General features: G+C 70.7%; 850 protein-coding genes, 2 tRNA genes, 3 rRNA genes, 18 pseudogenes and 3 riboswitches (1 of these 876 running past the window's edge). Of the genes and pseudogenes, 375 read left to right on the forward strand and 498 right to left on the reverse strand.

All coding sequences use genetic code 11. The features are described 5' to 3' along the window. Positions 1–107: 107 nt before the first annotated feature. Positions 108–1,535 (forward strand): rifampin monooxygenase, encoded by a 1,428-nt coding sequence (rox, locus tag H4W81_RS13840; protein ID WP_192775176.1) that lies wholly within the window; start codon positions 108–110, stop codon positions 1,533–1,535. Between the two features lie 235 nt (positions 1,536–1,770). Further along, positions 1,771–2,114 (forward strand): annotated as a pseudogene (locus tag H4W81_RS50040) (hypothetical protein); the annotation flags it as partial. Here H4W81_RS50040 and H4W81_RS13845 read toward each other — a convergent pair. The 4 genes from H4W81_RS13845 to H4W81_RS13860 all read right to left on the reverse strand — a co-directional run bounded on the left by H4W81_RS13845 (position 2,111) and on the right by H4W81_RS13860 (position 5,714). Then, entirely contained in the window at positions 2,111–3,226 is a 1,116-nt protein-coding gene (locus H4W81_RS13845; RefSeq protein WP_225958614.1) for a DUF418 domain-containing protein, read from the reverse strand. The pseudogene H4W81_RS50040 and the gene H4W81_RS13845 overlap by 4 nt on opposite strands. A 4-nt stretch (positions 3,227–3,230) precedes the next feature. Next, complete coding sequence (locus H4W81_RS13850; protein ID WP_425574712.1) at positions 3,231–3,506, reverse strand: ATP-binding cassette domain-containing protein; 276 nt, start codon at positions 3,504–3,506, stop codon at positions 3,231–3,233. Between the two features lie 162 nt (positions 3,507–3,668). Further along, complete coding sequence (locus tag H4W81_RS48590) at positions 3,669–3,797, reverse strand: hypothetical protein (protein ID WP_264083161.1); 129 nt, start codon at positions 3,795–3,797, stop codon at positions 3,669–3,671. Between the two features lie 279 nt (positions 3,798–4,076). Beyond that, positions 4,077–5,714 carry a serine hydrolase gene (locus tag H4W81_RS13860; protein ID WP_318782501.1) on the reverse strand — a complete coding sequence of 546 codons (1,638 nt, stop codon included), beginning with the start codon at positions 5,712–5,714 and terminating at the stop codon, positions 4,077–4,079. Between the two features lie 240 nt (positions 5,715–5,954). Between H4W81_RS13860 and H4W81_RS13865 the strand changes: the two genes are divergently transcribed. The 5 genes from H4W81_RS13865 (at position 5,955) to H4W81_RS13885 (ending at position 9,626) form a co-directional block, all read left to right on the forward strand. Next, entirely contained in the window at positions 5,955–6,905 is a 951-nt protein-coding gene (locus H4W81_RS13865; RefSeq protein WP_192780792.1) for a GbsR/MarR family transcriptional regulator, read from the forward strand. 416 nt (positions 6,906–7,321) lie between these two features. After that, the gene (locus tag H4W81_RS13870) at positions 7,322–7,549 is read left to right on the forward strand and encodes a hypothetical protein (RefSeq protein WP_192775178.1); all 228 of its coding nucleotides are present in this window, start codon (positions 7,322–7,324) and stop codon (positions 7,547–7,549) included. Positions 7,550–7,598: 49 nt separating this feature from the next. Next, the gene (locus H4W81_RS13875; protein WP_192775179.1) at positions 7,599–7,760 is read left to right on the forward strand and encodes a hypothetical protein; all 162 of its coding nucleotides are present in this window, start codon (positions 7,599–7,601) and stop codon (positions 7,758–7,760) included. 51 nt (positions 7,761–7,811) lie between these two features. After that, positions 7,812–8,690, forward strand: a complete 879-nt coding sequence (locus H4W81_RS13880; protein WP_192775180.1) for a DUF1963 domain-containing protein — start codon at positions 7,812–7,814, stop codon at positions 8,688–8,690. A gap of 195 nt (positions 8,691–8,885) precedes the next feature. Then, positions 8,886–9,626: a VOC family protein gene (locus tag H4W81_RS13885; RefSeq protein ID WP_192775181.1), complete on the forward strand. Its 741-nt coding sequence runs from the start codon at positions 8,886–8,888 to the stop codon at positions 9,624–9,626. Between the two features lie 424 nt (positions 9,627–10,050). Here the strand turns inward: H4W81_RS13885 and H4W81_RS13890 are convergent, their stop codons facing one another. From H4W81_RS13890 to H4W81_RS13905, 4 genes are all read right to left on the reverse strand, one after another. Continuing rightward, complete coding sequence (locus H4W81_RS13890; protein WP_192775182.1) at positions 10,051–11,124, reverse strand: calcium-binding protein; 1,074 nt, start codon at positions 11,122–11,124, stop codon at positions 10,051–10,053. Between the two features lie 391 nt (positions 11,125–11,515). Beyond that, complete coding sequence (locus tag H4W81_RS13895) at positions 11,516–12,103, reverse strand: dihydrofolate reductase family protein (protein ID WP_192775183.1); 588 nt, start codon at positions 12,101–12,103, stop codon at positions 11,516–11,518. A gap of 98 nt (positions 12,104–12,201) precedes the next feature. Next, the gene (locus H4W81_RS13900; protein WP_192775184.1) at positions 12,202–13,455 is read right to left on the reverse strand and encodes a coiled-coil domain-containing protein; all 1,254 of its coding nucleotides are present in this window, start codon (positions 13,453–13,455) and stop codon (positions 12,202–12,204) included. 221 nt (positions 13,456–13,676) lie between these two features. Continuing rightward, entirely contained in the window at positions 13,677–14,114 is a 438-nt protein-coding gene (locus H4W81_RS13905; RefSeq protein WP_192775185.1) for a hypothetical protein, read from the reverse strand. A 27-nt stretch (positions 14,115–14,141) separates the two neighbouring features. Between H4W81_RS13905 and H4W81_RS13910 the strand changes: the two genes are divergently transcribed. After that, entirely contained in the window at positions 14,142–14,861 is a 720-nt protein-coding gene (locus tag H4W81_RS13910; RefSeq protein WP_192775186.1) for a hypothetical protein, read from the forward strand. Positions 14,862–15,159: 298 nt separating this feature from the next. Here H4W81_RS13910 and H4W81_RS13915 read toward each other — a convergent pair whose 3' ends face one another. The 6 genes from H4W81_RS13915 to H4W81_RS13940 all read right to left on the reverse strand — a co-directional run bounded on the left by H4W81_RS13915 (position 15,160) and on the right by H4W81_RS13940 (position 20,613). Continuing rightward, on the reverse strand, positions 15,160–15,330 hold the full coding sequence (locus H4W81_RS13915) for a hypothetical protein (protein WP_192775187.1): 171 nt from the start codon (positions 15,328–15,330) through the stop codon (positions 15,160–15,162). A gap of 31 nt (positions 15,331–15,361) precedes the next feature. Continuing rightward, the gene (locus H4W81_RS13920) at positions 15,362–16,660 is read right to left on the reverse strand and encodes an ATP-binding protein (RefSeq protein WP_318781728.1); all 1,299 of its coding nucleotides are present in this window, start codon (positions 16,658–16,660) and stop codon (positions 15,362–15,364) included. Between the two features lie 335 nt (positions 16,661–16,995). After that, entirely contained in the window at positions 16,996–17,478 is a 483-nt protein-coding gene (locus H4W81_RS13925; RefSeq protein ID WP_192775189.1) for a hypothetical protein, read from the reverse strand. Positions 17,479–17,531: 53 nt separating this feature from the next. Continuing rightward, on the reverse strand, positions 17,532–18,011 hold the full coding sequence (locus H4W81_RS13930; protein WP_192775190.1) for a hypothetical protein: 480 nt from the start codon (positions 18,009–18,011) through the stop codon (positions 17,532–17,534). A gap of 88 nt (positions 18,012–18,099) precedes the next feature. Next, complete coding sequence (locus H4W81_RS13935) at positions 18,100–19,491, reverse strand: Dyp-type peroxidase (protein WP_192775191.1); 1,392 nt, start codon at positions 19,489–19,491, stop codon at positions 18,100–18,102. A 33-nt stretch (positions 19,492–19,524) separates the two neighbouring features. Next, positions 19,525–20,613, reverse strand: coding sequence for a catalase family protein (locus H4W81_RS13940; RefSeq protein ID WP_318781729.1), 1,089 nt, complete (start codon positions 20,611–20,613; stop codon positions 19,525–19,527). Between the two features lie 509 nt (positions 20,614–21,122). Between H4W81_RS13940 and H4W81_RS13945 the strand changes: the two genes are divergently transcribed. After that, positions 21,123–21,800 (forward strand): GAP family protein, encoded by a 678-nt coding sequence (locus tag H4W81_RS13945; RefSeq protein ID WP_192775193.1) that lies wholly within the window; start codon positions 21,123–21,125, stop codon positions 21,798–21,800. Here the strand turns inward: H4W81_RS13945 and H4W81_RS13950 are convergent. After that, positions 21,730–23,085: a hypothetical protein gene (locus H4W81_RS13950; RefSeq protein WP_192775194.1), complete on the reverse strand. Its 1,356-nt coding sequence runs from the start codon at positions 23,083–23,085 to the stop codon at positions 21,730–21,732. The two genes, H4W81_RS13945 and H4W81_RS13950, sit on opposite strands and share 71 nt — an antisense overlap. A gap of 477 nt (positions 23,086–23,562) precedes the next feature. On the opposite strand from H4W81_RS13950, the gene H4W81_RS13960 reads away from it, so the two are divergent. Together H4W81_RS13960 and H4W81_RS13965 are read left to right on the forward strand one after the other, a co-directional pair. After that, positions 23,563–24,588 (forward strand): hypothetical protein, encoded by a 1,026-nt coding sequence (locus H4W81_RS13960; protein WP_192775195.1) that lies wholly within the window; start codon positions 23,563–23,565, stop codon positions 24,586–24,588. 307 nt (positions 24,589–24,895) lie between these two features. Then, complete coding sequence (locus tag H4W81_RS13965; RefSeq protein ID WP_192775196.1) at positions 24,896–25,621, forward strand: hypothetical protein; 726 nt, start codon at positions 24,896–24,898, stop codon at positions 25,619–25,621. Between the two features lie 85 nt (positions 25,622–25,706). Here H4W81_RS13965 and H4W81_RS13970 read toward each other — a convergent pair whose 3' ends face one another. Then, entirely contained in the window at positions 25,707–26,546 is an 840-nt protein-coding gene (locus tag H4W81_RS13970; RefSeq protein ID WP_192775197.1) for an SDR family NAD(P)-dependent oxidoreductase, read from the reverse strand. 456 nt (positions 26,547–27,002) lie between these two features. Here H4W81_RS13970 and H4W81_RS13975 point away from each other — a divergent pair, with 456 nt between their 5' ends. Together H4W81_RS13975 and H4W81_RS13980 are read left to right on the forward strand one after the other, a co-directional pair. Continuing rightward, positions 27,003–27,299: a hypothetical protein gene (locus tag H4W81_RS13975; RefSeq protein ID WP_192775198.1), complete on the forward strand. Its 297-nt coding sequence runs from the start codon at positions 27,003–27,005 to the stop codon at positions 27,297–27,299. Positions 27,300–27,413: 114 nt separating this feature from the next. Beyond that, positions 27,414–27,605: pseudogene (locus tag H4W81_RS13980) on the forward strand (Tn3 family transposase); the annotation flags it as partial. A 416-nt stretch (positions 27,606–28,021) separates the two neighbouring features. On the opposite strand, the gene H4W81_RS13990 reads toward H4W81_RS13980, so the two are convergent. Then, positions 28,022–30,106 (reverse strand): prolyl oligopeptidase family serine peptidase, encoded by a 2,085-nt coding sequence (locus tag H4W81_RS13990; RefSeq protein ID WP_192775200.1) that lies wholly within the window; start codon positions 30,104–30,106, stop codon positions 28,022–28,024. A gap of 391 nt (positions 30,107–30,497) precedes the next feature. On the opposite strand from H4W81_RS13990, the gene H4W81_RS13995 reads away from it, so the two are divergent. From H4W81_RS13995 to H4W81_RS14005, 4 genes are all read left to right on the forward strand, one after another. Beyond that, a complete protein-coding gene (locus H4W81_RS13995; protein ID WP_192775201.1) occupies positions 30,498–31,103 on the forward strand; it encodes a radical SAM protein in 606 nt (201 codons plus the stop codon). Between the two features lie 224 nt (positions 31,104–31,327). Then, entirely contained in the window at positions 31,328–31,945 is a 618-nt protein-coding gene (locus H4W81_RS49295; RefSeq protein WP_318781730.1) for an urease subunit beta, read from the forward strand. Beyond that, positions 31,942–33,219, forward strand: a complete 1,278-nt coding sequence (locus H4W81_RS47165) for an urease subunit alpha (protein WP_318781731.1) — start codon at positions 31,942–31,944, stop codon at positions 33,217–33,219. The genes H4W81_RS49295 and H4W81_RS47165 overlap by 4 nt, the downstream gene beginning before the upstream one ends. 327 nt (positions 33,220–33,546) lie before the next feature. Further along, the gene (locus tag H4W81_RS14005; RefSeq protein WP_318781732.1) at positions 33,547–34,068 is read left to right on the forward strand and encodes a helix-turn-helix domain-containing protein; all 522 of its coding nucleotides are present in this window, start codon (positions 33,547–33,549) and stop codon (positions 34,066–34,068) included. Here the strand turns inward: H4W81_RS14005 and H4W81_RS14010 are convergent. From H4W81_RS14010 to H4W81_RS14020, 3 genes and pseudogenes are all read right to left on the reverse strand, one after another. Next, complete coding sequence (locus tag H4W81_RS14010) at positions 34,050–34,628, reverse strand: dihydrofolate reductase family protein (RefSeq protein ID WP_192775203.1); 579 nt, start codon at positions 34,626–34,628, stop codon at positions 34,050–34,052. The two genes, H4W81_RS14005 and H4W81_RS14010, sit on opposite strands and share 19 nt — an antisense overlap. Positions 34,629–34,774: 146 nt before the next feature. Then, a pseudogene (locus H4W81_RS14015) lies at positions 34,775–34,966 on the reverse strand (transposase); the annotation flags it as partial. 109 nt (positions 34,967–35,075) lie between these two features. Further along, positions 35,076–35,513, reverse strand: coding sequence for a hypothetical protein (locus H4W81_RS14020; RefSeq protein ID WP_192775205.1), 438 nt, complete (start codon positions 35,511–35,513; stop codon positions 35,076–35,078). 81 nt (positions 35,514–35,594) lie between these two features. On the opposite strand from H4W81_RS14020, the gene H4W81_RS14025 reads away from it, so the two are divergent. Continuing rightward, on the forward strand, positions 35,595–35,801 hold the full coding sequence (locus H4W81_RS14025) for a hypothetical protein (RefSeq protein WP_192775206.1): 207 nt from the start codon (positions 35,595–35,597) through the stop codon (positions 35,799–35,801). A 169-nt stretch (positions 35,802–35,970) separates the two neighbouring features. Then, a complete protein-coding gene (locus H4W81_RS14030) occupies positions 35,971–36,411 on the forward strand; it encodes a hypothetical protein (protein WP_192775207.1) in 441 nt (146 codons plus the stop codon). Between the two features lie 28 nt (positions 36,412–36,439). On the opposite strand, the pseudogene H4W81_RS49300 reads toward H4W81_RS14030, so the two are convergent. Next, positions 36,440–37,176 (reverse strand): annotated as a pseudogene (locus H4W81_RS49300) (helix-turn-helix domain-containing protein); the annotation flags it as partial. A gap of 122 nt (positions 37,177–37,298) precedes the next feature. Here H4W81_RS49300 and H4W81_RS47175 point away from each other — a divergent pair. The 4 genes and pseudogenes from H4W81_RS47175 to H4W81_RS14055 form a co-directional block, all read left to right on the forward strand. After that, positions 37,299–37,488 (forward strand): annotated as a pseudogene (locus H4W81_RS47175) (IS5-like element ISDge16 family transposase); the annotation flags it as partial. Between the two features lie 205 nt (positions 37,489–37,693). Beyond that, positions 37,694–38,113 carry a group I truncated hemoglobin gene (locus H4W81_RS14040; protein WP_192775208.1) on the forward strand — a complete coding sequence of 140 codons (420 nt, stop codon included), beginning with the start codon at positions 37,694–37,696 and terminating at the stop codon, positions 38,111–38,113. Positions 38,114–38,132: 19 nt separating this feature from the next. Next, positions 38,133–39,038 (forward strand): MOSC domain-containing protein, encoded by a 906-nt coding sequence (locus tag H4W81_RS14045; protein WP_225959664.1) that lies wholly within the window; start codon positions 38,133–38,135, stop codon positions 39,036–39,038. Positions 39,039–39,343: 305 nt separating this feature from the next. Then, positions 39,344–39,673 carry a hypothetical protein gene (locus H4W81_RS14055; RefSeq protein ID WP_192775209.1) on the forward strand — a complete coding sequence of 110 codons (330 nt, stop codon included), beginning with the start codon at positions 39,344–39,346 and terminating at the stop codon, positions 39,671–39,673. Between the two features lie 98 nt (positions 39,674–39,771). Here the strand turns inward: H4W81_RS14055 and H4W81_RS14060 are convergent, their stop codons facing one another. Beyond that, positions 39,772–40,209, reverse strand: coding sequence for an NUDIX domain-containing protein (locus tag H4W81_RS14060; protein WP_192775210.1), 438 nt, complete (start codon positions 40,207–40,209; stop codon positions 39,772–39,774). A 179-nt stretch (positions 40,210–40,388) separates the two neighbouring features. On the opposite strand from H4W81_RS14060, the gene H4W81_RS14065 reads away from it, so the two are divergent. The 3 genes from H4W81_RS14065 (at position 40,389) to H4W81_RS14075 (ending at position 42,825) form a co-directional block, all read left to right on the forward strand. Further along, positions 40,389–40,601, forward strand: coding sequence for a hypothetical protein (locus H4W81_RS14065; protein ID WP_192775211.1), 213 nt, complete (start codon positions 40,389–40,391; stop codon positions 40,599–40,601). Between the two features lie 176 nt (positions 40,602–40,777). After that, positions 40,778–41,530, forward strand: a complete 753-nt coding sequence (locus H4W81_RS14070) for a nitrilase-related carbon-nitrogen hydrolase (protein WP_318781734.1) — start codon at positions 40,778–40,780, stop codon at positions 41,528–41,530. A gap of 527 nt (positions 41,531–42,057) precedes the next feature. Next, positions 42,058–42,825, forward strand: coding sequence for a hypothetical protein (locus H4W81_RS14075; protein WP_192775212.1), 768 nt, complete (start codon positions 42,058–42,060; stop codon positions 42,823–42,825). Positions 42,826–42,956: 131 nt separating this feature from the next. Here H4W81_RS14075 and H4W81_RS14080 read toward each other — a convergent pair whose 3' ends face one another. After that, positions 42,957–43,475: a hypothetical protein gene (locus tag H4W81_RS14080; RefSeq protein WP_192775213.1), complete on the reverse strand. Its 519-nt coding sequence runs from the start codon at positions 43,473–43,475 to the stop codon at positions 42,957–42,959. Positions 43,476–43,682: 207 nt separating this feature from the next. Between H4W81_RS14080 and H4W81_RS14085 the strand changes: the two genes are divergently transcribed. Further along, positions 43,683–44,075, forward strand: a complete 393-nt coding sequence (locus H4W81_RS14085; protein ID WP_192775214.1) for a hypothetical protein — start codon at positions 43,683–43,685, stop codon at positions 44,073–44,075. A gap of 333 nt (positions 44,076–44,408) precedes the next feature. Here the strand turns inward: H4W81_RS14085 and H4W81_RS48600 are convergent, their stop codons facing one another. After that, the gene (locus H4W81_RS48600; RefSeq protein WP_264083162.1) at positions 44,409–44,534 is read right to left on the reverse strand and encodes a hypothetical protein; all 126 of its coding nucleotides are present in this window, start codon (positions 44,532–44,534) and stop codon (positions 44,409–44,411) included. Between the two features lie 563 nt (positions 44,535–45,097). On the opposite strand from H4W81_RS48600, the gene H4W81_RS14090 reads away from it, so the two are divergent. Together H4W81_RS14090 and H4W81_RS14095 are read left to right on the forward strand one after the other, a co-directional pair. Then, the gene (locus tag H4W81_RS14090) at positions 45,098–45,667 is read left to right on the forward strand and encodes a hypothetical protein (protein WP_225958617.1); all 570 of its coding nucleotides are present in this window, start codon (positions 45,098–45,100) and stop codon (positions 45,665–45,667) included. A gap of 721 nt (positions 45,668–46,388) precedes the next feature. Continuing rightward, the gene (locus H4W81_RS14095; RefSeq protein WP_318781735.1) at positions 46,389–47,684 is read left to right on the forward strand and encodes a multicopper oxidase family protein; all 1,296 of its coding nucleotides are present in this window, start codon (positions 46,389–46,391) and stop codon (positions 47,682–47,684) included. A gap of 257 nt (positions 47,685–47,941) precedes the next feature. Here H4W81_RS14095 and H4W81_RS14100 read toward each other — a convergent pair whose 3' ends face one another. Together H4W81_RS14100 and H4W81_RS14105 are read right to left on the reverse strand one after the other, a co-directional pair. Next, positions 47,942–48,319 (reverse strand): sensor histidine kinase, encoded by a 378-nt coding sequence (locus H4W81_RS14100; protein ID WP_192775217.1) that lies wholly within the window; start codon positions 48,317–48,319, stop codon positions 47,942–47,944. A gap of 130 nt (positions 48,320–48,449) precedes the next feature. Beyond that, positions 48,450–48,944, reverse strand: a complete 495-nt coding sequence (locus H4W81_RS14105) for an RICIN domain-containing protein (protein WP_192775218.1) — start codon at positions 48,942–48,944, stop codon at positions 48,450–48,452. A 466-nt stretch (positions 48,945–49,410) separates the two neighbouring features. Between H4W81_RS14105 and H4W81_RS14110 the strand changes: the two genes are divergently transcribed. The 3 genes from H4W81_RS14110 (at position 49,411) to H4W81_RS14120 (ending at position 54,853) form a co-directional block, all read left to right on the forward strand. After that, positions 49,411–53,115 carry an nSTAND1 domain-containing NTPase gene (locus tag H4W81_RS14110; protein WP_192775219.1) on the forward strand — a complete coding sequence of 1,235 codons (3,705 nt, stop codon included), beginning with the start codon at positions 49,411–49,413 and terminating at the stop codon, positions 53,113–53,115. A 201-nt stretch (positions 53,116–53,316) separates the two neighbouring features. Further along, complete coding sequence (locus tag H4W81_RS14115) at positions 53,317–53,523, forward strand: hypothetical protein (protein WP_192775220.1); 207 nt, start codon at positions 53,317–53,319, stop codon at positions 53,521–53,523. A 25-nt stretch (positions 53,524–53,548) separates the two neighbouring features. Further along, a complete protein-coding gene (locus tag H4W81_RS14120; protein WP_192775221.1) occupies positions 53,549–54,853 on the forward strand; it encodes an IS256 family transposase in 1,305 nt (434 codons plus the stop codon). 300 nt (positions 54,854–55,153) lie between these two features. On the opposite strand, the gene H4W81_RS47180 is transcribed toward H4W81_RS14120, so the two are convergent. From H4W81_RS47180 to H4W81_RS14140, 5 genes are all read right to left on the reverse strand, one after another. After that, the gene (locus H4W81_RS47180; protein ID WP_225958618.1) at positions 55,154–55,417 is read right to left on the reverse strand and encodes a hypothetical protein; all 264 of its coding nucleotides are present in this window, start codon (positions 55,415–55,417) and stop codon (positions 55,154–55,156) included. An 87-nt stretch (positions 55,418–55,504) separates the two neighbouring features. After that, positions 55,505–56,494 (reverse strand): alpha/beta fold hydrolase, encoded by a 990-nt coding sequence (locus H4W81_RS14125; RefSeq protein ID WP_192775222.1) that lies wholly within the window; start codon positions 56,492–56,494, stop codon positions 55,505–55,507. Positions 56,495–57,285: 791 nt separating this feature from the next. Beyond that, positions 57,286–58,470 carry an FAD-dependent oxidoreductase gene (locus tag H4W81_RS14130; RefSeq protein WP_192775223.1) on the reverse strand — a complete coding sequence of 395 codons (1,185 nt, stop codon included), beginning with the start codon at positions 58,468–58,470 and terminating at the stop codon, positions 57,286–57,288. 126 nt (positions 58,471–58,596) lie between these two features. Continuing rightward, on the reverse strand, positions 58,597–59,244 hold the full coding sequence (locus H4W81_RS14135) for a carboxymuconolactone decarboxylase family protein (RefSeq protein ID WP_192775224.1): 648 nt from the start codon (positions 59,242–59,244) through the stop codon (positions 58,597–58,599). 37 nt (positions 59,245–59,281) lie between these two features. Beyond that, a complete protein-coding gene (locus tag H4W81_RS14140; RefSeq protein ID WP_192775225.1) occupies positions 59,282–60,100 on the reverse strand; it encodes an SDR family oxidoreductase in 819 nt (272 codons plus the stop codon). 84 nt (positions 60,101–60,184) lie between these two features. Between H4W81_RS14140 and H4W81_RS14145 the strand changes: the two genes are divergently transcribed. Continuing rightward, positions 60,185–60,727 (forward strand): TetR/AcrR family transcriptional regulator, encoded by a 543-nt coding sequence (locus tag H4W81_RS14145; RefSeq protein ID WP_192775226.1) that lies wholly within the window; start codon positions 60,185–60,187, stop codon positions 60,725–60,727. Here H4W81_RS14145 and H4W81_RS14150 read toward each other — a convergent pair. The 6 genes from H4W81_RS14150 to H4W81_RS14175 all read right to left on the reverse strand — a co-directional run bounded on the left by H4W81_RS14150 (position 60,709) and on the right by H4W81_RS14175 (position 67,007). Then, positions 60,709–61,293 (reverse strand): HXXEE domain-containing protein, encoded by a 585-nt coding sequence (locus H4W81_RS14150; RefSeq protein WP_192775227.1) that lies wholly within the window; start codon positions 61,291–61,293, stop codon positions 60,709–60,711. The two genes, H4W81_RS14145 and H4W81_RS14150, sit on opposite strands and share 19 nt — an antisense overlap. Before the next feature lie 415 nt (positions 61,294–61,708). After that, positions 61,709–63,733 carry a LuxR C-terminal-related transcriptional regulator gene (locus H4W81_RS14155; protein ID WP_192775228.1) on the reverse strand — a complete coding sequence of 675 codons (2,025 nt, stop codon included), beginning with the start codon at positions 63,731–63,733 and terminating at the stop codon, positions 61,709–61,711. Next, positions 63,694–64,404 carry an AAA family ATPase gene (locus tag H4W81_RS14160; protein WP_192775229.1) on the reverse strand — a complete coding sequence of 237 codons (711 nt, stop codon included), beginning with the start codon at positions 64,402–64,404 and terminating at the stop codon, positions 63,694–63,696. The genes H4W81_RS14155 and H4W81_RS14160 overlap by 40 nt, the downstream gene beginning before the upstream one ends. A gap of 219 nt (positions 64,405–64,623) precedes the next feature. After that, on the reverse strand, positions 64,624–65,472 hold the full coding sequence (locus tag H4W81_RS14165; RefSeq protein WP_192775230.1) for an alpha/beta fold hydrolase: 849 nt from the start codon (positions 65,470–65,472) through the stop codon (positions 64,624–64,626). After that, a complete protein-coding gene (locus tag H4W81_RS14170; protein WP_192775231.1) occupies positions 65,444–65,944 on the reverse strand; it encodes a hypothetical protein in 501 nt (166 codons plus the stop codon). The genes H4W81_RS14165 and H4W81_RS14170 overlap by 29 nt, the downstream gene beginning before the upstream one ends. Before the next feature lie 175 nt (positions 65,945–66,119). Then, a complete protein-coding gene (locus tag H4W81_RS14175) occupies positions 66,120–67,007 on the reverse strand; it encodes an alpha/beta hydrolase (protein WP_192775232.1) in 888 nt (295 codons plus the stop codon). Positions 67,008–67,086: 79 nt separating this feature from the next. Between H4W81_RS14175 and H4W81_RS14180 the strand changes: the two genes are divergently transcribed. Continuing rightward, positions 67,087–67,788, forward strand: a complete 702-nt coding sequence (locus H4W81_RS14180; protein ID WP_192775233.1) for a TetR family transcriptional regulator — start codon at positions 67,087–67,089, stop codon at positions 67,786–67,788. Positions 67,789–67,997: 209 nt separating this feature from the next. Beyond that, complete coding sequence (locus H4W81_RS14185) at positions 67,998–69,008, forward strand: quinone oxidoreductase family protein (RefSeq protein WP_192775234.1); 1,011 nt, start codon at positions 67,998–68,000, stop codon at positions 69,006–69,008. Between the two features lie 546 nt (positions 69,009–69,554). Here H4W81_RS14185 and H4W81_RS49305 read toward each other — a convergent pair. Beyond that, on the reverse strand, positions 69,555–70,193 hold the full coding sequence (locus H4W81_RS49305) for a DUF6461 domain-containing protein (RefSeq protein WP_192775235.1): 639 nt from the start codon (positions 70,191–70,193) through the stop codon (positions 69,555–69,557). Between the two features lie 182 nt (positions 70,194–70,375). Here H4W81_RS49305 and H4W81_RS14195 point away from each other — a divergent pair, with 182 nt between their 5' ends. After that, positions 70,376–70,516: a hypothetical protein gene (locus H4W81_RS14195; RefSeq protein WP_192775236.1), complete on the forward strand. Its 141-nt coding sequence runs from the start codon at positions 70,376–70,378 to the stop codon at positions 70,514–70,516. Positions 70,517–70,525: 9 nt separating this feature from the next. Here H4W81_RS14195 and H4W81_RS14200 read toward each other — a convergent pair whose 3' ends face one another. Both H4W81_RS14200 and H4W81_RS14205 read right to left on the reverse strand, forming a co-directional pair. Beyond that, positions 70,526–70,711 (reverse strand): hypothetical protein, encoded by a 186-nt coding sequence (locus H4W81_RS14200; protein WP_192775237.1) that lies wholly within the window; start codon positions 70,709–70,711, stop codon positions 70,526–70,528. Beyond that, the gene (locus H4W81_RS14205) at positions 70,708–71,511 is read right to left on the reverse strand and encodes a hypothetical protein (RefSeq protein ID WP_192775238.1); all 804 of its coding nucleotides are present in this window, start codon (positions 71,509–71,511) and stop codon (positions 70,708–70,710) included. Before H4W81_RS14205 ends, H4W81_RS14200 begins: the two co-directional genes overlap by 4 nt. 313 nt (positions 71,512–71,824) lie before the next feature. Between H4W81_RS14205 and H4W81_RS14210 the strand changes: the two genes are divergently transcribed. Both H4W81_RS14210 and H4W81_RS14215 read left to right on the forward strand, forming a co-directional pair. Then, positions 71,825–72,433, forward strand: a complete 609-nt coding sequence (locus H4W81_RS14210) for a hypothetical protein (RefSeq protein WP_192775239.1) — start codon at positions 71,825–71,827, stop codon at positions 72,431–72,433. Positions 72,434–72,899: 466 nt separating this feature from the next. After that, a complete protein-coding gene (locus tag H4W81_RS14215) occupies positions 72,900–73,085 on the forward strand; it encodes a hypothetical protein (RefSeq protein WP_192775240.1) in 186 nt (61 codons plus the stop codon). Positions 73,086–73,211: 126 nt separating this feature from the next. On the opposite strand, the gene H4W81_RS14220 is transcribed toward H4W81_RS14215, so the two are convergent. Continuing rightward, on the reverse strand, positions 73,212–73,637 hold the full coding sequence (locus H4W81_RS14220; protein ID WP_192775241.1) for a hypothetical protein: 426 nt from the start codon (positions 73,635–73,637) through the stop codon (positions 73,212–73,214). Between the two features lie 177 nt (positions 73,638–73,814). Here H4W81_RS14220 and H4W81_RS14225 point away from each other — a divergent pair, with 177 nt between their 5' ends. Beyond that, positions 73,815–77,489, forward strand: a complete 3,675-nt coding sequence (locus H4W81_RS14225) for an nSTAND1 domain-containing NTPase (RefSeq protein ID WP_192775242.1) — start codon at positions 73,815–73,817, stop codon at positions 77,487–77,489. 15 nt (positions 77,490–77,504) lie between these two features. Here H4W81_RS14225 and H4W81_RS14230 read toward each other — a convergent pair whose 3' ends face one another. The 5 genes from H4W81_RS14230 to H4W81_RS14250 form a co-directional block, all read right to left on the reverse strand. Further along, a complete protein-coding gene (locus H4W81_RS14230) occupies positions 77,505–78,338 on the reverse strand; it encodes a citryl-CoA lyase (RefSeq protein ID WP_192775243.1) in 834 nt (277 codons plus the stop codon). 85 nt (positions 78,339–78,423) lie between these two features. Continuing rightward, positions 78,424–78,852: an SDR family oxidoreductase gene (locus H4W81_RS14235; RefSeq protein WP_318782502.1), complete on the reverse strand. Its 429-nt coding sequence runs from the start codon at positions 78,850–78,852 to the stop codon at positions 78,424–78,426. Next, positions 78,849–79,043: a hypothetical protein gene (locus tag H4W81_RS14240; protein ID WP_192775244.1), complete on the reverse strand. Its 195-nt coding sequence runs from the start codon at positions 79,041–79,043 to the stop codon at positions 78,849–78,851. Before H4W81_RS14240 ends, H4W81_RS14235 begins: the two co-directional genes overlap by 4 nt. A gap of 236 nt (positions 79,044–79,279) precedes the next feature. After that, positions 79,280–79,723: a hypothetical protein gene (locus tag H4W81_RS14245; RefSeq protein WP_192775245.1), complete on the reverse strand. Its 444-nt coding sequence runs from the start codon at positions 79,721–79,723 to the stop codon at positions 79,280–79,282. A gap of 11 nt (positions 79,724–79,734) precedes the next feature. Continuing rightward, positions 79,735–79,947, reverse strand: coding sequence for a ribbon-helix-helix domain-containing protein (locus H4W81_RS14250; protein ID WP_192775246.1), 213 nt, complete (start codon positions 79,945–79,947; stop codon positions 79,735–79,737). Positions 79,948–80,205: 258 nt separating this feature from the next. Here H4W81_RS14250 and H4W81_RS14255 point away from each other — a divergent pair, with 258 nt between their 5' ends. Next, on the forward strand, positions 80,206–80,952 hold the full coding sequence (locus H4W81_RS14255; RefSeq protein WP_225958619.1) for a class I SAM-dependent methyltransferase: 747 nt from the start codon (positions 80,206–80,208) through the stop codon (positions 80,950–80,952). A 720-nt stretch (positions 80,953–81,672) separates the two neighbouring features. Here the strand turns inward: H4W81_RS14255 and H4W81_RS14260 are convergent. From H4W81_RS14260 to H4W81_RS14280, 5 genes are all read right to left on the reverse strand, one after another. Continuing rightward, positions 81,673–81,948: a hypothetical protein gene (locus H4W81_RS14260; RefSeq protein WP_192775248.1), complete on the reverse strand. Its 276-nt coding sequence runs from the start codon at positions 81,946–81,948 to the stop codon at positions 81,673–81,675. Between the two features lie 214 nt (positions 81,949–82,162). After that, on the reverse strand, positions 82,163–83,179 hold the full coding sequence (locus H4W81_RS14265; protein WP_192775249.1) for a LacI family DNA-binding transcriptional regulator: 1,017 nt from the start codon (positions 83,177–83,179) through the stop codon (positions 82,163–82,165). A 35-nt stretch (positions 83,180–83,214) separates the two neighbouring features. Further along, on the reverse strand, positions 83,215–84,027 hold the full coding sequence (locus H4W81_RS14270; protein ID WP_192775250.1) for an ATP-binding cassette domain-containing protein: 813 nt from the start codon (positions 84,025–84,027) through the stop codon (positions 83,215–83,217). After that, positions 84,024–84,989, reverse strand: a complete 966-nt coding sequence (locus H4W81_RS14275; RefSeq protein ID WP_192775251.1) for an ABC transporter permease — start codon at positions 84,987–84,989, stop codon at positions 84,024–84,026. The genes H4W81_RS14270 and H4W81_RS14275 overlap by 4 nt, the downstream gene beginning before the upstream one ends. Before the next feature lies 1 nt (position 84,990). Then, positions 84,991–85,974, reverse strand: a complete 984-nt coding sequence (locus H4W81_RS14280) for a sugar ABC transporter substrate-binding protein (protein WP_183645219.1) — start codon at positions 85,972–85,974, stop codon at positions 84,991–84,993. Between the two features lie 153 nt (positions 85,975–86,127). Between H4W81_RS14280 and H4W81_RS14285 the strand changes: the two genes are divergently transcribed. Next, on the forward strand, positions 86,128–87,057 hold the full coding sequence (locus tag H4W81_RS14285) for a carbohydrate kinase family protein (protein ID WP_192775252.1): 930 nt from the start codon (positions 86,128–86,130) through the stop codon (positions 87,055–87,057). Between the two features lie 670 nt (positions 87,058–87,727). Then, positions 87,728–87,811, forward strand: a pseudogene (locus H4W81_RS14290) (IS5/IS1182 family transposase); the annotation flags it as partial. Positions 87,812–88,369: 558 nt separating this feature from the next. On the opposite strand, the gene H4W81_RS14295 reads toward H4W81_RS14290, so the two are convergent. The 4 genes from H4W81_RS14295 to H4W81_RS14310 form a co-directional block, all read right to left on the reverse strand. Continuing rightward, on the reverse strand, positions 88,370–88,594 hold the full coding sequence (locus H4W81_RS14295; RefSeq protein ID WP_192775253.1) for a hypothetical protein: 225 nt from the start codon (positions 88,592–88,594) through the stop codon (positions 88,370–88,372). Positions 88,595–88,704: 110 nt separating this feature from the next. Next, positions 88,705–89,433: a hypothetical protein gene (locus tag H4W81_RS14300; RefSeq protein ID WP_192775254.1), complete on the reverse strand. Its 729-nt coding sequence runs from the start codon at positions 89,431–89,433 to the stop codon at positions 88,705–88,707. A gap of 226 nt (positions 89,434–89,659) precedes the next feature. Continuing rightward, positions 89,660–90,049, reverse strand: coding sequence for a hypothetical protein (locus H4W81_RS14305; protein WP_192775255.1), 390 nt, complete (start codon positions 90,047–90,049; stop codon positions 89,660–89,662). A 162-nt stretch (positions 90,050–90,211) separates the two neighbouring features. Then, positions 90,212–91,402 carry a DUF418 domain-containing protein gene (locus H4W81_RS14310; protein WP_318781736.1) on the reverse strand — a complete coding sequence of 397 codons (1,191 nt, stop codon included), beginning with the start codon at positions 91,400–91,402 and terminating at the stop codon, positions 90,212–90,214. A 408-nt stretch (positions 91,403–91,810) separates the two neighbouring features. Here H4W81_RS14310 and H4W81_RS14315 point away from each other — a divergent pair, with 408 nt between their 5' ends. Together H4W81_RS14315 and H4W81_RS14320 are read left to right on the forward strand one after the other, a co-directional pair. Beyond that, positions 91,811–92,179, forward strand: coding sequence for a hypothetical protein (locus H4W81_RS14315; RefSeq protein WP_192775256.1), 369 nt, complete (start codon positions 91,811–91,813; stop codon positions 92,177–92,179). A 262-nt stretch (positions 92,180–92,441) separates the two neighbouring features. Next, the gene (locus tag H4W81_RS14320; RefSeq protein WP_192775257.1) at positions 92,442–93,473 is read left to right on the forward strand and encodes a tyrosine-type recombinase/integrase; all 1,032 of its coding nucleotides are present in this window, start codon (positions 92,442–92,444) and stop codon (positions 93,471–93,473) included. A gap of 99 nt (positions 93,474–93,572) precedes the next feature. Here the strand turns inward: H4W81_RS14320 and H4W81_RS14325 are convergent, their stop codons facing one another. The 3 genes from H4W81_RS14325 to H4W81_RS14335 form a co-directional block, all read right to left on the reverse strand. Continuing rightward, a complete protein-coding gene (locus tag H4W81_RS14325; protein WP_192775258.1) occupies positions 93,573–94,190 on the reverse strand; it encodes a hypothetical protein in 618 nt (205 codons plus the stop codon). Positions 94,191–94,587: 397 nt separating this feature from the next. Then, positions 94,588–95,058 (reverse strand): hypothetical protein, encoded by a 471-nt coding sequence (locus H4W81_RS14330; protein ID WP_192775259.1) that lies wholly within the window; start codon positions 95,056–95,058, stop codon positions 94,588–94,590. A gap of 1 nt (position 95,059) precedes the next feature. Then, the gene (locus tag H4W81_RS14335; RefSeq protein ID WP_192780798.1) at positions 95,060–96,055 is read right to left on the reverse strand and encodes a helix-turn-helix transcriptional regulator; all 996 of its coding nucleotides are present in this window, start codon (positions 96,053–96,055) and stop codon (positions 95,060–95,062) included. Positions 96,056–96,214: 159 nt separating this feature from the next. Between H4W81_RS14335 and H4W81_RS14340 the strand changes: the two genes are divergently transcribed. The 8 genes from H4W81_RS14340 to pqqE all read left to right on the forward strand — a co-directional run bounded on the left by H4W81_RS14340 (position 96,215) and on the right by pqqE (position 101,492). Further along, complete coding sequence (locus H4W81_RS14340; RefSeq protein ID WP_192775260.1) at positions 96,215–96,637, forward strand: VOC family protein; 423 nt, start codon at positions 96,215–96,217, stop codon at positions 96,635–96,637. Between the two features lie 177 nt (positions 96,638–96,814). After that, the gene (locus tag H4W81_RS48605) at positions 96,815–97,093 is read left to right on the forward strand and encodes an aldo/keto reductase (RefSeq protein ID WP_318781737.1); all 279 of its coding nucleotides are present in this window, start codon (positions 96,815–96,817) and stop codon (positions 97,091–97,093) included. 7 nt (positions 97,094–97,100) lie between these two features. Then, on the forward strand, positions 97,101–98,195 hold the full coding sequence (locus H4W81_RS14350; protein WP_192775261.1) for a winged helix DNA-binding domain-containing protein: 1,095 nt from the start codon (positions 97,101–97,103) through the stop codon (positions 98,193–98,195). A gap of 284 nt (positions 98,196–98,479) precedes the next feature. Further along, complete coding sequence (locus tag H4W81_RS47195; RefSeq protein WP_225958620.1) at positions 98,480–98,632, forward strand: hypothetical protein; 153 nt, start codon at positions 98,480–98,482, stop codon at positions 98,630–98,632. Positions 98,633–98,648: 16 nt separating this feature from the next. Continuing rightward, positions 98,649–99,521, forward strand: coding sequence for a pyrroloquinoline quinone biosynthesis protein PqqB (gene pqqB, locus H4W81_RS14360; protein ID WP_192775262.1), 873 nt, complete (start codon positions 98,649–98,651; stop codon positions 99,519–99,521). Next, positions 99,518–100,189: a pyrroloquinoline-quinone synthase PqqC gene (pqqC, locus tag H4W81_RS14365; RefSeq protein WP_192775263.1), complete on the forward strand. Its 672-nt coding sequence runs from the start codon at positions 99,518–99,520 to the stop codon at positions 100,187–100,189. The genes pqqB and pqqC overlap by 4 nt, the downstream gene beginning before the upstream one ends. Then, complete coding sequence (pqqD, locus tag H4W81_RS14370) at positions 100,186–100,425, forward strand: pyrroloquinoline quinone biosynthesis peptide chaperone PqqD (protein WP_192775264.1); 240 nt, start codon at positions 100,186–100,188, stop codon at positions 100,423–100,425. Before pqqC ends, pqqD begins: the two co-directional genes overlap by 4 nt. Continuing rightward, positions 100,422–101,492: a pyrroloquinoline quinone biosynthesis protein PqqE gene (pqqE, locus tag H4W81_RS14375; RefSeq protein ID WP_318781738.1), complete on the forward strand. Its 1,071-nt coding sequence runs from the start codon at positions 100,422–100,424 to the stop codon at positions 101,490–101,492. The genes pqqD and pqqE overlap by 4 nt, the downstream gene beginning before the upstream one ends. A 45-nt stretch (positions 101,493–101,537) precedes the next feature. Here pqqE and H4W81_RS14380 read toward each other — a convergent pair whose 3' ends face one another. After that, a complete protein-coding gene (locus tag H4W81_RS14380; RefSeq protein WP_192775266.1) occupies positions 101,538–102,356 on the reverse strand; it encodes an SGNH/GDSL hydrolase family protein in 819 nt (272 codons plus the stop codon). Next, complete coding sequence (locus H4W81_RS14385) at positions 102,343–102,912, reverse strand: PadR family transcriptional regulator (RefSeq protein WP_192775267.1); 570 nt, start codon at positions 102,910–102,912, stop codon at positions 102,343–102,345. The genes H4W81_RS14380 and H4W81_RS14385 overlap by 14 nt, the downstream gene beginning before the upstream one ends. An 86-nt stretch (positions 102,913–102,998) precedes the next feature. Here H4W81_RS14385 and H4W81_RS14390 point away from each other — a divergent pair, with 86 nt between their 5' ends. Both H4W81_RS14390 and H4W81_RS14395 read left to right on the forward strand, forming a co-directional pair. Further along, positions 102,999–103,430: a nuclear transport factor 2 family protein gene (locus tag H4W81_RS14390; RefSeq protein WP_192775268.1), complete on the forward strand. Its 432-nt coding sequence runs from the start codon at positions 102,999–103,001 to the stop codon at positions 103,428–103,430. 65 nt (positions 103,431–103,495) lie between these two features. Beyond that, positions 103,496–103,924, forward strand: a complete 429-nt coding sequence (locus H4W81_RS14395; RefSeq protein ID WP_192775269.1) for an MmcQ/YjbR family DNA-binding protein — start codon at positions 103,496–103,498, stop codon at positions 103,922–103,924. Positions 103,925–104,154: 230 nt separating this feature from the next. Here H4W81_RS14395 and H4W81_RS14400 read toward each other — a convergent pair whose 3' ends face one another. Beyond that, on the reverse strand, positions 104,155–104,697 hold the full coding sequence (locus tag H4W81_RS14400) for a YdeI/OmpD-associated family protein (RefSeq protein ID WP_192775270.1): 543 nt from the start codon (positions 104,695–104,697) through the stop codon (positions 104,155–104,157). Next, complete coding sequence (locus tag H4W81_RS14405; RefSeq protein ID WP_192775271.1) at positions 104,694–105,101, reverse strand: VOC family protein; 408 nt, start codon at positions 105,099–105,101, stop codon at positions 104,694–104,696. Before H4W81_RS14405 ends, H4W81_RS14400 begins: the two co-directional genes overlap by 4 nt. 79 nt (positions 105,102–105,180) lie before the next feature. On the opposite strand from H4W81_RS14405, the gene H4W81_RS14410 reads away from it, so the two are divergent. Continuing rightward, the gene (locus tag H4W81_RS14410; RefSeq protein ID WP_192775272.1) at positions 105,181–106,113 is read left to right on the forward strand and encodes a helix-turn-helix transcriptional regulator; all 933 of its coding nucleotides are present in this window, start codon (positions 105,181–105,183) and stop codon (positions 106,111–106,113) included. A gap of 383 nt (positions 106,114–106,496) precedes the next feature. Here the strand turns inward: H4W81_RS14410 and H4W81_RS14415 are convergent, their stop codons facing one another. Further along, positions 106,497–107,357: an NAD(P)H-binding protein gene (locus H4W81_RS14415; protein WP_192775273.1), complete on the reverse strand. Its 861-nt coding sequence runs from the start codon at positions 107,355–107,357 to the stop codon at positions 106,497–106,499. A gap of 77 nt (positions 107,358–107,434) precedes the next feature. Here H4W81_RS14415 and H4W81_RS14420 point away from each other — a divergent pair, with 77 nt between their 5' ends. The 4 genes from H4W81_RS14420 to H4W81_RS14435 all read left to right on the forward strand — a co-directional run bounded on the left by H4W81_RS14420 (position 107,435) and on the right by H4W81_RS14435 (position 109,885). Then, complete coding sequence (locus H4W81_RS14420; RefSeq protein WP_318781739.1) at positions 107,435–108,046, forward strand: TetR/AcrR family transcriptional regulator; 612 nt, start codon at positions 107,435–107,437, stop codon at positions 108,044–108,046. A 464-nt stretch (positions 108,047–108,510) separates the two neighbouring features. After that, entirely contained in the window at positions 108,511–108,903 is a 393-nt protein-coding gene (locus H4W81_RS14425; protein ID WP_192775274.1) for a hypothetical protein, read from the forward strand. Beyond that, positions 108,903–109,217 (forward strand): winged helix-turn-helix domain-containing protein, encoded by a 315-nt coding sequence (locus tag H4W81_RS14430; RefSeq protein WP_192775275.1) that lies wholly within the window; start codon positions 108,903–108,905, stop codon positions 109,215–109,217. Before H4W81_RS14425 ends, H4W81_RS14430 begins: the two co-directional genes overlap by 1 nt. 245 nt (positions 109,218–109,462) lie before the next feature. Continuing rightward, complete coding sequence (locus H4W81_RS14435) at positions 109,463–109,885, forward strand: hypothetical protein (RefSeq protein WP_192775276.1); 423 nt, start codon at positions 109,463–109,465, stop codon at positions 109,883–109,885. A 468-nt stretch (positions 109,886–110,353) separates the two neighbouring features. On the opposite strand, the gene H4W81_RS14440 is transcribed toward H4W81_RS14435, so the two are convergent. The 11 genes from H4W81_RS14440 to H4W81_RS14490 form a co-directional block, all read right to left on the reverse strand. After that, positions 110,354–111,730 carry an L-serine ammonia-lyase gene (locus H4W81_RS14440; protein ID WP_192775277.1) on the reverse strand — a complete coding sequence of 459 codons (1,377 nt, stop codon included), beginning with the start codon at positions 111,728–111,730 and terminating at the stop codon, positions 110,354–110,356. After that, positions 111,727–112,290, reverse strand: a complete 564-nt coding sequence (locus tag H4W81_RS14445) for a sarcosine oxidase subunit gamma (protein ID WP_192775278.1) — start codon at positions 112,288–112,290, stop codon at positions 111,727–111,729. Before H4W81_RS14445 ends, H4W81_RS14440 begins: the two co-directional genes overlap by 4 nt. Further along, positions 112,283–115,159, reverse strand: a complete 2,877-nt coding sequence (locus tag H4W81_RS14450; RefSeq protein ID WP_225958621.1) for a 2Fe-2S iron-sulfur cluster-binding protein — start codon at positions 115,157–115,159, stop codon at positions 112,283–112,285. The genes H4W81_RS14445 and H4W81_RS14450 overlap by 8 nt, the downstream gene beginning before the upstream one ends. Then, complete coding sequence (locus H4W81_RS14455; protein WP_192775279.1) at positions 115,156–115,434, reverse strand: sarcosine oxidase subunit delta; 279 nt, start codon at positions 115,432–115,434, stop codon at positions 115,156–115,158. The genes H4W81_RS14450 and H4W81_RS14455 overlap by 4 nt, the downstream gene beginning before the upstream one ends. Before the next feature lie 10 nt (positions 115,435–115,444). After that, complete coding sequence (locus H4W81_RS14460) at positions 115,445–116,677, reverse strand: sarcosine oxidase subunit beta family protein (protein WP_192775280.1); 1,233 nt, start codon at positions 116,675–116,677, stop codon at positions 115,445–115,447. Continuing rightward, the gene (glyA, locus tag H4W81_RS14465) at positions 116,674–117,930 is read right to left on the reverse strand and encodes a serine hydroxymethyltransferase (protein ID WP_192775281.1); all 1,257 of its coding nucleotides are present in this window, start codon (positions 117,928–117,930) and stop codon (positions 116,674–116,676) included. The genes H4W81_RS14460 and glyA overlap by 4 nt, the downstream gene beginning before the upstream one ends. Positions 117,931–117,941: 11 nt before the next feature. After that, positions 117,942–120,350: a GcvT family protein gene (locus H4W81_RS14470; RefSeq protein WP_192775282.1), complete on the reverse strand. Its 2,409-nt coding sequence runs from the start codon at positions 120,348–120,350 to the stop codon at positions 117,942–117,944. A gap of 184 nt (positions 120,351–120,534) precedes the next feature. Next, on the reverse strand, positions 120,535–121,518 hold the full coding sequence (locus H4W81_RS14475; protein WP_192775283.1) for an ABC transporter substrate-binding protein: 984 nt from the start codon (positions 121,516–121,518) through the stop codon (positions 120,535–120,537). A 35-nt stretch (positions 121,519–121,553) separates the two neighbouring features. Continuing rightward, on the reverse strand, positions 121,554–123,542 hold the full coding sequence (locus tag H4W81_RS14480) for an ABC transporter permease (protein ID WP_192775284.1): 1,989 nt from the start codon (positions 123,540–123,542) through the stop codon (positions 121,554–121,556). Next, positions 123,539–124,600: a quaternary amine ABC transporter ATP-binding protein gene (locus H4W81_RS14485; protein ID WP_192775285.1), complete on the reverse strand. Its 1,062-nt coding sequence runs from the start codon at positions 124,598–124,600 to the stop codon at positions 123,539–123,541. The genes H4W81_RS14480 and H4W81_RS14485 overlap by 4 nt, the downstream gene beginning before the upstream one ends. A 24-nt stretch (positions 124,601–124,624) precedes the next feature. Then, positions 124,625–126,085 (reverse strand): aldehyde dehydrogenase family protein, encoded by a 1,461-nt coding sequence (locus H4W81_RS14490; RefSeq protein WP_192775286.1) that lies wholly within the window; start codon positions 126,083–126,085, stop codon positions 124,625–124,627. A gap of 225 nt (positions 126,086–126,310) precedes the next feature. Between H4W81_RS14490 and purU the strand changes: the two genes are divergently transcribed. Continuing rightward, a complete protein-coding gene (gene purU / locus H4W81_RS14495; protein ID WP_192775287.1) occupies positions 126,311–127,174 on the forward strand; it encodes a formyltetrahydrofolate deformylase in 864 nt (287 codons plus the stop codon). Positions 127,175–127,226: 52 nt separating this feature from the next. Here the strand turns inward: purU and betA are convergent, their stop codons facing one another. Then, the gene (gene betA / locus H4W81_RS14500) at positions 127,227–128,864 is read right to left on the reverse strand and encodes a choline dehydrogenase (protein WP_192775288.1); all 1,638 of its coding nucleotides are present in this window, start codon (positions 128,862–128,864) and stop codon (positions 127,227–127,229) included. A 127-nt stretch (positions 128,865–128,991) separates the two neighbouring features. Here betA and H4W81_RS14505 point away from each other — a divergent pair, with 127 nt between their 5' ends. Next, positions 128,992–129,765 (forward strand): IclR family transcriptional regulator, encoded by a 774-nt coding sequence (locus H4W81_RS14505; RefSeq protein ID WP_225958622.1) that lies wholly within the window; start codon positions 128,992–128,994, stop codon positions 129,763–129,765. Here the strand turns inward: H4W81_RS14505 and H4W81_RS14510 are convergent. From H4W81_RS14510 to H4W81_RS14535, 6 genes are read right to left on the reverse strand one after another with little or no spacing between them, the layout of a single operon-like run. Then, on the reverse strand, positions 129,737–131,959 hold the full coding sequence (locus tag H4W81_RS14510; RefSeq protein ID WP_192780802.1) for an FdhF/YdeP family oxidoreductase: 2,223 nt from the start codon (positions 131,957–131,959) through the stop codon (positions 129,737–129,739). The two genes, H4W81_RS14505 and H4W81_RS14510, sit on opposite strands and share 29 nt — an antisense overlap. Positions 131,960–132,003: 44 nt before the next feature. Further along, entirely contained in the window at positions 132,004–133,128 is a 1,125-nt protein-coding gene (locus tag H4W81_RS14515) for an aromatic ring-hydroxylating oxygenase subunit alpha (RefSeq protein ID WP_192775289.1), read from the reverse strand. A 27-nt stretch (positions 133,129–133,155) separates the two neighbouring features. Further along, the gene (locus H4W81_RS14520) at positions 133,156–133,779 is read right to left on the reverse strand and encodes an MBL fold metallo-hydrolase (protein WP_192775290.1); all 624 of its coding nucleotides are present in this window, start codon (positions 133,777–133,779) and stop codon (positions 133,156–133,158) included. Then, positions 133,779–134,864, reverse strand: a complete 1,086-nt coding sequence (locus H4W81_RS14525) for an S-(hydroxymethyl)mycothiol dehydrogenase (RefSeq protein WP_192775291.1) — start codon at positions 134,862–134,864, stop codon at positions 133,779–133,781. Before H4W81_RS14525 ends, H4W81_RS14520 begins: the two co-directional genes overlap by 1 nt. A 14-nt stretch (positions 134,865–134,878) precedes the next feature. Continuing rightward, positions 134,879–136,051 carry an NAD(P)/FAD-dependent oxidoreductase gene (locus tag H4W81_RS14530; RefSeq protein ID WP_192775292.1) on the reverse strand — a complete coding sequence of 391 codons (1,173 nt, stop codon included), beginning with the start codon at positions 136,049–136,051 and terminating at the stop codon, positions 134,879–134,881. After that, positions 136,048–136,398 carry a bifunctional 3-phenylpropionate/cinnamic acid dioxygenase ferredoxin subunit gene (locus H4W81_RS14535; protein WP_192775293.1) on the reverse strand — a complete coding sequence of 117 codons (351 nt, stop codon included), beginning with the start codon at positions 136,396–136,398 and terminating at the stop codon, positions 136,048–136,050. Before H4W81_RS14535 ends, H4W81_RS14530 begins: the two co-directional genes overlap by 4 nt. A 187-nt stretch (positions 136,399–136,585) precedes the next feature. Between H4W81_RS14535 and H4W81_RS14540 the strand changes: the two genes are divergently transcribed. Beyond that, a complete protein-coding gene (locus tag H4W81_RS14540; RefSeq protein ID WP_225958623.1) occupies positions 136,586–136,810 on the forward strand; it encodes a transposase in 225 nt (74 codons plus the stop codon). Positions 136,811–137,084: 274 nt separating this feature from the next. Here H4W81_RS14540 and H4W81_RS14545 read toward each other — a convergent pair whose 3' ends face one another. Continuing rightward, the gene (locus H4W81_RS14545; protein WP_192775294.1) at positions 137,085–137,852 is read right to left on the reverse strand and encodes an SDR family NAD(P)-dependent oxidoreductase; all 768 of its coding nucleotides are present in this window, start codon (positions 137,850–137,852) and stop codon (positions 137,085–137,087) included. Positions 137,853–138,178: 326 nt separating this feature from the next. On the opposite strand from H4W81_RS14545, the gene H4W81_RS14550 reads away from it, so the two are divergent. Next, positions 138,179–138,388, forward strand: a complete 210-nt coding sequence (locus H4W81_RS14550) for a hypothetical protein (RefSeq protein ID WP_192775295.1) — start codon at positions 138,179–138,181, stop codon at positions 138,386–138,388. An 88-nt stretch (positions 138,389–138,476) separates the two neighbouring features. Here the strand turns inward: H4W81_RS14550 and H4W81_RS14555 are convergent, their stop codons facing one another. Then, positions 138,477–139,631: an alpha/beta hydrolase gene (locus tag H4W81_RS14555; RefSeq protein ID WP_225958624.1), complete on the reverse strand. Its 1,155-nt coding sequence runs from the start codon at positions 139,629–139,631 to the stop codon at positions 138,477–138,479. A gap of 265 nt (positions 139,632–139,896) precedes the next feature. Between H4W81_RS14555 and H4W81_RS14560 the strand changes: the two genes are divergently transcribed. From H4W81_RS14560 to H4W81_RS14585, 6 genes are all read left to right on the forward strand, one after another. Next, positions 139,897–140,844, forward strand: coding sequence for a helix-turn-helix transcriptional regulator (locus H4W81_RS14560; protein WP_192775296.1), 948 nt, complete (start codon positions 139,897–139,899; stop codon positions 140,842–140,844). A gap of 77 nt (positions 140,845–140,921) precedes the next feature. Continuing rightward, positions 140,922–141,491 (forward strand): cyclophilin-like fold protein, encoded by a 570-nt coding sequence (locus H4W81_RS14565; RefSeq protein WP_225958625.1) that lies wholly within the window; start codon positions 140,922–140,924, stop codon positions 141,489–141,491. Positions 141,492–141,690: 199 nt separating this feature from the next. Continuing rightward, a complete protein-coding gene (locus H4W81_RS14570) occupies positions 141,691–142,224 on the forward strand; it encodes an SDR family NAD(P)-dependent oxidoreductase (RefSeq protein WP_225958626.1) in 534 nt (177 codons plus the stop codon). A gap of 459 nt (positions 142,225–142,683) precedes the next feature. Next, a complete protein-coding gene (locus tag H4W81_RS14575) occupies positions 142,684–144,213 on the forward strand; it encodes an ankyrin repeat domain-containing protein (protein WP_192775297.1) in 1,530 nt (509 codons plus the stop codon). Between the two features lie 111 nt (positions 144,214–144,324). Further along, positions 144,325–144,765 carry an Hsp20/alpha crystallin family protein gene (locus H4W81_RS14580; protein ID WP_192775298.1) on the forward strand — a complete coding sequence of 147 codons (441 nt, stop codon included), beginning with the start codon at positions 144,325–144,327 and terminating at the stop codon, positions 144,763–144,765. Between the two features lie 128 nt (positions 144,766–144,893). After that, positions 144,894–145,277 (forward strand): universal stress protein, encoded by a 384-nt coding sequence (locus H4W81_RS14585; RefSeq protein WP_192775299.1) that lies wholly within the window; start codon positions 144,894–144,896, stop codon positions 145,275–145,277. A 25-nt stretch (positions 145,278–145,302) separates the two neighbouring features. Here the strand turns inward: H4W81_RS14585 and H4W81_RS14590 are convergent, their stop codons facing one another. Genes H4W81_RS14590 through H4W81_RS14610 form a run of 5 tightly spaced genes read right to left on the reverse strand, consistent with a single transcriptional unit; the run spans position 145,303 to position 152,473 of the window. After that, positions 145,303–148,092 (reverse strand): sugar-binding protein, encoded by a 2,790-nt coding sequence (locus H4W81_RS14590; protein WP_192775300.1) that lies wholly within the window; start codon positions 148,090–148,092, stop codon positions 145,303–145,305. Between the two features lie 15 nt (positions 148,093–148,107). Further along, entirely contained in the window at positions 148,108–148,908 is an 801-nt protein-coding gene (locus tag H4W81_RS14595; RefSeq protein WP_192775301.1) for a carbohydrate ABC transporter permease, read from the reverse strand. Next, positions 148,905–149,819, reverse strand: a complete 915-nt coding sequence (locus tag H4W81_RS14600; RefSeq protein WP_318781740.1) for a carbohydrate ABC transporter permease — start codon at positions 149,817–149,819, stop codon at positions 148,905–148,907. The genes H4W81_RS14595 and H4W81_RS14600 overlap by 4 nt, the downstream gene beginning before the upstream one ends. A gap of 52 nt (positions 149,820–149,871) precedes the next feature. After that, entirely contained in the window at positions 149,872–151,254 is a 1,383-nt protein-coding gene (locus H4W81_RS14605) for an extracellular solute-binding protein (RefSeq protein WP_192775303.1), read from the reverse strand. Between the two features lie 4 nt (positions 151,255–151,258). Next, positions 151,259–152,473 carry a PfkB family carbohydrate kinase gene (locus H4W81_RS14610; RefSeq protein ID WP_192775304.1) on the reverse strand — a complete coding sequence of 405 codons (1,215 nt, stop codon included), beginning with the start codon at positions 152,471–152,473 and terminating at the stop codon, positions 151,259–151,261. A 134-nt stretch (positions 152,474–152,607) separates the two neighbouring features. Between H4W81_RS14610 and H4W81_RS14615 the strand changes: the two genes are divergently transcribed. Beyond that, positions 152,608–153,366 (forward strand): DeoR/GlpR family DNA-binding transcription regulator, encoded by a 759-nt coding sequence (locus H4W81_RS14615; RefSeq protein ID WP_192775305.1) that lies wholly within the window; start codon positions 152,608–152,610, stop codon positions 153,364–153,366. Positions 153,367–153,411: 45 nt separating this feature from the next. Further along, entirely contained in the window at positions 153,412–154,761 is a 1,350-nt protein-coding gene (locus tag H4W81_RS14620; protein WP_192775306.1) for a 6-phospho-beta-glucosidase, read from the forward strand. Positions 154,762–154,764: 3 nt separating this feature from the next. Here the strand turns inward: H4W81_RS14620 and H4W81_RS14625 are convergent, their stop codons facing one another. Next, positions 154,765–155,211, reverse strand: a complete 447-nt coding sequence (locus H4W81_RS14625; RefSeq protein WP_192775307.1) for a tautomerase family protein — start codon at positions 155,209–155,211, stop codon at positions 154,765–154,767. Between the two features lie 131 nt (positions 155,212–155,342). On the opposite strand from H4W81_RS14625, the gene H4W81_RS14630 reads away from it, so the two are divergent. Continuing rightward, on the forward strand, positions 155,343–156,245 hold the full coding sequence (locus H4W81_RS14630; protein WP_192775308.1) for a hypothetical protein: 903 nt from the start codon (positions 155,343–155,345) through the stop codon (positions 156,243–156,245). A 372-nt stretch (positions 156,246–156,617) separates the two neighbouring features. Here the strand turns inward: H4W81_RS14630 and H4W81_RS14635 are convergent, their stop codons facing one another. Further along, positions 156,618–157,535, reverse strand: a complete 918-nt coding sequence (locus H4W81_RS14635; protein WP_192775309.1) for a D-alanyl-D-alanine carboxypeptidase family protein — start codon at positions 157,533–157,535, stop codon at positions 156,618–156,620. A 12-nt stretch (positions 157,536–157,547) separates the two neighbouring features. Continuing rightward, positions 157,548–157,691: riboswitch (cyclic di-AMP (ydaO/yuaA leader) on the reverse strand. 410 nt (positions 157,692–158,101) lie between these two features. Between H4W81_RS14635 and H4W81_RS14640 the strand changes: the two are divergent. Then, positions 158,102–159,402: pseudogene (locus H4W81_RS14640) on the forward strand (IS701 family transposase). A 289-nt stretch (positions 159,403–159,691) separates the two neighbouring features. On the opposite strand, the gene H4W81_RS14645 reads toward H4W81_RS14640, so the two are convergent. The 4 genes from H4W81_RS14645 to H4W81_RS14660 form a co-directional block, all read right to left on the reverse strand. After that, the gene (locus tag H4W81_RS14645) at positions 159,692–160,129 is read right to left on the reverse strand and encodes a hypothetical protein (protein WP_192775310.1); all 438 of its coding nucleotides are present in this window, start codon (positions 160,127–160,129) and stop codon (positions 159,692–159,694) included. A 557-nt stretch (positions 160,130–160,686) separates the two neighbouring features. Then, positions 160,687–160,899 carry a hypothetical protein gene (locus H4W81_RS14650; RefSeq protein WP_192775311.1) on the reverse strand — a complete coding sequence of 71 codons (213 nt, stop codon included), beginning with the start codon at positions 160,897–160,899 and terminating at the stop codon, positions 160,687–160,689. A gap of 52 nt (positions 160,900–160,951) precedes the next feature. After that, positions 160,952–162,076, reverse strand: a complete 1,125-nt coding sequence (locus H4W81_RS14655) for a winged helix DNA-binding domain-containing protein (protein ID WP_192775312.1) — start codon at positions 162,074–162,076, stop codon at positions 160,952–160,954. Position 162,077: 1 nt separating this feature from the next. Next, on the reverse strand, positions 162,078–162,989 hold the full coding sequence (locus H4W81_RS14660; RefSeq protein WP_318781741.1) for an epoxide hydrolase family protein: 912 nt from the start codon (positions 162,987–162,989) through the stop codon (positions 162,078–162,080). 60 nt (positions 162,990–163,049) lie between these two features. Between H4W81_RS14660 and H4W81_RS14665 the strand changes: the two genes are divergently transcribed. From H4W81_RS14665 to H4W81_RS14705, 9 genes are all read left to right on the forward strand, one after another. Then, positions 163,050–164,012, forward strand: a complete 963-nt coding sequence (locus tag H4W81_RS14665) for a helix-turn-helix transcriptional regulator (protein WP_192775314.1) — start codon at positions 163,050–163,052, stop codon at positions 164,010–164,012. 243 nt (positions 164,013–164,255) lie between these two features. After that, positions 164,256–165,437, forward strand: coding sequence for a DUF8094 domain-containing protein (locus H4W81_RS14670; RefSeq protein WP_192775315.1), 1,182 nt, complete (start codon positions 164,256–164,258; stop codon positions 165,435–165,437). 25 nt (positions 165,438–165,462) lie between these two features. Then, positions 165,463–167,187: a hypothetical protein gene (locus tag H4W81_RS14675; RefSeq protein ID WP_192775316.1), complete on the forward strand. Its 1,725-nt coding sequence runs from the start codon at positions 165,463–165,465 to the stop codon at positions 167,185–167,187. A gap of 14 nt (positions 167,188–167,201) precedes the next feature. Continuing rightward, positions 167,202–168,638: a hypothetical protein gene (locus tag H4W81_RS14680; protein WP_192775317.1), complete on the forward strand. Its 1,437-nt coding sequence runs from the start codon at positions 167,202–167,204 to the stop codon at positions 168,636–168,638. A gap of 21 nt (positions 168,639–168,659) precedes the next feature. After that, complete coding sequence (locus H4W81_RS14685) at positions 168,660–169,649, forward strand: MinD/ParA family ATP-binding protein (protein WP_192775318.1); 990 nt, start codon at positions 168,660–168,662, stop codon at positions 169,647–169,649. A gap of 9 nt (positions 169,650–169,658) precedes the next feature. Continuing rightward, on the forward strand, positions 169,659–170,357 hold the full coding sequence (locus tag H4W81_RS14690; RefSeq protein ID WP_192775319.1) for a hypothetical protein: 699 nt from the start codon (positions 169,659–169,661) through the stop codon (positions 170,355–170,357). Between the two features lie 20 nt (positions 170,358–170,377). Next, on the forward strand, positions 170,378–171,730 hold the full coding sequence (locus tag H4W81_RS14695; RefSeq protein WP_192775320.1) for a hypothetical protein: 1,353 nt from the start codon (positions 170,378–170,380) through the stop codon (positions 171,728–171,730). Continuing rightward, positions 171,727–172,467 (forward strand): glycoside hydrolase family 16 protein, encoded by a 741-nt coding sequence (locus tag H4W81_RS14700; RefSeq protein ID WP_192775321.1) that lies wholly within the window; start codon positions 171,727–171,729, stop codon positions 172,465–172,467. The genes H4W81_RS14695 and H4W81_RS14700 overlap by 4 nt, the downstream gene beginning before the upstream one ends. A gap of 62 nt (positions 172,468–172,529) precedes the next feature. Continuing rightward, positions 172,530–174,188: a family 20 glycosylhydrolase gene (locus tag H4W81_RS14705; RefSeq protein ID WP_192775322.1), complete on the forward strand. Its 1,659-nt coding sequence runs from the start codon at positions 172,530–172,532 to the stop codon at positions 174,186–174,188. Here H4W81_RS14705 and H4W81_RS14710 read toward each other — a convergent pair. From H4W81_RS14710 to H4W81_RS14725, 4 genes are read right to left on the reverse strand one after another with little or no spacing between them, the layout of a single operon-like run. Beyond that, positions 174,137–174,982, reverse strand: a complete 846-nt coding sequence (locus H4W81_RS14710; protein WP_318781742.1) for an ATP-binding cassette domain-containing protein — start codon at positions 174,980–174,982, stop codon at positions 174,137–174,139. The two genes, H4W81_RS14705 and H4W81_RS14710, sit on opposite strands and share 52 nt — an antisense overlap. Further along, the gene (locus H4W81_RS14715) at positions 174,979–176,694 is read right to left on the reverse strand and encodes a dipeptide/oligopeptide/nickel ABC transporter permease/ATP-binding protein (RefSeq protein WP_318781743.1); all 1,716 of its coding nucleotides are present in this window, start codon (positions 176,692–176,694) and stop codon (positions 174,979–174,981) included. Before H4W81_RS14715 ends, H4W81_RS14710 begins: the two co-directional genes overlap by 4 nt. Beyond that, positions 176,691–177,632 carry an ABC transporter permease gene (locus H4W81_RS14720; protein ID WP_192775324.1) on the reverse strand — a complete coding sequence of 314 codons (942 nt, stop codon included), beginning with the start codon at positions 177,630–177,632 and terminating at the stop codon, positions 176,691–176,693. The genes H4W81_RS14715 and H4W81_RS14720 overlap by 4 nt, the downstream gene beginning before the upstream one ends. Before the next feature lie 2 nt (positions 177,633–177,634). Beyond that, a complete protein-coding gene (locus tag H4W81_RS14725) occupies positions 177,635–179,152 on the reverse strand; it encodes an ABC transporter substrate-binding protein (RefSeq protein ID WP_192775325.1) in 1,518 nt (505 codons plus the stop codon). Positions 179,153–179,274: 122 nt separating this feature from the next. Here H4W81_RS14725 and H4W81_RS49310 point away from each other — a divergent pair, with 122 nt between their 5' ends. Together H4W81_RS49310 and H4W81_RS14735 are read left to right on the forward strand one after the other, a co-directional pair. Continuing rightward, complete coding sequence (locus tag H4W81_RS49310; protein ID WP_318781744.1) at positions 179,275–179,901, forward strand: TetR/AcrR family transcriptional regulator; 627 nt, start codon at positions 179,275–179,277, stop codon at positions 179,899–179,901. Beyond that, positions 179,882–182,065: a glycoside hydrolase family 3 C-terminal domain-containing protein gene (locus H4W81_RS14735; protein ID WP_192775326.1), complete on the forward strand. Its 2,184-nt coding sequence runs from the start codon at positions 179,882–179,884 to the stop codon at positions 182,063–182,065. The genes H4W81_RS49310 and H4W81_RS14735 overlap by 20 nt, the downstream gene beginning before the upstream one ends. On the opposite strand, the gene H4W81_RS14740 is transcribed toward H4W81_RS14735, so the two are convergent. The 3 genes from H4W81_RS14740 to H4W81_RS14750 are packed head-to-tail and all read right to left on the reverse strand — an operon-like array spanning position 182,062 to position 184,612. Beyond that, the gene (locus H4W81_RS14740) at positions 182,062–183,228 is read right to left on the reverse strand and encodes a glycoside hydrolase family 1 protein (protein WP_192775327.1); all 1,167 of its coding nucleotides are present in this window, start codon (positions 183,226–183,228) and stop codon (positions 182,062–182,064) included. The two genes, H4W81_RS14735 and H4W81_RS14740, sit on opposite strands and share 4 nt — an antisense overlap. A gap of 50 nt (positions 183,229–183,278) precedes the next feature. Further along, a complete protein-coding gene (locus tag H4W81_RS14745; protein WP_318781745.1) occupies positions 183,279–183,545 on the reverse strand; it encodes a helix-turn-helix domain-containing protein in 267 nt (88 codons plus the stop codon). A gap of 2 nt (positions 183,546–183,547) precedes the next feature. Further along, entirely contained in the window at positions 183,548–184,612 is a 1,065-nt protein-coding gene (locus tag H4W81_RS14750) for a YbfB/YjiJ family MFS transporter (protein ID WP_192775329.1), read from the reverse strand. 119 nt (positions 184,613–184,731) lie between these two features. On the opposite strand from H4W81_RS14750, the gene H4W81_RS14755 reads away from it, so the two are divergent. Further along, positions 184,732–185,424 (forward strand): VOC family protein, encoded by a 693-nt coding sequence (locus tag H4W81_RS14755; RefSeq protein WP_318781746.1) that lies wholly within the window; start codon positions 184,732–184,734, stop codon positions 185,422–185,424. A gap of 93 nt (positions 185,425–185,517) precedes the next feature. Here the strand turns inward: H4W81_RS14755 and H4W81_RS14760 are convergent, their stop codons facing one another. Further along, a complete protein-coding gene (locus H4W81_RS14760) occupies positions 185,518–188,415 on the reverse strand; it encodes an AfsR/SARP family transcriptional regulator (RefSeq protein WP_192775330.1) in 2,898 nt (965 codons plus the stop codon). Positions 188,416–188,607: 192 nt separating this feature from the next. Between H4W81_RS14760 and H4W81_RS14765 the strand changes: the two genes are divergently transcribed. Together H4W81_RS14765 and H4W81_RS14770 are read left to right on the forward strand one after the other, a co-directional pair. Then, positions 188,608–189,642, forward strand: a complete 1,035-nt coding sequence (locus H4W81_RS14765) for a M23 family metallopeptidase (RefSeq protein WP_192775331.1) — start codon at positions 188,608–188,610, stop codon at positions 189,640–189,642. A gap of 35 nt (positions 189,643–189,677) precedes the next feature. Next, entirely contained in the window at positions 189,678–191,117 is a 1,440-nt protein-coding gene (locus H4W81_RS14770; RefSeq protein WP_192775332.1) for an N-acetylmuramoyl-L-alanine amidase, read from the forward strand. Between the two features lie 195 nt (positions 191,118–191,312). Here H4W81_RS14770 and H4W81_RS49315 read toward each other — a convergent pair whose 3' ends face one another. After that, positions 191,313–192,581, reverse strand: a complete 1,269-nt coding sequence (locus tag H4W81_RS49315) for a helix-turn-helix transcriptional regulator (RefSeq protein WP_192775333.1) — start codon at positions 192,579–192,581, stop codon at positions 191,313–191,315. A 110-nt stretch (positions 192,582–192,691) separates the two neighbouring features. On the opposite strand from H4W81_RS49315, the gene H4W81_RS14780 reads away from it, so the two are divergent. From H4W81_RS14780 to H4W81_RS47210, 9 genes and pseudogenes are all read left to right on the forward strand, one after another. Continuing rightward, positions 192,692–193,615 (forward strand): NADP-dependent oxidoreductase, encoded by a 924-nt coding sequence (locus H4W81_RS14780; RefSeq protein ID WP_192775334.1) that lies wholly within the window; start codon positions 192,692–192,694, stop codon positions 193,613–193,615. Positions 193,616–193,635: 20 nt separating this feature from the next. Further along, a complete protein-coding gene (locus H4W81_RS14785) occupies positions 193,636–194,037 on the forward strand; it encodes a DUF6640 family protein (protein WP_192775335.1) in 402 nt (133 codons plus the stop codon). 68 nt (positions 194,038–194,105) lie between these two features. Beyond that, on the forward strand, positions 194,106–194,588 hold the full coding sequence (locus H4W81_RS14790) for a hypothetical protein (RefSeq protein ID WP_192775336.1): 483 nt from the start codon (positions 194,106–194,108) through the stop codon (positions 194,586–194,588). Positions 194,589–194,923: 335 nt separating this feature from the next. Next, positions 194,924–198,184, forward strand: coding sequence for a LamG-like jellyroll fold domain-containing protein (locus H4W81_RS14795; protein WP_192775337.1), 3,261 nt, complete (start codon positions 194,924–194,926; stop codon positions 198,182–198,184). A gap of 33 nt (positions 198,185–198,217) precedes the next feature. After that, positions 198,218–204,472 carry an RHS repeat domain-containing protein gene (locus tag H4W81_RS14800; RefSeq protein ID WP_192775338.1) on the forward strand — a complete coding sequence of 2,085 codons (6,255 nt, stop codon included), beginning with the start codon at positions 198,218–198,220 and terminating at the stop codon, positions 204,470–204,472. A gap of 400 nt (positions 204,473–204,872) precedes the next feature. Beyond that, on the forward strand, positions 204,873–205,604 hold the full coding sequence (locus H4W81_RS14805; RefSeq protein ID WP_192775339.1) for a class I SAM-dependent methyltransferase: 732 nt from the start codon (positions 204,873–204,875) through the stop codon (positions 205,602–205,604). A 15-nt stretch (positions 205,605–205,619) separates the two neighbouring features. After that, positions 205,620–206,078: a hypothetical protein gene (locus H4W81_RS14810; protein ID WP_192775340.1), complete on the forward strand. Its 459-nt coding sequence runs from the start codon at positions 205,620–205,622 to the stop codon at positions 206,076–206,078. 507 nt (positions 206,079–206,585) lie between these two features. Beyond that, positions 206,586–206,894, forward strand: a pseudogene (locus H4W81_RS47205) (IS110 family transposase); the annotation flags it as partial. A 19-nt stretch (positions 206,895–206,913) separates the two neighbouring features. Continuing rightward, on the forward strand, positions 206,914–207,144 hold the full coding sequence (locus tag H4W81_RS47210; protein ID WP_225958627.1) for a hypothetical protein: 231 nt from the start codon (positions 206,914–206,916) through the stop codon (positions 207,142–207,144). 35 nt (positions 207,145–207,179) lie between these two features. On the opposite strand, the gene fxlM is transcribed toward H4W81_RS47210, so the two are convergent. After that, positions 207,180–208,412: a methyltransferase, FxLD system gene (gene fxlM / locus H4W81_RS14820; RefSeq protein WP_192775341.1), complete on the reverse strand. Its 1,233-nt coding sequence runs from the start codon at positions 208,410–208,412 to the stop codon at positions 207,180–207,182. Between the two features lie 387 nt (positions 208,413–208,799). Here fxlM and H4W81_RS14825 point away from each other — a divergent pair, with 387 nt between their 5' ends. Then, entirely contained in the window at positions 208,800–209,369 is a 570-nt protein-coding gene (locus tag H4W81_RS14825; RefSeq protein WP_192775342.1) for a GNAT family N-acetyltransferase, read from the forward strand. Positions 209,370–209,815: 446 nt separating this feature from the next. After that, positions 209,816–210,982, forward strand: coding sequence for a hypothetical protein (locus tag H4W81_RS14830; RefSeq protein ID WP_192775343.1), 1,167 nt, complete (start codon positions 209,816–209,818; stop codon positions 210,980–210,982). A gap of 24 nt (positions 210,983–211,006) precedes the next feature. On the opposite strand, the gene H4W81_RS14835 is transcribed toward H4W81_RS14830, so the two are convergent. Beyond that, positions 211,007–211,159 (reverse strand): hypothetical protein, encoded by a 153-nt coding sequence (locus H4W81_RS14835; RefSeq protein ID WP_192775344.1) that lies wholly within the window; start codon positions 211,157–211,159, stop codon positions 211,007–211,009. A gap of 593 nt (positions 211,160–211,752) precedes the next feature. After that, positions 211,753–212,265 (reverse strand): LysR substrate-binding domain-containing protein, encoded by a 513-nt coding sequence (locus H4W81_RS14840; RefSeq protein WP_318782503.1) that lies wholly within the window; start codon positions 212,263–212,265, stop codon positions 211,753–211,755. A gap of 38 nt (positions 212,266–212,303) precedes the next feature. On the opposite strand from H4W81_RS14840, the gene H4W81_RS14845 reads away from it, so the two are divergent. Then, complete coding sequence (locus tag H4W81_RS14845; protein WP_192775345.1) at positions 212,304–213,059, forward strand: hypothetical protein; 756 nt, start codon at positions 212,304–212,306, stop codon at positions 213,057–213,059. A 97-nt stretch (positions 213,060–213,156) separates the two neighbouring features. Here the strand turns inward: H4W81_RS14845 and H4W81_RS50045 are convergent, their stop codons facing one another. After that, positions 213,157–213,477, reverse strand: coding sequence for a hypothetical protein (locus tag H4W81_RS50045; RefSeq protein WP_192775346.1), 321 nt, complete (start codon positions 213,475–213,477; stop codon positions 213,157–213,159). 155 nt (positions 213,478–213,632) lie between these two features. Between H4W81_RS50045 and H4W81_RS48620 the strand changes: the two genes are divergently transcribed. Beyond that, the gene (locus H4W81_RS48620; RefSeq protein WP_264083164.1) at positions 213,633–213,755 is read left to right on the forward strand and encodes a hypothetical protein; all 123 of its coding nucleotides are present in this window, start codon (positions 213,633–213,635) and stop codon (positions 213,753–213,755) included. 73 nt (positions 213,756–213,828) lie between these two features. On the opposite strand, the gene H4W81_RS14855 is transcribed toward H4W81_RS48620, so the two are convergent. Beyond that, complete coding sequence (locus tag H4W81_RS14855) at positions 213,829–214,725, reverse strand: glycosyltransferase family 2 protein (RefSeq protein WP_192775347.1); 897 nt, start codon at positions 214,723–214,725, stop codon at positions 213,829–213,831. Between the two features lie 308 nt (positions 214,726–215,033). On the opposite strand from H4W81_RS14855, the gene H4W81_RS14860 reads away from it, so the two are divergent. The 4 genes from H4W81_RS14860 to H4W81_RS14875 all read left to right on the forward strand — a co-directional run bounded on the left by H4W81_RS14860 (position 215,034) and on the right by H4W81_RS14875 (position 218,733). Further along, positions 215,034–215,261: a hypothetical protein gene (locus H4W81_RS14860; protein WP_192775348.1), complete on the forward strand. Its 228-nt coding sequence runs from the start codon at positions 215,034–215,036 to the stop codon at positions 215,259–215,261. Positions 215,262–215,468: 207 nt separating this feature from the next. Further along, on the forward strand, positions 215,469–216,359 hold the full coding sequence (locus H4W81_RS14865) for an AraC family transcriptional regulator (RefSeq protein WP_192775349.1): 891 nt from the start codon (positions 215,469–215,471) through the stop codon (positions 216,357–216,359). Positions 216,360–216,419: 60 nt separating this feature from the next. Next, positions 216,420–217,619, forward strand: coding sequence for an epoxide hydrolase family protein (locus tag H4W81_RS14870; RefSeq protein ID WP_192775350.1), 1,200 nt, complete (start codon positions 216,420–216,422; stop codon positions 217,617–217,619). 418 nt (positions 217,620–218,037) lie between these two features. Then, entirely contained in the window at positions 218,038–218,733 is a 696-nt protein-coding gene (locus H4W81_RS14875) for an SRPBCC family protein (RefSeq protein WP_192775351.1), read from the forward strand. Positions 218,734–219,276: 543 nt separating this feature from the next. On the opposite strand, the gene H4W81_RS14880 is transcribed toward H4W81_RS14875, so the two are convergent. Beyond that, positions 219,277–219,870 (reverse strand): helix-turn-helix domain-containing protein, encoded by a 594-nt coding sequence (locus H4W81_RS14880; protein ID WP_225958628.1) that lies wholly within the window; start codon positions 219,868–219,870, stop codon positions 219,277–219,279. Positions 219,871–219,968: 98 nt separating this feature from the next. Here H4W81_RS14880 and H4W81_RS14885 point away from each other — a divergent pair, with 98 nt between their 5' ends. The 3 genes from H4W81_RS14885 to H4W81_RS14895 are packed head-to-tail and all read left to right on the forward strand — an operon-like array spanning position 219,969 to position 222,234. After that, entirely contained in the window at positions 219,969–220,595 is a 627-nt protein-coding gene (locus H4W81_RS14885) for an SAM-dependent methyltransferase (protein ID WP_192775353.1), read from the forward strand. A 47-nt stretch (positions 220,596–220,642) separates the two neighbouring features. Next, complete coding sequence (locus tag H4W81_RS14890; RefSeq protein WP_192775354.1) at positions 220,643–221,137, forward strand: DinB family protein; 495 nt, start codon at positions 220,643–220,645, stop codon at positions 221,135–221,137. A gap of 29 nt (positions 221,138–221,166) precedes the next feature. Continuing rightward, on the forward strand, positions 221,167–222,234 hold the full coding sequence (locus H4W81_RS14895; protein ID WP_192775355.1) for an alpha/beta fold hydrolase: 1,068 nt from the start codon (positions 221,167–221,169) through the stop codon (positions 222,232–222,234). Between the two features lie 144 nt (positions 222,235–222,378). Here the strand turns inward: H4W81_RS14895 and H4W81_RS14900 are convergent, their stop codons facing one another. From H4W81_RS14900 to H4W81_RS14915, 4 genes are all read right to left on the reverse strand, one after another. Next, positions 222,379–222,621, reverse strand: a complete 243-nt coding sequence (locus tag H4W81_RS14900; protein WP_192775356.1) for a hypothetical protein — start codon at positions 222,619–222,621, stop codon at positions 222,379–222,381. 75 nt (positions 222,622–222,696) lie between these two features. Next, a complete protein-coding gene (locus tag H4W81_RS14905) occupies positions 222,697–223,668 on the reverse strand; it encodes an NAD(P)-dependent alcohol dehydrogenase (RefSeq protein ID WP_192775357.1) in 972 nt (323 codons plus the stop codon). A gap of 5 nt (positions 223,669–223,673) precedes the next feature. Then, positions 223,674–223,922: a helix-turn-helix domain-containing protein gene (locus tag H4W81_RS14910; RefSeq protein WP_192775358.1), complete on the reverse strand. Its 249-nt coding sequence runs from the start codon at positions 223,920–223,922 to the stop codon at positions 223,674–223,676. Positions 223,923–223,924: 2 nt separating this feature from the next. After that, positions 223,925–224,344, reverse strand: a complete 420-nt coding sequence (locus H4W81_RS14915; RefSeq protein ID WP_192775359.1) for a hypothetical protein — start codon at positions 224,342–224,344, stop codon at positions 223,925–223,927. Between the two features lie 155 nt (positions 224,345–224,499). Here H4W81_RS14915 and H4W81_RS14920 point away from each other — a divergent pair, with 155 nt between their 5' ends. Further along, positions 224,500–225,258 carry a ZIP family metal transporter gene (locus H4W81_RS14920; protein WP_192775360.1) on the forward strand — a complete coding sequence of 253 codons (759 nt, stop codon included), beginning with the start codon at positions 224,500–224,502 and terminating at the stop codon, positions 225,256–225,258. A 119-nt stretch (positions 225,259–225,377) separates the two neighbouring features. Here the strand turns inward: H4W81_RS14920 and H4W81_RS14925 are convergent, their stop codons facing one another. Further along, the gene (locus H4W81_RS14925; RefSeq protein ID WP_318781747.1) at positions 225,378–225,953 is read right to left on the reverse strand and encodes a helix-turn-helix domain-containing protein; all 576 of its coding nucleotides are present in this window, start codon (positions 225,951–225,953) and stop codon (positions 225,378–225,380) included. Next, a complete protein-coding gene (locus H4W81_RS14930) occupies positions 225,950–226,675 on the reverse strand; it encodes an alanyl-tRNA editing protein (RefSeq protein WP_192775361.1) in 726 nt (241 codons plus the stop codon). The genes H4W81_RS14925 and H4W81_RS14930 overlap by 4 nt, the downstream gene beginning before the upstream one ends. Before the next feature lie 38 nt (positions 226,676–226,713). Here H4W81_RS14930 and H4W81_RS14935 point away from each other — a divergent pair, with 38 nt between their 5' ends. Then, positions 226,714–227,274, forward strand: a complete 561-nt coding sequence (locus H4W81_RS14935) for a GNAT family N-acetyltransferase (protein WP_192775362.1) — start codon at positions 226,714–226,716, stop codon at positions 227,272–227,274. Positions 227,275–227,416: 142 nt separating this feature from the next. Beyond that, the gene (locus tag H4W81_RS14940) at positions 227,417–228,193 is read left to right on the forward strand and encodes an SDR family oxidoreductase (RefSeq protein ID WP_192775363.1); all 777 of its coding nucleotides are present in this window, start codon (positions 227,417–227,419) and stop codon (positions 228,191–228,193) included. Here the strand turns inward: H4W81_RS14940 and H4W81_RS14945 are convergent. Continuing rightward, positions 228,190–229,128, reverse strand: coding sequence for an AraC family transcriptional regulator (locus tag H4W81_RS14945; protein ID WP_318781748.1), 939 nt, complete (start codon positions 229,126–229,128; stop codon positions 228,190–228,192). The genes H4W81_RS14940 and H4W81_RS14945 overlap by 4 nt on opposite strands. A gap of 81 nt (positions 229,129–229,209) precedes the next feature. On the opposite strand from H4W81_RS14945, the gene H4W81_RS14950 reads away from it, so the two are divergent. Continuing rightward, positions 229,210–230,067: an NAD(P)H-binding protein gene (locus H4W81_RS14950; protein WP_192775364.1), complete on the forward strand. Its 858-nt coding sequence runs from the start codon at positions 229,210–229,212 to the stop codon at positions 230,065–230,067. Positions 230,068–230,136: 69 nt separating this feature from the next. On the opposite strand, the gene H4W81_RS14955 is transcribed toward H4W81_RS14950, so the two are convergent. Beyond that, positions 230,137–230,445: a hypothetical protein gene (locus H4W81_RS14955; RefSeq protein ID WP_192775365.1), complete on the reverse strand. Its 309-nt coding sequence runs from the start codon at positions 230,443–230,445 to the stop codon at positions 230,137–230,139. A gap of 124 nt (positions 230,446–230,569) precedes the next feature. Here H4W81_RS14955 and H4W81_RS50050 point away from each other — a divergent pair, with 124 nt between their 5' ends. Next, entirely contained in the window at positions 230,570–231,091 is a 522-nt protein-coding gene (locus tag H4W81_RS50050) for an AMP-binding protein (RefSeq protein ID WP_420538721.1), read from the forward strand. Here H4W81_RS50050 and H4W81_RS14965 read toward each other — a convergent pair. The 3 genes from H4W81_RS14965 to H4W81_RS14975 all read right to left on the reverse strand — a co-directional run bounded on the left by H4W81_RS14965 (position 231,057) and on the right by H4W81_RS14975 (position 232,977). After that, on the reverse strand, positions 231,057–231,995 hold the full coding sequence (locus H4W81_RS14965; RefSeq protein ID WP_192775367.1) for an NAD-dependent epimerase/dehydratase family protein: 939 nt from the start codon (positions 231,993–231,995) through the stop codon (positions 231,057–231,059). The two genes, H4W81_RS50050 and H4W81_RS14965, sit on opposite strands and share 35 nt — an antisense overlap. Beyond that, a complete protein-coding gene (locus H4W81_RS14970) occupies positions 231,992–232,396 on the reverse strand; it encodes a hypothetical protein (protein ID WP_192775368.1) in 405 nt (134 codons plus the stop codon). Before H4W81_RS14970 ends, H4W81_RS14965 begins: the two co-directional genes overlap by 4 nt. 155 nt (positions 232,397–232,551) lie before the next feature. Then, the gene (locus H4W81_RS14975; RefSeq protein ID WP_192775369.1) at positions 232,552–232,977 is read right to left on the reverse strand and encodes a MarR family winged helix-turn-helix transcriptional regulator; all 426 of its coding nucleotides are present in this window, start codon (positions 232,975–232,977) and stop codon (positions 232,552–232,554) included. A gap of 56 nt (positions 232,978–233,033) precedes the next feature. On the opposite strand from H4W81_RS14975, the gene H4W81_RS14980 reads away from it, so the two are divergent. After that, complete coding sequence (locus H4W81_RS14980) at positions 233,034–233,666, forward strand: maleylpyruvate isomerase family mycothiol-dependent enzyme (protein WP_192775370.1); 633 nt, start codon at positions 233,034–233,036, stop codon at positions 233,664–233,666. A 24-nt stretch (positions 233,667–233,690) separates the two neighbouring features. Here H4W81_RS14980 and H4W81_RS14985 read toward each other — a convergent pair whose 3' ends face one another. Continuing rightward, positions 233,691–234,011 carry a cupin domain-containing protein gene (locus H4W81_RS14985; protein ID WP_192775371.1) on the reverse strand — a complete coding sequence of 107 codons (321 nt, stop codon included), beginning with the start codon at positions 234,009–234,011 and terminating at the stop codon, positions 233,691–233,693. A gap of 72 nt (positions 234,012–234,083) precedes the next feature. Between H4W81_RS14985 and H4W81_RS14990 the strand changes: the two genes are divergently transcribed. The 6 genes from H4W81_RS14990 to pip all read left to right on the forward strand — a co-directional run bounded on the left by H4W81_RS14990 (position 234,084) and on the right by pip (position 239,913). Then, positions 234,084–235,031 (forward strand): helix-turn-helix domain-containing protein, encoded by a 948-nt coding sequence (locus H4W81_RS14990; protein WP_192775372.1) that lies wholly within the window; start codon positions 234,084–234,086, stop codon positions 235,029–235,031. Positions 235,032–235,187: 156 nt separating this feature from the next. Then, positions 235,188–236,081, forward strand: coding sequence for an IS982 family transposase (locus H4W81_RS14995; protein ID WP_192773486.1), 894 nt, complete (start codon positions 235,188–235,190; stop codon positions 236,079–236,081). A gap of 368 nt (positions 236,082–236,449) precedes the next feature. Continuing rightward, on the forward strand, positions 236,450–236,896 hold the full coding sequence (locus tag H4W81_RS15000) for an SRPBCC domain-containing protein (protein WP_192775373.1): 447 nt from the start codon (positions 236,450–236,452) through the stop codon (positions 236,894–236,896). Continuing rightward, positions 236,893–237,246: an ArsR/SmtB family transcription factor gene (locus tag H4W81_RS15005; protein WP_192775374.1), complete on the forward strand. Its 354-nt coding sequence runs from the start codon at positions 236,893–236,895 to the stop codon at positions 237,244–237,246. The genes H4W81_RS15000 and H4W81_RS15005 overlap by 4 nt, the downstream gene beginning before the upstream one ends. Before the next feature lie 191 nt (positions 237,247–237,437). Further along, positions 237,438–238,862, forward strand: coding sequence for an MFS transporter (locus H4W81_RS15010; RefSeq protein ID WP_318781749.1), 1,425 nt, complete (start codon positions 237,438–237,440; stop codon positions 238,860–238,862). Between the two features lie 103 nt (positions 238,863–238,965). Further along, positions 238,966–239,913: a prolyl aminopeptidase gene (gene pip / locus H4W81_RS15015; protein ID WP_192775375.1), complete on the forward strand. Its 948-nt coding sequence runs from the start codon at positions 238,966–238,968 to the stop codon at positions 239,911–239,913. Positions 239,914–240,026: 113 nt separating this feature from the next. Here the strand turns inward: pip and H4W81_RS15020 are convergent, their stop codons facing one another. The 6 genes from H4W81_RS15020 to H4W81_RS50055 form a co-directional block, all read right to left on the reverse strand. Then, positions 240,027–241,274 carry an RNA polymerase sigma factor gene (locus H4W81_RS15020; RefSeq protein ID WP_318781750.1) on the reverse strand — a complete coding sequence of 416 codons (1,248 nt, stop codon included), beginning with the start codon at positions 241,272–241,274 and terminating at the stop codon, positions 240,027–240,029. After that, positions 241,271–241,693, reverse strand: coding sequence for a YciI family protein (locus tag H4W81_RS15025; protein ID WP_192775376.1), 423 nt, complete (start codon positions 241,691–241,693; stop codon positions 241,271–241,273). The genes H4W81_RS15020 and H4W81_RS15025 overlap by 4 nt, the downstream gene beginning before the upstream one ends. 244 nt (positions 241,694–241,937) lie before the next feature. Next, a complete protein-coding gene (locus H4W81_RS15030; protein ID WP_192775377.1) occupies positions 241,938–242,996 on the reverse strand; it encodes a flavin-containing monooxygenase in 1,059 nt (352 codons plus the stop codon). A 48-nt stretch (positions 242,997–243,044) separates the two neighbouring features. Then, complete coding sequence (locus H4W81_RS15035; RefSeq protein ID WP_192775378.1) at positions 243,045–243,764, reverse strand: helix-turn-helix transcriptional regulator; 720 nt, start codon at positions 243,762–243,764, stop codon at positions 243,045–243,047. A gap of 102 nt (positions 243,765–243,866) precedes the next feature. Continuing rightward, entirely contained in the window at positions 243,867–244,043 is a 177-nt protein-coding gene (locus H4W81_RS15040) for a hypothetical protein (RefSeq protein ID WP_192781469.1), read from the reverse strand. Beyond that, positions 244,030–244,455 (reverse strand): class I SAM-dependent methyltransferase, encoded by a 426-nt coding sequence (locus tag H4W81_RS50055; protein WP_420538722.1) that lies wholly within the window; start codon positions 244,453–244,455, stop codon positions 244,030–244,032. Before H4W81_RS50055 ends, H4W81_RS15040 begins: the two co-directional genes overlap by 14 nt. 268 nt (positions 244,456–244,723) lie before the next feature. Between H4W81_RS50055 and H4W81_RS15050 the strand changes: the two genes are divergently transcribed. Beyond that, a complete protein-coding gene (locus tag H4W81_RS15050) occupies positions 244,724–245,656 on the forward strand; it encodes a GNAT family N-acetyltransferase (RefSeq protein WP_192775379.1) in 933 nt (310 codons plus the stop codon). A 77-nt stretch (positions 245,657–245,733) separates the two neighbouring features. On the opposite strand, the pseudogene H4W81_RS50060 reads toward H4W81_RS15050, so the two are convergent. From H4W81_RS50060 to H4W81_RS15090, 8 genes and pseudogenes are all read right to left on the reverse strand, one after another. After that, positions 245,734–245,913, reverse strand: a pseudogene (locus H4W81_RS50060) (maleylpyruvate isomerase N-terminal domain-containing protein); the annotation flags it as partial. A 44-nt stretch (positions 245,914–245,957) separates the two neighbouring features. Beyond that, positions 245,958–246,797, reverse strand: coding sequence for a universal stress protein (locus tag H4W81_RS15060; RefSeq protein ID WP_192775380.1), 840 nt, complete (start codon positions 246,795–246,797; stop codon positions 245,958–245,960). An 80-nt stretch (positions 246,798–246,877) separates the two neighbouring features. Beyond that, a complete protein-coding gene (locus H4W81_RS15065) occupies positions 246,878–248,221 on the reverse strand; it encodes a TrkH family potassium uptake protein (RefSeq protein ID WP_192775381.1) in 1,344 nt (447 codons plus the stop codon). Then, positions 248,218–248,541, reverse strand: a complete 324-nt coding sequence (locus H4W81_RS15070; protein ID WP_225958629.1) for a hypothetical protein — start codon at positions 248,539–248,541, stop codon at positions 248,218–248,220. The genes H4W81_RS15065 and H4W81_RS15070 overlap by 4 nt, the downstream gene beginning before the upstream one ends. Positions 248,542–248,658: 117 nt before the next feature. After that, the gene (locus H4W81_RS15075) at positions 248,659–249,024 is read right to left on the reverse strand and encodes an STAS domain-containing protein (protein WP_192775382.1); all 366 of its coding nucleotides are present in this window, start codon (positions 249,022–249,024) and stop codon (positions 248,659–248,661) included. Between the two features lie 73 nt (positions 249,025–249,097). Continuing rightward, a complete protein-coding gene (locus tag H4W81_RS15080; RefSeq protein ID WP_192775383.1) occupies positions 249,098–250,390 on the reverse strand; it encodes an ArsB/NhaD family transporter in 1,293 nt (430 codons plus the stop codon). After that, positions 250,387–250,812 (reverse strand): CBS domain-containing protein, encoded by a 426-nt coding sequence (locus tag H4W81_RS15085; protein ID WP_225958631.1) that lies wholly within the window; start codon positions 250,810–250,812, stop codon positions 250,387–250,389. The genes H4W81_RS15080 and H4W81_RS15085 overlap by 4 nt, the downstream gene beginning before the upstream one ends. A 159-nt stretch (positions 250,813–250,971) precedes the next feature. After that, positions 250,972–251,760: a putative protein N(5)-glutamine methyltransferase gene (locus H4W81_RS15090; protein ID WP_192775385.1), complete on the reverse strand. Its 789-nt coding sequence runs from the start codon at positions 251,758–251,760 to the stop codon at positions 250,972–250,974. 298 nt (positions 251,761–252,058) lie between these two features. Here H4W81_RS15090 and H4W81_RS15095 point away from each other — a divergent pair, with 298 nt between their 5' ends. Both H4W81_RS15095 and H4W81_RS15100 read left to right on the forward strand, forming a co-directional pair. After that, positions 252,059–253,786: a thiamine pyrophosphate-dependent enzyme gene (locus tag H4W81_RS15095; protein ID WP_192775386.1), complete on the forward strand. Its 1,728-nt coding sequence runs from the start codon at positions 252,059–252,061 to the stop codon at positions 253,784–253,786. After that, the gene (locus tag H4W81_RS15100) at positions 253,770–253,913 is read left to right on the forward strand and encodes a hypothetical protein (RefSeq protein ID WP_192775387.1); all 144 of its coding nucleotides are present in this window, start codon (positions 253,770–253,772) and stop codon (positions 253,911–253,913) included. The genes H4W81_RS15095 and H4W81_RS15100 overlap by 17 nt, the downstream gene beginning before the upstream one ends. Here H4W81_RS15100 and H4W81_RS15105 read toward each other — a convergent pair. Both H4W81_RS15105 and H4W81_RS15110 read right to left on the reverse strand, forming a co-directional pair. Further along, entirely contained in the window at positions 253,889–254,725 is an 837-nt protein-coding gene (locus H4W81_RS15105) for an NAD(P)H-binding protein (RefSeq protein ID WP_192775388.1), read from the reverse strand. The genes H4W81_RS15100 and H4W81_RS15105 overlap by 25 nt on opposite strands. Further along, positions 254,722–255,291, reverse strand: a complete 570-nt coding sequence (locus H4W81_RS15110; RefSeq protein WP_318781751.1) for a TetR/AcrR family transcriptional regulator — start codon at positions 255,289–255,291, stop codon at positions 254,722–254,724. Before H4W81_RS15110 ends, H4W81_RS15105 begins: the two co-directional genes overlap by 4 nt. Positions 255,292–255,348: 57 nt before the next feature. Between H4W81_RS15110 and H4W81_RS15115 the strand changes: the two genes are divergently transcribed. Both H4W81_RS15115 and H4W81_RS15120 read left to right on the forward strand, forming a co-directional pair. Next, positions 255,349–256,275: an ATP-binding cassette domain-containing protein gene (locus H4W81_RS15115; protein WP_225958632.1), complete on the forward strand. Its 927-nt coding sequence runs from the start codon at positions 255,349–255,351 to the stop codon at positions 256,273–256,275. Beyond that, positions 256,272–257,051 carry an ABC transporter permease gene (locus H4W81_RS15120; protein WP_192775391.1) on the forward strand — a complete coding sequence of 260 codons (780 nt, stop codon included), beginning with the start codon at positions 256,272–256,274 and terminating at the stop codon, positions 257,049–257,051. Before H4W81_RS15115 ends, H4W81_RS15120 begins: the two co-directional genes overlap by 4 nt. A gap of 49 nt (positions 257,052–257,100) precedes the next feature. Here H4W81_RS15120 and H4W81_RS15125 read toward each other — a convergent pair whose 3' ends face one another. From H4W81_RS15125 to H4W81_RS15135, 3 genes and pseudogenes are all read right to left on the reverse strand, one after another. Continuing rightward, positions 257,101–258,441: an APC family permease gene (locus H4W81_RS15125; RefSeq protein ID WP_192775392.1), complete on the reverse strand. Its 1,341-nt coding sequence runs from the start codon at positions 258,439–258,441 to the stop codon at positions 257,101–257,103. 42 nt (positions 258,442–258,483) lie between these two features. Then, positions 258,484–259,422 carry an adenosine deaminase gene (gene add / locus H4W81_RS15130; protein WP_192775393.1) on the reverse strand — a complete coding sequence of 313 codons (939 nt, stop codon included), beginning with the start codon at positions 259,420–259,422 and terminating at the stop codon, positions 258,484–258,486. Between the two features lie 47 nt (positions 259,423–259,469). Next, positions 259,470–260,378, reverse strand: a pseudogene (locus tag H4W81_RS15135) (RNA polymerase sigma factor); the annotation flags it as partial. 140 nt (positions 260,379–260,518) lie between these two features. On the opposite strand from H4W81_RS15135, the gene H4W81_RS15140 reads away from it, so the two are divergent. Together H4W81_RS15140 and H4W81_RS49320 are read left to right on the forward strand one after the other, a co-directional pair. Beyond that, positions 260,519–261,160, forward strand: coding sequence for a TetR/AcrR family transcriptional regulator (locus tag H4W81_RS15140; RefSeq protein ID WP_192775395.1), 642 nt, complete (start codon positions 260,519–260,521; stop codon positions 261,158–261,160). Between the two features lie 104 nt (positions 261,161–261,264). Next, a pseudogene (locus H4W81_RS49320) lies at positions 261,265–262,382 on the forward strand (IS630 family transposase). A 64-nt stretch (positions 262,383–262,446) separates the two neighbouring features. On the opposite strand, the gene H4W81_RS15150 reads toward H4W81_RS49320, so the two are convergent. From H4W81_RS15150 to H4W81_RS15165, 4 genes are all read right to left on the reverse strand, one after another. Then, positions 262,447–264,702 carry a glycosyl hydrolase family 95 catalytic domain-containing protein gene (locus H4W81_RS15150; RefSeq protein ID WP_192775396.1) on the reverse strand — a complete coding sequence of 752 codons (2,256 nt, stop codon included), beginning with the start codon at positions 264,700–264,702 and terminating at the stop codon, positions 262,447–262,449. Further along, on the reverse strand, positions 264,699–267,563 hold the full coding sequence (locus H4W81_RS15155; RefSeq protein WP_225958634.1) for a glycosyl hydrolase family 95 catalytic domain-containing protein: 2,865 nt from the start codon (positions 267,561–267,563) through the stop codon (positions 264,699–264,701). Before H4W81_RS15155 ends, H4W81_RS15150 begins: the two co-directional genes overlap by 4 nt. A gap of 122 nt (positions 267,564–267,685) precedes the next feature. Next, positions 267,686–268,750, reverse strand: coding sequence for a winged helix DNA-binding domain-containing protein (locus tag H4W81_RS15160; RefSeq protein WP_192775397.1), 1,065 nt, complete (start codon positions 268,748–268,750; stop codon positions 267,686–267,688). A gap of 10 nt (positions 268,751–268,760) precedes the next feature. Then, the gene (locus tag H4W81_RS15165; protein ID WP_192775398.1) at positions 268,761–270,191 is read right to left on the reverse strand and encodes a WS/DGAT/MGAT family O-acyltransferase; all 1,431 of its coding nucleotides are present in this window, start codon (positions 270,189–270,191) and stop codon (positions 268,761–268,763) included. 40 nt (positions 270,192–270,231) lie between these two features. Here H4W81_RS15165 and H4W81_RS15170 point away from each other — a divergent pair, with 40 nt between their 5' ends. Together H4W81_RS15170 and H4W81_RS15175 are read left to right on the forward strand one after the other, a co-directional pair. Next, complete coding sequence (locus H4W81_RS15170) at positions 270,232–271,878, forward strand: acetolactate synthase large subunit (RefSeq protein ID WP_192775399.1); 1,647 nt, start codon at positions 270,232–270,234, stop codon at positions 271,876–271,878. Between the two features lie 10 nt (positions 271,879–271,888). Continuing rightward, a complete protein-coding gene (locus tag H4W81_RS15175) occupies positions 271,889–272,863 on the forward strand; it encodes a tyrosine-type recombinase/integrase (protein WP_192775400.1) in 975 nt (324 codons plus the stop codon). 5 nt (positions 272,864–272,868) lie between these two features. On the opposite strand, the gene H4W81_RS15180 is transcribed toward H4W81_RS15175, so the two are convergent. After that, positions 272,869–273,453 carry an ArsR/SmtB family transcription factor gene (locus H4W81_RS15180; protein ID WP_192775401.1) on the reverse strand — a complete coding sequence of 195 codons (585 nt, stop codon included), beginning with the start codon at positions 273,451–273,453 and terminating at the stop codon, positions 272,869–272,871. 121 nt (positions 273,454–273,574) lie between these two features. Here H4W81_RS15180 and H4W81_RS15185 point away from each other — a divergent pair, with 121 nt between their 5' ends. The 7 genes from H4W81_RS15185 to H4W81_RS15215 all read left to right on the forward strand — a co-directional run bounded on the left by H4W81_RS15185 (position 273,575) and on the right by H4W81_RS15215 (position 280,906). Continuing rightward, entirely contained in the window at positions 273,575–273,910 is a 336-nt protein-coding gene (locus H4W81_RS15185; protein ID WP_192775402.1) for a YciI family protein, read from the forward strand. Next, positions 273,907–274,251 (forward strand): YciI family protein, encoded by a 345-nt coding sequence (locus H4W81_RS15190; protein WP_192775403.1) that lies wholly within the window; start codon positions 273,907–273,909, stop codon positions 274,249–274,251. Before H4W81_RS15185 ends, H4W81_RS15190 begins: the two co-directional genes overlap by 4 nt. Beyond that, positions 274,235–275,440: an RNA polymerase sigma factor gene (locus H4W81_RS15195; RefSeq protein WP_192775404.1), complete on the forward strand. Its 1,206-nt coding sequence runs from the start codon at positions 274,235–274,237 to the stop codon at positions 275,438–275,440. Before H4W81_RS15190 ends, H4W81_RS15195 begins: the two co-directional genes overlap by 17 nt. A 13-nt stretch (positions 275,441–275,453) precedes the next feature. Beyond that, positions 275,454–276,125, forward strand: a complete 672-nt coding sequence (locus H4W81_RS15200; RefSeq protein WP_318781752.1) for an NUDIX hydrolase — start codon at positions 275,454–275,456, stop codon at positions 276,123–276,125. Between the two features lie 336 nt (positions 276,126–276,461). Further along, positions 276,462–278,561 carry a prolyl oligopeptidase family serine peptidase gene (locus tag H4W81_RS15205; RefSeq protein ID WP_318781753.1) on the forward strand — a complete coding sequence of 700 codons (2,100 nt, stop codon included), beginning with the start codon at positions 276,462–276,464 and terminating at the stop codon, positions 278,559–278,561. Between the two features lie 36 nt (positions 278,562–278,597). Then, entirely contained in the window at positions 278,598–279,251 is a 654-nt protein-coding gene (locus H4W81_RS15210) for a lysophospholipid acyltransferase family protein (RefSeq protein ID WP_318781754.1), read from the forward strand. 50 nt (positions 279,252–279,301) lie between these two features. After that, on the forward strand, positions 279,302–280,906 hold the full coding sequence (locus tag H4W81_RS15215; RefSeq protein ID WP_192775406.1) for a penicillin-binding transpeptidase domain-containing protein: 1,605 nt from the start codon (positions 279,302–279,304) through the stop codon (positions 280,904–280,906). Positions 280,907–281,250: 344 nt separating this feature from the next. On the opposite strand, the gene H4W81_RS15220 is transcribed toward H4W81_RS15215, so the two are convergent. Continuing rightward, complete coding sequence (locus H4W81_RS15220; RefSeq protein ID WP_225958635.1) at positions 281,251–281,565, reverse strand: site-specific integrase; 315 nt, start codon at positions 281,563–281,565, stop codon at positions 281,251–281,253. Positions 281,566–281,870: 305 nt separating this feature from the next. Between H4W81_RS15220 and H4W81_RS15225 the strand changes: the two genes are divergently transcribed. The 5 genes from H4W81_RS15225 to H4W81_RS15245 are packed head-to-tail and all read left to right on the forward strand — an operon-like array spanning position 281,871 to position 286,787. Further along, the gene (locus H4W81_RS15225; RefSeq protein WP_192775407.1) at positions 281,871–282,275 is read left to right on the forward strand and encodes a GntR family transcriptional regulator; all 405 of its coding nucleotides are present in this window, start codon (positions 281,871–281,873) and stop codon (positions 282,273–282,275) included. After that, positions 282,272–283,162 (forward strand): ABC transporter ATP-binding protein, encoded by an 891-nt coding sequence (locus H4W81_RS15230; protein ID WP_192775408.1) that lies wholly within the window; start codon positions 282,272–282,274, stop codon positions 283,160–283,162. The genes H4W81_RS15225 and H4W81_RS15230 overlap by 4 nt, the downstream gene beginning before the upstream one ends. Continuing rightward, the gene (locus H4W81_RS15235; RefSeq protein ID WP_192775409.1) at positions 283,159–284,205 is read left to right on the forward strand and encodes an ABC transporter permease; all 1,047 of its coding nucleotides are present in this window, start codon (positions 283,159–283,161) and stop codon (positions 284,203–284,205) included. The genes H4W81_RS15230 and H4W81_RS15235 overlap by 4 nt, the downstream gene beginning before the upstream one ends. Next, positions 284,202–285,620 carry a S41 family peptidase gene (locus tag H4W81_RS15240; protein ID WP_192775410.1) on the forward strand — a complete coding sequence of 473 codons (1,419 nt, stop codon included), beginning with the start codon at positions 284,202–284,204 and terminating at the stop codon, positions 285,618–285,620. Before H4W81_RS15235 ends, H4W81_RS15240 begins: the two co-directional genes overlap by 4 nt. A 12-nt stretch (positions 285,621–285,632) precedes the next feature. Beyond that, positions 285,633–286,787, forward strand: a complete 1,155-nt coding sequence (locus tag H4W81_RS15245) for an alpha/beta hydrolase family protein (protein ID WP_192775411.1) — start codon at positions 285,633–285,635, stop codon at positions 286,785–286,787. 138 nt (positions 286,788–286,925) lie between these two features. On the opposite strand, the gene H4W81_RS15250 is transcribed toward H4W81_RS15245, so the two are convergent. Both H4W81_RS15250 and H4W81_RS15255 read right to left on the reverse strand, forming a co-directional pair. After that, positions 286,926–287,684 (reverse strand): class I SAM-dependent methyltransferase, encoded by a 759-nt coding sequence (locus H4W81_RS15250; RefSeq protein ID WP_192775412.1) that lies wholly within the window; start codon positions 287,682–287,684, stop codon positions 286,926–286,928. A 227-nt stretch (positions 287,685–287,911) separates the two neighbouring features. Next, a complete protein-coding gene (locus H4W81_RS15255; protein WP_192775413.1) occupies positions 287,912–288,202 on the reverse strand; it encodes a DUF3040 domain-containing protein in 291 nt (96 codons plus the stop codon). 133 nt (positions 288,203–288,335) lie between these two features. On the opposite strand from H4W81_RS15255, the gene H4W81_RS15260 reads away from it, so the two are divergent. The 4 genes from H4W81_RS15260 (at position 288,336) to H4W81_RS15270 (ending at position 295,195) form a co-directional block, all read left to right on the forward strand. Next, positions 288,336–290,456: an intein-containing Rv2578c family radical SAM protein gene (locus H4W81_RS15260; protein WP_192775414.1), complete on the forward strand. Its 2,121-nt coding sequence runs from the start codon at positions 288,336–288,338 to the stop codon at positions 290,454–290,456. 73 nt (positions 290,457–290,529) lie between these two features. Further along, entirely contained in the window at positions 290,530–290,661 is a 132-nt protein-coding gene (locus tag H4W81_RS48640) for a hypothetical protein (protein ID WP_264083167.1), read from the forward strand. 69 nt (positions 290,662–290,730) lie between these two features. After that, entirely contained in the window at positions 290,731–293,790 is a 3,060-nt protein-coding gene (locus H4W81_RS15265) for a S41 family peptidase (protein WP_192775415.1), read from the forward strand. A 118-nt stretch (positions 293,791–293,908) separates the two neighbouring features. Then, positions 293,909–295,195, forward strand: coding sequence for a glycosyltransferase family 4 protein (locus H4W81_RS15270; RefSeq protein ID WP_192775416.1), 1,287 nt, complete (start codon positions 293,909–293,911; stop codon positions 295,193–295,195). On the opposite strand, the gene H4W81_RS15275 is transcribed toward H4W81_RS15270, so the two are convergent. Beyond that, positions 295,161–296,066, reverse strand: a complete 906-nt coding sequence (locus tag H4W81_RS15275; protein WP_192775417.1) for a S1C family serine protease — start codon at positions 296,064–296,066, stop codon at positions 295,161–295,163. The two genes, H4W81_RS15270 and H4W81_RS15275, sit on opposite strands and share 35 nt — an antisense overlap. A 179-nt stretch (positions 296,067–296,245) precedes the next feature. On the opposite strand from H4W81_RS15275, the gene H4W81_RS15280 reads away from it, so the two are divergent. Then, positions 296,246–296,983: an HNH endonuclease family protein gene (locus tag H4W81_RS15280; protein ID WP_192775418.1), complete on the forward strand. Its 738-nt coding sequence runs from the start codon at positions 296,246–296,248 to the stop codon at positions 296,981–296,983. On the opposite strand, the gene H4W81_RS15285 is transcribed toward H4W81_RS15280, so the two are convergent. Further along, entirely contained in the window at positions 296,946–297,776 is an 831-nt protein-coding gene (locus tag H4W81_RS15285; RefSeq protein WP_192775419.1) for an SGNH/GDSL hydrolase family protein, read from the reverse strand. The two genes, H4W81_RS15280 and H4W81_RS15285, sit on opposite strands and share 38 nt — an antisense overlap. 177 nt (positions 297,777–297,953) lie before the next feature. On the opposite strand from H4W81_RS15285, the gene H4W81_RS15290 reads away from it, so the two are divergent. Next, a complete protein-coding gene (locus H4W81_RS15290; protein ID WP_192775420.1) occupies positions 297,954–299,198 on the forward strand; it encodes an isochorismate synthase in 1,245 nt (414 codons plus the stop codon). Positions 299,199–299,228: 30 nt separating this feature from the next. Here H4W81_RS15290 and H4W81_RS15295 read toward each other — a convergent pair whose 3' ends face one another. After that, a complete protein-coding gene (locus H4W81_RS15295) occupies positions 299,229–299,852 on the reverse strand; it encodes a YigZ family protein (protein ID WP_192775421.1) in 624 nt (207 codons plus the stop codon). 344 nt (positions 299,853–300,196) lie between these two features. Between H4W81_RS15295 and H4W81_RS15300 the strand changes: the two genes are divergently transcribed. Next, positions 300,197–302,332, forward strand: coding sequence for an SUKH-4 family immunity protein (locus tag H4W81_RS15300; protein ID WP_192775422.1), 2,136 nt, complete (start codon positions 300,197–300,199; stop codon positions 302,330–302,332). Positions 302,333–302,728: 396 nt separating this feature from the next. On the opposite strand, the gene H4W81_RS15305 is transcribed toward H4W81_RS15300, so the two are convergent. Then, on the reverse strand, positions 302,729–302,992 hold the full coding sequence (locus H4W81_RS15305) for an ArsR/SmtB family transcription factor (RefSeq protein ID WP_318781755.1): 264 nt from the start codon (positions 302,990–302,992) through the stop codon (positions 302,729–302,731). 161 nt (positions 302,993–303,153) lie between these two features. On the opposite strand from H4W81_RS15305, the gene H4W81_RS15310 reads away from it, so the two are divergent. From H4W81_RS15310 to H4W81_RS15320, 3 genes are all read left to right on the forward strand, one after another. Further along, entirely contained in the window at positions 303,154–304,212 is a 1,059-nt protein-coding gene (locus H4W81_RS15310) for a zinc-dependent alcohol dehydrogenase family protein (protein ID WP_225958636.1), read from the forward strand. A 52-nt stretch (positions 304,213–304,264) separates the two neighbouring features. Beyond that, positions 304,265–305,398 carry an epoxide hydrolase family protein gene (locus tag H4W81_RS15315; protein ID WP_192775424.1) on the forward strand — a complete coding sequence of 378 codons (1,134 nt, stop codon included), beginning with the start codon at positions 304,265–304,267 and terminating at the stop codon, positions 305,396–305,398. Between the two features lie 63 nt (positions 305,399–305,461). Then, entirely contained in the window at positions 305,462–305,974 is a 513-nt protein-coding gene (locus H4W81_RS15320) for a DinB family protein (RefSeq protein WP_192775425.1), read from the forward strand. A 12-nt stretch (positions 305,975–305,986) separates the two neighbouring features. Here H4W81_RS15320 and H4W81_RS48645 read toward each other — a convergent pair whose 3' ends face one another. From H4W81_RS48645 to H4W81_RS15345, 6 genes are all read right to left on the reverse strand, one after another. After that, positions 305,987–306,118, reverse strand: coding sequence for a hypothetical protein (locus tag H4W81_RS48645; protein ID WP_264083168.1), 132 nt, complete (start codon positions 306,116–306,118; stop codon positions 305,987–305,989). 112 nt (positions 306,119–306,230) lie between these two features. After that, the gene (locus tag H4W81_RS15330; protein ID WP_264083297.1) at positions 306,231–306,836 is read right to left on the reverse strand and encodes an alpha/beta fold hydrolase; all 606 of its coding nucleotides are present in this window, start codon (positions 306,834–306,836) and stop codon (positions 306,231–306,233) included. Then, entirely contained in the window at positions 306,794–307,138 is a 345-nt protein-coding gene (locus tag H4W81_RS48650; protein WP_264083169.1) for an alpha/beta fold hydrolase, read from the reverse strand. The genes H4W81_RS15330 and H4W81_RS48650 overlap by 43 nt, the downstream gene beginning before the upstream one ends. Positions 307,139–307,174: 36 nt before the next feature. After that, positions 307,175–307,618 carry a hypothetical protein gene (locus H4W81_RS15335; protein WP_225958637.1) on the reverse strand — a complete coding sequence of 148 codons (444 nt, stop codon included), beginning with the start codon at positions 307,616–307,618 and terminating at the stop codon, positions 307,175–307,177. Beyond that, a complete protein-coding gene (locus tag H4W81_RS15340) occupies positions 307,615–308,157 on the reverse strand; it encodes an RNA polymerase sigma factor (protein ID WP_192775426.1) in 543 nt (180 codons plus the stop codon). The genes H4W81_RS15335 and H4W81_RS15340 overlap by 4 nt, the downstream gene beginning before the upstream one ends. A gap of 372 nt (positions 308,158–308,529) precedes the next feature. Then, entirely contained in the window at positions 308,530–309,123 is a 594-nt protein-coding gene (locus H4W81_RS15345; RefSeq protein WP_192775427.1) for a TetR/AcrR family transcriptional regulator, read from the reverse strand. 47 nt (positions 309,124–309,170) lie between these two features. Here H4W81_RS15345 and H4W81_RS15350 point away from each other — a divergent pair, with 47 nt between their 5' ends. After that, a complete protein-coding gene (locus tag H4W81_RS15350; RefSeq protein WP_192775428.1) occupies positions 309,171–309,593 on the forward strand; it encodes a VOC family protein in 423 nt (140 codons plus the stop codon). 470 nt (positions 309,594–310,063) lie between these two features. On the opposite strand, the gene H4W81_RS15355 is transcribed toward H4W81_RS15350, so the two are convergent. Beyond that, entirely contained in the window at positions 310,064–310,291 is a 228-nt protein-coding gene (locus H4W81_RS15355; protein ID WP_192775429.1) for a hypothetical protein, read from the reverse strand. Between the two features lie 91 nt (positions 310,292–310,382). Here H4W81_RS15355 and H4W81_RS15360 point away from each other — a divergent pair, with 91 nt between their 5' ends. Both H4W81_RS15360 and H4W81_RS15365 read left to right on the forward strand, forming a co-directional pair. Beyond that, positions 310,383–310,535: a Tn3 family transposase gene (locus H4W81_RS15360; protein ID WP_192775430.1), complete on the forward strand. Its 153-nt coding sequence runs from the start codon at positions 310,383–310,385 to the stop codon at positions 310,533–310,535. A gap of 214 nt (positions 310,536–310,749) precedes the next feature. After that, positions 310,750–311,421, forward strand: a complete 672-nt coding sequence (locus H4W81_RS15365; protein WP_192775431.1) for a WD40 repeat domain-containing protein — start codon at positions 310,750–310,752, stop codon at positions 311,419–311,421. A 285-nt stretch (positions 311,422–311,706) separates the two neighbouring features. On the opposite strand, the gene ligA is transcribed toward H4W81_RS15365, so the two are convergent. The 4 genes from ligA to H4W81_RS15385 all read right to left on the reverse strand — a co-directional run bounded on the left by ligA (position 311,707) and on the right by H4W81_RS15385 (position 318,608). Then, positions 311,707–313,791: an NAD-dependent DNA ligase LigA gene (gene ligA, locus H4W81_RS15370; RefSeq protein ID WP_192775432.1), complete on the reverse strand. Its 2,085-nt coding sequence runs from the start codon at positions 313,789–313,791 to the stop codon at positions 311,707–311,709. Positions 313,792–313,987: 196 nt separating this feature from the next. Further along, positions 313,988–316,243 (reverse strand): WD40 repeat domain-containing protein, encoded by a 2,256-nt coding sequence (locus tag H4W81_RS15375; RefSeq protein ID WP_192775433.1) that lies wholly within the window; start codon positions 316,241–316,243, stop codon positions 313,988–313,990. Between the two features lie 109 nt (positions 316,244–316,352). Continuing rightward, positions 316,353–317,246 carry an IS982 family transposase gene (locus H4W81_RS15380; protein ID WP_192773486.1) on the reverse strand — a complete coding sequence of 298 codons (894 nt, stop codon included), beginning with the start codon at positions 317,244–317,246 and terminating at the stop codon, positions 316,353–316,355. 159 nt (positions 317,247–317,405) lie between these two features. Next, a complete protein-coding gene (locus H4W81_RS15385) occupies positions 317,406–318,608 on the reverse strand; it encodes a hypothetical protein (protein WP_192775434.1) in 1,203 nt (400 codons plus the stop codon). A 247-nt stretch (positions 318,609–318,855) separates the two neighbouring features. Here H4W81_RS15385 and H4W81_RS15390 point away from each other — a divergent pair, with 247 nt between their 5' ends. Beyond that, entirely contained in the window at positions 318,856–319,335 is a 480-nt protein-coding gene (locus H4W81_RS15390; RefSeq protein ID WP_192775435.1) for a hemerythrin domain-containing protein, read from the forward strand. Positions 319,336–319,424: 89 nt separating this feature from the next. Next, entirely contained in the window at positions 319,425–320,864 is a 1,440-nt protein-coding gene (locus tag H4W81_RS15395) for a serine/threonine-protein kinase (protein WP_192775436.1), read from the forward strand. 311 nt (positions 320,865–321,175) lie between these two features. Here the strand turns inward: H4W81_RS15395 and H4W81_RS15400 are convergent, their stop codons facing one another. Both H4W81_RS15400 and H4W81_RS15405 read right to left on the reverse strand, forming a co-directional pair. Next, a complete protein-coding gene (locus H4W81_RS15400; RefSeq protein WP_192775437.1) occupies positions 321,176–321,532 on the reverse strand; it encodes an isoamylase early set domain-containing protein in 357 nt (118 codons plus the stop codon). 378 nt (positions 321,533–321,910) lie between these two features. Then, positions 321,911–322,225 (reverse strand): hypothetical protein, encoded by a 315-nt coding sequence (locus tag H4W81_RS15405; protein ID WP_225958638.1) that lies wholly within the window; start codon positions 322,223–322,225, stop codon positions 321,911–321,913. 141 nt (positions 322,226–322,366) lie between these two features. On the opposite strand from H4W81_RS15405, the gene H4W81_RS15410 reads away from it, so the two are divergent. Both H4W81_RS15410 and H4W81_RS15415 read left to right on the forward strand, forming a co-directional pair. Beyond that, positions 322,367–323,578 carry a zinc-dependent alcohol dehydrogenase gene (locus tag H4W81_RS15410; protein WP_192775438.1) on the forward strand — a complete coding sequence of 404 codons (1,212 nt, stop codon included), beginning with the start codon at positions 322,367–322,369 and terminating at the stop codon, positions 323,576–323,578. A 109-nt stretch (positions 323,579–323,687) separates the two neighbouring features. After that, positions 323,688–324,011 (forward strand): STAS domain-containing protein, encoded by a 324-nt coding sequence (locus H4W81_RS15415; RefSeq protein WP_225959713.1) that lies wholly within the window; start codon positions 323,688–323,690, stop codon positions 324,009–324,011. A 328-nt stretch (positions 324,012–324,339) separates the two neighbouring features. On the opposite strand, the gene H4W81_RS15420 is transcribed toward H4W81_RS15415, so the two are convergent. Next, complete coding sequence (locus tag H4W81_RS15420) at positions 324,340–326,556, reverse strand: MMPL family transporter (protein ID WP_192775440.1); 2,217 nt, start codon at positions 326,554–326,556, stop codon at positions 324,340–324,342. 256 nt (positions 326,557–326,812) lie between these two features. Between H4W81_RS15420 and H4W81_RS15425 the strand changes: the two genes are divergently transcribed. Both H4W81_RS15425 and H4W81_RS15430 read left to right on the forward strand, forming a co-directional pair. Next, the gene (locus H4W81_RS15425; protein ID WP_192775441.1) at positions 326,813–328,039 is read left to right on the forward strand and encodes a sensor histidine kinase; all 1,227 of its coding nucleotides are present in this window, start codon (positions 326,813–326,815) and stop codon (positions 328,037–328,039) included. Then, positions 328,036–328,767, forward strand: coding sequence for a response regulator (locus H4W81_RS15430; protein WP_192775442.1), 732 nt, complete (start codon positions 328,036–328,038; stop codon positions 328,765–328,767). Before H4W81_RS15425 ends, H4W81_RS15430 begins: the two co-directional genes overlap by 4 nt. A gap of 213 nt (positions 328,768–328,980) precedes the next feature. On the opposite strand, the gene H4W81_RS15435 is transcribed toward H4W81_RS15430, so the two are convergent. Next, a complete protein-coding gene (locus tag H4W81_RS15435) occupies positions 328,981–329,229 on the reverse strand; it encodes a hypothetical protein (RefSeq protein ID WP_192781470.1) in 249 nt (82 codons plus the stop codon). Between H4W81_RS15435 and H4W81_RS50065 the strand changes: the two genes are divergently transcribed. Next, positions 329,122–329,355 (forward strand): hypothetical protein, encoded by a 234-nt coding sequence (locus H4W81_RS50065; RefSeq protein ID WP_192775443.1) that lies wholly within the window; start codon positions 329,122–329,124, stop codon positions 329,353–329,355. The two genes, H4W81_RS15435 and H4W81_RS50065, sit on opposite strands and share 108 nt — an antisense overlap. A gap of 160 nt (positions 329,356–329,515) precedes the next feature. Here H4W81_RS50065 and H4W81_RS15445 read toward each other — a convergent pair whose 3' ends face one another. Next, positions 329,516–330,562: a serine hydrolase domain-containing protein gene (locus H4W81_RS15445; protein ID WP_225958639.1), complete on the reverse strand. Its 1,047-nt coding sequence runs from the start codon at positions 330,560–330,562 to the stop codon at positions 329,516–329,518. A gap of 591 nt (positions 330,563–331,153) precedes the next feature. Between H4W81_RS15445 and H4W81_RS15450 the strand changes: the two genes are divergently transcribed. Then, entirely contained in the window at positions 331,154–331,495 is a 342-nt protein-coding gene (locus H4W81_RS15450; protein ID WP_192775445.1) for a hypothetical protein, read from the forward strand. Between the two features lie 147 nt (positions 331,496–331,642). On the opposite strand, the gene H4W81_RS15455 is transcribed toward H4W81_RS15450, so the two are convergent. From H4W81_RS15455 to H4W81_RS15470, 4 genes are all read right to left on the reverse strand, one after another. Next, positions 331,643–332,005 carry a VOC family protein gene (locus H4W81_RS15455; RefSeq protein ID WP_192775446.1) on the reverse strand — a complete coding sequence of 121 codons (363 nt, stop codon included), beginning with the start codon at positions 332,003–332,005 and terminating at the stop codon, positions 331,643–331,645. Positions 332,006–332,246: 241 nt separating this feature from the next. Beyond that, the gene (locus H4W81_RS15460; RefSeq protein ID WP_192775447.1) at positions 332,247–333,569 is read right to left on the reverse strand and encodes a serine hydrolase domain-containing protein; all 1,323 of its coding nucleotides are present in this window, start codon (positions 333,567–333,569) and stop codon (positions 332,247–332,249) included. A 221-nt stretch (positions 333,570–333,790) separates the two neighbouring features. After that, positions 333,791–334,612 carry an ATP-binding protein gene (locus H4W81_RS15465; RefSeq protein WP_192775448.1) on the reverse strand — a complete coding sequence of 274 codons (822 nt, stop codon included), beginning with the start codon at positions 334,610–334,612 and terminating at the stop codon, positions 333,791–333,793. After that, on the reverse strand, positions 334,602–335,438 hold the full coding sequence (locus H4W81_RS15470; RefSeq protein ID WP_192775449.1) for an MEDS domain-containing protein: 837 nt from the start codon (positions 335,436–335,438) through the stop codon (positions 334,602–334,604). Before H4W81_RS15470 ends, H4W81_RS15465 begins: the two co-directional genes overlap by 11 nt. 526 nt (positions 335,439–335,964) lie before the next feature. Here H4W81_RS15470 and H4W81_RS15475 point away from each other — a divergent pair. After that, positions 335,965–337,128, forward strand: coding sequence for an NAD(P)/FAD-dependent oxidoreductase (locus H4W81_RS15475; RefSeq protein WP_318781756.1), 1,164 nt, complete (start codon positions 335,965–335,967; stop codon positions 337,126–337,128). Here the strand turns inward: H4W81_RS15475 and H4W81_RS15480 are convergent. Next, a complete protein-coding gene (locus H4W81_RS15480) occupies positions 337,118–338,035 on the reverse strand; it encodes a UbiA family prenyltransferase (protein ID WP_192775451.1) in 918 nt (305 codons plus the stop codon). The two genes, H4W81_RS15475 and H4W81_RS15480, sit on opposite strands and share 11 nt — an antisense overlap. A 126-nt stretch (positions 338,036–338,161) precedes the next feature. Between H4W81_RS15480 and H4W81_RS15485 the strand changes: the two genes are divergently transcribed. From H4W81_RS15485 to H4W81_RS15495, 3 genes are read left to right on the forward strand one after another with little or no spacing between them, the layout of a single operon-like run. Beyond that, positions 338,162–339,220: a type III polyketide synthase gene (locus H4W81_RS15485; RefSeq protein ID WP_192775452.1), complete on the forward strand. Its 1,059-nt coding sequence runs from the start codon at positions 338,162–338,164 to the stop codon at positions 339,218–339,220. 6 nt (positions 339,221–339,226) lie between these two features. Next, positions 339,227–339,766 carry an isoprenylcysteine carboxyl methyltransferase family protein gene (locus H4W81_RS15490; protein WP_192775453.1) on the forward strand — a complete coding sequence of 180 codons (540 nt, stop codon included), beginning with the start codon at positions 339,227–339,229 and terminating at the stop codon, positions 339,764–339,766. Then, the gene (locus H4W81_RS15495; RefSeq protein ID WP_192775454.1) at positions 339,763–340,776 is read left to right on the forward strand and encodes an NAD(P)/FAD-dependent oxidoreductase; all 1,014 of its coding nucleotides are present in this window, start codon (positions 339,763–339,765) and stop codon (positions 340,774–340,776) included. The genes H4W81_RS15490 and H4W81_RS15495 overlap by 4 nt, the downstream gene beginning before the upstream one ends. A gap of 13 nt (positions 340,777–340,789) precedes the next feature. On the opposite strand, the gene H4W81_RS15500 is transcribed toward H4W81_RS15495, so the two are convergent. Together H4W81_RS15500 and H4W81_RS15505 are read right to left on the reverse strand one after the other, a co-directional pair. Further along, positions 340,790–340,882, reverse strand: a tRNA-Ser gene (locus tag H4W81_RS15500). 11 nt (positions 340,883–340,893) lie between these two features. Continuing rightward, positions 340,894–340,968 (reverse strand) — tRNA-Leu (locus H4W81_RS15505). A 403-nt stretch (positions 340,969–341,371) separates the two neighbouring features. On the opposite strand from H4W81_RS15505, the gene H4W81_RS15510 reads away from it, so the two are divergent. Both H4W81_RS15510 and H4W81_RS15515 read left to right on the forward strand, forming a co-directional pair. Further along, the gene (locus H4W81_RS15510; RefSeq protein WP_192775455.1) at positions 341,372–343,405 is read left to right on the forward strand and encodes a hydantoinase/oxoprolinase family protein; all 2,034 of its coding nucleotides are present in this window, start codon (positions 341,372–341,374) and stop codon (positions 343,403–343,405) included. After that, positions 343,402–345,030 (forward strand): hydantoinase B/oxoprolinase family protein, encoded by a 1,629-nt coding sequence (locus H4W81_RS15515; protein WP_192775456.1) that lies wholly within the window; start codon positions 343,402–343,404, stop codon positions 345,028–345,030. The genes H4W81_RS15510 and H4W81_RS15515 overlap by 4 nt, the downstream gene beginning before the upstream one ends. Positions 345,031–345,073: 43 nt before the next feature. Here H4W81_RS15515 and H4W81_RS47235 read toward each other — a convergent pair whose 3' ends face one another. The 4 genes from H4W81_RS47235 to H4W81_RS15540 form a co-directional block, all read right to left on the reverse strand. Next, positions 345,074–345,778: a hypothetical protein gene (locus H4W81_RS47235; protein WP_225958640.1), complete on the reverse strand. Its 705-nt coding sequence runs from the start codon at positions 345,776–345,778 to the stop codon at positions 345,074–345,076. A gap of 168 nt (positions 345,779–345,946) precedes the next feature. Beyond that, positions 345,947–346,453, reverse strand: coding sequence for a hypothetical protein (locus H4W81_RS15530; protein ID WP_225958641.1), 507 nt, complete (start codon positions 346,451–346,453; stop codon positions 345,947–345,949). Further along, entirely contained in the window at positions 346,450–347,958 is a 1,509-nt protein-coding gene (locus H4W81_RS15535; RefSeq protein ID WP_192775458.1) for an ATP-binding protein, read from the reverse strand. The genes H4W81_RS15530 and H4W81_RS15535 overlap by 4 nt, the downstream gene beginning before the upstream one ends. Positions 347,959–347,965: 7 nt before the next feature. Next, positions 347,966–348,640 carry a response regulator gene (locus tag H4W81_RS15540; RefSeq protein ID WP_192775459.1) on the reverse strand — a complete coding sequence of 225 codons (675 nt, stop codon included), beginning with the start codon at positions 348,638–348,640 and terminating at the stop codon, positions 347,966–347,968. A gap of 192 nt (positions 348,641–348,832) precedes the next feature. Between H4W81_RS15540 and vanY-N the strand changes: the two genes are divergently transcribed. Beyond that, positions 348,833–349,405: a D,D-peptidase/D,D-carboxypeptidase VanY-N gene (gene vanY-N, locus H4W81_RS15545; protein WP_192775460.1), complete on the forward strand. Its 573-nt coding sequence runs from the start codon at positions 348,833–348,835 to the stop codon at positions 349,403–349,405. Positions 349,406–349,619: 214 nt separating this feature from the next. Further along, positions 349,620–350,129, forward strand: a complete 510-nt coding sequence (locus H4W81_RS15550; protein WP_192775461.1) for a hypothetical protein — start codon at positions 349,620–349,622, stop codon at positions 350,127–350,129. Between the two features lie 31 nt (positions 350,130–350,160). On the opposite strand, the gene H4W81_RS15555 is transcribed toward H4W81_RS15550, so the two are convergent. From H4W81_RS15555 to H4W81_RS50070, 5 genes and pseudogenes are all read right to left on the reverse strand, one after another. Continuing rightward, complete coding sequence (locus H4W81_RS15555) at positions 350,161–350,853, reverse strand: aspartate/glutamate racemase family protein (protein WP_192775462.1); 693 nt, start codon at positions 350,851–350,853, stop codon at positions 350,161–350,163. A gap of 38 nt (positions 350,854–350,891) precedes the next feature. Then, positions 350,892–351,116, reverse strand: a pseudogene (locus tag H4W81_RS49325) (ATP-binding cassette domain-containing protein); the annotation flags it as partial. 98 nt (positions 351,117–351,214) lie between these two features. Further along, positions 351,215–352,594 carry a UDP-N-acetylmuramoyl-tripeptide--D-alanyl-D-alanine ligase gene (locus H4W81_RS15565; protein WP_192775463.1) on the reverse strand — a complete coding sequence of 460 codons (1,380 nt, stop codon included), beginning with the start codon at positions 352,592–352,594 and terminating at the stop codon, positions 351,215–351,217. After that, on the reverse strand, positions 352,591–353,547 hold the full coding sequence (locus tag H4W81_RS15570) for a D-alanine--D-alanine ligase family protein (protein WP_192775464.1): 957 nt from the start codon (positions 353,545–353,547) through the stop codon (positions 352,591–352,593). The genes H4W81_RS15565 and H4W81_RS15570 overlap by 4 nt, the downstream gene beginning before the upstream one ends. 115 nt (positions 353,548–353,662) lie before the next feature. Continuing rightward, a pseudogene (locus tag H4W81_RS50070) lies at positions 353,663–353,848 on the reverse strand (helix-turn-helix domain-containing protein); the annotation flags it as partial. A gap of 413 nt (positions 353,849–354,261) precedes the next feature. On the opposite strand from H4W81_RS50070, the gene H4W81_RS15580 reads away from it, so the two are divergent. Further along, positions 354,262–354,537 (forward strand): hypothetical protein, encoded by a 276-nt coding sequence (locus H4W81_RS15580; protein WP_192775465.1) that lies wholly within the window; start codon positions 354,262–354,264, stop codon positions 354,535–354,537. A 346-nt stretch (positions 354,538–354,883) separates the two neighbouring features. Here H4W81_RS15580 and H4W81_RS15585 read toward each other — a convergent pair whose 3' ends face one another. From H4W81_RS15585 to H4W81_RS15605, 5 genes are all read right to left on the reverse strand, one after another. Then, the gene (locus tag H4W81_RS15585) at positions 354,884–355,255 is read right to left on the reverse strand and encodes a nuclear transport factor 2 family protein (protein WP_225958642.1); all 372 of its coding nucleotides are present in this window, start codon (positions 355,253–355,255) and stop codon (positions 354,884–354,886) included. Positions 355,256–355,336: 81 nt separating this feature from the next. Then, on the reverse strand, positions 355,337–355,987 hold the full coding sequence (locus tag H4W81_RS15590) for a polysaccharide deacetylase family protein (RefSeq protein ID WP_192775466.1): 651 nt from the start codon (positions 355,985–355,987) through the stop codon (positions 355,337–355,339). Between the two features lie 63 nt (positions 355,988–356,050). Next, positions 356,051–356,812, reverse strand: coding sequence for an ATP-binding cassette domain-containing protein (locus H4W81_RS15595; RefSeq protein WP_192775467.1), 762 nt, complete (start codon positions 356,810–356,812; stop codon positions 356,051–356,053). Further along, positions 356,809–357,783, reverse strand: a complete 975-nt coding sequence (locus tag H4W81_RS15600) for an ABC transporter permease (protein ID WP_192780819.1) — start codon at positions 357,781–357,783, stop codon at positions 356,809–356,811. The genes H4W81_RS15595 and H4W81_RS15600 overlap by 4 nt, the downstream gene beginning before the upstream one ends. Positions 357,784–357,833: 50 nt before the next feature. Further along, entirely contained in the window at positions 357,834–358,826 is a 993-nt protein-coding gene (locus H4W81_RS15605) for a sugar ABC transporter substrate-binding protein (protein ID WP_192775468.1), read from the reverse strand. A gap of 132 nt (positions 358,827–358,958) precedes the next feature. Between H4W81_RS15605 and H4W81_RS15610 the strand changes: the two genes are divergently transcribed. After that, positions 358,959–359,597 carry a TetR/AcrR family transcriptional regulator gene (locus tag H4W81_RS15610; RefSeq protein WP_225958643.1) on the forward strand — a complete coding sequence of 213 codons (639 nt, stop codon included), beginning with the start codon at positions 358,959–358,961 and terminating at the stop codon, positions 359,595–359,597. Between the two features lie 20 nt (positions 359,598–359,617). On the opposite strand, the gene H4W81_RS15615 is transcribed toward H4W81_RS15610, so the two are convergent. Further along, the gene (locus H4W81_RS15615; RefSeq protein WP_192775469.1) at positions 359,618–360,418 is read right to left on the reverse strand and encodes an HpcH/HpaI aldolase/citrate lyase family protein; all 801 of its coding nucleotides are present in this window, start codon (positions 360,416–360,418) and stop codon (positions 359,618–359,620) included. Next, positions 360,415–361,602, reverse strand: coding sequence for a CaiB/BaiF CoA transferase family protein (locus H4W81_RS15620; protein ID WP_192775470.1), 1,188 nt, complete (start codon positions 361,600–361,602; stop codon positions 360,415–360,417). Before H4W81_RS15620 ends, H4W81_RS15615 begins: the two co-directional genes overlap by 4 nt. Positions 361,603–361,634: 32 nt before the next feature. Here H4W81_RS15620 and H4W81_RS15625 point away from each other — a divergent pair, with 32 nt between their 5' ends. Continuing rightward, the gene (locus H4W81_RS15625) at positions 361,635–362,276 is read left to right on the forward strand and encodes a GntR family transcriptional regulator (RefSeq protein WP_192775471.1); all 642 of its coding nucleotides are present in this window, start codon (positions 361,635–361,637) and stop codon (positions 362,274–362,276) included. Positions 362,277–362,286: 10 nt separating this feature from the next. Here H4W81_RS15625 and H4W81_RS15630 read toward each other — a convergent pair whose 3' ends face one another. Next, entirely contained in the window at positions 362,287–363,606 is a 1,320-nt protein-coding gene (locus H4W81_RS15630; RefSeq protein ID WP_318781757.1) for a PucR family transcriptional regulator, read from the reverse strand. 89 nt (positions 363,607–363,695) lie between these two features. On the opposite strand from H4W81_RS15630, the gene H4W81_RS15635 reads away from it, so the two are divergent. From H4W81_RS15635 to H4W81_RS15660, 6 genes are all read left to right on the forward strand, one after another. Beyond that, entirely contained in the window at positions 363,696–364,865 is a 1,170-nt protein-coding gene (locus H4W81_RS15635) for a DUF917 domain-containing protein (protein ID WP_192775473.1), read from the forward strand. Further along, complete coding sequence (locus H4W81_RS49330) at positions 364,862–366,163, forward strand: hydantoinase/oxoprolinase N-terminal domain-containing protein (RefSeq protein ID WP_192775474.1); 1,302 nt, start codon at positions 364,862–364,864, stop codon at positions 366,161–366,163. The genes H4W81_RS15635 and H4W81_RS49330 overlap by 4 nt, the downstream gene beginning before the upstream one ends. A gap of 34 nt (positions 366,164–366,197) precedes the next feature. Next, positions 366,198–367,511 (forward strand): purine-cytosine permease family protein, encoded by a 1,314-nt coding sequence (locus tag H4W81_RS15645; RefSeq protein WP_192775475.1) that lies wholly within the window; start codon positions 366,198–366,200, stop codon positions 367,509–367,511. 13 nt (positions 367,512–367,524) lie between these two features. Then, positions 367,525–369,042, forward strand: coding sequence for a hydantoinase/oxoprolinase N-terminal domain-containing protein (locus H4W81_RS15650; protein ID WP_192775476.1), 1,518 nt, complete (start codon positions 367,525–367,527; stop codon positions 369,040–369,042). Continuing rightward, the gene (locus tag H4W81_RS15655) at positions 369,035–370,093 is read left to right on the forward strand and encodes a DUF917 domain-containing protein (RefSeq protein WP_192775477.1); all 1,059 of its coding nucleotides are present in this window, start codon (positions 369,035–369,037) and stop codon (positions 370,091–370,093) included. Before H4W81_RS15650 ends, H4W81_RS15655 begins: the two co-directional genes overlap by 8 nt. Before the next feature lie 177 nt (positions 370,094–370,270). Further along, positions 370,271–371,011: a GntR family transcriptional regulator gene (locus tag H4W81_RS15660; protein ID WP_192775478.1), complete on the forward strand. Its 741-nt coding sequence runs from the start codon at positions 370,271–370,273 to the stop codon at positions 371,009–371,011. Here the strand turns inward: H4W81_RS15660 and H4W81_RS15665 are convergent. The 3 genes from H4W81_RS15665 to H4W81_RS15675 all read right to left on the reverse strand — a co-directional run bounded on the left by H4W81_RS15665 (position 370,955) and on the right by H4W81_RS15675 (position 374,323). Next, a complete protein-coding gene (locus H4W81_RS15665) occupies positions 370,955–371,608 on the reverse strand; it encodes a DedA family protein (protein ID WP_192775479.1) in 654 nt (217 codons plus the stop codon). The genes H4W81_RS15660 and H4W81_RS15665 overlap by 57 nt on opposite strands. Before the next feature lie 139 nt (positions 371,609–371,747). Further along, positions 371,748–373,400: a 2-succinyl-5-enolpyruvyl-6-hydroxy-3-cyclohexene-1-carboxylic-acid synthase gene (menD, locus tag H4W81_RS15670; protein WP_192775480.1), complete on the reverse strand. Its 1,653-nt coding sequence runs from the start codon at positions 373,398–373,400 to the stop codon at positions 371,748–371,750. Then, entirely contained in the window at positions 373,397–374,323 is a 927-nt protein-coding gene (locus H4W81_RS15675) for an o-succinylbenzoate synthase (protein WP_192775481.1), read from the reverse strand. The genes menD and H4W81_RS15675 overlap by 4 nt, the downstream gene beginning before the upstream one ends. A gap of 49 nt (positions 374,324–374,372) precedes the next feature. On the opposite strand from H4W81_RS15675, the gene H4W81_RS15680 reads away from it, so the two are divergent. The 3 genes from H4W81_RS15680 (at position 374,373) to H4W81_RS47245 (ending at position 377,470) form a co-directional block, all read left to right on the forward strand. Further along, on the forward strand, positions 374,373–375,530 hold the full coding sequence (locus tag H4W81_RS15680; RefSeq protein ID WP_192775482.1) for an AMP-binding protein: 1,158 nt from the start codon (positions 374,373–374,375) through the stop codon (positions 375,528–375,530). A 49-nt stretch (positions 375,531–375,579) separates the two neighbouring features. Then, positions 375,580–375,888 carry a hypothetical protein gene (locus H4W81_RS15685; protein WP_192775483.1) on the forward strand — a complete coding sequence of 103 codons (309 nt, stop codon included), beginning with the start codon at positions 375,580–375,582 and terminating at the stop codon, positions 375,886–375,888. 172 nt (positions 375,889–376,060) lie between these two features. Further along, positions 376,061–377,470 (forward strand): RNA polymerase sigma factor, encoded by a 1,410-nt coding sequence (locus H4W81_RS47245; protein WP_225958644.1) that lies wholly within the window; start codon positions 376,061–376,063, stop codon positions 377,468–377,470. 35 nt (positions 377,471–377,505) lie between these two features. Here the strand turns inward: H4W81_RS47245 and H4W81_RS15695 are convergent, their stop codons facing one another. Next, on the reverse strand, positions 377,506–378,888 hold the full coding sequence (locus H4W81_RS15695; RefSeq protein ID WP_192775484.1) for an APC family permease: 1,383 nt from the start codon (positions 378,886–378,888) through the stop codon (positions 377,506–377,508). Between the two features lie 110 nt (positions 378,889–378,998). On the opposite strand from H4W81_RS15695, the gene H4W81_RS15700 reads away from it, so the two are divergent. Together H4W81_RS15700 and H4W81_RS15705 are read left to right on the forward strand one after the other, a co-directional pair. After that, the gene (locus tag H4W81_RS15700) at positions 378,999–379,610 is read left to right on the forward strand and encodes a TetR/AcrR family transcriptional regulator (protein WP_192775485.1); all 612 of its coding nucleotides are present in this window, start codon (positions 378,999–379,001) and stop codon (positions 379,608–379,610) included. Continuing rightward, positions 379,607–380,698, forward strand: a complete 1,092-nt coding sequence (locus tag H4W81_RS15705) for a DmpA family aminopeptidase (RefSeq protein ID WP_192775486.1) — start codon at positions 379,607–379,609, stop codon at positions 380,696–380,698. Before H4W81_RS15700 ends, H4W81_RS15705 begins: the two co-directional genes overlap by 4 nt. Here the strand turns inward: H4W81_RS15705 and H4W81_RS15710 are convergent. Next, positions 380,652–381,050: a hypothetical protein gene (locus H4W81_RS15710; RefSeq protein ID WP_192775487.1), complete on the reverse strand. Its 399-nt coding sequence runs from the start codon at positions 381,048–381,050 to the stop codon at positions 380,652–380,654. The genes H4W81_RS15705 and H4W81_RS15710 overlap by 47 nt on opposite strands. 127 nt (positions 381,051–381,177) lie before the next feature. Here H4W81_RS15710 and H4W81_RS15715 point away from each other — a divergent pair, with 127 nt between their 5' ends. Beyond that, positions 381,178–381,738 carry a TetR/AcrR family transcriptional regulator C-terminal domain-containing protein gene (locus H4W81_RS15715; protein WP_192775488.1) on the forward strand — a complete coding sequence of 187 codons (561 nt, stop codon included), beginning with the start codon at positions 381,178–381,180 and terminating at the stop codon, positions 381,736–381,738. Between the two features lie 240 nt (positions 381,739–381,978). Next, on the forward strand, positions 381,979–382,176 hold the full coding sequence (locus H4W81_RS15720) for a DUF5999 family protein (RefSeq protein ID WP_192775489.1): 198 nt from the start codon (positions 381,979–381,981) through the stop codon (positions 382,174–382,176). 4 nt (positions 382,177–382,180) lie between these two features. Here the strand turns inward: H4W81_RS15720 and H4W81_RS15725 are convergent, their stop codons facing one another. Next, entirely contained in the window at positions 382,181–382,771 is a 591-nt protein-coding gene (locus H4W81_RS15725) for an alpha/beta hydrolase family protein (protein ID WP_192775490.1), read from the reverse strand. 171 nt (positions 382,772–382,942) lie between these two features. On the opposite strand from H4W81_RS15725, the gene H4W81_RS15730 reads away from it, so the two are divergent. Continuing rightward, positions 382,943–383,284 carry a hypothetical protein gene (locus tag H4W81_RS15730; protein ID WP_192775491.1) on the forward strand — a complete coding sequence of 114 codons (342 nt, stop codon included), beginning with the start codon at positions 382,943–382,945 and terminating at the stop codon, positions 383,282–383,284. Here the strand turns inward: H4W81_RS15730 and H4W81_RS15735 are convergent. The 8 genes from H4W81_RS15735 to clsA form a co-directional block, all read right to left on the reverse strand. Further along, on the reverse strand, positions 383,268–384,098 hold the full coding sequence (locus tag H4W81_RS15735; RefSeq protein ID WP_192775492.1) for a hypothetical protein: 831 nt from the start codon (positions 384,096–384,098) through the stop codon (positions 383,268–383,270). The genes H4W81_RS15730 and H4W81_RS15735 overlap by 17 nt on opposite strands. A 158-nt stretch (positions 384,099–384,256) precedes the next feature. Beyond that, positions 384,257–387,097 carry an aminomethyl-transferring glycine dehydrogenase gene (gene gcvP, locus H4W81_RS15740; RefSeq protein ID WP_192775493.1) on the reverse strand — a complete coding sequence of 947 codons (2,841 nt, stop codon included), beginning with the start codon at positions 387,095–387,097 and terminating at the stop codon, positions 384,257–384,259. Between the two features lie 144 nt (positions 387,098–387,241). Then, positions 387,242–387,334: riboswitch (glycine riboswitch) on the reverse strand. A gap of 31 nt (positions 387,335–387,365) precedes the next feature. Further along, positions 387,366–387,986 carry a MerR family transcriptional regulator gene (locus H4W81_RS15745; RefSeq protein ID WP_192775494.1) on the reverse strand — a complete coding sequence of 207 codons (621 nt, stop codon included), beginning with the start codon at positions 387,984–387,986 and terminating at the stop codon, positions 387,366–387,368. A 193-nt stretch (positions 387,987–388,179) separates the two neighbouring features. Next, the gene (locus tag H4W81_RS15750) at positions 388,180–388,650 is read right to left on the reverse strand and encodes a bifunctional nuclease family protein (RefSeq protein WP_192775495.1); all 471 of its coding nucleotides are present in this window, start codon (positions 388,648–388,650) and stop codon (positions 388,180–388,182) included. A 275-nt stretch (positions 388,651–388,925) separates the two neighbouring features. Then, on the reverse strand, positions 388,926–389,579 hold the full coding sequence (gene ftsR / locus H4W81_RS15755) for a transcriptional regulator FtsR (RefSeq protein WP_192775496.1): 654 nt from the start codon (positions 389,577–389,579) through the stop codon (positions 388,926–388,928). Next, on the reverse strand, positions 389,576–390,079 hold the full coding sequence (locus tag H4W81_RS15760) for an FHA domain-containing protein (RefSeq protein WP_192775497.1): 504 nt from the start codon (positions 390,077–390,079) through the stop codon (positions 389,576–389,578). The genes ftsR and H4W81_RS15760 overlap by 4 nt, the downstream gene beginning before the upstream one ends. A gap of 206 nt (positions 390,080–390,285) precedes the next feature. Then, the gene (locus H4W81_RS15765; protein WP_192775498.1) at positions 390,286–392,781 is read right to left on the reverse strand and encodes a sugar phosphate nucleotidyltransferase; all 2,496 of its coding nucleotides are present in this window, start codon (positions 392,779–392,781) and stop codon (positions 390,286–390,288) included. A gap of 4 nt (positions 392,782–392,785) precedes the next feature. Next, the gene (gene clsA / locus H4W81_RS15770) at positions 392,786–393,370 is read right to left on the reverse strand and encodes a cardiolipin synthase ClsA (RefSeq protein WP_192775499.1); all 585 of its coding nucleotides are present in this window, start codon (positions 393,368–393,370) and stop codon (positions 392,786–392,788) included. Between the two features lie 127 nt (positions 393,371–393,497). Then, positions 393,498–393,611: riboswitch (TPP riboswitch) on the forward strand. Here clsA and thiC point away from each other — a divergent pair. Then, a complete protein-coding gene (gene thiC / locus H4W81_RS15775; RefSeq protein ID WP_318781758.1) occupies positions 393,604–395,286 on the forward strand; it encodes a phosphomethylpyrimidine synthase ThiC in 1,683 nt (560 codons plus the stop codon). It overlaps the preceding riboswitch by 8 nt. Before the next feature lie 15 nt (positions 395,287–395,301). Here thiC and H4W81_RS15780 read toward each other — a convergent pair whose 3' ends face one another. The 4 genes from H4W81_RS15780 to H4W81_RS15795 all read right to left on the reverse strand — a co-directional run bounded on the left by H4W81_RS15780 (position 395,302) and on the right by H4W81_RS15795 (position 398,673). Further along, the gene (locus H4W81_RS15780; protein ID WP_192775501.1) at positions 395,302–395,889 is read right to left on the reverse strand and encodes a phosphoribosylanthranilate isomerase; all 588 of its coding nucleotides are present in this window, start codon (positions 395,887–395,889) and stop codon (positions 395,302–395,304) included. Between the two features lie 9 nt (positions 395,890–395,898). Beyond that, positions 395,899–396,321 (reverse strand): hypothetical protein, encoded by a 423-nt coding sequence (locus H4W81_RS15785; protein WP_192775502.1) that lies wholly within the window; start codon positions 396,319–396,321, stop codon positions 395,899–395,901. 85 nt (positions 396,322–396,406) lie between these two features. Beyond that, on the reverse strand, positions 396,407–397,081 hold the full coding sequence (locus H4W81_RS15790) for a response regulator (protein ID WP_192775503.1): 675 nt from the start codon (positions 397,079–397,081) through the stop codon (positions 396,407–396,409). Beyond that, positions 397,078–398,673: a sensor histidine kinase gene (locus H4W81_RS15795; RefSeq protein WP_225958646.1), complete on the reverse strand. Its 1,596-nt coding sequence runs from the start codon at positions 398,671–398,673 to the stop codon at positions 397,078–397,080. The genes H4W81_RS15790 and H4W81_RS15795 overlap by 4 nt, the downstream gene beginning before the upstream one ends. Positions 398,674–398,803: 130 nt before the next feature. On the opposite strand from H4W81_RS15795, the gene H4W81_RS15800 reads away from it, so the two are divergent. Both H4W81_RS15800 and H4W81_RS15805 read left to right on the forward strand, forming a co-directional pair. Further along, complete coding sequence (locus H4W81_RS15800; RefSeq protein WP_192775504.1) at positions 398,804–399,391, forward strand: class I SAM-dependent methyltransferase; 588 nt, start codon at positions 398,804–398,806, stop codon at positions 399,389–399,391. 75 nt (positions 399,392–399,466) lie between these two features. Next, positions 399,467–400,657 (forward strand): acyl-CoA dehydrogenase family protein, encoded by a 1,191-nt coding sequence (locus tag H4W81_RS15805; RefSeq protein ID WP_318781759.1) that lies wholly within the window; start codon positions 399,467–399,469, stop codon positions 400,655–400,657. Here the strand turns inward: H4W81_RS15805 and H4W81_RS15810 are convergent. The 3 genes from H4W81_RS15810 to H4W81_RS15820 are packed head-to-tail and all read right to left on the reverse strand — an operon-like array spanning position 400,654 to position 403,072. Next, positions 400,654–401,430, reverse strand: a complete 777-nt coding sequence (locus tag H4W81_RS15810) for an enoyl-CoA hydratase/isomerase family protein (protein WP_192775505.1) — start codon at positions 401,428–401,430, stop codon at positions 400,654–400,656. The genes H4W81_RS15805 and H4W81_RS15810 overlap by 4 nt on opposite strands. After that, positions 401,427–402,347 carry an alpha/beta hydrolase gene (locus H4W81_RS15815; protein ID WP_192775506.1) on the reverse strand — a complete coding sequence of 307 codons (921 nt, stop codon included), beginning with the start codon at positions 402,345–402,347 and terminating at the stop codon, positions 401,427–401,429. The genes H4W81_RS15810 and H4W81_RS15815 overlap by 4 nt, the downstream gene beginning before the upstream one ends. Positions 402,348–402,382: 35 nt before the next feature. Continuing rightward, entirely contained in the window at positions 402,383–403,072 is a 690-nt protein-coding gene (locus tag H4W81_RS15820) for a gamma-glutamyl-gamma-aminobutyrate hydrolase family protein (RefSeq protein WP_192775507.1), read from the reverse strand. Positions 403,073–403,681: 609 nt separating this feature from the next. On the opposite strand from H4W81_RS15820, the gene H4W81_RS15825 reads away from it, so the two are divergent. Next, positions 403,682–404,800, forward strand: a complete 1,119-nt coding sequence (locus H4W81_RS15825) for a globin domain-containing protein (protein WP_192775508.1) — start codon at positions 403,682–403,684, stop codon at positions 404,798–404,800. A 45-nt stretch (positions 404,801–404,845) separates the two neighbouring features. Here the strand turns inward: H4W81_RS15825 and H4W81_RS15830 are convergent, their stop codons facing one another. Then, on the reverse strand, positions 404,846–405,595 hold the full coding sequence (locus tag H4W81_RS15830; protein WP_264083170.1) for a helix-turn-helix domain-containing protein: 750 nt from the start codon (positions 405,593–405,595) through the stop codon (positions 404,846–404,848). Positions 405,596–405,778: 183 nt separating this feature from the next. On the opposite strand from H4W81_RS15830, the gene H4W81_RS15835 reads away from it, so the two are divergent. Then, complete coding sequence (locus tag H4W81_RS15835; protein WP_192775510.1) at positions 405,779–406,858, forward strand: WD40/YVTN/BNR-like repeat-containing protein; 1,080 nt, start codon at positions 405,779–405,781, stop codon at positions 406,856–406,858. A gap of 359 nt (positions 406,859–407,217) precedes the next feature. Here H4W81_RS15835 and H4W81_RS15840 read toward each other — a convergent pair whose 3' ends face one another. Both H4W81_RS15840 and H4W81_RS15845 read right to left on the reverse strand, forming a co-directional pair. Beyond that, a complete protein-coding gene (locus H4W81_RS15840; protein WP_192775511.1) occupies positions 407,218–407,442 on the reverse strand; it encodes an alpha/beta fold hydrolase in 225 nt (74 codons plus the stop codon). A 76-nt stretch (positions 407,443–407,518) separates the two neighbouring features. Further along, positions 407,519–408,064 carry an EF-hand domain-containing protein gene (locus tag H4W81_RS15845; RefSeq protein WP_192775512.1) on the reverse strand — a complete coding sequence of 182 codons (546 nt, stop codon included), beginning with the start codon at positions 408,062–408,064 and terminating at the stop codon, positions 407,519–407,521. Between the two features lie 375 nt (positions 408,065–408,439). Between H4W81_RS15845 and H4W81_RS15850 the strand changes: the two genes are divergently transcribed. Both H4W81_RS15850 and H4W81_RS15855 read left to right on the forward strand, forming a co-directional pair. Next, the gene (locus tag H4W81_RS15850) at positions 408,440–409,006 is read left to right on the forward strand and encodes a TetR/AcrR family transcriptional regulator (RefSeq protein ID WP_192775513.1); all 567 of its coding nucleotides are present in this window, start codon (positions 408,440–408,442) and stop codon (positions 409,004–409,006) included. A 26-nt stretch (positions 409,007–409,032) separates the two neighbouring features. Further along, positions 409,033–410,412, forward strand: a complete 1,380-nt coding sequence (locus tag H4W81_RS15855) for an FAD-dependent monooxygenase (protein WP_192775514.1) — start codon at positions 409,033–409,035, stop codon at positions 410,410–410,412. Here the strand turns inward: H4W81_RS15855 and H4W81_RS15860 are convergent, their stop codons facing one another. Further along, on the reverse strand, positions 410,413–410,571 hold the full coding sequence (locus H4W81_RS15860) for a TetR/AcrR family transcriptional regulator (RefSeq protein WP_192775515.1): 159 nt from the start codon (positions 410,569–410,571) through the stop codon (positions 410,413–410,415). Between the two features lie 13 nt (positions 410,572–410,584). Between H4W81_RS15860 and H4W81_RS15865 the strand changes: the two genes are divergently transcribed. The 5 genes from H4W81_RS15865 to H4W81_RS15885 all read left to right on the forward strand — a co-directional run bounded on the left by H4W81_RS15865 (position 410,585) and on the right by H4W81_RS15885 (position 413,136). Beyond that, the gene (locus H4W81_RS15865; protein WP_192775516.1) at positions 410,585–410,770 is read left to right on the forward strand and encodes a hypothetical protein; all 186 of its coding nucleotides are present in this window, start codon (positions 410,585–410,587) and stop codon (positions 410,768–410,770) included. Positions 410,771–410,837: 67 nt separating this feature from the next. Next, positions 410,838–411,182: an ArsR/SmtB family transcription factor gene (locus H4W81_RS15870; RefSeq protein WP_192775517.1), complete on the forward strand. Its 345-nt coding sequence runs from the start codon at positions 410,838–410,840 to the stop codon at positions 411,180–411,182. A gap of 142 nt (positions 411,183–411,324) precedes the next feature. Further along, the gene (locus tag H4W81_RS15875; protein WP_225958647.1) at positions 411,325–411,618 is read left to right on the forward strand and encodes an ArsR/SmtB family transcription factor; all 294 of its coding nucleotides are present in this window, start codon (positions 411,325–411,327) and stop codon (positions 411,616–411,618) included. Positions 411,619–411,649: 31 nt separating this feature from the next. Further along, positions 411,650–412,732, forward strand: coding sequence for an ACR3 family arsenite efflux transporter (gene arsB, locus H4W81_RS15880; protein ID WP_318781760.1), 1,083 nt, complete (start codon positions 411,650–411,652; stop codon positions 412,730–412,732). Then, complete coding sequence (locus H4W81_RS15885; protein WP_192775518.1) at positions 412,732–413,136, forward strand: arsenate reductase ArsC; 405 nt, start codon at positions 412,732–412,734, stop codon at positions 413,134–413,136. The genes arsB and H4W81_RS15885 overlap by 1 nt, the downstream gene beginning before the upstream one ends. Before the next feature lie 48 nt (positions 413,137–413,184). Here H4W81_RS15885 and H4W81_RS47250 read toward each other — a convergent pair whose 3' ends face one another. Both H4W81_RS47250 and H4W81_RS15900 read right to left on the reverse strand, forming a co-directional pair. After that, positions 413,185–414,414 (reverse strand): GNAT family N-acetyltransferase, encoded by a 1,230-nt coding sequence (locus H4W81_RS47250; protein WP_225958648.1) that lies wholly within the window; start codon positions 414,412–414,414, stop codon positions 413,185–413,187. 83 nt (positions 414,415–414,497) lie between these two features. After that, positions 414,498–415,130: a hypothetical protein gene (locus H4W81_RS15900; protein ID WP_192775519.1), complete on the reverse strand. Its 633-nt coding sequence runs from the start codon at positions 415,128–415,130 to the stop codon at positions 414,498–414,500. A gap of 341 nt (positions 415,131–415,471) precedes the next feature. Here H4W81_RS15900 and H4W81_RS15905 point away from each other — a divergent pair, with 341 nt between their 5' ends. Both H4W81_RS15905 and H4W81_RS15910 read left to right on the forward strand, forming a co-directional pair. Next, a complete protein-coding gene (locus H4W81_RS15905; RefSeq protein ID WP_192775520.1) occupies positions 415,472–416,026 on the forward strand; it encodes a YceI family protein in 555 nt (184 codons plus the stop codon). Positions 416,027–416,183: 157 nt separating this feature from the next. Then, on the forward strand, positions 416,184–417,032 hold the full coding sequence (locus H4W81_RS15910) for an aminotransferase-like domain-containing protein (protein ID WP_192775521.1): 849 nt from the start codon (positions 416,184–416,186) through the stop codon (positions 417,030–417,032). Here H4W81_RS15910 and H4W81_RS15915 read toward each other — a convergent pair. Next, positions 417,008–418,198 (reverse strand): ISAs1 family transposase, encoded by a 1,191-nt coding sequence (locus H4W81_RS15915; protein WP_192774199.1) that lies wholly within the window; start codon positions 418,196–418,198, stop codon positions 417,008–417,010. The genes H4W81_RS15910 and H4W81_RS15915 overlap by 25 nt on opposite strands. 178 nt (positions 418,199–418,376) lie before the next feature. On the opposite strand from H4W81_RS15915, the gene H4W81_RS15920 reads away from it, so the two are divergent. Continuing rightward, on the forward strand, positions 418,377–418,793 hold the full coding sequence (locus H4W81_RS15920; protein ID WP_192775522.1) for an aminotransferase-like domain-containing protein: 417 nt from the start codon (positions 418,377–418,379) through the stop codon (positions 418,791–418,793). 257 nt (positions 418,794–419,050) lie between these two features. Here H4W81_RS15920 and H4W81_RS15925 read toward each other — a convergent pair. Beyond that, a pseudogene (locus H4W81_RS15925) lies at positions 419,051–419,346 on the reverse strand (helix-turn-helix domain-containing protein); the annotation flags it as partial. 144 nt (positions 419,347–419,490) lie between these two features. Continuing rightward, entirely contained in the window at positions 419,491–420,525 is a 1,035-nt protein-coding gene (locus H4W81_RS15930) for a hypothetical protein (protein WP_192775524.1), read from the reverse strand. Positions 420,526–421,082: 557 nt separating this feature from the next. On the opposite strand from H4W81_RS15930, the pseudogene H4W81_RS50075 reads away from it, so the two are divergent. Continuing rightward, positions 421,083–421,196, forward strand: a pseudogene (locus H4W81_RS50075) (integrase core domain-containing protein); the annotation flags it as partial. On the opposite strand, the gene H4W81_RS47260 reads toward H4W81_RS50075, so the two are convergent. Next, positions 421,191–421,667, reverse strand: a complete 477-nt coding sequence (locus H4W81_RS47260) for a DUF4158 domain-containing protein (RefSeq protein ID WP_225958649.1) — start codon at positions 421,665–421,667, stop codon at positions 421,191–421,193. The pseudogene H4W81_RS50075 and the gene H4W81_RS47260 overlap by 6 nt on opposite strands. Positions 421,668–422,024: 357 nt before the next feature. On the opposite strand from H4W81_RS47260, the gene H4W81_RS15940 reads away from it, so the two are divergent. Beyond that, positions 422,025–422,837, forward strand: coding sequence for an MFS transporter (locus H4W81_RS15940; RefSeq protein WP_225958650.1), 813 nt, complete (start codon positions 422,025–422,027; stop codon positions 422,835–422,837). Positions 422,838–422,847: 10 nt separating this feature from the next. On the opposite strand, the gene H4W81_RS15945 is transcribed toward H4W81_RS15940, so the two are convergent. The 9 genes from H4W81_RS15945 to H4W81_RS15985 form a co-directional block, all read right to left on the reverse strand. Beyond that, positions 422,848–423,288: a DUF6196 family protein gene (locus tag H4W81_RS15945; RefSeq protein ID WP_192775525.1), complete on the reverse strand. Its 441-nt coding sequence runs from the start codon at positions 423,286–423,288 to the stop codon at positions 422,848–422,850. A 110-nt stretch (positions 423,289–423,398) separates the two neighbouring features. Continuing rightward, positions 423,399–424,376: a UDP-glucose 4-epimerase GalE gene (galE, locus tag H4W81_RS15950; RefSeq protein WP_192775526.1), complete on the reverse strand. Its 978-nt coding sequence runs from the start codon at positions 424,374–424,376 to the stop codon at positions 423,399–423,401. Continuing rightward, a complete protein-coding gene (thyX, locus tag H4W81_RS15955; protein ID WP_192775527.1) occupies positions 424,373–425,095 on the reverse strand; it encodes an FAD-dependent thymidylate synthase in 723 nt (240 codons plus the stop codon). Before thyX ends, galE begins: the two co-directional genes overlap by 4 nt. Positions 425,096–425,373: 278 nt before the next feature. Continuing rightward, complete coding sequence (locus tag H4W81_RS15960) at positions 425,374–430,791, reverse strand: type I polyketide synthase (RefSeq protein ID WP_192775528.1); 5,418 nt, start codon at positions 430,789–430,791, stop codon at positions 425,374–425,376. Next, entirely contained in the window at positions 430,788–432,494 is a 1,707-nt protein-coding gene (locus H4W81_RS15965) for a fatty acyl-AMP ligase (RefSeq protein WP_192775529.1), read from the reverse strand. Before H4W81_RS15965 ends, H4W81_RS15960 begins: the two co-directional genes overlap by 4 nt. Beyond that, positions 432,487–433,779 carry an LLM class flavin-dependent oxidoreductase gene (locus tag H4W81_RS15970; RefSeq protein WP_192775530.1) on the reverse strand — a complete coding sequence of 431 codons (1,293 nt, stop codon included), beginning with the start codon at positions 433,777–433,779 and terminating at the stop codon, positions 432,487–432,489. The genes H4W81_RS15965 and H4W81_RS15970 overlap by 8 nt, the downstream gene beginning before the upstream one ends. A 12-nt stretch (positions 433,780–433,791) precedes the next feature. Next, positions 433,792–437,046 (reverse strand): non-ribosomal peptide synthetase, encoded by a 3,255-nt coding sequence (locus H4W81_RS15975; RefSeq protein WP_192775531.1) that lies wholly within the window; start codon positions 437,044–437,046, stop codon positions 433,792–433,794. Then, positions 437,043–437,240 carry an MbtH family protein gene (locus tag H4W81_RS15980; protein ID WP_192775532.1) on the reverse strand — a complete coding sequence of 66 codons (198 nt, stop codon included), beginning with the start codon at positions 437,238–437,240 and terminating at the stop codon, positions 437,043–437,045. Before H4W81_RS15980 ends, H4W81_RS15975 begins: the two co-directional genes overlap by 4 nt. 15 nt (positions 437,241–437,255) lie before the next feature. Continuing rightward, positions 437,256–441,716, reverse strand: a complete 4,461-nt coding sequence (locus tag H4W81_RS15985) for an amino acid adenylation domain-containing protein (protein ID WP_192775533.1) — start codon at positions 441,714–441,716, stop codon at positions 437,256–437,258. A 398-nt stretch (positions 441,717–442,114) separates the two neighbouring features. Here H4W81_RS15985 and H4W81_RS49335 point away from each other — a divergent pair, with 398 nt between their 5' ends. Genes H4W81_RS49335 through ggt form a run of 5 tightly spaced genes read left to right on the forward strand, consistent with a single transcriptional unit; the run spans position 442,115 to position 448,349 of the window. Continuing rightward, the gene (locus H4W81_RS49335) at positions 442,115–443,293 is read left to right on the forward strand and encodes a cytochrome P450 (RefSeq protein WP_192775534.1); all 1,179 of its coding nucleotides are present in this window, start codon (positions 442,115–442,117) and stop codon (positions 443,291–443,293) included. A gap of 10 nt (positions 443,294–443,303) precedes the next feature. Next, positions 443,304–444,416, forward strand: a complete 1,113-nt coding sequence (locus tag H4W81_RS15995; RefSeq protein WP_192775535.1) for a hypothetical protein — start codon at positions 443,304–443,306, stop codon at positions 444,414–444,416. Next, on the forward strand, positions 444,413–445,036 hold the full coding sequence (locus tag H4W81_RS16000) for a flavin reductase family protein (RefSeq protein WP_192775536.1): 624 nt from the start codon (positions 444,413–444,415) through the stop codon (positions 445,034–445,036). Before H4W81_RS15995 ends, H4W81_RS16000 begins: the two co-directional genes overlap by 4 nt. 22 nt (positions 445,037–445,058) lie before the next feature. Continuing rightward, the gene (locus H4W81_RS16005) at positions 445,059–446,525 is read left to right on the forward strand and encodes an APC family permease (protein WP_192775537.1); all 1,467 of its coding nucleotides are present in this window, start codon (positions 445,059–445,061) and stop codon (positions 446,523–446,525) included. Between the two features lie 3 nt (positions 446,526–446,528). Next, positions 446,529–448,349 carry a gamma-glutamyltransferase gene (gene ggt, locus H4W81_RS16010; RefSeq protein ID WP_192775538.1) on the forward strand — a complete coding sequence of 607 codons (1,821 nt, stop codon included), beginning with the start codon at positions 446,529–446,531 and terminating at the stop codon, positions 448,347–448,349. A 357-nt stretch (positions 448,350–448,706) separates the two neighbouring features. Here ggt and H4W81_RS16015 read toward each other — a convergent pair whose 3' ends face one another. From H4W81_RS16015 to H4W81_RS16040, 6 genes are read right to left on the reverse strand one after another with little or no spacing between them, the layout of a single operon-like run. Then, complete coding sequence (locus H4W81_RS16015) at positions 448,707–450,146, reverse strand: MFS transporter (RefSeq protein ID WP_192775539.1); 1,440 nt, start codon at positions 450,144–450,146, stop codon at positions 448,707–448,709. Beyond that, positions 450,143–451,045, reverse strand: a complete 903-nt coding sequence (locus tag H4W81_RS16020) for an SDR family oxidoreductase (protein ID WP_192775540.1) — start codon at positions 451,043–451,045, stop codon at positions 450,143–450,145. The genes H4W81_RS16015 and H4W81_RS16020 overlap by 4 nt, the downstream gene beginning before the upstream one ends. Next, positions 451,042–451,401, reverse strand: a complete 360-nt coding sequence (locus H4W81_RS16025; protein WP_192775541.1) for a VOC family protein — start codon at positions 451,399–451,401, stop codon at positions 451,042–451,044. Before H4W81_RS16025 ends, H4W81_RS16020 begins: the two co-directional genes overlap by 4 nt. Next, positions 451,398–452,861 carry an NAD(P)/FAD-dependent oxidoreductase gene (locus tag H4W81_RS16030; protein WP_192775542.1) on the reverse strand — a complete coding sequence of 488 codons (1,464 nt, stop codon included), beginning with the start codon at positions 452,859–452,861 and terminating at the stop codon, positions 451,398–451,400. Before H4W81_RS16030 ends, H4W81_RS16025 begins: the two co-directional genes overlap by 4 nt. Position 452,862: 1 nt before the next feature. Further along, positions 452,863–454,119 (reverse strand): nitric oxide synthase oxygenase, encoded by a 1,257-nt coding sequence (locus tag H4W81_RS16035; RefSeq protein WP_192775543.1) that lies wholly within the window; start codon positions 454,117–454,119, stop codon positions 452,863–452,865. Then, positions 454,109–454,618, reverse strand: a complete 510-nt coding sequence (locus H4W81_RS16040) for a winged helix-turn-helix domain-containing protein (protein ID WP_225958652.1) — start codon at positions 454,616–454,618, stop codon at positions 454,109–454,111. The genes H4W81_RS16035 and H4W81_RS16040 overlap by 11 nt, the downstream gene beginning before the upstream one ends. 192 nt (positions 454,619–454,810) lie before the next feature. On the opposite strand from H4W81_RS16040, the gene H4W81_RS16045 reads away from it, so the two are divergent. From H4W81_RS16045 to H4W81_RS16065, 5 genes are all read left to right on the forward strand, one after another. Beyond that, a complete protein-coding gene (locus H4W81_RS16045) occupies positions 454,811–455,779 on the forward strand; it encodes an ATP-binding cassette domain-containing protein (protein ID WP_192775544.1) in 969 nt (322 codons plus the stop codon). Next, positions 455,776–456,543 (forward strand): ABC transporter permease, encoded by a 768-nt coding sequence (locus H4W81_RS16050; RefSeq protein WP_192775545.1) that lies wholly within the window; start codon positions 455,776–455,778, stop codon positions 456,541–456,543. Before H4W81_RS16045 ends, H4W81_RS16050 begins: the two co-directional genes overlap by 4 nt. 121 nt (positions 456,544–456,664) lie before the next feature. After that, entirely contained in the window at positions 456,665–457,285 is a 621-nt protein-coding gene (locus tag H4W81_RS16055) for a DUF6073 family protein (RefSeq protein ID WP_192775546.1), read from the forward strand. A gap of 68 nt (positions 457,286–457,353) precedes the next feature. After that, complete coding sequence (locus tag H4W81_RS16060) at positions 457,354–458,637, forward strand: MFS transporter (RefSeq protein ID WP_192775547.1); 1,284 nt, start codon at positions 457,354–457,356, stop codon at positions 458,635–458,637. Next, positions 458,630–459,229 carry a class I SAM-dependent methyltransferase gene (locus H4W81_RS16065; RefSeq protein ID WP_192775548.1) on the forward strand — a complete coding sequence of 200 codons (600 nt, stop codon included), beginning with the start codon at positions 458,630–458,632 and terminating at the stop codon, positions 459,227–459,229. Before H4W81_RS16060 ends, H4W81_RS16065 begins: the two co-directional genes overlap by 8 nt. Positions 459,230–459,258: 29 nt before the next feature. Here the strand turns inward: H4W81_RS16065 and H4W81_RS16070 are convergent, their stop codons facing one another. Next, the gene (locus tag H4W81_RS16070; protein WP_192775549.1) at positions 459,259–460,536 is read right to left on the reverse strand and encodes an ABC1 kinase family protein; all 1,278 of its coding nucleotides are present in this window, start codon (positions 460,534–460,536) and stop codon (positions 459,259–459,261) included. 137 nt (positions 460,537–460,673) lie between these two features. Here H4W81_RS16070 and H4W81_RS16075 point away from each other — a divergent pair, with 137 nt between their 5' ends. The 11 genes from H4W81_RS16075 to H4W81_RS16125 are packed head-to-tail and all read left to right on the forward strand — an operon-like array spanning position 460,674 to position 472,335. Further along, entirely contained in the window at positions 460,674–461,318 is a 645-nt protein-coding gene (locus H4W81_RS16075) for an O-methyltransferase (protein ID WP_192775550.1), read from the forward strand. Continuing rightward, on the forward strand, positions 461,315–462,328 hold the full coding sequence (gene hppD / locus H4W81_RS16080; protein WP_192775551.1) for a 4-hydroxyphenylpyruvate dioxygenase: 1,014 nt from the start codon (positions 461,315–461,317) through the stop codon (positions 462,326–462,328). The genes H4W81_RS16075 and hppD overlap by 4 nt, the downstream gene beginning before the upstream one ends. Then, positions 462,328–463,437 (forward strand): alpha-hydroxy acid oxidase, encoded by a 1,110-nt coding sequence (locus H4W81_RS16085; protein WP_192775552.1) that lies wholly within the window; start codon positions 462,328–462,330, stop codon positions 463,435–463,437. Before hppD ends, H4W81_RS16085 begins: the two co-directional genes overlap by 1 nt. After that, positions 463,434–464,747, forward strand: coding sequence for an aminotransferase-like domain-containing protein (locus tag H4W81_RS16090; protein WP_192775553.1), 1,314 nt, complete (start codon positions 463,434–463,436; stop codon positions 464,745–464,747). The genes H4W81_RS16085 and H4W81_RS16090 overlap by 4 nt, the downstream gene beginning before the upstream one ends. Positions 464,748–464,752: 5 nt before the next feature. Then, positions 464,753–466,270 carry a 4-hydroxyphenylacetate 3-hydroxylase N-terminal domain-containing protein gene (locus H4W81_RS16095; protein ID WP_225958653.1) on the forward strand — a complete coding sequence of 506 codons (1,518 nt, stop codon included), beginning with the start codon at positions 464,753–464,755 and terminating at the stop codon, positions 466,268–466,270. Between the two features lie 17 nt (positions 466,271–466,287). After that, on the forward strand, positions 466,288–467,079 hold the full coding sequence (locus H4W81_RS16100) for a hypothetical protein (protein ID WP_225958654.1): 792 nt from the start codon (positions 466,288–466,290) through the stop codon (positions 467,077–467,079). Then, complete coding sequence (locus tag H4W81_RS16105; protein ID WP_192775555.1) at positions 467,076–468,341, forward strand: aminotransferase class V-fold PLP-dependent enzyme; 1,266 nt, start codon at positions 467,076–467,078, stop codon at positions 468,339–468,341. The genes H4W81_RS16100 and H4W81_RS16105 overlap by 4 nt, the downstream gene beginning before the upstream one ends. An 8-nt stretch (positions 468,342–468,349) precedes the next feature. Then, positions 468,350–469,177 (forward strand): class I SAM-dependent methyltransferase, encoded by an 828-nt coding sequence (locus H4W81_RS16110; protein ID WP_192775556.1) that lies wholly within the window; start codon positions 468,350–468,352, stop codon positions 469,175–469,177. Continuing rightward, the gene (locus H4W81_RS16115; protein WP_192775557.1) at positions 469,174–470,307 is read left to right on the forward strand and encodes a trans-sulfuration enzyme family protein; all 1,134 of its coding nucleotides are present in this window, start codon (positions 469,174–469,176) and stop codon (positions 470,305–470,307) included. Before H4W81_RS16110 ends, H4W81_RS16115 begins: the two co-directional genes overlap by 4 nt. Continuing rightward, positions 470,304–471,182: a homocysteine S-methyltransferase family protein gene (locus H4W81_RS16120; RefSeq protein ID WP_192775558.1), complete on the forward strand. Its 879-nt coding sequence runs from the start codon at positions 470,304–470,306 to the stop codon at positions 471,180–471,182. The genes H4W81_RS16115 and H4W81_RS16120 overlap by 4 nt, the downstream gene beginning before the upstream one ends. Continuing rightward, positions 471,136–472,335 (forward strand): aminotransferase class V-fold PLP-dependent enzyme, encoded by a 1,200-nt coding sequence (locus H4W81_RS16125; RefSeq protein ID WP_192775559.1) that lies wholly within the window; start codon positions 471,136–471,138, stop codon positions 472,333–472,335. Before H4W81_RS16120 ends, H4W81_RS16125 begins: the two co-directional genes overlap by 47 nt. Here H4W81_RS16125 and H4W81_RS16130 read toward each other — a convergent pair. From H4W81_RS16130 to H4W81_RS16140, 3 genes are read right to left on the reverse strand one after another with little or no spacing between them, the layout of a single operon-like run. After that, entirely contained in the window at positions 472,332–473,018 is a 687-nt protein-coding gene (locus H4W81_RS16130) for a DUF899 family protein (RefSeq protein ID WP_192775560.1), read from the reverse strand. The genes H4W81_RS16125 and H4W81_RS16130 overlap by 4 nt on opposite strands. Positions 473,019–473,031: 13 nt before the next feature. Then, positions 473,032–474,609, reverse strand: a complete 1,578-nt coding sequence (locus tag H4W81_RS16135) for an alpha/beta hydrolase (RefSeq protein WP_192775561.1) — start codon at positions 474,607–474,609, stop codon at positions 473,032–473,034. Positions 474,610–474,646: 37 nt separating this feature from the next. Further along, on the reverse strand, positions 474,647–475,219 hold the full coding sequence (locus H4W81_RS16140; protein ID WP_192775562.1) for a DoxX family protein: 573 nt from the start codon (positions 475,217–475,219) through the stop codon (positions 474,647–474,649). Positions 475,220–475,318: 99 nt separating this feature from the next. On the opposite strand from H4W81_RS16140, the gene H4W81_RS16145 reads away from it, so the two are divergent. The 3 genes from H4W81_RS16145 to H4W81_RS16155 are packed head-to-tail and all read left to right on the forward strand — an operon-like array spanning position 475,319 to position 479,228. Beyond that, positions 475,319–476,179 (forward strand): metallophosphoesterase family protein, encoded by an 861-nt coding sequence (locus H4W81_RS16145; RefSeq protein WP_192775563.1) that lies wholly within the window; start codon positions 475,319–475,321, stop codon positions 476,177–476,179. Further along, a complete protein-coding gene (locus H4W81_RS16150; protein ID WP_192775564.1) occupies positions 476,176–476,868 on the forward strand; it encodes a 4'-phosphopantetheinyl transferase family protein in 693 nt (230 codons plus the stop codon). Before H4W81_RS16145 ends, H4W81_RS16150 begins: the two co-directional genes overlap by 4 nt. A gap of 53 nt (positions 476,869–476,921) precedes the next feature. After that, positions 476,922–479,228, forward strand: coding sequence for an ATP-dependent Clp protease ATP-binding subunit (locus H4W81_RS16155; RefSeq protein ID WP_192775565.1), 2,307 nt, complete (start codon positions 476,922–476,924; stop codon positions 479,226–479,228). 40 nt (positions 479,229–479,268) lie between these two features. Here the strand turns inward: H4W81_RS16155 and H4W81_RS16160 are convergent, their stop codons facing one another. After that, the gene (locus tag H4W81_RS16160; RefSeq protein WP_192775566.1) at positions 479,269–479,964 is read right to left on the reverse strand and encodes a winged helix-turn-helix transcriptional regulator; all 696 of its coding nucleotides are present in this window, start codon (positions 479,962–479,964) and stop codon (positions 479,269–479,271) included. Positions 479,965–480,372: 408 nt separating this feature from the next. Between H4W81_RS16160 and H4W81_RS16170 the strand changes: the two genes are divergently transcribed. Next, positions 480,373–481,272, forward strand: a complete 900-nt coding sequence (locus H4W81_RS16170) for an aldo/keto reductase (RefSeq protein WP_192775568.1) — start codon at positions 480,373–480,375, stop codon at positions 481,270–481,272. Between the two features lie 55 nt (positions 481,273–481,327). Here H4W81_RS16170 and H4W81_RS16175 read toward each other — a convergent pair whose 3' ends face one another. Further along, complete coding sequence (locus H4W81_RS16175) at positions 481,328–481,993, reverse strand: response regulator transcription factor (protein WP_192775569.1); 666 nt, start codon at positions 481,991–481,993, stop codon at positions 481,328–481,330. Positions 481,994–482,094: 101 nt separating this feature from the next. Beyond that, a complete protein-coding gene (locus H4W81_RS16180; protein WP_192775570.1) occupies positions 482,095–483,336 on the reverse strand; it encodes a LeuA family protein in 1,242 nt (413 codons plus the stop codon). Positions 483,337–483,540: 204 nt separating this feature from the next. Between H4W81_RS16180 and H4W81_RS16185 the strand changes: the two genes are divergently transcribed. Then, positions 483,541–484,557: a UbiA family prenyltransferase gene (locus H4W81_RS16185; protein WP_192775571.1), complete on the forward strand. Its 1,017-nt coding sequence runs from the start codon at positions 483,541–483,543 to the stop codon at positions 484,555–484,557. Between the two features lie 55 nt (positions 484,558–484,612). After that, on the forward strand, positions 484,613–485,716 hold the full coding sequence (locus H4W81_RS16190; protein WP_192775572.1) for a sensor histidine kinase: 1,104 nt from the start codon (positions 484,613–484,615) through the stop codon (positions 485,714–485,716). Here the strand turns inward: H4W81_RS16190 and H4W81_RS16195 are convergent. Next, positions 485,665–486,999 (reverse strand): MFS transporter, encoded by a 1,335-nt coding sequence (locus H4W81_RS16195; RefSeq protein ID WP_192775573.1) that lies wholly within the window; start codon positions 486,997–486,999, stop codon positions 485,665–485,667. The two genes, H4W81_RS16190 and H4W81_RS16195, sit on opposite strands and share 52 nt — an antisense overlap. 148 nt (positions 487,000–487,147) lie before the next feature. Here H4W81_RS16195 and H4W81_RS16200 point away from each other — a divergent pair, with 148 nt between their 5' ends. Further along, positions 487,148–487,879: an AfsR/SARP family transcriptional regulator gene (locus H4W81_RS16200; protein ID WP_192775574.1), complete on the forward strand. Its 732-nt coding sequence runs from the start codon at positions 487,148–487,150 to the stop codon at positions 487,877–487,879. An 8-nt stretch (positions 487,880–487,887) separates the two neighbouring features. Here the strand turns inward: H4W81_RS16200 and H4W81_RS16205 are convergent, their stop codons facing one another. The 9 genes from H4W81_RS16205 to H4W81_RS16245 form a co-directional block, all read right to left on the reverse strand. Next, positions 487,888–488,817 (reverse strand): hypothetical protein, encoded by a 930-nt coding sequence (locus H4W81_RS16205; protein WP_192775575.1) that lies wholly within the window; start codon positions 488,815–488,817, stop codon positions 487,888–487,890. Beyond that, positions 488,814–489,548, reverse strand: coding sequence for an NADPH-dependent F420 reductase (locus H4W81_RS16210; protein WP_192775576.1), 735 nt, complete (start codon positions 489,546–489,548; stop codon positions 488,814–488,816). The genes H4W81_RS16205 and H4W81_RS16210 overlap by 4 nt, the downstream gene beginning before the upstream one ends. Then, positions 489,545–489,994: an acyl-CoA thioesterase gene (locus H4W81_RS16215; protein WP_192775577.1), complete on the reverse strand. Its 450-nt coding sequence runs from the start codon at positions 489,992–489,994 to the stop codon at positions 489,545–489,547. Before H4W81_RS16215 ends, H4W81_RS16210 begins: the two co-directional genes overlap by 4 nt. Beyond that, positions 489,961–495,480 carry a type I polyketide synthase gene (locus tag H4W81_RS16220; protein WP_192775578.1) on the reverse strand — a complete coding sequence of 1,840 codons (5,520 nt, stop codon included), beginning with the start codon at positions 495,478–495,480 and terminating at the stop codon, positions 489,961–489,963. The genes H4W81_RS16215 and H4W81_RS16220 overlap by 34 nt, the downstream gene beginning before the upstream one ends. A 10-nt stretch (positions 495,481–495,490) precedes the next feature. Then, positions 495,491–496,417, reverse strand: a complete 927-nt coding sequence (locus H4W81_RS16225) for an enediyne biosynthesis protein UnbU (RefSeq protein WP_225958655.1) — start codon at positions 496,415–496,417, stop codon at positions 495,491–495,493. A 2-nt stretch (positions 496,418–496,419) separates the two neighbouring features. Further along, complete coding sequence (locus H4W81_RS16230) at positions 496,420–498,285, reverse strand: FG-GAP repeat domain-containing protein (RefSeq protein ID WP_192775580.1); 1,866 nt, start codon at positions 498,283–498,285, stop codon at positions 496,420–496,422. Then, positions 498,282–499,232: a DUF1702 family protein gene (locus tag H4W81_RS16235; RefSeq protein WP_192775581.1), complete on the reverse strand. Its 951-nt coding sequence runs from the start codon at positions 499,230–499,232 to the stop codon at positions 498,282–498,284. The genes H4W81_RS16230 and H4W81_RS16235 overlap by 4 nt, the downstream gene beginning before the upstream one ends. Positions 499,233–499,540: 308 nt before the next feature. After that, entirely contained in the window at positions 499,541–500,263 is a 723-nt protein-coding gene (locus tag H4W81_RS49340; protein ID WP_192775582.1) for a response regulator transcription factor, read from the reverse strand. Between the two features lie 139 nt (positions 500,264–500,402). Then, positions 500,403–500,933 (reverse strand): class I SAM-dependent methyltransferase, encoded by a 531-nt coding sequence (locus H4W81_RS16245; protein ID WP_192775583.1) that lies wholly within the window; start codon positions 500,931–500,933, stop codon positions 500,403–500,405. A gap of 127 nt (positions 500,934–501,060) precedes the next feature. Between H4W81_RS16245 and H4W81_RS16250 the strand changes: the two genes are divergently transcribed. The 3 genes from H4W81_RS16250 to H4W81_RS16260 are packed head-to-tail and all read left to right on the forward strand — an operon-like array spanning position 501,061 to position 503,811. After that, positions 501,061–501,744, forward strand: a complete 684-nt coding sequence (locus tag H4W81_RS16250; protein ID WP_192775584.1) for a class I SAM-dependent methyltransferase — start codon at positions 501,061–501,063, stop codon at positions 501,742–501,744. 15 nt (positions 501,745–501,759) lie between these two features. Further along, on the forward strand, positions 501,760–503,025 hold the full coding sequence (locus H4W81_RS16255; protein WP_192775585.1) for a cytochrome P450: 1,266 nt from the start codon (positions 501,760–501,762) through the stop codon (positions 503,023–503,025). 3 nt (positions 503,026–503,028) lie between these two features. Then, the gene (locus H4W81_RS16260) at positions 503,029–503,811 is read left to right on the forward strand and encodes an alpha/beta fold hydrolase (protein ID WP_192775586.1); all 783 of its coding nucleotides are present in this window, start codon (positions 503,029–503,031) and stop codon (positions 503,809–503,811) included. Between the two features lie 104 nt (positions 503,812–503,915). Here H4W81_RS16260 and H4W81_RS16265 read toward each other — a convergent pair whose 3' ends face one another. The 4 genes from H4W81_RS16265 to H4W81_RS16280 form a co-directional block, all read right to left on the reverse strand. Further along, a complete protein-coding gene (locus tag H4W81_RS16265; protein WP_192775587.1) occupies positions 503,916–505,703 on the reverse strand; it encodes a hypothetical protein in 1,788 nt (595 codons plus the stop codon). Between the two features lie 96 nt (positions 505,704–505,799). Beyond that, positions 505,800–506,945: an amidohydrolase family protein gene (locus H4W81_RS16270; protein ID WP_192775588.1), complete on the reverse strand. Its 1,146-nt coding sequence runs from the start codon at positions 506,943–506,945 to the stop codon at positions 505,800–505,802. Positions 506,946–507,043: 98 nt separating this feature from the next. Further along, on the reverse strand, positions 507,044–509,173 hold the full coding sequence (locus H4W81_RS16275; RefSeq protein WP_192775589.1) for an anthranilate synthase component I: 2,130 nt from the start codon (positions 509,171–509,173) through the stop codon (positions 507,044–507,046). 195 nt (positions 509,174–509,368) lie between these two features. After that, positions 509,369–510,133: an SGNH/GDSL hydrolase family protein gene (locus H4W81_RS16280; protein WP_192775590.1), complete on the reverse strand. Its 765-nt coding sequence runs from the start codon at positions 510,131–510,133 to the stop codon at positions 509,369–509,371. Positions 510,134–510,235: 102 nt separating this feature from the next. On the opposite strand from H4W81_RS16280, the gene H4W81_RS16285 reads away from it, so the two are divergent. From H4W81_RS16285 to H4W81_RS16295, 3 genes are all read left to right on the forward strand, one after another. Beyond that, on the forward strand, positions 510,236–511,798 hold the full coding sequence (locus H4W81_RS16285; RefSeq protein ID WP_192775591.1) for a CocE/NonD family hydrolase: 1,563 nt from the start codon (positions 510,236–510,238) through the stop codon (positions 511,796–511,798). A 124-nt stretch (positions 511,799–511,922) separates the two neighbouring features. Beyond that, a complete protein-coding gene (locus tag H4W81_RS48670) occupies positions 511,923–512,657 on the forward strand; it encodes a hypothetical protein (protein WP_192775592.1) in 735 nt (244 codons plus the stop codon). A 59-nt stretch (positions 512,658–512,716) separates the two neighbouring features. After that, complete coding sequence (locus H4W81_RS16295) at positions 512,717–513,682, forward strand: helix-turn-helix transcriptional regulator (protein WP_225958656.1); 966 nt, start codon at positions 512,717–512,719, stop codon at positions 513,680–513,682. Position 513,683: 1 nt separating this feature from the next. Here H4W81_RS16295 and H4W81_RS16300 read toward each other — a convergent pair whose 3' ends face one another. Next, entirely contained in the window at positions 513,684–514,586 is a 903-nt protein-coding gene (locus tag H4W81_RS16300) for an SDR family oxidoreductase (protein WP_192775594.1), read from the reverse strand. Between the two features lie 77 nt (positions 514,587–514,663). On the opposite strand from H4W81_RS16300, the gene H4W81_RS16305 reads away from it, so the two are divergent. The 6 genes from H4W81_RS16305 to mctP (H4W81_RS16330) all read left to right on the forward strand — a co-directional run bounded on the left by H4W81_RS16305 (position 514,664) and on the right by mctP (H4W81_RS16330) (position 519,645). Next, positions 514,664–515,212, forward strand: coding sequence for a VOC family protein (locus H4W81_RS16305; RefSeq protein WP_192775595.1), 549 nt, complete (start codon positions 514,664–514,666; stop codon positions 515,210–515,212). Then, the gene (locus H4W81_RS16310) at positions 515,212–515,862 is read left to right on the forward strand and encodes a carboxymuconolactone decarboxylase family protein (RefSeq protein WP_192775596.1); all 651 of its coding nucleotides are present in this window, start codon (positions 515,212–515,214) and stop codon (positions 515,860–515,862) included. The genes H4W81_RS16305 and H4W81_RS16310 overlap by 1 nt, the downstream gene beginning before the upstream one ends. Positions 515,863–515,911: 49 nt before the next feature. Next, a complete protein-coding gene (locus H4W81_RS47280) occupies positions 515,912–516,106 on the forward strand; it encodes a DUF3311 domain-containing protein (RefSeq protein ID WP_225958657.1) in 195 nt (64 codons plus the stop codon). Beyond that, on the forward strand, positions 516,103–517,719 hold the full coding sequence (mctP, locus tag H4W81_RS16320; RefSeq protein WP_192775597.1) for a monocarboxylate uptake permease MctP: 1,617 nt from the start codon (positions 516,103–516,105) through the stop codon (positions 517,717–517,719). Before H4W81_RS47280 ends, mctP (H4W81_RS16320) begins: the two co-directional genes overlap by 4 nt. A 103-nt stretch (positions 517,720–517,822) precedes the next feature. Further along, complete coding sequence (locus H4W81_RS16325; RefSeq protein WP_192775598.1) at positions 517,823–518,032, forward strand: DUF3311 domain-containing protein; 210 nt, start codon at positions 517,823–517,825, stop codon at positions 518,030–518,032. Continuing rightward, on the forward strand, positions 518,029–519,645 hold the full coding sequence (gene mctP, locus H4W81_RS16330) for a monocarboxylate uptake permease MctP (RefSeq protein WP_192775599.1): 1,617 nt from the start codon (positions 518,029–518,031) through the stop codon (positions 519,643–519,645). The genes H4W81_RS16325 and mctP (H4W81_RS16330) overlap by 4 nt, the downstream gene beginning before the upstream one ends. A gap of 11 nt (positions 519,646–519,656) precedes the next feature. Here the strand turns inward: mctP (H4W81_RS16330) and H4W81_RS49345 are convergent, their stop codons facing one another. Continuing rightward, the gene (locus tag H4W81_RS49345) at positions 519,657–520,478 is read right to left on the reverse strand and encodes an AraC family transcriptional regulator (protein WP_318781761.1); all 822 of its coding nucleotides are present in this window, start codon (positions 520,476–520,478) and stop codon (positions 519,657–519,659) included. A 79-nt stretch (positions 520,479–520,557) separates the two neighbouring features. On the opposite strand from H4W81_RS49345, the gene H4W81_RS16340 reads away from it, so the two are divergent. Together H4W81_RS16340 and H4W81_RS16345 are read left to right on the forward strand one after the other, a co-directional pair. Further along, positions 520,558–521,370, forward strand: coding sequence for a phytanoyl-CoA dioxygenase family protein (locus H4W81_RS16340; protein WP_192775601.1), 813 nt, complete (start codon positions 520,558–520,560; stop codon positions 521,368–521,370). Further along, entirely contained in the window at positions 521,367–521,630 is a 264-nt protein-coding gene (locus H4W81_RS16345) for a hypothetical protein (RefSeq protein WP_192775602.1), read from the forward strand. Before H4W81_RS16340 ends, H4W81_RS16345 begins: the two co-directional genes overlap by 4 nt. A 3-nt stretch (positions 521,631–521,633) precedes the next feature. Here the strand turns inward: H4W81_RS16345 and H4W81_RS16350 are convergent, their stop codons facing one another. After that, positions 521,634–521,969, reverse strand: a complete 336-nt coding sequence (locus H4W81_RS16350; RefSeq protein ID WP_192775603.1) for a DUF6285 domain-containing protein — start codon at positions 521,967–521,969, stop codon at positions 521,634–521,636. Between the two features lie 55 nt (positions 521,970–522,024). Between H4W81_RS16350 and H4W81_RS16355 the strand changes: the two genes are divergently transcribed. Beyond that, positions 522,025–523,209, forward strand: a complete 1,185-nt coding sequence (locus H4W81_RS16355; protein ID WP_192775604.1) for an acyl-CoA dehydrogenase family protein — start codon at positions 522,025–522,027, stop codon at positions 523,207–523,209. Further along, positions 523,206–524,159 (forward strand): phosphotransferase family protein, encoded by a 954-nt coding sequence (locus tag H4W81_RS16360; protein WP_192775605.1) that lies wholly within the window; start codon positions 523,206–523,208, stop codon positions 524,157–524,159. Before H4W81_RS16355 ends, H4W81_RS16360 begins: the two co-directional genes overlap by 4 nt. Here H4W81_RS16360 and H4W81_RS16365 read toward each other — a convergent pair. After that, positions 524,142–524,726: a TetR/AcrR family transcriptional regulator gene (locus tag H4W81_RS16365; protein ID WP_192775606.1), complete on the reverse strand. Its 585-nt coding sequence runs from the start codon at positions 524,724–524,726 to the stop codon at positions 524,142–524,144. The two genes, H4W81_RS16360 and H4W81_RS16365, sit on opposite strands and share 18 nt — an antisense overlap. 27 nt (positions 524,727–524,753) lie before the next feature. Next, positions 524,754–525,203 carry a hypothetical protein gene (locus tag H4W81_RS16370; RefSeq protein WP_192775607.1) on the reverse strand — a complete coding sequence of 150 codons (450 nt, stop codon included), beginning with the start codon at positions 525,201–525,203 and terminating at the stop codon, positions 524,754–524,756. 96 nt (positions 525,204–525,299) lie between these two features. Between H4W81_RS16370 and H4W81_RS16375 the strand changes: the two genes are divergently transcribed. The 7 genes from H4W81_RS16375 (at position 525,300) to H4W81_RS49350 (ending at position 534,140) form a co-directional block, all read left to right on the forward strand. Further along, positions 525,300–525,752: a PaaI family thioesterase gene (locus H4W81_RS16375; RefSeq protein ID WP_318781762.1), complete on the forward strand. Its 453-nt coding sequence runs from the start codon at positions 525,300–525,302 to the stop codon at positions 525,750–525,752. 67 nt (positions 525,753–525,819) lie between these two features. Next, the gene (locus H4W81_RS47290) at positions 525,820–527,391 is read left to right on the forward strand and encodes a protein kinase domain-containing protein (protein WP_318781763.1); all 1,572 of its coding nucleotides are present in this window, start codon (positions 525,820–525,822) and stop codon (positions 527,389–527,391) included. Continuing rightward, positions 527,388–528,191, forward strand: coding sequence for a hypothetical protein (locus tag H4W81_RS16385; RefSeq protein ID WP_192775609.1), 804 nt, complete (start codon positions 527,388–527,390; stop codon positions 528,189–528,191). The genes H4W81_RS47290 and H4W81_RS16385 overlap by 4 nt, the downstream gene beginning before the upstream one ends. A 33-nt stretch (positions 528,192–528,224) precedes the next feature. Next, positions 528,225–529,340: a hypothetical protein gene (locus H4W81_RS16390; protein ID WP_192775610.1), complete on the forward strand. Its 1,116-nt coding sequence runs from the start codon at positions 528,225–528,227 to the stop codon at positions 529,338–529,340. Then, entirely contained in the window at positions 529,337–530,785 is a 1,449-nt protein-coding gene (locus tag H4W81_RS16395; protein ID WP_192775611.1) for a hypothetical protein, read from the forward strand. The genes H4W81_RS16390 and H4W81_RS16395 overlap by 4 nt, the downstream gene beginning before the upstream one ends. Beyond that, a complete protein-coding gene (locus tag H4W81_RS16400; RefSeq protein ID WP_192775612.1) occupies positions 530,782–532,074 on the forward strand; it encodes an AAA family ATPase in 1,293 nt (430 codons plus the stop codon). Before H4W81_RS16395 ends, H4W81_RS16400 begins: the two co-directional genes overlap by 4 nt. Before the next feature lie 47 nt (positions 532,075–532,121). Next, positions 532,122–534,140 (forward strand): ATP-binding protein, encoded by a 2,019-nt coding sequence (locus H4W81_RS49350; protein WP_192775613.1) that lies wholly within the window; start codon positions 532,122–532,124, stop codon positions 534,138–534,140. Here H4W81_RS49350 and H4W81_RS16410 read toward each other — a convergent pair. Both H4W81_RS16410 and H4W81_RS16415 read right to left on the reverse strand, forming a co-directional pair. Then, positions 534,137–535,528 (reverse strand): hypothetical protein, encoded by a 1,392-nt coding sequence (locus tag H4W81_RS16410; RefSeq protein WP_192775614.1) that lies wholly within the window; start codon positions 535,526–535,528, stop codon positions 534,137–534,139. The two genes, H4W81_RS49350 and H4W81_RS16410, sit on opposite strands and share 4 nt — an antisense overlap. A gap of 44 nt (positions 535,529–535,572) precedes the next feature. Further along, complete coding sequence (locus H4W81_RS16415; protein ID WP_192775615.1) at positions 535,573–536,505, reverse strand: GNAT family N-acetyltransferase; 933 nt, start codon at positions 536,503–536,505, stop codon at positions 535,573–535,575. A 140-nt stretch (positions 536,506–536,645) separates the two neighbouring features. Between H4W81_RS16415 and H4W81_RS16420 the strand changes: the two genes are divergently transcribed. Further along, the gene (locus tag H4W81_RS16420; protein ID WP_192775616.1) at positions 536,646–537,143 is read left to right on the forward strand and encodes a GNAT family N-acetyltransferase; all 498 of its coding nucleotides are present in this window, start codon (positions 536,646–536,648) and stop codon (positions 537,141–537,143) included. Between the two features lie 9 nt (positions 537,144–537,152). Here H4W81_RS16420 and H4W81_RS16425 read toward each other — a convergent pair whose 3' ends face one another. Then, the gene (locus H4W81_RS16425) at positions 537,153–538,703 is read right to left on the reverse strand and encodes an MDR family MFS transporter (protein ID WP_318781764.1); all 1,551 of its coding nucleotides are present in this window, start codon (positions 538,701–538,703) and stop codon (positions 537,153–537,155) included. A gap of 101 nt (positions 538,704–538,804) precedes the next feature. Between H4W81_RS16425 and H4W81_RS16430 the strand changes: the two genes are divergently transcribed. From H4W81_RS16430 to H4W81_RS16445, 4 genes are read left to right on the forward strand one after another with little or no spacing between them, the layout of a single operon-like run. After that, entirely contained in the window at positions 538,805–539,362 is a 558-nt protein-coding gene (locus H4W81_RS16430; protein ID WP_192775617.1) for a TetR/AcrR family transcriptional regulator, read from the forward strand. A gap of 28 nt (positions 539,363–539,390) precedes the next feature. Beyond that, on the forward strand, positions 539,391–539,639 hold the full coding sequence (locus H4W81_RS16435; RefSeq protein WP_192775618.1) for a hypothetical protein: 249 nt from the start codon (positions 539,391–539,393) through the stop codon (positions 539,637–539,639). Positions 539,640–539,652: 13 nt separating this feature from the next. Continuing rightward, entirely contained in the window at positions 539,653–540,078 is a 426-nt protein-coding gene (locus H4W81_RS16440; protein WP_192775619.1) for an ATP-binding protein, read from the forward strand. After that, positions 540,075–540,266, forward strand: a complete 192-nt coding sequence (locus tag H4W81_RS16445) for a hypothetical protein (RefSeq protein WP_192775620.1) — start codon at positions 540,075–540,077, stop codon at positions 540,264–540,266. Before H4W81_RS16440 ends, H4W81_RS16445 begins: the two co-directional genes overlap by 4 nt. On the opposite strand, the gene H4W81_RS16450 is transcribed toward H4W81_RS16445, so the two are convergent. Together H4W81_RS16450 and H4W81_RS16455 are read right to left on the reverse strand one after the other, a co-directional pair. Further along, positions 540,257–541,144: a Ppx/GppA family phosphatase gene (locus H4W81_RS16450; RefSeq protein WP_318781765.1), complete on the reverse strand. Its 888-nt coding sequence runs from the start codon at positions 541,142–541,144 to the stop codon at positions 540,257–540,259. The two genes, H4W81_RS16445 and H4W81_RS16450, sit on opposite strands and share 10 nt — an antisense overlap. Before the next feature lie 60 nt (positions 541,145–541,204). Then, complete coding sequence (locus H4W81_RS16455) at positions 541,205–542,737, reverse strand: cytochrome P450 family protein (RefSeq protein WP_192775622.1); 1,533 nt, start codon at positions 542,735–542,737, stop codon at positions 541,205–541,207. A gap of 169 nt (positions 542,738–542,906) precedes the next feature. On the opposite strand from H4W81_RS16455, the gene murG reads away from it, so the two are divergent. Next, positions 542,907–544,040 carry an undecaprenyldiphospho-muramoylpentapeptide beta-N-acetylglucosaminyltransferase gene (murG, locus tag H4W81_RS16460; protein ID WP_318781766.1) on the forward strand — a complete coding sequence of 378 codons (1,134 nt, stop codon included), beginning with the start codon at positions 542,907–542,909 and terminating at the stop codon, positions 544,038–544,040. 2 nt (positions 544,041–544,042) lie between these two features. On the opposite strand, the gene H4W81_RS16465 is transcribed toward murG, so the two are convergent. From H4W81_RS16465 to H4W81_RS16480, 4 genes are all read right to left on the reverse strand, one after another. Further along, positions 544,043–544,936, reverse strand: coding sequence for a hypothetical protein (locus tag H4W81_RS16465; protein ID WP_192775623.1), 894 nt, complete (start codon positions 544,934–544,936; stop codon positions 544,043–544,045). Positions 544,937–545,077: 141 nt separating this feature from the next. Continuing rightward, positions 545,078–545,734: a response regulator gene (locus tag H4W81_RS16470; RefSeq protein ID WP_192780833.1), complete on the reverse strand. Its 657-nt coding sequence runs from the start codon at positions 545,732–545,734 to the stop codon at positions 545,078–545,080. Beyond that, the gene (locus H4W81_RS16475; protein ID WP_192775624.1) at positions 545,731–546,822 is read right to left on the reverse strand and encodes a sensor histidine kinase; all 1,092 of its coding nucleotides are present in this window, start codon (positions 546,820–546,822) and stop codon (positions 545,731–545,733) included. Before H4W81_RS16475 ends, H4W81_RS16470 begins: the two co-directional genes overlap by 4 nt. A gap of 28 nt (positions 546,823–546,850) precedes the next feature. Further along, on the reverse strand, positions 546,851–547,807 hold the full coding sequence (locus H4W81_RS16480) for a helix-turn-helix transcriptional regulator (RefSeq protein ID WP_192775625.1): 957 nt from the start codon (positions 547,805–547,807) through the stop codon (positions 546,851–546,853). A 64-nt stretch (positions 547,808–547,871) separates the two neighbouring features. On the opposite strand from H4W81_RS16480, the gene H4W81_RS16485 reads away from it, so the two are divergent. Next, positions 547,872–548,732 carry a DUF2268 domain-containing putative Zn-dependent protease gene (locus H4W81_RS16485; RefSeq protein ID WP_192775626.1) on the forward strand — a complete coding sequence of 287 codons (861 nt, stop codon included), beginning with the start codon at positions 547,872–547,874 and terminating at the stop codon, positions 548,730–548,732. Positions 548,733–548,755: 23 nt separating this feature from the next. Here H4W81_RS16485 and H4W81_RS16490 read toward each other — a convergent pair whose 3' ends face one another. Together H4W81_RS16490 and H4W81_RS16495 are read right to left on the reverse strand one after the other, a co-directional pair. After that, the gene (locus H4W81_RS16490) at positions 548,756–549,394 is read right to left on the reverse strand and encodes a response regulator transcription factor (RefSeq protein WP_225959761.1); all 639 of its coding nucleotides are present in this window, start codon (positions 549,392–549,394) and stop codon (positions 548,756–548,758) included. Further along, positions 549,394–550,569, reverse strand: coding sequence for a sensor histidine kinase (locus H4W81_RS16495; protein WP_318781767.1), 1,176 nt, complete (start codon positions 550,567–550,569; stop codon positions 549,394–549,396). The genes H4W81_RS16490 and H4W81_RS16495 overlap by 1 nt, the downstream gene beginning before the upstream one ends. 136 nt (positions 550,570–550,705) lie before the next feature. Here H4W81_RS16495 and H4W81_RS16500 point away from each other — a divergent pair, with 136 nt between their 5' ends. From H4W81_RS16500 to H4W81_RS16510, 3 genes are all read left to right on the forward strand, one after another. Further along, the gene (locus tag H4W81_RS16500) at positions 550,706–551,284 is read left to right on the forward strand and encodes a ClpP family protease (protein ID WP_192775629.1); all 579 of its coding nucleotides are present in this window, start codon (positions 550,706–550,708) and stop codon (positions 551,282–551,284) included. Next, positions 551,281–551,898, forward strand: coding sequence for an ATP-dependent Clp protease proteolytic subunit (locus H4W81_RS16505; RefSeq protein WP_192775630.1), 618 nt, complete (start codon positions 551,281–551,283; stop codon positions 551,896–551,898). The genes H4W81_RS16500 and H4W81_RS16505 overlap by 4 nt, the downstream gene beginning before the upstream one ends. Positions 551,899–552,102: 204 nt before the next feature. Further along, the gene (locus H4W81_RS16510; protein WP_192775631.1) at positions 552,103–552,864 is read left to right on the forward strand and encodes a TSUP family transporter; all 762 of its coding nucleotides are present in this window, start codon (positions 552,103–552,105) and stop codon (positions 552,862–552,864) included. Between the two features lie 21 nt (positions 552,865–552,885). On the opposite strand, the gene H4W81_RS16515 is transcribed toward H4W81_RS16510, so the two are convergent. Further along, a complete protein-coding gene (locus tag H4W81_RS16515) occupies positions 552,886–553,626 on the reverse strand; it encodes a hypothetical protein (protein ID WP_225958658.1) in 741 nt (246 codons plus the stop codon). Between the two features lie 74 nt (positions 553,627–553,700). Between H4W81_RS16515 and H4W81_RS16520 the strand changes: the two genes are divergently transcribed. From H4W81_RS16520 to H4W81_RS16555, 8 genes are all read left to right on the forward strand, one after another. Next, on the forward strand, positions 553,701–554,702 hold the full coding sequence (locus tag H4W81_RS16520) for an AAA family ATPase (protein WP_192775633.1): 1,002 nt from the start codon (positions 553,701–553,703) through the stop codon (positions 554,700–554,702). A gap of 67 nt (positions 554,703–554,769) precedes the next feature. Further along, a complete protein-coding gene (locus H4W81_RS16525) occupies positions 554,770–555,708 on the forward strand; it encodes a DUF58 domain-containing protein (protein ID WP_318781768.1) in 939 nt (312 codons plus the stop codon). Between the two features lie 31 nt (positions 555,709–555,739). Further along, a complete protein-coding gene (locus H4W81_RS16530; RefSeq protein ID WP_192775634.1) occupies positions 555,740–556,687 on the forward strand; it encodes a VWA domain-containing protein in 948 nt (315 codons plus the stop codon). Positions 556,688–556,698: 11 nt separating this feature from the next. Beyond that, complete coding sequence (locus H4W81_RS16535) at positions 556,699–557,289, forward strand: class I SAM-dependent methyltransferase (RefSeq protein WP_192775635.1); 591 nt, start codon at positions 556,699–556,701, stop codon at positions 557,287–557,289. After that, positions 557,286–557,825, forward strand: a complete 540-nt coding sequence (locus H4W81_RS16540; RefSeq protein WP_192775636.1) for a TrmH family RNA methyltransferase — start codon at positions 557,286–557,288, stop codon at positions 557,823–557,825. The genes H4W81_RS16535 and H4W81_RS16540 overlap by 4 nt, the downstream gene beginning before the upstream one ends. Before the next feature lie 46 nt (positions 557,826–557,871). After that, entirely contained in the window at positions 557,872–558,672 is an 801-nt protein-coding gene (locus H4W81_RS16545) for a glycerophosphodiester phosphodiesterase family protein (RefSeq protein WP_192775637.1), read from the forward strand. 10 nt (positions 558,673–558,682) lie between these two features. After that, on the forward strand, positions 558,683–560,047 hold the full coding sequence (locus tag H4W81_RS16550) for an MFS transporter (RefSeq protein WP_192775638.1): 1,365 nt from the start codon (positions 558,683–558,685) through the stop codon (positions 560,045–560,047). Between the two features lie 15 nt (positions 560,048–560,062). After that, positions 560,063–560,782 carry a Mut7-C RNAse domain-containing protein gene (locus H4W81_RS16555; protein ID WP_318781769.1) on the forward strand — a complete coding sequence of 240 codons (720 nt, stop codon included), beginning with the start codon at positions 560,063–560,065 and terminating at the stop codon, positions 560,780–560,782. 304 nt (positions 560,783–561,086) lie between these two features. Here H4W81_RS16555 and H4W81_RS16560 read toward each other — a convergent pair whose 3' ends face one another. Continuing rightward, positions 561,087–561,572 (reverse strand): winged helix-turn-helix transcriptional regulator, encoded by a 486-nt coding sequence (locus H4W81_RS16560; protein WP_225958659.1) that lies wholly within the window; start codon positions 561,570–561,572, stop codon positions 561,087–561,089. Positions 561,573–561,648: 76 nt separating this feature from the next. Between H4W81_RS16560 and H4W81_RS16565 the strand changes: the two genes are divergently transcribed. Next, entirely contained in the window at positions 561,649–562,140 is a 492-nt protein-coding gene (locus tag H4W81_RS16565) for a nuclear transport factor 2 family protein (protein ID WP_192775639.1), read from the forward strand. Positions 562,141–562,482: 342 nt separating this feature from the next. Continuing rightward, positions 562,483–562,827 carry an RNA polymerase-binding protein RbpA gene (locus H4W81_RS16570; protein ID WP_183661557.1) on the forward strand — a complete coding sequence of 115 codons (345 nt, stop codon included), beginning with the start codon at positions 562,483–562,485 and terminating at the stop codon, positions 562,825–562,827. Between the two features lie 227 nt (positions 562,828–563,054). Here the strand turns inward: H4W81_RS16570 and H4W81_RS16575 are convergent, their stop codons facing one another. The 4 genes from H4W81_RS16575 to H4W81_RS16590 all read right to left on the reverse strand — a co-directional run bounded on the left by H4W81_RS16575 (position 563,055) and on the right by H4W81_RS16590 (position 568,550). Continuing rightward, on the reverse strand, positions 563,055–563,537 hold the full coding sequence (locus H4W81_RS16575) for an FxsA family protein (protein ID WP_192775640.1): 483 nt from the start codon (positions 563,535–563,537) through the stop codon (positions 563,055–563,057). Positions 563,538–563,606: 69 nt separating this feature from the next. After that, on the reverse strand, positions 563,607–564,353 hold the full coding sequence (locus H4W81_RS16580) for a polyprenol monophosphomannose synthase (RefSeq protein ID WP_192780837.1): 747 nt from the start codon (positions 564,351–564,353) through the stop codon (positions 563,607–563,609). Further along, entirely contained in the window at positions 564,353–565,888 is a 1,536-nt protein-coding gene (lnt, locus tag H4W81_RS16585; RefSeq protein ID WP_318781770.1) for an apolipoprotein N-acyltransferase, read from the reverse strand. The genes H4W81_RS16580 and lnt overlap by 1 nt, the downstream gene beginning before the upstream one ends. A 499-nt stretch (positions 565,889–566,387) precedes the next feature. Beyond that, entirely contained in the window at positions 566,388–568,550 is a 2,163-nt protein-coding gene (locus tag H4W81_RS16590; protein ID WP_318781771.1) for a HelD family protein, read from the reverse strand. Between the two features lie 252 nt (positions 568,551–568,802). On the opposite strand from H4W81_RS16590, the gene H4W81_RS16595 reads away from it, so the two are divergent. The 6 genes from H4W81_RS16595 to H4W81_RS16620 are packed head-to-tail and all read left to right on the forward strand — an operon-like array spanning position 568,803 to position 575,414. After that, on the forward strand, positions 568,803–570,002 hold the full coding sequence (locus H4W81_RS16595) for an ROK family transcriptional regulator (protein ID WP_192775642.1): 1,200 nt from the start codon (positions 568,803–568,805) through the stop codon (positions 570,000–570,002). A 19-nt stretch (positions 570,003–570,021) separates the two neighbouring features. Beyond that, a complete protein-coding gene (locus H4W81_RS16600; protein ID WP_192775643.1) occupies positions 570,022–571,365 on the forward strand; it encodes an extracellular solute-binding protein in 1,344 nt (447 codons plus the stop codon). Continuing rightward, positions 571,362–572,282: a carbohydrate ABC transporter permease gene (locus H4W81_RS16605; protein WP_192775644.1), complete on the forward strand. Its 921-nt coding sequence runs from the start codon at positions 571,362–571,364 to the stop codon at positions 572,280–572,282. Before H4W81_RS16600 ends, H4W81_RS16605 begins: the two co-directional genes overlap by 4 nt. Beyond that, positions 572,279–573,166 carry a carbohydrate ABC transporter permease gene (locus tag H4W81_RS16610; protein WP_318781772.1) on the forward strand — a complete coding sequence of 296 codons (888 nt, stop codon included), beginning with the start codon at positions 572,279–572,281 and terminating at the stop codon, positions 573,164–573,166. Before H4W81_RS16605 ends, H4W81_RS16610 begins: the two co-directional genes overlap by 4 nt. Further along, positions 573,163–574,425, forward strand: coding sequence for a 6-phospho-beta-glucosidase (locus H4W81_RS16615; RefSeq protein WP_192775645.1), 1,263 nt, complete (start codon positions 573,163–573,165; stop codon positions 574,423–574,425). Before H4W81_RS16610 ends, H4W81_RS16615 begins: the two co-directional genes overlap by 4 nt. Continuing rightward, positions 574,422–575,414, forward strand: a complete 993-nt coding sequence (locus tag H4W81_RS16620) for an N-acetylglucosamine kinase (protein ID WP_318781773.1) — start codon at positions 574,422–574,424, stop codon at positions 575,412–575,414. The genes H4W81_RS16615 and H4W81_RS16620 overlap by 4 nt, the downstream gene beginning before the upstream one ends. Positions 575,415–575,465: 51 nt before the next feature. On the opposite strand, the gene H4W81_RS16625 is transcribed toward H4W81_RS16620, so the two are convergent. The 8 genes from H4W81_RS16625 to H4W81_RS16660 form a co-directional block, all read right to left on the reverse strand. After that, the gene (locus H4W81_RS16625) at positions 575,466–575,915 is read right to left on the reverse strand and encodes an Lrp/AsnC family transcriptional regulator (protein WP_192775646.1); all 450 of its coding nucleotides are present in this window, start codon (positions 575,913–575,915) and stop codon (positions 575,466–575,468) included. Positions 575,916–575,939: 24 nt separating this feature from the next. Further along, positions 575,940–576,524: a GTP-binding protein gene (locus tag H4W81_RS16630; protein ID WP_192775647.1), complete on the reverse strand. Its 585-nt coding sequence runs from the start codon at positions 576,522–576,524 to the stop codon at positions 575,940–575,942. Beyond that, positions 576,505–576,864, reverse strand: coding sequence for a DUF742 domain-containing protein (locus H4W81_RS16635; RefSeq protein WP_183661577.1), 360 nt, complete (start codon positions 576,862–576,864; stop codon positions 576,505–576,507). Before H4W81_RS16635 ends, H4W81_RS16630 begins: the two co-directional genes overlap by 20 nt. After that, a complete protein-coding gene (locus tag H4W81_RS16640) occupies positions 576,861–577,265 on the reverse strand; it encodes a roadblock/LC7 domain-containing protein (RefSeq protein WP_192775648.1) in 405 nt (134 codons plus the stop codon). The genes H4W81_RS16635 and H4W81_RS16640 overlap by 4 nt, the downstream gene beginning before the upstream one ends. Beyond that, on the reverse strand, positions 577,262–579,790 hold the full coding sequence (locus H4W81_RS16645) for a sensor histidine kinase (protein ID WP_192775649.1): 2,529 nt from the start codon (positions 579,788–579,790) through the stop codon (positions 577,262–577,264). The genes H4W81_RS16640 and H4W81_RS16645 overlap by 4 nt, the downstream gene beginning before the upstream one ends. A gap of 156 nt (positions 579,791–579,946) precedes the next feature. Further along, positions 579,947–581,527 carry a prenyltransferase/squalene oxidase repeat-containing protein gene (locus H4W81_RS16650; RefSeq protein WP_318781774.1) on the reverse strand — a complete coding sequence of 527 codons (1,581 nt, stop codon included), beginning with the start codon at positions 581,525–581,527 and terminating at the stop codon, positions 579,947–579,949. After that, positions 581,524–582,390 (reverse strand): terpene synthase family protein, encoded by an 867-nt coding sequence (locus H4W81_RS16655; RefSeq protein WP_192775650.1) that lies wholly within the window; start codon positions 582,388–582,390, stop codon positions 581,524–581,526. Before H4W81_RS16655 ends, H4W81_RS16650 begins: the two co-directional genes overlap by 4 nt. After that, positions 582,387–583,691: a cytochrome P450 gene (locus H4W81_RS16660; RefSeq protein WP_192775651.1), complete on the reverse strand. Its 1,305-nt coding sequence runs from the start codon at positions 583,689–583,691 to the stop codon at positions 582,387–582,389. The genes H4W81_RS16655 and H4W81_RS16660 overlap by 4 nt, the downstream gene beginning before the upstream one ends. Before the next feature lie 154 nt (positions 583,692–583,845). On the opposite strand from H4W81_RS16660, the gene H4W81_RS16665 reads away from it, so the two are divergent. Next, positions 583,846–584,988, forward strand: coding sequence for a polyprenyl synthetase family protein (locus H4W81_RS16665; protein ID WP_318781775.1), 1,143 nt, complete (start codon positions 583,846–583,848; stop codon positions 584,986–584,988). A 50-nt stretch (positions 584,989–585,038) separates the two neighbouring features. On the opposite strand, the gene recQ is transcribed toward H4W81_RS16665, so the two are convergent. After that, positions 585,039–586,874, reverse strand: a complete 1,836-nt coding sequence (recQ, locus tag H4W81_RS16670) for a DNA helicase RecQ (protein ID WP_192775652.1) — start codon at positions 586,872–586,874, stop codon at positions 585,039–585,041. A 105-nt stretch (positions 586,875–586,979) separates the two neighbouring features. On the opposite strand from recQ, the gene H4W81_RS16675 reads away from it, so the two are divergent. After that, the gene (locus H4W81_RS16675) at positions 586,980–587,705 is read left to right on the forward strand and encodes a serine/threonine-protein kinase (protein WP_318781776.1); all 726 of its coding nucleotides are present in this window, start codon (positions 586,980–586,982) and stop codon (positions 587,703–587,705) included. Here H4W81_RS16675 and H4W81_RS16680 read toward each other — a convergent pair. Further along, on the reverse strand, positions 587,702–588,049 hold the full coding sequence (locus H4W81_RS16680; RefSeq protein ID WP_192775653.1) for a winged helix-turn-helix transcriptional regulator: 348 nt from the start codon (positions 588,047–588,049) through the stop codon (positions 587,702–587,704). The two genes, H4W81_RS16675 and H4W81_RS16680, sit on opposite strands and share 4 nt — an antisense overlap. Positions 588,050–588,097: 48 nt before the next feature. Here H4W81_RS16680 and H4W81_RS16685 point away from each other — a divergent pair, with 48 nt between their 5' ends. After that, on the forward strand, positions 588,098–588,589 hold the full coding sequence (locus H4W81_RS16685; RefSeq protein WP_192775654.1) for a luciferase domain-containing protein: 492 nt from the start codon (positions 588,098–588,100) through the stop codon (positions 588,587–588,589). Here the strand turns inward: H4W81_RS16685 and H4W81_RS16690 are convergent. From H4W81_RS16690 to H4W81_RS16715, 6 genes are all read right to left on the reverse strand, one after another. Next, a complete protein-coding gene (locus H4W81_RS16690; RefSeq protein WP_192775655.1) occupies positions 588,552–589,373 on the reverse strand; it encodes a class I SAM-dependent methyltransferase in 822 nt (273 codons plus the stop codon). The two genes, H4W81_RS16685 and H4W81_RS16690, sit on opposite strands and share 38 nt — an antisense overlap. Positions 589,374–589,401: 28 nt before the next feature. Beyond that, the gene (locus H4W81_RS16695; RefSeq protein WP_192775656.1) at positions 589,402–589,548 is read right to left on the reverse strand and encodes a hypothetical protein; all 147 of its coding nucleotides are present in this window, start codon (positions 589,546–589,548) and stop codon (positions 589,402–589,404) included. A 35-nt stretch (positions 589,549–589,583) separates the two neighbouring features. Further along, positions 589,584–590,729: an acyl-CoA dehydrogenase family protein gene (locus H4W81_RS16700; protein WP_192775657.1), complete on the reverse strand. Its 1,146-nt coding sequence runs from the start codon at positions 590,727–590,729 to the stop codon at positions 589,584–589,586. An 89-nt stretch (positions 590,730–590,818) separates the two neighbouring features. Then, positions 590,819–591,688 carry a hypothetical protein gene (locus tag H4W81_RS16705; RefSeq protein ID WP_192775658.1) on the reverse strand — a complete coding sequence of 290 codons (870 nt, stop codon included), beginning with the start codon at positions 591,686–591,688 and terminating at the stop codon, positions 590,819–590,821. Continuing rightward, positions 591,685–592,005 carry a PadR family transcriptional regulator gene (locus tag H4W81_RS16710; protein ID WP_192775659.1) on the reverse strand — a complete coding sequence of 107 codons (321 nt, stop codon included), beginning with the start codon at positions 592,003–592,005 and terminating at the stop codon, positions 591,685–591,687. The genes H4W81_RS16705 and H4W81_RS16710 overlap by 4 nt, the downstream gene beginning before the upstream one ends. 39 nt (positions 592,006–592,044) lie before the next feature. Further along, positions 592,045–593,154, reverse strand: a complete 1,110-nt coding sequence (locus H4W81_RS16715; RefSeq protein WP_192775660.1) for a M24 family metallopeptidase — start codon at positions 593,152–593,154, stop codon at positions 592,045–592,047. A gap of 147 nt (positions 593,155–593,301) precedes the next feature. Here H4W81_RS16715 and H4W81_RS16720 point away from each other — a divergent pair, with 147 nt between their 5' ends. Beyond that, on the forward strand, positions 593,302–594,561 hold the full coding sequence (locus tag H4W81_RS16720) for a PP2C family protein-serine/threonine phosphatase (RefSeq protein WP_318781777.1): 1,260 nt from the start codon (positions 593,302–593,304) through the stop codon (positions 594,559–594,561). Positions 594,562–594,627: 66 nt separating this feature from the next. Then, positions 594,628–595,542 carry a 5'-3' exonuclease gene (locus H4W81_RS16725; protein WP_192780844.1) on the forward strand — a complete coding sequence of 305 codons (915 nt, stop codon included), beginning with the start codon at positions 594,628–594,630 and terminating at the stop codon, positions 595,540–595,542. Here the strand turns inward: H4W81_RS16725 and H4W81_RS16730 are convergent. After that, on the reverse strand, positions 595,529–596,551 hold the full coding sequence (locus H4W81_RS16730; RefSeq protein ID WP_192775662.1) for a LacI family DNA-binding transcriptional regulator: 1,023 nt from the start codon (positions 596,549–596,551) through the stop codon (positions 595,529–595,531). The genes H4W81_RS16725 and H4W81_RS16730 overlap by 14 nt on opposite strands. Before the next feature lie 127 nt (positions 596,552–596,678). Between H4W81_RS16730 and H4W81_RS16735 the strand changes: the two genes are divergently transcribed. Both H4W81_RS16735 and H4W81_RS16740 read left to right on the forward strand, forming a co-directional pair. Then, positions 596,679–598,106 carry an RNB domain-containing ribonuclease gene (locus tag H4W81_RS16735; protein WP_192775663.1) on the forward strand — a complete coding sequence of 476 codons (1,428 nt, stop codon included), beginning with the start codon at positions 596,679–596,681 and terminating at the stop codon, positions 598,104–598,106. Positions 598,107–598,165: 59 nt separating this feature from the next. After that, entirely contained in the window at positions 598,166–598,540 is a 375-nt protein-coding gene (locus tag H4W81_RS16740; protein WP_192775664.1) for a VOC family protein, read from the forward strand. Positions 598,541–598,609: 69 nt separating this feature from the next. Here the strand turns inward: H4W81_RS16740 and H4W81_RS16745 are convergent, their stop codons facing one another. From H4W81_RS16745 to H4W81_RS16790, 10 genes are all read right to left on the reverse strand, one after another. Next, positions 598,610–598,780, reverse strand: coding sequence for a hypothetical protein (locus H4W81_RS16745; protein WP_192775665.1), 171 nt, complete (start codon positions 598,778–598,780; stop codon positions 598,610–598,612). Positions 598,781–599,214: 434 nt separating this feature from the next. Then, positions 599,215–601,944, reverse strand: a complete 2,730-nt coding sequence (locus H4W81_RS16750; protein ID WP_192775666.1) for a DEAD/DEAH box helicase — start codon at positions 601,942–601,944, stop codon at positions 599,215–599,217. Between the two features lie 158 nt (positions 601,945–602,102). Continuing rightward, complete coding sequence (locus H4W81_RS16755; RefSeq protein ID WP_192775667.1) at positions 602,103–602,459, reverse strand: hypothetical protein; 357 nt, start codon at positions 602,457–602,459, stop codon at positions 602,103–602,105. A gap of 2 nt (positions 602,460–602,461) precedes the next feature. Further along, complete coding sequence (locus tag H4W81_RS16760) at positions 602,462–603,232, reverse strand: FHA domain-containing protein (RefSeq protein WP_192775668.1); 771 nt, start codon at positions 603,230–603,232, stop codon at positions 602,462–602,464. A 49-nt stretch (positions 603,233–603,281) separates the two neighbouring features. Then, a complete protein-coding gene (locus tag H4W81_RS16765) occupies positions 603,282–604,142 on the reverse strand; it encodes a diacylglycerol/lipid kinase family protein (protein WP_192775669.1) in 861 nt (286 codons plus the stop codon). A 3-nt stretch (positions 604,143–604,145) separates the two neighbouring features. Continuing rightward, the gene (gene tatC / locus H4W81_RS16770) at positions 604,146–604,979 is read right to left on the reverse strand and encodes a twin-arginine translocase subunit TatC (RefSeq protein WP_192775670.1); all 834 of its coding nucleotides are present in this window, start codon (positions 604,977–604,979) and stop codon (positions 604,146–604,148) included. Positions 604,980–605,010: 31 nt separating this feature from the next. Then, entirely contained in the window at positions 605,011–605,340 is a 330-nt protein-coding gene (gene tatA / locus H4W81_RS16775) for a Sec-independent protein translocase subunit TatA (RefSeq protein ID WP_192775671.1), read from the reverse strand. A gap of 71 nt (positions 605,341–605,411) precedes the next feature. Next, positions 605,412–605,591, reverse strand: a complete 180-nt coding sequence (locus tag H4W81_RS16780; RefSeq protein WP_192775672.1) for a hypothetical protein — start codon at positions 605,589–605,591, stop codon at positions 605,412–605,414. Next, positions 605,588–606,556: a helix-turn-helix transcriptional regulator gene (locus H4W81_RS16785; protein WP_192775673.1), complete on the reverse strand. Its 969-nt coding sequence runs from the start codon at positions 606,554–606,556 to the stop codon at positions 605,588–605,590. The genes H4W81_RS16780 and H4W81_RS16785 overlap by 4 nt, the downstream gene beginning before the upstream one ends. A 67-nt stretch (positions 606,557–606,623) precedes the next feature. Next, entirely contained in the window at positions 606,624–607,571 is a 948-nt protein-coding gene (locus tag H4W81_RS16790; RefSeq protein WP_192775674.1) for a helix-turn-helix transcriptional regulator, read from the reverse strand. A 39-nt stretch (positions 607,572–607,610) separates the two neighbouring features. On the opposite strand from H4W81_RS16790, the gene H4W81_RS16795 reads away from it, so the two are divergent. Both H4W81_RS16795 and H4W81_RS16800 read left to right on the forward strand, forming a co-directional pair. Further along, positions 607,611–608,669: a DUF3866 family protein gene (locus tag H4W81_RS16795; protein WP_192775675.1), complete on the forward strand. Its 1,059-nt coding sequence runs from the start codon at positions 607,611–607,613 to the stop codon at positions 608,667–608,669. A gap of 57 nt (positions 608,670–608,726) precedes the next feature. Continuing rightward, a complete protein-coding gene (locus H4W81_RS16800) occupies positions 608,727–609,920 on the forward strand; it encodes a monooxygenase (protein ID WP_192775676.1) in 1,194 nt (397 codons plus the stop codon). On the opposite strand, the gene H4W81_RS16805 is transcribed toward H4W81_RS16800, so the two are convergent. From H4W81_RS16805 to prcB, 8 genes are all read right to left on the reverse strand, one after another. Beyond that, positions 609,857–610,345, reverse strand: a complete 489-nt coding sequence (locus H4W81_RS16805; protein WP_192775677.1) for a DUF3291 domain-containing protein — start codon at positions 610,343–610,345, stop codon at positions 609,857–609,859. The genes H4W81_RS16800 and H4W81_RS16805 overlap by 64 nt on opposite strands. Positions 610,346–610,358: 13 nt before the next feature. Beyond that, positions 610,359–611,000 carry a helix-turn-helix transcriptional regulator gene (locus tag H4W81_RS16810; protein ID WP_192775678.1) on the reverse strand — a complete coding sequence of 214 codons (642 nt, stop codon included), beginning with the start codon at positions 610,998–611,000 and terminating at the stop codon, positions 610,359–610,361. Positions 611,001–611,020: 20 nt separating this feature from the next. Beyond that, positions 611,021–611,911 carry an FKBP-type peptidyl-prolyl cis-trans isomerase gene (locus H4W81_RS16815; RefSeq protein WP_192775679.1) on the reverse strand — a complete coding sequence of 297 codons (891 nt, stop codon included), beginning with the start codon at positions 611,909–611,911 and terminating at the stop codon, positions 611,021–611,023. Between the two features lie 88 nt (positions 611,912–611,999). Beyond that, positions 612,000–612,899 carry an FKBP-type peptidyl-prolyl cis-trans isomerase gene (locus H4W81_RS16820; RefSeq protein ID WP_225958661.1) on the reverse strand — a complete coding sequence of 300 codons (900 nt, stop codon included), beginning with the start codon at positions 612,897–612,899 and terminating at the stop codon, positions 612,000–612,002. 122 nt (positions 612,900–613,021) lie between these two features. Beyond that, on the reverse strand, positions 613,022–614,380 hold the full coding sequence (gene pafA, locus H4W81_RS16825) for a Pup--protein ligase (protein WP_192775681.1): 1,359 nt from the start codon (positions 614,378–614,380) through the stop codon (positions 613,022–613,024). A gap of 317 nt (positions 614,381–614,697) precedes the next feature. Continuing rightward, a complete protein-coding gene (locus H4W81_RS16830) occupies positions 614,698–615,219 on the reverse strand; it encodes a hypothetical protein (RefSeq protein WP_192775682.1) in 522 nt (173 codons plus the stop codon). 591 nt (positions 615,220–615,810) lie between these two features. After that, complete coding sequence (prcA, locus tag H4W81_RS16835) at positions 615,811–616,566, reverse strand: proteasome subunit alpha (RefSeq protein WP_192775683.1); 756 nt, start codon at positions 616,564–616,566, stop codon at positions 615,811–615,813. A gap of 21 nt (positions 616,567–616,587) precedes the next feature. Then, positions 616,588–617,436: a proteasome subunit beta gene (gene prcB, locus H4W81_RS16840; protein ID WP_397128062.1), complete on the reverse strand. Its 849-nt coding sequence runs from the start codon at positions 617,434–617,436 to the stop codon at positions 616,588–616,590. A gap of 345 nt (positions 617,437–617,781) precedes the next feature. On the opposite strand from prcB, the gene H4W81_RS16845 reads away from it, so the two are divergent. After that, entirely contained in the window at positions 617,782–618,798 is a 1,017-nt protein-coding gene (locus H4W81_RS16845) for a DNA polymerase IV (RefSeq protein ID WP_192775684.1), read from the forward strand. A 433-nt stretch (positions 618,799–619,231) separates the two neighbouring features. On the opposite strand, the gene H4W81_RS16850 is transcribed toward H4W81_RS16845, so the two are convergent. Further along, on the reverse strand, positions 619,232–620,197 hold the full coding sequence (locus H4W81_RS16850) for an alpha/beta fold hydrolase (RefSeq protein ID WP_192775685.1): 966 nt from the start codon (positions 620,195–620,197) through the stop codon (positions 619,232–619,234). Between the two features lie 516 nt (positions 620,198–620,713). Further along, positions 620,714–620,923, reverse strand: a complete 210-nt coding sequence (locus tag H4W81_RS16855) for a ubiquitin-like protein Pup (RefSeq protein ID WP_183661680.1) — start codon at positions 620,921–620,923, stop codon at positions 620,714–620,716. 148 nt (positions 620,924–621,071) lie between these two features. Between H4W81_RS16855 and H4W81_RS16860 the strand changes: the two genes are divergently transcribed. Further along, complete coding sequence (locus H4W81_RS16860) at positions 621,072–621,476, forward strand: hypothetical protein (protein WP_192775686.1); 405 nt, start codon at positions 621,072–621,074, stop codon at positions 621,474–621,476. A 538-nt stretch (positions 621,477–622,014) separates the two neighbouring features. Here the strand turns inward: H4W81_RS16860 and dop are convergent. Further along, positions 622,015–623,529, reverse strand: a complete 1,515-nt coding sequence (gene dop, locus H4W81_RS16865; protein ID WP_225958662.1) for a depupylase/deamidase Dop — start codon at positions 623,527–623,529, stop codon at positions 622,015–622,017. A gap of 85 nt (positions 623,530–623,614) precedes the next feature. Further along, positions 623,615–624,748: an acyltransferase family protein gene (locus tag H4W81_RS16870; RefSeq protein WP_192775687.1), complete on the reverse strand. Its 1,134-nt coding sequence runs from the start codon at positions 624,746–624,748 to the stop codon at positions 623,615–623,617. Between the two features lie 146 nt (positions 624,749–624,894). Between H4W81_RS16870 and H4W81_RS16875 the strand changes: the two genes are divergently transcribed. From H4W81_RS16875 to H4W81_RS16885, 3 genes are read left to right on the forward strand one after another with little or no spacing between them, the layout of a single operon-like run. Beyond that, a complete protein-coding gene (locus tag H4W81_RS16875) occupies positions 624,895–626,274 on the forward strand; it encodes a family 2B encapsulin nanocompartment shell protein (RefSeq protein ID WP_225958663.1) in 1,380 nt (459 codons plus the stop codon). After that, complete coding sequence (locus H4W81_RS16880; RefSeq protein ID WP_225958664.1) at positions 626,274–628,400, forward strand: terpene synthase family protein; 2,127 nt, start codon at positions 626,274–626,276, stop codon at positions 628,398–628,400. The genes H4W81_RS16875 and H4W81_RS16880 overlap by 1 nt, the downstream gene beginning before the upstream one ends. Continuing rightward, the gene (locus H4W81_RS16885) at positions 628,397–629,752 is read left to right on the forward strand and encodes a family 2B encapsulin nanocompartment shell protein (protein ID WP_318781778.1); all 1,356 of its coding nucleotides are present in this window, start codon (positions 628,397–628,399) and stop codon (positions 629,750–629,752) included. The genes H4W81_RS16880 and H4W81_RS16885 overlap by 4 nt, the downstream gene beginning before the upstream one ends. A 422-nt stretch (positions 629,753–630,174) precedes the next feature. Here the strand turns inward: H4W81_RS16885 and arc are convergent, their stop codons facing one another. Together arc and H4W81_RS16895 are read right to left on the reverse strand one after the other, a co-directional pair. Beyond that, complete coding sequence (gene arc, locus H4W81_RS16890) at positions 630,175–631,938, reverse strand: proteasome ATPase (RefSeq protein ID WP_192775688.1); 1,764 nt, start codon at positions 631,936–631,938, stop codon at positions 630,175–630,177. Between the two features lie 204 nt (positions 631,939–632,142). Beyond that, the gene (locus tag H4W81_RS16895) at positions 632,143–632,991 is read right to left on the reverse strand and encodes a tRNA (adenine-N1)-methyltransferase (protein ID WP_192775689.1); all 849 of its coding nucleotides are present in this window, start codon (positions 632,989–632,991) and stop codon (positions 632,143–632,145) included. 86 nt (positions 632,992–633,077) lie between these two features. Here H4W81_RS16895 and H4W81_RS49355 point away from each other — a divergent pair, with 86 nt between their 5' ends. The 3 genes from H4W81_RS49355 to H4W81_RS16910 all read left to right on the forward strand — a co-directional run bounded on the left by H4W81_RS49355 (position 633,078) and on the right by H4W81_RS16910 (position 637,420). Then, positions 633,078–635,705, forward strand: a complete 2,628-nt coding sequence (locus H4W81_RS49355) for a LuxR C-terminal-related transcriptional regulator (RefSeq protein ID WP_192775690.1) — start codon at positions 633,078–633,080, stop codon at positions 635,703–635,705. A gap of 12 nt (positions 635,706–635,717) precedes the next feature. Next, entirely contained in the window at positions 635,718–636,815 is a 1,098-nt protein-coding gene (locus tag H4W81_RS16905) for a GNAT family N-acetyltransferase (RefSeq protein WP_192775691.1), read from the forward strand. A gap of 122 nt (positions 636,816–636,937) precedes the next feature. Beyond that, positions 636,938–637,420: a hypothetical protein gene (locus H4W81_RS16910; protein WP_192775692.1), complete on the forward strand. Its 483-nt coding sequence runs from the start codon at positions 636,938–636,940 to the stop codon at positions 637,418–637,420. A gap of 28 nt (positions 637,421–637,448) precedes the next feature. Here H4W81_RS16910 and H4W81_RS16915 read toward each other — a convergent pair whose 3' ends face one another. Both H4W81_RS16915 and H4W81_RS16920 read right to left on the reverse strand, forming a co-directional pair. After that, complete coding sequence (locus tag H4W81_RS16915) at positions 637,449–637,808, reverse strand: effector-associated constant component EACC1 (protein ID WP_192775693.1); 360 nt, start codon at positions 637,806–637,808, stop codon at positions 637,449–637,451. A 4-nt stretch (positions 637,809–637,812) separates the two neighbouring features. Beyond that, positions 637,813–638,832 carry a DUF4145 domain-containing protein gene (locus H4W81_RS16920; protein WP_192775694.1) on the reverse strand — a complete coding sequence of 340 codons (1,020 nt, stop codon included), beginning with the start codon at positions 638,830–638,832 and terminating at the stop codon, positions 637,813–637,815. Positions 638,833–638,992: 160 nt separating this feature from the next. On the opposite strand from H4W81_RS16920, the gene H4W81_RS16925 reads away from it, so the two are divergent. Then, a complete protein-coding gene (locus H4W81_RS16925; RefSeq protein WP_192775695.1) occupies positions 638,993–641,599 on the forward strand; it encodes an AAA family ATPase in 2,607 nt (868 codons plus the stop codon). 321 nt (positions 641,600–641,920) lie between these two features. Here H4W81_RS16925 and H4W81_RS16930 read toward each other — a convergent pair whose 3' ends face one another. The 3 genes from H4W81_RS16930 to H4W81_RS16940 form a co-directional block, all read right to left on the reverse strand. Beyond that, positions 641,921–642,295, reverse strand: coding sequence for a tetratricopeptide repeat protein (locus tag H4W81_RS16930; protein ID WP_192775696.1), 375 nt, complete (start codon positions 642,293–642,295; stop codon positions 641,921–641,923). A gap of 304 nt (positions 642,296–642,599) precedes the next feature. Then, positions 642,600–644,003, reverse strand: a complete 1,404-nt coding sequence (locus H4W81_RS16935) for an FHA domain-containing protein (RefSeq protein WP_192775697.1) — start codon at positions 644,001–644,003, stop codon at positions 642,600–642,602. 155 nt (positions 644,004–644,158) lie between these two features. After that, positions 644,159–645,295, reverse strand: coding sequence for a site-2 protease family protein (locus H4W81_RS16940; protein ID WP_318781779.1), 1,137 nt, complete (start codon positions 645,293–645,295; stop codon positions 644,159–644,161). Between the two features lie 82 nt (positions 645,296–645,377). Between H4W81_RS16940 and H4W81_RS16945 the strand changes: the two genes are divergently transcribed. Genes H4W81_RS16945 through H4W81_RS16955 form a run of 3 tightly spaced genes read left to right on the forward strand, consistent with a single transcriptional unit; the run spans position 645,378 to position 648,108 of the window. After that, positions 645,378–646,238, forward strand: a complete 861-nt coding sequence (locus H4W81_RS16945) for a RecB family exonuclease (RefSeq protein WP_192775698.1) — start codon at positions 645,378–645,380, stop codon at positions 646,236–646,238. Positions 646,239–646,291: 53 nt separating this feature from the next. Beyond that, positions 646,292–647,425, forward strand: a complete 1,134-nt coding sequence (locus H4W81_RS16950) for a sensor histidine kinase (RefSeq protein WP_318781780.1) — start codon at positions 646,292–646,294, stop codon at positions 647,423–647,425. Then, positions 647,425–648,108 (forward strand): response regulator, encoded by a 684-nt coding sequence (locus H4W81_RS16955; RefSeq protein ID WP_192780852.1) that lies wholly within the window; start codon positions 647,425–647,427, stop codon positions 648,106–648,108. The genes H4W81_RS16950 and H4W81_RS16955 overlap by 1 nt, the downstream gene beginning before the upstream one ends. 485 nt (positions 648,109–648,593) lie before the next feature. Here H4W81_RS16955 and H4W81_RS16960 read toward each other — a convergent pair whose 3' ends face one another. The 8 genes from H4W81_RS16960 to metH all read right to left on the reverse strand — a co-directional run bounded on the left by H4W81_RS16960 (position 648,594) and on the right by metH (position 659,828). Next, positions 648,594–649,607, reverse strand: coding sequence for an ABC transporter ATP-binding protein (locus H4W81_RS16960; protein WP_192775699.1), 1,014 nt, complete (start codon positions 649,605–649,607; stop codon positions 648,594–648,596). Further along, a complete protein-coding gene (locus H4W81_RS16965) occupies positions 649,604–650,632 on the reverse strand; it encodes an ABC transporter ATP-binding protein (protein ID WP_192775700.1) in 1,029 nt (342 codons plus the stop codon). Before H4W81_RS16965 ends, H4W81_RS16960 begins: the two co-directional genes overlap by 4 nt. After that, positions 650,629–651,642, reverse strand: a complete 1,014-nt coding sequence (locus H4W81_RS16970) for an ABC transporter permease (RefSeq protein ID WP_192775701.1) — start codon at positions 651,640–651,642, stop codon at positions 650,629–650,631. The genes H4W81_RS16965 and H4W81_RS16970 overlap by 4 nt, the downstream gene beginning before the upstream one ends. An 80-nt stretch (positions 651,643–651,722) precedes the next feature. Continuing rightward, complete coding sequence (locus H4W81_RS16975) at positions 651,723–653,504, reverse strand: ABC transporter substrate-binding protein (RefSeq protein WP_225958665.1); 1,782 nt, start codon at positions 653,502–653,504, stop codon at positions 651,723–651,725. A 51-nt stretch (positions 653,505–653,555) separates the two neighbouring features. Continuing rightward, entirely contained in the window at positions 653,556–654,554 is a 999-nt protein-coding gene (locus H4W81_RS16980) for an ABC transporter permease (RefSeq protein ID WP_192775702.1), read from the reverse strand. A 316-nt stretch (positions 654,555–654,870) separates the two neighbouring features. Then, complete coding sequence (locus tag H4W81_RS16985) at positions 654,871–655,323, reverse strand: cellulose synthase (protein ID WP_225958666.1); 453 nt, start codon at positions 655,321–655,323, stop codon at positions 654,871–654,873. Between the two features lie 158 nt (positions 655,324–655,481). Continuing rightward, positions 655,482–656,135, reverse strand: a complete 654-nt coding sequence (locus tag H4W81_RS16990) for an HAD family hydrolase (protein ID WP_192775704.1) — start codon at positions 656,133–656,135, stop codon at positions 655,482–655,484. 234 nt (positions 656,136–656,369) lie between these two features. Beyond that, positions 656,370–659,828, reverse strand: coding sequence for a methionine synthase (gene metH / locus H4W81_RS16995; protein ID WP_192775705.1), 3,459 nt, complete (start codon positions 659,826–659,828; stop codon positions 656,370–656,372). Positions 659,829–659,891: 63 nt separating this feature from the next. On the opposite strand from metH, the gene H4W81_RS17000 reads away from it, so the two are divergent. The 3 genes from H4W81_RS17000 to H4W81_RS17010 all read left to right on the forward strand — a co-directional run bounded on the left by H4W81_RS17000 (position 659,892) and on the right by H4W81_RS17010 (position 662,186). After that, positions 659,892–660,347: a universal stress protein gene (locus tag H4W81_RS17000; RefSeq protein ID WP_192775706.1), complete on the forward strand. Its 456-nt coding sequence runs from the start codon at positions 659,892–659,894 to the stop codon at positions 660,345–660,347. A gap of 160 nt (positions 660,348–660,507) precedes the next feature. Then, a complete protein-coding gene (locus H4W81_RS17005) occupies positions 660,508–661,365 on the forward strand; it encodes a PAC2 family protein (RefSeq protein WP_192775707.1) in 858 nt (285 codons plus the stop codon). A gap of 323 nt (positions 661,366–661,688) precedes the next feature. Beyond that, on the forward strand, positions 661,689–662,186 hold the full coding sequence (locus H4W81_RS17010) for a hypothetical protein (protein WP_192775708.1): 498 nt from the start codon (positions 661,689–661,691) through the stop codon (positions 662,184–662,186). Here H4W81_RS17010 and H4W81_RS17015 read toward each other — a convergent pair. The 7 genes from H4W81_RS17015 to H4W81_RS17045 form a co-directional block, all read right to left on the reverse strand. Next, positions 662,093–662,857 (reverse strand): sirohydrochlorin chelatase, encoded by a 765-nt coding sequence (locus H4W81_RS17015; protein WP_318781781.1) that lies wholly within the window; start codon positions 662,855–662,857, stop codon positions 662,093–662,095. The two genes, H4W81_RS17010 and H4W81_RS17015, sit on opposite strands and share 94 nt — an antisense overlap. Next, positions 662,854–664,020, reverse strand: a complete 1,167-nt coding sequence (locus tag H4W81_RS17020; protein WP_192775709.1) for a uroporphyrinogen-III synthase — start codon at positions 664,018–664,020, stop codon at positions 662,854–662,856. Before H4W81_RS17020 ends, H4W81_RS17015 begins: the two co-directional genes overlap by 4 nt. Next, complete coding sequence (gene nirD, locus H4W81_RS17025) at positions 664,017–664,361, reverse strand: nitrite reductase small subunit NirD (RefSeq protein WP_192775710.1); 345 nt, start codon at positions 664,359–664,361, stop codon at positions 664,017–664,019. The genes H4W81_RS17020 and nirD overlap by 4 nt, the downstream gene beginning before the upstream one ends. Next, on the reverse strand, positions 664,358–666,799 hold the full coding sequence (gene nirB, locus H4W81_RS17030; protein ID WP_192775711.1) for a nitrite reductase large subunit NirB: 2,442 nt from the start codon (positions 666,797–666,799) through the stop codon (positions 664,358–664,360). Before nirB ends, nirD begins: the two co-directional genes overlap by 4 nt. After that, positions 666,796–668,196 (reverse strand): FAD-dependent oxidoreductase, encoded by a 1,401-nt coding sequence (locus H4W81_RS17035; RefSeq protein WP_192775712.1) that lies wholly within the window; start codon positions 668,194–668,196, stop codon positions 666,796–666,798. Before H4W81_RS17035 ends, nirB begins: the two co-directional genes overlap by 4 nt. Positions 668,197–668,203: 7 nt before the next feature. Then, entirely contained in the window at positions 668,204–670,219 is a 2,016-nt protein-coding gene (locus tag H4W81_RS17040; RefSeq protein ID WP_192780855.1) for a molybdopterin oxidoreductase family protein, read from the reverse strand. Between the two features lie 138 nt (positions 670,220–670,357). Next, complete coding sequence (locus H4W81_RS17045; protein WP_192775713.1) at positions 670,358–671,668, reverse strand: MFS transporter; 1,311 nt, start codon at positions 671,666–671,668, stop codon at positions 670,358–670,360. 428 nt (positions 671,669–672,096) lie between these two features. On the opposite strand from H4W81_RS17045, the gene H4W81_RS17050 reads away from it, so the two are divergent. Both H4W81_RS17050 and H4W81_RS17055 read left to right on the forward strand, forming a co-directional pair. Then, positions 672,097–672,573 (forward strand): peptide deformylase, encoded by a 477-nt coding sequence (locus H4W81_RS17050; protein WP_192775714.1) that lies wholly within the window; start codon positions 672,097–672,099, stop codon positions 672,571–672,573. Positions 672,574–672,897: 324 nt separating this feature from the next. Then, positions 672,898–674,679 carry an ABC-F family ATP-binding cassette domain-containing protein gene (locus H4W81_RS17055; protein ID WP_192775715.1) on the forward strand — a complete coding sequence of 594 codons (1,782 nt, stop codon included), beginning with the start codon at positions 672,898–672,900 and terminating at the stop codon, positions 674,677–674,679. A 206-nt stretch (positions 674,680–674,885) separates the two neighbouring features. Here the strand turns inward: H4W81_RS17055 and H4W81_RS17060 are convergent, their stop codons facing one another. From H4W81_RS17060 to H4W81_RS17070, 3 genes are read right to left on the reverse strand one after another with little or no spacing between them, the layout of a single operon-like run. Beyond that, positions 674,886–675,125: a WhiB family transcriptional regulator gene (locus H4W81_RS17060; protein WP_192775716.1), complete on the reverse strand. Its 240-nt coding sequence runs from the start codon at positions 675,123–675,125 to the stop codon at positions 674,886–674,888. 15 nt (positions 675,126–675,140) lie between these two features. After that, on the reverse strand, positions 675,141–676,082 hold the full coding sequence (locus H4W81_RS17065; RefSeq protein ID WP_192775717.1) for a glycosyltransferase: 942 nt from the start codon (positions 676,080–676,082) through the stop codon (positions 675,141–675,143). Then, the gene (locus tag H4W81_RS17070) at positions 676,079–676,603 is read right to left on the reverse strand and encodes a D-glycero-alpha-D-manno-heptose-1,7-bisphosphate 7-phosphatase (RefSeq protein WP_225958667.1); all 525 of its coding nucleotides are present in this window, start codon (positions 676,601–676,603) and stop codon (positions 676,079–676,081) included. Before H4W81_RS17070 ends, H4W81_RS17065 begins: the two co-directional genes overlap by 4 nt. Before the next feature lie 76 nt (positions 676,604–676,679). On the opposite strand from H4W81_RS17070, the gene H4W81_RS17075 reads away from it, so the two are divergent. From H4W81_RS17075 to H4W81_RS17115, 9 genes are read left to right on the forward strand one after another with little or no spacing between them, the layout of a single operon-like run. Beyond that, positions 676,680–678,302, forward strand: coding sequence for a carbamoyltransferase family protein (locus H4W81_RS17075; RefSeq protein WP_192775719.1), 1,623 nt, complete (start codon positions 676,680–676,682; stop codon positions 678,300–678,302). After that, the gene (locus tag H4W81_RS17080; RefSeq protein ID WP_192775720.1) at positions 678,299–679,204 is read left to right on the forward strand and encodes a glycosyltransferase family 2 protein; all 906 of its coding nucleotides are present in this window, start codon (positions 678,299–678,301) and stop codon (positions 679,202–679,204) included. Before H4W81_RS17075 ends, H4W81_RS17080 begins: the two co-directional genes overlap by 4 nt. Continuing rightward, positions 679,201–680,229 (forward strand): glycosyltransferase family 9 protein, encoded by a 1,029-nt coding sequence (locus H4W81_RS17085; RefSeq protein ID WP_192775721.1) that lies wholly within the window; start codon positions 679,201–679,203, stop codon positions 680,227–680,229. Before H4W81_RS17080 ends, H4W81_RS17085 begins: the two co-directional genes overlap by 4 nt. Next, entirely contained in the window at positions 680,226–681,413 is a 1,188-nt protein-coding gene (locus tag H4W81_RS17090) for a glycosyltransferase (RefSeq protein WP_192775722.1), read from the forward strand. The genes H4W81_RS17085 and H4W81_RS17090 overlap by 4 nt, the downstream gene beginning before the upstream one ends. Continuing rightward, complete coding sequence (locus H4W81_RS17095) at positions 681,398–681,949, forward strand: D-sedoheptulose-7-phosphate isomerase (RefSeq protein WP_192775723.1); 552 nt, start codon at positions 681,398–681,400, stop codon at positions 681,947–681,949. Before H4W81_RS17090 ends, H4W81_RS17095 begins: the two co-directional genes overlap by 16 nt. After that, a complete protein-coding gene (locus H4W81_RS17100) occupies positions 681,946–683,301 on the forward strand; it encodes a PfkB family carbohydrate kinase (RefSeq protein WP_192775724.1) in 1,356 nt (451 codons plus the stop codon). Before H4W81_RS17095 ends, H4W81_RS17100 begins: the two co-directional genes overlap by 4 nt. Before the next feature lie 12 nt (positions 683,302–683,313). Beyond that, positions 683,314–683,991 carry an SDR family oxidoreductase gene (locus H4W81_RS17105; RefSeq protein ID WP_192775725.1) on the forward strand — a complete coding sequence of 226 codons (678 nt, stop codon included), beginning with the start codon at positions 683,314–683,316 and terminating at the stop codon, positions 683,989–683,991. Further along, positions 683,982–684,839, forward strand: coding sequence for a glycosyltransferase family 9 protein (locus H4W81_RS17110; protein ID WP_192775726.1), 858 nt, complete (start codon positions 683,982–683,984; stop codon positions 684,837–684,839). Before H4W81_RS17105 ends, H4W81_RS17110 begins: the two co-directional genes overlap by 10 nt. Before the next feature lie 8 nt (positions 684,840–684,847). Next, the gene (locus tag H4W81_RS17115) at positions 684,848–685,834 is read left to right on the forward strand and encodes a UDP-glucuronic acid decarboxylase family protein (RefSeq protein ID WP_192775727.1); all 987 of its coding nucleotides are present in this window, start codon (positions 684,848–684,850) and stop codon (positions 685,832–685,834) included. Here the strand turns inward: H4W81_RS17115 and H4W81_RS17120 are convergent. From H4W81_RS17120 to H4W81_RS17150, 7 genes are all read right to left on the reverse strand, one after another. Then, entirely contained in the window at positions 685,763–687,250 is a 1,488-nt protein-coding gene (locus H4W81_RS17120) for an FAD-dependent oxidoreductase (RefSeq protein ID WP_192775728.1), read from the reverse strand. The two genes, H4W81_RS17115 and H4W81_RS17120, sit on opposite strands and share 72 nt — an antisense overlap. Further along, positions 687,250–687,666, reverse strand: coding sequence for a CBS domain-containing protein (locus H4W81_RS17125; RefSeq protein WP_192775729.1), 417 nt, complete (start codon positions 687,664–687,666; stop codon positions 687,250–687,252). The genes H4W81_RS17120 and H4W81_RS17125 overlap by 1 nt, the downstream gene beginning before the upstream one ends. 85 nt (positions 687,667–687,751) lie before the next feature. Further along, entirely contained in the window at positions 687,752–688,987 is a 1,236-nt protein-coding gene (gene mshC, locus H4W81_RS17130) for a cysteine--1-D-myo-inosityl 2-amino-2-deoxy-alpha-D-glucopyranoside ligase (protein WP_192775730.1), read from the reverse strand. Between the two features lie 9 nt (positions 688,988–688,996). Then, a complete protein-coding gene (locus H4W81_RS17135; RefSeq protein WP_192775731.1) occupies positions 688,997–689,653 on the reverse strand; it encodes an NRDE family protein in 657 nt (218 codons plus the stop codon). A 2-nt stretch (positions 689,654–689,655) separates the two neighbouring features. Beyond that, positions 689,656–690,408: an SCO1664 family protein gene (locus H4W81_RS17140; RefSeq protein ID WP_318781782.1), complete on the reverse strand. Its 753-nt coding sequence runs from the start codon at positions 690,406–690,408 to the stop codon at positions 689,656–689,658. Next, positions 690,405–690,953: a DUF3090 domain-containing protein gene (locus H4W81_RS17145; RefSeq protein WP_192775732.1), complete on the reverse strand. Its 549-nt coding sequence runs from the start codon at positions 690,951–690,953 to the stop codon at positions 690,405–690,407. The genes H4W81_RS17140 and H4W81_RS17145 overlap by 4 nt, the downstream gene beginning before the upstream one ends. Before the next feature lie 9 nt (positions 690,954–690,962). After that, positions 690,963–691,649, reverse strand: a complete 687-nt coding sequence (locus H4W81_RS17150) for a histidine phosphatase family protein (protein ID WP_192775733.1) — start codon at positions 691,647–691,649, stop codon at positions 690,963–690,965. Positions 691,650–691,751: 102 nt separating this feature from the next. On the opposite strand from H4W81_RS17150, the gene H4W81_RS17155 reads away from it, so the two are divergent. Beyond that, positions 691,752–692,699 carry an aldo/keto reductase gene (locus H4W81_RS17155; protein WP_192775734.1) on the forward strand — a complete coding sequence of 316 codons (948 nt, stop codon included), beginning with the start codon at positions 691,752–691,754 and terminating at the stop codon, positions 692,697–692,699. 187 nt (positions 692,700–692,886) lie between these two features. Next, a complete protein-coding gene (locus tag H4W81_RS17160; protein WP_192775735.1) occupies positions 692,887–693,780 on the forward strand; it encodes a hypothetical protein in 894 nt (297 codons plus the stop codon). Positions 693,781–693,843: 63 nt separating this feature from the next. Here the strand turns inward: H4W81_RS17160 and H4W81_RS17165 are convergent, their stop codons facing one another. From H4W81_RS17165 to H4W81_RS17180, 4 genes are all read right to left on the reverse strand, one after another. Further along, positions 693,844–695,415, reverse strand: coding sequence for an MDR family MFS transporter (locus H4W81_RS17165; RefSeq protein ID WP_192775736.1), 1,572 nt, complete (start codon positions 695,413–695,415; stop codon positions 693,844–693,846). A 193-nt stretch (positions 695,416–695,608) separates the two neighbouring features. Next, the gene (locus tag H4W81_RS17170) at positions 695,609–696,211 is read right to left on the reverse strand and encodes a TetR family transcriptional regulator (RefSeq protein WP_192780857.1); all 603 of its coding nucleotides are present in this window, start codon (positions 696,209–696,211) and stop codon (positions 695,609–695,611) included. 142 nt (positions 696,212–696,353) lie between these two features. Then, entirely contained in the window at positions 696,354–697,118 is a 765-nt protein-coding gene (gene fabI / locus H4W81_RS17175) for an enoyl-ACP reductase FabI (protein ID WP_192775737.1), read from the reverse strand. 3 nt (positions 697,119–697,121) lie between these two features. Continuing rightward, entirely contained in the window at positions 697,122–697,817 is a 696-nt protein-coding gene (locus H4W81_RS17180) for a beta-ketoacyl-ACP reductase (RefSeq protein WP_192775738.1), read from the reverse strand. Between the two features lie 77 nt (positions 697,818–697,894). Between H4W81_RS17180 and H4W81_RS17185 the strand changes: the two genes are divergently transcribed. Then, a complete protein-coding gene (locus tag H4W81_RS17185; RefSeq protein ID WP_192775739.1) occupies positions 697,895–699,388 on the forward strand; it encodes a TldD/PmbA family protein in 1,494 nt (497 codons plus the stop codon). A 14-nt stretch (positions 699,389–699,402) separates the two neighbouring features. Next, positions 699,403–700,758, forward strand: a complete 1,356-nt coding sequence (locus H4W81_RS17190; protein ID WP_192775740.1) for a metallopeptidase TldD-related protein — start codon at positions 699,403–699,405, stop codon at positions 700,756–700,758. A 144-nt stretch (positions 700,759–700,902) separates the two neighbouring features. Here the strand turns inward: H4W81_RS17190 and H4W81_RS17195 are convergent, their stop codons facing one another. Both H4W81_RS17195 and H4W81_RS17200 read right to left on the reverse strand, forming a co-directional pair. Next, positions 700,903–701,916 carry a linear amide C-N hydrolase gene (locus H4W81_RS17195; protein ID WP_192775741.1) on the reverse strand — a complete coding sequence of 338 codons (1,014 nt, stop codon included), beginning with the start codon at positions 701,914–701,916 and terminating at the stop codon, positions 700,903–700,905. Positions 701,917–702,011: 95 nt separating this feature from the next. Beyond that, positions 702,012–702,224: a dodecin gene (locus H4W81_RS17200; RefSeq protein ID WP_192775742.1), complete on the reverse strand. Its 213-nt coding sequence runs from the start codon at positions 702,222–702,224 to the stop codon at positions 702,012–702,014. 98 nt (positions 702,225–702,322) lie between these two features. Between H4W81_RS17200 and H4W81_RS17205 the strand changes: the two genes are divergently transcribed. Continuing rightward, positions 702,323–702,637, forward strand: coding sequence for a DUF3099 domain-containing protein (locus tag H4W81_RS17205; protein ID WP_192775743.1), 315 nt, complete (start codon positions 702,323–702,325; stop codon positions 702,635–702,637). A gap of 258 nt (positions 702,638–702,895) precedes the next feature. On the opposite strand, the gene H4W81_RS17210 is transcribed toward H4W81_RS17205, so the two are convergent. Genes H4W81_RS17210 through H4W81_RS17220 form a run of 3 tightly spaced genes read right to left on the reverse strand, consistent with a single transcriptional unit; the run spans position 702,896 to position 704,993 of the window. After that, positions 702,896–703,153, reverse strand: coding sequence for a DUF6457 domain-containing protein (locus H4W81_RS17210; protein ID WP_192775744.1), 258 nt, complete (start codon positions 703,151–703,153; stop codon positions 702,896–702,898). A gap of 46 nt (positions 703,154–703,199) precedes the next feature. Beyond that, the gene (gene mobA, locus H4W81_RS17215) at positions 703,200–703,787 is read right to left on the reverse strand and encodes a molybdenum cofactor guanylyltransferase (protein ID WP_192775745.1); all 588 of its coding nucleotides are present in this window, start codon (positions 703,785–703,787) and stop codon (positions 703,200–703,202) included. Between the two features lie 45 nt (positions 703,788–703,832). Next, positions 703,833–704,993: an acyl-CoA dehydrogenase family protein gene (locus tag H4W81_RS17220; protein ID WP_192775746.1), complete on the reverse strand. Its 1,161-nt coding sequence runs from the start codon at positions 704,991–704,993 to the stop codon at positions 703,833–703,835. A 71-nt stretch (positions 704,994–705,064) separates the two neighbouring features. Between H4W81_RS17220 and H4W81_RS17225 the strand changes: the two genes are divergently transcribed. The 3 genes from H4W81_RS17225 to H4W81_RS17235 are packed head-to-tail and all read left to right on the forward strand — an operon-like array spanning position 705,065 to position 707,821. Next, on the forward strand, positions 705,065–706,177 hold the full coding sequence (locus H4W81_RS17225) for a CaiB/BaiF CoA transferase family protein (protein ID WP_192775747.1): 1,113 nt from the start codon (positions 705,065–705,067) through the stop codon (positions 706,175–706,177). Further along, positions 706,174–706,836: a GntR family transcriptional regulator gene (locus H4W81_RS17230; protein ID WP_192775748.1), complete on the forward strand. Its 663-nt coding sequence runs from the start codon at positions 706,174–706,176 to the stop codon at positions 706,834–706,836. The genes H4W81_RS17225 and H4W81_RS17230 overlap by 4 nt, the downstream gene beginning before the upstream one ends. A gap of 49 nt (positions 706,837–706,885) precedes the next feature. Next, positions 706,886–707,821: an MsnO8 family LLM class oxidoreductase gene (locus H4W81_RS17235; protein ID WP_318781783.1), complete on the forward strand. Its 936-nt coding sequence runs from the start codon at positions 706,886–706,888 to the stop codon at positions 707,819–707,821. Here H4W81_RS17235 and moaA read toward each other — a convergent pair. After that, complete coding sequence (moaA, locus tag H4W81_RS17240) at positions 707,808–708,797, reverse strand: GTP 3',8-cyclase MoaA (protein WP_192775749.1); 990 nt, start codon at positions 708,795–708,797, stop codon at positions 707,808–707,810. The two genes, H4W81_RS17235 and moaA, sit on opposite strands and share 14 nt — an antisense overlap. A gap of 208 nt (positions 708,798–709,005) precedes the next feature. On the opposite strand from moaA, the gene H4W81_RS17245 reads away from it, so the two are divergent. After that, a complete protein-coding gene (locus tag H4W81_RS17245) occupies positions 709,006–710,163 on the forward strand; it encodes an RtcB family protein (protein ID WP_192775750.1) in 1,158 nt (385 codons plus the stop codon). 10 nt (positions 710,164–710,173) lie between these two features. On the opposite strand, the gene H4W81_RS17250 is transcribed toward H4W81_RS17245, so the two are convergent. From H4W81_RS17250 to H4W81_RS17270, 5 genes are all read right to left on the reverse strand, one after another. After that, positions 710,174–710,353: a hypothetical protein gene (locus H4W81_RS17250; RefSeq protein WP_192775751.1), complete on the reverse strand. Its 180-nt coding sequence runs from the start codon at positions 710,351–710,353 to the stop codon at positions 710,174–710,176. Positions 710,354–710,400: 47 nt separating this feature from the next. After that, positions 710,401–711,258 carry an aldo/keto reductase gene (locus H4W81_RS17255; RefSeq protein WP_192775752.1) on the reverse strand — a complete coding sequence of 286 codons (858 nt, stop codon included), beginning with the start codon at positions 711,256–711,258 and terminating at the stop codon, positions 710,401–710,403. 91 nt (positions 711,259–711,349) lie between these two features. After that, positions 711,350–711,832: a hypothetical protein gene (locus tag H4W81_RS17260; protein ID WP_192775753.1), complete on the reverse strand. Its 483-nt coding sequence runs from the start codon at positions 711,830–711,832 to the stop codon at positions 711,350–711,352. Positions 711,833–711,948: 116 nt separating this feature from the next. Next, entirely contained in the window at positions 711,949–713,025 is a 1,077-nt protein-coding gene (locus tag H4W81_RS17265; RefSeq protein ID WP_192775754.1) for a hypothetical protein, read from the reverse strand. A 67-nt stretch (positions 713,026–713,092) separates the two neighbouring features. Next, entirely contained in the window at positions 713,093–714,922 is a 1,830-nt protein-coding gene (locus H4W81_RS17270; protein WP_192775755.1) for an AMP-dependent synthetase/ligase, read from the reverse strand. Positions 714,923–715,070: 148 nt separating this feature from the next. On the opposite strand from H4W81_RS17270, the gene H4W81_RS17275 reads away from it, so the two are divergent. Further along, positions 715,071–716,567 carry a peptide MFS transporter gene (locus H4W81_RS17275; protein ID WP_192775756.1) on the forward strand — a complete coding sequence of 499 codons (1,497 nt, stop codon included), beginning with the start codon at positions 715,071–715,073 and terminating at the stop codon, positions 716,565–716,567. Between the two features lie 4 nt (positions 716,568–716,571). Further along, positions 716,572–717,186, forward strand: coding sequence for a trimeric intracellular cation channel family protein (locus H4W81_RS17280; RefSeq protein ID WP_192775757.1), 615 nt, complete (start codon positions 716,572–716,574; stop codon positions 717,184–717,186). Here H4W81_RS17280 and yczR read toward each other — a convergent pair. Continuing rightward, the gene (yczR, locus tag H4W81_RS17285; RefSeq protein ID WP_192775758.1) at positions 717,170–718,603 is read right to left on the reverse strand and encodes a MocR-like transcription factor YczR; all 1,434 of its coding nucleotides are present in this window, start codon (positions 718,601–718,603) and stop codon (positions 717,170–717,172) included. The genes H4W81_RS17280 and yczR overlap by 17 nt on opposite strands. Positions 718,604–718,666: 63 nt before the next feature. Between yczR and yczE the strand changes: the two genes are divergently transcribed. The 4 genes from yczE to H4W81_RS17305 are packed head-to-tail and all read left to right on the forward strand — an operon-like array spanning position 718,667 to position 722,298. Continuing rightward, positions 718,667–719,278 carry a membrane protein YczE gene (gene yczE / locus H4W81_RS17290; protein WP_225958669.1) on the forward strand — a complete coding sequence of 204 codons (612 nt, stop codon included), beginning with the start codon at positions 718,667–718,669 and terminating at the stop codon, positions 719,276–719,278. A 49-nt stretch (positions 719,279–719,327) separates the two neighbouring features. Further along, entirely contained in the window at positions 719,328–721,082 is a 1,755-nt protein-coding gene (locus tag H4W81_RS17295; protein ID WP_192775760.1) for a glycoside hydrolase family 15 protein, read from the forward strand. Positions 721,083–721,084: 2 nt separating this feature from the next. After that, positions 721,085–722,092, forward strand: coding sequence for an AmmeMemoRadiSam system radical SAM enzyme (amrS, locus tag H4W81_RS17300; protein WP_192775761.1), 1,008 nt, complete (start codon positions 721,085–721,087; stop codon positions 722,090–722,092). Then, a complete protein-coding gene (locus tag H4W81_RS17305; protein WP_225958670.1) occupies positions 722,092–722,298 on the forward strand; it encodes a radical SAM-modified peptide, FtsH ternary system-associated in 207 nt (68 codons plus the stop codon). Before amrS ends, H4W81_RS17305 begins: the two co-directional genes overlap by 1 nt. Here H4W81_RS17305 and H4W81_RS17310 read toward each other — a convergent pair. From H4W81_RS17310 to H4W81_RS17370, 13 genes are read right to left on the reverse strand one after another with little or no spacing between them, the layout of a single operon-like run. Beyond that, positions 722,280–725,432 carry a WD40 repeat domain-containing protein gene (locus tag H4W81_RS17310; RefSeq protein ID WP_192775762.1) on the reverse strand — a complete coding sequence of 1,051 codons (3,153 nt, stop codon included), beginning with the start codon at positions 725,430–725,432 and terminating at the stop codon, positions 722,280–722,282. The genes H4W81_RS17305 and H4W81_RS17310 overlap by 19 nt on opposite strands. Continuing rightward, positions 725,429–727,030, reverse strand: coding sequence for a hypothetical protein (locus tag H4W81_RS17315; protein WP_192775763.1), 1,602 nt, complete (start codon positions 727,028–727,030; stop codon positions 725,429–725,431). The genes H4W81_RS17310 and H4W81_RS17315 overlap by 4 nt, the downstream gene beginning before the upstream one ends. After that, positions 727,027–727,695: a hypothetical protein gene (locus H4W81_RS17320; RefSeq protein ID WP_192775764.1), complete on the reverse strand. Its 669-nt coding sequence runs from the start codon at positions 727,693–727,695 to the stop codon at positions 727,027–727,029. Before H4W81_RS17320 ends, H4W81_RS17315 begins: the two co-directional genes overlap by 4 nt. Beyond that, positions 727,692–727,952, reverse strand: a complete 261-nt coding sequence (locus H4W81_RS17325) for a hypothetical protein (protein ID WP_192775765.1) — start codon at positions 727,950–727,952, stop codon at positions 727,692–727,694. The genes H4W81_RS17320 and H4W81_RS17325 overlap by 4 nt, the downstream gene beginning before the upstream one ends. Positions 727,953–727,954: 2 nt before the next feature. Continuing rightward, a complete protein-coding gene (locus H4W81_RS17330) occupies positions 727,955–728,749 on the reverse strand; it encodes a hypothetical protein (protein WP_192775766.1) in 795 nt (264 codons plus the stop codon). Further along, entirely contained in the window at positions 728,742–729,920 is a 1,179-nt protein-coding gene (locus tag H4W81_RS17335; protein ID WP_192775767.1) for an AAA family ATPase, read from the reverse strand. The genes H4W81_RS17330 and H4W81_RS17335 overlap by 8 nt, the downstream gene beginning before the upstream one ends. Further along, complete coding sequence (locus H4W81_RS49360; protein WP_318781784.1) at positions 729,920–731,752, reverse strand: ATP-binding protein; 1,833 nt, start codon at positions 731,750–731,752, stop codon at positions 729,920–729,922. The genes H4W81_RS17335 and H4W81_RS49360 overlap by 1 nt, the downstream gene beginning before the upstream one ends. Beyond that, positions 731,749–732,543: a hypothetical protein gene (locus tag H4W81_RS17345; protein ID WP_192775768.1), complete on the reverse strand. Its 795-nt coding sequence runs from the start codon at positions 732,541–732,543 to the stop codon at positions 731,749–731,751. Before H4W81_RS17345 ends, H4W81_RS49360 begins: the two co-directional genes overlap by 4 nt. Next, on the reverse strand, positions 732,527–733,555 hold the full coding sequence (locus H4W81_RS17350; RefSeq protein ID WP_192775769.1) for a JAB N-terminal domain-containing protein: 1,029 nt from the start codon (positions 733,553–733,555) through the stop codon (positions 732,527–732,529). The genes H4W81_RS17345 and H4W81_RS17350 overlap by 17 nt, the downstream gene beginning before the upstream one ends. Then, positions 733,545–735,029 (reverse strand): effector-associated domain EAD1-containing protein, encoded by a 1,485-nt coding sequence (locus H4W81_RS17355; RefSeq protein ID WP_192775770.1) that lies wholly within the window; start codon positions 735,027–735,029, stop codon positions 733,545–733,547. Before H4W81_RS17355 ends, H4W81_RS17350 begins: the two co-directional genes overlap by 11 nt. Beyond that, complete coding sequence (locus H4W81_RS17360) at positions 735,026–736,036, reverse strand: ThiF family adenylyltransferase (protein WP_192775771.1); 1,011 nt, start codon at positions 736,034–736,036, stop codon at positions 735,026–735,028. Before H4W81_RS17360 ends, H4W81_RS17355 begins: the two co-directional genes overlap by 4 nt. Then, positions 736,033–736,605, reverse strand: a complete 573-nt coding sequence (locus H4W81_RS17365) for a hypothetical protein (protein ID WP_192775772.1) — start codon at positions 736,603–736,605, stop codon at positions 736,033–736,035. Before H4W81_RS17365 ends, H4W81_RS17360 begins: the two co-directional genes overlap by 4 nt. Next, a complete protein-coding gene (locus H4W81_RS17370) occupies positions 736,602–737,447 on the reverse strand; it encodes an effector-associated domain EAD1-containing protein (protein WP_192775773.1) in 846 nt (281 codons plus the stop codon). The genes H4W81_RS17365 and H4W81_RS17370 overlap by 4 nt, the downstream gene beginning before the upstream one ends. A 313-nt stretch (positions 737,448–737,760) precedes the next feature. Here H4W81_RS17370 and H4W81_RS17375 point away from each other — a divergent pair, with 313 nt between their 5' ends. The 5 genes from H4W81_RS17375 to H4W81_RS17395 are packed head-to-tail and all read left to right on the forward strand — an operon-like array spanning position 737,761 to position 742,972. Next, on the forward strand, positions 737,761–738,651 hold the full coding sequence (locus H4W81_RS17375; RefSeq protein ID WP_192775774.1) for a serine/threonine-protein kinase: 891 nt from the start codon (positions 737,761–737,763) through the stop codon (positions 738,649–738,651). Next, positions 738,648–739,724: a hypothetical protein gene (locus tag H4W81_RS17380; protein WP_192775775.1), complete on the forward strand. Its 1,077-nt coding sequence runs from the start codon at positions 738,648–738,650 to the stop codon at positions 739,722–739,724. The genes H4W81_RS17375 and H4W81_RS17380 overlap by 4 nt, the downstream gene beginning before the upstream one ends. After that, positions 739,711–741,477, forward strand: coding sequence for a hypothetical protein (locus H4W81_RS17385; RefSeq protein ID WP_192775776.1), 1,767 nt, complete (start codon positions 739,711–739,713; stop codon positions 741,475–741,477). The genes H4W81_RS17380 and H4W81_RS17385 overlap by 14 nt, the downstream gene beginning before the upstream one ends. Then, positions 741,474–742,484: a hypothetical protein gene (locus tag H4W81_RS17390; protein ID WP_192775777.1), complete on the forward strand. Its 1,011-nt coding sequence runs from the start codon at positions 741,474–741,476 to the stop codon at positions 742,482–742,484. Before H4W81_RS17385 ends, H4W81_RS17390 begins: the two co-directional genes overlap by 4 nt. After that, positions 742,481–742,972 carry a hypothetical protein gene (locus tag H4W81_RS17395; protein WP_192775778.1) on the forward strand — a complete coding sequence of 164 codons (492 nt, stop codon included), beginning with the start codon at positions 742,481–742,483 and terminating at the stop codon, positions 742,970–742,972. The genes H4W81_RS17390 and H4W81_RS17395 overlap by 4 nt, the downstream gene beginning before the upstream one ends. A 1-nt stretch (position 742,973) precedes the next feature. Here the strand turns inward: H4W81_RS17395 and H4W81_RS17400 are convergent, their stop codons facing one another. Genes H4W81_RS17400 through H4W81_RS17410 form a run of 3 tightly spaced genes read right to left on the reverse strand, consistent with a single transcriptional unit; the run spans position 742,974 to position 745,480 of the window. Beyond that, positions 742,974–743,843, reverse strand: a complete 870-nt coding sequence (locus tag H4W81_RS17400) for a hypothetical protein (RefSeq protein ID WP_192775779.1) — start codon at positions 743,841–743,843, stop codon at positions 742,974–742,976. Positions 743,844–743,889: 46 nt separating this feature from the next. Beyond that, positions 743,890–744,762: a S66 peptidase family protein gene (locus tag H4W81_RS17405; RefSeq protein ID WP_192775780.1), complete on the reverse strand. Its 873-nt coding sequence runs from the start codon at positions 744,760–744,762 to the stop codon at positions 743,890–743,892. Then, on the reverse strand, positions 744,749–745,480 hold the full coding sequence (locus H4W81_RS17410; RefSeq protein ID WP_192775781.1) for an SIR2 family NAD-dependent protein deacylase: 732 nt from the start codon (positions 745,478–745,480) through the stop codon (positions 744,749–744,751). Before H4W81_RS17410 ends, H4W81_RS17405 begins: the two co-directional genes overlap by 14 nt. 30 nt (positions 745,481–745,510) lie before the next feature. Here H4W81_RS17410 and H4W81_RS17415 point away from each other — a divergent pair, with 30 nt between their 5' ends. Continuing rightward, positions 745,511–746,389, forward strand: a complete 879-nt coding sequence (locus H4W81_RS17415; protein ID WP_192775782.1) for a sulfotransferase family protein — start codon at positions 745,511–745,513, stop codon at positions 746,387–746,389. 1 nt (position 746,390) lies between these two features. Here the strand turns inward: H4W81_RS17415 and H4W81_RS17420 are convergent, their stop codons facing one another. The 13 genes from H4W81_RS17420 to H4W81_RS17480 form a co-directional block, all read right to left on the reverse strand. Then, positions 746,391–748,262 carry an ABC transporter ATP-binding protein gene (locus H4W81_RS17420; RefSeq protein ID WP_192775783.1) on the reverse strand — a complete coding sequence of 624 codons (1,872 nt, stop codon included), beginning with the start codon at positions 748,260–748,262 and terminating at the stop codon, positions 746,391–746,393. Positions 748,263–748,303: 41 nt separating this feature from the next. After that, entirely contained in the window at positions 748,304–749,113 is an 810-nt protein-coding gene (locus tag H4W81_RS17425) for an enoyl-CoA hydratase/isomerase family protein (protein WP_192775784.1), read from the reverse strand. 135 nt (positions 749,114–749,248) lie between these two features. Beyond that, positions 749,249–749,464, reverse strand: coding sequence for a helix-turn-helix domain-containing protein (locus H4W81_RS17430; RefSeq protein ID WP_020547488.1), 216 nt, complete (start codon positions 749,462–749,464; stop codon positions 749,249–749,251). 113 nt (positions 749,465–749,577) lie between these two features. Further along, positions 749,578–751,176: an ABC-F family ATP-binding cassette domain-containing protein gene (locus H4W81_RS17435; RefSeq protein WP_192775785.1), complete on the reverse strand. Its 1,599-nt coding sequence runs from the start codon at positions 751,174–751,176 to the stop codon at positions 749,578–749,580. Between the two features lie 114 nt (positions 751,177–751,290). Then, positions 751,291–753,900: an exo-rhamnogalacturonan lyase family protein gene (locus H4W81_RS17440; RefSeq protein WP_192775786.1), complete on the reverse strand. Its 2,610-nt coding sequence runs from the start codon at positions 753,898–753,900 to the stop codon at positions 751,291–751,293. Then, on the reverse strand, positions 753,897–754,502 hold the full coding sequence (locus tag H4W81_RS17445) for a rhamnogalacturonan acetylesterase (protein ID WP_192775787.1): 606 nt from the start codon (positions 754,500–754,502) through the stop codon (positions 753,897–753,899). The genes H4W81_RS17440 and H4W81_RS17445 overlap by 4 nt, the downstream gene beginning before the upstream one ends. Continuing rightward, positions 754,502–755,389: a carbohydrate ABC transporter permease gene (locus tag H4W81_RS17450; RefSeq protein ID WP_192775788.1), complete on the reverse strand. Its 888-nt coding sequence runs from the start codon at positions 755,387–755,389 to the stop codon at positions 754,502–754,504. The genes H4W81_RS17445 and H4W81_RS17450 overlap by 1 nt, the downstream gene beginning before the upstream one ends. A gap of 10 nt (positions 755,390–755,399) precedes the next feature. Beyond that, complete coding sequence (locus tag H4W81_RS17455) at positions 755,400–756,371, reverse strand: ABC transporter permease (protein ID WP_225958671.1); 972 nt, start codon at positions 756,369–756,371, stop codon at positions 755,400–755,402. Positions 756,372–756,428: 57 nt separating this feature from the next. Next, entirely contained in the window at positions 756,429–757,988 is a 1,560-nt protein-coding gene (locus H4W81_RS17460; protein ID WP_192775790.1) for an extracellular solute-binding protein, read from the reverse strand. After that, the gene (locus tag H4W81_RS17465) at positions 757,988–758,614 is read right to left on the reverse strand and encodes a YesL family protein (protein WP_192775791.1); all 627 of its coding nucleotides are present in this window, start codon (positions 758,612–758,614) and stop codon (positions 757,988–757,990) included. The genes H4W81_RS17460 and H4W81_RS17465 overlap by 1 nt, the downstream gene beginning before the upstream one ends. 123 nt (positions 758,615–758,737) lie before the next feature. Further along, the gene (locus H4W81_RS17470; protein WP_192775792.1) at positions 758,738–759,373 is read right to left on the reverse strand and encodes a DUF1961 family protein; all 636 of its coding nucleotides are present in this window, start codon (positions 759,371–759,373) and stop codon (positions 758,738–758,740) included. Further along, positions 759,370–760,389 carry a LacI family DNA-binding transcriptional regulator gene (locus H4W81_RS17475; protein WP_192775793.1) on the reverse strand — a complete coding sequence of 340 codons (1,020 nt, stop codon included), beginning with the start codon at positions 760,387–760,389 and terminating at the stop codon, positions 759,370–759,372. The genes H4W81_RS17470 and H4W81_RS17475 overlap by 4 nt, the downstream gene beginning before the upstream one ends. Before the next feature lie 135 nt (positions 760,390–760,524). Then, complete coding sequence (locus H4W81_RS17480) at positions 760,525–762,024, reverse strand: golvesin C-terminal-like domain-containing protein (RefSeq protein ID WP_192775794.1); 1,500 nt, start codon at positions 762,022–762,024, stop codon at positions 760,525–760,527. A 136-nt stretch (positions 762,025–762,160) separates the two neighbouring features. Here H4W81_RS17480 and H4W81_RS17485 point away from each other — a divergent pair, with 136 nt between their 5' ends. Beyond that, positions 762,161–764,053: a family 10 glycosylhydrolase gene (locus H4W81_RS17485; RefSeq protein WP_225958672.1), complete on the forward strand. Its 1,893-nt coding sequence runs from the start codon at positions 762,161–762,163 to the stop codon at positions 764,051–764,053. Between the two features lie 24 nt (positions 764,054–764,077). Here H4W81_RS17485 and H4W81_RS17490 read toward each other — a convergent pair whose 3' ends face one another. From H4W81_RS17490 to H4W81_RS17500, 3 genes are read right to left on the reverse strand one after another with little or no spacing between them, the layout of a single operon-like run. Next, positions 764,078–764,731, reverse strand: coding sequence for an acVLRF1 family peptidyl-tRNA hydrolase (locus H4W81_RS17490; RefSeq protein WP_192775796.1), 654 nt, complete (start codon positions 764,729–764,731; stop codon positions 764,078–764,080). A gap of 47 nt (positions 764,732–764,778) precedes the next feature. Next, positions 764,779–765,066, reverse strand: a complete 288-nt coding sequence (locus H4W81_RS17495) for a hypothetical protein (RefSeq protein ID WP_192775797.1) — start codon at positions 765,064–765,066, stop codon at positions 764,779–764,781. A 34-nt stretch (positions 765,067–765,100) separates the two neighbouring features. Then, positions 765,101–765,535 (reverse strand): ester cyclase, encoded by a 435-nt coding sequence (locus H4W81_RS17500; protein ID WP_192775798.1) that lies wholly within the window; start codon positions 765,533–765,535, stop codon positions 765,101–765,103. A gap of 243 nt (positions 765,536–765,778) precedes the next feature. On the opposite strand from H4W81_RS17500, the gene H4W81_RS17505 reads away from it, so the two are divergent. Continuing rightward, complete coding sequence (locus tag H4W81_RS17505; RefSeq protein ID WP_318781785.1) at positions 765,779–766,777, forward strand: EAL domain-containing protein; 999 nt, start codon at positions 765,779–765,781, stop codon at positions 766,775–766,777. Here the strand turns inward: H4W81_RS17505 and H4W81_RS17510 are convergent. Both H4W81_RS17510 and H4W81_RS17515 read right to left on the reverse strand, forming a co-directional pair. Continuing rightward, positions 766,746–767,129 (reverse strand): nuclear transport factor 2 family protein, encoded by a 384-nt coding sequence (locus H4W81_RS17510; protein WP_318781786.1) that lies wholly within the window; start codon positions 767,127–767,129, stop codon positions 766,746–766,748. The genes H4W81_RS17505 and H4W81_RS17510 overlap by 32 nt on opposite strands. After that, complete coding sequence (locus tag H4W81_RS17515; RefSeq protein WP_192775799.1) at positions 767,119–767,700, reverse strand: TetR/AcrR family transcriptional regulator; 582 nt, start codon at positions 767,698–767,700, stop codon at positions 767,119–767,121. Before H4W81_RS17515 ends, H4W81_RS17510 begins: the two co-directional genes overlap by 11 nt. Positions 767,701–767,762: 62 nt before the next feature. Here H4W81_RS17515 and H4W81_RS17520 point away from each other — a divergent pair, with 62 nt between their 5' ends. Further along, positions 767,763–769,043 carry an aminotransferase class V-fold PLP-dependent enzyme gene (locus H4W81_RS17520; protein ID WP_192775800.1) on the forward strand — a complete coding sequence of 427 codons (1,281 nt, stop codon included), beginning with the start codon at positions 767,763–767,765 and terminating at the stop codon, positions 769,041–769,043. 17 nt (positions 769,044–769,060) lie between these two features. Here the strand turns inward: H4W81_RS17520 and H4W81_RS17525 are convergent, their stop codons facing one another. The 15 genes from H4W81_RS17525 to H4W81_RS17595 form a co-directional block, all read right to left on the reverse strand. Beyond that, positions 769,061–769,744 (reverse strand): carbonic anhydrase, encoded by a 684-nt coding sequence (locus tag H4W81_RS17525; RefSeq protein WP_192775801.1) that lies wholly within the window; start codon positions 769,742–769,744, stop codon positions 769,061–769,063. A 34-nt stretch (positions 769,745–769,778) separates the two neighbouring features. Then, positions 769,779–770,624, reverse strand: a complete 846-nt coding sequence (gene hisG, locus H4W81_RS17530; RefSeq protein WP_192775802.1) for an ATP phosphoribosyltransferase — start codon at positions 770,622–770,624, stop codon at positions 769,779–769,781. 13 nt (positions 770,625–770,637) lie between these two features. Continuing rightward, positions 770,638–770,901 (reverse strand): phosphoribosyl-ATP diphosphatase, encoded by a 264-nt coding sequence (locus H4W81_RS17535; protein ID WP_192775803.1) that lies wholly within the window; start codon positions 770,899–770,901, stop codon positions 770,638–770,640. A gap of 48 nt (positions 770,902–770,949) precedes the next feature. Beyond that, a complete protein-coding gene (manA, locus tag H4W81_RS17540; RefSeq protein ID WP_192775804.1) occupies positions 770,950–772,056 on the reverse strand; it encodes a mannose-6-phosphate isomerase, class I in 1,107 nt (368 codons plus the stop codon). 166 nt (positions 772,057–772,222) lie between these two features. Next, on the reverse strand, positions 772,223–774,121 hold the full coding sequence (locus H4W81_RS17545) for a DEAD/DEAH box helicase (RefSeq protein ID WP_192775805.1): 1,899 nt from the start codon (positions 774,119–774,121) through the stop codon (positions 772,223–772,225). A 322-nt stretch (positions 774,122–774,443) separates the two neighbouring features. Further along, positions 774,444–774,806, reverse strand: a complete 363-nt coding sequence (locus H4W81_RS17550; RefSeq protein WP_192775806.1) for a metal-sulfur cluster assembly factor — start codon at positions 774,804–774,806, stop codon at positions 774,444–774,446. A 3-nt stretch (positions 774,807–774,809) separates the two neighbouring features. Then, positions 774,810–775,244 (reverse strand): Fe-S cluster assembly sulfur transfer protein SufU, encoded by a 435-nt coding sequence (gene sufU, locus H4W81_RS17555; protein WP_192775807.1) that lies wholly within the window; start codon positions 775,242–775,244, stop codon positions 774,810–774,812. 1 nt (position 775,245) lies between these two features. Then, positions 775,246–776,499 (reverse strand): cysteine desulfurase, encoded by a 1,254-nt coding sequence (locus H4W81_RS17560; protein ID WP_192775808.1) that lies wholly within the window; start codon positions 776,497–776,499, stop codon positions 775,246–775,248. Between the two features lie 90 nt (positions 776,500–776,589). After that, positions 776,590–777,336, reverse strand: coding sequence for a Fe-S cluster assembly ATPase SufC (sufC, locus tag H4W81_RS17565; RefSeq protein ID WP_192775809.1), 747 nt, complete (start codon positions 777,334–777,336; stop codon positions 776,590–776,592). A gap of 2 nt (positions 777,337–777,338) precedes the next feature. Further along, positions 777,339–777,656, reverse strand: a complete 318-nt coding sequence (locus tag H4W81_RS17570; protein ID WP_192775810.1) for a non-heme iron oxygenase ferredoxin subunit — start codon at positions 777,654–777,656, stop codon at positions 777,339–777,341. Continuing rightward, positions 777,653–778,777, reverse strand: a complete 1,125-nt coding sequence (gene sufD / locus H4W81_RS17575; protein ID WP_192775811.1) for a Fe-S cluster assembly protein SufD — start codon at positions 778,775–778,777, stop codon at positions 777,653–777,655. The genes H4W81_RS17570 and sufD overlap by 4 nt, the downstream gene beginning before the upstream one ends. Next, positions 778,777–780,189: a Fe-S cluster assembly protein SufB gene (gene sufB, locus H4W81_RS17580; protein WP_192775812.1), complete on the reverse strand. Its 1,413-nt coding sequence runs from the start codon at positions 780,187–780,189 to the stop codon at positions 778,777–778,779. Before sufB ends, sufD begins: the two co-directional genes overlap by 1 nt. Then, positions 780,186–780,878 (reverse strand): helix-turn-helix transcriptional regulator, encoded by a 693-nt coding sequence (locus H4W81_RS17585; protein ID WP_318781787.1) that lies wholly within the window; start codon positions 780,876–780,878, stop codon positions 780,186–780,188. The genes sufB and H4W81_RS17585 overlap by 4 nt, the downstream gene beginning before the upstream one ends. Before the next feature lie 71 nt (positions 780,879–780,949). Continuing rightward, positions 780,950–782,173 carry a multidrug effflux MFS transporter gene (locus H4W81_RS17590; RefSeq protein WP_192775813.1) on the reverse strand — a complete coding sequence of 408 codons (1,224 nt, stop codon included), beginning with the start codon at positions 782,171–782,173 and terminating at the stop codon, positions 780,950–780,952. 94 nt (positions 782,174–782,267) lie between these two features. Beyond that, entirely contained in the window at positions 782,268–783,044 is a 777-nt protein-coding gene (locus tag H4W81_RS17595; protein ID WP_192775814.1) for a VOC family protein, read from the reverse strand. A gap of 148 nt (positions 783,045–783,192) precedes the next feature. Between H4W81_RS17595 and H4W81_RS17600 the strand changes: the two genes are divergently transcribed. The 3 genes from H4W81_RS17600 to H4W81_RS17610 all read left to right on the forward strand — a co-directional run bounded on the left by H4W81_RS17600 (position 783,193) and on the right by H4W81_RS17610 (position 785,927). After that, a complete protein-coding gene (locus H4W81_RS17600; protein ID WP_192775815.1) occupies positions 783,193–784,101 on the forward strand; it encodes an ABC transporter ATP-binding protein in 909 nt (302 codons plus the stop codon). Beyond that, entirely contained in the window at positions 784,098–784,865 is a 768-nt protein-coding gene (locus tag H4W81_RS17605) for an ABC transporter permease (RefSeq protein ID WP_192775816.1), read from the forward strand. Before H4W81_RS17600 ends, H4W81_RS17605 begins: the two co-directional genes overlap by 4 nt. Positions 784,866–785,015: 150 nt before the next feature. Then, complete coding sequence (locus H4W81_RS17610) at positions 785,016–785,927, forward strand: EamA family transporter (RefSeq protein ID WP_192775817.1); 912 nt, start codon at positions 785,016–785,018, stop codon at positions 785,925–785,927. A gap of 3 nt (positions 785,928–785,930) precedes the next feature. Here the strand turns inward: H4W81_RS17610 and H4W81_RS17615 are convergent, their stop codons facing one another. The 13 genes from H4W81_RS17615 to H4W81_RS17675 all read right to left on the reverse strand — a co-directional run bounded on the left by H4W81_RS17615 (position 785,931) and on the right by H4W81_RS17675 (position 797,977). Continuing rightward, complete coding sequence (locus tag H4W81_RS17615; RefSeq protein WP_192775818.1) at positions 785,931–786,596, reverse strand: GntR family transcriptional regulator; 666 nt, start codon at positions 786,594–786,596, stop codon at positions 785,931–785,933. A 10-nt stretch (positions 786,597–786,606) separates the two neighbouring features. Beyond that, the gene (locus H4W81_RS17620; RefSeq protein WP_192775819.1) at positions 786,607–787,590 is read right to left on the reverse strand and encodes an ornithine cyclodeaminase family protein; all 984 of its coding nucleotides are present in this window, start codon (positions 787,588–787,590) and stop codon (positions 786,607–786,609) included. A gap of 88 nt (positions 787,591–787,678) precedes the next feature. Continuing rightward, complete coding sequence (locus tag H4W81_RS17625; protein ID WP_192775820.1) at positions 787,679–788,641, reverse strand: proline racemase family protein; 963 nt, start codon at positions 788,639–788,641, stop codon at positions 787,679–787,681. Further along, positions 788,638–789,345 carry an ABC transporter ATP-binding protein gene (locus H4W81_RS17630; protein ID WP_192775821.1) on the reverse strand — a complete coding sequence of 236 codons (708 nt, stop codon included), beginning with the start codon at positions 789,343–789,345 and terminating at the stop codon, positions 788,638–788,640. Before H4W81_RS17630 ends, H4W81_RS17625 begins: the two co-directional genes overlap by 4 nt. Continuing rightward, positions 789,338–790,105, reverse strand: a complete 768-nt coding sequence (locus H4W81_RS17635; RefSeq protein ID WP_192775822.1) for an ABC transporter ATP-binding protein — start codon at positions 790,103–790,105, stop codon at positions 789,338–789,340. Before H4W81_RS17635 ends, H4W81_RS17630 begins: the two co-directional genes overlap by 8 nt. Further along, positions 790,102–791,097 (reverse strand): branched-chain amino acid ABC transporter permease, encoded by a 996-nt coding sequence (locus H4W81_RS17640; protein WP_318781788.1) that lies wholly within the window; start codon positions 791,095–791,097, stop codon positions 790,102–790,104. The genes H4W81_RS17635 and H4W81_RS17640 overlap by 4 nt, the downstream gene beginning before the upstream one ends. Next, complete coding sequence (locus H4W81_RS17645) at positions 791,094–791,987, reverse strand: branched-chain amino acid ABC transporter permease (protein WP_192775824.1); 894 nt, start codon at positions 791,985–791,987, stop codon at positions 791,094–791,096. Before H4W81_RS17645 ends, H4W81_RS17640 begins: the two co-directional genes overlap by 4 nt. A gap of 67 nt (positions 791,988–792,054) precedes the next feature. Further along, on the reverse strand, positions 792,055–793,197 hold the full coding sequence (locus H4W81_RS17650) for a branched-chain amino acid ABC transporter substrate-binding protein (protein WP_192775825.1): 1,143 nt from the start codon (positions 793,195–793,197) through the stop codon (positions 792,055–792,057). A 183-nt stretch (positions 793,198–793,380) separates the two neighbouring features. Further along, complete coding sequence (locus H4W81_RS17655; protein ID WP_192775826.1) at positions 793,381–794,382, reverse strand: proline racemase family protein; 1,002 nt, start codon at positions 794,380–794,382, stop codon at positions 793,381–793,383. Beyond that, complete coding sequence (locus H4W81_RS17660; RefSeq protein ID WP_192775827.1) at positions 794,379–795,272, reverse strand: dihydrodipicolinate synthase family protein; 894 nt, start codon at positions 795,270–795,272, stop codon at positions 794,379–794,381. The genes H4W81_RS17655 and H4W81_RS17660 overlap by 4 nt, the downstream gene beginning before the upstream one ends. Further along, positions 795,256–796,611, reverse strand: coding sequence for an FAD/NAD(P)-dependent oxidoreductase (locus H4W81_RS17665; RefSeq protein ID WP_192775828.1), 1,356 nt, complete (start codon positions 796,609–796,611; stop codon positions 795,256–795,258). The genes H4W81_RS17660 and H4W81_RS17665 overlap by 17 nt, the downstream gene beginning before the upstream one ends. Beyond that, on the reverse strand, positions 796,608–796,850 hold the full coding sequence (locus H4W81_RS17670) for a (2Fe-2S)-binding protein (RefSeq protein WP_192775829.1): 243 nt from the start codon (positions 796,848–796,850) through the stop codon (positions 796,608–796,610). The genes H4W81_RS17665 and H4W81_RS17670 overlap by 4 nt, the downstream gene beginning before the upstream one ends. Continuing rightward, the gene (locus H4W81_RS17675) at positions 796,847–797,977 is read right to left on the reverse strand and encodes an NAD(P)/FAD-dependent oxidoreductase (protein WP_192775830.1); all 1,131 of its coding nucleotides are present in this window, start codon (positions 797,975–797,977) and stop codon (positions 796,847–796,849) included. Before H4W81_RS17675 ends, H4W81_RS17670 begins: the two co-directional genes overlap by 4 nt. A gap of 152 nt (positions 797,978–798,129) precedes the next feature. On the opposite strand from H4W81_RS17675, the gene H4W81_RS17680 reads away from it, so the two are divergent. Both H4W81_RS17680 and H4W81_RS17685 read left to right on the forward strand, forming a co-directional pair. Beyond that, positions 798,130–799,053, forward strand: a complete 924-nt coding sequence (locus H4W81_RS17680) for a COX15/CtaA family protein (RefSeq protein ID WP_192775831.1) — start codon at positions 798,130–798,132, stop codon at positions 799,051–799,053. Between the two features lie 74 nt (positions 799,054–799,127). After that, complete coding sequence (locus tag H4W81_RS17685) at positions 799,128–799,814, forward strand: SanA/YdcF family protein (RefSeq protein ID WP_192775832.1); 687 nt, start codon at positions 799,128–799,130, stop codon at positions 799,812–799,814. 69 nt (positions 799,815–799,883) lie between these two features. On the opposite strand, the gene H4W81_RS17690 is transcribed toward H4W81_RS17685, so the two are convergent. Then, positions 799,884–801,101: a PrsW family intramembrane metalloprotease gene (locus H4W81_RS17690; protein WP_192775833.1), complete on the reverse strand. Its 1,218-nt coding sequence runs from the start codon at positions 801,099–801,101 to the stop codon at positions 799,884–799,886. Between the two features lie 53 nt (positions 801,102–801,154). Then, a complete protein-coding gene (locus tag H4W81_RS17695) occupies positions 801,155–802,108 on the reverse strand; it encodes a heme o synthase (protein ID WP_192775834.1) in 954 nt (317 codons plus the stop codon). 301 nt (positions 802,109–802,409) lie between these two features. Between H4W81_RS17695 and tkt the strand changes: the two genes are divergently transcribed. The 6 genes from tkt (at position 802,410) to pgl (ending at position 810,819) form a co-directional block, all read left to right on the forward strand. Next, a complete protein-coding gene (tkt, locus tag H4W81_RS17700; RefSeq protein ID WP_420538753.1) occupies positions 802,410–804,440 on the forward strand; it encodes a transketolase in 2,031 nt (676 codons plus the stop codon). A 2-nt stretch (positions 804,441–804,442) separates the two neighbouring features. Beyond that, a complete protein-coding gene (tal, locus tag H4W81_RS17705; protein WP_192775835.1) occupies positions 804,443–805,534 on the forward strand; it encodes a transaldolase in 1,092 nt (363 codons plus the stop codon). A gap of 2 nt (positions 805,535–805,536) precedes the next feature. Beyond that, the gene (locus H4W81_RS17710; protein WP_192775836.1) at positions 805,537–807,147 is read left to right on the forward strand and encodes a glucose-6-phosphate isomerase; all 1,611 of its coding nucleotides are present in this window, start codon (positions 805,537–805,539) and stop codon (positions 807,145–807,147) included. A gap of 1 nt (position 807,148) precedes the next feature. Then, on the forward strand, positions 807,149–808,750 hold the full coding sequence (gene zwf / locus H4W81_RS17715) for a glucose-6-phosphate dehydrogenase (RefSeq protein WP_225958674.1): 1,602 nt from the start codon (positions 807,149–807,151) through the stop codon (positions 808,748–808,750). Between the two features lie 67 nt (positions 808,751–808,817). After that, positions 808,818–809,729 (forward strand): glucose-6-phosphate dehydrogenase assembly protein OpcA, encoded by a 912-nt coding sequence (locus tag H4W81_RS17720; protein WP_192775837.1) that lies wholly within the window; start codon positions 808,818–808,820, stop codon positions 809,727–809,729. Between the two features lie 313 nt (positions 809,730–810,042). Next, positions 810,043–810,819: a 6-phosphogluconolactonase gene (gene pgl / locus H4W81_RS17725; protein ID WP_192775838.1), complete on the forward strand. Its 777-nt coding sequence runs from the start codon at positions 810,043–810,045 to the stop codon at positions 810,817–810,819. Positions 810,820–810,838: 19 nt separating this feature from the next. Here the strand turns inward: pgl and add (H4W81_RS17730) are convergent, their stop codons facing one another. The 5 genes from add (H4W81_RS17730) to H4W81_RS17750 form a co-directional block, all read right to left on the reverse strand. Beyond that, positions 810,839–811,849, reverse strand: coding sequence for an adenosine deaminase (gene add / locus H4W81_RS17730; protein ID WP_192775839.1), 1,011 nt, complete (start codon positions 811,847–811,849; stop codon positions 810,839–810,841). A gap of 72 nt (positions 811,850–811,921) precedes the next feature. Further along, on the reverse strand, positions 811,922–812,497 hold the full coding sequence (locus tag H4W81_RS17735) for a TetR/AcrR family transcriptional regulator (protein WP_192775840.1): 576 nt from the start codon (positions 812,495–812,497) through the stop codon (positions 811,922–811,924). A 10-nt stretch (positions 812,498–812,507) separates the two neighbouring features. Beyond that, positions 812,508–813,344 (reverse strand): oxidoreductase, encoded by an 837-nt coding sequence (locus H4W81_RS17740; protein ID WP_192775841.1) that lies wholly within the window; start codon positions 813,342–813,344, stop codon positions 812,508–812,510. A gap of 39 nt (positions 813,345–813,383) precedes the next feature. Then, positions 813,384–814,100: a hypothetical protein gene (locus H4W81_RS17745; protein ID WP_192775842.1), complete on the reverse strand. Its 717-nt coding sequence runs from the start codon at positions 814,098–814,100 to the stop codon at positions 813,384–813,386. A gap of 108 nt (positions 814,101–814,208) precedes the next feature. Beyond that, positions 814,209–815,225, reverse strand: a complete 1,017-nt coding sequence (locus tag H4W81_RS17750; protein WP_192775843.1) for a GNAT family N-acetyltransferase — start codon at positions 815,223–815,225, stop codon at positions 814,209–814,211. Between the two features lie 108 nt (positions 815,226–815,333). Here H4W81_RS17750 and H4W81_RS17755 point away from each other — a divergent pair, with 108 nt between their 5' ends. Continuing rightward, entirely contained in the window at positions 815,334–816,728 is a 1,395-nt protein-coding gene (locus H4W81_RS17755; protein ID WP_192775844.1) for an NAD(P)/FAD-dependent oxidoreductase, read from the forward strand. An 11-nt stretch (positions 816,729–816,739) separates the two neighbouring features. After that, positions 816,740–818,341: an amidohydrolase gene (locus H4W81_RS17760; protein ID WP_192775845.1), complete on the forward strand. Its 1,602-nt coding sequence runs from the start codon at positions 816,740–816,742 to the stop codon at positions 818,339–818,341. Here H4W81_RS17760 and H4W81_RS17765 read toward each other — a convergent pair. The 6 genes from H4W81_RS17765 to gap form a co-directional block, all read right to left on the reverse strand. Next, positions 818,338–818,760, reverse strand: a complete 423-nt coding sequence (locus H4W81_RS17765) for a hypothetical protein (RefSeq protein ID WP_192775846.1) — start codon at positions 818,758–818,760, stop codon at positions 818,338–818,340. The genes H4W81_RS17760 and H4W81_RS17765 overlap by 4 nt on opposite strands. A 168-nt stretch (positions 818,761–818,928) precedes the next feature. Continuing rightward, positions 818,929–819,273, reverse strand: a complete 345-nt coding sequence (locus H4W81_RS17770) for an RNA polymerase-binding protein RbpA (RefSeq protein WP_192775847.1) — start codon at positions 819,271–819,273, stop codon at positions 818,929–818,931. A gap of 69 nt (positions 819,274–819,342) precedes the next feature. Further along, positions 819,343–819,573, reverse strand: coding sequence for a preprotein translocase subunit SecG (gene secG, locus H4W81_RS17775; RefSeq protein WP_183661991.1), 231 nt, complete (start codon positions 819,571–819,573; stop codon positions 819,343–819,345). A gap of 98 nt (positions 819,574–819,671) precedes the next feature. Next, positions 819,672–820,448: a triose-phosphate isomerase gene (gene tpiA / locus H4W81_RS17780; RefSeq protein ID WP_318781789.1), complete on the reverse strand. Its 777-nt coding sequence runs from the start codon at positions 820,446–820,448 to the stop codon at positions 819,672–819,674. A 1-nt stretch (position 820,449) separates the two neighbouring features. Then, complete coding sequence (locus tag H4W81_RS17785; protein ID WP_192775848.1) at positions 820,450–821,637, reverse strand: phosphoglycerate kinase; 1,188 nt, start codon at positions 821,635–821,637, stop codon at positions 820,450–820,452. Further along, the gene (gene gap, locus H4W81_RS17790; RefSeq protein WP_192775849.1) at positions 821,637–822,641 is read right to left on the reverse strand and encodes a type I glyceraldehyde-3-phosphate dehydrogenase; all 1,005 of its coding nucleotides are present in this window, start codon (positions 822,639–822,641) and stop codon (positions 821,637–821,639) included. The genes H4W81_RS17785 and gap overlap by 1 nt, the downstream gene beginning before the upstream one ends. 185 nt (positions 822,642–822,826) lie before the next feature. On the opposite strand from gap, the gene H4W81_RS17795 reads away from it, so the two are divergent. Then, entirely contained in the window at positions 822,827–823,345 is a 519-nt protein-coding gene (locus tag H4W81_RS17795) for a hypothetical protein (RefSeq protein WP_192775850.1), read from the forward strand. Between the two features lie 80 nt (positions 823,346–823,425). Here the strand turns inward: H4W81_RS17795 and whiA are convergent, their stop codons facing one another. From whiA to uvrA, 8 genes are all read right to left on the reverse strand, one after another. Beyond that, positions 823,426–824,406, reverse strand: coding sequence for a DNA-binding protein WhiA (gene whiA, locus H4W81_RS17800; protein WP_192775851.1), 981 nt, complete (start codon positions 824,404–824,406; stop codon positions 823,426–823,428). Between the two features lie 72 nt (positions 824,407–824,478). Further along, positions 824,479–825,396, reverse strand: a complete 918-nt coding sequence (locus H4W81_RS17805) for a gluconeogenesis factor YvcK family protein (protein ID WP_192780867.1) — start codon at positions 825,394–825,396, stop codon at positions 824,479–824,481. A 758-nt stretch (positions 825,397–826,154) separates the two neighbouring features. After that, on the reverse strand, positions 826,155–827,042 hold the full coding sequence (gene rapZ / locus H4W81_RS17810; RefSeq protein WP_192775852.1) for an RNase adapter RapZ: 888 nt from the start codon (positions 827,040–827,042) through the stop codon (positions 826,155–826,157). A gap of 7 nt (positions 827,043–827,049) precedes the next feature. Then, a complete protein-coding gene (gene uvrC / locus H4W81_RS17815; RefSeq protein ID WP_225958676.1) occupies positions 827,050–828,954 on the reverse strand; it encodes an excinuclease ABC subunit UvrC in 1,905 nt (634 codons plus the stop codon). Positions 828,955–829,052: 98 nt separating this feature from the next. Then, positions 829,053–829,520 (reverse strand): Rieske (2Fe-2S) protein, encoded by a 468-nt coding sequence (locus H4W81_RS17820; RefSeq protein WP_192775854.1) that lies wholly within the window; start codon positions 829,518–829,520, stop codon positions 829,053–829,055. Positions 829,521–829,569: 49 nt separating this feature from the next. Further along, the gene (locus H4W81_RS17825) at positions 829,570–830,031 is read right to left on the reverse strand and encodes a Rieske (2Fe-2S) protein (protein WP_192775855.1); all 462 of its coding nucleotides are present in this window, start codon (positions 830,029–830,031) and stop codon (positions 829,570–829,572) included. A 105-nt stretch (positions 830,032–830,136) separates the two neighbouring features. After that, positions 830,137–830,547, reverse strand: coding sequence for a Rieske (2Fe-2S) protein (locus H4W81_RS17830; protein ID WP_225958677.1), 411 nt, complete (start codon positions 830,545–830,547; stop codon positions 830,137–830,139). Positions 830,548–830,688: 141 nt separating this feature from the next. Beyond that, positions 830,689–833,529: an excinuclease ABC subunit UvrA gene (uvrA, locus tag H4W81_RS17835; protein ID WP_192775857.1), complete on the reverse strand. Its 2,841-nt coding sequence runs from the start codon at positions 833,527–833,529 to the stop codon at positions 830,689–830,691. A 178-nt stretch (positions 833,530–833,707) separates the two neighbouring features. Between uvrA and H4W81_RS17840 the strand changes: the two genes are divergently transcribed. Both H4W81_RS17840 and H4W81_RS17845 read left to right on the forward strand, forming a co-directional pair. Continuing rightward, a complete protein-coding gene (locus H4W81_RS17840) occupies positions 833,708–834,496 on the forward strand; it encodes a maleylpyruvate isomerase family mycothiol-dependent enzyme (protein WP_192775858.1) in 789 nt (262 codons plus the stop codon). Next, positions 834,493–835,149, forward strand: coding sequence for an MBL fold metallo-hydrolase (locus tag H4W81_RS17845; protein ID WP_192775859.1), 657 nt, complete (start codon positions 834,493–834,495; stop codon positions 835,147–835,149). The genes H4W81_RS17840 and H4W81_RS17845 overlap by 4 nt, the downstream gene beginning before the upstream one ends. Positions 835,150–835,354: 205 nt before the next feature. Here the strand turns inward: H4W81_RS17845 and pssA are convergent, their stop codons facing one another. From pssA to H4W81_RS17905, 12 genes are all read right to left on the reverse strand, one after another. After that, positions 835,355–836,182 carry a CDP-diacylglycerol--serine O-phosphatidyltransferase gene (pssA, locus tag H4W81_RS17850; RefSeq protein ID WP_192775860.1) on the reverse strand — a complete coding sequence of 276 codons (828 nt, stop codon included), beginning with the start codon at positions 836,180–836,182 and terminating at the stop codon, positions 835,355–835,357. Then, entirely contained in the window at positions 836,169–836,780 is a 612-nt protein-coding gene (locus H4W81_RS17855; RefSeq protein WP_318781790.1) for a phosphatidylserine decarboxylase, read from the reverse strand. The genes pssA and H4W81_RS17855 overlap by 14 nt, the downstream gene beginning before the upstream one ends. A 136-nt stretch (positions 836,781–836,916) precedes the next feature. Continuing rightward, positions 836,917–837,909, reverse strand: coding sequence for a TerC family protein (locus H4W81_RS17860; RefSeq protein ID WP_397127976.1), 993 nt, complete (start codon positions 837,907–837,909; stop codon positions 836,917–836,919). Positions 837,910–838,089: 180 nt separating this feature from the next. Further along, positions 838,090–839,418 (reverse strand): glycosyltransferase, encoded by a 1,329-nt coding sequence (locus H4W81_RS17865; protein ID WP_192775862.1) that lies wholly within the window; start codon positions 839,416–839,418, stop codon positions 838,090–838,092. Between the two features lie 2 nt (positions 839,419–839,420). Next, entirely contained in the window at positions 839,421–841,019 is a 1,599-nt protein-coding gene (gene murJ / locus H4W81_RS17870; protein ID WP_318781791.1) for a murein biosynthesis integral membrane protein MurJ, read from the reverse strand. Positions 841,020–841,083: 64 nt separating this feature from the next. Next, on the reverse strand, positions 841,084–841,917 hold the full coding sequence (locus H4W81_RS17875) for a hypothetical protein (protein WP_192775864.1): 834 nt from the start codon (positions 841,915–841,917) through the stop codon (positions 841,084–841,086). 1 nt (position 841,918) lies between these two features. Next, on the reverse strand, positions 841,919–842,887 hold the full coding sequence (locus tag H4W81_RS17880; protein ID WP_192775865.1) for a copper transporter: 969 nt from the start codon (positions 842,885–842,887) through the stop codon (positions 841,919–841,921). Further along, on the reverse strand, positions 842,884–844,080 hold the full coding sequence (gene steA, locus H4W81_RS17885; RefSeq protein ID WP_192775866.1) for a putative cytokinetic ring protein SteA: 1,197 nt from the start codon (positions 844,078–844,080) through the stop codon (positions 842,884–842,886). The genes H4W81_RS17880 and steA overlap by 4 nt, the downstream gene beginning before the upstream one ends. 73 nt (positions 844,081–844,153) lie before the next feature. Then, the gene (recN, locus tag H4W81_RS17890; RefSeq protein ID WP_192775867.1) at positions 844,154–845,887 is read right to left on the reverse strand and encodes a DNA repair protein RecN; all 1,734 of its coding nucleotides are present in this window, start codon (positions 845,885–845,887) and stop codon (positions 844,154–844,156) included. Between the two features lie 50 nt (positions 845,888–845,937). After that, positions 845,938–846,837 (reverse strand): NAD kinase, encoded by a 900-nt coding sequence (locus H4W81_RS17895; protein ID WP_192775868.1) that lies wholly within the window; start codon positions 846,835–846,837, stop codon positions 845,938–845,940. Then, the gene (locus tag H4W81_RS17900; RefSeq protein WP_192775869.1) at positions 846,834–847,646 is read right to left on the reverse strand and encodes a TlyA family RNA methyltransferase; all 813 of its coding nucleotides are present in this window, start codon (positions 847,644–847,646) and stop codon (positions 846,834–846,836) included. The genes H4W81_RS17895 and H4W81_RS17900 overlap by 4 nt, the downstream gene beginning before the upstream one ends. Next, a complete protein-coding gene (locus H4W81_RS17905; RefSeq protein WP_183662050.1) occupies positions 847,643–847,789 on the reverse strand; it encodes a hypothetical protein in 147 nt (48 codons plus the stop codon). Before H4W81_RS17905 ends, H4W81_RS17900 begins: the two co-directional genes overlap by 4 nt. A gap of 153 nt (positions 847,790–847,942) precedes the next feature. Here H4W81_RS17905 and H4W81_RS17910 point away from each other — a divergent pair, with 153 nt between their 5' ends. Further along, positions 847,943–848,290, forward strand: a complete 348-nt coding sequence (locus tag H4W81_RS17910) for an SCP2 sterol-binding domain-containing protein (RefSeq protein WP_192775870.1) — start codon at positions 847,943–847,945, stop codon at positions 848,288–848,290. Between the two features lie 21 nt (positions 848,291–848,311). Here H4W81_RS17910 and H4W81_RS17915 read toward each other — a convergent pair whose 3' ends face one another. Next, on the reverse strand, positions 848,312–849,271 hold the full coding sequence (locus H4W81_RS17915; protein ID WP_192775871.1) for an HAD-IIA family hydrolase: 960 nt from the start codon (positions 849,269–849,271) through the stop codon (positions 848,312–848,314). Between the two features lie 93 nt (positions 849,272–849,364). Here H4W81_RS17915 and H4W81_RS17920 point away from each other — a divergent pair, with 93 nt between their 5' ends. Further along, positions 849,365–849,739 carry a TipAS antibiotic-recognition domain-containing protein gene (locus H4W81_RS17920; RefSeq protein WP_225958679.1) on the forward strand — a complete coding sequence of 125 codons (375 nt, stop codon included), beginning with the start codon at positions 849,365–849,367 and terminating at the stop codon, positions 849,737–849,739. Positions 849,740–849,849: 110 nt separating this feature from the next. Here the strand turns inward: H4W81_RS17920 and H4W81_RS17925 are convergent, their stop codons facing one another. After that, a complete protein-coding gene (locus tag H4W81_RS17925; RefSeq protein WP_192775873.1) occupies positions 849,850–850,284 on the reverse strand; it encodes a tetratricopeptide repeat protein in 435 nt (144 codons plus the stop codon). 119 nt (positions 850,285–850,403) lie between these two features. Between H4W81_RS17925 and H4W81_RS17935 the strand changes: the two genes are divergently transcribed. Further along, complete coding sequence (locus tag H4W81_RS17935) at positions 850,404–851,894, forward strand: DUF1015 family protein (protein ID WP_225958680.1); 1,491 nt, start codon at positions 850,404–850,406, stop codon at positions 851,892–851,894. 153 nt (positions 851,895–852,047) lie between these two features. Here H4W81_RS17935 and H4W81_RS17940 read toward each other — a convergent pair whose 3' ends face one another. Further along, a complete protein-coding gene (locus tag H4W81_RS17940; protein ID WP_192775874.1) occupies positions 852,048–852,323 on the reverse strand; it encodes a helix-turn-helix domain-containing protein in 276 nt (91 codons plus the stop codon). Positions 852,324–852,628: 305 nt separating this feature from the next. On the opposite strand from H4W81_RS17940, the pseudogene H4W81_RS48680 reads away from it, so the two are divergent. Continuing rightward, positions 852,629–852,739: pseudogene (locus H4W81_RS48680) on the forward strand (M24 family metallopeptidase); the annotation flags it as partial. A gap of 51 nt (positions 852,740–852,790) precedes the next feature. Here the strand turns inward: H4W81_RS48680 and H4W81_RS17950 are convergent. The 3 genes from H4W81_RS17950 to H4W81_RS17960 all read right to left on the reverse strand — a co-directional run bounded on the left by H4W81_RS17950 (position 852,791) and on the right by H4W81_RS17960 (position 855,512). After that, positions 852,791–853,441, reverse strand: coding sequence for an FMN-dependent NADH-azoreductase (locus H4W81_RS17950; protein ID WP_192775875.1), 651 nt, complete (start codon positions 853,439–853,441; stop codon positions 852,791–852,793). Between the two features lie 89 nt (positions 853,442–853,530). Continuing rightward, positions 853,531–854,841, reverse strand: coding sequence for an FAD-binding oxidoreductase (locus H4W81_RS17955; protein WP_192775876.1), 1,311 nt, complete (start codon positions 854,839–854,841; stop codon positions 853,531–853,533). Then, entirely contained in the window at positions 854,838–855,512 is a 675-nt protein-coding gene (locus H4W81_RS17960) for an LLM class flavin-dependent oxidoreductase (protein ID WP_192775877.1), read from the reverse strand. The genes H4W81_RS17955 and H4W81_RS17960 overlap by 4 nt, the downstream gene beginning before the upstream one ends. Before the next feature lie 64 nt (positions 855,513–855,576). Here H4W81_RS17960 and H4W81_RS17965 point away from each other — a divergent pair, with 64 nt between their 5' ends. Beyond that, the gene (locus H4W81_RS17965; RefSeq protein ID WP_318781792.1) at positions 855,577–855,927 is read left to right on the forward strand and encodes a winged helix-turn-helix transcriptional regulator; all 351 of its coding nucleotides are present in this window, start codon (positions 855,577–855,579) and stop codon (positions 855,925–855,927) included. Between the two features lie 373 nt (positions 855,928–856,300). Beyond that, positions 856,301–856,770, forward strand: a pseudogene (locus H4W81_RS50080) (transposase); the annotation flags it as partial. Between the two features lie 105 nt (positions 856,771–856,875). Here the strand turns inward: H4W81_RS50080 and H4W81_RS17975 are convergent. Beyond that, on the reverse strand, positions 856,876–857,367 hold the full coding sequence (locus tag H4W81_RS17975; RefSeq protein ID WP_192775879.1) for a MarR family transcriptional regulator: 492 nt from the start codon (positions 857,365–857,367) through the stop codon (positions 856,876–856,878). A 68-nt stretch (positions 857,368–857,435) separates the two neighbouring features. On the opposite strand from H4W81_RS17975, the gene H4W81_RS17980 reads away from it, so the two are divergent. Next, positions 857,436–858,278 carry an NAD(P)H-binding protein gene (locus H4W81_RS17980; protein ID WP_192775880.1) on the forward strand — a complete coding sequence of 281 codons (843 nt, stop codon included), beginning with the start codon at positions 857,436–857,438 and terminating at the stop codon, positions 858,276–858,278. Positions 858,279–858,566: 288 nt separating this feature from the next. Here H4W81_RS17980 and H4W81_RS17985 read toward each other — a convergent pair whose 3' ends face one another. Beyond that, positions 858,567–859,235, reverse strand: a complete 669-nt coding sequence (locus H4W81_RS17985) for a single-stranded DNA-binding protein (RefSeq protein ID WP_192775881.1) — start codon at positions 859,233–859,235, stop codon at positions 858,567–858,569. A 132-nt stretch (positions 859,236–859,367) separates the two neighbouring features. Between H4W81_RS17985 and H4W81_RS17990 the strand changes: the two genes are divergently transcribed. Then, entirely contained in the window at positions 859,368–860,294 is a 927-nt protein-coding gene (locus tag H4W81_RS17990; protein ID WP_192775882.1) for an MBL fold metallo-hydrolase, read from the forward strand. 232 nt (positions 860,295–860,526) lie between these two features. On the opposite strand, the gene H4W81_RS17995 is transcribed toward H4W81_RS17990, so the two are convergent. Next, positions 860,527–863,559: a hypothetical protein gene (locus H4W81_RS17995; protein WP_192775883.1), complete on the reverse strand. Its 3,033-nt coding sequence runs from the start codon at positions 863,557–863,559 to the stop codon at positions 860,527–860,529. 368 nt (positions 863,560–863,927) lie between these two features. Here H4W81_RS17995 and H4W81_RS49365 point away from each other — a divergent pair. Both H4W81_RS49365 and H4W81_RS47325 read left to right on the forward strand, forming a co-directional pair. Next, positions 863,928–864,146: pseudogene (locus H4W81_RS49365) on the forward strand (SAM-dependent methyltransferase); the annotation flags it as partial. A 166-nt stretch (positions 864,147–864,312) separates the two neighbouring features. Further along, positions 864,313–864,528 (forward strand): hypothetical protein, encoded by a 216-nt coding sequence (locus H4W81_RS47325; protein WP_225958681.1) that lies wholly within the window; start codon positions 864,313–864,315, stop codon positions 864,526–864,528. A 228-nt stretch (positions 864,529–864,756) separates the two neighbouring features. On the opposite strand, the gene rrf is transcribed toward H4W81_RS47325, so the two are convergent. The 3 genes from rrf to H4W81_RS18015 form a co-directional block, all read right to left on the reverse strand. Next, positions 864,757–864,873: ribosomal RNA gene (gene rrf / locus H4W81_RS18005) — 5S ribosomal RNA — on the reverse strand. 141 nt (positions 864,874–865,014) lie between these two features. Then, positions 865,015–868,120, reverse strand: a 23S ribosomal RNA gene (locus H4W81_RS18010). A gap of 324 nt (positions 868,121–868,444) precedes the next feature. Then, a 16S ribosomal RNA gene (locus tag H4W81_RS18015) occupies positions 868,445–869,966 on the reverse strand. The 16S, 23S and 5S rRNA genes sit together here, the layout of an rRNA operon. Before the next feature lie 428 nt (positions 869,967–870,394). Between H4W81_RS18015 and H4W81_RS18020 the strand changes: the two genes are divergently transcribed. Then, complete coding sequence (locus H4W81_RS18020) at positions 870,395–871,864, forward strand: hypothetical protein (RefSeq protein WP_318781793.1); 1,470 nt, start codon at positions 870,395–870,397, stop codon at positions 871,862–871,864. A gap of 225 nt (positions 871,865–872,089) precedes the next feature. Here the strand turns inward: H4W81_RS18020 and tyrS are convergent, their stop codons facing one another. Continuing rightward, on the reverse strand, positions 872,090–873,355 hold the full coding sequence (tyrS, locus tag H4W81_RS18025; protein ID WP_318781794.1) for a tyrosine--tRNA ligase: 1,266 nt from the start codon (positions 873,353–873,355) through the stop codon (positions 872,090–872,092). Positions 873,356–873,470: 115 nt separating this feature from the next. On the opposite strand from tyrS, the gene H4W81_RS18030 reads away from it, so the two are divergent. Both H4W81_RS18030 and H4W81_RS18035 read left to right on the forward strand, forming a co-directional pair. After that, the gene (locus H4W81_RS18030) at positions 873,471–874,103 is read left to right on the forward strand and encodes a hypothetical protein (protein ID WP_192775885.1); all 633 of its coding nucleotides are present in this window, start codon (positions 873,471–873,473) and stop codon (positions 874,101–874,103) included. Between the two features lie 10 nt (positions 874,104–874,113). Next, positions 874,114–874,524 carry a PH domain-containing protein gene (locus tag H4W81_RS18035; RefSeq protein ID WP_192775886.1) on the forward strand — a complete coding sequence of 137 codons (411 nt, stop codon included), beginning with the start codon at positions 874,114–874,116 and terminating at the stop codon, positions 874,522–874,524. Here the strand turns inward: H4W81_RS18035 and H4W81_RS18040 are convergent. The 9 genes from H4W81_RS18040 to argC all read right to left on the reverse strand — a co-directional run bounded on the left by H4W81_RS18040 (position 874,521) and on the right by argC (position 883,465). After that, complete coding sequence (locus H4W81_RS18040; RefSeq protein ID WP_192775887.1) at positions 874,521–875,129, reverse strand: DNA-3-methyladenine glycosylase; 609 nt, start codon at positions 875,127–875,129, stop codon at positions 874,521–874,523. The two genes, H4W81_RS18035 and H4W81_RS18040, sit on opposite strands and share 4 nt — an antisense overlap. Then, positions 875,111–876,565 (reverse strand): argininosuccinate lyase, encoded by a 1,455-nt coding sequence (gene argH, locus H4W81_RS18045; protein WP_192775888.1) that lies wholly within the window; start codon positions 876,563–876,565, stop codon positions 875,111–875,113. Before argH ends, H4W81_RS18040 begins: the two co-directional genes overlap by 19 nt. Continuing rightward, on the reverse strand, positions 876,558–877,757 hold the full coding sequence (locus H4W81_RS18050) for an argininosuccinate synthase (RefSeq protein ID WP_192775889.1): 1,200 nt from the start codon (positions 877,755–877,757) through the stop codon (positions 876,558–876,560). The genes argH and H4W81_RS18050 overlap by 8 nt, the downstream gene beginning before the upstream one ends. Before the next feature lie 2 nt (positions 877,758–877,759). Beyond that, positions 877,760–878,269 carry an arginine repressor gene (locus H4W81_RS18055; RefSeq protein ID WP_192775890.1) on the reverse strand — a complete coding sequence of 170 codons (510 nt, stop codon included), beginning with the start codon at positions 878,267–878,269 and terminating at the stop codon, positions 877,760–877,762. Next, entirely contained in the window at positions 878,266–879,183 is a 918-nt protein-coding gene (gene argF, locus H4W81_RS18060; protein ID WP_192775891.1) for an ornithine carbamoyltransferase, read from the reverse strand. Before argF ends, H4W81_RS18055 begins: the two co-directional genes overlap by 4 nt. Continuing rightward, on the reverse strand, positions 879,180–880,346 hold the full coding sequence (locus H4W81_RS18065; protein ID WP_192775892.1) for an acetylornithine transaminase: 1,167 nt from the start codon (positions 880,344–880,346) through the stop codon (positions 879,180–879,182). The genes argF and H4W81_RS18065 overlap by 4 nt, the downstream gene beginning before the upstream one ends. After that, a complete protein-coding gene (gene argB / locus H4W81_RS18070; protein WP_192775893.1) occupies positions 880,346–881,218 on the reverse strand; it encodes an acetylglutamate kinase in 873 nt (290 codons plus the stop codon). The genes H4W81_RS18065 and argB overlap by 1 nt, the downstream gene beginning before the upstream one ends. Further along, complete coding sequence (argJ, locus tag H4W81_RS18075) at positions 881,215–882,369, reverse strand: bifunctional glutamate N-acetyltransferase/amino-acid acetyltransferase ArgJ (protein WP_192775894.1); 1,155 nt, start codon at positions 882,367–882,369, stop codon at positions 881,215–881,217. Before argJ ends, argB begins: the two co-directional genes overlap by 4 nt. Positions 882,370–882,436: 67 nt before the next feature. Beyond that, the gene (gene argC / locus H4W81_RS18080) at positions 882,437–883,465 is read right to left on the reverse strand and encodes an N-acetyl-gamma-glutamyl-phosphate reductase (protein WP_225959831.1); all 1,029 of its coding nucleotides are present in this window, start codon (positions 883,463–883,465) and stop codon (positions 882,437–882,439) included. 213 nt (positions 883,466–883,678) lie between these two features. Here argC and H4W81_RS18085 point away from each other — a divergent pair, with 213 nt between their 5' ends. Beyond that, positions 883,679–885,331, forward strand: coding sequence for a class I adenylate-forming enzyme family protein (locus H4W81_RS18085; RefSeq protein ID WP_192775895.1), 1,653 nt, complete (start codon positions 883,679–883,681; stop codon positions 885,329–885,331). A gap of 116 nt (positions 885,332–885,447) precedes the next feature. Here H4W81_RS18085 and H4W81_RS18090 read toward each other — a convergent pair whose 3' ends face one another. Continuing rightward, on the reverse strand, positions 885,448–886,110 hold the full coding sequence (locus H4W81_RS18090) for a hypothetical protein (RefSeq protein ID WP_192775896.1): 663 nt from the start codon (positions 886,108–886,110) through the stop codon (positions 885,448–885,450). 119 nt (positions 886,111–886,229) lie between these two features. Between H4W81_RS18090 and H4W81_RS50325 the strand changes: the two genes are divergently transcribed. The 4 genes from H4W81_RS50325 (at position 886,230) to H4W81_RS18105 (ending at position 889,129) form a co-directional block, all read left to right on the forward strand. Beyond that, the gene (locus H4W81_RS50325; RefSeq protein ID WP_455566448.1) at positions 886,230–886,763 is read left to right on the forward strand and encodes a phage terminase small subunit; all 534 of its coding nucleotides are present in this window, start codon (positions 886,230–886,232) and stop codon (positions 886,761–886,763) included. Positions 886,764–886,916: 153 nt separating this feature from the next. Next, a complete protein-coding gene (locus H4W81_RS18095) occupies positions 886,917–887,318 on the forward strand; it encodes a hypothetical protein (RefSeq protein ID WP_192775897.1) in 402 nt (133 codons plus the stop codon). A gap of 42 nt (positions 887,319–887,360) precedes the next feature. Further along, positions 887,361–887,711, forward strand: coding sequence for a nuclear transport factor 2 family protein (locus H4W81_RS18100; protein ID WP_192775898.1), 351 nt, complete (start codon positions 887,361–887,363; stop codon positions 887,709–887,711). Between the two features lie 116 nt (positions 887,712–887,827). After that, positions 887,828–889,129: an MFS transporter gene (locus tag H4W81_RS18105; protein ID WP_318781795.1), complete on the forward strand. Its 1,302-nt coding sequence runs from the start codon at positions 887,828–887,830 to the stop codon at positions 889,127–889,129. Here the strand turns inward: H4W81_RS18105 and H4W81_RS18110 are convergent. Further along, positions 889,126–889,872, reverse strand: coding sequence for a metallophosphoesterase family protein (locus tag H4W81_RS18110; protein WP_192775899.1), 747 nt, complete (start codon positions 889,870–889,872; stop codon positions 889,126–889,128). The genes H4W81_RS18105 and H4W81_RS18110 overlap by 4 nt on opposite strands. A 58-nt stretch (positions 889,873–889,930) precedes the next feature. After that, a complete protein-coding gene (locus H4W81_RS18115) occupies positions 889,931–890,164 on the reverse strand; it encodes a hypothetical protein (RefSeq protein ID WP_192775900.1) in 234 nt (77 codons plus the stop codon). A 102-nt stretch (positions 890,165–890,266) separates the two neighbouring features. On the opposite strand from H4W81_RS18115, the gene H4W81_RS18120 reads away from it, so the two are divergent. After that, entirely contained in the window at positions 890,267–890,842 is a 576-nt protein-coding gene (locus H4W81_RS18120) for a Uma2 family endonuclease (RefSeq protein ID WP_192780874.1), read from the forward strand. A gap of 54 nt (positions 890,843–890,896) precedes the next feature. Here H4W81_RS18120 and H4W81_RS18125 read toward each other — a convergent pair whose 3' ends face one another. The 8 genes from H4W81_RS18125 to H4W81_RS18160 form a co-directional block, all read right to left on the reverse strand. Next, a complete protein-coding gene (locus H4W81_RS18125; protein ID WP_192775901.1) occupies positions 890,897–893,452 on the reverse strand; it encodes a phenylalanine--tRNA ligase subunit beta in 2,556 nt (851 codons plus the stop codon). Beyond that, complete coding sequence (gene pheS, locus H4W81_RS18130; protein ID WP_225959833.1) at positions 893,452–894,492, reverse strand: phenylalanine--tRNA ligase subunit alpha; 1,041 nt, start codon at positions 894,490–894,492, stop codon at positions 893,452–893,454. The genes H4W81_RS18125 and pheS overlap by 1 nt, the downstream gene beginning before the upstream one ends. Before the next feature lie 187 nt (positions 894,493–894,679). After that, positions 894,680–895,762 (reverse strand): sensor histidine kinase, encoded by a 1,083-nt coding sequence (locus H4W81_RS18135; RefSeq protein WP_318781796.1) that lies wholly within the window; start codon positions 895,760–895,762, stop codon positions 894,680–894,682. A gap of 468 nt (positions 895,763–896,230) precedes the next feature. Beyond that, complete coding sequence (locus H4W81_RS18140) at positions 896,231–897,034, reverse strand: TrmH family RNA methyltransferase (protein ID WP_192775903.1); 804 nt, start codon at positions 897,032–897,034, stop codon at positions 896,231–896,233. Positions 897,035–897,649: 615 nt separating this feature from the next. Beyond that, complete coding sequence (rplT, locus tag H4W81_RS18145; protein ID WP_192775904.1) at positions 897,650–898,033, reverse strand: 50S ribosomal protein L20; 384 nt, start codon at positions 898,031–898,033, stop codon at positions 897,650–897,652. A 24-nt stretch (positions 898,034–898,057) separates the two neighbouring features. Continuing rightward, complete coding sequence (gene rpmI, locus H4W81_RS18150; RefSeq protein ID WP_192775905.1) at positions 898,058–898,252, reverse strand: 50S ribosomal protein L35; 195 nt, start codon at positions 898,250–898,252, stop codon at positions 898,058–898,060. 118 nt (positions 898,253–898,370) lie between these two features. Further along, positions 898,371–899,006: a translation initiation factor IF-3 gene (infC, locus tag H4W81_RS18155; protein WP_192775906.1), complete on the reverse strand. Its 636-nt coding sequence runs from the start codon at positions 899,004–899,006 to the stop codon at positions 898,371–898,373. 470 nt (positions 899,007–899,476) lie between these two features. Next, entirely contained in the window at positions 899,477–900,382 is a 906-nt protein-coding gene (locus tag H4W81_RS18160; RefSeq protein WP_192775907.1) for an alpha/beta fold hydrolase, read from the reverse strand. Between the two features lie 112 nt (positions 900,383–900,494). On the opposite strand from H4W81_RS18160, the gene H4W81_RS18165 reads away from it, so the two are divergent. Then, positions 900,495–901,196, forward strand: coding sequence for a winged helix-turn-helix transcriptional regulator (locus H4W81_RS18165; protein WP_192775908.1), 702 nt, complete (start codon positions 900,495–900,497; stop codon positions 901,194–901,196). A 76-nt stretch (positions 901,197–901,272) separates the two neighbouring features. Here H4W81_RS18165 and H4W81_RS18170 read toward each other — a convergent pair whose 3' ends face one another. Both H4W81_RS18170 and mltG read right to left on the reverse strand, forming a co-directional pair. Next, positions 901,273–902,103 carry a shikimate dehydrogenase gene (locus H4W81_RS18170; protein ID WP_192775909.1) on the reverse strand — a complete coding sequence of 277 codons (831 nt, stop codon included), beginning with the start codon at positions 902,101–902,103 and terminating at the stop codon, positions 901,273–901,275. Positions 902,104–902,634: 531 nt separating this feature from the next. Then, positions 902,635–902,831 carry the end of an endolytic transglycosylase MltG gene (gene mltG / locus H4W81_RS18175; RefSeq protein ID WP_192775910.1) on the reverse strand. Its footprint extends 958 nt past the window's final position, so the window shows 197 of its 1,155 coding nt (coding positions 959–1,155); its start codon lies off the right edge, out of view; the stop codon is at positions 902,635–902,637.

Consider the following 902,831-nt stretch of genomic DNA (forward strand, 5'->3'; position numbering starts at 1 on the left):
GAACCCGCGGTGCGGTTGCGGGAACTCGGCGCGGAGGTGCGGGTGTGCGCGCCGCCGGACTGCGGAGCAGCTGGCCGAAACGCAACCTTGTTGAATGGGGGGTTTTCATGATTGCCGTGATCGTTGCCGGCGGCGGACCGACCGGCTTGATGCTGGCCAGCGAGTTGCGGCTGCACGGCGTGCACGCGCTCGTGCTGGAGAAGGAGGCGGAGCCGACCAGGTATGTCCGCGCGCTCGGTCTGCACGTGCGCAGCGTCGAGGTGATGGACCAGCGCGGTCTGCTGGAGCGGTTCCTCGCGCTCGGCCGGCAGTTCGCGGTCGGCGGTTTCTTCGCCGGCATCGACAAGCCGTGGCCCGACCGGCTGGACACCGCGCATCCGTACGTCCTCGGCATCCCGCAGACCACCACCGAGCGTCTGCTGACCGAGCACGCCACCGAGGTCGGCGTCGAGGTCCGGCGCGGCTGCGAACTGGTCGGGCTGAGCCAGGACGAGGACGGGGTGACCGTCGAGCTGGCCGACGGCACGCAGCTGCGCTCGCGCTACCTCGTCGGCTGCGACGGCGGCCGCAGCACGGTGCGCAAGCTGCTCGGCGTCGGCTTCCCCGGTGAGCCCGCCAAGGTCGAGACGCTGCTGGGCGAGCTGGAGGTGACCGAGGATCCGGCGACGGTTGCCGCCATCGTCGCGGAAGTCCGCAAGACCCAACTGCGGTTCGGCGCCATGCCCCTCGGGGACGGGGTACACCGCCTCGTCGTGCCCGCCGAAGGAGTGGCCGAGGACCGCACGGTTCCGCCGACCCTCGAGGAGTTCAAGCAGCAGCTGCGGGCCTTCGCGGGCACCGACTTCGGCGCGCACTCACCGCGCTGGCTCTCCCGCTTCGGTGACGCCACCCGGCAGGCCGAGCGCTACCGGACCGGCCGGGTGCTGCTGGCCGGCGACGCGGCGCACATCCACCCGCCGACCGGCGGGCAGGGGCTCAACCTCGGCATCCAGGACGCGTTCAACCTCGGCTGGAAACTGGCCGCCGAGGTCAACGGCTGGGCACCGGAAGGGCTGCTGGACAGCTACCACACCGAACGGCACCCGGTGGCCGCCGACGTGCTGGACAACACCCGCGCGCAGATGGAGCTGCTGTCCCTCGAGCCGGGCCCCCGGTCAGTGCGCCGGCTGGTCTCGGAACTGATGGACTTCGAGGAGGTGAACCGGTACCTGATCGAGAAGATCACTGCGATCGGGGTCCGCTACGACTTCGGCGAGGGGCATGAACTGCTCGGCCGGCGGATGCGGGACGTGGAGTTGAAGCGGGGGCGCCTCTACGCGCTGATGCACGGCGGCCGCGGACTACTGCTCGACCAGACCGGCCGGCTCTCGGTGGCGGGCTGGGCAGATCGGGTCGACCACGTCGTCGACGGCAGCGAGGAACTGGACGTGCCCGCGGCGCTGCTGCGGCCGGACGGCCACGTGGCGTGGGTCGGTGAAGACCAGCAGGGGCTGCTCAGCCAGCTGCCCAGGTGGTTCGGCGCTGCCGTCAGCTGAACGCGCAGGTGTGGCTCGAAAGGGCGGGACCTATCTGCGGCCGAGGTCGGCGCGGTCGGTGCCGTACCCCGCCAGCTCGAAGCCCCCGCGAAGTACGCCGACCCCAGCAAGATCAACCTCATCGGGATTTCCCCATCCGAAGTCAAGGACGTTCCGAGGTAGCAGGTGCTTCCCGGGATGTTCCAGTACCGGATCGTGACATCTGGTCCTGGTGCTCTCGAAACCGGCGTGTGATCTTGTGGCACTCCGCCCGGCGGAGCTCACCGGGCCCGACCTGGCCGCGTACGAGGATCGCCGGGACTCGTTCCTGGCCAGGGGCGTGCCGCTGGAGCTGGCCGAGCGGGTGGCCCGGCATGGTGCCCGCCTACTCCACGCTCGACCTGGTGGAGGTCGCCTCCCTGGCGGGCCGGCCGGTCAACGAGGGGGGCGAGGTCTATTTCGGCGGCGGTCTCGCGGGCCAGGCAGACGCTGTCGGAGATCTGGGAGAGCGACAACTTCGACCTGGCCACGCTCTCGGTCGCGCTGCGTGCCATCCGCACGCTGGTGGCCGCCAGCAACCTCCCGCACACGGAGGCCTAGGCTCCGCTGCTGTGGCGGTATGTCAGCCGCCGCAGCAGCACCTCCGCCGGGCCCCGGTACCCGGCCCGGCGCATCCACTCCGCCAGGAGGATCGAGACCGCCCAGATCGCGACGGCGATCCCGGAGGCCTCGGCGAAGCCCAGCTCGCCGCCCAGATCCAGGGTGAACGGGTAGAACAGCACGAGGAACACCACCGACTGGAACAGGTAGAACGTCAGCGACCGCTGGCCGAGCGCGGCGAGGGCGGTGGTGAAGGGACCGCCTTCCACCCGCGTCGCGACGAGGCCGATGAGGGCGGCCAGGGCGATGCCGCCGGCGTAGCCGGTGAGGGTGTGCGCGAGGACGGCGGCCGAGGGCGCGGGAGGCGTCCACACCCCGGCCATCAGCAGGGCCCCCGCGAGCCTGCCGATGAGCGCGACGCCGAGGCCGATCACGGTGACGCGGCGCAGCAGGGTCTGGTGGCGCTCGGGCTCGTCCAGGATCCGGCGGCGGGCCGCCCAGATGCCCAGCAGCATGCCCGGTACGACGTCGATCGTGCCCAGGACCGTCTTGAACGGCCACAGCTGGAGGCCGGACAGGAGATGGGAGCCGAGATCGGCCGGCATGGACCCGGCCGGCGTGATGGGGACGGCGCCGGCGTACGCCAGAATGATCGGTCCGGACACCACGAGCGCGGCCGGGGCGAGGGCCAGGGCGGCCGTCCAGCACAGCACCGAGTCGCGGGCCCGCACCAGCGGGGCGAGCACCAGCAGCGTGAACCCGTACACCGCGACGATGTCCAGCGGCACGAGCAGCACACCGTGCACGAAGCCGATGACGATCAGCCAGCGCCCCCTGCGCCGCAGCAGCTTCCTGAGCGAGATCCAGTCGCCTCCCTTCGCCTGATGCCGGCACGCGAGCTGCCCCAGCGCATAGCCGAACAGGAACACGAACATGGGCCGGGCCTGGTTGTGAGCGAGCAGGTGATCGAGGAACGCGGCCACGCCGTCGAGAACGCCGGGACCCGCCCCGGAGACGAACACCGGCGCGTGCGCCAGCGCGATCGCCAGCAGCATGAACCCGCGGGCCAGGTCCGGCGCCAGAGACCGGCCGGTCGAAGTCATCACGGTCATGGCGTCACCCGATCCGCTGCAGCACGACCCCGAGCCGGGCCCGCCACCGCTCGTCGCCGTGCGCGGGGTCGGCGCCGAGCACCTCGACCCGGCCCGCCGAGCGGGCGCGGAAGCCCTCCAGGATCTCGATCGTGGTGGTCTTGCCGACCCCGTTCGGGCCTAAGAGGGCCAGCACCTCGCCGTGCCGGGCCTGGAACGTGACGTCGTGCAGGACGTCGGCCGAGCCGTAGCGCATGCGCAGCCCGTCGACGTCGAGCACGACCTGCTCACTCTTGGTCATCAAATGAACTCTCTTCATGATCGGACGCCCCCGCGCCAGGACGCGTGCCGGCGGAGTCTCGCCGCGAGGGCATGACGGATCGCACCCCGGGCCGGCGACGGCCGGGGTGTGGGAAAGGAAGGAAATGGGTGGGGAGTGCCGTCCGGGGAAAGGCGGGCGGGCTTACCAGCTCTCGTGCGCGAGCGTCTCCTGGACGCGCGCCATCAGCTCGCCCCGGTCCACACCGGCCAGGGCGAGCGCGCGAGGCACGGTGCCGACCGCGATGTCCAGGACGCCGAGCAGCATTCGCACGCCGGACTAGCGCCTGGCGAGCTTGCTGGTACCGCGCGCGGGCGTGGTGGAGGCGGAACGCAGTCGGAGAGCTCCTTATGACTTGGCGGCGTCGACGCCGAGATCGGCCGCTTGGAGATGCCCAGCCGGTCGCCGATGTCGGTCCCCGACGGCCCGGGTCGCGGGCGGCCTGAACGTAGTGGTCGAGGACCGCACGTACCCCCAAGCAGAACAACAGTCGCATGGATCCGAATGGTGCGCCGCCGTCGCGGCTTGGGCGGACGGCAGTGCAAGGAGCGGCTACTTCGTGGGGAGGCCGACCGCGTTGGCCGCGTCGGCCTCGAAGTATTCCGTCGTGGCGAAGGCGCCGGCGTGATCCTCGAAGAAGCTCCTGACGCCGTCGATCGAGTCATGAATGACGACGTTCACCGCCTTGGTCCCGTCGGTGCTCGCCACCGCCAGCGTCCACTTGGCACCCTTGGGAAGCTGGCCGTACGCCTTCTTCAGGGAATCCCAGAAACCGTCGGTGTCGGAAATCGTGGAAACAGCCATGACGTGCATCTTGGCATCCTCCTCATTGACTCTCGGATTTACTCGGCAATTGGTGTGAAGATACTGTGCGGCACCATTCTTGAAGTCGTAGATCGCGACGGTCTGAGGGTCTTCGAGCGGATCGTCCGAAGGCATCAAGAAGTGGGTCTCGCTGATCGGGAGCAGTTCGTAGTCGAGCTGTTCTGGTTTATTGAGGAGTTGCGCCTCCATGGGGTTCAGGGTGAATTTGAGGTGGAGCTTCCCGCGTTCGGCCGCCACTTCGTATCGGGTGCCGGGGCGCTCGTAGGAGCCTTCGTACCTGGACAGATCGAGGGCCAGGGTCGGGTCGGGCTCCGGCAGGTCGGGGATCGTGACCGCGCCGAGGTCGGCCAGGATTTCGTTGAACACCTTCCGGTAGAAGCTGTCGCGCGGCCCGGCGTTCGCCAGCATCGAGACGGCGATGTTCGATTCCGGCAGGATCCGCAGGCGGGCGCTCTGGCTGACTGCGCTGCCGTCGTGGGCGTAGACGGTTTGGCCGTGCCAATCGCACACGATGAGGCCGAGTGCCCATTCCGGCCCGAACATGTACGGGTCAGGTACGGGGACCCGCGACTCCGTCATCTCGCGGATGATGCCGGGTGAGACGATTCTGGTCCCGTTCGGCGCCTTTCCTTCGTTAAGGAAGACGTACGCCATCGTGAGCAATTCCCGGGCTGTCGTGTTGACGTTGCCTCCGGGGCCGAAGGAGCGCGGCAGGTGACCCAGCGGTGAGAGGATGGGTCCCTCTTCGAGGGATCGGATCAGGTATCCGGTCGCGGCCCGGTTCTGGTCCGCGTGCTCACGCCGGCTGCTCGTCGAGGTCAGTCCCAAGGGGTCGAACAGGCGATCCTTCATGATGTCGTCCCACCGCTTGCCGTCGATCACCTCCATGATGCGGGCGAGGATCGCGTAGCCCAGGGCCGCGCTGTAGCCGTGAGTGTGGCCCAAGGGGTGGACCTGGCATGCGCCGGCGATGTTCTCCACCATGCGCTCGTACACGTCGTCGTCCTCGCCAGGATCTCCGTAGTTCTCCTCGATGCCGTTGGTGTGGTTGAGGAGATGGCGGGGTGTGACCTTGGCGCTGACGTCGGGGTCGGCGACCCGGAAATCAGGAAGGTAGGTCCGCACCGGCTCGTCCAGGGCGACTTTCCCCTCGTCGACGAGCTGCATGAAGGCGAGGGCGGTCCATGTCTTGGATACGGAGCCGCACTGGTAGATGGTGTCGGTCGTCGCAGGCTCCCGCGTGGCAATGTTCTTGACGCCGACCGCGAAGTCGGTGATCTCCCCGTCGCTGAGGACGCCGATCGCGGCACTCGGAATTCGGTACTCCGCGAGCAGCTCGGAGACGCGAGCTCGTATCCGGGTCACATCCAACGCTCTTGCCATAAGGGGGTTCCTCGTCCTGTCCGATTCTTTCCAAGCGGGAAAAGGCTACGTTGCATTTCAAGCCTCGTCAACGACGAGTCTCATTGATGCGCTTGAAATCCTGGGCTTTCGTGTCAATCGTTGCAACAGCATTGTTGATAAATGCAATCCATATCGACCAGCCGTTGCAATGTACTGTTGGTGAACGCACCCGTGGACCCGAACCGACAGGAGGGCGAGCCGATGCCCGGAGGCAGGCTGACCCACGAGGATCGCCGGCAGATCGCGATCTGGCTGGTCGAAGGGCTGGGATACGCCGAGATCGCCCGGCGGCTGGGCAGGCCCACGTCCACGATCAGCCGCGAAGTGGCACGCAACAGCGCGCCCGGCGGCTACCTGGCCGACCGCGCCCAGCAGGCCGCCGGGCAGCGCGCCCGCCGCCGCAGACCGGTTCAGGCCACGGAGCCACCGGCCGACGGGCGGCCGGCCGAGTCCGTGCGCGGTTTCGTGGAGCAGTTCGCGACGCTGCTGGTCGGGACCGGCCTTCCCCGGATGTCCGCTCGAGTGTTCGTCTGCCTGCTCACCTCCGACTCCGGGAGCCTGACGTCCGCCGAACTCGTACGCCGGCTACAGGTCAGCCCGGCGTCGGTGTCCAAGGCCATCGGCTACCTAGAGGCGATCGAGCTGGTCAGGCGCACACAGGATTCCGGCCGCCGCGAGCGGTACGTCATCGACGACGACGTCTGGCTCCGAGCGTTCAAAGCCGACACCGGGGCACACGCCGAGGTCGCGGCGGCCGCGCGGCACGGGATCGAGATCTTCGGTGCCGGCACGCCCGCCGGCACCCGGCTGGGCCAGATGGCTCAGTTCTTCGCCTGGATCAGCGAGCAGATGAACGACAGCGGCCTCACCGACGCCGTCGTGCGCGACGCGCTGACGGTGCTGGCCGCGCTGGTGTACGCCGCTCGGCCACTCACCGTGGACGAACTGGCCACGGCACTGGACTGGCCCGTCCGGCGGGCGGTCGACGCCCTGGACGCGATCAGCCGTCGTCCGATCCTCTCCGACCCGCTCGCCGTGGAGCGGCTCGGGCGCGGCGCGTACGCTATCACCCCGAGGCCCGACCGCCTGAGCTCCGCGCAACGCGACGCACTGATCGTCAGTCCGCGCTCGACCCGAGTGCCTCGGAAATGACGAAGCCGGATAGACGTCGCAACCGCGATCCCTCCAGCCAGACCCGCGCCTGCCGGACAGCGTCGCAGGAGCTTGGATCCGCTTCCGAGATTACGAAGCGCGGTCCGAGCGCCCGCCCCACCCGGCTCCCGCCCGCCTACGACATCCTCCTGAGCGAGAGTGAGCGGGCGGTGTTCAGCTTGCCGATCTCGACCAGCAAGGTGTCCAGTCCCAGCGGCCCCGGACACAGATTGCGAGCTACGCCATGATCAAGGCTTTCCTCGTCGTCCTGGCGTTCGCCGTCGCGGCGCTGATCACGCTGGTGGTGCTGTCTCGCCCGCGTACACCGAGCTGATCGGCTCCCAAGGCCGCCCCGGGCCTCAGCTGCGTCTCGGCGTCACCGGCCCACGCGCCGGCCGCCATGACTCATCCAGTCGATGATCGAGACCGGCGGCGCACAGCAGCCGCTCGACCTGGGGGCGAAGGCCGAACGCGGTGCGCCGGATTTCGATCTCCACGCTGACGTCCAGCCGCTGCAACGCATCTCCGGATGGATCCACGGCCTCACCGGGGGCTACTCGGGAATGTGTCTTTCTGGCAGGCCAGCACAGCCGCGGCTCGCCGTCACCCCCAGCGGGATAAACCCGCGCCCATTTTCGCCCTAGCTGTGACCTGCAACGCAGCTTGACCGGGAATCTGCAACATTATTTGGCCGTGTACGTCACGGACAGCGACAGGTGGTCAGCTGATTCCGATGACAAGAGCATCGCGGGCGGCGTCGATGACCTCGGCGGTGATCCGATCGACGCCGTCGTTGAGTTTCATCACCCGTTCGGCGCCGGCGAGGGCCGGGGGCTTGGCCTTCCCCTGATCTGAAACGTCCGGAACTGGTGATCTTCAGGGGCATTGTGATGCTTTCATGGTCGGATGAGGTATGAAGAGGCGCTGTCCGGCGTGCGTGAGCTGTGCGTTGAACATCTGGGGGAACACGTGGGGAGCCAGCTGGCGGCGTTGGCGCGGCCCGGGTTCGATCTGAAGCCTGCGGATGAGGATGCCGCGGCGACTGGGCTGTGCCGGTGGGGCGGCCCGGCGCTGCTGGAGCCGGGCACACAGTGGCCTATGTACGCGGGTGTGCCGCTCAGCCTGTATGTCGTGCTCGATGTCGGCGCGCTCGGCCCGTGGCTCGGTGATCAGATCCTGTCGACCGGGTCCGCGCTGCTCAATTTCTTCTTCTTGGATCCATGGACCGGATCCAGGGAGGTTCCGAAAGATGCCAGCAGCTTCAGCCATGACGATCCGCGGGTATGCCGGGTCGTGCCTGCTGACCCGCAACGCGCGGTCGAGGTCCCGGCACCGGATCCGGCCCCGAGGTTCGACCGGGTTCGGATGCACGCCAACCCTGCCGTCACTTTGCCCTCGATTTCGTCCTACGACTGCGATCCGGTGCTCAGCACCCTCGACTACGGAGACGAGATCGAGCGGTCATCGCTTTACCGCGTGAATCCCGGCTGGCTGGTCGTCGACAAGTTCGGCGAGGACGCCTGGCCGCGGTACTGCGTGGACGAGCAAGGCATCGAGTGGGGTGGCATACGCAATCAGGCGTTTGGCTGGCCGCCGATCCGCAGCTACGGCGTTGACCTGTTGCAGGAGCTGTCGCAGGAGGAGCCTTATGCTCACCTGCTCACTCTCGCCGGCACCGACATGTGGGAGTGGGGCGACGGGGGCATTTTGCGGTTTGTCGCCCCGGCCAAAGCACTCCGGGCAGGCGACATGAGCCAGGTGCGAGCCAACCCCGACGACTGGTAGAACCGCGATCTCGGGTCCTTTCGCGGGGGCGGTTCCTTCCGAGGGATCTCTCGTTACGTGTTGATCACTTCGTGGCTGGCACCCGCCCAAAGCCTTCGGCCGCTCGGCGAAGTCCCCGATCCGCCCGTTACCTCCGGTTGAACCGAAGGTGCGTGGTTCATCCCGGTTCATCCGTTGGACATAGGGTAAGGCGGCATGGCACTGCGACTTGTTCAGGTGAATTTCAAAGCTCGGGATGACTCGGCGCTCGGCCGGTTCTGGGCGGAGGCGCTCGGCTGGGGTGTTTCCAGCGAGGGACCCGGCGTGACCAACCTCGAGCCCGAGGGCTTCGTCTGGCCGGACCCCGCCGCCTTCTACATCGATGTCGTCACCGTCCCGGACCCCGAAACGGTGAAGTACCGCGTGCACCTCGATCTCGCCACCACCTCTGCGGCCCATCAGGCCGAGTTGGTCGCGCGTCTGAAGGAGCTCGGTGCGACGCCCGCCGATGTGGGCCAGGGCGACGTTCCGTGGACGGTTCTGGCCGACCCGGAGGGCAACGTGTTCTGCGTGCTGGAGCCTCGGGAGATCTACCGGGATATCGGCCCGCTCGCCGCGGTGGTGGTCGACTGCGCGGACCCGCGGGCCATGGCCCGGTTCTGGGGCGAGGCGGTGGACTGGACCCTTCATGAGGTGACCGACGATCATGCGATGCTGGGCTCCGCCAAGGGTGTCGGGCCGTATCTTGAGTTCCGCCGCACAACGCCCGGCGTGAAGACCGTGTGGAACCGCGTCCATCTCGACCTGCTGCCGTACCCCGTTGACGATCAAGCCGCGGAGGTGGCCCGGCTGCAGACCCTCGGCGCGACGCTCGCCGACGTCGGCCAGGGCGACGTCCCGTGGATCGTCCTCGCCGACCCGGAGGGCAACGAGTTCTGCGTCCTCGGTCGGGCCTGACGCGGAGCCTCCCCCGCCCGACGCCGCCGCGACCGCCGCTGACCCGCCCCAACCCCAAGATCAATCTCAGCGCCGACGATTGTCCGCAGGTTCCTCAACCCCGGAGTTGGCTGCCCGGGACGCCCGGATCGCCGACCTCGAACGCTCTCGCCGAGGTCGCGATGGATGGCAACGGCCGTGGATGCCTCGCTCAACGCGGAAGTCTGTCCCCTCCTTCGCGTCTTGACCTGCAGTGTCTCAAGTTGATCGAGCGGCAGCAGTACGGCTGGCGCGGTCGGCTGACTTGCAGGCCTCAGGTTTGAGAGGCCGGGACCGCTGTGATCGCGGGGAGTCGGTCCCCGCGATCAACAAGCACGTGGGCGTCGGGCGATCGACGTTCCACCGGCGCCTGATGGCGCCGATCCGCAGGCCTGGCCTACCGCGCCTACGGCACGTTCGAGACGATCTCGCAGCGGGTTGCGGCGTCGATCCCTGCCTCCCCATCGCAGTCGTCTGGGGTACCGGGGCCGCCGTCGAGGAAGTCGTTGCGGGGGCCCGCCCTGAGCGTGTCGACGCCGTCGCCGCCGTCGAGGAGGTCGTTGCCGCCTGCCGTGCCGACGCTCGCGGTGACATCGAAGTCGGTGTTGTCGCCGAACAGTGCATCGTTGCCCCCACGGCCGGAGATCACATCGTGGCTGGCGCTGGTGACGGTGGCATCCACCACGGCGCTATCGCCGACGAGAAAGTCGTCCGCGCTGCCGCCGATGATCCGGTCCCTGCCCGAGCCGGTGGCCCTCCCGCCTGCGGGGTCATTGATGTTGTGGTCCCCGATCGCCGCGAATCCGCCGTCAGTGCCCAAGTCCAGGAGGTCATTCCCGCCGTTTCCGCTCGCGTTCTGGGCAGCGTTACTGTCACCGATGAGGATTTCGCTGCCGGGCCCACCCAGGAGTAGGTCGTCCCCGGCGCCCGAAGCGTCGCCGACCGTTGAGCCGGAGTCGCCGACCAGGTGCTCACCGCCGGTGCCGCCGTCGGCGCCGCCGTCCATACGGTCGTTCCCGCCACCGGATGCGCTGAGTCCCCGGCTGTCGCCGGTCATGAGGTCATCGCCGTCGCCACCGAAGAGGAGGTCGTTCCCCCCACCCGTGGCGGTGCCCTTGGGGGCGAAGCTGTCGCCGTTCATGAGGTCATTGCCGTCGCCGCCGAACAGGCGGTCATTTCCGCCACCGGAAGCATGTCCGCTCGGGCTGAAGATGTCGCCGTGCACGCCGTCATCGCCGGTGCCGCCGTCGATCTGGTCGTTGCCGAGCCCGCCGGCGAGGACATCGTCTCCGGCCAGGCCGCAGATCAGGTCGTTGCCCTGCAGGCCGTCGATGACGTCCGGGCCCACGGTTCCGACGATCACATCCCGGCCCGCGGTCCCAATGGTGGGTGTGTTGGGCGCGGCGATGATCGTGGCCGGCACGCCGAAGCACGTCGGTGGTTGCGTCCTGGCGTCGGCAACCCCGGACCAGGCGATCATCCCTGCCATGAGGACGCCGACGGACCCGGCTGCGGCGATCCGCCTGGCCGGTTTCCTCGATCCGGTGGATCCCGCTGCCTTCGGATGGTCAGCGCCGTATATGTGGTGTCGCGTGGTCGTCGCCGCATTCCATTTAGTCACAATTAGTAGTCGTATCATCGCTAAAAGGATTGGGGTTCGCGACACACCGGCGCTCGTTGGGCCGTCGATCCCGTCACGGGTTTTCGTCCATTCCGACGTGCTGCAACGCCGTGATCTTGATGGTGGTAACAGACGGTCGTTAACCGACAAGATCAGATTCTTGTGCTGTCTGGCCTGGTTGCCCCGCCAACGCGCATGGCCGCCCAGGCCGATCGCGCCGACGATGCCGTGTCACCAGCCGCGCCGAGGTTCAGGAGGTCGTGGGGACGCGGTCGACTGGCCGGTACGTCATCAGGACGACTCCTGAGGTGAACGGCTTGGCCGAGACCAGCTCCAGTCGTTGCGGTGGTCGGCCGTCCTCGAACAGGGCCTTGCCCTCCCGCAGGAACACCGGGTGCACCAGCAGATGGAACTCGTCGACGAGTCCGAGCTCAACGAGAGACCGGATCACTGCGAGACTGCCGTAGACCACGATGTCCCCGCCCTGGCCCCCCTTGAGTTCGATGATCTCGTCCGGGTCGACGCGTTCGAGTCTGCGGGTGTTCCGCCACGCCGCGACGTTCCCCGAACCGGAGACAACGATCTTCTCCATGGCGTCGACCCGCCGGGCGTACGCCCGTACCTCCTCCGGTTCACCAGGATCCTGAGCGGCCCGGGGCCAGTAGCCGGCGAAGTCGGCATGCGTGATCCGCCCGAGCAGCAGGCTGCCGGAGCCCTCCACCAGTTCCCGCTCGTAGGTGTACACCTGGTCGTCGATCAGCAGCCAATCCATCTCGTCCTGCGGACCGGCGACGAATCCGTCGAGCGTCGTCCACATCGACACAACGATCTTGCGCATTGTCCACTCTCCATCGTGGTGCGTTGAACTTGGAGTCTTGCCGGGCCGGCTCACGGACTCCCGGGTGCGTGCCCGGGGCGGCAAGATCATTCTCACCGCTAATGGCTGTTCCTGCGTTCCTCGCCCCCGGATCCCGCTCGCAGCTCGGCCGCCACCGCGCGCTCCCGTAGCCGAGCCGCCTCCGCCCTTGACGCCTCCAGTTCGGCCCGAAGATCTTCCAACCGCGCCCGGTCGAGCTGTGACTCCAGCCGCAACCGGTCCCGTTCCTCCGCCAGCGCCGGCTCCGCCGCCGCTCGTTCCTCGAGCTCCCGCACCCGCGCCGCCGCTCGGTCCCGCTCCCGTTCGGCGGCCGCCACCCGTGCCTCGGCCTCGGCGGCCAGCCGCGCGCCCGCCTGTCCGGCCTGCGCCGCGCGCGCCTCTGCCGCCTCGGCCCGCTCGAGCGCCCGGTCCCGCTCCGCCTCCGCCGCCGTGGCCCGTGCCTGCGCCGCGGCCACCTCGCGCTCCGCCCGCTCCCGCGCCTCACCCGCCTGCGCCGCCCCGGCCCTGGCCGCGTCCCGCTCCTCCAGCGCGGACGTGACCGTCCGATCGGCCTCCTTCCGCGCCTGCCGTACGGCATGCGCGGCCTCCGCGGCCGCCCGCTCGGCCTCCTCGCGGGCCTGCGCCACCCGCTCCCGTGCCCGTTCCTCAGCCTGTACGGCTTGCGCCCGGGCCTCCTCCGCCCGCGCCTCGGCCGCCTCGACGCGCTCGGACAGCTCCCTGACCGCCTGGTCCCGCGCCTGTTCGGCCATGTCAGCCCGGCGTTCGGCCGCCGCTGCCGCCTGCTTGGCCAGCCGCTCGGTGGTGGCCGCCTCGCGCAGCGCCGCCAGGGCCTGCTCACGCGCGGTCTCCGCGTCGCGCAGCGCGGTGTCCCTGTCGGCCTGCGCTTCTTCCGCCACCTGGCGCATCTCGGCGGTCTGTTTGCGCGCGTGCTCGGCCGCCTCGCGGGCCAGCCGTACCTGCTCGAAGGCCTGCTCGCGCTCGGTGCGGGCGATCGCCACCCGCGTGTGCGCCTCGGCCTGGACCGCGCTGAGCTTGGCCTCCACCCCCGCGGGGCTCAGCTCCTGGGCCAGCGCCCTGGCCAGCGGTTCGATCGCGGCGGCCAGACCCGTCTCCATGCGCTCGTACAGCTGCTCGGCCCTGGCCAGCGACCCCTCCAGCCCGGGCGTCGCCCTGCGCAGCTCGCGCTCCCGCTTGGCGGCGGCCTGGCAGTCGGTGTCCGCGCAGTAGGCCCGTGGCCGGCCTCTGCCCTTGCGCTGCTCGATCGGCGCCCCGCAGTGCGCACACGGCGTCACGACCGTCGTCTCCGCTGTCACGTCGGCAGCCTAGCATTTTTTATTTTCTGGAAATTGAAAATAAGAAAATGAGATCCGTTGTGTTACGAGGATGCGATGAAACTTGCGAGAACCGCAGTTCCCGCAGCTATGACGCGGGCCGCTGGGGGTGGAGCCTCTCGCGGAGCTGATGACGCTGACCGACCGCGCCGCCGCGGTCAGGGATGAGTTCATGGGGCCGCCGCCGCACGTGATGGCCGAGATCAGGGAGAGGGAGGCCGTGCTGTGGGACCGGATCGCCGCCGGTGGCGGCCGCTCCGCCCGCGACGCCAAGAAGTACGCGCTTGCAGCGGCACCCAGGCTCGGGTGGTGGAGCTGGCCGCGGGCAGGCTGGTGGCCAGCCAGGGAGCGTACGCTGCCCCGGCCAGCAGCGCCACCGTGGCCGGGGCGCGCTCATCAGCCAGCAGCATCGGGATCAGCGCGCCTTGGCAGGTCGAACAGCCCGCCCGGCAGGCGCCGACGAGCAGGGCGGCCCGCTTCAGGTCTACCTTCTCCCCGGCGTGGAAGGGCAGGTCGGCGAGGAACCGCAGATCCGGGACGGGGTGGGAGTGCAGGGTTCCTGCGGCGGCGGAGGTGTAGGAGCCGCCGGTGGCGCGCTGGCGCCGCCGGGCGGCGTGCTTGCGTGCATGGTCCTTGGGCATGGCCGGCCTTTCCGCGCAGACGGTCCCATGACCCGTGCGCGACCTCGGCACACCGACGTGTGGACGGGGGAAGACGGCAACGGCACAACAGAGTGCCAGCTGCTCGGCGACCGAGCCGCGCGCTACATCCTGGTCACGTTCACCCAGGCTCAGCCCTTCACACTCAGCCACCCCGAGTGGGCAGGCATCAGCCACGAGCGGCTGCGGCGGCTCGTCGGCATGGACGTCGACCCGGAACGTGGAGAGCAGTACGTGCCGCACCCGCCGGAGCCGGTCGCCGAACCCCGCTACCGCGTCTACTGGACCGTTCGGCTCCCGCGGCCTCACCCGTTTCGAGCACCGCAGTGCATGCCCGAAGGGATCACGTGGTGGCGCCGGATCCAGCGGCAGTTGCGACCAGAGCGTCGCAACCGAGACTGCTGCTGGTATCACAGAGGAGACTGGTCTCGCGTCTGTGCCACCGCCATCCGGCTGATCCGGCAGGCCCGCGATGAGGGCGTGGCGGCTGACGACATCGCCGACTACGTGCGGCAGGAGGCCCAGGCCGAGGGGATGCACGGCTGGGAGTTGCAGGCGCTGGCCGCCCTGGTCTGTCCGGCCGATGGTATCGAGCTCCAGGTCCTGGCGGGTGCCCGGCGGAACTCCTACGTCAATGGTCAGCACAAGAGCCAGGCCATGCTCGATGCCGGCGTCCGACGCACCGTCATCATCGACTGGATCACTCCCGCCTCGGTGACGGGCGGCTGAAGGGTGGCGACGTTCTGCGCCTGAGCTCCCCGAAGCGGCGCGGGCACGCTGCGCCTGACCTTGCTCCGCATGCGCGCAGCGGGGTTCTCTGATCGCGGCGGACGCCGGGATCAGGTGGGGAATCTGACCCGGGAAAGACCGTGCCCTGTATCTCCCCCTCGATGCGAGGACAGACACAGTGGCTCTCCCGGCGACGCAGCGCACGGCACCGCAGGCAATCCCCAGCAGAAGGACGGGCTCGGGCCAGGCACCTGGCCGCTGCCGGCATTTGCCGCACACACCGGCCGCGGCGCGCGGGTCATATGCCGGGGAGAGGGTCATCGTCGGCTTCTGCTGGTTGGCAGAGCCAGGATTCCAGCGCGGTGATGCTCATCAACTCGTGGTAGGAGAACCCTTCTGGCGGGGTGGGCAGCTCGCGAGCGAGTTGGTCGGCGACACCGTCGTCTCGGGCGGCCAATACGATGCGCATCGCTGCCGCGTGCCGTTCGGCCAGTAGCCGCTCACCGGGGCCAGCGTCCCCGAGCCCGGACAGGTAGGTGGTGACCAGCGGGGTCAGCACGACGGCCTGGGAACACAGGAAGTCGCTGCTCGGGCAGTGGCAGGGACAGGTGATCAAGGAGGAGCCCGACGATGCTGCCGAGCTCTCCCGCGGCGGTGAGGTGGGGGCGCATGGCCCATGATTCGGCTTCGTGGGTGCCGTAGTCCTGCTCAGACCGGTGCGCGTTCATCATGGCCAGCCGCCGCGCGATCTGCTCCACGCTCATCGAGCGCAGCCTGGCCGCGGCCAGCTCCAACGCCAGCGGCAGCCCGTCCAGCCGCCAGCAGATCTCCACCACGTCGCCCACCGTGGAATCGTCGAGCGCGAAGCCAGGCCGGACATCGGCGGCCCGGTCGCCGAACAGGCGCACCGCGGCCGCCGCGGCCGCCTTGGCGAGATCCGGCGACCCCGCCGGCACCTCAAGCGGGCCGAGATGGCACAGCGCCTCCCCGATGATCGCCAGGGGTTCCCTGCTGGTGGCCAGGATCCTCAGCTGCGGCAGCCGCTCGAGCAGCTGCTCGGCCAGCTCCGCGGCCGCTTCGACCAGATGCTCGCAGTTGTCCAGCAGCAGCACCGCATCGCCGACGTCGAGCAGCTCGGCCATCCGGTCGACCGGTGTGGCCCGCTGCAACTGCCCTCCGTCGTAGAGACGGCCGTCGGCGGTGCTGAGCGCGCCCAGCACCGCGTCGGCCAGCTGATCGGGTGCGGCCACGCCTGCCAGCGACACGAACCACACCCGGCCACGCTGATGCGCCCGATCCCTGCTCGCCGCCTCCAGCGACAGCCTGGTCTTGCCCGCGCCACCGGGGCCGACGATGGTGACCAGCCTGGAGCCGCTCATCAGCGCGGCGAGCTGGTCCAGCTCGCCGTCACGGCCGACGAAACTGGTCAGCCGCGCGGGGAGCCGGCTCGGTGCGGCCTCGGGCTGCGCCGAGGGCCGCTCCAGCTCGCCGCGGGGCAGGGCCAGAAGGACCTCCTGCAACTCGGCCGATGGATCGACACCGAGCTCCTCGCCCAGCCTGCCTCGGATCTCCTCATAGACCGCCAGCGCGTCGGCCTGGCGTCCCGCCGCCGACAGCGCGCGCATCCGCAGCTCGGCCAGCCGCTCGCTCAGCGGGTGTTCGGCGCCTGCCGCTCCGAGATCGGCCAGAATCTCGGCATGCCTGCCCAGCCGCAGTTCCGCGTCGAAAAAGCGCGCCGGCCGGATCCTGACCCTGATCGTCCAGCCGCTCTTCCTCGCCCTCGACGTCTTCGTCCTCACCAGCCAGCTGTCCAAGGCGCAGTACCTCCAGTCCATCCTCGGCCCGGGGGCGAACGCGCAGGCGGTCCTCGACGCGAGCGAGAGCGTCTACCCCGCGTGGCTGCTCACCGTGTCCGACGGCCGCCTCATCTTCACGCCTCTGGTCTCGCTGGCCGTCATCATCCTCCTGGTGCTCCCTTCGGCCCGCGCCTACTTCCGTAAGTGACCTGCGAGCCTGTGCCGTGGCGCACGTGTCGCCGCCCGGCCCATCGCCCGGTCCGCACAGCCCCGATCCATGGGCGCCAGTGTGCCGGAGGCCATGCAGAAGGTGGTTCGAGGTCCACGTCGGGAGCCGATCAGGTGGCCTCGTCGAGGAGGCGCTGGAACGCTTCCTGCACGCGCACGGCCTTCTGGAGGTCCTTCACCGTCGCGTCCGGGATCGTGCGGAAGTACGAGCACGCCGTCTCCTGATGAGCGACGATGGCGTCCTTGATGTTGGGGTCGTGGATGCCCGGGTAGTCCTCGGTGTGCTGCAGGATGGCGTCGAAGACGTCGGGAATCTGGGCGGCGAAGTCGTCGATGTAGGCGTCCCAGTCGCCGTCAAAGTTCGTGGCGAACAGCAGCCGCGTGTCGTCGTCGAACAGCACCCACCGCGCGTCGTGCAGGGTGCCGATGCGGCTGCTCATCTCCTTCCTTTTCTCCTCGAATCCCGGCTGCTGGAAGATCTCCCGGATCTGCTGTCCGTGGCCGGGCTTGACGTTGAAGAAGAGGGTGAACTCGTTCGTCCGGCCGGACTTCAAGCCCGGGCGGCTCGGCTGTGGGGTGTTCGAGATCGTCATGGCTCTCCCTTTCTGCGGCCGATGAGCCAACGGGGGAACGCTTAGGTTGTTGATCAGCTCGCTTCGTCGAGGAGGCGCTGGAACGCCTCCTGCACGCGCACGGCCTTCTGGAGGTCCTTCACCGTCGCGTCCGGGATCGCACGGAAGTACGAGCACGCCGTTGCCTGGTGCGCGACGACGAAGTCCTTGATGTTGGGGTCACGAATGCCGGGATAGTCTTCCGTGTGCGTCAGGATCTCGTCGAAGAGGTCCGGGATTTGGGCGGCGAAGTCGTCGATGTAGGCGTCCCAGTCGCCGTCGAAGTTAGTGGCGAACATGAGCCGGGTGTCGTCGTCGAAGAGCACCCACCGTGCGTCGTGCAGGGTGCCGATGCGCTTGCTGATCTCCCTCGCTTGTTCCTTGAATCCCGGGCGTCGGAAGAGCTCGCCGATCTGCTCACCGTGGCCCGGCTTGACCGTGAAGAAGAGGGTGAACTCGTTCGTCCGCCCGAACTTCAGGCCCGGGCGGCTCGGCTTTTCTGTGTTCGCGGACATGATCGTTTCCCTTCTGGGCCGGGTGAGCCTTACGCTCCGAGGCGTACGGCGACACGAGCCGTCGGCGCGCTGTCGCCTGAGCGGCGGCTCACGCGTCGAGTTCGGCGAGCCAGTTCAGCGCCCGGATCCCGGGCATGAACAGGTATTCACCCCCCTTGGTGACCGCGAAGCGGGGAAGTTCCCGCAGCCGCCGGCGGATGGGCTGCCGGGGGATCGTGAAGGTCCCGGTGGCGTCGTTGTCGCCGATGACGGGGTCCTTCTCGGTGCCGAGTCCGACGAAGTCGCCGTCGTTGGCCCACTGGGTCTTGATGAACTCGAACTGCCGCACCAGGTCGGTGCCCATGAAGATGAACACGATGCCGCGATCGGCGCCGTCGTCCTCCAGTTGCCCTTCCGGGAGCATGGGCCCGTAGGTGGCACCGCGGCGCAGGGCGCGGTGCAGCTTGACGTCCACGAACGTGTCCGACAGGTCGTCGCGCGGGTTCATGCGGCGGATGTGGGAGCCGAGCGGGCAGCGCAGACCGCGGGGATCCTCCTGCCGGTAGGCGAAGTCGTTGGCCCGCTGCGGATCCGCCGCGAGGTCGGGGTCGTCGTGCTCGGGGGCCAGCACGAGAGGCGCCCCGCTGCGCCAGCGGCCGACCATCTTCGCCGCGAGAAGCTCCTCCTCCTCCGGCGAGGAGGCGTTGTCCTTCAGATACCGGCGGAAGGCGGCCACCCGCATGTGCAGCTTACGGAAGGCCACATAGGTGCCATTACGGCCGAGAATGTCGGGTTGGGGCATCGGCCCGACCCGTCCGAGCTCGTTGACGTAGCCGAGGAGGAACTCGCCGGCCTTGATGGTGGGGCCGAACCCCGGTAGGTAGCCGTAGTGGTCGCCACCCGCCTGCGTCTGGAGGATGCTGGCCACCCCGGCGCCTTCGATGTCGGGCTCGCCGATGCCGTCCACGAACCCCAGGTGGGTGCGGCCGGTGGGCAGCTGGTGGGCGTCCAGCCGGTAGATCACCGAGACCCCGGGCAGGCCGTTCAGCGCCTCGCGGGCGCCGTCCAGCACGGACTGCAGCCCGGCGTCGTCCGGCGCGAACACCGACAGCGCGACGTGCACGTCACTGGTGCCCAGCGGCGGGTCCCAGTGCTCGGGGTTGCTCTCGCCGACATCGCCGAGCCGCGCCGCACGTGCGGCCATCCCCTCGCGGAACTCCGGAGGAAAGCTGTCCAGTGAGGCCTGCGGTACGCCGAGGGCGCGCAGACCCGCGTGGCTCAACGCGACGCTGAACCACGCGCGGTTGGGCGGGTCCCACCATCGCTCGGCCGAGGCCACCTGCGGCGCCAGCTGCCGCACCATCTTCCTGCCGTCGGCCGCGTCGTCGATGCGCAGCAGGAAGTAGGCGCCCGTGTACGGCCACGGGCGCTGCCTCAGCAGGGTGCCCTGGATGTCCGCCAGCTCCAGGATCTGGGCCTTGCGCTCGCTGTTGTCCGTCATCGCACCGCCTCGCGTATCGGTGAAGTCCGTCTTCTACTGCAGCACCTCGTCAGCGCTGCGGGGCTCCTGGCGTTCTTGGGCATTGAGCCGGTGCCGCTGGATGGAGGAGCGGCGGTAGACCTCCTTGCGCGCTCGCATCATCTCGCCGAGGGGCGCGTGCGCGGCCGGCACCCGCCATGGGGTGAAGGACAGCGCGTCCATTTTCGCGAGGGTCTCCCCATCCGAGATGTCCTGCTGCGGGAAGGCGAGCCTGGCCACCGTGACGAACGGCGACAGCTTCTCGGGCCACTCGACGGTGAGATCGTTGACGGGCATGCGGTCCAGGTCGGCGCAGAGCTGGACCTGGACGTCGAACGCGTACGGCCGGTCCCTCAGCTCTGCTACCAGAGCCGGCCGGAACACCTCCTCGGCCGACGTGACATCGATGTCGCGGTGGATCACCGCGGCGGCGCAGGCGGGGTCAGGGGCGAGACGCACCTTGGCGATGTAGTCGCCGTGCCGTACCGCGCCCATCGTGAAGTACGTCGACAACAGCACGTTGACCAATGCCCGCTGCTGCACCTTGAGGAAGGCCAGAAACTCCTCCCACGCCCATTCGTCCTCCTCCAGCGTCCCCTTCCCGGTGACGAACTCGCGGTAGAAGCGGTGGCGACCGGGTGCGCCCTCAGCGAAGTACCGCGGCGCGTCGAGGAACAGCTCCTGGATGAACAGGTAGTGATCCACGGTGTTGCAGAAGAAGATCGGCGCGTTGATCAACAGGTAGTCGAACGTGCGGGAGCCGGGTTCGTCCTCCAGCAGGGTCGGGCCGTCGATGTCGAACATCTTCAGCGCCAGGCCGGTCGCCCGTCCCAGCCGCGCGTCGGCTCCGGCGTGCGGCGAACCGTTGGAGAAGCGCACCAGCGCGTCGTGCTTGCCCGGTGTGGCGTAGATGCCCTGCGCGTACTCGGCGGGGAGCCGGTCGAGAATCTCGACCTCGCCCCTCACCAGCCCGTATCCCTTGGCGTGCGCGTCGCGAACGGCGAAGCCCGTGCCTTCGGACGTGACTGATGCCGCGATGAACTGCTCGGTCTTGCCGATCACCGTCTGCAACTTCTTGTCGAAGTCGGGATCGATGGCTTCCACATCGGGCGTGTAAGGAATGAACCGTGATGACATGAGCTCGACCGTTTCCTTCTGCGGTCTGCGAGCCGTGCCGTACGACGGCATGTCCGCGAACCGGCCGCCGAGAGCGCGCACACAGGATTCACGAGGTCAACAAGCAGGCGACGGCCACGCGTGCTGGGCCGCTCGCCACGCCCTGGTGCCGCTCTCTCAGTCGTCTCTGGCGGCTGCCGTACAGGACTAGCACCAGAGTTTAGGCCGGTCAGCATGCCCCCGGAAGTTGACGCCCGCACCTATGGCGCAGTCAGCGACCATTCCTGAAGCATGCCCGCCGTCGACCGCGTTTCCTTGACCCTCCCCCGACTGCCCGCCGAGGAGAGCCAGACGGTCGGGCGCCGTCCAGGTGCCATGATGGGGGTGGGAGGGCTCCCGGGTGCCTTGGTCACCGGCGCGACGTGCTTCGAGCGCGCGAGTCTGATTTTCGAGCGCCTGGTCAGCGAGATCGTCTCTGATCGTCGTTGGAGGACGCCATGGGGACAGCCCTCGGTGATGTGCTGGGACTCGCGGCCGGGGTGGCGATCAGCCCGCTCCCGATCATCGCCATCATCATCATCCTGGGTACGCCGAGCGGACGTCTCAACGGACTGCTGTTCACCTTGGGATGGGTCGTCGGGCTCTTCGCGCTGGGCGCGGTGATGCTGGCGATCGGCGGGCCCGCCGCCGATTCGACCCCGTCGAAGCCCGCCGCCTGGGTGGGCGGGCTCAAGCTCGGGCTCGGCGTGCTGCTCGTCCTGCTCGGCGCGCGGCAGTGGCACCGGCGACCTCCTGCGGGAGAGGAGGCGGAACTGCCGAAATGGATGGCCGCGATCGACCGCTTCTCGCCGGCGAAGGTTCTCGGACTCGGGGTGATGCTGTCGGCGGCCAATCTCAAGAACGCCCCGCTGACCATCGCCGCGGGCGCCTCGATCAGCGCGACCGCGATTCCTGACGCGCAGAAGGTCGCGACGCTGGCGCTGTTCGTGATCATCGCGTCCCTGGGGCTCCTGGTGCCCCTGGGAGTCTTCCTGATCACGGGAGAACGGGCCAAGGCCATGCTCGGCAACTGGAGGGGCTGGGCCGCCCGGCACAACATCGCCATCATGGCGGTGCTGTTCGCCGTGCTCGGGCTGAAGCTGCTCGGGGACGGCATCGGCATTCTCGTCTCGTGAGCTCGCGGCCTCCCGTCCTCTTGGACGTGACCCGTTCCGCCCTGGGCAGGTGGAGGCGTTGCTGTGCGCACCCGCGATGGGGCCCGGTCATGGGCTCTGCGGGCCCGGTCGGTAAACGATCTTGCTGCGTACCAGCGGGCCATTGAGATACTCCGACCATGGATACGAGTGCGAGGACGGACCGGATACGGCCGCGCCAGGCGCCGCCGGGAATCGAGTCGGGCCGTCCCATGGAATGGGCGCTGCGCTCCGCAGAGCCGGCGGATGTCGAGGCGATCGCGGAACTGCGAGCAACGGTGATGCGCCCGGACCTGGAGCGGCTGGGACGGTTCGACGAGCATCGGGTCCGGCAGCGGCTGCGGGATTCCTTCTCCCCGCAGCACACATCGGTCATCGTGGCCGCTGGCGCCTTCGCGGGCTGCGTCACTGTGCGCCCGGCCTCCCGGTCGATGACGCGTGCCTCCGCGTCCAGGGGGTCGGCCGCAGTGCGGGGAATGAGCAGGCGCCCGCTGATTGGCAGGCGGATGACCTTGGGGTGGAGCAGCATTTCGGCGATCACGGTGGCCGCGCCGAATCGCGCGGCGGCCAGGGTGGGTTCGGTACTCCTTCCGTAGCGGGCGAAGGCGCCATCGACTTCCCAGCCCACCGTCCACTGATAGCGGCACAATGCAGCCGGGGGTGTGGGCGTGGCGGCGCTGAAGATGAAGAACGGTTCGGCGGCGGCGCGCTGGTCGGGGCGGAGCGGGAGGCGCAGGACCCGAGCCTGCAACGGCTGCGGCGCGGTTCGTATGTGGCGCCAGGCCAGCGCGACCGGGATACCGCGGTCATCGTCGTCTTCTCGGTGGTAGCCCTCCGGCGGGCAGTACCAGGCCAATGCCGCCTGTGGCCATTCCGACAAGCGCAGCAGCAGGTCTCCCAAGGGTGCCAGATGTGCCCGGATCGCTAGGCGCACCACCAGTTGGGCCGTACGGTCGGCCAGGGCCGGATCCTCCAGCGCGGCCCAGACCTGACTGGTGAAAGCCTGCTCGGCCTCTCGCTCCTCCCGTTGCCAGTCCTCCAGGAGCACGGACACGTCTCGATAGCCCGCTTCGCGCGCGGCGGCGGCGCGATCGTGTCGCACTCGGAGGATCACCGTGTCGATCTGGTGGCGGTTCACCCGCACCTGCGCGGCGGCCTCTCGCAGAGCGGCTGCGGGCAGGCGCGAGGCGCGAACATCGATCCCGCCGATCGCATCCAGCAGCGGCTGGGCGACCGGGGGGAGGCCCTGGGAACGCAGCTCCAGCACCGCCCTAGAATAATATTCGGTCGTCCAGGCGACCACCGAGTTGGTCAGCAGGGTCAGGCACCACGCCTGCTCGGTTTGCTGCTCAATGTCAGGTCGTTGCTGATATGGCCGATTTCAGGGAGATCTGGCCAAGCGGGTGGCCAGTCCGCGGAGATGTGGCCAAGATGATCGAGTGATGTCCTTTCCAGCTGAACGTGTCGGCGTTCGAGTCTTCTTGTTGGCGCGGGTGTCGGTGTTCAGGGTTTGTTGTCGGAACCTGCCCCGCGCGTGTTGAACGCGGGGTCTTTTGTCGGTGGAAACGCGGACTCAACGTCAATGGCGCGCGCGGACTTGATGTCAGTCGTGCGTCGTCGTACGGCCGGGGTCGGGCACTGGGGGGTACGGGCGGGGAGGGGATCGTCGTTGCGGGCAGAAATTGTCTGATCTTGGTGAGAGAGTGTGGGGGCAATGCTCCCGTCAGGAAGGAAACGCCCCGGGATGGATGCGAACGACAAAACGCGGACCCTGTACCCGCTGAAGGAGTTGGAGCTTCCCGCGCTGCTTCCCTTGGATCCGGTCGAGCCGGTGCCGGCGGAGGTCGGGCCAGGGTTGGAGGCGTACCGGAACGGAGACCTGAACGACGCGATGAACGCATTGCGGGAGATCGCCGGGAAGGGTCGCACAGCCGTGGCCGGGCACGCGGCGGCGGCGCTGGCGGGGATCGAACTCGGCGCGGGCCTGCACTGCTGGGAGTCGTTGGAGCAGGTGGCAGCGGGCGAGGACCCGTGGCTGGGGCCGCTGGCTGGGGTGCTGATCGCGGAGCTGGAGCCGAAGGAGGACGGGCGCTCGCTGCTACGCGGGGTCACCGCGCAGCTCACCGGGGAGGCGGAGGCAGCACGGGCGCTCTACGCGGAGGCGGACGAGGAACTCGCCACCGTCCTGACCGGCAATCTGCTGATCGTCAGCGGCGATCTGGTGGCGGCGGAGGAGCCGCTGACGCGGGCGCTGAGGTCGGACAACGACATGATCGCCGCGTATGCCGGGCACCTGCTGGGCCACATCCTCATCGCGCGAACCGAGCTGGAGGAGGCCGGGAACGTGCTGAGCGACGCGTTCTGGCGGTCCCACCCGCGCGGAACGGGCCCGGAGGGGCTGGTGCCCTGGGTCGGCGTCCGGATCGGTGAACTGCTGGCTGGGACGTTCGTGCTCGACGTGGTCGACAACCTGATGGAGGCCAGCGGCATGAGTGAGCTGTACTTCACGCGGGACTTCTTCGAGAACGCGGCGTTCTTCACCAAGTACAGCGAGCCGTCGCTCACCAAGATCGGGTTGCACCTGTTCCCGGGCGACTTCGACATCGTTCAGGGCGCGCTGGGGCGGCTACGCGTGTGGAGCGACGAGCGTTACGAGAGGGGTCGGGCGCTGACTGTTCTGCTGGGCAGGCGGCTGCTCGAAGAGGAGAACTCCTGGTCCGACAGCTACCGGCCCTTGCGAGAGTTTGTGGCGGACGTCGGCGGTGTCTGAGGCTGAGGCCGTTCGAGGAGAGCGGGCCCGGCGCCAGCGTGGGTGATCGGGAGGGCGTTACGTCAGCCCGACCGCTAGCGCCGCTCGCACGCACGTAAAGGGACAACAGCGCGACGGTCGATCTCCAGGGTTGCTGACCACGGGAATCCGCCAAAGTTGGGTTGACCGGACGGAGCCGACAACGTGCACACATACTTGTCGGACTGCAGTTCATCACCTGCTGCTGCCGGCAGGCTCCGCCTGGCACCGGCGGGTCTTCCCCAAGCGCGGCGAGCTGGCGGGCACCTTCAACAAGAGCGCCTACACCGTGGCGGCCGTCGAGCGGCTGCGGGAGTCGCTGCGCCGCCATGAGGTGTTCGTGCCGGGCCTGCGCAAGTGGGGCGACCCCACCGCCGGGCTGCTGACCGGCGCCGAGTGGGAGCGGGCCCGGCCCCGCATCTGCGATGAGCTGAACCTGTCCCCGCAGCCCGGCACCGATGTGGAGCGCTGGGCCGCCACGCTGGACTTCGCCTACCGCCACGCCACACCCTCAGACTTCGCCATCGGGCAAGACTGGCCTGGTCGGACCTACAGTGTCAACGGATGTGACACTAATCCCGGATATGGGTCTGACCTGCGTGGATGGAACCTGGGCCCGCCGTCCCATGATCGTTTTCTCAAAGAGTTCCCGCAGGTCAGCAGCAACACCCTTGGATTCAGGTCCATTGCTACTGGGACCCCGACGGGCGGTCACGACCAGTCGGCCGCCCGTCTGAAATCTACTACCGCACTGCCGGAGTCGATCGAGGGTGCCCAGGTAACAACTCCATGCTGGCCGTGGCTTGACCTGGTGAATGGCGAGTCGCCGGTACGGCTGAGCCTGGCCTCCACTTCCGAGATCAGCCGATGTCAGAAGTCATCTCCAGGTTGGACTTCCGAGATTCCGCATCCCAGGGCCTCGGAGAGGCTCCCGTCCCCTTCCGAGATTACGAACATGATCGGCTCGCGGCCGGTTCTGGCCGTGTCTCGGCCGGACCCGGTCTCCAGGCCGTGACCGCCCGCGGCGCGGGCCGCGGCCGTGCGAGGAGGTCGTGGCGGCGGCCCTCCGAGGTCGCTGGCGAGCCGCGAGACCCCACTGATCACGCACCCGGTGGAGGCAATTGCGTCGGGTCGTCGCCGTTCAGGATCTGCGTCATTCGATGCTCGACGTGCTCCGTCCATTCCGGATGCGTCAGGACGTAGAAGCGCTCCTCGCGAATGGCCTGCAACACCCGCTCGCCGACGGTTCGCGGGCTGAGGCCGAGCTTGAACGCCTGCCGGGCGGCGTCGACTGACCAGCCGGCCGGAGTCGGGCCCGCGTCGGGAAAACGGGCCGGCCGATTGCGCTGGGAATGGAAGATGTTCGTGTCGACCAGGCCGGGGCACAGCAGGGAGATTCGCGGCTTGAGACCGCCGCCGACGAGTTCGAGATGAACGGTCTCCGACAGTGAGACGACGGCCGACTTTGTCGCGCCGTACAGCGAGCCACCCGTGATCAGACCCGCCATCGACGCGGTGTTGACGATGTGCGCGTCCTCGTCCTGCTCGATCATGGTCGGCAGGAAGGCGCGGATGCCGTGGACGACGCCCATCAGGTTCACCCCGAGGATCCAGTGCCAGTCGTCGAGCGTGCTCTCCCAGCTCGGCCTGCTGCCGGTGTGGACGCCCGCGTTGTTGCACAGCACGTGTACGGCGCCGTACTTCTTGAGCGTCGATTCGGCGAGCGAGGTGACGTCCTCCGCCTTCGACACGTCGGTCACGACGGCGTGGACGTCCGCGCCACTCTCACGGAGATCGGCCGTCGTGGAATGGAGCGCGGCCTCCTCCACGTCGCTCAGCACCACGCGCATCCCCGCGTCGGCGAACGTCTCGGCCATTCCGCGGCCGATACCGCTCGCCGCGCCGGTGATGACGGCGACCTTGTTCTCCAGGTCGTGCATGTTCCCTCCCCATCGCGCCGGGTCAGGGTCACAGGTTAGGGAGCCGACAGCCGCGCGACATCGGCCTGCGGGCCGATGTTTTCCGGCCCCCGCTCGGTTACTGTGAAAATGGCGGAGGAACGCGATGCGCCTGCTGGAGGCCGTAGATCGAGGCTGGAGCAGGGAATCGATGTGGTGGCAACTGTGGCCGAGCTACGGTCGGCGCGAACTCGCCGCTAAGTGCGGGAGCGGAGGGCGCAGCTCCTTGCATATGAGAAGGACCCGCTGGTGCGTGAGTTTCGGGCATTCGCAGGCGGGCGGCTCGCTTGGTAGCAGGCGGAGCTGGTGACGCATCAGGCCGCGTTTGACGGTCCGTCTCCGCCAGCGTGTCTCCGCCGTGGGGCGCGCTAGGTGATCTAGGGTGAGACTGATCGATTAATTACTGCGCAGGCGCGAAAGTGAAGCCAGACTATGTACATGATGCGCGAGGTCTTCCAAGCTGAACGTGGGAAGGCGCCGGAGATCGTGGCAGCGTTCAAGACCCTCACCAGTGCGTTTGAAGAGGCGGGGTACACGAATCTGCGAATCTACGTGGATTATGCGGGCCCTATGGATACGGTCGTCTGTCAATGGGAGTTCGACAGTCTGGACCAATACTTCGCCATGGAGCGCCAGGCCTTTGTGAATCCAGACGAGAACACGCAGGCAATGATCGACACCATGAACAACAACGCAAAATCCGGCTACAAGGAGATCTATGAGGTCATCCAGTAGCGGACGAGCCCTGCAGGCGTACCGCCGCCGCATCAAGCCACGTTCGCCCAGTTGATGACACTCCGCACTCGTTGATCAACCTGTCGTAGGTCCCCCACTCGGGCCGGCGCCCGGCTGCTGCGGTCCTGCCTGGTCTACGTCAACACCCTGCTGCTGCAGGCGGTGCTGGCCGACCCGGCCTGGGCCGAGCGGCTCACGGCAGAGGACCGGCGCGGTCTATCGCCGCTGTTCTGGTCGCACATCAACCCCTACGGCCGCTTCCACCTCGACATGGACAAGCGTCTGGACCTGTCCGGCGTCGCCTGAATGCAGCTTCTGGTCCTCCTGGCTCTCGTCACCGCCCGGCCGCCGCCCGAGCGCCCGCCACCACGACCCTTTGACGGCTTTGCCGCGGTAGACGACGTCGTGACGGCGCGCCGCCACCCACGCGGTGACGGCCTGCTCAACCTTGTCGCGCGGGCGCCTCGTCGTAGGCACCGCCGAAGATGCGGCCCTCCCCGAGCCACCGGTCCCCGCCGGGATGGGCGGTCAGGCCCCCCGTGGCCGGTCCCGGTGACGAACTGGGACAGGTAGACGCCGTCCTTGCCAGCCTGTCGAGGACCGCCAGCTCGCCCACCGGGCGGTCGGGATGGAGGTTGAGCGTCACACGCAGGCCGGGATCGACCGGGCCGTGACGTGGCTGAGGGCGCGTGCGTGTGCCGTGCCCGACATGTCTGTCGTCATCATGACCCGTCGGACGCGTGCAGGATGAAGGCCAGCACATCGGCGAGCAGTGCCTGCTCCTGGTCTCGGGTGGAGCCAGCGCCGTGCCAGCCGTGCTCCTCGACGCGCATCAGCACCGGTCGGCCGGAGGCCGTGGCCGCCTGCAGGCGGGCGGCCAGCTTCGCCGGCTGCCATGGCGGCACCCGCGCGTCGCGCAGGCCGGTGGTCAGCAGCACCGCCGGGTACGGCACGCCGTCGTGAACCCGCAGGTAGGCGTCGATGATCAGCAGGGCACGCAGGCCCTCCTCGGTGGTGACGCTGCCGAACTCGGGCACGTTGATCGGCCCGCTTTCGGTGAACTCGTTGCGCGTGGCGTTCACCGTCGGCACGTGCATCGCCATGGCCGCCCACAGATCGGGGCGGCGCACCAGCGCGCCGCCGGTGGGGATGCCGCCGCTGCTGGCGCCCTCGGCGGCCAGCCGTCCCGGACGGGTGTAGCCGAGGGCGATGAGATGCTCGGCGCAGTCGATGAAGTCCGTGATGGTGGCCTCCTTGCGCTCGCCGCGCCCGGCCTCGTGCCATTCGCGGCCGTAGGTGCCGCCGCCGCGCAGGTGTGCGACGGCGTAGACGCCGCCGCGCTCGTACCAGGCGAGCATCTCGGGATGGAACTCCGGCAGGTCGATGAACCCGTGGGAGCCGTAGCCGGTGAGCACTGCCGGGTTGTCGCCGTCCAGCTCCAGGTCCTTGTGGTGGATGACGGTGAGCGGGATCAGCGTCCCGTCCTGCGCGGGCGCGTGCAGGGTGCGGGCGTGCACGTCGCCGAAGTCCACCGGTGAGCGGGGCGCCAGCCCGGTGTCCTGGAGGGAGTGGCCGTCGTAGCGGTAGAGCCGTGGCGCGTCGGTCCAGCCGGCCACCAGGAGCAGGGCTTCGGGCCGCTCGGGGTGGGTGGTCCACTCCAGGATGGCGCCGTCCACCGGCATCGGGAGGTCGGCGGGCTCGCCGCCGGACAGGGGCACGTGCCGTACCCGGCTGACGCCACCGTCGAGATCGCGCACCAGCAGCCGGTCGCCCACCACCCGCACCGTCTCCACTGCCCGCTCACCCGCGGGCACGACCACCCGGGCTTGGGACAGATCGGGTGCGGCAAGCGGAACGGCCAGCACGCGCGAGCGCGGCGCGTCTCGATGGGAGACCAGGTAGAGGGTGTCGTGGCTGGTGGCGAAGGCGGTCACGCCGTCGGCTGCGCCCGCGACCTTCCGCCACGGGCAGGCGTCCGGGTCGGCCAGCCCGGCGCGCGGCGCCACGTATATCGTGCAGTCGCTCAGCTGCTCGCTGGTCCAGGGCCAGGGGCTGAGCGCGCCGTGGGAGATGATCGCCAGCATCCACTCGCCGTGCGGCGGCACCACCAGGAAAGGCCGGTCGCGCGGGGTCAGCTCGATGTGGGGGTTGAGGCCGCGGGCCAGCACCACCGTGTCCTGCGCCGGGTCGGCGCCCAGCTGGTGCAGGAAGGAGCGGCTGTCCAACAGGTGCTGCTCCGCGTAGCGGTGATAGACGAACGACCGGCTGTCTTCCAGCCAGCTCAGGAAGGCGAAACGCGTCGTGGGCGGGATCGTCTCCCGCAGGGCGCCGGAGTCGGTGTCGATCACGTGGATGGAGCCGTCCTCCGACCCGGAGGCGGAGACGGCGCAGGCAACGTGGCGGCCGTCGGGGGAGGGGACGTACCAGTCGATGGCGTGGTGCCCGTCGCCGGGCACCGTGCCGGGGTCGAACAGGACCCTGCGCGCTCCGTCGGCCTCGGTCACCGTCAGCACCGGCACGCGGGCGTCCGGCTCGCGTACCAGGGCGAAGACCTTGTCGGCTGCCATCGCGAGGCCGAAGTACTGCGTGAGCGCGCTGCCCAGTTCGCGGATCCGGGTCAGCAGGCCGGGGCGGTGCGGCAGGGCGTCCAGGTGCTCGCGGGCGTGCCTGGCCTGGCCGTCCAGCCAGTGGTGGAACGCCTCGCCTTCGGCTTCCATCCACCGGTAGGGGTCCTCGAGTGTGATGCCGTGGAGGGTCTCGCGCACGACGTCCACCCGGGCGATCGGGGGTTCGGTGATGTCGCTCATATGCGCATGATCATATGCCGGAGATCCGGTGACTTATCGGACATTGGATCACGCACCCCTCCACCGGGCTCGCCTGATGGGCCATGCCGAGTAAGCAACAGTCACGGCCTCTGACTAGCCCTATTAACCCTTTGCGGCGTACTTGGTCTGCCCCCTTCCAGTGCCGCCGGTCGGCTGGCTCGCAGCTCGCGCAGGTCCGGGATGTGGTTGTAGAGCGTGCCGGGGCTCACGCCGAGCAGGCGCGCGATCGAGGTGATGGAGTGTTCGGGGTTGGGCAGCAGGTCCCGGGCCGCCCGCAGCAGTTCAGGCGTGACCACGGTGGGCCGGCTACGACTACCTCTACCTGACCGCCGACGAACTGCCCCTGACCTTCGCCAAGCTCCTCACCGCCATGAACGCCACCCAGCCCGCCTGGTGGACCGCTCTGCCAGACACCGACCGGCCCGTGCTGGTCGGCTACGGGCGCGCCGACGGCATCGCCGACCCGAGGCGCACCGCGCTCCTCACCCGCCTCGGCGTACGCCAGATCATGATCGGCATGGACGCTGGTGCGCCCCTGTCGCTGGCGGCGATGAACAAACCCGTCGGCGGCCGCCGGCGCGACATCCTGGCCGAAGCCGAGCGGCTGTATGAGAAGAACGCGACGGCCATCACCGTCGCCCGCGACCACGGCCTGCTCATCCGGGCCGGCTTCGTCGTCGGCCACATCGGCATGACCCAGGCCCTGCTGGAAGAGAACCTGCAACGGATCCTCGCGCTGATCTCCGAGGGCGGCACCCGCGGTGTCTTCTCCGCGGTCGACGTCGAGGTGCTCTCCCCCCAGCCCGGCGCCCGCGACTACACCTACCTCACCGACCCCGCCGCCGCGCAGGCCGCCGCCTCCCGGCTGGGCCTGAGCATCGCCGACGCCCCGGTCCTCACCACGATCGCCCAGCGCTGGCGCGGGCAGGCCGTCATCCCCCGGAGAACGCCATGCGCGACTACGCCACCGCGCTGATGCCCGAGGTGTCCTTCGACGACCTCGCCAAAACCCGCGCGACGATCCGCGCCCATGCCAAGGCCTGCGGCGTCGTCATCGGCGAATAGCCACTCCGCCGGCCCGCCGTGCCGCACCGAGGAGGACCGCGATGCGCCTGACCCCCGCAGAAAGCGACCGTCTCCAGCTGTACCTGGCCACCCTGCTCGCCCGGGAACGCCGCGCCCGTGGCCTGCGGCTCAAACGTGCCCGAAGCGACCGCACTCATCGCCCACGCCGCCTGCGAGGCCGCCCGGGACGGCGCCCGCGTCGAAGACGCGGTCACCGCGGCCCGCCAAGCCCTCACCGCCACCGACGTCCTGCCCGGCGTCCCGCACCTGCTCAACGAGATCCAGGTCGAGGCCGTCTTCGACGACGGCACCAAACTCATCATCATCACCGACCCCATCCCGGCCGCCGACGACCCCCAGGCCGCACCCGGCGCCGTCCTGGCCGCCCCCGCCACCGTCCCCGCCCACGCCGACCCGGTCACGATCACGGTCACCAACACCGGCGGCGTGCCCGTCAGCGTCAGCAGCCACTACCACTTCTTCGAGGCGAACCGAGCACTTGCCTTCGACCGCGCCTCCGCCTACGGCACCCGCCTGGCCCTCCAGGTCGGGCAGGTCATCGTCTTCGACCCCGGCACCCCCCGGACCGTGACGCTCACCCCGCTGGGCGGCAACCGCGTCGTCATCGGATTCGCCGGGCTCGTCGACGGCCCGCTGGACGCGCCCGGCGCCGAGCAGGCCCTGCACCGCGCTCACACCGGCGGCTACCTCGACACCGGCTCCGCCACCGCACAGGAAGGTCACCCCACGTGAACAGCCTGCGGTACGCCGAGCTTCACGGCCCCACCACCGGCGATCGAATCCGCCTCGCCGACACCAGCCTGATCCTGCGCGTGGAGGATGACGCGCAGCTGCGCGGTGAGGAGTTCGTGACCGGCTACGCCAAGACCGCCCGCGACGGCATGCACATGAAGGCCGAACTCACCACCGACACCTGCGACCTCGTCGTTTCCAACGTGGTCCTGGTCGACCCGGTCGCTGGCATCCGCAAGGTGTCCATCGGCGTCAAGGGTGGCCGAGTCCACTCGATCGGCCGGGCCGGAAATCCGGACACCCTCGCCGCGGTCGACGTCGTCGTGGGCACCAGCACCACCGTCATCGCCGGGGAAGGCTTCATCGCGACCCCCGGCATCGTCGACACCCACGTCCACCTTGTCTCCCCGCGCATCCTCGACGCCGCACTCGCGGCCGGCGTCACCACCGTCGTGAGCCAGAACTTCGGCCCGACCTGGGGCTGCGGTGTGACCGCACCCGCCGAACTGCACCACGCGCTGCGAGCCTTCGACGCCTGGCCCGTGAACATCGCTCTGCTGGCCCGAGGCTCCAGCTCCCACCCCGCCGGCCTCATCCGGGCCCTCGCCGAAGGCGGCGCGTCCGGCTTCAAAGTCCACGAGGACATGGGCGCCCACGCCCGCGCCCTCGACACCGCCCTGACCATCGCCGACGAACACGACGTCCAAGTCGCCCTGCACAGCGACACCCTCAACGAGGCCCTCTACGTCAACGACACCCTGGCCGTCATCGCTGGCCGCACCCTGCATGCCTTCCATGTCGAAGGCTGCGGCGGCGGACATGCCCCCGACGTGTTGCAGATGGCGGGTGTCGCGAACATCATCGGCTCCTCCACCAACCCCGGCCTGCTCTTCACCCGCGATACCGCCGCCGAGCACCTCCACATGATCGCCACCGTCCACCGGCTCGATCCCGGCAGCCCCGACGCCCTGCGCCTGGCCGCCGACCGGATCCGCACCGGCACCCTCGGCGCCGAAGACGTTCTGCACGACCTCGGCGTCATCCCCATCACATCCTCAGACTCCCAGGCCATGGGCCGCATCGGCGAAACCGTGCGCCGCAGCTTCGCCGTCGCCGCCAAAATGAAAGCCCTCGATCCCGAGCCGACCACCGACGACAACGAACGCATCCTGCGCTACATCGCCAAGCTCACCATCAACCCCGCCCTCACCCACGGCGTGCCGTCTCGCGGCGGGTATCCCCCCGCGACAAGGTGGGACCTCTACGGCCGGTAGGCCTGCGACCGCGTTCGCTTGGTTAGGTCGAGCGGTCGAGGTCGAAGCTTGGTTCAGCGCAGCCGCACAGCTTGCCGTAGCGCAAAGCCGCATGGCCGGGCAAGCCACGGAGAACGCGAAGCGACGTATGCTTCCCCCGTGGGACTGCGGTTCAAGACGCGCGAGTCGGACTCGGCGTGGGTCGACACCGTGTGGACATGCACGAGCGAGCAGGTCACTGCAATGACGTCCGTCGCAGGGGTGCGTTGGGGCCTAGTGTTCTGGGAACACGCTGGCCGGGTATACGCGGGCATCACCGGTCCCGAGACCCGGACCAGCACGGCACCGGTGCCGGAGGGCGCGACCTTTACCGGCATCGAGTTCGCCGTGGGCACCTCGTTGCGGGCCGTGCCCACTCTGGCGCTGGTCGACGGCGGCATCGGACTCCTCGACACCACGCGCCGGACGTTCAGGCTGGACGGCGCGCGCTGGGAGACGCCCGGCCCCGACGACGCCGAGGCTCTGGTCGAAAGTCTCGTCCGGGCCGGGATCGTGGTCCGTGACCTGCTCCTCGTCGAGGTGCTGCGGGGTCACCGTCCAGCCGTCTCGGTGCGCACGGTCGAACGCCGGTTCCGCGCCGCAACTGGACTGACGCAGGGCACCATCCGGCAGATCGAGCGCGCCCGCACGGCGGCGCAGCTGCTGGCTGCCGGCGACCCGGCCGCCGACGTCGTTGCCAAGCTCGACTACTTCGACGAGCCGCACCTGGCCCGCGCATTACGCTCCTACGTCGGACGCACCATCAGGCAGCTGCGCGAGGGCGCCGGCGGCGCGATCGCCCTCGACCTGGATCAGCGTTTGACGTCGTAAACCAGCTTCAGGATCCCGTTCGAGTAGCTCTCCGATTCCCGCAGCGTCAGCATGTGCTTGTCTCGGTCGGCCCGGCCGAACAGGCTCTTCCCGCCACCGAGCAGCACGGGAAAGACGAGCAGGTTGTACTGGTCGATCAGACCCGCGTCTGACAGCCGCCGAGCCAGCTCCGCGCTCCCGTGGATGAAGATCGCGCCGCCCTCACCCTCCTTGAGCGCCGCGACGTCCTCGGTCGAGCGCAGGATCGTGGTCGGCCCCCACCCGTTGACGATGGCGTCGTCAGACAGCGTGGTCGACACCACATACTTGGGCAGCTCCTTGTAGCCGGCGTGGTCCTCCGAGCCGGGCCAGACCGCCGCGAACGCCTCGTAGCTGCGACGGCCGAACATCAGCGCTGTCGTGTCGGTGAGCTCCTCACCCTTCAGCGACCAGGCTTCGGGGACGAACTCGAGGTCCTTGAACACCCACCCGCCGCTGCGGTGTTCTTCTCCCGGCCCGCCCCCAGGCGAGTCCACGACGCCGTCGAGCGACATGAAACCGGTGTAGACCAAGTTACGCACTGTGCTGTCTCCTTATGCTCGGGCGAGCTGCCGGGTCCACGCTAGATCACGGCCGCGGTTGCCGTCTTGGACGGAAACGACAGCTGGTCCACAACTCGTATCTGAACGACCGGTACGTCCTTGGTCGTGTGAGATGTTGATCAGGTCTAGGTGAAAGTGCGGCGGAGCTGCCGGCGGGCAGGTTGTCCGCGGGCGATCCGACGGAGGATGCCGTTGATGGCGGCCCAGCGGATGACGGCTTCCGAGGTCTTGGGGTGTCGTTCGTAGTCGCGGGCCAGCCGGCGGTGCGCCGTGAGCCAGGCCAGGGTTCTCTCCACGACCCACCGGCGCGGGTGAACGGCCACCGGCTACGCCACCCATGAGGCCGCCACGGCGGATAGCCCTGGAAGCAGGCATACCGAGGCCGATCCTGCGTGATCGAATGCAGCAAGACGAGGCGGGACTCGCTCAGCGCGCGGGGGTTCCTCCCCGTGGGTACGGCAATCGGAGCAGGTCAGCGATCATCGCTCGGAGAGCCGTGTGTTGCCGGGTGAGGCTGAAGCGCTGAAGCCGATCCAGGCAGTCGCCGAGCAGCGCGGTGTGCTCGGCCGTTGTGGCGATGTCGTTCAGCCAGTGCAGGCGTTCGAGTGCGGCGCGTTCGCTGTCGATGAGCAGCCTGGCGGTGATGAACTGATCGAATGGGCTCAGCGCCGTGGGTAGCACGGGGACGCATCCGGCCAGGATCGCCTGCGCGAGTTGCTCGAGTACCCCGATGCCGGAGACGCCGTAATCCGGGGGCAGCAGGATCGTGGCCAGACTCTGGCTGTAGACGTCCCTGAGGCGGCGGTGGGTGGCGGCGTCGGGCGGCCAGCACGAGCAGCGTTCGCCGCCTGTCCCGACGACCACATGCGGGAACTGCCGGAGAGCAGGGCGAGGAAGGCGTTGTAGGCCTGGCGGTGGATGTCGAGGTCGCCGACATAGCCGACAGTGAACCTTCTGGGTTTGCTGGCCAGGGTGTCGGCGTCGGGAGCCTTCAGCACGGGGACGGGGATGGGCGGCAGCAGTCGGCGGGCGCGGAAGCGGCGGCCGATGTCGCACACGGTGACGTGGCGGGCGCAGCGCAGGGGGTGGGTCTTGGGCAACGCGCTGCTGGTGTCCCACAGCAGGGTGGGGGTGGCGCGCTGGCCGGTGTAGTGGGCCAACGTTCGCGCAGCGTCTGGTCTCGCACTGGTGCACCGTCCAGCAGTTCGCCGACTCGGCCCTGTACATCGACGCCACGGTCGCAACCCGCGACGACACGGCTTTCCTCAAGCTCCTGAAGCTCAACTTCGACGTGTGGACTAGCGCCAGCCTGTTCGAGGATATGACTTACGACCGCGGGCTCGCCTCCGCGCATTTCTTCCAAGGCCAGCTGCTCGACATGGTCGCGTCGCTTCCCAGCACCGACAGCGACGGCGATGAGGGAATGACCCCGGGCGAGCTGCGCAGGAGGTTCAAAGCAGAGCTCGAACGCGATCCCGACATCTACAGGTCGGTCTTCCTGTTCCTGGACGGTCTGCAGCCGGGAAACCTCAAGTACCAGCGCTTGCTGGCCGCCCATCTCGTTCTCATGGTCACTCTCAACGCCTTCGGCTACGACTACCAGCGGACGGCACCTGAAGGGATGCGTCGCATCGTCGATCTGTTGGAACCTGCGATCCGCCGCAACTTCGTGGTTCTTGTCAGCCAGGTACACCTCGAAAGGCATGAAGACATCGAGATCCTCCTGACGATGCTTGTAGCCGAGACTGACACCCGCAGGTAACGGGTCTTTACCTCGTGCCAGGAAGGGAGCATGATCGCGACACTGTGACGCCGATCAAGGTTCGATGGCACGCGCTCAACCTTCGGTGACACAGGACAAACGCGAAATCCCGTCCGATCCAGATGATCGGGCGGGATCCCGTCAACTTCAGTCCAGCCGTTTCAAGAACGGCCCCAGAAGTGGGGCGGATGCCGAGCGGTCCGAACTCGTCGAAGGCGAAGGTGCGCGCTCGGGCCGCTCGGGGAGGGCGTATTCGATCTGGTCGAGCTTGGTCTCGAAGTCGGAATCTGGTGAGTCTTTCCAGGTCTTGGTGCGCTGGAAGGTGATGCCGTGCCGGTGCAGCAGGGTGCGTAAGACCTCCCGGCCGAGGGTGAAAGCGCGGCTGGGCAGGCGGTGCAGGTAGTCGAGGAGCTTGCGGATGGACCAGCGGGTGAACGGCTGGCCGAGCTTGCTCGGGCGGGTGGTGGCCGTCTGGGCGATGAACGCTTCGTCGTCAGGACTGAGCAGGCGGGGACGGCCGCCCGCCCACTAAGGGTCCAGGCAGGCCAGCCCGATCTCGTTGAAACGGTGGATCACATCGCGCACGGTGTCCTCGTCGGCCTGCACCAGGCGGGCGATGACCGGCACGGTGTTGCCGCCGGCCGAGGCCAGCAGCATCATCGCCCGCCGGTAGCGGACTGTGCTGGTCGTGCCGCGCCGCACGATCCGCTGTAGCTTCTGCCCTTCTTGGTCCGTGAGCCTGCGGACCCTGACCGGTTGCGTCACCTGGCCTCCCGATCGCTGATGGCTGTGATCAATACCATCCAACCGGCAGGAACGCCCTACATCGGGGTTGAGGAGTTCAGGAACAGCAGTTGGCGCTGAGAACGATCATGGTGCTGGGCTTACGACGAGGCAGCCGCGGCGGCAGGCCACCCGGCTTCGACCACGAGGCGTACAAGCAGCGCAACACCGTCGAACGATGCACCAACCGCCTCAAGCAGTGGCGCCGGCATCGCCACCCGCTACGACAAGACCGCCACCATCTACCTGGCCGGACTCCACATCGCAGAGATCTTCCTTTGGTCCGCCCGATGATCCAAACGAGACTGCCTAGGCCACGAGGAGCTCCAGACCGCCGTGCACCGGCACCGCCGGGTCACGGGAAGCCCGCGTCTTCGGCTTCGTCCTGGTCGGCCTCTGGCCTGCGGCGATCGGTTGACTCGAGCACAAATGGCCAGCAAGACTGGCTTGCTAGGAGGCCATCCAGTGCAGAGCTGACACAAAAGCAAGGGGAGGGCCAGTGCAGCCTGACCAGGCTCCGTCGCTATACGACCGTCTCGGAGGCGTCTACAACATCGCCACGGTCGTCGACGACCTCATCGACCGGGTCATGAGCGATCCGCGATTGAACAAGAATCCCGCCGTGGACGAGGCGCACCACCGCGTCTCCCCGGCAGGTTTCAAGTTCCTCGTCACGGAGATGGTCTGCTGGGCCGGAGGCGGTCCGCAGCAGTACTCCGGACGGCCCATGGGCGATTCACACCGCCACCTGTCCATCACCGAGGACGAGTGGGACTCCTTCATGGACGACCTGCACCAGTCGTTGGCGAAGTTTCAAGTGCCACCCGCAGAGGAGAGCGAGCTCGTCGCCATCGTCGAGAGCACCAAGGACGCCATTGTCGTGGTGCCTCCGCTCGGGGCGGGCCCACCGAACCAGTAAAGAAGCGCAGGTGGCGGCCATGTCGCAGCCAGCAGAAGACGCCATTGGTGAGGTCGTCTCCCTCTGGCGGTATCCCGTCAAGTCCATGATGGGAGAGGAGCTGAACGCCGCCGAGGTCGGCAAACGTGGACTGCTGGGAGACCGCGCCTACGCTCTGCTGGACGCCTCCGACGGGAGGATCGCCAGCGCGAAGAACCCACGCAAGTGGCCGGAGATGTTCCAGTACCGCGCCGCGTTCGTCGAGCCTCCGCACAGCGGCGCGAAGATGCCTGCCGTCCGCGTCACCCTGCCGGATGGCACGGTGTTTGCCAGCGACGAAGCGAACCTCCAGGAGTCTCTTTCGCGTGCGCTCGGTCGCAAGGTGACGCTCGCGTCCGCCGAGTCCAGCCGGGAGCGACAGGCCGAGGAATACTGGCCGGACATCGACGGCCTCGACTATCGGGAAACCGTCACCGACTTCGACCTGCCGGATGGCACGTTCTTCGACTGTGCCGTCATCCACGTGCTGGCCACCGCGACCCTCGACCGGCTCCGCGAGCTCTATCCCCAGGGCCGATTCGAGGTCCGGCGCTTCCGGCCGAACGTCGTCGTGGAGACGTTCGAGCACGTGAAGGACTTCGTGGAGGACACCTGGATCGGCCAGACGCTCCGAGTCGGGGACGAGGTGCGCCTGGCTGTCACCGGGCCATGCCCCCGATGTGTGATGATCACCCTAGACCAGGGCGATCTCCCCAGGGATCCCGGCATCCTGCGCACGGCAGCTCAGACCATGAGGTCAATGTCGGTGTGTACGCCTCCGTACTGCGGGGCGGGCGGGTCCGCCGCGGTGACGCCATCAGGCTGGAGTCCGGGACCTAGGCAGTCTCGTTTGGATCATCGGGCGGACCAAAGGAAGATCTCTGCGATGTGGAGTCCGGCCAGGTAGATGGTGGCGGTCTTGTCGTAGCGGGTGGCGATGCCGGCGCCACTGCTTGAGGCGGTTGGTGCATCGTTCGACGGTGTTGCGCTGCTTGTACGCCTCGTGGTCGAAGCCGGGTGGATTCGCCTCAGTTCCTCGGCGGGGAACGGCTCCCAACGAGGATTGAGGCCCGGCGCTGCCGAGCGCGTCGGCGACGCGCCGGGGTCGGCCGCCGGTGCGGAGCCACCGTCGTGAGTCCGGTCGCCGCCCAGCACGGCACGCGCCTGGGGCGGAGCTCAACGAGCGGCAGCAGGCCTTCCTGCACGTGCCATATGCGGCCGATCAGGAGGACGAGCACCGGGAGAAGGTCGCCGGCGGGATGGGCGCCGCGCCCGCCCGGCCCCGAGTGGCGGTGGATCGCGTACGGCGGGGCCGGCCGCCCGCGGGCCGAGCCCGGACGGCTGCAGCTGGTGCTGGCCCATCGAGGGTTGCATGATCAGGGGCCGGCTCCACTTGGAAGGGGCTGGAGCGGCGCGGGCTGCGACCTGGCCGCGCTGATCAAGCGGCGCAAGGAGAATGCCGACACGACCGAGGCAATCGCCAGCCACCGCATCGCCGCGCTGCCGGTGACGGCAGAGCGTGCCGGAGGTGTGCCAGCATGAGACCACGCCCCGCCGGAGGCACCTTTCCTTCTCCTGGCGGGGCGGCTCACGAACTGATCGCCCGGCTCATGCGAAGTCGCTCAGCGCGCCCGCCCGGGTCACAATCCGATGGCGGACTTGGGGCCCAGGTAGGAGCCGGCGTCGGGCCATCCTGCCTGAGCCAGCTCGGCGAACCGGGGTGAGAAGCCGATCTCGGGCAGGGCGGCCAGCGGCACGAACCGCACGCCGCGGATCGGCGTGGTGTCGGCGCCGTCGGCGACCGCGCCCACCTCGCCGCCGACCCGGGCGGCTTCGAAGGTCATGTGGATGACGTGGGTGCCGCCATCGGGCAGATGGTCGCACACGTACAGCAACCGGCCGACCGCCACGCTGATGCCGGTCTCCTCGCGCATCTCCCGGACGAGGGCGTCGCTGAGCGTCTCGCCGGGCTCGACTTTGCCGCCGGGCAGCGACCAGGAGCGGCCGGTGCCGGTGTCCTGGTCCAACAGCAGGATCCGATCGTCCTCGATGACCACGCCCGTGACACGTACCTTCACCTCGGCAACCTATTCCAGCGAGTCAAGGCCGGGGCGGGGAACCCGGTTCATCGCCAGCCCCGGTGTGCGAGCCGCCAAGGCTGGACCGGCGGCTGATCACTGCCACGACGTAGCCGTGGTTGTGGGACCAGCGCCCGATCGGGGTATTCCAGGGGTGGTGGCCCGACCGAGCGCTCGTCATGGGAGACGGCCACGCCGTCGAGCTCACCCCGGGCGAGTTGCGCGCCCAGGTCCCGCCTGTCGTGGAGGCGCCGCGGTCATCGGAGTTCTCCAGCGTGCTGCACGGAGTCACGCTGACGCTGTACCAGGGCGACCACATCGAAGCCCTGGTGGACAGCAACTCTGCTGAGCCCGGGCGGCGACTGCTCAACAGTTGGACGATGCCGTGGTGAGCCATGACGCTGGCCAGTACCACTATGTGCCAGTCACGACGATCACAGCCGTGGCCACAGCCAAGCCCTTCACCAACCGCCGGTCCGGGCCATCCGACACAACCTGGAACCGGCCATATCGTTCGCATGTGACCCACACACCCACCAGAGGAGAGCCACCACGACTGCTGTCGGTCGTGGCCGCGCAGATCCAGGTCAGCTGGACGGTCGAGGACAACCTGCAGCGTATCCGCGACGTTCTCACCCAGACGCAGGCCGACGACCTCGTCCTTCTTCCAGAAGGAGCGCTGTCAGGGTACGGGACGGACCTGTCGGCGCTCGACGATCGCTCCCGTGCCGATGCGGCGGGCCAGGCCGCCAGCTACGTGGCCGATCTCGCCCGCCAACATGGCGTGCACGTGTTCTGCGGATCGTTGATCTGGGAGCACAGCGCATGGTGGAACGCCGCGCTCTACTTCGGTCCCAACGCCGAGCGATGGGACTACCGTAAGATCAACCTGGCGATGAACGAACGAGGCCGCCTGCGCTCAGGAGCTCGGTTGGCTCCGCTGAGCATCGCCACCCGAGCAGGGACGGTCACGGTGGGTGTGCAGATCTGCCGTGAGATCCGATTCCCCGAGCAGTGGCGGCACCTGGTCGACGCTGGCGCCGAGGTGCTGGTCTATCTCACCCACGCGGCCAATCCCACCGAGCCCTCTGGTGTCTGGCGCAGCCACCTGATCAGCCGGGCGGCCGAGAACCAGCGGTTTGTCCTGGCCTGCAATGCCGCCGAGCCTCTCCAGCACTGCCCCAGCATGATCGTCTCTCCCCGAGGCGAGGTTCTGGCGGAGACCGTCTCCACCGGCCCCGAATCACTCAGGACCACCATCGATGTGAACCAGACGAGCAACTGGTATCTCAGCCAGAGACGCGACGTATCGAACCTGTGACAGAACTTCCCTAGTAGTGGGCCTCTCACGGCTCTGGACATCTCGGCCGATAACTCTCCATCAGCGAGGTAGCTCGTGGCGGGTTACCCTGCGTGGCCGGCGTCGGCGGGTGTCTGCCCAGGTTGCGCTCCGGCGCGCGCAGCAGGCGAGCGCGCCCAGGTAGAGGTGGTTCGGTACGGCCCCCTCCCTGCCCGCTCCCGTGTCGGAGGTGGAGAACTACCTCCAGTAGGTTGGCGGTGTGGCCGCCGAGATCGTCGAGCACGAGCTGAGCGAGCCCTGGGAGGGCTTCCTCGCCGAACCGGCCGCGGGCAGCGGCGGTGCAGGCGTCCTCGCGCTGTCCGGAGCGAGCAGCCGGATCGAGCGTGAGCGGTGCCAGCTCTTGGCCCGTGCCAGCGTGACCGCGGTGTCGGTCCGGTGGTTCGGTGGACCCGGGCAGCCGCCCGATGCCGCACAGCACGCCCGACAGTGCCATCGGCCAGGCCGATCGCAAGTAGCCAGGTCCCGGAGGTGGAGAAGGAGTGATGAGCATGGAGTACGGGCAGGCGCGCATCGTGGGCACCACCGGCGACCTGGCCACCCTCGCCGAAAGCTTCCCCGCAGCGACGCCCGTCCAGATCGACGTCGAGGAGATCGAACCAGGCCATGAACCAGGGAACTCGGCCGGGTGGGCGGTCGTGGCCAGAGTCGAGCACCTGCCGATCAGCGAACACGGCGGCCTCGCCGGACCGGGCGAGCGCATCGCCACCGGCGACCCGGACGCGGATGGCAACCGACCTCTGCTGTTCGCACCCGTGCTCGCCCTGCAGTCACGCAAGCTCGCCACGCCCGGCCAGGTAGGACCCATCGCCCGTGCCGCCGACCCGTGCCAGCGGCGCGAGGACGCCTACGAGGCGATCGAGCGTGACGGCGACGCGGCACTCTACCTGATGGAACTGCTGGAAGCGGTGGAGAACCTGCGCGACGAAGCCGACGGGGTCGCCACCGACCGAGACCGCCTCCTGCACCCGGCGGCGCGCCGCCACCTGGCCTCAGCCGTCAACGCCATGAAGGCGGCGCGCACTGCGGTAAACGAGGCCACCCGCTTCGGCAGCGTCTGCGAGCTGATCCGCGGCGGTGCCGATGAGGAGTGGATCGACGAGATCGAAGACAGGCAACCGTGCGATGAGACAAACCTGTACGGCATGCTGGTTGACCTGCCTGGAATGCCACTTGGAGAGCTGGCCTGCCCGGTTCATGCCAAGCTGGCCGAGCAGCGCGTGCCTGAGACCAAAGTCCGCCCCAATCCACACGCATAGCCGGCCTGGCGGCCCCCGATCATGACCTGCCTGAAGACGTCGCACGAACTCGGGCTGGATACGATCAGCCCCGAGGAGTCACGCTTGGGGCGTCGACCAGGCAGGGGTCGGCGTGGCTCTTCGTTCCAGCATCATGCCCCGAGTTCCGCCTCGGGCCGTACGTGCCAGCTGTTCGGCAGGCCCACGCGCAGCAGCTCCCGTCGCTCGTGAGCGTCCAGCAGCGGGGAGGAATCGTACGGCGGGCGGTGCGTCCAGACGGCCGGGCTCAGCGCGTCCCCCAGGTAGGCCATGCCCCTGCCCGGCGGCCACGTGACTTCCATGGCCGTCCGGCCGGACGCGGGGCAGACCCAGGCGTGCGGGACAGGCAGCCGATTGCCGCCCGTGGCGACCAGGGCGAAGCCCTCCACGTAGATCCAGCCGCGGGCATCGGGCCAGCCCTGAGCAACAGTCTCGGCAGCATTGCCATTGCAGAACCCCATCGGCCCTCGTCCAACACCGGGAGGAAGGGCTGCTGGAGTGAACCACTCGCCTACGTCGAGCAGCAGCTCGTACAGCGAGCCGTACCGGTGATCTGCCGGAGCCGGGGAGAACGCCGCCCAGGCGCTCAAGACCTCGGTCAGCTCCCGCTCGGCTGAAGTCAGATCGGCCACGACCACAACCGTACTGGGGTGCAGACCAAGTACCTCGGAGAGAGGGGCCGCAGCTTGACACAAAGGATAGATATCGCACACCACAACCTGCGGAAACACAGCACCGCGCAGCATGGGTACCCCTTCCGAATCGTGACGCTCACCCCAACGCGCGGCCTGTAGGTGTGAGGATGTCGCTGACGACGGGACGGATTGGGACGGTGCGTCGTGGGGCGTGTAGAGCTGGCGGCCCGGGTGCTGGGGGTCGAATCGCAAGTGCCTGCGGTGACCAGGGCGCTGTGCCAATTCGCGGGCTGGCCCATCCTCGCGCCGGGGCCCGGACTTACCCTGCTGGAAGGGCTGGTGGGCCGGCTGGACGCCGTCGACGACGGGGTGCTGCGTACCCCGCGGGACTTAACCGACGCAGCGGTGCTCCCACATCCGCGAGCGTCGGAGGTGAGCGACGAGATCCTCTCCCACATCTCGCCCGGCCACAGCGATAACATCAACTTCTTCGGCGTCATCAACGTGGACGTCGAGGCGGAACTGGCCAAGCTCGACACCAGCGGCTGGCGGCCGCTGCGGCCCGCGCAACTGCGCGAGCTAAGGCTGACGCCCTGACAGGCCCTGCGCCGCGCCCCATGCAGGGAGGTGGCGCGGGCGGTTGACCTTAGGGGTGGCCCGCGCCGTGCGCGGGCTATCACCTCGTTTTTACGACCTGGTCTGGGTGAGCGCGACGATGAGTTGGAGCATGCCGGAGACGGCCGTCATGGTCTCGGCATCGAACACGATCCGCGACCTGACCTGCGCGATCAGCTTCAGCCAGTACAGCGACGAGCACGCCCGCCAGCTGTGGGTAGAGATGACCCGCCGCCTGGAACCGGGATACGTTCGTCAAGGAGCTGCAGGCGACCGCCTCCGATCTGGCCCGGATCGCCGCCCGGCCAGCCCCGTCTATCGAGGCCGTCCCCAGGGGAAGTAGTACACCTTGATCGCTTCGGCGTCGGGGTCGGATCGGTCGAGATACGCATAGAGGATCTCGAGCCGGTCCGCACCGATGTCGAAGGTCAGCTCCCACACACGCGTTTGGCTACGCCGTCCCGGCGTTGAGGCAGTCACCGGCCCTGCTGGAGTGAGCGGTTCCGTGAGCTTGGGTCCTGTGGGTGTAGAGGAATTCACGATTCGGGCAGGGAACTTCCTGGGGGTTGGGGCCGTAATGATAGACATGAGTGATCATGCGCAGAGCGGTTCCGGTACCTGCCCGAGCGGCCGGACCCGGCGACGTGGCGGTCCAGCCTGGACGAGGGGCCGTTGCCGCAGGTAATCGCCGAACCGGCGGAGGTGGGGGACACCGGCCTGCGCCCCTGGGTGGCGCCCGAGCTCGATGCGGCGCGTCAGATCAGCGACGCGATTGTACGGCGCCGCGATTCCCGCGACTGAGCGGAACGTTCGGGCGGCCGCCGAGGTGCGTTTTCCGTGATGGTCTTGATCGTCGAGCACCTGGGGCCGTGGTCAGGGCGATCAGCGCGGAAGGCGCAAAATTTACGAGGCGTTGGTGGCTTCGGCGGTGTCAGGGCGGTTGTCGCCGCGGACCGCGTCGAGGTAGTCCGCTTTCGACAACTTGTATGACCGCAGGAGGAACGATGCCTTTCGTTGACCAGCTACCCGCCCTCCTTGGCGTCGTCGTCGGTGCGGTCGGCTCCTATGCCGCCTCCAGCCTCACCGAACGCGGCCGCTGGCGGCGCGCGAGAACTGAGCGATGGGACAACGAGCGCTTCCACAGCTACGCCCGCTATGCCCACCTCCTGAAGATCCAGATTCACCTCGCCCAGCGCATCGGCGCTGCCCGGGGCTTACCCCGCACCGGCAACCCGATAGACATCGAGGAGGGGCTGGCCCAGCTCGACGAGGCTGAGACCAAGCGGGCCGCCGAGTGGGAGTCGGTGCTCCTGGTGGGCGATGCGGCAACCGTGGCCGCAGCCCGCACCTGGCACGAAGCGGTCTGGAACGTTGAACTCTACGCCAAGGGCATGCGCAGTGACCCAGATGGTTGGGTCAGCGCCGTAGGCGCGATGAGCCGCGCCCGCGACGCCTTCTATGCCAGCGCTCGCCGCGATCTCGGCATCGCCGGTCCGCCGCCGCCCTCCGGCCAGTGGCCCCGGCCATGGGAGATCGACGAGCCCGCTAAGCCAAGCAAGATCATTAAGCAATAACCGGTGGGTTCCGGCGCCCCAGCGTGCTCCCGCGGTAGCCGTCCAGGTGCCGGTAGTCGGGCACCCAGCCGATCCGGTCGGCCGACAGACCGCGCCCGGCCAGCTTTTGGTCTCTCCCCCGGCGCTTTCCGCCAGCTCCCTGGCGAAACGGACGTGGAACTGGCCGCAGTGCACGGCGTGGACGGCCCCGCGCGGCACCAGCGGCGCCATGTTCCCGCCCAGCACGACCCTGCGCCCCGCCTCCTGCAGCCGCTCCGCGCAATCCAGCTGGAGCTTTGCAGCACGGTTTACTCCCATCGCTGGGCGCGCCGGCAGCACCTCAAGGCTGTCAAGGCGGCCGACAGCATTCCTTCCCGCATTTCGGGTCATTACATATTTCGTCCTGGCCGGGTGGCTACGCCGTTCAGGGCCTCCGGGTGGCGCACGCGCCGGGGCCGGCCTCCTTGAGGGCCGGGCGCACCCATGAATGCTGCAAGAGGTCTTGCGAGATCGCCGGAACGCGGAGTCGCGGCGCGCAAGATATGGCTCTCCAGCTTCTGCGGTGATTGGGGTGGAAATGCTGAGTCGTAGGAAGTTATTCACGCTCGGTGGAGTCGCAGGGGCGGCGGTCCTCATGCCCAAGGCGATGGAACCGTCGGCTGTCGCCCAGCAAACCCCGCCCCACCCACGCCACGGGCACGGTTCGAGCTCCCCCAAAGCCACCACCAGCACCCGGGCGCCGGTGGCTCCCTTCTCCGTGCGCATGCCCGTGCCACCGGTGCTGCGGCCGATCGCCCAGCTGCCCGACGCGGACGTCTATGAGCTGGCCATCCGCCAGATCGAGGCCGAGATCCTGCCCGGCGTCCGGACTCCCGTGCTCACCTACGGCAACCACTTCGTCGCTCCGACCATCCGCGCCAAGAGCGCACGCCGTACCCTGATCACCTTCCGCAACCACCTGCAGGCAGCCTCCAACGTGCATCTGCACGGTGGGCACGTGCCGGCGGCCAGCGACGGCCACCCGATGGACCTCATCCACCCCGGCGGGGCCAGGCTCTACAGCTATCCCAACCGGCAGCAGGGCGCGACGCTCTGGTACCACGACCACAGCCACCACACCGAAGCGGAGCACGTCTTCCGCGGCCTGCACGGCGCCTACCTGCTGGAAGACGACAGCGAGCGGCACCTGGGGCTGCCCGACGGCGAGTACGACATCCCGATCCTGCTACGCGACGCCGCCTTCGACGAGTCCGGCGCCCTCGTCTTCGCCGAGCCGGAGTACCGCACCACCCTCCTGGCCAACGGCAAGCCCTCGCCGTACTTCCCGGTCGCGGCACGCAAGTACCGCCTGCGCCTGCTCAACGTCTCCACCCACCGCGACTTCACCCTCAGCCTGGGCGGAGTCGAGATGACGCAGATCGCCACCGACGGCGGCCTGCTGCCCGCCCCCGTGCCGCGGACCACGCTGCTGATCAGCCCCGGCGAGCGCATCGAGATCGTGGTGGACTTCTCCCGCCATCCGCTGGGCACCCAGCTGCTCCTGGCCGACACGACCGGCCCGGTGCTCCGCTTCGACGTCGTACGGCGGGCCCGCGACAACAGCCGGGTGCCCGACCGGCTGCGTGAACTGCCTGCCCTGCCCGAGGCGACCGCCACTCGCGAGGTGGTGCTCGGATTCGGGTTCGTCGGCGACGTGCCGATGGGCCTGATCAACGGCCGGCCGTTCGACCCGAACCGCATCGACGCGAAGATCAAGCTGGGCACCACCGAGATCTGGCGCATCACCAACGGCGACGTCCAGTACCAGGTCCCGCACAACTTCCACACCCACCTGGTGCAGTTCCGGGTGCTGGACCGCGACGGCAACCCGCCGCTGCCGGGCGAGACGGGCCGCAAGGACACCGTGCACATCAGACCCGGGGAGTCGGTGCGGGTGCAGGCCACCTTCGGCGACTACACCGGGCGCTTCATGTACCACTGCCACCTGCTCGAACACTCACAGATGGGCATGATGGCCCAGATGGAGATCACCCGTTGACGCTCAGGTGTCGGAGTGGGAGCGGTGGCGGACTGGCCCGTCCAAGGCGTCCGGGCCGGTCTGGAGAAGGCGTTGTCGGGTGGAGGAGATCCTCGCCACGGGGCTGGGCCGGTTGGAGCTTGATCCGTCGGTGCCGCAGCGGCAGCTGGTGGACCTGGCCAAGTAGGGGCTGGGCGCCCGGTCGGCGCAGATGAAGCGAGACCTGTTCGAGCGGATCGCCACGCTGGTGGCCCGAGCGTGGACGCGCGCGGACGACGTCAGGCCAGGCCGCTCCGAGACAACCGGTCAGGGGGAACGGCGGCGCTTATCGTGGTGCCTTCTCCCCGTACGCCATTGACGGTGAGGCGGCCGCCCAGTCCGGCGACTTCGGCCCGCCGGCCGTGTAGACGGGCCTCGAACTCCGCCGACATCCCGGAGCCGTCATCGCTGACGGTCAAGCGCAACCCGCTGGCAGCCACGGTGAGGGCGATGGAGACGGTACAGGTCGATGCCTGCCGTTCCACCTCCTGCAGGACATCACGGATCGTGCCAAGGACGATCTCGGCGATCACGGCGGGGAGCGGCTGTTTCGGCAGAGCCCATATCTCCACCGTGATCCCGGTCTGCAGCGACCATTCCGCCAAGTAGTCCGCCAAAGCCTGTGAGGCTGTGCGACTGCCTGTTTCGAGTTCCCCATGCGAGCTATTGATCATCTGCTTCTTCCATCGCTCGTCAACCGGTCGAGTGCGCCTGAGCAGGCCGTACAGAGGAGCTGCGCGGGAACGGTCATCGCCGGAGCCAGGCCTGCTCGGAGGTGATCTTGCAGGGCCACTGGATCGCCTTCTTGCCCTTGCGCTTCTCGCCGCTCCCAATGGCGAGGCACATGCCTGTGGCCCTGTTCCGAAGCCGCTGCAGACCGTCGTAGATCCACTCCTGCGCCAGTCCGCCGTCCGTGCACGGCCACTGGATCGCGATCTTCCCCTGCTTCTTCTCACCGCGCCCGATGGCCAGGCACAGCCCGGTCTTGACGTTCACGAGCCGGCGGTCGGGCCGATAGATCCAGCGCTGCTCCTTGCCCCCGGTGCAGGGCCACTGGATCACCGGCTTCGCCGCCTTCACCTCTCCCCGGGCCACGGCCAGACACATGCCGGTCGCGCCGTTGACGTACGCCCGCCCGGGCCCGACGGAGGCCACGCCGGCTTGTGCGGACGCGGTGGGCGGCAGGGACAGCACGGTCAGGGCGGTCACGACCACGGCGGCGGTCTTGGAGCTCGTGCGCATGGATGTCCTTTCTCGGGTGGTCGATCAAGGGGGGATGGGATCACGAGACTGGTCGCGATCATCAGCAGTCGCTGATCCCGATCTGCGAGCAGGCCGGGACAGGTCACACGCCCGTGTGCCGGCTCCCGGCGGTTCCCGGCGGGCAAGCGGTCTTGTGACCGCTTGCCCGCCGAGGCCTGTGGCACCAGGATCGTGGCGGCAAGATTGTTCGACACCCCTCATCAGGCAGGCAAACAATGCTTTTCTCGGCGAATGGCTCCTCTCCGCGCCTCCCCAACCAGTGGCAGCGGCTCCTGACACCGATCGACCTTCCGCTGACCTCTTGTCAACGGCCACGTGCGTCGCTTGCGCGCACAGGCATTCAGGCCTGCAACGCACGCGATCGGCGAGCCGCGGTCAACAGTTGATGTGATCAGCGAGCGCATCCGAACCGTCTTCGTCGTCTAGCGAATGGAGTCCCGTAACGGTGGTGGGCCGTCGCGAAAGTCCGGTGGACCCGGCAGCGGGACCGGTTCAACGTTTTGCCTCCGAGTTACGCAAGCTGCGCCAGGAAGCGGGCGGCCTCACCTATCGGGCCATGGCCAAGCGCGCGGGTTACTCGGTCACCACGCTGTCGCAGGCGGCGGCAGGTGAGCGTCTGGCTTCACTGCCCGTCGTCCTCGCCTTCGTGGAAACATGCGGCGGAGACGTCTCCGAATGGGAGCGCCGCTGGCAGCAGGTCGCTCATGAATTGGCCCGCGAGAGGGCGGACGATGACGGTGCCGGCGGGCCGTACCTGGGCCTGGCCCCGTACGACACACACGATTCCGGTCGATTCTTCGGACGGGAGCGGCTCGTCGAGGAACTGCACGAGTTGCTTCGACAGCATCGTTTCGCCGCGGTGTTCGGCCCTTCGGGCAGCGGTAAGTCGTCCCTGTTGCGTGCCGGGCTCGTGCCTGCCGCACGTGGGGAGACGACACCCTCGGGCGAATCCTTTGGGCAGAGCCTGATAGTCACTCCGGGAGAGCACCCGATGCGGCACGCCGACCGGTTCCTCCCTGGCGAGGGCGACTTCGACATGCTGATCGTGGTCGACCAGTTCGAGGAGGTGTTCACTCTCTGCCAGGACCAGCGCGAGCGTGGGCAGTTCATCGACCTGCTGCTCAGCGCGCGCCAAGCACAGAGCCGGATGAAGGTGGTCATAGCGGTTCGCGCCGACTTCTACGGGCGATGCGCCGAGCACCGCGAGCTCACCGGAGCCCTGCGCAAGGCCAACCTGCTGGTCGGGCCGATGCACCACGAGGAGCTCAGAGAAGCGATCGTCCGGCCGGCCATGGCCGAGGGTTTGACGGTGGAGCGAGCGCTGACGGCCGCGATCGTCGCCGACGTCGCCGACGAGCCCGGGGCGCTTCCGCTGATGTCGCACGCGCTGCGGGAGGTCTGGCGCCGCCGTACGGGGAAGATGCTGACCTTGGACGCCTACGAGAGCGTGGGCAGAGTCCACGGGGCGATCAGCCATACCGCGGAGGAGCTCTATGCCGGCCTGTCGCCGGCACAGGCGAGGATCGCCCGGCGAATACTGCTCAGGCTGATCAATCCAGGCGAGCAGGCCCAGGACACCCGCCGTCCCGCCGCCCGGGCGGAGCTGGACCCGTACGGGGAGGCGGACACCGCGCTGGTCATCGAGCAACTGGCCGCGGCCAGGCTGCTCACACTGCACCAGGACACCGTGGAGCTCGCCCATGAGGCCTTGATCGAGTCGTGGCCGCGACTACGTGGATGGGTGGACGAAGGACGCGACCGCCTGCGCACACATCGGCAGTTGACCGAGGCGGCCAAGGCATGGGAGGCGCACGGCCGGGATGCCGGGCTCCTCTACCGGGGCACCCGCCTGGCCGTCGTCGACAAGCTGTTCATCGAGCCGGGTGACCGCGACGACCTCACGCCCCTGGAACGGAACTTCGTTCACGCAAGCGCGGCACTGGCCCGGCGCACATCCCGCAGGCGGGTCGCCGTCTCGGCCGTTCTGGTGGTCTTGCTGGTCGCCTCCATGGCCGCGGCGGGAGTCGCCATCCGGCAGGCCGGCCTGGCCGACGATCGGCTGGAGGAGGCGACGGCCCGGCTGGCCGCCAGGCGCGCGGCCAGCCTGCGGATGAGCGACCCGAAGCTGGCCCGCCGATTGAGCGCCGCAGCCTGGCGGATCGCCCAGGTCCCCGAGGCCAAGAGCGAGCTGATCGACTCGATGGCACTCCCCCTGGTGGACGTCGTCACCGCCCCCTACGACGCGACGGACCTGGTGCATGGGCTCAGCGTGGACGGCACCAGGCTGGCCGTCTACACACCCGGTACGGCGGCGCAGCCGGCCGCCCTGCGCGTGCTTGACCTGGCCACGAAAAAGGAGGTCGCGAGCGCGACATGGAGGGGGCAACAGGTCTTCGAACTGGTGTGGAGTCCTGACGGCCGTACGGTGGCGGTGGACGACGGGAGCAACGCACAGTTGTGGGCCGTCGACGGCGGACGCCTGACGGATCTCGGCGTGGCATTCGCCCAGCTCAGCCCTACGGAGTTCAGTCCGGACGGGCGCTTTCTCATCGGGGTCCGCGATGAGATGAACGAAGTCTGGAGCGTCGCGGACGGGACACGCGTGCTCGACGAGCCGGTCAGCGCCATCAGCCCGGACGGCCGGCTGGCCATGGTCATCCCAGCGGAAGCCGATGAATTGACGACCACCCCGCTGACCCTCGGCATTGGAGCGAGCTCGGGGAGGCGAGTGGAGCTCTGGGACCTCGAGAAGCGTAAGCCGCTCCGGGCCCCCTGGCTACCGGAAACCGCCACAGATGGAGTGTTCAGTCCAGACGGGAAGCGCCTGGCCGTCTCCACCAAGGACGGTATCCGGCTGTTCGACATCTCCTCGGGCAAGGAGGCCCTACGCCCACTGCTTCCGGCTTCCGGACATGTGGAGTTCAGTCTCGACGGCCGGTTCCTGGTCGGGACGCAGGCTGAGGGGCGGGTGACCCTGTGGCGGGCGGACGACGGCACAATGCTGATGAGCTCCCCGATTCCCCCCGACATTGAGGGACCCGATGCCCGTATCTCGCCGAATGCCCGGGTTCTCCGGGTGATCGGCCAGTTCGGCACGGTGAACGTTCTGGACATCTCGCCCTACACCCGCCCGGAGGTGCTTGCTCCCGGAGGCGACGAGCGGCTGTTCAGCCCCGACGGCCGCTTCCTGGTGACGACGAACCTTCGAGAAGGTAGGCCGGAGGTGCGCATTTGGGATGTCGCCGCGCGGCAACCCGTGAGCGGCCCGCTACCCGTCGACGATCTCCCTGAAGAGGACCCTACGGAGACGGCGTACTCCCCGGTGTTCAGCCCCGATGGGCGCACGCTCGCGCTCACCCATCCCTTGTCACCCATGGTGACCTTGTGGGACGTCACGAACGGCCGCAGCATCGGCGCGTTCCGCATCCGGAGCCAGGAAGCCGCCGGAGTCATGTCCTTGACCTTCTCCCCCGACGGCAGAACCGTTGCGTTCGCCCCCTTTTTGGATACCAAAGAGGGGTTCGACGACCTGGAATTGTGGGACGTGAGAGCTCGGAGATGGATCCGGACCGTCTCCGATGCGGGATCAGGGATTATGATCTTCGAGCCGGACGGGCGCCGATTGTTCGTGGACGTATCTGCGCCGGGGCGAATCCTGGTCGATACGGCCACCGGAGAGATACGCCAGCGCTCATCCGACGCTCGTGCCGAGGGAGAGATTCTCTTCATCGAGAACATCGCCGCGATCGGCGACGTCGACGGGCGTTTGACGTTCTGGGACAGGGAGTTGCGCCGGCCTCTGGCCCCACCGCAGAGCGCGCACACGGTGCCGATCAACGCTCTTGTCCCTTACCCGCAGGGCGGGCTGCTCGCCACCGTCGCCGGCGAAGGCGGGTCAGGCATCCAGCTATGGGACTGGCGGGGATATCAGCGGATCGCCGCACCGATCAGCTTCAACACCCAGTCCCCGCCCGCCGTGGCATTCAACCGGACGGCTCTCCTCATTTCATCCGCCGACGGGGCCTTACGTGAGATCACCGTCGATCCCGGCACCGCCACCGCCATGATCTGCCGCCGGGACGGCGGCCTGTCCCCTGCCGAGTGGCAAGAACACATCCCAGAACTGGCCTATCAAAAGACCTGCCACTGATGAGACCCGCGAGAGACGGCGGCCGTTTCTCCCGAAGGTCGCGATCTGTGGGCATTCGACTCAATCAGTTGGAGCCTGGCTGTCCGCGCCGTCAAGCCCGGCGAGGTCTCACCCCTGCGGGAGCACACCCGCCTTCCCATCACCCGCGCTCAGGCCATCCGTGCCTTTTGCGCCCCGCTCAGCTCTACCTGGTCGGTCGAGGTGTGGCCAGCCTGGCGCAATGCCCCCAATCGCTGGGAGATCGACTGGGAGATCCGCGCCGACGGGCACCCCACCAAGACCGAGGTCGCCGAGGCGCTCGCGGCCCACCGCGGCGCGTGCGCCTACCGCCGCCAGATCACCCTGTCCACCGCGGTCGGCACCATCATCCGGTGGGCCCGTGAGGGGACTGTACGGTTTTCGGTGTAACTCCTGATCAAGGAGAACGCACCTGATGAGTACTGTGATCCAGGCATCGACGGAGATCGACCTGGAGGACGCCGCGGTGGCGCGCAAGAAGCCGGACAACTCGACGGATCGGGAGCTGGTGGCCAAGCTGGTCGACCAGGCGCGGGCCGAAGGAGTCGAACTGGTCGGGGAGAACGGGCTGCTGGGCCGGCTGACCAAGCTGGTACTGGAGTCCGCTCTCGAAGGCGAGATCACCGACCATCTCGGCTACGACAAGCACGAACGCTCCGGCGGCGAGACGGGCAACACCCGCAATGGCAGCCGGGCCAAGACCGTCATCACCGACGTCGGGCCGGTGGAGATCACCGTCCCCCGCGATCGGGACGGCAGCTTCGAGCCGAAGATCGTGCGCAAGCGGCAACGACGGCTGTCCGGGGTGGATGAGATGGTCATCTCGCTGGCCGCCAAGGGCCTGACCACCGGCGAGATCTCCGCGCACCTGGCCGAGGTTTACGGCGCTGAGGTCTCCAAGCAGACCATCTCCACCATCACCGACAAGGTGCTGGAGGGGATGGCCGAGTGGCAGAACCGGCCGCTCGATGTCGTCTATCCGGTGATCTTCATTGACGCTATCCACGTCAAGCTGCGTGAGGGCCAGGTCGCCAACCGGCCGATCTACGTGGCGATGGCGGTCACCGTCGACGGCGAGCGTGACATCCTCGGGCTATGGGCCGGCGACGGCGGAGAGGGCGCCAAGTTCTGGCTGCACGTGCTGACCGAGATCAAGAACCGCGGCGTCGCTGACGCGCTGATGGTGGTCTGCGACGGCCTGAAGGGGCTGCCTCAGGCCATCGAGACCGTCTGGCCGCAGGCGGTGGTGCAAACGTGTGTCGTTCACCTGTTGCGCGCCAGCTTCCGCTACGCCGCCCGCCAGCACTGGGACGCCATCGCCAAGGCCCTCAAGCCCGTCTACACCGCCCCGACCGAGGCCGCCGCGCTCGAGCGCCTCTACGAGTTCGCCGAGACCTGGGGCGGCAAGTACCCGGCGATCGTGAAGCTATGGGAGGACGCCTGGGCCGAATTCGTGCCCTTCCTCAACTTCGACACCGAGATCCGCCGGGTGATTTGCTCCACCAACGCCATCGAGTCGGTCAACGCCCGCATCCGGCGGGCAGTCAAGGCCCGCGGCCACTTCCCGAACGAGCAAGCCGCGCTCAAGTGCGTCTACATGGCCATCATGAGCCTGGACCCGACCGGCAAGGGCCGCAAACGCTGGATCACCCGCTGGAAAGCCGCTTTGAACGCCTTCGCCATCACCTTCGAAGGCCGCCTGAACCCGACCACCCGATAACTAATCAAGATCGAGATACACCGTTAACTGGACACACCCCCCGTGAGTGCTTGGAACCCGGCGTCGCGTGATCCTCGACACCGTTATCTACGCGCAGGGACTGTGTCAGCGCCGTTGAGTAGGTGCCAGTTCGTCCGCGCTGTCGGGTGGTGACTCTCTGGTGGTCTTGACGACGTCGACGGTGAGGCGTGGGCGGCCAACGATCGGCCTTGGTGATGACGATGGCGGCTGTGGCGAATAGCGACGTCAAGTTGATGCGACAGCGCGGGTGACAACGCGTCTCGGGTCTGCCCGGTTCTTTTACAGTCTTGGCCGGAGCTCCAAGGCAGGGTGAGGCCGGCGGTGACTGCGTCGAGATCCCGCTCCAGACAACTGGCGAAAGGCGTGGAGGGAGCGCAGCTCATCATCAGCCTTCACTGCGGCGAGCCAGCCAGGAAGGTCCTGGCCTTGGCGTTGGGTGAGCATGATGGCGAAGGAGCGGACGTGCTTGACGAGCGTGGTCAGCTCCGGGCATCGGGCCAGGACCGCCTTGAGCTGGAACTGGTGGTTCAGATGGCTGATCATGACCGTATGGATCGGCGGCCCCGATCGAAACAGTCACAACGACTGAAATCTCGCGTGGCTCCGGCCGGTTAGGTAGGGGGCTAAGCATCATGAATCGGCGAAGAAGGTCTGGAGGTGGCGGTTGACCGGGTCCGGGCAGTCCAGCTGGGGAGCGTGTCCGCAGCCATCCAAGATCACGAGCTGCTCGTTCGGGAGCAGTTCGGCGAGACGGTGGGCGCGTTGGACGGGCTGGATGGTGTCCTGCTTGCCCCACAGCACCAGGGTCGGGGTCTTGGTGGCGGGGAGGGCGCGTTCGGTCTGCGCCCAGTCCAACCGGCGTTCCAGCAGGTAGGTGGCGCGGATGTTGTCGCGGAAGGTCATCGGGGCCCACCACTCGTCCAGCAGCTGCTCGCTGACGCGGCCCTTGTTGACCATCATGCCCTCGGCCAGGCTGCGGACAGTGGACTTGCCGGTGGACAGCTTGACGGCCAGTTCCCCGATGACGGGGATCTTCAGGGATTCCCATATCAGAGTGCCCGGCAGGTCCAGTCCGGTGGCGTCAAGCAGGGCGAGCTTGGTGACGCGATCGGGGTGACGCTGGGCGAAGGCCAGAGCCCAGCCGCCGCTCCAGGAGTTACCCGCCAGCGCGGCCTGCCGTACGCCGAGGCTGTCCATGAACGCGCCGACGGCGGAGACCATGGCGTCCAGGTCGAAGGCGAAGCCGGAGTCCTTCAGCCGGGTGTAGCCCTGGCCTGGCAGGTCGACCACGTACACGGTGTGGTCGCGGGCCAGCACGGTGAGCTGGTCCTTCCAGCCGATGACCGAGGTGCCGCCGGGCGAGAGCAGGATCACCGGTGTGCCGGATCCGGCCTGGACGTAGTGGAAGCGGGCGATCGGGGTGTCGGCGTAGTGTGAGCCGACCTGGGCCAGGTACGGCGAGCGGAACGCGCGGCCGTCCTCGCCGGGCTGCCAGCCGTACGCACCGAACAGCACCGAGGCCACCAGCAGCGCTATCGCAGCCGCCAACCAGCGCCGCCAGCGCCGCCTGTGGACCGGCTGGGTGGCGGCAGGTCGAGATGTGTCGTCAAGGCTGACCATGATGATCCTCTAACTACGTTGGGGAGGGCGTTCATGGGTCTGGACCGGGCTGGTGCGGGGCACTGTGACAGACACGGTGAGTGATCCGGCTCACACAGCGTCTGGTCGCACGATCCACACGCTGAGCGTCGATAGGCAACGAACGTCTTCGGCACCTGGCGGTTCCGCCTGTCGGGCATTTCGACGACCAGGACCAGCCGCAAGGCCGACCCGGTCTTGATGGTGAGTTTCTTGGCGATCTCGGGGTCCGTGGCGCGCAGGGCGCGTGAAGGTGAGCAGGTCGTCGTCGATGACCCTGGGCCCCGCCGGCCGTGGCGGCCCTTGGCGGCGGCGCTCTGCTGGCCTTCCAGGGTCTTTTCGCGGATGTAGTTGCGGTCGAGCTGGGCGCCGACGGCCAGGATGGCGAACACCCATGCCGTTCGGGTCGTAGATCCCGGTCAGGGGGCCGGTGAGCAGTTAGGGCTCCGTACTCTACTGATGGGGTCGAGCGCGGTCAGGGCGTCGACTCTGGCGAGCGGGGTCATAATGGGCTCTGCTCAGGACAGGCTGAGGGCGCGAAGGCGCAGAGGGTCGAGGGTGTACTGGCGGACGATGCGGCCGAGGGCGCTCATCAGTCGTGACTTCGTACGGCTTGGGCTCTATGCGCAGCCCGTCGTTGAACGAGGGAAGGACGTGCTTGGACGAGCACAGCGGGCCGCCGAACGGCAGTGTGCTCCAGTGTCGCCGCCGAAGTCGTGCAGGAAGCCCGCTTGCTTGTTCAGCATGGTCACCTCGACCCGCGTTGGCGACGATCATTTCGGGATCTCCTGGATGTGCTCGGGGCGGAAGCCGAGGGCGAGGAGTCGTCCGGACAGGTAGCGGGGGATGGCGGTGCGTTGGATCAGGAAGCGGAGCAGGCCCGGCGGCTGGCCGTCCTTCCACCTGCGGTCGAAGGCCTGGCGCTGCAAGATTGCCTGCACCTGCTGGGTGAGGACGGTGGGCCATTCGCGGCGGTGTTCGACGGCGGCCAGATGACCGTCGTCGAGGGTGCCGTCCAGAAGCGGGCGGGTGAGGATGTTGGCGGCGGCGATGGCGTCCTGGATGGCCAGGTTCATGCCGACCCCGCCGACCGGTGACATGGCGTGGGCCGCGTCGCCGATGCACAGCAGGCCGGGCTGGTGCCAGGTGTGCAGGCGGTTGACCTGCACCTCCAGGAAGCCCATGGTGTCGAAGGAGGCCAGCTCGCCGGTGCGGTCGGCGAACATCGGGGCCACCTCGGCCACGTCCCGGCGGAAGGCCTCGATGCCTCTGGCCTTGCAGTCGTCGAAGCCGCCCTTGCCGATGAGGTAGCCGCACTGCCAGAAGTCGCCGCGGTCGATGGCGACCATGCCGCGGCCGCGGGCGAGCTGGAAGATGTGGTCCTCCTGGTCGCCCTCGTGTCGGGTCAGGTGGAACCAAATCACGTCGATGGGCGCGCCGAGCTCGTGCAGCTGCATTCCGGCCGCCTGCCGTACCGCCGAATTCCGGCCGTCGGCCCCGACGACCAGGTCGGCGTGGAACTCGCGGCCGTCCTCGCAGCGCACTCCCACGACCTTGCCGACCCGGCGGATAACGTCGCGCACCGGGGTGCTCTTGTGGAGGGTGAAGGTCGGATGACGTTGGGCCTCCTCGGCGAGCAGGTTGAGGAAGTCCCACGGCGGCACGAAGGCGATGTACGGAAATTTCACTTTCATTCCGGCGAACGCCTCGATCGAGGTGAGACCGCCGCCCAGCGGTACGTTGAGCGTGGTGACCTTGCGGTGCCGCAGCCGGTGGAAGCGCTCGGTCAGGCCCAGCTGGTCGAGTGCTTCCAGGGTGGAGGGATGTACGGTGTCGCCTCGGAAGTCGCGCACGAAGTCGTTGTGTTTCTCCAGGACGGCGACCTCGACGCCATTGCGGGCTAGCAGCAGGCCGAGCATCATCCCGGCGGGGCCGCCACCGGCGATGACAACGCTCATTGAAGATCTCCCTGATGGGTTCGGGGACAGAAGTTGAGAGCAAGGGGCCGCGCACCCGGGTCAGGATGGCTGGCGGATGTCCATGCCCCTCGTGCTGTCATGGCGCAGCCAGCGGAGCGCAGCCTTCTATTGGCGCAGGGCCCGGGCGGCTGCCCAGGCTCTTGGCATGCCGAATTCGGCCACGCCGCGGAGCAGGTCGCGCAGGGTGTCGTCGGTGGCGCCGGCTGATTTGGCCAGCTCGGCGTGCAGGCGCAGGGATTCGCCGAGTGTTTGGTAGAAGACGTCCACGGTCAGGCAGGCGATGGCCCGTTCGCGGATGGTGAGGTGTGGGCGGGCCCAGCGCTGGGCCAGCTGGTCCTCGGTGAAGGCGGCCAGGCCCGGGTCCACGTCCTCCAGGGCGTGTACGGCTCGCGCGAGCGGTCCGGCCAGCGGCGCCGGCTCGACGGGCTTGTCGTCCTGGGCTCGGGGCAATCCGAGCTCGGTCAGGCGTTGGAAGGCGGTGACCACGATCGGGTAGCCCACGTAGGGCGCCAGGTGCCGGTAGAGCTCGCGGATCGCCTCGGGGTCGACCCCCTGGGTCAGTGCCATCTGCAGGTGCATGGCCAGGGGTAGGTCGAGGTGTGGGTGGCACAGGTCGGCGGTCAGGCAGACGAAGGCCTTTTCGCGCGTGGTCAGGTGGGTCAGGCCCCACAGGTTGTGGCCCGCGCCGACGGCGAGCTGGGCGAAGACGGGGTCGAGGGCGGCGAGGGCCTCGGCTCCGGCGAGTTGGGTCATGGCGTGCTCCGTTCAGACGAAGTTCAGATCAACAGGTTCAGGACAGACCGAGCGCGCGAAGGCGCAGGCGGTCGAGGGTGTACTGGGGGACGATGCGGCCGAGGGTGCTCATCAGCCGTGACTTCTTGCCGACCGGATACCGGGAGCGGGGCTTGTTCGAGGTGAGGGCGTGCAGGACGGCGCGGGCGACGACGTCGGGGCTGGAGCCGGTGCGCTCTTCCCTGAGGCCGGCGGTGGTCATGGTGCGGTAGGCCCGGCCGTACAGCCGCCGTCCTTCCTCGCCGAGGGAGGCCAGGCGGGGTTCGACCTCGTCCTCGAGCTTGTCGACGGCGTCGGTGTGGATGGAGCCGGGTTCGATGAGGACGGCGGCCACGCCGTACGGCTTGAGCTCCATGCGCAATGCGTCGTTGAGTGAGCGGATGGCGTGCTTGGACGAGCACAGCGGGCCGCCGAACGGCAGGGTGATCCAGCTGCCCACCGAGCCCACGGTGACCACGCGGCCGCGTGAGGCGCGCAGCATCGGCAGCATCGCCTGGGTGACGGCCACTTGGCCGAAGACGTTGACCTCGTACTGCCAGCGCAGCGCATCCAGCGGGACGAACTCGAGCGGTCCGGTGACGCCGATGCCGGCGTTGTTGACCAGCGCGTCGAGGTGGCCAAGGCGCTCGGCGGCCTCGGCGATCTGGGTGGCGTCGGTGACGTCGAGCTGGATCGGGATGACGGTCGGGCCGAGCGCCTGGCCGTCGGCCTCCTTTCGTACCCCGGCGTAGACGGTGAAGCCCTCGCGGGCCAGCAGGAGGGCGGTGGCGCGCCCGATTCCGGTGGAGGCGCCGGTCACCAGGACGGTCTTCGACATTGTCGTGCTCCCTTCGTCGTATGCCAACGATTGTTGACCTCATCGGCTCGCGAAGTCAACACGTGTTGGCCTACAATTGTTGGCATGAGAAGATCGGCAGCAGAGACCAAGGCGGTCATCCTGGCGGTGGCGCGCGAGCGCTTCGCCGCCGACGGGTATGAGAAGGCGACGATCCGGGCGGTGGCCGCCGAGTCCGGCATCGACCCGGCGATGGTGATGCGGTACTTCGGCTCCAAGGAGAAGCTGTTCGCCACCGCCGCCGAGTTCGATCTGCGACTGCCCGACCTGAGTCAGGTGTCGCGCGAACGTCTGGGCGAGACGATCATCAGGCACTTCCTGGAGCGGTGGCGCGCCGACGACGGGCTCCAGGTCCTGCTGCGTACGGGGGTGACGAACGAGGCCGCGGCCCAGCGCATGCGCGAGGTGTTCGGCGCCCAGCTCGCACCCATGATCGTTACCTCCGCCGGGGATCGGGCGGCGACGAGGGCGGCGCTCGTGGCCTCCCAGGTACTGGGGATGGCGCTGTGTCGCTACATCCTGAAATTCCCTCCCGCGGTCGACATGTCGGATGAGGAGGTGATCGAGTGGCTCGCGCCGACCCTTCAGCGCTACCTGACCAGCGCGTGAACCTGCTGCTCCTCCGCCTTGAGCAGGTGGTTCTCTTTGATGAGGAAGTAGATCAGCAGGCCGCTCATGATGAAGTGGCCGCCGGCGGTGTACAGACCGGGGAAGTAGCCACCCTTGAGGATGGGGAAGACGAAGTGGGCGATGCCGTTGAGCAGGCCCGCGCCCAGGGCGTACCACCACAGAAAGAAGTTGGCCACCCGGATGCGGTAGAGCGCACCCGCTCCGGCGAAGAAGTAGAGCGCGCCGAAGCCGAAGACGAAAACGAGGAGGAACTCGTTCTCCGGCCAGTCGAACAACTCGACGATCTCGTGGGGGAAGCCGCCGGTGTACTCCTCGGCCATGTGGATGAGCTGGAAGCCCACCGCGCACAGGTAGACGGCGATCACTTTCCTTGACTTCACTGGGCGTGCGTAACTGAAAGCCATCCAGCCGCTCCAGGCCAGCACGCTGGCCACCACGAGGACGACGGCACCTTGGATGGGAAGGGTCAGCAGAGCCCAGGCACAGAACGCGACGGCCAGGATCGCCATCACGGTCGCCGAATACGGCTCGGGTCGTTTGGGCATGGCCCTGACGCTACGAATTTCGAGGTGACCGCCGCCTCCGTCACGTGACTGATGTTCGTTCGCCGTCATACCAGTCAAGCGACGGGCGAGGCTCAACGACCTCAACGGTCACGTTGGCGGCAGTCTGCCAGGCCTTGTGCGAGCTGGACATGGCCGCTTCGTTGCGGAGGAGGGCACGTTCAGCATGGGCCGTGTAGAGGAGCTGTCGGCCACCCCTCTCCGGAGCCGCAAGCGAGGGAGGTGATCAGCATGGCGATTCAGTCAGGTGACTGAGGCGGTCGGCGAGGGGTGCGGCCTAGCGTCAGCGGCATGAAGCTGATCAATCTCTTCCGGCCCACCTTCCGCACCTTCGTGCTGGCCAACTTCAAGGCCAACGGCGTCGCCGCGCAGCCGATCATCTACCGCCGGGTCTGACCTATGCCAGCTCCAGCCTGGCCAGCTCGGCACGTGAGGAGACACCCAGCTTGGGAAAGGCCCTGTACAGGTGAGAGGCAACGGTACGCGGGCTGAGAAACAGCTGGGCACCGATCTCCCGGTTGGACGCACCCGTGACGGCCAACCGCACCACCTCCAGCTCCTGCGGAGTCAGCGCAGCCAGCGGATCCCCGGCGCGGGCACGGTCCGGCAAGCTGACCCCGGTCGCGCGTAGCTCGGCCGCGGCACGGGCCGACCAGGGAGCCGCGCCGAGCCGGTCGAAGGCCTCCATGGCGGCCTGGAGCTGGGCGCGTGCCTCGGCGCGGCGCCGGTGGCGGCGCAGCCACTCCCCGTAGACCAGCTGGGTGCGTGCCTCATCGAAAGGCTGCCTGCCCTCGGCGTGCAGATCAAGCGCCCGCTCGTACAGCGACCCGGCCGCGCTGTCCGGGGCCAGCAACGCGCGGACCCGGTGCAGGACGGCGAGCGCTCCCGGCCGGCCGGTGGACTCGGCCCATTCCGTGTATCGCCTGAGGTGCTCCCGGGCACGCTGCGGATCTCCTGCCCGGACGGCGGCCTCGACGTAGTCCGGCCAGACATGGCGCCACACGAAGGCGTGGCGGGATGGACCGGCCATGGCCCGGTCCATCCGGTCGAGCACGGCCTCGTAGCGGCCCTGCGAGAGGTCGAGGATGACGCGCGCGTACTCGGCCCAGCAGGCCGCAGGCATCCAGCGACGGTGGTCGGCGTCGCGAACCGCCTGCTCGGCCATCGCCTCGCACTCCTCCTGCGCCCCGGCCACCGCGGACAGCCAGGCGAGCAGGCCGGCCAGGTAGCCGCGCCACATCGGCTGCCCAACGTCGGAGGCCAGGACCAGACCCGCGCTCACCGTGGCCCGCGCGGACGGGTGCCGGCCGTCGAGGATCTCGGCGATGGCCATGATCGACATGGCCTGGGGCAGGCGTCCCAGGCACCCCTCCGCCCGGTACTCCTCCAGAAGCGCGGCCGCGCTGTTGAGCATGCTGGCGGTGTCGGCACGCGCCAGGCCATGGAAGGCGATGAGAACGCGCAGTTCAGACGGCAGCCGATCGGTGGGATCCGGCATCTCGTAGGTGAGCGTGGTCACGGCGTCACCCTCCAGGATCAGGCGGAAGGCGTGGTTGATCGTGCGGACCACGGCGGCCGGCCCTTCGCCCTCCGGGCCGAGTTCCTCGGTGCGGCGGGCGAGCGGGAGCTGGTCGGGATGGGTGGCGCTGGCCCAGGTGTAGTAGCCCGCCATACTCAGCAGCGACAGCTTGACGGGCAGATCGTCGGCCACCGCCGCCCCCTCGTGCAGCAGCCGCACGGCCGCCAGCGGCCGGCCCGCCTCCACCTCCAGCTTGGCGCGCACGTAGAGGAGCTCAGCCAGAATGGAGCCCTTCAGCGTCGCCTCCTCCGCAAGGCGCCGCGCCCGGTCCACCAACTCGCCCGCACGCTGCCACAGACCCGCCTCGATCGCGGCTTCGGCCGCGGCCGTCCACCGCCGTACGGCCTGGGTCGGCTCAGCGGACAACTCCGCCGCGCGCGCGTAGGCCGCTGACACCGCCGCCTGCCCGCCGCGGCCCCGCGCCCGCAGCGCCAGGCTCTCCAGCTCTCCTGCCACCTCCTCATCTGGGTGCAGAGTGACGGCGGCCAGATGCCAGGCTCGCCGGTCGTCGTCGGATGTCTCTGCCAGTGCCCGGTGCGCGGCCATCCGGTCGGCAATGTCACAGGCCAGCAGCACCGCCGTACGCACCAGCGGATGATGAAAGGCGACGCCCGCCGTGCCCACCCGGACCAGGCCGGCCCGCTCGGCCTCGGCGAAGTCGACCAGCGAGGCGCCGAGCAGCCCGACCGCGCGTGCCAGCCCTCCCAGTTCCTGGTGGTCCAAGGCCGCCACCAGCAGGCAGAAACGGGTGGTGACGGGGAGCGCCGAGATCCGCTCGCGAAAACCGCACAGCACCCGGTCCGTCACCGGCTGCGCCGTGCCGAGGGAGAACGACAGCGGCACGAGCGGGCCCCCTCGGCGGTGAGCATGCGGGGCAGCTCGACCAGCGCCAGCGGATTGCCTCCGGCCTCGGCCACCAGCTGGTCCCGTACAACCGGCGGCAGATTCGCCGCCTGCTCTGCGACCAGGCCGCTGGCAGCCTCGGCGTCCAGCTCGCGCAGCCACAGCTCGGGAAGCCCCCGCGCGGGGAACTCGCCGTCGCGCGCGGCGAACAACGCAGCGACGGGCTCGTCATGCAGGCGGCGGGCGGCGAACAGCAGCGCGTCGGCCGACTCGCCGTCCAGCCACTGGGCGTCGTCGACCAGGCACACCACCGGGCCCGCCGCCGACAGCTCCACGAGCAGGCCGAGCGTCGCGAGGCCGACGAGGAAACGGTCTCCCCGGGTCGGGCCGCCGAGGCCGAGCGCGCCGCGCAACGCCTCGGCCTGCTGCTGCGGCAGCGCTCCCAGGTGGTCGAGGACCGGGCGGAGCAACAGGTGCAGGGCGGCGAACGGCAGGTCGGCCTCGGACTCGACACCGTTGACCCGCAGCACGCGTGCATGCGCTTTCGCGGCGGCGTAGTCCAGGAGGGCCGACTTGCCGATGCCCGCCTCGCCACGCACGACCAGAGCGCCGGAGGGGGCTTGCAGCAACTCGTCGACGGCGGCTTGTTCCGCCTGACGCCCGTACAACATCAGATCGTGTTCGCGACGGTGAGTGAAAGGGTTCGGTCGAAGTAGGCGTCCACCATTTGGGTTCCTCGGTGCGTAGCGCGATGTAGCCGTCGGGGCGGATCAAGAGCAGGGTACCTGGGCGGGCCCGGTTGAGCCGGGGTGCCTCCTTGCCGATGAGGGCCTGCGGGAGGTCCGCGCGCGCCCGGAACTCACGATCTGCAGGGTGGCGACGTGGGGGGCTCATCCCTCCGCGGAGCCTGTGAGGAAGCGGATGATCAGATCGGCGAGCTCGCTCGGCTGCTCCGCGACCATGTTGTGGCTCGCGGCCAGTTCGGTCACCTCAACAGTGCCCGGCAGATCGAGAAGGTCGCGCCGCACCCCTCGGCGGAAGGCGGCCATGAGCTCTCCGCCGTCCATTCCCGCCGGGTCCCGGTCGGCCAGGACCACCAGTGCGGGGCACGTCACCACCCGCAGGAGCGGGATCGCGTCACGAAACTCCGGCGCGTAGCGCAGCGCGGCCAGAGTCTCCGAGCTAGGACGCAGGTAGCTGTGGCCGTCCCGGGTGGTAAGGGACCGCTGGGGAAACAGCGCCGCCTGCTCGGCGGGAATCGGCCGGTCCATCATCGCGGCCTGGGCATCGAAGGTGGCCCTGAGCTGGTCAAGGGCCGCCTTCAACGCCTCTGTCGCCATGCCCGGATAGTTGCCCGGGTCGTTCTCCACGGACCGGAGGCCGTCGAGGTTGACGATCGCCGGGCAGTCGGGGTGGCGTAGCGCCCACATGAGGGCGAGCATGCCGCCGAGCGAGTGGCCCACGATCGCCGGACGGTCCAGGTGGAAATGCTTGACCACGGCCTCCAGGTCGCCGAGAACCGCGTCCCACTCCCATGGGCCGTCCCCGGAGAGCCCATGTCCGCGCAGGTCCATGACCACGACCCGGTGCTCTCGCGCGAGGAGCGGCGCCAGGGCATCCCATGCTTCGAGTGTCCCGCCCAGCCCATGAAGGAGCAGTACGGCGGGGCCGTCCCCGCTGTGGTCGCGGGCAGCCAGGGGAATGACGTGATCAGTGATGGTGATGTCCTGAGGGGACACGCTGCTCCTTCGGTTGGTTGAGCCGGGCGCGGACGGACTCGGTGGTCACCCCGCCGTCGGGATGGCGTTCGAGCTTCGCGCGCTTGACGAGGTCGTGAACCCCCTGGCGGGTGATGCCGAGCATGGCCGCCGCGGTGGCGTACGGCACAGCGACGGCACCCGGGTGCCCCGCCCGTCGGGCGACGGCCTGACCGAGGGCGGACCGCCACCATGCCCCCGGCGGGTCGAACGGTCGGTCGCCTGGGAAGGCCGCCGCGATCAGCCGCGCCACCGTATGAACCGCTAGCTTGTCGTCCGGGCCGAGCAGCTGTGCCGCCCACACCTCGGCCTCGATGCGCAGCCGTTCCCGAATCGGCTGGACCTGATCATCCGACTCAAAAAGGATCTCGAGCGGGTCGACGATCCGGGTTTCCATCAGCCGGACGAGTTCTCCGGCCAGTTCGACGTGCTCTGCCGTACTCGATTGGTTCACTTGACGAACGTTAGCAAGTACTTGTCGTGCTCCGTCAAGGGCCGGCGAGGCGATGCGGTCCCGTCGTGCGACAGAAGCAACCATGTCAGCCGCTTCCGCAGGAGCTCTTCGTGTTTCCCGCGTGGTCGGGCTGCGCGGGGCGGGGTCCCGATTTGCTCGCTCATGCGCTTCTCCGTCACGCCATTGCGGATTTCTGACGGTAGAAGTCGATCTGGTCGGCGACTACCCGGTCCCGGAAGGTCGGGTCGGTGTAGAAGGTGAAGTGGGTGCCGGGGTAGACGCGCAGTTCACCTCGCGGCGCGCGGTCGGCCAGCATTCGGGTGGTCTCCAGCGGTGTCTCCCGGTCTTCGGCGGCGGCGCAGACCAGCAGCGGGCAGGTCAGCCGAGCGGCGGCCTCTGCGGGCCGGTAGCGCATCATCTGCAGCAGGCCCCTCGGGGCGACGCTGTTGCGCCACAGCGTTGTTCCTCCGCCGGTCAGGGTCTGGATGTGCTGGTCGGCCTCGGGGGTGGCGGTGACGGCGAATTCTCCCGGCCGTCCGACCATGGGGATGTAGTACGGCCGCAGACCCAGCTTGCCGCGGAGCGCGTCCCAGACGATCGCGCCCAGCAGCCGCAGCGTTTCACCGGTCGAGCGTCCCTCGACTTTCTTCGGAAATCCGTTGAACGGAATCTGCGCCACCACGGCGGCGATCCGGGGATCGCCCTCGGCCACGGTGATGGCGTGCGCGCCGCCCAGGGAGTTGCCCCACAACAGCACCCGGCCGGGGTCGACCCGCTCGTGCGCGCGGGCGAAAGCCAGGGCGGCCCGGACATCGACCAACTGGCCGTCGATGTCGGGAACCTGGCGCGGATCGCCCTCGCTCTCGCCGAAGCCGCGATAGTCGAAGACCAGGGCCGCGAAGCCCTGGGCGGCGAAGCGGTCCGCGTAGTCGAAGAGCCGGTCCATCGTCCCACTGAAGCCGTGGCAGAGCACCACGCACGGCACCGGCTCGGAATCGGCCGGCAGGTAGAGGTAGCCGGCGCACCGCACGCCGGCGGCGGTGAAGGACACCTTGGTTCGCATACAGATCATCCCCGCAGCAATAGACTGACTGTCGGTAAGCACACTTGCGAAAGAACTGACCGTAGGTAAGTGAGATCGAATGACATTTGAGCGGATCTTGGAGGCGGCGCGCGTCCTGTTCGCCGCCCGCGGCTACCGCGCCACCTCGATGCGGGCCATCGCCGACGAGGTGGGCATCACCAAGGCCGCCCTCTACTACCACTTCGACTCCAAGGAGGAGATCCTCCGCCAGCTCACCATTCCGCTACTGGACGAACTGGAGGCGGTGCTGGCCGAGGCCGAGTCCGGCGACAGCGCCGAGCAGGTGCGGTGGCGGGCGATCGAGGGCTATGTCGATGTCCACCTGCGCCACCGCCAGACGCTCACCATGCTGGTCAAGGACATGACACTGCTGGTTCAGGCGCCGATCGCCGACCGCTTCCGCACCGCGATCGCCCTGGCCAACGAGCTGGTGGCCGGACCGGGCGCCGGGTTCGAGCAGCGGGTGCGCGCCTGCCAGGTGGTCGCCGGGCTGGCCGATCCGGTGGTCCTGTTTCGTGACACACCCGCCGAACAGCTGCGCAGCCTGATCCTGGACGGCGCCCGGGCACTGCTGGGCGAACCGGTCATGCCCCGGGCGCGCGGGCGCGCCCGGGGACGCAACGGCGGACGACGCGCCATCCTCACCGACGAGCAGGTCACACAGGTGCGCTCCCTGTACGCCGAGGGCTGCAGCGCCGAGGAGATCGCCACCCGTTTCGACGTCTCCCGGGCCACCATCTATCGCTATCTCAAAATCTAAAGATTCTGAGATTTGATTTTGAGACGGAAGATCGAGCAGGTGCGCGCCGTACCATCCTCGATTGCCACCCGGCAGCGTGCTGGCATGTAAGCAGCCGCCCGGAGGCCGAGATCCCGGGCACGCCGAATTGGCCACACCGCGGATTCGTTCGCGCAGGACACCGGCGCCCTTCGCCAGTACTTCGAGCGGTTGAAAGAGGGGACCATCGCATGAAGGCCATCCGTATCCACGAGTTCGGCGGTCCCGACGTCCTGCGGTTGGATGACGTCGACGTGCCGGAACCAGGAGACGGCCAGGTGCTGCTCAAGGTCGAGGTGGCCGGCGTCGCCTACGGTGACGTCATGAAGCGGCGCGGCGCCTTCGGCCCCGAACTGCCGCTCCCCACCGGGCTCGGCATCGAGGTCGTGGGCACGATCGAACGGTCCGGCCCACGCACCGAAGGGCTCTCGCCCGGCACCAGGGTGGCGGCGTGGGTCGAGCATGGTTACGCCGAGTACGCCGTCGCGCAGGCGGAGGCGGTCGTCGCGCTGCCGGAGACCATCAGCAGCCGGGACGCTGCCGCGTTGCCCGTGCATGGTCTCACGGCCTACCAGACGCTCCACGAGGCCGGATCCATCCGCCGCGACGACACGGTCCTCGTGCACGCCGCTGCGGGCGGGGTCGGCACGCTCGCGGTGCAACTCGCCCGGCTGGCCGGCGCCAAGACCGTCATCGGCACCGCGAGCCGCGCCGACAAGCTCGACCACGCCCGGGCCCTCGGCGCCGACGTCGTCCTCGACTACACCGCTGACGGCTGGGTGGAGGGCGTCCTGGAGGCCACCGGCGGCCGGGGCGCCGACCTGGTCCTGGAATCCACCGGTGGCGATGTCGTTCTGCGGAGCCTGCGATGCATGGCGCCGTTCGGCCGCATGGTCACCTATGGGGCAGCCGGCGGCACTCCTGACACGTTCCCCAGCATGTCGCTGATGGACCGCAACCTGTCGATCATCGGCTACTCCCTCATGGGCTGGATGCGACACCCGAAGCGCACCGCGCAGGCCATCGGGCAACTGACGGATCATCTCGCCACGGGCGCGCTGAAGGTCTCCGTCGGCGCGGTCCTGCCGCTGGAGGCGGCGGCTGAGGCGCACCGAGCGATCGAAGAGCGCCGGACGATCGGCAAGACCCTGCTCCTGCCGCACGAGCAGCCGCCGACCGGCCGGACACCGGCCAGGCCATAGCCAACGAACCACACCGTGAAGGCCTGGACCTCCTATAGCTAACGGTGAGCCGCCATCGCACCAATCCTGCGGGCCGCTCTGACAATATGCGAAGAGTTAGCTATCGGTTGCAGCACGTAGCTATCTCAGGTGGTGCATGCCTTCCGGTAACCCCCTTGGACTTCTCGATGGTGATCGGGGTCCCAGCCGCCCTCGTCCAGCGTCCACGCGCTGATCAGCGAAAACCGAGCCCCCCGTTGATGTTCTGGCGCCGGACGACGTGCAGGAGTGGGCCCTCGACGGGGCAGCCGAGCGTGCGGGAGTCAGCCAGCCTGACGCGGAGGCGGAGATCGTCGTGCTCCGCGCGGGCGGGGCGGCCGGCCGCGCGGTGCTTAGCGGCGAAGATGGTGTGCTGTTCGTTCTCCGCTGGTCTGACCTGGTCGTTGAGTAGAGGCGCGGGCACTACCAGGGGCGTTCACGAGTGTGGTTGAGCGGCGACGATGACGCCCTGGTGAAGATCGCTCCCCGAGACGGTCGTGATCGTTTCCCAGCCGAGCTCCCTAGGGTTCAGCGTGCTGCGTCGGGCATGCGGACCGTTATGTACGGATGCGGTTGCTCCAGCCACTCGCTGGTCAGCCTTGCTCCTGTGGTCTGGTCGATGACCGCGAGCATGGCGGCTTGCCAGTCGTAGTCCTCGTCGCGTTCCTCGAACTCGACAAAGAAGTCCGTCATCGCCTGCAGTTGCGGCCATTGGCCGATGCCGGCATGGTCTTCCGGGCGCCCGGGGCCGAACGCGTCGATCGTCAGGATGAGCTCGCCTCCGGTCGCGAAGCTCAGCCGGTTATGGGCGTTGACGTTCCACCAGGCGCTGTAGGCCCGCGCTTCCTGACTGAGTCGCCGAAGCACGGCGGGGGTTGATCCGAGGTAGTCGCCCTCCACGAGCATGGCGGCGGATCCGCACCAATCGGCGAACACGGGATTGTCGGTGTCGTAGGGGAGCATGACGGCTCTGGGAAGCGCCGGCTCATGGAGCCGATGCGGCGCAGCTCCGCTGAGCCGGGCGGCGAGCTGGTTCAGAGGGAGCGTTTGTCCGCTGTCTGGGACCACTACGGTCCAGCACATGGCCACGTCGAGCCATGGCTGGCTGGAGCGGAGTTGCCGGTAGTGCTCGCGCAGGTCGGCAGTCGGGGGCTGTCCGGTGTTCACGCATTGCTCCTTTGCTCCTTCGGTTTCCCGCAGGACGGCTACCAGCGCACCGACTTCAGCGGCAACGACCTGTGCTACTGCCTGGGCAACACCACGCGCGCCAGCTCGTCCGACGACCGCATCCACATCAACTGCTACATGCGCCACGGCGCCAGCGGCGATCCTGGTTGCAGGACTTGCAGGTGGCCCGGGGCTGGGGCTACATCATCGGCGCCTACAGCCACCGCGACTTCGCCGACGGGGCTCCCACCAACATCATCGCGAAGTCGGCGAACCACGGCGACGGCGCCATCAACGTCTTCAACGACGTCTCGGTCCGCTGATCCCGTCTCTCAGCCGGGGTCTGCCTCACGCATGCGTTCGGTGGTCCAGTAGGACGCGACGTCCTCGGGAGCACGATCGTTCCACGATCCTGGGGCGGCGCGCTCAGGATCGCTCGGACGAATGATCACCATGGCCATCGCCGCCAGCACGAGCGCGGCGGCGATGGCCGACAACGCGCCTGCTCGTCGGCTCATGCCTCCAACGTAGTCTGGGCGGCCGGTTGGTGGCGTGGGGCGGCAAGGTCGTGGGCGGAGCGGGCCAGCCAGATCATGATCAGGACGCTCGAGACCACACCGAGAGCCTCGACGGCGCTTCCCTCGTCCGGGAACGGCAATGCCGCCAGTACCAGAAAGATCGGCGCCACCAGGGCGGCGATACCGTACGCGACGGTCGCCGTCCCCCAGCGGTCGTCGTACCCTTGGGCCCGCAGGACCAGCGCCGTCCAGGCCAGGCCTGCCAGGCCGCAGATCAGCTCCGCCCCATCCGGGACGGGCCAGCCGACGAGGTCGAGTACGCCGATGACGGTGAAACCGCCGTACCCCAGCACCCCCGCGCCCCGCGTGTACTGCCGGTCGCGGCCCAGCACCCGCATGAACAGCAGCACGACCACCCACATCGCCGCAGAGTCGATCACCGTCGCATCTGCCCACATCGACGACGCGGTGACGTGGAGCAGCCACGTCGTAGCTGTCGCGACGTAGAGCGCCACGCGCAACCGCAGGGTGTTCCGGTCCTGCTGGGGCGGCGGCCCCGCCAGCGGCCCGCGCAGGATCTGCCAGATCCCCCATGCCCAGGACAGCCCGGCCAGGACCAGGAGGAGCAGGTTCTGCCCTGTCGCCGCGACGCCTTCGGTCACGGTCGCGAACAGCGTCAGCCACCACAACGGGCCGAGGCTGCCAGAGATCAGGGCGACGACGACGGCGACCGTCAGCGCGGCGCCGTACAGACCGGTGACGAGCAGGGCGGGCAGGGCTGAACGGTGACGACGTAACACGGGACGCTTCCTGGGGGGTCGGAGGGGATGGGAGCGAACGCCTCACCCTACAATCGATCAAGAGGAGTGGCGCCAGACGGAGGGCGTGCGTCCGTGGGCGCGTTTGAACGCCACGCCTACCAGGTGGTCGGGGGGATCGGCTACTGACTTCCGCTGGGCGGTCACCATCGAGCCTTGGGCGACGCCCATCAGGCGCCCCGCCTTAAAGGCACAAGCAACGCCGCGTCCGCGCCGTGTGGCAGCAGAAGGCAGCCCAGGCCGACAAGGCACGAGTGGCCCGCATGATGGCGTACATGGAGAGCCAGCGCGAGCAGTGACTATCCACTCCCCCACCCCCTACATTCTCGACACCGGCGTCCTCATCGAGATCGCCCGCGGCGACAGCGACCTCATCGGCCTGGTCCAGGGCTACGACGCCATCGGCCAGCCGATGGTCGTGCCCGCCCTCGCCATCACCGGCGCCTCCCTCGACGTCCGCAGTGACGAAGCCGACGACCTCCTGGCGGGACTGGACCTGCTGCCCGAGGTCACCATCGCTCCCCTCAACGGCGCAGAACAAGCCAGCGCCAGGGCGAGGAAGGCAGGCAGGTCCATCATGTCCGGTGTCAGCCGGACCTCGGGGCCCAGACCACTTTCGGGGACGGCGGGCAGGAGCGTCAGCGACGCGCTGGCGGCGAAGTCGGTGACCCAGCTGGCCACCTGGGCGAGGTTTTCCACGGGAAACACCGTAGAGATCGGCACTGACAGTTCCAGTCTGATCGCGGAGCGTACTGCCTGGTTCGGAACAGATCAGGCGGCGTGCTCGCCCAGCCGCTCGCTCGCGGCGTCGGGCAGGCGGCGGCGCTCGGCCAGTTCCTCGCGCATGGCGCGGGTCTCCATACAGGTCCTCGCCGTCGGCGATCAGGTCCAGAACAAGCCCTGAGGGTGGCACCGACGCGCGGGCGTGGCTGGCCATCCTTCCTCCCGGCGGGCCCCGCGGCCGGCAAGACTGGCATTCAGTGGATCGCTTCCGGCATCGGCCGGCGACCCAGGCCTTTTGCGGCTCGTTGTGCACCTCGTGGGAGGCTCTGGCTGGGCACAACCACAGCCGGAAGCGGTCCGGCTCGGTTCTGCGACCGTAGCTCTCGATCTCTATGGTTGGCCGAGGCATCCAGAGGTCGCCCGCTGACTGTCAGGATGATCACACCGAACGGAGGAAAACTGATCGTGTTACGTCGGCTCTTTCGCTGGCGCCCGCAAGCCGCACCGCCCCTGGTCTCGACCTGCCGCCTGCAGACCCGCCAACAGAAGAACCGCCAGCGTGGCTAGCTAGACGACGAGACCGAACGCGCCGCCTTCATGGACCTGATGACTAATTGCCAGACCAACGGCATCCAGAACTTCCGCATGTGCGACCGCGGCTGCTGGCCTGCATCGACCTGACCCAGCAGGAAGCCGAGCGCGTACGGGCTTTTCGCCGTCTGCTGGCGCTGGGGTGGTTCCTCATGCTCGGCCCCGACGGGCCCGCCACACCCCACAACCCCGTGGGCACCTTGGAACGCCAGGCCGAACGAGTTCTGCACCTGCTCGGCTGACACCGGTCACGGCGGCCGCCGGCGAGAGGGAACGGGCCGCCGGACCCGACCGCAGGGAGGCGTGAGTGAGCCCGGGGCAGGTCCGCCCGCCCCGGGCTGTCCCTCGCGATTCTTACTTGCGGTTTCTTACTTGTAGTTCTGGACCCGCACGTAGGCGGCGCAGTTGACGGCCGACACGCGGACGTCATAGAAGCGCGACGGGTTGAGCCCTGTGATGTCGGTGGATCTCCGGTACGGGAACGCCCACCGGCCGCCGAAGTAGCGCTCCGACCCGGTGGTCCGGTCGGTGTACCAGAAGTGCAGGTAGCACGCCGCCGCGGTCGCCGAGTTGTACTTCACGTGGAGCCAGCCCTCGGGGTTGTGCGGCTCGATGCTGCCGGACCGCGATCCGGCCTGGTTGACGACGCAGTCGAGGACGACGTAGCTGGGGGCGCACCAGCGCCACCCCCAGGGTTCGGCACTGGCCGGCGCCGGGCCGGCGGCGAACAGCGCCGTGGCGGCTAAGAGCGACGTCGCGAGCACGACCAGGGCTCGCTTGATGCGGTTGTTCATTTCTCTCCCCGTGCTGTCGGCCTGCTTCGTGAGCAGGTTGTGGCTGCTGGACAAGGCCAGTGAAAGCGGCTTGCGGGGTGTGCGACCACCGGCCGGGGAATCTCCGCACAAGCTCGCACAGGATTCATGAGTCCGTCACACTTGGGGCGATGTTGCGCCAGCTCCACGGAGGGTGGCATGACCGATGGTTCAGATCAGGACGTCGCCCGGCCCGACCCTGACCGGGTCGTCACTCGTGAGGATCTGGCCCGCGAGCTGACGCTGCTGCGCAACACGGCCCGGAAGACGATCAGGGAGCTGGGCAAGGCCGTCGACATGCCGTACGGCACGCTCGGCGGGTGGTTCCGCGGGGCGAACGTGCCGCTCGCCTCGCAAACCGATCAGTACGAGAAGGTCCTCATCACGTGCGGCGTCACGGAACCGGAAGCGCGCGAGCGGTGGGTGCTGGCGCTGCTGCGGGTACGGCGAGCCCCAGGCCCACGGCCGAACGACCATGTGCCGCCCTACCGGGGGCTGGAGTGTTTCCGACCGGAGGACGCCGACTGGTTCTTCGGACGGCAGGAGCTGACCCGGCGGCTGGTCGACCAGATGTCGCCGGGGCTGACCATGGTGGTGGGGCCGTCGGGGTCGGGCAAGTCGTCGCTGTTACGCGCCGGGCTGATTCCCGCGTTGCCGTCCTGGGTGCTGCTGACCCCCGGCGAACGCCCGTTCCCTGAGCCGGCGGACGGGGTGGTGATCGTCGACCAGTTCGAGGAGATCTTCACCGCCGACATGCCGGACGGCGACCGGCTGCGGTTCGTCGGCGAGCTGGCGGACCTGGCGGGCACGACTCCGGTCGTGGTCGGCATGCGGGCGGACTTCTACCCGCACGCGTTGCGCTACCCGGCGTTGGCGAGCGCCTTGCAGTCCCGCCAGCTCGTGGTCGGCCCGATGACGGAAAGCCAGCTGCGGCAGGCCATCGAGGGGCCGGCCCGCCACGCCCGCGTCGACATCGACACCGGCCTGGTCGAGCTGCTCCTGCGTGAGATCACCCCGCACGAGGCGGGCGCGCTCCCGCTGCTGTCCCACACGCTCCTGGCCACCTGGGAGAACTGCCATGGCCGCAGGATGACCGTGGAACACTACCGGGCCAGCGGCGGTCTGCAGGCAGCGGTGGCCACCACCGCCGAGTCCGTCTACGCCGAGCTCACGGCCGACCAGCAGGAGCTGGCCAGGCAGCTGTTCCTGCGGCTGACCCACCTCGGCACCGACACCGCCGACACCCGGCGCAAAGTGAGGCGGGACGAGCTGGCCGACGAGGTCGAGCCGGTGCTCGACCACTTCGTGGAGCGCCGGCTGCTGACCGTGGACGCGGACACCGTGCAGATCAGCCATGAGGCCCTGCTGTCCGCCTGGCCACGGCTGCGGTCATGGATCGACGCGGACCGGGCTGGGCTGCGTGTGTTCCGGCAGCTCACCAGGGCCGCCCGATTATGGGAGTCCAGCGAACGCGACTCCGGCGTGCTCTACCGGGGCGGGCAGTTGGTGGCGGCGCGGGAATGGGCCGGCGATCCGGCGCACCGCGCCCAGCTGAACCCGCTGGAGCAGCGGTTTCTCGACGTGAGCGTCCAGCAGCACCGCCGGAGGAACCGCCACCTCTACCAGTTGCTGACGGCGCTGGCCGTGCTTGCCGTACTCGCCGGCGGCCTGGCCGCCTACTCCCAGTGGAAACGTGTCGAAGCCGACCAGGCGCGGGACGTGGCGATCTCCAGGACCATGACGATGACGGCGGCACGGCTGCGGGGCACCGATCCCGTGCTCGCCGCCCAGCTGGCGGTGGCCGCCCATCGCATCGCGCCGACACTCGAGGCGCGGTCCGGACTCGTGGAGGTCGCCGGCGCGCCCGCGGTCACCCGGCTGGTCCGTCCGGGCCGGGCGCTCCAGGCGGTGACCGTCTCCCCGTCGGGACGGCTGCTGGCCGCCGCGGGCGCGGCCGTCACCGACAGCACCGTGCTGCTGTGGGACCTGACCGACCCGCGCCGCCCCACACGGGTCGGCGCCCCGCTCACCGGCCACGCCGGCCCCATCTACGCGGTTGCGTTCAGCCCGGACGGCCGCGTCCTGGCCACCGGCGGCAAGGACCGCACCGTCCGCCTCTGGAACGTCGCCGACCCCGCGCACCCGCGGCCGCTGGGCGGCCCGGTGAGCGGCCCGGCCGACACCGTCTACGCGCTCGACTTCAGCCCCGGCGGGCAGGCCCTGGCCATCGGCAGCCGCGACGGCACGATCCGGCTCCTGGACCTGCGGACATCCACGCTCGGGCCCCCGCTCACCGGCCCCGAAGGCGCGGTCCGCGCTATCGCGTTCCGGCCCGACGGGCGGGTGCTGGCCGCGGGCAACGGCACCGGCACGGCCGGCGCGCTACAGCTGTGGGACACCAGCGACCCCACTGCCGTCAGGCGCGCCGGGCCGCCGCTGGCACTGCCGAGCCGGGTGAACGCCATCGCCTACCACGACAAACTGGTCGCCGTCGGCAGCAACGACGGTTCCGTGCGGCTGTGGGACACGACCCGCGCCGACCGGCCGCAGCCGTTCGGGCAACCGCTGGTCGCCGAGGTCAGCGTGTGGATCAACGTGGTCTCCTTCAGCGCGGACGGCCGGCTGCTCGGAGTCGGGAGCGCGGACAACACCGCCCGGGTGTGGGACGTGGCCACCGGGCGGGTCGTCAGCGCCCTGCCGCACCCCGAGCCGGTGACCGCCGTGCAGTTCAGGAACGGCGACCGCCTCGTCATCACCAACGGGGCCGACGGCGTGACCAGGGTGTGGGACCTGCCGGGTCCGGTGATCGAAGCCACCGAGCACCCGATCGACAACGTGGCCTTCCGCGCGGGCTCCACCCTGCTGGCCGCCGCCGCGGGTGACATCAGGCTCTGGGACGTGGCCGGACGCCGGCCCGTGCCGGTGAGCCCGCCGCTGACCGCGCCTCCGCCGTACGACAGGATGGGCAGCACGGTCGCCGTCAGCCCGGACGGGCGCACGCTGGCAGGCAGCACCCGCCTCGGCAACGCCGTGCTCGTGTGGGACATCACCGATCCGCGGCGGCCGGTTCGCCGCGCATCCCTGCTCGGGCCGACCGCGCTCATCCAGAGTGTCGCGTTCAGCCCGGACGGCAGGCTGCTGGTGGCCGGCAGCGATGACGGCACGGTGCACCTGTGGGACGCGCGCACGTTGCGGGCGCTCGGCACGCTCAGCCCGGACTCCGGGCAGGTCTTCGCCGTGGCGTTCAGCCCGGACGGGGGCAGGCTGGCCACGGCGACGCAGGGTGGCGTGGTGGCCCTGTGGGACGTGCGCGACCGGGCCCGACCGGTACGCGGCGCGACGCTCATGACAGGGATGGGAGACGACGTCCGGTCGGTGACCTTCAGCCACGGTGGCACGATGCTCGCGGCGGGCAACGCCTCGGGAACCATCAGGCTGTGGCAGGTGACCGACCCGGCCCGGCCCGTTCTCGTGGGCCCGCCGCTGACCGGGCCCGACGGCAGGATCTTCGCCGTGGCCTTCGACCCGCGCGACAAAGTCCTGGCGGTGGGGACCGGGGCGGGCCAGCTGTGGCTCTGGGACATCACGGACCCGGCGCGCCCGCGTGGCCACATCGCCGTCAACAGCCCGGGGGAGAGTTACACGGACCTGGCCTTCAGCGCGGACGGGAGTACGCTGGTCAGCGCCGGAGGCGATGTGCGGCTGTGGGAGGTGGATCCGGCGCGGATCGCGGCCAGGATCTGCCGGGAGTCCGGGGACGCGATCACCGAGGCGGAATGGCGGAAGCATGTGGCTGACGTCCCGTTCCAGCCACCCTGCCCGAACCCCAGCTGAGACGAACGGCCCGCACTACCCGCGGTCATCGAGTTCGACGCGGGGAGCATGGTGCCCACCACGTTCGGCAGGAGCAACGCCGGCACCGTGCGCGGCGCCTTCGCCGTGGCCGACCGGTACCTCAACCTGTTCTTCCGGATCCAGGTAGTCCGCGGACTGTTCGATGTCGCGGTAGATGTCCGGGCCGATCGGGCGGCGCTGCTCCTCGGCCAGGTGGCCGAGCAGGCCCGCCGTACAGGCGAGCAGGGCGAAGCCGCGCATGACCTCGACGGGGAAGCCCAGGTCGGCGAGGGCAGCGCCGCATGCTCCCGCGCCGTTGATCGACTCGTCGGGACGGCATGCGGCGACCTCCTCGAGGAAGCGCATGTGCTTGCCGTACAGGCCTTCTTCGCGGGCGATCTGGTAGATCACCGGCGTTCGCGGGTCGCCGTTCGTGTGCACCGGATGGCCGAGCCCGGGGATGTGCCTGCGGGCGGCCACGGCCTCAGGTGCGTCCAGGCCCTCCGCGAGGGCGTGGGAGAGGAACCGCGCGCAGTCTTCGGCCGCGCCGCGGAAGCGCGAGCCGCCGCCGAGCAGCCCCGCCGAGAGCGCGCCCTGGTAGGACTCGGGGGCGCTGGTCAGGGTGAGCCTGGCCGTGATGGCCGCGGGCGTGAAGCCGTGGTCGGCGAGCGCCATCAGCACCGCCTCGAACAGCCGCAGCTCGCCGGGCGTCGGCCGGCGCATGGCCACCAGCCAGAAGACCAGCTCGCCGAATCCGACCCGGCCCATCAGCTCCCCGGACAGGTCGTGGCCCAGCAGTGTGATCGTGTTCTCGTCCGAGCTTCCGATGGACGTGCGGTAGCGGCTCATCCGGGATCGTGCTCCTCTCCGGCCGGCGGCAGGTGTATGGCGACGCCGGGGGTGCCGTCACCCTCCACGGTAACCAGGTCGCCGGTCAGGTGAACAGCCGGCCGGAGTTCACGTCGATGGTGGCGCCGGTGATGGCCCTGGCCTGGTCGGAGGCGAGGAAGATGATCGCGCGCGAGACCTCCTCCTCGGTGGCGATGCGGCGCAGGGCCATGGCCCGCACGTCGCGGTCGCGGATCTCCTCGAACGGCACGCCCTCGGCCGCCGCCCTGGTGCGCATCCATTCGTCGAGCACCTCGCTGGCGATCCAGCCGGGCGCCACGCAGTTGACCCGTATGCCGGAGGGGCCGAGCTCGTCGGCGAGGCAGTGGGAGAGCAGGTGCGCGCCGGCCTTGCCGACGGCGAAGTCGGACCGGCCGGCGTAGCCCTTCCTGGACGACATGGAGGTGACATTGACGATCGAGCCTGAGCCTTGGGCGGCCAGGCGGTGGTCGCTCTGCTCCAGCCGGTTGGTCAGGCGGCGGTTTTCGGTCTGGGCGTGGCCAGCTCTTCCTTGCGGGCCACCAGGACGGCGGTGAGCTCGTCGACCCGGGCGGCGGCCCGGGTCAGGTCGGCGCGCAGCCGGCGCAGCTCGTCGGCCTGGCGGTCGCGAACCTCCTCGGCGTGCGGGGTGCTTTCCGCCGTGACCCGGCGCCGCTCGTCGGCCACGACCCGCTGCTCGGCCTCGCGCTGGACGCGCTCAGGGTCGGCGTGGGCGCGGTCCTCGCGTTCTTCGGCTTGGCGCTGTGCCGCGCGGGCGTCGCGTTCGGCGGTGCGGCGGGCCTGTTCGGCGGCCTCGGCATGTCGCGGGCGGCCAGCGCGTCGGCGGTGGCCGCCCGAGGTGAGGCCGCGCGGGCGGCGAGCGGGGGCGTCGCCCTGCCCAACGGGCAGGGGTTAGGCAGGGGTCAGGGCAGGATCTCGGTGCGCACGTCGATGCCCTCATACAGCGAGGGCGTTGCTGTCAGCAGCCGCCATCCACGACTTTGGGAAAGGTGGATGGCGTGCGCGGCCACCAGCACGGTGAGCACACGCTCGCGCTCGGTCAAGTCCGTGGACAAGCGGCGGGCGTTGCGGTCCAGCGTCTCGGTGAACGGGGTGGTGACGGCCAGGTGCACAGAGTCGAATGGGGCGATCAGGATGATCGACAGGTTCAGCAGGGCGCTGCCCTTGCCTGCGTGGTAGGCGGCCAGATACTGGGCCGCCAGGACGGGGACGAGCAGAGTGACGCCGTACACCGCCGCCTGGCGGACCACTTCACGGCCGTACAGCGACTCGCCGGCTGCCAGGTGGGTGAGCGCGGAGAGATCGAGGACGTGTCCGCTCAGACCGGGGGCGTCATCGGGGCTCACGCGGCTTCGATCTACCTGCCGTGCAGGTGCGAGGCCCGCTCACGGTCGCTGTCGGAGATGCCGGCGTCCCAGCCTTCTCCCCAGAGCTCGGCGAGAATGTCCATGTCCCGCTCGAGGCGGCTCTGGTTCCGCAGGGCCTCGGCTACGTAGGCCGAGGCGTTGCCCGTGGCCTTCGCGCGAGCTGCAAGATCGTCCGGGAGCGACACCGTGATCCGTTGAGTCATACTTTCAGGGTAGCTCAGCGAGCCGATCGTCATACTGCTGATGATGCTGGAACTCTCATCGGGGCGATGTCCTTGCGACTTAGCGCTTCAGTTGGCGGATTAGCGCTTGAGTTGGCGGATGTGCAGATGGGTTGGCGGAGTCGGTGCAACTTCTGAGTCGCCGAGGGTGAGCTCGCCAATCGAAACGCTCAATCCGGCAACCAGGCTGTACGCCTGTGACGCTCGTGACTGATGGGCCACAATGGCCTGATGTCTGCTATGCCCGAGAAGCGTGTTGAGGTCGCATCTTCATCCCGATTCAATGACTACGACAGGATCGCCGAGGGGTACACAGCCGAGAACGAGACTAGCCTCCTGAACGCCTACTACGAGCGGCCCGCGATGCTGGAGCTCGCCGGGGACGTGACCGGCCGACGGATCCTCGACGCCGGCTGCGGCTCGGGTCCCCTGTTCGCCGAGCTGCGCGATCGAGGCGCCATCGTGACCGGCATCGATGCGAGTGCCGGGATGCTGGCGATGGCCCGACGGCGGCTGGGCGACGATGCAGATCTGCGGGTCGCCGACCTGGCCAGCCCGCTGCCCTTCCTCGACGACGCATTCGACGACGTCATCGCGTCCCTGGTGCTGCACTACCTGGAAGACTGGGGACCGACACTGGCCGAGCTGCGACGCGTGCTGAGACCTGGCGGCCGACTCCTCGTCTCGGTCGATCATCCCTTCGTGATCCCCCTCATGCGTCACATGGCCGGGGAAAAGCCCAAGTACTTCGAGACCCGTAACCGGACCGAAGAATGGACCATGGGTGGGCAGACCGCCCAGATGAGCTTCTGGGGCCGGCCGCTGCACGCGATGACCGAGGCCTTCACCGCGGCTGGCTTTCGCATCAGCGTCATCAGCGAACCGCCGTTTGTGCCGGAAGCCCGCGAACTGTTCCCCGAGGAGTTCCGCGAGATCAGCGGCACGAGGTTCCTGTGCTTCCTGTTCTTCGTTCTAGAAGCCGACTAACGGCCCCTCGTCACGATCAGCTGCGCTGACTGAGCGTTTCAGTGGGCGATTCCCGCCAACTGAAACGCTCAGTCACAGTCCTTCCTGGTCACCCATCAACGTCATGACTCGCCCGGCACCGGCTCCTATGTGGGCCCCAAGTCCGCCTCGGTTTGTGACCTGGCGGGTGCGCTGACCGGCTTCGCATGAGCCGGGCGATCAGTTCGTGAGCCGCCCCGCCAGGAGAAGGAAAGGTGCCTCCGGCGGGGCGTGGTCTCATGCTGGCACACCCCCTGCACGCTCTGCCGTCACCGGCGGCGATTCCCAGCCTCGGGCTGCCCTTCGGACGGAGAGGTGATCACCTCTCCGTCGACCGGCCGCCCGCAGGCTCTCCTGCGGGCGGCGGCCAGGTCGGGGCGGAAGGTTACCCAGGTCTTGCCCGGCGGCGCCGCCCACGCAGGAGCGGAGGAATCAGCTCAGGGTCGGTGGCGGTGCCGATGTGCCCCACCCACATCGCGACTGTCGACGTGCCGAAGGGCGGCGCCTTGGCGACGATATTGTCGATCTGTCCAGCGTCGTCCTGGCCGGAAATGCGATCGACGTCGTCACGGTGAACCAACAGGACGCCCGTCTGGTTCCGCCTGGCGGGGTCAGGACTGCGCGGCTTTGTTCAGCTCTACCCACGCACCTCGCCCTCGATGTCGCGTTCGGCTCCCTCCTCTCGCCGTGGAGGCTCCCGGCTCAACGTGCCTCTATGGAGATGGAGGCGCAGATCGCTCTCCATGCGTTCGGCAGCGAACACGTCCGGAAGCCGCGCCGCGGCTCGGCGCGGCGGGCGAGGTAGACGTCGGGGTGGGGGTGCGGGTCGAGGCCGAGCACGGACGCGCAGTGGCGCAGGATGGCGTGGCCGAGCTGGGTGTCGAAGGTGCTCGTCCACGCGGGCACGGGGCGGTCGGACTCGGTGATCAGCTCCTCGAACTCGGCGCGCGTCAGGTCCCTCGCGGTCGCGCCGTGCACGTGGTGATCGACCAGGCCTGCGTGTGGATCTTCAGGCAGCCGCCCACCCCCTGAACGACTCTAGGCCGATCGCCTTCCGTTGGGGCGGCCGGCCACGCGCGCTCGGTGACGCGTATCCCTGGACAGAGCCCGGCCCCGCGCCCGGGGTGGCGGCCGGGTGGGGCGTGCCGTACAGGATGGGAGGACACAACGCCGCCGTGCCGGATGCGGAGACTCAGCGCGGCCGGAGTTCGCCCGAGCCTCGGGGGATCAGCCGGGTCGGCACCAGCGTCTTCGTTATGCGCGATCGGTCGCCGTCCAGACGGGACAGCACCAGCGCCGCCGCCGCCGCGCCGATCCCCGCCGGGTCCTGGGCGACCACGGTCAGCGGCGGGTCGAGGACCTCGGCCAGCGGCAGGTCGTCGTACCCGACGAGGGCCACGTCCTTGCGTCCCGCCTTGGCCAGCCCGACCACCGCGCCCGTCGCGGCGAAGTTGTTGGCGGCGAACAGCGCGGTCGGCGGGTCCGGCAGCGCCAGCAGCCGCTCGGCCGCCGCGGCGGCGGCCTCGGCGGAGTGGCCGGTCTCCACCAGTCCCTTGTCGAACGGCAGGCCCGCCTGCGCCAGCGCGTCTCGATAGCCCTGGAATCGTTCGCGCCTGGTGTAGAGCGTCGCGGGCAGGTCTCCGATGAAGCCGATCCGGCGATGGCCGTGCGCGATGAGGTGCGCGGTGCCCTCGCGCGCCCCCTCCCGATTGGAGCTGACCACGCAGTCGGCCGCCAGCCCCATCGCGGGCCGGTCGAGGAAGACGATGGGCAGCCCGGCCTCACGTTCGGCGCGCAGGTAGCGGTGGTCGCCCGTGGCCGACGGCACCACGAGCAGCGCGCTCACCCTGCGCGCGAGGAACGTGGCGACCAGGGAGCGTTCGAGCTCCTTCGTCTCGCTGGAGGAGCCCACGATCACGGTCAGGCCGCGCTCGCGCACCGCGCTCTCGATGCCGCCCGCGACGGTGCCGAAGAAGGGATTGCCCATGTCGGGGATGACCAGGCCGATCGCCGCGTCCCTCGCGCCGACCCGCATGTTGCGGGCCATCAGGTTGGGTTGGTAGCCGAGCCTGCGCACGACCTCCATGACGCGCGCCCTGGTCTCGGGGGCGACGGGGCCCTCCTCGTTGAGGACCCTGGAGACGGTCTTGGCGGTGACGCCGACCTCACGGGCGACGTCGGTCATCGTCGGGCGCCGCGCGCTCGCCATCGAACCTCCCCGTTGTCGGGAACAGGGTAACGGGATCACGAAAGGCCGATCGCCTCCGCGGCCCCCTTGTCGGCGATGACGGCCTTGCCGTCCGCCACGTCCATGGCGCCCGTCATGATCGCCACCACCTCGGCCATGCTGTGGTCGCCCGGCTTGATCTGCGCGACCCTGCGGCCCAGCCGCTGGACGTGGATCCGGTCGGCGATCTCGAAGACGTGCGGCATGTTGTGGCTGATCAGCACCACGGGCAGGCCGCGGTCGCGGACCCTGCGGATCAGGTCGAGCACCTGCCCGGACTCCTTCACCCCGAGCGCGGCCGTGGGCTCGTCCATGACGACCACGTGGGAGGCCCACGCCACCGCCCTGGCGACCGCGACGCCCTGCCGCTGCCCGCCCGACAGCGACTCCACGGGTACGGCGAGCGAGCGCAGCCCGATCTTCAGCGCGGCCATGTGCTCGGCGGACTCCGCCCGCATGCGGTGCTTGTCCAGCATCCTGAACACCTTGCCGAGCAGTCCGGGCTTGCGCAGTTCCCTGCCGAGGAACATGTTGGTGGCGATGTCGAGCGAGGCGGCGATCGCCAGGTCCTGGTAGACCGTCTCGATCCCGGCCCTGCGCGCCTCCAGCGGGTCGCCGAAGCGCACCCGTTTCCCGTCGAGCAGGATCTCGCCCGAGTCGGGCTGGATGGCGCCGGTCAGCGCCTTGATCAGGGTGGTCTTGCCGGCGCCGTTGTCGCCGATGACGGCGAGCACCTCGCCGGGCAGCAGGTCGAAGTCGGCGCCGTCGAGGGCGGTGACGTGTCCGTAGCGCTTGACCAGGCCCCGCGCCTGGAGAACTGGCGTGGTCATCGGGTCCTCCTGCGGGAGAGCTGGTCGACGGTGACCGCGAGGATCACCAGGATGCCGGTGATGAGCGTCTGGTAGATCGACGGGACGCCCATCAGCTGCAGGCCGTTGCGGAACACGCCCACGATGAGCGCGCCGATGAGCGTGCCCATGACCAGGCCGCGACCGCCGAACAGGCTCGTTCCGCCGAGGACGACGGCGGTGATGCTGTCGAGGTTGTCGGTCTGGCCCGCCTGCGGGTCGCCCACGCCGGTGCGGGAGACCAGCAGGAGGGCGGCGATGCCGTACACCAGGCCGGCCAGGGTGTAGACGCCGACAGTCAGCCGCGAGGTGCGGATGCCGGTGAGCCTGGCGACCTCGGGGCTGTTGCCGAGGGCGTAGACGTGCCTGCCCCACGCGGTCTGGCCGAGCAGGTAGGCGAACAGCAGGAAGAGCGCGATCGTGAGCACGGAGCCGTAGGTGACGCGGGTGCCGCCGAGCTGGAAGGTCTGGCCGAGGAAGGTCAGCTCGTCGGGCAGGCCCGTGACCGTCTGGTCCTGGGAGTAGATGTGAGTGAGGGCGAAGACCACGTTCAGCATGCCCAGCGTGACGATGAACGGCGGCAGCGAGATCCGCGTCACCAGCATCCCGTTGACCAGACCGAACAGGGCGCACACCGCCAGGCCGGCGGCGATCGCGAGCAGTGGCGGCATGGACAGGGCCAGCTTGGCCATCACGATGCCGCCGAAGGCCATGATCGCGCCGTTCGACAGGTCGATGCCGCCCGTGAGGATGATCAGCGTCTGGCCGATCGCGAGCGTGCCGACGACCATGACCTGCTGGATGATGAGGGAGAAGTTGCCGCCGGTCAGGAACTGCGGGCTGTTCAGGGAGAAGAATGCGCAGGCGATCACCAGCGCGGCCAGCGGGCCGGCCGTCGGCGTGGTCAGGATCCTGCGCGGCAGGGTCGCTTCGATGACGGCCATGTCAGCCCCAGCAGTTGGCCAGGCCGAAGGCGGTGTCCTTGGCGGCCACTCCTGCGACGGGCTTGTCGGTGATGAGCGTGACCCCGGTGTCGGTGTACCCGGTGGCCTTCTTGCCGCCCTTGGCGAAGTCGGTGACGGCCTTGACGCCGCTCTCCGCCATCTTCAGCGGGTACTGCTGGGAGGTGGCGGCGATCTGGCCGCTCTTGACGGCCTTGGTGCCCGTGCAGCCGCCGTCGACGGAGACCACGAGCACGTCCTTGTCGATGCCCTTGGCCTTCAGCGCGGTGTGGGCGCCGAGGGCGGCCGGCTCGTTGATGGTGTAGACGAGGTTGATGTCGGGCGCCTTCTGCAGGCAGTTCTCCATGGCGGTCTGGCCCTTGGACTGGTCGCCCTGCGTGTCCTGCGAGCACACGATCGACGGGTCGCCCTCGGCGACGCCGAAGCCCTTGAGGAAGCCGTCGTGACGGAGCTTGCCGACGGTGATGCCGGGAGCCAGGTCCAGGGTGGCGATCTTGGCGGGCTTGCCGGCCATCGCGGCCTTGGCGTACTGGCCGATCAGCTCGCCCGCCTTGAAGTTGTCGGTCGCGAACAGCGCGTCGGTGGCGTCCTGCGGTTCCGTCGGGGTGTCCAGGGCGATCACCAGCACGCCCGCGTCCCTGGCCTTCTTGATGGCGGGCACGATGGCCTTGGTGTCGCTCGGCGTGATCAGGATGCCCTTCACTCCCGCGGCGACCATGTTCTCGATGGCGGTGATCTGGCTGGCGTTGTCGCCGTCGAACTTGCCCGCCGCGCTCATGAGCTCGGCGCCCTGCGCCTTGGCGGCGGCGGTCGCGCCCTCCTTCATCTTCACGAAGAACGGGTTGGTCTCTGTTTTCGTGATGAGGCCGACCTTGACGGTGTCCGAACCTGAGCCGGACGGGGTGCCGCCGCCGCATCCGGCGGCCATAAGCGCTGCGGCCCCGAGGCCTGCGATGAGTCGTTTCATGGCGGGTGTTCCTCACATGAGCTGGACAGACCCGGTGTCATCGTTGACATATGTCAACGTTGACATCCGCTGTGCTGCGATGATGAACTCCGTTTCGGGAAACGTCAATGCCCTAGGCCCGTAACAAAACGGCAACAGCGGAAAGGCAGGCAGATGATCGCCGTCCTTGGTGAGTGCGTCGCCGACGCCTTCGCCGACAGGCGCCCGGGCGAGCTGGCGATGCGGGTACTGCCAGGCGGCGGGCCCAGCAACACCGCGGTCGCCCTGGCCCGCCTCGGCACCCCCGCCAGATTCCTCGGGCGCCTGTCGGACGACGTGTTCGGCGAGCTGTTCCGCGAGCGCATGGCCGCCTCCGGGGTCGACCTGTCGGCGTGCGTGCGGGCCCGCGAGCCGAGCACGCTGGCCGTCGCCACCCTGGATGCCGAGGGGCAGGCCCGCTACTCCTTCCACGCCGAGGGCACGGCCGACTGGGGATGGAGCGCCGCCGAGCTGTCGGCTGACCGGCTCGGCGGCGCGTCGTGCCTGCACACGGGGTCGCTGGCACTGGTCAGGGAGCCCGGAGCCGGCGCGGTGGCCGAGTTCGCGGGGCGGGCCGAGGCGACCGTCTCCATCGATCCCAACGTACGGCCCAGCCTGGCCTCGCGAGAGGACTACCTGTCGCGGATGCCGCAGTGGTGCGCGCTGGCCGACATCCTGAAGCTCAGCGCCGACGACCTGGCGTTCCTGATGCCGGACGTCTCGATGGTCAGGGCGTGCGAGCTCTGGCACGCGGCGGGGACGCGGCTGATCGTGGTGACGATGGGGGCCGCGGGGGCGCTGGTCTCGATGGACGGGGCCGTGGTGACGGTGCCGGCGGAGCCGGTGGAGGTGGTGGACACGATCGGCGCGGGAGACTCCTTCACGGCGGGGCTGCTGCACCGGCTCGAGTCCAGGGGCCTGCTGGGCGGGCGGCTGGACGGGCTGGACCTCGCCTCGGCCGCCGAGGCCGCCGCCTTCGGGGCCACGGTGGCGGCGCTGACCTGCGCGGTGGCGGGCGCCGACCCACCCTGGGCCGACCAGCTCATCTCCCAGCCCAGGCCCTGACCCACGCTCCCGCCCTCGGCCAGCCATGGCGACGCGAAGGCGCCCGCCTCCCGGTGGGGAGGCGGGCGCTCCGAGGTGCGAGGGGCAGGCGGCGGCTCTGGACGCGGTGGCGACCGTGGCCTCCTTCTTGACCCCGTTCACCGTCACCGCGACCAGGACCTGACCGCGCCGTAGCGCCGTCAGCGTCCCCGTCGCGGGGTCGAGCGCCGCGACGTGCCACGGCTTGGCCTCGACAGCGGCCCGATGTGGCCACGATCTCCAGCGCGGTGAAGTCGCCGTAGCTTTGCCGGAACGCTGGTGACAGCAGGCGTGTCCAGGTCGACCGCCGGGGCGTCCCGCAACCGCGCCGCTACCTCGGCCGGCGCGAGTCTGGCCGAGGTAGCGGTTGCCCCCCGGGAACCCCATGCACGCCGCCAACGTCCCGATCGCCGTGTCGAGGTCGATCGGCGTCACTCCCATGGCCCGCTGCGTGCTCCCGATCTGCGGCGGATCCGCATCCCGCCGTCCGACCAGGGGGGCCAGCTCACGGCCGTCGTCCTGCCCTGGCGCAGGCCGAGGAGGACGAGGCTGTTCTCGTCGCTCGGCTCCGTCATGGACAGCTGACATCCGGCAATCTTCTCTAGCACGCATACGAAAGTCGCCAGCGGCCAGCACGCTGGCGGGGGCCGATGACCGCCTGATCCTGGCCCCGATCATCTTCGTTGCCTCCACCGGCTGCACCTGGCGCCAGCTGCCACCGATCTTTGGCGCGTCATGGCAACCGCGCTGCCCGGGGGTTTTATCGGTGCAGCGACGTACAACCGCATCATGGACACCTTCGATGTGCTCGTGACGGCTCACTCGTGGCGAGCCGATGCTTCCTGGCGAGCTGGCAGACGCTCTTGCTCATGACGGTCCAGGGCTCGTCGCCGACGGCGGCCAGATCGACGAGCTCGTAGTCGAGCACATGTGCCGACTCCCGGGCGAAGACGCCGTCCGAGGGTGGCGGATGGTGCTGCGCCGGGGGCTGTTACAGCGCCGGGCCGCAGGCTCCTGCCGGACGGCGCCTGGAAACAACCGTAGGGGGACAGCGCGCTTGGGCTGATCGTTTCGGCAGCTGGTCGGCCGAGCGACCAGTGGGGCGGGCTTGGCGGCGTTCGATCTCTGAGTGAGGCGTAGGGCTGGGCGTAGGCCCATTCATCGAGCAGCGGTGCCGGTTGTAGCGAGGCTGGCGCGGTTTCGCGTTCCAGGCCTGCTGGCGGCCTCGCGCCCGCACCCCTGAGCCTTTCCGACCTGCTAGACCGACACCGGCTGCCACGAATAGCCAGGCGGCTCAATCCGCCGCGAGTTCGCCACGCACCGCGCGCATCTCGGCGCGGACCTCTTCGGCGGCCCGCCCTGGCCTCGTCCAGCCGCTGGTCGGCCTGCTCCAGCCGATCAGCCAGGCGGCGGCTCTCGGCGTGCGCGGCCCCCAACTCCTCCTGGCCTGCGGCCGAGACGGCGGCACCGGCGCCACGATGCGGCAACCCAGCTCGAAGGTAAGCCACGCCGGCTCCATCGCCGCAGTCGTAGCGATCGCTGTCGGCATCATCGTCACCCGCACCACCAGAAGGCAGCACCGCCGACGGGTGTGGGTCCCTGCCACAGAGGGTGGCGCCTGGGCAGGGGTTAGCCGCGCTGGATGGTCTTCAGGTCCTCCATCGTCAGCTCCTGGGTGCGCTTGGCGTCCGTGCTCGTCACCCACGCCAGGATCTGCGGATCGGCGCTCTGCCCGTGCGGCAGGCCTCCGATGGCGGTGTCGGCACCGTCGGAGGCGACCAGTTTGTGCAGGTACTCGGCGAAGGCGCAGGGCCCTCCCCCGGTCCGGCCGACGTCGTAGCCGCAGGAGTGGTGTTCCGGCAGGAGCGACAGCGTCCCGGCGGTGGTGCGAATCCAGAACAGGCCGCTGGTCCGATCGATGACCAGGTAGGCGAAGGCATCGCGGGGGCGCAGGTCCAGGGGTGCGTAGGTGGTGTAGGTCCAGCGGTCGGTGTCTCCGCCGACGGTCCGGTAGTGCTCGCCGACGACGGGCAGGCCGAACTCTGGGTCGTACCAGGTCCGATGGCAGATACAGCCCGAGCCTTCCACGGCCGAGGGGCTGTTCTTGTCGTCGTCCACGCACGGGTGGAACAGCTTGGGGATCGCCTGGTTGTCCACGAGTGTGGTGTGCAGCGGGTTCGGCTCGCACCGCACCAGCCGGTCCAGCCACTCCCGGGCGTACGGGGATTGCCGCTCGATGGACACCGTGGCGTTCCACGCGGCACCCGCAACGCCGATCCGGGCTTCGGTGTACAGAACGAAGTGGGCGTACCCCTTCGTGGGATCGGTGAGGTTCAGGTCCGGGTGCGTGAAGCTCACGTCGGCTCTCCCTGGCGTAGTCGGGTGTATGTGGTTCTGGCGGTGTAGCCGGCGGAGTTGCGGGACCGGTCGCGGGTGTCGGCGGTGTTGTGGGTGAGACGCCGACGTCGACCGAGTGTTGCCGCACTCACTGTGGGGACCCGCGGCGGGGACGTGGCGGGAGAACAGGGCGCCGAGATCGGAGAAGCCGGCATCGTCCTGAGCTGCCGGTGCGTACTCTCCCTCTTCACCTGCCACCGGTCGGGCCCTCGACGATGGGAGGGTCCTCGACGGCGGCGATCGCTGCGTCCAGCACGATGGCCATCTCCTGCATCAGATCCTCGCGTGGTCGGCCGGTGGCCTCGCTCAGCCGCTCCAGCAGATAGCGGGTTGTCTCCATGGCGGGGTTGAGGTGCTCGTTCAACGCCGCCATGCTCGCTTTGCCGGTGGCGTCCATCACCTGCCGGGCGACGGCCCGCTGCCAGGGCCAGCGGTAGGAGGGAAGCTGGATGGTGAACTTGACGGGCCCGTTCACCTCGCCGATCATCCGGGCCTGCTCCTGCGCGGTAAGGGACGTGTCGAAGACAATGGTGAGCTGCCGGATCCAGCGCGCGACCGACTCCCGATAGTCACCCACCCGATCACCGTAACCACAGCCTTGCGGCAACCGCTATGGCGTAGTCGGTACCGTTGCTAGCACTCGCCACGGGGACGGCTACCAGCACCTGTTCCACGCCAACACCAGCTGCGAGGTGTGGGGGTTGGACCAGACCACCGTCGATGACGGCTGGGGCGAGTTCTAGCTGGCCTTCGGCGGCGTCGAAGGACCCGCGGTGGACGGTGACGTCTTCCTCGACGTTTGGTCGGTCACTTCCGCATGCTTGGCCCATGGCGCCTGGTAGGCCCACTGCCAGGCCAGCTCGAGCGGCCCGCGCTCGAACCGGCGCAGCCACAGCGAAGTCAACATGACGAACAGCAGGCAGATCCCGGCCCACGCCACGGGCACCCACCAGGGGCGCAGCCAGTCGAGCTCGGCGGCCAGGCCCAGGCCCCAGCCATAGCAGAGCGCGCTGGCGACCAGGTTCTGGAAGACGTAACAGGACAGTGCCATGCGTCCGACGTTCGCGACGGCCGTGCGAACCACGCCCGGCGAGCCACTCATGCCGAGGACGATCGAGCTGATCAGCCCCAGCAGGCCCAGCGCGACCAATGGCGCCAGGATGTAGCGGTCGACGGCGAACCAGGCGAGCCCGGCGAAGGAGGTGAGCAGGTTCAGCGGCGCGGCGACCCCGAGTCCGATGACGATCAGCTTCCTGCGCAGGCCCGCGCCGCGTTCGTCGAAGACGCCGGCGCGCAGCAGCCGTGAGCCGAGCAGGAACAGCACCACGCCCAAGGCGATGATGAAGACCAGTTCCAAACGGTAGAGGAGGAGCTGCTGGAGGCGGGAGGCGACCTGGTCGGTCCAGCCGTCCTGGGTGTAGAGGGTGGTGGCGGTGCTGGTGAAGGCTCTGCCACCCGAGGCCAGCAAGCCCAGCGTCAGCAGGCCTACCAGGGAGACGAGCACCGTGCCCGCGGCGATCATCCAGATCCGCGCGGTGCGATCGCTCCTGCCGATCAGGTACGCGACGATCATGGAGGTAATCGCGTAGCCCATCAGCACGTCGAACTCGAAGATCAGGATGTAGTGCAGCGCGCCCTCGGCGAACAGCAGGGTCGCGCGCCAGAGGTGTCTGCCCGGCCAGGTCATCCCCTTGCGCACCGCGCTGCGGTACTGCAGTTCGAGGCCGATGCCGAACAGCAGGGTCAGCAGGCCGAGGAACTTCCCGTTGGACAGGAACCGCAGGAATGTCTCCACCACACCGATGTCGCCGCCGAGCCCCATCAGCTCCGCCGGGCCGCCGGGATTGGTGAAGATCCAGATGTTCGTCCCGAGCGTGCCCATGATCGCCACGCCGCGTAACACGTCCAGTGCGTCTATTCGTCTTGTCACACGTCAAGCCTCGCCGCGCGAAACCCTGCCGGCCTCGTCCCACCAGGCGAAACGGTCGTACATCCATCGATGTACGGCCTTCCGCCTTTTGCCACGCACCGATGGTCCGAGGTATGCGGCGGGCAGGCATACCTCGTCCGACTCGCCCTCGAAACTGCCGACCGGGCCAGGTCGTCGCAAGCGTCGTCGAGCACTGGGGCGGCATCGACATCCTCGTCATCTCTCTCAGAATGGTCGTGCGCTAGAGGCCGATGACGGCACCCGGTAGCGGGTTGCGAGCAGCGCGCTAGCCCTCATCGACCGCGGCCTGGCCATCACCCGGTGGGACGAATGATCATCCTGCGGCGGGCGCGCCCGCGTCCGCTCCTGCTGCCGACACCCAACAGGCCCGACTCTAGGAAGGACCAGATGACCGACGACCCCCTGCAGCAGCTCCTTGGCCAGCGTGCCGAGCTCGACCGGCAGATCGCGGCCGAGCGGGAACGCCGCCGCAACGACCACGATGAGCGGATTGCGCGCATCGATGACGCCCTCCACGCCTACGCACGAGAGCATCGGCTGCCGCTGGACGGGCGCAGCCGCAAGAACGCCGCGATCTACACCGTGGACGACATCGCGGTCGAGTGGATCGATGAGTTTGGCGACAGCGACGATCTCCCGCGCATCCCGCTATCGGTGCATGACCTGCTCGGCAACGTGCGCGTCGAATTCGATGCCGCGCCACCGGCCGCCGCGGTGATCGGGCTGATCGACGGCTTCCGGTCGAGCCGTTCATGACCGGCTCGACCATCGGCCTCGGCCGGACGGCGTTCGCCGTCGGCGCCACCGGCGGCCGCTCTGCCGCCCGCCCCAGCGGCGCCGCGACAACCTCGGCCAGGGGACGCAATGAGCATCGCGACCGGCGCCGCAGGCGAGATGGACGCCCTCACCACATCCGGGATCATCCTGCTCGACCGGCCAACGAGCCGCGCCGGACGAGGACGCCGACGCCGAGGACGCCGACGACTTCGTCGAGCTGATCCCGCTCAGCGCCCTTCCGGTGCAGCTGCCGGCCAAGGGCACACCGCCGCCGGCCCGCGACGCGAGCGGCCTGGCCACCCTGCTGCGCACCGCGGGCGCCACCGACACGGTGCTGGCCGCGACCGGCGGCTGGCTGCTGTCCGAACGCCGCTCCTCCCCCGCCACCCAGGACGGCTACATCCGCGACGTCTCCTGGTGGCTGTGGTGGATCCAGGCCCGCGGCATGGACCTGACCGACGTCTCCTTCATCGAGGCCGACACCTACGCCGCCGCCATGCGGCACGCCGGCCTGGCCCCCGGCACCCGACGCCGCCGCCTGTCGGCCTGCTCCAGCTGGTACGCCTATCTTCAGCGGGCCGACGCCGCGGTGCGCAACCCGTTCCATCGCATGGACCTGCCCAAACGCGCCAGCAAGCCCAGCCGCTACCTCACCGAGGCCCAGCTGGACGACCTGGTCATGCACGCGGTCGCGCACCAATCCGCCCGCACCGCCGCCATCGTCGCGGTGCTCAAGGCCACCGCCTGCCGCATCAGCGAGCTGACCGGCGTCCAGCTGGCCGCCCTGGGGCACGCCGGTGACCACTGGATCCTCACCCTGACCGCCAAGGGCGGACGCCCCCACCGGGTCGTCATCGACGACGACGTCACCGGCCCCCTCCTCGACGCCTATCTCGCCGAGCGCGGGTCAGCGCCCGGCCCGCTGTTCGCCACCCGCACCGGCGCCCGGCTGCAGCGCTCCTACGTCCAGGAACTTCTCCAGCGGCTCGCAAGTTCCGCCGGCATCCCCGACCCGCACACCCTCACCCCGCACGCCATCCGGCACAGCGTGGCCACCGCGCTGCTGCGGGCCGGCGAGCCGCTCGACGTCGTGCAGGCCCTGCTCGGCCACGCCGACCCGCGCACCACCCAGGCCTACCTGCACGTCGACCAGCTGGAGCGCAGCCCCGCCCACCGCGCCGGCCGCCGCCTGGCCGCCGTCGTGGCACGCCGCCTCCACTCCCGCACCGGTACGCGGGAACCCCGTCCCGCAGACATAGCCCAGGCCACGTGACCGAGGAGAAGCCCACGTGACGTCATGGCACCGCTCCACAGCCAATGCCGTGGGCCCGCCGATCGCCAGGGAAAGCGTCGGTCGGGCTGTGACGGATGCTTAACCGACGGATCCGCCATGGAAACGCCGCAGAGCCCGATCCTCTTTCTCGACATCAGCCAGCCATGACTGATAGCGGGCGACGGCCGCCTCTTCCAACTCGTCCTCGATCCGCCTCACCACAGCCAGGGCGCGGCTCTGGAGCTCGGCCCCGTTGATGAGACCGAACGACAGGTCGCCGCCTGCCGCGATCTGGAGGCGGCTCCCCGGCAGGGCCCTCAGGGACCACGTCCTGCCACCCGTGACCGCTACTGCATGGCCGTCATCGAAGTCAGCATCGTCAAGATGCTCCAGCGCATTACGTACGTCGGCCAGAACCCTGTCGTGCTCAGGCGGCTCCTGGCGTCGCTCACGTGCGAGGCGGCGGCTCCACCTCTCAAGCTGATGAGCCGACCAGATCAGGGTGTGCTCTTCTGTCCACAATGAGCGGAAGTTCTCTTGGAGGTCCTCCTCGGTAGGACTCCAGTCCTCCATCCGTTCGTAGTTACGATCGTCGCGGTGGAGCTTCTCTCGCATCGTGTGCACCCGCTCGACCTGGCGCAGTACAGCTTCCGCCCACATCCGCACGAAGGAAACGCACTCGGCTACGACCTCTGGGTCAGATTCATGTTCGCTCATAGCTCCCGAGGCTACGTAGCCGAGGAACGCTGCGGGGTGTGAACAGCTTCAGGACCGGTTCCTCAACCTGGCCCTCCACTCGGGTCGGCGTCACCGGCCGCAAAGTAGCGAGAAAGGCCAGGTCAAAGCCCTCTCGACAGACCCCTTGATCAGGATGCGAAGCCATAGCGCTCCGCAGTCGCCTGGGATACCGATCTTTTCGCGAGGCCGATGAACAGCCACGATGTGGTCCGGGCTCTCCATCGGATGGCGGGAGCTGATCACTCACAGCTACTTTTCCTCTGGTGACGCCGACCCGAGTGGAGAGCCATCTCGGCCCGCCACGACGTACCCACTGAACTGCTTCTTCTCCGACGGGACGGCTCACTTCCCCTTTCTCTCGTACTTGGTCTGCCTGCTACGCGATGTCGATGCCGGCCGAGCGCAGATGCGCCTCGACCAACGCGTTCAGCCGAGCCCAGGCTGGCTTCTGCTCTTCTCGGTGGTGGGCGAGCAGGCTGTACCGGTTCGCGCCGTCGGTGCGGGCCTGGAGTCCGGCCGGGATGGGCAGCAGTGAGGGATGGGCGAGATAGTGGTCGGCCAGGGCTGTGGCGAGTTCGTCAACCCGGGGGTCGTCCGGCTCCCACTCGGCGGCACGCCACATGCGCTTGATCAAGGAGACGTACCGAGGGTCGTCGAGGCCGCGCTCGACCCGGGAGATGTAGTCGTCGAAGCCCTCCGGCACCAGGGCCCTGATCAGCACCAGGCCCTCCCGGGCCATCGTCACGTCGTCCGGGGTGAAGCCGAGATCGGCGGCCACCCTGTCCAGCTTCGCGAGAACGCGGTCGGGCAGCAGAGCCCGGTCGCCGGTGGCGAGCCGATGCAGCATGTCACGCCGCGCGATCAGAGCCTGGTCCTGTGGTGCGTGCGGCGCGGGCGTAGCGGGCGGCGAGGTCTGCGAATGCGGTGGCCAGTTGGGGTGGGCCGATGACTTCGATATCGGTGTCGAAGCGGCCGATGGTGGCGGCGAGTCCGGTCCATGACCAGGAGCCGAGCGTGAGTCGGCAGTGGTGGGGGCTGAGTTCCTCGACGATTCCGTCCTGGGCGAAGGGTGCGACGTTGGCGGCCGGGACGTGGAGGATGACTTCGCCTTGGCAGGGCCAGTCGGTGGTGGTGCCGTCGTTGCCGCGGAATCGGCTGGTGATGAAGGTGGAGACGTTGCCGCCGGGGAGTTCGCGCGGGGCGAAGCGGGGGCCGGTGGGTGTGCGGGGCCGGATGCGGTCGACGCGGAAGGTGCGCCAGTCCTCGCGGTCGAGGTCCCAGGCCACGAGGTACCAGCGACCACGCCAGGTGACCAGGTGGTGGGGTTGTACGCGGCGGGGGTTGTCGGCTGAGGTGCTTGGGCCTGGCGCGTAGTCGAAGCGCAGTTCCTCACGGGCATGGATGACGCGGCTCAGGTCCATCAGGACCTGAGCATCGACCTGGGGATTGGCGCCGGCCGCAGGTTGGACGGCGGTGATGCGCAGCAGGTCTATGCGGTGACGTAGGCGGGGTGGCATGACCTGGCGGAGGGTGGCCAGGGCGCGGGTGGCGTCTTCGGCGACGGTGGTGCCGGTGGCTGCGGTCTGCAGCGCGACTGCCAGGGCGACGGCCTGGTCGTCGTCGAACAGCATGGGTGGCATGTGAGTGCCGGCCTCCAGGCGGTAGCCGCCGGCCGGACCTTTGACGGTCGTGATCAGGTAGCCGAGTTCGCGCAGGCGGTCGATGTCACGGCGCACGGTGCGCGAGGTGATGCCGAGACGCTCGGCGAGATCCTCGCCAGACCAGTCACGGTGCGTTTGAAGCAGCGAGAGCAGCGCGAGCAGCCGGGAGGACGTTTTATGCATGACATCCATTCTTCCTGCAGTACAGGACACAACCTGTCCTCTACCTCCGCCATGGTGGCATACGAGCCGTTCGGGAAGGCATCCCCCCTGGTCACGGCAGCCGCCGCTTGGGCTTGGACGGTCAGCGGCGTATTCGTCATATCGAGCAAGGAGCAGGTCATGTCCGTCACAACCACCACTCACCTGAACTTCCGCGGCACTGCACGTCAGGCGCTGGACTTCTACCAGTCCGTCTTCGGCGGACGTACTGTCGCGGTCACCTACAAGGACGCGGGCGCCGTGCAGAACGAGAGCGAGGCGGACTGGGTGATGTGGGGCGAGGTGGCCGGCGACAACGGCTTCCACGTCATGGCCTACGACGTGCCCTCGCAACTGCCCTGGAACCAGGGCGAGAACCCGTTCTTCGTCTCCGTACGCGGTGACGACGCCGAGGAGATCAGCGCCCTGTGGGGCAAGCTCGCCGAGGGCTCGACCATCGTGCGTCCGCTGGAGCCTGCGCAGTGGGCGCCGCTGTACGGCATGCTCACCGACCGGTTCGGGGTCACCTGGGTCCTGGACGTCACCGCCCCGTACAACGGCTGATCCAGCCGACCTGACATGCCTGCGCCGTCCGGGCCGCCGCAGCCACACGGACGGCCCGGACGGCGCCGGCACCGAACACGTAGAGAAGTGGAAGGAAGCGGGTCACCGTGCGGATGCGGAAGCTGGGACGGACCGGCATGGAAGTCAGCGCCTTCTGCCTGGGCACCATGGAAGCGGATGCAGACCGACTACATCGACCTCTACCAGATCCACCACCCCGACCCGCACACCGACATCGAGGAGACCCTCTCCGCGCTCACCGACCTCGTGCGTGCCGGGAAGGTCCGCGCGATCGGCTCCTCCAACGTGCCGGCCTCGGAAATCGTCGAAGCCCAGTGGGTGTCCCAGGAGCGCGGCCTGCACCGCCTGCGAACCGAGCAGCCCACCTACACATCCCCCTCCCTCAACCGCACGGACCTGCGCCGACGCCCGACCCACGAGCGAGCCGCAGCCTGAGAACGCCATGACCGTCCTCGACAGCCGCGCCCTCAACCGCGCCACCCTCGCCCGCCAGCACCTGCTCAAGCGCAGCGACACATCCGTGCCCGAGGCGGTGGCCCACCTGTGCGGCCTGCAGGCGCAAGAGCCCCAGGAACCGTTCATCGGGCTGTGGTCCCGCCTGGCCGACTTCAAGCCCAAGCAACTGGACGATGCGCTGACCGGCCGCACGGTGGTGCGCACCCACCTGATGCGCCGCACCGTCCACCTCGTCACCGCCGACGACGCGCTCGCCTGGCGAGCCCGCCACGACACCATGCTGCGCCAGCGAGTGCTGGGCACCTACCGGCGCGAACTGGCCGACATCGACTTGGACGAGGTCGCCGTCGCCGGCCGCGCGGCCATGGCCGACCAGCAGCCCCGCACCATGAGCGAGCTCGTACAAGCCCTCGAAAGCCGCTGGCCCGGCCCACCACGCCGTGTCCTGGGCGAGCTGCTCGTCGCAGCCCTCATCCCCATGGCCCAGCTCCCGCCCCGCGGCCTGTGGCACCAGACTGCCGGCGTACGCAACCTGCCGTTGGCCACCTGGCTGGGACGGGACATCGCCCCCCTGCCCGCCGAGGACAGCGACCCCGTCGGGCAGCAGCTGCTACGCCGCTACCTCGCCGCCTACGGGCCCGCCGCCAGCGCGGACCTACGCGCCTGGTGCGGCCTCGCCGGCCTTCCCGCCGCTATCAAAGCCGCCCGAGAAGAACTCGTCGTCTTCCGCGACGAACGCGGCCGCGAACTACTCGATCTGCCCGACGCACCCCGCCCCCACCCCGACACCCCGGCCCCCGTCCGGTTCCTACCGGCCTTCGACAATGCCATCCTCGGCTACCACGACCGTAGCCGCATCATCGACGCCCCCCACCTCGGTCTGTCCGTCGCAGGCCACCGCACGGTCCTTCTCGACGGACGCGTCACCGCTACCTGGACCGTGCGCAACCACCAACTCCACATCAGCCCCCTCCGCTCCCTCACCGCCCTGGAACAAGAAGCCGTCCGCGCCGAAGCCCAAGACCTGACCACCTTCCTGGACGAAGACATCGAGCACGTCCAACTTGACACCGACAACTGATGATCATGCGCCCAGGTCCCGACTTGACGGGACCATCCGCGAAACGTGAACGGCCGGCGGCGCCGTCCGCGGGGAGCGTTGCCTCCCGAGAAGGTGAGCCCCAGCGTCCCGAAGCAGTCAGCAGGCCGGAGAACCGGCACGGGCGGTGGGGTGGCTACCTGCGTTCCAGGGCCCGCTGTACCCGGATAGATCCGACCTATGTCTGTTTGGACCCTTGACGGGACCCGCTCAACGCAGTCATAACGTGTGTGACACACAACACACGGAAGGCAGGTGGCTCACCCATGCCGGAGCCCAAGGAGCACGGAAAGCACCCTCCCCGCAACCACGGGAAGCGCGTCAAGTCCCGCGGCGAGGAGACCACCTGGCACAAGCCTGACTACCAGGTGGTGGAGGCCTCGATGGAGATGTCGGCCTACTTCCTGGCCACCAGGTAACCGGGCGAGGGCCGCGATGCGTCTGCACGTGCTGGGCACGGCGGCCGGTGGCGGCCTGCCCCAGTGGAACTGCGCGTGCCCCGGCTGCTCCGGGGCACGCGTCCATCCCGGGTGGCGCCGTCGCCACGCCTCGCTGGCCGTCGAGGTCGGCGACGGCAGGTGCTTCGTCGTGAACGCCACCCCCGACATCGCCGACCAGGTCGAACAGACGGCAGCGTTGCACCCCGGCCCCGGGCCGCGCAGGACGCCGCTCGCGGGCGTGGTCCTCACCGACGCCGAACTCGACCACACGCTCGGCCTCGCCCGCCTGCGCGAGGCCGAAGGGCTGGAGGTCGTCGCGACGTCCGCGGTGCGCGAGGCGCTCACGCGGGGCCTGTGCCTCGACCGGACCCTCGCCCCCTACACCCGGCTGACCTGGCGCGAGCTGACCCCTCATGGCGGGCTGACGCTGGGCGGCGCGATCGAGGTCGCTGCGGTGCCGGTGTCGGGCAAACGTCCGAGGTACGCCGCCGATCTGGACTCGGAGGCCGACGGCTGGGTGGCGGCCCTGCGCCTGACCGACAGGGAGACCGGCGGCGTGTGCGTCTACGCGCCCGCCATGGGCGTGTGGCCCGACGGGCTGGACGGCGCCGACTGCGTCATCGTCGACGGCACCTTCTGGGACGAGGAGGAGCCGCGCCGTACCGGCGTCTCCAGCAGGACCGCCACCGAGATGGGCCACCTGTCGATCGAGGCGACCATGGAACGGCTGGCCGCCCTGCCGGGACGCGCCCTGTACACCCACCTCAACAACACCAACCCCCTCGCCGACCCCGGCGCCCCGCACCACAAGGTGCTGGACGAGGTGGGCGTCGAGGTGGCCGCCGACGGGATGGTGATCGAGCTGTGAGCGACTTCGAGGCCGAGCTGCGTGCCGTACCGGAAAAGCGATATCACCACCTGCACCCGTTCAACCTGCGGATGCACGCGGGCGAGCTCAGCGAGCAGGAGCTGCGGCGGTGGATACTCAACCGCTTCCACTACCAGCGGCACATCCCGATCAAGGACGCGCTGATCATGGCCAAGCTGGAGACGCCGGAGCTGCGCAGGATGTGGCTGCGCAGGATCCAGGATCACGACGGCGCCGCCGAGGGCGAGGGCGGGATCGAGCGGTGGCTCAGGCTGGGCGAGGCGGCGGGCCTGCGGCGCGAGCTGCTGCTGTCGGGCGAGGGCGTGCTTCCAGGGGTACGGCTGGCCGTCGAGGGCTACGTCAACCTCTGCCGCCTGGGCAGCCCCTTGGAGGCCGTGGCGGCGTCGCTGACCGAGCTGTTCGCACCCGACCTGATGCGCACCAGGATCGACGCCTTCGAGAAGCACTACCGCTGGATCGACCCCGACGGATTGCGATATTTCCGGATCAGGGTGGACCAGGGACGGCAGGACAGCGGCGAGGCGCTCGCCCTGGTCCTCGACTGGGCCCGCGACCGCGCCGACCAGGAGCGCGCGATCGCCGCGCTCTCCTACAAGTGCGACGTGCTGTGGGCGCTGCTCGACGCGGTCGACAGGGGCGGCTCGTGACCTGGCGACCGGCCCTGTCCCGCGCGGCCACCCTCCGCCACTGCGATGTACGGCAGGCCGACCTGCTCATCGTCCCCGAGCGGATCGTCGTGCTGAACGAGGAGGCCGCCGCCATCGTCAAGCTGTGCGACGGCGGCAGGACCGTCGAGGAGATCGTCGCCGAGTGCCCCGAAGGCGCGGGCGAGGACGTCACCGAGTTCCTCGAGCGCATCCGCGAGGAGGGATGGATCAGGTGAACGCCCCCTGGGCCATGCTGGCCGAGCTGACCCACGGCTGCCCGTTACGCTGCCCGTACTGCTCGAACCCCACCGAGCTGATCGCCCGATCGGGCGAGCTGACCACCGAGGAGTGGGAGCGGGTCATGGCCGAGGCGGCCGCGCTCGGCGTCGTGCACGTCCACCTGTCGGGCGGCGAGCCACTGATGCGCCGCGACCTGCCGCAAATCGTCGCCGCGGTGGACCGGGCGGGTATCTACGGCCAGCTCGTGACCAGCGGCGTGGGCCTGACCGCGAAGCGGCTCGACGCGCTGGTGGTCGCGGGACTGCGCAGCGTCCAGCTGTCGGTGCAGGACGCCACGGCCGCCGCGTCCGACCGCATCGCGGGTCATCGCTCGTTCGCCGCCAAGGAGCGGGCCGCCGCGCTGGTCCGCGACAGGGACCTGCCGCTCGGCCTCAACGTCGTACTGCACCGGCACAACCTCGACTCCATCGACCAGATCGTCGAGCTGGGAATCGCCTGGGGTGTGGAGCGGATCGAGCTGGCCAACACCCAGTTCTACGGCTGGGGGCTGCTCAACAGGAAGGCGCTGCTGCCCACGCGCGAGCAGCTGGCGACGGCGGCGGAGAAGGTCGCCGCCTGGCGGTCGAGGACCTCACTCGAGCTCATCTGGGTCGTGCCCGACTACTTCGAGGGGGTGCCGAAGCCGTGCATGGGCGGGTGGGGGGCGATCTCGCTCACCATCGCGCCCGACGGACGGGTGCTCCCCTGTCCGGCCGCCTACGACCTGCCGCTGGAGGCGCCGAACGTCCGAGACCACGATCTGGCGTGGATCTGGAAGGACTCCCCCGCGTTCAACGCCTACCGGGGGACGGCGTGGATGGCCGAGCCGTGCGCGAGCTGCCCGCGACGCGAGCTCGACTTCGGCGGCTGCCGGTGCCAGGCGTTCGCGCTGACAGGGGACGCGGGACGCACCGACCCCGCCTGCGCGCTGTCGCCCCACCACCACCTGATCGCCGAGCTGACCACCGGGGGCGACGGCGAGGGCGAGTTCGTCTACCGCCCGGTCACCAGGCCTTTCGGATAGAACCTCACGGCCCCTGAACACACGCTCTCCTCTGGGGCTTGTCTCTCAGGAATGGTCGGCCGCGTTCGTTTCGCTTCCTCTGGGGAGGGTCTCGACGGGAAGGAGGAGCGGGCGTTTGGCCGTGCGGCCGTCGCCGGAGGAGCGGCCCCGGAGACGTCTGCCGATCCACGGGCCGAGGAAGGTGGCGGCCCAGCGCAGTTCGGTGGCCGCGGCGCGCCATCCGGAGGGGAGGACCGCCGGCGACGGCAAGGGGTGGGTCCAGGAGTCGCAGCTGCCGGGGAGGTGGAGTGCGTGGGCGACGGCCGCCGCGATCCGTTCGTGTCCGAGGGGGCTCGCGTGTTGCCGGTCCTGGCTCCACAGCCGGGGGTCGGCAACGACCGGGTGGTGGGAGGTCTCGGCGACGACGACCCCGTGGCGGCGGGCCGCCGCGCGGATGCGGTGGTTGAGGGCGGCCGCGCGGGAGCTGATCGGACGGGCGAGCGGGGTGATCCGCGCCAGGTCGGGGAAGGTGAGGGTGGCCACGCGGGCGCCTTGCGCGGTGAGCGCGGCGAACATCGCCTCCAGATGTCCGGCCACCTCGTCGACGTCGCACCGGGGCCGGAGCAGGTCGTTGACTCCGGCGACGACGGTGGCCAGGTCGGGGCGCAGCGCGAGGGCGGGGCCGAGCTGTTCGGCGTGGACCTGGGCGGCGAGGCGTCCGCGTACCGCCAGATTGGCGTACTGGAAACCGGGGTTGCCCGCCGCGAGCTGTTCGGCGAGCCGGTCCGCCCAGCCCCGCAGGCCGGTGACGTCGTCGCCGTCGCCGAGCCCCTCGGTCTGGCTGTCGCCCAGGGCGACGTAACGCAGGTATTCACCGCTGGGCATGAGCCGCCTGCCTTTCCCGCAGGACCGCCGCGCTCCGGCGGCACCAATCGCTGTTCCCCTGCTCGAAGGCGAGGCCACGTAGACAGGTCAGATAGGGGCCGATCCGGTCACCGTGGCGCAGGAACTCCTCTTCGCTCCGGTCGCCGCGCATCTGCCGCAGCAGCCTGCTGAACAGGTCGATCTTCGCGTCGGCGAGGGCCGCTCGCTCCGTGAGCTGCGCTATCACCTCGTCGGTGTCGACGTGGTCGACGGCCTGGACCTTGACGACAAGGTCGTCACGGATGGAGGAGTGCTTGTTGGCGGTTGCCGCGAACCGTTCCAGCTCGGCCAGACCGGCCTCGGTGACCTTGAAGAGGCGCTTGTTGGGCCGGGTCTCCTGGACCACCTCACGGCCGGTGACCAGCCCCTCCTTCTCCAGCTTGGCCAGCTCCGCGTACAGCTGCTGGGGCAGGGCGTGCCAGAAGTTGGCCACGCCCATGTCGAACGCCTTCGCCAGCTGGTAACCGCTGAGCTCCTCGTCCAGCAGAGCCGCCAGTACGGCATGCCGCAACGCCATCGAGACGCCCTCCTTCCTCTTCCCTACGAACGCGGGCCATGCTCAATTATATGACTAATCACTTTCTTGACTATAGAGGTGCAGTCTTGACGACCACAGACCGCTTCCGGGCCGCCGTCGAAGCTCGCGATCTGGCCGCGCTGAGCGACCTGTTCACCGACGACATCCGCCTGTACAGCCCGGTGAAGTTCGTCCCCTTCGAGGGCAGGCCCATGGTCATGGGCCTGTTCGGGGTCCTGCTGCGCACTTTTCATGACTTCCGCTACGTCGGGCACTTCGACGGCACCGCCGAGACCAGCACCGACGGCACGGAGGCGCCATCGGTCGTCCTGGTGTTCCGAGCCACCGTGAACGGCAAGCAGATCCATGGCATCGACCTCCTCCAGTTCGACGAGAGCGGCCTGATCAAGGAGTTCACGGTGATGGTCCGCCCGCAGTCCGCGGTCCACGCGCTGGGCGAAGCGGTACTCGCCGGCCTGGTCGCCGACGGCCTGGTGCCGGCACCAGCTGATCACTGAAGCGCCGCGCCTTCCACCGGGAAGACCGACGCACGCCGTGGGTGTGTCGTTCTAGGCTGTCGGCCATGGCGGGAAGCTGGACGGACGCGGACGTCGAACGGCTGCGCGGGCGGCTGGTCGAGCTGGTCGCCGCGCTTCCCGGGGTGATCGCCGAGGACTCGTTCGGGCACATCGCCTTCATGCTGGGACGTAAGCGGCTCGCGTGGTTGCTCGTCGACCACCACGGCGACGGCAGGCTCGCCCTGTGCGTGAAGGCGCCACCCGGCGAACTCGAGACGCTGCTCACGGCCGATCCCGATCGATACTTCCGCCCGGCCTACGTCCGGGGGTGGGTCGGCGTCGAGCTCCACGACGTACGGCCGGACTGGGCCGAGGTCGGCGCGCTGCTGGAACAGGCCTGGCGGATGCTCGCGAGCAAACGCGCCGTCGCCGCATACGACGCCGACCACGCGACCCGCGACTCGACCCCCACCCCTGCCGCCGAAGAGCCGTAGACGCCTTTGCACAGGACCGCCGAGATCCTCGGTCAGGTGGGGACGGCCATCAAGTCCTTCCTCGCCGACGTCGTCTGGCCCCGGCCCTGATGCCGGCGGCGCCGTCCGGACCCTGCCTTGATGTGGCGGCGCCGTCTGACGGCGGCCCTGATGCGGCGGTGCCGTCCGGCGCCGGCCCTGAGGTGCCGGAGCAGGCCGGCGGGAAGCCGGCCCGCTCCGCATCACCGGGGTCACCGGCTCTGCAGGCCGGAGATCGCCTTCTGGAGGCGAGCCGCGCGCCCGGCCGGGGTCCTGGCCTTCAGCAGCGACAGGATCACCAGGTATCGGCCGGTCTTGTCGAGTGCCTCGAAGCGGGCGGCGGCCTCCGGGTTCGCCGCCAGTGCCTCAGCCAGGTCGGGCGGGACGGTGGCGTTGCGCTGGGCGGTGTAGGCCGCCGCCCAGCGGCCGTCCGCCTGGGCGGCGGCGACCTCCGCCAGGCCGGGCGGCCGCATGCGCCCGGCGGCGGTCAACTTCTCCACGAGCTCGACGTTCACCCGCGACCATGGGCTGCCCTTGCGGCGACGCGAGTACCGCTGGAGGTAGAAGTGCTCGTCACAGGACTTGCGTTGGCTGTCGATCCAGCCGTAGCACAGCGCGACCTCCAGCGCCTCGGTGATCGTGATCGAGGTGGCGGCCGAGCCCTTCTTAGCGATCTTCAGCCAGACGCCGCCCTCGTCCTCGTGGTGCTCGGCCAGCCACGACTCCCACTGGGCGGCATCCGTCAAGTGCATCATCGGCCCAGGATCTCCAGGTAGTGCTGGTTGTACATGATGCCGAGGACGTTGCCGAACGGGTCGACGACGGAGGCGGTGACGAAGCCGGGCCCGTGCTCGGTGAGCGGCAGGTACGGCGTGGCCCCCATCGACAGCAGCCGGTCAAGCGTGCCCTGGACGTCGTCGACGTGCCAGTGGATGACCGCGCCACCGGGGACGGTGGCGGCGTTCGGCGGGGCGAAGCGCCGATCGATGAGGCCGAGCTCGGCCTGGTAGTCGCCGATCCTGAACTCGTAGTAGGCGGCCGGCTGCCCGTTGCCCGGACGCTCGAAGTACGGCTCGACGCCCAGCAGCTCGGCGTACCACTTCTTGGCCGCCTCCAGGTCGTCGGCCCAGATGTTGACGGTGGCGAGTCCTCGCAGCATGTGGTGCTCCTTTCGTCTGCTCAAACCATAGGAGCCCTTGAGGAACCTCCGTTTCCTCAATGCCTGGCAGAATGAGGAAATGTTGGAAACCTCGGTCCGCCTGCTCCGCCTGCTGTCCCTCCTCCAGTCGCGTCCCGAGTGGCCGGGCCGCGAGCTGGCCGAACGGCTCGACGTGACCACCAGGACCGTGCGCAACGACATCGAGCGGCTGCGCATCCTCGGCTACCGGATCCACTCCACCACCGGTACGGCCGGCGGCTACCGCCTCGGCGCGGGCGCGGCCCTGCCCCCGCTGATCCTGGACGACGAGGAGGCGGTGGCCGTGGCCGTCAGCCTCCACGCGGCGGCCGCCGGAACGGTGACCGGCATCGAGGAGACCTCGCTGCGCGCCCTCACCAAGCTCCAGCAGATGCTCCCCTCACGGCTGCGCCGCCGCATCGACGCGCTGGGGGCGGCCACCGTGTCGGTCGCCGGCCGTGGCCCCACAGTGGACGCCGAGACCCTCACCGTCATCGCCGCCGCCATCCGCGACCACGAGCAGCTGCGCTTCGACTACGAGGATCGCGACGGTACGGCGGGCTCGCGCACGGCCGAGCCCCACCGCCTCGTCTACACCGGCCGCCGCTGGTACCTGCTGGCCTGGGACACCGTCCGCGCCGACTGGCGCACCTTCCGCGCCGACCGCATCCGCCCTCGCACACCGAACGGCCCGCGTTTCACCCCCCGGCGTCCGCCGAGCGACGCCGCCACTCACGTCGTGCGCGGCGTCGGCTCGACGGCCTGGCGATACCCGGCCCGCGTCCGCCTGCACGCTCCCCTGGCGCAGCTCTCCGACATCCTGCCGCCCACGGTGGGTCTGCTGCACGACGACGGGGTGCTGGAGACCGGCGGTGACTCCCTGATCAATCTCGCCGCCTTCCTGGGCAGCCTCGACGTGCCGTTCACCGTCCTGGACCCACCGGAGCTACGCGACCTCCTGCACTCTCTGGCCGCCCGGTACGCGAACGCGTGACCTGGATCGGCACATCGGGAGACCTTCCCACGCCGCCCCAGACGAGCCACCCGGCCGCGGCCCGCGCAGCGGGGACGAGGGCTGACGCCCCAAGAAACGCCGGCCGAAGCCGACAGCGCAGGTGCCCGCGCTATCGGGGCCCATGGCGCAGGCGTCGGCTGACGAAAAGCAGGAGAGCAGCTCCCGGTCCCGTCGGAAGACGACGGCACAGGGCCATCGCGGGTACCGGCTCCTTCGGAAGGCGACGGCACAGGTGCCGGTCCCCTCGGAAGGCGACGGCACAGGTGCTGGGCCTGCCAAAAGGCGACATCGCGGGTGCCGGCCCTGCCGCAGGCCGGCGGGGCACGTGCCGGCCTCGCCGGAAGCCGCCAGTGAAGCCCGTTCTAGCGGAAGGCGGCGACGTGGCGCTGGGCCCAGGCGGCGAACGGGCGGGGCGCGCGGCCGAGCACCTGCTCGATGTCAGGGCTGATGCGCTGCTCGGCCGGGGTGGGCTCGCCGATGATGGCCAGGGTGGTCTCGACCACGGGCTCGGGCATGAACTGCAGCATCTGCGCGCGGGCCTCCTCGCGAGACTGCTCGACGAACCGGATCGGCTCGCCGAGCGCCTCACCGATCGCCTCGGCTCGCTGCCTGGGCGTGGTGAGGGCGGGCCCGGTCAGCTCGTATACCTTCCCGGTGTGACCGTCCTCGCGCAGGACCACGGCGGCGACCTCGGCGATGTCGGCCGGGTCGACGAACGGCAGGCTGACGTCACCGAACGGCGCGGCGACGGTCCGCTGGGCCCGGATCGACTCGGCCCAGGCGTAAACGTTGGAGGCGAAGCCACCGGGCCGCAGGATCGTCCAGTCCAGGCCCGACTGCCGGACGGCGTCCTCGATGGAGCGGGCGGTGCTCCCATGGGAGGATGACTCGGGCCGGGTGACGACTCCCTGGGAGGACAGCAACACGACCCGTCCGACTCCCCCGGCCTTCGCGTCGGCGAGGACGTCGCTGACGATGCCGCCCGGATCGTCGGCGACGGACACGAAGTCGCCGGAGATGAGCAGGAACAGCGCGTCGGCGCCGTCGAAGGCGGGCCGGAGGCCCGCGGGGTCGGCCAGGTCGGCGGCGGTCACCCGCACTCCCTGGGGCACGTCAGCCTCGGTGATCTTCCGCGAGACGGCCGTCACCGACTCGCCCGCCTCGACCAGCAGCTCCACCAGCGTCCGTCCGACGTTTCCGGTCGCTCCCGTTACTACGATCATGTCGATTCCTTAGTTAGTTGCCTGACTTAGTTGGAACCGTAGCACAGCCGAGTGGGCGCGCGTCTATAGTTAGTGGGGTGACTAACTCAACAAAGTCTCGGGCGCGGGGGGGAGACAAGCGGCGGCGGCTGATGGCCGCGGCCGCTCGGGTCCTGCATCAGCAGGGCGTGGAGCGCACGACCATCGCCGACATCGCCGCGGCCGCCGACGTGCCCGTCGGGAACGTGTATTACTACTTCAAGACCAAGGACGAGCTGGTCCAGGCGGCCCTGGCCGAGCATTCCGGGCACCTCGCGGAACTCACCGGCGAGCTCGACAAGCTCCCCGACCCGATCGAACGACTCAAGGCGCTGATCGACGCCTGGGTCGGCCAGCGCGACGTCGCGGCCCGCTACGGCTGCCCCACCGGCACCCTGGCCGTCGAGCTCGACAAGCGCGCCGAGGGCGGCATCGACCTGGAAGCGGGCAAGGTCATCCGGTTGCTGCTGGACTGGGTGGAAGGCCAGTTCCGCGAGGCCGGACTGCCCGATCCCGACGACCTCGCGATCGCGCTGGTCGGCGCGTACCAGGGCATGTCACTGCTGGCCAACGCCCTACGCGACCCGGAGATCATGACCCGCGAGGGAAGCCGCCTCACCCGCTGGCTCGACACCCTGCACGGAGACGGCACCGACCGCCGAGACCTTTGAGATCCTTCCCGGGGGACTGCTTTCCCCGAGTAAGGCAGTCAGCGGGCGGCACGCGGGGGAGTTGGGCTCTCCCGCGAAACACCCTCTGTGCGGACCTTGCCCGTCAGCACTCGATGACGTCGCCCGCGAGCATGATGTCGCCCCACCGGGCAGGGCGTTCGGAACTTCATGGGTCGCCGCGAACCGCTCGACGCCCTCGCGTCGCCGCGCACGCCGTACCACCAGACGGTCATCTACGCGGCGCACGGACAGCTACGGACCACCCACGGCCCCGCGTGCAGCGCTGATCCCGGGGCGAACAAGTTCCGGCACTGGGTACTTTCCTATGAGGAAAGTAGATGATACTTTCCTCATAGGAAAGCAGTCGACATCAAGGATGGCCCATGAATTCTCAGGACGCCCAGTCCTCCCTCGACACCATCCGCCGCCTCCAGGGCAGAACTCGTGAGGAGATCGTCCGCCAGATGTTCCCGCTGCCCTGCGTGGTCATCTCGGCGCTCGGCCTCTTCGCCGGGCTGGGATCGACCGATCTCCCGCGCCCTTGGCCTACCGTCGGCAGCCTGCTCGGCTTCGGTCTGTACGCAGGCATCGGAATCGTGTACGCACACTGGGCCTCCGTCCGCAGGAAGCCCACCGGCCAGGAGGTAGGGGTTTACCTGGCATTGACGGCCGTTCTTCTGCTGGTTTTCGGCATCTCCCGGATCGCCGCCTTCTTCTTGCTCGGCGTGCCGGCGCACGGACTGCTGTCCCAGGCCGCCGTCGCCGGCGCCGTGACGGCCGTGACATATGTTGCGATCATGCCCCTGACCCGCCGGGTCATGAAGGCGATCATCCAGCAGGACGACAAGAGCGGCTGATGGATCCATTCTTCGATGAATTCCTGCACGTGCCCGCGCGGTTGTCGATCGTCGCGCTGCTGGCGCCGGCCGACTGGGTCGATTTCGGCTTCCTCAGGGACACGATCGGAACCAGTGACTCGGCGCTGTCCAAGCAGGTCTCCGCACTGGCCTCCGCCGGGTACGTCGAGGTGCGCAAGGGCCAGGACAAGCGTGCGCGCCGCACCTACGTGCGGCTCACTCCGGAAGGGAGGCAGGCGCTCCAGCGGCACGCGGCGGCACTGGAGCGAATCGTCGCGCTCGCCCGAACGCCGGGACCTGAGAACGGCCGCTGACCCTGTCCTGGCGCCATCTCTATCGCAGGCTTGAGCGTCCGCGACGATGCCGTTCGGTCGAGGCGCGTGACGCAATTCTCACCGGCACCCCTGTACGGCCCCCGTACCGGCATCTCCAGGAGATCCCCCGCCGCGATCGAGGGGCACCGTACGGCGCGCCACAGTCGGGTGACCCCTCTCACATGAACAATCTCCGCCTTGAGATCGTCGATCAAGTATCGACGTTCCTACGGAAAGGTTGTGTTGTGAACAGACGCGTACTCGGCGCGGCGGCCACGCTGATCGCCGCCACCGCTTTCATCGCCACCACTCCGGCCACCGCCGCCCAAGCCGGCGCGTACGGCTGCTCCGGCGGACTGGTCCGGAGCTGGACGTTGAACAACGGGCTTGAGATCCCCGTCAGCCGCCTCCACCTGTATTACGACTCCAGGACTGGCTACAACTGCGCCGTCAACGTGTGGACCTCGACGGCCGGCGACAAGGGCCGGATTTCCGTCAGCATCCGCAGCAAGACCGACAGTGCCACGAAATCCGATTCCGGCAACTACCGAAAGTACGCCGGCCCGGTCAAGACCTACGGCAAGGACCGCTGCGTCAGGGTGACCGGCTACGCCAGCGCCTCCAATTACTCCCCCAACTACGACAGCGGCTGGGTCGCCTGCCGCTGATACCACTCGGCGATCATGAGCGGTTCTCAAGGCGGGCCGGCTGCTCGAAGTCGTGCAGCCGTCACGGCCGACTTGGCGCGCCATGGCGGCCCGCGTCGCCCGTGATTCGTCGCTCGCCGCGACCACCGCGGCGGGCGGCGAAAGCCCCCGTCCTGCCGCCCATTGCACCGGGCATAGCCCCCTTGAGGGGCCGCGTTGCTCCTGTGTTGGCCCGACTCAACAAGATCAACGTGCAGCCGTCGGGTCCTGGCCTTGTACGCCTCGTATTCGTCACGAGGGATGGTGTGCGGTGATGCGCCTTCACGCATTCCCGGGCGAAAGCAAGATCCTTCGTGACACTGCATCCACCCCGACGCCATCATCGGACGTCAGCCACATGGGGAGCGCGAGGGTTCTCCCTCGCCGGGGCCCGGCTGTCACGGCCCGGACCCCATGGCGCGAAGCGCCCCCCTGTGAGGACGACGCCTTTCAGCACTCGATGACGTTGACCGCCAGGCCGCCGCGGGAGGTCTCCTTGTACTTGTCGAGCATGTCGCGCCCCGTGTCGCGCATCGTCTTGATCGCCTTGTCCAGCGACACGAAATGCTGCCCGTCGCCCCGCATCGCGATCCGCGCCGCCGCGATCGCCTTGATCGAGGCCACCGCGTTGCGCTCGATGCACGGAATCTGCACCAGCCCGCCCACCGGATCACAGGTCAGCCCGAGGTTGTGCTCGATGCCGATCTCCGCGGCGTTCTCCACCTGCTCCGGCGTGCCGCCCAGCACCTCCGTCAACCCCGCCGCCGCCATCGAACACGCCGAGCCGACCTCGCCCTGACAGCCCACCTCGGCGCCGGAGATGGAGGCGTTCTCCTTGAACAACACCCCGATCGCCGCCGCGGTGAGCAGGAAGCGGACCACCCCGTCGTCGTCGAAGCCCGGCACGAACCTCGCGCAGTAGGTCATCACCGCCGGGATGATGCCCGCCGCCCCGTTGGTCGGCGCGGTGACGATGCGCCCGCCCGCCGCGTTCTCCTCGTTGACCGCCAGCGCGTACAGGCCCACCCAGTCCATCGCGTGCAACGGATCCCGCTCGGCCGACTCGGCCTGCAGCTTGCGATGCAACTGATGCGCCCGCCGCTTGACGCGCAGCCCGCCGGGCAGCACGCCCTCCTTGGCGATGCCGCGCCGCACGCACTCCGACATCACCCGCCACAACGTCAGAATCCCCTCGCGGATCTCCTGCTCGGTGCGGCCGAAGGCCTTCTCGTTCTCCAGCATCAGCCCCGAGATCGACAACCCGGTGTTGGAGCAGTGCTTGAGCAGTTCCTCGGCGGTGGTGAAGCTGTAGGGCAGCACGGTGTCGTCGGGCTTGATCCGGTCGGCGCCGGTGGCGTTCTCGTCGACCACGAACCCGCCGCCGACGGAGAAGTAGACCTTCTCGCGCAGCGGTGCGCCGTCGGCGGCGAAAGCGGTGAAGCGCATGCCGTTGGGGTGCTCGGGCAGCGAGATCTTGCGTTCGAAGACCAGGTCCTGGCCCACCACGAAGGGGATCTCGTGCTCGCCCATCAGCGTGATGCGGCCGGCCTGGCGCATCTCGGCCAGCCGGGCCTCGACGGTGTCGACGTCGACGAGTTCGGGCTTGTCGCCCGACAGGCCGAGCAGGACGGCCTTGTCACTGCCGTGGCCCTTGCCGGTCAGGCCGAGCGAGCCGTACAGGATGGCCTCGACGCGGGCGGTCCGCTCCAGCAGCCCGTCGGCCCGCAGGCCGCGGGCGAACTTGTGCGCGGCGGCCATCGGGCCGCCGGTGTGGGAGCTCGACGGGCCGATACCGATCTTGAACAGATCGAAGACGCCGATGCTCATCGCAGGTGTTCCGTCGCCGCGTCGAGCAGCCATTCGGCGAGGTAGGCGGCGAAGGAGGAGCGGACGAGCACGAGAAACCCGTCCTCCTGGGGAAGCAGCACGACCTGCGCCCGCGCCAGCGTAGTCTGCGCGCACCGGCCGGCCCCGAAGACGCTCGGGTGCAGGTCGAGGGCACAGCCGTGGGCCAGCACGTCACGCGCCCGCGGCCCGGCGACCAGCAGCGTGGTGCGCTGCGCGGACACGTCCACCACGGACCCGTGCCCGTCGGCCACGGCCTTGCGCAGGAGCTCGGATCGGAACGCCTCAGGGCCGATCACCAGCCACTCGTCGGGGCCGAGCCACGTCACGGTGAGCTCGCCCGCGCGCACGGCGGTGTTCGGCTCGGTGGGAAGCGGCGTGCCCAGGACGCCCGCGACCTCCTCCGCGGCCTGGCTCGCCGGGTCGACGCGCACGTTGACGTGCGTGAGGAAGGGGAGCTCCGCGAGGCGGAGCGCTCCGCTCGCGGAAGCGGACTCGAACCGGCCGGCGAAGGCGGCGGCCGGGCTCCTGCGTTCAGCCATCGCGGCGTGCTCCTTCCGGGTCGTACAGGACGTGGGAGGTGACGGTGACGGGGACGAGCGCCCCGCCGACGGGTGCGTAGAGCCGCTCGCCCGCGCGGCTCGGCCCACCCCTGACCAGGGCGAGGGCGAACGTGCGGCCGAGGGCGGCGCTGCGGTAGCTGGAGGTCACGTGGCCGAGCGTGGGCACCGGCGGCTCGGGCGGTTCGGCGCCCGCGACCAGATGCGCGCCCTCGGGCAGCAGGACTGCCGGATCCTCCGGCAGCAGTCCGACGAGCTGCTTGCGGTCCGCCCGTGAGGTGTCGGCCCGCGAGAAGGAGCGCTTGCCGATGAAGTCGGGCTTCTTCTTGGACACCACCCATGACATGCCCAGGTCCTGCGGGGTGACCGTGCCGTCGGTGTCCTGGCCGACGATCGGGTAGCCCTTCTCGGCGCGCAGGACGTGCATGGTCTCGGTCCCGTACGGCGTGACGAGGCCGGTGTCCATGATCGCGGTCCACAGGCGCAGACCGTCCCACGAGGTCACGTTGATCTCATAGGCCAGCTCGCCGGAGAAGCTGATCCTGCACACCCGCGCGGGAATGCCCGCGACCTCGGTCTCCCGCCAGGTCATGAAGGGGAAGTCGGCGGCTCCGACCGCCAGATCGGGCGCGAGCCCGGCCAGCACCTCGCGCGACCGGGGCCCGACCAGCGCCACCGTGGCCCACTGCTCGGTGACCGACGTGCAGTGCACCCGCAGCTCCGGCCACTCGGTCTGCAGCCACTCCTCCATCCAGTCGAGTACGGCCGCCGCGTTGCCGGTCGTCGTGGTGACGAGGAAGTGCTCCTCGGCCAGCCTGATGACGGTGCCGTCGTCGAAGACCATCCCGTCGGGCCGGCACATCACGCCGTAGCGGACCGCTCCGACGGCGAGGGAGCTCATCAGGTTGGTGTAAAGCCGGTCGAGGAACTCGGCGGCGTCAGGACCGATGACGTCGATCTTGCCGAGCGTGGAGGCGTCCATGGCGGCGACGCTCTCCCGGGCCGCCGCGCACTCGCGCAGGACCGCCGCTTCCATGTCCTCGCCCGCGCGCGGGTAGTACCAGGGCCGCTTCCACTGCCCGACGTTCTCGAACAGCGCGCCGTTGGCGACGTGCCACTCGTGGAGCGCGGTCACCCTGACCGGGTCGTGCAGGAGGCCGCGGTCCCTGCCCGCGAGGGCGGCGAAGCTCACCGGCGCGTACGGCGCGCGGAACGTGGTGCTGCCGACCTCGCCCACGGAGACGCCGAGGGCGTGCGCCACGATCGCGGTGGTGAGCAGCCCCGAGGTCTTGCCCTGGTCGTGGGCGGTGCCCGCGGTCGTGTAGCGCTTGATGTGCTCGACGGAGCGCAGGCCCGCTCCCGTCGCCTTCAGCACGTCGGCCACCGTCACGTCCCGTTGCGGGTCGACGAAGTGGGTGCGGTAGTCGGTCGCGGGAACCAGCCAGAAGGCCGCGCCAGGAGCCGTCGCCGGCTCCACGGTGGCCCGCGGCGGGGCGGCCCGCTCGGCCACGGCGGTGCCGTGCGCCGCCTCCAGCGCGCGGTGACCCGCCGCGGCGCCGTCGGCCAGGCAGCCGGTCAGCGTGAAGACGCCCTTCGCCGCCCCTGCCGCCTCGACGGCCTGGCGGGACGCGTCCGGCACGAGCGTGCCGAGCCCCTCGTCGTAGCGCAGCGTGCCGCCCGACTGGCTGAACAGGTGCACGACGGGGTTCCAGCCGCCCGACACGAGCAGGAGGTCGGCGGCGAGCTCGCGCTCCCCCACCGCTGCCTCGCCGTCCGGCCGGTGCCGGCCGACCAGGACGGCACAGACCTGCCCGTCGCCCTGGGCGGCGGTCACCACGTGCCCGGCCAGCACCTCGATGCCGCGCTCGCGCGCCCCGGCCGCCCACGCCGCTCCGGGTGCGGGCCTGACGTCGACGATGGCGGCGATCTCGACGCCCGCGTCGGCGAGGTCGAAGGCAGCGGCGTAGGCGCTGTCGTTGGCGGTGAAGACCACCGCGCGGCGGCCGGGCAGCACGCCGTACCTGTTGGCGTAGGCGCGAGCCGAGCCGGCCAGCATCACGCCGGGCAGGTCGTTGCCGGCGAAAGCGATCGACCGCTCGTGCGCGCCGGTGGCCAGCACGACGCGCTTGGCGCGGATCCGCCAGACGCGTTCGCGGGCCACGTCGGCGGGCGCGGCGGCGCCCAGGTGGTTGGTGCGCCGCTCGACGGCGACGACGTAGTTGTCGTCGTAATAGCCGATGACGGTGGTCCTGGGCAGGACCCGCACCTCGGGCAGGCCGTCCAGCATGGCCGCGGTCGCCGCGGCCCACTCGGCCCCGGGGCTCACCTCCTGCGGCCCCAGCACGTCGTCCGCCTCGGGCTCGGTCACCGACTCGCGCGTGCCGAGCAGGCTGCCGCCGGGCTCGGAGCGCTCGTCGGCGAGGATGACCCGCGCGCCCGTGCCGGCCGCCGCCCGCGCCGCGGCCAGGCCCGCGGGGCCCGCGCCGACGACCAGGACGTCGCAGTGCGCGTGGACCGCGTCGTAGCGGGCCGGGTCGGGCTCCGTGGCCAGCCTGCCCTGCCCGGGAATGCTACTGGCGACCAGCCCTTCGTACAGCTCGACGGTGGTGGCGGGCAGCATCGGCTCGGGGAACGGCGCCTCGATCTGCACGACCGCGCTGGGCTCCTCCCCTCCTGCCGAGACGATCCCGCGAGGACGGCCGAGCTTGACGCTCGTCGCGACCTGGCGCACCCCGTTGGCCAGCAGCGCCGAGGCGAGGGTGTCGCCCGGGTGGCCGGTGTACTCGGTGCCGTCGAAGATGAACCGCAGCGTGGTGCCGCGGTCGATCCGCCCGCCGCTCTCACGCCTCATGAGGTCACCGGCCTGGGCTCGCCCACCCGGTAGACCGCGTGGATCTCGCTGGTCGCGGTGTCGCGCACGGCGTTGAACCAGCGGCGGCAGCCCGCGGAGTGGCTCCAGCGCTCGGCGAAGCGGCCCTTGGGGTTGTCCCTGAAGAACAGGTAGCGGGCCCACTCCTCGTCGGACAGCGCCGACGGGTTCTCGGGGTAGGCGACGTGCGCCTGCCCGCCGTAATGGAACTCGGCCTCTTCGCGTGGGCCGCACCATGGGCATGGGATCAGCAGCATCGTGAGGTCCTCAGTGCGCGACCGCGGCGGCGCCGTGCTCGTCGACGAGCGCCCCGGTGGTGAATCGGTCAAGGGAGAAGGGGGCGTTGAGCGGGTGCGGCTCGTCGTTGGCCACCGTGTGGGCGAAGCACCAGCCCACGCCGGGGGTCGCCTTGAAGCCGCCGGTGCCCCAGCCGCAGTTGAGATACAGGCCCTCCACCGGGGTCAGGCCGATGATCGGCGAGGCGTCCGGCGAGACGTCCACCACGCCGCCCCAGGTCCGCAGCACGTGCGCCCTGGCGAAGACGGGGAACAGCTCGAGGGCCGCGGCCATCTGCCGTTCGATGATGTGGAAGGCGCCGCGCTGGCGGTAGGAGTTGGCCGCGTCGATGCCGGCGCCCATGACCAGCTCGCCCTTGTGCGCCTGGCTGACGTAGACGTGCACGGCGTTGGACATGACGACCGTCGGGTGCACCGGTTCCAGCAGCTCGGAGACGAGCGCCTGGAGCGGGTGGCTCTGGATCGGCAGGTCGATGCCGGCGGTGGCGGCCACCACCGAGGTGTGCCCCGCCGCGCACAGCGCCACGCGGCCCGCCGCGATCGTCCCGCGCGTGGTCTCCACGCCGGTCACCCTGCCGTCACGCACCTGGAGCCCGGTGACCTCGCAGTGCTCGATGAACTCGACGCCGAGCGCCGCGGCGGCTCTGGCCAGCCCCCAGGCGACGTGGTCGTGCTTGGCGATGCCCGCTCTGGGCTGGAAGGTGGCGCCCAGCACCGGGTAACGCACGTCGGGCGAGATGTTGACGATCGGGCAGACCTCCTTCACCTGCTCGGGGTCGAGCCATTCGGCGTCGACGCCGTTGAGGTTGTTGGCGTGCACCCGCCGTACGCTGTCGCGCACGTCCTGGAGGCTGTGCGCGAGGTTGAGCACGCCGCGCTGGCTGAACAGCAGCGGGTAGTCGAGCTCCTCCTCCAGCCCCTCCCACAGCTTGAGCGCGTGCTCGTAGATGCCGGCGCTCTCGTCCCACAGGTAGTTCGACCTGATGATCGTGGTGTTGCGGGCCATGTTGCCGCCGGCCAGCCACCCCCGCTCCAGGACCGCGACATTGGTGATGCCGTGGTTCTTGGCCAGGTAGTAGGCGGTGGCCAGGCCGTGCCCGCCGCCGCCGACGATCACGACGTCGTAGGAGGACTTCGGCTCGGCGGCGCTCCACAGCCGGTCGGGGTGCTCGGGCAGGTCGGCGCCAGGGGTGCGCGGGCTCATCGGGCATCTCCGTAGAGCGGGTGCTTGCCGGCCAGGGCCTCGACCCTGCCGCGCAGGAACGACAGGTCGGCCTGCGGTGTCAGCGCGGTGGCGATGATGTCGGCGACCTCGGTGAAGTCGGCGGCGCCGAAGCCCCGGGTGGCGAGGGCGGGGGTGCCGATGCGCAACCCCGAGGTGACCATCGGGGGCCGCGGGTCGAACGGCACGGCGTTGCGGTTGACCGTGATGCCGACCTCGTGCAGCCGGTCCTCGGCCTGCCTGCCGTCCAGTTCGGACCCGCGCAGGTCGACCAGGACGAGGTGCACGTCGGTGCCGCCGGTCAGCACCCGCACGCCCGCCTCGACCGCGTCGGGGGCGAGCAGGCGTTCGGCGAGGATGCGCGCGCCCTCCAGGGTGCGCCGCTGCCGGTCGCGGAACTCCTCCTCTGCGGCGATCTTGAAGGCGACGGCCTTGGCCGCGATGACGTGCTCCAGCGGGCCGCCCTGCTGCCCGGGGAAGACCGCCGAGTTGATCTTCTTGCTGAGCTCCTCGGTGGAGAGGATGACCCCTCCCCTGGGACCGCCGAGTGTCTTGTGCGTGGTGGTCGTGACGACGTGCGCGTGCGGCACGGGCGAGGGGTGCAGCCCCGCGGCGACCAGGCCGGCGAAGTGCGCCATGTCGACCATGAGGTAGGCGCCCACCTCGTCGGCGATGCGGCGGAAGGCCGCGAAGTCCAGTCGGCGGGGGTAGGCGGACCACCCGGCGATGATGAGCCTGGGCCGGTGCTCGCGGGCCAGGCGCTCGACCTCCTCCATGTCCACCAGGTAGTCGCTCTCGCGCACGTGGTAGGCGGCCACCCGGTACAGGCGTCCGGAGAAGTTGATGCGCATGCCGTGGGTGAGGTGGCCGCCGTGGGCCAGGTCGAGGCCGAGGATGGTGTCGCCCGGCTCGAGCAGCGCGGCCATCACGGCGGCGTTGGCCTGCGCGCCCGAATGCGGCTGCACGTTGGCCGCTTCCGCGCCGAACAGCGCCTTCACCCTGTCGATGGCCAGCTGCTCGATCACGTCGACGTGTTCGCAGCCGCCGTAGTAGCGCCTGCCGGGGTAGCCCTCGGCGTACTTGTTGGTGAGGACGGAGCCCTGGGCGGCCATGACGGCGGCCGGGGCGAAGTTCTCCGAGGCGATCATCTCGAGCGTCGAGCGCTGACGGGTGAGCTCGTCGCCGATGGCGGCGTGGACCTCGGGGTCCACCACGTCCAGCGGAGTGTCGATCATCTGGGTCCTTTCTAACCGCGCAGGCGCTGCATCGCCGGGTCGAACAGGGGCTCCTCGGCGACCACGGCCCCGACCCTGCGGTCGAAGTAGCCGATGTCCACCGTCTGTCCTGGGGTCGCCAGCGAGGCCGGCAGCCACGCGTAGGCGATCCCCTTGCCGATCGTGTATCCGTAGGCGGCGCTGGTGACGTAGCCGACGGCGCGGTCGCCGTCGTAGACCGGCTCCCTGCCCATGACCACCTCGTCGGTGAGCAGGCAGGTGAGCCTGCGCCGCACCGACTCCTTGCGGGCGAGGAGGGCGTCGCGGCCGATGAAGTCACCCTTGTCCAGCTTCACGGCGAAGCCGAGCCCCGCCTCGTAGGGGTCGTGCTCGAAGGTCATGTCGGTGCCGAAGGATCGGTACCCCTTCTCCAGCCGCAGGCTGGTGAAGGCGCCCCTGCCGCCGGCGAGGACGCCGTGGTCCTGGCCCGCCGCCCACAGGGTGTCCCAGAGCTTGGGGCCCATGTCGGCGGTGGTGTAGATCTCCCAGCCCAGCTCGCCGACGTACGACAGGCGCAGCATCGTGACGGGCACGTTGCCGATGTAGGCGCGGGTGCCGCGGAAGTAGCGCAGCGCGGTCAGGTCGGTGGTGGTGAGCGGCTGGACCAGGTCGCGGGCCCGCGGGCCCCAGACGCCGACGCAGCAGGTGCCGGCGGTGATGTCGCGGACCTGCACCGAGCCGTCGCGGGGGCGGTGCCGGTCGAACCAGTCGAGGTCGAGGTTGCCGTTCGCGCCGACCTGGAACTCCTCGACGCCGAGGCGGGCGACGGTGACGTCGCTGCGGATGCCGCCGTCGGTGTCGAGCAGGAGGCTGTAGGTCACCGAGCCGACCGACTTGTCCACGTCACCGGTGGTGAGGGACTGCAGGAAGGCGACGGCGCCGGGGCCGCTGACCTCCAGGCGCTTGAGCGCGGTCATGTCGTACAGGGCGACGGACTCGCGGGTGGCCTGGGCTTCCGCGCCGACGACCGGAGACCAGTACTGCGCGGCCCAGTCGCCGGGGGTGGGGATGTCCCTTCCCTTGAGCAGGGCCGCGTTGCCGCCGTACCACTGCGGGCGCTCCCACCCCGAGGCCTCGAGGAAGACCGCGCCGAGCTCCTGCTGGCGCGGGTGGAAGGGACTGGTGCGCAGCGGGCGCGGCTCCTCCATGGGCTGGAGGGGGTGGATGATGTCGTAGACCTCGACGTAGTTCTGGCAGCCCCTGGCCCGCACGTAGTCGGGGGCGAGCTGGTGCGGCTCGAACCTGTTGACGTCGCACTCGTGCAGGTCGAAGGAGGAGCAGTGGCCGTCGACCAGCCACTCGGCCATGGCCAGGCCGACGCCCGCGGAGTGGGTGACCCAGACAGCCTCCGCCACCCAGAAGCCCTTGACCTGGGGTGACTCGCCCATCAGCGGCAGGTGGTCGGTGGTGAAGGAGAACAGCCCGTTGATGCCCTCCTCGACCTTGGCCGACTGGGTGGAGGGCAGCAGGTCCTGGGTCGCGGACCACGCGTCGGCGAAGTCGTCGGGGGTGAAGGTGAGCACCGAGGGCATCACCTCGGCCTCGTCGACCGAGAGGATGTCGTCGGCGCTGATCGGCATCGGGCGGTGGCCGTAGTAGCCGATGCCCAGCGTGTCGAAGCGCTCGCGGTAGTAGAGGTCGGCGTCCTGGTGCCGCAGGATGGGCCTGGTGGCCTCCTCGGTCTGCCCCGCCAGTTCCTGCACCTGCCCGGTCCAGGCGAGCTGGTGGGCCAGCGGCGTGAGCGGGAGGTTCATGCCGACCATCCGGGCCACCTTCGGCCCCCAGATGCCGGCGCAGCAGACGACGATGTCGGCGGGGATCTCGCCCTGGTCGGTCACCACCGCGGCGACCTTGCCGTTCTCGGTCCTGATGTCGAGGACCTCGTGCCTGGGCAGCACCCGCACGCCGCGCTCGCACGCCCTGGCGAGCTGCGCGTCGACCGCCTTGACGGCCTTGGCGAGGCCGTCCGTGGGGAGGAACAGGCCGCCGAGGACCTTGGATCCGTCGAGGAGGGAGTGCTTGGCCACGCACTCCTCCGGCGAGAGCAGGTGCGCCTCGATCCCCCAGGCGACCGCCCAGCCGTACCTGCGGTGCAGTTCGGCCAGCCGGTCGGGGGTGGTGGCCACTTCGAGGCCGCCCACCTGGAGGAAGCTGTCGAGGGCGACGAACTTCTCGACCGTGTAGCGGGCCATCTCGGTCATGGTCTTCGAGCCGTTGGTCTGGAACACCAGACCTGGGGCGTGGGAGGAGGAGCCGCCCGTGGCGGGTACGTCTCCCTGGTCGACCACGGTGACATCGGTCCAGCCTCGGGCGGACAACTCGTCGGCCAGGGCCGCGCCGACCACGCCCGCCCCGATGATGACGACGCTCGGGCCCGTCATAGCCACCTCCGTTGTTGCGACATATGCAACCAAAAGCGTTTTCCGCAACAAGCGTCGCTCGCCGCCTTGCGGGTGTCAAGGGGCGTTCTGTCTTATTCCGTATGGCTTTACGGCGACTTAGAACGTTCCAATGACCGTCAAGCACCGGCCCGACCGCACGGGGTGCGATCGGGCCGGTGAGAGGTCAGCTCTGGGCGGGCAGCCAGGGCTTGATCTTGTCGGGGTTGTCGGCCACCCACTTGGCGGCCGCCTCCTCCGCCGTCATCTTGTCCTCGGCGATGTACTTCGCCACGAGGTTCTGGTCGTCGTTCGTCCAGGTGAAGTTCTTGACCAGGGTGAAGGCGGGGCTGCCGGAGTCGGCGAACTTCTTGCTCACGATCTTGTCGAGCTCGTAGGGCGGGTAGTCGCACGCCACCTTGGCCGCGTCCGCGTCGCAGCCCTCGGTGTAGGCGGGCAGGTTGACCTTGACCAGCCTGAGCTCCGACAGGAACCACTGCGGCTCGTAGAAGTAGCCCAGGATGGGCTTCTGCTGCTTCTCCGACTGGCGGAAGGCGGTGATGAGCGCGGCCTCGCTGCCGGCGTAGACCACCTTGTAGTCGAGCTTGAGGTTCTTGACCAGGGCCGCGTCGTTGGTGACGAACGAGGGATCGCCGTCGAGCAGCTGGCCCTTGCCCTCCGACTCGGAGGTCTTGAACAGCGAGGCGTACTTGTTGAGGTTCTTCCAGTCGGTGATGTCGGGATACTTCTTGGCCATCCACGGCGCCACGTACCAGCCGATGACGCCCTTGTTGCCCGTCGGGCCCGCCGACACGGCCACCTTCTGGTCCTCGATGTACTTCTTCTTGAGGTCGTCGTGGGCCCAGTTCTCCACGATCGCGTCGACCTCGCCGGTGGCGAAGCCCTGCCAGGCCACCTCCTCCTTGAGGTCCTTCTTCACCACCTTGCAGCCGAGGTTCTTCTCCGCCACGTGCGCGATGACCGCGGCGTTCGCCTCGTATCCCACCCACGGGTTGATGGCGAGATTGAAGGTGCCGCAGCTCTTGGCCCCCTCGCCGCCGGCCGCGGGCTGCTGCTCTCCGACCTTCGCTCCACCGCACGCGGTGAGCAGGAGGCCGGTGCCGGTCACGAGCACGATCGCTCTGACCTTTCCACTCCTCGTCAACGCCACCTGGTCCTCCTGAGTTGTCAGTAGCCGGTTTTCCGTTACTTGTGGGTGACACCGCCGTGCGCGGCCACGTCGGCCCGCTGCGTGGCGGCGCGCATGACGCGGTCGAGCACGATGCCGAGCACGACGATCGCGAGCCCGGCGGCCAGCCCCTTGCCGCGGAGCTGGTGCTGGGAGAAGCCGGCCACCACGTCGTAACCGAGTGCTCCGGCTCCCACCAGGCCGCCGACGACCACCATCGACAGCACGTAGATCAGTCCCTGGCTCGCCGCCAGCGTCACGCCGCTGCGCGCCATCGGGAGCTGGACCTTGGAGATGAGCTGCCACGTCCCCGTGCCCGCCGAGATGGCGGCCTCCACGGTGGTGGGCGAGACCTTCCTGATGCCCTCGGCCACCAGCTTGATCGCGATGGGCGCGGCGAAGACGACGGCCGCGATGATCGCGGTGAACCGCGTCGGGCCGAACAGGCCGAGGATCGGCACCAGGTAGACGAAGGCGGGCATGGTCTGACCGGCGTCGAGCACCGGTCTGAGCACCGTGTCGACCCTGTCGCTGCGGCCCATCCACACACCCAGCGCCACGCCGAGCACCATGACGAGGACCGTCGCGACGAGCGTCGAGGCCAGCGTCACCATGCTGTCCCGCCAGAGGCCGAGCAGCACCAGCCCGAGCAGCCCCGCGGCGGTCACGAGGGCCGCTCGCACACTGCCCACCAGCAGCGCGACGGCGACACCGACGGCGACGACGAGCCACCACGGCGATCCGGTCAGCAGCTTCTCGAAGGGGTTGAGCAGCGTGTTGGTGAGCACGTTCTTGAGCGCGTCGGTGTAGGCGGCGAGATTGTCCTGCACCCACAGGCTCCCCGCGTCCGCGGCCTGGCGCACGTAGGAGCCGAGGTTCGCCTGGATCGGGAACTCCGCTGCCCAGACGTAGGTGTAGGACAGGTAGCCGAGCGCGGCCACGACGCCGAACGCGCCCGCCAGCTCCAGCCTGCGCCGTCGCGGTGTGCGCAGCCGGCCCGCGCGCCGCTCCGCCTCCACCCTCCTGCTCGCGGCCGAGGTCACCCGGTCCAGCACGACGGCCATGATGACGATGGCGAGACCCGCGTTGAACGCGGTGCCGACGTCGAGCGTCTGCAGCGCCTTCAGCACCGTCTTGCCCAGTCCCGGGGCGTCGATGAGCGCCGCGATCGTGGCCATGGACAGGGCCGCCATGATGGTCTGGTTGACGCCCACGATGATCGTCTGCTTGGCCATCGGCAGCCGCACGTGGCGCAGCGACTGCGCGGACGTGGCGCCGAGCGAGGCGCCCGCCTCCAGCGTGTCGGGCGAGACCTGCCTGATGCCGTGGGAGGTGATGCGGATCGCCGGCGGGATCGCGTAGATCATCGTGGCGACCGTGGCGCTGGCCGGCCCGATGAGGAAGAAGAGCGTCAGCGGCGCCAGGTAGACGAATGTCGGCATCGTCTGCATGAAGTCGAGCACCGGCGTCACCAGCCGGTTGAACCGGTCGCTCAGCCCCGCCCACACGCCGAGCGGGATGCCGACGGCCAGCGAGAGCGTGACCGCGGTCAGGGTGAGAGCGAGAGTGTCCATGCTCTCCTGCCACAGGCCGAGCACGCCGAAGGAGACGAGCCCCGCGGCGGTGAGCAGCGCCACCCTGCCGTTGCCCCACAGCCAGGCGATGGCCGTGGCCAGCGCGACGACGCCGAGCCAGCCGAGGACGGGAAGGGGCCGGCCGAAGGAGGGCTGGCTGATCAGCGCCTGGACGAACGTCACCGCCTCGTCGAGGAAGAGCCTGATGTAGTTGATGAAGTACAGGAAGAACGGGTTGCTGTTGCGGCTGTCGTCGACGGCGTCCATGCCCTCGTTGAGCGAGGTGTGCAGGGGCGTCAGCTCGGCGCCGCCGAGGTCGAGCGTGTCCCGCCCGTAGAACATCGCGCAGCCCAGCACCCACAGGGCGAGCACCGCGAGGAGCAGGTATCTGCGGGCAGGCAGCCTGGCCGCCACCACCGCCACAGTGGTCATTGTCCCGGCCCTCCCGCGATCACCTCGAGGATCTCGGCGCTGGTGACCACTCCGAGCAGCTGCTCGCCGTCCATCACGCGCACCGGGCGGTCGGCCGAGAGCACGGCGTGGACGGCGTCGCGGATGACGACGTCCGGGCCGAGCTCGGGGCCGTCCAGCGACTCGTCCATCAGGGGCTGGCGCATGATCCAGCGCAGCGTCAGCACGTGGGAGCGGGGGACGTCGCTGACGAAGTCCCTGACGTAGTCGTCCGCGGGCGCGCCCACCACCTGGTCGGGCGTGCCGACCTGGACGAGCTCGCCGTCGCGCATGATGAGGATCCGGTCGCCCAGCTTCAGCGCCTCGCTGAGGTCGTGGGTGATGAAGACCATCGTCTTGCCGACCTCGTGGTGCAGGCGGATGACCTCGTTCTGCATCTCCCGCCTGATCAGCGGGTCGAGCGCGGAGAACGGCTCGTCGAACAGCAGCACCTCGGGATCGGCGGCGAGGGCGCGGGCCAGCCCGACGCGCTGCTGCATGCCGCCGGACAGCTGGTCAGGGTAGCAGTCCTCGAAGCCGTTGAGTCCGACCAGGTCCACGACCTCACGGGCGCGGGCGTAGCGGTCCTGCTTGGGCACGCCGCGGATCTCCAGGCCGAAGGCCACGTTGTCCAGCACGCACCGGTGCGGCAGCAGGCCGAAGTGCTGGAAGACCATGGCCATGCGGTGCCTGCGCAGCTCGCGCAGCCTGCGGTCGTCGGCCTTGCGGATGTCCTCGCCGTCCAGCACGATCTCGCCGGCCGTCGGCTCGATCAGCCGGGTCAGGCAGCGGACGAGGGTGGACTTGCCCGAGCCCGACAGGCCCATGACGACGAACACCTCGCCGCGCTGCACCTCGAAGGAGACGTCGCGCACCGCGGCGACGCAGCCGGTCCGCTCCTTGAGCTCCTTACGGCTGAGCGTGGTGCCGACGACTCCGTCGGCTTTGGGACCGAACACCTTCCACAGTCCCCTGACGGCGAGGACAGGTGGGGTGTCGGTGTCGAGCTGACTAGGTTCGGTCAGTGACGGCACGGTCATGGCCACCTCTTGGTCGTCGGAGCGTCAGTTCGCGGGGAACCACCGCTGGGGGCGCGGGCGGGTGTTCTGCCACACATGCTTGATCTCGCGGTACTCGTCCAGTCCGGTCGGGCCGAGTTCGCGGCCGATGCCCGACTGCTTGAAGCCGCCCCATTCGGCCTGCGGGACGTAGGGGTGGTAGTCGTTGATCCACACAGTGCCGTGGCGGAGCCGTCCCGCGACCCGTTGCGCCCTGCCGGCGTCCTGGGTCCAGACGGCGCCTGCCAGGCCGTACTCGGTGTCGTTGGCGAGGCGGATCGCCTCCTCCTCGCCGGTGAAGCGCTCGACGGTCAGCACGGGGCCGAAGGACTCCTCCCGCACCACGCGCATGTCCTGCTTGCAGTCGTCGAGCACGGTCGGCGGGTAGAAGTGGCCCGCGCCGTCCAGGCGGCGGCCGCCGCAGCGGAGGGTCGCGCCCTCGGCGAGGCCCGCGGCCACGTACTCCTCGACCTTCGCCAGATGCGCGGCGGAGATGAGCGGCCCCGCCTGGGCCTCCGGGTCGAAGGGGCCGCCGAGGCGGATCCGCTCCGCCCTCCTGACCACCTCGTCGACGAAGGCGTCGTGCAGGGAGTCCTCCACGAGCAGCCGTGCGCCGGCCGAGCACACCTGGCCCGAGTGCAGGAACACGGCGGTGAGGGCGAAGTCGACCGCGGTCTCGAAGTCCGCGTCGGCGAAGACGATGTTGGGGTTCTTACCCCCGAGCTCGAGCGCGACGCGCTTCACGGTGGCCGCGGCCACCGCCATGATCCGCCGTCCCGTCGCCAGGCCGCCGGTGAACGACACCAGGTCGACGTCGGGATGCTCGGCGAGCGGCGCGCCCACTTCGGGTCCCGCGCCGAGCACGAGGTTGGCCACGCCCGCGGGCAGGCCGGCCTCCTCCAGCGCGCGGACGAGCAGGATCGCCGTGCTCGGGGTGAGCTCGCTGGGCTTGAGCACGAAGGTGTTCCCCGCGGCGAGCGCGGGCGCCACCTTCCAGGTGGTCTGCAGCAGCGGGTAGTTCCACGGGGTGATCAGGCCGCAGACGCCGACGGGCTCGTAGACGATCCGGCTGATCGCGTCGGCGCGGCCGGTGTCGATGACCCGTCCGGCGTCCGTGCCGGCCACGCCGGCGAAGTAGCGTAGGCAGGCGACGGAGTCGTCGACGTCGTACTCGCTCTCCACGAGCCGCTTGCCGGTGTCGCCCGACTCGGCTCGGGCGAAGGCGTCGCGGTCGCGTTCCACCAGGTCGGCGACCGCGGACAGCAGGGCGCCCCGCTCACGGGCGGGAGTGCCCGGCCACGGACCGCGGTCGAAGGCGTGCCTCGCGGCGGTGATCGCGGCCGCGGTGTCGGCCGCTGTTGCTTCGGCGACCGTGGTCACGAGGCTGCCGTCGGCGGGCGAAAGGATACTCCGCTGTCCGCCGGCGACCGGCTGGGTCCACGTGCCGCCGATGTAGAGATCGGTCATCGGCACACCTCTGATCGTTGCGTATGGCGCAAGGCCATGCTCAATGAGGAACACAATTGACCCGTCACCCTCTGTTCGTCAAGGGTTTGGGGGAATCACTGGGTGAATCCATACGTTGTGATTCCGTTTATCCCCAGCCGCCCCTCTTGACGGGTAGACGGTCCCGCGTCCAGGCTGTTGCGTATACATCACCATTTTGCGTAATACGCAACAGAAGGAGGTGTGATGTCCCCTCGTCCAGGCCCAGGCCGCGAGTTCATCCTCACCGTCTCCTGCTCGGACAAGCCAGGCATCGTGTACGCGGTGAGCAGCTTCCTCGTCCAGCACCGCGGTGACATGTTGCAGAGCAAGCAGTTCAACGACCGGCGGGGCGGCGGCTTCTTCATGCGCGTGCACTTCGCCGCCCAGGACGGCCTGGAGGAGTTGCGCGAGGGCTTCGCCTACGTCGCCGAGTCGTTCCAGATGACCTGGCAGCTCAACGACGCGGCGACGCCCACCAGGGCGCTCGTCATGGTGTCGAAGTTCGGCCACTGCATGAACGACCTGCTGTTCCGCCGCCAGGTCGGCGGCCTGAACATCGACGTGCCGGCGATCGTCTCCAACCATCCCGACCTGGAGCCGCTCGCGGCCTCCTACGGCGTGCCCTTCCACCACGTCCCCGTTACCGCGGACGGCAAGGCGGAGGCGGAGGCCAGGATGCTCGACCTGATCGCGGAGTACGAGGCGGACCTGGTGGTGCTGGCCCGCTACATGCAGATCCTCTCCGACGACATGTGCAAGCGCCTGGAAGGCCGGGCGATCAACATCCACCACTCGTTCCTGCCGGGGTTCAAGGGTGCCAAGCCGTACCACCAGGCGCACGAGCGGGGCGTGAAGCTCATCGGCGCCACCGCCCACTACGTCACGGCCGACCTCGACGAGGGGCCCATCATCGAGCAGGACGTGGCGAGGGTGGACCACGAGCTCGACCCCGAGGACCTGGTCGCGGCCGGCCGGGACGTCGAGGCACAGGTGCTGGCCAGGGCCGTCAAGTGGCACAGCGAGCACCGCGTGCTGCTCAACGGGGACCGGACGGTCGTCTTCCGCTGAGCCGGGCGCCAGGACGAGGCGGTGGGGGTGCTGCGTCCCCCACCGCCTTTCCTCATGCCCGGTGCCGGTAGAACTCCGTCGGCTCCGGCGGCAGCGGCGTGTTGCCGAGGATCAGGTCGGCCGCCTTCTCCGCCAGCATCATGACCGGCGCGTAGATGTTGCCGTTGGTGACGTACGGCATGACCGAGGCGTCCACCACCCGCAGCCCGTCGACGCCGTGCACCCGCATCGTCTCGGGGTCGGTCACCGACATGTCGTCCACGCCCATCCTGGCGGTGCAGGAGGGGTGCAGGGCCGTCTCGCCGTCCTTGGCGACCCAGTCGAGGATCTCCTCGTCGGTCTCCACCGAGGGGCCCGGGGAGATCTCGCCCGTGCTGTACGCGCCGAGCGCGGGCTGACCCAGGATGCTGCGGGCCACCCTGACGGCCTCGACCCACTCCCGGCGGTCCTGCTCGGTCGACAGGTAGTTGAAGCGCAGGGCGGGATGCTGCCGGGGATCGGCGCTCTTGATCTTGACCGAGCCGCGCGCGTCGGAGTACATGGGCCCGACGTGCACCTGGTAGCCGTGCCCTCCCGAGGGCGCCGAGCCGTCGTAGCGCACGGCGATGGGCAGGAAGTGGAACATCAGGTTGGGGTAGTCGACGTCGTCGTTGCTCCGGACGAAGCCGCCCGCCTCGAAGTGGTTGGTCGCGCCCGGCCCCTTGCGCAGGAACAGCCACTGCGCGCCGATCCACGGGTGGCGCCACTTCTGCAGGTTCGGCTGCATGGAGACGGGCCGGCTGCAGCCGTGCTGGATGTAGACCTCGAGATGGTCCTGGAGGTTCTCCCCCACGCCCGGCAGGTCGTGCACCACGTCGATGCCGAGGGCGCTCAGCTCCCGCGCGTTGCCGACGCCGGACAGCTGCAGCAACTGCGGCGAGTTGATCGCGCCACCGCACAGGATGACCTCGCCCGCCCTGACGGTGCCGCCGTCGTACTCCACGCCGACGGCGCGCCTGCCCTCGAAGATGACCCGGGTCACCAGGGCGCGCGTCTTGACCGTGAGGTTCGGGCGCTTCATGACGGGGTGCAGGTAGGCGCGGGCCGCGCTGAGCCTGCGTCCGCGCCTGATGTTGCGGTCGAAGCGGGCGAAGCCCTCCTGGCGGTAGCCGTTGACGTCGTCGGTGAGGGGGTAGCCCGCCTGCTGCACGGCCTCGAAGAAGGCGTCGTAGAGCGGCGTGCTCGCCGGTCCCCGCTCCAGCGCCAGCGGCCCGTCGTGGCCGCGGAAGGGCGTGCCCGGATCGGCCAGGCAGTTCTCCATCCGCTTGAAGTACGGCAGGCAGTGGGCGTAGTCCCACGTCTTCATCCCGGGGTCGGCGCCCCACCGCTCGTAGTCGAGGGGGTTGCCGCGCTGGAAGATCATCCCGTTGATGCTGCTGGAGCCGCCGAGCACCTTGCCGCGCGCATGGTAGATGCGCCTGCCGTGCATGTGCGGCTCGGGCTCCGACTCGTACTTCCAGTCGTAGAAGCGGTTGCCGATCGGGAAGGGCAGGGCCGCGGGCATGTGGATGAAGACGTCCCACGGATAGTCGGGACGGCCGGCCTCGAGGACCAGCACCCGCGTGGCGGGGTTCGCGGAGAGCCGGTTGGCCAGGGCGCTGCCCGCCGAGCCGCCTCCGACGATGACGAAGTCGTAGTGCTGTGACGTCATGTTGCCTCGTCTCGCTCGCGCGTTTCACCGAATCGTAGCGCTATGCGCATTGTGTTGCACTAGTCGCAACAGGAGATCTTTTGGCGATGTGTTCGACGTGGTTGCCTTCAGCACTTACAGTTTCGCTATGAGCAACGACTCGGGCAGTGGGGGCGTGCAGTCGGTCGATCGGGCGATCAGCGTGCTGGAGATCCTCTCGCGCCGGGGCGAGGCCGGGGTCAGCGAGGTGGCCGCCGAGATCGACGTCCACAAGTCGACGGCCTTCCGGCTGCTCGGCGCGCTCGAGGCACGCGGCCTCGTCGAGCAGGCCGAGGACCGGGGCAAGTACCGCCTCGGATTCGGCATCATCAGGCTTGCCGGCGGCGTCAACACGCAGATGGACATCACCCAGCGCGGGCGGGCCGTCTGCCAGCGGCTGGCACAGGAGATCGGCGAGACGGTGAACATCGCCGTGCTCCGCTCCTCCTACGCGGTCAACCTCGACCAGGTCAGGGGCCCCTCGGCGGTCACCGCCTACAACTGGGTCGGCCAGGTGACGCCGCTCCACGCCACCTCCAGCGGCAAGGTGCTGCTGGCCCACCTCGACGACAGGCAGCGCGCGAAGCTGCTGTCCGACGGGAAGCTGCAGAGCTACACGCCCCGGACGATCACCGCGGTCGACGAGCTGGAGCAGCAGCTGGTCGAGACGCTGACGTCCGGCTACGCCTACTGCCTGGAGGAGCTGGAGGAGGGGCTCAACGCCATGGCCGCGCCCATCCGCTCCTACCACGGAGAGGTCGTCGCGGCCGTCAGCGCCTCGGGGCCCGCCTACCGCTTCAGCGCCGAGCGCATGCACGAGCTGGCCCCCGTCCTCATCAGCGGCGCCGACGAGATCAGCCGGCGTCTGGGTTACGCGGGATAGCCGGCGCCAGCCGTACCACCACGCTCTTGGACGTCGGGGTGTTGGACGTCTCGGCCACCGAGTCCAGCGGCACCAGCACGTTGGTCTCGGGGAAGTAGGCCGCGCAGCAGCCGCGGGCCGTCGGATAGGCGATCGCCCTGAACCCCTCGGCCCTGCGCTCGCCGTCCGGCCACTCGCTGATCAGGTCGACCAGGTCGCCGTCGGCGAGATCGCGCTCCGCCAGGTCGTCCGGGTGCACGAAGACGACCCTGCGGCCCGCCTTCACCCCGCGGTAGCGGTCGTCGAGCCCGTAGATCGTGGTGTTGTACTGGTCGTGGCTCCTGACCGTCTGCAGCAGCAGCCGTCCGGGCGGGACCCGCAGCACCTCGAGCGCGTTGACGGTGAAGTTGGCCTTCCCCGTGGCGGTGGGGAACCTGCGCTCGTCCCTCGGCGCGTTGGGCAGCGCGAAACCGCCTGGCGCGCGGGCGTTGAAGTCCTCGAAGCCGGGGATCACCCGCGACACGCGGTCCCTGATCGCGCCGTAGTCGTGCTCGAAGTCCGCCCACGGCACGTGCGGGTCGTCGCCGAACAGCGCGCGCGCCAGCCGGCAGACGATGGCCACCTCGGACAGCAGATCGGCCGAGGCGGGCCTGAGCCTGCCGGTGGAGGCGTGCACCAGGCCCATCGAGTCCTCGACGGTCACGTAGCCCGCCGGGTCCCGCTCGGTACGGCCGAGCGTGGGCAGGATGAGCGCCTCCCTGCCGCACACCGCGTGCGAGCGGTTCAGCTTGGTGGAGATCTGCACGGTCAACCGGGTACGGCGCAGCGCCGCCTCGGTGACCTCGCTGTCGGGAGTGGCCCTGACGAAGTTGCCGCCCATGCCGACGAACACCTTGGCCGACCCGTCGCGCATGGCCCTGATCGCCTCCACGGTGTCGAGCCCGTGGTGGCCGGGCGGCGAGAAGCCGAACTCCTTGCCCAGCGCGTCGAGGAACGCCTGTGACGGCTTCTCGTAGATGCCCATGGTCCTGTCGCCCTGGACGTTGGAGTGCCCGCGCACCGGGCAGACGCCCGCGCCGCTCCTTCCCACGTTGCCACGCAGCAGCAGGAAGTTGACGACCTCCCTGATCGTGGCCACGGAGTTGCGGTGCTGAGTCAGCCCCATGGCCCAGCACACGACGACCGAACCCGCCGCGCGCACGTCCTCGGCCGTCGCCTCGAGCTCGGCCCTGCTCAGGCCGGTGGCCTCCAGCACCTCGTCCCAGTCGAGCGCGCGCAGGTGCCGCTCCCACTCCTCGAACCCGTGGGTGTGCCGGTCGATGAACTCCCGGTCGGCGGAGTCGAGCAGGAGCAGGGACAGGGCCTGGAACAGCGCCATGTCCCCGTTGAGCCGGATCTGCAGGAAGCGGTCGGCGAGCGCGGTGCCCTTGCCGAGGCCGGAGGGCTTCTGCGGGTTCTTGAAGCGCAGCAGGCCCGCCTCGGGCAGCGGGTTGACCGCGACGATCCGGGCCCCTCCGCGCTTGGCCCGCTCCAGCGCCGTGAGCATGCGGGGGTGGTTGGTGCCGGGATTCTGGCCCACCACGAAGATGAGCTCCGCCCGGTGCAGGTCCTCCAGCGACACCGTGCCCTTGCCGATGCCGAGCGTCTGGTTGAGCGCCGAGCCGCTCGACTCGTGGCACATGTTGGAGCAGTCGGGCAGGTTGTTGGTGCCGAAGCGGCGCACGAGCAGCTGATAGGCGAACGCGGCCTCGTTGGAGGTGCGGCCGGAGGTGTAGAAGACCGCCTCGTCCGGGCCGCCGAGCGCGCGCAGCTCCCTGGCGATGATCTCGAAGGCGGCCTCCCACGCGATCGGCACGTAGTGGTCGGAGCCCGCCGGCTTGTGCATCGGCTCGGTGAGCCTGCCCTGCTGGCCCAGCCAGTGGTCGCTGCGCACGGCCAGCTCGCCCACCGGGTGGGCGGCGAAGAACTCCCGCCCCACCCTGCGCGTGGTCGCCTCCTCCGCGACGGCCTTGGCGCCGTTCTCGCAGAACTCGGCGGGACTTCGGTGCTCACCCTCGGGCCAGGCGCAGCCCGGGCAGTCGAAGCCGCGTTTCTGGTTGACCTGGAGCAGGGTCAGCGCGGTGCGGCCGACCCCCATCTGGCGGTAGGCCGTCTCCATCGCGTGGGCCACGGCCGGCAGGCCGCCCGCCCAGTCCTTGGGCGGGCCGACCCGCATGCCCTCGTCGCCGGTGTCCTCGCGAGGCGCCTTTCGAACCACTGTCAGCCGATCCTGTTCTGTACCCATTCGTGGAACGCGCCGATGTGGTGCTCGCTCGGCACGAGCACGCCTCCCTTGGCGTACGTGCGCGACCCCATCGCTGGCTGGCAGCGCTCACACGCCTCGAAGTCCTGCTCGTTGACGCGGTGGAAGAGCTCGACGGACTTGTCGAGGTCCTTTCCGCTCGCCACCACGTCGGGAAGATAGAGCCAGTCACATTCGACGACGGTCCTGTCGACCGCCAAGGGAAACATACGATGCACGATGACGTGATCGGGAACCAGGTTGATGAAAACCTGCGGCTTGATGGTGATCGCGTAGTAGCGCCGGTCCTGGTCCTCGCTCACGCCGGGGATGCGGTCGAGCCCCTCGGAGCCGTCCACGGTGAAGCCCCGGATCTCCTCGCCGAACTCGGCGCCGTGCCCGACGAAGTACTGCGCCGCGTAGCCGTCGGCGAACTCGGGCAGCACCTCGGTCAGCTCGGGGTGGATCGTGGCGCAGTGGTAGCACTCCATGAAGTTCTCGATGATGAGCTTCCAGTTGGCCTTCACGTCGTAGACGATCCTGCGGCCGACCTCCAGCCCCGCGACGTCGTAGTTGTCGATCAGCTCGAGCGCGCCGAGCCGCTCGGTCACGGCGCCGAGCACGTCCTCCTCGAAGGAGGGCGGCTCGTCGGCCAGGCACACCCACACGTAGCCGAGCCACTCCCGGACGTGCACCTTGACCAGGCCGTACTCGACGCGGTCGAGATCGGCCATCTTGGTGAGGTTGGGCGCGGCGACCAGCTTGCCGTCGAGGTCGTAGGTCCAGGCGTGGTACATGCACTGGAAGGCCCGCTTGACCTCGCCGGACTCCTCGGCGCACAGCTGCGCGCCGCGGTGCCTGCAGACGTTGAAGAAGGCGCGCACCGACCTGTCGCGCGCCCTGGTGACCAGGATGCTCTCGCTGCCGACCTGGACCGTCTTGAACGAGCCCGGCTTCGGGAGGTCGGACGAGCGCACCACGCAGAACCACATCGCCTCGAAGATGTTCTTCTGCTCCCGCGCGAACAGCTCCTGATCGGTGTAGTAGTGGCCGGGCAGGGTGGGGATCACGCTGGAGGTGGTGGCGGGGCTTGAGGTGGTCACGGGAGTACTCCTCTGGTACGGGCCGGGTCAGTGCCCTCGGCGGATCCAGTCCTCGAGCTGCGGAGCCTCGGCTCCGATGCTGGTGTCGTCGCCGTGGCCGGTGTGGACCACAGTCTCGGCCGGCAGCGTGAGCAGCGTTCGGCTGATGGACGCGATGATCGTCGGGAAGTCGCTGTACGACCTGCCGGTGGCCCCGGGACCGCCTTGGAAGAGCGTGTCGCCGGAGAACAGGACGCCCAGCTCGGGCACGTACAGGCAGACCGCGCCCGGAGCGTGCCCTGGAGTGTGCAGGACGTGGACGGCGCTGTCGCCGACCCTGATGATCTGCCCGTTCGCCAGCGCCCGGTCAGGAGCGGCTACCGGATGCGTGAGCTTCCACAGCACCGAGTCGTCGGGGTGCAGGAGGACGGGCGCGCCGGTGCGGGCGGCCAGCTCGGGGGCGGAGTTCACGTGGTCGTCGTGCGCATACGTGCAGACGATCCCCACGAGCCTGCGGTCGCCGACGGCCTCGGCGATCGCGTCCGCGTCGTGGGCCGCGTCGATGACCAGCACCTGGTCGTCGTCGCCGAGGAGCCACACGTTGTTGTCGACGTCCCACGTCCCGCCGTCGAGGCTGAAGGTCCCCGAGGTGACCAGGCGCTCGACCCGCATCACAGCACTACCACCGAGCGCAGCACGTCGCCGTGGTGCATCTTGGCGAAGGCGTCCTCGACCTGGTCCAGGCCGATGGTCTCGGTGACGAAGGCGTCGAGGTCGAAGCGGCCCTGCAGGTAGAGGGAGATCAGCATGGGGAAGTCGCGGCTGGGCAGGCAGTCGCCGTACCAGCTGGACTTCAGCGCGCCGCCGCGGCCGAAGACGTCGAGGAGCGGCAGCTCCAGCGTCATCTCGGGCGTGGGCACGCCCACGAGCACGGCGGTCCCGGCCAGGTCGCGGGCGTAGAAGGCCTGCTTGAAGGTCTCGGGACGGCCGACCGCGTCGATCACCACATCGGCGCCGAAGCCGCCGGTGAGCTCCCTGACGGCCTCGACGGGATCGGCCTCCTTCGCGTTCACCGTGTGGGTCGCGCCGAACCCGCGGGCCCAGTCGAGCTTCCGGTCGTCGACGTCCACCGCGATGATCGTGGTGGCGCCGACCAGCCGCGACCCGGCGATGGCCGCGTTGCCGACGCCGCCGCAGCCGATCACCGCGACCGAGTCGCCGCGGCTGACCGCGCCGGTGTTCACGGCGGCGCCGAGCCCGGCCATCACGCCGCAGCCGAGCAGGCCCGCCGCGGCGGGGGCGGCCGCGGGATCGACTTTGGTGCACTGTCCCGCGGCCACCAGCGTCTTCTCGGCGAAGGCGCCGATGCCGAGGGCGGGGCTGAGCGGCGTGCCGTCCTTCAGCGTCATCTTCTGCGTGGCGTTGTGGGTGGCGAAGCAGTACTGCGGGCGCCCCCGCAGGCAGGCGCGGCAGGAGCCGCACACCGCGCGCCAGTTGAGGATGACGAAGTCGCCCACGGCGACGTCCTTGACGTCCGGGCCGACGGCCTCCACCACGCCCGCCGCCTCGTGGCCGAGCAGGAAGGGGAAGTCGTCGCTGATGCCGCCCTCGCGGTAGTGCAGGTCGGTGTGGCAGACGCCGCACGCCTGTACCTTCACCAGCGCCTCGCCGGGTCCTGGGTCCGGGACCAGGATCGTCTCCAGGCTTACCGGCTTGCCCTTGCCCGTCGCGACCACGCCGCGTACTTCATGAGCCATGATTCACTCCTGTGTCAGCCGGCCTGGACCGGCGCGGTCTCGAGGTGGCGGCGCCACCGGGTGAACAGCCTGACCTGGTTGACCCCCAGCACCGCGACGGGACGGTCACCCTGCCGGTAGACGGCCAGGAAGCTGTGGTCCGCGAGGTCGCCCTCCTCCACGGTCACCGAGTCGGCGTGCCGCGCGTGCCCGATGAACTGGATCTTGATGTCGAACTGGTCGGACCAGAAGTAGGCGGGACGGGCGGGCTCGGGGCGAGCCGTGCCGCCCGACAGCAGCGTCGCCGCCGCGACGGCGGCCCGCTGCCTGGCGCCGGTCCAGTGCTCGATCCGGTGGTGGTCGCCCTGCGCGGGATCGAACCAGGCCGCGCAGTCGCCGACCGCGACGACGCCGGGCACGCTGGTGCCGCCGCCCTCGTCGCAGACCACGCCGTCGCCGAGCTCGAGGCCGCTTCCCTCCAGCCACGAGGTGTTGGGGATGGCGCCGATCCCGACGACCACGACGTCGGCGGGCAGGTGGGTGCCGTCGGCCAGCCGCACGCCGTCCACCCTTTCCGTTCCCGTCAGCTCCGTGACGTACGCGCCGCGCATCAGGCGCACGCCGCGCCGTTCGTGCAGCGTGGCGATCGCCTCCGCCATCGAGTGGCCGAGGACGCCGGCCAGCGGCGCGGTTCCCGACTCCACCAGAGTGACGTCGAGACCGAGGTCTCTCGCGGTCGCGGCCACCTCGGCGCCGATGAAGCCGCCGCCGATCACGACCATCCGCTTCGCGCTCTCCAGATCGCCGCGGAGGGCGCGGGCGTCGTCGAGCGTGCGCAGCGTGTGGACGCCCGCCAGCTCCCGCGAGCCCGGCAGCTCGCGCGCGGCGGCGCCGGTGGCGATCACGATGCCGTCGGCCCTGATCGAGGTGCCGTCGCTCAGCGTGACGCGGCGGGCGACGGCGTCGAGCCCGGTCGCGGCCACACCGAGCCGCCACTCGATGCCGAGCTCCTCGCCCTCGCCCTCCAGCGCGAGATCGGCCTCGCCGACGGCGCCCCTGAGGAAGTCCTTGGACAGGGGCGGCCGGTCGTAGGGGCGGTGCCGCTCCTCGCCGACGAGCACCAGGCGGCCCGCGTACCCCTGGGCGCGCAGCGCGCGGGCCGTCAGGAGTCCGGCGAGCGAGGCGCCCACGACGCAGACGGTGTTCATGCCTGCCCCTTCAGCGTGACGCCCGGCGGCAGGTTCGGCTCCTCGTCGGACGGCACGACGTAGATGACGTCGTCCTCGACCACCACCTGGTGGGTTCGGACGGGGCGTTTGGCCGGCGGCGCGTCCACCCGGCCGGTACGCAGATCGAACCGCGAGGCGTGCAGCGGGCATTCGATCTCGCACCCCTCGAGCCAGCCGTCGGCCAACGAGGCATCCTGGTGCGTACAGGTGTCGTCGATGGCCAGGATCTCGCCGTCCTCGGTATGGAAGACGGCGATGGGCGGATCGGCTTCGAGGCGGAAGGCCTCGCCTCTCGGCAGTGATGCAAGTGGGCACGCTGGGATCATCGTGTCACACCTCGGTTTCGCAAAGAGAAACATCTCGCGCTATACGCAACAGGGTGCGGGTGTGGATTGCGGTTGTCAAGACCGGTTTGCCCGAGAGGTCCTTTCACGGCCGGCAGTGCGACCCGGATCAGGGGTGCCGTCAACGCGGCTGCTGCCAGCCGCCGAATCGATGATCATGTAGGGGTCTTTGGGCCTATGCCGTACCGCGCTGTGCCTGCGGATCCTGCAGGCCGCTGTGGTCTACGTCAACACCCTCATGCTGCAGGACGTGCTGGCCGGGGAGGCATGGGCGGCGCTGCTCACCCCGGCTGACCGGCGCGGCCTGACGCCGCTGTTCTGGACGCACATACGCCCCTACGGGGAGGTGCGCCTGGACCTGGCCGCCCGGCTCCCGATCGGCGCCGAGCCCTGACCCAACCTCGCGCCCGGCGGCCGTCAGGGGGTCAGCAGCAGTGCTGCAGTAGCCCTGGAGTTCGGCGAGGGCTCGGGCGTCGGCCTGCGTGTCGGGTCGGTACAGCATGGTCTTGCCGTCTTTGCGGGAGAACAGGATGCCGGCGCGCTTGAGTCGGGCCCGCTGCTCGCTGGCGCGGGGTTGGGCCTGGCTGGTGGGAGGGCGGCGGCGAGCACGGTGATCGGGCGTGGATGCGGGGACCTGCGCGCGTAGCGGGCGGCTTGTGGGCGGCTGGTCAGCGGGCGACGTAGCCGCCGTCGACGGGAAGCGCGACGCCGATGACGAAGCTGGATCCGGGGCTGCACAGCCACAGGACGGCTTGGGCGATCTCCTCCGCGGTCCCCAGCCGGCTGATGGGCTGGTCGGCTTCGGCTTCGGCGCGGTCGAGCTCTCCCTTGGCGATCACGTCGCTGACCATGGGGGTATCGATCGTGCCGGGGCAGACGGCGTTGATGCGGATGCCGCGGGGGGCGTATTCGAGGGCGGCGCTGGTGGTCAGGCCGATGACTCCGTGTTTGGAGGCGTGGTAGGAGGCACGGCCGGGGATGCCGACGAGGCCGCCGAGGGAGGAGCAGTTGACGATGGCTCCACTGCCTTGTGCGCGCATGTGCCGCAGTTCGTGCTTCATGCCGGCCCAGACACCGCGCAGGTTGATGATGTTGACGCGGTCGAAGCTTTCGGCGGGTTCGTCGGCGGCATCGCTGGGCGGGATCTGGATGCCCGCGTTGTTGTAGGCCATGTCCAGGCGGCCGAAGGTCTCCACGGTGCGGTCGACGGCGGCGGCGACCTGGTCCTCGTCGCTGACATCGCACGTGAGGGCGAGCACGTGGTGGCCTGCATCGGTGAGGTCCTTCGCGGCTGCGCTCAGGGCAGCTTCGTTGATGTCGCTGAGAGCGACGGCGGCCCCGGACTCGGCGAAGGCGCGGGCGGTGGCCAGTCCCATCCCGGAGCTGGCTCCGGTGACGAGGGCGACCTGGCCGGTGAAGTCGTAGGTGGGGTTCATATCGTGTTCTCTCCTGGCGGGTGTGAGTTTCGTTCGGGTGCCGGTCAGCTGCCGGTCAGCCCCTGCCGGCTGCTGTGACCATCGGACGTCAGAGAACTGCCGGACCGCCGCGTCGGCCTGGTCCGGCGGTGACCGCGGACACGAACCCTCCCTGCTGCTTCATCAGGGTGGGGAACGGAAGGGGAGCCTGCCCCGCCTGCCGCATGGAGCGAGTCCGTGCCGCAGGTCAGGGGCGTGAAGCACTCCCAGGCCGGCACGTTCACCGGATGGTGGAACGCGGGCGTCCGTTTCGTGAGCGTCAGGCGGCGCGCGGGACCGCCGTGCAGATGCACGAGCGAGAAGAACAGCTCGTCGCCCGGCAGCGCGACGTCGCTTCGGCGGCGATGCAGCCGGTGCCCAGCACGTCGGAGGCGGCTAGCAGACTCTGGACCAGGGTCCGCATCCGGCATGCCGGGGGTCGCGACGAGCGTGCCGTCGGCGAGCGGCACCCGCGCCAGTGGGACTGCGTGCCGATCGTGCCCATCAGCACGCGGTGAACCCTTCCGCGGGGTACGGCCTTGACGTCTGGTTGAACCTTCACCAGTGACCGCTGCTGCTGCGCGTTCTCCCCCGGCCACGCTTGGGTCACTTCAGATTCTTCCGGAAGAACGTGGTCAACTTGTCGAAGGGAATGAGATTGACGCGATCGTAGAGATCCACGTGACCGGCGCCGGGAACAATCACCAGTTCCTTGGCTTTACCGGCAAGCCGGTAGGCCTCTTCGCTGAACTCCCTGGAATGAGCCTTCTCGCCCGTGACAAAGAGCATCGGGCGGGGAGAGATCGTCTCGATGTCGGCGAACGGGTAGAAGTTCATGAACTTGACGTTGCTGGTGAGCGTTGGATGCGTCGTGGTGTTCGGGCTGTACCCCCTGGCGGTGCGGTAGAAGTCATAGAATTCGCGCTCAACCGGAGTCGAGTTGTCATTCAGCTGTTCAGGCGTTCCGCTGGTGTATTCGGTTTGACCACCCGCGAACTCCACATCGCGCTGTTGCGCTGCCCGCTTGAGGATGTCCTTCCGCTGCTCGAGGGTGACGGAATGCCTGAGCCCGTTGCGGTTGGCGGCGCCCATGTCGTACATGCTGACTGTCGCGATGGCTTTGATGCGCGGATCGATCTTGGCTGCACTGATGACGAAGCTCCCGCTGCCGCAAACCCCGATCGCGCCGATCCGCTCCTTGTCGACGAAGGTCCGGGTGCGCAGGAAATCCACCGCGGCACTGAAGTCCTCGGCATAGATGTCCGGCGAGACAGCGTTGCGAGGCTGGCCGTCACTCTTGCCCCAGAACGACAGATCAAGGGACATGGTGACGAATCCCTGCTCGGCCATCTTCGTGGCATACAGGTTTGCGCTCTGCTCTTTGACCGCACCCATGGGATGTCCGACCACCATCGCCGGATTCTTCGCGCGGCGATTCAAGTTCTTGGGGACGAACAGGTTCCCCGCGACGTTCATCCGGTACTGGTTCTTAAAGGAAACCTTCTGAACCGTTACCCTGTCGCTGGTGTAGAAGTTGTCCGCACCGTTGGACGTGTCCCCGGGCGGTAGGTCCGGCGTTGAATGGGCCACCGATGCCGAGGGCGTGGTGGCCTGGGCGGCCGAAGTCCAGCCTGTTGCGAAAAGTACACCGAGTACGGCGGCACCGGCGCCGGCCCGCTTGATCAGGCCACGGCGTGTGGAGGTCCGCCCCACGGATGCCGTTGTCATCGTCTGTCCGGCGGTATCAGACTTCGTGTTCATCGTTGATGCTCCTTGCGGGGCGCCGAAGGCTTTCGGCGGCACGGGAATTCAGCGGTTCCCTGATCGGATGCGATTGGTCCTCAGCGGGTGAGGGTGAGTAGCTTCTTGATCGAGCGGCGCTGGTGACAGCTTTCGTTAGCGACAGGCCGTCACGCCGTATGGCAACACCCAGGAAACCGGGTCCATCGCGCGGGCGGGAGGTCGCGTTTATCGGGGGGACAACCTCCACCCCCTTCCGCCCCCGGCCGCTCCCTACAGTGGAAAAGTGGACAACCGAGATGAGATCCGCGACTTCCTCGCCAGCCGGCGCGCCCGGATCACCCCGCAGCAGGCTGGGCTAGCCCCCGGCGGTCGCCGTCGGGTGCCCGGCCTGCGCCGTGAGGAAGTCGCCGTCCTGGCCGGCGTGAGCACCGACTGGTACACCCGTCTCGAAAAGGGCCACATCAGCGGCGTCTCCGAGGACGTCTTGAACGCCGTGGCCCGAGCCCTCCAGCTCGACGACGCTGAACGCGCTCACCTGTTCGACCTGGCCCGCGCCGCGGGCACCCGCCCCCGCACCCGCCGCCACGCCCACAAGGTCCGTCCCGGGCTGCAGCGGATGCTGGATGCCATGACCGACGCCCCGGCCATCATCCGCAACGGACGCATGGACATCCTGGCCGCCAACCGCCTCGGCCGCGCCATGTACTGGCCGGTCTTCCAGACGCAACTCGCCGTCCCCGGCCGGAACCCGCACCCGGGCGCCACACCCAGCCAGCCGGCCAACATCGCGCGCTTCCAGTTCCTCGACCCGGCCGGACCCGACTTCTTCCCCAACTGGGACACCGCCGCCGACACCACCGTCGCCCTCCTGCGCACCGAAGCCGGCCGCGACCCCTACAACACGGACCTCACCCACCTGATCGGCGAACTGTCCACCCGCAGCGCCGACTTCCGCAGCCGCTGGGCCCAGCACAACGTCCGCCTCCATCACACCGGCACCAAGACCTTCCACCACCCCGCCATCGGCGATCTCACCCTCGACTACGAGTCCATGGATCTGCACGCCGACCCCGGCCTGAACCTGACCGTCTACACCGCCGCCCCCGACACCCCCTCCCACGACGCCCTGCGCCTGCTCGCGAGCTGGGCCGCAACCCTCGACGCCGACACCCACGGCGCCGCTCCCCGGCTCCTGCAGGATGATCGACTCCGCCACGGCCAGGACCAGTAGGTCAGGACCAGTAGGAACGGCGCCGTCGACGGCGAGGATCACGCGTACATCGACACCACCTGGAAGGAACATGCCCCTTGCAACCGAAGGCCTTGCTCATCGGTCCACTCGCCATGCTCCTTGTCCTCACCGGCTGCGCCACCACGAGCCCAGGCCCGGCCACGTCCGGGCCGGGCACCTCGGCTCCCTCAGCATCCACGCCTCAGGTCGCCACCTCGGCGGGCACCCCGAACACCACGCCGACCCAGACTGCCTCCGCGACTCCCTCCGCAGCGCGTCAGGTCGAAGGCAGCATCGTGCGCTTCACCGCGGGCGATACCTCTGTCGACGTCGTCATCGGAGCCGACAACGCCACGACTCGGGACTTTCTCGCGATGCTTCCGCTCATCCTCTCTTTCGAGGAGTTCAACGGCCGCGAGAAGATCAGCTACCTCCCCCGGAGGCTGAACACCACCGGCTCACCGGGGTCAGACCCTGAAGACGGTGACCTCATCTACTTCGTCCCCTGGGGAAACCTCGGCTTCTACTACCACACAGCCGGCATCGGCTACTCGGACCAGGTGCTCCATATCGGCACCTACAACGCCAGTGCCGAACAATTGGAGCAGCTCCAGGAAGGCGACGTCACCGTCACGCTGGCCGAATGAAGCCGGGGGTGATCCCCTCAGTCGTGGGCAGACAAGGCTGCGGTAGATCACGCATCGACCACGACGGATCCCTGGTGACCACGCGCCCGGCGATGGCGGCCGGGGTCCGAGCGGGCCACGTGACCCACGAGCTCGGCCAGCGGCGAGCATCTCCCGACCAGTGCGCCGCACCCATCACCACACACGGAAAATGACTGACATGGCACTGATTCTGGTGACCGGGGCATCCAGCGGGCTCGGGCACAACACAGCGAAGGCGTTGGCCGACAACGGGCACGACGTGGTCATCCACGTCCGCAACTCGGCCCGTCTCACCGACACAGATGACACCGCCCGATGGAAAGGCGTCGTCACCGGGGATCTCGCCAAGCTGGACGAGATCCGCGGCGTTGCCCGGCAAGCCTCCAGGTTCGGCCGCTTTGACGCCGTCATCCATAACGCCGGCGTCTTGCACTCTCCCGAAGTGGTCACTGTCAACACCGTCGCGCCCTACATGCTGACGGCCCTGATGGACAAACCCGCCAGGCTCATCTACCTCAGCAGCTCCATGCACCGAACCGGCTCCACCGACCTGCGACGGCTGACCTCCGGCACCGCCTCCTACGACGACAGCAAACTATGGGTCACCACCTTCGCGCTTGCCGTCGCATCCCGATGGGAAGGAACCTCGAGCCATGCGGTCGACCCCGGGTGGGTCCCCACACGTATGGGCGGTGCGGGCGCACCGACCTGATTGCAGGGCACCAGACACAGGTGTGGCTCGCCACCCACCATGACGTGACCCCGAGCACCGGCGGCTACTGGTACCACCGGCAGGTGCAGACACCACACCCCGCGGCGCGAGACGAAGACTTCCAGGCTCGCCTCATTCAAGCCTTGGAGGGCCACACTGGCGTCCCGCTCGAGTGACCGCGACCCCGCTGCACGCAGATGGGAGCGGGTCACATCCTGGTGCCATACCCGCCCGTGATGGGTCCCGATCCCTCTCCTCGCCGACCGGCCGGTCGGCGCACGCCTGAAGCGGTGACCGACCCGGCGCCGCCCGGAGCCCGATGTAGACTGGCCGGACGCGTTGAGGGCGCGTCCGGGTCCGCGGGCAGGACAGAGTCCACCTCGATCAGCGGCATGACCATGCTCGTCATCTTCTTCACGCCTCCAGCCGCGGACCGGGAGGACAGGTGAGGAGATGACCATGCTGCCCCAGCGACCGAACCTCGACCAGCTGCGCCGTCAGGCCAAGGAGCTGCGCGACCGCGCCCGGTCGGGAGACACCGACCGGCTCGGTGCGCTTCCGGTCACGCTGGCCTCCGCCCAGCTCGTGATCGCCCGTGAACACGGCTTCGCCAGCTGGGCCAAGCTGAAGGACGAGGTCGAGCGGCGCACCACCGACCTCGCCCAGCGGGTCGAGGCGTTCCTGGAGGCCAGCGTCGACGGCCGCACCGGGCGGGCCGTCCGCCTGCTGGCCGAGACGCCCGCCATCGCCGGCCACGACTTCCGCACCGCCGTCGTCCTGGGCGACGCCGCCCGCGTGCGGGACCTGCTCGCTCGCGACCCCGGCCTCGCCACCCGCCCTGACCAGCGGTCGGGCTGGACGCCGCTGCTGGGCGTGTGCAACTCGCGCTGGCATCGCATCGAGCCAGAGCGCGCGGCCGGGCTCGTGGAGGTGGCCCGCCTGCTGCTCGGGGCGGGCGCCGATCCCAACGGCGCGGTCGGCTCGCCCGGCCGGCGGGGGCACTGCTCTCCGCTGTACGCCGCCGCGGGCCTGGCCGGTCATCCCGCGCTGGCCCGGCTGCTGCTCGAGCACGGCGCCGACCCCGACACCCCCGCCGCGCTCTACCACACCGCCTTCCACGACGGCGATCACGCCTGCCTGCGGCTGCTGCTCGAGCACGGGGCCAGGGCCGAGGGGTCGGCCACGCTCGGCGCGGCGATCAGCGTCGACGACGCGCAGGCCGTACGGCTGCTGCTGGAAGCGGGGGTGGACCCCCGCGTGCCGCTGCCCGCCGACTCCCTGGCCGAAGTGGATCCCGCCACGCCGCCGATCCCGGCGGTGACCGCCGCGCTCGAGCACGACTGCTCGGCGGAGCTGATCGAGGTCCTGCTGGAGCGGGGCGCGGACGCCCGCGCCGAGGCCCACGTGATGGCGGTGCGGAGGGGCAGGACCGACGTGGCCGACCTGCTCACCAGGTACGGCGCCCGCGACGACACCGGCGGGATCGACAGGTTCCTCGGCGCCTGCGTCCGCGCCGACCGGGCCGAGGCCGAGCGCCTGCGGCCGCCCCTGGACCGGCTCGGCACGGACGACCTCGCGAGCATCGTGCACGCGGCCTATCACGACAACGCCGCCGCGGTCGATCTCATGCTCGATCTCGGCTTTCCCCTGGACGCTCGCGGGGACGACGGAGCCACCGCGCTGCACGCCGCCGCGGCGGCGGGCGGCCTGCGGACCGTACGCCTGCTCCTGGCGCGCGGCGCCGACCTGGAAGCCGTCGACACGACCTGGGGCAGCACCCCGCTGACCTGGGCGAGCGTGGGCAGCGGCTTCCGCATGGGGCATGCCGAGGCGCCCGACTGGGTGGCCGTCGTCCAGACGCTGATCGAGGCGGGCGCGTCACCGCACGAGCCGTGGGTGGCGGGCAAACCCCCCAGCGGAGAGGTCGGCGCGCTGCTGCGCCGGTACGGCCTCGCCCCCGAGAACGACGAGGACGAAGCCCAGGCTTGACAAGCAGCGGTGCAGAATATCTACTATCAGAACTAGAGGTTTCCTCTTGTGCGGAGGACAGGTATACCGAGGGTCAGGCAAACCCTCGGGGATCTTCGGAGGTGAAGCACCATGCTGCTGACGTCGATCGACCCGTTCGTACAGGAGTTCGAGCGTCAGTTCGACCGGCTGACCCGCCAGGCCGCCGCCCAGGGCGGTGGCGCCGTCATGCCGATGGACGGAATCCGCCGCGCCGACGACGTGGTCCTGCGGTTCGACCTGCCCGGAATCGACCCCGACTCCATCGAGGTCACGGTCGACCGCGGGGTGCTGTCGGTGACCGCGCGCCGCGAGGAGGAGTTCGGCGAGGACGACCGCGTCTTCGTCCGCGAACGGGTGACGGGCACCTTCACCCGCCGCGTCTACCTCTCGGAGCACCTGGACGCCGAGGCGATCGAGGCCGCCTACACCAACGGCGTCCTGTCCGTGCGGATCCCGGTTGTGGAGCGCGCCAAGCCGCGCAAGGTCGCCATCCAGCAGTCCGGCGACACCCACAAGGCGATCAAGAGCTGATCGCCTGAGCTCGGCCGCCCACGGCGGCCGGCCACCTGGATCACCGGGGCGCCGCAAGGAGCGGCGCCCCGGCGTGATTCCGCAGGTGACTCCTGGTGTCCGGCCCGCGCGTCATCGACACTGGAAGGGTGCCCGGTCGGCTCGTTGTCGCCTACAACGACTCTCCGAGCGCCCGGCGGGCGCTGGAGGAGGCCCTCAGGCGTGCGGCGAAGCACGGGGAGTGCGAGGTGATCGCCGTCGCGGTCGACAAGCGGGGCCGCGCGCGGCCTGAGGACCAGCCGCACCCGTGTGAGGCATGGCTGCGGGCCGCCGCCCGGCACGCCGACGAACGGCACGGCAGCATCCGCACGGAGATCAGGGTCGGACATCCGGCGACACAACTGCTCCAGGCCGCCCTGGATCTCCGCGCCGACCTGCTGATCATCGGGTGCGGCGAATGGGGCGCGTGCCCGAGCACCACGGTCGAGATGGTGCTCAGGCACGCGCCCTGCCCGGTCCTGGTGATTCGCTGACTGACGGACCCGGGGCCCGGATCCGTCAGCGGACGCGGGACTGGGAGGCCAGCGTCCCTCCCCCGTCCGCCTGCCATCCGGCCACCACCCGCGGGCGGGCGCCCAGGGCGCGGGTCAGCGGCACGCGCACGGTCGTGGTGCCACTGCCGGAGACGGTCACGACGTGGCCGCCCGCCGTTCCCTGGTCGTCACGGACGAACAGGTGCGCCTTCCCCGGGCCTGCCGCGCGCAGCCGCACCTCCACCGCGTTCCCGCCGCCCGTGGCGGCGGCGACCCAGCCGCTCTCGAACGGCTTGGCCGCGGGACCGCCGCCGAGCGGGAGTCCGAGGCGGACCGCCTGCTCCAGCGACTGCGGGGAGTCCAGGCTGGACAGGCCGGTGTCGGGGATCACCGGGTCGGGCGGAGTCGTCGGCCGTCCCTGCGGCGGCGTGTAGCCGGGAAGGGTCGCGACGCCCCACCGGTACGGGTCACCCTGCACGCCACCCCACGTCGACCAGCCGATCCGCGTCTGGCCTGTCTTGTCCTGGGTGTCGGAGTCGTACACCAGGACGTTCAGCCCGAGGCGCGCGGGGTCGACCGCGCCCGGCAGCACCTCCATCGGGATGGCCATCTCCACCGTGTACTCGCCGGAGGAGACCTTGGCGGCCACCCGCATGCCCGGGACCGCCGCCCCCTGGCGGTTGTCGGCGTCGCGCAGGAAGCACGGCGGTCCTTCGGCCGTCACCGGCAGCACCGCGGCCTTGAACGTCGTGGAGGTGTTCTCCGACCTGCCGCGCGGGTCGAGCGTCACCTCGACGGCGTCGGTCCGCCAGTGCCGCTTGCAGTCGGCGGCGGGCAGGCGGCTGCCGACCACGTCGTCCTTCACCTGGACCAGCAGGAACAGCGTGTCGTCACGCCAGCTGACCTTGGCCGTGCCCGAGCAGTCGGCCGCCGAGGAGCACGCGGCGCCCTCCCACAGGCGGGAGACGTCCAGGGAGGGACCGGTGTACTCGCCCGAGCCCTCGGCGCCGTCGATCGCAGGCGCCGACGCGGCCCGCGGGACGGCCGTCGCGGGGACCAGTTCGAGTGCGGGCCTGCTCACGCTGGAGCCGTCCGAGCCGGTCGTCGTGATCGTGTAGGCGTAGTCGCCGCCCTCGTTGGAGGTCTTCAGCGAGGGGTCGGAGTTGGTGACCGTGAACGGCACCCTCGTCGAGGCCCCGGCCGCCAGGCCGTTGTAGGCCGCCTCGGCGCGGTCGGCGGTGAAGCCGGCGGGCAGCGCCAGCCGTACCGTTCCCGACTGGGTGGTGTCGCTGACGTTGGTGACCACGACGTCCACCTGGCGCGAGCCGCCGGACGGGAGGGTGAGCACCGGCGGGACCAGATCGCGCAGCTGCGGCGCCTTGAGGTCGGCGGCCCACTTCTCGTACTGCTCGACCTGCGGCAGCAACTGCTGTCCTCCGCGGACGGCGGGGCTGACCTCGACCTGCCGGTCGGTGTAGCCGCTCCCCCGTTCCGTGGTCAGCGTCGCCCCGACCCGGGCCCGCTCACCGGGAGTGCCGCGAGGCGTCACCGTGAACGTCGCCGATCCGGTACGGCCGGCCGCCAGCCTGCCGAGCTCGCCCGACCCGCTGATCTGCCAGCCGCCCGGCACGCGCAGCGCCACGGCCGAGCGGCCCAGCGCCTCGCCGGACGGGGCCGTCGCGGTGACCTCGACCGTGAACGCCGCGCCAGGGCGGACGTCGAACGTGCTGGGCCGCAGGTCGAGCAGCGTGCCGAGCGGGACACCGCCAGGCGGCCGCACCAGCGCGCCGTCGAGGATCGCCGTGGGCGCCGCGGCCGCCGCGCTGCCCGGCGAGGGGAACGGCACCCGTGAGTCCACCTGGGTGAAGAAGTCGCAGCCGAGCTGGGCGGGGTCGGTGGGCACGTCGGGGAAGACGGCCCAGCCCTGGGAGGCGTACACGCGCTGGGCGTCGCGCTCGATGGCGGCCCACGTCCGGCCCGCGCTCTCGGAGACGCGGCCGCTCCACACGCCGTACACGTTCTGCGCGGGGTTGGCGGGACGGAACGTCGAGGCGCAGGCGGGGCCGTTCTGGGAGGTGCCGCGCGCCCGGCCGAGGAGCAGGCGAGCGGGCGCGAAGGGACGCAGCCCCTCACGGGTGATCTGCTCGGGGAACGCGTTGGGGTCGGCCGCCGCGTAGAAGGCCTCGATGGTCAGCCGCGCCGCCTGCTGGTGGTTCCCGTGATTGCCGGGAGACGGGGCCGGGTCCATGGTCAGCAGGATCTCGGGCCGGGTCTGGCGGACGAGCCGCACGACCTTCTCCAGCGTGTCGCCGCCCCAGATCTGGTCGGTCAGCGCGGCGCTCACCGTGTAGTAGAAGTCGACGTCGTCGAGGTTGAACACCTCCCGCACGCCCGCCTTCGCGACCGCCGTACGCTCTTCGGCCTCCCTGAGCAGGCCGAGCGCCGGGCCCTCCTCCGGGCCGACCGCGTTCCCGCCGCCCTCGCCCCTGGTGACGGTGACGACGCCGGTGCGGACGTCGTGGTCCTCCTTCCACTGCCCGAGCGTCGACAGCGTGAAGGCCTCGTCGTCGGGGTGGGCGCCGACGAACAGCGCGTCGAGATCGGCGGCGCCGGCCGAGGCGGTGGTGGCCGAGGGGGTGGTGGCCGAGGGGGTGGTGGCCGGCGGAGCCGCGGCCTTCCCCGGTGACGCGGCGGCGGCGGGCGCCAGGGAGGGCGCGAGGGCGAGCACGGCCGCGGTGGCGAGCACCGCCAGGCGGCCGGTCGGCCGCGGGGGAGGCGACGTCGGAGCGGGGATCGGCGGGCGCGGTGTTGGCATGGAACCTCCGGGGGGTTACTCGCGGACCGCCCCCTGGAGCAGCCCGCGGATGAAGTGGCGCTGGAGGAACAGGTAGAAGATCACGACCGGGGTCGCGACGATGACGGATCCGGCCGCGAGCAGGGTGAAGTCGGAGGTGTACTGGCCCTGGAAGAACGCCAGGCCCAGCGGCGCGGTGCGCAGCGACTCGCTGGTCACCATGATCAGTGGGATGAGGAACTCGTTCCACGTCCACATGAAGATCAGCAGGGTCAGCGTGACGATCGCAGGCCTCGCCGGCGGCACCAGCACCTGCCACAGGGTGCGCCAGACCGAGGCGCCGTCGATGCGGGCGGCCTCGACGATGGCGCGGCTGCTGGCCCGGAAGTAGGCCCGCATCCAGAAGGTGCCGAACGCCACCGACATGGCGACCTGCGGCAGCGCCACCGACCAGAACGTGTCGGTCAGTCCGAGCGTGCGCAGGTCGAAGTAGAGCGGCACCGCGATGGCCTCGCTCGGCATCATGATGCCGAGCAGGAACAGGTAGAACAGCGCCGACTGGCCGCGGAAGCGCATGGTGCCGAAGGCGTACCCGCTCATGATCGACAGCAGCACGCTGACGACCACGACGAACGCCGACACCCCCAGGCTGGTGCGCAGGTACGTGCCGAACTGGCCGATCTCCCACGCGGACGCGAAGTTGGCGACGGGCCCGGAGCCCGGGCTCTCCCCCAGGCCGAGCGCGGCCAGCAGCACCGTCAGGATGGGGAACAGCGCGAACGCGGCGAACACCGTCAGGATGGCGTAGTTGGCCAGCCGCTCCCCGCGTGAGATCACGTGATGCTCCTGTCGGCGAAGCGGTTGATCACGAACGAGATCGCGAAGATGACGACGGTGAGGGTGACGCCGATCGCCGCCGCCGAGCCGACCTGGCCGAGCTCGAAGGCCCGGTGGTAGACCTCGTACGACGGCACCGAGGTCGAGTTGCCCGGACCGCCCTCCGTGGTGATGTACACCAGGTCGAACGTCCGCAACGCGGCGATCACGGTCAGCGTCAGCGCGACCGCGATCTCGCCGCGCACCGAGGGCAGCGTGACCGCGAAGAACTCCCTCACCGGCCCCGCGCCGTCGAGCCGCGCCGCCTCGTACAGCTCGATCGGGATCTTGCTCATCCCGGCCAGCAGCAGGACGGTCACCAGGCCGGTCTCGAACCAGGTGCCGACCACGCCGACCGCGGGGAGGGCGAAGGTGTAGTCGCCCAGCCACCCTCTCGCCAGCCAGTCGAGCCCGACCGCCCCGAGCAGGTCGTTGAGCGTGCCGTCGGCGGAGTACACGCGCCGCCAGGCGACGGCCACCACGACCATGGCCACCACCTGCGGCAGGAACACCACCGTACGGAAGAAGCCGAGGCCGCGCACCTTGGCGTGGTTGAGAATGGTCGCCAGCAGCAGCCCGATGACCAGCGGCCCCACCGCGAAGAACCCGATGAGCACGAGAGCGTGGCCGAAGGCGTCCCGCAGTCCCTCGTCCGCGACGATCGCGGCGTAGTTGTCCAGCCCCGCCCAGGTGCCGAGCGACAGGCCGTCCCAGTGGAACAGCGACAACTGCACCGCGCGGCCGATCGGGTAGAGCAGGAATGCCGCGTAGACCACGAAGGCCGGCAGCAGATAGAGGTAGGCGACGCGGCGGGGCTCCCCTGGAGGGTGGCCCGCCCGTGCTCGCGCGAAGGACGATCGGGACCGGATCACCGCGGTCTTCGTGTCCGGTCCCGTGGAGAGCGTCGAGGCCATGAGCCCGTGCTCACCCGTTGCTCTCGACGAAGGTCTTGTAGTCCTTCTCCAGCGTCGCCAGGAACTCCTGCGGCGTCGCCTTCTTGGCCATCAGGTCCTGCAGGGCCGCGGTCAGCGTGTCGGCGAAGGTCGGGGTGGCGTAGTCGAGGTACGGCACCAGCCCGTCCTGCTGGGTGGCGGTGCTGAAGGCGGTGAACATGTCCTGCTGCGCGCCCGCCGGCACGCTCTGCTGGTCGGTGTCGGCGACCGGCAGGAGGCCGTTGGTGGCCAGCACCTTCATGGCGTCGGAGTTGGTGATGAAGTCGATGTAGGCGGCCGCCGCGTCGGGGTTGGCGCTCTTGGTGGTGATGGCGAAGGGCAGGCCGGTTCCGCCGGTCGCGACCGGCGGCGTCCCCGGCGGGAGGGCGAAGCCCAGGTCCTTGCCCATGATCTTGCCCAGGTCGCCGATCAGCCAGGTGCCGCCGATCAGGAAGACGCCCTGGCCCTTGGCGAACGCCTGCCATGACGCGTCATGGCCGAGGCCGTTGAAGCCCTTGTTGAAGTAGCCCTTGTCGACCCAGTCGACGAGCTGCTGGGCGGCCTTGGTGTTCTCCGGCGTGGTCCACGAGGCGCCCTTGCGGCCGAAGCCGAGCGTGGCGATCTGATCCTTGGGGACGTGCTGCCCCTGCACGGTGCCGAACAGGTGGACGGCCGGCCACTTGTCGAGGTTGCCCATCATGAGCGGCACCTCGCCGGCCGCCTTGGCCTTGTCGAGCGCGGCCTCGAACTCCGCCCAGGTCTTCGGCGGCTCCAGGCCGAGCTTGGCCAGCTTGGCGCGGTTGTAGTGGATGCCGACGACCTCGCCGGCCTGCGGCAGGCCGTACACGTTGCCTTCACCGAAGGACTTGCCGTCGGCGGTGTAGCTCACGTACTGCAGGACCGACTGCGGGTAGCGCTTCTTCCATCCGTACGCCTCGGCGTAGGGGTCGAGCGGGCGCAGCTGCCCGGCCTTCACGAACGCGCCCATCTGGGGGCGGCCATTGTTGGCCTGCACGACGTCCGGCGGCTCGTTACCGCTCAGCGCCAGGCGCAGCGTGGTGTTGAGGTCGTCGAACGAGCGCGACACCCGCTTGATCGTGATGTTGGGGTACTTCGCCTGGAACGCGGTGTTGAGCGCCGTCATCTGGGCGTTCTGGGCGCCGCGTACCTCCTGGTCCCAGATGGTGAGGGTGACGTTGCCGAGAGCCGCCGCGTCGGTGCGCACCGCCGAGGCGCTCGGCTGCGCCGGGGACCCGGCGGGCGGCGCCGACGACCCGGGCGCGCAGGCGGCCGCGGCGAGGGCCACGACACCGGCGGCGAGTACGGCACGCGTCCGGGCGCCGCGCGGCCGGACGTCTCGCGTCGAGGCGATCATGGTGTTACTCCTTCTTGCCAGGCACGGGAGGCGTGTCCGGGCCCTCGGGCTCGTCGGGATCGTCGGCGGTCTTGGCCGAAGGCTCTCCGGAGGCATGGGGAGCCGTCTCCAGGTCGGCGTACCTGGCGATGGTGGCGGCGGCCCGCCGTACCGCGCCCACGGGGACGGTCGGCACCAGCCGGTCGAGGAAGGCGTACCTGCGGGCCAGCGAGTCGGCGTAGGCGCCGCCGCGACCGGCCGTCGCCCGCGCCTCGTGCCACCAGTCGGCGATGTCGCCCCATCCCGGCGCGGCCAGCGATCCGCCGAACTGCTGGACGGCCAGCGCCGCGCAGAGTCCGGCGAACGCCAGCCGGTCGGCCAGCGGCCAGCGGCAGAGGGTGCCGAGCACGATGCCCGCGCCGAAGACGTCCCCCGCGCCGGTCGGGTCGAGCGCCGTGACCCTCGGGGCGGGGACGTACGCCTCCTCCCCGGTGATGGAGTCGATGGCCATGGCGCCGTTGGCGCCGTCGGTTACCACCGCGAGGGGAACCCGGTCGGCGATCGTGTACAGCGCGTCGCGGGGCGTGTCGGTGCCGGTGTAGGCCATCGCCTCGACCGCGTTCGGCATGAACGCGTGGCAGGTCGACAGCTGGTCGAGCAGCGTCGGCGACCAGGCGCCCGAGGGGTCCCAGCCCACGTCGGCGAAGATGAGCGCGCCGTCGCGGTGCGCCCGCTCGGCCCAGGAGGACGCGCCCGGCACGCCGAGCGGCTCCTCGGCGGAGAGCGCCACGATGACGGCGCTGGACCGGGGCGGGGTGCCGATCATCTCCGACGCCGACATGGGCGCGGGATGGCCGTGGGTCACCATGCTCCGGTCGCGGTCGACGGCCATGGAGACCGTCACCGGCGAGTGCCAGTGCTCGAAACGTCGTGACCTCGACAGGTCGACCGACTCCTGCTCCGCCAGCGTGCGCCAGCAGAAGTCGCCGTAGTCGTCGTCACCGAACGCGGCGGCCAGCGAGGTGCGCAGGCCCAGCCGGCTGGTCGCGATGGCGAGGTTGGCGATGCCACCAGGGCACGAACCCATGCCCTCGGCCCAGATCTCGGTGCCCGCGGCGGGCATCGCGGGCAGACCGGTGAAGACGATGTCGAGGAAGACGGTGCCCGCTAAGAAGACGTCGAACTGCGGCCCCCCCGGGGTTCGCTGGTCGGCCAGAGGGTCGTACGCCTGAGCAGACACGGGAATGAGTCCTCCTCGACGGCATCGAGATGTGCGCAATCTTGCATGTTTGGGCGCGCATATCAAGTACTTCACGCGAGGATTCGACGCATCATGCTCGCTTCTGCGCGGAAATGACTGATAGGATCCCGACCGTGCTTCAGCACCTCAGGCATGCGGAGATCATGCGCAGGGTTCGCCTCTCGGGTGCGACCAGCGTTCGCGACCTCGCCAGACAGCTCGGCGTGAGCCCGTCCACCATTCGACGAGATCTTGAGGTGCTCGACCGCGACGGCACGCTTCGGCGGGTGCGCGGAGGCGCCCTGGCCGACGCCGATGCCGACGACGACCTGCCCTTCGCCGCGGTCGCCGCGCTCAGCGAGCACGACAAGGAGGCCGTGGCCGTCCGCGCCGCGGGGATGGTGCGCGACGGCGACGTGGTCCTGCTCGACATCGGCACGACGACGATGCGCCTGGCCCGCCAGCTGCGCGGCCGCCGCGTCACCGTGGTCACCTCGAGCCTCGCCGTCCTCGACGTGCTCCGCGCCGATCCCGCGGTCGAGCTGCTGCTGCTCGGCGGGATGGTCCGCAAGACGTACCACTCGCTCGTCGGGGTGCTGACCGAGGCGGCGCTGAGCCAGGTGTGCGCCGACCGCGTGTTCCTGGGCGCGAGCGGGGTGCGGCCGGACGGCCAGCTCGTCGACAGCACACTCGCCGAGGTGCCGCTGAAGCGCGCCATGATCGCGGCGGCCGGGCAGGTCGTGCTGCTGGTCGACCGGCACAAGTTCCCCGGCACCGGCGCCCTGCGGGTGTGCGGCCCCGAGGACATCGACGTGATCGTCACGAACGAGGGCGCCGACGAGCCGACGCTGCGCAACTGCGCGGCGGCGGGCGCGGAGGTGCTGCTCGCGTGATCGCCGCCCGCACCGCGCGAGCGCGTCGCAGATGAGGGAGTCTGGATGAAACTGGCCGTTCTCGGAGGCGGAGGCTTCCGGGTCCCGCTCGTGTACGGCGCGCTCCTGCGTGACACCGCCAAGCCACGCGTGGAGGAGGTGGTGCTGTACGACGTGTCGGAGGAGCGGCTGACGGCCATCCGGCACGTGCTGGACCAGCTCGCCGCCGGGCACGACGACCCGCCCAGGGTGGTGACCACCACCGACCTGGACACCGCGCTGCGTGACGCCGCCTTCGTCTTCTCGGCGATCCGCGTCGGCGGCCTGGCCGGCCGTACCGCGGATGAGCGGGTGGCGCTCGACCTGGGTCTGCTCGGCCAGGAGACCACCGGGCCCGGCGGCATCGCCTTCGGCCTGCGCACCATCCCGGTGGCCGTGCGCGTGGCCGAGCGGGTCGCCGCGCTCGCGCCCCGGGCCTGGGTCATCAACTTCACCAACCCGGCCGGCATGATCACCGAGGCCATGCGCGGCGTGCTCGGCGACCGCGTGGTCGGCATCTGCGACTCGCCGATCGGGCTGGTCAGGCGGGCCGCCGCCGCCCTCGGGCTCGATCCGGCGCTGGTGTCGCCCGACTACGTGGGGCTCAACCACCTCGGCTGGTTGCGCGGGCTCACCTACCAGGGCCGCGACGTACTGCCTGGCCTGCTCGCCGACGACGCGGCGCTGCGGCAGGTCGAGGAGGCCCGGATCTTCGGCGGCGACTGGGTGCGGACTCTGGGCGCGCTGCCCAACGAGTACCTGTACTACTACTACTTCACCCGCGAGTCCGTCGCCGCGCTCGGCGCCGGGCACACCCGCGGCGAGTCCCTGCTCGAGCAGCAGGACCGGTTCTACGCCACCGTACGGGAGCGGCCCGACGACGCCCTCTCCGCGTGGGGCAGGGCACGCAGGGAACGCGACGCGACGTACATGGCCGAGACCCGTGACAGCACCGACGCCGGCGAGCGCGACGCCGCCGACCTGGAGGCCGGGGGGTACGAGGGCATCGCGCTCGCCCTCATGGCGGCCATCGCCCGCGGGGAGTCCTCGACCATGATCCTCAACGTCCGCAACGGCAGCGCGGTCCCCGGCCTGCCTGCGGAGGCGGTCGTCGAGATCCCGTGCGTGGTGACCGGCGCGGAAGTCCAGCCGCTGGCCACCCGCCCGCTCCCCGGCCGCTTCCTGGGTCTCGCGCAGCAGGTCAAGGCGGTCGAGCAGACCGCGATCGAGGCAGCCCTGTCGGGGTCGGCGCGCATGGCCGTCGAGGCGTTCGCCCTGCACCCGCTGGTCGACTCGGTCGGCACGGCGCGCAGGCTGCTCGACGGCTACCGCGCCCGCATCCCTGAGCTGGCCGCCGTCTTCCCCGGCTCCGCGTAACCCTCAGGCGGTGACCGCCGCGTCAGAGGCGAACTCGATGATGTCGGGAAGCCGGAAGACCCTGCCCATGGCGCCCCAGTTGCCGTCGGGAATCTCGATCAGGTGCACCCACGCGACCGGCCGGTCGTAGAGCCGCCGCGGCTCCTCCTCCGCCTCGGCCAGGACGCGGGTGATCCGCTGGATCATGTCGGCTCGCTTGGCGTCGTCGAGCGAGCCGGCCGGGACGCTGACCCGCACGACAAAGCGTGGCCGCTCGTCGTCGCCGACCTCCTTGCCGCCGACGAACCAGGCCTGCGGCTCGTTGAGGACCAGCCAGGAGATCTCCCGCGCGGCCGCGCTGTCAGGAGCGCCTTCGGCCAGCATCACCTCGGCCACCAGCCGCTCCTTGACGCGTCGGCCGCGGTCCCCGTCGAGAGCACCCTGGGGGGCGAACAGTTCCACGAAAGGCATGTCCCACTCCTTTGATCGTCGGTGAGTTCATATTCTCAACTCACTAGGGCCGCGGCAATCCCCCTGCAGGGGGAGATGGCTCCCCCTGCCCGGTGAGGGCCCGTGACGCCCCCGCGCGGGAGCATGACGCCATGACGCGATGGATGACCTGGGCTCCGTGGGCCGCCCTGCTCGCCGCGCTCGCCTATGGGTCCGTGCAGGCCTACTGGGCGGCCGGCAACGCCCCGGCCTGGGTGCTCGGCTACGACGTGACGCTCCCCTCGTGGGTGGTGATCGCGCTGTGCGCGGGCGTCGCGCTCGTCGTGACCGGCCTGCGCGCCACCAGGGGCTTGCTGCCGCTCGTGCTCGCCGCATGGGCGCTGAGCGTCGCGCTGGTGTCGGCGGCGGCGCTGCTCCTGCTCGACGTCGTCAGCGGCGTCCTTCCCGACCTGGGCATCCCCCGCGACCCCGCCGCCTTCCTGAGCAGGGCCGGGTGCGCGGCCGTCGGCCTGCTCGCGGGCGCCACCGCCCTGTCATGGCAGCGCCGCCGTACGGCAGGCTGCGTGCGCTGTGTCGGCGTCCCACGGCTGGAGTCGACGCCGCGCTGGGGCTACGTCGCGGCCTACGCGGCGGTGGCGGGCTGCCTCATCAGGATCGTCGCGCAGGTGACCATGGGCGTCGCGGTGCCCTACGCCGCCAGCCCCTCGCTGCTGATCTTCGAGTTCGGCTTCCTGCTCGCCGGCGTGCTGCTCCCTCTCGCGCTGGCGCACCGATGGGGCAAGATCTGGCCGCGATGGGTGCCGCTGCTGGCGGGCCGCAGGGTGCCGCGCTGGCTGGTCGCCGGGCCTGGATTCGCGGTCGCGGGCGCCCTGCTGGCCTACTTCGGCACCGGGCTGATCCAGATGACGGCCGAGACCATCGACGGCACGCTGGAGGAGCCCGCGTTCATGTGGGTGGCGGTCCCCTCCTACGTCCTGTGGGGCGTCGGCCTGGCCTTCGCCTCCATCGCCTACTACCGGATCACCCGCCCCGCGTGTACGGCATGCGGTCGCTAGTGGTCTTGCGATCAGCCGGTTTCCCGGTCTCCGAAGGCGGGATATCCCGGCAGCGGAGCGACGTCCCATTCTCCGGCGACCTTCCCCAGCAGCAGCCCGACTTGACGATCACGCTGTCGCCGGCGGCGGTCCGGCAGCGCAGCACGGTGCTGCGCGCGCTGCCCCCCAGGTCGACAGGGTCGAACAGCTCGGTATCCAGCAGCTCGCCCGCAGCGCGCGAGATCGGATTCACCGGGGCATCCTGTCACCGCCGGCCAGTCCTCGCACCTGCTTATCTGAAACGAACAGCTGGTCGGTACGGCTTGCCCGGCATGGCATGAACCATCATCAGCCGACAGGGGCGGTCGGCTGATGATCTTTCATTCAGTCCGGTCAGACCTGCCTGCTGGCAGCCGCCCAGTCGAGGAGCGCCTGAGCGGTCTGGAAGCGGCGGCTGGAGCTGGTCTCTCCGAGAATCACCCCGACCAGCCGGCGGCCGTCACGGTCGGCGGCGAAGGCAAGGGTGTAGCCCGCGGCGCGGGTGAAACCCGTCTTCAGGCCGACGGTGCCCGGCGTGCCGAGGAGGCGGTTCGTGTTCCGCCAGGAGTAGGCGCGGTGCTCCGCCGTCTTGGGAACCGAGCGGTACCGGGTGGAGCTGACCTTCCTGATTGTCCCGTTGTCCAGCGCAGCCTGGGCAAGCCGCACCTGGTCACGCGCGGTGGAGTAGCCGCCACCCTTGGCGGGCATCCCGTCGGCGTTGACGTACAGCGTGTCCTTCATGCCAAGCTCGCGGGCATGGGCGTTCATCTTCGCCGTGAACCCGTCGACACCGGGGCCGTACGTGCGGGCGAGCGCATGGGCGGCGTCCGCGCCGGAGGGCAGCATCAGGGCGTACAGCAGGTTCTCCACGGTGAGCCGGTCACCGGCGCGCAGGTACGCCACCGAGGCGCCGCCCCTCGACGCGTAGCGGACGTCCTCAGCGGTGACCTTGACCACGTCCGTCGGTTTGGCCTGCTTCAGCACGGTGTAGGCGGTCATCACCTTGGTGATGCTGGCCACGGGGGTGCGGAGATCGGCCTTCTTGCTGAAGTAGACCTTGCCCGTCTTGGCGTCGATCACGTGGGCCGCGCGGCCGAGCACCGCGGGGGCGTCCGCCGCGACGGACGCAACGTGGGAACGGGAGTCCGGCGCGACCACGGAGCCGGCCTGAGGGGCGGCCTGTGCGGCAGGGCCGACGGCGGTCACGGCGCCTGCGGTGACGGCGACGCCGAGCAGCGCGCGTCCCAGCCAGTTCTTGAGATGCGTGGGCATGAAGGGTTTTGCTCCTAGCTTCCATGCCGCCTACCGGGTTAGCTGACGGGTTCGGGCTGGGAAGTGCCCTACGGACGCAGCCGGGCTGGCGTCCGATTCACCCCAAGGGGAAGTGGGTCCCCGGTTCCGTGGATACGGATTCGGCGGCCGAGCATCGTCCTGCGGGGTGGCCCCGTCAGGAGACGCGCGGTCCGGGCAATGAAATGGCAACGAACGCGTCGACGGTTCGCTGCCCGATGCCCCAAACGTAGCGAAAAGGTCTAAAACACGCAAATAGTAACAACACCCGACAAACCTCGTCACACCTGCCCCAATAGGCACCGTCTCTACCCGGGCGAGACAGCAACAGGGGACCTAGTGACCCCCGAGCCCCCGCCTCACGGGCTCGGCGTCCGGCAGTTTTAGACCTGGCCGGGGTGGTTAATACTCCAGCCGCAGATTGGGATCTTGCTGGGCGGGCAGCACAGCGGGTGATGCCAACGTGCGTACGTAGGCACGTCGCAGAGGAACGACCACCGCTGTGATCATTCAGGTGTGTTGGAACTGAAGATCATGCGGTGGTCGCGATGGCCAGATTAGAACACCTGGACCCCGCTCGTCTGCAGGCTGGGCTGGACGACGCATTCGCGCTGGTAGCAGGCCGGTTCAAACGGCGCGAGCCGCGACTGCGAGCGCGTCGATGCATCGAGGGACTGCTGTCCGGGCTGGAGCGCAAGACCAGTTGGTCGCTGGCCGAATACGCCGGTGAGGCCACGCCGGATGGCATGCAACGCTTGTTCACCAGGCCAAATGGGACGTCGACGGCCTACGCGACGATATACGCGACTACGTGGTCAACCGCCTCGGCCAAGCCGATGGGGTGCTGGTCGGTGATGACACCGGTTTCGAGAAGAAGGGCGCATGCTCAGCCGGGGTGCAACGACAATACACCGGAACCGCAGAAAAGATCACCAACTGTCAGATCGGCGTCTTCCTCGGCTACGCCACCCTTCGTGGCCAGGCCCTCGTGGACCGCGAACTCTACCTTTCTCGCGACTCCTGGATCGCCGATCCGAGCCGATGCGCGGCGGCCAAGGTGCCCGATGAGATCACCTTCGCGACCAAGCCGCAACTCCTGCAAACCATGATCGAGCGAGCCATCACCCACGGCGTGCCGTTCGGCTGGATCACCGCCGACGAGGCCTACGGCGACAACGGGCCGCTGCGCCGCCAACGCCAGCTCAACTACGTCCTGGCCGTCGCTCGCGACCATCACATCACCACCCGCGCGGGCACCATTCGCGCCGACGTCATGGCCGCGAAGATCCCCCGATCCGGATGGCAGCGTCTGTCCTGCGGCCCGGGCGCCAAGGGACAGCGACGCTATGACTGGGCGCTGGTCGCCACCACCAGCCCAGTCCATCACCTGTTGATCCGGCGCTCCATCAGCAAGCCATCCGAGCTGGCCTTCTACCTATGCCACGCCTCTGCTCCAGTGCCTCTGCACCGGCTGGTGGCGGTGGCCGGCACTCGCTGGAGCATCGAAGAATGCTTCCAAACCGGCAAGAATGAAACCGGCCTCGACCACTACCAAGTCCGGCTCTATCCCGCCTGGTACCGGCACATCACCCTGGTCATGTTCGCCTTGGCCTTCCTGGCTGTCACCCGCGCGTCCCTATGTGACCAGCCCACCAGTGCGCCCGCCGACCTGATCACAATCTCCGCCAACGAAATCCGCCGCATGTTCGCCCTGTTGACCCGGCCGACGCCGAACCAGGCCCATGCCTGGCACTGGTCACGATGGCGGCGACGCCATCAGGCCCAAGCCCGCCGATCCCATTACCAGCGACAACGCATCAAAGATCCCGATCTACGGCTGGAGTATTAATCGGTGCCGTTACGGGTGCACATCGGGCAGACGCCCTTCCACTCGGTGGGAGAGCCGAGCGCCGGCAGCGAATGCGGAAGGCCGTTCACACGTCGCCACCGAACATCGACACCTCTGAATTCGAGCCTGCCCTGGCCACGATTACCTGTTTCACCAGGCAGGAGACCTCGGTGACAGCAGGAAGCCCCCATCCTGGTCAGGATGCGGGGCTTTCTGCTAGTCAATCGTCAGGATGAAATTGTCGTTAGGGTCCTGCTGGCTAGCGACCAAGTGGTACCGGTGCGGGGTCCTAGTTGTTGTTGTTATTGTTGTTGTTGTTCGCGCCGCCACCGTTGTTGTTGTTGTTATTGTTGTTGTTGTTCGCGCCGCCACCGTTGTTGTTGTTGTTGTTATTGTTGTTGTTGTTCGCGCCACCGCCGTTGTTGTTGTTGTTATTGTTGTTGTTGTTCGCGCCACCGCCGTTGTTGTTGTTGTTATTGTTGTTGTTGTTCGCGCCGCCACCGTTGTTGTTGTTATTGTTGTTGTTGTTCGCGCCGCCACCGTTGTTGTTGTTATTATTGTTATTATTGTTGTTCCTCTTGTGGTCCAGGACGCTGGACGTGTCGGCCTGCGGGGCGATGACTGCCGCGGTGCCGACGGTGGAAGCCTGGGCCGGCATCGTCATCGGGGCTGCGAGAGCGGAGGCGGCGATAGCGGCGGCGGTGAGAGCGGTCTTGAGGATCATCATTGGTCTGTCTCCTTGTGTACTGTTTGTCGGCTTGTGTCTGATCTGTGTCTTGCTGGCCTTGCCTGTCTTGCTTGTCTTGCTATGGGTCATTTGTAGATGTCACTGCTTGCTAGTCCCTTTCATCCCGCTTGCCGTGATCCTTGCAAGCGGCCCAAACCCCGCCCACGCCGAGGAATCCGACTTTTGGCACCGACCTGCCGCGACCCTTTGACACGCCGCGGCGGCAGGGTTCTCGACTGCGGGAACCTCCGAATCCGGCCTCCGAGGGGCCTCGCCGTACGGCCTGGCAGGCAGGTTTCCGCGCCCACCGCGCTCCGCCTGAGCCCCACAGGAACCCTTATTGGCGTGCTGTCCAGACCGTCCACCGGAGCAGAGAGGGCACGCGACCTCACCGTCGCAGCGAAGGCACACCAGCCCCGCCCTGGTCCTGAGTGCTCTCCGACCCGCACCCCTTGAGCGGCCGCGCCCAGGTTCGTCCTCGTGCCGGTGGTTGAACCACTACCTGCACAGGGACTCAAGGGGGAGGCTGCGGGTCCGGCCGTACGGCCGGGCCCCGGTCAGCGGTAGTCGTCGTAGTCGGGGTCGGGGCGTCCGGGCGGCACGCCGTACCTTTCTCGGCGATGCGGATCTCTGACGCTCTGCGACCGCGCTTGCACGGTGCAGTGCGCATCGGTCACCTGGGGCGTGAGGACTCTTTCCAGCACAGCGCCGCGCCCGGCGCGGGTGGCGAGGAGGCTCAGGGAGACGAGCAGCAGCCACAGCCTCTTCATCGGGCAGCCCGGGCGGCGAAGGTCCCTGCTGTCGATCACGGGCTCGTGCCGGTCACTCGAAGCGGGTCTGGCGTCGAGGAGTGTTCGGGTGCGTGAAGGCGAGCAGGCGGTCTGCTTCCTCCTCCACCTCTGCGCGGTTCGATGGCGACAGCGGGCGGAGCGGGTGCACGGTCAGCGTGGCCGCCTCATGTGTACGGGACACCGTCCACGTGGCGGCGACCGTACCGTCGACGAGGACGGTGGCGGCGACGCCGGCGCCGACGCAGACCTGGCGGCGGATCTCGTCGGTCATGATCCGGGTACGGTCCGCGTAGGCCAGCAGGGGCGCGTCGAACTCGGGAAGGAGCCGCACCGGGGCAGGCAGGTCGGGTGCCGGCCTCGGCGCATCCTCGAGGTCGAACAGCTCCCTGCCCGACTCGTCGAGGTAGACCCTCAGCTCGGGACGCAGCTGGTCGAACACCTCGCGCAGCCCGCTGACACCGGACCAGGCCCGGGCGTCGGACACGGTGGCCGGGCCGAAGGCCGCCAGGTAGCGCCGGAGCGTCTGGCGCACGTCCTCGGCCGTCGCCCTGGCCCGGATGCCGGTCCAGTCGGCGCGGGCGAAGGGCGTGGCGCCGCGGGTGTTCCATGTGCCGCTCGGCGCCGGGTGCACCAGGGGGAGCAGGTACTGCACGCTCCAGCCGAGGGCGGTCGCGTCGGCGCCCTGCCATCGTTCGGCGAGGCGGCGGCCCAGCTCGGGACGGGTCAGCACGCGGCCGTCGGCGAGCAGCTCCCACGCCTCCGCGATCAGCTCGTCGAGGTCGACGTCTGCGGTGCGGCGGCCGAACGCGTTGCGCTGCACCCTGCGCAGCAGGGGCGCCAGCACCGGGCGGATCAGCCGGAAGTCCGGTGTCGACAGCACGTGCTGGGTGGCCCGCATCATCGTCGAGCGCACCAGCGACCTGTCCTCGATGGCGGCGGTCAGGTCCTTGATCGCGAATCGGTCGAGCCTGGCCCAGAGAGCGAGGTAGGGCAGGTTCGGGTCCTGGGCGTTGAGCCCGAGCACCCGCTCGACGGCCGTCACCACCGGCAGGTCCGCGCGGCGCAGCAGTAACTGACGTTCCAGCAGCGCGCGGTTGAGTGCCCGCGGGCGCAGCACGTCGGCTCGGGCCCGCCGGGCCGGCCCGCGGGCGCTCATCTCAGCGCACCTTCGCGAAGAACGTGCGGACGTCGGCGACCAGCTGGTCCGGCGCCTCCATCGACTCCGTGCTCTCGCTCCAGCCTGAGCCGGAATCCGCGTCGGCGCTCCAGGCGTTCGCGGAGATCTCCTCGTAGTAGATCTGCGCCGCCGACACGGCCGTGTCGGTCAGCCAGTACAGCGAGACGTCGGTCAGGATGCGGTCGCGGTCGACGCCGTCCTCGGGCAGCCCGTCCTCCGGGTCGGTGAGCTCCTTGAACTTCTCCACGATCCAGGCGAGCTGGCCGACGGGTGAGTCGTGCAGTCCGTAGGTCACCGTCTGCGGCCGCTTGGAGTTGCACTGCAGGTAGCCGTCGTTGAAGTCCTGCATCGACTGCCAGCGCCGCCGCTCGACGTCGGTGAGCCCGTCCATCAGCCGCACGAACACCCCGGCCATCCTGGCCGCGTTCATGCCGGGCCCGGCCAGCGGCGTGGAGAGGCCGAACCCCGGCAGGGAGGGGATGACCAGGTGGAAGGCGCCCGCAGGATCGCCGCCGTACGCCCGGGGATCCGACAGCGGGCCGATGACGTCGAGGAAGTCCACGACCCCGCCCGGCCAGCCGTGCAGCATCAGCAGCGGCGTGGCGCCGGGCTCGGGCGAGCGCACGTGCAGGAAGTGGACGGTCTGCCCGTCGATCGTGGTGATGTACTGCGGGTGCTCATTGAGCGCCGCCTCGTGCGCCCGCCAGTCGTAGCCGGTGCGCCAGTAGTCGGCGAGGTCCTTCAGGTACCCCAGCGGCACGCCTCTGCTCCAGCCGACGCCCGGCAACTCCCCGGGCCAGCGGGTGTTGGCCAACCGCGCGTGCAGGTCGTCGAGCTGGGCCTGCGGAATGTCGATACGGAAGGGGCGGATGCCCTGCTGCGGGTTCGTCACGCGGACCACGCTACGAAGGGCTTAGGACAGATTTTCCTAAGCAGCTGGCAGTCTGAGCACATGTCCTCCGCACGGCTTCTCCAGCTGCTGTCGCTCCTGCAGACCCGTCGCGACTGGCCGGGCGCCGAGCTCGCCGATCGCCTGGGCGTCGCAACGCGCACCGTCCGCCGCGACGTGGAGCGGCTGCGCGAGCTCGGCTACCCCGTGCACGCCACCCAGGGCGCCGCCGGGTACCGTCTCGGGGCCGGCGCGTCGCTGCCGCCGCTGCTGCTGGACGACGACGAGGCGGTCGCCGTGGCCGTGGGCCTCCGTACGGCCACGGCAGGCTCGGTCGCCGGGATCGAGGAGTCCTCCCTGCGGGCCCTGACCAAGCTCGAGCAGGTCCTGCCGTCGCGCCTGCGGCACCGGGTGAACACGCTGAACCTGGCGACCGTCCGGGTGGGCGGCGCCCCCGGGCCCGCGGTGAACGCGGACACGCTCATGGCGATCGCCGACGCCTGCCGCCGCCACGAACGGCTGCGCTTCGACTACACCAGCCCCCGGGGCGGTGGCACGACCCGCTCCGTCGAGCCGCACAGCCTGGTCAGCTTCGGCCGTCACTGGTACCTCGTCGCCTGGGACACCGATCGCGACGACTGGCGCACCTTCAGGGTGGACCGGCTGACGCCGCGCGTGCCGACCGGTCCGCGGTTCACGCCGAGACCGCCGCCGGAGGGCGACGTCGCCCGGTATCTGTCTCACCAGCTGTCGTCACGGACGTGGCCGTTCCAGGCGTCCGTCAGGCTGCACGAATCCGCTGAGGCGATCGCCGAGAGGATCTGGCCCGGCATGGGCACTGTCGAGGCCGTCGACGACCACACCTGCCTGCTGCACGTCGGTGCCGACACCCCGTCGGCGCTGGTCTGGATGATCACTTCGGTGGACGCCGGTTTCACCCTCGTCAGCGGCCCGCCCGAGCTCGCCGACGCCTTCCGCGCCCAGGCCGCTCGCTGCCTGAACGCCATAAAAGCGATGGACCGATAACCCGTCGGCGCGGCGCCATAACCCGTAGTCAGGGTCCAGTCAAGGCCGCGAGTTATACTTTTTCCGCACTTCTCTATAGATATTGCGAAATATAGTTCTAATAAGATCCGGAAAGTTCGATTACTACATTTATGACCCTTGAAAGAGCGGGTGGTAAGTCTAATATCGGGGTTTGTGTCCCATGATCCATCGGACCTGCCGGATAGGCAGGTCTGGCCGCCCGGCCACCCCGATGACTCAGCCGTGACCGCTCCCACACCCCCGATGGCCAGGCACAGGTCACAGCCTCAGCCGCCGGAGGACGAGTGGGAGCCCGAACGGCTGTCCGCCGGCCCGTGGCGGTTGATCATTGGGGCGGGGATCGTGTTCGTCGTGCTGGCCGCGGTGGGGATCGGGCTCGGCGCGATTCGATCTTCGCGGGAGCCGTCGCCGAGCGGGGCCTTACCCATGGCCAGCGCGTCGGCGTTGGAATCCGGTCGAGGATCGCCGGAGCCCGGGTCGACCGGCCAGCCGGTCGGCCCGGGCACGTCGGCCGCCCCGTCGCGAGGGGACGGGGCGAAGCCGTCGGTCACGGCCGCGGAGGCGAAGCGGGTGCACGACCGCTTCCAGCGTGACCTGTCGGCGGCCCAACTCGCCATGGACGGCAAGGCCGTCGCCGAGCTCGAACAGGGGCTCGCTCTGGAGATGACCAGGGCGAGCTTCGAGACCGCCAGGCTGCAGGACACCAAGGTCCCCGCGGGGATCTGGCCCGGCACCAAGGTGTGGGTGCCGCGCCGTACGGCGGAGGCGGGCGAGTGGTTCGTGGCCACCATGCACGAGCCGGGCGTCGCCCGCGTGACCGATCTGATGGTGCAGACCGGCAAGGGATGGCGGCTCGCGGCCTCGACCGCCGACACCCGCGACCCCGCGCCCGAGCCGCCGGCCATCGCCGTCGACCCCGACGGCTACGCCACGAGCCTCGACGAGTTCACCTCGGGCCTGCGCGGCACGCCCAGGCAGATCGCGCTCGCGCACCTGAGGAGCCTGGAACGAGCCACCGAGGACGAGCGCTTCGCCGATGGGCCGTGGACGTCGACCGCGGTACAGCTCTGGCAGCGTGAACGCGCCCAGCTGCGCAAGGCCGGGTGGAAGCTGGAGCTGTCCTACCGCCTGACCGGCCAGGTGCGGGCGCTGAGGACCACCGACGGCGGCGCGCTGGTCTGGTACTCGGCCCGCTCCACCGAGGTGCGCGAGGCCCAGCGGCAGGGCACCACGGTGACGCTGAAGGGCTCGGCCGCCGTCCGCACCGCCAACCGCTCCTTCGCCCGTACGGCGAGCGCCACCTACGGGCGGATGTACCTGGCGCACGTCCCGCCGATCGGCTCGACCGAGCCCATCAGGGTCATGGGTGACTGGACAGACGTACTGGAGAGCCACGGCACCTGACGAACCATCAGATAAGAGGAGCACCATGGCGACATCCCCACGCAGACCTTCCAGGTCAACGGTCGTCACGACAGCACTCACGATCGGCGTGTTCGGCGCCGGGGCCGGGCTGGGCAGCGTCCTCCACGACCGCGCCGCCCAGCCCAGAACCGAGGTCCTGCGGCTGGCCGCGGGGACCTACCAACTGGACGGCCAGGCCACGGAGTCGTCGGGCGCGCTCACGGCCCGCTCGCTCACCGGCGCGGACGGCGGCAGCACGGTGTCGGGCGCAGCCGCGACCCCGCCGCTGTGCCTGGCCGCCACCGTCGACTGGATGGCGGTCTCGGCCACGGGTGAGGCGTGCGCGTCCATCCCCCTGCTCGGCACGGGGACGACCGCGCCGCCGCTGCTCAGGCCGGGCAACCCGGCTGAGCGGTCCACCCCTTCGGAGAAGCCGCAGGAGCCGAGGAAGTCGGAGCGGCCGGATCCCGCGCCCAGGAAGAGCGAGGCGCCGCCGCCCACGCGGATGAACGAGCCGCCCCCGCCCGCTCCGCGGCCGCCCGAGAGGGAGCGGGACGACTCCCCCGCCCCCAGGAAGAGCGATCCTCCCCCGACGAAGAAGAGCGAGCCGGACCGGGACAGGAAACCGGAGACCGGCAAGGAGCCGGAGAGCGACAGGAAGCAGCCCGACACCCCGGCCACCGCCTTCCCCAAGGGCACGCTGCGGGCCGTCGAGCCCAACGCGGCGCCCATCCCCAACGGGCCGCCGATGCAGCCGGTGCGTCCCCGTCCCGCCGACCAGGGCCGGTCGGGGCAGAACGGTCACGACCCGGCCAGGCAGACGAGCAGCCTGCCCACCGCGAGCCCCCCGGCCCAGCGGTCCCCCATCCAGAACCCGCCCAGCCAGAGCCCACCTCGCCGGAACCCGCCTGACCAGAGCCCGCCCGGCCGGACCGTCAGCCCGCCCGACCAGGTCCCCACGGCGCGCCCTCCCGGCGGGAACCCCACCGTCCGGCCGCCCGACGACAGGCAGTGCCTGACGGGCCCCGACGGCAGCGCGTTACGCCCTGCCGTCCGCGGCGGGATCGCTCCCGGGTGCGAGGATCCCGTCCAGACCGCGCTGCCGACGGCCCGCCCCACCCCGCTGACCTCCCGATCGGCCCGCCCGACCGTCAAGCCCACGCCGTCCTCCACGAGGGCCGGCACCAAGGTCACCGCGAAGCCGAGGACCACGCCGTCGCAGCCGTCCATGCCGACCTCGCTCCGGCCCGCCGCCACCGACCGGCCCGCGCGGTCGGCCGGCACCGCCGCCGCCACCTCGGCCCCGCGCGCCCCCGAGTCCACCACCCTGCGCCCCGCCACCGCCGAGGGCCAGAGCCTGCCGATCTTCCAGGACCCCGAGCTCATGCGGCGCGCCGAAGAGGCGCTCGGCCTCGACGGGACCAGGACCTACACCGACGCCAACGGCGAGTGGGACCTCACCATCGCCCCGCCGGGCACCCCCGAGTGCCGTGACTACAGCAAACAGCAGCTCCAGGCGATGGGCGTCTCCGCCGCGTCGCCCGCCAACCTGCCCCGAGACTCCTGCATGTGGCCCGCGTTCATCCGCTGGCTGTACGCCGAACCGGCCGATGGCGAGGTGAGCAACTGGACCAAGTTCACCGGCCTGCCCGACCGGAACCTGCAACTCGTGGTGGTCGATCCCACCAGGGGCGGCGCGCCTTCCGCCGAGACCTCGCCGGGCGTCGTCGAGCCGGACCCGGGGCCATGAGCTCCCTTCACGACATGGGAAGTGCCATCCTCGGACCTGACAGGGCGGCCGCGTGGGTGCGCGAGCACGGCGGCCAGCTCATGGACTACGCCGCGTACCGGCTGGGCGAGGCCGCCGCGCCCGCCGCCGTCGCCGCCGCGCTCGGCGCGTCGCACTGGCGGGCTGTGCCGGAGAGCGTCTCCGAACGCGGCCTGCTGATCGCGGAGCTGCGCCGCGTCTGCGTGGCCGATCCCGACTGCGGGGACGGCTACCACCCGGGGACGGGAGCGGGCCTGCCCGACGCGGAGCTGATGGAGCGGGCCTGGTCGGTGGTCGACCCGCTGGGTGTGGAGGCGCTGCTGCTGCTGTTCCGCTACGAGCTGACGCTGGCCGACCTGTCGCACGTGCTGGGCCTTCCCGAGGGAGAGGCGCACCGGCTGGTCACCAGGACGCAGGACCTCATCGAGACACTGGTGAGCGGGCTGGACGCGCTCTCCCGCGGCCGGCCCACCTGTGCGGCGCTGCCCCCGCTGGTCGAGGCGGCCTTCCCCGCGGGTACGGCGGCGGCGCGCGCCGACCTGCTCACTCACATGATCGAGTGTTCGGCCTGCAACCGGCCGTTCAACATCCACTACACCGTCCCGCAGATGATCGACCAGGTGCCGGTGGCCCCGCTCAGCGCCGCCCGCAGGGAGCAGGTGCTGAGCCTGCTGCCGGCCGTACCGGACCCCGCGCCGCCCGCGGTCCCGCGCCAGGGCGGGCCCGCGGAGCCCGACGGCGGGCAGGACGCCACGGACCTCGACGTGCGTCCGCCCGCCATCCCGACCCCCGGCCATGACACGCCGCTGTTCAACGCGCTGGCCTCCAGGGTGTGGGCCCGCGAGGTGCTCTCCACCACCGACCAGGCGGCCATCGCGCCCCGCGGCGACCCCACGGTCGAGGTGACCGCCGACCTCCTGTCGCCGCCGCCCCGGCCGCCCAGGCCGCCCAGGCCGCCCAGGCTCAGGTCCCGGCTGCCGGAGGCGCTGGCCGCGGCGGGCGCGCGCACCCGCCGTACCGCGATGAAGGCCGCCATCATGCTGGTCGCCGGTACGGCGGGCATGATCACCGGCCTGCAGGTCCTCGGCCCCTCGCCGGAGCCCGCGCCCGGCACCACGTTCGCCCCCTCGGCGAGCGACGACGCCCTCGCCGGACGGCTGACGCTGCCGCCCTCGATCACGCTGGACGACTTCGGCAGAGGCACGATCACGCTGAACCTCCCCGGCGAGCCCGTGAGCTGGCGGATCACCGCGCCCGGCCTGGCCGTCACGCCGTCGGCGGGCACCTCGGGCGACGGTGACCCCGCCGTCATCCGGGTGCGGGCGCTGCGCTTTCGCCACTGGTGCGGTGACCCCTCCCCGACAGAGGCCGTGCTGACCGTCCAAGGTCCCTCCGACTCGCTCACCACCCGAGTCCGCTGGAACACCTGCTGACCCCTTGAAAGGACCTTTGCCATGACGGAAACCCCTTCCAGGCTGCAGAAGCCGACGACCACGCCGGAGCAGTTCGACCAGTCCATCCCGCTCACCGCCGAGCGCCTGCTGACCAACAGGCGGCCCGAGCCCTCCTCAGGCTGGCGACGCCTGGTCTGGCAGCTGTCGGGCCGCAGGTACATCCCCGCCGAGTCGTCGGCCGAGGTGGAGCGGCGCAGGCTGATCGCGCAGGCGCAGACGCCGGTGGCCAGCGGGCACCACCGGATCGCGGTGATGAGCCTGAAGGGGGGCGTCGGCAAGACCACCACCACCGCCGCGCTCGGCAACACGCTCGCCTCGTTGCGCGGCGACAGGGTGATCGCCATCGACGCCAACCCCGACAGGGGAACGCTGGGCCTGAAGGTCAAGTCGGAGACCGCCGCCACTATCCGCACGCTGCTGGCCGAGGCCGAGCACATCGTCAGGTACGCCGACGCGCGGGCCTTCACCTCCCAGTCGCCCGCGCGCCTGGAGGTGCTCGCCTCCGACACCGACCCCGCCGTGAGCGAGGCGTTCGACGCAGACGACTACCGTACGGTCGCGGCGCTGATCGAGCGTTACTACTCGATCTGCATCACCGACTGCGGCACCGGTCTGCTGCACGGCGCCATGGGCGCGACGCTCGACCTGGCCGACCAGATCGTGCTGGTCAGCCTGGTCGCGGTGGACGGCGCGAACTCGGCCGCGGCCACGCTCGACTGGCTCACCGCGCACGGGCACGCCGACCTGGTGAAGAACGCCATCGTGGTGCTGAACGCGGTCGAGGAGCGCTGCGACGTCGACGTGGATCTGCTGGAGCAGCACTTCGGCGCCAGGTGCAGGACCGTGATCCGCGTGCCGTACGACCCGCACCTCAAGGAGGGTGCCGAGGTGGACCTGCTGCGGCTGCGGCCCACCACCGCGGGCGCGTACCTGCGCCTCGCCGCGGCCGCGGGGCAGGCGTTCAGCCTGCGCTCCGATCGGGGCCACTAGGTGTCGCCCGTGATGGAGGATCCGGCGCTGCGCTGGGACCTCGGCCCGGTACGGCGCCGCCACACGATCCGCCGCGTGGCCGCGGTGGTGGTGGCGGTGCTCGTGGTGGCCGTCGCCGCCTGGCTCCTGCGCCCCGGCTCGGACACGGGGCCCGTCACGCTCGCCGAGCCCGCCGGGCATCACGGCGAGGCGGGCTTCCCGATCGGTTTTCCGCACACCGAGCTGGGCGCCGCGTCGGCCGCCGCCGCGACCCTGGAGGCCGCGTGGACGCTCGACGAGACCCAGGCGACGGCCGCCGCGCAGCTCTACGCGGCGCCGGAGCAGCAGGAGGCGGCCCGTGCCGGCGCCGTCGGCGCGACCAGGGGCTGGCGGCGCACGCTCGGCCTGCCCGAGGAGGGCTCGCTGCCCGCGGGCGCTGCCATGAGATCGAGCACGATCGGCATCCGCTGGCAGGAGCGCGCGGAGGACCAGATCCTCGTCTCCGTTCTCGTCCAGGTGACGGCGACCAAGGGCGACTCGGGCCCCCTGTACTCCAGCCCCTACGCCATGAACCTGCTGATGACCTGGCACCCCACCCTGCGCGGCGGGGACTGGGTCAACACCCCTGACACCCGCCCGGTCGCCGCGCCCCCCGCGGCCGCGCCCGGCACACCCCAGTTCACCGCGGCGGGCTGGCGGCCCATCGCGCACACCGGTCCCGCCGAGTGAAGTCCAGGAGACAGCCCCTCATGACCCCACGCCGTCCCTCCCGGCCCCTCTCCCTCGCCTCAGGCCTGCTGCTGGCATGCGTGTCCGTAGTGGGCGGTGGCGCGCTCGCCCAGCCGTGGATCTCGCATGCCGACATCGAGCCCTCCTTACCCGAGGGGGGCTCAGGACCGTCCGCCCCCCGCTCCGAGCCGACCGCCGAGCCCGCTCCCGAACCGACGCAGGAGCCGCAACCGACGGAGAAGCCGACCGCCGAGCCCGCTCCTGAACCGACGACAACACCCACGACGGCTCCGACCACCGAGGAGCCCGCGCCCACGCAGCCCGCGCCCACCGAGGAGCCCGCGCCCACCAGCCCGGCCCCCAGCGAGCCCGCTCCCACCGCGACCGCGACGGCGACCCCTTCCTCACCTCCTGCGAGCAAGGAGCCCCCGGCCACCCCGAGACGAGCGCCCAAGCCCGACCCGAACCCGGCGCCCTCGGAGGAGCCGAAGCCCAGCGAGAAACCCAGCGACAAGCCCGCCGTCCCGGGCGTCCCGAAGCTGGAGCTCCCGGCTCTCAAGCCTCTCAAGATTCCCGGCGTCAAGACCAAGACCACTCCCAAGGCCAGCCCCACCGGCGCCACATCGGCCAAGCCCGCCCCCACAGGCAAGAGCACCCCCGCCAATCCGTCGACCCCCAAGAGCACGGTGCAGCCGAGCGCCCGCCCGACGCCCACCGTCAAGCTGCCGCCGGTCGGCCCCGAACCCGCCAAGGCACCCGAGCCCTTCAAGGCGCCCGAACCCGCCAAGGCGGCGGAGCCCGCCAAGGCGTCCGCGCCCGCGCGGGAGCCGTTGCCCGCGTCGCCCCCGCCGTCCGCGGTCGTCGCCGCCGAGCCGCGCCCCTCCGCGCCGCTCCCGTCAGCTGCGCCACCCACCGCGCCGCGCCCTTCCGCGCCGCCGTCCGCCGTGAGCGCCCCCGACAGCCGCCCCACGAGCAACGCACTCGCCTGGGACGGTCGCGCCGCCCCCGCCCCGTCCCCCCGGGCCCTCGCCCTCCATCCGCTCAACGCCCTCGGCACCAGGACCGTCCTGCCCCTGCCCGCGCTCGCCGCGCCAGTCGCCGCGTACGGCGGGGACACCTGCCTCAGCCAGACCGGCGCCGCGTGCTGGGGCACCTCGCCGTCGGTGGCGCAGCCCAGGTGGGCCTTCGTCCCGCCCGCGCCCGCGCAGCCGTTCACGGCCGGCTCCCCCGCCCCTGCCCCGGCCGCCCCGTCGCAGACCGCCGTCGGCGAGTCGGCGGGAACGGGCGCCGCGCGGACCGTCCCGGTGCCTACGATGTGCTGGGTGTTCGGGCCCGCGGCCGGTTGCGCCAGGGCAGAGGGGGGTGCCCCATGATCTCCAGAGCGCGTTCTCGCCTCGCGGTCGTCGGGCTGGTGACGGTGCTGTGCTGGAGCACGTCCGGCTTCGTCGGCGTCGCGCGGGCCGCGCCGTGCGCGCAACTCGACGACCGGCGCGGGTGGGGCCAGCCCGTCTGGTGCGCGGAGTTCGACGACTACCTCGTTCCTGAGGAGTGGGCCGTCTACGACTCACCGGGCCACGCGGGCAACGGCCGCCGCTCGCCGGGCCAGCTGTTCCTCGGTAACGGCTCCCTCTTCCTGTACGGCACGGCCGACGGCACCACGGCCGGGCTCGCCGCCAGGTACACGCAGCAGTACGGGCGGTGGGAGACGCGCATCCGCCTCTACCCCGGCGCGGGCTCGTACCACCCGGTCGCGCTGCTGTGGCCGGCCGGTGGCGGCGGCGGCGTGAAACCGAACGGCGGCGAGGAGATCGACTTCCTCGAGGTGATCAACGACCCGGAGCGGCAGCGCCCGAACTTCTTCATGCACACGCCCCAGGGCAGGGAGGAGGCGCACGCGACCCTCGACATGACCACCTGGCACACCTACGCGGTGGAGACCTCCCCCGAGGGCGTGGTCGGCTACATCGACGACCAGGAGTGGTTCAGATCGTCGGCCGCCGTCACCACGCCGATGTCGGCCTGCCTGCAGCTCGACTGGTTCCCCGGCGAGGGAACCGCGGGCGATGCGTGGATGGAGGTCGACTGGCTGCGCATCTACGCCCTGACGTGATCAGATTACTTACCATGTGGTAGGAAATGAGGGTCCGCCCATCCCGTCACGCAGGGAGCGCCATGTCGCCGACCCTTCCCCTCGTCCCCCTCCCGCAGCGAATCACCCCCTCGGCCACCGCGCTCAGGATGGGCCCGCGACCGCGGATCGGCGTGCCGTCCGGCGAGCTGCTCGGGCTCGGCGAGGTCGTCGCAGGCGTCCTGTCCCTCCTGCACGACGTGAAGCCGACGGTCGAGGTCACGGGCACGGCAGACCTGCTCCTCGTGCTCGGCCCCGCAGGACCGGACGACGCGGAGCTGGTCACGGCGCGCGGCGTCGACCCGCTGGACCACCGAGACGAGGGCGCGCGACCCGAACGGGACGAGGCACGCGAGCGCTACGAGCTGGCCGTCGGCGACGACGCGGCCACGGTGACGGCCGCCTCGGCGGCGGGCCTGTTCCGCGGGGCGACGACGTTCGCGCAGCTGGCGAGGCGGGAGGAGCCCGGCCTCGCCGTTCCCCGCGTGCGCGTCCTCGACGGCCCCGCCCTGCGCTGGCGGGGCCTGTCGCTCGACGTGGTGCGCCGGTTCTTCCCCGTCGACCAGGTCAAGAAGGTCGTCGATCTCCTGGCTCTGTACAAGTTCAACGTGCTGCACCTGCACCTCACCGACAGCCAGGCCTGGCGGCTGGAGATCACCGGCAGGCCTGAGCTGACCGACCCGCGGAACTGGCCGGGCGGCGAAGGCTCACGCAACGGCGAGGGCCGCCAGTTCTACACCCATGACGACTACCGCGAGATCGTCGCCTACGCGGCAGCGCGCTTCGTCACCGTGGTTCCCGAGATCGACCTGCCGGGCCACGCGCAGGCGGCCGTCCGCGCCTACCCCGAGCTCGCGGGCGCCGACGAGCCGGCGCACGAACTGCTGCGCTACCTCGATCCCAGGTCCGAGGCGACGCAGGGTTTCACCGCCGACGTGCTCGCCGAGGTGGCCGGGCTCACCCAGGGGGCGTTCCTGCACATCGGCGGCGACGAGGCGTTCGGGATGCCGCCCGAGCTGTACGCCGCGTTCGTGGCACGGTCGCTGGAGCTGGCCAGGGCCACCGGCAAGCGGGTGGTCGCGTGGCAGGAGGCGGCCAGGTCGGGCGCGCTCCAGCCGTCGGATGTGGCGCAGTGCTGGGTCGGCGACGGTGACGCCTTCGACCCGGAGAAGGCGCGCAGGACCGCTCCCGTCGAGTACCACCCGCTCATCGACATCGCGGCGGAGTCCTTCGAGCACGCCGGGAAAGACGCGCCGCGGGCCGTCGCCGCGGGCACCTCCGTGCTCGCCTCGCCGAGCAGCGTGCTCTACCTCGACCGCCGCTACGCCGAGGACTCCACGCGAGCCGACCAGACGGCCCGCCGTACCGAGGTGGGCATGCCCGCCTACACGCCGCGCACCAGCAGGGAGCTGTTCGGCTGGCGCCCGGCCGAGCTGCCGGAGATCCCCGAGGGAGCCCGGCTGGCCGGGGTGGAGGCGGCCGTCTGGTGCGAGAGCGTCACCTCCTTCGACGATCTCGCTTTCCTGCTGCTTCCCCGGCTGCCGGGAATCGCCGAGAAGGCGTGGACGCCCCAGGCCACGGAGTGGGCGGACTACCGCGACAGGGTGAGCGCCCACGCCTCGTGGTGGGACCGGCTGGGCTGGGACGGCTACTACCGCTCGGCGGAGCTGTTCGCGCCGCCGTACTCCAGCTCGAACGCCTGACGGCGGGCGCGCTGCTCGGCGACGTCGGCCACCGGCGCGGCCAGCAGCAGCGCTCGCGTGTAGGGGTGGCGCGGCGCGCCCGTCACGTCGGCCGCCGCGCCGCTCTCCACGATCTCGCCGCGGTGGACGACCGCGACGCGGTGGCTCACGAAGCGCACCACGGCCAGGTCGTGGGAGACGAACAGGTAGGCGACCCCCGTCTGCTCCTGGATCTCCAGCAGGAGGTCCAGGACGGTCTTCTGGGTGGTGAGGTCGAGCGCCGAGACCGGTTCGTCGCACACGATGAGCTTGGGGTCGATCGCCAGGGCGCGGGCGATCGCCACGCGCTGGCGCTGGCCGCCGGAGAACTCCCTTGGCAGCCGCTTGGCGGCGTCGGCGGGCAGCTTCACCCGGTCGAGCAGCCGGCCGACCCGCTGACGCGCCTCGCGCGCGGTGTGGCCCTGGCCGAGGAGCGGTTCGGAGAGAGTGTCGCCGATCGTCCTCGACGGGTTCAGCGAGGTGTAGGGGTCCTGGAAGATGACCTGGAGGTCGCGACCGAGCTCGCGCCTGCGCCTGGGCTTCACCCGGTCGAGGCGCTCCCCCGCGAAGGTGATGGCCCCCGACTGGACCGGGACGAGCCCCAGGATCGCCCTGCCGATCGTGGTCTTGCCCGACCCCGACTCACCGACCAGCCCGAGGGTCTCGCCCGGACGAATGTTCAGGCTCACACCGCGCAGGACCTCGACGCGCCGGACGCCCCACCCCCTTCCGGGAAAGGAGACCCGCAGGTCTTCGACAGTGAGCAGGGCGTTCACTTGACCTCCAGAGGCAGGACCGCGCCGAGCAGCTCGCGCGTGTAGGGATCCCTGGGCGTGCTCAGGACCTGCTCGGCCGTCCCGGTCTCGACGATGCGGCCGTCCCGCATCACGGCCACCCTGTCGCACAGGTCGGCGACCACGCCGAGGTTGTGCGTGACGAGCAGGACACCGAGCTCGTTCTCCCGCTGCAGCCTGCGCAGCAGGCCGAGAACCTCCGCCTGGACCCTGACGTCGAGCGCGGTGGTGGGCTCGTCGGCGATGAGCAGCTTCGGCTCGCACGACATGGCGCCCGCGATGAGGACGCGCTGCGCCATGCCGCCGGAGATCTCGTGCGGGTAGGCGTCGAAGACGCGGCGGGGATCGGCGATCTCGACCAGGCGCAGCAGTTCGAGCGCCCGGCGGGTGGCCGCGGCCCTGCGCAGGCCCAGCTTGTAGCGGATCGGCTCGACCAGCTGGCCGCCGATCGTGAAGGCAGGGTCGAGGTTGCTCATCGGCTCCTGCGGCACGTAGCCGACGAGGCTGCCCCTGAGCGTGCGATGCGCGCGCTCGGGCAGGCCGACGATCTCCTGTCCCTCGATGGTGATGCTGCCGCGCGAGACGCGTCCCGTCTCGGGCAGGATGCCGAGGATCGAGAAGGCGGTCTGCGTCTTGCCCGAGCCCGACTCGCCGACCAGGCCGACGACCTCTCCAGCGCGTACGTCGAGGTCGACGCCGTGCACCACCTCGCCGGTCCCCGGATAGGAGACCGCCAGGTCCCGCACGGACAGCAGGTGGGCGCGCTCCCCCGGCTCCCCGGGCTCCCCTTGCTCCGCCGTGCCCGCCGGCGCAGACGCCTCGAACGCCGGGGAGGCGACCGAAGCGGCAGAGGCGACCGCAGGGGCGACGCGCGGCGCCGCCGGAGCCGTGCCGCGGTCTTCGAGGACGTCGCGCAGCGCCGCGGCGAGCAGGACCAGCGCGCCGCTGGTGAGGCCGAGCGCGAGTCCAGGCCAGAGCATCAGCAGCGGCTCCCGCTGGATGTTCTTGAACGCCTCGTTCAGCATGGCGCCCCAGGTCGGGGAGTCGCCGCTGCCGATGCCGAGGAATTCGAGCCCCGCCTGCAGGCTGATCGCGATCCCCGCGACGAGCGCCACCTGGATGATGATCGGGGCGCGCACGACGGTGAGCACGTGGCGGGAGACGATGCGGGCGTCGCTCAGGCCGGAGACCTTGGCGGCGTCGACGTAGAGCTCCTTGCGCACGTTGGAGACGATGCCGCGCACCAGCCTGAAGAAGCTGGGCGCCACGAGGAAGCCCAGGACGACCATGAGGACCCACACGGTGGAGCCCAGGATGGCGCGCGAGGCGAGCAGCACCACCATCGCGGGCAGGGCCATCACCAGGTTGACCACCCAGCTGGCGGAGGAGTCGAACCAACCGCCGTAGTAGCCCGCCAGCAGACCGCTGGGCACGCCCAGCGCCAGGGCCACCGCGAGGGCGATCAGCGCGCCGCCGAGCGTGTTCCGCCCGCCGTACAGGAGTCTGGACAGGATGTCGCGGCCCGCGGAGTCGAAGCCGAGCGGATGCCCGTCGGCCGGGCCCTCGAAGGCGTGGCGCAGGCTGGACACGCCGGGCGCGTGCGCGCTGAGCACGGGGGCGAGCAGCACGGCCAGGACGACGGCGGCCAGCAGGAGGGCCGAGATCAGTCCCAGTGGGTGCCTGAGCAGCCTCACGCGATCCTCGCCTTCGGATTGAGCCACCCGATCAGGACGTCGACGACCAGGTTGATCAGGATCACGCCGATCACGCTGAACATGACCAGCGCCATGATGATGGGGATGTCGCCGCGGGTGGTGTAGGTGACGGTCATGCTGCCGATCCCGGGCAACCCGAAGATCTGCTCCACGAGGACGGCGCCGCCGAGCAGGCCGACGAACTGCATGCCGAGCACGGCCAGCGCGGGGGCCGAGGCGTTGCGGACGACGTGGACGAAGACGATCCGCCACGGCGGCAGGCCCCGCGCGCGCAGGGTGCGCACGTAGTCCTGCCGCATGACGTCGATCACCGACCCTCGGACCTGCTGCGCGACTCCCGCGATGGAGCCGACGGACAGTGAGACGATCGGCAGCGTCACCGTGGACAGCCACCCGGTGAACGACTGGCTCGGCCCCACGTACCCGATGGCGGGGAACCAGCCCAGCCGTACGGCGAAGACCAGGACGATGACCAGCGTGACCAGGAAGCCGGGCAGGGCGTAGCCCACCACGGCGAAGACCTGGACGAACCGGTCGACGGCGCCGCGCCGCACCCCTGCCCACACCCCGAGCAGGAACGACAGTACGGCGGTGACCAGGGTGACGCCGATCATCAGGCTGAGGGTGACGGGCAGCCGGTTGGCGATGGCCCTGAGCACGTTCTCGCTGGTGAACCAGGACGTGCCGAAGTCGCCGCGCACGGCGTTGGCCAGCCAGTCGAGGTACTGCACCATGGCCGGGCGGTCCAGGCCGAGCGCCGCGTTCTTCGCGTCGACGAGGTCCTGGGGCGCGCCCTGGCCGAGGAGCTGCCGCCCCACGTCGATGTGGGGGATCGACAGCAGGGTGTAGGAGAGCAAGGAGATCACGAACAGCAGGGCCACCCCCGCCGCGATCCTGCGCAGGATGAAGCTCAGCATGATCAGCCGGCGGGCGCGTAGTTGTAGATGGAGGGCACGGCCATGCCGTCCTGGGGGGCGATGGTCACGGTGCCATCGGAGACGTGGAGGTAGGTCATCCGGTAGAAGGGCAGGAACCAGCCGTCCTTGACGAGGTGCTCGTTGAGCGCCTGGAGGTCCGCCTTCGCGGCCGCGGCCGGCTTGCTCTGGATCGTGGGCAGCAGTCTCTTCACGGTGTCGTCGGTGTAGCCGAACATGTTGAACGCCCCGGGCAGGACCAGCTCGCCGACGACGACCCAGTCGGTCGAGGACTGGCCCATGTTCATGACCATGCCGGAGAAGGCGCGGTCCCTGAAGATGCGCTGGACGGCCGATCCCTGGTCGACGTCGTCCCAGACCAGCTTCACGCCGACGGCGGCGAGGTCGGTCTGCAGGGAGGCGGCCAGCGCCTCGGAGACGATCGCGGGGATGCGCGGCAGCTTGAGGGTGAAGCCGTCGGCGTGGCCCGCCGCCTTGAGCAGGTCGCGCGCCTTGTTCTGGTCGAAGGTGTAGTAGGTGTCGAGCTCGGGCTTGTAGGCGGAGGTGGCAGGCCCGAAGACCTGGCTGGTGACCGTGCCACGGCCCTGGCGGATCTTGGCCAGCATCGTCTCGCGGTCGATGGCGTGGTTGAGCGCCTGGCGCACGCGGGGGTCGCCCAGCTCGGGCGTGACGGCGCCGGCCCGGTCGAAGAGCAGGATGCCCTGGAAGTCGAAGTCCTGCTTGGTCGTCTTGACGTTCGGGTGGCCCTCGACGCTGATCTGCTGGTCGGCCTCCTGGATGAGCGCGGCGTTGACCTGGCCGGTCTTGACGCCGTTCACGATCGCGGTCTCGTTGTCGAAGTAGCTGATGGTGATCGTGTCGTAGGGCAGCTTGGCGCCCCAGTAGCCCTTGGCGCGGTTGAAGACCCACTTGGTCCCGATGACGGTCTGGCTCTGGTCCAGCTCGTAGGGCCCGGTTCCGTTGGGCCTGGTCTTCAGCGCCTCACCCTTGGCGAAGTCCGCGGGGTTGGCCATGAGTCCGGCCGCGTCGCTCAGGTAATAGAGCATCGCGGAGTTGGGCTGCGACAGCTTCAGCGTCACGTGCGTGTCGTCGACCACCTCGATGGCCTTCACGTCGTCGAGCGTCTTGGCCTGGGCGCCGCCACCCTTGCGGAAGCGCTCCATGTTCGCCTTCACGGCCTGCGCGGTGAAGGGGGTGCCGTCGTCGAACTTCACGTCGGCGCGCAGGGTGAGGGCGAGTTCGGTCTGGTCGTCGCTGAACTTCCACTCCGAGGCCAGCATCGGGCTGTAGCGGCCATCGGGCTCGCGTTTGACGAGCGTGTCGTAGACGGCCTGGAAGAACGGCAGGGCGCTGCCGTTGGCGTCGTTGGGGTCGAGGCTCTGCGGCAGGGTCATGGTCGCGATGTTCAGGGCCCGGGCGGGCGGGGCGCTGTCCGTGCCCGAACAGCCCGCGAGCACGGTGGCCGCGGCCAGCATGGCGATAAGCGCGGCGGATCTCTTCATGACGCTCACTCCGTCTCAGATTTTCGGCGAGCATACAGGCAAAACTAACCACGTGGTAGATTTAGTGCGGGCCACGCTAGTCTCGCCGTCATCAGGCATTCAGATCGCAGAAAGGCTGGTCGGTGAACGCACCGATTCCCCGTCAAGGGACCAAGGGCGAGCGCACCCGCTCACGCATCCTCGACTCAGCCATGGAGCTGTTCTCCCGCTCGGGTTTCTACGCCGTGTCCCTGCGCGACATCGCCGCGCACGCGGGCATGACCCACGCGGGGCTGCTCCATCACTTCCCCGGCAAGGACGACCTGCTCATCCAGGTGCTCGCCCGCCGCGAGGCGGTCGCGGCCGAGCAGGCCGGGTCGTCGGAGTCCGACCTCGAGCCCGAGGAGCTGCTGTCGCGGCACCTCGACCAGATCACCCTCAACATGGGGACGCCCGGGCTGGTCGGCCTGTTCGTGAAGGTCTCGGGCGAGGCGAGCGACCCGGCCCATCCCGCGCACGACTACTTCGTCCAGCGCTACCGCCGCCTGCGCAAGCGGACGGCCTGGCTGCTGTCCATCCTGTTCGACCGCGCCACGCCGCCGATCAAGCACGATCCGCACGCCGTCGCCCAGCAGCTCCTCGCCCTGGTCGACGGCCTGCAGACCCAGTGGCTGCTCGACCCCGAACAGGTCGACATGCGCGCGTCCGTCGTCGCCTTTCTCACCCAGCTCGGATTGGACCTGGAACCTGATGACCGATCTCACCCTTGAGGAGAAGGCCTCGCTCACCTCGGGGAGCGACACCTGGCACACCACGCCCGTCGGCGACAGAGTGCCCGCGCTCACGCTGTCCGACGGACCGCACGGCCTGCGCAGGCAGGCCGAGAGCGCAGACGCCCTCGGCCTCGGCGACAGCGTTCCCGCCACCTGCTTCCCGCCTGCCGTCGCGCTCGGCTCCTCGTGGGATCCGCGGCTCGCCCACCGGGTGGGCGCGGCGCTGGCCCGCGAGGCGTGCGCCCTCGGGGTGGACGTGGTGCTCGGCCCGGGCGTGAACATCAAGCGCTCTCCCTTGTGCGGGCGCACCTTCGAGTACTTCTCCGAGGACCCGCACCTCACCGGCGTGATGGGCGCGGCCGTCGTCACCGGCATCCAGTCCCTGGGCGTCGGGGCGTGCGTCAAGCACTTCGCGGTCAACAACCAGGAGACCGACCGCATGCGCGTCAGCGCGGACGTGGACGAGCAGACCCTGCGCGAGATCTACCTGCCCGCCTTCGAGCGGATCGTGCGCGAGGCGAAGCCGTACACGGTCATGTGCTCCTACAACCGGATCAACGGTGTCCACGCGAGCCAGAACCGCTGGCTGCTGACCGAGGTGCTGCGCGAGGAGTGGGGCTTCGACGGGCCGGTCATGTCGGACTGGGGCGCCGTCAACGACCGCGTCGCGGCGCTCGAGGCGGGCCTCGACCTGGAGATGCCGCCGACCGGGACCGACGAGGAGATCGTCGCGGCCGTGCGCTCGGGCCGCCTGCCCGAGGCGGTGCTCGACCGCGCGGCCGAACGCCTGCTCGGCCTCGTCCGGCGGGTCGAGGGCAGGGCCACGTTCACCGGCTGGGACGTCGACGCCCACCACGAGCTCGCCCGCGAAGCGGCCCGCGCCTCCGCCGTCCTGCTGAAGAACGACGACGACGTCCTGCCGCTGCGCTCCGGCCAGCGGATCGCCGTCGTCGGCGAGCTCGCCCGCACCCCCCGCTACCAGGGCGGCGGCAGCTCGCACGTGGTGCCCACGCGGCTCGACAGCGCGTGGGAGGCCCTCGGCCGGCCGCCGTTCGCCGCGGGCTACCGGCTGGACGGGCAGCCAGACGACGACCTCGCGCTCGAGGCGGTGGCGGCCGCGGCCGAGGCGGAGGTGATGCTGGTCTTCCTCGGCCTGCCCGAGGCCGCCGAGTCGGAGGGCTTCGACCGCACCACCATCGAGCTGCCCGCCGTCCAGGTCTCCCTCCTGCGGAAGGTGGCCGGGGTCTGCCCGAAGGTGGTCGTCGTGCTGGCCAACGGCGGCGTCGTGTCGGTGGCCGAATGGCAGGACCACGCCTCGGCGATCCTGGAGGGCTGGCTGCTCGGCCAGGCGGGCGGCGCCGCCCTCGCCGACCTGCTGCTCGGCACGCACAGCCCGTCGGGCCGCCTCGCCGAGACGATCCCCAACCGCCTCGCCGACGTCCCCTCGCACCTGCACTTCCCCGGCGGCGACGGGCACGTCCGTTACGGCGAGGGCCGCTACGTCGGCTACCGCCACTACGACACGCTGGACGCCGACGTCGCCTACCCCTTCGGCCACGGCCTGACCTACTCGCGGTTCACCTACTCCGACCTGGAGGCCAGGGAGACGGGGGCCGACGAGTGGAGCGTCGAGGTCACCGTCACCAACACGGGTGAGCGCTTCGCGCACGAGGTCGTCCAGCTGTACGTGGCCTTCGACGAGGAGCGCCCTTCGCGTCCTCGCCACGAACTGCGCGGCTTCGCCAAGGTCGGCCTGGAGCCGGGAGCCGGCGAACGCGTCCGGTTCACCCTCACCGGCAGGGACCTCGCCCAGTGGTCGGTGTCCCGCAAGGCGTGGAAGGTCGACGCCGGGCCGTTCACGGTCGAGGTCGGCGCCTCCTCGCGCGACAGCCGGCTGCGGGCCGAGCTGACCTGCCGGGGCGACGGCTACACGGCTCCGCTCGACCGGATGTCCACGCTGGGCGAATGGCTCGACCATCCCGAGGGCGGCCGCGCCCTGAAGCAGCTGCTCCAGGGCGCTCCCGGCGTCGAGCGGGCCGACCCTGCCCTGTTCCGGCTGGCGCTCGGCATCCCGCTGGCCAAGTTCAGCACCTTCGGCATCGGCCTCACCTCCGAGGTGGTGGACCGGCTCGTCGCCGCCGTCCGGGGCGAGGACGGCTAGCCGAGCCGTCCGGTGCGGGCGATCTCGCCCAGCCAGCGCGCGCTCGGCTTGACGGTGCGCCGGAAGGTCTCCCTGTCCACCGAGACCAGCCCGAAGGTGGGCGTGTAGGAGCCCCACTCGTAGTTGTCCAGCAGCGACCAGTGCAGGTAGCCGCGGACGTCGGCGCCCTCGGCCATCGCCTCCCGCAGGCCGGCCAGGGCGCCGCGGGTGTACTCGACACGCTCGGTGTCCTCGGCCGTGGCGATGCCGTTCTCGGTCACGAGGATCGGCACGCCCGGCAGCCGCGCCGCCGTGTAGCGCACGGCGTTGCCGAGGGCCGCGGGGTAGAACTCCCAGCCGGTGAGCGTACGGTGGGCGCCCTCTGGCACGGGGAGCGCGCCGTCCTCGCCGACGCGGACCCGGGTGTAGGCCTGCACCCCGATGAAGTCGTCGTCCTTGGCCACCTCGAGGAACCGGTCCTCGCGCGGCCAGGCCCACGCGTCGCTCGCGGCCTGGGCGCCGCCGGCCGCCTCGAAGTTCTGGTTGGCGATCGTCCAGCCGGACTTCAGCCCCGCCAGCTCCTCGCGGGCGGCGAGGTGCGCGGCCGCGAGAGCGTCCGCCAGGTCCTCGTCGGGCGGCGGCATGGCGCCGGCGACGCCCTCGGTGCGCGTGTCCTTCCGCATCAGGTTGGCCACCATGGCCAGCAGGTTGGGCTCGTTGATGGTGCACACCCACTCCACGCCGCCGAGGATCGGCGCCACAGCGCGCACGTAACGCCGGAATCGCGCCACGGCCGCGCCCGACAGCCAGCCGCCGTCCTGCTGGAACCACAGCGGGCTGGTGAAATGGTGCAGGGTGACCACCGGCGTGATGCCGCGTTCCAGACAGCCGTCGATCACCCGGCGATAGTGCGCCAAGGCGGCGCGGGAGAACCGCTCCTCCACCGGCTCGACCCGCGCCCACTCGATGCTGAACCGGTAGGAGTTGAAGCCCAGCTCCCGCACGATGTCGAGATCCTCGGCCCAGCGGTGGTAGCTGTCACAGGCGTCCGCGCTGCGCTCGGCGATGAACGTGCCGGGACGGTTCTCCAGCGCCCACAGGTCGCTGGCGACGTTGTTCCCCTCGGTCTGGTGAGCGCTTCCCGCCGCTCCCCACAGGAACCCTTCCGGGAATGAGCGTTCCATCCCGCCTGCCCTTCTTCCTGGCGATATGACGACAAAAATCTACCACGTGGTTAGTTTTTGCCCGATCGCCAGGACGGGCAGCCGTCGCCCGTGCTTCTGAACCGGGCGCGGTAGGCCGCGGGAGGCACGCCCAGCTCGCGGGCGAAGGCCCTGCGCATCGTCTCGGGCGAGCCGAAACCCGACCGGCGGGCGACCACGTCGAGCGGCTGGTCACCCGTCTCCAGGAGGTTCTTCGCCCGCTCCATGCGGGCCCGCTCGACGTAGCGCGCGGGAGTGGTGCCGAGCTCCTGGCGGAAGAGCCTGGTCAGCTGGCGCACGCTCACCCCCGCCCGGCCGGCCATCGCCTGATGCCCGCTGTCCAGCCTGACGCGGGCAGCATGCGCCGCGCGATCACGGTCGCGGCCGTGGGCCCCGCCATGAAGCCGGCGCCGAAGACGACGGCGGACAGGAGGGCGGCGCCCGGCCCGGGAGGCATGAGCAGGACGGGAAGGACGCCGAGGAAGACCAGCGCCGCGACGAGCGCGGGCGCGTGCCCCGCGCGCAGGAGCCCGCACAGATGTCCCCAGACGGTGAGCGTGGCGACGACCGACGCCGCGCCGAGGACGACGAAGAACAGCGCGGCCGTCGACGCGCCGAGCCCCTGCGACCTCAGCAGCGCGATCACGAAGGTCATGTAGCTGACGTAACCCGCGCCGAACAGGACGTACCAGACGAACGTCGGCCCAAGGTGGCGGATCTGCGCGGCCGACAGCGTGGCCGCGTGCGGCCCGTTCGCCTCGGGCACCGCCCTGGCGCCGAGCCAGGCGGGCACGAGCGCGATCACGGCCAGCACGCCCATGAGCAGCCAGCCCGTCCGCCAGCCCGCGTCGCCCGAGGACAGCGCGGCGGGAACGACCAGGCCCGAGATGATCACACCGATGCCCACGCCGACCATGTAGACGGCGACGAGCGAGGCCGAACGGCGCAGCGGGGCGCCGATGGCGACGCGCGAGGCCAGCGCCGAGCCCACGACGAAGGCGACCGCGGTGCTGAACCCGCCGGCGAACCGCAGGACGAGCAGGGCGGCCAGTTCCGCGGTCGCCGCCGTCGCGAGCAGCGCGGCACCGCTGACGGCGAGGCTCCACAGGAACGCGGCCCGGCCACCGCCCTTCCTCGCCCAGAAGGCCGCGCTCGCGGCGCCCAGAAGGTATCCGAGGGCGTTCGCGGTGTTCATGCCGCCTGCCTGGGTGTAGCTCCAGTGCAGTTCCCTGTGCATGGGCGGCAGCAGCAGCGCGTAGGCGAAGCGGGTGAATCCGAGCGCCACGACCGGTCCCGCGGCCAGGCCCAGCGCGACGAGCGTCTGCCGCACCAGGCTCGTCCGCCATTCGGCGGAGATCGCGGTCATGATCTCTCCTTTCGTCGTCTGTCACCCCTCATCAAGTCCGGGGACGCCGCTTTCCATGGCCGTGGTTCCGGCCGTCCGTCCCTCGGATCCGGCCACGGTCTTTCTGCGATCATGTGGGGGTGAACCAGAAGAGACTGAGTCGCCGGGAGATCTCCGCAGCCGTCACCGACCTGAGCTGGCGCTTTGTGCTGGGGGTCGTGCGCACCTCGGTACCCGTGGCCTCGCTGGCGCAGGCGGCCGCGGTCGCCGCCCGCGCGGTGGCCGCGGCCGGCGCCGACGGCGAGGGCAGTCTGTCGATCGACCTTCGCGGGGACCGGGCGATCCTGAGCCTGCACTCGCCGGCCACCGCCTGGGTGACGCCGTTCGAGATCGAGCTCGCCCACCGGATCTCCGCGGCCGTGAGTGAGCTCGGGCTGCGTACCGACGCCGAGGTCGGCGGCCAGGGGCAGCGGTCGGTCCAACTGGTCGAGATCGCGATCGACGCGCTCGACATCGCCGCGATCCGTCCGTTCTGGAAGGCGGTGATGGGATACGGCGACGAGGCGGGCAGGTCGGGCGCCGAGGACCCGCTCGTCGATCCCGCCGGTCAGGGTCCGGCGATCTGGTTCCAGCAGATGGAGGCGCCGCGACCGCAGCGCAACCGGATCCACCTCGACATCTCGGTTCCGCACGACGAGGCCCCGCAGCGCATCAAGGCCGCGCTGGACGCGGGCGGAACGTTGCTGTCCGACGCCGCCGCGCCCGCCTTCTGGGTGCTGGCCGACGCGGAGGGCAACGAGGCCTGCGTGACGACGTGGCAGGGCAGGGACTGAGCCGTCACCACCCGGGCCGATCAGGGGCCGATCGCGTGTCCACTCGCCACGGTTTCCACGCCCAGGACGTCTTTTGAGCTGGACTCGGCCCGCTCAACCGGCGCCGACGCCAGCGCCTTCTCGCAGGTCTCGCCGCAGCGTATGGGCGTGGTGCAGGTAGTGCCGGGCGAGAGTGGTGCGGCCCGCCGACCGGTACAGCTCGCCGAGCGTCTGGAACGCGGCGGCCTCTCCGCTCCTGTCGCCGAGTTGCTGGAAGATCACCAGTGACCGCTCCAGCTGGTCGGAGCCTTGGGACCGGTCCCCGTTGACCGCCTGCAGGCCGCCGAGGTTCTGCATGGCGTAGGCCCCGCAGTGCCTGTCGCCGAGCGTCTCGAAGATGCCGAGCGCGCGCTCGTGCACGCGCATCGCCCTGTCGGATTCGGCGGCCAGGCCGTACAGGCGCCCCAGCTGCATGGACACGCTGCCTTCACGATGGGCGTCGCCGAGCTCCTCGGCCAGCCGGAGCGCCTGCCCCAGCCACCTCGAGGCCTGGCCGAGATCCTGCAAGGTCAGGTACACGCGTCCGATCGCCTGCCGCGCGTAGGCCTCGCCGCTCGTGTCGTCCATCGCGAGGAACATGGACAGCGCCTGCCTGAAGTAGCCGAGCGCCTTGAGGCGGTCGCCGGAGAACTGGCTGGCCGCTCCCAGCCCGCAGATCGAGATGGCCTCGCCGCGCCTGTCACCCAGCTCGTGGAAGATCGCGCGTGATCGCCTGAGCATCTCCTCCGCCTCGGCGTACCGATCCTGGTACAGGCACACCTGGGCCAGGCCGCGGAGCATGGCGGCCTCACCGTTGAGGTCCCCGGCCATGCGCGCGGACTCCAGCGCGATCTGATGGGTGTGTCGCCACTCCTCGAACCGGCAGTGGAGGTCGAAGTAGGGGACGAGCGCCGCGGCGAGGCCCCACGAGGCCTGCGTCAGCCCGGCGTCGGCGGCCAGCCGTACGGCACCGACCAACGACTCCCGCTCGGCGTCGAGCCACGAGAGAGGGTCGGCGGTCAGGCGTCCGAAGGTGTCTCCCGCGGGGTCCCATCGGGGCGCCGTCGCGGACGTCAGGCTGAACAGTGTGGTCGGCAGCCGTGCCGAGGCCTGCTCCGTGGCGCTCATCCACGCGCCGAGCACTCTGGTCAGCGCGTGACGCTCGGCGTCGCCGCCCGCCTTCTCCCTGGCGTTGCAGCGGGCCAGATCGTGCAGCTGGTAGCGGAGCTGGCCGATGGCGTCCGTGCCCGCCAGCCGCACGAGGTTCACATCCACGAGGGCGTCCACCACGGTCTCGGTCCTGTGGCGGTCCAGGACCGCGTCGACCACCCAGCCCGGCATGGGTCGCGGGCCGAGCAGGCCCAGCGTCCTGTAGGCGGTGGCCACGTCGTCGGGCAGCTGCCGGTACGTGCGGTCGTAGGAGTCGCGTACCTCCAGGTCGCCGGCTCTCAGCTCGTCGAGCCGGTTCGCCTCGTCGTCCAGCCGCTGCCGCAGCACGCTCAGCGGCCAGCCGGGCCGTCCCGCGAGCCTGGCTCCCGCGATCCTGACGGCGAGCGGCAGATAGCCGCACAGGCGCACGATCGTCGCGGCGGCCTCCCTCTCCTCTCGCAGCCGTTCGACGCCCACGATCTTCTCCAGGAGCTCCTCGGCCTCGGTGGGTGACAGAACGTCCAGGTCCAGCTGCATCGCGCCGGGCAGCTCCGTGATCCGCCGCCGGCTCGTCACGAGCACCGCGCAACCGTTGCCGGGCAGCAGCGTCCGCACCTGTGCCGCGTCGGCGGCGTCGTCCAGGAAGACGAGCATGGGGCGTTCCGCCAGTAAGGAGCGGTACAGGGCGGCACGTTCGTGCGCCGTGGGCGGCAGGTCCTTGTCACCGATCCCGAGCGCGCGCAGCGCCTCCGCCAGGAGCTCGGCCGGGTCGGCGGGAGCCGGGGCCGTACCGCCGAGGCTGAGGTAGAGCTGCCCCGCGGGATAGTCGGCCCGTACGGCCCGCGCGCAGTGCACGGCGAGCGCCGACTTGCCCACGCCCGGCGGCCCCACGACCACCGCGATCGTCGGCGGCCCCTCCGGCTGCCGCCCCGCCGCCGCCAGGGCCCGCGACAGGGCGGCGACGGCGTCGGCTCTCCCCGTGAAGTCGAGGATGTCCGGCGGGAGCTGCTGGGGCGCGACGACGCTTCGTGCGGAGCTCGACTGTGACTGCTGGAGAGCGTTCGCCGCGGGTACGGCGGGCGGTGACTCTCCCGCGAGGACCGCGGCGTGCACCATGCGCAGGTCGGGCCCTGGCTCGACGCCGAGCTCGTCGACCAGTTGCCGCCTGACCGTCTTGTAGGCCTGCAGCGCCTCGGCCTGCCGTCCGCTGCCGTGCAGGGCGAGCATCAGCTGCCGCCAGAGATCCTCCCTGAAGGGATGAACCGTGACCAGCTCCCTCAGGTGGCCGATCGCGGCCGCGTACTCCCCTCTCGCCATTCTCATGGCGGCCAGCTCCTCGGTGGCGCCGAACCGCGCCTCCGTGAGCGAGAGCAGCCTTTCGTCCCACAACGGGCTGGCCGGCAGGTCGCCCAACGGCGTGCCCCGCCAGAGCGCGAGCGCCCTGCGCAGGTGCTCGGACGCCTCCTCGGCACCGCCCGCCGCCCTCGCCTTGGCGAGCAGGTTCTCGAACAGCAGCGCGTCGAGCTGTTCGACCCCCAGCTCGATCGCATAGCCGGACGGCCTGGCCAGGATCTGCGCGCCGACCGCGGCGAGGGTTCCCCGCAAGGAGCTGACGTAGGTACGGAGGTTGGCCAGCGCGGACTGCGGACGGCGCTGTGGCCACAGCACCTCCACGAGCAGATCCGAACTGACCACCCGGTTCGCGTCGAGCAGCAGCGAGGCCAGCAGGACTCGCGGCTTGGTGCCCGCGACGGGAAGTGTTCCCTCCGGCATCCGGACCAGCAAAGAGCCGAGAACGCTGAAGACAGGCTGATCAACCACCATGACGCAGGTACTCCTCAATGGAGGCTTGCCGCTGGTTGCTGTGCGTACTGGAAGCTCTTTATACCGATTTCGGATGTTCTTTGTATGGATTCCTCGCAGTCTTGACCCCCAGCAAGAGCCTTTCGACAGCACCACCGGACAGCACATGGCGCGAGCCGGGCCTTCGTCTCTCGCGCCGCAGAAAGGATCCGCATGAGACTCAACGGGGTGCTCACAGCGGGGTTGGTCCTGCTACCCGGCCTTCTCGGGTTAACCGGCGCGACGGCCGCGGCCGCCGCGAACCCACCGGCCGGTCCCACTCCGAGCCCCACGGCCGCGCAGCCGAGCTCTACGGCCACGCCGCCCCCCGCGGCCGGCGAGGACAACGACCCGCCGAACGAGGCCACTGTGGCCGAGCGATCGGCCACGGTCATGGCGAGCACCGACTTCCAGCTCCCCTTCCCCTGTGGCCAGACCTGGGTCGGCAAGAACAGCGGGAGCAGCGCCCACAGGGCGTGGGAGATCGACTTCAACAGGGGCGGTACGGCGGACGCCGACCGCGGAGACGCCGTCGTCGCGGCCGCCGCCGGCACGGTGGTCATCTCCTCCCACCAGGGCTCGCTCAACGGATTCGGTAACCTCGTCAAGATCGACCACGGCGGCGGCTGGACGACCTTCTACGCGCACCTGACGAACCGCACCGTCAGCGCGGGCGCCCGCGTCGCCCAGGGCCAGCAGATCGGCACGGTCGGCAACACCAGCAGACCGGGCAACGCCATCTCGCCCCACCTGCACTACGAGGTCCGTCAGGGCGGGGGCTACCCCGACACCATCCGCAAGGCCGTCTTCAACGGAGCCACGTTCGGCTACCCGATCCAGACCCTCACGTCGAACAACAAGTGCGGCGGCGGAGGCGGCGGCGCCAACCCGCACACCGCGCAGTCGGTCTGCGGCAGCGGCTACAAGGTCGTCGACTCCGCGGCTTTGGGCACGGCGGGCACCGTCTACCTGCTCTACAGCGTGGGCACCGGCAAGAACTGCGTCGCCACGATCAAGAAGAGCTCGCTCGGCAAGGCCACCGCCACCACCGCCTATCTGGAGGTGCAGGGCAAGAGCCGTGTCACCGACAGCGGCAACTTCGCCTACTTCGCCGGCCCCGTACAGGCCAGCGCGCCGGGCAAGTGCGTCAAGTGGGGCGGCAAGGCTGGCTCCGCCGTCTACAACAGCCCCTTCGAGCACTGCGGCTGACGCGTGAGAACCCCCCAACCCTTCGAGGAGAACCTGTGAAGGCTCGACTCCGCCGTTCGGCTGCCCTGCTGGCCGGCTCGCTCATCCCCCTCTCCCTCCTGATGGGACAGCCGGCCAGCGCCGTCTCCGCTGATCCCATGACCGACGCGTTCGCCCGCGCGGCCACGACCTACGAGGTGCCGCGCGACCTGCTGGTCACGCTCGCCTTCGCCGAGACCCATCTCGACGGGCACGACGGCGAGCCCAGCGCGAGCGGCGGCTACGGCGTGATGCACCTGGTGAGCAACCCCACCGCGCACACGTTGGAGCGCGCGGCCACGCTGACGAACCAGCCGCTCTCCGCGCTGAAGACCGACGACGCGGCCAACATCGTGGGCGGCGCGGCCGTCCTTCGCGCCTACGCCGACGACCTCGGCCTCGACGCGACGGCCCGCAAGGACCCGGCGAAGTGGTACCCCGTGGTGGCCAAGTACGGCAACGCCGCCTCGCCCGACGTCGCCAGGCTCTACGCCGACACCGTCTACGACCTGCTGGCCGAGGGCGTCGACGCCGACACGCCGGCCGGTGAGAGCGTCACCGTGCGGCCGCAGGCCGTCGAGCCCGACCGCGGCGCCTACGCCAGGGCGCGCGACCTGAACACCAGCGCGGCGGCTGCCGCCGTGGACTACCCCTCGGCCCACTGGGTGCCGGCACACAGCAGCAACTACGCGATCTCCAGCCGTCCCACCAGCGACGCGATCGACCGCATCGTCATCCACGTGGCCCAGGGTTCCTACGCCGGGACGATCTCCTGGTTCCAGACGGGACCCAGGCCCAACCCCACCTCCGCGCACTACGTCGTGCGCTCCTCCGACGGCGACATCACCCAGATGGTGAGGGAGAAGGACAGGGCCTTCCACGCGGGCGACTACAACAGGCGCTCGGTCGGCATCGAGCACGAGGGCTTCGTCGACAACGCCTCCTGGTTCACCGACACCATGTACCGGGCCTCGGCGGCGCTGACCCGCAACATCGCCGACAGGTACGGCATCCCCAAGGACCGCACCCACATCGTCGGACACCACCAGGTCCCCGGCGCCGACCACACCGACCCCGGCCCGCACTGGGACTGGACCAAGTACATGCAGTACGTCACCAACGGCAGCGGCGGCAACCCGCACACCGCCGAGTCGGTGTGCGGCAGCGGGTACACGGTGATCGACTCGGCGGCACTCGGCACGGCGGGCACCGTCTACCTGCTGTACAACTCGGGCAACGGCTACAACTGCGTGGCCACCATCAAGCGGACCTCGCTCGGCACGCCCACCGCCACCAGCGCCTATCTGGAGGTGCAGGGCAGGACGCGCGTCACCGACTCGGGCAACTTCGCGTACTACGCGGGTCCCGTGCGCGCCAGCGCGGCCGACAAGTGCGTCAAGTGGGGTGGCAAGGCAGGCTCGGCGGTCTACGACAGCCCCTTCGAGCACTGCGGCTAGGCCAGCCGCTCTACCGGCACTGATCCGCAGGACGTGCGCCCGCTCTCCCGTCGTGGAGGGCGGGCGCTCGCGCGCTTGGGCGCCCGGCCAGCTCTCCGGCGTCTCCTGATCTCCAGGCGCGTCGTGAATCTCGACGACGACGAGGATCATGAGTCGCGGACGGGGGTCACTGGCCGGCCCTTTCTCGGAAACGGATCAGGCGACGGGGGCCAGGCCCATGGTGTGCGCGACCGCGGCCGCCTCCGTGCGCGAGCCGACCTCGAGCTTCTCCAGGATGTTGGCCACGTGGAACTTCACCGTGTGCTCGCTGATGTGCAGGTGCTCGGCGATCTGCCGGTTGCGCCGCCCGAGCGCGAGCTGCTGCAGGACCTCCAGCTCGCGCGGGTTGAGCGTGTCGAGAGGTCCTGGTCGCGGCCCTTCCAGCGGGGTGAGGGGCAGCGTGGCGGTCACCGTGGTGCCCCATTGGGGGACCGCGTCGATCGTCAGTTCGCCACCCAGCGCGTCGACCAGCTCGGCCAAGCGGTGCAGGACGAAAGTGTCGGCGGCCAGCGTTCCGGGCCCGTCGTCGCGGACGCTGATGCGCAGCTCGCTGTCCGCCGCCTCCCAGCCCGCCCTGATCCTGCCGATGCCGCCCTGGTCGAGCATGGTCAGTACGGCGCTGCGAACCACCGCCCGCGCGGCGTTGGCGACGTCGGCGGGTACGGCCCGCTCCCGCTCCCGAGGCCCCGCGAGCTCGAGCGACACCTCGCTGTACCGGGTCAGCGGCAGCAGCTTGTCGGCCAGCCGGTCGAAGGCCGCCCCCGCGCTCTCCTCGGTGAGCGAGCGGTCCAGATCGGTGGCGGCCCGCAGGTCGATCAGCGCGGCGACCGCGAGGCCGGTGGCCGTCGTGCGGGCGGTGGCGTCGTCGAGGCCGGGGCTGCGCAGCGCCCCCAGGATCGAGGTGAGAGTGGCGGAGTGGGCCTCGGTGAGCTCGGCGATCGCTCTGGTCCGCTCGCTCGCCACGAAGCGGTTGCTGGCGAAGGCGGAAGGCGTCTGGTTCGCGGCACGTTCGGCCACCTGCAGGCTGACCAGGTCCCACCAGCGCCGCGCCAGTTCGCGAGCGGCTTCGCTCGGCGGGAGCGCGTCCGCAGTCACGATCACCAGCAGGGCGCCCGACGTGTCCGGCGGGGTGGCGGCGATCGCCAGCGCCTGCCTGGGCTCACCCGCCAGCGGCGCGGTGCCGAACCACGGGACGCCGACGTCGACCCGGCTGCCGAGCCTGGCCAGCTCGGTGCTGGTGATCCGCTCGGTGAGCGCGGCCTGACCGTGCGTCCGCATCGGGTGGCGGGCGCAGTCGCCGGTGAGCATCGCCAGCGCCCGGTGCGGCACCACGTCGGCCAGCATCCGGGACAGTGGGGCCAGAATCTCACCAGGCGGCGCCGACAACACGGTGAATACCGAGGTGAGCAGGTGGCGAGCGTCCATGGCCTCACCCTAGGCGATCTCCGCCGCAGAGCCTGCCGCTCTTCGGGCTAGGTGGAACCGCTCGAACGGCCGGTGCCGCTCGGCCGAACGGCCAGGCCACGCTATGCGGCATGAAGGCACTCATCGCATCCTCGTATGCCCCTGTTGATCAGTTGTCGGTCGCCGAGGTCCCGACACCTTCCCCCGGCCCCGGCGAGGTCTTGGTGAAGGTGGTGGCGGCGGCGCTCAACCCGCTCGACGCCAAGCTCGCCACCGGGGAGCTGAAGGAGATGTTCCCCGTCCAGCACCCGTTCGTGCTCGGCATGGACGCCGTGGGGATCGTGACGGCGGTCGGCGAGGCGGTCTCCGGGTTCGCCGTGGGCGACGACGTGGCCGTCTACGGGCGCGGCACCCTCGCCGAGTACGCGGTCGTCCCCGTGGGGCCAGGGCTGGTGCACCTGCCGAGCGGCCTGGACGCGGTGCGGGGGGCGGCGTTGATCACGGTCGCCATGACAGCCGAGTGCGTCATCGCCGCCGCGGAGGTGAAGCCGGACCACGACGTGCTGGTCGTCGGTGCGACCGGCGGAGTCGGCGGGCTCGTCGTCCAGCTGGCCGCTCAGGAGGGCGCCAGGGTGTTCGCCACGGCCGCGCCCGCTGACACCGACTACGCCCGCGACCTCGGCGCGCACCTGACCATCGACCACACCGGCACCGACACCGTCGAAGAGGCGTTGCGGCTGCACCACGAGGGGTTCGACACCGTGATCGACCTGGTCAACGCGGGTGCCGCCCTGACGGCCACGGCTCCTGCCGTACGGCGGGGCGGGCGCCTGGTCTCGACACTCTACGGACCTGAGGTCATCGGCGACCTCACGCCTGTGTACGTCTACATGACCCCCGAATCCGGCGATCTGGCACGGCAGGCCGCGCGAGTGGCCGAAGGACGGCTGGCGGTCGACGTCGCCGCCACATACCCGTTCGCCCGGTCCCCTCAAGCGGTGGCCGACCTGGTCGCGGGTGTCTACACCCGCGGCAAGGTCGTGGTCACGTTCTGACGTCACCAAGGAGAGACCCGATGAGCGCAGGAAAGATCGTCCTGACCGCGACCGCGCTGTTCACCGCGATCAGCCCGTTCGTGGCGGACTGGAACGAGACCCACATCCACAACCCCAACTGGCCGCCGCACGCCAAGTTCCACAACGGGCAGACCATGAGCATGGGAGCGGCGCTGGGACTGTCCACGCTGGCCGCGCTGTGGTGGCGGCGCAGGGAGCTGTCCCATGACCGCCTGCTCGCCGCCACGACGGCGGCCTCGCTGTACTGGATCACCCAGGCGTCGGCGGCGCTCTACCCTGACGCCGACTTCTACGACCCGGAAACCCCGAGGCTTCCCGCGAACCAGATCGTGCTGTTCGTGCTGCCGATCCTCGGCCTCAACGCCGCGGGATACGCCCTGGAGCGCCGCCGTCTGCGGTGAACCCGGCCTGCTTTCCACAACGATCGATCCACGCCGATCAGGGCGCGAGAGGACACAGAGTGAAGAAGATGACGAGCGTTGTCGCGGGGGCGTTGGCGGTGGCGGCGGTGACGCTCACCCCGCCGGCCCAGGCCAGGGCGGGTTCCACGCAGGGTGCGAACCCGTACAAGCCCCAAGCGGTGTGCGGAAGCGGGTACACGTTCGTCAAGCGGGTCGACATCCGAACCGCGGAGGTCTACCTCATGTGGAACAGGCAGAAGAACACCAACTGCGTCGTCACGCTGAAGAAGAAGGACATCGGAACGCCCACCCCGGTGACCGCCTCGCTTCATCGGGCGGTGGACGGCAGGCCGGCGACGGGTCCCGGCCTGGGGAGCGTCCAGCGAGGCTCCTTCAAGTACTACGCGGGCCCCGTCTACGTCCGCGCGGCAGGAGTGCTGCGGCTCGGCGATGCCTCGCGCCTGGAGACGTGCGTGTTCTGGGCCGGAAGCACCACTCATGACGTCGACCCGGGCGCATGGATGTACTGCAACCCCCGCCCCCGCGCGTAGACGAGTCGACAATTGCCCGGGAGGCGGCCCGTCTGCTGGAGGAGTCTGAGATACCAGCCCCGCCTCCTCCTGAAACAACCAGGCATCACCGCTGATGGGCGTGGCATGCGGGTCCGGGCAACGATCGGATCCACCCGTCGATCGCATGCGTGCGACGGAATGGCGAATATCTTCATACGGATCCGTCCCCTGAAGAAACCTTTGAGCAGAATGACCAAAACCCTGGACAGACAGTTGGGGCCGGGTGAAAATCCGATCGTCAATCGAAGATCGTGGAGACGCCGGGCGGGTGCTCCGTCCCGCGCGTAACCCCAGCTCAACTTGGGCGAGGACGTATGCGGGTACTGCGTGGGCTGCTCACGGCGACGTTGATCTTAGCGATCTCTCCGGCGGTGTCCGCCAGGGCGGACGGTGTGCCGGAGCCACCGACGACCATCCAGGAGCAACCGAAGACCGAGGAGTCCGCGGTCGCGGCGGCCCGTCGCACCGGTCGGCCGGTCGAGATCGAGTCGATGCGGACGGAGACCCGCCAGGTCTTCGCCAAGCCGGACGGCACCCTCACGCTGGAGCAGCACGTACGCCCGGTGCGCGTACGCCAGTCCGGCAGCTGGGTCCCCGTCGACACCACCCTCCGCCTCAACCCCGACGGCACGGTCGGCCCGGCCGCGGCGGCGGTCGGGCTGACGTTCTCCGGCGGCGGCGCCGCCCCGCTGGCCAAGCTGTCACGTGGCGCCAAGTCCCTGGAACTCGGCTGGCAGGGCACGCTGCCCACGCCCACGCTGAAGGGCGACACCGCCACCTACGCCGAGGTCATGCCGGGCGTGGACCTCCAGGTCACCGCGGACGTGGACGGCTTCTCCCACCTCCTGGTGGTCAAGTCGCGAGCCGCCGCGGCGAGCATGACGGAGCTGACGTTCCCACTGTCCGTCTCCGGCCTGTCGGTGAAGTCGGACAAGGCAGGCAACCTCGAGGCCGTCGACAGGAACGAGGGCACGATCTTCATCGCGCCCACCCCGAAGATGTGGGACTCCGAGGGGATCACGAGCCCGCAGGCGCTCAAGGAGGGCCGCTCCCCAGAGGCCCGTGAGGCTCCGATGGGCGTGGAGCTGTCGGGCAAGCAGTTGCGGCTCAAGCCCGACAGGAAGATGATGACGGACCCGAAGACCCGGTTCCCCGTCTACCTGGACCCGTACTTCTCGGCCGCGCGCAACGCCTGGACGGCCGTCTGGAGCAACTGGCCCAACTCCAACTACCTCAACTCCAGCGACGTCGCCAGGGTGGGCCACGTCGAGTCGCAGACGAACCGCTCGTTCTTCCAGATGAACACCGGCTCGACCATCCACGGCAAGCAGATCATCAAGGCGACGCTGCGCACGTACGAGACGTGGTCGTACTCGTGCAGTGCCCGCAAGGTCGAGGCCTGGGCGACCAACCCCATCAGCTCCAGCACCACCTGGAACAGGCAGCCCGCGTGGGTCAGGCTGCTCTCCACGGTGAACGTGGCCAAGGGCTGGGGTTCGGCCTGCATGCCCGGCGGCGTCGAGTTCGACGTCACCTCGCAGGTCGTGGACGCCGCCGCCAAGAAGTGGCCCAACGTCACCATCGGCCTGCGCGCCACCAGCGAGACCGACGTGTACGCCTGGAAGAAGTTCAAGAACAACCCGAGCCTGGTCATCGAGTACAACTCGCTGCCCACCAACCCGCTGGCGGCCGACGCCTGGTCGGACCCGGGCGGCCCCTGTGTCTCCGGTGACGCACGGCCGATCATCGGCACCGCCGCACCGAAGTTGTGGGCCAAGCTGAAGGACACCGACAACTCGGTCCAGGGCCGCTTCGAGTGGTACAACGCCGCCGGGGTGAAGACGGGTGAGCACCTCACGCCCATGGGATCGACGGGCACCGCCTTCTACGCGACGATCCCGGTGAGCCTGTACGCCGACGGCGCGCTGATCCGCTGGCGGGTCCGCGCCGAGGACGGCAAGGCCACCAGTGCGTGGAGCCCGTATTGCGAGGCCACCGTGGACACCACGGCCCCCGGCAGGGAGCCGGAGATCTCCTCGCCCCAGTACACGGAGAACGGCTGGAGCGACGGGGTCGGTCTCCCCGGCACGTTCAGGTTCGCCCCGAACGGCGTCGCCGACGTCGCCGCCTACGTCTGGGGCCTCGACTCCACGCCCGCGACGGAGGTCGCGCCCGGCCCGGACGGCAGCGCCACGATCGCGCTGACACCGCGCCACGACGGCCCCAACGTGCTGTCGGTACGCAGCAAGGACCGCGCGGGCCAACTCGGCCCGATCCGCACCTACGTCTTCAACGTCAACGCGGGCCAGGGCCCGAGCGGTCACTGGACGCTGGACGAGGGCCAGGGCACCCAGGCGGCCGACACCGTGAACGCCCACCCCGCGACGCTGTACGGCGCGGCTTGGACCTCCGGCAAGACCGGCGCGGCACTCAAACTGGCCAGCGCCTACGCCCAGACCTCGGGCCCCGTCATCGACACCAGCCGCAACTTCACCGTCAGCGCCTGGGCCCGCCTGACCGGCACGACGGCCTCCGCCACCGCCGTCACCCAGGAGGGCGGCAGGACGGGCGCGTTCTCGCTGCAGTACGCCAAGGCCAACGACCGCTGGGCGCTGACCGTGGCGGGCTCGGACGCGGACGGCGCGCCGGCGGTGCGCGCCCTGTCCGCCGCCGCGCCGAGGCTGAACGAGTGGACCCACCTGGCCGGCGTCTACGACTCGGCGGCGGGCCAGATGTCGCTCTACGTGAACGGCAGGCTGGAGGCCGCGGTCGCCGTCACGCCGCCGTGGAACGCCCCAGGCCCCCTGACGATCGGCCGCGGGAAGGTCAACGGGGCGGCTGCGGAGCACTGGCCCGGAGACGTCGACGAGGTGCGGGTCTACAGCCGCGCCATGTTCGCCGACGAGATCGCCGACCTGGTCAACAGCGCTGCCACGCTGGTCGGCCACTGGAAGCTGGATGAGGAGTCCGGCTTGTCGGCGGCCGACGCCTCGGGCCGCGCGACGGCCGCGACGCTGTCCGGAGCCGCCTCGTGGACCTCGGGATGGCTGGACGGGGCGCTCGCGCTCGACGGCGTCAACGGCTACGCCCAGACGACCGCACCCGTGGTCAACACCAGGACCGGGTTCACCGTGGCCGCGTGGACCCAGCTCGACTACCTGCCCACCCGTGACACGGCGGCCGTGGCCCAGCCGGGCACCAGGGCCGCCGGATTCCAGCTCGGCTTCGACAAGGAACAGCAGCGGTGGACCCTCGGCATGGCCGCCGCCGACACCGACACCGCCGCTCTCGTCCGCACCCGCTCCGACGCCATCCCGAACCCACTCGAATGGACCCACATCGCCGGCGTGTACGACCCGCTGGCCGGTCAGCTCCGCGTCTACGTCAACGGCCGCCTGTCCACCACCACCGTCACCGACCACCTGAGCGCATGGAACGCCACCGGCCCGCTGCAACTGGGCCGAACCAAGACCGCGGGCGCCTTCACCGGCTTCTGGCCGGGGACGGTGGACGACGTCCGCACGTATGACGGCGTCTTGAGCGCCGAGCACATCGCCCAGCTAGCCGCCCAGTAACTCCCGCACCGCACCCCCGACTGGGAGAGGTTCATGGATCTGCCGGATGAGTTAGAGCTGCCCGAATCCCGCTGGAATCGTTTTCCGCCGCCCGACGAACCCGACCTTCCCGACCCCTCCTGGAACCGTTTCCAGGAACCCAAGCGCGAGTCGCCCTGGCCACGCAGGCTCGCGACCATGCTCCCCGTCCTCCTGGTCGTGCAACTGGTGTACGCCATGCCCGCCTCGGCCGCCCCTCGCTCGGCCCCGCCCGTGCAGAAGGAGACGCCGGTCAAGGGAAAGCCGGTCCCGGTCCTGCCGCCGATGGCCGATCCCGTGCAGAAACAGGCGTGGAAAGCGCCACCAGCCGTCACCTGGCCCGAACCCCAGAAGGTCGAGCTGGGCGGCGGCGCCACCACCCTGGCGGCCGGCTTCCCGGTGAGGCTGGCCCCCCGGCAGGGGGAGGCCGAAGCGGCCGCGACCACCGAGCCGGTGAGCGTGGAACTGCTCGAGACCGACCGGCTCGGTCTGGCGATGCGCGTCTCCCCCGGCCAGGGCGTCGCGGCGGCCAAGGCGGCGAAGACGACCCGCCTGCAGATCGACTACTCGGGCTTCCGTTACGCCTACGGCGGCGACTACGGCGCCCGGCTGCGGATGGTCAAACTCGACGAATGCGCGCTCAACGGGGCCGCCACGAACTGCGCGCCGCCCGAGCCGGTGAAGAGCGAGAACGACGCCAAGTCCGGCACCCTGACCGCCGAGGTCGAGACCGGCGCCGTCTACGCGCTCACGGCCGCCGCCTCCGGCCAGTCCGGCGACCACTCGGCCACCTCGCTGTCCCCCTCCGCCGAATGGAGCGTCGGCGCCCAGACCGGCGACTTCACCTGGGGTTATGACATGCGCACCCCGCCCGCGCTGGGCGGCGACGAGCCGGAGATCTCGCTGGGCTACTCCTCGCAGAGCGTGGACGGCCGCACCGCCTCCACCAACAACCAGGCCTCATGGGCCGGTGACGGCTTCGAGCTCAACCCCGGCGGCTACATCGAGCGCCGCTACAAGTCCTGCATGATCGACGGCAAGAAGACCGGCGACCTGTGCTGGGACCAGGACAACGCCACCCTGTCGCTCGGCAGCTCCGCCGTCGAGCTGGTCAAGGACGCCACGACCAAGCAGTGGCGGCCCAAGCGCGACGACGGCACCCGCATCGAGTACCTCACCGGGGCCACCAACGGCGACAACAACGGTGAGTACTGGCGCGTCACCACCGCCGACGGCACCCAGTACACCTTCGGCCTCAACCGCCTGCCCGGCTGGGTGAGCGGCAAGCCCGAGACCAAGTCGGTCCAGACGGTGCCGGTGTTCGGCAACAACAGCGGCGAGCCCTGCTACTCCACCACCCCGGCCAACGCCTGGTGCCAGCAGGCCTACCGGTGGAACCTCGACTACGCCCTGGACACCCACGGGAACGCGACCACGTACTGGTACGAGCGCGAGACCAACTACTACGGCCGCAACTCCAAGCCCGAGCTCGGCACCCCGTACGTCCGTGGCGCGTACCTCACCCGCATCGACTACGGCTACCTGCAGAACGAGCTGTTCACCACGGCCCCGGCGGCCCGCGTGCTGTTCGAGGTGGCCGAGCGCTGCCTGCCCAGCGGCACCATCACCTGCGCCCCCGACCAGCTCAAGAAGGAGACCGCCAGTCACTGGCCGGACGTCCCGTTCGACCAGATCTGCAACTCCGGCGTGTCGTGTACCGACCGCCTGACCCCGACGTTCTTCACCCGCAAGCGGCTGACCAAGGTCACCACCCAGGTCCGCAACGGCGCCGGCCAGTACTACGCGGTGGACTCCTGGGCGCTGACCCACCAGTTCCCCGCCACGGGTGACGGCCTCAGCCCGTCGCTCTGGCTGGCCTCGGTCCAGCAGACCGGCCACGTGGGCGGCACGATCACGCTGCCCAAGACCACCTTCATCGGCATCCAGCTCCCCAACCGGGTGGACGCCACCGAGGGCCGCGCCCCGCTGGTCAAGTGGCGCGTCCAGTCGGTCGACAACGGGACCGGCGGCGAGCTGCGGATCAACTACGCCCCCGCCGACTGCCAGCCCGGCGCACTGCCGGCGCCCGACAAGAACACCAAGCGGTGCTTCCCGCAGCGCTGGTCGCCGCAGAACGAGACCGAGGTCACCGACTGGTTCCACAAGTACGTGGTGTCGCAGACGGTCGAGGTGGACCGCGTCGCGGCCTCGCCCAACGTGGTCACCAGCTACGAGTACCTGGACGGCGCCGCCTGGCACTACGCCGACAACATCCTCGTCAAGCCCGAGCACCGCACGTGGTCGGACTACCGCGGGTTCGGCCGGGTACGGGTGCGCGAGGGCGACGGGCAGGACACCAAGCGCACGCTCACCGAGTTCCGCTACTTCCGCGGCATGCACGGCGACAAGCAGGCCGACGGTTCCAGGCGCGTTGTGCAGGTCGAGGACTCCGAGGGCGGCAAGCTCGACGACCTCGACCAGTACTCCAGCTTCGAGCACGAGGAGATCCTCTACGACGGAGACGGCGGGGCCGTCCTGAAGGCGACCGTCGAGCAGCCGTGGTCGGTGAAGACCGCGGAGTCCACGCAGGGCGGCGTCACCAAGACCGCGCACGTGGTCGAGGCCAAGTCCATGGTCACCCGTACCGCGCTGCCGGGCGGTACATGGCGGCGTATCGGCGAGGAGCGCTCGTACGACACCCGGGGCCTGCTGACCCAGGTGGAGGAGAAGGGCGACCTGGCCTCGCCCGACGACGACCGGTGCACCCGCTACACCTACGCCCGCGACGACGCGAGCTGGATGCTCGACTACCCCAGCCGTGTCCAGAAGGTCGCCGCGAGCTGCGGCACCGCCGTGTCCACGCTGGCCGCCGGTGAGGTGATCTCCGACGAGAAGGTCGCCTACGACGGCAAGGCGTACGGCCAGGCACCGAGCAAGGGCGATGTGACCTCGGTCCAGCAGCTCGCCTCCGAGACCGGCGCGACGATCACCGACAGCGCCCACACCTACGACGTGTACGGCCGCGAGACCAGCGAGACCGACGCGATCGGCACCAAGTCCGTGACCGCCTACAGCCCGGCCACCGGCGTCCTTCCGTCGGAGGTCACCGAGACCAACCCGCTCGGCCACGTCAACCGTACGATCCTCGAACCGGCCTGGGGCGAGCCCCTCGCCGAGGTCGACGTGAACAACCGCCGTGTCGACCTGGAGTACGACGCGCTCGGCCGCCTGACCAAGGTCTGGCAGGCCGACCGCAGCAAGGCGGCCGGACAGTCGCCCAGCACCGAGTACTCCTACGTCATGCGCGCCGACGGCCCCAGCATCGTCACCACGAAGACGCTGCGCGCCGACGGCGGCTACACCACCAGCCACGAGCTGTACGACGGCCTGACGCGTGAGCGCCAGACCCAGGAACCCGCGCCCAGGGACGACCAGACGCAGGACCCCGTGCTGCGCGACGGACGCACGATCACCGACACCTTCTACAACTCCCTGGGCGAGCAGTCCAAGGCCAACACCGGCTACTTCGCCACCGGGACGCCCTCCACCGACCTGCTGGCGGTGGCCGACACCGACGTGCCCACGCAGGTGGTGTCCGTCTTCGACGGGACGGGTGACGTCAACGCCCAGATCCTCAAGGCGAAGGGCGTGGAGAAGTATCGGGTCTCGTCCAAGCAGGAGGGCGACAGGATCCACGTGACGCCACCCCCGGGCGGCACGGCGACCACCCGCATCGGTGACTCCGAGGACCGCCTGATCGAGCTGCGCCAGTACAAGGGCGCGACCCCGACCGGCGAGTACGAGGCCAGCAAGTACACCTACGACCACGCCGGACGGCTGTCCACGGTGACCGACTCGGCAGGCAACGTGTGGCGACACCACTACGACGTGCGCGGCCGGGAGATCAAGACCGAGGACCCCGACAAGGGCGTCACGACGATGACGTACAACGACGCCGACGAGCTGGTCAGCACGACCGATGCCCGCGGCAAGACCCTGTGGTACGTCTACGACGAGCTGGGCCGTAAGAAGGAACAGCGCGAGAACTCCGCGACCGGCCCGCTGCTCGCCGAGTGGAAGTACGACGCCCTGGCCAAGGGGCACATGAACGCCAGCATCCGGTACGTGGACGGGCAGGCGTACACGGCGGAGATCAACGCCGTCGACGCCGACTACCGCCCGCTGCGCGAGACCGTCACCATCCCGGAGCGGGAGGGCAAGCTGGCGGGCTCGTACGTCCTCAACACCCGCTACACGCTCGACGACCAGGTCCAGTCCGTCAGCTTCCCGGCCGCCGGCGGCCTGGAGGCGGAGTCGGTCGTCTACACCTACGACGAGCTGAGCCAGCCGACCAAGGTCACCGGCCTGTCGTCGTACGTCACCGCGACCCGCTACTCCAAGCTGGGCGAGACCCTGCAGTACGAGCTGGGCACCGGAGGCAAGAAGACCTGGCTCACCTACACCCACGACGAGTCCACCCGCAGAATGACCAGCATGCGGCTGGACAGGGAGGGCGCCACCGCGACCGACCTGAACCTCAACTACACCTACGACGCGGTCGGCAACATCACCAAGATCGCCGACAAGGGGGCGAGCGGCCAGGACACGCAGTGCTTCGCCTATGACCACCTGCGCCGCCTGACCTCGGCCTGGACGGGCACCGACGACTGCGCCAGCGGCAGCCCGCAGTCGGACAGGATCGGCGGGGTGGCCCCGTACGCGGTCAGCTACGCCTACGACTCCACCGGCAACCGGACCAAGGAGACCAAGCACGCCTGGGGCGGCGCCGGCGAGACGGTCCGCTCCTACACCTACCCGCAGGCGGGCGGCAAGCAGCCGCACGCGCTGCAGAGCGTCGGCGCGGACCTCTTCGAGTACGACGCCGCGGGCAACACCACCAGGCGCAAGGTCGGCACCTCCGACCAGACCCTGGTCTGGGACGCCGAGGGCAACCTGGAGTCGGTGACGGAGGCGGGCAAGACCACGTCGTTCGTGTACGACGCGGAGGGCGACCGGCTCATCCGCAAGACGCCGACCGACGCCACGCTCTACATCGACGACATGGAGCTGCGCTTCGACTTCGCCAAGGACGCGGTCGAGCAGACCCGCTACTACACCATCGGCGACCAGCCCATCGCGGTGCGCACGCCGGACAACCAGGTCTACCTCCTGGCCAATGACCACCAGGGCACCGCGCAGGCCGCGGTGAACGCCGGGACCGGTGAACTGGCCGTACGGAGGACGACTCCGTTCGGCGAGAACCGGGGCTCGCCACCGCCATGGTGGCCGGGGCAGCGCGGATTCGTCGGAGGCACGCAAGACGCGACGACGGGGCTGATCCACCTCGGCGCCCGCGAGTACGACCCCAAGAACGGCCGCTTCCTGTCGGTGGACCCGGTCATCGACGATGTGGATCCGCAGCAGCTCAACGCCTATGCCTACGCCAACAACAGCCCCGTCTCCATGAGTGACCCCGACGGGCAGCTGTTCTGGTTCGCGGTCGGCATCGGCGTGCGCATCGGGGCCCGTTACCTCGCCAAGAAGCTGGCCCAGCGTGCCCTCAGGCGGGAGATGATCCGTCGCGCCAGGGAGGCGGCCAGGAAGCGGGCCTTGGAGGAGGCCAGGAAGCGAGCGTTGGAGGAGGCCAAGAAGCGGGCCAGGGAGGAGGCCAAGAAGCGGGCCCTCGCCGAGGCGAAGAAGCGCCGGCTGGCGGCGGCCAGGAAGAAGGCGGCCGAGGCGGCCAGGAAGGCGCGGGAGGCCGCGGCGAGACGACGGGCGGCGATGGCGGCCCGCAGGGCGGCGAGGAAGGCGGGTCGCGAGGCGGCGGCCAAGAGGCGGATGGCGCTGGCTTCCCAGAGGCGCAACCGCCAGGCCGGCAGGCTTCCCAGGGGTATCCAGCACGCGCGCTCGAACCCGGTGCGGCGACCCACCAGCCACAGGGCGACGCAGCGGCAGTCGCCGCCCAAGGCGAACCGGCAGCCGGCGCAGCCACGGCCGAGCCAGGTCTACCGGAACGACGGCTCGGTCCAGCCGACCCAGTCCTACACCGTCTACGGCAACGGCCGGATGTATCCGCAAGGCAGGCCACCGTCGAACCTGCCGCAGGGCAGCGGCTCCGGCCAGGGTCAGAAGCAGATCTTCAGGCCGGAGAAGGTCGAAATGGAGCCGAACCGGAGGGGCGCCGCGGCCGCCCAACTCGGCCTCCGAGGCCAGAAGACCGCGGACAACATCATCGATCTGTTCGACACCTGGTTCGGTGGACTGGGCTGACAGCACCTTCTTCCACTGAACACTGACCGGCGCGGGGCCCTCGCGGTCCCGCGCCGGCGGCGTTTCCGCAGACTGTTTCCAGCCCGGGGCCGCTGGCAGAAAGTGTTATGGCAGCCCTGCGGGCGATCGGACACGTGGCGCAGCAGTTCGGCGTCGCGGCCGGGCTCGATCGCCCGCTGTCCCCCGTCTTTCCTGTCGGCCCTGGCGGCGCTTGATCGGGTCTGACCGGTCGACCGCGTCGACGCCGGGATCACCGCACCCGTCATCGGTGATTCCAGGCGACTGCGGGAGCCCGGCCTTGTCGGCCAGCTCGGCATAGTGCAGGACGCCCGCCATGGCGGCGGCCCGCCTCGCGTGATTCGTCGCTTTGTCGGTTCCGTGACGTCGTTAAGATCGTCGCGTGAGAGACGCAGAGTTCAACGATCCCCGGCTGGTGACCGTCTACGACGCCGAGTACTCCTGGTCGCGCGACGACGACTTCTTCCTCTCCGTGGTCGGCGAAACCCCGGCGGCTCGGGTGCTCGACCTGGGCTGCGGCACCGGGCGTCTGGCGCTGGGCATGGCCGCGGCCGGCCACCAGGTCACCGGCGTCGATCCCGCCCGCGCGTCGATCGAGGCGGCCCGCCGCAAGCCGGGGGCCGAGCGGGTGACCTGGATCGAGGGCACAGCCGAGGTGCTGCCGGAGCGGTCGTTCGACGTGGTGGTCATGACCAGCCACGTGGCGCAGGTCTTCGTCGACGACGACGCGTGGCACCGCACGCTCACCGCCGTCGGACGCTCGCTCGTGCCCGGCGGCCGGTTGGTGTTCGACTCGCGAGACCCCCGGGATCGCGGATGGGAGCGATGGAACCCGGTCGACTCCCGCCGGCAGGTGTCCCTGCCTGACGGCCGCGAGGTCGAGGTGTGGACGGAGGTGACCACCGTCCAGGACGGTGCCGTCAGCTTCGCCGGTCACTACAGCTTTCCCGACGAGGAGCTCGTCAGCACCTCCACGTTGCGTTTCAGGAGCGAGGACGAACTGCGCGCCTCCCTGGCAGCGGCGGGATTCACCGTGGAACGGATCTACGGAGGCTGGAGCAGGCAGGCCGTAGGCGAGGGAGACGGGGAGTTCCTGGTCATCGCGCGGACCTGAGTCAGGGCCGATCGCATGCGGAGATCACGCAGATACATCGCCGCGGGCGGCGCGCTGGCGGCCCTGTTCGTCGGCCTCGGCCCCGCGCGGTCCGAACCGCCGACGTGGCACGACCTGTTCCCCCGGCTTCCCCGCGACCTCGCCGCGCGCGCCGAGGACCCCGCCCTCACCGACGGCCGCCACCCCATCACCCAGTTGCGGCCGGGGGTCTACATGACCACGACCGCCCGGCCCGAGCGCTGCCGCCTCCGTGCCGAGCTGACACCCGAGGCGCGGCAGGCTTTGGCAAGCGGGCCGAAGCTGTGGGCGAACAGCTCCAGACCCGAGCCGCGCGGGCCGAAGTACGCCAGCTTCCTTGACAACACCTCAAAGGGCGGCATCGCGGCGTACATCCTCTCCGGCGGATGCCAGTGGCGACGGGTCGGCACCGTGAAGGACGCGCACCACTGGTTCAGCGAATACGTTCACCACTGACGTCAGATGTCGCGGGCACGGGTGGGAAGGACGCCGCCAGGCCCTGCACGCCTCTCACTCCGACTAACGACCAGGACCACCCTCTGCGCCTGCTCCAACTGACCTGGCCGGCCGGCTTCGAACACTTCGCCGCCGACGTCGCCGCCCGTGGCAGCGGACCTGCAGACCCCGCCTTGTTGACCGAGGTGGCCGCCCGCCACGGCTACCAGATCACCGGTCCACCACCCGGGGGCACCACCTCATGATCTCCTGACGTACCGCACCGGCTCAGGCACCCTCGGCCCGATCGGGGCCGCTCACCATCGCGGATCTGCCCGCGCCCAGTGGCTCCGGCATGCGCGGAGCCGACCCACCCATGCACAAGGAGCGACCGATGAAGTCCTCAGCCGCGCTGATCGCCGTGGCATCGACGGCGATGTTCCTGTCGGCCGGCACCCCAGCCAATGCCACAACGGCCGAGCAGGCCGTCTGCTCGAGGGAGTGGCGGGGATGACCAAGCTGCACGCGATGATCGCTGGGCAGGTTGGTCAGGATGTGGAGGCCGCCGACGTCGAAGTGCTGGTGGGGATCGAAACCGACCGCGGCCCGTGGGTGCAGGCGCTGCTGGCGGCCGGATACACGGTGCTGGCGGTCAATCCGCTGCAGGCGGCACGGTATCGGGAACGCCTGAGCGTATCGGGCGCCAAGAGCGACGCGGCCGATGCGCACATGCTGGCCGACATGGTCCGCACCGACTCTCACCAGCTGCGTCCGGTGGCCGGCGATAGCGCCGAAGCCGAGGCGATCAAGGTGGTGACACGGGCGCATAAGACATTGATCTGGGAACGGACCCGCCATGCTCAGCGGTTGCGGCACGCGCTGCGCGACTACTTCCCCGCGGCCCTGCAGGCAGTTCGAGGACCTGGCCGCAACCGACACTCTGGAGTTGCTGGCCAAGGCCCCCGATCCCACGTCGGCGTCGAGGCTGACCATCGGCCAGATCACCGCCGCGCTCAAACGAGCTCGCCGCCGGGGCGTTGCCGACAAGGCCGCCACCATCCTGGCCCGCGGGCTCGGCAGGCTCTGATGTCACGTCGGGGGACGAAGGTTCCTGTCTGGCCATCACATCCAGGCCATCACCAGTTGGGTATGACGTTTCGGGAAGACTCGGCCAACCGCCGGGGTGGGCACCGCGGCGTCGGCGGGGTGGAGTGTGAAGTCCGGGCCGGGATGCGCGCGCCATTCGCGATCCCAGACCAGCACGTGGTCATGAAGCCGGCGGGCGAGCTCAGCGCGGCCGCGGCCGTGCCCGATGGCGCCGAACTCCCACCGGCGCTCCTCGGCGTCGTTGCCGCGAGGAATCTCGCGGAGGGTGAGGTAGGCGAAGCTGTGCGGGCTGATGAGAACCGGACAGTACCAGCGCATCGCCAGGTTGACGAGGTCGCCGCCCCGGTCCGGGTCTCTCCAGATCATGCCGAACCGGTCGTCGACGGACGCGATCCACAGGTGCATGGAGTCGAATGGTTCTCCGATGGCGGCCGTCACGCCGGTCCACAGTTCGGCCCGCTCCCCCGTCAACGCCTGTTCGAGGGCGGCCACGTCGAGCCGGGGGCCGCTCTCGATCGTCAACGTCACGGCGCCGTCCGCCAGGGCGGCCTCCTGGTCGAGGTATGCGCCGGCGCCCTGGATCGTGACGAAGCCGCACACGGTCGGGTCGAGGCCGACGAACCTGTCGCCGTCTCGGACGAAGGTGAACGCGCGGGTGATCGTGGAGAAGCGGAGCGGGATGACCATGCGGCCGGCCTGGGTGAGGAGGTGTCCCCAGGGGCAGTCCCAGGCGCCCACGGTGACGAGGATGGCGTCGTAGCCCCGCTCGGGGGCGTGTTCCTCGGCGGCATGCTCGGCATCCCCCAGCACGACCTTCACCTGCGGGTAGCCCGTTTCGGCGAGGAATCGGGCCGCGCGCTCGATGACGAACGGATCGATGTCGACGGTGACCACCAGGCCTTCCTCGCCGACGATCTCAGCGATCAGCGCCGCGTTGTAACCCCCTGAGCCGATCTCCAAGACCTTCGCCCCACGGAAAAGGCGGGCGGCCTCCAGCATCTCCGCCTGGAGCCAGGGCGCGCTGACCGAACTCGTCGCCTTGCCTGCCGCGTCGCGCTTGGTGACGACGACGTCCTGCGCGGAGTAGACGGCGGACAACGCTGCTTCCGGGGCGAACTTTTCCCGTGGGACCGCCACGAAAGCGGCTTCGACCTCCGGCGATGTGATCGAGCCCTGCTCGATCAGCGTGGCGACCATGTCGGCGCGAAGGCGGTCAGGGGACTCGAGTGGCGGGGTGTCTGCGGTCACTGGTCAACGGTACTTTCGCTCGAAGGAAAGTTCAGGAACTCCTGCAGGTGGGAGCGCCGGCCCGCCCAGGGACAAGAAGTGGCCTTCGGTCAAACGGGCTGGGGAGATCGCTCATCAGCTGGTGAGCGGGGGTTGGGCCGCCCATGGCCTGACGTGAGCGCTTGCAGTTCCCGCCGCTGTCGTCGGGTCGCCAGGAAGCCGATGAAGCCCCTGTTGCTCGGCCGGAGATGCCCGCGATGCCGTCCTGCATCGCGACGAGAGGACAGGGCAGCCTCGCGCGAATGTTCGGCGGCGCCAAGCGTGACATGGCGGGTAGCGGGCCGCCAGAACGCGCACGTGGTCGTGCGAGGATCCCTGGGACCGTAACGACCACTGTGGAGGATGGCAATGTTCGCGATTTCCCTGGGTGACGGAGCTGAGCTGCGGCCGTTGGAGCCCTGGCAGGCTGAGGAGTTCCTCGCCCACATGGACCGCGGCCGCGAATACATCGGCCGGTACGTCGGGCTCCCCGACGCCGCAGCAGACCTCGACTCGGCGCGGAGCTGGCTCCAGTCGTACGCCGACAAGGCGGCCGCCGACACCGGCCGTCTCTACGGCATCTGGCTCGACGGGCTCCTCGTCGGCGGCGTTCTGTTCAGGGTCTTCAACGCCAGTGCCGGCACCTGCGAGGCCGGCTGCTGGCTGGAACCGGCTGCCGCCGGGCGCGGTCTTGTCACCCGTGCGACACGCGTCATCATCGACTGGGCCGTCAGGGAACGTGGAATGCACCGGGTGGAGTGGCATGTGTCCTCGCAGAACACTCCGAGCATCAACGTGGCCAAGCGGCTCGGCATGAGCCGCGACGGAGTCCTGCGGGAGGACTTCCTCTACCGGGGCGTACGGCAGGACACCGAGATATGGTCGGTGCTCGCACCCGAGTGGCGTTCCCTGCCAGCCGGCGGAGCCGGAACCTCGTAAGGCAGCCTCGGCGAGATCGTCGCGATCATCCGAGACTTCCTGGACCGCGCCACCCGAACTTCACGCTCTGCTGCCGCCCATGATCCGCCCCGCCGCGTCATAGACGGTCACGGTGACGGGAGGGGAGTCGATATATCGTGCGGGCCCGTCGCCTGGGTGCTCGGAACGGTCTTGGCGGGCGTCCCCGCGATGAAGAAGCCACTCGTCACCACGGCGTCCGTGCGCCGCCCGGCGGACCAGTCGATCGTCACCCGCGCACGTATCACGACAGGCGCCCCCGATCCGACCCGACACGACAGGTCCGGTCGAACCGGCTCCCCGCCCGGGTGGCGGCCCGCTGCTCGGCTCTGCCACACTGCGCGGCAATGAAGCTTCCAGGAGAATTAAGAGGCATTCGCGGCGCCGGGCGGCGCCGGGTCGCGGCGGCGCTCTCTTGCCTGCTGGCGGTGACGGCATGCACCGGGGAAGCGGCGCCTGGTGCGAAGCCGCCGCCGTTCGCGAGCCCCACTCCGCTCCCGGAGATCACTCTGGCGTCCGGGTGGCAGCGGCTCGAGAGGGCCGGCGTGTGGGCCGCCACCTCGCTGCGGGATGTCGCGGCCGCGGGGCCCGATGCCGCCTGGGCGGTCGGGTACTCCGCCCAGGCGGAGGACGAGCCCTGGAACGGCGTTCTCCTGCGCGTGGACGGCGCCCGCTGGCGAGTCGACCTAAAGATGTGGAAACGCTTCCCCGATGCGATCGACACCGCCATCAACGGAATCGACGCCGACGGTCCGGATCGGGCCTGGGCGGTGGGGAACGCTAATCTCGACGACGATACGAACCTGCCCTATGCCTTGCGCTGGGACGGTCACAGCTGGCGTACGTTCACCCCACTCGGCGCGGCCAAGGAGCAGGAACTGAGTGACGTCGCCATGGACGGCGACCGCGCCGCCCTGATCGGCAACCGCAGCGCGTGGGCCCGCGACGAGGACGTCTACACGCCCCTCCTGCTGTCGTGGGACGGCAGGCGATTCACCGAGCGGACATTCCGCCGGGGACAGAAATTCGAGGCCGTGGCCGCCGGCGGCGGCCACACCTGGATCGTGGGGAGACGGACGAGCGGCAGGTGCGCCGATTCGCGCCCGGCTGTCTGGCACAGCGCCACTCCCGGCGGCACGCCGGCGCCGATGCCGCTTCCCGACATCGGCACCGGGGGGCTGACACGCGTCTGGCAGAACGGACCCTCCGACGTCTGGGCCACGGGTAATCGTGGAACCGGCCTGGCCTGCGATACAGGCGGGGAGCCCGACAGACCCGTGGTGCTGCACTGGGACGGCACGTCTTGGAAGGAGATCGACCTGCCCGGCCGGCCGGACACGCTGCACAGCGTGACCGCGTTCGGGCCTGACGACGTGTGGCTGGTGGGAACAGACGATCAGGCGGCCTCGGGACGCCTCATGCTCCTGCACTACGAGGGGCAGCGATGGACACCCGAGTACCTCCCCCTCGACGGGGAGGCGGAGAACCATGAGAACGAGTACGCCCTGACCCGCGTCCCGGGCACCGCTCAGCTCCTGCTGGTCGGGTCGGAAGACTGCTGTGACGACCAGCACGCGATCATCTATCGCCGATAGGAGATTTGCCAGATATGTCCTCCATCAGCCGGAGCCTGTGCCAGGCTGCCCGGCGATGAAGATCACACGCGGGGTGGTGGCTTCGCTCGTCTGCGTCGCCGTGCTGGCCTCGTCGGCGCCGGCGGCTGCTGGATAGTCGTCGACCGCGACTGCGAGCCATTCGGCGACTACCACCACCCATGTGAGGCAGACGCCCACTCGATCGCCATGCCACTCGGACTCCAGGTCCGTCGCGTCCCGTGTGGCGCTCCCACGGGCATGGCCGAGGATGTGACGGCGTTCGAGGCCGCGGCCCGTCACGAGCTGGTGACGCCCAATGAGGAAGAGTTGGCAGTGCCCACCTCCAGGAGCCCCCGGTCACGGCTGGGGGTTCCTCTTTCCACCGGAAACGAGGCGCTCTACTGGCCGGGCCAGCCCCCCCGCACGAGCCCGGCCCAGTCCGCTTCTCTGAAGCGATGATCGCTGACCGCAGTGGGGTTGGTCCGGCGATGTTTCTCCACGGCGTACCGTCATCAGGTCAGGACGGCGGGGCTATGGCGCTCGACCGCGCGGCGCACGTCTGGCTGGCGGACCGCATGTGCCGCCGCCCGAGAATGGACATGTGACCATGACCGAGCAGCGAGCTGAGCTGAGCCGACAGTTCACAGCTTTGATCACCGTCAAGGCGTATGAGGTATGCGGAGGGGGAGGGCCGGAGTGTGTCGATGGCCATGCCTGCCCGAGCCACCGACGGTCGATCCGGCCACGATGATCGCAGACGCGGCGGCGTTTCAGTGCGGAATCACCCAGCCCGGCGCCCAGGTCCCGGCGGTGTCGTGGCCGGCCGCTGTGGCGGCGAGGTGGGCGCGGAGGGTGGCCAGCCCTGGGTGGGGGTTGTCGCGGTGCCACAGGAGCGAGTGCGGGTAGACGGGCGTCGGGTCGGTCACCGGGATGCGGCGCAGGCCGTGGTCGGCGGGCCAGACCAGGCGGGTCTGCTCGCCCATGAAAGTGGCCAAGGCCGGGGTGTCGGCGATGGTGTCGAGGAGCGCGTCGGAGCCGAAGTTGGGGCCGGTCGCCTCGATGGTGAGGCCGAACTCGGCGACGAGATCGTCGTAGTAGGCGGCCCACTCGGTACCGGGGGCGATGCCGGGCATCCAGATCCGGTGCCCGGCGAGCTGAGCGACGGTCACCGACCGGGCGCCGGCCAGCGCGTGGGCGGGCCCGGTGAGGAGCTGGAGCGCCTCGTCGAGGCCACTGCTTGCCTCCAGCTTCTCGGCTGTCGTGGCGGGCGGGGCATGTGCTATTCAAAGATCCGTAATCGTGGTGCCTAGGTGGTTTTGAGGTGGAGATGGAAGTCGGGTTCAACGAGTTGTACGCGGCCTGCCAGCCAATCATCTACGGGGACATGGCACGGGGGCGGCAGGCGTTGACGGCGCTGCTGCCCGAGGCGTGGCGGCGGGGGCCGCGCTGGGGACTCGCGATGATCCACGCGATGCTCGCCGACCTCCACGGCAGGCTCGGGGACGTGCCGGGCGGGATATGGCACTTCCGAGCCGCGGTCGACCTGGGCTGGAACGACTGCCTGTCCATCTGGTCCGATCCCGGCTTCGCCTGCCTGGCCAGCAGTCCGCACTTCGCCGGTATCTACGGTCGCGTGTGGATCTCGCCCGCCGATCTGGAGGAACTGGGGTGGCTGCGCGCCGAGGCCACCGCGATCTCCCAGGAGATCAGCTGGATCGCCGCCGAGAACATCGGCCGCCCGGACCACGGCTCCACCGACGTCTTCCACTGCCCCCTGCCCACCCGCGCCCCCGACGGCGCGGGCGTGCTCGGCGCCCGCATGTCCCTGGCCATCCTCCAGCGCGTCGGCCTCGACCTCATCGCCTCCTCGGACATCAGCCGCATCAGCGGCCTGATAGCCGCCGACGCCATCGACGGGCCCTCCTACTCCCAATGGGAGGTCTGGCGCTCCGCGAACCTCGCCGATTCCCGCGCCGCCGCCCGCCGCGCCTCCGCCCAGGCCCGCGCCTTCCGGCCCACCCCGGGCCTGTCCACCGTGCCGGTCCCCGCCACCACCCTCCCCCGAAGCAGCAGGTGAACCACGGACCACACGGCGCGATCTTGCTGCGAAAGCTGTTTCGCGGGCGCGGGGGTTGACGGCCGGATGGTCTCCGGGCTTGCGGTTCCGGCGAGGTTCATTTGCTGCGCTTGTTCGGCGATGGGCCGTAGGGCAGGCCGTCCAGCCAGGCCGTAGATGTGGAAGATCTCTTCAATCGGCTGGCGGTGCGGGCCGTCCGGGACGGCCTCTTGGCTGGGCTTTCCGCCGCCTTACCCGGCTCCTGCTCACGCGGCCCGACAACCTCAATGACGGGCACCGACGCCTGCTGGACGACCTCACCACCGCCTGCCCCGAGATGATCGAGCTTGCCGCGCTCGTCCGCGGCTTCGCTGACCTGCTCCGGCCCCGCGAGGGCAACGCCGACCGTCTCGACGCCGGTTTCGCGCTGCTCCGTCACCGCATCCTGCTGGCCTAACGCTCCGTCACCACCGAAAGAGAGACAGGGCCGTTGTTCTTATCGTCCCGACGAGATCGATAACGAGGGTCTCGGCTGTCGCGTTACTTCTTTCGAGGTAGTTCAGAGAAGGCATGTCGTCCTCGAGTGTGTCGGCAATGACATCGCTGCTGGAGGCCGGGGAGAAGGCAGGGTCAAAGCGGGCCAAGGCCGAGAGCCTCGGGGTGAGGATTGTGGAACCGGAGGAGTCCGCCAGTATGGTGGCCGCGCTGCTGACGTGAGCACGGCGGTGCGTCAACTCCTGGCGGCGGCGGGGGTCACCGTGTCCACGCGGACGCCGTGACCCGGGCCCCGTTAGCCACCATGGACGCGGATTGAGTTGGGGCACGTTTGGGCGAGCACCGCCGTTACGTGGCGACCGTCCGCGGTTCGCTCTCGCGGGTTCCGAGCTGCCGGGGTGGCCGGCATCGGCCGGCGGACCGCGGCGAACAGGCGGGCCAGCGTAGCCGACCGGCCGCCGTCGGCTGCCTGCGGTGCGATGGCGGCGACGCCTTCCTCCAGCCACGCCTCCCACGCCCCACGCTCGCCGCTGTCGAGACGGCCTCGCGCCACGGCCAGGTCGAGGATCGCCGTGCCGATCTCGCGGGCCATCGTCCCGCCCGTGGGACGGAACCGGCTGCCGATGACGCCCAGATGGCGGACCTTGACCCGCGTACCCGCCAGCGCGAGCGTGATGTTGAGGAAGGACTCCACCCCGAAGTCCGCCGGAAGCGGCTCGGTGAGCAGCGACCGGCGCACCGCCCGGTAACCGGTCAGCGCATTCGCCCCCATGAACCCCGTCTCGGGGAAGAACCTGTCGGTCAGGGGCTCGTAGATGGTGAACGTGGAGCTGAGGATCGTGCCGGGATGATCGTATTCGTAGTCGCCCACCACGTGGCCGGCGGTGCCGGAGACGGCTGCCGCACGGAGTTCGGCGGCGACGTTGAGCTCCGAGGAGACCAGGTCGGCGTCGAGGAAGCACACCCACTCGGTGCGGGCCACGTCGATCGCGGTGTTCATCGCGGCGCCCTTGCCCTTCGGCCCGCGCAGGACCTCCGCCCCCGCCGCGGCGGCACGCTTCGCGGTGGCGTCGGTCGAGGCGCTGTCGACGACCAGGATCCGGTCGCCCGGCGCTGCGGCGGCGCGCGCCTGGCCGACGATAGTGGCGACGGTGGCCTCTTCGTTGTGCGCGGGAATGACGAAGGTGAACAATGCCGTGTCTCCCGGGGGGTGCGGTCAGGCACCACCCTAACGACCACTCACTGCTCCGGCGCGCTTCTCCCGAAAGTGACCTCAACCGCAATGTGGCGGTGAGGTCAGCCGGCGAAGTCTTTCAGCGGTCGAGATTCAGTGATCATCTCTACCGCTAATTTCGGCACTCAGACTCCTCGGAGCCGACCTGCCAGGCTCCGCCGCCAACCACGCGCTCGCCCGGCGGCCCGCGTGAACGACCTGGTCGGGATGCCGCCACGTGGTGGCGGATTTTCGGATCTTGAGGTCAACGTGGGATGCATTCGGCCATGACTAAACCGGACGAAGCACCCCAGACACGGGACTCTCAGGTAGGAAACCTGCGCAACATGGGCACTGCGTCGATCGTCATCGGGCTGCTCACCTCTGTGGCCGTGCCCTTCACCTTCGGCTTGGAAATGCCCGTGTGGCTGATGAGCGCGATTGCGCTGCTCGTGCTGGCAGGTGTAGGTCTTCGGATCGAGGCCGCCATCAGGGATCGGCCGCAGCGCCAGTAGTAGATCAACGCCGTTGGGGGCTCATGACACGTTTCTTACCGGCACCCCATGTCGGGTGCCATCAAGGATCGTCACGCCAGGGGCGAAGTGTCGCTGACGGCGAAGAGACCGAACGCGAAGCCATCCGCGAAGCCACCCTCGAAGGGCTCGATGCCGCCGCCCGCAAGGGCAAGCACGGCGGACGGCCATGCCGTTAGCCTCGGTCGCATGGTGTTCGACTCCGCTCATTTCGATCTCCAGCCCTATGCCGGTTTCGACATGAATCGATACGTTCGGCGGACGCACTGCAGCTGGGAGCACCTCGGCTGGCAGTCCTTGCTCGCGCAACGGTTCGACCACGTCCCGCTGGTCGAGGCCATGGAGTTGCCGGCCGCGGCGGACTTGCACCTGATACTGCCCGTAGGAGGCCGGACCGTGATGGAGACGCGGATCGGTGGCCGATGGAGCCGCCACACCTGGGTACCGGGGCGGCTCGAACTGGGCGTCCCGGACCGGCCCGCCCTCCGCCGCTATCGCGCGGACGGCCCGTTGCGCAGCGTGCAGGTCCATATCCCGCGCGGCACCGTCGAACGGACCGCGGAGCAGCTGGGTGGCCGCGCGGTGGACTACGCGAGCATGGCGGCGTCCGTGGCCGCCGGCGATCCGCTGATCGAGGAGGCTGTCCGCGCCGTCGCCTCTGCGGACGAGACCGGCGACCTGTACGCCGAGTCCGCGGCCGCCTTCCTGGCCGTGCACCTGCTCACCCGCCATTCCCGGCTACCTGGTCAACGGGCGCCGGTGCGGGAGGACGCACGCGTCCGCGCGGCGATCGCCGTCATGCGTGACCGACTGGCCGAACCGCTCACCCTGGCCGACATCGCGGGCGAGGTGCATCTCAGCGTCTATCACCTCGTCCGCGTGTTCAACCGAGCAACAGGAGAAACGCCCCACCGGTTCCTCACCCGATTGCGGATCGAGAAGGCGCAACGCCTGCTGCGGGATACCGACCTCGCGGTCGCCCAGATCGCGCCGCTCTGCGGTTTCGCCAGTCCCGGTGCTCTGTCGACGGCCTTCCTGCGGCACACGGGCGCTCGTCCCTCGGCATATCGCAATTCCTGACCGCTCTCCCGGCAATCTCAGGCATGGACCGGGGGGTGGTCCGTTTCTAGGGTTTCGTCCATGTCTGGAAACACGGGGAGAACGCCTGAGATCGAGCCCTACCCCATGCACATTCCTGACCGCGACTTGGCGGACCTACGGGCTCGTCTTGACGGGGTTCGGCTTCCCGAGCCAGAAACGGTGCCGGACGCCGCGCAGGGTATCGAGTTGGATCAGCTGAGGATGCTGCTGGACACCTGGCGACGGCACGACTGGCGGGCCAGGGAAGAGCAGTGGAACACGATTCCGCATTACCGCGTGCGCCTCGACGGCCTGCGTATCGCGTTCTGGCACGTGCGCTCGCCCGAGCCCACAGCGCTCCCCTTGTTGCTGACCCACGGCTGGCCGGGCTCCGTCCTCGAATTTGAGAACGTCCTCGGGCCGCTCAGTGATCCGGTCGCCCATGGCGGTTCCGCGAGTGACGCCTTCCACGTCGTCGTCCCGGCCCTGCCAGGGTTCGGGTTCAGCGACCGTCCACGCGAGCGCGGCTGGCACCCCGCCCGTACGGCGCGGGCGTGGGCCGAGCTGATGACCGTGCTCGGCTACGAGCGGTTCGGCGCGCACGGCGGAGACTGGGGCGCGTTCGTCAGCACCGAACTGGCGCGCCTGGTGCCCGAGCGCGTCGCCGGCCTGCACCTGACGATGCCGATCGCCTCTCCCCTGCCGGACGACCGGATCTCGCCGGACCCGGCGGAACAACGCATGCTGGAGCGGCGTGACATTCATCTCGCGGACGGATACGGCTTCGGGATGATCATGGGCACGCGCCCGCAGACGCTCGGCTACTCCCTGCTCGACTCGCCTGCCGGCCTGGCGGCGTGGCTCGGTGAGAAGTTCGCCGCCTACTCCGACACCCGACCGGAGGCCGGCGGCGGGGTGAGCGTGTCGCAACAAGTGGACAACATCGCCCTGTACTGGCTGACCGGGACCGGTGCCTCCAGTGCTCGCTGGTACTGGGAGGCCATGCGGTGGGTACCACGCAGCGCCGAAGAGGAGAACGCACAACCGGTGACGGTGCCCACCGCCTGTTCGCTGTTCCCGGCCGAGCCGTGGCCGACCGCCCGGCGCTGGGCCGAGCGTCGCTACCACGACCTCCGGTCATGGCACGAGCTGGACCGCGGCGGCCACTTCCCCGGTCTGGAACAGCCAGACCTTCTGGTCTCCGAAATCAGGGCCGCATTCCATCACGTACGTCACCATCCCGGCGATCTCACACGGTGAGGGTTTCTCACCCCTCCCTTCCATCGGCAGTCGGGCTCGCCTCCGTCTCCGCCATGACCTGCCACTTTCCCGCCCGAAGGGAAACATCATGACGACCGTCTCCACGTCACCCGCCCGCACCGACGTGGGCGGCCGCGCTCCTCGCCGTCACCTACGCGATCCCGCTCATCGTTTGGCTGACGCGGCCCGACGGCGCGCCGAGCCTGTCCAAGGACATTCACCCCGCCTTCGTCGCTTTGATCGTCGCCGCCTCCGCCGCACTCATCGTGGCCATCCTTCGAGCCCGGCGCTGAAGCAGCGTGCCCGCTTCCCGCGGGTTCGACCACATCGGCGGCCACGGCATCGTCGACTCCTGGCGTCTCCTGCCCCGGCACCCAGGCGTTCAGGCCCGGTTCCTCAGTACTCATCAGGAAGCTCAATGACCATGTCCAGCAACAACCTGTTGAACTCCTCCGGTCGGCAATTCCGGACCCGCGCGCGCATCACCGCGCTCACGATCTCGCTCGCCGCAACCGGCGTACTCGCAGGCAACATCCCCGCCGCGCAGGCCGTCACCGCGCAGCCCCGGGCCACCCACCACGCCGGCGCTCACCACGGTGGTGGACTCCAGTGCCGCGGGAAAGGTGTCGACCCCACCGCGAAGATCCGGTACCGGACTGAGACCTTGATCAAGGCGCCGCTGAGCACCATCTGGAAACTGCAGACCGATGTGGAACGCTGGCCGACCTGGCAGAAGCCCGTGACCAGCATGAAGCGCCTGGACCCGGGCCCGCTCCGCAAGTACTCGCGGTTCCGGTGGACCACCCCGGTGCCCGCCACTCCCGTCAGCCCGCCCACCACGCTGGTCATCACCTCCACCGTCCGCCAACTTCAGCACCACGTGTGCCTCCGCTGGACCGGGCCTGCGATCGGCGAAGGACTGCGCATCGATCGGGGCGTCCACGTCTGGACCTTCACCAAGGTCAAGGGCGGCGTCCTCGTACGCACCGAGGAGACCCATGCCGGCGGCCAGATCGAAACCAACGTGCCCCTCGCCGCCGACTTCCTCGGAAAAGGTCTTGAGGCCTGGCTGAAAGACCTCAAGAACACCGCCGAAGCCCGCGCCGGCGACTAGCCGCGCGCCCCCCGCCGGCCAGCGGCTGATCAAGGCTTGGGCGGTGTCGGGTGGAGGGACGGTGGTCAGAGCCCGGCACGAGCGTCCCGGCTCAGGCCAAGTGCCGCGCCCGGGCCCTCTGCCGCACGAGGGGACGGGCGCTACGCGCTCATAGGCCTTGTCGCCTGACTCGGCGTCAGGGGTGAAACTCTGCCGTCTTGCAGGGTTTGCATGTATGCCGGAGGGCTACTGTTACGGCCCTCCAGTCGGGTCCGTGCGATACGGGGAAAAGTAACCGTGAGTGACAGAGGTTACGTTGGGGGCTGCCGCATGGGCGGCGCTCCCCTGCGCGGAAGCACCCCAGGCCCCTCGCTCGGGCCCTGTGAGCCTTCAAAAACATGACGTTTCTCGGACGCCGACCCGGAACACCGCGGGAGGGGGTCGAACCTTGCTGTAGCCACTGCGTTCGTCCTGGTCGATCTCGGCGGTTGCAACGTTGTCGATCGCGGCTTCTGCACGGCAAGGCTCACTACCGAGCGCGAACACTGAAATTTCCCGCTGAGTTCACCGCTGGCTCCCGCCGTGAGACGGCCGATGTGGATCGGCGTGTATGTGCGTACGCATCCCTTGTGGGTCGAACAGGATAAGAAGCTCGACAAGGCCGCCGTCGGCGCTGCCCAGCCAGTGCGGCAAGGACGTGTCGAACTCGGCTGCCTCACCGGGAGGCAACGTCAGGTCGCGCTCGCCGAGGATGAGCCGCAGGCGTCCGTTGAGCACGTACAGCCATTCGAAGCCGTCGTGGGTCTGCGGGGTCGGTACGAGCGGTTCCAGCCGGGCGGGGATGATCATTTTGAACGCCTGTACCCCGCCCGGTCGCCGGGACAGCGGCACGAAGGTCATCCCGAATCTCCGGATCGGCGTGAGGTGGATCCGGGGGTCGCCGGTGCGCGGGGCGCCTACGAGATCGTCCAGCGGAACGTTGTAAGTACGGGCCAGCGGCAGCAGCAACTCCAGGGTCGCCCGGCGCTGCCCGCTCTCCAGCCGGGACAGGGTGCTCTCCGACACGCCGGTTGTCGTCGCGAGGTCGGCGAGGGTGATGCCGCGGTGACGACGCAGCGCACGAAGTCGCGGCCCCACCGCGTCGAGCACCTCGTCCATTTCGTGGTCCACGAGGCCATCTTGCCAGAACCGCAAGTTTTCGTGCCAGATCGGTGCGCGCCTGGCGAGACTGAGCGGACACGACAGAAGGAGTCTTGATGAACGCCAGCGATGCGGTCATGTTCTGGGACGGCGTGTACGCGGCGCGACCGGCGGCCACCGATCCGCGGCCGAATGTTCGTCTCACCGAGACGGTCACGGGCCTGCCGCCCGGCGACGCGCTGGACCTCGGATGCGGCGTCGGCGGTGACGCGCTGTGGCTCGCCGGACAGGGGTGGCACGTCACCGCCGCCGACATCTCGGCCGTGGCGGTCGAGCGGCTCGCGGCACTCGCCTGCGCACACGGCCTGGGCGATCGCGTGACCGCCGTGCGGCACGACCTACGCAGGTCTTTCCCGCACGGCGAGTTCGACCTGATCTGCGTCCACTACCTGCACACCCCCTTCGACCTGGACAGGGCGGCCGTCCTGCGCTCGGCCGCGCACGCGTTGCGCCCGGATGGGCGGCTGCTGATTGTCGACCACGGCTCGACCGCGCCGTGGTCGTGGAGCCAGGATCCCGACGTCCGGTACCCGAGCCCGAGGGAGGTCGCGGCGGGTATCGATCTGGACGCGGCGACGTGGATGGTCGAGCGAGCCGACGCACCCCGCAGGATCGCGACCGGGCCGGGCGGGCGCACCGCCGAGGTCACCGACCACGTGCTGCTCATCCGCCGCAGCGCCTGACACGGCGAACAGCGCCGCGCCCCACCCCACGAAGAGAGGAGACCACTATGCCTAACACCGTGCGCCGCCGCCGCGACACTCCGCCGCCCCGGACCGGGAGCAGCGAGGCTGAGGTCCTACGTGGATTCCTCGGCTACCTCCGGGCCTCGGTCGCCGCGAAGGTCGACGGTGCGCCCGAACCGGAGGTGCGAACGGCCGCGGTGCCGTCGGGCACGAACCTGCTCGGCCTGCTCAACCACCTGACTTTCGTCGAACGCTCGGTGTTCCTCGGGGACAACGTCACCGACTGGCCGGCGACGTTCCAGGCCGCACCAGAGGACAGCGTGGCCGATGTCGTCGCCCGCTACCGCGAGACGGTCGAGCGCGCGAACGACGTGCTCGACGGGTGCACCGATCTCGGCGCACCGCTCCCTCGACCTCGACCGAACCGCCCCGCTCCCAGCATCCGCTGGGCACTCACCCACATGATCGAGGAGACCGGCCGCCACGCGGGCCACGCGGACATCCTCCGCGAACTGATCGACGGCACGACCGGACGCTGACCCCACCACCTTCTCCAGGACAGGAACACATGATGACTGCAACCCGGCCGTTGTCGCGCCGCTTCCTCCAATCCGCGCGCACGGTGGCCGTCACGCTCACCCTCCTGCTCACGATGGGCACCGCAGCCTGTTCCACGCCGACTGCCGGCGACGTTCCCCCCTACGCCGTCGCCACCCAGGACGATCCCCAGTTCGAGAACACCTTCCGACACGGGTTCGCCGACGTCGACGGCGTCCGTATGCACTACGTGACCGGTGGCAGCGGCACGCCAGTAGTGCTGATACACGGTTGGCCACAGACCTGGTACGGCTGGTGGCCGATCATGCCAGCACTCGCCAAGGACCACACCGTCTACGCTGTCGACCTTCCCGGACTGGGCGACAGCACCGGCTCACCGACCGGCTACGACAAAGCCACTCTGGCGCGGTACGTGCACACGCTGATCGCCGATCGGCTCGGGGTGCGTGACGCCCGCGTCGTCGGGCACGATTTCGGCGCCGCAGTAGCATTCCAGTACGCCAGCCAATTCCCCGACGACACCACCCGCCTCGGCTACTTCGACCTGCCGCTACCTGGGCCCGCGATCGATGCATCCACGTACCGCTCACTGAGCTGGCACATCGCCTTCCACTCCCAGCGACGGGTCCCCGAGGCGGTCGTAGGCGACGACGTCCGCGAGTACCTGGCACTGTTCTACCCCCAGGTCTCGTTCGGCGGAACGGCGTTCGGTGGCACCTCAGATCGGTCCCCGTTCACCGACACCGAGATCAACGAGTACGCACGGACCTACAGCCGGCCAGAGGTCCTGTCGGGCGGCTTCGAGCTCTACCGCGCCCTCGACAAAGACGTCCGCGACACCGCGGCAGCGGCACCGGTACATGTCCCGACCCTGCTCATGACCGCCCAGGGGCAGCTCGACGCGATCCGAGCCACAGTGGCCCCGCGCATGACCAAGATCGTGCGCGCGGTGGACGTGCCGCACGCAGGGCACTGGCTCGTCGAGGAGAACCCTCGGTTCGTCACTGCGGAGCTAGTGCGTTTCCTTGACGGGAACAGTTGGCAGAGGAGTGTGCCCGGCTCGGGTCACCGCAAGTGATCCCTCATGCTCGGCTGCTCCCACCTCGGGTCGGACGGTGTCACGACAAACAGCGCCGGTGCTCGTCCAGCGATGGAGGATCGTCAGCTGTTGGCCCGAGCTCGTGCTTGCGTCTGGGCCAGGCGGTAGGAGTCAGTGCCGGTCTCAATGATGTTGCCGCCGCACGGCCGCGGCGGCCGGCAGCCCGCGCACCGGCCCAGGGCTGAGGGAGGCACCCAGCAGGACCCTCGGGACATGGGTGAGGGGCGACAGGTCAAGCAGCCACTCGCTCACCTGCCCGAACTCGAAGGCCGGCTCCAGCAGCAGGAAGACCGCCAATGCCGTCCAAGCCGCCGCGACCGCCACCCGGGGGAACAGGCCGAAGAGCATCAGCGCGATGCCGGCCATCACCCAGACCGCGGGCAGCCAGGTCAGGGCCGCGCCGAGGATCGGCAGCAGGCGACCGGGTGCCGAGGTAGCGCCTCACACGGTGACGACGACCCTGCCCGCCGCGCGTCGCTCGCGCAGGTGGCGGAAGGCCTCGGGGGCGTCGTCCAGCGGGAAGGTCCCGCCGACGATCGGCGTGACCACGCCCGCCTCGATGAGCTCCCCCAGGTGCCGCAGGTCGCCCTCGCCCGGCTTCGACAGCAGCCCCCGCAGGTTCTGGCGCACGAAGGGCGACATCAGCTGTGCTCTCAGCTGGCGGTCCGCGCCCTGCAACCACTTCCCGCCGCCTTCGCCGCCGACGATGACGAGGGCGCCCCGAGGCGTGAGGGCGCGCCTGAGGCGCGACAGCGAACGGTTGCCCGCGATGTCGAGGACGAGGTCGTAGCGGCGCGTCCCGTCGGTGACGTCCTCGCGCGTGTAGTCGACGACGTCGTCCGCGCCGATCGAGCGGACCAGGTCCGCGTTCCTCGTGCCGCATACGCCGGTGACGTGCGCGCCCGAGGCCTTGGCCAGTTGCACCGCGAACGTGCCGACGCTCCCGCTCGCACCGATGACCAGCACCTTCCTCCCCTCGCCCGGCTGTCCTCCGGCGCGCAGGGCGTGGAGGGCGGCGCAGGCGCTGCCGGGGACCGCCGCCGCCTGCTCGAAGGTGACGTTGGCCGGTTTGGGCTCCAGCCGGTCCTGCCTGGTGGACGCGTATGCGGCGAAGGAGCCGTCGCACGAGCCGAACACCTCGTCGCCGGGACGGAACCTGGTCACGTTCGCCCCGACCGCCTCCACCGTCCCCGCCAGGTCCAGCCCCACGACGCGGACCTTCGGCCTGCGCAGTCCGAACCCGCCGAGACGCACCGCGTACGGCAGGCCCGTGACGAGGTGCCAGACGCCGTGGTCGACGCCGGCCGCGCGCACCCGCACGAGCACGTCGTCGGCCCCCGCCACCGGTTCGTCGACGTCCGCGAGCTTCAGCTCGTCGGGTGAACAGTAGGTGTCGCGAACCATCGCCTTCATCGTCGTCACATCTCTTTCGTCGTCGTCGGTCCCGCATCGTTGCCGGGGTACTGGAAGACCTCGTCGAGGGGGACCCCGAACACCCCGGCGATCTGGAACGCCATCTCCAGCGAAGGCGAGTAGCGGCCCTTCTCGATGGCGATGACGGTCTGGCGGGTCACGCCGAGGCGATCGGCCAGGTCCGCCTGCGTCATCTCGCCGTGCGCGAACCGGAGGGCGCGGATCGTATTGGTGATCCTGGTGGGCTTGACCATGGTCAGAAGCCCCGGCGGTACGCGACGATCTTCACGACCGACGAGGTGAACGCCGACAGCACGAACGCCAGGTAGAGCGCGTTGGCGATCCAGAAGTGGGCCACGCCGGCCAGCGTCAGGCCGAGCGCCGTCATCGCGCCGACGGCCAGGACGTAGTACTCGACGTGCTGGCCGTACCGGTTGATGTGCGCGTCGCGCTCGTCCTTCTTGTTCGCCTCCCTCGGCGCGGCGAACGCGGCCACGACGACGCCGGCGAGGTTCGCGGCGATCGCGACGCCGATGGCGATGAGCATCGGCCGTACGTAGCCGATCTGGGTGACCTCCGTCGTCGGGAGCTGTCCGAGAACGATCAGGAAGTAGACGACGGGGACGCCGAGCGCGACCAGGGCGTAGATCCACACGCGTTTCTCTTCGAACGACATACGCGCTCCTATGTAAAACAAAGTAGACACGATGAAACGTAAAGCAGAGCCGACACTAAGTCAATGATTCTTAACATCGCTAGCTGTAGCGGCGCCGGCCCCAGGGCGTCCAGGGTCCGGTTTGGGGGTCTGAGCCCGCGGGCAGCGACTGATTCATGCCACTGTGGTTGCAGGCCGGCGGCTGGGGTCTCCTGGCCGGCTCCGCGCTGGTGCTGGGCGCCCTCGCGGGCTACGTGGCGCGCCTGCCACCGCGGCTCGTCGCCTCCGTCATGGCGTTCGGAGCAGGCGTGCTGCTGTCCGCGGTCTCGTTCGAGCTGATCGCCGAAGCGCACGACCGGGCCGGACTCGCGCCCACGGCGGCGGGCGCCCTCTGCGGAGCGGTGATCTACACCGGCTGCAACATCGCGCTGGCCCGCCGTGGCGCCCGGCATCGCAAGCGCTCGGGCGGCGGCCGGCAGCCGTCGGAGGCGCAGCAGAGTGGGTCGGGCCAGGCCATCGCCGTCGGCGCCCTGCTCGACGGCGTGCCGGAGTCGATCGTGATCGGCGTCAGCCTGCTCGGCGGCGGAGCCGTGAGTGCGGTCACCGTGGCGGCGGTGTTCATCAGCAACGTGCCGGAGGGCCTGTCCAGCGCGGCCGGCATGCGCGCCGCGGGCCGCTCCCCGCGCTACGTCTTCGGGCTGTGGGGCGGGATCGCGGTCGTCAGCGGCCTGGCGTCGCTGGCCGGCTACACGCTGCTCGGCGACGCCCCGCAGGTGATACTGGCCGCCATCACGGCCCTGGCCGGCGGCGCTATCCTCACGATGATCGCCGACACCATGATTCCCGAGGCGTTCGAGGACGCGCACCTGCTGACCGGGCTCGTCACGGTGTCCGGCTTCCTGCTCGCCTTCGGCGTCTCACAAGCCGGCGGCTGAGCCACCGACCGAGAGGTGGTGGGCCCGTTTGACCTGATCGACAAGAACTCCCCACCTGGGAACTGCACCGGGCGCACGCGCCGGAACGGCTGGAGGGGTTCGACGCGGGTTCCCCGGCGTCAGCCGGCGACCGGGGAGGCGATGACGACCGTGACGTCGGCGGGGATGTCGCCGGTGCGGTAGGAGTGCGGGGCGTCGCCGGCGAAGGCGAGCATGTCTCCGGGCGCCAGGTGGCGTGGATCGTCGGCGGGGCCGGCGACGAGGCGGCCGGACGCGACCAGGAGGTGCTCGATCGTGCCCGGCGCGTGCGGGACGCCGTCGACGGTGGTGTTCACCGGTAGGCGCAGCCGCCAGATCTCCAGGCTGTGGCCGCCGCTGATCCGGCGCAGCAACTCCCGCGTGGGGTCCTCCTCGGCGGCGGTGGTCGACGGGAGGTGCACGGTGGCAGGGTCGCCGTGGCGGGTGAGCAGGTCTGTGAGCGGGATGGCCAGGGCGACGGCGATGGCGTCCAGGGTGTCGATCGTGGGGTTGCCCATGCCTGCCTCCAGCTGGGACAGCGTCGCCTTGCTCAACCCGGTCCGCCGGGCCAGCTCGGCCTGGCTCATTCCGCGCTGCCGGCGGCGACGCTGGATCTGGGCTCCGGCCGCCGCGGCGGCGCTGCTGGCGGGACGGCGGTCGCGGTCGGGGGCGCTCACCGGGGCTGCCTGTGGGAGGCGGAGTAGGAGACGCGGACACGGCCCTTCTTCAGCTTCACCGCGGGAATCGTCACGTGCTCCAGTTCGGCGAGGCTGCGCACGTGCGTGCCGCCGCACGGCGCGGCGTGCAGGTCGCCCAGCCGTACGACCCGGCGCCCCTCGCCGTCGTGGTCCGCGGTGACCGGAAGGTCGTCGGCGATCGCCAGGTCCACGAACGAGCGCAGCCGGTCGGTGGCCTTGTCCCGCTCCTCGACCTCGGCCAGGTGCGCACCGGCCTCGGGCGGGGTGAACTCGATGCGGGCCTGGTCAGGGAAGTGGTTGTTGGCGGCCAGTGTCCAGCCTTCGCCCCGGCCCGCCGCTTCGACGAGGTGGCCGGCGGTGTGGAGCGCGGCGTGGAGCCGGCGCAGACCGGTGTCGACGCGCGCGTGGACGGCATCGCCCTCGGCCAGGCCGTCCAACCCGCCGCCCTGGCGGGCATGGAGCACCACCAGGCCGCTCGCGGCATGGCGTACCGGGACGACCTCGCACGCGCCCAGCCAGCCGCGGTCCGCGGGCTGGCCGCCGCCTTGGGGGTGGAAGATGCTGTGCCGCACCGCGACCCACACGCCGCCGGCGTCGTCCCGCCCGGCCGCGACCACGTTGGTGACGACGTCGGTGAGATAGGTGTCCTGCAGGTAGAGAGCGGCCTGCCCACTTCCAGCCGCACTGCTGTGATGAACCATACGTTCATCTTATCGAACGCCTTGGATAGCATTCGCGTATGGAGACGACCTGGAACGGCGCGGCGGTCACCTTCCACCGCGCATCGGCCGCCGATGCCGCCGAGGTGCTGGACGTGCTCGACGAGGCGGCGGCCTGGCTGCGTCGGCGCGGCATCACCCAGTGGCCGGAGCGCTTCGAGAGCTCCTGGATCGAAGGCGCGATCGAGCGTGGCGAGACCTGGCTCGCCCGCGTCGGCACCGCGACCGCCGGCACACTCACCCTCGACTGGGCAGACCCCCTGTGGGCCGACGCCGGCGGGGCCGCCGGCTACGTCCACCGGATGGCGGTCCGCCGCCAGGCGGCAGGTCTGGGCGCGCTCCTCCTCGACTGGTCAGCGGACACCGCACGGTGCAACGGCCGGCACCTCCTGCGACTCGACTGCGTGGCGGCCAACGCCGGACTCCGCGCCTACTACGAGGCGCGCGGCTTCCTTCACCGAGGAGACGCGCCCGTGGGCGGGGCCCCCGGGCAGCGCCGCGACGACGGCCCCCGCACCTACGTCAGCCGCTATGAACTCACACTCCCGCCCGGGCCCGAATCCGCCGCACTTCCGAGATGACGCACGGATCCCTTTCGAAAGAACCCTCAATCGCTTCCGCCGTCCCGGCGCCCGCCCGCCTGCGACATCGTTCTGGGCGAGTACACCGCCGTGCGGGCAAAAGGAGTTGCCCCGGCCGGGCCGATCCCGGACGATCCCTCCCGTGACCATCGAGCGCTCGCCCGCCGCCTCCCGCCCCCTCGCGCTGGGGACCGGCGTGGGCCGTACCGTCGGCATCGGCGCGGGCATCGCCCGCCGGCTGGCCGCGTCGGGCTGGGACATCGCCCACACCTACTGGACCCCCTACGACGCGCGCATGAGCTGGGGCGTCGAGTCAGGGGCGAGCGCCGCGATCGAGAGAGACCTCGCCCGGCACGGCGCGGCCACCGCGTCGATCGAGGCGGACCTCGCCGACCCCGGCACTCCCGCGCGGATCTTCGACGAGGCCGAACGCCTGCTCGGTGCCGTCACCGCGCTCGTGATGTGCCACTGCGAGTCGGTCGACTCGGGCCTGCTCAACACCACGGTGGAGAGCTTCGACCGGCACTTCGCGGTCAACGCCCGCGCCACCTGGCTGCTGATCCGTGAGTACGGCACGCGCTACTCCGGCGCCCACGGCAGCGGCCGGATCATCAGCCTCACCAGCGACCACACGGTCGGCAACCTGCCGTACGGCGCGAGCAAGGGCGCGCTGGACCGCATCACCCTGGCCGCCGCCCGCGAGCTGGCCCACCTCGGCGTCACCGCCAACGTCGTCAACCCCGGACCGGTGGACACCGGCTGGATGTCCGACGAGCTGCGGGCCACCTGCGTCAGCCAGACGCCGCTCGGCCGCCTCGGCACGCCGCAGGACACCGCGCACCTCGTGGACTTCCTCTGCTCGCCGGAGGGTCAGTGGATCAACGGTCAACTGCTGATGAGCAACGGCGGGCTCGCCTAGACGAGAGCTCTGCCGGCCGCGCGATGCTCGCTCGGCCTCATGCCGAGGACGCGCTTGAAGGCGACGCTCAGCGCATACGCGTTGGAGTAGCCGACCCGGTGCGCGATGGCCTCGACGGTGGCGTCGGACGAGGCCAGCAGGTCGCACGCCTGGCAGAGCCGCCACTCGGTCAGGTAGGTCATGGGCGGCTGGCCCACCAGCTCGGCGAAGCGCTGGGCGAACGTCGCCCGCGACGCGCCCGCCTTCCGGGCCAGCTCCGCGACGGTCCACGGGTGCGCCGGGTTCTCGTGGATGAGCCGCAGGGCGCGGCCGACCAGTGGATCACCGTGCGCCTGGTACCAGGCGGGGGCGGCGGACTCCGGGCGATCGAACCACTCCCGCAGGCTGGCCACCAGCAGCAGGTCGAGCAGCCGGTCGAGGACCGCCTGCCGGCCGGGCTTGTCCCTGCGGATCTCGCCGACGATCATGTTCAGCGCCGGGCAGCCGTCGGGCCCCGCGGGGACCAGCGCGATCCGGGGCAGCGCGTCGAGCACCCGCCGCGAGACGCTGCCGCGCACCTGGTAGGTGCCCTTGAGCAGCACCGTGGAGGTGTCGAGGTCGCCCTCGTAGCCGCACATCGCCAGGCCCTCCGCGGCCTGCCCGTCGGGGGTCGTGCACCGCTCGGCGTCATGGACGACGGCCAGGGGCGGGGTGCTGGGGGCGTCGGCCACCGTGTACGGCTCAGGCCCCAGGACGAGCGCGACGTCCTGGGTCCGCAGCAGGACGGGCTCGCCGCCGTCGGGTGTCACCCACGCTTCGCCGCTCAGCATCGTGAGCAGGGTCAGCGGCGTGTCCTCGACGAAGCGCAGCGACCACGGCGGCCGCACGATCGACTGGTCGAACAGCGCCCCAGCGGGCCGGACGTCGTGCAGCAGGCTCGACAGCGCGTCTTCCACCCTCGGGATTCTAGACGCTCGAACATCTGACTCAGCTCTTCAGCCATTCATCGTCCGGAGCTCTGCCGGTTGACTGACTCCATGACAGAGATTCTGGTTGTGGGCGGCACGGGCAAGACCGGCCGCAGAGTGGCCGCCGGGCTGCGCGAGCGCGGCTTCACCCCCCGAGTAGCGTCCCGATCGAGCGCGCGGCGGTTCGACTGGGCGGACGAGCGGACGTGGCTCCCCGCGCTGTCCGGCGTCGGCGCGGCGTACCTGGTCGGCCCCCAGGGCGGAAACGCGGCCGAGCGGCTGCGGCCGTTCGCCGAGCTGGCGGTGGCGCACGGTGTCGAACGGCTGGTCCTGCTGTCCGCGAGGGCGTGGGCCGAGCTCGACGACGCTGCGGGGCTCGCCGCCGAGCAGGCGGTGCGGGAGTCGGGAGCGGCGTGGACGATCCTGCGTCCGACCTGGTTCGCGCAGAACTTCAGCGAGGACCGGCTGCTCGTGGATGCGGTGGCCGAAGGGGAGGTACGGCTGGCCACGGGCGAGGGACGCGAGCCGTTCGTGGACCTGGAGGACGTCGCAGAGGTCGCGGTCGCGGCGATGACCAAGCCCGGCCACGACGGGCAGGTCTACGAGCTGTCCGGGCCCGACGCGCTCACCTGGGGCGAGGCCGTGGACGAGATCGCGCGGGCGGCCGGCCGGCCCCTCCGGTTCACTGCCGTCAGCGGCGAGCGCAACCGGGAGGAGCTCGTGGCCCGCGGCTACCCGGCGGAGTTCGCGGCGGCGGTCGTCGCCCTGTTCGAGCACATCGGGCAGGGGCGCAGCCCCGGCCGCTCCGACGGGGTGCGAAGGGCGCTCGGCCGCGAGCCGGGCAGCTTCCGCGCCTACGCCCAGCGGACGGCCCGGTTCTGGCGTGACCAGGGCCGTGGACCGGCCACGGAGCGGGGAGGCGACTAGCGCCACCGATGGTGGCCGACGCTCTCAGATGCGCTGGGCCCTGCCACTCGGCCATCATGGACATCAGCGTCAGCTGGTCGAGCCTGGGCTGCTCGGGGTCGAGCTCGCGGTAGACCTGGTGAATGTTGACCACGACCGCTCGGAGTCGAGCAGGGTGGCGTACTCGCCGAGGTCGACGTTGAAGGCGGCCTCGCGGAAGTACGATCGGCTGCCTGCCGTCCTCGTCGGCGGCGCCCGCCACCGCCCGCGTCGAGCACCGACGGATGCTCGCACAGCACCCGCTCGATCTCTCCGGGAGACGTTCTCGGTGTCGGGTTTGAGGATGTCGGTCTCCCTGTCGAGGAAGCTGACGTAGCCGTCGGGCTCGACCCGTACCACGTCGCCGGTGTGCAGCCAGTCACCTGGTCGACGACCTGCCGCGCTCGCCCACGGGCAAGGTGCGCAAGCACGCCCTCGGCGGTGGATCGTGACCGCGGGCCTGCTGCCGTTCGGGCGCCAGACCGTGGGATCGCTGCTGGCCACCCGGGCGGCGGCGACGCCGCACGCGCCGTTCCTCGCGTTCGACGACGGGGAGTCGACCACCGGGCTCGACTACGCGGCCGCCGCGCGGCTCGCGGAGCGGGGCGCCGCCGTCCTCGCCGGTGCGGGCGTCGGCAGGGGTGATCGGGTCGCCCTGGTGCTGGACAACCGCCCCGAGTTCCTGGCCTGCTGGTTCGGCGCCGCCCTGATCGGCGCGATCGTCGTGCCCGCCGACCCGCAGACCAGCGTGGCAGAGCTGCGGCACATCGTCGGGCACGCGCGCTGCCGCGTCGTGGTGTGCCCGCCCCGCGGTCGAGCAGGCCGTGTCCGACGACGTGGCGCCCGACGACCGCTGGCTGGTGGTGCTGCCGCTGTTCCACGCCAACGCGCAGTACTACTGCGCCATGTCGGCGCTGGTCACCGGCGCCCCCGGGAGCCGGCTCCCGGGGGCGGCGCCGTCCTTCGTCGGGTCAAGACGCAGGGGAGGGCGAGAGTCCGTGGGTGAGCCCTTCGCGGTAGGAGGGATACCTGGGCGCCCAGCCCAGCTCGCGCTTGGCCCGCTCGGAGCTCAGCCGGATGCGGGTGCCCACCATGAGCGCGTACATGTACGGCATCGGGCGCAGCAGGGCGCTGGGCATCCTCAGCGGCGGCCGCGCGCCCGCAGCCGAGGCGAGCGCCCTGACGTAGTCGTCGAAGCGGACGGGATGGTCGTCCGCGACGTTGTAGGCCCGTCCGGCGCCGCCGCGTTCGAGCGCGGCCACCGTGGCGGAGGCGGCGTCCTCGATGTGGATGAGCGAGACGGTGCCCGCCGGGTCCGGCACGGGGAGCATCCGCTTCCTCGTCATCTCCATCAGCTTCCGCGTCGACGCTTCGGGGCCGTAGAACATGCCGTAGCGAAGGGAGACGCCTTCGAGGCCCGGCGTGCCGAACACCTGCTCCTCGTTGGCGCGCATCGAGCGCATGTGCGGGTCGAAGGCGCCCTGTCCCGGCTCGGCGAACGGGCGGTCCTCGGTGACCGGGTCCGCGCCGTGGTCGCGGTAGCCGTACCCCAGGAAGAACGACTGGGTGACGAACCTGCGCGCGCCCACCAGCCCCGCCGCCTCGATGAGGTGGGCCGTGCCGCGGTCGCGCAGGGCGTCGGTGGCGTAGAGAGCGCGGTGGAACAGCGGCAGCCCGGTGATCGCGGTGGCCTCGTGGATCAGCGCGTCCGCCTGCCGGCCCTCGAGCGCGGCCAGCAGGGCCGCGCGGTCCATCATGTCCGCGACCACCGGGACGGCACCCGCCTCGGCGAGCCGCCGGGCGCCGCCGCCGGACCTCGTGATGCCCAGCACCGTGTGACCGGCGGCGAGCAGGTGGCGGATCAGGACCGAGCCCAGCGTGCCGGTGGCCCCTGCGAGCAGGACGTTCACGCGTTCGCCCCTTCCTTGGCGGTCCTTCGGTGATGAAGTGTGCGCAGCCTGGCCACGAGCCCGGCCGCGGCGACCAGCGAGATCGCCAGCAGCGACCACACGTCGCTGACGTGACCGCCGCCGAGTTCGAGGTCGACCGCGTGGTTCACCGCGTGGAAGGTGTTGGTGAACACGAAGCCCGCCAGCACCACCCCCACGACGTCGCGCCACCACAGCGCGCACAGCAGCATCAGCCCGATGCCGATCTGGAACACCCCGGCGTCGTGCAGGAAGTGCACGTGGTTCGGCCAGTTGGCCCACACGGCGAAACTCGCCGGATCGACCCGTGCCCATATCCCGGTGGCCAGCATCGACAGCGCGGCCAGCACGACGACGACTTTGACGAAACGACCCGTAGTCATGATCCGTCCTTTCTTCCGTCTTCGTGCATCAGACGGGTCGACGAGGAACGGCTGTGACATGCCCTGGCTGTGATCTGACGCACACACGTCATTCATGTGGCGTGAGGAGAAAGGAACTTCTGGTGAGTGATCCGACGGCCTGCTCGGCCTCGGCGTCAGAAGTCGGTGATGATGCGGCTCAGGGTGGTGTGCAGCGCGGCGAGGCCGTCCTTGCCGAGCAGGGCCGCGAGGCGGCGTTCGAGCTCGTCGATCGCGGCGTATCCGGCCTTCAGCGCCTCGTCCCCCCTGTCGGTGAAGACGATGAGCTTGGCCCTGCGGTCGGCGGGGTCGGGCACCCTGCGCAGGTACCCCAGCTCCTCGAGGTCGTCGACCAGATCCCCCATGGCCTGCGGCGTCATCTGGGCCTTCTCCGCCAGCCTGACCAGCCGGATGCCCTCGTGCTCCATGTGGAAGAACACCGCCGAGTGAGCGGGCCTGAGACGGGCGTCGAAGGACCTGCCCGCCTCGAAGACGACGTCGGAGACGCGCAGATAGGCCTCGTACAGCAGGGCGACGATGTGCGGCGGATGCGTCGCGGCCAAGGCCTTCTCCAATTGCTAAGGCAGCATTATATTCAGGTTACCTTAGGAGGTCAGCGATGAACCGTGAAGAGATCTGGGCGGCCATCCAAGCCGAGCGGTACGGCCTGGCCGACCTGCTCGACGCCCTGTCCGACGACGAGTGGGAGCGGCCGTCCCTGTGCGCCGGCTGGCGGGTGCGCGACGTGGCCGCCCACCTCGCGCTCGGACCGACCATCTCGAACGGCCGGGCACTGGTCGAGCTCGTCAGGGCGCGCGGCAGCTTCGACCGCATGATCCACGACACCGCCGTACGGCACGCCAGGACACCGGCCGCCGAGATCGTCGAGCAGATCCGCGCCTCAGCCGTCTCGCGGCGTCTCGCACCCGGCACCAAGCCGCTCGACCCGCTGTTCGACGCGCTCGTGCACGGCCAGGACATCGCCGTGCCGCTGGGCATCGAGCGCGTCATGCCGCTCGAGGCGGCCCGGACCGCCGCCGGCCACATCTGGAACCGTGGCTTCCCGTTCTTCGCTCAGCGCCGGCTGCGCGGCCTGCGCCTGGTCGCCACCGACGTGGACTGGTCGGTCGGCGAGGGAGACGTGGTGGAGGGGCCCATTCAGGCGCTGCTCCTGCTGGTGGCCGCGCGGCCCGCCGCCCTGCCGGGCCTCGGCGGCGCGGGCGCGGCGGCGCTGCCCGCGCGGCTGTCGTGACTCGGATCGGGACGGTGCCACCCCTCATCGCGGGGGGATGCTGATGCCGAGCATGCGCGCTCCCGTCTCCGTCCGGGGACGGTGCGCGCTGCCCGGCGCGAAGACCACGTAACTGCCCGGCCCGAGCCGGTGGCCGTTGTCGATGAACTCCCCCGACACGACGTAGTAGCGCTCCTCCCCTTCGTGCACGTCCACCTCCGGCCATTCGGCGCCCGGCGCGAAGTCGTACATCCATCCGCGCGCCTGGTCGGTGGCGGGCAGCCCGCGCCGGACGATCCCGGGCGACACCTCCACCGCTTCCACCTCGTCGACCCGCAGGATCTTCATGTCTCCGGTTTCCGTCATGGCCCCTATCGTGGCCGCGTCGGCGGGCCGGGCACGAGTGTCCTGATTGACGTTCTCAGGTACTTTCTTGCCATGCACCGTCATCGAGTCGTGGCCCTGGCGCTGCCGCCGCAGTCCACCTTCGAGCTGGCGTGCGCCGCCGAGGTCTTCGGGGTCAGCCGTCCCGGCCTGCCGTCCCGCTACGAGTTCACGGTGTGCGCCGAACGGCCGGGCCCGGTGCCCACCCTCGCGGGCTACGACATGGGGGTCGGCGAGGGCCTGGCGGCGATGGAGTCGGCCGACACGATCGTGATCCCGGGCTGGCAGCGCCCTGAGGAGCCCGTCGCGCCCGCCGTGCTCGGCGCGCTGCGGCGAGCGCACGAGCGCGGCGCGCGGCTGGTCTCGATCTGCTCGGGCGCCTTCCTGCTGGCCCAGGCGGGACTGCTCGACCGGCGCAGGGCCACCACGCACTGGCGGATGGCCGCCGAGCTGGCGGCGCGCTTTCCCGACGTCGAGGTGGACCCCGACGTCCTGTACGTCGACCTGGGTGACATCGCCACCAGCGCGGGCACCGCGGCGGGCATCGACCTGTGCCTGCACCTGGTCCGTGGCGACCAGGGCGCCGCCTACGCCGCGCAGGTCGCCAGGCACATGGTCATGCCGCCGCACAGGGAGGGCGGCCAGCTGCAGTACGCCGCCCCCGCAGCCGAGGGCCGGCGGCCCGACTCGCTGGCGCCCCTCCTCGACTGGGCCGCCGAACGGCTGCACGAACCGCTCGATCTGGACGCTCTCGCCGTCCAGGCCGGGGTGTCCGCCCGCACGCTCGCCCGCAGGTTCGCCGAGCAACTCGGCGTCAGCCCCGGCAGGTGGCTGCTGGCGCAACGCATCGCGGCCGCCCAGGCCCTGCTGGAGGAGACCGACCTCCCTGTCGAGACGATCGCCACGCGGGTCGGGCTGTCATCGGCGGCCAACCTTCGCCGGCGCTTCCACCGCGCCCTGCGCACCACACCCGCCGCCTACCGGCGCGCCTTCGGCCGGTAGGCCGCGCTCATCTCGGGTGGATACGCCAGGATCAGCACCCTCGCGTCCAGCGGCATCGAGCTGACATTCCGGTAGGCGGCCCGGTCGCACCTCTAGACGAGTAAGTCCTAAGTCGTTTCGGCTGCGGGAACGACGAAGGGTGTTGATGATCCGTTTGTGACGACAGACCTCAACACCCTTCTCACCGCACTGTACGTGAAGATCGACGACTGGCTCGGCAAAGCGCCCCGCCTCGGCCGCCCACCCAAGCTGACCGACGCCGAACTGCTGACCTTAGCGGTCGCCCAAGTCCTGCTCGGGATCGGCTCCGAGGCCCGCTGGCTGCGGTTCGTCCCCCGGCACCTGCCCGGCGCCTTCCCCTACCTGCCCGGCCAATCCGGCTACAACAAACGGCTCCGCGCGGCCCTGCCCCTGCTCCAGCGCGCCATCCGGGCCCTGGCCCTCGACACCGATCTGTGGGCCGACCCGGTCTGGGTGGTCGACTCCACCCCGGTCGAATGCGGCCGCTCCCGCCCCACCACGCAGCGCTCGGACCTGGCCGGCTGGGCCGGCTACGGCTACTGCCGCTCCCACTCCCGCTGGTTTTGGGGTCTGCGGCTGCACCTGGTCTGCACCCCGGCCGGACTGCCGATCAGCTGGGCCCTGGCCACCCCGAAGATCGACGAACGGCAGGTGCTGATGGCCGTCTTGGACCACGACCCGCATCTGCTCGCCACCCGACCCGGGCTGCTGATCATCGCCGACAAGGGCTACGTCTCGGCCGAACTGGACCACTACCTGGCCGAACGGGGCGTGCGGCTGCTGCGGCCGTCCTACCGCAACCGCACACCCCGCCCGGGCGAGCAGCTCCTCAAACCCATCCGCCAGCTCATCGAATCGGTCAACGACACCCTCAAAGGCCAACTCGACCTGGAACTCCACGGCGGACGCAGCCCTGAGGGGGTCGGCGCGCGCATCGCCCAGCGCATCTTGGCGTTGACCGCCGCTATTTGGCACAACCGCGCTACCGGCCAGCCCGTCACCCGGTCACTGATCGCCTATGACCACTAACCCGACTTAGGACTTACTCGTCTAGCACCCAGCTGTTCCGTGGCGGTACTCCGTCTCAACGCAATCGCGAAGAAGTGAACCGGACAGGTAGTGCCGTAAGGCCGCGCAGGAAGTCGCCCGGTTTCCAGCTCAGACCGGCGGGTGAGCCGTCCAGCCGCAGGCCGGGCAGCCGCGCCAGCATGGTGCCGATGGCGATCTGTGCCTCGAGGCGGCCGAGCGGCGCTCCGAGGCAGTGGTCGCCTTAGCCGCGCGCCAGCCGAAGCCCACCCGAACCCACCACACACGAAGTGCAACCCTCGGGTTGCGCCTTGAGGGATCGATGTGCAACCCTGGAGTTGCATCCAAAGGCAAGGCGAAGGAGTCTCCTCATGAGCGAGGATCGGATCGAGCGCGAAACCCTGATCGCGGCATCCATGGAGCGGGTCTGGTCGCTGGTGACCGAACCCGGGTTCTGGGTGGCCGACCCAGCGAGCGTGGCCGGCACCGCGGCCAAGGAAGGCGAGTCGATGGTGGCCAAGAACGCCGAGTACGGCGACTTCCCGGTGCGTGTGGAGAAGGTCGAGCCGCCGACGTACGTGGCCTACCGCTGGGCCAGCGCGTTCCCCGGTGAAGAGCTGCGCGAGGACAACAGCACCCTCGTCGAGTTCACGTTGACCCAGGAAGGCGACAAGACGCGGCTCCGCGTCGTCGAGAGCGGATTCGCGGCGCTGACCGGGTCCGAGGAGCTGCGCAGCAAGGCGGTGAAGGATAACAGCGGCGGCTGGCCCCAGGTGTTCGACGCGCTCAAGACGCGCGCCGAACAGCCATCCGCATGACAGACGAATCTCGCAGCGCCGTCGAGGGGGTCGACAGCGTTCTCGTGGCGCTGGCCGACCCGACTCGACGGCAGCTGCTGGATCTGCTCGCCGTACACGGCGAGGTCACCGCGACAACGCTCGCCGAACGACTTCCCATCTCGCGGCAGGCGGTGGTCAAGCACCTCGCCGTCCTGGACGCCGCCGGGCTGGTCTCCGGCAGGCGGGTCGGACGCGAGGTGCGGTACGCGGTGCGGCCCGCGGCGCTGGACGCGACGGCGCGGTGGATGGCCGCGCTCGCCGCCGACTGGGATCGACGGCTGGCGAACATCAAGCGCATCGCTGAGGCAGTGGAACGGGATTCGCCCTAGCTCGCCGCTTTCCCTCATCAGCCCTGTCGTCCCGCTCTCTTGAAGCGTCCCCCGCGTCGGCTCGCTCCGTCGGACGGCGCGGGTTCACGGCTCCCCTGATCGCCATGCGTTGAGCCTGCCATGTCACCTTGCCGTACGGCTCAGCCGTACTGCGTGCTGATCTTTGGTTTCTTGAAGAAGGGAACCGTCTCGTGACTACCCACACCACCTCGCCGCCACGTTTCGGCAGCAGGCAGCGGTTGATCCTGTTCGTCCTGCTCGGCGCCGGGTTCATGCTGTCCGTCGACTTCTCCATCCTGAACGTGGCGCTGCCGGAGGTCGGCGCGGGCGTCGGGCTGGGACTGGCCGGACTGCCCTGGATCGCCTCCGCATACGCGCTGCCCGCGGCCGGCTTCACCCTTATGTTCGGCCGGATGGCGGACCTGTTCGGCCGCCGCAGGCTGTTCCTGTGCGGGATGGTCCTGCTGATCGGGGCCTCGTTGCTCGGCGGCTTCGCGGCCAGCCCCGAGACGCTCCTGGCCGCCCGAGCGCTGCAGGGCTTCGCCACCGCGATAACGATCCCCGCGGCGCTGTCACTGCTCACCACCACGTTCGCGGAAGGCGCCGCGCGTGACCGCGTCCTCGGCCTCAACGGCGCGCTGCTCTCCGCCGGCTTCACCGTTGGCGCGCTGGTCGGCGGCACCCTCGTCAGCCTGATGAGCTGGCGGGCCGCGTTCTTCATCAACATCCCGGTCGCCGTGGTCATCCTGCTGCTCACCCCCTTCCTGATCCGCGAGAGCAGCCTGCCCGACCGGGTGAGGCTGGACCTGCCTGGAGCGTTGACCGTCACCGGCGGTCTGCTGGCCGTGATCTACGCGGTCATCGAGAAGAACATCCCCTCGGCCGTCGTCGGTGTGCTGCTCCTGGCCGCGTTCTGGATGATCGAGCTGCGTTCGCCCGCGCCGCTCGCCCCGGTGCGCATCCTCAGGCGGCCCACGGTGAAGTGGGGTAACTACGCGGGATTCGTGGTCTTCGCCATGGAGCCTGCCATGATCTTCCTGACGACGCTCTACCTGCAGAAGATCCTGGGCTTCTCCCCGCTGACCACCGGCCTGGTCTTCGGCGTCCCCGGCCTGGCGGCCGTGGCCGCCGGGGTGATCGCCGGGCGCTTCATCGGGCGCTTCGGCAGCCGCAAGGTCCTGACCGTGGGCCTGGCCGTACAGGGCCTGGCGACCCTCCCGCTGGTGTTCCTCGGCGCCGACCGCATGGCGCTCGCGGTCCTGATCCCCGCGCTGTTCATCGGCTTCTTCGGGCACGTCACCTCCATCGTGGCGTACACGGTGACCGCGACCTCGGGCCTGCCGGACGAGGAGCAGGGCCTGGCCACGGGCCTGGCCTCGATGACCCAGCAGGTGGCCATCACCGTCGGCATCCCGATCCTGAGCTCGGTCGCCGCGACGCAGAGCGTGGAACTTACCGGCATCCACCTGGCGCTGAGCGTGAACGTGGCCGTGACGCTCGTCAGCGTGGCCTTCATCTGGTTCGGGCTGCGTCCACGCGACGAGCACCGGCCGGCGGCTGCAGCCGTACCGCTGTCGAGGGCAGCCGACGAGGAACTGGCCGCGGCTTCGGACTGAGCCGGCACCCCACGGGACCCCGCTTTCCAAGCGGGCGTCCTGCTTTTCCAGGGACATCCTGCCCCGCTTCGCGAATATGACAGCGCTGTTGTATTTTGGAGCGATGTATCCAGCGATCGAACCTTATGACCACGGGCACCTCGACACCGGTGACGGCAACCACGTCTACTGGGAAGTCTGTGGCAACCCCGAGGGCAAACCCGCGCTCGTCGTCCACGGCGGCCCCGGTTCGGGCTGCACGCCGAACCAGCGCCGCAGCTTCGACCCGGAGCGCTACCGCATCGTCCTGTTCGACCAGCGCAACTGCGGCCGGAGCCTGCCCCACGCCAGCGACCCTGCCACGGACCTGTCCGCCAACACCACCCAGCACCTGATCGCCGACATGGAACGGCTACGCGAGCACCTCGGCATCGACAAGTGGCTGCTCTACGGCGGATCGTGGGGTTCCACGCTGATGCTCGCCTACGCCGAGGCCCATCCCGAGCGCGTCTCGGAGATGGTCGTCGTCGGCGTCACCATGACCCGCCGCTCCGAGATCGACTGGCTCTACCGCGGCGTCGGCCGTTTCTTCCCCGAGCAGTGGCAGCGCTTCCGCGAGGGCGTTCCCGAGGCCGAGCGCGACGGTGACCTCCTGGCCGCCTACACGCGCCTGATGTCCGACCCCGACCCCGCCGTCCGCGCCAAGGCCGCCCACGACTGGACGGCGTGGGAGGACGCGGTGATCTCCCTGGAGGTCAACGGCAAGCCGAACGCCTACAGCGACCGGCCGCCCGCCGCGCTGCTCGCGTTCACCCGGATCTGCGCCCACTACTTCTCCAACGCCGCGTGGCTGGAGGAGGGGGTACTGCTGCGCGACGCGCACAAGCTGGCCGGCATCCCGGGCGTCCTCATCCACGGCCGCTTCGACCTGGGCGGCCCGCTGGAGAACGCCTGGCAGCTGGCCCAGGCCTGGCCCGACGCGCGGCTCGTCGTGGTGGACGACTCGGGGCACACCGGCAGCGACACCATGCGCAAGGAGGTCCTCGCCGCACTGGACCGCTTCGCGGACTGAACCCGGACGGCGGCTTATTCGATTACTGCGTTCGCTGTGGTTGGGGGGCACCGGGACCTGATGGGCTTCGCCTATCTCACCCCGGGCATGCCCGTCCAGATCCCCACGACCCGCTAGCCCAGGCGGGCCGCCCTGGCGTGGAGGTAGCGCTGCTGCGGGAGGCTGGTGGTACGGCGGGCCGCCTCCAGGTAGCACTCGCGCGCCGTCGCCAGGTCACCGGCCATCTCCAGCAAGTGGGCGCGGACCGCGTACAGCCGGTGGTCCGCGGCGATCCGCTCGTCGGACTCCAGCTCCGCGAGCAGGTCGAGCCCCGCGCGCGGCCCCCGGGCCATGGCCACGGCGACCGCGTGGTTCAGCGCCACCATGGGGTTGCCGGAGATCCGCATCAGCAGCTCGTACAGCGCCTCGATCTGCGGCCAGTCGGTCGCCTCCGCGGTCGGCGCCTCGTCGTGGACCGCCGCGATCGCCGCCTGGAGCTGGTAGGGGCCGGTCGCGCCCCTGGGCAGGGCGTCGGAGATCAGCGCCACGCCCTCGGCGATGAAGTCGGCGTTCCAGAGCGTGCGGTCCTGCTCGGCCATCGGGATCAGCGCGCCGTCCCTTCCCGTCCTGGCGGGACGGCGCGCGTCGGTGAGCAGCATGAGCGCCAGCAGCCCCACCACCTCGCCGTCATCGGGCAGCAGGCGGTGCACCATGCGGGTCAGCCTGATCGCCTCCGCCGACAGCTCGGCGCGATGCAGGTTCGGGCCCGACGTGCTGACGTAGCCCTCGTTGAAGATCAGATAGAGCACGTGGAGGACCGCGCCGAGCCGGGCGGCGCGCTCGGGAGCCGGGGGCAGGCCGAAGGGGATGCCACTGTCCTTCACCCGCTGCTTGGCCCTGCTGATGCGCCGGGTCATGGTCGCCTCGGGCACGAGGAACGCCCTGGCGATCTCGGCGGTGGTGAGGCCGCCGACCGCCCGCAGGGTCAGCGCGATCTGCGAGGCTGGCGACAGCGCGGGATGGCAGCACATGAACAGCAGGATGAGCGTGTCGTCGGACTCCGCCGCCGGCCGGTCGGCGGCGGGCGCCAGCCACTGGTCGGGCAGCGTCCACCGGGTGACCGTATCCTCGCGGCGCTGACGGGCCTGCTCGGCCCGCAGCAGGTCGGTCAGCCGACGGGAGCCGACGGTGATCAGCCATCCGCGCGGGTTGCCGGGGACGCCCTCCTTCGGCCACTGGACGGCGGCCGCGAGGAGGGCCTCCTGCACCGCGTCCTCCGCGGTGTCGAAGTGCCCGAACCGCCGCACCAGCGAGCCGAGGACCTGCGGCGCGAGAGTGCGCAGCAGATCCTCGACGTCGTCGTTCCGCACGGCGGTGGTCACCCGTCCAGCTCGCCGCGGTCCTCCATGATCGGCCGCACGTCCACGAACCACTCGTGGGCGAGGGACGCGTCGTCCGGATGCGGGGTGTCGGCCAGCCGCGCGGCGATCTCGGTCGCCCGGTCGAAGCTCTCGCACTCCACGATCGTGTAGCCGGCGAGGACCTCCTGCGTCTCCGGGTACGGCCCGTCGGTCACGACGGGGACGCCGTCCTTCAGCTGGACCCGCCTCGCGTGCACGGGAGCGGACAGACCGCGGGCGTCGACGAACTCGCCGGAATCGACCAGGTCCTGGTTCCACTTCTCCATGAACCCGTGCATCGCCGCGACGTCCTCGGCCGACCAGGCCGGCTGGTCGCCGGGCTTGCCGGACAGGAAGTCGTAGTCCTGCTGCGAGCCGTAGAGCATGATCATGTACTTCATTGTCGCTCCTTCTCCCTCGGCACCTCTACGGTGCCATTCACGAGAGACGTCGAAGCCGGCGACACGGACCGGACACCCACTCCTGGAGGATTTCCGACCCGTCTCCCACGCCGGTTCCCCGGAGCGCCCGAGAACGCCGGAGCGATCCACCTGACCCCCCTCGATCCGGCGCCGGAGCCGCGGAACCTGCGCCGGCTGAAGATGCCGCTGCCGGGCCCGGCCCGGAGGGGGCTGCGTGTTGGCCTCATGTGTTGAGCATGGAGGTTGAGGAGGACGTGGCCGGCGGATGCGCCGAAAAGGTGGCGGCGACCCCTGCGGCGTCATCGCCGACCCAGCCAAGCAGGGCGGACCCGCGGCTGCGCTGGAAGGGCAGGCCGAGGTAGGTCAGGCCGGGTACCGGGCTGATGCCGCCGGTATGGACAGGGAGCCCGCCGGCCAGGGCGCCGGGGATGTGGATCCAGCGGTAGTCGGGGCGGTAGCCGGTGGCCCAGATCACGGCCGCCGAGGGGATGCTTTCCCCGGCGGCGGTGCGAAGCTGCGTGCCGCCGGCCGCGACGATGCGGTCGACGATGCGGACGCCCAGGCGTTGCAGGCCGCGTGGTCCCAGGCCGATGAGGGGGTCGCGGTTGCGGACGAGGCGGCCGAGTCGGCCGGTGACCGGTGCGCGGACCAGGCCGAGGGCCTGTAGCCAGGTGAAGACGTCGGTGCCGCCGATGCGTTGGGGCAGCACGGGTTGCCGTTTGCCGAGGGCTAGGGTCACTGGGCGGGTGGCGGCCAGTTCGGCGGCGATCTGCACGCCGGAGTTGCCGCCGCCGACGACCAGCACGGGCCCGTCGGGCAGTTGGGCGGGGTTGCAGTAGTCGACGCTGTGCAGGGAGACGAGCCCGGGCGGGATCGACAGGTCGGGGATGTGCGGGTGCTGGAAGGGGCCGGTGGCGACCACGACCCCGTCGCCGGTAACGGTGCCGTGGCTGGTGGCCGCTTCGAAGCCGCCGTTCGGGGTCAGGCGCAGCCCGGTCACGATGGTGGCGAGTTGGACGGGCAACTCGAAGTGGTCCGCGTACGCCTGCAGGTAGTCGGCCACCTCGTCCTTGCCCGGGTAGCGGTGGCCCGGGCCTGGGAAGGGCATTCCGGGCAGTGCGCTGAGGCGGGCGGGGGTGAACAGGCGCAGGGAGTCCCAGCGGCGCCGCCAGGACTCGCCGAGGCGGGGGTGGGCGTCCAGCAGCAGCACGTCGTGTCCGGCCAGGCGCAGTTCGCGGCCTGCCGCGAGCCCGGCCTGACCGGCGCCGATCACGATAATCACGAGGTCAAGCCTGCCCGCCGGGGCGGTGGCGGGGCTTGAACGAACCTGCTACGCCAGCCAGCGCACGCCGTCGGCCAGGGCTGAGGGGGCGGCGCCCATCATGCGGCGCACGGTGCGGGTCAGGTGGGCGGCGTCGGCGAATCCGGCGGTGTGCGCGGCCTCGGTCAGCGAGGCGCCTTTCGACAGCACCGCCAGTGCCGCGCGCAGGCGTGCCCACAGCACATACGGCCGGAACGGCAGCCCGAACTCGCCGGTGAACAGGTGGGACAGCCGGCTGGGCGACAGGTGCACGGCGGTCGCGACGTCGCCGAGCCGCACCTGGGCAGGCAGCATCGCTTCGATGATCTGCGCCGCTTCGCTCAGCGCGGGGTGGCCCGGGCGCGGCGGTGTCGCCCCGGTCAGAGCGGTGACCAGCGCGTGCAGCGAGGGCCGGTCACGCCGGGCGGGCACGTCCAGATGCAGGCGCCAGGCCGCGGCTGAGCCGGTTCGCGGCCGGTCGAGTGCCGGCACGGCCTGGGCCGGGTCGATCAGGGCCAGCAGCGCGTCGGCGCTGCCGCGCACTATCGCGTGCGGGGCGTTGGCCGGGATGAGCGCGGCCGTCATGGCGTGTTCGGCGCCGTCGGCGCCAGCCAGGATCAGATCGTCCCCGATCAGGAGCTGCACGGCGTGGTGGGCGTGCAGGCCGCCCGCGCCGATGTGGCCGCCGTAATACAGCCGGCCCGGCTTGATCGTCGCCCAGCCCCGCGTTCGGGCTGCGGGCAGGGGCATCAACACCTCCGTCGAATGCGCAGAAGGGGAAAGGGCAAAGGACGCCGAGAGGATACAAGAGGAGAGCTGGCCCGGGATGCTCCAGGGCCGAGGCGTGGCAGCTCAGGAGGCGGCTTCGCCCGCTTCGTGCCCGGCCTCCCACCCTTCGCGCACCGCGACGGCGGCAATCGCCAGGGCGGCGATCGGGTCGGCCCACCACCAACCCAGCAGCGCGTTGAGCACCAGCCCGGCCAGCTCCCACGAGCCGGGCAGCACCCCCGCGACGTCAGCTGCCGGCACATACAGCGCCCGTCCGGGCCGAGCAGATTGATCCAGACCACCACGCCATCGCCGACCAGGACCCGATCGAGTTAACCGGCGAAGCAGAAGTGTCCACCAGCACGGCCGCATCCACGCTCGAGCCGGCCAGCGGCAGCCGCGAGGCTTCGCCCTGCACCCGAGCCCCCGGCGCGCCTACGGCCTGGGCGAGCATGTCGGCCGACAGATCCACGCACACCACCGCCCCGAAGTGACCCGCCAGCAGCGGAGTGATCTGACCGGTTCCCCCCGGGGCGCCCGAGAGAGCCGGTTTTCCTTGGAGCGCCGGTTCCGGTCTCCTGGGGAGCAGGTTTCTTCCGGAGCGCCGGGCCGGGGAGAGCCCGCTTGCCTGGGGAGCGGCTTCCGGTCTCTCGGAGATCAGGGTTTCTTCCACAGCGCCAGAACCGGTTAATCCGGAGCGCCGGTTCCGGTCTCCCGGAGGGCCGGCTTCTCTGGAGGCGGGATTCCGGTTCCGCAGGAGGGCCGGTTCCTCCAGAGCGCTGGGGTTCCTGCTCCCGGGGAGCCCGTCCCCCGGGAGCCCGTCCTCGGGGAGCCGGTTCTGGGAGCGGGTCTCGGGAAGCCGGTTTCCCTGGGTGCTCCTTCTGGGAGGGCGGGCGGTTACTCGGTGGCATGGACCGTCGGGGAGTCGGCATGATGTCCCGGTGACTCTGACGATGCGTGCCTACACGGACGCCGACCTGCCCGCCCTCCAGGACACCGTCGCGGGCTGGATCGCCGAGGCGGGCAGGTGCGGATACGACCACATCGGCGAGCTGCCGCACCGCATCTACGAGAACCTGCGCGGCCGGCGTCCCGTCGGCTCCCTCGTCCACCTTTGGGAGGACTCCTCCGGCATCGTCGGCCTGGCCATCAACCTGCGCTTCGGCGCCGCCTTCGACGTCTTCACCGCCCCCTCCCTGCGCGGCACGTCCGCCGAACTGCGGATGCTGCGCGCCGCTCACGAGAGCACCGCCGCCTCGATGGATCCCGCCGAGCCGTACGTGCTGACCGACCTGTTCGACTGCGACACGACCAGGATCGACCTGCTCGAGCAGCTCGGATACGAGCACTTCCGCACCTGGGACCACGTCAACGACCGCGATCTCGGCCTGCCCCTCCCCTCCCCCGCACTCCCCGAAGGCTTCCGGGTGCGCTCGGCCCGCCTGGCCGACGCCGAGCAGCTCGCCGTGGCACGCAACCACTCCTTCGAGGAGGACTGGACGGGCGAGCTGTACAGGTCGGCGGTGATGGACCAGCCCGGCTATGATCCGGCGCGGGAGATCGTCGCCGAGGCGCCCGACGGACGGATCGCCGCCTTCACCGTGTACTGGGTCGACGAGCTGAACCGGGTCGGCCACTTCGAGCCGGTCGGCACCCATCGCGACTTCCAGCGGCGCGGCCTCGGCAAGGCGGTGATGCTCGAGGCGATGCGGCGCATGCGCGACCTCGGCCTGACCACGGTGACCGTCAACCACAACGCGGAGAACGACGGCGCCCGCGCACTGTACGCGTCGCTGGGGTTCGTCCGCCGGCACGAGACGTACGGCTTCCGCGCGCCCAGACCCGCGAAACCAGAATCGCGCAGACCGGCGTAATCAGAATCGCTCAGACCGGCGGCACCAGAATGAAGTAGCGATCCAGCGCCGCCCGATCTCCCCGCACCGCGTCCCCGCAGCCGGTCCCTGACGAGGTGGGCCACGTATCGGTGCATCCAGCCCAGGTGCGCGACCAGGTCGGCCACGGTCCAGCCGGGACAGGACGGGACCGGGGGCGTCTCCTCGAAGTCCGCGGCCCGGCGAACCGCGGTCTCGAACGCCTGGACCTCACGACTGAAGTGCGGCAGGTGGTCCATGTCCCCACGGTCGCCTTTCCGCCGGTCCGCCAAATGAAGGCGCTTCAGGTACGGACGATGGCCAGGGGGCACGGCGCCTGGTGGAGCATCGCCTGGCTGATCGAGCCGAGCACCAGGCCGGCGAACCCGCCCCTGCCGCGCGAGCCGACCACCAGCAGGTCGGCGCGCTCGCCAGCCTGCTTCAGCACCTCGGCGGGATGGCCCTTGACGATGTCGTCCACCACCACGACGTCCTGGTGCCGCTGCCGCCAGCCGTTCAGCACCTCCCGCAGACGCTCGATGTCGGACTTCTCGTCGCCGGGCTCGTGGGGAGCGGTTTCGAAGCCGCTCACGTCCATGCCGGGCCGCGCGTGGACGATTCGCAGCCGTACCCCTCGCAGGCTCGCCTCGGTGAAGGCGAACCTGAGCACGCTCTCGGCCGTGCGCACGCCGTCCAGGCCCACGACCACCTCGCCCAGCGGGCTGACCGGCACCTGGCGCACCACGACCACGTCGCAGGGGGCGTGTCCCGCCACGCCGTAGGCCACGGAGCCGACGAGCATGCCGCGCACCCTGCCCAGCCCGTGGTTGCCGACGACGAGCAGCTCGGCCTCCTCGGCGGCGGCGATCAGAGCCGCGCGCGGGTCGCCGGGCAGGAGCGCCGAGTCGACCACGATCCCCGGCTCCTCGCGGCGGGCCCGCTCGAGCCCGGCCGTCACCACCGTCGTCGCGCCTTCCCGCATCCACGTGGCGACGCTGGCGTACCTGCCGCCCACGTTCTCGCACGCCCACCTGGGCATGGCGTTGACCACGCGGAGCGGCACGTCTCGCAGGCGCGCCTCCGTGGCCGCCCAGGCGACCGCCTCCAGCCCCGCCCGCGAACCGTCGACCCCGACCACGATCATGACGTCCTCCTGCTCCCCCTCTCCATGAGAGCACGAGGCGCGGGACGGCCCCGCGCCGAGGTGGCGCGGAAGCGCGGCGGTCAGCCCACGATCACGCGTTCCTCTGGCAGCTCGTAGCGGCGCGTCCGCTCCTTCAGCGCCAGCGCCGAACCCAGCGTCAGCGGGCCGATCCTGCCGACGAACATCAGCAGGCTGAGCAGCACGTGCCCGGCCACAGAGGTGTGGGCCGTGATACCCGTGGACAGGCCGTTGGTGGCGAAGGCGGAGATGACCTCGAACAGGACCCTGTCCAGGCTGTACGGCGTGAGCAGCAGCAACCCGTAGGTCGAGACCGCCACCAGGACCACGCCCATGAGCGTGATCGTCATGGCCTGCCGCTGCGTGGACTCGGGCAGGCGGCGGTGCCCCACGTTGACGCGGGGCTCGCCGCGCAGCTCGGCCCAGATGATGAAGGCCAGCAGCCCGAACGTGGTCACCTTGATCCCGCCCGCGGTGCTGGCGCTGCCGCCGCCGATGAACATCAGCAGGTCGGTGAACAGCCAGCTGGAGGGGTTCATGTGGGCGATGTCGAGGGTGTTGAAGCCCCCTGAGCGCGGCATCACCGCGGCGAAGAAGGCGGCCAGCGGCTTGTCGGCGTCGTCGAGCGCGCCCATCGTGCGCGGGTTGTGCCACTCGGCGGCCAGGAAGAACAGCGTGCCGATCGCCAGCAGGACGAGCGTGACGACCACGGTGATCCTGGTGAGGACCGACCAGCGGCTCGGGTGCCGCCAGGTCTTGGCCAGTTCGAACACGACGGGAAAGCCCAGGCCGCCCACGATGACCGCGATCGCGATGGGCAGGCAGATCCAGGGGTCGGCCACGAACCGCATGAGGTTGTCGGGCCACAGGGCGAAGCCCGCGTTGTTGAACGCCGAGACGGCGTGGAAGCCGCCCAGGTAGAGCGCCCGGCCGAGCGGCTCGCCGTACCCGATCATGAAGCGGGCGGTCAGCGCCAGCGCGATGACGGCCTCGGAGGCGAGGCTGAAGGCGACCACGTTGCGCACCAGGCGGCGCATGTCGGTGACGCTCACCGACTTCGTCTCCGTCGCCACCGCGATCCTGGTGCGCAGGCCGAGCCGGCCGGCCAGCAGCGCGGTGAAGAGCGTGGCCATGGTCATGATGCCGAGTCCGCCTACCTGGAACAGGCCGGCGATGACCACCTCGCCGAACACCGACCAGTGCGACCCGGTGTCGACCACGACCAGGCCCGTCACGCACACGGCGGAGGTCGCCGTGAACAGCGCGGTCAGCCAGCCGCTCGACTCGCCCGTCGCGGTGGCGATCGGCAGTGTCAGCAGCGCGGTGCCGACCAGGATGGCGGTGCCGAAGCCGGTGGCGACGATCTGCGCGGGATGCTGGAGCCGGGTCTGGAAACGCCGTCTCATGACTGCCTGCCCAGGCGGCGGGCGACGCCGTACCAGGCGGGCGCCTCGCGCGCCTCGTCGAACCACCGGGCCACGACGACATCAGTGGAGGAATGGAGCAGGATCGACAGCACGATCGTGACCGCGACGAGTTGGAAGACCTGCTGTGAGGCCGCGATGGTTGAGCTGAGCACGATCAGACCGTAGACCACCGAGGCGAAGCCCTTCGGACCGAACCAGGCCACCAGGAACAGCGCGGCCGTGGACAGGATGGTCCTGTGGGCCGGGCTGGACAACAGGACGGCGAGCAGGAGCACGCCGGCGAAAGCCGTCAGCAGCACGATGTCCCTCCGCGGGAAATCCGTCGAACCTGAATATTGCCGACCAGACTTCCCGGCGCACCGCGCCCTACCGTAACAGCAGGACCGGTGCCACCGTCTATACGCTTTCTTGACGCGTCAGGAGTTGAGCTCGTCGATGGCGGTCTCGGCCGTGGGCCTGACATCCAGCAGCTTCGTCATCCCGGTGATCGTGAACACGTCCAGGCATCTGCCGTGGAGCCCCGAGACGACCAGCCGGCCGCCCAGCACCTTGATCGAGCGGTGGACGCTCACGAACAGCGAGAGCCCTGCGGAGTCGCAGAGGGTGACGTCCGCCATGTCGATGATCAGCAGGGGCGGGTCGGCGGCCTCGATGGCCCGCGCGATGCGATCGCGCACCATCGGCGTGCCGTTGAAGTCGAGCTCTCCTGACAGCCTCGCGATCAAGCATCTGCCCTGGAGACCCAAGCTCAGCGAGACCGTGTAGGGCTGGTCGAGCGGCACAATCGCTCCATCCGGTACGGCAAGGCGGTCAGCAGCCATCATTGCATGGTGCAAAACTCACCCTTGCCCCGCCTTACAGCAGATAACGCAACCACAAGTACGGCACCACCAGCGCCACCGTGACCAAAGTCACCACCAAGCCGTACTTGGTGAACTCCCAGAAACTGATCGGCGTGCGGTTACGCGCGGCGATGCCCAGCACGACCACGTTGGCCGCCGCGCCCACCGCGGTGGCGTTGCCGCCCAGGTCGGCGCCGAAGGCGAGGGACCACCACAGCACCTGTCCCGCGTCGTTGCCGCCGTTGGCCTGCACCAGCTCGGCGACGATCGGGCTCATGGTGGCCACGTAGGGGATGTTGTCCACGATCGCCGACAGCCCGGCCGAGGCCCACAGCAGTCCCATCGTGGTCAGTCCCAGCCGCCCCTCGGTGGCGCTGACGGCCATCTCCGACAGCTGCCCGATCACCCCGGTGTTCACCAGCGCGCCGACCATGACGAACAGCCCGGCGAAGAAGACGAGCGTCGGCCACTCGACCTCTTCGAGCGCGTCATGTGTGGTGATCTTGGTGGCCGCCACCAGCAAGCCCGCGCCCAGGAGCGCCACCACCGAGGGCTCGTAGTGCAGCACCGGATGCAGCACGAAACCGACCATCACGAGGGCGAGCACGGCGAGCGACTGCCACAGCAGCCGCGGGTCGCGGATCGCCTCCCGCTCGTTGAGCGTCATGATCTCCGCGGCGCGGTCGGGGTCGTAGACGAACGCCTTGCGGAACAGGATCCTGCACAGCCCGACGAACACCGCCATCAGCACGACGACCATCGGCGCCATGTGGACGAGGAAGTCGTTGAACGACAGCCCGCCCCTGCTGGCGATGATGATGTTGGGCGGGTCGCCGACCAGCGTCGCCGCGCCGCCGATGTTGGAGGCCATCGCCTCGGCGATGAGGTACGGCGCCACGGGAAGCGCCAGCCGTTCGCAGACCAGGAACGTCACAGGGGCGATGAGGAGCACCGTGGTGACGTTGTCCAGCATCGCGGAGGCGACGGCGGTGATGAGGACGAGCAGGACCATCAGCCGGAAGGGCCGCCCTCTCGCCCGCTTGGCCGCCCAGATCGCGAGGTACTCGAAGACGCCGGTCTGCTTGAGCACCCCGACGATGATCATCATGCCGAGCAGCAGGAAGATGACGTTCCAGTCGATGCCCGCGTGCTCGGAGAAGAACGCGTGCTCGGCGTCGGTGGCGTGGATGAACAGCATCAGCCCGGCCGCGCCCAGCGCCGCCGCCACCCGGTGGATCTTCTCGGTGGCGATGAGCGTGTAGGCGCACAGGAAGATCGCCACCGCCAGCCATGCGGTGGCCGTCACGCCTGGACCACCCGGTCGAGCAGTGCCTGGAGCGTGACGGCGCCGTGCAGCCTGCCGCCGGCCACGATGGCGACCAGCGGGCTGTGGGTGCGGGCCATCAGCGCCGCCAGCTCCAGCACAGTGGCGTCCAGGTCGGTGACCGGCAGCTCGCGCTGCCGTTTCGGCATCGCCTCGCGTACCGTCCGCCCGTCGATCGCGCGCAGGAACAGGTCGGCGTGCGCCTCGTCGACCACGCGGGCCAGCGCCGGGTCGTCCTGGCAGTAACCGGGTACGGCCAGGCGCAGCACCTGGGTGCCGGGAAGGATGGTGAACGGCAGGCCGTCGGCGTCGACGACGATCAGGCCCGGCAGGTCCTGGTCGGCCAGGAGTCTGGCCGCTTCGAGCACGGGGGTGTCGAGCCCCACGATCGGGAAGTCAGTCATCAGGTCACGGGCGCGCAAGGGTGAGCCTCCGGGAAAGGGGACAACAAGACCTATCGCCGACCAGACTTCCCGGCACACCTAGATAGAACCTATCAACATTGCCCGAATCCCAGGCCACGGCGGTGGCGCCCCGCCCGCGTGGCGGGGCGCCGCCGGGCGTCACCCGCGCGCGCCTGCCGCGGGTCTGGTGCCGATGACGACGGTGGCGTACCACTCGTCGGAGACGGCCACCCTGGGGACCAGCCCGCCGGCCGCGAACGCCTCGACGGCCCGCTCCGCCTGACGCTCGCTCGTCTCGACCAGCAGATGGCCGCCGGGCGCCAGCCACGCCGGCGCCTCCCGCACCACCCTGCGCAGGACGTCGAGCCCGTCGGCGCCGCCGTCGAGCGCCACCCGCGCCTCGTGGACGCGGGCCTCGGCCGGCAGCAGCTCCACCTCCTCGGTGGGGACGTAGGGCACGTTGGCGACCAGGACGTCCACGCGGCCGCGCAGCATGGCGGGCAGCGGCTCGAAGAGGTCGCCTTCGTACACCCCGGCGCCCGGCAGGTTGCGGCGGGCGCACGCCACCGCGGCCGGGTCGATGTCGGCGGCGTGCACCTCCAGCCGGTCGAGCGCGGCCGTCAGCGCGGCGCCCGCCGCGCCGCTGCCGCAGCACAGGTCGACGACGACGGCTCCGGCCCTGGCCAGGGCGATGGCCTCGCCCACGAGGAACTCGGTGCGACGGCGGGGCACGAAGACCCCGGGGTCCACGGCGACGCGCAGGCCGCGGAACTCCGCCCAGCCGAGGACATGCTCGAGGGGCAGGCCCTCGACGCGCCGCCGCACCATGGCGTCGAGGTCGGCGGGGGTGCGGGCGGTGGAGATGAGCAGCTGTGCCTCGTCCTCGGCGAAAACGCAGCCGGCGGCTCTGAGCCTGGTGACTATGGCCGTGCGAGGGGATGGTGACATGAGCGCCTTCCGGAATTGCCTGTGGGCGCTCCCGCGGTCACCCGCGCGGGGTGAGCCGTGTGGCTGTGGGGAGGGAGCACCCAGCCTGATCTGGCGAAATGGGTCTCACCTCCTCGGTCGGTCCGCTGCTGGAGATGGACACTACCGCACGCCCGATCGGACGGCGCACCGCCCCTCGCGCTCAGGCGCCCGCGCCGGCATCGACGGGTAAAAGCGTGGCGGCGAAACACCCTGGGCGCGCTACACCCACCCGGATCGAGGGGTAGGGGAGGTGCAGAGCCGAGAGAAGGGCAAGCCGATGAGCCGCACCGTCGCAGATGATCTTGTGGAAGTGCTGGTCCAAGCGGGTGTGACGCGCGTCTACGGGCTGGTGGGCGACAGCCTCAACGCCTTCAGCGACGCCGTACGGCGCAGCGGCACGCTGGAGTGGGTCCACGTGCACCACGAGGAGGCCGCCGCGTTCGCCGCCTCGGCCGACGCCCAGCTCACCGGGCGGCTGGCCGTGTGCGCGGGAAGCTGCGGACCGGGCAACACGCACCTTCTGCAGGGCGTCATGGACGCGCACCGCTCGGGCGCGCCGGTCCTGGCGCTCGCCTCGCACATCATCTCGACCCAGATCGGCACGAGCTTCTTCCAGGAGACCAAGCCCGAGGCGCTGTTCGCGCAGGCCAGCCACTACTGCGAGCTGGTCTCCCAGCCCGCCCAGCTGGCCCGTTCGGCCAGGCTGGCCATCCAGAACGCCGTCGGCAAGGGCGGCGCCGCCGTCCTGGTGCTGCCGGGCGACGTCCTGGGCGCGGACTCTCCAGGCAGGCCACCCGCCAGCGCGCTGGTCGCCGCCCGTCCCAAGCCGGTGCCCGACGAGGCGGCGGTCGCCGAGCTCGCAGAGCGGATCAACGCCGCCGGCAAGGTGGCGATCTTCGGCGGCATCGGCTGCGCGGAGTCCAGGCAGGAGGTGCTGCAGCTGGCCGCATGGCTGGAGGCGCCCGTCGGGCACAGCCTGCGCGGCAAGGACGTGCTGCAGTACGACAACCCCTACGACGTGGGCATGACCGGACTGCTCGGCTACGGCGCCTGCTACAAGGCGCTGCACGAGGCCGACCTGGTGCTGCTGCTCGGCACCGACTTCCCGTACACCGACTTCCTGCCGACCCGGGACAACGTGCAGATCGACATCGACCCGGCCAGGCTCGGCCGCAGGGCGCCCATCATCCAGGGCATCGCCGCCGACGTCGGCCACACGATCCGGGCGCTGCTGCCGCTGCTGCGCGAGAAGAAGGACCGGTCCTTCCTGGACGAGATGCTGCGCGAGCACGAGCACGCGATCAGCAACGGCCTGGCGGCCTACACCCGCGACGTCGACCACCTGGTGCCCATCCACCCGGAGTACGTCGCGGCCCTCGTCGACGAGCTGGCCGCCGAGGATGCGAGCTTCACCGCCGACACCGGCATGTGCTGCGCCTGGGCGGCCAGGTACCTCACGCCCAACGGGCGGCGCAGGCTGCTCGGCTCGTTCGTGCACGGCTCGATGGCCAACGCGCTGCCGATGGCGATCGGCGCGCAGATCGCCCAGCCCGGCAGGCAGGTGGTATCGCTGTCGGGCGACGGCGGCCTGGCGATGCTCATGGGTGAGCTGCTCACGGTGAAGACCCATCGCCTGCCGGTCAAGGTCGTCGTCTTCAACAACTCGAGCCTCGCCATGGTGCGGCTGGAGATGATGGTGGCGGGCGACCCGCCCTTCGAGACCGACCACGACATGGTCGACTACGCGGCCATCGCGGCCGGCGCCGGCTTCCACACCAGGAGGGTCACCGAGCCAGGCGACCTGCGCGAGGCGGTCGGGCAGGTGCTCGCCCACGACGGGCCCGCGCTGCTCGACGTCGTCACCACCGCCGACGCCCTCGAGGTGCCCTCGCACCTCACGCTGGAGGAGGCGCGCGGGTTCGCACTGTCGATGGGCAAGATCGTCCTCAAGGGAGGCGTCGGCGAGGCGTGGAAGCTGGCTCGCACGAATGTGCGCAACCTCTGACTACGGTGGGTACAGCACCTTCCGGTGGCTGCTCGAGCCGATGCTCGAGGCCACGGGGTTCGAGATCCTCGACGCGGCCTACGAGCGGCGGCTCCACGGCGCCTACACCTGCCGCAGGAAGTCGTGAGCGTGGTCGCTCGCCCACTGGGCGAAGGTGCGGGCGGGCCTGCCGATCGCGTCCTTCATGGTGGTCATCTCGACCGCGGCGTCGGGGGTCCACTCCTCTGTGCTCTCGGCGCCTGAGTAGTCCTCGTAGCCGAGCAGGAAGTCGGCGGTGGCCGCGGCGAACCCGCCCTGCGCCAAGTAGATCTCACGGGCCTGGGCGGGGGTGACCTGTTCGAAGCGGATCTCGCGCCCGATCGCCGCGGCGATGGCCGCCACCTGGTCACGGTGGGAGATCAGCTCGGGCCCGTTGAGGGTGTAGGCGCGGCCCGCGTGGCCGTCCTCGGTCAGCGCGGCCACCGCGACGTCGGCGATGTCGGCCTCGTGGACGGGATACCAGGCCTGGTCGGGGAAGGGGTCGCGGACCACGCCCTCGGCCCGGATCGACGGGCCCCACAGCTCCAGCTTGTTGCGCATGAACTCGCCGGGCCGCACGTGGGTCCACTCCACGCCGGACGCCTCGACCGCGCGCTCGACAGGAAGGTGGAAGGAGTCGTCCTCGCCGAAGGTGACCGCGCTCGACGACAGCACGACGATCCGCCGCACACCGGCCTGGACGGCCAGCCGTACGACCTCGTCAGCCGTCTCCGGCACGGGGAACAGGAACATCGCCTCGACCCCGGCCACCGGCAGGCCGGCGGGTTCGGTCAGGTCGCCCTGGACCTCGCCGGGCGCGGACGGCGTCGAGCGGGTCAGCGCGAGCACCTCGTGACCGGCCAGTCCCTGGCGCACGAGACTGCCGATGTTCCCTCTTGCGCCGGTGACCAGGATTTTCATGTGACCACTCCATTCTCGAAGGTGCGGATCACCGCGGCGGTGACGCCGTGGCGTGGCAGCTCCCCCTTCTCCGCGGCCTCCCATCCCGTGTAGGTGAGCGCCCAGATCACGTGCTGGATCCACTCGGGGGTCAGCGACGGGTCGAAGACGCCCTCGGCCTGGCCCCGCTCGATCAGGCTGATCGTGGTGGGCACCGTCATGTCGGGCTCGAAGGCGGCGGTGTACTCCTCGAGCAGGCGGGAGTCGCCGAACAGGAACGCCAGCCGGTCGCCGACGTCGATCATGGCCGAGATGAGACGGCGCATGGCCTCCAGCGCGGGGCCCTGGTCGATCACGGCCTCGCGGACGGACTCCTCGACCGCCTGGAACGCGTCGACGATCGCCGCCTCCATGAGCTCCTTCCTGTCGGGGAAGTAGCGGTGCAGCGTGCTGCGCCCCACCTGCGCGGCCTCGGCGATGTCGGCCAGCGTCGCCTTGCGGTCGCGGGCCAGTGTGGAGGCGGCGGCGGCCAGGATGGCGCGGCGCGTGCGGTTGCGGGTGCCGGACTCTGAAGCGGAACTGCTCACTCCCAGAGTGTAACACCATGGCTTGCTTTTGGGACATCTATGTCCCATTCTAGAGCAATGAACTCCTATTCACTCGTCGCCGAAGGGCTGCGCAAGCGCTTCGGCGAGACCCACGCGCTCGACGGATTCGATCTGGCCGTGCGGGAGGGAACGGTCTGCGGGCTGCTCGGCCCCAACGGAGCGGGCAAGACCACCGCGGTGCGGATCTTCTCCACGCTGCTGCGGGCCGACGGCGGGAGCGCCACGGTCGCGGGGCTGGACGTGGCCACCAGGGCGGCCGAGGTCCGCCGTCGCATCGGGCTGGCCACACAGGAACCCGCGGTGGACGAGGTCCTCACCGGCAGGGAGAACCTGGAGATGTGGGGCAGGCTCTACCACCTGGGCGCCAAGCAGGCCAGATCGAGGGCGCAGGAGCTGCTGGAGCAGTTCGGGCTGGCCGAGGCAGCGGGCAAGCGGATCAAGCACTACTCCGGCGGGATGCGCCGCCGGCTCGACCTGGCCGCCACCTTCATCCAGGCGCCGAGCGTGCTGTTCCTCGACGAGCCGACGACCGGTCTCGACCCCCGCAACCGCAACGAGGTCTGGCAGGCCATCCGCACGCTCGTCACGGGCGGCAGCACGGTATTGCTGACCACCCAGTACCTGGACGAGGCAGACCAGCTCGCCGATCAGATCGCGGTGCTGCGCCAGGGCAAGGTGATCGCCGAGGGCACTCCCGACCAGCTCAAGTCCACGATCGGCGGCGACCGCCTCGACCTGGTGCTGCATGACGCCCGCGACCTGCCCGAGGCCGGCGACATCCTCGCCGTCCACGGGCGCCCGGTGACCGACCCCGACGCACGCAGGCTGACGGTTCCCGTGGCCGACCGGATGAGCGCGCTCAGCCAGGTGCTGCGCGCCATGGAGGCCAAGGGGATCGAGGTCGAGGACGTCTCGATCCGCCGTCCCACTCTCGACGAGGTGTTCCTGAAGGTGACCGCATGACCTACGTGCTCACAGACAGCTGGACGATCGCCAGGACCAACCTGCTGCACTGGCGGCGCAATCCCGCGGCCATCCTGTCCGGACTGCTGTACCCGGTGGTGATGGTGCTGCTGTTCGGCTACGTCTTCGGCAGCGCGATGGCCGTGGCGGGAACCGACAACTACCGCGACTACCTGATGCCCGGCATGTTCGGCCAGACCATGGCCGTCGGCATCACCTCCACGCTCATCGTCGTCACCACCCAGGCCTCGTACGGCGTCACCGACCGCTACCGCTCCATGCCGGTCTCCCAGGCGGGCGTGGTGCTCGGCAGGGCGTTCTCCGACATGATCAACTCGGTGCTCGAGCTGACCATCCTCATCGCGTGCGGCCTGGCGGTCGGCTGGAGCTGGCACAATGGCCCGCTCAACGCGCTGGGCGCGATCGGCCTGCTGCTGCTTCTGCGCTTCTCGCTGATCTGGGTGGGCATCTTCGCCGGGCTCAAGCTCACCCCCGAGGCGGCGGGCGCCTCGTGGATGCTGCTGCTGCCGCTGACCATGGTCGCCAACACGTTCGTCTCGCCCGCCCAGATGCCGGGCTGGATGGCGGTGCTGGCCGAGTGGAACCCGCTGTCGGCCACCGTCGCCGCCTGCCGTCAGCTGTTCGGGAACAGGGGCTGGGCGGGCGATTCGTGGGCCGCGGAGCACGCGCTGCTGCTGGCCGTCGCCTGGCCCGTGGTGATCACCCTGGTGTTCCTGCCGCTGTCGGCGCGCGCCTACCGGCGGCTGAGCCGCTGACCGGGGGCCGTGCCGTACCTGGATGAGCAGGTACGGCACGGCCCGCCGATCAGACGGTCTCCTCCTCCTGGCGCTGGCGGCGGGTGAAGGCCCAGTTGACCAGCCACAGCAGGACGCCGATGCCGAGCAGCACGCCCGCGATGACGTAGACGTTGCCTGGCCGCCCGGTCAACGGGCTGGCGAGCACCAGCGCCATGACCGCGCCGATGGCGGGCAGCGCCGTGGGCGCCCGGTAGTGCGCGTGCTCGACCTCTTCCCTGCGCAGGACGAGCACCGCGATGTTCACCACGGCGAAGACGCACAGCAGCAGGAAGGCGGTGGTCTCACCGAGTCCCGCGATCTCGCTGCTGGAGATCAGCCCGATCGCCAACGCGGTGGTGAACAGGATGCCGACCACCGGCGTACGGCGGCGCGGGTCGACCATGCCGAGCGCGCGCGGCACGACGCGCTCGTTGGCCAGGCCGTACACCAGGCGGGAGGCCATCATCATGTTGATCAGCGCCGAGTTGGCCACCGCGAACATCGCGATCGCCGCGAACAGCTGAGGGGGGAAGGCCAGGCCGCCGGCCTTGACCACCTCGAGCAGCGGACCGTCGGACTCCTGCAGGACGCGGTAGTCGACCAGCAACGAGGAAGTGATCGCCACCAGGATGTAGACCGTGCTGGTGATCGCCACACCCATGAAGATGGCCCGGGGGAAGTTGCGCGAGGGGTCCTTGGTCTCCTCGGCCATGTTGACCGAGTCCTCGAAGCCGACGAAGGCGAAGAAGGCCAGCGCCGTGCTGCCCAGCAGGGCCAGCAGCAGCCCGCCCGACTCGTCGGCCCTGATCTCGAGCAGGCGCGACGGTTCTCCCGCCCCCGTCGCGACCGCGTAGATCCCGATGAGGATGATCACCAGGAGGCCGGTCAGCTCGATCAGGGTGAAGACGATGTTGGTCTTGACCGACTCCGAGACGCCCCTGTAGTTCAGCGCGGCCACGGCGACGATGAAGATGATGCCGACCACGACCGTGGGGAGGGTGACGAACTCCTGCAGGTACCTGCCGCCGATGGCGCGGGCGGCGGCGCTGGCCGAGGTGAGGCCCGAGCACATGACCGCGAAGGCGACCATGAACGTGAGGAACGGCTTCCTGAAGGCGAGCTGGGTGTAGAGGGCGGCCCCCGCCGCCCTCGGGTACTTGGTGACCAGCTCGACGTACGACATCGCGGTGAGCGCGGCGATCACGAAGCCGACGAGGAAGGGAATCCACAGCGCCCCGCCGACCCTGCCCGCGACCGACCCGGTGAGGGCGTACACGCCCGTGCCGAGAATGTCGCCGACGATGAACAAGATCAGTAGCTTTGGTCCGATGGCGCGCTTCAGCGACACCTGTGTGGGGGGTGTTGTCATGCTTGATCACGTGCCCATCTTGGGCGTCTTTGACACCCTCTGTCAGACGGGCATGGCGAGCCACTCGGCGATCCCGCGCAGCAGCTCCGCCTTGAGCTCCTCGGGGGCGAACGACGCGGCGACCGAGGCGGCGGCCAGCTCGGCCAGCATCTCGTCGCCACTCCCGGCGTTGGCGTACTCGCTCAGCAGCGAGGTCTCGCCGTCGGTGTTGAGGGTGACGAGCAGGCCCTCCTCGCGCAGCCGGGGCAGTGGGTGCTCGGCGTAGGACGGCACCAGGCCGAGCAGCACGTTGGAGAACGGGCACACCTCCAGCGGCACCTGCCGCTCGCGCAGCTCGGCGACCAGGTCGGGGTCCTCCAGCACGCGGATGCCGTGGCCGATGCGCTCGGCGTGGCCGACGTCGAGCGCCTCACGGACGCTGGCGGGCCCCGCGGTCTCGCCCGCGTGGTGCACCATGCGCAGGCCCTCGTCCCTGGCGATCTTCAGGACGTCGGCGAAGGGCGCCAGCGGGTGGCTCTCGTCTCCGGCGAGACCGACCGCGATCACCTCGTCGTGCGCGGCGGCGAGCTTCACCGTGCGCAGCAGGCGGTCGGCGGGGCGGCGGCGGGAGTGGTCGAGGATGAGCCTGCACCGGATGCCGTGCTCGGCCTCCCCCTCTGCCAGCCCTTCGAGCACCGCCAGCAACGGCATCTCCAGGTCGCCGAGGCGCTCGCCATGGGCGGCCGCGGTGAAGGTGACCTCGGCGTAACGGGTGCCATGGGCGGCCTCGTCGGCGCAGAACTCGCGGGCGATCCTGCGGAAGTGCTCGGGGGTGCGCAACGCGCCGCGCACCTGGGCGTTGTGGTCGGCGAACTGCCGGAAACCGGTGAAGACCTCTGGCCGCCGCGAATGGACCCCCAGCTCCCGCAAGGTGGCAGGGCGGACCGTGCTCTCCAGGTGAACGTGCAGGTGGGCCTTGGGCAGCAGCGCGATGTCTCTCACTGGCGTGATCCTACGGACACCTTCCTTCCCTGTTCATCCGGTTTTCGCTAGTTGAGATAGTCGCGCAGCGCCTCGGCCCTGGAGGGGTGGCGCAGCTTGGACATCGTCTTGGCCTCGATCTGCCTGATGCGCTCCCTGGTCACGCCGTAGACCTTGCCGATCTCGTCGAGCGTCATCGGCTTGCCGTCGACCAGGCCGTACCGCATGGAGATGACGCCCGCCTCCCTGTCGGAGAGGCTGTCGAGGATCTGGCGCAGCTGGTGACGCATCAGCGTGAAGGAGACCTCCTCGGCGGGCGAGGGCGCCTCGGAGTCCTCGATGAGGTCGCCGAGCTCGCTGTCGCCCTCGGTGCCCAGCGGCGTGTGCAGCGAGATCGGCTCGCGGGAGTAGCGCTGCACCTCCACGACCCTGCTGGCGGGCAGCTCCACCTCGACCGCGATCTCCTCGGGCGTGGGCTCACGCCCGAGGTCCGTGACCAGCCGCCGCTGCGCCGAGGCGACCTTGTTGATCAGCTCGACCATGTGGACGGGGATCCGGATGGTCCTCGACTGGTCGGCCATGGCCCTGGAGATCGCCTGCTTGATCCACCAGGTGGCGTAGGTGGAGAACTTGAAGCCGAGGGTGTAGTCGAACTTCTCGATGGTGCGGATCAGCCCCAGGTTGCCCTCCTGGATGAGGTCGAGGAAGAGCATGCCGCGCCCGGTGTAGCGCTTGGCGATGGAGACCACGAGGCGCAGGTTGGCCTCCAGCATGCGCTGCTTGGCCAGCTCGCCGTCCCGCGCGATCCACTCCAGATCCGCGCGGAGCTCGGCGGGCAGGTCGTGCTCGGTGTCGAGCCGCTCGCGGGCGAACAGCCCCGCCTCGATCCGCTTGGCCAGCTCGATCTCCTGCTCGGCGGTGAGCAGCGGGACCTTGCCGATCTGCTTGAGGTAGTCCTTGACCGTGTCACGGGTGGCGACGCGGACGTCATCGAGATCCAATGTGGCCGTCATTCGATCCTTTCCAAACTTGGGACGGACATAACTTTAGGGTCGATCGCCCATGGCGTCAACCTAAAATGATGTCGAACCTAAAATTTTGTGAGAGGGTGGGGCCCATGAGCATCGATACCGTGGGGTTGCGGGAACAGAAGAAGCGAGAGACCAGGCAGGCCATCTCTGACCACGCTACCCGCCTGTTCGTGGAGCGAGGCTTCGAGCGGACCACGATTTCCGACATCGCCACCGCGGCGAGGGTCGCCAAGATGACCGTCACCAACTACTTCCCCCGCAAGGAGGACATGGCCCTCGATCACCACGAGGAGTTCGTGGCCTCGCTGGCGGAGACGGTGAGAGGGCGCGAGCGCGGCGAGTCCGCGCTGGCCGCGCTGCGGCGGGCCTTCATGTCGGCGGTGCGGCGGCGCGACCCCGTGATCGGGTTCGCGCCACTGCCATTCGCCCGCATGATCGCCGACAGTCCCACGCTGGTGGCGCGCCTGCGCGACCTGCACGAGCAGCGGGAGGACGCGCTGGCCGCCGAGCTGGGCGGCGACCTGACGGCCAAGGTGGCCGCCGCCCAGCTGGCGGGCGTGCACAGGGTGCTGTTCGCGGAGCTGATGCGGCGCACGCTGGCCGGCGAGGACGCCGACACCATCGCCGCCGCCCTGGAGGAGGCCGCCCGGCAGGCCTTCGACCTGCTGGAGCCCGCGCTCGGCGGCTACGCCATCGAGGCCGCGTCCACTAGTGCGGTGACCACTTAGGTTCACCGGATCTTCTGGGACGCGCCGTGCGGCTTGCGCGGGTTTTGCCGGGTTGTCCTCCACTGTCGTATCGATACGAACGATGACGAGCAGAGGAGAAGCGCATGGCGGAGCCTGTGCGGGCTCGGCGGCTGTCCGATCATGAAGGTCAGACCCTGCAACGGCTGGTCCGGCGAGGCAAGCACGACTCGATCCGGGTCCGCAGGGCGCTGATCGTCATGGCGTCGTCCAGCGGTACAACGGTGGCGGCGATCGCGCGGTTGGTCGCAGCCGATGAGGACACCGTGCGCGATGTCATCCACGCCTTCAACGAACGGGGCCTGGCCGCGCTGGACCCTAACTGGGCGGGAGGCCGTCCCCGCCGCATCACCTCGGGCGATGAGGACTTCATCGTCGCGACGGCCACCACCCGGCCCGAGAAACTGGGTCGGCCCTTCACCCGCTGGAGCATCCGCAAGCTCGCCGATTACCTGGCCGACAACCCGACCCGCGTCGTGATCGTCGGCCGCGAGCGGCTGCGGCAGTACTTACGCGAACACAAGATCTCCTTCCAGCGCACCCGGACCTGGAAGGAGTCGGCCGACCCCGACCGGGAGGCCAAGCTGGACCGGATCGAGGAGGTCACCACCCGCTTCCCGACCCGGTGTTTTGCCTTCGACCAGTTCGGGCCGCTGTCGATCCGGCCGCAGCCCGGCTCCAGCTGGGCCGAGCAGAGCAAACCAGAACGCCGGCCGGCCACCTACACCCGCACCCACGGAGTGCGCTACTTCCACGGCTGCTACAGCCTGGGCGACGATCAGCTGTGGGGCGTGGTGCGTGAGCGCAAGGGCGGCGCCAACACGCTGGCCGCCCTGAAGACGATCCGCCAAGCCGCCCGGACGGCGCACCGATCTACCTCATCTGCGACAACCTGTCGGCCAACAAGACACCGGCCATCCGCGCCTGGGCTGCGGCGAACAAGGTCGAGATTTGTCTGACGCCGACCAGCGCCTCGTGGGCCAACCCGATAGAAGCCCAGTTCGGGCCGTTGCGCACCTTCGTGATGAGCAACTCCAACCATCCCAACCACGTCGTGCAGACCCGCAAACTCCAGACCTACCTACGCTGGCGCAACGCCAACGCCCGCCACCCCGACGTCCTAGCCGCTCAACGCCGCGAACGCGCCCGGGTCCGCAGCGAAAAGCAGCGGCGCTGGGGCCGCCCCGCCACGCGAGCCGCATGATCACCCAAGCCGGTGAACGATCGTGGTCACCGCACTAGGGAAAGCCCCAAGGGGTGGCGGGCGGCTAGGGTAGGCCCCACGGGGCGGCGGAGCCCACCTCGGGCACCATGCGCGGCCGCGGGTCGGGCCTGGTGCCGCGCCTGGCGACGATCACGCTTTCGCCCCTGCGCAGCGGGAGCGTGATGGTGCCCGTGTCCGTGCCCGTGCCCGCGTACGGCGCCGGCCTGCCGCGCTCGTCACGAACGTCGATCTCGCCCTCGATCCCGTGCTGGAGCGCCAGCGGCTCGCCCTTCTCGCTGCGCACCCTGACCCACTCGGTGCGTCCCTCGCGCCTGGAGGCGTCGACCAGGAAGGCGCCCTGCGTGCGCAGGCGCTCGACCGAGGCCTCCGGCCAGGTGGCCGACACCGACGGGAAGACCTTCACCACCCCGCCGTGGCTCTGGACCAGCATGTCGAGCAGCGACTGGGCGGCGGCCAGCGGGCTCTCGATCGCCTTGTTGCTGCCCTCGCGGTACATCGTGTTCGGCGTCATCGCGCAGTTGTCGGCGACGTTGCCGTCCACGAAGAACTTCAGGTGCGCCAGCGCCTGCTCGGGGTTGCCGAACAGCGTCTCCATCGAGGCGGCGGCCGCGAAGCTGTAGCCGTGCCACTTCTCGCGCATGCTCGCCCAGTGCTCGAAGCTCACCCTGTCGAGCGACTCCTGCAGCGGATACAGCCACAGCAGGTGGGAGTAGTGCCGGTGCGACTCGGCCAGCGGCACCCCCGCGCCGATCATGACTCCCTGCTCGTTCCTGTGGTACGGCACCAGCTGTTCCAGGATCTCCTTCCACCTGGGCGCGAGCGGGTCGTCGATCCTGAGCCGCGCGGCCGACTCCAGCAGCGTCCGGCAGCCCCACCTGATCAGCGACAGGTCGTAGGTGGCGTCGGAGGCGTTGGCGTACTCGGGCGAGCGCGTCTCGGGCAGGTGCAGCTTCCCGTCGGCGCCCGCGGTCAGGAAGCGCGCGTAGTAGTTGATCGCCTTGGTGAGGATCGGGTACAGCACCTCGCGCAGCACGCCGTCGTCCATGCTGTGCCGGTAGGCCAGCCAGACGTTGTGCATGCCCCAGGTGAGGTTGCCGGTGTGGTCGTTGGGGCTGACACCGGGCACGCCGACGTAGCGGGGCCCCGGCCTGAGCATCCGGTCGCCGGGATGGCACAGCGCGTAGGTCTTCCCGTCGCGGTACTCGGGCCTGATGTTCGTCTCGAGGTTGTGGTGGTACTTCCTGAACGTCGCGGTGACCGCGTCCAGCTCCTGGTGGTTGGAGCCGTTGATCATCGGATAGGCGACCTGGACGTTGAGGTTCCACCAGATGTTGGTCCAGCTGTTGCCCACCTCGGGGAACCACGGCCCCCACTCGGTGACGACCGGCGCGTCCGCCCTGGTGGCCGAGGCCATCTTGTACAGCTGGATCCAGTAGAAGCGCTGCAGCCGCCGATCGGGGACCGACACCAGGCTGCGCCGGTAGAAGCGCTGCCACCAGCGCCGATGGGCGGCCACGAGCCGGTCGGGACGGCCGTCGAGCGCGCGATTCACCGTGCCGACGGCCGCCGCCAGCCCGGTGGAGTCGGGGTAGCCGTAGGCGATCGTGGCCGCCAGCATCCGCCTGGTGCCCGAGCGGACCTCGCGCCATGCCGTGGTGTAGCCGCCTCCCGCGTGCAGGGTCTGCTCGACGTAGCCGGGCGCGATGGCCGGGTCGGGGTTGGCGGTGTAGTCGGGAGGACGGCGGATCGTGCGGGTGGTGGCGGAGGGCAGCGGCGTGAACCCCCACGCGACCGCCTCCTCCCCCGCGGTCGGCTCCAGTGACACCAGCAGCACGTCGCGGTCGTTGAGGATCAGCGCCGACAGCCGCACCGCGCCCGCGGTGGTGGTGACCGTACCGGTCAGCTCGGCGGTGGCCAGGTCGAGCCGCCAGTCGACGGCGGTGACGGTGCCGGCGAAGGTGAGGGTGAGGTAGCCGATCGGCAGCCGCGAGTAGCCGATGGCCGCCTCCCACTGCCCGCGCTGGTCCTGCACGAGCGAGTGATTGAGCATGATCCGCAGGACGTTGCCCTCGCCGCCCTTGTTGTAGACGTGCGCGGCCAGGCGGCCGTTGCCCAGGAAGGGCGCGTTCTGCCAGCCGCTGGGCAGCCGCTTCCACACCATCGCCGCGTCGGCGAGCAGGTCGTCGTGGACGTCCTTTCCCGCGGGCACGGCCCGCGCCCACGCCGCGGGCGAGGAGGCGGTCACCAGGGCGGCGCCGGCGGCGCCACCGGCCACGAAGGTCCGTCGGGTGAGGGTCATCGGGCGCTTCCTTCCACGGACAGGGCGAAGACGTGCAGCTGTGGTCGGGTGAGGGTGGGCAGGGTGAGCGAGCGCAGCTCCTTGGCGGGGGCGAGCGCCACCTGGACCTCGAACAGGCCGACGCGCAGCGTGTGCGCGCCGCTTCGGCCGTGCCGGTGCGTGCAGCGCAGCACCTCGGTGACCCCCGCGCCGGGCTGGCCGCCCCAGTCGGGCATGGTGAAGGGCACCTGCGCCGTGGAGCCGTCGGCATAAGTGGCCGTCAGCGAGGCCGTCACGGCGCCGGAGTTGGCGGCGCCGACCATCCTGACCTTGGCGTACCTGCCGGCGGGGACGGTGATCGTCTGCCCTCTGCCCGTGACGTTGTTGCGGACGCCGTCGCCGTAGGCGGGGAAGAGAAAGGTGAGCCCCTCGTGGGTGAAGGGCCCGGGCTGCGGCAGCTCCTCGGCGGGGTAGGTGTAGCCGGAGCCGTCGAAGTCGCCGTCGTTCATGTTCTCGTGGGCGGAGACGCCGTCGTTGTCGAGGTGGGCCGACAGGTCGACCGGCGTGGTCGGCCCCGGCGGCGGGATGGGCGGCAGGCCCCAGGCCGCGCCCGGCTGGCCGATCGGCACGGGGGCGATGACGAGCTCGGGGCGCTCGCCGGTGTGCACGAGCACCTGCCTGCCCTTGCCGAGGGCGATCTCCACGACGCCGTCGCCCAGGTCCTTGACCTCGGCGGGGCTGCCGTCGTCGAGCACGGCGGTGAGCGGGCCCGCCAGCCCGTGCCGCAGCCGGAGCGGTTCGCCCGCCAGGCTCTTGACCCTGACGAAGCGGGTCGTGCCCGCCTGCCGTACGGCAGAGACGAGGAAGGCGCCCTGGGTGAGGAAGTCGTGCAGGGTGACGTCCCGCCAGGCGGTGGGCACCGCGGGGAAGACCCGCACGATGCCGCCCCAGCTCTGGCAGAGCAGGTCATGGATGGACTGGGCGGCCGACAGCGGCGTCTCTATGACGGGTCCGCCCTCGGCGTAGTGGGTGTTGGCCCGGCAGGGGAAGCGGCCGGCGGGGTCGAAGAAGCCCTTCAGGTAGGCCAGGGCGGTGTCGCCCCTGCCCATCATCGCGTAGAAGGAGGCGGCGCCGGTGAAGCTGTAGCCGCGGTGCGCGCCGGTCAGCGACTGCCAGTGGGCGACCGACTTCTCGATCAGCGCCCTGTTCTCCTTCTGGTCCCAGTTGACCAGGTAGAGCGGGTAGATCTGGAGCAGGTGGGAGTAGTGGCGGTGCGACTGGGCGTAGGGAGTGTTCGCGCCGATCATGTACCCGGTGGCGTCGACGGGGTAGTCGGCCAGCTTGGCGAGGACCTCCTGCCACCTGGCCGTCAACGGGTCGACGATCTCGAGCCGGGCGGCCGACTCCAGCAGCGTCCGGCAGCCCCACCTGATCAGCGCCAGGTCGTAGGTGGTGTCCTGGGGCGGGATGACGGGGTACTCGGGCGACAGCGTCCTGGGCAGGTGCAGCCTGCCGTCCGCGCCGGGCTTGAGAAAGTGCAGGTAGTAGTTGATCGCGCGGCGCAGCAGCGGGAAGAGCGTGTCGCGCAGGAGCGCGTCGTCCATCGTGTGCCGGTAGGTCAGCCACACGTTGTGCAGCGCCCAGGTCAGGTCGCCCACCTCCGCGCCGGAGCCGGGGGTACCGACCCCGCGGGTGGCGAACATGTCCGAGCTGCGCCCGACGCCCGCCGAGTCGTGCCGGTAGGCGGCGGGCACGTTGTCGATCAGCTGCCGGCGGTTCTGGTCGAGCGTCGTGGTGAGCGAGTCGAGCTCCAGGTGGTTGGAGCCGTAGATGGGCCAGTACTCCAGCTGCACGTTGAGGTTCCACCACACCGCCGGCCACGGCGTCGGCTCCAGCCACGGTCCGGTGGTCGCCATCACGGGACCGCCCGCGCGGCTGGCGGCGGCGAGCTTGTAGAGCTGGATCCAGTAGAAGCTCTGCAGCCGCTGGTCGGGGAGGGAGACGAAGCTCTTTCCGTAGAAGTCGTGCCACCAGCGGCGGTGCCTGGTCTTGAGCGTCCCGTACGGCGCCGCCCCGCGGATCCTGGCCAGCGCCGCGGCTCCGGCGTCGGCCGAGGGGAAGCTGTGCGCGACGGTGAGGAGCAGGTGGTCGCCCCTGACCCGGTAGGCGGTCGCCGTCTGCCCGCCGCCGGCCAGCGCCTGGAGCACCTGCTCCACGCCGTCGGTCGTGGTGGTGCTCCAGCCGGGGTTGGGCACGTACCCGGCGGGCGGCGCCTCGCTGGCAGCCCTCGGGCTGAGCGCGGTGGCCGGGTGGAAGACCCAGCGGGCCTGCTCCTCGCCCGTGGCCTCGACCTTGGCCACCAGCAGCTCGTCGTGGACGAAGGCGACGAATCTCAGCGTGCCCGCGGTGGTGGTGACGGTGCCGGTGAGCTCGGCGTTCCACAGGCCGAGCCGCCAGTCGAGGTCGGTGATGGCGCCGACGGGGTCGAGCGTGAGGTGGCCGACGGGCAGGCGGCAGGTGCCCCAGCCGCTGCCGAACTCGGGACGGTGGTCCTGGACGCGGCCGTGCTGCACGGTGAAGCGGATCTTGTTGGCGTTCGGCTCCTGGTAGACCATGCTGCCGAGCAGGCCGTCGCCCAGGAAGGGGCCTTCGTGCCAGGCCTTGGGCATCCGGCCCCAGAGGAGATCCTGTTCCTTCAGGAAGCCGGGCAGTTCGGTGCGGTTCTCCAGCCGCCAGGCCCGCGCGGCGTCGGCCGCCTGGCCTGGGACGCCCGTCTCGGGTTCGGGTGCGCCGGCGGAGCGGCCGGCCGCTGCGGGGCCGCCGGGAAGCAGGGCGAGGGCGAGGCCGCCGAAGGCCGAGCCGAGAGCGGCCCTGCGAGACAAGTCGGGGGTGATGGCGGGGGCAACCCCTTCCAGGGGTAAACCTCCGAGGAATCCACGGCGTGAGGGCATGACCTGAAAGATCCAGGCGGGCAAAGGGGTTGTCAAGACCCGTCTCACACCTTCTAAGGTCGGATCTGTGAACCGATCTCGATGGCGGCGCCCTTCTGCCCGGCGAACTCCAGCAACCGCTCAGCCTCCGCCATGACCTCGTCGGGCAGCGGGCCGAAGGGCTGGATCCGCAGGCCCGCCTTGGTCAGCCACCACATGCCGGCCACGAACCCGTCGACCAGGATCACCGGGTTGGTCACCGAGCCCACGCACACCTGCCTGCGGTGCTCGTCGGCCATCAGCCTGGTGCGGTCGTCGTAGGCGAGCACGAGGTTGTCGAAGGACGGCAGCAGCCGCACGGGCGCGGGCGTGTCGCCGTCCACCAGCTCGGCGTCGGGGAGGTCGTACAGGACCCGCCCGTCCTCGTCGGTGTACCTGCGCAGCGGCATGCGCTCGACGACCTCGCGCAGCCTGGTCAGGCCGGACCACATCTGCACGTCCTTCACGCCGGCCGGGCCGAATCCGGCCAGGTACCGCTCGACCAGCCGCTCGGGCGCCGGCTCGGCCTCCAGCGGCCTGCCGATCCACTCCTCGGCCAGCGTGAACGGCGTGGCCCCGCCCCTGCCCCAGATGCCGTTGGGCGGGATGTGCACCACCGGCAGCAGCGCCTGGGCCAACCAGCCGAGCGCCATCGAGTCCGCCGTCGGCCAGCGCTCGGCCAGCAGGCCGCGCAGCTGAGGGCGGGTCAGCGTGCGGCCGGTCAGGTGCCGCCTGGCCAGCGTCGCCAGTTCGTCCCTGTCCACGCCCTTGGTCACGGCGGCGAAGGCGCTCTGGCTCGACCTGCTGAACCTGGCCTGCAGGAGGGGGCGCACCCACACGTAGTCTTCCGCGGCGGTCAGGTGCTGGGTGGCGCGCAGCAGGGAGCCGCGCACGACCTGCCCGCCGTACAGGAGGTCGGACAGGTCGTCGAGGGCGAAGCCCGACAGCCGCGACCACAGGCCGAGGTAGGGCGCGTTGACTTCCTGCCCCTGCACCGCGACCAGCCGGCTGATCGCCTCGAGCGGCGACAGGTCCGAGCGGCGCAGCAGGAGCTGCCGGTGGAGTGCGGTGCGGTTGAGTGTTCTGCGCGTCAGCTGCATGCCGCCCACGCTACGAGCTATCGCGGAAGGTTTCGTTCCTCAATTCGTCGAGCGCTTCGCGAAGCTGACCGGTGATCTCCCACGCGTCGGGGACCATGGCGCGGTCGGTGACGACCCCGACGTCCAGCGAGCCGTCGTAGGAGAAGCAGGTGATGTTGACCCCGCCGCTGACATCGGTGATCACCGAGACCGGGTAGTGCGTCAGCAGCCTGGCCCCGCACACGTAGAGCGGGAACTGCGGGCCCGGCACGTTGGAGATGGCCACGTTGATCGGCGGCGCGGTCTGCCCCACCAGGCCGAACGCCGAGCGGGAGGCCAGCCCCATCAGGGCGGCCGGCATCGACTCGCTGAACTCCCTCAGCCAGCGCGCCGGGGCCAGTGAGAACCTGTCCTTGATCCGTTGCATCGAGGCGCGCACCTCCTCCAGGCGCAGGACGGGGTCCTCGACGTGGACGGCGAGCGGCGCCGTCATGATCGCGACCTGGTTGCCCTTCGCCGCCTCTCCCGCCTCGCGCACGGAGAACGGCACGCCCGCCACCAGCGGCCGGTCGGGCACCCCGCCGTGCGCGGCCAGCCACCGGCGCAGCGCCCCCGCGCACACGGCCATGACCACGTCGTTGACCGTCACGCCGAACTCTTTCCTGACCTCCTTGATCTCCTCCAGCGGCAGCGACACGAACGCGAAACGCCGGTGCGCGGAGATCGGCCCGCTGAACGGCGTGCGCGGCGCGGGCAGCGCGGGCAGCCCGGGCGCGTCGCCCGCACCCGCGACCTTGCGGGCCAGCCCCGAGACCAGCTCCACTCCCGGCACCTTCGATACCACCGGGATCTCGTCCAGGTGCGGCATCGCCCTGGCCGCGAACCGCACCGCCTGGGCGGGGTTGGCGGCCAGCCTGGTCAACGCCCTGCCCACCATCGCCGTCCGGCTCGGCGCGGGCTCGTCCGGCTCGGGCTCGTCCTCCGGCGGCGGCGCGGGAGTCGGCGACAGGTCGAGCAGCGCGGCCAGCACGTCCGCGCCGCCGATGCCGTCGACCGCCGCGTGATGGATCTTGGTGTAGAGGCCCATGCGGCCGTCCGTCAGGCCGTGGATCAGGTAGATCTCCCACAGCGGCCGGCCCCTGTCGAGCCTGCGCGCGTGCAGCCGCGAGACCTGCTCGGCCAGCTGCCGGTCGTCGCCCGGCGGCGGCAGCCCGATCTCCCTCACGTGGTAGTCGAGATCGAGGTCGTCCTCGCGCACCCAGTAGGGATGGTCGAGGCCGAGCGGCACCGGGGCCAGCTTGCGCCGCAGCGCGGCCACGTGCGGCAGGCGCTGCTCCAGCAGCGCCTGGAGGTCCGACCTGTTGAGGTCGCCGTCGAGGATGGCCAGCCCCGCGATGTTGGCCACGTTGGTCGCTGTCTCGAAGTTGAGGAACTGGGCGTCAAGAGCGGTCAGCTGCGCCATACCAGGAAATTTACTCGGCTTCGGGTTTGCTGCAGAGGGCATGAGTAGCACAGCTGCCAGACTGCTGGTCCGGGCGCTGGAGGCGGAGGGCGTGAAGTACGTCTTCGGCATCCCGGGTGAGGAAAACATCCACTTCGTCGACGCGTTGAACGACTCCTCCATCCGCTACGTCCTCGTCCGCCACGAGCAGGGCGCCGCGTTCATGGCCGAGATGTACGGCAGGCTGACCGGCAAGGCGGGCGTGGCCTCCGCGACGCTCGGCCCCGGCGCGATCAACCTGCAGCTCGGCGTCGCTGACGCCACCACCAACAGCACCCCCGTCGTGGCCATCTCCGCGCAGGTGGGCCTCGACCGCATCTACAAGGAGTCGCACCAGATCGTCGACCTGGTGTCGCTGTTCAGGCCCATCACCAAGTGGTCGGAGCTGGTGCCGACCGCGGCGGCGGTGCCCGAGATGCTGCGCAAGGCCTTCAAGATCGCGCAGACCGAGCGGCCCGGCGCGGTGTACCTGGCGATCCCCGAGGACGTCGAGAAGGCGCCGGTCCCCGACGACGCGCGCCCGCTGCCGGTGAACGTCGTGCGGCCGGTCGACCCCTCCGCCGCGCAGATCGCCCGCGCCGCCGACCTGCTGGCCACCGCCAGGCGGCCGATCGTCCTGGCCGGTCACGGCGCGGCCAGGGCAGGCGCCCGCGACGCGCTGGTGCGCTTCTCCGAGCACCTCGGCATACCCGTCGCCACCACCTTCAACGGCAAGGGCGTCTTCCCCGACGACCACCGGCACGCGCTCGGCGCGTTCGGCTTCATGCGCCACGACCACGTGAACTTCGCCTTCGACGAGGCGGACGTGCTCATCAGCGTGGGCTACGAGCTGCAGGAGTTCGACCCCGTCAAGATCAACCCCGACCGGTCGAAGAAGATCGTGCACATCCACCAGTTCCCCGCCGAGGTGGACGACCACTACCCGGTGGCGGTCGGCATCCAGGGCGACCTGTCCAGGTCGCTGCACGCGCTCGGCGAGGCCGTCCACCGGCGCTTCACGCCCAGCCCGACCGTGGAGAAGGTGCGCAGGCTGGTCAGGGAGGAGTTCGCCCAGGGCCAGGACGAGGACGGCTTCCCGCTGACCCCGCGCAGGGTCGTGGCCGACATCAGGCAGGCGATGGGGCGCGACGACATCGTGCTGGCCGACACGGGCGCGGTGAAGATGTGGATGGCGCGCATGTACCCCACCTACGAGCCCAACACCATGCTGGTCTCCAACGGGCTGTCGTCCATGGGGTTCGCGGTGCCAGGGGCCATCGCCGCCAAGCTCGCCTTCCCCTCCCGCAGGGTGCTGGCCGCCACGGGCGACGGGGCGTTCCTGATGAACTCGCAGGAGCTGGAGACCGCGGTGCGCGAGCGCATCCCGATCACGGTGCTGATCTGGGAGGACGGCGCCTACGGGCTCATCGACTGGAAGATGGGCCTCGAGCTCGGGCGCAGCTCCAGCATCGCCTTCGGCAACCCCGACTTCGTCAAGTACGCCGAGAGCTTCGGGGCCAGGGGCTACCGGGTGCGCTCGGCCGCGCAGCTGCTGCCGACGCTGCGGGAGGCGCTCGCCCACGAGGGCGTGTCGGTGATCACCGTGCCGGTCGACTACTCCGCCAACCTGGCCCTGACGGAGACGCTCTCCCACGCTCCTGAGTCCTAGGATCGGCGGGATGGACGTGCCCGCCGTACCCGCCCCCGCTGAGGGGCTCGCCGAAGCGCCCGCCACCGACCCCTACCACGTCTACCTCGACTCCCTGGCCAGCGCCGAGTCGAGGCGGACCATGCGCGGGTGCCTCGACCGCATCGCGCGGGTGCTGACCGGCGACGAGACCGTCACCGGGGCGGGGATGCCGTGGCACCTGCTGCGCTACGAGCACACCGTGCGCATCAGGACGGTGCTCACCGAGCAGGGCTGGTCGCCCGCCTACGTCAACAAGCACCTGGTGGCGCTGCGGCGGGTACTGAAGGAGGCCTGGCGCCTCGGCCGGACCAGCGCCGAGGAGTACGCCCGCGCCGCCGACCTCGCGCCCGTCACGCACACCAGGCTGCCCACGGGCCAGCACGTGCCGCCCGAGGTGGTGGGCGCGGCGCTGTCGGCCTGCGACGACTCCCCCGCCGGGCGGCGCGACGCGGCGCTGATCGCGACCCTCTACTCCACCGGCTGCCGGCGCGCCGAGATCGCGGGTCTCGCCCTGAGCGACTACGACCCGGCCGCGCGGTCGCTGCGGGTGCGCGGCAAGCGCGACAAGGAACGCATGGTCTACCTGACCGGCGACGCGATCGGGCTGCTCGAGCGGTGGCTGACCGTCAGAGGCCGGACGGCCGGCGCGCTGTTCTGCCCGATCAGCAGGGCGGGACGGCTGCGCACGCGCGACGACCGGCCGGTGCCGCTGACCGGGCAGGGCATCGCCGACATCCTCGCGCGGCGGCTGGGCGAGGCGGGCGCCTCGCGAAGGACCGCGCACGACTTCCGCCGCACGTTCATCGGCGAGCTGCTGGACGCGGGGGTGGATCTTGCCACGGCGCAGGCGCTGGTCGGGCACTCCTCGCCCGCCACGACCGCCCGCTACGACCGCAGACCGGAGAACACCAGGCGCGAGGCCGTCGACCGGCTCAGGCTCCCCGAGGCCCGCCCGCTGCGCTGACCGGCTCAGGCGTCGGGCACGCTGGGATGCACGGCGACCACGACCCGGTGCGCGCGCCCGCCCTGCGCGCTCTCGTCGTGGTACTTCGACACCAGCGAGGTCACCGCGCCGGCCAGCTCCTCGGCGAAGGCCGCCCGGTCGGCCGCCGACGCGAAGCGCACCTCGCCGTCGATGGCGAACGTCGCCACCCGTTTCGCCGCCCGGTCCGCGCCGGTGACGAGCGTGCCGACGTCGCGCACCAGCCGGGCGGCGACGGCCAGCAGCCAGCGCGCCGACAGCCGGTCGGGCGCGCGCGAAGGATCGGGCTGCACGGCGCCGAGCGCGGCCGGCGAGATGACGTAGGAGGCCGCGGTGGCGCGCATGACGCGCTCGGTCATGTTGCCCTTGCGCCGCTCCTCAAGCAGCTCCACCAGGCCGTGCTGCTCCAGCGTGCGCAGATGGTAGTTGACCTTCTGGCGCGGCAGGCCGACCTTGGCCGCCAGCGTGCTGGCCGAGCCCGGCTCGACCAGCTCGGCCAGCAGCCTGGCCCTGATCGGATCCAGCGAGCTCTCGGCCGCAGCCGGGTCGTCGATCACCGCGACGTCGAACATGCCTCCACGGTTACACCGACAATTCCTTTTGTCAAAGTGGGGAAGATTTTCTCCGCGCGTTGTCGAAACCGGAGCCGCTCGCGCGTCATGGCAGTGACACCATCACACAGGAGGGATTGTCATGAAATACCTGTTGCTGGTCACCGGCGATGAACGCCCCTGGGCCGAGGCGGGCCCGCAGGAGCGCCAGGACGTCTACGCGCAGTGGGGCGCCTTCACCCAGATGCTCACCGACCGCGGCGCCCATCTGGGCGGCCACGAGCTGGCCCACTCCTCCACCGCCACCACGATCAGGAAGAACGGCGACCAGGTGCTGGTCACCGACGGCCCCTACGCCGAGACGGTCGAGCAGATCTCCGGCTACGTGCTCGTCGAGGCCAAGGACCTCGACGAGGCCGTCGAGCTCGCGGTCGCGATGCCCTCCGACGGCGTCGAGATCAGGAGGATCACGACATGAAGTACGCGCTGCTGCTCTACGGCAACGAGAAGCTCTGGGACCAGGCCACTCCCGAGCAGGCCGACCAGACCCGCGTCGCGCACGAGCGCTTCATCGCGATGCTGAACGAGCGCGGAGCCTTCCTCGGCGGCGACGCGCTGGCCCGCTCGCGCGAGGCGCTGACCCTGCGCAAGAAGGCGGGTCAGGTGCTGCGCACCGACGGCCCCTACGTCGAGACCGTCGAGCACCTCGGCGGTTTCTACCTGATCGAGGCGGCCGACCTCGACGAGGCCATCGGCTACGCCAAGGCCTGCCCCGAGCAGATCGTCGAAGTGCGACCTGTCGTTGAATACGAGGAGTGACGTCAGGAACGGCGCGGTCGAGCAGGCGTACCGGGAGCACTGGGCGCGCCTGCTCGCCCTCCTGACCGCCCAGCTTCGCGACCTGGACCTGGCCGAGGAGTCGCTGCAGGACGCCTTCGCCGCGGCCGTCTCCACCTGGCCGCCCGTCCCGGCCAACCCGCCCGCCTGGCTGCTGACGGCCGCGCGCCGCCGCGCCGTCGACCGGCTGCGCCGTACGGCGGTGGCGGCCCGCAAGCTGCCGCTGCTCGTGGTCGAGGAGCAGCCCGCCCACGACGACCGGCTGCGGCTGATCTTCACCTGCTGCCACCCCGCGCTGTCCATGGAGGCGCGGGTGGCGCTGACCCTGCGCTGCGTGGGCGGCCTGACCACCCGCCAGATCGCCAGGATGTTCCTGGTCGGCGAGGCGACGATGGCCGCCAGGATCACCCGCGCCAAGAAGAAGATCAGCCAGGCCGGCATCCCCTACCGGGTGCCGGCCGGACCCGAGCTGCGCGAACGGCTGGACGGCGTGCTGGCCGTCCTCTACCTGATCTTCACCGAGGGCTACGCGGCCACCGAGGGCGACGAGCTGATCCGCGACGAGCCGGCCACCGAGGCGATCGCGCTGGCCCGCCTGCTGGTCTCGCTGCTGCCCGACGACAGCGAGGTGCGGGCGCTGCAGGCGCTGATGATGCTCCACCACGCCCGCCGCCACGCCCGCGTCACCTCCGACGGCCGCCTGGTCACCCTCGCCGAGCAGGACCGCACGCTGTGGCGGCACGACGAGATCGAGGAGGCGCTCGGCCTGCTCATCCCGGGCCCGCCCGGCCCCTACCTGCTCCAGGCGGCCATCGCCGCCGAGCACACCTCCGCCGCCCGCGCGGAGGACACCGACTGGGTGGCCATCGCCGCCCTGTACGGCATGCTCGAGGAGCTGACCGGCTCGGCCGTCGTGCGGCTCAACCGCGCCGTCGCCGTCGCCGAGGCCGCGGGAGCGGCCGAGGGCCTGGCCCTCCTGGAGGGGCTGGAGACCGAGCTGCCCCACCACCACCTGCTGCCCGCCACCCGCGCCGAGCTGCTGCGCAGGCTGGGCAGGGCGGAGGAGGCGGTGGCCGAGTACGGCAGGGCGCTCGCCCTGGTCGGCACGCAGCAGGAGCGGGAGTTCCTGCTGTCGCGGCGCACCGAGACCGAGCGCCGGCTGTGCCCGTGAGATCCTGTCGACCGTGCCCCCACCCCACACCCCCGCTCCAGGACCCGCCCTTCCCTCTCCGGCGGGCGGCGTCGTGGGCCACGAGGGCGAGCTGCTGCCCTTCGACCGGCTGAAGGCGCAGGTGACGGCCAACCTCGCGCGCTTTCCCCGGATGAGCGTGCCGGTCGTCGACGGGCTGCGCGCGGCGGCGGTCGCGGTCTGCGTGCTGCGCGACGGCGATCGTCCGCCGTACACGATCGTCATCAGGCGGGCCGCGCGCGGGCGCAACGCCGGGCAGTGGGCGCTGCCCGGAGGGCGGCTGGACGAGGGCGAGCACGCGACGGACGGGGCGTTGCGCGAGCTGGCCGAGGAGACCGCGGTCACCGGCATGGAGGTGGCGGGCGCGCTCGACGACTACGTCACCGACTCGGGCTTCGTGATCACTCCGGTGGTGGCCTTCGGCGGGCCGGCCGACCCGCGCCCCGACGCGAGGGAGGTGGCCTCGATCCACCGGGTGCCGCTCGATCGGCTGCTGGCCCCTGGCGTGCCCCGCTGGAACCACGGGCTGCTGCAGATGCCCCTCGGGCCGGAGATCGTGATCCACGCCCCGACCGGCGCCATTTTGTGGCAGTTCGCCGAAGTCGCCCTCAGCGGGCGTGAGCTGCGCGTTTCCGGCGTCAGCCAGCCGCACTGGACGAGAACCTGACCCACTCTTGGGGCGGGATGGAATAGCGACCGCCTGATGTCCGTTAGAGTCGACAAGGCCGCTGTGGTCTGTGTCCCCCGGGCCGCAAATTACCGCCTTCACGGAATACCGTTCGGCTGGAGCCGTGTTGTGCATCTCGCCGAGGAGGCGACCGCCACAGCGGCCTTGAGCGTCACGACGGCGCCCCACCCACCAGGTGGGGCGCCGTTCGCGTGTGACGGGTGATAAAATTCGTGACGCGTCCGCTCTGGCGCCGTCGCCGCCCGTGAGTCCGCCGGGCCGCCGCCTCTTCCTCCCCTCCCCCGCTGACCGTGTGCGCAGGCTTCCCCTATGGACATGCACGCTTTTCCCGATCAGCTCGCCCGCACCCAGCGCTTCACGCTCGGACTCCCCCGCGCCTTCACCCTCTCCCCCGACGGCCGCAGGGCGCTGTTCCTGCGCACCCGCGGCCCCGAGGACCGCACGAGCTGCCTCTGGCTGCTCGACGGCGACCGGGAGCGGCTCCTCGTCGCCCCCGAGAGGCTCGGCGCGGAAGGCCCGGTCCCCGAGGCCGAGCGCGTCCGCAGGGAAAGGGCCCGTGAGCGTGCGGCCGGCGTGGTCGCCTACAGCACCGACCCGGCGCTCGACACGGCCGTCTTCGCCGTGAACGGGCGGTTGTGGGCGGTCGACACCCGTGCGGGCACGCCGTGGCCGGTGCCCACCGCAGGCCCCGCGAGCGATCCGCGGCTCGACCCGACGGGCCGCCGGGTGGCCTACGTCACCGACGGCGCCCTGCACGTGGTCGAGCTCGCCGGCGGGCGCGACGTCCGGCTGGCCGAACCGGAGGCCCCCGAGGTGGTCTGGGGGCTGGCCGAGCACGTGGCGGCCGAGTCCATGCACCGGGCCCGCGGCCACTGGTGGTCGCCCGGCGGCGACCGGCTGCTGGCCGCCAGGGTGGACACCTCTCCCGTCCTTCGCTGGTGGATCGCCGACCCCGCCGACCCGTCCAGGCCGCCGCGCGCGATCGCCTATCCCGCCGCGGGCACCGCCAACGCCCTCGTCACCCTCCACGTGCTCGACCTCGACGGTGGCCGCGTCGAACTCGACTGGGACCGCGCGGCCTTCGAGTACGTCACCGCCGCCCGCTGGGACGGCCACGGCCCGCTCCTCGGCGTGCAGAGCCGCGACCAGCGCACGCTGCGTGTCCTGGCGGCCGACCCGGGCACCGGCGCGACCACGCTCCTGCACGAGCAGCGCGACCCCGCGTGGGTCGAGCTGATCCCCGGCACCCCCGCCCGAACTGCCTCCGGCGCGCTCGTGCACACCGCCGACTGCGCCGACACCCGCCGCCTGACCGTGGACGGCGCGCCGGTCACCCCCGAAGGACTGCAGGTCGGCGAGGTCCTCGACGTCCGCGGCGAGTCGGTGCTCTTCCTGGCCACCGACGAGCCCACCGAGAGCCACCTGTGGTCGTACGACCCTTCGCGCGGCCCCGTACGGCTGAGCGAGGGACCCGGGCTGCACACCGGCAACCGGTCGGACGGCGCGCTGCTCGTCTCCTCCCACACCCCGCATGGACACGCCTTCCGCCTGGTCCGCGACGGCCTGCCCGACACCGGGATCGCCTCGTCGGCGGCCGAGCCGCTCCTGTCGCCCCGCGTCACGTGGCTGCGGGCAGGCGAGCGGGAGATCCGCACCGCGCTGCTGCTGCCGTCCTGGCACCGGCCTGGATCGGGATCGCTGCCCGTCCTCATGGCCCCCTACGCGGGGCCCGCGATGCGGCTGGCGGTCAGGGCCAGGCACTGGTGGCTGTGCGAGGCGCAGTGGTTCGCCGAGTCGGGGTTCGCCGTCGTGGTCGCCGACGGGCGCGGCACCAGAGGACGCGGCCCCGCATGGGAGAAGGCCGTCCACGGCGACACGCTCACCGCCCCGCTGGAGGACCAGGTGGTGGCGCTGCGCGCGGCCGCCGCGCACTGCCCCGACCTCGACCTCGGCAGAGTCGGCATCCGAGGGTGGAGCTACGGCGGCACGCTGGCGGCCGCGGCGGTGCTGCGGCGGCCCGACGTCTTCCACGCCGCCGTCTCCGGCGCGGCGCCCAGCGACCAGCGGCTGTACGACACGCATTGGCGCGAGCGCTTCCTCGGCCATCCCGACGAGCAGCCGGGCAACTACGAGCGGTCCTCGCCGATCGGCGACGCGGCGCTGCTCCGGCGGCCGCTGCTGCTGGTCCACGGCTTGGCCGACGACAACGTGGTGGCCGCCCACACGCTGCGGATGTCGGCGGCGCTGCTGGCGGCGGGCCGTCCGCACCAGGTGCTGCCGCTGCCCGGCGCCGCCCACACGCCCACGGGGGAGGCGGCGGTGGCGGGGTTGCTGCGCGTCCAGCTCGACTTCCTGCGGCAGGCGCTGAACGTCTGCGCAGGGAGTGGGGCATCGGCGCCGCCCGGCGCGCAATAGGGTTGGCTTCGCCGTCCACACGATTCAGGAGAGCCGTTGCTGTACCAGATGGTGAAGTTCGTCGCCGCGCCGATGGCGCAGGTGATGTGGCGCCCGCACATCTCGGGCGGTCACCACGTCCCCGCCACGGGTCCCGCCATTTTGGCCGCCAACCACCTGGCGGTGATCGACTCCTTCCTGATTCCCGCGCTGCTGCCCCGCCACGTCACCTTCACGGCCAAGAGCGAGTACTTCTCGGGCAACCCCGTCTCCCAGTGGTTCATGCGCCTGGGCGGCAGCCTGCCGATCGACCGCGAGTCGGCGAGCGCCGCCCAGGGCATGCTCGACAGCGCCGCCGAGCTGCTGGAGCGCGGGGAGCTGTTCGGCATCCACCCGGAGGGCACGCGCTCGCCCGACGGCCGCCTCTACCGGGGCAAGGTCGGCGTGGCGTGGCTGGCGCTGAAGACGGGCGCGCCGGTGCTGCCCGTGGCGCTGTCGGGCACCGAGAACGTGCTGCCGGTGGGCACCAAGGTGCCGCGCTTCACGAAGATCGGCATCAAGATCGGCGCGCCCATGACGTTCGAGGGCGACTACAAGAACGCCCGCGACCGGCGCAGGGTGACCGACGAGATCATGGTGGAGATCCAGAAGCTGTCCGGCCAGGAGTACGTACCGGCCTACGCCTCCTCCATCAAAGCCGGAATGTCATGATTCGACGCCAGGTAGGCTCTCCTACCTGTCGATGACCGGGGGGTTGGCTCGTGCCGCGTGGCCGTACGATCGCGATCGTTTCAGGGGTCAGTGTGCTGGCGGTGGGGGCCGCGGCCGGGGGTGCCTGGTGGGTGCTGCACACGCGCGGCACCCCGCAGGAGACCGCCCAGCGCTTCGCCGCGGCCTGGCAGGCGGCCGACATGGGCAGGATGACGGCCGAGCTGGCCGCTCCCGCCTCGCTGGCCGCCTATGAGCAGCAGCGCAAGGGGCTGAACGTCGAGCGGACCACCGTCAAGCTCGGGCAGGCCGTCGAGACGGGCGACGGCACCGCCAGGGCTCCCTACACCGCCACCCTCACCCTGAGGAACATCGGCGAGTGGACCTACACCGGCCAGATCGACCTGAAGGTCGCCGACAGGGCCTGGAAGGTCGCCTGGACCCCCGCGACCGTGCACCCCTCACTGACCGGCCAGGCCACCTTCTCTCTCAAGACGGACTGGCCGGCACGGGCGGCGATCATCGACTCCTCGGGCGAGCGCATGGACACCGGCGAGGTCGGCGGCTCGGTCCAGCAGCTGGTCGGCTTCCTCGACAAGGCCACCGCCAAGGACGTCGCCAAGCTCGGCCCCTCCTACAAGGTCGGCGACGCGGTCGGCAGGGGCGGCCTGCAGGAGACCTTCCAGAAGCGCCTGGCGGGCACTCCCGCCACCGAGATCCGGCTCGGCGACACGACGCTGACCAAGATCAAGGGCAGCGCGGGCAAGCCCCTTGAGACCACGCTCGACCCCCGCGTCCAGGCCGCCGCCGTCGCCGCCGTCCGCGACCTGCCCAAGCCGGCCTCCCTCGTCGCAGTACGGCGCGGCACGGGCGAGATCCTCGCCGTGGTCAACAACCGCGGCGGCTTCAACAGGGCGCTCGACGGCCGCTACCCGCCGGGCTCCACCTTCAAGGCCGTTACCGCGCTCGCCCTGCTCGCCGAGGGCGTCTCCCCCTCCGAGCGGGTGACCTGCCCCAAGTACGCCACTATCGGCGGCCTGAAGGTCCGCAACTCCGAGCACGCCGAGTACGGCTCGCTCACCTTCTCGGACGCCTTCGCCTACTCCTGCAACACCACCTTCGCCCCGCTCACCGCCGAACGGCTGGGCCCGGACAAGCTGCTGGAGGCGGCCGAGATGGTCGGCTTCAACCAGCCTCTGTCCATCGGCGTCCCCGCGGCCAAGGCCAGCTTCCCCAAGGCCAAGTCCGACGCCGAGCTGGCCGCCGAGTCCTTCGGCCAGGCGCGCATCACCGCCAGCCCGCTGGTGATGGCCGCCGCGGCCGCCGCGCTCGCCGACGGCACGTGGCGCCCGCCGACGCTGGTGAAGGGGCTCGAGCAGAAGGCCGAGGAGGTCGAGCTGCCCGAGGGCGTGGCCGACCAGCTGCAGCCGATGATGTCGGCCGTGGTCACCACGGGCACCGCGAAGGCGGCGGGCCTGCCGGCGGGCACCCGCGGCAAGACCGGCACGGCGGAGTACGGGACGGGTCCCGAACTGCCGTCGCACGCGTGGTTCATGGGGCACAAGGACGACGTGGCCTTCGCGGTGGTCGTGGAGGGCGGTGGCGGCGGCGGCAAGGTCGCGGCCCCCGTCGCCGCGGACTTCCTGCGCGGCCTCTGACCCACCACGGGATCCTGAGCGGCTCCGTGAAGGAAGACGCCCGACTGGCCGCGCCCATCTCCCGGAGCAGGGTCACGCTTTGTGCAACCCGCACCACCGCCGGCACGAAGCACGGTCAGGCCTTGTGGCACCCGGCACCGCCGCCGGCACCGCCGCCGGCACCGCCGCCGGCACTGCCGCCGGCACAGAGCAGGGTCAGCCTCGGGCACCCGCATCACCGGGGGCCCCAGTAGCAATCGCGGAAAATCCAACGAACCTATCTCCGACCTGCGGTTGCATGGGTTCCGGTGCGCGGATCGCTTCGGGGGCGTCCCCCGGTTTGTCGGAGTTGTTGTCCAGGTGGTTCAGGTCTTGCGGGGCGCTTTGGGATCACGGCGGGCGACGTGGTGGGCGACGGCGTCTACGCCGGGGCGGGAGTAGCGCTCCAGGGAGCGCATAGAGGCGTGCCGGGAGCGGACGAGCAGGGTGGGGTCGTTGGTGCCGTCCTCGGCTTCGTGGGTGAGCGCGGAGTGCCGTAGCTGGTGCAGGGTCCATCCGCCGCGCAGCTCGAGTGAGGCGGGGTCGGTGACGCCGGGGTTGGCCAGGGCCCGAGCGTGGAACTCGAACAGTTCAGCGGCGCGCCGGTAGTACAGCCGGGCTTTGCCGGTGGCCTTGCACACGTCCAGGGACGGGGTGCGGGGGGAGTTTTGCGTTCGGTGAGGAACATCGGTCCGCGTACGCCTCGATCTCGGCCGTCGAAGGAGGCGGTCCAGGTCAGGATGGCCGCGATCATGAGCTTGCCGCGCAGTAAATCCGGCATTTACTGCGGCAGTCACTCTGCGATGCAGGCAAAGATCTGCCCCGGCGCAGAGGTCTGCGGTTGGGCCGACGAGCGATGGACCGCTTGGGATGCCGGCGATACCGAGACAGCGATCCTTATGGCTCCTTAACATGTAGAAGCCTAAAGTGCTAGCAAGCTAGATAAATGGAGAAGCCGTTGATCGAGTTCCATCTGGACGGCAGGTCGGGTGTTTCGCCGTACCTGCAGCTGGTCCAGCAGGTACGGCAGGCCCTGCGGCTCGGCCTGCTGCGTGAGGGTGACCAGCTCCCGACCGTCAAGGAGGTGGTGGCGCGGCTGGCGATCAACCCCAACACAGTGCTCAAGGCCTACCGGGAACTCGAGCACGAGGGCTTGGCGGCGGCCCGGCCGGGCGTGGGGACGTTCGTGACGAAGACGCTGACCGACGCCTCGTTGGCTGCGCATGGCCCGCTGCGTCAAGACCTGCGGCGCTGGCTGGCCAAGGCCCGCCGGGCCGGCCTCGACGACGAAAGCATCGAGGCCCTGTTCATGACCACCTTTCGGACCGCCTCTCAGGAGGACATAGCGTGACCGTTGTTCTGCAGGCTCAGGGACTGGGCAAGAAGTATGGCAAGCGCTGGGCGCTGAGGGACTGCACCGTCGACATCCCCGTCGGGCACGTCGTCGGGCTGGTCGGTCCCAACGGGGCAGGCAAGACGACACTGCTGAAGCTGGCCAGCGGCCAGCTGGAACCGACATCGGGCACCATCACCGTGCTCGGCGGCCGGCCTGCCGGCGGCCCTGCGCAGCTGGCCAAGGTCGGCTTCGTCGCCCAGGACACCCCCGTCTACGCCGGGCTCAGCATCGCCGATCACCTGCGGCTGGGAGCACGGCTCAACCCCGGCTGGGACGCCGTGATGGCGCGGGATCGGATCGCGCGGCTCGGTCTCAATCCCGCCCACCGGCCGGGCAAGCTCTCCGGCGGCCAGCGCGCCCAGCTCGCCCTCACCCTGGGCCTGGCCAAGCGGCCCGAGTTGCTGATCCTGGACGAGCCCGTGGCCTCGCTCGACCCGCTCGCCCGCCGCGAGTTCCTGCAGGGGCTGATGGAGGCCACCGTCGAGCACGAGTTCAGCGTCGTGCTCTCCTCCCACCTGGTCTCCGACCTGGAACGGGTCTGCGACTTCCTGATCGTCCTGGTCGACTCCCGCGTGCAGGTCGCCGGGGAGACCGACAAGCTGCTGGCCACCCACCACCGGCTCACCGGCCCGCGCCGCGACCCCGACCGGCTGCCCGCCGACCAGCACGTGGTCTCCGCGCGCCACACCGACCGGCAGAGCACGTACGTCATCCGCACCGACGCCCCGATCCACGACCCCGCCTGGACGGTCACCCAGCTCAGCCTGGAGGACCTCGTCCTGGCCTACATGGACAAGCGCACCGAAGAGAACCGGCGCGTCGCCCTGGAGGTGCAGCGATGATCTGGCTGACCTGGCGCCAGCTCCGCGGCTCGGCCGCGATGATGGCCGCGGTACTCGTCATCCTCGCCATCGTCTTAGCCCTGACCGGCCCGGACCTGGCCTCCCGCTACTCCGCCGGGATCGCCGCCTGTACCCAGGACAACACCTGCGGCCGCTTCTTCGACCGCTTCTTCGGCGGGCACGACATGCCCTTCATGGCCGTCAGCCTCGTCGTGCTGCTCCTGCCCGCTGTCGTCGGGCTCTTCTGGGGAGCACCGTTGATCACCCGCGAGCTGGAGGCCGGCACGCACCTGATGGTGTGGAACCAGAGCATCACCCGCACCCGCTGGCTGGCGGTCAAGCTCGGGCTCACCGGCCTGGTCGCCATGGCCGCCGCCTGCCTGTGCGGCCTCATGGTGACCTGGTGGTCCGGCCCCCTGGACATGTCAGCCCCCGACGAACTCGCCCTGATGGCTCCCCTGGTGTTCGGCGCGCGCGGCATCGCCCCGATGGGGTACGCCGCCTTCGCCTTCGTCCTCGGCGTGACCGTGGGCATGGTGGTGCGCCGCACCCTGCCCGCCATGGCCCTCACGCTGGCCGTCTTCGCCGCGATCCAGCTCGCCATGCCGCTGCTGGTCCGTCCCCACCTGATGCCCCCGGTCACGTCGACCTTCGAGCTCGGCCAGGCGAACGTGGACGGCATCGGCATAAACCGGGACCAAGGCGGAGCTGTGGATATTCACCTGAGGTCGGCCGTTCCCGGTCACGCGGGCGCCTGGGTCCTGTCCGGCAGCCTGGTCGATCCGTCCGGACGTACGCTCGGCAGCGGCGGCGAAGCCGCCGTCCCGGTCTCTACCACGTCCGGACCCTGCGCACCGTCGGGACCACCGAGCATGGACGCGTGCATGGCCGAGATCAACCGGCTCGGCTACCGGCAGCAGGCGACCTACCAGCCCCTTGAGCGCTTCTGGCCCTTCCAGTGGATCGAGACCGGGATCTACGCCCTGCTCACCCTCGGCCTCACCTGGTTGTCCTTCTGGTGGATCCGCAGGCGCCTGTCATGACCGTCATCAGGACCGCGACCGCCGGGCTCGCCGTCCTCCTGGCGGCGGCCTGCACGGCGCCGACGCCACCGCGCAGCCAGGCGAGCACGGCAGCCAGTACGGTCTGCTCGCAGCCCAAGGGCCGCCCCGGGGCGGAGACGCCCACCACGATCGACGTCATCGAGCAGGCGTACTTCTGCATCCTCGGCAACTACTACAGCGGCGCCACGCTGGATGCCCGCTCGCTGCTGATCGCCGGATTCGTCGCCCTGACACAGGAGCTCAACCGCAACGGGCGCGACGTGCCCGAGGCCACCATGCCGGCGCTGACCGGTGAACGGAAAGCCGACTGGACCGCTTTCGAGACCGTCTACCGCAAGACCACCGATCAGGTCCCCGACCTCCGCGACAAGCTGGCCGTCGTCACCCTCGAGGCCATCGTGGCCGGCCTCGGCGACAACCACGCCCGCTGGACGCACGACGTCAAACAGCACCCCGACCACTACGACGGTGACGGCTACAGCCTGGGTTTGCAGGCGAACGTCAACGGCCCCCAGGTGGACGGCAACCCCGGCGTCGCCCTCCCCCCGCTGTTCGTCACCACCGTGCAGGGCGGCGCGGCGCAGGCCGCCGGACTGCGCCCGGGCGACATCATCGAATCGATCAACGGATCGGCGCCCTTCATCGACGGGAAGGCCACCCCCGCGATCGCCGCCCTCTACCCGCGATATCCGGAGGCGCGCCCGGTCCGGCTGCGGCTCCTGCGGCAGAGCACCGGCCGCCGCTGGAGCGTGACGCTCAAGCCCGGCCTCTACCAGCGGGATCTGGCCGCCCTGCAAGTGGTGCAGTCGAAGCTGCTGGACGACAGCATCGCCTATGTACGAATGCGCGGGTTCGCCTCCGACTCAGCGGACAGAGTCTTCAAGGCGATCTCCAGGCTGCGCACCGGCCGGACGCTCACCGGCGTCGTGCTGGACCTGCGCGGCAACGGCGGCGGCAGCCCCCTGGAGGCGACCCGGCTGGTGAGCGCGTTCGCCCACGGTAAGGTCACCGCCTACCAGTGCACCGTGGACGGCAAGTGCGAGACCTCGCGGACCGACGACACCGTCGAGCTGATCGACCTGCCGCTGGTGGTGCTCACCGACCGCAGCTGCGCCTCGGCATGCGAGCACGTCAGCTCCGCGGTCAAGGACCTGCGCATCGGCCGGTTGGTCGGCACCAGAACCGCCGGCGTCATCTCCGGCCCGGCGCAGCCGTACCTGCTGAGCAACAACACCATGCTGGGCTTCCCCACCAGGCACCACCTGGGGCCCAACCGTGAGGTGATCGACCGGATCGGCGTGCCCCCCGACCACCATGTGCCCCTGACCCCGCAGGACGCGGCCGCCGGGCGCGACCCCGCCCTGGCCAAGGCCCTGACCCTGCTGCACAAGTGAAGGGACCTCTCGATGAGACAGATCCTGGCAGCCGCCGCAGGACTGGCCGTCCTGGCCGCGTCCGCCTGCTCAACGCCCACGCCGCCCCGCTCCGCCGCCCCGTCGGCCACGCCGACCGGCCCCGCCACCCTGCCCGCCCCCACCGGCGCCCATCCGGTCGGCACCACCGCCCTGTATCTGAAAGACGCCTCTCGCCCCGATCCGTGGAACCTCGACGTCGACGCCAGGGAGCTCAAGGTCACCCTGTGGTATCCGACCAAGCAGCGGGACGGGCAGCGCGCGCCGTACATGACGCCGAAGGAATCGGAGCTCGCCATGAGGCGCTATGGGATCGCGGGCGTCCCGGACGACACGCTGAGCAAGACGCGCACGAACGCCATCAAAGACGCCGAACCCACGGGGCGGAAGCTTCCGCTGGTGGTGCTCTCCCCCGGCTTCACCAATCCGATGAGCACGCTCACGTCCCTGGCCGAAGATCTGGCCAGCCGAGGGTACGTCGTGGCCGGGATCGACCACACCTACGAGAGCTACGCCACGACCTTCCCCGACGGGCGGGTCGCCGAATGCATCGCCTGCGACAGCGACACCGACCCGGGCTTCGGCACGGGGGTGGTTCAGGGCCGGGCGGCCGACGTCTCCTTCGTACTCGACCAGTTGCCATCAAAATGGGACGGTTCCGGCCTGATCGACCGCTCCAGGATCGCGATGGCAGGCCAGTCGATCGGCGGGGCCAGCGCCATGGCGGCCATGGCGAAGGACTCCCGTGTGCGCGCCGGAATCGACATGGACGGCACCACCTACGCCCGGATCCCCAAGAGCGGGTTCTCCCGGCCGTTCATGTTCATAGGTTCGCCCCAGCACATCCCCGGCGGCCGCGACAATTCGTGGGACCGCGACTGGAAGCTGCTGACCGGGTGGAAGCGCTGGCTCGTGCTGTCGGGCGCGGAACACCAGTCCTTCACCGACGGCCCGCTGCTGGCGGGCACCCTCGGCATCAGGCCCCCCGCCGGCATTCTGCCCGCGGCACGCTCCGCCGAGCTCGCCCGCACGTACGTGGCAGCCTTCCTCGACCAGCACCTGAAGTCGCAGCGGCAGCCCCTCCTGGACAAGCCGTCATCACAGTACCCCGAGGTCAAGTTCTGCCCTGCGACCTGCGGTCAATCCTGAGGCCCCGCCGATCGTGGCCGGCACCTTGGGGTGAACTTCCGCAGATAGGTGTAGGACGCCTCCAACGCCGCCGGCCGCCCGTGGTCGCGTCCCGGATAATTCGTTGCAACGCAGGTCAACGAGGCGCCGTTGGCATTACTAGCGCCGTTCAAGCGTGAGTAGCGGCTCAGAAAACACAGGCGCCGGTGCGCCGGGATCTGCGGCGACAGCCTGCTCCAGGCGGCGGAAGCCGACCTCCAGCTCGTCGGGACTGAGGTGAGCGAAGAACGAAAGGGTGCGCAGGCGCAGCCGTTCGAGCATGTCACCGCGGGTGCCGAAGGACGGCTGGGTAACCGTGCCGAAGCTGGCAACGCGCCAGCCGTCCGACGTGAACATCGCGATGACCTCGTGCAGCGGCTGAAACAGCGAGGCGTCCACCTCAAAGCCGCGGGGGAAGTGCTCCAGCCACCACGGCCTGGGATGGTGGTCGCTGAAATTCGCGCGCAGTAGCAGCCGCCCGCCGGGCCTGAGCACCCTGGCCAGCTCCCGGGCCGCCCGCGGCTTGCCCTGCACGTGGTGCCAGGACAAGAACATGAGAGCGTAGTCGGCGCTGCCGGACGGCACTGGCATGTCCTCGGCGGAGCCTGCCAGATACCGCACACCGGGATGCTGGGACTGCGCCTGCGCTATCTCGCGCATGCGGACCGACGGCTCGACGCCGGTGACTGGCCCGAACGCTCGCGCCAGCGCGGGGGTGAACCTGCCCGTCCCTGAGCCGACGTCCAGCCCCTCCAGCGGACGCCGCTCGGGCAGCACCGCTCCGAAGGCGCTGATCCATGCCTGCAACTGCTGCTCGGTGAGCGCACGGCCACGCGCGTAGTCCTGGTGCTGCTCCGTGTCGTAGTCGATCCGCCTCATCACAGCTCCCGCGTGAGCCGGGCTACGGCGAACCGTCGGCCCGATATATCGACTTGATACATCGGGACGATATGCGGCGTCGCGTCATGCCGCAAGGGATCGCGTTGACTCAACCACGGCAACGTGCACAGCTGGACGGCCGGCCCCAACCGCGCTTCAGGCCCGCGCCCGCCGACACGGCCCAGGTTGTGGATGAACCCCAGGTCCTTCCGCGTCAGCGTGAAGAACTAGAAGGCCAGGGCGGCGGCCTCGTGGCGCAGCACCAGCAGCAGCAGCGTCGCCACCAGGGTGGCGATCAGCAGCCAGCTGACCATGATGATGACGGTCGACCGGCGCGGACGGCGGCGCGGAGCGGGCTTCTCGCCGTTCGCCTTGGCCTCGCGCCGACGCTCCGACTCCTCGCTTCGGCGCACACGGTCGTTGAACGACTCCAGCCGGGCGACGAGCCGTGGGTCCTCGTCGACGAGGTGGCGCTCGATCTGGGCCAGCAACCGCTCCTCGTCCTGCGACCAGGCCATGGTGCACCTCCGGAACGCAAGCTCTGTGCCCCGATTACTGCCCAACCGTGAAGATCATTATCCGTTCCAAGGGAAGGTAATTGCAGGCTCTTTCCCGTTGCGATCATTATCGAACCTGCGTTCTAATCATGCCATGCGCTGGGACAATCTGCGTCTGGCCGACGACGCGAGCGGTGACGATCCCGCCGTGCCGCTGTTCGCGCGCGGCGCGGTGGCCCGCACCTTCGACACCCCCGAGTTCAAGGGGATGACCTTCTACGAGATCCAGGCCAAATCCATCATCAACAAGGTCCCGGCCGCCAGCCGCGTCCCCTTCTCCTACACCATCAACCCCTACCGGGGCTGCAGCCACGCGTGCTCCTACTGCCTGGCCGGCGACACGCCCGTCCTCATGGCCGACGGGCGCACGAGACCCATCGCCGAGCTGCGCGCAGGCGACCGGATCTACGGCACGCGCCTGGTCGGCGGCCGCCGGCGATACGTGGTCACCGAGGTGCTCGACCACTGGTCGACGGTGAAGGCGGCGCACCGGGTGACCCTGGCCGACGGCACCCGCCTGGTGGCCAGCGGCGAGCATCGCTTCCTGACCGCACGCGGCTGGAAGCATGTGACGGGCGACGTCGGGCGTCCGTCGTTGGGCGACGGCGACCGCCTGGTCGGCGGCGGGCGCTTCGCCGAGCCACCCGAATACGACGACGACTACCGGCGCGGCTACCTGTTCGCAGTCCTCGGCCCGAACAGCGCGACCCCCAGCGTCGCAGCCTCTGTCGGAGCGGCCTCCGTCGGAGCGATCTCCCGCGCCGCGATCTCCCTCGGCGCAATATCCGGTGGGGCGGTCTCCCTCGGTGCGATACCTCGCGTGATCCCCCGTGGGGCGGTCTCTGGCGGCGCGGTCTCCAAAGGGGCGGCCTCCGTCGGGGCGGTCCCCGGAGGGGTGGCCGACCGTGTGCGGTCCTTCCTCGACGACTTGGGGCTCGGCCTCGATCTCCTGGAGACGGGTGACCGCGTCGCCTTCGGGGAAACGCCGACCGACGTCCTCCTGGAGATGGGTGGCCTCGCCCTTGGGAGAACGCCGACCGACGTCGAGCGAGCACGCCCCGATGCGCCTGCCCAGGGCGGCGGAACGATCGAGGGCGCTGGGTCGGTCGAGGAGGGCGACGGGACTCTTGAGATCGCCGGAGGGCTCCCTGCCCGGCCGTCGTGGGGATGGCTGAAAGGGTTCCTCGCGGGCGCCTTCGACCGCGACCCCGCCTCGATCACCCTGGAAGGGGGCGCGGCCGAGCGGCTGCGCTTCCTCCACACCGTCGATCCGGCGAGCGCGGACCCGCACGGCATCGAGGGCGCGCCCGTCGAGTCGGCGGCTGACGTGCGCGTCCTGTCGGTCGAGCCGCTCGGCGTCGACGTGCCGATGTACGACATCACCACCGGCACCGGCGACTTCATCGCCGACGGCCTCGTCTCGCACAACTGCTTCGCCAGGAAGACCCACGAGTACCTCGACCTCGACGCCGGCCACGACTTCGACTCCAAGATCATCGTGAAGGTCAATGCCGCCGAGCTGGCCCGCAAGGAGCTGGCCACGCCGCGCTGGGGCGGGCACCACGTGGCGATGGGCACCAACGTCGACTGCTACCAGCGCGCCGAGGGCCGCTACCAGCTGATGCCCGGCATCCTGCGGGCGCTGACCGAGGCGGCCAACCCGTTCTCCATCCTCACCAAGGGCACGCTGATCCTGCGCGACCTGCCGCTGCTGGAGGCGGCGGCGCGGGTGACCGAGGTGAGCACGGCGGTCTCGGTCGGCTTCGTCGACGCGGGGCTGTGGCGAGCCGTCGAGCCCGGCACCCCCAACCCGAGGAGACGGCTGGAGGCCTGTCGCAGGCTCACCGACAGCGGCATCCCGTGCGGGGTGCTGATGGCGCCGATCCTGCCCTACCTGTCCGACTCTCCCGACCGCCTGGAGGCGACGGTGCGGGAGATCGCCGCGGCGGGCGCGACGCATGTCACGCCGATCGTGCTGCACCTGCGGCCGGGGGCGCGCGAATGGTTCCTCGGGTGGCTCGCGCGCGAGCACCCGCGCCTGGTGCCGCGCTATCTGGAGCTGTACGGCAGAGGCGCCTACGCGCCCAAGTCCTACCAGGAGCGGGTGAGCACCCAGGTCAGGGAGCTGGCCAGGCAGTACGGCATCGGGCGGACGCCCTCCTGGCGGATCCAGCCGGACCAGCCACCCCAGCCCGAACAACTATCCCTTCTGTGAGATTAAGAGGCCACATGGGTATTAAGTGGCGTGATGCCCGAATATGCGGGCCGACACCACGGGGGAAAGATCCATGGCAGAGCAGGGAAAGAAACCCGTCGCCAAGTCAGGCAAGGCCAAGAAGGCGACCATCAAGGCCACCAGGGCCGCCAAGAACGCCAAGAACACCAAGCGGGAGTCGACCACCAAACCGGAAGCGGAATAATCCTGACGCCGGTGGGATCATGATCAGGCAGCCGGAGGCCGATCCGGCTGCCTGATCACGGAGTGGAGCATGACGGCCTACCTGCGCTTTCCAGCGATCTTCAAGGACGTGGTCGTCTTCGCCGCCGAGGACGACCTCTGGATGGTCGCCGCGCAGGGCGGCCGCGCCTTCCGCCTCACCGCCGGCCTGGCCGAGGCCGCCTATCCCCGCTTCTCCCCGCGCGGCGACCAGCTCGCCTTCGTCGGCAGGGAAGAGGGCCCCGAAGAGGTGTACGTGATGCCCGCGGGCGGCGGCGCGGCCAGGCGCGTCACCTTCCACGGCGCCCGCTGCACGGTCACCGGCTGGGATCCACAGGGCAGGGTGCTGTACGCCAGCGACGAGCGCCAGCCGTTCGAGGGGCAGAAGTGGCTGCACAGGGTGCTGCCCGGCGGCGTGCCCGAGTGCCTGCCGTACGGCCCGGCCACCAGCATCAGCCACGGGCCACGGGACATGATCGTGCTGGGCCGCAACACCGCCGACCCGGCCCGGTGGAAGCGCTACCGGGGCGGCACCGTCGGCGACCTGTGGATCGACCCCTCGGGTCAGGGCGACTGGCGGCGGCTGATCAGCCTGCCCGGTAACCTCGCCTCGCCGTGCTGGAGCGACGACAGGGTCTGCTTCCTGTCCGACCACGAGGGCACGGGCAACGTCTACTCCTGCGCTCCCGACGGCAGCGACCTGCGCAAGCACACCCACCACGCCGACTACTACGCCCGCAATCTCTCCAGCGACGGGCACACGCTCGTCTACCACGCCGCGGGCGATCTCTACGTGCTCGAGCCGGGCAGCGAGTCAAGGAAGATCGAGGTGCTGCTGGCCAGCTCCCGCACCCAGCGCAACAGGCGGTTCGTCGAGGCCGCCGACTACCTCGACAGCGCCGCCCCCAGCCCCGACGGCAGCGAACTGGCCATCACCACCCGCGGCAAGGCCTACACCCTCGCCGGCTGGGAGGGCCCAGTCCAGCAGCACGGCGAGGTCGACGGCGTCCGCTACCGCTTCCTCACCTGGACGGGCGCCGGCAGCCTGGTGGCCGCCGCGAGCGACGAGGGCGACCGCGAGGTCCTCGTCCTGCTCGACGGCAGGCGCCAGACCCGCCTCGACCATCTCGACACCGGCCGCGTCACCGACCTGGTGGCCGCCCCCGTGGGCGACCTGATCGCCGTCACCAACCACCGCCACGAGCTGCACGTCGTCGACCTCGCCGCGCGCACCACCACGCTGGTCGAGACCAACCCGCACGCCGCCGTCGAGGAGCCCGCCTGGTCGCCCGACGGCCACTGGCTGGCCTACGTCAGCCCCACCAGCGGCCAGCACACCGCGATCAAACTCCACCACGTCCCCACCGGGCGCACGGTGGACGCCACCCACCCGGTGCTGAAGGACTCAGGCCCCGCCTTCGACCCCGACGGCCGCTACCTCTACTTCATCGGCCAGCGCGTCTTCAACCCCGTCTACGACGCGCTGCAGTTCGACCTCGGCTTCCCGCTCGGCACCCGCCCCTACGCCATCGCCCTGCGCGAGGACGTGCCCTCCCCGTTCGTGCCCCAGGCGCGACCGCTGGCCGCCAAGGACGACGAGGAGGACGAGGAGCCGGGCGAGCTGACGATCGACGTGGCCGACCTGCCGTACCGGATCACCGCCTTTCCGCTGCCCGAGGGCCGCTACGAACGGCTGGCGGGGCTGAAGGACAAGGTGCTGATCCTCTCCAGCCCCATCGAGGCCCACGACGGCACGCTGCACCTGTACGACTTCGACAAACAGAAGAACGAGACCTTCGCCGAGGACGTCAGCGACTTCCAGCTCGCCGCCGACCACAGGAGCCTCCTCTACCGGTCGGGCGATCGCCTGCGCCTGCTGAAGGCGGGCGAGATCCCCGAGCACGACGACCACCCCTCCAGGAGCAGCGGCTGGATCGACCTCGGCCGCGTCAAGGTCTCCCTCAGCCCCGAGGCCGAGTGGCGGCAGATGTTCCGCGAGGCCTGGCGGCTGCAGCGGGAGAACTTCTGGTCGGCCGACATGGCCGGCCTCGACTGGCAGGCCGTCTACGACCGCTACCTGCCGCTGGTCGACCGCATCACCACCCGGGGAGAGTTCTCCGACCTGCTGTGGGAGCTGCAGGGCGAGCTCGGCACCAGCCACGCCTACGAGATCGGCGGCGAGTACCGTCCCGGCCCCGACTACAGCCAGGGCAAGCTCGGCGTCGACTGGGACTACCACGACGGCCACTACCACATCGGGCACATCGTCCAGGGCGACCGCTGGGATCCGGAGGCCACCTCGCCGCTGAACCGGCTCGGCCTCGACGTACGGCCGGGCGACGCCGTCCTCGCCGTCAACGGCATGCCCATCGACGAGAGCACCACGCCCAACCAGGCGCTGGTCAACCAGGCCGGCCAGGAGGTGCTGCTCACCCTGCGCAGAGACGAGCGCACCTTCACCGCCACCGTCCGCGCCCTGGCCGACGAGCAGCCCGCCCGCTACCGCGACTGGGTCAACCACAACCGCGACCGCTGCCACCAGCGCAGCGCCGGACGCGTCGGCTACGTCCACATCCCCGACATGGGCACCCAGGGATTCGGCGAGTTCCACCGCGGCTACCTGGCCGAGTACGACCGCCAGGCCCTCATCGTGGACGTGCGCTTCAACGGCGGCGGCAACATCTCCGCGCTCCTGCTGGACAAGCTCGCCCGCCGCCGGCTCGGCTACGACCACCCCCGCCGCGGCGAGCCCGAGCCCTACCCGCCCGAGTCGCCCAGGGGCCCGCTGGTGGCCATCACCAACGAGTGGGCCGGATCCGACGGCGACATCTTCAGCCACACCTTCAAACTGCTCGGCCTCGGCCCGCTGATCGGCAAGCGCACCTGGGGCGGCGTCATCGGCATCTGGCCGCGCCACCGCCTGGCCGACGGCACCCTCACCACCCAGCCCGAGTACTCCTTCACCTTCATCGAGGGCGACAGGGAAGTGGAGAACTACGGCACCGATCCCGACATCGAGGTCGACATCACCCCCCAGCACTACGTCCAAGGCGTCGACACCCAGCTCGAAACGGCTATTGACCTGGCACTGAAAAGGATCATTCACAGCTGACGTTCAGACTTTGCAACCTTCACCCCAGTTTAAGCGTCTAAAGGTCGTAAGCGGGGGAACGCGCCACGGGGACAGACGACGCGTGAACTCGGACGCGGGCGAGAAGGGGACCCCCAGAGTGCGTGCACTGGCAGGCAAGGGCAAGGCGGCCGTCTACCGGCTTTATGAAGCCAACAACCGCAGGCGCGCCCGCTCGGCGCCACCGCCCTCGATCGACCAGATCCACATCCTGCTCCTGCACGCCCACGGCATGGGCGGCACCATCAGGACGGTCTTCAACCTGGCCGGCTACCTGGCCTCGACCGGACGCGACGTGGAGATCGTCTCCATCCTCAAGGAGGCCGAGGAGCCGTTCTTCCCGATCGACCCCCGGGTCAAGTTCCGCTTCCTCGACGACCGGCTCGCCCCCAGGACGGGCCTGCGCAGGCGCCTGTCGAAGATGCCCAGCAAGCTCATCCCGCCGCAGGAGGCCGCCTACCACCGCTTCAACGTGTGGACCGACCTGCAGCTGGCCCGATGGATCCGCTCCATCGACACCGGCGTCATCATGGCCACCAGGCCCGGCCTCAACCTGGCGCTGGCCCAGCTCGCCCTGCCGAGCGTCATCACCATCGGCCAGGAGCACGTCGCCCTGCAGGGCCAGCCGGAGCCCGTCCAGGAGCTGATCAAGCGCCGCTACCGCTCCTTCGACGCGCTCGTCACCCTCACCAAGGCCGACCTGCGCGACTACCGCGAGACCCTGCGGCGCAAGCCCAAGAGGCTGCTGCGCATCCCGAACGCCGTGCCGCCCATGCCGGGCGAGATCTCCAAGCTGGAGAACAAGGTCGTCCTCGCGGTCGGCCGGATGACCAAGCTCAAGGGCTTCCACCGCCTCATCACCGCGTGGGAGACCGTCGCCGCCGCCCACCCCGACTGGAAACTGCGCATCCTCGGCGCCGGACCACAGGAGGACAACCTGCGCGCCCAGATCGCCGAGGCCGGTCTCGACGGCAAGGTCGAGCTGCCGGGGCCGTCCTCCGACGTCGCGGGCGAGCTCGAGAAGGCCTCGATCTTCGTGCTCAGCTCCCGCCACGAGGGCTTCCCCATGACCATCCTGGAGGCCATGGCCAAGGGGCTGGCGATCGTCAGCTTCAACAGCCCCCACGGCCCCAAGGAGATGATCACCGACGAGGTCGACGGGCTGCTGGTCAAGCCGCGCACCAACGCCAACCTCGCCGCCGCCATCATGCGCGTCATCGAGGACGAGGAGCTGCGCCACCGCCTGTCCGAGGGCGCGCTGGCCACCGCCGCCACCTACGACGTCGAGACCATCGGCGCCCGCTGGGACGCCCTGCTGGAGGAGCTCCTAGCCCGCCGCAACGGCACCTACGTCAAGCCCACTCCAGCAGCTCCACCGGCTCAGTGATGACGTCCACGAGCGCGCCGTTGCGCATCACCGTGATCGGCAACGGCCGACCGATCGCGTCGGCGAACATCAGCCGCTGAAGGCTCTGCGCGTCACCCACCGGCCTGCGGCCCGCGCTCACCACCAGATCGCCGGCCCGCAGCCCGGCCCTGGCCGCCGGCGAGCCGCTCACCACCTCCACCACCCGCAGCGCCCGCCGCTGACCCAGCCGCTCTCCGAGCGACTCGGGCAGCGGCGCCGGCGAGGTCACCAGGCCGAGATAGGCCCTGCGCACCCTGCCGTCCCTGATCAGCGCAGCGATGATCGAGCGCGTCGTCGAGTTCACCGGTACGGCCAGGCCCACGCCGACCCCCGCCACCGCCGTGTTGATCCCGACCACCCTGGCGCTGGAGTCGGCCAGCGCTCCGCCCGAGTTGCCGGGGTTGAGCGCCGCGTCGGTCTGGATGACGTCCTCGATCAGCCGCCCGCCCACCGGCAGCGAACGGCCGAGCCCCGAGACCACGCCCGCCGTCACCGACCCCGCCAGACCCAGCGGGTTGCCCACCGCCACCACCAGCTGGCCCACCACCAGCGCGTCGCTGTCGCCGAGCACCGCGGGCTCCGGCGTCGCGCCCTGCGCCCTGATCACCGCCAGATCCGACAGCGGATCGCGCCCCACCAGCACGAAGCCGCCCGCCGAACCGTCGGCGAAGGCCACGCTTCCCGACCTGGAGGAGCCGACCACGTGCGCGTTCGTCAGAAGAAAGCCGTCGGCGGTGAAGACCACCGCCGACCCGCTCCCCCTGCCCGCGCGCACGCCGGCCACCTTCGGCTGCAGCTCGGCCGCGACAGAGGAGACGGTACGGGAGTAGGCGTCGAGGGGATCGGACATACGAGACCTCCCGAGTGAATTACACGATTACACGGTAACTCGCCCGTCACCCGAGCGCGATCGCGGTTGTCCTCGCACCCTCGCGAGGGCGGCGAGCCCCACCACCGCAATCACCACAGCATTCCGTCCCGGTGTCAAACCTCCCCGCGGCGGGAAAACACCCGAGCGGGAGGCGCCACTTGAGCACTCGTGACGCGATCGCCGTCTTAGCAGCCGCCGTACTCCTCGCCGCGTTACTCGGCAACAACCCGCAACCGCCCGCCACCGCCACCGCCACGCCCCTCGACAACCCCGACGGCACCAGGCCGGGCCTCGCCCCGGTCACCACCCCGCAAGACCGAGCCGCCGCCCGCGACCTCATCGGCAGACTCAAGGTCCAGCGCATGGGCGCCAAGACCGGTTACACCCGCGGCCGCTACGGCGACAACTGGGCCGACACCGCCGCCGACATCCCCTACGCCGGCAACGGCTGCCGCACCCGCGACGACCTGCTCGCCCGCGACGGCCACGACCTCACCTACCGCGCCGGCTCCCCCTGCGACGTCGTCGCGCTCAACCTCGACGACCCCTACACCGGACGCACCATCGCCTGGCGCAAGAGACACGCCGACGACATCCAGGTCGACCACGTCGTCCCCCTGTCCTACGGCTGGCGCATGGGCGCCAACCGCTGGACGGCCGCCAAACGCCTGCGCTTCGCCAACGACCCGCTCAACCTGCTGCCCGTCGACGGCGACACCAACGAGGCCAAAGGCGGCTCGGGCCCCGCCTCATGGCTGCCGCCCCAGCGCCGCGTCCACTGCGCCTACGCCGTCCGCTTCGCCCAGGTGGCACTCAAGTACGCGCTGCCGGTCACCAAGGCCGACCGCACCACCATGATCAGAGTGTGTCGTCCGACCAGTCGAACCCATTCCTGAACGTGATCTCGGCCAGAATCCGCTGCCCGTCGCTGCTGGGATGGAAGAAGTCCCACTTGCTCACCTGCGCCAGCGTGTACGGGTAGGAGAACACCGCACCCCCGTCGGTACGGCAGCGCGGCCCGAACGCCGCACACGCCCGCGCCCACTCCCTGTTGAAGTCGCGCACCCGATCCCGCACCCGCGCCCGCCGCTGCACGTCGGCCCGCTTCGTCGAGGTCGGATTCGCCAGCATCGCCTGACAGATCCGCCCCAGCCCCCAGAACGTCCGCGCGATCGCGTTGTCCTTGCCCACCTGCCACAACCTGCGCAGGTCGGGAATGCTCGCCACGAACACCCGCACCTCCGGCAGCTCCGCCCGCAACCTGCCGAGCGCCGCCTCCACCCGCCGCCTGAACACCGGCACCGGCGTCATCGCCGCCTCCGTGCGCACGCACGCGTCCTGCGCGCCCAGCAGGATCGTCACATACGCCGCCTTCGCCGCGACCGCCTTGTCCACCTGCCCCATCAGATCGGCGCTCGTCGAACCGGGCACGGCGAAGTTGCGGTTGTGACCCCGCAACGCGGGACCCCGCTCGGCCAGCCGCACGTAATGGCTGCGCACCTGCGCGTTGTCGCCCGCCGACCACGAACGCGACGTGCACGAGACGTACCAGCCGCAGGCGTTGAACCCCGCACTGATCGAGTCGCCCAACGCCGCCATCACCCCCGGCAGCGGCTCCAGCGAGGACGCCCCCGCCACCGAACCCGACCCGGAGACCAGCACGACAGCGGCGAGCACGTGACGGATCATGGCCCTTAAGGTAGGGAGCGTCACCCGCCAAGGCCACGACCAGGACCCACTTCCTATCGTGGCTTGACATGATCAAGATAAGACCTATCCAACTCCATGTCTGATTTTTGATCCCAAGGCGGACAATGGGCAGGGGCCCGAATCGAACATGTTCAGCTCCGGCATAGCATGTCTTGAGTGAGTGTCGCGCTCGGAATAACCCGCCCTCTGCCGGTTCGCACCATCCCGATCGGTGACCCCGGCGACCTGCTCTCCCGCCTGCCGTCCACCGCCCCCTACGCGTGGATCAGGAACGGCGAGGGCCTCGCCGGATGGGGGGAGGCCGCCAAAGTCACCGTGCCACCGGGCCCCGGCCGCTTCGCCTGGGCCCGCCAGTGGCTCAACTCCGTCCTCGCCGACGCCCACACCAGCGATGAGCACACCACCGACGAGCACGGCCACCGCCGCGGACCCGTCGCCTTCGGCACCTTCACCTTCGACGAGAACTCCCCCGGCTCCACCCTCGTCGTCCCCCAGACCGTCCTGACCCGCCGCCACGGACAGGCCTGGCTCACCACCATCGGCCGGCCCACCCTCGGCCAGGAGATCACCCCGATCACCTACCCAGGCCGCATCAGCTACGGCGACGGCAGCCTCACCGCGCCCGCCTGGGAAGGCATCGTCGCCCGCGCCTCCCAGCGCATCCGCGACGGCGAACTCGAGAAGGTCGTGCTCGCCCGCGACCTGACCGCCACCGCCGAGCACCCCATCGACATCCGCCTCCTGCTCACCCGCCTGGCCACCCGCTATCCCGACTGCTACACCTTCTCCGTCGCCGGCCTGGTCGGCGCCACCCCCGAACTCCTCATCCGCCGCGAAGGACAGCAGATCGAGTCACTCGTCCTGGCCGGCACCACCACCCGCGGCGTCAACCCCGCCGACGACGTCGCCCGCGGCGCCGCCCTGTTCGCCTCCGCCAAGGACCGGCACGAACACGAGTGCGCCATCGCCTCCGTCCGCCACGCGCTCACCCCCCTGTCGGCCACCCTCAGCGTGCCCGACGAACCCGAACTCCTCGTCCTGCCCAACCTCCAGCACCTGGCCAGCCACGTCACCGGCACCCTCGACGACGGCGCCTCCGTCCTCGACGTCGTCGCCGCCATGCACCCCACCGCCGCCGTCGGCGGCACCCCCACCGACACCGCGATCAAGCTCATCCGCGAACTCGAGGGCATGGACCGCTCCGGCTACGCCGGACCCGTCGGCTGGATCGACGCCTACGGCGACGGCGAATGGGGCATCGCGCTGCGCTCCGGCATCGTCGACGGCCGCCGCGCCAGGCTGTTCGCCGGCTGCGGCATCATGGGCGACTCCGACCCCGCCGCCGAACTGGCCGAAGCCCAGACCAAGTTCCGCGTCATGCAGTACGCCCTGGAAGGCTAGAGCCCCCGCCACGACGGCCACGCGGAGATCTCACCCCTCGGGGGCGTGGATCTCCGCACCCAGGCCGACCACCGCGCGGCCCGCCGTCAGCGTGGCCACCCACTCGGTGAACGCGGCCACCTCGTCCTGCCCCACCGCGACCGAGAACGACACCTTGTCCCCGTAGGCCACCTCCCGCACCGGATAGGCCGACACCCGCAGGTCGTTCTCCAACCGGCCGGCCAGCTCGTGCCCCACTGACACCCGCACCAGCCTGGCGGGCACCATCCGCACCGGCTCGACCCGATCGAGGGTCTCGGTCACCGCCGAGCCGTACGCCCTGACCAGGCCGCCCGCGCCCAGCAGCACGCCGCCGAAGTAGCGCGTCACCACCGCGACCACGTCGTTGAAACCGCGCCCCACCAGGGCCTGCACCATCGGCGTGCCGGCCGTCCCGCCCGGCTCGCCGTCGTCGTCGCCCTTCTGCAGGCGCTGCCCGACGACGTAGGCGGTGCAGTTGTGGGTGGCGCCGGGGTGCAGCGCGCGCCGCTCGGCGATGAACTCCGCCGCCTCCTCGGCGCTCCGCACCGGGGCCATGGCGCAGATGAACCGTGACCGCTTGACCTCGGTTTCGTGCTCGGTGCGGGTTTTGAGGGTGAGGTACGGGAGGGCCACCGACCCAGGCTACCGCCTTTACAAAGTAGAGCATTTCGGACATCTTCCTGCGCCGGGCACGCTGCTTCGGACCGCGCCCGCCTGCCTGCCCGCCACGATGGGCGCGCCTTCGCGGCTGCCGAGAGGAGGAGGACGCGGTAGCCCGCGGTGGCGCATATGGCGAAGTGGCGCGTGGCGTGGTGGCGGAGTGGCAGCCACTCCCCCGCTACCGCTCTCAGCCTGACCCACCAGCGCGCCCTCAGCGGGCACAACGAAGGCACTCGGTTCGGGGTCGTTCGTCTTCATTCTGGTGCCGAAGTGACTCAAGAGGCTCGAGACCATGATGCGTTAAGCTCGTCGAAGCCATGGAGCTACCACGCGACCTCCCCCGAGCCCTCTCCCAGGCGTTTCACGCCGTCGGCCTGCCCTGGCCGGACGCCCGGCTGGACCACTTCGACGGGGTGCTGGCCGAGCTCGGCGACCGCCCCGAGGCGCGGCGGCTGCGCGACCACGTCCGCGTGCTGCGGAAGGCCCAGCGGGTGTTCTTCGAGCACCTGCGAGACCTCACCGACGAGCACGACGGCAGCGGCATGCGACTGATCGGGCACAAGGACCGGCCGTGCGTGAGCGAGGTGCGGGAGAAGTGGGCCAGGACCGCGGCGCAGATGGCGGACTACCACGAGGCCGTCAGGACCCTCACCCGGCAGGCCATCGGAGGGCTGCGCGCCTCCAGCGAGCTGCCCGCGGTTCCCGACTACCTCGCCGGATCCCGGCCCGCCTGGCTGGAGCGGCGGCCCGAGCGCGGCATCCGCGACGAGCCCACCGCCGGCCGCGCGCTCGCCGCCGAGGCGCTGCTGCGCTGGCGCGAGGACCCGTACGGGCCGCGGATCTGCGTCGTCACCGGCTCGCCCGCCTCGGGCAAGACCCGGCTGCTGGCCTGGTTCAGCCACTCCACCGGCTGGCACTGGTCAGGCTATCCGGGCCCGTCCGAGGCCGCCGTCTGGTTGCGCGGCATGGACGTCGAGGCGGCCGTACGCGAGCTGGCCCGGCAGCTCCGACTCGACGGCGACGAGCCTGCCGCCCCGGACGGGCCGGCGCACGGGGACGCCGACCCCGAGCGCGCCCTCACCGGCCTGGCCCGCCCGCTGGCCGCCCTCGACCGGCCCGTGCTCGTCACGCTCGCCGACCCGCACCGGAGCGCCGACCCCGGACGCACCCTCACCGAGCTGATCCGCCCCCTGGTCGCCGACCCGCGTGTCCGCCTGCTCGTGGAGTTCCCCGACCCCACCGCCCTGCGGCCCTACCTGACCAGCTCGGCCGAGCTTTCCGGCGTGCCGGTCTTCGTGCTGGACCTGGACGACCCGCGCTGTACCGACCGGGACGCCTTCACCGCGTGGTACGCGGCCGAGCGCGCCGGGCACTCCCCTTTCACTGCGGACCAGGTCTATCCCTCCCCGGCGCTCGCCGCCATCGCCGCCCGCGCCCGGGGCGCCGACCCGGGGCCGGCCCTGCCCATTGCGGAGCGGGTGGCGGGCGCCTGGCTGGACGGCCTGTCACCGGCAGCCCGCGCCGCCGTCGGCACGCTCGCCCTCGCCTTGGCCCCGATCGGCCTATACACCTGGCGGCTGCTGCACTGCGGCCGCCACCGCGACGACCCGGAGGCGGCCGCCCGCGGCGTGGCGGAGGCCGCCGCACACCTGCCCCTCGCCGAGCCAGGCCTGCCCGCGTATGCCGTGGACCTGCCCGCCCTGGCCGAGGCCGCGGCCCCGCCTCCCGAGGCACACGGCGAGCTGGCGGCCGTCATGCGCGGCTGGCCGGTCTCAGCGGAGCTGGGCCCTCCCGAGTACGCGCGCATGCACCTGGCCGGGCACGAACGCATGGCCGGCGGCCCGGCGGGCATCGCGCCGCTCCCGCTCTGCCGGCCCCCGGTCAGAGTCACGCGCGAGCTGCTGGAAAGCCTGTACGGCGCGGGCGGCGTCATCCGGTTGGCCGCGGACGAGATCCACCCCGCCATCACCCACGAGCCCACCCGCCGGTTCCTGGCCGAGGTCGGCCTGCCCAGAAACGGCGTGCACGAGGACGGCTGGACGGGCGACAGGCTGCGCTGCGTCAAGCCCATGACCGAATGGTGGCCCGAGGAGGACGTGCGGGAGCTGCGCGCCTGCGCCGGCCTGCCCGGCGACCTGGGCGCGGTGTTCATGCTCGACTATGTGCACGTCGGGCATCTCTTCCTGGACGGCAGGACCGGACTGGTCTACGAGTTGTGCGAAGGGCAGGGGACCGCCCGCATCGCCAACAGGGATGTCGAGTCGTACGCCTATTTCGCATACGTGATCCACCGGGAGCGCGCGCTGTGGTGCGGCAAGGAGGCGCACCTCGACGCGGCCTACTGGTGCGCCGAGGACCTCGCGCTGGAGCTGCACACCTACGAGCCGCAGGCAATGGCGGGCGACGAGTCGCTCTGGCCGTTGACCCTGCTCGACTACACCCTCCTGACGTAGGGTCCCAGCCAGCGTCTATCGCGTCCTGGCGAGACCGGCGGTCAGGCGTGAGGTGCCGAGCGGTTGGTGCTTGCTCGGCGGATCTTGCGCTCGCGGGCGCGCAACCGATCGGCCTCGATCACCGCGCCTGCCGGGTTTCGCCGGACGCCGCCACCCGGACAGCCCAGCCTCCTTCGGCGGGTGGAGGACAACATGGCTGCGGGCGCACTGCGACTGTCGGGCGAAGACCTGGCGTTGCTCGCGGCCTGACCTGATCCGTTGGTGTACCGGTCTCGGCACCGGGCGGGGCCGTCTGGCCGGTGTGAGAGCACCGGAACGGTCGGGTCCCATCCGAGCGCTGTGCGCCGTCGTCGCAGTCCCACGACAACACCCTCCCCGTGACGCGGCGCGGGCGGTTCATGCCCGATCGCGCTCGGGCACCAGGGCTTGGAGGAGTCCGGGGAAGGCTTCGTCGATCTCGTCGCGGCGCAGCGCGTTCATGCGGGAGGTGCCGACGTAGTACTGGCGGATCAGGCCCGCCTCGCGCAGCACGTGGAAGTGGTGAGTGGCGGTCGACTTGCTGACCGGCAGGTCGATCGTGCCGCAACTGAGATCCTCGCCGGCGGCGTACAGCTCGCTGACGATCTGGCGGCGTACCGGGTCGACCAGGGCCTCGAGCACCTGCTGAAGGCTGATCGCCTGGATGTCCGGATGGGGCGGGATGCGTTCCCGACCACTTCGTCGTGTCGTTGCCATTGACCTCGTCGACCTCCCGCGCACATCGTACGACACGCATCAAAGTACGATGAGCATCAAAGTTTGACAGCCACCGTACTTTCGGCTTGAGTGAGGCGCGGCGGCGCGGCCTGCGCGTCGCCGACACCGACGACAAGGGGCGATGCGTGATGGTCAGGACTGTGCGGTTCCACGAGCTCGGCGGGCCGGAGGTGCTGCGGCTGGAGGACGTGGAGGTCGGCGAGCCCGGCCCAGGTGAGCTGGTGATCCGGGTGGAGGCGATCGGCCTCAACCGCGCCGAGGTGCTGTTCCGCAGCGGCCACTACATCGAGCCGGTCAAGGAGTTCCCCGCGCGGCTCGGCACCGAGGCCGCGGGAGTGGTCGAGGCCGTCGGCGCGAACGTGGCGGGATTCGAGGCCGGCCAGCCGGTCAGCGTGATACCCGCGTTCTCGATGAACGACTACGGCGTCTACGCCGAGCGCGTGATCGTTCCCGCGTCCGCGGTGCTGCGCCGTCCCGACGGGCTCGGCGCGGTGGAGGGCGCGGCGGTGTGGATGCCGTACCTGACGGCCTACGGGGCGCTGGTGGACGTCGGCGGGATGCGTGCCGGGGACACCATCGTGCTGACCGCCGCCTCCAGCAGCGTGGGCCTGGCCGCGATCCGGATCGCCCACCGCGTCGGGGCGGTGCCCATCGCCACCACCCGTACCCGGGTCAAGGCGGAACGGCTCCGCAAGGCGGGGGCGGCCGAGGTGATCGTGACCGACGAGGAGGACGTCGCTCAGCGCGTGCTCGGCCTGACCGCAGGACGGGGCGCCGAACTGGTCTTCGACGCCATCGCCGGTCCTGGAGTGGTCGAGCTGGCCAAGGCGGTCGCTCCCGGCGGCACGCTCCTGTTGTACGGCGCGCTGAGCGGCGAGGTGACCCCCTATCCGGGGTTCGAGCTCGGCATGCCCGCGCTGAACATGCGCACCTACACCGTCACCCACGAGACGACCAACGATCCGGAGCGGCTGCGCCGGGCCGCGGCGTTCGTCTCCTCCGGCCTGCGTAGCGGCGCCTTCGAGCCCGCCGTGGACCGCGTCTTCGACCTGGACGAGATCGTCGAAGCGCACCGCTACCTGGAGGCGGGCGCCCAGGTGGGCAAGATCGTGGTCACCGTGTGAAGTCTGGCTTGCGCCCTCCAATCGTATGATGTACGGTACAGCGTACCGAATCATGGAGGAGAAGCTCTTGCCGCAGAACGACATCCGGCCCTTCCGTCTCGACATCGCCCAGGCCGACCTGGACGACCTGCGCGAGCGGCTCGACAGGGTCCGCTGGCCCGACGAGGTCCCTGGGCTGGGCTGGCAGTACGGCGTGCCCCTGGCTCACCTGCGCGACCTCGTCGACCACTGGCGCACCGGCTACTCCTGGCGCGCGGCCGAGGCCGAGCTCAACACCCACCCACAGTTCACCACCGAGATCGACGGGCAGAACGTCCACTTCCTGCACGTCCGCTCGGCCAACCCCGACGCCCTGCCGCTGCTCATCACGCATGGCTGGCCCAGCTCGCCCGTGGAGTACCTCGACGTGATCGAGGCCCTGTCGGCCGACTTTACGCTGGTCATCCCCTCGCTGCCCGGCTACGGGCTGTCGGGTCCGACCCGTGAGGTCGGCTGGGGCTCCACCCGCATCGCCAAGGCGTGGCTGGAGCTGATGAGCAGACTTGGCTACGACCGCTTCGGCGTGCAGGGCGGCGACTGGGGCACCTGGATCTCCCGCGAGGTCGGCGTGCTGGCCCCCGAGCGCGTCGTCGGCATGCACGGCAACGGCATCATCTGCTTCCCGCTGGGCCTGCCGGGCGAGCTCGACGACCTCAGCGAGGTCGAGCAGGAGCGCATGGCCTTCCGCGAGCGCTACCTGAGCGAGCAGTACGGCTACAAGCTCATCCAGTCCGCCCGCCCGCAGACCTTCGCGTACGGCATGGCCGACTCCCCCGTCGCCCTGCTGGCCTGGTTCACCGGCGTCTTCCACGAGTGGAGCGACGGCGAGATCCCGCGCGACCGCCTGCTGACGAACGTGATGCTCTACTGGCTGACCAACACCGCGGGCTCGGCGGCCCGCTCCTTCGTCGAGACGCCCGACACCGACCAGGACACCTCGGTGGAGTGGGAGCTCAAGCCCGCGACCGTCCCCACCGCGATCTCGGTGTTCCCCAAGGACATCCTGCGGCCGATCCGCAGGTTCGCCGAACGGGACAACAACGTGGTGAGCTGGGTGGAGCACGAGCGCGGCGGCACCTTCGCCGCGCTCGAACAGCCCGAGCGGTACGTCGCCGACGTCCGGGCGTTCTTCACCTCCCTCTCCTGATCGGGCCCATCCGGCTCATCGTGCCCGTGTGACCGGCATGCGGTGGTACGGCAGGATGTGCGGGTGACATGGACAGCACCTGAGATCACCCGCACCGGCGGCTCGCTCGTGGCGGGCGAGCGCGACATGCTCGTCGGCTATCTCGCCTGGCACCGCGACACCCTGCTGCACAAGTGCGCGGGCCTGACCGGCGAACAGCTGGCCGAACGGTCCGTGCCGCCGTCGGACCTGTCGCTGCTCGGGCTGATCCGCCACATGGCCGAGGTCGAGCGCACCTGGTTCCGCAGGCGCTTCGCCGGCCAGCCGATCGAGGCGATCCACCAGGACGGCGGGCCCGGCGCCGACTTCGGGTGGCTCGATCCGGCGGGCGCGGCGCAGGACCACGCCCGCCTGGTCGAGGAGTGGCGGCTGGCCGACGAGGCCGTGCGCGACGCGAGTCTCGACGACACCTTCACCCACGGCGGCAGGGAGCACTCGCTGCGGCTGGTGTACCTGCACCTGATCACGGAGTACGCCCGCCACAACGGCCACGCGGACCTGCTGCGAGAGCGCGTGGACGGGGTGAAGGGCGAGTAGCCGTCCCAGCCCTCACGTCCTGGCCCTTGCGGCCAGGAGGAGGAGCTCGTCGACCTCCCACTGGTCGTTCGCGTGCCTGCCGTACCGGTGAGCGAGGATCCGCCCGCCCGGGTCGATGAGGAAGTCGGCGGGCAGCCCCAGCACCGTCTCCCCCGCTGCCGGGTACGGCCGGCCGCCGCGGCACAGGCCCCGGGCGACCGCCGCCCACGAGGACGGCCGCGCCGGGGTGGTCCAGGCGCGCGGGCCTCGACGGTTCTCATCGGGTGTCCGTCCTGATGAAGTCGTCGACGACCGCCGCCAGGCGGGGCCCCTGGTCCTCCTGGACGAAGTGCCCGCCGCCCGTGATCGTGGTGTGCGGCTGGCCCTGCGCGCCGGGTACGCGCTCGCGGAAGGCGGTGTGCGCCCGGCCGAGCACGAAGTCCCTGTCGCTGAAGTCGCACAGGAACGGGGTCCGCAGCCCCTCCAGCACCTCCCACGCCTTCCGGTTGGCGGGCGCGGCCTCGTCCTCGGGGGTGATGGGGATCAGCAGCGGGAAGCGGCGCGCGCCCTGCACGTACTCCTCCTCGGGGAAGGGCGCGTCGTAGGCGGCGACGACGGCGGGATCGAGGTCGGTGACGGTGCCGGTCGCCACGACCTGCCCGGCGCTGAACGGCCGGACCCGCTGGCTGTCCTGCAGCCACTGGACGTAGAAGGGCCCCATGTCGCCCTGGTCGCCGGTGTGCAGGACGGTGTTGGTCGCCACGACGCGGCGGAACCTGTCCGGGTGCTCGGCCAGCAGCCGCAGCCCGAGCAGGCCGCCCCGGTCGTGGCAGACCATCGTCACCTCCCGCAGGCCGAGCCGGTCGAAGACGGTCTCGCGCAGCCAGTCGACATGGCTCTGGTAGGTGTAGCGAGCGGGTCGGCGGGCTTGTCCGAGCGGCCGAACCCGACCAGGTCGGGCGCCACGCACCGGTGGCCCGCCGCGACCAGTGGCGGGATGACGTGCCGGTACAGGTAACTCCACGTGGGCTCGCCGTGCAGCAGCACCGTCTCACCCGAGGGGCGCTCGGGACGCTCGTCGAGGTAGTGGACTCTGATGCCGTCGCCGAGTTCGATGTGGTGCGGCTCGAAAGGGAAGTCGGGCAGGTTCTCGAACCGGTCGTCCGGTGTACGAAGGATGTTCATGCCTCCTGAGAGCGTGTGGGCGCCAGGAGTGTGACATCAGCCGCCGAGCTCGCGCTTGCGGCGCAGCAGGGCCGCCCGCGCCGACCTGGCCCTGACCAGCACGACGGCCGCCACCAGCGCGAGCACCACGTTCACCGCCGCGCCCGCCCAGCCCGCCCAGCCCGGCCTGTCCACCGCCAGCGCGACGGTGAGCAGGGTCAGCGGCCAGGTCGCGGCCACGGCGATCCAGCCGCCGATGACCCTGTCGAGCGCGAACAGCGGCGTCCTGCGGGTCAGCGCCCAGCCGCCGTAGCAGGCCCAGGCCAGGCACAGGACGGCGAAGCCCCCCAAGACCGGCGGCGGCCGCTCCTCCGTGGCCCACAGCAATCCGGTGGTCAGCGCCCCGCCCAGCCCCATGACCAGCGCCACCACGTACGCCATGCGCCTGCGCAGCGACACCGGCCCGGACAGCCTTCTGATCATGTCGTCGGCGTCCATCATCGCGTTCCCCTCTCACCCAGTTGTTCCCTCAGCAGGCGCCTGGCCCGTGACAGGCGCGACTTCACCGTTCCGACCGGGATGGCGCAGATCTGCGCGCAGTCCTCGATCGACAGGTCCTCCAGGTAGAACAGCACGAGGATCTCCCTCTCGACCAAGGGCAGCCCGGACAGCCCCGCGACCAGCGCGGCCCTGTCCGCCATCACCTCGGCCCTGTCCTCGACCACCTGCTCGTCCGCGTGCTCGGTGACCTGGCCGGACGCCGTGGTCGTCTCCTGCCTGCCGTACTCCTCGCGCAGCCTGTTGGTCACCGCGCGGCGCGCGATCGTGAACAGCCACGGCGCGAACCTTCCAGGCTCCCGGAGCCTGGGAAGGCCGCGCACCACGGCCAGCCACACCTCCTGGGCCACGTCGTCGGCGTCGCCGTGGTCGAGCATGCGCCGCACGTAGGTCCACACCGGGTCGTGCCATGCGCGCACCAGCTCGGCGAGCGCCTCGCGCTCTCCGAGCTGGCACCGCACCACCAGCAGTTCGTCAGTCACCCTGCCTCCTCACCCACAACAGTCGGGAATACAGCCCCGCGGGTTCACGAGGTGGACAGGACGTGAGAAATCCTCCTGCTCGTCCCGTGCCTGGCGCCGGCCGTCCTGCGCCTGGCACGACCGGCCCACCGCCGAAGGTCAGCGAAGTCTGTCCCCGTTGTCACGCGCCTGTTGTCAGGGTGAGGGCCGCTGATCGCGCCGGCGGGTAGGCACTGGTTCTGCCGCCCTTGCAGCGACCGGTCAGCGTGCGGTGGCCACCATGGTGGCCGGGTCGGCGCCGAACACCTCGGCCCCCGCAGCGGCCATGGGGCCACTCCTGGGACAGACACAGCAGAGATCATTCCGTTAGGCGCTCGTAGTGCGCTGAGCCCGTCAGGAACGCACGCGCAGCGACTCCAGCATTCGCACGAGAGCGGCCTGGGTGTCGGCCAGGTCGTTCGGGCCCGTCGAGGAGGCCAGCCACAGCGCCGCCTCGTTCATCGCGCCCGACAGCAGGTGGGTCAGCGGCTCGAGCGGCTGCCTGGCGATGACTCCCGACTCGGCCAGCGCGGCGAGCGCCTCGGCCAGGTGGCGGGCGGAGGCGGCCTCGTCCATCGCCCGCCACTCGTTCCAGCCCAGGACGGCGGGGCCGTCGATGAGCATGATCTGCTGCACCTCGGGATCGGCCCCCGCGGCCAGAAAGGCCTCGCAGCCGGCGACGAGCTGATCCCACGGATCCGCCTTGGCGTCGGCCCCCGCGGCCACCCGCTCGCCCACCTCCTGCTGCACCTGCTCCACCACCGCGCGAAACAGCGCCGCCTTGCTGTCGAAGTGATGGTAGAGCGCGCCCTTGGTGACCCCCGCCGCGCGCACGATCTCCGCCAGGCCGACGGCGCCGTAGCCGTGGGCGGCGAACAACCGCCTGCTCTCGCGTACAAGTGTCCGCCTGGTCTCCTCGCGCTGCCGCGCTCTCGCCGTCCCGTTCACATACCGATGGTATGCTCACATACCGTCGGTATGTGAAAGGACGCGCCATGACGCTGACCAGCTTCTATCCGGTTATCTGCACCACCCGTCTCAAGGAGTCGCACGACTTCTACACCCACCTGATGGGCTTCGAGACGACCTTCGAGGCCGACTGGTACGTGAGCCTGCGCCGCGGGCCGTACGAGCTGGCCCTGCTCGACCCGAGCCACCCCACGCTCCCCGAGCGCTACCTCGGCAGGGCCGCGCAGGGGCTGCTGCTCAACTTCGAGGTCGAGGACGTCGACGCCGAGTGGGAGCGGCTGGTGGTGCGCGAGGGCCTGCCCGCCGAGCTGGAGCTGCGCAGCGAGGACTTCGGGCAGCGCCACTTCATCGTGGCCGACCCCAACGGCGTCCTGATCGACGTCATCACCCCCATCCCGCCGCAGGGCGAGTACATCGAGCAGTACGTCAACCCGGCAGACGCACAGTGACCCCCCGGGGCCGCCCGCGCTTCACCGAGGGCGGCCCCGTCGCTCCCACCGTGGCAGGCCTTAGGTCGTCGTGACCGGGGCCGGGAGCCCGGTGTTCTGGTCGCGAGGGGTTGGGGGGCTGGGATTCGGCCCAGATTTCATGAGCCCGGTTGGAGCCAGGTGATGTAGTCGAGTTCGCCATGGCGGGCGCCTACGCCTGGAACATCTCGCACCACGACTTCTTGATGCATCCCAAGCCCGGGTTCCACTACGTGGGCAGCTGGATCTGACTGTGTCTCCCGCTGGCCGTCATGGTTGCCCTGCTGCTGCCGGCAGCGACCCGCTGGTTCGACCGCTGACTTGAGGTAGGCGTCGATCGTCGGCTCCGCGGCGTGTCCGTCGGAGATGTATTCGATGTTGCTCGGTAGGCGCCAGGAGCCGGGGTGCTGGTGCTTCCGGAAGGCGTGCCGTCGACCGTGCGGCCTCGCGTCTCAGGGAAGGTGAAGCGGGGCCTGGGCGTGCTGCCAGGTGAAGTCGGCGAATGGGCCGCTTGTCATCGGCCGGTGCGTCCACGCAATCGACGACAACACCCGCTCCGTCCCGCCGCCGGGCGAAGTATCCGGTGCGTGCGAGCGGGTCTTACCGTCCTGCGTTGTCCAGAACAGCCAGAACGGCTGGGAGGCGATGCCGTTCACCGTGCGGTCAAAGTCGAGCAGCATGACGTGGTCGCGCTCCAGCCATGACTCGTACCCAATGAGGCTGTGCGTGGTTGCCGACCACCAATCGCCCGGCAGGTGCTTCTTATGGGGGATGATGCGCCAGTTGCTGGCCGAGGGTTGGGAGATCAGCGCCGCGGACGTCGCTCAGCTGTCGCCGTACCTGACCGGGCACATCAGCCGGTTCGGCGTGTATGCCACCGACGTACTCCGGCTGCGCCCCGATGACTTCGATCCCGACCAGTAGCGGGACGCCCGAGGCCGGGATGCGGGCAACGGCAGTGTGGTGAAAGGCAGTGTGGTGGTGGAAGAGCGGGAGCGGACGAGGCTCTGACGTCCTCGTCAAGTAACAGGGCAGGGCCCCGGCGGAGTCGTGGATTGATGCCTGATGTCTCGATGCGAGTCCGTAGCGGACGATATTGTTCTGAATCCTCCGTGATCCATTACTCTGTGGCATCCGCATGTGGAACCTGACGTCGGGCGAGCCGGTCGGTGAGCCAATCACCGGTCACACCGGCCCGGTGCGGGCGATCGCCACCGCCGTCGTCGACGGCCAACCTGTGGTCGTGACCGGCAGCGACGATCACACCGTCCGAGTCTGGGACCTGGTCACCAGACAGCAACTCGGTAGCCCCCGGACCGGCCACACCGCAGCCGTCTGTTCAGTCGCCACCACCGTCACGACCGGACAGCCGCTGGCCGTGACCGGGAGCAGCGACAAGACCGTACGGGTATGGAACCTCGCCACCGGTGAGGAGATCAGCCCACCCGGTGTTCGTCATCACCGGTGGGTACGCGCCGTCGCCACCGCCACGATCAAAGGGAAGCCAGTCACCGTGGCCGGTTCCTGGAACGGCAGCATCCGGATTCGGGACCTCAACACCAACCGGGAGACCGGCACCCACCCCTCAGGCCGCTACGGCGTGAGCGTGCAGCAGATCGCCACCGTCACCGTCGGCGGACAACCAGTCGCGATCACCAGCGGCAATGACTGGGACGAGACGGTGAAGCTATGGGACGTGACCACCGGCCAGCAGGTCGGCGAACTCCCCACCGACGGCGTACAGGCACTCACAGCGACAACCGTGAAGGGCCGCCCGATTGCCGTCACCGCCCGCCATGCATCACGCTGATGTAGGGGCCTGCTGCAAGCAGGATGGCCAACCCCGAGCGGTGTGGGGGCTGGGGGTCAGGGTGCGCGGGTCACCGGGCGCGCGGGGAGGAGGCTGGGAGGGCGCTGGCCGGAGAGCCGGGGGCCGAGGTCGGGAGCCCAGACAGGGAGGCCGGAGGTCGGGAGGCTGAGGCTTGGAGCAGCGACGAAGGCCGGGACCTAGGAATCCAGGCCGGGAGCGGTGCGGGGGGCTGGGAGGCGCAGGTTCTCCAGGTGTTCTGTCGGGCCGTCCTCCCGATGAGACCCCTTATCTGAACGCCGCGACGAGGTCGGCGAACTCCTCGGGGCTGAGGATCCGCACGCCCAGCCCCTCGGCCTTGGTTCGCTTCGATCCGGCCTTCTCCCCCGCCACCAGCAGCGACGTCTTCGCCGACACGCTCGACGACGCCCTGCCTCCCGCCCGCTCGACCAGCTCGTTGACCTCGTTGCGCGACAACGCCTCCAGCGGCCCGCTCATCGCGCCTGTGACGACGACCGACATCCCGGCCAGCGGCAGCTCGGACCCGGCGACCGGAGCGTCTTCGGCGGCGGAGGGCGCGGCGGTGGGCGCGGCGCCCGGCTCGGTCATGGCGACCCCTGCCTTGACCAGCTTGTCGATGAGCGGCCCCAGTCCGGCCAGCTCGGCCACCACCACCGGGGCCTTCTCCGGCCCGATGCCCTCCACCCCCTGGATCGCCTCGGCGCCGGCCGCCCTGATCGCCTCCATCGTGCCGAAGTGGCGGGCGATCCTGCGGCTCATCGACCGGCCCGTGCCGCGCACCCCGAGCGCGCAGAACACCCGGCTCAGCGGCCTGGTCTTCGCCTGCTCGATGGCGGCCAGCAGGTTGTCGCTGCTCACCTCGCCCATCCGCTCGAGCCCCAGCAGCTGCTCGCGGCTGAGGAAGAACAGGTCGGCGAAGTCGGCGATCAGCCCGGCGTCGAGCATCTGCAGGATGCGGTTGTCGGCGAGCCCCTCGATGTCGAGCTGGTCGCGCCCGACCGCGTAGGTGATGGAGGCGCTGGCCCTGCACGCCCTGCCGCGCACGCACCTCCACCGCTCCTGCGAGGTGTCGATGCCGTCGCCGCACGAGGGACACACCTGCGGGAACTCGATCGGCTGCTCGTCACCCGTGCGCAGATGCACCACTGGCGCCTCCACCCGCGGGATCACGTCGCCCGCCTTGTAGACGACGACGCTGTCGCCGAGCATGAGCCCGCGGCGGGTGATGTCGGCGACGTTGTGCAGCGTCGCGTACGTCACCCTGCTGCCGTCGAGCTCGACCGGTTCGAGGACGGCCCGAGGGGCGATGACGCCGGTGCGGCCGGTGTTCCACTCGACCGCGAGCAACTTGGTGATCTTCTCGGTGGCGGGCAGCTTGTAGGCGATCGCCCATCTCGGCGCGCGCGAGCCGAACCCGGCCTGCGCCTGGTCGCCCGCCAGGTCGCACTTGACCACGATGCCGTCGATGCCGAACGGCAGCTCGGCCCTGGCGGCGGCGATCTGCTCGATCCGCTCCTGCACCCCCGTGACGTCGGCGGCGACGACGCCCGCCACCGCCGTCACGGCCGTCGTCTGGACGCCCTGCCCCGCGACCCACTCCATGATCTGGCTGTGCGGCAGTGCGCGCAGCCGCTCCGCCAGCTCGGAGTCGTCCTGGGGCGGCAGCGGCAGCGCGCCGTAGGCGAAGAACGTCAGCTCGCAGACGTACGGCCGGTCCTGGGCGCGCAGGGTGCCCGCCGCCGCGCTGCGCGGGTTGGCGAACGTCGTGCCGTCGTGCGCCTGGCGCTTGGCGCACGCCTGCGTGAACTGCTCGGCCGTCATCATCACCTCGCCGCGCAGCTCCACCGTGACCGGCTCGGCCAGCCGCCCCGGCAGACCCGCGATGACGCCGATGGCGTGCGAGACGTCCTCGCCCGCGCTGCCGTCACCCCTGGTGACCAGCTGGACGAGCCGTCCGGCACGGTAGCGCGCGGAGACCGCGAGCCCGTCGAGCTTGGGCTCCACGCTCCAGGCGGTGACCTGCCGCCCGAGCCTGCGCTCCAGCGAGGCCACCCAGCCGACCAGCTGCTCGGCTTTGAAGACGTTGTCGAGCGAGAGCATCGGCACCGTGTGCGGCACGTCGCCCACCACCGCGCCGCCTGCCACCTTGCCCGTCGGGGAGTCGGGCAGCACCTCGTCGGGATGCGCCTCCTCGTAGGCCTCGATGCCGCGCACCAGCCGGTCGTAGGCGTCGTCGTCGAGCGCCGAGGTGCCGTCGGCGTAGTAGGCGGCGGAGGCGTCGACCGCCGACCGCACGGCCGCGGCGTAGGAGGCGTGGTCGGCGAGGAGGGTCATGGGGGGCGCGTCGCTCATGCGTTCATCATGCAGGGCGGCACCGACAATCTCGTGGGGACGACAGGGAGCGATAGTTGGCCCCGGGAAGCGATAGTTGGCCTCGTTGGTCCGTCTGATTCTGCGCAGGGCGGTGATCTCCCTGGGAGCGACAGATCTGCCCAAATAACGATCCCAAAGTCGCGTCATCAAGCGATCCAGATCGCGGCCTTGGTGATCACCTCTGGATTTCCCGGTCGGAGCCGGTGGCGACGATCCGCAGGGCACATAGCGTCAGGTAGTACCTGTCGTGCGAGCCGAGGCCGAGGTAGGTCTCCAGTGGCGCTTTCTCGAGCAGATCGAGGACGGCGGAGATGTGGCGGGCGTGGGCGGCCTGCCTGACCAGTTCGGCGTTCGCGCCCGAGCGTTGACCGCGGGGCGTACGGAGGAACCTCTCGTAGGCCTCGACCAGACCAGTGATCTCCTGCGGGGTCGGCGGCTCGGGTGCCGGAGGCGCCGCGTCGCGCCGTGGGGCCTTGTTCAGGATCCTCTCGATCTGCGGGGCGACCTGGGGCCGGAGGCGTTCGGGGCAGAGCTCGACGAACCGTGCCGCCCGGTCCGCCTCGTTCCGCCACGCGTGCAGGATAGCGATCTCGCGTGCCAGCCCTGGGGCGTGCAGGCCTTCCGGGTCGCCCGCCCTGACCCGCTCGACCACCTCGCCGGCGAGCAGGAGCAGGTCCTCGAAGGTCGCGGTGTCCGGTGGCGGCCACGCGGGCGGCTCGGCCGGGCGCGGGGTGCCGCCCCGGAAGGATTCGACCAGCTCGTCGAGGGGAGGGGTGGCTCCATCCGCGGCCGCGGGAGCGTTCAGGAAGATCTCCAGGCCGCCCCAGCGCACCGGCCAGGCGAACCGGCGGTCCACCGACCAGGCGAGCAGCGTGTCCAGGTCACGTTCCCGGCCGGCTGGGGCGATCACCAGCCCGGGCTCGAACGCGACTCCCCAGGTGCGCGCGTCCAGCGCGAAAGCGGGGTGGAGCTCGAACTCCAGGCCGAGGTCCTCCCCGTCCTCCTCCAGCGGGTTCGGTCCGGGCGGCTCCCGCAGGAACTGGAACGCGCCGACCACCTCACCGGTCCCGGCCCCGACGAACCGCAGCCCCGGGATCGTCCCGTTCTCCTCGTCGAGCGAGGTGACGATGACCAGCACGTCATCCGCGCCCCACAGCACCCCGTCCGCGTCCTCTGGTACCTCGACCACCCGCAGTCGCTCGGGGCGTTCACCCAGCTCCCAGACCTCGACCCGGCCCTCGTCGGTCAGGCAGGCGGCGCGGCCGCCATCCGGCGACCACGCCCACGAGGTAAGGTCAGGCGTGTCATACCCGGTCGGGCTGAGCGCCAGGTCCAGGTCGTAGTCGTGCTCACCGGTCGCCCTGACGATGCTCACGCCCGGGCGCGCGCCCTCGTCGTTGTTCGCAGGCGTCACGACCGCCAGCCGTCCGGCCGGGCCCCAGGACAGCAGCGCGGCACCCGGGCGGGCGGCGTGCACCGCCACCGGCTCCCCGGTCACCGCATCGCTGATCACCAGCTGACCGTCCCGCTGGTGGGCCAGGTGCCGTTCGTCTGGACTCCAAGCCGGCAGCGGGCCATCGAGATCGTGGGTGGCCCTCAGCCAGACGACCCTGCGCGCGGCGACGTCGATAGAGCATGCCCACCCGGACGACTCGTATCCATAGACCCGTTCGCCGTCCTTCGACCACGCGGACCAATCGAGGGAGAGCGGCTCTCCGCCGAGTACGGCGAGCATCTCGTCGAACAGCGACTCGACCGGCACCAGAGCGGCGACGTCATCGATGTCCGCGACGTCCTCCAGCGAGATGAGCCGGCCTCGCTGCTCCTCCCGGTACCAACCGCCCCACATCATCACGCGTTCGCCGTCGGGCGCGAAGGCGAAGCACGGTCGCGAATCACTCACGTTCACCTGGGCGATCGGCTCGCCCACCGAGCCCTCCTGGCCGCCGAACGATTCCCAGACCCCCACCTGCGACTTGCTGTGCACCACCGCGACCCGGGAAGCGTCGGCCGACCACTGGATCATGTGCCGGTCGCTCTCCCAGCCCACGCCGCCGGGAATCCCGTCGATGACATTGACGCAGCGGCCGGTGGCGACCTCCCAGATCTGCAGCACGCCGCCGTCGTCGAACTCCTCGCCGACCGCGCTCCCGAGCGCCAGGTACCGGCCGCAGGGGCTGAGCGCGTGCGCCAGCACCTGGGCGCGATGCGTGTCGGCATGGCGGAGCAGGGCGCCGTACGCCTTGATCTTCGCAGTCGCGTAGCGGTGCGCCTCGGTGACGCCGTGCGCCCGTTCCAACGCGGTGAGCGCGTCGCGGAGCGGCGGCAGGTCGCGTCCGGGCGTGAACGCGGACCAGTCGGCAGCGCCCAGTATCTCCAGCGCCGCGTCGGGGTCCCCCACCATCTCGGGGAAATTGCCCGCAATGATCATGCCGCCAGACATTAGCGGACGTGGGCGACAGATCATCAGGATTTCACAGGGGCCATCTGCCGCCCCCAGGGCCATCTATCGCCCCTAGACGAGTAAGTCCTAAGTCGGGTTAGTGGTCATAGGCGATCAGTGACCGGGTGACGGGCTGGCCGGTAGCGCGGTTGTGCCAAATAGCGGCGGTCAACGCCAAGATGCGCTGGGCGATGCGCGCGCCGACCCCCTCAGGGCTGCGTCCGCCGTGGAGTTCCAGGTCGAGTTGGCCTTTGAGGGTGTCGTTGACCGATTCGATGAGCTGGCGGATGGGTTTGAGGAGCTGCTCGCCCGGGCGGGGTGTGCGGTTGCGGTAGGACGGCCGCAGCAGCCGCACGCCCCGTTCGGCCAGGTAGTGGTCCAGTTCGGCCGAGACGTAGCCCTTGTCGGCGATGATCAGCAGCCCGGGTCGGGTGGCGAGCAGATGCGGGTCGTGGTCCAAGACGGCCATCAGCACCTGCCGTTCGTCGATCTTCGGGGTGGCCAGGGCCCAGCTGATCGGCAGTCCGGCCGGGGTGCAGACCAGGTGCAGCCGCAGACCCCAAAACCAGCGGGAGTGGGAGCGGCAGTAGCCGTAGCCGGCCCAGCCGGCCAGGTCCGAGCGCTGCGTGGTGGGGCGGGAGCGGCCGCATTCGACCGGGGTGGAGTCGACCACCCAGACCGGGTCGGCCCACAGATCGGTGTCGAGGGCCAGGGCCCGGATGGCGCGCTGGAGCAGGGGCAGGGCCGCGCGGAGCCGTTTGTTGTAGCCGGATTGGCCGGGCAGGTAGGGGAAGGCGCCGGGCAGGTGCCGGGGGACGAACCGCAGCCAGCGGGCCTCGGAGCCGATCCCGAGCAGGACTTGGGCGACCGCTAAGGTCAGCAGTTCGGCGTCGGTCAGCTTGGGTGGGCGGCCGAGGCGGGGCGCTTTGCCGAGCCAGTCGTCGATCTTCACGTACAGTGCGGTGAGAAGGGTGTTGAGGTCTGTCGTCACAAACGGATCATCAACACCCTTCGTCGTTCCCGCAGCCGAAACGACTTAGGACTTACTCGTCTAGCCACATCTGGTGAGGCTCAGATCACCGCCCTGCGCAGAATCAGACGGACCAACGAGGCCAACTATCGCTTCGTGTCTCACCGTCCCCCGACAGGCTCAGCGGTCGAGGCGCAGGCTGCCGACCGGGTGCGGCCCCGCGGTCTCCAGCCGGTACTCCACGCCCGACTTGTCGCGGTTTTCCTGGATCACTCTCTCGGACGGCGCCCGCTCGTCGCCCATGAGCGCCGCCTGCATCTTCTCGAACCGTTCGTGGGCCTCCTGGACGTACCCGGTGCCCAGCGTCGTGTAGTCGATCTGCGTGGCGATCAGGTCGCGCAGGTACTCCTTGTTCGGCTCGAAGGTCACCGGCACCGGCAGCTCGGGCGCCACGACCTCCTCGGGGTCGCGGCCGTCGTTCTTCTTGAACAGCTCGGCCGCCAGCCGCAGGTGCTCCAGCTCCATGTTGAGGTGGAGCTCCCAGATCGCCTTGATACGCGGGTCGGACTCGGTCTCCATGAACGAGTGATACAGGTAGCACTCGTTGTACTCGTGGTTGAGCAGCATCTCCCACCAGCTCTCGCCCGGGTCGACGAGCGACTCGTAGTGGGTGACGTGCTCCTCCTCGATCAGCCCGATCTCCTGGTAGAGCTGGCGGGCGATCGGCTCCATGTACTCGGGGCCGACGTTCATGTAGAAGTTCATGGTCTGCTGCTCGGCAGCCATGATCGTCAGCGCGTGCAGCTTGGAGATCGGGGCCGCGGAGCTCCTGTCGTACGGCTCGCGCACGTTGTCGACCGGATCGCGGTGGTGCAGGTACGTCGGACGCCCCGGCATGACCTCGGTCAGCTGGTCGACGACCTTCTCCGCCTTGCGGTGCTCGATCATCTCGTACAGGTTCGCGTAACGGTAGAGATGGTCGAAGTCCTCCAGCACGCCGAACTCGTAGGCCTGCTGCAGGTAGGGGTCGGGCTCCATGCGGGCCACCCAGGCGGTCAGGTCCACCGCGACCTGCTCGTAGGCCAGCGTGGTCTCCAGCACCGAGGCCAGGCCGGGCAGCAGCCAGTTGACCACCTTCTGCTGCTGGGCCTCGACGTAGCGGACACGGGCCAGCTGCCGCTTGAGCTCCAGGTCGGGGCAGTGCCGGGCGAACTGGTGGCTGAACATGATCCCCTCGACCTCGATGCCGTTCATCGCGATGATGCGGCAGCGCGTGTAGGGGTCGGCGTTGTCCGGGTCGATCGGCGTCACGTTCAACTCGCGCCAGTTGCGCAACTGCCTGTCCAGCGGAATGCCCCGCTCCCGCAACGGATTGAAGGTCATCTGGTCAGCGCTCCCTCGAGCCGCAGTGAGCGACAGGGCTCCTGCCCTGCGCGCCGGTCCTGTTCACCGCCCGCCGCGGGGGGCGCCGTCCATGCGAAGGCGGACGGCGGGCGACCGCACGAGAGCCCTACCCGGCGGCCTGCCCGGCAACCTCCTCGTTGGGCGGGCCCCGGTTGTGGAATGCGTAAAGCCGGGCGTGGCCCCTCGGCGCGCGGGTAGGCACGCCGTACTCGAAAGGAGACCGCTCATGGCCACCCCACAGACGTCCGACGACGACGACGTCATCGACCTGCTGCTGGCTCAGCACGCGCGAATCAGGGACCTGTTCGACGAGGTGGAGCAGGCCTCGGGCACGCGGCGGGCCGAGACCTTCGCCCGCCTGGCCCAGCTGCTCGCCGTCCACGAGAGCGCGGAGGAGGAGATCGTGCACCCGCACGCGCGTGCCGCGATCGACGGCGGCGACGGCATCGTCGACGACCGGCTGGCGGAGGAGGCCGAGGCCAAGCGGCTGCTGGCGGAGATGGACAAGAACGGTCCCGACGCCGCCGACTTCATGGAGCGGCTCACGCTGCTGCGGGACGCCGTGACGGCGCACGCCCGCAGCGAGGAACGGTACGAGTTCCCGCAGCTGCGCGCCCGCACCACCGAGGACGAGCGCAGGAAATTCGGCCTCGCGGTACAGGCGTCCGAGGAGAGCGCCCGCCACCTGGCGGACAGCGACGAGTGACCCGCACCGTCGGACAGAAGCCCTCAGGCGTGACCACGTTGTTACAAGTCTCCTGAATGTCGACATGTCGGGCGGGTACCCGTCTTGCCATGTCCGATCATGTCGAGACGCTCAGCGGACGCTACCGGCTGCTCAGGCCGCTCGGCCAGGGCGGCATGGGCCGAGTGTGGCACGCCCACGACGAACTACTCGCCAGGGACGTCGCGGCGAAGGAGGTCCTGCCCCCGATCGGCCTGGGCGAGAGCGAGATCGAGGTCTTCACGATCAGGACCCTGCGCGAGGCCCGCGCGGCGGCCAGGATCAGCCACCCGAGCGTCGCCGCCGTCTACGACGTGCTGGAGGAGCACGGGCATCCCTGGATCATCATGCAGTTCGTCCCCTCCAGGCCCCTGGGCGACGTGATCGCCGAGCGAGGCGGCCTACCGCCCGAGCGCGTGGCGAGGATCGGCCTGGACGTGCTGCGCGCCCTGCGCGCCGCGCACGCCGTCGGCGTACTGCACCGCGATGTGAAGCCGGACAACGTGCTGCTCGCCCACGACGGCACCGCGGTGCTCACCGACTTCGGACTGGCCGCGCTCGACGAGGACGCCTCGGTCACCAGGTCGGGCATGGTCGTCGGCACCCCCGCCTACATGGCGCCCGAACGCGCCACGGGCGGCCCCTCCCTGCCCGCCTCCGACCTCTGGTCCCTGGGCGCGATGCTCTACGCCGCCGTCGAGGGCGCCTCCCCCTTCCACCGCTCCCACGTCCTGGCCACGCTCGGCGCCGTGGTGCACGACGACCCCCCGCCTTCGGCCAGGACGGGCGCGCTCGCCCCGGTGATCCACGGCCTGCTGCGCAAGGAGCCGTCCGAGCGGCTGGATCTCGACGAGGCGGAGACACTCCTGCGCGCCGCCGCCCAAGAGCCGCCTCTCCACGCCCTCCCTCTTCACACCAGGCCGCTCCAAACCAGGCCGCGCCACGCCACATCTGTCCGCGCCACATCTGTCCACGCCACATCTGTCCACGCCACCGCGCCCATGCCGCCGCCGCCCGCCCGTTCTCGGCCCGCTCCCTCTCGGCCCGCTCCCTCTCGGCCCGCTCCTTTCCGGCCCGCCCCCGCACGGCCGGCTGCTTCGCGGTCGCTTCCCTCCCTGCCCGTGGGCTTCCCGCAGGCTCCCTTCCCGTCCGTGCCCGGCATCCGTCCGCGCGCCAACAGGCTCTTCCCCGTCGCGGTCGCGGCGCTGATCATCGCGGCCCTGGCGGCCTCTCCGCAGAGCGGCGGCCCTTCCCGCCCCTCGCCCGTGGCCGCGCCACCACCCGCGGCCGCTCCCGCGCCCGTGGCCGCTCCCGCCGTACGGCCTGGCTCCCCCGCGCCGCCGCCCGCCGCCACGTCCGAGCGGAAGCGGCAGGACCGCACCATGGCCGCCTCCCCTCGCCGGATCACGATCGCCGTCAGGGACACCGACCGGCAGAAGGCGCACCCCGGCAAGGGCGGCAAGGAACCCAAGCGCGACAAGACCAAGGGCAAGGGACGAGCCGGCCGCTGAGCGCGCGCCATGGCCGAAGGAATCCGCTGCCGCCGCCCCGCCGCTGCGGAGATCGCGGAGCTCGGATACGGGCGCGAGGCACGGCCTGGGCCCGCCGGGGCGCCCGCTGCCGTGCGGTGGCACGTGCAGCGGGCACGGCGGCTACGTCCTCGGCGACCTGACCAGGCGCGGCGTGATCGTCTCGGTCTCCACCGAGTTCCAGGACTCCCCCGGGCACGCCGAGCGTCTCGAAGCGGCGGTCGGCCGCCTGGTCAACCGTGCCCGGTGCGACGGACGGTAAGTGCGGACGCCGCCCGGCGGTCAGGCGCGAGTCAGGCGGTCGGCTTCGCGGCGGCCTTCGCCGTGGCGCCGCGGCGCGCCGGCTTGTCGTTCCCGTTGGCGGAGACGGCCGGAAGGTGCACGATCGAGCCGCGATGATCGCGCTCGTCGGCGTCCGGCTCGTCCAGCCACGCTCCGCCGTCGGCCAGGTAACGGAAACAGATGCTGGTGCCGGCGGGCAGCGCGACCACGGCGGTGTGCATGCCCTGGTCGGTGCGGGTCATGGGGTGGGCGTAGGGGTCCCACTGGTTGAAGTCGCCCACGACCGAGACCGGCCCCGGCAGGTCGGCGGGGAGGGTGAAGGTGAGGCTGACCAGCCCGTCGTCGCTCGGCCTGTCCTGTCTGATCATCGAGAGTCCTCCTGTTGCGTCTGCACGGTGCGCGCGCCTCAGCCGTGTCAGCCACGGTGAGGTACGCCTCCTGCGATTGCAGGGCGCGGCGGTGGAGGGGGCAATGCGCCACGACGCCTGGTAAGGACATCTTGATCCGTGTTTGCCGCTCGCCTTGCCGGGGTGAGCTGGAGCGGGGAGAAGCGGGAGAAGCCGGAGAAGTGGGGGATCAGGCCGGAGCCGGGGAAGCGGTCCTGGCCGGCGGACGGCGGAAGGCACCGCCACTTGCCGTCCGCAGGGTGCGCCGCGGCCCGCTGCCGGCGGGGGCGCCGCGGCCTGCCACCGGCCCCGCTCATTGTTGGGTGCCGGTGCCGCGGCGCCTCATCCGCCCGCAGTCCGTCAGAACTGCGCGTGTGTCGGAGTCCTGCCGCCAGACGACTTGTCGAACACGCCCGTCTCGGCGCGCGGCTCCACTTCCACCTCCCCGCGCATCTCCTCCTCGCGCATCTCCTCCATCCGGAGGGCGACGCCGAGCGCGAACAGGGTCGGCGCCCACTCGCCGACGAAGATCCCCCACCTGTCGGCGCGGTCGAGACCGGCGTTCTCCGACGTCCTGGAGACGGCCCAGGACGCGATGGACAGGCCGATGGACGCGATGGCGCAGGTGTACATGTGGCTGGACTTGATGCCCATCGAGTGAAGCTGCTTGATCATGGTTCCCCCTTTTTGTGGTGCACGTGAAGCGCTACCCCATGACAAAGGCGGCGAACCGTCAGCGGCAACTACCCATCTTCTGGCTTATCCGGACATAAGGGGGCATGGGAGTGGGGCAGTGGCTCGAGAGAGGAAGAGATCATGAAAGCAGTCGTCTGGCATGACGTCGGCAAGATCGCCCTCGACGAGGTTCCCGATCCGCAGGTCCGCGAGCCGGAGGATGCCGTCGTGCGCATCACGGCCAGCGCCGTGTGCGGTACCGACCTGCACTTCGTCCGCGGAACCATGTCCGGCATGCGACCCGGCACAGTGCTGGGCCACGAGGCCGTCGGTGTCGTCGAGGAGCTCGGCCCGCAGGTGCGCAACTTCAGCGTGGGCGACCGGGTCGTGGTGTGCTCCACCATCGGCTGCGGGCGATGCGTGTACTGCAGGGCCGGGTACTACTCCCAGTGCGACGTCGCCAATCCCAACGGCCCCGCCGCCGGCACGGCCTTCTTCGGCGGACCGCAGTCCACCGGCCCCTTCGACGGGCTGCAGGCCCAGTACGCCCGCATCCCCTACGCCCACACCGGGATGGTCGCCGTCCCGCCGGGCGTCAGCGACGAGCAAGCGCTCATGGTCAGCGACATCTTCCCCACCGCCTGGTTCGGCGCGCGCCTGGCCGAGGTGGGCAACGGCGACGTGGTCGTGGTGCTGGGCGCCGGCCCCGTCGGGCAGCTGGCCGCGCTGTCGGCCCGCATGCAGGGCGCGGGCCGGGTCCTCATCGTCGACGGCAACGCCGACCGGCTGGAGACCGCGCGCCTGCAGAACGCCGAGACCATCGACTTCAACGCCGAGGACCCCGTGCAGACGGTCAAGGACCTCACCGGCGGCATCGGCGCCGATCGCGTCATCGACGCCGTCGGCATCGACGCCCAGAGGCCCTCGGCAGGACCCGCCGCCGACATCGACGAGCAGACGCGCCGGCGCTTCGAGCAGGAACAGCGGGAGGTCGCTCCGCGCAGCGACGCCCACGACGGCACCTGGGTGCCGGGCGACGCGCCCAGCCAGGCGCTGCGCTGGGCGGTGGAGATGGCCGACAAGGCGGGCACGATCGGCATCGTCGGGGTCTACCCGCCGGGCTTCGGCGGCTTCCCTCTGGGTGAGGCGATGAACCGCAACCTCACCATCAAGGCGGGCAACTGCAACCACCGCCGCTACGTTCCGGGACTCCTCAGCAAGATCGCCTCAGGCGCGGCCGATCCGACGACGGTGGTGACCCAGCAGGAGGATCTGCCGCATGTGATCGACGCCTACCAGGCCTTCGACCGCAGGGAACCCGGCTGGACCAAGGTCGTCCTCGAACTGGGGTGACCGGCCCGGCCTGCCCAGATCTCCTCGGTTTCTCCTGGCTGCGCCCGTGACCGCGCGTAAGCTGGGCGAGTGCGGTGCTTTACCGCGCCACGGAGGAGGGCTGGTGACGATGACTGTTCTCTCGGTCGACGTGCGCTTCCACCCCGCCCACCCGGTCGTGCACCTGGTCGGCGAGCTGGACATCATGTCATCTCCGGTACTGCAGGACGCGATCGACTCCGCGCTCGCCGACCATCCCGCGATAGTCGAGCTCGACACCGCCGAACTGACGTTCTGCGACTCCCAGGGGTTGCGGGCGCTGTTGCTGGCGCAGCGGGCGGTCACGGGCGCGGGCGCCGTCCTTCACCTGACGCATGTCCACGGCCCGTTCCGGCGCGTGCTGGAGATCACCCAGCTCGACAAGGCGTTCGTCATCGACTTAACCCCCGCCTGACCGTGGTCGGTCCCGCCCCGCGGCCCGTACGAGACTCCTCGCCACGCCGATCACCTCGGCGGTCGGCGTCACGCACGCAGCCCGGCTTCGACGACCCGACCCGGCCTGGGTCGACGGAAGAACGTCGGGTGGATCGGTGCCGGGCGCCCGCCAGCGCGTCACGGGACCAGGACGACCTTGCCCGTCGTGGCCCTGGTTTCGAGGGCGGCGTGGGCGGCGGGCCCCGCCTAGTCCACCGGACCGAAGCGCCCCCCGAGGAACTCGGACGATCGGGGTGCGCGCCGCTGGCACCGCGCTCATGTACCCCTGAGGCACTCCGGTCCAAGCCTCAGTAGGCCGTGACCCGGTCGGGTTCCGGGGCAGGTTCGGTCGCACGGTCCTGCGGGTGGCCGCCCGCGGTGGGCCGCGGGCGGATCGGCCACCACATGGCCCGGCCGAGGAGTGCGGCAAGGGCGGGGACCAGCACCAGCGACACGACGAGCGCGGAGAGCATGATGCCGAGCGTCATCGCGAAGGCGATCTGCTCGTTGCCCGGGGACGCGCCGAGGCTGGCGAAGGAGGCGGCCAGTACCAGGCCGGCCGTCGCGATGGCCGGTGTCGTGTGCCGTACGGCGCGGGCCACGGCGGCGCGGGCCGGACCCGGTCGCTGCATCTCCTCCCGGATCCGGTCGGTGATCAGGATGTTGTAGTCGGTGCCCAGGGCCACGACGAACAGGAACAGCACCAGCGGGAGGGTGAAGCTGACGCCCGGCTTGCCGAGGGCGTGCTGGAACAGCAGGGTGGCGGCGCCTAGCGTGGCGGCGAAGCCGAGCCCGACGGAGAGCATGAGGATCACCGGTGCGAGCAGGCTGCGCAGGAGCAGCAGGAGGATCAGCGCGATCAGCGCGGCCGCGACCGGGAACACTATCGTGAGGTCGTGGTCGACGGCGGTCGAAATGTCGGCGATGATCGCCGGCGTCCCGCCCACGTGTGCCGTCGTCCCGGCGGGCGTGTGCTGGGCGACCGCGGCCCGGATCGGTCCGGAGGCCAGGTCGCGGGCCTGCTGGCTCTGCGGGTCCGCGGTCGGGTAGAGGTCGATCCTGGCGGCACGGTGGTCCTTGCTCAGGACGGTCCTTGCGACCTGGCCCACGCCCTTGACCTGGGTGAGCGCACGTGAGAGACCGTCGAGCCTGCCGGTTGTGAGGGTGCCGCGGTCCGTGGAGGTGACGAAGACGCTCGTCGGGTCCGACACGCCGGCCGGCAGCGTGCGGGAGATCTCGGCCGCGGTGGCTGTAGCGGGGGTCTGGGCACTGGGGTTGCCCTGGCCGTAGTCCATGCGGATGCCGATCAACCCGGCGGCCAGCGCGGCAAGCAGGGCGACGGAGGCGGTGAGCATCATCAGCGGTCGTCGCGTGACCAGCGCGCCCAGGCGGGCGGCGCGGCCCTCGCGCGCCTCGCGGCGTAGGGCCGCCCGGGAGGGCCAGAACATCTTGCGCCCGGTGGCCGCGAGCAGCGCCGGCAGCAGGGTGAGGCTGCCGAGCAGCATCACCAGGACCGCGACGGCGATCGCGGGGCCCATCGAGCGGAACTGCCCGAAGGTCGCCAGGCCCAGCGTGGCGAACGCGGCCACGATGGTCATCGCCGCCGAGGTGATCGCGGTGCCCACCCGGCCGGAGACCTGCGCGGCCACCTCGCGGGCGGACTGCTCGGGCCTGGCCCGCAGGTGCTCGCGGAAGCGGAACAGCAGGAACAGCAGATAGTCGATGCCGATGCCGAACAGGACCACGTTGATCAGCCCCGGAGTGCTCGCGTCGAGCTTGAGCCCGGTGAGCATCGCGGCACCCGCGACGGCTCCCGCAGCCACGGAGCCGATCACGGCGACCGCGAGCAGCGGCAGCAGGGCCGCCAGCACGCTGCGAAACACCAGCACGTTGAGCAGGATGATGAGCCCCATGATGAGGCCGCTGCCGACCGTCGTGGCGGTCTTGCGGGAATCGACGGTGTCGACGGTGTCGGCGAGAGCCCCGGTGAAACCGGTGCGCATCCCCGCCTCGGAGAACTGCGTCCGGGCGGCCTCCCGGAAGGTCCGGTAGACGCCCTGGACCCCCTTGTCCGCACGATTCCCGATCAGCTCGACGGAGAGCAGTTCGAAACTCCGGTCGGGCGCCGTCATCGCCGGGGCGATCCGGGGCGTCTGGGAGCGGTCCGGGATCAGGAACTGCTGCGGGCCGTCGTCTTCCCTGGGCATGATCACCCGGCGCTTGCCCAGCTTCGCCGCCTCGGTCTCGACCCGCTTCTGATCGGCGGCGCTGAGAGCCTTGCCGTCGGACCGCGCGACGAGCACCGTCACCGTGGTGGCGTCGGGGTTCACCCCGAACCGTTCCTTGGCGATGTGCAGCGCGGCAGCCGAGTCGTAGCTCCGGGGCAGGAAGTCCCCGGCCTGGTTCTGGGTGACGCGGTCGAACAGCGTCGGGGTCAGGGCGCTCAGTGCGACACCCAGCACCGCCCAGAGAGCGATGACCTTCCACGGGTGTCTGGTGGAGTATCCGGTCAGGGCGCGGATCACGATGTCCTCCGGCGGACGGACTTGAATGCGGATGTCTGCCGGGGGCTCCCGGCAGACATCCAGACCATCAGTCCGAGAGGCGGCAAACCTCCTGGCAGCGGATGATCCGGACCGGGGCCCTGGGGCCTTCCCCCGGCTCGCGACCAGGACCCTGCTCCTGGTCCTGGTCCGGCGACCACCGTCGCCGGTGCTGGCACCGCGGCTGCTGTGCAACCCTGTTCCGGGGGCCAGGAGGCCTGATACAGGGGGAACAGACATGCCCAGGAGCCGACACGTCGGGCCTGGCGATGCCCGGGAGCTGCCGCACATCGACAGCGCCGAGCCGCCGTGGACCCGTAACGACGCACTCGTGACCGGCGGGGCCTGCGTGATGAACCTGCTCAGCTACGTGTTCTTCAACGCCCCCGACGGCCGGCACGCCGTGAGCGTGGCCGGGTTCCTCTTCGTCGCGCTGGCAGCCCTGCCGCTGCTCGCCCGGCGCCGCCACCCGGTGGCGGCGCTCACCGCTGTCCTGGTACTCGATTCGACGGCCACCCTGATCGTGCCGCTGCCCAGGCACTTCGGTGCCGTCCTGGTGGTCGCCCTGTACTCGGTCGCCAGGGCCTGCCCCGGCCGGGTGACGGCGGTCGCGTCCGCCGCAACGGTATCGCTGACGCTGCTGAGCCAGAGCAACGGCCGCATCCCGCCCTGGCAGGACGCCGTTACCTCACCCCTCACCACCCTGATCGTCGTCGGCACCGCCATGGCGGTCAATCGCTGGCAGCGAGAGGTGGCGGCCAACCGCAGACTCCTTGCCGACCGTGCGGTGGCCGACGAACGCCGCCGCATCGCACGGGAGTTGCACGACATCGTGGCCCACCACATCACCACCATGCAGCTGATGGCCGGCGGAGCCCGGGCCAACATCGCCGAACCGGAGGTGGTCCGGGACGCCCTGGTCACCCTGGAGGCCTCCGGGCGGCTTGCGCTGCGCGAGATGCGCCAGCTCCTCGACGTGCTGCGGGACGGCGACGAACCGGAGGCCGCGCCGTCACAGCCCCAGCCAGGCGCCGACGACCTCGGCCGCCTGGTGGCCGAGTCCCGCCTTGCCGGACTGCCGACCGAGTTCAGCGTCCACGGGCCGCAGCGCCCGTTGCCGCCGACCGTCGGCCTCACGGTGTTCAGAATCGCCCAGGAGGCCCTCACCAACGCCCGCAAGTACGCGGGGCCCGCCCGCGCGTCCGTACAGCTGACGTACCGTCAGGATCGGGTCACCGTCGAGGTGCGGGACGACGGCGGGGGCACACCGCCGCAGGAGGGGGCGCCGACGGTGGGCTCCGGCGGATACGGCCTGATCGGCATGCGCGAGCGCGTCGCCCTGCACGGCGGCACTCTCACCGCCGGCCCGCAGGCCGACGGGGGGTTCGCCGTGGTTGCCGACCTGCCGCTGACCGCGGACGAGGCGGCCGAGGCAGCCGTCCAGCACGAGGGGGCACGCCGATGATCGGGACCGGGCCGACGACGACGCCGCCGCCGCCGAGGATCAGGGTGCTGATCGTGGACGACCAACTGCTGGTCCGGCGCGGCCTGTCGCTGATCCTCTCTCCCAACCCGTCCTTCGAGGTGGTGGGAGAGGCCGAGAACGGCGCGCAGGCCGTCACCCTCGCCTGCCGGCTGCGCCCCGACGTCGTGGTGATGGACATCCGGATGCCCGTCCTCGACGGGGTCGGCGCGACCAGGGAACTCGCCGCCACCATGCCCGGCTGCCGGGTCCTGGCCCTCAGCACCTTCGACATGGACGAATACCTCGTGGGCGCCCTGCGCGCCGGAGCCTACGGGTTCCTGCCCAAGGACAGCTCCCCTGAGGACCTGAGCGCGGCGATCCGCACCGTCCACGCCGGCGATGCCGCCGTCGCGCCGCGCCTGCTCACCCGGCTGATCTCCACCTATGTACGGGCACCCCACGGTACGCGGCCGACCCCCACGGGCCTGGGCGAACTCACGCCCCGCGAGGTCGAGGTGTGGCGTCTGATGGCCACCGGCCTCGACAACACTGAGATCTCCCGCGTCCTCGACATCAGTCTCTCCACCGTCAAGAACTACATCACCAGCATCTTCGACAAGCTCTCCGTCCGCGACCGCGCCCAGGCGGTCATCGTGGCCTACGAATCGGGCCTGGTCACTGCCCGTGTGGCAGCCGGGGACCCGTCCGGCGGCGGGCACACCGGATAGCCGGGGGACCGGTGCGCTCACTTCCCGCACAGGGTGGTGTCGAGCAGGGCCAGGACACCGGGGGCCCCTGCGTGGCGGGTGCGCCGTCGGCGGGTCCGGCGCCCGGTACGGCCTCGGGCTGGTCAGCACGCCGCTGAGCTGCGGCGCGCTGAGCTGGGGCCGCGGTGGTGACATCCCCAGACGAAGCAGATCACCACCCGGCGCAAGCTCACCTCACAGCTTCAAGCTCTGCCGGCCAGCACCGCCCGCCGGGTCGCTCTGGCCCAGATCGCCCTCATCGACTCCCTCAGCATCGAGATCGACACCATCGAAAAGGAGCTCAAGCCGCTCGTCGAAGCCCGCGTTCCGCGCCTCATGGCGATCACCGGAGTCAACGTGCTGACCGCCGCCAAACTCCTGGGCGAGATCGGCGACATCACCCGCTTCCGCAGCCTTCGCCCGGCACAACGGCACCGTACCCATCCCCGTCTGGAGCGGCAACGACGACCGACACCGGCTCAACCGCGGCGGCAACCGGCAGCTCAACACCCCTGCACCGCATCGCCATCACCCAAGCCCGCTGCCACGAAGGCGCCCGAGCGCTGCTGAAACGACGCCAGGAAGCCACCCGAGACACCACCAAGGGCAGCTTCCGCGTCCTGAAACGACACCCGTCAGACGTGATCTACCGCGCCCTCATCGCCGACCACCACAGCCACAACGTCGAGGGGTCACACAATCAGCGGCCGACCCCTTGCACATAGGAGCGTCAGTCGGTCGGTGAGGTGCCGCAGAGTGCGTTGTCGATCAGGCGGGCAGTGGCTTGGCCCTGCTCTCGTGTGCCGGGGTAGGTGGTGCGTGAGACGATCACGCTGGTGCGGCCGTCCTGGGTGACGGCGTTGTCGGTGATGAACCCGGGTGTGCCGCCGGGATGCGACCAGACCGTGACCCCGCAGCTCAGTTGCTGCTTGGCCATGCCCAGGCCGAACTCCCTGCCGGGCGCGCCGATGGGAACCGTGGTCGTCATCTTCTTCAGCTGGTGCGGCGGCAGTAGCTTCCCGCCCAGCAGCGCACGCCAGAACCTGCTCAGGTCGCCGGTGGTGGTGACGGCCTCGCCCGCCGCGCCGGCCCAGCCGAGACTGAGCAGGGTGGCGCGGAACGGCCGGGAGGTCTTGGCGTCCTGGGTGTAGCTCTGCACGTGCGGCTTGGGCAGGAGCGGGGAGTCGCCGGGCAACGTCGTGTTCCGCAGCCGCAGCGGCGTGATGATCCGGCGCTTCACCTCCTTGCGCCAGGAGTTCCCGGTGGCCCGCTCGATGACCAGCCCGGCCAAGAGGTAGTTGATGTTCGAATAGCTCCAGCGGGAGCCGGGGGCGAAGAGCGGGCGGTGGCCGGCGCTGAGAGCCACCAGCCGCCGCGGGTTCATGCGCAGGAACCGGTAGGTGCGGTAGCCCCGCTCGGTGCGCATCTTCTTCTCGATGTCGCCCACGGAGTCATACAGGCCGCTGGTGTGCTGGAGCAGGTGTCTGATGGTGATCGCGCGCCCGTCGTTGCCGTTGCCGCGCACCAGCCCGGGAAGCCATCGTTCGACGCTGTCGTCAAGGGACAGGCGGCCCTCCGCCTCCAACTGCAAGATCACAGCAGCGACGAAGGTCTTGGTGTTGCTGCCCATCCGGAAGTGCCCGTCGAGCGGGATCGGCGCGTTGCGGCCCCGCACCGCCGTACCGCTCGCCGCGGCCAGGTCACCGCCGGGTGAGACCACCCGCGCCTGCACTCCCAGCGTGCCGGCGTCGCGGATCGCATCCAGGTCCGCCTGCAAGGCCGCCCGATCGTATCCGGACGACGATGCGTGAGCCGGACCCACCGCCAGCGCACCGACGGACGCGGCCACGGCCGCTGACGCCACGACCGCATGGAAACGACGCCAGCCCACACTCTTCATAATCATTCTTTGCCTCCCGGCAGATTCGATGCTGCCCACCATGGGTGTCTGGTGGAGTATCCGGTCAGGGCGCGGATCACGATGTCCTCCGGCGGACGGACTTGAATACGAACGTCTGCCGGGGGCTCCCGCCCGATATCCAGACCATCAGTCCGAGAGGCGGCAAACCTCCTGGCAGCGGATGATCCGGACCGGGGCCCTGGATCCTTCCCCCGGCCCGCGACCAGGACCCTGGTCCTGGTCCTGGCCCCGATCCGGATACGGCTCCGCTGACTGCCGCCGCCGGTGCTCCCACCTGGTGGCGGCGCTCACCGCCGTCCTTGGTACTCGATTCGACGGCCACCCTGACCGTGCCGCGGCCCAGGCACTCGCCACCACGGCGAACCCCGTCGGCCTGCGGGCCGGCCGTAAGGGTGCCGCTGTGCATTGGCACGTTCGCCGGGACTGCGCAGGCGAGCGTGCGACCGGTTGGCCCGCTTTACGCCGCGCACCAACCTGCGCGAGATCGCCTCCTGGAGCCCCTCGGGCGGCGGCACCGACCTGAGCCTGCCCTTCACGTGGGCACAGCGCGAGCAGTTGGCCGTCGATGGCATCATCGTCTTCACCGACAATGAGACCTGGGCTGGCCGCCAGCACGCCTCCCAGGCGCTCGACTCCTACCGGCGCACCATCTCCGGAAACACCCGCGTGGTGGTAGCGGCGATGACCGCGACCGGCCACACCATCGGCGATCCGCACGACGGGGGCGTCCTGAACATGGCCGGTCTGGACGCTTCCCTCCCCCTGGTGGTGGGCGGCTTCATCCGCTAACCAACTGCTCGGCGGGCAAGAAGATCGTCTGCTGGGAAGATGATCAGGTCAGCTGCCGTCGTCACGACCTTGAGGAAGCATCCTGCCATCTCGGGCCGTACGGGCGACGGATGGACGTACGCCTCTGTGATCACGTACTCGCCGCGCTCAGGCGGCTGCGGCCTCGGACAGGCAGAACTCGTTGCCCTCGGGGTCGGCCATCCGGATCCAGCGGTGCCCGTGCTCCTGCACCTGGCCGGGTTCGAGGCGCCGCGCGCCGAGGGCCTGCAGCCGCTCGGCCTCCGCTTCGATGTCGGGGGCGTCGATGTCGAGGTGCATGCGGTTCTTGCCGGTCTTGCCCTCCGGGACGCGCTGGAGCAGCAGTTTCGGGCCGCTGCGGCCCTCTGGCAGCAGCATGACGTAGTTGCCCACCCCGCCGACCACGGTGTAGGAGAGCGCCGCCGCCCAGAAGGGCGCGACCGCGTCCGGGTCGGCGACATCGAGCACGAGGCCGAAGCCGATGTGATTCATGGGTGGCAACCTAGCGCGCCCCGGGCGCGGTCCCTTCACCCCTCCCGCACAGCCGTGTCACCGCCGTGGTGGTGAGGGTCCTCCCGGTCAGCTTGCCGGCCACACCAGGCGCGACGATTCCAGCCGAGGGCGGTGGCCCGCTGCCAGGGCCGGCCGGGAGCTCGCGCTCCACGACCACACGCGCCGGTCACACGGCGTGCAGGCGAACGATCCGGCTCCGATCGTCCTCACTCCCGGCAAGTCAGCGGATCCGCCTGGCCGCCCTGCCGCCCAGGTGCAGGAATGCGACCTCACCAGCCTCGTCTCGCAGGAAGCGGCCGACGACGCGCTGCGGGTCGGCGGCGATTGTCACCTCGTCACGGCCCTCGACCAGCGCCAGCGGCATATCGGGCATACCCTCCACCCCCGCGGCCACCAATTCGGGGCGCAGCACGAATCGCGCCGTCAGACCCTCGTCGACCTCGAAGGTCCACTGCCCGGCGTCATAGCTGCCCGCGTACTCCGGCGCGGGATCACGCAGTGCCAGCCGTACGGCCTGCGGCTTGGCGTCGAGCAGGTGCTCCAGGCACCAGTCGGTCACCAGCTTGCCCAGCGCCTTACCGGGCGCGGAGTTGGTGAGCGTGGTGACGGCGAAACCGCGCTCGGGTACCAGCACGAACGTGGACAGCCACAGGTTGCCCACGTTGCCGCCATGCGTGACCAGCCGCACGCCCGCCTGCTCCTCCAGCAGCCACGGCAGCCCGATGCCGCTCCACGGCGCCCCGACCCGGACGTGCTCCGCCTGCATCAGCTCCCTGGTGGCGGCTCCGACCGGTGCCTCGCCGCTCGCGCCCAAGTGGAATGCGGCGTAGCGAAGCTGGTCGCGTACCGACGACACCAGCCCGCCCTCGGCCATGCCGTCGCGGAACAGCCCCCACGTGTGCGCGACCCGCGGGCCCTCCTCTCGTACGACATGCCCGACGGCGTGCGACCGCGTCGCCGCCTCCCAGGGGAAGAAGAAGCTGGAGCTCATGCCCAGGGGTTCAAGCACGATGCGCCTGACCGCCTTCTCGTACGGCTCGCCGCACACGACCTCGACGACCCGGCCGAGCAGCCGGAACCCCGCGTTGTTGTAGGAGGCGAGCGCGCCGGGCGGGAAGAGCTGGGGCAGCCGGTCGTAGATGGCGATCGAGTCGGCCAGCGCCGAGGTGTCCCAGCTGTCGCCGTCGTCGATGTCGCCCAGGAATCCGCCGGTGTGGGTGAGCAGGTGCCGGATGGTCAGCTCGTCCGCGGCCCGCTCGTCGGCGAGCCTGAAGCCGGGCAGATACCGTCGCACGCGCCCGTCCAGGTCGAGCCGGCCACCCTCGACGAGGTGCATGATCGCTGTCGCGGTGACCGTCTTGGTGGTCGACCCGATCTGGAACAGGGTGTCGCCCGTCACGGGGACCGGCGCGTCGACGCTGGTGACACCGGTGGTGAGGACGTGGTCCACGCCGTCGAAACGCACGCCGACGGCGGCACCGGGGACACGGAAGGATCTCGCCTCGCTGTCCAGCAGGCTCTGCAGGTGGTTGAGGTCAGCCATTCGTTCATCCTGCTGACAGCGAGAGTGGTGGGCTTCGTCCGCCCGCACCATTTCCGCCGCGCTCTTCGTCCAGGCCACTCGGCCACGCACCCGAGCGGACGGCCGGCACCGGCGGGTAGCGCTCGATCCGGCTCCGAGGTGCCTCAGTATCCATCAGGGTGCACCAGGGAGGCGCAGGCCCCGCGTAGCCGGTGATCTATGGCCGCGACGCCGGCGACCGCTCACCGGTCCGCGGGCGGAGGCAGCTGCCGGACGGCGTGCTCGGGCGTGTCGCAGAAGGTGAAGCCGGTCGGGCTGAGCGCCGCCAGCCGCCGCCTGAACTCGTCCGACAGGCCGGCCAGGAACATCGCTCCCGCCGACGTCTCGTCGACCCGCTGCTGCGCGGTGACCAGGGCCGCGATGCCGATGGCGTCCCAGAAGGTCACCGCGGTCAGGTCCAGCACCAGGCGCGGCGCGGGGTGCTCGGCCAGCAGCGCCTGGACGGCCGCGCCGACCTCCTGCGCCGCCCGCCGGTCGAGATCGCCGGACAGCGCCAGCTCGATGTGCGTGCCGACCGCCCGCCGCGAAAGACCGAACGTCGAACGGCGGTCGGCGCCCGGCAGGTCGAAGACGACCGTGACGACGCTGCCCTGCGGGCCGGAGCTCGCGGTGAGCCGGTTGGCCAGGTAGCGGGCGATCCACAACCCGTGCCCGTGCTCGTAGGGCCACTGGTCAGCCGACCGACCGGGCTGTCCGGCCGCGCGCGGCCGTCCCTCGTCGCTGACCTCGCAGTGCAGCGCCCCGGCCCGCCGCCAGACCCGCACCCGCCCGGCCCCCGCCCCGTGCAGGACCGCGTTGGTGGCCAACTCGTGCACGGTGATGACCAGATCGCTGACCCTGCCCTCGGGCAGCCCGGCCTGGGTGACGTGCGCCTCGAGCGCCGCGCGCAGCGCGTAGAGGGAATCGGCGTCGAACCCCTGGTCCAGGAGCGGCGCGCCGTCGGGCGCCACGCCCCTGCCGTCAGCCGACACCGGCGGGGTGTTCAGGGTTCCGTCACCGGTCATGGACGGTCACCAGACTGACGCCGGGAACGGCGGCCGCCCCGAGCAGGACGAACCGCGCCGCGACCGCGCTGCCGCAGCGCAGGACGACCTTGCGAGCGGGGGCGAGGCTCCGCGCCGCATCGATGATCATCCGGGTACAGGGCAGGTCGATGAACGACAGCTCGGCCATGTTGACGGTGATGTCGCCGTCGACCCGGATGGCCTCGGCCAGCGCCAGCGCCAGCGACTCCTCGGCCGCCTGGTCGATCTGCCCGGCCAGCCGGATGCCCGGTGGCGCGTATTGGCGGCAGATCCGCAGCAGCGGGTCGTTGTGGTAGGTGGCCGCGGCGACCGAGCGCGTGTGGAAGGCCGACACCGAGGCGAGGGTGACCGGGTCGAACCGGTCCCGGTCGTACTGGCACAGCACCGACGCGCTGGTGCCCGACAGTGCCACCGCCATCTCCTCCTCGAACGCGGGCAGCTGCTCGATCCCGCTGATCGGCCGCAGCGCCCAGCTCATGTCGAGCGCCACCCGAAGCCCCGCGTATCCCCCGCGTTCGGTCAGCTCGATCTGGCCGCGCAACCAGCCCATCGCCTGCTCGACCGCGAAGCTCTGCCCGGCCAGCAGCCCGTCCTGGCAGGCCCTGATCTCCATGCGTCCCGTCGCGGACGTGGACTGCGTGGCGATCCCCCGGCGGTTCAGCTCGATCAGCGCTCCCTGCGGCTCCTCGCTCAACCATACGACCCGCAGACCGCCGGCCAGTCCGTCTCGGATGTAGGCGGCGGTCAGGTCGAGCAGTTCCTCGGGCTCGCCGAAGGTGAGGCAGGCGTGGTCGTTGAGTCTCAAATCCGTGATCTGCGTATCCGCATCCAACGTCACCACGCCACCATCCCCACCGCGGCCGTGTCCGCGATCCGCATCGTCAACCGCCCAAGGATAGTGATCGATCGCCGCCGTGGAGGCGGCAACGACCTCCGCCGCCGGCCCTCCGGGCGGCGCGTCACGGACTCCGCCATCACCCGACGCCATCGCCTCGATGCCATCACCTCGGCCTTCACCGGCCACCCCCCATACCCCGAGACCGGCCGCGCTCACCTCGATCCAGGAACCCCCGATGCCGGCACCGGCCTGGAACGGCGGAAGAGCGTGATCGATCCTCGTCACCGTCTCAGGCCGCCATCAGCCGCGAAGGGGGTGACGGCCGACCCCTTCGGCATGGCCACCAGCCAGGAGCCGGTGGAAGACGGTGACGGGATGGCTGGCGGCGCGGGAGCCTGTGGAAGACCGTTGCAGGGGTGGCTGGCGGCGACCGAAAGAGCATTCGCGCGTGCGGGCCCGGTTTCGGCCCCCGCCGAAGAGGAAGGAGCGCGATGTGACAGACCTCTGGGATGTGCTGGTCGTCGGTGGCGGCCCCGCGGGCGCGGCGGCCGCCCTGCGCGCCAAACAGCTGCGTCCAGGGGCCGCCGTCCTGCTGCTCGACCGCGACGACTTCCCCCGCGACAAGGCCTGCGGTGACGGCATCGCCGCGCACGGCAGGGACGAGCTGGCCCTGCTCGGCCTGCCCGGCCTGCTCGCCGACTACCGGCCGACGCAGCGCCTGTCGGTGATCTCCCCCGGCGGCGTGCGCGTCTCGGCCAGGGTCGCCCGTCCCAACCACGTCGTGCCCCGCCTGGTCTTCGACGCCCGCCTGGTCGAGGCCGCCCGCGCGCGCGGCGTCGAGGTGCGCCGCCACCGCGTCCGCGCCCTGACCGCCCGCGACGGCCACGTCGTCGTCGACGGGGAGCTGCGGGCCCGCGCCGTCGTCGCCGCCGACGGCGCCCACTCCACGGTACGGCGGCTGCTCGGCCTCCGCCCGACTCCCGAACGGCACATCGCCATCGCCGTCCGCGGCTACGCCGACCTGCCCGACGGCGACGACGACGCCCAGCTCATCGCCATGCAGCGCTCCGGCTGGCCCGCCTACGCCTGGGCCTTCCCGATCGGCGACGGCACCGCCAACGTCGGCTTCGGCATGCTGCTGCCGGCCCTGCACGCCACCGGCCTGCCCGGCCGCCAGGTGCTGCACGGCAGGCTCGCCGAACTGCTGCCGCACCTGCCCGCCCGCGACCTGCGCGCCCACCACCTGCCGCTGTCGCCGGGCCGTCCCCTGCCGGGCGCCGGCCGGGTGCTGCTGGCAGGCGACGCCGCCAGCCTCATCAACCCCCTCACCGGGGAGGGCATCTACTACGCGCTGCTGTCGGGCAGGCTCGCGGGCGAGGCGGCGATCCTGTCGGCCGGCGACCCGCTGACCGCCTACCGGCGCCGGCTGCGCGCCGCCCTCGGCAGGCATCTGCGCACGACCGACGTGCTGGCCCGCGCCGCGCAGTCGCCCGGCTTCATCGACGCGGCCATCGCCACGGCCGCCCGCCGCCCCGAGGTCTTCGACCTGCTGGTGGAGGTCGGCCTGGGCGCGGGAACGGTGCCGGTGCCGCTGGCCGCGGCCGTGATGACCCGCTGGATCAGGACGAGCCTGCGCGGCCGCGCGGCTACCCGGTGAGCCTTGCGCCGTTGGCGACCAGGAGCGCCACGTCGATGCCCGCCACCGCGACCGCGGCCGCGAAGGGCGCCTTCGGCCACCGGCCCGCCGCCAGCAGACCCCCGGCCGCCAGCCCGCCCGCGACGCCGAGCGCGACCCAGCCCAGCACGGACCAGGCCAGCACGGACCAGACCGACGCGACCGACGCGAACCCAGCCGATGCGAACCAGGACGACTCGACCCAGCCCGGCGCGGCCGCCGCGCCGTACGGGCCGAAGGCCAGCAGCGCGGTGGCGGCCAGCAGGGGCAGCGGGAGCAGCGCCGAGACCCTGGCGGCCCCGAGCCGCTGCGGCCAGCCACGCACGCCCGCGGCCAGGTCGGCCCGGATGTCGGGCAGCACGTTGGCCAGATGCGCGCCAACGCCCAGCGAAGCGGCGGCCAGGACCACCCACCACGCGGGCCAGGGCCCGCCCGGCAGACCGAGCGTCACGAAGGCGGGCAGCGCGCCGAAGCCCACCGCGTACGGCAGCCACGACAGCACGCTCGCCTTCACCCCGAGGTCGTAGGCCCACGCCGCCCCGACCCCGGCCAGGTGCACCAGCCCCGCCGCCGCCCCCGAGGCCAGCGACAGCGGCACGCACAGCGCCAGCGCGGCCAGCGCCGCGTGACGCACCGCCACCACGCTCACCGCGCCGGTCACGATCGGCTTGTCAGCGCGCCCGGCGGCCGCGTCGCGATCGGCGTCGGCCGCGTCGTTGCACCAGCCGACCGACAGCTGACCGGTCAGGACCGCGGCGAACACCAGCGCGCACCCGGCCGCGTCCCGCCCGGCGGCCGCGGCCAGCACGGTGACCAGGACGGTGACCGCGGCGGTCGGCCCCGGATGGCAGCTACCGGCCAGCCCCCTGAGCGCCCGCGCCGTGCCCATCGTCCGTCACACCCCATCGATCGCCGGCAGCACCGATCATAGGAAGCAGCGATCCATGCCATCCCATGGGCATAGTAGCCACCGGTTCGGGCAGCCTTCCGGCAACCGCTATCCGGAGGGCGCTCGATGACCTGGATCGCAGCCGTTCACGGCGTGCTGCCCCCCAACCGATATCCGCAGTCCGACCTCACCGCTCTGGCGGCCCGGTCCTTCCTCCCCGAAGGCGGCGACCGCCGCCTGCTCGACCGCCTGCACGCCAGTGCCAGGGTCGACCAGCGCCACCTGGTCCTGCCCCTGGAGGAGTACACCAAGCTCGACGGCTTCGGCGCGGCCAACGACGCGTTCGTCCGCGCCGCCGTCGACCTCGGCGTCGAGGCCGTCGCCGGCGCGCTGGATCAGGCGGGGCTGGCCCCCTCCGACGTCGACCTGATCATGTTCACCTCGGTCACCGGTGTCGCGGCGCCCTCCATCGAGGCCAGGGTGGCGGCCCGCCTCGGGATGCGGCCCGACGTCAAGCGGATCCCGGTCTTCGGCCTCGGCTGCGTCGCGGGCGCTGCGGGCCTCGCCCGCCTGCACGACTACCTGCGCGGCTGGCCGTCCCACGTGGCCGTGCTGCTCTCCGTCGAGCTGTGCTCCCTCACCCTGCAACGCGGCGACGCCTCCCCCGCCAGCCTGGTGGCCAGCGCCCTGTTCGGCGACGGCGCCGCCGCCGTGGTCGCCTGCGGCTCCGACCGCCCCCCGCAGGCCGGCGGCCCCACTGTCATGGACACACGCGGCCACCTCTACCCCGACTCCGAACACGTCATGGGCTGGGAGGTCAGGGACAGCGGCTTCGGCGTGGTGCTCGACGCCGGCGTCCCCGACGTCGTGCGCGCCTACCTCGCCGGCGACGTGCACGACCTGCTGGCCGGCCACGGCCTCACCGCCGGCGACATCACGGCGTGGGTGTGCCACCCCGGCGGGCCCAAGGTGCTGGAAGCCGTGGCCGACGCCCTCGACCTGCCGCCCGGCGCCCTCGAGCTGACCTGGCGCTCCCTGGCCGCCAACGGCAACCTGTCCTCGGCCTCGGTCCTGCACGTGCTGCGCGACACGCTGCGCCTGCGCCCGCCGACGCCGGGCACCCCCGGGCTGCTCATCGCCATGGGCCCCGGATTCTGCTCCGAACTCGTCCTGCTGCGCTGGTAGCCGCCGATGCCGTGGTACTCGCTCCTCATCGTGCTCGTCGGCCTGGAACGCCTGGCCGAACTCGTCGTCGCCCGCCGCAACACCCGCTGGAGCATGGCACGCGGCGCGCTCGTGCGCGGACAGCGACACTACCCCTGGATGGTGGCCCTGCACACCGGCCTGCTGGCCGGCTGCCTGCTCGAGGTCCACCTGGCCGGGCGGCCCTTCGTGCCCGCCCTCGGCTGGCCGATGCTGGCCCTCGTCGTGGCCGCCCAGGCGCTGCGCTGGTGGTGCATCCGCGCGCTCGGCCCGCGCTGGAACACCCAGGTGATCGTGGTGCCCGGCCTGCCCCTGGTCAGGAGCGGCCCCTACCGCTTCGCCTGGCTGCCGCACCCCAACTACGTCGCCGTCGCCGTCGAAGGCGCCGCGCTCCCCCTCGTGCACACCGCCTGGATCACCGCGCTGACCTTCACCCTCCTCAACGCCGCGCTGATGGTCGTGCGGATCCGCTGCGAGAACCAGGCCCTGGCCACCCTCGCCGGCCGGCCACGGCCGGCCACGCCGTGATCGACATCATCGTCGCGGGCGGCGGGCCCGCAGGCCTGGCGACCGCCATCCACGCCGCGCTGGCCGGCATGGACGTCGTCGTCGTCGAACCCCGCACCGCCCCCGTCGACAAGGCCTGCGGCGAGGGCCTCATGCCCGGCGGCGTCGCCGCCCTCCAGGCGATCGGCGTACGCGTCGACGGCCACCCCCTGCACGGCATCGACTACGTCGACGCGGCCACTCGCGCCCGGGCCGCCTTCGGCCACGCCCCTGGACGCGGCGTGCGGCGCACCGCCCTGCACGCCGCCCTGTCCGCGCGCGCCGCCGATCTCGGCATCCCCACCATCACCGGCAAGATCACCCACCTCCGCCAGGACGAGCACGGCGTCGAGGCCGCGGGACTGCGCGCCCGATGGCTGGTCGCCGCCGACGGCCTGCACTCCCCGCTGCGCGCCTGGCTGAACCTGGGCCGGCCCGACCGCCGCCCGCCCCGCTACGGCCTGCGCAGGCACTACCGCCTCGCCCCCTGGTCCGACTACGTCGAAGTCCACTGGTCACCGGCCGGCGAGGCCTACGTCACCCCGGTGGCCGACGACCTCGTGGGCGTGGCCATCCTGACCTCCCGGCGCCGCGGGTTCGACGAGCACCTGACCGCCTTCCCCACGCTCCTGCCCAGACTCGCCGGACCGGCCGCCACCTCTGTGCGCGGCGCGGGACCTCTCCGCCAGCGTGTGCGCAGCCGCCTCGCAGGGCGGGTCCTGCTCGTCGGCGACGCGGCCGGATACACCGACGCCCTCACCGGCGAAGGTCTGTGCCTGGCCACCCTGTCGGCCCGCGCGCTCGTCGGCTGCCTGGCCGCCGGCCGTCCCCAGGACTACGAACGCGCCTGGCGCCGCCTGTCGCGCACCCACCGCCTGCTCACAGGCGCCCTGCTGAGCGCCGCCCACCGGCCCCGCGCCGCCCGGCTCGTCGTCCCTGCCGCCGCCCGTCTGCCCGCCCTGTTCACCGCCGTCGTGCGCGCACTGGCCTGAACCCGTCCGTGCGTGGCGGAGAGGATGGGATTCGAACCCATGAGGGCCGTCACCGGCCCCGCGACCCTTAGCAGGGGTGCCCGTTCGCCCACTCCGGCACCTCTCCACGATCGTGCGTACCGCTCCAGGGAGTCGAACCCTGACTGTCCGCGACCTGAGTGCGGCGCCTCCTGCCAGTTGGGCTAGAGCGGCCTTGCTGAAGTGCCCGTCGCGGCGCCCGCTCGACAGCGGGCCGGCCCACGGGCCCTGCCGATGCCGCCGTGTGGCCGGCGAGCGCTGGCAGCCATCGGGCGGCACGGAAAGCGGCGCCCGGGAACAAAAAGAGCCGCCCGGACCAGGTCCGCGGCGGCCACAGGGAGAATCCCGCGAGGGACTACCCGGCGGCCTGCCAGGACAGCAGGACCGGCGAACTGCTCTGGAGACTCACCGCTGCCCCTTTCCCGTTCCAGGCTCTTTCCGACACCACCAACGCTAACCCCCGCCCATCCGGCGCCGCCACCCATTTAATTCCGGCCAGTGCCGAACGCCCGCGACCCGCCGCCCCGCTGTGCGCCCTGCACAGCCGCCGCCCTCGCCCACCACGTACGGTGCCCCCATGACTTATCGCGTCGCCATGGACATCGGCGGCACCTTCACCGACGTGGTCTGCTACGACGAGCAGAGCGGTGCCGTCGTCGCCTCGAAGGCGCCGACCACCCCCGCAGACCTCGCCGAAGGCGTCTTCGCCGCCCTCGGCCGCGTCGTGGCCGACCCCGCGCGCATCTCCTTCTTCGTGCACGGCACCACGCAGGGCCTCAACGCCCTCCTCGAACGCAAGGGCGCCCGCGTCCTGCTGCTCACCAGCACCGGCGCCCGCGACGTCTACCAGATCGCCCGCGGCAACCGCGACCGCATGTTCGACCTGCGCTACCGCAAACCCACCCCCCTCCTGCCGCGCAGCGACGTCATGGAGGCCGCAGGACGCCTCGACTGGCGCGGCGAGGAGCTCCAGCCCCTCGACGAGCAGGCCGTACGGCGCGCCGCCCACCGCGCCAGAGCCGAAGGCTTCGACGCCGTCGCCGTCACCCTGCTGTTCTCCTACGTCAACCCCGCCCACGAGATCCGGGCGGGCCAGATCCTCACCGAGGAACTCGGCGACGACGTCCTGGTCGTCCTCAGCCACGAGGTCGCCAGAGAATGGCGCGAGTACGAGCGCACCTCCTCGGCCGTCCTCGAGGCCTACACCGGCCCCGTCGTCCGCGCCTACCTCGCCCGGATCGAGCAGCGCTTCGCCGAACGCGGCCTGACCGTGCCCGTCCACGTGATGCAGTCGTCAGGCGGCCTCGTCAACGCCGGCCACGCCATGAAACGCCCCCTGCAGACCCTCCTGTCCGGGCCCGTCGGCGGCACCATGGGCGGCGTCGCCGCCGCCCGCCTCCTCGGCAGGGACCCTGCCCACCAGAACGCCATCTGCGTCGACATGGGCGGCACCTCCTTCGACGTCTCCCTCGTCGTCGGCGGACGACCCGACGTCAGCGCCGAAGCCCACATCGAGGGCTTCCCCGTCCTGATGCCCATCGTCAACCTGCACACCATCGGCGCCGGCGGCGGCTCCATCGCCTACGCCGAGGCGGGTGCGCTGCGCGTCGGCCCGGAGTCGGCGGGCGCCGTACCGGGACCCGCCTGCTACGGCAGAGGCGGCACCCAGCCCACCGTCACCGACGCCAACGTCGTGCTCGGCCGCGTCGACCCCGCCTGGTTCGCCGGCGGCCTCATGCGGCTCGACACCGACGCCGCGAACGAGGCCGTCGCCACCCTCGCCGACGAGCTCCACCTGGACCCCCTCCAACTGGCCGAAGGCATCTGCGACGTCGCCAACGCCAAAATGGCACAGGCCATCCGCACCCTCACCGTCGAACACGGCGTCGAACCCCGCGAGTTCGCCCTCGTCGCCTTCGGCGGCGCCGGCGCCATGCACGCCGTCTTCATCGCCCGCGAACTCGGCATCGGCGAGGTCGTCGTCCCCCGCTTCCCCGGCGCCTTCTCCGCCTGGGGCATGCTCGAAGCCGACGTACGGCGCGACCTCACCCACCCCTACTTCCGCCAGCAGAACGACCTCGACGGCCACGACCTGGCCACCACCCTCGCCCAGCTGCACCGCCAGGCCGAGGCCGCCCTCACCGGCCAGGGCGTCCCCCAGACCAGGCAACGCGTCGAGCACGCCGTCGACATGCGCTACGAAGGCCAGGACTACACCCTCACCATCCCGCTCACCGGCGCCGACGAACCCACCGCCGACGACTTCCTCCAGACCATCGCCCAGCGCTACGCCGAAGCGCACACCAGCCGCTACGGCCACGCCACCCCCGAAGCCCCCGTCGAGTTCGTCATGCTGCGCAGCACCGGCTACGGCACCTTCCCCAAGAACGCCACCACCACGCCCACCACCGAGGCCCACCCGCCCGCCGTACGAAATGTGATCTTCGACGGGCAGGTCCACCGCACCCCCGTGCTGCGCAGAAGCGCCCTCGACGGCGAACTCGAAGGCCCCGCGATCATCGTCGAGGAGACCGCCACCACCGTCATCCCACCCGGCTGCCTCGCCGCCCCCGACGCCAACGGATTCCTGATCATCAAGGTGACCTCATGATCGACCCAGTGACCACAGAGATCATCCGCTGCGCCCTCCTGCAAGCCGCGGAGGACATGAACACCACCCTCATCCGCTCCTCCTACACCCCCGTCATCTACGAGGCCAAGGACTGCGCCGTCGCCCTCATGGACCGCGACCACAACGTCCTCGGACAGTCGAGCGGCCTGCCGATCTTCCTCGGCAACCTCGAGGTGTGCACCCGCGAAACCGAGCGCCTGTTCGGCCGCGAGATCTGGCAGGAAGGCGACGTCTGGGTCCTCAACGACTCCTACATCGGCGGCACCCACCTCAACGACGTCACCGTCTACGGCCCCATCTTCGTCGACGGCCAACTCGCCGGATTCGCCGCCTCCCGCGCCCACTGGCTCGACATGGGCTCCAAGGACCCCGGCGGCTCCATGGACTCCACCTCCATCTTCCAAGAAGGCCTCCGCATGGGCCCCACCAAGATCTACGAGGCCGGACGGCCCTGCCGCGACCCGCACGACATCATCGCCCGCAACGTCCGCTTCCCCCACGCCACCCTCGGCGACATGCGCGCCCAGGTCGCCTGCGCCATGACCGGACAACGCCGCCTCACCGAGATCGTCACCCGCTGGGGAATCGACACCGTCATGGCCGCCCGCGACGAGATCTTCGCCCAGACCGAACGCCTCGAACGCCAGGCCATCACCGCCATCCCCGACGGCACCTACACCGCCGGCGGCCACCTCGACAACGACGGCATCGACCTCGACACCCCCCTGCCCGTCAACGTCACCGTCACCGTCGAAGACGACACCGTCCACGTCGACCTCACCGACTGCGCCGACCAGACCACCGGACCCGTCAACTGCGGCGCCGCCCAAGCCGTCGCCGCCGTCCGCGTCGCCTACAAACTCCTCATCAGCGGCGACGTCCCCCTCAACGGCGGCTCCTTCCGCCCCCTCGACGTCACCACCCGACCCGGCTCCATGCTCGCCGCCCAGTCACCGGCCGCCTGCCAGTACTACTACTCCCACCTCGGCCTGCTCATCGACCTCGTCGTCAAAGCCCTCGCCCCCGTCCTGCCCGGCAAGGCCGCCGCCGCCTCCTACGGCGACTCCCTCATCGTCCAGTTCACCGGCACCGACCCCCGCACCGGCAAGCTCTACGTCTCCCAGGAGGCCACCGTCGGCGGCTGGGGCGCATGGGAAGGCGGCGACGGCGAAAGCGCCCTCATCAACAACGTCAACGGCTCCCTGCGCGACATGCCCATCGAAGTCCTCGAAACCCTCTTCCCCGTCCGCGTCACCCGCTACGAGATCCGCCCCGACACCGGCGGACACGGACAATGGCGCGGCGGCAACGGCGTCATCCGCGAATACGAATTCCGCGGCGACACCTCCCTGTCCCTGTGGTTCGAACGCTCCGTCACCCCCGCATGGGGCCTGGCCGGCGGCGCCGCCGGCGCACCACCCCGCGTCGTCCTCAACCCCGGCACCCCCCACGAACGCCACATGCTCAAAATCAACGCCCTGCCCGTCAAAGCCGGCGACGTCCTGCGCTGCGAATCAGGAGGCGGCGGCGGCTACGGCCCGGCCGCCCACCGCGCACCCGACGCCATCACCCACGACCTCGCCCAGGGCATGACCACCCGATAGCAAGCCCCCCGCCGCGCCGCGACCGGCGCGGCGGGGACCCCACCTACTCCGCCCTCCAAGGACTGTCAGGCGCCCACTCCCTGGCAGGACGCCACGACCTGGCCGCCCGCCTCCTCGCCACCGCCGCCACCACCCGCCGCGCCGTCGGCGCGCCCCTGCCACCAGCCGAACGCGGCGACGTCGACAGAATCGAGACCGGGTACGGCAGGCACGCGGCACCACCCGACGCCGCCCCATTTCCTTTCGATGAGGTTTTTGCAGTACTCGATGCGGAGGCGGCACAGGCCGGTGCCTTTACAATGTAGATCACTTCTTCGGTGGGACCCCGGCGGCCAGCACCTCCCGCATGTCCTCGGCGCCGACCTTTCTCCCGGGTCAACTTGCCGAGCATCCGCAGTGTTGCCCACAGCGGCTCCTCGACGGGGGCCGATTCCAGGTCGGCCGGCACCGCCGCGACCCGTCCGGGTTGGCCTGCCTTGCGGTCGCGGTGTGCGCGCCGACGCAGAACGCGCACGCGTGCACCCTTGGACACGTAGGCCGCCATCAGCTCCCGGTCGGCTACCGACCAGGCGGACGGCCCGTGCATCGCCTCGTGGGTGAACTCCTTGGCACGAGCGCCGTAGAAATCGGGCCGGTAGAAGACCAGCTTGGCGGCGTCCGGCACCGGGTGCCCGGACAACAGCCGGATGAGCGCGAACAGCAGCCTGGTTGCGAGGCCGTAACCATGATTGAGGATGTCAAGTCGCATGATCCGGCCTCCCCATGACGCTCGCTTCGGCCAGGGCGGGCCCCCGCGCGCGGCTACCCGACCTCTCCGCCGCGGTCATCGACGTCGCCACCACCGCCAGCCGCACGCTCCACTCAATCTGACCAAGCCCACGGCGATCTGACCGAAGTAGAGGATAGGTCGCTACCGTTACCCCGGGCAGTTCCGGGGGCCGACGCTCTGCCCTGCACCGACGATGGTGACCTGGGCAGGGCTTTCCGGCGCCGTGGCGGCGGTCGTGCACACGATCTGCTCGACGGCCAGTGTGGACAGTTCGCCGGCCGGAGTGGACAGGGTCACCACCAAGTGGCCGGCCGGCTCGGCGGTCACCGAGAACGGGCCGGCTTCGGGCGGGACATCGGTGGTGAGTCCGTGCGCCTGTTCCCTCGCGGTGGGTCCGGCTGCCAGCAGCACGAGCGTGTCCGCTTGGAACATTGGACGATCACTGGGCCGCGTTACCGCGCTGAGTCGGCCGTTCTTCACCAGATAGAGGGTGATCGTCGTGGTTGGTGCGACGCGTCCGCTCGGCGGGGCGACGCGTCCGCTCGGCGGGTCGCCGGCCCGAATGACGTCGCTGGGGCGCACGCCGCAGCCGGCCACGGCGACGAGCGATACGAGGCCCGCGGCGAGCACGCGGCGGGCGAGCCCGGTCCTCACTCGGGGCCTCCGTCCGGATCGTGTGCCCGGCGTGGCAGGCGCAGCGTGAACATGGCGCCGCCGTCCGGGGCGTTGGTGACGGTGAGGTCGCCTCGGTGCAGGCGCGCGTTCTCCCGCGCGATGGCCAGGCCCAGGCCGCTGCCCTCGGACCTGGCCCTGGCCGCGTTGGCCTTGTAGAACCGGTCGAACACGTGCGGCAGCACCGCCTCGTCCAGCCCCGGTCCGTGGTCGCGGACCTCGAGAGCGATCCAGTGCGCGTCAGCGCAAAGCCGTACCGACACCGGTGGCTCGCCGTGCCGCAGGGCGTTGCCGACCAGGTTCGCGAGGATGACGTCCACTCGCCGCGGGTCCAGCCGTGCCGTCACCGCGGGTGGAAGCTCGGTGTGCACCGGCTCCGACCAGCCCCGGACACGCAGGGTCGAGCGCACCAGCTCGGCCACGTCGACCTCGTTCAGCACGAGGGCCGCGACGCCGGAGTCGAACCTGCTGATCTCGATGAGGTCGTTCACCAGCCCGGTGAGGTTGAGCGTCTCCTGGCTGACCAGCCTGGCGGCCCTGCCGGCGGGCTCGGGCAGCCCGGCCGCCTCCTCGTCGAGGACGTCGGCGACCGCGGCGAGCGCGGCCAGCGGGGTGCGCAGCTCGTGGGACACGTCGGCCACGAACCGGCGGGCGTCGGCCTCCATCTCGCGAAGCTGCTTGACGTGCCGTTCCAGCTCCGCGGCGGTGTTGTTGAACGTGCGTGCCACGTCGGCCAGCTCATCGGAGCCGCTGACCGCGATCCTGGTCCGCATCTCGCCCTCGCCCAGCAGGCGTGCCGCCCGACCGAGCTCGCGCACCGGGCGCAGCACGCCACGGGTGGCCAGCAACGCGAGGACGACCGCGAACGCCAGGGCCGCCCCGCCGGTGAGCCAGGCGGATGCGGCGAGCCCGTCGATGCTGCGCTGTTCGGGCTGCAGGCTGCGCGCGGTGTAGACCTCGATGCCGGACACCCGCGTCGTCCGGTCCGGCTCGATGATCAGCAACGGCGTGCCGATGATCAGGATGGGCTCGCCCTGCCACACCACGCGTTGCCACGCGAAGTCGCCGCCGGTCACCGCCCGCCGCAGCCCCGGTGGAATCACCCCGGGATCCAGGATCGGCGCGTTCCCGCCCGGCCTCCGGCCCCCCGGTGGCGGGCCGGAGGCCGGCGGGCCGGGAGCCCCCGGCGGCCGGCGGACCGGCGAGTGCACCTCGTGGTAGATGGCGACCGCGGAGCTGTTCCCGTCGGTCACGGCGGCGGCGATCTTGCCGAGCTCGGCCGGGCCCGGCGCCGGACTCTGCAACGGGAAGAGCGCCTCCAGGCGGCTTTTCATCCCCTGCACCGCGGCATCCTGGGTCCGCTGCAGGATGTCGTTGCGGGCCTGGACGTAGATCCCGCCGGCCACCGCCGCCGCGGTGACCACACACAGCAGTGCGAAGGCGAACAACAGCCGGGCACGCAGCCCCAGGCTCGGCCGAGGTGTCACCGGCGGCTCACACCGGCCCGAACCGGTACCCGAACCCACGCACCGTCTGCACGTAGACGGGCGCCGCCGAGTCGTCCTCGATCTTCGCGCGCAACCGCTGCACGCACGCGTCCACGAGACGCGAGTCGCCGAAATACCCGTGCTCCCACACCGACTCCAGCAGCTGCTGGCGGCTGTGCACCCGGCCCGGCGTGCCGGAGAGCTCGAGCAGCAGGCGCAGCTCGGTCGGGGCGAGGCTGACCGGCACGCCGCGGTTGGCGACCACCAGCCCGGCCCGATCGATGGTCAGGTCCCCGTGCCGCTCCAGCTCCGCCTGGTCCCGGCCGATCCGCCGGAGCACCGCGCGAATGCGTGCCTCGAGCACCCTGGGCTGCACCGGCTTGACCACGTAGTCGTCGGCGCCCGCCTCCAACCCGGCCACCACGTCCATGTCGTCGCCGCGCGCGGTCACCATGATGATCGGTACCTCCCCGGCGGCCCGGATGCGGCGGCAGACCTCGAACCCGTCCATGCCAGGCAACATCAGATCGAGCACGACGACGTCGGGAAGGTCCGTACGCAGCCGGTCCAGCCCCTGCTCGCCGGACTCCACCGCGCGCACCCGGTGCCCATGCCGGGTCAGGGCCAGCTCAAGGCCCTCCCGCACGGCCGGGTCATCCTCGATCAACAACACTCGCGACACGCCGCCGAGTATCAACAGCACGCTCCATAACTCGCCCGCCGGTCAACCCCATCCACTGTCGGCCTGCCGTGTCCCCGCCTCGTTCGCGCCGTGTCATGGTTGTGTCACAGTCGCGCCGACGGTGGCCGCCGTCGAGAAACGGTGACATGCGGCGGACGACGCACGCACATTCGGCGCCAATCGTAGTTCGTCATGAACGAACCACGCACCATCCCACCTCGGCCCCGAGACCGGCTGTACGCCGCGGTCACGCTGGTGCTCGCCGTGGTCCTGCTGCCCGTGGCGTTCGTTCGCCATCCCGGCCGCGCCCGCGAACTGGCCTGCCGCTGGGCGTTGGGGATGCGATTCCCCGCCGAGGACCTCACCGGGCTCACCGACGGCGCCATGGCGGCGTTCACAGCGGCGCGCACCGAGGCGCTCTGGCGTCACGGCCAGCTCATCGGCCTCACCTCGGGATACCGCGATCCCCTAGTCCAACAACGGATGTTCGACGATGAGGTGCGCCGCTCCGGCTCCCCTGCCTCGGCACGAATGCTCGTGCTACCACCGGCGGAATCCAGCCACGTCAAGGGCATCGCGCTGGACGTGCGCCCCCACGAAGGCGCGCGCTGGCTCGAGGAACACGGCGCCCGCTACGACCTCTACCGCATGTACGACAACGAGTGGTGGCACTTCGAGTACCGCCCAGACCGCGGCGGCACGCCACCACCACGACGACCCCACCCCGGCGTGGGCTACGTCATGGAGAACGTGGACCAGATGTAGCCCAGGTCCGGGTCCACCCATGTATGCGAAGTGGGGACGTTGACGGGTTTGCGCCCGAGAACCGAACAGGTAATCCGACCAGCGCGCCCAAGGGTTCGGCCCGGGCATTCAACAGCGGTATCGACCGGGTGCTCGGAGAGGGGTCAGGGGTATGTCATCGGGGAGTAACAACAAGTCCGGATTGCTGGGATGGCGCCTGCAAGCAGCGCGCGAGATGGCGTTTGCAGGGTGGGAGGAAGAGCTCGCGGTTTTCAACGCGGCGTTGTACGGCGGCGGCTGCAGCGTTCTGTACGTGCACGGTCCCGGCGGCATCGGGACGTCGGCCCTGTTGCGGCGGTTCGCTCACGAGGCGGCGGTGGCGGGGCGGCCGATGTCCATGGTGGACGGGCGCATGTTGGAGCCGTCGCCGGCGGGTGCTGCCGCCGTATCGCGGAAACTCGCCGGTGATGGATTTGATCCAGTGGCGAGTGATCGGCAATTGTTCGCGGCCGAGCGGATCCGATCGACGGCCTGCGTGAGGGTCCGCGCTCGGTCAAGTTCCACCCGGGCGCTGTCCGTCACGTTCCTCCACGGCACGCCCACCCAGGAGCTGGCCGCGGAACGACTCGGCGTCCCTTCCACCAGCTACCGCCGCCATCTGACGGCCGGCATCGAACGTGTCTGCGCCGACCTGTGGCACCGGGAGCTGTATGGCACCGACGCACCGGCGTACCGATCCACCTGAGCCGCCACATCGTGCCGCGACCGAGGGTGTGTCAGCCGGCCAGCGCGAAGCCGGCCGCTGCCTCCGCGTGCAGCCGGGCGCTCGGCAGCACCGGGATGGCGGTGTCCTTCTCACTGATCAGGAGCTCGATCTCCGTGCAGCCGAGGATGACGCCTTCGGCGCCGTCGTCCGCGAGATCGGCGACTATCCGGGCGTACGCGTCCCTGGACGATTCCCGGATCACCCCGCGCACCAGCTCGTCGAAGATCACGCGATGGACCAGTTCCCGCTGCTCCCGCCGCGGGACGACCACGTCGAAGCCGTGGGCAGCCAGCCGATCCCGGTAGAAGGGCTGCTCCATGGTGAAGCGAGTGCCCAGCAGACCGACCTTGCGCATCCCCCTGGCGCGGACCTCTGCGCCCACGGCGTCGGCGATGTGCAGCACGGGCGCGCTCGCGGCCCGCGCCACGTCGTCGCTCACCCGGCTGAAGGTGTTGCTGCAGATGAGCAGGACCTCGGCGCCGAGCTCCTCCAGTTTCCTGCCCGCACCAGTCAGCAACGTACTCACCTCGTCCCAGCGGTCGGCGAAGATGAGGTCCTCGACGGTCGTGTAGTCGACCGACCAGATGAGACTGTCGGCGGAATGGCTGCCGCCGAGTCGCTCGCGTACCCGCTGGTTGATGATCTGGTAGTAGATCACCGTCGATTCCCAGCTCAACCCGCCGATGAGACCGATAGTGCGCATGGAACTCCGTTTCGTTAGCTTGTGCCGGCAGGCTGGTCGGTGCCGGCCACGGTGACGGTGCCGCCACTGGCCTCGTCGAGTCCGGCCAGGCAGTGCATCAGCGTGGACTTGCCCGATCCGCTCGGCCCCATGATCGCGGTGAACCTACCTCGTGGGAGGTCGAGATCGATGCCACGCAGGGCATGCACCTGGGCATCGCCTTGGCCGTAGGTCCCAGTTCCTTGATGCCGGGGATTCCGTGGTATCGCGGGCGTATCGAAAATCGCATACGCCACCGCAACCAGCGCCGTACACGCTCACTCTCCATCTGCTCCCCGGATCTTGCATCGGATGTACGGCCCCCTCGGCGATGCGCCAACGGTCAGGCGCCGGCCAGCGCACGGGCGCAGGCACTGAGTCCGATCTCGCTGGAGGCCTTGACGAACACCACGTCTCCCGGTTCGAGAAGCGCGGTGGCCAGCCTGATGGCTTCGGTTACGTCCTCGACGGTGTGGACGGCCACGCCCTGGTTCGAGGACTCCGCTGCCTCCGCCATCGTGAGCGGATCCCCTGCTCCGACCGCGATCAGCACGTCGAAGCGGAGGTCGGCGACGAGCCGGCCCATCTCCGCGTGTCGGGCGCGGGAGGCGTCCGCCTGCTGCCCCATCGCGCCGAGCACGGCGACGGTACGACGGGTGCCGGCCAGGGCCTTCACCGCCCGTAGCCCGGCCCGCATGGATTCGGGATTGGCGTTGTAGGCGTCGTTGACGAGGGTGATGCCGTCAGGTCGTTCGACGATCTCCAGCCGGCCCGCGGAGCGCCGCCGTGCGGCGTTCAGCCCATCGGCGATCTCGGCCACACCAAGGCCGAGTACGGTGGCGACGGCGGCGGCGGCCAGGGCGTTGCTCACCTGGTGCTCGCCTATGAGGTCGAGCTCGACCGGGGCGCGGCCGGAGGGCGTCACCAGCTCGAACGCGGTGCGCGCCCGGTCGTCCATCCGCACGTCTTCGGCTCGCACCGGCGCCTCCGACGACCCGCCGTACAACAGGACCTGGGCCCTGGTGCGGCCGGCCATGCCCATGACGTACGGGTCGTCGGCGTTGAGCAGGGCGAATCCGTCCGCCGGAAGTGCCTCGACCAGCTCGCCTTTGGCCTCGGCCACGTCGGCCGGCCCGACTCCCATACGCTCCACGTGTGCGGTGCCGACATTGAGCACCAGCCCGACCCGGGGCGGTGCGAGCCTGGTCAGATACGTCAGGTCGCCCTTCCGGCCTGCACCCATTTCCAGCACCAGGTATCGGGTGGTGGCATCGGCACGCAGCACGGTGAGCGGCAGCCCGAGCTCGTTGTTGAACGACCTGTCGGTGGCGACCGTCGCCGCGTGCCGTTCGAGCATCTGGGCCAGCAGGTCCTTGGTCGTGGTTTTGCCCACGGAGCCGGTCAGGCCGATCACGGTCGGGCTGATGTGTCCGAGCAGGTGCCTGGCCAGCAGGCCGAGCGCGAGCTGGACGTCCTCGACCACGAGGGCGGGCACGCCGACGGGCCGGGAGGCCAGCACGGCGACGGCGCCGCCCGCGATGGCACCGGCCGCGTAGTCGTGACCGTCGACGTTGACGCCGACCGTCGCGGCGAACAGGCCGCCAGGCACCACCTCGCGCGAGTCGACCGCCGAGGGCGCCGTCACCAGCGCCTGCGGGTCGCGCACGTCATGCAGGCTTGCGCCGACGACCTGCGCGATCTCGTTCAGCGTCATGGGGATCATGAGCCGCTCCTGGCGAAGGCGAGGTCGATGAGGCGGCGCAGCAGGTCCGGGTACGGGACACCGCTTGCGGCCCAGGCCCTGGCGTAGACGGAACGGGAGGTGAAACCGGGCATGGTGTTGATCTCCAACACGTACAGGCGTCCCGTGTCCTCTTCATAGAGGAAGTCGACACGGGACAGGCCGTAGCCACCGATCGCCCGGAAGGCACGCAGGGCCAGCTCGCGCACGTCCTCGGCCACCCGTTCCGGCAGCTCGGCAGGGATGATGGCGATCTCGGCCTGGCTGAGGTACTTGGCCTCATAGTCCAGCCAGTCGCCGGGCACGATGAGCTCGCCGGGCACCGAAGCGTCCGGAGTGTCATAGCCGCCGAGCACGCCGCAGATGACCTCGCGCGCGGTCACCTCCTGCTCGACGATGACCACCCGGTCGTAGGCGAGCGCCAGATCTACGCCCGCGCGCAGCTCCTCCATGGAGGTGACACGTGAGATGCCGATGGAGGAGCCCATGCTGGCCGGTTTGACGTACATCGGCCAGTCGAGCGACTTCACCAGACCCCAGCGGTCGGTGGTGGTGTGCCATTCGTGCTCGGTGAACCACACATGCGGGGTGACGGGAATGTTCTCCGCCAGGAACGTGCGCCGCATGGCGACCTTGTTCATGGCCACGGCCGAGGCCAGGACGCCGCAGCCCACGTACGGGATGCCCAACGTCTCCAGGTGACCCTGGACGACGCCGTCCTCGCCGAACGGCCCGTGCAGCACAGGGAAGACCACGTCCGCCAGATCGCGTCGCAGCTCCACCGGCCACCTACCCTGCCGGTCGATGATGACGGCGACGGGCTCGTACAGATCCCTCGGCAGAGCATCGAGCACAGCCTGCGCCGACTGCAGCGACACCTCGTGCTCGGCGGACGGCCCACCTGCCAGCACAGCCACGCGCATGCGTTCAGTCACGATCAATCAGCCTTCCTCAGTGGCACGGAGACAGCCGGACCCACCGCTTGGGAACAGGCGCCGGTCAACCCCATTCACTGTCGGCCGACCGTGTCCCCGCCTCGTCAGCGCCGTGTCATGGTTGTGTCACGGTCGCGCCGACCGCCGTCATCTCAACTCGATGAGCCTGGCGACCTTGAGTCCCAGATGCAGGGCGAGCCGGTCGTCCCCGCTGGACAGCGGCGATCTCCTCGATCCTGCGCAGCCGGTAGCGCAGGCTCGCACGGTGGATGCACAGGCTCGCCGCGGTGCGTTTGATGTCGCCCGTGTTATCGGTCCTGTTCTCGTATAGCTACGGCCAGGTGGCGCGCAGGCCAGTTCGCGGGCGCGGCCGGGAAGGCGGGCGAACGCCGCCGGCAGCACGAGAACGGCGAGCACCAGCGTGACCACGGCGAACAGCCGGTCTAGGGGCCGAGGCGGGAGGGTGCGCGGTTCGTTCATGACGACCACGATTGGCGCCGACCGTGACACAACCATGACACGGCGCTGACGAGGCGGGGACACGGCCGGCCGACAGTGGATGTGGTCGACCGGCGGGCGAGTTGCGGGCGAGTTACGGAGCGTGCGTGGAACTCGGCGGCGTGTCGCGAGTGTTGTTGATCGGGGGTTGACCCGGCCGTGCGGGAGGGCCTTGAGCTGGCCCTGACCCGAACCGTCCACCGTGGACTGGAAGCCGTGTCCGGACAAGCCGGGGGTGGACTGCGGCACGGTGACCGTACCGGTCGACTGGTCGAAGCCGGACGGGCTGACTACCCCTGTTACCCGAAGGAGGTCCGCCTCGGCAACGCCGCCGCCAACGACATCTACTGCTACGCGGACAAACGGTCCGCGCCCGGCCGCGAAGGGTTCGACGTGCTGGCCAACTTCTCCCACAGCTTCTTCAAGCCCTACAACGTCACCCTCGACTTCACCGACATGAACGTCTACATCGCCCGAGGCAAGGCCACCTGATCGCCGCGACTGCACGGGCGTCTGGGAGCTACGTTGAGTTGCAGGCTCGTACGGTCGCGGGGGGAGGGGCGAACCAGGCGCCCTTACCCCGTCGCCCGGTGCCGCACAAAGGTGGTGTCCCGGGCGCCGCAGCAGCCATGCGCGGCCGGAGGCATCCGATCGAACGCCGCCCCGATGGGCAGCGTGCGGGCGTCGGTCGCGGTCATGGAGACTCCTCGGAGGAGGGGGCGCTGTGGGGGATATGGCGCACCATAGGACCGCCCCCTCCTTCCTCCGCTGTGCACGGCGCCCATGCCCGTCGGGCCGCGCTGTGCACCCCGCCCTGACGGCTCAGGATACCCGCAGGTCAGAGGGTGTTCTCGTGCACGTGCACGATGAGCCACTCGCCGTCGGTACGGCGCAGCACGGTGGTGGTCCGCACGACCTCGAACTCACCCGTGGCGTAGTCCACGCGCAGCAGGTAGCGGGCCAGCGCGGTGTCGCCCCACACGTCCACGACCTCGTCGTAGGCGCGCAGGCCGGTCTCGGCCGGGCCGTCCGTCGGCCTGGCGTCTCGCACCTTGTCCAGCTGCGCCCTGCTGGTGATCAGGCCGGGGGCCGCCGAGTCGAAGATCGTGGCCTCCGGGTGCAGCAGGCGGTCGATGCCCGCCCTGTCCCCCCTGGCGTAGGCGTCGTACATGCCGGTCACAACCGCCCACACTGCCTGGCGCGTCATCATTGCCCTCTCGTTCGTGATCACTGGACCCATCGACCACTTTAGGGGGCTTTGTCGGCATTGCCGGACGGGATGGGGCGACCGTCAGCCGCACCACAGGCGATGGAAGGAGTAGCCGCGCGCCTTCAGCGTCTTGATGATCTTGGGTAGCGCGGCGACGGTCTGCCTCCTGTCGCCGCCGCCGTCGTGCAGCAGCACGATCCCGCCCGGCCTGACGTGCGCGAGCACCCGCTTGGCGATCGCCTTCGAGCCGGGCCTGCCCCAGTCGCGCGGGTCCACCGTCCACAGCCGCACCTGCTTGCCCAGCGCCGCCGCGCGCTTGCGGGCCCGCTTGTCCACCGCCCCGTACGGCGGGCGCAGGCACTGCGGCGTGTACCCGGTCTGCCTCCTGATCTCGGCGTCGGTGTCGAGCACCTGCCGCCTGAAGGCCGGCCACGACAGGCGGCGCACGTCGGGATGCGACCAGGTGTGGTTCTGGACGCTGTGGCCCTGCTCGAACACCTTCCTGGTCAGCGCCCTGTTCTCCCTGATGTTGGCGCCCAGCTGGAAGAACGTGGCGCGCACGCCGTGCTCGCGGAGGATCTCGAGCACCCGCGGCGTGTGCGCCGACGGCCCGTCGTCGAAGGTCAGATGGACCACCTTCTCCCCCGCCTCCGCGTGAGCGGCGGGAGCCGCTCCCAGTCCCGTCACCACGACGGCGGCCACGACCGGAACCAGCGCGCGCCAGCGAACCATCGCTTCCCCTCACCCCATATGCCTCTATGTCGTGATCTATCCTCCTGCACACGGAGAGCGGCTTTAATCACTCCGCCTGAGCTCGTGCTCCAGCTGCTCCAGCTCCGAGCCGCCCGCCATCAACGCGGTCAGCTCCTGGCGGGTGACGTCGCCCTTGGCGTACTCCCCGACACTGGCCCCCCTGTTGAGCAGCAGGAACCTGTCGCCGACCGGGTAGGCGTGGTGGGGGTTGTGGGTGATGAACACCACGCCGAGACCCCGGTCGCGGGCCCTGGCGATGTAACGCAGCACCACCCCCGCCTGCTTGACGCCGAGCGCGGAGGTGGGCTCGTCGAGGATGAGCACCCTGGCGCCGAAGTACACCGCCCTGGCGATGGCCACCGATTGGCGCTCGCCGCCCGACAGCGTGCCGACCGGCTGGTCGACGTCGCGGATGTCGATGCCCATCGCGCGCAGCTCGTCGCGGGCGACGCGGCGGGCGCGCGCGACGTCGAACCGCCCCAGGGACTTGACCGGCTCGGAGCCGAGGAAGAAGTTCCGCCACACCGACATGAGCGGGATCATCGCCAGGTCCTGGTAGACAGTGGCGATGCCCCTGTCCAGCGCCTCGCGCGGGCTCGACAGGCGCACGGGCGCGCCGTCGACGAGCAGCTCGCCCGAGTCGTGCTGGTGCACCCCCGCCAGGATCTTGATGAGCGTCGACTTGCCCGCGCCGTTGTCGCCGAGAACGCAGGTCACCTGACCTGCCGCCACGCCCATGGACACCCCGCGCAGGGCCAGGACGCTGCCGAAGGACTTGCCGATGTCCCTGGTCTGGAGGATCAATGCTTCACCTCTTCGGCGTAGCGGCGGACCAGGCGGTTGGCGAGCGTGGCCAGCAGCAGCATCGCGCCCAGGAAGAACTTGAACCAGTCGGCGTCCCAGCCGAGGAAGACGATGCCCTTGTCGGCCATGCCGAAGATGACCGCGCCGATGGAGGCGCCGATCGCCGAGCCGTACCCGCCGGTGAGCAGGCAGCCGCCGATGACGGCGGCGATGATGTAGATGAACTCCTGGCCGATGCCCGAGCTGGCCTGCACCGAGGTGTAGCGCAGCGCCAGGATCGAGCCGACCAGCCAGGCCGCGACCGCCGTGGTCATGAACAGGGCGATCTTGGTGCGCGCGGCCGGCACCCCGACCGCGCGGGCCGCCTGCTCGTTGCCGCCGACGGCGAAGATCCAGTTACCTGCCCGCGAGCGCATCAGCACCCAGGTGGCCACCACCGTCACCAGCACCCACCAGATGATCGCCACCCTGAACCCGCTGTCGCCGACGGTGCCGCCGAAGACCGTCCTGGCCGACTCGTAACCGTCCGCCCTGCGCAGGCCCGCCACCTGGACGGTGCCGGTGAGGGTCTTGGTCACGCCCAGGTTGACGCCCTGCAGCATGAGGAAGGTGCCCAGCGTGACGATGAAGCTGGGCAGCCTGGTCCTGGTCACGATGAGGCCGTTGACGAACCCGACGGCCAGCGCCACCGCGAGACCCGCCAGCATCGCCAGCCATACGTTCAGCCCGAATCTGGTGGCGAGCGTGACCAGCACCAGCCCCGTGGTGCCGGTCAGCACGCCCGCCGACAGGTCGAACTCGCCGCCGATCATCAGCAGCGCGATCGCCACCGCCATGATGCCGAGGGTGGCGGCCGGGTCGAGCCAGTTGGCGATGCCCGCGACCGAGCGGAAGACCTCCGACTGGGTCGCGAAGAAGGCGAAGACCACCACCGCGCCGACGACCGCGCCCAGCTCCGGCCTGATCAGCATGCGGCGCAGGCGCCCGACGTCGGCCAGGCGCTCGTCGGCGGTGACGGAACTCACCTGGTGCCGCTCTCTGCGAGCTTGGCGACCTGCTCGGCGTTGTCCTTGGTCACGAACCCGGGGCCGGTGTTGACCGGCAGCCCGCCGCCGACGGTGTTGAGGTTCGACCTGTAAAGGTGCAGGAAGGTGATCGGCAGCCAGCCCTGCAGGTACTGCTGCTGGTCGACGGCGAACAGCACCTCGCCGTCCTTGATGGCCGTCACCACGTCGCCGGACAGGTCGAAGGTGCCCAGCTTGGCCTGCGAGCCGGCGTCCTTCAGCGCGTCCCTCGCCGCGATGGCGACGGCCGGGTTCAGCGCCAGCACGCCGTTGATCGCCTGGTCCGACTGGATCTTCGCGGTCACCTTGGAGCTGACGTCGGCCAGGTTGCTGACGTCGACCTGCAGCCGCTCGACCGCACCGCCCAGCGTCTCCTCGGCGCCCTTGCACCGCTGGTCGAGGCCGACGTTGCCGGCCTCGTGGATGACGCACAGCAGCTTGGTGACGCCCGCCGCCTTGAGCTGCTCGCCCGCGCCGCGCCCGGCCACGTCCTCCGACTGGCCGACATGGGTGAGCGCGCCGAACTCCTTCGAGCGTTCGAGGCCGGAGTTGATGGTGATCACCGGGATCTTGGCGGCGACGGCCTTGCCGATCGACTCCTTCAGCGCGTCGGGATTGGCCATGGAGACCACGATCCCGTCCACCTTCTGCGTGACCGCCTGGTCGATGAGCTGGGACTGCTTGCCCGCGTCACCGTCGCCCTGGTAGGTGACGCTCGCGCCGTACTGCTTGCCCGCGGCCTCCGCGCCGTTCTTGACCACGTCCCAGAAGGCGTCGCCGGGGGCGGCGTGGGTGATGACGGCGAAGGTGCCGCCGCCCGCCGGGGCCGCCGCGGGCGGCGCGGAAGCGCTGGGGGCCGTGGCGGGGGCGGACTGTCCCGCGCCACCGCCTGAGCAGCCCGCCAGGGCCAGCGCACCTGCCAGGGCCAGCACGATCGGGGTACGTTTCATGCGACACCTCCAAGACCATCGGGCTCGCCCTTGATGTAAACGCGCGATTATCCCTTCGTCAATAATTTGTCGTGACATTAGGACCAATGAAGCAATAGAACGGAACCGTACGTTCCGTAGTACGCTGGTCCCATGACCGCCACACCCATGAGCGGCCGCCGAGCCCAGGCCGCCCGCAACGACGAAGCCATCCTCCAGGCGGCGAGAGCCGTCTTCACCGCCGACCCAGGTGCGCCGATCTCGGCGGTCGCCGACCGCGCCGGAGTCGGCATCAGCGCGCTCTACCGCCGCTACGGCAGCAAGGAGGCGCTGCTGCGCAAGCTCTGCGCCGACGGACTCGAGCTCTACATCGCCGCCTCGGAGAAGTCACTGGCCATGGCGGACGACCCATGGGAGGCGTTCGCGACCTACATGCGCGACATCGTCGACGCCGACTCCAGCTCCCTCACCATCGCGCTGGCCGGCACCTTCCAGCCCACCGAGGAGCTCTACCACCTCTCCACGCGCGCCTCCCAGCTGGCCGTCGAGGTCCACGACCGCGCGGTGACCGCAGGCGTCCTGCGCCCCGACGTCACCGTGGCCGACATCGCGCTGCTGTTCGAGCAGTTCGCCTCCATCAAGCTCGGCGACGAGCGGCGCACGACCGAGCTGCGGCACCGCTACCTGACGCTGGTGCTCGACTCCCTGCGCCACCCACCTGCCCACCGCCCGCTGCCCGGCCCCCCACCCACCGACGAGGAGCTGGAACGGCGCTGGACGCCGAGCTCCTGACGGCGCGCGCCCGCCTGCCGTCAGGAAGAGAGCCGGTCGGCCAGCGCCAGCGTGCGGCGCGCTCTCGCGATGACCGGCGCGTCCACGAACCGTCCGTCCCGCAACGCGACCGCGCCCACGTCACCGGCGGCCTCGGCGGCCGCCACGACCTGCCGCGCGCCCGCCACCTCCTCCTCCGACGGCCGGAACGCCTCGCGGATCACCGGCAGCTGCCGCGGATGGATCGCCGTGCGCCCGAACAGCCCCAGCCCGCGCCCACGCCTGGTCGAGGCCAGCAGCCCCGCGTCGTCGGCGACGTTGGCGTAGACCGACATCGGCACCGGCGGCAGCCCCGCCGCTGCCGCGGCCAGCACCGCCCCGACGCGCAGCTGGTCGAGCGCGCCCTCGTCGGTGATGGACAGCTGGGCGATCAGATCCTGCTCGCCCAGCGCCACGCCCGCCACCCGGGGATGCGCCGCGATCGCCATCGCGTTGACCACCCCTGCCGCCGACTCCAGTAGGGCGTGGACGGGCGCGTCGAGGTCCACCAGGTCCACCGCGGCGGGCGAGTCCACCTTCGGCACCCGCACGCCCGCCAGCGGGATCCCCTCCAGCGCCCGCAGGTCGAGCCGCCCCTGGTCGGTGGCGGGGTCGTTGATCCGCACATGGACGGCAGGCGCCCCGCCGCGCAGGTAGGCGCGCACGTGGCGCCTGGCCTCCTCCTTGCGCGAGGGAGCGACCGCGTCCTCCAGATCGATGATCACCACGTCCGCGCCGGACGCCACGGCCTTGTCGAACCGCTCGGGCCGGTCCCCCGGCACGTACAGCCACGTGAGGTTCACGCGATCACCCCGTCCTCGCGCAGTTGCTTGATCTGCTCGGGGGTGTAGTCGAGCTCGCCGAGCACCTCGTCGGTGTCGCGGCCGAGCGCGCGTCCGGCCCAGCGCACCTCGCCCGGCGTCTCCGACAGCCTGAACAGCACGTTCTGGACGGTCACCGTGCCCAGTTCCTCGTCGGGCAGCTCGACGAAGGTGTTCAGCGCCTGGTACTGGGCGTCCTCGGCGATGTCCTTCACATCGTAGATCGGGGCGATCGCCGCCTGTGCCTCCTCGAAGCGGGCGATGACCTCCTCCGCGTCGCGCTCGGCGATCCACGAGCCGACCGCCTCGTCCAGCTCCTCCACGTGCCGCACCCGGCCCGCGCCGCTGGAGAACCACGGCTGCTCGACCAGGTCGGGCCTGCCCACCAGGGTGACCACGCGCTCGGCGATGGTCTGCGCGCTGGTGGAGACGGCCAGCCAGCGGCCGTCTCTGGTGCGGTAGGTGTTGCGCGGGGCGTTGCTGCTCGATCGGTTGCCCGTGCGCCGCGGCACCACCCCGAGCGCCTTGTAGGCCGTCATCTGCGGTCCGAGCAGGCCCAGGATCGGCTCGATGATCGCCATGTCGACGACCTGGCCGCGGCCGGTCCGCTCGCGCGCGTGCAGGGCGACCATGATGGCGTAGGACATCGCCAGTCCCGCGATGCCGTCGGCCAGCGCGAGCGGCGGCAGCGTCGGCGGGCCGTCGGGCTGGCCGGTCATCGCGGCGAATCCGCTCATCGCCTCGGCCAGCGTGCCGAACCCTGGCTGCCTGGCCATCGGCCCGACCTGCCCGAACCCTGTCATCCTCGCCACGATCAGGCGCGGGTTGAGCGCCAGCAGGTCGTCGGGCGCCAGACCCCAGCGCTCCAGCGTGCCGGGCCTGAAGTTCTCCACCAGCACGTCGGACTCCCGCGCCAGGCGGCGCAGGATCTCCTGGCCCTCGGCCCTGGACAGGTCGACGGCGGCGGCCCGCTTGTTGCGCGAGAGCGACTTCCACCACAGGCCGACCCCGTCCTTGGCGGCCCCGTGACCGCGCGAAGGGTCACCGCGCCTGGGGTGCTCGATCTTGATGACGTCGGCGCCGAAGTCGCCCAGCATCATCGCGGCGGACGGCCCGGCGAACAACGTCGCCGCGTCGATCACGCGGATATCGGCAAGACTCGTCATAGTCGTATATCTTATAAGTTATGCGAGCCCCGATGAGCAAAGCGGACTACGCGTACGAGGTGCTGCGGGAGGAGATCAGGACCGGCCGAATCCCCGGCGGCACCGCCCTGCGCGCCGCGGCGGTCGCCGACCGGCTCGGCGTGTCGGTCACCCCCGTCCGCGAGGCCCTGCGCCGCCTGGAGAAGGACCGGCTGATCAGCTACGAGACGCATCACGGGGCGACCGTGGTCGACCTGGGAGACGAGGCGCTGGCCGAGTTCTACGGGGTGCGCGCGGTCGTCGAGGGCCTGGGCGCGCGGCTGGCCGCCGCCCGCGTCGGCGCGGCCGATCTGGCGGGCCTGCGCGAGCTGCACGCCTCGATGACCGAGGCCGCGGCGGCGGGCCGGCTGGACGAGCTGGGCGCCGGGTCGGAGGAGTTCCACCTGCGCATCGCCGACATCGGCGGGCCCGCCTTCCTCGGCCAGCACGCCCGGGCGGTGCGGGCCAGCTTCCCCGTGCCGCCCTCCGCCTCGCTCTGGCTCGACCCCGAGGTGGCCGCGCGGCAGCTGGAGGCGCACGAGCGGATCCTGCGGGCGCTGGAGGAGGGCGACGGGGCGACCGCCGAACGGATCATGATCGAGCACGTCGAGGCGGGCGCGACGCACCGGCGCGAGCAGGGCACGCCGCCGGGCTGACCCCGGGGCGTCAGAGCCGAGCGGCTCTGCAGGCCAGCTGGAGTGCCAGCCGTTGCTGGGGATCGTTCAGGTCCGCCTGGAGCAGTTCCTCGATGCGTCTGACGTTCCTGCTGACCGCGTTGCGGTGCATCCGCACCTCCTCGGCGGCTCTGGCAGGCGAGCCGTGGTGGTCGAGGTAGGCGCGCAGGATCTCCAGCAGCAGTGCCGCCTTCTTCTGCTCCAGGATCGGCTGCAGCAGCTCCCTCACCGCCTGCTGCGCCGCGTCGGAGGAGTACCACTCCTCCAGCATCCGATCGAGCCCCGCCAGGTCGTAGGTGGCCAGCGCCGACGACGCGCGGCGCACGGCCGTACGGGCCTCGGAGGCCGAGGTGCGCAGGCCCAGCAGTCCCTGGTGGGCGGTGCTGACGCCGCACCGCAGCTCGACTCCCGCCGGCCGGACACGCTCCAGCAGCAGCGCCGCGTCCCTGGTGGCGGCGCGCAGGCCCGCGCGTCCCGGGTCGTGCGGCGAGGTGCGCACCACGATGAGCGCCCCGTCGGCCATCGCGACGCTCCACTCGGGCCCCACCAGCTCGCGCACCAGGCGGGCGGCCCGTGTGGCGAGGGTGTCGAGCAGCGCGTAGGGCTCCGGCCCCTCCATCCGCAGCACCACGTGCCATCCGTCGACGGGCAGCCCCAGCGTGCGCGCCCTCGGGGCCAGCTCCTGCGCCTGCCTCTCCGGGGCGACCAGCAGCTCGGTCAGCACCTGGGCGCGCGAGCGGGCCGGCGCCTCCTCCGCGGGCCCTGCCGCGGCCGCCAGCTCGGCCAGCCTGAGCACGATCCGCACCGCCCTGCCCAGATGGCCGTCCCGGTCCGGCGCGGAGAGGTCCGCCGCGACCTCGACGCCGAGCGCCGCGCCCGCCGCCGCGGCCATCCGCTCGGGAGCTCCCGCCGCGGCGAGCACGCCGCGCACCGCCTTCTCCGCCCGCACCAGCGCGTCGGCGGCGTCGCCGGCGATGGCCCGGTCGATGGCGACGACGAGCCCGGCCAGCTCCGTCCCCTCGGGCGCCGACAGCAGTGCCACCCCGGCCCGCTCGGCCAGGGCGGCGGCCGAGCGGGCCACCTCCACCGGCGCCGTCAGCACCAGCGCGGCCGCGCCCGCCGCCGCCGCGTCGCGCAGCACCACCTCCAGGCGGTAGCCGGTGGCTCGCAGCGACGCCTCGAGGGTGAGCACGAGCATCGCGCCCCGCGGCTGGTCCACGACCGTCCGCAGGTCCTCCACCAGCCGCACCCCGGTCGCGGGTCCCGGCGCGTCAGGTCCGGCCAGTCGGCGCAGGCCATCCCCCACAAACACCTCTTCAGTGTGCCATGAGCACACCGATCTCCCAATGAGGGTCTGCCGGCACACCACGGGTGGTCTGCGGCTTTCCTACTGTGGAGGCCATGCACATCGACACCGGGACACTCCCCGCCTACGCCAGGGGCTGCGCGGTCCTCGGCTCGGGTGGCGGCGGTCCGGTGACGATCGCCAGGGCCGCCGCCCTCCAGGCGCTGCGTGACCACGGCCCGGTCCGCGTGGTCCAGCCCGCCGGTCTCGACCCCGACCTGCTGGTCATGCCCGTCGGCATCGCCGGCTCCTCCGCCGTGACGTCCGAACGGGTCGGCGGCACCGACGAGCCGCTGCACCTGCGCCAGAAGATCGAGGAGCTGTACGGCGTGCCGGTCGGCGCCCTGCTGGCCAGCGAGATCGGCGGCGCGAACGGCTGCCTGGCCGTCGCCTGGGCCGCCCGCCTCGGCCTGCCCCTGGTGGACGCCGACGGCATGAGCCGTGCCTTCCCCCGCATGGACCAGACCGTCATGCAGCTGCGCGGCGTCTCCCCCACCCCCGCCGTGATCTGCGACGGGCGCGGCAGGACCGTCGTCATCGACCAGGTCTCGGGCCGCTGGCTGGAGCGCCTGGTGCGCGCCGCCCTCGAACCCTTCGGCGGCGTGGTCGCCACCAGCGAGTACGTGCTGCGCGGCCACCAGGTCGCCACCTCCACCGCGCTCGGCTCGGTCACCAACGCGCTACGGCTCGGCGCCCGGCTGCCCGCGCCCCTCATCTCGGGGAAGATCGCCGAGCCCTGCCCCATCCTCGTCGAAGGCCTCGGGCCCGACCTCGGCCGCCTGGTCAGGGTCGAGGCGGGCACCGAATTCCTCGCGGTCATGGAGGACGGCGCGCCGCTGGCCGCCGTCCCCGACGTGATCGCGATGCTCGACGCCCGCACCGGCGAGGTCGTCGACACCGAATACGTGCGGTACGGCCTGCGGGTCAGCATCGTGCGCGTCCCCTGCGACCCGGTCTGGCACACCCCCGAGGGCCTGCGCCTGGCCGGGCCCGAGGCGTTCGGCCTGACCGGCCTGACCGGCCTGACCGGCCGCACCGCACCCGCAACCCCCTCCGCTCCCCCGGAGGAACCCCCGCCCGCGGCCGCCTCCGCCCCCTCGGAGGACCCCTCGGCCGCGGCCCCGTCCGTGTCCCCATCCGTGTCCCCATCCATGCCCCCTTCCGTGCCCCCTGCTGTGTCCCCCGATGCGCCCCGGGCGGCGCCCCGTCCAGGGGCCGCGTCGTGAAGGCCGGGGTCGACGTCGGCCCCACCAACACCGACGCCGCCCTGCTCGACGACGCGGGCGCGGTCCTGGCCACCGTCAAGGTCGCCTCCGTCCCCGGCGACCCCGTGGCCAGTGTCACCGCCGCCCTCGGGCGGCTCGGCACCCCGCCCCTCGCCCAGATCGCGGTCGGCCTGCGCGGCGCGGCCTCCGCCGTGGACGACAGACGCGGCCTGTGCAAGGTCGCCGTCCTGCGCATCGGCGGCCAGGAGGCGCAGGCCGTACGCCCGCTGTTCGGCTGGCCCGAGGACCTGCTGCGGGCCGTCTGCGCCGCGACCGAGATCGTGGACGGCGGCGGCGGCCTGGACCGCGACGACTGGACGCCCCTGGACACCGCCGCCGTCGCCCGCTTCGCCGCCCGCGTCGCCGGCACGGCCCAGGCGGTCGCCATCACCGGCCTGTTCTCCCCCCTGGACGCCGAGCAGGAGCTCGAGGCCGCCGACATCGTCCGAGCCGAGCTGGGCGACCTGCCCGTCGCCCTGTCGGCCGACCTCGGCTCCCTCGGCCTGCTCGAACGCGAGAACGCCACGGTCCTCGACGCCGCCCTGTCCGGCTTCGCCACCGACGTCGCCGACCGCCTGGCGGCCGCGCTGTCGCCGGTCACCGCCGTCCACGTCACCCGCGGCGACGGCACGCTGATGAGCCTGGAGCACCTGGCCAGGCACCCCGGGCTCAGCCTCGGCAGCGGCCCGGCCAGCGTGCTGCGCGGCGCCGGCGTGCTGACCGGCCTCGAGGACGCCGTGGTCGCCGACGTCGGCGCGCGCCGCATCAGGGTGGGCGCCCTCGCGGGCGGCTTCCCCGAGGAGGCCGCGGGCGGCGCCCGCATCGGCGGCGTGCCCGTCGGCCTGCGCATCCCCGAGCTGATCAGGGTCCCCCGCCCCTTCGAGCCCGCCGAGCTGGCCGAGGCCGTCGACCGGATGCAGCCGGGCGCGGACCGCCTGCCGCTCGTGGTCGTCGGCGGAGGGGTGCGGGCCGTGCCGGGCGGGCTGCACCCCGAGCACGGCACGGCGGCGGGCGCCATCGGCGCGGCCACCAGCCCCGTCGGCGGGCAGTACGAACGCGTCGTGCGCCTGCCCGACCGCTCGGCCCTGCCCGAGGCGCTCGAGGCGGTGATCGAGCAGGCGCGGGCCAGCGCCGTCAGAGCCGGGGCCGACCCCAGGCAGGTGCGCATCCTCGAGGCCGCCGACACCCCCCTCGCCTACCTGCCGGGCCCCTTCGTACGGCTGCGCGCCAGGGCCGCGGGCCCGCCCGCCCAGCTGTGAATCCCCCCTCGAAAGCGCGAAAGGCATACCTTCCATGAGCACGACGACCGCCGATGAGGACTACCCGCTGGAGCGGGTGCCGGCCGGTGCCCGCTACCCCTGGTTCAACGTGGCCGTGCAGCGCTTCGGCCAGCTGTCCGACCTGACCCAGTTCCTGCTCGGCGCCACGCTCGGCGCGGGCCTGTCGTTCTGGGGCGCGTTCTGGGCCTTCACGCTCGGCTCGGTGATCCTCGAGATCGTCTGCATCTTCGTCGGCATCGCCGGCATGCGCGAGGGCCTGTCGACGTCGGTCCTGGCCAGGTGGACCGGGTTCGGCCGCTACGGCTCCACGCTGATCGGCGTCATCATCACGCTCAGCCTCTTCGGCTGGTTCGGCGTGCAGACCGCCGTCTTCGCCGCGGGGCTGCACTCGATCATGAGCTGGCTCCCCCTCTGGACCTGGTCCCTGATCGCCGGACTGGGCGTGACCGCGCTGGTCATCCGCGGCTTCAAGGCCATGGGCATGACCGCGTTCATCACCGTGCCCGCCTTCCTCGGCCTGGCCGGCTGGGCGATGTGGGTGGAGATCTCCCGCCACGACCTGGGCGCGCTGGTCGCCTCGCCGCCGTTCGGCGAGCCCATCTCGATCGCCACCGGCGCCACGATCGTGGCGGGCTCCTACATCATCGGCGCGGTCACCACGCCCGACATGACCCGCTTCAACCGCAATACTGGGGACGTGATCAAGCAGACGCTGGTGGGCATCTCGCTCGGCGAGTACGTCCTCGGCCTGGCCGGCGTGCTGCTGGCCTACGCGGTGAAGTCCTCCGACGTCATCGCGATCATCACCGCCTCCTCCGGCGTGGTCGGCGTCATTGTGCTGATCTCGGCCACCGTCAAGATCAACAACTGGAACCTGTACTCCTCCTCGCTCGGCCTGCTCAACGCCGTCGAGTCCACGACCGGCGTCAAGCTCAACCGGGTCGCCGTCACCGTGGGGATCGGGGTTCTCGGCAGCGTTCTGGCCGCGATGGGCATCCTCGAGCGGTTCACCGACTTCCTGCTCATCCTCGGCGTCATCACCCCGCCGATCGCGGGGATCATGGTGGCCGAGTACTTCGTGGTCAAGCGCTGGCGGCCGGTCCTCGACGCCTCCCGCGAGCGGGGCGAACTCCCCTCGACCGAGCCCGGCTGGGTGCCCGCGACACTCGTCGTCTGGGCGGCGGCCGCGCTGGTCGGCTGGCTGAGCGAGCACTACCAGTGGGTCGGCATCCCCGCGCTCAACTCCCTCCTGCTCGCAGGTCTGGCCTACATCGTCGCGGGCAGGCTCGGCCTGGTCCGGGGCACCCGCGAACTCGTCACCATCTGAAGGATCTCCCCCTATGCGCATCGGCATCGACGTGGGCGGCACCAACACCGACGCCGCCCTCATCGGCGACGACGGCGAGGTTCTCGCCACCGTCAAGTCCCCCACCACCGAGGACGTCACCAGCGGCGTCGCCGCGGCCCTCGCCGGCCTCGGCGCCACCCAGGTGTCCGCGGTAATGATCGGCACGACGCACTTCGTCAACGCCCTGGTCGAGGCGGCCCGCCTGGAGCCCGTCGCCGCCGTACGGCTCGGCCTGCCGGCCACGGCCGCGCTGCCGCCCATGGTCGACTGGCCCGAGCGGCTGAGGGCGGTCGTCGAGGGCGCGTCCTACCTGTGCCACGGCGGCCACGAGTACGACGGCACCCCCATCTCCGAGCTCGACCCCGAGGAGCTGCGCCGGGTAGCGGCCGACATCAGGGCGCGCGGGCTGCGCTCGGTCGCGATCTCCTCGGTCTTCTCCCCCGTCAACGACTCCGCCGAGCGGCGCGCCGCCGAGATCCTCGCCGCCGAACTCGGCCCAGAGGCGCACCTGTCCCTCTCCGGCGAGATCGGCCGCGTCGGCCTGCTGGCCAGGGAGAACGCCACGATCGTGAACGCCGCGCTGCGCCCGCTGGCCGAGCGCACGGTGGCCGCCTTCAGCCAGGCGCTCACGGTGGCCGGCATCGACGCGCCGCTGTTCCTGTCGCAGAACGACGGCACGCTCATGGACGTCTCCCGGGCCATGCGTTACCCGGTGGCCACGTTCGCCTCGGGACCGACCAACTCCATGCGCGGCGCCGCCTACCTGTCGGGGCTGACCGACTGCGCCGTCGTCGACATCGGCGGCACCACCACCGACGTCGGCATCCTGGCCGGTGGCTTCCCCCGTGAGGCGTCCGGCGAGGCGATGGTCGCCGAGGTGCGCACCAACTTCCGCATCCCCGACGTGCTGTCGATCGGCATCGGCGGCGGCTCGCTGGTCGCCGAGGACGGCTCGGTGGGACCGCGCAGCGTGGGCTTCCGCCTGCCCGACGAGGCGCTGGTCTTCGGCGGGAGCACGCTCACCGCCACCGACCTGGCGGTGGCGGCGGGGCAGGCCGACATCGGCGACCCCTCCCTCGTGGCGGGCGTCGACCCGGCGCGCTCCCTGAAGATCATCGCCGAGCGGGTGGCCGACGCCGTGGACCGCATGCGCACCTCCGCCGACCCGCTGCCGGTCGTGCTCGTGGGCGGCGGCAGCATCCTCATCACCGACCTGCCGGGCTTCGAGGACGTCCGCAGGCCCGACCACTACGCCGTGGCCAACGCGGTGGGAGCGGCCATCGCCCAGGTCGGCGGGGAGGTGGACAGGGTCTTCTCGGGGCCGCGCGACGCCATTCTCGCCGAGGCCAAGGCCGAGGCCGTCGCCCGCGCCGAGCGGGCGGGCGCGCGCACCGGCAGCGTGCGCGTCGCCGACGTGGAGGAGGTCCCGCTGGCCTACCTTCCCGGCGACGCGACCCGCATCAGGGTGAAGGCCGTCGGCGACCTCGACTTGGAGAAGATCAATGCGTGAGATCGGCATCGACCAGCTGGACGACATGGCCAGGGGCGCAGGCATCCTCGGCACCGGTGGCGGCGGCGACCCCTACGTCGGCAAGCTGCTGGCCAGGGAGGCCATCCGCCGCCACGGCCCGGTGACCCTCTACGACATCGCCGAGGTGCCCGCCGACGCGACCGTGGTGCCCATCTCGGGGATGGGCGCCCCGACCGTGCTGCTGGAGAAGCTGCCGGCCGGCACCGAGGAGCTGGCCGCGCTGCGGGCGCTGGAGGCGGTGCTCGGCCGCAAGGCGACGCACATCGTCCCGATCGAGATCGGCGGGGTGAACTCGATGATCCCCATCGCCGCCGCCGCCCAGGCGGGGCTGCCGCTCGTGGACGGCGACGCCATGGGCCGCGCCTTCCCCGAGGCGCAGATGGTGCTGCCCACACTCATCGGAGTGTCGAACACGCCCATGGCCATGGCCGACGACAAGGGCAACACCCTCGTCGTGGACGCGATCTCCAACCACTGGGCCGAACGGCTGGGCAGGGCGGCCTGCGTCCAGATGGGCTGCCAGGTCTCCTGCGCCGACACCGTGCTGCGCGGCGACCAGCTGGCCGACGGGCTCGTCCCCGCCACCCTGACGCTGGCCGAGGATCTCGGCCGGGCCGTACGGCAGGCCAGGGCCGCCCACGCCGACCCCGTGGCCGCGGCGACGTCCGTGCTCGGCGGCGTGACGCTGTTCACCGGCAAGGTCGTGGACGTCGAGCGCCGCACCACCGGCGGGTTCGCGCGCGGGAAGGCGCTGCTCGCGGGGGCGGACGGCTTCGAGCTCAGCTTCCAGAACGAGCACCTGCTGGCCCGCAGGGACGGCGAGATCGTCGCGACCACGCCCGACCTGATCTGCGTGCTCGACACCGACACCGGCGAGCCGGTGACCACCGAGTCCATGCGCTACGGCCTGCGCGTCACCGTCATCGGGGTGCCCTGCGACCCGCGCTGGACCACCCCGGCCGGCCTCGACCTGGCGGGGCCCAGGTACTTCGGTTACGACTGCGACTACCGGCCCCTGCCCGCCGCCTGACCCCGAGTCCCCCGCCGGGGGCCGCCGACGGGCGGGGGCGCGCCACCCTCAGACGTTGCGCCCCCGCCCCTCCCCCCTCCCGTTGACCCGGCCGGTTACCCTTCCTCCACATCGGGCCGCGTCCGCACCGTGGACGAAATATTTGTCAGGACATTCTGACCTCGGTAGCCTGATCACATGACCGCGAACCTGGCGATCGACCTGGACCGCTCCAGTCCCGTCCCGCTGTACTTCCAGGTGGCCGAGCAGATCGCCGAAGCGATCAGGCGAGGCGACCTCGCCCCCGGCTCCAGGCTCGACAACGAGATCCTGCTCGCCGACCGGCTCGGGCTGTCCAGGCCGACCATCCGCCAGGCCATCCAGTACCTCGTCGACAAGGGCCTGCTGGTGCGCAAGCGCGGCGTCGGCACCCAGGTCGTCCACGGCCAGGTCAAGCGCTCGGTCGAGCTCACCAGCCTCTACGACGACCTGCGCCGCGCCGGGCAGGAGCCCGCCACCCAGGTCCTCGCGCTCGAGCCGCGCCCCGTCGACGAGCAGGTCGCCCAGGTGCTCGGCCTCTCTCCCGGCGACGACGCCCTCTACCTCGAGCGGCTGCGCTTCGCCTCGGGCGAGCCGCTCGCCCTGCTGCACAACTGGCTGCCCCTCGGCCTGGCCCCGCTCACCTCGGAGGGCCTCCAGGGCCGGGGCCTGTACGAGCTGCTGCGCGCCGCGGGCGTGCGCATGAGGGTCGCCAACCAGCGCATCGGCGCCCGCGCCGCCTCGGCCACCGAGGCCAGGCTGCTCGACGAGCGCAGGGGCGCCCCGCTGCTCACCATGATCCGCACCACCTACGACGACCAGGGCAGGGCCGTCGAGCACGGCTCACACATCTACCGGGCTTCGCACTACTCTCTCGAGGTCACCCTCATCGAACGCTGAGGCCCTGCTCGCCTTCCTCTTCAGGTACCAGGTGGTGCCCAGCCCGAACAGCACGGCCGCCGCCAGCCCCACCCACGAGAAGCCCTTCAGCCACTTCTCGGCGACGATGCCCAGGTAGTAGATCACCGCCGTGGTGCCGCCCGCCCAGACGATGCCGCCGAGCACGTTGGCGACCAGGAACTTCCAGTACGGCATGCGCAACGCCCCCGCCAGCGGCCCCGCCAGGATGCGCAGCAGCGCGACGAATCGCCCGAAGAACACCGTCCACATGCCGTAGCGGTGGAAGTAGTGCTCCGCCTTGGCGATGTGGTGCGGCCCGAAGTGCTTGGGAAACCTCCGGCCCAGGCGGTCGAAGAGGGGCTTGCCGCCCCGCCTGCCGATGGCGTAGCCGATCGAGTCACCGACGATCGCCCCCACACTCGCGCACACGCCCACCCAGACCGGACTCACCACGCCCTTGGCCGACAACAGGGCGGAGCTGACCAGGACGATCTCGCCGGGCAGCGGGATGCCCAGACTCTCCAAGCCGATGACCAACCCGACCAGAGCGCAGATCCAGAGCGGCGGGATCGCCTGCAGCCATTCCTCGATATGCATCCGGACACCTTAGCGCCGGCAACCAGCCAAAAGAGGAGAGACACCTGACCGGCGAAGCGACCTCTTTACACGCCGCCATCGAGGCCGCCGAGGGCATGTGGTCGAAGTTCGGCCTGCTCCACCGGCGCCCCACCGGCGGCTAGAGCTGCCTGATCGCCGCCTGGGCGGCGTCCCTCAGCTGCCCGTGCAGCAGCGCGTTCGGCTCCCTGTCGGTCCTGACCTCCACGATCCGCAGCCCCTCGCCCCTGACCGCCTTGGGCAGGTCGGTGATGTCCTCCACCAGCCGGTACGGCGTGCCCGTCGAGGCCGCCACGTACCCGAGATCCACCCCGTGCGGCGTGCCGAAGACCCGCTCGAACGGATCACGGATCGCCGCCTGCGGCAGCAGCGAGAAGATCCCGCCGCCGTCGTTGTTGACGACCACGAGGCACAGGTCGGGCCGCGGCTCCCTCGGCCCGAGGATCAGCCCGTTCTGGTCGTGCAGGAACGTCAGGTCGCCGAGCAGCGCGTAGGAGGGCCCGTTGTGCGCCAGCGCCGCCCCCATCGCGGTCGACACCAGCCCGTCGATGCCCGACACGCCCCTGTTGGCCAGCAGCCGCAGCCCGCGCCTCGGCCGCATCGCCTGGTCGAGGTCCCTGATCGGCATCGAGGACCCGCAGAACAGCAGCGCCCCGTTGGGCAGCGAGTCGGCCAGGTCGCGGGCGACGCGCGGCTCGCTCATCCCGCTGGAGTCGAGCAGCTCGTCGATCGCCGCCCTCGCCGCCGCGTCGGCCCGCCGCCACGAGTGCAGCCACGCGTCGTCGCCCGCCGCCACGGGGATCTCCACCGCCTGCGCCACCTGGGTCGCCGAGCGCGTCGGGTCGGGCCAGCGCGACAGGTCGGTGGAGACGACGATGTGCTCCTGCGCCCTCCGCAGCCATGACAGCAGCGAGCGCGACAACCCGGGACGGCCGAGCGTGACCACGACGTCGGGCTGGTGGGCGTCGGCGAAGGAGGGTGTGCCGAGCAGGAAGTGGTAGGTGGAGATGGCGTGGTCGCCGTACCTGCCCCCGCCGTTGGGCTCCGACAGCACCGGCCAGCCCGCCATGCCCGCGGCGGCCACGTAGCGGCGCACGTTCGCCGCGCCGTCGCCGACCACCAGCACCCCGCGCCTGGTCGGCGGCAGGTGCAGGGCGACGGGCGGCGGCGCCACCCGGGCGCGCACCCACGGCCCCGAGGCGTCGCCGTCGAGCGACTCCACCCACGAGGAGTCGCCGTCGGGAATGAGCGGCTCCCTGAAGGCCAGGTTGAGGTGGACAGGGCCGGGATCGGACGGGCCGAGGGCCCGCTGGTAGGCGCGGCAGGCCAGCGAGCGCCAGTAGGCCACCTGCCCCGGCCGCTCCTCCGGCACCCCGACCTCGGCGAACCACCTGGCCGACCCGCCGAACACCTTCAGCTGGTCGATGGTCTGGTTGGCGCCGGTGCCGCGCAGCTCGGGCGGCCGGTCGGCGGTCAGCACCAGCAGCGGCACCCCCGACTCGCTCGCCTCGATCACGGCCGGGTGGAAGTTGGCCACGGCCGTGCCCGAGGAGCAGATCAGCGCCACGGGCCGCTCGGAGCGGCGGGCCAGGCCGAGCGCCAGGTAGGAGGCCGAACGCTCGTCGATGCGCACGTGCAGCCGCACCCGCGACTCGGCGTGCAGGGCCAGCGCCAGCGGGGCCGAGCGGGAGCCTGGCGCCATCACCACGTCGGTCAGGCCACTGCGGACCAGCTCGTCGACCAGGACCGTCGCGAGCGCCGTAGCCGGGTTCACAGGTCCGCCTCCCGCATCCGCCGCAGCCAGGACGGCGACTCGATCTCGAACTCCGACAACAGCGCAGCGTCCACCGCAGGGCGATCCACTGGCAAGAACCCGTCGACGGGCGTCAGTGAGGGACTCGCCACATCCCCCGACAGCAGCGACATCGTCCCGAGACCGCAGGCGTAGGGCAGCGAGGGCAGGCAGGCCGCCAGCGCGACCCCGGCCGCCAGCCCCACCGACGTCTCCACCGCGCTGGAGACCACCGCGGGCAGCCCGCACGCCTCCACCACCCGCAGCGCGGCCCGCACCCCGCCGAGCGGCTGCACCTTCACCACCGCGATGTCGGCCGCCTCGGCCGCCCTGACCTTCAGCGGATCCTCGGCCCGCCTGATCGACTCGTCGGCCGCGATCGGCACCTCGACCGCCCGCCGTACCGCGGCCAGCTCCTCGAGCGTGGCGCACGGCTGCTCGGCGTACTCCAGGCCGAAGGCGTCGAGCTCCTTCAGGCGGCGCACCGCGGTGGAGACGTCCCACGCGCCGTTGACGTCCACGCGCAGCCGGCCCGAGGGCCCGAGCGCGTCGCGGACCGCCTCGACCCTGGCCAGGTCGTCGGCGAAGGTCTGGCCCCGCTCGGCCACCTTGACCTTCGCGGTGCCGCAGCCCGAGCGCCGGACGATCTCGTGCGCCTGCTCGGGCCCGACCGCCGGGACCGTCGCGTTGACGGGAACGCGCGCGCGCACCGGGGCGGGCCAGCCGTCGAAGGCGGCCTCGCGGGCGCAGGCCAGCCAGCGCGCGCACTCGCGCGGGCCGTACTCGGGAAAGGGGGAGAACTCGCCCCACCCGGCGGGCCCCTCGATCAGGACGCCCTCGCGAACCGTCTGGCCGCGGAATCGGGTGCGCATCGGGATCCGGAAGACCCGTGGCCCAGAACCCATCAACGCACCTTTCCAAGGACCACCGTCTGTCGGCACTAACCTTACGAGCATGTGGAGGAACCCGTCGCATCCGGACCGCCCGTTGCGGGCGCTGGTTCTGCCCCCGGGACCGCGGCTTTTCGCGGCGATCGAGGCCGCGCTGTCCGGCGAGGGACCCGCCGTCCTCCCCCTGTCTCCCGACCACTCCGAGGTCGCGCTGCGGACGCTGCGCCCGACGGAGATCGAGACCCCCGAAGGCGTACGGCAGGCCGGCGGCCCGGGCGTCCCCGGCGACGTCGCCGTCGTCATCGCCACCTCTGGCAGCACGGGCACCCCCAAGGGCGTCATGCTGACCGCCGCCGCGCTCAGGACCTCGGCCGCCTCCTCCCTGCGCCGTCTCGAGGCCTCCCCCGGCGACCGCTGGCTGTGCTGCCTGCCGCCCTCCCACGTCTCGGGCCTGCAGGTGCTGGTCAGGTCGCTGCTCAGCGGCACCGACCCGATCATCCACGAGCGTTTCGACCCCGCCGCCGTCGCCGTCTCCGGCGCCGAGCACGTCTCCCTGGTCCCCACCCAGCTGCACCGCCTCATGGAGCGCGGCGCCGATCTGAGCGTCTTCCGCACCATCCTGCTCGGCGGCGCCGCGGCCAGGCCCGGCCTGCTGGAGGCCGCGAGGGAGGCGGGGGCGAAGATCGTCACCACGTACGGCAGCAGCGAGACCAGCGGCGGCTGCGTGTACGACGGCCGCCCCCTTTACAATGTAGATCTCAAGATTCGCGACGACGGCCGGATCCTCGTCTCCGGGCCCGTCCTGTTCTCCGGCTATCGCTTCGGCGCGGCCGGGGCGCCCCTGGAGGGCGGCTGGTTCGTCACCTCCGACCTGGGCTCGATCGAGAGCGGCAGGCTCACGGTGCTCGGCCGCGCCGACGACGTCATCAACACCGGCGGCGAGAAGGTGGTGGCCGCCTCCGTCGCCGCGGTGCTCGCCCGCCACCCCGAGATCGCCGATGTGGCCGTCGTGGGCCGTCCCCATCCCGAATGGGGCGAGGCCGTGGTCGCCGTGATCGTCCCGCGGGATCCCGCCACCGTGCCGACCCTCGACCAGCTGCGCGCCTACTCCCGAGACCGGCTGCCCGCCTACGCCGCCCCGCGCGAACTGCGGCTCTTGTCCGCACTTCCACTGCTGCCGAATGGTAAAACCGATCTCGCCGCCCTTCGGACCGGAACCTGAGGCCCGCCGGATGCGTCTTATAGGAGCAGCTGGAAGTTAGGAGCCCTTCATGAACCAACCCCGCAAGATGTGGGTGTCCGCGGCGGCTGTCGGCGTGATCGTCGTCGGCGGCGTCTCCGTCGCGGCGGCCGCTTCGGCGGGCAGGCTCGAGAAGGTGAGTCAGGAGACGAAAGTCGTGGTCACCCCGACACCGTCCAGCCGGCCCGCGGAAGGACAGGAACCAGACGAGGTCGTTTCCCACGAGGTCGGCCAGGACCCGCAGGAAGCCGCCGACTACTGGACGGAGACCCGCATGGAGGAGGCCGAACCGATGCCCATGCCGGAGGTGAACGGCCAGCTCAACGACGTGGACGACTAGGGCGTCCATGCTCTTGGGGCGGCCGCCGAATCCGGCGGGCCGCCCCTTTTTTCATCTGGCACGGGAACAAAATGCGGCAGATGACGTTATTGATACTGGTGCGCCGAGCGGCCGACGCCGCCCCACCACAAACTTTCGACTGACTGCGACTCCGTATGGAGGAGGTGTCCTCATGCCCCGAACCGCCGTGGCGACCTCGCCTGCCACCCTCGACCAGCTCCTTGACCGAGGGCGAGCTCAGGGTCACCTTTCCCTCGCGGAGCTGCGGGAGGCTTTTGCCGTAGCCGGGATCAGCCCCACCGAGGGACGTTCGATCCTGCGCGAGCTCACCGAGGCCGGGGTGAGCCTCGCCGCCGAGAACGAGCCCTCGCTCGGCAAGAAGGTCCCGGCCCCGAAGAAGGCGACCACCACGCGCAAGAAGACCGCTGCCACCAAGACCACCGGCAGCAAGACCACCGGCACCAAGACCGCCGCCAAGAGCGCCGCCGCCGCGACCGCCACGGCCGGCACCGCCGAGGCGGCCACGAAGACCGCCGACGAGGCCGCGCCGGTCGAGCAGGCCGACCAGCCCGCTCCCGACGAGGTCGACGCCCCCGAGGACCTCCAGCTGAACGCCGAGGACGCCGAGCTCGAGCAGGAGCAGGAGCAGCTCGACCTCGACGACAACCAGTCGGTGATGGGCGACTCCGTCCACACCTACCTCAAGTCGATCGGCCGCCGCACGCTGCTGACCGCCGCCCAGGAGGTCGACCTCGCCAGGCGGATCGAGGCGGGCCTGTACGCCGAGTACAAGCTCGACAGCGAGCCTGACCTCACCCCGGCCCGGCGCGCCGACCTGGAGATGGTGGTCGAGGACGGCAGGCGGGCCAAGGACCACATGCTCGAGGCCAACCTGCGCCTGGTCGTCTCGGTGGCCAAGAAGTACACCGACCGCGGCATGGCCCTGCTCGACGTCGTGCAGGAGGGCAACCTCGGCCTCATCCGCGCGGTGGAGAAGTTCGACTACACCAAGGGCTTCAAGTTCTCGACGTATGCGATGTGGTGGATCAGGCAGGCCATCCAGCGTGGCTTCGCCGACTCGGCCCGCACGATCAGGCTGCCCGTCCACGTGCTGGAGATGCTGTCGAAGCTGTCGCGCATCGAGCGTGACATGCACCAGCGCCTCGGCCGTGAGCCCACGCCCGAGGAGCTGGCCGTCGAGCTCGACAAGACGCCCGACCAGATCGAGGAGCTGCTGCGCACCAGCCGCCAGCCCATCTCGCTCAACGCCACGATCGGCGAGGACGGCGAGACCACGATCGGCGATCTGATCGAGGACGTCGACTCCCCCGAGGCGTCGGAGATCGTCGACCGCCAGCTGCTGGGCGACCAGCTGCGCGGCGTGCTCGACAACCTCTCGCCGCGCGAGGCGCGCATCATGGCACTGCGCTTCGGCCTGGTGGACGGCAAGCCGCACACCCTCGACGAGATCGGCAAGCACCTCGGTCTCACCCGTGAGCGGATCCGCCAACTGGAGAAGGAGTCCCTCTCCAAGCTGCGCCACCCGAGCAACACCCGCCCGCTGCTCGACTGGGCGAGCTGACGAAGAGCCCCGGCCACGGCCGGGGCTCTTCGCGTTCAGTCGCCGGGCACGGGGTCGGGCAGGGTCCACCGCTCGCCCCTGCGCGGATGCAGGTAGAAGCGGTAGTAGAGCAGGCCGAGCCCCAGGATCGCCACCGTCACGCCCAGCGGCACCCAGTCCGAGACGATCGTCTCGTACGCCACGTAGGCCATCGCCGCGAGCACCGCGACCGGCGCGAGCGGCCACAGCGGCATCCGGTAGGCCGCGCGATCGGTCAGTCCTCTGGCCCTGCCGACCAGGGCGGCCAGCGCGACCACGGCGTAGACCACCACCAGGTTGGCCCCCGTTGCGATGATCAGCGCGTCGAGCGGCACGAACACCGCCGCTACCACCGCCAGCGCGCCCATCACCAGCGTCGCCGCCACCGGCGTCCGCAGCCCGGGATGCACCCTGGCCAGCGGCCGGCCGATCACGTCGGGCCACGAGCCGTCCCTGGCCGCCGAGTACAGCAGCCGGCCCGCCTGGATCATGATGGCGATGACCGCGTTCACGATGGCCAGCGCGATCGCCAGGCTGACCACGGTGTCGACGACCCGGCCGCCACGGGAGAGCAGGAAGTGGCTCATCGGCGCGTCCGAGGCCAGCAGGCCGGCGAGATCAGGCGTGCCGAGGAGCACCGCGACCACGGGCACCAGTTCGGCGGTGACGGTGACGGCGAGGGAGAACATGATCGCCCTGCCGATGGTCCGGCCCGCCTGCCTGGTCTCCTCGGCGAAGTAGACCGCCGTGCCGTACCCGTTGTAGGCGAACAGCGCGGTGGCGGTGTAGGTGGCGATGAGGCCCCACGAGGCGGCCTCCAGGCCGCTCGGGCCCGTGGTCTGCGGGGTCCACAGCACCGACAGCGGCTGCTCCACGTGGGCGAACCCGAGGACGGCGAGCACCACCAGCGCCAGCAGCTCCAGCAGCAGGAACAGGCCGGTCAGCCAGGCGTTGGCCCGGATGTTCAGGACCGCGACGAGCGTGGCCAGCACGACCACCGCGACACCCACCCAGGTGCCCGACAGGGCCTGCCAGACCAGGCCGAGGTAGTCGCCGGTGCCAAGGGCGATCACCGCGACGATCAGCACGTTGCCCACCATGCTCAGGGCGAACATGGCGAACCCGAGGGGCCTGCCGAGGACGCGGGCGGCGAAGGCGTACTCGCCGCCCGTCACGGGATAGGCGCTGGACAGTTCCGCGTAACAGAAGGCCATGAAGACGCCCACCAGGGCGCCCAGGGCCAGCGCGACGGCGGAGGCGCCGCCGATTCCGGCGATGATGGCGGGGACGATGATGAACACGCTCGAGGCCGGGGTCACCGACGAGAGCGTGATGAGCACGTTCTCCTTGAAGGTCAGCGAGCGGGAGAGATCCTGGGCGTACGTGGGGGGCGCGGCCATGTGACATCCCTGATGCCGAGGTGAGTTCTTTGGCACGTCAGCCAAAATCATCACTATGCCGCATGTCAAGGCCCTTGCCACATTTGGCCAGGATGCCAAAGAATGGGGATGTGGCCAGACCGAGAAACCAGGCGGCGCGACGCGAGCAGCTCGTCGCCGCCGCGACCAGAGCCGTGCGCAGGCACGGCCTGCACCAGGTGCGTGTGGCGGACATCGCCGACGAGGCGGGCGTGGCCAGGGGCTCGGTGCACTACTACTTCCGCGATCTCGACGAGCTGCTGCGCAGCGTCTACCAGCAGGCCGGCGAGCGCTTCTACACCGCGAGGATGACGGCGGCGGCCGCGCTGCCCGACGCGCGGGACAAGCTGGTGGAGTCGATCGAGCACGGCCTGCCGGACGGCCCCGACGACGAGCTGGCGGTGGTCCTCTACGAGTTCTCGATGGTCAGGGACGACCCCGTCTTCAGCGCGCTGTCGCAGAGCCTGTATGACAGACAGGTGGCGATGTACGCGGCCATCCTGGAGGTCGGCGCGAGCCAGGGCCACTTCACCATGGCCGCGCCGGTCCTCGACGTGGCCGCCAACCTCGTCGCCCTCGAGGACGCCTACGGCCTGCACATCGTCAGCCGCAACGCCTCGCTCCCCCGCGAACGCACCCTCGACCTGCTGCTGAGCTACGCACGCATCGCGACCCGATGCGAAGACCTGAGGAGATCCGGATGAGAGCCCGCGACCTGCCGATCACCCTGGACGGTCGTCCAGGGCGCTGGAACGCGATCACCGACGTGCCCGGCGTCGAGGTCGGCTACGTGACGCTGACCGAGAGCGGCGCCCGCACCGGCGTGACCGCGATCCTGCCGAGGGGCAGGGCGGCCGTCGGCGTGCCGTGCGCCGCGGCCAGTCACTCGTTCAACGGCAACGGCGAGATGACCGGCACCACGTGGATCGAGGAGATCGGCGCGCTGACCCTGCCCGTCATGATCACCAACACGCACGCGGTGGGCACCGTGCACCGAGGCGTGGTCGACTGGGTGGCCGACCGCCATCCGGCGCTGGCCGCCCAGTGGCTGCTGCCCGTGGTCGCCGAGACCTGGGACGGCTATCTCAACGACATCAACGCCCCCCATGTCCGGCTCGAGCACGCCGCGCAGGCCATCGAGGCCGCCGCGACGGGCCCGGTGGCCGAGGGCAACGTCGGCGGCGGCACCGGCATGAACTGCTATGCGTACAAGGGCGGCTCGGGCACGGCCTCACGCCTGGTCGAGCACGGCTCCGACACCTACACCGTGGGCGTCTTCGCGCAGGCCAACTTCGGCAGCCGCCACGAGCTCACCATCGCGGGCCACAGGGTGGGCCACCGGCTGCTCGACGACAATCCGATGGAGACCACGAACTGGTTCGCCCCCTCGGGCGCGGGCTCGGTCATCGTCGTCGTGGCGACGGACGCGCCGCTGCTGCCCGGCCAGTGCAAGTCGCTGGCCCGGCGGGTGCCGATGGGCCTGGCCCGCACGGGCACCACGGGCAGCCACTTCTCCGGCGACATCTTCCTGGCCTTCTCCACGGCCAACGAGGGCGCCCTGACCAGCGGCTTCACCGTCGCGGACGACTACCAGAGCCTGCGTTTCGTGCCCTGGGGCCGGATGGACCCCTACTACACCGCCGTGGTGCAGGCGGTGGAGGAGGCCGTGCTCAACGCCCTCATGGGGGCGGAGGAGATGACCGGCAGGAACGGGCACCGCTCGCCCGCCCTGCCGGTCGCCACGCTCATCGAGCTGCTGGAACAGGACGGGGCAGGCGCGGGATCCCGGTGAGCCGGTTCTCCTCGCGCAGCGTGCGCAGCCGGTCGACCTCGGCGGTCCACATGGCGCCCTTGGGCGTCGCCTTGGCCCTGCGGCGGGCGAGCCTGTCGTCGTAGGCCTTCACGCCGAACGTCGCCCGCTGGCCCGCCTCGGCGGCGCGCAGCGCGTCGGTGAGCGCCTTGTCGAAGTGGAGGCCGGCGGCGCGCAGCTCCATCTCGGGAGCGCCCGCGGCGCGCAGCTCGCGCACCACCGCCTCGGCCTGCCTGGCCTTCGCGAGCAGCTCAGGGAAGCTCTTGGAGATCTCCTGGTCGGCGTGGAAGCGCACCTCGGCCTCACGGCTCACACGCGGACGGAAAAACGCCATCGGACAGCTCCCTTTCACTCGTTGCCAGCGGTAGCGTACGCGGTCCGCGGGTCGAACACCCACTCGGGGCGGACACGCCGGGGTGAAGAGGGTGACCGCCTTTACAAAGTATGGCAAGCTGATCTCCATGCCGGCCAAGCGACCGCCCGTCCCGCTGTCCCGCGAGCGCATCATCGACGCCGCACTCCACATCGCCGACGGCCAGGGCCTGCGCAGGCTGACCATGCGCAGGCTCGGCGACGCGCTCCAGGTGGAGGCCATGGCCATCTACCACCACCTGCCCCGCGGCAAGGAGGCGCTCATGGACGCGCTGGCCGAGCACGTCACCGCGATCCAGGTCGATCCGGCCACCACCTGGCAGGAGACGGCCAGGCTGTGGTGCAGGGCGCAGCGTGAGGCGCTCAGGGAGCATCCGGGGGTGCTCGCGCTCGCGCTGACCAAACCTCCGAAGGGGGCCACGGCCATCGCCATCATGGAGCAGACTGAGCAACTGACCGACGCGGGGCTCAGCGACGCCGCCGAGGCCGTCCGCACCCTGCGGGCCTTCGTCTTCGGCAGCGTCGCGGTGGAGGTCCAGCAGTCGGGGTGGGCCGATCCCGAACGCGACACCTGGACCCGTCGCGACGACAGGGCCGACGCCGACTTCGAACGCGGCATGGAGGCGATGCTGCGGGGGCTGGGCGGGTAATCGAGGGTTTACCACTCCGTCGGCGTGTCGAAGTTGGACCGTTATCTTGCATAAGGCACCCTGTGTCATAGGTCACACGATCCGAACCACCCGGGGATCCTCCTTGAATCGTCCTAACGGGCTATGTCGGAAACTGTGACGCACGCCGCACACTTGGCGCAGAATACGAAACAGCCCGAGCCGCTCCCCCCGCCACTTCCAGGCATGGGAGCCCACCCAAGAGATATCGGAGGCACGCCGATGTGCCCGCACGACCCGGCCTGTCCGGCTGCTGAGGCGCCCGACCGCGAGGCGGCACGCACCCTCGCGTCCCATCCCGAGCAGGGATGGAGCCTTCTGTGCAACGGTGTGGTCCTGTTCGAGGACACCGGGGAGCTGCTGCCCAGCGGTGACGTGATCGCCCCGCACCGGCCGCATCCCCTGGTCGGCGCAGCCTGAGCCCTCAGTAACGCCCCGCGAGCCAGTCGGCGACCACCTCGCCGACCTTCGCGGGGTCCTTCTTGAGATCGTGCCCCTCGCCCCGCAGCACAACCAGGCGTGCGGCGTCGGCGGCGTCGGGCACGCCGAAGGGATCCCGGTCCCCGTTCACCACCAGCACGTCGACCCCCGCGGCGCGCAGTTCGTCGGCGCGCGACTTCTCCGGCTTGCCCGGCGGGTGCAGCGGGAATGCCAGCGCCACCACCGCGTCGGCGCCCACCGCCCGAGCCGTACGGCAGGCCACCCTGGCCCCGTTGCTGCGGCCGCCCTGGACGATCGGGAGCCCGGGATGGCGCTCGCCCAGCTCCTTCAGCACCGCGATCCACGCCTCGTCCTGCCGCGCGGGCGAGCCGGGGGCCCTGGCCCCCGCCCTCCTGAACGGCTGCGTCACTCTGGCCACCGTGGCGCCCATCTCCAGCGCGGCCGCGCGGACGGCCAGCAGATCGGGCGCGTCGACCCCGCCCGCCGACCCGTGCGTGAGCACCAGCAGCAGCCTCGGCCCCGCGGCCACGTCGACCTCGGCCAGCGCCGCCCCCCGCGGCGTCATGATCTCCATTCGTCCACGGTAGCCGGGGCCGGCCGGTCCGCCCGCACCGCCCCGCGGACGGCGCTCCAAAGCCCGGCCTCCCGGAAAACACGGCCTCTCGGAAAACACGGATCTTGAGAAGGACGGGTTTCGTTCCGGGGGAGGATGGCAGTGATCCCCAGGACGTGCGACATTGGCTGCATGTCTGACATCCACGACGACCTGCGCGCGACGCTGGAGACCCGCAAGCACCTCGGCCCCGACTACGAGGCCGCGCTCGTCGAGTCGTTCGTGGCCAGGCTCGACGCGACCATCGCCGAGCGCGTCAGGGCGGAGGTGGACGCCCAGCGGCCCGCCAAGGGCAAGAAGAACAAGAGCAACGGCGGCGGGCCCATGGTGCCGATCGCGCTCGGCTCGATGGGCATGGCCATCCCGCTGTCGGCCATCGCCGGCGGTCAGGGATTCCTCGGTCTGGCCCTGGTGTGGATCGGCATCGTCGTCATCAACGTCGCCGCCGCGGTCGCGGTCATGCGCCGGGACTGAGCGCGTCGCGCTCGATGCGGAGCCTGACCTGCTCGGCCAGCTCCTCGTCGGCGTGCGAGAGGCCGTAGGCCCAGACCCGTTCGGCGTCGTCGGCCCTGCCCCGCAGCGGCAGCGTGCGGGCCAGCAGCTCGATTGCCAGCGAGGTGGATTCGGCGTCCGCGCCGCCGCCTGCCGCCGCCTCCTCCACCACGCCGGCGAACTCCGCGCACGCCAGCTCCAGGTGCGCGATGCCGAGCAGCACCCGCAGCCGCCCCGCGTGGGCGCCCTCGGCCAGCGGCAGGCTCTCGACCAGCACCGCTGCCGCCTCGCCCGGCTCACCGCGCTCCAGCAGCAGCTCGGCCAGCTCCTGCGCGGCCCGGCAGCTCAGGTCGGGGTCGCCGACCGAGATCGCCGCCCGCAGCTCCCGCTCCGCCTCCTCGTCGCCGTCGGCCAGGCGGGCCAGCGCCAGGTGCGCCAGCGGCAGGTAGGCGGCCGTGCCCACGCCCAGGACGGCCTGCCAGGCTCCCCTGGCCTGCTCGTCCTGGCCGTCGCGCTCAAAGCCGCGCGCCAGGTGGCAGGCGGCCTGCGCGGCGTACTCGGGATGCCCGGTGGCCAGCGCGGCCCTGGCCGCCGACCTGGCTCCCTCGAGGTCGCCGCGCTCCTCGAGGACCACGGCGAGCCCCACGGCCGCCTGCGCTGTGTCCTGCCCCTCGGGGTCGGCGGCCAGCCGGGTGAAGATCTCGGCGGCGGCCTCGAGATCTCCGCTCTCGGCGAGACGACGGGCCTGTTCGAGCGGGCCGGTGTTCAGCTCGGTGTCGAGTTCGGGGGACGTCAAGAAGGCTCCTTCGACGGTGATCAACGCCGAGCCTAACGATTTCGCGCCGCCGCGTCGCCTGACATGACTATCCTGAGTGCGGCTGTTGGCCGCCGCCCGACCAGCCGAATGCCGAACGTGCGGCCTCCCCGCAGGGAAACCGCACGTCACAGCGCTGGTCAGTCCTCGTACGCCGACAGGGGCGGGCAGGCGCACACGAGGTTGCGGTCCCCGTAGGCCTGGTCGATCCGCCGCACCGGCGAGAAGTACTTCCCGTCCCTCAGCTCCGGCACCGGGTAGGCCGCCTCGGTCCTGGTGTAGGGGTGCGTCCACTCGTCGGCCACCAGCGACTCCGCGGTGTGCGGGGCGTTGCGCAGCGGGTTGTCCGTCCTGTCGTACGACCCGTCGGCCACCTTGGCGATCTCGCCGCGGATGGCGACCATCGCCTCGACGAACCGGTCGAGCTCGGCCAGGTCCTCGCTCTCGGTCGGCTCGATCATGAGCGTGCCCGCGACGGGGAAGGACATGGTCGGCGCGTGGAAGCCGTAGTCGATGAGCCGCTTGGCGACGTCGTCGACGCTGACCCCCGTCTCCTTGGTGATCTGCCGCAGGTCGATGATGCACTCGTGGGCCACCAGCCCGCCGCGCCCGGTGTAGAGCACCGGGTAGTGCGGGGCCAGCCGCCTGGCGAGGTAGTTGGCCGACAGGATGGCCTGCTCGGTGGCGGCCTTGAGGCCCTCGCCGCCCATCATCCTGACGTAGGCCCAGGAGATCGGCAGGATGCCCGCCGAGCCGTACGGCGCCGCCGAGACGGGGCCGACCGGCGAGCCGTTGTGCAGCGGGTGGCCGGGCAGGTAGGCGGCCAGGTGGCCGCGGACCGCCACGGGGCCCACGCCGGGGCCGCCGCCGCCGTGCGGGATGCAGAAGGTCTTGTGCAGGTTCAGGTGCGAGACGTCGGCGCCGAACTCGCCGGGCTTGGCGAGGCCGACCAGGGCGTTGAGGTTGGCGCCGTCGACGTAGACCTGGCCGCCCGCGGCGTGGACCTTGGCGCAGACCTCGGTGATCGTCTCCTCGTAGACGCCGTGGGTGGACGGGTAGGTCACCATGATCGCGGCGAGCTGCTCGGCGTGCTTGGCGATCTTGGCGTCGAGGTCGTCGAGGTCGACGTTGCCGTTGTCGTCGCAGGCCACCACGACGACCCGCATGCCCGCCATGACCGCGCTGGCGGCGTTGGTGCCGTGCGCGGAGGAGGGGATGAGGCAGACGTCGCGGTGGGTGTCGCCGTTGGCTCGGTGGTAGGCGCGGATGGCCAGCAGGCCGGCGAACTCGCCCTGCGAGCCCGCGTTGGGCTGGATGGAGACGGCGTCGTAGCCGGTCACCTCGGCCAGCCAGCCCTCGAGGGTCTCGACCAGCTCGACGTAGCCGCCCGCCTGCTCGACCGGCGCGTACGGGTGGATGCCCGCGAACTCCGGCCAGGTGATGGGCTCCATCTCGGTGGTGGCGTTGAGCTTCATCGTGCAGGAGCCGAGCGGGATCATCGACCTGTCGAGCGCGATGTCCTTGTCCTGGAGCCTGCGCAGGTGCCGCAGCATCGAGGTCTCGGAGTGATGGGTGTGGAAGACCGGGTGGGTGAGGTAGTCGCTCTCGCGCGCCAGCCCCTCGGGCAGCGCGTCCTCGGCGACCAGGTCGGTCAGCGAGACGTTCACGCCGAAGGCGGCGGCGACCTGCTCCAGGTGGGCGAGCGTGGTCTTCTCGTCGCAGGCGACCGAGACGTGGTCGGCGTCGGCCTGCCAGAGGTTGACGCCGCGCTCGGCGGCGGCGGCCACCACCTGGGCGGCCCTGCCCGGCACGCGGGCGAGGACGGTGTCGAAGAAGCCGTCGTGGACGACCTCGACCCGGCCGGCGCGCAGCGCCTGCGCGAGCGTCACGGCCATGCGGTGGGTGCGCCTGGCGATGCGGCGCAGCCCCTCGGGGCCGTGGTAGACGGCGTACATGCCCGCGATGACCGCGAGCAGCACCTGGGCGGTGCAGATGTTGCTGGTGGCCTTCTCACGGCGGATGTGCTGCTCGCGGGTCTGCAGGGCCAGCCGGTAGGCGGGGTCGCCGTCGGCGTCGACGGAGACGCCGACCAGGCGGCCGGGCATCTGCCGCTGCAGGCCCTCGCGGACCGACATGTAGGCGGCATGCGGCCCGCCGAAGCCGAACGGCACGCCGAAGCGCTGCGAGGAGCCGATCGCGATGTCGGCGCCGAGCTCTCCCGGGGCGGCGACGAGCGTGAGCGACAGCAGGTCGGCGGCGGCGACCACCAGGGCCCCGGCCGCGTGCGCCCGCTCGGCCAACGCGCGGAAGTCGCGCAGGCGGCCCGAGGTGCCCGGGTACTGCACCAGCACGCCGAAACACTCGGGCAGCTCGCCCTCGAGGTCGCTCTCCACGAGCGAGATGCCCAGCGGCTCGGCCCTGGTGGCCAGCACAGCCTTGGTCTGCGGGAGGGCGTCGGCGTCGACGACGAAGACGTCGCTCTTCGACCTGCCCGCCCTGCGCGCCAGCGTCATCGCCTCGGCCGCGGCGGTGGCCTCGTCCAGCAGGGAGGCGCCGGCCACGTCGAGACCGGTGAGGTCGGAGACGACGGTCTGGAAGTTGAGCAGCGCCTCGAGGCGGCCCTGGGAGATCTCGGGCTGGTAGGGCGTGTACGCGGTGTACCAGCCGGGGTTCTCCAGCAGGTTGCGGCGGATCACGGCGGGCGTGATCGTGTCGTAGTAGCCCAGGCCGATCATCGAGGTCAGCACCTGGTTGCGGTCGGCCAGCGCCCGCAGTTCGGCGATCACCTCGGTCTCGCTCGCCGCGACGGGCAGGTTGAGCTGGTCCTTGGCCCTGATGGCCTCGGGCACCGCCACCGCCACCAGGTCGGCGACCGATTCGAAGCCGACCGCCTCCAGCATCCTGGTCTGCTCGGCGTCGGAGGGCCCGATGTGACGGGTCGCGAAAGGCGGCGCAGCGAGGTCGCTGAGGGGCTCGGTCATGGAACTGCCTCCCAAGGCTGGTGGAGAGCGCGGGCGTATGCCGGGTCTCCCCCTCTGTCATCAACCTGAGAGGTTCGCCCGCGCACGCGGGCTTGCACCGTCGGTGAGGCGCGCCTGGCGGGCGTGCCTGCTTTCCAGAGTTGCCTCACCCGAGCGGTACAGGGTGCCTGAGAGATTCCGGGGAGGGTTGCTCCTTCGGCGCCCCGGCTTTCCCGGGGACTCTCCCGCACGGGGTCGTCAGCATCTCCAGGCTACCAGCGATCGCGCGTCAGCCCAGTCGCCGGGCCCTCCTGCGCTGGGCCAGCTCATCAGCGGGGTGGTCGGCCGGGACGCTGTCCTCGACCGCCGCCCGTTCCCCCGGCAGCTCCGCGAGCGATCCCTCGACCTCGCGCCAGACCCTGCCGAGCGCGATCCCGAACACTCCCTGACCGCCCTGCAGCAGGTCGATGACCTCGTCGGCCGAGGTGCACTCGTAGACGCTCACTCCGTCGCTCATCAACGTGATCCGGCTCAGGTCGCCGACGCCCCTGTCGCGCAGGTGCTGGACGGCGGTGCGGATCTGCTGCAGCGACACGCCGGTGTCGAGGAGCCGCTTGACCACCTTGAGCACCAGGATGTCGCGGAAGCTGTAAAGACGCTGGGAGCCCGAGCCCTGAGCGGCTCTTATCGTGGGCTCCACCAGGCCGGTGCGCGCCCAGTAGTCCAACTGCCTGTAGGTGATGCCGGCCGCCGCGCAGGCCGTCGGGCCGCGATAGCCGATGTCGCCAGGCAGAGTCGCGGGCTGCTCGTCGAAGAGCAGGCCCTGCTCCCCGGCACGCTGGCGCGCACTCTCGCGCCGCACCGGGTCTTCCTGGCCGGCCGTCTTTCCCTCGCCGCTGCTGACCGCCACGCGGACCTCCGGCTTTCTCTCATCCCGTGGTCTGATCTGGGGGTTCGTCAATAACAACCACAGGTTTCACTTGCACCGTAGGACCGTGACCATCCGCAGTCAACGATCCGGCTCGGCGCGTCGTGAAGCGTAAATGCAGTGAAATACCGACCCCAGGTGTTGGCCAAGGGTTCGGGCGCTCACAGAGGGAGTCCTACCCGGCCCGTCCGAAGTCCTCGGGCGTGATGTTGTCAAGGAACTCCCTGAACTTCTCCACCTCATCCTCCTGGTCATCAGGGATGACCACCCCTGCCTCCTGGACGACCTCCTCGCTGGCGAAGATCCGCGCACCGGTGCGCAGCGCCAGGGCGATGGAGTCGGACGGGCGCGCGGAGACCTCCACGCCGTTGGAGAAGACCAGGTCGGCGAAGAAGATACCGTCACGCAGCGCGACGATGTTGACCGCGCGCAGGCCGACGCCCAGCGCGCTCAGCACGTCGCGGAACAGATCATGAGTCAACGGCCTCGGCGGTGGCTCCTCCGCCTGCGCGAGCGCGATGGCCGTGGCTTCGGTCATTCCAATCCAGATCGGGAGAAACCTCTCCCCTTGCGCCTCCTTGAGCAGAACGATCGGCTGATTTGTAGGCATTTCGACGCGAACGCCCACTACCTCCATCTGCAACACGGGCTGCTCCGAATTCCACTGACCGGTGGCCCCTAGGGGGCTCCGCAATAGTTTGGCCGCTCTTCCGCAATTCAACGTAACACCCGGCGGGCGTGGAATGTCCCCTGCCCCGTGGCGTCGCGGACAACCTACCTCGCCTCCCGCTCCTGGTCAGCTCGCTCGGCGGGATCGGCGCTCCCGGCCGTGAGATGCGGGGTTCAGCGGGCCACGAAGCGGCCTCGAATCGGCCGCGAAGGGGCGGGGAGGGGCGCGGGTCAGGCGCCGGCAGGGGCGGGTCAGCCGCGCAGGACGGCGCGCACGGCCGTGCGCAGCAGTGCCGCGTGCAGCTCGAGCAGCCGCCCCGACAGCTCGCGCGCCACCTCGTCGGCCTCGCCGATGGCACCGGGCGCCCGGCGCTTGAGTATGGGGGCGACGCTCTGCTCGACCAGTCCCGCCTCGCGCTCGGCGGCGGCCTTGACCGCGCGCAGGTGCCTGGCGTGCAGGCCGTAGCCGGCCAGGGCGCCGACGCTGCGGGCCACCTTCAGGGCGTCCTCGTCGTAGCGGCGGGCGACCGGCGCGAGCAGGCCGTAGTCCTCGAGCTCGGTGAGGGTCTCCTCGTCGAGGCCGCTGGCCTCGAGCAGCTCGGCGCGGCTGAGCCGCACCTCCTTGGCCTCGGGCACGGCGCGCGGACGGCCGAGCTCCTCGGCCATCTTGTCCTTGATGACCCGCAGCGGCAGGTAGTGGTCGCGCTGCTCGGTGAGGATGAAGCGCAGCTGCTCGACGTGCATGTAGGTGAACTTGCGATACCCCGAGGGGCTGCGCTCGGGCTCGATCAGCCCCTCGCTCTCCAGGAACCGGATCTTGGAGACGGTGACGTCGGGGAACTCGCCCTGCAGCAGGGCGAGCACCTCCCCGATGCTCATGTGCGAGCGCGCCGCCTGGGGGCTCATGCGCCCCGCGTGAGGAAGACGAGGCGGAACTTGCCGATCTGGACCTCGTCGCCGCTGTGCAGGGGAACCTCCTCGATGCGCTCCCTGTTGACGTAGGTGCCGTTGAGGCTGCCGACGTCGCGGACGGTGAAGGCGCCGCCCGGATGGCGGTAGAACTCCACGTGCCGCCGCGAGACGGTGATGTCGTCGAGGAAGATGTCGCTCTCGGGGTGGCGGCCCGTGGTGGTCAGGTCGCGGTCGAGGCGGAAGCGGCTGCCCGCGTTGGGCCCCCGCGTGACGACGAGCAGCGCCGTGCCGACCGGCAGTTGTTCGACCGCGGCCCGCTCGGCGAGGAGAGCGTCGGCCGTCTCCGCCTCATACGCCTCGATTCCCGCGACGGAGATCGTCGAGGTGGTGTCTCCCGAGACCTCATGTCTGGTCAGCGGCGACCCACACCGGGAGCAGAAACGGGCATCCTCGGGGTTGGCATGACCGCACTGCGTACAGTAGACGCTCGGCATCGATCGGCTCGGCCTCCTACCGCGAAGACGCGGCGACGGTTGATCAGGGCGCCCCTCGCCTCTTCGCTCGTTCACGTTTGCGAATGCCGCAACTTACGCTGATCAGTGGCAAAGGTCAAGGCGAGACGCTGCACGACAGGTTCGGACGGTGACAAAGTTACCGCCGAGCCGCCCTCAAGGTCCATGCCGCCGCGCCATCTAGGTTGTCACGTTCCCGCCGCCCGCTCAACGATGCGCGCCCACCTGTCCAGAAACGCCTGCGCGGTGTCGAAGTCGTGGGCCTCGGCCCACAGGTCGGTGGCCGGTTCGGTGGCGGCCGGCAGGATCAGCGCCCAGCGCCCGTCCTCGCCCACCACGCGCACGCCGTCGGTGGTGTCGAGGCGGAAGCCCTCCGCGGCCTCGATCACCGAGCGCATCACCGACCCCTTGGTCGCCCAGGGCGTCGGGACGGTCCGCTTGAGGAGCTTGGCCTCGGGGATCCTCGCGTCGATCTGGCTGAGCGTCAGCCGCGTGCGGGCCACCAGGCCCATCAGGCGCAGGAACGCGGCCAGGCCGTCCACCGTGGGCCCGAACTCCGGCACGATGAAGCCGCCCCTGCCGTCGCCCGCGAAGATCATGTACGGCCTGGCGGCCGCCGAGGTGAGGGCGTCCAGCGAGGTGGAGGTCCACTCCACCTGGACCCCGTGGAAGCGGCAGACCTGCTCGGCGACCCTGGTGGTGGTGACGGGCAGCGCCACCCTGCCGCGGCGGCGCTCGGCGGCGACCAGGTCGAGCACCACCAGCAGCGCCCGCTCCTCGCTGATGAGCTGGCCCATCTCGTCGACCAGGGCGATGCGCTCGCCCACCGGGTCGAAGCGGACGCCGAAGGAGGCGCGGGAGGAGCTGACGAGCTCCGACAGGCGCTGCAGGTCGCGGCGGCGTTCGGCCAGTGTCTCGGTGGGCGAGGCGGAGTCGAGACGGGCGTTGACGGTCAGCACCTCCACCCCGAGGCGGCCGAGCAGGGTGGGCAGGACCAGCGAGGAGGTGCCGCCCGCGCAGTCGACGACCACCTTCATGCCGTTGACGCCGGTCATGTCCACGTATCTCAGGAGTTCCTGGGCGTAGTCCTCCACGGCCCTGGCCGGGAAGCTCAGCTCGCCGATCTCGCCGGGGAAGGCCCTGCGGAACTCCTGGCGGGAGAAGACGCGCTCCAGCTTGCGCTGGCTGGCGGGCGACAGGTCGGCGCCCCTGGAGTCCATGAAGACGATGTCGACGCTCTGCGGGTCGCCGGAGGTGGTGCGAAGGGCGATGCCGCCGCTGGCGGGCCTGCGGGAGGTGTGGAAGCGGGCGACGGGCAGCGGCATGGCCTCCAGGTCGAGCACGTCGATGGCGCCCGCGGTCAGCGCGCTGATGACGGCGCGCTTGAGCGCTCTGGCCGCGCGGGAGGAGTCGCGCGAGGTGATGACCCTGTCGCCCTTCTTCAGGGTGGTGGCGTAGGCGCTGGCCAGCCGTACGCACAGCTCGGGGGTGATCTCGACGTTGACCAGGCCGCTGATGCCGCGCTGGCCGAACAGGCTGCGCTGGCCGCGCGACTCCCAGATGACGCTGGTGTTGACGACCGCGCCCGCCTCGACGGTCTTGAAGGGGTAGACCTTGACGCCGCTGGAGACGTACGCCTCGGCCTCGATGACGCACTCGTCGCCGACGACGGCGTTCTCCTCGATCCTGGCGCCGGTCATCAGGTCGGTGTTCTTGCCGATGACGCAGCCGCGCAGGTTCACCCCCGGGCCGATGTAGACGTTGTCGTGGACGACGGCGCGGTGCAGGAAGGCGCCGCCGCGCACGACCGCGTTGCTGCCGAGCACGGTGTACTCACGCAACTCGGCGCCCGCCTCGATCTTGACGTAGTCGCCCAGGAGGAGCGGGCCCTTGAGCACGGCGTCGGGGTCGACCTCCGCGCCCTCGCCGACCCAGACGCCCGGCGACATCTCGAAGCCGCCGATGTCGAGCGTGACGCGTCCCGACAGGGCGTCGGCCTGGGCCTTCATGTAGCTCTCGTGGGTGCCGACGTCCTCCCAGTAGCAGTCGGAGACGTAGCCGAAGATGGGAGCGCCGCGCTCCAGCAGGCGGGGAAAGACGTCGGAGGACCAGTCGACGGCCTCGCCCGCCGCGACCTCGTCGAGGACCTCCGGCTCCATCACGTAGATGCCGGTGTTGACGGTGTCGGAGAAGACCTGCCCCCAGGTGGGCTTCTCCAGGAAGCGCTGCACCCTCCCCCGGTCGTCCACGATGATGATGCCGAACTCGAGGGGGTTGGGGACGCGGGTCAACCCGATCGTGACGAGTGCCGAATTCTCGCGATGAAATCTGATCATGTCCGATAAGTCGATATCGGTCAGGGCGTCACCGGAAATGACAAGGAAACGATCATCGCGGAGTTTGTCGGCCGCGTTCTTGACGCTGCCCGCGGTGCCGAGGGGCAGGTCTTCCGTGGCGTAGTGCAGGCGCATGCCCAGCTCGTCGCCGTCGCCGAAGTAGCTGCGCACGAGCGCGGCCAGGAACTGCACGGTGACCACGGTCTCTGTCAGGCCGTGGCGTTTCAGCAGGCGGAGGACGTGTTCCATGATCGGGCGGTTGACCACGGGGAGCAGGGGTTTGGGCTGGTTCGCGGTCATCGGCCGCAGCCGAGTACCCTCGCCGCCTGCCATGACGACCGCCTTCACTCGATCACTCCTTCTTCGCAGCGGTTACGAGTTGGCGCACCTGTACCACATACAGCACTCCTGCCCACCAGTACAGGCCCGTTCCCCAGATGGTGAATGCCCATCCGACAACCTTCGCAATATCGGCATACCAAGCGCCGGTGTGCGAAGCCAGAAAGAGGAGGGGGAAGGCGTACATCAGATTGGCCATGGCGGCCTTGCCCAGGAAATGCACGGGCAGTGCCTTGTAACCGTACTTCCGGAGCACGGGAAAGAAACATCCGACGAAGATTTCGCGGGCCAGGATGATCGCGACCAGCCACCACGGGATCACCTCGCGCAGCAGGAGGCCGAGGAGGGTGGCGAAGACGTAGAGCTTGTCGGCCGCCGGGTCGATGAGGCGGCCGAGCCTGCTGGTCTGGTTCCAGGCACGGGCGATCTTGCCGTCGAGCCAGTCGGTGAACCCCGCGACCATGAGCAGTGCGATCGCCCAGCCGTCCGCCTTGGGCCCCAGAACCAGCCAGAGGAACACAGGGACGCCAAGCAGGCGCAGGAAGCTCAGCAGGTTCGGAACCGTCCAGATCCGGTCCTCGGCGGAAGTTTCACTCACGCTGCCGACCCTACTGCGTCGCCCACCTGCGCACGCTGAGTCGTCCGCCCGCGGTTTCGGGGCCGCCGCGGAAGCTCTCACGGACCTCAGGGGTTGCGCGACACCCGGGTGATCGGGTTACGGTGGCGCCGACCAACGCGGGAGCCCGGTGCGGACCGGGCTGAGAGGACGGCTGATCAGCCGCCGACCGCCAGAACCTGCTCCGGGTAATGCCGGCGAAGGGAGTTTGCGCGATGAGTGGCGCACGCTTTTCCAAGATCTACCAGGGCGGACTCAGAGTCCCGATGCGTGAGATCGGCCTGAGTGACGGCACCACGTTCACCGTCTACGACACCTCGGGCCCCTACACCGACCCCGCCGTGGAGACCGATGTCACCCGCGGGCTGAGCCCGGTGCGGGAGCAGTGGATCCTCGACCGCGGGGACGTCGTCAGGTACGGCGGCCGCCCGGTCAGGCCGCTCGACGACGGCTACCGCGACCAGGCGTCGTGGAAGCGCGCCCAGAGCGGGCCCGGCGAGGGCGGGCGGCGGCAGCCGCTCAGGGCGGCCGGCGGCCCCGTCACCCAGCTCGCCTACGCCCGCAGGGGCGTCGTGACGAAGGAGATGGAGTTCGTCGCCGTCAGGGAGGGCGTCGAGCCCGAGTTCGTCCGCGCCGAGGTGGCCGCGGGCAGGGCGATCATCCCCGCCAACGTCAACCATCCCGAGAGCGAGCCGATGATCATCGGCCGCAACTTCCTCGTCAAGATCAACGCGAACATCGGCAACTCGGCCGTCACCTCCTCCATCGAGGAGGAGGTGGAGAAGATGACCTGGGCCATCCGCTGGGGCGCCGACACCGTCATGGACCTGTCGACCGGCCGCGACATCCACACCACCCGCGAGTGGATCATCCGCAACTCCCCGGTGCCCATCGGCACCGTCCCCCTCTACCAGGCGCTGGAGAAGGTCGGCGGGGTCGCGCCCGACCTGTCGTGGGAGGTCTACCGCGACACCCTGATCGAGCAGTGCGAGCAGGGCGTCGACTACGTGACCGTCCACGCGGGCGTGCGCCTGTCCTACGTCCCCCTCACCGTCGGCCGCAAGACCGGCATCGTCTCGCGCGGCGGCTCGATCATGGCGGCGTGGTGCCTGGCCCACCACCGCGAGAACTTCCTGTACGAGAACTTCGAGGAGATGTGCGAGATCCTCGCCTCCTACGACGTCGCCTTCTCCCTCGGCGACGGCCTGCGGCCCGGCTCGATCGCCGACGCCAACGACGAGGCCCAGTTCGCCGAGCTGCGCACGCTGGGCGAGCTCACGGCGATCGCCAGGGCCCACGACGTCCAGGTCATGGTCGAGGGCCCTGGACACGTACCCATGCACAAGATCAAGGAGAACGTCGACCTGCAGCGCGAGCTCTGCGACGACGCCCCGTTCTACACCCTCGGGCCGCTGGTCACCGACATCGCGCCGGCCTACGACCACATCACCTCGGGCATCGGCGCGGCCATGATCGGCTGGTACGGCACCGCCATGCTCTGCTACGTCACCCCCAAGGAGCACCTGGGGCTGCCGAACAGGGAGGACGTCAAGACCGGCGTCATCACCTACAAGATCGCGGCGCACGCCGCCGATCTGGCCAAGGGTCACCCCCGGGCCCAGGAGTGGGACGACGCGCTCTCGGACGCGCGCTTCGAGTTCCGGTGGGAGGACCAGTTCGAGCTGTCCCTCGACCCCGACACCGCCCGTTCCTTCCACGACGAGACGCTGCCGGCCACACCCGCGAAGACGGCGCACTTCTGCAGCATGTGCGGGCCGAAGTTCTGCTCGATGCGAATCTCGCACGACCTGCGGGCGGCGGAGGGGATGCGCGCCAAGTCGGAGGAGTTCGTGCGCGGGGGCGGCGCCGTCTACGTGCCGCTGACCGAGCGGGACTGACCGGCGGGCCAAGGCCTAGGAGCGGACCGCCCTGAGGAAGGAGCGGATGAGGGCCGAATCCTTGACGCCCCTGGCCACCTCCACGCCGCTCGACACGTCGACGCCCCACGGCTGGGCGGCCTCGACCGCCTGCCGTACGTTGGCGGGGTCGAGGCCGCCGGCCAGCAGCCAGCGCCCCGACGGCCGGCCCCGCACGGCCGCCCAGTCCCATGGCTCCCCCGCGCCCGCCCTGGGCGCGTCGACGATCAGCAGGTCCTCGTCGAAGGCTCCGGTGCGCAGATCGGCGTCGGCCGCCACCGCGCGGACGAGCGTGAGATCGAGCTCCTTCAGCGCGGTGAAGTCCGCGTGCGGGTGCCTGCCGTGCAGCTGGATCGCGCCGACCCCGGCGGCCTTGGCGGCCTGCCGGACCTCCTCGACGGGCTCGCCCATGAAGACGCCGACGGTCAGCACGTGGGACGGCGCTAGCGCGGCCAGCTCCGCGGCCCGCGAAGGGGTCACTCTGCGCGGGCTGGCGGTCATGACGAACCCGATCGCGTCGGCGCCGGCCTCGACGGCCGTCTCGACGTGCTCGGGCTCGCTCAGCCCGCAGATCTTCACGAACATGGCCAAAGCCTAGCGGCGCCGCGACGCCGCGGGCGACCAGGCCCACACCGTGATGAGCGCGAGCAGGCCGAACATGAGCACGCCGTTGGGCACGTGCGCGCCCAGGCCGATGGCCAGCAGGAAGTGCTGGGCGAAGCCGAGAAGCAGCAGCGCGAGGCTGGCCAGCGCCGGCCAGCCCGCTCCCCTGCCCGGACGCCAGTACAGGACGGCGGCGACGACCTGGAGCAGGCCGATCAGGTGGGAGACCATGCCGATCATGACATGGGTCTCGGCGACCCCGAGATCGGCCACGATGCCGGTGTCGGTGAAGACCAGCGCCTGGCCCGCGAACATGGCCGCCACCAGCAGGGAGGCCGCATGGGCGAACACCAGGACGCGAAGGGTGTAGAGCAGCCCGGAGGAGACAGACGTGGCTGAGGTCACGTCGTGCATGAGGTGGTCCTTCCTGAAGAGGTGAGGACCACATCGTGACGGCGCGGGGTCCCGGCGGTCGTCAGCCTGCCGGGTGATGCGCCGGTCAGCCCCGCGGCGGATGCCGCACGGGACGGAAGGAGGCGTCGACCAGGCCGATGCGGTGGGCGACGACGGCCGCCTGGATGCGGTTGCGCAGGCCGAGCTTGTCCATGGCGGAGCCGACGTGCGTCTTGACCGTCGTGACGCCGACGTGCAGGCGGTCGGCGATCTCGGCGTTGGACAGGCCGGTGCCGACCAGGGCGAGCACCTCGAGCTCGCGCTCGGTGAGCCCGGCGGGGGTGGGCGTGGCCTGCTGCTCGGCGGCCAGCGCCCGCTCGACGACCCTGCGCAGCACGGAGGGGGCGAGCAGCTGCTCGCCCGCCGCGGCCCTGCGCACCGCGTCGACCATGCGCTCGGGCTCGTCGTCCTTGACCAGGAAGCCCAGCGCGCCGACCCGCAGCGCGGCGTAGACGTTGGCGTCGTCGGCGAAGGTGGTGAGGACCACGATCTTCGCGCCCGGCTGCGCGCCCAGGATGCGCTTGATCGCCTCGAGGCCGTCGACCCTGGGCATCCGCAGGTCCATGAGCACCACGTCGGGCCGGTGGTGGTCGGCCAGGCGCACCGCCTCGGCGCCGTCCTCGGCCTCCCCGACGACCTCCATGTCGCCCGCCGCCTGCAGCAGCATGCGGACACCGGCCCTGACCAGCGCCTGGTCGTCGGCCACCACAACTCGGATCACGTCGTCACCTTGGGTTTCGGGTAGGGGAGGGTCACCGACAGCCGCCAGCCGCCGGCGTCGGGTCCTGCGCTCAGCGTGCCGCCCAGCGCCTTGGCCCGCTCGCGCATCCCGGCCAGGCCCTGCCCGGAGGACGGCAGCGGCTCGCGCACGGTGGGCGGGCGGCCGTTGGACACCTCGACGACCAGCTCGCCGTCGCCCGCGGCCAGGCCCACCCGTACGGCGGTGCCCGGCCCCGCGTGCTTGAGCACGTTGGTCAGCCCCTCCTGCACGATGCGGGCGGCCGAGGCCCTGGCCACCAGCGGCGCCTCACTGAGCGCGGGGTCGACGTCGAGGTCGACGAGCAGCCCCGCCGCGATCATCCGCTCGGCGGACTCGGTGACCACGTCGGCCGGGTCGGCCAGCAGGGTCGCGTCGCCGCCCGGATCGCGCAGCACGTCGAGCAGGCCGCGCAGGTCCTCGAGCACCTGGTGGCCGGTCTCCTTGATGTCGTTCAGCGCGTCGGCGACGGGGCCGTCCGGGGCGGCGTAGCGGGCGGCGCCGGCGCGCAGCACCATCGCCCCGACGTGGTGGGCGACGATGTCGTGCACCTCGCGGGCGATGCGCTCGCGCTCGGCCAGCTGGTCGGCGCGCAGCTGGGCGATGGCCAGCCGTTCCGACTCGCGCACGCGCAGCCGCTCGGCCTCGGCGGCCGACTGACTGGCGCCCGCGTACCTGCCGATCGCGATCGGGGTGGCGACCACGACGAGCATCAGGACCACCCGCAGCGCGGTGACGTCGGTGTCGGAGCCGATCACCACGACCGAGGCCATCGAGCTGGCCGCCACGTAGACGACCAGGTTCCAGAACCAGGAGGCCACCCGCATCGCGAACACGCCGACCGCGATCAGCATCAGGACCTGGACCGTGCTCGTCGCCCCCGACAGCTCCTGGTTGGCGAGGAGCAGCACCGCCCCCTCGATCACGAACACCGCCGCGGGCAGCCGCCTGGCCACACCCAGGGCCAGTCCCGCCAGCACGACGAACGAGACGATCACCCAGGCGGGCTGCGGGCTCGTGTGCCAGGCGGGCCAGGTGCCGAGCACCGCGACGGCCACGCCCGCGCCGGCCAGCAGCACGTCGGGGGTGAGCTCGGGCTCCTTCAGCCGGCCCGCGGGCCCACGCAGGTAGCGTCCGATCAGGGCCGGCAGCAGGGCGATGCCGGCGGAGTAGAACCAGGCCCCGCTGGTGAAGGCGAGGCCGGGGTCGGCGATGTTGACACCGGTGGCCAGCGCGCCCGCGACGACGGTGGCGACGGTCGCGCCCCAGCCCCTCAGGTAGCCGGCGGCGCCGATCGCCACGCAGAGCAGGATCTGCGCGGTGTTGGAGGCGAAGGCGTCGATCTGGTCGGTGAAGACCAGGAAGGCGGCCAGGTAGAGGCTGACGGCGACGGGCCTGCTGCGCACGAGGCCCATCGGCGCCCCGACCAGGACGGCGAACAGCGGGACCAGCCAGTCGGGCGCCGACGCGCCGCCCGCCTTGCCCGACATCATCAGGTCGAGGGCCACTCCTGAGGTGGCGAGCAGCACGTCGGGTGCCAGACCACGCCATCGCATGGGGACAACGGTATCGATGGCCGCCACGTGCTCTCTCCTCCCGTTGGAGGAGTTCGCATCCTCCAAGTGGCCGCTCTTCTGTCCGCAAGTCGGACGAATGGGCTTGCGCGGGGGCCGTAACGTTGGTTCTATGCCCAACGACACCACGTTGTTCCTCGGCCAGTTCATGCGCTCCCCCGCGACGATCGGGGCCCTCGCGCCCAGCTCGCGGCGGCTGGCGGAGACGGTGTGCACCCCCGTGCCCGAGCGCGGCGAGCCGACCGTGGTCGAGTTGGGTCCCGGCACGGGGCCGTTCACCGCCGAGATCCAGCGCAGGCTGGACGGGCGTGGGCATCACCTGGCGATCGAGTTGAACCCGAAGCTGGCCTCCCTGTTGTCCGAGCGTTTCCCCCGGGTGGACGTGGCGCAGGACGACGCGGCCCGCCTTCCCGATTTGCTCCGCGAGCGCGGCCTGGCCAGGGCGGACGTGGTGGTCAGCGGCCTGCCGTGGGCGGCCTTCCCCGAAGACTTGCAGGACCGGCTGCTGGGCGCGGTCATCTCCACGCTGTGCCCGTCGGGGGCCTTCACGACGTTCTCCTACATCCACGCGATGCCGCTGAGCTCGGCGCGCCGCTTCCGCGCGCTGCTGAGCGACCGCTTCGAGGAGGTCGTGCTCGGCCGTACCGTCTGGCGCAACACCCCGCCGGCCTACGTCCTGCACGCCCGCCGTCCCCGCTGACGATCATCCGGTACGGCGGAGCCCTGTCCGCCGGACAGAACTTCGTTCTACGATTGCGCACGCAACGAGAATGGGGTGATCGAGGTGGACTTCACGCTTCCCGAGAGCGCGCTGACCGTCCAGCAGGGTGTCGGTGACATCTGCGCGCGCTACGACATGGACTACTGGCAGCGCTGCGAGGCCGAGAAGCGATGGCCCGACGAGGTGTGGGCGGAGCTGGCCAAGGGCGGATGGCTCGGCCTCGCCGTACCCGAGGAGTTCGGCGGCGGCGGGCAGGGGCTGCTGGAGTTGGCGGTGGCGACCGAGACGCTGGCCGCCTCCGGCGCGGCGGGCGGTTCCGCCTTCACCTACGTGCTCACCCCCGGTTTCGGCGCCCTGACCCTGGCCCGGCACGGCAGCGATGAGCAGCGCGCTGCGCTGCTGCCCAAGCTGGCCTCGGGCGAGATCGAGACATGCTTCGCGCTGACCGAGCCCGACGCGGGCTCCAACTCGCTGGCGATCACCACGTCGGCGCGCCGTGACGGTGACGACTACGTGGTCAACGGGCAGAAGATCTGGATCACCGGCGTGCAGCGGGCCACCTGGATGCTGCTGGTCACCAGGACGATCCCGGCCGCCGAGGCCAGACCGCGCACCAACGGGATGACCGTCTTCCTGGTCAACGTGCCCGAGGCGGTGGCGGCCGGTCAGCTGTCCTACCGGCCGATCCCCAAGATGGGCGCCAACACCACGCCGTCGAACATGGTCTTCCTCGACGACCTGCGCGTGCCGGCCTCCAGCGTGGTCGGCCAGGTCGACCAGGGCGCCCTCGTGCTGTGGGACATCCTCAACCCCGAGCGGATCCTGCTGGCCGCCTCGGCGCTGGGCGGGGCCGAGGTGGCGCTGCGGGTGGCGGTGAGCTACGCCAAGGAGCGCGAGGTGTTCGGGCGGGCCATCGGCGCCAACCAGGCGATCGCCTTCCCTCTCGCCCAGGTGAAGGCGAAGATCGAGCTGGCCAGGCTCATGCTGTACAAGGCCGCGTGGTCCTTCGACCGGCAGCTGCCGTGCGGCACCGAGGCCAACATCGCCAAGCTGACCGCCTCTCAGGCGGCCTGGGAGGCGGCCGACGCGGCGTTCCAGACGCACGGCGGGATGGCCTACTCCCTGGAGTACCCGGTGGCGCGGCTGCTCACCGACGCCCGGATCGGCAAGGTCGCGCCGGTGACCGAGGAACTGCTGCTGAACTACCTGGCCACCCAGGTGCTCGGCCTGCCGCGCAGCTTCTAGAAGGACGGCGGGCGCTTCTCGCGCAGCGCCCGCACCCCTTCCTGGACGTCGGGACCCGAGAAGCCGAGGAACTCCATGGCCAGGGAGGCGTCGAAGGTCGGCCCCGCCATCCTGAGCCAGTTGTTGAGCGAGTACTTGGTCAGGCGGATGGCCTCCTGCGAGCCGGCCGCCAGCCGTACCGCGATCTCGAGCGCCCTCTCGTGCACCTCGGCATCGTCGACGCAGAGGCTGACCAGGCCCATCCGCTCGGCCTGCTCGCCGGTGACGGGCTCGCACAGCAGCAGGTGGTACTTGGCCTTGGCCATGCCGCACAGCAGCGGCCAGATGATCGCCGCGTGGTCGCCCGCGGCCACGCCGAGGCGGGTGTGGCCGTCGATGATGCGGGCGGTACGCGCCGCCACGGAGATGTCGGCGAGCAGCGCCACCGCCAGCCCCGCGCCGACGGCCGGGCCCTGGATGGCGCTCACCACCGGCTTCGAGCAGTTGAGCACGTTGTAGACGATGTCGCGGGCCTCGGTGAACACCCGCAGCCTGGTGGCGTGGTCGCGGGTCATCTCCTCGATCATGGACAGGTCGCCGCCCGCGGAGAAGGCCTCGCCCTCGCCCCTGACCAGCACGGCCCGCACGTCGTCGTCGCGGTCGAGGTCGCGCCAGATCTCGGCCAGCTCGCGGTGGCCCACCATGTCGACGGCGTTGAGCCGGCGCGGCTCGCTGATCGTCACCCGCCGCACGCCGTCCGCCGCCCAGTCGAGCCTGAGCTTGTCGTAGGTCATGACTCCAGCGCCGCCCTGAGCCTGGCCGCCACGTAGGCGCGGGCCTCGTCGGCCTGGTCGAAGAAGCCCGGCAGGCCGTAGAAGCCGTGGACCATGCCCGGATAGCGGCGCACCTCGACGGGGACGCCCTCCCTCGCCAGGCGCGCGCCGTACGCCTCGGCCTCGTCGCGCAGCACGTCGTACTCGGCGCTCACCACGGTCGCGGGCGCGAGACCCGCGCAGGAGTCGAGGCGCAGCGGCGCCAGGCGCGGATCGAGCGGGTCGGCGCCCGGCGCGTACTGCTGGACGAACCAGGCCATCTCCTCCGCGTCCAGGCCGAACCCCTTGGCGTGGTCGCGGTAGCTGGGCGTGTCCATCGCCACGTCGGTGATCGGGTAGAGGAGCGCCTGGTGGGCGAGGGTGAGCCCGGCGTCGCGGGCCTGCCAGGCCGCCACCGCCGCGAGGTTGCCGCCCGCGCTGTCGCCGATCACCGCCACGCGGCCGTTGCTCTGGTAGAAGGCGGGCCGGGCGAAGACGTCGCGCACCACGGTCCACGCGTCGTCGGCGGCCGCGGGGAAGGGGTGCTCGGGAGCCAGGCGGTAGTCGACGGAGACCACCACCGCCCCCGTCCTGACCGCGAGGTCCCTGCCGACGGCGTCGTTGCGCCTGACGCTGCCGAAGACCCAGCCGCCGCCGTGGAAGTAGACGATCACCGGCAGCGTGTGGTCGCCGGGGTCGGCCCGGTAGACCCTGATCGGCACCTCCTCGGCCAGCGCGTCGCGGACGAACGGCAGCCGCGTCAGCGGCCCGCGCCGCTCCGCCAGGCCGTCGGTGGCCCGCATCTGCTCTATCTCCGCAGGCCCGAGGCTCGCCAGGTCTGCGCCGAGGTCGGAGGGGTAGAGCTCCAGATAGGCCCTGGCCTGGGGGTGCAAGCTCATGATCCGAGCTTACTCATGAGCCACCCCATTTCTCATCAGTATCGGGCGGCCTCCACGAGTGCCTCGAACAGCCGCATATCATCGCCGCGCTCGGGGTGCCACTGAACGCCCACGCCGAACCGGTGTCCCTGCAGCTCGACGCCCTCCACGATCTGGTCGTCGGCCCACGCCACGGCCAGCAGCCCGTTGCCGAGGCGCTTGACCGACTGGTGGTGCGGCGCGGTCACCTCGATGGTGTCGCCGATGGCCTTGCCGAGCTTGCTGGAGACGCTCACCTGGATGACGTGCGGCTGCCCCTGCGCACCGTGCCGTTCGTGGTCGAGCACGTCCGGTAGCCACGGGATCAGGGTGCCGCCCTGGGCGACGTTCAGGACGTGCATGCCGCGGGCCACCGCGAGGATCGGCACATCGGCCTGGACGGCGGCGCGGGCCAGGGCGAGCTCGAACCTGTCGCGGTGCGGCTGGGGCTCGGCGACCCTGTCGTCCTGCTCGGCGCCGTAGACGGCGGCGCCGACCTCCACGCCGCCCGCCAGGACGATGCCCTTGAGCCCGCGGACGTAGTCGTCGATGGCGTGCAGGTTGAGCGGAGGGAGCACCACGGGCGCGCCGCCCGCCCGGTCGACCGCCTTGGCATAGGAAGGGGGCGCGATGACCGCCTCCCTGACCCAGTCACCCCATCGGGCGGCCTCGAAGTAGGCGGTGATACCGATCAACGGTCGAGACATGCGCGCTCCAGGAGGCATGCAGGAGGACGGGCAACCAGGGTCAGAGATGGTGACCAGGTTCCTGCTCCATCATGGCGCACCTGATTTCGGTTATGGCACCTATCCCGGGTATCAGTGCTGTCACTTCCGGCCCACAGGATCACGAGTCAGGGATCGCCGCCCGCCCGTCGCCCTTCTGACCGCTTCGACCGAGAACCCTCCGGCCAGGTCGCCTGCCCGGCCGTCGGCACGCTCACCGACGTCTGACCGGCCCAACCGAAGACATGATAAGCCGCGGCGGAGAGTTTCACCTGCGCACACCCGAACCCTGGCACCACAGCGCCTGAAATCGCGAAATTCCACATGCAGGAATCATGAATGCGATAAACATTCACTTTCGTCAGCGGAAATGAGTGGATAGTGGTTGCGGAAAATAACGTTACCATTACGGATAGTTCTGGTTCGCACCGTATTGGGGTGAAACGGTTGTGACTCCAGGGAGCGGGTGTAACACTCCAAATGAGCGCGCGGACGCGCCGGGGCTCGCCGTACGCTCACAACCCGGAGCCGTCAGGGAGGTGGACGACACGACCGGAATCACATTCCGGTCATAGGGTGGGGTCAAAAGGCATGTCGTTGAATCCGCGCCTCGTCAAGGAGAGTTTCTCCGTCATCGAACCCGTCGCCGACAAGGCGGCGGCCTATTTCTACGGCCGGCTGTTCGCCGAGAGCCCGCACCTGCGGGGGATGTTCCCCCCTGCCATGGACGTCCAGCGCGACCGGCTGTTCAGCGCGCTGACCCGGGTGGTGTGGAGTCTGGACAGTCCCGACAGCCTCGCCTCCTATCTCGGCCAGCTCGGCCGCGACCACCGCAAGTACGGCGTGATCGCCGAGCACTACACAGCGGTCGGCAACGCCCTCCTGGCCACCATCAGGCGCTTCGCCGCCGACGTCTGGAACGCCGAGATCGAGGCGGCGTGGGTGGCGGCCTACACCGCCGCCGCCACCCTCATGATCGACTCGGCCGAGGCCGACGCGGGCGTCTCTCCCGCGTGGTGGCTGGCCGAGGTGGTCGACCACGAGCGGCGCACCGAGGACATCGCGGTCGTCACGCTCAGGCCCACGCAGCGCCTGCCGTACACCGCGGGGCAGTACGTCAACGTGCAGACCGCGCGCTGGCCGCGGGTGTGGCGGACCTTCTCCATCGCCAACGCCCCGCGCGAGGACAACACGATCAGGCTGCACGTGCGCGGGGTGCCGGGCGGGTGGGTCTCGACCGCCCTGGTCCAGCACACGCGCATCGGCGACACGCTCATGCTCGGCCCGCCGATCGGCACGATGATCCCGCACGAGGCGGGCGGCAGGGACATCCTGTGCGTGGCGGGCGGCACGGGCCTCGCGCCGATCAAGGCGATCGTCGACCACATCATCACCTCGGGCCGGCGGCCCAACATCCACCTTCTGTACGGCGCGCGCACCGCATGGGAGCTCTACGACCTGCCCGACCTCATCCGCATGGAGTCGCGCTTCCCCTGGCTGCGGGTCCTGCCCGTGGTCTCCCACCAGCCCTCCTACGACGGCATGCGCGGCCATCTGCCCGACGTGATGGAGCGCTTCCACTCGTGGGCCGAGCACGAGGTGTACGTGTGCGGGCCGCCCGCGATGGTGCACGAGACTGTCCGCCGTCTCCAGGCGAGCGGGGTGCCGCTCGCCCGCATCCACCGCGACGTCGTCCAGGGCGAGCGCTGACCGAACGGCTCCCGGCCCCCGCTGCCACGGGGGCCGGGGCAGGGGTCAGCGGAAGGCCGCGGCCGTCTCCTCGTCGTTCGGCCAGAACGTCTCGATCGCCAGCTCCGACACCGTCACGTCCACCGGCGTGCCGAACGTCGCGATCGTGGTGAACATCGACAGCACCCTGTCCCCGTGCCTGATCCGCAGCGGCAGCAGGATGTCGGCCGGCCCCGGGACGTGCGCCACGTTCAGGTCCACCCCCTCGTAGGTGTAGCCGGCCAGCTCGTCGTGCAGCTCGGCCAGGCGTCCGTTGCCCGAGGCCTCCGCCTGCCTGCGCAGCCGGTGCAGCAGGTGCGCCCGCACCTCCGCCAGGTTGACCAGCCGCCCGCCCATCGCCTCGGGGTGCAGAGACAGCCGCATCACGTTGATCGGCTCCTTCAGCAGCTCCGCGGGCGCGCCCTCCATGAACATCGCGGCTGCGGAGTTGGCGGCCACCAGATCCCACGCGGCGTCCACCACCAGCGCGGGGTACGGCTCGTGCCCGGCGAGGATCTTGTCCAGCGCCTGCCGTACCACCTCCATCTCCGGCGCGCGCACCTCACGCTCGGGAAAGACCGGCGCGTAGCCCGCGGCCACCAGCAGGCGGTTGCGGTGCCGCAACGGGATCTCCAGCTCCTCGGCCAACCTCATCACCATGTCCCTGCTCGGCCTGGCCCGGCCCGTCTCGAGGAAGCTGATGTGGCGGGCCGACACCTCGGCCTCGATCCCCAGATCCAGCTGGCTGACGCGGCGCCGCTGGCGCCACGAACGCAACAGATCCCCAAAAGACTCATTTTGTACGGCAAGCGCTCCCATGGCCCGAACGCTAGCGGGAAAAGGGAATCTTCACGATTACCTCGGACGTAATCAGACGACGCACACCGCAAATCCGGCACTGCCCAGAACTTGTCGGTACCGCGTGACACGATGGCCACAAGCCAAGACAGGGAGACCAACATGAGCGACGCCCTACTCGCCGTCGGCACCCGCAAGGGGCTCTTCCTCGCCCGATCCGCCGGCGGCGGCCCGTTCGAAGTCGAGCCGATCCAGTTCTCCACCGTCGGGGTGCACTCCGTCGCGATCGACACCAGGGGCGACACGCCCAGGCTGCTCGCGGGCATCGAATACGGCCACTTCGGCCCCTCGGTGATGTACTCCGACGACCTCGGCAGGAGCTGGCAGGAGGCGGAGAAGGCACCCATCGCCTTTCCCGAGAAGACCGGAGCCACTCTCGAGAAGGTCTGGCAGCTGCTGCCCTCGCCGTCCGAGCCCGGCGTCGTCTGGGCCGGCACCGAGCCGGGCGCGCTGTTCCGCTCCGAGGACGGCGGCATCACCTACACCCTGGTCGAGGGGCTGTGGGAGCACCCGCACCGGCCGCAGTGGGAGCCCGGCGGCGGCGGCCTGTGCCTGCACACCATCCTCAGCCACCCGACCGACCCCAAGATCATGGGGGTGGCGATCTCGACCGGCGGCTTCTACCGCACCACCGACGGCGGCCTGTCGTGGGAGGCGGCCAACCAGGGCATCCGCGCCCCGTTCCTGCCCGAGGGGCAGCAGTACCCCGAGTTCGGGCAGTGCGTGCACAAGGTCGGAATGCACCCCGCAAGGCCCGAGCGGCTGTTCCTGCAGCACCACTTCGGCGTCTACCGCAGCGACGACTTCGGCGGGTCGTGGACCGACATCGGCTCCTCGCTGCCGTCCGACTTCGGCTTCCCCGTCGTCGTCCACCCCGACCGGCCCGACACGCTCTACGTCCTGCCGCTGCACGCGGACATGGACCGCACCCCCGTCGGCCACCGCTACCAGGTCTTCCGCAGCGACGACGCGGGCGAGACCTGGCAGGCGCACGGCGAGGGCCTGCCACAGAGCCCCGTCTACGCCTCGGTGCTGCGCGACGCGATGACCGCCTCGCCCGCGGGCATCTTCTTCGGCACCCGCGACGGCTCGGTCTACGGCTCGCGCGACGACGGCGACACCTGGAGCGAGGTGGCCGCCCACCTGCCCGACGTGCTGACCGTCAGGGCGGCGGTGCTCTGATCCATGGCCAAGCCCGCCATGATGGTCGTCTTCGTGCTGCCCAGCACGCTGCGCCACTGGGTGAGCGGCGAGAGCGAGGTCAAGGTCTTCGCGGTGGAGCCGACCACGACACGCCGCCCACCCTGGGCGCCGCCCTCGACACGCTGCGGCGCACCCACCCGTCGCTCGAGGGACGGTTACGGGACGACTACGGGCAGATCAAGAGCCACATCAACATGTTCGTGTGCGGCGAGAACGCCCAGGGGCTGGGCGGTCTCGACTGCGCCATCCCCCCAGGAGCGGAGATCTACGTCCTGCCCGCCCTCTGAGGGGCGCACGGCCTTCGGGGCTGGAATCTCGGGAGGAGCCCAGCTCCCAGATCACTTCGGTGTCGTACGGCTGCCGCGTGGATGACCCGGCGAGGCGAACGACAGCAGCAGTCGGGCGGTCTGCTGCGGATCTTCCAGCACAGGTGTGTGACCGACATCGGAAAGCAGCTCGGCTCTGACGTCGGGGACGACGCGGTAGTCGGCGGATGATGACGGTCGCCACCGCTGGTCATCGGCCCCGAAGATCACCAGCGTGGGCGCGTTCAGCCTGACCAATCAGGCTGGCACGTCGTAAAGACCCCAGGGTCATCCCCTGGGGCCGCACGGGCGGCACCAGAGGATGACGCGTCGATCAGAACTTGCCGAATGACGCGTTCGCCGGGTTGTAGGGCGTGTCGGCGGTGTAGAGCTTCAACGCCGCTTCCCGCACCGTGTCGATCTTGATGGAGCCGTCCGCCTCGGCCAGGTACGGGGCGCTCCCCTCGACCGCTGCCGGCTCTACGCCGAGCACCTCCAGCATGCGCTTGCACTCCTGGCTGTCGAGCCGGCCGTCGCCGTCGGAATCGGCGGCCTGGACGAGGGCGTCCACCCAGGGCTGAGCCGCCTGCGCCTGTCCCTGAGGCGTACCGACCTTCGAGTTGGTGATGCTGCCAGCGAATTCCTCCGAGGTGATCCGGCCGTCGCCGTCCGAATCGGCGGCTTCCGCCAGGTTCCTCCAGTATTGACGAGCGCCTTCCAGGAGCGCCTTGCCTTGGGCCGCCTGCTTGGACAGGCCCAGCGCGCTCACCGCGCGATTGGCCATGAGCTCGAAGTCGGCCTGTGTGACCACGCCGTCCCCGTCGTGGTCGAAACTCTCGAAACGTCCGCTCATCTTGCGCTGGTAGAACTCTGTAAGCATGCTGGGCACGCCTCCTTGACGGTGGGTATGCGGGCACATCCCGCCCTCCGGAGGTTCCCCCAGCCCGGTAAAGGGAAGCCGGGCGGCAGGGCAAGCGCATTCCCGACACTGCTGGAGGACCCGCCACGGCCCGACCAGGCCGGGCGCAGACGAGCCCGCAACGCCGCGAGCCTGATCACGCGGCGGATCTTCTCCCGCCTTCCTTCGGGTGCCGAGCCAAGGCTCTTTGTTACCCGTCCCTTGGAGCTCGCGCTGGTTTGTGCTGCACTGCGACGAGCTCCTGGGGTGCTGAGGACGGCTACATTCCGAGGGATCCCCGCACAGTCAGCGAGCCAGGGCGAACCATGCGTCGCCGTCTCCTCGTACTGTGAGCCCATGTCTGTGATGCCGTTCAGGGGTGGAGCCGCGCGTGAGGCGGAGTTGTTGGGGGCGGTTCTGGAGGTCTTGCGAGAGACGGGATACGACCGGCTGACGGTAGACGCGGTGGTGGCGCGAGCGCGGGCGAGCAAGCAGACCGTCTATCGGCGCTGGCCGTCGAAGGCCGAGCTGGTGGTGGCCGCGTTCGTGAATGCCGTTTCCGGCGGGCCCGCCGTACCCGACACCGGCAGCCTGCGCGGCGACCTGCTGGCGCTCATGGACGTGTTGCTGGACGAGTTGGACGAGCTCGGCGACGTGATCGCGGGGCTCCTGGGCGAGCTGCGGCGCAACGCCGAGCTGGCGGCCGCCATGGAGCAGCACTACATCGGCGCCCGGCGCCGGTCGTTGCTGGCGGTGTTCGAGCGGGCCAGGGCGCGAGGCGAGGTGTCGCCGGAGGCGGACGTCGAGCTGTTGTGGCAGGCGGGGCCGGCGATCGTGTTCTTCAGGGCGCTGGTCAGCGGGGAGCCCGTGGACAGGGCGCTGGCCCGCAGGATCGTCGATCGCGTGGTGCTGCCGTTGCTCTGAATAGTACGGTCCAGTACCGTACTGCTATGGACATCCTCATCGTTGGGGCGGGCCCGAGCGGCCTCACCGTCGCGAACGTGCTCGCCGCCTACGGCGTGCCGTTCAGGATCGTGGACGCCAAGCCAGGACCGGTCAGCCAGTCGCGCGCGGCCATCGTGCATGTCAGGACCTTGGAGCTGTTCGACCGGCTGGGTCTGGCCGGCGAGGCGCGCCGGAGAGGCCTGCCGATCACGCACGCCGAGCTGTACGAGAACGGCCGCCGGGGCGCCGAGGTGCCGCTGGCGGGCAGGGACGGAGGGCCGATCGCCCTGGGCCAGGACGAAACGGAGCGGCTGCTCGTCGAGCGCCTGGCAGAACGCGGCCACGCCGTGGAGTGGAACACCACGCTGACGACGTTCGGCGGTTCTCGCTGGGTCGTCGGCGCCGACGGGGCGAGCAGCCAGGTGCGGCGCGCGATGGGAGTCGGCTTCGCCGGGCGGACCTACGAGCAGACCGGCCTGCTGGCCGACGTGCGGCTGGACACCCGGCTCAAGCCCGGCAGGCTCAGGCTCAACCTGACCCGAGGCGGCTTCGTCGGCATGCTCCCGCTGGGCGAGAGCCGCTACCGGCTGTTCGGCGCGGTCCCGCGGGACCTGGCCGCCCCGGGTCCGGACGGCCGGGTGTCACACGACCCGTACGCGGAGGTGAGCCTGGAGCAGCTGCAACGCTGGTTCGACACGTTCTTCGCGGTCCGCGCGAGACTGGTCGGCGCCGACTGGACGGCCTTGTTCCGGGTGCACAGCCGGATGGCCGAAAGGTTCAGGGCCGGCGACACCTTCCTCGTCGGCGACGCCGCGCACATCCACAGCCCGGCCGGCGGCCAGGGAATGAATCTCGGCATCGGCGATGCGGTCAACCTCGGCTGGAAGCTGGCGATGGTCGCCAGGGGCGAGGCCGGCGAACAGCTCCTCGACTCCTACGAGGCCGAACGCATGCCGGTCGCCAGAAAGGTGCTCAACGGCGCCGACCGCGGATTCGCGCTGGAGGCCACCGGACAGCCGGTCGCCGCCTGGCTCAGGGCGCACGTGGCCGGCCGGCTGCTGGGGCCGCTCAGCCACCTGCCTCCGGTACGCGAGGCGATCGCCCGGATGTTCTCGCAGACCTGGATCAGCTACCGGGACAGCCCCGTCGTCGGCGGCTCCCGCCACGGCGCGCTCCGGCCAGGAGATCGGGCGCCTCTCGGCATGGCCCCGGCCGACCTGCGCCATCACCTGGTGGTCTCCCCCGGTGCCCACGTCGACGCGCCCTTCGAGATCCACGAGCATCCTGCGGCGGGCCGCCTGGCCTATCTTGTCCGCCCGGACGGCCATCTCGCCTACATCGGCCCTCCCGCATCGGTGCCCACGGACCCGGACCGGGTCGGCTGATCATTCAGCCGAAGGCCTCATCCCGGAGCCTGGCCCTGCCGAGGGGTCGCCGTCGAGCAGGCTCTGCACGATCGGCCCGGCCCACGCGACGATGTCGTCGTAACCGGCCGAGGCGACGGGCTCGACGCGCACGCCGTACCTAGCGACCGCCAGCCCCATGAGCTGAGCGGTGATGAGAGTTACGCGTGCTCATCGCGGGCGCCGGCCTGGGCGGGCTCTGGCACAACGGCTGCATCTGGCCGGCGTCGACGTGGTCGTCCTCGAACGCGACGCCGGGCCGTACAGCCGGGCTCAGGGGCACTGCGTGCACATCGACCAGCGCGGCGAGAACGCCCTTCGCGCCTGCGACGCCGACTGAGGTGCCGTTCATCTTCAGATCACTCACGGGCCACCCTCAATACACTGATGGAGTGGAAAATAGGGAAGTGCCACTGATCGACCAAAGCGCCCTTCGTCTGGATGAGGACTGTCACACCATCGCGATCTCCGAGCCACTGTCCCGTTCGGAGGCCGAGAGTCTGGCGGGGGCGCTGAAGGCGGTGGCCGACCCGACTCGGCTGCAGCTGCTCAGCATGATCAGCGGCAGCGCCGCGGGTGAGGCGTGCGTCTGCGACCTCACCGCTCCACTGGGGCTCACCCAGCCCACGGTGAGCCACCACCTGAAGATCCTGGTCGAGGCCGGTCTCCTCAGCCGGGAGCGGCGCGGCAAGTGGGCCTGGTACGCCATCGTTCCCGAGCGTCTCGACGCGCTGCGCGGCCTGCTGCCGTAACTTTCTTCCAGGTCAGCGCCATGGGCGCGGACTGGACAAACACATAGACATCCATAAAAATAGATGTGTGTCTATGCGCGGGAACGAGCTACCCCTCCTCCCCTCAGACGACGGGTGCGCCGGATCGGCGCCGGGACCGCCCATGTCCAGCCAGACCGCCGCAGACCTTGCGCGGAAACTCAAGGCCATGGCCGACCCGGTACGGCTGCGCATCCTCAGCATCGTCCTGGCCCACGCCGGAGGCGAGGCGTGCGTCTGCGACATCACCGACGCCTTCGACCTGGCCGGACCCACGGTGAGCCATCACCTGAAGGTCCTTCGCCAGGCGGGCCTGGTGACATCAGAAAAACGCGGCACGTGGGTCTTCTACCGCGTCACCCAAGAGGGCACCGAGCTGTTCGCCCAGCTGACCCGCGTTCCCGCTGCCAGGCCCTGACCTGGTCGACCACATCGAACGAAGGAAGTTCATGGCGTCACCCACTGCCCTGGCCGAGAACACCGAGGTGATGCGCGGGCTGTCGCGGCTCGACCGCTTCCTGCCCGTATGGATCGGCCTGGCCATGACCCTCGGCCTGCTGCTCGGCCGGACGGTCCCCGGCCTCGACGCCGCCCTGGACACCGTCAAGATCGGCCAGGTGTCGCTGCCGATCGCGCTCGGGCTGCTGCTGATGATGTACCCGGTGCTGGCCAAGGTCCGCTACGACCGGCTCGACACCGTCACCGGCGACCGGCGGCTGCTGATCTCGTCGCTGGTGATCAACTGGATCGTCGGCCCGGCCGTGATGTTCGCCCTCGCCTGGACCTTCCTGCCCGACCTGCCGGAGTACCGCACCGGCCTGATCATCGTCGGCCTGGCCCGCTGCATCGCCATGGTCCTCATCTGGAACGACCTGGCCTGCGGCGACCGCGAGGCCGCGGCCGTCCTGGTGGCCATCAACTCGGTCTTCCAGGTCATCGCCTTCGCCGCGCTCGGCTGGTTCTACCTGGAGATCCTGCCCGGCTGGCTCGGCCTTCCCGAGACCAGTCTCGACATCTCCATGTGGGACATCGCCGAAAGTGTGCTGGTCTTCCTCGGCATCCCCTTGCTGCTCGGCTACCTGTCACGGAAACTCGGCGAGCGCGGCAAGGGCCGCGACTGGTACGAGACCCGCTTCCTGCCGCGCGTCGGCCCGATCGCGCTGTACGGCCTGCTGTTCACCATCGTCATCCTGTTCGCCCTGCAGGGCGACACCATCACCTCCCAGCCCGGCGACGTGGCCAGGATCGCGCTGCCGCTACTGGTCTACTTCGCCCTCATGTGGGCCGGCTCCTTCGCCCTCGGCAAGGGCATCGGCCTGCCCTACGACAGGACCACCACACTGGCCTTCACCGCGGCCGGCAACAACTTCGAACTCGCCATCGCCGTGGCGATCGGCGTCTTCGGCGTCACCTCCGGCCAGGCGCTGGCCGGGGTGGTCGGCCCCCTCATCGAGGTCCCCGTGCTGGTCGCGCTCGTCTACGTCTCGCTGTGGGCGCGCCGCCGCTTCTACCCCGCAAAGGAAACCGTCTGATGACCGACAAGCCCAGCGTGCTGTTCGTCTGCGTGCACAACGCCGGACGCTCCCAGATGGCCGCAGGATGGCTCAGCCACCTGGCCGGCGACCGGATCGAGGTCCGCTCGGCGGGCTCGGCGCCGGCAGAAGGCGTCAACCCCGTCGCCGTCGAGGCGATGCGCGAGGTCGGCATCGACATCGCCGGCCAGAAGCCCAAGATCCTCACGCCTGAGTCCGTCCAGGCCTCCGACGTGGTGATCACCATGGGCTGCGGCGACGTGTGCCCGATCTTCCCCGGCAAGCGCTACGAGGACTGGAAGCTCGACGACCCCGCGGGCCAGGGCATCGAGGCGGTCCGGCCGATCCGCGACGAGATCCGTACCAGGATCGAGAAGCTCGTCGGCGAGCTACTGCCCGCGTGAGCTCGTGCGGCGCCCTGGGGCGCCGCCTCTGGTGCGACCTCCGAGGCGTCAGGTGCCAACTACCGTGCTGCGCCGCTCCATGAGCAGGACGTCACGCCAGACGCCGTGATGGCATCCGACCCGCTCGCGCGTGCCCAGGACGCGGAAGCCCAACGCCTGGTGCAGGGTCAGGCTGGCGGTGTTCTCAGGAAAGATGCCGGTCTGAATGGTCCAGATCCCGGCGTCCTCGCCGGCGGCGATGAACGCGGTGAGCAGGGCGCGGCCGATGCCGTGGGCCTGGCAGCCGGGATGGACGTAGACGCTGTGCTCGATCACGCCCGCGTAGGCCGGACGCGTAGACACCAGGGAAGCGGCCGCCCAACCGACCACCTCGTTCGTCTCGGTGTCGACGGCGACGTAACGCAGATGCGGAAGCCTGCCGGCGGTGAAGCCCTCCCAGCTCGGCGCGACGGTCTCGAAACTGGCCTGACCGGTATCGAGACCGGCCTGGTAGATGGCCAGCACCTGAGCGGCATCGACCTCGCGCATCGGCCTGATCTCCAATCCGGGCCCGATGGACGGCTTGCGTGCCTGAACGATCGCCGAGTGCACGCCGTCTCCGTGGTCGGCGGTGCGGCGGATCGAGATGCCGACGAAGCCGGCCGCGCGAAGGAGGTCGCGGTACTCGTCGATCGTCAGCGACCCGGCCACGCAGCCGACCCGCTGTTCGGCGGCGGCCCGCCGTACCGGATCGACCGGCCCGTCGGTGACCACGTCGCTCACCCCGAACCTCCCGCCGGGCCGCAGGACCCTGAAGGCCTCGGCCAGGACGGCGGGCTTGTCGTCGGACAGGTTGATCACGCAGTTGGAGATGACGGCGTCCACGGAGTGGCCTGGCAGTGGGACGGCCTCGATCGTGCCGTGCAGGAACTCCACGTTTGTCGCGCCCGCCTGGGCGGCGTTGGCGCGGGCGAGCTCCAGCATGTCGGGGCTGGCGTCCAAGCCGTAGACCTTGCCGCACGGGCCGACCCTGCGCGCGGACAGCAGCACGTCGATACCCCCGCCCGAGCCGAGGTCGAGCACGGTCTCCCCGGAGCGCAACTCGGCGACGGCCACCGGGTCCCCACACCCCAGACTGGCCCGCAACGCCCCTTCGGGCACGCCGGAGGTGTCGCCGTATCCGGCCGTCCCGAAGCAACCCTGGTCGAAGTCATCCGCTTCGCAGTCCACGATCACCTTGCCGGTGAGGGCGGCCCGCGCCAGGCCCGAGTAGCGCTTCACGACCTCGTCATGTGCCATCGCGATCTCCTGTTCGGTCGCAAGCGGGCTCAACTATACATCGACAATCGACGATAAACGATAGAGAGTGAGGAAGGGAACCCTCAGGCGCCGTGGCCCGTACCACGCTCCCGCCGGACACGTGCCCGCACGACGCCGGGATACCATGCCGTGAAACGCACGGCGGCGATGATCGCGACGATCTGGATGATCCAGCCGGTCCAGAGGTTGTCCGGATCGCGCAGGACGAGATCCCCGTAGCCGCCCGCGACCGCCGCGACCAGGAACGCCAGCCCCCAGACACCGGTGATCACATAGTTGGTACGGAGGAAGTCCGGCGAGTGCCAGTACGCGCGGTCGACCTGCTCGCGGGCGTACTGGAGGGTGAACGGCATCCGCACCGCCATGGAACCGAAGGCGATAAGGACCAGCGCGATGTTCGACACCTCGCCCGCGTACGTCTCGAGCCAGCGGCGCGTGCCCGCGCTCGCGACCAGGCCCACAACCGCCAAGGCGGCGAAGAAGACCACTTCCGCGACCTCGAGCAGCTTCAGGGAACCACCCGGCCGGACGATCCGGCCCGCCACGACGAGAAGGACGGACACGGCCAGCGCGAGCACCACGGAGAGCTCGAACCGGCCGGGGCCGACGAGCACGGAGAAGATGATCCACGGGGCCATTCCGACGACGGGATTGTCCAGGACGCCGGCCGGCTTCCCGCTAGCATGGCCGTCCATAAGCGAACCTTCCGCAACGAGATCCTCACTCCCAGTGTGCCCCTCCCCCGCAGGCGGCTCCACACCACCCCGCCGCCCCCGGGCGAGGGATGCCGACACCCGCCGCGCCGAGACGCCCTCCGGCGTCATGGTTCGGTCAGAAGCTTTGAACACAGTGCAGGGCGGTGTGAGCGGGGGCAGCCCCGGGTCGGACGTGGTTGAGGCAGCCCCTCCCCAACTCTCGCTGTGCGCAGCCAAGTGATCATCTCGCCAGGTCCCACACCCACCGAGACGGCCGCGTGCGGGCTCCGAACAACGGTGCGGGCGACTGCGCGTCTTCAGGCGGGAGCTAGCCTGACAAGGTGAGCATTGCCGCTGGTAGCTACACGGTGGGACCCGACTCCGGTCGGCTCCTGGTCAATACGACGCGCACCGGGCTTGGCGCGAAGGCCGGCCATGATCTCACCATCGGGGTCACCCGCTGGCGTGGCGAGGCCACGATCGATCCCGCCGACCTGGCCGACTGCTCAGTGACCGTCGAGGTCGACGCCGAGTCGCTCGAAGTCCAGAAGGCGACCGGCGGGGTGAAGCCGCTGACGAGCTCCGACCGCGAGGAGATCGAGAAGATCGTTCGAGAGAAGATCCTTCACACCGAGCGCTACCCTACGATTTCGTTCCGGTCGTCACGGATTGAGGGAACTGCGGAGTCGTTCCGCGTCGAGGGCGACCTCACCATGGTCGGTGTCACACAGCCGGTCGCGATACAGGGCTCGCTGGCCGAGGGCCGTGTACACGGCTCGGCGGCCATCGTGCAGTCCCGATGGGGGATTCGGCCCTACTCGGCGTTGTTCGGCGCACTCAAAGTGAGCGACGAAGTGGAGGTGCAGTTCGACATCGGCCTCGAATCGAAGCAATGACAACAACCAGGCACGATCCTCATGCGCTCCCGGAAAGGGCGAACGGCTGCAGTGGAGAGCGGCCGTCTCTCATCTCCCAGCGTCTCTATGGCATTAAGTCCAATGTGATCAGTGGTCATAGGCGATCAGTGATCGGGTGACAGGGGCTGCGGTCTTCTTGGATCGCGTCCAGGTCGTACGGGTGGTCTTCGAGGTAGTGCATGACGGTCCGGGTGCGCTGCGCACTGCGCCGGCCGCCGTCGAGGTGGGTGTCGCTGACGAGGTACCGCCATGCGACCCCGTCCCCGCACGCCCCGCACCGGCGCTGACGATTCCCCGCCACGACCTTCGCCCCGGGCTCCCCGACGTCAGTGCCTTCCCCACCCGAGCCTGGCTCGCCTCCACACGCCGGGTCCTCACCCACGCCCGCCCCGAGGTCTTCGGCGCCGGAGACCCGCAGGGCCGGATCGAGCTGCGCAACGCGCTCGCCGACTACCTGGGCCGCACCCGCGGCGTGATTACGACCCCGGACCGAATCGTGATCACCTCCGGCTACTACCAGGGTCTGGGCCTGCTCTGCGGCGTATTGGCCACGGGCGGCACCAGCACCGCAGCCGTTGAGGACCCGGGCCACCATGTCTTTCGCGACGTCGTTCAACGCGCCGGGTTCACCACCCTCGCCCTGCCCGTTGATTCCCACGGCGCCCGCGTGGAGGCCCTGACACAGGAGGCGGGAGCCGTGTTCCTCACCCCCTCGTACCAGTACCCGACCGGCGTTCCGCTGTATCCAAGCCGCCGTCAGACCCTGTGCGCATGGGCGCGCTCCACGGGCGGCCTGATCGTCGAAGACGACCACGACGGCGAGTACCGCTACGACCGCCAACCCGTCGGTGCCCTCCAGGGCATCGCTCCCGACCAGGTCGTCTACTGTGGCACCGCGTCCAAGACCCTCGGCCCCGCCCTCCGCCTGGCCTGGATGGTCCTACCAGGGCTGAAGCGTTCTCATGTGGCGAGACCGAGTAGCTGAAGCCCGTCGCCTGGGTGGCTGCGGTAGTGGTCAGTGGCGGCGCTGATGTTGGTCCAGCCGATCAGGCGGGCCAGGCCGATGGCCAGGTTGCGCAGGCTCGCCAGGATGCGTGGAGCGGCGCCTTTCCGCACTCTGCAGGCGTCTTCGTGGTAGGTGACGTCGCGGATGTGGTGCAGGGCCTCGATGCTCCAGTGGCCGCGGATGAGGGTGGCGAGGTGGGCGTGGATGACCCGGCCCGGCGGGAGACTGGTGACGGCGTAGATCGTGACGATGGTGGTCTTGCCGCTCTTGTGGTCGGTGCGGCGGCGCTTGACCTGGATGGCCTGCAGGGCGTGCGGGAAGGGCAGGCCCGGGCGGGCGGTGCAGATCTTCATGCGGCGGATCTCGCGGCGGCCATGCCCGGTCTCGTCGGTGCGGTCATTGAGGATGGCCTCGCGCCAGGGCAGGGCCTTGAGTCGGCGGTGCAGGGTGGGCTGGTTGCCCTTGACGACGAGCAGGTAGTGGCCGCCGGCGGCGACGATCTGGCGGGCATGTTCGTGCTGGGTGTGCAGGGCGTCGGCGGTGATCACCACGCCGGACAGATTCAGGTCGGCCAGCAGCGGCGTGAACGCGGGGATCTCGTTGCTCTTGGCCTGGATCTGGGCTTGGGCCACGACGGTCTGGGTGTCGTGGCGGACGGCGGCCAGCAGGTGGGTTACGCCGTCACCGGTGCGGCTGCCGCGCAGCGTCTTGCCGTCCACGGCCAGGCCGAGTAGCGGTTGTCGGGTGCTGGGGGTGGGCGGTGCGGCGCAGGCGGCCAGCTTGGTCAGATAGGCGCAGGTCGCGGTGTCGAAGGCGTCGCCGTCCAGGCGGGCCAGCAGCCGTCCCAGGGTGCTGGCGGCCAGCCGCGTCGCGGCGGGCAGGCCGAGCTGGACGCGTAGTTCAGGGTCGCATCCGGTGATGAATCTGGTGATCTTCGCCAGGGAGGTGGCGCCGCCGAGTACGGCGAGCAAGGCTAAGGCCAGCAGCGGTCCGAGTTGGTAGCGGCGCCCGCGACGGTTACGTGGGTCGGGTACGGCATCCAGGACATCGGCCAACGCGGGCAGGTCGGTCAGGTCCGTCATCGGGTCGGTGGTGGTGACGTGCTCCAGGTGGCGGGAGAGCACGTCGATCGGGGAAGATGGCACGCGAACGCGGCCCCTGTTCTTGATCGACTGGCTAGACACCGACGATCATCAGGGGTCGCGTTTGTCATCTCCGCACCGGGGCGCCCTCAACCACCTGCCCGTCTACAGGGCTACGACCGTCTCACCAGCCGAGAACGCTTCAGCCCTGATGGTCCTACCGCACCACTTGGTGCCACCGGTGGTGCAGGCCAAACAGAAAGCAGACCTGTACACCGAGACCCTCGGCCAACTCATCCTCGCCGACCTGATCACCACCCACGCATACGACCGCCACACCCGTGCCGCCCGCCTGCGCTACCGTCGCCGTCGCGAACTTCTCCTTGACCGCATAGCCGCCATCCCCAGCCTTACCCCCCACGGGGTCCCCGCCGGCCTGCACACCCTCATCACCCTCCCTTCCGACGGCCCCACCGAACAGCAACTCCTGACCAGCTGCGCTCACCACGGCCTCGCCCTACGCGGCCTCACCGAACTAATCTGCGCCAGCCGAACGGCAAGATCAAGGTGCTGGCGGTTCCGGTTCTCGGTCACCTCTGAGCCGTCGTTGGCAGCCGACGTCAAGGCGCTGCTCGGCCCGGAAGCGATCGCGCTGTGAGCACCGGCCAACGGCGGGTGGACATCGTGTCCTCCCAGCAGTCGCTGACGTGCCCGCGCTGCGGCTAATCCGAGTAAGTCCTAATGCGGTTAGGGAGCAAGTCGTGCTGACGTAGGCCCCTTCACTGGCAGGTGCACCGACTCTGTCGGAGGTCAAGGTTGTGAACAAGGTGTCGAGGGCGGCCGGGTAGGCGTGTTCTGACGAGGCGGCGAAGCCGATCAGCAGGCCCCTGGGGGCGGTCGGTAGGGTCGTGGTGGCGGCAATGAATCCACCCCACGCCGCTCCAGCTCCCACAACAGGGTGCCCGGCCCCCACTGCGGATGAGTACGCCGCAGCTCACAGATCAGCGCCTCCACTGCCGTCGGCGTCTGCATTGGATGCGCCTTGGGCCGATGCGAACGATCCGCCAGCCCCGCCAGGCCGCCCTCCGCATAGCGGCGCACCCAGGTATGCACCGACTGACGCGACACCCCATACCGACCCGCCACGTCAGTGACCTTCGCCCCCGACAAACCTCGATCACCACGTGATAGCGCTGCTCCACGACGCTCAACTCCACCAATGCCATCCCGGCCTCCCCCGAAGCGTCGATAACGCCACGAGCAGGCACAGGAAACGATCAGGGTGTCAAGCATCAAGCGAGACAGGACACGTTGTCGTTTGGGATTCGACGTCCGTATTGAGTGAAGAGTGATCTTCAGGCGCGACCGGTGTTCCAGCTAAAGTTTGCCATATTGCCATAGCGCCTCTCTATGCATCGTGAATGGCGAGCACTGCATCTGCTTTTATCTAGGACGGAACAAATTCGACACGAAGTTGTATTGTTTTCTTGCCCGCCTAGCTGAGGCAGTTTGTCCAGTTCGGAGTATTGGCCGTATTGTGCCATTTCGATGAAATCGAAGAGCTTTCTGGGCGGCTCTTTGTCGTCAAAATCGAGCCGGAAGGGCATGTATAGGATCATCGAGTTTTCTTGGTTGCGAATACCCACCTGCCTCCCGGTGAACAGGGAGCGTTGCAGTGATGAAATGGCTGATAGCCATCGGGTCCATTGCGACCTGTTCTCATATTTAAGTGATATTTTCCATGCTGGCTCGACGTCGACGGCTATATGGGGGAGTAGCTTTCCTTTTCTGCTTCTGACGGGGAAAGAAAGCACCTCGGTCGTCTCGATGGTTCTTAGATATTCTGGCTCCACTGTTACGGGGTGAAGTGCGACCGTGCCGTCGAGTGGATCTAGCCGGAGCAGGGCATGTGAGGTTATATCTCTGCGCCCAACAATGCACTCATAGGGAATGTTCTTCCGGCGGTCTATAGACGCTGGCAATAGTAGGTCGAGCACATCGATTGCCTCTTGTGTGCGTTGGCGGCTTGGCGTCTGGTACTCATGCTCCATGACGTTGCGTTCTACGTTGAGATTCTTCAGGATGCTTAATGCAAGAATCCCTGCTTCGTTGAGTAGCTGTAGCTTCTTTGGGAAATTAAGGTTCCTGTTCCGGCTCAAGAGGCCGTAAGCGTGAAGCAGGTCGTCTACGATAGCATGGAGTGCTCGCTTTGAGTGTCCGAACGAATCGATCAGTTGACGTTCGGTATCACCGAAGGAATCGCGTGCAAATTCGCTGAATTGCTCTGCCGATAGACGCCGATCTGCCACCTTCGGGGCGTGCGCTAATAGCGAGTGGGTGATGTATCTAAACGAGTCTTCCTGGTCCCCTAATATGATTACTTCGAGCACGATGTCTCCACTAGAAGTTTTAGAAAGCTCACCAGAATACACGTATGCGGAGCTCGAGTCTAATGGGATTCAAGACATAAAGCTCGCAAAACGGAACTCGGTCGAAGTTGGCTAGACCTCTTCACCCGCCGCCCGCCCATGGGTTTAGCGATTCCGCCTGAGATGACTTCGTCTAATCCAGCAGGTCGGGTCGATGTACCGTGAGAGCGCGGCGAGCTGTGACGTAGCAACCAGGCGGTCCCGGCGTCCCAGTAGACGCTCTCCAGCACTATGCCTGCCTCGCCTGCCCACGGTGGCGGGAGGTGGGCGCCCTTGGCCTGTGGGGTGCCAGAAGTCGTGCAGGGGGGTTGACCTGGTCATCTGCCCTCGAAGCTCGTGTTCTCCCGGCTGCTGTATCTGATCTTTGTTCGTCTGATCGGCTGGCTGATGCTGCTGGCCCGGAGCGAAGTGTCCAAGGACCTGGAAATCTTGGTGTTGCGCCATGAGATCTCCGTGACCGCGACGGCAAGTTCTCCCGGGCGTTCGACGAGGTCCTGGCCGGCGCCGGCATCCGAATCATCACCACACCGCCCCGGTCGCCACGTGCGAACGCCTACGCCGAGCGGTTTGTCGGCACCGTCCGGCGCGAGTGCCTCGACCACGTGCTGATCCTCGGTGAACGTCACCTACGGAACCTGCTGGCCGAATACCAGCGGCACTACAACGAGCACCGTCCGCACCAAGCGCTCGGTCCGTTCCTCCCGGCAGCGGGCCAGCAGCGCGGCACGCAGCCGCTCCCGCGAGGTCTCCACCGGGCAGATCTTGTCGGCCGGCCAGAACGTCAGCTTGTCCTCATCGGCCACCATCGGCTCGCGAAAGCCGTGGAACCGGCGGATCTGCGCCCGGTGATACTCGATCGTGCTGCCCGACCAGCGGTACTCGGCGAACAGGGCCGCATTGACCTTCACCTGGCCGGCCATGTAGTCGACCGCGGCCCTCGGCATGTCCTCCCGGCGCGGGAAACGGCCCTCCTGCGCGAAGAACTTCAGCATCAGTGCGAATCCGAGACGGGTGGCACCGCTCTTGTTCGCCAGTAACTCGACCTCGGCCTCATCCAGTGTCCAGCACTCGATGAGGTCTTCCAGCTCCCACTCTCTGCGCATCGGCAGGGACCCTTTCTCCCCCGATGGCACTGAAGATTCGCAAGCACCGCGCTAGGCCACGGCCGCCGACACGTGCTGATCCCGACGCGGGCCAACGGCCAACCGGCCTTCGGCTGCTACCTACGTGACCCGCGGACGCCGATCCTGCACGCACACGGAGTGCTCGTACTGACCCTGACCGGCAACCGGATTACCGCGCTGACACGATTCCACGACAACTCACTTCTGACGATATTCGGGCTTCCCCGATCGCTACGCGCCTGATTGGTTGCGCATGAAAGGGCACAACCAGTCTCCGCCCGCGTATCCAGCGAATATTCCAGCAGAAGGAGAACGGTGAGTACCGACGGAGGACGGATGACGTCCAAGCAGGCATGGGTGTTGGGGCTTGCTTCACTGGCGTCGTTCATGATGGCCCTGGACAGCTTGGTCGTGACGACGGCACTCAGCACGATCAGGCAGGATCTGACGGCATCGATCGAAGCGCTTGAGTGGACTGTCAACGCGTACAACCTGACGTTCGCGGTACTGCTACTGACCGGAGCGGCACTGGGTGACCGGTTCGGTCGCCGCCGGATCTTTGTCGTCGGGCTGGCGGTGTTCACCATCGCGTCGGTGGCCTGCGCGCTGTCCCCGAACATCGGCACGCTGATCATGTCCCGGGCGTTGCAGGGTGCCGGTGCCGCGATGGTGCTGCCGCTGTCGCTCACCCTGATCAGTGCGATGTTCCCGCCGCAGCAGCGGGGCAAGGCGATGGGGTTGTACCTGGGCCTCACCGGTCTGGCGACGTTCAGCGGCCCGTTCATCGGTGGCGTCATCGCCCAAGGGCTGGCCTGGCAGTGGATCTTCTGGCTGAACCTGCCGCTCGGGGCGATCGCGATCACGCTCGCGGCGCGGCGCGTCGACGAGAGCGTCGGCCCGAACACCCGGCTCGACCTGATGGGGGTCGTGCTCGTGACCTTGGGCGCGTTCGGCATCGTCTGGGGTCTGGTCCGCGGAAACGCGGCGGGCTGGGGCAGCGCGGAAGTACTGAGCGCGATGGTGCTCGGCGTCGGGCTGGTGATCGCCTTCGTGCTCTGGGAACGACGCACGAAGGCGCCGATGCTGCCGATGCGGTTCTTCCGGCTGAGGGCGTTTGCCACGGCCAACCCGGCGAACTTCCTCGTGTGAGACTTGATCATCAGTCCTGGGCGAGGCGCAGCGTCTGGACGACCGCGACGGCCTCCTCCAGCAGGTCGACCGGACAGCCCCAGTAGTCATAGATGCCGCCGCGAGCCCGGTTGCTGCCGCAGACGACGAACACACCGGTCCCCAGCTCGGCTTTCAGATGGCCGGCCAGCCAGCCGACGAAGCCGCTGTTGTCGAGGTCGGCGGGGAAGTGGAAGGAGAAGATCCCGAATCGCTCGGCGTCTCCGCTTTCCTGAGGCAACGGGACGAGCCGGCTCCAGCTCTCGCTGTCGCGGACCACCGCCAGGGTGTCCGCGGTGAGGGCCGGCGGGCGGTCGGCGGGGAACTCCTCGAAGCACCACACACCGTCGTGGACGGTGAGGTCGGCCAGCGTGATCACACGGCGGAGGCGCTCGTCAGTCTGTTCCGGAGTCTCACTGCTGACGCTGACCATAGGTTGAGGCCCCCGCTTCCTTCAGACGGTTCTGATCTCCGGACGGCCGCCATCCTCGCACGCCCACCGAACCCGAAGGCCCGCACCCTGGTGCGGGCCTTCGCGTGCTGTCAGCCCAGCATCTCCGGACGAAGCCTGGCCCATTCCAGTGAGTGCCTGATGCCCTCCGCCACCGTGTGGCGCGGCTCCCATTCCAGGAGCCGTCGCGCCAGGTCCGTGCGGGCGTAGGCGCCCGCCACGTCACCAGGCCGCGGCCCGGTCTCGACGACCTCGATGGGCCGCTCGACGACCTCGTTGAAGGCGTCCACCAGCTCCCGCACCGTCGTGCCCGTCCCGGTGCCGAGGTTGATGACGTCCTCGGTGAAGGTGTCGAACCGCTCGAGAGCCGCCACGTGGGCAGTGGCGAGGTCCCAGACGTGAATGTAGTCGCGGATGCCCGAGCCGTCGCGGGTCGGCCACGAGGTGCCGGTGAGCCGGAACGGCGTGCCCTCCTCCCACGCCTCGATCATCTTGCCGAGCGCGTGGCTCGGCCTGGGCAGCTGCAGCCCGGTGCGCATCTTCGGGTCGGCGCCGATCGGGTTGAAGTAGCGCAGCGACAGGATCCTGATCGGCTGGGTGGCGCAGATGTCGGCGAACATCCCCTCGCAGACGGCCTTGGTGCGCGCGTAGGGGCTCTGCGGCGCCAGGGCCGAGCTCTCGTCGACGGTGAAGTCGTCGCCCGCCGCGTAGATCGCGGCCGAGGAGCTGAAGATCATCTTCCGGCAGCCGTTGCGCAGGAGGTGCGCGACGAACTCGAGGCTCTTGGACACGTTCGCGCGGTAGTAGCCGACGGGGTCGGCCACCGAGTCGGGCACCACGATGAGCGCCGCGCAGTGGACGACGGCCTCGATGTCGGGGTGCTCGGCGAAGATCGTGTCGATCAGGCCGCCGTCCGCGATGTCGCCCTCGTAGAAAACGCGCCCCCGTGCGAACTCCGCGCGCCCGGTGACCAGGTTGTCGAGGATGATCGGCGTGATGCCCGCGTCGAGGCAGGCCGAGGCGACCGTGCTGCCGATGTATCCGGCCCCGCCGGAGATGAGGACCTTCACGGCGCGACCCGCCCGTTGGCCACGAACGCGGCGTGGGTGAGGGGCATGAGCTCGGCCCACGCGGCCTCCATCTTCTCGGCCACCATCTCGATCTCGCGCTGTGGGAAGGAGGGCACCTTGGCCTGCTCGTTCTTGGTGCGCAGCGACAGGAAGTGCATGAGGGAGCGGGCGTTGCAGGTGGCGTACATCGAGGAGAACAGACCGACGGGCAGGACGGCGCGGGCGACCTCGCGGGCGACGCCCGCCTCCAGCATCTCCTGGTAGGCGGCGTAGGCCTGCCGGTAGGCGCCCTCCATCGCCTCGGTGACCACCTTGTGCTGCTCGGGCGAGCCCTCGACGAAGACGTAGCGGCCGGGCTTGCCCTCCTGGACGAGCTTGCGCTCCTGGCCCGGCACGTAGAAGACGGGCTGGAGCTCCCGGTAGCGGCCGCTCTCCTCGTTGTAGGACCAGCCGACCCTGTGCCGCATGAACTCCCGGAACACCAGGATCGGGGCGCTGACGAAGAAGGTCATGGAGTTGTGCTCGAAGGGGCTGCCGTGCCTGTCACGCATCAGGTAGTTGATCAGACCCTTGGACCGCTCGGGGTCCTTGCCGACCTCTTCGAGGGACTGCTCCCCCGCGGTCGACACCCTGGCCGCCCAGAGCACGTCCGTGTCGGACGCGCTGTGTTTGACGAGTTCGACCGTGACGTCGTTCAGGAAACGCGGCTCGTCGCTCACTTAGTGGCTCCCCCTTGTGCTCGGCGTGCTGGCCGCCCGCCATAGTACGCCCTGCCCCGGCCAAGGGCAGGTCTCGGAGCCAGTCTCTCGCGACGTGAACGTGCTCCGGATCGGAGGGCCGCCGGACTCCGGCAGGACGACCGTGGCCGACTCCGACGCCCGTACCTGGGCGCGGCGGTGGCCTCGTCGGCGGGTAGGTGGACGATCAGGCACCGCCGTACGGGATCCTTGGTCTCTCCGGACAGTTCCTGGCGGAGGCTCCGCGGGACGGCCGTCGCTCACGTGCTGGAGCTGTGGGCGGCCTTCCCCTGAGCCAGCAGCCGTTCGGCCTCCTCGTCGGTGAGCGACTCCAGCAACCGGTGCATCTCCTGCTCGGCGAGCACCGCCAGGTTGGCGATGGAGAAGTCGTCGAAGGCCCGCTCCGGTGAGACGGTGACACCCAGCGCGCGATTGACGTCGATCAGGATCTGGTTGGCCATCACCGAGTCCCCGCCGAGCTCGAAGAAACCATCTCGGACGCCGATGGGCTGGATGCTCATCGCCTTCTGCCAGATCGCCGCGATCTGCCGCTCCAGGTCGTTGCGCGGCGCGAGGTATTCCGTCGCCAGGTCGGGCCGATGCGAGGACTGCGTGCCGATGGACCGCAGCCGGTCCACCTCGGCCGTGGCGATCTCGGACAGGAACGACCTTCCCGTGTCGGACGGATAGAACTGCGCCAGGTTCCGCAGGTCGAACGGCAACACCACGGGTTGCACGCGCTCACCCGCCGCCAGGCCGGCGAACGCGCTCACCCCGGCGTCCGGAAGGATTGCCCTGGCCGCGGTGCGCAGCTCGCGGTCGGAGTCGGTCTCCCAGCTCGCCGCCATGCCCGCCGCCCAGGGTCCCCAGTCGAAGCTGACCGCGGGCAACCCTTCGGCCCTGCGGTGGTGGGCCAGGGCGTCGAGGAAGGCGTTGGCCGCCGCGTACCCCGCCTGGCCCGGCGAGCCGAGCACCCCAGCGGCACTGGAGAAGCAGGCGAACCAGTCCAACTCATCACCCGAGGTCAGCTCGTGCAGGTGCCAGGCGCCCGACACCTTGGGGCCGAAGACGTCCTGCACTCCGCGGGCGTCGAGGTCGAGCAGCGGGCCGTTGTGCAGCAGCCCGGCCGCATGCACGACGCCGCGCAACGGCCCGGCCGCCCGGGCCTGCCGCAACGCGCCGTCGAGCTGCTCGCGGTCGGACACGTCCGCGGCCAGGACCCGCACGTCCACGCCGCGCGCCCGCCACGCGGACACCTCGGCGCCCTCCCGCTTCGTCCTGCCGATCAGCACGAGCCGGCGGGCGCCGAGCTCGACCAGGTGAGCGGCCACCTGCAGGCCCAGCGCGCCGGTGCCGCCGGTGATGGCGTAGACACCGTCGGCGCGGACCGTGATCTGCGGGCCCACCGGCCGGTCGTCGGGCGCGATCCGCCTGATGTACCGCAGGCCGGACCGGTAACCGACCTCGGCGTCCTCCCAGCGCGCCGCCAGCTCCTCGCGGACCGTGGAAACCGGGTCCGGATCGTCAGGGTCGAGGTCGAGGCAGAGGAACTCCAGCGAGGGGTGCTCCAGCGGGATCACCTTCGCCAGCCCCCAGACGGCCGCGGCGAACGGATCGCGCACCGGGTGCTCGCCCACGGGCTGGGCGCCGGTGGTGGCGAAGAGCACCCTCGGGCTCTGCTCGGCGATGCCGTACGCCAGCGCCCGCAGCAGCAGCGCGGCGGACAGCACCCCCGTGTCCGCGTCGGCGCCGGGCAGATGGATCACCCCGCGCAGCGGGCCCGTGGCCACCAGGTGGTTCACCAGCTGCCGGTAGTGGCCGGGCCGGCGGGGGTCGATCGAGAGCTCCTCGGCATCCAGCCTGAGCTCTCCGTTCGCCCGGCAGATCCGGAATCCCGCGCGCTCCGCCAGCTGTTCCGCGAGCCGCTCACCCGGCGAGGCGATCACCACCCAGCCGCTGGGGAACAGCCCGGTCGGGCAGGCGGGGATGGGCCGGAGGCGCCAGGCCACCTGGTAGAGCCGAAGTCCGGGCAGGCGCGTGGCCTGTTCGTCCAGTACGGCACGCCGCAGGGTGAGCCCGGTGACGCGGGCCACCGGTGCCCCGTCCTCACCGGTCAGGTCGAGGTCCGCGGTCAGCTCCGCCCCGCCCGATGTTCCGAGCGTGACGTGCACGTGCGTGGCCGCGCTCGGCTCGGCCCACCACGTCAGCTCCTCGACGGCGACGGGAAGGGCGGGGCCGTGGCCCGGATCGACGAGCGCGGCGACCACGTGGAAGGCCGCGTCGAGCAGGCGGATGCGATCCCCGCCGCCGGCGAGCACGCCCAGTGCCTCGTCGGTTCCCCTCCACACCCGCTCGACCCCGCGGAAGGCGGGCCCGTAGTCGAGGCCGTGCCGGCGCAGCAGCTCGTACAGCTCGGCGCCCGCGACCTCACGTGGGCAGCGTGCCCGCAGGAGCGCCAGGTCCAGCGGAGCAGGGGCGGGCGCGGCGGCCACGAGACGTCCCGCCGCGTGCTCGCGCCATTGGCCGTCGTCATCGTGGGCGTGGACGGTGACCGTCCGCCGCGCCCTGTCGAGCGTCGTCTGCAAGCGGCGGCGTCGGCCGAGCACCAGCGGGCGGTGCAGGCGCAGCCCGGCCACCGCCTCGTGCCGCCCGCCCGCGCGGCGCAGCAGGTCCGCGTAGCCCGCCGCAGGGAAGATCACCTGCTCGCCGACCTTGTGGTCGGAGAGGTACGGCAGCGCCACCGGGTCCAGGTCGCCCTGCCAGATCGTGTGGTCCGGTGACGTGGCCAGGTCGAGCAGGCCGCCCAGCAGCGGGTCGGCACCGGCACGGCGATCGCCCGAAGGCCGGTCCAGCCAGAAGCGGCGGCGACGCCACGGCGTGACCGGGGCGCTCACGACGGGCGAGCCGGACGGGTAGAGGCGCTGCCACCGGATGGCCGCGCCCAGCCCGAACAACGCGGCCAGCGTGCGCAGCAGGGCAAGCTGTTGCTGATCGCTCTCGTCGACGCAGCTCAGCACCCGCGCGCGGGTTCCGGCCAGGGCGCGGAGAGAGGCCTGGAGGACCGGCTTCGGTCCGACCTCGAGCAGCACGTCCACGCCGTCGTCCAGCGCGGCGGTGACCGCGTCGGCGAACAGGACGGGCTCCCGGACGCCGCGGCCCCAGCGCTCGCCGTGCGGCCCGGCCACCCGGCGGCCGGTGATCGTGGAGTAGAGCGGCACCTCCGGCTCGTGCGCGGCCAGCCCGGCCTGCTCGGCCGCGAGCAGCTCGGCGGCCCGCGCCATCGACGAGGAGTGGAAGGCGTAGGCGACGGGCAGTCGCCTGGCGAAGACCCCGGCCTCGGTCAGGTCCCGCGCCACCTTCTCCAGCCTGGCGGCGGAACCGGCCAGCACGGTCGCGGTGGGTGCGTTCACCGCGGCCACCTCTACGCCGTCCTCGCACCACCGGCGTGCCTCGGCGACGGGCAGGCCGACGGCGAGCATGCCGCCGCCGGGTGCGGCCTCGGCCATGAGCCGCCCGCGCGAGACGGCCAGCCGCATCCCCGCCTCCAGGTCCAGTTCACCGGCCGTCACCGCGGCGGAGATCTCGCCCACGCTGTGCCCGACCACGGCGTCGGGCACGATGCCGTAGGAGCCGAGGAGCTCCGCCAGGGCGATCTGCACGGCCACGATCAGCGGCTGGGCCACCGCGGTGTGCTCGAGGTCCACCGGCTCGCCGCCGTCGAGGGCCGCTTCGATCGACCAGTCCAGCAGCTCGCGCACCGCCTCGTCGCAGCGGCGGATCACCGAGCGGAACAGCGGCTCGTCGGCCAGCAGCGTACGGCCCATGCCGGGCCACTGGCTGCCCTGGCCGGAGAAGGCGAAGGCGATGCGCGGCGGTGCGGCGGGGGCCGCAGACACCTCGGACAGGCCTGTGGAAAGGGCCCGGCGCAGCTCGGCCGGACGGCGCGCGACCACGGCCGTCCGGTAGGGGCGGTGATGCGTGCGCCGGGTGGCCATGGTGGCGGCCACCGCGAGGATCTCCGCCTCGTCGGCGGATTCGAGGCGGCGTGCCGTACGGGAGACGAGTTCGGACAGTTCGTCGCGACCGCGCGCCGTGAGGGGGAGCAGCAGGGGGTCTTCGCTTGGGGACGCCGGCGCGGTGGCCGGAGCCTGGCCGACGACGACGTGGGCGTTGGTCCCTCCGAACCCGAAGCTGCTCACGCCCGCGAGGCGAGGCCCGTCCGGCCAGCTCACCGAACGGGCGGCCACCCGGAGCCGGTGCTCGTCGAAGGGGATGCGCGGGTTCGGGGTGGAGTAGTGGAGGCTGGGCGGGATGAGGCCGTGGTGCACGGCCAGGACCGTCTTGATCAGTCCGGCGACCCCGGCCGCGGCCTCCAGATGCCCGATGTTGCCCTTGACCGAGCCGATCAGGCACTCGCCCGCCTCGGGACCGCGGGCCGCGGCGAGCGAGCCGGCCTCGATGGGGTCGCCGAGCGGGGTTCCGGTGCCGTGACACTCCACGTACTGGGCATCGGCGGGGGCCAGTCCGGCATCGGCGTAGGCATCGTGCAGGACGGCTCGCTGGGCGGCCGGGTTGGGAGCGGTGAGGCCGTTGGACGCGCCGTCCTGGTTCACCGCGCTCCCCCTGAGGACGGCGTAGATCCGGTCTCCCGCGGCCAGCGCGTCTTCCAGGCGCTTGAGCACGACGACGCCGCAGCCTTCACCGCGCACGTAGCCGTTGGCCGCGGCGTCGAACGGCTTGCAGCGGCCGTCGGGGGCGAGCATGCCCGCTTTGCTCAGCCCGATGGAGGCTTCCGGCTCGATCAGCGCGTTCACCCCGCAGGCGAGGGCCAGGTCGCAGTCTCCTGCGCGCAGGGCGCGGATCGCCAGGTGGGTGGCGACCAGCGAGGAGGAGCAGGCTGTGTCCACCGCGACGCTGGGGCCGCGCCAGTCGTAGAAGTACGACAGCCTGTTGGCCGCGACCGCGAAGGAGTTGCCCGTCGCCGTGTGGGCGCTGATGCGGTCGGGGTCGGACAGCTGGCGGTGGGCGTAGTCGCCGGTGGCAATGCCGACGAACACTCCGGTGCGTGAGCCCCTCAGGCGGCTCGGTGGGCTGCCCGCGTCCTCGGTGGCGTCCCAGCTGGTTTCCAGCAGCAGACGCTGCTGCGGGTCCATGCGCAGCGCCTCCGCCTCCGAGATGCGGAAGAAGGCGGCGTCGAAGTCGGCCAGGCCGTCCAGGAAGCCGCCTCGGGTGCTGATCAGCTTTCCGGGTGTGCTCGGGTCGGGGTCCACCACTCCATCGGGCCACCGGTCCGGTGGTACCTCCCGCACCGCCTCGGTGCCGGTCAGCAGGAGCTTCCAGTACTCCTCGGCGTCCGCCGCGCCGGGCATGCGGCATGCCAGTCCGACCACGGCGATCGGGCCGCCGGCCGGACCGGCCGCGGCCATGACGGCGGCGCGCGCTGCGGCCTCAGCGGGGCGGCGCAGGTGGGCGGCGAGCGTGGCGATCGTCGAGTGCTCGAACAGCAGCGCGGGGTCGACGACGCGCCCCAGCCTGCGGCCGACACGCTCGGCCAGCTCGGCGACGCGCACCGAGTCGAGGCCGTTGGCCGCGAAGGTCTGCTCGGGGTCGGCGACCTTCCGTCGGCCCAGCTCGGCGACCTGGGCGGTGAGCCACTCCTGCAGATCATCCCGGTTCACGAGACATCACCGTCCGTGTGCAAGATCGTGATTTCTCCGTTGTGCAGCGCGTCCCTGGTCGCCGACCGGCGCGGCTTGCCGCTGGAGGTCTTGAGCACGCTGCGAGGCGGCACCAGGTACAGCCGCGAGACCGGCACCTGCTGGTCGGCGAGGACCGCCCCGGTGATCGCCGCAGCCAGGCCACGCAGCTCCTCGGGGTCCCGCGTGGTGACCTCCTGGAGCAGCGCGACACCCTCGCCGTCCGCACCGAGGATCGAGAACGCCACCCCGCCACCCGGGCGCAGGCGGCGGTCCACCTGCTGGGCCACCCGTTCGATGTCGTGGGGGTGGACGTTGCGGCCACGGACGATCACCACGTCCTTGCGCCTGCCGGTGACGAACAGCCGCCCGTCGAGCATCACCCCGAGGTCGCCGGTGCGCAGGTAGCTCGAGTCCGTGGCCGGCAGCCGGGCGCCGAACGCCGCGCCGGTCTCCTCGGGTTTGCGCCAGTAGCCGTCGGCCACGCTGGGCGCCGAGGCCCAGATCTCGCCCACCGCGCCGTCGGGCAGCTCCCGCCCCGAGCCGGCATCCACGATCCGCACGTCGTGACCGGGGGGCAGGCCACCCGCGTCGGCCAGCTCGACCGCACGCGGATCGCCGGGGTCGCACTCCACGGCCTTGCCCTCGCCGAGCTCGGCGCGTAGGACATGGGTGGACCGCGGCTCGCCGCGCCGCGCGCCGGTCACGAGCAGGCTCGCCTCGGCCAGGCCGTAACAGCCGACCACCGTGCCCGGCCGCAGGCCACTGGGCGCGAAGGCGGCCTCGAAGGCCCGCAGCACGTCCAGGTTGATGGGTTCGGCCCCGTTGAAGGCGACCTCCCAGCTGGACAGGTCGAGCCGGTCGGGCGAGATCGCCTCGGCCCGCCGGGTGCACAGGTAGTAGGCGAAGCTGGGACCGCCGCTGATCGTGCCGCCGACCCTGCTGATGAGCTCCAGCCACCGTAGCGGCCGGTGCAGGAAGTGCAGCGGGGACATCAGGTAGCAGGACATGCCGCGGAACAGCGGGTAGAGCACGGTGCCGATGAGGCCCATGTCGTGATAGAGCGGCAGCCACGAGACCACCGTCCCGGTGGCGGGCCGGCCGGTGAACCAGTCCATCGAGGCCAGGTTGCCGAGCAGGTGCCGATGGCGCAGCACCACCCCCTTGGGCGACCCGGTGGAACCAGAGGTGTATTGGAGCATGGCCACGGAGTCGGGCCGGACCCTGGGAGCGCGCCACGCGTCCGCCGGCCTTTCATCGGGCACCAGCCACGGCAGCCCCCTGAGCTCGGCCACGCCCGCGGCGGCCTCGGCGAGGGCGACCGTCAGCGGGGAGGCGAGCACCGCCTCGGCCCCGCAGTCGGCGGCCACCCGGGCCACGCTCGCGAGCCCGGCTTCGGGCCGCGAGGGCGTGGGCGGGTAGACGGGCACCGCGACGACGCCCGCGAACAGGCAGCCGAAGAATGCGGTCAGGAAGTCCAGGCCGGGTTCGAAGACCAGCAGCACCCGCCCGCCCGGAGCGACGCGCTCGCCGAGCATCGCGCCGATGGCGGCGGCCCGCTGCTCCAGCTCGCCGTACGTCACCGACCTGAGGTCCTGCTCCCCGTCCACGAGGAAGCCGTAGGCGTGTCCGTCACCGCCGGCCTGCGCGCGCTCCCGGACCAGCCCGACCAGGGTGTCAGCCATGAGCCGGCCTCTCCTCGCTGCCCGCGCCGCCGATGTGCAGCCGCCACAGCGAGGCGGCGTCCAGCGCGCGCTGGGTGCCGACCTGCTGCACGGTGACCCCGTCCCGTTCCCACAGCCGCGGGTACGACTCCACGACCGGGGGCGGCACGTCCTCGATCGGCGTGACCTTGTCCATCGCCTTGTCGATGTAGGGCGCCAGGTCGGCCTGCTTGGCCCGCTCGCGCTCGACGTGCCGTTCGGCGAACTCGGGCAGCACCCGGCGACCGAGCAGGTCCAGGGACTCGCAAATGTGCTCGTGCTCGTACCGGCCGCCTTGCTGGAGCAGGATGAGCTGGTCCACCCCGGCCTCTTCCAGCCCGCGGAAGTGCTCGGCCGCCTCCTCGGGGGAGCCGACCGCCCCCAGCCCTGCCATCGGCTCGGGCTCGCTGCGCTTGAACTCCTCCCACAGGTTGGTACGGCCTGGCACGTGCGCGCCGAATCGGTAGTAGTGCGCCAGCGCCCACTTGAAGAACTGCTGCCCCTCGACGCCGCGGGCGCGGGCGAGGTCGCCGTCCTCGTTGACCATGACCCCGGCCAGCATCGCGATGTTGGGGTTGACGGCCTGCCCGATGGGCTGACACTCGCGCTTGAAGGTGTCGTAGTACTCACGCACCCAGAACCGCGCCTCCCCCGCGTCCATGAAGGAGAAGGTCAGCGCGCCCATGCCGAGCCGGGCGGCCAGCTTGAGCGTGTCGCGGTTGGTGCAGGCCACCCAGAGCGGCGGGTGGGGCCGCTGGACGGGCTTGGGCACCACGTTGCGCGGCGGCATCGAGAAGTATTCACCCTGATGTCCTGGGTACGGCTCCGCCGTCATCATCCGGGCCGCCTCGCGCACGCCTTCGGCCCACATGGCGCGTTTCTCGATGTAGTTGACCCGGAAGCCCTCCAGCTCGAGCCGGGAGCTGGACTCCCCGGTGCCCCACTCGACCCGCCCGCCGCTGACCAGGTCGAGCATGGAGATGCGCTCGGCCACCCTGGCGGGATGGTTGTAGGCGGGCGGCATGAGCGTGATGCCGTGTCCCAGCCGCATGCGCTTGGTGCGCTGGCTCACCGCGGCCAGGAACACCTCGGGGGCGGTGGAGTGGGAATACTCCTCCAGGAAGTGGTGCTCCTGCGCCCAGGCGTACTCGATGCCCGCGGCCTCGCCCAGCTCAGCCCATTCCAGGGCGTTGGAGACCAGCTCCTGCTCGCTGTCCGGGCGCCAGGGCCGGGGCAGCTGGAGCTCAAAGAACATGCCGAACCGCATGGCTCACCTCCATCAACTCTGTCCTCGCTCGGCGAGCAGGCCCTCGAGCAACGCGTCGAGCCGGTTCGCCGGAACCCCATCGACCAGGGAGCGGATGCGTTCCCCGTCGTCGGCTAGCTGCCGCCGCCTGTCCAAGTCCTCCTGGATCATCCGCGCCAGGTTCTCCAGCGTCGGCGTGCGGAACACCTTCTGGAGCACCAGCTCGACGTCGTAGCGGCGCTGCAGGTGCACGACCAGCTGCGCGGCGCGAATGGAGTTGCCGCCCAGGTCGAAGAAGTCGTCGTGCAGCCCGACCCTGTCCACTTCGAGGTACTCGGCGACGTGCGCCGCCAGCTCGATCTCCAGCTCCGTGCACGGCTCGGCGTACGGCGTGCCGGATGCCCGTTCCGCCGGGGCCGGAGCGGGCAGCCGCGCCCTGTCGGTCTTGCCGGTCCGGGTCCTGGGCAGTTCGTCGAGCAGCACGAAGCGGTCGGGCACGAGGTAGGCGGGCAACTGCTCGCGCAATTGCCTGCGCACGGCGGGGATCAGCTCGGTGTCCTCGTACAGGGCCTTGTTGCGGCTGACGAGATAGGCGACGAGCAGGTCGCCCCGGACGGCGACCGCGCATTCCCGCACCCGTGGGTTGGCCTCGATGGCCGCTTCGATCTCCCCCGGCTCCACCCGGTGACCGCGGACCTTGACCTGGTCGTCATTGCGGCCGATGAACTGCAGGGTGCCGTCGGGGCGGTAGCGGGCGTGGTCGCCGGTCCGGTAGAGGCGCTCGCCCGGCACGGTGGCGAACGGGTCGGGTACGAAGCGTTCCGCCGTGGCGGCAGCCCGGCCGTGATAACCCCTGGCCAGCGCGGCACCGCCCACGCAGAGCTCGCCCACCGCCCCGATGGGGACCGGCCTCAGCTCCTCGTCCAGGAGGTGCACCCGGGTGTTGGCGATGGGCTTGCCCAGCGGTACCGGGGAGTCGAGGGTCAGCGCGGCCACCGTCACCCACACCGTGGTCTCGGTGGGACCGTACTGCGTCCAGGCCGACCTCTGGGTGGCCGCGAGCTCGGTGGCCAGCCGCTCGCCGACCCGCTCGCCGCCCACCAGCGCCGTGAGGAGCAGGTTGTCGGGGCGCAGCAGCCGCCACAGGGTCGGGGTGGCCGACAGGACCGTGACGCCGCCCTCGATCAACGCATTCTCCAGACCGTCGCCGAGGTCGTCCTGATCGACCAGGTGGATCCGGCCGCCGAGCGCCAGGGTGCCGAAGATCTCGGCGATCGAGGCGTCGAAGGCGGGACTGGCCACCGCGCCGACCACGTCGTCCGGGCCGATGCCGTGCACCTCGGACAGGGAGTACGCGTAGTTCACCACCGCGCGATGGCTGATCTCGACGCCCTTGGGCGTGCCGGTCGAGCCGGAGGTGTAGATCATGTAGGCGAGGTTCTCCGGTCCCACGCGGACGTCCGGGGGCTCGGCCTCCTCTCCCTCGTCCAGGACGAGGTCGGGCTCCGCCGTACCGATCACGACGGTGGCGCCCGAGTCGGCCAGGACCTCGGCGCGGCGGCGCGGACCGTGCGCCGGGTCGATCGGCAGGTAGACCGCGCCCGCTTTGAGTACCCCGAGCGCGGCCACGACCAGGTCGGGCGAGCGCTCCAGGCACACGGCGACCAGCGATTCCACCCCGACGCCCAGCTCGGCCAGGCGTCGCGCGAGCCGGTTGGCCCGGCGGTCCAGCCGGCCGTACGTCAGCGCGCCGGTCACGGCGACCGCCTCCGGCCGCTCGCGGCAGTGCCGGGCGATCAGCTCGTGCAGGCACACCGGCGGCCGTTCCCGCTCCGGGCCGGTCGCCAGGCGTGCCAGCTCCCGCCGCTCCTGGGCGGAGGGCAGGTCGAGCTCGGCGATCGCCTCGTCCGGCCGCGCGAGCAGCGTCCGCACCGTCGCCACGAACCGGCGCGCCAGGAGCTCGGCGGTGTCCCGGTCGAACAGGTCTGTGCGGAACACCAGGCTGCCGTGGACAGTGGGCCGCTCCCACAGGAAGAACTCCAGATCGGCGCGGGCGGTTCGCCAGCCGAGTTGGACCGGCTCCAGCCCGAGCCCGGCGAAGTCGCTGATGGGAGAGGGTGGCTGCATCACGAACGTCACCGCGAACGGCCCGCTCGACGAGGCGTCCCTGGGCAGCTCCAGCTCCTCCACCAGCAGGTCGAAGGGCACGTGCTGGTGCTCAAGAGCCTCCAGGCAGGTCCGTCGGACAGAGGCCAGCAGCTCATGGAAGCTCTGCCTGGTCTCCACGCCGACGCGCAGCCCCACCGTGTTGGTCAGGTTGCCGATCAGGCCTCGCGTCTCGGGCAGGTCCCGGCCCGCGACCACGCCGGCGATCGCGATGTCCCGCACCCCGGTCGTCTGCCTGAGCAGGACGGCCAGCGCGGTCAGCAGGACCATGTACGGCGTGGCGTTGGCCTCGCGTGCGGCGGCGCGAATCGAGGCGTCGTCACCGTCGTCGAAGGGCAGCGCCCGCCAGTCGCCGGCGGTGGTGAACTCCGGCGGCCGAGGCTCGTCGCCGGGCAGCCGCAGCGGGCTGATCCCGGCCAGCCGGTCGCGCCAGTACTCCAGGTCGCCGGCCGAGCCGCCGCTGTTGCGCTCGTGGGCGGCGACGTCGGCGAAGCGGATCGGCAGCGGGTCGGGCACGGGGGCCCGGCCCGCGGCCCTGGCCTGGTAGGCCGACGACAGCTCCAGCAGGGCGACGGCCAGCGCCCAGCCGTCGCCGATGATGTGGTGCACGACCATGACGAGCATGTCCCGCTCGGGCAGCCGGATGAGCAGGAGGCGTGCCAGCGGGCCGGTGGCCAGGTTCATCGGCCCGTCCACCGCCGCTCTCGCCTTGCTCAGGGCTGCCTCGAAAGCCTGTCCGGCGGGCAGGTCACGCAGGTCGACGGTCTCCAGGGACGGCCTGGCCGCCTCGTTCACGAGCTGGAGCGGCTCGTCGTCCACGACCCTGATCACCGTACGCAGCGTGTCGTGCCGTACCACCAGATCTTCCAGCGCGAGCGCGAGCACGGCCGGATCCAACCGGCCGTCGAGCAGCACGCAGTGGCTGAGGTTGAAGGCGGAGGAACCGGGGGTCAGCTGGTCCAGGAACCACAGGCGGCGCTGCGCGTACGACAGTGGCGCGGGGCCGGGGCCGTGCACCGGGATGACCGGTGTCGCCGGTGCCGCGACCCTGCCCTCACGCCACTGGCGAAGCAGGGCCGCTTTGAGCTCCGACAGCTCGGAGCCCTGCTTCGCGTCGCTCACTGTGACCGCTCCCTGAGGCTGAGGGGACGAAGGTCGGTCCAGACCTGGTCGATGTGGGCCAGGCAGTCGCTCCTGGTGCCGCGGTAGCCCGCCTCCCGCCACCCGGCCGGCAGGCTCCGGTCCGCCCACCAGACCGAGTACTGCTCCTCGTGGTTGACCACCACCGTGAAGGTGGCGGCGTCGCTGTTGCTCATCGGTGCTCTCTCCTGTCAGCGCTTGCGCGGGTAACGGTCGGGCGGGTCGAGCTGGCCGTGCCTGACCAGGAAGTCCAGACAGTCGTGCATGTACTTCTCGTTCAGCGGCGCGGGCTCCCAGCCGGTGCCCTTGATGGCCTCGAGCAGGTTCACGCACTCCAGCCGGTTGTCGATGGCGTCCTCGGTCTCCATGGTCATCTCCACGCCGGCGTCGCCGCTGGAGTAGAGCAGGAGCACGGGGACCATCGGGTAGATCGGGTGGTCGGGCCCGGCGTTGATGGCCAGCTCCAGCGCCTCGTCGAACGGCACCACCTCGAAGGGGTAGCCGTAGGAGCGGATCCAGGGGTACAGCATGTTGTGGGAGATCGCGTCGGTGTTCCACAGGTGGAAGATGTTGCCCACCGAGGACTCCTGTTTGGAGGCGTGGACCATGGCCGCGCTCGCGTAGTCCAGCGTGATCGCGTTCATCGACTCGGCGTAGTCGGGCAGGATGCCGAACTCGAGGAAGCCGCGCAGCGCCGTCAGGACGTAGTTCTGCGCGTGGCAGGCGCCCGTCTTGGGGTGCCCCATCATGATCGACGGCCGGAAGATCGTGATCGGCAGGCCCCGCTGCTTGGCCTTCAGGATGATCTTCTCGCTGACCCACTTGCTCTGCGGGTAGCTGAAGGGCACCTGGGGCGGCTTGCTGGGCAGCTCGACCTCGAGGAAGGGCCGGGTCATGTGGCCCGCGATGAACACGTCGATCGTGGAGACGAAGTGCACCTGCTTGGCCTTGTAGCGGGAGGCCAGGCGGAGGATCTCGACGGTGCCGTCCACGTTGGGGGCCTTGAGCGCGGAGTACGGCATGGAGAAGTTGACCAGGGCGCCGTTGTGGTAGATGACGTCCACCAGCTTGGCCAGGTCGTCGAACTGCTCGGGCGACAGCCCGAACAGCGGACGGCCCAGGTCGCCGTTGACCGCCTTGACCCGCCGGTCGAAGCGGTCGTCCCAGGGCACCTCGTACTGCTCGCAGCTGGCCTTGAGCCGGGCCAGCCCGGCGGCCGGGTTCTTGGCGCGCACCAGGCAGTAGATGTCCGCGGTCGTCTGCGCGATGAGCTGGTCGAGCAGGAAGACGCCGAAGTAGCCGGTGCCGCCGGTGAGCAGGACCGCCTTGGGCGAGAAGATCTCGGCCAGCGGCAGGTTCTCGCCGGTGATCGATTCCTCCAGGAACGCCTCCCGGTCCAGGTCGTCGGCCGGGTCGCGGGTGGCGCGCAGCCCCTCGAAGCCCTCACGCTCGAACAGCTCGATCCGGGAGGCCACACCGGCCACGGTCGGGGTGCTGAACAGCGCGTGCAGCGGCAGCTCCAGCCCGTAGACCTGGGCCAGCTTGGCGCCCACCTTGGACAGCTGCAGCGAGCTGCCGCCGAAGGAGAAGAAGTCGTCGTGCAGGCCGACCCCGGGCAGCCCGAGCGCCTCTGCGAACACCTCGGCGATCTCGCGCTCGATGCGCCTGCGCGGGACGGCCTCGCTGGGCACCGTCACGATTCGCACCTGCGGGTCGGGCAGCGCCTTGCGGTCGACCTTGCCGTGCGCGTTCAGCGGGAACTGCTCGCACACGACGATCGTGGCCGGGATCATGTAGTCGGGCAGGATCGTGCGCACGTGCGCCGAGAGCCGCTCGGTGTCCACTTCCCGGCCGGGTTCGGCCGGGAGCACGTAGGCGATCAGCTCGTTCTCGTCGCCGGCCAGGTTGCGCCGGACGTCGGCCACCGCGCTGAGCACCTCGGGGTGTCGCTGCAGCGCGTTCTCGATCTCGCTGAGCTCGATCCGGAAGCCGCGGACCTTGACCTGGGTGTCGGCCCGGCCGATGAACTCCAGCTGCCCGCCGGGCAGGTACCTGGCCAGGTCGCCGGTCCGGTAGAGCCGCCCGCCTGGAGTCGGGGAGAAGGGGTCGGGGATGAACCGGTCGGCCGTCTGGCCCGGCGCGTTCACGTATCCGCGGGCCAGGCCCTCGCCCGCGACGTGGATCTCCCCGGGCACCCCGATCGGGACCGGGTTCAGCTCCTCGTCGAGCAGGTAGATCCTGGTGTTCTGGATCGGGCGGCCGATCGGCACGCTGGCGCCGTCCTCGTCCGCCTCGGCCAACTTCGCGGTCGCCCAGACGGTGACCTCAGTGGGCCCGTAGTCGTTGTAGATCTTGGCCCAGGGCAGCGTCTTGTAGTGGTCGACGGCGAGCTGCGAGGGGAAGACGTCGCCTCCGGCGGAGATGTCACGCAGCGAGATGAGCTTGCGCCCGCCCGCGGCCAGCAGCAGCTGGTAGTAGGAGGGCATGTGGGTGATGTGCGTGACCTGCTCCGCCTGCACCAGGCGGGCCAGCAGGGCCGGGTTGCTCACCTCGTCCTCGTTGGGCAGCACGATCCGGCCGCCGGTGACGAGCGTCCAGTACAGCCCGGCGGCGGAGGCGTCGAAGGTCAGGGAGACCGGGATCGCGTACGCCTCGGGGGCGGGGCGGCCGCCGGCGCTGCGCGCCAGCGTGGAGTTGACGATCTGGCGGTGCGGGACCACGACGCCCTTGGGCTGTCCGGTGGAGCCCGAGGTGTAGATCACGTAGGCGACGTTGGCCGGGTCGGTGCCCGCCGGAGCCAGGCTCGTGGACTCCTCGCCCACCCCATGGACGTCGATCCACGTCTCGCCTGGCTCGGGCCGCGGCGTCTCGGCCTCGGAGTCCGTCACGACGACGGTTTTGATCCCCGCGTCCGCGATCATCGCGCGGGTGCGCTCGACCGGCTGCTCGGGGTCGAGCGGGACGTAACCGCCGCCCGCCTTGAGCACACCCAGGAAGGCCGCCACGGTGGCCACCCGCCTGCCGGCGATGACGCCGACCAGAGTCTCCGGGCCGACGCCCTCGGCGCGCAGACGGTTGCCCAGCCGGCTCGCCCACTCGTCGAGCTCGCGGTAGGTCAGCCGGTCAGGGCCCGCCACCACGGCCAGCGCGTCGGGAGTGCGCGCCACCTGGTCGGCGATGAGCTCGTGCAGGCACCGGTCGCCGGGGAAGGGGCTGTCGGTGCGGTTCCACTGCTGGATCACCGTGTCCAGCTCGCGGTCCGACAGCATGGGCAGGCGGTGGCTCGGGCTGCCGGGGTCGGCCGCGGCCGCGGCCAGCAGCACCTCTATGTGGCCCAGCACCAGGTCCACGGTGTCCGGCTTGAACAGCTCGGTGCTGTAGTCGGCGTGCAGGTCGAGGCTGCCGTCGGCGCCCTCGACGAGGTGCACGCTCAGGTCGAACGCGGACAACCCGACGTCCGCCTGGGTCACGATCCAGGTCGAGCCGCCCGAGGCCTGCGGCCGGGCCGCCTGGTGGGGGACGAACCTGACCTGGTGCAGCGGTGCCCTGCCGAGGTCGGTGTCCGGCTGCACCTTGTTGACGACGTGCTCGAACGGGATGAGCTGGTGGTCGCGGCCCTTGGCCCAGGCGGCATGGACCCTGCGGACCAGCTCCTCGAAGGTGGGCTCGTCGGCCAGGTGGGCACGGACGACGAGCGTGCTCTCCAGCGGTGCCAGGATCTCGCTCTGCGTGTGGTCCCGCCCCGGCGCGGGGATGCCCACGGCGATGTCACGCTCGCGGGTGTAGCGGCCCAGCACCTCCGCGTAGGCGGCCAGGAGCACCGACGCCTTGCTCGCCTCGCACCGTCCGGCCAGCTCGCCGACGCCGCGCGCGGTCTCCGCGCCGAGCGTACGGCTTCGCCTGGCGCCGCGCAGGGACGGCATGCGGCCCACCGGCCTGGGGTGGTCGGTGGGCAGATCGACGGGCGTGATCCCGGCGAGCGCCTTGGCCCAGAAGGCCAGCTGGCGGCGCGCCAGCGGGGTGCGCAGCCAGGCCTGTTGCCGGTCGACCACTTTGGTGTAGGGGATCCGGCTGGGCTGCGGCTCGGGCCGCTCGCCGCGGCGAACGGCGTCGTAGGCCTCCAGCAGCTGGCCGACGATCAGGTCCATGGCGACCTCGTCGCAGACCACCTGGTGAGCCGTCAGCACCACCTCGTGCCGGTCCTCCTCGACCCGGATGGCGGCTGCCCGGAGCAGCGGCGCCGTCTCCAGGTCGAAGGGGCGGCCCGCCTCACGGTGCCTGACCTTGCGAAGCTCCTCGGCGCCGGCGACAGAGAAGGTCTTCAGCTCCGGCGCAACGGCTCCCGCGTCGGCGACGGGCCGAACCGGCCTGCCCTCGATCGACAGGAAGCGTGCTCGCAGTTCCTCGCGCGCGTCCGTGAGCGCGGCCAGCGCCGACCGCAACGCCTCGTGATCCAGCTCTCCGTCCACCTCGAGCACGCGAACGACGTGTGTGGGCAGCTGGGGTGCTATCTGATGCAACACCCAGTAGCGGCGCTGCGCGGGCAGCAGCCGCTCCCCGCCCTGGTCGCCGTCCTGGCCGAGAAGCTGTGCCAGGAGCGCGCGTTTGTCTTGTTCCGATAGCCGGCTGACCTCATCGGCAACTGTTGACACCGCACCGCGTCCTCTCTGTCGGGCGCAATTCATTGCGACTATCCAGTTCTAGTCACATTAATAAGCGGGAATGCCGTGCGGCCGTTCCTGAAGGACATCTTGCGTACCTGTCGGAATCGAAAGATCTGTCTGGGTTTCTTGACGAGATCGGCCGGCGGTCCGAAGAATTCGAGGTGCTGGCGCTCGATGATGAGGGCTATGCGGAGGCGGTATCACGCCCTACATCCTCGACTTCCAAGCCCTGCCCGGGAACCGGAGAGGAGGGGATCGACGTGCGTTACCTCCACTAATGAAAACCGGCGGATCGCGGCCCGATTAATTGCACGAATTCGGGCCGCGATTCCCGCCCTCGCCGGACGAATCAGAGTCGGCCCTCAGGCCAGATGGGGCAGGTCGTCGTGAGCAAGCGAGACGAGTTGTTCAACCCGCTCGACCCGGAAGTCATCCGCGATCCGTATCCCACCTACCGCAGGCTCAGGGAGACCGATCCGGTCTACTGGCACGAGCAGCTCGGCGCGTGGATCCTCACCCGGCACGCCGACTGCACCCACGCGCTGAAGAACCCCGACCTGTTCACCACCGACTTCAGGAAGGTCGGCGTGCCCACCCCAGGGCCGCTGCTCAGCCTGCAGACGCTGGACCCGCCCGACCAGACGCCGCTGCGGCACTTCGCCATCGACGCGATGCGCGCGCAGGACTTCGGCGAGCTGGAGCGGGACGCCTGGCAGCGGGCCGAGGCCCTGCTCCACGAGCTCCGCAGCCGGGGCACCTTCGACTTCGTGCACGACTTCGCCACGCCGTTCACGCTGGGCACCATCTCGCGTCTGGTGGGCATGCCGCCGCCCGAGGCCGACGAGGAGTGGCGGCGGCGCAACGACCAGCTGCACCGCAGCATGGACGCCGGGCTCGACCCCGACAGCGAGGAGGCCGGCCTGGCCGCTCGCGAGGCCTTCAGCGACTACGTCGCCCGGTGGCTGGCCGGCGAGCCCACCCAGGGCATCTCGGCCTACGTGGCCGACAACCGCAGCCAGCTCGACTACTCCGACGAGGTGCTGTGCAACTCGCTGCGCGCCTTCTGGCACGCGGGCTTCGAGGTGCCCGCACGATTCCTCGGCAACGCGGTCACCACCCTCCTCCGGCACCCCGAACTGCTGGAAGCCACCCTGGAGGACGTCGACACCGCGGTGGAGGAGCTGGTCCGCTTCTCCGGCCCGGTCCACGTGGTCAGCCGTATGTGCACCAAGAACACCGAGCTCGGCGGCCGGGAGATCAGCCGCGGCGACCTCGTCGTCACCGTGCTGGCCGCCGCCAACCGCGACCCTGAGCGCTTCGACCGGCCTGAAGAGCTCGACCTGACCAGGCACCCCAACCCGCACCTGGGCTTCGGCCGCGGCACCCACTCCTGCCTCGGCAACGCCGTGGCAAGGATCGAGGGCCGGGTCGTGCTCACCACGCTGTTCCGCGCCTACCCGGACGTGCGGCTGGCGGGCGAGCTGCAGTGGTGGGAGAACGCCACGCTGCGCGGGCTGTCCCAGATGCCGGTCAGCCTGGGCCGGGTGTCCGCGACGATCGGCTGAGGGAGAGGCCATGAGCACCCGCCATAGCAGTGCCGTCCCCATGGCGCTGCTGGCCGATCCCGTGGAGCGCGCCCCCGCCCTGCTCCGCCCCTCCCTGTGCGGGCTCTGGGCGGAGGGCCTGGCCGCCCTGCACGCCATCGTGGCCGCCGTGGGCTCGGGTTCGGGCAGGCCGGTACGGCAGGCGGCGGTGGCCACCGATGCCGCGGCCAGGTCGCTGGCGGCGGCCGTACCCTTGCCTGATCCGTCGGCGTTCCCGCCGCCCGTGCCCGTGCATTCGGACTATTTCCGCATCCGGCACGCTCCGCTCACCGCCGAGCAGCAATCAACGATGGCCGCGATCCTGATCTCCCGCACGCTCGCCGACCTCGACTTCGCCATGCTCGACCCGAACGACCTCCTCTGCGAGGTCGAGAGCATGATCACGGTGATGGAGCTGCTGCGCCCGCAGCCCAGCCACGAACTCGCGGACGCCCCTTCCACGAGCGTGCCGGAATCGTGGTACGTGCCCGGCGGCGACTGGATGGACCGCTGGTTCCTGGCCCACCACTTCTACTTCCTGCTCAACCTGCTGGCGGCCGAACGGCTCGACAGGGCCGCGGAGCTGGTCCGCGACGGCCGCGACGAGCCCGCCGCCGCGACCATGGATCAGGCGGCCGTGCTGATCAGGGGATTCACGGCGGCCATGGTGCACTCCTGCGCCTTCCCCGCCCGCTACTACCTGGACGTGGTCCGGCCCACGATGGCTCCGCCGTACGTCCGGACGAACCTGACCGGTGTCATGCAGCTCGAGCACCGCAGGTATCGCGCCGCGCTCGGCCGCCTTCTGGAGGAGCTGGCGGCCCCCTACGACGAGCTCGCCGCGTCCGCACCCGCCCTCGCGGCGGCCAGGAACGCCGTGCTGGAAGCCGACCTGATCGACCTGGAGCGGCACGTGATCGTGGCGGACACGATGGTCGGCGGAGAGCGTTCGCTGGTCCAGCCGGGCACGACCGTCCAGAACGCCGCCAGCACGCTGCGCAAGATGCGCCACCTGCGTGCCGCGACCTACTGCCAGTACATGCGGTTCGGCGACCGCTGGGTGACCGCGACCAGCCGCAGACCAGATGAGGTGACGACCAGATGACCGTGTCCCAGACACTCGCCACGGGCCGGGAGATCAACCCCGACGCGCTGCCGAAGCCCGACCTGTACCAGCTCATCACCTCCCTCGTCGTGCCGCGGCCGATCGCGTGGGTGTCGACGCTCTCCCTGTCCGGCCGGCGCAATCTCGCGCCCTACTCCTACTTCAGCCTCGTCGCCGACCACCCGCCGCACATCGCCGTCAGCTCCATCGGCGAGAAGGACACCCTGCGCAACATCCGCGCGACGCGGGAGTTCGTCGTCAACGTCGCCGACCGCAGCCTGCTCGACGTGCTCGACCGCTCGGGCTCGTCCTTCCCGCCGGACCTGGACGAGTTCGTCGAGGTCGGGGTCACCCCGGCGCCGTCGTCCGTGGTGCGCGCGCCCCGGGTCGCCGAGGCCAAGGCCCACATGGAGTGCAGGCTCGTCGACGTGCACCCCGTGGGCAACGGCAACCTCGTGATCGGCCGGGTCGTGCACATCCACGTGGAGCCCAGCGTGTGGGACGACGGGCGGGTCGACAGCGCGCTGCTGGACCCCGTGCTCCGGCTGTCCCGACGCTACGGACGGCTCAGCGCAGAGATGACGCCCGAGGAAGAACCCGCACCACACGTGTACACGTGACGCACACCCACGGAGCTGCCCGATGGCGATCACCGACCGACCCCCCACACTCCAGCCCACCACGCAGGGCCTGGCGAGCAACCGCCTCGGCATCCCCGCCGTGGTCTACTTCGTGATCTCCGCGACGGCCGCGCTCACCGTGGTCGCCGGGGGCGTGCCGGCTGCCTACGCCATCACCGGCGTGACCGGCCTCCCCCTGGCCTTCCTGCTCCTGGGTGCGGTGCTCGCGCTGTTCTCCTTCGGCTATCTGGCGATGGCACGGCGCGTGAAGAACGCGGGCGCCTTCTACGCCTTCGTCGCGCACGGGCTGGGCAAGCCACTCGGAGTCGGTGTGGCCTGGATGACGCTGCTCGCCTACAACGGCCTGCAGATCGGCCTCTACGGGCTGGTCGGCGCCGCCACCAGTCCCTTGATCGCCGAACTGTCGGGCCTGACCGTCCCCTGGTGGGGAATCGCGCTCGTGGCCTGGGCCGTGGTCGCGGTGCTCGGCATGCTGCGCGTGGACGTCAACAGCAGGGTGCTGGCCGTCCTGCTGCTCGGCGAGCTCGCCGTCGTTCTGCTCTTCAACGCCGCCAACCTGCTCAACCCTGCCTCCGGTGGCCTGGATCTCGCACCGCTGACCCCGCAGCAGCTCTTCGTTCCCGGGGTGGGAGCGCTGTTCGTCTTCGCCATCGCCTCCTTCGCGGGCTTCGAGTCCTCGGCGGTCTTCACCGAGGAGGCCAAGAACCCCGCGCGGACCATCCCGGTCGCCACCTTCCTCGCCCTGGCCATCCTGTCGGGCCTGTACGCCCTGTCCGCCTGGAGCACCGCGGTCTCCACCGGCACCGGCCAGGTCGTCGCGCGCTCCCAGGGCGAGAGCTCCGCGCTGTTCTTCAACCTGCTCGGCGCGAACGCCGGGGCGGCAGCGGCTTCGATCGCCTACATCGTCTGGTCGACCAGCGTGATCGCCTCGCTGATCGCCTTCCACAACGCCATCGCCCGCTACGTCTTCGCCCTCGGGCGCGAGCGTGCCCTGCCCGCCGTCTTCGCGCGCACCTCCCGGCGCAGCGGCGCGCCCGTGGCCGGATCCCTGGCCCAGAGCGGGGCCGCGCTGGTCGTCATCGTGCTGTGGGCGGTCGCCGGGCTCGACCCCGTCCGGCAGCTCTTCGTCGCGGTCGGCAGCTTCGGCGGGTTCGGCACCCTGACCCTGCTCGTCATCACCTCCGTCGCAGTGATCGTCTTCTTCGCCCGGCGGCCGGGCGTCGAGAGCCTCTGGCGGCGGCTGATCGCCCCCGGGCTGGCCGCCTCCGGGCTAGGCGTCGTCCTCGCCTTCGGGCTGGGCAACTTCGACACCGTGCTCGCCGTCGACCCCGGCTCCCCCTGGCGATGGATCCTGCCCGCGATCTACCCGCTCGCCGCCGTCGTCGGCGCGATCTGGGCGCTGCGTGTCCGCGCCAACCGCCCCGACGTGTACGCGGGCATCGGGCTCGGCGCCGGCAGGGAGGCGTGAGCAATGCGGAAGATCCTGCATCCCGCGCTCTGCCTCATCGTCGGCACCTGTTTCGCCCCCGTGCCCGGAGCGGCCGCCGTCTCGGAGGACGAGCGGCCCGCCACCGGGGGCACGGCCGAGGCGGTGACGTCCGACGACAGGCGGCCCGTCGCCGAGGGCACCGGCGGCGCCGTGGCCACCGTCGATCCCGACGCCAGCCGTACTGCCATCGAGATCCTCCGGCGAGGAGGGAACGCCGCCGACGCCGCGGTCGCCGCCGCGGCCACGCTGGGCGTCACCGAACCGCACATGACCTCCATCGGAGGCGGCGGCTACCTCATGTACTACGAGGCCCGCACCGGCCGTGTCCACAGCCTCGACGCCAGGGAGAGCGCCCCCGCCGCCATGCGGGAGGACTCGTTCCTGGAGAACGGCACGCCCATCCCCGAGGACGAGATCGTCACCAGCGGCCTGACCGTGGGCGTCCCCAGCGTGGTGCACCAGTGGGAGACGATCCTGCGCACGCTCGGCACCATCTCGCTGCGGCAGGCGCTGCGCCCGGCCATCCGCGTCGCGCGCTCGGGCTTCCTCGTCGACGCCGAGTTCAACGCGCAGACCGCGTTGAACCAGGACCGCTTCGCCGACATCGGCTCCGCCAAGGACCTCTTCCTGCCCGGCGGCCGGCCGCCGCCCGTGGGTTCCGTCTTCCGCAACCCCGACCTGGCCCGTACCTATGAGGAGCTGGCGCGGCACGGGGCCGACTGGTTCTACCGCGGCCCCGTCGCACGGGAGATCGTACGGACCGTCAAGCACCCGCCCGCCGAATCCTCCGGCCGCCGGATCCGCCCCGGCCTGATGGCCACCCGTGACCTGGCCGCCTATCGCACGCTGTCGCCTTCCCCCACCCGATCCCGCTTCCGCGGCCTCGAGGTGTACGGCATGCCGCCGTCCTCCTCCGGCGGCACCACCGTGGGCGAGGTGCTCGCCATCCTGTCGGCCATGGACGCGCCTTCCGACCGGGTCGAGGCGTTACACCGCTACCTGGAGGCGTCCCGGCTGGCCTTCGCCGACCGCGAGCGCTACGTCGGCGATCCCGACTTCGCCGACGTGCCCGTGTCCGAGCTGCTCTCCCCCGGCTTCGCCCGCGAACGCGCCTGCCTCATCGGCCCGGCCGCGATGGCCCACCCCGCCGCCCCCGGCTCACCCGACGGCTCCTACCAGCCGTGCCAGGCTCCCGGCGCGCCGTCGGCCGCCGCCCTGTCCGCCGAAGGGCGGCACACCACGCACCTGGTCGTCTCCGACCGCTGGGGCAACGTGGCTTCCTACACCATCTCCCTCGGTGAGATCGGCGGCAGCGGACTCGTCGTCCCCGGACGTGGCTTCCTGCTCAACAGCCAGCTGTCGGGATTCACCTTCGACCCTTCGGCCGGCGGGCCGAACCTGGCCGGGCCAGGGAAGCGGCCGCGATCCTCCATCGCGCCGACCATCGTGCTCCGTGACGGCCGGCCGCTGTTCGCCCTGGGATCGCCGGGTGGCACGCCCATCATCACGACAGTGATCCAGATCCTGCTCAACCGGGTCGACTTCGGGATGCCCCTGCCCGAGGCACTGGCCGCTCCCCGGGCCAGCCAGCTCAACCTGCCCGTCACGCTCGCCGAACCCGGCTTCACCGAGGAGTACGGCTCCGCGTTGACGGCTCGCGGCCATGCCTTCGAACCGCCCCCCTGGGCTCCCTGGCCGCTCGGCGCCGCCACCGCCCTGGAGTTCCTCGACCGCGACCGTGTGCTGGCCGTGGCCGAACCCACCCGCCTCGGCGGCGGCAGCGCCCTCGTCGTCCGCCCCTGACCCCACTGGCCTCGGCCGGGCGATCCAGCTCCCGGCCGAGGCAGACCTGACTGATGCGGGACGCCTGCTTCGCTGCACGCCCCTTCACGGCTGTTTCACCCTTGAGATCAACCGGCGGATTCAGCCACCTCCGGGCCGTGCGGGCGTCCTGGGAGCGTGCCCTCGACGCTCGGTTCCCGCTGGCCTGCGGATTCGCGTCACGTTCCGGAGGGGCAGGAGGAAGGTGTCCGCCGGGAGCGCCACCGCATAACCGGGTGTCCGAGGAAGCGCCCCCGACACGCCACGACGCCCGGCCGGGATGGTGCCCGGCCGGGCGTCGCTGGTACCAGCCGACGCGGGAGGCGTCAGCCAACGGGCTCAGCCAACGGGGTCCGGCGCGGTCGAAGACCCGCCGGCCGACATCGCGGCGGGAGCCTGCTGCCGGGGCAGAGCGAGTGAGCAGACCGCGACGACGGCGGGGAACACCAGCGCGGCCAGGAAGCCGGCGCGGTATCCGGCCACCGCGGCGTCGGCGGACCCGACGGCGGCGGAGGCGGCCTGGACGGCGACGAGGTTGAGCGCGGCCAGCCCGAACACCCCGCCCAGCTGCTGGGAGGTCGAGAGCAGCCCGGAGGCGAGCCCCTGCTGGTGGTCGGCGACCCCGGTCGTGGCCACGAGCATGCCGGGGGCGAAGCCCAGCCCGCCACCGATACCGGAGACGAGCAGCCCGGGCACGACGTGCAGCAGGAAGCTGCCCTCAGCCGGGACGGTGGCCAGCAGCAGCGAACCCGCGGCGATCAGGAGAGCGGAGGCGAGCAGCACGTTCCTGACGCCGAAGCGCGCGACGGCGGCCCCCGACTTGAGCGCCACGACGGTGATGACGGCGGACACCGGGGCGAAGCTCAGCCCCGCCTGCAGTGCGCTCGCGCCGAGCACCTGCTGCATCACCATCGCGGCCAGGAAGACGGTGGCCATGACGGTGGCGGACGAGGCGAAGCAGATCACGTTGCCGAGGGTGACGTGCCGGTTGCGGAAGAGCCCCAGGGGAACGATAGGGTCCTGCACGCGCCGTTCGGTCACCCAGAACGCCCCGAGCAGCACCACCGCGGCCAGCCCGAGCAGCGCCACGGGGGCGGAGAGCCCCTGCTTCGCGGCCTGGGAGGCGCCGGTGACCAGGAGCACGAAGGCGCCGGTGAGCAGGGCGGCGCCGACGACGTCGGTCCGCCCGGAGGCCCGGCCGGGAGTGGCGGAGACGCCGAACAGGACGGCCAGCAGGACCAGGGCGGCGATCGGGAGGTTGACGAAGAAGATCCACTCCCAGCCCGCCAGGCCGATCAGCACGCCGCCGAGCAGCTGGCCCGCCACGGCGCCGCCGGCGGAGACGGCTCCCCAGACGCCCATGGCCTTGGCCCTGCCCTCGCCTTCGCCGAAGCTGGTGGTGACGATCGAGAGCGCGGCGGGCGAGACGAGGGCGGCGCCCAGGCCCTGCAGGCCGCGCGAGGCGAACAACATCCAGCCGGTTTCGGCCAGCCCGCAGCCCAGTGAGGCGACAGCGAAGACGATCAGGCCGAGCACCATCAGCTTGCGGGCGCCGAACAGGTCGGCCATCCGGCCCGCCGTGACCAGGAAGCCGCCGAACGCCAGCGCGTAGGCGGTCCCGACCCACTGGATGTCGGCCGGGCTGATCCCGAGGTCGGGCTGGATCGTGGGCAGTGCCACGGCCACCACGGCCACGTCGAGGATCAGCATGAACTGTGCCAGGCAGAGCACGGCGAGCAGGATGCCCGGACCGCGGCTCGTCGATTGCGTTGAGGTCATCTGTAGTCCTCCGGATTGATCTGTCCTTGCGATGGCCCGAAAGCGACCTTGCGGTACCGGCCCCAGTCGGGCCGGGATCCGTCGAGGTCGGTGAAGCCGTACTCGCCGGCCAGCTGCCATGAGGACAGCACGCGGCCGTTCCACCTGGCCACGTCCGGGTCCGCGGCGAGGGCGGCCACCGCCCTGCCCACGTAGTGGGGCGACTCGGCCATCGCGAAGTGGCGATCCTTGGCGACGGCGTCGCGCCAGTTCTCCTCGGTGACGCCGAAGCCCTCCAGCATGGCCTCCGAGCGGAGAAAGCCAGGGGTGAGCGCGACGGCGGTCAGGCCGTGCTTGCCGAGATCCTCGCCGAGCACCCGGCCCAGCCGCCGCACCCCGGCCTTGACCACGTCGTAGAAGAGCGAGCCGTAGTAGTCGTCGCCGTCGCCGTCGGTGATCTCCACGACGAGCCCGCCGCCCCGCCGTACCATCAGCGGAACCAGGCGGTGCAGGGAGACCAGGTGACTCTGGATGCCGTTGCGCCAGGCGGTCAGGGCGCTCGCCAGGTCGTGCTCCCAGAAGGGCTTGCCCCACTCCACGAGCGGGTCGCCACCCCACACGTCGTTGACCAGGACGTCGAGCCTGCCCCCCACCTCCGACTCCAGCCGCTCGCGCAGCGCGTCCACGTCGGCGGGCTCGGTGAAGTCGCAGCGCACGGGGATGCCGCGCCCGCCGGCCGCCTCGACGAGCTCGGCGGTCTCCTCGATGGTCTCGGGCCGTCTCATGGCGGAGGGCCGGTCGCGCGTGGACCGGCCCGCCGCGTAGACGGTGGCGCCCAGCGCGCCGAGGCTGACCGCGATGCCGCGGCCCGCCCCTCGGGTGGCGCCCGCGACGACGGCGACGAGGTCCGCGTGCGTCACAGCGCCCCCGCCCACAGCCCGAAGGCCAGCCCGGTGGGTTCGGTGAGGCAGGCGAAGGCACCCGATTCCGCGTCGATGAAGGTGGGCGGGATGTCCACCCGCGCACCGAGCCGGGCGGCCAGGTCGACGGAGGCACGCAGGTCGTCCACGTAGGCGTAGACGAGGGTGCCGGGCGGGCCGCCGGGCGCCGAGTCCGTCGCGGTGATCATCCCGATCTCGTCGGCCCCGTTCCACACGGTCACGCCGAAAGACTCGAACGGTTTGAAGTTCCAGCCGAGCAGCGCGCCGAAGAAGGCGGTGGCCGCTTCGAGGTCGGGGGTGCGCAGCTCGAACCAGTCGACACGTCCGGGGATCACGATAGGCCGCCGTAGTGCCGGTGCGAGGCGACGAGGTAGTCGGTGACCAGGGTCTTGGCGTCCGGATCGCTCATGATCGCCAGGATGATCTCCGGCGCCAGGCCGACCGGGTGCTCCAGGCCGTCGTAGAAGCCACGGGCCGCCGCCTGGTAGTGACCTTCGAACAGGGAGGTGTCGGTGTGGGACGGGAGGCGCAGCCCGGCCTCGATGGCCGCGGACACGCCGTGGAAGGCGAACTCCTTCACCGCCTCCTCGACGGTCAGCGACTCGATCGGCCGCCGCTCGGGCGTGAAGTGCGGCAGCGCCTCGGCCAGGCTCGCGCCGCCCAGCAGGTCGTCGACCACGAGCCGGGCGATCTCGGGAGAGCAGTGGAACCCGTCCCTGTAGGTGCCTGCGACCACGGTGAGCCCCGCCACGGAGGTGCGTCCGATCAGGGGGTAACCGTCGACCGCCACGGGCCGGTTGCCGACCAGCCAGCGGCGCACGTCGGAGAAGAACAGCCGCTGGTCGAGCTGCTCGCGGGCGACCTGGACGAGGAACTCGCTCATGCCGACGTCCTGGACGTAGGCGGGCGCGCTGTAGACCAGGTTGGTGGCGCCGATGTACTCCACGCCGTCGCCCTGCGGGACCAGGTGCAGGCCGCAGGAGCCCGAACGGTTGGGCGTGCGGACCACGTGCTGGAAGCCGGGGTGCGCCTGCCGTACCGTCTCCACGGCGATGCCCTTGCCGCACAGCACGGGCGGCACGCTGCCGGGCGGCAGCACGTCGAGGAGGGATCGGCTGAACGCGCCTGCGGCCAGCACGACGCTGTCGCAGGCCAGCACCTCGCCGCCGGCCAGCCGCACGCCGGTGACCCGCCCACCGCTCGTCTCGACCCCGGCGACCTGGTCGTCGACCGTGCCGACGGTCAGCTCCGCCAGCGCACGCTCGAGCGCCGCGAGCACCTCGCGAGCGTCGATGGCGCCCTCTCTGGGCAGGTGTACGGCACGCAGCGGCCTGGCCTCCGCCAGCGGCCGCAGGCCCACCACGTCCTCGGGGTCGATCTCCTCGTGCGGCTCGTCGAACTTGGCGGCGGCGCTCAGCAGGGCGGCGAAGTTCTCGTCGTCGAGGTGCCCGGACTTGGCGTTCAGCAGCACCGTGGTGCCGGTGGGTGCGCCGGCACCGAGCTCGCCGTTCCCGGACGCCTCCGCCAGCCCGGCCCGCCAGTCGGGCCAGGCGTCCAGGGCGTCCTTGCAGAGCTGGAACTTGGCCTGCCCGGCGGGCGAGAGCAGGGTGTACTTCGTCACCTCGCCGAAGCAGTTGAGCATGGCGCCCGCGGCGACGGACGCGGCGCCCGCCCGCTGCGCGGGGCCCACGATCAGGACGCTGGTGCCGGGGGCTCGCCTGGCCAGTTCGTAGGCGATGGACATGCCGATCACACCGTTGCCGACGACGATGCAATCGGCTCTTCGTGCGCTCATCTCATGGCTCCCAAGGGTCGAAGGATTGCGAGAAGACCAGGGCCGATCCGTCGGAGACCAGGTGGCCGGTGCCGGTGCGGATCTCGGAGGGGAGGAAGTTCGGCAGCAGGTGGCTGGTGTCGTAGTAGCGGTGGAACACCGGGGTCTGCGAGCCCGACATCGGCGGGACGATCCAGCTCCAGTCCGCCGGGCACCTGCGGCCGGCCCGCTCCTCCCGGTTCAGGTGGTTGATGAAGCGCTCGGATTCGGTGTGGTGATCGGTGACGGTCACCCCCGCCTGGTGGAAGGAGTGCAGCACCGCGCGGTTGACCTCGACCAGCGCGCGGTCCCTCCACAGGTGGTGTTCGGCCGAGGTGTCCAGGCCGAAGATCTCGGCCACGGCGGGCAGCACGTCGTACCTGTCGCGGTCGGCGAGGTTGCGTGCGCCGATCTCGGTGCCCATGTACCAGCCGTTGAAGGGGGCGGCGGGGTAGTCGATGCCGCCGATGCGCAGCACCATGTTGCTGATCGCGGGCACGGCGTGCCAGCGTAGGCCCAGGCCGGCGAAGGCGGGCGCTTCCGGGTGCACGATGGGCACCTCGAGCACGGCCTCGGGCGGCAGCTCCACCAGGAGCGGGTCGCGGCCGGACGAATGAATGATCAGGGGCAGCAGGTCGAAGGGGCCTCGCGGTTCGGGCGGCTGCCAGCCCAGCGACGCCGAGGCCGCGGTCAGCCCGACGTTGCGCGGGTCGCCGACGACCCCCGAGGGCGTGCGGTATCCGGCATACCTGATGAGCTGGTCGTTGCGGATGCGCGGCCCGGGACGGCCGGGCTGGTCGGGTGCGAACACCGTGATGACCGGGCGGATCCGGCCGCCGTTGGTCGCGGCGTCCAGGTGTTCCAGGCATCCGGCCGCGACTCCCTCGGCGTCGCCGACCAGGCGCCGGTCGAGCACCTTGAGACTGCGCCAGTAGAGCCGCCCGATGCACCGCGCGGAGTTGCGCCAGGCCACTCGCGCGCCGAAGGTGAGCTCGGCCTGGGTGTGCCAGTAGGTGCCCGAGTCCTCGATCTGCGCGCGCACCTGCAGCAGCCGCCTGCCCAGGCCGTGGCCGCCCAGTTGTTCGTGATGGTAGAGGCTGACGAAGCGCTCCGCCTCGGCCAGCAGCCGCCGGACGGCGAGGTCACGCCGCTCCCTGACGGGCCACAGCGTGGCCGTGCGCGGCGCAGGCGCGGCGTTCTTCCCGCTCACGGTCACTTCGACCCTCCGGTCAGACTTCATGGAGCTCGAGCTGGTAGCCCAGCCCCCAGACGGTGCGGATCACCAGGCCGAGGGGCTGGATGCGCCTGCGGATCCGCATGATGTGGAGGTCGAGCGCGTTGCGCAGCGACCTGCCCGACCGCTCCGGCAGGCACTGTTCGAGTTCTTCGCGGCGCACCACGTCTCCGAAGCGGTTGACCAGGCACTGGAGGAGATCTGCCTCCGTCGGGGAGATCGCCGCGGACCGGGAGGCGTATCTGATCACCCCGATGGGGTCCACCTCCGGAACCCGGTCGACCCGCACGCGGGCCCGCAAGGTGGCGACCCGCGCCTCGAGATCGTCGCGGCTGATCGGCGGACGGACCCAGTCTTCCTTGGCGTCACCGCAGAACGGCGGCTTGGAGCCGCCTTCGACGATCAGCAGCCGCGGCACACCCATGGCTCGGAAGTACTCTCGGCGGCTCTCCTCGGCGGGCCACCGAACAAGTACGACGTCGATGTCCTTGTGCGTGGACCGCATGTGATCCCACCTTTGTCGGCCGGTTTCGTGCGTACCCATCGGCAACTGGGACTCTAACAAAGCCACTACATATTCTTGAACCTGCCCGAATGGCTATGCCCAGCCGTACACCTTTGGGTGGGGATGCGTGGACCTTTCATCCGCTAACAGATTCTTTAGCGGACTAACAGACGAGAGGCTTTACTCCGGAGCATGCGACCGGAATCCTCCGCGATAGCGGTCGAGGGCCTCGTCAAGTCCTACGGCCGCACCGCCGCGCTGCGGGGACTGACCATGCACGCGGCACGCGGGACGGTGGTCTGCCTGATGGGCCCCAATGGAGCCGGCAAGACCACCGTGATCCGCGTCCTGTCCACCTTGACCAGGCCGGACGGCGGCCGGGCCACGGTGTGCGGTCACGATGTGGTCGAGGCCGCCGGCCGGGTCCGCGCGCTGATCGGCCTGACCGGCCAGGACGCCGCGGTCGACGAGCACCTCACCGCGACGGAGAACCTCTGGCTCTTCGCGCGGCTGAACCGACTGGCCCGCGGTCCCGCCCGGAGCAGGGTCGCCGAGCTCATCGAGGCGTTCGATCTCGGTTCGGTGGCCGCGCGGCCGGTACGGACCTACTCCGGCGGCCTGCGCAGGCGGGTGGATCTGGCGGCCGCGCTGGTCGCGGCCCCGCCCGTGCTCTTCGTCGACGAGCCGACGACGGGGCTGGATCCACGCAGCCGCAGGACGCTGTGGGAGCTGATCCGCGCCAGGGCGCGAGCGGGCTCCACGATCCTGCTGACCACGCAGTACCTGGAGGAGGGCGACCAGCTCGCGGACCGCATCTACGTGGTGGACCAGGGCCGAGCGGTCGCCGAGGGCACGCCGGACGAGCTGAAGGCCAGGATCGGCGGCGAGCGCATCGAGGTCACTCTGGCCCGTCCGGCCGGTCTGCCCGTGGCGGCGGCCGAGCTCGAGACGCTGCTCGGTGGCCGTCCCGAGGTGGACGAGGCCGCCCTGACCGTGAGCGTGCTCACCGACGACCGGCCGGGCGTGCTGTCTCGAGCGATACGCGGGCTGGACGAGGCGGGAGTGGACGTGACGGATGTACGGCTGCGCAGGCTCACGCTCGACGACGTGTTCTTCGCCTTCACCGGCGCCGAGCCCACAGCCAACGGACACCCGCGGTGACCGCGGTCGCGGTTGAGGTGACCTCGCTGGTCCGCCGCAACCTCATTCACCTGCGGCGGCGCCCCGAACTGCTCGTGTTCTCGATCGTCGAGCCCGTGGTGCTGGTGCTGCTGTTCCGTTATGTCTTCGGCGGCGCCGTCGGTCTCAGCACGGACCTGGCCTATGCCGACTTCATGGTGCCGGGCATCCTGGTGCAGACCGTCACGCTGGGCTCGATCACCATCGGCGCGGGCCTGGCCCAGGATCTGCGGCTGGGGCTGATGGACCGGTTCCGGTCACTGCCGATCTCCCGGGTCTCCGTGGTGGCCTCGCACGCGCTGGCGGGGCTGCTCCGGAGCTCGGTCGTGGTGCTCGTGATGGCCCTCGTGGGGGTGGCGGTGGGCTTCCGGCCCGCCGCGAACCCGTTGCAGGCGCTGCTCGCGCTGATCCTGCTGTGGTTGTACGGCGTGGCCATGGCCTGGGTGACGCTGACGCTCGCGCTGATCCTGAAGAGTGTGGAGGCCACCGAGACCATCGGGCTCGGCCTGCTGTTCCCCTTGACGATGCTGAGCAGCGCCTTCGTGCCCATCGACACACTGCCGGGACCCCTGCGCGCCTTCGCCGACCACCAGCCCGTCACCGCGGCCATCGACGCGACTCGCGCCCTGCTGCTGGACCAGCCGGTGGGCGGCGATCTGTGGGCGGCCGTGGCGTGGTCGCTGGCGATCGTCGCGGCCCTCGCGCCGGTGACGGCCATGCTCTACCGGCGTCGGATTGACAGATAACTTTTGATATAGCGATACAACTACATATGTGTGGCGAATGACGAGGAAATCCCCCTCTTGACACTCTCCAGTCGCTATATGAATCTAAAGCAAAGCACACGGCCAACCACAGGAGCAGAGCATGACCGTGAACTACTTCCCCCCCGCCGGCACCGACTACCTCCGGCTCTGGACCGACGCAGTCATCGAGCTGGCGGGCGGCGAAGAGACCATCGAGGCTGACGGCTGGTTCTGCGTGACCCGCAGCAACCCCGACCGGCAGAACCCGAACGCGATCGTCACGCAGATCATCCAGATGAACCTGCGCGGCCGCAGCGAGCACCTCGGCGAGTTCCTCTTCAGCCTCAACCCGCAGATTCCCACCATGGGCGAGGAGACCACGTTCGCGGTCAACAAGTTCGACAGCCGGTTCAAGGGCTACTTCAACGTCTACTTCCAGCTGGAGCTGCTGGACCAGGGCAAGACGCTGATCAACAAGGAGCCCGTCGTGATCGAGGGCGTCTTCGGCGCCCTGCCCCCGATCGGCGCCATCGGCGAGATGGCCCCCGGCGACCGCGTCGGCATGTACGACAAGGACAACCCCGACTCCGAGCCCGTGATGTACATGCTGGCCACCAGGAAGATCGTCGGCCAGTACGTCACCGGTGACTACGCCGCCCGCAAGGAGGACTACGCGGCGGTCAAGGAGCAGGCCTCCGAGTTCTGCCAGACCGGCAGGATCGGCTCCATCGCCGAGGTGTGAGGTCCGACTCGATTCGAGGCGGGGGCGCGTGGCGACCCCGCCTCACAGTGCGTGCCCGAGGAGGCAGAGTGAACACCGGTACGACCGACCGCCGCTGGCGCCTGATCCCGCCCGGTTACCGGCCGGTCCTGCGCAACCGCCGGTTCATGCGGTTGCTGCCAGGCCTGCTGATCTCCAGATTCGGCGACGGAATGGGCGGCGTGGCCCTGACCTGGCTGGCTCTGCAACTCGCCCCCGCCGATCAGCGCGGCCAGGTCGTGGGGCTGGCCCTGGCCGCCTACGTGCTGCCCGGAGCGCTTTCCGGGCTCCTGCTGGGCCGCTGGTGCGCCCGCCTCGACAGCCGCACGCTGCTGCTCACCGACGCGCTGCTGCGCGCCGCACTGCTGTCGTCCATCATGGTGCTGCACCGGTTCGACGCCCTGTCGTCCTTTGGCTACATCGGCATCCTCGCCGTCTCCTCCCTCTTCCACACCTGGGGCATGGGGGCCAGGACCGCGGTCGTGGCCGAGCTCGTGGACGCGGAGGAGGACCGGCGCGCGGCCAACTCCCTGCTGTATTCGGGCGGCCACCTCAGCCTGATCCTGGGCCCGGCCGTGGCCGGTCTGCTGGCCACGCTGATCGGCCCGGACGCGGTGCTGGCCACCAACGGGCTGTGCTTCCTCGTGCTGGCCGTCTCGCTCGTGGGCTTCCCCCGGCTCGGCACGCCTCCGGCGGAGGAGGCCGGCGGGCTGGGCAGCATGCTGCCCGGGCTGCGCGCCCTGTTCGGCAACGTACGGGTGGCCACGCTGATCGTGATGACCTTCGTGGTGGCCGTCATCGCCACCCCCGTCGACGTCGCCCTGCCGGTCTATGTGGCCGATGTCCTGGGCGGTTCGGCGAGCACGCTCGGCCTGTTCTGGACGCTGTACGGCGTGGGCGGCCTCGTGGGGGCGATCCTGGGCGGCGCCCTGCGCAGAATTCCGCTGTGGCCGGCCACCATCGCCATCGCCTTCGGCTGCGGCGCCGCGGTGCTGCCGCTCGGGCTGACGGCCATGCTGCTGCCCGCCCTCATCGGCTTCGCCATCAGCGGCTTCGTCTTCGCGCCCTACCCCGCTCTGTCCATCACGCTGCTCCAGCAGTCCATTCCCGCCGCCGCGATGGTGGCCGCGGGAACCGCCTGGTCGAGCATGGTCCTGGTGGCCGAGCCGATCGGCGCGGCCCTGGGCGGCGCCATGGTGCAGCGGCTCGGGCCGCAGCCCACGATCCTCATCTCCGCCTTCGCCATGATGGGCGTGGCCCTGCTGGCCTGCCTGCCCTCCCTCTTCTCCCGCCTGACCCGCAGGCCGCAGCCCATCGGAGCTCGCGATGCGTGACACCGGCTCAGTGGCCCAGTTCAACCGCATAGCCCGCCGTTACGACAGCAGCCTGGGTCAGTACGGCTGCCGCCGCGCCGACCCCGACGTGCTCGCGGCGGCGGCCGACCTGTCCCCGGAAACGGTGCTGGACGTGGGCTGCGGCACTGGACGGCTGCTCGCCCTGGCCGCCGGCCGGTGGCCGCGGGCGCTGCTGCACGGCGTGGATCCGGCGAGCGAGATGATTCGCGTGGCGAGCGAGAAGCTGCCGCGGGCACGGCTCCACGTGAGCGGCGCGGAGCGGCTGCCGTTTCCGAACCGGAGCTTCGACCTGGTGTTCAGCACGACGGCGTTCGGCCACTGGCAGGACCAGCCCGCCGGGTTGCGGGAGATCGCCCGTGTGCTGCGCGGTGCCGGCCGCCTCGTGCTGGCCGAGCACCGGCCGCCGCCGCGCTGGGCCCGCCCGCTCCTGAGCGTGATCGGCGGCGAGCTGCCCGCGCACCGCGCACCGGAGGAGATGCGACACCTGCTGACGCAGGCGGGTTTCGAGGTGCGGAGCATCGGGCGGGTGCGGGGCGGCCTGGTCCTGGCGGTCGCCGAGCCGGCGAGCTGATCGGCTCCCGTGGCGAGGGCGGGAGCCGGTCAGCTCGCCTTGCGCTGTATCGGCACGCCGGTCAGCAGCGCCTTGAACAGCACCGGCTTGGCCTCGTTCTGGAAGTCCACGTCCGCGTGGAACTCGTTGATCATTCCTTCCAGCACCAGCAGGGACAGCAGCGGGAAGACGAACTCGGGGGCAGCGTACAGGCCGCTGCGCCGCTGCAGGTCGAAGAGCTTGGCGGCGAAGGGCGCCAGGCGGAAGTCGCGCGCCGAGCGGCTGGCCGCACCGGCGACCAGCGCCCCGATGCCCTCGCGGAAGGTGTCCAGATCGGCGTGCTCACCGATGCTCCTGGCACTGCGGATGACGATGTCGGCGCAGTAGGGGCCGTTGCCCCGCGCCATGTTGAGGAAGAACTCGGCGAACAGGCGGCGCACCCTGGGCTCCAGCCGGACCACGAAGCCCGCGTCGAGGATGACGATGCCGCCGTCCGGCGCGATGTACAGGTTGCCTGGATGCAGGTCGCAATGGACCAGGCCGTGGATGAAGAGCATGCGGTACGCGCACCGGAGCACCCGCTTGACCACCAGCTCGGCCACCTCGGCCGGCAGCTCTTCCGGCCGGATCCGCCGCAGGCCGGGCAGATACTCCATGACCAGCACGCCCTCGGCCCCCGCTTCCCGCACGGGTTCGGGTACGCGCAGGTAGGCCAGGTCCCCGAGGTTTCGGCGCAGCGAGTCGAGCGCTTCGACCTCGGCCTCGAAGTCGAGCTGGGCCAACACGGCGTCGCGGCACTGCCGTACGATCTCGCCCGCGGGCAGGCCCCGCATGCCGGGCAGGCGTTCCATGAGCCGGGCGCCCGATTCGGCCAGGGCGAAGTCGGCGCGCATGCGCGGACCGATCCCCACCCGCCGCACCTTGACGGCGACCTGCCGCCCGTCGGCCAGCACGGCCCGATAGACGCACGCGATGCTGCCACTGGCGACCGGTTCCCAGTCGAAGTCGGCGAAGGGCCAGGGGCGGCCCGCGTAGGCCGACCGCACCGCCTCGCGGGCATCCTCCTCGCTCATCGGCGCCACCTGGTCGTGGAGCCGGCCGAGCACCTCGCAGATCTCTCGCGGCAGCAGATCCTGCCGGGTGCTGAGCAGCTGCGCGCCCTTGACGAAGCTCGGCCCCAGATCGGTGAGCAGCGTGCGCAGGTGCTTCCTGAGCACCGCGCGACGGGTTCTCGAGCCGCTCAGGGCGAGCGCCGGCAAGGCGGCGCAGCCCCTGCGCACGGTGACTGCGGCGATGGCAAGGGCACGGCTCCAGGTTCGAAACGCCATTGCGGCCCCTCGGTCGGTGATGTCCTCCAGCGTGCCGCGTATGCGAAAAAGCAATAGCCATCGATTGCTGGATCTCGAAAGATTCCACCTATTTCTAAGAAGCCCGCCCTATATCTACTGATATGCAACCAATCACTTTGCCCGGCATCGAGGAATACGCCCTTGCGCACACCACTCCGGACCCCCCGAGCCTGCTGTCGCTCGCGGCGGAGACCCAGGCCAGGTGTGAGCGGCCGCACATGATGGTGGGGCCGGTGGAAGCGCGGTTCCTGCAATTCCTGGTCTGGATGCTACGCCCCAGGGCCGTCCTGGAAATCGGCACGTTCACCGGCTATTCCGCGTTGTCCATGGCCGGCGAGTTGCCCTCCGACGGACACATTGTCACTTGCGAACTCAGCCAGGAGCACGCCGACATAGCGCGCAAGCACATCGCGACGGCGGGCCACGACGACCGCATCACGGTCATCGTCGGCCCGGCCATGGACACGATCCGCACGCTGCCCGGCCCCTTCGACCTGATCCTGCTCGACGCCGACCAGGCCCACTTCCCCGAGTACCTGGACGAGCTCGTGCCCAAGCTCGCGGACAAGGGCGTGCTCGCCGTCGACAACACCCTCTGGAGCGGGGCCGTGCTCGACAAGTCCGACACGCTGGACAGCACCGAGGGCATCCGCCGCTTCAACGACCTCGTGGCCGGGCGTACGGACCTGATCTCAGTGCTGCTCAGCGTGCGGGACGGGCTGACCCTCATCCGCCGCGCCCCGGGAGGAACACCGACGTGACCCCGCACGGCATCGACCACCTCGAGTTGTTCACCGGCGAGCCCGCCCGGCTGACCGCCTACCTGCGCGACGGCCTGGGCTTCGCCGAGCACGCCGACGTGCCCTTCCCCGCCGAGGACCGCACGTCGGTACTGCTCACCCAGGGACAGATCGAGCTGGTCGTGAGCGCGCCGCGGCAGCCGGGCCGGGCCGCCGCCTTCGTCGCCAGGCACGGCGAGGGGGTCGCCGACGTCGCCCTCCGCGTCGCCGACGCGGCGGCCGCCTTCGACTCGGCCGTCGCGCGCGGGGCCAGGCCCGTGCGGGAGCCCATCACGTTCGGGCAGACGGTCATCGGGGTCGTGGGCGGGCCGGGAGACATCGTGCACTCGCTCGTCGAAAGGCCCGGACGCGAGCCCTCGAAGGCCGGCCCGCTGCGCCTGGTCGACCACGTCGCGATGTGCCTCCCCGCCGGGATGCTCGCCCCCTCCACCAGGTTCTACCGCGACGTCTTCGGCTTCGACACGATCTTCGAGGAGAAGATCGAGATCGGCGATCAGGGCATGGACTCCAAAGTGGTGCAGAGCCCGTCGGGCGGCATCACCTTCACACTGATCGAGCCGGACATCGCCCGCGCGCCCGGGCAGATCGACGCGTTCCTGGACCGTCACGGCGGCGCGGGAGTGCAGCACGTGGCGCTCATGACCGAGGACATCGTGAGCTCCGTGGCCGAGCTCGAGGCCCGCGACGTGGAGTTCCTCACCGCCCCGCTGCGTTACTACGACACCCTCGCAGCGCGCGTGACCACCATGACCGACCGCATCCAGGTCCTGCGCGAGCGGAACGTGCTGGTGGACCGGGATCACTGGGGTGTCCTGCTGCAGATCTTCACCAAGCCCGTCCACCCCTCCGGCGCCTTCTTCTTCGAGCTCATCGAGCGGCGACAGGCCAGGACGTTCGGCAGCGGCAACGTCCGCGCGCTGTACGAAGCCGTGGAGCAGGAACGCCGGGCCTCCCTCGCGGCGAGCCCGTGATGACGACCTCCGCGCTCGGCCAGGAGCCCTCCGTCGCCTTGCGGACGGAGGACTTCGCCGTCCTGGCCCAGGCCCGGCTCGAGCCCGCCGTCTGGGACTTCCTGTCCGGCGGCAGCGGCGCGGAGCGCACGCTCGCCGGCAACCTGCGGGCGTTCGACGCGGTACGGCTGCGCCCGCGGATCCTGACCGGCACGGCCGAACCGGACACCGGCGTCGAACTGTTCGCGCACCGGTGGCCGGTGCCCTTCGCGATCGCCCCCGTCGCCTGCAACCGGCTGCTGCATCCGGAGGGAGAGGTCGCCACCGTCCGGGGAGCGGGAGCGCTCGGCGCCGTCACGATCGTGCCCATGCTGGCCAGCCGGACGCTGGAGGACATCAGGGCGGCGGCCGGGGCTCCGCTGTGGCTGCAGCTCTTCTGGACCAGGGACCGCGCCCTCATGACCGAACTCGTCGAGCGGGCCGAGAGCGCCGGATACGGCGCTCTGGTCATCACCTCGGACATGCCCGTGATGGCAAGGCGCCTGCGCGACCTGCGCAACCGCTTCGTGATCGAACCGGAGTTCGGTCCGGTCAACCTCGGTTCCGCCGGAGTGCAGGTGCGCGGCGGCGAAGGCGAGTCGGGGGTGCGCGCGCACGCGGCCAAGACCTTCGACCCCACCGCCACCTGGCGCGACCTGGAGTGGCTGCGCTCCACCACCCGGCTGCCCGTGATCGTCAAGGGCGTGCTCACCGACCGCGACGCGGAGCTGGCCGTCCGGCACGGCGCCCAGGGTGTCGTGGTCTCCAACCATGGCGGGCGGCAGCTGGACGGGGCACAGTCCTCGCTCACCGCCCTGCGCGAAGTGACGCGCGCGCTCGGCGGCCGAGTGCCGGTGTTCGTGGACGGTGGTGTGCGGAGGGGCGTCGACGTGCTGGTCGCGCTGGCCGCCGGGGCCGACGCGGTGCTGCTCGGCCGAGCGCCCATGTGGGGCCTCGCCGCGGCGGGCGAGCGTGGCGTGCGAGAGGTGCTCGCGCTGATCCTCGAGGAGCTGCGAGAGGCCATGCGCCTGTGCGGTGCCGCCACCACGGCCGATCTCGGGCCGGACCTCCTCTCGTGGAGCGCGCCATGACCGCGCTGCTCAACGAGATCCCGGCCGAGGACCTGTGTCCCGCGCTGGGGCATCCCGTGCTGAGCTCGGCCGCCTTCCTCAACGAGGTCTCCAGCCGCTACCCCGAGGCCGTCTCCCTGGCCGCGGGCCGGCCGTACGACGGCTTCTTCGACCCGGCCGAGCTCGGCGACAACCTGCTGGCCTACCAGGAGCACCTGACCGAGCGAGAGGGCCTGTCCCCCGGCGAGGTCACCCGCCGCCTCTTCCAGTACGGCAGGACCGCCGGGCACATCCACGACCTGATCGCCGAACTGATCGCCAACGACGAGGGCATTCACGTGCCGCCCGAGTCGATCGTGGTGGTCAACGGGGCGCAGGAAGGCATGCTGATCACGCTCAGAGCGCTCTGCAACGCCCCCGGCGATGTGTTGCTCACCACCTCTCCCGCCTACATCGGCATCCTCGGGGCGGCCAGGCTCCTCGGCATCAAGAGCGCCGCGGTGGCCGAGGACGAAGACGGCGTGGATCCGGCGGCCGTCGCGGCCGTGGCGCGGCGCCTGCGCGGCAGCGGGCAGCGCCCTCGTGCCCTGTATCTGGTGCCCGACTTCTCCAACCCCACCGGCCACACGCTCAGCGCGGAGCGGCGCGGCGCCCTCCTGGAGGTGGCCGAGGAAGAGGGGTTGTTGATCCTGGAGGACAGCCCCTACGGCTTTCTCGCCGACCCGCCACTGCCCAGCCTCAAGTCGCTGGACACGACGGGCCGGGTGATCCACATCGGTTCCTTCGCCAAGACGTGCTTCCCCGGTGCCAGGGTCGGCTACGTCGTCGCCGACCAGGTGGTACGGCACGCCGACGGCTCGCGTTCCACGCTGGCGGACCAGCTCGCCCTGATTCGAAGCATGATCACGGTCAACACCTCGTCGGTGGCCCAGGCCGTGATCGGCGGCATCCTCGTGCGTGCTCGATGCCGGCTGCGGGAGCACAACGCCGAGCGGATCCGCTTCTATCGCGAGAACCTGGCCGCCCTGCTCCGCGCCCTGGACCGCCGGCTACCCGATGACGTCAGGCACCGGCTCGGAGTGTCGTGGAACGCGCCGGCCGCCGGCTTCTTCGTGGTCCTTCGGGTGCCCTTCCCGGCGGACGAGAACCTGCTCACTGTCTCCGCGCGCGACTACGGCGTGGTGTGGACGCCCATGAGCTACTTCTTCGCCGACGGCGGCGGATCCCGCGCGATGCGGCTGTCCTGCAGCTCGGTGAGCGCCGCCGACCTCGAGGAGGGCGCGCGCCGACTCGCCTTGCTGGTGCTCGACACCGCCCAGATGAGGAGATGATTGCCATGGCTGCTGATGGAACGGCGGTCCGGCGGCCGTTCACCGGCGACGAGTATCTGGAGAGCCTCCGCGACGGACGGGAGGTCTGGATCCACGGCGAGCGCGTCAAGGACGTGACGGAACATCCCGCCTTCCGCAACAACGCCAGAACCATCGCCGGTCTCTACGACGCCCTGTGGGACTCCCCCGACAAGGACGTGTTGACGACGGAGACCGACACCGGCAACGGCGGCTTCACCCACCGCTTCTTCCGCTCCCCCGCCGACGCCGTCGAGCTGCGGCAGAGCCGCGACGCGATCGCGGCCTGGCAGCGCCGGGTGTACGGCTGGCTGGGCCGCTCCCCCGACTACAAGGCCTCCTTCCTGGCCACCCTCGGCGCCAACGCGGACTTCTACGGCGAGTACGCGGGCAACGCCCGCCACTGGTACCGCCTCGCGCAGGAGCGCGTGCTGCATCTCAACCACGCGCTGGTGCACCCGCCGGTGGACCGGCACCGGCCTCCGGACGAGGTGGCCGACGTCTACGTGCACGTCGAGCGGGAGACCGACGAGGGCATCGTGGTGAGCGGCGCCAAGGTGGTGGCCACCGGCTCGGCCCTGACGCACTACAACTTCATCGCCCACCACGGCCTGCCGGTGAAGGAGAAGCGGTTCGGCGTGGTGTTCATCGCCGCCATGGACACTCCTGGCGTCAAGCTGCTGTGCCGCCCCTCCTACGAGCTGGCCGCGGCCACCGTGGGCAGCCCGTTCGACTACCCGCTCGCCAGCCGCATGGACGAGAACGACACGGTGATCGTCTTCGACCGGGCGCTGATCCCCTGGGAGAACGTGCTGGTCTACGGCGACGTGGAGAAGGCCAACACCTTCTTCCACAACTCCGGCTTCCTGCCCAGGTTCGCCCTCCACGGCGTCACCCGGCTGGCCGTCAAGCTCGACTTCATCTGCGGACTGCTGATCAGGGCAGTGGAGATCAACGGCACCGACGACTTCAGGGGCGTCCAGGCCAACATCGGCGAGGCCATGGTCTGGCGGCACCTCATGTGGGCGCTGTCGGACGCGATGATCCAGGGCTGCCGCCCGTGGAACGAGCGTTTCGTGCAGCCCAGCGAGGAGTACGCGCTGGCCTATCGGGTGCTCGCCCCCATTGCCTACGGCAAGGTCCGGGAGCTGGTTCTGCACACCGCCGGCAGCGGGCTGATCTACCTCAACTCCGGCGTGGCCGACTTCCACAACGAGGAGGTCCGGCCGTACCTGGACCAGTACCTGCGCGGATCGCACGGGCACACCGCGGAGAGCCGGGTCAAGGTCATGAAGCTGCTGTGGGACGCGGTCGGCAGCGAGTTCGCCGGGCGGCAGGAGCTGTACGAGCGCAGCTACGCGGGCAACGCGGAGGAGAACCGGGTCCAGGTGCTGCGCAAGGGCAAGGCCGCGGGAGTGGCGGGAGGCATGCTCGACCTCGTCGATCTGTGCCTGTCCGAATACGACCTCACAGGCTGGATCACCCCCCGCCTGGCCGGTCCCTGATCATCCTTGGGGGAAAGGTGACCGACGAGCTGCTGATCGATGGCCCCGGCCTGGTGGCCGTGGCGCAGAAGTACGTCGACGGTGCCTCGGTGTTCGCGTCCGGGCGTCAGCCGCTGTCCAGGCTCTCCTCGGTCACCCTCGACCTGGACCTCGACTACTGCGTCGCGGTAGCCGACTACTACGACCGCTCCCCCCGTATGGCCTACTCCCCCGCGGTCAGGCGAAGTTACGACCGCATGAAAGAGGAGAACGCCGACCAGTTCCACGCGATCACCGGGGCCGGGATCGAGGTCGAGCCCTGGCTCGGCCCGGGCCAGCCGTACCGGAACTCTCGCGACCTGCGGGCCGGGGTGTTCAAGACGGGCAGGATCCACGTCTTCCTGACCCGCGACGGGCACGGCCCCGGCGGAATCCACGGTTACCACCCGCTCAGGGAAGGCTCCGGGATCGTGATCCGGGGTGTCGAGTTCACCCACAACGACATCTTCCGCGTCGTGCACGACATATTCGGCCACGTCATGCCGGGCAACAGCTTCGGACCCCGGGGCGAGCTCCTGGCGGCCTACTGCCACATGCACATGTACTCCGACGAGGTGCATCCGGTCATCTTCATCGAGCACGTCGGCCAGATCTGCTGGTTCTTCTACGGGCCGCACCTGCGTGACCCGGCGGGACGCCTGCCCGGGCCGGGCGAGCGCGGCTACGCGCCGCCTCCGGCCAGGCCGTACGCCGCGCAGAAGGTCTTCCCCTTCGAACGGAAGTACATCGACAGGTTTCACAGCATGTTCTCCACACGGGAGTTGGGATGACACACAGTCTGGAGCACTTCGTCCTGTCCGAGACGGTCAGGGAGGACTTCCCCTTCCTGCGGGCGGCCGAGCCGCTCGTCTACCTGGACAACGCCGCGACCACGCAGAAGCCGCAGGCCGTCCTCGACGCGTTGATCGACTACTACACCCGGAGCAACAGCAACGTCGGGCGCGGTTACTACCGGCTGAGCATGGAGTCGACCGAGCGCTACGAGCACGCCAGGGCGGTCGTCCAGCGTGCCATCGGGGCCCGGCACCCCGAAGAGGTGATCTTCACCAGGAGCACGACCGACGCCACCAACCTCGTGGTCGACACGCTGGGCAGGCAGCTGGTGCGAGCGGGCGACGAGGTCGTGGTCACCGGCATGGAGCACAACTCCAACCTGCTGCCCTGGCGGCGGCTGTGCGAGGAGACCGGGGCGAGGCTCGTCGTCGTGCCCATCAGTCCCCAGGGCCGCGTGGACACCGCCGCCTTCGCCGCCGTGCTCGGGCCGCGCACCCGGCTCGCGGCCGTCGCGCACGTCTCCAACGTGCTCGGCACGGTCAACCCGGTCCAAGAGTTGATCGCCGAGGCGCATCGGCACGGCGTCATCGTGATGGTCGACGGCGCCCAGGCGGTGCCCCACCGGCCGGTGAACGTCGCCGAGCTGGAAGCCGACTTCTACTGCTTCTCCGGGCACAAGGTCTACGGGCCCATGGGCATCGGCGTGCTGTACGGCAGGCGCGATCTGCTCTCCGAGCTGCCGCCCTACCAGGTGGGCGGGGGCACGGTGAAGGGGGTGACCTTCACCGAACCGGTCGAGTACGTGCCATTGCCCAACCGGCTGGAGGCGGGCACCCCGCACGTCGCGGGGGCGGTGGCGCTCGCGGCCGCCTTCGAATACCTGGAGGGCCTGGGCTGGGAGGCCGTGCGGCAGCACGACGACACACTGGTGCGCACGACGCTCGACGCCGTGGCGGACCTGGAGGGCGTGCACGTCGTCGGCGATCCCGGCAGCGACCCCTGCGGGATCGTCTCCCTGTCCTTCGAGGGCCTGCACCCCTACGACGTGGGCGGCCACCTCGACCGGCACGGCATCGCCGTGCGCTGCGGCGTGCACTGCGCCAGCACCTTCCTCGACGACCTGGGGCTGGTCGGGACCGTTCGCATCTCGTTCGGCGTGTACAACACGCCGGCGGAGATCGAGCGGCTTCGCGAGGTCCTGTCGACCGTCGAACCAGGCTTCTGGTCGCTCGAGCAGCCGACCACCCGATTCCTCTGAGGTGTGCCATGACGTCGGTCGTGAACGAGCAGCGCGAGATCTGGGACGCGGTCAGCGATGGCTGGCGGCGCTGGCAGAACGTCTTCGAGCGAGGAGCGGCCTCGGTGAGCACGGCGCTCGTGCGCCTGGGCGGGCTGCGCCCCGGACAGTCGGTGCTCGACGTCGGGACGGGGCTGGGCGAACCGGCCCTCACCGCCGCCGGAGTGGTCGGGCCGCGGGGCAGGGTGGTCGGGATCGACGTGTCCCCTGCCATGATCAGCGCCGCGCGCGCACGGGCGGCGCACGTGCCCTTCGCGGAGTTCCTCGTGGGCGACGTGACCACGGCGGGGCTGGCGCCAGGCAGTTTCGACGTCGTGCTCAGCCGCTGGGGGCTGATGTTCGCAGCCGACCGGGTCGCCACGCTGCGCGCGCTGGCCGGGCTGCTCAAGCCCGGTGGCGTGCTCGCCGCGGCGACGTGGGCGCCGCCGCCTGCCGTACCCATGATCAGTCTTGCCTTCCGGGTCATCGCCGAGCGGCTCGCGCTGGCGCCCCCGCCGCCGGGCCTGCCCGGCCCCTTCTCCATGGCGGACCCCAAGGAGGTGGCCGCCGAACTCGCGGAGGCGGGCTTCACCGAGGTCACCGTCACCGAGCGGAAGGTGCCCTTCGTCATGGAGTCGGTGTCGCACTTCGTGGCCTTCTCCAGGGACGTGCTCCCTCCCAGGATGCGCTCGCTCGTGCGCGAGGCGGCCGACCCGCTGATCTGGGATGCGGTGGCCGAGGCAGCCGCGGCCCACGCCAAGCCGGACGGGTCGCTCGACCTCACCTCCACCTGCCTGTGCGTGCGGGGTGCCCGGTGAGGCTCGACACCAAGCTGATCCACGCCGGACGCCCCCGGGATCCGGGCACCGGAGACGTGATCCCGCCCGTGCACCTGTCCGCCACCTACGACCGGCGGCTGCAGGACCCGCCGCAGTACTTCTACGGCCGCGGCGAGAACCCCACCCGCGAGGATCTCGAGCTCTGCCTGGCAGCGCTCGAGAACGCCGCGTTCGCCACCGCCTACGCCTCCGGGCAGGCGGCCGCGACCGCGGTGGTGAGCCTGCTGTCTCCCGGAGACCGGGTGGTCTGCTCCGACAACGTCTACAGCGGCACCCGTTCCCTGCTGGAGTGGATCGGCAAGTACGGCATCGCCGTCGAGTACGCCGATCTGGCCGAGCCGTCCCTCGTCGAACGTGCGGTCCAGGGCGCCGCCCTGGTCTGGGTGGAGAGCCCGACCAATCCCCTGATGAAGATCGCCGACCTCGACCTCGTCTGCCGCGCGGCCCACGCCACGGGAGCCACCGTCGTCGTGGACAACACGCTCGCGGGTCCGCTGCTCCAGCAGCCACTGAGCTGGGGCGCGGACATCACGCTCTACAGCACCACCAAGTCGATCTCCGGGCATCTCGACGTGATCGGCGGCGCGCTCGTCTACAACCGTCCGGAGCTGCACGACCACCTGCTCGCGCACCGCACCGCCACCGGCGGCGTCCCGGGAGCGCTGGACTGCTTCCTGATCCACCGCGGGCTCAGGACGCTGTCGGTCCGGGTCGAGCGGCAGGTCCGCACCACCGAGGCGATCGCCGCGATGCTCAGCGGCCACCCGTCCGTTTCCCTGGTCCACTACCCCGGCCTGCCCGGCCACCCCCAGTACGACGTCGCCAAGCGTCAGATGTCCGGCCCCGGCTCGGTGCTGAGCTTCGAGTACGCCGGCGACCCCGTCGAGTTGATGGCCCGGCTGCGCTTCTTCAGCTGTGCGGTGAGCCTGGGCGGGGTGCACTCCCTGATCGAGTGCCCCGCCATGATGACCCAGCGTCCCGTCCCCCGCGAGGTACGGCTTCGCATGGGGCTGTCCGATCGTCTCATCCGCCTGTCGGTCGGCCTGGAGGACCGGCGCGACCTCCTGGAGGACCTGCTGGAGGCCATGCGGGGAGGGGACCCGCCGTGATCCTCCTGGACGGGGCGGTGGCCACGGAGCTGGAGCGGCGCGGGCTGCCCATGGCCGCACCCTGGTGGACCACCCGGGCCCTGCTCACCGAGCACGGCCGGGGGTTGCTGCGTGCCGTGCACCGGCGCTACCTCGACGCGGGAGCCAGGGTGCTGACCGCCAACACCTTCCGCTGCAACCTGCGGGCCCTGCGGCGGGCGAAGCTGGACGAGCGGCAGGCAGGCCACCTGGTCCGGCTCGCCGTGGACCTGGCGCGGTCGGCGCGGCATGGTCACGACGACGTGATGGTGGCCGGTTCGGTGGCCCCTGTCGAGGACTGCTACCGGCCCGACCTCGTCCCCGCCGACGCCGAGCTCCGCGCCGAGCACCGGTGGATGGCCGGGCAGCTGGCGGCGGCCGGGATCGACCTCGCCCTGATCGAGACGGTCAACACCATGCGCGAGGCGCGGATCGCGGTGGAGGAGGCGCGAGGCGCGGGCCTGACCGCCTGGGTCAGCTTCGTCTGCGGTCCCCGCGCCACCCTGCTGTCGGGTGAGCCGGTCGCCCGTGCGGCCGTGGCCGTGCACCGGGCGGGCGCCGCGGCCGTGCTCGTCAACTGCACCTCGCTGGACGCGGCGCGAGACTGCGTCGCCGAACTCGCCACCCTCGGCACGGGCGCCATCGGCGTCATGCCCAACCTCGAACCCCGCAACGGCACACCTGTGCCGCCCGAACTCTTCGCCGCGCTGATGTCGAGCTGGCGGCAGCAGTACGGCCTGGCTCTGCTCGGCGGCTGCTGCGGCACGACCCCTGCCCACATCACGGCCCTGAACGGATTGGACGACGCACATGATGGACTGGCGGCAGGTACGCGAGCTGTTCACGATCGACCCTGACCTCATCCACCTGAACACGGCGGGCCTCGGCTCAGCGCCGCGCGCCGTGCTGGACGTGCTCGGCAGCGCCGACCGGGTGTACGCGAGGTCGCCGCGCGACCCGTTCGCCGACACCGCGCTCACCGAAGTGCGGGAGGCCCTGGCGGGAGGGCTCGGGTGCGAGGCCGACGAGCTGGCGATCGTGCCGAGCGCCACCGACGCCAACGCCCGGATCCTGGCCGGCCTCGACCTGCGCGAAGGCGACGAGATCATCACCACCGACCACGAGTGCTACACCGTGCGCGCGCCGCTCTGCCAGCTGCGCGACCGTCGTGGCGTCGTCCTCAGGGAGCTCACCCCGCCGATCGGGGCAGGGCAGCGCGCCGAGGAGATCGTCGAGCTGGTGCGGTCGGCGATCACGCCGCGCACCAGGGTGCTCCAGTGGGCCGGGATCACTCTGACCACCGGAGCCGCCTTCCCCACGGCCGAGCTGGTCGAGCTGGCGCGGCGGCACGACCTGATCGCGGTGCTCGACGGCGCTCAGCTGCTCGGCCACTTCCCCGTACGGCTGCGGGACCTGGGTGTGGACTTCCTCAGCGCGTCGGGATCGAGATACCAGTGCGGCCCCATGGGCACGGGCCTGATCTACGCGCGCAACCGGCCCCTGCCCCTGCCGGCCTTCTGGCCGGTCGTCTCCCTGCTCTACCCGCTCCGAGACGGCCTGCCCCCTCGGCCCCACGACCTCGGGCGCCTGCTCCAGCAGAGCGACTCGGCGGACCTGTCGCGGGCGCAGGGCCTGCGCATCGCCTGCGAGCTGTGGGACCGGATCGGCCGCGACCGCATCCAGCGCCACGTCCTGGAGCTGGGCACCCACCTCAAGGAGCGCGTCGTCCGTCACTGGGGACGGGATGCCCTCTTCAGCCCCATGGACGACCCGCGGCTGCACTCGGGTCTGGTGGCCTTCGACCCCTTCCGGGGTTCGGCGAACCTCGGCGTGTTCGTCCAGCTCAAGCGGCAGCTGGCCGACGAGCACGGGATCACCGTCGAAATCACCCGCTTCGCCCACCCCGGCGTGCAGGGCGAGCTGCCCGCGGTCCGGGTCTCCCCGCACCTGTACAACGACGTGGAGCAGCTCGACCGGGCGATCGAAACAATGATCAAGCTCTGCCACTAGCGGGTCCGGCGGCTGGGATACCAGTCGCCACGGCCCTGCGGCAGGAGGTCGAGCAGCGACCAGGTCGCGCAGAGCAGGTCGAGGCCGCGGGCGTCGCCGCCGTCACTCGGCTGGTACGGCTCGTCCCCGGGGTCGCTCAGCATGGCCGAGCCCTGCCAGGAGATCCTCGTTCGCCCGTCCGACCTGTCGTAGACCGTCACCACGGGTTCGAGGTCGCCGGGATGCGCGCGCAGCCCGAGCCGGTCGGTGAGGTCGCCGGGCTGGGTGGAGTAGACGGGAACCCACCGCCACTGCCGGCGCCGCGCCACCTCGGCCAGGCGCGCGGGCCCTGCGGGTGCCATGACGGCCACCGCGGTGCGCTCGAGCAGGTGCGGGGTGACGGCGTCGAGGCCGTCGACCCACATGGAGCACAGGGGGCACGGCTCCGGCCAGTCCTCGTCGAACATCATGTTGTAGACGAGCAGCGTGGGATGGTCGCCGAACAGCCCGCTCAAGCGCACCGGCGAGGCGTCGAGCGCGGCGAGCGGGGGGTCCTCGTCCAGCTCGGGCCCTCTGGGCAGGGCACGCCGCCGCGCGGCCACCTGCTCCCCCAGGTCACGCAACCGGCGCTCGTCTCTCAGCAGTTCGGCCCGCGCCTTGGCGTACTCGGGCGTGGCCGACTCGAACAGACCGGGACGTGACACTTCGACCCCCACCTCACCACATGATCGGCGACAACCAGCTCAGGACCCAGGCCACCGCCCCTGCCTGGACGAACGCGGTGAGCCTGTGGTCGCGGCCCAGGGCGTACAGGCCGTAGGCGGCCAGTTCGAGCAGGAGCAGGAACGGCCCCAGCACCATGACGTACAGCCCCAGCATGCCAGGCAGCACCTGGGTGATGACGCCGATCATGACAATCGCCAGCACCAGGAGGCGGGCGGCGAGCGATCTCGCCGCGGCGGCCGGCGGGCGGCCACGGCGCAGCATCCGGTCGACGGCCAGGAAGAAGGGCAGGATCAGGGCGGCGGTCAGCGCCCAGATCAGCACGCGCTCGGGGGTGGGCACCAGGCCGTGCACCATCGCCCCGAGCGGTGTCAGCAGCACGATCACGCCCACGAGGACCAGAGCGGCGGGCGCGAGCGTGTGCCGCGCGGACCACGCTTCCTGGGCAGGGAACCAGCACCGCGCCGGAGTGAGCCGACCCACGGCGAGGAGGATCGTTCCGGCGATGCCCAGCAGCAACGCCAGCGCGCCGCCCGCCTCCATCCCGAGGAGGTGGCCCGCGTCGCCCCAGGCCAGCCACGGCAACGGCAGCAGCAGCGCGCCGACCACGAGCGGGAGGCCGAGGGCGGGACGTCCCGCTTCGGCGGGCGGGCGGTTCGTGCGGGCCAGCGCTCCGCCGGCGAAGCCCACGAGCGTGAGGAGTACGGCGGCGCATACCAGGTAGAGCGCCGTCAGCGCGGGCCGCCGATCCGCGGCACCGGACGCCGCGGCGGGACGGCCGGTCGCCTTCGCCACCCAGTCCACCACGTATCCGGCGGTGGTGTCCGAGAAGAGCATCGTCAGATGGTTGGTCCCGGCCACCTCCCGCAGGGCCACGGCCGTGCCCTGAGCCTGGTCGCCGTAGACCTGACCGTAGGAGAGCGGGGTGCCCGACCACAGGCGTGCCGTACGCTCAGCGCCTTCTCGCACGACGCCCGCATCGCCCTCCGCCACCACGAACAGGACGTTCTTCGCTCTGGTGGTGGGCTCGATCCCGCCCATGGCGCCGCCCATGGCGACGGTGGCGACGGGCCGTCGATCGCGCACCGCGAAGTCGAGCACTCCGGCGGCGCCCATCGAGTGGCCGACGACGACGACCTTGGCCGCGTCCACGTAGGGCACCGTGCCCAGCCAGGTGAGGACCGCGTCGAGATCGGAGCGCATGCCCTCGAACCCGGCGGACTGGTGCCGTTCGGTGCTCAGGCCGTGGCCGCGGAAGTCGAAGGTGACCACCGCGTAGCCCGCGGCGGCGACGCGCCGCGCGAGCACGCTCATGGTGGCCTGATCAGCCGAGTGGCCGTGTGCGAGCACGACCACGGGCGGCCTGCTCCCCGGCGGAGGCGGGTCGGGCATGCCCAGGACGCCCGGAGCCGTGACCGCGCCCGGCACGTAAAGCGTGGCCGGCACACGGCCGTCGACGAGCACCGGGCGGTGCGGCACGCCGCCGCGCTCCTCCCCGCCCAGCGCGAGGGCCAGCCAGCCGCCGACCACCACGGACACGAACGTCACCAGAGCGACGAAAGCTCTGTTCACCGGGTCTCCTTGGGTACGGCGGCCCGCCGGCCGAAGATCAGCTGAGGAACGGGACGATGGCGACGAAGGCGAGCACCGCGAGCACGATCGAGATCGTCCTGGCGCGGCCGAGGGCCCGGCCGGACAGCTTGCTGTCCACGGCGAACCTGCCCGCTCCCGCCAGCAGGAGGCCCAGCCCGCCGGCGAGCACGGCCAGCTCCCACTCGAAGCCCGTCGGCATGAAGAAGCCGCCGCCCGCGGACAGCTTGATGTAGCTGGAGGCGGCCATCGTGACCACCACGATCGCCGCGCCCACCGAGGTGAGCAGCCCTACCAGGAGCAGGACTCCGGCGATCACCTCGGTGATCGCGGTGATCCACGAGAAGGTCTGGGATGCCCCGACCCCCTTGGAGCCGAGGTAGCCGGCCATCTTGGCGGTGTCCCATCCGGTCCACGCGCCGAACAGGTTCTGCACGCCGTGCAGCAGGAAGGTGGCGCCGAGCGCCACACGAAGGACGAGCAGCCCGGCACTCACCCAGGTGTCCCGGACCGCCGCCGTCGACCAAGAGCTGGCACTGTCACCGTTCACTTCGCCGTCCCAGTGCCGTGGACGGGCTGCTTCGGTAGCCATACTCGGCAAGGTAGGCAGGCCTCGGCCGGCCCGCTCGGCATCTGTCGGCGGGGCGACAGTTCACTGGGCAATCGAGCGCTGTCAGGCGATAGTCGGAGTATGGGCACTCGAGGAGGTGTGGCGGCGGGAAGACTGGTCGCCGTCAGCGACCTGCACGTCGCCTACGCGAGGAACCGGGAGCTGCTGGAGGACCTGCCCCGCGAAGCGACGGACGACTGGTTGGTGATCGCCGGTGACGTGGCCGAGCGCTGGGAGGACATCGCCTGGGCGCTGGCCACCCTGCGCGATCGCTTCGCCAAGGTGGTGTGGGCCCCGGGCAACCACGAGCTGTGGACGGTACCGGGCGACCGCCTCCAGTTGCAGGGCGACGGCAAGTACCGAGCTCTGGTCCAGCTGTGCCGCAGCCTGGGTGTGCTGACCCCCGAGGACCCCTTCCCGGTCTGGACGGGGGAGGGCGGGCCGGTCACGATCGCGCCCCTGTTCGTCCTGTACGACTACAGCTTCCGTACGGCGGGCTGCACCACCAAGCAGGAGGCGCTGGCACTGGCCCACGAGGCCGGCGTGGTCTGCACCGACGAGTTCCTGCTCCACCCCGACCCCTACCCGAGCAGGGAGGCCTGGTGCCGGGCGCGCGTGGCCGAGAGCGAGCGCAGGCTGGCGGCCTGCGATCCCGACGTGCCGATCGTCATGGTCAACCACTTCCCGCTGGTTCGCGAGCCGACGGCGATCCTGCGCCACCCGGAGTTCGCGCTCTGGTGCGGCACCGAGCTGACGGCCGACTGGCACCGCAGGTTCCGCACGGCGGCGGTGATCTACGGCCATCTGCACATCCCCCGAGTCACCTGGCATGACGGCGTGCGCTTCGAGGAGGTCTCCGTCGGCTACCCGCGCGAGTGGGAGCGGCGTGGGCACCCGCACGACATCTTCCGCCAGGTCCTTCCCGTACTGGAGCCGGCGTGATCGAGGAAATCCTGCCCAAGGGCGTCGCTGTGGCCGAGCTGTTCGCTGACCGGCCCGGCGCCATGCTGTTCGAGGAGGAGGCCGTCGCGGTGCAGCGGGCGGTCGACTCCAGGCGCCGCGAGTTCACCAGCGGCCGCGCCTGCGCGCGGCGCGCCCTGGCCCGGCTCGGGCTGCCTCCCGTCCCCGTGCCCCGAGGCGAGCGCGGCGCTCCCGCGTGGCCCGACGGCGTGGTCGGCAGCATCACGCACTGCGAGGGTTACCGCGCGTGCGCCGTCGCGATGGACACGCAGATCCTGACCATCGGGATCGACGCCGAGCCGCACGAGCCGCTGCCCGCCGGGGTCTTCGACATGATCTCGCTGCGAACCGAACGCTGGGCGCTGGCCCGGTTGCCCTCCGGCGTGCACTGGGATCGCGTGCTCTTCAGCGCCAAGGAGTCGATCTACAAGGCCTGGTTCCCCCTCACCCGGCGCTGGCTGGACTTCTCCGAGGCCACCGTCACGATCGACCCGTCGGCGGGGACGTTCCACGCCCGCCTGTCGAAGATCGCCACTGTCCACCGAGGTGGGCTGCTGACGGAGCTCGCGGGAGGGTGGCGCGTGGCCGACGGTTTCGTCCTCACAGCGATAGCTCACCCGGCGGATCGAGCCGCATCACTTGTGAGCGAACCTCTTGCCATGAACCTATGAACAAGCGAACTTTAGAAAGTAGTAGTTAGCATCGGCCATCCGGGGAGCGAGGAATGTTCGAGAGATTTACCGACCGCGCGCGGCGGGTTCTCGTCCTGGCTCAGGAGGAGGCCAGGAAGCTCAACCACGACTATCTCGGGACCGAGCACATCCTGCTCGGCCTCCTCCTGGAGGGGCAGGGCGTCGCGGCGCTCGCCTTGACCAAGCTCGGCATCGGGCTGGAAGCGGTCCAGACGGGTGTCGTCTCGATCAGCCTGCCCGGCGAGCGGCCCCATGACGGGCACATCCCCTTCACCCCTCGCGCCAAGCGCGTGCTCGAGCTGGCGCTCCGCGAGGCACTCTTCTTCGGCCACGACCACATCGGCACCGAACACCTCCTGCTCGGCCTGATCAGGGAGGGCGAAGGGGTGGCCGCGCAGGTGCTGGCCACCCAGGGAGCCGAGCCCACCGGCATCCGCAACGAGGTCACCAGGATCCTCCAGGGGGACGAGATCGGGGACGAGGACGACCAGCGGCCCCCGGTCGCGCCGCCCAAGCCCAAGTCCTCCATCCTCGACCAGTTCGGCATGAACATCACCGAGGCGGCCCGCGAGGGCAGGCTCGATCCGGTGATCGGCCGTGAGGAGGAGATCGAGCGGGTCATGGAGGTGCTCTCCCGGCGGACCAAGAACAACCCGGTGCTGATCGGCGAGCCCGGCGTCGGCAAGACCGCCGTCGTCGAGGGGCTCTCCCAGATGATCGTCGATGGGGACGTGCCCGAGACGCTCAAGGACAAGCAGCTCTACACGCTCGACCTCGGGGCTCTGGTCGCGGGCTCGCGCTATCGAGGGGACTTCGAAGAGCGGCTGAAGAAGGTGCTCAAGGAGATCCGCACCCGAGGCGACGTCATCTTGTTCATCGACGAGCTGCACACGCTGGTGGGGGCGGGGGCGGCCGAGGGTGCGATCGATGCGGCCAACATCCTCAAGCCCATGCTGGCGCGTGGCGAGCTGCAGACCATCGGGGCCACCACGCTCGACGAATACCGGAAGTATCTGGAGAAGGACGCCGCCCTGGAGAGGCGCTTCCAGCCGATCCAGGTGGCCGAGCCCTCCCTCACGCACACGATCGAGATCCTCAAGGGGCTGCGTGACCGCTACGAGGCGCACCACCGTGTGTCGATCACCGACGGCGCGCTGGTGGCCGCCGCACAGCTGGCCGACCGCTACATCAGCGACCGCTTCCTGCCCGACAAGGCGATCGACCTCATCGACGAGGCCGGCTCACGCATACGCATCCGCAGAGGCGCCCACCCCGTGCCGAGTGAGGTGACCGAGGAGCTCATCGCCGAAGTGCTGGCCAGAGCGACAGGCATCCCGGCCGTCAAGCTGACCGAGGAGGAGGCGCAGCGGCTGCTGCGCATGGAGGACGAGCTCCACAAGCGGATCATCGGCCAGGACGACGCCATCAAGGGCCTGTCGCGGTCCATCCGGCGCACCCGCGCCGGTCTGAAGGACCCGCGCCGTCCCGGCGGCTCGTTCATCTTCGCCGGCCCGTCCGGTGTCGGTAAGACCGAGCTGTCCAAGGCTCTGGCGGAGTTCCTCTTCGGCGACGAAGACGCTCTGATCATGCTGGACATGTCGGAGTTCATGGAGAAGCACACCGTCTCCAGGCTGTTCGGCTCGCCTCCCGGCTACGTCGGGTACGAGGAGGGCGGCCAGCTGACGGAGAAGGTGCGGCGCAAGCCGTTCTCCGTGGTCCTGTTCGACGAGATCGAGAAGGCACACCCGGACATCTTCAACTCGCTGCTGCAGATTCTGGAGGACGGTCGGCTGACCGACGCCCAGGGCCGGGTGGTGGACTTCAAGAACACCGTCATCATCATGACCACGAACCTGGGCACGCGGGATATCTCCAAGGGCATCGGGGTCGGATTCGCGAAGTCCGACGACAGCGAGTCGAACTACGAGCGGATGAAGGCGAAGGTGCAGGAGGAGCTCAAGCAGCACTTCCGGCCGGAGTTCCTCAACCGGGTCGATGACATCGTGGTCTTCCACCAGCTCGCGTCGAAGGACGTCATCCTCATCCTCGACCTGATGCTCTCGCAGGTCGCCGACCGGATGAAGGATCGTGGCATGGGGCTGGAGGTCTCCGCGGAGGCCAAGCGGTTCCTGGCCGAGCGGGGCTACGACCCGGTCATGGGCGCCCGGCCGCTGCGCCGTACCATCCAGCGCGAACTGGAGGACATGCTGTCGGAGAAGATTCTCTACGGCGAGCTGCGCCCCGGCCAGAACGTGCTCGTCAGACTGAGGCAGGGAGTCCTGCACCTGACCGGCGCGGAACAGCCTGCACCGTCACCCGTTCTGCCGCTACCGTCCTGACCTCTCACCCCGTCACGTCCGCGAAGCGGCGACGCCCCGCTCAGCGGCTTGCGGCACCGCGCGCCTGGTCGGGCGACCCCTCGGGGACCAGGCCGAGCAAGGCACTCACCCGCAGGATCGCCTCCGGGTCGCCCTGCAACGTGAGCCGCCCCGACACCACAGCGCCGAAAGGCGAAAGCTGCTTGGAACCGATCTCCATGAACGTGTGGGCATCCGTGATCGCGGTCACCGTGGGCGACCCGGGATAACGACCCTCGACCGCGCTGGCACTGCCATCCCTGACGAGAACATGGAAGAGCACATCATCAACCCGGAACTCGTAAGCCTCGTCCCGGTCGGGCACCCGCGAGTCATCGATCATCGCCTGCACCGCCAGGAACCCCCAGTGCGGCCGCACGACATCCTCGGGCGTCGGCGCGTCCAGGAACGGCAGCCCCCAGCGGGCCAGGCTGAGCACCGGCTCACGCAGCTGCCGGCCGATCTCGGTGAGCTCGTAGCCCCGATCCTTGCCCTGATCGTCGGCCACCTTGCGGAGCACGCCCTCGGCGGTGAGGAACTTCAGCCGCTCGGCCAGGAGATTGGTGCCGACGCCCGGCAGCGCGGCGATGAGGTCGCTGTAGCGGCGCGGCCCGAGCAGCAGCTCCCTGATGATGAGCAGCGTCCACCGCTCACCGATGACGTCGAGGGCGGCGGCGAGCCCGCAGTACTGACCGTAGTTACGCCTGGCATGGACCATGCGCTGCCTCCAACGCACCGACGGTGACCACCTTCACCTCGCCACTCTATTTTATTCAAGTGGCGAGGAGAACCGTGGAGCTCGTAGCCGCTTGGCGTACCCGGACGGCCAGGCAGGGGCTGCCCCGGCGAGCAGGAACCAAGGACGGCCCCAAGCTAGGCATTCGCTAAGCGGCCGCGAACCCGGAGGAACACACTTGAGGCATCCATGCGGGGAGGGCCCGCCCTCCCCGGCGCAAGACCCAGGGGTGCACCATGATGACTCGATTGCAGCTTGGCGCGATCCGCGCCCCGGTGGACGGCGCAGACGAGATCCCGGCCCGTGAACCCCGGGAGATCGCGCATGACCGGTTGCGCGAGCACACCCTCCACACCACATGCGTCGGACTTCGCGTACTGCTCTGGATTGATGTCTGAGAGCACACCGGCCACCGCGCGCCTCAGGAAGATCGGCGCGCGCGAGCTGACGCTACCGGCGATCGGCCTCGGCTGCGCGGCCCTGAGCGGCTTCTACGGAGCGGTGAAGGAGGCCGACGGCGTGCGTGTCATCCGGCAGGCGCTCGGACTCGGCCTCGCCCTCCTGGAGACCGGCCCCAGCTCGGGTCGGGCCAACGGTGTCGTCCGGCAAGCTCTCATCGGCCGCCGCGACCGCGCGATCGTGGTGGCGGGAGACAGGACGGGGGATGTGGAGCGGGCCTGCGACACATGGCTGCGCGAGCTGGACACCGACCACCTCGACCTGTTCCACGTGAGCCATTCCGCAGCTGGGCTGGAAGAGGTGGTGGGCAGGGTCGGCGCCCTGGTCACCGCCGGAAAGGTCCGCCATATCGGGCTCTCCGACGTCTCCGCCGACCAGCTCCGCCGGGCGCACCGGGTTCATCCCGTGACCGCGCTCGTGAGGGAGTACTCACTCATGCATCGCGACATCGAGGCAGAGGTGCTCCCCGTCGCGCGCTCCCTCGGCATCGGAGTGATCGCCGGCCGCCCGCTCGGCCGGGGATTCCTCACCGGCAGGATCCGCGCTCCCGAACACCTGAGCTCCGGCGACCTGCGCCGGCTCGACCCCCGCTTCCGTGGCGAGCGGCTGCTTCAGAGCGTACGGCGGCTGCCGCTCGCCGAGGAGATGGCCGCCGAGCTCAACGTCAGCCTTTCCCGCCTGGCTCTCGCCTGGCTGCTCGGCCAGGGGGACGACGTCGTGGTGGTCCCGAGCACGCGCAACCCGTTGCACTTGGAGATGAACGTCGCCGCTCAGAACGTACGGCTGACGCCCGAGCAGCGTGCCAGGCTCGAGCGCATCTTCACTCCCTGAGGCCCGCACCGGGTGAGTCCCCGCGGGAACACCTGGTATCCCCCCTGCAGCCCGCTCAACGTCCGTTGTGGACCTTGTCGACCTTGATCAGGGACGCGCTGACGGCCTTGTTGACCGCGTCGATCCTGGACACGGCACCCAGCTTGATGAAGATATTGCGCAGGTGCCGCTTGACGGTGGCCTCCGTCAACCCGAGCCGGGAGCCGATCTGGGTGTTGGTGAGCGCCTGAGCGGCCAGGGTGAGCACCTCACGTTCCCGGTCCGACAGCAGGTCCGACGGTTGACCGTCGACCTGGGCCAGGCTCTCTCGGGAGACGGCGAGCAGCACCCGCCCGTCGCCGCATCGGGCGCTGTAGATGGCCGACACGACTTCCTGGATGCTGGCGCTCTTCAGCAGATAGCCCCTGATCCCCGCGGCGAGCAGGCTGCGGAGCAGCTCAGGCCCGTCGTACATGCTCAGGATCAGCACCTGCGTCTCGGGCGAGTGCCGATGGATGCGGGCCACGGTCGTCGGAGCGTCGTCACCGGGGATCTCGACGTCGAGCAATACGACGTGCGGCCGCTCCTTGGCCGCGAGGGCGACCGCCGACTCGCTGTCGCCGGCCTCCCCCACCACGACCATCCCAGCCTGTGCCTCCAGGAGTTCGCGCAGCCCTTCCCTCACCAGAACATGATCATCGACGAGCAAGACCCTGATGGGTTCCTGGGCCTCGCGTGTCATCGCGGTCCACCCACGTGATAGCCCCTCCGGGATATATCCGGCGTCAGCTGACAAGCCGGACTCAGAGTAACTCACGTCGACGGCCAGCGCGATGCATCGCGTCAGCTTCTCGCTCCCGCCATCGCAAGGAGTTCGGAGTCGGTCAGCACTCGGGGGGATCGATGCGCCAGGCGAAGGATGTCCTCGACCACATCCCCATCAGCGGGAAGGCCGCGCTGGCGCATCCAGTGCAACACGTTCCACCGGCCACTGGCGGGCCCGATGTCGATCTGCTGCGACCTGCCCACCTCGGAGGCGGGAACGGCGGAGTAGACCCGGTCCGCGAGCCGCAGGTTCCCCGAGAACTCGGCCTTGGCCACCGCGGCGGCGTGCACACCGGTCGCGGTGCGGAAGGCGTCGGCCCCGACCACCGGGTAGTCGACGGGGATCGGCCGCTCGCAGGCGGCGGCCGCGGACGCGCAGTAGTCGGGTAACGCGCGCAGGTCACGTGTGTCGCCGGACAGGTGCAGGTTCACCAGCAGCTGGTCCATGGCGGTGTTGCCGCAGCGCTCCCCCATGCCGAGCGCGGTGCCGTGCACCCTGTCGACGCCCGCCTCGATCGCGGCCAACGCGTTGGCCAGGCCCAGCCCCCGGTCGTTGTGCCCGTGCCATTCGATGGGCACGGACTCGAAGCCGTGCGCGGCAAGGACCTCCTCGCCCACATATCCGACGATCGCCCGGGTGCCACGCGGCGTGGCGTGTCCCACCGTGTCGCAGAGGCAGATCCGCTCGGCGCCTTCGTGCAGGGCCACGTGGGTGATGAGCCGGAGCATGTCAGGGCAGGTTCGCGTGGCGTCCTCCACCACGATGCACACCTGCAGATTCTCCCGCCGCCCGAACTGCATGGCCGCCGTGACCGAATTTACCAGATGGTTTTCCGTCCAGCCCTCTGTATATATCCTTATGGGGCTCGTTCCGATAAACGCCATTACCCCGATGGCGCGACCCGTGGCCTGGCTGATTTGGGCGATGGGAATGATGTCTTCCGCGACGGTGCGCGCGGCGCAATGGAGGTTCAGCGGCAACTGCAGGTCCTGGGCGTGCTGAGCGAGCCGGGCGGCGAAGAGCGCGGCCTCGGGGCCGGTGGCCGGCATGCCGATGCTGGCGGCGTCGATCCCCAGCCTCGCCATCAGCCGCAGGAGCTCGGCCCGTTCGTCGAGGGTGGGCTGGCGGACGGAGGGGCTCTGCAGCCCGTCACGCAGCGACTCGTCGTTCAGCTCCACCTGCCCGGTCGGCTGCGGCTCGGGTGGGCGGACGTCTGACTGGTTCCAGTCGAAAATTACCTCGCCTGTTCCGCTTCTCATTTCCGGGGCGCCGTCCTCTCTTATAATGAGATGGCCGAGACGGTAGGCCGACGTTAACAACGGAACCTGACGCCAACAAGTCCAGGCCCGAAAGAACGGGTGGCGCAGAGGCCGGACAATCGCCGGTATCGAAAGATGTAGCATCCGCTGCCTCCTTCGAAGATCTGCATTAACGGAACTCCGCGGGCGGCTCATAATCACGCCATGGTGACCCAGGCAGCCGTTCCGCACCGCGTCCCCACTCGTACGCTCCTGAAGTGCCTCGTCGAGGCTCGCCCGTCGGTCCTGGCGATGTACCTCCTCAGGTTCGCCACCGGCGCGGCGCTCGGGGTGTCCGCCATGATCGGGGGATCGGCGCCGAGGGTGGCGGGTGCCACGCCCGAGCGGATCGGGTCGCCGGCCATGCAGGGGCTCGGAGGGGCCGCGGAATGGCTGGGGTGGTCGGCGCCACGGGTGCTGGGCGGGGCGGCGGTATGGGTCCTGGCGATCCTGTCCGCGTACCTGCTCAACGGAGTATCCGACGTCCAGGAGGACAGGGCCAACGACTCCCGCCGCCCCATCGCGGCAGGCGAGTTGCGACCGGAGTCGGCCGCGGCGGTCGCGAAGGCGGCTGCGGTGCTGTCCCTGGTGGGCGCCGTCTTTCTCGGCCCCACGCCCACACTGGCGGTGACGGCCGTACTGGTGCTCGGCTACGCGTACTCGATGCCCCCGCTCAGCCTCAAACGCCACGCACCGGGCGCGGCAGGCACGGGAGTGGCCGCCGCTCTCCTCAGCTACCTGGCCGGATACGCCAGCGTCGCCCAAGCGACGGCACCGGGCGCGGGGACCCTCGTGTTCTCGGTGGTGATGTCGCTGTGGGTCGGCCTGGTGGGGACACTGGCCAAGGACCTCCCAGACGCGCCGGGTGACGCCGCGGCGGGACGGCGCACGGTCGCGGTGCTGTACGGCGAGCCGCTTCTGCGTCGAATCATGGCGCTCGCGGCCGGCGCCCTGGGTGGGGGCCTCTGGCTGGCCGTGGCGGCCGTCGCGCCGGAACTGAGCCTGCCGGCCTGGGCGCTGACGTTGGGTGCGGGTGTGGTCGCCGTGCTGGCCCTGACCCACGTGACGCGGGGCGACCGCTCCAGGAAACGCCGCCTTTACCGAGCCTTCATGGCTACACAGTACGTGACACATCTGTGTCTACTGGTGTCAGTCGGCGTACCCTCAATGGTGTCCAGTTGACACCGTTGCTCCCCAACATGGCGGGCTTCGGTCGGTTGCCGCGAGTGGAGGGCCCGTGGCCGCAGACGCCAAGCCGAATGGGTCGCCGTGGGACGAGTTAGCCCAGTCCCTTGAGGGGGAGCGAGCCGCGATGCTGCTCGCCTACGAGAAGGAGTTGCACGAGGCAGGCAATCCGATCGTCCGCGAGCGCGAGTCGAGAGCCCAGACACTGGCTCAGGCGAACGCCACCCTGACCGACCTGATCCGCAGCCTGCGGGACCGGGAGGTCACCATGGACACCGAGCGGGGGCTGCTCACCAGGGACATCGGGGAGAGCAGGGCCGCGAGCCGGCTCGACCCGCGTGACTCGCTTCGGGCGGCGGGCACGCTCTTCGAGATCATCCTGGCCCAGGTGGAGCGCCGGATCGCCATCGAGCAGGGCCCGCTTGAGCTGCTGACGCTGACCGCCCTGGCGGTGAACGAGAGCATCAACACCAGGATCAGGGAGGCGGCCAGCGCGTACACCGGCTACCTGCTCAACATCATCCACCAGGCGCATCTCAACGAGCGACGCCGGATCGCCCGCGAGCTGCACGACCGGGTGGGGCCAGGTCTCAGCGTCGCCCACCGCCAGTTGGAGCTCTTCGAGATGTTCGACACGAGCGGGCCGTCGCGGGCCGCCTCCAGGGCGGAAAAGGCCAAGCAGGCCGTCGGCGAGGCGATGCACAGCCTGCGCGCCGTCACCTCGGAGCTACGCTTCGAGGACACCGTGACCAGCATGGAGAAGGCGCTGCTCACCTTCACCGAGACATTGCGCACCGACGAGGTGACCATCAGGGTGAGCGTCAACGGCGATGAGGCGTGGGCGCCGCCTGCCGTACGCGATGAGTCCTTCCTGGTCATCAGGGAGGCCATTCGCAATGCCGTCGCCCACGGCGACCCCGGCGTGGTGCTGGCCAGGATCGACATCTCACCCCATGACCTGCGGGCCTTCATCGAGGATGACGGCATCGGGTTCGACACCGACCGGGCGGGCAGATCGCGCAGCGTCGGGCTGTCGTCGATGCGGGAGCGGGCCGAGCTGATGGGCGGCACGCTCAACGTCTCCTCCTGGCCGGGCCGCGGCGCTCACGTCGAGCTGCTGGTTCCGCTGCCGGGACGCCGGGAGGCCACCGGCTGACCGGCCAGGTCGACCGCGCGGGTCTCCGGCGCGAACAGGACCGCCACCAGCGAGGCCGCCGCCAGCACCACGATCAGGACGGCGAGCGGCCACGACGCACCACCGGCCGCCTGGACGAGGGCGGCGGCGACGAGCGGCGTGGGGCCACCGAACAGGGCGGCGCTGGTCTCCCGCGCGACCACGACGCCGCTGAAGCGATACCGGGTCTCGAACATCTCGATGAACAGCGAGGCCTGAGCCACGCCCATGGCCACCAGGCCGACGGCCATGGCCAGCGCGACCGCGGCCACGATGAGCGCGGGCCGTCCCGTGTCCAGCAGGAGGATCATCGGCCCGGCGAAGGCCATCAAGAACAGGCAGCCGAAGAACCAGACGGGTCGCCGTCCGACCAGGTCGACCAGCCGGCCGAAGAGCGGTACGGCCAGCACCGCGGCAGTCCCCGCCACCACGTTGGCCGTCAACCCGACGGCCGGCGGCAGGCCCAGCGTCCGGCTGACGTAGGAGAGCAGGAAGACAGACACCAGGTAGTAGATCGCGACGAAGGGCCCGTTGGCCGCGAACGCGATCAGCAGGCGGCCGGGCCGGCGGCGGATCAGGTTCCACAGCGGCAGCCGTACCGGCCGCTCCGAGGAGGCCCGGAACGCCTCCGTCTCGGAGATCCGCATCCGCGCGTAGAGGCCCACCGCCAGGGTGAAGACGCTCAGCAGGAACGGAACTCGCCAGCCCCAGGCGGCGAACTGGTCGGGAGGCAGGGTGGCGAAGCCGGCGAACGTCACCGTGGCCAGCACGATGCCGGCGAAGTAGCCGATGCTCGGCAGCGCGGCCCGCATGCCTTGGCGCTCCCGCGGGCCCGATTCGGCCGCGACGAGGATCGCGCCGACGTATTCGGCTCCGGCGCCGAACCCCTGCGCCACGCGGAGGAGGACGAGCAGGACAGGGGCGGCCACTCCGATGGTCTCGTAGCCGGGCAGTACGCCGATGCCCACCGTGGCCGTGCCCATCAGCAGCAGTGTGAGCACCAGGACGGGGACCCGGCCCAGGCGGTCGCCTAAGTGGCTCATCACGATGCCGCCGATCGGTCTGGCGAGCAGGCCGACGGCGAAGGTGGCAAGTGAGGCGAGCATCGCCGTACCCGGCCGGGCCTCGGGGAAGAACTGGTCGCCGAAGACCAGTGCGGCGCCCAGCCCGAACAGCGCCAGGTCGTAGGACTCGATGACGGTGCCCACGACGGTCGCGGTCACGACGCGGGGCCCGGTGTTCACGCGGTCAACATCGGCTGCCATGAAACCCCCAAACCACCTCACTCTAGGGCGAGCCCGCGGCCCTTTGTATCCTTCGGACCACGAAGCGATCCTTTGGTGAGCGGCCTTGTCCACAGGAGGGGCCGGCCGTACCGTCGAGCCGTCCATGGGACGGAAGGACGGTGCTCAGATGATCGAGTTCCGCGTGCTGGGCCCGGTCGCGGTGTGCCGTGACGGCCGCGACATCACGCCCAGGGCGGCACGCCTGCGCCAGGTGCTCTCGCTGCTGGTCCTCCAGGGGAATCAGGCCGTGCCGCTCGGCGCGCTGCTGGACGAGCTCTGGGGGGAGCACACTCCCAAGACCGCTGTGACGACCGCGCAGACCTACGTCTACCGCCTTCGCACTCTGCTGGGGAGAGCTCACCTCGTCACCACGCCGCACGGCTACCTGCTGCGCGCGGAGGACGACGCCGTGGACGCCAGGCGGTTCCACCGGCGTCTCGACGAAGGTCACCGGCTGCTCGAGAAGGGCGACCGGGAAGCCGCCGCCCGCGCCCTCAGGCAGGCGCTGAGCCTGTGGACCGGCGCCGCCCTGGCGACTGTGGCCCAGGGGCGGGCGCTGCAGGCTCACGCGGTCTTCCTGGAGGAGAAGCGGCTGCAGGCATACGAGCTGGCCATCCAGACCGAACTGGACCTGGGGCTGCATCGCCAGCTGGTGGGTGAGCTGCGCGGGCTGGTGACGACCCATCCGCTGAACGAGTGGTTCCACGCGCAGCTCATCACCGCCCTCCACCGGTCCGGGCGGCGGAGCGAGGCGCTGCTGGCCTACGAGCACCTGCGTGCCGTACTCGACAGCGAACTCGGCGTGGACCCGTCCCCCGAAGTGGAACGGGTCCAGCGCGAGGTGCTGTCGATAGGCTAGGGCGTGTTCTACGCCCAGGGCGCTATCGGATACCAGATGAGATCGCGGCGGGCCAGCAGCCTGACGTCCCAGTACAGCAGGGTGAAGACGCCGACCACGAGGAGCGCGGCCCCGGCGACCACGGCCGCCCGGCCCGGCTTGGCCTGGAACCACCGGTTCACCCGGCCGCCCGCGACCCCGGCCAGGACCAGGAAGAGCACCGCGACCAGGAGGATGTTGCCGGCCGACTGCAGGACGAAGGCCAGCGCGCCGTAGAGGGCGTCCTGGCTGGCGGCGGTGTCGCGGAAGAGCTGCCGGAACAGGCCGTACGGGCGCCCGACGAGGAAGCCGCCGATCAACGCGCCCATGAGCAGGACACGAGCGTGCGGGAAGCGCGCCGAGACTCGCCGCAGCGGGTCCCGGACCACGCCCAGCGCCGCCAGCCCGAGATAGATCATCACCAGCCCGATCAGGCCGAAGGTGACCATGGACTGGATCGAACGCGGCGAGAGCCCGGAGCCGGAGGGCGCGGTCGAGGCCTGCGGCATGCCCTCGCCCACCAGGGCGGCGATCACGCCGTAGGTGGCCGACACCACCACCATGCCCACGACGAGCCAGCCGAGCGGGCGAAGCGCCCTGACCAGGCGGCCGCGCACGCCCTCCCCCTCGCCGAACAGGGGCGCGAGGGCGCCGAAGACGGCCACGTTGCACGCGGTGAACGTACCGGCCACGCCGGTCACGAAGGCGAAGATCATCCCCGCCGCGGTGCCCGTGAAGACGAAGTCCTGAGGGTCCTCCCCCAGGAGGGCGGTGGCGACGGTGCCGCCGATGACCTTGTCGACGAACGTCGCCGACCAGATCATGCTCAGCACGGCGCCACCCAGCACGCTCAGGATGACGATCAGGGTTCGCCGGGTGGGCACCTCGGCCTGCCGCGCGGTCTGCTGGGTAAGAGTCATGACGTCCCTCCCTGAACGGCGCCCGCCTCCGCGGCCTGGACCCGGACCAGCGGCAGCCCCAGGGTCTCGTCCGCGTCGGCGGAGTTGTCGATCTGCAACAGCAGCCAGCTGAGCCCCTCGACCCAGCGGCTGCTCGACAGTGCTCCCGCGTCGGCCGTCTCGAAGCCGATGCGCTGGACGAGGTCGGCCACGCAGGCCTTGGCCCACATGTCGTCACCCGCCACGGGAATGGTCAGCCGCTCGTGGCTGGAGCTCAGCTCGCCCAGCCGCTTGGCGGCCACGCAGTTCAGCGCCTTCACCACGTGCCCGGCGGGCATGGCCTGCGCGATGCGCTCGGCGGCGGACAGCTCGGGCCGCTCCCGGCCTTCCAGGAGACCGGGATTGGACACGTCGATGAGCACCTTGTCCTTGACCAGGCCCCGGATGCGCGGAGCGATCTCCTCGCACGTGACGTCGACCGGTGTGGCCAGGATCACCACGTCACCGTTGGCCACCGCCCATTCCAGCGGGCCGGCGACGGCGCCCTGGACCTGGCGCGCCAGCTGGGCGGCAGACCGGCGCACCCGGCTGGTCAGGAACAGCCGGGTGCCCTTGCCGGCCAGTGCGCGCGCCAGCGCCGTGCCCATCTGGCCGCAGCCGACGATGCTTATCGCGGTCTTGGTACCCGATGGCATGACCGCGGCCCGGCGCCGTGCCGTGCCTTCCCGCCACCGCAGGGTCTGTGTGTTCACTGAACTCCTCCACCTACCAACTGGTCCGAATAGCGCTCGAGAGCCCGCCGCAGCTGGCCTGGAACGGCCACCGGCGCCAGTCCCCGGTCCGTGCGAAGCATGCAGGCGATCGTCTGGGATCCCCGCGCCACCAGCTGCGCGGGGTCGATGTTGACCCGGTAGTAGGCGAAGTCCATGGTGACGCGGTTGTGGTCCAGGCCACTGAGGGTCATGCGGATGGAAACCCGGTCGAAGGCGTACAGCTCGCCGAAGTAGTCGCACGAGCACGCCAGCGTGACCATCGCGAGATCGTCGCCCAGCTGAGCCAGGATCTCCGGAGTGTGCTCGGCCAGGAAACGTTCCCTGCACTCCCCCTGCCAGGTCAGGTGTTTGGCGAAGTAGACGTTGCCGACCAGGTTGGTGTCCGCGAAGGTCACGAGGTGCTCGTAGGCGTAGTAAGGGCGCACAGTTCTCCTTCCATGAATACGGTGATGGCGACCGGGTTCTGCTCCCCCTCGACCTGCACCAGGGCGGAGACCAGCAGGTCGTCGCCCGCCCGGAGGACCGCCCAGCCCTGGTCGTAGAGGCCCTGGATCACAGGCGGCGCCCCGTCGTGCCGTCCGGCTCTGGCAAGGCAGTCCCGGATGCCGCGCGTGCGCGCCAGCACGTGGCCCACCGGCTCGGCGGCCAGCCGTACCAGCTCGCCGGTCAGGCTGGGCCAGGGATCCGCACCATCGGGTACGGCTCGCGCGACCTCCGCGCGCGCCAGCATCGCGGAGTCCGGCGGCAGGAGCTCGAGTTCGAGGTCCTCGCCGAGGTCCAGCTCGACATCCACACCGGGCACGTGGGAGGCGAGCGCGCGGGTCAGGTAGGGCCGCAGGAGCAGCCTCGGCCAGCAAGTGAAGGCCGGCAGCGGCCCGACGTCCCGCAGCCGCAGCCCCTCCCAGGTGACGACCGGCTCCCCCGTGACCTGGGAGACCACCACGTCATAGGTGTAGTCAGCGCCCTCCCTGGACCGCTCGGCCGCGGCGAGCACCAGGTGGTCGCCCGAGACCGCCCGCTGATGGACCGTCAGGCGGTCGCAGCCGACCGGCAGCAGCCGCCGGTGAGGAACGCACGCCTGCAGGACGTGGATGGTGGCGTCGTTGCGCGCGTGGTCGCCCAGCTCGGTGTCCCCTGCCTCACCACCGGGCGCGAGTACCGCGGTGCACGCGGTGGCCTCCAGGTGCTCGTAGCCTCGCAGCAGCTGGAACGCGGGCCCGTGGAAGAACAACCGGCCGTAGAGCTGGACGGCGTCGTGCCGCGGCACCGGCGACCGGTGCGCAGGCACCTCCGGGACCGCCGCCGCGTCCGCAGGGCCACCGACCCGGCAGCTGAAATGATCGACGGCGAAGCCGGTCTCGTCGCTGAGAATCGCGACGTCGACCCCCTTGTCCTCGCGCACCTGGGCGCAGATGCGGATGGTGCGGCCGCCCTCCTCGGGGACCACGATCGGGCGGGTGAAGCGGCCGAACTCCAGCGAGGTCGCGGCCTGCCCGGTGAGCAGCCGCGCCGCCTGTGCCATGGCCTCCATGGCGCAGACCGCGGGCAGCACGCGCAGGCCGTCGATCCGGTGGTCGGCCAGGAACGAGTCCCGCTCCGGGGTGAGGACGGCTTCGGCCACCAGCTCGGCACCGGGCACGTGCAACCGCACGTGCTCCAGGTAGCGAGCCGTTCCCGGTTCGGTGACCTCGGCACGGTCCAGCGAGGGATGCCTGCCGGAGATCACGAGCGAGGGCTGCTGCGGGCGCGTCGCCAGCACCTGGAGCAGGAACTGCACGCCGCGGGCCGCGGGCAACGGCGTGACACCGACCCGTTCGAGGTCGTGCAGGACGTGCAGCCGCTCCCCCATGCCCGCGCCCGACCAGGCCGTCCAGTCGAGGTTGCACACGTAGGCGCTTGGCAGGCGGGTCCGCAGGGTGCGCATGAACTCACGCATGCGGCCGTTGGCCAGCGCGTAGTGGGCCTCACCGTGCAGGCCGTACCTGCCGATCACGGATCCGTAGGTGATCACGACGCGCAACCGGTCGGTGTCCAGCGCGTCCAGGACCGTGCGGAGCCCGCGCACCTTGGGTGCGGCGTGCTCGGCGAAGTCGGCGGCGCTCAGGTCGGTGAACCTGGCCGGACGGTTGACGCCACTGCTGTGCACGAGAGCCGTGACGGGGCCCAGGGCCCGTGTGGCGGCCGCGGCCCCACGGCGGACGGCCTCGGCGTCGCAGACGTCGGCTGCGGCGTAGTGGAAGACCGCTCCGGTCTCCCTCAGCCTTTCGAGGTTGGCGCGCAGCTCCTCGTCGTGGCCGGGGTCTCCCCGGCCGAGCAGCGCCAGCCGTACCCCTCGCGAGGCCAGCCCGAGAGCGGTCTCCAGGCCGATGCCCCGGCCACCACCGGTGATGAGCACCACGTCGTCGGGGCCGAGCCCGATGTCCGGCCCCGTGGCGGGCTCCAGCGGCCGGTGGGTGACGGCGAAGATCTGCGCATCGTCGCAGACGAGCAGGTCTTCGACCATGGCGCCGGGAGCGCCGATCACCTTGGCCAGCGTGTCGGCGGCCACCGGGCAGCGGCCGGGGCAGTCGGTGCGCACCAGGCGGATGACCTGGCCGGGGTGCTCCTGGCGGAGCGTTCCGACGAAGCCGGAGGCGGTGTCACCCTGGTCGATCACGACCAGTGGCGCTCCGGAGGCCACGGCCTGACGGGAGGCGTCAATGAGGACGGCGATGTCCTGGTCGCCGGGGTTGGCGGGGAGGAAGACCAGCATGGCCGGAGGTGCGTGCGGCGCCGTGACCAGGCGTGGCTCGACCACGTCACGCAACGGCGCGAGGCCGTGCACCTGCCAGGCGTGGGGCTCGGCGGGCGCGTCCGGGAGCTCCACGGGATGCGCTTCGGGCACGAAAAGGCGATGCCAGGGCGACAGTCCGCGTGGCACCGCCGACTCGGCCTCCCGGGCCCCAGCGGGCAGCTCCCGCACGGCGGCGACCAGGTCGGCCACCGTGGCGTCGGCGAGAGAGGGCGGCAGCTCGGGGACCGCCCTGTCACAGGCGTTGGCCGCGTCCACCACGAGCTGGGCCACGCGCAGCGAGTTGAGGTGGAGGTCTCCGATCAGCAGGTCGGTCTCGCTGATCGCCTCGCTCGGCAGCTCGAGCGCCGCAGCGACCAGATCGCGCACCAGCGCGTCGACGTCGCCGCCCGCGGTGCCCCTCTCGGGCTCGGCGAGGGCCGCGGTCTCCCGTGTTGTCTGCTCGCATGGGTTGACCAGGAAGGACGGGTCCCGCCACAGGTCGAAGGGACGGTGGAAGCCTGAGGCGAACATGGCTCGCAGATCGTCCACGGCGCCGACAGCGTGCAGCGCGGCGGCTACCTGGCACAGTCCCTCGGCCGAGGCCGCCCCCACGTCCAGGGAGACGGCGGGCACGTCGGTGATGCCCCCGGTCAGGGTCGCCAGCCCGCGGCCCGGCCCCACCTCCACGAGCAGGTCGCAGTCCCGTGAGAGCAGCTCGACGGCCTGGCGGAAGAGCACAGGGCCGGTGACCTGCGCGGCCAGCGCCCGTCGCAGATCCGTCGCGGGCGTCGCCCTCGCGCCCAGAATCGTGGAGTACACGGGCCGGGAGATGGGGGTCATCGGCATCGTGGCCAGATGGTTGGACAGGGGCCACTCCGCCGCGAGCATGGCCCTGGTGTGGAAGGCGTGGCTCACCTGCAGCCTGGTGCACTGTATGCCGTCCCCCCGCGCCCCTGCCAGCACGCGCTCGAGGTCCCCGACCGGGCCGCCGACGACCTGGGAGGCGCCGTTGTCCGCCGAGATCACCAGCTCGGTGTCGTCGATCAGCCGGGCCACGGTCTCGGCCGGGGCCTGAATGGCGGCCATGCCCGTCCCCGCCTCGCCCTCCTCGCTCATCACCCGGCCGCGGAAGGTGGCCAGGTCCAGGGCGTCCGATTCGGAGAAGGCGCCCGCCCAGCACAGGGCGGTGATCTCGCCGAGGCTGTGCCCGACCGCGGCGACGGCGTTCACCCCCAGCCGGTCCAGCCAGCGCAGGCCGGCCATGGACGCCGAGAAGATCTGGGGCTGGGCGATCGAGGTGTCCACGGGCCCGTCATCGCGTTCGCCGGTGCCGAAGGAGACCTCGGGCAGCACGGAGCCGAGAGCGCCGGGGCCGGTGGGCACCGGTGCGCCCTGCCCCGTGAACAGGAGGCCCACCCGGCCCTCGACTCTGTCGGAGACGAAGATCCCCGGAGCGGTGAGCAGCCTGCCCTCGCCTGCCTCGGCAAGCATCGCGGCGGCCTGCTCGGCGCGCCTGCTCAGCTGTGCCGGGTCTCGCGCCACGATGCCGACGCGGTAACGGCGGCGGCCGGTCGAGGCCGCCAGGCTCGCCGCGAGGTCCACGTGGTCGGCGAAGGACATCGTCGCGGCCATCGCGGCAGTCCTCGCCAGCGTTGCCCCCAGTTCCTCGACGGTGTCCGCGGCGAAGACGAACGCCTCGTGGCTGCGCGGACGCCCGGCCATCCGGCGCTCGGTCGCGGAAAGGGGGCGACCGACCGGCCGCATGGCGGCTTCGAGCACCACGTGGGCGTTGATGCCGCCGAACCCCATGGCGCTCACCGCCGCCCGCAGGGGCGCATCGGGCCAGGGCTCGGCCTCTGCGACGACGCGGAGCGGGACACCCGCCGCACGCAGCAGCTCGTGCGGCTCCTCACAGCCGGTGGTCGGGGGGATGACCTGCCGTTGCAGAGCGGTGGCCGCCTTCAGCAGCCCCGCCACCCCGGCCGCCGCCTTGGTGTGGCCGATGTTGGCCTTGATGGAGCCCAACGCGGCGGGCGGTAGCTCGCGGCCGCCGCGCTGGGCTTCCATGAGGGCGGCCAGCTCCACGCTGTCGCCGACAGCGGTGCCGGTTCCGTGTCCCTCGAACAGTGAGACGGTCTCGGGCCCCCACCCGGCACGCTGGTAGGCCCGCTCGATCGCCAGCAGCTGCCCTCCGCGTTCGGGCCGGGTGATGCCGCCCTGACCGTCTGATGAAACGCCCCAGCCGCTGATGACCGCGACCGGGACGCGGCCCGCGGCCAGTGCGTCGTCCAACCGCATCAGCGCCACCATCCCGCAGCCCTCGCCGGGCCAGAACCCCGTGGGCCGGGCGTCGTAGACGCGCATGGCTCCGTTCGCCAGCGCGCCGGTCCTGGCGAACCCGACCAGCTCGAAGGGGTCGAGGCTGAGGTCCACACCGCCGGCCAGGGCGAAATCGACCTCTCCGTCCCGCAGCGCCGTACAGGCCGCGATGACCGCGAGCAACGACGACGAGCAGGCCCCGTCCACGGTGTAACCGCCGCCGCCCAGGTCGAAGTAGTTGCAGATGCGGCCGGCGATGGTGTTGGCCAGCGCGCCCGCGAGGGTCTCGTCGGACGGCTCGGCGAAGGGCGCCTTGAAGATCTGCTCGGCCCGCGCCAGCACACCACGCAGGCGGTCGGGGTCCTCAGCCGCGAGCGCCTCGCGCATCACGCGTTCCACGTACGGCCAGCGCAGCCGCAAGGCGGCCGCCCGGCTGAACTCCCCGGCCATGGTGTTGCCCACCACCACGCCCACGCGTCGCCGGTCCAGCCCTTCGGCCCCGCCGTACCCGGCGTCGGCCAGCGTGTCCGCGGCGACCTCGAGGGCCAGCCAGTGCGCCGGATCCGTGGCCCGGTGCACCGGGCCGGGGATGCGGAAGCGGGACCGGTCGAACTCCCAGCCCTCCAGCACCGCGGCGTGCCCGACGTAGGTGCGGTCGGGGTCGCCGGGATCGGCGCTGCGGTAGCCCGGATCCAGCCGGACCGGGGGGATCGGCCGGAACGTTCGGCGGCGGGACAGGACCAGTTCCCACAGCTGCCCGGGGTTGCGGGCGTCAGGGTAACGGCAGCCCGTCCCCACGATGGCGATGGCAGAACTCATGATCAGCTCCTCAGCCGGCCACGGCGGGTTCCGGCACCCGGACCGGCTCGCCGGCGAGCGCGGCCCTGCGCCGCGCGACCGAGACGAGCGCGAGCCCGACGCCGCGGATGGCGCACACGATGCTCAACGCGAAGAACAGGCCGAACACGATGTGGAATGAGACCAGCAGCCCGTAGACCGCGGCCGTCCCCGCCCCGAAGGCGACCTGCCGCAAGGGCGCCACCGGCGTGGTCCCCGGGTCGGTGATCATGTAGTTGGTGAAGAGGATGAACGCCGTCCCGCTCATCACCAGCAGGGCGCTCCACGTCGAGGTGCCGTCCACGGCGGTCCGGATGAGCGCCTGCGCCGCGAAGCCGCCGACCCAGCCGAGGATGAGGGGCATCTTCCCGGTGAGCTTGGCGTTGATCATGGTGCCCGCGGACAGGATGGCCAGCGGGATGATCCAGTCGACCGGGCCCGAGACGAACTCGGTGAAGTGGTACGGCGGGGCGATGCCGACCCAGGGGAAGAGCAGCAGCACGGCGACGATCCCGAAGTTGGACGGGTTGAGCACGTGCCGGACGCTGCGCCTGCCCGAGCGATCGATCACGGCGACGCGGATGACGTACTTGGAAGTGATGGCGATCACCACCGCGAGCAGCACCGGTTCCAGCCGGGCGTTGGCGTACATCAGCATCGCGCAGGCCAGGGCGCTGATGTGCGCGGGCAGCAGGAAGTCCATGAGCTTGACCCAGCCGCCCAGGTACTTCGCCGGCCGCCGCCTGGCCCGCGCGTCGATCGTCTCCAGTCCCAGCTCCACCGCGTAGGCCACGAGGATGGCGGCGATCGGTGTGATGAACGCCTGCTCGAAGCCGAGAAGGAGGTGGCCGACGATGTTGAAGGCCGTGATGGACATGGCGAACCTGCGCAGGGCCGCCGTCCTGGGGTCGCGTGGCATGGTCATACCTCCGGACGGAGAAGCAGTTCGTGCCAGCCCGGCTTCAGGGTGGCGTCGGTGGTGTGGCGGGTGCCGCAGCCGTCACGCCAGGTCACGGTGACCGGGACCGCGGCCTTCGGGTCGGCCAGCGCGAACAGCAGCTCGGAGGCGGAGACTCCACCGTGGCCGTTGGCCGGGTAGAGCTGGGCGGAGGCGATGCCCGCCGCGCCGGAGCGCAGCGTCACGCTCGCCCCGACGGCCGCGGTCGTGGTGGTCGACGGGCCGCAGCCCGCGGGCCGCTTCAGTGTCAGGCCCAGGTACGGCAGGGCGGTGGGCCTGGTGTTGCGGTAGACGTAGGAGGCGCGCCACTGGTTGGCCACGGCGAAGTCCAGCTTGCCGTCGTGGTCCACGTCGGCCAGGGCGATTCCCCTGGAGACGCCCGGGTCCGCCACTCCGAGCCGGTCGGCGATGTCGTGGAAGCGGCCGGCCCGGTTTCGCGCGAAGAAGGGATTGGGATCAGATCCTGAAATATCGTCGCCCGGGATGAACTGTGGCCAGATGGCGGGGTTGCTCACCACGCCGTCGTTGGCCATCGCCAGCTCCTGCAGGTCCGCCCATCGGTTGTCCTCACCGGCGATGAATCCGGTGGCCTGGAGCACCTGCACGTCGCCGTCCCCGCCGAAGTCCCCGGCCTTGATGTCCCAGCCCCAGCCGGACCTGGACAGCCCGAGCGGCTCGCTGAGGTCGTCGTAGTGGGCCGTGCCCCTCTCCCCCAGCGCGTCGCGCCGGGTGCTGACCCAGGCGAAGTTGCTCTCGAGCAGTGCGAAGTTCTCGGTGATGTTGCTCACCACCATGTCGGGCGCGCCGTCGTCGTTGAGGTGGGTGAAGGCGACGCCCATGCCCTTGAAGGAGTCGCGCCCGATGACCTTCGACTTGGGGGTCGTCAGGTGCCTGATGCCGCCCTGGACCTCGAAGCGGGGCCGGCCCGGCGTCGACACGTTGCGCAGCAGGTGGTCGGTGCCGAAGTCGTTGGCGAAGTAGAGCTCGGGCAGGCCGTCGTCGTTGAGGTCCTGCGCTCCGATGGCCAGCGTCCAGCTCTTGGCCACGTCCGAGTCCAGCACGCCGGGCACGTCGTTGAATTGCGCCTCGCCCGGCTTGCCCGCGTTCAGCAGGATGCGGTTGACCCCGCCGTTGACCGAGGCCGACATGGAGGTCTGCATGTGCAGCTCGTCCTGCCGGGCGGCCGGATCGAGCACCCTGGCGCCGTCGGGGAAGTAGTTGCCGACGACGATGTCGGTCCTGCCGTCGCCGTCGACGTCGGCGAGCGAGGCCGCGTTGCTGTTCCACACCTGGTGCGGCTTGACCAGTTCCTGCGCGGTGAAGGCCGGAGCGCCGCCCGTGCGCAGGAACAGCACCGGCGAGCGGCCCCAGTAGTAGACCATCGCGTCCGTGCGGCCGTCCTGGTTGAAGTCGCCGGTCACGCAGCCCATCGGCGCCATGGTCGAGTTGTACGGCAGGCCACCGGGCGTGAGCGTGACGGCCTGATACCGGTCGCCCGTGCCGGGCACCGGGCGGATCGTCACCGAGTCGTCCCGGGGGTCCACCAGGCACACGTCGTCCGGGCGCCCGTTGCCGTCCACGTCGTCCAGGGCCAGACCGGCACCGACGGAGGAGATCCAGTGGCTGATCCGCTTGTAGGCGGGCGCGACCGCCCGGACCGTTCGCCGGGTGTCCGTCTGGTTCAGCGCCGTCTGCTGGAAGGAGAAGCGGTCGGCGAGCCGGTCCTCCTCCGCCGGGGAGATGGACGGGAGCTGTGCGGCGAAGACCCCGCCGGTGATCAGCACCACCGAGCAGAAGGCGGCCGCACCCGCCCGCAGTCTTTCGATCATGTCGTCTCCTTCGCCTGGTGAGCCTCCGCCCACGCGCGGCGGATCTGCGCACGCCACGCCTCGTAGGCGGCGGGGGAGCTCGGCAGGCTGACCACCTGCTCGAACGCGCGGTCGGTCCATGCCGCCGCGGTGGCCAGGTCCGCGCCGGTCAGCCTCTCCACGGCAATCGCCGAGCCAGGGGGCTCGATGCCGGAGAGGTGGTGCGCCTTGGCCGCGAAGGCCGCTCCCTGGGCGAGGTCCTCGCGGTAGCTCGCGCCGAGAGCGGCCAGGTGATCCACGCCCTCGGCCGGCAGCGCGCCGGTGTAGCAGGCGGCCAGCCCGATCCCGGCCCACAGATCGGCCCGGCGCTCCGGGACGAATCCCGCGATCGTCTCGGCGATGCGCTCGGGCTCGGCCGCTCCGTAGAACCACAGCGCGCGGCCCGCGCCCTGGTCCCTGATCGCCCTGACCGAGCCGCGGGCCGCGCGCTCGATCCACTGCCGGCCGAAGACCGCCTCGGGCCGGAAGAACGCCTGGTGGAAGCCCCAGCCGTCCCAGGCCAGCCAGCCCAGCAGGGGATGCCATGGGCGAATGAGCTTCCAGACCGGCAGCCGCAGCCGGGCGTAGGCCCATCCCGCGCCGACCGTGATGAGATGGATGTAGCCCGCGCCTCGCTCCTCGAGGAGCTCCTGGAGCCGCCGTCCGCCCGACAGGCTCAGCACATCGAGCAGGCACCTGCTCATGCCCGCGCCCTCGTAGGCGAATCCACGGAACTCCGGGACCACGCCGGACAGGTCGAGCGGGCCAGACGATCGGGCCAGTCCGTCGTTGTAGCCGAGCACGAAGCTGTGGACCACCTCTTCGAGCCGGTCCCGCACGCCGGGGGCGGCCTGGGGGAAGCCTCGCCCGGCCAGGGTGAGCTGCTCCGGATCGAGAGCGAGCGCGCGACGTAGCAGTGTCTCGGTCATGGTCTACCTCACTGGATCTAGTAGGGCAGGACCCGGCCCGAGGGGGTGCGAAGATCAAGAGTTATGGGTACGGCAGGCGTCCTTCTAGGCTTTTTCGCTTTGATTTGGCGCATCGCCCGTTCCCTTCCTTATTTATCTGTACAAATCACCGCCATTTCCTCATATCAGCACGTGCGGCGCCTTATCTGAAGACCTAGATGGGCACTCCCCTTGGGGGTAGCCGTCTGGCTAGCCACAAAAGCTCCGAGCAGCGAAAATCACGCCCCCACCCATCAGGTGGGGACGTGATCGAAGAATGAGTGTTTTCGCTAGGGGCTGTATAGGCTGCGCAATGCAATGGCTACAGCGAGGGTCCGGTTCGAGCAGTTGAGTTTCGCCAGAACATTGGACACCAGACGTTTGACGCCGTGCTGGGAGATATGCAGGCGCAGCGCGATCTGCTTGTTGCCGAGCCCCTCGACCAGCAAGTCGAGCACCTCACGCTCGCGCGGGGTCAGGGTGTTGATACGCGACTGAGACTGGTGGATGTCCGCCCTGGCCCGGCTCAGCAGCCGGTTGGCCAGGAACGACGGCATCGGCACGTCGCCGGCCACCACCCCGGAGATGGCGGCGTCCAGCGCCTGCGCGGTCAACTCGTCCTGGACGAGGAAGCCGTTGCACGGCACCGCGGTGGCCAGGTCGAGGCCCTCCTCGTCCACCCCGGCGATCAGCACCAGCACTTTGGCGTCGTGACGGCACACCTCGGAGGCCAGCACGCACACCTCGGCCCCGTTGAGCCCACCGAGGCCGAGAATGAGCAGGTCGAACGCCCGCTGCCGGGCCAGCTCCAGCACCTCGGAGCGGTGCGCGCACAGCCGGACGTGCCGCACCGGGGGGAGCGCGCCGAGCATGACGTTGAGGCCGTGCCTGACGAGATCGTTCTCGACATGGACGGCCACCCGCAGGAAGCCGGCGCTCTCCCTGTTCAGGGTGTGGTGATAACTCGCCTGCTCCAGGATGGGGAGCCCGCTCTTGGATCCGTTCACCTTCACAGCCATCCCCTCCAGAGGCTCGACCGGGATCGGCTATGTCCGCGACGCTACGCGGCGGGCGGGCTCCTTCAATGGATCCGGACCGAAGGTCGGACCCCGGAACCGAAAGAGGCAGCCCGCCGTACAACCTTCGGACCACTCAGTCGCGCGGCCGGGCCACGACGCACACGAGGCTGGCCGAGGTCGAGGTGACGCCGGTCACGGGAGAGGCCGCGAACCCGTGCGCCTCGACGACCGGTACCACCTTGTCGACGATCTCCCTGGCCCGTCCCGCGCCGGGCGGCTCCCAGCACAGGTGGAGGCTCCCGCCGGGAGCGAGCCAGCGGCGCAGCGCGGCCAGTTCCCTGGCCGGGGAACGCGTCCAGAACAGGTTGACGTTGACCGAGAAGATCTTGTCGAAGGAGCCGTCGGCGAAGTCGGCGTCCTCCAGGCCCACGACCTCGAAGCTCGCCCTGCCCGCCGCGACGCTCTCGCCGTTTCGCTGCCTGGCCGCCTCGATGGCCACGTGGGACCGGTCGATGGCGGCGAAGGTGCCCTCCTTGAGCCGGTCGAGGACCAGCGCGGCGGCGACGCCGCGGCCACACCCGATCTCCAGCACACGATCCGAGGGGGCGAGTTCCAGCGTCTCCACCGCCCACGACAAACGCTCAGGTACCGCTTTTTCAGCCATGGCGACAACGTATCCCGGAATCTGGCGATGATCGAAAAGAATCTGTCAGCAGCCGGAAATGCCCCCACCCCGCCCCCTTCCATTTCAGATAGAAACGAGCAAAAAGGGCATTTCTGGAGGAGACGTCATGCCGGAGACAGTGGCGGCCGATTTCGAAACCCTCTACCGGGGTGCGTCTCCGGTGCCGGGGATGGAATTCGACACGGTTCCATGGGACATCGGAGAACCGCAACCGGCGGTCGTCGAGTTCGAGGGCAGGGGGCAGGTCAGCGGCGACGTGCTCGACGCCGGATGCGGCGCGGGCGAGAACGCCATCTTCCTCGCCGCCCGCGGACACCGGGTGACGGGCGTGGACATCGCACCCACCGCGATCGAGTGGGCACGGCAGCGCTCGCGCGACCGCGGCGCCGAGGTGGAGTACGCCGTCGCCGACGTCACCGACCTCGGCGGTTACGACCGCCGCTTCGACACCATCATCGACAGCGCCGTCTTCGACTGCCTCGACGCCGAGCAGCGCGATCGCTACGCCGCCGCTCTCCACCGCGCCACCAGGCCCGGAGCCAAGCTGTTCATCGTCTGCTTCTCCGACGCGCTGCCCGTCGAGGTCCCCGGCGTCTTCACGATCTCCGCGGAGACCCTCCGCACCACCCTGGAGGGCGCGGGCTGGACCATCACCGCGCTGCGCGCGGACGCCTTCCTGGTCACCGCGACGGCCAACGAATTCTTCCGCTCCGCCGGGCTCCACCTCGACACCGACGATCGCGGACGGGGGCGGCTGCCCGCTTGGGCCGTCGAAGCCGTCCGCAGCTGACCCGGGAGAGAACCGATGACAATACAGCTGACCGACAGCCCCGTTCCCGCCACCGGCCTGGACTGCCTCGACCCCGCCTACCAGCGAGACCCCTACCCCTTCTACCACTGGCTGCTCCGCCACGACCCGGTCCACCGGGGCAAGGACGGCACCTGGTACGTCACCCGCTACGACGACGTGCGCACGGCCATGAGCGACAAGCGCTTCGCCTGCGCCAACGTCCGCGACCACTGGGAGGAGATGGTCGGCCCCGGCGCGCTCAAGGAGGTGATGCGAGACACGATCTTCTTCGAGGACGACCCGCAGCACGGGTTCCTGCGCTCCCTCATCAGCCCGGCCTTCAAGCCCAAGCGCATGCGGGCGATGGAGCCGCAGATCCGCCGCGTGGTCGACGAGCTGCTCGAACCGCTGGTCCACCGCGGCGAGATGGACCTGGTCAAGGACTTCGCCGCGCCGCTCGCGCTGATCTTCATCTGCGAGCTGCTCGGCGTGCCGTACGAAGGCCACGAGAAGGTGCGCGTCTGGTCGCTGGACATCGCACCGACCCTGGACCTCGTCCCGACCGAGGAGGAGATCAGGGTCGGCAACATCGCGATGGGCGAGTTCAGCGACTACCTGGCCCAGCTGATCGCCGAACGGCCCAAGGGACCCAGCGAGGACCTCATCGGCGTCATGCTGGAGGCCCTGGAGGAGGGGAAGGGCGGCGGCGAGCGGCCGCTCACGCTGAGCGCCATCATCAGCACGATCATCTCGGTGGTCTTCGCCGGGCACGACACGGTGACCAACCAGGTCTCCAACAGCATCTTGGCCTTCATCCACCATCCCGACCAGCTCCACCTGCTCAGGCAGGACCCGGGTCGCATGCCCGACGCGGTCAGCGAGTGCCTCCGCTACGACTCAGCCGTGCAGTCCAACAGCCGCAGGCTCACCGAGGACGTCGAGCTCGGCGGCGTCACGCTGCCCGCGGGCGACTTCGTCGTGGCCCTCATGGGCGCGGCCAACCGCGACCCGGCGGAGTTCCCCGACCCCGACCGCTTCGACATCACCCGCACCAGCGTGCACCCGATGTCGTTCGGCGCGGGCATGCGTTACTGCCTGGGCGCCATCCTGGGCCGGCTGGAGATCGCCGCCGCCCTGGAGCGCCTCATCTGGCTGGACGACCTGCGCGTGACGATCCCCGAGGAGCAGTTCGTCTACCAGCGCAGCTCGATGTTCCGCGGCCTGGCCAGCCTGCCTGTCGCCTTCACTCCCGTCACCGACTACCCGCCCAGGAGGAAGTAGCTCATGCCCACGGTCACCGTGGCCGACGCCGACGTGCACTTCTCACTCACCGGCTCCGGCCCTGGCTTGATCATGCTGCACGGCACGCAAGCGGGAGCCGAGGCCAGCTGGGGCCACGTGGTCGGCAGCTTCGGCGACAGCCGTACCGTCATCACCCCCGACCTGAGCGGCAGCGGCAGGACCACGGACGGCGGCGCGCCCCTGAGCGTCGAGGGCCTGACCGACCAGGTCGTGGCGGTCGCCCGCGTGGCCGCGCCCGGTCCGGTGGATCTGGTCGGCGCCTCGCTGGGCGCAGTCGTGGCTGCCGCCACCGCCGCACACCACCCCGAGCTGATCAGGAGCCTCGTGCTCATCGCCGGCTGGGCGCACGGGGACGACGTGCGGCACCGGCTGAACTTCGGGCTCTGGCGCGACCTGGCCAGGGCCGATTTCGACCTGTTCAGCAGATTCGGCATGCTGCAGGGCTTCACCCCCGGCTACCTCAGCGCCCTCAGCGACGAGGGGCTGAACGCCGTGCTGGCCGCCAACCTGCCCGCTCCCGGCCTGGCTCGCCAGATCGCGCTGGACCTCCAGGCCGACATCCGGGAGCTGCTGCCCAAGATCTCCGCTCGCACGCTCGTGATCGGGCTGACCCGCGACCAGATCGTTCCGGTGGAACGCTCGCGGGAGCTGCAGGCCGCCATTCCCGGCAGCACCTACGCCGAGGTCGACAGCGGCCACTTCGCGATCTTCGAGAAGACCGCGGAGATGGTCGGCCTGATCCGCTCCTTCCTGCTGACCGGCTGAACCCGTCGGCTGCTTTTCACGAAGACGGGCGCACCACCGAGAGGACCCCGCCACCCCCCGTGGCGGGGTCCTCTCCTGTACTGCTCGGCGGATCTCTGTACGGCTCAGCGGATCCGGTAGGCCCGCAGGATCGTGAGCCCGGCGCGGTTGCCCGAAGCGTCGACGAGGGTGGCGCGCAGCGAGGCGTAACCAGACCTGGGGTGCACGACCGTCGCCGTCCACCGGTCGCCCGCGCCCTCCAGGTGCACCGGCCGCCACAACCGGCCGTCGTCGTAGGAGATCTCGACGCTCAGCCGCCGCACGGCGCTGGTCGCGGAGCCGTCCTGTCGCTGCACGTGGACCGGGAAGGAGAAGGGCCCTGACGCTGCCCGGTTGTACTCGTCCAGGTCGGGCGCGAACCGGACCACGGCCAGGGGCAGCCGCTGCTCCCCCGTGCTCGACTTGAACGTCCAGGACGCGCGGACCTCGGCCGAGAGGTCCGAGACGCCGCTGCGGCGGGCCGTGGTCGTCAGGTGGTAGGTGGCCTCACCCTGGGGCACGGTGAATGTGCCCTTTCCGGGAAGCGCGGTGTGCCCGACCACCCTGCCGTCCCGGTACAGGATGGTCGAGGCTCGGTCGACTGCGGAGCGCGCCTCCCTGATCGGGTTCTGGTCGGTGAACAGAGGGATCTCGAAGTCCAGGGTGTCGCCGGACCGCACGGCCTTGGTCCAGGACCACGGCCACGACGGCGGGAGGGACGGCCCGAACGCGGCCACGCCCCAGCTCTCGTCCGAGACCGTACCCGCCGTGAACACCTTGGGCCCGCTGTAGGTGATGATCTCGGGGGTGTCCCCGACCGCGCCGTCGAACTGGCCGAACGACGACAGCCAATGGGTGTCGGGGATGTAGTACTCCTTGAGGGAGAACGGCAGCGGCGCCGAGACCAGGTAGTCCTTCTGACCGACCTTGCCTGGGGCCGACGCGGCGAACGTCGAGTTGACGATCGCCAGGTTCTCGTCGGGGATGCGCCGCACCAGATCTTCGGGCACCCTGTCGGACTGCACCCACTGGAGGTGGTAGAGGTACGGGCTGCCCGCGAAGCCGCCTTCGCCGTCGGGCTTGGCGAAGCGCCCGGCGACGTAGAAGGTGAACTGTCCAGGCGGCGCCGCCGTGGTGGAGGGACGCACCAGGGTGTTGTCGAAGTTCACGGCGTGATGTCCCTGCCCGACGAACCGGCCGTCCGGCGTGTACCGCTCGAAGATCAACGCGACCTCGCCGCCGACCGCTTCCGGCCGGTCCAGGGTGATGCCGACCGGCTTGCCCTCCGTGGCCACCAGGTCGAGGGTGCGGTCCCCGTCGACGACGAACAGCGGCTCGACGATGTGCGTGGTGAGCGGGCCGGTTTGGACCTGCGCCTGCAGGTGGTAGGAACCGCGCGGGAGCTTGGCCACCACAGTGCCCGAGGGGTCGTGGGGGGAGAACGACTGCTCCGCGTCGAGGCTGTTGAACACCGCCGACCAGGTCGAGGTGGGCCGGCCGTTGTGATCGAGCACGCGGACGGTGACGTCGAAGGTCTCCACCGCCGTGGCCGTAGCCGCCGCCCTGCGCTCTCCGCCCGTCTTGGTCAGGTTGAACAGCTCATGGTCCCGTCCCGCGGCGTCGGACGGGACCACATAGGTGTCGCCGTGGTCCGTGTAGCTCCGGAAGCGCACATGTTCGCGGCCACGGGCGGGCCTGACCACCACGTCCTGTCCTCGGGGGGCGTCCGGCCGCAGCAACACCCGGTCTCCGGTGACCAAGGTGATCCACTTCTCGTCGTCCGGTGCTGCGGCCGCGGCCGGCGACGGGCCGGCGACCAGCGCGGTCACGGCCAGCACGAAGAGTGATAAAAGGGTCCTGAGCTTGCGTGACATCGCGGACTCCAAGGCTCGGGGGCGAGCCGAGGATAACCCGGACCGGCAACCCCAGATCCGAGATCTTTCCGCCCTTCGCAGGAGGTCGCGCGGAGCTCAGAGCCGGTAGACGCGACGGGCGTTGCCCGAGCCCGCCATGTGGGCGACGCGGGCGGCGTCGGCCGCGTTCCACTCCCCCGAGTCGATCCGCCTGGCCAGCGCCGCCGCCATGCCGCGCCGGAAGTAGACGGCCCCGAGGTGGCACCCCTCGGCCACCCCGTAGCAGTCGGAGCTGAACAGCTGCTTGTGGAAGGGCACCAGCTCGAGCAGCTCGTCGAGGATCCTGGCCGACCCCCCGGCGGTGTGGGTGAGCGCCAGGCCCACGTCGACGTAGACGTGCGGGAAGACCGCGGACAGGTAGGCGGCCTGGCGGTGGAAGGGATAGCAGTGCAGCAGCACGACGGGGACGCCGAGCGGCTGCAGCGCGCGGATGAACCCCGTCATCTGGGCGGGGTCGGCGCGCGACAGGTCGAGGTCGGTGTCGCCGTACCCGGTGTGGAACTGGATCGGGAGCGCGCGGTCGCGGGCCACGTCGACGGCGGTCCAGAGCAGGTGGCGCAGCAGGATCGGATCGACGAGGCGCTCCCTCGGGTCGGACAGGCGGCGGTTGGCGGCGGCGATGACCGAGCCGCGGCTGGGCCTGGAGGGGTCGAAGTCGAGTCCGCAGCGGTAGGCGATGATCGATTTGAGGCCTACGGCGCGAGCCGCCCTGGCGGCCAGCTCCTCGCCGAGGCTGTCCATGTAGTCGACGGCCACGGGCGCGGTCTCGGCGATGTCCTGCTCGATCTGCTCGAGCCTGACGATCTCGTCGGCGGCGGCTCCGCCGTGGCGGCCCATCTCGGCCGTCGACAGCTGCTCGGGGGCCTCGAGGCCGGTGTCGACGAGGAAGGCGACGACCCCCGAGGCCTGCAGCAGCCGCCTGTTGACCTCGCCGGCGCCGAGCTCCTGGCGCCTGCCGAGGTAGACGGCGGGGGCGACGTGCGGTTCGAGGTCGAGCACGGGGGCGCACCAGCGGCGGATGGCCGCGCCGAGCGGGGTGTCGAAGTGGGTGGTTCCCGGCGGCGCGGGCGTGCGCGACTCGCTGATCAGCAGCTCGAACTGGGCCCTGCTGAGGTCGTCGCGGCGCACCCCGTGGCAGTGGTGGTCGACGAGCGGGGCGAGCAGGGCGTCGCGCACCGCATCCGGCAGGTCTACGGGGAGCATGCGCCTGACTCTAGAGCGTGATCGCCGGCGGCATGCGGGCTTTTGCCCACTGCGTACTTTGCGGCGACCCCAGCCTGGCGGCCGGGGTCGCGCCCGTCTCAGGCCCCGCGCGCCAGCCGCAGGACGTTCGCGATGACCTTCGCGCCCGCGCCGCCCTCCGCGGTCAGGATCGACTCGGGGTGGAACTGTACGGCGAAGCGCCGGTTGGCCACGTCCTCGATCGCCATCACGTTGCCGTCGGGGGTCACCGCCGTCGCGGTGAAGCCGACGACGCCCGGCCGCTTGGCGTGCAGGGAGTGGTAGCGGGCCGCGACGAACTCGGCGGGCAGGCCCTCCAGCAGGGCGCTGTCGCCGAGGCGGGAGACCTGGCCGCGCTTGCCGTGCTCGGGGTAGTCGAGCAGTTCGAGGCTGCCGCCCGCGTGCTCGACCATGGCCTGCAGGCCGAGGCAGACGCCGAAGACCGGCAGGCCCCTGGCGTACACCTGGTCGATGAGGGCGGACATGCCGAAGTCGGAGGGCCAGCCGGGGCCGGGCGACAGGACGACGAGGTCGGGGGCGATCTCGTCGAGCGTCTCCGGGGGGAAGCCGTGGCGCAGGGTGACCACGTCGGCGCCTTCCTGGCGGAAGTAGTCGGCGAGGGTGTTGACGAAGGAGTCCTCGTGGTCGACGAGCAGGACCTTCATGCCCAGGCCCGGCTGCTCGCGCACCGGGCGCTCCTGGACGGCGGAGGTCTGGTTGACCGCGGCCAGCGCGCCGAGCAGGGCGCTGGCCTTGAGCTCGGTCTCGCGCTCCTCGGCCTCGGGGTCGGAGTCGAACAGCAGGGTCGCGCCCGCCCTGACGGTGGCCACGCCGTTCCTGATCTGGGCGGTGCGCAGGGTGAGGCCGGTGTTCATGGAGCCGTCGAAGCCGATGAAGCCGATCGCCCCGCCGTACCACCGGCGGGTGGTGGCCTCGTGGTCCTCGATGAACTGCATCGCCCAGGTCTTGGGCGCGCCGGTCACGGTGACGGCCCACATGTGGGTCAGGAATGCGTCGAGGGCGTCGAACTCGGGGCGCAGGCGGCCCTCGATGTGGTCGACGGTGTGGATCAGGCGGGAATAGAGCTCGATCTGGCGGCGGCCGATGACCTGGACGCTGCCGGGCACGCAGATGCGCGACTTGTCGTTGCGGTCGACGTCGGTGCACATCGTCAGCTCCGACTCCTCCTTCACGCTGGACAGGAGGGTGCGGATGGCCTCGGCGTCCTCCACCGGGTTGGAGCCGCGGGCGATGGTGCCGGAGATGGGGCAGGTCTCGACGCGGTCGCCGGTGACGCGGACGTACATCTCCGGCGAGGCGCCGACCAGGTGCTCGCCGTCGCCGAGGTTGATGATGAACTCGTAGGGGGCCGGGTTGGTCTGGCGCAGGCTGCGGTAGAAGGCCGAGGGGTCGGTGCAGGTGGCGTGGAAGACCTGGCCGGGCACGACCTCGAACAGGTCGCCGCGCCGGAACTTCTCCTTGGCCGCCGCGACGACGGTGGCGTAGGCGCCCTTCTCCGGGTTCTTGGGGATCTCGGTGGGGGCGACCTGCGGGAAGGTGTCGCCGGTGCGCTCGAGCCCCCTGGTGGAGGCGCCGTCGACGACGAACTCGTAGCGGTACTCCACGCTGGTCTCGCGCTGGCGGTCGATGACGACGAGCCGGTCGGGCAGGTGGAGGACCAGGTCGCGCTGGTCGGCGGGCCGTTCGAGCTCGTGGCGGATCGGCTCGAACTGGAAGGCCAGGTCGTAGCCGAAGGCGCCGTAGAGGCCCAGGTGCTGGTCGTCGCCCTTGAAGGCGGCGATGACCTCGCGGATGGCGGTGAAGACGGTCGGACGGCGGCTGCGCATCTCCTCGGGCAGCAGGTCCGCCGACTCGGGGATGTGCACCTCGACGTGGACGTCGGTCGGCTCGGAGACCGGCTTGCCCGCGGCCAGCAGGCACGAGGCCACCACGGGCAGCACCACCCTGCCGCGCTCGTTCAGCGCCCTGGCCGCGATGGTGCGGCCCCTGGCGACCAGCTCGACGCAGGGGTCCACGTAGCCGAACGCCCATCGGCTGTAGCGGCCCGGGTAGTCCATGCCGGACGAGAACGCGCCGCCGCGCCGCTCGCCCAGCGCGGTCACGATCTCCTCGAGGGCCTCCTCGGGCACCTCACGGACCTCACGCTCGACGCTGACGCCCCCAGCGGTGGTATATCCGCTCGTCTCCACTCAAATCCCCTTGCTAACCCATGAGCCCCGGGGCGGAGACAGGAAAGGCCGCCTTCCGGGGCGGCCGTCCGTTGAGGAATGCGAATCTCGCGCCGCCTAGAAGCGGCGCCACCACTGAAGCTGCAAGCGGATTCGCATACCGCAAGGGTAGCCGCCCGGTCGGAGATCACGCAACGCGGACACACCGCCCCGATTTCAGCGGTTGACCAGGGGCGCCAGCTCAGGGCGCTTGGGGTGCACGCCGTCGCCGGACGAGCGTCCTTGGAGGCGCCTGTTGATCCACGGGCCGAGGAACCGCCGCGCCCACCGCAGGTCTTCACGGCGGGCGTCGGTCCACTGGGCGGGCAGCAGCGGCGGGTACGGCTCGCGCCAGTCCTCCTCCACCGCCACCCCGAGCACCTCGGCCGCGTGCAGGGCCACCCTGCGGTGCCCGTCGGGAGACAGGTGCAGCCGGTCCACGTTCCAGGCCCGCCGGTCGCGCAGCACCGCCATGGGCCACATGTCCGCCAGGAAGGCGTCGTAGCGGCGCGCGATGTCGTGGATGTGCAGGTTGAAGACTTCGATCTTGCTGTGCGCCAGCCGCATCACCGGCACCTGCCGCAGGTCGAAGCCGGTGAACAGCATTACCTTCGAGCCCGCCCGCGTCAGCGCCGCCACGCCCTCCTCCAGCCTGGCCGCCACCACGTCGGGGCCGCTGCCGGGGCGCAGGATGTCGTTGCCTCCCCCGCACAGCGACACGAGGTCGGGCCCGAGCTCCACCGCCTGCGGCACCTGCTCGGCGACGATCTCGTCGATCAGCCTGCCGCGCACGGCCAGGTTCGCGTACGCCAGGCCGGGCTGCTCGGCCTCGATGTGCTCGGCCAGCCGGTCGGCCCATCCTCGGTAGCCCTCGTCGGCGGGGTCCTCGAGCCCTTCGGTGAAGCTGTCCCCCAGGGCGACAAATGACGTAATTCGTCCCATGACCGGATAGTTTGCCAATGGCCGATCACCCTACGCGACCGTAGCCTCCGGGTGACCGGGCTCACCTTGTCCGCACTCCTCCCTTTATGTTACTGGTAAGTAATGCGGGTTCGAGTCCAGCGGGACCTCCCCGTCCCCATGCGGGACGGCGTGACGTTGCTCGCCGACCGCTACGTGCCGGTCGGCGCGGAGCGCGCGCCCGTGGTCCTGATCCGCTCGCCGTACGGCAGGCGCGGCCTGTTCGGCTACGCCTACGGGCGCGGGTTCGCCCGCCACGGCCTGCAGGTGGTGATCCAGAGCTGTAGAGGCGGGTTCGGCTCGGGGGGCCTGCTCGACCCGCTCGGCGACGAGCACGACGACGGCATGGCCACGGTCGAGTGGCTGCGCGGGCAGCCCTGGTACCCGGGCGCGTTCGCGATGCACGGCCCCTCGTATCTCGGCTACACGCAGTGGGCGATCGCACCCTACGCGGGGCCCGAGCTCAAGGCGATGGCCACGCAGATCACCGCCTCCCAGTTCAGGGACGCCGCCTACGTGGGTGGGGCGTTCGCGCTGGAGTCTGCGCTGAGCTGGACGACCCTGACCAACGGGATGTCGCGCAGGTTCGGCGGCGCGGCGCTGCTGACCGCGCCCCGGCAGACCAGGAGGGCGGTGCTGTCCGGGCGGCCCGTCGCCGAGCTCGACCTGGTGTCGGCGGGACAGGCGCTGCCGTTCTACCGGGACCTGCTGGCCCACCACGCCGACCCAGCGGTGCCGTACTGGCACCGGCGTGACTTCTCGGCCGAGGTCGGGAAGGTGGAGGCGGCCGTCACCATGCTGGGCGGCTGGTACGACGTGTTCCTGCCCTGGCAGCTGCGCGACTACCTGGCGATGCGGGCGGCTGGGCGGCAGCCGTACCTGACGATCGGGCCGTGGTGGCACATCGACGTCAGGCACGGCCCCGTGACCAGGGCGGAGACGCTGGCCTGGTTCCGCGCGCACCTGCTCGGGGACCGCTCGGGGCTGAGGGAGTCGCCGGTGCGGCTGTACGTGACGGGCGCGAGGGAGTGGCGCGACTACCCAGACTGGCCGGTGCCCGGCATGCGCCCCCGGCGCTGGCACCTGCAGCGCGCCTTCGGCCTCGGCCCGGAAGGGCCGCCGGAGGCCGCTCCCGACCGGTACAGGTACCACCCCGGCCACCCGACGCCGGTGATCGGCGGCCCCGTGCTGCTGGCCGACTCCAGGCCGCGCGACCAGCGCCGGCTCGAGGCGCGCAGGGACGTGCTCGTCTACACCTCCCCCGCGCTGAGGGAGGACACCGAGGCGATCGGCCCGGTCTCGGCGGAGCTGTTCGTCCGGTCGAGCACGCCATACGTGGACGTGGTGGTGCGGGTGTGCGACGTGCACCCCGACGGCCGCTCCATGAACGTCTGCGAGGGGGTGCGGCGCCTGACCGCCGCCGACGCCGGCGACGTGCGCAGGGTCGCGGTGGATCTGTGGCCGATCGCGCACAGGTTCGCGAAGGGGCACCGGATCAGGGTGCACGTGGCGAGCGGCGCCTACCCGACGATCGCCCGCAACCCCGGCGCGCCCGGATGGGACGTGCCCGGGGTGCCGGCCGACGTCGAGGTCTTCCACGACCCGTCGCGCCCCTCAGCGATCTTCCTTCCCTTGACGGGCGCTTGAGTCACTTTCGGGTGACTTTCCGTGATCGTCCTCAAGGAGACTGCAGGCCGAAGGGCGCATAACTGAGTCGCGAGCCCCAGGGCGGATCCGCCGGAACGGGGCCACGAGACCTCAGGAGAGCATCATGAAGCGCACCTCGCTCGGTCTGGCCGTCCTCGCGATCGCGGGCCTGACCGTCGCCGCCCCCACCGCGGCCGCCGCCTCCGTTTCCGGAGCCGGGTTCCGCTCGGCCGACCCCGGGCCCGAGACCTGCCGCCAGGGATACGTGTGGCGCGTCGCCAGGCCGTCCGACCTGGTCTGCGTCACCCCCTCGACCCGCACCAGGGTGGCCGCGGACAACGCCGCCAGGCACGGCCGCTGGACCACCGGCGCGTACGGCCCGCACACCTGCGTCGTCCCCTACGTCTGGCGCAACGCCTACAACGGCGACGACGTCTGCGTCACCACCGGTCAGCGCGACCAGGCCGCCGCCGACAACGCCGAGAGCCCGCGGCGCAAGGTGCTGGCCAAGTTGTGGATCACCAAGTACACGATCGCGCCCAAGGACAACGGCGACGGCACCTCGACCACGACCTCCACCGACGGCATCGCGCGGCTGAAGCTGAACGGCAGCCACTACAACTTCGGCACGGTGAAGCTGGCGATCAGGTGGACCCACAACGACGCCCTCTACTGGCACGCCAGCGTGACCGCCAAGCAGTCCTCGGGCTACGCGGGCGGCTCGTTCGGCTACCTGACGGGCAAGTTCGACTGCTCGGCCAAGGGCAAGCCGGCCAACGCCTACGCCTACGCGTACGACACGCTGTCGGGCCGCTTCTCCGCCAGGGTCCCCGTCAGGATCGGCTGCGCCGTCCTGTGAGGCTGCGCGGTCCTGCGAGGCAGCGCGGTCCTGCGAGGCAGCGCGGTGGGTAGCATCGGATGGTGCGCGCCGCCCGCCTCATGTCGCTGGTCCTGCTGCTGCAAGGGCGCGGCGGGATGACGGCGGGCCAGCTGGCCCAGGAGCTCGAGGTCTCCGAGCGCACCATCCACCGCGACGTGCTCGCCCTGTCCGAGGCGGGCATCCCCGTCTACGCCGACAGGGGCAGGGCGGGCGGCTACCGCCTGGTCGACGGCTACCGCACCAGGCTCACCGGACTCGACAGAGCCGAGGCGGAGGCGCTGTTCCTGTCCGGCGTGCCCGACGCCCTGCGCGACATGGGCCTGCGCGAGGTCGCCGAGGCGGCGAGGCTCAAGGCCGCCGCCGCACTCGCCCCCGGCCTGCGTGACGCGCCCGCCACGGCCGCCCAGCGCTTCCACCTCGACGCTCCTGGCTGGTTCGCCAGCGACATCCCGCCGCCCCCGGCGCTCGCGCCGCTGGCCAGGGCGGTGTGGGGCGACCATCCCGTGAGCGCGGAGTACAGGGAGGCGGCCAGGACCGTCGAGCCGTACGGGCTGGTGCTGAAGGCGGGCGTCTGGTACCTGGCGGGCCGCACCAAGGAGCGCCTGCTGGTCTACCGGGTCGACAGGTTCGCCGGCGTGAGCGTCGACACCGCCAGGCGCTTCGACCGCGACCCCGACTTCGACCTGGCGGCCTTCTGGGCCGACCGGTCCGAGCAGTTCACCCGCTCCCTGCTCAGGACCCACGTCACGCTGCGGCTCAGCCCGGCGGGGCTGCGGATGCTGCGGCACGTGGCCGATCCCGCCGCGCGGGCTGACGCGCTCGCGTCGGCCCGCGACGACGGCACGGTAGTGCTGGCGGTCGAGTCGCTGGAGATCGCCTACACGCAGCTGCTCGCCTTCGGCCCCGAGGCCGAGGTGCTGGACCCGCCCGAGCTGCGCGCCCTCCTGGCCGAGGCCGCCACCCGGATGGCGAGCCTCTACCATCCGGCCGGCGGATCTCGCTGATCTAGCGGTAGTCGGCGGGGTCGGCGCTCTTGCCGGCCTCCTCGACCTCCACGATCCAGCGCCACACGTCCGGCCTGGTGCCGTCCAGGTCGGTGAATCCGTACTCCTTGGCCAGGTCGGCGCTGGTGACGGAGGCGCCGGACCAGCGCATCCTGTCGGGGTCGGCGGCCAGCGCGGCCACCGCCCTGCCGACGTAGGCGGGCGTCTCCGAGACGGCGAACGACGCGGTGTGCTTGATGGCGTCGCGCCAGTTCTCCTCCGTGACGCCGAAGTTGTCCAGCATCGCCTCGGAGCGCAGGAAGCCGGGCGTGATCGAGACCGCCGCCGCGCCGTGCGGGCGCAGTTCGTGCGACTGGGCGAAGGCCAGCCTGCTCACCGCGGTCTTGGCCAGGTCGTAGAAGATCGAGTTGCGGTAGCGGGTGGCGTTGAAGCCGGCCGTGCCGTCGGTGACCTCCACGACCAGTCCTCCCGGCCTGCGGATGAGCAGCGGCAGCGCGTGGTGGCTGGTGATCAGGTGGGTGTCGATCGCCAGCCTCAGCAGGCGCAGCCCTTTGTCCAGGTCGTGCTCCCACACGGCGGTGTCCCATTTCCACAGGTGCTCGGCGCCCCAGATGTCGTTGACGAGCACGTCCAGCCTGCCCTGCTCGCGGTCGATCCGCTCCACCAGCGCCTGGACCTGCTCGGGGACCAGATGGTCGGTCCTGACGGCGATGCCGGTGCCGCCCGCCGCCGTGACCAGCTCGGCGGTCTCCTCGATCGTCTCGGGCCTGTCGATCTCCGAGCGTCCCTGCCTGGTGCTGCGTCCCGTGCAGTACACCGTGGCTCCCGCCGCTCCCAGTTGGACGGCGATGCCCCTGCCGGTACCTCTTGTGGCGCCGGCGACCAGCGCGACTTTTTCCCTCATGAGCCGATGCTCTCGTGGAATGCCGACATCCTCTGTCATGTTTAAGCGAAGCGCGCTGTGATAAGTAGTTGATTACTATGAACACGGAATTCGAGCTCCGCGGCGTCAACCACGTCGCGCTGGTCTGCTCGGACATGAAGCAGACCGTCGACTTCTACTCCGGCGTCCTCGGCATGTCGCTGATCAAGACGATCGAGCTGCCGATGGGCTGGGGCCAGCACTTCTTCTTCGACTGCGGCGGCGGCAACGCGCTCGCCTTCTTCTGGTTCCCCGACGCGCCGGACGGCGTGCCGGGCGTCTCCGCGCCGAAGAACCTGCCCGACAGGGGCGAGCTGCTGTCGGCGGTGGGGTCGATGAACCACCTCGCCTTCGACGTGCCGCCGGAGAAGATCGAGGAGTACAGGGAGCGGCTGGTCGCCAAGGGCATCGACGTCGGCGTGCTGCTCAACCACGACGACAGCGAGTTCGGCGTCGCCCCCGCCGTGCACGACGGGGTGTTCGTGCGCTCCATCTACTTCAAGGACCCCGACGGGATCCTCATCGAGTTCGCCTGCTGGCTGCGCGAGCTCGACCGTCCCGAAGACGTCCGGCACGAGCCGAAGACCGCCGCCGACCGGACCCGCTGATGCCGCGCCTGCGCCAGGTGCCCCGCGAGGAGGTCACCGACTCCGTCGTCGCCTTCTTCTACGACCGCCTGCTGACGCCCGAGGGCACCGCGACGGGCTCGCCGGGCGACTGGTGGACGGTGGTCGCCCAGGACCCGGCGATCTTCCGGCACTGCGTGAAGGGCTTCCAGCTCTACCGCGAGTCCGCGCTCGACCCCGTGCTGCGCGAGCTGGGTCAGACCAGGGCAGGCTGGGCCAGGCAGTCGCAGTTCGTCTACTCCCAGCACTGCAAGCAGCTGCGGGCGCTCGGCGTGCCGGAGGAGAAGGTGCGCGCGGTCGCGCACTGGCCGGTCAGCGAGGAGTTCGACGAGCTGGAGCGGGCCGTGCTCGCCTACACCGACGGGCTCGTGCTCGACGGCGGCAGGGTGCACGACGAGATCTTCGCCGTGCTGAAGCGGCACCTGCCCGACGAGCAGATCCTCGAGCTGACCTACATCACGTGCCTGTACGAGATGCACGCGACGATGGCGCGGGCGCTGCGGCTGGAGTTCGACGACAGGCCCGATCCGATCACCGAGGTGCCCGCCCCCGAGGGGTACGGCACCCGCGACATCGCCGACGAGCTGACCGTTCGGCGCGGGGACACTACCGTTCAGCGATCTGCGACCTGACCGAAACAGCCGCATAACTAATGTGCCGGGCAACGGAAGGGAGCACGCCTTGCCCGGTAACAATCGCGACCGCAGCCCCTGGTACTGGCTGCTGCTGGTGCCGATCGCCGTCCCCCTGATGACGTTCCTCTACAACGCGACCGAACCCACATTATTCGGCTTCCCGCTGTTCTACTGGCTCCAACTCGCCTTCATCGTCCTCGGCGTCGCCACGACGACCCTCGTCTACCGGATGACGAAATGAACCCCGGCGAGCACGTCACCGAGATCGTCATCTTCACCGTGTTGTTCCTGGTGGTCAGCGGCATGGGCTTCGTGGCCGCGCGCTGGCGCCGGCCCCAGGATCTCGCGTCGCTGAACGAGTGGGGTCTCGGCGGGCGCAACTTCGGCTCGTGGATCACCTGGTTCCTGGTGGGCGGCGACCTCTACACCGCCTACACCTTCGTGGCGGTGCCCGCGCTGCTGTTCGGCGCGGGCGCGACGGGGTTCTTCGCCGTGCCGTACACGGTGATCGTCTACCCGCTGGTGTTCCTGATCCTGATCAGGCTCTGGTCGGTCTCGCACGTGCACAGCCTGGTCACGCCCGCCGACTTCGTGCGGGTGCGGTTCGGCTCGCCGACGCTGGCGCTGCTGGTGGCGATCACCGGCATCGTGGCCACGATGCCCTACATCGCGCTGCAGCTGATCGGCATCGAGGCCGTACTGAAGACGATGGGCATCGCGGGCAGCGGGTTCCTGTCGGACCTGCCGCTGATCATCGCGTTCGTCATCCTGGCCGCCTACACCTACCAGTCGGGGCTGCGGGCGCCGGCGCTGATCGCCTTCGTCAAGGACATCCTGATCTACCTGGTCATCCTCGTCGCGATCATCTACATCCCGGCCAGGCTGGGCGGCTGGGAGGTGATCTTCGGCAGGGCCCAGGAGAAGTTCGCCGCCACGCCCGCGCAAGGCGACGGCATCCTGCTCAACGCCAACAACCAGCTGCAGTACTTCACGCTGGCGCTCGGCTCGGCGCTGGCGCTGTTCCTCTACCCGCACAGCATCACCGGCGTGCTGGCCTCCAAGAACCGCAACGTGATCAAGCGGAACATGTCCGCGCTTCCCGCCTACAGCCTGCTGCTCGGCCTCATCGCGCTGCTCGGCTACATGGCCATTGCGGCGGGCGTGAAGCCGATCGGCACCGACAACAACACGGTCGTGCCCGTGCTGTTCGACCAGATGTTCCCGGACTGGTTCGCCGGGATCGCGTTCGCGGCGGTCGGCATCGGGGCGCTCGTCCCCGCGGCCATCATGTCGATCGCCGCGGCCAACCTGTTCACCCGCAACATCTACCGCGAGTACATCAACCCGCAGGCCACCGACGCCCAGGAGGCGGGCGTCAGCAAGCTCACCTCGCTGGTGGTGAAGGTGGGCGCGGTGCTGTTCATCCTGCTCATCGACCCGCAGTTCTCCATCGACCTGCAGCTCATCGGCGGCGTGATCATCCTGCAGACGCTGCCGTCGGTGGCCATCGGGCTGTTCACGCGGTGGTTCCACAAGGCGGGGCTGATCGCGGGCTGGGTCGCGGGCATGGGCGGCGGGCTCATCCTGCTCTACAACATCTCCAACCCGGCGATCAAGCACGCCCACTTCGGCGGCTCGGCCTTCCCGCTGGCCAAGCTGGGCCTCGACACCAAGATGACGATCTACGCGGGCTTCCTCGCGCTGCTGCTCAACCTGATCGTGGCCGTCGCGGGCACGCTCATCGCGAGGGCGGCGAAGGTGCCCGACGGCCCCGACGGCACCCGCCCCGACCACTTCACCGCGGACGAGGGCGACCCACGGGTCAAGGACCTGGACCTCAGCTCGTCCACATAGTGAGATAACCCAGTTTAGGCCAAACCGTAATGTCTCAGTAATTGGGATTAATACCTCCGGAACGTTAGTGTGCGGTCAACTTACTCACGTTCCGGAGGATCCCTTGACCACCCCCGAATCCGGACAGGACCGGACCGACCGCAGTCCATGGAACTGGCTGCTGTTCGTGCCGATCGTGCTGCCGCTTCTGACGTTCCTGTTCAACGCTGACGAGCCGAGGCTGGCGGGCTTCCCGCTGTTCTACTGGCTCCAGCTGGCCTTCATCGTGGTCGGCGTCGCCTGCACGACGATCGTCTACCGGATGACCAAGTGAGCGGCCAGCACACGACCGAGCTGGTCGTCTTCGTCGCGCTGTTCCTGGTGGTCAGCGGCATGGGCTTCGTCGCCGCCAAGTGGCGCAGGCCCAAGGACATCGAGAGCCTGAACGAGTGGGGTCTCGGGGGCCGCAACTTCGGCACCTGGATCACCTGGTTCCTGGTGGGCGGCGACCTCTACACCGCCTACACCTTCGTGGCCGTCCCCGCCCTGGTCTTCGGCGCGGGAGCGCTCGGGTTCTACGCGCTGCCGTACACGGTGGTGGTCTACCCGCTGGTCTTCCTCGTGCTGGCGCGCATGTGGTCGGTCTCGCACGTGCACGGCTTCGTCACGCCTGCCGACTTCGTGCGGGCCAGGTTCGGCTCGCCGACGCTGGCGCTGCTGGTGGCGATCACCGGCATCGTGGCCACGATGCCCTACATCGCGCTGCAACTGGTCGGCATCGAGGCCGTGCTGAAGGCGATGGGCATCACCGGGCACCTGCCGATCATCATCGCGTTCGCGATCCTGGCGGCCTACACCTACCAGTCGGGCCTGCGCGCGCCCGCGCTGATCGCCTTCGTCAAGGACACGCTGATCTACATCGTGATCCTTGCCGCGGTCATCTACATCCCGGCCAAGCTCGGCGGGTGGGGCAGCATCTTCGACGCGGCGGCGGAGAAGTTCGCCAAGACCCCCGCGCCCGGCGACGGCATCCTGCTCAACGCCAACAACCAGCTGCAGTACATCACGCTGGCCTTCGGCTCGGCCCTGGCGCTGTTCCTCTACCCGCACAGCCTCACCGGCGTGCTGGCCTCCAAGAACCGCAACGTCATCAAGCGGAACATGTCCGCGCTGCCGGCCTACAGCTTCCTGCTCGGCCTCATCGCGCTGCTCGGCTTCATGGCGATCGCGGCGGGCGTGAAGCCCATCGTCAACCCCGAGACCGGCAAGCCCGACGGCAACACGGTCGTGCCCGTGCTGTTCGACCAGATGTTCCCCGACTGGTTCACCGGTGTGGCCTACGCGGCGATCGGCATCGGCGCCCTGGTGCCCGCGGCCATCATGTCCATCGCGGCGGCCAACCTGTTCACCCGCAACATCTACCGGGAGTACCTCAACAAGCAGGCCACCGACGCCCAGGAGGCGAAGGTCTCGAAGCTGGTCTCGCTCGTGGTCAAGGTCGGCGCCGTCCTGTGCATCCTGCTGCTCGACCCGCAGTTCTCCATCGACCTGCAGCTCATCGGCGGCGTGGTCATCCTGCAGACGCTCCCGTCCGTCGCGCTCGGCCTCTACACCCGCTGGTTCCACAAGGGCGGGCTCATCGCGGGCTGGGCGACCGGCCTGGCGGCCGGCATGTGGATGCTCTACCTGATCCCGAACCCGGCCAACGGCAAGCTGCACTTCGGCGGCTCGGCCTTCCCGCTGGCCAACTTCGGCTTCGACACCAAGGCCACCCTGTACGCGGGCGTGATCGCGCTGACGGTCAACCTGGTGGTCGCCGCGGTGGCCACGCTGATCTTCCGCGCGGCCAAGGTCGCCGACGGCGAGGACGCCACGGCCCGCGGCGACTACTTCGCCGACGAGGGCGACCCCAGGGTCAAGGACATCGACCTGTCCGGGGCGCACTGACGAGCCGCCCCCTACGGCTTGGCCGATCCCTCATCGGGGCCTGTCTCCTCTCGGGGAGGCGGGCCCCCGCCGTGTGCCGCTTCGGTCCTGCGCGACCTGATGGCGCGCGGCGAGGCGCCCAGCTCGCGGCGGCAGGCCTTGTTGAACGCCTGCAGGTCGGCGATCCCCACCGCCGCCGCGACGGCCGGAATGGGCAGCGTCGACTCACGCAGCAGGTGGAGCGCCTGCTCCAGGCGGCGGCGCCGGATGTAGCCGACCACGGTGTCGCCGATCTCGGCCCGGAACAGCCTGGTGAGGTGGTTGTGCGAGATCCCCGCCGCCCTGGCGATGGCGGGCACGCTCAGCGGTTCGGCCAGGTTCGACTCGATGTGGGCGATGGCCGCCCCCACGGCGGCGTGCGGGCCGGCCGCCTCCGCCAGGTGCGCGACGCGCCACAGGGCGGCCCACACCTCGGCCGCTGCCATGACGGGCGTTGCGGGCGCCACCGCGACGGCCTGCCGCAGCAGGCTGCCCAGCAGCGGGGTCTCGGCCCCCGCGTCCTGCATGAGCGGCACCGTGCGCTCCGGGCCCCGATCCGGCAGGCGCAGGTGCGCGTACAGGTGCTCGGACCTGCCGTTGTAGAGGTAGCTCACCCGCTCGCCCGGCGGGATCAGGCTGACGTGGCCCGGCCTGATGGCCTGCGTGGTGCCGCCGACGGTGAGCCGGGCGGTGTAGCCATACAGGTGCAGCTGCCAGAGGTCGGGGAGCAGGAACACGTCGCGCCTGTTGCTGACCCCGTGGACGCCCACGCCGACGTTGACGACGACGGGCGGCTCGCCGAGACGAAGCGTCACCCGGTCCATGGTGAGAATCTACCAGTAATGGTGATCAGGACCCACGACTGTGCTGGGATGCCGCCTCTACCGTTGGGGCATGACAACCAGTCATCACCTTCTGTCCTCGGTGCTCACGGCGCGCTTCGTGGCGCGGGGTTTCCTGCGCCTGGACGCCGTCGTGCCGGAGGAGATGAACGCCGAGGCCCTCGACGTGCTCGCCGCGGGAGTGCCCGCCGTGCCGTACGGCACGGCGGTGGGCGACGCCTTCCCCGAGGGGACGTTCGCCCGCCGCCTCGTCGACCTGCCCGCCGTAGCCGGAGCCCTGCGCAGCCTGGTCGGCCCCGACCCGAACGTCGACCACCACGCCGTGCACGTGCGCGAGCCGCACGGTGGCAGCGCCCAGCCGCTGCACGCCGACGCCATCATCGACACCCGCCCCGACGCCTTCGACGTCCAGCTCATGTACTACCCGCACGAGGTGAGCGCCGAGATGGGCGGCACCCTGCTCGTCCCCGGCAGCCACCTGCGACGCACCAACGAGACCGACACCGGCCGCTACCAGAACCTGCTCGGCCAGATCAGTCTGACCTGCCCGGCGGGCACGGTGCTGCTGCTGCACCACGGGATCTGGCACGGCGGGCGGCGCAACGACAGCGACCGCCTGCGGTACATGTTCAAGATCAGGTTCAACCCGACCGTGCCCCAGGTGCTGCTCTGGGACACCGCCGACCTGGCCGACCCCGCGGTCACGGCCGAGCTGTCGGCCCGCATGCCCTGGTACGAGCAGGCCACGGGACGGCTGGAGGTCTACAACAGGGTCGCGCTGTGGCGCGCGATGACCGGCGACGACACCTTCGACATCGACTACTGGAGGACGCGCGTGAGCAACCGCCCCGGGAGGGTCGCATGAGACAGCGCGTCCTGGTCCTGTACCTGGCCACCTCGGCGCTGGACGCCCAGGTCGTCGGCTGGTCCTCCTACGACGGCACCGGCCGGACCGACCCCACCGCCGGCGACGGCGACACACCGCCCTACGAGAGCGGCGTGGCGGCGCTGCGCGACGGCTGGCGGCTGTTCCAGGCCTCCCAGCTGCTCCCGCCCGCGCCTGGGCACGAGTACGACACCTCGTTCCTCAAGCACGAGTTCTTCTTCGAGAAGCTGGAGCCGTGACCGCTACTCGGCGTACGGCGGGTTGGCGACCCGCAGCTTGTCCCTGACGGCCGCCGTCAGCACGCCGAGCAGCTCGTCCTCCTCGAACCTGCCCTCACGGATCGCCCCGGCCAGCTCGGCGTCGTCGGCCACGCCGAGCCGGTCGAGCCGGTCGGCGTGCGCGGCGGCCTGGGAGGGACCGAGCTCGATCTCGCGCTCGACCATGCCGAGCACGTTGACCGCCACCCTGGTGTGGAAGCGCACCCGCCCCTCCACCTCGGGCAGCACGTCCGTCTCCAGGAACTCGCGAACGGCCGCGACCAGCTGCGCTGCCGTGGGCACGTCGTGTGGCGCCGCCATCAGGGACCCCTTCTCACACGTTGACTGAGCAACGATTTTCCGTTGTGATCCTTTCATGAGCTTCGCCGTTCCCGACAGCGTCAGGCCGGTACGCGACGCCGTCCACGCGTTCATGACCGAGCGGGTGGAGCCCGCGGAGCCCGCCCTGCTGGAGGACGACGGCACGCTGCTGCGCGAGCTGCAGCGGGAGGCCAAGAAAGAGGGGCTGTGGGCGCTCGGGCACCCGCGCGAGCTCGGCGGCGGCGGGCTGCCCTTCCTCGACTACGTCTACGTCAACGAGGTGCAGGGCCGCAGCGAGTTCGGCCAGCTGGTGCTGGGCACCTTCACGCTGCAGGACTCCCTGATGCTGCACGAGCACGCCTCTCCCGCCCAGCGGGAGCGTTATCTCGAGCCGCTGGTCGGCGGCGACATCTGGCCGAGCTTCGCGATGACCGAGCCGCTGGTCTCCAGCAGCGATCCGACCCAGCTGAGGACGGCCGCCGTGCTGGACGGCGACGAGTGGGTGATCAACGGGCACAAGTGGTTCACCACTGGCGCGTCGCGGGCGGCGTACACGACCGTCATGTGCAGGACCGAGCCGCAGGACGCGCCGCCGCACCTGGCGTTCTCGATGATCCTGGTGCCGACGGACACGCCCGGCTACACCATCGTGCGGGAGACGCCGGTGCTGGGGCTGTCGGGGGCGCACTGCGAGGTGCGCTACGACGACGTGCGGGTGCCGGCCGCCAACCTGCTCGGTCCGAGAGGCCAGGGATTCGTGATCGCCCAGCGGCGGCTGGGCCCGGGCCGCATCTTCCACTGCATGCGCTGGCTCGGCCAGGCGCAGCGGGCCTTCGACCTCATGTGCGGCAGGCTGCACGCCCGCTCGGCCTTCGGCGAGCCCTTGGCGCGCAAGCAGCTGATGCGCCAGCACGTGTTCGACTCCTACGCCGAGATCCAGTCGGCCAGGCTGCTGACGCTGCACGCGGCGCACGCCATGGACGCGGGCGAGGACGCGCGCGTGGAGATCGGGGCGATCAAGGTGGTGGGCGCGCGGATGCTGCACAACGTGATCGACCGCGCCATCCAGGTGTACGGCGCCGCGGGCCTCACCTCTGACACGCCCCTGGACCGGATGTACCGGCACGCGAGGGCGGGCCGGATCTACGACGGGCCCGACGAGGTCCACGTGGACTCCGTCGGCCGGCGCATCCTCGGCGCCTACGCGGTCGGCGGCAACTGGGAGTTCGGCCTGCGATGATCTCCGCCATCGTCGAGGAGGTGTTCGGGCCCGGATGCGAGATCGCCTCGAGGGCCCGGCTGTCCGGCGGCGCCTCGAGGGAGACCTGGGCGGTGGACGTCGTCGACCGCGACGAGCGGCTGCACCGGCTGGTCGTCCGCCTGTCCCCCGCGCCGGCCGGCCAGGGAACGGCGCCGGGCCTCGGTCAGGGGCTGCTGGAGGAGGCGCGGCTCCTCAGGGCGGCGGCAGCGGCGGGCGTGCCGGTTCCCGAGGTGGTCGCGGCGGCCGAGCCGTACCTGGTGATGGGCAGGGTGGAGGGCGAGACGATCCCGAGGAGGATCCTGCGCGACGACCGCTACGAGCGGGCCAGGCCCCGGCTGGCCGCCCAGTGCGGGACGGCGCTGGCCGCGGTGCACCGGATGCCGCTCGACGCCGTCGCGCAGGGCGAGCCGGAGGATCCGCTCGCCAGGTGGTGCGAGGTGATCGACCTGACCGGGCAGCCGCACCCGGTCTTCGAGCTGGCCTTCCGCAGGCTGGAGCGGACCAGGCCGGACAGCGTGCGGACCACCGTCGTCCACGGCGACTTCCGCAACGGCAACCTGATCGTCGGGCCCGAGGGCGTCAGGGCCGTCCTCGACTGGGAGTTGGCCCACGTGGGCGACCCCGTCGAGGACCTCGGCTGGCTGTGCGTGAAGGCGTGGCGGTTCGGCGCGCAGCCGCCCGTCGGGGGCTTCGGCGAGTACGACGACCTGGTGGCGGCCTATGAACGGGCGTCGGGGCACCGCGTCGACCGGCGGGCGCTGCGCTGGTGGGAGACGTTCGGGGTGCTGAAGTGGGGCGTCATCTGCGTCACCCAGGCCATGCGCCACCTGACGGGCGCGACCAGGTCGGTGGAGCTGGCCGCGATCGGCAGGCGCGTCTGCGAGACCGAGTGGGACCTGCTGGAGGCGCTGTCAGCCGGCCGGCCGTGAGACGAAGGCGGCCACGATCACCTCGACCAGCCCCTCCACCACCTGCTCGCGTCCGACCTCGGGGTGCTCGAGCCACCAGTCGCCCGTCGTCTGCACCATGCCGACGAAGGCGTGGCCGAGGATCTGCGCCCGCACGGGATCGGGTGGCGCCTGCTCGGCCGCCAGCACCGCGCCCAGCTCCTCGCCCAGGCCGCGCACCAGCGCCGTCATGTGGCTGCGCACGCCGGTGTCCTCGGCGCTGGCCCGGTGGAAGAGGAACCGGTAGAGGTTCTGGTTGGCCGAGATGAGGTCGAGGTAGACCTCCACCGCCGCGCGGGCCCGCGCCCTGGGGTCGGTCCTGGTCCTGACGAACTCGGGACGCAGCTGCGAGATGACCCTGCGGACGTGCCGGTCGGCCAGCGCCTGGTACAGGCCGCTCTTGTCGCCGAAATGGCGGTAGAGGATCGGCTTGGTGATCCCCGCCTCCGCGGCGATGGCCGCCATGGACACCTGCGGGCCCTCGCGCAGGATGGCCCGGTCGGCGGCGTCGAGCAGCGCCTTGCGCCGATCGGGGTCCCTACCGTTCACGGGGCCAGGATAGTCCCGCTTCGTTCCTCACCCGCGGAAGGGCGGACGCCATCGCGCGGGCGGCAGCGCGGAGACCGCCAGCAGCCCGCCGAGCACCAGGTACAGGCCCGTCACGCCGGGCAGCAGCCCGGGCGGCTCGGCCGTGGCGGACGCCGGGGCCGTACCGGACCCGAAGGCCGCGCCGGGGAGAACCTCCAGCGGCGGCAGCCCGGCCACGGCCACCGCGGCTGTCTCGGGGGCGGCGGCGAACAGCAGGCCGAGCAGGGTCAGCGGCAGCCCGCACACCAGCGGGGCCAGCGGCGACAGGCGGGAGCCGCAGGCCAGCGCGCCGGTCACGGCGACCGCCGCCGCCAGGCACACCGGCCCGAGCGGGCCGGGCTGCTGCAGCGCGTATCCGGAGCGCAGCCCGGCCGCGCCCGCCTCCGTGAGGTAGAAGACGACTGGCAGCGCCGCCAGTCCGATCACCGCTCCAGTCATATGGCGCACTCTCCGAGGTTAGGGTCGGATCATGAACAGCGGAACGGGTCCAGGAATCCCCCCACGGATCGCGGGCTTTCTCGTCGAGGACCGCACGTGAGCGCGGGCCGTACCGGCATGACGGGGGCGGACTTCCTGCGGAGCATCGCCGACGGCACCGTGGAGTCCTCCCCCCATCTGGCGCACCTGGGGCTGCGGCTGGTCGGGGTCGAGCCCGGCAGGGTCGAGCTGAGCTGGCGGCCGGGGCCCGAGCTCACCAACAGGTCGGGCGTCGTGCACGGCGGCTACATCGCCACGGCGCTCGACGACGCGTGCGGCATGTCGAGCGGCAGCGCGGCCGAGCGGCCCACGCTCCACCTCACGATGAACCTCAACGTCGACTACCTGCGCCCGGTGCGGGCCGGGGAGGTCTACACGGTCGTCGGCACCGTCACCCACCGGGGCAGGACGCGCATCCTGACGCTGGCGACCGTCACCGACGCCGACGGCCGCCTGTGCGCCCAGGCCACCTCGAGCCTCACTCCCAACAGGCTGACCATGCCGGACTGAGGAGATATCCGATCTGTCGGAGCCTGGCGATAGTCTGCCGCACCAGGACCGCGATCGGAGGTGGGCAGTGGCGCCCGAGGTGCCAGGCTACGAGGTGCTCGGGCTGCTGGGCCAGGGCGGTTTCGGCGTCGTCTACCAGGCGCGGCAGCTGGCGGTCGGCCGTGAGGTGGCGCTCAAGGTCGACAGCAGGGTGCTCGTCTCCGAGCGTGACCAGCGGCGGTTCGTGCGCGAGGTCACCTCGGCGGGGGCGCTGTCGGGGCATCCGCACGTCGCGCACGTCTACGACGCGGGGGTGCTGCGCGACGGCCGGCCGTACATGGTGCTGGAGCTGTGCCCCGGCGGGTCGCTGGCCGACCGGATGCGCGCGGGCACGCTGCCCGTCGCCGAGGTGCGCGACATCGGCGTCAGGATCGCCGACGCGCTGGCCGCGGCGCACGCGGCGGGGGTGCTGCACCGTGACGTCAAGCCCGCCAACATCCTGGTCAACCGCTACGGCAACGTCGTGCTGTCCGACTTCGGGCTGGCGACGATGCCGGAGCCCGGCGCCGAGGTGTCGGTGACGCGCGAGTCGCTCACCCCCGCCTACGCGCCGCCCGAGGCGTTCGAGCTGACCGAGCCGACCGCGGCGGGCGACGTCTATTCGCTGTCGGCGACCCTCTACGCGCTGCTGTCGGGGCGTCCGCCGCGCTTTCCGGAGAACGGCGTGGCCAACCTCGCCGTGATCATGGCGCTGCACCGGCGGCCGGTGCCGGAGATCCCCGGTGTGCCGGCCGCCTTCACCGAGGTGCTGAGGCAGGCGCTGGCCAGCGACCCTGGGCGGCGGACCGCGACGGCCGCCGCGTTCCGCGACGCCCTGGCCACCGCCGACCTCTCCGGTACGGCGGCCCCTCCCCCTCCCGCGTACGGCGGCGGCTGGCGCGGGGCCGCTTGGGGCGGGGCGGTTTCCGGCGGGCCAGCTTCGGGCGGGCCAGCTTCGGGCGGGCCAACTTCAGGTAGGCCAGCTTCGGGCGGGGCTGAGTGGGGCGGGGTGGCGACGGGGCCGAAGGCCGCCCAGGGAGGAGCGGGCTGGAGCGCCGCGCAAACCGGCGCCGGGGCCGCCCATGCCGGTGACTGGTCGGCCATGCCCACCGGACCGGGACCCGCCGCCGGATGGCCCGCGGGACAGGCCATGCCCTCGGCCCACAAGGGGCCGACGGGGCACAGCGGGCCCCCGCACACCGGCCCCGCCGGGTACACCGGGCCCGCCGCGCACTTTGGGGCCGCCGCACATCCCGGGGCAGCACACCCCGGCGCCGCCGAGCACCCCGGGGCCGCCGGGCACCTCGGACACGCGGGGCACCTTGGGCACGCGGGGCTCGGGCAGGTCGGTCATTTCGGGCAGGCGGGACCTGCTGGGCAGGCGGGACACCTGTCTTCGGGCCCGGAGGGAGGGCTGGCGGGGCACGCTGGGCATGGTGGCGGATGGCCCGCGGGGCACGGCGACGTGCATGGTGGGGGATGGCCCGCGGGGCACGGCGATGTGCACGCGGCGCCGACCGCCCGGTCCGGCCGGGTCGCCAGGGGGTATGCGGCCGCCTCCGCCCTGTTCTCGGTGATGATCGCCGTCGGGGTCGTGCTGATGCTCATGGAGGGCCGGTGACCGGCGGCGACCTCGACGAGCTCGAACGACGCATCGACCGGCTGCGCGCCGAGGTCCGCGCCGCCGCCAGGGCCAGGGAGCTCGCCCTGGCCCGCGAGCTGCGCGGCCGGCTGCGCAAGGCCGAGCGGGCATGGGACGCCCTGGTCAGCGCCCCTCCCCCGGCCCCGGTGCCGGGCGTCGCCGGGCCCGAGGAAGGCCGCCCCGCGGTGCCGGTGCGCGAGCGCGTCCACCGGGCGCTGACGCTGCTCGGCGTGCCGGCGGCCGGACGGCTGGTGGTGAGCGTGTACGAGGCGTTCTTCGCCGAGCCGCTGCGCAGCTCCCAGCTGACCACGCTCCGGCGCGACGAGGAGCGCACGTTCCGGCGCTCGCCGCACGCCAGGCCCCACTACGTGTGCGCCGCGCTCACCGACAGGCTCACCCCCGCCAGAGGGCTGCTGGCCGTGAGCACGTGGCCGCAGGAGCGCAGGGTGGTGGGCCCGCTGAGCCCGCGCGTCGACTTCCTGGAGGCCACCGTCCAGGTGGCCACGTGCGCGGGACGGCTCGACGACCCCTCGGCGGCGGCGCGGCGGCTGCTGGCCAGGATGGCACGCAACGTGCCCGGCGCGGTGGACGGCTTCGGCGAGCCCGACCCCGAGCGGGTGGTCGGCGCAGCGAGGGCCGAGCTGGCGGTCCACCTCGACGCCGACACGCGGCAACGCGCGGAGCTGGCACAACGCGCCGCCGCACAGCTGGATGAGGCGGCATGGCTGTTCGGCGCGGCTACGCTGAGCGATGTCGTGAGGAAGGGTGCGTGCGCGTGAGCCCGATACGTCAGGCGAGGAGAGCGGAGGCCGATGGCGACCGTCGGTGAGAGGGTGAGCGGGCTTGACTCGTTGCGGGGCACGACCCCCGCCAAGCCCCACGACGCCAGGGCCATCGCCGCCCTGGCGGCCAACCCCGGATGCGCGCGAAGGGCGTTGATGGACGGCGCGGGCGTCGACAAGGACGCCGCGGCCAGGCACCTGGGTTTCCCCGCCCCGTTCGGCCAGTCGCCGTTCGCGATCACCAGGGGCAACGCCTTCGAGGCGCTGGTCAAGGCCGACGGCTGCGCGGAGCTGCTGAGGCTGCTGCGCGACCTGCTGCGCCTGCCGATCGACGAGGTCGCCTACCAGGACGTGCAGAACGTCGGCGCCCACCTGCGGCACGCCCACACCAGGACCCTGTTCGACCGGGCGGCGCGGGGGGAGGGCGGCACGCTCTACGACCACCCGCTGCTCAGCCTGCGGATCGCCGGGCACACCGCCTTCCTGGAGCCCGACGTGGTGGCCTTCCAGCACGGCGGGCGCTTCCACATCGTGGAGATCAAGTCGTTCGCGGTGATCGACGGGCAGGCCGACCCCGCCAGCCTGGCGGCGGCGGCCCGCCAGGCGGCCGTCTACGTGCTGGCCCTGCGCACCCTTCTCGAGGAGCTGGGCCACGACCCGCTGCTGGTCGCGCACGACGTGGTGCTGGTCTGCCCGGAGAACTTCGCCAACCGCCCGATGGCCACCCTGGTCGACGTGCGCAGGCAGCTGGCGGTGCTGAAGCGGCAGCTGGCCAGGATGACCTCGATCGACAGGTTGCTGGCCGAGCTGCCCGAAGGGGTGAGCTTCGACCTGCGGCCCGGCGACGACGGCGTTCCGACCAGGCCCGCGGGCGCGCTGGCCGAGGCGATCCAGCAGGTCGCCGCCCGCTACGCGCCCGACTGCCTGTCCACCTGCGACCTGTGCTTCTTCTGCCGCGACGAGGCCAGGCGCGACGGGTCGTCCGATCTGCTCGGCCGGCAGGTGCGCGACGAGCTGGGCGGGGTGGCGACGGTGGACGAGGCGCTGGCGCTGGCCGACGGTCTCAGGGAGCCCGCGCCCGGCCAGGAGGAGATCGCCCGGCTGCTCCGAGACGCCGAACGGCTGCGCAGGGAGTGCCTGGCGTGAGCATCCTGACCTCGCTGGCCAGGCTGAGGGCGATCAAGGAGGGCGTGGCGCAGCCCACCGCCACGGTCCGCCACTGCCACCTCGGCCGGCGCCCCATGGTCTTCGTCCCGCTCAAGCTCTCCGGCGAGGCGGCCGCGCCGCTGGCGGTGATGCTGGGCACCGACCACGACGCCCCCGAGCTGCTCGTGGTGGCCCAGCCGCGCAACAGGGATCTGCGGTTCGCGTTCACGGCGGAGCTGGCGCGGGTGCTGCTGCCGTACGTGGAGAGCTTTCTCGGCGACAGCGAGACGGTCGAGAAGAAGAACGCCGACCCCTACCAGCGGGCGCTGGACGCGCCGCAGCTGCTGCTGCCCAACCCGTCGGGGGTGGCCTTCACCCGGCTGCTCGGCCGCTCCACGCGCTTCCGCCGTCCTGACGGGCCCTATCCCGTGCCGCCTGAGGTGCCGCTGCTGGGCAGGTGGCTGACCTACTTCGCCGAGCGCGCCGCCTACCCCAGCTCGTCGCTCACGCTGACCGCGACCGAGGAGCTCGGCCGCCACTGGGCCAGCGGGCAGAGCGGTCTCGAGGACGCCAACCTGGCCGCGCTGCTCGGCTGGATCGCCCCTCCGCCGGGGCGCACCGGACCGCAGGCCGCGCAGGAGGCGGAGGATCCGCTGATCTGGCCGCCCGCGGGGCCCGCCACCGACCCCGGCTTCGACGCCGAGGTGCTCGCGCCCGCGATCGAGAGCGGCACGGTGGAGCGCGTCACCGAGGCGCTGCGCACGCAGCTCGCGCCGACGTGGCGGTTGATGTGGCAGGCGGTCGATCTGCTGCGCGCCCTGCCCGAGGGGGCGAGCGTGGCGGGCCGGTGGGAGAGCGACCGCGGCTCGTTCAGCATGATGGCCGAGCAGGTCGCCGAGGGAGCGCCGCCGCAGGCGCGCCGCGACGGCGCGGTCGCGGCGGCCGCCAGGCTGGCCAGGATGGAGCGGGCGCAGGCGGCCTTCGAGGTGCAGCGCGCCTACGACGATCCGCTGGTCATGGCCGAGTACCGCCTGACGGGCGAGGCGTTCGCCGGCGAGGTGATCGAGACCGATCCCGAGCACACCGAGGGCGAGGGCCGCTCGCGCAAGCTGCGCCCGGTCGTCCTGATCAAGACCGACGACCCCGTACGGCTCGCCCCCGGCGCCACGCTGGGCACCCCCGACCGCCGCGGGCAGGCGGCCCAGCTGGTCGACGTCCACGACGGGCTGGTCACCCTGAAGATCACCAAGGGCATGGGCAGGGGCAGGACACCCGCCCCTGGCTCGGTCCCCGAGCCGGGCGAGCGGGTGACCTACACCTCGCTGACCGACGACTTCCAGGGCTCCCCCGCCCTGCCCGACAGGGACGCCACGCCATGGACGCACGGCGGCCCACCGCAGGAGTACGTCCCGACCGACGAGGACGCCCAGGAGGAATGGGCATGAGCAGCCCCGAAGAGGTCATCCAGGCCGTCCTCGCCGACCTGCCGAGGCACCGGGGCGTGGTCGTCGACTCGCCGCCAGGCGCGGGCAAGTCGACGCTGGTCGTGCGGGCCGCGGCGCACCTGGCGGCGACGGGCGAGCCGCTGATGATCGTGGCCCAGACCAACGAGCAGGTCGACGACCTCATCGAGCGCATCGCCGACAAGCATCCCGACCTGAGCGTGGGCCGCCTGTCGGCCTCGGGCTACGTGGCGCCGCTCAGGCTGCTGGAGCTGCCGGGCGTCACGATCGGCACCAGGGTCCAGGACCTCAACGATCCGGCCGTCGTGATCGCGACCGCCGACAAGTGGGCCTGGATCAGCGGCCGCACCTGGCCGTGGGCCATCGTCGACGAGGCCTACCAGATGCGCTCGGACAAACTGCTGCGCATCGCGGGCCTGTTCGAGCGGGCGCTGTTCGTGGGCGATCCCGGCCAGCTCGACCCGTTCTCGATCGTGGAGGCCGACCGGTGGGCCGGCCTGTCGTGGGATCCGGTGCAGAGCGCGGTGTCGGTGCTGCTGCGCCACAACCCCGACCTGCCCGTGCATCGCCTCCCCGTGTCGTGGCGGCTGCCCGCCTCGGCGGCGCCCGTCGTGTCGCGGGCCTTCTACCCGTTCACCGGGTTCAGGGCGGGCACCGGGCCCGGCGACCGCCGGATGGAGCTGACCACCGAGGGCATGGGCACCGTCTACGACCGCACGCTGGAGGAGGCCGCCCGGTCGGGCTGGGCGCTGCTGGAGCTGCCCGCCCGCCACACGGTCCGCACCGACGCCGAGGCCGTCCAGGCGGTGGCGCTGCTGGCGACCAGGTTGCTGCAGCGCGGCGGCGTCGTCCACTCCGAGCGGGGCGAGGCGCCCGTGACGGCCGACCGCATCGCGGTCGGCGCGGCCCATCGCGACCAGGTGGCGGCGATCAGGAACGCGGGGGTGCCGCCGGAGATCACCGTCGACACCGCCAACAGGCTGCAGGGGCGCGAGTACGACGTGACCGTGGTGCTGCACCCGCTGTCGGGGCGCAGGGACGCCACTGCCTTCCACCTGGAGTCGGGACGGCTGTGCGTGCTGGCCTCACGGCACCGGCACGCCTGCGTGGTGGTGGCAAGGGCGGGCATCCCCGAGCTGCTCGACGCCCATCCCTCGGCCGAGACCGTGCAGCTGGGCGTGCCGGTGAAGTTCCCCGACGGGTGGGAAGCCAACCAGTCGGTTCTCGAACACCTCGCAAGGCATCGGATCTCTGCCCGCGACGTGCACTGAGAGTTAGGATCGCCGCACAGAACCCTCCGAGCGTTTCAGGTCCCATCGTGAACTCTTTCGTCGGCCGCTCACGTGAGCTGTCCGAGATCAGGCAGCTGGTGGCCTCCTCTCGCCTCGTGACGCTCACCGGCGTCGGCGGCGTCGGCAAGACCCGGCTGGCGCTGCGCGCGGCCGAGCTGTCAGGGGTGGAGAGCGTGGTGGCGGAGCTGTCGTCGCTGCGCGATCCCGCGCTGCTGTCCGCCCACGTGGCCGCCGCGCTCGATCTGCACGACCAGAGCTCGAGACCGCAGCTCGACGTGCTGGCGGACGTGCTGAAGGAGCGCCGGCTGCTGCTCGTGCTCGACTCGTGCGAGCACCTGGCCGACCACTGCGCGATGCTCACGCAGGTGCTCCTCGCCGCCCCCGACCTGCGGATCCTGGCCACCAGCAGGAGACCGCTCGACGTAAGGGGCGAGCGGGTCTTCCAGGTGCCGCCGCTGCCGCTGCCCGGGCCCGCCGCGCACCGGTCGGAGGCGACGCTGCTGCTGACCGGGCGCGCGCCGGTGCACCTGGACCGCTCCGACGACCCCGTGCTCGCGCAGATCTGCCATCGCCTCGACGGCATCCCGCTGGCCATCGAGCTGGCGGCGATCCAGCTGGGCGCGCTGTCGCCGCGGCGGCTGCTCGACGCGCTCGACGACCGCTTCAGCCTGCTGCGCGGGCACGACCGCTGCGGGCTGCCCCGCCACCAGATGCTGCGCACCACGATCGGCTGGAGCCACGAGCTGTGCGAGCCGGACGAGCGGCTGCTGTGGGCGCGGCTGTCGGTCTTCTCCGGCGGCTTCGACCTGGCCGCCGCCGAGTACGTCTGCGGCGACGAGCGGCTGCCCGCCACCGAGATCGACCTCCTGCTGACCAGGCTGGTGAACCGCTCGCTCCTGACGGCCGAGGGCGAGGGCCGCTACCGGATGATGTCGACGGTCGCCGAGTTCGGCCTCGACTGGCTGCGGGCGCTCGATCAGGAGCGGGAGATCAGGCGCCGGCACCGCGACTTCTACCTGCGCAGGGCGCGCAGGGGCGAGAGCGGCTGGTCGAGCAGGGCGCAGACCGACTGGCACGCCAGGCTCGGCCGCGACCACACCAACCTGCGCGCGGCGCTCGACTTCAGCCTCGCCGACCCCGGCGAGCACGTGGCGGGCCTCGTCCTCGCCGCCACGCTGTGGTACTTCTGGACGGCCTGCGGCCACCTGCGCGAGGGCCGCCACTACCTGGAACGGGCTCTGGAGCTGGTCACCGAGCCCAGCGCGGAACGCACCAAGGCGCTGTGGGTGTGCGGCTGGATCGCCGCGATACAGGGCGACCTCGTGCTCGCCGCCGCCAGGGCGGCCGAGTGTCACGCCGACGCCGAGGCGCAGCGCGACCGCGCGGCCATCGCCTACGCCACCCAGGTGGCGGGCGCGGCGGCGTTCTTCGCGGGCGACGTCGACACCGCGATCCTGCAGTTCACCGCCGCCACCGAGCAACACAGGGCGACCGGCGAACTCCATCCCGGCCTGCTGCTCGGCCTGCCGCAGCTGGCCATGGCACACGTCCTTCGCGGCGACCTCGACAGGGCCCGGGCCGTCCTGCACGAGTGCCTGGCGTTCTGCGACGAGGCGGGCGAGCTGTGGGCGCGCTCCCACGCCTGCTACACGCTCGGCATGGTCGAGTGGGCGGCCGGCGACCTGGCCTCCGCCTGGGCGCACGCCCGCCTGTCTTTGCGGGTCAAGCGCCTCTACCACGACGTCACGGGCACCGTCATGTGCGTGGAGCTGCTGGCGTGGACGGCCGGCGGCAGGGGCGAGCACGCCGAGGCCGCGCGGTTGCTGGGCGCCGCGCAGAACCTCTGGCACACCTTCGGGCTGCCGCTGTTCGGCTCGCCGTTCTTCTCCGCCGAGCACCGCGAGTGCGAGGAGGCCGCCAGGCGGGCGCTCGGCGGCCAGGTCTACGAGGAGCTGACCGCCGAGGGGGCGGCGCTGCCGTACGGCGACGCCGTGTCGTACTGCCTGGGCGAATGGCACGGCCCGGTCAGCTGGGCGAGGGTCTAGGGAGTGGTCCGCCCCCGGGTCCTGCCGAGCCGTCGGACGAGCAGGACGCTCGCCGCCACGACCGCCGCGGCCGAGCAGACCAGGATCGTGCGGACCGCCGGCAGGTACCAGCCGGGCCCCTCGATGACCACCGGGTGCACGGGCTCGTCGGAGTCGCCCATGACGAACGGCGTGTACGAGGCGGCGAACGCCAGGAGGACGAGATACACCATGCCCCAGGTGACCAACGCGGCCTGCGTCCCTGGCGTGCCGGCCCGGCTCCTGACCCTGCGGGCCAGCACGGTCAGGCCCACGACGGCGACGGCGAACAGCACGGCGTAGGCCCGGACGCCGCTCGCCGCTGTTTCGAGGAACCAATCGCCCGTGGCCACGTCTCCGGCGGTCTCCTCCCCCCTGAGCCCGGCTTCCTCGTGCGCGATGCGCCGTGCCTGGTCGATGCCCACGACGCTGAGCAGGGTGATGACCGGCCCGGCCCAGATCGAGGCGGCGACCAGCACGGCGGGCGCGCGGCCGTCCGCCCGTGCCGCGGCCGGCTCGGCCGCCAGCCGGACCATTCCCGCCAGCAGCGGCACGACGAAGAAGGCGGCGATGACAAAGGCCGGCATCAGCCGGCCCGTGTAGGTGCTGACCAAGACGATCGCCGACACGAGGGCGGGGAAGGCGATGGCCCCTCCCACGACCAGCACGCCTTTCGACCCGCCCCGCCGTCCCGTCACCTTGGCGAGCACCGCAAGTCCTGCGGCGACCAGCGCGGCGAGCGTCACCACGATGAGGGGCGGCTCCGACACGTAGATGTCCAGCAGGTGCTCGGCCACCAGGTACCACGTGTAGGTCCCCGCTGCGAGCGCCGCGATGCCGAGCGCGCTGGTCGTGAGAGCCCGCCGGGTGAAGGCGTCGGCCACGCCGGAGCCTGCGTGCGGGGGGATCGCCCACAGGCCCAGGACGTACGACAGCGCGGCGAGGCCGAAGAGCGTGACAATGGGCCGGACGTACCAGTACGCCCCGGCCTCGACGGCGTTCAGGAAGATCACTATCGCGCCGAACAGCGAGAAGCCGATCAGGCAGGCACCGACCAGCGCCGCCAGCAGCGAACCCAGCGGCCTGCCCCGGTAGACGAGCACGGCAGCGACGGCCATGAAAGGTACTGCGGCACCGCAGAACAGGGCGCCCACGAACACCGTCATCGCGGCAGGGCTACTGGGAGCGAACAACACGGTCTTGAGGATCGGGACCACTGTGATCCCATCCCTCAGCACCGAGGCCGGGGCCATCTCGCCGAGCTCCTGCCGGGGGTCCTGCGACAGCACGGCCAGGTCGAGTCCGGTGATGAAGGCGCAACAGATGCCGACGGACAAGAACAGGACGGCCGCCACGGCATGCTTTCTCATGGCCGCTTAGACGTCGCGAGACGTTCCCCAGTTTCGCGGCGGAGCTAGATCCGCCTGCGCCAGACGTCGATCACCAGGACCGGCCGCATGCCCGCCGAGGTGTACAGGCCGAGCGCGGGTGTGGTGTTGTTGGCGTCGACCTGGAGCAGGGTGCCACGCCGTCCCCGTGCGGCGTCGGCGGCGAAGGCCGAGCGCAGCAGCAGGCGGCCGAGGCCGCGCCCGCGGTAGGCGGGCAGGGTGGCGAGGCTGAGGACGTAGCCGCGGTTCTCGTCGGCGGCGAAGTGGTTGGTGCCCAGCAGCATCGCGGCGGGCTCGCCATCGACCTTCGCGAGCGTGAGCTGCGACCAGTCGGTGGCCGCCGAGGCCTGCCTGCGGGCCAGCCACTCCTCGTACGGCAGGGGCACGAACCCGAAGTGGTCGGCGAACCCCTCCTGCTGGACGCGGTGCGCCTCCCGCCTGAGCTCGTCGGTGTCGGCGGTGTGCAGGGTGACGCCCTCGGGCGGCTCGGGCGCCTCGACCGGCCCCTCGAAGTCGATGCCGAGCCGGTGGAAGCTGGTGGCGGGCTCGAATCCGAGCCCCTTGACGACGGCCTGCCTGGCCTCGTCGGCGCGGTAGAGGCCGATGTCGAGCGTGGCGCCCTCGTGGCCGCGCTCGGCGGCGATCTCGCGGGAGCGTTCCAGGACCGCCGACCAGAGCCACTCGCCGACGCCGTCGTTCACGCCCGGCCTGACGATCACCTCGACGTCGAGGTGGTCGCTGTCGCCCTTGGGCATGGCCCAGGCCCACCCGTCGAGCCTGCCTTCGGCGTTTTCGACCAGCCATGCGTCCTTGGCGGTGTCGAGCTCGCCGAGCTCGTCGGCGATGTCGTCGGGGGTCAGGTCGGGGACGCCGATGACGTGGATGTCGTGGGCGGCGACGAGGTCGTAGACGGCGGCGGCGTCCGCCTGGCCCGGACGGCGAACGGTGTGGTGATCCATGGGGACGATTGTCCCTATTTCCGGCGCCGAGCGCCTCTGGTTTTACTCATGAGAAACGTGCGAGGGAGACCGCCGGAACCACCAGGTCAGACGCATGGAGGAGGTCCGTTTCGCACGTTTCTCATGAGTAGGGTGGGCGGATGATGATCCGTTCCGCCACCGCCGCCGACCTGGCCGCGGTCGCCGCCATCTATGCCCACTACGTCGCCACCAGCGTGGCCACCTTCGACGAGGTCGCACCGGAGGCCGCCTTCTGGTCCGGTCGCCTGAGAGAGCTGGACGAGCGGGGTCTGCCGTTCCTGGTGGCCGAGGAGGAGGGCGAGGTGGCCGGCTACGCCTTGGCGAGCCAGTGGCGGCCCAAGCCGGCCTACCGCCACACCGTGGAGGACTCGATCTACCTGGCGCCCGGCCGGACGGGCAGGGGGCTGGGGAGGGCGCTGCTGGGCGAGTTGCTGCCGCGCTGCGCGAAGGGCGGGATACGCCAGGTGGTGGCGGTGATCGCGGACACCGGCGAGCCCGGCTCGGCCGCGCTGCACCGCGCGTTCGGCTTCGAGGCCGCGGGACGCCTGAAGGGGGTCGGCTTCAAGCTGGGCCGCTGGGTCGACACCGAGCTGATGCAGCTCGACCTCACCAGGTGACGGCGGGCCTCAGTCGGCGACCGCCACCTCGAGCTTCGCCTCCTCGCCTGGGCCGCCGCGCAGCGGGATCTCCTTGATGAAGGCGGCCAGCACCGGCACCACCACCGCGAAGAGGATCGCCCACCAGAAGATGCCCGCGATGGCGTCGGCCAGTGCCGTGAGGAAGCCGGTGCGCACCTGCGGCGGCAGGTGGCCGAGGGCGGCGGCGTCCATCCGGCCGCCCGAGGCGACGACCTGGTCGGCCACCCGCGCGCCGAACCTGTCCGTCAGGCCCGACAGCAGCTGGTTGTTGAAGATCGCGCCGAACAGCGAGACGCCGAACGAGCCGCCGATGGAGCGGAAGAAAGTGGAGGTGCTGCTGGCCACGCCGAGATCCCGCTGTTCGACGCTGTTCTGCGCGATCAGCATCGTGGTCTGCATGAGGAAGCCCATGCCGAGGCCGAGGACGGCGATGAACAGGCCGGTCTGCCACGAAGGGGTGTCCACGCCCATGAGTGACAGCAGGAACATGCCCACCGCCATGACCACGCCGCCGAGCACCGGGTAGAGCTTGTACCTGCCGGTCCTGGTGATGGCCCGGCCGACGAACAGCGACACGACCATCGCCGCGCCCATCATCGGCAGGAGCAGCAGGCCCGAGTTGGTCGCCGAGGCGCCCTGGACGGTCTGCTGGTAGAGCGGCAGGAAGTTGATGGCGCCGAACATCGCGAAGCCGAGCAGGAAGCCGACGGCCGAGATCAGCGCGAAGTTGCGGTTGCGGAACAGCTGCAGCGGCATGATCGGCTCGGCGGCGCGGCGCTCGACGGGGATGAAGGCGGCGATGCTCACGATCGCCAGCGCGGTGAGGCCGAGGATCTGCGGCGAGGTCCAGTCGTACTCGTTGCCGCCCCAGGTGGTGATGAGCACCAGCGCGGTGATGCCGATCGACAGCAGGGCCGCGCCGAGCCAGTCGATGCGGGCCTCGCTGCGGTGCTTGGGCAGCTTGAGCTTGACCGCCAGCAGCGCCAGGGCGACCGCGCCGACGGGCAGGTTCACGTAGAAGGCCCAGCGCCAGTCGAGGTGGTCGGTGATGAAACCGCCGACCAGGGGTCCCGCGATCATCGCCAGCGACATGACCCCCGCCATGATGCCCTGGTACTGGCCGCGCTCGCGGGGCGGGACCAGGTCGCCGATGATGGCCATCGCGTTGACCATGAGGCCGCCCGCGCCGAGGCCCTGGAGCGCGCGGAAGGCGATGAGCTCGCCCATGCCGTCCGAGGGGCCGCCGAGCAGGTCCGAGCCGGCCATGCCGCAGAGCACCGAGCCGACCATGAAGATCACGATCGAGCCCATGAAGATGTTCTTGCGTCCGTACAGGTCGCCGATCTTCCCCCAGATCGGCGTCGAGACGGTCGTTCCCAGGACGTAGGCGGTCACCACCCACGACAGGTGGGTCAGGCCCCCCAGCTCCTCGACGATGCGGGGCATGGCGGTGCCCACGATCATGTTGTCGAGCATCGCCAGCACCATGGCGGCCATCAGGCCCGGCAGGACCGCCATGACCTCGCGCCGTCGCTCCACCGATCCACTCCCCGATCTTCGCGGTGCCCCTTACTTGCCGACCGGCAAGCACCCGCTAAGCTAAAGTCTTACTTGCCGGCCGTCAAGTCAGAAGGACCGTTATGCGAGACGACACCCGGGCGAAGATCCAGGAGATCGCGCTCAGGCTCTTCACCGAGCAGGGCTACGAGGCGACGTCCCTGCGCGAGATCGCCGAGGAGCTCGGCGTCACCAAGGCGGCCCTCTACTACCACTTCAAGACCAAGGACGACATCGTCGCCAGCCTGGCCGAGATGCGGGTCGCCGAGACGGACGAGCTCCTGAGCTGGGCGCGCTCGCAGCCGAAGACCGCCGAGACCCGCAGGGAGCTCGTCAGCCGCTACGCCGCGCAGCTCGAGCGGTCGCGCCACCAGGAGATCACCCGCTTCCTCGAGCGCAACCAGACCGCGCTGCGCGACCATCCGACGATCCACCGAATGCGCGAACGGATGATCGAGGTCAGCGACGAGCTCAGCTCGCCCGACGACCCCCTCGACGTGAAGCTGCGCGGCTCCATCGCGCTGTTCACCCTCCACGCCGGGATGTGGCTGACCCAGCACTACGACGTCACCGACGACGAGCGGCGGGCGACCGCCAAGAAGGTGGCGCTGGAGATCCTCGAAGGCCACTGCGACGATTGAGGCGTCCCATCCGGGGCACGGGCATGCCATGACCGAGAAGAAGGAGACAGAACACGTCAAGGAGCTCATCGACGCCCTCTACACGGGCCAGGAACGGCTCAGCCGCCTGGAGATCAACGAACGCATGACCGCCGCGGACCTCCCCGCCGACCTGATGGCGTACTTCGACCGTCTGCCGGACGGTGACTACGAGCAGGAAGAGCTCGTCGAGACCCTGAACCAGATGATTCTGGACAGGGGTGAGGAACGCGCGGTCGGCCAGATCCCAGAGATCTAGGGAGGGGTTCGCCGTGGAGGCGACCATCGCACTGCGCCTGCCCAGGGACGCCGCCAGCGTTCCGGTGATCAGGCAGACGCTCGACGGCACCCTGCGTTCGCTCGGCGTCGTGCCGACGATCAGGGACGACATCGAGCTCATGCTCTCCGAGGCGTGCGCCAACGTGATCAAACACGCCGTGCCGAGCGACGACTACACGGTGAGCGCGGGCGTCTACAACGACCGCTGCGTGATCAGAGTGATCGACACCGGCGCGGGGTTCGACCCGCACCAGGTGCGCGAGCCGGCGCCGGGCTCCGAGCACGGGCGCGGCCTGCAGATCATGCGGGCCCTCGCGGACGACGTCCGCTTCACCCATCGCAGGGAACGCGGCACGATCGTCAGCCTGGAGAAGAGGCTGCGCTTCGTCGAGGTTCCCGCGCCGACAGAGCGGCCATGACCGCGAGGGCCGCCAGGACGATGAGGGAGATGGTGATCAGGGCGAGCACGACGAGCCCGCAGACGATCGCCAGCGAGATGGCCAGGCTGAGCAGCGTCCAGATCATGGATCGTGCGCTGCCCGGTTCCTGGCGTCTCATGCAGCTTTCAAGTGAATTGTCGCGTCCAGGCGAGCGCCCTCAGCCCTGAGGGCCGGTCATCAGGTCGAGGCGCCGCAGGATGACACCCTCACGCAGCGCCCAGGGGCACACGTCGAGCTCGCCGATCTCGAACAGGTCCATGATCGCGTCGGCCACGATCGCGCCCGCGGCCAGCTGGGCCGCGCGCCCTTCGGACACACCCGGCAGCGCGGCCCGCTCCCCGGTGCTCATCCTGGTCAACTTGACCGCCCACTCGGCCAGGTCCGCCCTGGTGAGCGAGCGCGAGACGTAGAGGCCGTCGTTGGAGGGCCTGGCCCCCGCGATCCTGGCCAGCTGCTTGAAGGTCTTGGAGGTGGCGACGGCGCAGTGCGGGCCGCCGTACCTGACCACGCCGCCAACCGTGCGGGCGATCTCGGCGCGCACGTGCTTGCGCAGCTTGCGCACCTCGTCGGCGGGGGGCGGGTCGGCGGTGAACCAGTCGCGGGTGAGCCTTCCCGCGCCCAGCGGCAGCGAGATCGCCACGTCGGGCTCCTCGTCCATGCCCGCCGCGATCTCCAGCGAGCCGCCTCCTATGTCGAGGGTCAGCAGCCGCCCCGACGACCAGCCGAACCAGCGGCGGGCGGCCAGGAAGGTCAGCCTGGCCTCGTCGCGGCCCGACAGCACCTGGATGTCCACCCCGCAGCGGGCGTTGATCTCGGCGAGCACCTGCTCGCCGTTGGCCGCCTCCCGCACCGCGGAGGTGGCGAAGGCCATGAACTCCTCCACGCCCTTGTCCTCGGCGATCTGCAGCGCCTCGGTGACGAACTCCCCCAGCCGCGCGATGCCCCGCGCGGACAGGCGGTTGCCGGCATCCAGGTGCTCCGACAGGCGCAGCTCCTCCTTGTGGGAGAAGGCGGGGATCGGCCTTGCCCCTCTATGCGCGTCCACCACCAGAAGGTGGACGGTATTGGACCCTATGTCCAGAACGCCTAGTCGCATGGGCGAACGTTATCGTTCGCGCGGCCGTACGGCGAAGCGGAGCCCGAAGTGGTCGAGCGGCGAGCGCCGGATGATCGCGCCGACCTCCCTGTCGCGCAGGATGGCGCCGAGTACCTCCGTGGCCGTCAGCAGCACGAGATCCTCTCCCGGGCAGCCGGCCGGGCCGTCGCTGAACGGCACCTCGTCGGTGAACGACGTGATGACGGCCACGACGCTGCCCTCGGGCAGGGTGACCCCTCGCCACCGGGTCGGCGCGGTGGTGTCGCGCAGGATCGCCAGCGTGGTCGGCCACCTGTGCAGCGACTCGAGCACCGCGGCGCGCAGGTGCTCGGGATCGTGCGGCCCCGCATGGACGGCCAGCAGCGCCAGGGCCCGCCAGGTCGCGATCGCGGCCGAGTCGTAGGCGAACAGCCAGTGCGGGACCTGCCCCTCGGGGTGCACCGCGGGGTCGGCGCGGGTCTGGGCCAGCACGCGGGCCAGGCTGCCCGCCTCGGCCCTGCGCAGGTGCCGCTCGATCCGCCGCTGGAAGGCCACCCGCACGTCGGTCTTGCGGGCGCGCAGGTAGAACCAGTTGGCGTCGGCGCGCAGCCGGTTCAGCAGCCGGGTGACCGCCTCGTCGTCGCGGGCCGGGTCGCCGAGCACGATGCGGCGGGCCATCCGCCAGTGCGCCTCGTTGAAGCGGCTCCAGGTCAGCACGCCGTCGGTGGGCAGCGTCGCCATCTCCTCGGCGGCCTTCCTTCGGATCTCCGCCGCGATCGGCTCGGGCCGCAGCACCTCCTCGTTGAAGGTCCTGCGCCGGGCGCGCAGCTCCGGGTCCCTGGTGATGAGCAGCGAGTCGGGCTGGAAGTGGCCCAGCGCCCCTCTCTTCTCCTTGTTGGCGGGGGTGAACTCGGCGCCGTGCAGCACGCGGCGCACGTCCGCCTCCTTGACCGGGATCACCGCCCAGCCGCGCAGCGGGATCCTGATCAACAGCGGCCCGCCGTCGTGCCTGTCGCGCAGCCGGGCCAGCAGCCGGTTGGCCCGCGTGTCGGCCTTGATGAGCGCGGCCAGCCGCACGCCGAGCCGCCGCCGCACGACCGCGCCCTGGGCCATGATCGGCAGGGCCACTTGCACGCCCAGCCGCAGCGCCTCCCACGGCGAGACCATTCCGGCCACCCGTCCGCGCCGCCATCGCAGCGGCCTGGTGGGGCGCAGCGCGGGGTGGTGGTTGCGCTCGGGGTCGAAGGCGGGCATGCCCAGCGCGGGGTCGCGCAGGCGCAGCAGCGCGATCCTGCGCTCGTCCGCCTTGATCGCGAACACCCCCTCGGAGAGGCGGTGGGCGGTCAGCCGGACTCTGCCGTGACGGTGCCGGTACCCGCCCGGAAGCACCAGATCGAGGTCGCGGCCGTCGCCGCCGTCGAGGATCCGCACCAGCGACCTCTGGCCGGCCAGCCGTACGACGGCCTCACGCGGCCCGCCGTCGAGCGCGGGCACACCGAGCGGCGGGTGCTCCACGACCTCCAGGGTCGCGGTGTACAGGTCGCCCTGGGTGATTGTCGGCATGCGGTTGCGACTACCCTTCCTGATGGTCATGACACTCGGAGGGGCACGCGGCTGCCGACCGAGGCCGCATGGGAGATGGCCACCCGCGGCGGCCTCTCGCGCACCGCCAACACGCCCGACTCCTCGACCGGCCGCACCGGGTTCCGCTGTGCGGCAATACTCTGAGCCAGTGACACGAACCCTTCGTCTGCTGGTGACCGGTGGCGGCACCGGCGGCCACACCTATCCCGCCCTCACCACGCTGACGGCGTTGCAGCGCCGTCGCGTGCCCCACGACGTCCTGTGGGTCGGCACGGCCAGCGGCCTCGAGGCCAGGATCACCGCCGAGCACGGCATCCCGTTCAAGGCGATCACCACGGGCAAGCTGCGCCGCCGCCCCAATCTGCGCGAACTGGGCACCAACCTGGCCGACCTGTTCCGCATCCCGCTCGGGGTGGCGCAGGCGATCGGGCACGCGGCCCGCTACCAGCCCGACGTGGTCCTGTCGACCGGCGGGTACGTGGCGGTGCCCATCGGCGTGGCCGCCAAACTGCTGCGCCGCCCGCTGGTCATGCACGAACAGACCACGGTCGTGGGCCTGGCCAACCGCATCCTTGCCAGGATGGCCACCCGCATCGCGCTCTCGCACGAGTCGTCGCTGGAGTACCTGCCCGCCTCGGTGCGCGACAGGGCGGTCGTGACGGGCAACCCGGTGCGGGCCGAGCTGCTGCACGGCGACCGGGCCGCGGCCTACGACCAGTTCGGGCTGACCTTCGAGGTGCCGCTCATCTACGTGACGGGCGGCGCCCAGGGCAGCAAGCAGATCAACACGCTGATCGCGGAGATCCTGCCGCGGCTGCTGCCGTACGCGCAGGTGATCCACCAGTGCGGGTCGATGTGGATCGACGAGATGCGCGCCGTCGCCCTGCCACCCGGCCTGGCCGACCGCTACCATCCCGTCCCATACGTGGGCCCCGAGCTGCCCGACCTGTTCGCCGCGGCCGACGTGGTCATCGCGCGCAGCGGCGCGGGCACGGTCTCGGAGCTGACCGCGATCGGCAAGCCCTCGGTGCTCATCCCGCTGATCCCGTCAGGCGGCGACGAGCAGCGCAAGAACGCCGGCTACCTCGCCTCGGCGGGCGCCGCCAAGGCGCTGCTCGAGCCGGCTCCCTCCGCCGAGCAGCTGCTGTCCGAGCTGATGCCGCTGCTGGCCGACCCGGCGCTGCGCGCGTCGATGGCGGAGGCCGCGCACAAACTGGGCCGGCCGGACGCCGCCGAGGCACTGGCCGACGTGCTGCTGCAGACGGCCAGGCCGCCCAGGTAACCTCACCCGTCGAGGTAGCGGAAGGCCTCGTGGGCGGAGCTCACGCTCCGCCTCAGCGCCGTCTCCAGCCGGTCGGCGTCGTCGGCCAGCCCGGAGATCTCCGGTACGGCGAAGCCGTCCGCTCCCGACTCGGCGACCAGCTCCTCGTAGCGCGGCAGGCGGGCGCGCAGCTCCTCGATCTGGCCGCGCGCGTGGTAGGCCCGCTCGGCCTCGGCCACGTGGCCCGCGTAGCGCTCCAGCGCCTCGACCCTGGCCACCACCGCCGCCTCGCTGGTGAGCAGCGCGCGTTCGAGCGGCCGGACGGCTTGGGCCACCTCGGGCGCGACGCCCCCGGCGATGAGGTCGTTGTGCTCGGCCCGCAGGGACGACAGCTTGGCCAGCAGGCGGGCGATCTCCCACTCCTGCTGGGGCAGCATGACGAAGTTGCGCACGTTGTCGAGCAGCCCTTCGGCGTTGACGTGCGAGCCGAGGACGGAGTTGATCGCCCGCTGGGTGCGCGCCAGCAGCGGCAGCGCCTCGGCGTCGAAGTCCTCCCGCAGGTAGTAGCGGCCGTCGTACCACCTGGCCTGCTCGAACAGCTCGCGCTCCGCCGCCCGCGCCTCGTCCTGAGGCTTCGCGGCGGGCAGCGCCCTCGCCAGGAGCAGCATGAGAATCGCTCCCGTGGTGAGGACGACCAGCGGGAACAGGCCCGCGGCGGCGAAGACCAGGCCGAGCGCGACCAGCCCGGTGGCCTCCATCAGGACCAGCCCCCACGGCTGCCTGTCGTCGTCGGGCTCGCGCTCGGGCGGGCGGCCCCGCCGGAGCCTGGCCAGCTGCTCGGCGTTCGACTTCAGGGTCCAGGCCACCTCTTCGGGCACGCCCGGGTCGACGACGACCGTCACGTCCTGTCCAGACATCGCTTGGATCATACGGTCAGCCGTCGAGATGGCGGAAGGCCTCATGCGCCTGGCCCAGGCGGCGCCGCAGCGTCTCCTCAACAGCCCGGCGTCCTCGGCCGGCCGGTCGATCCCGGGCCCGGCCAGGCGGTCGGCGCCGGATCATCCGCCGCCGCCCGGCCGCACCAGCCCGCTCTCGTAGGCCAGCACCACGAGTTGCGCCCTGTCGTGCAGGCCCAGCTTGGACATGATCCGGTTGACGTGCGTCTTCACCGTCGCCGGGCTCATGAACAGCGTCTCGGCGATCTGCCCGTTGCTCAGCCCCTGCGCGATCCGGCCGAGCACCTGGCGTTCGCGCGCCGTCAGCACCGCCAGCCTGGCCTCGTCGGGGCGGGCGCCCTGGCTGGAGGCGAACTCCTCGATGAGCCGCCGCGTCACCCCGGGCGACAACAGCGCGTCGCCCCTGGCCGCCACCCTGACCGCGTGCCGCAGCTCGGCGGGCTCGGCGTCCTTCACCAGGAAGCCGCTGGCTCCCGCGCGCAACGCCTCGTAGACGTACTCGTCGAGGTCGAAGGTGGTCACCACGACCACCCGTGAGGTGCGGGCCGCGACGATCCTGCGGGTGGCCTCCAGGCCGTCGAGCTCGGGCATCCTGATGTCCATCAGCACCACGTCGGGCCGCAGCTCGGCGGCCTGCCGTACGGCCTCGCGCCCGTCGGCCGCCTCGCCCAGCACCGAGAGGTCCTGCTCGGTGTCGAGCAGCGCGCGCAGTCCGGCCCTGACGAGGGGCTGGTCGTCGGCCAGCAGCACGGTGATCACGCGGGCAGCCACGCGGCCACGCCGAACCCGCCCTCCGGCCGGTCGCCGGTGCTGAGCGCGCCGCCGACCGCGGCCACCCGCTCGGCCATGCCCGCCAGGCCGTGTCCCGCGCTCCTGTCGCCGCGCAGCCCCCCGCCGTCGTCGACGACCTCCACGACCACCCCTCCGCTCTCGTAGCGCAGCGTCACCTGCGCCGCGGCGGCTCTGGCGTGCCGCATGGTGTTGGTCAGCGCCTCCTGCACGATCCGGTACGCCGTCAGCTCGACGGCCGGTGACAGCGGCCGTCGATCGCCCTCGACGGCGAGCCGTACGGGCAGCGCCGTGGACGTGACGAGGTCGCCGAGCCGGTCGAGGCCGGGCATCGGCGACCTGCCCGCCTGGGCACCGTCGGCCTGTCGCAACACGCCCAGCAGGCCCTTCATCTCGGCCATGGCCTCGCGGCTGGCCGTACGGATGACGGCGAGGGCGGCGCGCGCCTCGGGCGGGCCGCCCGCGCGCTCGACGGCCTCGGCCGCGACGGCGGCCTGCAGCGCGATGAGCGAGACGGTGTGGGAGGTGACGTCGTGCAGTTCCCTGGCGACCTTGAGCCGTTCGTCGCGGGCCCGCCTGCGCGCCTCCTCCTCGCGGGTGCGCTCCAACTCGGCGATGTAGGCGCGCCTCGCCCTCGACACCTCGGCGAGCTGCCCCACCAGCGCCACGACCAGCACCCAGACCAGCAGCCCGGCCAGGTTGCCCGGGTCGGGAGTGCGCGCGACCCCCACGGCGGGGCAGGCCACGAGGAAGGCGGCGCCCGCCCAGCCCACCCGCCTGCGGCCCTCGGCGATCGCGGCGAACACCGCGATCAGCGCGGGCAGCGCCCACAGCGCGTAGGCGTAGCCGAGGGCGAGCAGGGCGGCCGCGGCCAGGCCGCACACCGCCACGCTCACCTCGGGCCTGCCGCGCAGCCAGGCCAGGCCGAGCGCGGTGGCCCCCAGCAGCGCGTAGCCGAGCACGTCGAGCGGGCGGGCGCCCTGCTGGTTGCCGTACGCCATGATCGTGGAGATGACCACGGCGACGGCGGCGCAGGGAACGAGGACGTATCTGCTCACAGCGCCCACGGTAGGCCGCCCTCGCTGCTCATGATTCGTATATCTTGCCGAGGTCCGCGACCGCCTGCCGCATGAGATCGCGTAGCTCGGCGGGGGCGAGGACCTCGACGCTCGCTCCCATCCGCAGCAGCAGCCAGCGGGCGTGCCTGATCGACTCGATCGGTACGGTCACCGTCCGCCACCCGTCGGGGTCGGGCTCCGGCTTCGGCACCGGGACGCTGAGCGTGTACTCCAGCAGGCCCTCGGCTCCGGGCTCGAACCGGATGACGGCCTCGGCGGTGTACATCTTCTCGCGGAAGTCCTTGGCGTAGGCCTGCCAGAACTCCGCCAGGTCGAACCCCTGCGGCCGCTCGAAGCCGCCTGCCACGGTCTCCAGTTCCAGGATGCGAGAGACGCGGTAGGTACGCGGGTCGGCGGAGGGCGGGGCGGCGATCATGTACCACGAGCCGCCCTTGAGCACCAGCCCGTACGGATGGATCACCCTGTCCACCTCCTGCTTCCCCCACCGCCGGTACCTCATGCGCAGCGGGCGCTGGTCCCATACGGCCTCGGCCACCTCGGCCAGGTGCGGGACGTCGTCGGCGGTGCGGTACCAGCTGGGCACGTCGAGGTGGAAGCGCTCGCGCATCCTGGCGGCCTGGGAGCGCGGCTCGGGCGGCAGTGCGGCCAGCAGCTTCAGCTCGGCGTTGGCCGCCACCTCCGCCAGGCCCAGCTCGGCGGCGGGGCCGGGCAGGGCGGCGAGGAACAGCGAGGAGGCCTCGGCGGCGGTGAGGCCATTCAGCCTGGTCCGGTAGCCGTCGAGCAGCTGGTATCCGCCGGCCGGGCCGCGGTCGGCGTAGACCGGCACGCCCGCCGAGGAGAGGGCCTCGACGTCGCGATAGACGGTCCTGACCGACACCTCGAGCTCCTCGGCCAGCTCGGTGGCGGTCATGCGGCCGCGCGTCTGGAGCAGCAGGAGGAGGGAGAGCAGACGGCTGGCACGCATCCCCCCATTCTGCCGCGGAAAACGATTTGAGCCTCACGTAACGTGAGCCTCTAGCCTCCCCGCCATGGAGTTCATCGTTCACGACACCTTCTCCGCGATGGCCGGCCTGCTGGAACGCCCGCTGGAGGACCGCCCCGCCCTGCTGTCGGAGATGCTGTCCCCCATGCGGGCCGCCATCCCCATGCCGGGCGACATCGTCGACATCCACCACATGGGCGCGGGCTTCCGCGTCGACCGCGAGGACGCGCGCTACCTGCCCGCCGTACGGAATCTCATCGACAGGGACGTCAAGGGCCAGATCGAGCGGACGCTGGCCGAGGCGGCCGACACCCTGAGCGCCTTCAACGGCCCCGACAGCCTGAACGTGATGTTCGTCCTCGGCGACCCCGACGACGACTACCTCATGAACGTCGCGGGCGGCTACTACGGCATGGGTTCCTACGGCGACTGGCTCTACGTCATCGCCTGGCCCCGCGAGGACGTCATCGACCGGATCGCGTACTGCGCGGTGCACGAGTTCCACCACAACGTCCGCTACCGCAACGTCGAGTGGAATCCGGCGACCGTCACCGTCGGCGAGCACGTCGTCTCCGAGGGCCTCGCCGAGGCGTTCGTCCGCGAGCTGTCGGGTCCCGAGGCCATGGGCCCCTGGTCGGCCTTCCCGCTCGCCGACGAGGTCTTCGACAAGATCGTCGCCGACCTCGACCTGCAGGGCATGGCCAACACGCCCGCCTACGTGCTCGGGGACACGGCGGTGAGCAGGTTCGGCCAGGAGCCGCGCGGCATCTCCGACATGGCGGGCTACGCGGCGGGCCTGCGGCTGGTCGAGGCGCACCTGGAGGCCACCGGCATGTCGGTGGCGGAGTGCACCGCGCTGCCCGCCGAGGAGATCCTCAAGGCCTGGCGAGCCACGCACCCCGCATAGCAGAACCGGCCCCGGCAGCCGAGTCAGCCCGGGGAGACGAAGCCCGACTCGTAGGCGGCGATGACGGCCTGGGTGCGGTCGCGGGCGTCGAGCTTGGCCAGCACGTTCCCCACGTGCGTCTTGATCGTCTCCTGGCTGACCACCAGCTCGGCGGCGATCTCCCCGTTGGACAGCCCCCTGGCCATCAGCCGCAGCACGTCGCCCTCCCGCCCGGTCAGCCTGCCGATGCCGGGCACCTCGGTGGACCGGCTCCGCGTCGCCGCCAGCGCCCGGATGGCGGCGGGGAACAGCAGCGCGTCGCCCGCGGCCACCACCCGCACGGCCCGCACCAGGTCGTCGGGCTTGGTGCGCTTCAGCAGGAAGCCGCTGGCCCCCGCCCGCAGCGCGTCGTAGACGTAGTCGTCGTTCTCGAACGTCGTCACGACGAGCACCTTGGGCGGGTCGTCGAGCGCGACCAGCTGCCTGGTGGCCTGGATGCCGTCGACGCGCGGCATCCTGACGTCCATCAGCACCACGTCGGGGCGCTGCGCGCGCACCACGGGGACGACCTCGGCGCCGTCGGCCGCCTCGCCGACGACGCTGAGGTCGGGTTCGGAATCGACGATGATCCGCAGACCGGTGCGGATGAGGGCCTCGTCGTCGGCTATCACGACCTTGAGCATCACACCCCAGACCGTAGCGGCAGCCGTACCGACACCTGCCACTCCCCCGCCCCCGCGGGGCCCGCGCGCAGCGTGCCACGCAGCAGGCCCACCCGTTCGCGCATGCCGGCGACCCCTCTGCCGCCGCCGTGTCCCTCCGTGCCCGCGGCGTTGGTCACCTCGATGCTCAGCTGGTCATCGCGTACGGCGGCGGCCAGCCGGACGGCGCCGCCGTCGCCGTGTTTGATGGCGTTGGTCAGCGCCTCCTGGACGATCCGGTAGGCCTCCCTCGAGACCACCGCGGGCACCGCCGACAGGTCACCCACCTCGCGCGTGACGTCGGCGCCTGAGGTGCGGATCAGCTCGTCGAGGTCGGCGAGCGTCGCCTGCGGCGCCCTGGCCTGCGGATCCTCCCTCAGGACGCCCAGCACGTGGTCGAGGTCCTCCAGCGCGGCCCTGGCCGACTGCTCGATGGCCTCCAGCGCGCTCCTGGCGGTCGCGGGGTCGCGCTCGAGGATCCTGCCCGCCGCCGAGGCCTGCAGGGTGACCACGCTCAGCGCGTGGCCGACGGAGTCGTGCAGCTCGCGGGCCAGCCTGTTGCGCTCGGCCAGCGTGCGGGCCTGCTCCTCGGCGAGGGCCAGCCGGTCGGAGGACGAGGGGCCGAGCAGCACGGGCGCCAGCCTGGCCAGCAGCGCGCCCGCCCCTTCGACCAGCGCCACCAGCAGCACGAGGAAGGCCAGCCCGCCCAGCGGCCACCAGCCGTGCGCGCCGCCGTCGCCGAGGATGCCGAGCCGGTCGCCGGTGAAGGGCACCGCGATCGCCCACACCGTGAACGGCACGACCGCCAGCGTGATGCCGCTGACGATCCCGCCGACGGCCAGGTGCAGCGTGAACCAGGCGGCCGTGCGCCGCCGTTCGGACCAGGTGCGGGCGCGGCGCGGCAGCGGGTCGATCCGCGCGCCGAGCAGCCCCTCGGCCGCCGACACCTCGAAGGCGCGCAGCGGCAGGAACAGCCCCGTCACCGCCACCAGCGGCAGAACCGCGACGAAGACCAGCACGTCGATGGGCAGCAGGAGCACCGCCCCCGATCTGCCCACCATGCCGCTGACCAGCACCCCGAGCATCATGTACGGCATGAGCAGCGCCCCGCCGAGGACGAGGCAGGCCCACCTGCGGGCGACGAGGGTCCATCTCACAGCGGCCATTCTATGTCGACGTTTATTCACTCCGAGCTGAATGCGCTTTTGGTGAAATCCGCTCACGGAGAAAGACGCGACGAATTCGAGCCGCTTCTGGATAACGTCGCATTAGTACCGAGAGAAAGGCGCACTCATGACGGAGGCCCCTCGCACCGCCTGGCCGGAGCAGCTCAGCCAGCGTTTGCTGAAGGAACGCATTCTGGTTCTCGGCCAGGAGGTCGACGACGACATATGCAATCGGCTGTGCGGCGAGCTGCTATTGCTGGCCGCCGAGGATCCGCACCGCGACATCACTCTTTACATCAATTCCCCCGGCGGTTCCGTGCACGCGGGGATGGCGCTTTACGACATGATGCAGTTCGTCCCCTGCGACGTCGCGACGGTCGCGATGGGTTTCGCCGCCTCCATGGGGCAGTTCCTGCTGAGCGGCGGCACGCCCGGCAAGCGCTACGCCCTCCCGCACGCCAGGGTGGTCATGCACCAGCCGCTCGGCGGCATCGGCGGCACCGCCACCGACATCCAGATCCAGGCGGAGAACCTGCTCTACACCAAGCGGCTGATGGCCGAGCTGATCGCGCAGCACACCGGGCAGCCGCTCGAGCGCGTCCAGGCCGACTCCGACAGGGACCGCTGGTTCACCGCGCAGGAGGCCAAGGAGTACGGATTCGTCGACCATGTGGTCGCCAGCGCCAACGGGGTGATCCAGCGATGAACGCCAGATACGTGCTGCCCTCCTTCGTCGAGCGCACCAGTTACGGCGTGAAGGAGATGAACCCCTACAACAAGCTGTTCGAGGACCGGATCATCTTCATCGGCACGCCGATCGACGACACCTCGGCCAACGACGTGATGGCGCAGCTGCTCACGCTGGAGGGGCTCGACCCCGACCGCGACATCCAGCTCTACATCAACTCGCCGGGCGGCTCGTTCACCGCGATGACCGCCATCTACGACACGATGCAGTTCGTCAGACCGCAGATCCAGACGGTGTGCATCGGTGAGGCCAGCTCGGCCGCCGCGGTGCTGCTGGCCGCGGGCGCGCCGGGCAAGCGCGCCGCGCTGCCGCACGCGCGCATCCTGCTCCACCAGCCGGCCACCGAGGGCGGCCGGGGCCAGTCGAGCGACCTGGAGATCCACGCGCGCGAGATCCTCCGGATGCGCGACCAGCAGGAGGAGATCCTGGCCAAGCACACGGGACGGCCCGCGAGCGAGGTCAGGAAGGACATCGAGCGCGATCGGTACATGACGGCCGAGCAGGCGCGCACGTACGGGCTGATCGACGACGTGTTCCCCAGCAGGAAGCGACCGCTGGTCGCCGCCCACTGACGGGCGGGCGCCTCGGTGACGCCTCCCCTGGCGGGGCGCTCGCAGGTCACGGCGGGCGCCCGTCCCGGTCCCCGCGCGAAGATGGGCCGCGCGGGGACCGGATCCCGCCAGACCATGCCACGAACCCCCACCCCCGGGCACCTCACCAAATCTTGGCCTATACCCTGCTGAGGGATTGGATGGCTCAGGCGGGGGAGAGTCGGCGTGCCGCTGGAACAGGTCGTCATTCTGCTGGTGGCGGCCGCGGGCGCCGGCTGGGTCGACGCCGTCGTCGGCGGCGGCGGTCTGCTGCAGCTGCCCGCCCTCATGGTCGCGGGCGTCCCGACCATCCAGGCCATCGCCACCAACAAGCTGTCGTCCATCTTCGGCACCGCCTCCGCGGCCTTCACCTACGTGCGCACCACCAAGCTCGACCGGCAGGTGGCCGTCCCCGCGGGAGTACTCGCCGTCCTGTGCTCGGGGCTCGGCGCCTCCGCCGCCGCGGCGATCTCCTCCGACGTCCTGCGCCCGCTGGTGATGGTGATCCTGCTCGGCGTGGCGGCCTTCGTCACCCTGCGCCCGTCCTTCGGCGCGCTGCCCCAGCCGCACCTGCGCACCCGCGCCAGAGTGGGAGCGGCGATCCTGGCCTCGGGCGTGCTGATCGCCTTCTACGACGGCATCATGGGCCCGGGCACCGGCACCTTCCTCATCATCGCGTTCACCACGCTCCTCGGGCTCGACTTCGTGCACGCCTCGGCCACCTCGAAGATCATCAACACCGGCACCAACCTCGGCGCGCTGCTGGTCTTCGGCTACCAGGGGCACATCCTCTGGGCGCTCGGCCTCGGCATGGCGGTCTGCAACATCGCCGGCGCGCAGCTCGGCGCCAGGATGGCGCTCAGGCGCGGCACCGGCTTCGTCCGCGTCGTGCTGTTGTGCGTCGTGGTGGCGATGGTGGCCAGGCTGGGCTGGCAGCAGTTCGGCTGAGCGCACCGCGGCCGGGGCGCGTCAGATCGGGTTGCCCTCGTCGCTGTCGTCGCCGGGCGACTGTCCGGGCGTGTTCCTGCCCGTCTCCCCCGGTGAGGGGGTGGGCTGGGGCTCCTGCGGCTCGGGCGAGGCGGGCACCGGCGGCGGGCTCGGCGCGTACTGCGTGGGCGGCATCGGCCGCGGCATCGGGGTGCTGTCGTCCTCACCCCTGAACAGCAGCAGCGCGATCACCGCGCCCAGCAACAGCAGCAGCGCCAGCACCGCGGCCGCGACGAGCACCCTTCGCCTCGTCTCCGTCAGCGGCGGCCGCGGGCGCGGCGGCGCGGGCAGCGCGGGCGCCCTGTCGGCCAGCCAGTACGGCACGAAGTCGGGCCCGTGCACCTCGCCGATCAGCGTGCCGCCCACCATGACGGGCTCGAGGAAGCGCTCGGCCCCCGGCCGTCCGGGCGTGTACGGCACCGCCACCCACGGCGCCTCGCTCAGGTCCGCGGCCAGGACGGGCGGCCCCTCGATCGTGGTGGTCCGCCCCGTGGCCCTGGCCACCCAGCCTCTGACCCCCGAGGAGGAGCGGATGGCCGTGACGAACCGTTCGCGGGCCGAAGGGTCGAGCGCCGCGCCTCTGGTGAGCAGCGCGATCGACACCGCCCTGCCGTCGGCCGCCTGGCCGAGGTAGACCAGCCCCGCGGGCACCGTGGACAGGCGGGCCTGCACGGCGAACCCCCCGAGTCGTGGCGGGTCACCGTACTGGAGCGGAGCGGCCATACGAGTCATCAAAGCACGTATACCCGGCGCGGCGGGTGGTGCACCAATAAGCCTTGTTTGGTGGAATAGCACACATGAGCGCTGCCGAAGAGCTGTCGACAGGTACGGACGCGGCCGTGCTGCGTCAGACCCTTGAGGAGGTCCGGCGCGTCATCGTCGGACAGGATCACATGGTCGAGCGGCTGGTGGTCGCGCTCCTGGCGCGTGGCCACTGCCTGCTGGAGGGCGTGCCCGGCGTGGCGAAGACGCTGGCCGCCTCGACGCTGGCCACGGTGGTGGGCGGCACGTTCGCCCGCATCCAGTTCACCCCCGACCTCGTGCCGAGCGACATCGTCGGCACCCGCGTCTACCACCCCTCCAGCGAGCAGTTCGACGTCGAGCTCGGCCCCGTCTTCGTCAACTTCCTGCTCGCCGACGAGATCAACCGCGCCCCCGCCAAGGTCCAGTCCGCCCTGCTGGAGGTGATGGCCGAGCGGCAGGTCACGCTTGCCGGCGTCACCCACCCGCTGCCGAGGCCCTTCATCGTGCTGGCCACCCAGAACCCGATCGAGTCGGAGGGCGTCTATCCGCTGCCCGAGGTGCAGCGCGACCGGTTCCTGTTCAGGGTCAGGGTGCCGCACCCGTCCGCGCAGGAGGAGCTGGAGATCCTGCACAGGATGAGCGTCACGCCGCCCGTGCCCGAGGCGATCCTCGACCCCGAGCGGCTGATGGCCCTGCAGCGGCAGGCCGAGCAGGTCTCGGTGCACCAGCTGGTCGCCGACTACGTGGTGCGCCTGGTGATGTCCACCCGCTCCCCCGCCGAGTACGGCATGCCCGACCTGGCCGACACGATCGAGATCGGCGTGAGCCCCCGCGCGACGCTCGGCCTGGTCGCGGCGGGACGGGCGCTCGCGGTGCTGCGGGGGCGCGACTACCTGCTGCCCGACGACGTGCGCGACGTGGCCGTCGACGTGATGGGGCATCGGCTGATGCTCACCTTCGACGCCCTCGCCGACGGCGTCGATCCGGAGAACGTGGTCAGGCAGATCCTGCACAGCGTGCCTCCGCCCCTGGTCGTCTGGAACCAGAGCAGGTGACGGAGCGAAGCGAGGGCACCCATATGCACAGCACGATCCTCGCCCCGGCGCCGACGAAGGAGGCGCCGTGACGAACCAGGCCGAGCAGGCGCTGCGCAGGCTCGAGCTGACGATCACCCGGAAGCTGGACGGCATGCTGCACGGCCAGCACCAGGGCCTGCTGCCGGGCCCCGGCAGCGAGGCGGGCGACAGCAGGGTCTACGTGCCGGGCGAGGACGACGTGCGGCGGATGGACTGGGCGGTCACCGCCCGCACGACGGTCCCGCACGTGCGCGACCTGGTCTCCGACCGGGAGCTCGAGACCTGGGCGCTGGCCGACCTGTCGCCGAGCATGGACTTCGGCACCACCGACACCGACAAGCGCGACCTCGTGGTCTCGGCGATCGGCGCGATCGGCTTCCTGACCAGCAGGATGGGCGACCGCTTCGGCGCGCTGGTGCTGCACGACGACGCGCTGCACCGGATGCCGGCGCGGACCGGCAGGCCCGCGCTGTACGGCCTGCTGCACTCCCTGCTCGACGCGCCGCGCGGGCGGGCCGTACCCGACGCGCCCGACCTGGCCGAGGGAATCGACGTGCTGGCCGCCATGCGCAGGCGGCACGGGCTGCGGGTGGTGGTCTCCGACTTCCTCGAGGCGCACCCGAGCCTCGACCCCGACGTGGAGCGGTCATGGGAGCGGCCGATCAGGCGGCTGGCGGCGCGCCACCAGGTGCTGGCCATCGAGGTGATGGACCCCCGCGAACTCGAGCTTCCGGACGTCGGCACGGTAGCGTTCACAGACCCGGAGACTGGGCACGTAAGCGACGTACACCTTTCGCCGCGGGTGCGCGCGGCCTACGCGGAGGCGGCGGCCCTGCAGCGGGAGGGCACCCGGGCCGCGCTGCGCAGGGCCGGGGTGGCCCACGTGGTGCTGCGCACCGACAGGGACTGGGTGTTCGACATCGCGCAGTTCGCGCTACGCCAGCGGCGCATGGCGCACCTGGCACACCGGAGGGCGGGCACGTGAGCGAGGAAGCCGACCAGGGACAGGAGAGTTCGTGACGTTCTTGGCGTCGGGTTATCTGTGGCTGTTCGCGCTGGTGGCACTGGTGGTCGCGGCCTACGTCGCGGCGCAGTTCAGACGGCGCCGCTACACCGTGCGCTTCACCAACCTGGCCCTGCTGAACATGGTCGCGCCCAGCGGGCCCGGCTGGCGGCGCCACGTCGCGCCCCTGCTGTTCCTGATGATGATGAGCCTGCTGGTCATCGGCGCGGCCAGACCCGCCGACCAGGTGCGCGTCCCCCGCGACCGGGCGACCATCATGGTGGCGCTGGACGTGTCGCTGTCGATGGACGCCGACGACGTCTCACCCAGCAGGATCGCGGCTGCCAGGATCGCCGCGCAGACATTCGTGCGCGGCCTGCCCGAACGCTTCAACGTCGGGCTGGTCTCCTTCGCCCGCTCCGCCAACGTGGTCATCTCCCCCACCACCGACAGGCAGGCGGTCGTCACCGCGCTCGGCAACCTCAACACCCGTCCAGGCACCGCCATCGGCGAGGCGGTCTTCAACTCCCTCGATTCCATCCGCTCCTTCGACCAGCGCGCCGTCACCGACCCGCCGCCCGCCGCGATCGTGCTGCTGTCCGACGGCGACAACACCTCAGGACGCTCGGTGAACGAGGCCGTCGAGGCCGCCAAGCAGGCCCGGGTGCCCGTCTCGACCATCGCGTACGGCACGCAGGACGGCACCGTCATGATCGACGGGCGCCCGGTGACCGTACCGGTGAACAAGGCCACCCTGCAGACGCTGTCGGAGGGCACCTCGGGCCGCGCCTACACCGCCGAGTCGGGCAACGAGCTGCGCCAGGTCTACGAGCAGATCGGCACGTCCCTCGGGTTCAAGACGGTCAGCCAGGAGATCAGCCAGTACTTCATCATCGCGGCGATCGTCGCCGGCCTGCTCGTCGCCGCGGCGGCCATCCTGCTCGGCCACCGCATCCCCTAAGCTTTTCGCACGTGGCCCACTATTTCGAGGAGCAGCCCCAGGCTGCGAGCAGACCGGCGAGCGTCGACCTGGTCCTGCCCGACCTGCATCTGAGGCTGGAGACCGACAGGGGCGTCTTCTCCCCCGAACGGATCGACCTCGGCACCCGTGTCCTGCTCGAGAGCGTGCCCGCGCCTCCACAGGAGGGCGACCTGCTCGACCTGGGCTGCGGCTACGGCCCCATCGCGCTGACCATGGCCTCCCGCGCGCCCGCCGCGACCGTGTGGGCCGTCGACGTCAACAGGAGGTCGCTCGAGCTGACCGAGCGCAACGCCAGGGCCGCCGCCCTTGACAAAGTAAGAACCGCGCACGTCGACGAGGTTCCCGAGGACGTGCGCTTCGCCGCGATCTGGTCCAACCCGGCGATCCGCATCGGCAAGCAGGCCATGCACGAGATGCTGACCCGCTGGCTGACCAGGCTGACCCCCGACGGGGTCGCCTACCTCGTGGTGCAGAAGCACCTCGGCTCCGACTCCCTGCAGCGCTGGCTGTCCGACCAGGGCTGGCAGGCCTCTCGCGAGGCCTCCCGCGCCGCGTACCGAATCCTGAAGGTGACCCGATGAGAAAGCAACTGCGCCCGACCGACGTCAAGCGGCTCAACCGCACCTGGCGCAGGAGCACGGAGAACCGCCTGTCGATGATCGTGGAGTCGGTGACGGGCCCGTTCAACATCGGCTCGATCTTCCGCAGCGCCGCCGCGTTCGGCGTCGACCGGATCTGGCTGGCCGGCAACGCCACGCCGCCGACCAACCCCAAGGCGGGCAAGGTGGCGCTCGGCACCGACCGGCTCGTGGCGTGGAAGGAGGCGGTCCCCGTCCTCGACGCGGTGCGCGAGGCCAAGGACGACGGCTACACCGTGATCGCGATCGAGCTCACCGGCGAGGCCCAGCCCCTGCACCGCACCAACCTCGACCGCGACGTGTGCCTGGTGGTCGGGAGTGAAGACCACGGCTGCTCCCCCGCCCTGCTCGACGCCGCCGACCTGGCCGCCTACATCCCGCAGGTCGGGCGGGTCGGCTCCTTCAACGTCAGTGTGGCGGCGGCCATCGCGCTGTCTGAGGCACGCCGACAGGAATGGAGTAAATTGCCCGAGTCGTAACCCCGGCGACGTGACGCGCCGAGCTCACAGGCGGCATACTCGCCGTGTGCTCAGCCGTCGTTTCGCCTTCCTCGACCATCCGGGCCCGCTGGCCTTCGCCCACCGCGGTGGCGCCCTCGAAGGGCACGAGAACACCGCCGCGGCCTTCGAGCGGGCCGTACGGATGGGATACGAGTACCTCGAGACCGACGCGCACGCGACCTCCGACGGCGTGCTGCTGGCCTTCCACGACCACACCCTCGACCGGGTCACCGACCGCAGGGGCAGGATCGCCGAACTGCCCTACAGCGCCGTTCGGCACGCCCGCATCGGCGGCACTGACGAGATCCCGCTGATGGAGGACCTCCTCGGCTCCTTCCCTTCGGCGAAGTTCAACATCGACGTCAAGGAGGCGGGCGCGATCAGGCCGCTCGCCGAGATGGTCAGGCGCACCAACGCCTACGAGCGGATCTGCCTGACCTCCTTCTCCGACGAGCGCCTGGCCAGGGCGCGCGCGGCGATGGGCCGCGAGGTCTGCTCGGCGCTCGGCCCCCGCGGCGTGGCGGCACTGCGCGCCGCCGCCGCCACCTCGGGCTACGGCCGCGTGCTGACCAGGCTGGTCCGCGCGGGCGTGCCCTGCGCGCAGGTGCCGGTCGGCTTCCGCGGTCTGCGCGTCACCACCCACGCCCTGGTGCGTACGGCGCACGCCCTCGGCATGCAGGTCCACGTGTGGACCATCAACGACACCCTGCGCATGGACTACCTGCTCGACCTCGGGGTCGACGGCATCATGACCGACAACATCTCCGGCCTGCGCGACGTCCTCGACCGGCGCGGGCTCTGGCATCCCGGCCAGCTCGCAGCCTAGGAGCCCTCCCTTGGCAGTTCCCACCCCCCCTGCCGTCTTCGACGACTCCCCCACCGCCCGCCGCCGCGAGCAGCGGGGCTGGTACTGGTACGACTGGGCGAACTCGGCGTTCCCCACCACCGTGCTGACGGTCTTCCTCGGGCCGTACCTCACCGACATCGCCGAGGCCGCCGCGGCGGGCGCGCCGTACGTGGACGTGCTCGGCTTCGACGTGCGGCCGAGCGCCTACTACTCCTTCGTGGTCGGCGTGGCCGCGGTGCTGCAGATCGTGCTGATGCCGATCGCGGGGGCGCTGGCCGACCACACCGGGCGCAAGAAGGAGCTCATGGGCTTCTTCGCCCTGCTCGGCGCGGCGGCGACCGTGTGCTTCTGGTTCGCCTCCGACGGGCGCTACCTGCTGGGCGGCGCGCTGTTCCTGGTCGCCAACATCGGGTTCGCCTGCGCGTTCGTCATCTACAACTCCTTCCTGCCCGAGATCGCCGCGCCCTCCGAGCGCGACAGGGTCTCGGGCATGGGCTGGGGGTTCGGCTACCTCGGCGGCGGGCTGCTGCTGGCCGTCCATCTGGTGCTGTTCCTGCGGGCCGAGTCGTTCGGCCTGGACGGCGGCACCGCGGCGCGCATCGCGCTGAGCTCGGCGGGGCTGTGGTGGGGCGGGTTCACGATCATCCCGCTGCTCCGGCTGCGCAACAGGCGGGGCCTGGCCGCCCGTGGCGAGAGCGCGGGTCAGGCGGTCGCCGGCAGCTTCAGGCAGCTCGGCAGGACCGCCATGGATCTGCGCCGCTATCCGCTCACGCTGGCCTTCCTGGTGGCCTACCTGCTCTACAACGACGGCGTGCAGACCGTGATCTCCTTCTCGGCGACCTTCGCCGACAAGGAGCTCGAGCTGGACCAGACCGTGCAGATCGGCGCGATCCTCATGGTGCAGTTCGTCGCCTTCGGCGGCGCGCTGCTGCTCAGCCGCCTGGCCAGGACCTTCGGCGCCAAACAGGTCGTGCTGGCGGCCCTGGTGGCCTGGACCGCGGTCGTCTGCGTGGCCTACTTCCTGCCCAAGGGGTCGGCGACGGCCTTCTTCGCGCTGGGCTTCGCGATCGCGATCGTCATGGGCGGCACGCAGGCGCTGTCGCGTTCGCTGTTCTCGCACGTGATCCCGCGCGGCAAGGAGGCCGAGTACTACAGCCTCTACGAGATCAGCGACAAGGGCTCGACCTTCCTCGGCTCGTTCACGCTCGGCATGGCGCTGCAGCTGACCGACAGCTACCGGCTCGGCATCATCTCGTTGATCATCTTCTTCGTGCTGGGCGGTGCGCTGCTGGCGGCCGTCAACCTGCCCAAGGCGATCCGCGCGGCGGGCAACGAGGTGCCCGAGCGCCTCTGATGGCATGCTGAGAAGGTGGAGGGGCCGCGACTGAGCATCCGCTTCGACGCCGACCTGTGGCTGTTCCTGACGCCACAGCACCGGCGCGAGAGCGTGCCGGTGGCCTATGACGGCACCTCCACGCTCGGCCACGTGGTCGAGTCGCTCGGTGTCCCGCTGCCGGAGGTAGGCCGCCTCGCCGTCGACGGCCGTCCGGTGCCGCCGTCCCATCGCCCGCGCGACGGCGACGTCGTGCGGGTCCTCCCGGTACGACGACCGCAGGAGCTGCCGGTTACGCCGCCCAGGTTCCTCCTCGACGTGCATCTGGGCACGCTCGCCCGGCGGCTGCGCCTGCTCGGCGTGGACACGGCCTACCACAACGACCGCGACGACGACGCCCTGATCAGATTGGCCAACGCCGAGCGGCGGCTGCTGCTGACCCGAGACCGCGGGCTGCTGCGCCGCCGGGCGCTGTGGCTCGGCGCCTATGTGCGGGGTTCACGCGCCGACGACCAGCTCGCCGACGTCCTCGACCGGTTCGCGCCGCCGCTGGCGCCCTGGACCAGATGTACGGCGTGCAACGGGGAGCTCGTCCCGGTCGCCAAGGCGGACGTCGAGCCCCTGCTCGAACCGGGCACCCGCCACAACTACGACGTCTTCGCCCGGTGCACGGCGTGCGGCCACGTCTACTGGCGCGGCGCGCACTCCCGCCGCCTCGAGGACATCGTGGCCGCGGCCGTACGGCCCGTGCTCTGAACCCGCACGTCTCATCCGCTTGATCGGCGTAGTCATCCGCGGGGGCGGGCTCGACTTCGCCTTCATGACCGAGCGGCTGCGGCCGTTGATCAAGCTGAAGGCCGACAAGCGAGATGCGAACTGGCGGGACCACCGCTCGGTCAGCCGGATCACCCTCCGCCAGATCATGCTCACCGGCCTGGGAGAGGTGGTGCGCTTCGGCAAGACGTTCGAGAGCTACGAGCGCACGACGGGACGGCCGGATCACCCTGCACTTCGCGGACGGGTCCACCGCGACGGCAGCGGGTCGCGGGTGCGGCCCCTCTCAGGACCCTTGGGGTGCGGCCAGCACCATCGTGCCGGGGCCCTGGGCGGCCCCCGGCCCCTCCATGACGGTGATGGTGTCGGCCGTCGCCTCCCCGCCGCAGTGCGGACAGGTCACGACGGGCGTGAACTGCTGACCGCAGGAGTGCCGCAGCAACGCGGGAGGGCCGCCGGGCGGGGTCGACCACTTGTCGCCCCACGCCATCAGCGTGATCAGCGCGGGCACGATCTCCCGCCCCGCCTCCGCCAGGTGGTACTCAAAGCGCACCGGCCGCTCCTGGTACGGCCTGCGCTCGACGACGCCCGCCTCGACCAGCCGTTCGAGCCTGGCGGTCAGGAGGTTGCGGGAGATCCCGAGGTCCTGCGCCAGCTCGTCGAACCTGCGCAGGCCCATGAACAGGTCACGAAGGATCAACGGGGTCCACGGCTCGCCGATCACCCCCACCGCCTGAGCGATCGAGCAGTGCATCTCCCCGAACCTGTTCATGACCCCAGCATAGTCAGTTGCTAAAGTGAACTCGAGTCAGTTCACATTCAGGACCAACCTTCCCCGGGAGGTAAGGATGAACACGGCGCTCCGCTACCGCGAGGCAGGCGAGAACAAGGACCTCGACGCGCTCATGGCCACGCTCGCACCCGACGTGGTCTTCCACTCCCCGCTCAGCGCGAGGGCCGGCTTCCACGGCCACGACGAGCTGCGCGAGCTGTTCGGCGTCGTGTTCTCGATGATCGGCGAGCTGCGGTACCACACCGACGTGGGCGACGAGCGCACCCACATGCTCGCCGCCACCACCACGCTCGGCGAGCACACGATGGAGGAGTCGTGCCTGCTCAGGTTCGACGAGAACGGCCTGATCAACGAGATCACCATGTTCGTCCGTCCGCTTCCCGCGCTGACGAGGCTCATGGCCGCACTCGGCCCAGGCCTGGCCAGGGCGCAGGGCAGGAGAGCCGTCGCGGCGCTGGTCGGCGTGGCGGCGGGACCGCTGGTGTTCATGACGGAGAGCGGCGACAAGACCCTGGTCCCGTTCGTCACCGCACGCTCACGACAGTGAACACATGCCGCTGAAGGCCCCGCTCGCCTGAAGGCCCCACTCGCCGAGAACATCCAGATCCCGCCCGAGACCCCGACCAAGCCGCCCTTCCGGGGAGGACGACCTCGGGCGTCGCATGTAAGCGAGGCCACCCGAAGACGGTCAGCCCAATGCCGGCCCGGTGGGGGGCTCAGCGGGGACTCAGTGGGGGCTTGCGGGCCAGAAAAGCCGGCGGAGTGAGCGCTCATCGCAAAAAGCGCGATTGGATCACCCCTTGGGTGGGAATCCACTCACGGTATCAAGCGTTAGACACCGTGGGAGACAGACCCCCCACGATGGGGGCCCTGTAGGAGGCAATAAAACATGGGCGAGCGCGCACTTCGTGGCACCAGGCTCGGGGCAACCAGCTACGAGAACGACCGTAACACGGATCTGGCCCCGCGCCAGGAGGTGTCTTACACCTGTTCGAAGGGGCATCGCTTCGAGGTTCCGCTTGCCGCTGAGGCAGAGATCCCCGCCACGTGGGAGTGCCGCATGTGCGGCGCGACCGCGGTTCGCGTGGACGGCGAGCTGCCGGAGGCCAAGAAGGCGAAGCCCCCGAGGACGCACTGGGACATGCTGCTCGAGCGGCGGTCCATCGAGGACCTGGAAGAGGTGCTCAACGAGAGGCTGGCGATCCTTCGCGCGCAGCGACGCAAGAGCGCCTGACCTCCACACGGTGACGCTGGAACGCCCCGGACCTGCCCGGTCCGGGGCGTTTTGCGTTGCCATCCGGCAAGTCTTGCATTGCCGGTAGATCTTGCGTTGTGATGCGCGATCCTGAGGGTGAAGGCCGCCCGACCGCGCTCGGGGCCCTTCCGAAAGCGCCGCTCAACGCACGCGCGCCACTCAAGACACGAAGCCCTGCCACATTCTCAGGGGTCAAGCGAAAATCCTCAGTCCTCGCGGAGGACCTCGCCGTGTACCACCTTGCTGCTCGGCGACCCGCCCGGCTGGTCGGTGCGCTGGAACGGCACTCCCAGGTGGGCGTACGGCGAGGCCGCCGCCATCGCCTTGACGCGCCTGGCGAAGAACCACGCCCCGAGCCGCCGCATGAACGGCCGCGTGAACGGCAGCACGCACAGGAACCCGACGATGTCGGTGAAGAATCCGGGCGTCAGCAGCAGCGCGCCACCGACCAGGATGAGCCCGCCGTCGGCCAGCTCCCTGTCCGGCATCCGCCCGGTCTGCAGCGCGCTCTGCAGGCTGCGCCAGGCCCTGCGGCCCTCGCGGCGGACGATCCAGGCGCCGAAGAAGCTGTCGGCGAGCAGCAGCCCGACCGTGGCCCAGCCGCCGATCACCGATCCGACCTGGATGAGCAGCCAGATCTCCAGGACGGGGACGACCAGGAAGGCCAGAAAGAGCAGGAGCCGGACCATCGTTTTCCTCATTCGCGCAGGCGGACCGCATTGCCAAAGATAACAACGCCCGGCGGGTCGCGGACGTTCCTAGCCTCGGCGGCGGCGCAGTCTGGACGGCAGGCCGGTGACGCCCCAGACGCTCACCCGCCAGAGGGCCTCCGAGATGACCTTCCCGCTCATCTTGCTCGCGCCGTGGGCCCGCTCGACGAACGTGATGGGCACCTCGGCGACGCGCAGCCCGTGCCTGGTGGTCCGCAGCGTCAGGTCGACCTGGAAGCAGTAGCCCTGCGACTCGACGTTGGCCAGCCCGATCTTCTCCAGGGCGGCGGCGCGGTAGACGCGGAATCCGGCGGTGGCGTCGCGGACCGGCAGCCCGAGCATCAGGCGGGTGTAGACGTTGGCGCCGCGCGAGAGGAACTGGCGGTGGGCGGGCCAGTTGACGATCTTGCCGCCCGGCACCCAGCGCGAGCCGATGACCAGGTCGGCGCCGTCGGCCAGCGCGTTGAGCAGCTTGGGCAGTTCCTCTGGCTGGTGGGAGCCGTCGGCGTCCATCTCCACCAGGATGTCGTAGCCCTCGGCCATGCCCCAGCGGAACGCCGCGATGTAGGCCGCGCCCAGGCCCTCCTTGCCCTCCCGGTGCAGGACGTGGATGTGGTCGTCGGCGGCGGCCAGGGTGTCGGCGAGCTCGCCGGTGCCGTCGGGGCTGTTGTCGTCGGCGATCAGCAGGTGGGCGTCGGGCAGGGCCGTGCGGACCCGCTCGGTGATCAGCGGAAGGTTCTCCCGCTCGTTGTAGGTGGGGACGACGACGAGCACCCGGCCGAGCGTCTGCTCCATCATCGGCCCTCTCCCCTGCGACGCCACACGGCCACGCCGATCGCGGCCGCTCCGATCAGAATCAATGCCCACTCCGGCGCCGCGCCCATGCGCGTGGCGATCGTCGTCTGGGTGCGCACCGGCACCTGAACCACGTTCATGGCGGCGACGCGCTCCTTTGTCTGCCAGGCGACCTTACCTTCTGGCGTGACATAGGCGGAGATCCCCGTGGTCGCCGCGGTGACGATGGCCCTGTTGTGCTCCACGGCCCGCAGCTGTGACATGGCCAGCTGCTGCGGCGGCAGGTTCGACAGCGCATAGGTGGCGTTGTTGGTCTGCACGACCAGTGGGGTGCCGCCGGCCCTGACGGTCTGCCGTACGACCCAGTCGTAGGCGACCTCGTAGCAGTTGACCGCGCCGACGGTGACCGGGCCCATGCGCAGCGCGCCGGGTTTGTCGCCCGGCACCGACTGCCTGCCCACCAGGTTGGCCCGCTCGAACAGGGCCAGGAAGATCTCCTTGAACGGGGTGTACTCGCCGAAGGGCACCAGCTGCTGCTTGTCGTAGTAGGCGCCTGGACCCTTGACGGGGTCCCACACCAGGCTGCGGGTGGCGCGGTTGGCGTCGCCGATCGCGACCACGGCGCCGACCAGCGTAGGCACCCCGACGTCCTTGACGGAGTCGTCGATGATCTTCCTGGCGGTCGCGTCGCGGTAGGGGTCGATGTCGGTGGAGTTCTCGGGGAGCACCACCACATCGGGTTTGAGCAGCGTGCCCTCGCGGGCGGCCTTGGCCAGGGCGTGGGTGCCGTTGGCGTGGTTGCGCAGCACGATCGCGGGCTCGTCGCCCAGCGGGTTCATCCCCTCGCCCGGCACGTTGCCCTGCACGATGCCGATGTTGACGGTCCTGCCCTCGTCGCCGGGGCGCGGGACGGCGAAGGTCAGCAGAGGTACGGCCAGCGCCAACGCCACCGGCACGACCCTGCGCGGCTGCAGCACGGCGTAGGCGAGCAGCGCCCCTGACACGGTGACGGCGAAGGAGACCAGGGGCACCCCGCCCAGCGCGGCGTAGCCGGTGAACAGGCTCTCGCCCTGGCTGAAGGCCACCCGGGCCCAGGGGAAGCCGCCGACGGGGAACAGGCCGCGCGCCCACTCCATGGCCACCCACAGCGCGCCGAACCACAGCGGCCAGGCCGGCAGCCTGAACACCAGCGCGGCCGGCGCGGCCATGGCGGCGTAGAAGAGGCTCTCGACGGCGACCAGGCCTATCCAGGCGTCCACGCCGATCGGGCGGACCCAGGCCAGGGCGGGCAGCAGGAAGACCAGGGCGGCGAGGTAGCCGAGCCAGGCGGCCCGGCGGGGGCGCGTGCCGTACAGGCTGAGGACGATCAGGGTGATACCGAGAGGCGCGCACAGCCACCAGCTGAGCGGGGGGAAGGCGAGGAACACCAGCAGGCCGCCGAGGGCGGCCGCGGCGGCCCTGGCCCACAGCAGGCCGCGGGGGGCGCCCACCGGCGCGGTGGGCAGCGTCACGGCGCCCTGCTTCTCCTGCACCACGGCCGGGGTTCTCCTCGCGATTCGCATGGCTGCTGGCGGAAACGCTACCGCCCGAGGTGGCCGACCCCCAAAGGGCACACGCTGGCAGGGTGATCCCAGGGCAGACGGATGCCAAGGGATCACCCGCTAGCGGTGTGATCCGAGCGCACGGGAGCGGGAAGAGGGCCCGGACACCCTTCGGACCGGATCCGTCTCGTCGGCGGCGAGCGCGGAGTTCCGTTGTCTACTGGGCGGCCGGACCCGTCCCGGGTCCAACCCCCCGCCCGGTTGGGGTGCCCCGACTCGACGGACCGACGGCCCTGCACCTGGCTGTGTGGACGAAGTCACGCTCCGTCACGGACGCAGGATCCGACGATGTCAGAGACGGCCAACCGGCCAAGTCCCGTGCTGGACTGGGCAGCAAACTACCGACTCCAACTCAGATGTCAACCGTGTCCCGATCAGCGGAAACCTCAAGTTTTCGCAGGTAGGACATGCTCGGCGAGCTCAGTCTAATGCCCTAACTCCCCGCGAGTCCGCCCAGCGCCTCAGGCAGTTCGAGGTCGTGGACGACGCCCAGCCGCTGGGTCGCGCGGGTGAGCGCGACGTACAGATCGCTCGCCCCTCGCGGGGACTGCTCGAGGATCATGGCGGGCTCGGCGACGATCACGGAGTCGAACTCCAGGCCCTTCGCCTCGGCGACACCCAGGACCGCGACGGACGCCTCGAGCACCCCTCGCCCCGTGACCCCGCCGATCTGGTCGGCGAGCTTGTCCAGCAGCACGTCGGGGGCCAGGACGGCGACCCTGCCGCCGTTCTCCGTCTCCCTCAGCACCAGCTCGGGCAGCAGGTCCAGCGGGGCGGCCCAGGGCACGGCGCCGCTCTCGCGCACCGAGGTCGGGGCCCGCAGCGCGGGGTCGATGGTGGCCAGCACCCGCTGGGCGAGCTCCATCAGTTCCACGGGGGTGCGGTAGTTGATGGTGAGGGTCTCCTCGCGCCAGCGCCCCGCCACGTAGGGGTCGAGCACCTGGCCCCACGAGCGGGCGCCCGCGCTGGAGCCGGTCTGGGCGATGTCACCGACGATCGTCATGGACCTGGTCGGGCAGCGGCGCATCACCGCCCGCCACGCCATGGGCGACAGCTCCTGCGCCTCGTCGACGATCACGTGGCCGAAGGCCCAGGTGCGGTCGGCCGCGGCCCGCTCCGCCGTCGTCAGGTACGGCTGGTCGCCGCGCTGCCGTTCGGCGAGGCGTTCGGCGTCCATGATGTCCGACAGGCCCGTCAGCTCCAGCACCTCGCGGGCGTAGGCGAGCTCGGACTCCTTCTCGCGCTCCTCGGCGGCGCGGGCCGCGGCCAGCTCCTCCTCCGCCTGCATCGCGGTGGCGCGCAGCACCTGTTCGTCGATGTCGCCGAGCAGTTCGGCCGCCTCGTCCAGCAGCGGCACGTCGGCCTCCGTCCACTCGGTGGACGTGCGCAGCAGCAGGGCGCGCTCCTCGCGGCTGAGGTTGCCCGCGGCGTACTCGAGGCGCTCGGCCGAGCCGTACAGGCCGAGCAACAGCCGCTGCGGCGTCAGGTAGGGCCACAGCCGGTTGAGGGCGCTCTTGACCACCGGCTCGGTGCGCAACTCCTCGCGCAGGTCGGCCAGCTCGTCGTCGTCGATGAGGCCCTTGCCGAGCTTCTTGGCCAACTGGCGGGCCAGGGCGTTGAGCAGGGAGCGCACGAAGACGGACCGCGCCTGGTTGTGGGCGCGCCGCGAGCGGGCCGCCTTGTTCCTGGCGTTCTCCATCATCGAGCGGTCGATGACGAGCCGGTGGCTGCCGAGCGGCAGCTCGATCGGCTGGCGCGGCACCCGCTGCCGGTCCCTGACCGCCCTGGCGATCACCTCCACCATGCGCACGTCGCCCTTGACCGCGGCGACCTCGGGGCGCTCCCTGCGGGTGGCGCTGACGCCCGGATAGAGCTCGCCGACCGTGGACAGCATGACGTCGGTCTCGCCGAGCGAGGGCAGCACCTGCTCGATGTAACGCAGGAAGGTGAGGCCAGGTCCGAGAATGAGCACGCCACGGCGCTCCAGGCGCTCCCTGTGGGTGTAGAGGAGGTAGGCGGCGCGGTGCAGCGCGACGACGGTCTTGCCGGTGCCGGGGCCGCCCTGGACCACCAGCACGCCGTTGAGGTCGGCACGGATGACGCGGTCCTGCTCCGACTGGATGGTCGCCACGATGTCGCGCATCCTGCCGGTGCGCTTCTCGTCGAGGGCGGCCAGCAGCGCGGCCTCGCCGTTCAGCGTGGCCCTGTCGTCGTCGGACAGCCCGTCGAGGTCGAGCAGGTCGTCGTCGACGCCGATCACCTCGCGGCCGCGCGTCTGCAGGTGGCGGCGGCGGGTCACGCCCATGGGCTGGGTCGGCGTGGCGCGGTAGAAGGGCTGGGCGACGGGCGCGCGCCAGTCGATCAGCAGCCGGTCCTGCTCGTCGTCGCTCAGGCCGAGCTTGCCGATGTAGAGTCGGCCCTCCTCGGTGTGGTCGAGGCGGCCGAAGACCAGGCCGCGCTCGACGGCCCACAACCTGGCCAGCCTGGCGGCGTACATGCCGGCGAAGGAGTCGCGCTCCGACCTGTTCTGCTGCGTGCCGACCGCGCCCGCAGCCAAGACCTCCTTGAGCTGCTTCTGCGTGCGCTCTCGCAGCACGTCGAGCCGCTCGTAGAGCCGGGAGACGTAGTGTTGCTCTCTGGTCAGCTCGGTTTGACGAGCCTCCGTCGAACCGTTATTATTGGTAGTAATGGGACGCTCCGGGCCTTTCTGACTGTTGTGGCAACAAATCGCAACCTTATCAGGTCCGTTGAGCCGCTGACATCACGTCTTCATTTCACCGCTTGACTCTATGGCGCTTTGCCGTCCATTGTGAGTTAGGAAAGTTTCCTAACTTCGTGGGAGTCACGAGTGAGCGGTCCCGTCCCTGGAACACCCAGCCTGCTGCGCGCGATCAACGACCGTGCCGCCCTGCAGGTGCTGCTGGACCGCGGGCCGCTCACCCGGCCCGAGATCGGCACGCTGACGGGGCTGTCCAAACCCACCGCCTCGCAACTGCTGTCCAGGCTGCAGGAGGCGGGCCTCGTGGTGCTCGACGGCATCAGGGAGGGGCTGCCGGGCCGTACGGCCGAGCTCTACCGCATCAACCCCGCGGCCGCGTACGTGGCCGCGCTCGACGTCACCCCCGACCGCATCGAGTCCTGCGTCGCCGACATCACCGGCGAGGTCGTCGGCACCTACACCCTGCCCACCTCCCGCCGCCCCAGCGACGGGCTGATCGACAGGCTGCGCGCCGCGCTGGACGGCGCGGGCTCGCCCGGCCCGCTGCGCAGGGTGGTGATCGGCGTGCAGGCCGCGATCGACCCCTCCACGGGCCGGCTCGGCTACGCCACGGCCAAGGACATGCCGGGCTGGCAGATCCCCAACCTGGTGCCCACGCTGAGCGAGGGGCTCGGCGTGCCCGTCGACGTCGAGAACAACGTCAACCTCGTGGCCTTGGCCGAGCAGTCCCACGGCGCCGCCCGCGACCACCAGGACTTCGTCCTGCTGTGGGCCGACGAGGGCATCGGCTCGGCCGTCGTGCTCGGCGGGCGGATGCACCGCGGCGCGACGGGCGGCGCGGGCGAGGTCGGCTACATGCCCACCCCAGGCGCGCCGACCGCGCGCGAGGCGGGCCTCTACGCCAACCACGGCTACCAGGCCCTCACCGGCGGCCCCGCCGTGCTCAAGCTGCTGCGTTCGTACGGCGTGCGCGGCACCGACTTCCGCCAGGCCATCGCCGCCGCCGTGCGAACCGCGGCCGGCAGCGGCACCAAGGCGGACGACGCCCGCGCGGGGCTGCGCGACATCGCCGCCCGCGTGGCCGTGGGCCTGGCCGCCATCACCTCCGTGCTCGACCCCGGGCTCGTCGTGCTCACCGGCGGCATCGTGATGTCGGGCGGCGAGACCCTGCGCGAGCTCATCGAGCACGAGCTCCACGCGCTCACCATCCCCAGGCCGCACGTGCGGCTGTCGACGGTCGAGGGCAACCCGGTGCTGGCCGGCGCCCTCGACCTCGCTCTCGACACCACCCGTGAAGAGGTCTTCAGCTCGACCGTTCCCCCCTCTTAGATTGCAGGAGGCACCCCCCGTGCGTTTCGTCCCCCTTGCGGTCGCAGGACTCACCGCTCTTGCGCTGACCGCGTGTACGGCGGGCAAGGAGGCGCCGCCCTCGCTCGGCGCCCAGCCCAAACCCTCAGGCTCGGCCGCGCAGGCGCTGCCCGCGGCCACCATCGAGCTCTGGCACGGTTTCCAGACCGACGCCGAGGTCAAGGCCTTCGAGGACGCGATCGCGGGCTTCAACAAGAAGTTCCCGCAGATCACCGTCAAGACCACCAAGGCCGTCCAGGACGACCAGATCACCCAGGCCATCCGCAGCGGCAAGGCGCCCGACGTGGCCGCCTCCTTCACCACCGACAACGTGGCCCTGTGGTGCAAGACCGGAGCGTTCCAGGATCTCACGGCGGTCATCAAGCAGGACGGCATCGACCTGTCGGTGCTGCCCGAGGCCTCGCGCTCCTACACCGAGTTCGAGGGCAAGCGCTGCATGATGCCGCTGCTCGCCGACGCCTACGGCATGTTCTACAACAAGGCCCTGATGAAGGGGAACGAGCCGCCCAAGACCCTGTCGGAGCTGACCGAACTGACCAAGGAGCTGACGGTCAGGGACCCCGACGGCACGATCAAGGTGGCCGGCTTCATCCCCAGCTTCCAGTACTACGAGAACTCCCCCTCCCACCTGGCCCCGATGGTCGGCGCCAAGTGGTACAACGAGGACGGCACCTCCGCCATCGGCTCCGACCCGGCCTGGAAGCAGCTGCTGACCTGGCAGAAGGAGCTCGTCGACTGGTACGGCTACGCCAACCTGGAGAAGTTCCGCCGCAGCCTCGGCGACGAGTGGGGCGCGGCCCACCCGTTCTTCAAGGGCAAGGTCGCGATGATCGTCGACGGCGAGTGGCGCAACGCCATGATCGCCAACGACTCCAAGGCCAAGTCGCTCGACTACGGCACCGCCCCGCTGCCCGTCGCCGACGACAAGCCTGACCTGTACGGCAGCGGCTTCACCGCGGGCACCGTGATCGGCGTGCCGAAGGGCGCCAAGAACCCGCAGCACGCGTGGGAGCTGATCAAGCACCTGACCACCGACACCGACAGCCTGGTGACGCTCTCGAACGCGCTGCGCAACGTGCCCACCACCAAGGCGGCGATGGAGTCTCCCGAGCTGGCCGCCGACGCCAACTTCAAGACCTTCCTCGACATCTTCGCCCACCCGAAGACGAGCACCCTGCCCGCCTCGGTCAACAGCGTCTTCAACCAGGACGCCCTGTCCACCTTCCTCACCAACTGGGAGAAGGGCGCGGTCAAGGATCTCGACGCGGGGTTGAAGGACGTCGACAAGCGCATCAACGACAAGCTGAAGCTCTCCGGCGGATGAGCGTCAGGCCGAAGCGCCGGGAGGGCCTGCGGGCCCTCCTGTGGCTCTCTCCATGGATCGCGGGTTTCTCGATCTTCTTCGTCTACCCGCTGCTCTCCACCGTCTACTTCTCCTTCACCAGGTACGACCTGTTCACGCTGGAGTTCGTCGGCCTCGACAACTGGCGCTACCTGCTGCAGGACGAGCGGGTCTGGATCTCGGCGGGGAACACGCTGTGGCTGGTGGTCTTCATGGTGCCCGCCCAGGTGATCTTCTCGCTGGGCGTGGCCCAGCTGCTCACCAAGGTCAAGGCGGGGGCGGGCTTCTTCCGCACCGTCTTCTACCTGCCCACGCTGGTGCCGATGGTGGCGGGCACGGTGGCCTTCGTCTTCCTGCTCAACCCGGTCGGGCCGGTGAACCAGCTGCTGTCGTGGGCCGGGATCGCCGGGCCCGACTGGTTCGGCGACGCGGCGTGGTCCAAGCCGAGCCTGACGACTCTGGCGCTGTGGGGCTGCGGCAACACCATGGTGATCTTCCTGGCCGCCCTCCTCGACGTGCCCAAGCACCTGTACGAGGCGGCGGCCATCGACGGCGCCGGCGCGTGGCGGCAGTTCCGCAGCGTCACGCTGCCGACGATCTCGCCCGTGCTGATGTTCTCGGCGGTCACCGGCGTCATCTACGCCCTGCAGTACTTCACGCAGGCGATGATCGCCTCGCGGGTGGCCTCGGGCGCGACCGACTCGGCCGGTTCGGTCTTCACCCCCGGCTACCCGGACCAGTCGCTGCTCACGCTGCCGCAGTGGCTCTTCCACGTGGGCTTCCGCGACTTCAGCATGGGTTACGCCTGCGTGCTCGCGCTGCTGCTGTTCGGCACGTCCATGATCTTCACGCTGATCCTGCTGCGGCAGTTCCGCAAGGGCGAGGAGGTCCTCTCGTGAGCACGACGCTGACCGCGCCCAGGCACACCAGGGCGCTGCCCTCGACGCGCGTGCGGGCCAGGCGGCGCCGGATCCTGTCGTGGATCGCCACCCACGCGCTGGCGGTGGCGGTGGCGGTGATGTTCCTCGGGCCGCTGGTGCTGGTCGCGCTGACCGCGCTGATGAGCGACGAGCAGGCGCTGACCAACAACCTGTGGCCCGAGTCGTGGCAGTGGTCCAACTTCGCCGACGTGTTCGCCAGGTCGCACCTGCTCGGCTGGACGCTGAACACGCTCATGTACGCGGGCCTCGGCACGCTGTTCATGCTGGTGTCGTCGGTGCCCGTGGCCTACGCGCTGGCCAGACTGCGCTTCAGGGGCCGCAGGCTGGCCTTCCTGCTGGTCGTCACCACGATGATGCTGCCGCCCCAGGTGGTCGCCGTGCCGGTCTACCTCATCTGGGCGCGCGCGGGGCTCACCGACACCCTGTGGCCGCTCATCCTGCCCATGCTGCTGGGTGACGCGTTCTCCATCTTCCTGCTGCGGCAGTTCCTCATCACGATCCCGCGCGAGTACACCGATGCGGCCAGGGTGGACGGCTGCACGGACTTCAGGACCCTGGTCCGGGTGATCATCCCCATGGCCAGGCCGGCGATCGCCGCGGTGGCGCTGTTCCAGTTCTTCTACTGCTGGAACGACTACTACGGCCCGCTGCTCTACACCGGTATCAACCAGGACAACTGGACGCTGTCGCTGGGCCTGGCGACGTTCAAGGCCTTCCACAGCGTGCAGTGGAACCTGACCATGGCGGCCACCCTGCTGGTGACCGCGCCGGTGCTCATCGTGTTCTTCTTCGCCCAGAAGGTCTTCATCGAGGGCGTCACTCTGACAGGAGTAAAAGGTTGAAACTCGCCGTTGTCGGGGGCGGCTCGACGTACACGCCCGAGCTGATCGACGGATTCGCGCGCCTGCGGGACGAGCTGCCGCTGACCGAGATCGCCCTCGTGGATCCGGACGGCTCCCGCCTGGAGCTGGTGGCGGGGATCTCCCGCAGGATGCTGGACCGGGCGGGGCATCCGGCCAAGGTCCTCGCCACCTCCTCCGTGCGGGAGGGCGTGGCGGGCGCCCAGGCGGTGCTGTTCCAGCTCAGGGTCGGCGGGCAGGCAGCGCGCGACGTGGACGAGACGCTGCCGCTGCGGTGCGGTTGCGTCGGGCAGGAGACCACGGGCGCGGGCGGGCTGGCCAAGGCGTTGCGCACCGTTCCCGTGGTGCTGGAGCTGGCCGAGCAGGTGCGCGCGCACGCGCCCGAGGCCTGGATCGTGGACTTCACCAACCCGGTCGGCATCGTGACCCGCGCCCTGCTCGACGCGGGGCACCGGGCGATCGGGCTGTGCAATGTGGCCATCGGCTTCCAGCGCAGGTTCGCCGGGCGTCTGGGGGTCGACCCCTCGCGGGTCTCCCTCGGTCACGTCGGGCTCAACCACCTGACGTGGGAGCGCTCCGTCATGGTGGACGGCATGGACGTGCTGCCGAAGCTGATCGCCGAGGACGGCCAGTCCATCGCCGACGACATCGGGCTGCCCGTGGAGCTGGTGACCAGGCTTGGCGTGGTCCCCTCCTACTACCTGCGCTACTTCTACGCCCACGACCTGGTGGTGGCCGAGCAGCGGGCCAAGCCGTCGCGCGCGGCCGAGGTGGCGGCGATGGAGGCGGAGCTGCTGAAGCTGTACGCCGACCCCTCCGTCGACACCAAGCCCGCGCTGCTGGAGAAGCGCGGCGGCGCCTTCTACTCCGAGGCGGCGGTGGCGCTCATCGCCTCCCTGCTCGGCGACAGGGGCGACACCCAGGTGGTGAACGTGCGCAACGCGGGGGCGCTGCCGTTCCTGCCCGACGAGGCGGTCATCGAGGTGCCCGCCGTCGTGGGGGCGGGCGGCGCCGTACCGCTGCCGGTGCCCGCGGTGGAGCCCCTGTACGCCGGCCTGATCGCGAACGTGTCGGCCTACGAGAGCGTGGCCCTCGAGGCCGCGCTGCGCGGCGGGGCCGACAGGGTCCGCAACGCGCTGCTGGCGCATCCGCTGATCGGCCAGGAGGCCGTCGCCGGCGAGCTGACCCGCCTGCTCCTCGAGGCCAACAGGGCGCACCTGCCGTGGGTGGTGTCGGCGTGAGGACCGTGCTCGCGGTCGACGGCGGCAACAGCAAGACCGACGTGGCGCTGGTGGCCGAGGACGGCACCGTCCTGGCCACCGGCCGCGGTGGCGGGTTCCTGCCGCAGAGCGCGGGCGTGCCGGCGGCCGCCGACGTCGTGGAGGAGGTCGTACGGCAGGCGCTCGGCCCGCTGGCGCGGGCCCTCGGCACCACGGTGGCCGCGCCGTACGGCGATCTCATGTCGGCCTACCTGGCCGGCGCCGACCTGCCGAGGGAGGAGGAGGCGCTGCGCGAGGAGTTCGCCGCGCGCGGCTTCGCCCCCGACGTCGTGGTCGGCAACGACACGTTCGCGCTGCTGCGCGCGGGCGCGTCGGGGCCGTGGGGCGTGGCGGTGGTCTGCGGCGCGGGGATCAACGCCGTCGGGGTCTCCCCCGACGGGCAGGTGGCCCGCTTCCCCGCGCTCGGCAAGGTCAGCGGCGACTGGGGCGGCGGGCTCGGCCTGGCCGAGGAGGTGCTCTGGCACGCCATCAGGGCCGAGGACGGCAGGGGCGGCCCCACCGCGCTCGCCGCGCTGGTCACCGAGCACTTCGGCACCGCCACCGTCGAGGAGGTCGCGCTCGGCCTGCACTTCGGCGAGCTGGAGCAGGCGAGCCTGCACGGGCTGACGCCCGGGCTGTTCGCGGTGGCCGCGGCGGGCGACCCGATCGCCAGGTCCCTGGTGGAGCGGATGGCCGAGGAGATCGTGCTACTGGCCGAGGTGTGCCTGCGCCGCCTGGGGCTGACGGAGACACCGACCGAGGTGGTGCTCGGCGGCGGCGTGCTGCGCGCCCGCGACCCGCTGCTGAGCGCGCTGCTCGACGAACGGTTCACCGCGCGGGCGCCGCAGGCCAAGCTGGTCGTCGCGGACCTGCCGCCGATCGTCGGCGCCGCGCTCAGCGGCCTGGACCGGATGGGCGCCGGCGAGGCGGCCAAGGCCCGCCTGCGCGGCGGCTTCGGCGACACGCTCTGATCGGCCGCCACCCGGGGCGGGCCGTGGGCCCGCCCCGGCCTCCGGGCGGCCTCAGGCCTCGCCGAGGTCGGGCGGGCGGTGCTCGTACGGCGTGCTGAGCACCACGGTCGTGCGGGTGGAGACGTTCGCCGAGGCGCGGATGTTCTGCAGCAGCTCCTCCAGCGCGAGGGGCGAGGCGACGCGCACCTTCAGGATGTAGCTCTCGTCGCCCGCCACGCTGTGGCAGGCCTCGATCGCGCTCAGGTGGGCGAGCCGTTCGGGCGCGTCGTCGGGGGCGGCGGGGTCGATCGGCTTGATCGACACGAAGGCGGTCAGCGGCAGCCCGACGGCGTCGTGGTCGACGAGCGCGGCGTAGCCGCGCACGACCCCGCGCTTCTCCAGGCGGCGCACCCGCTGGTGCACAGCGGAGACCGACAGGCCCGTCTCCCTGGCCAGGTCGGTGAAGCTCATCCGGCCGTCCTTGGCCAGCAGCGTGACGATCCTGCGGTCGATCTCCTCCATTCGATCAACGGTAGCGGCAGATGGTCACGAGGTGGTCCCGACCGGCTGGGCGCGCAGCTTCATCGCGTGCTCGACGAGCTGGATGAGCACCTCGCGGCTGGAGTCGCGCTTGCGGGCGTCGCACAGCACGATCGGGATCGACGGGTCGAGGCCGAGCGCCAGCCGTACCTCTGCCAGCTCGTAGACGGGCGAGCCCTCGAAGCAGTTGACCGCGACCACGAACGGCGTGCCGCGCCGTTCGAAGTAGTCGACGGAGGGGAAGCAGTCGGCCAGGCGGCGGGTGTCGGCCAGGATGACCGCGCCGAGCGCCAGCTCGTCCCACACGAACCAGAAGCGCTCCTGTCCAGGCGTCCCGAACAGGTAGAGCATGTAGTCGTCGCCCATGGTGATGCGGCCGAAGTCCATGGCGACGGTGGTGGTGCGCTTGGCCTCCACGCCGGAGATGTCGTCGACCCCGGTGGACCGGTCGGTCAGCGTCTCCTCGGTGCGCAGCGGCCGCGTCTCGGAGACCGAGCCGACCATGGTCGTCTTGCCCGCGCCGAACCCACCGGCGATGAGGATCTTGATGGCGGTCGGCAGCCGCCGCCGATCAGAGCGACCGAAGACCATCGAGCACCGCCCTGTACATCTTCTCGTCTTGCATGTCCACCTCGGGTTGGGGATCCTGCACGGTGACGAACCCCTGGTCGAACAGGTCGCCCAGCAGGACACGGATCGTGCCCGCGGGCAGGTCCAGGCGGGCGGCGATCTCCGCCACGGAGATCGGCTCGCGGCAGAGCCTGGCGATCGACAGGTGCTCGGGGTCGAGGCCCGCCTCCGGACCCGGCGGGCCGCCCACGGCGACGGCCAGCGAGATCAGGTCGAAGGAGCCCCTGACGGGTTCGGTACGGCCGCGCGTCACCACGTACGGCCTGACGATCTCCGGATCGACCCATTCCTCGTGCGTCATCGCGCCGCCTCGGTGCGCGCGGGAGAGGTGAGGTACTGGCCGACCCTGGTCACCAGCATGGCCATCTCGTAGGCGACCAGGCCGATGTCGGCGTCCTGCAGGCACAGCACCGCCAGGCAGGCTCCCTCGCCCGCGACCGTCACGATGAGGTAGCGGGACTTCCACTCCACGACGGTCTGGCGCACGGCTCCGCCGCCGACGTGCTCGCTGACGCCTCTGGCCAGGCTCTGCAGCCCGGAGGCGACGGCCGACAGGTGCTCGCCGTCGGTCCTGTCGAGCTCCTTGGACGAAGCCATCAGCAGGCCGTCGGAGGAGAGCACGATGGCGTGCTCCACCTCCCTGATGCGGCCGGCCAGGTCGTCAAGGAGCCAGGTCAGGTCGGTTGAAGAGCCAGGTCTCACACGTCCCCCTCGGTCATCTTGGCCGCCTGCGTCCTGCCCAGGCGGGTACCCGACTGGAACGAACCCATGATCGCGCGGATCTCCTCGGGTGAGCGCTCGTCCTCGTCCTGCTGCTGCGCCTGCGCCGCGTCCTCTGTCTTCAGCGCGGGTGCCAGGTTGGTCTGCGGCACGCGGAACGGCAGGCCCGAGGGGGTGAAGGCGGGCGTGGCCCGCTCGCCCTGCTCGGACGCCGTTGCGGTCTCCTGTCCGGTGTCGCGAGCCTGGGCGGTCTGGTCAGCCTGGGCCCGCACGCTCGCCAGCGCGGCGCCGGGCACGCGCGTCCCGGCCGCCTCCGCGACCGGTGACCGCGGTTCCGCCGACGGCGAGCCGTTCGGCGCGGGGCGCCCCTGAGGCGCCGCGTCGGCGGGCCGCCTGGTGGGCAGCGGCGGCTTGGCCGCCCCCGCGACAGGCGTGTCGCCCACCGGCCCGTCGCCCAGGAGTCCGTCGCCGATCTCCGCCGCGTCCACCGGCACGCCGCCCTGCCCCTCGGCCACCGGGCGCACCGGCTGCTCGATCACGGGGACCGGACGCAGCGCGGTGGCGGCGCCGGTGGGCGCGCCGCCGAACGCGGTCCTGGGCGCGGGGATGCCAGGAGTGTCGTCCTCGTCCTGCTCGGGCTCGGCGTCCGCGCCCACCAGCTCGTACGGGATCAGCACCACGACCGTGGTCCCGCCGTACGGCGAGGCCTTCAGCTGCACCTGGATCTCGTGCCGTTCGGCCAGCCTGGCGACCACGTAGAGGCCGAGACGGGCGGTGCCGGTGAGCCTGAACTCGGGCGGCTCGGCGATGCGCCGGTTGGCCGCCTCGAGGTCCTCCGGCGTCATGCCGAGGCCGCGGTCCTCGATCTCGAACACGTACCCGTTGGCCACCACCTGCCCGCTGACCTGCACCATCGTGTAGGGCGGGGAGAAGGAGACGGCGTTCTCGATCAGTTCGGCCAGCAGGTGGATGACGTCGCCGACGGCCTTGCCCGCCAGCGTCACCTCGCCCATGGGCAGCAGCTGGACGCGGGTGTAGTCCTCCACCTCGGCCAGCGCGCCGCGCACCACGTCGATCATGGGCACCGACCTGCGCCACGTACGGCCCGGGGAGGAGCCCGACAGCACGATGAGGTTCTCGGCGTTGCGCCGCATGCGGGTGGCCAGGTGGTCGAGCCTGAACAGGTCGCGCAGCTCCTCGGGCTCGGTCTCGCGGCGCTCCATGACGTCGAGGACGGTCAGCTGCCTGTGCACCAGGCCCTGCGTCCTGCGGGCGAGGCTGAGCAGGATGTCGCGGATGCTGCGGCGCAGCTCGGCCTGCTCCACCGCGACCCTGATGGCGGTCTCCTGCACGGTGTTGAACGCCTGGCCGACCGAGCCGATCTCGTCGTCGCCGAACTTCAGCGGCGGCGCCTCGACGGCCACGTCGACGTCCTCGCCGCGGCCGATGCGCGCGACCACGCGGGGCAGCCGCTCGTCGGACAGCTCGTGCGCGGCGTCGCGCAACTTCTTGAGCTGGGCGAGGATGGCCCTGGTGGTGGTCACGGACAGCACGATCGAGGCGATGACCGCGATGAGGCCGAGACCGCCCGCGAGGGCGAGCCTGACGACGACACCGATCGCGACGGGCGTCGCGCGCCCGATCATGCCGTCACCGGCCTTCTGCACGGTCTGGTCGAGCCCCGCCAGCACCGGATCGACGGCGTTCTTCCACTGGGCGGGCCCCGGGACGGTGATGCCGTGGATGAGCTGGTCCTCCAGCTGGCGGAGGCGGGTGAAGGCGGCGCCGCCGACCAGCGCGTCATAGCCACGGCGGTCGGCCGACGGCAGTTCGCCGGCCGCCTCCGCCCTGGCGAAGCGCTGGGCGCCGACGAGTTGCGCGAACTGTCCGCGCTCGGCGCCGGTCAGACCGCCGGCCGCCAGCGCGCCCGAGATCAACGCGTCCTCCTGCGCGAGGATCTCGATCGCCCTGCTCATCTCGACCAGGGTCCTGGCGTCCTTGGCCAGTTGCTCGTCGTCGAGGGAGGCGAGGGCGTCGTAGGCCCGGTAGATCGAGTCGACGACCTCGGTGTAGGCGGCCGCGGCGCGGACCCTGTCGAGCTTGCCCGCGTCGACCGAGGCGCGCGCCCCCTTGAGCCCCTCGATCCGCCTGAACACCTGCTGCAGGCGCAGGTCGAGGGTGTCGGAAGCGGCCAGGGCGACGCTGTTGGAGCTGGCCTGCTCCACGAAGACGGTGGCGGCGGCATCGGTTTTGGCCCGCTGGGTGCGCAGCGCCTCCTTGCCCCCCGTGCCTCCCTCACCCAGCTGGATCAGCGACAGGCGGCGCTCCCGCTGCAGTTCGAGCAGCAGCGAGTCGCTGGTGTCGGCGACGCTGCTGTTGAGCGTGGCCACCCAGAGGAGGTTGGCGCCCTCGCGGAGAGTCACCCACGCGGCGAACGCCCAGAGGGCGGTCAAGGAGACGAGAAGAGCCGCGACCTTGGTCCGCAATCGCGAATTACGCAAGCGCATATGCACACCTGGGGAAGTTATTCAACACAGGACAATCATGTATCCGGCGCCCCATCACTCCGGACACCCTAGCAACGCCACATTCTTCACTCAATACACAACAAACTGTAAATGTCGCTTTTGCCGGATTTAATGGCATTTAGCGGTGGCGCCGGTTCATGATCGTATCAGGATGGACACTCTCTGGTCGCATTCCGCCAGATGTAGGGAGGCGAGAACGGCCGCGCGGACCACCGCGCGGGGGCTGTAGAGGTCTTTGTCATGCCACAGCGCGGGCTGCCGGTCGAGGTCGGCCTCGCGAAGGAACCGGTAGCCCGCGGCCGCTGCCTCCACCAGGCGAGGGTCGTCGCTCGCCCTGGTCAGCAAGAGGGTCTGCAGCGCGTAGGCGCTCTCCTCAGGCGTGCCCTCCCACCTGCCCCACGAGCCGTCGGGCCGCTGGGTGTCCAGCACCCACGCGACCGCCCTCCGCACGGCGCGCGCGCTCTCCTGCCCGCCGTACTCGTCGAGTGCGAGCGCGCAGCTCACGGTCGCGTAGTACGGCGAGGCGTGCCAGCGGTCCTCCCACCCCCCGTCGGCCCGCTGCCCGCCCGCCAGCCAGCCGGCCAGGCGCGCCATCACGGGACGGTAGCGATCGCCCGCGTCAGGGCGGCACGCCACGTACCTGCCCAGGGCGTCCAGCACGTGCGCGTTGACGCTCGGCGAATGGCCGTCCTCGCCCTGCCAGGTGCAGAAGTGGGTGCCCAGGTCGAAGGCGAGCAGGCTGCTGGGCTCGTGCGGGGCGCCCAGCAGGGCGAGCGCGTGGAGGGCGACCGAGGTGGTGTCGGCGTCGGCGGGCAGTCCCGCGCCCGCGGGAGTCCCGGCGGGTCCGATGGCCGCGCGCAGGTCGGCGATCATCTCGGGCGGCACGTCCAGCTCGATGCCCGCCCTCGCCAGCCAGCTCAGCACCCAGCCGCGCTCGAACACCGTGATCGGCAGCCCCACGGGCACCGGGCCGCCGTGCCGCCTGACCACCGCCTCCAGATGCAGCCTGGCCGCGGCCGCCCCGACCGTCCCCTCTCCCGTGCCGCCCTCCGCGGGTGCCGCGTGGATCGGGCCGTCCTGGATCGCGGCGAGCCAGGCGGCGGTCGCGGCCGGCGAGGCGCCGACGGTGCCGATCGGGGTCGGGCGGACGGCATGCGCGCCCCTGACCGCCATGCCGGCGGTCTCCAGGGCGTGCAGCAGCTTCTCGGGCAGGTCGGCGCCGGAGGCGACCCATCCCCGCACCGCCTCCAGCCTGGTGTGGTCCATCCCCCGCGGCAGCGGCAGCGGTGTGCCCACGCCCGAGAGGTGCTCGTTGATCAGCGAGACGAGGAAGGGGACGATGAGCTCGACCGCCGGCATGTCGGGCAGCGCGTCGCCCGCGCCGAGCCGTACGGGGAGGATCTCCAGGCCGCGCCGAACTGCGGCGGAGAGGTCCGCGCGAGAGCCTTCGGGCGCGCTGGAGGCGCGGCGGCGCTCGGAAAGCAGCGCCTCGACGGCGCTGAGCGTGGGCACCAGGTCGTAGCCGTCGGGCGGGCCCCAGGTGCCCTCGGGCCGCTGGGTGCGCAGCAGGTACCTCACGCGCTCGGCGTGGCCGGTCAGCCACGGGGCCAGCGTGACGAGGCGGCCCGTCTCGTAGACCGAGGCGGTCACCTGCCCCCACGGCCTGGCCATCAGCCCGTCGACCAGCTCGCGTGCCGCCCAGGCGATGTCGCTCACAGCTCTCCCCAGAAGTCCGCGATGCCGTAGAAGCCGGTGTTGAAGCCGATCTGCCGTTCGAGGTAGAGGGCGGTGCGCGGCGAGCCGTCCCTGACCGCCTCGATCTGCGTGTTCGCGCTGCGGACCAGCGCCGCCATCCGCTCGTCCACCTCGTCGCGGCCGACGCCGAGCATGAGCACGTTGAGCTCGCCCCAGCTGACGTCCCTGCGATAGGTCGCCAGGTCGTTGAGCAGGCGCAGGTAGCGCTGCACCTCGGCGCTGACCGTGGTGCGCAGCTCGTCGAGGCGGGCCAGGGTCCACGAGTCACCGGTGTAGATCCAGTGCGAGACGTTGACGAACGTGGAACCTGTGCTGTCGGCGTTGGCGAGGTACGCGCCGTAGCCGGGCCGTTCACCGCCCTCGTGCCAGCGCCACTCCCGCGCCATGGCCTCCAGCATCAGGCGCAGCTGGTCGTGCCAGACGGCCGCGAGGCCGGCGAAGTGCGGCGCGGTGGCGAGCTCGTCGCGCAGGTCGGCCAGGAAGCGGGTGATCGGGCTGCCGGGCACCGCGCCGTCGGCCACCTCCAGGCAGTCGCGCACCAGCTCGTCCACCTCCCGCCTGGAGCCTGCGACCAGATCGAAGAGCCGGTCGACGCCGGTCACGAACAGCGACGCCCTGTTGACCGCCTTGAGCAGGTCCGCGTCCGCCCATGGCGAGCCGAACGCCCCGACCAGCGTCAGGGAGGAGAAGAACGCGGCGTCGAACGGGCTGGCGGGAAACAGCTCGCCGTACAGCTCGGCGCAGCGGCGCAGGTCGCGCGCGCACACGGCGGCCACGCCGCAGATCCGGCCCAGCTCGGCGGATCCTGACAGCTCGGCGCTCACCGGGCGACCAGCGTGAGGTCGACCCGCTGCCTGGTGCGCAGTGAGAACGAGGGCAGCGCGGTGACGGGGAGCCTGGTGTGGAGCACGGGCCGGTAGCGGCTGAGGATGCCGGCGAGCAGCAGCTGCGCCTCGATCATGAACAGGTGCTGGCCGACGCACTGGTGCGGCCCTCCGCCGAAGGGGAAGTAGGCGAAGCGATGCCGCCTGGTCTGCCCCTCGAAGCGAGAGGGGTCGAACTCCAGCGGCCGCTCCCAGAACTCGGGCAGCCGGTGCGTGAGATAGGGGCTGATGATCACCGTGGATCCGGCGGTCACGGTGACGCCGCCGACCGTCTCGTCACTCACGGTACGGCGGGGCAGGATCCAGCCCACCGGATACAGCCGCAGCAGCTCCGACAGGAAGCTCTTCAGCCGCACCAGCCCCGCCAGGTGCTCGGCGCGGACGGGGCCCTTCCCCACCACGCGGTCGATCTCCTCGAACACCGCGCCGGCGAGCTCCGGATGGGCTTCGAGCGTCGGCCACACCCAGGTGAGCGCGGTGGCGGTGGTCTCGGTGGCGGCGCCGTGCATGCTGACCACGTTGTCGCGGATCTTGCCGTCGTCGTCCCACGCCTTGACCAGCGCGCCGACCACGTCGTCCGCGCCCTGAAGGCGGGCGCGGGCCTCGCGGACCCTCGGGTAGACGACCTCGTTGATCGCCGCCACCGAGCGGCGGAAGGCCCGGTCGCCGGGCAGCGGGACGCTCTCGGGCACGAACGGCAGCGCCAGGCGCAGGGCCTTGGAGGTGACGGCGGTGTCGTAGGCGGGCAGGAGCCTGGCGATGTCCTCGGCGGAGATCTGGTCGCCGAAGAACAGCCGGATGATCGTCGGGTGCACGATCGCCGACATCTTCTCGACCGCGTCGAACCGCTCCCCCGGCCTGACCGTCGCCTCGATCCGCTCGGCGATGATCTCGGCCATCCGGCCCGCCAGCGACTCCACCCGCCTGGCGGTGAACAGCGGCAGCAGCACCTTCCTGCTCTCCCGCCAGGCCTCGCCGTCGGCCAGGATCCCGTCGCCGAAGAGCGGAATCATCGGATCCCAGAACATACCCTCACGTAGGTAGTTCGGCTGGCTGGTGCGCAGGACGTGCTGGACGTGGTCGGGATGGGTGGCGAGAAAGGGACGGAAGGGGCCGAGATTGAGTCTGACCAGCTCACCGCCGGCTGCGGATCCGGCCTGTTCGAGCGCCTTGACCGGGTCGCGGAGGTGTCTGGCGAGCGCGAGGTAGAAGGGCAGCGTACGGACCCGGGCGGTCGACATTTACTCCTACTTCACAAACTTCATTATTACTCGCGTGGAGTATCACATGATCGCCCGTTACTGATCAAGGTTAGGGATTGGTGGTAATTTATGACATCTTGCCGGTTCATCGCCGGATCGACGGCTGACCGTGCGCGGACGCATCGGAGGATCGGTGGCTGACCTCGGCATTCCAGCCGACGCGCTGGCCCGGTGCCGCGAGCTGTTCGAGCCCGCGATGCGCGCCGCGGTGGCGGACCTGCACCCCTGGGGCCGGCGGATGGCCGCCTTCACGCTCGGCTGGTCGGACATCGACGGCACGCCGGTCGAGGCCGACACCGGCAAGGGGCTGCGGCCCGTCCTCGCGATGCTGTGCGCCGAGGCCGCCGGCGCCCCGCTCGAGTCGGCCGTCCCCGGCGCGGTCGCGGTGGAGCTGGTGCACGCCTTCTCCCTGGTGCACGACGACATCATCGACAGCGACGAGCGGCGCAGGCACCGGCCGGCGGTGTGGAAGGCCTACGGGGTCGGCCCCGCCGTCCTGGCCGGTGACGCGCTGCTGGCCCTGGCCATCAGATCCGCCGCCAGCGGCCCCCACGCCGCCGCGGCCGCCGGGATCCTGTCGTCGGCACTGGTGGAGCTGGTGCACGGCCAGACCGAGGACATGGCCTTCGAGGAGCGGCCGTGGACGGGACCCGACGCGGTGACGGTGGCCGAGTACCTCTCGATGGCGGGCGACAAGACCGGCTCCCTGCTCGGCTGCGCCGCTGCTCTGGGCGTGACGTTCGCGGGGGCGCCGGGCGAGCTGGCCACCCGGATGTACGGTATGGGGCGCGACCTGGGCCTGGCCTTCCAGATGGTGGACGACGTGCTCGGCATCTGGGGCGACCCTTCACGCACCGGCAAGCCGATCTTCGGCGACCTCCGGCAGCGCAAGAAGACCCTCCCCGTTCTGGCCGCCCTCACCACCAGCGTCTCGGACTCCCCATCCTTGACACGCTCGCCGGGCGCCTCGCCCCCTTCGCGCGCTTCGGGTTCGCCCGACTCCACGATCGGATTCTCTGGCGGGTTCTCTGGCGCTCCGAGCTCGGCGCGGTCGTCCGCGAGTCGGGAGCTGGCGAAGCTTCTCGCGTCGGGTGCGGACGACGAGGACTCCGTACGGCTGGCCGCCGACCTCATCGAGAAGGCGGGCGGCCGCGCCCGCGCCCTGTCGATGGCCGCCGACCACGCCTCCCGAGCCCTCGAAACGCTCGACGCCACCTTCCCCGCGGCCCACGACCTCCGCTCACTGGCCATCTCCCTCCTGAACCGCACCCACTGACCCGCCACCTTCACTCGCCGTAGCGGCCCGATGATCTCCGGGCACAGCTCTTACTCGGGAGCCTCGGCGAGGGCGGCCAGTACCTGCTCGCCGTACTTCGCCAGCTTGCTCTCCCCCACCCCCGACACCCCCGCCAGCTCGGCCAGCGTCGAGGGCCGGCTGGACGCGATCTCGCGCAGCGTCGCGTCGTGGAAGATGACGTAGGCCGGTACGCCCTGCTCCTTCGCCGTCGCGCCCCGCCACGCGCGCAGCAGCTCGAAAACCGGTTGCGCCGCCTCGGGCAGCTCGGCCACCGCGCTCTGCCGGGCGGCCTTCGCCGGCTTGTCAGCCTTCTTGGCCACCGGGTCGTGTCTGAGCAGCACCGGGCGCTCTCCCCTGAGCACGCCGGCGCTCGCCTCGGTGAGCACGAGCGTGCCGTAGTCGCCCTCCACGGCCAGCAGTCCCATGGCGAGCAGCTGCCGCACCACGCCGCGCCACTGGGTCTCGCGCAGCTCGGTGCCGATGCCGAACACGGTCAGCGAGGCGTGGTCGAACTGCAGCACCTTCTCGGTCTGCTTGCCGAGCAGGATGTCGATCAGCTGCCCGGCGCCGAACCGCTGCCCCCGCTCGCGCTGGAGGCGCACCACGGTCGACATCAGCTTCTGGGCGGCGACCGTGCCGTCCCAGGTCTCCGGCGGGTTGAGGCAGGTGTCGCAGTTGCCGCACGGCTCGCCGTCCTGCCCGAAGTAGGCCAGCAGCCGCACCCTGCGGCACGCGGCCGTCTCGCACAGCGCGAGCATCGCCTCGAGGTGGGCGGCCTGCCGCCGCCGGTGGGCGTCGTCGCCCTCGGAGGTGTCGATCATGCGGCGCTGCTGGACGACGTCCTGGAGGCCGTAGGCGAGCCAGGCGGTGGCCGGCTGCCCGTCGCGCCCCGCCCTGCCCGTCTCCTGGTAGTAGCCCTCCACGGACTTGGGCAGGTCGAGGTGGGCGACGAAGCGCACGTCGGGCTTGTCGATGCCCATGCCGAAGGCGATGGTGGCGACCATGACCATGCCGTCCTCCCGCAGGAAGCGGGCCTGGTGCGCGGCGCGCGTGCGCGCGTCGAGACCCGCGTGGTACGGCAGCGCCCCCACGCCGTTCTCCTGCAGGAACGCGGCGACCTTCTCCACCGAGGCGCGGGAGAGGCAGTAGACGATGCCCGCCTCCCCGTCGTGCTCGGTGCGGATCAGCCGCAGCAGCTGCCGCTTGGGCTCGTTCTTCGGCTCGATGCGGTACTGGATGTTGGGCCGGTCGAAGCTGGCCACGAAGTGCCTGGCCCGCTCCAGGCCCAGCCTGGCGGTGATCTCCTTGTGCGTCTCGGGGGTGGCGGTCGCGGTCAGCGCGATGCGCGGCACCTCGGGCCAGCGCTCGTGCAGGGTGGACAGCGCGAGGTAGTCGGGCCTGAAGTCGTGGCCCCACTGCGCCACGCAGTGCGCCTCGTCGATCGCGAACAGCGAGATCGAGCCCCCGGCCAGCAGGCGCAGCGTCTGCTCCGAGCGCAGCCGTTCGGGTGCGAGGTAGAGCAGGTCGAGCTCGCCCGCCACATAGGCCTCCTCCATGGCGGCGCGCTCGCCGGGCTCCTGCGTGGAGTTGAGGAAGCCCGCCCTGACGCCCGCCGTGGTCAGCGCGTCGACCTGGTCCTGCATGAGCGCGATCAGCGGTGAGATCACCACGCCCGTGCCCTGCCGTACCAGAGCGGGGATCTGGTAGCACAGGGATTTGCCGCCGCCGGTCGGCATGAGCACGAGCGCGTCGCCACCGGCGACGACGTGGTCGATGATCTCCTGCTGCCCCTCCCTGAAGGAGTCGTAGCCGAAGACGCGCCGCAGCACGTCGCTTGCCTGGGGACCGCGCTCGGGGGAAGTCACCGGGCCATGCTAGGAGAGGCGGCCGACGAAATCCGCCGGCGCGTAACACCTGGCGCTCCATCCCGATGACCCACTCGGACCCCATGACCGCTCAGGAGGTGATCCGTGCTGGACCGATACCGCCTTCTCGCCAGGGTCGGCAGGGGCGGGATGGGGGTCGTGTGGCGCGCCCACGACTCGCTGCTCAGGCGTGACGTCGCGATCAAGGTGCTGGTCTCGGGCAACGACAGGGCCGTCCTGCGCGAGGCGCGCGCGGCGGCGCGGCTCACCCATCCGAGCATCGTGACCGTGTACGACGTGGCGCCGAGCGGCGACAATCTCTGGATCGTCATGGAGCTCGTGCACGAGTCTGTGACGCTCTCGGAGATGGTCAGCAGGCTCGGTCCGCTGCCCGCGCCGGTCGTCACGAGGATCGCCCGGAGCCTGCTGTCGGCCCTCTCGCACGCGCACGACAAGGGCGTGCTGCACCGCGACGTCAATCCGCACAACGTGCTGCTGGCCTCCGACCGGGTGGTGCTGATCGACTTCGGCATCGCAGCGCCGGTGGGGCGGGCCTCCTCGGCGGTGGCGGGCACGCCGGGCTACATCGCGCCCGAACGCTACGGCGGCGGGCCGCACACCGCCGCGGCCGATCTGTGGTCGCTCGGGGCCACGCTGTACACCGCGATGGAGAGCCGTCCGCCGTGCGTCGCGCCCGATCCGACCGCGGATCCGGGCCCTTCGGGGCTGCTGGGCCGGGTGGTGGGCGGGCTGCTCACCGACGATCCCTACTCCAGGCTGTCGGCGAGGGCCGCGCTGTCGGCGCTGGCCTCGGCCAAGGACCCGGTCTAGAGGGCCGCGTCGTAGGCCTCCCGCGCCCTGGCGACCTCGCCGAGGTGGGTCTCGGACCACTCGACGAGCGTCTGGAAGACCGGCAGCAGGGTGCGGGCCAGCGGGGTCATCTCGTAGTCCACCCTGGGCGGCACCTCGGCGTGGTAGGTGCGGACGACGAGGCCGTCGCGCTCCATCTGGCGCAGCCGCTGGGCCAGCACCTTGGGGGTGATCGCCGGGACCAGCCGCTGCAGCTCGGTGAACCGGGTCCGCCCGTGGTGGCCGAGGGTCCAGAGCACCTGCGTCGTCCACTTGGCGAACACCAGCTCGGCCACCGGCGTCACCGGGCAGGGATCGAAGGTCATTACTATCTCCTTGGTAACTACTATCCTCAGGATAGTATCGTGGAAGACATGATCACAGACACCCGGAGACGGGGACCCCGTCCCGCCACCCGGCCGACGACGCCGCACCAGCAGCTCGACCAGACCGCGCCCGCGCGGCTGCAGGAGGAGCTGTGGCTCAGGATGGCCGCCCTGCCCGGCGTCCGCACCGGCCGCAGCGGCATCTCGCTGCCCGACACCCGCGCCCTCCACCTGACCGCCGCGTCCGGGCCCGCGGACGCGTACCTCATCGGCGCCGAGTTCGCCCACCTGCACGGCGCGCGCGACGGCAGCCTGCACCTGTCGCTGCCCGAGGCCGGCGTCCGGCAGGCGATCGAGCGCGGCTGGGCCGAGCCGCACCCCGCCGTGGCCATGGGCCTGGTCCCGCCCACGATCGTCATGGTGTACGGCCCGCGCGACGACGAGGAGCTGGAGGTCGTCTGGGGCCTCGTCCAGGACTCCCACGCCTTCGCCACGGGATCGCTCAGAAGCGGTAGCGGAGGATCCGGCCCACGTCCCTGAGCCCCGGGATGCGCGCCAGCACCCACATCTGCGCCCTGCCCGCCGGCGGCATCAGCTCGATGCCAGGCATGTCGACGCTGCGCAGCGCGTCGAGGCAGACCAGCCCCTCGTGCCAGCCCTCGATCACCTTGGGGTCGTCGACGCCCCAGTGCAGGGTCGCCCCGGAGTTACGGACCGCGGGCACCAGCTTCTGCATCCTGATGCCCAGCGACCCGTAGACGTCGAACAAGAGCTGCCCGCCGGGGAAGCGACCGGTGACGCGCTGGATGAGCCGCCGCCCCTCCTCCTCGCGCAGGTACATCGACAGCCCCTCGAAGACCGTCACGACGGGACGGTCCGCGGGCACCTGCTCCAGCCACTCCTCGCCGGTCACCGAGGCGCCGATCTGCCGGTAGTCGCCCTCGGGGACCGGCAGGAGACGCTCGCGCAGCTCGACCACCTCGGGAAAGTCGACGTCGATCCACCGGACGGTGGCCGGCCTGGAGATCCGGTGCGCCCTGGTGTCGAGGCCGCAGGCGAGGTGCAGGACCGTCGACTCGGGCTGGTCGGCCAGGAACTCGACGACCCATTCGTCGAGCTGCCTGGCCCGCAGCGCGACCCCGGCGGCCGTCGTCGCCGTCATCCCGGTCCTGCGGAAGTCGTAGTCGATCCGCCGCATCGCCCTGACGGCCGCCTCGTCGCCCAGGGTGGGCCTGCGGGCGCGGGTGTCGAGCGCCCTGCCGTAGAGGGTGGCGAGCAGGGTCTCCTGGGCGCCGGTAAGGGTGATCTTCTGGCGGTCGCTCATTCTCGTGACGTTACTCCTCGAAGTGTGGTCACAGATGGCGACGATGCCGACCGGTTCGCTGACCCGTGCCACCGCCTCCCTGTACGGCCTGGCGCCGGGTGACGCACTGGGCTCCCACCAGGTCGTTGTTCTCGCCGGCCTCGATGCGCTCGACGACCTCCTGCCACGGATTCATGGCGGGGACACTACGCAGCGCCCCCGACAATCTTGCTAGCCCTTGGCGAGAGCGCGGCTGATGACCAGGCGCTGGATCTGGTTGGTGCCCTCCACGATCTGCAGGACCTTCGCCTCGCGCATGTACCGCTCGACGGGGAAGTCCTCGACGTAGCCGTAGCCGCCCAGCACCTGCACCGCGTCCGTCGTCACCTTCATGCACATGTCCGTGGCGAACAGCTTGGCCATGGCGGCCTGCTGGCCGTACGGCCGGCCCGCGTCGCGCAGCCGCGCGGCCTCCAGGTACAGGGCGCGGGCGGCGGCGATCTGGGTCGCCATGTCGGCCAGCATGAAGCCGATCCCCTGGAAGTCGACGATGCGCGAGCCGAACTGGCGCCGCTCCTTCGCATAGGAGGTGGCGGCGTCGAAGGCGGCCTGGGCCACGCCGACAGCGCAGGCGGCGATGCCGAGGCGGCCGCCGTCGAGGGCGGCCATGGCGATGCGGAAACCCTCGCCCTCCGCGCCGACCAGCGCCGAGGCGGGCAGCCGTACGGCGTCGAAGCGGACCTGGGCCGTCGGCGACGAGCGCATGCCCATCTTGTGCTCGGGCGGACCGAAGGAGAGCCCCTCGGTCCCTGCGGGCACGCGCAGGCAGGAGATGCCGCGCGCGCCCTGCTCGCCGGTGCGCGCCATGAGCATGTAGAAGTCGGCCACGCCACCGTGGGTGATCCACGCCTTGACGCCGTCGACGGTGTAGCCGTCGGGGCCGGGGACGGCGCGGGTGGCCAGCGCGGCGGCGTCGGAGCCGGAGGCGGGCTCGGACAGGCAGTAGGCGCCGAGCAGCTCGCCGCCGACCATGTCGGGCAGCAGCTCCGTGCGCTGCTCGTCCGTCCCGAAGGCCGCCGCGGGGAAGCACGACAGCGTGTGCACAGAGAGGCCGAGCCCGACGGCCAGCCAGCCGGCCGCCAGCTCCTCCACCACCTGCAGGTACACCTCGTACGGCTGGTCGGCGCCGCCGTACTCGGAGGGGTACGGCAGGCCGAGCAGCCCCGTGGCGCCCAGGGTGGTGAAGACCTCGCGCGGGAAGCGCCCCGCCGACTCGTCGCCCGCCGCGCGCGGCGTGACCTCCTTGGCGATCAGGTCTCGGGTCAGGTCGATCAGGTCGTGCGCCTCGGGGGTGGGCAGGGCACGCTCTACGGTCATCGCGACACGCTCCAGAATTGTGCTCGGGGTCTCCGATGTCCCGATTCTGCCAGGCGCCCACCAGTCGGTCCGCGGTCAGCCGGTCCCGGTCAGATCCGCTCCCTCCTGCGGCGCGCCACCACCAGTGACGCGGCGACCAGCACGGTGAGCAGCCCCCAGTACGCCAGCCCCTTGCGGCCGTGCTCGGACAGGTTCTCGGCGAAGTAGGCCAGGCCGGGGATCAGGTAGAGGGCGCCGGCCAGGGCCCATCGGGCGTCCCGCGCCACCGAGGTGGCCCACACGACCGCGCCGAGCAGCAGCACCTCGACGCCCGCGCGGAACAGCAGCCAGGCGGTCTCCTCGGTGAAGGAGTGGAACCCGAGGGAGAGCGCGGCCGCCCGCACCGCCCACGCGAAGACGGGGACGAGCAGCCAGATCCAGGACCTGGCGGGCAGCCGCCGTCTCCCGCGGACGGCCAGGACGCCCAGCCCGGCCACGATGACGAGGTACGGGACCCTGTTCGACACCTCGACGGGGGAGCTGCCGAAATCCGGGACGCCCATCGCGCCGAGGACGCCGGTGGCCTCCAGCGCGGCGATCAAGGCGAGCGGCAGGGCCAGCGCGACCCGGCCCCTGACGATCGCCAGCATCAGGAGGATGGCCAGCAGCGTCCAGACCGGCCGGACGAGGTGCGGCGTGAGGTCCAGCCGCGTCGCGAACGTCGTGGTCGCCACCGCGAGCACGCCGAGGTGCAGGCCGTCGGCCCACCAGGGCGCGCGGGAGCGGGCCTCCCGCACGCGGGTCGTGAGGCCGCCGGACAGCAGGTGCAGCGCCTCGCGCGCGGTCGGCAGGGTGGCCTGCGGACCGGACGCCTGCATGAGCGTCCCGATGAGTTCGTCGCCGTGCCGCTCGCGGTAGGCCGCGGGATAGGCGCGCAGGAGGAGCCGGTAGCGCCGCTCGAGCGTAAAGGAGCCGGTCATGCGCCCATCACCGCGATCTGGCTCGTGACCACGGCGGCGGCGCGCTGGAGGCGGACGGCCTCCGCCCGCACGGCGGTGACGCCGTCGTCGGTGATCCGGTAGTAGCGACGGGCCCGGCCGTCGACGATCTCCTCCCTGTCGACGGCCACCAGGCCCGCCTCCGTCAGGCGGTCGAGCGCGCCGTACAGCGTGCCGACCGCCAGCTTCACCCTGCCCGACGACTGCTCGCCGGCCCGTTTGATGATCCCGTAGCCGTGGAGCGGCTCGGCGAGCAGCGCGGCGAGGATGAAGTACGTCGCCTCGGTCATCTTGGTCATGAGGCGACCATATATCGGTAGCCGATATATATCTACCGCTTAGACGATCACCAGCTCGCGCGTAGTGATGTTCATCCGCTCACCGCCGTCCTGCGTGCACACCACGATGTCCTCGATCCTGGCCCCGTGCCGCCCCGGCAGGTAGATCCCCGGCTCGACCGAGAAGGCGAACCCCGGCTCCATCAGCTCGGTGTTGCCGGCCACGATGTACGGCTCCTCGTGCGTCTCGATGCCGATGCCGTGACCCGTACGGTGGATGAAGTACTCGCCGTACCCCGCCTCCTCGATCACCGATCGGGCCGCCGCGTCGATCGACTCGCACGTCACGCCGGGCCGTACCGCCGCGCAGGCGGCGTCCTGGGCGCGGCGCAGCACCTCGTAGTAGGCGGCGAAGTCGGCGGGCGGCTCGCCCACGCAGTAGGTGCGGGTGGAGTCGGAGCAGTAGCCGTTGTGCAGCTGGCCGCCGATGTCGACGACCACCGGCTCGCCGGCCTGGATGACCCGGTCGGAGAGCTCGTGGTGCGGGCTGGCGCCGTTCGGGCCCGAGGCGACGATGACGAAGTCGACCGTGGAGTGCCCGGCGGCGAGGATCGCGTCGTGGATGTCCTTGCCGACCTCCCGCTCGGTGCGTCCGGCCCTGAGGAAGCCGGGCACCTGCCGGTGCACGGCGTCGATCGCCGCCCCCGCCTCGCGCAGCGCGGCGACCTCGGCGGGCGACTTGCGCATGCGCAGCTCGCGCAGCACCGACCCGGCGAGCACCTGCTCGGCCTCGGGCATGGCGGCACGGAAGCGCAGCGAGGCCATCGCCCACATGCGGTCTGCCAGGCCCACCTTGGCGACGCGGCCCAGGCGGCTTGTGACCACGCCGTACGGATCGTCGGTCTCGTCCCAGGCGACGAAGTCGAGGCCGAGCCGCGCGGCCGGCGAGGCCTGCGCCGCCGGGAGCTCGAGACGTGGCACCATCATGAAGGACTCGCCGTCGGCGGGCACCACCAGGCAGGTCAGCCGCTCGAGCGGCAGCGCCTCGTAACCGCTCACGTAGCGCAGATCGGGGCCGGGCGTGAGCAGGAGCGCGTCGAGGCCCGCCTTGGCGGTGGCCTCCTGGACGGCGGCGAGGCGGGAAACGGGATACAGATCTTCGGACGTCACAAGGGCCAATCTACCCTCGTCAAATTCCCCGAAAAGCTCTCACAACACGCAAGCCATCGCTACACTCCGTTGAAGGACGATCACTTAACGTGGGGCAATTGTCCCGTTCCAGTGCATACGAGAAGCGAGCCCCTTATGGTCGGCGTCGTGGGCGGCCCTCAGCCACCCCTTCCCTCCAGAGACGACCGGCGGCCCGGCGGGCCGATGACGGCCGCCGAGCTCCTGCAGCAGCTCACCGACCAGCTCCGGCGGCGCGAGTCCGCCGAGACGTTGTCCGTCCAGCTGGCCCACGCCCAGCGGCTGGGCAACATGGGCTGGGCCGAGTGGAACCTGCGCACGGGCGAGGCCGTCTGGTCCGACCACGTGTACGTGATCTTCGGTAGGGACCCGGCGGCGGGCCCCGTCGGCCTGCCCGAGCTGGCCGAGCACGTCGAGCCTGCCGATCTGGCCGCGCTCGACCAGCTGCTGTGGACCGTCGGCCAGGGCGTCGACCCCGTGCAGGCGGAGTTCAGGATCAGGCGCGGCAACGAGGTGCGCAACCTGCGCGTCGTGCTCGAGCCGCTGGTCGGAGCCGGTGAGACCACCGGCGTGCACGGGGTCGTCCAGGACATCACCGGACGGCGCAGGGCCGAGCGCATCATGTCCGAATCACGCCGCCAGCTGATCGAGGCCCGCGAACGGGCCGCCGAGGAGCGCAACGTGATGATCGCGCTGCGCGAGGCCATCCTGCCCGAGCCCGTCGGCTGCCTCGACCTGCCCCGCACCCGCGTGGCGGTGCGCTACCTGCCCGCCGAGAAGGCCGCCAACCTGGGCGGCGACTGGTTCGAGGCGGCCGGGCTGCCCGACGGCCAGGTCCTGCTGGCCATCGGCGACGTCTCGGGGCACGGCCTGCCCGCGATCGCGCACATGGCCCAGCTGCGCCACGCCCTCATCGGGCTGACCATGACGGGCCACCGGGCCGACCAGCTCCTCTCCTGGCTCAACGAGCTCGTGATGCACCGCCTGCACGACACCACGGCCACCGCGCTGATCGGCCACCTCGACACCTCGACCAACGTGTTCACCTGGGGTCAGGCCGGGCACCTCGCGCCGATCCTGGTCAGGGACGGCACCGCCGAGCAGCTCGACCCGCCGCGCGGGGTGCTGCTGGGGGCGGTGTGCGACCAGCCGTACGAGCTGGCCAGCATCGAGCTGCGCCCCGACGACCTGCTGCTGATGTTCACCGACGGGCTGGTGGAGCGGCGCACCCGCGACCTGGACGAGGGGCTCGCCCTCGCCGTCTCGGCCGCCCGCGAGCTGCCAGGCTACGACCTCGACGCGGGCCTCGACCAGCTGGTGGCCAGCGTCGGCGGGCCCAACCCCGAGGACGACACCTGCCTGCTCGCCGTCGGCATCCGCCACCACTGACCCGAAGGGCCAGGTGCCCGGCGTCGGAAAACTGTCGCCGGGTGGTGCGACCATAGAGGCGTGCTGATGCTTCTCGACACCCCGTCGCTCTACTTCCGCGCCTTCTACGGCATCCCGGAGTCGATGACGGCGCCCGACGGCATGCCCGTCAACGCGGTGCGCGGCCTCATCGACATGGTCGCCACGCTGGTCCGCACGCACTCCCCCGCGGAGCTCGTGGCCACCATGGACGCCGACTGGCGCCCCGCCTTCCGCGTGGCGGCGATCCCGACCTACAAGGCGCACCGGGTCGCCTTCGGGCACACCGAGGAGGTCCCCGACACGCTGGTGCCACAGATCCCCGTCATCGAGCAGGTCCTCGACGCGGTGGGCATCGCCCGCCTGCAGTCCGAGGGCTACGAGGCCGACGACGTCATCGGCACCCTCACCCATCAGGCCCGTGGCGCGGTCGACATCGTGACCGGCGACCGCGACCTGTTCCAGCTGGTCGACGACTCCCGCCCGGTGCGGGTGCTCTACACCGCTCGCGGGGTGCGCAACCTGCAGGTGGTCGACGAGGCCTTCGTCACCGCCAAGTACGGCATCCCTGGGCGCGGCTACGCCGACTTCGCCACGCTGCGCGGCGACCCGAGCGACGGGCTGCCGGGGGTCGCCGGCGTCGGGGAGAAGACGGCCGCCTCCCTGATCACCAGGTTCGGTTCCCTCGAGGCGATCCTGGCCGCGCTCGACGCCGGCCAGAGCGACGGGTTCCCGGCCGGCTGCCGCACCAAGCTGGCCGCCGCCCGCGACTATCTGCGGGTCGCCCCCGCCGTGGTCAAGGTCGCCGACTCCGCGCCGCTCCCCTCAGCCGATCTCACCCTGCCCGCCAAGCCCCGAGACCCCGAGGCCCTGGTCCGGCTGGCCGACCGCTACGGGCTCGACTCCCCGCTCAACCGCCTGCTCGACGCGCTGACCGGCGGATCTTTGCCTAAATCGATTTAGCGGTCGAGGTGCTCTCCCTGACGGTCAGCAGGGGTGTCGGGGTCCTGACGTTCACCGGCGTGGCCGGGTCGGCGATCGCCTCCAGCAGCGTCTGCGCCACCCGCCTGCCCAGCGCGAACGTGTCGCGCGACAGCGCGGTGAGCGACGGGTGCACGATCTGGGTCAGCACCGAGTCGTCGAAGGCCACGATCGACAGCTCGCCCGGCACGGGCACCCCCATCTCGGCCGCCACGCCGAGACCGGCCACCGCCATCACGTCGCTGTCGTAGACGATCGCGGTGGGCCGCTCCCTGCGCGACAGCAGCGTCCTCGTCGCGGCGGCGCCCTGGGCGTCGCTGAAGTCGGTCGGCAGCGACACCACCTCGCGCAGGGCGAGCCTGCGGGCCGCGTCGCGCAGCGCCCTGACGCGCCGCTGGGTGTGGCGGAAGGAGGGCAGCCCCGACACGTGCGCGATCCTGGTGTGGCCGAGCGCGGCCAGATAGTCGGCGATGGACAGCATCGCCTCCCTGTCGTCGGCCCAGACGCTGGACAGCGAGCCGTGCGGGCCCGGCCCGCCGAGCACCACGGCCGGCACGCCGAGCTCCTCGATCACCCCGATGCGGGGGTCGCGCACCTGCAGGTCGACCAGGATGAAGCCGTCGACGCGGCCCTCCGAGGCCCAGCGCCGGTAGACCTCGATCTCGGCGGCGGTGTCCTCCACGACCAGCAGATGCAACGCCACCGCGCCGGCCGACAGCCCCGCCTGCAGGCCCGACAGCAGGTGGGCGAAGAACGGCTCGACGCCGATGGTCCTCGCGGGCCTGGCGATGACCAGCCCCGCCGCCTCGGCCCTGGCCCCGCCGAGAGCCCTGGCCGCGCTGTGCGGGCGCCACTTCATCTCCTCGGCCACCCGCAGGATGCGCGCCCTGGTCTCCTCGCTCACGCCGGGGCGGCCGTTGAGCGCGAAGCTGACCGCGCCCTTGGACACCCCGACCCTCGCGGCGATGTCGGCAATAGTCGGTCGCCCCACGGCACTCCCTCCTCTTGCGCGGGAGTCTACCCGGTCGATGATCGTCTAGGACTTGATCGGTTTAGCCGCCTCGGCCTCGGCGACTCCGGAGGGGGCACCGCCGGGGGTCAGGGGATAAGTTGACCGGGTGACCACGAACATCCGAGTGTCCGGAGACGTCCACCCGCGGCTGGCCGACGGGTTCGAGCGGATCAGGCGCGAGATCAAGCTGCCCGAGGTGTTCCCGCCCGCCGTGCTGCGGGAGGCCGCGCAGGCGGCCGAGAGCCCCGCGAGGACGGCCAGGCAGGACCACACGGGGCTGCCGTTCGTCACCATCGACCCGCCCGGCTCCATGGACCTGGACCAGGCCCTGTTCATCGAGGCGCTGGGCACGGGCTACCGCGTGTGGTACGCCATCGCCGACGTCGGCGCCTTCGTCAGGCCCGGCGGCGCGATCGACGCCGAGGCGCGCACCAGGGGCGAGACGGTCTACCTGCCCGACGGCACAGTGCCGCTGCACCCGCAGGTGCTCTCGGAGGGCGCGGCCAGCCTGCTGCCCGGCGTCACCAGACCCGCCGCGCTGTGGCGGATCGACCTCGACGCCGAGGGCCGCACGGTCGGCGTGGACGTGCAGCGCTCGCTGGTGCGCAGCCGTGAGCGGCTCGACTACGCCTACGTGCAGGCCGCCGTCGACACCGGCACCGCCGACGGCACGCTCAAGCTGCTGGCCGAGGTCGGCCGCCTGCGTCTGGAGCTGGAACGGGCCCGTGGCGGCGTCACCCTGCCCACGCCGGACCAGGAGGTCGTCCGCGACGACGGCGGCTACCGCCTGGAGTACCGGGTGCCGCTTCCGTCCGAGGCGTGGAACGCGCAGATCTCCCTGCTCACCGGCATGGCCGCGGCCTCGATGATGCTCGACGCGGAGATCGGCGTGCTGCGGGTGCTGCCGAGCCCGCAGCCCGGCGACCTGGCCAAGGTGCGCAGGGTGGCCACCGCGCTGGAGGTCCCGTGGCCCGAGGGCGCCTCCTACGGCGACGTCGTCCACGGCCTCGATCCCAAGGACCCCGCGCAGGCGGCGTTCCTGAACGAGTCGAAGATCCTGCTGCGCGGCTCCGGGTACCTGGCCTTCAACGGCGAGCCGCCCGCGATGGCCGAGCACTCCGCCGTGGCCGCGCCGTACGCGCACGTCACCGCGCCGCTGCGGCGCCTGGTCGACCGCTACGCCACCGAGGCGTGCCTGGCGATCGCCGCGGGCGAGCCCGTGCCGGGCGACGTGCAGGCGGGGCTGATGGACCTGCCGGAGATCATGTCCGCGACCGGCCGCCGCGCGGGCGCGGTCGAGCGGGCCTCGATCGACCTGGTGGAGGCCTTCGTGCTGCGCGACAGGATCGGCCACGACTTCGACGCGGTCGTCATCGACACCGACGAGCGCCGCGAGGGCGGCCTGGTGCAGCTCACCGACCCCGCGGTCATCGCCAGGTGCGACGGCTCGCCGCTTCCGCTGGGCCAGCGCGTCAGGGTCAGGCTGGCCAAGGCCGACCCTGGCACCAGAGAGGTCCGCTTCACCGTCGCCTGAGCCGGTGGCCGCGCTGTGAGCTGGGATCATGCCGGGGCCGGTCGGTTAGGCTGGCCGCCATGATCCTTCGCCATGTGACCATCGACTGCTCGAACGCCTATGACCTCGCGACGTTCTGGAGCACCGTGACCGGGTGGCCGGTGTCCGACGAGGACGCGCCGGGCGACTCCGAGGTCCTCGTCGAGGCTCCGTCGCCCGTGCCCGGATTGCTGTTCATCCAGGTATCCGAGGGCAAGACGGTGAAGAACCGGATCCACTTCGACTGGATGCCCACCGAGCGCACCCGCGACGAGGAGGTGGAGCGCGTCATCGGCCTGGGCGCCAGGCTGTACGAGGACCACCGCACCGCCGACGGGCTCGGCTGGGTCACGCTGCTCGACCCGGAGGGCAACGAGTTCTGCGTCGAGCGGAGCACGGGCGAGCGCGGTCTCTGACGCCCGCACGGCCGAAGGCCGCGCACGAAGCCGGGGGAACCCCGCGCGCGGCCGGTCCGATGGCCTAGGTCACTTCTTGAGCGGCGTCCAGCCCGCGCCGACGCCCATGAGGTGAAGGGCGACGCAGAGGAGGCCGGCGGTGCCGAGGGTGGCGACGGTGATCACGCCACCGACCGCCACACCGGCGATCTCGAAGACGAGGGCGAGCACGAACAGCAGGGCAGCGATCAGAGCGAACATCCCAACCTCCAGGCGGGGGAGACCTTCCGACATGGGGATTTCCGCTGTGATCACCCAGGAAACTGGCGCGAAGGTGACGTTGAGTGAACCCACCACCACAACACCTTGACCGCCCGGTCAGCCATCTTTATATCCATCTTGTACGGCATGGCCGGGTCTCGGCCACCGAGGTCACCGGTGACCGCCTGTCCATCACGCGTGCTCCAGCGGGACTTCGGCCGCCGCCGTCACGTCGGGATGGTTGGGCGAGTTCTTCGGATCTCCTGGCCGGCGTCTCCTCGGCCCTTGTTGCCCAGCCCGGCCACGGAGCTCGGTGGGCGTGTCCCTGGACGGGCGTCAACCGGTGACGGGGGTGGGCCCAGGCGCGCCTGCCGTACGGGAAGGCAGGCGGGCCTGGGGCGCGGCCGCGGGGACCACAGGATCAGGAGATCAGATCAGGACAGCGACGAGTAGGCGACGACGCCGCGGCGCATCGCGTCCATGGCCTTGGTGGCGGTCTGCTTGACCTTGCTGCCGGGCGGGGCGGCGTGGCCGAGCTGCGACAGCAGGTCCATCAGCTGCTTGATCCAGCGGACGAAGTCGCCCGCGGCCAGCTCGTTGCCGTTGACCCCGTCGCTGAGCACCGCGTCGAGGCTGTGGCCCTTCGTCCAGCGGAAGGCCGCCCACGCGAACCCGAGGTCGGGCTCACGGATGATGGACAGGCCGTTGTCCTTCTCGATGCCCTCCAGCTCGCCCCACAGCCTGATCATCGCCGTGAGCGCGTCCTGGGCCCGCCCGGCCGGGATCCTGGGCCGCCTGGCGTCGTCGGCCGCGCGCGACTCGAACACCAGCGCCGAGACGCACGCGGCCAGCTCGGCGGCGTCGAGCTCCTCCCACAGCCCCGCCCGCAGGCACTCGGCCGTCAGCAGGTCGAGCTCGGTGTAGAGGCGGCCGAGGCGGCGGCCCTCCGCGGTGACGTTCTCGTCCTCGAGGTAGCCGAGCTGCTCCAGGACCGCGCAGATGCGGTCGAAGGTGCGGGAGATGACGTGCGAGCGGCCCTCGACGCGACGCCGCAGCCCCTCGGTCTCGCGCAGCAGCTTGTAGTAGCGCTCGGCCCAGCGGGCGTGGTCCTCGCGGTCGGCGCAGCCGTGGCACGGGTGCTGGCGGATGAGCCGCCGCAACTCGATGATCTCCTCGTCCTCCACCGCGTGGTCGCGGGCGCGCGGCGGCTTGCCCAGGTCGCGGTCGCCGATCTTGGCCAGCAGTGTGGAGACGAGGTTGGCCCGCTCTTTGGGCGCGCGGGCGTTGAAGTTGCGCGGGATGCGGATCTTGTCGAGCGGCTCGACCGGCACCGGGAAGTCGGCGGGGTCGAGCTTCTTGACCTGCTTGCCGATGGTCAGCACGAGCGGGGTGGGCCCGTGACCGCGCGGGTTGAGCCCGGGGTCGAGGACGATCGCCAGGCCGGCCCGCCGTCCGCCGGGCACGCGGATCACGTCGCCCGGCTTCAGCGCCTCGAGCGAGCGCGTCGCCGCCGCCCTGCGCGCGGCTCCGCGCTGCTTGGCGAGCTCGGTCTCGCGGTCGGACAGGCGGCGGCGCAGCCCGGCATACTCGGTGAAGTCGCCCAGGTGGCAGTGCATCGCCTCCTGGTAGCCCTCCAGCGCCTCCTCGTGCTTGCGCAGCTGCTTGGCGATGCCGACCACCGCCCGGTCGGCCTGGAACTGCGCGAAGGAGGCCTCGAGAAGGGTCTTGGCCCGCTCGCGGCCGAACTGGCCGACCAGGTTGACGGCCATGTTGTAGGAGGGCTGGAAGCTGGAGCGCAGCGGGTAGGTGCGGGTGCCCGCCAGGCCCGCGACCGAGATGGGGTCCATGCCCGGCTGCCAGACGACGACCGCGTGGCCCTCGATGTCGATGCCACGACGCCCGGCCCGGCCGGTGAGCTGGGTGTACTCGCCGGGGGTCAGGTCGGCGTGGGTCTCGCCGTTCCACTTGTCGAGCTTCTCGATGACCACGCTGCGGGCGGGCATGTTGATGCCGAGCGCCAGCGTCTCGGTGGCGAAGACGGCCTTGACCAGGCCGCGGGTGAACAGCTCCTCCACGACCTCCTTGAAGGCGGGCAGCATGCCCGCGTGGTGGGCGGCCAGGCCGCGCTCCAGGCAGTCGCGCCACTCCAGGAAGCCGAGCACCGCGAGGTCCTCGTCGGGCAGGTGGGCGGTGCGCTCGTCGACGATCTGCCGGATCTCGTGGCTCTCACGCTCGGTGGTGAGCCTGATGCCCGCGAACAGGCACTGCATGACGGCCGCGTCGCAGCCCGCGCGGGAGAAGATGAAGGTGATCGCGGGCAGCAGGCCCTCGGAGTCGAGCTTCTCGATGATGCCTGCCCGGTCGGGCGGGCGGAAGCGCTGCGGCCTGCCGTACCCCCTCCGGCCCCTGCCGCCGGCCAGCCGCTCCTCGTCGCGGGTCAGGCGCAGCAGGGTGGGGTTGATCCTGGAGAGGTTGTCGCCGTCCTCGGTGGAGAACAAGTCGTAGACGCGGTTGCCGACCATCATGTGCTGCCACAGCGGCACCGGCCGGTGCTCGTCGACGATCACGGTGGTGTCGCCGCGCACCTCGCCGAGCCACTGGCCGAACTCCTCGGCGTTGCTCACCGTGGCCGACAGCGCCACCAGGCGCACCGACTCGGGCAGGTGGATGATGACCTCTTCCCAGACCGCGCCGCGGAAGCGGTCGGCCAGGTAGTGGACCTCGTCCATCACCACGAAGCCCAGCCCGGCCAGGGTGGCCGAGCCCGCGTAGAGCATGTTGCGCAGCACCTCGGTGGTCATGACCACCACGGGCGCGTCGCCGTTCACGCTGTTGTCGCCGGTGAGCAGACCGACCTTGGCGGTGCCGTAGCGCTTGACCAGGTCGTTGTACTTCTGGTTCGACAGCGCCTTGATCGGGGTGGTGTAGAAGCACTTCTGCCCCTGCTCGAGGGCCAGGTGGACGGCGAACTCGCCGACGACCGTCTTGCCCGAGCCCGTGGGCGCCGCCACCAGTACGCCGTCGCCCGCCTCCAGCGCCCTGCACGCGTCGAGCTGGAAGTCGTCCAGTTCGAAGTCGTAGTGCCCCCGGAACGATCGAAGTGCGGCGCCGTCGTCCCCGTGCTTCTCACGGAAGGCCGCGTAGCGTTCCGCTGGCGTTGTCATACCCGCCAGCCTACCGAAACCGCCATTCCGGTCAGGCCAGGCGACCGTCCAGCCCGCCGGACCCTCGCCGGTCCGGCACGCGGTTCGTCACCGGGAGCGCTGGGCCCGGGAGCCCATCGCGGCACGGGCGTCCCGGGCGAGCGCCTTTACAATGTAGATCAGAGGCCGATGAGCCGCAGGATCGGCGCACCCAGCGCGCCCAGCCAGTTGCACAGTGCCGCGAGCGGCTCGCGCAGCGCCGTCCCCGCCCCCGCGACCGCTCCGACGGCCTGCGCGATGCCGGTCAGCCGCCCCGCGATCGCCTGCCGGTCGGGCGCCGGGCCCTCCAGCTCGGCCCTGACGGCGTCGGCCTGCGCCGCCTGGCCCGCCATCCCCGCCGCTCTCAGCGCCTCGGCCAGCTGGGCGGCCCAGTCGGCCGGCTGACCCGCGACGAACGCCTGCTGGCCGCCGTAGATCGTCTGGTCCCCCGCGACGTTGTTGATGTTCCCCTGCTGCGAACCGATGTTGAAGACCACTGCTACCTCCGTACGGCGGGCGCGTTCCATGAGTGCCGGGGATCCACGTCGACCCTGCGCGCCCGCGCCGCTGCGACGATCTGCATGATCAGCCCGATCCAGAACAGGATGTTGCCGACGAAGCCGACGCCGAAGGCCACGAGCCCGATCGGCACCCCGAGGCCCACGTCGGGCCCGAACGGGAAGTCCTCGGGCATCCGCCCGCTGCTGAACGAGCTCTGGATGTCGCCCATGCCGCTGATCAGGAAATAGGCGTAGACCGCCGCGCCGCCGAACATCATCAGGACGCCCAGCCAGAACACCGTCCTGGCCTTGCTGCGGTAGGCGGCCACCTGGCGCAGGAAGCTGTCGCGCCGTTCGATGTAGTGGTTGTACTGGTTGCCCGCCACGTTGTTGAGCTGGTGCGCCTCCTGACTGCCGACGTGGTAGGCGACGGCTCTCGGCATGGCGGCCGTGTGGCCGCGCTCACCTGCCCCCGTGTCGTCCTCGTAGCGGGCGTGCACGGTGCCGAGCCGGACGACCTCCCCGTTGCGCAGCCGCCTGGGACTCGAGACCATTTCCCGCCCCACCATCGTGCCGTTGCGGGAGCCGAGGTCCTCGATCGTGACGCCGCCGCCCCCGATCGGCACGACGGCCGCGTGCGCGGCGCTGAGGTGCGGATCGTCCAGCCGCAGATCGGCGGCCGACCCGCGGCCGATCACCTGTCTGCGCTCCCCGACGGGCAGGATGGTCCCCTCCAGTCCGGGGGGATGGATGACGATCAGGCGAGGCATGCGTCCATGGTGAGCCGACCGGTGGGGGTGCGCCTGAGTAACCCACTACTCAAATCAGGACGCGCAGCGCTCCCGGCGACACGGCGCAGGTCAGCGGGAGCGGGCCGATCCGCTCGCCGTCGGCGTAGGCGACCACGCCGGGCGCCTCCAGCGTGACGGCGCGCGCTCGTAGCATGGTGACCGCGGGATGGGCGCCGTGCCCGCCGCGGTAGACGCTGGGGAAGGCGCGCACGAACGCGCCCTTGCCGACCGCGCCGAGGATCGTCACGTCGAGCAGCCCGTCGTCGGGCGCGGCGGTGGGGCAGATGCGCATGCCGGCGCCGTAGGAGCGGGTGTTGCCGACCGCCACCATCATCGCCTCCTGCTCGATCATCCGGTCGTCCAGGGTGATCCTGAAGGGGATGGGCCGGAAGGAGCGCAGCTCCCCCGCCGCGGCGAACAGGTATCTGGCCATGCCGGGCGGCCAGGTGAGGCCGTTGGCGCGCTCGTTGACCCTGGAGTCGAAGCCGCAGCACACCACGCTCGCGAACCACTCGTCGGGGCCGACGCGGGCGGCGTCGAGGGTTCGCGACCGGCCGCGCAGGATCGCCTCGACGGGGTCGCGCCCGGTCAGGCCGAGCGCGGCGGCGAAGTCGTTTCCGGTGCCGGCCGGGACGATGCCCAGCGGCACATCGGTGCCCGCCACGGCCTGGACGGCCAGATGGACCAGGCCGTCACCGCCGAAGGCGACCAGGGCGTCGGGACGCTCGGCCACCGCCGTACAGGCCCTCTCCAACGCGTCGGCGGGGCCGTCACCGACGATCACGCTCACCTCCGCCCCGCCCTGGCGCAGCCGTCGCACCAGCGGCGCGAGCAGCCGCAGCGTCCGGCCGCCGCGGGCGGCGGGGTTGACTAAGAGGGCCAGGTCCACCCGTCAGTCGTCCAGGTCGAGCGGGGCCGCCTCGTCGTCGGACAGCAGCGCGTCGGGATCCACCGGCCTGCGCCTCTCGCGCAGGTACATGAAGCCCTCGGCGGCGAAGTAGAGGATCACCATCGGAGCCGCCAGCGCCATCATCGTCAGCGGGTCACCGCCTGGGGTGATGATCGCGCCGAAGACGAACATCAGGAACACGACCGTGCGGCGGTGCTTCTTCACCGTGGCGTGCGAGAGCACCCCGATGACGTTGAGGAAGACCAGCATCAGCGGCAGCTCGAAGGAGACTCCGAAGATCACCAGCATGATCAGCACGTAGTCGAGGTACTCGTTGATCTGGATGGCGGCGACGGTGTCGGCGGGCATGAAGCCCAGCAGGATCGCCAGGCTGGTGTCCATGATGATGTAAGCGAGCGCGGCGCCGAGCAGGAACAGCGGGACCGCGATCGACAGGAACGTCACGCTGTAGCGCTTCTCGTTGCGGTAGAGCGCGGGGGTGACGAAGGCCCAGATCTGGTAGATCCAGACCGGCGAGGACACCAGGATGCCCACCATCGCCGAGACCTTCAGCGTGGTGAAGAACGACTGGAAGATGCCGCCGGTGACCAGCGTGCACTGTCCTGGGCGCAGCTGCTGGGCCGCGGCGTTATCGCAGAACGGCTCTTTCAGGAAGACCCAGACCGGCTCGAAGAAGAGGAAGCCGACGATGACACCGACGATGAGCGCGAGGATGGCGTAGACGAGCCTGTTGCGCAACTCGCGCAGATGCTCCATGAGGGGCATGCGCCCCTCATCGTCGACGGCGGCCTTGTTCGGCCGTTTGAGCAGCGCCATTCAGCAGTCCCTGGTGAGGTGGGGGTGTGAGTCAGGCGTTCTTGTTGGCCGAGGCCTGGGAGCGCAGCTTCGCGGCCTGCTCCTCGAGCTGACGGGCCTGCTCCTCAGGAGTCTGCGCGGCCGCGACCGGCAGCGGCTGGACGGGCTGGGCTTGCGGCTGGGCCTGAGCGGTCGCCTGGGTGGTCTGCGTCGCCGAGTGCTCGTCGTCGTCATCGTCGCGCAGCTTGGCGGTCTCGGCCTTGAAGATGCGCAGCGACTTGCCCACGCCCCGCGCCATCTCCGGCATCTTCTTGGCCCCGAACAGCAGGACCAGGACGCCGGCGATGATCAGCAGCTCAGGCACTCCGAGGTTTGAGAACATGGAACATCCTTATTGAGCGAGGTGCAATCTCACGGTCGATCGTACGCTGCCGAAGGCGCAGACTCATCCCCTCAGTTCCCGTTCGCCCCATTTCGGGCACGCAATGTTTCCCTGGCGGCCGTGAGCTGGGCACTTGCCCGCCGTACCTCGGCACTCAACCGCCTCGTGGCGACCAGCACCCTGGCGGTCACGACCGCCAGCACGGTGAGTCCGGCCACGCCCAGGGCGACCGCCACGTAGATCCAGCTCATGACGCCCGAGCGTACAGGGCGAGCGCCCGCTCGGCCTCCTGCTGCACCCTCGCCGCCATGGCCGGCGGCGAGACGATCCGCCCCGTGTCGCCCAGGCGCAGGACCAGCTTGAGCGTCCAGTCCTCGTCGCGGGCGCGAAGCGTGACGCGCAGCCGCCCCTCCCCCAGCTCCTCGACCTGCTCGCACGGGTAGTACTCGGCCACCCAGCGCCCGGCGGCCGTCACCTCCAGCACGACCAGCTCGTCGGTGGGCGAGGGCCGGAAGACGCCCTGCGTGACGTCGATCGGCTCGGCGCCGGCCGGCGGGTCGGCGGGCACGTCGAGCACCTCGACCGTCAGCATCCTGTCGAGTCTGAACAGCCGCATCGCCTCGGCCCGGTAGCACCAGCCCTCCAGGTAGGTACGGCCGTCGGCCATGACCAGACGGGTCGGGTCGACCTCGCGGGGCGTCACCTCGTCGCGGCCGGGCACGTAGTAGCGCAGCGACAGCCTCCGCTTGCCGGTCAGCGCCTCGCGCACCCTCGCGGCCGCGTCGGGCGCGGACTCCACGTCGACGGCGAACTGGCTGCTGACCGCCGCCGCGCCCTCGCCCGCCGCCTGCTCCAGCTTGGCCACCACGCGGGGCAGCGCGTCGCCGTGGGCGAACTCGGCCAGCTCCGGCGTGGCCGCCAGCATCCGCAGGGCCACGAGCAGCGCGCTGGCCTCGTCGATGCCGAGACGCAGCGGGCGGGCGATGGTGTCGGCGTTGTCGATGATGATCTCGCCGCCGTCCCACGAGACGTCGATCAGGTCGCCGGGGGTGTGCCCCGGCAGCCCGCACATCCACACCAGCTGCAGGTCGTCGATGAGCTGCTTCTCGCTCAGCCCGAACACCGCCGCCACCTCGCCGACCTGCGCCCCCGGATGGGACATCAGGTACGGCACCAGCGCCAGCAGCCTCGGCAGCCGATCCGCGGTCGAGCTCATGCGTCCTCCTTCGTCGGCCGCATGAGCTCGACGAGGCTGTGTTCGATTGATCGCTCGCGATGCTCGCTCATGCCAGTGCCCCCTTCAGTCGCGCGATCACGGCCTCCCTGGCGTCGGGCGGCTCCACCACCACGACGTCGGCGCCGAGGCTCGCGATCCACCCGGCCAGCCGCTCGGGATCGGCGAAGACCAGCTCCACCGTGTCCCATCCGTCGTCCCCTTCGCGTACGGCGCGCGCGACCTGCCGCAGCCCCTCGCAGGCGCCCTGCCGTACCCGCAGGACGGCGGTCCGCTCCTCCATCGCCTCCTCGGGGAAGCCGACCATCGAGCGCAGGTCCACCCCTTCGGGCACCTCGACCACGCCGGGGCGGCCGATGGCGGCGACCTGGCCGGAGATGCGGCTGAGCCGGAAGACGCGCGGCGCCTGCCTGTCGCGGTCGAAGCCCGCCACGTACCACTTGCCCCTGCGGCTGATGACGCCCCACGGCTCGACCGTGCGCGTGCGCACCGACTCCCCCGCGGCGGGGCGGTAGTCGAACCTGACGACCCGCCTGTCGCGCACCGCCTCCCAGAGGGCGGGGAAGGACGGGTCGCGGGTGTCGACGCGCAGCTCCAGCGCCTCGCCGGGACCGGCGTCGGTGGCCACGCCGCCCGCACGCAGCTTCAGCAGCGCGCCACTGGCCGCCTCGGCCAGGCTGGCCCGCTGCCACACCTGCGCGGCCAGGCCCAGCACGGCGGCCTCGTCGGGCTCCAGCGTGATCTCGGGCAGCTCGTAGGCCTCGCGCTGGATCCGGTAGCCCGGCTCGTCCTCCCACGGGTCGCGATGGACCTCGATCGGGATGCCGATCTCGCGCAGCTCGTTCTTGTCGCGCTCGAACATCCGCTGGAAGGCCTCGTCGCCGTCGCGGTCGTAGCCGGGCACGGCCTGGCGGATCTGCTCGGCCGACAGCGGCCGGCGCGTCGCGAGCAGGCAGATCACAAGATTGAGCAACCGCTCTGTCTTACGGCGCGACATCTGCCCTTCTCCTCACTCGTTCGACGCTACCCTGCCTCCGTGATCAGATGGCGCAAGGGCGAGGTTGTCGGGATCCGGCGCGAGTGGCCGGGAGCTGTGGAGCTCGAGGTCACCGTCCCGGAGGGGACGTGCAGGGCGCTGGCCTATCCCCGGCTGGTGGGGCGCCCTGAACCGGGTGACGAGGTGCTGCTCAACACGACCGCACTCGCGATGGGTCTCGGTACGGGAGGTTACGCCATGGTGGTGGCCGTCCCGAACAGATTGCCGGAAGATCCTGACGGTCCCGGTCACCTGGTGAAGGCCCGCTACACCCCTTTGCAGGCCACCGTGCTCGGCGCGGACGAGCAGGACTCCCCCTTCCACGAGCTGCTGCGCGAGGCCGACAGCCTCGAGGGGATGCCCGTCGTGGTGGCCGACCTGCACTCGGCGCTGCCGCCGATCCTGTGCGGGATGCGGCCGCTGCCCAGGGTCGCCTACGTGATGCTGGACGGCGGCGCGCTGCCCGCCTGGTTCTCCATGGCCTGTGCGAAGCTGCGTGAGGTCGGCTGGCTGGCCGGTGTGGTGACCGTGGGCCAGTCCTTCGGCGGCGACGTGGAGGCCGTCACCACCCACACCGGGCTGCTGGCCGCCAAGCACGTCCTGAACGCCGACGTGGCGATCGTCACCCAGGGGCCGGGCAACCTCGGCACCGGCACCCGGTGGGGGTTCTCGGGGGTGTCGGCTGGCGAGGCGGTCAACGCCGCCGCCGTGCTGGACGGCCGTCCCGTCGCGGCGCTGCGGATCAGCGAGGGGGACACGCGCGAGCGGCACATCGGCGTCTCGCACCATTCGCTGACCGCCTACGGCAGGGTGGCGCTGACGACCGCCCAGGTGGTCGTGCCCGAGCTGCCGGGCGAGTTCGGCGAGCGCGTGCGCGACCAGGCCGAGCTGCTGGCCGTACGGCACGAGCTGGTCTCGGTCCCGGTCGACGGGCTGTACGAGGCGCTGCTCGACTCGCCGGTCAGGCTGTCGACGATGGGGCGGGGCCTGGAGGAGGACCTGGCCTACTTCCTGGCCTCTGCCGCGGCCGGACGGCACGCGGTCACACTTCTGGGGTAGCGCCGGTTCATCCCATGGGTTGAGGACACGACCGATCCTCGCGGGGATCGTGGACTGATGAAGCGAACGCGCATCGCGCTGCTCACGATCCTGGCGCTGGTCGTGACCGCCTGCGGGGCGGGCGGCGCCGCCTCCGGCAGCGGTCCCGGCGACCACCGGAGCAGCGCTCACAGCAGCTCTCCCAGTGGCACTCCCAGTGGCGCTCACAGTGGCCTGCACGGCACCCCCACCGCCGCCCCTGTCACAGCGCCGCCGCGCGGTGGCGAGCGCTTCGTCACGGTGACGATGCCCAAGCCCTACACGCCCAAGCCGCCCAACGGCGGCACCGACGAGTACCGCTGCTTCCTCATCGATCCCGGCCTGGAGGACGGCGACACCTTCCTGACCGGCACCCAGTTCGCCGCGCAGAACGCCGACGTGGTGCACCACGCCATCCTGTTCAGGGTCGACGCCGACAAGATCGCGGGCGTGCGCGCCCACGACGCCAAGGAGCCCGGCGAGGGCTGGGGCTGCTTCGGCGACGCGGGCGTGGGCGACGCCGACTGGATCGGCCACTGGGCGCCGGGAACCAGCGAGATCCTGCTCGATCCGAAACTCGGCTACCCGATGGCGGCGGGCAGCGCGCTGATCATGCAGGTGCACTACAGCACGCTGGCCATCGGGGACCGTCCCGCCGGCAGCGACCAGTCGAGCGTCAGGCTGCGCCTGACCACCGGCAAGCTGACGCCGCTGCGCACCGAGCTGTTCATGGCCCCCATCGAGCTGCCCTGCACGGCTGAGGAGAAGGGCCCGCTGTGCGAGCGCGAGGCCGCCATCGCCGACGTGAGCAGGCGCTTCAGCCTCGATGCCAAGGAGCAGACCTCCGGGTTGGTGCAGTGGTGCTCGGGCGGCAAGCCCAAGCCCGGGCCCACCCAGCACTGCGATATGCCGGTCGAGGAGCCCGCCACGCTGCACGCGCTGGCCGGGCACATGCACCTGCTGGGCCGCTCCATCAAGGTGGAGCTGAACCCCGGCAAGCCCGGCGCGCAGACGCTGCTCGACGTGCCCGAGTACGACTTCGACAACCAGGCGCTGCGGCCGCTGGCCAAGCCCGTCACGGTCAAGCCCGGTGACACGATCCGCACCACCTGCACCCACGACGCCGCGCTGCGCGCCAAGCTGCCGCTGCTGCGCGACCTGCCGCCGCGCTATGTGGTCTGGGGCGAGGGCACCCAGGACGAGATGTGTCTCGGCATCGTGGTCGCCTCGTAGAAGTTCTTGAACGTGAACGCCTCGGGGCCGGGCCCCTCGGCCCTGAGGCGGTCCAGGCGCCCCATGCCCTCGGCGAGCGTCGGGATCGTCCCCACGGGGATCCACCACATCGCGCTGTACGGCTCGGCGACGCGCAGGAACCACTCCCTGCGCCGCTTGAGCACCGCCATGTGGGAGCTCTTGTAGACGAAGTTCCACAGCGTCTCGCGCGACTCCCACACCGAGAAGTTGATCACCAGGTGATCGCCGTAGTCGTGCTGGACGGTGGCGGTCGGATCCGCCTCGTCCTCCTTCAGCCGCCACACGAACCCCGGTGCGGCATCGGAGACCCGGTTGACCGGCTCCAGGTTGGCGACGAAGTCGGCGAGTTCCGGCGAGTCGAGAGGGGCGCGCAGGTGCGCGACGTTCAGCTGGGCGAGATGCATGGACCCTACTATGTCAATTCTCGTTGGTTTTAGAAAGGGTGACGCAGCATTCGCCGGGCCGCGGGTCGAGCCTGGCCCGCCCGGGATCCTGGCCGAGGCCCTCCAGCAGCCCCTGGCACAGCGCCAGGTTCATCGAGCACACCAGCAGCGGCTGCTCCTCCGCCAGCGCGTGGAAGGGGCAGTTGCGCTGCCTGACCTCCCCCTCCTCGGTGTAGGGCTCGTACCCGCGCTCGCGCAGCACCTCCGCCACATCGGCCGCGCCCCCTCGCGCGGCGGCCAGCCTGCGCCCCAGCCCGCGGGCGGCCTCCTCGGCCTGCTCCTCGCCGCCCAGCAGGTCGACGACCTCGGCCAGCACCGAGGCGAGCGAGCCGTAGTCGCGAGGGGGCAGGCTCACCGACAGCTCCACGCCCGCCCTGCGGTAGACCTTCGCCGGACGGCCGCTGCCGGGCCCCTTGCGCTCCTGCGGCCGGAAGGCGGCCTCCAGCAGCCCCGCCTCGACCAGCTTGTCGAGATGATGGGCCGCCAGCGTCCTGGACACTCCCGCGGCCTCGGCCGCCTCGCCGCGGCCCACCTCACCGCCGCTGGCCGCCACGAACGCGTACAGGCTGCGGCGGACGGGATCGCTCAGCTGGGACAGGGCCTCGAGGTCGCTCACAGCGGGGAGTCTACGAGCCCCTAGTAGGCGGCCAGCACGTCCACGACGAACACCAGCGTGTCAGCCCCGGTGATGCCGAACTGTGGGTGGCCCGTCGCGCCGTAGCCGTGGGAGGGCGGGACGATCATCAGCACCCTGCTGCCGGTCGGGACGCCGACGAGCGCGCGGTCCCAGCCCTTGATGACGCTCCCCTCACCGATCTTGAACGCCTTGGGCTGACCCGACTTCCAGGTGGAGTCGAAGACCTTCCTGCTCCCCCACACCGCGCCCTCGTGCTGGGTGACCAGCAGCTGCCCCGCCTTCGTCCTGGGCCCGTCGCCGCGCTCGAGCACCTTCGCGGCGAAGGCGCGGGGCGCGGGGCCCGCGGGGATGGACAGCCTCGGGCGGCCCTCGCCGCTCACCCTGACCCCGCCCAGGGCGCCCGTCCCCGAGGCGTGGGCGTTCCTGGCGTGGGCACCGAGGATATCGATCACGTAGAACAGCTCGTCGTCGGGGCCGATGCCCTGCGGCGGGTTGGCGCCGAAGCCGTCCTTGGGCGGGATCGCGGCGATCACCCTGCTGCCCACCGCGCGGCCCTGCAGCGCCTTGTCCAGGCCCGGCAGCAGCTGCCCGACGGGGAAGGCCGCCGGCGTGCCGCGGTTGAAGCTGGAGTCGACCAGGCGGTTCTCCCTGCCGTCCCAGATGTGCGCGGTGTACTGCACGATCGCCACGTCGTTCTTGCCCAGCTTCGCGCCCTTGCCCGCGGTGAGCTGGTCGATCTGCAGGTCGGCCGAGGGCTTGCCGGCCGGGAAGACGATGGTCGGCTTGGCCCCGAACTCCCCGCCCACCTTCAGGTCGAGATCGTCACCGGCGGAGGCGCCCGTGCACGCGGTCAGCAGCGCCAGCGGCACCAGCAGCAGGAGCAGGCGCATGGACGTCCTCCCTGAGACACACCCGTCGGACACGAAGGCCCGGCGGCAGAGAGTCTGCCACCGGGCCACCGGTCTATCAGATTTCGTGTCAGTAGGCGGCCAGAACGTCCACCACGAACACCAGCGTGCTGCTGGCCGGGATGGTGCCGGAGTCCTTGTCGCCGTAGCCCAGGTTCGGCGGGATCACCAGCAGCAGGCGGCTGCCGACCTTGGCGCCCTCGAGCGCCTGGTCCCAGCCCTTGATGACCTGGCCGGTGCCGACGCCCTGCAGGGTGAACGGGTCCTTGCCCCAGCTGGAGTCGAACTGCTTGTCGCTGCCCCAGAGCTTGCCCGTGTAGTGGACGACGACCGACTGGTTCTTCTGGACGGCCGGGCCGGTGCCCTCGATGACCGTCTTGTTGATCAGCTTGGCCGGCGGCTTGTCAGCGGTCTTGGTGGTCAGCACCGGCGCGGCGTCGCCCCCGGGGTTGGTCAGCTTCACGCCCTTGACCTTGGGGTCCTTCGCCTCGCCCCGCGCCGCCTTGGGCAGCGTGGAGACCAGATCGAAGACGAACACCCGCGGCTTGGAGGTGTCGACGCCGTTCTGCTTGGCCTGGGCCAGCTCCTGCTCGGTGTAGCTGTCGTTGGCCACGACGGTCATGAAGCGGCCGCCGAGCTTGGTCTTGCCGAAGCCGTCGATCATCACCTTCGGCATGTTGTCGTTGACGGTGATCGGCTCGGTCTTCTTGGTGTCGTAGGTCGAGCCCTCGAGCGTGTTCTGCTTGCCGTCCCAGCTCCAGACGGACAGGTTCACGAACACGGTGTCGCCCTTGGCGACACCGGCGCCCGTGCCGGGGCTCAGCACCTCCATCGACGACTTCTTGGCGGGGTCGCCGGCGGGGAAGGTCACCGTGGGCTTGGCGCCCACGTTTCCGGTGACCTTCGGCCCCGACGCCGCTGCGGGCGCGTCACTGGCGGGCTGCGTGCCGCACGCTGCGGCGAAGATCAAAGGCACTGCTGCAAGTACGGCCAGGCGGCGGCGCATGGAGTTCCCTCAAGGAAGTCGGACAGGTTCGCGTCACCCTACCCGACCCCCGTGTACGACCTTGATAAGTAACCGGTAAACGGTTCTCACATTCCGGCGATGAGCTTGTCCACCCTCTCGTCGACGCTGCGGAAGGGGTCCTTGCACAGCACGGTGCGCTGCGCCTGGTCGTTGAGCTTGAGGTGCACCCAGTCGACGGTGAAGTCGCGCCGCTTCTCCTGCGCCTTGCGGATGAACTCCCCGCGCAGCCGCGCCCTGGTGGTCTGCGGCGGCACCGACTTGGCCTCGAAGATCTTGAGGTCGGAGGCCACCCGCTCGACCGCGCCGCGCTTCTGCAGCAGGTAGTAGAGGCCGCGCCGGCGGTGCACGTCGTGGTAGGCCAGGTCGAGCTGGGCCACCCGCGGGCTGGACAGCGGCAGGTCGTACTTCTTCCGGTAGCGCTCGATGAGCTGGTACTTCGTCACCCAGTCGATCTCGCGGGAGACGAGATCGAGGTTGCCGGTCTCGACCGCGCGCAGCGTGCGCTCCCACAGCTCGAGCACCCTGCGCGCGATGGGGTCGCCGCCGCGCCTGTCGACGAAGTCCTTGGCCTTGGTGAGGTACTCCTGCTGGATCTCCAGCGAGGAGGCCTCGCGCCCGTTGGCCAGGCGGACCCTGCGGCGTCCGGTCATGTCGTGGGAGACCTCGCGGATGGCCCTGATCGGGTTCTCAAGCGACAGGTCGCGCATCACCGTGCCCGCCTCGATCATCCGCAGCACCAGGTCGGTGGCGCCGACCTTGAGCAGCATCGTCGACTCGCTCATGTTGGAGTCGCCGACGATGACGTGCAGCCTGCGGAAGCGCTCGGCGTCGGCGTGCGGCTCGTCGCGCGTGTTGATGATCGGCCTGGACCTGGTCGTGGCGCTGGAGACGCCCTCCCAGATGTGCTCGGCCCGCTGCGAGACGCAGTAGACCGCGCCGCGCGGCGTCTGCAGCACCTTGCCGGCGCCGCAGATGATCTGCCGGGTGACCAGGAACGGGATCAGCACGTCGGCCAGGCGGCCGAACTCGCCGTGCCTGCCGACCAGATAGTTCTCGTGACAGCCGTAGGAGTTGCCGGCTGAGTCGGTGTTGTTCTTGAACAGGTAGATGTCACCGGCGATGCCCTCTTCGCGCAGCCGCTTCTCGGCGTCGACGAGCAGGCCCTCGAGGATGCGCTCGCCCGCCTTGTCGTGGGTGACGAGCTCGATGACGTTGTCACACTCTGGTGTTGCGTACTCGGGGTGGCTGCCCACGTCGAGATAGAGACGCGCGCCGTTGCGGAGGAAGACATTGCTCGATCGGCCCCAGGAGACGACCCGGCGGAACAGGTAGCGGGCGACCTCGTCCGGAGACAGCCTGCGCTGCCCCCTGAACGTGCAGGTCACGCCGTACTCGTTCTCCAGCCCGAAGATGCGACGATCCATCACCTCACACTAGTTCCCCGAAAAGGCCAGCGGGAGAGATCTTCGCGTGTTTCGGTTTTCTTTCAATTACCGAGCGCGTTGCCCGACCCGCAATTGAGCCTGTCCGACTCGACACCCCCGATCCGCGTGAGGGGACCGCGAGAGGTGGCTCAGGAGACCTGATCGGGTCTGTGGGGCCTCGGTCGGCGACGGCGCGGACCCCTCCGCGCCGTCCTACCGGCTCCACGCCCTCCTGTGCACGCCACTGCGCCCGGCCCTGCTACGGCCGTGAGCGCGGCTCGCGGGACCGCCGCCCCCGCGGACGGTCCCGCGCCCGCTCACGGAGTGAAGATCTCCTGAACCTTCACGATCTGGCCCTTGTGAACCGTGATGAGCGACGGACGCTCCCCCGCCTTCGCCCACTTGATCAGCGCACTCCTCGAGCAGCTCTTGTTGCCGAGCCCGGTCCTGCGGTCGACCGTCATGTTCCCCCCCGAGCTGTCGCAGCCGAAGGCGCTGAGGAAGACCACCTTCTTGGCGATGGGCGAGGCGTAGGCGGTCACGTCGCCCTCGGGCGGCCCGACGAAGAAGCCCTCGGTGTGCTTGTCCTTCTTCCACTTGATCGGCTCGTACTCGGCCGTGCCGTCGGCGCTCACGGCCGTGATCCAGCCGCGCAGGATGCCGTTGCGGCGGGAGTGGAGGCCCTTGGTGAAGTCATGGCCCGGATCGGCCTGGAAGGTCGTCCCGAAGATCGTGGGCACCTTGTACTTCGGGATGCCACCGGCCGCCGCCACGGCGGTGCCGCCGGTGAGGGCCAGGGAGCAGGCGAGGGCGGCGACGCCGGTCGCGAGGGTTCTCATCTTCACACGCTCTTTGATCCACAACCTGGAACCCCGGTTCGCCCGAACCAACGTGATCCCGGTCACATCGGACGAGAGCGAGAACACCGTAACAGCGAGCAACGGATACGACCGAAGGAGGGCCTACGACGCATCGGGGGCTGGGGCCATGCAGGAGAAGCGGCGGCAAGGCCTAACGCGAAGTGACCAGGGCCTCCGAGGGACGCCTGACTGTGATCCAGACGCGGGAGCTCCTTCAGAGGGACCAGGACATCTCCTGACGGCCGACAGAAGGTCCAGAAGGGACCGACGCGCCGCCTCATGGCGAGAGGGCTGCTCTCCGCCCGCCACCTCAGGGCGAGAGATCCCGTCCTCGCCACAGGGCACGAGGGCTCGCCGTCGTAGGGCTGCCAGGGCTGGAGATTCTCCAGAGAGCGGTCATGACCGACGAGGAGACGCGTGTGGAACGAAGCGGGCGATGTAACGGCGAGCGGCCGGAGTCCCGCTGGAGGAGCGTGGACGACAGACGGCCACCGAGTGACCCCGGTGGCCGTGGATCGCTTGCCGTACAGACTGGGCTGTGAAGACGCGCGGTAAAGACGTGGATGGTGGTTATTCGGTGCCGTCGCCCGCGCCCGCCTCGGGCGCGGTCGGCGGGGTGTCCTCGTCGGACGCAGTGGGCGGGGGCGCGGCCGGGAGCAGGCGCTCCAGCCTCGCCCCCGTCAGACGCTGGAACTTGCGGTGCTCGCGGTTGCGGTCGAGCACCGCCACCTCCAGCTGACCCGCGGGCGGACGCTCCCCGCCGGGCTCGGTCAGCGCCGCCAGCGCCACCTCCAGCGCCTCGGCCAGCGTCATCCCCTCCCGGTAGCGCTCCTTCAGCCGGGTCCCCACCGCCTCGGCCTGGCCGCCCATCGCCGCGAAGCCGTGCTCGTCGAAGACCGACCCGTCGAAGGTCAGCCGGTAGATCGCGTCGCCGTCGGCGGTCTCGCCCACCTCGGCCACCACGACCTCGACCTCGAGGGACTTGATCGACTCGGTGAAGATCCGGCCGAGGTTGGAGGCGTAGAGGTTGGCCAGCCCCCTGCCCGTCACGTCGGTGCGGTCGTAGGTGTAGCCGTTGATGTCGGCGTAGCGGATGCCGCCGAGCCGCAGCTCCTCGAACTCGTTGTAGCGGCCCACCGCGGCGAAGCCGATCCTGTCGTAGATCTCGCTCACCTTGTGCAGCGCCCGCGACGGGTTCGGGGCGACGAACAGGATGCCGTCGACGTACTGCAGCACCACCACGCTACGGCCACGCGCGATGCCCTTGCGCGCGTAGTCGGCCTTGTCGCGCATGATCTGCTCGGGCGAGGCATATCCAAAAGGCATGGACACTTCGGCAGGTCCTTTCTAGCGCAGCGGGGCGATGGGGCCGTCAGGGGAGATCATGCGTTCCTCGAGCATCCGCTCGACCACCGCGGCGACCTCGTCGTCGCTCAGGCGGCGGAAGCCGTCCGCGTCGATGACGGAGACGATCGGCCAGATCTTCCTCGACACGTCGGGACCGCCGGTGGCCGAGTCGTCGTCCGCGGCGTCGTAGAGCGCCTGGATCACCGTGGTCACGATGTCCTCGGCCGAGGCGTTCTCGCGGTAGAGCTTCTTCAGCGAGCCCCTCGCGAAGATCGAGCCCGAGCCGATCGCGTCGAACTTGTCCCGCTCGTACGGCCCGCCCGCCACGTCGTAGCTGAAGATCCGCCCTCCGTCGCGCTCGGGATCGTAGGCGGCGAACAGCGGCACGACCACCAGGCCCTGCATCGCCATCCCGAGGTTGCCCCTGATCATCGTCGCCAGCCGGTTGGCCTTGCCCGCCACCGACAGCGTGCGACCCTCCATCTTCTCGTAGTGCTCCAGCTCCACCCGGTAGAGCCTGGCCATCTCGATGCCCGTGCTGGCCGTGCCCGCGATGCCCATGCAGGAGTAGTCGTCGGTGCGGAACACCTTCTGAATGTCTCGCTGCGAGATCACGTTCCCTGACGTCGCCCTGCGGTCGCCCGCCATCACCACCCCGCCGGCGCAGGTGGCGGCCACGATCGTGGTCGCGTGCGGCACCTGGTCACCGACCGGCGTGGCCAGCGTCTCGCGGCGCGCCGGCAGCAGGTCAGGAGCGTGCCTGCCGACGAACTCGGCGAACGAGGAACTTCCGTTGTTCACGAAGAGCTGGCTCATCAAGCCGGCGGGCAGATCCCTGTGCTGTGCCACGCGACTCCCTCCAAAACCTCAGTGTCCTTAGGGCGACCCTACTCATGTTGTGCTGGTGCATGCACTTCCCACGATCAGCTGAGCGCGAACCATTTCCGCGCCACGAGGGCAGCCAGATTGTCGATATGTCGTGACAACCTCTCGCCTCGGATGACCACACTCCCCCGGCGAGCTGCGATGATCGTCACCACGCCGTCCCGGCCGAACGCCACGGCGCCGCACGGCCCTGGCCCGCACGGCCACCGACGTGCGTTCCAGGCGAGTACCTGCACCGCCGCTCTCTCGACAGCCCGGCCCCACGGTCACCTCCGTCCTGGGAATCGCCGGGCGGTCATACTGGACACCATGCGGGACTGGGTGCTCCACCTCGACCTCGACGCCTTCATGGCCGCCGTCGAGATCCTGCGCAATCCCGAGCTGCGCGGCCGTCCCGTCATCGTCGGCGGCAACGGCGACCCCACCACCCCGCGCACCGTCGTCTCCACCGCCTCCTACGAGGCCCGCGAGTACGGCGTCCACTCCGGCATGCCCATGCGCACGGCCCTCAGACGCTGCCCTGACGCCGTCTACCTCCCGACCGACCTGCCCGCCTACGAGGCCGCCAGCGCCGCCGTCATGGCCGTCCTGCGGACGTTCCCCGTCGTCGTGGAGGTCTGGGGCCTCGACGAGGCCTTCCTCGGCGCGCGCACCGACGACCCCGAGACCCTCGCCCGCGACATCCAGCGCGCCGTCACCGACAAGACCGGGCTCACCTGCTCGATCGGCATCGGCGACAACAAGCACCAGGCCAAGCTCGCCGCCCAGTTCGAGAAGCCGTCAGGCGTCTCGCGCCTCACCACCGACACCTGGACGGACGTCATGGGCGAGCGTCCGACCACCGCGCTGTGGGGCATCGGTGCCAAGACGGCCAAGAAGCTGGCCGACCTGGGCCTGCACACCGTCAACCAGCTCGCCGCCGCCGACCCCGCCGTCCTCGCCGCCCGCTTCGGCCCCACCAACGGCCCGTGGCTGCGCTACCTGGCGCTCGGCAGGGGCGAGACCACCATCACCACCGCCCCGTGGGTGCCGCGCGGCCACAGCCACGAGACCACCTTCACTCACGACCTCACCGATCCCGCCGCCATGCGCGATCACATCGCCGCCCTGGCCGGACGGCTCGCCACCGAGACCGAGGGACGCCCGGTCATCCGCGTCACGGTGAAGGTCCGTTCCGTGCCCTTCGTCACCCACACCCGCCAGGCCAAGCTCCCCGAACCCACCCTCGACGCGGCCACCATCCAGCAGGCCGCCCTGGCGATCTTCGACCGCTTCGCCCAGGACAGGCCCGTCCGTCTCCTCGGCGTCTCCGTCGAGTACGCCTGAACCGCCCTCTGCCTCCCGGTGCCAGCGAGAACAACGGCTGACACTCCAGGCGGTTTGCCGCCCGCCCAACGCGCCGCCGACCACCACCGCGGAGGCGACGGTCCTGAGGCGTCCGGTTCCCGCGACTCCACCGCGAGGGAAGGGACGACCAGCCGTGTAGGACCGGCACCATCCGCCCTCAGACGGCCCCGCCGCACGAGGACCCTCATGAACAACCGCCTTCCCTTGCAGGACCGGCACCATCCGCCCTCAGGACGGCTCCGCCGCACGAGGGCCCTCGTGGAAATACGGCCCGACCAGGTGCCGGTGCTGCGGATGGCGCCGGTCCCAGCGGGCGGGGCCGTCCTGAGGAAGAGCCGTCCTGAGGCAGAGCGGTCTGAGGCGGGGCCGTCCTGAGGCGGCCCGTCGCCTCGGCGGAACGCGAGGAGAGCCTTCAGCGCCCGCTCGACCTCACGGCGAACGCCGAGTCGTCCGGCCTCTGGCGGGAGTCGGCATGCCGGGCCAGCAGGTCGCCGCAGAACGAGCGGATGGCGCGGTTGACCACCGTGGGCTTCTCCCACGGCATGAAGTGCCCGGCTCCCGGCACCCAGAACGGCCCCACGACCTGCGGATAGGCGATCGCGCACCGTTCGGCGATGTGGTCGCCGATCGTCACCTGGTCGGGGCCGATGAGGACGAGCGTCGGCTGCTGAACAGGCCGGTCGGTCATCTCGGGGGCCGACAGGGGACGGGTGCCCATCACCACCTCATAGTCGGCGAAGGAGGCCCGCAGCCGGTCGGCGTCGGCGTAGGGCTCGGTGAGCAGGTCGAGGTCGGCCTCGCTGAACGCGCCGGGCGGGCACCACATCCGATGGCCGAAGAACTCGGCGATGTAGCGCCGCCGCCGTTCGGGGGTGTCGAGTTCGGCGACGAGTTCGTCGGCATGGAGTCCCTGGCGGCGCTGGTAGTCGTAGATCGCCGGCTTGGGCGTGCCCGGGGGGATTCCGGCCGCGGCGAACTCCTCGGGCAGGTCAGGCATCGAGTCGTCGAGCACCACCAGCCGGTCCACCCTGTCGGGGTGGCGTGTGGCCAGGTCAATGGTGATCATCGCGCCGAGGTCGTGCCCTGCCACGACGGCGCGCTCCCAGCCCAGGGCGTTCATGAGGCCGACCAGGTCGGCGTTGAAGGCGGCGAAGTCATAGAAGCCGTCAGGAGCGAAGTCGGAGTCGCCGTAACCGCGCAGGTCGGGGGCGGCGACGTCGAACCCGGCCGCGGCGAGCTCCTCGATGTTGTGCGACCAGATAAGACTGGTGCAGGGGAAACCGTGGATGAGCAGCAACGGCACCCCGCCCTGGCCGCTCCGCCGGACCGCCAGCCGATGTCCTTCGCCGACAGTGACGAACGTGGGAGAAATGGCCATGGCACATCGTTGCATGCGCCACCGACAGTATCGGACCGCCTGATCTGCCCAAAGACGTGAACTGATGCAGCTTCCAGGGGCGGAGGGAGCTTCCATGGGGCGGAGGGAGTTCCATGGAGCAGAGGGAGCTTCCATCCACCCAAGGTGGGAGGCACGAGATCGTGGAGCGCCGTCTGCTCACTGGCCGAGGCGCAGTCGTCAACGGCAGAGGAGACCGGCTCTGGCGGGATCAGGAGGTCCGGGGCGAGGTCGGCGATCAGCAGGGCTCAAGGCGGTGTCCCTCGCACCTGGTGGCAGGCGTCGGGGAGGGGTGGCCGTCTCGGGGGCTGCCCGGCGACGGCGGCGTGTGGACGGCGCAGAGCCCGCCCTGCCGGGCGAGCGTGCGCTCGTCGTCGTCCTCGGTGGTGCGATGCGGGCCAGGCCGGATGAGCCCTCGGTACGGCACACCGCCGCCGAGCCAGGATCAGCTCGAACCTGGACGTCTCTCCATCGTGGCCCCTTATCTATGCGTTTTGCCTACTCCCCACCCTTTTGCACGTACGAGCGCACGAACTCCTCTGCGTTCTCTTCGAGAACTTCGTCGATTTCGTCCAGGATCGCGTCGACGTCGTCGGTCAGCTTCTCCTGCCGCTCCTGCACATCGCCGCCCGCCGAGGCCTCGGTCTCCTCGACCTCGTTCTCGCGACGACCGGTCTGCTTCTGACCGCCGGTGTCCCTGTTCGCCATGATCAACCTCCGCTTGGGGGACTGCCTCTAGTGGATATCTTCCCCGAACCGACCGACATTGCGCGCCCAATGCCGCGCGATCTTCAACGAGGTTGACTAGATAGCCCCCCTATCCAATACTGGACCCCTATCTCCCAGGAGGTCCAGGATGTCCCCTTCCACACTGAGCACCGCGGGTGTGCTGCTCATCACAGTCCCCGGCGTCGCCTATGGCGGCGTCACGCTGCTGACGTTCCTCATGCGGAGCGTCCCCGGATACAACGACAACCCGGTCAGGCGCGGCCTCTGGCGGGCCGGACACGCCCATGCGGGGGTGCTGGTGCTGTTCAGCCTGGTCGCGCTGCTGTACATCGACGCGGCGACACTCTCGGACGGGATGAAGTCGCTGGTGCGCACGCTCATCGTGGCGGCGCCGATCCTGATGCCGCTGGGCTTCTTCCTGTCGGTGATCCGGCCGAGGGACACGAAGCCGAGCCGGCTGATCTGGCTGACCTTCGCGGGCGGCCTGTCGCTCGCCGTCGGGACGCTGATCCTGGGCATCTCACTGCTGTAGCGAGCGTCGATGAGTCCCGTAAGGTGGCCGGCGCGGGGTCCCAGAGGCGGGACGGCCTCAGGCGCCGCATGACGCGGCAGCGAGCCCTCCCGCGCGAGGTACACCGCACCCGGGCACGGGGCCGTGAGGGGCGCGTTGGCCCGGCCGTACGTGGGTCGGGCGCCACCGGGGCGACGAGATCGATCGACCCCCGATCAGGACCGCGACCAAGTCGGCTCCCGGCGGTCAGAGCCGCGAGGAGGTCGGCCGCAGGACCACCATCAGGCCGGATGCCCCAGGAGGGGCAGCGGCGAGGAGGGCCGAGCCGATCAAGACAGCGACCACGTCGGACGCGGCGGTCAGCACGGCAACCAATCGCACGCGGCGGCCATAGCGGCGATCAGGCAGGATGTCCCGGTAACGCCAGCGGCGAGGAGGGCCGAGCCGATCGGAGCCACGATCAGGCCGACCGCTCCAGGCCATGGGAGCGGCGAGGTCGGTCGCCGGCGGTCAGGGCCGCGAAGGGGTCCGCCCCCCGCCGGTCAGGGCCGAGACAGGCTCAGTCGCCGCCGGTCAGGGCCGCTACGAGGTCGGCGGCGGTGCGGCAGCGGTCGAAGAGCTCGCCGACGTGCGCCTTGGTGCCGCGCAGCGGCTCGAGGGTCGGGACCCGCTGCAGGGACTCACGTCCGGGGATGTCGAAGATGACGGAGTCCCACGAGGCCGCCGCGACGGACTCGCTGTACTGCCGCAGGCAGCGCCCCCGAAAGTAGGCGCGAGTGTCGGTGGGCGGGTTCTCGACCGCGCGCTGGACCTGCTCCTCGGTGACCAGGCGCTGCATGCGTCCGCGGGCGACCAGGCGGTTGTAGAGGCCGCGGTCGGGCCTGATGTCGGAGTACTGCAGGTCGACCAGCTGGAGCCGCGGGTGCGACCAGGCGAGGCCGTCACGCGTGCGGTAGCCCTCGAGGAGCTCCAGCTTGGCGACCCAGTCGAGCTCGCGGGAGAGCTGCATGGGGTCCTCGGCCAGGCGGGTCAGGACGGACTCCCAGCGGTCGAGGATGTCCTTGTTCATCTCCTCGGTGGCGGTGCCGCGCTCCTCGACGTACTTGCGGGCCTGCTCGAGGTACTCCATCTGCAGCTGGATGGCGGTGAGCTTGCGCCCGTCGCGCATCGGGATCTCGTAGCGGCAGGTGGGGTCGTGGGAGACCGCGCGCAGCGCCTGGACGGGATTGTCGACCGCCAGGTCACGGGTGAGGAAGTTGTCCTCGATCATGGCCAGCACGAGGGCCGTCGTTCCGAGCTTCAAATATGTCGAAATTTCCGACATGTTGGCGTCGCCGATGATGACGTGCAGGCGGCGGTACTTCTCCGGATCGGCGTGCGGCTCGTCACGCGTGTTGATGATGGGCCGCTTGAGCGTCGTCTCCAGACCCACCTCGACCTCGAAGAAGTCGGCCCGCTGGCTGATCTGGAAGCCCTCGCCGCGGGAGTCCTGCCCGATGCCGACCTTGCCCGAGCCCACCACGACCTGGCGCGAGACGAAGAACGGCGTCAGGTGCCTGACGATGTCGGCGAAGGGCGTGGCCCTGCGCATGAGGTAGTTCTCGTGGCAGCCGTAGGAGGCGCCCTTGGCGTCGGTGTTGTTCTTGTAGAGCTGGATCGGCGCGTTGGTGGGGATCGCCGAGGCGCGCACGGCGGCGTCGTACATCACCCGCTCGCCCGCCTTGTCCCAGATGACGGCCGCGCGAGGGTTGGTGCACTCGGGCGTGGAGTACTCCGGGTGGGCGTGGTCGACGTAGAGGCGCGCGCCGTTGGTGAGGATGACGTTGGCCAGGCCGAGGTCCTCGTCGGTCAGCTGGCTGGGGTCGGCGACCTCCCGGGCCAGGTCGAAGCCTCTGGCATCACGAAGCGGGTTCTCCTCCTCGAAGTCCCACCGCGCCCTGCGCGCCCTGGCCGCCGAGGCGGCCAGGTAGGCGTTCACGACCTGCGAGGAGGTCACCATCGCGTTGGCGCCTGGCTGGCCGGGTACGGAGATGCCGTACTCGGTCTCGATGCCCATCACCCGACGCACCGTCATGCGCACCCTCTGTTCGTCCGGGTCTGTCTATCCGCCGTTTATATGCCCGAGCCTATGCCCTTCACAGTCCCTGAGGGTCACAGAGTTATGGCACCGACGCCTTTTCAGCCTGTACGGCGGGCATTGGCGTGCTTTGCGGCGTGCGCCGAGGCCGAAGGAGTCGCTGAAGAGGCCGCTCGGCACAGGAATAGACAAGATATGACAAGAGCAGGGTCACGAGTGTGGCGATGACGCCGACGATCCAGGCGGGCATCGCGCCGACCAGGGGCGGGATCAGGACCACGGCGACGACGCTATGGAACAGGTAGAGCGGGTAGGTGGTCCCGCCGAGCGCGGTCAGCACCGGCGAGGACGGCATCCTGAGGTAGCCGAGCGCGACCATGGCCATGACGGCGAAGATCAGCGTGATGGTGAAGACGACGCCGAACTCCGTGACCGGCATGGCCTTCGCGCCCGCGAGTTTGACGCGGCTGGCCACCCGGACGAGGGCGGAGTCCACCGACAGCACCCACGAGCCGGCGAACAGCAGCCACGGCGGCCAGGCCGAGCCGAAGCGATGGATGAGGTACAGCGCCATCCCTGCGATGAAATATCCGGCATAGCGCGGCATGACGATCTCGGTGACGATCTCATGACCGAGGAGGGCGACCTGGTCGCCGAGGAAGTGCACGGGGACGGCCGCGGCCAGCCAGACGGCCATGAAGGCCAGCACCCGCCCATAGGTGACGCCCACGATCACCAGGATCGAGATGAGCAGATAGAAGCGCAGCTCGGCCCAGAGCGACCAGTAGACGCCGCTGGCGTCCCCCACGTCGAACAGCCGCTGGAACATGGTCGCGTTGACCGCGTACTCGCCCGCCGACAGCTTGGGATCCAGCGGCTTGGCGGCCAGCACGCCGTACACGACGACCACCGCGGCCAGGCTCAGCCAGTAGGCCGGGTAGAGGCGCACGAACCTGGACCAGGCGAACGCCCCCAGCCCCCGGCCCCAGACCGTCATGAGGATGACGAACCCGCTGATCACGAAGAAGAGCTCGACGCCGAGGATGCCGAGCCCCGCGACGGGAGCCAGCCAGGGGAACAGCGTCGCTGGCCGCTCCCCCCAGACGGAGGCGAACGCCACGAAGAAGTGGAAGGCGAGGACGGCCATGGCGGCGATGAAGCGGAGCAGATCGAGCTCTGCGAGCCGCCCCGGGGTCTGTGATCGCCTGGCGCTCATCCGTCGTCTCTGCACGCCCTTTTGACGGGGTTTGGTGCGGTTGGGTTCCGTGTGGCTGGTGAGACTTTACCATTACCCGTGTTTTACTTTCCGTTGACAGTAGATAACTCTGCGTGTCGAAGTCCTCCGGACGGATGGGTGAGGGAATGACGGACGATCAGCTCAGCCTTGGCACAGCGGCGGCACGGAACCTGGCGACGACCACCAAGTCGGTGCCGCAGATGCAGGAGATCACCTCGCGGCACCTGCTGCGGGTTCTCCCGTGGGTCCAGGCGATCGGCGGGGTCTACCGGGTCAATCGGCGGCTGACGTACGCGGTCGGCGACGGGCGGGTGACCTTCACCTCGACCGGCGCGGACGTGCGGGTGATCCCCGGCGAGCTGGCCGAGCTGCCCGCGCTGCGCGGGTTCGAGGACCAGGACGCGCTGGCCGCGCTGTCGGGCCGCTTCTCCCAGCGGGAGGTGGCCCAGGGCGAGGCGATCGTCGAGGCGGGACGGCCGCGCGACGAGGTGGTGCTCATCGCGCACGGCAAGGTCGCCAAGGTCGCGCAGGGCGCCTACGACAACGAGAGCGTGCTGGGAGTGCTGGCCGACGGCGACTACCTGGGCGAGCAGATCCTGCTCAGCCAGGACGGCCAGGACGGCCAGTGGGAGTTCACCGCGCGGGCGGTGACGGCCTGCACGGTGCTGACGATGTCCGCGCAGTCCTTCCGCGAGGTGGCCGACTCCTCAGAATCGTTGCGCGCCCACCTCGACGGCGCCTCGAACCCCGCCGACCGGGCGCAGAACGACCACGGTGAGGCCGCGATCGCGCTGGCGGCCGGCCACGTGGGCGAGGCCAGGCTGCCGGGCACGTTCGTCGACTACGAGTTGAAACCGAGGCAGTACGAGCTGAGCGTGGCCCAGACGATCCTGCGCGTGCACTCGCGGGTCGCCGATCTCTACAACGAGCCGATGAACCAGACCGAGCAGCAGCTGCGGCTGACCATCGAGGCGCTGAGGGAGCGGCAGGAGGACGAGCTGGTCAACAACAGGGAGTTCGGCCTGCTGCACAACGCCGACCTCAAGCAGCGCATCCACACCCGCTCGGGCCCGCCGACCCCCGACGACCTCGACGAGCTGCTGGCCAAGGTGTGGAAGGATCCGGCGGTGATCCTGGCCCACCCGAGGGCGATCGCGGCCTTCGCCCGCGAGTGCAACGCCAGGGGCCTCTACCCGTCCAACACCGAGTACGGCGGGCAGCGCGTGCCCGCGTGGCGGGGCATCCCCATGCTGCCCTGCAACAAGATCCCGATCACCGACAAGGGCATCACCTCGATCATGGCGATGCGCCTGGGCGAGGCCGACCAGGGCGTGATCGGCCTGAACCGCGTCGGCCTGCCCGACGAGTACCAGCCGGGCCTTTCGGTTCGCTTCATGGGCATCAACGACCAGGCGGTCATCTCCTACCTGGTGACGACCTACTACTCGGCGGCCGTGCTCGTGCCCGACGCGCTGGGCATCCTGGAAAGCGTCGAAGTCGGCTGATGGATCCCTTCGAACTCCCCGACTTCTACCTCCCGTATCCGGCCAGGCTGAACCCGCATGTCGAGACCGCCCGCGCGCACACCAAGGAGTGGGCGAGGGAGATGGGCATGCTCGACGATCCGGAGATCTGGGAGGAGCGCAGGTTCGACGGCATGGACTACGGGCTGCTGTGCGCCTACACCCACCCCGAGTGCGACGCCGCCGAACTCGACCTGGTCACCGACTGGTACGTGTGGGTCTTCTACTTCGACGATCACTTCCTCGAGACGTTCAAGCGAACCCGCGACGTGGCGGGCGCCCAGGCCTACCTCGACCGGCTCGACCTGTTCATGACCGACGATCCGCCGGAGCCGGCCAACCCGGTCGAGCGCGGGCTCAAGGACCTGTGGGCCCGTACGGTCCCCGGCATGTCCGACCTCTGGCGCGAGAGGTTCACCAGGGCCAACCACGAGCTGATGCAGGAGTCGATGTGGGAGCTGTTCCACATCGAGGACGGTCAGGTGTCCAACCCGATCGAGTACATCGAGGAGCGCCGCAAGGTCGGCGGCGCTCCGTGGTCGGCCTGCCTGATCGAGCACGCGGTGGGCGTGGAGGTGCCCGAGCGGGTGGCGGCCAGCCGTCCGATCAGGGTGCTGACGGAGACCTTCGCCGACGCGGTGCACCTGCGCAACGACCTGTTCTCCTACCGGCGGGAGGTGGAGGAGGAGGGCGAGCTGTCCAACTGCGTGCTGGTCGTGGAGCGCTTCCTCGACTGCGACACCCAGAAGGCGGCCGAGGTCACCAACGACCTGCTGACCTCGCGCCTGCACGTCTTCGAGCACACGACCTTCACCGAGCTGCCCGTGCTGTTCGCCGAGTACGCGCTGCTCCCGCACGAGCAGGAGGCGGTGCTGCGCTACGCGCGCGGCCTACAGGACTGGCAGTCGGGCGGGCACGAGTGGCACATGCGCTCCAACCGCTACATGAACGGCGGCGGGCGCACGGGCTTCCACATCTCCCCCCGGCACGTGATGGGCCCCGGCGGGCTCAGGAACCACGCCCACGTGCCGCATCAGAAGGTGGGCCACCTGCCGCTGCCCGATATCCCCATGCCGTTCCAGGCGCGGGAGAACCCGCACCTGGACGCGGCGCGCAGGGCGACCCTCGAGTACGCGGAGGCGATGGGCTTCTACACGATGGTGTGGGACCGAGCCGGCCACGCCGGCTTCGACCTGGCGTTGTGCGCCTCCGGCATCGACCCGGACGCGAGCCTGGAGGAGCTGATCCTGGCGACCGACTGGCTGAGCTGGGGCACCTACGGCGACGACTACGTGCCTGTGGTCTTCGGCCGCTCCCGCGACTTCACCGGGGCGAAGGCGTTCAACAAGCGTCTTTCGGAGTTCATGCCGCTCGATCTGGTGGTGACGGCGGTCGCGGCCAACCCGGTAGAGCGCGGCCTGGCCGACCTGTGGGTCCGTACGGCGGAGCCGATGCCGCCCGAGGGCCGCGCCCGGTTCAGGTCGGCGGTGGAGGAGATGACCGCCAGCTGGGTGTGGGAGCTGTCCAACCACGTCCAGAACCGGGTCCCCGATCCCGTCGACTACGTGGAGATGCGGCGCAAGACGTTCGGCTCGGACATGACGATGGCCCTGGCGCGGCTGGCGCCGGGGCGGTCGATCCCCGCCGAGGTCTGGGGGTCGCGGCCGATGACGGCGCTGACCGGCGCGGCCCACGACTACTGCTGCATGCTCAACGACCTGTTCTCCTACCAGAAGGAGATCGAGTACGAGGGCGAGCTGCACAACATGGTGCTGGTCATGGAGACGTTCTTCGACTGCGACCGGCCCAGGGCGGTGGAGCTGGTCAGCTCGCTGATGGCGGCCAGGATGCGGCAGTTCCAGAAGATCGCCGAGGTCGATCTGCCCGCCCTGCTCGACGACATGGCGGCCGACGCCGAGCTGCGCGCGTCGGTGGCCGGCTACGTCGCCGAGCTGGGTGACTGGATGGCCGCGATCCTGCGCTGGCACAGGGAGTGCAAACGTTATGACGAGGCGACGCTGAAGGGCACCCGCTGGGTGGCAGGCCCGACGGGCCTCGGCACGGCAGGCACGAGGATCGGGACACTGCTGGGAAGGATCGCCTCGTGACCACGCTGAGCCTGAGCACGGCGGCCGCCAGGAATCTGGCGACCACCACCAAGTCCGTGCCGTTCATGCGGGAGATCACCCCGCGGCACCTGCTGCGGGTGCTGCCGTGGGTGGAGGTGACGGGCGGCGCCTTCCGCGTCAACCGGCGCCTCACCTACCGGGTCGGTGACGGCAGGGTGAGCTTCACCTCGACCGGCGCCGACGTCAGGGTGATCCCCGGCGAACTGTGCGAGCTGCCCGCGCTGCGCGGCTTCGCCGACACGGACGTCCTGGCGGAGCTGGCGGGGCTGTTCGAGCAGCGCGAGTACGAGCCGGACCAGGTCCTCGCCGAGGAGGGCCGGCCCCTCGAGGAGGTGCTGCTGGTCGCGCACGGCAAGCTGGCCACGTCGGCGCGCGGCGCCTACGACGGCCCTGTGCAGCTCGGGCGGCTGGCCGACGGCGACCACCTGGGCGACTCGCTGCTGACCGGCGGCGCCACCTCGTGGGGGTACACCGTCCGGGCCATCACCGCCTGCACCGTCCTGGCGTTGCCGGCGCCCGCCCTGCGGGCGCTGCTCGACCGCTCCCCCGCCCTGCGCGCCCATCTGACGCCCTCGGGCCCGCCGAAGCCGCAGAACAGGTACGGCGAGGCGGAGGTGGCGCTGGCGGCGGGCCACGTGGGCGAGGTTCGGCTGCCCGGCACGTTCGTCGACTACGACCTGTCGCCGCGCGTGTACGAGCTGAGCGTGGCGCAGACGATCCTGCGGGTCCACACCAGGGTCACCGACCTCTACAGCGACCCGATGGACCAGCTGGAGCAGCAGTTGCGGCTCACCGTGCACGCGTTGCGCGAACGGCAGGAGCACGAGCTGGTCAACAACAGGGAGTTCGGCCTGCTGCACAACGCCGATCTCAAGCAGCGCGTCCACACCCGGACGGGGCCGCCCACCCCTGACGACCTGGACGAGCTGCTGTCCAGGCGCAGGAAGACGCACTGCTTCCTGGCCCATCCGCGGGCGGTGGCCGCCTTCGGCCGCGAGTGCAACGCGCGCGGGGTCTACCCGGCGGTGACCGAGGTGCCGGGGGGCAGGGTGATCGCCTGGCGGGGCGTGCCGCTGCTGCCGTGCGACAAGATCCCGGTCAGCGACAAGGGGCTGACCTCGATCATGGCCATGCGCCTGGGCCAGGACGACCAGGGGGTGATCGGGCTGCGCCGCACGGGGCTGCCCGACGAGCGCGAACCGGGGCTGTCGGTGCGGTTCGCCGGCATCTCCGACCAGGCGATCTCCTCCTACCTGGTCACCACCTACCACTCGGCGGCCGTCCTGGTCCCCGACGCGCTCGGCCTGCTGGAGAGCGTGGAGGTCGGCTAGCCGAGGGCGCTCTGGAAGGGGCGCTGTGGAAGGGAGACGGTGGAGGGCGGGAAAGTGCGCCCTCCACCGCTTTCGCATCTACCCAGGAAGACCTCAAGGCCACGGGTGCGCACGCTCAAGCACCCGACCCGCGATCCGGCGCCCGGCACTGAGACGGGCGACACCTGAGACCGGCACAGCCCGAGAGACCCGCACACCCCAGAGACCGGCGCGGGCTCAGAGACGGGGCGCGGGCTCAGAGACGGAGACTCGCTTAGAGACGGGGGCTCTCGGAGACGGGCACGTGGGCTCGTGGCGAGGGGCCGGCCCTGGGCGCCGCAGCGGCCCCGCATCGTCGAAAGGGCCGCCCCTTGGGCACGGAGCGGCCCCGCACGTCGAAGGGCCGCTCCCCCGAGGGAAGCGGCCCCTTTCGACCGTAGGACTTACAGGTACTGGCCGGTGTTCGCGACCGTGTCGATCGAACGCCCCGCCTCGGTGCCCGTCTTGCCGGAGACCAGCGTGCGGATGTAGACGATCCGCTCGCCCTTCTTGCCGGAGATGCGGGCCCAGTCGTCGGGGTTGGTGGTGTTGGGCAGGTCCTCGTTCTCGGAGAACTCGTCCACGCAGGCCGCCAGCAGGTGCTGCACCCGCAGGCCCTTCTGCCCGGTTTCGAGGAACTGCTTGATGGCCATCTTCTTGCCCCGGTCGACGATGTTCTGGATCATCGCGCCGGAGTTGAAGTCCTTGAAGTACAGGACTTCCTTGTCGCCGTTGGCGTAGGTCACCTCGAGGAAGCGGTTCTCTTCGCTCTCGGAGTACATGCGCTCGACGACGCTCTGGATCATGCCGTGGATGGTCGACTCGCGGGAGTCGGAGTGCTCCGCCAGGTCGTCCGGGTGCAGCGGGAGCTCGGAGATGAGGTACTTGGAGAAGATGTCCTTCGCCGCCTCGGCGTCGGGCCGCTCGATCTTGATCTTGACGTCCAGGCGGCCGGGCCGCAGGATCGCCGGGTCGATCATGTCCTCGCGGTTGGAGGCGCCGATGACGATGACGTTCTCCAGTCCCTCGACGCCGTCGATCTCAGACAGCAGCTGCGGGACGATCGTGTTCTCGACGTCGGAGGAGACGCCAGAGCCTCGGGTGCGGAAGATCGAGTCCATCTCGTCGAAGAACACGATCACCGGGGTGCCCTCTGAGGCCTTCTCGCGGGCTCGCTGGAAGACCAGGCGGATGTGCCGCTCGGTCTCACCGACGTACTTGTTGAGCAGCTCCGGGCCCTTGATGTTGAGGAAGAAGCTCTTGCCCGACTGGCCCGTCTTCTCCGCGACCTGCTTGGCCAGGGAGTTGGCGACGGCCTTGGCGATGAGCGTCTTGCCGCAGCCGGGCGGGCCGTACAGCAGCACACCCTTGGGCGGACGGAGCTTGTGCTCGCGGAACAGGTCGGCGTGCAGGTAGGGCAGCTCGATGGCGTCCCTGATCTGCTCGATTTGCCGCATGAGGCCGCCGATCTCCTCGTAGGAGATGTCGGGGACCTCTTCGAGCACGAGCTCTTCGACTTCGGACTTGGGAATGCGCTCGTAGACATAGCCGGAGCGGGACTCCAGCAGAAGCGAGTCGCCCGCGCGGATCGGCTGCCCGACCAGCGACTCGGCAAGGCGCACCACGCGCTCCTCGTCGGCGTGGGAGATGACCAGGGCGCGCTCGCCGTCTTCGAGCAGCTCCTTGAGCATCACGATCTCGCCGACCTCTTCGTAGCCGAGCGCCTCGACCACGTTGAGCGCCTCGTTGAGCATGACCTCCTGGCCACGCCTGAGCGATTCGACGTCGACCGCGGGACTGACGTTGACCCGCAGCTTGCGGCCTCCGGTGAAGACCTCCACCGTGCCGTCTTCCCTGGCCTCGAGGAAGACGCCGAAGCCGGACGGCGGCTGGGCCAGCCGGTCGACTTCCTCCTTGAGGGCAACGATCTGGTCCCTGGCCTCCTTGAGTGTGGCGACCAGCCGTTCGTTCTGGCTGGTGACCGCCGCAAGGTTGGCCTGCGCCTCGTGGAGACGCTCTTCCAGGACCCTGGCCTGACGGGGTGACTCGGCCAGCTTCCGCCTCAGCGCGGTGATCTCCTCCTGCAGGAAGGAGACCTGTGTTGAAAGATCAGCGACCTCCCGTTCGCGCTGCGCGGCTCGAGCCTCAGCATCATCGCGAGCTGCCACGCCCCGTCACCTCCTTCCCAGTCGAGGGCGACTACTTAGGACCTTACCTATCTCGGGCCCCTCCGTAACCTGGCCGGGCAGTGTTCGTCGAGTGACATTCAGTGTTTGGCTATTTACCCCTATCGGAGCGTTTAGTACATGCAGCATATGAACACGGCGATCTGTTCCCGTGTCACGCACCAACGCACCGCCGTGGCCAAATTGTCATAGTTCTTCGGTGGTTCCCTTCGGTCGTCTGCGCCGTGGCGGGGGCGTGACGCCGTCCGCCATGCGGCGGGCGCTGACGAGGAACCCGGTGTGCCCGATCATCCGGTGGTCAGGCCGTACGGCGAGCCCCTCGACATGCCAGTCGCGAACCAGGGTCTCCCACGCGTGGGGCTCGGTGAAACTCCCGTGCTCGCGAAGTGCCTCGACGGTCTTGGACATCTGCGTGGTCGTGGCCACGTAGACGCAGATCACTCCGCCGGGGGTGAGGGCCTTGGCGGCCGACTCCACGCACTCCCACGGGGCGAGCATGTCGAGGATGATCCGGTCGACGTCGAGCTCGTCGATGGACTCGTTCAGGTCGCCCACGACCAGGCGCCAGCTGTCCATCTCGCCGCCGAAGAACTTCTCCACGTTCTTCTTGGCGACGTCGGCGAAGTCCTGCCGCCGCTCGTAGGAGGTGACCTTGCCCTCCGGGCCCACCGCGCGCAGCAGGAAGCAGGTCAGCGCGCCCGAGCCGACTCCGGCCTCGATGACGCGGGCACCGGGGAAGATGTCGGCCATGCCGACGATCTGGGCGGCGTCCTTCGGGTAGATGACGGCCGCGCCGCGCGGCATCGACAGCGTGTAGTCCTGCAGCAGGTGCCTGAAGGCGAGGTACTGCGTGCCGTTGGCCGAGCGGACCACCGAGCCCTCGGGCTGGCCGATCAGGTCGCTGTGCGGGATCGCCCCCTTGTGCGTGTGGAAGACCCCGTCCTCCTTCAGCGTGATCGTGTGACGCTTGTTCTTGGGGTCGGTGAGCTGCACCTGATCCCCCACCTGGAACGGCCCGTGCCTGCGAAAACCCATGCGCATGAGGATAGGGCGAATCGCGCACTCGAACGGCCCGCGGCAACCCCCTGTATCTGCGCCCTTCTGGACCGTAACATCCTCACGTGCCGACACGCTGGCCCTTCGCCGGTCGCGTCGAGGAGACCGACCGGCTGCTGACGCTGATGAACGATCCCGACGTCCGCGGGGTCGCGATCGTGGGCGCCGCGGGCGCGGGCAAGAGCAGGCTGGCGATGGAGGTCGTGACCTCCCTGCGCTCGCGCGGGCGCACCGCCGTCCACGCCATCGCCTCGATGGCCGCCCGCGAGCTGCCCTTCGGGGCGCTGGCCCACCTGCTGCCCGCCGCGCTGCCCCAGGGCGCCAACCCGCTGAAGTGGATCTCCGACACGCTCGTCGGGACCGAGCGGCGCCCCCTGATCCTGGTCGACGACGCCCACCTGCTCGACTCCGGCTCGGCCGCGGTCCTGCACCACATGGCGCAGGACGCCGCCGCGCAGCTGCTGCTCACCCTGCGCGGCGGCGAGCCCGTCCCCGACACGCTGGTATCACTGTGGAAGGACCTGGGCCTGGTCAGGATGGAGCTGGCGCCGCTGAGCCTGCGCGACGTCGGGCGCATCCTTGCCGCCGTGCTCGGCGATCCCGTCGAGTCGGCCAGCGTGGCCAGGCTGCACCGGCTCGCCGGGGGCAACGCGCTGTTCCTTCGCGAGCTGGTGGCCGGCGCGCTCGACGGAGGGGCGCTGGTGCGGGTGCGGGGTCTGTGGCGCCTGGAGTCGGCGCCGCCGGTCGCCCCCGCGCTGGCCGACCTGGTCGCCGCCCGCATCGGCCGCCTGGAGCCCGCCGAGGAGGAGGCGCTGGAGTACATCGCGCTGGGCGAGCCGCTCGGGGCACAGCTGCTGGCCGGCCTGGTGCCGGCCGCCACCGTCGAGTCGCTGGAGGCCAAGGACCTCATCAGGGTGCTCGTGGACGGCAGGCGCACGCTGGTGCGCCTGGCCCACCCCCTGTACGGCGAGGCGATCAGGGCCGGCAGCCCCCTGCTGCGCACCAGGCGCCGCTACCGCCGGCTGGCCGAGGCGCTCGAGGCCGCGGGCGGGCGGCGGCGCGACGACGTGGTGCGGCTGGCGGTGTGGCGCCTGGAGAGCGGCACCGTCAAGGACCCCGGCCCGCTGCTGTCGGGCAGCGAGATCGCCTGGGCGGCGCACGACGCCACCCTGGCCACCAGGCTGGGCTGGGCGGCGCTGAACGCGGGCGGTGGCGCGCGGGCGGCCATCATGCTGTCGGACGTGCTGTCGTTCTCCGAGGCGTTCACCGACTCCGAGGCCGCGCTGACCTCGGTGTGGAACGAGCCATGCGGCCCCGAGCTGCGGGCGCAGCTGGCGATGCAGCGCGCCTGGAACCTCAACTTCGGGCTGCGCCGTCCGGCCGAGGCCGACGCCGTGCTCGACGCCGCCGAGGCGATGCTCGACGACCCCTCCCTGCGCCTACTGGTGCACGCCATGCGGCTGAACGTGCGCATCCTGCGCGGTGAGGTGCACGAGAGCGCGCGGGCGGCCGAGGAGATGCTGGCGGGCGAGCACCTGTCGGTGGTCGCCGAGGCGATGGCGCTGGGCATCACCGCCTACGGCCTGCCGTACGCGGGCAGGTGCGACGAGGCCAGGCGGATGTGCCTTCGGGCCAGGGCGGTGGAGGCCTCCTGGCACGACGCGGCGCCCTCCGAGGTGCTCAAGCTCATCGCGGGCAGCTACCTGGCGGAGATGCTGTCGGGCGACCTGGCCGCGGCCGAGCGCGCCGTCCGGCACGGGCAGGAGGTGCTTGGAGACGACAGCGCGCTACGCCTGTTCAGGCGCATGTTCCTGCAGTGGCACGGCGAGATCGCCAGGATGCGCGGCAGGCTGGCCGAGGCGGCGCGCATCACCAAGGAGGCCACCACGCTGGCGGGCGCCGGCCACTTCACCGCGCTCGCGGTGGCCGAGCTGGCCCACTGCACGGCGCTGCTCGGCGACCAGGGAACCGCCCGCGCGCTGCTGGCCGAGGCCGAGCGCGACCGCACCGACGTCCTCTACCTGCTGCAGACCTCCATCGACGCGGCCCAGCGCTGGGTGACGGCGATGGGCGGCCAGCTGCCTCGCGCGACAGAGCTGGCGCTGGCGCACGCCGCCCGCGCCCGATCACAAGCCCTGCTGGGCATCGAGCTGGGCGCCCTGCACGACGTGGTGCGCTTCGGCGGGGCGCGAAGGGTGGCGACGCGGCTGACGGAGGTCGCCCGGCGGCACGACGGCGCCCTGGCCGCCGTCTGCGCGGCGCACGCCGCGGCCGCCGCCTCGGGAGACGGCGAGGGCCTGGACCGCGTGGCGGGCTCCTTCAGGGAGCTGGGGATGACGCTGCACGCCGCCGAGGCGTACGCGCAGGCCTCGGCCGCGCACCACGCGCGGGGCCATCCCCAGAAGGGCAGGACCGCCGCCGCCAGGGCGGCGGCGTGCGCGGCGGCCTGCGGCGGCCCGCGCACGCCCGCGCTGGCCCGCCTGCGGGGTCCCGCGCTGACCGCGCGCGAGAGGGAGATCGCCAGGCTCGCGGCGGCGGGCCTGGCCAGCAAGGAGATCGCCGCGCGGCTGGTGCTGTCGATCAGGACGGTCGACAACCACCTGCAGTCGGTGTACGGCAAGCTCGGCGTCAACGGCCGAACGGAGCTGACCGAGCTGCTGGACGCCGATTCGCCACCCGAGGCGGACGATTGATAGCAATGGACCATGTTGCCGCGTGAAGTGATCTCCGCCGGTTCGCTGATCCTGCGCCCCCCGTCCCGCGACGACCTCGGCGCGATCGTGCGAGCCTCCTCCGACGCCGAGACCGCCAGGTTCCTCTACCTGCTGCCCGTGCCGTACACCCGCGAAGACGCGGAGAGCTATCTCGAGATGGCCGAGCGGCGCTGGGCCGAGGGCGGCGCGGAGTTCAGCGTCACCGACGCCGCGACGGGCCGCTACCTTGGCGCGGCCGGCCTGCGCGCCCCTGGCCCGGGTGACACGCTCGAGATCGGCTACCGGGTGGCCGAGTGGGCCAGGGGCAAGGGCGTGGCCACGGCGGCCGCGAGGGCGGTCAGCGAGTGGGCCTTCGACAAGGGCGCGCGCCGCATCGAACTGCGTGCCGAGGTGGAGAACCTGGCCAGCCTGCGCGTCGCCTACGCCGCCGGCTACCTGCAGGAAGGCGTCGAGCGCGAGCGGCGCCACACCAGGGACGGCAGGCCCGCCGACTTCGTGGCCTTCGCGCGGCTGGCGAGCGACCCCGGCGAGGCGGCGCCGCAGTACCTGCCCTTCCTCGAGGGCGGCGAGCTGTCGGACGGGGTGGTGCGGCTGGCCCCGATGGCCCCCGCCGACGCCCCCGACTTCCACGGCCTGATGCGGGAGCCGAGCGTCACGCGCTGGATGATGGCGCCCGCCGGCACGATCGAGAGCAGCGAGCGCCGCTGCCGCTACACCGGCTACTGGTGGCTGTCGGGGCAGCGGGTGGAGCTGTCCGTGCGCGACGCGGCCACCGACGCCTTCGCCGGGCACATCCAGCTCACGCAGGTCGCGCCGCTGATCGGCCAGGCCATGCTCGGCTACTCGCTGATGCCCGCCTTCCGCGGCAGGGGTCTCATCTCGAGGGCTGTGCGGCTGCTGACGGACTGGGCGTTCACGAAGACCGCGCTGCACCGGATCGTGGCGGGCACCGACGTGACCAACGAGGTGTCGCAGGGCGTGCTGGAGCGGGCGGGTTTCAGCAGGGAGGGAGTGCATCGCGAGCTGTTCCCGCGCCCTGACGGCACACGAGGGGACGATGTCGAGTGGCTGCTCCTTCGTCCCCACTAAGGGTGAAAAATCCGCATTTCCCGTTGAGGGGTGGTCAAGAACGCGTTTGGGGATAATACTCCGAGTCGCCGTCCGTTAACTCTCCGCCGATCCCGGCGAGCCATCATCAAAGGGGATGAGGCATGACCAGCGACTGCGTGAAGGAGCTCATCGAATCGTTCTCCCGTACGGAGGCCGACGACCTGCTGGGCCAGGTCGTCAGGTGCGCGGCCGCGGTGGGCGGCACGTCGTACGCGGGATTCGCGGAGGTGGACCCCCTGCAGGAGCTCGCCTGCCTCACGCACGCGCTGATCCCGCGAGACGATCGGCTGGGCGTCCGCGCGTGGCTGGAGGAGTCGGGAACGCTGAAGGAGCTGGCGACCGGCTCCGATCCCGTCCTGGTGGCGAAGGACCCGTCCCTGGGCGCGCCGGGCTTCCTGGCGGTGCCCGTGCCGCTGGCCACGCGCGATCTGGTCTATCTGTGGGTGGCGGGAGGCCGTTTCACCGACAGGGAGGAGCACCTGCTGGGCAGGCTCGCGCTCGCCTGCGGCCGGGCCCTCGAAGCCTCTCGCGGGCTCGAGGCGGCCGCCCGCATGCTCCGCTCCGTGCACGCGTTCACGGCCTGAGCCGGCACCGGGCCCCCGGACGCCGCGGTCAGTCGGCGGCGGCCTTGAGCGCGTCGCGCAGGAGGGCGGCGACCTGGGCGACGAGGGCGTCGACGTCCAGCTTGGCGCGTAGGTCGAGGTCGGCGGTGACCTCCGCGCCGATCCGCAGCTTGAGCGCGACGTCGCCACCCCTGGAGCGCAGCCAGAACTCCACCGTCCTGGTCAGGGCCGCCGCCTGCGCCGCCGACTCGACCTCGATCCGGAGCGCGGGCGGCTCGCCGCCCATCCGCCCCTGCTCCGGCGGCCGGTGCTCGAGGTGGACCCTCCCCCGCAGCGCATCGGCGTCCCGCAGCCACTCCTCCAGCGCGGCGACCTCGTCGAAGGAACCCTCGAAGACGACCTCGGCCATGTCCTCACCTCACGATCGGGGCGGTCCTGGCCCTGGTCAGCCGGACCAGGTCGGCAGGGTCGAGCTCGAGTTCGAGCCCGTGGCGGCCGCTGGAGACGTACACGCTCGACGCGGCGGCCGAGGTCTCCTCCAGGACCGACGGCAGGTACGGCAGCGCCAGCGGGCTGACCACGTCGGCGGCGATGGTCTCGCCGATGCGCACGACGTCGGCGAGCCCCGCGATCCTCGCCCGGGCGGCGCCGAAGGCCCTGGCCAGAGCCCGTTCGTCGATCGCGCCCTCGACCGGCGCGATGGCCACGACGGCGTGCTCGCCGAGATAGAGGATGACGGCCTTGAGCAGGCGCATGGGTGAGATGCCGAGTTCGTCGGCGACCGCCGCCCTCGATTTCGTCCTGGCCGGATCGTGGGGATAAGGATGGACCCTGAACGGCACCTGAGATTTACGAAGAATCCGGATGGCCGGGGTCTCTTGTATGACATTTCGTATATTCCGGATATTCGGTGATTTGGCGGCGCCGCGCCGTACCTGAAAGCGGTGGTACTTGTGGGAGAAAACGTAAACGTAGTCGACGAACGCCTCCGCCAGTTCCACCGCGTCCTCCGCCTCCGACCTCCCCAGCGGGCGCGAGCCGAGGTGGGCGGCCTCGTTGCCCAGCTCGCGCAGTTCCTCGGCCCAGCTCAGCAACCAGCCGTCGATGAGCCCCTCGCGGCGCAGCTCGCCCAGCGCGTGGAAGAGCGTGCGCCCGGTCACGCCGTGGTCGGCGCAGACGGCCTCCAGCAGCCGCCGCACGTGCACGACCGCCGAGGCGGGCGAGCCCGCGCGCAGTCCCGCGCGGGCGTGGGCGAGCTCCTGCCGCACCGCGGGCGGCACCTCGGCGGAGACGGGCCGCCCGTCGGCCGGCCACAGCACCGTGGCGGGCCTGGCGGGAAGGTCGTCGGGGTCGCGGTCGTCGAATTCCGGCTCCGATTCGAGCAGCAGCGCCTGTCCGCAGCTCTGGCAGACGGCCAGCCAATAGGGCCGCAATCGTTCGGGGAGAAAAACCCGATGTAATCCATCGGGTTCGCGTGCGACAGTAGGTCGGGCACAACTCGGGCAATCGACATCGAATTTCGCACCCCATCGCGCCACAAAAGGACGATAAGGGATGACGAAATAGGCCACAAGGGCGTAACGGGAGGGGCCCATGAAACGCTGGCCGTTCGCGGGCCGCAGACAGGAGCTCGAGGACCTGGTGCGCCTGGCGCGGGATCCGACGGCGCAGGGCGTCGTCATCGCGGGGCCCGCCGGGGTCGGCAAGTCGCGCCTGGCCGACGAGGTCCTCACGCACTTCCACGCCGCCAAGGTGGCGCTGGTGCGCATCAGGGCGACCAAGGCCGCCAGCTCCATCCCGAACGGCGCGCTCGCCGACCTCATCCCGCGGCAGCACCCTCCGCACCTGGTCAACACGCTGCGCTGGGCCGCCGACGAACTCCTCGGCCACGCGAGGGGCCGCGTGCTGGTGCTCGCCGTGGACGACGCGCACCTGCTCGACAGCCACTCGGCCGAGGTGATCGCCTCGCTGGTCAGGGCCAGGCAGGCGCGTATGGTGGCCACCCTGCGCGCCAGCGAGCCCGCGCCCGACCCCGTGACGCTGCTGTGGCGGGAGGGCCACCTGCGCAGGTACGACGCCGACCCGCTCAGCGACCTCGACGTAGCCGCCGTGCTCACCGCCGCCCTCGGCGCCCAGCCCGACGACGCCACCGTGCGCAGGCTCGGCGAGGTGACGGAGGGCAACGCGCTGTTCCTGTACGAGGTGGTGGGGGCGGCCATGGCCTCGGGCGCGCTGTCGCCCGTTCACGGGATGTGGAAGCTGACCGGCGACCCGCCTCTGGCTCCGCGCCTGGTCGACCTGATCCACGAGCGGATCGGCGCCCTGTCGCCCGAGCTGAAGGACGTGCTGGAGTACACGGCGCTGGCCGAGCCGATCGGCGCCCGCACGCTGAGCTCGCTCACCTCCGAGCGGGCGTTACTGGAGGCCGAGGAGCGCGGGCTGGTCAGGGTGCGCGTCGACAGGCAGCGCGAGATCGCCCGCCTCGGCCACCCTCTCTACGGCGAGGTGGCCCGCGAGCGCCTGCCCGAGCTGCGCCGCCGGCGCAGGCACGCCGACCTGGTCGCCGCACTGGAGTCCACGGGCCTGCGGCGCAGGGAGGACCCGCTCAGGGTGACGGTGTGGCGGCTGGCCGGAGGTCTCGGCGCCGCGCCCCTGCCGCTGCTGGACGCCTCCCGCCTGGCCTGGTCGGCCCACGACTACCCGCTGGCGATCCGCCTGGGCGAGGCCGCGCTGGAGGCGGGGGGCGGCGTGCCCGCCTCGCTCCAGCTGGCCACGCTCCTCGACTACGCCCAGCAGCCCGACCGGGCGAGGGCCGTGCTCGACGCCACTCCCGAACCCGAGGACGAGCCCACGAGGGCGCGGCTGGTCCTCGCCAGGGCCAGCAACCTGGCCTGGGGCATGGACCGGCTGGGCGACGCGCTCGACCTGCTGTCCGCCGCCGAGAAGGAGCTGACCTCGGCGCCGCCGCGACGGCAGGTCGCCGTCCAGCGTCTGGGCCTGACCGCCTCGGCGGCCAGGCCCGCCGAGGCGCTCCGCCTCGGCGCCGAGCTCCTCGCCCAGGACCTCGGCCCCGCCCAGAGGGCCCAGGTCCTCGGCTCCCGCGCGTTGTCCCTGTGTTACGCCGGACGCACCACGGAGGCGGTCGAGCTGGTCCACGAGGCGCTGCGCGAGGCGGCGGCCTGGCGGGACGAGCTGCCGGCCCTGATCTCTCCCCTGCACTCCACCTGGGCGATGTGCGGGTACTTCTCCGGCGACCTGGCCGTCATGGACCAGGCCATCGCCTCCATGCGCGCCGCTCTCGCGGGCCAGCGCGGCTGGTCGCGCGGCGAGGGCAGCCTCGCCCTGGCCCGCGGCAACGCCGCCACCCTGCGCGGCCAGCTGGGCGCGGCGCTGCTGATCCTGCATGCGCCCGCCAACCACGAGACGGCGCTGACCGTGGGCGGCTGCATGGCCGCCTATGCCGCCACGCAGGCGCTGCGCGGCGAGGCCGCCGCCGCCCGCGACACCCTCCGCGCGGCCCTGGCCCGCAACCGCGCCACCTGGACCGCCTTCATGCGCTGGGCCGCCCTGACCCGCGTGTGGATCGCCGCCGCGGAAGGCGAGACCGACCGGGCCGTCGAGCTGGCGCTCGCGGCCGCCGCCGACTGCCGGGAGAGCGGCCTGTCCGCCTTCGAGGCGGTCGCCCTCCACGACGTGGTACGGCTCGGCGCCCCCGCCGCCGCGCTCCCCCGGCTCGCCGAGCTGGCCACGTCGCACGAGGGCCCGCGCTTACGGCTGGCGGCGGCGCACGCGACGGCGCTGGCGGGCGGCGACCCCAAGGGACTGCTGGGCGTGGCGGAGGGCTTCGACGCGCTGGGCATGCGCCTGCACGCCGCCGAGGCCGCCGCCCAGGCCGCGGCGGTGCTGCGCGGGACCAGGGGCGAGAAGGCGGCTCGCACGGCGGCGACGGAGGCGTGGTCGCTGGCTGGAGCGTGCCAGGGGCCCGACACCCCGGCCCTGCGCGGCCTGGCGGCGCCGGACCTGACCGACCGCGAGCTCCAGGTGGCGCAGCTGACGGCGGCCGGGCATTCGCACAGGGAGATCGCCCAGCGCCTCGGCATCGCTATGCGGACCGCGATGAACCACCGCAACCAGGCCTACTGGAAACTGGGCGTGAACAGCCCCACCGAACTCGCCAAGGCCCTGAACCGCTTCCGCTGACCTGCTTCTGGATTCCTGGCCACCATCCAGGAGCCGGACAGCACACGCCACCCTCGCTCCATCCGAGAGGGAGAACAGCGGCCACCGCTCCCCCTGCTCCACGGCAGAGAACGGCCGCCACCACTCTCGCGCGCTCCACGGCGAAGTGCGGCGGTCGCTTCGCACACCCGCTCCAAGACAGAAGGCGGCGGTCACCACATACGCCGAGACAGAGGGCGGCGGTCGCGACTCTCGCTCCTCCATGACCGGCGGGTGGCGGTCGCGGGGGTTCGGATGGGTCCAGACCTGGCCGAGAGGCCGGGCGGGGTCGAGGGCGAGCGTTCACCCGGGGCCGATGACGCCCTGGCGGGCCTCGGGGTTGGCGGGGTCGTGGGTCAGGACGGCGCGGTACTCCGTGAGGGCCTCCTCCCTGCGCCCGGCCGCCGACAGCAGCCGTCCGAGGGACAGGCGGGCGCCGACGTGCAGCGGGTCGAGGGCGGTGACGCTGCGGAGCATGCCCTCGGCGCGGGCGGTCTGGCGCATGCGCAGGTAGCAGACGCCGAGCTCGTAGCGGCTGGGCAGGTGGTCGGGGGCCTCCATCAGACTGGCCTCCAGCAGACGCCTCGCCTGGTCCAGGTGTCCCTGACGCATCGCCGCCATCGCCTGCGCATAGCGTTCGGGGCCCGCCACGCCCTCGTGATCTCGTTCGGGGACCACCGCACCCTGGCGATCTCGTTCGAGGTTCGCCGAGCTTTGATGATCTTGTTCGGGGTTCGTCACGTCTTGATGATCCGTCGCGGGTGGGTGGACCGCTTGAGTAACGCGCTACTCAAGTCGACGGGCGACGTGACGGCGGGCCCCGGAGTCCTGCTGGGGTGGCGTGATGGACGGGCGGCGCGCGGTGACCACGGTGGGCCTCACCAGTGCTTGCCGTAACGGAGGGAGTATGTCCGGGGGCGCGCGAGGCGCCCCCGGGAGCCGACGGAGACGCGCGGCGCCCCCCAGACAGTGAGAGTCGGGGTCAGCCGCGGTGGGATTCGTAGCGCATGGTGCGGGAGACGCCGATGCGGACCGTCGTGCCGGGGGCGATCGTGACGGGCTCGTTCGGCGGGATGTCGTAGAAGTTGGGGTCGCCCGGCGGCTGGATCTGGGTGCCGTTGACCGAGCCGAGGTCGACCAGGTTGACGTCCCAGCCCTCCAGCGCGACGCGCAGGTGGCGGCGCGAGACCGAGCCGTCGGGGCTGGTGACCTTGGCGGGCCTGGCGTTGCCGCCGGCGACCTCGGGGGCGCGCTCGGGGTCACGGCCCAGCAGGTAGTCGCTGTCGAGCGGCAGCGCAGTGCCGTCGTCGAGCAGCAGCACGCCGAGCGACGGGCGCGGCCCCTTGTACGGCACCAGCGTGCGCTGTACCAGCTCGATCCCGCAGATCACGCAGTACGGCGAGCGGGGATCGTTGAAGTGGTCGTTCTTGCAGTCGACGCCGAAGACCAGGGGTCTGCCCTCGGCGTCGGTCTGCGGCTCGCCCTGCTGCTCCTGCGGCGGCGGCCCGAAGTCGGGCTGCTCCTCGTAGCCGGGCGGCGGGCCGGCGGGCGGCATCTGACCGGGGGGCGGCGGGCCGAGCGGCGGCATCGGACCAGAAGGAGGCCCGGGCGGGCCGGGCATGGGCGGCGGGCCCTGGTGCATCGGCGGCAGCGGCTCGGGTGCGGGCTGCGGCTCGGGCACGGGCGGCTGGCCGAACGGCTGCTGAGGACCGGAGGGCGCGCCCATCGGGTAGGGAGCCATGGGCTGCTGCGGAGGGGGCGGCGGCGGAGGCTGTTCCTGGACCGGCTGGACCGGCTGGACCGGCTCCTGCCTGGGCAGCGGGGGCAGCAGGTCGGGCTCGAAGTGCAGGCCCGTGGAGGGCAGCTCGCTGGTCTCGATCGGCTTGGGCTTGGGCTTGGCGGGCGGGGGCGCGCTCTCGGTGACCTCGCCGTGGACGCCGCCGCCGAGGACCACGCCGCCGTCGAGGCGGACCACGGGGTGCGCCTCGCCCGCGTCGGGCAGGCGCAGTTCGACCCGCTGCACGGGCCCTGGGATGAGCCGGTCGGTCCAGGTCAGGGAGTCGCGGCCGGACAGCCTGGTCTCGCCTTCGTCGGTGACGACCACGGCCGAGGCGGAACCGCTGACCAGCACGGCCATGCCACCCGCCGCGGGGCCCGCCACCGCGCACGCCACTGGCTCACCCGACATCGTGCGGAACAGCACCTGAGCGGCGCGGCGGGCCAGCGCGAGGCCGTCCGCTCCCGACTCGGCGCTCTCGCGCAGCGTCTCGAGCAGCTCTCCACCCGCGCCCTCGGCCGTGTCGCAGACCAGCAGCAGCCCGCCCATGTGGGCGACCAGCCCGTTGCCCGGCAGCGGACGCACCACCCCGAAGCCCCGCTCAGCCACAGAACTCTCCCCTCCATGGAACACGCCGGTCAACCACCAGCCTTACGCATACCCAGACCAGGAGGAACAGTATCGGCCTGAGCTGCTCGTCTCGAAACCGCGCTACCTGATCAGTTGTCAGAACACTAGCCCGAGGCAGCCGTTTAGACGAGTGGTCAGACGCCGCTGAAGACCTTGTTGACGTCGGCGGTGGCCAGCACGCCGTAGACCTCGCCGCCCTTTTCGACCAGGAGGTACTCGCCGGACGGCGCGTCTCGCATGGCGTCGATCAGCGACTCGCCCACCAGGTCGGCGGGCAGCACCATGGACGGTTCGAGCGCGCGCGCCAGCGATCCCGCGTTCACCCACGGCCTGCGGTGCTCGGGAGTGGCCTGGACGGCGGCCTCGATGACGATGGCGAGCGGGCGTCCGTCGTGGTCGACGATCACCATGGCGCCCGCGTGGGCCTCGGCCGCCTTGCGCAGCGCCTCGGACAGCGGGGTCTCGGCGGTGACGGGGATCGCGCGACGGGCCAGGGCGCGGGCGTTGGCCTGCGGGAGCCTGGCGCGCACCCGGGCCACGCGCAGCGACTGCGTGGCGCCGAACCAGATGAAGGCGCCGAGCACGGCGCCCCACAGCAGGCTCAGTTCCTGCTGGGGCTGGCCGCCGAACCAGTAGAGCAGCAGCGGGCCGACGATGAGGACGGCGCCGAGCACCCTGCCCGCCCAGGCGGCGGCGATCGTGCCGGTGCCCGGGCTGCGGGTCGCCTTCCAGACGCCCGCCCGCAGCATGCGGCCGCCGTCGAGAGGAAGGCCCGGCAGCAGGTTGAAGACGCCGACGATCAGGTTGGCCACCCATAGCCACCAGACCATCATCTCGGGGATGCCGCCGCCGTCGACCAGGAAGAGGTCGGCCACCAGGCCGATGCCCGCCAGCAGGAGCGACACCAGCGGGCCCACCGCGGCCACCATGAACTCGCGGCCGGGCGTCTGGGGCTCCTTCTCGATCTCCGAGACGCCGCCGAGGAGGTAGAGGGTGATGCGGCGCACCGGCAGGCCGTACATCTTGGCCAGGACGCTGTGGGCCAGCTCGTGCAGCAGCACGGAGACGTAGAGCAGGACGGCGTAGGCGAAGGCGACGCCGTAGACGGCGGGCTCGGACAACCCCGGCAGCTGTTCGCGAACCTGGTCGCTGAACATGAAGGTGATGATGGCGGCCACGATGAACCAGGTCCACGACACGTAGACCGGGATCCCGAAGGGTCTGCCCATCCGGATACCGGAGAACTCCTGACGCGGACTCTCGGCGCTCACCCATCACTCCTTCGTCCAGGGGACTGCCTTGATGCTACTCGGCGTGCCCATTCTGTCGGCCCCTTGACCTACAGTGCGGTGCATGACGTTGACCGAACCCGTGATCATCGGGGCCCTCTCCCCTTCGCGGGCGGGTGACTTCATGACGTGCCCGCTGCTCTACCGGTTCCGGGTGATCGACAGGATCCCCGAGAAGCCGTCGGCGGCGGCGGTGCGCGGCACGGTGGTCCACGCGGTGCTGGAGCGGCTCTACGACCTGCCCGCGCCACGGCGTTCGGTCGAGGCGGCGCTGGAGCTGCTCGAGCCGCAGTGGGCCAGGCTGCTCGGCGAGGACCCGGCCTACGCGGAGATGTTCGCCGACGAGGCCGAGCAGCGCGAGTGGCTGGGGCAGGCCCGTTCGATGCTCGAACGTTACTTCACTCTCGAGGACCCGACCCGTCTGGAGCCGGCCGAGCGCGAGCTCTACGTCGAGGCGGTGCTCGACAGCGGCCTGATGCTGCGCGGCTACATCGACAGGCTCGACGTGGCGCCCAGCGGCGAGGTCAGGGTCGTCGACTACAAGACCGGCAGCGCGCCGGGGCCCGACTTCGAGGCCAAGGCGCTGTTCCAGATGAAGTTCTACGCGCTGGTGCTGTGGCGGCTGCGCGGGGCGATCCCCCGGCTGCTGCAGCTGGTCTACCTGGGCGGCGGCGGCGAGGTGCTGCGCTACGCGCCCGACGAGGCCGACCTGCGGGCGACCGAGCGCAAGGTGCAGGCGTTGTGGGCGGCGATCGAGCGGGCGCTGGAGACAGGCGAGTGGCGGGCGCGGCCGTCCCGGCTCTGCGACTGGTGCGATCACCAGGCGCTGTGCCCCGAGTTCGGCGGCACTCCCCCGCCGGTGCCCGCGAGGCAGCCGGGCGACACGGTGAGAAGCAGCAGGCGGACGGCCACGGACGAGCTCTGAAGTCCTCCCAAAGGAGGAGGATTCCGGCTCTCACCTGGTCCTACATTGAAGCGGTGCGCACCGACCGAGCCCTGTTCCGCGACTCGCTCCTCGCCGCGGCCCTGGTCGTGGCCTCGGTGGCGCTGTTCGTCGCCAACCGGCAGAGCGACTGGGCCGAGGCCGCGCTGGTCGCGCTGGCGTGCGCACCGGTGGCCGCCCGCAGGCGCTGGCCGCTGGCCGCGCTGTGCCTCGCGCAGCTGCCCGCCGCGGTGCTCGCCGCGCTCGACCGCGACCCAGGCCTCGCGGGGCTGGCCGGTCTCATCCTGCTGTACACGGTGGCCGCGCACCGCGGGCTGGCGATCGCGCTGGCGGGGCTGGCCGTCGCGACCATCGGGTACTTCACCTCCGCGTCGCTGTCGCCCTCGTCGATGATGTGGACCGCCCACGCGCTGACGACCATGATCGGCGTGGCCGTGTGGGGCACCGGCCGAAGCATGCGGCTGCGCCGCGCCTTCCTGGAGGAGCTGAAGGACCGCGCGGCGCGGCTGGAGCGGGCCAGGGACGCCGACACGCGCGCGGCCAGGGCCGAGGAGCGCTCCCGCATCGCCAGGGAACTGCACGACGTGGTGGCCCACCACGTGAGCGTGATGACCGTGCAGGCCGCCGCGGCCAGGAAGGTGCTGACCGCCAACCCCGAGCTGGCCGCCGAGGCGCTGACCGCGATCGAGGAGACCGGCAGGCTGGCGATGAACGAGATGCGCAACATCGTCGGCGTCCTGCGCACCGACTCGCTCTCCGGGCCGCCCGAACGCGGCCCGCAGCCCGGCCTGCGCGACCTGCCCGCGCTGGTCGAGCAGATGCGCGAGGCGGGCCTGCCGACCGAGCTGGAGGTGGAGGGCGCGAGCGCGGTGCCCGCGGGCGTCGACCTGGCCGCCTACCGCCTGGTCCAGGAGGGGCTCACCAACAGTCTCCGCCACGCGGGCCCCGGCGCCCGTGCCAGGGTGTCGGTACGGCAGGCGCCGCGCGAGCTGAGCCTCCTCGTGGTGGACGACGGCAGAGGCTCGAGCGCCGAGCAGACCGAGGGAACGGGGCACGGCTTGGTGGGGATTCGCGAGAGAGTGGCCCTCTATGGTGGAATCCTCAGGGTCGGTCCGCGCACGGGGGGCGGTTTCGAGGTGCGGGCGACGTTCCCGCTGAAGGACGGATGATGACGATCAGGGTGCTGCTGGTGGACGACCAGCCGCTGCTTCGCACGGGGTTCCGCCTGATCCTCGAGGCCGAGTCCGACATCGCGGTGGTCGGACAGGCGGGTGACGGCAACGGCGCGCTCGAACAGGCCCGCGCGTTACTGCCTGACGTGGTCCTGATGGACATCAGGATGCCGGGCGTCGACGGGATCGAGGCGACACGCAGGATCGTGCGCGAGGCCGCGGCGGGAGCGCATGTGCCGAAGGTGCTGGTGCTGACGACGTTCGACCTCGACGAGTACATCGTCGAGGCGCTGCGCTCGGGGGCGTCGGGGTTCCTGCTGAAGGACGTGCCGCCCGACGAGCTGGTGCAGGCGATCAGGGTGGTGGCGGCGGGCGACGCGATCGTGGCGCCCAGCGTCACCAGGCGGCTGCTCGACAGGTTCGCCGCCAAGCTGCCCTCCGCCTACCAGCAGACGACGCCGGCGCGGCTCGACCGGTTGACGGAGCGGGAGCTCGAGGTGCTGAGGCTCATCGCCAAGGGCATGTCCAACGCCGAGATCGCGGGCAAGCTGGTGGTGAGCGAGACGACGGTCAAGACGCACGTCGGCAACGTCCTGACCAAGCTGGGCCTGCGCGACCGCGTCCAGGCGGTCGTCCTGGCCTACGAAACCGGCCTCACCACCCCCGGCGCCCTATCCTGACCCCTCCCCGAGCGGAGGGGGCCGAGGTCTCTTAGATGACTGGGCCCGCACGGGGTCGGGGTTTCTCGAAGGACGCGGGTCCGCACGGCGTTGGGGTTTCTCGAGACGGGCTGGCCGTAGCGCCTGGCTGGGGTTTGTTGAGGGGCCGCGGACGGCTCGCGCCCGAACCCGGTGCGCTCTCCAGGTGGACCGGGGCCTGGGCGCGGGGTTGGGGTTTCTCGGAGAACGCAGGCCCGAACAGGGCGGGGTCTCCCGAGGCGGGCGAGGGTTTTCGATGGCGCCGTACGACGCGGGCCCGAGCCGGGGAGCTCTCCAAAGGAGCTGACGGTTGAGCGCGGGGCGTTGGGGTGGCCGGCCACGGGAGCTGGAGGAGCGTCTCCCTGGAGGGAGGCCAGCCCCGTGACCGGGGTGGGCTCGATCCGGCTGTGCCGTAAAGGACAGTGTGTAAAGGACAGGGATCGAGCCCGGACAGCGGAGAGGTGGCGTCAGGCGGTGACGGTCTCCGAGGTGGCGGCGGCGGGCGCGTTCTCGGGGAAGTGGCAGGCGACGCGATGACCGCTGGCCAGCTCCTCCAGAGGCGGCTCGACCGTCTTGCAGATCTCCTGCGCCTTCCAGCACCGGGTGTGGAAGCGGCAGGCGGGCGGCGGGTTGATCGGGCTCGGGACGTCGCCCTGCAGACGGATGCGCTCGCGTTCGGCGCGGGCCTTCGGGTCGGGCACCGGCACCGCCGACAGCAGCGCGTTGGTGTACGGGTGCATCGGCGAGGTGTAGAGCGACTTGCGGTCGGCGATCTCGACGATCTTGCCGAGGTACATGACCGCGACCCGGTCGCTGATGTGCCGCACCACCGACAGGTCGTGCGCGATCACCACGTAGGTGAGGTCGAGCTCGCGCTGCAGGTCCTCCAGGAGGTTGACCACCTGCGCCTGGATGGAGACGTCCAGCGCCGAGACCGGCTCGTCGGCGATGATGAGCTTCGGCTTCAGCGCCAGGGTGCGGGCGATGCCGATGCGCTGGCGCTGTCCGCCGGAGAACTCGTGCGGGTAGCGGTTGTAGTGCTCGGGGTTGAGGCCGACCAGCTCCAGGATGTCCTGGACCGCCTTCTTGGTGCCCTGCTCGGTCTTGATCCCCTGGATGCGGAACGGCGCGCCGACGATGGCGCCCACCGTGTGGCGGGGGTTGAGCGAGGAGTAGGGGTCCTGGAAGATCATCTGCATGTCGCGGCGGAGCGGGCGCAGCCGTCCCTGCGGCATGTGCGTGATGTCCCGGCCCTCGAAGACGATCTTGCCGCCGGTGGGCTCGAGGAGCCTGGTCACCAGCCGTCCCGTGGTGGACTTGCCGCAGCCGGACTCGCCGACCAGGCCGAGGGTCTCGCCCTTGAGCACCTCGAAGTCGATCCCGTCGACCGCCTTGACCGCGCCGACCTGCCGCCTCAGCAGCCCCTTGTGGATGGGGAAGTGCATGCGCAGGTCCTGCACGGACAGCAGCGTCTCGCTCATGTGGTCTCCAGCATCGGCTTGATCTCGCTCTCCCACAGCTGCCTGCGCTCCTCAGGGGCCATGTGGCACCTGACGAGGTGGCCTGGGCTCGTCTTCAGCAGCTCGGGAACCTCGGTGTCGGCCCGTCCCTTGGTGCGCTCGGCGTAGGGGCAGCGCGGGTGGAAGGCGCAGCCGGGCGGGACGTTGATGAGGGAGGGGGGTGATCCCTTGATCGGCAGCAGCCGCTCGGTGCGCTCCCTGTCGAGGCGCGGCATCGAGCCGAGCAGGCCCCAGGTGTAGGGGTGTTCGGGGTCGTAGAACACGGTCTCGGCGGGGCCGTACTCCACGCACTTGCCGCCGTACATCACCAGGATGTCGTCCGACAGCTCGGCCACCACGCCGAGGTCGTGGGTGATGATGATCAGCGCGGAGTTGAACTCGCGCTGCAGGTCGCGCATCAGGTCGAGGATCTGCGCCTGGACGGTGACGTCGAGCGCGGTGGTGGGCTCGTCGGCGATGAGCAGCTCGGGGTCGCACGACAGGGCCATGGCGATCATGGCGCGCTGGCGCATGCCGCCGGAGAACTGGTGCGGGTAGTCGTCGACACGGCTGGTGGGCTCGGGGATGCCGACCCTGCCGAGCATGTCGATCGCGTGCTTGCGGGCCACCTTCTTGGTGACGTCGTGGTGGATGCGGTAGGCCTCCACGATCTGGTCGCCGACCGTGTAGTACGGGTGCATGGCCGACAGCGGATCCTGGAAGATCATCGCCATCTTCTTGCCGCGCAGGCGCCGCACGTGGTCGGCCGAGGCGCCGACGAGCTCCTCCCCGTCGAGCCAGATCTCGCCGGACATCTTGGCCCGGCCGCCCTTGTGCAGGCCGAGGATGCCGAGGCTGGTCACGCTCTTGCCGGAGCCCGACTCGCCGACGATGCCGAGCGTCTTGCCGCGCTCGAGCGCGAACGACAGGCCGTCGACGGACTTGACCAGTCCGTCGTCCGTCGGGAAGTGGATGCGCAGGTCCTTGACGTCGAGAAAAGCGGTCATGCGAGCCTCACTCTCGGGTCGACCACAGCGTAGAGGAGGTCCACGACCAGATTGGCCACCACCACGAACAGCGCGGCGAGCAGCGTGACGCCCATGACGGCGGGCAGGTCGTTGTTCTTGATGGCGTCGACGGCGTACTTGCCGAGGCCGTTCAGCGAGAACGTCGACTCGGTGAGGACGGCGCCGCCCATCAGCAGGCCGAAGTCGAGGCCGAAGACGGTGACGATGGGGGTGAGCGCGGCGCGCAGGCCGTGCTTGACCACGACGTTGCGCTCGACCAGTCCCTTGGCGCGGGCGGTGCGGATGTAGTCCTCGCCCATCGTCTCCAGCATGCCCGCCCGGGTGAGCCTGGCGTAGGTGGCGGCGAACAGCAGGGCCAGGGTGATCCATGGCAGGAGCAGGTTGTAGGCCCACTGCAGGGGATCGATGGTGATGTCCACCCACGCGCCGCCGGGGGCGGTCCAGCCGAGGCCGTAGCTGAAGATGGACAGGGAGATCATGCCGGTGAAGAAGATCGGCAGCGACACGCCGGCCAGAGCGATGCCCATGGCGGACCTGTCGAAGAAGCTGCCGCGCCGCAGCGCCGACAGCACACCGGTCGCCACGCCGCCGACCAGCCACAGCACGGCGGCGCCGATGCCGAGCGAGAGCGTCACGCGCGAGCGGTCCATCAGGCTGGGCCAGACGGGCTGCTGGTTGATGAAGGAGTAGCCGAAGCAGGGAGCGGGGCAGTTCTCGATGCCCGCACCCGTGTCGTACTCGGTTCCCAGCACGATTCCCTTGAGGAAGCGCCCGTACTGCACCGCCACGGGATCGTAGAACCCGAGCCGCTCGGCGACCAGCCTGATCGTGTCCATGCTGGCACCCCGGCCGACGTATCGGGCGGCGAACGCCTCAGGGGTGGCGCCGGCCAGACGCGGCACCAAGAAGAAGATCGCGAAGGTGACGATGCTCACGATGAGCAGCATCGCCAAAGCGCCGATCACGCGCCTGATGATGTATGTGACCACAGTGCCCGGCTCCGGTCCCCGGCCGGTCGTGCCGGCCGGGGACCTGCTGCCTTCACCCGCCTATCTAGGTGTGGATCGACTTACTGCTGGACGCCCAGGCCGACGTAGTCGTACATCTGCTGGGAGTCGCTGATGAAGACGTTGGTCAGCCCCTTGCCGCGGATGTACAGGGCCTTGCCGTACACGCTGGGCATGACGACGGCCTGGTCGATGACCATGTGGTCGATCTGGGTCCACAGGTCGGCGCGCTTGGCGGCGTCCGGCTCGGCCTTGATCTGGTCGATCATCTTGTCGACCTCGGGGATCTTGACGCTGAGGTTGTAGTTACCGGCGTCGCGGATGTCCCGGCTGTCCATGATGGCCTGCATGAAGCCGTAGGTGTCAGGGTAGTCGGAACCCCAGCCGTTGATGGCCAGACCGATCTTGTTCTCCTTGACGTAGGACGGCTTGCCCGCGTAGAGGGCGAAGTAGTCGTCCTGCGGGAACGGCTTGAGCGCGAGCTTGATGCCGACGCGGGCCAGCGCCTGCTGCAGCGACTCGGCCGCGGCCTTCTCCTTGGTCCGCTCGGTGCGGTAGGAGATGTTGGTCTCGAAGCCGTTGGGCTGGCCGCACTTGGCCAGCGCCGCCTTGGCCTTCTCGACGTCGCCCTTGTCGCCCTCGGACTTGTAGAGGTCGATCTCCTTGTGACCGGCCAGGCTCGGCGGGATCATGGAGGTGGCCGGGATGCCGCCGGTCTCGCCGCCGTAGGCGCGGAAGAGGCTGTTGCGGTCGGCGGCGAAGGCGATCGCCCTGCGGCACTCGACGTTGTCCAGCGGGGCGACGTCGGGAATGATCGAGGTGTACCAGGTGCGCTGCTGGACCGGGTTGTCGGTGCGGGCCTTCAGCGCCGGGTCCGGCAGGACCTTCGGCAGGGCCGCGTTGCCGATGCCGAGGCCGTCGACGGCGACCTGGATGTCACCGGAGATCAGCCTGTTGTCGACGTCGTCGGCGTTGACGCCGGTCTGCACCTCGATGCGGTCGGGCAGGGCCGGGCGGTTGGGGTCGGTGGCCGCGTCCCACTGGTCGTTGCGGACCATGGTGAAGCCCTTGCCGATCTCGTTCTTCTCGAACTTGTAGGGGCCCGTCGAGATGACGTGCTCCTGGTACTTCGTGCCGGTGTCTTTGTCCTTGGGGACAGGCATCGTCATCGGCATCTGCATGATGTAGTCGAACAGACCGAACGGTTCCTTCAAATGGAAGATGATCGTGTGGTCGTCCGGGGTCTCGACGGCGGAGGAGAAGTCGGCGTCCTTCGACTTGTAGGCGCCCTTGTAACCCTTCGGCCAGTCGAGCAGCGCGTTGAGGTAGGTCGGCCCGTTCGGGTGGATCTCCTTGTCGAACTGGCGCGCCACCGCGTAGGCGACGTCCTTGGAGGTCACCTCGGTGCCGTCCTCGAACTTCACGCCCTTGCGCAGCGTGTAGGTCCACGTCTTGGCGTCGTCGCTGGACTTGCCGAGGCTCTCGGCCAGGTCGGGGACCAGGGTGTTGCCGTCGGCGCCGGGGGCGGACTTGAACATCAGCAGCGCGCGCCCGTACAGGCGGGCGAAGTTGAGCGAGTAGCCGTAGTAGGTGTTGCCGGGGTCGAGGCTGTCCCAGTCGGCCGTGTTGGCCATCTTGAGAGTGCCGCCCTTCTTGTCAGAAGGGTTGTAGATCTTGCCGATCGCGGCGTCGGCGACTTCCGTGCCGCCCGCCGTCGCGCCCGTGGCCGCCGGAGCGCTCTGGCCCTGACCGGGGGCCTGGGTCGGCGTGCCCGCGCAGGCTGCCAGCGCCATGGCCAGGGTCAGCCCGGCCGCGGCCGTCGTTAGAGCGGATTTTCTTCTCAAGGTGTCGCACCCCTTTGGGTTGGAAGCAGGGTTAAGGGAGTCCGAGAGAGGTCAGCGGTTGCCTCGCGGGTCGAGCGCGTCTCGCAGGCCGTCGCCGAACAGGTTGAAGGCAAGCACGGTGATGAAGATCGCCAGGCCCGGGAAGATCATGAAGTGCGGGATCGTGTAGAACCTGGCGGCGTCCGACAGCATGCCACCCCAGGTCGGCGTCGGCGGGCGCACACCCACGCCGAGGAACGACAGCGCCGCCTCGAACAGGATGTTCGAGGGGATCAGCAGGGTGGCGTAGATCAGGATCGGCGCGATCAGGTTGGGCAGGAGCTCGCGGAAGATGATGTACGGCCCGCGGGCCCCCAGGCTCTTGGCCGCGTCGACGAACTCGCGCTCGCGCAGTGACAGTGTCTGGCCCCGGATGATCCGGCCCAGGTAGGGCCAGTTGAAGAAGCCGATGATGAAGATCAGCAGTGTCACGCGGAGCGTGTCGCCCGACAGCCCGAACGCCTGGTCGGGGACGACTCCGGCGAGCGCGAGGGCGAAGACCAGGAGCGGGAAGGCGAGGAAGACGTCCATCGCCCTGCCGATCAGGGTGTCGGCCCAGCCGCCGAAGTAGCCGGCGATGACGCCGAGGGTGGTGCCGATGACCACCGACAGCAGCGTGGCGAGGAAGGCGATCAGCAGCGAGATGCGCGCTCCGTAGACCACCCGGCTGAAGATGTCGCGGCCGTTGACCGGCTCGACGCCGAACAGGAACTCGGAGGTGATGCCGCCCCAGGGCCCGATGGGAGCCTGGGTGCCGATGTCGGTCAGTTCCTCGTGGTACTCCAGCGGGTCGTGTCCGAACCAGCTCACCAGCAGCGGCGCGAAGACCGCCACCAGCATGAGAAAGATGATCACGATGGCGCCGGCCATGGCGACGCGGTCTCGTCTGAGCCGCCGCCACGCGATCTGGCCCAGCGAGCGGCCCTCGATCGCCTTGGCGTCCGCTCCGGCCACCACCGCTTCGGGAGCGGCCTGGCTGGCCGACTCCGGCACGTCGAGCGGTGCGGTCATGCGCCCTCCTCTGTCCTGACCTTCCAGGAGGCGGGCACGACCATAGTTGTGCGCATGCTGTTCCTGCCCCCTGGGTTAGACGGCGTCGTCCGATCAGGCACCGGCCCGGTCTGGACTCACGCCCCTACTTGCCGGGACCGTCCGTCACGGTCCCAGGAGGCAGGATGTATGGCCTGAGCTGCGCTGACTAGTCCCCACGCGCGCTATGTGGCTCAACTGTGATTCGGGCGAAACGCATTCGTATCGATCTTGGTGCGAATGTCTACAGCCCGTTCCGGTTGGGTCTCGGAACTGTGACATTGCACAGGCTCCGGCTTCAGCTGATGCCGCGACGCTTGAGAATGTCCTCGATATCGGAGAAATCATCGTCGTTCGTCCTGGGCTTCGGCTGTGCGATGGCAGGCTTTCCCGCCGGAGCCGACGTCGCGGGCTTCTGCTCCGCCGCGGGGCGGGCCGAAGCGGCGGACGGGGCGGGCGCGGCCGCCGACAGCCGCCTCGCCCTGATGACGCCCGAGACCATGAACAGCACCATCGACAGGCCGGCCAGCGCCACGCCCACCCACGTGAACGGGTTGAAGACCAGGCTCGTCACGAAGGAGACGGCGGTGGCGCCGATCGTCCACAGCGCGCTGAGCGCGCCGGTCAGGTAGGCGGCCATCGGCAGCAGCGACCAGGCGGCCAGCCGCATGGCGGCCACCGCTCCCCTGCGGCGCAGCAGCAGGAAGCTGAACACCAGGCCCACGCCCGTGGCGCCGGCGCACAACGGCAACCACGCGATGCTATTGAATCCACCCATAACGGCCGCCCCTCGTCTCGCTGACCTCTCCATCCTGGCACGCGAAAGGCCCGCCGCCGCTCCTCCCTGAGGAGGGATCTTCCCCTAGGGGATGGTTCCTCCCCCGGGGACGCGGCGCGCGGGCCCTTGCGTCAGGCCGAGGCGGGCGGCACGAGGGAGCGCAGGCGGGCGACGCTGACCTCGGTGAGCGAGGACACCACCAGGCGGCCTGGAGCCGGCTCGATGGGCAGCAGGCTCGGGACGGCGACCACCGCGCACCCCGCGGCCGTTCCGGCGGCCACGCCGTTGGGTGAGTCCTCCAGCACGACGCAGCGCACGGGCTCGACGCCCAGGAGGGCGGCGGCGGTGAGGTACGGCTCGGGGTCGGGCTTGGTGCGGGTCACGTCGTCGGCCGTCACGATCACATCGAAGTGCTCGCGGCCGACCGAGGCCAGCACCGACTCGGCGATCTCCTTCAGCGACGAGGTCACCAGCGCGACGGGCACGCCCTCCGCGCGCAGGTCGCCGAGCAGTTCGAACGCCCCGGGCAGGGTCCGCACCCCGTCGGCCAGCGCGGCCACCATGCCGTCGATCATCCAGCCGCGCAGGACCTCGGGCGAGACCGAGGAGCCGGACACGGCCAGCATGTAGTCGACGGTGCGCTCCATGGAGCCGCCGACCAGGTGGGTCTGGTGTTCGGGGGTCCAGACGCCACCGAGGACGCCCATCACCTCGGTCTCGATCTTCAGCCACACCTTCTCGGTGTCGACCAGCAAGCCGTCCATGTCGAAGAAGGCCGCGTCCACTTTCCCCCCGGAGCTATCGGAATCGGACTACTACCGTAGGACGTAGGCGGGCGATCATGGTCATCGACCCGGCGGAGTGTCTCCACGGACGCCGTGACGGCGCCGGCCCCGTGCGCTCGATGAGGCGTGTCCCTGGACGGGCGCGGGCCCCCTTGCCCCGGGTGATGCCTGGCCCCGCCTGCCGTACGGCGGAGCGGGAGGGACGGGGCCGCGCCCCGCTCCTCCCGCCCCCGATCAGACGTTGAAGTACTTCGCCTCGGGGTGGTGGGCGACCAGGGCGGAGGTGGCCTGCTCCGGGTGGAGCTGGAACTCCTCCGACAGCGTGACGCCGATCCGCTCGGGGTCGAGCAGCTGGAACAGCTGCACCTGGTCCTCGAGGTTCGGGCAGGCCGGGTAGCCGAAGGAGTAGCGGCAGCCCTGGATGTTCACCTTGAGCATGTCGTCGAGGGACTCCTCGCCGCCGATGCGCCACTCCGAGCGCACCCTGGCGTGCCAGTACTCGGCGAGGGCCTCGGTGAGCTGCACGGACAGGCCGTGGAGCTCGAGGTAGTCGCGGTACGCGTCCTTGGCGAACAGCTCGGCCGTGGCCTCGGAGATCTTGCCGCCCATCGTGGCGATCTGGAAGCCGACGACGTCGACCTCGCCTGAGTCCTTGGAGCGGAAGAAGTCGGACAGGCACAGGTGCCGGTCGCGGCGCTGGCGCGGGAAGGTGAAGCGGGTGCGCTCGTCGCCCTTGTCGTCGAGGATGATCAGCGAGTCGCCGTCGCTGACGCAGGGGAAGTGGCCGTAGACGACGGCCGCCTCCAGCAGCCCCTCGGTCTGGATGCGGTCGAGCCACATGCGCAGCCTGGGCCTGCCCTCGGTCTCGACCAGCTCCTCGTAGCCGGGACCTTCGCCGCCCCTGGTGGGCTTGAGGCCCCACTGACCGAGGAACAGCGCCCGCTCGTCGAGGAAGGAGGCGTAGTCGTTGAGCGAGATGCCCTTGACGATGCGGTCGCCGGTGAACGGCGCGACGGGCACCGGGTTGTCGGCGGCCACGTCGGAGCGGGCCGGCAGGTCCTCGACGGCCGTGCGGGTGAGGGTGGCGCCCGCCTTGACGCGGCGCTCGCGCAGCGCGGGCAGCGGGGAGCCTTCGCGCTTGTGCGCCATGAAGGCGTCCATCAGGCGCAGGCCCTCGAAGGCGTCGCGGGCGTAGCGGACCTCGCCGTCGAACACCTCGGCCAGGTCCTGCTCGACGTAGGCGCGGGTCAGCGCGGCGCCGCCGAGCAGCACGGGGTAGCGCGCGGAGATGCCCCTGGAGTTCATCTCCTCCAGGTTCTCCTTCATGACCACCGTCGACTTCACCAGCAGGCCCGACATGCCGATGACGTCGGCGTTGCGCTGCTCGGCCGTCTCGAGGATGGCGGTGACCGGCTGCTTGATGCCGAGGTTGACGACCTCGTAGCCGTTGTTGGACAGGATGATGTCGACCAGGTTCTTGCCGATGTCGTGGACGTCGCCCTTGACGGTGGCCAGCACGATGCGGCCCTTGGTCTCGCCCTCGACCCTGTCCATGTGCGGCTCGAGGTAGGCGACGGCGTTCTTCATCACCTCGGCCGACTGCAGCACGAACGGCAGCTGCATCTGGCCGGAGCCGAACAGCTCGCCGACCGTCTTCATGCCGTCGAGCAGCACGTCGTTGATGATCTCGAGTGCGGGCCGCTGCGACAGCGCCTCGTCGAGGTCGGCCTCGAGGCCCTTGCGCTCGCCGTCGATGATGCGCCGCTTGAGGCGCTCCCACAGCGGCAGCGCGGCCAGCTCCTCTGCCTTGCCCGCCCGCATCTTGGCGACGTCGACGCCCTCGAACAGGTCGATGAAGCGCTGCAGCGGGTCGTAACCGTCGCGGCGGCGGTCGTAGATCATGTCGAGCGCGACCTGCCGCTGCTCGTCGGGGATGCGCGACATCGGCAGGATCTTGGAGGCGTGCACGATCGCCGAGTCGAGCCCCGCGTTGACGCACTCGTTGAGGAAGACCGAGTTGAGCACGATGCGCGCGGCGGGGTTGATGCCGAAGGAGATGTTGGACAGGCCCAGCGTGGTCTGCACCTCGGGGTAGCGGCGCTTGAGCTCGCGGATGCCCTCGATGGTCTCCAGGCCGTCCTTGCGCGACTCCTCCATGCCGGTGGCGATGGTGAAGGTCAGGCAGTCGACGATGATGTCGGAGACCTTCATGCCCCAGTTGGCGACCAGGTCGTCGATCGTCTCCGAGGCGATGCGGACCTTCTCGGCGGCGGTGCGGGCCTGGCCGTTCTCGTCGATGCACATCACGACCACGGCCGCGCCATGCTCGCGCACGGCGGTCATGGTCTTGTGGAAGCGCGACTCGGGGCCCCTGCCGTCCTCGTAGTTGACGGAGTTGACCACCGCGCGGCCGCCCAGCATCTCGAGGCCCGCCTTGAGCACCTCGGACTCGGTGGAGTCGAGCATGATCGGCAGGGTGGAGGCGGTGGCGAGGCGGAAGGCGAGCTCCTTCATGTCGGCCACGCCGTCGCGGCCGACGTAATCGACGCACAGGTCGAGCATGTGGGCGCCGTCGCGGGCCTGCTCGCGGGCCATCTCGACGCAGTCGTCCCAGCGGCCTTCGAGCATGGCCTCGCGGAAGGCCTTGGAGCCGTTGGTGTTGCAGCGCTCGCCGATGGCCAGATAGGAGGTGTCCTGGCGGAACGGGACGGTCTGGTAGAGCGAGGAGGCGCCGGGCTCGGGGCGCGCCCTGCGGGCGACGGGCTGCCTGCCGCGCACCCGCTCGACCACCTGGCGCAGGTGCTCGGGGGTGGTGCCGCAGCAGCCGCCGATCAGAGACAGGCCGTAGTCGCGGGCGAAGTTCTCGTGCGCGTCGGCCAGCTCGCCCGGCGACAGCGGGTAGTAGGCGCCGTCGGAGGTCAGGACGGGCAGACCGGCGTTGGGCATGCACGACAGGCGCAGCCGGGAGTGGCGGGCCAGGTAGCGCAGGTGCTCGCTCATCTCGGTGGGGCCCGTGGCGCAGTTGAGGCCGACCACGTCGACGCCGAGGGGCTCGATCGCGGTGAGCGCGGCGCCGATCTCGGAGCCGAGCAGCATGGCGCCGTTGGTCTCGATGGTGACCTGGGCGATGATCGGCACGTCGCGCCCCGCGGCCTCGATGGCCCGCTTGGCGCCCACGATGGCGGCCTTGACCTGGAGCAGGTCCTGGCAGGTCTCGATGATCAGCGCGTCGGCGCCGCCGTCGATCAGGCCGGCCGCGTTGTCGCGGTAGGCGTCGCGCAGGGTGGCGAAGGGCAGGTGGCCGAGCGTGGGCAGCTTGGTGCCGGGGCCCATCGAGCCGAGCACGAAGCGCGGCTGCTCGGGCGTGGACCAGTGGTCGGCGCGCTCGCGGGCCAGGCGCGCGCCCGCCTCGGAGTATTCGTAGACCTTCTCGGAGATGTCGTACTCGCCGAGCGCGGCGAGGTTGGCGCCGAAGGTGTTGGTCTCGACGCAGTCGACGCCGACGGCGAAGTAGGCGTCGTGGACGCCGCTGACGATGTCGGGCCGGGTGACGTTGAGCACCTCGTTACAGCCCTCGTAGCCCTGGAAGTCGTCGAGTGTGGGGTCGTACGACTGCAGCATCGTCCCCATCGCCCCGTCGGCGACCATCACGCGCTGGGAGAGGACTTCGCGGAAAGATGGGGACGCGTTCATGCGGCCAAGCTTAACGGGCGCTACCCTGTCGGCAATTGACGCCACGTCCAATTGGAATCGCTCATGGCCTACCGCACCGTGCTCGTCGGCACCGACGGCTCCCCCTCCTCCTTCCGCGCCGTGTCGGCCGCCGCCTCCCTCGCCGCCGCCACCGGCGCCACCCTCGTCCTGGCCTGCGCCTACCTGCCGATGCGCGAGAGCAGCAGGGCGGCCGCCGCCGACGCGCTCGGCGACCTGGCCTACAAGGTCAGCGGATCCACCCCCGCCGACGACGCGCTGCGCGCGGCCCGCGAGCACGCGGTGGCCGCCGGGGCGACGGAGATCGTGCTGGCGGCCGAGGAGGGCGACGCCGTGGACGCCCTGATCAAGCTGGCCGACCGGCACCGCGCCGACCTGCTCGTGGTCGGCAACAGAGGGCTCAACAGCCTGGCGGGACGGCTGCTCGGGTCGGTGCCCTCCAGCGTCACCCACCGCGCCACCTGCGACGTCCTGGTCGTGCACACCACCTCGGGAAAGTGATCGGCCCCTGGTCGCGCACGGGCCTCCGCCTCCAGGTCAGCGCGACGCGGGCGGCGGCACCGGGGAACGGCCCGGCGAATTACGCCCGTGGAGATCAGTGACGTAGCGCCCGCCCCACCGCATAGGCTTAGGCGTTGAGAACAGCGAGAGGAGGCGGCGCGTGATCGAGCTCGAAGGGCTCCCCGAGCTCGTCGATCCGGTGCTCATCGCCGCGTTCGAAGGGTGGAACGACGCCGGTGAGGCGTCCAGCGGCGTGATCGCCCACCTGGAGAGCGAATGGAAGGCAGAGCCGCTGATCGCGCTGGACCCGGAGGACTACTACGACTTCCAGGTCACGCGCCCCATCGTGGAGATGGGTGACGGGCTGACCCGCTCGATCGTCTGGCCGACGACGAGGTTGTCGCTGGCCCGGCCGCCGGGCTTCGAGCGCGACGTGGTGCTGCTGCGCGGCATCGAGCCGAACATGCGCTGGCGCGGCTTCTGCGACGAGATCGTGGGCATCGCGCACGAGCTGGGCATCGAGCTGACGGTGATGCTGGGCGCGCTGCTCAACGACTCGCCGCACACCCGTCCCGTGCCGATCGTGGGGTCGGCGACCGACGAGGGGCTGGCCCGCTCGATCAATCTCGAGCTGACCCGCTACGAGGGGCCGACGGGCATCGTCGGCGTCCTGCAGCACGCGTTCGGCGCGGCGGGGCTGCGGGCGGTCTCACTGTGGGCCTCGGTGCCCCACTACGTGGCCCAGCCCCCCAACCCGAAGGCGACGCTGGCGTTGCTGCGCAGGGTGGAGGACGTGCTGGAGCTCCCCATTCCGCTGGGCGACCTCGTGGAGGAGTCGCGCGCGTGGGAGAACGGCGTGGACGAGCTCGCCTCTCAGGACACCGAGGTGGCCGAGTACGTCAAGGAGCTCGAGGAGCGCAAGGACGCCGCCGAGCTGCCCGAGGCCTCGGGCGACGCGATCGCCGCCGAGTTCGAGCGCTACCTGCGACGCAGGGACCACGACCCCGGCGACCAGTGAGTCACGCGCTCTGACAGGTCCGCGTGACGGCTCGTCGCGGCCGGCAGAAATGTGGCAACTGACAGGGAAGTTTCAGGAGTTGCTTGCCACAATTCTCTATGGTTTCGGGTAATAATCAGTGCCTCGCACGTTCCAGCGGTATTTCGCACATACCTGGAACGCCAACTCGCAACCATTGCACGACCAGGAAAAGACAACTCTGTAACTTCGGTGAATTGCGGCACGGCCACGTTGAACCTACCCATGTGACTGCGCACGTTAGGGCAACCATGGCTACTTCCCATGTCGACCCGCACCAGAGAAGCCAGGAGACCAGGCGGCGCGTGCTTGAGATGGCGCTGTCGCTGAGGGAGGAGCGTGGCGGAGGCCCTGTCGACCTCTTCCTCGCGCTGCTCCAGGACCGCCTCCCGCTCTGGCTGCGAATCCTGCACAACCTGTCCCACCTCGTGGGGAAGGGTCAGGTGAGCGACAATCTGCTCCCCATCGCACGGGCGGGCATCGACTACTACGCGGAGGTCCAGTCGGCGGCGCTGCCGGCCTTCACCTCCCCTTCGGTGACGGTCCGCTTCCGCGAGGCCGTCCGCGACACCGGTCTGGGCCCGATGGCCGAGATCCGTCCGCTGGCCGGGTACCTGGAGGCCGAGCAGCGACTCGGCAGGGTGGCCGCGTCGGTCGATCCGGTGGGCAGCGCGAGACTGCTGCTGGCCGGGTGTTTCCAGCACGCCTACTACGAGATGTTCGTCGGCGCCGACGCGGGCCCTTCGCGGGACGCGAGTGCCGAGGAGATCGTCAAGGAGTTGCGGCTGGAGCCTGCCGCCTGATCGTGCCTGGCCCACACCAGGGCGGCGAGGTCGGGGTCGGCGCCGATCGGTTCGGTGACCACGTCGGCGCCCGCGCCCGACAGCCTGTCGTGGAAGAAGCCCGGTGCCAGCAGGTAGGAGGCGAGCGCGACGCGAGGGGCTGGGCCGCACCGCGTGCGGTCCAGCGCCTCGCCCACCGTCGGGCCGCCGCCCGTGGCGAAGGCCGCGGTGACGGGCCGCGAGAGCCGTACGGCGAGCAGCCTGGCCGCGGCGCGCACGTCGGCGAGGGCCGCGGGGTCGGAGGAGCCCGCCGCGCCCAGCACGACCGCGTCGGTCGCCCGCAGTCCCGCCCTCGCGAGCCTGCGGGCCAGGGCGTGGGCCAGCAGCGGGTGCGGGCCGAGTGGCCCGGCGACGGCGGCGTCGGGCCGCGACCTCGCGATCACGTCCGGCAGGTCGATGTGGACGTGGTAGCCGCCCGCCAGCAGCAGCGGCACCACCGTGACGGGGCCGGGCAGCCGGGGCAGGACGTCGGCGAGCAGCGGCCGGCTGATCTCGAGATAGGCCAGCTCCACCCTGCGTCCTGGCCGCAGGGCGCGCACCAGCGCGGTGAGCCTGGCGAGCGTCTCCTCCCCCGCCGCGCTGCGGGTGCCGTGCGCGGCGATGACCAGCGTGCCCCGCGCGTCCAGCCTCACAGGCCGTCCCCGCGGTGGGTGGCGAGGCGGTAGCCGCGCTTGACCACGGTCTCGACGATCCCGCCCGGCCCGAGCGCCCTGCGCAGCCTGGTGACGGCCATCTCGACCGCGTGCTCGGCCGAGTCGCGGGTGGCGCCGCCGGGCAGCACGGTCCGCAGCTCCGAGCGCGGCACCACGTGGCCCGGCTTGTCGGCCAGCCGCTTCAGCACCGCCATCGGCGCCGGGGGCAGCGGCTTGAGCTCGCCGTCCACGGCGACGGCGTGGCCGCGGATCTCCAGCTCGTGACCGCCGGCCACGAGCCTGGTCACGCTGTGCTCGGGCAGGTGCCTGGCGAGCGTCCTGGCGAGGGCGCCGAGCCGGGAGCGTTCCGGCTGGAGTACCGGCACGCCCTTGGCGACCAGCGGCTGCGCGGTCACCGGGCCCACGCAGGCGGCGACGACCCTGCCGCCGAAGGCGGCCAGCAGCGCGTCCTCGAGCCCGTCGGCGCGGGCGGAGCCGAGCATGGCGAGGACGGCGGGCGCGCTGGTGAAGGCCACCGCGTCGACGCCGCCCGAGATGGCCTGGCTGACCAGCCTTCGCAGCGGCGAGGTGTCGCGGTAGGGCAGCCAGCGGTAGACCGGCACCTCGATGACGTCGGCGCCCGCGGCGCGCAGCTCGGCGACGAACCCGGTCAGCGGCTCGCCGTGCAGCTGCACGGCGATGCGGCGCCCGCGCAGGTCCTGGGCAAGCAGGTGCTGCTTGACCTCCTCGCAGGACTCGGTGGCGGGCGTCCAGTGGTCGTTCAGGCCCGCCGCGCGCACCGCTCCCCGCGCCTTGGGGCCCCTGGTGAGGAGCCTGGCACGGGTCAGGTGCTCCGACAGCTCCGCCGACAGTCCCCAGCCCTCGGCCGCGGCCATCCAGCCGCGGAAGCCTACGCCGGTGGTGACGACGACGTCGTCCACGGGCGCCTCCAGGCTGCGCCGGGTGGCGGCGAGCAGGTCGGTGTCCTCGGCGAGCGGCACGAGCCTGATCGCCGGCGCGCTGACCACCCGGGCGCCGCGCCGTTCCAGCAGCGCGCAGAACTCCTCCCGCCGCCTGGTCGCGGTCACCCCGATGGTGAACCCGGCCAGCGCGTCGGGCGCCGTCTCGGGGGATCTCGCCTCTTCCACGGTCAGGGCGCTCAACGCCCCACCTCCACTCTGCCGTCGGTCACTCGGGTCGGATAGGTCGCCACGGTCACCGAGGGATCGTCCAGGCACTCCCCCGTGACCAGGGAGAAGACCTGCTTGTGCAGGGGCGAGGCGACCGTGGGCTCCTCGCCCCTGCTGCCGACGATCCCGCGGGAGAGCACGTGGGCTCCGGTGAAGGGGTCGAGGTTGGAGATGGCGTGGACGCCACCGTCGAAGGTGCGGAACAGGGCGATCTGCTCCCCTTCGACCAGCGCGCAGGCGCCCCGCTCAAGCAGCAGGTCGGCGTAGGCGCAGACGGTGACCCAGACGCGGGCGGGCAGTTCGGCGACGGTCATCGGTGGTGCTCCTTTCCTGTCAGGCGGGTCAGGGGGATGAGAACCGGCTTGATCTGGTCGCGTTCGGTCTCGAAGACGATCGAGGGGTCGGGGACGCCCGGCGCGTTGACGAAGCTGACGAACCTGCCGAGCTTGTCGGGGTCCTCGATGGTGGCGCGCCATTCGTCGACGTACGTGGCCACGTGCCGCTCCATCTGCTCCTCCAGCGAGGCGCAGATGCCGAGGGAGTCGTCCACGACCACCGACCTGAGGTAGTCGAGCCCGCCCTCCAGCGACTCCACCCACGCGGCGGTGCGCTGCAGGCGGTCGGCGGTGCGGATGTAGAACATCAGGAACCTGTCGATGATCCTGATGAGCTCGTCGGTGGAGACGTCGGAGACCAGCAGGTCGGCGTGGCGGGGCTTGAAGCCGCCGTTGCCGCCGACGTAGAGGTTCCAGCCCTGCTCGGTGGCGATGATGCCGAAGTCCTTGGAGCGGGCCTCCGCGCACTCGCGGGCGCAGCCCGACACCGCCGACTTGAGCTTGTGCGGGGAGCGCAGGCCCCGGTAGCGCAGCTCCAGGGCGATGGCCAGGCCGACGGAGTCCTGCACGCCGTAGCGGCACCAGGTGGAGCCGACGCAGGACTTCACCGTGCGCAGCGCCTTGCCGTACGCGTGGCCGGACTCGAAGCCCGCGTCGACCAGGCGCTTCCAGATCTGCGGGAGCTGTTCGACGCGGGCGCCGAACAGGTCGATCCGCTGACCGCCGGTGATCTTGGTGTAGAGGCCGAAGTCGCGGGCCACCTCGCCGACGACGATGAGCTTCTCGGGGGTGATCTCGCCGCCGGGGATGCGCGGGACGACGGAGTAGGTGCCGTTCTTCTGGATGTTGGCCAGGAAGTGGTCGTTGGTGTCCTGCAGCGCGGCCCGCTCGCCGTCCAGCACGTGGCCGTTGTGCAGCGAGGCGAGGATGGAGGCGACGGCGGGCTTGCAGATGTCGCAGCCCCTCCCCCTGCCGCACAGCGCGATCAGTTCGGAGAAGGTCGTGATGCCGCGCACGCGGACGATGTCGAACAGCTCGGCCCTGCTGTGGTCGAAGTGCTCGCACAACGCCTTCGACAGCTCGACGCCCGACCTCTCCAGCAGCTGCTTCAGCATGGGCACGCACGAGCCGCAGGTGGTGCCCGCGCGGGTGCACGCCTTGAGGCCCGGCACGTCGCTCACGCCGTCGCTGATCGCCTCGCGCAGCGTGCCCGCCGTGACGTTGTTGCAGGAGCAGACCTGGGCGTCGTCGGGCAGGTCGAGGGTGGCCGCCGACCCCGTGAACAGCAGGTCGGAGGGGGCGGCGGGCAGCGGCTTGCCGACGAAGGGCTTGAGCGTGGTGTACGGCGCGGCGTCGCCCACGCAGATCCCGCCGAGCAGCGTCCGGGCGTCGTCGGAGATGAACAGCCTCTTGTAGACGCCGCCCACCGGGTCCATGTAGGTGACGTCGAGCGCGCCCTCCATCGCGCCGAACTGGGCCACCTCGACGCCGAGGAGCTTGAGCTTGGTCGACAGGTCGGCGCCCTCGAAGGCCGACGCGCCGCCGAGCACGCGGTCGGCGGCCACCTCGGCCTGCGTGAAGCAGGGGCCGACCAGCCCGTAGACCGTGCCGCCGGCCAGCGCGCACTCGCCCACCGCGTAGATCGACGGGTCGGCGGTGCGCATGCCGGCGTCGACGACGATCCCGCCGCGCTCACCCACCTCGAGGCCGCAGTCCCTGGCCAGCTCGTCGCGCGGCTTGATGCCGGCGGAGAAGACGACCACCGCGTCGCCGATCACGCCGCCGTCGCTGAGCACCACCCGGCCGGGCTCGATCGAGGCGAGCGAGACGCCCGCGTGCACGGTCAGCCCGAGGTTGGAGATGTGCCCCTTGAGCACCGAGCCGCCGCCCTCGTCCACCTGGCGGGGCATCAACCACGGAGCGAGCTCCACGATGTGGGTGTCGAGGCCGAGCCCCCGCAGCGCGTCGGCGGCCTCGAGACCGAGCAGCCCGCCGCCGACGACGACGCCTCTCGTGGCTCCCGCGGCGGCCGCCCTGATGCTTTCCAGGTCGTCGATCGTGCGGTAGACGTAGGCGTCCTCGGCGCCGGGCACCGGCGGCACGAACGGCGCCGACCCCGTGGCCAGCACCAGCGTGTCGTACGGCTCGGCGTGTCCTTCGGCCGTGGTCACGACCTTGGCGGCCCTGTCGATGCCGGTCACCCGGGTGGACAGCCGCGTCACCACCCCCGCCAGATCCGGATATTTCAGGTCTTGGAAGCTGGAGCCCTGCAGGTAGGACGTCAGCGCCACCCGGTCGTAGGCGGGACGGGGCTCCTCGCCGATGACCGTGATCGTCCCGTCGAAGCCCCTGTTCAGCAGGGTCTCGACCAGCCGGTGCGCCGTCGGGCCGTAGCCCACCACGACAAGTCTGTTCACGCGGAAACCCCCTCTTGCTCGCACAGCCAGCCGACGATGCCCTCGACGGCGTCGCGGCAGGTGCCGCAGCCGGTCGTGGCCCTGGTCGCGGCGGCCACCGCGGTCACGTCACGCGCGCCGGACTCCCAGCACGCCCTGATCTGGCCCTTCGTCACGTTGTTGCACTGGCAGACCTTGGCCGAGTCCGGCATCCTGACCGGGCTGTCGGCCACCGCCGCGCCCGACACGCCGGGGAAGAGCAGTCCCTCCCGGTCGCCCGGCAGCGGCCCGCCCCTGTCGAAGAGCTGCGTGAGCGTGCCCACCGCGGCGCTCTCGCCCAGCAGGATCGCGCCCACCAGGCGGCCCTCGCGGATGACGAGCTTGCGGTAGGTGCCCCGCGCCCTATGGCTGAAGCGCACCACCTCGGCGTGCTCCTCGGTCAGATGCGTCTCTCCCATCGCGGCCAGCTCCACGCTCTTGGCCTTGAGCCTGGTGACCAGGCGCGAGCCCCGGTAGCGGGCGTCCTTGGCGGCGCCGGTGATCACGTCGGCGACCACGGCGGCCTGCTCCCACGCGGGCGCGACCAGCCCGTAGACGACGCCGTCGTGCTCGGCGCACTCGCCGATCGCGAAGATCGCCGGATCGTCGGTGCGCAGCTCGTCGTCCACGACGACGCCGCGGCGCACCTCCAGGCCCGCCTGCGCGGCCAGCTCCGTCTCCGGCCTGACGCCGCAGGCCAGCACCACCAGGTCGGCTTCGACGAGCGTGCCGTCGGCCAGCCGTACGCCCTCGGGCAGCACCTCGGCCGCGCTCACACCGGTGCGGATCTCGACGCCGAGACCCGCGAGGGTCTCGCCGAGCACCAGCCCCGCCTCGGCGTCGAGCTGGCGCTCCATGAGGTGGCCGGCCAGGTGCAGCAGCGTGACCGGCAGGCCGCGGCCCGCCAGGCCGCGCGCCGCCTCGATGCCGAGCAGCCCGCCGCCGATCACGACCGCCTTCGAGCTCGTACGGCTGGCGGCGAGGATCGCCTGGCAGTCGTCGAGCGTGCGGAACGGGATCGCCCGCTCGACGCCGGGGATCGGCGGGACGATCGCGCGGCTGCCCGTGGCCAGCACCAGCACGTCGTACGGCACCCGCCGCCCGTCCTCGGCGATCACCGTCCGGGTCTCCCTGTCGATCTGCACGACGGGGGTGCCGAGGACCGCCTCGACGCCGTGCTCGCCGTACCATGCGGGATCCAGCAGGCGCACCTGGTCGGGCCCCGAGCTCCCGGCCAGGACGTTCGACAGCAGCACCCTGTTGTAAGGCTGCCAGGTCTCCGCGCCGAACACGGTGACCTTGCTCTCCTTGTCACGGGCGCGCACCTCGCTGACCAGGCGCGCCCCCGCCATGCCGTTGCCGACGACGATGATTCTCATTGGTCGCTCACCGCTCCTCATTCGCTACGCGGCCGAGCTCGTTCCTCGCCCGTCCACTCCGCTCACTGCGTCGGGTTCGCTCCCGTGCGACCTTCTCCAGTCTGACCGCGCACACCTTGAACTCCGGCATCCGTGAGGTCGGGTCGAGCGCGGGGTTGGTGAGGCGGTTGGCGCCCTCCCAGTGGAAGGGCATGAACACGGTGTCGGCCCTGATCGCGTCGCTGATCCTGGCCACGCCCTCGGTGGCGCCCCTGCGGCTGCTGACGCGCACGAGGTCGCCGGCGCCGATGCTCAGGTGCTCGGCGAGGTCGGGGTGGAGCTCGACGAACGGCTCGGGCGAGGCCTCGACGAGCGGGGCGATCCTGCGGGTCTGCGCGCCCGACTGGTAGTGGGCGAGGACCCGGCCCGTCGTGAGGTAGACGGGGAAGTCGGCGTCGGCCTCCTCCGCCGCGGCCCGATGCTGGACGGGGACGAACCTGGCCAGGCCGTCGGGAGTGTGGAAGCGGTCGAGGAACATCCGCGGCGTGCCGGGGTGCTCGGGCTCGGGGCAGGGCCAGAACAGGCCGTCGCGCTCGTAGGTGATGCCCGAGTAGTCGGCCGTGCCGCCCTGTGAGGCGCGGCGCAGCTCGTCGAAGACCTCGCGTGGCTCGGCGGGCCAGGTGTGGCCCATCCGCAGCGCGAGCTGCTGGATGATCCAGAGGTCGGAGCGCACCCCCTCAGGCGGCTCGACGGCCTTCCTGCGCAGCTGGACCCGGCCCTCCAGGTTGGTCATGGTGCCGTTCTCCTCGGCCCACTGCGTGCTGGGCAGCACCACGTCGGCCAGGCGCGCGGTCTCGCTCAGCACGAAGTCGACGACGACCAGCAGGTCGAGGCTCTTCAGCCGCTCGGTGACATGCGCCGACCTGGGCGCGGAGACCACCGGGTTCGAGCCGTACACCAGCAGCGCCTTCGGGCCCTCCCCGGTGCCGAGCGCGTCGAGCAGCTCGTAGGCCGACCGGCCGGGGCCGGGCAGCGTCTCGGGCTCGACGCCCCACACGGCGGCGACGTGCGCGCGGGCGGCCGGGTCGTCGATCTTGCGGTAGCCGGGCAGCTGGTCGGCCTTCTGACCGTGCTCCCTGCCGCCCTGCCCGTTGCCCTGGCCCGTCACGCACCCGTAGCCGGAGCCCGGCGTGCCGGGCAGGCCGAGCGCGAGCGCGAGGTTGATGAACGCGGTGACGGTGTCGGTGCCTTTGGCGTGTTGCTCGGCTCCCCTTCCCGTTAACACCACCGCTTTATCCGCATTTTTCAGCATTTGTACGGCTTGGCGGATAGCTGCTACGGGAACACCCGTGACCCGTTCGACCCGCTCGGGCCACCATTCCGACACCGAAATTCGAACCGCTTCAAAACCGGTCGTGCGGCGGGCGATGTATTCGCCGTCGAGCGCCTCCTCGGCGATCGCCACGTGCAACAGGCCGAGCGCGAGAGCCAGGTCGGTGCCCGGCGTGGGCTGCAGGTGCAGCGCGGCCAGCTTGGCGGTCGCGGTACGCCTCGGGTCGACGACGATCAGCGCGGGCCGCGTGAGGTGCCTGACGATCGGCGGCATGGTCTCGGCCACGTTCCCGCCCGCCAGCAGCACCACGTCGGCCTCGGCCAGGTCGGTCAGCGGGAAGGGCATCCCCCTGTCGGCGCCGAACGCCCTGATCGACGCGGCCGCCGCCGACGACATGCAGAAGCGGCCGTTGTAGTCGATCTGGCTGGTGCCGAGCGCCACGCGGGCGAACTTGCCCAGCTGGTAGGCCTTCTCGTTGGTGAGCCCTCCGCCGCCGAACACGGCCACACCGTCGGGGCCGTGTTCGGTGCGCACCTCGCGCAGGCGGGAGGCCACGTGGTCGAGTGCCTGTTCCCAGGTGGCCGGGCGGCCGTGCAGCAGCGGCGTGGTCAGCCGGTCGGGGCTGGACAGCAGCTCGGCCGCGGTCCAGCCCTTCTGGCACAGGGCGTCGGTGGCCTCGACGGTGACCCGCTCCCCCACGGTCAGCGCCATGCCGCACTGCAGGGCGCAGTACGGGCAGTGGGTGAGAGTGGGAGCGGTCACGAGATCGATGGTGCTTTTGGGCCGTTTCACACCGGGGTCCCTTCTGTTACTAACGTGCTAACAGCGGCTCACCGCGCAAGTGAGGGGTCAGACGCGGGCGTGGGCCAGGCTGGGGACCCTGGCGACGCCGACCGTGCGCGTGTAGCACCACCAGGTGAGGGCGAAGCAGGCGACGTAGAAGAGGCCGAAGGCGACGAAGGCGGCGGCCGGGCTGCCGGTCCCCGCGAAGGACATGCCGAAGCCGCGGTTGATGAGGAAGCCGCCGAACGCGCCGATGGCCGAGATGATGCCGATCGCCGCGGAGGCCTGGCGCTTGCCGTACAGCAGGGCCTGTTCGCTGGTGCCGAACTCCTCGGCGGCCTTGGCCTGGAAGATGGCGGGGATCATGCGGTAGGTGGAGCCGTTGCCGATGCCCGCGGTGACGAACAGCGTCTGGAAGGCGAGGAAGAACAGCCAGAAGCTGCCCGAGGCGCTGGCCAGCCAGACCAGGACGACGCCCGCGCCCATCGCGGCGAAGTTCCAGAGCGTGACGGGCGCGCCGCCGAGCCGGTCGGACAGCCAGCCGCCGACCGGCCTGATCAGCGAGCCGAGCAGCGGCCCGACGAAGGCGACCGCCGCCCACGACGAGTCGGGGAACAGGCTCTTCGACAGCAGGGGGAAGGCGGTGGAGTAGCCGATGAACGAGCCGAACGTGCCGATGTAGAGGAAGGACATCACCCAGGTCTGCGCCTTGCCCGCCACCGCCCACTGCTCGCGGGGGCTGGCCTTGGCGCTGGCCAGGTTGTCCATGAAGAACCAGGCGCAGGCGGCGGCGACCACGACGAACGGCACCCAGAACCACCCCGCCGCCGCGAGCCCGAACGCGCCGATCACCAGTGGCATGACCAGCTGCACCGAGCTGACGCCGATGTTGCCGCCCGCCGCGTTCAGCCCGAGCGCGGAGCCCTGCTTGTGCTGGGGGTAGAAGTAGGTGATGTTCGCCATGCTGGAGGCGAAGTTGCCGCCGCCGAACCCGGCCGTCGCCGCGATCACCAGGAACAGCCAGTACGGCGTGCCGGGATCGCTGACCGCGACGCCGAGCAGGATCGCCGGGATGAGCAGCAGCAGCGCGCTGGCCACGGTGAAGGTGCGCCCGCCGAACCGGGCCGGGCCGAAGGTGTAGGGGATCCGGAGCGCGGAGCCGATCAGGTTGGGCAGCGCGACCAGCCAGAACAGCTGGTCGGTGGTGAAGTCGTAGCTGCCCATCTTGGCCGCGACGATGCTCCACAACGTCCAGACGGTGAAGCCGAGGTGCTCGGCGAGGATGGAGAAGACCAGGTTGCGCCTGGCCACCCGCTTGCCGTCCCGCTCCCAGAATGCGGGGTCGTCAGGGTGCCAGTCGGCGATCCAGCGCGCCATCGTTCCTCCTACGGTTCGGGGATACCGACCGACCGTAGGGAGAGCGGGTTACGCACCTTGACGATGTGTGACGGTGCGCCGGTTACATGTGCCTCACAGCCGTAACATGCAATGCATGTGTTTCACCCGGGCAACACGGCGTTAACGCGCCGCCGGAGGGACGGCGGGTGGCCCCTCCGCGCGCCGGGTCACACGGCGGTCGGCCCGACCCGCCCCGTGCCCTCGCCGCCGAGGTCGGAGTGCTCCGACGCGCCCGCGCCCGCCTGCCTTCCGTGCGGCCTTCGGTCACTCCTCGGCCGATCACCCGGTGAGCAGGACGAAAGAGCCGTGGAACAGATCCCGCTCGTTCGCCGGCGAACCCGACGGTTCGCCCCGGGCCGCAATGGGAATCGTTTCCTGGACGACGACAACGTTCTCGGGGAGTTGCCGTGGCCGTGCAGCGCATCCGCGCTTTCGACGATCCCGTGCTGCGCGCCGTCGCGCAGCCGGTGACCGGGTTCGACAAGGAGCTTCGGAGCCTGGTCAAGGCGCTGACGCTCACGATGCGCCAGGGCACGGGCCGGGCGGGCCTTGCCGCGCCTCAGATCGGGGTGCAGGCCAGGGTGGTCGTCTTCGACTACGACGGCAAGGCGGGGCACCTGGTCAACCCGCGTCTTGAGCTGTCGGAGCGGACGGTCGTGGCTGACGAGGCGTGCCTGTCCGCGCCCGGCCTCTGGTGGCCGTTGGAGCGTTCCTTCGGTGTCACGGCGCGCGGGCGCGACATGTACGGCAAGCCGGTGACGGTGCGGGCCATCGGGACGCTGGCCAGGGTGCTCCAGCACGAGGCGGACCACCTGGACGGCGTGCTGTTCGTCGACCGGCTGGCCGACGACGAGCGCGCCCGCTTCATGGAACTGGCCCGCTGACCCCGCCCGGCTGACCTGCCCGGCAACGCCACCCCTGGCCGGGACCGCTGACCCCGCTGCCGATCAGGCCCGCTCGTTCCCCGACATGCCTGCTCGCTTCCTGTCAGGCCGCCTCCGCTGCGCTCTTCGTGATGGCCAACGCCTATGTGACGGGCACCGTGCTCACCGTGGACGGCGGCGCCGGGCTGGCCTGACCGAAAAACCGGGTGCGCGCCGGTGGAGGGGGCGCCTACCCTGGTGGCATGTCTACGCCCCGGATCTCTTAGCTAGGACACCCGCCTTCGCATACCGTTGTGTCCAAGAGCTTATCCGGAGCGTTACTTCATGATTACCTTTCGTGACGTCGACGTGCGCGTCGGCGCGCGTCTCCTGCTGTCCGGCATCACCGCCCACATCGCCCCCGGCGACCGCATCGGCCTGGTCGGCCGCAACGGCGCGGGCAAGACCACGCTGATGCGGATCCTGGCCGGACAGGGCAGGCCCGCGGCGGGCGCCGTCGTCCGCACGGGGCCCGCCAGCTATCTCCCCCAGGACCCTTCTGCCGCCGATCCCTCGCTCACCGTCATCGACCGCATCCTGTCGGCCCGCGGCATGGACGAGGCCGTCCGCGCCCTGCGCGCCGCCGAACTCGCCCTCGCCGCCATCCCAGCCGACGACCTCACCGCGCACGACCTCACCGCGCACGACCTCTCCGCAGGCGAGGTCGCCTCGGGCAAGCCAGCCTTGGGAGGGTCTTCGTGGGGTGGGCCGTCGTCGGGCGTGCTTGGCCCAGGCGGGTCGGGCGGCCCCGGCTCGGGTGGGTCCGGCTCGGGCCGGTCTTCGGCGGGGGTGGGTACGGCGGGCGAGCGGGCCATGGCTCGTTACGTCAGGGCCGAGGCGGAGTTCCAGGCTCGGGGCGGATACGCCGCGGAGGCCGCGGCGGCCAGGGTCGCGGCGGGGCTGGGCCTGCCCGACCGGGTGCTGTCCCAGCCGCTCGGCACCCTGTCCGGCGGTCAGCGGCGCCGCGTCGAGCTGGCCAGGGTGCTGTTCGCCGAGCGCGGCACGCTCCTGCTGGACGAGCCGACCAACCACCTCGACGGCGACTCCATCGCGTGGCTGCGCACCTTCCTCGCCTCCTACCAGGGCGGTCTGGTGGTCATCAGCCACGACACCGAACTGCTGGCCGACGTGGTCAACAGGGTCTGGCGGCTGGACGCCGACCTGGCGGCGCTCGAGGTGCACAACACCGGCTGGGAGACCTACCTCGCCGACAGCCGGGCCGCCGAGCGGCGCACGGCCAGGCAGCGGGCCGCCGCCGAGCGCAAGGCCGCGGCCCTGCACGCCCAGGCCGACCGGATGCGGTCGAACGTGGCCACGGCCGTCCGGGCCCGCGACATGGCCCGGCGCGCCGACCGGATGCTGGCGGGGGTGGCGCCCGCCCGCCGTACCGAGAAGGTCGCCAGGATCCGGCTGCCCGAACCGGCTCCGAGCGGACGCATCCCGCTGGGCGCGGTCGGCCTCACCAAGTCATACGGGAGCCTGGAGGTCCTGACCGGCGTGGACCTGGCCGTCGACCGGGGCTCCAGGCTCGTCGTGCTGGGACTGAACGGCGCGGGCAAGACCACGCTGCTGAAGATCCTCGCCGGACGGCTCGCGCCCGACTCGGGCCGGGTCGTGCCCGGCCACGGCCTGCGGCTCGGCTACTTCGGCCAGGAGCACGACACGCTCGACCCCGCCCGCACGGTCAGGCAGAACCTCGCGCAGGCCGCGCCCGGGCTGAGCGACGGCGAGGCTCGCACCATCCTCGGCTCGTTCCTGTTCGGCGGCGACGACGTCGACAAGCCGGCGGGGGTGCTGTCGGGCGGCGAGAAGACGCGGCTGGCGCTGGCGGGGCTGGTCAGCTCGGGGGCGAACGTGCTCCTGCTCGACGAGCCGACCAACAACCTCGACCCGGCCTCCCGCGCCGAGGTGCTGGCGGCGGTGGGCGCGTACAAGGGGGCGGTGGTGATGGTCACCCACGACGAGGAGGCGGTCGAGGCGCTGCGCCCCGAGCGTGTGCTGGTGCTGCCCGACGGCGTCGAAGACCTCTGGAACGCCAGCTACGCGGACCTGATCAGTCTCGCCTGACGGCTTCGCCGCGGCTCGGCCCACCTCGTCAAGGGCCGCGCCGCGGCGGCCTCGATCGGTCTCGCAGAAGCCGCGGTTTCAGGAGGCGCGGGTCTCAACAGGCGCAGGTCTCAGGAGACGCGGGTTTCAAGAGACACGGGTTTCAAGAGACACGGGTTTCAAGAGACGCGGGTTTCAAGAGACGCGGGTTTCAAGAGACGCGGGTTTCAGGAGGCCAAGGGCAGGAGGGTGCGGCGTTCGGTGGGGGTGGTGCCGCCCCACACGCCGTCCGTCTGCCTGGTGGACAGCGCGTAGTCCAGGCAGGCCGCCCTGACGGAGCAGCCGCCGCAGATGGACTTCGCGTGTTCCACCTGGGCCTGTCCCGCGCCCTCGAGCGAGATGGGAAAGAAGATTTCAGGGTCCTCGTCCAGGCAGGCGGCCCGGCGCGAGCGGTCGAGGATGAACATGATGTTCCAGACCTGTCAGTGGGCGTTGTGCGCACACGGGGTACCCGGAGATTCGCCCAGCAAACTGTCCCAGTCGGCAAGAAATCTGGTGATTCCGTACCTGGAGAGGGCCGCCTGGCGGGCCGCCTTGCCGTACTGACCGGCGAGGGAGGGGTCTGAGACGAACGCGGACAGCGCCTCGACCAGCACCGGGAGCCTGGTGGACAGGACGCCGGCGTCGGCGGGGACGGCCTCGATCGCCTCGGTGGCGGCCAGCGCGACGACGGGCAGGCCGAGCATCATGGCCTCGATGAGGGAGAGGCCGAGCGAGGTCCAGCGGTAGGGGTGCAGGTAGGCGCGGCGCCGGGCCAGTGCCGCGTGCAGCTCGGCCTGGGGCAGGTCGTAACCCGGGTACGGCAGGCCGTCCGTATTCATCCCGAACAGGTCGATCGGCACCTGGAAGGCGGGCAGCAGGTCGGTGCCTGCCACGCGCGTCCTGCGGACCGGCTCGTTGATGACCACGCCCGCGCGCGGCAGCTCGCCGGTGTAGAGATGGCCGGGATCGACGACGCCGTGCTCGATCACGCGGACGGGGGCCGACCCGTTGTCCCAGTACAGGGCGTTGAAGTGGGTGACGTGGACGAGCGGGATCGCCGACTGGCCCGCGAGCGGGTGCCGGGTGGCCGGCGGATCTCCCCTGGGCGTGTTGTGCTCGACGTAGACGCCGGGGACCGGCCTGCCGAGCCAGGATCCGGCCAGGTCGATCTCGTGCGGCCGCTGGTAGACGACCACGTCGACGTCCTCGTCGCGCAGCCGGTCGAAGGGCACCTCCCGGACGGAGGCGGGCCACTCGAAGCTCGTGGCCCTGCCGCGCCCGTCGGGGCCGCGGTCGGGGGTGAGCGGCACCAGGTAGGTGTGGCGGCCCTGGACGAACGAGGTGGTCCAGGAGCCGTGGACGTGCCAGAGCAGGATGTTCATCCGCACACCCACTCGACCGCCTCGCGCAGGTCATGGGCGACCTCGGGGGCGGCCACGATCTCGCTGGGCAGCGTGCGCGGGGTGGGCACGAGGATGGCCCTGGCCCCCGCGGCCCTGGCGGCCTGCATGTCCCTGCCGATGTCGCCGATGACCACGCAGTCGGCGGGTTCGACCCCGAGCGTCCCGGCCGCGCGGAGCACCAGTCCCGGCTCCGGTTTGCGGCAGACGCATCCGTCGTCCTCGCCGTGGACGCAGATGGCCCACGCGTCGAAGGGGCCGAGCAGCTCCTCGACCCGCTCGTTGACCTGGTGGAGCTCGTCGGGCGTGATCAGTCCCTCTGCCACGCCCGACTGGTTGGTCACCACGGCCACCGGGATGCGGCGCTCACGCAGCGTCCGCAACGCCTCCAGAGCACCCGGCATGGGCTCCACGAGCTTCGGGTCGTTGTTGTACGGCACGTCTCTGATCAGCGTGTCGTCGCGGTCGAAGAGAACCGCCGCGGTCGGTCGACGAGAGAGCATGTCCGGCCGCTGCCCCGTGAGCTGTGTGTTTAACAAGCGCTTCTCTCGGTAGCGGTTCTCCTCGGGGAGGAAGTTCATGAGATTTCTGGGGATAAACGCGGTGTTCCACGACCCCGCTGCGGCCCTTGTGGTCGATGGTGAGGTTGTCGCGGCCGCCGAAGAGGAGCGGTTCAGCCGCCGTAAGCACGGCAAGAGGCCGGTGCCGTTCTCCGCGTGGGAGCTGCCCGAGCTGGCCGCCGCCTGGTGCCTGGCCGAGGCGGGCCTGCGGCCCGAGGATCTGGACGCGGTCGCCTACTCGTACGACCCGGCGCTGGTGCGGGAGGAGCACGCGGCGCCGTGGGAGGACCTGCGCACCACCTACGCCACCAGAGCGCCCAGCTTCCTGGCCACCGCGCTGCCCGGGCTCGACCCGGCCCAGGTGCGCTTCGTGCCGCACCACGTGGCGCACGCGGCCTCGGCGGGGCTGGCCGCGCCGTACGACGAGTGCGCGGTCCTGGTGTGCGACGGCCGGGGGGAGGCCGTCTCGCACCTGGCGGGCCACTACCGCGACGGCGAGCTCACCACGCTGGCCGCGCAGGAGCTGCCGCACTCGCTCGGTCTCATGTACGAGGACGTGACCGAGCACCTGGGCTTCCTGCGGTCGAGCGACGAGTACAAGGTGATGGCGCTGGCCTCCTACGGCACGCCCCGCCACCTGGACGTGCTCAGGGAGCTGGTCACGACGACCGGCGACGGTGGGTTCAGGATCGAGCCGATCGACTGGGGCGGCTTCGCCAAGCGCCTGGACAAGGGCGAGACGTGGACGGCCGACCACGCCGATCTGGCCGCCAGCGTGCAGGCGCGCCTCGAGGAGGTGCTGCTGGAGCTGGCGTTCTGGCTGCACGAGCGGACCGGCGCGCGGCGCATGGCGATGGCGGGAGGTGTCGCGCTCAACTGCGTCGCCAACACGCGACTGCTGTCCGAGGGCCCCTTCGAGGACGTCTGGGTGCAGCCCGCGGCGGGCGACTCGGGCACCGCGCTGGGGGGCGCGCTGCACCTGTCGCAGGCCCACGGCGAGCCCGTGGCGCCCATGCGCGGCGCCGACCTGGGCAGGGCGTGGAGCGAGGGCGAGCTGGCCGCGTGGCTGGACGTGGCGCGCGTGCCGTATTCGCGGCCCGAGGATCTGGCCGGCGAGGTGGCGCGGGCGCTGAACGACGACCTGATCGTGGCCTGGTTCCAGGGCCGCAGCGAGTACGGCCCGCGCGCGCTGGGCCACCGCTCCCTGCTGGCGCACCCGGGTTACGCCCGCAACACCGAGCGCCTGAACGACGTCAAGGGGCGCGAGCAGTTCAGGCCGATCGCGCCGATGGTGCTCGAGTCGCGGGCGGCGGAGATCTTCGGCAGGGGGCCGGTGCCCTCGCCGTACATGCTGTTCGTCCACGACGTGCGGCCTGAGTGGCGCGAGCGCATCCCGGCGGTGGTGCACGTGGACGGGACGGCCAGGATCCAAACGGTCTCGCCGGAGCGGCACCCGCTGCTGGCCGCCGCGCTGGCCAGGTTCGAGGAGCTGTCGGGGCTGCCCGTGGTGGTGAACACCAGCCTGAACACGGCGGGCCGGCCGATGGTCGACTCGCCGCGCGACGCACTGGAGTGCTTCGGCTCCTCGCCGGTGGACGTGCTCGTGATGGGGCCGTTCGTGGTGAGGAGGGCGGCGACATGATCACTGTGGTGATCCCGACGATCGGGCGCGCCTCGCTGAAGGCGGCCATCCCCGAGGGGGTGCCCGTCATCGTGGTCGAGGACACCGAGCGCAGGGGCCCGGCCGCCGCGCGCAACGCGGGCTGGCGGGCGGCCCAGACGCCGTGGGTGGTCTTCCTGGACGACGATGTGGTGCCCGGCGAGGGCTGGGTGGAGGCGCTCGTCAAGGACCTGGAGGGCCTGCCCGAGAACGTGGCGGGCAGCCAGGGCCGCATCGAGGTGCCGCTGCCCCGCGACCGCCGTCCGACCGACGCCGAACGGAACACCGCCGGGCTCGCCGACGCGGAGTGGATCACCGCTGACATGGCCTACCGGCGCGCCGCGCTGGAGAAGGTCGGGGGTTTCGACGAGCGCTTTCCCCGGGCCTACCGGGAGGACGCCGATCTCGCGCTCAGGCTGAGGGAGGCGGGGTTCCGGCTGGTCAGGGGCGAGCGGGTGACCCGGCACCCGGTGCGGGACGACGGGTTCTGGTCGAGCGTGCGCTTCCAGCGGGGCAACGCGGACGACGCGCTGATGCGGCGGATCCACGGGCCCGAGTGGAGGTCGCTGATCGGGGCGGGCGGGCTGCTGCCCCGGCACGCCGCGACCACCGCGCTGGGACTCACCGCGATCGCCCTCGCGACCGCCCTCGCGAGGAACCGCGCGGGCCGCCGAGGGCACGCGCTACGCGGGCTTCCCGGAGCGCTCGCGTTCGCCCTCAGCGCCGCCGGATGGGCCGCGCTGACCGTCAAGTTCGCGTGGGAGCGCATCGCGCCAGGTCCTCGGACGCCGGGCGAGGTGGCGAGGATGGTGGTCACGAGCGTCGCCATCCCGCCTGCCGCGTGCCTGCACCGGCTGCGCGGCGAACTGCGGGTGCGCCGGTGAGCGGCCCAGGGAGCGGCCCAGGGAGCGGCCCAGGGAGCGGCACCGTCCTGGTGGCCAGGCCCGACAGCGCGGGAGACGTGCTGCTCGCGGGTCCCGCCATCCGCGCCGTCCGGGCCCGGGCCGAGGAGGTGGTGCTGCTGGCGGGACCACTGGGCCGCGCGGCCGCCGAACTGCTGCCGTGCGTGGACCGGGTGATCGAGTGGCGGACCCCGTGGATCGACGCCGATCCGCCGCCCGTCACCGGCGAGCACGTCGCCAGGCTGATGGCGCTGCTGCCCGACGCGGACGAGGCGCTGATCCTGACCTCCTTCCACCAGTCGGCGCTGCCGCTGGCCCTGCTGCTGCGGCTGAGGGGGGTCGGGCGGATCACCGCGATCAGCAACGACTACCCGGGCTCCCTCCTGGACGTCAGGGTGCGGGTGGACGAGAGCAGGCACCTGCCGGAGGCCGAGCGGATGCTGGCCGTCGCCAGGGCCGCGGGGTACGAGCCACGCGACGACGGCAGGCTGGCCGTCAGGACGCCGCCGCCCAGCCTGGCCGGGCCGCCCGGCTACGTCGTCGTGCACCCGGGGACCACCGCCCCGGCCCGCGCGTGGCCCCCCGAGCGGCACAGGGAGGCGGTCGAGGCGCTGGTGGCCGAGGGCTTCCGGGTCGTCGTCACGGGGACCGGGAGCGAGAAGGCGCTGACGTCCACCGTCGCCGGACGCCACGCCGTGGACCTGGGCGGCATGACGACCATGGCCGAGCTGTCGGGGGTGCTGAGCGAGGCGTGCGCGCTCGTCTGCGGCAACACCGGTCCCGCGCACCTGGCCGCGGCCGTCGGCACCCCGGTGGTCAGCCTGTTCTCCCCTGTCGTGCCCGCCGAGCGCTGGGCCCCTTACGGCGTGCCGTACGTGCTGCTGGGTGACCAGCGGGCCGCGTGCAAGGACTCAAGGGCGCGTCTGTGTCCTGTCAGAGGCCACCCGTGCCTGTCGACGGTGACGGCCGAACAGGTCGTCAAAGCAGTGAGGGAGCTGGTCCCATGAGAATCGACCTCATATCCGAGCACGCCGATCCGCTGGCGGCGGTCGGCGGCGTCGACGCCGGCGGGCAGAACGTCCACGTCGCCGCCCTGGCCGCCGCTCTGGCGGGACGCGGTCACGAGGTCGTCGTGCACACCAGGCGGAGCGTGCCGGGCCAGCCTCGCAGCGTGCCGCTGGCCGACGGGGTGCGGGTGGAGTACATCACCGCGGGGCCGGCCACCCACGTGCCGAAGGACGAGCTGCCGCCGTACATGCCGGCCTTCGCCGACGAGCTGGCCCGCCGGTGGGCGGTGCGCCCGCCCGACGTGGCGCACGCGCACTTCTGGATGAGCGGCAGGGCGGCCCTGCTGGCCGCGCGCGGCCTGCCCGTGGTGCAGACCTTCCACGCGCTCGGGACGGTGAAGCGCCGCTGGCAGGGCCGGGCCGACACCAGCCCGCCGGGACGGATCGCGATGGAGACCCAGATCGGCAAGCGGGCCGCGGCGGTCCTCGCGACCTGCACCGACGAGGTGACCGAGCTGCGCGCGATGGGCGTGCCCGATCACCGGGTCACGATCGTGCCGTGCGGCGTCGATCTCGGCCACTTCACTCCGGAGGGCCCGAAGGCCGAGAAGGGCGCGGCCATGCGGGTGCTGAGCATCGGCAGGCTGGTGCCGCGCAAGGGCGTCGACACCGTGGTGCGCGCGCTGCGCGATCTTCCAGGGGTGGAGCTGGTCATCGCGGGCGGCGAGGCCGGCGATCCCGAGGCGGACAGGCTGGCCGAGCTGGCCGCCGCCTACGGCCTGGCCGACCGGGTCAAGGTGATCGGCAGCGTGCCCCGCGAGCGGGTCCCCGCGCTGATGCGCTCGGCGGACGTGCTGGTGACAGTCCCGTGGTACGAGCCGTTCGGCATGGTGCCGCTGGAGGCGATGGCCTGCGGCGTGCCGGTGATCGCCTCCGCCGTCGGCGGTCACCTGGACACCGTCGCGGGCTGCGGCGTCCTGGTGCCGCCGCGCCGCCCCCAGGCGCTCGCCCGCGCCCTGCGCGACCTGCTGGACAACCCCGCGCGGCGGGCCCAGCTCGGCGCGGCGGGGGCGAGGAAGGCCAGGGAGATGTACGGCTGGCCGCACGTGGCCGAGCAGACCGAGGCCGTCTACCAGAGCGTCCTCGAGGGCCGGATGGGGAGGGCGACATGCACAGGCACCTGACCAGACTGAGCTCGGCGCTCGAACTGACCGCCGACCAGGCGCCCGTCGTCGAGGCGTGGGGCCGCAAGCTCGCGAGTGTGCTGACGGGCGGCGGCAGGCTGCTGGCCTGCGGCAACGGGGGTTCGGCCGCCGAGGCCCAGCACCTGACGGCCGAGCTGGTCGGCAGGTTCAGGGGTGAGCGGCAGCCGTTCGCCGCGATGCCGCTGCACGCCGACACCTCCTCGATGACGGCGATCGCCAACGACTTCGGCGCCGAGGAGGTCTACGCCCGCCAGGTGTGGGCGCACGGCCGCGAGGGCGACGTGCTCATCTGCCTGTCCACCAGCGGTTCCAGCGGCAACGTGCTGGCGGCGGCGCGGGCGGCGGGCGAGCGGGGGCTGACCACGTGGGCGCTGACGGGGCGGGCGCCGAACCCGCTGGCCGCGCTCTGCGACGAGGTCGTGGCCGTGCCCGCGGACGACACCGCCACCGTGCAGGAGGTGCACCTGGCGATGATCCACATGCTCTGCGACTCGATCGAGGAGGCGTGCGCGTGAACGGGGGACCGCTGGTCGTCATCGGCGACTCGCTGCTGGACGTGGACATCGAGGGGGCGGCCGACCGGCTGGCACCCGACTCGCCCGTCCCTGTCGTCGACGTGGAGGAGGAACGGCTGCGTCCGGGGGGCGCGGGCCTGGCGGCGCTGCTGGCCGCCAGGGACGGTGCGGAGGTGGTGCTGGTCACCGCCCTCGCCGACGACCCGCAGGGCCGGGTGCTGCGGGGGCTGCTGAACGGCCATCTCGAGGTGGTGCCGCTCCCGCTGCGCGGCTCGACCGTCCGCAAGACCAGGGTCAGGGCCAGAGGCCAGACGCTGGTCCGGATGGACACGGGCGACGGCCGCGCCGTGACCAGGGCGACCGAGGCCGCGCTGAGGGCGGTCCGCGGGGCGGGCGCCGTGCTCGTCTCCGACTACGGCAGGGGCGTCACCGGAGCGGCTCGCGAGCTGCTCAGCGGAGTGGACGTGCCGGTCGTGTGGGATCCGCACCCGAGGGGCGTCACGCCGGTGCCGGGGTGCGCGCTGGTGACGCCGAGCGAGTCGGAGGCCGTGCAGATGTGCGGGGAGCCGTACCTCGGCCCCGACCAGGCGGCCAGGCGGCTGACCAGGATCCTGCGGGCCGAGGCCGTCGCCGTGACGCTGGGCGCCCGGGGCGCCACGCTGGCGCACGCCGGCGGCCACTACCGGAGGGTCCCGCCGCCCACGCTCACCTCCGGCCACGACGTGTGCGGCGCGGGAGACCGGTTCGCCGGAGCCTCGGCGCTCGCGCTGCGCGACGGCCTGCCGGTGGAGGACGCGGTCGCGGTCGGTGTCGGCGAGGCGTCCAGGTTCGTGGAGAGCGGCGGGGCGGCGGCGATCCGGCTGCGCGGCCACGAACTGGCCAAGGAGATGGGCGACCGGCCGCGCACTCCGATGGAGGTCGCCGAGCTGGTCAGGTCGGGCGGCGGACGGCTCATCGCCACCGGCGGGTGTTTCGACCTGCTGCACGCGGGGCACGTGAGCCTCCTGCGCAGGGCCAGGGCCCTGGGCGACGCGCTGATCGTGTGCGTCAACTCCGACGCCTCCGCCAAGCGGCTCAAGGGCCCCGGCAGGCCCGTCGTCGGCCAGCGCGACCGGGTGGAGGTGCTGCGCGCCCTGGGCTGCGTGGACGCCGTCATGGTGTTCGAGGAGGACACCCCCGACGCGGTCATCGAGCGGCTGCGTCCCCACGTGTGGGTGAAGGGCGGCGACTACTCGGGGCGCGAGCTGCCCGAGGCCGCGTCGCTGGCGCGGATCGGCGCCGAGACCGTCGTGCTGGCCAGCGTGCCGGGCCGGTCGACGACCGGGCTGATCGCCGCCGTACAGGAAGCCTGACAAGGAGACACGATGCTGGGGAACATTCTGATCACAGGAGGCTCGTCCGGCCTCGGCCTGGCCACCGCCGAGGCGGTCGCCAAGGCGGGCGGACGGCCGCTGGTGGTGGACGTGCGCGAGGCGCCCGGCTTCGACCAGGCACTCGCCGACCTGGCCGAACGGGAGCAGGCCGAGCAGGCGGTGCGGGAGTTGGCCGAGCGGGCGGGCGGCCTCGACGGCGTCGTCACCGCGGCGGGGATCGACGCGTGCGGCACGCTCGGCGAGGTGCCCGCCGACGACTGGGAGCGCGTCGTCAAGGTGAACCTGCTGGGCACCGCGGCGGTCGTCAGGGCGGCGCTGCCGTACCTGGTGGAGTCGAGGGGGCGGGTGGTGACCTGCGCCTCGACGCTGGGGCTGCGCGCGGTGAGCGACGCCACCGCCTACTGCGCCTCGAAGTTCGGCGTGGTGGGCTTCACCAGGGCGCTGGCGGCCGAGCTGGCGGGCCAGGTGGGGGTCACGATGCTGGTGCCGGGCGGAATGTCGACGCACTTCTTCGACGACCGGCCCGAGCAGTACAAGCCGGGCCCCGACGCCAAGCTCAACAGGCCCGAGGACGTGGCGCAGGCGATCGTGTTCGCGCTGTCGCAGCCGCCCGGCTGCGAGGTGCGCGAGCTCGTGGTCTGCCCTTCGACGGAGACCTCGTGGCCCTAGAGGTCCTGGCCCTGCGGGGGCTCGGGCTCGGAGACCTGCTGACGGCGGTGCCCGCGCTGCGCGCGCTGCGGCGCGCCTACCCGGGGCACCGGCTCGTGCTGGCCGGTCCCTCGGCGCCGGCCGCGCTCCTGCCGGTCGACGAGGTGATCGAGATGCGGGGACCGGGCCCGGTCCCCCGCCGGGGGCCCGACGTCGCCGTCAACCTGCACGGCAAGGGGCCGCAGAGCACCGCGGCGCTGCGCGCCACCGGGCCCGGCACGCTGCTGACCCACGGGGGTGACGGCCCGCCGTGGCGCGACGACGTGCACGAGGTGCGCCGCTGGTGCGACCTGCTCGAGTGGTACGGCGTGCCCGCCGACCCCGACGACCTGTACCTCGGGGAGGGCGACCGCAGCGGACCCGTGGTCGTGCACCCCGGCGCCGCCTACCCGTCGAGAAGATGGCCGCCGGAGCGGTACGCCGCGCTGGTCGCCTACCTCAGGGGCAGGGGACACGAGGTGGTCGTCACGGGGAGCGCGGCCGAGTGGGAGCTGGCCGTACGGGTGGCGGGCCTGAGCGGCGCGAGGGTGCTGGCGGGCCGGACGGACCTGCCGGCCCTCGCCGAGCTGGTCCGCGACGCCCGCCTGGTGATCTGCGGCGACACCGGCGTCGCGCACCTGGCCAGCGCCTACCGCACGCCGTCAGTCCTGCTGTTCGGCCCCGTCTCCCCCGAGCTGTGGGGGCCGCCGAAGCAGGGACCGCACACCGTGCTCTGGAAGGGCGACACAGGGGATCCGCACGGAACCGTGCCGGATCCGGGACTGCTGAGAATCAACGTCGACGAAGTGATCGAGGCGATGTCGCTATGAAGGTCGCTATGAGAGCTGTGGTGACGGGTGGGGCCGGCTTCCTCGGTTCCTACCTCTGCGAGAGGCTGCTGGAGAGGGGGGCCGAGGTCATCTGCATGGACAGCTTCCTCACCGGCTCCCCCCGCAACCTGGAACATCTGCTGGGCAGGCCGGGCCTGGAGATCGTCGAGTGCGACCTGACCTGCTTCGTGCACGTGCCCGGCGAGGTCGACCTGGTGCTGCACTTCGCCTCGGCCGCCTCCCCCGCCGACTACCTCGCCCATCCGATCGAGACGCTCAAGGTCGGCAGCCTCGGCACGCTGCACGCGCTCGGCCTGGCCAAGGAGAAGGGCGCCAGGTTCGTGCTGGCCTCCACCAGCGAGGTGTACGGCGACCCGCTCGAACACCCGCAGCGGGAGAGCTACTGGGGCAACGTCAACCCCGTCGGCCCGCGCAGCGTCTACGACGAGGCCAAGCGCTTCGCCGAGTCGCTGACCACGGCCTACCGCAACGCCCACGGCATCGACACCGGCATCGTGCGGATCTTCAACACGTACGGCCCGCGCATGCGCCCCTTCGACGGCAGGGCGATCCCCACCTTCATCAGGCAGGCGCTGTCCGGCGAGCCGATGACGGTGACCGGCGACGGGACGCAGACCCGCTCCATCTGCTACGTGGACGACACCGTCGAGGGCGTCCTGCGCATGGCGGACAGCGACTTCGCCGGCCCCGTCAACATCGGCAACCCGGACGAGCTGACCATGGTCGAGCTCGCCGAGCTGATCCGCGAGCTGGCCGGCTCCAGCTCGCCCATCGAGTTCATCGACAGGCCCGTCGACGACCCCAGGGTCCGGCGGCCTGACACCACCCTGGCGGCCGCCAAGCTGGGCTGGCGGCCGCGGGTCGGGGCCGAGGACGGGCTGCGCCGTACGGTCGAGTGGTTCTCACAGCTCGATGCGCTTGAGGGGTTCGGTGGCGGGGCCCTGCAGGATCGAACCGTCCAGCGCGAAGCGTGAGCCGTGGCAGGGGCACTCCCAGGTCCGCTCGGCGTCGTTGAAGGCGACCACGCAGCCCATGTGGCTGCACAGCGCCGACACCGCGTGGACCTGGCCGTCGGCGTCGCGGTAGGCGGCGCAGCGCTCGCCCGCCACCTTCACCACCGCCGCCTGGCCCGGCAGGAGCCCTTCGAGGTCGTCGCGCCCGCCTGAGCCGAACCGGTCGCCGACGAAGTGGGCGGCGACCGAGGCCTGGGCCTTCAGCAGCGGGCCCGCCTCGCGCAGCGGATGCACCCTGCGGGGGTCGTACAGCGCCGCCCACGGCCGGTCCTTCCCGGTGATCAGGGCGGCGAGCAGCAGTCCGGCCATGACGCCGTTGCTCATGCCCCAGCCGCCGAAGCCGGTGGCGACGTAGGCGTGGCGGGCCCCCACGTGCAGCGGTCCCACGAAGGGCAGGCCGTCAGTGGTGTCGTTGTCCTGCGCGGCCCACCGGTAGACGGGCTCGACGCCGAAGCGCTCGGTCATCCACGCCGCCAGCCGGTCCAGGCGGGCGCCCACCGAGCCCTCTCCAGGGCGGTACTTCTCGCCCGTCACCAGCAGCAGGCGCCGCCCGTCCTCGAGGGGGGCGGTCCTGACCGAGCGGGTGCCCTGCTCGGTGGTGATGAACGCGCCGCGCGGGTCGGCCGCCGCCTCGATGGGCGCGGCGACGACCAGCTCGCGGCGCGGCGTCATGCGGGCGAACAGCAGCGCCCTGTCGAAGACCGGGTAGTGGGTGGCGACCACGACGTCCTCGGCGGTGACGACGAGGCCCTCGGCGGTGATCACCCTGCCGGAGTCGAGCCGTACGGCGCGGGTGTGCTCGTAGATCTGCGCGCCGCGCGCGGTCAGCGCCTCGGCCAGCCCGAGCAGGTACTTGCGCGGGTGGAACTGGGCCTGCCCGCGCACCCGCACCGCGCCCACGACCGGGTACGGCAGCGCCGTCTCGGTGACGAACTCGGCGGCCAGCCCCGCCCGCCTGGCGGCCTCGACCTCGGCCCTGATCTTCTCGAGCCCCTCGACGGTCTCGGTGTAGGTGTGGGCGGCGACGCGTTCGAGCTCGCACTCGATGTCGAGTTCGGCGCAGGTGGTGGCCACGTGCTCGACCGCCTCGAGCTGGGAGCGGGCGTACAGCCCCCCGTCGGCCGCGCTCAGGCTGGAGTAGATCAGCGTGTGCAGCGCCGACAGCTTGGCCGTGGTGTGCCCCGTGACGCCCTCGACGAGGCGGCCCGCCTCCAGCACCGCCACCGAGCGGCCCGCCTTGGCCAGCTCCCAGGCCGTGCTCAGGCCGGCGATCCCGCCGCCGAGCACGGCCACGTCCACGCGGACGTCGCTGCTCAGCGGCGGGCGCGGCGGTTGCGCCGTACCGTCCATCCAGTACGACCCCGTGGTGTGCGCCATCAGTCGGTGGTGAGGGCGTCGAGCAGGTCGCCGACAGTGGCGTCCGGCAGCGCCCTGGCCACCTCGGCGAGCGCGACGATGCCGACGAGCCGGTGCCCGTCGATCACGGGCAGGCGACGGACCTTGTGGGAGGCCATGGTGCGGAGGATCTCCCTGGCGTCGTGGTCGGCGCCGATGGTGACCGCCTCGCCCTGGGCCAGCTCGCCGGCCAGGCACGACTTGGGGTCCTTGCCCTTGGCGAGCACCTTCACCACGATGTCCCTGTCGGTGAGCATGCCCTTGAGCCTGTCGTCGTTGCCGCAGATGGGCAGCGAGCCGACGTCGAGCCTGGCCATCTTCTCCGCGGCCTCGCTGACGGACTCGTCGACGTTCACGCACTCGGGGTCGGGAGTCATGATCTCTCGTGCCGTGGTCATCGTCTGTCTCCTTTCGTCGTTGCGCCCGCTGCCCACGGCAGGACGCCCGAAACGAGACGATGACGCGGCTCCCCCGCGCCGGCCGCTAGAGCGCGACCCCCAGCAGGGCGTCGGCCAGGTCGCGGACCAGGCCGGGAGCGCCGGGGTCTGATTCCGCGCCGGAACCGTCATCGGCCAGCGCCCTGGCCGCCCACGCGTCGATCGCGGCCAGCGCGCCGGGGGCGTCGAGATCGGCCGACAGCCGCGCCCGCACCTCGGCCAGCACGTCACCCGCGGCCGGGCCGGACGGCAGCGCGACCGCCGCGCGCCAGCGATCGAGTCGCGCCTCGGCCCCCTGGAGCTGGTCGTCGGTGTACTCCCAGTCGGCGCGGTAGTGGTGGGCGAGCAGCACGAGCCTGATGGCCATCGGGTCGTGCTCGGCACGCAGCTTGGAGACGAACACCAGGTTGCCCCGCGACTTGGACATCTTCTCGCCGTCGAGACCCACCATGCCCGCGTGGGAGTAGAACTTGGCGAACGGCCACTCGCCGCTGGCGGCGTAACCCTCGGAGGCGCCGCACTCGTGGTGCGGGAAGATCAGGTCGGAGCCGCCGCCCGCGACGTCGAACCCGGCGCCGAGGTGGGCCAGGGCGATGGCGGTGCATTCGACGTGCCAGCCGGGCCTGCCGGGGCCGAAGCGGGAGGGCCAGGACGGCTCGCCGGGACGTTCGGCCCGCCACAGCAGCCAGTCGAGCGGGTCGCGCTTGCCCGCGCGGTCGGGGTCGCCGCCGCGCTCGCCGAACAGCGCCAGCATCTCCTCGCGGCCGTAGCCCGACACCTCGCCGAACTTGGGCGCGTCGGCGACGCTGAAGTAGACGTCGCCGTCGACGGAGTAGGTCAGCCCCTTGTCGGACAGGCTCTCGATCAGCTCCGCGACCTGGCCGATGGCCTCGGTCACGCCGACGTACTCGCGCGGGGGCAGGACGCGCAGCGCGCTCATGTCGACGCGGAACAGCTCGATCTCGCGCTCGGCGAGGTCCCGCCAGTCCTGGCCGGTCTGCTCGGCCCGCTCGAGCAGCGGGTCGTCGACGTCGGTGGCGTTCTGCGTGAAGTGCACCTCGTGGCCGTTGTCGCGCCACACCCTGCCCACGAGGTCGAAGGCGAGGTAGGTGTTGGCGTGGCCCAGGTGCGTGGCGTCGTAGGGAGTGATGCCGCACACGTACATCGTGGCGGTCGGCCCCGGCTCGGTGGGCCTGACCTGCCGCGCGGCGGTGTCGTACAGATGCAGGGGTACGGCGGCGCCGGGCAGGTTGGGAACACTGGGGGCAGACCACGATCGCATGCTTTGACCTTATCCGTCTCGGGAAACACCACGATCAACGCGGGGCACGGCCACCGCATTCCAGCTGGTGAGATCGGAGAAGTCGTAGCCCACCCGGTCGCCGCCGAGCGTCAGCAGGGTGGCCGACAGCGAGGCGTGGCGGCGGCCGTCCGGCAGCTCGTGGCAGACCGTGGCCATGCCGACCAGGTCGTGCCAGTCGGGGGCGGCCGCGAAGACCGGGGCGAGGTTCCTGGAGTCGGCGCCGAGGCCGCCGTTGACGATGACGCTGGTGCCCTCGGGGACCACCGTCTCGATCGGGCGCCGGCCGTCCCACGACCACAGGCGCGCGCCCGCGCCGTCGGCGACCAGCAGGTGGAAGGGGTCATAGCGGGTCAGGTCGACCTCGGGCAGCGCGCCCGCCAGGACCGCGCGCAGCGGCAGGTCGCCGCGCGAGATCTTGGTGCGCTCGTCGGCCGCCTCGCCCCTGCCGTTGAGCAGCGCCGCCACGCGCCCCGCCGACGGCAGGACGGCCAGCCACGTGCCGCCCGCCTTGAGGTCGCGCCCGCCGACGACGCCCGGGTAGTCGGGCCAGTGCTCGCCGGGGCCCTCCCACGGCCGGTCGGCGAACTCGTCGCGGATGCCCAGCAGGGTCAGCGGCTCGCCGGTCCGCACGATCACGGTGCACATGTCTAGATCGGCGGCCAGGGGACCGCCGGCCAGTCCTCTGAGGGGTAGGGGTGCACGCCGGTGTCGAGCAGCCGCCTGACGCGGGTCCAGGTGGCCTCGACCTCGGCGAGGGTGAGCAGCTCGCGCAGGCGGCGGCCCAGCGCGCCCGACTCGAGCTCGCGCTCCAGCTTGGCCAGCACGCCGACGGCCTCGCGCGGCAGCGGCTTGCCGCGCCACTGCCACAGCACGGTGCGCAGCTTGTCGTCGGCGGCGAAGCAGACGCCGTGGTCGACGCCGTAGATGGTGGCGCCGTCGGGCAGGGGCAGCAGATGGCCGCCCTTGCGGTCGGCGTTGTTGACGATCGCGTCGAAGACGGCCATCCTCCGCAGCGCGGGGTGGCGGCTGCGGATCAGCGTCATCAGGTCGGTGTCCTGGTCGGTGTCGATCCACAGCTGGCACATGCCGGGGCCGAACGGGCCCTCGCGGTAGACCGTGGGCGGCACGATCTGCCAGCCGGTCGCCTTGGAGACCTCGTAGGCGGCGATCTCGCGGGCGGCGAGTGTGCCGTCGGGGAAGTCCCACAGCGGGCGCTCGCCGCGCACCGGCTTGTAGACGCACGCCGCCGACCGATCCCCGAGCGTGACGCCGCAGTAGAGCGTCATGTTCGTCGCCTCGACCAGGCGGCCCGCCACCTCCAGTCGTCCGTCCCTGAGCAGCCCGAGGGCGGCTTCCTCGTCATAGCGGAGGTCTTCCAGCTCACGCTCCGGCACACTCACGAAGCGACCTCACCTCCGCGGTATCCGTTCAGGCGCACGCAGATGTGCCCCTCGGCGTCGAGTGGCTGACCACACAGCGGGCAGGGCGGACGGCCCGCCGCCACGATCTGCAGGGCGCGCTGGGAGAAGGCCCGCGCGGCCCCCGGGCTGATGCGGACCCGCAGCATCGAGGGTTCGGGCGCCTCGAGATCCTCCTCGTCGGTGATCTCCTGGGCCTCGATGATCACCTGCGACGTGTCGGGATCCCACGCCAGGGCCATCGTGCCGACCCTGAAGTCCTCGGTGAGCGGCTGGTCGAGCGGCGCGTTGTCGGTGAGGTCGGGCGGCGCGACGGCCGGTACGTGAGCGGTGCCCCCGGTACGTCTCTGCACCTCGTCGAGCAGCTCTTCGAGCTTGCCCGCGAGCGCGGCGACCTGCAGCTTCTCCAGCGCGACGGTGGTCAGCCTGCCCGCGGCCCGCGCCTGCAGGAAGAAGATCCGTGCCCCCGGCTGCCCCAAGGCACCGGCCACGAACCTCTCTGGTGGGTCGTAGTCGAAGACCGGCATAGCCCGACCTTACGTGGTCCCGGGTCCGCCGCCGACGGCGGCATCGCTCCCGGTGATGTTTTCTCCCCCGTCTTTCTCCTCCGAACCCTCGGGAAGCCGCAATTCCCCCACATCGTTAAGCCTGAGCACAAAGGGACGCAGGGGGGTATATCGAATGATCGTTACAGACGCCGGATCAGCGGTTATGCGCTGAAACTGATCGAGGTGGAGCCCCAGCGCGTCCGCCACGACGGCCTTGATCACGTCTCCGTGCGTGCACACCAGGTAGACGCTTTTCTCCCCCAGGCGCTGGTTCCACGCCCGCACGGCGGCCACCGCGCGGTGCTGCATGTCGGCCAGCGCCTCGCCGCCGGGGAAGACGGCCGCGCTCGGGTGCGACTGGACGACCGGCCACAGCGGCTCCTTCGCCAGCTCGGTCAGCGGGCGGCCGGTCCACTCGCCGTAGCCGCACTCGCCGAACCGCTCGTCGGTCTCGATCTCGAGCCCTCTGCCCTCCGCGACCGCCTGGGCGGTCTCCTGGCAGCGTTCGAGCGGGCTGGAGACGATCGCGTCGAGCCGCACCTCCGCCAGACGCGTGGCCAGCGCCTTCGCCTGGGTCTCGCCCGCCTCGCTGAGGTGGACGCCGGGGGTCCAGCCGGCCAGCACCGGACCCGTCATAGCGGTGAGGCCGTGTCTGGCCAGGAGGATCGTCGTCATGACGCCAAGTCTTGCAGGCGTCGATCACATTTCTTTGCCTGGGCGGGCGGTAGCCTGGCCAGATCCTTGGCCGTGATCGACAGACGGGAGCGCCTGAGCTTCATGGAACAACGCTATGTCGGTCGGAGCGGCCTTTCGGTGTCCCGGCTCGGTCTCGGCACGATGACATGGGGCAGGGACACCGACGCCGAGGACGCGGCCGTCCAGCTGCGTACCTTCGTCGAGGCGGGGGGGAACCTGATCGACACGGCCGACGTCTACACCGGCGGCGACGCCGAACGACTGCTCGGGCGGCTGCTCAGAGACTCCGTGCCGCGCTCGGAGGTGGTCATCTCCACCAAGGCCGTGCTGACGCCCGCCGCGCGGCGGCCGCGCGACGCCTCCAGGCGGCACCTCATCGCCGCCATCGACGCCTCCCTGGCCAGGCTCGGCGTCGACTACGTCGACCTGTGGCAGCTGCACACCTACGACCCCGAGGTGCCGCTGGAGGAGACGCTCGCCGCGCTCGACGCCATCGTCTCCTCGGGACGGGCGGTCTACGCGGGCGTGTGCGACTACACCGGCTGGCAGCTGGCCGCGGCCGCGGTGGGCCAGCGGTCGGTGCAGGGCCGCATCCCGATCATCGCCGCGCAGGTGGAGTACTCCCTGCTGGCCCGCGACCCCGAGCGTGACGTGCTGCCGGCCGCCGAGCACGTCGGCGCGGGGGTGCTGGCCTGGTCGCCGCTCGGGCGCGGGGTGCTGACCGGCAAGTACCGCACGGGCATCCCCGCCGACTCCCGCGCCGCCACGCCGCACTTCGCCGACTTCGTCCGTCCCTACCTCGACGAGCGCAGCCGCAGGGTGGTCGAGTCCGTCACCACCGCGGCCGAGGGGCTCGGGGTCTCCCCGCTGTCGGTGGCGCTGTCATGGGTGCGCGACCAGCCCGGCGTCGCCGCCGCCATCGTGGGCGCCCGCACCCACGCGCAGCTCAGCGGGATCCTTCCGGCCGAGGACGTGGTCCTGCCGCGCGAGATCCGCGAGGCCCTCGACGACGTCTCCTCCGTCGACTGACCGACCTCCGACGTGCGCCGCGATGATCAGTCTGAGTAGGCTTGCTTCCCTCCGCCGCCCGACCGCGGCGAACCAGAACGAGATTCACCCTCGCGTATCACTAGTCGATATCGAATCGTAACTTTGCGTGGAAATCGGCTTCGACTCCACCAAGCTGGCCACGGGCGATCGACACAGGAGGGGATAGATGGGCGCAGGACGCCGCAGGACGGCGGTCTCAGTCGGCCTCCTCGCGTTGGCGCTGGCCACGCTCCCGCTGGGCGCGGGAGCGGCGGCCGCCGGGATCCGCGACTGCGAGCGTGGCGGCGGACTGCTGTCCGGCGTGACCAACGGGGTGTGCGAACTGGTCGACGGGGTCACCGACACGGTCGACAGCGTCACGGGCAGCTCGCTCGGCCCCGTGACGGGCGGTGTCGACAAGACGACGGGCACGGTCCTCGGCACCGTGGGCGAGGTCGCCCCGACGGGCAGGCCCGCGCCCTCCCCCACCACCGCTCGCGTCGACTCCACACAGGAGCCGCCGCCCCCTGCCGCCGGTGACGGCGACGGCGGCCTGGTCGCCGGCACGCTGGAGGACGTCTGCCTGCCGGTCCTCGCGTGCGAGGGGCAGGGTGTGCTCGGCTCCGTGACCGACCCCCGGCCCCAGCCGAGCCCGTCGGGCTCGCCCGGCGCGAAGGACACGCCCTCGCCCTCCGCCACGCCCACGCCCACGCCGTCCAGGCGGCCCAGGGAGGCGGGGATCCTGCCCACCGAGGCGCCGACGCCGCCCTTCAGCAGGCCGCACATGGAGACCGGCGACCGCGTCGCCGAGGAGCCGGTGCCGGTCGACCCCGACGATCCCCGGGTCGAGCTGCTGTGGCCCGGGCCGTTCTCGGAGAAGCTGTCCGACCAGATCGGCGAGCGGGCGGTACGGCCCAGCGAGCCCGACTCCGACCTGCTGGGCACCGCGCTGACGGCCGTGCTGCTGGCCTCGGCGGTGCTGGCGGCCCGGGTGTCGCAGCAGCGGCGCAGGCGCGCCGAGCACGGCGAGTCGATGCCCTTCGAGCCCATGCGCGTGGGCGGCCGCCACCGCCTGGCCTGAGGCCGCCACCCCGGCCGGGGCCGTCCGGCCTGAGGCGGCGCACCGGCCCGCTCGCTGAGGGCGTCAGTGGGCGGCCGTCGCGCGTTCCTGGGCGAGCCTTTCCTCGCCCGACAGCGTGTTGAGCGGCTTCTCCTTGATGAACAGCACCGCCACCAGCGCGAGCGCCGTCAACGGCACGCCGATGAGGAACAGGTCGGCGGTGGCCGTGGCGTACACGTCCTGGATCACCCGCACCACCGGCGCGGGCAGCTTGGAGATGTCGGGAACCGACTGCCCCTCGCCGCCGCCCGCCATCGGCCCGAGCCGCTCGGTCATGAGCGTGGTGATCCGGTTGGCGAGCACCGCGCCGAGGGCGCTGACGCCCACCGCGCCGCCCATGCTGCGGAAGAAGGACAGCACCGAGGTGGTGACGCCGAGGTCGTGCGCGGGCACGTCGTTCTGCGCCGCCAGCACCAGGTTCTGCATGAGCATGCCGACGCCGATGCCGAGCACCGCCATGTACACCGACAGCAGCAGCGTGCTGGTCTGTCCGTCGATGGTGCTGAGCAGGCCCATCCCCGCCAGCATCACGACGCCGCCGGCCACCAGGAAGCCCTTCCACCTGCCCCACTTGGTGATGAGCTGGCCCGCGACCGTGGAGGAGACCAGCAGGCCGAACACCATCGGCAGGCTCATCAGGCCCGCGACGGTCGGCGACTTGCCGAGCGCCACCTGGAAGTACTGCGACAGGAACACCGTGCCGCCGAACATCGCCACGCCGACCAGCACGCTGGCGACGGTGGCCAGCGCGACCGTGCGGTTCCTGAACAGCGACAGCGGGATGATCGGCTCGGCGGCCTTCGATTCCACCCACACCGCCAGCGCCAGGACGGCGAGCCCGCCGCCCGCCAGGCCCACGGTCCACCACGACGCCCACGCGAACTGGTTGCCGGCCAGCGACGACCACACCAGCAGCGTGCTGACGCCCAGCGTGATGAGGAAGGCGCCGAGGTAGTCGACCTTGACCTGCTTGCGCACCACCGGCAGGTGGAGCGTGCGCTGCAGCAGCACGATGGCCACGATCGTGAACGGCACGCCGATCAGGAAGCACCAGCGCCAGCCGAGCCACGGGGTGTCGACGAGCAGCCCGCCGATGAGCGGTCCGGCCACCGTGCCGACCCCGAACACCGCGCCGAAGATGCCGGCGTAGCGGCCCAGTTCGCGCGGCGGGATCATGGCCGCCATCACGACCATGGACAGCGCGGTCATGCCGCCCGCGCCGACGCCCTGGACGACGCGGCTGACGATGAGGATCTCCACGTTGGGCGTGAGGCCGGCGATCAGCGAGCCGGCCACGAACAGCCCGAGCGACAGCTGGATGAGCAGCTTCTTGCTGTAGAGGTCGGCCATCTTGCCCCACAGCGGCACCGTGGCCGTCATCGCCAGGAGCTCGGAGGTGACGATCCAGGTGTAGACGGTCTGCGAGCCCTGAAGGTCGGTGATGATGCGGGGCAGCGCGTTGGCCACGACGGTCGAGGCCAGGATGGACACGAACATGCCCACCATCAGCCCGGACAGTGCCTGAAGGACCTTCCTCCTGGAGGTGGGCCCCGTGGGCGCCGCCGCGGGTTCCGGCTGCGCGGTGGTGGTTGTCATTCTTCCTCGGTTCTCTCTCGAGAGGGTCGGCTCTCGGGGGTGGTACGGCCGCGCGGGGCCGTCGAGCGATGCGGTTCAGGCGGCCCGGTCAAGGCCGGCTCGGTGGAGATCGGCTCGGTGGAGATCGGCTCGGGTCAGCTCGGCTCGGGTAGCTAGGCTCGGGTCAGCTCGGATCGGTGGAGAGCGGCTCGGCTCAGCTCGGATCGGGCAGGCCCTCGGCCAGCGCCTCGAAGGCCGCGTCGACCAGCCCGGCCAGCGAGGTGTCCACGGTGCTCCAGCGCATCATCGACACCCTGAAGGCCGTGAGGGCGACGGCCGTGACCAGCCCGGCGTGCGCCGCCGCGGCAGGGTCGTCGCCGAGCCGCCCGGCCACGGCCGCCGCCAGCCGCCGTTCGGACTCGGCCCCGCCGGAGATCAGCTTCGGCAGCAGCGAGGGGTTCTGCTCGAACACCTTCAGCCTGAGCAGCCACTCCTCGCGCCGTTCCTGGACCCGCTCGGCCTCCTCGCGCAGCACCACGCGCAGCGCCTGGAGCGCGGACGCCTGCGGGGGCACGTCGGCCAGCCGCCGCAGCAGCTCGGCCTCCGATGACGGGCTCCTGCCGAGGAGCGCGTCCTCCTTGGAGGGGAAGTAGTTGAAGAAGGTGCGCGAGGAGACGTCGACCGCTTCGGCGATGTCCTCGACCGTGACACCGGCCAGACCCCGCTCGGCGACCAGCGTGAGGGCGGCCCGCTCGAGGGCGGCCCGGGTCTCGAGCTTCTTCCTGTCCCTCCGGCCGAGCTCTTCGGTGCTGTCCACGATGGTCAAAACATCAAGACTACGAATGAAATTTCAGATTCTGCACCTTTTCATGATGTGAAGTGCGGCACGTCACATCTCGACATGTCATAAAACCGCCCCCTGCGAGGTGGTCGCAGGGGGCGGGAGGGGGAAGCTGCTTCTAGACGCCCATCGCGTGGACGCCGCCGTCGACGTGGACGATCTCGCCCGTGGTGGCGGGGAACCAGTCGGACATCAGGGCGACGCACGCCTTGGCCGCCACCTCGGTGTCGGCGAGGTCCCAGCCGAGGGGCGCCTTGTCCGGCCAGGCCTCCTCGAACTCCTTGAACCCGGGGATCGACTTGGCCGCCATCGTGCGCAGCGGCCCGGCGGCGACCAGGTTCACCCTGATGCCCTGCTTGCCCAGGTCGCGGGCGAGGTAGCGGTTGGCCGACTCGAGGCCCGCCTTGGCCACGCCCATCCAGTCGTAGACCGGCCACGCCTTGGTGGCGTCGAAGTCGAGGCCGACGATGGAGCCGCCTTCCTTCATCAGCGGCAGGCAGGCGACCGCCAGCGACTTGTAGGAGAAGGTGGAGATGTGCAGGGCGGTCGCGACGTCCTCCCACGTGGTGTTGAGGAAGTTGCCGCCCAGGGCGGTCTGCGGCGCGAAGCCGATGGAGTGGACGACGCCGTCGAGGCCGTCGACGTGCTCGCCGACGCGGGCGGCCAGCGTGTCGAGGTGCTCGGTGTTCTGCACGTCGAGCTCGATCACCGGCGGCGTCGTCGGCAGCCGCTTGGCGATGCGCTCGACCAGGGTGAGGCGGCCGAAGCCGGTCAGCACGACCGTGGCGCCCTGCTCCTGGGCCAGCTTGGCCACGGAGAAGGCGATGGAGGCGTCGGTGAGGACGCCGGTGACGAGGATGCGCTTGCCTTCGAGGATTCCCATGGTTCAGTGCCCCATTCCCAGGCCGCCGTCGACGGGGATCACGGCCCCGGTGATGTAGGAGGCGTCGTCGCTGGCGAGGAAGCGGACGACGCGCGCGATCTCCGCGGGGGCCGCCTGCCGGCCCAGCGGGATGTTCTTGACGATCGCCTCGGCGTCGAGCTCCGCGGTCATGTCGGTCTCGACGAAGCCGGGGGCGACGACGTTGACCGTGATGCCGCGCGAGCCGTACTCGCGGGCCAGGGAGCGGCCGAAGCCGACCAGGCCGGCCTTGGAGGCGGCGTAGTTGGACTGCCCGGCCTGACCGCTGAGGCCGACCACGGAGGAGATGAGGATGATGCGGCCGCGCTTGAGCTTCATCATGGGCCTGATCGCGCGCTTGGCGACCCGGTAGGCGCCGGTGAGGTTGGCGTCGATGACGTCGGTGAAGGCCTCTTCCTTCATCATCGCCAGCAGAGTGTCCTTGGTGATGCCCGCGTTGGAGACGAGCACCTCGACCGGGCCCTGCTCGGCCTCCACCTTGGCGAAGGCGGCGTCGACGTCGTCGGAGCTGGTCACGTCGCAGCGGACGCCGAACAATCCCTCGGGAGGCTCCCCCGATCGGTAGGTGACGGCGACGTTGTCGCCTGCCGCGGCGAGTTCGCGGGCGATCGCGAGGCCGATGCCGCGATTGCCTCCGGTGACGAGTACAGAGCGTGCCATGGGACCTGACGCTATCTCCTACCGGCCGGTATCCCCTTGTCCGGGAGGTACAAGATCACAGGGCTAGGATCGTTGACATGCGCCAGATCGATCCCGATTTCCTCGCCCTGCCGCTCAGGCAGCTCGCGGACGCGGCCCTGCAGCGCGCCCGCGACCTCGGCGCCTCGCACGCCGACTTCCGGCTGGAGCGCGTGCGAGCCGAGTCCCTCGCCCTCTACGACGCCAGGCTCGAGGGAGCCGCGGACGCCGACGACCTCGGCTACGCCGTACGCGTGATCAAGAACGGCACCTGGGGCTTCGCCGCGGGCCTCGTGCTGACCCCGGAGGCGGCCGCGGAGGTGGCCGCGCAGGCCGTCAAGGTCGCGGAGGTGAGCGCCCCGATCAACAGGGAGCCCATCGAGCTGGCCCCCGAGCCGGTGCACGGCGAGGTCACCTGGGTCTCCGCCTACGAGATCGACCCGTTCACCGTGCCGCAGAAGGAGAAGGTGGCGCTGCTGGCCGACTGGTCGGCGGGGCTGCTGAAGGGCGCCGACCACGTCAGCGCGCGGCTGCTGCAGGTGAAGGAGCAGAAGTTCTACGCCGACACCGCGGGCACGGTCACCACCCAGCAGCGCGTCAGGATCCACCCCGAGCTGAACGCGATGAAGGCCGCCTCGGCCGGGTTCGACGACATGTCCACGATCGCGCCGCCGGTCGGGCGGGGCTACGAGTACCTGACCGACGGCACCTACGACTGGCAGGGCGAGCTGGCCCGGCTGCCCGAGCTGCTGGCCGAGAAGCTGGCCGCGCCCTCGGTCGAGGCGGGCGACTACGACCTGGTGATCGACCCGTCCAACCTGTGGCTGACGATCCACGAGTCGATCGGCCACGCCACCGAGCTCGACCGGGCGCTCGGCTACGAGGCGGCCTACGCGGGCACGAGCTTCGCCACCTTCGAACAGCTCGGCACGCTCGTCTACGGCTCGCCCGTCATGAACGTCACCGGCGACCGCACCGTCGAGCACGGGCTCTCCACGATCGGCTACGACGACGAGGGTGTGGCCACCCGCGAGTTCGACATCGTCAAGGACGGCATCCTGGTCGGCTACCAGCTCGACCGCAGGATGGCGCTCATGCAGGGGCTCGGCTCGAGCAACGGCTGCGCCTTCGCCGACTCGCCCGGCCACATGCCGATCCAGCGCATGGCCAACGTCTCGCTGAAGCCCGCCCCGGGCGGCCCCTCGACCGAGGCGCTGATCGGCGACGTCGAGCGCGGCCTCTACATCGTCGGCGACAAGAGCTGGTCGATCGACATGCAGCGCTACAACTTCCAGTTCACCGGGCAGCGGGCCTTCAGGATCGAGAACGGCGCGCTCGCCGGCCAGGTGCGCGACTTCGCCTACCAGGCGACCACGACCGACTTCTGGGGGTCGATGGAGGCCGTGGGCGGTCCCGAGACCTACGTGCTCGGCGGCGCCTTCAACTGCGGCAAGGGCCAGCCCGGCCAGGTCGCCCCGGTCAGCCACGGCTGCCCCTCGGCGCTGTTCCGCGGCGTCAGGATCCTCAACACCGTGCAGGAGGGTGGAAAGTGACGTCTCCTCAGGAAATGGTCGAGAGGGCGCTCGAGCTCTCCCGGGCCGACGACTGCGTCGTCATCGTCGACGAGGGCTCGACGGCCAACCTCCGCTTCGCGGGCAACACGCTGACCACCAACGGCGTCGCCAGGTCGGCGCAGCTGACGGTGATCTCGATCGTGGGCGCAGGCGTCGGCGTGGTGTCGCGCGCGTCCGTACGGCCCGAGCAGCTGCCCGAGGTGGTCGCCGCGGCCGACGCGGCGGCGCGCGACGCTCAGCCCGCCGAGGACGCCAGGCCGCTGGTGGAGGGCGTGGGGTCGAGCGTCAACTGGACCGAGCCGGTGCTGCCGACCTCCATCGGGGTCTTCGGCGACTTCGCGCCCGCCCTGGGCGAGACGTTCACCGCCGCGGAGGCGGGCGGCAGGAAGCTGTACGGCTTCGCCGAGCACACCCTGACCTCCACGTTCGTCGGCTCGTCGAGGGGCCTGCGGCTGCGCCACGACCAGCCGACGGGCCGCCTCGAGCTCAACGCCAAGTCCGCCGACCTCAAGCGCTCTGCCTGGACGGGCGTGGCCACCCGCGACTTCTCCGACGTCGACGTGGCCGCGCTCGACTCCTCCCTCGCCCAGCGCCTGGAGTGGGCGAAGAACCGCATCGACCTGCCCGCGGGCCGCTACGAGACGCTGCTGCCGCCGAGCGCCGTGGCCGACCTCATGATCTACATGATGTGGTCGAGCGGAGCGCGTGACGCGCTCGACGGCCGCTCGGTCTTCTCCAAGCCCGGTGGCGGCACCCGGGTCGGCGAGCGGCTGTCGGAGCTGCCCGTCACGCTCAGTAGCGACCCTTCCGCGGCCGGCATCGAGTGCGCGCCGTTCGTGACCGCCCACGCCTCCAGCCGCCGCAGCTCGGTCTTCGACAACGGCCTGCCGCTCGCGGCGACCGACTGGGTGAAGGACGGCACGCTGGCCGCGCTCCTGCAGACCCGTCACTCGGCGGAGCTGAGCGGCCTGCCCGTGACGCCGTCGATCGACAACCTGATCATGCGAGGTGGCGAGGGCGGCAGGTCGCTGGAGGAGATGATCGCCGCCACCGAGCGCGGGCTGCTGCTGACCTGCCTGTGGTACATCCGCGAGGTCGACCCGCAGACGCTGCTGCTGACCGGCCTCACCCGCGACGGGGTCTACCTGGTCGAGCACGGCGAGGTGATCGGCGAGGTCAACAACTTCAGGTTCAACGAGAGCCCGGTCGACCTGCTGGGCCGCCTGAGCGAGGTCGGGGCCAGCCGGCAGACGCTGCCGCGCGAGTGGAACGACTACTTCACCCGCACGATCATGCCGCCGGTCCGGGTGCCCGACTTCAACATGTCGACGGTCAGCCAGGCCAACTGACCCGTCCTTCGCGGCGCGCCGCCTGCCCCTGCCCGATCACAGGCCCGGTCACAGGGCCGGTCACAGGGCCGGTCACAGGGCCGGTCACAGGGCCGGTCACAGGGCCGGTCACAGGGCCGGTCACAGGGCCGGTCACAGGGCCGGTCACAGGGTCAGGCGGTGCACCCGGTCCCACCGCTTGGCCGTCACCAGCCTGGCGGTGCCCTTGGCCAGGTCGTAGACGATCGACCAGCGGGTGTGGCCCTGGGCGACGCTCTTCAGCAGCTCGAGACCGTCGGCCTTCGACCCGACCGTCGCGGTGAGGCGCCTGTGGCGGTCGTCGGGGGTGCCGCTGACGACGCTCCAGTTGGTCAGGACGCGGTCGTCGCGCACGTGCATCCTGCCCTCGCCGTACTCGACGACGGCCGACGCCCCGCTCTTGTCGGCGAGCAGGTAGTGCACCTGGGGTCCGCCGCTGAAGTCGACGTTGTAGGTGCGCATGAGCGCGAGCGCCTCCTTCACCGTGGCCGCCCTGTCCAGCAGGACGCGGATGATCCGCACGCTGCTCACCGTGGGCCGGCCCGGCATGGCGGCCGGCAGCTCGGCGGTCGGCGTGGCGGCCAGGCCGACGGCCAGCCCCTTCTCGTTCATGCCGTCGAAAGGGGCGAGCACCGCGTGCCCGAGCCGACGCCGCTCGACCGGGTCCCCGAGGTCGGCGGGGGCGGCCTTGCCGAGCAGGTAGTAGGCGTCGACCACGGACAGGGAGGCGTAGCCGTCGGGCGGGTCGGCGTGGACGACGATCGCCGGGTTGTCGTCCCAGTCGAAGTTGCGGCCGAACTCGGCGCCCCGGTGGAACAGCGAGCAGGCCCAGCCGTCGGCCTTCCTGCGCAGCTCCGCCTCGGTGAGCGGCGCGTCGATGTCGTAGCCGCCGTGGTAGGTCATCTCGTACATCGGCAGGTCGTCCAGCCGCCTGATGCTGGCGCTGGTGCGGGCGACCTCCCCGGCCGTCTGCCGCAGGATCCGCGCCGGCGCGGCCGCCTCCTGGGCGGCCTGACCCGCCGGCTCCCGCGGTGGCGCATCCTGCCCGGCGGCGCCGCCACCCGAGCAGGCGGTGGCCAGCGGTACGGCCAGCGCCAGCACCGCGAGCAGCGAGATGGCCTTGCGTAACGCCGGTGTCATCGCATCGTCCCTTCGCCGAGCCCGCAGGACCTTCGTATCGGAGTCTGCCGCTTGGGCCCGGCGAAGTCACGTCACGCGCGGAACAGTGAGGGGGATCAGGCGTCCTCGAGCCTGAAGCCCACCTTCATCCCCACCTGGTAGTGGGCCACCTCGCCCTGCTCGATGTGGCCCCTGATCTCCGTGACCTCGAACCAGTCGAGGTGCCGCAGCGTCTGGGACGCCCTGCGGATGCCGTTGCGGATGGCGTGGTCGAGGCTCTCCCCCGAAGTGCCGACTATCTCGGTCACCCGGTACGTTCGATCCGTCATAGCTCTTCCTCCTTACCCGAAAGCCATGATCGCATGACCTGCCGTACCCCCCTTGGAGCCCATCGCGCCCGCGCCGTCCGAGGTCTACGGTGGGAGGTGTGAAGGGTTTGCGGCGCAACCGGGACGTCCACCGGGTGACCGACGCCCGGCCGTCCCTCAGCGCGGACATCAACCGCAGGGAGCGGATCTACCTCATCCAGATGGGCATCCGCACGATCTGCCTGATCCTGGCGGTCGTGGTGCCGCTGCCCTGGCCGTACCGGCTGCTGTTCATCGCGGGCGCCATCTTTTTGCCATACATAGCCGTAATCGGAGCCAATGAGCGAGGCAAGGATGCCCCGCCTCCGACCTTTTCCACCCCTGCGCCTGACCAACACGAGATTCCACATCACCGACGCGAGATCGGGTCGTGACTAAGTCTTGACGCATCCCACGGGTTGTAGGTGTACGCTTTAGCCAAGCGCTCCGGTCCCCCGTCGGAGTGCTGGTGCCGGCGTTCCGGGCCCCCGTCGGAACGCCGATGAAGCGAAGCCGGGTGGTTTGCCCCCGTAACCACCCGGCTTCGCCCTTTTCTCCTTTAATTTCGTTCCGACCGGCCGGTCGGATAGGAAGCCTTTCCCGAAATCGTTTTCGACCGGTTCGCAGCAAACCTTCAGCTTTGACCAGGATCTTCAGTCGTCGGTCAAGGTCTCTGTCGTGGCGCGGGCCCAGTTCCTGGCCAGCATCGTGATCCGCTCGACGGCGTCCTCCGGCGCCGTGCCCGAACCCTGGGCCAGCCCGAGCAGGTAGGCGGTCAGCGGCGCGGCGGGCCTGGCGACGCCGTGCGCGACCTCCTTGGTCAGTTCGAGGATGAGGTCCCTGTCGACGGCGGCGGGGTCGATGCCCAGCTCCTTGCAGGCCAGCGCGGTCCACTCGCTCAGCACGTTCATGTGTGGTGTGGCGTGCGCGCCCGTCTCCCGCGCTCGGGTCCGGAGGTCACGCCACCCCTCCTTTCGGCAGTCGCTGCGGGTCGTCGCCGGTCTGCGCGAGCCTCCGCAGATCGTCCATTGTGTCGCAGTCGAGCCAGGGGGTGCCCGGCAGGCGCAGCCGTACCGGAGCGAGGGGGGCGAGCAGGCCGTGCAGGGAGCGGCCCTCGTAGTCCTCCAGCGCCGCGCGCAGCGCGGCGGCCCGCCACACCCCTGTCAGCCACTGCTCGCGCCCGTCGTCGTCGAGCAGGACGGCGCCGGCCGCGCCCTCCTCGCTCGCGGCGTCGAGGAGGGCGCCGACGTGTTCGGGCAGCAGCAGGGGCAGGTCGCCGGCGAGCAGCGCCACCCGGGGCGCCGCCACCAGCGCCAGCCCGGCCCGCAACGCGGGGACGGGTCCGCCGCCCGGCGGGTCCTCGCGGGTGAAGAGCGCGCCGGGCAGGTCGCGCGGCGGGCCGACGACGATCAGGCGCTCGGCGCGGGGCACGGCGGCCATCACCCGCTCCAGCAGGGTCCGGCCGCCCACCAGGAGGCCGGGCTTGTCCCTGCCGCCCATCCGGGTGGCCGCCCCGCCGGCGAGGATGATCGCGTCATGCCGCATGTGTCACACGTTACGACGTCGGCCCGGCCCGCTCTTCGGGAAGGCTCAGGCGAAGGCGGCGTGGCCGGTCAGCGCCTTGCCCAGGACCAGCGCGTGGATCTCCGAGGTGCCCTCGTAGGTGAGCACCGACTCCAGGTTCACCGCGTGCCTGATCACCGGGTACTCCAGGGTGATGCCGCTGGCGCCGAGGATGGTCCGGCAGGTCCTGGCGATCTCCAGCGCCTCGCGCACGTTGTTGAGCTTGCCGGCGCTCACCTGCTCGGGCGTGATCGTCCCCGCCTCCTTCAACCTGCCCAGGTGGACGGCGAGCAGCAGCCCCTTGCCGAGCTCGAGCGCCATGTCGGCGAGCTTCTCCTGGGTGAGCTGGAAGGAGGCGAGCGGCCTGGCGAACACCTCGCGCTCCCCCGCGTAGGCGATCGCGGTCTCCAGGCAGTCGAGCGCCGCGCCCATCGCGCCGAACACGATGCCGAACCTGGCCTCGTTCAGGCAGCGCAGCGGGCCGGACAGGCCGCGCGCGCCGGGCAGCATGGCCTCCTGCGGCAGCCGCACGCCGTCGAGGACCAGCTCGCTGGTGACGGAGGCGCGCAGGGAGACCTTGTGCTTGAGGTCGCGGGCGGTGAACCCGGGCGCGCCGGCGGGGACGAGGAAGCCGCGGATGCCCTCGTCGGTCTGCGCCCACACCACGGCCACGTCGGAGACCGAGCCGTTGGTGATCCACATCTTGGTGCCGTTCAGCACCCAGTCGCTCCCGTCGCGCTTGGCGCTGGTGCGCATGCCTGCAGGGTCGGAGCCGAAGTCGGGCTCGGTGAGGCCGAAGCAGCCGATGCGCTCCCCCGCGGCCATGGCGGGCAGCCACTCGTTCTTCTGCTCCTCGCTGCCGTAGCGCCAGATCGCGTACATCGCCAGCGAGCCCTGCACCGACACCAGGCTGCGCAGGCCCGAGTCGGCGGCCTCCAGCTCCAGGCAGGCCAGGCCGTAGGAGACCGCGCCGAGCCCCGCGCAGCCGTACCCCTCCAGGTGCATGCCGAGGACGCCGAGCGCGCCGAACTGGCGCGCCAGCTCCCTCGCCGGGATCGCGCCCTCCTCGAACCAGGTGGTGAGGTTCGGGCGCAGGTCGCGGTCGCACACGCGGCGGACGGTGCTCCTGATCTCGCGCTCCTCCTCGGTGAGCAGCCCGTCGATCGCGAACAGGGTGGTGGGGTGCATGGGTCGAAGCCTCCGCTAGATTGGATCCAATATTGAATATCCAACATGACACAGCTTAGGGTGCGTTGACTATGGAGAGTCTTGGCGGCCTGCTGGTGGCCGACTTCAGCAGGGTGCTGGCCGGGCCCTACGCGACGATGTTGCTCGCCGACCTGGGTGCCGACGTGGTGAAGGTGGAACGGCCCGACGGCGGTGACGACACGCGGTCCTGGGGTCCGCCCTACGCCGACGGCCAGGCGACCTACTTCCTCGGCGTCAACCGCAACAAGCGCTCGATCGCCCTCGACCTGCGCGACCCGGCGGACCTGGAGGTGGCCAGGGCGCTGGTCGCCCGCGCCGACGTGCTGATGGAGAACTTCAGGCCCGGCACGATGGAGCGGCTCGGGCTCGGCTACGAGCAGGCGCGCGCGCTCAACCCCGGGCTCGTCTACTGCTCGGTGACCGGGTTCGGCGCGGGCAAGGGCGCCGACCTGCCGGGCTACGACCTGGTGGTGCAGGCGGCCGGCGGCCTGATGAGCGTGACGGGCGAGCCCTCGGGCCCGGGGACCAAGACGGGCGTCGCGCTGGTCGACGTGATCACCGGCTTGCACGCGGCGCTCGGCGTGCTCGCCGCGCTGCGCCACCGCGACGCGACGGGGCACGGCCAGCGGGTGGAGGTGTCGCTGCTGACCTCGCTGCTGTCGGCGCTGGCCAACCACGCCTCGGCCTTCGCCGCCGCGGGGGTGGTCCCGCGGGCGATGGGCAACAGGCATCCCAGCATCGTGCCGTACGAGGTCTTCGAGGCCGCCGACCGGCCGATCGTGATCGCCGCCGGCAACGACAGGCAGTTCCGCGCCCTGTGCGCGGTGCTGGGCAGGGACGACCTGGCCGCCGATCCCCGCTACGCGACGAACGCGGGCAGGGTGGAGCATCGCGAGTCGCTGGTGCCCGAACTCTCGCGCGCGCTGGCCACCGCGACCGCCGACGCGTGGTTCGCCTCGCTCACCTCGGCCGGGGTTCCGTGCGGGCCGATCAACGACGTGGCGGAGGCCTTCGCGCTAGCCGCCTCGCTGGGTTTCGAGCCCGTGGTGGACGGCCAGGTGGCCAACCCCATCGGGCTCGGGCTGACCCCCGCCTCCTACCGCCTGCCGCCGCCCGGCCTCGGGCAGGACGCCGCGTGGGTCCGTGAGATATTGGGGCGATGAGCTCGGTCGAAGAACGGCGCAGGCCGCCCACGGCGCAGCAGTTCGTGCTCGCCGAGCTCCGCAGGGCGATCACCACGGGCAGGCTGCGTCCGGGCAGCCCGATCCGGCAGGACGCGCTGGCGGAGGAGTTCGACGTCAGCAGGGTGCCGCTGCGCGAGGCGCTGAAGACGCTCCACGGCGAGGGCCTGGTCACCTACCAGGCGCACCGCGGCTACTTCGTGGAGACGCTGTCGCTCGACGACCTGCTCGAGGTCTACCGCATCCGCGAGCTGCTGGAGGAGGAGGCGGTCCGCAAGGCCGTCCAGCGGCTGGGCGACGACGACCTGCAGCGGCTCGAACGGGCCCAGGAGGAGGTCGAGCGGGCCGCGGCCGCCGGTGACGTGCAGGAGATGGCGGCGGCGAACAGGGTCTTCCACATGACGCTGTTCGAGTGCTCGGGGATGCCGCGGCTGGTCCGGCTGATCAGAACACTGTGGGACTCCACCGACGCCTACCGCTCGCTCTACTACGGCGAGGGAGCCAACAGGGAGCGGGTCGTGGCCGAGCACCGCGGGGTCCTCGACGCGCTGCGGCGGGGAGCCGCCGACGAGGTGGTCGCCAGACTCGACGAGCACCGCTCCCACGCGGTCACGGCGCTGTCCGCAGTCCTGGGCCCCTGAGCCGCCCGGCCGCGGGGAATCCTGCCGCGCCGGGCGTGTTGCACCAGAAGTGATAAAACTGTCGATCCTCGACCGGTCCCTCGTCCGGCAGGGACAGGATCCCGCCCGCGCGCTGCGCGACACCGTCGAATTCGCCCGGCAGGCCGAGGCGCTCGGCTACCACCGGTTCTGGGTGTCGGAGCATCACGCGGTGCCCGGCGTGGCGGGCTCCGCGCCGACCGTGCTGGCCGCGGCCGTGGCGGCGGCGACGTCGCGGATCAGGGTGGGCACCGGCGGCGTCATGCTGCCCAACCACCGGCCGCTGGTGGTCGCCGAGCAGTTCGGCGTGCTCGACGCGCTCCATCCGGGGCGGATCGACATGGGCCTGGGCAGGTCCGTCGGGTTCACCGGCGGGATCAGGCGCGCGCTCGGCCACGACAAGCAGGACGCCGAGAACTTCGCCGAGCAGCTCCAGGAGCTGCTCGACTACTTCGGCAGAGGCAGGGACGGCGTGCACGCCATGCCCGCCGAGGGCAGGAAGGTGCCCGCGTTCGTGCTGGCGATCGGCTCGGGCGCGGACGTCGCCGCCGAGCTGGGACTCCCTCTGGTGATCGGCGGCGGCCGGGTGGAGGAGGGCGTCAGGCGCTACAGGGAGAAGGTGAAGGGCGTGCCGTACGTGATCGTGGCGGCCAACATCGCGGTCGGCGAGGACGCGCGCCTGCTGCAGCTGCCCGAGGCGTGGGCCACCGCCCACTCCCGTACGCGCGGCGTCTTCCCCCCGCTGCGCCCCGTCGAGGAGATCCAGGCGATGGAGCTGACCGAGCGCGAGCGCGGCCATCTCGACGAGGCGATGAGGGGGCAGATCCACGGCACCGAGGAGCAGGTGGCGGAGCGGCTGCGGGAGCTGGTGGAGCGGACCGGCGCCGACGAGGTGCTGGTCACGATGAACACCTACGACCTCGACCGGCGCCTGGACTCCTACCGGCGGCTGATCAGCCTCCGATAGCCGACATCGGCCTGGCCGGCTGCAGGAAGGAGGGATCGTCGATGCCGTGCCCCGCCCGCTTGCCGCGCACCGCGGCGATCCAGCGCTCGGCCAGCTCCTCGTCGCTGGCTCCGCCGCGCAGCGCGACCTTGAGGTCGGACTCCTCCCTGGCGAACAGGCAGTTGCGGATCTGGCCGTCGGCGGTCAGCCGTACCCGGTCGCACGCTCCGCAGAACGGACGGGTCACCGACCCGATCACGCCCACCCGCGCCGGGCCGCCCTCGACGAGGAAGCGCTCGGCGGGCGCGCTGCCGCGCTCCTCCAGGTCGTCGGCGCACAGGTCGACCTCTGCCTGGAGAAGGGCGAGGATCTCGTCGGCCGTCACCATGTCGGCGCGGCTCCAGCCGTGCTGGGCGTCGAGCGGCATCTGCTCGATGAAGCGCAGCTCGTAGCCGCGCTCCAGGCAGAAGCGCAGCAGCGGCACCGCCTCGTGCTCGTTGAGGCCGCGCATCAGCACGGCGTTGACCTTGACGGGGCGCAGCCCCGCGCGGTCGGCGGCCTCCAGACCCGCGATGACGTCCTCGAACCTGTCGCGGTGGGCCAGCCGCTTGAACGTCTCGCGGTCGAGGGTGTCGAGCGAGACGTTGACCCGGTCGAGACCCGCCTCGGCCAGCGGCTGGGCCAGCTTGGCCAGGCCGATGCCGTTGGTGGTGAGCGACACCTGCGGCCTGGGGCGCAGCGCGGCCGTCCGGGCCACGATGTCGACCAGCTCCCTGCGCAGCAACGGCTCACCGCCGGTGTAGCGCACCTCGGTGATGCCCAGGCGCTCGACCCCGATCGTGACCAGCCTGACGATCTCGTCGGCGGTCAGCAACTGGGCGTTGGGCAGCCAGTCGAGCCCTTCGGGCGGCATGCAGTAGGTGCAGCGCAGGTTGCACTTGTCGGTGAGTGACACCCGAAGGTCGGTCGCCACCCGGCCGAAGGAGTCCTTCAGCACAGGGAGGTCACCTCCTAGCTATCCGAGGGGAACATCAGTTCAGCCTATTCCATCGCCAACTGTCGCATGGAGCCCGAGGCGTCCCTGTCTTCCCGCCCCGCGGGCGCGCGCCGCTCCGGGCCCGTGAATCAGCCCGCCGATAAAATGAGTGGGATTTCCTTTCTGGTCCGGCCAAACTGATCAATAACCAGTAAGGAGATTCATCCCCATGTCGCCGAACCAGCCCGCACCCAACCTGCTGTCGTGGGCCAGCGAGATCGACGAAGGCGCGATCATGCAGGCCGCCCGCACGGCCCGTCTGCCATTCGTCTCCGGCCACGTCGCCCTCATGCCTGACGCGCATGTGGGCATCGGCGCCACGGTCGGCTCGGTGATTCCCACGGAAGGCGCCGTCATTCCCGCCGCCGTGGGCGTCGACATCGGCTGCGGAATGGTCGCGACGGAAACCGATCTCACCGCCGCCGATCTGCCCGACACCCTGGCCGCGTTGATGCCCATGGTGGAACACCGCATTCCGGCCGGGGTCGGAAAGGGCCACGCCGACCCGTCCATGGACCGCGCGCTGAGCGAACTCGGGCTTCCGCACACCGACCTGAGCCCCAGGCTGGCGAAGAAGGTGTCCGACCAGTTCGGCACCCTCGGCTCCGGCAACCACTTCGTGGAGGTCTGCCTCGACGAGCGCGACAGGGTCTGGACGGTGCTGCACTCCGGTTCGCGCGGCATCGGCAACCAGCTCGCCACGATGCACATCGTGGACGCCAAGAAGCTGATGAAGCAGCAGGCCATCGGCCTGGAGGACCCGGACCTGGCCTACCTGGTGCAGAGCACGCCGGAGTTCACCGCGTACATCGAGGACATGCTGTGGGCCCAGCGCTACGCCATGGCCTCGCGGGCGCGGATGGACAAGGTGCTGATCAACGCGCTGTTCCGGGTCGTCGGCAAGGGCCGGCGGGTCCGCACGATCAACTGTCATCATAATTTCAGCCAGCAGGAGACCCACTACGGCAAGTCGCTCTGGATCACCCGCAAGGGAGCCATCAAGGCGGACACGGGCGATGAGGGCGTGATCCCCGGCTCGATGGGGACCCGTTCGTACATCGTGCGCGGGCGGGGAAATCCCGAGTCGTACAATTCCTGCTCTCATGGGGCGGGGCGGCGAATGTCGCGCACGAAGGCGAAGCGGGAATTGTCCGCGGCTTCGCTCACCGAGGCGATGCGCGGCCGTACGTGGAATGCGAATCGAGCCGCCGCTCTGGTGGACGAGCACCCGGAGGCGTACAAGTCCATCGACCAGGTAATGGCGGACCAGAAGGATTTGGTGGAGGTCCAGCACACATTGCGCCAGATCTTCAATTACAAGGGCTGACGCCCAGCCACTACGCGCAACCGCGGAAATCCCGCAATTCCTGCTCGAACTCCCGCAGCGACAGGACGACGTCCCGCGTGCGCTCGTCATATCCCTGGACCAGGACGCGGCCAGGCCTGAGCCTGGCCGCGTCGTCGGCCTGGAAGCACTGACGCACCTGCCGACCTACGACGACCGGCGGGCCTTTCATGATCCCGACCAGAACTCGTGATGCCTTCGCCTCGAGGTCGTTATCGACTAGCCCAGGCGGGCGAGTTCCTCGCTGGTCAGGATGAGGTCCGCGGCGGCCGCCGAGTCGAGGACGCTCTCGGGACGGCTGGAGCCGGGGATCGGGATCACGACCGGGCTGCGGGCCAGTTCCCACGCCAGGCACACCCGCTGGGGCGACACTCCGCGCTCGGCCGCCACCTCGTTGAAGGCCGCGTGCTCGTCGCCGAGTCCCGCCGCCGACCTGATGCCGCCCAGCGGCGACCAGGGCAGGAAGGCGACCCCGAGTTCCTCGCAGACGTCGATCTCGGGCTCGCTGCTGCGGAAGCGGGGCGAGTACTCGTTCTGCACGCCGGCCAGGCGCCCGCCGAGGATGTCGTGGGCCAGCCTGATCTGCGCCGGGTCGGCGTTGGAGATGCCCGCGAGCCGGATCTTCCCCTCGTCGAGCAGCTCGGCCAACGCCCCGATGCTCTCCTCGTACGGCACCGCGGGGTCGGGCCTGTGGTGCTGGTAGAGCCCGATGGCCTCGACGCCGAGCGCCTTCAGGGACCGCTCGCAGGCCCTGCGGAGGTGGTCGCGGCTGCCGTCCAGACCCCAGCCGTCGTCTTCGGTCCTGGTGTGGCCGCCCTTGGTGGCCACGAGGACGGTGTCACGGTCACCGGTCCACAGGGCCAGCGCCCTGGCCACGAGCCGCTCGTTGTGCCCCACCTCGCCGGCGGTGGGCGTGTAGGCGTCGGCGGTGTCGATCAGCGTGATCCCGGCGTCGAGCGCGGCGTGGATCGTCCTGATCGACTGTGTCTCGTCGGGCATGTGGCCGGCCACGGACATCGGCATGGCGCCCAGGCCGATGGCGCTGACGGGCAGGCCGGCGATCAGTCGTGTCTTCATGCGGCACATCCTGGCCGATGGAGTTCACTCCAGGTCAAGCGCGCAGGGCGAAGGCCCCGGTCCTGGTGGACCGGGGCCTTCGCCTGACCTGCTAGTGACGGACGACCTTCACCCAGTCGGTGGCCTCGGCGGGCCTGAGGTACCAGGCGCCCTCGAAGACCGCGCGCCAGGTGCCGGAGGTCCAGGCGCGCTCCTTGGTGAAGTAGTAGCCGTCGCGGTGGGTGCGGACGGTGTCGACGTGCTCCCACTTGTGCGAGCCGTCGGCCTTGAACAGGATCACGACGCTCTTGCCGCCCAGTCGCTTCCAGCCGCCCGCTCGCCGGCAGTGGTCGGCGTGAGTGACCACGACGAAGCCGTCGATGTAGTCCTCTTCGCACTCGACAGAGAGCTTGCCGCTGATCGAGATGCCGCGGCCCTCCCAGGCGGGCTCGGGGCCGACATCGAGGGACAGGCGGGTGTAGCCGCCGTCCCAGTCGGGGTCGTGACCCGGGTCCGCCGAGGCGGGCGCCGCCGTGGCGAGCACCGAGACGCCCAGCGCGGCGGCAGCCGCGCCGGCGGCCAGTCGTCGCATCATGTGGAACTTCCTCTCCCCGTGAGAGACGCGCTCGGGACAGAGTGCGTCAATGCCAATGACGCGTAAAGGTAAAGGAAAGTTGCCACAAAATAGATAACGATCAGATAAAGGACACGTCAGCGACGGGTTGCGGCCAGCTCGGCCGCGTAGGCGTCGCTGCCGGGGTAGCGCACCTGCCACAGGCCGTGCAACCTGCCGGGCAGGCGCCGCTCGAACCGTCCGGTGGCGCTGGTGTCCGCGGTGGCCACCCGCTGCCACTCCTCGCCCTCGGTGCGCCGGTAGGAGATCTCCAGTCGCTGATTGCCGAAGGGCGCGTAGTCGGCGTAGCCCTGCGGGTCCACCCTGCGCAGGGTGCCGCTCAGCCGTACGGCCCTGGCCCCTGCCACCTTGGCGATCTGCAGCTCCGCGAGCCTGGTCTCGTGCCGCAGGTTGAAGGTGGACCGCGCGGTGACCGTGCTGCCGTCCTCGGCCCTGGCGGTCGCGGTGATCGTCCAGACGCCCGAGGGGTAGAAGCGGGTTAGCCCCTGGGACGGCAGGAAGCGCCAGGTCTCCCAGCCGTCCCCGATGCGCAGGGGCGGACCGTTGGGCACGGTCAGGCCCACGGGCGCGGACGCCCCGACGGCGGGCCGCCCCAGGGGCGCGGGCGGCAGCTGCTGTACGGGCCCCAGCTGCTGTGCCGGTGGCGCCTGCTGTGCGGGGACGGAGTCCGCGGCCGGGGCGCCGACCGGCGGCCCGGCGGCGGGCAGGCTCGGCGGAACCGGCGGGCTCGACGGATTCGGCGGGCTCGACGGGTCCGGCGGGGCCACGGCCGGGGTGAGGGCCGGGGTGAAGGCCGGGGTGAGGGCCGGAGTCGGCGTCATGAGCGGGACAGGCGTGACTGCGGGTGTAGGTGTGGGGCCCGGTGCCGGCGGGACCTCGGGCACGGGCCCGAAGGTCGGGCCGCCGTCGATCGGCTTCCCGCCGGTCACCGGCTTCGGCGGGGCACCAGGTTCGACCTTGATGGCCACCCCGTCCCGTGCCGCGCCCTGCGCGACCACGTCGATCACCAGCTTCACCGAGCCGCGCGCCCCCACCACGGGTTCGGCGGGCCTTACCGAGATCTCTTTGATCGCGAGGGCGGTGGGAGCCTCGACCAGCACGGGACCGGTCAGTGCTCCCGCCACCAGCGACGCGAGTAGAACTGTCTTGGTCATGTGCAGGACGGTAGGAAGCGTCCGGCAATGACGGCGGGCGCGACACACGCCCCCCTTGGTAAAGGTGTCAGCCGGTGTAGAGCTCCTCGATCACTTCCGCGTACTTCGCGTGAACGACCCTGCGCTTGAGTTTCAGGCTGGGCGTGAGCTCGGAGGTCTCCGCCGTCCACTCGACCGGCAGCAGCGCCCACCGCTTGACCTGCTGCACCCTGGCCAGCTTCGCGTTGGCCGCCTCGACGGCCGCCTCGACCGCCTTGAGCACGTCGGGATGCTCGACCAGCTCGGCCATCGAGGTGTAGGAGATGCCCTGTGCCTGCGCCCAGCCGGGGGCGATCTCCCCGTCGAGGGTCAGGATCGCCACGGGGAAGGGCCTGTTGTCGCCGTAGGCGAGCGCCTGGCCGATGAGCGGGTGCTCCTTGAGGTGGTTCTCGATCGCGGCGGGCGAGATGTTCTCGCCGCCCGCGGTGATGATGAGCTCCTTCTTGCGGTCGACGACCCGGTAGAAGCCGTCGTCGTCGACGGTGCCGATGTCGCCGGTGTGCAGCCAGCCGTCGGCGTCGATCAGCTCCTCGGCCGCCCTGCCGAGGTAGCCGCTGGTGTTGAGCGGGCTGCGGGTGAGGATCTCGCCGTCCTCGGCCAGGCGCACCTCGACGCCCGGCTCCGGCCTGCCGACCGAGCCGAGCTTGTAGACGGCGGGGCTGTTGGCGGTGAACGCGCCGGTCGTCTCGGTCATGCCGTAGACGTCGATGACCCGCAGGCCGAGGCCGGCGAAGAAGCTCTGCACCTCGTCGGGCAGCGGGGCCGCGCCCGTGGCGGTCCACTCGGCGCGGTCGAAGCCGATCAGGCCGCGGACGATCGACAGCAGCGCGGCGTCGGCGGCCTCGTAGGCGGCCTGGATCTCGGGGGTGACGGTGTGGCCGTGCTGGCCCGCCTCGATGTAGGCGCGTCCCGCGGCCATGGCCTGCCGGACCTTCTCCTGCTGTTCCTCCGGCTGGGTGGACAGCAGCGCCTGGAGCTTGGCCATCATCTTCTCCCACACCCGTGGTACGCCGAAGAACATCATCGGGCGCACCTGGCCGAGCACGGCGCCGAGGTTGGCCAGGTCGGTGCAGAAGTGCACGTGAGAGATCTTGGTGAGGGGCAGGTAGAGGCTGAGGACGCGCTCGGCGATGTGCGCGTAGGTGAGGTAGGAGATCTGGGTGCCCTGCGTCGGCAGCGCGGTCATGCGGTCGGTGGCCGCGCACTCGTAGAAGACGTTGGTGTGGGTCAGCGGCACGCCCTTCGGCATGCCGGTGGTGCCTGAGGTGTAGAGCACGGTGAGCACGTCGCCAGGCGTGACCGCCCGCCAGCGTTCCTCGACCGCGGCCTGGTCCTCGGCCAGCCTGGCCCTGCCGAGCTCGAGGAAGTCGGCCCAGCTCATGAAGAGCTCGCCGGTCGGCGCGCCGTCCAGCACGATGATCTTGCGCAGGCCCGGCAGCTCGCCCAGCACCGGGTCCCACCTGGCCAGGTCGGCGGCACCGCCGAGCACGGCGTACCTGGCGCCCACGTCGCCCGCGACGTAGGCGATCTGGTCGGGGGCGAAGGTCGAGTAGACCGAGCACGGCGTGCCGCCCGCGTGCACCGCGCCGAGATCGGCGAGCACGTGCTCGCTGCGGTTGACCATCATCAGCGCCACCGCGTCGCCCGGCTCCATGCCCAGCGCCATGAAGCCGGCGGCGATCTCGAGCACCCGCTGCCTGGCCTGGCCGTAGGTCAGCGTGCGCCATCCACCCTCGACCGGGTCGGAGTAGGCGGGCGAGTCGGGACAGCTCTCGGCGATCTGCCTGAGCTGTTCGCATACCGTACGGCCGGCGATCTCCCGCAGGATCTCGGCCTGTACCTCAAGGACATCGGCCATGGCGCGCCCTCCAGTCAGTGCTCACTTGCACGAGTGGGATGCATCGCACCACACCGCGTTAAGCCCCGACAAGCCCTGGGCAGGGGACAAGAACAGGCTATGACGTACAGTGATCGATCGCATACTCAACGTTTCGTCGGGGGGCGGGATGAAGGCGGCCGAGAAGACGTTCTTCGGGCATCCGTGGGGCTTGGCGACGCTGTTCGGCACCGAGATGTGGGAACGGTTCAGCTTCTACGGCATGCGGGCCATCCTTGCCGCCTTCCTCATGGCCCCCGCCGTCCGCAGCGGCCTCGGCCTGCCGGAGACCACGGCCTTCGCGATCGTGGGCGTCTACCAGGGCATGGTCTACCTGACGGCGCTGCCGGGCGGCTGGCTGGCCGACCGGGTGCTCGGCGCCCGCAGGGCCGTCCTGCTGGGCGGTGTGATCATCATGTGCGGCCACATCAGCATGGCCATCCCGGTGACCAGCCCGGTCTTCGTCTATCTCGGCCTGCTGCTCATCGTCTCGGGCACCGGCCTGCTCAAGCCGAACGTCTCCGGCATGGTCGGCTACCTCTACAGGGAGGACCAGGACGCCCGGCGCGACTCGGGGTTCTCGCTGTTCTACATGGGCATCAACATCGGCGCGCTGGCCGGCATCAGCCTGACGCCGGTGCTGGCCGGCGACCGGCACTGGCACCTGGCCTTCGGCTCGGCCGCGGTGGGCATGGCTCTGGGCCTCATCTGGTACGTGCTGGGCAAGCGCAGCCTGCACGGCGCCGGCGAGCGCGTGTCGCAGCCGCTGTCGCCCGACGAGCGGCGCGCGGCCGTCAAGTGGATCCTCATCGGGATGGCCGCGCTCGTGGCGCTGGCCGCGCTGCTGGCGGTGACCGGCCTGTTCACCGAGGACGGCGTCACCTGGACGGTGACCGCGATCATCGCGCTCGTCACGGTCTTCTACCTGGCGTACATCATCCACGGCGGCCATGGCATCACGCCGGTGGAGCGGCGCAGGTTCGGCGCCTACATCTGGCTGTTCTTCGCCGCCGTCATCTTCTGGATGATCTTCGACCTGGCTCCCGGGCCCGTGACGGACTTCGCCATGAAGAGCGTGGACCTGACGTTCTTCGGGTTCACGATCCCGGCGGGCTGGACGCAGAACTTCAACTCGCTGTTCGTCATCGTCTTCTCGCCCGTCTTCGCCGCGATCTGGCTGACCAGGTGGGGCAGCAAGGTGAGCAGCCCGCTGAAGTTCACCTTCGCGCTGTTCATGGCGGGACTGAGCTTCGTGGTGCTGGCCGCGGCCGCCAGTGTCGCCTCCGGCGGGGTCAAGGTGTCCATCCTGTGGCTGATGGTGATGTACCTCATGCAGACGGTCGGCGAGCTGACGCTGAGCCCCGTGGGCCTGTCGGTCTCGACCAAGCTCGCCCCCCACCACTTCAAGGGCCAGATCCTGGGCGTGTGGTTCCTGGCCGCGGCGCTCGGCGACGCGATCGGCGGCCAGACCTACCGGCTGACCGGCTTCCTGTCGCTCACCCAGTACTACCTGGTGCTCGGCGGCGTCGCCGTGCTGGCGGGCCTGGTGCTGCTGATGTTCGTGCGCAGGCTGAAGGCGCTGATGAGTGACGACGACGTGGCACCGGGTCAGGCACTGACACACTGATCGCGTGTCCGAACTGCTCGACCTCGCCGGAATCCTGGTCTTCGCCCTGTCAGGGGCGCTCATGGGCGTGCGCAAACGCCTCGACGTGGTAGGGATGGCGGTGCTGGCGTCGATGACCGCGCTCGGCGGCGGCATCATGCGCGACCTGATACTCAACGTGCCGCCCGCCGCCTTCCAGAGTCTCGGGTACGTGCTGGTGCCCATCGCGGCCACGGCGATCGTCTTCTTCTGGCACCCGCAGGTGGCCCGCATCATGCCGCTCCTGCTCGTGCTCGACGCGGCGGGCCTCGGCCTGTTCTGCGCGGTCGGCACCGAGAAGGCGCTGCTGTACGACCTGTCGCCGCTGCACGCCGCCCTGCTCGGCGTCACCACCGCCGTCGGCGGCGGCGTGCTGCGCGACATGCTGGCCGGCGAGATCCCCACCCTGCTCTACGACCGCCAGCTCTACGCGGTGCCCGCGATGCTCGGCTCGGCCGCGATGGCCGCGCTGTTCGAGCTGGACCTGCACGGCTGGCCGGCCGTGCTGGCCGCCGCCGTCCTGGCCTTCGGGCTGCGCATCCTGGCCATGAAGTACGGCTGGCGCGCGCCCCTGGCCAGCGGGGTCAAACCATCCGAATGAGCGGGTCGGCGGGGCGCGAACCGATCGGGCCCGTCGCGCGGGCCTCGGCCAGGCGGGCCACCGCGTCGGTGATGACCTGCGCCGGCTGAGTGAAGGGCAGGCGCAGGTAGCCCTCGAGGGTGCCGCTCACGCCGAACCACGGGCCCGGCGCGAGCCGTACGCCGTGGTAGGCGGCGGCCTCGGCGAGCGGGGTGGCGCCCTCGCCCGCCAGCCGTACCCACAGGGTGCCGCCGCCGCGCGGCACGGTGAAGGTCCACTCGGGCAGGTGCTCGCCCAGCGCGGCCACCAGCGCCGTGCGGGAGGCGATGAGGGAGCGGCGGCGCTCGGCCCTGGTCTCCTCGATGCGGTCGAAGAGCCTGGTGACGACGAGCTGGTCGAGCACGGGGCTGGCGATGTCGACGGCCGCGCGGCGCATGGCCAGTCCGCGGGCCATCGCGGCGGTGGTGCGGATCCAGCCGATGCGCAGCCCTCCCCACCACAGCTTGGAGGCGGAGCCGATGGTGATCACCCTGCTGTCGGTGTCGAAGGCGGCCATCGGCGCCGCGCCGTTCGGCTCGTCGATCCCGAGCTCGGTCCAGGTCTCGTCGATCAGCAGCGTCGTGTCGGCGCGCCTGGCCATGCCGACGACGGCGGCGCGCGTGGCGTCGTCCATGAGCGCGCCCGTCGGGTTCTGGAAGTCGGGCATGAGGTAGGCCAGGCGCGGGCCCGCCTGGCGCATGGCCCCGGCCAGCAGGTCGGGCTGCCAGCCTTCGGACGTGACGCCTACCGGCACGATGCGCGCGCCGCGGTGGCGGGCGGCGTCGATGGCGTGCGGGTAGGTGGGCGACTCGACGACGACCGGGTCGCCGGGACCGACCAGCAGGCTCATGACGAGCAGGAGCGCGTGCTGGGAGCCCGTGGTCACCAGGATCTGCTCGGGGCGGGTGGCCAGGCCGCGCGCGGTGTAGCGGGCGGCGACGCGCTCGCGCAGGACGGGCAGGCCCATCGGGTCGTAGCCGGCGCCCATGCCGTACCTGGGCAGATCCTCCATGGCGCCGGCCACCGCCTCGGTCAGCATCGTGGTGGCGGGCGGCGCGGCGCAGTGCATCTGGAGCAGCCCGTCGTCGTCCACCGACAGCCACGGGTTGTCGGCGCAGGCCGACGGGTCGGGCAGCGCGGTCCAGCTGCCTGCGCCCTGGCGGCTGTCCAGGTAGCCCTGCTCGCGCAGCAGGTCGTAGGCGGCCGTCACGGTCGTGCGGCTGACGCCGAGCTCCTGCGCCAGGTGCCGTTCGGCGGGCATCCGCATCCGCACCGGCACCCTGCCGTCGCGCACCAGCCCCCGTACGCCCTGGGCCAGCGCCCGGTAGAACGGGCGGGCCGTCCGGTCGGCATCGAGGAGACGGCCGAGCTGCTGCGCCGACAGGTGACGTTCTGGCATAAGGCCACTTTCGCTGATTGGCCCTTTTGGTGCAACCCATTGGCCTGAATGATGGAGGCCATTATGAGCGAGATATCCCTTCCGTCCCTTGGTTCGCTGCCTTCGCGTCTCCTCCGCCTGTACGGCGGCCTGGCCCTGTACGGCCTCGGCATCGGCCTCCAGGTGGAGTCGGCCCTCGGCAACGACCCGTGGGACGTCTTCCACGAGGGCCTGGCCGTCAGGACCGGCCTGTCCATCGGCACCTGGATCATCCTGGTGGGCGCGCTGGTCATGGTCCTGTGGATCCCCCTGCGCCAGAAGCCCGGCATCGGCACCATCAGCAACATCATCTTTCTCGGCCTGTTCGCCGACGCCGCCATGTACCTGCTGCCCGCCCCCGGGCACTGGGCGGTGGCGTGGACCTACCTCCTGGCGGCCATCGTCGCGGTCGCGCTGGCCACCGTCCTCTACATCGGCGCGGGCATGGGCCCCGGCCCGCGCGACGGCATCATGACCGGCCTGATCAGGCTGGGCCTTTCGGTGCGGCTGGCGCGCTTCCTCATCGAGATCACCGTCGTTGCGGTCGGCTGGCTGCTCGGCGGCACGGTCGGCGTCGGCACGCTGCTGTTCGCGGTGGCGATCGGCCCCATCACGCAGCTGTTCGCCAAGCGCTTCCCGCTGCCGGGCCAGCACTGACGGGGGTTTTCGCGATCGGGGCGTGGATGGACCTAGTAGCGTCTGGTTCATGCGGATCGAGGACTACGCCCTCATCGGGGACATGCAGTCGGCGGCGCTGGTGGCCCGCGACGGTTCGATCGACTGGCTCTGCCTGCCGAGGTTCGACTCACCGTCGTGCTTCGCGGCGCTGCTCGGCAGCGAGCGCAACGGCCACTGGTGGCTCGGCCCCGCCGGTCGTCCGGTGGCCGACCGGCGCCGCTACCGGCACGAGACGCTGATCCTGGAGAGCGAGTACGACACCCCCACGGGCACCGTCCGCGTCATCGACTTCATGCCGCCCCGCGACCGCAATCCCGACGTGGTCCGCATCGTCGAGGGGGTGTCCGGCACGGTGGAGATGTCCACCCAGATCCGGATCCGCTTTGACTACGGCAGGATCGTCCCGTGGGTCCGCCGCACCAACGGCCACCTGCAGGCGGTCGGCGGTCCCGACTCCATCTGGCTGCACTCCCCCGTCCCGCTCAAGGGCGGCGACTACGCCCACCGCGCCACCTTCCACGTCAAGGCGGGCGAGCGGGTCGCCTTCGTCTTCACCTGGCATCCCTCGCACGAGCCCATGCCGAGGTTGATCTCCGCCGAGGAGCAGCTCGTCCAGACCGAGGAGCTGTGGGCCGAGTGGGTGGCCCAGTGCACCTACAAAGGCCCGTGGCGCGATGCCGTGGTCCGCTCGCTGATCACGCTGAAGGCCCTGACCTACGCGCCCACGGGCGGCATCGTGGCCGCCCCCACCACCTCCCTGCCGGAGGACCTCGGCGGCGTGCGCAACTGGGACTACCGCTTCTGCTGGCTGCGCGACGCCACCATGACGCTCGACGCCCTCATCGGCGCGGGCTACCTCGACGAGGCCGCCGCCTGGCGCGGCTGGCTGCTGCGCGCCATCGCGGGCAGGCCGCAGGACCTGCAGATCATGTACGGCGTGGCCGGCGAGCGCCGCCTGCCCGAGATGGAGCTCGGCTGGCTCGACGGCTACGAGCGCTCCCGCCCCGTGCGCATCGGCAACGGCGCGGTCGAGCAGCTGCAGCTCGACGTCTACGGCGAGGTCATGAACTGCCTCTACCTCTCGCGCACCTCGGGCCTGGCCCCCGACGACCGGGCCTGGGCCATCCAGCGCCAGCTGCTCGACTACGTGGAGCAGCACTGGGACGAGCCCGACGAGGGCCTGTGGGAGGTGCGCGGCCCGCGCAGGCACTTCACCCACTCCAAGGTGATGTGCTGGGTGGCGATGGACCGGGCGATCAAGCAGGTGGAGAACTTCGGCCGCACCGGCCCGCTGGAGCGCTGGAAGGCGCTGCGCGAGCAGATCCACGCCGAGATCTGCGACAAGGGCTACGACCCCGTCCGCAACACCTTCACCCAGTCCTACGGCTCCGCCGAGCTCGACGCCTCCCTGCTGCTGATGCCGATCGTCGGCTTCCTGCCGGTGGACGATCCGAGGGTGCGCGGCACGGTGGCCGCGATCGAGAGGGAGCTGCTGTCCGACGGTTTCGTGCTGCGCTACCCGGTGGCCGAGGACAACGACGTCGACGGCCTGCCGGGAGGTGAGGGCGCCTTCCTCGCGTGCAGCTTCTGGCTGGTGGAGGTGATGGCCATGCAGGGCCGCGTCGCCGAGGCGTGCGAGCTGTTCGACCGGCTGCTGACGCTGCGCAACGACGTGGGGCTGCTGGCGGAGGAGTACGACCCGCGCTACGGCCGCCTGGTCGGCAACTTCCCCCAGGCCTTCTCGCACGTCCCCCTCGTCCACGCCGCCCGCGCGCTGTCGTAGCCATGAGGTGGACCCCCGCCATCCTCCACTCCCCCGCCGGCGAGCGGGTCAGGTGCGACCTGTGCCCGCACCGCTGCGCGCTGGCGCCCGGCCAGGTCGGCGCCTGCAAGGTACGGCGCGGCGCGGCAGGCGGGATGGAGACCGCCACGTTCGCCACGTCCGTCGCCCACACCGACGCCGTCGAGCGCAAGCCGTTCTTCCACTACCGCCCCGGCGCGCTCGCGCTGACGCTGGCCGCGCCGGGCTGCTCCTTCCGCTGCGACTACTGCGTCAACCACCCGCTGTCGCAGTACGGCCGCGAGGAGGGGCCGGCGTGGGAGGCCGCGCCCGTGGACGTCCCCGAGGTGGTCGCCGCGGCGGCCGCGCGAGGGGCCTGCGTGGCGCTGTCGTACTCCGAGCCCTCCCTGGCCGTCGAGCTGACGCTGGCGCTGGCCGAGCACGGCCGCGCGGCGGGGGTCGAGGTGGTGTGGAAGAGCAACGGCTTCCTGACTCCCGAGGCGATCGACGTCGTCACCCCCGCGCTCGCCGCCGTCAACATCGACCTCAAAGGACTGGACGAGGCCCGCCACCGCAGGCTGACGGGCGCGGCGGCGGCCCCTGTGCTGGCCGCGATCAGGGCCTTCCACCAGGCCGGCGTCTGGGTGGAGGTCTCCACCCCGCTCGTCCCCGGCGTGAGCTCCTCGCCGGAGGACCTGTCGGCGATCGCGGCCGCGATCGCCGACGTCGATCGGGACATCCCCTGGCACCTGCTGCGCTTCACTCCCGCCTACCGGATGCGCGAGGAGAACCCGACCTCGCCCGCCGAGCTGGCCGCGGCCGTCGCGATCGGCCGCGCCGCCGGTCTGCGCCACGTGTACGTGGAGCGGGCCCTGGGCGAGGAGGGCAGGAACACGAGATGTCACGGATGCGGGGACACCGTGGTCGAGCGCGGCATATGGTCGCTTGGAGCCAACCATCTCGCCGCGGGCGACTGCCCCGTGTGCGGGACGAGCATCGCAGGGAGATGGTGATGGGCCACCGCTTCGTGGAGAACCTCCCCGACCTGATCCAGCCGGAGGAGTACCAGGACCACCCCGACGGCCGCCTGGTGCGCCTGCGCATCAGGGTCACCGACGAGGGCGTGGAGGTGCTCGGCGACGCCATGCGCCCCGAGGTCATCGAGCGCGTGCTCCGCTCGCTCGGGCAGGACCCCATCGATCAGATGCTCTGCGGCTGACCGGCGAGGATTCCCGCGATCACCTCGTAGACCCGCTCGGCCCCCGCCCCCGGCGCCAGCGTGAACGTCCGGGGAGCGCGGTGCTCGACGGGATGGCCCGGATAGTGCACGCGCACCGTGCTCACCTGCCTGCCGCCCGGATAGACCAGGTGCGGGTGGGTCAGCACGACCGTGCGCGGCTCGGCCGCCGACTCGCCGAGCTGGGCGGTGGCCGCCCTGGCGAGGCGGGCCGCCTCGGGCACCGCGGGAGGGGTCAGCGCCGCCTCGCCCCACAGGTGCACCAGGTCGTCGGCCGAGGACAGCATCCGCATCCTGGCGGGGTCGGCCAGCAGGACCAGCGCGCAGCGCCGGTGCCTGGCCAGCACGTTGGCGCAGAGCAGGTGCGCCACCACCCGCAGGGTCGCGCCCACCGCGCCGTGCGCCGCGGGGGTGTCGTCGAGCACCACGACCATCGGCTCCGTGACGGCCGGCAGCGCGCCCTGCCTGGTCCGGTAGAGCAGCTCGTCGCGGACGTGCCTGGCGGCCAGCACCGCCGACGGCAGCGCGAACTGCGAGGGCAGCAGCGCGCTCGGCTCGCCGTGCCGGGTGACGCCCGCTCTCGCCTCGCCGAGCCCGCGCCCCTGGGCGGCCCCCTCGTTCCGTACCGAGGCCCGTACGCCGAGCAGCCTGCGCTGGCGCTCGGGCAGCGGCCACCGCGTCATTCCCTGCCTGCGCAGTCTCGCGGGCAGTTCGGGCTCGGCCGCCACGGCCTCGGGGCTGAGCATGGTCAGCAGCGTGAGCACGCCGTCGTCGATGCCGTTGAGCGCCTCGACCAGCTCGGTCATCGGGACGGGCGCGCGCACCGGGGCCACCGGCACCCCCTTCAGCGCGCGGACCAGCGCGCCCTCCAGCCGCTCGGCCGGCACCCCCGCGGGAGGGGCGCATCCGGGCGAGGACGGCAGGTCGGCGGCCACCAGGACGGCCAGGCCGAGCGCGGCCCGCACCGGCCAGTGCAGCGCGCGCAGCGCCACGACCGCGCGGTGCCCGTCCACCGCCTCCAGCTCCGCCGGCGCCCTGCTGACGACCAGGGTGAGCAGGTCGGTGAGCAGGGACAGCGGGAGCGCCGCCCCCGCCGCCGCCGCGCTCGCGCCGAGCCTGGCCAAGATCTCCGCCTCGTACGGCAGGCGCCCCCTGTCGCGTCTCGGCAGCGCCTCGCCGGGCAGGTCCCACAGGACGACTTGTCCTGTGTCGTAGGTGACCGCGAGGCGGTGGCCGTCGGGCGACCAGCGGACCGCCCAGGCGTGCCGTACGCGCGGGTCGGGCGGCTGGAGGGTGTGCACCGGGCCGGTGCCCGGCTCCCACAGCTCGACCGCGCCAGGCGTGCCCTGCGCGGGGAAGGCGAGCAAGCGGGAGTCGGGTGACCAGGTCAGGCAGGGGCCGTTCCGCGCTCCGGCCGGGGCGCCGAGCCGCCAGCGGCGCCGCCAGTCGTCGGTGGACCACACCACGACGGGCGCCCTGCCGTCCGTGGTGGTGGCCGCCAGGCTACGGCCGTCCGGCGACCAGGCGAGCGGGCCCGCGCGCCGTCCGCCGAAGGCGGGGTCGGCCAGCCTGACCAGCCCGCGCGGCGCCGCCTCCGCCACGAGCCAGACGCCGACCTCCTCGCCGGCGGGCGCGGCCAGCATCCTGCCGTCGGGCGACCAGGCGGGCCTGCCGGTGCCCACGCGGACGGGGATGACGGCGGGCGGCGCGTCGAGGTCCCGGTACAGCCTCAGGTGGTCGGGGTCGCAGGCGGCGAGCGTGCGGGGGTCCGACGGTGACCAGGCGAAGCCGTGGCCACCGCGCAGCTCGGTGATCGCCTCGCCCGTGGCCGCGTCGAGCACCGTCACCCGGTCGGCGTCCTGGCCGGCGACGGCGACGAGCGGGCCGGCGGTCTCGATCTCGCGCAGCCCCTCCCCCGCGGGCACGCTCCATTCGATCGGCCCCCTCCTGGACAGGTGTCCCCTCGGCCGTTCGGCGTACCAGCCGTCGCCGTCGGGTGCCCAGCAGAACGCGGGGTCGCGGTGCTCCCGCAGGGGCGGGACCGCCTCGGACATGCGGGCAGCGGTGCGGGCGGCCGTGCGCGGCGCCCTGCCGACGCTCCTCGCGGACCTGGCCGCCCACCTGAGCAGGGCTCCGCTCGCCCGCTCGGCGTCGGTGGGCAGGCGGGTGTCGGCCAGCCGCCACAGGGTGACGGTCCGCTCGTCGGTGCGCGCGGCCAGCAGGCCGGACGCGCCGACGTGCATCGTGGCGGGCTCGGTCAGCTGCGCGGGGAGGGTCTCGGGCACCGCCTCGTCCTCGACCAGCTGCCTGTCGAGCAGGTGGACGGCGCCAGTGCCGGTGCCAGTGCCAGTGCCAGTGCCAGTGCCAGTGCGGGTGCCGACGAGGACGCGGGTGCCGTCCCTGCTGAAGCCCAGCGCGACCGGTCTGCCCTCGGCGCGCCACGGCGTGGCCGCCTCCTTCCTGGTGCGCACGTCGACCGTGCGGACGTCGCGCGCGCCCGCGACGGCGACCAGCGCGCCCTCCTGCGACCAGGCCAGGCGCGAGGGGAACAGGTCGCCCACCCCGATGGAGGCGATCATCGTCCGGTCGGCGGCCCGCCAGAACTGGATCGCCCGCGGCCTGGCCACGCACAGCTCGGCGCCCGAGGGGTCGAAGGCCAGCGCCCTGACCGGGTCGGCGCGTCCAGGCCATGACACGACGGCCGAGGTGCCCCGGTCGAGCAGGAAGATCGTGCCCTCCCTGGTGCCGAAGGCGGCGCTCAGCCCGTCGCCGCTGAGCGCCAAGGCGGTGACGTCGGCGCGCCCGGCCAGCTCGGCGGGGAGCGCGAGGGGTTCGCCCGAGTCGGCCGCGAAGGCGAGCAGGCGCGCCCCGCAGACGACGAAGACCTGGTCGGACTCCGGTGTCCAGGCGGCCTCGACGGGCAGCTCGGCCGGGGCCTCGACGGGTGCCGACCACAGTGCGGGGCCCTCGTGCTCGCGCACCTCGGCCAGCCCGCCCGCGACGGTGAACAGCGCCGAGCCGTCGGCGCACAGGCTGGCGCAGCGGCAGTCGTCCACCGCGATCCTGGCCACCGCGACCCTGGCCGCGCCGATCCCGGCCGCCCGCTCTCGGCTCACTCGCCCTCCTGCGCGGCGGCCAGCTCGTACATGCGTCCTGCCAGGTGCGGCTCGCCCGCCTCCCGGTAGCGGCGGGCGGCCTCGGCGTACCTGCCCTTCATCTCCAGCACGAGCGCCTCGGCGCGCAGCTCCACGGCCGCGACCGCGTCGGCCGGGCCGGCGGGCGGGCTTCCCCGCCGGCCGTCCCGCGCGGGCTCGGGGCGCGGGATCTCCAGCGCGTCGAACCGGTCGAGCAGCGCCCTGACCGCCTCGGAGGGCGGCGCCGGGTCGACCGGCGGCTGGTCGGCCAGCCACAACGCCCACACGGGCACGGCGTGGCGCAGCGCCAGCCGGTGGCTGCGATCGGCGCACACGATCACCACGCTCTCGCCGTCGAGGCCGAAGGCCCTGGCCCTGGCCGCGGGCGGCAGGCTGGGCCGCAGCGCGTGCCCCGCCTCGATGTACAGCCCCGCGGGGCCCGCCGCGCGCAGCGGCAGGCCGAAGGGCAGCGCCACCGCGCCGCCGCCGGGCTCGGCCAGCAGGTGATGGCCGTCGCCGAGGATCAGGAAGGCCCGCTCGGCGGCCGGGTCACCCGACAGGTAGGAGCGCAGCACGCGCAGGTCGGCGTCGGTGAGGAGCTTGGCGTCCTCGACGTCGTGCCCGCCGGGGCTCCTGACAAGACGCACGGTGATCGCCAGGTCGGCGGGCCGCCGCTCGGGCGCGGGCCGCGCGGGCGGCAGCACGGCGGGCGCGACGCCGAGCGGCGGCTCCAGCTCGGCGCTGCGCTCGGCGATCCGCCACACGCCGTGTTCGGGCCCTCCCATGATCCAGCTCTCCTGGCCCGGCACCTGCCCGGCCAGGTCGGAGTCGCTCAGCGGCAGGCGGGCGCGGTGCTCCACCAGGAGCCGGGGCTCCCCCGTCCGGCACACGATCGTGTACGGCATGCGCGTGAGCGCGCCCAGCATCGCCCTCGGCAGCGCTCCCTTCGTCCCCTTCATCCTCAGCAGCACGGCCGTCCTGGTGGGGCCCGGGGAGAGGGCGGGCGCCAGCCGCGCGGAGGAGACCCGCATCTCCAGCGCCGCGTCGTGGTACCTGTTCATCGCCCAGCGCGCGATCGAGGCCGTGGTCACCACGACGATCTCCCGCTGGGCGGGCCCCTCGGCGCCGAGCGGCGCGTGCGCGGCCAGCTCCACCCAGCCGACCTCGGGCCAGGCGGCCAGCTCCGCCGCCGTCACCAGGTGCCCACCGGGCCCGTGGAGCACCCCGTCCACCACCGCGTACGGCACGCCGCCCGCCGCCCACACCAGCTCGGCGTAGTGCGAGGGCGCGTGCTCGCGCAGCGCCCACAGCGACCCGGCCCCGGCCGCTCTCCCCTGCCCCGGCCGCGGCCCCGATCGCAGGCAGCGCGGCGCCACGGAGCCGTCGTGCACGGCGGCCACGAACGCCAGCGCCTCCCGCTCGGCGGCGAAGCGCCCCGCGAGCAGGTCGCCGGGCAGCGCCTCCCGCGCGGAACCCGCCGCTTCGCCAGGCGGGGGTTGCTGGTCCCGCCTGGTCAGCACGAACGGCTGCGGCCGCGCGGGCGCGCGCTGCTCGTCGCGTCTGCGCCGCCAGGACGTCACCCCGCCCTCCTCTCCTCCGTCTCGGCGGGCACGCCCGCGGTGCCGCCCAGCGCCCGCTCGGCCCAGGCCCGCCAGCGGCCGGCGGCCCCGCGCAGACCGCTGCGGTGGGCCGCGGCGAACACCAGGGCGGCCAGGTCGTAGCGGGCCACCTCGCTTGCCGCCTCGACCGCCCACCGCTCCACGAGCAGCCTCTCGGCGGCCGGCCGTACCCTGGCCAGCTCGCGCTCGACCGCGCCCGCGGCCGCCGCCAGCGGCCCGGTGTCGCCGCCCAGGGCCGCGCACATGGCCAGCGTGAGGTCGTGCCGCAGCCGCCGGCCGAGGGTGTCGGGGACGTGCCCACGCAGCAGCCACCTGGCGCGCTCGGCGTCGCGGGCGGCGACGACGAGGATCCAGGCCGCCTCCAGCGGCCTGCCGACCTGCTCCCAGCAGTCCGCCGCGGCCACCGGCCTGCCTCGCGCCAGGTGGCAGCGGGCCGCCTCCGCCACCCTTCCCGCCCGCAGATAGCACGCGGCGGCCTGGTCCAGCTCGCCGGCCCGCTCGTACAGCTCGGCGGCGGGCAGCGGCTCGCCCGCCTGCTCCCTGCAGCGGGCCGCGTCGGTCAGGTGACCCGCCTCCTCGTAGGCGAGCGCGGCCTGCCCGAGCCAGTGCCGTCGCCTGCCGGTCATTGGCTGCGCTGCTCCCTCTCGCGCACGGCCTCCCGTTCGTCCACTGTGAGCTCGGGTGCCTCGGGCTCGGGCAGGGTGCGCGGGTCGACCTCCTCCGGCGCCGCCCGCCGCTCGACGACCGCGCCGACGGCCCTGGCGACGCCGTCGTGGACGGCGTCGTGCTCCTCGCCCTGACGCTCCGCGCCGAGGTCGTCGATGACGAACTCCTCGACCTGGCCCGTCTCCTTGCTGACCCTGAACACCACCTTGAACCGCACGGCTAGCCCTCCATCTCGAACTGGATCTCGATGAAGCCGTCGGCGTCGACCATGGTGAAGTTCTCGGCGTTGTTCTGCTGGGCGAAGTCGCTGATGGCCTGGGCGTAGCTGGCCGCGATGAGCTGCATGACGTCCTTGAGCGTCTGCCTGTGCACCTCGGCCAGGCGGGCGTCGGCGCGCCGGCCGAGATCCTGCCCGACGCTCAGCGTCCGCTCGGCCAGCGCCGCCTCCGCGCGCCTGCGCGCCTCGTCCTCGACCGCGCGGGCCTCGGCGCTCATCGAGTGGCGCGCGGCCTCCTCGGCGTCGAGCCTGAGCCGCTCGGCCCGCTCGGCCGCCAGCTTCGCGGCCTTGGCCTCGGCCCTGCTCCTCGCCTCGCGCTCCGCGCGCTCCTTGGTGCGCCCGCGCCAGCCGTCGTCCTCGTAGCGGCCCTCGCTCTCGGCGGTGACCTCGTCGGTGACCTCCCCCTCCAGCACCTTCTCCGCGGTGCCCACGGCCTCCACGGCCTCGGTCAGCGAGATGACGATCTCCAGCTCTCCCGAGCCCGGCTGGTAGGCGGCGTGGCCGCCGGGCACCCGCATGCGGTATCCGCCGTCGACCCACTCCCATCGCGGGTCGCCGCCGAGCGCCTGCTCGAACGCGCGCAGCGCGCCCTCGCCCAGCATCGACCTGAGCGGCTGCACCAGCCTGGACTCGCCCTTCGCCTCGCCTGAGGCGGTGACCGTGCGCTCGATCTCGGCGCGCCACGCCTCGGCGATCCTGCGGGTGGCCTTGACCTTGATCCGTCTGGGATTACACATGTCCGTCTCCCTGTGGGTCGTCGAGGAGCGCGGCCACCTCGGCGAGGAGGGCGTGCACCCGCTGCTGGGCGGCGGCCTCCCCGGGATGGTCGGCGCGCAGCTGCCGGTGGATCTCGTTGATGCCGCGCATCGCCACGATGACCCCGGCCTGCGTGGGCCGGCCCGCCTTGCCGAGGACGGCGCTCGCGTGATGCCTGGCCAGGGCCTCCAGCTCGGCGACGGAGCGCCCGGCCGACGTGCTGTCGCCGCCGTCGGCGACGACCCTCTCGCGTACGGCCTCGCGCAGCGCGCCGGCGTCACCCGGCTCGGTCCAGATGTGCGCGACCGGCCACAGGTCGCTGGCCCTGGCCACCAGCGACCGGCGCAGCAGCGCCGCCGCCGCGACCAGCTTCTGCCCGCGCACAATCCTGCGGTCGGACAGCGTGACGCCCTGGGCGAGCACGTCGGTGATGACCTCGGCGTAGGCGTCGCGGACCGGGCCGAGGTCCACCTCGGCCAGCTTGCCCGACAGCGCGAGCAGGTCGCCCAGCCTGATGGGCGGGATGGCCGGGGCGCCGGCCCCGTCCCTGGCGACCCGCTCGCGCTCCTGTTGCCAGCCGCGTTTCAGCAGCTCGGGCATCATGGTGCGGGCCACCTGCTCGACCTCCATGCGCAGCAGGAACCGGTCGCCGAAGGCGCGCAGCGCGGGGTCCTCCGGCAGCTCGCTCGAGGCGCCGAACAGGCTCACCAGCGGCACCCGCTCCCTGCTGGCCCCGTTGAAGAAGTAGCGCTCGTTCACGACGCTGAGCAGCGTGTTGAGGATCGCGCTGCTGCCCTGGAAGACCTCGTCGAGGAAGGCGATCTCGGCGTCGGGCAGCATGTCGTCGGTCTTGACCCGGTAGACGCCCTTCTGGAAACGCTCGAAGTCGAGCGGGCCGAACAGCTCGGAGGGCTCGGTGAACCTGGTCAGCAGGTAGGTGAACGACCTGGCCTGGATGAGCCCGGCGAAGTGCCCCACCAGGTCGGTCTTGGCCGTGCCCGGCGGGCCGAGCAGCAGCATGTGCTCCCTGCAGACCGCCGCCACCACCAGCAGCCTGGCCGCGTCACGCCTGCCGACGTAGCGGCCGTCGAGCTCGCGGACGATGGTGCCCAGCTGCTGGATGGTGGTGACGTGCCCGTGGTCGAGTGCCATTACCTACCCGCCCTGCTGGTCTGCTGCTCGCGGCGGGCCCGCTGCTGCTGGCCGACCAGCTCGCCGATGCGCTCGGCGCCGGCCGGCACGCCCTCCCACCGCTCCCCGACGAAGGCGTCGCGGAACAGCGCCCTGATCTCGTCGCCGTTCCACCCCTTGGTCGCGTGGATGAGCGGCTCGACGATGCCGGTGACGTTGACGCCGTAGCGCCTGGCGTGCACCTTGATGATGCCGCGCCTGGCGTCCTCGTCGGGCAGGCCGATGTGGAAGCTCTGGAACCTGCTCGGGCGCAGCAGCGCCCTGTCGATGATCTCCAGCCGGTTGGTGGTGCCGATGACGATCATCTGGACGTCCGGCCTGAAGCCGTCCATCTCGGTGAGGATCTGCGCCACCATCGCGTTGCCCGCCCTGCTGCCGCCGTCCTCGGAGCTGGTACGGCTGGCCGCGATCGAGTCGAACTCGTCGAAGACGATGACCGAGGGGGCGTTCCTGCGCGCCTCGGCGAACAGCTCCCTGATGCGCCGCTCGCTCTCGCCGACGTACTTGTTGGTCACCTCGGGACCCGAGACGACCTGGATCGTGGCCTCCAGTTCGTTGGCGATCGCCTTGGCGAACAGGGTCTTGCCGGTGCCCGGCTCGCCGTGGAAGATGAAGCCGCGCGGGATGAGCTCGCCGCGCAGACGCTGGTCGGGGCCGGTCAGGCTCCGGGCCGCCGTCATGATCTGCAGCGATCGCAGGATCTGCCGCTTGACCTCGGCGTAGCCGCCGATGTCGGCGAAGCTGACGTCGGGGATCTCGAAGCTGGCCGACATCTGGGCCTTGAACTTCCTGATCATCTGGGGCAGGTCCTTGACCGTGACGTCGGCGCGGCCCTCGGTCTCCTGCAGGGCGTAGCGCATGGTCTGGCGCAGCCGTACGGGGTTGAGGCCGACGACGTACTTGTAGAAGTCGGCGCCGTCGAGGCCGGCGAACCTGTCGGCCTCGGCCTGGGTGACCAGCGCCCGCTCGATGGAGGCCAGGCTGGCGTCGACGGGATGGCGCACGTGCCTGGGGCTGCCCTCGATGCTCATCCTGACCGCGAAGCGGGAGGCCAGCACCTCGGGCACGCTGAGCGAGGGGTCGGCGAAGGCCAGGATCACCTGCCTGTCGGCGCCGTAGAGGAGCTCGATGAGGTCTCTGGTCTCGTTGGCCAGCGCGTTGTCGGTGCCGCCGCCGAGCAGGTCGAGATGGGTGATGACGAGGACGTCGTCGCCGCCGAGCTCGCGCAGCATGTCGCGCAGCCTGGCCAGCAGCCGCTGGCGCAGGCTGGCCAGCGCGGGCTGGGGCCGCATGTCGACGGGGGGCTCGGTGTCCTCGCCGACCGGCGCCTGCATCTCCAGCAGGCGGGGCGTGCTCGAGGTCTGCCTGACGATGTGGTCGGCAAGGTGCGGCACGACGATCTTGTCGCAGACGATCAGAACCGACAGTCCCGCCCGGAGGAACGAGGCCGCCTCGCGCACGTAGTCGTCGTAGGCGAGCCTGGTCGCCTGGGCCTCGCTCAGCTCGACCGGCCTGGGCGGGCCCGGCTCCGCCGCCTCCCCCTGCGGCCCCGCGGCCGGGGCGGCGGCGGGCGCGACGGGGCGGTACAGCGGCCTGCCGTCGACCGCCTCCAGCGGGATCAGGCGCAACCTGAACATGCTCAGCCGCAGCTGCGCCCACCCCTCCTCCAAGGGGGCGAGCAGCAGATAGGGGCCCGAGCCGAGCGCCTGGCCGAGCGGGGTGTCGCCGGGCAGCGCGGTCAGCGCGCCGCCCTCGCCCACGACCACCACCTCGAGCGGGATGTAGTCGCTCACGTGCGGGCCTCCATCGTCCTGACCCGGCGGAAGAGGTTGGTCCACTCGTGGTAGTCGAGGAGCTGGCGCCGCGCTCGCAGCATGGCGGGCGCGGCGCTCTCCAGCTCGGCCAGCGCCCGCCACCAGGTCGCCACCGGCGTCGCCGCGTCGGCGTCGCCCGCGAGCGCCGCACGCCACGCCGCCCTGGCCATGCGCTCGTGCTCGGCCCTGTGGTGGACGAGGGCGTTCTCGTAGACGTCGAGGACCAGGCCGACGTCCTCGTGGCGCAGCCAGGCCAGCGTCTCGCCGCGCCAGCCGTACTGGGCGGGGTCGGTGACCGGCGCGGCGAACCGCAGCGTCAGCAGCCGCCTGGCCGGGCCGTCCGACCGCAGTCTGTCGATCAGCTCGTCGCAGCCGGGCGCGCCCGAGGGCCCCGGCCGGTCGAGCGTTCCGGTGAGCGGCGAGCTGTCCCTCAGCACGTCGGCCAGCCCCTCCGCGTACGGCACCGCCGCGCCCGCGACCGCGTGATAGCTCAGCAGGTCGTAGGCGGTACGCGGCGGGGGCACCACGCGCGCGAGCTCCGCGGCCCGCCGCTCGCCGCGCGCGCCGACCGCCGCGGCCAGCAGCACCACGCCGCGGCCGGGCGGGCGGGGATCGCCCAGGGGCGGCCCCTGCAGGCGCAGCCTGGCCGCCGTGGCCGCGGCGACGCGCGCGACGCTCGTCGTGATCTCCTGGCCGGGGTCGAGCAGGCCGCGCGCGGCGTCGAGGTCGCCCTCGGGCGGCGCTCCGCCCGCGCTATTCAGCGCCCACATCAGGACTCGTCCCGCGGTAGCGACCGCGCTCATCGGCCACCCACTGAGAACACTGCTCCACCCTCTCGCCGTCGCCCGCTCGACCGTAGAAGCGCAGCATGCGCCCGTTCCTCGACAGGTTGAGCAGCGCCGCCACCTGCCATGGCCGCAGGAATGTGGCCCTGTGCAGGTCCACGTCCGTGGCCGACAACCCCAGGCCGACATCCACCCCGCGCAGGTGCGTGTGGTACCAGCCGACCAGCTCCTCGCCCAGGCCCCTGTCGGCGATCATCTGGTTGACCGCGACGAAGGAGTCGCCGGTGAAGGTGAAGTGGATGGCCCCCGCCCCCGACCGGTGCGCGGGGGTGATGTGGGTGACCTCGACGAGATAGGCGTCGGGGCGGGCCCTGCTGACCCTGCCGATCAGGAAGCCGCCCTCCTCCAGCCGCTCCGAGAGCCGCAGGCCGCCCATGAGCAGCTCGTGCACCTCGGCGGGCAGCAGGACGTTGACGGGCCCGAGCGCTGCCGGGTCGAGGCCGAGCTTGGCCGGGTCGACCAGCTCGGCCTCGGCGGGCTCGACCTTGGTGACGGTGAACGGCAGGCGCCTGCGCCGCTGCAGGTCGACCTGCACCGCGCCCTCCACCTGGGGGGTGGGGCGGCCGGTGTCGATGTCGAACAGGCCCGCCCTGATGCGGAACGACCAGTAGGTCTCGGCGGGGTCCAGCCTCGTGACGACGCCGGTGAGGACCGATCCGACCAGCTCGTTGACCGAGTGCCTGCCCTCGTAGACGGTCTCGCCGCGCCGTACGGCGGTGAGGGTGAGGAAGCCGACCTCCTCCCCCAGGTTGACCAGCCGGGGCGGCCCCACGATCGGGTGCGGGTCGCGCTCGCGGTGCAGCTGCATGAACAGGCGGGTGTCGTCGGCGGCCACCCCTGCCAGCTCCTTCAGCGCCTCGCGCAGGACGGGCGCGAGGGCGAGCCTGGCGTGGTAGGTCTCCTGCTCGCCCTTGAACAGCTCGATCTCAACGGCCATCGGGATCCTCCAGCGGGCTGATCCACAGCAGGGGCGCCCTGCCGTCGCCCCGCGTCGCGCCGGGGGCCCGCTCGGCGATGAGCTTGCCGCCCATCGCGGTGATCGCCGCCTGCCCCGTGTCGGACTTGGCCCAGAAGGCGGCCACCGGGTCCGGCCAGGTGTCGGCGTCGACGACGTCGTAGTTCTGGTAGCTGCCGATGTCCACCAGCAGCTGGCACAGCGAGCCGAAGTCGAGGTCGGGCCGGTAGCCGTCCATCAGCGCGCCGAGGCACACCTGGTTGTGGTGGGCGTTCTGGGCGGGCGAGGGCCTGCGCCAGATGTTGGGGTGGAAGACGTCGCTCTCCCAGATGACGATCGGCGCGTTCACGGGGAACATCGGCGGCAGGTAGATCGCCAGGTCGTGGTGGCTGATCGGCACCGGCGCCAGCTCGTCGAAGGGCCACTCGGGCAGCGGCAGGTCGGGGTGGACGAAGTCGTCGATGTCGTCGGGCGGGGCGAAACCCGGCGCCTCGAAGGAGATGTGGAAGCGGTTGGGCAGCTCCTCGTTGTCGTACCTGGCGATCCTGAACTCGGGCCGGCCCTGCTCGAACCTTCTGATCTGGGCCCGGGCCCGCATCTGCGCCCTCATCCGCATCACCGGGTTGACCGCGCCCGCGGTGGCCTCCGCGCCCACCCGCAGGCTGTCCTCGTCCTTGACCCCGGCCTCGTGCAGGGACAGGCCGGGATCGAGCCGCTGCCTGCCGCCGCCCTGGCCGCTCTCGTGGTCGATCACGGTGCGCACCACGCCGCCGCGCCGGTCGGTCATCGCGGGCGACTGCTGGATCACCGCCTCGGCGATGTCCTCCGGCCGCATGGTGGCCGGCACCCCCGTCATCTGGTACGGCGTGCCGTCGGGCCCGTACACCAGCAGGAGCCTGAACAGGTAGGGCCTGAAGCTGTAGTGCTCGTACACCACCTGCGCGCCGGGCTCCCAGCCCGTGACGACCTGCTGCAGCCGGTTGACGACCTCGGCGCGGTCGGCGCCTGGGTCGGAGATGCGCACGGCGCACTGCTCGCGGGCGACGTAGAGCAGCTCGGCGTCGGCGTCGACCTCACGACGCACCAGCTCCTCGAACTCGGCCGACTTGTCGACGCCGATCAGCAGCAGCGTGGGGCAGGGGCCGTCGACGGGGAGCGGTTCGGGAGCGGCCTGCCGGTGGCCGTCGTCAGGGGCGCCGCCGTCCTTGGCCCTGAGGGCCTGGACGTCCTTGTTGGTGGGGAAGTGCGCGGCGACGGCGTCGAGGAGGACCGTCATGCCGTCCTCGACGGGCATCACGCCCTGCTCGATCTTGCTGATGACCTGCTGCCAGTAGGCCATGGAGGTGGTGAACTGGGGGATGAACGCCCTGGGGTACTCGATGGTGGTCAGCAGCACCCGTGCCGAGACCTCGTCGTCGTACAGCCCCGCGAGCAGGGCGACCACTTCGTTCCTCACCTGAGGTCCCTTCCGTTCGGACGCGACGTCGCGAGCTCGATGTATCGCACGTGTTCAGGGGGCCCGTTCCTGATCACCGGCAGCAGCTCTCCTGGGGCGATGCCCAGCTCGCCGAGGGTGGACCCGGCGGGGGCGGCGGACAGGTCGAGCGGGCCGTACCTGTCGGCCGGATCGACGGAGTTCCACGCATGCAGGCGCTCGCCCGAGGTGGTCATGGCCAGGAGCGCGCCGACGGCGGCCTCGACGGTCAGGCCGCTGCGCGTGACGAACCTGGCGGGGATGGGCTCGTGCAGGGGGCAGCTCGGGTCGGCGGCCAGCGCCACCCTGCGGCTCTCGCCCGCCACCGGGTCGAGCCTGACCAGGCCCTCGACCACGGGCAGACCGAACAGCACCCTGACGGCGTGGGTGACCAGCCAGGAGGCCACCATGGCCGAGATCGGCGCGGAGGCGCCCATCTCGTCGGGGATCCCGCAGGCCATGGAACTGCTCGGCAGCGCCCGCTCGGCGGCGCTGCACCCGCAGCCGTAGCAGGGGCCGCCCCGCGGGTACCAGCGCACCTCGCCGCCCCACGGGTGCGTGCCGCCGTCGAGCATCGCCGCGCCGACCAGGCCGCACCGCGCGGCCAGCTGCACCCTGTCGGCGATGCTGTCGAGGCAGCTGATGACCAGGTCGGCGTCGCGCAGCTCGGCCAGGCCCACGCCGCGCGCGTGCTCGGCCCTGCGCCCCTCCACCACCGTGCCTGGCGCGATGGCGCGCAGCGCCGCGGCGGCGGCCTCCACCTTGGGCCGGCCGACGTGCGCGTCGGTGAACAGCGCGCCCCTGTTCAGGTTGGACTCGCTGACCTCGTCGGGGTCGCACAGCACCAGCGCGCCGACACCCGCCTGGGCCAGCAGCCTGGCCACCTCGGTGCCGAGCGCGCCCACGCCGACGACCACGACGAGGGCCGCGCTGAGCACGTCCTGGTCCCAGTGCGGGATGAGCAGCTGCCTGGCGTAGCGCTCGATCAACGCTCGCCCACCTTCTTGAAGGTGGTGGGGCAGGTCAGCAGCGGGCCGTTGCTGACCCACTCGTCGTAGCAGGTGTTGCCGCCGCCGGGGTCGCGGTGCACGCCGAGCTTGCAGCGCGGCTCCTGCGGCTGGCAGGGGCAGATCACCGCCGACTCGAAGGGGCGGAAGGAGTCGCTGCAGAAGGCGCACTGCCTGCGCGGCACCAGCGGCAGCAGCAGCGGGTGCCCCGGCACCAGCAGGACGGCGTTGGTGCCGGGCAGCGGCGGGTTGGCCGCGTCGACGGCGGCGTGGAAGGCGCGCGACAGGTCGTCGTCGGGCTGGTCGTAGTCGGTGACCAGCCCGCTGCACGGCAGCGTCGGGCTGTGGTGCCTGACGACGGGGGGCGGCCCGTGCGTCACGTGCACCCTGTCGCCCTCCCTGAAGGTGTGGCCGCACGCCTGGCACCAGTCGGCCAGCCAGAAGGAGTCGTTGGTGGTCTGGGCGGGGCCGTCGGCGCCGGAGTTGACCGGGTCGCGGCCGTGCCGCACCCCGCGTTCGAAGGCGCTGACCTCCTCGGAGAGCTCGCTCACAGCTCCCCTTCCCTGTCGAGGTAGCGCAGGCAGGAGGTGTCGTGGCCGTCGAGGCCCATGCGGGCGCTGCCGAGCCCGAAGGCCTCCCGCGCGCTCCTGCCGTCGCCCAGGCCCAGGTAGAAGCCCTCGCTGAAGAGGATCGCGGCCTGGTCGGGCAGCGCCTCGGTGGAGCCGGCGACGGCGCCCGCGGCGGCGAGGAAGACCTCCGCCTGCTCGCCGGTGTAGCAGGCGTTGAGCACGACGCAGAGCAGCGGGCCCGCCGCCTCGAAGGCCGCGGCGAGCCGCTCGGCCGCCACCCTGGTCGAGACGTGCGCGGTGTCCTCGAAGACCAGGGCGCCGTCGTCGTCGCCGTGGCCGGCGAAGTGCACCACGTGCGGCCTGACGGTCAGCAGCGCGGGGAGGATGTCGGAGGTGCGCGCCGCCGTCCTGGCGCTGACCTCCATCCGCCCCGAGCGCTCGGCCACCAGCTGGATGCGGCGCAGTTCCTCGGCCAGGTTGAGCATGCCCTGGTCGCCCGGCGAGGCCATCAGGCACAGCACGCGCAGCAACTCCTGCCCGGCGGGACCGGCGTGCTCGCGGGCGGGCCGGCCGGGCGCCAGCTCCCGCAGCGCCCGGTTGCCCGGGTAGTCGGCCGCCGCGCGGGCCACCAGGTCGTCGAGGGTGAAGGCGAAGGCGCCCTTCTCCACCTCCTGGCAGACCGCCATCCAGAAGTCTCTCGGCCTGCGCGCGCCGCGCACCGGGAGCCTGGCGCGGTTGGCGCCCAGCGAGGCGAGCAGCAGGTGGCAGCTGTCGTCGTCGGGATAGAGCTCGCCGAGCGTGTCGAAGGCGGACGCGCGCAGCATGCGATGGAGGGTCAGAGGGGTCACACACACCGCCTGAATGCATTGGAGGTGTTTGCAAATCATCTTAGGGAGGCTTGACTCTTCCAGTGCCGTGAAATGGCAGTCAAGATAACCTTTTCTGCAGCGCCCACGAACCCCCTTAATCCGACAAATCGCCGATGAGGTGACGATGGCGGAGGAACAGCTCCAGCTCATCCCGCGTGACTCCAAGGACGGACAGTATGTCTCATACACCGTAGATTTCGCAGAACACCAATGGAGGGATGAGCATTTCCGTTTTCGGGTCGGCCGTAATGCGGTCAATGAGCCAGTCATGCAGAAGCTCGCCTATGCGGGCGAACGGGCGCGCGAACTCCTCGACCACGAATGGCGCATCGGGAAATGGCTGGGTGACCAGGGCAGAGACTTCCTGAGCACCATGCTGGGCCACAACCCCGACTCCGTCCCGCCGTACACCGTGATGACGCTGCGCGGCAGCCCGCTGTCGGAGCTGGGCGCGCCGGTCGACCGCGCGACCCTCCGGATGCTCATCACCGGGCTGCTGAACGGACTCGAGGCGCTCAGGACGGGCGGCGTCGTGCACCGCGGGATCAACCTCGACACCCTGCGGTGGGACGGCGGCGCGCTGCAGATCTCCGACTTCACCCGCGCCGAGTTCGACGGCGCGGGCGACACCGTCTCCCACGGCGAGGACGTCTACGCCGCCGGGCTGGTGATCTACCACCTCTACACGGGTGAGCTCCCCGAGGACGACCCCCTGCGAATGCGCGACAGGCTCAGAGCCCAGGACGAGCCGCTGCGCCAGCTGCTCGGCGGCGAGCGCACCGTCTTCGCCCAGCGCCCCCAGGACCGGCCCGACGCCAGGGAGCTGCTCGAACGCTGGGCGCCCGCCGGGCACCGGGCTCCGGCCCGGGCCCGCGCCTACCGCGACCGTGAGCGGGAGGGGCGGCGCAACTTCCACGACCTTCGCGACAGGCAGCGGGCCTATCAGGAGCGCCATCGCGGCTGGAGCCCGCCGCCACCGCGCAGGCCGTGGATCATCCCCCGTCCGCAGTCCCCCAGAACCACCTCGGGGACGACCCCGCGCTCCGCCGCGCGGCGCGGCACCGAGCCGCTGCCCAGGCCCGCGAGCCTGCGCGTCGCCACCGGGCTGGTCCTGGTCCTGCTCGTGCTCGTGCTGGCGCTGGTCTGGAGCTTCCTGTGAGCGCCGCGATCGAGTGCCCGATCTGCCTCAGGTGGGTCGACTGGGAGGCCACGCCCCCCGTGGTCTTCGGGGCGGACGACCGGCCGGAGATTCTGCGCAAGGACCCCAGAGAGGACGAAGTTGCCTGGCAGACCAGGCTGCAGACCGCCTACCGGCCGTGCTCGGGCGTCGGCTCGGCCGACTCCCACTACCTGCCCTACGACTACGCCGACTACCGGCCGATCATCGTCGGCGTGTTCGGCGAGAGCCGTTCGGGCAAGTCGCACCTGGTGGCGGCCATGATCTCCCGGCTGTGCGCCAACGACGCCGCCCTGCGACGCCTCGGCCTGACCGTCGACCCACTCGACCTGCGCACCCATCAGCAGTACATGAGCAGGACCGTCGAGCCCTTCATCAAGGGACGGCGCAGGCTCGACCCCACCCAGCCGCTGCCGGTCGCCTTCACCGACGCGCTCAGGGTCACCAACGCCGCCGGCGACTCCTTCGCGGTGTCCTTCTTCGACGTGGCGGGCGAGCAGCTCGAGCGCTCCGACCCCGAGGTGAGGTTCTTCGGCTCGGTCAACGCGCTGCTGTTCGTCATCGACCCCGACTCCATCCCCGGGCTCACCCAGCCGGCCGCCACCGCCATCGGCGACAGCACCTTCGAGGAGGCGCTCAAGCGGCTGGGCGGGCGGCCGAGCCCCGGCAAGGAGTTCCTGCACCTGCCCGCCGCGCTGGTGGTCGCCAAGGCCGACCTGCTGCGCTACTCCTTCGACCTGGCTGGCGAGTGGATGTCCCGCTCGGGCGGCGCGGAGGAGACCGACCTGTCCACGGTGGAGCGCGAGAGCGAGGACGTCTACGCCCTGCTGGTCGAGAGGGGAGCCGAGCCGTGGCTGCGACCGGCCGAGCGGTGCTACCGCAGCACGCTGCACTTCGCCTCCGCCACCAACGTCAGCCCCACAGAGTCCGCCTACGGTGAGGGGTTCGCGCAGCGCAGGGTGCTCAAGCCGCTGCTCGCGCTGTTCGCGATGACGGGAGTGCTCGACGAGGAGCTGATGCGACCGGTGAGAGGCGACGACGATGCAGCGTCTTGATCAGATCTTCTACACCTGGTCGGAGCGGTCCCTGCTCGGCGGCAAGGGGATGGGCCCCGTCGCCTCCTCCCTGCCGGTCGGCGCGCTGGCCGGCTGGGACCCCGTCCTGCGCGGCCGGGTGTGGGCGGGCTGGCAGGAGCACGACCGGTTCGGCCTCGGCTACCTGCGCGGCCCCGACGGCTACGCGGTGATCTGCAAGCGCCCCGTCACCGAGGCGGAGGGCAGGCAGGCCTCCCTGGCCCACGTCCTGGTCGGGCGCGAGATCACCCCCCTCGGGGCGCTGGCGCTGCACGACTGGGACGGCTGGCTGACCGCGTGGGACGGGACCGCCGAGCTGGACCCCCTCTCGTGGGAGGACCTGCGCCGGCAGTGCGACCTGGCCCGCCGCGACCTCGTCGGCCGGGCCAGACGGCTGCCGGCCGCGACGCTGGCGGAGCTGGTCGCGTTCGTGCTGGCCGAGCCCGAGGCAGACGTGTCGGTGGTGGCCCCGACCGAGTCCCCCGCCGAGCTGCTGTGCGCCCTGGTGGAGATCACCGGCGCCATGACGTTCTCGACCATGGAGTCGCGCGACGACGACAGGGGCTGCCCGCGCGTCGTCTTCCTGCCCGACGACCACGACAGCCGCATGGGGGTGCCCAGGCGCAGGTTCAGGTTCGGCAGCGGCGGCGCCGATCCCTTCGCCCTGGCCCTCGCCACCTCCTACCGGGCGGAGGGACGCGCCGCCATCGACAGGATCAGGCCGCAGACGCCGGTCACCACCGCCGACGAGGCGCGGGCGTGGGCGCGGGCCGCGCAGCTCGCGCCCGGCGTGCTCGACGACATCACCGGCCTGCTGCGCAGGGCGTCCGACCTGTCGGCGGCCGAGCTCGGCGCGCTGCGCTCGAAGCAGGGGCTGGCCGAGGCGCGCAGGATCGTGCCCGCGCTGGAGGACGGCGCGCTGGCCGCCCTCCTGCGCGCCTCCGGCCTGCCGGAGGAGGTGTCGGCGCTGGCCCAGGAGTGCGCGCTGCGCTCCTTCCTGACCGGGCGGGCGGGCGAGCAGGTGCTGGCCGCGCTGGCCATACGGCCGCCGCCCGCCCGGCTGATCGGTGAGCAGCTCAAGCACGCTCCCCCGCTGGGCAGGGTCGCCGCGCTGGCCAGGCAGGCGCTGCCCGACGTCCGCGAGCGGCGCGACCTGCTCGACCGGGCCGCGCGGCAGCTGTCGAAGTCCGAGCTCATCGCTTGGGTGCACGACCACTGCCGCGACGAGCCAGAGGCCGCGCACGTGGCGCTGAGAGTGATCTGCGACGGGCAGGAACGCTCGGCCGAGCAGCGCAGGAGGGCCCTCGACACGCTGATCGCCAGGGGCGCGCTCGCCGAGGCGACGGCGGAGCTGACGCCCTCCCCCAGGGAGGCCGCCGCCTACCTGCAGAGCGTGCTCACCGTCGTCGCCGGCGCCAGGATCGACGAGCCGCTCATGGCGTCGTTCCTGGCCAGGTCCCACCCGCCCGCGCACCTGCTGTACGCGCTGCGGGCCATGGCGGGCGACTCGAGGGCCCTCGCCCTGGCCGACAGGACGGCCTGGGGGCAGTTCTTCACCCAGAGCGGCCTGCCCGCCCCGCTCGGCGCCCAGCCCGTCGCCTCGAGGGCGCAGCCCGGCCCGGCCGACGAGCGGCCGGCTCCCCGGGCGGAGCGGATCCTGCTGGTGGTGTTCTTCACGAGCGTCGTCGCCCTGCTGGCGGTCGTCGCGATCGTCGTCACGGGGGGACCGCTGTGAGTCTGCACGACGTTTCGAGGGACCTGCGCAAGTACGGCGGCGCCCCGCTGGCCAGGGTGGCCGACGAGCTGTCCCTGAACGGAGGGCACCGGCTGAGGGGCATCGACCTGCTGAGCGCCTACGACCCCGAGAAGATCACGCAGGGAGCGGGCCGGTCGTGGTGGCGGCTGGTCAGGATCCTCGAGATCCTCAGGGACAGCCTGGTCTTCGTCCCCGTCGCCTTCACCTGGTGGCAGGTGGCGCTCGCGCTGAGCGCCTACGGCGCGACCGACGGGCGCGTCCCCTTCCTGCTGGCCTGGCAGCGGGGCCTGCCGGGGGTGAGCCCGCTGTCGGACTCGGCGACCGCCATCTCGCTCATGGTGGGCGCCGTGGTGGTGCTCACGCTCATCATCAGGGCGGCCGACGAGATCAGGGAGTCGCGGCAGCGCAAGCTCGGCCAGGCGCTCGCGCGGGCGACCCTGCTCGTCGCCGAGGTGCCCGTCGAGTCGGGACAGGCGGTCTCGCTCGCCGAGCTGAAGGACGTCGGCACGCAGATCCGCGCCGGCTCGAGCGAGCTGTCGGCGGAGCTGAGGAAGGCCACGCAGACCATCGGCGAGGCGGTCTCCGCGGGCCCGGGCAGCCAGCTGCACGCGGTCTTCACCTCCTGGCTCGAGGCGGCCGACCGGCTGGCCGAGCTCACCGCCTCGCTGAAGGGCTCGCAGGAGACCGCCGACGAGCTGGCCCGGTTGCAACGCGCGCTGTCGGCCGAGGTCGAGCGCTTCACCAGCGAGGCCACCGACTTCCTGGCCACGCTCAGGGACGAGCGCACCATGGCCAGGGACCAGGCGCACGTGCAGAACAAGGTGGCCGACGGCGTCGCGCGCTCCACGGCGATGCTCGGCGACTCGCTGCAGGCGCTGAACGAGCGCACCCACCTCTTCCACGAGATCGTCAGCCGCATCTCCGACGTCGTCACCAGGCTGGAGGGCGTCTCGGAGAACGGCCACCGCTCGAGGAGCGGCTGGTGAGGCGCGCGGACCGGATGCGCACCGCGCTGCTGGCCGGATGGCTGTTCGCCGACCTGTTCCTGGTGCTGGTGCTGGTGGGGCTGGCCTCGCTGCCCGTCACCACCGAGGACGCCGCGCCGACCTCGACGCCCGAGCCCACGGTGACCGCCGAGCCGCCCGAGCGCGACCGGTTGGAGAAGCTCCCCGTCGGCTTCGCCGTCGAGATCCCGCCCGCCAGGTTCCGCGACGCGGGTCGCAGGGCCGCGGCCACCCGCGAGCTGCTGCGGCGGATCGACGCGGAGCTGAAGGCGAGGGACCTCACCGGTCGCCGGGCCGGGTTCGTGCTGGCCTTCGCCTCGGGCCCCGAGCCCGGCGCCGCCCAGCGCACCGCCGAGGTGGTCTACCAGGACCTGCGCAGACGGCACAAGGTCTTCAGGGACAGCAGCGGCCTCGGCTACTGGACGGGGGCGGGCGACCACCTGGAGTTCAAGATCTTCTTCTTCGAGTGAGCTAGGCGGCCAGCCGGGCCAGGACCCTCGCGAACTCGGGCGGCGGGGCCACGACGAGCCTGGCCTGGCCGTCCTGCAGCACGATGTCGGCTCTGATCAGGGTCAGCCTGCCCTCGTGCCACCAGTAGACCTGCTGGCTGAGGCCCGCGGCGCGCTCGGCGTGCACGCGCAGGCGCTCGATGGCGCGCACCACCCCGATGCCGTCGACGGGGTAGACCACCAGCGTCGCCGGGTCGGGCAGGATGACCAGCATGCCGTCCTCCGGCACGCGGACGTACTGCGAGAGCCAGCGCAGGTGCGCGCCGGCCGCCACGGTACGGCCCGACAGCCGCACGGCCCGCAGTCCCGACAGGTCGAGGTGCGAGACGGTGAGCCGCTCGTCCTCGCGCACGTTGGCCAGCGCCAGATCGAGGGCCTGCCCCGAGGGGATGGGCCAGCAGCCGGCCTCCTCGGGCCTGATGAGGCGGGCGCCGACCGTGAGCAGTTCCACCAGGTCGCCGTTGAGCGAGCGCCCGACCACCCTGGTGAGGTCCTCCACCGCGTCGACCGACTCCACCCTGGTGCGCAGCAGCGGCTTCACCTGGTCGAGATCGCACACGTCGAGCAGGTCGTCGGCCGCCGCGACGGCGTTGGCGAGGTGTTCGGAGACCAGGACGGGCCAGTCCTCTCGGGAACGGCGGCCCGCCTCCCTGCGCAGACCCGCCAGGCGCACCCGGATCTCCCTGCCTCCGCCCAACGTCAGCGCGCTGCCGTCGGGGGCGAAAACGCAGGTGTAGCCGAGCGAGTCGGCCACCAGCGACAGGAGTGAGTCCAGGTCGACGTCCTCGACGGATCTCCGGGAGGGCTCCCGGTCACGCCTGAAGAACTTCACGCGTCACGCCCTCCGCAAATCGTCGGTTTTCTCCCTCTGCGTCTCTCTACATTGCCTGCTCCTGGCCGCCAAGCCGACCAGACAGGGAGCACGATTCGGTATCGATAACACCAAGCGCGCCAAGCCACACAGACCACTGTGGCGTGTCGTGTCCCACCGGCAACCCCGCGATGACCGGCACGTCCAGCGGCAGCAGGCGTTCGGCGAGCACCGGGAGCGCATCGCCGCAATCTACCCATGAGCCGAGCGCGACGCCGCGCACGCCGTCGAAGGCGCCCGACTGCAGCAACTGGGTCAGCATCCGGTCGATCCGGTACGGATGCTCGGCGATGTCCTCGAGAAGGACCAGCCGGCCGGCGAAGGACGGCTGGTGCCTGGTGCCGCACAGCGAGGCGAGCAGCGACAGGTTGCCCCCTGCCAGCACCCCCTCGGCCCTTCCCTCTCTCAGCACCGTGTCGCCCGGGACGGGCGGCGCCTGGCCGAACAGGGCGGCCTGGAGGTTGTCCCAGGTGACCGGGTCGGCGAGGGCGTCGCACGCGGGCATCGGGCCGTGCAGCGTGGGCAGGCCGAGCCGGGCGCCGAACACCTGGTGCAGGGCGGTGACGTCGCTGGAGCCCAGCAGCAGTTTGGGGCCCGCCGCCCGCATCGCCTCCCAGTCGAGCAGGTCGAGCAGCCGGGCCGCGCCGTACCCGCCTCTGGAGCAGAAGACGGCCGAGACGGCCGGGTCGCACCAGGCGGCCTGCAGGTCGGCCGCGCGGTCGGCGTCGGAGCCCGCGAGGAAGCCCTGACGGTCGAGGACGTGCTCGCCGAGCACCACCTTCAGCCTGAGTCCCTCCAGCAGCCGCACGCCCCTGGCGAGCAGGGTCGCGTTCGCGGGCCCCGAGGGCGAGACGATCGCGACCGTGTCACCCGCGCGCATCGATCAGCTCCCGCACCAGGGCCGGCAGTGCCTCGCCGATCGGCCGGTCGATCACCAGGTCGGCGTACGCGTCATAGGGGGTGGGCTGGGCGTTCATGATGACGAGCGCGGCGCCCGCGTCCAGCGCCTCGCCGCACAGTCCTGCCGCCGGCTGCACGGTGAGCGTGGTGCCCACGGCCAGGAAGAGGTCGCACCCGCGCGCCGCGTCGACCGCCGCGCGCAACACCTCCTCCCTGAGCGACTGGCCGAAGGAGATGGTGTTGGCCTTCTGGATGCCGCCGCAGCGCAGGCAGGGCGGATCGGGCTCGCGCCGGTCGAGCACCTCCCGCATGGGCGTGATCAGCCCGCACGACAGGCACTCCACCTCGAACAGGGTGCCGTGCAGCTCGATCACGCGGGTGGAGCCGGCCTTCTGGTGCAGGCCGTCGATGTTCTGGGTGATGAGCGAGCGCAGCAGCCCGGAGCGTTCCAGCAACACCAGCGCGCGGTGCCCCGCGTTGGGCTCGGCGCTCCAGGCGGGATGGTCTCTGCGGGCCTGCCACGACCTGCGCCGTACCTCCGGGTCGGCCAGGTAGCTGTCGATGCTGACCAGGGCCTGGGCCGCGGGATCCTTGGTCCAGACGCCCTGCGGGCCTCTGAAGTCAGGTATTCCGGAATCGGTGCTGATGCCCGCTCCTGTGAGCACAGTGACAGATGTTGGTGGGGCCGGTTCGTTCACCTCGCAAACGGTGTCACACTGTCATCTCGTATGCGACCTCCGCCCCACATTCTCGTGGTCAACGGCATCAAGGTCCGCAGGCCGGTGTTCCTTCTCGGTGCCCCGCACTCCGGCGCGGACCTGCTCGCGCGTGCCCTCAAACGCTCCCCCGGCTTCCACCTGACCATGGGCCGCCAGTCGGTCGCGCACGTGGTCCACGCCTTCGCCCGCCGTCCCTCCATCGGGCGGAGTTCCGGCGCGGTGCGGGTGATGCGCGACTCCCTGGCCGAGTCGTGGCAGGTGCTGCCCGGATCGTGCGGCCACTGCTCGCTGCCCTGCAGGGAGGCGGGCGGCGTGACCGGCAGCGGCCCCTGCGTCTCCACCGGCGCGGTCACCCGCTTCGGCGACGCCAGCCCCGACCTGCTCTACAGCGCCGAGGTGCTGCTGCGGGCCTTCCCCGACGCGCGCTTCGTGCAGTTGATCCGCGACGGCCGCGACGTGACCGCCGACATGGTCAACGACCCCGCGTGCCTGGCCTGGTTCAAGCCGGCGATGCTGACCGACGACACCGAGTTCCCCAACGCCTTCCTCGGCGTCAACCGCGACGAGCACCGCGACAGGTGGAAGAGCATGCCCACGGCGGGCAAGTGCGCGCTGCGCTGGCGAAGCGCGGTGCGGCTGAGCGCGACCCTGCGCCGCGACCTGCCCGCCGACCAACTGCTCACGCTGCGCTACGAGGACCTCGTGCGCTCCACCGGCGACGCCCTCGCGTCGCTGTCGGCCTTCCTGGAGACCCGCGTCTCCAAGGTCGCGATGTACGGCACGCGCGTCCCCGAGGTCGGCGCCTGGCGTACCCGCCTGCGCGCGGCCGACAGGGAGCTGGTGGAGAAGGTGGCCCGCGAGGAGCTCACCAGGCTGGGCTACCAGTGACTCACTGGTGCGCGAACTGCGTGCGGTAGAGCTCGGCGTAGAGGCCGCCGCGGGCCAGCAGGTCCTCGTGACGGCCGCGCTCGGCGACCTTGCCGTCCTGGACGACGAGGATCTCGTCGGCCTCCCTGATCGTCGAGAGCCGGTGCGCGATGACCAGTGAGGTGCGCCCCGCCAGCGCCGTCTTCAGCGCCTGCTGGACGGCCGCCTCCGACTCCGAGTCGAGGTGCGCGGTGGCCTCGTCGAGCACGACCACGCTCGGCGCCTTCAGCAGCAGCCTGGCCAGCGCGAGCCGCTGCTTCTCCCCGCCCGACAGGCGGTAGCCGCGGTCGCCGACGACGGTCTCCAGCTGCTCGGGCAGCGCCTCGACCAGGTCGGCGATCTGCGCCGCGCGCAGCGCGTCCCAGATCTCCTCGTCGGTGGCCGCCGGCCTGGCGTAGCGGAGGTTGGCGCCGATGGTGTCGTGGTAGAGGTGGGCGTCCTGCATGACCACGCCCACGGTGTCGCGGATGGAGCTCAGCGTGGCGTCGCGCACGTCGAGCCCGTTGAGGCGCACCGCGCCCTCGTCGACGTCGTAGAGACGGGAGACCAGCGAGGTGATCGTGGTCTTGCCCGCCCCTGACGGGCCGACCAGCGCGATGAGCCGGCCCGGCCCGGCGGTGAAGGTGACGCCCTTGAGCACGGGGTGCGAGGGGCCGGTGTCCTGCCTGGCCACCGACTCCAGCGAGGCCAGCGAGACCTCCTCGGCCGCCGGGTAGCGGAAGCGGACGTCGTCGAACTCGATCGTCACGGGGCCCGGCGGGACCGGCCTGGCGCCGGGCTTCTCGGCGACCATGGGCTCGAGGTCGAGCACCTCGAAGACGCGGTCGAAGCTGACCAGCGCGGTCATCACGTCGACGTGCACGTTCGACAGCGAGGTGAGCGGGCCGTAGAGGCGCATCAGCAGCGCGGCCAGCGCCACCAGCGTGCCCAGCTCGAAGACCCCGTCGACGGCCAGGACGCCGCCGATGCCGTAGACCAGGGCGGTGGCCAGCGCGGCGACCAGGCCGAGCGCCACCCTGAACACGGTGCCGTACATGCCGACGATGACGCCGACGTCGCGGACCCTGGCGGCCCTGCCGCCGAAGTTGTCCGCCTCCTCCTCGGGCCTGCCGTACAGCTTGGCGACCATCGCGCCGGCCACGTTGAAGCGCTCGGTCATCACCGAGCTCATCTCGGCGTCGAGCTGCATCTGCTCGCGCGTGAGCACGGACATGCGCCTGCCCACCCACTTGGCGGGCAGGACGAAGACCGGCAGCAGGACCAGGGCGGCCAGCGTGACCTGCCACGACAGCACCAGCATGGCGCCGAGCACCAGCACCAGGCTGATGACGTTGGAGACGACCGACGACAGGGTGCTGGTCAGCGCCCGCTGCGCGCCGATGACGTCGGTGTTGAGCCTGGAGACCAGCGCGCCGGTCTGCGCGCGCATGAAGAAGGCCACCGGCATGCGCTGGACGTGGTCGAAGACCTCGGTGCGCAGGTTGTAGATGAGCCCCTCGCCGATGCGCGCGGAGAACCAACGCTGCGCCAGCGTGAGACCCGCGTCGAGGACGGCCAGGACGGCGATGGCCACGGCCAGCCCGACGACCACGCCCTCCCGCCTGGGCAGGATGCCCTCGTCGATGATCGCCTTCATCAGCAGCGGGTTGGCGACCACGATCACCGCGCCCGCGACCACCAGCAGCAGGAACGCGGTGATCTGCCGGCCGAAGGGCTTGGCGTAGCTCGCGATGCGCCTGACCGTGCCGGGTCGCAGCCGCTGCTCCATGACCGAATCGTCACGTCGCAGCGACCGCATCATCTGGGGCCCGAAGCCCCCGCCCATCATCGCCATCGGCACTCACAGCGTCAGGTGAGCCGTCGTTGATTCCCGCGTCAGCTCACCGCGAACAGAGCCTTGATCCTGGCGGCCTGCGCCACCCTCTCGGCCGCCGCCTGCTCCTCCAGGGTGCGCCCCCTCGCGCCCTGGAGCAGCCGCTTGGTCGCCGTCGCCGCGTCGCGATCGGTCGACAGCAACTCAGCCGCCTTGTCGCCGACGGCCTGGGCCAGTTCTTCCCTGCTGACGACGCGTTCGGCCAGCCCGATCCTGAACGCCTCCTCCGCGTCGACGAACCTAGCCGTCAGGCAGATGTCGATCGCCTTGGCCGTGCCCACCAGATCGACCAGGGGCTTGGTCCCTGTCAGGTCTGGCACGAGCCCGAGCGCGGGTTCCTTCATGCAGAACTTGACGTCGTCGGCCACGATCCGCAGGTCACAGGCGAGCGCCAGCTGGAACCCGGCGCCGATGGCGTGCCCCTGAACCGCGGCGATGGAGACGATCTCCGGACGGCGCAACCACAGAAATCCCTGCTGGGCCTGTTCGATCCGCTGCTCGAACGACGTGTTGTCGAGTTGTGCCACCGAGCTGAACGAGCCCTGTCCCGGCACCCCCTCGGGTGTGAACATCCGCAGGTCGATCCCTGCTGAGAAAGACGGTCCCTCACCTTGGACCACGACGATACGAACCTGCTCAGGCAGGTCGTCACCGATCCGAGCCAGAGCCGACCAGGTAGCGAACGTCTGGGCGTTCCGCTTCTCCGGCCGATCCAGCGTGATCGTCGCGATCTCACCGTCCACCTCGTAGCGCAGCCCTGCCTCCTCGAAGGAGACACGCTCCGCACTCCCCCCAAGCGTCGCTTCCGCCATCACTCACTCCCGCCGTCGCTGGTCCGTCGCGCCCGAGCCTACCGATTCCCTAGAACGAGGTTCTAGTAGGGCCCGGGCGCGACGGCACGCTGACTGGGAGACGAGCGGCTGCGGTCGCGCGTTTCCGAGGCGGCCTCAGCGCTTGGACTTGCCTCGGGTGGCCCCGCCGCGCCCGCGCAGAGTCACGCCGGACTCGCTCAGGATGCGGTGGATGAACCCGTACGACCGGCCGGTAGAAGCGGCCAGGGCGCGGATGCTCTCACCCGCGGCGTAGCGCTTCTTGAGATCGCCGGCCAGTTTCTCACGGTCGGCCCCGGTCACCCGGGTGCCTTTCTTCAGAGTCTCGGCCACGAGTACCTCCTGTAGTGCCAGACTTCCGCAGCGTTACTCCGCCATGATCAGTCATTTCAGCGGGATCGGCTACCTACTCCAGGGGAAAAGATCCCTACCCGCTCAAATTAAGATCAGGCAAGTGCCACAAGATCGGAAAATTCAGCGCTCCAAGCGTCTTCAGTTCCGTCAGGTAGCAAGATCACCCTATCGGGTTGCAGCGCCTCAACAGCACCCTCGTCGTGCGTAACCAGCACGATCGCCCCAGAATAGGACCTTAGCGCCGAAAGTACCTGCTCTCTACTGACCGGATCAAGGTTGTTCGTGGGCTCGTCGAGAAGCAGGACGTTGGCGCTCGACAGCACCAGAATGGCCAGCGCCAGCCGGGTCTTCTCGCCACCTGACAGCACGCCGGCGGGCTTGTCGACGTCGTCGCCGGTGAACAGGAACGAGCCGAGCACCTTGCGCAGCTCTGTGTCGGTGAAGGTGCCTCCCGCCGACTGCATGTTCTCGAGCAGCGTGCGCTCGGCGTCGAGGGTCTCGTGCTCCTGCGCGTAGTAGCCGACCTTGAGGCCGTGACCTGGCCTGAGCTGGCCGGTGTCGGGCTGCTCCACGCCTGCGAGCAGGCGCAGCAGCGTGGTCTTGCCCGCGCCGTTCAGGCCGAGGATGACGACCCTGCTCCCCCTGTCGACGGCCATGCTGACGTCGGTGAAGATCTCAAGCGAGCCGTAGGACTTCGACAGCTCCTCGGCCATGAGCGGCGTCTTCCCGCAGGGCAGCGGCTCGGGGAAGCGCAGCTTGGCGACCTTGTCGCCCTTGCGCACCTCCTCGGTGCCGGACAGCAGCCGGTTGGCGCGGCGCATCATGTCCTGGGCGGCCTTGGCCTTGGTGGCCTTGGCCCGCATCTTGTCGGCCTGCGCCAGCAGGGCTCCCGCCTGCTTCTCGGCGTTGGCCCGCTCGCGCTTGCGGCGCTTCTCGTCGGTCTCGCGCTGGGCGAGATACGCCTTCCAGCCGACGTTGTAGATGTCGATCACACTGCGGTTGGCGTCGAGATGAAGGACCTTGTTGACCGTCGCTTCAAGAAGGCCAACATCGTGGCTGATGATCACCAAGCCACCTTGATGCGATCGCAAAAAATCACGAAGCCACCCAATTGAGTCGGCATCTAGGTGGTTTGTCGGCTCGTCCAGAAGGAGAGTTTCTGCCCCGCTGAAGAGAATTCGCGCCAATTCCACCCTTCTGCGCTGACCACCGGACAGCGTTTCCAGCGGCTGCTTGAGCACGCGGTCGGGCAGGCCGAGGCTGGAGGCGATCGAGGCCGCCTCGGACTCGGCCGCGTAGCCGCCGAGCACGTGCATCTGGTCCTCGAGCCTGCCGTAGCGCTTGACCGCCTTGTCGCGCACCTTCGGGTCGTCGCTGGTCATGCCGACCTCGGCCGCGCGCAGCTTGCGCAGCACCTCGTCGAGGCCGCGGGCCGACAGGATGCGATCGCGCGCCAGCACCTGCAGGTCGCCCTGGCGGGGGTCCTGAGGGAGGTAGCCGACGCTGCCCGAGGTGGTGACCGACCCGGCGGCGGGCATGCCCTCCCCTGCGAGGACCTTGGTGAGGGTGGTCTTGCCCGCGCCGTTGCGGCCCACCAGGCCGATCTTGTCTCCGGGGTTGACCCGGAACGACGCGTTCTCGATGAGCAGGCGCGAGCCCGCGCGCAGCTCGATGTCACTGGCGATGATCATGTTGGAAAGGACACTCCCGGGATAGGGATGACGGTCATGGCGGCGTGGGGGCCGGTCAGTCGGGAGTGTGCATGGGGATCAGTGTACGGGCAGGGGGCACGCCTCCTCCTCTGCTTAACGGGCGGGCGGCGCCTGTGCTTCCCCTGGTCTCAGCCGCCCGCCGATCAGGGCCAGGTTCTGGATGGCGGCCAGGCCGTACTGGGCGGCGTCGTTGGTGGAGACGAACGGCGCCTCCAGCACGGGGGCGAGCACTCCCGGCCCTCCGGCGAGCGTGACGCTCCAGTCCTCCTGGCGTTGCAGGGCGTTGGAGTTGAGCTGGTCGTCCTCGTCGATCATGAACCTGCGCCAGGCCCACGCGGCCAGTTCCGCGTCGCCGGTGCGGGCCGCGGCGTAGGCGGTCAGGCGGCTGTGCGCCTGCACCAGTGAGACGCCGCGCAACGCGTGGCCGAGCTCGGCCTCCTGCACGGCCGCGGGGGCGAGATAGAGCCTGCAGTAGTCGAGCCAGGCCCGCTCGAAGCCAGGGACGTCCAGGTCGAGGGCGATCAGCTCCGCGCAGATCTCGGGCAGGCCGAAGACCGCCGACAGGTGCGAGATCCCGACAGGTGCCCTCCAGGAGCCGTCGAACCGGCCCGTGCCCAGGTCGAGCAGGGCCTGCCCGTGCAGGAAGCCGTGCGGCAGCGCGCCGATGTCGGCCATCGTGCCCAGCAGGAGGGCCCTGGCCCGCTCGTCGCCGTGCCGCTCCCACCTGGTCAGCCACGCGGCGGCCAGCGCACCCCAGTCCGCCCCGAGCCCGACCGACAGCGCCGAGGGGTCAGGGGCGTAGCCGTCGTCACGCACCTTGCGCAGCGGGTCGATCGCGACGAAGGTCTCCTCGGGCGCGGACAGCTCGTCGAGCAGGTCGCCGGTGCGCTCGTCGGCGGTCAGGTAGTAGAGGAAGCGGCGGTAGGCGGCGTTGGAGACGCGCAGCTGCTTGCAGGAGCAGCCCCAGTGCTGCACGTTGTGCCTGGTGCCCAGGCCCTTCCACCTGCCGAGGTGGTAGACGTCAACCTCGCCCGTGTGGCGGGTCATGGCCTCGGCGAAGCGGAAGACGTCGGCGCGGCCCGTGCGCAGGTACTGGTACCACAGCCACAGGTCGGGCGAGAGCTCGGAGTTGTCCCACGCGTAGCCGCCGACGTCGTAGCGCCAGGTGTGCCGGTCGGCGTCGTAGGTGTGCATGACGTCGCCGTAGTCCCAGAACCCGTACCACCTGCGCTGCTCGCGCTCGCGGACGTAGTGCTCGAACAGGAAGTCCAGGCGGTCCTCGATCTCGGCGTGGGCGGGGGTCGACCGGTCGGGCAGACCCCAGTCGCCGAAGACGCCCGCCTGGAGGATCCGTTCGGGGGCGGCGCGCAGCAGTCCCGGCGAGTTCAGCGCGGCGGCGTGCTCGGCCAGTTCCTCGGCGCGGGGCGTCGCCGCGTAGGCCCTGAGCGTGAGCTCGTGGGTGCGGGCGACGCCGCGGGCGTCGCCGAAGCCCGGCTCGTAGTCCTCGTAGGTGATCTCCAGGCCCTCCAGCTGCTCGGCGAAGCCGTCCTGACCCAGTCCGTCGTGGTAGAAGCGCAGGTCCATCGGGGGCGCGGACGGCGACCACAGCCACACCGTCGCGGTGGCCAGCTCGGTGGCGGCGCCCCTGACGTCGAGGCGGGCCGGGTGCAGCCGCCAGAAGTCGCGCAGGCCGAAGCCCAGGCCGCCGCCGGTGGCGCCGCCGACGTAGCCGTAGCCCTGCGCGCGCGTGCCCGAGGGGATCGTCACCCAGGCGTGGCCGGGGGCGGTGCGCTTGCGCAGGGTGAAGCCGTCGGCGCTGGTCTGGTCGAGGGTGTAGTCGTTCCACGCGGGGATCAGGTGCAGCCGCTCGGCCACCTCGGGGTTGCCGATCGGGCCGCAGGGACGGCCCTCGACCTGCGCCCGCCGTACGGCGTGGCCGGGGTCGCGGCGCAGGCCGGTGAGCCCGCGCACGGCCTCGGTGAGGAAGCCGCCCTCCCCCGCCAGGCGCACGTGGCGGTCGTGCGGGTCGTCGCGCATGACCACGTCGGCCCGCAGCCCGAGGCCCGCGAGGAAGTCGCGGCCAGGGTCGCCGTCCCAGACGAAGGTGTGGACGACCCGCACGTCGTCGGCCCCCGCGTAGAAGTACAGGCGGACGGTGAACGGCAGCCAGTCGCCGTGGCGGCCCTCGAGCCGCAGCACCGCGCGGACCGGCCCGTCCTGCTCCACGACGACCCGCTGGACGTGGCCCGTGGCCTGCCGGCGGACGCGTGAGCCGTCCTCGTCGGGGATGTCCTGGCGCAGGCTGACCAGGCGCACGTCGCGGACCAGCTCGCGCGAGCCGAGCGAGATCGACCTGATCAGGGTGCCGCCCGCCTCGGCCACCGTCCACACGCGCGCGCCGGTGCTGACGCGCAGCAGGCCGCTCTCCCTGGTCACCACGACGGGCCGCTCGGGCGCGCCGGGCGCGCCTCCCGCCACCAGCTCGTAGGCGTCCGCGGGTGGCTCCTGCGGCCCGATCGCGTGGGCCGACCACTTGACCGAGCCGTCGGGCCAGGTCGCGGTCACCCAGCTCTGCACGGGGGTGCCGTCGGCCAGGCCGAAGGGCTCGCCCGCGCGGACGGCGCCGCGCGGCCACGGGACGCCCCAGGTCACGCCCTGCCGCCGAGGGCCTTCCAGCCAGTGCAGTGGCGTCGGTGTCGTCATGGCAGCTCCCTCGCCACGATCGCGGCCACGGCGTCGGCGCCGCGGAAGGCGAAATGGGTGTCGTCGGCGATCCCGCCGGGATAGAGCGGGTGCTCGCCGGGCTCGAAATGGGTGAACAGGGACCTGGACCCCACGGGCCCGAGCCGCTCGTAGAGCTCGGTGGTGGCCTTCGTCAGGTCGATGAGCCGCACGCCCTCCCACTCGGCCAGCGCGCGCACCTGGTCAGGGAGGTCGCCGTGGGTGGCGACCAGGACGTTCCCCTCGAACCTGCGCCGCTGCACCGGCGTGCACAGGATCGGGGTCGCGCCCGTGGCGCGCACCTCCTTGACGAAGACCCGCAGATTCTCCTGGTAGGAGATCCCCGGATCCTTCTGGTCGTTGTGGCCGAACTGGATCAAGACCAGGTCGCCGGGGCCCGCCTCGCGCAGTAGCGCCGCCCACAGCCCCTCGGCCCGGTGGCTCGCCGTGGTCGCGCCGCCCTTGGCGAAGTTGCGCACGGGCGTGGTGACGAAGGGGCCGAGCTGCGCGCCCCAGCCCGACATCGGCGCCTCCCAGGCAGGACAGGAGGCCACCGTCGAGTCGCCCGCCAGCAGGATCGCCACTACTCCTTCACCGACCCGATCAGCACGCCCTTGGCGAAGTGCTTCTGCAGGAAGGGGTAGAACAGCAGGATCGGCAGGGTGGCGATGACGACGACCGCGAACTTCAACCCCTCCACGGGGAAGAAGACGGAGTCGAGCGAGGCCAGGGCGTTCTCGGCGTTGGCACTGGTGAGTTGCCTGACGATCACCTGGAGCGTCCACTTGCTGTTGTCGTCGATGTAGAGCAGCGGCGACATGTAGTCGTTCCAGATGCCCACCGCGTAGAACAGCGAGAACGTCGCGATGATGGGCTTCGACAGCGGCAACACGATCTTGAAGAAGACGCCCATCTCGTTGCAGCCGTCGATGCGCGCCGCCTCCTCCAGCGCCTGCGGGAGCTCCTGGAAGAAGCTCTTGACGATGATCAGGTAGAACGGGTTGATCGCCAGCGGCAGGATCAGCGCCCAGTAGCTGTTGAGCAGGCCGAGGTCGCGCACCACCAGGTAGGTGGGGATCATGCCGCCGCTGAAGACGAGGGTGAAGATGACCAGGTTGAGCACCAGCGTGCGGCCTGGCAGGTAACGCTTGGCCAGCGGGTAGGCCATCGTGAGCGTGAGCATGACCTGCACGGCCGCGCCCACCGCCGTCACGACGATCGTGGTGATCAGCGCCCTGACGAAGGTGTCGGTGGCGAAGATGTACTCGTAGGTGCTGGTGACGAACTTCTCTGGCCACAGGAAGAACGGCCGCGAGGCGATCTCCGACTCGGTGGCGAACGATCCGGCCAGGACGTAGAGCAACGGCAGCACCGTGACCAGGGCCAGGCCCACGAGCAGCGCGATGTTGAGCGCGTCGAAGACGCGGCTGCCGACGGAGGCGTGCTGACCCACCGACTTCTTGGCTGACATGCGAACTCCTTTAGAACAGTCCACGCTGACCGAGGCGCTTGGCGAGCCAGTTGCAGCCGAAGATCAGCACGGCGCCGGCGACGCCCTTGAACAGGCCCACGGCGGTCGCGTAGCTGTAGCCGCCCTGCGTGATGCCCACGTAGTAGACGAAGGTGTCGAACACGTCGGCGGTCGAGCGATTGAGCGAGTTGGTCATCAGCCAGAGCTGCTCGAAGCTGGCGTCCAGCAGGTTGCCCGAGGTGAGGATGGCCATGACGACGATCGTCGGGCGGATCGCGGGCAGCGTGACATGCCAGAACTGCCGCCAGCGCCCGGCGCCGTCCATGCGGGCGGCCTCGTACATGTCGGGGTTCACCCCGGCCAGCGCGGCCAGGTAGATGATCGTGCCCCAGCCGGTCGACTTCCACAGCGTCTGCATGACGATGATGGGCCGGAACCACTCGGCCTGGGCGACGTAGTCGACCTTGGTGCCGCCGACGAAGCCGTGGATCCAGTTCGCGATCACGCCGAAGTCCACCGAGAACAGCAGGTAGGTCAGCGATGCGACGATCGTCCACGACAGGAAGTGGGGGATGTAGACCAGGGACTGGATCGAGCGCTTGAGGACGTTGAACCGCAGCTCGTTCAGCATGAGGGCGACGATGATCGGCGCGGGGAAGGCAAAGACGATCATCAGGAGCGCGAGGATCAGCGTGTTGCCGAGCAGCCGGCCGAAGTCGGGGCCGGTGAACAGGTCCTCGAAGTGGGCCAGGCCCACCCACTCGCTGCCGGAGTAGCCGAGGAACGGGACGAAGTCCTGGAAGGCGATGGTCAGGCCGTACATCGGCAGATACTTGAAGATCGCGAAGTAGGCGAGGCCGGGCAGGAGCATGAGGTAGAGCCAGCGGTAGCGCAGCAGCGCGGTGCCGGTCGACACCTTGTCCCCGCGCCTCGGCTTTCGCGGGACCGCCTGCACGGGAGGCGGCGCCAGGTCGGTGGCCAAAGCGGCCTCCTTTCGTGACATGGGGGGCCCGGGGCAGCGCCCGGGCCCCCTCGCGGATCAGTTACCGGCCTTGGCGACCAGGGCGCCCAGCTCGGCGACGACCTGCGTGCCGCCGCTGTCGTACCAGCGCTTGATCTCTGCCTTGAGCTGCTCCTCGGTGATCTCGCCCGCCAGGTACTTGACCCGGGCGTCGCTGACGATCGGGTGCAGGGTCGCGCCCTTGGCCGTCAGGGTCGGCGAGACGTAGGGAAGCGTCGGGTCGTGCACCGCCGTCTGCAGGTCCAGCGCCTCCAGTTCCTTGCGGAGCTTGAGGTTCTCCTGCTCCGCCTCGGACGCCGGCCTGCGCTCGTAGGCGTCGCCGGCCACGCCGACGCTCGACGTGGTGCCCAGCTGGATGAAGGCGTAGTCGACGTCGTTGTTGATGGCCTTGACCGCGGGGTCGTTCTCGTTGATCCGTACGGCGTAGCCGTCCTCGACCTTGTAGTTACGCCCCTCGATGCCGTTGTTGACGAGCCTCGCGCCCTCCTTGGAGGCCAGCCGGTCGAGGGCCTTGAGCACGTCGTCGAGCTGTTCCTCGGTCCTGATGTTCTGCTTGGAGATCGCGACGATGCCGTTGTAGCCGGTGAAGGGCAGGGAGAACTTCTTGCCGTCGGGGCGGGAGAGGTTGCCGCTCATCGCCAGCTTCTTGGCGTAGCCGTCCGGGTCCTGCTCCTTGAGCAGCTCGTACAGCTGGGTGGCCCGGACGTTGACGTCGATGATGATGCCGCCCTTGCCCTGGACGAACGGGTCGTTCCACTTGGCGGTGTCGAGGGTGGCGAAGTCGCGGTTGACCAGGCCCTCGTCGATCATCTTCTTGAGGTAGCGGTTGGCCTCCATGAACTCGGGCGTGTCGAACTCGGGGACGAGCTTGCCGTCGCGCATGGCGTAGCCGTTCGGCGCGCCGAACCAGACGTCGATGGCGTTGAACGGGTTGGAGGAGTTGAAGATCGGGGTCGGCCACTTCGGGATGATGAGGCCGTAGGTGTCCTTCTTGCCGTTGCCGTCGGGGTCCTTCTCGGTGAAGGCCTTGGCGACGTTGTAGAGATCGTCGGTGGTCTTGGGCAGCTCCAGGCCGAGCTTGTCCAGCCAGTCCTTGCGCAGCAGCACCGCCGAGCGCAGCAGTGGCCTGACGCGGTAGATGCCGTAGTTCTTGCCGTTGGTCGAGGAGTTGAGCCTGGCCTGCTCGTTCCTGGGCTTGAGGTTCGGGTACTTGCCCAGCTTGTCGGTCAGGTCCCAGAACGCCCCGGCCTCGGCGGCCTTGACGAACGAGGGCCCCTTGTTGTCCTGGAGGACCATGACGTCGGGGATCTTGTCCGAGGCCAGCGTGACGTTGGTCTTGTCGGAGTAGTCGGCGTTCGGCACCCAGGTGATCTGGAGCTTCTTGCCGGTCAGCTTCTCGACGGCCTGCTGGATCTCACCCGAGGGGTTGGGAGCGGTGCCGAACAGCGGGACCATCATGGTCAGCGTGCTGCTGTCGGCCTTGCCCTCGCTCCCCGCTCCGCCCGAGCAGGCGGCGGCGACGAGAGTGGCTGTTAGCGCTAACACACCGGCCATGAGGCGGCGGGGGGAGGTGCTCATCAGTTTCCTTTCGGATGCAGACGCGCTTCGTTCTCCGCGAAGAAGCGCAGGCAGAGCCACGTGTTCAGCTGGATCCACGCTCCGGCGCCGACGGCGAGGGCCAGGATCGGCAGCGCCGCTCCCGCGTAGGCCACCACCACGAAGACGAACAGCAGCAGGATCGTGGAGGCGGGATGGGCCAGCGCGAACAGCGACGCCTTGACCAGGTAGGCGGGCAGCCTCAGGTCGTAGCGGACGTACAGGGGCAGCAGGTGGGCGGTGATGACGACCAGCACGAGCAGCGCCACGAGGGTCGCCGCCTTCGGGCCGGCGCCCGCCGGGCCGAGAGAGGAGAAGTACAGGTAGTTGCCCGCGAGGACGGTGCCCAGCGCCGCTGGTGGCAGCACGAGCAGCGAGCCTCTGACGAACTCCCGCCGGTAGATGGCGAGGAACTCGCGCCAGCTGTGAATCGATTCATTCTCAGCGTGCCGCCGTGCCAGGGTGTACGCCGCGACGGTGGCGGGACCGAGCCCCAGGATCACGCCGCCCGCGAGGGTGAACACGATCCAGAGCAGGTTGAGCCTGACCGCCCACAGCACCTCGTCGCAGGCCGAGTAGAGCCTGGTCAACCAGGTGGAGCCGGTCATGTCGCACCACCTCGGGAGGTAGGGCGGCCATAGGGGGTGAAGGGTTGCACCGGGGTTCCTGCCCTGTAAAAAGCGGGTGAACGGCGGTTGGTGCTGCGAACGTAGTGTTGAATCGACTCAAAGTCAATGAGCTGAAACCCGCAGATTCGCGTACTCCCCGATCATCGGCGCCATCTGCCGGAAGCCGATCTTGCCGCCGCCCAGGGGGCTGTCGTCCCTCCAGGTGAAGGAGGTGATCCCGTTGATCTGGAAGGTGATCTCCCCGTGGCGGATCGACAGCCGCATGGCGTAGGGGCCCTGGGCGTCCATGACCGAGGGCAGCGGGTCGGCGCCCTGGGCGACCAGGTGGAAGCCGTGGCTCCTGCGCAGGTTGCAGGTGTGCAGGGAGCGCTCCGACGGCCACATCCTGCGGAAGTAGGAGACGTGGTAGGCGTCGAGGTCGCCGTGGTGGTACTGCTCGTACGGCCCCGTGCGCGGGGCCAGGTCGAACAGGTCCTCGCCGCGCCTGCCTCTGGCGTGGAAGAACATGATGCACAGGCCGGGCTCGCGGACCGGCCAGAAGTCCCATTCGACGACGACGTCGGGCGGGAAGTCGTCGGGGCACCACAGCACGATGTTGGCGGCCTGGCCGTCCTCGGGCGGGCGCAGGCTCTCCAGGCGCAGCCTGCCCTGCGGGAAGGAGAGCGCGCCGTCGCCCTCCAGACGGAAGCCCTCCAGGTCGGAGGGGCCGGCCAGGGCGTTGCGGTACAGCTCGGTCACGCGCTTCCTCCCGGTGGGCCGCTCGACTCCCTCACCACCAGGTCAGGCTGGAAGATGACCTGCCGGTGCCGGTGCCTGTCCGGCTCCTCGACCTCTTCGAGCAGCAGGTCGATCGCCGTACGGCCGAGCAGTTCGCGCGGCTGCCTGACGGAGGAGAGCGGGACGGCCGAGGCGGCGGCGAAGTCGATGTCGTCGTAGCCGACGATCGCCACGTCGTGCGGCACCCGCACCCCGTGCGCGGCCATCGCCTGGAACAGGCCGAGCGCGAGCAGGTCGTTGGCGCAGAACACGGCCGTCGGCCTGGACGGCGGCGGCAGCGCGGCGATCCGCTCCCCCGCGGCCCTGCCCTCGGCGATGCTCAGCGCGGGCATCGACATCGTCTCCAGCGTGACGCCGCGCGCCGCCTCGACGGCGCTCGTGATGCCCGCGTGCCGGTCGGCGACCTGCTGGAAGGAGGGCGGCCCGCCGACGAAGGCGATGCGCAGGTGTCCCCGCTCGATCAGGTGATTGCCCGCGAGTTGCCCGCCGAGCCTGTCGTCCACCGACACCGAGCACTGCCCTCCGTGGGCGGCCCTGTCGACCAGGACCACCGGCGTGCCCCTCGCCGCGAGCTGGAGCAGCCTGGGGTTGTCGGTCTCGACAGGGGTGATCAGGATGCCGAGCACACGCTGCTGTTCGAGCTGGTCGAGGTGGCGGCGCTCCCTCGTGGGATCGCCCGCGCTGTTGCACAGCACGACCATGGTGTCGTGCTCGTCGGCCAGCGCCTCGGCGCCCTGCGCGACGTCGGCGAAGAACGGGTTGGCCACGTCGAGCACGACCAGCCCGACCGTGCGGCTGCGGCCGACCCGCAGGTGGCGGGCCACCTCGTTGCGGACGAAGCCCAGCTGGCGGATCGCCGCGAAGACCCGCTCCCTGGTGGCGGGAGAGACGATCTCGGGGCGGTTGAGCACGTTGCTCACCGTGCCCACGGAGACGCGCGCCAGCTGCGCGACCTCCTTGATGTTCGTGGTGGCCATTGATCCTCACGAAGCCTTCCCCGCTGTGAACGGGCTCATCATAGCGGGAGACATGATCTTTTTGAATCGTCTCAAGCCGCGGCACGAGAAAAGGGCACGGCCCGCGCGAGACGACGCGAGCCGTGCCCCGGTGGGTCAGAGGCGGGTGAGGCGGACGGCGTCGGCCACGACGTAGCCCACGCCCGACGTCCATCGGCTCACGCCGACGACGTCGCGGTCACCCGCGCTGAGTGTGAAGGTGCCGATGCTGCGCCAGCCGCCACCGCCCGAGCGCTGGTCGACGAAGACCGTCTGGTTGCCGCTCGACGTGGCGACGATGTACGGCGCCGAGCTGTTGTAGCCGGGGTCGGAGGGGTACCAGACCTCGACGCGGTAGCTGCCGCTGCTGGGCAGGTTGGCCCTGAACCAGGCCGGGTCGCTGGCGGCGACCGGATTGGCGTAGCGGTAGTCGGCGCCGTAGCGCTGGGCGGAGTAGGACGAGGTGCCCCAGTTGGCGCTGGCGGTGAAGGCGCCCGAGTTGTCCACCGTGGCCGACCAGGTGCCGCCGCCGCCACCCGTCACGTACGACATGTAGGTGTTCCAGTTCCAGTTCGGACCCGGGTCGGTGTGGGTGGCGCCGGGCACCTGGTTGTGCCCGATGATGTGCGTGCGGTCCTTGGGGATGCCGTACTTGTCGCAGATGTGGCGGGTCAGCGCGGCCGACGCGCGGTACATCGCGTCGGTGAACCAGGAGGCGTCGTTGACCCAGCCCTCGTGCTCGAGGCCGATGGAGCGGGTGTTGTAGGTCCAGTTGCCCGCGTGCCAGGCGACGTCCTTCTCGCGGACCATCTGCGTGATCGCGCCGTCGGAGGAGCGGATCACGTAGTGCGCGGAGACGTTGGCGCTCGGGTTCTGGAACCAGGAGATGGTGCCGGCGTAGGAGCCCTGGGTCACGTGGATGATCACCCGGTCGATGGCGTAGCTCGACGGGCGGCTCGAGGCGGTGTAGTTGCCGGAGTTGGCGGGAACCCAGCTGGCGTTCGGGTAGTCGGGGCTGGCGGCGACGGCCCTGGCGTTCAGGTCCTGGGCCGCGGCGTACTCGCCCCTGTCCGCGGTGACCTCGCGCGGCGCCACGCGCAGGCCCTTGGCCTTGAAGCCGAGGCCGAGCAGCTCGTAGACGGCGTCGGCGTAGAGGCGGGCGAGCTCGGGGGTCGAGGCGTTGCCGTACCTGGCGACGGCCTGGTACCAGCGGCCCTCGTCCTTCCTGGCCGTCTCGTCGAGGCCGAGCTCGTCGCCGATGGAGCGCAGGACGGCGGCGCCGCCCATGATGTTGGCCGCGGTGTCGGCGCGCAGCTGCTCCACCGGCAGGCCGGTCAGCTCGGCGGCCTTCTCCAGCGTGTGCGTGGTGGGGTTGCTGACCAGGTGCATCACGCCGTAGCCGCCGCTGGCGCTGGGCTCGCCGGCGTGCCCGTCGAGGTGGGTCTCGGCGTAGGCGATGGCGGCCAGCAGGTCGCGCGGGACGTCATGGGCGGCGGCCGCCTTGGCGAAGGCGGAGCCGAGCGGGTCGCGATCGGCGAGGGCGGAGTGGGCCGGGTGCGCGGCGAGGATGAGGAGGGCGGAGAGGGCGGTGGCGACAAGGGCGACTAATCGGCGCATGTGCGCTCCTCGTGCAAGGGGGTGTCGGATGCACACTAAAAGGGTTCATGACCGATGTCGATAATTGACATTACTCCGCGAGTAGATGAAAATTTCCGCCTTTCAGGTCTTGTAGCGGGCCCGGATGGTCGTCACCATGCGAGCTGTGACCCGATTAGCGGCTCTCCTCGCCCTCGTGCTCACCGTCCTCGTCTCACCCCAGACCGCCCACGCCGCCACCGTCGCCTGCGTCCCCGACCCGGCCACGCCGAAGCGGCAGTTCAGGGCGATGTGGATCTCCTCCGTGGCCAACATCGACTGGCCCAGCAGGACGGGGCTGTCGGTCTCCGCGCAGCAGGCCGAGTTCCGCGCCTGGCTCGACCTGGCCGTCCAGAAGCGGATGAACGCCGTCGTCGTGCAGGTCAGGCCCACGGCCGACGCGTTCTGGCCCTCGCCGTACGAGCCGTGGTCGCAGTGGCTGACCGGCACGCAGGGCGGCAATCCCGGCTACGACCCGCTCGCCTTCATGGTCGCCGAGGCGCACGCCCGCAACCTGGAGTTCCACGCGTGGTTCAACCCGTACAGGGTCGCCAACCACGACGACCCCAACCGGCTCATCGCCAGTCACCCCGCCAGGAAGAACCCGGGCTGGCGCTTCGCCTACGGCGGCAAGCTCTACTACAACCCCGGCATCCCCGCCGTGCGCGCCTTCATCGAGGACGCCATCATGGACGCCGTCACCCGCTACGACGTGGACGGCGTGCACCTCGACGACTACTTCTACCCCTATCCGGTCAGCGGGCAGGCCATCCCCGACTCGGCCACCTACGCGCAGTACGGCGGCGCGTTCGGCAACGTCGCCGACTGGCGGCGCGACAACGTCAACCTGCTGATCCGTGAGCTCGACGAGCGCATCCACGCCGCCAAGGCGCACGTCGCCTTCGGCGTCAGCCCGTTCGGCATCTGGCGCAACTCCTCGACCGACCCGCTCGGCTCGCGCACCTCGGGCCTGCAGTCCTACGACGCCATCTACGCCGACAGCCGCCGCTGGGTGAAGCAGGGCTGGGTCGACTACCTGACGCCGCAGCTCTACTGGCACATCGGCCACACCGCCGCCGACTACGCGGTGCTCACCGCGTGGTGGTCGGAGGTGGTGAGGGGCACCGCCGTGCAGCTGTACGCCGGGCAGGCCGCCTACCGGGCGGGCGCCTCGGGCCAGGACCCCGCGTGGCAGGACCCCGCCGAGCTCAGCGACCACCTGCGCGTCAACCGCGGGCACCCCGAGATGCTCGGCGACGTCTACTTCAGCGCCAAGGACGTGCGCGCCGACCGGCTCGGCGCCTTCTCCAAGGTGGTGGCCGACCACTACTCCAGGCCCGCCCTGATCCCGCCGCGAGGGACGGCGGGCGCCCCTCCCGCGCCCACGGTCACCTCGGTGACGCAGGGCCCCGGCGGGATGACGGTGACGTGGCGGGCCACCACCGGCGCGGCCGCCTACGCGGTCTACCGGGGGGACGCGGCCGACCCGTGCCTGGTCACCGACGCCCGCAACCTGCTCGGGACCACGCGGGGGACCTCCTTCACCGACCCCGCACCCGGGCAGGGGACCTACCACGTGACCGCCCTCAGCAGGACGCACCAGGAGAGCGGCTCGTTCAGCGTCGTGGTGGACGGTCCCGCGGCGGGCGCGGCGTGGGGCACCTCCGCCTACTCCGCGCAGCGGTACGGCGCCGACTACCGGTTCGCCGGTCCCGTCGCGGCCAGCGATCCCGCCTGGTTCTCCGCGACCGTCCCGGCCGCGGGGAGCTACCGGGTGGAGGTGTGGCATCCGGCCGACGCCGGGTACAACAGCGCCACGCCGTACATCGTGTCGGCGGCGGGCGGGGCCCGGACGGTGGTCGTCGACCAGCGCACGGGAGGCGGCCAGTGGCGCTCCCTCGGCACGTTCACGCTGAACGCCGGGACCTACAACGTGGTGGGGGTGAGCAGGTGGACGTCCGCGACGGGGTACGTCGTCGCCGACGCGGTCCGCGTCAGCGCGAGCCCGTGACCCTGCGCGCGCGAGGGGGTCGCGTCACGCCGGGTCGGTGATGTGGATCCGGACGGCGCGGAACTGGGCGGGCGTCTCCTGGAGCACGGCCAGCCTGGGGTCGGGCACCGTGAGGAACGGCTCGGCCTCCAGCGCGAACAGCGGGGCGAGCCGCCGCTCGCCCCGCATCAGGTCCACGGCCTTGCGGTCGCCGCCGAACACCACCGCCGCCATGCCGTCGAGGTGCGGCGACAGCACGCGCAGGGCGGTGTCGGCGGCCGCCTGGTAGGTCTGCTCCGCCTGGTTCTGCCGGCGCCTGGCGAAGCGCTGCTGCGACCAGCCGCCCGCGGCGGTGCGCCCCTGGACGTAGCGGGAGTCGACCTTGGAGGCGATCAGCCTGGCGCCCTGGAAGACGCCGGCCGCGTAGCCGCCGAGGCGGACGAGCACCACGCCGACCAGGCGGTCGGCACGGGCGTGGGCGACCAGGTTGGCGACGCGTGGCGGCCCCTGCGGCAACGGCGGGAAGGGCGCGTGGCATTCGGCGAGCGCGCCGTCGGCGGCGGCCAGCCGTACGACGTGGTCGTCGCCGGTGGACTCGAACGGACCGTGCCGGTCGGCGAACCCGTCGATCCAGCGCTGCAGGCGTTCGGGCGGTACCGAGACCCAGCGTCCCCCGCCCTTCGCGGGCCTTGCCTTCACCGTCGCAGCGTACCGGTGTCCTCAGCGCCGCGAAGCCCGCCCAGGTCTCAGGAGCCCGGGATCAAGGAGTTGCGCACCTCGTACACCGTCGTCTCGAACGGCGGGGCGTCGAGGCCCTGCGCGGCCGGTTGGACCACCTCTCGCAGGAATCGCCTGAGCACCTCCTCCGACTCCCACACGTCGATGACGTGCCAGCCGCCCGCCCCGTCAGGCATCCCGAAGTGCGCGATCAGCCCGGCCGGTGGGTTCTCCCGGTCCGGGACCGCCCGCTCGAAGGTCGCCTGGTAGAGCTCCTCGGTCCAGCCCGCACCCTGGTGGTGTGCCAGAATCGCCATCTCGGTCCCTCGATTCGCGGTCTCGACGACGGGCCTACTCCGCAGGGCCGCCGATCTCGGGCAGCACGCCGAGCTGCTGGAGGAAGCCGAGAAGGTCCTTGTCGGACCACTTCTCCGCCAGCCTGCCGTTCTCGATGCGGTGCACGACCGTCGCCGTCACGGTGAGCTGCCGGCCGGTGGCCGGGATGCCGGGAAGGTCGCCCTTGTGGACGCCGCGCGCCGTCAGCCGCGTCACGACCTTGTCACCCTCCGCGATCTGGTCCTCGATGTCGTGGGTGCCGGGTGTCGCCTCCCAGAACAGGCGGAACACCTGTTTGAGCCCATCGCGGCCGGAGCCGAAGCCGGGAAACGGCGGCGGGGTGTGGTCGAGGTAGTCCTCGGCGACGAGCTCGTCCATGGCGTCGATGTTGCCCTTGTCGATCTCGGCGTAGAAGCGGCGCACCAGCGCCTTGTTCTCCTCAGTGGACATGGCTGCCTTCCTCCGCTCCCTTCCATGATGCGCGCGGGCCGGGGGGAGGATCGTCCGGGAAAGGCAAACGTTGGCCCCGGCCCTTCCACGGCACCGTGAGGCCGGAACTCATGGCGAAATGTCGGTGAACTTCGCTTCACGGGCCTTCTGGCAGTGGTGGGACACGTCCACAATTTGGGAGTGTCTCTCCAGACTCCCCTGCTTCCCCCGCATGATCCGGAAGCTTCCGCCTCGGTCTCCCCAGTGGTCGATCTCGAGACCGGCGGTGTCATCGCGTTGCATGTGGCCCCTGACGCCTCCGAACTCGCCATCGGCACCCTCCCCCTGCTCCTCGACCTGCCCACCCACATGGTCATCGGCGGCTCGGGCGCCCTCGCCCCGCTGCACGAGGCCCTCAGGAGGTCGGGCAGACGGCCGAGGGAGGTGATACTCAAGGTCCACGGCCCATGCCCGGACGCCGACAGGAGGGCGCTGCTCATCGGCCTCGACGGCCTGCGGGCGATCGGCTACCTCGTCGCCTTCGGCGGCATGGGAGTCGGCAACCTGCCGATGGAGCTGGTCACCGAGGCCGCGCCGTACCTGATCGTGCTCGCCCCCGAGCTGGTGGCCAGGGTGCCCGGCGACCAGCGGCGGGCGGCGGTGGGCGAGGCGCTGGCGACGCTGGCGCGCGGCATCGGCGCGCACGTGCTGACCCCCGGCATCGCGGAGGAGGCGCAGCTGGCCGTGGTGCGGAGCTGGGGCGTACGGCTGGCGGAGGGCCCGCTGCTGCGCCCCGGCCCCGACGGCCGGGTACGGGTGCCGCTGCCCGTGCGCAAGCCCTCGCGGACGGACCTGATGCTCGGCCCGAGGGTGCAGGAGCTGCTGCTGCCCGCGGTGACGCTGCCCGAGGGGGCGACGTCCGAGGAGGTGGTGGCGGCGTTCGGCACCGAGCCGTCGATCACCAGCGTGATCCTGGTGGACGAGTACCAGCGCCCCGAGGGCAGCCTCGACCGCAGCCGCTTCCTGCTGTCCATCGCGGGACGCTACGGGCACGCCCTGCACGGCAAGAAGCCCGCGCTGCGCCTGGCCGACCCGCCGAGGACGGTGCCGAAGACGACGCCCGCCATCGCCGCCATGCAGGTCGCCGGGCAGGACAGCGCCCGCGTCTACGACGACCTGGTGGTGACGGACGAGGTGGGCAGGTGCCTCGGCGTCGTCAGGGTGAGCGATCTCATGCGGGCGGCCACCGGGCCGTATCGGTGATCTGGGTGAAGTCGGCGATCAGCCCGTCCCTCAACTTCAGGTCGTGGGCGAAGGCCGCCTCGAAGGGCTGGCCCGTGGCGCGCGAGACGCCGCGGTAGTGCCCGAACACGACGACCCTGTCCTCGCCCGCCCACACCTGTTCCGCGGGGACGGGGCGGGTGTCGTAGGCGCGGAAGATCACGCTCCAGCAGCCGGCCAGGGCGTCGCCCGGACCATGGTGCGCACCACCGACCCCCAGCGGCATGCCCTCGCTCACCCTCAGCACCAGGTCGGGGTGGAGGGTGGCGGCCAGCGCCGCGGCGTCGCCGGCCGCGAAGGCCGCGTAGAGCCGGTCCACAGTTTTAGAGATCACCCTCTAAAACTACCGCGAGCGCGGCGGTCTCCGCCAGCCGTACCGCCGAGTCCGGTACGGCCCGGCCCGCCAGCACGTGCCGCCGCACGGCCGCGACCGGCACGTCGACCAGCGCGAAGGTGAGCCTCTCGAGCGCCTCGCCGGGCAGTCTCGCGGCCAGCTCGCGCAGCGCGGCGGCGACGGCGGTGTTGAGCCCGTCGAGCTCCTCCCCCAGCTCGGCCGGCCAGCGCTCGCGCAGCTCCGCCACGTCGTGCGCGAGCAGCAGCCGCGCCTCGTCCGGATGCTCGGCCGACCAGCGGACCACGTGCGCCGCCGCCGCGCGCACCGCCTCGGCGAGACCGGGCGCTCCCGCCGCGACCAGGAAGCCCTCCTGGAAGCGCCGCACGGCCCTGATCCACAGGTGCGCGAGCAGCAGGTCGCGCGAGCCGTACCGGTGGTAGACGGAGCCGCTGGGCGCGCCGATGCGCGCGGCGACGGCGGTGACGGTGACGGCCTCGTGGCCGCCCTCGGCGGCGAGGGCCGCGGCGGCGTCGAGGATCTGGTCGGCGGCGAACTTGGCTGGTCGTCCCACATCGGCACGTTAGCGCGCCGAGGAGGGAGTCCCGCATCGGCACGTCAGCGTGCTAGAAGGGAATGGTGCTGAAGAGGCGGACCCTGCTGCTGGGCGGTGCCGGCGCGACACTCGCGGGCTGCACCACGACCACGCCCACGACGACTCCCACCTCGCCGCCGAAGGAGGGCTGGGCCGCCGTGCGCGCCCAGTTCGCCCTCGATCCGGCGATCGCCAACTTCGCGGCGTTCGTACTGGCCGCGCACCCCGCCCCCGTACGGCAGGCCATCCAGCGCCACCGTGACGCGCTCGACGCCGACACCGCCGGATACCTCGAGGCCGAGGACCGCGACGCCGCCACCAGGGCCGCCGCCGAACGCTTCATCGGCGCCAAGGAGGGCGAGGTGGCGCTCACCGACAGCACCACCATGGCCCTGAGCCTGCTCTACTCCGGCTTCCGGCTGCGTCCGGGCCAGGAGGTGCTCACCACCGAGCACGACTTCTACGCCACCCACGACAACCTCCGCATGCTCGCCGAGCGCACCGGCGCGCGGGTGCGCAGGGTGCGCCTCTACGACGACCCCGCCAAGGCCACCGCCGACCAGATCGTCAGCGCGATCAGGGCCGGCCTCACCCCGCGCACCAGGATCGTCGCCGTCACCTGGGTGCACTCCAGCACCGGGGTGCGGCTGCCGGTGCGCGCCATCGCCGACGCGCTCGCCGAGGCCAACCGCGGCCGCGACGAGCACGACAGGGCGCTGCTGTGCGTCGACGGCGTGCACGGCTTCGGCGCGCTGGCCGACTCCGTCACCGAGCTGGGCTGCGACTTCCTGGCCACCGGCACCCACAAGTGGCTGTTCGGCCCGCGCGGCACCGGCATCCTGTACGGCAGGCACTGGGAGAGCGTCGCCCCCATCGTGCCGAGCTTCAGCAACCAGGGCTTCCGCGCCTGGTTCGGCCGCACCGCCCCCACCGGCCCCGGCGGGATCATCAACACCCCCGGCGGCTACAAGGCCTTCGAGCACCGCTGGGCGATGGCCGAGGCGTTCGCCTTCCAGACCTCGATCGGCAAGGAGCGGATCGAGGCGCGGACCCTGGAGCTGGCCACCCGCCTCAAGGAGGGCCTGGCCGCCAACCCCCGGGTCCGGCTGATCACCCCGATGAGCGCCGAGCTCTCGGCCGGGCTGGTCTGCTGCGAGATCGACGGCGTCACGCCGTTCCAGGCGGTCGAGCGCCTGCGCGCCCAGCGCATCCTCACCAGCACCACGCCCTACCTGCAGGTGTACCTCCGCTTCGGCACCTCGATCCTGACCGGCACCGACCAGGTCGACCGGGCCGTCAAGGCGGTCGCCGCCCTCCGCTAGCGCCGCCGTGACGGGTGTCAGACGAGTCTGCTGACCCGGCCCGAGTCGAGGTCGTAGCGGGCGCCGAGCACGTGCGGGAGCAGCGGGCGCAGCTTCGTGACCGTCGCGTGGATGTGGGCCGCGATCATCCGCTCGACGTCAGGGGTGTAGGCCCCGCGCAGCGCCTCGACGATGCGCTGGAGGTCGCCGGGGAGGGTGACGCGGTCGCGGATGGCGTGGGCCGCGGCCGTGACCGCGCCGCAGCGCTGGTGGCCCAGCACCACGACCAGGGGGACGCCCAGCTCCTGCGGGCCGTACTCGACCGCGCCGAGCACCAGGGGGTCGAGGGTGTGCGCCGCCGTACGGACGACCAGCAGGTCGCCGACGCCCACGTCGAAGACGACCTCGGGCGGCACCCTGGAGTCGATGCAGGACAGCACGACCGCGTAGGGGTGCTGGCTCGTCGCGACGTACCGCCTGCGCGAGAGGTCCTGGTGGGGATGGCGGGCCCGGCCCGCCATCCAGCGCCGGTTGCCGGCCGACAGCGCGGCCCAGGCCCGCTCGGCGCTCACGGGCTCGCGCAGCTCCCGGAGCTCGGGTACGGCGGGCACGGAGCGGCCGAAGGCGACCCCGCCCACGAATCCCGCTCCCGCCAGGGTGGCGCCCGCGACCAGGGCGCCACCGAACAGGACACTGCGCCGGGCGATCAGTTCATCACGCACGGTCACGATGGTGGCGGCCGCCACCGCCTGGCGGCTATAGCCTGCAGGCGTAGATGTCCGTGACCAGGATGGCGCGCGCGCCGATCTCCCAGAGCTGGTCCATCACCTGCTGGTGCCCCCTGCGCGGCACCATCGTGCGGACGGCGACCCAGCCCTCGCGGTGCAGCGGCGAGATGGTGGGCCCCTCCATACCGGGCGTGAGCTTGCTGGCCTGCTCGATCTGCTCGGCGCGGATGTCGTAGTCCATGAGCACGTAGTCGCGGGCGTGGATGACGCCCTGCAGGCGGCGCACGAGCTGCTGGGTGGCGGGCGTGTCGGCGGCGCCGTGCCGCCTGATCAGCACGGCCTCGGAGCGCATGATCGGCTCGCCGAAGACCTCGAGGCCGACGTTGCGCAGCGTGGTGCCGGTCTCGACCACGTCGGCGACGGCGTCGGCGACGCCGAGGTGGATGGCGGTCTCGACCGCGCCGTCGAGCTTGATGACGCGGGCGTCGACGCCGCTGTCGGACAGGTACTTCTCCAGCAGCCCGGCGTAGGAGGTGGCGATGCGCAGGCCGTCGAGGTCCTGTACGGAGGTCATGGCGCCGGCCTTGGCGGCCAGGCGGAAGGTGGAGCCGCCGAAGCCGAGGGGCAGCATCTCCTCCACCGGCGCGCCGGAGTCGAAGAGCATGTCGCGGCCGGTGATGCCGGCGTCGAGCGTGCCCTCGCCGACGTAGACGGCGATGTCACGCGGGCGCAGGAAGAACAGCTCGCAGGCGTTGTCGGGGTCGGCGACGACCAGCTCCTTGCTGTCCTTCCTGGTGCGGTATCCGGCTTCCTTGAGCATGGTGGCGGCGGCCTCGTTGAGGGCGCCCTTGTTGGGTACGGCCAGCCGTAGCATCGTGGCGAACCTTTCAGAGGTACTTGTAAACCTGGTCGAGCCCGATGCCACGGGCGATCATGAGGCACTGCACGTGGTAGAGCAGCTGGGAGATCTCCTCGGCGGCGCGGTCGTCGGACTCGTGCTCGGCGGCCATCCAGCTCTCGGCGGCCTCCTCGACGACCTTCTTGCCGATGGCATGGACGCCGGCGTCGAGCGCGGCCACGGTGCCAGAGCCCGCGGGCCTGGTGCGCGCCTTGTCGGACAGCTCGGCGAACAGCTCATCGAAGGTCTTCATGATCTCTCTCGGTGCTCGGTGGAAGTGCTCTGTCCAGAGTATCCGCCCTCAGGCCCCAGAACCTGGAACGTCCGCCACCCGAGACGGCTGCGCCCAGAAGATCGTGCCTGGACCACGCACCTCGACGCCGTCGGCCGAGCCCCTGGAGAAGGCCGATTCGCCCGCGCGCAGGAGCCTGCCGTCGACGGTGACCTCGCCCTCGGTGCAGACGAGGACACGGGGCAGGCCGCCCTCCAGCCGCGTGTCGGGGGCCTCGAGGCGGCCGAGCGCGAACTCGGGGACCGGCACGCGGTAGAGGCCGTCCACGGCCTCGACCCGCAGCGGCTGGGTGGACGGGTCGGTGACGCGCAGCAGCTCGTCCACGTCGATCGGCTTGCTGGTCAGCCCGGCGCGCAGCACGTTGTCGGAGCCGCCCATGATCTCCACGCCGAACCCGCTCAGGTAGCAGTGGAGCACGCCCGCGCCGAGGAACAGCGCCTCCCCCGGCCGCAGGTCGTGCCGGTTCATCAGCAGCGGGGCCAGGACCGCGGGGTCGTCGGGATACTGCTCGGCCAGCCGCGTCACGAGGTCGTGGCCGAGCCTGCCCGCCGCCGCCGCGACGGCCTCGACCAGTGCCTTGCGCTCGGGCCACTCCAGCAGCAGCCGCAGCGCGCCCGCCGTGTCGGCCGCGAGCAGCCGCGCGACTACCGGCTCCAGCTCGGGCACCTCCAGCTCGGCCAGCAGCCGCGCGGCCGCGCCCGGCTCGCGGAAGCCGGCAAGGCCGCTGAACGGGGTCAGCGCGCAGATCAGCTCGGGCTTGGGGTAGGCGTCGACGTAGGCGCCCCGCGCGTGGCCCGCCTCGGCCTGCTCGGCCGAGGGGTGCACCTGCAGCGACAGCACTCTGTCGACCGCGATCAGCTTCAGCAGGTACGGCAGCCGCGCCCCGAACCTGGTGACCGTCTCGGCGCCCAGCTCGCCCTCGGGGTCGTCGGCGATCGCCGCGTCGAGCGTGCGGCCGCCGCGTTCGACGAGCACGGAGGGCCCCGAGGGATGCGCGCCGAGCCACATCTCCGCCTCCGGCTCGGGAGAGGGGCTCGGACGCCCGGTCAGCGTCGCGAGGGCGGTGTGCGAACCCCAGTCGTAGTGCTTGACGGGGTTGGAAAGCAGCTCTGTCACAACGTCTCCGAATGCGCGGGGGCGACCGAGGTCGAGACTATCGCGTCCCTTCTCGAGGGAGCCGGCCCGCTCGCCCGAACCCGGCGACGCTCCCGTGGCCGGAAACGGCGCTGCCCGCCGTACCTCCCGGAGAAGGTACGGCGGGCAGCGCTGTCAAGCGGTCGGGTCAGCGGCCGAAGCGACGACCCGAGTTGCCGCGGTCGGAGCGGAAGCCGCCGTTGCCGCGCTCCTCGGAGCGGAAGCCGCCGGCGCGCGGAGCCCGGTCGTCACGGCTGGCCGAGAACGGACGGGCCGGCCTGTCGTCGGAGCGGTAACCGCCCGTGCGAGCGCCGCCGCCGCTGGAGAACGGCCGCGCGGGCCTGTCCTCGGCGCGGTAGCCGCCGCGCTCGTCGGAGCGGAAGCCGCCGGTACGCGGCGCGCGGTCGTCGCGGTAGCCACCGCCCGAGCGGGGAGCCCGGTCGTCACGGTAGCCGCCGGTGCGGGGGGCCTCGCCGGTGCGGGGAGCGCGGGCGTCGGAGCGGTAGCCGCCCTGGCGACGGTCACCGTCGAAGGCCCGGTGCGGACGGCGCTCGCCACCGAAGTCGCCGGAGTTCGCGCGCGGGGCGCGGTCGCCGCCGGCCGGACGGTCGCCACCGAAGCCGCCGGAGCCCGCACGGGGACCGCGGTCGCCGTCGAAGTCGCGGCGCGGACGCCGGTCGTCGCCGCCGCCGAAGCCGCCCTCGGAGCCGCGGCGCGGGCCACGGTCGCCGCCGAAGTCGCGACGACGGCCGCCGCCGCGACGCTCGCCGCCGTGGCCGCCGCCCTCACGGCGGGCACGCAGCGGCTTGCGCACGTCGGGCTCCCACACGGGGATGGACTCGCCACTGGGCGTGCGGGCCCCGGTGACCTCGGCGATGCGCTCGCTGCCGGGCGCGGCCTTCAGCCGGAACGGGTGGATGCCCGCGCGGCGGGTGAGCGCGTCGGTCGAGCGGCGCTCGTTCGGCAGGACGAGGGTCACCACGGTGCCCTTCTCGCCCGCCCTGGCGGTACGGCCGCCGCGGTGCAGGTAGCTCTTGTGGTCCTGCGGCGGGTCGACGTGCAGCACGAGGCTGATGTTGTCGACGTGGATGCCGCGGGCCGCGACGTCGGTGCAGACCAGGACGTTGACCTGGCCCTCCTTGAACTCGGCCAGGATGCGGGTGCGCTGGTTCTGGCGCTTGCCGCCGTGCAGGCCGCCCGCCTTGACGCCGACGCGGGCCAGCTGCTTGCACAGCCGGTCGACACCGTGCTGGGTCTTGACGAAGATGATCGTCCTGCCCTCACGGTTGGCGATCTCGGCGGTGACGTCGAACTTGTCGTCGCGCGTCACCTGGATCACGTGGTGCTCCATGGTGTCGACCGGGGAGGTCGCGGGCGCGATCGAGTGCGTGATCGGGTCCTTGAGGAAGCGCCGCACCAGCTTGTCGACGTCGCCGTCGAGCGTGGCCGAGAACAGCAGCCGCTGGCCATCGGCGGGGGTCTGCGCGAGCAGCTCCGACACGACGGGGAAGAAACCGAGGTCGCACATGTGGTCGGCCTCGTCGAGGACGCTGACCTCGATGGAGTCGAGCGAGCACTCGCCCTGGCGCATCAGGTCGCCCAGGCGGCCGGGGGTGGCGATGATGACATCGACGCCGCGGCGCAGCGCCTCGACCTGCTTGCCCATGGACATGCCGCCGACGACGACCTTCATGCGCAGGCCCAGGCCGCGGCCGAGGGGCTCGAGCGCGTCGTGCACCTGCAGCGCGAGCTCGCGGGTGGGGACGAGGATCATCGCGCGGGGCCGGCCGGCCTGCGGCCGCACTCCGGCGATGCGCGCCATGGTGGGCAGACCGAAGGCCAGCGTCTTGCCGGAGCCGGTCTGTCCGCGGCCGAGCACGTCGTGCCCGGCGAGCACGTCGGGGATCGTCGCGGACTGGATGGGGAACGGGCTGTCGATGCCCTGGCGGGACAGTCCGGTCACGAGCGGCTTGGGCAGGCCAAGCAGCTCGAACTCCGAGACGCCCTTCTCCTCGACGGAGATTTCGGGCATGGCAGCGTCAAGCATGGTCACGAAGGTCGTGCCTTTCAGTCGAAGTGGCGCGTCACTTCTGCGAAAAGGACGAGCCGGGGCCGTACGGCGGTGCCGTACTGGAATGCGATGGGCGGACGTATCGGACGCCTGCCGGGGTGGGGACCGGGCCACTTCTGGACCCGTCAACGCGCACCCAAGACCGGCCGCAGGCGGCATTACGCACAATGGTGCGTCAGGTGCACATGTTGCCAACGCACGGGAATGTCGTGCTTATTCCCGGCGGGGCTTCGGACCTTCCGAAGCCCTGGCATGCTGAAACGGCTGGCGCTGGAAACACCAGCCGTGCAGCAAAAGATCAGACATTGAATCCTAGCATACGCAACTGGTCACGTCCGTCGTCGGTGATCTTGTCAGGACCCCACGGCGGCAGCCACACCCAGTTGATCTTCACGTCGGACACCATGCCGTCGAGGGCGGAGTGCGCCTGGTCCTCGATGACGTCGGTCAGCGGGCAGGCCGCGCTGGTCAGCGTCATGTCGATGGTGGCCACCGGCTGGCCGCCCTCGCCGGGGTCGAGGTTGAGGCCGTAGATGAGGCCCAGGTCGACGACGTTGATCCCGAGCTCGGGGTCGACGACGTCCTTGAGCGCCTCCATGACCTCCTCGACGGTCGTGTCACCGTCGTACGCCGTGGTCGGGGTTTCCACCGGCTTGCTCATCTCTTAGGCACTCCTCACAACAGCGTCCTTGTAGGCCATCCAGGACAACAGCGCGCACTTGACGCGCGCCGGGAACTTGGCCACGCCCGCGAACGCGACCGCGTCGCCGAGCACGTCCTCGTCGGCCTCCACCTGGCCCCTGCCCTGCATGAGCCGGGTGAACTCGTCCACCACCGACAGCGATTCCTCGACCGTCGAGCCGGTGGCCAGCTCGTGCAGCACCGAGGCCGCGGCCTGGCTGATGGAGCAGCCCTGCCCGTCGTAGGAGACGTCCTCGATCTTGCCGCCGTCGCCGACCTTGACCCTGAGCGTGATCTCGTCGCCGCACGTCGGGTTCACGTGGTGGACCTCGGCGTCGTACGGCTCACGCAGCCCCCGCCCCTGCGGGTGCTTGTAGTGCTCCAGGATCAGCTCCTGGTACATCGACTCGGCGATCATGTCAGGCGAACACCTTCTGCACGTGGTGAAGACCCTTCACCAGGGCGTCGATCTCGCCCGTGGTGTTGTACAGGTAGAACGACGCCCGCGTCGTCGCGGGTATTCCGAACCTCAGGTGGAGCGGCCGCGCGCAGTGGTGCCCGACCCGTACGGCGACGCCGAACTGGTCGTCGAGGATCTGCCCCACGTCGTGCGGGTGGATGCCCTCCATCGTGAAGGAGACCGTGCCGCCCCTGTCGTCCAGGCCCGTGGGCCCGACGACGCGCAGGGTGGGCACCTCGAGCAGCGCCTCCAGCGCGTAGGCCGTCAGCCCGCGCTCGTGCGCCTCGACGGCCGCCATGCCGGCCTCGCTGAGGTAGTCGACCGCCGCGCCGAGCCCGATGGCCTCGACGATCGGCGGCGTGCCCGCCTCGAACTTGTGCGGGACCGGCGCGTAGGTCGAGCGGTCCATCCAGACCGCCTCGATCATCTCGCCGCCGCCCAGGAACGGGGGCATGGCCTCCAGCAATTCGCCGCGCCCCCAGAGCACGCCGATGCCGGAGGGCCCGAGCATCTTGTGCCCGGTGAAGGCGACGAAGTCGGCGCCGAGCCCTGCCAGGTCGACGGGGTGGTGCGGGACCGACTGCGAGGCGTCGAGCATCACCAGGGCGCCGACCTCACGGGCGCGGCGCACGATCTCGGCGACCGGGTTGACGGTGCCGAGCACGTTCGACTGGTGCGCGACCGAAATGATCTTCGTCCGCTCGGTGATGACGCCGTCGGCCAGGTCGAGCCTGCCCTCGTCGGTCACGCCGAACCACTTGAGCGTCGCCCCCGTGCGCTGCACGAGCATCTGCCAGGGGACGATGTTGGAGTGGTGCTCCATCTCGGAGATGACGATCTCGTCACCGGGGCCGAGCGTGAAGCGCGGGTCCTCGTTGATGCGGTTACCGAAGGAGTAGGCGACCAGGTTGAGCGCTTCGGAGGCGTTCTTGGTGAAGATGATCTCGTCGCGGCTGGGCGCGCCCACGAACGCGGCGACCTTGTCGCGCGCGCCCTCGTAGGCCTCGGTCGACTCGGTGCCGAGCGCGTGGTGAGCCCGCCCCACATTGCTGTAGTGCATCGCGAAGTGGTCGCGCATGGTCTCGATGACCTGCGTGGGCTTCTGCGACGAGTTGCCCGAGTCGAGGTAGACCAGCGGGCGGCCGCCGGGCAGCTCGCGGGCGAGGACAGGAAAGTCCTTCCTGACCCTCTCCACGTCGAACACAGCGTTCATCAGTCGCTCACCACTCCTCATTCGCTTCGCGGACCCGATCGTTCCTCACGGGTCCACTCCGCTCACTGCGTCGGGCTCGCTCCCGGGTCATCAGGCCGTCGCCTTCGTGTACTGCTCGTAACCCTCGGCTTCGAGCTTCTCGGCCAGCTCGGGACCGCCCTCCTCGACGATCCGGCCGCCGGCGAAGACGTGCACGAAGTCGGGCTTCACGTAGCGCAGGATGCGGGTGTAGTGCGTGATCAGGAGCACGCCCGTCTCGCCCGAGGCGCGGAAGCGGTTGATGCCCTCGGAGACCACGCGAAGGGCGTCGACGTCGAGGCCGGAGTCGGTCTCGTCGAGGACGGCGATCTTCGGCTTGAGCAGTTCGAGCTGCAGGATCTCGTGGCGCTTCTTCTCACCGCCGGAGAAGCCCTCGTTGACGTTGCGGGTGGCGAAGGCCGGGTCGATGGCCAGGCCGTCCATGCCGGTCTTCAGGTCCTTGCTGAACTGGCGCAGCTTGGGCGCCTCGCCGCGCACCGCGGTGACGGCCGAGCGCAGGAAGTTGGAGACGCTGACGCCGGGGACCTCGACCGGGTACTGCATGGCGAGGAACAGGCCCGCCCGGGCGCGCTCGTCGACCGTCAGCTCCAGCAGGTCGACGCCGTCGAGCAGGACCTGGCCGCCGGTGATCGTGTACTTGGGGTGGCCCGCGATCGCGTAGGCGAGCGTCGACTTGCCCGAACCGTTGGGGCCCATGATGGCGTGGGTCTCGCCGGCCTTCACGGTCAGGTTGACGCCCTTCAGGATCTCCTTGTCGGCGACGGAGACCTGCAGGTCACGAATCTCAAGGGTGGACACTGTTATGACTCCTTCGAGAGCGAGACGAGGACGTCGTCGCCGTCGATCTTCACTCGGTAAACGTTCACGGGCTTGGTGGCGGGCGGACCCGTCGGCTTGCCTGACCGCACGTCGAAACACGAACCGTGCAGCCAGCACTCGAGGGTCCCGTCGTAGACCTCGCCCTCGCTCAGCTTCACCTCGGCGTGGGAACAGACGTCGTGCAGGGCGAAGACCTCCTCGCCCTTGCGGACCAGCGCCACGGGGGTCTCCCCCACCTCGACGCCGATGACGCCCGCGTCGGGGATGTCACTGACCTTGCAGACCTTCTCGTAGCTCACTTCTCGAGCTCCGCCTCGATCTTGGCGAGCACCCGCTCACGCAGCTCGGGAACGGAGATCTTCTCCACCAGCTGACCCAGGAAGCCCCTGATGACCAGGCGGCGCGCCTCGTCCACCGGGATGCCGCGGGCCTGGAGGTAGAACAGGTGCTCGTCGTCGAGCCGGCCCGACGTCGAGGCGTGACCCGCTCCCGCGACCTCACCGGTGAGGATCTCGAGGTTGGGCACCGAGTCGGCGCGGGCGCCGTCGGTGAGGAGCAGATTGCGGTTGCGCTCGTAGGTGTCGGTGCCCTCGGCCTCGACCCTGATGATCACGTCGCCGATCCAGACCGCGTGGGCGTCCTCGCCCTGCAGGGCGCCGCGGTAGTCGACGTGGCTCTTGCAGTTGGGCGTGGAGTGGTCGACCAGGAGGCGGTGCTCCAGGTGCTGGCCCGCGTCGACGAAGTAGACGCCCGCCAGGTCGGCGTCGCCGCCCTGCGCGGTGTAGGAGACGCTGGGCGACAGCCGGACGAGGTCGCCGCCCAGGGTCACCACGAAGCTGCGGAAGGTCGCGTCCTTGGCCAGCTGGGCGTGGTGCTGGGAGACGTGCACGGCGTCGTCGGCCCAGTCCTGCAGGCTGATGACCTTCAGCGTGGCGCCGTCGCCCACGACGAACTCGACGTTGTCGGCGTAGACCGCGCTGCCCTGGTGGTCGAGGACGACCACGGCCTCGGCCATCGGCTCGACCTTGACCACGATGTGGCCGTAGGCGGCGCCGGCGGTGCCGCCGCCGCGCAGCTCGATCTGGATCGGCTCGGCCGGCACGGCCTCCTTGGGCACGGTCACGACCAGCGCCTTCTCGAAGGCGTTGTAGGCCTGTGCGCTGACCCTGTCGGTGGGCGCGAACGCCTGGCCGACCCTGGCGTCGTCGCGGCCGACCCACTCGGCGGTGACGCCCGCCGGGGTGTAGGCCTGGGTGACGACCTGGCCGGTCACCTCGGCGGTGCCGTCGTGCAGGCCCTTCAGCCGCGAGAGCGGCGTGAAGCGCCACTTCTCCTCGCGCCCGGTCGGCACGGCGAAGTCGTCGACGTTGTAGGACGACTTCTCGTGCAGGGTCGACAGGGGCTTCTCGTTCAGGCCCATCAGCCGACGGCTCCTTCCATCTGCAGCTCGATCAGGCGGTTCAGCTCGAGGGCGTACTCCATCGGCAGCTCGCGCGCGATCGGCTCGACGAAGCCGCGCACGATCATCGCCATCGCCTCGTCCTCCTCGAGCCCGCGGCTCATGAGGTAGAACAGCTGATCCTCGCTGACCTTGGAGACCGTGGCCTCGTGCCCCATCGAGACGTCGTCCTCGCGGACGTCGACGTAGGGGTAGGTGTCGGAGCGGCTGATCTGGTCGACGAGCAGCGCGTCGCACTTGACCGTGGAGGCGGAGCCGTGGGCGCCCTCCTCGATCTGGACCAGGCCGCGGTAGGAGGTGCGACCGCCGCCGCGCGCCACCGACTTGGAGATCACGCTGGAGGAGGTGTTGGGCGCCAGGTGGACCATCTTGGACCCGGCGTCCTGGTGCTGGCCCTCGCCGGCGAAGGCGACGCTCAGCGTCTCGCCCTTGGCGTGCTCGCCCATCAGGTAGACGGCCGGGTACTTCATGGTGACCTTGGAGCCGATGTTGCCGTCGATCCACTCCATGGTCGCGCCCTCGTAGGCGACGGCGCGCTTGGTGACCAGGTTGTAGACGTTGTTCGACCAGTTCTGGATGGTCGTGTAACGGCAGCGGGCGTTCTTCTTCACGATGATCTCGACGACCGCGGAGTGCAGCGAGTCGCTGGAGTAGATCGGCGCGGTGCAGCCCTCGACGTAGTGGACGTAGGAGTTCTCGTCCACGATGATCAGGGTCCGCTCGAACTGGCCCATGTTCTCGGTGTTGATCCGGAAGTAGGCCTGCAGCGGGATCTCGACCTCGACGTTCGGCGGCACGTAGATGAACGAGCCACCCGACCAGGTCGCGGTGTTGAGCGCGGCGAACTTGTTGTCGCCGACCGGGATGACCGAGCCGAAGTACTCCTTGAAGAGCTCCTCGTGCTCCTTCAGGCCCGTGTCTGTGTCGACGAAGATGACGCCCTTCTCCTCGAGGTCCTCACGGATCTTGTGATAGACGACCTCGGACTCGTACTGGGCGGCGACACCGGCGATGAGGCGCTGCTTCTCCGCCTCGGGGATGCCGAGCTTGTCGTAGGTGTTCTTGATGTCCTCGGGCAGCTCGTCCCAGGAGGCGGCCTGCTTCTCCGTGGAGCGGACGAAGTACTTGATGTTGTCGAAGTCGATGCCCGTGAGGTCGGAGCCCCACGTGGGCAGCGGCTTCTTGCCGAACAGCCGGAGGCCCTTCAGGCGAAGGTCGAGCATCCACTCCGGCTCGTTCTTGAGCGCGGAGATGTTGCGGACGACCTCCTCGGACAGGCCGCGCTTGGCCACGGCGCCCGCGGCGTCCGAGTCGGCCCAGCCGAACTTGTAATTCCCGAGGCCTTCCAGCTCCGGGCGGTCGGTGACAGTCACCTTCCGGTCTCCTTGCTCTCTTTTATCCGTACGGGGCTCACATGGGTGGTGCAGACCCCGTCGCCATGTGCGATGGTGGCCAGGCGCTGCACCGGGGTGCCGAGCAGTTGCGCGAACGCCTCCGTCTCGGCCTCACACAGCTGCGGGAACTCCGCCGCCGCGTGCGCCACCGGGCAGTGGTGCTGGCAGAGCTGGTCGCCGCCGGACTGGGCCTTGCTGGCCGAGGCGGCGTAACCGTCCGCCGACAGCGCCTGGGCCAGCACCTGAACGCGCTGGTCTTCCGGCACTGTCCGCATGACCGGCTCGAGCCGCTGCAGCAGGCCCTCGACCTGCGAGCGGGCGAACTCGGTCACCGCTTCCTCGCCCATGCGCTCGGCCAGGAAGCGCAGCGCGCTGCCGGCGAGATCGTCATAGGCGTGCTCGAAAGCACTGCGCCCCGCGTCGGTGATGGCGAACAGCTTGGCCGGCCGCCCTCTCCCGCGCTGCCCGCGCGGGAGCACGGTGCGAGGCTCGATCATCCCGTCGGCCAGCAGCGCGTCGAGATGACGGCGGACGGCGGCGGGCGTCAGCCCGAGCCGCTCACCGAGCGCGGCGGCCGTGACGGGACCGTGCTCCAGGATAAGCCGCGCGACGCGCGCACGAGTGCTGCGCTCGCTTCCCGGCTCGATCGAGGAGGTCACGTTTTTCACAACATCAGTGTGCCGTAATTCCTTCCCGCTTCACAAACGAATGGGAATGCAATTTCTCACGCAGGTAAGCCTTACCTAACTGCGAAAACGCGTCCCCGACCGAGCAGAATGAAGATCAGGAGTGAGCCGACGATGAGCGCCAGCATGACCACGGCCATGGGCACCGCGCTGCCGGAGCCGGCCAGGCCCACCAGAGGGGCGGCCACCGCGCCGAAGGCGAACTGCAGCACGCCGAGGAGGGCGGAGGCGCTGCCCGCGATCTGCTGGGGCTGGCCCGCGAGCGCCAGCGCGCCGGTGCCCGGCAGCACCAGGCCCGCGCCGCACATTATGACGAACAGCGCGGCCACCACGCCGGCCAGGCCGAGGCCCATGGTCGCGGCCAGCACCAGCAGCGCGCCGCCCGCCAGGCTGACGAACAGGCCGATCAACACCAGGCGGGCGGGCGGCACCCGGCCCGCGAGCCTGCCGCCGACCTGCGCCATGATCGTCAGGCCGAAGGCGTTGAGCCCGAAGACGAGCGAGAACTGCTGCGGCGAGGCGCCGTACACCTCCTGCAGCACGAACGGCGAGCCGGAGATGTAGGCGAACATGCCGGCGAAGGCCAGCCCCGCGGCCAGCGAGCAGGCCATGAAGGACCGGTCGCCGAGCAGCCGCCAGAACGTGGCCGCGGTGTGCCTCAGCCCACCGCCCTCCCTGTCCTCGGCGGGCAGCGTCTCCTTGACACCCGGCAGTACGGCCAGCAGCAGCACCAGGCCCGCCAGGCTGAGCGCCACGAAGATGCCGCGCCAGGAGGTGAAGGAGAGCAGCTGGGCGCCCGCGATCGGGGCGAGGATCGGGGCCAGCCCGCTGACCAGCATGAGGGTGGCGAAGATGCGGGCGATGGCGGCGCCGTCGTAGAGGTCGCGCACCACGGCGCGGACGATCACCAGCGCGGCCCCGCCCATGACGCCCTGCGCCAGGCGCAGCACGATCAGCGCGGTCACCGAGGGGGCGAAGGCGCACAGCAAGGAGGCCAGCGTGTAGCCGGCGACGCCGACGATCAGCGGGATGCGGCGCCCGTGGACGTCGCTCAGCGGCCCCGCCAGCACCTGGCCGATGCTGACGCCGACGAGACAGGCCGTCAGCGTGAGCTGCACCTGCGCGGGCGCGGAGAGCATCTCCGTGGTGATGGCGGGCAGCGCGGGAAGGTACATGTCGATCGAGAGCGGGCCGATGGCCGACAGCGCCCCCAGGATCAGCAGCAGCAGTCCGCGGCGGTTCCCCCTGACAGCAGGTGCGGCTTCTGCCACGGACATGCCTGAACCCCTCCCCCTCGTAGGCCGTGACCCACGAGGGCCGAGGGATCAAACCACCATCTGGTCCGCCGAATTCCCGAATTTCGGGTGATTCTCACGCGGTTTCGGTGAGCTGGATCACGGAGAGCGCGGCGCCCTGCGGATCGATGAGCATGCCGAACCTGCCGGGCGGTGAGTCCATGGAGTCGATGAGAATCGTCGCGCCCAGCGACTGCGCCTTGGAGATCGTGGCGTCGAGGTCGGCGACCGCGAAGTAGGTCGCCCAGTGCGAGGGCGTGCCCTCGGGGTAGTTGGGCGACATCTCGATCATCCCGGCGATGCTCTTGTCGTCCACCAGCCACTCGGTGTAGGTCATGCCCTCCATCGCGGTCCGCTTGGGGGTCCAGCCGAAGACGGTGGTGTAGAAGCTGGTGGCCGCCTCAGGGTCGCGGGTGACCAGCTCGTTCCAGCAGAACGCGCCCGGCTCGTTGACCAGTTCCGCGCCCTTGTGGTTGCCCGCCTCCCAGACGGAGAAGAAGGAGCCGTCGCCGCCCTGGAAGACGGCCATCGTGCCCTCGTCGAAGACCCGCATGGGCTCCATGACCACGGTCCCGCCCGCGTTCTTCACGCGGTCGGCGGTGACGGCGGCGTCCTCGGTGGCGACGTAGACGTTCCAGACGGGAGGCATCCCCTCCGCCATGATCGGGCCGACGCCCGCGACCCTCTTGCCGTTGTGTACGAACTGCCCGTAGCCACCGGCGGCGGGATCGTCGACCATCTCGGCGCTCCAGCCGAAGATCTCGCCGTAGAAGGCGACCGACGCCTGGACGTCGGGGCTCGACAGGTCGACCCAGCACGGGACGCCCGCCTCGTAACTACTACGAACCGACATATCACTACCTCCTGTCGCCTCACAGACAACCACGTGAGGAAGGTCACATCAGCTCACTTGGCTGCCTCTTTAGCGATTTCTCGGCAACGAATGTGCTCGTGGCCGCCTGCCGCGCTGACCGCGCCATGGTGTCCCTAAACTCGTGGCCATGAGCTCCCCTGCCGTCGAGGTCATCGAACTGGTCAAACGCTACGGCGGCACCACCGCCGTCGACGGGCTGACCCTTGCCGCCGAGCGCGGCGCGGTCACCGCGATCCTCGGGCCCAACGGCGCGGGCAAGACCTCGACCCTCGAGATCTGCGAGGGCTTCCGCAGAGCGGACGGCGGCACGGTGCGGGTGCTCGGCGCCGATCCGGGAGACTCCTCGCTGCGGGCCAGGGTGGGCGTGATGCCGCAGGCCGGCGGGGTGCCTCCGGCGATGCGGTGCGCGGAGTGGCTGCGACTGATGTCGCGTTTCCACGCCGCTCCCCTCGACCCCGCGGCCCTGCTGGCGCGGCTCGGGCTGGCCGAGCACGCCCGCACGCCGTACCGGCGGATGTCGGGCGGTCAGCAGCAGCGGCTCTCGCTGGCGGGGGCCGTGATCGGCCGGCCCGAGCTGGTCTTCCTCGACGAGCCGACCGCGGGCCTCGACCCGCAGGCCAGGCGGGCCTGCTGGGAGCTGGTCACCGACCTGCGCGCGGCGGGGGTGGCGGTGGTGCTGACCACCCACTACATGGACGAGGCCGAGCGCCTCGCCGACCACGTCGTCATCATCGACAGGGGCAGGGTCGTGGCGGAGGGCAGCCCGGCCACGCTGACCGGCGCCGAGCGGCAGCTGCGCTTCCGCGCCAGGCCGGGGCTGACGCTGGAGGAGCTGCTCAGCGCGCTGCCCGCGGGTTCGGCCGCCAAGGAGTCGCCCGCCGGCCACTACATCATCGAGGGTCACGTGGGGCCCGAGCTGCTGGCCACCGTGACCGCCTGGTGCGCCTCGGAGGGGGTCACCGCCGACGACCTGTCCATCGAGCGCCGCACGCTGGAGGACATCTTCCTCGAACTGACCGGCAGGGAGCTGCGATGACCACCCTCGATCTGACCCCCGCCCCGGGGGCCGCGCCGTTCCCGCGCATGGTTCTGGCGCAGGCGGGAGCCGAGGCGCGGGCGATCCTGCGCAACGGCGAGCAGCTGCTGCTCACCCTGATCATCCCGGTGCTGCTGCTGGTCGGGTTCTCGCTGGCGCCCCTGGTCGACGTCGGCGAGGGGCCACGGGTCGACTTCCTGACGCCGGGCGTGCTGGCGCTGGCGATCATGTCGACGGCCTTCACCGGACAGGCGATCGCGACCGGCTTCGAGCGGCGCTACGGCGTGCTGAAGCGGCTCGGCGCCACCCCGCTGTCCAGGACCGGGCTGCTGCTGGCCAAGACGCTCGCGGTCGTCGGGGTCGAGCTGCTGCAGGCCGCGGTGATCGTGGCGGTGGCTCTGGCGCTGGGCTGGCAGCCGCGCGGTTCCGTCGGCGCGGCCGTCCTGCTCGTGCTGCTCGGCACCGCCGCCTTCAGCGGGCTCGGGCTGCTGATGGCGGGCGTGCTGCGCGCCGAGGCGACGCTGGCCGCGGCCAACCTGGTCTACCTGGTGCTGCTGGGCTGCGGCGGGGTGATCTTTCCGCTCTCGGTCTTCCCCGACAGCGTGGAGCCCGCGCTGGCGCTGCTGCCGATCTCGGCGCTGACCGGCGGGCTGCGGGCGGTGCTGGCCGCGGGCGCGGCGCTGCCGCTGGGCGCGGCGGCGGTGCTCGTGGCGTGGGCGGCGCTCACGCTGGCCCTCGCGTCGCGCACCTTCCGCTGGGAGTAGCCCCACCCACCGCGCCATCTCGCAAACCACCGGGGCCACCCCGGAAAGCGCTGGGGCCGCCTCGGGAAAGCGCCAGGGTCGCCTCGGAAAAGGGTCGGTGGCGCGGAGTAAGCTCGACACCTTCTGTACCTGATCCTCCCGAGGAGTCCCGTGACCGCCTTCGCCCTCGACGGGCCAGCAGATCGTCTCAAGGCAGCCCTGCCCCGCTCGGGCAGCCTGCTGCGCAGCGCCGCCGACTCGGTCCCTCCGTCGGGTCTCGTGCTGCTGGCGATCTTCTCGGTGCAGCTGGGAGCGGGGTTCGCCAAGGAGCTGTTCACGGCGCTGCCACCGTCGGCCGTCGTGTTCATGCGCATCGTGGCGGGCGCGCTGATCCTGGGCGCGGTGTCGCGGCCCAAGCTGAGGGGCCTGTCGTGGCGCGACTGGGCCGTCGGGCTCGGCTTCGGCGTCATTCTCGCGCTGATGAACCTGTCCTTCTACGAGTCCCTGGCCAGGCTGCCGATCGGCATCGCGGTCGCGATCGAGTTCCTCGGGCCGCTCGGGGTGGCGGTCGCGGCCTCGCGCCGCAAGCTCGACCTGCTGTGGGTGGGCCTGGCGGGCGCGGGCATCGCGCTGATCGCGCCGTGGAGCGATTCGGCCACGGTGAGCTGGCTGGGCATCGGATTCGCGCTGGTGGCGGGGGCCTGCTGGGCCGGTTACATCCTGCTGTCGGCCGCCGCCGGGCAGCGCTTCCCCGGCACGACGGGGCTGTCGTTCGCGATGATGGTGTCGGTCGTGGTGATCGCGCCCGTGGGCATCACCACCGGCGGCGCCGACCTGCTGCAGCCGTCGGTGATCCTGATCGGGCTCGGCGTGGGGCTGCTGTCGTCGGTCATCCCCTACTCGCTCGAACTGCAGGCGCTGCGACGGATGCCCAAGCACGTCTTCGGCATCCTGATGAGCCTGGAGCCGGCGGTGGCGGCGATGATCGGGCTGGTGCTGCTGGGCGAGTTCCTCCAGGTCCAGCAGTGGGCGGCCATCATCTGCATCGTCGCGGCCAGCCTGGGCGCGACGCGCTCCCGCTAGCCGCTACTCGGCCCAGATGTCGCGGACGTGGTGGATGTGCTCGCCCATGATGCGCTCGGCCGCGCTCCTGTCGCCCGCCTGGAGCGCGTCGAGCAGGTCCAGGTGCTCGCGTGCCGAGTCGGTCAGCGTGCCGCGCTCCGACAGCTGCGACAGGCCGTAGAGGCGCGCCCTGTTGCGCAGGTCGCGCACCACCTCCACCAGGTGGGCGTTGCCCGACAGCGACAGCAGCTCGACGTGGAAGCGCAGGTCGGCGTCCACGTACGCGAGCAGGTCGGCCCGTTCGGCGGCGTCGACGATCTCCTGGGCGACGGGCCGCAGGCGCTCGAACTCCTCGGCCCGTGAGGCGTCGGCGAGCCTGGCGATGGTCGGCACCTCGATCAGCTGGCGGATCTCGGTCAGCTCGTCGAGGTCGCGGTCGGACAGCTCGGTGACCCTGAACCCCTTGTTGCGCACCGCCTCGACCAGGCCCTCCTTGGCCAGGTCGAGCATGGCCTCGCGGACCGGGGTGGCCGAGACGCCGAACTGGGCGGCCAGGACCGGCGCCGAGTAGACCACGCCGGGCCGCATCTCGCCCGTGATGAGCGCGGCGCGCAGCGCGTGTGCGACCTGCTCGCGCAGGCTCTGCCGCTCGCCCACGACCGGAAGGTCGAGCCGATCGTCCGCAGCCATCCCGGCTTCCCTACTTTCGTCTGTCTACGGTGCCGGGCCCGCTCACGGGGCCCGCCTGTCGGGTCCACGCCTCGTAGGCGGCCGCCGCCACCACGAGGTCCTCCCACGCCATGCCGACGCTCTTGAAGACCCGCGGTCCCCTGCCGAGGGTGACGCGGCCGGCGACCAGGTCGGCCAGGTTGCCGGCGAGATGACCACTCGTGATCGTACCGCCGCGCAAGGGGATGACCACATCTCCTGCCTCGGACAATGCCGCCCCGCGGGCCTCCACGACGACGGTGGCGCGGGCGACGAGATCATCATCGATCTCCCTGGCGTCGGGCTCGTGCGATCCGACGGCGACGACGGTGGCGCTGTCGCGGGTGAGCTTACCGGGGAAGAGGGGGGTTCTGGAGGTCGTACAGCAGGCGATCAGCTCCGCTTCCCCGACCGCCGCCGCGATCAGCGCGGGCTCGGGGAACAGCGCCTCGGCGGACAGGCCCAGTTCGCGGCAGCGTCCCGCGAAGGCGGCGGTCCTGCCGGGATCGCGGCCGGCCACGGTGACGTGCTCCAGCGGGCGCACCTCGCGCAGGGCCAGCACGTGCCCCCACGCCTGCGGCCCCGTGCCGAACACCAGCAGCCGTGCGGCATCGGGCGGCGCGAGATGCTTGACGGCCAGGGCGGAGAGCGCGGGGGTGCGCAGCGCGGTGAGCGCCAGCCCGTCCATGGCGGCGAGCGGGGCCAGGGTATCGCCGTCGAACAGCAGGTAGACGCCCTGGATCCGGGGCAGCCCGCGGGCCGGGTTGCCGGGGGCGACGCTGACCACCTTGACCCCCGCGTACCGTCCGGCCGCGGCGGGCATGATCAGGAACTCCCCCTGCCCTGCGGGCGCGGCCGTGCGCGCGGGCACCCGCTCGGGGTCGAAGCCCGAGGCGAGCGTCTCCTCCAGGACGGCGACGGCACGCGCGAGCGGCACCAGCCCTTCCAGGCCCTCGACGTACGGCAGGCCGCTCATGACGCCATCCGCGCCGTGGTCGAGAGGTGGGGGCCGATCGGGACCGGAGGCGCGGATCCGGCCCCGACCGACATGCGTGCGAGGCGGCTCATCGCAGCGTGAACCCCGTCCCGATCGGATCGCGTGGGTCGAGTTCGAAGCTGTGGCGCCCCGTACGGTAGGCCATGCCCTCGATCTCGGGAATCACGCCTTCCGGCGTGGTTTCGGCGACCCAGGCGCGAAACGACGAGCCCACGATGCTGTCGTGGGTGAGGGTGAAGCCCGCAGGCAGCTCCTCGGCCAGCAGCGCCAGCCGCGCCGCCGTCCCCGAGCCGCACGGCGACCTGTCCACCTCGCCGTCGGCGAAGACGGTCACGTTGCGCTGGTGCGCGGGGCCGAGCGCGTCGTAGAAGATCACTCCGTAGATCCCCGACAGCCGCTCGTCCGACGGGTGCCTGGCCACCGGATGGCCGGCGAGGCCGGCCTTGATCCGCCGCCCGTGCTCGATCAGCGCGGTCAGGTGCTCGGGCCGCACGGACAGGCCGAGGGCAGCGGCCGGCAGGGAGGCGTAGATGGCCCCGCCGTACGACACGTCGACCTCGGTCCCGCCGGCGGGCACGGAGCGGGCGATCACGTAGGAGGGAACGTTCCTGAACGTGACCGAGACGATCTCGCCGCCCTTCATGAGCACCTTGGCCGTCACCCTGCCGGAGGGCACGTCGATCACCACGTCCGTGACGCCGTCGGGGTCGGCCTCGACCAGCCCTTCGCGTACGGCGTGCACGCCGAGCGCGATCGTGCCGTGCCCGCAGGCGGTGGAGTAGCCGTCCTTGTGCCAGAACAGCACGCCCAGGTGCGCTCCGGGGTCGTCGGGCGGGACGAGGAAGCAGCCGTACATGTCGGCGTGCCCGCGCGGCTCGTGGCACAGCAGCCGCCGCACGCGGTCGATCTCCTCGCTGCCCGCGGCCGTGCTCCTGCGCTCCAGGACCGAGGCGCCCTCGATGCCGGGCGCCCCGCCGACCACGACCCTGAACGGCTCTCCGCCGGTGTGGTAGTCGATAGTCTGGATCATGCCCCTCCCAGATAGGCCTCGACCACGCGAGGATCGGAGCGCAGCTCGTCGCCCGATCCCGACAGGGTGCCGACACCGTTCTCCAGCACGTACCCCCGGTGGGCGATCTTCAGCGCGGCCGAGGCGTTCTGCTCGACCAGCAGCACCGCGGTGCCCGAGGCGTTGATGTCCGCGATGAGCTCCATGACCTGGGCGACGACGAGCGGCGCCAGGCCCATGGAGGGCTCGTCGAGCAGCAGCAGGCGGGGGCCGGTGACCATCGCGCGGCCGATGGCGAGCATCTGCTGCTCGCCGCCGGACAGCGTGCCACCCTGCTGGGCTCGGCGCTCGGCCAGGCGGGGCAGCAGGCCGTACACGTGGTCGATGCGGCGCCTGATCTCCGCCTGGTCGCGCACGAGGTAGCCGCCGAGCAGCAGGTTGTCGTGCACGGTCAGGGTGCTGAAGATCCTGCGTCCCTCCGGGGCGTGCACGAGACCGCGCCCGGTGATCTTGTGCGCGGCGCTGCCGGTGATGTCCTCGCCCTCGAAGACGACCGTGCCGCCGCTGGGCCGGACCAGGCCGGAGACCGCCGACAGCGTGGTCGTCTTGCCCGCGCCGTTGTTGCCGAGCAGGGCGACGATCTCGCCCTTGCCGACGGTCAGCGACAGGCCGCGCAGCGCGTGCACGCCGTCGTAGTGGACGTCGAGGCCGCTGATCTCAAGCATGGGCGTCGCTCCCCAGGTAGGCCTCGATGACGGCGGGGTCGCGGCGCACCTCTTCCGGGCGGCCTTCGGCGATCTCCTTGCCGAAGTTGAGCACCACGATGCGTTCGGAGACCTGCATCACCAGCCCCATGTCGTGTTCGATCAGCACGATCGCGATACCAAGGTCGCGGATCCGCCTGATCAGGTCGAGCATCTCCGCCTTCTCCGCGTGGTTCAGCCCAGCCGCGGGCTCGTCCAGCAGCAGCAGGCGGGGGTTGCGGGCCAGGGCGCGGGCGATCTCGACCCGCCGCTGCTCGCCGTACGGCAGGTTGCGGGCGGCGGAGTAGCGGTCGCCGCGCAGGCCCACGAAGTCGAGCCAGTGGTGGGCCTGGTCCGTGCACTCGCGCTCGGACCTGCGGTAGCGCGGGGTGTGCAGCAGCGCGTCGAAGACGCTCTGCTTCAGCCACAGGTGGCTGCCGGCGCGGACGTTGTCGAGCACCGACAGCTCGCCGAACAGCCGCAGGTTCTGGAAGGTACGGCTGACGCCGAGCCCCGCGACGGCGGAGGGGCGCAGCCCGGTCAGGGAGCGCCCGTCGAAGGTCATCGTCCCGGCGGTGGGCCGGTAGAAGCCGGTCACGCAGTTGAAGGCGGAGGTCTTGCCCGCGCCGTTGGGGCCGATGACCGAGACGATCTCGGCCTCGTTCACCGAGAAGCTGAGCCCGTCGATGGCCAGCAGGCCGCCGAAAGCCAGGCGCAGCTCCGTCACCTCGAGGAGCGTCACTTGAGGGCCTCCTTCGAGCGGGCGGGCCACAGGCCCTGCGGCCGCAGCAGCATCACGACGATGAGCAGCACGCCGAAGACGAAGTACCGGTAGTCGGCCGCCTCGCGCAGCAGCTCGGGCAGCAGGCTGATGACGATCGCGCCGAGCACGACGCCGGGCACCGAGCCCATGCCGCCCAGCACGACGGCCATGAGCACGGTCGCGGAGTACAGGAAGGTGAAGCTGTTGGGCGAGATCGCCGACAGCTGGCCCGCGAACAGCACGCCCGCCAGACCGCCCCAGACCGCGCCCGCGATGTAGGCGGCCAGCTTGACCTTGTAGGTGTGCACGCCGGTCGCCTCGGCGGCGTCCTCGTCCTCGCGCACGAACCGCATCGCCCGGCCGAGCCGCGACCGGCCCAGGCGGGAGGCGCCGAGGACGGCGATCGCGACGACCCCCACGGTGACGTAGTAGAAGCCCGCCTTGCTGTCGATCAGGCTCGGGATGCCGTAGATGCCGGAGGGGCCGCCCGTGACGGGCAGGTTGTTGGCGGTGATACGGATGATCTCGCCGAAGCCGAGCGTGACGATCGCCAGGTAGTCGCTGCGCAGCCGCAGCGTCGGCGCGCCGATGACGATGCCGGCGATGACCGTGACCACGATGACGGCGGGCACGGTGGCGACCAGCGGCAGGTCGAGGCGCGTGGCGAGGACGCCGCTGGTGTAGGCGCCGACCGCGAAGAAGGCCGCGTAGCCGAGGTCGAGCAGGCCGGTGTAGCCCACCACGATGTTCAGGCCCGAGGCCAGCATCACGAAGATCGCGGCGGTGGTCATGATGGACAGCGCGTAGTCGCTCGCGTTGACGAACGGCGCGAGCAGCGCGATCAGCAGACCCGCCAGGCCGGCCCAGCGGTTGTCGAACAGCTTGGACAGCCGGGTCCTGGGGGCCTTGGCGCCGAGCTTGCGAGGAGCTTCGGGGGCGTCAGGAGCTTCGGGAGCTTTGGTCTCGTTCACACCCGCTCCGTCACGCGTTCGCCCAGCAAGCCGGTCGGCCGCACGGTCAGGAACAGGATCAGCACCCCGAAGGCGAACACGTCGCGCCATTCGCCGCCGAGCCAGTAGGTGCCGAAGGACTCCAGGAGCCCCAGCACCAGACCGCCGAGCATGGTGCCCGGGATGTTGCCGATGCCGCCGATGACCGCCGCGGTGAACGCCTTCAGCCCGATGAGGAAGCCCATCAGGAAGTCGATCTTCCCGTAGTAGGCGCCCGCCATCACCCCGGCCGCGCCCGCGAGCGCCGAGCCGAGGAAGAAGGTCCTGGAGATCACCGCGTTGACGTCGATGCCCATGAGCGCGCTGGTGCGCGGGTCGAGCGCGATCGCCCGCATGGCCCTGCCCTCGCGGGACCTGGTGACCAGGAGGTGGAGCCCGACCATGAGCACGACGGCCACGCCGATGAGGACGAGCTGCTGCAGGGTGAGCCTGGCGCCGAGCACCTCGATGGAGGTGCCGCTGAGCCGTACGGGGTAGACCCGCGGGTCGGGGCCGGCGCCGGCGCGCATGCCGTACTCGAGGGCGAAGGAGGCCCCGACCGCCGTGATGAGCAGCGACAGGCGGGGCGCGCCGCGCAGCGGGCGGTAGGCCACCCGCTCGAGCACCACGCCCGCGAGGCCGGTGCTGACCATGGTCAGCAGCAGCACGCCCAGCAGCACGGGCAGCGTCATCGCCGCGGGCACCCCGCCCAGCGCGGACAGCACGGCGAAGCCGGTGAACGCGCCGAGCATGTACAGGTCGCCGTGGGCGAAGTTGAGCAGCTTGATGATGCCGTAGACCATGCTGTAGCCGAGTGCCACGAGGGCGTAGAACGACCCCACGAACAGGCCGTTCCAGACGAGCTGTGTCATGAGGCCTCCTTCGTCGGCCTCATGACACGAAGCGTGCTGTGTTTCCTGGTTCCCTCGCTACGCTCGCTCACGACAGCGCGTCCTGCAGAGCGAACTTGTCGCCCTTCCACACCAGGATCTGGAAGCCGCCCGCGGACAGCGTGTGCTCGGGGGTGAACTTCAGCGGGCCCGAGAACATCGAGAAGCCGTTGATCCCCTCGAGAGCCGAGATGACCTTGGCTCCGTCGGTGGAGCCCGCCTTGGTGATCGCCTCGGCGGCCAGCCGGACGGCGTCGTAGGCCTGGTTCGAGTACGGGCCCGGGGCCGAGCCGAACTTCTTGGTGTAGGCGTCGATCCAGCCCTTGGCGTCGGGCAGCGTGTCGGGGATCGGGGTCATGGTGGCGAAGACGCCGTCGGCCTCGGCTCCGGCGATCTCGCCGAGCTTGGGAGAGACCGAGCCGTCCGCGACCATGATCGAACCCTTGTACCCGGCCTGGCGCAGCTGCCTGATGATCAGGCCGCCCTCCTGGAAGTAGCCGGTCCAGTAGACGAAGTCGGCCTTCTTGTCGAGGATGTTGGCGATGTTGGCGCTGTAGTCGCTCTCCTTGGGCGTGACGGCCTCGGTGATGACCGCCTTGTCGCCGAGCAGCGGCTGGGTGCGGACCGCGATGTCCTTGGAGTAGCTGGTGTTGTCGTGCATGAGCGCGACCTTGGTGGCGCCCTGCTTGGTGATCCACTTGGTGGCGGCCTCGGCCTGCTGGGTGCCGGTGCCGTTGATCAGGAAGACGTGCTTGAGCTTCTGGTCGACCAGCTCCTGGGAGTTGGCGGCCGGAATGATCATGGGTATGTTCGCCTTGCCGAACACCGGCAGCGTGGGCAGCGTGGCGCCCGAGCAGTAGCCGCCGATGGAGACGTCGACGCCCTCGGTGACCACCTTGTTGGCGGCGGCGACGGCCGTCTGGGCGTCGCAGGCGTCGTCGGCGGCCTTGAGCTCGAGCTGGCGGCCGAGGACGCCGCCCTTGGCGTTGATCTCGTCCACCGCGAGCTGCGCGGCGTTGGTCATGTACGGGCCGATGGCGGCCTCGCTGCCGGACTGGGGGACCAGCATGCCGAGCTTGATGGGGGCCTTGTCGTCCTGCTGGGCGGCTCCACCGTCGCCGAGCAGACCCTGACCGCATCCCGCCAGCAGCATGGCGGCCGCCACCAGGGAGGCGACTTGCGTTGAGCGCATGTGACTCTCCTCACGTGAGTGATGTGTGACATCACACTGGTGTGCCGGTGGCCGGTCAAGCGCCGATATCAGACCGTTAGCGTCATAACACGCCCAGGGCCCGTCCAGGGAGGTCCCGGTCAAAACCGTGACCTCCCTGGTATTCCGGGCAGCCCGAAACGGCCACCGTACTGTGCTGACCCGTCAGAGGACGAAGCCCTCGGGGAACGGGTCGCGTGGGTCGAGGAAGTACTGCGCGGTCCCGGTGATCCACGCCCTTCCCGTGATCGTCGGCACGACCGCCGGACGACCGCCCACGCTCGTCTCCTCCACCAGGCGTCCGATGAACCTGGTCCCGATGAAGGACTCGTTGACGAAGTCCGCCCCCAGCGCCAGCTCGCCCCTGGCGTGCAGCTGGGCCATGCGGGCGCTGGTGCCCGTCCCGCACGGCGAGCGGTCGAACCAGCCGGGGTGGATCGCCATCGCGTGCCTGGAGTGCCCGGCGGTGGAGCCGGGCGCCCTGAAGTACACGTGGTGGCAGCCGCGGATCCGCTCGTCCTCCGGATGCACGGGCTCGTCGGCGGCGTTGATCGCCGACATGGTGGCCAGGCCCGCCGCCAGGATCTCGTTCTTGGCCGCCCGGTCGAAGGGCAGCTTGTAGTCGTCGAGGTCGACGATGGCGTAGAAGTTGCCGCCGTAGGCCAGGTCGTAGCGAACCTGTCCGAACCCCGGCACCTCCACCACCGCGTCCAGCCTGTCGCTGTAGGCGGGGACGTTGCGCAGGGTCACCGACTCGGCGACGCCGTCCTTCACGGCCACGTCCACGACGACCAGCCCCGCGGGCACCTCCAGGCGGACGGTCGTCACCGGCTCGACGACCTCGACCATCCCGGTCTCCACCAGGACGGTGGCCACCCCGATCGTGCCGTGGCCGCACATCGGCAGGTAGCCGGACACCTCGATGAACAGCACCCCCCAGTCCGCGTCGGGGCGGGTGGGCGGCTGCAGGATGGCCCCGCTCATGGCGGCGTGCCCCCGCGGCTCGTTCATCAGCAGCTGCTTGATGTGGTCGAAGTGCTCGCGGAAGTAGACGCGGCGCTCGGCCATGCTGTTACCGGGGATGACGCCGACGCCGCCGGTGACGACCCTGGTGGGCATGCCCTCGGTATGGGAGTCGACGGCGTGGAAGACCCGCTTGGTCCTCATCTCAGCCCCTCCGCCAGCACCTTCTCCGTCGCGGCCCGCACCGCCGCCGCGTGCTCGTCGGTCAGCGGGAGCCTGGGCGGCCTGCACGGCCCGCCGTACCTGCCCGCGAGGTCCATGGACAGCTTGATGGCCTGGACGAACTCGGTCCTGGCGTCCCAGCGCAGCAGCGGGTGGAGCGTGCGGTACAGCGGCAGCGCGGTCTCCAGGTCGTGCGCCATGGCGGCCCGGTATAGGGCGACGGTCGAGGCGGGCAGGGAGTTGGGGAACCCGGCGATCCACCCCTTGGCGCCCGCCAGCGCCAGCTCGAGCACCACGTCGTCGGTGCCGATGAGCACGTCGAGGCCGGGCGCCAGCTCGGCGATCTCGTAGGCGCGGCGCACGTCGCCGGTGAACTCCTTCACCGCGACGATCAGCCCCTCGTCGAACAGCCTGGCCAGCAGCGCGGGAGTCAGGTCGACCTTGGTGTCATAGGGGTTGTTGTAGGCGACGATCGGCAGGCCCGCCTTCGCCACCTCCCTGTAGTGGTCGATCACGGTCCGCTCGTCGGCGCGGTAGGAGTTCGGCGGCAGCAGCATGACGCACGCGCATCCGGCGTCGCGGGCGTGCTCGGCCCAGCGGCGCGACTCGGCCGAGCCGTACGCGCCGACGCCCGCCATCACGTTGCGACCGCCGATGGCCGCCACCGCCGTCTCGACGACCTTGGCCCGTTCCTCGGGGGAAAGAGTTTGGTACTCCCCGAGCGAGCCGTTCACGGCCACGCCGTCACAGCCCTGCTCGACCAGCCATCGGCAGTGCTCGGCGAACCCGTCGAAATCCGCCGACAGGTCGTCGCGCAGGGGAAGGGCCGTGGCGACCATGATTCCGTGCCATGGCTCAACGCGGTTGCTCATCTTCGATCCTCTCAAGACAGCCGAGGGTGATCGGCTGGACTATGGGGCGGCGGGTGGCTTGGGGTCGCTCGCCGGCCAGGCAGGAGACCGCGTAACCGCAGATCCTGCCCTGGCACCAGCCCATCCCCGGGCGGGCGAGCAGCTTGACGGAGCGCGCGTCGGTGGCGCCCAGGTCCATGGCCTCGCGGATGGCGCTCACCGGCACCTCCTCGCAGCGGCACACGAGCGTGTCGTCGGCCAGCCAGGACTGCCAGCCCGGCTGGACGGGATAGGCCTCCTGCAACGCGCGCGCGAAGGCGCGCAGCCGCTCGCCGCGCCTGCGCAGGACGCCGGGAACGGGCTCCCCGCCCGAGCGCGAGGCGAGGTCATGAGCGATGGCCAGGCCCGCGGCGCGCCCCTCCAGCTCGGCCAGCGCCGCGCCGCCGACGCCGGTGGGCTCGCCCGCGGCGTAGACCGCGGCCACGCTGGTGCGCTGGCCCTCGTCGACGACCACGACGGGGCTGCCGTCGGCCGAGTGCGCCGTGGCGCAGCCCAGCTGGACGGCCAGGTCGATCTGCGGGACGAAGCCGTAGCCGACGGCGACCGCGTCGCACTCGACCGTCCGCGACGACAGCACCCGCCACGTGGGGTCCAGGCGCGCGACGGTCACGTGGGTGACGCGGGCCGAGCCGTGGGCCGCCACGACCGCGTGCCGGGTCCGGTACGGCACGCGGTGCCTGGCCAGCGCGGCCCCGTACCCGAGCGCCTCGCCCGTCTTCCCCGCGGCCAGCATGGGATGCCTGGCCAGGCCGAGCAGGCCGTTGGCCTCGAAGACCCCCGCGACCGAGGCTCCCGCCGCCGCGAGACCGGCGGCCACGGGCAGCAGGAAGGGGCCGGTGCCCGAGACGACGACCCGCCGGCCCACCGGCACGCCCTCGCCCTTGAGCAGGGCCTGCGCGCCGCCTGCCGTGAACACGCCGGGCAGGTCCCAGCCGGGGAAGGGCAGCGGCCTGTCGTGCGCGCCGGTGGCGATCAGCAGCGATCGGCAGGTGAGCGTGACGGGCCGCTCCTCCTCGCCTGCCATGCCGTGGACGGTGAAGGCCTCCGCGTCCCGCTCGACGGCCCAGACCTTGTGGTCGAGCAGGAGGTCGGCCGTGGTCCTGAGGGCGCGGCACTGCCGGACGAAGCGGTCCGCGCCGCGTCCCGACGGCAGGCTGCTCGCGCGGTGCCTGAAGTACTGGCCGCCGAGGCGGGGGCCGGCGTCGACCAGGGCCACGCGCAGCCCCGCCTGGGCGGCGCTCAGCGCGCCCGCCACTCCCGCGGGGCCGCCGCCGACGACGACGAGGTCGTAGCCGGTCATGAGGTGGTCACCTCGTCTCCTGGGCGGGCCCGCACCAGGCAGGCGCGCTGGGACTCGCGTCCGTTGACCGTGACCAGGCAGTCGAAGCAGACGCCGATGCCGCAGAACAGGCCGCGCGGCCTGCCTTCGTGCCTGGTGGAGCGCCATGACGTGATGCCCGCCGCATGGAGGGCCGCGCCGACGCTCTGGCCGGCCACGACGGGCACGGCTCTGCCGTCCACGGTGATCTCGAAGTTCACGCGAACCTCCCTGGGCTGAAGGGGTCCAGGTCGAGGGCGGTGCGCTCCCCCGACAGCAGCTGGGCGAGCAGGTGGCCGGTGGCGGGCGCGAGGCCGATGCCCGCGCCCTCGTGCCCGCAGGCGTGCAGGAGCCCGGGCACGCGCGGGTCCTGGCCGATCACCGGCAGATGGTCGGGGCAGTACGGCCGGAAGCCGCAGTAGGACCTGATCACGCGCCGGTCCCTGAGCACCGGGAACAGCGCGGTGGCCTGGGCCGCCAGCGTGCGCAGCACCGGGATCGAGGTGGTCGTGTCGAAGCCGACCCGCTCCCTGCTGGCGCCGATGAGCACGGTGCCCGCGGGCGTGCCCTCGACGACCGCGGAGGTCTCGAGGTCGGCCGAGTCGCTGGCGACGTTGGTCACGTAGGCGGCAGTGTAGACCTTGTGCCTGATCAGCGGCTCCCTGAGGGGCTCGGTGACCAGGATGAAGCCGCGCCTCGGCAGGATCGGCAGCTCCACCCCCGCCATGGCCGCGATCTGGCCGCCCCAGGTACCCGCCGCGTTGATCACGGATCCGCCGAGGATGTCGCCGTGATCGGTGCGCACGCCCGTGACCCGTTCGCCGCTGCGCATGAACCCGGTGACCGTGACGCCGGTCCGCAGGCGTAGCGCGCCGTGGCCGAAGCTGTCGGCGCCCTGCCTGATGAGGCGGGCGGCCGCCAGCATGGGCTGCACCTGGGCGTCCTGCGGGTAGAAGACGCCGCCCGCGAGGCCGTCGGCCAGGTGCGGCTCGTAGTCGTGCAGCGCGGAGTCCGGCACGACGGTGTGCTCCACGCCCTGCTTGTCCGCCAGCTCCACCAGCCGCCGCTGGACCTCCCCGCTCTCCGCCACGACCAGGCCGCCCTTGGGCTCGAACTCGAACCCGCCGTGGCCCGCCAGCTCGCGCCAGAGCCGGTTGGACAGCAGCGCCAGGTCGAGCTCAGGGCCCGGCTCCTTGTCGGAGACCAGCACGTTGCCCTCGCCTGCGCCGGTGGTGCCGCCCGCCACGGGGCCGCGGTCGAGCACCGTCACGTCGAGGCCTGCGGCCGCCGCGTAGTAGGCGCACGCCGCGCCCACGACGCCTGCGCCGATGACGATCACATCGGACATCGTGTCTCCTCACCTCCTCGCAGTAATATGTCACATATCTTCCCCGCCTGTGAACCCCCGTCCGGTGGAGGGCCCGGCCGGTGGGAAGAGCACGCACCCTGCCCCCTACCATCGAAGACGTGAAATCCTTCTGGCCGCCTACCCCCCGTTCGATGAGCCTGTGGGCCCTGCTGTCCGTGATCGCCAACGCCGGCATCACGGTCACCGGCGCGGCCGTGCGGGTCACGGGATCGGGGCTGGGCTGCCCGACCTGGCCCAGGTGCACGCCCGACAGTTTCATTCCCGTCGCGCACCCTGAGCACAGCTGGGTCAACATGGGCGTCGAGTTCGGCAACCGGCTGCTCGCCTTCCTGGTGCTGGCCGTGGCGGCGATGTGCCTGCTGACCGCGATGCGGATGGCCCCGCGCCGGCGCGACCTGATCCGGCTGGCCTGGCTGCAGCCCCTGGGGGTCGTCGCCCAGGCGCTGTGGGGCGGCCTGGTGGTGCGCACCGCGCTCAACCCCGTGACGGTGAGCGTCCACTTCCTCATCTCCATCGGCCTGATGGCGGCCTGCTGGCTCCTCTACGCCCGCTCCCGCGAGGGCGACGCCCCCGCCAGGCCCGTGGTGCACCGCGACATCCAGCGCCTCGGCCACGTGCTGGTGGCCGCCGTGGCCGTGCTGCTGGTCGCGGGCGTGGTGGTGACGGGCACGGGCCCGCACTCGGGCGACGCGCTGGCCTCCCGCTTCGACTTCGACATCGAGACCGTGGCGCGCCTGCACGCCGACATCGTCTACGTCGTGGTCGGCCTCACCTTCGCGCTGCTGTTCGCGCTGCGCGTCACCGGTGCCCCCAGGCGCGCCCGCGCGGCGGCGACGGGCCTGCTGGTGATCGAGCTCGCCCAGGGCGTGATCGGCTACACCCAGTACTTCCTCGCCGTGCCCGCGTTCCTCGTCGGCCTGCACGTGCTCGGCGCCACCGTGGTGTGGATCGGCGCCCTGCGCGTGGTCACCAGCCTGCGCACCCGCGACGAGGTGCCCGATGAGGTGCCCGACGAGGCCCCCGCCGCGCCGGCCGGCGTCCCCCTCCCCCACTGACGGCCCGCCCCGAAGGTGGGAGGGTGTGGCACGATATGTCGGCCACTCCCCCACCGGCGCGAGGTGTGCGTTTCATGCGATTCGTCCAGACTTCCCGTACGGCGGTGCGCCGCGCCTACCAGGGCGCGGTCGCGCTGAGCGTGCTGGCGATCGCCCCGCTGACCTGGGCCTGGCTGGGCAGCGAGAACCACCGCGTGGTGGCCGACACGCCCGGCTGGCTGGCCAGGGTGCCCGACTCGGGCACCGCGCTCGTCCTCGGCGCGGGCCTGTTCTCCGGCCGGCCCAGCCCGATGCTCGCCAGGCGGCTCGACATCGCCGCGCAGCTCTACCGGGCGGGCAAGGTCAAGGCCGTGCTGCTGTCGGGCGACAACAGCAGGAAGGACTACGACGAACCCTCGGCCATGCGCGACTACCTGCTGGCCGAGGGGGTGCCCGACGCCGTGATCGTGCGCGACTACGCGGGCTTCGACACCTGGGACTCCTGTGTGCGGGCCCGCAGGGTCTTCGGCGCCGACGACGTCACCGTGGTCACGCAGTCCTTCCACCTGCCGAGGGCGGTGACGCTGTGCCGTACGGCGGGGCTGCGGGCCTTCGGCGTCGGCGACGACTCGGCCAGGCGGTGGGCGGCCGAGACCTACGCCTCCGCCGCGCGGGAGTTCGGGGCCGCCGCGAAGGCGCTGGGCGACGTGGTGCTCGGCACCGAGCCGGTCTTCCCCGGCCCGAAGGAGACCTCGCTGCGGCAGGCCCAGACGGGCCGGTGAGCGCGCGGAGCGGGCGGCTCGACCGGCGGCTCGGACCGGCCGCTCGGACCGGTCGCTAGGACCGGCCACTCAGACCGGCCAGTGGCCGTCCGTGGAGGGGGAGGGCGCGCCAGGGGCGTAACCCGGCGGCGGGGTGCCGTGGGCGGCGGCGCGCGCGTGCTGGCGGGGCACGGGGAAGCGGGCCTTGGCCGCGCTCATGCACTCGAGCAGCGCCCGCTGCTCCTCGTGGAAGGTCTGGTCGTCGACGATGTGGCGGAACGCCCGCTCGTGCAGCAGCCCGAGCTCGGTGGCGGCGAGCTGGTAGTCGCTCATCGCCCGCACGCCTGCCTTGCCGCCGTGCGCCTTGGCCCACTGCCTGGCCTGCCTGCGCCGCGACAGCGCCGAGAGCATGAAGATGTCGGCGGCGTCGACCAGCCGCGTCGGCTCGTAGGGCGGCAGGTAGCGCTGCAGGAGGGCGACGATGCGCCGCCTGTCGCGCAGGACCACGCCGATGAGCGTGAAGAGCACCACCAGCAGCACCAGGTAGGCGATCACCAGGCCGACGAAGCCGCCGTAGGAGGCCAGGCCGTTCCACATGCCGTGCAGCAGCATCGCGGCGATCCAGCCCGCCAGGATGACGAGGGCCCGGTCGGAGCCGGAGCGCCTGGCGGCGTAGGCGACGGCCACGCCGGTCATCGAGGTGAACAGCGGGTGCGCGAACGGCGAGAGGATGCCGCGCAGCACGACCGTCACCGCCAGCCCCTGCACGCCGAACTGGTCCTGGGCGGCGATGTAGTAGCTGACGTTCTCGGTCATGGCGAAACCGAGGCCTACCATGCTGGCGTAGATGATGCCGTCGGTCGGTCCGTCGAGTTCGGCGCGGCGAAAGCGCAGCAGCCCGAGCAGGACCAGGCCCTTCATCGTCTCCTCCACCACGGGGGCGCCGAAGGTGGCGGCGATGTTGCGCGCGCTGGCCGCCGACAGCCCCACGGTGTCGGTGATGTAGTGCAGGTTGAGCGAGTTGACGATGCCCGCCACCAGCACGGCGATGCCCGCCCCCCACGCGAAGGCGAAGACGAGGTTGCTGCGCGGCTCCGGCTCCATGCGGTCGAGCGCCAGCACGGCCGCCAGCAGCAGCGGCACCGGCGCGAACGCCAGGATGAGCGCGATGAAGAACTGCACCGGCGCGCCGTTGAGCACGTCGAAGGAGAAGGAGACCAGAGCGCAGATGCCCGCCAGCACCAGGCCCGCGATCAACGCGAAGGACGGCCGGTCCTTGAACACCCAGCGTGGATCACGGGTCTTCATACCGTGACTGTAACGGATCGCCATGACGCTGTCCTTCCCACTTCGAGAGCAGGTCAGGCCAGCAGCGGATCGATCGCGACCGCGAGGAACAGCAGCGCCAGATAGGCGTTCGACCAGTGGAAGAAGCGCATCGGACGCAGGTCGACGCCGCTCTTGCCGGCGTTGAGCCGGGCGAGCAGCCGGTAGACCTCGATCAGGCAGAACGCGCCGAGCACCGCCGCGACGACCGGGTAGAGCAGCGTGGTGCCGGCCACCGGCCACAGCAGCAGCGAGCAGGCGACCGTCGCCCAGGTGTAGGCGATCGACTCCAGCACCACCCTGCGCTCGGTGGCCACGACGGGCAGCATCGGGATCGAGGCGGCCGCGTAGTCCTCCTTGTAACGCATCGCGAGGGTCCAGGTGTGCGGCGGCGTCCAGAAGAACACCACGCCGAACAGCACCAGCGGGGTCCACTCCAGGCCGCCGGTGATGCCCGCCCAGCCGATCACGACCGGCATGCACCCGGCCAGGCCGCCCCACACGATGTTCTGGGAGGTGCGGCGCTTGAGCACCAGCGAGTAGACGAAGACGTAGAACAGGATCGCCGACAGGTTGAGCGCCGCCGCCAGCAGGTTCGTGGTCACCCACATGCCGGCCACGGACAGCACCCCGAGGACCACGCCGAAGACAAGGGCGGCGCGCGGGGTGACCTGGTGCCTGGCCAGCGGCCGCTTGCGGGTGCGCCGCATCTTCACGTCGATGTCGCGGTCGATGTAGCAGTTGAGCGCGTTGGCGCTGCCCGCCGACAGGGTGCCGAACACCATGACCGACAGCGCCTTCCACAGCGGCGGCAGGCCGTCGGCGGCCAGGAACATCACCGGCAGCGTCGTGATCAGGAGCAGCTCGATGACCCGCGGCTTGGTCAGCGCGACGTACGCCTTGATGACCGCGCCGAAGGAGCGCGGTTCGGCGGGCGCCAGGGACGGCGGGGGCGCGGCCGGCGACGGCCTGTTCGTGAGCACCGTCAAGGCGCTTCCAGCGAGTGCGGAGTCAACGCGTAACCTCTGAAGAGAGCGGAACCGTGGACGCCGAGCACCTGACGTCCTTGCGAACAAACAAACTGTAGTCGCAGGGTGAGCCGGTCCGGCCAATGGGGGCACCGAGGACGGGTTGGTCAGCCCTACCAAGGTCCACTCAGTTAGGGTCGGTGTGGGCGGGAAAAGCCACCAGCACCACCATGACAACTAGATTCCGGAGATCGAGCAGTTGAGCACCTTTGAATGGACCGACCTCGACAAGCAGGCGGTCGACGTCGTCCGAGCCCTGGCGATGGACGCGGTCGAGAAGTCGGGCTCGGGCCACCCCGGCACCGCGATGAGCCTGGCGCCCGCCGCATACCTGCTCTTCCAGCGCACGATGCGCCACGACCCCACCGACGCGTCCTGGGTGGGTCGTGACCGGTTCGTCCTGTCGTGCGGCCACACCAGCCTGACGCTGTACATCCAGCTCTACCTGTCCGGCTACGGCCTGGCTCTGGAGGACATCGAGCGGCTGCGCAGCTGGGGCAGCCGCACGCCCGGCCACCCCGAGCACGGCCACACCGTCGGCGTCGAGACGACCACCGGCCCGCTGGGCCAGGGCATCGGCAACGCGGTCGGCATGGCCATGGCCGCCCGCCGCGAGCGCGGCCTGTTCGACCCGGACGCCGAGCCCGGCACCAGCCCCTTCGACCACCACATCTGGTGCATCGCCTCCGAGGGCGACATCGAAGAGGGCATCAGCCACGAGGTCAGCGCCCTCGCCGGCCACCAGAAGCTCGGCAACCTGACGGTGCTGTTCGACTCCAACCACATCTCCATCGAGGACGACACCGCGATCGCCCTGTCGGAGGACGTGGTCAAGCGCTACGAGGCCTACGGCTGGCACGTCCAGACCGTCGACTGGACCAAGACCGGCGAGTACGTCGAGGACGTCCAGGCGCTGCACGAGGCGCTCGAGGCGGCCCGCGCCGAGACCGACAGGCCGTCGTTCATCAGGCTGCGCACGATCATCGGCTGGCCCGCCCCCAACAAGCAGAACTCCGGCAAGATCCACGGTGCCGCGCTGGGCGCGGAGGAGATCGCCGCCACCAAGAAGATCATGGGCATGGATCCGGCCAGGTCCTTCGACGTGCCGGAAGAGGTGCTGAGGCACACCCGCGAGGTCGCCGAGCGCGGCCGCGCCGCGCACGCCGAGTGGGAGAAGTCGTACGCCGACTGGCGCCTGGCCAACGAGGATCGGGCCGCCGAGTTCGACCGCATCTCCGAGCGCGAGCTGCCCAACGGCTGGGCCAAGGCGCTGCCGACCTTCGAGATCGGCTCGTCGATCTCCACCCGCAAGGCCTCGGGCGAGGTGCTCAGCACGCTGGCCCCGGTGCTGCCCGAGCTGTGGGGTGGCTCGGCCGACCTGGCCGAGTCGAACAACACCACCATGAAGGGCGAGCCGTCCTTCATCCCCGAGGAGTACCAGACCAAGGAGTTCCCCGGTAACCCCTACGGTCGCACGCTCCACTTCGGCATCCGCGAGCACGGCATGGGCGCCATCCTGAACGGCATCGCCCTGCACGGCGGTACCCGTCCCTACGGCGGCACCTTCCTGGTCTTCTCCGACTACATGCGCCCGGCCGTACGGCTGGCCGCGCTGATGAAGCTGCCGGTCACCTACGTCTGGACGCACGACTCCATCGGCCTGGGCGAGGACGGCCCCACGCACCAGCCGGTCGAGCACCTGTGGGCGCTGCGCGCCATCCCCGGCCTCGACGTCGTCCGTCCCGGTGACGCGAACGAGACCGCGGCGGCGTGGAAGGCCGTGCTCAAGCACACCGACCGTCCCGCGGCGCTCGCGCTGACCCGGCAGAACCTGCCGGTGTTCGAGGGCACCAGCGCCGAGGGCGTGGCCAGGGGCGGCTACGTGCTGCGCGAGGCCTCCACCGGCCAGCCGCTCACCATTCTCATCGCCACCGGCAGCGAGGTCGAGATCGCCGTCGCGGCGCGCGACCTGCTCGAGGCCGAGGGAATCCCGACGCGGGTGGTCTCGATGCCGTGTGTCGAGTGGTTCCACGGGCAGGACTGCTCTTACCGGGAGGCAGTGCTTCCTCCGGCGGTCAGGGCCCGCGTCGCGGTCGAGGCGGGAATCGCGCTGGGCTGGCGCGAGTTCGTTGGAGAGGCGGGCGAAGTGGTCAGCCTCGAGCACTTCGGCGCATCGGCGCCGTACAGGACGCTGTATCAGCAGTTCGGCCTCACCGCCGAGCGAGTCGTGGCCGCGGCGAAGGCCAGCCTCGCCAAGCTGGGGCACGACAAGGGCGAGACGACGGGAAACTAGACATGTCGGAAAACCTGAACAAGCTCACCGGCCAGGGTGTGTCCATCTGGCTCGATGACATCAGCCGCGAGCGCCTGCGCAGCGGCAACCTGGAGCAGCTGATCCGCGAGAAGAGCGTCGTGGGTGTGACCTCCAACCCGACGATCTTCGCCAACGCGCTCAGCAAGGGCGACGCCTACGACGCCCAGCTGCACGACCTGGCCGTGCGCGGGGTCGACGTGGGCGAGGCCGTACGGGCCATCACCACCTACGACATCAGGTGGGGCGCCGACGTGCTGCGTCCCGTCTACGACGCCACCGGCGGCATGGACGGCAGGGTCTCCCTCGAGGTGGACCCGCGCCTGGCCCGCGAGACCGAGAAGACGATCGCCGAGGCCCGCTTCCTGTGGTGGGCGGTCGACCGGCCCAACCTGCTCATCAAGATCCCCGCGACGGTCGAGGGCCTGCCCGCGATCACGCAGGCGATCTCCGAGGGCATCAGCGTCAACGTCACGCTGATCTTCTCCCTCGAGCGCTACCGCGCGGTCATGGACGCCTGGCTGGCCGGCCTCGAGGCCGCGCAGGCCAAGGGCCTCAACCTGGCCTCCATCGAGTCGGTGGCCTCGTTCTTCGTCAGCCGCGTCGACACCGAGATCGACAAGCGCCTCGACAAGGCGGGCAAGCCGGAGCTGAAGGGCAAGGCGGGCATCGCCAACGCGCGCCTGGCCTACGCGGCCTTCGAGGACGTCATGAACTCCGAGCGCTGGCAGCGCCTGCGCGCGGCCGGCGCCCGTCCGCAGCGTCCGCTGTGGGCCTCGACCGGCGTCAAGGACCCCAACTACGTCGACACGATGTACGTCGACGAGCTGGTGGCCCCCGGCACCGTCAACACCATGCCGGAGAAGACGCTCGACGCGAGCGCCGACCACGGCCGCGTCACGGGCGACACCGTCCGTCCCTTCTACGAGCAGGCGTGGAACACCATGGCCGCGCTCAAGGAGGCGGGCATCGACTACGACGACGTCGTGCGCGTGCTCGAGGACGAGGGCGTGGAGAAGTTCGAGGCGTCGTGGAACGAGCTGCTCGAGAGCATCAGCAAGAAGCTGGTCCCCTGACGATGGACGTCATCTACCGCGAGGAGGGGGTGGCCGAGGCCGCCGCCTCCGTCGCGGGCCGGCTCGCCGGCGAAGGGGTCCCCGCCCGCCTCGCGGCGGGCGACCCCGCCCTGTGGGGCGCCGACGCCGAGGCCGAGGCGGCGCTGCGCCTCGGCTGGCTCAACCTGCCCCGCACCTCACGCGAGCTGCTGCCCGAGCTCGGCAAGCTGGTGGAGCGGGCCCGCGCCGAGAACCTCGACCACGTGGTCCTGGCCGGCATGGGCGGCTCGTCGCTGGCGCCCGAGGTCATCTGCAACACCGCCGACGTGCCGCTGACGGTCCTCGACACCACCGACCCCGGCCAGGTACGGCGGGCGCTCGACGACCGCCTCGACCGCACGATCGTGGTCGTGTCGAGCAAGAGCGGCTCGACGATCGAGACCGACAGCCACCGCAGGATCTACGAGGACGCCTTCAGGTCCGCCGGCATCGACCCCGCCGAGCGGATCGTGGTCGTCACCGATCCTGGCTCACCGCTGGAGCAGGCGGCCGCCGAGGCCGGCTACACGATCTTCCTGGCCGATCCGAACGTCGGCGGACGCTACTCGGCGCTGTCGGCGTTCGGCCTCGTGCCGAGCGCGCTGGCGGGCGCCGACGTGGAGTGCCTGCTCGACGACGCCGCCGAGGTGCTGCCCCTGCTCGCCGCGGACGAGGGCAACCCGGGGCTGGCCCTCGGCGCCGCGCTCGGCGGCGCGGCGCTGGCCGGGCGCGACAAGCTCATCCTCGAAGACCAGCTCACGGAGATCAACGGCCTGCCCGACTGGATCGAGCAGCTGGTCGCCGAGTCCACGGGCAAACTGGGCAAGGGCATCCTGCCCGTCGTCGCCGCCGAGCCGACGGGCGCGCGCGACGAGCTGATCATGGCGATCGAGTCCGACAACGGCGACGTCCGCGTCGACGGCTCGCTCGGCGCGCAGTTCCTGGTGTGGGAGTACGCCACGGCGCTGGCCGGGCTCGTGCTCGGGGTCAACCCCTTCGACCAGCCCGACGTGGCCGAGTCGAAGGACAACACCGCCCGCGTCCTGGACGGCCCGCCGCCGTCCGAGGAGCCCGTGCTGGTGGACGGCCCGGTCGAGGTGTACGGCGCGACCCGCGCGCACGATCTGTCCGGCGTGTTCACCGAGCTGCTCCACGGGGTGCCCGAGCACGGCTACCTGGCCGTGATGGCCTACCTCGACCGGCTGGCCACTTTCGACGCGCCCGTGCCGAAGGACGCCGACTTCGAGCAGATGACCGCGGCGTGGTTGGCGGCCGACGCCCAGACGCTGCGGGCGCTGCTGGCCATGCGGACGTCGCGGCCCGTGACGTTCGGGTGGGGACCCCGATTCCTGCACTCCACGGGCCAGTACCACAAGGGCGGGCCGTCAAACGGGGTGTTCCTGCAGATCACCGGTGCCGTGACGGCCGACGTCAAGGTGCCGGGCAAGCCCTTCACGCTGGGCGAGCTGCAGCTGGCGCAGGCGCTCGGCGACCGGCAGGCCCTCACCGGGCGGGGGCGGCCCGCCGTACGACTGCATTTGACCGACCGCGCAGCGGGGATCGCGCACCTGCTCGCAGCCGCACAGGAGGTCTGAGATGACAGAACCGGCAGCGCCCGTGGAGGAGACCGCCGCCGTGGCGGCCGCCGCCGCGAGCACGGCCACCACACTTGAGGTGGCCGCCGCCAACCCGCTGCGTGATCCGCGGGACAAGCGGCTGCCCCGGGTGGCGGGGCCATGTGTGCTGGTGCTTTTCGGAGTGACGGGAGATCTGGCCAAGCGCAAGCTGCTGCCGGCGATCTACGACCTGGGCAACAGGGGGCTGCTGCCGCCCGGTTTCTCCCTGGTCGGTTTCGCCCGCCGCGACTGGGCCAACCAGGATTTCGCGCAGCTCACCCATGACGAGGTGAAGGAGCACGCGCGCACGCCCTTCCGCGAGGAGGTCTGGAAGCAGCTGGCCGAGGGCATTCACTTCGTGCCCGGCGAGTTCTCCGACGACGGCGCCTTCGACGCCCTCGCGATGGCATTGAAGGAGATCGACCAGACCAGGGGCACCGGCGGCAACTATGCCTTCTACCTGTCGGTGCCGCCGAAGTTCTTCCCCACGGTGGTGAAGCAGCTCAAGCGCACGGGTCTGGCCGACGCCCCCGAGGGCTCGTGGCGACGGGTGGTGATCGAGAAGCCGTTCGGGCACGACCTGCAGAGCGCGCACGAGCTGAACGAGATCACCAACGAGGCCTTCCCCGAGAGCTCGATCTTCAGGATCGACCACTACCTCGGCAAGGAGACGGTCCAGAACATCATGGCGCTGAGGTTCGCCAACAACCTCTACGAGCCGATCTGGAACCGCAGCTTCGTCGACCACGTGCAGATCACCATGGCCGAGGACATCGGCCTGGCCGGGCGCGCGGGCTACTACGACGGCATCGGCGCGGCCCGCGACGTGATCCAGAACCACCTGCTCCAGCTGCTCGCGCTGGTCGCGATGGAGGACCCGACCTCCTTCGACGCCAACGCGCTGCGCAGGGAGAAGGAGAAGGTGCTCAAGGCGGTGCGGCTGCCCGCCGACCTGTCGCTGAACACCGCGCGAGGCAAGTACGCGGCGGGCTGGCAGGGCGGCGAGAAGGTCGTCGGCTACCTGGAGGAGGAGGGCATCCCCGCCGACTCCGTGACCGAGACCTACGCGGCCATCAAGCTGGAGATCGCCAACCGGCGCTGGGCGGGCGTGCCGTTCTACCTGCGCACGGGCAAGCGGCTCGGCCGCCGCGTCACCGAGGTGGCGGTGGTCTTCCAGAAGGCGCCGCACCTGCCCTTCAGCAAGGACGACACCGAGATCCTCGGCCACAACGCGCTGGTCATCAGGGTGCAGCCGGACGAGGGCATCACGGTGCGGTTCGGCTCGAAGGTGCCGGGCACCGCGATGGAGGTGCGCGACGTCTCCATGGACTTCGCCTACGGCGAGTCGTTCATGGAGTCGTCACCCGAGGCGTACGAGCGGCTGCTGCTGGACGTGATGATCGGCGACCCGCCGCTCTTCCCGCATCAGCGAGAGGTCGAGCTGTCCTGGAAGATCCTCGACCCGATCGAGGAGTTCTGGGCCACGCAGGGCCAGCCGGAAGACTACCCCGCGGGCACGTGGGGCCCGCCGTCGGCCGACGAGATGATGGCCCGCGACGGCAGGGTGTGGAGGAGACTGTGAACGAGCGCAGCGAGAGAACCATCGAACACAGCACTTCGGAAGTCATGAGGCCGGCGAAGGAGGCCTCATGACATCTTTCATGCTGACCGACACGACGGCAGGCAAGATCTCGGGGCAGCTCACCCGGCTGCGCCACCAGATGGGCGCCCCTGCCGTGGGCATGGTGCTGACGCTGGTCGTGGTCTGCGACGAGCGTGACCAGTACGACTCGGTCCGCTCGGCCACCGAGGCCGCCCGCGAGCACCCTTCGCGGATCCTCGTGGTGATCAACAGAGAGTCCGACGAGGCCAACCGGCTCGACGCGGAGCTGCGGGTCGGGGAGTCCACGCCCGGCGAGGTCGTCGTGCTGCGCCTGTACGGCGAGCTGACCGCGCACGCCGACTCCGTGGTCAGCCCGCTGCTGCTGCCCGACACGCCGGTCGTGGCGTGGTGGCCGGGCGACGCGCCCGCCATCCCCTCCCAGGACCCGATCGGGATGCTGGCCCAGCGCCGGATCACCGACGCCAAGACGGTGCCCGACGGCATCAAGGTGCTGGCCGGGCGGGCCAAGGGGTACAGCTCGGGCGACACCGACCTGGCGTGGGCCAGGCTGACGCCGTGGCGCAGCCTGCTGGCCGCCGCCTTCGACCAGCCCGTGGCGAAGGTCAAGAAGGGCTTCGTGGACGCCGCGTCGGGGAACGCGAGCGCGCCGCTGCTGGCGGCGTGGCTGAGCGAACGGCTCGGCGCGCCGATCAAGGTGGTCGACTCGGCGGGCCCCGGCCTGACCGCGGTCAGGCTGACGCTCGACGACGGGGAGATCGCGGTGACCCGCACCGACGCGCGGCTGGCCACGCTCTCGCGTCCCGGCCAGCCCGACAGGCACGTCGCGCTGGCCCGGCGGCACACCTCGGAGCTGCTGGCCGAGGAGCTGCGCAGGCTCGACTCCGACGAGATCTACGAGACGGCGCTGAAGCGGCTGGCCCGCTCCCACAGGGGCTGACCCGCTCGCCGAGTCCCGGGTCCCGGACGGACCCGGGACCTCCGCCGTCTCCGACCCCCAGCTTCCCGACACCCGGCTCCCAGAGGGACGCCCTCCCCACCTCCCGAGAGCCTCCCTCCCCCACCGCAGCCCTCCCGGAAGACCGAACGGAGTCCCACCTCCGTCTCCACAAGAGACGCGGCCGAAGTTCCACCTCCGTCCTCATGAGAGACGCTCCTCATGAGAGACGCTCCTCATGAGAGACGCAGCCGAACTCCGAATCGACGGCCATGGTGACCCGGGCAGGCGGCGAACCCTCGATAGGGTGGCTCCCGTGAGCGTTCCCAACGTAGTCGTGCACCGCGACGCCGACGTGCTGGCCAAAGCCGTCGCCGCGCGCATCATCACCCGTCTGGTCGACGTGCAGTCCGCCAGGGGCTCGGCCTCGCTGGTGCTGACCGGCGGCACGGTCGGCATCGCCACGCTGGCCGCCATCGCCGCGACGCCGGCCCGCGACGCGGTCGACTGGCGCAAGCTCGACATCTGGTGGGGCGACGAGCGCTTCCTGCCCTCGGGCGATCCCGAGCGCAACGAGACCGGCGCCCGCGCGGCCCTGCTCGACCGGGTCGACCTCGACCCCGCCAGGGTGCACGTCATGCGCGGTCCCGACTCGGGTATGAGCGCCGAGGAGTCGGCCGACGCCTACGCCGAGGAGCTGCGCAAGGCCGCCCATCCCGAAGACCACGGCCCCGTGCCCTCCTTCGACGTGATGCTGCTCGGCATGGGCCCCGACTCGCACGTGGCCTCGCTCTTCCCCGGCAACCCCGCCGTCTACGACACCCGCTCCGTGGTCGCCGTGCACGGCTCGCCCAAGCCGCCGCCCGTGCGCATCTCGCTGACCTTCCCCACCATCCACGCCGCGCGCGAGGTCTGGGTGGTGGCCGCGGGCGAGGAGAAGGCTGGGGCCGTACGGCTGGCGCTGGCCCAGGACTCCGGCCAGGTGCAGGTGCCCGCGGCGGGCGCCAGAGGGGCGCAGCGCACGCTGTTCCTGCTCGACAGGGCCGCGGCGGGCAAGATCCCCGCCGGTCTCAGCAGGATCTCCTCTCCCTGAGCGAACGCTGAGGCGGTGGTCAGCGCAGGGTGTCGATCTCGGCGAGCAGCTCCCTCTTGCGCTCTTCGCCCATGAACGACGCCCGTACGGCGTTGCCCGCCAGCGCGGCCAGCTCCGCCTCGCCCAGCCCGAACACGTGGGCCGCGACGCGGTACTCCTGCTCCAGCGTGGTCGCGAACATGGGCGGGTCGTCGCTGTTCAGGGTGAGGAACAGGCCCTCTTCCAGCAGCCTCGGCAGCGGATGGTCCTCGATCCGCCGCACCTGCCCGGTGCACACGTTGGAGGTCGGGCAGACGTCCAGCGGCAGCTGGGTCTCGCGCAGGTAGGCGACCAGGCGGGGGTCACCGAGGCAGTTGATGCCGTGCCCGATGCGCTCGGCGCCGTAGCCCTCGATGACCTCCCACACGGTCTCGGGTCCCGTCATCTCGCCGCCGTGCGGGACGCTGTGCAGGCCCGCCTTGCGGGCGGCGGAGAAGGCGTCTCGGAAGGAGTCGCGGTACGCGGCCCGCTCCTGCTCCATCCCGCCGATGCCGAAACCTACCAACGCGGCGGGAGGTTCGTTCAGCGCGTGGTCGAGAGTGATCCTGGCCGCCTCGACGCCGAACTCGCCGGGGATGTCGAAGATGTAGGCCATCTCGACGCCGTGCTCGTCCAGCGACCTGCGGGCGGCCACGTCGAGCGCCTCGGTGACCGCCCGCATCGGCAGCCCCTGAATCCAGTGCGCGTACGGCGTGACCTGCAACTCGACGTAGCGGCAGTTCTGCGGCGCCAGGTCGCGGGCCAGCCCCGTCACGAGCGAGGCGACGTCCTCGGGATCGCGGACCAGCGCGTTGACCGCCCCGTAGACCTGGGCGAAGTGCGGGAAGTCGCGGAAGGTGTAGAAGTCTCGCAGCTCCTCCTCCGTGGCCGGCACGCCGCTGCCCGGATGGCGGCGCGACAGTTCGAGCACGGTCGGCACGGAGGCGGAGCCGATCAGATGGACATGGAGCTCGACCTTGGGCAACCGGTCGATGAAGGCGTCGATCGTCATGGCGACGACCCTAAGCGCGCTCTCCCCAGCCAGAAAGAGTTTGGGGAAGAATCTCACACTAAGTCGTAAGGTTCAGCGCGCTGCCCACGCGTGCGCCAGCGGAAGCAGCACGCCGTCGACCGATTCGGCCGCGAAGGCGTCGTCCAGCGGCGGCCCGACGAAGATCAGGCGATGCCAGACGAGCGCCTCCACCAGCTCGGCCAGCCGTCCGGCGTCCACGGGAGCGGCCAGCTCTCCCCTGGCCACGGCCCGATCGACCAGCGCGGAGGCGCCGCCCAGATCGCGCACGGGCATGTGCTCGCGCAGGGTCCTGGCCAGTTCCTGATGGGAGACGAGCGTGGACGACAGCCCCATGATGAGCCCGTGCTTGCGCTCGGCCGCCGCGCAGAGCCCCCTGACGACCTCGAACAGGTCACCGCGCAGGGAGCCCGTGTCGGGGGCGGGCGGCACGTCCATGTCGAAGCGGCGGCAGATGACGTCGACGACCAGCTCGGGCTTGCCCGCCCAGCGCCGGTAGATGGTCGCCTTGCTCGCCTTGGCGCGCTTGGCGATCTGGTCGACCGACATCCGGTCATAGCCCATCTCCGACAGCAGGTCGAAGGTGGCGTCGAGGATGGCCTTCTCCCTGCCGGGATCGAGTGGTGCCACGCACGCTTCCTTAGTTGTGGGCGAACTCCTGGAATCGTACGCCGGTCAGCTCGGTGGACACCTCCCACAGCCGGGCGGCCAGCGCCTCGTCGAGAGCGTCCTTGCTCGGCCGCAGCGGCTTGGACGTCGGCCCGAGGTACTCCCCTCCCCTGATGAGCGGCGAGGTCGCCGCGTAGAGGGAGGGCGCCGCGCCGTCGTCGGCGCTGCGCAGGAACAGCCTCAGCAGCGGCTGAAGGGGGCCCACGCTGAAGAAGTTCGTGGCGGTGGCGCCCGGGTGGGTGGCCACCGACAGCAGCGCCGACCCCGCCCGCCTGGCCCTGCGCTGAAGCTCGAAGGTGAACAACAGGTTGGCCAGCTTGGAGCGGCCGTAGGAGCTCATCTTGCCGTAGCGGCGCTCGAGGCCGAGATCGTCGAAGTCGAGCCTGCCGACCTTGTGGGCGTCGCTGGACACGTTGACCACCCGCGGCGCGGGCGCGGCCAGCAGGAGCGGCAGCAGGAGCCCGGTGAGCGCGAAGTGGCCCAGGTGGTTGGTGCCGAACTGCAGCTCGAAGCCGTCCTTGGTCACGCCGCGCGAGACCATGCCGATGCCCGCGTTGTTGATCAGCAGGTCGACCCGCTCCACGCCCGCGGCGAACTCCCTGACCGAGGACAGGTCGGCCAGGTCGAGCCGGCGGAAGCCGACGTCGGCGCCGGGGACGTCGCGCAGGATGCTCGCCACCGCGGCCCCGCCCCGTCCGGGATCGCGGGAGGCGACGGTCACGCCTGCGCCGCGCCTGGCCAGCTCACGGGCCGTGGACAGGCCGATACCGCTGTTGGCGCCCGTGACGATCGCTGCGAGTTCGGACATGGAACCCTCCAGGTGTACGACACCGTTTCGTACAGCACTCTAGCGGCTCAGCCGCGCCCGCGCGTGCGCCTCCTCCCTGCGCGCCACCTCCGCCTTCTGGTCGGCCTCCGCGAGCCTCTTGCGGGCCTTGGCGAGCTTCTTCTCCAGCGCCAGGACCTTCGCGGCCCGCTCATCGCGCTCCTGCACGGCCTGCGCCAGCGCCTCACGCCACTCCTCGTAGGCGGCGGTGGCCTCGGCCAGCTCCTTGGCCCTGCGCTCCTCGGCGGCCCGCTGGTCCTCCTCCGACGGCTTGCGCGCGGGGCGGGATCTCGGGATGGGCGCGGGGGCGAAGCCGCTGTAGCTGAGCGGCTTGGCCAGGCGGCCCTGCCGTACCTGGTCGGCGGCGTCGGCGTCCACGGTGGCCGCGTCGAGCGTCTGCTCCACCTCGGCGCCGGAGGAGGGCGCCAGCCGTACCAGCCGCTGGGAGAGCCTGGCGCGCCGCGCGGTCAGCTCGGCGAGCGCGTCGGCGTCCTGGGCCGCCCACGCGGCGCGCAGCTCCTCCCCCAGCTCCAGCAGCTCGGCGAGCTCGTCGGGGTGCCTGCGCGACAGCTGGTTGACCGCCCAGGCCGCGACCGTGGGCTTGCGCAGCGCGGCCACCTGCTTGGCCAGGTCGGCCCGCCCCGCCTGCTTGGCCGCGCGGGCCTCGGCCTCCCGCGCGGGGATGAAGTCGGACACGTCCAGGCCGTAGAGCCGGTCGGCGATCTCGTCAAGATCCACATGTGAGAGATACCCCACATGCCTGGTTTGTAGCCTCGGGCCCGAGAGAGTGCGAGCTACTCGACCAGCGGCACGCCATGGGCGTCCGTAAGGAGGGCGAGAGGCGCCCTAGACGAGCGCGCCCACCGCGAGCCTGGCCTCGACGACGCCGGGGTCCTCGGTGTAGGCGAGCGTCGCGCCCAGCGAGATCATCAGCCTGCGCATGCGGGTGTTGTCCGACAGCAGGGTGGCACGGACCTCGGCGTAGCCGAGGTCACGGGCCTCCTGCACCAGCGTCCTGGCCAGTGCCGCGCCCAGACCGCGCCCCTGCCAGCGGTCCTCGACCAGCACGGCCATCTCGGCGATGCCGGGATCGGGGGTGAACATGAGGTTCGCCATCGCGACCACCTGGCCGTCGTGGCAGGCCACGAATGACAGGCCCCTGCCGCGATCCACGAGCCGGTCGAACACCCTCGGCGGCAGCGAGGGCATCGAGGTGAAGTAGCGGAAGCGCCGCGACTCGGGCGAGCAGCGCTCGTGCAGGTCGCGGACGGCCTCCCTGTAGATGCTCGTCAGCGGCCTGACCTCGGTCTCGACCCCGTCGGCCAGGCGCACCACGCGAGCGCTCGAGGAGGGCTCGGCCGGCGGCTGGGCCAGCCGTACAAAGGCGGCGGCGCGGGCGGCCTCGGTCAGCGTGAACGGCAGGTCGGACCGGCGCACCTTGATCGCGCGCTTGGCCGCCACGGGGACGACCAGCAGGGTGGGGTCGGGAAGATCACGCACCGCCTCACCATAGACCCATCGGGCGTCGTCCGCGCGCAGCAGTTCGGCCAGCAGCTCGGGCAGCCGCCACGGTGCGCCGCGCAGGCGCGCGGCCAGCAGCAGCGCCCTGGTGGGCTCGTCGGTCAGCTCGTGCGCGCTGGCGGGCACGACCTGCACCCGGCGGCCACCGGCCGACTCCAGCGCCGCCCTGACCGTCTCGGGACTGGCGGGAATCTCCGCGACGAACTCGTCGACGGTGCCGTCGGTGTCGGGCTGGACGCTCAGTCCGAGGATGTTGCCGCCCCGCTCGGCCAGGGCCGCGGCCAGCGAGGCCAGCCTTCCGGGGCGTTCGTCGACCGTGGTTCGGATGCGCAGAAATCCCATACATATGAGGATGCGAGAGGTTTGTTACAGCTAGCGGCTGAAAGTGTTTCATCACGAATTCCGTGGCAGGATGCACCCAGATATGCGGATATAGCAGTATGTGGGGTCATGAGTTCGCGTGTTCCTACGTTCACCGACGACTTCGTCAACGGAGACGTCTCCTTCTGGCATCGCTCCCTCGGCCCCGCGCCGGCCGGTCCCGCCCTCGGCGGTGATCGCCGGGCGGACGTGGTGATCGTGGGCGCGGGATACACCGGGCTCTGGACGGCCTACTACCTCAAGCGGGCCAGACCCTCGCTCGACGTCGTGGTGCTGGAGAAGGAGTTCGCCGGGTTCGGCGCCTCCAGCCGCAACGGCGGCTGGCTCACCGGCGACCTGGCCGGCTCGCCCGAGCGCTACGCGAAGACGCACGGTCTGGCGGCGACCAGGGCCCTGCAGCGCGAGATGTACGCCTCCATAGACGAGGTGATCGCGGTCTGCGAGAGGGAGGGCATCGACGCCGACATCGTCAAGGGCGGAGTGCTCAACGTCGCCAGGGGCACCGCGCAGGCCGCCAGGCTGCGCGCCTCGGTGGCCTCAGGGGCCCGCTGGGGCGTCGAGGCCAGGCTGCTCACCCCGGTGGAGCGCGACGCGCGGCTGCGGGTCGCGGGCGCGGTCCAGGCCTCGTGGAACCCGCACTGTGCCAGGATTCACCCGGCGAAGCTGGTGCGCGGCCTCACGCGGGCCGTACGCGAGCTGGGAGTGGAGATCTTCGAGCACACGCCGGTCACCGAGATCGCGCCGCACCGGGCGGTCACGCCGTACGGCACGGTCCGCGCCGACTACGTGATCAGGGCCACCGAGGGCTTCACCTCGACGATCAAGGGCCTGCGTCGGCAGTGGCTGCCGATGAACAGCTCCATGATCGTAACGGAGCCGCTGCCCGACGGGTTCTGGGCCGAGGTCGGCTGGCAGGGCGCCGAGCTGCTCGGCGATCTGGCCCACTACTACATGTACGCCCAGCGCACCGCCGACGGCCGCATCGCCTTCGGCGGAAGGGGCCGGCCCTACCTGTACGGCTCGCGCGTCGACGCCCGCGGCCACACCCACGGCTGGACCATTGAGGCGCTGTGGGCGCTGCTGGTCGACTTCTTCCCGGCCGCCGCCTCCTCCAGGATCGCGCACGCCTGGTCGGGGGTGCTCGGCGTGCCGCGCGACTGGTGCTCCACCGCGCACGTCGACCAGGCCACGGGCCTCGGCTGGGCGGGCGGCTACACCGGGCACGGGGTCACCACGGCCAATCTGGCCGGCCGTACCCTGCGCGACCTGATCCTCGGCGAGCACAGCGAGCTCACCGAGCTGCCGTGGGTGGGCCGGAAGGTGCGCCCGTGGGAGCCAGAGCCGCTGCGCTGGCTGGGCGTCCACTCCATGTACCGCCTCTACCGCGTCGCGGACGCCCGCGAACGCTCGATGTCCCGCACGTCGGCGCTCGCCCGTCTCGCCGACCTCATCACCGGTCACTGAAGGAGATCCTGTTGCACACCCTTTTCCGCGGCGGCCGCGTCTTCACCGCCACCGGAACCTTCGCCGAAGCCGTCCTGGTCCGCGACGGCGTGATCGTCGCCGTCGGCGCCGAGTCCGACGTGGTACGGCAGGCGCCCGCGCACGAGACGGTCGACCTCGAGGGCGGCCTGCTCATGCCCGGCGTGACCGACGCGCACATCCACCCGGTGCAGGCCGGGCTGGAGCACGCCAAATGCGACCTGTCGGAGATCTACGGACTCGACGCGTACCTGGCGGCGATCAGGACCTACGCCGACGGCTGCGACAGGGAGTGGATCGACGGCGGCGGCTGGGACATGTCGGCCTTCCCCGGCGGCCTGCCCCACCGCAGCCAGCTGGACTTCCTCGACAGGCCCGCCTACCTGATCCAGCGCGACCACCACGCGGCCTGGGTGAACACCAGGGCGCTGGAGCTGGCGGGGATCACCCGCGACACGCCCGACCCCGCCGACGGCAGGATCGAGCGCGACCCCGACGGCAGTCCGACCGGCGTGCTGCACGAGGGCGCCATGGACCTGGTCGGCCTGCTCACGCCCCGCCCGACCACCGACGACCTGGACGCGGCGCTGATGACGGCGCAGCGGCACCTGTTCTCACGGGGCATCACCGGCTGGCAGGACGCGATCGTCGGCTCCTACGCCGGCTCCGACGACCAGCTGCCCACCTACCTCTCGGCGGCCAAGGCGGGCCGGCTGAAGGCCCGCGTGGTCGGCGCGCTGTGGTGGGACCGCACGCAGGGAGCCGAGCAGATCGCCTCACTCCTCGAGCGCAGGGCGATGGCCGACGGGCTCGACCGGTTCAGCGCGGGTTCGGTCAAGATCATGCAGGACGGCATCACCGAGAACTTCACCGCCGCGGTGCTGGAGCCGTACTGCCTGTGCGGCGGCACCGGGCTGTCCTACATCGACCCCGGCAAGCTGCGCGAGTACGTGGCCGAACTGGACAGGCACGGCTTCCAGGTGCACTTCCACGCGATCGGCGAGCGGGCCGTGCGGGAGGCGCTGGACAGCTTCGAGGGCACCTCGCCGGACAACCGGCACCATATCGCGCACCTGCAGATCATCGAGCCCTCCGACGTGCCGCGCTTCGCCGCGCTCGGCGTGACGGCGAACCTGCAGCCGCTGTGGGCCACCCACCACGCGCAGATGGACGAGCTCACGCTGCCCTACCTGGGCGAGGAGCGCTCGGCCTGGCAGTATCCCTTCGCCGATCTGGAGCGGAGCGGGGCCAGGTTCTGCGCCGGCAGCGACTGGCCGGTCTCCAGCGCCGACCCGATCCAGGGGATGCACGTGGCGGTCAACAGGACCGAGCCGGGCGGCTCCGTGCACGCGAGCTACCCGACCGCGGGGACGCCGTTCCTGCCGGGGCAGCGGCTCAGCCTGGCCACCGCGATGACCGCCTACACCGCGGGGTCGGCCTGGATCAACCGCTCCCCCGCCGGCGTGATCGAGCAGGGCCGCCCCGCCGACCTGGTCGTCCTCGACAGGGACCCGTTCGAGCTGCCCGAGTCGGAGATCTGGACCTCGAAGGTGCGGTTGACCTTCGTGGACGGCGAGGCGGTCTACCAGCGTTAGCCGCAGTTGCCCCAGCTCGAGCGACCGCCGTTGGCCCTGGTGCCGGCGGAGTTCTCGATCCAGGCGTCGTACTTCACGCAGGCCCCGCGCGCGTCGGCGTAGACGGGGCCCGCGTAGTACTGGACCCTCTCGTAGATGCCGTAACCGCTGCCGTTCTGCACGGTGATCCCGACGTAGGCGTCGGTGTAGGTGCCGACGTAGGCGCTCTTGATCACGGTGGCGCAGTTCTTGCCGGTGCTGCTGTTGTACGTCAGGTAGACGGTGCCCCAGTTGCTGCCGCCGGAGGTCTTGACCGCGGCCTGGGCGACGACGTTGTAGCCGGTGCCGCAGTTGGCGTCCGCGTGGGCGGCGGCGGGGACGGCGAGCACGGCCGCGGCCGAGACAGCGGCGGCGGCGATGGACAGCGTTCTCTTCAGCACGGAGTTCCTTTGGGTAGACGACCGTTGAACGCGATCATCATGCCGTGCAATTGCGGACATGCCAATATCGATTTCTGACAACATCCCTTACTCACCGCAACGGCGGTCTCCCGCGAAAACGCGAAGACCCCGGCCGTCCAACGGCCGGGGTCTTCGCGCGTGAAAGCCCTACCAGGGGGACTTGTTGGCGCGCAGGCGCTCGAGGGCCTCCTCGAGGATGGCCTTGCCGTCCTTGTCGCTCCTGCGCTCCTTCACGTACGCCAGGTGCGTCTTGTACGGCTCGTTCCTCGGGGGGGCCGGAGGCGCAGCCTCATCCTGGCCGGCCGGAAGGCCGCAACGGGGGCAGTCCCACATCTCGGGAACCGCCGCGTCACTGGCGAAGCTGGGGCGCGTCTCATGCATGTTGGCGCACCAGAACGAGACCCGCACTCTCGGAGCTGCCTCGCCGCGCTCGGCCTCCCCCATAGGGCCGGCGCCGACTCGGCTGCCACGGATCGCGTTGCCACTACCCACGGATGAACTCCTCGCTCGATCGCCCCGCGTGCGGCGGGGGGAGAATCACTGTCACGCGTTGACGTGCTGTCAGGGCTTGAGCAGCAGGCCAAGGGCGATGATGCAGACAAACCATACGATGCCGGTGATGATGGTCAGGCGGTCGAGGTTGCGCTCGACCACCGAGGAACCGCCGAAGTTCGACGAGAAGCCACCGCCGAACATGTCGGACAGACCTCCGCCCTTACCCTTGTGGAGCAGGACGAGCAGGATCATCAGCAAGCTCGCCAGGATGAGGGCGATGGAGATTCCGATAGTCACCGTAGACCTGTTCTTTCAATGCTCTGTTCGCGTGACGATTCAAACTTGCTTCTAGAGGGTACGACCTGCTGTCAAGTCGCACCCTCCGAACGCTGCAGTTAGGCCGACATTTCGCCGAAACGGCAGATCTTGACGTACTCCCCCGCATCGAGGCTGGCGCCCCCCACGAGGGCTCCGTCGATGTCGGGCTGAGCCATGATCCCGGCGATGTTGTCGGACTTGACCGAGCCTCCGTAAAGGATACGGACGGCGGCGGCCACTTCGGTCGTGTAGAGCTCGGCGAGTCGTGCTCGCAGCGCGCTGCACACCTCCTGCGCGTCCTGCGGAGTGGCCACCTCACCGGTGCCGATCGCCCAGACCGGTTCGTAGGCCACCACTATCGATTTTGCCTGCTCGGCGGAGATTTCGCGCAGTCCGCCATCGAGTTGTGACACGCAGTGGGCCACCTGGCGGCCGGCCTGCCGTACGGGCAGGTCCTCGCCGACGCACAGAATGGGCGTGAGCGAGTGGCGGTAGGCGGCGCGCACCTTGGCGTTGACGACCTCGTCGTCCTCGTGGTGGTACTGCCGCCGCTCCGAGTGGCCGATCGTCACGAAAGTGCAACCGAGCTTGGCCAGCATGGCACCCGACACCTCGCCGGTGTAGGCGCCGCCGTCGTACTTGGAGAGGTCCTGGCCGCCGTAGACGATGCGCAGCTTGTCGCCGTCGACCAGCGTCTGCACGCTGCGCAGATCGGTGAACGGCGGCAGCACGGCGACCTCGACCTTGTCGAAGTCCTTGTCGTTGAGCGCGAAAGCCAGTTTCTGGACCAGCGCGATGGCCTCGAGGTGGTTGAGGTTCATCTTCCAGTTGCCGGCGATGAGCGGCTTGCGCACGTCACTCCTCCAGAGCGGCCAGGCCGGGCAGGGTCTTGCCTTCGAGGTACTCGAGGCTGGCCCCACCACCGGTGGAAATGTGGGAGAAGCCGTCCTCGGGCAGGCCGAGCTTGCGTACGGCTGCCGCCGAGTCGCCGCCGCCCACCACGGTGAAGGCCTCAGAAGCGATCAACGCTTCGGCCACCGCCCGAGTTCCGCCGGCGAACGCGTCGAACTCGAACACGCCCATCGGGCCGTTCCAGAAGATCGTGCGGGCGTCGGCCAGCTTGGTCGCGAACAGCTCGCGCGTCTTCGGGCCGATGTCGAGCCCCTGCCGGTCGGCCGGGATCGCGGTGGCCTCGACCACCTCGTGCTCGGCGTCCTCGGCGAAGTGGGTGGCCGCCAGCACGTCGACGGGCAGGACGAGGTCCACCCCGCGCTCCGCGGCCTCGTCCAGGAAGCCGCGCACCTGGTCGAGCTGGTCCTCCTGGAGCAGCGACTGGCCGACCTCGTGCCCCTGGGCCTTGAGGAAGGTGTAGGCCATGCCGCCGCCGATGAGCAGCCGATCGACCCTGGTGAGCAGGTTGGCGATGACACCGAGCTTGTCGGAGACCTTCGCGCCGCCCAGCACGACCACATAGGGCCGCTCGAGCTCGTCGGTGAGCTTCTTCAGCACGCCCACCTCGGCCACGACCAGCCCGCCCGCCGCGTGCGGCAGGATCCGCGGCACGTCGTAGACGCTGGCGTGCTTGCGGTGCACCGCGCCGAAGCCGTCGCCGACGTAGAGCTCGGCGAGGCCGGCCAGCTGCTCGGCGAAGGCCTGCCGGACCGAGTCGTCCTTGGACTCCTCGCCCGGCTCGTAGCGCAGGTTCTCCAGCAGCAGGACCTGGCCGTCGAGCAGGGCGCCGGCCTCCCGCTGCGCCTCCGGGCCCACCACGTCGCCGGCGAAGGCGACGTCCTGGCCCAGCAGCTCGCCCAGCCGCCTGGCGACCGGCCTGAGCGTGTACTTGGGGTTCGCCTCACCCTTGGGGCGGCCCAGGTGGGCGCAGACGATGACCTTCGCACCGCGCTCAGCCAGCTCCTTGATGGTGGGCACCGACGCGCGGATGCGCCCGTCGTCGGTGATCGTCTCCCCGTCGAGGGGGACGTTGAGGTCGGCGCGCACCAGGACGCGCAGCCCCTTCACATCGAGATCGTCGATGGTCCTCATTACAGGTCGCGACCCACCAGCTCGATGAGGTCGGCCAGACGGTTGGAGTAGCCCCACTCGTTGTCGTACCAGCCGATGACCTTGACCTGGTTGCCGATGACCTTGGTCAGCCCCGCGTCGAAGATGCAGGAGGCCGGGTCGGTGACGATGTCGCTGGAGACGATCTCGTCCTCGGTGTAGGTGAGGTAACCCTTGAGCGGGCCCTCGGCGGCGGCCTTGTAGGCGGCCTTGACCTCGTCGACGGTGACGTCGCGCTTGACCTCGACGGTGAGGTCGGTGGCCGAGCCCGTGGGGATCGGCACGCGCATCGCGAAGCCGTCGAGCTTGCCCTTCAGCTCCGGCAGCACCAGGCCGATGGCCTTGGCCGCGCCGGTGGAGGTCGGCACCACGTTGAGCGCGGCGGCACGGGCCCTGCGCAGGTCGCCGTGCGGGCCGTCCTGCAGGTTCTGGTCCTGCGTGTAGGCGTGGATCGTGGTCATCAGGCCCTTCTCGATGCCGAAGGAGTCGTTGAGCACCTTCGCCAGCGGAGCCAGGCAGTTGGTCGTGCAGGAGGCGTTGGAGATGACCGTGTGGTTGGCAGGGTCGTAGGTGTCGTGGTTGACACCCATGACGATGGTGACGTCCTCGTTCTTCGCCGGAGCGGAGATGATGACCTTCTTGGCGCCGTTGTCGGCGTGCACCTTGGCCTTGGTGGCGTCGGTGAAGAAACCGGTGGACTCGACGACCACGTCGACACCCAGGTCGCCCCAGGGCAGCTTGGCGGGGTCGCGCTCGGCGAAGGCCTTGATCGTCTTACCGTCGACGACGATCTCGTCTGCCGTGGCCTTCACTTCGTACGGCAGGCGGCCCAGGATGCTGTCGTACTTCAGCAGGTGGGCGAGCGTCGCGTTGTCGGTCAGGTCGTTGACCGCGACGATCTCGATGTCCTTGCCGCTGGCGGCGACCGCGCGCCAGAAATTGCGGCCGATGCGACCGAAGCCGTTGACGCCTACGCGGATGCTCACGGAACCGTCTCCTCGTACGTGAATGGCGGGCTGAAACCTCAATCAGAACCCTATCGGACCCAAATTGGTTTAGACCACGTGAGGTCCCACCCTGTTTTTCCTCGATCAACACACATGGTTTGCCCTAGTCGAGTAAAGTGCCCGACTCATCACTGTCAACACGCCTATTTTCCGAGGACCTCTATATGACCCAGCAGAAGTCAGGACTGGTACCGGGCATTCTCGTGGGCCTGGTGGCCATGCTGGTCGGAGCGGCCGTCTACGGCGCCGTGGTCGGCATCACCGAGTACGAGATCGGCCTCGTCGCCGTCCTGGTCGGCGTGCTCGTCGGCCTCGGCATGATGGCCGTCAAGCCGTCCAGCCCTGTGCTGCCGCCGCTCGCCGCGCTGTTCGGGCTGGTGGGCGCCGCGCTCGGCACCGCCATCGGCGGGACCGTCCTCGCCGTCAAGTACGCCGGCGAGGAGGGTGGCAAGCTCGGCTACCTCGACGCCTTCACCTCGGTGACCGGCCTGATGCCTGACCTGATCGGCGAGGACCCCAAGACCTTGCTGTTCTGGGCGATCAGCGCCTTCGCCGGATTCTCGTTCGTCAACAAGCGCGTCAAGGCCGCCAGGGAGGCGGAGGTCGTGCCGATGGCGCCGCCGTCCGCCCCGGAGCAGCAGCCGGAGGGCAACCTCTTCACGCCGAAGAACCCGCAGGCCTGAACCTCCGGTGGGCGCCGCACTCGCGCGGCGCCCGCCCCGGCCGTACCCCCGTCTGCTTCCACGTGGCGGGCGAGCCGAGCTCACGGAGCCAGCATGTCCACGGTCAGGTTCGCCTCGGTGTTGGGGATGCCCAGGTCGGAGGCGCGCTTGTCGGCCATCGCCAGCAGCCGCCTGATGCGCCCCGCGATCGCGTCCTTGGTCAGCGGCGGGTCGGCGATCTGGCCCAGCTCCTCCAGCGACGCCTGCTTGTGCTCCACCCGCAGCCGCCCCGCGATGACCAGGTGGTCGGGGGCGTCGTCGCCCAGGATCTCCAGCGCCCGCTGCACGCGCGCCCCCGCCGCCACCGCCGCGCGGGCCGAGCGCCGCAGGTTGGCGTCGTCGAAGTTGGCGAGCCGGTTGGCGGTGGCCCGCACCTCGCGGCGCATCCGCCGCTCCTCCCAGGCCAGCACGCTGTCATGGGCGCCCAGCCTGGTCAGCAGCGCGCTGATGGCGTCGCCGTCGCGCACCACCACCCTGTCGACGCCGCGCACCTCACGCGCCTTCGCGTGAATCTTGAGCCGTCGCGCCGAGCCGACCAGCGCCAGCGCCGCCTCGGGGCCGGGGCAGGTGACCTCCAGCGACATCGAACGGCCAGGCTCGGTCAGCGAGCCGTGGGCGAGGAAGGCGCCACGCCAGGCCGCCTCCGCGTCGCAGGAGGCCCCCGCCACCACCTGACGCGGCAGCCCCCTGACCGGGCGGCCGTGGTTGTCGATCAGCCCGGTCTGGCGGGCGAGCGCCTCGCCGTCGCGGTAGACCCGCACGACGTAGCGCGAACCCTTGCGCAGCCCCGCGGGAGCCAGCACCAGCACTTCGGCCTTGTGGCCGAAGACCTCGCCAATGTCCTTGATCAGCCGGCGGGCGGTGGCGTTGGTGTCGAGCTCGGCCTCGATCACGATGCGTCCGCCCACCAGGTGCAGGCCGCTGGCGAAGCGCAGCAGCGTGGACACCTCCGCCTTGCGGCAGCAGGGCTTGAGCACCGGCAGTCGGCTCAGCTCGTCCTTCACCACACCTGTCATTGCCATAAGCGTTAGTCCTCCCCCATACAGACCGGCTCCCAAGAAGTCTCTCGCACCTTCGAGCGGCGCCGACCAGGATCAACGCTTCTGGAGGAAAATCTCGTCCAGGACGGAGGCAAGACGTCGTGGGTCGTGCCTCGGCGAGCCGTCCTCGGCCGCCACCCCGGCCGTGACCACCTGGCCACCCAGCGCGGCCGCGGACTTCTCCAGCGCGCCGAGATCATCGACCACGCCCGTGTCGGCCAGCACCACGTCGACCGTGAGGTCGGGCGCGTGCTGCCTGAGCACCTCCAGGTGCTGCTGGGGCGAGAAGTCGTCGGTCTCGCCCGGCTGGGGCGCGAGATTGAGCGTCACCAGCCGCCTGGCCTTGGTGAGGTGCAGCGCCTCGGCCAGCTCCGGCACCTTCAGGTGCGGCAGCACGCTGGTGAACCACGAACCGGGACCGAAGACCACCCAGTCGGCGTCGAGCACCGCCCGCACGGCCTCCTGGCTGGCCGGAGGGTTCTCGGGGACCAGCGAGATCGCCTGGACCCTGCCGGGCGTCAGCGCGCACGCCACCTGGCCGCGCACCGTCGAGATCACCCCGTCGAGCTCCACCTCGGCGACGATGTCGAGCGGGACGGAGGCCATCGGCAGCACCCTGCCCTGGGCGCCGAGCAGCCGTCCCACCCAGTCGAGACCGGCCACGGGGTCGCCGAGCAGCTCCCACAGCGCCACGATCAGCAGGTTGCCGACGGCGTGCCCGTGCAGGTCGCCTTCGCTCCTGAACCGGTGCTGGACCACCTCGCTCCAGGTGATGCCCCACTCGTCGGCGCCGCACAGCGCGGCCAGCGCCATGCGCAGGTCGCCTGGAGGGAGCACGCCGAGCTCCCGCCTCAGCCTGCCGCTGGAGCCCCCGTCGTCGGCGACGGTCACCACGGCGGTCAGCCGGTCGGTCACGTTCCGCAGCGCGGACAGCGACGCGTAGAGGCCGTGCCCACCGCCGAGCGCCACCACCTTCGGGCCCCGGCCCGCTCCCGCCACCTTCTCAACGGGCCGAGCCCCAGGCTCTCCCACGACCACCCGCCGCCCTACGGCAACACCACCTGCCTCGCGCACCACGCCAGCCGGTGAACCCACCGAATCGCCCGCACCCGCGACCTGCCGAGGGGCCACAGAACCATCCACCCCCGCGACCTGCCCAGCGGCCACCAGATCATCCGCCGCACCCCGGGACCCCAAGGAACCGGCCGCCGTGTCCCCGGGTATCACCGAACCAGCCGCCACCTGAGGGGAGACAGAGAAACCATCCTCCGCACTCCCAGAGAACATCGCGCCATCCGCCACACCCCGAGAACCCGAGGAACCGACCACCGCGCCGCCAGGGATCACCAAACCGGCCGCCGCCTCCGGGGAAACCGAGAGACCACCCTCCACACTCCCAGAGAACATCGCGCCATCCGCCACACCCCGAGAACCCGAGGAACCGACCACCGCGCCGCCAGGGATCACCGAATCGCCCGCCACCTGCGGGGAGACGGAGAGACCATCCTCCGCGTTCCCGGAGATCGACCCGCCCGCGCCCCGGAACTCCGAAGAACCGACCGCCGTGTTCGCAGGGACCTCCAAACCGGCCACCGTCTTCGGAGAATCCGAGAGACCGCCCTCCGTGTCCCCGGAGATCATCGAACCTTCCGCCTCACCTCTGGAGACCGAGGGAGCGGTCGGTTCTTCGGGAGTGGTGGTCTCGCTCGCTACGCGCTCGCGTCCATCCGTCACTCCCGACCCACATCCCGGTGACTCACCTGGACCTCCATCCCGCGGTCCCGCAACCGACCGCCGAGCTGTTCGGCCATGGCCACGCTGCGGTGCTTGCCGCCCGTGCAACCCACCGCCAGCGTCGCATAGCTCTTGCCCTCGCGCCCATATCCAGCCGCGACGATCTTGAAAGCCTCCTCGTACGCGTCGAGGAACTCCTTCGCGCCGGCCTGGCCGAGCACGTAGTCACGCACCGAGCTGTCGAGCCCGTTCATCGGCCGCAGCTCGGGCACCCAGTGCGGATTGGGCAGGAACCTGCAGTCGACCACCAGGTCGGCGTCGACGGGCAGGCCGTACTTGAAACCGAAGGAGACCACGTTGACCCGCAGCCCCGGCCGGTCGTCGCCGCCGAAGTAGGCGACGATCTTGTTGCGCAGCTCGTGGACGTTGTGGGCGGAGGTGTCGATCACCAGGTCGGCGTTGGCGCGCACCTCGCGCAGGATGCCGCGCTCGCGCGCGATGCCGTCGACCAGGCGCCCCTCGCCCTGCAGCGGGTGAGGCCTGCGCACGTTCTCGAACCTGCGAACCAGCTCCTCGTCGCTGGCCTCGAGGAACACCACGCGGACGCGGACGCCGCGCCCCTCGAGCTCCTCGATCGCGGCGTTGAGATCGGTGGTGAAGGCCAGGCTGCGCACGTCGACCACGGCGGCCACCTTGTCGGCGGCCAGCTTGACCCGCCCCGCCTCCTCGGCCATCGCGAACAACAGCCCCGGCGGGAGGTTGTCGATGACGAACCAGCCCAGGTCTTCGAGCGCCTTGGCCGCGGTGCTGCGCCCGGCGCCTGACATGCCGGTCACGATGACGAACGCGGTCTCGGCGCGTCCTTGATCCTCTGGGCTGCTCATAACCTCACTACTCCTGGGCAAGCCTCGACACGATCATCTCTGCGGTCGCGCGGCCGATGCCGGGAACCTCGCAGATCTCGGCCACACCGGCCTCACGCAGCCGTTTCACAGAGCCGAAATGCTTCAGCAGCGCCTGCCTGCGCGCCGGACCGAGGCCAGGCACGCTGTCGAGCGCGCTCTCCTTCACCGTCTTGGACCGCTTGGAACGATGGTAGGTGATGGCGAAGCGATGTGCCTCGTCGCGAACTCGTTGCAGCAGGTAGAGGCCCTCGCTCGACCGCGGCAGGATGACCGGCTGGTCGTCGCCGGGCAGCCAGACCTCCTCCAGGCGCTTGGCCAGGCCGCACACCGCGACGTCGTCGACGCCGAGCTCGTCGAGCGCTCGCTGCGCCGCCGCCGCCTGCGGCCCCGCGCCGTCGACCACGACGAGGTTGGGCGGATAGGCGAACTTGCGCGGCTTGCCGGTCTCGGGATCGATCGGCCCGTGCACGTCGTCTTCGGAGGCGAGCTCGCCTGTCGCCGACTTCTCCTCCAGATAGCGCTTGAAGCGCCGGGTGATCACCTCGTGGATCGAGGCGACGTCACCCTCCTTCGTCCGTACGGCGAAGCGGCGGTACTCGCTCTTGCGCGCCAGCCCGTCCTCGAACACCACCATCGACGCCACCACGTTCTCCCCCTGCAGGTGGGAGACGTCGTAGCACTCGATTCGCAGCGGCGCCTGGTCGAGGTCGAGCGCGTCGGCGATCTCCTGCAGCGCCTTGCTGCGCGCCGTCAGGTCGCTGCCTCGGCGGATCTTGTGCTGGGCGAGGGACTCCTTGGCGTTGCGCTCGACGGTCTCCATCAGCGTCTTCTTGTCGCCGCGCTGCGGCACCCGCAGCTCCACCCGGGCGCCGCGTTGCTCGGCGAGCAGTTCGGTGACCGCCTCGGCGTCCGGCGGCATCGCGGGGACCAGCACCTCCTTGGGGATGTCACCCTCGGCGTAGATCTGCAGCAGGAAGTGCTCGACCAGCTCGCCCGGCGTGGTCTCCTCGACCTTGTCGACCACCCAGCCGCGCTGACCTCTGATGCGCCCGCCGCGCACGTAGAAGACCTGGACCGCCGCCTCGAGCTGATCCTCGGCCAGCGCGATCACGTCGGCGTCGGTGGCGTCGGCGAGCACGACGGCCTGCTTCTCCAGCGCCCGCTGCAGAGCCTGGATGTCGTCGCGGATCCTGGCAGCCCGTTCGTACTCCTGCTCGCTGGCCGCCTCGCGCATGTCCTGCTCGAGACGCTTGATGAAGCGCCCCGTGTTGCCCGCCATGAAGTCGCAGAAGTCTTCGGCCAGGTCGCGGTGCTCCTGCGGGGTGACCCTGCCGACGCACGGCGCCGAGCACTTGTCGATGTAGCCCAGCAGGCACGGCCGGCCGATCTGGCCCGCGCGCTTGAACACCCCGGCCGAGCAGGTGCGCACGGGGAAGACGCGCAGCAGCAGGTCGACCGTCTCGCGGATGGCCCAGGCGTGGGAGTAGGGCCCGAAGTAGCGGGTGCCCTTCTTCTTGGCTCCGCGCAGCACCTGCACGCGGGGGAACTCCTCGCCCATCGTGACCGCGAGGTAGGGGTAGGACTTGTCGTCGCGGTACTTCACGTTGAAGCGCGGGTCGAACTCCTTGATCCAGGAGTATTCGAGCTGGAGCGCCTCGACCTCGGTGCCGACGACGGTCCAGTCGACGCTCGCCGCCGTGTCGAGCATGGTCCGGGTGCGGGGGTGCAGGCCCGTGAAGTCGGCGAAGTAGGAGTTGAGCCGCTGCCGCAGGCTCTTCGCCTTGCCCACGTAGATCACCCGGGCGTTGGCGTCGCGGAACCGATAGACCCCTGGAGAGTCGGGGATCGACCCGGACTTGGGCCGGAAACTCAAGGTGCTCGCCACGTTCAAAAGCCTATAGGCCGCCACCGACAACCAAGCTCTTCCCGGAGGACGGCAGGGAAACGGCAAGGCGCCCGCCGTACGGGAAGGTACGGCGGGCGGCGCGCTCACGCCAGCGTGATCGAGTCCCCTTCGACCTTGATGGCCACCTCGGGCAGCGGCTTGGTCGCCGGCCCGTCCTTGACCGACCCGTCCGCGATGCTGAACTTGCTTCCGTGGCAGGGGCAGTCGATCGTCCCCTCCGCGACCGACGCCACTGGACACCCCTGGTGGGTGCAGATGGCGCTGAAACACTTGAACTGGCCTGCCGTCGGCTGGGTCACGACGACCTTCTGCTCCTTGAAGATCGTCCCGCCTCCGACCGGCACGTCGGCCGTCGTGGTGAGTCCTGCCGTACTCGCTTCGCCGCCGGTGGCGGAGGTGGAGGCGGAGGGCGCCGCTGAGCCGGCCTGTGCCTGTGGGGCCGCGCTGGTCGTCGCCTCGCCGTCACCGCCACACGCCGCCAGCACCACGGCCAGGCCGCCCGCTCCCACACCCGCGATAACCGTCCTGCGGTTCTTAAGATCGTCTCGCATGCGAACCAACCAACCGCAGACAACTGAGAAATTTGTGAAAGAACGCGGCCTACGCCAGCGAAATCTTCTCGCCGTCAATCGTGATCTTCTTCTCCGCCAGCCCCTTGGTCGCCGGCCCGTTGGCCACGGAGCCGTCGGCGATGTTGTACTTGCTGCCGTGGCAGGGACAGTTGATGGTCCCGCCCTCGACGCTGTCCACCGGGCAGCCCTGGTGGGTGCAGATGGCCGTGAAGCACTTGAACTCGCCCGCTGACGGCTGCGTCACCACGACCTTCTGCTCGGCGAAGACCTTGCCGCCGCCCTCGGGGATCTCGGCCGTGCTGGCCAGTTCCTCCCCCGCGGGCTTCTCGTCCTGCTTCGACTGCGCGGATTCCGGAGCCGAGGAAGCGGGGGCCGCGGGCTCGGCCACGGTGTCGGCCGGCTGTCCGTATCCGGCGCAGGCGGTGAGCAGCGCGCCCAGGCTCACACCCCCGGCTCCCAGCACCACCGCGCGACGTGTCGCCTCTGCCATGATGATCACCCTCCAGGATCGCTGTCTCTTCTCAGGTACGGCCGCGCGTGCGCGCCGGTTCAGCCTTCCCCGAGCCGATCCTCGAAACCAGGTAGTTTTACCCGTTCACAGGATGACGATTCCGTCGCCCTCGACCTTGAGCGGGAACTCCGCCAGCGGCGCCTGGGCGGGGCCCTTGAGGCACTTGCCGCTGTCGAGGGCGAACTCGCTGCCGTGGCACGGGCAGGTCAGCACGCCGTCCTCGGGACGCGACACCGAGCAGCCCTTGTGCGGGCACCTGGCGGTGAACGCCTTGAAGACGCCCGAGGTGGGCTGGGTGACCACGATCTTCCACTCGTTGATCACCTTGCCGCCGCCCACGGGGACGTCGGCCTTCTTGGCGATGACCTTGCCCTTGATGCCGGGTGGCACGACCGCCGCGGCGGTGCCGTCCCCGCCTGCGCACCCGGCCAGCGCCACCCCGCACACGGCCACGCCCGCCGCTCCGAGCACCTCGCGCCGGCCCGGTGTGGGCATGCCACTACCCCGCTCCTCGCCTGCCATGTCGCCCCTCCGCGATCCCCCGACGCCCATGTCAGGCCGGGCCTTTACCTGCTATTCAGCATATTGAGGGCCCCCCGTGGTCCCGAATCCGGCCCCCGGGGGGTGGGCGGGGCGTCAGACAGAGAGGATCTTCCGCAGGAACCGGCCGGTGTGGCTCTCGTCCACGAGCGCCACCTCTTCGGGCGTGCCGGACGCCACCAGGGTGCCGCCGCGGGAACCGCCCTCGGGACCCATGTCGATGACCCAGTCGGCGGTCTTGATCACGTCGAGGTTGTGCTCGATCACGATCACCGTGTTGCCGCCGTCGACCAGTCGTCCGAGGACGCCGAGCAGCCGCCGGATGTCCTCGAAGTGCAGGCCGGTGGTCGGCTCGTCGAGCACGTAGATCGTCCGGCCCGTCTGGCGGCGCTGCAGCTCGGAGGCGAGCTTCACGCGCTGCGCCTCACCACCGGACAGCGTGGTCGCCGGCTGGCCGAGGCGCACGTAGCCCAGGCCGACGTCGTTGAGGGTCTGCAGGTGCCGCTTGATCGCCGGGATGGCGTCGAAGAACGACAGCGCCTCCTCGATCGGCATGTCGAGGACCTCGGAGATGGTCTTGCCCTTGTAGTGGACCTCGAGCGTCTCCCTGTTGTAGCGGGCGCCGTGGCAGACCTCGCAGGGGACGTAGACGTCGGGCAGGAAGTTCATCTCGATCTTGATGGTGCCGTCGCCGGCGCACGCCTCGCAGCGCCCGCCCTTGACGTTGAAGCTGAAGCGCCCCGGCTGGTAGCCGCGCACCTTCGCCTCGGTGGTCGCCGCAAACAGCTTGCGCACGTGGTCGAAGACCCCGGTGTAGGTCGCCGGGTTGGAGCGGGGGGTGCGGCCGATCGGCGACTGGTCGACGTGGACGACCTTGTCGACCTGGTCCATGCCGTTCACCCGCGAATGGCGGCCCGGCACCGTGCGGGCGCCGTTGAGCTCCTTGGCCAGCGCGTTGTAGAGGATGTCATTGACCAGCGTCGACTTGCCCGACCCTGACACTCCGGTGACCGCGGTGAACACGCCGAGGGGGAAGTCGATGTCGACGCCCTTCAGGTTGTGCTCGCGCGCGCCCTTCACCGTGATCTGCCGCTTCTTGTCGCGCTTGCGGCGCTTGGCGGGGATCGCGATGGACCTGCGGCCCGACAGGTAGGCGCCGGTCAGCGACTCCTCACTGGCGAGCAGGTCCTGGACGGTGCCCGAGACGACGACCTGGCCGCCGTGCTCGCCCGCGCCGGGGCCGATGTCGACCACCCAGTCGGCTGCGGCGATGGTGTCCTCGTCGTGCTCGACGACGATCAGCGTGTTACCCATGTCACGCAACCTGATCAGGGTGTCGAGCAGGCGCATGTTGTCGCGCTGGTGCAGGCCGATGGACGGCTCGTCGAGGACGTAGAGCACGCCGACGAGGCCCGAGCCGATCTGCGTGGCCAGGCGGATGCGCTGCGCCTCGCCACCGGCCAGGGTGCCCGCCGCGCGGTCCATCGTGAGGTAGTCGAGGCCGACGTCGAGCAGGAAGCCCATACGGGCGTTGATCTCCTTGACCACTCGCTCGGCGATGTGCATGTCGCGGTCGGACAGCTTCAGCGCGGCGAGGAACTTGGCGCACTCGCCGATCGACATGCCCGAGACGTCGGCGATCGACTTGTCGGCGACGGTCACGGCCAGCGAGACCGGCTTGAGCCGCTTGCCCTCGCAGGTCGGGCACGGGATCTCGCGCATGTAGCCCTCGAAGCGCTCACGCGTGGAGTCGCTCTCGGCCTCGGCGTGCCTGCGCTGCACCCACGGGATCACGCCCTCGTAGGTCGTGTAGTAGGAGCGCTGCCTGCCGTAGCGGTTGCTGTAGCGGACGTGGACCTGCTCGTCGTGCCCGTAGAGCAGGGACTTCTGCGCCTTCTTCGACAGCTTCTCCCACGGGGTGTCGAGGTTGAAGCCCATGGTCAGGCCGAGCGCCTCGACCAGGCGGACGAAGTACTCGCTGGTGTGGCCGCCGGCCCACGGGTTGAGCGCGCCGTCGCCGAGCGTCTTCTCCGGATCGGGCACGACGAGGTCGGGGTCGACCTCCATCTTCGTGCCGAGGCCGGTGCACTCGGGGCAGGCGCCGAAGGGCGAGTTGAAGGAGAACGAGCGCGGCTCGAGCTCCTCGAACGACAGGTCGTCGTACGGGCAGTAGAGATGCTCGGAGTAGAAGCGCTCACGGCCGGGGTCGTCGTCGGGCAGGTCGACGAATTCGAGCGTGATCGTGCCGCCGGACAGCGTCAGCGCGGTCTCGACCGAGTCGGTGAGCCGCCTGCGCGACGACTCCTTCACCGACAGCCGGTCGACGATGACCTCGATGTCGTGCTTCTCGTACTTCTTCAGCGTCGGCGGCTCCTCGAGGCGGATCACCGTGCCGTCGACCCTCGCCCTGGCGAAGCCCTTGGTCTGCAGCTCGCGGAACAGCTCGGCGTACTCGCCCTTGCGGCCCCTGACGACGGGGGCGAGCACCTGGAAGCGGGTGCCCTCGTCGAGCTCCATCACCCTGTCGACGATCTGCTGCGGGGTCTGCCTGGCGATCGGGCGCCCGCAGGCGGGACAGTGCGGCTTGCCGATGCGCGCCCACAGCAGCCGCAGGTAGTCGTAGACCTCGGTGATGGTGCCGACCGTGGAGCGGGGGTTGCGGCTGGTCGACTTCTGGTCGATGGAGACCGCGGGAGACAGCCCCTCGATGAAGTCGACGTCGGGCTTGTCCATCTGGCCCAGGAACTGCCGGGCGTAGGACGACAGGGACTCGACGTAGCGACGCTGGCCCTCGGCGAAGATCGTGTCGAAAGCCAGACTCGACTTGCCCGAGCCCGATAGCCCGGTGAAGACGATCAGGGAGTCTCGCGGAAGGTCGAGCGAGACGTCCTTGAGGTTGTGTTCACGTGCGCCACGCACGATCAAACGGTCTGCCACGGTGATCCCGACGTCGAAGGTGTTGATAGGTCCACGGGGGATGGTAGAGGGAGGCTCCGACAATTTCGGGGGTCCGCTGGCGCCCCGTCGAAAACTTCCCTCACCAGAGTACGGCTTTCTCCCGAGCCGGTACCGGTCCTTGCAGGTTCAACCACGTGAACTGCGGCATTATGCCCGCATGACCGTTCTGCCCTCTCTGCGCGCCGAACTCGCCGCCGCCACGGAGCGGCTCCTGTCCACCGCCGCCGAGCTGGATGACGCCGGCGTGACCGCGCCCTCGCTGCTGCCCGGCTGGACCAGGGGCCATGTGCTGACCCATCTCGCCCGCAACGCCGACGGCCTGGTCAATCTGCTCACCTGGGCCAGGACGGGGATCGAGACGCCGCAGTACCCGGACCCCGCCGCGCGGGCGGCCGGGATCGAGGCGGGCGCCGCCAGGAAGGCCGCCGAGCAGCGCGCCGACCTGGAGGAGAGCGCCGCCCGGCTGGCCGCGACGATCGAGGAGCTGCCCGCGCAGGCCTGGTCGGCGATGGTCTCCGCGCTCAGGCCGCCCCCGCACCCCGCCTGGTACGTGCTGGTACGGCGGCTGCGGGAGCTGGAGCTCCACCATGTCGACCTCGGCGCCGGATACACGCCCGCCAACTGGCCCGAGGCCTTCGTGCTGAGAGAGCTGCACGACTGCCTGGCCTGCTGGCCGTACGGCAGCGGCACGGTCAGCGCGATCCTGCTGGAGCGGCCCGCACGCGAGTGGCACGGACTGGGCGAGGGGCCCGTGGTGCGCGGCGGATCGCGCGAGGTGCTCGCCTGGCTGACCGGACGGTCAGCAGGGGAGGGGATTAGGGTGGTGTCCGAGGGGCCGCGCGCCACGGGCGAGCAGCTGCCGTCGCCACCACCGTGGCTGACCATGCCCGCCCCCGCGAACCTCCCGACGGCGCCTCCCGACATCTACCCAGAGGAGAGCCCATGACCTACACAGGCGATGTCCAGGTCGGCGGCCCTGCCGACGTGCGGGAGCTCGACAAGCTCACCATCACCAAGCTCGCCGTGGGCCCGTTCGACAACAATGCCTACCTGCTGCGCTGCACCGGCACCGGTGAAGGGGTGCTCATCGACGCCGCGGCCGAGCCCGACAGGCTGCTCGCGCTGATCAACGACCAGCCGCCGGCCGCGGTCATCACCACCCACCAGCACGGCGACCACTGGCAGGGGCTCGAGCAGGTGGTCAAGGTCACGGGAGCCGCCACGATCGCGCACCCGCTGGACGCTCCCGGGCTGCCGCTCACGCCCGACCGGCTGGTGGAGCACGGCGACCGGATCTCGGTCGGCGTGGTCACGCTCGAGGTCATCCACCTGCGCGGCCACACCCCCGGCTCGATCGCGCTGCTCTACGACGGCGGCGGCAGCGAGCAGCACCTGTTCACCGGCGACTCGCTGTTCCCCGGCGGGGTGGGCAACACCTGGAAGGACCCCGATCGGTTCACCCAGCTCTACGACGACGTGGTGGAGCGGGTCTTCGACCGGCTGCCCGACGAGACGTGGGTGTATCCGGGCCATGGAAAGGACACGACTCTCGGCGCGGAGCGGCCGTCGCTGCCCGAGTGGCGGGCCCGAGGCTGGTAGCCAGGCTGGTAGCCGGCCCTCTCGTACAGCAGGCACGATCCGCCCGGTCCACGGGCGCCGTTGCGGCGGCGCGCCCGAGGAGCGTCCCCTGGACGGAGCGGTGCCGGTGACGGCGGAGGCGCGTTGGGGGCCTGCCGTACGGGATGAATGACAAAAGGCTCGCGCACGCTTCCACGGGAAGCGGCGCGAGCCCCTTGTCCTGTCGTCAGTCGACGCCCGCGGATTCCTTGCGCTCCTTGCGCTGCTCGCGCTTGAAGAACAGCACCCGCAGCGGGATCGCCGCGACCAGCGCGATCTGCATCGTGGCGCCGACCTGGATGAGCGTGTCGCCACCCTGCGGCCACGCGGCCCACGCCGTGAGGCACGCCACGTTGATCATGATCCAGGCGAGCACGACGGCCGCCAGCTGCCCCTTGGGCTTGGGGTACTCGATGCGGCTCACCATCAGCCACGCGACCCCGAGCACCGCGGCCAGGGAGAACCAGTTGGGCTGGAACAGCAGCACGATCGAGACGACCGTCATCGCGCCCATCGGGATGGGCAGGCCCATGAAGTCGCCACTCTTGGTCTTGACGCAGGCGAAGCGGGCCAGTCGCACGCAGCCGGCGATGAGCACCGAGGCCGCGGCCACGATCACCGCCGTCAGCGGCAGCTTGCCGGTGAAACCGCCCCAGATCACGACCATGAACGCCGGCGCGAAGCCGAAGCTGATCACGTCGGCCAGGTTGTCGAGCTCGGCGCCCATGGCGGAGGCGCGGAAGCGCCGCGCCACCAGGCCGTCGAACAGGTCGCAGGTGGCTCCGATGAGCAGCAGGACCACCGCGGTGGCGAAGTAGCGCGGGTCGGGCAGGAAGCCGTCGCCCGCCTTCAGCGCCTGGATGGCCGAGGAGGCGAGCACGCACACGGCCAGGAAGCCGCACAGCGCGTTGCCCAGGGACAGCGAGTCGGCCGCCGACAGCCGGAAGGCCTTGCCCACCGGTCCGCGCGGCTCCTCGTCGTCGGCCTGCCAGCTTCCAGCGTCAGCCGCGGTCAATTGGAGTCACCCCCGCCACCGTCTTGTCGCCCACGGTGACCGCGGGGGAGATCCCTTCGGGAAGGTAGATGTCGACGCGCGAACCGAACCTGATGAGGCCGATCCGCTCCGTCTGCGCGACCTTGACGCCGGCATTCACGTACGGCACGATCCTGCGCGCCACCGCGCCCGCGATCTGCACCATCTCGATGTCGCCGAGCGCGGTCTCGAAATGCCACACCACGCGCTCGTTCTGGTCGCTGTCCTTGTTGAAAGCCGGCAGGAACCCACCCGCCACATGCTGCACGGACGTGACCGTTCCCGCAAGGGGTGCGCGGTTGACGTGCACGTTCAGCGGGCTCATGAAGATGGCGACCCTCGTGCGCCCGTCCGGCCACGAGTCGATGCTCTGCACGACCCCGTCGGCGGGAGAGAGGATCCTTCCCTCCCCCGGCACGCGGTCGGGGTCGCGGAAGAACCAGAGCATGGCTCCGGTGAGCGCGGTCAGCGGTACGGCCGCCACACCCCAGCGCCGGTCACGGCGGCTGAGGAGCGTCGTGGCGGCCGCGGCGGCCACGGTCGGGAAGAGCCACGGAGACACGCCGCGGGCAAGCCGCACGCGGCGGCTCTCCAGGCGGCTTGCGGAATCGTCTGACACTGACAACCTTTGATGGTGACTATGGACGGGCGCTTTGCCGAGATGTTACAGAACTCACAACCCTTACACGAAGCAAAGCGCCTTGACCACCGTCGCGCTAGCCCTCGCCGGCACTCGCGGAGGTGGGAATTTCCTTCCCCTTCCGCGCGTCGCTCCGCGACTTCAGCAGGCTGGCCACGGTGGTGACGACCATCGTCACGCCGATCACGGAGAGGGACACCCAGATGGGCACCTCTGGAGCCCAGGACACATGGCTGGCGTGCAAGGCCTCCAGAATCAGCTTAACCCCGATGAAGCCCAGGATGAACGCCAGGCCGTAACTGATGTAGACCAGCCTCTGCAGCAGGCCGCCCAGCAGGAAGTAGAGCTGACGCAGGCCCATCAGGGCGAACGCGTTGGCGGTGAAGACGATGAACGGGTCCTGGGTTAGTCCGAAGATGGCCGGAATCGAGTCGAGCGCGAACAGCAGGTCGGTGGTGCCGATGGCGACCATGACGATCAGCATCGGGGTGACCATGCGCTTGCCGTCGATCTTGACGGTCACCTTGTGCCCGACGTAGTCAGGAGTGGTGGGGAAGGCCCTGCGCACCCAGCGCAGCAGCGCGTTCTCGCTGAACTCGTCCTCGTCGTGGCCGTGCTGGCGGATCAGGTTGATCGCGGTGTAGACGAGGAAGGCGCCGAAGACGTAGAACAGCCAGCTGAACCTCTGCAGGGCCGCCGCGCCGAGCGCGATGAAGATGCCGCGCATCACCAGCGCCATCAGGATGCCGATGAGCAGCACCCTGTGCTGGTAGACCTTCGGGACGGCGAAGCGTCCCATGATGATGAAGAAGATGAAGAGGTTGTCGACGCTGAGGCTGTATTCGGTGATGTAGCCGGCGAAGAACTGCCCCGCGTGGGTCGCGCCCTGGGTGACCCAGAGGATGATCCCGAACACGACGGCGAGTGCCACGTAGAAGGTGACCCAGAATCCGGCCTGCTTCATCGAGAACTCGCGGGCCTCACCCCGATCGACGATCCACAGGTCCACGGCGATGACGACAAGCAGACCGACGATGACGACGGCCCACGCCCACAACGGTTCACCCACAGTGATACCAACCCTCCGGCGCGCATGACTGACAGCCGGAGGTCTCTCCCGCCCACGTGATGAGCTGGACCGGCAGCCCCGGGAGCCCCATGGAGCGGGGCGAACCGTGATGACGAGGCTGTCGCGAAGGGATACTCCCCTCCCTAACCCAAGCAGTATAGGAGAACGCCCCTGCCCCGCCTAATCATCCTCGCCCGCCGACGACGTCCGGTAGGCCGCGAGCGCCGCCTCCACCGCGTCTTCCGCGTCGGGAAGCTCCGCTCCCCTCCGCGCCGCGGCCTCCGCCAGACGCCGCCTTTCGCCCGGATCGCCGACCACTTTCCGTACGGCGGCGCGCATCGCCTCCACGTCTCCGTACGGCACCAGCACGCCCGCCCCGCCCATGAGCTCGGGGATCCCGCCCACGGCGGTGGCGACGACGGGCTTGCCCGCCATGAGCGCCTCGCTCAGGCTCAGCGGCTGGCCCTCCCAGCGGCTCGGCCACACGACGAGGGTGGCGGCGGCCAGGAGGTCGGGAACGTCGTCCCTGTTGCCGAGCAGCAGGACGGGCAGCCGTTCGGCGTCGATTCTGTCCTGCAACACCTCACGCAACGGCCCATCCCCCGCTACCACGAACAACAGCTCCTCCCCGCCCTCGGCCTCTCCAGGACCTCCTCCGGCCGCGCCACCGGGCCGGTCTCGCTCTCCAGGAACCTGCGAACCCTCCGCCGCGACGTCGAGCAGGGTGTCGAGGCCCTTCTGCTGGGCCAGCCGTGCCACGGTCAGTACCACCGGCCGCTCTGCCGCGCCCAGCTCCTCCAGCACCTCCCGCACGGACCGCGTGGCCGCCCGCGGCGGCGGGGCTGGGACCACGGCGGCGCGCACGTCGCGAGCGCCCAGCGCCCGCATCCGGTCACCGAGGTCGGGCGAGACCACCAGCACCCGATCGGCCCCGCGCGCGACGACCCGCTCCAGCACCCCGTAGACCGCGCCCACCAGCCCCCCTGCGGTCAGCGCGTTGTGCAGGGTCACCACCAGCGGCACCGCCCAGGCACCCCTCCGCGACGTAAGGACACCCTTCCGCCTCGTGAAGACGCTCGCCAGCACCCTCAAGGCGCTCGCCAACGCCGTCAGGGCGCCGCCCAACGCCCCCCTTCGCGCATGGCCGCCTGCCCGAGCACCCGCTCGCGCCATAGGGGCGCCCGTCTGCGGGCCCGTCCGCGAGGGGAAGGCGCCCGCCAGCGCCGTAAGGGCGCCTGCCCGCAGGCCGTGGGCGTGCACGACGTCCGCCTCCCTCAGACAGCGCCTGATCCGGGCCACCGCCCTGACGTCGTTGACGGGATGCGGCCGGTCCGAGACGGGCACGGGCGCGAAGGCGGCCCCCAGCGCCCGGAAGCCGAACTGCTCCTCCACGCTGTCGGGCCCGACCACGAGCACCTGGTGGCCGCGGCGCAGCAGCCCTTCGGCGAGCATCACGACGTGCCTGCCCGTGCCGCCCGAGGTCGTGCCGAGCACGAAGGCCACCCGCATCGTCAACCACCCATCCGAGACTCGTCACGACGGCGCCGGGGCAGCATCCCGGCCAGCGCCGCCGCGTCGGACCTGTCGACAAGGGCGACGACCACGGCCCCGACGGCCAGCGCCACGCACCCGGCCAGCAGCGCGACGCCCGTCAGGGCGGGCAGCCCGCTCGCCGGCAGCAGCGCGACGAGCCACGACCCGGCCGCGAAGCCCGCGCCGCCGCCCGCGACGGCCGCCAGGGTCGCCCGAGCCACGCCCTGGACCGGTGCGGCCCCGCGCGCCCGGACCACGGACACCAGCAGCCATCCGCCGCCGACCGTCATACCGACGGTCATGCCCAGCGCGAGGCCGCCGACCTGCCAGCCTTCGGGGAAGGCCAGGACGAACACGGTCTGGGCGACCATGGTGACCACCCACCCCACCACGGTGCCGGTCGCCGCCGCCCTGCCCCTGTCCGCCGCGTAGAGGACCCTGCTCAGGTGGGCGATCAGCCCGTAGCCGACCAGCCCCGGCGCGAACAGCGCGACCGCGCGCGCCAGCTCGGGCGGGGGCACGTCGGTCAGCCGCCCGAGGAAGACGACCGCGCCGGGGCCCGCCGCCGCGGCCAGCGCGCCGGCGGCCAGGCCAGAGACCAGCACCACGGCTCTGGTCGTGCGGGCGGCCAGCGCGCCGAACGCCTCCCACGACCCCGCGGCCGCGTGTGCGGACAGGCCGGGGAAGGCGCTGGTGGCGATCGGTACGGCGAGCACCGCGTAGGGCACGAGGTAGATCGCCCACGCGTAGGTGTAGACGACCAGCGCGCCGCCGCCGATCGTGTTGTTCGACAGCACGAGCACCACCACCATCGTGGCCTGCTGGGCGAGCAGGCCGGCGATTCCGGCCATGGCCAGAGCGCGGACCTTGGCCCCCACCCCCTCCGGGAAGCGCAGCGTGGGCCGCAGTTTGAGACCCAGCCCGAGCATCGGCCCGATGACGGTGAGGACGAGGGAGAGCACGCCGAGGCTGGTGCCGACGGACAGCGCCAGCTCCGCGGCGCCCGGCAGGCTGGCCGGGTCTCTGCTGTCGTCGCTCAGCGGGACGAACAGCAGGTAGGCCACGATGACCACGATGCTGGAGACCAGGGGCGCGACCGCGGGCCCGGCGAAGCGCTGGTGCGACTGCAGGACGCCGTAGAGGACGACGGCCAGGCCGTACAGCGGGATCTGGGGGGCGAAGACCACCAGCATGCGGGTGGCGACCGCGGTCACGGCGGCGGCGTCGCAGTCGTGGAAGGCGAACAGCCCCATGATCGGCCCGGCCAGCAGGGCGGTGAGCACGGCGAGCGGGACGAGGACGGCCAGCACCCAGGTGAGCAGCGCCGAGGTGATCCGGCCGACCTCGGCCCGGCCGGACGCGCTCGCGAGCACGGGGACGACCATGCCGGCCAGGGCCCCGCCCACCACGACCTCGAAGACGATGTTGGGGATCTGGTTGGCCGTGGCGTAGGCCGTGCCGAGGCAGTTGGTGCCGACGGTGCGAGCGAAGACGGCTTGCTTGGCGAAGCCGGTGATCCTGGCGAGGATCGTGATCGCGCCGATGAGCAAGGCGGCGCCCGCCACCCCCCGCGTCACCGCCCACCGCCTCCCCGAAGGCCCGCCGACATCAGAGGACATCCTGGCAGACGCGACCGACAACTCACGCGGGGCGGCGGCCCAGCATATCGATCCTGTTGAGCACCGGGTTGCCCGCGATGACCTTGGTGAAGCTGACCTTCTCCGAGGCCGCGGTCAGCGCGGCGACCGTGCCCAGCAGCGCGAACCGGCCGCGCCGTCCCATCGTGGTCACCGCGGCCAGGCCGAGCAGCGCGCCGAGCGCGTTGGCGCCGGCGTCGCCCAGCATCGCCCGCTCCCCCAGGTCTTCGGGCAGCAGCGCCAGGCCCGCGCCCAGCGGCGCCGCGACCAGGGCGGCGCCGACCGGGTCGCGCCTGAGCAGGCGGGCCGCCAGCAGCGGGCCGCCCGCCAGCAGCCCGACCTTGATGGCCCGGCCCGGACGCAGGTCGAACAGGTTGGCCAGGTTCGCGCTGCCCGCGATCGCCGCGCCGTTGACCAGGGTGTCGAGCGGCCCGCGCGAGACCAGGGCGGCCGCGCCGAGCCCGGTGGCGCCGATGCCGAGGATCTTGACCGCGCCGCTGGTGACTTCGCCCCTGGCCAGGGCCGACAGGTGCCCCTTGAAGCCCTTGGAGGACGTCGCGCCGTAGAGGTCGTCGTAGGCGCCGAGCGCGCCGCTGCCCGCGCCCGCGAGCACCGCGGCCAGCCGCGCCTTGGCGGTAAGACCTGGTGCGATCGCCAGCGCGCCCGTCGCGCCAGCGACGAACGCGGGGCCCTCCAGCAGGGTGAGGGTCTCGCCCCTGTGGTTGGTGCGGTCCCACTCCTTGGAGCGGGCCTTGGCGGTGAGGGCGGTGTAGGCGGCCCTGGCCGCGACGGCGCCGAGGACGGCGCCGGCGAGCGCGCCTAGCAGAGCACGAGCCATGTCAGCTCCCTGACGTGGTGGGCGAAGGGGTCGCGGCGGAGGAGGCCGGCAGGAACTCCGAGGCGTCGGCGCCGATGCCGTACTGGCCGGCGCGGCCCTCCAGCTGCTCCCGGAGAGAGTAGACGACCACGACGCGGCCCGCGGGCATATCGAGGGTGTCGACGGAGGAGACCTTCGCGGCCACGTCGCCGGTGTCGCGCAGCGCGGCGATGACCCCGCCCGGCTGCGTGGCGGTGATCACGCCCGTGAGCGAGGTGCCCTGGGAGCCGGCGTCGAGCCCCCCTGCCAGCGAGACGAGCGCGCCGGCCTGGACCTGCGCCTTGTCTCCGGTGTACGGCGTGTCGGGGGCCAGGATCAGCGCGAGCGTGGCTCTCTTGGCCGGGGTGCCGTCGATGGTCAGCAGACCGGCCCCGTCGAAGGCGTCGAGGACGCCCGCCGTGGCGGTGTTCTCGGTGCCCGCCTGAGCGTCGTCGGCGGTGACGAGGGTGGCGGCCAGCAGCGCGGCGGCGTTCTTGTACGGATCGGTGCCGGGCAGCGTGAGGCCCCCGGGCTTGAGCGGCACCGTCAGCTGGCCGATGAAGCTGGCCTGCGCGGGGTCGATGAACTTCTCCATGATCGTGATCTGTCCGCTGATCGTGGCGCCCGCCTCGGTCAGCACCTGCACGGTCTGCTCGCGCAGGGTGCCCGAGCTGCCCGGCGCGGCGACGAGCAGGACGCTCTCGCCGGTCAGCTGCCCGCGCACCAGCGCGGGGATCTCGGCGGTGACGAAGTCGTCGTTGCCGGCCTCCCTCGCCTGCAGCGCCGCGAGCTGGTCGCGGTAGTCGTTGTTGGACTTGCGCAGGACGTCAGCGGTCTGCAGGGCCGACTCGATCGCCGGATTGGACAGCAGCGTCGTGCCCATCACGATGCCGACGGCCAGCGCCAGGAAGATCGCGACGATGGAGACGAGGTGATAACGGAAATCGATCACGAGAAGAGTCCGACCAACCAGAAGATGAAGGAGTTCCAGGCGTCTTGGAGGCTGATCAACCAGGTCTTGCCGATGGGCGACATGAAGATCGCCACGCTCATGGTGATCATCGCGGTGATCACCAGCAGGATCAGCTGGGAGGTGGAGATGCGGCTGCGGTACAGGCGGCTGACGCCCTTGGCGTCGACGAGCTTGCTGCCGACCCGCAGCCTGGTGAGGAAGGTGCTGGCCATGCCGGAGCGGCCCTTGTCGAGGAACTCCACCAGCGTCGCGTGCGTGCCGACGGCGACGATCAGCTCGGCGCCCTTGTCGTCGGCCAGCAGCATCGCGATGTCCTCGCTCGTGCCGGTGGCGGGGAAGATCACCGCGTCTCGGCCGAGCTGGTGGACCCGCTCGAGACCCGGCGCGCGGCCGTCGCGGTAGGCGTGCACGACCAGCTCGGCTCCACAGGTCAGCGCCTTGGCCGAGACGGAGTCGAAGTCTCCGACGATCAGGTCGGGCAGGTAGCCGGCCTCCAGCAGCGCGTCGGCGCCGCCGTCGACGCCGACCAGCACGGGGCGATACTCCCTGATGTACGGCCTGAGCGCGGCGATGTCCTCTTTGTAGTGGTAGCCGCGCACCACGATGAGGACGTGCCGATCGTCCATCGAGGTGCGGATGTCGGGCACGCCCACCCCGTCGATGAGGAGCTTGCCCTCTCCCCTGACGTACTCCATGGTGTTGACGGCGAAGGCCTCGATCTGCACCGAGAGCCCTGCCCGCGCCTCGGCGAGCGCAGCCTCGATCGTCTCCGGCGTCTGGACGTCGCCCTTGCCGATCACTTCCTCGTCGAGGTAGACGACGCCGTCGTGCAGCCTGACGACGTCGCCGTCGCGCAGCCGCTCGAACAGCTCCGGCGAGGCGCCGTCCACGAAGGGGACGCCCGCGTCGACGATGATCTGCGGGCCCAGGTTGGGGTAGCGGCCGCTGATGCCGGCGGCCACGTCCACCACAGCCGCCACGCCACACGCGACCAGCGCCTCCGCGCTCACCCGGTCAACATCGACGTGATCGATAATCGCGATTTCACCGGACTTGAGGCGCTTGGTCAGCCTCTTCGTCCTTCGATCGATCCTCGCCACTGCCGTGACACCGGGAAGGTCGTTGACCTTCCTACCGCGGAGGCCCGGAATCTTGTTCGCCGGAACCTTCATCAAGACCATCCTGCCAGAGCGAGCGAGCGGGGTGGTCGCGGACAGCGCGGCGTGTCAGATTTGTCACGGAGGATCACCGATCGGCAGCGGCCATTCCCAGGAGCTCTTCGGCGTGGGCTCTGCCCAGTTCGGAGTCCTCCAAGCCGGCCAGCATGCGCGACAGTTCGCGGACCCTGCCGTCGTGGTCGAGGGTGACGACGCCGCTGCGCACCACGCTGCCGTCGCCCGCCTTCTCGACCACCAGGTGCTGGTCGGCGAAGGCGGCGACCTGCGGCAGGTGAGTGACGACTATCACCTGGGCGGTGCGCGCCAGCCGGGCCAGGCGCCGCCCGATCTCGACCGCGGCCTTGCCGCCGACGCCGGCGTCGACCTCGTCGAACACGAACGTCGGCACGGGGTCGGCGCCCGCGAAGACCACCTCGATGGCCAGCATGACGCGGCTCAGCTCGCCGCCGGACGCGCCCTTGTTCAGCGGGAGCGGTGGGGCGGCGGGGTGCGCGGACATGCGCAGCTCGACCTCGTCGACGCCCTCGGGGCCGAACTCGTCGGCCTGGGTGAGCTGCACGACGACCCTGGCGTGGGGCATGGCCAGCGCGGTCAGCTCCTCGGTGACCGCGGCGCCGAAGCGCTCGGCGGCGGCCGTCCTGACCTTGGTGAGCTCGGCGGCCAGCTCGCCCAGCCTGGCGCTCAGCTCCTCGTGCTCCCTGGTCAGCTCCTCGATGCGGTCGTCGTCGCCCTCGAGCTCGGCCAGCCGGGCGGCAGACGCCTGCGCCCAGGCCAGGACGCCCGCGCTGTCCTCGGCGTACTTCCTGATCAGCCCGGACAGCGCGGCGCGGCGTTCCTGCACGGCCGCGAGCCTGGCGGGGTCGGCCTCGATCGACTCGGCGTAGGCGGCCAGGTCGGTGGCCACGTCGGAGATCAGGTAGCCGGCCTCGGCCAGCCGGTCTGCCACGCTGGCCAGCTGGGGGTCGAAGTCGCGCACCGCCTCGACGGCCGTGCGGGCCTCGCCCAGCAGGGAGATCACGTCGCGGGTGCCGCCGGAGGGGTCCATGGGGTCACCGAGCAGGGCGGTGTGCGCGGTGGTGGCGGCACCGCGCAGTGCGTCGGCGTGGGAGAGCCGCTCCTCCTCCGCGCGCAGCTCGACGTCCTCGCCCCGCTTCGGGTCGACCTTCTCGATCTCCTCCAGGCCGAAGCGGAGCAGGTCGGCCTCCTGCGCCCGCTCCCTCGCCTTGGTGGTGAGCTCCTCCAGCAGGGTCGTGACCTGCTTGTGCCGCTTGTAGGTCTGCGCGTAGGCGCGCAGCGGCTTGACCAGGTCTTCGCCGGCGTAGCGGTCGAGCGCGGCGCGCTGCCTGGCGGGCTGGAGCAGCCGCTGCTGGTCCATCTGGCCATGCACGGCCACCAGGTCGTCGGCCAGGTAGGTCAGCGTGCCGACGGGGACCGTGCGCCCGCCCAGCCACGCGCGGGAGCGGCCCTCCGCGGAGACGGTGCGCGAGATGATCAGCTCGCCGTCCTCGACCTCGCCGCCGACGTCCTCCACCTGCTGGGCGACGCGGCCGTTCGACTCGACGACGAGCGTGCCCTCCACCGTGGCCTTGTCGGCGCCGGGGCGCACCCTGGCGGGGTCGGCGCGGCCGCCGAACAGCAGCCCGAGCCCGGTGACGACCATCGTCTTGCCCGCCCCTGTCTCGCCCGTGACCACGTTGAAGCCGGGCGAGAGCTCAAGGACGGCCTCGTCGATGACGCCGAGCCCCTGGATGCGGACCTCCTCGACCCTGGGTCGCACTGGCCACTCCTGTCCCGTCGACATAGCCGAACACCTGTGCGCATGCGATCCTACGCGCTACCGTCACCATTGACTCAGGGACGCACCCTTCCGCGCCAGCCCTGTACAGGCAATTCGAACTTGGCGACCAGCCTGTCGGTGAACGGGGCGCCGGTGTTCTCGATGCCGTGCAGGCGGGCCAGCCGTACCGGATGGGTGGATCTGCGGACCTCCACCCTGGTGCCCGCGGGCAGATCGAAGCGGCGGCGGCCGTCGCACCACAGCACGCCGCCCGGCGTGTTGGGCAGGATCTCCGCGGCCAGCGTGGCGCGCGGCGAGACCACGAGCGGTTTGGCGAACAGCGCGTGCGCGCTGATCGGGACCAGCAGCAGCGCCTCGACCTCGGGCCAGACGACCGGGCCTCCGGCGGAGAAGGCGTAGGCGGTCGAGCCGGTCGGGGTCGCGCAGATCACCCCGTCGCAGCCCCACCGCGACAGCGGCCGCCCGTCGACCTCGACGACGACCTCGAGCATGCGCTCGCGCTTTTCCACCGTGGCCTCGTTGAGCGCCCAGGTGTCGGCGATGATCTGGCCGTTCTGCCGGGCGGTCACGTCGAGCGTCATGCGCTCCTCGACGTCGTAGCGGCCCTCGACCACGGAGTCGACGGCGGTGGCCAGGTCGTCGACTTCGGCCTCGGCCAGGAAGCCGACGTGGCCGAGGTTGATGCCGAACAGCGGGGTGCCGGCGGGCCTGGCGATCTCGGCCGAGCGCAGCAGCGAGCCGTCGCCGCCGAGCACGATCATCATCTCGGCGTCCTTGGCCGCGCTGGGGTCGGACGGCATCACCTCGACGCCCCTGCGGCCGATGTCCTCGGACTCGGCTTCGAGCACCCTGACCGAAAGGCCCGCTTCGAGCAGCCTGTCGATCACCAGGTGGGCGCTCTCGATCGCGGCTTCCCGCCCGGTGTGAGCGGTGACGAGCACCGTGCGCTTCATTGCGGCCCCTCCGCCACTGCCCGCCCGATCGCGGCCTCGAGATCCTCGACCGCGGGCTCGCCCTCTCCCTTGCCCAGCCAGAGCAGGTACTCGACGTTCCCCGACGGACCCGGCAGCGGGCTCGCGGTGACGCCGCGCACGGTCAGCCCCAGCTCGACGGCCTTGGCGGCGGCGTCGCGCACCGCTCCGGCCCGCAACTCGGGGTCGCGCACCACGCCGCCCGCGCCGACGCGCTCCTTGCCCACCTCGAACTGCGGCTTGACCAGCATCACGAAGTCTGACTCGGGGGCGGCCACCCTCACCAGGGCGGGCAGCACGAGCCGCAGCGAGATGAACGACAGGTCGCCCACGATCAGCGAGGGCGCCTCGCCGACCATCTCGGGCGTGAGGTCGCGGACGTTGACGCGCTCCATCACCGTGACGCGCTCGTCGGTGCGCAGCGACCAGGCCAGCTGACCGTAGCCGACGTCGACGGCCAGCACGTGGCCGACGCCGTGGCGCAGCAGGACGTCGGTGAAGCCGCCGGTCGAGGCGCCCGCGTCGAGCGCTCGGCGGCCCGCCACCCGGAGCTTGGGGAAGGCCTCGAGGGCGCCGAGCAGCTTGTGGGCGCCGCGCGAGACGTAGTCGGGCCCTTCGGCCGACTCGGCCACGACGATCGCCGAGGCGGTGTCGACCTGGGTGGCCGGCTTGGCCGCCACCTGACCGCCGACGCTCACCCTGCCGTCGGTGATGAGCTGGGCCGCCTGCTCGCGGGATCGGGCCAGGCCCCGCCGGACGAGCTCGCTGTCGAGCCTGACGCGACGGCTCACTGGTCGTCCACCGAGGCCAGCGTCTCCTCCAGGGCCGAGAACGCCTCCTCGAACACCTTCACGTGATCGCTCACGGGCAGCGACTCCGCCTGGACGAGGCCCGCCACCACCGCGTCGACGCGCTCGTCACCGATCTCCATCATGTCTTCGACCGTATCGGACCGCACCGACACTCTGCCGACCCCCTCGTGCGTTGGGCAGGGTGGGCCGGGTTTTCTGGCGTGCCGGATTTCCCATGCGCCCCATGTGGAACGCTACCGTCCGTAGGAACGGCGAGAACGGGGAGGACGACCAGCATGGCTACCCTCGAGGAGTGCAGGGCGGCGCTTGGCAGGCTCGTCGAGCAGTTCGACGAGATCGACGAGGAGTCAAGGGCCAAGCACGTGGTCGAGCGGACCGTCAGCTGCCGGATCTCCGACCTCGACGTCATGTTCTACGGCCGGCTGCACCACGGCGGCCTCGACCCTTTCGACCAGACGCCGCCCGCCGACGGCAGGCCCGCCGACGTCAAGCTGACCATCACGAGCGACGACCTGATCGCGCTGGTGGACGGCGAGCTCGACCTGGCGCGCGCCCTCCTGGGCGGCCGAGTCAAGATCGACGCCAGCTTCGGCGACCTGCTGCGCCTGCGCCGGCTGCTGTGACCCTCTTCCCTCCCCGCGGTCTCAGACTCGCAGCGTCTCCAGCGCGGGCTTGAGCGCGTCCTCGTCCATCCGCCCCTCGCCGGCCGCCGCCCACGCCGCCGCGCAGGCCGTCCTCAGCCCCTCGATCCACCCACCGTCGCCGTCGAGGTACAGCAGGCCGTCCGACCACCTGGCCCGCCAGCCCTGCCGTACCCGCGGATAGGGCCGGTGCAGCGCCGACAGATCCTCGGCGACGTACGTCGGCCGGTGCTCGGGGGCGGCCGTCAGCACCTCGCGCGGCGTGGCGACGCCGGTGAGCACGAGCAGGCTGTCGACGCCCGCGTTGGTCGCGCCCTCGATGTCGGTGTCGAGCCTGTCCCCCACCACCAGCGGCCGCTCGGCCCCGGTTCGGATCATGGACTCGCGGTGCAGCGGCGGCGCCGGCTTGCCCGCGTAGACCGGCTCGACGCCGGTGGCCGTGGCGATCACCCGCACCATCGCGCCGTTTCCCGGCAGCTCGCCGCGGGCCGTGGGCATCGTGGCGTCGCCGTTGGCGGCCACGAACCAGGCGCCCTGCCGTACGGCGAGCACGCCCTCCGACAGCAGGCCGTACGACAGGTCGGGCGCGATGCCCTGCACCACCGCGACGGGCTCGTCGGCGGCCACGGTCACCGGGCGCAGCCCCTGCGCCCTGACGGCCATCCGCAGGCCCGTGCCGCCGACGACGAGCACGGGGGCGCCCGGCCGTACCCGCTCGGCGATCAGCCGCGCCGCGGCCTGGGCCGAGGTCACCACGTCCGCCGCCGTGGCGGCGACGCCCAGGTGGGTGAGGTGCTCGGCGATCGCGGCGGGGCTCCTGGAGGCGTTGTTCGTCACGTACGCCAGCCTGACCCGCCCCGCGGCCGCCGCCAGGGATTCCGCGGCATGGGGTACGGCCTGCCTGCCCAGGTAGACGACGCCGTCGAGGTCCAGCAGCAACGTGTCGTATCCGTCGATCAGCACCCGTGCCTCTTCTCCCGGTTGACTCTCACGCCGCGTGAGACTTTAGCGTTCTGCCTGGCTCTACCCAGGATGCGACGAAAGGTGAGAAACATCATGGACAACCCGTATGCCGATGAGGCGGCCGAGCGGTGGGGCGGCACCGACGCGTGGGCCGAGTCCCAGCGCAGGACCGCCTCCTACGGCGAGGAGGACTGGCGGAGGTGCATGGCCGAATCGGGGGAGATCTCGGCCAGGCTCGCGGCGCTGATGAGGTCGGGGGTGGCGGCCTCGAGCCGTGAGGCCACGGATCTGGCCGAGGAGCACCGCCTGCACATCTCGCGCTGGTTCTACGAGTGCACGCCCGAGATCCACCGGGGACTGGGTGAGATGTACGTGGCCGATCCCCGTTTCACCGCCACCATCGACGAGGCGGCGCCGGGGCTGGCCGAATACCTGCGCGCCGCCATCCTCTCCAACACCGCACACTAGGTACGGCGCCCCGCCTTGGCGCAAGACATCAGCGTGTCGGGCGCGCAGTCAACCAACAGATGCGCGCCTATTTTGGCGGCCGGCGCGGGGAGGGGGGAGACGATGTGGGTTCAGGCCTGACGGCGGGCGCGGAGGGTGGCGCGTACGCTCTTCAGCGCGGTCACGTAATGGCGCTCGTCGGGACGCATGGCGGCAGCGATGGCCAGCGGCTCCTGTGCCGCCTCCATGTCGCCCGTCCGCCACAGCGCCAGTCCGAGACCGAAGTAGGCGTAGTCCTCTGCCGGGTTGGCGTCGACGATCCACCGGAAGGTGCAGGCCGCCTGCGCGTACTGTCTGGAGTTGAACTGTGCCCTGGCCAGCGCCTCCCTGATGCTGCGCGAGTCGGGTTCGGCCTCCGCCGCGCGCTCGAGCAGCGCCGCCGCGGCCGCGGGGCTGCCGTCTTTGAGAAGTCCGATCCCGCGCTGGTACCAGTCGTACACGTCCCCAGCGGGAGCCCCTTGACCAGGGGTGGGGGAATCTTCGGGGCCGTTTTTCCCTTGGGTCATGTGTGAGGCCTCCTCAATCGACAGACGACAGATCCGACCGATTCCCTGATGAACCGGGCACCGCTGCGTCCTTGGAGCAGTCCCTGGGTGATTCAGGCCTTTATGGGAGCATGCCCGGTATGGCGAGTCCTGAACTGCCGGTGCCGGACGGGCTGGTGCTACGCCCGTTCCGCGGCGTCCGTTTCACTGTCGATGATCCCGCGGGGGTCACCTCTCCTCCGTACGACCTGATCTCCGACAGCGATGTCCAGGAGCTCCTGGATACCCATCCCAACAACGTCGTCCGCCTCATCCTTCCGAGTCCCGGCGCGCGGGCCACGCGCAACTCGAATGGCGCGCCCGCCTGGCAGACCGCGCCCGACTCCGGTGCGCGGTCCTCAGACGCTCCAGCGGCCTCAACGCCTGCGGCGCCGACCTCCGGGGAAGCTGCCACCTCACCTGGGGCTCCCAGCTGGGCTACAGCGCCGTCCTCAGCCTCAGAAGCCCGAGCAGCCCGAGAGGCCGATTCGGGGGGCGCAGCGGATTCCGAGGGCGCGTCCGCCGAGCCGTACGGTCAGGCCAGGAACACCCTGCGCGCATGGCTGGAGTCGGGCGTGCTGATTCGCGATGACGAACCCGCGCTCTACGTCTACGAGCAGTCGGGACCCGGCGTGCTCCAGCGCGGCCTGATCGGCGACGTCGGCCTGGCCGCACCCGAACAGCGGATCATCCTGCCGCACGAGAACGTCATGCCGGGCCCGATCGCCGACCGTCTGTCCCTGATGAGCACGACGCAGGCGAACCTGGAGCCGATCTTCCTGCTGTACGACGGCGGCGGCCCCGCCACCCGCCTCGTCGACACCGTCGCCACCACGCGTCCCCCGCTGGTGGAGGCCGTGACCCGCGACGGCATACGGCATCGCCTGTGGGCCATCACCGACACCGGCGAGATCGACCTCATCAACGCCGACCTGCACGGCAGGCAGGCGTTGATCGCCGACGGCCATCACCGTTACGCCACCTACCGGGTGCTGCAGCGGCAGGAGCACGCCACACGCGGGTCCGCCGGGCCGTGGGACTTCGGCCTGAGCCTCCTTGTCGACTCCACCGTCTATCCACCCGACCTCAAGGCGATCCACCGGGTCCTGCCCTGGCTGCCGCTCCCAGAGGCCATCACCAGGGCCAAGGGCTCGTGGCAGGTGCGCGACTTCGACTCGCTGGAGTCGGGCCTGGAGGCCCTGGAGTCGACCGCCGATCCCGCCTTCCTTCTGGCGGGCAAGAGCGGCACGTCCCATCTCCTCACCGACCCCGACCCGTTGCAGCTGGCCCATGCCATGCCCACCGACAGGTCGGCCCGGTGGAACGCGCTCAATACCTCGGTGCTGACGGAGTTCGTGCTGCCGAAGGTCTGGGGGATGCAGGACGACGAGCAGAACGTCCGCATCGTGCACCACGACCCATGGGCGGCGGTACGGCTGGCCGCTCGCACCGGCGGGACCGCGGTGATCCTCAAGCCGCTGGCCGTGGAGGATGTGCTGGCGGTGGCGGCGGAGGGCGAACGCGTTCCTCGCAAGTCCACCTCCTTCGGCCCCAAACCACGCACGGGCCTGGTCCTCCGTACGTTCGACTAAGGGGTCCGCTCTCGAAGTCCTTCGGGGGTTGACCTGAGGGTCCGCGCCGTGCCGAGAAGACAGCGTCGAACTGGTGCCATGCGGCGAGGGCCGGCACTCCCGTGCCATGTCAGGAACATCCGCCTTTCGGCCGGACGGCAGGTCTCCTGACGTTCACGCCGACATGGCCTGGCCACCGCCGTCGGCATCCTCTGCGCAGGCTGTGGCCAGGTCGTCCAGCGACAGGTCCAGCGCGTGGGCCAGGGCCACCACGGTGAAGAAGGCCGGGGTCGGGGCCCGGCCGGTCTCGATCTTGCGAAGTGTCTCCGCGGACACCCCGGCCGCCGCTGCCACGTCCACCATGCTGCGGTCACCGCGGACCTCGCGGAGCAGGGCCCCGAACCCCTCTCCACGTTGCCGCTCTTGCGGGCGCAAAGGAACTCTCACCATATCCGTGATACTAATACCGGCATAAGTATTGGGTAGCGTCGCATCGCAGGGAGTCGCGACACATGGTGGAGATCAAGACCGACACGGCACTGGAGACGATGCGTGAAGCCGGACGCGTCGTGGCCTAGGCCCTCGCAGCCGCCCGCCAATCGGCAGCCGTGGGGGTCCGGCCTGCGCGAGCTCGACGAAGCCGCCCGCACCGTCGTGACCAAGGCCGGGGCGCGCTCTCCGTTCCTGGGCTAACAGCCCTCCTTCGCCCCCACCCCCTTCCCAGGGGTAATCTGCGCCTCCGTCACGACGCCCTCGTGCACGGCATCCCCGACGACTACCGCCTGCGCGACGGCGACCTGGTCAGCATCGACTGCGGAGCCGAACTCGACGGCTGGACCGGCGACGCCGCGATCAGCTTCACCGTCGGCACCCCCGTCCCGGTCCCAGTGGCAGGGACGCACACGGCGTTCTCGTGTTTACGCGGCGAGGCGTTCGGCGAGGGCCTTGGCCTTGGTGGTCGCGTCCTGGAAGGCGCGGTCGCGGGAGGTTTCGAAGAGCGGCACCAGTTCGGCCATGGCCGGGTTGTGCGGGGCCATGGTGAGTTCCGGGACGATGAAGTCGAGGTCGAGGGCGAGCATGTCGGCGAGGGTCGCCGTCAGGTAGTTCTGCACGTACTCGTAGGGCTCCTTCGGGGTGCCGGGTGCGTAGGAGCCGCCGCGGCTGGCGACGACGGTGACCGGGGTGCCCTTGGCGGAGGGGTTCTCGCCCGAGGTGCGGCCGAAGAGGATCACGTTGTCCAGCCAGGCCTTGAGGGTCGAGGGGATCGTGTAGTTGTACATCGGCGCGCCGATCAGCACCGCGTCCGCACGCTCCAACTCCTCGATCAGCTCCAGGCGTTCGGCGAAGGCGGCGGCCTGCTCGGGAGTGTGGGCGTCCGGATCGGCGAACCCTGCAGTGTGGGCGTGGGCGGTGATGTGCGGGACGGGGTCGACGGAGAGGTCGCGGTAGATCACCGTGCCCTCCGGGTGCTGCTCCTCCCAGATCTTGCGGAAGGTCTCCGTCACGGCGCGGGAGGCGGAGGCGCCGCCCGGGAAGACGGACGAGTCGATGTGCAGCAACGTGGCCATGGAGTATCTCCAGTACTGGTGACTTGAAAGGGCGGGTGCTCGCGGCGGGTGCCGCGGGCTCGTGGTCGGCGAGGTCGAGGCGGTCGCGTTCAGGCCGGTGGCCGGGGGCGCAGGACGCCGTCGGGGTCGTAGCGCTTCCACAGGTCGGTGACGCGGGAGCCGGTCGGTCCCGGGTAGGCGCGGGCGAACGTCGCCTCGTCGGGGGCGCTCTCGAAGTTCACGTAGGCGCCGTCGGTGTGCGGGGCGAGGGGGCGCCAGGCGGCGGCCAGTGTGGCGGGGGCGTCCGGCGGGAACGCCGAGGCGACGACGAGGGTGTTCTGGTGGCGGTGGGCGAACGCGGTGGCCGAGGGGGCAGGGTCGTGGGTCGCGCCGCCGAGTGAACGCAGCTGGATCAGGACCGGGTCGGGGCCGGCCGACGCGGTGACCAGTGCGCGGGCGGCGTTCGGGGTCATGTCGGTGAGCAGTCCGTTGGTCGTGCTGGCGGGCATCTGCCCGGAGTTGGCGTGCAGATGGTGCGGTGGGACCAGCTCGGTGTAGGGGACGACGTGGGCCTGCCGGGCCATCACGTCGCCGATGCCGAGCAGCGGTTCGACGGCGTCGCGGATGACGGACGGGCGGTCCGAGGCCACGACCGCGGTGATGAACGCGGCAGTGCCGGTGCCCTGCGAGGACAGCATCACCGCCGTCGACAGCTCGCGCGGCGCCTGTGCCATGACGTCGGCCCAGCGCCGCAGTGTCTCCCCGGCCGGGTCCACCGCCGCGACCAGCTGTGCGTGGCCGACGTCACGAAGCTCCATGGCCTCGATCTCGAAGGCCACCGCGATCCCGGCACCCGCGCCGGCCCCGCGCATCACCCACAGCAGGTCGGGCTCGGCCTCGGCATCGGCGCGCACGGCCGATCCGTCGGGCAGGACGACCTCGACGGCACGGATGTGGTCGATGGTGAGCCCGTACTGCCGCACGAGCCAGCCGACGCCGCCCCCGGTGGCGATGCCGCCGACTCCGACGTTGCCGTGGTCGCCCGAGCTGATGGCGAGCCCGTGCGGGGCGAGCGCCTGGGCGACCTGGGCCCAGCGGGCGCCCGCCTCGACGCGGACCAGCCGGGAGCCGCGGTCGAGGACGTCGACCCGGTGCAGCGCGCTCAGGTCGATGACGAGATTGCCGTGGTTGGTGCCGCTGCCGGACAGGCCGTGCCCGCCGCTGCGGACGGCGACCCGAAGGCCCATCTCCCGCGCGAGCCGCAGCGCCGCCGCGACGTCACCCGCGGACTCGGGCAGGACCACGGCGGCCGGGCGGCCCACGGTGGTGTAGGTGGAGCGGAGCGGCCGGTAGCGGCGGTCGTCGGGCGTGACCACCTTGCCCGCGAGCTCGGCCGGCACGGTGGAGAAGGTGTCGTTCATCGCCCGCTCCAGATTGCGTCGACGCGCTCGCGGACCGCGGGCACGACCTCGCCGGCGAAGAGCCCGAGCTGCCGCTCGGGGTCGGTGGCGAGCCAGAAGACGAAGGTGTCGAAGCCGAGTTCCACGGCCCACTCGGCGAGCGTGTCCACCCACCGCCGCACCCCGCCCACGAGCCCGGGTCCGTCTCCGTGGTCACCGATCACGCCGATCACGTTGTAGACGCGCCGCAGTGTGCTCGGGTCGCGGCCCGCGTCGGCGGCCGCCTCGTCGATGATCCGCTGACGTGAAAACGCCACCATGTCCTGTCCGCGTCGCGCCGGTCCGCCCATTGAGGCGATGGCGTTGGGGATGCCGCCCCCGCCGACACCGAGCTGGATCCGTCCGTCGGTCAGCACGCTCAGCGACGCGGCGGCCTTGGCAAGCATCGCCGGCGGACGCAGCTGCAGGTCGGCGACGTCGGTGAGGAAGGAGACGCGGTCGGTGACCGCCGACAGGTGCGTGATCAGGGTCCAGGCGTCGAGGCGTCCGGGCTGGTACGGGTGGTCCTGGACGGCGAGGTAGTCCAGGCCCGAGTCCTCCGCCGTCCGCGCGAGACGCCGGGTCAGTGCCCATGTCCCGGCGCAGGGGTCGAGGCTCACTCCGAAGGAGAGTTGGCGTCCGTAGTCGGTCATGAGTCCAGGGTGGGCCAGATCGCCGCGCTGGCAAAACGGTGGGTAAGGTGCTAATCTTTTGTAAGTGAACTCCATTCATGACGACACCTGCCCGAGCTTCGAGGGCATCCTCGAAATGGTCGGACGCCGCTGGACGGGTTCGGTACTGCAGGCTGCCGCCCAGGGCGCCCGGCGCTTCGGCGAGTACCGGGCGATGATCGACGGCATCTCCGACCGGCTGCTCTCCCAGCGCCTGAAGGAACTCGAGGCCGCGGGCCTCATCGAGCGCACCGTCATCCCCACTACGCCCGTACAGATCCGCTATCAGCTGGCCCCGGACGGCCAGGCACTGGTGAACGCCCTGTTGCCGCTCGCGCAGTGGAGCATGCACCGCTCGGGCCCCAGGGGAGCGGGGCGGGTTCCGTCGTCGACGTAGTCCCCGGATACGCTCGTACAGGAGGCACGCGCACTCACTCCGTCGGCTCGGAGGACCCAGGCCGTCGGCGAGCGCGGCTTTTCAGTTCGGTGCGAGGCCAACTGCCTGGGCCTGACCAGCGTCACCGGCCTAAGCGAGGACGCCGCCCGCGCAAGTAAGCCGGCCCGGTCTCGTCCGCAGCCCCCAGGTCCCCGCCGGGCTGCACCTCCAGCCTTCCGGGCGGCACCTGCCTGACCATGGCGATGATCCGGGATCGCTCGGCCTCGGTGATCCGCCGCTTGCGGCCTGCCCGCCCAGATCCTCCGGCCCGGCGTGGTCGAAGCGGTGCAGCCAACGCCGCACCGTCTTCTGGCCGCCGCCCACTCGGCCGCGCATCCGTGCCGAGATCGACGCCCTGTTCACCGCTGATCGTGACCTGGTCGAGGTCCTCGAAGACGTCGCCCGGCTCGGCGCCCGCCTGATCATCCAGACCGCGGTCGAGGCCGAAGTGGAGGCGTTCCTCGGCCGCGCCCGCTACCAGCGCGCCGCCACCGTCACCGCAGCCGACGGCGACGAGGAGCAAGTCGTGGTGCGGCCCGGCCACCGCAACGGGCACTGCCCGACCACGATCAAGACCACCAGCGGCCCGATCACCGTCGCCCGCCCCAAGCTGCGCGGCACCACCGAGAAGTTCCCTCCCGCCAGTTCGGCACCGGCGTCACCCGCACCCACACCCTCGAGACGCTGGTCATCGCCTCCATCGTGCGTGGCCTGTCGGTGCGCGACGTCGAATGCGCGCTGGCCGATGCGCTCGGCCCGGAAGCCGCGCTGAGCAAGTCCACGGTCTCGACCATCTCGCGAGCCGACTGGACCGCACTCCGCGTCGTGAGGCGGCAGGACCCCTCCCACTTCGCGCGACAGCCGGGACTCTCCGTGTCTCGTGGCGGCCGGTTCCGTTTCGGCTGTGCCTCAGCCGCCGGCCAGCTCTTCGGTCGCCATTCGTCCGGCGTTGGCCGTGCGGTGGAGGAAGTCGGCGACCACCTCGAGCTCGGCCGCCCCGTACCCCTCGCAGATCTCCTCCAGCGACGCGTTCATCCCCGCGTACAGCCCCAGCAGTTCGGCGTTCCGCTCCCGCAGCGCTCGGACCAGAACGGCGCGGCGGTCCGACGGGTCGCGTTCGCGCGCCACCCAGCCCCCTCGTTCCAGCCGGTCGAGGATGCCCGTCAGCGTCGCAGGATGCAGGCCTGCGCGCTTGGCGAGCGCACTCGGGGTAAGCGGGCCGTACCGGTTGATCAGGTCGAGGCAGTCGACGTCCACGTCCTTGAGTTCGAGGCGTCCGCCCACCTGGTGGTTGAGCAGCGAGAGCTGGATGCTCAACTCGCGCAGGGACTCCCTGATCGCCGCATTCAGCCGTCGCCGTTGCCGCGCCGCTTCCCCGTCTCCAGATCGTACGGAATTCATATGATATGTTCCTCGTATCGTATGGGTTGCAGATGAAAGGTTATCGGCAACGGAAGAAGGGGCCAGTCATGATCTTGATCACCGGAGCTACGGGAGTTGTGGGTCGCGCGGCGGTCGGCCTGCTGTCCGAGGAGGGCGTGAAGGTGGCGGCCGTCACCCGCCAGCCGTCCACCGCCGATCTTCCGGGCGAGGTCCACCTGGCGAACGGGGACCCGTCCAGGCCACAGACCCTGGCCAGGGCGCTCGATGGCGTCGAGGCCGTTCTCCTCAGTCCGCGCGCCGTCGGGAGCGCCACCACCGAGCTGCTGTCGCTCGCCGCCGAGCGTGGGGCGCGACGCGTGGTGGTCCTGTCGGCCGCCACCGTGGCGCACCCCGCCGGGCTCCGGCGCTTCGCCGACCACTTCAGAGCGGTCGAAGAGGCGGCCAAGTCCTCGGGGCTGCGATGGACCCTCCTGCGCTGCACCGACTTCGCCTCCAACGCCCTCGCCTGGGCGCCGCAGATCCGTGCCACGGGTGTCGTACGCGGCGCCTATCCCGAGGCGGCCACCTCGCCGATCCACCCGCGCGACATCGCCGCGGTAGCCGTACGGGCTCTCGTGGGGGACGACCATGCGGAACGCGCGTACGTGCTCAGCGGGCCCGAATCGCTCACCCAGCAGGACAAGGTACGCCTCATCGGGCAGGCCATCGGACGGGAGTTGTCCTTCCTGGAGCTCGCTCCTGAGCAGGTTCGCCAGGGAATGCTCGCACAGGGACTGCCGGAGGACGTGCCCGACCGGCTGCTCGGATCGCTGGCCGACTACGCGAGACAGGCGGGCCCGTCCACGGACACGGTGCGGCAGATCCTGGGCAGGCCGGCGCTCACCTTCGAGGAGTGGGCCACCGAGAACGCCAGCGCCTTCCGCCTCTAGCAAGAGCACATCTCTGGCCGGACCTTTCCTTCGACCAGGCGCCCGCCCATCTGCCCCACCAGACGCCAGGCATGCGCTACTCCATGTGGACTGCACTCTCATCCCTCCGAACCCATGCGGACCTTGTGCGACTGCGCCGCCGCTCCGGGATTCGCGGGGCAGATCAGAAGACCGCATACTCCTCGCCTTTGGGGATCTCCCAGTGAAGACAAGGAGGGCCGTGCGGATCGCCTCCTTCGGCGCACCCCGAGGACGCCAGGCGATCTTGCGCTTCTCACCTTCCGCGGGTCACCCGGTGGACGCGAGGTAGGCCACCGGACGTGGCGGAGTGCTGGCCAGGTCGGACGGCACCATCGCCGGCTTCTCCCGAAAAGCGGCGCCGTCGTCCAGTCCCTGCGGATTGGCCTCGGATACAGCTCCGGCCGCGGGGATCGCCTGGCGGGACTCTGGCGCGGTGGGATTGCCCGTTGGGCTCCCATGAAGGGGCTCTGGTGGAGTTTCGTCCGTTGGGCTCGGCTGAAGGGTCCCGGACGGCGTTCCATCCGGGGGCTTCGACTGAAGGGCCTCGGACGGGGTTCCATCCGTTGGGACCGGCTGGAGGATCTCTGGCGGGGTTCCATCCATTGAGGTCGGCTGGAGGATCTCTGCTGTAGTCGCAACGACCACCGAGTGCACCTCCACCTCGTAGCGCCAGCTCTTGCCCGAGGGCGGGCCATAGATCCTGCAGCGCAGTGCCCCTCTGACCTCCATCGGATCTCGCGGGCGCATCCCCTTCACCAGGGCAGCCACCTCGGAGTCGAAGGTGACGCACTGGATGGTGTCGACGTGGCCGCGCCGTACGTGAGGATCGCGGCGGACGATGATGCGCCATTTGGTCAGAGTGTCGCCGCTGGGCATGGCACGCTCGTCGGGGCTGGCGGACAGACGCCCCACCAGCGTCACGTCGTTGCGGTCCACGTGATCCTCCTCCTGGATCGGCGCTGCCCGCGGGGGCTGCGCTTGTCGGGGGACCACTCTTTACGATGTGGGGAAGGCCGGAGCGGACAGAATGCCGTTCTGGGGACAGCGGTTCGGCTGGGGAGAGTGGCTGTGGACAACATCACCGCGCTCGGCGGCGACGTCTATGAGATCGACACGCGTATGGCGGGATATGCCGGGATCACCGCCGGCTACCTCATCCTCGGAGACCGGCCATGCCTGGTCGAGACGGGCACGTCGACGTCGGCGCCGGTGGTGCGGGACGCGCTGGCCTCACTCGGCGTCGGTCCCAACGACCTGGCCACCGTGGTGGTCACGCACATCCACCTCGACCATGCGGGCGGCGTGGGAGACATAGCGGGATTCTTCCCGCAGGCGCAGATCGTGGTGCACGAGAAGGGCGCGCGGCATCTGGCCGATCCATCCAGGCTCATGGCGAGCGCGCGAATGGTGTGGGGTGACCAGCTCGACACGTTGTTCGGGGAGCTGGCCCCGACGGAGTCCGGGCGGATCGTGGCTCTGGGCGACACCGGGGCCATCGATCTGGGCAACGGCCGTACGCTGTCCAGTCATTACTCCCCCGGCCACGCGAAACACCACGTCGGCCTGGTCGACTCCGCCACCGGCGACCTGTACGTCGGCGACGCGGCAGGCGTCTACCTCCCGCAGACGGGCGACCTGCGTCCCGCGACCCCGCCACCGGACTTCGATCTCCAGACCGCTCTCGACTCGATCGCCCTGTTCCAGGCGCTGGGTCCGCAGCGGCTCCTTTTCAGCCATTACGGGCCTGTCGGCGCGGTTCAGGAGACCTTGGAGCGCTCGGCGGAGGAGCTGCGTGTCTGGGTGGATCTGACCAAGCAGGCCCACCAGGAGGGGTTGGACCTCGACCACGCCGTCGCCATGGTCCGCGACCGCACCCGCGAGCGGTACACGGCGCTGAAGTCCGACGACGAGACGGCCGAGCAGTTCGAGCTGCTCAGCGGGGCGCCGTCCAACGTCGCGGGGATTCTCCACTGGCTGAACAAGGTCTCACCGTAAAGGGGTGCCCGTTCGTGAACCCGGACCGCTGCCCGGGCCCGCCCGGCGGGCGGCGGGCCTGGGCGCCGAATGGGTCCAAAGCTCAGGGAGCGCACCCAGAGACTGGGACGCCGCTGCGCCGTACCAAGAGTGCTGGTACGGCGCAGCCCGACGATCACCCTCAGGGAGGGCACCCCAGAGGGTGTGACGCCGCTGCGCCGTACCAAGAGCTCTGGTACGGCGCAGCCGACGATCACTTCTTGTCTTCGGAGTCCTCGGGGTCGTCGAGAATGTCGCCGAAGTTGGGCTCGATGAACGCCGGGCCGATGCCGGTCTTGGCCGGCTCGCTCTTGGCCGACGCCTCCGGCGCCCTCGTGGACTCGGCGAGTTCTGCGTCGACGTCCTCCTCGAGGTCGTCGAAGTCGTCGTCCACGCCGTCCGAACCATCGACCTCGTCGGAGTCGTCTTCCTCCTCCGAACCGGCGACCTCGTCGGAGTCGTCTTCGTCCTCCTCCGAACCGGCGGCCTCGTCGGAGTCGTCGACCTCGGTGACGTCCTCAGCGACGGCTTCGGCGGAGGCGGAAGCGGCGCCCGAGGTCTCCTCGGACAACTCCTCCTCCTCGTCGTCGAAGTCGACGGCCGTGGAAGCATCCGCGGTGGAGACCTCCGTGCCGCCGGAGTCCGCGGCGGAAGCGGCGGGAGCGGCCGAAGCGGCAGCCTCCTCGGAGAACTCCTCCTCATCCCCGTCGTCGTCATCGTCGAGCACGTCGGACGGCTGCCTGGCCTCCGCCGCCCCGTCCTGGACGTCTCCCTCGTCATCGAGGACGTCGCCGAACTCCTCGTCGCCGTGCTCCATGCCCTCGGCGTCCTCGAAGTCCTCCTCGATGTCCTCGATCACCGCGCCGGTAAGCTCGGCGTACCGCTCGGCGGCGTCCGTCTCACCGTCCTCGTCGAAGGCCATCGCCCTGGCGAACCAGTCCGTGGCCGCGTCCTGGTGGCCCGCGTCGGCGAGCGCGTCGGCGTAGGCGAACGCCAGCCTGGCCGACCACGGACGCGCGTTCGTGTCACGAAGTTCGGGCAGGCGCTGGAGGGTGATGACGGCGGCGTCGTTCTGGCCGAGGTCGCGGCGGGCGCCGGACTCGACGATGGCCAGCTCGATGCGTCCCGCCCGGTCCAGGCGCTCGGCCTCGGGCGAGCGGACCAGGTCGAGGGCGCGCTCGGGACGGCCCATCCCGCGCTCGCAGTCGGCCATGATCGGCAGGTAGGCGTCGGAGCCCGTCATCCTGCGCGCGGCGCGCAGATCGCTCAGCGCCTCGGAGAAGTTCCCCGCGCGGTAGGCGACGATGCCCGCCGCCTCGCGGACGACGCCGATGCGGGCGGCGAACCGGCGAGCCACCTTCGTGTGCTCGTGCGCCCTGTCGGTGTCGTCCTCGACCAGCGCGCGCTCGGCGGCGACGAGGTGCCGTCCCACCAGCTCGGCAAGGTCGAGAGGCAGGGAGCGCAGCTCGTCGCGGACGTCCTTGTCGAGCTCGTCCAAGGTGATGTCCGGCGGAACGTCGGGGAGCTGCTCGCGGCGCGGAGCCTCCTCTTCCCGCTCGTCCCTGCCGAACCTGGCCCTGGCGGCGGGAGGACGCTCCCCGGACCCGCGGGAGTCGCGGGAGAACGGCCGGTCCTCACGCCCGCGGAATCCGCCACCCTGCGGACGGTCACCACCCTGCGGCCTGTCGCGGAACCCACCGCCCTGCGGACGATCACGGTACCCGCCGCCACCCTGGGGCCTGTCGCCCTGCGGCCGGTCGCGGTATCCACCGCCCTGCGGACGGTCGCCCTGCGGCCTGTCGCGGAAACCGCCACCCTGCGGACGGTCGCCCTGCGGCCTGTCGCGGAAACCGCCACCCTGCGGACGGTCACCCTGCGGCCTGTCGCGGAAACCGCCACCCTGCGGACGGTCACCCTGCGGCCTGTCGCGGAAACCGCCACCCTGCGGCCGGTCGTCACGACCGCGGTAACCACCGCCACCGCCCTGGGGACGGTCACGGTAGCCGCCGCCACCCTGCGGACGGTCGCGGAAACCGCCCCTGTCGTCGTTGCCACGGAAGCCCTCACGAGGCCGCTCGTCGCGGTCACGGGGTCCCCTGTCGTCACGGTCTCGGAAACCGCCACCCTGCGGCCTGTCCCGGAACCCGCCGCCTTGAGGACGGTCACCGTACCCGCCGCCCTGCGGCCGGTCACGGTATCCACCACCCTGCGGCCTGTCGCCCTGGGGCCGGTCGCGGAAACCGCCACCCTGCGGACGGTCGTCACGACCACGGTAGCCACCGCTGCCCTGGGGACGGTCGCGGAAGCCACCGCGATCGTCGCCGCGAGGTCCACGGTCGTCACGGTCACGGAAACCGCCGCCCTGGGGACGGTCACGGTATCCGCCGCCCTGGGGCCGATCTCCCTGCGGCCTGTCGCGGAACCCGCCGCCACCCTGCGGACGGTCATCGCGCCGCTCGAAGTCACGACGCGGGCCCCTGTCGTCACGACCCCTGTCGTCACGACCGCGGAAGCCGCCGCCCTGGGGACGGTCGTCGCGAGACGCGTACCCGCGCTCGTCCCTGTTCTGGAACGGACGCGGCGAACGCGGCCGGTCATCCCCGCGGCCGCCCTCAGCGCGACCACCGCGATCGTCCCGATCCCGGTACCCGCCACCCTGCGGCCTGTCGCGGAACCCGCCACCCTGGGGACGGTTACGGTACCCGCCGCCACCCTGGGGACGGTCGCCCTGCGGCCTGTCGCGGTATCCGCCGCCACCCTGCGGACGGTCGCCCTGCCGCCTGTCGCGGAACCCGCCACCCTGGGGACGGTCACGGTACCCGCCGCCACCCTGGGGACGGTCACCCTGCGGCCTGTCGCGGTATCCGCCGCCACCCTGCGGACGGTCACCCTGCGGCCTGTCGCGGAACCCGCCACCCTGGGGACGGTCACGGTGCCCGCCGCCACCCTGCGGACGGTCGTCACGCCCGCGGTATCCGCCCCTGTCGTCACGTCCCTGGTAACCGCCACGAGGGCGGTCGTCACGGGACGAGCCGCCCCTGTCGTCGCGCCGCGGGTAGCCGCCGCGCTCATCGCGACCCTGCGAGCCGCCACGCGGCCGGTCGCCGGACCTGAACGGCCGGTCGCCCCGGGGCTCTCGCTGCCCGCGCTCGCCGGACGAGCGCCTCTCCCCGTCGCGGGGCGTGTCCCCGCCCTGGCCGCTCTGCTCGCGGCGGCCCTCGCCGTCCGATCCGTTATCTCTGTTCACTTCTGGTCCATTTCGTTGGCTCACTCAGCGGACGCGTGCTCCAACGCGACGGTCCACCGTGGCTGATCGCCGCCCGCTTTCGGGCCTTACGCGACGAAGGCCACCCATGGTTGAGGGTGGCCAGGCCCCTTCAGCCTAGCAAGCCCCCGCACGTCCCCGCGCCTCAAGGGCTCTCCACGAAAAGCGATCGCCCGCGCGAACCCCGCTCACCGACAATGGCCGCCATGTCACTGCGCTTCCACGAGATCGCCGAATCCCGGCATCGCCTCCTGAATCCGATCACCGACGACAAGCTCGACCTGCTCGGCGAGATCTGCCGCATCAGGGAGGGAGCCCGGCAGCTCGACCTCGCGTGCGGCAAGGCCGAGATGCTCAACCGCTGGTCGGCCCGCTACGGACTGTCCGGGATCGGCGTGGACATCAGCGAGGTCTTCCTCACCGCCGCCCGCGAACGCGCGGCCGAGCTGGGCGTCTCCGACCGCGTCACGTTCGTCCAGGGCGACGCGGGCGCCTACGCGACCGAGGAGCGCTTCGATCTGGTCTCCTGCATCGGCGCCACCTGGATCGGCGGCGGCCTCACCGGCACCCTCGACCTCATGCGCCCGATGCTGCGCGCCGACGGCCTCGCCCTGGTCGGCGAGTGCTACTGGATCCGGCGATCCGCCCGCCTTCGCGCTGAAGGAACTCGACGGCGTCACCACGCTGGCCGGCACCGACGACCGCTTCGAGGCGGCCGGATTCGAACTGGTGGAGATGGTGCTCGCCAATCCCGACAGCTGGGACCGCTACGTGGCCAGTCAGTGGCTGACCTTGAGCGACTGGCTGCTGGCCCACCAGGACGACCCCGACACCCCCGCGCTGCGCGACTTCCTGCGCCAGAGCCGCCGTTCCCACCTCGAGTACGGCAGGCAGCACCTGGGCTGGGGCATCTTCGTCCTCCGCCCCAAGCCGCGGGCCAAGAACACGTGACGGGCTCCACGACACAGCTCACGGCCCCGAAGGCTACGCGTGCCGACCGAGGACGCCGCACCATATGTTGCGCTGCGCGTGACGACGGGCGGAGCCCCTCGCGACAATATGCGCCACGTGTGAAGACGACGGTCGTTGGAGGGAGGGACAGACCGCTCGCCCGTCCAGCGACGAAGCGGATCGGAAAACAAAAAGGGCCACCCCGGTACGGGGTGGCCCTTAAAGATTGTCCGGCGGCGACCTACTCTCCCACACCCTCCCGAGTGCAGTACCATCGGCGCTGCAGAGCTTAACTTCCGGGTTCGGAATGTAACCGGGTGTTTCCTCTGCGCTATAACCGCCGTAACTCTATGAAACTGTCAAACACAATGTGCTTGTTGTTTCAGAATTGCATAGTGGACGCGGGCAAGAAGACCTTTGGTTTCGCGCTGCTCCGGACCCGGCGAAGAGTAACAGAGCTGCTGCAGAAACCAAAGCTTATGCTTTGTGGTCAAGTCCTCGGCCTATTAGTACCGGTCAGCTCCACACGTTACCGTGCTTCCACCTCCGGCCTATCAACCCGGTCGTCTACCGGGAGCCTTACCCACTCTCGTGGTGGGAGACCTCATCTCAAGGCGAGCTTCCCGCTTAGATGCTTTCAGCGGTTATCCCTTCCGAACGTAGCCAACCAGCCGTGCACCTGGCGGTACAACTGGCACACCAGAGGTTCGTCCGTCCCGGTCCTCTCGTACTAGGGACAGCCCCTTTCAAGTCTCCTGCGCGCGCAGCGGATAGGGACCGAACTGTCTCGCGACGTTCTAAACCCAGCTCGCGTACCGCTTTAATGGGCGAACAGCCCAACCCTTGGGACCTACTCCAGCCCCAGGATGCGACGAGCCGACATCGAGGTGCCAAACCATCCCGTCGATATGGACTCTTGGGGAAGATCAGCCTGTTATCCCCGGGGTACCTTTTAGCCGTTGAGCGACGGCGCTTCCACATGCCACCGCCGGATCACTAGTCCCAGCTTTCGCTCCTGCTCGACCCGTCAGTCTCACAGTCAAGCTCCCTTGTGCACTTACACTCGACACCTGATTGCCAACCAGGCTGAGGGAACCTTTGGGCGCCTCCGTTACTCTTTAGGAGGCAACCGCCCCAGTTAAACTACCCACCAGACACTGTCCCCGATCCGGATCACGGACCAGAGTTAGACGTTCAAAACGACCAGAGTGGTATTTCACCAATGACTCCACCCGAACTAGCGTCCGAGCTTCACAGTCTCCCACCTATCCTACACAAGACGCTCCAAACGCCAATGTCAAGCTGTAGTGAAGGTCCCGGGGTCTTTCCGTCCTGCTGCGCGTAACGAGCATCTTTACTCGTAGTGCAATTTCGCCGGGTCTGCGGTTGAGACAGCGGGGAAGTCGTTACGCCATTCGTGCAGGTCGGAACTTACCCGACAAGGAATTTCGCTACCTTAGGATGGTTATAGTTACCACCGCCGTTTACCGGCGCTTAAGTTCTCACCTTCGCCACTTGCGTGGCTAAGCGGTCCCCTTAACGTTCCGGCACCGGGCAGGCGTCAGTCCGTATACATCGTCTTACGACTTCGCACGGACCTGTGTTTTTAGTAAACAGTCGCTTCCCCCTGGCCACTGCGACCCCCACCAGCTCAGAAAGCTAGTTTCATCACCAGCAGAGGTCCCCCTTCTCCCGAAGTTACGGGGGCAATTTGCCGAGTTCCTTAACCACAGTTCACCCGATCGCCTTGGTATTCTCTACCTGACCACCTGAGTCGGTTTAGGGTACGGGCCGCCACAACACTCGCTAGAGGCTTTTCTCGGCAGCATAGGATCATCCACTTCGCCACAATCGGCTCGGCATCACATCTCAGGATACGTGTGTCGCGGATTTGCCTACGACACTCCCTACATGCTTACCCCAGGAACAACCATCGCCTGGGTTGGACTACCTTCCTGCGTCACCCCATCGCTTACCTACTACCCGATCGGATCGAGCGTTCAGCCTCACCACTTGTCCCGAAGGACGCTGCGGGGCTTAAGGACTCTTAGCATCACGAGGTTCGATATGGGCGCGTTAAAGCGGGTACGGGAATATCAACCCGTTGTCCATCGACTACGCCTGTCGGCCTCGCCTTAGGTCCCGACTTACCCTGGGCGGATTAGCCTGGCCCAGGAACCCTTGGTCATCCGGCGGCAGGGTTTCTCACCCTGCATTCGCTACTCATGCCTGCATTCTCACTCGCACAGCCTCCACAACTAGATCACTCTGCTGCTTCGCCGGCTGCACGACGCTCCCCTACCCATCAACCCCGCAAGGGGGTCAATGCCACGACTTCGGCGGTGTACTTGAGCCCCGCTACATTGTCGGCGCGGAATCACTTGACCAGTGAGCTATTACGCACTCTTTCAAGGATGGCTGCTTCTAAGCCAACCTCCTGGTTGTCTCTGCGACTCCACATCCTTTCCCACTTAGCACACGCTTAGGGGCCTTAGTCGGTGATCTGGGCTGTTTCCCTCTCGACTACGGAGCTTATCCCCCGCAGTCTCACTGCCACGCTCTCACTTACCGGCATTCGGAGTTTGGCTGACGTCAGTAACCTTGTCGGGCCCATCGGCCATCCAGTGCTCTACCTCCGGCAAGAAACACGTGACGCTGCACCTAAATGCATTTCGGGGAGAACCAGCTATCACGGAGTTTGATTGGCCTTTCACCCCTACACACAGGTCATCCCCCAGGTTTTCAACCCTGGTGGGTTCGGTCCTCCACGAGGTCTTACCCTCGCTTCAACCTGCCCATGCGTAGATCACTCCGCTTCGGGTCTACAGCATGCGACTCAAACGCCCTATTCAGACTCGCTTTCGCTACGGCTCCCCCACACGGGTTAACCTCGCCACACACCATAACTCGCAGGCTCATTCTTCAAAAGGCACGCAGTCACATCACAGCCGTCCGAAGACGACTAAGCTCCTACGGCTTGTAGGCACACGGTTTCAGGTACTATTTCACGACCCCTCACCGGGGCACTTTTCACCTTTCCCTCACGGTACTAGTGCACTATCGGTCATCAGGGAGTATTTAGGCTTACCAGGTGGTCCTGGCAGATTCACACAGGATTTCTCGGGCCCCGTGCTACTTGGGATCCCCTTCAGGAGTCCATCCGATTTCGTCTACCCGGCTCTCACGGTCTACGGCGCCCCTTCCCAGAGGCTTCAACTATCGGAAGGATTTCTTACTCCTCGAAGAAGCGGCAGCTCCTTCAGAAAGGTCCCACGACCCCGCTTGCGCAACGCCTGCCGGCTATCACACGCAAACGGTTTAGCCTGATCCGCTTTCGCTCACCACTACTCACGGAATCACTGTTGTTTTCTCTTCCTACGGGTACTGAGATGTTTCACTTCCCCGCGTTACCACCAACCGCCCTATACATTCAGGCGGAGGCAACACCACATGACTGGTGCTAGGTTTCCCCATTCGGACATCCCCGGATCAACGTCTGGTTGGCGACTCCCCGAGGCTTAACGCAGCCTCCCACGTCCTTCATCGGCTCCTGATGCCAAGGCATCCACCGTGTGCCCTAAAAAACTTGGCCACAAAGATGCTCGCGTCCACTATGCAAATCTCAAACAACAAACAGCGACCGGCTAGCCTCCCCAAAAGGGGAGGATCCCCGGTCCTGTGCTCCAGAGGAGAACATCTCACGATGTCCGTTTCCTCAGGACCCAACAGTGTGTCCAACCAGTCCCAGCCCCCTCACGACCGTTCCCACTCCCTCTCGCGAGGGCGGTACTGAACCGCAGGCAACCAGACCTGGTTGAGTAGCCAGTGCTCCACTAATGAGCTGTCGAGCATCAGACGTTCGCTGATGACCTCGACGTAGGCCGGAGACTGTCGCCTCCAACCAGATGCTCCTTAGAAAGGAGGTGATCCAGCCGCACCTTCCGGTACGGCTACCTTGTTACGACTTCGTCCCAATCGCCAGCCCCACCTTCGACCGCTCCCCCCAGCAAGCTGGTTGGGCCACGGGCTTCGGGTGTTGCCGACTTTCGTGACGTGACGGGCGGTGTGTACAAGGCCCGGGAACGTATTCACCGCAGCGTTGCTGATCTGCGATTACTAGCGACTCCGACTTCATGGGGTCGAGTTGCAGACCCCAATCCGAACTGAGACCGGCTTTTAGGGATTCGCTCCACCTCGCGGTATCGCAACCCTCTGTACCGGCCATTGTAGCATGTTTGCAGCCCAAGACATAAGGGGCATGATGACTTGACGTCATCCCCACCTTCCTCCGAGTTGACCCCGGCAGTCCCCCATGAGTCCCCACCACCCCGAAGGGCGTGCTGGCAACATGGAGCAAGGGTTGCGCTCGTTGCGGGACTTAACCCAACATCTCACGACACGAGCTGACGACAGCCATGCACCACCTGTCACCCAGTCCGAAGAGGGCCACATCTCTGCAGCTTTCCGGGCGATGTCAAGCCTTGGTAAGGTTCTTCGCGTTGCGTCGAATTAAGCAACATGCTCCGCCGCTTGTGCGGGCCCCCGTCAATTCCTTTGAGTTTTAGCCTTGCGGCCGTACTCCCCAGGCGGGGCGCTTAATGCGTTAGCTCCGGCACGGAGATCGTGGAAGACCCCCACACCTAGCGCCCAACGTTTACAGCGTGGACTACCAGGGTATCTAATCCTGTTCGCTCCCCACGCTTTCGCTCCTCAGCGTCAGGTAAGGCCCAGAGAACCGCCTTCGCCACCGGTGTTCCTCCTGATATCTGCGCATTTCACCGCTACACCAGGAATTCCGTTCTCCCCTACCTACCTCTAGCCAGCCCGTATCCACCGCAGACCCGCAGTTAAGCTGCGAGCTTTCACGGCAGACGCGACAAGCCACCTACGAGCTCTTTACGCCCAATAATTCCGGACAACGCTTGCGCCCTACGTATTACCGCGGCTGCTGGCACGTAGTTAGCCGGCGCTTCTTCTGCAGGTACACGTCAACTTCGTCCCTGCTGAAAGAGGTTTACAACCCGAAGGCCGTCATCCCCCACGCGGCGTCGCTGCGTCAGGCTTTCGCCCATTGCGCAATATTCCCCACTGCTGCCTCCCGTAGGAGTCTGGGCCGTGTCTCAGTCCCAGTGTGGCCGGTCGCCCTCTCAGGCCGGCTACCCGTCGTCGCCTTGGTAGGCCACTACCCCACCAACAAGCTGATAGGCCGCGAGCCCATCCCCAACCGAAAAAACTTTCCACCACCACCCGATGCCGGGGGCGGTCGTATCCGGTATTAGACCCAGTTTCCCGGGCTTATCCCAGAGTCAGGGGCAGGTTGCTCACGTGTTACTCACCCGTTCGCCGCTCGAGTACCCCGAAGGGCCTTTCCGCTCGACTTGCATGTGTTAAGCACGCCGCCAGCGTTCGTCCTGAGCCAGGATCAAACTCTCCAAACAATGTTTTGAGAATTTCTCCCGGCTGAAACATGAATGTTCCAACCAAAGGAATCCGTCCAATGGACGGGGTTGTGCATCATGCACTGGCTTTTAACACACTGTTGAGTTCTCAAGAAACGGACGCGTCTTCCGCATTCGTTCGTATTGTCGATCCTAGCAGCCTTCTCGACCGCTTGGACCGCGCCGCCCCGTCTCGGGGGCAACCCTCTCAACTTACCGTGTCACTTGCGCCTTGTCCAATCGACCGATTTTTAAGATGGTGAGGTGCACCGTGGCTGCGGTTTGGTTCAGAAGGAGTCTCCCTCGGGGCCCGTCCGCCGTCGCGCGGCGTCCGGCTCGCTCCCGGGGCACAGACGAGACTAGGTCGGGATCGCCCTCCCGTCAAATCGGCGTCAGGCATGTCGATCTAGCCCCGTATCCTCCTCTAGGTGACCGCCACGATCGCCCGGCCAGACAGCCCGCCCCTGCCTCCCGTTTCGACGCCCCGGTGGGCTCCGGCCGCCGCGGCGATCTCGGCCTTCGCGGTGGCGCTCTCGGGTACGGGCTCGGCCACGCTCAACGGCGACGAGCTGGCCACGCTCAGCGCCGCCCGCCGTTCCATCGCGGGGATGTGGGAACTGGCCCAGCACATCGACGGCCATTTCCTGCCCTACTACCTGTTCATGCACTTCTGGGTGAAGGCAGGCACGGCCGAGCTGTGGCTCAGACTGCCCTCGGCGCTGGCGATCGGCGTCGCCGCGGCCTTCCTGGTCTGCCTCGGCCGCCGCGTTCACAGCCTGCGCGCCGGCCTGATCGCCGCCGCGCTGTTCGCCGTGCTCCCCTCGGTCTCCTACTACGGCGCGTTCGCCAGGTCGTACGCCTTCGCCGCGGCGGCGGTGACCATCTCCTTCTGGGCCCTGCACCGCGCCGGGTCTGTCGCCAACGCCGCCCCACACCGCACCAGGTGGATGTCCAACGCCGCACCGCACCGCGCCACGTGGGTGTCCTACGCCGCGTCCGTCGCGCTCGTCGGCTGCACCCATCTGTTCGCGGTGCTCGTTCTCCCCGCACAGCTCGCGCTCCTGCGCGGCCGTACCAAGGGGATGCTGCCGGCGATGGCGGCCGGCTTCGCGCCGGCGGCGGTGCTGGGTCTCATCGGGTACGGCGAGCGGCACGCGATCAGCTGGATCCCGCAGCGCGGCCCCGACGTCCTGCTGAAGTTCCCGAAGATGGCCGCGGGAGCGAGCGAGGTCGGGATCGTGCTGTTCGCGGTGGCCCTCGCCGGGATCGTCGTCCTGGCCAGGCGGGACACCCGCTGGGGCCTGGCGGTCGGGGGATGGCTGCTGCTGCCTCCCGTGCTGTTGCTGGTGGTCTCCCACCTGGTGACACCTGCGTACGTCGACCGCTACCTGTTCGTCACCGCTCCGGCGCTCGCGCTCCTGGCGGCGATCGCGGTGGCCGAGCTGCCGCGCTTCGCCGTACCCGCCGCCGTGGCCGTCACACTCGGCGCGGCCGCACTGGCGTTCCCACAGCATCTCGACGTCCGCGAGAGCAACGGCCGCTTCGAGGACGTCCCGTGGGCGATAGGCCGCATGAAGCTCGAACCCGGCGACGCGATCGTGTACGGCCAGAGCTCCCTGCGCACCGGCTTCGACTACTACGCGCCGCCCGCCATGCCAGACGACGTCCTGCGCCTGGGCGACGCGCCCGCCGCCGACAGCTTCGGCTATCCCGAGCGCGCCGACGTCGCCGCCGCGCTTCGCGGGCGCGACCGGGTGTGGCTGGTGTGGCGCGGCGCCAAGAGCGCCGACCTTCAACCGATCAGGCGGGTTCGGCAGGCGGGCTTCGAGCTGGTCAGAGCCTGGCACTCGGCCGACATCCCCGGCCTGACGGTCGCCCTCTACACAAGACCGGCCTGACCGAACCGGAAAACCACGCCGGACCCACCCGAACGGGAACGCCAGCCCCCCAAACCAGACGAAGAGAAACACCAGGCCGGACCGCCGTAATGGGAACACCGGGCGCAAGCGATCGCACGGCAGGATCGGGATCAGCTCCCGTAGCCGTCGGCAGAGCAACACCGGGGCGCAGACGACAGAAGGCGGGCCTTCCCAGCAAAGGAAGGCCCGCCCCGAAGAACCAGGTCAGCCGACGACGACGCCGCCGATCGACTTCTTGCCCCGCCGCAGCACGAGGAAGCGCCCCTGCAGCAGATCGTCCGCGGACGGCGTGTACGCCTCGTCGGTGACCTTCACGTTGTTGAGGTACGCGCCACCCTCCTTGACCGCGCGCCTGGCCGCCGACTTCGACTCCACGAGACCGCTCTCGGCCATGAGGTCGACCAGCGGAGCTCCGAGCGCGCCGACCTTGGCTAGGGGCACCTCGGCCAGCGCCGCCTCCAGCGTCGAGGCGGACAGCTCCTCGAGAGAGCCCTGACCGAACAGCGCCTTGGAGGCCGCCATGACGGCGTCGAGCTCGGCCTTGCCGTGCAGCAGTTCGGTGAGCTCCTCGGCCAGCGCCCGCTGGGCCTCCCTGGCGAACGGCCGCTCGGCGACGGCCTTCTCCAGCTCCTCGATCTCCTCGCGGCTCCTGAACGTGAACACCTTGAGGTAGTGGATCACGTCACGGTCGTCGGCGTTGAGGAAGTACTGGTAGAAGGCGTAGGGCGAGGTCATGGCGGGGTCGAGCCACAGCGCGCCGCCCGCCGTCTTGCCGAACTTGGTGCCGTCGGCCTTGGTGATCAGCGGGAGCGTGAGGGCGTGGACGTGTCCGCCCTCGACGCGGCGGACCAGGTCGACGCCCGCGGTGATGTTGCCCCATTGGTCGCTGCCGCCGATCTGCAGCGAGCAGTCGTGCCTGCGGTACAGCTCGAGGTAGTCGTTGGCCTGCAGGATCTGGTAGCTGAACTCGGTGTAGCTGAGCCCCTCGCCGGCGAGCCTGGCCGCGACGGACTCGCGGGCCAGCATGCGGTTGACAGGGAAGTGCTTGCCGATGTCGCGCAGGAAGTCGATCGCGGACAGCTCGGCGGTCCAGTCGAGGTTGCTGACCATGAGCGCGGCGTTGGGCTGCGCCTCGAAGTCGAGGAAGCGCCCGACCTGGCCGCGCAACCGCTCCACCCATCCGGCGACGACGTCACCCGCGTTGAGCGAACGCTCGGTGTTGCGCCCGCTGGGGTCGCCGATCAGCCCCGTGGCGCCCCCGACCAGCCCGATCGGCCGGTGGCCGGCCAGCTGGATGCGGCGCAGCGTCAGCAACGGCACGAAGTGGCCGACGTGCAGCGAGGGAGCGGTGGGGTCGAAGCCGGCATAGACCGAGATCGGTCCCTTGGCCATGGACGCGCGAAGGGCGTCGAGGTCGGTGGACTGCGCGATCAAACCTCGCCATGCGAGGTCGTCGATGATGTCGGTCACGATTCCGGCTTTCCGAACGAGTGGACATTGACTGGCTACAGAGTGCCCGATCTCGGCACCTGCCGCCACTTGAAACCCTCCTGCGTGATCATGGCAGCCGTTAGGATCCCCTCCCGTGGCCGATTCCTCCGGATCCAACCGTGGCACGATCATCGCGGCCATCATCGGCGCGGTCGCGACCCTCGCGGCGGCCGGGATCGGCATCCTGGCGACCCAGAGAGCCGCGGGAGAGGCCGAGACCAAGGCGGGTCCCATGGCCACCGTCACGGCGACCGTCACGGCGACCGCCACGGTCACGGCGAACAGCGCGGCCACGCCGAACAGCACCGTCACCCCGCTCGGACAGGTGCGTCAGCCGGGCGAGCGCTGGCGCGGGCTCTACGAGCTCAAGGACGACATCTCCCTCGAGTTCGACCTCGAGAGCGGCGCCACGACCTCGACGGAGAAGACCAAGGGCGACATCCACGGCTCGTTCTCGCTGGACACGGGGACGGTCTACGCGCACGACGGCGTCAAGGTGGCCACCTGGGAGGAGGACCGCACTCCCACGGCGGAGGACTGCGCGGCCCGCACCGCCAGCGCGGGAGCCGGCGAGCAGGGCTTCGTCACGGGCGCCAAGAAGGCGGCGGAAGGCGTCTGCGTCCTCACCTCGGAGGGCGACCTGGCCTGGCTCGAGCTGAAGACGGTCAAGACCGAGCGCGGCTGGCCGGTGTCGGTGTCGGGCAGCGCGATCATCTGGGGGCGGTAGCCTCGCAGGCATGTGGAGGGTTCGCCGCGAGCTGGTCGCCGTCAAGATCTTGGCCGCCGTGGCCAGCGCCGCCCTCGGCGTCTACTGGTATCTCTCCGGCGACCTGCGCGGCGTGATCCTGGCCGTCCCCGCCACCCTGCTGGTCGGCGCCATGGCGCTCAGAGACCTGCTGGTCCCCGTACGGCTGGCCGCCGACGAGTCGGGCATCACCGTCGCGCACGGCTACGCCGGCTCCCGCCCCGTCCCGTGGGATCAGATCGAGGACATCAAGGTCGACGTCCGCACCCGCTACGGCAGGCGCTCCGAGATGCTGGAGATCGACACCGGCGACAACCTCCACCTGTTCAGCCGTGCCGATCTCGGTGTCTCCCCCACCGAGGTCGCCGCCGAACTACGCCGGCTCAGGGCGAGACAGCCCTAGACCCGTCCGTCGGGCGCCGGTCGCCGGCGCCGGGGCACGTGCGCCCGGTACGGCGAGACCGTCGGGTCCCCTTCGATCCAGAACCGCCACGGCGTCTCCACCCCGGTGGAGATCCCGGTCCGCGGCCCCGCCCGCACCGAGGCCGGTGGCGTCCCCGGGAGCACCTTGCCGATCATGTCCAGGCCGTTGTCCTCGCGCCCCCAGCCGAGCGCCGTGGCCAGCCTGGCCGGCCCTCTGGCCAGGTCGCGGTCGCGCGCCCCGTCGCGCCTGGCGCGGGCCACGTCGATCCCCGACACGATCTCCCCCGCGCGCAGCAGCACCGCCGAGCCGTGCCCCTCCGGCAGGCAGACGAGGTTGGCGCAGTAGTGCATGCCGTACGTGAAGTAGACGTAGAGATGGCCGGCAGGGCCGAACATCACCGAGTTGCGGGGTGTGCGCCCCCGGTAGGTGTGGGACGCGGGGTCCTCCCCCGGCAGGCCGTACGCCTCGACCTCGGTCAGCCTGACGCTGACCGAGCCGTGCACGAGGACGCACCCGAGCAGTTCGGGTGCGACCTCGTGGGCGGGCCTGTCGAAGAAGGCCCTGCTCAGGAGCCCGACGCCCATGCCGCCTGGGCGTCGACCGTCTCGCGCAGCGCCGCCAGCTGGTCGCGGACCCTGTCGGGCGCGGTGCCGCCGTGCGCCTTGCGTGCGGCCAGCGCGCCGGGCACGTTGAGCACGTCGCGCACGTCGGGGGTCAGGTGCGGGGAGACCTTCGCCAGGTCCTCGTCGCTGACCTCGCCCAGGTCGACGTCGTTGACCTGGCAGTAGACGACCAGGTGGCCGACGGCCTCGTGCGCGTCGCGGAAGGCCACGCCCTTGCGGACCAGCAGCTCGGCGAGGTCGGTGGCCAGCGCGAAGCCGTCGGAGGCGGTCGCCGACATGCGCGCGGTGTTGACCCGCATGGTGGAGACCAGCCCCGCGACTGCGGGCAGCACGAGCAGCAGCGTGTCGACGGTGTCGAAGACCGGCTCCTTGTCCTCCTGCAGGTCGCGGTTGTAGGTCAGCGGCAGGCCCTTCAGCACGGTCAGCAGCGACATGAGGTTGCCGATGAGCCGCCCCGACTTGCCACGCGCGAGCTCGGCGACGTCGGGGTTCTTCTTCTGCGGCATGATCGACGAGCCGGTGGAGTAGGCGTCGTCCATCTCGATCCAGCGGAACTCCTGCGAGGCCCACAGGACGATCTCCTCGCCCAGGCGCGACAGGTGGACGCCGATCATCGCCGCGTCGAAGAGGAACTCGGCGGCGAAGTCGCGGTCGGCGACGGCGTCCATCGAGTTCGGCGCGGCCGAGGTGAAGCCGAGCTCCTCGGCGACCACGACGGGGTCGAGCGGCAGCGACGAGCCGGCCAGCGCGCCCGAGCCGAGCGGCGAGACCGCGGCCCGCTTGTCCCAGTCGATCAGCCGGTCGATGTCGCGGGCGAAGGCGTGCACGTGCGCGAGCAGCTGGTGGCCGAACGACACGGGCTGCGCGTGCTGCAGGTGCGTCATGCCGGGCGCGGCGGTGTCGGCGTGCGTGGCGGCCTGGGCCATCAGCGCCGTCTCCACCTCCACCAGCCTGGAGATGATCGTGCGCACGTGGTCACGAAGGTAGAGGCGCAGGTCGGTGGCGATCTGGTCGTTGCGGCTGCGCCCGGCGCGCAGCTTGCCGCCGAGCGAGCCGAGCCGCTCGAGCAGCCCGCGCTCCAGCGCGGTGTGCACGTCCTCGTCGGCGACCGTCGGCCGGAACTCGCCCGTCTTGCAGGCGGTCTCCAGGTCGTCGAGCGCGCCGATCATGCGCTCGAGCTCCTCGTCCGTCAGCAGCCCCGCCCTGTTGAGCACGCGGGCGTGCGCCCGCGAGGCCATCAGGTCGTACGGCACCAGCCGCCAGTCGAAGTGCACGCTCACCGACAGCCGAGCCAGCGCGTCGGCGGGGCCCGACTCGAAGCGCCCGCCCCACAGCCTCATCGGCTTGCCACCATCACTCACCGTAGTCTCCTCCTCGTCACCCGCGATCCTAGCCATGCCTGGCGTCACGAGCAGCCGCGATCTTGGAGGGCAGGCTCCAGAGCTGGACGAAGCCCTTGGCCAGGGACTGGTCGAAGGTGTCGCCGGTGTCGTAGGTGGCCAGCGAGAAGTCGTACAGCGACTCCTCCGAGCGCCGGCCCGTGACGACGGCGCGGCCGCCGTGCAGGGTCATCCTGATGTCGCCGGAGACGTACTTCTGGGCGTCGGCGATGAAGGTGTCGAGGGCGTCCTTCAGCGGCGAGAACCACAGGCCGTCGTAGACCAGCTCGCTCCAGCGCTGGTCGACGCCGCGCTTGAACCTGGCCAGGTCGCGCTCGACGGTGACGTTCTCAAGCTCCATGTGCGCGGTGATCAGCGCGATCGCGCCGGGCGCCTCGTAGACCTCGCGCGACTTGATGCCGACGAGCCGGTCCTCGACCATGTCGATCCGGCCGACGCCCTGGGCGCCCGCGCGCCTGTTGAGCTCGTCGATGATCTGGAACGGGGTCAGCGCCCGTCCGTCGAGGGCGACGGGCACGCCCTGCCTGAAGGTGATGACGACCTCGTCGGCCTCGCGCGGCTGGGCCGGGTCGGCGGTGTAGGCGAAGATGTCCTCGGTCGGGCCGTTCCAGATGTCCTCGAGGAAGCCGGTCTCGATGGCCCTGCCCCACAGGTTCTGGTCGATCGAGTACGGGTTCTTCTTGGTGGTCTCGATCGGCAGGCCCTTCTCCTCGGCGAAGGCGATGGCCTTGTCGCGGGTCCAGGCGTAGTCGCGGGCCGGGGCGACGACCTTGAGCTCGGGCGCGAGGGCCGCGAGGCCCGCCTCGAAGCGCACCTGGTCGTTGCCCTTGCCGGTGCAGCCGTGCGAGACCGTGGTGCCGCCGAACTGCTTGGCCGCGGCGACCAGGTGCTTGACGATCAGCGGGCGCGACAGCGACGACAGCAGCGGGTAGCGGTCCATGTAGAGCGCGTTGGCCTGCAGGGCCGGCACGCAGAAGTCGGCGGCGAACTCCTCCTTGGCGTCCACCACGACCGACTCGACCGCGCCGCAGTCGATGGCGCGCTTCTGGATGACCTCCATGTCCTCGCCACCCTGGCCGAGGTCGACGGCTACGGCGATGACCTCGGCGTCCATCTTCTCGGCGAGGAAGGGAATGGCGACGGAGGTGTCGAGCCCCCCGGAGAACGCGAGTACAACTCTCTCGGACATGGTCATGATCCTTTACGGTTCGCGATGTTCAGCAGGCTGTCCACGACCGCCGCCCCGCCCTGGGGGTCGCGGCTGATGACGAGAATGGTGTCGTCTCCCGCCACGGTGCCGAGGATGGACTCCCAGTCGGCGTGGTCGATGGCGGAGGCGAGGAACTGCGCGGCGCCCGGCGGTGTCCTGACGATCACCAGGTTGGCCGAGGCCTCGGCCGAGACCAGGAGCTCCTCGGCGATCCGGTGGAGCCTGGCCGCGGGCGACTCCCCCGTGCCCAGGCGGGCGAGCGGGATGCGGCCGCCGCCCTCGCCGGGCAGCGCGTAGACCAGCGAGCCGTCCTCGGCGCGCAGCTTGAGCGCGCCGAGCTCGTCCAGGTCGCGCGAGAGCGTGGCCTGGGTGACCTCGACGCCGCTCTCCGCCAGCAGCTTGGCCAGCTCGGGCTGGGAGCGTACGGCCTGCCGCTGGAGCAGGTCGGTGATCTTCGCCTGTCTGGCGACCTTGGTCATCGGGATGGTCATCGCGACCACAACCACTGCAGCAGCGCCTTCTGGGCGTGACGGCGGTTCTCCGCCTGGTCCCACACGAGGCTGGCGGGCCCGTCGAGCACCTCGGCGGTGATCTCGTAGTCGCGGTAGGCGGGCAGGCAGTGCAGCACGATCGCGTCGTCGGCGGCGCGCGCCATGAGCGCGGAGTTCACCTGGTACGGCATGAGCGCCGCCACGCGCTCCTCCTTGCCCTCCTGGCCCATCGACACCCAGGTGTCGGTGGCGATCACGTGCGCCTCGTGGGCGGCGACGGCCGCGTCCTCGAGGACGGTCACGCTGCCGCCGGTGACCTGCGCGACCTCCGCGGCCCTGGCGAGGATCGCGGGGTCGGGGTGGTAGCCGGCCGGCGCGGCGACGCGCACGTGCATACCCGCCGTCGCGCCGCCGAGCAGGTAGGAGTGGGCCATGTTGTTGGCGCCGTCGCCCAGGTAGGTGAGCGTGAGCCCGGCCGTCCTGCCGAAGTTCTCCCTGACGGTCTGCAGGTCGGCGAGGATCTGGCACGGGTGGTACTCGTCGGTCAGCGCGTTGACGACGGGCACGCGCGCGGCCGAGGCCATCGCCGCGATGCGCTCCTGGCCGCCGGTCCGCCACACGATGGCCTCGACGTGGCGCTCCAGCACGCGGGCGGTGTCCTCGATCGGCTCGCCCCTGCCCATCTGGGAGGTGCCGCCGTCGATGATCAGCGGGACGCCGCCCAGCTCGGCGATGCCGACGGCGAACGAGACGCGGGTTCTGGTGGAGGGCTTGTCGAAGAGCACCGCGACGGTCTTGTTGCCCTCGAAGGGGCGGTAGCCGTACGGGTCCTTCTTCATCGCGTCGGCCAGGTCGAGCACCTCTGCCTGCTCGGCGGGCGAGAGGTCGTCGTCTTTCAAGAAGTGCCGGGTCACTTGGCGGCCTCCGTCAGAATCGAGGGAAGGGCGTCGACGAGGGCCTGGATCTCCTCGTCGGTCACGACCAGCGGGGGTGCCAGCCGTACGGCATCGGGCTGGAGGGCGTTGACCAGGAAGCCCGCGTCCTGCGCGGCCTGCTGCACCTTGCCGGAGACGGGCTCGGTGAGCACCAGGGCCAGCCACAGGCCGCGGCCGCGCACGCCCTTGAGCAGCGGGTGCCGCACGCTCTCGAGACCGGCCCGCAGCAGGTCGCCGCTCCTGGCGACCCGGTCGGGGTCCACGTTGGCCAGGACGGCGAGCGCGGCGGCGCACGAGACCGGGTTGCCGCCGAACGTCGAGCCGTGGTCGCCCTTGTCGAACAGCGTGCCCGCCGGGCCGAAGCCGACACAGGCGCCGATCGGCAGGCCGCCGCCCAGGCCCTTGGCGAGGGTGAGGATGTCGGGGACGACGCCCTCCGCCTGGTGGGCGAACCAGTGGCCGGTCCTGCCGATGGCCGACTGGATCTCGTCGGCGACCAGCAGCGCGCCGGCGGCGGTGCAGATCTCGCGGGCCGCCTTGAAGTAGCCCTCGGGCGGCGGCACGACTCCGGCCTCGCCCTGGGTGGGCTCGAGGAAGACCGCGACGCAGTCCTCGGTGACGGCCTGCTTGAGCGCGTCGGCGTCGCCGTACGGCACGAAGCGGACCTCGACCGGGAAGGGGCCGAACTGGTCGCGGATCGCCTTCTTGCCGGTGAGCGAGAGCGCGCCCATCGTGCGGCCGTGGAAGCCGTTCTCCGCGGCGACGAAGTAGGAGCGCCCCGTGGCCTTGCCGTACTTGAGCGCCAGCTTGTAGGCGCACTCGTTGGCCTCGGTGCCCGAGTTGGCGAAGAAGACCTTCGCCGGCTCCTTCAGCAGCTCGAGCAGCTTCTCGGCGAGCAGCACCTCGGGCTCGTGCAGGTACAGGTTGCTGGTGTGGGCGAGGGTGGCGACCTGCTGGGAGACGGCCTCCACCAGCGCGGGGTGGCCGTGGCCGAGGGAGTCGACGGCGATCCCGCCGATGAAGTCGAGGTACTGCCTGCCCTCCACGTCCCACACCGTGGTGCCCTTGCCCCGGGCGAGCGCCAGCGGCGGCACGCCATAGTTCGGCATGAACGCTTTCTCGAACCTCTCACGCAGGTTCATCAGGGCATCACCATGGTTCCGATTCCGTGGTCGGTGAAGATCTCGAGCAGCAGGGAGTGCGGCACGCGGCCGTCCAGGACGTGCGCCTGGGGCACGCCGCCCTGCACGGCGGTCAGGCAGGCCTCCATCTTGGGCACCATGCCGCTGGACAGTGTGGGCAGCATCTCGGCCAGCTCGGCGGCCTTCAGTTGGTCGATCACGTCGGTGTCGTCGGGCCAACTGGCGTACAGGCCCTCGACGTCGGTGAGCACGATCAGCTTCTGCGCCCGGAGCGCGACCGCCAGCGCGGCGGCGGCGGTGTCGGCGTTGACGTTGTAGACCTGGCCGTCCGTGCCGCGGGCGACGCTGGAGACGACCGGGATGCGGCCGTCGTCGAGCAGGGCCTGCACGGCGCCCGGCTCGACCTTGACGATCTCGCCGACCTGGCCGATGTCGACGGGCTCGCCGTCCACGATCGCGGGCTTGCGCTCGGCGGTGAACAGGTGGGCGTCCTCGCCCGACATGCCGACCGCGAACGGGCCGTGGTGGTTGATCAGGCCGACCACGTCGCGGTTGACCTGGCCGACCAGCACCATCCGCACCACCTGCATGGCCTCGGGGGTGGTGACCCGCAGGCCCGCGGTGAAGGTGGACTCGATGCCGAGCCGGTCAAGGTGCGCGCTGATCTGTGGTCCGCCGCCGTGCACGACGACCGGCTTCAGCCCGGCGTAGCGCAGGAAGACGATGTCCTCGGCGAAGCCCTCCTTGAGCGACTCCTCCGTCATGGCGTTGCCGCCGTACTTGATGACGACGGTCGCGCCGCTGAACCTGGCCAGCCAGGGCAGCGCCTCGATCAGCGTGCCTGCCTTGGCGAGCGCTCCGTTGGCCCTCATGAGGAGTACGCCGAGTTCTCGTGCACGTACGCGGCGGTCAGGTCCGTGGTGTGGATGGTGGCCGAGTGGGGTCCGGCCGAGAGGTCGACGGTGATGGTCACGTCGCGCGGGCGCATGTCGACCTTGGCCCGGTCGTCGCCGACGGCGCCGCCCCTGCAGATCCAGATGCCGTTGATGGCCACGTTGATCCGGTCGGGTTCGAAGACCGCGTCGGTGGTGCCGACCGCCGACAGAACGCGGCCCCAGTTGGGGTCCTCGCCGTGGATGGCGCACTTGAGCAGGTTGGACCTGGAGACCGTGCGGCCGACCTTGACGGCATCGTCCTCGCTGGCCGCGCCGACGACCTCGATGGCGATCGCCTTGGAGGCGCCCTCTGCGTCGACGAGCAGCTGCCTGGCCAGGTCCGCGCAGACCTCGGTGATCTTCTTCTCGAACTCGGCGAGGTCGGGCGTGACCCCCGAGGCGCCGCTGGCCAGCAGCAGCACGGTGTCGTTGGTGGACATGCAGCCGTCGGCGTCGAGCCGGTCGAAGGTCTTGGCGGTGGCCTTGCGCAGCACCGCGTCGAGCTGCTCGGAGGTGACGTCGGCGTCAGTGGTGATCACGCAGAGCATGGTGGCCAGCGCGGGGGCGAGCATGCCCGCGCCCTTGGCCATCCCGCCGACCATGTAGCCCCCTTCGCCGCGTTTGAAGGAGATCTTCGAGACGGTGTCGGTGGTGCGGATGGCGTCGGCCGCGGCCAGTCCGCCGTCGCGGGAGAGCTGCGTCGCCGCGCTGTCGACACCGGCCAGCAGCGCCTCCATCGGCAGCCGCTCGCCGATCAGGCCGGTGGAGCAGACCGCGATCTCGCCCGCCGAGTCGCCCAGCACCTCGGCCACCTTCTCCGCCGTGGCGTGGGTGTCCTGGAAGCCCTCAGGGCCGGTGCAGGCGTTGGCGCCGCCCGAGTTGAGGACGACCGCTCGGACTCGGCCGCCCGCCAGGACCTGCTGCGACCAGAGCACGGGGGCGGCCTTCACGCGGTTGGCGGTGAAGACGCCCGCGGCGGCGCGGTGCGGTCCTTCGTTGACGACGAGGGCCAGGTCGCGGTTGCCGCTGGCCTTGATGCCTGCGGCAATGCCCGCGGCCTTGAAGCCGAGGGGCGCTGTAACGCTCATGCGTCCTCCTTCGTCGGACGCATGAGCGTCAACGCGCAGTGTTTGATGGTTCCCTCGCTACGCTCGTTCACGGGGCAACTCCGTTCGTGGGGAGACCGAGCTCTTCGGGCAGGCCGAGGGCGAGGTTGACGCTCTGGATCGCGCCCCCTGCCGTGCCCTTGGTGAGGTTGTCGATGGCGATGACGGCGACCACGCGGCCCGCGCGCTCGTCGAGGGTCACCTGCAGGGCCGCGGTGTTGGCGCCGTAGGTCATCGACGTCGCGGGCCACACCCCTTCGGGCAGCAGCGTGACGAACGGCTCGTCCTTCAGCGCGTTCTCGTAGGCCTCGCGCAGGGCGGCCGCGGTCAGGCCGGGGGTGGCGGGAGCCGTACAGGTGGCCAGGATGCCGCGGCTCATCGGCGCCAGCATCGGGGTGAAGGCGACGGTGACGGGGACCCCGGCGACGGCGGAGAGGTTCTGCTCCATCTCGGGGGTGTGCCGGTGGACGCCGCCCACGCCGTAGGCGCTGACCGAGCCCATGACCTCGCTGCCGAGCAGGTTCGGCTTGAGCGCCTTGCCGGCGCCGCTGGTGCCCGTTGCGGCGACTACCACCACGTCGGGCTCGGCGAGCCCGCCCGCGAAGGCGGGGAAGAGCGCGAGGGTGACCGACGTCGGGTAGCAGCCCGGTACGGCGATGCGCCGCGCGGTCCTGAGGATGTCGCGCTGGCCCGGCAGCTCGGGCAGGCCGTACGGCCAGGTGCCGGCGTGGGCTCCGCCGTAGAACTCGGCCCAGGCGGCGGGGTCGGCGAGCCGGTGGTCGGCGCCGCAGTCGACGATCACCGTGTCGCTCTCGCCCAGCTGGGCGGCGACCGCGGCGGACTGGCCGTGCGGGAGGGCGAGGAAGACCACGTCGTGCCCGGCGAGGACGTCGGCGGTGGTCTCCTGGATGATCCGGCCGGCCAGCTGGGGCAGGTGCGGCTGGTGGGCGCCGAGCGGGCTGCCCGCGCTCGAGGCGGCGGTCAGCGCGCCGATCTCCAGCTCAGGATGCATGAGCAGCAGACGGGCGAGCTCACCTCCGGCGTAGCCGCTGGCTCCGGCGATCGCCACACGCTGCATAATCATTCATCCTTACTCATGTTTTTGCTTAGAGAGATTATGCAGCCGAGGTGATGAGCATGCAAGCCAGGACGACCGTGTCGCCCACATAGTGAGACCGGACATATCGCTCATATGCCTGCATGAACACTCAGTCATGAGATCTAGCGCGACGTACCTACCGGTCGGTACTGTGAAATCTCCGGTCAACAGAGCACGCGGGAGTTCTTGCCCATGAGCATCACGCACGCCCAGGTCCAGGCCCAGCTCACCGCGGAGGGCCAGCTGTTCGAGACCGAGGAGCTGGAGTCCGGGATCCGCACCTGGAAGCACGCGCCGGGGCACTTCCGCACCCTTCTGGAGAACAGCCGGTTCCAGGGGGACAAGGACTTCCTCATCTACGAGGACGAGCGGATCTCCTACGAGCGGCACTACCGGCTCGCGGCGACGCTGGCGCGCAGGCTCGTCGAGGAGTACGGCGTGGCCAAAGGCGACCGCGTGGCGATCGCGATGCGCAACTACCCCGAATGGGTCGTCTCGTTCTCCGCCGTCCTGGCGGCCGGGGCGATCGCCGTCCCGCTGAATGCCTGGTGGACCGCGCAGGAGCTGGCCTACGGAGTCTCCGACTCCGGCGCCAAGGTGCTCATCGCCGACGGCGAGCGGGCCGAGCGGCTGGCGGAGACGGGCGTGCCGCTGATCGTCACCAGAGGCGCGCTCCCACAGGCGGCGCGGGCCTTCGACGAGGTGCTGGGCGAGGTCAGCGCGGACGTCACCCTCCCCGCCGTGGAGCTCTCCCCCGAGGACCCGGCGACGATCTTCTACACCTCCGGCACGACGGGCCTGCCGAAGGGCGCGCTCGGCAGCCACCGCAACCTCGGCCAGGCGCCGATGACCGTCGCCTACTCGCTCATCCGCGCGGTCGTCATGGCCGGCAAGGACCCCTCGGGCCTGACGGGCGAGCGCCGGGTGACGCTGCTGACGGTGCCGCTCTTCCACGTCACGGGTTGCTTCGCGGTGATGACGGGCACGATGTTCACCGGCGGCGCGCTGGTGCTGATGTACAAGTGGGACCCGCTTCTGGCCCTCCAGCTCATCGAGCGCGAGAAGATCACCGGCATGACCGGCGTGCCCACGAACGCCTGGCAGTTGCTCTCCCACCCCGACGTGGACAAGTACGACCTCTCCTCCCTGACCGGCCTCTCGTACGGCGGCGCCCCCGCTCCCCCGAAGCTGATGGAGCGCATCACCAACGAGCTGCCGGGGCGCGCGCCCAGCAACGGCTACGGCATGACGGAGACCACGGCGCTCGCGATCAACAACTCGGGAGCCGACTACGCCCGCAAGCCCGACAGCATCGGCCTGCCCTCGGCCGTCGTCGACGTGCGCATCTGCGACCCCTCGGGCGCGCCGCTACCCGCCGGCGAGGTCGGCGAGCTCTGCCTGCGCGGGCCGAACGTCATCCTCGGCTACTGGAACAAGCCGGCGGCCACGGCCGAGACGTTCGTCGACGGCTGGCTGCACACCGGCGACCTGGCGCGGGTGGACGAGGAGGGATTCGTCTACATCGTCGACCGGGCGAAGGACATGGTGATCCGCGGCGGCGAGAACGTGTACTGCGCGGAGGTGGAGGCGGCGCTGTTCGAGCACCCCTCCGTGGACGACGCGGCGGTGATCGGCGTGCCGCACGACGAGCTGGGCGAGGAGGTCGGCGCGGTGATCCGGCTGTCCGCCCCGGCCACGCCGGAGGAGCTGACGGCGTTCCTGAAGGAGCGGATCGCGGCGTTCAAGGTGCCCGCGCACTTCTGGTTCAGGGACGCGGAACTGCCCCGCAACCCGGGCGGCAAGATCCTCAAGACGCGCCTGCGGCAGGAGGTCCTGGCCTCGTGACCGCCCACGTCCGGGCAGCAGGTCTCTGAGGCGCTGCGCGCAGGATCTTCCGGCCGGCTGGCCGCCGTACCCGGTGTCGCGCGCCGTGACCCGGCGCGGTTCGCCGCCCAAGGTTCCTAGACCTGCCGTATGGCGGTGGTGAGGCTCTGGCACATGCGGTCCGAGTCCGCGATCCACAAGATCATGAAGTTGTGTCCCTTTGCCTCGCGTGACTCCGCGTCCGCGCAGAACCTGGGAGTCGGAGGCCCTTCGGCGAAGCCGTTGTTGGGCTCGGCTCCCACCTGCTTGAGGAGCAGGCAGAAGACATCCTCCGCCAGCGCTTCCGCATCTCCGCGCACCACAGCGACCAGACCGAGCGACCAGGCGTGCTCGGGATCCTGATAGACCGAGACCGCGAGGTGGTCGTTCTCGTAAGCGCACTCCACCGCGTCCGCGGCAACCGTCACCCTGCTGGCGAAGGTCTTGACGCCCTGGCGGAAGGTCTTCACCTCCCCGTCGTCCAGCTTGTCGTCGGGAATGTGCTGCATGACCAGACCGAGCAGCCCGTTGACGCCGAGACAGGGGTTGGTGGCGATGCGCTCGACGCCATCCGGCGCGGGCAGCAGCGACCGGGTGATCGGGCCCGCCTTCGGGCACAAGCTCTTCTTCGGCGGCGTCGACGCTTTCGGCTCGGCCGCTTCCGCGCTGCCTCCAGGCAGCTGGAAATCGTTGCACGCGGTGAGAAAGCTCATGGTCAGGAGCGAGACGAGGATCAATATCAGCTTCGTATGGCGCGGCACGGCGGTCCTTCCGGAGCGGGAGGGCGACTGGCCCAAGATTGCCCAGGAATCCCCGCCGGGGCCTGAGTAGTCCCTACTCAATCCAGCCGCTAACTAACGATTGAACGGGAGGCGGTCACGTGGCCGGAGGAGGGCCGGCCCCGAAGACGAACGCCGTCAGGCGCAACAAGCAGATCACCGTGGAGCTGTCTGGCGAGGCGGTCGAGGCTCCCAAGCTCTTCAAGCGCAACCGCTACTCCACCGCGACACAGCGATGGTGGCACACCTGGGCTGGGAGCCCCCAGGCCGAAGCCTTCCTCGATACCGATGGGGGGCGCCTCCAGATTTTGGCTCAGCCGCCGTACAAGGCGACGAAGGTCCCGCCGGCCCCCTGGGGACGGACGGGACCTCATGTCGTCTGTCTTACAGGCTCTGGCTTGGATTGGCCGGCAGGTAGAAATTCCAACTCCCGCCGCCGTCGTGCGCTCCGCCAGCGGGACAGACCCCATTCGTCGGGGCCCCGTTCCACCAGAGGCCGAAGCATTTGCGGCAGTGCCGCCAATTGTCTTGCTTGGTTGTGTCGGGCACTGGGTCTCCTCAGGGGTCGGCGACGTGATGCGAGGATGCTCACGTCCACGCGGCCAGCGTCAGCCCGGGCGAGAGTTCCGTCATGAGTAGCCCCCTACTCATGACGACCGAGCAGCGCAATCGAAAGAACCCCCGACGTCCCCCACCCACTCCCTTTACCTCCCGCGTAATCGCGCGCATGACGCCCCCGATGACACGGTTGCTCCATCGGAACGACACACCCTCCGAAGGAGCACGAGATGACCTTCCTCACCGTTACCGCCGACCGGACCAAGTTCCTGCGCCTCGCCCTGGCCGCCGACGCCGTCGTCACCGGCGGCAACGGGCTGATCTATCTGGCCGCCGCCGGCCCCGTGAGCGGCCTGCTGGGCCCCGACGCCGGGCTGCTGCGTGAGATCGGCATCTTCCTCCTCGTGTACGGCGCGGCGGTCGGCTTCCTGGCCGGCCGGGCCACCATCAGCAGGGGCGCCACCACGGCCGTCATCGCCCTGAACATCATCTGGACCCTCGGCAGCATCGCCGCCGTCGCGACCGGCCTGCTGGAGTTCACCACGGTGGGCGCGGTGTGGGCGATCGCCCAGGCCCTGGTCGTCGCCGGCTTCGCCGAACTGCAGATCATGGGCCTGCGCAAGGCCCGCTGACCCTCCCGAAATATCTCCCACCACAACAAAGGACGAAAAATCATGACGCTGATCGAGCGCTACGTGGCCGCTTGGAACGAGACCGACGCCGACGCCCGCGCCAAGGCCGTCGCCGAGCTGTGGACCGAGGACGCGACCTACACCGACCCGCTGGCCGACGTCGCGGGACACGACGGAATCGCCGCGGTCATCGCAGGGGCACAGGGCATGTTCCCCGGCCTGGTCTTCAGCGCGGGCGAGGTCTACGACGCCCACCACGACATCGCCCGCTTCACCTGGCACCTCGGCCCCGAGGGCGGCGAGCCGGTGGCGATCGGGTTCGACGTGGTGAAGCTCGCCGAGGACGGCCGGATCCGCCAGGTGCTCGGGTTCCTGGACAAAGTGCCCGGCTAGCACGCACCCCCGTGAACGCCCCCGCCGATACCTCCGGCGGGGGCATCGCCATGTCAGGGGCGCTCGCCGGAAAACCGGTTGCCCCGGCCAGGAGGGCCGGTCGACAATCTGACTCCGTGTCCGATTCACTCCGCCGCCTGCTCGCCCACCTGAAGCTCGACCTGGGCCCGCTGCGCGACTCCCGCGACTACCAGCTGCTGATGTCGTCCGGCGTCATCACGATGTTCGGCACGTTCATCACGATGGTCGCGGTGCCGTACCAGATGAAGGAGCTGACCGGCTCTTTCGTCGCGGTCGGTCTGGTGAGCCTGGCGGAGTTCGTGCCGATGGTGATCTGCGGCCTGTGGGGCGGCGCCATCGCCGACGCCCTCGACCGGCGCAAGGTCATCCTGCTCAGCGAGGTCGGGCTGCTGATCACCTCTGCGATGCTCACTCTCAACGCCATGCTGCCCGAGCCGCAGATCTGGGTGCTGTACGTGGTCGGCGCGCTGTCCACCGGCCTTGCCAGCCTGCAGCGTCCCAGCATGGAGGCGCTGATCCCGCAGATCGTCAGGCACGACCAGCTCGGCGCGGCGGCCGTGCTCGCCAGCCTGCGGTGGAACATCGGCGCGATCACCGCACCCGCGCTCGGTGGCCTGCTGGTGACCACGTTCAGCGTGGCGACGGCCTACGCCGTCGACACGGTCAGCTTCCTGCTCTCGCTGGTGCTGCTGTGGCGGATCAGGGCCGTGCCGCCGAAGGAGGACGCCGCCCCCGCCTCGATCAGGTCGATGGTCGAGGGCCTGCGCTACGCCGCGAGCCGGCGCGATCTGATGGGCACCTACCTGGTCGACATCGCCGCAATGGTCTTCGCCATGTCGACGGCGCTGTACCCGTTCCTGGCCGACGAGTTCGGCACCCCCCAGGCGGTGGGCCTGCTGTACTCGGCGGGCGCGGTCGGCTCGCTGATCGTCTCGCTCACCGGGGCGTGGACGGCACGCGTGCAACGGCAGGGCCTCGGCGTGATCCTGGCCGCGGGCCTCTGGGGCGTCTCGGTCGCGCTCGCGGCGGTGATGCCCAACCTCTGGGCGATCTTCGTCTGCCTGTCGCTGGCCGGCGCGGCCGACATGGTCAGCGGCATCTTCAGGATGACCATGTGGAACCAGACCATTCCCGAGGAGCTGCGCGGCCGCCTGGCCGGCATCGAGCTGCTCTCGTACGCCAGCGGCCCGATGCTCGGCAACGCGCGCGCCGGGCTCATGGGCGACCTCGGCGGCACCCGCTTCTCGCTGGGCGTGGGCGGACTGCTGTGCGTGGGGGCGGTCGGGCTGCTGTCGTGGCTGCTGCCCTCCTTCCGCGCCTACGACGCCAGGACCAGCGAGCACGCCCTGGCCGAGAAGGCCCGCAGGGAGGCCGCGCCCGCTGAGGGCCGGTCCTAGCCCGGCCGCCCCTCGGCCTTGCCGAAGGCCCGCAGCGCCGCGACGTCGGAGTGGGTGGCCGTCACGTACTCGGACACCCACTGTTCCACCTCGGCGTACCCGCTCTCCGCGACGATCCGCTCGGCCGCCGCGCGGGCGTCGAACGGGGTGCGCCGCAACGTCACCGCGCCGCTGCCGGTCTCCAGCAGCGCCCAGTGGGCGCCCGCCGTGCCGTACGGCATGCCGACCGAACCGGGGTTCACCACCAGCCTGCCGTCGACGAGCCTGAGGAACGGCATGTGCGTGTTGCCCAGCACCACCGTGTCGGCCTCGACTCCGTCGAGCACCTCTGCCCAGCGCTCGATCGCGCTGTCGACCAGGATCATCTCGTCGTCGCGCCGCGGCGTCGCGTGCGTGAACAGCGTCCGGCCCAGGGCGCCGAGGTCGAGGGCGCGCGACAGCGGCAGCGCCGCGAGCAGCTCCACCTGGTCGTCGCGCAGCCGCTCCCCCGCCCACTGCGAGATCGGGTATGCGCTGCCCTTGCCCCGCGCCACCTCCACCAGCTCGCGGTCGGCGTTGCCGTTGACCCAGAGCGCGCGCTCACCCAGCGACACCAGCAGGTCGAGCGTCTCGACCGGCTGCGGCCCCGCCGCCATGTCGCCGGTGAGCACGATCAGATCGGCCGCGGTCACGTCGGGTTCGGCCAGCACGGCTTCCAGCGCGGGAAGCACCCCGTGGATGTCGGAGAGAACGGCGATGCGCATGACCCCACGCTGCCCGCTCGGCCCGGTCGCGTTCAAGGTCGTTCACCGGCGGCGCAACTCACCCGCGTTCGCGCCAGCCCTCCCGCTCCTCCACCAGCGCGTCGACCTTGGGCAGGTGCTCGTCGTCGAGCGCCTCGACCACGACCACCCACTGCGCGTCCTCGGCGTCGTCCTCACCCGCGAGCGTCTCCTTGACGACGGCGGGCATCCCGAGCAGGGGGAACCACTCCGCCAGCGTCTCCGCCACCTCTTCGGCGTCGTCCCGCTCGGCGAACACCAGCAGCTGCCTCATGAAGGAAAAGCCTAGGGCGCGGACCCGCATCCTCGTTCACCGGGCGGGAAGGACGTAGATTGCTACCGTAGACGCATGACGGCCGAAGCGGTGACTCAGGAGATGACGACTCCCTCACTACCCGACTGGGTCTTCCCGCCGCCGGAGGGCTTCGTCGCGGAGGACCTCGATCACATTCCGGATCTGCCTGCGCACACTGAGCTCATCGACGGAAGCTTGGTGTTCGTGAGTCCTCAGGCTTCCTTCCACATGCGCATGCTCTCTCTCCTGGAGTTCGAGCTGCGACGGTTCGCACCGAGCACCCTCAAGGTGCGTCGAGAGATGAGCATCATCCTCGGGCCGAACCAGCGCCCCGAGCCTGATGTCAGCCTCATCCGAGCCGAGGCCGCGCATGGCGACGAGACCTTCTACCAGGCCGCGGACGTGGTTCTCGTGATCGAGGTGGTCTCGCCCGAGTCGCGGGTGCGCGACCGCGAGCGCAAGCCGCAGCTCTACGCCCAGGCGGGCATCGCCCACTTCTGGCGGGTCGAGCAGCAGGAAGACAGGCCTGTCATCTACGTCTACGAGCTCGATCCGGCCACCCGGGCCTACGCGCTGTCAGGCATCCACCACGACCGGCTGAAGCTCACCGTGCCGTTCGACGTCGACATCGACCTCAGCGAGATCGACCAGCTCTGACCCACGAGAAGGGGCCCGGGCGCACACCGTCGTGCGCCCGGGCCCTTCGCTCGCTCAGGCTCCGCGCAGCTGGGCGCCGACGCGGTCGGCCGCCATCGCCACGGCCGCGTCACGGGCGGCGGTCGTCTCCTCCACCGTCAGCGTGCGGTCGGCCGCGCGGAAGCGCAGCGTATAGGCCAGGGACTTGTTCCCCTCGCCCACCTGCGCGCCGGTGTAGACGTCGAACAGCCGCACCGACTCGAGCAGCTCGCCCGCGCCGTCGCGCAGCGCCGCCGCGACGTCGGCGACAGGGGTCCAGTCGGGCACGATCAGCGCGACGTCCTGGGTGGCGATCGGGTAGGAGGAGACGGGCGGCGTCTCCACCGGCCCCGGCATGGCCTTCTCCAGGCGGGTGAGCTCAAGCTCCATCGCGCAGGTGCGCGGCGGCAGCCCGTAGGCCTCGATCACGCGCGGGTGCAGCTCGCCGCCGTGGCCGACGAGCACGTCGCCCACGTAGAAGGCGGCGCACCTGCCGGGGTGCCACGGCTCGTGCTGGTCGGCCACGACCGTCAGCTCCACGTTGGCCTCGGCCGCCACCAGCCTGGCCGCCTGGACGGCGTCGGCCCAGGTGGCCTGGCGGCCCTTGCCCCACCAGCCCGAGCGCTCGAACTCGCCGGCGAGCACGACGGCGACCCGCTGCGGCTGCCTGGGCAGCGCCGACTCGATCGAGCCGAGCTCGTCGTCGGACGGCCTGCCGTCGACGCCGAGCACCGGCGCCTTGGCGGGCGCGCCCTCGACCGGCCGGTAGACCAGGCCGGTCTCGAACAGCGCCACGTCGCCGAAGCCGCGACCCACGTTGCGCACAAGGATCTTGAGCAGGCCCGGCAGCAGTGTGGTCCGCATGAGCGGCTCGTCCTCGGACAGCGGGTTGGCCAGCCGTACGGCACGGCGGCGGTCGTCGCCCTCGGGCAGCTGCAGGTGGTCGAGGTCGCGCTCGCCCACGAACGGGTAGGCGAGCACCTCGACGTAGCCCGCGGCGGCCAGCGAGCGGCCCACGCGCCTGCGCAGCCGCTGCGCCTCGGTCAGGCCCGCGCCCGCGGGGGCCTTGGGCAGGATCGAGGGCAGGTTCTCGTAACCCTCGAGCCTGATGACCTCTTCGGCCAGGTCGTTGGGGTCGGTGAGGTCGGGACGCCACGACGGCGGCGTCACGGTGATCATGTCGTCGCCCGTCACCGCCAGCAGCCCGTCGGTGTCACCGCCGGACACGACGCCGGTGGCGTCGACGCCGCCGCGCTGCGGCGCGGGGTCGGAGCCCGGCTCCACCACGCACCCGACCTGTTCGAGGCGGGTGATGACGCTCTCGCGGGAGTAGGGTACGCCGGCCACCGCGCCCGGGTGGGCGGTGGGGATCGCGATGCGCACCGGCGTGACCTCGGTCTCGGCGTGGGTGACGCCGGGCGCGGCCGTGGCCCCGCCGAGTGAGGTCAGCAGCTGCACCGCCCGCCAGGAGGCCACCAGCGGCAGCTCGCGGTCGACGCCGCGCTCGAACCGCTTGGACGCCTCGGACACCAGGTTGTGCCTGCGGGACATGCGGGCCGTGCCGGTGGCCGAGAAGTGCGCCGCCTCGATCACGATGTCCGTGGAGTCGGCGGAGATCTCGGTGTGCAGGCCGCCCATCGTGCCCGCCATCGAGATCGCGCCCGAACCGTCGGTGATGAGGATGTCGTCGGTGGTGAGCTTGCGCACGACGTGGTCGAGCGTCTCCAGGGTCTCGCCCTGGCGCGCCCGCCGTACGACGATCTCGCCGGTCAGCTTGGCCCTGTCGAAGGCGTGCAGCGGCTGGCCGAGCTCGAGCATCACGTAGTTGGTGACGTCGACGGCCAGCGACACCGGGCGCATGCCCGCCCTGGTCAGCCTGATGCGCATCCACAGCGGGCTGGGCGCCGCGGGGTCGAAGCCGCGCACCTCGCGCAGCACGAACCTGTCGCACGCGGTGGGGTCGCCGATCGAGGCCGGGTAGGCGGGCTCGGTCGCGGCGGGCAGCTCGACGGCGGCGGGGTCGCGGAAGGCGACGCCGAAGGCGGTGGCCGCCTCGCGCGCCACGCCCCTAATCGACAGGGCGTAGCCGATGTCGGGGGTGATCTCCAGCTCGATCACGTCGTCGCGCAGGCCGAGCAGCTCGACCACGTCGGTGCCGATCGGGGTGTCGGCCGGCAGGACCATGATGCCGTTGTGGTCGTCGCCGAGACCCAGCTCGCGCTCGGAGCAGATCATGCCCTCGGACAGGCGGCCGTAGGTCTTGCGCGCGCCGACCTCGAAACCGCCGGGCAGCACGCCGCCGGGCAGCACGACCGGCACGCGGTCGCCGGCGACGAAGTTGGCGGCGCCGCAGACGATCTGGCGCGGCTCGGCCTCGCCGACCTCGACCATGCAGTGGCGGATCGGCTTCTTGAAGCCGGTCAGCTCCTCGACCGAGAGCACCTCACCGACCACGACGTTCTTCACGTCGTGGCCGTGGGAGGTGATGCTCTCGAGCTTGAGCCCGGCGGCGGTGAGCTTGTCCGCCACCTCGTGCGCGGTGACGGCGGGGAGGTCGACGTGCTCCCGCAGCCAGGAAAGCGGGACCTTCATCAGATCTCCATTCCGAACGGGAGGGTGAAGCGGACGTCGCCCTCGACCATGTCACGCATGTCTTCGGCGTTGTGGCGGAACATCAGCGTCCGCTCGATGCCCATGCCGAAGGCGAAGCCGGAGTACTTGCGCGGGTCGACGCCACAGGCGACGAGCACGCGCGGGTTGACCATGCCGCAGCCGCCCCACTCGATCCAGCCCTCGGACTTGCAGGTGCGGCACGGCGGGTTGCCGGGAACGGCCGACTGGCCCCTGCACACGAAGCACTTCAGGTCCATCTCGGCCGAAGGCTCGGTGAAGGGGAAGTAGTTGGGCCTGAACCTGGTCGTGATGCCCTCGCCGAACATGATCTCGGCGAACCTGTCGAGCGTGCCCTTGAGGTGCGCCATCGTCAGGCCCTCGTCGATCGCCAGGCCCTCGACCTGGTGGAAGACGGGGGTGTGGGTGGCGTCGAGCTCGTCGGTGCGGAACACCTTGCCGGGCGAGACCACGTAGACGGGGACGCCCCTCTGCAGCAGCGCCCTGATCTGCACGGGCGAGGTCTGGGTGCGCAGCACCTTGCCCGAGTCGGTGGACTCCACGAAGAAGGTGTCGTGGTCGGAGCGGGCGGGGTGGTCGGCGGCGATGTTGAGCGCGTCGAAGTTGAACCACTCGCCTTCGAGCTCGGGACCCTCCGCGACCTCGTAGCCCATCGCGACGAAGGTGTCGGCGATGCGCTCCTGCATGGTGGTCAGCGGGTGGCGGGCGCCCCTCGGGACGCGGTCCCACGGCAGCGTGACGTCGACGGTCTCCTCGACGAGGACGCGGGCGTCGCGCTCGGCCTCCAGCTCGGCCTGGCGCGCGGCGAGCGCCTCGTTGATCGCCTTGCGGGCGGCGCCGATGCGCTTGCCCGCCTCGGCGCGGGCCGCGGGCGGCAGGGCGCCGATCTCGCGGTTGGCCAGCGCGATCGGCGAGCGGTCTCCGGCGTGCGCGAGGCGGACCTGCTTGAGTGCGTCGAGATCGCCCGCCGCCTTGATCGCGGCGACGGCCTCGGCCTCCATGCCCGCCAGCTCGTCGGCGTGCAGTGGGGTGACCTCGACGGGGTCGTAGTCAGACAAGAGAGAGCTCCGTATCCAGGGCTTGAGCGGACCCGAGTCTAGTCGGATCGGCAGGACGGGTCGTGCGGCGACGGCCGTCTGTGGAAAAAGCTGCGGCCTGCCGTACCTGCTGTGGAAAGCCCGCAGGGCCCTACGCGAAGTCGGGGGTGCCTGCGGGCATGGTAAATCGGAACTCCGCCCCGCCCTCGGGCGCCCGCTGCACGGTGATCGTGCCACCGTGGGCCTCGACCAGACCCTTCACGATGAACAGGCCGAGACCGGTGCCGCCGCGCCTGCGGCTGTTGCCGCGCCAGAACTGCCGGAAGACGCGCGGGGCCAGCTCGGGCGCGATGCCCTCGCCCTGGTCTCGCACGGACACGGCAACCCCCCAGCCGACGGATTCGATCTCGATCGTGACGGTGCCCCTTCCGTGGCGCACCGCGTTCTCCACCAGGTTACCGAGAATCTGGTCGATCTTGTCGGCGTCGAGCCACATCTCCGGCAGCTCGTCGGCGACGTTCAGCCTGAAGCGGTCTTCGGGCTCACCCGCCGCGACCCTCCCGGCGATGATCCGGCGCGCGCGAGCCGCCACGTCGACCACCTGCCGGTGGATCTCCAGCCGCCCCGACTCGATGCGCGAGACGTCGAGCAGCTCGGTGATCAGCCTGGTCACCCGGTCGGCGTCGTTGTTGACGGTCTCGAGCATCACGAGCTTCTGCTCTTCGGTGAAGCGGGTCCACTTGGCCAGCAGTGTGGCGGTGAAGCCCTTCACACTGGTCAGCGGCGAGCGCAGCTCGTGGGCGACCGTGGAGACGAGGTCGGCCCTGCTGCGCTCCAGCCTGGCCCTCGCTCCCCCGTCGCGCAGCGTGATCGTCACCCGCTCGACGTCGCCGCTCCTCGGCGGCCTGCGCACGAGCCTGGCCGTGACGTGCAGTTCCTGCCCGCCCGGCAGGTGCAGCGGGCGCTCGGGCACTCTCGTCCTGGTGCGCAGCCCGCTGTGCGGGTCGAGGCACTTCCACCACTCGCGCCCGTCGTGGTCGCGGAAGGGGAAGACCTCGTTGATGTCGCCGCCGACGGCCCGCTCACGGGCGACGCCGGTGAGCCGCGTCGCGGCCCGGTTGACGGCCAGGATCGTGCCGAACCGATCGGTGACGATGAGCCCGTCGGGAAGGTCGTCGATCGGCACCGAGCACGAGGGATCGGCCACTCGCCCATCGGTATCTTCGCCGTGCACGAACCCCGCCTCCTCGACACCTACAAGCCCGACAATAGCGGGTTTCCCGCCCGGCCAGGGCATCCGCATGCGCTGAGCCCGGGCATCCGCACGCACATCTTCCGGCGAGTGCGCGGGCATGCGTGGGTGCGTGCGCGGGCATCCGTATGAGCCTGCGCGGACGTCCCTCATTCTTGTACGGCTACCGCACGGGAGGGCCCATCCAATGCGCCGGCGGGCGCCCGTCCAGGGACACGGCACGCGAGCTCACCGGCTGACGTCCCCGACGAGGCGACCTCAGCCGCTCACTCCCCACGGGTGGTCACCCAACGGCACAGCCGCCCCACCCGAGGAACGGCCACCCCACGAGGCGCGTCATGCCACGAACGGCCACCAGACGAGGCGGGTTACCCCCGGGAACGCCGTCCAACAGAAGGAGTCACCCAGGAGAAGTCGTCCAAGCGCGCGTATCGTCCGACGGGTGGTCGTTCAGGTGGTTCGTTGGGCTCGGGCGGAGGCGTAGAGGCAGACGGCGGCCGCGGTGGCGAGGTTGAGGCTTTCGGCCTGGCCGTAGATGGGGACGCGGACCACGTCGTCGGCCAGGGCCAGGAGTTCCTCGGGCAGTCCCCATGCCTCGTTGCCGAACACCCAGGCGGTCGGGCCCGACAGGTCGACGTCGTCAAGCGTGTGCTTGCCGGAACCGTCCGCCGCGAGAACCCGCAGCCCGCTCTCCTTCAGCCGCTGGACGGCCTGGCCCACCGGTGTCCCGATCACCACCGGCAGGTGGAACAGGCTGCCCGCGCTCGCCCTGACGCACTTGCCGTTGTAGGGATCGACCGAGGCGTCCGTGAAGATCACCGAGTCGGCGCCCGCCGCGTCGGCGGTGCGCATCACGGTGCCGGCGTTGCCGGGGTCTCGCACGTGTGCGAGGACCGCCACCAGCCGCGCCCGCTCCGTCACGGCCTCCTCCAGCGGCGTGTGGACGAGACCGCAGATGGCCACCAGTCCCTGCGGGGTGACCGTCTGGGACAGTTCGGCCATCACCTCGCCGCTCGCCCGGTGGATGGGCACGCCCTTCAGGGTGGCGTCGGTGATGAGGTCGCCGTGGCGGAGCTCGGCCTCGGCGGTGGTGAACAGCTCGACCACGACGCCCTCGAGCTTCAGCGCCTCACGAACGGCCTGCGGGCCCTCGGCGAGGAACTTGCGGTCCTGCTCCCTGAAGGCGCGCTTGGTGAGCCGCCGCGCCGCTTTCACCCGCGGAGCCTTCACATTGGTCAGCTCGGATCCGGCCATGCCCTGTGTCCCCCACTCATCGAACGCTCATGCCCCGCACGAGCCATTGTCCTGCCCTCGCGACCCGTTCCCGACCACTTCCGGCCCTCCACCCGAGTCCTGTGGTCCACCTGTGTCCTGTGCGAGCGACCTCACGGCTTAGGGCGACGTCACGGCTCCCCGTCATCCAAGCGCTGCGCGGAGGGCGACGTCACGGCTCCTCCTCGTTCACGTGCGTGCCGGGTGTTGACGCAAGGGCTGCCGTCGTCCCGCCTGAGGCCTTTTCCGGGCGATGTAGCGGCGGGAAGGCGGCGCGCTCGAGTGGCGTCGACAGACGGGCGGCAGGCGGTGACCACGGGAGAGCCCGACCCCGCTTGCCGTACGGCCCGGCGGACGGAGAGCATCGCAGAGGCCGGCCCGGTACGGAGAGCATCACGCAGAGGCCGGCCCGGCGGACGGAGGGCATCACGCAGAGGCCGGCCCGGCGGACGGAGAGCATCACGCAGAGGCCGGCCCGGCGATGGAATGCACCACGCAGAGGCCGGCCCGGGCCCGGCACGGAGTTGGCAGAAGCCGGGGGAACGCAAACGGGCCCACCGACGCGTCGGTGGGCCCTGAAGAACCGTGTGGGAACGGTCAGCCCGCAGCCGGGGCGTTCACGTTCGCCGGCAGAGCCTTCTTGGCGGCCTCGACCAGCGTCGCGAAAGTCTGGCTGTCGTTGACAGCGAGGTCCGCGAGGATCTTGCGGTCGACCTCGATGTTGGCCAGACGCAGACCCTGGATCAGGCGGTTGTAGGTCATGCCGTTCTGACGAGCCGCAGCGTTGATCCGCTGGATCCACAGGCGGCGGAAAGCGCCCTTGCGGTCCTTGCGGTCACGGTAGGCGTAGGTCATCGAGTGGAGCATCTGCTCCTTGGCCTTGCGGTACAGCCTGGACCGCTGGCCACGGTAACCACTCGCCCGCTCGAGGACGACCCTGCGCTTCTTCTTGGCGTTGAGCGCCCGCTTCACGCGTGCCATGTTGTATCTCCCCGGGGACTTGCGCTACTTAGCGAGCAGCTTCTTGATCTTCTTGGTGTCGGCGTCGGACATCACCACGTCCGGCGCGAGCCGGCGGGTGCGGGTTGACGGCTTGTGCTCAAGCAGGTGCTTGCGGTTCGCCCGGCGGCGAACGATCTTGCCGGAGCCGGTCACCCGGAACCGCTTCTTCGCACCGCTGTGCGACTTCATCTTCGGCATCTGCCGTCTCTCCTCAATTCGTCCGTGCCGAATCCCGGGCCCGTGCGGGCCGGCCCGGTTGCGGCGTTGTTCCTCTGGCGCTGGCTGGGTTGCCTGTAAGGCTAACCCCAACTGCGGGTCACTCTTCCGGTGCGGAAGGCTCCTCGCCATCGCGCTGCGCCTTGGCCGCTGCCTTTTCGGCCTTGGCCTCGGCCTTCTTCTTGTGCGGACCGATCACCATGATCATGTTACGACCGTCCTGCTTCGGCTGGGACTCGACGAAGCCGAGCTCCGTCACGTCCTCGGCCAGCCGCTGGAGGAGCCGGAATCCCAGCTCGGGACGCGACTGCTCACGTCCGCGGAACATGATCGTGACTTTGACCTTGTCCCCCGCCTTGAGGAACCGCACCACGTGACCCTTCTTGGTCTCGTAGTCGTGCGGGTCGATCTTCGGCCGGAGCTTGATCTCCTTGATGATCGTGTGCGCCTGATTCTTGCGCGCCTCGCGCGCCTTCATCGCGGACTCGTACTTGAACTTGCCGTAGTCCATGAGCTTGCACACGGGCGGACGAGCCGTGGCCGCGACCTCGACCAAATCGAGGTCGGCCTCCTGAGCGAGCTTCAGCGCATCGTGAATGGACACGATGCCGACCTGCTCACCGTTCGGGCCGACGAGGCGAACCTCGGGCACACGGATGCGCTCGTTGATGCGGGGCTCAGTGCTGATGGGGCCTCCTAGGTATGCGATCCCTACGCGCTCGATCGTGCCGGGCATCGGCGCGCGTGAACGCGAAAATGCCCCGCACGTCGCGCATGCGGGGCCACTGAGCTTGGCGGCTCAAATGGCCGTAAGCTCCCCGGAGTAAGTCCGGCGTGATCCTTGACCCGGCCACCTCGCGGTGAACAGGTGGGAGGGGGACCTCCGCTTGCGCGTCCAGCAGGCATGCCGGACCGATCAGAGAGCTACATTACCACAACCACGGGCGTTCTCCGAATCATCCCGCGCCCCGCTCTCCGGTGAAGGAGCAGCCCGAACGGGGGCCGTCTCCCGGCGAAGGAGCGTAGCAAGCCTCCTGGTCAAGGGGTTTCGTCTTCCTGGTGCGGGGACCACTGCAGCACGAGGATCCGCCTCCCCGATCACAGACTCCCTGACGAAGGAGCGGTGACCCCTTCGGCCGCCCGAAGATCCGTCTCCCTGGTCAAGGAGAGTCGTCTTCCTGATGGAGGAGCGGAGACCCCGGTCGGTCACCGCACGCCGGGCTCGGTGTGCCCGACGATCGCCGGGATGACCGTGTCCCACACCTGGTACGGCGGCATCTGGTGGCCCATGCCGGGCAGCGGGATCAGCGAGGCACCGGGGATCTCGCGGGCCAGGGCCTCGGCATGGCCGTAGGGGAACAGTGGGTCCTCGGTTCCGTGCAGGACCAGGGTCGGTGCGGTGATCTCGCCGAGGCGGGGGCGGATCGGCTCGCCGCCCTCGATCATCCAGTGGTTCGACGCGGCCGCCGGAACCGGGCTGCGGTCGAACGCCCGCCCGGCGGTGCGGCGTACACGGTCCTCGTCGACCGGGATCGTGCCGGAGAAGGCGTGCTCGGCGGCGAGGAAGTACGCGATGACCGCGTCGCGGTCGGACCAGTCGGGGCCGGGGGCCGGATCCTCGAACATCTTGGCCAACGCCTCGCTCATCGGCGGCAGGTCGGGATCGTCCGGACCGCCGGGCCCGCCGGGGCTGGTGGACATCAAGGTGAGCGACAGGACCCGTTCCGGGTGTTCGATGCCGAGCCGCTGCGCGAGGCCCCCGCCCATCGAGATGCCCACGATGTGCGCGGCGGCCAGGCCGTACGCGTCGAGCACGCCGACCGCGTCGGCGAGCAGGTCAGCCTGTGTGTACGTCGGCGCGCCGACGGGGAACGTCGTGGAGCGACCGGTGTCACGGGTGTCGTAGCGGATCACATACCGGCCGGACGCGGCGAGTCGGGCGGTGAAGTCGTCGTCCCACCAGTCCATCGACGCCTCCGCGCCCGAGATGAGCAGGATCGCGGGGTTGCTCGGGTCGCCGAAGGCCTGTACGGCCAGGTCGACATCGTTGGCGTGCACCGTCTCCTGCGGTGTGGTCTGGGACGGGCTCGTGGTCGCCTGGCTGTCGTGCATGGTGTCCCTCCGGGGTCGGGTCGAGCGTGCCTCGTCACGACTCTACTTCGATAATCGAAGTAGATGCTACTATTTTCGTAGTTAGATGTGGCCGACTACGGACGTGGTGGCGATGGCGAGCGCGAAGATCCCTGAGAAGACCTCCGAGAAAGTCGGCGAGAAGGTCGGCAAGCGCACGTACGGACAGGCGTGTCCCATTGCCCACGCGCTCGACATGATCGGCGAGCGCTGGGCACTGCTGGTGGTGCGGGAACTGCGCCTCGGGCCACGCCGCTACGCCGACCTGCAGGCCGCCCTGCCCGGACTGGGCCCCAGTGTGCTCGCACAGCGGCTACGAGATCTCGAGGCGGTCGGCGTTCTGCGCAGGCGTACGCTGCCACCGCCTGTGGCCGGCAGGACGTACGAGCTGACCGAATGGGGCGCCGAGTTGGAGCCGGTGTTCGCGGCGCTTCGGACCTGGGGCATGCGCTCACCGGTCGTGCCACTGACCGGGGGAATCAGCGCCGACACCGTACTGCTCGGCCTGCGCGCCTTCTTCGTGCCGCAGCCGGACGCGCCGTGGACCGCGACGTACCGGATCGCCCTGGAACGCGACGTCTACCGCGTCGAGGTCGTCGACGGCGAACTGGCCGCCGTCGCGCGCGGCCAGGATTCCGGCCCGGCGGACGCATACCTCGAGAGCGACCATCTCACGCTGCAGTCCGTACTGAGCCACGAACGTTCACTGGCCTCGGCGATCGATGACGGCGCACTCACGGTGACCGGCGATCTCGAGGCGGTCAGGCGACTGATCGACGCAGTCCCGCCACGCTGACGGCGACCAGCGCATCCCAGGCGGTGGAAGTGGCGGTTCACCGAGGAGAACCCCGCTTGGTCCGGCCTCGATGTGGTCAAGCCGTTTGCGCGGCCCGTCTGCGGATCTCGGCCTCGCCTGCCGCGCGCATCGCCTCGACCGGCACGTCCCCACGTCCCGTCATCAGCTCCACCTGCCTGACGGCCTGGTGCAGCAGCATCGGGAACCCGCCGACCACCTTCCCGCCCCCGGCCTCCACGGCGGCGGCCAGCCGGGTCGGCCACGGCGCGTAGACGACGTCGAACAGCGCCGGAACCCGGGCGAGCTGCCCGGCGAAGGAGTCGGCCGCGCCCCCGGGTAGCGTCGAGACCACCAGGTCGACGTCGAGCAGCGCCTCGAGCTTGTCGAACGTCTCCACCGCGAGAGCCACCCCGAGCCGTTCGGCCACCTCGATGGTCTCCCCCGCCCTGGCGGGGTCGCGCGCCACCAGCGTCGCCGTCCGCAGGCCGAGGTTGCGCAGGGCCGCCAGCGCCGAGGCGGCGGTCGCGCCCGCCCCCAGCACCAGCGCCGAGCCCGGCGCGGGAACCCCGGCCTCGGCCAGGGCCCGTTCGATGCCGTAGACGTCGGTGTTGTCGCCGTGCCTGACCCCGTCGGTGAACACCACCGTGTTGGCTCCGCCCACCTCGACGGCCAGGTCGGAGACCGTGTCGAGCAGCGGGAGCACGGCCCGCTTGAGCGGCATCGTCAGCGACAGCCCGGCCCAGTCGGCGGCGTCGAGCAGGGCAGGAAGCCGCGCCTCGTCGCACTCGTGCGCCTCGTAGGTCCAGCCGGTCAGGCCCATCGCCTGGTAGGCCGCCCTGTGCAGGTAGGGCGAGAGCGAGTGCGCGATCGGCGACCCCAGCACCGCCGCCCGTCCCGTCGTCCGCACGTCCACTCCTTCTCCCCACCGACCGATCCCAGGACTCTACCGCCCCCGCTCTCCTGCACGTCGTCACCCGCCCCCCGGCCCGCCCGCTCTCCACCCCCTACGGGCTCTCCTGTACGGCAAGCCCTCTCAAGCGCCACCGTGGGCACGGGGCCGGGCTCCCTCCAGGGATACGCTCACCGAGCCCACGTGGCCTGCCACCGTCACGGACACCCGAGGACAGGCGGTCATCCTCACGAGCGAAGGAACGACGCTTCAGCGTCACACCCGCGCGGCGTGACCGTTCCTCGGCCTGTCGGGTTCACGGGCGATGTAACGGCGGATCACCGGCGCGCCCGAGTGGCGTCGACCGGGCAGACGGTCAGCGGTGACCACCGGGGAGCGTGACGGGGCTTGCCGTACAGGCCGGAAGGAGAGCAGACGACCCGGGCCCAGGCCGAGAGAAAGAAAAGGCGCGAGTCCGGAGTGTGGGCGGGCCGGGAGGGCGGCCCGCCCAGAGGGAGCGGCAAAGCTGGGAGCACTCAAACAGCGGCTTCAGCCGTTGTTGCGGTCGAACTCGGCCTTGAGCTTCCAGAACTCGTCTTCGCGGGTCGTGAACTTCGTGATCCTCTTCTTGGGGTCCGTGGTCACGAAGTACAGGTAGCCGTTGTCGCTCGGGTTGAGAGCCGCCTCGATCGCGTGCTCGCCCGGGTTGCCGATCGGGCCCGGCGGCAGCCCCTGGTACATGTACG

It is taken from the genome of Nonomuraea africana (assembly GCF_014873535.1).
In the GTDB taxonomy this organism is placed as follows: Bacteria; Actinomycetota; Actinomycetes; order Streptosporangiales; family Streptosporangiaceae; genus Nonomuraea; species Nonomuraea africana.

Excerpts from the sequence above, each read along its gene's own strand:
- rox (WP_192775176.1), top strand. The coding sequence starts at position 108 with ATGATTGCCGTGATCGTTGCCGGCGGCGGACCGACCGGCTTGATGCTG.
- H4W81_RS13845 (WP_225958614.1), bottom strand. The coding sequence starts at position 3,226 with ATGACCGTGATGACTTCGACCGGCCGGTCTCTGGCGCCGGACCTGGCC.
- H4W81_RS13850 (WP_425574712.1), bottom strand. The coding sequence starts at position 3,506 with ATGACCAAGAGTGAGCAGGTCGTGCTCGACGTCGACGGGCTGCGCATG.
- H4W81_RS13865 (WP_192780792.1), top strand. The coding sequence starts at position 5,955 with ATGCCCGGAGGCAGGCTGACCCACGAGGATCGCCGGCAGATCGCGATC.
- H4W81_RS13870 (WP_192775178.1), top strand. The coding sequence starts at position 7,322 with ATGATCGAGACCGGCGGCGCACAGCAGCCGCTCGACCTGGGGGCGAAG.
- H4W81_RS13880 (WP_192775180.1), top strand. The coding sequence starts at position 7,812 with ATGAGGTATGAAGAGGCGCTGTCCGGCGTGCGTGAGCTGTGCGTTGAA.
- H4W81_RS13885 (WP_192775181.1), top strand. The coding sequence starts at position 8,886 with ATGGCACTGCGACTTGTTCAGGTGAATTTCAAAGCTCGGGATGACTCG.
- H4W81_RS13890 (WP_192775182.1), bottom strand. The coding sequence starts at position 11,124 with ATGATCGCCTGGTCCGGGGTTGCCGACGCCAGGACGCAACCACCGACG.
- H4W81_RS13895 (WP_192775183.1), bottom strand. The coding sequence starts at position 12,103 with ATGCGCAAGATCGTTGTGTCGATGTGGACGACGCTCGACGGATTCGTC.
- H4W81_RS13905 (WP_192775185.1), bottom strand. The coding sequence starts at position 14,114 with ATGCCCAAGGACCATGCACGCAAGCACGCCGCCCGGCGGCGCCAGCGC.
- H4W81_RS13910 (WP_192775186.1), top strand. The coding sequence starts at position 14,142 with ATGACCCGTGCGCGACCTCGGCACACCGACGTGTGGACGGGGGAAGAC.
- H4W81_RS13915 (WP_192775187.1), bottom strand. The coding sequence starts at position 15,330 with ATGCGCATCGTATTGGCCGCCCGAGACGACGGTGTCGCCGACCAACTC.
- H4W81_RS13925 (WP_192775189.1), bottom strand. The coding sequence starts at position 17,478 with ATGACGATCTCGAACACCCCACAGCCGAGCCGCCCGGGCTTGAAGTCC.
- H4W81_RS13930 (WP_192775190.1), bottom strand. The coding sequence starts at position 18,011 with ATGTCCGCGAACACAGAAAAGCCGAGCCGCCCGGGCCTGAAGTTCGGG.
- H4W81_RS13935 (WP_192775191.1), bottom strand. The coding sequence starts at position 19,491 with ATGACGGACAACAGCGAGCGCAAGGCCCAGATCCTGGAGCTGGCGGAC.
- H4W81_RS13945 (WP_192775193.1), top strand. The coding sequence starts at position 21,123 with ATGGGGACAGCCCTCGGTGATGTGCTGGGACTCGCGGCCGGGGTGGCG.
- H4W81_RS13960 (WP_192775195.1), top strand. The coding sequence starts at position 23,563 with ATGGATGCGAACGACAAAACGCGGACCCTGTACCCGCTGAAGGAGTTG.
- H4W81_RS13970 (WP_192775197.1), bottom strand. The coding sequence starts at position 26,546 with ATGCACGACCTGGAGAACAAGGTCGCCGTCATCACCGGCGCGGCGAGC.
- H4W81_RS13975 (WP_192775198.1), top strand. The coding sequence starts at position 27,003 with ATGATGCGCGAGGTCTTCCAAGCTGAACGTGGGAAGGCGCCGGAGATC.
- H4W81_RS13990 (WP_192775200.1), bottom strand. The coding sequence starts at position 30,106 with ATGAGCGACATCACCGAACCCCCGATCGCCCGGGTGGACGTCGTGCGC.
- H4W81_RS13995 (WP_192775201.1), top strand. The coding sequence starts at position 30,498 with ATGAACGCCACCCAGCCCGCCTGGTGGACCGCTCTGCCAGACACCGAC.
- H4W81_RS14030 (WP_192775207.1), top strand. The coding sequence starts at position 35,971 with ATGACTTACGACCGCGGGCTCGCCTCCGCGCATTTCTTCCAAGGCCAG.
- H4W81_RS14045 (WP_225959664.1), top strand. The coding sequence starts at position 38,133 with ATGTCGCAGCCAGCAGAAGACGCCATTGGTGAGGTCGTCTCCCTCTGG.
- H4W81_RS14055 (WP_192775209.1), top strand. The coding sequence starts at position 39,344 with ATGCGGCCGATCAGGAGGACGAGCACCGGGAGAAGGTCGCCGGCGGGA.
- H4W81_RS14065 (WP_192775211.1), top strand. The coding sequence starts at position 40,389 with ATGGGAGACGGCCACGCCGTCGAGCTCACCCCGGGCGAGTTGCGCGCC.
- H4W81_RS14075 (WP_192775212.1), top strand. The coding sequence starts at position 42,058 with ATGGAGTACGGGCAGGCGCGCATCGTGGGCACCACCGGCGACCTGGCC.
- H4W81_RS14090 (WP_225958617.1), top strand. The coding sequence starts at position 45,098 with ATGCCTTTCGTTGACCAGCTACCCGCCCTCCTTGGCGTCGTCGTCGGT.
- H4W81_RS14105 (WP_192775218.1), bottom strand. The coding sequence starts at position 48,944 with ATGCGCACGAGCTCCAAGACCGCCGCCGTGGTCGTGACCGCCCTGACC.
- H4W81_RS14120 (WP_192775221.1), top strand. The coding sequence starts at position 53,549 with ATGAGTACTGTGATCCAGGCATCGACGGAGATCGACCTGGAGGACGCC.
- H4W81_RS47180 (WP_225958618.1), bottom strand. The coding sequence starts at position 55,417 with ATGATCAGCCATCTGAACCACCAGTTCCAGCTCAAGGCGGTCCTGGCC.
- H4W81_RS14125 (WP_192775222.1), bottom strand. The coding sequence starts at position 56,494 with ATGGTCAGCCTTGACGACACATCTCGACCTGCCGCCACCCAGCCGGTC.
- H4W81_RS14130 (WP_192775223.1), bottom strand. The coding sequence starts at position 58,470 with ATGAGCGTTGTCATCGCCGGTGGCGGCCCCGCCGGGATGATGCTCGGC.
- H4W81_RS14135 (WP_192775224.1), bottom strand. The coding sequence starts at position 59,244 with ATGACCCAACTCGCCGGAGCCGAGGCCCTCGCCGCCCTCGACCCCGTC.
- H4W81_RS14140 (WP_192775225.1), bottom strand. The coding sequence starts at position 60,100 with ATGTCGAAGACCGTCCTGGTGACCGGCGCCTCCACCGGAATCGGGCGC.
- H4W81_RS14145 (WP_192775226.1), top strand. The coding sequence starts at position 60,185 with ATGAGAAGATCGGCAGCAGAGACCAAGGCGGTCATCCTGGCGGTGGCG.
- H4W81_RS14150 (WP_192775227.1), bottom strand. The coding sequence starts at position 61,293 with ATGCCCAAACGACCCGAGCCGTATTCGGCGACCGTGATGGCGATCCTG.
- H4W81_RS14160 (WP_192775229.1), bottom strand. The coding sequence starts at position 64,404 with ATGTTGTACGGGCGTCAGGCGGAACAAGCCGCCGTCGACGAGTTGCTG.
- H4W81_RS14175 (WP_192775232.1), bottom strand. The coding sequence starts at position 67,007 with ATGCGAACCAAGGTGTCCTTCACCGCCGCCGGCGTGCGGTGCGCCGGC.
- H4W81_RS14180 (WP_192775233.1), top strand. The coding sequence starts at position 67,087 with ATGACATTTGAGCGGATCTTGGAGGCGGCGCGCGTCCTGTTCGCCGCC.
- H4W81_RS14185 (WP_192775234.1), top strand. The coding sequence starts at position 67,998 with ATGAAGGCCATCCGTATCCACGAGTTCGGCGGTCCCGACGTCCTGCGG.
- H4W81_RS14200 (WP_192775237.1), bottom strand. The coding sequence starts at position 70,711 with ATGAGCCGACGAGCAGGCGCGTTGTCGGCCATCGCCGCCGCGCTCGTG.
- H4W81_RS14220 (WP_192775241.1), bottom strand. The coding sequence starts at position 73,637 with ATGAACAACCGCATCAAGCGAGCCCTGGTCGTGCTCGCGACGTCGCTC.
- H4W81_RS14225 (WP_192775242.1), top strand. The coding sequence starts at position 73,815 with ATGACCGATGGTTCAGATCAGGACGTCGCCCGGCCCGACCCTGACCGG.
- H4W81_RS14230 (WP_192775243.1), bottom strand. The coding sequence starts at position 78,338 with ATGAGCCGCTACCGCACGTCCATCGGAAGCTCGGACGAGAACACGATC.
- H4W81_RS14250 (WP_192775246.1), bottom strand. The coding sequence starts at position 79,947 with ATGACTCAACGGATCACGGTGTCGCTCCCGGACGATCTTGCAGCTCGC.
- H4W81_RS14255 (WP_225958619.1), top strand. The coding sequence starts at position 80,206 with ATGCCCGAGAAGCGTGTTGAGGTCGCATCTTCATCCCGATTCAATGAC.
- H4W81_RS14265 (WP_192775249.1), bottom strand. The coding sequence starts at position 83,179 with ATGGCGAGCGCGCGGCGCCCGACGATGACCGACGTCGCCCGTGAGGTC.
- H4W81_RS14270 (WP_192775250.1), bottom strand. The coding sequence starts at position 84,027 with ATGACCACGCCAGTTCTCCAGGCGCGGGGCCTGGTCAAGCGCTACGGA.
- H4W81_RS14275 (WP_192775251.1), bottom strand. The coding sequence starts at position 84,989 with ATGGCCGTCATCGAAGCGACCCTGCCGCGCAGGATCCTGACCACGCCG.
- H4W81_RS14280 (WP_183645219.1), bottom strand. The coding sequence starts at position 85,974 with ATGAAACGACTCATCGCAGGCCTCGGGGCCGCAGCGCTTATGGCCGCC.
- H4W81_RS14285 (WP_192775252.1), top strand. The coding sequence starts at position 86,128 with ATGATCGCCGTCCTTGGTGAGTGCGTCGCCGACGCCTTCGCCGACAGG.
- H4W81_RS14295 (WP_192775253.1), bottom strand. The coding sequence starts at position 88,594 with ATGGAGCCGGCGTGGCTTACCTTCGAGCTGGGTTGCCGCATCGTGGCG.
- H4W81_RS14315 (WP_192775256.1), top strand. The coding sequence starts at position 91,811 with ATGACCGACGACCCCCTGCAGCAGCTCCTTGGCCAGCGTGCCGAGCTC.
- H4W81_RS14325 (WP_192775258.1), bottom strand. The coding sequence starts at position 94,190 with ATGAGCGAACATGAATCTGACCCAGAGGTCGTAGCCGAGTGCGTTTCC.
- H4W81_RS14330 (WP_192775259.1), bottom strand. The coding sequence starts at position 95,058 with ATGCTGCATCGGCTCGCCACCGGCGACCGGGCTCTGCTGCCCGACCGC.
- H4W81_RS14335 (WP_192780798.1), bottom strand. The coding sequence starts at position 96,055 with ATGCATAAAACGTCCTCCCGGCTGCTCGCGCTGCTCTCGCTGCTTCAA.
- H4W81_RS14340 (WP_192775260.1), top strand. The coding sequence starts at position 96,215 with ATGTCCGTCACAACCACCACTCACCTGAACTTCCGCGGCACTGCACGT.
- H4W81_RS48605 (WP_318781737.1), top strand. The coding sequence starts at position 96,815 with ATGCAGACCGACTACATCGACCTCTACCAGATCCACCACCCCGACCCG.
- H4W81_RS14350 (WP_192775261.1), top strand. The coding sequence starts at position 97,101 with ATGACCGTCCTCGACAGCCGCGCCCTCAACCGCGCCACCCTCGCCCGC.
- H4W81_RS47195 (WP_225958620.1), top strand. The coding sequence starts at position 98,480 with ATGCCGGAGCCCAAGGAGCACGGAAAGCACCCTCCCCGCAACCACGGG.
- pqqB (WP_192775262.1), top strand. The coding sequence starts at position 98,649 with ATGCGTCTGCACGTGCTGGGCACGGCGGCCGGTGGCGGCCTGCCCCAG.
- H4W81_RS14380 (WP_192775266.1), bottom strand. The coding sequence starts at position 102,356 with ATGCCCAGCGGTGAATACCTGCGTTACGTCGCCCTGGGCGACAGCCAG.
- H4W81_RS14385 (WP_192775267.1), bottom strand. The coding sequence starts at position 102,912 with ATGGCGTTGCGGCATGCCGTACTGGCGGCTCTGCTGGACGAGGAGCTC.
- H4W81_RS14395 (WP_192775269.1), top strand. The coding sequence starts at position 103,496 with ATGGCGGGAAGCTGGACGGACGCGGACGTCGAACGGCTGCGCGGGCGG.
- H4W81_RS14400 (WP_192775270.1), bottom strand. The coding sequence starts at position 104,697 with ATGATGCACTTGACGGATGCCGCCCAGTGGGAGTCGTGGCTGGCCGAG.
- H4W81_RS14405 (WP_192775271.1), bottom strand. The coding sequence starts at position 105,101 with ATGCTGCGAGGACTCGCCACCGTCAACATCTGGGCCGACGACCTGGAG.
- H4W81_RS14410 (WP_192775272.1), top strand. The coding sequence starts at position 105,181 with ATGTTGGAAACCTCGGTCCGCCTGCTCCGCCTGCTGTCCCTCCTCCAG.
- H4W81_RS14415 (WP_192775273.1), bottom strand. The coding sequence starts at position 107,357 with ATGATCGTAGTAACGGGAGCGACCGGAAACGTCGGACGGACGCTGGTG.
- H4W81_RS14425 (WP_192775274.1), top strand. The coding sequence starts at position 108,511 with ATGTTCCCGCTGCCCTGCGTGGTCATCTCGGCGCTCGGCCTCTTCGCC.
- H4W81_RS14430 (WP_192775275.1), top strand. The coding sequence starts at position 108,903 with ATGGATCCATTCTTCGATGAATTCCTGCACGTGCCCGCGCGGTTGTCG.
- H4W81_RS14440 (WP_192775277.1), bottom strand. The coding sequence starts at position 111,730 with ATGAGCATCGGCGTCTTCGATCTGTTCAAGATCGGTATCGGCCCGTCG.
- H4W81_RS14445 (WP_192775278.1), bottom strand. The coding sequence starts at position 112,290 with ATGGCTGAACGCAGGAGCCCGGCCGCCGCCTTCGCCGGCCGGTTCGAG.
- H4W81_RS14450 (WP_225958621.1), bottom strand. The coding sequence starts at position 115,159 with ATGAGGCGTGAGAGCGGCGGGCGGATCGACCGCGGCACCACGCTGCGG.
- H4W81_RS14455 (WP_192775279.1), bottom strand. The coding sequence starts at position 115,434 with ATGCTGCTGATCCCATGCCCATGGTGCGGCCCACGCGAAGAGGCCGAG.
- H4W81_RS14460 (WP_192775280.1), bottom strand. The coding sequence starts at position 116,677 with ATGAGCCCGCGCACCCCTGGCGCCGACCTGCCCGAGCACCCCGACCGG.
- glyA (WP_192775281.1), bottom strand. The coding sequence starts at position 117,930 with ATGATCGACACTCCGCTGGACGTGGTGGACCCCGAGGTCCACGCCGCC.
- H4W81_RS14470 (WP_192775282.1), bottom strand. The coding sequence starts at position 120,350 with ATGACGGGCCCGAGCGTCGTCATCATCGGGGCGGGCGTGGTCGGCGCG.
- H4W81_RS14480 (WP_192775284.1), bottom strand. The coding sequence starts at position 123,542 with ATGACCACTGTGGCGGTGGTGGCGGCCAGGCTGCCTGCCCGCAGATAC.
- H4W81_RS14485 (WP_192775285.1), bottom strand. The coding sequence starts at position 124,600 with ATGACCGTGCCGTCACTGACCGAACCTAGTCAGCTCGACACCGACACC.
- H4W81_RS14490 (WP_192775286.1), bottom strand. The coding sequence starts at position 126,085 with ATGACCGATCTCTACATCGGCGGCACGTGGACCCAGCCGGTCGCCGGC.
- purU (WP_192775287.1), top strand. The coding sequence starts at position 126,311 with ATGTCCCCTCGTCCAGGCCCAGGCCGCGAGTTCATCCTCACCGTCTCC.
- betA (WP_192775288.1), bottom strand. The coding sequence starts at position 128,864 with ATGACGTCACAGCACTACGACTTCGTCATCGTCGGAGGCGGCTCGGCG.
- H4W81_RS14505 (WP_225958622.1), top strand. The coding sequence starts at position 128,992 with ATGAGCAACGACTCGGGCAGTGGGGGCGTGCAGTCGGTCGATCGGGCG.
- H4W81_RS14510 (WP_192780802.1), bottom strand. The coding sequence starts at position 131,959 with ATGCGGGTCGGCCCGCCCAAGGACTGGGCGGGCGGCCTGCCGGCCGTG.
- H4W81_RS14520 (WP_192775290.1), bottom strand. The coding sequence starts at position 133,779 with ATGCGGGTCGAGCGCCTGGTCACCTCGGGGACCTTCAGCCTCGACGGC.
- H4W81_RS14525 (WP_192775291.1), bottom strand. The coding sequence starts at position 134,864 with ATGGCTCATGAAGTACGCGGCGTGGTCGCGACGGGCAAGGGCAAGCCG.
- H4W81_RS14530 (WP_192775292.1), bottom strand. The coding sequence starts at position 136,051 with ATGAACACCGTCTGCGTCGTGGGCGCCTCGCTCGCCGGACTCCTGACG.
- H4W81_RS14535 (WP_192775293.1), bottom strand. The coding sequence starts at position 136,398 with ATGATCCCAGCGTGCCCACTTGCATCACTGCCGAGAGGCGAGGCCTTC.
- H4W81_RS14545 (WP_192775294.1), bottom strand. The coding sequence starts at position 137,852 with ATGAACCCCACCTACGACTTCACCGGCCAGGTCGCCCTCGTCACCGGA.
- H4W81_RS14550 (WP_192775295.1), top strand. The coding sequence starts at position 138,179 with ATGCACGAGCGAGAAGAACAGCTCGTCGCCCGGCAGCGCGACGTCGCT.
- H4W81_RS14555 (WP_225958624.1), bottom strand. The coding sequence starts at position 139,631 with ATGAACACGAAGTCTGATACCGCCGGACAGACGATGACAACGGCATCC.
- H4W81_RS14570 (WP_225958626.1), top strand. The coding sequence starts at position 141,691 with ATGGCACTGATTCTGGTGACCGGGGCATCCAGCGGGCTCGGGCACAAC.
- H4W81_RS14575 (WP_192775297.1), top strand. The coding sequence starts at position 142,684 with ATGCTGCCCCAGCGACCGAACCTCGACCAGCTGCGCCGTCAGGCCAAG.
- H4W81_RS14580 (WP_192775298.1), top strand. The coding sequence starts at position 144,325 with ATGCTGCTGACGTCGATCGACCCGTTCGTACAGGAGTTCGAGCGTCAG.
- H4W81_RS14590 (WP_192775300.1), bottom strand. The coding sequence starts at position 148,092 with ATGCCAACACCGCGCCCGCCGATCCCCGCTCCGACGTCGCCTCCCCCG.
- H4W81_RS14605 (WP_192775303.1), bottom strand. The coding sequence starts at position 151,254 with ATGATCGCCTCGACGCGAGACGTCCGGCCGCGCGGCGCCCGGACGCGT.
- H4W81_RS14620 (WP_192775306.1), top strand. The coding sequence starts at position 153,412 with ATGAAACTGGCCGTTCTCGGAGGCGGAGGCTTCCGGGTCCCGCTCGTG.
- H4W81_RS14625 (WP_192775307.1), bottom strand. The coding sequence starts at position 155,211 with ATGCCTTTCGTGGAACTGTTCGCCCCCCAGGGTGCTCTCGACGGGGAC.
- H4W81_RS14630 (WP_192775308.1), top strand. The coding sequence starts at position 155,343 with ATGACGCGATGGATGACCTGGGCTCCGTGGGCCGCCCTGCTCGCCGCG.
- H4W81_RS14635 (WP_192775309.1), bottom strand. The coding sequence starts at position 157,535 with ATGCCCACGCATCTCAAGAACTGGCTGGGACGCGCGCTGCTCGGCGTC.
- H4W81_RS14645 (WP_192775310.1), bottom strand. The coding sequence starts at position 160,129 with ATGATGATCCTCAAGACCGCTCTCACCGCCGCCGCTATCGCCGCCTCC.
- H4W81_RS14650 (WP_192775311.1), bottom strand. The coding sequence starts at position 160,899 with ATGAAGAGGCTGTGGCTGCTGCTCGTCTCCCTGAGCCTCCTCGCCACC.
- H4W81_RS14655 (WP_192775312.1), bottom strand. The coding sequence starts at position 162,076 with ATGAGCGCCCGCGGGCCGGCCCGGCGGGCCCGAGCCGACGTGCTGCGC.
- H4W81_RS14665 (WP_192775314.1), top strand. The coding sequence starts at position 163,050 with ATGTCCTCCGCACGGCTTCTCCAGCTGCTGTCGCTCCTGCAGACCCGT.
- H4W81_RS14675 (WP_192775316.1), top strand. The coding sequence starts at position 165,463 with ATGGCGACATCCCCACGCAGACCTTCCAGGTCAACGGTCGTCACGACA.
- H4W81_RS14680 (WP_192775317.1), top strand. The coding sequence starts at position 167,202 with ATGGGAAGTGCCATCCTCGGACCTGACAGGGCGGCCGCGTGGGTGCGC.
- H4W81_RS14685 (WP_192775318.1), top strand. The coding sequence starts at position 168,660 with ATGACGGAAACCCCTTCCAGGCTGCAGAAGCCGACGACCACGCCGGAG.
- H4W81_RS14695 (WP_192775320.1), top strand. The coding sequence starts at position 170,378 with ATGACCCCACGCCGTCCCTCCCGGCCCCTCTCCCTCGCCTCAGGCCTG.
- H4W81_RS14700 (WP_192775321.1), top strand. The coding sequence starts at position 171,727 with ATGATCTCCAGAGCGCGTTCTCGCCTCGCGGTCGTCGGGCTGGTGACG.
- H4W81_RS14705 (WP_192775322.1), top strand. The coding sequence starts at position 172,530 with ATGTCGCCGACCCTTCCCCTCGTCCCCCTCCCGCAGCGAATCACCCCC.
- H4W81_RS14720 (WP_192775324.1), bottom strand. The coding sequence starts at position 177,632 with ATGCTGAGCTTCATCCTGCGCAGGATCGCGGCGGGGGTGGCCCTGCTG.
- H4W81_RS14725 (WP_192775325.1), bottom strand. The coding sequence starts at position 179,152 with ATGAAGAGATCCGCCGCGCTTATCGCCATGCTGGCCGCGGCCACCGTG.
- H4W81_RS14735 (WP_192775326.1), top strand. The coding sequence starts at position 179,882 with ATGACCGATCTCACCCTTGAGGAGAAGGCCTCGCTCACCTCGGGGAGC.
- H4W81_RS14740 (WP_192775327.1), bottom strand. The coding sequence starts at position 183,228 with ATGGAACGCTCATTCCCGGAAGGGTTCCTGTGGGGAGCGGCGGGAAGC.
- H4W81_RS14750 (WP_192775329.1), bottom strand. The coding sequence starts at position 184,612 with ATGACCGCGATCTCCGCCGAATGGCGGACGAGCCTGGTGCGGCAGACG.
- H4W81_RS14760 (WP_192775330.1), bottom strand. The coding sequence starts at position 188,415 with ATGGTGGTTGATCAGCCTGTCTTCAGCGTTCTCGGCTCTTTGCTGGTC.
- H4W81_RS14765 (WP_192775331.1), top strand. The coding sequence starts at position 188,608 with ATGAGACTCAACGGGGTGCTCACAGCGGGGTTGGTCCTGCTACCCGGC.
- H4W81_RS49315 (WP_192775333.1), bottom strand. The coding sequence starts at position 192,581 with ATGGACGCTCGCCACCTGCTCACCTCGGTATTCACCGTGTTGTCGGCG.
- H4W81_RS14780 (WP_192775334.1), top strand. The coding sequence starts at position 192,692 with ATGAAGGCACTCATCGCATCCTCGTATGCCCCTGTTGATCAGTTGTCG.
- H4W81_RS14785 (WP_192775335.1), top strand. The coding sequence starts at position 193,636 with ATGAGCGCAGGAAAGATCGTCCTGACCGCGACCGCGCTGTTCACCGCG.
- H4W81_RS14790 (WP_192775336.1), top strand. The coding sequence starts at position 194,106 with ATGACGAGCGTTGTCGCGGGGGCGTTGGCGGTGGCGGCGGTGACGCTC.
- H4W81_RS14795 (WP_192775337.1), top strand. The coding sequence starts at position 194,924 with ATGCGGGTACTGCGTGGGCTGCTCACGGCGACGTTGATCTTAGCGATC.
- H4W81_RS14800 (WP_192775338.1), top strand. The coding sequence starts at position 198,218 with ATGGATCTGCCGGATGAGTTAGAGCTGCCCGAATCCCGCTGGAATCGT.
- H4W81_RS14810 (WP_192775340.1), top strand. The coding sequence starts at position 205,620 with ATGCGGAGATCACGCAGATACATCGCCGCGGGCGGCGCGCTGGCGGCC.
- H4W81_RS47210 (WP_225958627.1), top strand. The coding sequence starts at position 206,914 with ATGCTCAGCGGTTGCGGCACGCGCTGCGCGACTACTTCCCCGCGGCCC.
- H4W81_RS14825 (WP_192775342.1), top strand. The coding sequence starts at position 208,800 with ATGTTCGCGATTTCCCTGGGTGACGGAGCTGAGCTGCGGCCGTTGGAG.
- H4W81_RS48620 (WP_264083164.1), top strand. The coding sequence starts at position 213,633 with ATGACATCGCTGCTGGAGGCCGGGGAGAAGGCAGGGTCAAAGCGGGCC.
- H4W81_RS14860 (WP_192775348.1), top strand. The coding sequence starts at position 215,034 with ATGACTAAACCGGACGAAGCACCCCAGACACGGGACTCTCAGGTAGGA.
- H4W81_RS14865 (WP_192775349.1), top strand. The coding sequence starts at position 215,469 with ATGGTGTTCGACTCCGCTCATTTCGATCTCCAGCCCTATGCCGGTTTC.
- H4W81_RS14870 (WP_192775350.1), top strand. The coding sequence starts at position 216,420 with ATGTCTGGAAACACGGGGAGAACGCCTGAGATCGAGCCCTACCCCATG.
- H4W81_RS14875 (WP_192775351.1), top strand. The coding sequence starts at position 218,038 with ATGACCATGTCCAGCAACAACCTGTTGAACTCCTCCGGTCGGCAATTC.
- H4W81_RS14880 (WP_225958628.1), bottom strand. The coding sequence starts at position 219,870 with ATGGACGAGGTGCTCGACGCGGTGGGGCCGCGACTTCGTGCGCTGCGT.
- H4W81_RS14885 (WP_192775353.1), top strand. The coding sequence starts at position 219,969 with ATGAACGCCAGCGATGCGGTCATGTTCTGGGACGGCGTGTACGCGGCG.
- H4W81_RS14890 (WP_192775354.1), top strand. The coding sequence starts at position 220,643 with ATGCCTAACACCGTGCGCCGCCGCCGCGACACTCCGCCGCCCCGGACC.
- H4W81_RS14895 (WP_192775355.1), top strand. The coding sequence starts at position 221,167 with ATGATGACTGCAACCCGGCCGTTGTCGCGCCGCTTCCTCCAATCCGCG.
- H4W81_RS14900 (WP_192775356.1), bottom strand. The coding sequence starts at position 222,621 with ATGGCCGGCATCGCGCTGATGCTCTTCGGCCTGTTCCCCCGGGTGGCG.
- H4W81_RS14905 (WP_192775357.1), bottom strand. The coding sequence starts at position 223,668 with ATGAAGGCGATGGTTCGCGACACCTACTGTTCACCCGACGAGCTGAAG.
- H4W81_RS14910 (WP_192775358.1), bottom strand. The coding sequence starts at position 223,922 with ATGGTCAAGCCCACCAGGATCACCAATACGATCCGCGCCCTCCGGTTC.
- H4W81_RS14915 (WP_192775359.1), bottom strand. The coding sequence starts at position 224,344 with ATGTCGTTCGAAGAGAAACGCGTGTGGATCTACGCCCTGGTCGCGCTC.
- H4W81_RS14920 (WP_192775360.1), top strand. The coding sequence starts at position 224,500 with ATGCCACTGTGGTTGCAGGCCGGCGGCTGGGGTCTCCTGGCCGGCTCC.
- H4W81_RS14930 (WP_192775361.1), bottom strand. The coding sequence starts at position 226,675 with ATGGTTCATCACAGCAGTGCGGCTGGAAGTGGGCAGGCCGCTCTCTAC.
- H4W81_RS14935 (WP_192775362.1), top strand. The coding sequence starts at position 226,714 with ATGGAGACGACCTGGAACGGCGCGGCGGTCACCTTCCACCGCGCATCG.
- H4W81_RS14950 (WP_192775364.1), top strand. The coding sequence starts at position 229,210 with ATGACAGAGATTCTGGTTGTGGGCGGCACGGGCAAGACCGGCCGCAGA.
- H4W81_RS14970 (WP_192775368.1), bottom strand. The coding sequence starts at position 232,396 with ATGACTACGGGTCGTTTCGTCAAAGTCGTCGTCGTGCTGGCCGCGCTG.
- H4W81_RS14980 (WP_192775370.1), top strand. The coding sequence starts at position 233,034 with ATGAACCGTGAAGAGATCTGGGCGGCCATCCAAGCCGAGCGGTACGGC.
- H4W81_RS14985 (WP_192775371.1), bottom strand. The coding sequence starts at position 234,011 with ATGACGGAAACCGGAGACATGAAGATCCTGCGGGTCGACGAGGTGGAA.
- H4W81_RS14990 (WP_192775372.1), top strand. The coding sequence starts at position 234,084 with ATGCACCGTCATCGAGTCGTGGCCCTGGCGCTGCCGCCGCAGTCCACC.
- H4W81_RS15000 (WP_192775373.1), top strand. The coding sequence starts at position 236,450 with ATGAGCGAGGATCGGATCGAGCGCGAAACCCTGATCGCGGCATCCATG.
- H4W81_RS15005 (WP_192775374.1), top strand. The coding sequence starts at position 236,893 with ATGACAGACGAATCTCGCAGCGCCGTCGAGGGGGTCGACAGCGTTCTC.
- pip (WP_192775375.1), top strand. The coding sequence starts at position 238,966 with ATGTATCCAGCGATCGAACCTTATGACCACGGGCACCTCGACACCGGT.
- H4W81_RS15025 (WP_192775376.1), bottom strand. The coding sequence starts at position 241,693 with ATGAAGTACATGATCATGCTCTACGGCTCGCAGCAGGACTACGACTTC.
- H4W81_RS15035 (WP_192775378.1), bottom strand. The coding sequence starts at position 243,764 with ATGCCCCTGCCCGCAGCCCGAACGCGGGGCTGGGCGACGATCAAGCCG.
- H4W81_RS15060 (WP_192775380.1), bottom strand. The coding sequence starts at position 246,797 with ATGATCGTGGTCGGGGTCGACGGTTCGCGGGCGGGGCTGGAGGCGGTC.
- H4W81_RS15065 (WP_192775381.1), bottom strand. The coding sequence starts at position 248,221 with ATGAGACGGCGTTTCCAGACCCGGCTCCAGCATCCCGCGCAGATCGTC.
- H4W81_RS15085 (WP_225958631.1), bottom strand. The coding sequence starts at position 250,812 with ATGACTGACTTCCCGATCGTGGGGCTCGACACCCCCGTGCTCGAAGCG.
- H4W81_RS15090 (WP_192775385.1), bottom strand. The coding sequence starts at position 251,760 with ATGTCACCATCCCCTCGCACGGCCATAGTCACCAGGCTCAGAGCCGCC.
- H4W81_RS15095 (WP_192775386.1), top strand. The coding sequence starts at position 252,059 with ATGAGCCGCACCGTCGCAGATGATCTTGTGGAAGTGCTGGTCCAAGCG.
- H4W81_RS15100 (WP_192775387.1), top strand. The coding sequence starts at position 253,770 with ATGTGCGCAACCTCTGACTACGGTGGGTACAGCACCTTCCGGTGGCTG.
- H4W81_RS15105 (WP_192775388.1), bottom strand. The coding sequence starts at position 254,725 with ATGAAAATCCTGGTCACCGGCGCAAGAGGGAACATCGGCAGTCTCGTG.
- H4W81_RS15115 (WP_225958632.1), top strand. The coding sequence starts at position 255,349 with ATGAACTCCTATTCACTCGTCGCCGAAGGGCTGCGCAAGCGCTTCGGC.
- H4W81_RS15120 (WP_192775391.1), top strand. The coding sequence starts at position 256,272 with ATGACCTACGTGCTCACAGACAGCTGGACGATCGCCAGGACCAACCTG.
- H4W81_RS15125 (WP_192775392.1), bottom strand. The coding sequence starts at position 258,441 with ATGACAACACCCCCCACACAGGTGTCGCTGAAGCGCGCCATCGGACCA.
- H4W81_RS15140 (WP_192775395.1), top strand. The coding sequence starts at position 260,519 with ATGAGCATCGATACCGTGGGGTTGCGGGAACAGAAGAAGCGAGAGACC.
- H4W81_RS15150 (WP_192775396.1), bottom strand. The coding sequence starts at position 264,702 with ATGACCCTCACCCGACGGACCTTCGTGGCCGGTGGCGCCGCCGGCGCC.
- H4W81_RS15160 (WP_192775397.1), bottom strand. The coding sequence starts at position 268,750 with ATGCAGCTGACGCGCAGAACACTCAACCGCACCGCACTCCACCGGCAG.
- H4W81_RS15165 (WP_192775398.1), bottom strand. The coding sequence starts at position 270,191 with ATGGCGCAGCTGACCGCTCTTGACGCCCAGTTCCTCAACTTCGAGACA.
- H4W81_RS15170 (WP_192775399.1), top strand. The coding sequence starts at position 270,232 with ATGAGTAGCACAGCTGCCAGACTGCTGGTCCGGGCGCTGGAGGCGGAG.
- H4W81_RS15175 (WP_192775400.1), top strand. The coding sequence starts at position 271,889 with ATGGACGTGCCCGCCGTACCCGCCCCCGCTGAGGGGCTCGCCGAAGCG.
- H4W81_RS15180 (WP_192775401.1), bottom strand. The coding sequence starts at position 273,453 with ATGTTCGACGTCGCGGTGATCGACGACCCGGCTGCGGCCGAGAGCTCG.
- H4W81_RS15185 (WP_192775402.1), top strand. The coding sequence starts at position 273,575 with ATGAAATACCTGTTGCTGGTCACCGGCGATGAACGCCCCTGGGCCGAG.
- H4W81_RS15190 (WP_192775403.1), top strand. The coding sequence starts at position 273,907 with ATGAAGTACGCGCTGCTGCTCTACGGCAACGAGAAGCTCTGGGACCAG.
- H4W81_RS15205 (WP_318781753.1), top strand. The coding sequence starts at position 276,462 with ATGCACGCTTTTCCCGATCAGCTCGCCCGCACCCAGCGCTTCACGCTC.
- H4W81_RS15225 (WP_192775407.1), top strand. The coding sequence starts at position 281,871 with ATGGAGAAGCCGTTGATCGAGTTCCATCTGGACGGCAGGTCGGGTGTT.
- H4W81_RS15235 (WP_192775409.1), top strand. The coding sequence starts at position 283,159 with ATGATCTGGCTGACCTGGCGCCAGCTCCGCGGCTCGGCCGCGATGATG.
- H4W81_RS15240 (WP_192775410.1), top strand. The coding sequence starts at position 284,202 with ATGACCGTCATCAGGACCGCGACCGCCGGGCTCGCCGTCCTCCTGGCG.
- H4W81_RS15245 (WP_192775411.1), top strand. The coding sequence starts at position 285,633 with ATGAGACAGATCCTGGCAGCCGCCGCAGGACTGGCCGTCCTGGCCGCG.
- H4W81_RS15250 (WP_192775412.1), bottom strand. The coding sequence starts at position 287,684 with ATGAGGCGGATCGACTACGACACGGAGCAGCACCAGGACTACGCGCGT.
- H4W81_RS15255 (WP_192775413.1), bottom strand. The coding sequence starts at position 288,202 with ATGGCCTGGTCGCAGGACGAGGAGCGGTTGCTGGCCCAGATCGAGCGC.
- H4W81_RS15260 (WP_192775414.1), top strand. The coding sequence starts at position 288,336 with ATGCGCTGGGACAATCTGCGTCTGGCCGACGACGCGAGCGGTGACGAT.
- H4W81_RS48640 (WP_264083167.1), top strand. The coding sequence starts at position 290,530 with ATGGCAGAGCAGGGAAAGAAACCCGTCGCCAAGTCAGGCAAGGCCAAG.
- H4W81_RS15265 (WP_192775415.1), top strand. The coding sequence starts at position 290,731 with ATGACGGCCTACCTGCGCTTTCCAGCGATCTTCAAGGACGTGGTCGTC.
- H4W81_RS15275 (WP_192775417.1), bottom strand. The coding sequence starts at position 296,066 with ATGTCCGATCCCCTCGACGCCTACTCCCGTACCGTCTCCTCTGTCGCG.
- H4W81_RS15285 (WP_192775419.1), bottom strand. The coding sequence starts at position 297,776 with ATGATCCGTCACGTGCTCGCCGCTGTCGTGCTGGTCTCCGGGTCGGGT.
- H4W81_RS15300 (WP_192775422.1), top strand. The coding sequence starts at position 300,197 with ATGGAGCTACCACGCGACCTCCCCCGAGCCCTCTCCCAGGCGTTTCAC.
- H4W81_RS15315 (WP_192775424.1), top strand. The coding sequence starts at position 304,265 with ATGGAGGAGAAGCTCTTGCCGCAGAACGACATCCGGCCCTTCCGTCTC.
- H4W81_RS48650 (WP_264083169.1), bottom strand. The coding sequence starts at position 307,138 with ATGAACATCCTTCGTACACCGGACGACCGGTTCGAGAACCTGCCCGAC.
- H4W81_RS15335 (WP_225958637.1), bottom strand. The coding sequence starts at position 307,618 with ATGATGGACGCCGACGACATGATCAGAAGGCTGTCCGGGCCGGTGTCG.
- H4W81_RS15350 (WP_192775428.1), top strand. The coding sequence starts at position 309,171 with ATGACGCTGACCAGCTTCTATCCGGTTATCTGCACCACCCGTCTCAAG.
- H4W81_RS15355 (WP_192775429.1), bottom strand. The coding sequence starts at position 310,291 with ATGCTGCTCGACTTTGACCGCACGGTGAACGGCATCGCCTCCCAGCCG.
- H4W81_RS15360 (WP_192775430.1), top strand. The coding sequence starts at position 310,383 with ATGATGCGCCAGTTGCTGGCCGAGGGTTGGGAGATCAGCGCCGCGGAC.
- H4W81_RS15365 (WP_192775431.1), top strand. The coding sequence starts at position 310,750 with ATGTGGAACCTGACGTCGGGCGAGCCGGTCGGTGAGCCAATCACCGGT.
- ligA (WP_192775432.1), bottom strand. The coding sequence starts at position 313,791 with ATGAGCGACGCGCCCCCCATGACCCTCCTCGCCGACCACGCCTCCTAC.
- H4W81_RS15375 (WP_192775433.1), bottom strand. The coding sequence starts at position 316,243 with ATGATCATTGCGGGCAATTTCCCCGAGATGGTGGGGGACCCCGACGCG.
- H4W81_RS15385 (WP_192775434.1), bottom strand. The coding sequence starts at position 318,608 with ATGACCTTCAATCCGTTGCGGGAGCGGGGCATTCCGCTGGACAGGCAG.
- H4W81_RS15390 (WP_192775435.1), top strand. The coding sequence starts at position 318,856 with ATGGCCACCCCACAGACGTCCGACGACGACGACGTCATCGACCTGCTG.
- H4W81_RS15395 (WP_192775436.1), top strand. The coding sequence starts at position 319,425 with ATGTCCGATCATGTCGAGACGCTCAGCGGACGCTACCGGCTGCTCAGG.
- H4W81_RS15400 (WP_192775437.1), bottom strand. The coding sequence starts at position 321,532 with ATGATCAGACAGGACAGGCCGAGCGACGACGGGCTGGTCAGCCTCACC.
- H4W81_RS15405 (WP_225958638.1), bottom strand. The coding sequence starts at position 322,225 with ATGATCAAGCAGCTTCACTCGATGGGCATCAAGTCCAGCCACATGTAC.
- H4W81_RS15410 (WP_192775438.1), top strand. The coding sequence starts at position 322,367 with ATGAAAGCAGTCGTCTGGCATGACGTCGGCAAGATCGCCCTCGACGAG.
- H4W81_RS15415 (WP_225959713.1), top strand. The coding sequence starts at position 323,688 with ATGACTGTTCTCTCGGTCGACGTGCGCTTCCACCCCGCCCACCCGGTC.
- H4W81_RS15425 (WP_192775441.1), top strand. The coding sequence starts at position 326,813 with ATGCCCAGGAGCCGACACGTCGGGCCTGGCGATGCCCGGGAGCTGCCG.
- H4W81_RS15430 (WP_192775442.1), top strand. The coding sequence starts at position 328,036 with ATGATCGGGACCGGGCCGACGACGACGCCGCCGCCGCCGAGGATCAGG.
- H4W81_RS50065 (WP_192775443.1), top strand. The coding sequence starts at position 329,122 with ATGGCGATCACCGGAGTCAACGTGCTGACCGCCGCCAAACTCCTGGGC.
- H4W81_RS15435 (WP_192781470.1), bottom strand. The coding sequence starts at position 329,229 with ATGGGTACGGTGCCGTTGTGCCGGGCGAAGGCTGCGGAAGCGGGTGAT.
- H4W81_RS15455 (WP_192775446.1), bottom strand. The coding sequence starts at position 332,005 with ATGAATCACATCGGCTTCGGCCTCGTGCTCGATGTCGCCGACCCGGAC.
- H4W81_RS15460 (WP_192775447.1), bottom strand. The coding sequence starts at position 333,569 with ATGGCTGACCTCAACCACCTGCAGAGCCTGCTGGACAGCGAGGCGAGA.
- H4W81_RS15465 (WP_192775448.1), bottom strand. The coding sequence starts at position 334,612 with ATGACCGGTGACGGAACCCTGAACACCCCGCCGGTGTCGGCTGACGGC.
- H4W81_RS15480 (WP_192775451.1), bottom strand. The coding sequence starts at position 338,035 with ATGGGCACGGCGCGGGCGCTCAGGGGGCTGGCCGGTAGCTGCCATCCG.
- H4W81_RS15485 (WP_192775452.1), top strand. The coding sequence starts at position 338,162 with ATGACCTGGATCGCAGCCGTTCACGGCGTGCTGCCCCCCAACCGATAT.
- H4W81_RS15490 (WP_192775453.1), top strand. The coding sequence starts at position 339,227 with ATGCCGTGGTACTCGCTCCTCATCGTGCTCGTCGGCCTGGAACGCCTG.
- H4W81_RS15510 (WP_192775455.1), top strand. The coding sequence starts at position 341,372 with ATGACTTATCGCGTCGCCATGGACATCGGCGGCACCTTCACCGACGTG.
- H4W81_RS15515 (WP_192775456.1), top strand. The coding sequence starts at position 343,402 with ATGATCGACCCAGTGACCACAGAGATCATCCGCTGCGCCCTCCTGCAA.
- H4W81_RS47235 (WP_225958640.1), bottom strand. The coding sequence starts at position 345,778 with ATGCGACTTGACATCCTCAATCATGGTTACGGCCTCGCAACCAGGCTG.
- vanY-N (WP_192775460.1), top strand. The coding sequence starts at position 348,833 with ATGAACGAACCACGCACCATCCCACCTCGGCCCCGAGACCGGCTGTAC.
- H4W81_RS15550 (WP_192775461.1), top strand. The coding sequence starts at position 349,620 with ATGGCGTTTGCAGGGTGGGAGGAAGAGCTCGCGGTTTTCAACGCGGCG.
- H4W81_RS15555 (WP_192775462.1), bottom strand. The coding sequence starts at position 350,853 with ATGCGCACTATCGGTCTCATCGGCGGGTTGAGCTGGGAATCGACGGTG.
- H4W81_RS15565 (WP_192775463.1), bottom strand. The coding sequence starts at position 352,594 with ATGATCCCCATGACGCTGAACGAGATCGCGCAGGTCGTCGGCGCAAGC.
- H4W81_RS15585 (WP_225958642.1), bottom strand. The coding sequence starts at position 355,255 with ATGATGACGCGCCAGGCAGTGTGGGCGGTTGTGACCGGCATGTACGAC.
- H4W81_RS15590 (WP_192775466.1), bottom strand. The coding sequence starts at position 355,987 with ATGGTTCGCTGGCGCGCGCTGGTTCCGGTCGTGGCCGCCGTCGTGGTG.
- H4W81_RS15600 (WP_192780819.1), bottom strand. The coding sequence starts at position 357,783 with ATGCTGATCAGGCCGGAGCTGGGCGCGGTCGTCGGCGCGGTGGTGGTC.
- H4W81_RS15605 (WP_192775468.1), bottom strand. The coding sequence starts at position 358,826 with ATGAAACGTACCCCGATCGTGCTGGCCCTGGCAGGTGCGCTGGCCCTG.
- H4W81_RS15610 (WP_225958643.1), top strand. The coding sequence starts at position 358,959 with ATGACCGCCACACCCATGAGCGGCCGCCGAGCCCAGGCCGCCCGCAAC.
- H4W81_RS15620 (WP_192775470.1), bottom strand. The coding sequence starts at position 361,602 with ATGACGAGTCTTGCCGATATCCGCGTGATCGACGCGGCGACGTTGTTC.
- H4W81_RS15625 (WP_192775471.1), top strand. The coding sequence starts at position 361,635 with ATGAGCAAAGCGGACTACGCGTACGAGGTGCTGCGGGAGGAGATCAGG.
- H4W81_RS15635 (WP_192775473.1), top strand. The coding sequence starts at position 363,696 with ATGCACATCGACACCGGGACACTCCCCGCCTACGCCAGGGGCTGCGCG.
- H4W81_RS15645 (WP_192775475.1), top strand. The coding sequence starts at position 366,198 with ATGAGCACGACGACCGCCGATGAGGACTACCCGCTGGAGCGGGTGCCG.
- H4W81_RS15650 (WP_192775476.1), top strand. The coding sequence starts at position 367,525 with ATGCGCATCGGCATCGACGTGGGCGGCACCAACACCGACGCCGCCCTC.
- H4W81_RS15655 (WP_192775477.1), top strand. The coding sequence starts at position 369,035 with ATGCGTGAGATCGGCATCGACCAGCTGGACGACATGGCCAGGGGCGCA.
- H4W81_RS15660 (WP_192775478.1), top strand. The coding sequence starts at position 370,271 with ATGACCGCGAACCTGGCGATCGACCTGGACCGCTCCAGTCCCGTCCCG.
- H4W81_RS15665 (WP_192775479.1), bottom strand. The coding sequence starts at position 371,608 with ATGCATATCGAGGAATGGCTGCAGGCGATCCCGCCGCTCTGGATCTGC.
- H4W81_RS15675 (WP_192775481.1), bottom strand. The coding sequence starts at position 374,323 with ATGGGTTCTGGGCCACGGGTCTTCCGGATCCCGATGCGCACCCGATTC.
- H4W81_RS15680 (WP_192775482.1), top strand. The coding sequence starts at position 374,373 with ATGTGGAGGAACCCGTCGCATCCGGACCGCCCGTTGCGGGCGCTGGTT.
- H4W81_RS15685 (WP_192775483.1), top strand. The coding sequence starts at position 375,580 with ATGAACCAACCCCGCAAGATGTGGGTGTCCGCGGCGGCTGTCGGCGTG.
- H4W81_RS47245 (WP_225958644.1), top strand. The coding sequence starts at position 376,061 with ATGCCCCGAACCGCCGTGGCGACCTCGCCTGCCACCCTCGACCAGCTC.
- H4W81_RS15695 (WP_192775484.1), bottom strand. The coding sequence starts at position 378,888 with ATGGCCGCGCCCCCCACGTACGCCCAGGATCTCTCCCGCTCGCTGACC.
- H4W81_RS15705 (WP_192775486.1), top strand. The coding sequence starts at position 379,607 with ATGAGAGCCCGCGACCTGCCGATCACCCTGGACGGTCGTCCAGGGCGC.
- H4W81_RS15710 (WP_192775487.1), bottom strand. The coding sequence starts at position 381,050 with ATGGCGTTTTTCCGTCCGCGTGTGAGCCGTGAGGCCGAGGTGCGCTTC.
- H4W81_RS15715 (WP_192775488.1), top strand. The coding sequence starts at position 381,178 with ATGCCGGCCAAGCGACCGCCCGTCCCGCTGTCCCGCGAGCGCATCATC.
- H4W81_RS15720 (WP_192775489.1), top strand. The coding sequence starts at position 381,979 with ATGTGCCCGCACGACCCGGCCTGTCCGGCTGCTGAGGCGCCCGACCGC.
- H4W81_RS15725 (WP_192775490.1), bottom strand. The coding sequence starts at position 382,771 with ATGGAGATCATGACGCCGCGGGGGGCGGCGCTGGCCGAGGTCGACGTG.
- H4W81_RS15730 (WP_192775491.1), top strand. The coding sequence starts at position 382,943 with ATGTCTGACATCCACGACGACCTGCGCGCGACGCTGGAGACCCGCAAG.
- gcvP (WP_192775493.1), bottom strand. The coding sequence starts at position 387,097 with ATGACCGAGCCCCTCAGCGACCTCGCTGCGCCGCCTTTCGCGACCCGT.
- ftsR (WP_192775496.1), bottom strand. The coding sequence starts at position 389,579 with ATGAGCCCCCAGGCGGCGCGCTCGCACATGAGCATCGGGGAGGTGCTC.
- H4W81_RS15760 (WP_192775497.1), bottom strand. The coding sequence starts at position 390,079 with ATGCCGAGCGTCTACTGTACGCAGTGCGGTCATGCCAACCCCGAGGAT.
- thiC (WP_318781758.1), top strand. The coding sequence starts at position 393,604 with ATGAGTGGCGCACGCTTTTCCAAGATCTACCAGGGCGGACTCAGAGTC.
- H4W81_RS15780 (WP_192775501.1), bottom strand. The coding sequence starts at position 395,889 with ATGTTCGTGAAGATCTGCGGGCTGAGCGAGCCCGAGCACGTCGAGACG.
- H4W81_RS15785 (WP_192775502.1), bottom strand. The coding sequence starts at position 396,321 with ATGCACGACGTGACCTCAGCCACGTCTGTCTCCTCCGGGCTGCTCTAC.
- H4W81_RS15795 (WP_225958646.1), bottom strand. The coding sequence starts at position 398,673 with ATGCGATGGCGTGGTCTGGCACCCGACGTGCTGCTCGCCACCTCAGGA.
- H4W81_RS15800 (WP_192775504.1), top strand. The coding sequence starts at position 398,804 with ATGCCCAACGACACCACGTTGTTCCTCGGCCAGTTCATGCGCTCCCCC.
- H4W81_RS15810 (WP_192775505.1), bottom strand. The coding sequence starts at position 401,430 with ATGACCTACGACAAGCTCAGGCTCGACTGGGCGGCGGACGGCGTGCGG.
- H4W81_RS15815 (WP_192775506.1), bottom strand. The coding sequence starts at position 402,347 with ATGAGCTTGCACCCCCAGGCCAGGGCCTATCTGGAGCTCTACCCCTCC.
- H4W81_RS15820 (WP_192775507.1), bottom strand. The coding sequence starts at position 403,072 with ATGTCTCGACCGTTGATCGGTATCACCGCCTACTTCGAGGCCGCCCGA.
- H4W81_RS15825 (WP_192775508.1), top strand. The coding sequence starts at position 403,682 with ATGTCGTTGAATCCGCGCCTCGTCAAGGAGAGTTTCTCCGTCATCGAA.
- H4W81_RS15835 (WP_192775510.1), top strand. The coding sequence starts at position 405,779 with ATGAGCGACGCCCTACTCGCCGTCGGCACCCGCAAGGGGCTCTTCCTC.
- H4W81_RS15845 (WP_192775512.1), bottom strand. The coding sequence starts at position 408,064 with ATGCTTACAGAGTTCTACCAGCGCAAGATGAGCGGACGTTTCGAGAGT.
- H4W81_RS15850 (WP_192775513.1), top strand. The coding sequence starts at position 408,440 with ATGTCTGTGATGCCGTTCAGGGGTGGAGCCGCGCGTGAGGCGGAGTTG.
- H4W81_RS15855 (WP_192775514.1), top strand. The coding sequence starts at position 409,033 with ATGGACATCCTCATCGTTGGGGCGGGCCCGAGCGGCCTCACCGTCGCG.
- H4W81_RS15860 (WP_192775515.1), bottom strand. The coding sequence starts at position 410,571 with ATGGGGCTGGCGGTCGCTAGGTACGGCGTGCGCGTCGAGCCCGTCGCC.
- H4W81_RS15865 (WP_192775516.1), top strand. The coding sequence starts at position 410,585 with ATGAGAGTTACGCGTGCTCATCGCGGGCGCCGGCCTGGGCGGGCTCTG.
- H4W81_RS15875 (WP_225958647.1), top strand. The coding sequence starts at position 411,325 with ATGTCCAGCCAGACCGCCGCAGACCTTGCGCGGAAACTCAAGGCCATG.
- arsB (WP_318781760.1), top strand. The coding sequence starts at position 411,650 with ATGGCGTCACCCACTGCCCTGGCCGAGAACACCGAGGTGATGCGCGGG.
- H4W81_RS15885 (WP_192775518.1), top strand. The coding sequence starts at position 412,732 with ATGACCGACAAGCCCAGCGTGCTGTTCGTCTGCGTGCACAACGCCGGA.
- H4W81_RS47250 (WP_225958648.1), bottom strand. The coding sequence starts at position 414,414 with ATGGCACATGACGAGGTCGTGAAGCGCTACTCGGGCCTGGCGCGGGCC.
- H4W81_RS15900 (WP_192775519.1), bottom strand. The coding sequence starts at position 415,130 with ATGGACGGCCATGCTAGCGGGAAGCCGGCCGGCGTCCTGGACAATCCC.
- H4W81_RS47260 (WP_225958649.1), bottom strand. The coding sequence starts at position 421,667 with ATGCGCAGAGAGTGGGAGCTGGAAGACCTCATCGAGTGCTGGACACTG.
- H4W81_RS15940 (WP_225958650.1), top strand. The coding sequence starts at position 422,025 with ATGACGTCCAAGCAGGCATGGGTGTTGGGGCTTGCTTCACTGGCGTCG.
- H4W81_RS15945 (WP_192775525.1), bottom strand. The coding sequence starts at position 423,288 with ATGGTCAGCGTCAGCAGTGAGACTCCGGAACAGACTGACGAGCGCCTC.
- H4W81_RS15965 (WP_192775529.1), bottom strand. The coding sequence starts at position 432,494 with ATGGCTGACACCCTGGTCGGGCTGGTCCGGGAGCGCGCGCAGGCCGGC.
- H4W81_RS15970 (WP_192775530.1), bottom strand. The coding sequence starts at position 433,779 with ATGCGGTTCGGCATGTTCTTTGAGCTCCAGCTGCCCCGGCCCTGGCGC.
- H4W81_RS15980 (WP_192775532.1), bottom strand. The coding sequence starts at position 437,240 with ATGAGCAACAGCGACGCCGCCACCTTCACGGTGGTGGTCAACCACGAG.
- H4W81_RS15995 (WP_192775535.1), top strand. The coding sequence starts at position 443,304 with ATGAGCACCCGCCATAGCAGTGCCGTCCCCATGGCGCTGCTGGCCGAT.
- H4W81_RS16000 (WP_192775536.1), top strand. The coding sequence starts at position 444,413 with ATGACCGTGTCCCAGACACTCGCCACGGGCCGGGAGATCAACCCCGAC.
- H4W81_RS16005 (WP_192775537.1), top strand. The coding sequence starts at position 445,059 with ATGGCGATCACCGACCGACCCCCCACACTCCAGCCCACCACGCAGGGC.
- ggt (WP_192775538.1), top strand. The coding sequence starts at position 446,529 with ATGCGGAAGATCCTGCATCCCGCGCTCTGCCTCATCGTCGGCACCTGT.
- H4W81_RS16015 (WP_192775539.1), bottom strand. The coding sequence starts at position 450,146 with ATGACCTCAACGCAATCGACGAGCCGCGGTCCGGGCATCCTGCTCGCC.
- H4W81_RS16030 (WP_192775542.1), bottom strand. The coding sequence starts at position 452,861 with ATGAGCGCACGAAGAGCCGATTGCATCGTCGTCGGCAACGGTGTGATC.
- H4W81_RS16035 (WP_192775543.1), bottom strand. The coding sequence starts at position 454,119 with ATGAAGTCTGACCGGAGGGTCGAAGTGACCGTGAGCGGGAAGAACGCC.
- H4W81_RS16040 (WP_225958652.1), bottom strand. The coding sequence starts at position 454,618 with ATGCGGTCCACGCACAAGGACATCGACGTCGTACTTGTTCGGTGGCCC.
- H4W81_RS16045 (WP_192775544.1), top strand. The coding sequence starts at position 454,811 with ATGCGACCGGAATCCTCCGCGATAGCGGTCGAGGGCCTCGTCAAGTCC.
- H4W81_RS16055 (WP_192775546.1), top strand. The coding sequence starts at position 456,665 with ATGACCGTGAACTACTTCCCCCCCGCCGGCACCGACTACCTCCGGCTC.
- H4W81_RS16065 (WP_192775548.1), top strand. The coding sequence starts at position 458,630 with ATGCGTGACACCGGCTCAGTGGCCCAGTTCAACCGCATAGCCCGCCGT.
- H4W81_RS16070 (WP_192775549.1), bottom strand. The coding sequence starts at position 460,536 with ATGGCGTTTCGAACCTGGAGCCGTGCCCTTGCCATCGCCGCAGTCACC.
- H4W81_RS16085 (WP_192775552.1), top strand. The coding sequence starts at position 462,328 with ATGACGACCTCCGCGCTCGGCCAGGAGCCCTCCGTCGCCTTGCGGACG.
- H4W81_RS16090 (WP_192775553.1), top strand. The coding sequence starts at position 463,434 with ATGACCGCGCTGCTCAACGAGATCCCGGCCGAGGACCTGTGTCCCGCG.
- H4W81_RS16095 (WP_225958653.1), top strand. The coding sequence starts at position 464,753 with ATGGCTGCTGATGGAACGGCGGTCCGGCGGCCGTTCACCGGCGACGAG.
- H4W81_RS16105 (WP_192775555.1), top strand. The coding sequence starts at position 467,076 with ATGACACACAGTCTGGAGCACTTCGTCCTGTCCGAGACGGTCAGGGAG.
- H4W81_RS16110 (WP_192775556.1), top strand. The coding sequence starts at position 468,350 with ATGACGTCGGTCGTGAACGAGCAGCGCGAGATCTGGGACGCGGTCAGC.
- H4W81_RS16125 (WP_192775559.1), top strand. The coding sequence starts at position 471,136 with ATGATGGACTGGCGGCAGGTACGCGAGCTGTTCACGATCGACCCTGAC.
- H4W81_RS16140 (WP_192775562.1), bottom strand. The coding sequence starts at position 475,219 with ATGGCTACCGAAGCAGCCCGTCCACGGCACTGGGACGGCGAAGTGAAC.
- H4W81_RS16145 (WP_192775563.1), top strand. The coding sequence starts at position 475,319 with ATGGGCACTCGAGGAGGTGTGGCGGCGGGAAGACTGGTCGCCGTCAGC.
- H4W81_RS16155 (WP_192775565.1), top strand. The coding sequence starts at position 476,922 with ATGTTCGAGAGATTTACCGACCGCGCGCGGCGGGTTCTCGTCCTGGCT.
- H4W81_RS16160 (WP_192775566.1), bottom strand. The coding sequence starts at position 479,964 with ATGGTCCATGCCAGGCGTAACTACGGTCAGTACTGCGGGCTCGCCGCC.
- H4W81_RS16170 (WP_192775568.1), top strand. The coding sequence starts at position 480,373 with ATGTCTGAGAGCACACCGGCCACCGCGCGCCTCAGGAAGATCGGCGCG.
- H4W81_RS16175 (WP_192775569.1), bottom strand. The coding sequence starts at position 481,993 with ATGACACGCGAGGCCCAGGAACCCATCAGGGTCTTGCTCGTCGATGAT.
- H4W81_RS16180 (WP_192775570.1), bottom strand. The coding sequence starts at position 483,336 with ATGAGAAGCGGAACAGGCGAGGTAATTTTCGACTGGAACCAGTCAGAC.
- H4W81_RS16185 (WP_192775571.1), top strand. The coding sequence starts at position 483,541 with ATGGTGACCCAGGCAGCCGTTCCGCACCGCGTCCCCACTCGTACGCTC.
- H4W81_RS16195 (WP_192775573.1), bottom strand. The coding sequence starts at position 486,999 with ATGGCAGCCGATGTTGACCGCGTGAACACCGGGCCCCGCGTCGTGACC.
- H4W81_RS16200 (WP_192775574.1), top strand. The coding sequence starts at position 487,148 with ATGATCGAGTTCCGCGTGCTGGGCCCGGTCGCGGTGTGCCGTGACGGC.
- H4W81_RS16205 (WP_192775575.1), bottom strand. The coding sequence starts at position 488,817 with ATGACTCTTACCCAGCAGACCGCGCGGCAGGCCGAGGTGCCCACCCGG.
- H4W81_RS16220 (WP_192775578.1), bottom strand. The coding sequence starts at position 495,480 with ATGAGTTCTGCCATCGCCATCGTGGGGACGGGCTGCCGTTACCCTGAC.
- H4W81_RS16225 (WP_225958655.1), bottom strand. The coding sequence starts at position 496,417 with ATGCCACGCGACCCCAGGACGGCGGCCCTGCGCAGGTTCGCCATGTCC.
- H4W81_RS16230 (WP_192775580.1), bottom strand. The coding sequence starts at position 498,285 with ATGATCGAAAGACTGCGGGCGGGTGCGGCCGCCTTCTGCTCGGTGGTG.
- H4W81_RS16235 (WP_192775581.1), bottom strand. The coding sequence starts at position 499,232 with ATGACCGAGACACTGCTACGTCGCGCGCTCGCTCTCGATCCGGAGCAG.
- H4W81_RS16245 (WP_192775583.1), bottom strand. The coding sequence starts at position 500,933 with ATGGCTGAAAAAGCGGTACCTGAGCGTTTGTCGTGGGCGGTGGAGACG.
- H4W81_RS16250 (WP_192775584.1), top strand. The coding sequence starts at position 501,061 with ATGCCGGAGACAGTGGCGGCCGATTTCGAAACCCTCTACCGGGGTGCG.
- H4W81_RS16255 (WP_192775585.1), top strand. The coding sequence starts at position 501,760 with ATGACAATACAGCTGACCGACAGCCCCGTTCCCGCCACCGGCCTGGAC.
- H4W81_RS16260 (WP_192775586.1), top strand. The coding sequence starts at position 503,029 with ATGCCCACGGTCACCGTGGCCGACGCCGACGTGCACTTCTCACTCACC.
- H4W81_RS16265 (WP_192775587.1), bottom strand. The coding sequence starts at position 505,703 with ATGTCACGCAAGCTCAGGACCCTTTTATCACTCTTCGTGCTGGCCGTG.
- H4W81_RS16270 (WP_192775588.1), bottom strand. The coding sequence starts at position 506,945 with ATGCTCCCCGTAGACCTGCCGGATGCGGTGCGCGACGCCCTGCTCGCC.
- H4W81_RS16280 (WP_192775590.1), bottom strand. The coding sequence starts at position 510,133 with ATGGGACGAATTACGTCATTTGTCGCCCTGGGGGACAGCTTCACCGAA.
- H4W81_RS16285 (WP_192775591.1), top strand. The coding sequence starts at position 510,236 with ATGCGGGTTCGAGTCCAGCGGGACCTCCCCGTCCCCATGCGGGACGGC.
- H4W81_RS48670 (WP_192775592.1), top strand. The coding sequence starts at position 511,923 with ATGAAGCGCACCTCGCTCGGTCTGGCCGTCCTCGCGATCGCGGGCCTG.
- H4W81_RS16295 (WP_225958656.1), top strand. The coding sequence starts at position 512,717 with ATGGTGCGCGCCGCCCGCCTCATGTCGCTGGTCCTGCTGCTGCAAGGG.
- H4W81_RS16300 (WP_192775594.1), bottom strand. The coding sequence starts at position 514,586 with ATGAGGGAAAAAGTCGCGCTGGTCGCCGGCGCCACAAGAGGTACCGGC.
- H4W81_RS16305 (WP_192775595.1), top strand. The coding sequence starts at position 514,664 with ATGAACACGGAATTCGAGCTCCGCGGCGTCAACCACGTCGCGCTGGTC.
- H4W81_RS16310 (WP_192775596.1), top strand. The coding sequence starts at position 515,212 with ATGCCGCGCCTGCGCCAGGTGCCCCGCGAGGAGGTCACCGACTCCGTC.
- mctP (WP_192775597.1), top strand. The coding sequence starts at position 516,103 with ATGAACCCCGGCGAGCACGTCACCGAGATCGTCATCTTCACCGTGTTG.
- H4W81_RS16340 (WP_192775601.1), top strand. The coding sequence starts at position 520,558 with ATGACAACCAGTCATCACCTTCTGTCCTCGGTGCTCACGGCGCGCTTC.
- H4W81_RS16345 (WP_192775602.1), top strand. The coding sequence starts at position 521,367 with ATGAGACAGCGCGTCCTGGTCCTGTACCTGGCCACCTCGGCGCTGGAC.
- H4W81_RS16350 (WP_192775603.1), bottom strand. The coding sequence starts at position 521,969 with ATGGCGGCGCCACACGACGTGCCCACGGCAGCGCAGCTGGTCGCGGCC.
- H4W81_RS16355 (WP_192775604.1), top strand. The coding sequence starts at position 522,025 with ATGAGCTTCGCCGTTCCCGACAGCGTCAGGCCGGTACGCGACGCCGTC.
- H4W81_RS16360 (WP_192775605.1), top strand. The coding sequence starts at position 523,206 with ATGATCTCCGCCATCGTCGAGGAGGTGTTCGGGCCCGGATGCGAGATC.
- H4W81_RS16370 (WP_192775607.1), bottom strand. The coding sequence starts at position 525,203 with ATGACTGGAGCGGTGATCGGACTGGCGGCGCTGCCAGTCGTCTTCTAC.
- H4W81_RS16390 (WP_192775610.1), top strand. The coding sequence starts at position 528,225 with ATGGCGACCGTCGGTGAGAGGGTGAGCGGGCTTGACTCGTTGCGGGGC.
- H4W81_RS16400 (WP_192775612.1), top strand. The coding sequence starts at position 530,782 with ATGAGCAGCCCCGAAGAGGTCATCCAGGCCGTCCTCGCCGACCTGCCG.
- H4W81_RS16410 (WP_192775614.1), bottom strand. The coding sequence starts at position 535,528 with ATGAGAAAGCATGCCGTGGCGGCCGTCCTGTTCTTGTCCGTCGGCATC.
- H4W81_RS16415 (WP_192775615.1), bottom strand. The coding sequence starts at position 536,505 with ATGGATCACCACACCGTTCGCCGTCCGGGCCAGGCGGACGCCGCCGCC.
- H4W81_RS16420 (WP_192775616.1), top strand. The coding sequence starts at position 536,646 with ATGATGATCCGTTCCGCCACCGCCGCCGACCTGGCCGCGGTCGCCGCC.
- H4W81_RS16430 (WP_192775617.1), top strand. The coding sequence starts at position 538,805 with ATGCGAGACGACACCCGGGCGAAGATCCAGGAGATCGCGCTCAGGCTC.
- H4W81_RS16435 (WP_192775618.1), top strand. The coding sequence starts at position 539,391 with ATGACCGAGAAGAAGGAGACAGAACACGTCAAGGAGCTCATCGACGCC.
- H4W81_RS16445 (WP_192775620.1), top strand. The coding sequence starts at position 540,075 with ATGACCGCGAGGGCCGCCAGGACGATGAGGGAGATGGTGATCAGGGCG.
- H4W81_RS16455 (WP_192775622.1), bottom strand. The coding sequence starts at position 542,737 with ATGCCGACAATCACCCAGGGCGACCTGTACACCGCGACCCTGGAGGTC.
- H4W81_RS16465 (WP_192775623.1), bottom strand. The coding sequence starts at position 544,936 with ATGTCTGGACAGGACGTGACGGTCGTCGTCGACCCGGGCGTGCCCGAA.
- H4W81_RS16480 (WP_192775625.1), bottom strand. The coding sequence starts at position 547,807 with ATGCGTGCCAGCCGTCTGCTCTCCCTCCTCCTGCTGCTCCAGACGCGC.
- H4W81_RS16485 (WP_192775626.1), top strand. The coding sequence starts at position 547,872 with ATGGAGTTCATCGTTCACGACACCTTCTCCGCGATGGCCGGCCTGCTG.
- H4W81_RS16490 (WP_225959761.1), bottom strand. The coding sequence starts at position 549,394 with ATGCTCAAGGTCGTGATAGCCGACGACGAGGCCCTCATCCGCACCGGT.
- H4W81_RS16500 (WP_192775629.1), top strand. The coding sequence starts at position 550,706 with ATGACGGAGGCCCCTCGCACCGCCTGGCCGGAGCAGCTCAGCCAGCGT.
- H4W81_RS16505 (WP_192775630.1), top strand. The coding sequence starts at position 551,281 with ATGAACGCCAGATACGTGCTGCCCTCCTTCGTCGAGCGCACCAGTTAC.
- H4W81_RS16515 (WP_225958658.1), bottom strand. The coding sequence starts at position 553,626 with ATGGCCGCTCCGCTCCAGTACGGTGACCCGCCACGACTCGGGGGGTTC.
- H4W81_RS16520 (WP_192775633.1), top strand. The coding sequence starts at position 553,701 with ATGAGCGCTGCCGAAGAGCTGTCGACAGGTACGGACGCGGCCGTGCTG.
- H4W81_RS16540 (WP_192775636.1), top strand. The coding sequence starts at position 557,286 with ATGAGAAAGCAACTGCGCCCGACCGACGTCAAGCGGCTCAACCGCACC.
- H4W81_RS16560 (WP_225958659.1), bottom strand. The coding sequence starts at position 561,572 with ATGAACAGGTTCGGGGAGATGCACTGCTCGATCGCTCAGGCGGTGGGG.
- H4W81_RS16565 (WP_192775639.1), top strand. The coding sequence starts at position 561,649 with ATGAACACGGCGCTCCGCTACCGCGAGGCAGGCGAGAACAAGGACCTC.
- H4W81_RS16570 (WP_183661557.1), top strand. The coding sequence starts at position 562,483 with ATGGGCGAGCGCGCACTTCGTGGCACCAGGCTCGGGGCAACCAGCTAC.
- H4W81_RS16575 (WP_192775640.1), bottom strand. The coding sequence starts at position 563,537 with ATGGTCCGGCTCCTGCTCTTTCTGGCCTTCCTGGTCGTCCCCGTCCTG.
- H4W81_RS16580 (WP_192780837.1), bottom strand. The coding sequence starts at position 564,353 with ATGGAGCAGACGCTCGGCCGGGTGCTCGTCGTCGTCCCCACCTACAAC.
- H4W81_RS16605 (WP_192775644.1), top strand. The coding sequence starts at position 571,362 with ATGAGCGTCAGGCCGAAGCGCCGGGAGGGCCTGCGGGCCCTCCTGTGG.
- H4W81_RS16625 (WP_192775646.1), bottom strand. The coding sequence starts at position 575,915 with ATGGAGGAGATCGACCGCAGGATCGTCACGCTGCTGGCCAAGGACGGC.
- H4W81_RS16630 (WP_192775647.1), bottom strand. The coding sequence starts at position 576,524 with ATGGTCTTCGGTCGCTCTGATCGGCGGCGGCTGCCGACCGCCATCAAG.
- H4W81_RS16635 (WP_183661577.1), bottom strand. The coding sequence starts at position 576,864 with ATGACGCACGAGGAATGGGTCGATCCGGAGATCGTCAGGCCGTACGTG.
- H4W81_RS16645 (WP_192775649.1), bottom strand. The coding sequence starts at position 579,790 with ATGCGCTTGCGTAATTCGCGATTGCGGACCAAGGTCGCGGCTCTTCTC.
- H4W81_RS16660 (WP_192775651.1), bottom strand. The coding sequence starts at position 583,691 with ATGTCGACCGCCCGGGTCCGTACGCTGCCCTTCTACCTCGCGCTCGCC.
- H4W81_RS16680 (WP_192775653.1), bottom strand. The coding sequence starts at position 588,049 with ATGACCTTCGATCCCTGCCCGGTGACGCCGGTGGCCGAGCTGGTGTTC.
- H4W81_RS16685 (WP_192775654.1), top strand. The coding sequence starts at position 588,098 with ATGATCACAGACACCCGGAGACGGGGACCCCGTCCCGCCACCCGGCCG.
- H4W81_RS16690 (WP_192775655.1), bottom strand. The coding sequence starts at position 589,373 with ATGAGCGACCGCCAGAAGATCACCCTTACCGGCGCCCAGGAGACCCTG.
- H4W81_RS16695 (WP_192775656.1), bottom strand. The coding sequence starts at position 589,548 with ATGAATCCGTGGCAGGAGGTCGTCGAGCGCATCGAGGCCGGCGAGAAC.
- H4W81_RS16700 (WP_192775657.1), bottom strand. The coding sequence starts at position 590,729 with ATGACCGTAGAGCGTGCCCTGCCCACCCCCGAGGCGCACGACCTGATC.
- H4W81_RS16705 (WP_192775658.1), bottom strand. The coding sequence starts at position 591,688 with ATGACCGGCTCCTTTACGCTCGAGCGGCGCTACCGGCTCCTCCTGCGC.
- H4W81_RS16710 (WP_192775659.1), bottom strand. The coding sequence starts at position 592,005 with ATGACCAAGATGACCGAGGCGACGTACTTCATCCTCGCCGCGCTGCTC.
- H4W81_RS16725 (WP_192780844.1), top strand. The coding sequence starts at position 594,628 with ATGCTTCTCGACACCCCGTCGCTCTACTTCCGCGCCTTCTACGGCATC.
- H4W81_RS16740 (WP_192775664.1), top strand. The coding sequence starts at position 598,166 with ATGATCCTTCGCCATGTGACCATCGACTGCTCGAACGCCTATGACCTC.
- H4W81_RS16745 (WP_192775665.1), bottom strand. The coding sequence starts at position 598,780 with ATGTTCGCTCTGATCGCTGCCCTGCTGTTCGTGCTCGCCCTCGTCTTC.
- H4W81_RS16750 (WP_192775666.1), bottom strand. The coding sequence starts at position 601,944 with ATGACAACGCCAGCGGAACGCTACGCGGCCTTCCGTGAGAAGCACGGG.
- H4W81_RS16760 (WP_192775668.1), bottom strand. The coding sequence starts at position 603,232 with ATGCCTCGCCTGATCGTCATCCATCCCCCCGGACTGGAGGGGACCATC.
- tatC (WP_192775670.1), bottom strand. The coding sequence starts at position 604,979 with ATGGCGCTGCTCAAACGGCCGAACAAGGCCGCCGTCGACGATGAGGGG.
- tatA (WP_192775671.1), bottom strand. The coding sequence starts at position 605,340 with ATGTTCTCAAACCTCGGAGTGCCTGAGCTGCTGATCATCGCCGGCGTC.
- H4W81_RS16780 (WP_192775672.1), bottom strand. The coding sequence starts at position 605,591 with ATGAGCTGGATCTACGTGGCGGTCGCCCTGGGCGTGGCCGGACTCACC.
- H4W81_RS16785 (WP_192775673.1), bottom strand. The coding sequence starts at position 606,556 with ATGAGCTCGACCGCGGATCGGCTGCCGAGGCTGCTGGCGCTGGTGCCG.
- H4W81_RS16790 (WP_192775674.1), bottom strand. The coding sequence starts at position 607,571 with ATGTCGCGCCGTAAGACAGAGCGGTTGCTCAATCTTGTGATCTGCCTG.
- H4W81_RS16800 (WP_192775676.1), top strand. The coding sequence starts at position 608,727 with ATGAAGCGAACGCGCATCGCGCTGCTCACGATCCTGGCGCTGGTCGTG.
- H4W81_RS16805 (WP_192775677.1), bottom strand. The coding sequence starts at position 610,345 with ATGCATCTCGCCCAGCTGAACGTCGCGCACCTGCGCGCCCCTCTCGAC.
- H4W81_RS16815 (WP_192775679.1), bottom strand. The coding sequence starts at position 611,911 with ATGCGCCTGCTCCTGCTGCTGGTGCCGCTGGCGCTGCTGACCGCGTGC.
- pafA (WP_192775681.1), bottom strand. The coding sequence starts at position 614,380 with ATGGATCGTCGCATCTTCGGGCTGGAGAACGAGTACGGCGTGACCTGC.
- H4W81_RS16830 (WP_192775682.1), bottom strand. The coding sequence starts at position 615,219 with ATGAGAACCCTCGCGACCGGCGTCGCCGCCCTCGCCTGCTCCCTGGCC.
- prcA (WP_192775683.1), bottom strand. The coding sequence starts at position 616,566 with ATGCCTTTTGGATATGCCTCGCCCGAGCAGATCATGCGCGACAAGGCC.
- H4W81_RS16845 (WP_192775684.1), top strand. The coding sequence starts at position 617,782 with ATGCGGGACTGGGTGCTCCACCTCGACCTCGACGCCTTCATGGCCGCC.
- H4W81_RS16850 (WP_192775685.1), bottom strand. The coding sequence starts at position 620,197 with ATGGCCATTTCTCCCACGTTCGTCACTGTCGGCGAAGGACATCGGCTG.
- H4W81_RS16855 (WP_183661680.1), bottom strand. The coding sequence starts at position 620,923 with ATGGCGAACAGGGACACCGGCGGTCAGAAGCAGACCGGTCGTCGCGAG.
- H4W81_RS16860 (WP_192775686.1), top strand. The coding sequence starts at position 621,072 with ATGTCCCCTTCCACACTGAGCACCGCGGGTGTGCTGCTCATCACAGTC.
- dop (WP_225958662.1), bottom strand. The coding sequence starts at position 623,529 with ATGACGGTGCGTCGGGTGATGGGCATCGAGACCGAGTACGGCATCTCC.
- H4W81_RS16870 (WP_192775687.1), bottom strand. The coding sequence starts at position 624,748 with ATGAGCGCCAGGCGATCACAGACCCCGGGGCGGCTCGCAGAGCTCGAT.
- H4W81_RS16875 (WP_225958663.1), top strand. The coding sequence starts at position 624,895 with ATGACGGACGATCAGCTCAGCCTTGGCACAGCGGCGGCACGGAACCTG.
- H4W81_RS16880 (WP_225958664.1), top strand. The coding sequence starts at position 626,274 with ATGGATCCCTTCGAACTCCCCGACTTCTACCTCCCGTATCCGGCCAGG.
- H4W81_RS16895 (WP_192775689.1), bottom strand. The coding sequence starts at position 632,991 with ATGGGTTTTCGCAGGCACGGGCCGTTCCAGGTGGGGGATCAGGTGCAG.
- H4W81_RS16905 (WP_192775691.1), top strand. The coding sequence starts at position 635,718 with ATGTTGCCGCGTGAAGTGATCTCCGCCGGTTCGCTGATCCTGCGCCCC.
- H4W81_RS16910 (WP_192775692.1), top strand. The coding sequence starts at position 636,938 with ATGACCAGCGACTGCGTGAAGGAGCTCATCGAATCGTTCTCCCGTACG.
- H4W81_RS16915 (WP_192775693.1), bottom strand. The coding sequence starts at position 637,808 with ATGGCCGAGGTCGTCTTCGAGGGTTCCTTCGACGAGGTCGCCGCGCTG.
- H4W81_RS16925 (WP_192775695.1), top strand. The coding sequence starts at position 638,993 with ATGAAACGCTGGCCGTTCGCGGGCCGCAGACAGGAGCTCGAGGACCTG.
- H4W81_RS16945 (WP_192775698.1), top strand. The coding sequence starts at position 645,378 with ATGACGTTGACCGAACCCGTGATCATCGGGGCCCTCTCCCCTTCGCGG.
- H4W81_RS16955 (WP_192780852.1), top strand. The coding sequence starts at position 647,425 with ATGACGATCAGGGTGCTGCTGGTGGACGACCAGCCGCTGCTTCGCACG.
- H4W81_RS16960 (WP_192775699.1), bottom strand. The coding sequence starts at position 649,607 with ATGAGCGAGACGCTGCTGTCCGTGCAGGACCTGCGCATGCACTTCCCC.
- H4W81_RS16965 (WP_192775700.1), bottom strand. The coding sequence starts at position 650,632 with ATGACCGCTTTTCTCGACGTCAAGGACCTGCGCATCCACTTCCCGACG.
- H4W81_RS16980 (WP_192775702.1), bottom strand. The coding sequence starts at position 654,554 with ATGACCGCACCGCTCGACGTGCCGGAGTCGGCCAGCCAGGCCGCTCCC.
- metH (WP_192775705.1), bottom strand. The coding sequence starts at position 659,828 with ATGAACGCGTCCCCATCTTTCCGCGAAGTCCTCTCCCAGCGCGTGATG.
- H4W81_RS17000 (WP_192775706.1), top strand. The coding sequence starts at position 659,892 with ATGGCCTACCGCACCGTGCTCGTCGGCACCGACGGCTCCCCCTCCTCC.
- nirD (WP_192775710.1), bottom strand. The coding sequence starts at position 664,361 with ATGACCGTCGCCGAACTGCCCGCCCGCGTCTGGGTCACCGTCTGCGCC.
- H4W81_RS17035 (WP_192775712.1), bottom strand. The coding sequence starts at position 668,196 with ATGAGAATCATCGTCGTCGGCAACGGCATGGCGGGGGCGCGCCTGGTC.
- H4W81_RS17040 (WP_192780855.1), bottom strand. The coding sequence starts at position 670,219 with ATGGCGCTGACCGTGGGGGAGCGGGTCACCGTCGAGGCCACCGACGCC.
- H4W81_RS17045 (WP_192775713.1), bottom strand. The coding sequence starts at position 671,668 with ATGGCGCGCTGGATCGCCGACTGGCACCCTGACGACCCCGCATTCTGG.
- H4W81_RS17055 (WP_192775715.1), top strand. The coding sequence starts at position 672,898 with ATGATTACCTTTCGTGACGTCGACGTGCGCGTCGGCGCGCGTCTCCTG.
- H4W81_RS17060 (WP_192775716.1), bottom strand. The coding sequence starts at position 675,125 with ATGTTCATCCTCGACCGCTCGCGCCGGGCCGCCTGCCTGGACGAGGAC.
- H4W81_RS17065 (WP_192775717.1), bottom strand. The coding sequence starts at position 676,082 with ATGAACATCCTGCTCTGGCACGTCCACGGCTCCTGGACCACCTCGTTC.
- H4W81_RS17070 (WP_225958667.1), bottom strand. The coding sequence starts at position 676,603 with ATGCTCTCTCGTCGACCGACCGCGGCGGTTCTCTTCGACCGCGACGAC.
- H4W81_RS17075 (WP_192775719.1), top strand. The coding sequence starts at position 676,680 with ATGAGATTTCTGGGGATAAACGCGGTGTTCCACGACCCCGCTGCGGCC.
- H4W81_RS17080 (WP_192775720.1), top strand. The coding sequence starts at position 678,299 with ATGATCACTGTGGTGATCCCGACGATCGGGCGCGCCTCGCTGAAGGCG.
- H4W81_RS17090 (WP_192775722.1), top strand. The coding sequence starts at position 680,226 with ATGAGAATCGACCTCATATCCGAGCACGCCGATCCGCTGGCGGCGGTC.
- H4W81_RS17095 (WP_192775723.1), top strand. The coding sequence starts at position 681,398 with ATGCACAGGCACCTGACCAGACTGAGCTCGGCGCTCGAACTGACCGCC.
- H4W81_RS17105 (WP_192775725.1), top strand. The coding sequence starts at position 683,314 with ATGCTGGGGAACATTCTGATCACAGGAGGCTCGTCCGGCCTCGGCCTG.
- H4W81_RS17115 (WP_192775727.1), top strand. The coding sequence starts at position 684,848 with ATGAGAGCTGTGGTGACGGGTGGGGCCGGCTTCCTCGGTTCCTACCTC.
- H4W81_RS17120 (WP_192775728.1), bottom strand. The coding sequence starts at position 687,250 with ATGGCGCACACCACGGGGTCGTACTGGATGGACGGTACGGCGCAACCG.
- H4W81_RS17125 (WP_192775729.1), bottom strand. The coding sequence starts at position 687,666 with ATGACCACGGCACGAGAGATCATGACTCCCGACCCCGAGTGCGTGAAC.
- mshC (WP_192775730.1), bottom strand. The coding sequence starts at position 688,987 with ATGCGATCGTGGTCTGCCCCCAGTGTTCCCAACCTGCCCGGCGCCGCC.
- H4W81_RS17135 (WP_192775731.1), bottom strand. The coding sequence starts at position 689,653 with ATGTGCACCGTGATCGTGCGGACCGGCGAGCCGCTGACCCTGCTGGGC.
- H4W81_RS17145 (WP_192775732.1), bottom strand. The coding sequence starts at position 690,953 with ATGCCGGTCTTCGACTACGACCCACCAGAGAGGTTCGTGGCCGGTGCC.
- H4W81_RS17150 (WP_192775733.1), bottom strand. The coding sequence starts at position 691,649 with ATGACGACGATCCTCCTGGCCAGACACGGCCTCACCGCTATGACGGGT.
- H4W81_RS17155 (WP_192775734.1), top strand. The coding sequence starts at position 691,752 with ATGGAACAACGCTATGTCGGTCGGAGCGGCCTTTCGGTGTCCCGGCTC.
- H4W81_RS17160 (WP_192775735.1), top strand. The coding sequence starts at position 692,887 with ATGGGCGCAGGACGCCGCAGGACGGCGGTCTCAGTCGGCCTCCTCGCG.
- H4W81_RS17165 (WP_192775736.1), bottom strand. The coding sequence starts at position 695,415 with ATGACAACCACCACCGCGCAGCCGGAACCCGCGGCGGCGCCCACGGGG.
- fabI (WP_192775737.1), bottom strand. The coding sequence starts at position 697,118 with ATGGGAATCCTCGAAGGCAAGCGCATCCTCGTCACCGGCGTCCTCACC.
- H4W81_RS17180 (WP_192775738.1), bottom strand. The coding sequence starts at position 697,817 with ATGGCACGCTCTGTACTCGTCACCGGAGGCAATCGCGGCATCGGCCTC.
- H4W81_RS17185 (WP_192775739.1), top strand. The coding sequence starts at position 697,895 with ATGCGCCAGATCGATCCCGATTTCCTCGCCCTGCCGCTCAGGCAGCTC.
- H4W81_RS17190 (WP_192775740.1), top strand. The coding sequence starts at position 699,403 with ATGGTCGAGAGGGCGCTCGAGCTCTCCCGGGCCGACGACTGCGTCGTC.
- H4W81_RS17195 (WP_192775741.1), bottom strand. The coding sequence starts at position 701,916 with ATGACACCGGCGTTACGCAAGGCCATCTCGCTGCTCGCGGTGCTGGCG.
- H4W81_RS17200 (WP_192775742.1), bottom strand. The coding sequence starts at position 702,224 with ATGACGGATCGAACGTACCGGGTGACCGAGATAGTCGGCACTTCGGGG.
- H4W81_RS17210 (WP_192775744.1), bottom strand. The coding sequence starts at position 703,153 with ATGAACGTGCTGAGCGAGTGGACCGCGCTGGCCTGCAAGGAGCTGGGC.
- mobA (WP_192775745.1), bottom strand. The coding sequence starts at position 703,787 with ATGCGGCATGACGCGATCATCCTCGCCGGCGGGGCGGCCACCCGGATG.
- H4W81_RS17220 (WP_192775746.1), bottom strand. The coding sequence starts at position 704,993 with ATGCACCCCACCACCCTGTTCGCGATCGACGGGCTGCTCACCGAGGAG.
- H4W81_RS17225 (WP_192775747.1), top strand. The coding sequence starts at position 705,065 with ATGGAGAGTCTTGGCGGCCTGCTGGTGGCCGACTTCAGCAGGGTGCTG.
- H4W81_RS17230 (WP_192775748.1), top strand. The coding sequence starts at position 706,174 with ATGAGCTCGGTCGAAGAACGGCGCAGGCCGCCCACGGCGCAGCAGTTC.
- H4W81_RS17245 (WP_192775750.1), top strand. The coding sequence starts at position 709,006 with ATGTCGCCGAACCAGCCCGCACCCAACCTGCTGTCGTGGGCCAGCGAG.
- H4W81_RS17250 (WP_192775751.1), bottom strand. The coding sequence starts at position 710,353 with ATGAAAGGCCCGCCGGTCGTCGTAGGTCGGCAGGTGCGTCAGTGCTTC.
- H4W81_RS17255 (WP_192775752.1), bottom strand. The coding sequence starts at position 711,258 with ATGAAGACACGACTGATCGCCGGCCTGCCCGTCAGCGCCATCGGCCTG.
- H4W81_RS17260 (WP_192775753.1), bottom strand. The coding sequence starts at position 711,832 with ATGATGCGACGACTGGCCGCCGGCGCGGCTGCCGCCGCGCTGGGCGTC.
- H4W81_RS17265 (WP_192775754.1), bottom strand. The coding sequence starts at position 713,025 with ATGACCAAGACAGTTCTACTCGCGTCGCTGGTGGCGGGAGCACTGACC.
- H4W81_RS17270 (WP_192775755.1), bottom strand. The coding sequence starts at position 714,922 with ATGGCCGATGTCCTTGAGGTACAGGCCGAGATCCTGCGGGAGATCGCC.
- H4W81_RS17275 (WP_192775756.1), top strand. The coding sequence starts at position 715,071 with ATGAAGGCGGCCGAGAAGACGTTCTTCGGGCATCCGTGGGGCTTGGCG.
- yczR (WP_192775758.1), bottom strand. The coding sequence starts at position 718,603 with ATGCCAGAACGTCACCTGTCGGCGCAGCAGCTCGGCCGTCTCCTCGAT.
- yczE (WP_225958669.1), top strand. The coding sequence starts at position 718,667 with ATGAGCGAGATATCCCTTCCGTCCCTTGGTTCGCTGCCTTCGCGTCTC.
- H4W81_RS17295 (WP_192775760.1), top strand. The coding sequence starts at position 719,328 with ATGCGGATCGAGGACTACGCCCTCATCGGGGACATGCAGTCGGCGGCG.
- amrS (WP_192775761.1), top strand. The coding sequence starts at position 721,085 with ATGAGGTGGACCCCCGCCATCCTCCACTCCCCCGCCGGCGAGCGGGTC.
- H4W81_RS17305 (WP_225958670.1), top strand. The coding sequence starts at position 722,092 with ATGGGCCACCGCTTCGTGGAGAACCTCCCCGACCTGATCCAGCCGGAG.
- H4W81_RS17320 (WP_192775764.1), bottom strand. The coding sequence starts at position 727,695 with ATGACCGGCAGGCGACGGCACTGGCTCGGGCAGGCCGCGCTCGCCTAC.
- H4W81_RS17330 (WP_192775766.1), bottom strand. The coding sequence starts at position 728,749 with ATGTGTAATCCCAGACGGATCAAGGTCAAGGCCACCCGCAGGATCGCC.
- H4W81_RS17335 (WP_192775767.1), bottom strand. The coding sequence starts at position 729,920 with ATGGCACTCGACCACGGGCACGTCACCACCATCCAGCAGCTGGGCACC.
- H4W81_RS17345 (WP_192775768.1), bottom strand. The coding sequence starts at position 732,543 with ATGTGGGCGCTGAATAGCGCGGGCGGAGCGCCGCCCGAGGGCGACCTC.
- H4W81_RS17350 (WP_192775769.1), bottom strand. The coding sequence starts at position 733,555 with ATGGCCGTTGAGATCGAGCTGTTCAAGGGCGAGCAGGAGACCTACCAC.
- H4W81_RS17370 (WP_192775773.1), bottom strand. The coding sequence starts at position 737,447 with ATGCTGCGCGCGTCCGCCTTCGACACGCTCGGCGAGCTCTATCCCGAC.
- H4W81_RS17375 (WP_192775774.1), top strand. The coding sequence starts at position 737,761 with ATGCAGAAGCTCGCCTATGCGGGCGAACGGGCGCGCGAACTCCTCGAC.
- H4W81_RS17385 (WP_192775776.1), top strand. The coding sequence starts at position 739,711 with ATGCAGCGTCTTGATCAGATCTTCTACACCTGGTCGGAGCGGTCCCTG.
- H4W81_RS17405 (WP_192775780.1), bottom strand. The coding sequence starts at position 744,762 with ATGCGCGCGGGTGACACGGTCGCGATCGTCTCGCCCTCGGGGCCCGCG.
- H4W81_RS17415 (WP_192775782.1), top strand. The coding sequence starts at position 745,511 with ATGCGACCTCCGCCCCACATTCTCGTGGTCAACGGCATCAAGGTCCGC.
- H4W81_RS17420 (WP_192775783.1), bottom strand. The coding sequence starts at position 748,262 with ATGGCGATGATGGGCGGGGGCTTCGGGCCCCAGATGATGCGGTCGCTG.
- H4W81_RS17425 (WP_192775784.1), bottom strand. The coding sequence starts at position 749,113 with ATGGCGGAAGCGACGCTTGGGGGGAGTGCGGAGCGTGTCTCCTTCGAG.
- H4W81_RS17435 (WP_192775785.1), bottom strand. The coding sequence starts at position 751,176 with ATGATCATCGCCAGTGACATCGAGCTGCGCGCGGGCTCGCGCCTGCTC.
- H4W81_RS17440 (WP_192775786.1), bottom strand. The coding sequence starts at position 753,900 with ATGACGACACCGACGCCACTGCACTGGCTGGAAGGCCCTCGGCGGCAG.
- H4W81_RS17450 (WP_192775788.1), bottom strand. The coding sequence starts at position 755,389 with ATGTCAGCCAAGAAGTCGGTGGGTCAGCACGCCTCCGTCGGCAGCCGC.
- H4W81_RS17460 (WP_192775790.1), bottom strand. The coding sequence starts at position 757,988 with ATGAGCACCTCCCCCCGCCGCCTCATGGCCGGTGTGTTAGCGCTAACA.
- H4W81_RS17465 (WP_192775791.1), bottom strand. The coding sequence starts at position 758,614 with ATGACCGGCTCCACCTGGTTGACCAGGCTCTACTCGGCCTGCGACGAG.
- H4W81_RS17475 (WP_192775793.1), bottom strand. The coding sequence starts at position 760,389 with ATGGCCACCACGAACATCAAGGAGGTCGCGCAGCTGGCGCGCGTCTCC.
- H4W81_RS17480 (WP_192775794.1), bottom strand. The coding sequence starts at position 762,024 with ATGCGCCGATTAGTCGCCCTTGTCGCCACCGCCCTCTCCGCCCTCCTC.
- H4W81_RS17485 (WP_225958672.1), top strand. The coding sequence starts at position 762,161 with ATGCGAGCTGTGACCCGATTAGCGGCTCTCCTCGCCCTCGTGCTCACC.
- H4W81_RS17495 (WP_192775797.1), bottom strand. The coding sequence starts at position 765,066 with ATGGCGATTCTGGCACACCACCAGGGTGCGGGCTGGACCGAGGAGCTC.
- H4W81_RS17500 (WP_192775798.1), bottom strand. The coding sequence starts at position 765,535 with ATGTCCACTGAGGAGAACAAGGCGCTGGTGCGCCGCTTCTACGCCGAG.
- H4W81_RS17520 (WP_192775800.1), top strand. The coding sequence starts at position 767,763 with ATGGTGCTGAAGAGGCGGACCCTGCTGCTGGGCGGTGCCGGCGCGACA.
- hisG (WP_192775802.1), bottom strand. The coding sequence starts at position 770,624 with ATGCTACGGCTGGCCGTACCCAACAAGGGCGCCCTCAACGAGGCCGCC.
- H4W81_RS17535 (WP_192775803.1), bottom strand. The coding sequence starts at position 770,901 with ATGAAGACCTTCGATGAGCTGTTCGCCGAGCTGTCCGACAAGGCGCGC.
- H4W81_RS17545 (WP_192775805.1), bottom strand. The coding sequence starts at position 774,121 with ATGCTTGACGCTGCCATGCCCGAAATCTCCGTCGAGGAGAAGGGCGTC.
- H4W81_RS17550 (WP_192775806.1), bottom strand. The coding sequence starts at position 774,806 with ATGAGCAAGCCGGTGGAAACCCCGACCACGGCGTACGACGGTGACACG.
- sufU (WP_192775807.1), bottom strand. The coding sequence starts at position 775,244 with ATGATCGCCGAGTCGATGTACCAGGAGCTGATCCTGGAGCACTACAAG.
- H4W81_RS17560 (WP_192775808.1), bottom strand. The coding sequence starts at position 776,499 with ATGAACGCTGTGTTCGACGTGGAGAGGGTCAGGAAGGACTTTCCTGTC.
- sufD (WP_192775811.1), bottom strand. The coding sequence starts at position 778,777 with ATGGGCCTGAACGAGAAGCCCCTGTCGACCCTGCACGAGAAGTCGTCC.
- H4W81_RS17590 (WP_192775813.1), bottom strand. The coding sequence starts at position 782,173 with ATGTCCGTGGCAGAAGCCGCACCTGCTGTCAGGGGGAACCGCCGCGGA.
- H4W81_RS17595 (WP_192775814.1), bottom strand. The coding sequence starts at position 783,044 with ATGTCGGTTCGTAGTAGTTACGAGGCGGGCGTCCCGTGCTGGGTCGAC.
- H4W81_RS17600 (WP_192775815.1), top strand. The coding sequence starts at position 783,193 with ATGAGCTCCCCTGCCGTCGAGGTCATCGAACTGGTCAAACGCTACGGC.
- H4W81_RS17605 (WP_192775816.1), top strand. The coding sequence starts at position 784,098 with ATGACCACCCTCGATCTGACCCCCGCCCCGGGGGCCGCGCCGTTCCCG.
- H4W81_RS17615 (WP_192775818.1), bottom strand. The coding sequence starts at position 786,596 with ATGGCTGCGGACGATCGGCTCGACCTTCCGGTCGTGGGCGAGCGGCAG.
- H4W81_RS17620 (WP_192775819.1), bottom strand. The coding sequence starts at position 787,590 with ATGAGCGGCCTGCCGTACGTCGAGGGCCTGGAAGGGCTGGTGCCGCTC.
- H4W81_RS17625 (WP_192775820.1), bottom strand. The coding sequence starts at position 788,641 with ATGATCCAGACTATCGACTACCACACCGGCGGAGAGCCGTTCAGGGTC.
- H4W81_RS17630 (WP_192775821.1), bottom strand. The coding sequence starts at position 789,345 with ATGCTTGAGATCAGCGGCCTCGACGTCCACTACGACGGCGTGCACGCG.
- H4W81_RS17645 (WP_192775824.1), bottom strand. The coding sequence starts at position 791,987 with ATGACACAGCTCGTCTGGAACGGCCTGTTCGTGGGGTCGTTCTACGCC.
- H4W81_RS17650 (WP_192775825.1), bottom strand. The coding sequence starts at position 793,197 with ATGCGCTCAACGCAAGTCGCCTCCCTGGTGGCGGCCGCCATGCTGCTG.
- H4W81_RS17655 (WP_192775826.1), bottom strand. The coding sequence starts at position 794,382 with ATGAGGACCAAGCGGGTCTTCCACGCCGTCGACTCCCATACCGAGGGC.
- H4W81_RS17660 (WP_192775827.1), bottom strand. The coding sequence starts at position 795,272 with ATGAGCAACCGCGTTGAGCCATGGCACGGAATCATGGTCGCCACGGCC.
- H4W81_RS17665 (WP_192775828.1), bottom strand. The coding sequence starts at position 796,611 with ATGACCGGCTACGACCTCGTCGTCGTCGGCGGCGGCCCCGCGGGAGTG.
- H4W81_RS17675 (WP_192775830.1), bottom strand. The coding sequence starts at position 797,977 with ATGTCCGATGTGATCGTCATCGGCGCAGGCGTCGTGGGCGCGGCGTGC.
- H4W81_RS17680 (WP_192775831.1), top strand. The coding sequence starts at position 798,130 with ATGAGCCTGTGGGCCCTGCTGTCCGTGATCGCCAACGCCGGCATCACG.
- H4W81_RS17685 (WP_192775832.1), top strand. The coding sequence starts at position 799,128 with ATGCGATTCGTCCAGACTTCCCGTACGGCGGTGCGCCGCGCCTACCAG.
- H4W81_RS17690 (WP_192775833.1), bottom strand. The coding sequence starts at position 801,101 with ATGAAGACCCGTGATCCACGCTGGGTGTTCAAGGACCGGCCGTCCTTC.
- tkt (WP_420538753.1), top strand. The coding sequence starts at position 802,410 with ATGGACGCGGTCGAGAAGTCGGGCTCGGGCCACCCCGGCACCGCGATG.
- tal (WP_192775835.1), top strand. The coding sequence starts at position 804,443 with ATGTCGGAAAACCTGAACAAGCTCACCGGCCAGGGTGTGTCCATCTGG.
- H4W81_RS17710 (WP_192775836.1), top strand. The coding sequence starts at position 805,537 with ATGGACGTCATCTACCGCGAGGAGGGGGTGGCCGAGGCCGCCGCCTCC.
- zwf (WP_225958674.1), top strand. The coding sequence starts at position 807,149 with ATGACAGAACCGGCAGCGCCCGTGGAGGAGACCGCCGCCGTGGCGGCC.
- H4W81_RS17720 (WP_192775837.1), top strand. The coding sequence starts at position 808,818 with ATGACATCTTTCATGCTGACCGACACGACGGCAGGCAAGATCTCGGGG.
- add (WP_192775839.1), bottom strand. The coding sequence starts at position 811,849 with ATGACGATCGACGCCTTCATCGACCGGTTGCCCAAGGTCGAGCTCCAT.
- H4W81_RS17740 (WP_192775841.1), bottom strand. The coding sequence starts at position 813,344 with ATGTCCGAACTCGCAGCGATCGTCACGGGCGCCAACAGCGGTATCGGC.
- H4W81_RS17750 (WP_192775843.1), bottom strand. The coding sequence starts at position 815,225 with ATGGGATTTCTGCGCATCCGAACCACGGTCGACGAACGCCCCGGAAGG.
- H4W81_RS17755 (WP_192775844.1), top strand. The coding sequence starts at position 815,334 with ATGAGTTCGCGTGTTCCTACGTTCACCGACGACTTCGTCAACGGAGAC.
- H4W81_RS17785 (WP_192775848.1), bottom strand. The coding sequence starts at position 821,637 with ATGAGGACCATCGACGATCTCGATGTGAAGGGGCTGCGCGTCCTGGTG.
- H4W81_RS17795 (WP_192775850.1), top strand. The coding sequence starts at position 822,827 with ATGACCCAGCAGAAGTCAGGACTGGTACCGGGCATTCTCGTGGGCCTG.
- whiA (WP_192775851.1), bottom strand. The coding sequence starts at position 824,406 with ATGGCAATGACAGGTGTGGTGAAGGACGAGCTGAGCCGACTGCCGGTG.
- rapZ (WP_192775852.1), bottom strand. The coding sequence starts at position 827,042 with ATGAGCAGCCCAGAGGATCAAGGACGCGCCGAGACCGCGTTCGTCATC.
- H4W81_RS17820 (WP_192775854.1), bottom strand. The coding sequence starts at position 829,520 with ATGCGAGACGATCTTAAGAACCGCAGGACGGTTATCGCGGGTGTGGGA.
- H4W81_RS17825 (WP_192775855.1), bottom strand. The coding sequence starts at position 830,031 with ATGGCAGAGGCGACACGTCGCGCGGTGGTGCTGGGAGCCGGGGGTGTG.
- H4W81_RS17830 (WP_225958677.1), bottom strand. The coding sequence starts at position 830,547 with ATGCCCACACCGGGCCGGCGCGAGGTGCTCGGAGCGGCGGGCGTGGCC.
- H4W81_RS17840 (WP_192775858.1), top strand. The coding sequence starts at position 833,708 with ATGACCGTTCTGCCCTCTCTGCGCGCCGAACTCGCCGCCGCCACGGAG.
- H4W81_RS17845 (WP_192775859.1), top strand. The coding sequence starts at position 834,493 with ATGACCTACACAGGCGATGTCCAGGTCGGCGGCCCTGCCGACGTGCGG.
- H4W81_RS17865 (WP_192775862.1), bottom strand. The coding sequence starts at position 839,418 with ATGCGGGTGGCCTTCGTGCTCGGCACGACCTCGGGCGGCACGGGCAGG.
- H4W81_RS17875 (WP_192775864.1), bottom strand. The coding sequence starts at position 841,917 with ATGGCTCGTGCTCTGCTAGGCGCGCTCGCCGGCGCCGTCCTCGGCGCC.
- steA (WP_192775866.1), bottom strand. The coding sequence starts at position 844,080 with ATGAAGGTTCCGGCGAACAAGATTCCGGGCCTCCGCGGTAGGAAGGTC.
- recN (WP_192775867.1), bottom strand. The coding sequence starts at position 845,887 with ATGTCGACGGGACAGGAGTGGCCAGTGCGACCCAGGGTCGAGGAGGTC.
- H4W81_RS17895 (WP_192775868.1), bottom strand. The coding sequence starts at position 846,837 with ATGAAGCGCACGGTGCTCGTCACCGCTCACACCGGGCGGGAAGCCGCG.
- H4W81_RS17905 (WP_183662050.1), bottom strand. The coding sequence starts at position 847,789 with ATGATGGAGATCGGTGACGAGCGCGTCGACGCGGTGGTGGCGGGCCTC.
- H4W81_RS17910 (WP_192775870.1), top strand. The coding sequence starts at position 847,943 with ATGGCTACCCTCGAGGAGTGCAGGGCGGCGCTTGGCAGGCTCGTCGAG.
- H4W81_RS17920 (WP_225958679.1), top strand. The coding sequence starts at position 849,365 with ATGGACAACCCGTATGCCGATGAGGCGGCCGAGCGGTGGGGCGGCACC.
- H4W81_RS17925 (WP_192775873.1), bottom strand. The coding sequence starts at position 850,284 with ATGACCCAAGGGAAAAACGGCCCCGAAGATTCCCCCACCCCTGGTCAA.
- H4W81_RS17935 (WP_225958680.1), top strand. The coding sequence starts at position 850,404 with ATGGCGAGTCCTGAACTGCCGGTGCCGGACGGGCTGGTGCTACGCCCG.
- H4W81_RS17940 (WP_192775874.1), bottom strand. The coding sequence starts at position 852,323 with ATGGTGAGAGTTCCTTTGCGCCCGCAAGAGCGGCAACGTGGAGAGGGG.
- H4W81_RS17950 (WP_192775875.1), bottom strand. The coding sequence starts at position 853,441 with ATGGCCACGTTGCTGCACATCGACTCGTCCGTCTTCCCGGGCGGCGCC.
- H4W81_RS17955 (WP_192775876.1), bottom strand. The coding sequence starts at position 854,841 with ATGAACGACACCTTCTCCACCGTGCCGGCCGAGCTCGCGGGCAAGGTG.
- H4W81_RS17960 (WP_192775877.1), bottom strand. The coding sequence starts at position 855,512 with ATGACCGACTACGGACGCCAACTCTCCTTCGGAGTGAGCCTCGACCCC.
- H4W81_RS17975 (WP_192775879.1), bottom strand. The coding sequence starts at position 857,367 with ATGAATTCCGTACGATCTGGAGACGGGGAAGCGGCGCGGCAACGGCGA.
- H4W81_RS17980 (WP_192775880.1), top strand. The coding sequence starts at position 857,436 with ATGATCTTGATCACCGGAGCTACGGGAGTTGTGGGTCGCGCGGCGGTC.
- H4W81_RS47325 (WP_225958681.1), top strand. The coding sequence starts at position 864,313 with ATGGTGCTCGCCAATCCCGACAGCTGGGACCGCTACGTGGCCAGTCAG.
- H4W81_RS18035 (WP_192775886.1), top strand. The coding sequence starts at position 874,114 with ATGTGGAGGGTTCGCCGCGAGCTGGTCGCCGTCAAGATCTTGGCCGCC.
- H4W81_RS18040 (WP_192775887.1), bottom strand. The coding sequence starts at position 875,129 with ATGGGCGTCGGGCTCCTGAGCAGGGCCTTCTTCGACAGGCCCGCCCAC.
- argH (WP_192775888.1), bottom strand. The coding sequence starts at position 876,565 with ATGGCTAGGATCGCGGGTGACGAGGAGGAGACTACGGTGAGTGATGGT.
- H4W81_RS18050 (WP_192775889.1), bottom strand. The coding sequence starts at position 877,757 with ATGTCCGAGAGAGTTGTACTCGCGTTCTCCGGGGGGCTCGACACCTCC.
- H4W81_RS18055 (WP_192775890.1), bottom strand. The coding sequence starts at position 878,269 with ATGACCATCCCGATGACCAAGGTCGCCAGACAGGCGAAGATCACCGAC.
- H4W81_RS18065 (WP_192775892.1), bottom strand. The coding sequence starts at position 880,346 with ATGAACCTGCGTGAGAGGTTCGAGAAAGCGTTCATGCCGAACTATGGC.
- argB (WP_192775893.1), bottom strand. The coding sequence starts at position 881,218 with ATGAGGGCCAACGGAGCGCTCGCCAAGGCAGGCACGCTGATCGAGGCG.
- argJ (WP_192775894.1), bottom strand. The coding sequence starts at position 882,369 with ATGAGCGTTACAGCGCCCCTCGGCTTCAAGGCCGCGGGCATTGCCGCA.
- argC (WP_225959831.1), bottom strand. The coding sequence starts at position 883,465 with ATGCAGCGTGTGGCGATCGCCGGAGCCAGCGGCTACGCCGGAGGTGAG.
- H4W81_RS18085 (WP_192775895.1), top strand. The coding sequence starts at position 883,679 with ATGAGCATCACGCACGCCCAGGTCCAGGCCCAGCTCACCGCGGAGGGC.
- H4W81_RS18095 (WP_192775897.1), top strand. The coding sequence starts at position 886,917 with ATGACCTTCCTCACCGTTACCGCCGACCGGACCAAGTTCCTGCGCCTC.
- H4W81_RS18100 (WP_192775898.1), top strand. The coding sequence starts at position 887,361 with ATGACGCTGATCGAGCGCTACGTGGCCGCTTGGAACGAGACCGACGCC.
- H4W81_RS18110 (WP_192775899.1), bottom strand. The coding sequence starts at position 889,872 with ATGCGCATCGCCGTTCTCTCCGACATCCACGGGGTGCTTCCCGCGCTG.
- H4W81_RS18115 (WP_192775900.1), bottom strand. The coding sequence starts at position 890,164 with ATGAGGCAGCTGCTGGTGTTCGCCGAGCGGGACGACGCCGAAGAGGTG.
- H4W81_RS18120 (WP_192780874.1), top strand. The coding sequence starts at position 890,267 with ATGACGACTCCCTCACTACCCGACTGGGTCTTCCCGCCGCCGGAGGGC.
- H4W81_RS18125 (WP_192775901.1), bottom strand. The coding sequence starts at position 893,452 with ATGAAGGTCCCGCTTTCCTGGCTGCGGGAGCACGTCGACCTCCCCGCC.
- pheS (WP_225959833.1), bottom strand. The coding sequence starts at position 894,492 with ATGGAGGCCGAGGCCGTCGCCGCGATCAAGGCGGCGGGCGATCTCGAC.
- H4W81_RS18140 (WP_192775903.1), bottom strand. The coding sequence starts at position 897,034 with ATGGCCGGATCCGAGCTGACCAATGTGAAGGCTCCGCGGGTGAAAGCG.
- rplT (WP_192775904.1), bottom strand. The coding sequence starts at position 898,033 with ATGGCACGCGTGAAGCGGGCGCTCAACGCCAAGAAGAAGCGCAGGGTC.
- rpmI (WP_192775905.1), bottom strand. The coding sequence starts at position 898,252 with ATGCCGAAGATGAAGTCGCACAGCGGTGCGAAGAAGCGGTTCCGGGTG.
- infC (WP_192775906.1), bottom strand. The coding sequence starts at position 899,006 with ATGCCCGGCACGATCGAGCGCGTAGGGATCGCATACCTAGGAGGCCCC.
- H4W81_RS18160 (WP_192775907.1), bottom strand. The coding sequence starts at position 900,382 with ATGCACGACAGCCAGGCGACCACGAGCCCGTCCCAGACCACACCGCAG.
- H4W81_RS18165 (WP_192775908.1), top strand. The coding sequence starts at position 900,495 with ATGGCGAGCGCGAAGATCCCTGAGAAGACCTCCGAGAAAGTCGGCGAG.